Here is a 922,746-nt window from a genome sequence, read left to right as displayed (position 1 = left end):
TCGAGGAAGCCATGGTCGTCCATAAAGCGGCGCACAAAGCTGGTGATTTTCGCGCGGGTTTTCAGACGCTGCGCCATTTCCGGACGACGCAGGTCGAGGTAGCGGTATTTCAGACGAGCTTCTTCGGTGTTGACGTGATTGGAGTCCAGCGGCAGCGATTCTGAACGGTTAATAATCGTCAGATCGGAGGCCAGCACTTCGATGGCGCCGGTGGCCATGTCCGCGTTGATGTTTTTCTCTTCACGCGCGCGGACGGTGCCAGTGACCTGAATGCAGAACTCATTACGCAGTTCAGAGGCTAATTTCAACGCATCCGCACGATCCGGGTCGAAAAACACCTGAACGATGCCTTCGCGGTCGCGCATATCGATAAAAATGAGGCTACCGAGATCGCGACGGCGGTTGACCCAACCACACAGAGTCACCTGCTGCCCAACGTGGGACTGTCGAAGCTGTCCGCAATATTCTGTACGCATGAGATATCCCTTAACTTAGCCGTCGGCGGATTGTCGTCTGCCCTGCAGGCGACGAGGTCGCAGCTTTAGCTGATGTCACAACTGAATGAAAAAAGGCGGCTATTATACTGGAAATTCTGTCGTTCGATAAGTCCGACGCACGATGTACGCTGCTTTGCTGCGCGCTTAACGTCTACACTCACATAAATTAACAATATTTGTTACCCTTTTGCTGAAGCCGCGCAGGTATTGTAGCCGCCTGACAACAGAAGAAGATACGGGGATACCATGTTAGAACTCAATGCAAAAAAAACGGCGCTGGTGGTGATCGATCTGCAGGAAGGCATTCTGCCTTTCGCCGGCGGACCACATCGGGCTGACGAGGTGGTGGCGCGCGCCGCTCGCCTGGCAGACAAGTGTCGACAACAGGGTTCACCGGTCATCATGGTCCGCGTCGGCTGGTCGGCCGATTTCGCCGAAGCGCTGAAACAGCCTGTCGACGCTCAGGCCGGGGCGCATACGCTGCCTGAAAACTGGTGGACCTACCCGGCCACGCTGGGTAAGCAGGAGAGCGATATCGAAGTGACCAAACGCCAGTGGGGCGCGTTCTATGGCACCGACCTTGAGCTTCAGCTGCGCCGCCGCGGTATCGACACCATTATTCTCTGCGGTATCTCCACCAACATCGGCGTCGAATCCACCGCCCGCAACGCCTGGGAGCTGGGTTTTAACCTGGTCATCGCCGAAGATGCCTGCAGCGCCGCCTCCGCCGAGCAGCATCAGGGCAGCATGACGCATATTTTCCCGCGCATCGGTCGGGTGCGCAGCACCGAGGAGATCCTCGCCGCGCTATGATTTATATTGGGCTTCCCCAGTGGTCGCACCCGAAATGGGTGCGCCTTGGCATCACCAGCCTTGAAGAGTACGCCCGCCACTTTAACTGCGTGGAGGGCAACACTACCCTGTATGCGCTGCCGAAGCCGGAGATAGTCACCCGCTGGTATGAACAAACCCATGATGACTTCCGCTTCTGCTTTAAATTCCCGGCCACCATCTCGCACCAGGCCGCCCTGCGTCATTGCGACGATTTAAGCAGTGAATTTTTTGCCCGCCTGGCGCCGCTGGCCTCGCGCATCGGCCAGTACTGGCTGCAGCTGCCGGCGACCTTCGGTCCTCGCGATCTCCCCGCGCTATGGCATTTTCTCGACGGGCTGCCGAAGGATTTCACCTACGGCGTCGAGGTTCGTCACCCCGAATTCTTCGCCAAAGGCGAAGCGGAACAGCAGCTCAACCGCGGGCTGCACGAGCGCAACGTTAACCGCGTGATCCTCGATAGCCGCCCGGTCCACAGCGCTGCGGCCACCAGTCCGGCGATGATCGACGCGCAGAAAAAGAAACCCAAAGTGCCGGTACATGCGGTGATGACCGCCCGGCAGCCGATGGTACGCTTTATCGGCGGTGACGACATGGCCCACAACCGGGAACTGTTTCGCGTCTGGCTGCAGACCCTGCCGAAGTGGCATCAGTCTGGCACCCCGTGGCTGTTCCTGCATACCCCAGACATTGCTTACGCGCCGACGCTGGTCGATACGCTGTGGAGCGATCTGCGCACCGCCCTGCCGGCGGCAGGAAATGCGCCGTCGATTCCGCAGCAATCCTCCCTTTTCTGATATCCTGCTATCATAATCGGAGCCATCTGCCAGAGTTAAAGGGAGTTTTCGTATGGTCAGCGCGCTGTATGCCGTTTTAGGTGCGTTATTGTTAGTGAAGTTCTCGTTCGACGTGGTGCGGTTACGCACCCAATACCATGTAGGCTACGGTGACGGCGGCTTTAGCGAGCTACAGGTCGCCATCCGCGTTCACGGTAATGCCGTCGAATATGTGCCGATTGGCCTCATTTTGCTGTTATTTATGGAGATGAACGGCGCCCAGACCTGGATGGTGCACGTTTGCGGCATTTTATTGATTGTCGGGCGACTGATGCACTCCTGGGGTTTTCATCACCGCGTCTACCACTGGCGCCGCTCCGGCATGAGCGCCACCTGGTGCGCCTTGTTGCTGATGGTGCTGGCCAACCTCTGGTATATGCCCTGGGAGTTGGTTTTCTCCCTCCGTTAGCGCACAATACGCCGTTTTCGTTTTTTCGGGTTTAACGTTATGTCTCACCGCGATACGCTTTTTTCCGCGCCGATTGCCAGCCTCGGCGACTGGACCTTTGATGAACGGGTTGCTGAAGTCTTCCCGGATATGATCCAGCGCTCTGTGCCCGGCTATTCCAATATCATCTCGATGATCGGCATGCTGGCCGAGCGCTTCGTTCAGCCCAACACCCAGGTTTACGATCTTGGCTGTTCGCTGGGCGCCGCCACCCTCTCTGTGCGCCGCAATATTAGTCATCCGGGCTGTCGCATTATCGCCATCGACAACTCTCCCGCGATGGTAGAGCGCTGCCGTCGCCATATTGACGCCTATAAAGCGCCGACGCCGGTCGAGGTCATTGAAGGGGATATCCGCGATGTGGCCATTGAAAACGCCTCGCTGGTGATCCTGAACTTTACCATTCAGTTCCTTGAGCCGGGCGATCGCCAGGCGATCCTCAATAAAGTCTATCAGGGGCTTAATCCGGGCGGCGCGCTGGTGCTCTCGGAGAAATTCAGCTTCGAAGACGCCCACGTCGGCGAGCTGCTGTTCAATATGCATCATGATTTTAAACGCGCGAACGGCTACAGCGAGCTGGAGATCAGCCAGAAACGCAGCATGCTGGAAAATGTGATGCTGACGGACTCCGTGGAAACCCATAAAGCCCGCCTGCGTCAGGCTGGGTTTGAACATGCCGAACTGTGGTTCCAGTGCTTTAACTTTGGCTCGCTGGTGGCAGTAAAATCCGGGGAGCAGGCATGATCGACTTCAGTAATTTCTATCAGCTGATCGCCAAAAGCCCGCTATCTCACTGGCTGGAAACCTTGCCAGCTCAGGTAGCCGCCTGGCAGCGCGAGGCCCTGCACGGCAAGTTTCGCGAATGGGAGCGCGCCGTTGAGTTTCTTCCGGAATTAACGCCGTGGCGTCTGGATCTCCTGCACAGCGTCACCGCCGAGAGCGAAACGCCGCTCAGCGAAGGTCATCAGCTGCGGGTAGAAAACCTGCTTAAAAACCTGATGCCGTGGCGCAAAGGGCCTTATTCGCTGTACGGCATTAATATCGATACCGAATGGCGTTCCGACTGGAAATGGGAGCGCGTCCTGCCGCACCTGTCCGATCTTACCGGGCGGACTATCCTCGACGTGGGCTGCGGCAGCGGCTATCACATGTGGCGAATGATCGGCGCCGGCGCGCATCTGGCGGTCGGCATCGATCCCACCCAGCTGTTCCTGTGCCAGTTTGAAGCGGTGCGTAAGCTGCTCGGCAACGACCAGCGGGCGCATCTCCTGCCGCTGGGCATCGAGCAGCTGCCGGCGCTGGAGGCCTTCGACACCGTGTTCTCGATGGGCGTGCTCTACCATCGCCGCTCGCCGCTGGACCATCTGTGGCAGCTGAAAGATCAGCTGGCGCCGGGAGGCGAGCTGGTGCTGGAGACGCTGGTGGTCGAAGGGGATGAAAATACGGTGCTGGTTCCGGGCGACCGCTATGCGCAGATGCGCAACGTCTATTTTATTCCCTCGGCGGCGGCCCTGAAAATGTGGCTGGAGAAGTGCGGGTTTATCGATGTGCGCATCGTCGATGCCTGCGTCACCTCGACCGATGAGCAGCGGCGCACCGAATGGATGACCAGTGAATCGCTGGCCGATTTCCTCGACCCGCAGGATCAGCGCAAAACCGTGGAGGGGTATCCGGCTCCGCTGCGCGCGGTGATTATCGCCACCAAACCGGAAACGCAGCAGTCGCTGGCAAAAAAAGCGAGATAAAAAAAGGCCCCTGTTTAATGGGCAGGGGCCTGGTACGGGCAATCATCATATTGGGCGACATGATGTGCAGCAAAAAACCGTTTAACTTCTCCAGGCGGAGATAATCCCTTTCATCTCCGCCACCGCTTCGCCATTGACGGCGTAGCGCCTGTATTCGTCCGCATCGGGATCGGCTGACATCGAAACGCCTGGATGACGAAAGCGCATCTCCGATGGCAACCACTGGCCTGCAGAGCTATGAACCTCTTTCACCCCCGCCTGCAGCAACAGCGGCAGGTTCGCGGCGCGCACTCCCGCACCGGCCATAATGATTGGAGTATCCCCTGCGGCAATAAGTTCCGTAATTAATGAAATACCTTTCTCCGCCGAGGATTGCTGACCGGAAGTCAGGATACGTTTAACCCCCAGCTCACCCAGCGTCTTCCAGGCCTGACGCGGGTCGGCACACAGATCGAACGCGCGATGAAAGGTCACCGCCAGCGGCCCGGCCGCGGCCATTATTTTTTTCATCCGCGGGATATCGACCTGGCCATCGGCATTCAGTACGCCGGTCACCACCCCGGGAAAGCCGAGCTCCCGCACCATGCGGATATCGCTAAGCATCGCGGCGAACTCCTCTTCGGTGTAGCAGAAATCGCCGCCGCGCGGGCGAACGATCGGATGCACCGGGAGGGTAATCGCCTCGCGGACCGAGACCAGCACCCCATAAGAGGGTGTTAATCCCCCTTCCTGCGGCGCGGCGCAGAGTTCAATACGATCGGCGCCGCAGCGCTCAGCCTCCCGAGCGCACGCCATGCTGTAGCAACACACTTCCAGTACCGCCATTCCTCTCTCCCTGATCCAGACAACCTTTGCAGCATGTCATGATTTCACGCGGCAGACGCCGCGCGGCTTCACACTGTTACGTATCAGCTTGCTCGCTGGCGACGATTTGTTCAATCGACCACGGATGAAATTTCACCGTCACGCTGCCGTCGGTCACCGCCAGGGTGGGATTCGGCAGACGCTCATGCTGCCCTTTCGGCGAGCTGGTTTTGACGACGATCCCCGGCTGGCTGAGTCCATCATCGGCCAGCAGCGCCAGCGCGCGGGCATTTAAGGTTGCCGGATCGCCAGGCAGGACAATTTCAATATGCTCCCAGCCTTCATGGGGATAACGCTTTTCACCCGGCCACGGCAGCTCAATGATATGGAAGCGCCAGTGCGCCACGCAGACCGGCTCCGCCAGCTTGAACAGGCAAATGGGCCGGCCGTTAATCATATTCTCCGACAGCAGGGTTCCGCACTGTTCCAGACCGCGGCGCCAGCGTTCCGCAGTGGTATTCTGATGACAGCGCAGGGAGATATGGTCGGCGTCGAGCCCGGCGATCTCCAGTCCCAGTCGCGCAGTGAAGCGCTGAAGCGCATCGGAAAATCGCGGGAGATCCGCCGTAATATCGGCCAGTTGTTCAATTTGCTGCCAGTTTGCCATGGGTTTGCTCGTCAATGATGCTCGTCAGTAATGAAAAGGTAATTTACCGTGTTTCGGTCTGCGGACCAACCGCCGCCCTGCTGATGGGCAACTGAACGGCGATGGATTGCGCACGCCGCCGCGCCGCGCGCAATGCTGACGGACGGGGACAAATGCAGTATACTCCCGCCCTAATTTGTCCACATTATGGCGCTGCCTCCCTCGGGGGCAGGCGCATTACACGTAAGGTATTCCGGTGAATATTCAGGCTCTTCTCTCAGAAAAAGTCAGCCAGGCCCTGATCGCGGCAGGCGCGCCTGCCGATTGCGAACCTCAGGTCCGCCAGTCAGCAAAAGTTCAGTTCGGTGACTATCAGGCCAACGGCGTGATGGCTGTCGCCAAAAAACTGGGCATGGCGCCGCGACAACTTGCAGAGCAGGTACTGTCTCATCTTGACCTCAACGGCATTGCCAACAAGGTTGAAATCGCCGGGCCGGGCTTTATCAATATTTTCCTCGATCCTGCTTTTCTGGCGGACAACGTCAACCGCGCGCTGCAGTCTGAGCGCCTGGGCGTCACGAAACCGCAGGCGCAGACTATCGTCGTCGACTACTCGGCACCCAACGTAGCGAAAGAGATGCACGTTGGCCATCTGCGTTCGACCATCATTGGCGATGCTTCAGTCCGTACCCTGGAGTTCCTGGGTCATAAGGTGATCCGCGCCAACCACGTCGGCGACTGGGGCACCCAGTTCGGTATGCTGATCGCGTATCTGGAAAAACAGCAGCAGGAAAACGCCGGTGAGATGGCCCTGGCCGACCTCGAAGGTTTCTATCGCGAAGCGAAAAAGCACTACGATGAAGACGAAGCCTTTGCCGAGCGCGCACGTAGCTACGTGGTTAAACTGCAGGGCGGCGATCAGTACTTCCTGCAGATGTGGCGTAAGCTGGTCGACATCACCATGTCGCAAAACCAGATCACCTACGATCGCCTGAATGTGACGCTGACCCGCGATGACGTAATGGGTGAGAGCCTGTACAACCCGATGCTGCCGGGGATCGTCGCCGATCTGAAAGCCAAAGGGCTGGCCGTCGAGAGCGAAGGCGCCACCGTGGTGTTCCTTGATGAGTACAAAAACAAGGAAGGCGAACCGATGGGCGTCATCATCCAGAAAAAAGATGGCGGCTACCTTTACACCACCACCGATATCGCCTGCGCGAAGTATCGCTATGAAACGCTGCACGCCGACCGCGTGCTCTATTACATCGATTCTCGTCAGCACCAGCACCTGATGCAGGCGTGGACCATCGTGCGTAAAGCAGGCTACGTGCCGGACTCTGTGCCGCTGGAGCACCATATGTTCGGTATGATGCTGGGGAAAGACGGCAAGCCGTTTAAAACCCGCGCCGGCGGTACCGTGAAGCTGGCCGATCTGCTGGACGAAGCGCTGGAGCGCGCCCGTCGCCTGGTAGCGGAGAAGAACCCGGACATGTCGGCTGACGAGCTGGAAAATCTGGCGAAAGTGGTCGGTATCGGCGCGGTGAAATATGCCGATCTGTCGAAAAACCGCACCACCGATTACGTTTTTGACTGGGATAATATGCTGGCGTTCGAAGGCAACACCGCGCCGTATATGCAGTATGCCTATACCCGCGTGCTCTCCGTGTTCCGCAAAGCCGGCATCGACGAAAACGCGATGATCGATGCGCCGGTGGTCATCGCCGAAGATCGCGAAGCCCAGCTGGCCGCGCGCCTGCTGCAGTTTGAAGAGACCCTCTCCGTGGTCGCTCGCGAAGGGACGCCGCACGTGATGTGCGCCTACCTGTACGATCTGGCGGGGCTATTCTCCGGCTTCTACGAGCATTGCCCGATCCTCAGCGCGGAAAGCGAAGAGACCCGCAACAGCCGCCTGAAGCTGGCGCTGTTGACGGCGAAAACCCTCAAGCTGGGTCTCGATACCCTGGGTATCGAAACCGTAGAGCGTATGTAACAAACAACCCGGCGAAAGCCGGGTTAGTTTTATTCAGCGCCCCGTCAGCGGGGCCCCCTGCTCAGAAATACTTGCGCAGATACTCCGTCAGACAAAGGATCGCCATCGCCTGGCCATAGGGCATCGAGGTAAGCGGGATCTGGCGATAAAAATCAAGGTCTGCCCCCATTCCGGTGCCAAACGAGGTCTGCAGCAGCTCCCCCTGCGGCGAAATATTCTGCACAATCCCGCGAATCGCTTTTTCAGCCACCCCGGCATAGTGCTGCCCGACGTAACGCTTGCGCACCGCTTTGAGAATGCCGTAGGCAAAGCCGGCGGTCGCGGAGGCCTCAAGATAAGAGTGCGGATCGTCCAGCAGGGTATGCCACAGGCCGCTGTCGTCCTGGCATTTTGCTAAGGCGGCAATCTGTGCGTCGAGTACCGTCATCAGATAACGCCGTACCGCGTTCCCCTCGGGGAGATCCACCAGCTCCAGAAAATCCGGGATCACCATGGTGAGCCAGCTGTTGCCCCGCGCCCAGCGCGCCCGGGCAAAGTTGTGCCGTCCCTCATAGTTCCAGCCGTGAAACCACAGCCCGGTCTCCCGGTCCATCAGGTTCTGCACATGGAGCAGGAACTGGTAGGTCGCCTCCTCCACATACTGTGGGCGGTGAAGCAGCTTGCCAATTTTGGCTAACGGCAACACGGTCATCATCAGCGTGTCATCCCACATTTGCTGATGGTTCTCCTCCGCCAGGGTCATGTGCTGCATGCCGCCCTGTTCGGTGCGCGGCATCTCGTACATCGCCCACTCCGCCCAGCTCTCCAGCCACGGCAGATACGCCATCCGGCCAGTCTCTTCAAAGCGGTATGCCAGGGTCAGGAACGGGGCCATCGTATTGACGTTTTTGGTCGTTGCCCCCTCGGCGAAGCGGTCGGCAAACCAGCGGTCGATGATATCGCGCATCTCGATATCGCCGGTTTGCTGATAATACTGATAGATGCCGTACAGCCCAACGCCGTGGGTCCACTCCCAGCCGGCCCAGCCTTTGGTATCGATCACGCGCCCGTCATCGAGGCGCAGTAAAAATTGCCCGCTCTCATCCTTAATGTTCACCAGGTTTTGCGTCACGTTGCGGATCAGTGCCTGCAGTTCGCTGCGGGCGATAAAACGCTCAGGCTGACACAGTAATGGGCTATGTTTGACTGGCCAAACTTTCATGTTGTTAACCTCGGGTGTATGTCGAATTCAAAGCGCCGCCCTGGGTGAGCCCCGGGGCAGCAGGTTTATGACGATTCAGATAGCCAATATTGTTATTGCCCCACAGGCAGTCGTAAGGCATCCCCGCCAGCATCTCGACCACCGCGCGGTGTTCTGCAATGGTCTGTTCCGGCTGGGCACAGCCGAGATCGCGCATTCTGAGGGTTTCACTGCGCAGGATGCTGTGGGTGTGCAGGTTGAGCTTGAAGCGTAGCGAGACGAGGAAGCCGCAGGCTAACACCACCAGGGTGCCGACGCTGAGGATCAGTAAAATGGTATGGCTCACGCCTGGCGGTTGTATTTTTTGCCCGGAGACAAACCCTGACAGCTGCATGATGATACCCACCAGCATGACCGCCCCCGCCTGCGAGGCTTTGCGGGTCAGCGTCATGATGCCGGCAAAAATTCCTTCGCGGCGCTGGCCGGTGATCGCCTCGTCGACGTCGGCAATATAGGTGTAGGTATTCCACGGTACGTAGTTAATCCCGCCGCGTCCCAGACCGGCGACAGCAGAGATGAGCAGCAGTAAGGAATAGACGTCGCTCAGTCCGGCGTAATAGAGCAGCGCATACGAGAGCGAGCTCAGGCCAAACAGGACCACCACCATGCGGTAGGACGGCGCGGGGCCAAAGCGAATGCACAACGGGATCATGGCGATCACCGCAATAAACTGGAAGATGGCCATCGTCCCGAGCAGATTCGAGGCGACAGAGGCTTCCTGCATCAGGACAAAAACCACGTAATAGGTAAACACGGCATTGAAGACGTCCTGGGCGATATAGCCCCCCAGATACATGCCGAGGTGCTGGCGGAAAATTTTTATCCGCAGCGTGGAGCTTAGCTCAATCACCAGGCGATTGAGGCTCTGAGCGAGGGTTAAGTTTTGTTTTTCCGCTTCCGCCCGCAGCGCCGCCTCTGACCACGCCTCACGCGGCCGTTCCCACGTGAAGCACCAGACGAAGGTCAGCATCACCGCGCACAGGACCGAGAACACCAGACTGGCATAAAAGAATGAGCTGGCATTGTCTTTCCCGAGCCAGGTGAGGAGGATCCCCGGCAGAAAGGAGGCTAAAATCGCCGACATTTGCGCCATCGAGATGCGCGCGCCAGAAAATTTGGTTTTCTGTTTAAAGTCATCAGTCATCTCTGGCACCAACGTTTCGTAGGGCACCAGAATCATGGTGTAAACCATATCAAACAGCAGATAGGTGACGAGGTAGTACCAGAAGCCCATCTCGCCGACCCACATCGCTGAATAGCTGAATACGCACGGAATACCGAGCAGAATAAAGAATTTTCTGCGGCCGAAGCGCTTTCCGAGCCAGGTGGTGCCGAAGTTATCGGTGAGAAAGCCCATCAGCGGGCTCACCACCGCATCCAGCACGCGGGCAGCAGCAAAAATAAGCGTGGCCTCAATCGGGGTCAGTCCGCAGAAGGTCGTGTAAAAGTAGAGTAGCCATGCGGCAGTTAGCGCTGTCGTGCCGGCGCCGAGAAAATCGCCCGCGCCGTAGGCCAGGTAGTTAGCCAGTCCAATTTTTCGTGTTTTCATCGCCGTGATCCTGTGTCTTTTATTAAAAGAACGCCGACAATCGTTCCGGATTTGCCACCGGAAGGGAGTGGGTACCTGGCTACACTAAAAGCAGTGAAACGACGTTACCTTTGTGTTTTTGCCACGGAACAACTGCCGGTGGCAAAATGACAAAGAGACGATGTCTCTACTTCACTCATTTATAAAACAGCATTTCTTTTAAATAAAAAGGCAGGTTCATTTATGTGATCTTGTGAGGAAAACACGGACTGGCGAAGAGCGTCGCAAATCACGGGAGCAACCCTTGCGCCGCTGGGGAAACAGGAGTAAAGAAAGAAGGGTTATTCCGCGTATCTCAAGGAGGCCAGATGCCTTATTCACATCTGCTGGTTGCCGTCGCGCCAACGCCGGAAAGTCAGATATTAATTAAAAAAGCGGTGTCAATTGCCCGCCCCGTTAACGCGAAAGTGAGCTTTATTACCTTCGCCACGGATCCGGAAATGTATAACCAGTTCGCCGCACCGATGATGGAAAATCTGCGTGAGCTGATGCAGGAAGAAACGCGGGAGTTTCTCAATGAGCTGGCACGTCAGGCGGACTACCCGATAGAAAAAATGACCATCGCCTGCGGCGAACTGGGTCACCATGTCAAAGACTTTTGCCTGTCGCACAAGGTTGATCTGGTGATCTGCGGCAATCACAACCACTCGCTTTTCTCGCGCGCCACCTGCTCGGCGAAAAATATCGTCGGCAGTAGCGGCGTCGATGTTCTGCTGGTTTCCCTTGAAAAGGGCTAACGCCGGTTAGCCCTTTTCCTGAACTAGGCCAGTTTAGGGAAGGTGGCTATCTTCCCCCGCAGACGGCTCTCCTCGCTGCGCGGCGAAATATGCTGCAGATCGTCGACAAAACGCGCCTGCCAGTTATGAATATCATTCTCTCTGATCACGTCCAGCATCGCGGAATGACGGGCGATACGTTCCGCCAGCGGCATGCTGAGAGCACGATCCAGCGCGGTGGCAACCTCATCGCGATCGTAAGGGTTGACGATCAGCGCGCTGGTCAGCTCCTGCGCCGCCCCGGCAAACTGCGACAGCACCAGCACCCCGGGGTTATCCGGATCCTGCGCCGCGACGTATTCTTTCGCCACCAGGTTCATGCCATCACGCAGCGGCGTCACCAGCCCGACGTCAGAGTAGCGGAAGACCTTCATCAGCAGCTTACGGTCAAAATGCTGGTTCAGGTAGTAGAGCGGGGTCCAGCCAAGCTGGCCAAACTGGCCATTGATGCGTCCGGCTGCAGTTTCCAGCTGGTGACGAATATCCTGATAGGCCTGTACATCGCCACGGGAAGTGGGCGCGATCTGGGTATAACGGATCTTGCCATGATGTTGAGGGTACTTCTCAAGCAGCGTCTCATAGGCGAGGAATCGCTCCGGCAACCCTTTCGAGTAGTCAAGCCGCTCCACGGAGAAGATATTCTTCACATTTTTCAGCTCATTCTTCAGCTGAGCCAGCTTCGGCGGCAGCGGGCCTTTGGCGTTGCGCGTAATTTCGTCCGGATCGATCCCAATCGGATAAACCTCGGTACTGAACGCCTTACCCCATGCCTGATAGCGTTTGTCCCCGAGATCGGAGAGCCGGGTCTGCATGGCAATGCTGTCAAGAAAGGCGGTTCTGTCGCTTTCGGTCTGGAAGCCCAGCAGATCGTAATCGCACAGTTGCTCCAGCAGCTCGGCATGCGGCGGTAGCGCGTTAAAAATCTCCGGCGTCGGGAATGGAATATGCAAAAAGAAGCCGATCCGGTTGTTCACTCCGCGCTTACGCAGTTCACTGGCGAACGGCAGCAGATGGTAATCATGGATCCACAGCGTATCGTCTGGCTCGATCAGCGGCTGAAGCTTGTCCGCCAGCATCGCGTTGACCCGCAGATATCCCTCCCAGGCTTCGCGCTGGAAGCTGACCAGGTCAAGACGATAGTGGAAGGCCGGCCACAGCACGGCGTTGGAAAACTGGTTGTAATATTCATCATGGTCCCGTTCATTCAGGTTGAACGACGCCCAGGAGATATTTCCGCGGGAGACCTGCTTCAGCGGCTGCTGGTCATCGCCAATTTCGCCGCTCCAGCCAAACCACAGACCCCCCGCCGCTTTCAGTGCCCCCAGGATGCCGACGGCCAGACCGCCAGCGCTCGATTTTTTATCGTCCGGTAAGGCGATACGGTTAGAGACTACGACTAAACGACTCATGGTCATCCCTCCTTTCGGTTTGCGCGTCATACGCCAAATGTTGCAACCACGTCCTTACAGCGGCGGCATCCGCCAACCGCCAGTGCGCCTGAGTTTCCCCGGCGCCGACTTTTACCGACATTCCCTGCAGTTGATTAACCACGCTAAATCCCGCCTCATCGGTCAAATCATCGCCGACAAAAACCGGTTCGCGGCCGGCAAACGGCGCCTCCTGCATGAAGGCGCTGATCGCCTCCCCTTTGTTCACTCCGCGGGGTTTAATCTCCACCACGCATTTACCCAGCTGCAATGCCAGCAGCGGGTAGCGCTGAACGATGCGCTGAGCCAGCTCCAGTACTGCGCTCTGCTGCTGCGGAGCCTGGCGGTAGTGCAGCGCGAAGGCCATCTCTTTATTCTCCAGCTCGCAGCCGGGGAGCCCCTGCAGCGCCGAGGTCAGCTCAGTCGCGATTTCATCGCGCAGCGCCGACGGCAGAGAAACGATATAGGTTTTACCATTGATATCACGGCGTTCTGCCCCGTGAACGCCGGCCAGCGGTAGCCGCCAGGGATGGGTTAGCGCGTCAAGTTCAGCCATTGAGCGCCCTGAAATCAATGCCACCGCCCCACCCTGCTGCTGGGCCAGCGCGTTGAGCGCCTGCAGCGTGTTGTCGGGTATCACCACCTGATCGGGGTGCGGTTGGATATCGGCAAGAGTACCGTCGAGGTCAAAGAAAAAAGCGTAGTTTCCGGTTAGCGCAGGCGGTACAGATATCTGGTTATCCACCCTGTTTCCTCCTTATCATGGCCAGCCGAAGCTGGTTGTTAATTATATGTTAGCCATGTAAGTATAGACAGTGTGACCAACCTCGCCATTTTTGATAGTTACCGCCAGCGAAACGGGCGCTGGCGGTAATTACTCTGTAGACTTAAAAGTTATGCCTGAAATCAGGCCGCGCGTTTGGCTTTTTGTTTGTAGCGGTCAAAAATCACCGCCGCCAGCAGGATCACACCGCGCACGACGTATTGTGAGAAAGGCGAGATGTTCAGCAGGTTCATCGCGTTCTCCACGGTCCCGAGGATCAGGATCCCGGCGACCACGTAGGAGATCTTGCCGATCCCGCCCTTCAGCGATACCCCGCCCAGCACGCAGGCTGAAATAACAATCAGCTCATAGCCAATCGAGGTCATCGGCTGGCCGCTGGTCATCCGCGACGCCAGAATGATCCCCGCGGCGGCCGATACCAGACCGGAGAGCACAAAGATAATAATCTTGGTGCGCACCACCGGGACCCCGGCCAGACGCGCCGCCTCTTCATTGCCGCCAATAGCCAGCGTATTACGGCCAAAGGTGGTTTTGTTTAGTAATAATCCGAAAACCACCAGGCAGGCGACCGTCAGCCAGATTGGCGCCGGCAGACCAAACCAGTTGGCGTAGCCGAGAGTGAAGAAGCGCTCATCTTCGATCCCCACCGCTTTCCCGTCGGAGATAATGTAGGCCAGGCCCCGGACGATTTGCATCGTCGCGAGGGTGGTGATCAGGGCGTTAATCTTCAGGCGCGCAATGACAAAGCCGTTGACCAGACCACTGACCGCGCCCAGCAGCAGGCCGGCGGCAATCCCCAGCCACAGGCTTTCGCTCAGGTTAATCACCACTGCGGTAGTGACCCCGGCACAGGCGATAACCGACGCCACCGACAGGTCAAAATCGCCGGAGGCCAGGCAGAAGAGCATGCCGCAGGCCACCATTCCGGACATCGAGATCGCCAGCCCCAGCCCCTTCATATTGACGAATGAGGCAAAGTTGGGCACAAAAATTACGCAGCCGATAAACAGCACAGCAAACACCACCAGCATGCCAAACTGATCCCAAATTCGGGCAAAGCTAAAGGCAGAGCGGGTAGCGCCAGACGTAGTCACAGATGACATCATTTACTCCTTACTCAGGCGACAGCCTGACTCACTTTTGGCATCGCAAGGCTTAACGCCTGCTGTTCATTGGCTTCTTCATGCAGCAGTTCGCCGGCGATTTGCCCTTCGCGCATCACCACGATGCGGTCGGCGACGCCCAGCACTTCCGGCAGGTCGCTGGAGGCAAACACCACGGCAACACCTGAGGCGGCGAGGCCATATATCACGTTGTAAATTTCATGTTTGGCGCCGACGTCGATGCCGCGGGTGGGCTCATCGAGCAGGATCACCTTCATCTCTTCCGACAGCCAGCGGCCAAGGATTGCTTTCTGCTGGTTGCCGCCCGACAGGTTCATGATCAGCTGTTCCGGGCCCGGTGTTTTAATGTTCAGCGACTGGATATGCTGATCGGCATTGTCTGCCTCCCAGGCGTTGTTGATCAGGCAGCCAGCGTGAATATGCTTGCGCCGGGCGCTGATATTGATATTGTCGCGTACGGAGTGAACCGGAATAATCCCCTCCGCTTTGCGATCTTCCGGGCACAGCATCATCCCGGCCTGAATGGCCTGGGCCGGTTTACGAATGTCGACGGGCTGGCCATCGATATACACCTGACCGCCGGTGATCCGGGTGCCGCCAAATAAGCCTTTCATCAGTTCGCTGCGCCCGGCGCCCACCAGCCCGAACAGGCCGACGATTTCGCCACTGCGTACCGAGAGGCTGACCGGCGTACGCACGCCCGGTGCTTTGACCTCCTCCAGACGCAGCCGCTCTTCGCCATAGGGGCGAGGTTTCCAGCCGTATATATCGCCCAGATTGCGCCCCACCATCGCCTGAACCAGCGCGTCATGACTGACGCTCGGCATATCGTCAAAAGTGCAGACATAGCGGCCATCCTTAAAGACGGTGATGGCATCGCTGAGGGCAAAAATTTCTTCCATCCGGTGCGAAACATAGATGATGACTCGCCCCTCCTCCCGCAGTTCGCGGATAACGCGAAACAGATTGTCTATCTCGCGGGCGGAGAGCGAACTGGTCGGTTCATCGAAAGCGATGATCTTGGCATTGCGCGCCAGCGCTTTGGCAATCTCCACCATCTGCCACTGGCCTATAGAGAGATACTTCAGCGGCGTCTCCGGATCGATATCCAGCCCCAGATGTTCCAGCTGCAGGCGGGCCTCATAGTTGAGCAACGATCGGTTGACGATACCGCCTCTGTGCGGTAGCTGGCCAAGATAGATATTTTCGGCGACGGTCATCTCCGGGATCAGATGCAGCTCCTGGTAGATAATCGCCACGCCGGCGTTCAGCGCCTCCATGGTATTGCTGAACGCCATCTGCTGGCCGCCGATCTGCAGGTGGCCAGCGGTCGGAATATAGTTGCCGCTGAGAATTTTCAGCAGCGTCGATTTGCCTGCGCCATTTTCACCCATCAGCGCGTGGATCTGTCCGGGGTAGCAGTCAAAACTGATATCGGACAAAGCCTTTACGCCAGGGAACGTCATGGTGATGCCGCGAAATGAGAGATAAGGGGTAGACTGTTGCATAACGACTCCGCTCTTCAGCACTCAGCCCCCGCCGCGGCGGGGGCCAGTTCAACCAGGCTGTTACAGCCCTTTTTTCGCCAGCTCTTCTTTGAAGTTATCGCGGGTAATCAGCACCACATCGGTCACCGCCGTGAACTTCGGCGGCTCAACGCCCTTAGTGACCCAGTTGTAGAGCATTTCGCTGGTTTTATAGCCATGAATATCCGGGCTTGGCAGCAGGGAACCATAGAAGCCGGTCGGTTGCGCCTTCGACAGTTCGTTGACCGCATCCACACCGTTGATGCCGATGCCAATCACATCCGGTGCTTTAAAGCCCTGGCCTTCAGTGGCACGCACGCCGCCGAGCACGGTGTTGTCGTTCATCCCCACGATCAGCCAGTGTTTCACCTGCGGGTGCTGGACCAGCATGGAGTTACCGGCGTCAAACGCCCCCGGGATATCGTTAGATTTTGTCGGCACGCGGTAGATTTGCGCGTCCGGGAAGCCGGCTGCCTTCAGGGCATCGATGGAGCCGGTGGTGCGACGACGGGCGGTGTCCAGCTCATCGGCGGTGATAGCCATCACCGCGGTGTCTTTAACATCCCAGCCGCGTTTTTGCATCTCTTTATAGAGTTCCTGCCCCTGGCGGGCGCCGATTTCGCTGGCCGCCATCATCACCAGCGGTACGCTCTCCATCGGTTTGCCTTTCGCATTGACGAACTGGTCATCGACGGTAATGACCTTCATGTCATAGCCGCGCGCTTTGGCGACAATCGCCGACCCGAGCTTGGGATCGGGGGTACAGATGACAAAGCCCTTCGCGCCGCTGGCTGCCAGGCTGTCGATTGCGTTGAGGGTTTTCTCACCATCCGGAACCGCAATTTTAATGACGTCAAACCCTAAATCTTTTCCTGCTTTATCAGCAAATTTCCACTCAGTCTGGAACCATGGCTCTTCCGGCTGCTTCACCAGAAAACCCAGTTTCAAATTTTCCGCCATAGCTGATTGTGACATAACCGCAGCAAGACCAATGGCCGCCAGCGCTTTAGTAAATTTGTGCATGGTAAACTCCAGCTTTAATTCGCTTTCATGTAGGGAAAAATCGGAATTAACAATTTTATCGGCATCAAAACAAGGCATTAGAAAAATCGCATACCCCACTGCCGTTGTTAGAGTAGTAATACCCGGAAATTATTTCTCCATACGAGAGCATTATCACATCGCGGAATTACAGTAATTGCGTGCATACATTTAGCAAAAAATGACATAAAAAATGACACAATTGTCATACAATTTTACCGGGCTATAGCAGGATCATCTATACCACCAGCAGACTTATCCTTGTGATGTCAGAGGATGTTTAACAGAGGGTTACAGCGCTGTTATCCCCGGCGATTGCCGGCCTCGTAAAGGGCGTTCGCCTCTGTGCCTCCTCAGTGACAACAGCCCCGTATCGCCGGGCGACCGGGACCGCTTAATATCGCGAAAAAACGGATCTTTTCCGTAATTAATACCGAATTGAAAAAATATTCCGCTTCAAATAAAAGCCTGCAACAAAAAATAAAAATAATGATCATTAGCCAGAAACATTACGCTTGAAATAACTTATTCCGCTCTGTTCTACGACAAATTTCGTAGTCAAATACCTATAACTTATCACTAACGCGATGCCAGCAAGCCCCGGCCAACGGCGCATGATTTCAGTCCAGATACCCTCTAAAAATAATGGTGTAACAAAACGTAAATTACCGCGATTGAGAGTTTTCTTAATTCCGTTGAGCGAGTATTCTTAAATCGTCGGCAAATGGAAAAAATACCCGACTCATACGGAATGTGTAGAGTTTTATTATTCTGCAACAGTGCCGCGTGTCACTATTTTATCTTGTGGTTATCCGCAGGATCTGTCGACACGCATCAGTAACCCCTTCCCGGTTAATAAGGATATTTTTTTATGGCAGTTCCAGGAATGGCACAAAAGCTAAACACCCAGATGAATCTTGAGTTTCACGCCTCTAACGTTTACCTGAACTTAAGCGAGTGGTGTGCCCGGCATCGCTTCGACGGCGCCGCGACATTTTTGCGCACCCGCGCGCAAAGCAGCATTACCCTCACCATGCGCGTATTTGACTATCTGAAAAAAGCCGGCAGCTGGCCGATAGTGAATCCCGACCGCGCCTGTAATCCCGAATGCACCTCGCTGGAAGATCTGTTTACCCAAACCCTGAACGATTACCAACAGCGAAGCAGTATGCTGAGCGGTCTTGCCGAAGAAGCCAGGGCACAAAGCGACGACAACACCTGGCGATTTCTGACGCTGCTGGCGGAAGAGCAGCAACAGGATGGTCTGCTGTTGCAAAGCGTGCTTGAGGAAATCCGCAATGCCGATAAAGCTGGTCTCGGAATGGAGCAGACCGATCGGCGTCTGATGGCATTGGTCGGAGAACCACGGAAGCCGCATTAGTCAGCCATTTTTGCTCTGTCAGGGGGAGCGTGCCCACGCTGCCCCGTCTCTCGCTTTAAATCAGTTATGTCAATTTTTCCACCTCATTTATTCCCCAATAGAATAAAAAAGTTTTAACGCGATCGCATTCCCTCGTCACCGTTACCCCTTCTCAGGGATTAGTGAGCGCGGTCACTTTTTATCAAGCCACAAAGAAATATAAAAACAGTGTTTCAAAAATATAAAACACGAGGTTTATTTTTTATGGCTAGATACACGGCTTCAGCCCCTGAAGGGCTGCAGGGAAGACCGATCTTGTTACGCCATCAGTTAGCTTACGGCGGTGGTAATCTGTTGGGGAGTGGCGCGCTGGCGATAAGCGGCGCCTGGCTGCTCTATTTTTATACGACTTTTTGCGGCCTGACGCTGATCGAGGCCTCATTTATCTTCTCCGTCGCCAGCATCATCGATGCTATCAGCAACCCGCTGATGGGCTATCTCACCGATAACTTTGGCAAAACGCGCTTAGGCAAGCGCTTTGGCCGCCGGCGTTTCTTTCTGCTGATCGGCATCCCCTTGATGATGTTCTACCCGCTGCTGTGGGTGGAAGGCCTGAGTTTCTGGTACTACCTCTGCACCTATGTGGTGTTTGAGATCATCTACACCTCTATCATGGTGCCTTATGAAACGCTGGCGACAGAGATGACCGATGATTTCTCGCTGCGCTCAAAACTGACCGGCTATAAAGCCATTTTCGGCAAGCTAGCCAACTTCCTTGCGGCGTTTATTCCCGGACAGTTCATTCTGCTGTATGGCAAAGATTCTGCCACCCCTTTCTTCCTCACCGGTCTGACCTACGGCGTTATCCTCATCGTCGCGATTTCCTGCCTGTGGCTTTGCAGCTGGGAACGAAAGCGCGAGGAAGAGATAGAAACCAGCGCCAGGAAAGGGCTGCTGAGCACCCTGCTGTCGCTGGCAAAAGACATGCGTTCCACCTTTTATCTGCGCGTATTCCGCAAACATCTTGGTATGTACCTGTGCGGGTTTGGCGCTGAATGGCTGTTTGCCTCCATCTTTACCTATTTCGTGATATTCGTTCTTCAGCACGACCCGGCGATGGTCGCCGGACTGAATAGCCTGAACTCGATTCTGCAGCTGATCTCTACGGCGCTGTTTATCGGCCTGTGCGTGAAAAAAGGCTTCAGTAAACCCTATATTCTGGCGCTGGGGATCGTGATTTTCGCGGTCCTGCTGTATACCTCGCTGTGGTTCTTCCATCTGCCGTCAGGCCTGGCGACGGTGCTGATGTTCGGCATTACCGTGCTGTTCGGCCTGGGTACCGGCGGGGTTTACTACATTCCCTGGACCGTTTACACCTTCCTGGCCGATGTCGATGAGATCTACACCGGACGCCGTCGGGAAGGGATCTATGCCGGCGCCATGACCTTCTCAGGGAAAATTCTGCGCTCGATTGTGGTGTTCTCGATGGGGGCGATCCTGAGCTTCTACGGTTTCCAGTCAAAAGCGCACAGCCAACCGGAAAGCGCGGTGACCGCTATCGCGGTGGTATTCTGCGTCGGGGTGATCGCGTTAGCGTTGGCCGCCATCGTCTTCAGCAAGCAGATGAAGCTGGATCGTAAAGCTCATCTGGTGGTGCTGCAGGAAGTCGCGCGGATCAAAGCGGGCGGAAAAATCAGCGATATCGCGCCGGATGTACGAGTTATCGTGGAGGATCTGGTCGGTCATCGCTACGAAGAGTGTTGGGGCAACAGCAAGTTGTTCAAAGATGCTGCCCCTGCGCCTGCGCAGACCGTCGTTTCCCATTAAAGAAGAAGGCCCCGCCGGTAAACGGCGAGGCCTGTTATTAATGCGTCTCTTCCTGCGGGGTAAACTTCAGCTCAATCAATGCGATCGCTTTTTGCACCGCGCGAAGGGTCACCGGATCGGCAGAGGCCGGATGGCTGGCGAAGTCGATAGCTTTCAACTGAGTAGTCATTTTTTCACGCACTTCCACGGGCGCAATGACGTCAATGACATCGAGGATCTGTTTGATAACCAGCTGGCAAGCAACCACATCGGAAACCAGCTCATCGTGTTCGGTAAGATGTTGAGACATTAATTACTCCTTTTTTCAGGAGCGTAATAGTACCCTAAATTTTCACAGATAAAAAAACCTGCCGTCGCAGGTTTTTTTATCTACCCTACTGGCTGGCGGAACTTCTCCTGCCGCTTTGCTCAGGCTCACATTCTTGATGGCAGTGACAACATGAATACCGCGATCTCTTCCAGAGACGAACGTGCTTTTTCAGCGCCTGCGCTGCTGGTGGCCGGTGCTTTTTTTATGGAGTTTCTCGACGGGACGGTGATCGCCACCGCGCTGCCCGATATGGCGAAAGATTTTGGCGTCACCGCGGTCGAGCTGAATATCGGCATCAGCGCCTATCTGATCACCCTAGCGGTACTGATCCCGGCCAGCGGTTGGATCGCCGATCGCTTCGGCGCCCGCGCTATTTTTACCCTCGCCCTGGCGATCTTTACCCTTGCCTCGGTCTTCTGCGGCCTCTCCACCGAGGTGCATACTTTTGTCGCCATGCGTATCCTGCAGGGGATCGGAGGCGCGCTGATGGTCCCTGTCGGTCGCCTGGCGGTACTGCGAACCACGCCGAAACATCTGCTGATCAAAGCCATCGCTACCCTCACCTGGCCGGCGCTGGTGGCCCCCATTATCGGCCCGCCTTTGGGCGGCTTTATCACCCGCTACGCCAGCTGGCACTGGATCTTCTTTATCAATGTCCCGCTGGGCCTCGCAGCCATCATCCTTGCGCTGCGCATTATCCCTGATATTCGCGAAACGGAACGGCGCTCCTTCGATCTCACCGGCTTTATCACCACCGCAGTCGCGATGGTCAGTCTGGTCACCGCGATGGAACGGCTCGGCGATCACCAGCCGCAGATCTGGCCGACGCTGGCTCTCGCCGTGCTTGGCTTCGGCTGTCTGACATATGCTATACGCCACTTCCGCCGGGCGACGGCGCCCATGGTTCGTCTCGACGCCCTGCAGGTGCCAACGTTCCGGGTGACGATGTATGGCGGCTCGCTGTTCCGCTCCTCCATCAGCGCGGTCCCCTTTCTGCTGCCGCTGCTGTTTCAGGTAGGGTTCGGCATGGATCCCTTCCACTCCGGCCTGCTGGTGCTGGCGGTGTTTGTCGGCAATTTGACCATCAAACCCGCCACCACGCCGCTGATCCGCTGGCTGGGCTTTCGCCGACTGCTGTTGATCAACGGTGCACTGAACGTCTGTTCACTGCTGGCCTGTGCGCTGCTCACGCCGCAGACGCCGGTCTGGGCCATCATGTTAATCCTTTATCTCGGCGGGGTATTTCGCTCGATCCAGTTTACGGGCGTAAGCACGCTGGCCTTTGCCGATGTCCCCGCCGCGCAGATGAGTGATGCCAATACGCTGTTCAGTACCGCGTCGCAGCTGGCGGTGGGGCTGGGGATCACGCTCGGGGCGATTGGCATTCGCCTGGGCGAGCAGGTCGGCGACTGGCTGCACCTTTCCACGCTACCGGGGATCAGCTTTCGTCTGTCGTTTGTCTTTATCGCGGTGATCTGTCTGGTAGGGATGATCGACAGCCTGCATCTGGCCAAAACGGCCGGCAGCAGCGTGTCGGAGAAGAAGAAATAATGATGGAAGGGCCAGCGGCGCTGGCCCTGATGACGGTTAACCGACGATCTGGCGAACGAAGGCTTCGATGGCTTTATCCTGACAGTTTTCGAAGAAGCACTGCTGGAAGCGTGGGCCGGATACCGCGGTTTTCACCAGCTCCGGATCGATGGCGCGCAGGGTGTCGAGATAGTTTTCTTTTACCACTGCCGCTTTAACCTGGTTGAGGATCCCGGCATTTCGTACCTGCGGCTCTTTGCGCTCCGGCGGATAGCCTTCGCCGTTGCGGCCGGTAAACGCTTTTTCAAAGATAAAGCGTACATTCAGCTCCGCGCCCCAGCCGAAACCTTTGGCAAACGGCAGCGACAGCGCATTACCATTGTTGATCTGAGCAAATAGGAACGCGTCCGCCGGATCGATACAGTAGCCGCAGACCACGCCCGGGTGAATATTCAGCGACATCAGCGCCCCCTGACCGGTACCGCAGCCGGTGACCACGAAGTCGACCGCTTTCGAATTCAGCAGGATGCTGGCCATGATCCCGAGGTGAATGTAGGTCAGATGATGATCGTGCTCATCGCTCATGCCGACGTTGAACACCGGGAATCCTTTTTCGTCAGCAACGGCGCTAAGCTCCTTAAGGATGATGGCGTTTTTGTTCGCCTGGCTGTTCTCCATCATCAGTGCAATCTTCATGGTTTACTCTCCTGAATGCTGTGCGGGCCTGCCCGCAGAATGTCATTGGCGTTGACTGCACTCTACTACCTGGAAAACAAACTTTCAAATTTTATGAAAAGTTGTTTTAAAAATTACGCAGCGCTTCACACTTTCGCCCTCTCCGCCAGTCCAGTCGCCAGGTCCCCGCCCCCAGGCATGCCCCCCTCACCTCGCGCGCTCTACCTCGCAGCCCGTTGGCCGGTCATACCATTTTCCACCACAATTAATAATAAATTAAAACCATTCTCATTTATTATTAAATTGCCAATGCGTGTTATTCCCATTAGCATTTTAAATAAAACATTTTTAAATTTACTTTTTGCAAATAATTAAATAACAAATTATAGTGGCAGCCGATAACATCTATTTTTTAATTCCAGGAGCGCGACAATGCTGAAAACGGAAATGATCGACAAACTGAATGAACAGATGAATCTTGAACTTTATTCTTCTCTTCTTTATCAGCAGATGAGCGCCTGGTGCAGTTACCACAGTTTTGAAGGGGCTGCGGCCTTCCTGCGTCGCCATGCCCAGGAAGAGATGACCCATATGCAGCGCCTGTTCGACTACCTGACCGACACCGGTAGCCTGCCGCGCATCAACGCGATCGCCTCCCCGTTTGCCGAATATGCCTCACTGGACGAGCTGTTCCGCCAGACCTATGAGCACGAGCAGCTGATCACGCAAAAAATTAATGAACTGGCGCACGCCGCCATGACCAGTCAGGATTACCCGACCTTTAATTTCCTGCAGTGGTATGTCGCTGAACAGCACGAAGAAGAGAAATTATTTAAATCGGTGATTGATAAACTGACCCTCGTTGGAAAAAGTGGCGAAGGCCTGTACTTTATCGATAAAGAACTGGCGACCCTCGACACACAGAATTAATCTTCCGCGCCGCGACACCCCCGTGTCGCGGCCATTTTAATGCCGGCAAATCTTATTTTCTGCGGTAGTAAAACCTTCCTCTCTGGCAATAAATTTGCCTTTTTTCTCTAAAAACGCCACCAGCTCTGCGGCGCTTAGATTCTCTGCTGAACAGGTGTGAAACCGCGCCTCTTCGCCAAAGCGGCGGCGAATGGCGGCCTCCAGCGAGGCGACCGTCCAGGACTCACCCGAGGCGAGCATCATCTGTAAAACTTCATGACCATGAATAGAAGACATAACCCCTCCTGAAAACCACCAGCTTAGGCCAGCCATGCCATCGGCGCCTTGCGCCAGCGCAGGCTTTCGCCCCCTTAAATGCGTAAAGATAAAATTACAGAACTTGTAACCCTCATTTGACGAACGCTGTAATATCCCCTACTCTGCGCGGCATAATTTATTGTTATTAGCTGTAGGGATAGCGAAAAGCGTGAAAAACCGCACTCTGGGCAGTATTTTAATCGTAGCTGGCACCACTATCGGTGCAGGAATGTTGGCGATGCCCTTGGCCGCCGCCGGCGTCGGGTTTGCCGTCACGCTGGGTTTACTTTTCACCTTGTGGGCGTTGATGTGCTATACCGCCCTGTTGCTGCTGGAAGTCTACCAGCACGTGCCTGCCGACATGGGGCTTGGTTCCCTGGCCGCACGCTATCTGGGCCGTTACGGGCAGTGGGTAACCGGGTTCTGCATGCTGTTTCTGCTGTATGCCCTTACGGCGGCCTATATCAGTGGCGCCGGTGAATTGCTCGCCTCCAGCCTCAACCAGTGGCTGGACTGGCAGCTGCCGCCGGCGGCCGGCGTACTGTTATTTACGGCGCTGGGCGGGGCGGTGGTGTGCATCGGTACCTCGCTGGTCGACTTATTCAATCGCTTCCTGTTCAGCGCCAAAATCATCTTTCTGGTGATTATGCTGGCGCTACTGATGCCGCATATTCATCAGGTCAATCTGTTGACGCTGCCGGTTGAGCAAGGCCTGGCCCTGTCCGCCATTCCGGTGATCTTTACCTCCTTTGGTTTTCACGGCAGTGTGCCGAGCATCGTCAGCTATCTTGGCGGCGATATCCGTAAACTGCGCCGGGTATTTATTATCGGCAGCTTTATTCCGCTGGTGGCTTATATTTTCTGGCAGCTGGCGACGCTGGGGAGTATCAACCCTCCCGCTTTTACCGCGCTGCTGGCCAAAAACGCCGGTCTGAACGGTCTGCTGGAGGCGATCCGCGAAGTGGTGGCGTCGCCGCACGTGGAGCTGGCCGTGCACCTGTTTGCCGACCTCGCGCTGGCGACCTCATTCCTCGGCGTCTCGCTCGGCTTGTTTGATTACCTGGCCGATGTGTTTCAACGCAAAAACAGCGTCAGCGGACGTCTGCAGAGCGGCGCGATCACCTTCCTGCCGCCGGTGGCGTTCGCCCTGTTCTATCCCCGCGGTTTTGTTATGGCCCTGGGCTACGCCGGGGTGGCACTCGCCGTGCTGGCCCTGATGTTGCCTGCCCTGCTGGCAATGAAGAGCCGCCGACAACATCCGCAGGCTGCCTGGCGGGTGGTCGGCGGCGCGCCGGCGCTGTGGCTGGTTCTGCTGTGCGGGATCGGTATTGTGGCGATTCAGTTCAGTATCGTCGCCGGACTGCTGCCTGCGGTGGGATAAAAAAGGGGCCGGCTGGCCCCTGGTTTTATTTTGCTAAGCAGCACTGCTTATACTTTTTTCCGCTCCCGCACGGGCAGGGATCGTTGCGTCCGACCTTCGCCTCATTTCTGACCGGCTGCGGAACCACCACCGCCTGCGGATTCGCCATCCAGTACTGGTAAAGCGCCAGCGCCGCCGGCGTGATACGCTCGATGCTGTCGATAAACTCATCCGCCGTCAGATTATCCAGCGCGGTAAACTGCACTTCGCTGCCGTGGAGCGCGATAGCGTCCAGCGCCGGCTGAAGTTCAGCGGGCAGCGTCGACCAGTCGCTCAGCGCTACGCCGCGCAGGTAGCCAAAGCACCACTCTTCGACGATCGTCAGCTCCTGACCTTCCGCTTCGCGGGTGCCAAACAGCGGTTCGAACTGATCGGGATAGGACTCCAGGCGTTCAGCGATGTCGCTCATATGCTGCAGCGTCAGATCGACAAAGCGATCGCGCTCGCGGTCGTTGGCCCAGCGCGGCACATTATCCGCCCCGCCCCAGATCGCCACCAGCCACTGAGCTGGTTCGATATCGGTCGGCGCAGAGAGAATAGCCGTCAGCAGGCCATCCAGTTCAGACACATCCAGAATAGCGCCTTCGGTGGCGTATTTCGCCAGCGTCTCGTCCAGCCATTCCAGTTCGTTTTCGTTTAAAGGTCCGGTATTCATTCACAGGCTCGCATGGTAAAAATCGGGCCTACAGTAGCCGAATTGCCGACAGAAAGCCACCAGGCGCTGCACGGCCCATGCCCATCAGGCCAGGCCGTGCAGCGCCGCCGCCACATCGCGAATGGCCTCCTCCCCTAACGGCAGCAAGGGGCGGGGAAGGCAGTCAGGGTCGCACAGCCCCAGAATGGCCGCCGCGCTGGCGATTACCCGCAGGCTGCCGCCATAGCGGTCAAAGCATCGCCAGAGCGGGGCCAGTTGCGCATTCAGCGCCGCAACTCGTGCCGCGTCGCCAGAACGAATCGCCCTTACCAGCGCCCCTGAAAGCTGGGGAAAGAGCCCGCCGCAAACCGAGTACCAGACTTGGCAACCGGCCTGCAATCCCGCCGTCGCCAGGGCATCGCCGCTGGCGCCAAGCGTAACGCGGGCAGGAAGATGACGGCGTAGCGTTGCCACCCGCTCACGCGCCTGCGGCTCAGGCAAGCCGGGAATTTTAATCGAGGCGATGGCCGGCAAGGCGGCGATGCGCCCCTGCAGCTCATCCGCCAGCGTGACGTGAGTGGTGCGGGGATTGTCATACAGGCAAACCGGAACCGAGACGTGCCGACAGACCTCTTCGTAGAAGGCAAAGATCTCCTCCGCAGAAAGCGGCTGATAGGACATCATTGGCAGTAATAACGCATCCGCCCCGGCCTGCTGGGCATCCTCCACCAGGCGCAGCACCTCGCTGGTAGCGATCGCGCCGACGCCAACCATCATCGGGATCGACCCAACATGCGCTTTCGCCACCTGCACCACCCGCTTGCGCTGCTCACGACTCAGATACGCGTAGCTGCCGGTCGAGCCTAAGATGCCCAGAGAGTCGACTCCGGTATCGGTAAGACGAGAGAGAATACGGATAAACGCCTTTTCATCAAGATGCTGCTGATGCAGCGGCGTCAACGGAAATGCGCAAAGCCCTGTGAACATGATGCCTCCGGCAGGCTGGGATAAAAGTCCGGTTGATAGTAGCAAGGAGAGATCGTTTTGTCCTGGGACAAATGAACGATCGCCGCTGAGCGTGATGTATTCATCCGCCTGCGTGCGATGCTCTCCTCCGGGATATTTTCCCTGTCAGTTCAGGTATCAGGATCCGTAGATTCTTGCGAGCGTCTTCAATAACCGCTTCCTCTGTAGCCGCCCGTATTTCCTCGATTGCCAATATCCTGTCTATTTGACATAATCCCACACGATTTGTATGCCTACCTGTTTTAGCAGCAATAAAATAAAGAAAGACTACAGCTTCAATTGGATAAAAAATGAGATATGACATTAAAGAAAAATACCTAAAAATACATCTAATAAAAACAACCTATAAAACGCTACTCGGTCGACCGGCAGATAGCGATGGTCTGAAAAACTACCTCAACGCCATTGCTAATAAGTCACTTGCAGAATCAGCAGAACTTCTTAACTCATCGCTGATGCATAGTGACGAGTTTATTGCTTTCACGAAATCCAGAATGTCATCTGATAAATTCAGTTACACACCACAAGCGTTAACAGAGAGAGCTCCTGATGATTCAATGCACGTCAAACATATTGTCTCCCTGGGCAGCCATTGTTTAACTTCATGGACATTGAAAAAATTCAACCTGAAAAAGATATCACTGCCTTTTGACTGGCTATTTTCCTGTCCAGCGATGATTATCGACTGCCTGAGGGATGATTTTACCTCATTTTTAGATAAAAATGAGTACAGCTCATTACGTCGCCAGTCGCGAGAACCCGGAGCACACCACAATAAATACAAAGAAAAATATCGTCTGAATGATATATTCACGCATCGCGACCCAAACACCCCTGCTGATTATGAGTATTACGTCCGAGCGGTTAAAAGATTCAGAAACATATTAAAAAGCAAAGAAGGGAAGCTTTTTGTGATTTGCTGTAGAGAGGAAATAGATATAGCAAAGCAACTCCCTGAATTAGTCACTGAACTTTCTCACCACACGACTAATTTCTATCTGTTGGCTTTTGCCTTGCAGAAACCCGCCTATCTTCAACTGGAGCGTATATCTTCGGGTGAAAATTATTCACTATATAGTTTGACACCTGAGTCTGAAGAAAGATTTACCGGAAAATTCTCCTCGCTTACAGATGAGATGGTAATTATATCTAAAGTCCTTTCGTTCAACCTCGAACTCTAGAGACGGTTTCACCTCCGGCCTCTGGCACGCAGAGTATCGATTTGCCTCCCCCTGCCGGTTTGGGGGAGCGAAATAATCCCAACGACATTATTCCACGAGGCGCGACGGTTTAGCCGGGTGCGGTTATCCTGGGGGAAGAGCAAGGTGGACAAGAAAACTAGTATGAAGTGATATTATGAAATGGGTGGTTTTGAAACAAAAAAACCACCCGTAGGTGGTTTCACGACACTGCTTATTGCTTTGATTATTCTGCTTTTATCCCAATGGTACCCGGAGTGGGACTTGAACCCACACAGCGCGAACGCCGAGGGATTTTAAATCCCTTGTGTCTACCGATTCCACCATCCGGGCTCGGGATAGAAAGTGGAGGCGCGTTCCGGAGTCGAACCGGACTAGACGGATTTGCAATCCGCTACATAACCGCTTTGCTAACGCGCCTTTAATACTGAAGCACCCGCTACTGCCGATGCTGTTAATCTGGAGCGGGAAACGAGACTCGAACTCGCGACCCCGACCTTGGCAAGGTCGTGCTCTACCAACTGAGCTATTCCCGCATTATCAAGTTATTTGCTAATCACTTGATTTTGTTATCGTCTGGAAGACTGTGCCGCCGTTCGATGCGTTGCATTCTACTTATCTCTCGCGGTGAGTCAACGGTATTTTTCGCAACTTTGCATCGTTTGCTGAAAATAACGGCGAAACGATCACTGATCAAGCAAATCGCCGCGCGCCGCGTTCAGATACTGCAGCATCGACCACAGCGTCAGCACCGCCGCCACGAGGAAAAGCGCGATCCCGGCCCACTCTACCCACGGATAAGGACGCCACAGCATCCATACCAGGGCGGCCATCTGTGCGGTCGTTTTAACTTTGCCAATCCACGAGACCGCCACGCTGCTGCGTTTCCCCAGCTCAGCCATCCATTCGCGCAGTGCCGAAATAATTATTTCACGCGCGATCATGGTCGCCGCCGGCAGCGTGACCCACCAGGTGTGATAGTGCTCGGCAACCAGCACCATGGCGATAGCCACCATGACTTTATCCGCCACCGGGTCCAGGAAGGCGCCAAACCGGGTGCTCTGATTCCAGCGACGAGCCAGAAAACCATCAAACCAGTCGGTCACGGCGGCGACAAAGAAAATTAACGCGCAGGCAAACGGCGCCCAGCTAAAGGGGAGATAAAACGCCAGCACAAAGAACGGGATCAGGATGACGCGAAACAGAGTAAGCAACGTAGGGATATTAAATTGCATAGTGACGGGTAACTATCTGTTGTAAGTAAAAATTAGCCCTATGTTGCTACAGAGCCCCTAATGTTTCAACGAGTAGAAGATCTTTTCTGCCAGACCGTGAGAGATGCCCGGTACGTTAGCAATTTCCTCGACGCTGGCCTGCTGCAGTCCCTGCAGCCCACCCATATACTTCAGCAGCATCTGGCGACGCTTCGGCCCCACTCCCTCGATAGTCTCAAGCGAGCTGGTGCTCTTCACTTTCGCCCGTTTTTTACGATGTCCGGAAATTGCATGATCGTGCGATTCATCGCGGATGTGCTGGATTACGTGCAGAGCGGGCGAATCCGGCGGCAGGCTAAACCCCTCGCCTTCCGGTTCAAAGAATAACGTTTCCAGGCCGGCTTTACGATCGCTGCCTTTCGCCACGCCCAGCAGCAGCGGATGATGTTTATCCCAGGGAACATCCAGTTCGGCAAACACCGCTTTCGCCTGCGCCAGCTGCCCCTTTCCGCCATCTATCAGGATCACATCCGGAATTTTATTTTCATCAATCGCTTTACCATAGCGACGGCGCAGGACCTGATTCATCGCCGCGTAGTCATCGCCCGGGGTGATGCCGGTGATATTATAGCGCCGGTACTCCGCACGCAGCGGACCATTGCTGTCAAACACCACGCAGGACGCCACGGTCTGCTCGCCCATGGTGTGGCTGATATCAAAGCACTCCATCCGCTTCACGGCCGGCAGTTCCAGCACGGTGGCCAGCGCCTGCAGGCGCTGATGAATGGTCGACTGCTGAGCCAATTTCGTGGTTAACGCCGTCGCGGCGTTGGTGCGCGCCAGCTTAAGGTAACGCGCTCTGTCGCCGCGCGGTTTAGTCTGCACATTGATTCGACGTCCCGCCAGCTCCGACAGCGACTCGGCCAGCAGCGTCTTATCTCCAAGGCTGAAGTCGAGCAAAATCTCCCCCGGCAGGGTACGCATCTGGCTACCCTGCAGGTAGAACTGACCGACAAAGGTCTCCACGACCTCTCCCAGCTCAGTGCCGCCCGGCACTTTCGGGAAGTAGCTCCGGCTGCCCAGCACTTTGCCCTGGCGGATAAACAGCACATGGACGCAGGCCATTCCGGCCTCAAAGGCGACGCCGATAACGTCAAGATCGTCGCCGGTATTAGAAACAAACTGTTTCTCCGTCACCCGGCGGACCGCCTGAATCTGGTCGCGAATGCGCGCGGCCTCTTCAAACTCCAGACTTTGGCTCGCTTTCTCCATTCTGGCGATGAGCTGGGTCAGGACCTGATCGTCCTTGCCGGCAAGGAACAGCCGTACATACTCAACCTGCTGAGCATACTCTTCTTCGCTGACCAGCCCCGCCACGCACGGCCCCAGACAGCGGCCAATCTGATACTGCAGGCAGGGACGCGAGCGGTTGCGATAGACGCTATTTTCGCACTGGCGAACAGGAAAAATTTTCTGCAGCAGCGCCAGGGTCTCCCGCACGGCATAGCCGTTGGGGAAAGGACCAAAGTACTCGCCTTTCGCATGTTTGGCGCCGCGATGCATCGCCAGACGTGGATGAGTATCACCGCTGAGGAAAATAAAAGGATAAGACTTATCATCGCGCAACAGCACGTTGTAACGCGGCTGGTACAGCTTGATATAGTTGTGCTCCAGCAGCAGCGCTTCCGTCTCGGTGTGAGTGACTGTCACGTCAATCTGCGCAATCAGCGCCACCAGCGCTTCGGTTTTACGCGACGCGAGATTGCTGCGGAAATAGCTGCTGAGCCGCTTTTTCAGATCTTTGGCTTTGCCAACATAGATGACGGTCCCGCCAGCATCATACATCCGATACACACCGGGCTGGCTGGTCACAGTTTTCAGGAAAGCTTTTGCGTCAAAAACATCACTCACTGGCTTGCTAACGACTCCGCATTACACAGGCCATGGCGAATTGCCAGGTGGGTCAGCTCCACATCGCCATGAATGTTTAATTTGCTGAACATTCGGTAGCGATAGCTGTTAACCGTTTTGGGACTCAGATTGAGCTGCTCTGAGATCTCATTCACCTTCTGACCTTTGGTGATCATCAGCATAATCTGCAATTCGCGTTCAGACAAACTGGCAAACGGCGATTCCGTTTTTTCCGGTTCAATCTGACTTAGCGCCATTTGCTGAGCAATATCGGAGGCAATGTAACGTTGTCCGGACGCCACGCAGCGGATCGCATTCACCACTTCCTGCGGTGCAGCACCCTTGCTAAGATAGCCCGCCGCCCCCGCCTGCATGACCTTGGCAGGTAGAGGATTCTCGGTATGCACGGTGAGCATGATCACTTTCGTGCCCGCCACGGAGCGCGCGATTTTGCGCGTGGCTTCAAGACCACCGATCCCGGGCATGTTCATGTCCATCAGGACGACATCTGCGGAATTAGCCCGGCACCACTTCACGGCGTCCTCGCCGCAACAGGCTTCGCCAGCGACTTTAATCCCTTTTATATCTTCCAGAATGCGTCGTATCCCTGCGCGCACCAGTTCGTGGTCATCAACAAGAAGAACGTTGATCAAAGGAATAATCTCCAGAATGAGGGATAACGCTACTGATACTTTATCTCCCACATATTACCGGGTTTTATTGCTAATTTAAAAGGCAAAAAAATGCCCTCACCTCGATTTGCCGCTCATTTATGGCAATGTCTGTGCACACATAGTGGAAAGTCATTGAGAACAGTCAGTTGCCGTCGTCTTATTTTTTAACAATCCTCATACAGAAAGCACAAAAAACACAACAGATTACGTAGCGCATAAATACGCAGCAAAATATGTAACAAATATTAACGTGCTAAATAGATGGAATAAATTAATGGCGGCCTGGCGGCTATTACGTATTATCCGAAGCACTGAATCATTCACAGCTCAGATGAGAGAACAGAAATTAAGCACTCCTTTTTTTCCCGTCGCTTGTGGTATACTGCGCGGCCTTCACATTGGGTAAGGCGCATTAGCGCAGCGAGTAAACGAGGATATCGATGAGCACACCAGATTTTTCCACTGCAGAAAATAATCAAGAACTGGCGCAGGAAGTCTCCTGCCTGAAAGCGATGATAACGCTGATGCTGCAGGCGATGGGCCAGGCGGATGCGGGTCGCGTGATTATTAAAATGGAAAAGCAGATCGCGCAGATGGAAGATGAGGCTCAGGCTGCCGTATTCTCCAGCACCGTTAAGCAAATTAAACAAGCTTACCGTCAGTAATCCTGTACCGGCTGAAAGTATCCCTGACAGCCGGTGTCACGTCTGGCACGCAGAACGACAGGCGCTCTCAGATTAACCCTGTCGCCACCGCGTAACAGGCTATCTGCGTTTTGTTCGGCGCATTGAATTTCCGTTGCATATTCTTCTGGTGGAAATTCACCGTATTTTCCGAAATAGAAAGAATCATCGCCACCTCCGCCGAGGTCTTCCCTTCCGCGGTCCATTTCAGAATTTCCAGTTCACGGCGGCTGAACTTCATCTCCGGCGGCATGACCATCTCATCTTCCAGACGCAGGAGCGCCAACAAGCTTAGCTCCGTCAGCATGCGCAGGCGCATCTCCAGTTCATCATCAGGATAAGAGCCCGGTAAACGGTTATTCGCGGAGACAGAGAGAAAACCCTGCGCATGGTTGGGCAACGTCAGGCACTGGGTCACCCCTTTTTTCAGACCATGATCGCGGGCGCCGTCCCATAATGCCGCCGCATCGCGAAACAGCCCATCCTCCCATGGCAGATGACCACGCATAAAATTCTCCGGGCGTAATACCGGATCTATCGCGAAATAATTCTCGGCCTGGTAGTGCGACATCCATGCGCGCGGATAGGTCGACTGGAAGGTGACGCGGGGGCGAGTGAAAGGCACCGGGTGGCGTACACAAAGCGTGTAGTAATCATATTCCAGCGCTTCGGTTTCTCGTTGCAGGAGATTATAAACCTCCTCACCAGCGGCCACGGACTGAAATTGATGCAGCATATCCCGCCGCCAGCTGAAAAAATCATTGTCCCTCATAGCTGTGCAAATAACTCCTGATTGATAATCATTATTATAAATACAGAAAACTAACACATAAATCTTATTTATATGTATAAAATATTGTCGGTGTCGCATTTATTAGTCTGAAGGCTTGCCTTTTTCCCGTTCTCAGCGCAGAACCTCGTGCTCACTTTCCCGTCATTTTCTACACCCTACAAGGGGGGATGGGAAGCGGTGTATACGGCCACAGGGAGAAATAGCACAAAGAGGTGACGAGGAGCGTGGCGCGCCGCAGGGAAGACAGGCTGTACGCGGCGGCCCTCCCCCGGGAAAGCCGCCACGTCAGCGCATGGTTTACTGCATCAGAAATTTTTCGAGGAACTGGCGAGTACGCGGCTGCTGCGGGGAGGCGAACAATGCTTTCGCTTCTCCCTGCTCGACAATGCGCCCTTGATCCATAAAGATGGCCCGATCGGCAACGTCGCGGGCGAAACTCATTTCATGGGTCACGATAACCATCGTGCGTTTCTCCTGCGCCAGCTGGCGGATGGTGTTGAGCACCTCCCCCACCAGCTCAGGATCGAGGGCCGAGGTTGGCTCATCAAACAGGATCACGTCCGGACGCATGGCCAGCGCGCGAGCAATAGCCACCCGCTGCTGCTGACCGCCGGAGAGGCGACGCGGATAGCTATTCTCTTTACCGCTGAGACCCACTTTCGCCAGCAGATCGCGCGCCCGCACAATCGACTCCTGCTTATCTTCACCTTTTACGATGACCGGCCCCTCAATAATGTTCTCCAGCACCGTACGGTGGGGAAACAGATTAAAGTTCTGGAAGACAAAGCCGACGTGCTGGCGCAGCTGGCGAATGAGTCCTTTCTGCGGCCCCAGGCTGCGACCGGCGTCGATGGTCACATCGCCAACGCGGATGGTGCCGCTCTCCGGTTGCTCCAGCAAGTTGATGCTGCGCAGCAGAGTGGTTTTACCCGAGCCGCTGGGGCCGATGATCGCCACAACTTCCCCTTTCTGTACCTCCAGGTCGATACCGTGGAGCACCGTCTGGCCATGGAATTTCTTCACCAGGCTTTTCACTTCTATCGCACTCATTTCGGATCACGCTCCTGGCGGTTCAGCTGGTTTTCAAAATAGTTCTGCAGCGAGGAGAGGACGGTCGCCATCACCCAGTAGATCAACGAGGCCGCGAGATACATGGTGAAGACCTCAAGGGTTCGCGAGGTGATAAGCTGCGCCTGACGGAACAGCTCTGGCACCTGGATCGTCGCCGCCAGCGAGGTATCTTTGACCAGGCTGATAAAACTGTTGGACAGCGGCGGCAAAGCGACCCGTGCCGCCTGGGGTAAGATGGCCCGGCGCATCGTCTGCCACGGCGTCATGCCGATACTGGCCGCCGCTTCCCATTGCCCTTTGTCGATCGAGGCGATGGCCGCGCGCAGGGTTTCCGCCGCGTAGGCCGCCGTATTGAGCGACAGGCCGATCATCGCCGCCGGAATCGGGTCAAGCTCGATGCCAAACTGCGGCAAGCCGTAGTAGATCATAAACAGCTGGGCGATAAGCGGCGTGCCGCGAAAAATGGAAATATACATGCGCGCCAGCCATTTTACCGGCCAGAGGGGCGACATGCGCATCAGCGCCAGGATAAAGCCCAGCACCAGGCCGAAAAACATCCCGCCAATGCTCAGCTGCAGCGTAAAGACGGCCCCTTTGAGCAGAAAAGGAGCGGAATCGATGACCAGTTGGATACTTTCTTGCATGCTGTCGTTTCTGTATTAAAGGTGAGGATGATAGGCAAACAGCGCCGGCGCCCCGCCGGTATGGACGAACAAAATCGGTCCTTCATCCTTAAAACGCTTCTGCGTAATGCCGTCGATAAGCCCGGCCATCGCTTTGCCGGTATAGACCGGATCGAGCAAAATACCTTCCAGTTGCGCCAGTAGCTTCACGGCGGCCATGCCTTCCTCGTTCGGCGTACCGTAGCCCGGGGCAAAGTAATCATCCCACAGCATGATATCGGCTTTCGCCTGCAGCTCGAGGCTGTTGGCCACGGCCTGCTGCAGCGCCACCACTTTTGGCAGCTGGTCAGCGACGGAGCGCGATACCGTCACGCCAATCAGTTCCGCCTGCGGCATCAGCTGTTCGAGTCCCACAGCCAGCCCGGCATGCGTACCGGCGCTACCGGAAGCCACCACCACCGATGAGATCTCCACCGCGCCTTCACACTGCTGGGCGATTTCCAGCGCGCTTTCCACATAGCCTAACGCCCCGAGCGCATTGGATCCGCCGACCGGGATGACGTAGGGGCGATAGCCCTGCGCCTCGATGCGGGTCGCCAGCTCGTCGAGCTGTTCTGCAGGATTGGTCAGGGCATCGCACATCTCAACCTGGGTATTAAACAGATCCAGCAGCAGGCGGTTGCCATTGCTCAGATAGTTCTCCGCCCCGGTGCCAATGGGGTTTTCCAGTAGCGCCACGCAGTGCAGCCCCAGCTTCGCGGCGACCGCCGCCGTCTGACGCACATGGTTGGACTGGATCGCGCCGGCGGTGATTAAGGTATCTGCCCCTTCCCGCAGCGCATCGGCGGCGAGAAACTCCAGCTTGCGCAGTTTATTGCCTCCCATCGCCAGCGGCGTTGTATCATCGCGTTTGATAAAAATCTCGCGCCCAAGGTGATCGGACAAACGCGGCAGATACTCCAGCGGCGTCGGCGCGCCAATCAATTCCAGACGCGGAAAGCGGGTTAAATTTTGCAGTGACATGGCCCCTCCTGACTCAGTTATGCTTCATTATGCACACAGTTACGCGCTAAATAAAAAAAGGCGCTTCCAGGAGCGCCTTTTTTCACCACTGACCGTTATTTCGTCACGTCAGCGCCAAACCATTTCTCTGACAGCGCCTTCAGGGTGCCATCTTTCTGCATATCCGCGATCGCGGCGTCAATCGCTTTCAGCAGATCGTCGTTGCCTTTGCGCAGCGCCACGCCGGCCTCCTGACGGGAGAATGCTTCACCGGTTACCGCCAGCGTATTGTTAGTTTTCTTCACCAGATCCAGCGCGGCCAGACGGTCAACCAGAATGGCGTCAATACGGCCTACACGCAGATCCTGGTATTTAGTCGGGTCATCATCATAGGTGCGAACATCAACGCCCTGGACGTTCTGACGCAGCCACTCTTCATAGTTAGTGCCCAGCCCGACGCCGACTTTCTTGCCTTTCAGATCCGCCGCGGTTTTAATCGCGCCTTCGTTACCTTTCTTCACCAGCGCCTGCACACCGGAGATAGTGTACGGGGTTGAGAAATCGTATTTCTTCTTACGCTCATCGGAGATAGTGACCTGGTTAATCACCACGTCAATGCGTTTGGAGTCCAGCGAGGCCAGCATACCGTCCCATTTGGTCGGTTTGAGATCGGCTTTCACGCCAAGATGTTTCGCCAGCTCGTTGGCAAACTCCACTTCAAATCCGGTCAGCTTGCCGTCATCGCCCTGGAAGCTGAAAGGAGGATAGGTGCCTTCGAGGCCCACGCGCAGGGTACCGCGCTCTTTAACCTGATTGAGCAGGTTTTCCGCTGCAAAAGTTTTCACGCTAACGCCAGCCATCAAAACAACGGCCATCGCGCCCATCAGCGCCTGACGACCCAGAAGTGCTAATTTCATAGATACCCCGAAGGTTAGGATTTTCCTGTAGTGTAAGGCGCTTAACGGCCCGGCACCAACATCGTTACGCTACATCTTATGCCAATTTATTATATATGATCCCGATTAGGGTATAGCGAAAATCAGGGCTTTCCTCTCCCGTTTTGCGGGATATCTCCCATACTGCAAAGGTCAGCCTGTTGACGTCTGGAGCATGGAAGATGAAAAACCCCACTTTGTTGCAATGTTTTCACTGGTACTACCCCGCCGGCGGCGAGCTATGGCGTGAAGTCGAAGCGCTGGCCCCCAGCCTGAATGAAATCGGCATCAATATGGTCTGGTTGCCGCCCGCCTATAAAGGCGCCTCGGGCGGTTATTCCGTCGGCTATGACACCTATGATCTCTTCGACCTTGGTGAGTTTGATCAAAAGGGTTCAGTCGCCACCAAATATGGCGATAAAGCGCAGCTGCTGGCGGCGATGAAGGCTCTGAAAGAGCATGATATCGCCGTGCTGCTGGATGTGGTGGTGAACCACAAAATGGGCGCCGATGAAAAAGAAACCCTGCAGGTGCAGCGCGTCGATGAGCACGATCGCACCCAGATTGCCGAGGAGATCATTGAGTGTGAGGCATGGACTCGCTATACCTTTCCGGTGCGGGCCGGGCAGTATTCGCAATTTGTCTGGGACTACAAATGCTTTAGCGGCATCGACCACATTGAGAATCCGACGGAAGACGGTGTGTTTAAAATCGTCAACGATTACACCGGTGAAGGCTGGAACGAGCAGGTCGACGATGAGCTTGGTAACTTCGACTACCTGATGGGCGCCAACATTGATTTTCGTAATCACGCCGTTACCGAGGAGATCAAATATTGGGCGCGCTGGGTCATGGAGCAGACCGGCTGCGATGGTTTTCGTCTTGACGCCGTGAAGCATATCCCCGCCTGGTTTTACAAAGCGTGGATCGAGCACGTCCAGGAGGTGGCGCCGCAGCCGCTGTTTATTGTCGCGGAGTATTGGTCCCATGAGGTGGAAAAGCTCCAGCAGTATATCGACCTGGTCGAGGGCAAGACGATGCTGTTCGATGCCCCGCTGCAGATGAAATTTCATGAAGCCTCACGCCAGGGGCGCGATTATGACATGAGCCAGATATTCAGCGGCACGCTGGTGGAAGCAGACCCTTTTCACGCCGTGACGCTGGTGACAAACCACGATACGCAGCCGCTGCAGGCCCTCGAGGCGCCGGTTGAACCCTGGTTCAAGCCGCTGGCCTATGCGCTGATCCTGCTGCGTGAAAATGGTGTGCCGTCGGTCTTTTATGCCGATCTTTTCGGCGCATCCTATGAAGATACCGGCGGCGATGGACAAACCTACGCCATTGAGATGCCCGTTATCGAACAACTGCATGAACTGATCGACGCCCGTCAGCGCTTTGCCCATGGCGTGCAAACGCTGTGGTTCGATCACCCCAACTGTATTGCCTTCAGCCGTAGCGGCACCGACGAGGATCCCGGCTGCGTGGTGGTGATGTCCAATGGCGATGAGGGAGAAAAAACCCTGACGCTGGGCGAGAACTATGGCAATAAACGCTGGCGGGATTTTCTCGGCAACCGGGAAGAGATTGTCGAAACCGACGCTGAGGGTAGCGCGATCTTTACCTGCAACGGGGGTAGCGTGAGCGTGTGGGTGATGGAAGCCGTGCTGTAGTCAGCTGGCGATGTACCTGGCGGGCCGGAACGGGCCCGCCGGAACCTCAGCGCACGGAAGCCGGCGCGCTGACGGCCCCTGTCGTACGCGCTTTGGCCCACGCCTTTTCACACTCAGGGGTGAGGCGTTCAACGCGAGTCAACGTCATACGATCGTAGGAGAGGGTATTGCCCTCACGCTCGATTGGATAGATATCCAGGGAAGCGGTAACGTTGTAGATCTGGTTATCGCGGTTCATCAGTTTACCCGGCTGCGCGATCACGCGCTGCCACTGGCGGCAGTCGAAGGTATCCCCTTCTTTAGTGACGATCAGGCTGGCGATCGCGTCAGGGCTCATCATTTCACTCTGCGGCCCTTTCGATTGCCAGTAGCCCTCAAGGCCAGCCGGCGCCGGTGCTTTAACGACGTCATCGTAATGATCAACCTGCACACATCCGGCCAGCGCCACCACCATGCCCGCAAAAACTAACTGTTTCATCATTCATCCCACAAGCCGATAAAAAAGTATTGTGGCATTAAAGCGTTAAGCCTTCCACCCCCGCTCCCGGCGGAAAAACCGGGCAAAACAGGAACGGGCAGCACCGCCTTCATTTGAAATAAGGAAATTCCGAAAATAAAATAATGTTTGGGGCGTAACCATAGCATCTATGGGCACTTTTTGTTTTTAATCCGCTCACACTACCGGTTCTCGACTTTACTTTAAGAGTTTTCCTGGCAAATTATATGCATAGATGCGGAATAGTTTAACGGAACTAATAGGTTCTTTCGTAAACCTACTATTACTGCTCGCAAGGACTGCTTCGCACAATGCGTGTGAAGAGAATATCGTTACGTGTTGATTGAGGATGGGTCATGTCAACGATGATTATGGATTTGTGCAGTTATACCCGGTTAGGCTTAACGGGTTATCTGACCAGTCGGGGAATAAAAAAACAGGAAATCGTTGAGGTCCATTGCGCGACAGATTTGCAAAAACATTGCGCGTCGTGTTGTCCGGCAGTGGTGTTTCTTAATGAAGACTGCTTCGTGCATGATGATGAAAGTAATGGCATTATTCGCCAGATCATTACGCAAAACCCGGCGACGCTGTTTGTTATCTTTATGTCGCTGGCAAACATTCATTTTGACCGCTATTTGCGGGTACGGAAAAACCTGCTGATCAGTTCGAAATCGATAACGCCAAAAGACCTTGATGTTATTCTGGTTAATTATCTAAAATACAAAAACAGTAGCCTGGGGCAATTAAATTTACCGACGTTGTCGCTGAGTAAAACAGAATCAAATATGCTGCAAATGTGGATGGCCGGGCACGGCACGTCACAAATTTCAACGCAAATGAACATCAAAGCGAAGACGGTATCATCGCATAAAGGCAATATTAAAAAGAAAATACAAACGCACAATAAGCAGGTGATTTACCATATCGTTCGACTGACCGAAAACGTAACGTCAGGTATTCAGGTGAATCTGCGTTGAAACAGACTGGCGGTAGTACCGCCAGTCCCGTTTTATGAGGCTTCTTTTTCGACGAAGATCCCATCCGGATGCCCTATTTCGTTGAAAAACCAGATCCCTAAAGGATAGTCTTCCAGCGAAACCAGATACATCGTCCCTTCACTAAACGACTCAATTGCCAGCACTACCCCCGATCGACGTGGGCCACCGTCGGTCTTCACCGTGACACGATCGTTCACCTGCATATTCACTCTCCTCTATTTTTCAGCCAGTGTAGAACAAAACCACGCAACTCGCAGCGTCGCGGCCCATGACTGGTGTTTTTTTAGACCGACTATACTTAAAGAGGCTTGAGCGACGCTCAGCGAGGGGGTAATGATGAAGAATCGATTGACTGGCCAGGCCGGAAATGACGTTGATGTCAACGTGGATGCGCTACTGGCAGCGATTAATGAGATTAGCGAAAGTGAAATCCATCGCACTCTGGACGACCCACAGCGCGCCAGCATTGATGGCCGCGGGTCACATACCTGGCGCGAACTGGCGGAGGCATTTGAGCTCGACATTCACGATTTCAGCGCCAGTGAAGTTAACCGCTAACGGCAGGCGAAAAAAATCCCGACTCGCAGGAGTCGGGATCAAACTTGCTAATGCAAGAAGCACTTGAAAATTCGTTACACCGGGAAATCCGATGCGTTAAAACATTATCCTCAATTATTTTGCATGACAAGCGATATTCATGACGCAAATTATTGAGAATGTTAGCGCTTTGCTTTGAGCAGGGCTGCAGGGCTGATGCGAGAAGGCTTCGCCGCAAACCGGTTTCATTCGATAGCGCGATCCCCGTCGAACACTTTAAGAAAAATCTCATTTCGCCTGATTCGGGCGAAACGTTTTGCTCACGCTTCGCTGCGAAAACAGACCTGATTGCGGCCGTTCTGCTTTGCCAGATAGAGACGACGATCGGCCACTGACTGTAAGGCTTCAAACTGATACTCCCCCTGCTCTTCGCTGGTACTGACCCCCAGCGAGGCACTGACCCGCAGCGTCACATTGTTATGTAAAAAGACCTCCCGGCCCTGAATTCGCAGGCGTAGCCGCTCTGCCACCGCCACCGCGTCCTGTAGTGTGGTATTCGGCAGCACGACACAAAACTCCTCCCCGCCCACGCGGCCCAGCAAGTCATCCTCACGAACGGTGCTGGCAAGGGTACTGGCCACCGTCGACAGCACTCTGTCACCCGCCTGATGGCCATAGCGATCGTTGATGCGCTTGAAGTGATCCAGATCGAGCTGGATCACCGACAGCGGCCGTCCACTGCGCTGGCAGGCGCTGGCTACCGCCATCGCCTGTTCAAACAGCGCCCCGCGATTGAGCAGACGGGTTAAGGCATCATGCCATGCCTGCCATTCAAGGGAGGTTTGCAGGACGCTCATATTGCGGACCATGCGGCGGATCACCAGCCAGGAGAGCAACAGCATCAAGGTGAAGAGGACCCACATCAGGGTCAGGGCGATGGTGATGGTGCCAAAATTGCCCCGCACGCCTTCCCGCAGGGTGTGGATCCGCAGCAACACGCCGTCAAAATTGCGCAGTTTGGCCCAGCTGATATAGCGCGTCAGCAAGCGCAGCCCCCCCTGGTTATCATGGACAAACGCGCGGCTGAGCAGTTCCTGTTCCCTGGGGGACAATAGCGTCAGGACATTCCCCGGCGCGGAAGAGGCCAGCAGGTTCAAATGGCTATCATAAAGCTGGTACTCCCCCTCCTGTCCGCCCTGCATGGCGCTGACCAAAAACGCTTTTATTTCACTGACCGAGAAATCCATCGCCAGCACCCCGCGCCAGTAACCGGCGAAATCCAGCGGTATCGAAGCGGTGACCACCTGCTCTTCCAGCTGCGGGTCATCGTCAGGAAAGGTTTGCCAGATAACGCCCCGCCCCGGATTATTCCGCTGGCTCTGTCGGGTAAACCAGAGGGCGCTGATGGCTTGCGAATAGTGGGTCATCACCTGCGACTCGTCCCGCAGCGGCAGGGTCGAGGTGAAAAAGCCGCTGCGAGAGATATACTGCATCCGCTCGGCGAAATCGCGGTCATGTTGCGTCAGATTCAACAGATACCCCAGCTCCAGCGTCGCCATCAACTCATCAGCCGCGAGCGGATCGTCCTTCAGCAGCATAGGGTTGTTACCGACGACGCTCCCCGAGACGCCAAACACCGGCAGCGTACGACGATTCGGCAGCGCCACTCGCCAGGCCTCCTGGTGACGCTGGCTCAGATAGCGCTGACTGGCACTACGCAATACGTCGATATCGAGCGGCTGCTCAAGAGCAGACTGCATGCCGTGGCGAAAAAACATCATCCGGTCAATATTGAACTGCAGCAACCCATCCATTTCATGGGCGACATTAGCCAGATTATTGCGCTGGTTGGCCACATAAGCCTCTTCCAGAACGTTGATTTCACGCCAGATCAGTAACGTGGAGAAAAAAAGCACCACAATAAAACAAACGTTAACCACATGCGCCGGGCGAGTCAGGTGGCGGAGCTTGTTTATCTTCAACCGAAGTGGCTTATCCATCATTATCTCGCAGTACGTTGCGCAAACCTGACGACATCAGCGCCCCGGCTGGTGTCGACGCCGGACGCGCTTTTAGCGTAGACGACGCAGCGCCGTCACGCTGCGTGCAGCCACTCTACTTCACCGACCGGCGCAAACTGCTCACCACTTTCACGCCCGCCAGCACCACTGCGCCAATGATAAAACCCAGCACCAGGTTGGCAATGACCGGCAGCAGGGAAGCCAATATCCCGCCCAGCCCCGCGCTCCAGTGCTCAATGGCATGATGCAGTGGCGCAATGCCGTGAACCACAATCCCGCCGCCGACAAGGAACATCGCCAGCGTCCCAACGATGGAGAGCACTTTCATCAGCCAGGGGGCTACCACTAACAATCCTTTGCCCAGCCATTGCGCCAGCGCAGCGCGTTTCTCTGCCAGCCAGTAGCCCATGTCGTCCAGCTTAACGATCACCCCCACCAGGCCATAGACCCCGATGGTGACCAGAATCGCGATCCCCGAGAGGATCAGGATCTGATTGAGCAGCGGCGCTTCCGCCACAATGCCGAGGGTGATGGCGACAATTTCCGCGGACAAAATAAAATCGGTGCGAATCGCCCCTTTCACTTTGTCACGCTCAAAGGCCAGCGGGTCACGTTCCGCCAGCGCCTGAAGACGCTGCTGCCGTTGCGCAGGGTCTTCCTTGTGCTTACGCGCCTCCAGGCTGTGAAGGACCTTCTCCACCCCTTCAAAACAGAGGAATGCGCCTCCCAGCATCAGCAACGGCGTAATCGCCCAGGGGATAAAAGCACTGATCAATAGCGCCAGCGGCACGAGGATCACTTTATTAATGAACGAACCTTTCGCCACGCCCCAGACGACCGGCAGTTCACGATTCGCTCGCACGCCGGTCACCTGCTGAGCATTGAGCGACAGATCGTCGCCCAATACCCCGGCTGTTTTTTTCGCCGCCAGCTTGCCCATCACGGAAATATCGTCCAGCAGCGTGGCGATATCATCGAGTAACGTTAAAAGACTACTTCCTGCCAAAATAATTTCCTTCTCTTTTCATCAATGTCTCCTTCGAGTATGCGTTAAAAAACGGCCGGTGCCCAAGGTACAATTAGTCAATATAAATTTAACAAACTCGCGCAAATTAAGCGCTCGCCAGCGCGATAGTTTTCACGTTTACTATATGTCCCCTTTCTATCTCTGCACCGTCGTGAGGAAGTATGTCTACCCGTCAGCTGTTACCGCTTATCGGGGCGCTGTTTGCGCTGTATATCATTTGGGGCTCTACCTATTTTGCCATCGCCGTCGGCGTCGCCAGCTGGCCGCCGCTGATGATGGCCGGTATTCGCTTTCTCTCTGCCGGCGTGCTACTGCTGGGCTGGCTGCTGGCCACCGGCCATAAGCTGCCAGCCCGCCGGCCGCTGCTTAACGCCGCGCTGATCGGGGTCTTGCTGCTTGCCGTCGGCAACGGCTTCGTCACTCTCGCCGAACATCAGCACGTTCCGTCAGGGATCGCGGCGGTGATGGTCGCCACCGTGCCGCTGTTCACGCTATGTTTCAGCCGCTTTTTCGGCATCGCCACCCGTAAACTGGAGTGGCTGGGCATTGCCATTGGCCTGGCAGGTATCGTCATGCTCAACAGCGGTGGCAACCTGAACGGCAACCCCTGGGGCGCGCTGCTGATCCTGATTGGTTCGCTAAGCTGGGCGTTCGGCTCGGTTTACGGGTCGCGGATTGAGCTGCCGACCGGCATGATGGCGGGAGCTATCGAGATGCTCGCCGCCGGGATCGTCCTGCTGGTCTCGTCATGGCTGACCGGTGAGACGTTAACCCATGTCCCCTCGTGGTCCGGGATCGCCGCCCTGGCCTACCTGGCTATCTTTGGCTCGCTAATCGCCATCAACGCCTACATGTTTTTGATCCGCAACGTCACCCCGGCGGTAGCCACCAGCTATGCCTATGTTAACCCGGTGGTGGCCGTCTTGCTCGGTACCGGGTTTGGCGGTGAAAGCCTGTCGCTCATTGAATGGCTGGCGCTGGCAGTGATTATTTTCGCCGTAGTGCTGGTGACGCTGGGAAAATATCTCTTCCCCGCCCGCAGCGAAGCTACTCCTTGCAAGGCGGCGAAGTAAACGCCAGCTCGCGGATCCCCTGCGTATCGATCTGCGCGTCGTGCCCGGCGCCGCAGATCCACTCTTCCAGACGCTCGGTGAGCGCCTCATCATTTAGTTTCAACCGGCCGCGCAGGGCGCATTCCCAGATGATAAGCACCCGCCAGCCCTGCTCAGCCAGCTGTTGCCGGTCGCGGGCGTCACGCGCCACGTTGCCAGCGATTTTATCCAGCCAGAAAGCCGTCCGGGTGGCCGGCACCTTAAACAGATAACAGTCATGGTGATGCCAGAAACAGCCGTGAGTAAAGATAACGCAGCGGTAGTCGGGTAAGGCGAAATCGGGGCGTCCTGGCAGCGCGCGATCCTGGGCGACAAAGGTGAATCCCGCCCCGGTCAGCAGCGCCGCTATCCGCTTTTCAATCGCCGTATCGCGCGTGGCGATAGCCCGCATATTTTTACTGCGCGTGGCTTTATCGTGAACATCCGCCATCGTTATCATCCGCTTCGCGACGCGCCACCGCCTGGGCGATACGTGGCGCCAGGAGCTTCGCCACCGCGGCGAAGACCGGAACCACCACCGAGTTGCCGAACTGACGATAGGCCTGGGTATCCGACACTGGAATGCGGAACCGTGAACCCTGGGGCGATTCAAAGCCCATCAGCCGGGCGCATTCGCGCGGCGTCAACCGGCGAGGCCGCCGCTGTTGGTTCTGTGGATCGTCAAAATGCTGCTCGCCCAACGGCCGGTCCCAGCCGCGGTCGACGAGAATTTCGGCACCGTCTTTATAGTAGCGGGCAGAGAGTGTTCGAGCCACGCTGTGGGGATTACCGGGGTCTACCAGGCCATAACCAAAGCCATTACCCCGCGCCTGATGCTTGCGGGCATAACGATAGAGATATTTCCACAACACCGGCGTAAGGATAAATTTGGCATCCACCGTCGGCTCCAGCAGCTCGCCAAACGTCGGCCGCACCGCCGGATAGAGCGCAGCGATATCGCGCAGCGTAAATCCTTCATGCAGCTGCAGGTCGCGGCGGAAACCCACCAGCACGATGCGCTCCCGGTGCTGTGGTAAGAAATGGCGCCCGTCGATGACCTTAGGGTCATCCGGCCCGGTATACCCGGCATCGGCCACCTCATACCCCAGCTCATCCAGCGTCTGCATGATGATGCGGAAGGTGCGCCCCTGATCGTGGCTTTTGAGGTTTTTGACATTCTCCAGCACAAAAATCGCCGGCTGACGCGCGGCGATAATTCTCACGACATCAAAAAATAGCGTCCCCTGGGTTTCGCAGGCAAAGCCGTGCGCGCGCCCCATGGCATTTTTTTTGGAGACGCCAGCGAGTGAGAAAGGCTGGCAGGGAAAGCCGGCCAGCAAGACATCATGCTGAGGAATCGTCTCGCGGATATGCTGCGCCGCTTCTTCATCGCTGACATCGGGGCGGTGGCTGAGCGTGACATCGCGGATATCTTCATTAAAACGATGCTGTTGCGGATCACAGTACCAGTTGGCCTTGTAGGTACGCACCGCGTGCTTGTTCCACTCGCTGGTAAAGACGCACTGCCCGCCGATGGCTTCAAAACCGTTGCGGATCCCGCCGATACCGGCAAACAAATCGACAAAGCGGAACGCATAATGCGGGTGATGAGCTGGCGGCGCCGGCAGCAGCGTCGCCAGATGGGCGATCTCCTGCGGACGCAAACGCCCCGCCGCGCGGGAGAGCGCCGCCACGCGCTTGAGGATCGCCGCGCTCCAGTGCTGTTCGCCGACGCTTACCAGTTCGGCGACCAGCGTTTTCACATCATAGATCGTCATCAGCTGACGCAGCAGCGCCTGAGCCTCTTCCCCGGCCTGCTCAGCCAGCGGCAACGACCTGTTTTCCTTAATTAACTTTTGCGGCATATCCTCAACCAGCGCGGACGATTTTTGCAGAGAGTACCATAAATCACCGGTCGGTTGACGCCTGCGGTGCAAAGCGGCGTAAAACCGCTTCATCCAGCGCCAGCGGCTCCCCCTGCAGCTCCGCGCTAAGCTTGGCCATAAATTCGACGAGGAAGCGGGCATTGTGCTGCGCCATCTCTTTTCCTCTGGCCGTCTGCATGGTCTCCGGCAGGCGCAGGAGTTTGCACTGGAAATGATCGAGGGCATATTGGCGGTCATCCAGCGCCCGCCGGTCAGCAAATGGATCTTCAGCATCAAACAAGATGGTATTCAGGGCGCCGGCGACGGCGAAGACCCGCGCCAGGCCAATCGCCCCCAGCGACTCAAGACGGTCGGCATCCTGGACGATTTTCGCCTCCAGCGTGCGCGGCGGGATCGCCGCGCTGAAGCTGTGTGCCTCGATGGCATGACTGACCGCCGCGTAACGCTCCGCGGGAAAATCGGCAAATGACGACTGTAGAATAGCGAGGGTTTTCTCAGCGGCCATCATCGAGGAACGGCTTCGCTCCGGATGATTCTTCGGCAAGCTGACGATGTCATGAAAATAGCAGGCCGTGAGGAGTACCAGTCGGTCGACCTCCTCCCCGGCGGCCAGCTGGGTAGCCGTGGCCCAGACGCGACGAAAATGGGACAGATCGTGTGCGGCATCATCCTGCGCGTGGTGCGTCAGTATCCAGTGCTCATATCGTTGCTGCCAGTCAACCAGGTTCATAGGCTTTCCTTTATGTGAAGGTCAGCCTCGAGCATAGCAACTTTACCGCTGATGATCCCGCTCGCCGCGAGACGGCCGGGTATACCAGACAACCGCCCCGAGGATCGCGCCAATGCCCGCAAGGACTAACATCCCCAACAGCGCGCCAAGCCATTTTCCCGCCGTGGTTCCCAAATCGCCCTCCACGCTGGCGCCGGGAACGCTGTGAATTTTTCCGACCACCCACCAGTAACGCACGATGACCCAGACACAATATCCGCAAAAAGCATACAACGCCCATAACGCGAGCTTCCCTCCGGGGCTGCGTTTTGCCTGCTCTTCCATCTCATTCCTCTCCGTGACACAACACACTACCGCCACTCAAAACGTGACAAGCATCACATTATACCGCCAACCTGCGCAGCAGGCAGCAGTTTCATCCCCATCTTCTGCGTCAACCTGCGACTTATGCTGCCGGTGAGCGGGCGCTGGAGTGTTTTATTTATTCTTCTCCCCATGCGAAAAGTTTATTCCGGCGCGGGAGATCGCGTGTTGTATTGATAATCTATTGACTATTTTTGCCGGCCAAAAAGCAATTTTCGTGATGAATGATGTCTTGATGTTAATTCATACAACTCATTTCATTAAGTTAACAAAATCAATCAAACCAAGTCATATCCCATTGCTATATAACAAAATAATACTCCACCAAAAATTATTCATAAACAATATAAAGAACCAAATTGAAATAAATTGAAATGTTTTATATTATTTATTTACATCTTTTATTTTAAATAAAAATGAACTTAGTCGTTAGTATCTGATAGTCATTCCGGAGGGATTGTCATAATTCATAGAAATTATTATTAAAAGGGAATATATAATGAAAAGAAAAGTACTGGCACTCATGGTACCGGCATTATTAATGGCCAATGCCGTTAATGCCGCGGAAATCTATAACAACAACGGCAACAAACTGGACCTTTACGGAAAAGTCGACGGCCTGCACTACTTCTCTGACGACACTTCAGAGGATGGCGATCAGACCTATGCTCGCTTTGGTATAAAAGGCGAAACGCAGATCGCTTCCGAGTTAACCGGCTACGGTCAGTGGGAATACAACATTCAGGCAAATACCACTGAAAAAGAAGGCGCAAACTCCTGGACCCGTCTGGCCTTCGCTGGTCTGAAGTTTGCCGACTACGGCTCACTGGACTACGGTCGTAACTACGGCGTGGTGTACGACATTGAATCCTGGACCGATATGCTGCCGGAATTCGGCGGCGATACCTACACCCAGACCGACGTTTACATGACCGGCCGTACCAACGGCGTGGCAACCTACCGTAACAGCGACTTCTTCGGCCTCGTCGACGGTCTGCATTTCGCTCTGCAGTATCAGGGTAATAATGAAAACGCCGGTTCTGGCGAAGGCACTAATAACGGCGGCAAACGTAAACTGGCGCGGGAAAATGGCGACGGTTTCGGTATCTCCAGCTACTACGATCTTGATATGGGGATCAGCGTAGGGGCAGCGTATTCGTCTTCTGACCGTACCCATAACCAGCTGGCAGAGGCTCGTAGCAGCCAGCGCTACGCCAATGGCGATAAAGCTGACGCCTGGACCGTCGGCGCGAAATATGACGCCAACAACATCTATCTGGCCGCCATGTATGCTGAAACCCGCAACATGACCTTCTACGGCAACGATAGTTTTGGTGGGATTGCCAACAAAACGCAGAACTTCGAAGTGGTCGCGCAGTATCAGTTTGACGACTTTAATTTACCGCTGCGTCCGTCTGTCGCCTATCTGCAGTCGAAGGGTAAAGATCTCTACACCTATTCTCGCTACGGCGACAAGGATCTGGTCAAGTATGTCGACGTGGGCATGACCTACTACTTCAACAAAAATATGTCCACCTATGTGGATTACAAAATCAACCTGCTGGATGAAGACGACCGCTTCTACAAAAACAGCGGTATCGCGACCGATGACATCGTCGCCCTCGGCCTGGTCTATCAGTTCTGATCCCCGTCAAAGCCCGCGTTCAGCGGGCTTTTTGATGTTCCCGCTCCGTTGAGATCACTCTTTTCGACATTGCCGCTTTCCAGGCGTACCTTCCCTCTTTATGATGCGTTTAAGCTCGTTCGGGCAAAAAGCGGCGATAAGGTCCTAAAAGGATAAAGCGCGCTACCGCGTCTCTACGCTGAAACCAGGACGATGATGATGGCGATACCCCAGCGCAGGCGTTATACCTGAAGCTAACGGTGTGATTGAAGGGGAATGGTCATTAAGAGAAAAGTGGCGGAGAGAGGGGGATTTGAACCCCCGGTAGAGTTGCCCCTACTCCGGTTTTCGAGACCGGTCCGTTCAGCCGCTCCGGCATCTCTCCGCTGTTGTGGTTGCTATAATGCCAGGATCTTTGGCATTTTAATAGCTCCCGTTTCGGTAATCGTGTTCAAGTGACGACTTTGCGAGCAATATGATGTTTAAATGGCCCTGGAAAGCAGATGATGAGTCCGGCAACGCAGAGATGCCCTGGGAGCAAGCGCTTGCCATTCCGGTTTTAGCTCATCTTTCTCCCACTGAGCAGCGCAAGCTTACTCAGTTGGCTGCCCGTTTCTTACAGCAAAAACGTCTAGTGGCGCTGCAGGGGCTGGAGCTCACCCCGCTGCATCAGGCACGCATTGCCCTGCTCTTTTGTCTGCCAGTGCTTGAGCTGGGAATAGAGTGGCTGGACGGTTTCCATGAAGTGCTGATCTACCCAGTCCCGTTCGTCGTGGATGATGAATGGGAAGATGATATTGGTCTGGTCCATAACCAGCGAGTGGTGCAATCGGGACAAAGCTGGCAGCAGGGGCCTGTAGTGCTGAACTGGCTGGATATTCAGGACTCCTTTGATGCGTCAGGCTTTAACCTCGTGGTGCACGAGGTGGCGCATAAGCTGGATGCGAGGAATGGCGATCGGGCCAGCGGCGTGCCGCTTATCCCATTACGCGAGGTTGCCGGCTGGGAGCACGATCTCCACGCGGCAATGAACAATATTCAGGATGAGATAGACCTGGTGGGGGAAAGCGCCGCCAGCATTGACGCCTATGCCGCCACCGACCCCGCGGAGTGCTTTGCCGTCCTCTCGGAATATTTTTTCAGCGCGCCCGAGTTGTTCGCGCCCCGCTTCCCCGCCCTGTGGCAGCGTTTTTGCCACTTCTACCAGCAGGATCCGCTGCAGCGGATACGTGAGAATGGCCTGCAGGATGAAGACAATCGGCGCATTGTTCACTAAAACAACGCCTTGAGCTAAATTTAGCCAGTTGAATCAGCAAGTTAATTTTAGTGTTGACACAAAAATGCGAGGCCAGTAGTATGCGCCTCGTTCACACGATTCCTCTGTAGTTCAGTCGGTAGAACGGCGGACTGTTAATCCGTATGTCACTGGTTCGAGTCCAGTCAGAGGAGCCAAATTTAAAAAAGCCTGCTTTCGAGCAGGCTTTTTGCTTTTTAGCTTCCGTCAGGTCTGCCTCAGTTCTGTCCGGCCCAGCCGCATAAGAGCTAGCGGCGCATCAGCGCCTCCTGCCAGCGTCGCGTCAGATAGTTATGTTCATCCATCACCGAATTCCATACCGCAATATGTCCCATCCGCTGCTCGTAGCTTCCACCATCCCGACGCTCACCCGCAGGAATAAGCGGCGCGCCAGAGGCATCGAGGAGTAATTCAGCTGCCGGTTTTCCTGCATACCAATAGTCCCATTCGGCCTGAGACAGAAAAGCGCGGCTTCGCTGAGGGTTGGAAATATAATACCCCTGCCGGGCCATTACTGCGCCGGGCCAACCAGACTGCCACCAGTTAAGGTAATCATAGGCCGCTTCTTTTACCTTCCCAGTCACGCAGCGAGACAGCGACATGCCGCCATACCACGCCCGATAGCCTTCACGTGGGCGCGCCATTTTATAGCCTCGCTGATGGAAATGGTGCCGGAAATAGATGGGAGCCCATAAGCTCTGGACCTCAACGCATCGATTATCGATTAAATCGCATGCCTGCTCCTGGGACGACCAGAATGCGGCAAAGTGTCCCTGGCGATTAAGATGGGCTAATCCTTGTGTCAAAACATCGATCTCTTCCAACGTCAAATTGCCAATATCGGCAAACTGCGCCATCCCCGCGCCCTGCATGGCCAGAGCGGCATCGATCCCTCCCATAGCTGCATCCTCTTGCAGGGCGACCGCGCCAGTAAGCGCGCTATGCAGCAACCATCCCCAACTCTCTTCTTCCTGCTGAAGCGCCTCGGGAAGACGGTCGACATGATAAGCAAAGCTATCGGCATTATGCGTCAATGGCAGCATGCTGATGAGATCGCTCGGCTGGCTGCTTAAATGGCGATCCCGTTGAACGTACAAGCGCTGGGACGGTACGCTGCCATCGGCCACAACGCCGTTCAGGGTGCCCTGCTTCGCCAGTTCGTTCACCTCGTCCCAATATTTCAGCCGCTTCACCTCCAGCGGCTGAATAGCACGGGCCGGCCAGACAAAATCGATATTATGAAACCACTGGTCATAGAGATCGTAACTGTCAGGCTGCATAACCGCGATGCGCTGGGCATCTTCCACGCTATGCAGCAGGTATTCGATCTTAATCCCCAGCTCCTGCTCAGCGCGAACACGCAATATCTCCAGTAATGTCACCGACGTGCCCAACACCCGAAGCGTTAATGGAGGAGAAATAATCGCCGCAGAACTCATCCCTTCAGGACTCCTGTAATACTTGCATAAAGCGGCTAAAGGCCTGCTGCAAGCGATGCGCCTCCAGTCCACGTAAGATAAATACCAACGTTGAATGGCTTAAGGCTCCTGGCCAGTCATCCAAATGCACCGGAGGATGCAACGTGTGCTGTACACCATGAATAACCACCGGAGTCTCACTGTCGCTTACACGCAAAATGCCTTTCATTCTCAGCACCGCGTTACCATGGCAATGTAATAGCATGGATAACCAGATAGCAAAAGCGGGCCAGTTTAACGACTGCTCAAGCGAAATCACGCATGTTTCTGTCGTGGGATGCGCCCCGCCATCGCGCTTTGGCACCAACGAAAACGTGTTGTCAGCACATGACCCTAACCAGCGGAACCGCTGTTCATAAGAGCCGCGAAATACTTCACTTCGGAACAGCCAGTCCGGGGTATCCTGCGCCAGCCGCGTAGTGCTCACTTCCGCCAGCGGATTAAGCTGACGCAGCCACTGCTCGAGCGTCACCGTCTCCTCGGGGGCAACGCGATCGCTTTTACTCACCAGCAGTTTGTCCGCCGCCGTCACCTGCGCAAGCCACTCGGGCTGAAGATCGGCTTGACGGTGGGCATGTTCCGCATCGACGAGTGTGACCAGCGTCCCTGGCGTGAAATGGCTCTGCAACTGACGATCGTGGAGAAGTGTCGATAAGATGGGAGCCGGATCGGCCAGCCCGCTGGTTTCCAGAACAACGTAGCGAAACGCCGGGATCAGGCCGCGCGCCCGCCGTTCATAAAGCGCCAGCAGAGCGGCCTGCAATTCCCCACGAATCTGACAGCATACGCAACCGCTCGGCAATAACACAGTATCCGGCGCGACTGCGTGAAGCAGATGATGGTCGATCCCCACCTCGCCAAACTCATTCACCAGCAGAGCAATATCGTTCACGTTCTGCCGGGCGAGCCAGTTTTTCAGCAGCGTTGTTTTACCGCTACCCAGGAACCCGCTCAGCACATGGAGGGGTAATTTCTCTTCAGCAGGCATCGTTTTCCCCTTTGGCCTCAAGCGAGGCTAACCAGGCATCATCGAGCGGATCGATCGCCTGATGCAGCATGTTCTCGGCTTCTTTCCACAACCGATCCAGGGAGTGGACCAGCACCTGTTGTCCCGTCGGGCTGGCCAGTAGCCATTGACCATGAAACTCCGTCAGCGAGAGGCGCCAGGGCTTCAGCGTACGGTTTAGTAATGCCAGCTGCCGCAGACGCAGCTGGCGTAGGGGAATATCCTGCCGCAGCGGATCGCTCCACTGCGGCCCGTTATCAAGCAGGCCGCACACTCCGCACATCATCCACTCCTCAAGGCATCACATCACCCGAATTTGGCCCCAGCGTCTGGCCAACGAACAGGTTACCCCCAGGCTCGCTGGCCAGCAGCAGCGCCACCGGCGCCACTTCTTCTGCTCGCCCAAAGCGCCCCAGCGGCAGCTCCGCCGTTTTGGCCGTTTTCCACGCCTGGTGAATACCCTCAATAAGCGGGGTTTCAATCGGTCCTGGGGCGATAGCGTTAACCAGCACATTTCGGCTGGAGACTTCCAGCGCCAGAGATTTCGTCAGGCCGATCACGCCAGCCTTAGCGGCCGCATAGTGACACAGCTCTGCCCCACCTTTGATGCCCAGTTGGGAAGCGATATTGATAATGCGTCCCCAGCGTTGGCTTAACATCACTGGCAGAGCTCGCTGGCAGGCCAGAAACACGCTGCGCAGATCGACGGCCATCATGGTTTCCCACATATCCAGAGTGATATCGGTGCAGGGAGCCTGGGTAAGCATGCCTGCGTTGTTGACCAGCACGTCAATCCCTTCATAGTGCCCCAGGCAGGCATCCACGCCAGCCGTTGCCCCGTCGACCTCGCCGACATCAGCCACCACGCCATAGCAATGCGCCCCAATTAACCGACAACGCTGTACCACCCCTTCCAGTTTATTACGGTCCCGGTCGGTGAGTATCAGTCGAGCCCCTTCGCCGGCAAAAAGCAGTGCGATAGCCTCGCCGATACCACTTGCCGCGCCCGTCACAACACAACGTCTGTTTTGCAACTGCATAGTGGCTCCTTAATCCGGCCAGCGGACGGTCAAACCACCGTCGACAATAAGGCTTTGCCCGGTCAGATAGCGGCTTTCGTCGCTGGTGAGAAAAGCCACTACGCGAGCGATATCATCCGGACAGCCAACCCGTCCCAGTGGAATCGATCTGGCTGCTTTTGCCAGCCCCTCCGGCCCCAGAGAGTTCTGCTTATCCAGCGACTGTGGGGTTTCAATCAATCCGGGGATCACGGCGTTGCAGCGAATACCTCGCGGTGCAAGCTCAACGGCCAGTGAGCGACAAATCCCTGGGACTGCGGCTTTCGCCGCCGCGTAGTGGGCGTGCTCCTGCCAGCCATAGACGCCCCCGGCAATCGATGAGATTGCGACCAAACTCCCACCGCTGATCAGTCGTGGCGTAGCCGCCCGGAAACACCGCATCACGCCGGTGAGGTCCACATTAAGCATTTCGTTCCAGCGGTCGTCGTTCATCTCTTCAATAGACGCGCAGCGTAAGATCCCCGCATTGGCGATGACATAATCAAGACGGCCATAATGAGCGACGCCTTGCGCTATAAACGTATCAACCGACGCCGTATCGGCGACATTCAGCGGCAGCCAGAGTGCATCGCCACCAGCCTCCTCAACCTGTGCAGCAGCGACAGTAGGGTCATGCGGATCGTCCGGGTAGTAACCGGCGATCACCCGTATTCCGCGGCGGGCATACAGGGTGGCCAGCGCCAGACCAATGCCGCTTGCCGCACCACTGATTGCCGCTACTCGCTGACTGATGTTTGTGGTTTCCATCATCGCTCCTTACGCCTGAGGTTGTGTGTTAACGGTCTTGTTCATCCCTGACGCGCGCTGGACATCGCCACGCGCCAGCCACATCACCACACCTGAGATAAAGCAGGGTATGGCGCCAAACCACAGCGCAGCATCCTGCCAGTGCCCTCCATGGCTTAACACTGCGGTGGTACCAACGCTGGCGATGATCGCCCCGACCGGTCCCATCGCGCCAATCAACGCCCCTGCCGTAGCACGGATGGCGGTAGGAAAGCTTTCACTAATGAAAAACAGCGCTGCAGCGTAGGGACCAATCAGGAAGAACAAACCAATACTGTAGAGCGTGACGATAGTGGCAAAGTTGTCCGGGCAGTAGAGCATGCCAGCAAACGCCCCCCCCCCCAGCATCCAGCCGACCGCGATAGTATTACGACGCCCAATCCGGTCACCCAGCCAGCCATGGGCCAGGTAACCGCAATAGCCCACCAGATTGGACAGGATTAAGATAAGCAACGAGTTGTTAAAAGAAACATCATGGGTTTTGGTGATGACCGTCGTACCGAGCACGCTAAAAATCTGAATGGCAAACCAGTTGATCAGTACCGCCGCCCCCAGTACCAGGGTGGCGCGCAGCGATGTGCCTCGAAACGCTGCGGCAATCCCACCGCGGTGATGTTCCTCCCATGAAATCTGATAATCCTGGGCTACCTGACGGGCTTCGGCGACCTGCCCTTGTTCACGCAAATGTTGGATTTTCTTTTGTACCTGGAATTGAGGTGTTTCTTTAAGTTTTAGCGCCAGCACAGCGATAACCAGTGAGGGTAATGCTGCAAAAATGAAGCTGCCCTGCCAGCCGATGATGGGCATTAAAATGGCGGTCAGCGCTGAAGCGACTAGTGCACCGACCGGCCAACCACCTTGCACAAGACTGTAGACAAACCCTTTACGTTTATTGAGTTTTGGATCGTCGAGCGCGGTATACAGTTCTGATAAATAGGTAGCGTTCACCGTTTGTTCCGCGTAGCCCAACCCCGCGACAGAGCGAATGGCCGTCAGCGCCCCTTTCCCCCATGCACCGCCCACAGCGGTCAATAATGAGCACAACGCGGCACCGCCAACGGTAATGACAATCCCCATCCGGCGTCCCAGACGATCGACCAGCGGACCAATCGCCAGCGCAATCACTGCGCCGCCAACCGCCACCCAGGTGGCGATTTCCGCTTGCTCTACCTCATCCCAGCCAAAATGGAGACCGATTTCCGGCAATAATGTGCCAAAAAGGATGAAATCGTAGACAGCGAAAACCCAGGCAAAAAAGGCAATCCAGGTGGCAAATTTCACATCCTTGATGGTTAACTGCTGCGGCTGCCAGCCGTTTACGGAAGTCTTGTTAAAAATGCTCATAGCGTAATCCCTCTGTCAGGGGGTAAATGACATTATGCCGAGCGCGGTTTGCGCGCTTTAAAATCATCTGCAATTTCGTCAAAGGTCACGAAGCGAACGCCATCGTGGCTACGGATGTACTGAATCAGGCGTTCAAGCATTAACAACACCTGAGGACGGCCGGAAACATCGGGATGGATAGTCATGGTGAAGACGGCGTACTCATTTTCGCGATAGACCCAGTCGAACTGGTCGCGCCACATCTCCTCCAGATGACGAGGGTTAACGAAGCCATGGCTATTAGGGGATTTTTTGATAAACATCATCGGTGGTAGATCGTCGAGGTACCAGTTGGCTGGAATTTCAACCAGATCCGTCTCCTGTCCGCGCTGCAATGGTTTCATCCACGCATCGGGATGCTTGCTGTAGTCGATTTTTGTCCAGCTGTCGCCAACCCTGACATAGTACGGATGGAAGTCGTTGTGCATCAGACTGTGGTCGTATTTAATGCCCTTTTTTAACAGCAGCTCGTTAGTCACATTGCTAAACTCCCACCACGGCGCCACATACCCGGTTGGGCGTTTACCGGCTAACTGCGTCACCAGTTCGATGCTACGATCCAGCACCGCTTCCTCCTGGGCAGGTGTCATGGCAATCGGGTTCTCATGGCTATAACCATGGATCCCCACCTCATGTCCTGCCTCCACAACCGCTTTCATCTGCTCCGGAAAGGTTTCTATCGAATGCCCGGGAATAAACCACGTCGTACGTAATTGCTGCTCCGCGAACAGTTTCAGCAGCCGCGGCGCGCCCACTTCCCCGGCAAACAAGCCGCGTGAAATATCATCCGGAGAATCTTCGCCACCGTATGACCCCAGCCAGCCGGCAACGGCATCAACGTCCACACCAAATGCGCAAAGGATTTCTTTGGCCATGTTTATTTTCCTTTTGAGTTGAGGGATAACGAATTAGCGCCATCACCTTTGGAAGGCGCCAGCAGATGCGCTACCGCACAGGCAGCGCTTAAAAGCGAGCGATCTTCACCGTTCGGTGAAGAGAAAAGCAGACTGGTATACAGGCCGTTCGCGGTCGTACCGCTTGGCACAGCGAGACCGGGCATATCCAGTAAACTGCCTGGCATGGTTAAGCGCAGCGTGGCGCTATTGGCGAAGGCAAATGCCTCGGCATCCGCCTGCAAGGGCGCCAGCCGCGGCGCGGTATGCGCGACCGTTGGTGTCACCAAAATCGCGCCATTGAGTTCTTCAGCCAGTGCCTGCTGCCAGATCGGACGTAGACGCAAAAAGGTGGTGAGCACCGCCGGATCAATCGTGCCGGAGGCCAGCAGTCGGCGGCGAATGAGGGGATCCATCGCTGTTGCTGCCGGTGACGCCAGCAGAGAGGCATGTAACTGAAAGGCTTCAATCGCCCCTGGCCAGCCATGGTGAGCAATCCAGTTAAGTGCTTCATGTAAGGCTGGCAGGCGCCGATATTCAACAACGACGCCTGACGCCGCTAATCGGGACAGCAACGAAGCACTGTTGTCACGGACGCTAATATCAGCGGCATTGAGAATTTCCGGATCGACAATTAACCGTGACACCGTCGACGACGACGTCTCCTCGCCACAGAGAATGACATCAAGGGCGTAAGCATCACGGACGCTGCGACAAAGAGGCCCGAGCGTATCGAGAGACGCCGCCAGGGGAAACACTCCGCTCGCGTCATAGCGATGACGGCTGGCGCGAAAACCGATCACGCCGCTAAACGCAGCAGGGATGCGCACGGAACCCGCGGTGTCCGTTCCTATTGCAATGCAGGCCACCCCTTGAGCAACCGCTCGCGCCGCGCCGCTGGAAGAGCCGCCAGGAACATGTTCCTCACCATCGGTTGCCAGTAATGCCGGCGTGGTAAACGTTGGGTTAATACCCAGACCGGAAAAGGCAAACTCACTCAGATTGGTTTTGCCGATAGTCACCATTCCCGCCTGCGTCAGGCGCACCACCATTCCGGCATCGTGTGTCGCGAGAGGCGCATCCAGGCGGGTTGCGGATCCTGCAGTGGTTCGGGTCCCGGCGATATCGAATAAATCTTTCCAGCAGACCGGAATACCATCCAATGGGCTCAGCGGCGCGCCCTCGCGCCAGCGCTGCGTCGAGGCGGCAGCCTCCTGACGGGCGCGTTCGGGAGTCAGCGTAATAAAAATCCCCTGGGTCTCTTTGGCCGCCGTCAGGCAGGCTTCCGTAAACGCAAGTGGCGAAAGCTGACCTCTGGCAAACAACGCCGCAATGGCACAGGCATCAATCTGGCCCCGCTGAAATTGCAGGCGAATCGTATTCGCGTTCATATCACCCTTAAATGTATATTTAAATAAAAATCCATTTAAACATAGCAAAACAAGTGCCAGAAGAATGACAATAAAGTGTCTAAAATGTGATCATATCGTATTAATTTTGTTTTATTACCGTAATTTCAAGAAGATATAAGTGGGTGAGGTAATGAGATAACAGGTGTAGAAGAGCATCATGAACAGGAGTTATAAATGTATATTTTATGTGATGATCCATTAGTGGGCAGCCTGCACTACCGCGGTGCTAATGATGGGGGTTGGTATGACACCGCTCAGGATGTGATAAGGTAAGTTTGATGAGGTAAGGATCGAAAATATGGTCATGCAGACAAACCCTTCGCATGCGGCAACGGAAGATACCGCCGCTGCGCGCTATGAAGTTATTCGTCAGTTTTTACGTCATATTCTGGTTGCCCAGCGAGTGCCAAAGGGGCTGGTACTTCTGGAGGGTCCGTTAGCACAACTATTCGGTACCAGCCGGGTGCCGGTGCGTCGGGCGCTCAGTCTGTTACATGAAGAAGGGTTAATTACCCGCTTCGAGGGGCGTGGTTTTATCGTGGCACAGCCTGACGAAGAGGTCGAGCCATTGCGCCTCGCCTTGACCAGGGAGCTCTTCGGCCTTGATGAACAGCAGCCATTGGTGGATACCCGCACCAGTGGTGAAAAGGTGCTGGAGAACCTGCAGGTTGTACTCTCAACAGCCATGGTATTTGGCTGTTATTCGGTTAATGAGCAAAAAGCGGCACAATATTATAATGTTAGCCGCTCGGTAATCCGTGAAAGTCTGATGCGTTTGCGCGACAAGGGACTGGTAGAAAAAGAGCCTTACTCACAGTGGTTGACCGGCCCGCTTACCGCGCGCGAAATCGCCGATCACTTCGAGATCCGCGCCAGCCTCGAACCCGCAGCGTTGTGCAAGGCTGGACCTCACCTTTCGTCGGCGTGGCTGGCGTCCATGCTGCAAAAGACGCAAGGTTATAAAGGTCGACAATTGACTGCCGCGGAACTGGAGTTACTGGAAGAAGATCTTCACATCCGCTGCCTCGAGCCCGCAGGTAATAAGCTGATGATGCAGATCCTGCGCCAGCATCAGTCTCCTTTCATCATCACGCGTATCTTCTATGATTTACTGGCCATTCCGGTAGAAACCGCCACCCTGGAAGAACACGCTCTGGTGTATGACATGTTGCTGAAAGGAAACTGGGCGCTGGCGGCCGCCTGCCTGAAAGATCACCTTGAACGCGCGCAATCCCGGACCCTTCAGCGCTTAAAAGTGCTTTCCGTGCTGCCTGTCCCCGACTTACCCAACTTTATGGAAGCGAACTAAGCAGAGGGCGGTCAGCCCGCCAGAGACAGCCAGTCGTTCGACACTTACAAACTCCCCTGCACCGCTGCAGCGCTGATATTCACCGGCATGCCGGAGCGGCGCTGCAGGGTTTGCTCGGCCTGCGAAGGACTCACTCCCGGCCCCTGGGTAAACTCGCGCAGCGCCGAGGTCATCGGTAGCGGGACTTTTCTGTCGGATTCAAATTCCGCCCGATTGCGCGACAGCGGCTCGTGCACCTCCAGCCAATGGCTGCCGTCCGGCTCCACGGTGTACTTCACCGGCTGATCGATCAGCTGGACGCGCGTCCCCACCGGTACATTATCAAACAGGAATTTAATATCGTCATTGCGCAGGCGAATGCACCCCTGGCTGACGCGCAGCCCGATGCCAAAGTTGGCGTTGGTGCCGTGGATGGCGTACAGCCTGCCTATATAGATGGCATACAGCCCCATCGGATTATCAGGCCCGGGCGGCACCAGCGCCGGCAGGGTTTTGCCCTCTTTCGCATACTCGCGCCGGGTATTGGCGGTCGGAACCCAGGTCGGTCCCTCCTGCTTGCGCTCTACCGCCGTCACCCAGTTACGCGGGGTTTCGCGTCCGGCCTGGCCAATGCCGATTGGCAGCACTTCCACACTATTGCCCAGCGGCGGGTAATAATAGAGACGCATTTCGGCGACGTTGATGACGATCCCTTCGCGCACGGTGTCAGGCAGGATCAACTGTTGCGGAATAATCAGCGTCGAACCGGAGTGCGGCAAATAGACATCGACGCCGGGGTTAGCCTCCAGCATATTGCTCAACCCCTGGCCGTACTGGGCAGCAAAACTTTCCAGCGGTTGGGTGTTGTTCTCCGGCACGGCGATGGTAAATGCGCTGCCTACCAGACGACTTCCCTCCGGCGGCAGCGGATAACTGACGGCCAGCGCGCCGTGGCTGGCGAGCAGCATCAGCGCAGAACAAAGTAATTTCACACGCCGCATCGTCATTTTCCCTTCCTCAGTCGCGACTCTCGTGTGTGAATTATAGCGTTATTTCCTCGCCTCGATCCGCTGACCACGATGGCTTAAATCTGATAGTCGATAGCGGCCTCTTCCGGCTCCATCGCCTGACGCTTAATTTCATCCAGCGACAGTCCGGCATTGCACAGTTCGATAAAGCGCCAGACGTAGTTACGCTGGAGCTGGCCCCGCTTCAACCCCAGCCACACGGTATTGGCATCGAACAGATGGCGGGTATCGAGACGCGTAAAGGTGTCCGCTTCCCGGGCATCTCCGGACTGCTCGGCAACCAGCCCGACGCCCAGCCCCAGCTCGACATAGGTCTTGATGACATCGGAATCCTGCGCGCTCAGCACGATATCCGGCATCAACCCCTTGCGGTTGAAGGCCTCATCGATTCGCGAACGGCCAGTGATCCCCTGGCGATAGGTGATTAACGGCCAGCGGGCGATCGCCTCCAGCGTCAGGGGAGACACCTGGGTCAGCGGATGATCCTTCGGCACCAGCAGGCTGTGATGCCAGCGGAACCAGGGGAAAGCCGCCAGCGTCGGGTCGTTGCTCAGGCGCTCGCTGGCGATACCGATATCCGCCCCGCCGTTATGCAGCAGCGCTTCGATTTCCTGCGGGGTGCCCTGCACCAGCTCGACGCGAACATCTGAGAACAGCTCGCGGAAGGCTTTAATCACCGGCGGCAGGCTGTAGCGCGCCTGGGTGTGGGTGGTGGCGATGGTTAAGACGCCGGAGGCATCATTGGTAAAGAGATCCGCCAGCCGCCGGACGTTGCTGGCTTCATTGAGGATGCGCTCGGCAATGGATAACAGCGCTTTACCCGGCTCGGTCATGCCTAACAGGCGCTTACCGCGACGGATAAAGATCTCAATCCCCAGCTCCTCTTCCAGTTCCCGGATATGGCGGCTGACGCCTGACTGCGAGGTATAGAGCATATTCGCGACTTCCGTCAGGTTGTAATCCTGACGGGCCGCCTCACGGATAATTTTCAGTTGCTGGAAGTTCACCCTTTCCTCCGGGCCAATGGACTTAACGTATCTGCTATTGTTAAAGTCTGTTGTCCCAGGTAACAAATAATAAAAACCAGCAACTTATTCCTTAAGAGAATATAGCCTAACTAACCAGCTGCAGTTCACGGTTCTCCAGCGACGGGCGGCTCACCAGAGACAGCAGGATCTCTTTCACCGCTTGCGCCTGCGGCGACAGACTGCCGCGTGCCGACATATTCAGCGACAGCGACAGGCTCATCGACGGCGTGCTAATCCGCGCCATCCAGCCGTTTGCCGCGCCGCACAGGGAGCGGGCAGCGGATTCCGGCAGGACCGTCGCCCCCATGCCGCTGGCGATAGCCGCAGTCAGGGTGGTAATGGATTCGATCTCGCCGATAATTTTCGCCGACAGACGACGCAGGGTGAACGCCTCGGTGACCCGCGCCCGTACCGCGCTGTAATCCCGCGGCAGGAACAGGTTCATCTCCGCCACCGCCGTGAGATCCACGCTCTGTCCCGGGCAGTCGCGGGTACCCACCAGGTAGAGATCCTCTTTCAGCAGCGGCTGGCTGACGATACCGGCCACTGGCGAACGCTCATACAGCACCGCCATATCCAGCTGACCCGCCAGCAGCTTGTCATTCAGCGCAGTGCCGCTGCTCTCCTGCAGATAGACCATCACCTCGGGCAACTCATTACGCACCGTCTGCAGCAACGGCATAGTAATGGCAGAAGCCGCCGTGCCTGGCGCCAGGCCAATCGAGACCTGACCACGCAGCGTCTGGCCGACGTTATTGACCGCCAGCTGCGCCTGCTCACACTGGCGCAGGATGGTCCGCGCATGGGTGTAGAGTATTTTACCGGCTTCCGTTGGCGTGACCCCTCGCTTGGTGCGTATCAGCAACTGCTGGTCCATTTCACCTTCCAGGGTCGCGACCTGCTGGCTCAGGGCCGGTTGTGCGATGTGCAAGACTTCAGCGGCCTGGGTCAGACTGCCGATATCGACGATTTTCACAAAATATTTCAGTCGTCTTAAGTTCATTTTGCCTCCTGTAAGGAACGCCAGCGTCAACGCTGGAAGTATGATGCAACTGGTTCTGCAATTTGCTTGCCAGCTTTTCAATTGCGCTGCCGCTGCCCGCCAGAGGCCGTGTTATAAGGGATAGTGATAACAATCCAGCTTTTATTTGCCCGGTAAGCAGATTGTGGTATGCCCCATTAGGGGTATTTTTGCACCGCAACGGTGCGTGATGGTGAAAAAAGCGCCACCCAGCCAGGGGTTGTTGAAATTGTCAGCAGTTGAACGCAATTCTTTGAATCAGGCTTTGACAAGGCCGGATGGCATCGTTAATATGCGCCCCGTTCACACGATTCCTCTGTAGTTCAGTCGGTAGAACGGCGGACTGTTAATCCGTATGTCACTGGTTCGAGTCCAGTCAGAGGAGCCAAATTTAAAAAAGCCTGCTTTCGAGCAGGCTTTTTGCTTTTCGCTTTTCATGCGGTCTTACACGGGTTGCGGCGTCATTGCCGCGCGGCAAATCGGGCAACCTGTTCGGCGAGAAAATCAATTTCCTGCGGCGTGTTATAAAAAGCCAGCGAAGGCCGGACGGTACTCTCATAGCCCAAACGACGCAGGATCGGTTGCGCACAGTGATGCCCGGACCGCACAGCGATGCCAACCTGACTGAGATAGCGCCCCACGGCTTCATTTTCATGCCCCGCCAGCACAAAAGACAAGACGCTGGTTTTGTTCGCCGCGGTGCCGACCAACGTCAGGCCCGGAATAGCCGACAGCTTCGCAATCCCATACTCCAGTAAGGCATGCTCATACTGCGCAATATTTTCGATCCCCAGTGAGGTCACATAGTCGATGGCCGCCCCCAGCCCGACGGCATCGGCAATATTGCCCGTTCCCGCCTCAAACTTATTCGGCGAAGGCTGATAGCGCGTCAGCTCAAAGGTCACGTCGGCAATCATGTTCCCGCCGCCCTGATACGGGCGCGCCGCTTCCAGTACCTCCTGCTTGCCATAGACGACGCCGATCCCGGTAGGTCCAAAAATTTTATGCCCGGAGAAGACAAAGAAATCGGCATCCAGCGCCGTGACGTTGGTCGGGATATGTGAGATAGACTGCGCGCCGTCGATGGCGATACGCACGCCAAAACGATGGGCGATCTGCACCAGTTCCTGAACCGGCGTCACGGTCCCCAGGGCGTTGGAAACGTGAGTGGCGGACACAAAACGGGTTTTATCGTTGAATAACCGAATATACTCCTCGACAATCAGCTGTCCGTGCTCATCAACCGGCGCAACGCGGATCGTCGCGCCCGTCTCCTGCGCAATAAGTTGCCACGGCACAATATTGGCGTGATGCTCAAGCTGTGTGAGGATAATTTCATCCCCAGGGCGTAGCAGCGGCTTCACGTAACTGTGCGCGATAAGATTGAGTCCCTCCGTGGTACCGCGCACGAAGATAATATTCTCCGGGCCGCGGGCGCCAATAAAACGCGATACTTTCTCCCGCGCGGCTTCATAAGCATCGGTGGAACGAGCGGCAAGCGTATGCGCCGCCCGATGAACGTTCGAGTTTTCGTGCAAATAATAATGGCTGATACGATCGATAACCTGCTTCGGGCGCTGGGTCGTCGCGGCATTATCCAGCCACACCAGCGGATGCCCCTCCACCTGTTCGGCAAGGATCGGAAAATCTGCACGGATCCGCTCAACGGGGATCTGCCCAACCCGCGCCGCTGGCGCAGGCCGGGAGCCGAAAGCAGGCAATGTTGCAAACCCGCGAGGGGCGATATCCGCCCTGCTCTCCTGGCCCAGTGGCACCACCCGCGGCGCGTAGGCCGCCTCCACTCCGCGCGGACGGGCGGGCGTATCGCTCAGCAACCCTTGCAGATCCCGCGCGTCGGGCAGACCATAATCGCGTGCAGAGGGGGCGTCACCCGCCTCGCCGGGCCATCCGCCCGGCGCATAGGGAAGCGTGAATAAATTACTCGTAGTCATAATATTCACCCACTTCAACATCTTCCAGCACAGCAATGGCATCATCGGCCAGGATCGCGGCGGAGCAATAAAGTGAGAGTAAATAAGAGGCCACGCCGTTATCATCGATCCCGCGGAAGCGCACCGACAGCCCGCGAGACTGCTCGTTTGGCAGCCCTTCCTGATAAAGTCCCAGCACCCCGCGTTTACTTTCCCCGGAGCGAATCAGCAGAATATTGGTTTTCCCGCCCTGGCTTATTGGGTTCTTCAGTCCGTCGACAAACAGTTTATCGGAAGGGATCAGCGGAATACCGCGCCACAGAATAAAAGTCCCGCCATGCAGGTTCACCGTGACCGGCGGCACACCGCGTCGCGTGGCTTCACGCTGAAAGGCGGCAATGGCCCGCGGATGGGCGAGGAAGAAGGAAGGCTCTTTCCACACTTTTGACAACAACTCATCCAGATCATCCGGCGTCGGGCGGCCGTTGCGGGTCTGAATGCGCTGCGAGTCATCAATATTTTTCAGCAGTCCATATTCATCATTATTAATAAGCTGGCTTTCCTGGCGTTCACGCAGGCTTTCGATCGCCAGCGCAATTTGCTCTGACGCCTGGTCATAGGGCGAACTGTAGAGATCGGCAATTTTGGTATCAACGTTAATAATGGTCGAGATCGAATCCAGCTGATATTCACGCGGTGTGGTCTGATACTCAATATAGCCCTGTGGTATCTCTACGCGTGAAGGGTCCTGGCTGCATAATACGTCCAGCGGCGTCTCCCCCTCCACGACCTTGTTGACGCGATAAATGCCCGACTCCAGCCCTTTATAATCGAGAAAACGACTGACCCAGCGCGGAGTAATTGCCGCAAATTGCGGCGCCGTTTTGGTCACATTCGCTAACTGATACGCGGCTTCACGCCCCAGTGCATTAATGCTTTTTTGTTCTGCCATGATAAGTCCTTAGTGTTTGAAAGAGTGGAGCTGAAAGTTAGTACTGCGGTAAACGGGTATCGACATCCCGCGCCCAGGCGTTTAGGCCATCTTTTAAATTCATCACGCGCCCCTGATAACCTGCGCGCTGGAGTGCCCGAATGGCGAAAATACTGCGCTGCCCTATCTTGCACAGAAACACCGCATCGACCGTCGGATCGAATTCATCGATACGTCTGACTATCTGGCCCAGCGGCATCACTTTGGCCTGCGGAAATTTTGCGATCGCTCTTTCGTGGGGCTCACGAATGTCGATCAGTTGCAGGGGTTTTCCCTCCTCTATCCACGCATGAAGCTCAAGCGCCGTGACGCTTTCAATGGGTGCTTCTGACTCATCGGGTTTCAGTCCGCAAAACTCCTCATAGTCGATGAGCGCATGGATCGACGGATGCTCACCGCAGACCGGGCAGCCGGGGTCCCTCTCCAGCCGCAGTTCACGTTGCTTCGTCTGCCACACATCAAAGAGCAGCAGACGGCCGATCAGGCTCTCGCTGCCGCCGACGATAAGCTTGATGGCTTCCGCGGCCTGAATAGTGCCAATAATGCCCGGCAACACACCGACCACGCCGCCTTCCGCGCAGGAGGGCACCAGCCCCGGCGGCGGTGGCTCGGGATAAAGGCAGCGGTAGCAGGGCCCTTGCCCGGCATAAAAAACGCTGGCCTGCCCTTCAAACTGGAAGATGGAGCCGTAGACCAGCGGCTTACCCAGTAACACGCAGGCATCGTTGATCAGATACCGGGTGGGATAATTGTCCGTGCCGTCGACCACCAGGTCGTATTCGCGGATGATCTCGAGCGCGTTTTTACTACTCAGGGTGGTGTTATAGGTTTCCACCTGAATCTCGGGGTTAATTGCTTTAATCTTGTCTTTCGCCGAAGCGACTTTGGGGCGGTTAATATCTTTGGTGCTGTGAATAATCTGCCTTTGCAGGTTGGAGATATCGACAAAATCAAAGTCGACAATCCCCAGCTTACCAACCCCCGCCGCGGCCAGATAAAGCGCCACTGGCGCCCCCAACCCGCCGGTGCCAATAAGTAACACGCGGGCGGCCTTCAGACGCTTTTGCCCCTCAAGCCCGACTTCCGGCAGCAGCAAGTGGCGGCTGTAGCGGGCAATCTCAGCATGCGTCAGCTCCGACAGACGGTCGTCCGGGATAATGCTCGGTCTGCTCATATCGCCTTCCCGACGCCACCGGCAATGGCGGGAACCAGCAGCACTTCCGCCCCATCGCTAACCGGCGTCTCCAGCCCACCGGTAGTTTTAATATTGTGTTCGCCCACATACAGATTGATAAAGCTGCGCAACGCGCCTGCGTCGTCATACAGGTGCGGCTGAATGTCCGGATATCGCGCCGCCAGCGCCGCGACCAGTTGCCCAACGGTGTGACCTTCGAGGGTCACCTTCCCCTGACCGTCGGTGAACGCGCGTAGCGCAGTGGGGATCAGTAATGTCGATGCCATAGTGATAATCTCTCCGTGTTTTGCTCTGGTTTCCGGCAACGTTGTGCCTGTTATTCACGTCATGAAACGATGTGCACTTCCTCCTGCAAAAAGCGCAGGCGGTCCTGCGTGAGCCGCCAGCTGGTCAGCGCCCCCGCCTGCCGCTGCGCGACCGCCACGATGATGTAGGCGTAAAACGGCAGGGCATGTTCACGGTCAAATTCCGATGGAATGGCCGGATGATCGGGGTGCGAATGGTAATAGCCGATGACATCCACACCTTCCGCCAGCGCAGCACGCTCCGCCCGCAAGGCGTCGTCGGCGGTGATAACAAAGCGGTGGTACTGCTCTTCCGATTCCCGCGCGTTGACGATGGGGAAAATCGCCGTCACGCGGCCATCGCCCTGCGCAGATAAATGACCAAAAAGCGCACCACAGCATTCATTGGGATAGGTCTTTTCCCCTTCAGCGCCAATCTGTCTGGCGATTTCACGAGTCAATTCAATCATGGGTTTCATTCCAGAAAGGGTCGGTCAAATAGCGGGAGCCCACATCGCACAGCAGCGTGACCACCACCGAACCAGCCGGCAGCGTGCGGGCCAGCCGTGCGGCGGCGGCAACATTGGCGCCAGATGAAATACCGACAAAAATGCCGTCCCGCCGGGCGAGGCGTCGCGCACTCGCATAGGCCTCCTCGGTGGTGACGGAAATCACATCATCAAACAGGGTTTCGTCGAGAATGCCGGGTTTAATACTGCTGCCCATATGCTTAGTCCCTTCAATGCCATGGAATGGCGAAGCGGGCTGAACGGCGAGGGTTTTCACCCGCGGATCCTCAAACTTCAGCCGCCGGGCGGTGCCGACAAAACTGCCTGACGTGCCCATCCCGGCGACAAAATGGGTGACTTGCTTTCCGCTTTGCTCCCAGATCTCTTTCCCGGTGGTCGCGAAATGCGTTTGCGGATTAACGGGGTTGTTATACTGGTCGGGATAAAAATAGCGCTCCGGGTGTGCGGCGACCTGGGCCTGGACTTCAAGATAAGCGCCATCGGAACCTTCAAGCGGATCAGTCTCCACAATCGTGGCGCCATACTGACGAATTATTTTTTTACGCTCCGGGCTGGTATTCTGCGGGAGATACAGCCGAACGTGATACCCCAGCGCGGCGCCGATCATCGCGTAAGCAATTCCGGTATTACCGCTGGTCGCATCAATAATAGTTTTATCCGGCGTCAATAACCCCCGCGCAATTCCGTCCAGTACCATCGCTTTTGCCGCGCGGTCTTTCACCGAGCCGCTGGGATTCATAAATTCAGCTTTCGCCAGCAGCGTGACACCCGATAATTCTGCAGAAAAAGAGGGCAAGGCTATTAAAGGCGTCTCGCCAATCGTTTCAAGTAAATTCATAATAATGATCACGCTGCTATTTTAATGGTACGGGAACGATAGGTTTATTTATTCTTGTAATGATTAAATGCCGTCGCCGTCGCTGAAATGTCTCTGCTGTATTCGCGCCTGTTGAACATTACTGTCCGGTGGCACATCACGGGTTAGCCAGATATTTCCTCCGATGCTGGAGCGCGCCCCAATGGTAATTCTCCCGAGGATTGTCGCGCCGGCATAAATCACAACGTCATCTTCAATAATAGGGTGGCGAGGATAATTTTTTTGCAATTGTCCGTCCTCACCGACGAGGAAACGTTTGGCCCCCAGGGTGACGGCTTGATAAATACGTACTCGTTTACCGACGATGGCGGTTTCACCAATGACCACGCCGGTTCCGTGATCGATAAAGAATCCGTCATCAATCTGCGCACCGGGATGAATATCGATTCCGGTCTGGCTATGCGCCTTTTCCGTGATGATGCGCGCCAGCAGCGGAAGGTCGAGCTGATGCAGCTCATGGGCCAGCCGATAGTGCATCACCGCATGAATTCCCGGGTAGCAGAGCAGCACATCATCCATGCTGCGCGCGGAAGGATCGCCCTGATAAGCGGCGAGGATATCACCGTCAAGACGCTGACGGATGACCGGTAAACGGTTGGCAAACTGCTGAACGCGTCTGACCGCCTCCTGCAACAGGACCTCATTTTCCGCCTGCTCATCCGACTGATAATAGAGTTCCAGAAGTGCTTCTTCGGTGAGCCTGTCCAGCGCTGTGCCGAGCAAATGGCCGACGTAATAATCTTCCCCCTCTTTGCGTAAGTCCACGTCGCCTAAGCGCATCGGATAAAGCACTTTTATCAATGTATCCGCGACGGAATTAACGCTTTCCCGGGAAGGTAAACTCCGTTTATTACGATAATTATTCTTCGCGTGCTCATCGCGCCACGCCTGGCGAACGCGACGCAATTCATTGACGACATTATTTAAATGCCAGTTATTTTCTCTTTTCGGCAAGAGATACAATTCACCCGCTTCCGGCATAATAATATCCTTCATAAAAGCACATCGATAAAATTCTTTTTGGCGTTACCTCACTTTTATGCATTACCCACATTAAAAACAAATAACCTTATTGACTTTAAATAGCTGAAAAGAATAAATAGTTAAAAATCAAGGTATTCTTCCCCCCTCACCTCGCTCAGTCGCGACATTGCATCCCGCCTGGTCAAGCATTGCAGGCGTCAAACCCCAGTGAGATGGGGAAAAGCAGGTTCCTTGCAATAAGTAGAGCCAGAGGTTTGCTTTCAGAGCAACTCGCCCCATCTGCCACTGTTCGCCAATCCAGGCCGCCAACATAAAAAAAGCCTGCTTTTCCAGCAGGCTTTGTTTTATACAGCGGCAGAACACCTCTTCCGGAAGGCGAACCAGCCCCTTTCAGCGCTTACGCCCCGGCCCACCGGCCATGTTTGTTAGCGCAAGCTTTCTTCCTTGAGGTCTATCTCCCGCAGCACTTCATAAAAGGTCGTATCACTGATGTTATGGGCGCGCCGCAGCCGGAACAGCTCCTGGCGCTGAGCGATAATGACCTCCCTTTGCATATACTTCTCCAGCCTGGCGCGCTTCGCCAGCTCCAGCCCGACGTCCTGCCCCTCGTCACTGTCGTTATAGTGCAGCCGCCGCTGGTACGTTTCCAGCAGCATATTGCCCGCATCGACCCGCAAAGCCTGCTCATTCGGATCGTCCACCGGCTCGTCCAGCAGCGCATTCAGGCGGTTAATCGCCACTTCGGTCATCACCGCACCGATATTGTCCTTCCCGGTGTCATGGGGTAAATCATCGGCCAGAAACTGGGTCATGTACGGCAGGCCGACAGCCGCCACGATGAGCGACATCAGGATCACCGCCATTGAGAGAAAGATCAGCAGTTCCCGCCCCGGAAACGGCGAGCCATCCGCCAGCAATACCGGTAGTGTCAGGATACCGGCAAGGGTGACGGAACCTTTTACCCCCGCCAGCGCCATGACGGCCATGATGCTGAATCGCGGACGAATAGTGATAGCCTTGCCCCGGCGCTTGCGGCGGAAAATCGTCAGGGTCATCGACAGCCATACCCAGGCAAAGCGCATCAGGCCAAGCGCCAGGGTGATGGCCACCGCGTACAGCAGCAGATACCAGGGAGACGAGACGCCGGCCTGACTGGCCACCGCAGGAAGCGTCTTCAGCATGCGCGGCAGCTGCTCGCCCAGCATGAGAAAAATCATGCCGTTGAGGGTGGTCTGCAACATGGTCCACACCGCGCTGCTTTTCATGCGCGTCGCCGGTAGTCGGGGACCCGACAGCTGCTCATAGTGCATCGCAATGCCGGCGGCCACCGCAGCAAGAATGCCTGAGACATGGAACGCCTCGGCCAGCAGATAGGCAGCGAAGGGGATAAGCAGGCTTATCAGGATCTGAATTGCCGGCTCCTCGCGGGTGCGCCGCACGAGAAAGTTATTGCATTTGCCGGTGACCCACACCACCACGAGGCCACTGAGGATGCCCCCAAACGCCATCAGGAAAAACTTCACCACTGCGTCTCCCGGGGAGAAGCTGCCGGTCAGCACCGCGGCGATGGCGAAGTTAAAGGCGACAAGGCCTGAAGCATCGTTTAACAGCGACTCCCCTTCGAGAATATGCGCCATCCTTGAGGGAAGCGGTGAGCTGGCGGTCATTGCCGATACCGCCACCGGATCGGTGGGTGACAGAATAGCCGCGAGGGCGAACCCCGCGGCCACGGTGATAGCCGGGATCAGCCAGTGTATAAACAGACCAATGCCGAGGATCGTCACCATCACCAGGCCTATCGCCAGCGACAGAATCGGCTTCATATCCCTGAAAAAGGCGTCTTTGGGGATCCGCCAGCCATCGAGGAAAAGCAGCGGCGGAATAAACAGCAGCAAAAAGATATGCGGATCGAAATCGACCTGAAATCCGCCGGCGGCCAGCGCAGCGCCTGCGGCGATCTGGATCAGCGGCAGCGGCACCTTAACGGGCAGAAGATGAGACACGAACACGGTCACGACGATGGCCATCATAAAGACCAACACAATAGTAATTAGCGACATTCGCCCCCTCCTCTGACGGCAATACTCATTCTGTACATCACGCTTTTATTCCTTTCCTTGCAGGTGTTGTTTCATCGCCGGTTTATTGCTTCAGACGCCGATAATAGAGGTCAGCAATCTCGGTATGATGGCGATGTTATTTAAACTACGGTGCGCCTCATGCCGAACCAGGGGTGACAATGTGTTTTATCGTACCGCCTTTGTCAATCCGCCATCGTCTGCAAATAATTGACAATCCGCGTCTGCGACAGCGCAATGCAGGTATCTCTGGCGCTCGTCTATCCCACCTGATGGTAATCACGGATCAATATATTTTTATATTATTAGTTCTTCTTATCGTATTTCGAATACGGATATTACCAGGCAACATAATAGAATTCGCAGAGTAATATTTCACTGCCGAAAACAACGGTTATCGGCGTACAGTGCCAGAACATGCTCATGCCAGGCCGCCTTCCTGACCCTGGTTTTCGACATCCCTCTCCTCCGCCACGCTGCGCTTGCCCCATCCCGGGTTTGGGCGTACCCTGACCGACAATTAAACCACACGGTCTAAATGATGAATCCCGATACCTCCGCCGTCCTGAAGCCCCGCCGCGGCCGTCCACCCAAGGTCGATCGCCAGTTTGACGATACGCGCCAGGCGCTGATTCGCTCAGGCCTTGAAGTGCTGACCGAAACGGGCTATCTCGCGGCAGGTATCGAGGCCGTTATCAGAAATATCGATGTGCCCAAGGGATCGTTTTATCACTGCTTTAAAAGTAAAGAGGCCTTTGGCCTGGCCGTGCTTAGCGCCTATGGCGACTTTTTTGCGCATAAATTAGATAAATTCCTGCTGGACGACGCCGTGCCGCCGCTGGAACGGATGGCGGCTTTTGTGCGTCATGCCGGCCAGGGGATGGAGAAATACCAGTTTCGCCGCGGCTGCCTGGTGGGCAACCTGCTGCAGGAAGCCCCGCTGTTACCCGACACCTTTCCCGGGCGATTAAAAGCGATTCTGGCGGCATGGGAGTCGCGCGTGGCCCGCTGCCTGCACGAGGCGCAGGCTGTCGGAGCGATCGCCCGCGACGCCTCACCGGACGCGCTGGCCCAGGTCTTCTGGATCGGCTGGGAAGGCGCGGTGATGCGCGCCAGGCTGTGCCAGTCTACCGCACCGCTTGACCAGTACTGGGAATTTTTTGCGCACAGTATGACAACAAAAACACCTGCACAGGACGGCGTTAGCGCCGATAACCCCCTTCCGACGAGGAATACTCTGTCATGAAAGCATTAGTTCTGGACCAGATCGACAACCGCACCGTCGCCGCCGTCAAAGCGATCGACCTGCCCGCCCTTGCCGAAGGCGACGTTCGGGTCGCTATCGACTGGTCGAGTCTCAACTATAAAGATGCCCTGGCGATCACCGGCAAAGGCAAAATCATCCGTCAGTTCCCAATGGTGCCTGGCATCGATTTTGCGGGACGGGTGAGTGAAAGCCGCGATCCGCGCTTTGTTCCCGGTCAGGACGTGATCCTGACCGGTTGGGGCGTAGGCGAAAACCACTGGGGTGGCCTGGCCACCGAAGCCTGCGTCAAAGGCGACTGGCTGGTTGCCCAGCCGGCGGCGCTCAGCGCGCGCCAGGCGATGATCATCGGCACCGCCGGCTTTACCGCAATGCTGTGCGTTGATGCCCTCGTCAATGCGGGCGTCACTCCGGAAAGCGGGGATATCCTGGTTACCGGCGCCAGCGGCGGGGTCGGCAGCACCGCCGTGGTGTTGCTGAAAGCGCTGGGCTACCGGGTGACGGCGGTATCGGGCCGGGAATCGACGCACGATTACCTGCGTCAGCTGGGCGCCGCTGCGATCCTGCCGCGCAGCGACTTCGCGGAGACCCGTCCGCTGGAGAAACAGCTGTGGGCGGGCGCGGTGGATACCGTAGGCGGCACGATGCTGGCCAAAGTGCTGGCGCAGACGCAATACCGCGGCTGCGTCGCCGCCTGCGGTCTGGCCGGGGGCTTCGATCTGCCGACCACCGTGATGCCGTTTATTCTGCGCAACGTGCGCCTGCAGGGGGTGGACTCGGTGATGGTGCCGACCGCTGAACGCGACGTCGTCTGGCAGCGTCTGGCCCAGCTTCTGCCGGAGAGCTACTACCAGCAGGCGGCCACCGAAATCACGCTGGAGCAGGCGCCAGCGTATGCCGCAGATTTCCTCAGCAACACGATTCACGGCCGGACGCTGGTCAATATCGGCCAGTAATCCTCTTCTCCCGGCGCCCGTGGGGCGCCGGACTTCGAAAGGATCAAGGCATATCATTTCCTTCCCCGCGGGATTATGATGACGCGAACCGATGCCTTTGCGAGTGGTAAAAAAGTAAATGGATCTCATAAGCATCATTATGGCGGCGGGTAAATCATCCGTTGACGTTGCGCTGTATACGCTGTTGCCGATTATGGTGATCATGCTGATCATCATGAAATATCTGGAGGTCCGCGGCATCCTCGATGTGATTGTTCGCTGGGTTGCCCCGCTGCTGAAGCCCTTCGGCTTAACCGGGATGAGCGCCTTCGCCCTGATCCAGATTAACTTTGTCAGCTTCGCCGCCCCGCTTGCGACGCTGTCGATTATGGACAAACGCGGCGTCTCGGACCGGCAAATGACCGCCACGCTGGCCATGGTGTTCGCCATGGGGCAAGGCAACGTCTTTTATCCCCTCACCCCTTTTGGTCTGCACTGGCTGGCCTCGATCATTATCTCGGTGATCGGCGGGCTGTGCGCGGCCGCCGTCGCCTGGCACGTCACCGGACGGCGCTTATCGGTCGCCGAAAATCCCCGCGCGGAAGCGTTACCTAACGCCGAGCAAAACAGCCAGGGCATACTGGCGGTGATCAACAGCGCCGGCTCCGACGCCATCCGCCTGGCGCTCGGCGCAGTCCCGATGCTGATCCTGTCGTTAACCATCGTCGGACTGCTGCAGGGCGCCGGGGCCATTGACCTGCTACAGCAGGCGCTGAAGCCGGTACTTGGCTGGCTGCATATCCCGCAGAACTTTGTTCTACCGGCGCTGGTGAAGTGCGTCGCCGGGGGCACCGCCTACTTTGGCGTCATTTCTGAGCTGATCCAGCAGGGCAAAGTCACCGTCAGCCAGGTCAACGCCTCGGCCGGCCTGCTGATCCAGACCTTTGACCTCCCCGGTATCGGTATTTTTCTCGGCATCAGCTCACGGTTTGTGCGCCTGTTCCGCTTTGTCGTTCCCGCGGCGATCGTCGGCATCCTGCTGCGTACCGTTCTGCACCTGATCCTGTTTTAACGCCTCTGCTCTGACCTGCGCTTTCAGGCAGGCCGCCACCGCCGCCTGTTCGCCGCAGGTGATGTGCTCATCGACGCGCGCCAGCATCCACGGAAAGAAAGGATTGGAGGTGACGCGCATTAACGTCTCCAGCCCCACGCTCAGCGTTCCGGTTTCCCCTCGCAGTGAAATAGTGCCCAGGCTGATGCCGTAGCGGTTCTTCTCGTCCGGCTCGCGACCATACAGCGAGTCGCTCAGGGGAAACGGCACCGCCACATGCGACAGAGAGTACATATCCGCCGGCCAGGCGAGATGCAACGGATAACGATGCTCATCCCGCTCCTGCGCCAGCGTGGTACGGGCGATGGTCTGCAGCGTGTGCGCCGTCGCGTTGGTCACCACCGTGGTGGTATAGGCCCGCGGCGCCGGGGGCAGCAGCGTATTGACTGCCGCATAGAGCGCGGGACGGAACAGGACCCGGAGATCCGCCGCCTGGTTAATGTCGAACACCACCAGCTCGCTGCCGTTATCCGGCAGGTAGCGATACAGGGACTCCACCACCGCGCGGGTGCTGACCGTGGAATCCATCACCGACTGAAAGGTCAGGACCGGCGGCAGCGCTTTCAGCTCGCCCTGACGGGACGCGCCGATAATCTGCTGCTGCAGCGCCTGGCTCAATAACCAGGACTGTCTTGCCGCCTTGACCGGAAAGGAGTTGTACTTGAAGGGATTAAACTCAGGCGCCACGTTCAGCCAGGCCGCGCGGGCGAACGCCGGGAAGATGGACGGCAGCCCGGCGAGGCCAGCGAAACGGGCAAACGCGGTCACACCGATCATCGGCGACAGCAGGATAATCTGCTGCGGCTGGCGCAAGTGATTGTCTTCCAGGCTATCAAGAGCATACTTGAGCGCCAGCGCGCCGCCGTTAGAGTAACCGACCAGATGCAGCGGCACGTCCGCCCCGGCCAGGCGCGTCGCTTCGCGCACTGCCAGACGCGTCGCCGCCAGCCAGGTCTCCCAGTCCACCGCCGTTAACGCCCCCGGCGCGGTGCCGTGTCCCGGCAAACGCGGCACCACCGCCACATAACCCCGCTGCTGCCAGAGTTGCGCCAGATAGCGCACGCTGTAGGGCGAATCGGTCAGGCCATGGAGCAGCACCACGCTGCCGCGCGGCTTGCCCAGCGGCAACAGCACAAAAGAACGATTCCAGTCCTGCTTAAACTGCCCCGGCCAGACCCGGCTGTGACGATAAAAGCGGTTGACCGGGGTTTTATCTTCCTCCGGCAAAGCCTCTGTCACCTCGCGCTGGAGATCGGCGAAAATCGTCTTCTCCCGCGCCAGATACTGGGCAAAGGTCGCCTGGTCGATCTCTTCGGCCGACATCTCGTTGGCGCTCCAGGTATGCCAGCGATGCAGGGCCGGGCCTCGCTGGGACTCATAGATCCGCCCGGCGAGAAAGACCACCAGCAGCACCAGTACCGCAATGATCCCTTTTTTTAGCAGTGAGCCAATCACGGCGCCCGACGTTCGCCAGTGGCGTAAAACATGCTTCATGACGCTCCCTCTTATATTTTTCGCGTAGCCGAACTCATCTGCCCTATTCCTGACAGGCTATTTTCACTGTCTGCTTCTCAGCATAGTCATCGGTTCCGGCAAATTAAACCCGGCAGATCATTCATGTTCGGTGAAAAAAAGCCTACCGATGAGATCAACGTTCGGTCGCGTATTTTTAAACACTGTATAAACCAAGGGGATAATCTTATTGTCAGACCTTGAGGAAACATGAATTATCGGCAGGGACGCAATCAGGACAGGAAGATATAGATGGAGTGGTGGGTAAAAAAAGTACGAAAAAATTCAATGACCAGCTCCTGCTGCGTCGTGCTGCAGAGCGGTGCGCTGGAGATGATTGCGGAAATTGAAGCTTGTCGCCTCCACCTGCAGGAAGGCGATAAACTCACTCCGCTGGCCAATGCTCGTTATTGTCTGAATAATAACCCGGCGCAGACGTTGAAGATCCTCAAAGCCACTCATTATAGCAGTGAGCGCTGGGCCAAACTCGGCGGATAAAGAGCACGTCCGGCCCTTAGCCAGTTATAGTCTCAGTATCTTCGCATCCAATATATAAATTCCCCTTCGTCCTTTTCACGCTGTGACATACTATCGGGAATGTCAGCAGACCTGAAACAAGGAGCGAATAATGAATCACAAGGCCGCCAGTCTGACCCCGGAACAAGCGCTTGCCGAGCTGGAAGCGCGCTATGAAGCCTCGGTCACGGCGTTACGCAATGCCATCGGCGACTATATCGACCATAATACGCTCCCTGATACCGAAGCCCGTGCGGAAGGCCTTTTTGTCTACCCGCAGCTGTCGGTCTCCTGGGACGGCGCCGATCATAAAGCCCTCAAAACGCGCGCCTGGGGACGTTTCACCCATGCCGGTTGCTATACCACCACCATTACGAATCCGAAACTGTTCCGCCACTATTTGCTGGAACAGCTGACCCTGCTGTATCAGGACTATGGCGCGCATATCAGCGTCGAGCTGTCGCAGCATGAGATCCCCTATCCTTATGTGATAGATGGCTCCACCCTGACCCTCGACCGCTCGATGAGCGCTGGTCTGACGCGCTATTTTCCCACCACCGAGCTGTCACAGATTGGCGATGAGACCGCGGATGGCCTGTTCCACCCTACCGAGTTCTATCCGCTGTCGCACTTTGACGCCCGCCGCGTCGATTTTTCGCTGGCGCGTCTGCGTCACTACACCGGCACGCCGGCGGAACACTTCCAGCCCTACGTGCTGTTCACCAACTATACCCGCTATGTGGATGAGTTCGTCAGCTGGGGCTGCAGCCAGATCCTCGATCCCGACAGCCCCTATATCGCCCTCTCCTGCGCCGGCGGGATCTGGATCACCGCGGAAACGGAAGCGCCGGAACAGGCCATTTCCGATCTGGCGTGGAAGAAGCACCAGATGCCGGCCTGGCATTTGATCACCCACGACGGCAAAGGGATCACGCTGATTAACATTGGCGTCGGCCCGGCTAACGCCAAAACCATTTGTGACCATCTGGCGGTACTGCGCCCCGATGTCTGGCTGATGATTGGCCACTGCGGCGGCCTGCGTGAAAGCCAGACTATCGGCGACTATGTGCTGGCCCACGCCTATCTGCGCGACGACCATGTGCTGGATGCGGTACTGCCGCCAGATATTCCGATCCCCAGCATTGCCGAAGTGCAGCGTGCGCTGTACGACGCCACCAAGCAGGTGAGCGGGATGCCCGGCGAGGAGGTGAAGCAGCGGCTGCGTACCGGAACGGTGGTCACCACCGACGACCGTAACTGGGAGCTGCGCTATTCTGCTTCGGCGCTGCGCTTTAATCTCAGCCGCGCGGTGGCTATCGATATGGAGAGCGCGACCATCGCCGCCCAGGGCTATCGCTTCCGCGTGCCTTACGGCACGCTACTCTGCGTCTCGGACAAGCCGCTGCACGGTGAAATCAAGCTACCGGGCCAGGCCAACCGCTTCTACGAGGGGGCTATCTCCGAGCATCTGCAGATAGGCATCCGGGCGATCGACCTGCTGCGCGCCGAGGGAGATCACATGCACTCGCGTAAGCTGCGTACCTTCAACGAACCGCCGTTCCGCTAACCGGTGACGCAGAGCTAGAAAGGAAACACGCTGGCGTTCCCCGCAGGGGATCGTCAGTGCCGGGATGAGCGAAACGAACGGCCCGGCGAGAACTTTGGATGTGCGTCCACAGGGAAGCGTGGCGCGCAGAAAAGCAAAAAGCCTGCTCGAAAGCAGGCTTCTTAAATTTGGCTCCTCTGACTGGACTCGAACCAGTGACATACGGATTAACAGTCCGCCGTTCTACCGACTGAACTACAGAGGAATCGTGTGAACGGGGCGCATATTATCGATGACGCCCGGCGCTGTCAAAGCCTGTTTTCAATAAAATGAATCGTTTGCCGAATTATTCTTCACTTTGCGCAAAAAATGGCGTTCATCCCCGCAAACGGCTCAGGTTTCCTCCGACGTGGCCTTCACGCGCGGGTACTTCCACAGCCAGCGACCGCTCACCATGCGGAAGTAAAACAGCACGCCGCGCACCGCCCAGTCGAGCACCATCCCCAACCACACGCCTATCACGCCCATCCCCAGCACGATACCCAGCGTATAGCCCGCCACCACCCGGCAGCCCCACATGCCCAGCATCGACACCCACATGGTATAGCGAACGTCGCGGGCCCCCTTAAACGCGCAGGGTAAGGTCCACGACAGCGACCAGATTGGCATAAACAGGGCGTTGAGCCACAGGAGCTGCTTCACCACCTCTTTCACGTCGTCTTCATGGGTATAGAACGAGGCAATGAAGCCGGCGAACGGGGCGCTGCCCCAGGCGATCAGCGTCAGAATGATCGTCGACAGCCAAAATACGTGCCAGGCCTGGAATTCAGCCTGACCAATCTGCCCTTTTCCCAGTCGCTTACCGGTGATGATCGTCGAGGCGGAGCCGAGGGCGTTGCCCGGCAGGTTAATCAGCGAGGCCACTGAAAAAGCGATAAAGTTGCCGGCGATAACGTTGGTACCCATCCCGGCGACAAACATTTGGGTCAGCAGCTTGCCGCCATTGAACAGGACCGATTCGATACTGGCCGGGATGCCGATCCCCATCACCTCCCAGATAATGGCGAAGTTAAAGGGTTTGAAGTAGCCCTTCAGCGACAGCCTCAGCGCCGGATTGAGACCCACCATCAGCACCCAGATCGTGGCTATCGCGCCAATATAGCGAGCAATGGTCAGCCCAAGACCGGCGCCGACAAACCCCAGCCCCGGCCAGGAGAAGATGCCGTAGATGAGCACGCTGCTGATTAAAATGTTGAGGATGTTCATCCCGCCGTTGATCAGCAGCGGGATTTTGGTGGTTCCGGCGCCGCGCAGTGCACCGCTACCGATCAGCGCAATCGCCGCCGCTGGATAGCTCAGCGCCGTCAGCTCCAGGTAGGTCAGGGCCAGGGCCTTAACCTGCGCAGTGGCGTCACCGGCGACAAAATCAATAATCTGCTGACCAAAGGCATGGATCACCCCCGCCAGCAAAATGGAAAACAGCGTCATAATAGCTAGCGACTGACGCGCGGCCGCTCTCGCCCGCCGCCGATCGCGCTTGCCAAGGCTAAAAGCCACCACCACCGTGGTGCCAAGATCGATGGCGGCAAAGAACGACATGATCACCATGTTAAAGCTATCGGCCAGCCCCACCCCGGCCATGGCCTCTTTTCCCAGCCAGCTGACAAGGAAGGTGCTCAACACCCCCATCAACAGCACACAGGCATTTTCCAGCAGAATGGGGACAGCGAGAGGGCTGATTTCGCGCCAGTACAGCACACGATAACGCTGACGTTTTTTAAACCAGGATGTCCGTTCGACGGCCTGGCGTACGGCGGAGGTGACGTTCAAGAGAGACCTTAGTGAGAGATGTTGAAACAACATTTCAAATGATGATTGAGAAATGGATATCCTGCAAAGTATTTTTCCTGAATAATTGTCGGAAATGACAACAAATTGTTGATGGAAGCGGCAGTTGCACCTGAACAGGCGAATTGATGTTTGACAAAAGATTTTTCGCCGCTAAGATACGACTCCACACGATTCCTCTGTAGTTCAGTCGGTAGAACGGCGGACTGTTAATCCGTATGTCACTGGTTCGAGTCCAGTCAGAGGAGCCACATTTAAAAAGCCTGCTTTCGAGCAGGCTTTTTGCTTTTTTGCGTCGCTGACGTTAACTGAGAATCGCATCCAGCCTGGCAAGCACTTCATTGACAACGGCGTCAGGTATGCGTTCCAGACGCTTGCCGTTCCGGGCCGCCATATCGATAGTTCTGGGCTGGTCGCAGCGAATAACGCCTGTTGTTTTGGTCCCCGCCTCTTCCAGTGAAACCGTGAAGCCTGCTGTACGTGCAAAGTTTCCGCCGCTGGTGACGGGAACCACGACCGGTAGCCGGGTCAGCTTGTTAAACGATGCCTTCGATACAATGAGGACCGGACGTTTTCCACTTTGCTCGTGGCCAGCAATCGGATCCAGTGAAACAAGCCAGATTTCCCCTCTGTCCATTTACAGAATCTCCTTGCCCACCGCAGGCGCATCAATCCATTCCCGATCCTCTTCGCTCATTTCGGCGTGCGGATCGCACTGCGCCAACAGTTCCTCAAGCGAATAATGGGGCCGTTTCTGCGGTTCAATAATCAGGCAGCCATTATCTATAGTCATACCCACTTCGCTGTCTGTCGACAGCTCCAGCGCTTTCAGCACGGCGGGAGGAACCGCCAGCATGATGGATCCGCCAACCTTTTTCAGGCGAGTTTTGTACATAAAGGACCTCCGAATATTATATTTTAATATAACATCCAGGGTGGATTGTGCACTATTACTCATCAGATTCATGGTGATTTCCTTAGCGTAATAAACCGCAATCCATCGAAGGACAGATCCCAGTTTTCAGCGGTGTGATGACCTGTAAAACGGCGACCATCCTGATACATCGGGCACTTCTTGCAGGTCAGGAAGCATTGTGTGCAGGCGAGAACTGATTTCGTTGTAAGAAGGCGATAATAGAAAACTGATTCTGGGGTTCAAAGGATTATGGCGAATCAGATAAATAAAATGCGGCGCTGCTTCCGTATCCGGGTTGCGCTGGAGGAACATCAGCGATAGCGCGAAGGCCAGATTTGCTCAGGTGCTTGCCTTTCCCTGCCGCCTCCCTACGCCCCGTGTATCCTCCGTGAACGCCCCCCAGGTCAGCCTGAAAAAGCCCCCGCCAGTAGGATGAATTCACTACCGCTTGCGGGTGAGATAGCGTGGATTATCCACGCTGTATAACGTTATACCCGGAGGCACCATGAACCTCAGACAACAGCAACAGCAGGCGTTCGATCGCAGCGGAGAACCCCTTATCGTCGGCGACGTCAGCCATTGCCCGCTGCCACCCGAAACCCTCGCCGCACTGGGCCCCGATTCACCCTATGTGGTGCAGGTATACGGCTCAGGCCTGACCGGCGAGGTTTACCGGCTGCGCATCGCCGGCAAGGAGTACAATTTAAAAAAACGACGCGCCGTCGCCGGCGTCGCCAACCTCAACGGCCAGCTGTCGTTTTTAAATGAAGTGCAGCGCCGGCAAGCGTTGCAGCGGCTGAAGGATAACCCGGTCACCGCCCCGCGCTTCACCCACATCGTCCCAACGCTGTATGCCGATTATCGCCTCGGCATCCTGCTCTCGCCGTGGATCGATGGCGAGCTGATTCACCAGCTGACCCCGCCGCTGATCGCCCAGCTATTTACTACCCTGGAAGCCTGCGAAGAACAGGGGCTGATGGAGTGGGATCTCTGTCGTGGAAATCTGCTGGTGGACCGTCAGGAGCAGTTGTGGCTGTTCGATTTTGGCTACATGTATCCCTTCGATCCGCTCAGGGAATTCAACAGCAACGGTCTGGCCGATCCGCTGTTCCACTTTGTCGAGCGCTTTGAGACCCGCTTCTTTTTTAGCTGGCTGATGACCCAGGTTCCCGGCGCGGAGCAGCAGCTGGCGCACTATCGCGATCTGAAGCGGCTGGCGCTCGAAAGCTACCGGCGCAAGCTCGCCTGGCTCCGCGCCCGACAGGCCGCCCCGCAGGTGCAGGCCCATTTTCAGCAGATAACGGCGCGCTGGGCGTCGGCGCTGGCGGACCCAGCCGCGCTGCGCCGGTTATTTGCCGTGGAGGCTTTCCGCTCCCACGTGCTGGATATCGAAGACGATCTGCATGGCCAGTCGTGTACCTTACTCACTCTGCAACGTATCGACTGGGTGATAGGCCAGCTGGAACAGCATTATCGCTTTATCGCCGACGAAGGCGGTCTGTTTTACGATAACGAAGGCAAATCACAGCAGGCGCTGCTCAGCAGCTATGCGCAGAAGCGGCAGCAGGCGCAGCGGTACCTGCAGAACGCCTCCACGCCAGGTTAGCGACGCTCGCGACCCTGCTTCTGCTTCGCCTGGTACATCAGCCGGTCAGCGGTGGCCACCAGCGCGTTGAGACTGGGATGGCTGGCGGGATCGTACTCGACGCAGCCCCAGGAGAACGCCAGCTGCCAGGGGTGAGCCGCCTGCTGGTTGAAACGGGCCACGTTGTGACTGAGCGTCTCCATCGCTGTCGCGGCATCGTGGCGGCTGGTATTGGCGAACAGAATGATAAATTCGTCCCCACCCTGCCTGGCGAGGATATCGGACTCACGGAAGGCCGCTTTCATCAAATCGGCGATGGCGATCAGCGCGCGGTCGCCCTCTTCATGCCCCCAGGTATCATTGATGTGCTTGAAGCGGTCGAGGTCGACAAAGGCGAGGCTTACCGGCTCATGGCGGCGCTGGGCCGTCAGCAGGGCATACTCGGCCAGGGTGAGGAATCCCCGGCGATTAAACAGTCCCGTCAGCTCATCAGAGGTTGCCGCATCCAGCACCTTGAACTCATCCTCCACGATCGCCGCCAGATCGCTTAAGATCTGCATTTCATGGGCGGAAAACGAACGCGGCTGATGGTCCATCAGACAAAAAGACCCGACGGTCGCGCCATCCGGCAGTTGCACCGGATACCCGGCGTAAAAGCGGATATACGGCGCCGCAATGACCAGCGGGTTATCGTGAAAGCGCTCGTCCTGCTGCATGTCGTTGACGATAAGCGGGTCGGTTTGCAGGATGGTATGGGCGCAAAATGAAATATCTCTCGGCACCGTGTCCACATCGAGGCCGGCACAGGACTTGATATGCAGGAGATCTTCCCCCACCAGACTGATGGACGCCACCGGCAGGTTATACAGCGAACGGGCAAGCCTGGTCAGGCGATCGAAGCGTTCTTCTTTTCCGCTATTCAACAGCCCGGAAGAGCGTAGCGATTGCAGGCGACGCTGCTCGTCGGGATGAAGTCCGGCTAATTTCATTGTCTCTCTCTTGTCTCTTGCGCAGAATTCTGCCGGGTTTCCACAGAGAAACCCGGCGTTTTATCCTGCCAGGGGGAAAATAGTCGTCAGGTATCCCATGAGTTAAGCAGATTTCCCCTGCTCGTCAACCAGCGCGCCCCGGCGACTGGCGACCAGGGCGCTGGCGGAATGCCATTAACGGCACTCTGCCCGGCAAAGGGGGAAGATCAGGCGCGGATAAACGCCAGCAGATCGGCGTTGATGGTATCGGCGTGGGAGGTGTGCATCCCGTGCGGGAAGCCAGGATAAATGATTAGCTGGCTGTTCGGCAGCAGTTTGTCCTGCAGAATGGCCGCATTTTTATAGGGAACCACCTGGTCGTCATCCCCCTGCATCACCAGCACCGGCAAGGTGATCGACTTAAGGTCTTCCGTCTGGTCAGTCTCTGAAAACGCCTTGATACCTTCATAATGGGCCTTGGCGCTGCCGATCATTCCCTGTCGCCACCAGTTCTGGATCGTCCCCTGCGACACTTCTGCCCCGTCACGATTGAAGCCATAGAACGGGCCAGAGGCGACGTCGAGATAGAACTGGGCGCGGTTCGCCGCCAGCGCTTTGCGGAAACCATCAAACACCTCGATCGGCGTACCGCCCGGATTCTGCTCGGTTTTCACCATCAGCGGCGGGACGGCGCTGATCAATACCGCTTTCGCCACCCGCCCCTGCGGCTGGCCGTAGCGGGCGACGTAGCGGGCGACCTGGCCGCCGCCAGTGGAGTGCCCGACGTGGACCGCATTGTGCAGATCCAGATGTTCCACTACCGCCGAAACGTCCGCCGCGTAATGGTCCATATCGTGCCCCTCGCTAACCTGATCGGAGCGGCCATGACCCCGACGGTCGATAGCGATGACCCGGAAACCTTCGGCAAGGAAAAACAACATCTGGTTATCCCAGTCGTCGGCGCTCAGGGGCCAGCCGTGATGAAAGACAATCGGCTGAGCTTCCTTTGGACCCCAGTCTTTGAAGTAAATGTTGACGCCGTCTTGGGTGGTGACAAATGCCATGTTACAGACTCCTCTTTCAGGATAACCAGCCTGCAGGCCCGTGCCTGGGCTGAACGCCGACGGCGGCCGGCAGGAGTGCCGACCGCACAGGAATGTGATGCCTGTAACAGTGTAGAAGAAATTTGTCACCACGCAGGGTGACTTACCCCGCTCGCTTCATTTGCCGCCGGACTCCGTTACGCCGCACTCTCCTGCTGCCTGATACGCACGATCAGCGCGCCGAGCAGCGACAGGTCCAGCAGCACGGCGAAGGCGAAGCATACGCCGCTGCGCCCGGCTCCGGCGGTATGTTGGGCCAACAGCGTCGCCGCGATGACCAAGACCACGCTCAGCAGCGTTGCGCCACCGACTCTGGGCCCGCACTGCGCCGACCGTCCCGCCGCAATCCGCCAGGCGACAGCCGCCCCCGCCCCGCCGCACGCCACGCCCGGCAGCATGGCGGGCCAGTCCTGCCCGCCATACCAGGCCACCAGTGCCAGCAGCCAGCCGGCCGCCGACAGCAGAAAGGCCCAGCGCGTCGCCGCCAGGGGCGAGCGATAAAGCCAGGAATGCCCGCGTGTGGATCCCCACCCGGCGCCGCAGGCGGCGCTCAGTGCCGTCAGCAGACTCAGCGTGCCGGTCACGCCGATAACGGGAACCATGTTTAACAGCAAGACTCCGGCGGCAAAAGCCACGCTCAGGGCGATGGCGCGGCCACGCGGCTCGATAATCCCCGCCGCGTCCGCGGCGGTGTAGCGGCTTACAACGTGCATAATTGACTCCTGACAGGCGAAGCAGCATGAATTTAATTCATGCCACTGTCTTTACATGCCCGTAGCCTAGCGCCACTATATTGCCTTACACAAACGCATAGTTTTCAGCCATAGATGAGAAAAACTCAGCCATGAGAACACCCCGTCTACCGCCGCTGGGGGCGCTGCGCGCCTTTCATGCCGTCGCCCGCCACCGCAGTTTTAAACAGGCCGCCGGGGCGCTCGGCGTCAGCGCGACGGCGGTCAGCCATCAGATTAAACTGCTGGAGTCGGTGCTGGAGTGCCGGGTGTGCGAACGCAGCGCACAGGGCGTTAGTCTGACTGCGGATGGCGAGATCCTCTACGCCGCCACGCAGCGCGCTTTTAGCGCCCTGGAACAGGCCGTCGTCCAGATCGCTCATGCCCGTCAGCCACCATCCTTAACTGTCACCACCACCTCCAATTTTCTCACCCACTGGCTGGTGCCACGGCTGGCGGACTTTACCGCCCGCTTTCCGGCTATCGACCTGCGTCTGCACACCAGCGTCGAACGGGTGGATCTGCAACTGGGTACCGTGGACGCCGCGATTCGCTATCGTGAAACGCCGGAACCAGACCTGTGCTGTACGCTGCTGTATGAGGATCGTTTTATCGTGGTCGCCAGCCCGTCCCTGGGCCTCGCCCGGCCTGAAGATCTGCTGCGGGTGACGCTGTTTCACGTCGCCAACCGCCGCGTGCCGGCCGACTCGCCAAACTGGGAGAACTGGCGCCGCCGCTATGGGCCGTCGACGCTGAATATTGATACGGGGTTAACCTTTAGCGATGAGACCCATGCCCTGCAGGCGGCGGTGGCCGGCCAGGGAGTGGTGATCGCCAGCGAACTGCTGGCGCGGGATCTGCTGCAGCGCGGGGTGTTGTCCGCGCCGTTTAGCTGTGCATTACCGGGCGCCTGCTACTACCTGGTCACCACCGAGGCTGCGGCGCAGCGCGCGGATATTATCGCTCTGCGGGAGTGGCTGGTCGGCCAGATGGTATTAGGTGACGGTCGCCATCCGGCGGAAGAGTAGCGGGCTTACCAGCCGCAAACGTTGGTCTCTTCATCGGACTCGTAGCCGCGAACGATATTGATCAGATCCTTCACCGTATCAGCGGCGGTGAGCGGGTCGCGCAGCGCCGCCAGCGAGGAAAAGGTTTTATCAACCGAGACGCCGTTATTATTATTGGTGACGGTTAACACCCACTCCTCTTCTTCATTGCCAGCTGGCAGGTCATCCAGCAGACTATTTACCGCCTCCACCGCGTGCTGCGGAATATAAAGCGCCATCGGTTTGAGATATATTTTTTCGCGTTTTTCCTGACGCTGGCCATTCTCAACTGCCAAGGCATAGCCTTTATTTTCGCTGTTCATCTCTTGTTATCCCTCGATGAGAATTTTCGGATCGACGTAAAAGTCGACATTAAAAACCGTGTCCTCGCTGAGCGCCTCAATACAGTGCCATTTCTCCGGCGGAAAAACGCCAAACTGCCCGGCTTCAATGGTCAGCGTTTCAACAGGCTCAGGGCTGGTTTCATCGGCATAGCCGAGATAGCGGATCGCCCCCTGCATCACCGAGAGACGAGGATAGACGCCCTGCCGGGTGCCGGCATCCAGATGGCGACGCCAGATAGAGGCCGGGGCGGTCTCCCTGGTCCACAGCGGCGTGCTGCGGGTGTGAACGTAATGGGTGGGAATAATGATTCGCTGCATGATGGTGCCTCACTTTACCGTCTCAAATGCGACGTTCAGAAATAGCCTATATGATGCATATCATATACCCCTTTTAAACGCTAAGGATATTATTTTGTTGCTGCTTTTACCGTCTACTCCTTTTTATACCTCTCAGGGATTAGTGACGCGGTAAAATAAAAAAGGCGATTTCAGGATCCTGAAATCGCCCGGGAGAATAAAAGTAAACGCGTTAAAAATTTGTTAGCGCAGCGGACTCGGCTTGCCGATTAAATACCCCTGGACCAGGTCGCACCCCAGCGCCTGCAGCGAGGTCAACTGCTCTTCGGTTTCCACGCCTTCCGCCACAATACGCATATGCAGACTCTTTCCCATACTGATAATCAGGCGAACGATATCCAAATCGTCTTTTTGCTCCGGAATATTGATAACAAACGAGCGGTCAATTTTGATTTTATCGAACGGGAAGTAGCTTAAACGGGACAGGGAAGAATAGCCGGTACCAAAGTCATCAATGGAAATCTGAATGCCCTGCTCGCGCAGCTGGCTGAGAATTTCCAGCGAACGGGTATTCTCATTGAACACGTCCGACTCGGTGATCTCCAGATCCAGGCGTCGCGGATCGAGGCCGGTCTGCTGCAGCACGCCGATAATGGTATCGGTCAACGACGTGTTCATCAGTTGAATCGGCGAAACGTTGACCGAGACTTTTAGCGGCGTCGCCCAACTGGCCGCTTCGGCGCAGGCGGTTTTCAGCACCCACTCGCCGAGGGTATTGATCAGGCCGATTTTCTCCGCGACGGGAATAAACACCGTTGGCGGCACAGCGCCGCGCACGGGATGGAACCAGCGAACCAGCGCTTCATAACCGTAGATTTCGCGCGTGACGGTATCGGCGATCGGCTGGTAGTAGACTTTAAATTCGTCATGAGCCAGCGCCTGCAGCAGGTCATCTTCAAATGATTTATTCTCCTGCAGGCGCTGCAGCATGCCCGGCCGGAAAATTTGCACATGACCGCTGCCCTCTTTTTTCGCCTCGTACAGCGCAAGGTCGGCACACTTGTACAGATAATCGGTCCGGCTTTCGCCGTCAGAGATAACGATCCCGATGCAGGCGTCGATATTAATCTGCGCATCGTAGATCTGATAGGGCTGGCTGATCTTCTCCCGGATAACATTGGCGCGCTCGAGGGCCATCTCTTCAGTCAGATCGTAAGAGAGCATCGCGAACTCATCGCCGCCGAGGCGATACAGCGTCTCGGAGGTTTTGCGGAAAAAAGAGAGACGACTGGCCAGATCCTGCAGCAGCTTATCGCCAGCATCATGGCCGAGGGTATCGTTCACATCCTTAAAGCTGTCGAGGTCGAACAGCATCACCACCGCGCACCCCTGATAGGGGCGCACCTGGTTGACAATCTCCTGCAACCGCTGCCAGAAAGAGAGACGATTCGGCATACCGGTCAGCGAATCATGGTAGGCATCGTACTGCAGTCGGCGGTTCTGTACCTGCAACTTCTCTTTCGAGGCCTGCAGATCGTTGGCCAGCGTCTTCATGCGCACATGGGCGCGACGCAGGTTATTATTCTGCCGGAGCATCAACAGGCCGAGGGTAATACACATGGCGATCAGCAGAATGGAGATCACCGAGTAGATATAATAAAGATGCTGGATTTTATCATGCGTGATATTAACGATATTAATATCTTGCGTCAGGGTGGCGGCGGCCATTGAGGTCAGGGGGCCATCCAGTTCACTCAACACCGGCAGGATCTGTTTGACCTGCTCCGGCGTCATGGTATCAACTTGTTTATCAAGCAGATGAAGATTACGAATCAGCGTCGCGACCACCGTCTTCCGCTGTTCGCTTTTATTAATAAATTTACCCAGATCGCCCTGCTGCAGGAGTTCGATCTGGCTCATCATGATCTCCAGGCGCAGGCGCACCTCATCGTGGTCCGCCCCTTCGGCCCCGATCGCCATTCCCGCCAGACGAGACTCCAGTCGCATATATTCCGACACCATCTGCGACATTGACCACGAGTCTGTATAGCGGGTAAATTTTTGCAACTCACTTTGTCGCTCATGCACCAGATAGGTAATATATCCGGTAACAATAAATAACGACAAAATAATAGCCGTGAGTATTCGATTCAAGATCCAACCCTTACTCTATAATAATCTTAGAAACTTGCCAGGCCGATCGGGAATAATAGATCTGGTTTTGTAATTCAGTGCTGCTGTCGTAAGGGTAGACGATAAATAATGGACCTTTATCACGAACGCGCATATATTCGCCGTTCATTTTTAAGGCCATAATGACCGGGAATTTATAAAAATCATCAATCGGGATAATGGTGGTGTAGTCGTTAAGCGCCAGCACGCGCGCGGATTTGCCCTTAGCGTCGACTAAATCCATGAGTTTATTAAGGGGAATGCCATCGAAACGAACCTTACCGGTGTACCAGGGGGTGGTGGTTTCCACCGTTTTCATCCCCAGTTTTTCCAGCGCCGCGAGGTCAAAAACGGCTTTGTCACCGACGTTCGTATTCCCGATTTTTCCGGAAATGGTCAGTACAGGTTTTCCTGTCGGCGCAGGCAGTTTTTCAGCGTAAGCGGAAGGCAACATGACAGAACAAAATAACACTGCAAGAAGTAGACGCATTTAACTCACCATTCCAGAGAAGGAGACATGTTAAGTGTAAACCATTTACGTCAATTCTTAAAAGGTGTCCCTCTTTGTTATCCGTTGATTTAATTAAAAGTATAAGCTGGCTGGCAAATTGCCAGATTGTTTAGTACAGGGTGTGATTTAGCCCGCCTTTCCCGTCGCTTCTTTTTTGCGCCATCTCCCCGCTTAGCAGGCAAACTACTTTCCTCCACGGCCGCTGCGCGGTAGTCTCAACGCTGACGCAACAGTAAAAGCGTCTCATTCCAATAACGACAAATTATGTGACAGACAGGACAGGGTATGGATTCAACAATAAGCGTGCAGCCCGCCGAGGCGCCAGATTCACTGCTTCGCGCCCGGCGGACGGCATGGGGCAGTTTTGCCGGCGCGGTGGTCGACTGGTACGATTTTCTTCTCTATGGCATTACCGCCGCGCTGGTGTTTAACCGCGAGTTTTTCCCGCAGATCGGCCCGGCGATGGGGACGCTTGCCGCCTTTGCCACCTTCGGCGTCGGGTTTCTCTTTCGCCCGCTCGGCGGGATTATCTTTGGCCACTTCGGCGACCGCCTCGGGCGTAAACGGATGCTGATGATGACCGTCTGGATGATGGGTATCGCCACCGCCTGCATCGGCCTGCTCCCCTCGTTCAGCCAGATCGGCTGGTGGGCGCCGGCGCTGCTGGTGTTCCTGCGGGCCGTTCAGGGGTTTGCCGTCGGCGGGGAATGGGGCGGCGCGGCGCTGCTCTCGGTGGAGAACGCCCCGCAGGGGAAAAAAGCCTTTTACAGCAGCGGGGTGCAGGTAGGCTACGGCGTCGGCCTGCTGCTCTCCACCGGGCTGGTATCGCTGATCAGCAGCCTGACCACCGACGAGCAGTTCCTCAGCTGGGGCTGGCGCTTACCGTTCCTGTTCAGCGTGGTGCTGGTCCTTATTGCGCTGTGGATCCGTAACGGCATGGCGGAATCGCAGGAATTTGAAGCGCAGCAGAGCCAGGCCAGCCTTCAGCCGGAGAAAAAGCGACTACCGGTGGTGGAAGCCCTGCTTCGCCATCCGGGAGCGTTTTTACTGATTATCGCCCTGCGGCTGTGCGAACTGCTGACGATGTATATCGTCACCGCCTTCGCCCTCAACTATTCCACGCAAAACCTCGGCCTGCCGCGCGAGCTGTTTCTCAACATCGGCCTGCTGGTGGGCGGACTCAGTTGCCTGACTATCCCCTGCTTCGCCTGGCTGGCAGACCGCTTTGGTCGCCGACGGATCTATATCACCGGCGCGCTGATCGGCACGCTGAGCGGTTTTCCGTTCTTTATGGCGCTGGAGAGTCAGTCTGTTTTCTGGATCCTGTTCTTCGCCCTGATGCTGGCCAATATCGCCCATGATATGGTGGTCTGCGTCCAGCAGCCGATGTTTACCGAGCTGTTCGGCGCCAGCTATCGCTACAGCGGCGCCGGCGTCGGCTACCAGGTGGCGAGCGTGGTCGGCGGCGGTTTTACGCCGTTTATCGCCGCGGCGCTGGTCACCTTCTCCGGCGGTTCATGGCACAGCGTGGCCCTCTATCTGACCGCGGGATGCCTGCTGTCGGCGCTCACCGCCCTGCTGATGAAAAAACAGACCGTCCACTGACCCACCAGCGGAGGGCGTGACCCGCGCCCTCCGGTAAGGAGAATGCATGTCTCTGTTATCGCTGGCCGACTGCTGGCCTCGCCGTTTTACCCCCTCCTCGCTGGCGCTGCAGTTTTGCGAGGACCCCACCCAGGCGGAACAGCCGCTGTTTGCCAAAGCCTGCGCCGGGGAAGCCGTCGCCCAGCTCTGGCAGGCGCCGCAGGGATTTGTGGTGCCGGGGAGCTATCGTCAGTTTGCGGATCTGCCGGCGGTCAGCGCGCATTTTGCCGCGCGCGGCTGGCCGGTATGGCTCCGCCGCTCCGGGGGCGGTCTGGTGCCTCAGGGGCCGGGAATTATCAACCTTAGCCTCGCCTGGCCGGTGCAGCAGTCGCTCGGCGAGGCCGCCGAACCCATCTATCACTCGCTGTGCGCGGTGCTGCAGCGTACCCTCGCGCGCTTCGGCGTTGCCAGCCACGCCCGGGCGGTAAACGGTTCCTTTTGCGATGGCCGGTATAACCTCGCCTGCGGGGAGGGCGAGGCGGCGCGCAAGATTGTCGGTACCGCCCAGTACTGGCGGCCGCTGACGGCAGGCCGCGGCCACGTGGTGCTGGCCCATGCGGTGATCCTTATTGACGCCGATCTTACCGCGGCGCATCAGGCGGCGAACGCCTTTGAAGCGCAGCTCGGCAGCGAGCGGGTCTATTGCGCCGACAAAACCGTCACCCTCGCGCAGCGGCTTCCCGGCGAACGCCATCTGCTTCCCCGCTTTAGCGAGGCGCTGGCGCAGGAACTTGACGCGGCTCGCTGAAGGTCGCTTTCAGGTAGCGGCTGAAGGTTTCCACCGCGCGCGACACGCGCGGGGTATAGGGCCGGATGACGTACAGCTTATCGGCAAACACCTCCACCGGCTGCCACGCCGGGAGCAGCTCCTGCACCAGCCCGCGACCGATGGCCTCCCGGGCGCTGAAATCCGGCAGCAGCGCCACCCCAAGCCCCGCCAGCACGGCATCGCGTAGCGACTCGCTGTTATTCGTGGCGAAGGGCCCCTGCACATTGATGGTCACCCGTTCATCGGGCGCCTGGCGGGAGGCGAACGTCCACTGCGGGCGCTGTGGCCCACGGGGATAGGTCAGGCACTGGTGGTGGCGCAGATCGTCGGGGGTCTCCGGGCGGCCATGGCGGCGAATATAGTCGGCGGACGCGACGATCAGCGTCGCGGTGTGACACAGCGGCCAGGCGACGTGGGTGTCCGGGAGCGCCTCGCGCCGACAGTGGCGGATGGCAAGATCGAACCCTTCGCTGGCCAGAGAGACCAGCCGGTCGGTCACCTCCAGCTGCAAATGCAGCTGGGGATGCTGATGCAAAAACGGCGCGATCGCCGGGACCAGCTGCTGGCGGGAAAAGGCCACCGGCGCGGTCAGGCGCAGCGTTCCCCGCAGCGGCCCGCCCTCATCGCAGGCGCCGGTGAAAATATCCCGCAACTGACCAAACGGCTCGTTGAGCTCCGCCACCAGCCGCAGTCCGTCTTCGCTGAGGCTCACGCTGCGGGTAGTGCGATGGACCAGGGTTTTGCCAGTCACCCGCTCCAGCTCGCTGATTTTCTGGCTGATAGCCGACTTGCTGATCCCCAGCTTTTCCGCGGCCCGGGTATAGCTTTTTTGCTCTTCCAGCACCGTCAGCCAGTACAGATGGGCCCAGTAACTCTCCGGACGACTCTCGCTCATGTGATTGTTCACCAGTAAAAACAATGTATTCAACTATAGCGGTTTTTGCCCGCGACGGCATCGGCTAGCATCCTGTTCAGCCCGTCATTATTCCCTAACGATAAGGAACACCTGCATGCCATTACTGACATTTGACCTGATTGAAGGCCGTACGGAACAGGAGATCAGAACCCTGCTGGATGCCGCCCATCGCGCCGTGCTGCGTGCCTTCGAGGTACCGGAACGCGACCGCTACCAGATTGTTCACGAAAACAAAGCCCACCATATGGTGATTGACGATACCGGCCTCGGACTGACCCGCTCGCGGGATCTGGTGGTGGTGCGGGTCTATACCAGCCCGCGCAGCGAGGCGCAGAAGCAACGCTTCTTCGCCCTGTTGCAGGGGGAGCTGGCGGAGCACTGCGGCCTGAGCGGCGATGATGTGATGGTGTCGATTATCAGTAATCAGAAAGGTGACTGGAGCTTTGGCCGCGGGGTCGCGCAGTATCTTACCGGCGATCTGTAACCCGCAGCCCGAAGCGCGCCCTTAGCGGCGGGCAGCCATCGCGATACGCTGGCGCGCCTGCTGCTCGATATTCTCCAGCAGTTCCTGGACATCGTCTTCATCAATGTCGAGGAACTGGCCTTCCAGCAGCGCGGCGTGAATATCCTCCCGGGTGACCGAGATGCCCAGTGGCACCGCCCGGGGCTTGACCTCCTCCGCCGCCAGCGGATGCGGATAGCGGCGGCCAACCAGGTTATTAAACACGATGGCCAGCAGCGCCAGCATCAGCGAGTTGAGCAGCACCGGCGTCAGTACAAAGTGATAGCCTTCGCTGTGCACCCCGGCGCCGCCGAGGATCGCCGTCAGGGCCACCGCGCCGCCGGGGGGATGCAGACAGCGCAGAAAATACATCCCGGCGATCGCCAGCGCGGCCGCCAGCCCGCAGGCCAGCGCCGGGTCGGGAACCAGCATGCCCACCGTGACGCCGATCAGCGCCGACAGCACATTACCGCCGACAATCGACCACGGCTGCGCCAGCGGGCTGCTCGGCACGCCAAATAACAGCACCGCCGACGCGCCCATGGGGGCAATAAACCACAAATTGACTTCGCCGAGCAGCCAGTGGCTGAACATGCTGGTCACCGCCAGCCCGGTGCCGGCGCCAATGGATCCCAGCACGATATGCCGGCGGGCCACCGGTAGCGCGTGCGGCTTCAGGCGCCCAAGGAAAATCCGCAGCCGTGAAAACAGCCCCGCAGAAATGACACTCAACATCGCTTTATCGCTTAGGTCATAGGAATTACTTATATTTTATTTTCTTTTTTTAACCTTACATTAACAACCATGTATTTCACAGGGGGATAGCGTGGGCAATATCGTCCAGAGGGCACAGGGCTGTGAATTCTCGCGTGGGCTGATAGAATCCCTTTTCTGTCAGGGGGATACCCCTTTTGCGAACTGAAGGTCATAACCCAGTGAATAATAAAATCTCTTTAGTGAAAGAAGTGGCATGGGCCAGTCAGAATATGCCGCGTACCCTGCGTCAGGTCGCCGCCCTGCCCGACCTCAGCGGCGTGCGCCTGGCCTGCTGTATGCACCTCGACATGAAAATGATCCCGCTGGTGCAGGGGATCCTCGACAAGGGCGCTCAGGTCTTTTTAACCACCTGTAACCCCACCACCGTGCAGGACGACGTGGTGGCCTGGCTGGTGGAGCGCGGCGCCGATGCCTGCGCGTGGCGCAATATGAGCGACGCCGACTGGCAACAGTCATGGGAAAAAGCGATTGCCTGGCAGCCCACTCACCTGTGCGAGATGGGCGCCGATATCACCACCCTGCTCCACCAGCGCGGCGAGTTTGGTAACATCGTGGCGGGTCTGGAAGCCACTGGCTCGGGCGTCAATCGGCTGGGCGATATTCAGCCAGGCTATCCGATCTTTAACTGGGACGATCTGCCGGTCAAAGAGGGGCTGCACAACCGCCATATGGTCGGTCTCACCGCCTGGCACACCTTCTTCCAGACCACTCATCTCACCCTGCATGAGAAAAAAGTGCTGGTGATCGGCTACGGCCCGGTCGGCCAGGGCGTCGCGGCGGCGGCAAAAGCCTTTGGCGGTCAGGTGATGGTGGCGGAGATCGATCCTGCCCGTCGTCTGCAGGCGGCCTACGACGGCTGGCACGTGGTGGATCTGCAGGAGGCTATCGCCTCGGCGGACGTGGTGGCCACGGCGACAGGCGGGAAAAACGTGGTTAATCGCCAGGCGCTGGAGCGCGCGAAAGCGGGAGTCTTTATCCTTAACGTCGGCCACGTGGCGGAAGAGATCGACGGCGAGTACCTGCGCCAGTACCCTCAGGAAGAGGTGATGCCGTATATCAACGCCTACCGCATGGCCGACAAAACCATCTATCTGCTGGCCAATGGTTCGATGCTCAACCTGACCGCGGGCTTCGGCGACAGCCTGAACGCTTTTGACGTCACCCTGGCGGTGATGGCCAGCGGCATCCGCCATATTGTCACCGACGGCATGCGCGCCCCGGCGCAGGTTTACCTCCTGCCCCAGGCGATCTGGCAGCAGGCGCTGTAAACGCAGCGCATCGTCCCCCCATCGTGGAGACGATGCGCTCTACCATCAGGACGACGGCGCGGTATTGGGCAGCACAATGTTGCTCTGCGCCAGCGTTCCCATCTGGTTGTACATCACGCTGGCGGCCTCCAGCAGGTGCATGGCCAGCGCGGCGCCGCTGCCCTCTCCCAGGCGCATGTCCATATCGAGATAGGGCCGCAGACCCAGCGCGTCCAGGGCGATCTGCGCCCCTTTCTCCGCCGACAAGTGCGAAGGGACAAGATAAGGATGCGCCGTCGGGGCCATGCGACACGCCGCCAGGGCAGAGGCATAGGAGAGGAAGCCATCCAGCACCACCGGCAGGCCACAGGAGGCCGCCCCGAGGATCACCCCGGTCATGCCCACCAGATCGTAACCGCCCACCTTCGCCAGGACATCCAGCCCCTCTTCCGGGTTCGGCTGGTTAAGGGCTATCGCCTGGCGCACCACCGCCACCTTATGGCCCCGCTGCGCCAGCGGCAGATTGGCCCCACAGCCCACCACGGCGTCAGGATCGCTGCCCGTCAGGACACTGATCACGGCTGCGGCCGGGGTGGTATTGGCCATTCCCAGTTCGCCGACGCCAAAAACTTTCACCCCGTCGGCGGCGAGCTGGCGGGTGAGATGCATGCTGGCCAGCAGCACCGTCTCCGCCTGCTGGCGACTCATCGCCGCCGTCCGGGCGATATTCCCGCTACCGCGGGCCACCTTGAGGTTAATCAGGCCCGGCAGCGGGTCGGCATCGATGCCGACATCCACCACCTGCACCCTGGCCCCGGCCTGCGCCGCCAGCACGCAGACGCCGGTGTTGCCCCGCACCATATTGCCGGCATGAATGGCCGTCACCACCTGCGGCGAAGGCGTCACGCCTTCATGCCAGACGCCATGGTCGGCGCACATGACCACTATCGCCTTCTCCGCCAGCGCCAGCTGCCCCTGCAGCCCCGGCAGACCAGCCAGTTGCACGGCCAGGGTCTCCAGACGGCCAAGGCTACCGGGCGGCTTTAACAGGCCATCAATATGCTGCTGAGCGCGCGCCATGCCCGCCACATCGGGCTGCGGAATGGCAGCCAGTAACGCAGAAAGTGTTTCCATTCTGTTCCTCATCGTTGGCGCCAGGCCTTACAGCAGCGCCAGTAAAAAGAGTAATTCACCCAGCTCAATCGCCGCCCCGAGAGTATCCCCGGTCTGCCCGCCGAGGGTTCGCTTCAGCGCCCATCCCAGACCCCAGATCAGCACCAGGGTGATCAGCGCGGCGCGCAGGCCCTGCAGCCCCAGCAGGACGGTGGCCAGCGCTACCCCCATCGCCATCGTCACCAGCGTCTGCTGCAGGCTAACTTTGCCAATAAACAGATTGCCCAGCCCCTTTTCCCGCGCGTAGCGATGACGATACATCAGCAGCACCGCCATTCCGCGACCGACGGCGCAGGCCGCCGCCAGCGCGGCGATGGGGTGGGTATCGCGCAGCAGCAGCTCGCCGACCACCAGCACTTTCGCCACCAGCACGAAGATCAGCGCCAGCCCGCCGTGGGTGCCCAGCCGGCTGTCGCGCATGATCTCCAGCATCCGATCGCGGGTGCGGGCGGAGAAGATGCCGTCGCAGGTATCAGCCAGCCCGTCAAGGTGAAATCCGCCGGTGAGCAGCGCCAGCGCCAGCACGCCGAACAGCGCCGCCAGCGGGACGCCGCACCACGGCTGCAGGAGGAGCGCCACTGCGCCGGCGATGGCGCCGAGCAGTAAACCGACCAGCGGAAAGGTGACGATACTGCGCTGGTACTGTTCGATCTCCAGGCCCTGAGATAACCGCGCCGGGACCGGCAGGCGGCTGATAAACGAGAGTGCAGCAAAGAATGACTTAATCACGTGAGGTTGACTCCTGTCGGCGAAAGCAGCGGAAGAGTTCGGTCACGCCCGGTCAGCACCTGAGTTTGTCTTCTGGCGAATCGATCGTCGGAGAGGTGAGAGGTGTTGAGATATCGCTCTGACGCCGCTGCGTCAGATGCCCGGCCAGGATGAGAGAAACCTTTCCGATATCAATACGTTTTCGCGGGGCAGTATAGCAAAGAGTCGGTGAGGAGAGTCAGTTGCCGGGACAAAGTTTTGCAGAAAAAGAGACGAATGGGGAGGTAAAGCAGAACAGCCCGGCGACGTCGATCGCCGCCGGACCGGCAGGGATTAGCCTTCGACTTTGGCTTCGCCCATCACTTTCAGTTTTTTGGAGATGTCGCGGCGCTCTTTGGACAGCTCGGCATTTTTGATGATGTAATCATCAACGCGATCTTCGTAATCGCTCTTCATGCTGGCGATGATGCCCTGGATAGCTTCCACGCTCATGCCCGGTTTGATGTAGTCGCTGAGGTTGTCCAGCAGCAGAACACGCTTCTGGTTATCACGGATCTTTTTCTCAACGTCCTGAATTTCACGCTGCAGTTTGTTCTTACGACGGTACAGACGAACAAACTCCAGTACGTCCTGGAAAGAAGGCTTAGTTGTTTCCATTTTTACACCCCTAATAATTGAGATTCGGATTCGTAAAGCGACTGCGTTATAGGGCTAACATAACTGCTAGCAGTCGCTGATGACAATGTTTTTTCCTTTGCGTTTATCATAACCCTAAACGCTGCTGAATCGAAACAACCCATGCAGTTACCCGGTGCATCTGGTGCTTATTTGCGCAACGCGCGGCAGATCAGATGCGACAGCAGCTCCAGCTGGCGCGCCAGTTCAATCGAGAGCCAAACATAGCCATGAATTGGGGTTTCCGCCAGGCTGTCGTCACCCTGCTCTTTCATCAGCTGGCGCAGTTCGAGAACGATCTCATTCAGCTTTTCATTGTTGGCGCGCACAGGCTGAGGGTTCCCTTCATACAAGGCGTGGGCGATGGCCAACAGCGTCTGCTGGGTCATCTGCTGCGTCTCCCGCAGGGTGTGCGCATTGAGCATCACAAAATGACCCGGACGGGTGGCCCACCAGGCGTTGATCTGCAGCTCCAGCATGCAGACGAGGTTGCGGCTGACGGTCTGGATAGCCTCGAAGATCGCCTTCTGGATGTGCGTCTCTTTGCTGGCGGGGGTGATCAGCCCGCGCATTTTGACGACGTCGTTCAGCGCCTGCTGGAGATGCTTTTCCAGCCGCGGCCGATCCACCAGATTTGGCGAGAAGCCGGCCTGGTAGAGGCGGTTAAAGTTGGCGACATAGCTGGCCATCTGGATGCGCCAGTGGATGAACGCCCGCTGCGGCCAGATACCGGTAAACAGCATCGCCAGCAGCGAGCCGAAGATCACGTCGCCGCTTCGCCACAGCGCGGTATGCATATCGCCGGGCGGCGCCCCGACCACCACCGACAGGGTAATGCCGATCAGCAGTGCCTGATAGGGTTTCTTGCCCAGCGCCAGCCAGCCGCAGAGGAACATTGCCGCCGCGCACCAGAGGACCATCAGCGGCAGGGAGATGAGCTCAAGCTTCAGCGCCACCAGCCCCAGCGCCGAGCCGAGGATCGTGCCGCCGATGCGCTGAAACGCCCGCGGCACGACGTTGCCCCAGAAGGAGATCGGCCCCATCACCACCACCAGGGTGATGAGAGGCCAGGTCCCCTCAGGCACGTTCAGCAGCCGCACCAGCAAAAAAGTGAGCACAAAGGCCAGCGCAATCCGCACGCCATGCACCACCCGATAATGGCGATACAAGCGGATCTCAAATGGCTTGAGTGATTTATCAGCGCGCACAACCCTCTCCGGCAAAACGAAAAGGCCAATTGTAACTGCTTTTTCGCCCGGAGCGTGCCGGGAATGTAAAAATCCTTGTCCGGAACAGGGGTAAACCGCTACGACGCGACGCGCTCAACGGGGACATACATGTCGATATCCCAGTAGCCGTCGTGGTTGCCGTCGTTGAGATAGATCTCAAAACAGGGCCTGGGGGCCACGCGATACGTTGTGCTCTGCAGCAGGCTGTCGAAAAACTGCATCCACGGGGTGGCAAAATCGTAATCCACCACCCGCGCGCGGGCGCAGGCGTAATCCCCGCCGGCAATCGCCGCCAGTATCACCCCTTCGCTGTTGGCGGGAATGACGTAATCCTCGTCAACGGCGACCACGGTGGCGCAGCGCAGTTTTTCCGCCGGCACTTCCTCCGGGTTATCGTAGTAGACGGCAAGCCATTCACGGGCGGGCACCTGATGGTTCTCAACCCACATCATCAGTTGCTCAAACCCCTGCTTGACCGTTTGATCCCAGGGCCCGACCAGATGGAAACCGGCAATGGTTTTCTTGCCGAGGGTGGTGATGCTGTAGTTCATCTTGCCTCCTTTGGAGATAAATGACTGTATGAATATACAGTTAATTTAACAGGAGATCCCCCCTCAGTATGTGCGCGAATTCACAGAGTCGCCATCACACTGCTGAAAAAACAGGCGCCCCGCCAGCAGGAGCGACAGACGAAAAAAACCGCCTGCAAAGAGGCGGTTATCATGGTTACAGCTCGTGGTGCAGGTAATCGCTCATTCGCGAGAACACCCCGCCTTTATTGATGCTTTCGAGGGTGACCAGCGGATAGTGCCCCACCACCTTGTCGCCGTCATACAGCGAAATCTCGCCGACCCGCTGGTTGGCGGCGATCGGCGCCTCCAGATCCTTCTTATCCAGCACATATTTCGCTTTAATCCGCGACACTTCCGCCTTCGGCAGCGCTAACCAGAAATCCTGATCGGTGCCGAGCTTAATCTGCTCTTTATCGCCGTACCAGATGCGTTCGGTGCCGACCTTCTGGCCTTTCTGCAGCACCTGCACGGTGTCAAAGTTCTGCTGCCCCCAGTGCAGCAGTTTAGCGGCCTGCTGCTCGCGGCCTTTCGGACTGTCCGCCCCCATCACCACGGCGATCAGCCGGCGCTGGCCATCCACCGCCGAGGCGATCAGGTTGAACCCGGCGCCCGAGGTGTGGCCCGTTTTCAGGCCATCGACGTTCATGGTTTTATCCCACAGCAGACCGTTACGGTTTTGCTGGGTGATCCCGTTCCACGTCAGGCTTTTCTGGCTGTACATGTGGTAGACGTCAGGTTCGCCATGAATAATCGCCCGCGACAGCACCGCGAGGTCATAGGCAGAACTGTGCTGGCCCGGGGCGTCGAGGCCGTGGACGGTTTCGAAATGGGTATCCCGCAGGTGCAATTTTTCGACATACTGATTCATCAGGGCGACAAACTGCGGCTGGCCGCCGGCGACATAGTCGGCCAGCGCGACGCAGGCGTCGTTACCGGAGTCGACAATCAGCCCACGGCTGAGGTCGCGGACGCTGACCCGATCCCCTGGTTTTAAGAACATCAGGGATGACCCGTCGAACACCGGGTTGCCCTTCGCCCAGGCGTCTTTACCCACGGTGACGATGTCGTCAAAGGTGATACGATGGCTGTCGATGGCGCGGTCGACCACGTAGCCGGTCATCAGTTTGGTCAGACTGGCAGGATTGCGCTGCTGATGTTCGTTACCCGCGGTCAGGACCTGACCGGTGGTGTAATCCATCAGCACCCAGGAGCCAGCCTGAATAGCCGGTGGCGCGACCGTAGCAGGGAAGTCGACGGCAAATGCGCAGGAAACGCTCGAAGCGAGCAAAGATACAGCAATAAACAAACGGCCTTTCAACGGCATATCCTCTAGATTTACAGATCCGCCGTCCTTTTTACGGAACTTCGCGTTTCATATCAGGGTTTAATTGCAAGAAAATATGACACAGCAGAGGAAGTTGCTTGCCGTTACCCTTCTGATGACCGGGCAAATCGTTTACCATACCGGTCGCACGCCACCACGGATAATGAACAGACTATGCAAGATAGCGTCAACCAGCCCGGATTTTTATTCCACGATTATGAAACCTTCGGCACCAGCCCTTCCCTCGACCGGCCGGCGCAGTTCGCCGCCATCCGCACCGACGCGGAGCTGAACGTGATCGGCGAGCCCGAGGTGTTTTACTGCAAGCCCGCTGACGATTATCTGCCGCAGCCGCAGGCGGTGATGATCACCGGGATCACCCCGCAGGAAGCGCTGGCCAAAGGGGATAATGAGGCCGCGTTTGCCCGCCGCATCCACGATCTGTTCACGGTGCCGCAAACCTGCATCGTCGGCTATAACAACGTGCGCTTTGATGACGAAGTGACGCGGAATATCTTCTATCGCAACTTCTATGACCCTTATGCCTGGAGCTGGCAGCACGATAACTCGCGCTGGGATCTGCTCGACGTGATGCGCGCCTGCTATGCCCTGCGTCCGGAAGGGATCACCTGGCCGGAGAATGACGAGGGTTTGCCCAGCTTCCGGCTTGAACATCTGACCGTCGCCAACGGTATTGAGCACCAGAACGCCCATGACGCGATGGCCGATGTGTACGCCACCATCGCCATGGCGAAACTGGTGAAAACCCGGCAGCCGCGGCTGTTTGATTATCTCTACAGCCACCGCAATAAGCGCAAGCTGGCGACGCTCATCGACGTGCCGCAGATGAAACCGCTGGTGCATGTCTCCGGCATGTTTGGCGCCGCGCGCGGCAACACCAGCCTGGTGGCGCCCCTGGCCTGGCATCCGGAAAACCGCAATGCGGTGATTATGGTCGATCTGGCGGGCGATATGGCGCCGCTGCTGGAGCTCGATGCCGATGCCTTGCGCGAGCGGCTTTACACCCCGCGCGCCGAGCTTGGCGATCTGCCGGCGGCGCCGATCAAGCTGGTGCATCTCAATAAATGTCCGGTGCTGGCTCAGGCCAATACCCTGCGCCCGCAGGATGCCGACCGGCTGGGGATCTCCATTCAGCGCTGTCTGGAGAATGCCCAGCTGCTGCGGGCGAATCCGCAGGTGCGGGAGAAAGTGGTGGCGGTCTATGCCGAAGCCGAGCCGTTCGTGCCGTCCGAAAACGTCGACGCCCAGCTTTACAATGGGTTCTTTAGCGATGCCGACCGCGCGGCGATGAAAATCGTGCTGGAAACCGAACCGCGCAATCTGCCGGCGCTGGATATTACCTTCGCCGATAAGCGTATCGAACGCCTGCTGTTTAACTATCGGGCGCGCAACTTCCCCGGCACGCTCGATGAACATGAGCAGCAGCGCTGGTTAGAGCACCGTCGTCAGGTGTTTACGCCAGAGTTTTTGCAGGCCTATGCCGATGAGCTGCAGATGCTGTATCAACAGTATGCGGATGATAAAGAGAAGCTGGCGCAGCTGAAGGCGCTGTGGCAGTACGCACAGGATATTGTCTGATTGGCTGACATTCCCGGGTTGCGGCTAACGCCTTACCCGGGCTACAAACTGTATCAGCAGTATGCGGATGATAAAGAGAAGCTGGCGCAGCTGAAGGCGCTGTGGCAATACGCACAGGATATTGTCTGATTGGCTGACATTCCCGGGTTGCGGCTAACGCCTTACCCGGGCTACAAACGATGGCTGGACTCGTAGCCCGGGTAAGACGCCTCGTGTCGCACCCGGGAACGTTGCTTAGCTTTTCGCGCGGCTGGCGATGATTTCATCCGCCACATTACGCGGCGCTTCCGCGTAATGGTGGAACTCCATGCTGTAGGTTGCCCGTCCCTGAGACATCGAGCGCAGCGTGGTGGAATAACCAAACATCTCCGCCAGCGGCACGTCGGCGCGGATGATCTGGCTGCCGAAGCGCTCTTCCATCCCCTGCACCATCCCGCGACGGGAAGAGAGATCGCCCATAATATTCCCGGCGTACTCTTCCGGCGTCTCCACCTCGACGTGCATCACCGGCTCAAGGATCACCGGATCCGCTTTGCGCGCGCCTTCCCGGAAGCCAAAGATCGCCGCCATGCGGAACGCCATCTCCGAGGAGTCCACGTCGTGGTACGACCCGAAGGTCAGGGTCGCTTTCACGTCAACCACCGGATAACCCGCCAGCACGCCGGTGCCCATCGCTTCGCGCAGCCCTTTCTCCACGGAAGGGATGTACTCGCGTGGCACCACGCCGCCTTTGGTGGCGTCCTCGAAGACGAAACCGCTGCCCGGCTCCAGCGGCTCCAGGGTCAGCACGACGTGCCCGTACTGCCCTTTGCCGCCGGACTGGCGCACAAATTTGCCTTCCACGTCCGTCACTTTCTTGCGCAGGGTTTCGCGGTAGGTGACCTGCGGACGACCAATGTTGGCCTCGACGCCAAACTCGCGCTTCATCCGGTCGACAATGATCTCCAGATGCAGCTCGCCCATGCCGGAGATAATCGTCTGGCCGGACTCTTCATCGGTATGTAGACGGAACGACGGATCTTCCGCCGCCAGCCGCTGCAGCGCGATGCCCATTTTCTCCTGATCCGCTTTGGTCTTCGGCTCGATGGCCAGCGAAATCACTGGCTCCGGAAACTCCATCCGTTCGAGGGTAATGATCGCATCCGGATCGCACAGCGTATCACCGGTGGTCACATCCTTCAGACCGACGCAGGCCGCGATATCCCCGGCGTGCAGTTCGTCAACTTCGTGGCGGTCGTTGGCCTGCATCAGCACGATACGCCCGATGCGCTCTTTCTTGCCCTTCACCGGGTTCCACACCGCATCGCCTTTCTTCAGCGTCCCGGAGTAGACGCGGATAAAGGTCAGCTGGCCGACGTAGGGGTCGGTCATCAGTTTAAACGCCAGCGCCGACAGCGGCTCATCGTCGCTCGGATGGCGTTCCGCCGGCTGGCCTTTCTCATCAACGCCTTGTATCGCCGGAATATCCAGCGGCGACGGCATCAGCTCCACCACCGCATCGAGCATGCGCTGCACGCCTTTGTTTTTAAAGGCGCTCCCGCAGAGCACCGCCTGGATTTCCCCCTTCACCGTGCGCTGGCGCAGACCAGCAACGATCTCCGCCTCGTCCAGCTCACCGGTTTCCAGGTATTTATCCATCAGCTCATCGCTGGCTTCCGCCGCCGCCGAGACCATTTTCTCCCGCCACTGCTGTGCCGTCGCCAGCAGATCGTCAGGGACAGGCCCATAGCTGAAGGTCATGCCCTGGGTGGCGTCATCCCACAGGATGGCGCGCATTTTCACCAGATCGACAACGCCGGTGAAATGCTCTTCGGCGCCAATGGGGATCACAATCGGCACCGGGTTAGCCTTCAGACGGTCGATCATCATCTGCACCACGCGGAAGAAGTCCGCGCCGGGGCGGTCCATCTTGTTGACGAAGGCCAGCCGCGGAACGTGGTATTTATTCGCCTGGCGCCAGACGGTCTCCGACTGGGGCTGCACCCCACCGACGGAGTCATACACCATCACCGCGCCGTCGAGCACGCGCATGGAACGTTCCACCTCAATGGTGAAATCCACGTGCCCCGGGGTGTCGATGATATTGATCCGGTGCGGCTCGAAGCTGCGGTCCATACCCGGCCAGAAGCAGCTTACCGCCGCCGAGGTAATGGTGATCCCGCGCTCTTGCTCCTGGGCCATCCAGTCGGTGGTTGCCGCGCCATCGTGTACTTCACCCAGCTTATGGCTCATCCCGGTGTAAAACAGGATGCGCTCGGTAGTGGTGGTTTTACCGGCATCGATATGCGCGGAGATACCGATGTTGCGATAACGTTCGAGGGGGATGGGTCGGGGCATGATGCGTCCTTAGTCGTTTTGACTGTCAGTCTGCGGTCGGAATGATCCGCAGTTCATTTAACTGCCGCCTATCATAGTACAACTGTACGAGTATATTCGAACTATTTTTGCTATTATTACGATTGGTCAGGTTGCGGCGGCGCGCGTGGCATCAGAACCGGAGTTTGGGTATAGTAGCCGCCAGCCGCCGATATGGGCTGCGGCTGCCATGCGCCGCGCCACTGCCGACACAGGATTATTATGATCGCCAATCACCCCGAACGAGAACAAATTCGCCTGGAAAATGTCCTTTCCGCGCTCGGTAACCCACTGCGACTGGAGATCATCCGCACGCTGGCCGACGGCAGCGAGCTGAGCTGCAACGCTCTGCGCCAGGAAGAGGTGGCCAAGTCCACCATGACCCACCACTGGCGCGTCCTGCGCGACAGCGGTGTGATCTGGCAACGGCCTCAGGGACGGGAGAACATGATTTCGCTGCGCCGGGAAGATCTGGACGCCCGTTTTCCCGGCCTGCTGGATACGCTGCTGAACGTGATGCAGCAGCCGTGAATCGCTAACCCACAGCCTACTCCTCTCCCGCCAGCCGCTGATACTGCCTGAAACGGGCCCGGGCATCGTCCTCCGTTTGCCGGAACAGCGCGTCCGCCAGATCCGGCGTGGTTTTATGCAGCGCGGCATAGCGCACCTCGCCGAGCAAAAAGTCGCGGAAACTCTCTTCCGGCTCTTCGGAGTCCAGTATAAACGGCGTTTTGCCCTCGGCTTCCCGCTGCGGATGATAGCGCCACAGGTGCCAGTATCCCGCCTCCACCGCCCGCTTCGCCTCGCGCTGACTGCAGCGCATCCCGGCTTTCAGGCCGTGGTTGATACAGGCGGCATAGGCGATCACCAGCGACGGTCCCGGCCAGGCCTCGGCCTCGGCGATGGCCCGCAGGGTCTGATCTTTATCGGCGCCCATGGCGATCTGGGCAACGTAAACATTGCCGTAGCTCATCGCCATCATGCCGAGATCTTTTTTACGCGTGCGTTTCCCCTGAGCGGCAAATTTGGCGATCGCCGCCACCGGGGTCGATTTGGACGACTGGCCGCCGGTGTTGGAGTAGACCTCGGTATCAAACACCAGAATATTGACGTCTTCCCCACTGGCCAGCACATGATCGAGGCCGCCAAAGCCGATATCGTAGGCCCAGCCGTCGCCGCCGAAGATCCACTGCGAACGCCGGACGAAATAGTCGCGGTTCTGCCAGAGCTGCTCCAGCAGCGGGACGCCCTCTTTTTCCGCCGCCAGCAACGCACTGAGGCGGTCCGCGCGCTCGCGGGTCCCCTCCCCCTCATCCTGCTGCGCCAGCCACTGCCGCATCGCGGCGTGAAGCGCGTCGCTGACCGGCAGCGCCAGCGCGGCGGTCAGCTCCTCGGCGATCTGTTGGCGGATCGCCTGGCCGCCAAGCATCATGCCGAGACCGAACTCGGCGTTATCCTCAAACAGCGAGTTTGCCCACGCCGGTCCGTGGCCGCGATGGTTGGTGGTATAGGGCATCGAAGGCGCGCTGGCGCCCCAGATCGAAGAGCAGCCGGTGGCGTTGGCGATCAGCATCCGGTCGCCAAACAGCTGGGTGATAAGCCGGGCATAGGGCGTTTCTCCGCAACCCGCGCAGGCGCCGGAAAACTCCAGCAGCGGCGTTTCGAACTGGCTGCCTTTGACCGTCGTTTTGCGAAACGGGTTATCTTTTGGCGCCAGTCCCAGGGCGTAATCCCAGACCGGAGCCATCGCACGCTGGCTGTCGAGGGAGACCATCTGCAGCGCCTTGCCGCGCGACGGGCAGCTCTCCACGCAGTTGCCGCAGCCGGAGCAGTCCAGCGGCGAGATAGCCAGATGATAGTGATAGTCTTTGGCCCCCTGGGCGGGTTTACTCAGCAGCCCGGCGGGAGCCGTGTCCTGCTCTTCAGGGCTCAGTAACGCCGGGCGGATCGCCGCATGCGGGCAGACAAAGGCGCACTGGTTACACTGGGTACAGCCGTCAGGCTGCCAGACCGGCACCTCCAGCGCGATGCCGCGCTTCTCCCAGGCGGCGGTGCCGGAGGGAAAGGTGCCGTCTTCCATTCCGGCGAAGGCGCTCACCGGCAACAGGTCGCCACGCTGGCGGTTCATGGGCTGCAGGATATCGCGGATGAAGTCCGGCATCAGGGTGCTCGCCTGCGGTGCCGGCGCCTCGAGGGTCGCCCAGTGGGCGGGTACCGTCACCCGGTGCAGCGCCGCCATCCCCAGCTCGATAGCCCGCTGGTTCATCTCAATGACGCTCGCCCCTTTGCTGCCATAGCTTTTCTCCACCGCCTGCTTGAGATAGTCTGCCGCCGTTTGCGGATCGATAATCGCCGTCAGCTTAAAGAACGCCGCCTGCATCAGCATGTTAAAGCGCCCACCGAGGCCCAGCTCGCGGGCAATGTCCACCGCATTAAGGGTATAAAAGTCGATCTTTTCCTGCGCCAGATAGCGCCGGACGCTGACCGGCAGGTGCTGCTCCAGCTCTGCCTCGGACCAGCTGCAGTTGAGCAGAAAGGTGCCTCCCGGCTTCAGCCCCTCCAGCAGGTCGTAGCGGTCGACATAGGATTGCTGAGAGCAGGCGATAAAATCGGCCCGGTGGATCAGGTAGGGCGAGGTGATCGGCCGGTCGCCAAAGCGCAGGTGCGAAACGGTGATCCCCCCGGACTTTTTCGAGTCGTAGGAAAAGTAGGCCTGGGCGTAGAGTGGCGTGTTATCGCCGATGATCTTGATGGCGCTTTTGTTCGCCCCGACGGTGCCGTCCGAGCCCATCCCCCAGAATTTACAGGCGGTGATCCCGGCATGGGAGACCGCCAGCGGTTCCTGCCGGGCGGGCAGCGAGGTAAAAGTGACATCATCGACAATACCCAGGGTAAATCCGTCCTTCGGCAGCGGCTGCCTGAGGTTGTCAAACACCGCGGCGATATCGTTGGGCAGCACGTCCTTACCGCCGAGCGCGTAGCGGCCGCCGACGATCAGCGGCGCATCGTCGCGTTGATAGAAGGCGCTCTTGACGTCGAGGCACAGCGGTTCCGCCTGCGCCCCCGGCTCTTTGGTGCGGTCAAGGACGGCAATACGCTGCACGCTGGCGGGCAGTTGCGCGAAAAAGTGCGCCAGCGAGAACGGCCGATAGAGATGGACGCTGAGCAGCCCCACCTTCTCCCCCTCCGCATTCAGCGTCTCCACCACCTCCTGGACGGTGTCGCACACTGAGCCCATGGCGATAATCACCCGCTCGGCATCCGGCGCGCCGTGGTAATTAAACAGGTGATATTCCCGCCCGGTCAGCGCGGTGATCTTCGCCATATAGCTTTCCACCAGATCGGGCAGCGCGAGGTAGAAGCGGTTACCGGCCTCCCGCTCCTGGAAGTAGATATCCGGATTTTGCGCGGTGCCGCGGATCACCGGATGATCCGGGTGCAGCGCCTGCCGACGAAAGCGCTCCAGCGCCGGCCGGTCCAGCAGCGTCGCCAGTTGCTCATACGCCAGCACCTCAATCTTCTGTATTTCGTGCGAGGTGCGAAAGCCGTCGAAGAAGTTGATAAACGGGATCCGCCCGGCGATCGCCGCCAGGTGCGCCACCGCCGACAGGTCCATCACCTGCTGAACGTTATTCTCTACCAGCATGGCGCAGCCGGTCTGCCGTACCGCCATCACGTCCTGGTGGTCGCCAAAAATATTCAGCGAATTGGTCGCCAGCGCCCGCGCGCTGACGTGAAAAACACCCGGCAGCAGTTCACCGGCAATTTTGTACAAATTGGGGATCATCAGCAGCAGCCCCTGCGACGCGGTGTAGGTGGTGGTGAGCGCTCCCGCCTGCAGCGCGCCGTGCACCGCCCCGGCGGCACCGGCTTCGGATTGCATCTCCATCAGGCGCACCGGCTGGCCAAACAGATTCTTTTTCCCCTTAGCGGCCCATTCATCGACATTTTCCGCCATCGGCGTGGAGGGGGTGATGGGGTAGATGGCCGCCACGTCGGTAAAGGCGTAGGAGATCCAGGCCGCCGCCGTGTTGCCATCCATTGTTTTCATGTTTCCGGACATCGTTCAATCCTCAAAGGTGAGCGTTCTCTTTACCGCGGCAGCCCGCGGCAAACCCTGTCACCTCTCCAAGCACAGCCTGTGCCAGCTCGCAAATTGCCGCCTGTCACTCATCAATTCAACAGGTTAAGGGAAGAAACGCGCAGGCCCGTCCGGCGGGATTGCGGGGAATAAGACACTGTGCGCGACAAGCTGTTGAACAGGTGACAAAGCGCCGCGCCGGGCCCGTGGCGGGAAATTGTTCTGTTTCGCACATTTGGTAGCGTTATTGTGCCGTTTGCTCAGCCTCCCTGCGCGACTGCTTTACAAAAAATACTTATTTATCAAATAACTGAGAAAAAATTCGCAGCTGGTACGTTCCCTGCACTTCTCTGCTGGCAAACACTCAACAACAGGAGAAGTCACCATGACCATGCGTCAATGCGCTATCTACGGTAAAGGCGGTATCGGTAAATCCACCACAACCCAGAATCTCGTCGCGGCCCTCGCCGAGATGGGTAAGAAAGTGATGATCGTCGGCTGTGATCCGAAAGCGGACTCCACCCGTCTGATCCTTCACGCTAAAGCCCAGAACACCATCATGGAGATGGCGGCGGAAGTGGGCTCGGTCGAGGATCTGGAGCTCGAAGACGTGCTGCAAATCGGCTATGGCGATGTCCGTTGCGCCGAATCCGGCGGCCCGGAGCCAGGCGTCGGCTGTGCCGGACGCGGGGTGATCACCGCCATCAACTTCCTCGAGGAAGAAGGCGCCTATGAAGAAGATTTGGATTTCGTCTTCTATGACGTCCTCGGCGACGTAGTCTGCGGCGGCTTCGCCATGCCGATCCGCGAAAACAAAGCCCAGGAGATCTACATCGTCTGCTCCGGCGAGATGATGGCGATGTATGCCGCCAACAATATCTCCAAGGGGATCGTGAAGTACGCCAAATCTGGCAAGGTGCGCCTCGGCGGCCTGATCTGTAACTCGCGCAAAACCGACCGGGAAGACGAACTGATCATCGCCCTGGCGGAGAAGCTTGGCACGCAGATGATCCACTTCGTTCCCCGCGACAACATTGTGCAGCGCGCGGAGATCCGCCGGATGACGGTGATCGAGTACGACCCGACCTGTCAGCAGGCGAATGAATATCGTCAACTGGCGCAGAAGATCGTCAATAACACCAAAAAAGTGGTGCCAACGCCGTGCACCATGGACGAGCTGGAATCGCTGCTGATGGAGTTCGGCATCATGGAAGAAGAAGACACCAGCATCATTGGTAAAACCGCCGCTGAAGAAAACGCGGCCTGAGCACAGGATCCTCACCATGACCAACGCAACAGGCGAACGTAACCTTGCGCTCATCCAGGAAGTCCTGGAGGTGTTTCCCGAAACCGCGCGCAAAGAGCGCAGAAAGCACATGATGATCAGCGATCCGCAGATGGAGAGCGTCGGCAAGTGCATTATCTCGAACCGTAAATCGCAGCCCGGGGTGATGACCGTGCGCGGCTGCGCCTATGCGGGCTCGAAAGGGGTGGTGTTTGGGCCAATCAAAGACATGGCCCATATCTCGCACGGCCCCATCGGCTGCGGCCAGTATTCGCGCGCCGGACGGCGCAACTACTATACCGGCGTCAGCGGTGTCGACAGCTTCGGCACCCTGAACTTCACCTCTGATTTTCAGGAGCGCGATATTGTTTTCGGCGGCGATAAAAAGCTGACCAAACTGATCGAAGAGATGGAGCTGCTGTTCCCGCTGACCAAAGGGATCACCATCCAGTCGGAGTGCCCGGTGGGCCTGATCGGCGATGACATCAGCGCCGTAGCCAACGCCAGCAGCAAGGCGCTGGATAAACCGGTGATCCCGGTGCGCTGCGAAGGCTTTCGCGGCGTATCGCAATCGCTGGGCCACCATATCGCCAACGACGTGGTGCGCGACTGGGTGCTGAACAATCGCGAAGGGCAGCCGTTTGCCAGCACCCCGTACGATGTTGCCATCATTGGCGATTACAACATCGGCGGCGACGCCTGGGCCTCGCGCATTCTGCTGGAAGAGATGGGGCTGCGCGTAGTGGCGCAGTGGTCCGGCGACGGCACCCTGGTGGAGATGGAGAACACCCCATTCGTTAAGCTTAACCTCGTCCACTGCTACCGTTCGATGAACTATATCGCCCGCCATATGGAGGAGAAACATCAGATCCCATGGATGGAATATAACTTCTTCGGCCCGACCAAAATCGCCGAATCGCTGCGCAAGATCGCCGATCAATTTGATGACACCATTCGCGCCAATGCGGAAGCGGTGATCGCCAAATATGAGGGGCAGATGGCGGCCATCATCGCCAAATATCGCCCGCGGCTGGAGGGGCGCAAAGTGCTGCTGTACATGGGGGGGCTGCGGCCGCGCCACGTCATCGGCGCCTATGAGGATCTCGGGATGGAGATCATCGCCGCCGGCTACGAGTTTGCCCATAACGATGATTACGACCGCACCCTGCCGGACCTGAAAGAGGGCACCCTGCTGTTTGACGATGCCAGCAGCTATGAGCTGGAGGCCTTCGTCAAAGCGCTGAAACCTGACCTCATCGGCTCCGGGATCAAAGAGAAATATATCTTCCAGAAAATGGGGGTGCCGTTCCGCCAGATGCACTCCTGGGACTATTCCGGCCCCTATCACGGCTATGACGGCTTCGCCATCTTTGCCCGCGATATGGATATGACCCTGAACAATCCGGCGTGGAACGAACTGACTGCCCCGTGGCTGAAGTCTGCGTGATTGCCCCTTCACTGTCCCGTCAGTCCACCGATTTGTGGCGCGGGAGGAGAACACCATGAGCCAAACGATCGATAAAATTCACAGCTGTTATCCGCTGTTTGAACAGGATGAATACCAGACCCTGTTCCAGAATAAAAAGACCCTTGAAGAGGCGCACGACGCGCAGCGTGTGCAGGAGGTTTTTGCCTGGACCACCACCGCCGAGTATGAAGCGCTGAACTTCCAGCGCGAGGCGCTGACCGTCGACCCGGCAAAAGCCTGCCAGCCGCTCGGCGCCGTACTCTGCGCGCTGGGGTTCGCCGGCACCCTGCCCTACGTGCACGGCTCCCAGGGCTGCGTCGCCTATTTTCGCACCTACTTTAACCGCCATTTTAAAGAGCCTGTCGCCTGCGTCTCCGACTCCATGACCGAGGACGCGGCGGTGTTCGGCGGCAACAACAACATGAATCTGGGCCTGCAGAATGCCAGCGCGCTGTATAAACCCGAGATTATCGCCGTCTCCACCACCTGCATGGCCGAGGTGATCGGCGACGATCTGCAGGCGTTTATCGCCAACGCCAAAAAAGAGGGATTTGTTGACGATAGCATCGCCATTCCTTACGCCCATACCCCCAGCTTTATCGGCAGCCATGTCACCGGCTGGGACAATATGTTTGAAGGGTTCGCGAAGACCTTTACCGCTGACTACGCCGGGCAGCCGGGCAAACAGCAAAAGCTCAATCTGGTGACCGGATTTGAGACCTATCTCGGCAACTTCCGCGTGCTGAAGCGGATGATGGCGCAGATGGATGTCCCGTGCAGCCTGCTCTCCGACCCATCAGAGGTGCTCGACACCCCCGCCGACGGCCATTACCGGATGTACGCCGGCGGCACCAGCCAGCAGGAGATCAAAACCGCGCCGGACGCCATTGACACCCTGCTGCTGCAGCCGTGGCAGCTGGTGAAAAGCAAAAAGGTGGTTCAGGAGATGTGGAACCAGCCCGCCACCGAGGTGGCCGTTCCGCTGGGCCTGGCCGCCACCGACGCGCTGCTGATGACCGTCAGTCAGCTGACCGGCAAACCGATCGCCGACGCTCTGACTCTGGAGCGCGGCCGGCTGGTCGACATGATGCTGGATTCCCACACCTGGCTGCATGGCAAAAAATTCGGCCTCTACGGCGATCCGGATTTCGTGATGGGGCTGACGCGCTTCCTGCTGGAGCTGGGCTGCGAGCCGACGGTGATCCTCAGTCATAACGCCAATAAACGCTGGCAAAAAGCGATGAAGAAAATGCTCGATGCCTCGCCGTACGGTCAGGAAAGCGAAGTGTTCATCAACTGCGACCTGTGGCACTTCCGGTCGCTGATGTTCACCCGTCAGCCGGACTTTATGATCGGTAACTCCTACGGCAAGTTTATCCAGCGCGATACCCTGGCAAAGGGCAAAGCCTTCGAAGTGCCGCTGATCCGTCTGGGCTTTCCGCTGTTCGACCGCCATCATCTGCACCGCCAGACCACCTGGGGCTATGAAGGCGCAATGAACATCGTCACGACGCTGGTGAACGCCGTGCTGGAAAAACTGGACCACGACACCAGCCAGTTGGGCAAAACCGATTACAGCTTCGACCTCGTTCGTTAACCATCAGGCGCCCCGCCGCAGGCGGGGCCAGGAGGGAGTATGCCCATCGTGATTTTCCGTGAGCGCGGCGAGGCGCTGTATGCCTATATCGCCAAACAGGATCTGGAGGCCCGGGTGCTCCAGGTCGAACATGACGAGACGGACCGCTGGGGCGGCGCGATTGCCCTCGAAGGGGGACGTCGCTACTACGTCAATCCGCAGCCGGGGCGACCCGTCTTCCCGATAAGCCTGCGCGCCACTCGCAGCACGCTGCTATAAGGAGCTGGAAATGTCCGACAACGATACCCTTTTCTGGCGTCTGCTGGCGCTGTTCCAGACGCTGCCGGAGCTGCAGCCGGTGCAAGTCGTCGACTGGTTGGCGCAGGAGTGCGGCGAAACGTTGACCCCGGCACGGTTAACCACCCTGACGCAGCCTCAGCTGGCCGCCAGCTTTCCTTCGGCGACGGCGGTGATGTCCCCGGCCCGCTGGGCGCGGGTCATCGCCTGCCTGCAGGGGGTGCTGCCCGGCCATTTGCGCATCGCCCGCCCCCCTCAGCGAACGCCGCAGCTGCGGGTCGCTTTTTGCTCGCAGGATGGCCTGGCCATCAATGGTCATTTTGGCCAGAACCGGCTGTTTTTTATCTATGCCTTCGATGACCAGGGCGGCTGGCTGGCGGATCTGCGCCGCTATGCGTCTTCTTCTGCGGCGTCGGACGCCAGCGAGATGCGCGCCAGGCTGCTGGAGGATTGCCATCTGCTGTTTTGTCAGGAGATTGGCGGGCCTGCCGCCGCGAGGTTGATCCGCCATCAGATCCATCCGATGAAAGCGCCGCCAGGCACGACGATTCAGGCTCAGTGCGACGCGGTAAGCACGATGCTGGCCGGTCGGCTGCCGCCGTGGCTGGCGAAGCGCCTCAACCGGGATAACCCTCTGGAGGAACGTGTTTTTTAATCGTTGTGTTGTGCTTGTTGCCCGCCGACCCCGCGGGCCTTTTTTTTCTGGCCAGATTATCGCAAACCACTGCCGCACAAAGGCAAAAAAATTCTGTTTAACAGAAGGTTCCGTTCACATTCACTCCTTAGTCATAAATAAACTTCTCAACAGGTGAACGGCATGGGGGGCGTTTCGCTCGCCCCCCATGACCCCCGGCATTGCGCTGAAAATTGCCGCTGCGCGGTACGCTCCACTCCGGCTTCATCTGGCGGGACGGGCGGACTCGACATCCCTGTCTCGACCGCCCTCTGGCCGCCGTCCTGGCGGCCAGCCCTTGATGTGCGCCTGCGTTCTCGCCAATTTTCTTTACGCGACCCAACCCCCTCGCGGCGAGTCATTCGCCAGTATGCGGCAATACTGTCGCGGTAAATCCAGTTATCAGCGCGATAAATCATGCCTTCCCCCTGTTTGATTGTTGCCTTTGTCGCAAAACCCACAACCCTTTTCCCTTAAAAATCAATCTCCCTCTCCCTGGAGCGCGAATTGCATCACCTCTCCGGTCTCCCACCGTCAACGAGGTCACTATGAAGGGAAAGGAAATTCTGGCGCTGCTGGACGAACCCGCCTGCGAGCACAACCAGAAGCAAAAATCCGGCTGCAGCGCCCCTAAGCCCGGCGCTACCGCCGGCGGCTGCGCCTTCGACGGCGCGCAGATAACGCTCCTGCCCATCGCCGACGTCGCGCACCTGGTGCACGGCCCCATCGGCTGCGCGGGCAGCTCGTGGGATAACCGCGGCAGCGTCAGCGCCGGCCCGGCCCTCAACCGGCTCGGCTTTACCACCGATCTTAACGAACAGGATGTGATTATGGGCCGCGGCGAACGCCGCCTGTTCCACGCCGTGCGTCACATCGTCGACCGCTATCATCCGGCGGCGGTCTTTATCTACAACACCTGCGTACCGGCGATGGAGGGCGATGACATCGAGGCGGTCTGCCAGGCCGCACAGACCGCCACCGGCGTCCCGGTCATCGCTATTGACGCCGCCGGTTTCTACGGCAGTAAAAATCTTGGCAACCGAATGGCGGGCGACGTGATGCTCAGGCAGGTGATTGGCCAGCGCGAACCCGCCCCGTGGCCGGACAACACGCCCTTTGCCCCGGCCCAGCGCCACGATATCGGCCTGATTGGCGAATTCAATATCGCCGGCGAGTTCTGGCAGGTCCAGCCGCTGCTGGATGAGCTGGGGATCCGCGTCCTCGGCAGCCTCTCCGGCGACGGCCGCTTTGCCGAGATCCAAACCCTGCACCGGGCGCAGGCCAATATGCTGGTGTGCTCGCGCGCGCTGATCAACGTCGCCCGGGGGCTGGAGCTGCGCTACGGCACGCCGTGGTTTGAAGGCAGCTTCTACGGGATCCGCGCCACCTCCGACGCCTTGCGCCAGCTGGCGACGCTGCTGGGGGATGACGACCTGTGCCGCCGCACCGAGGCGCTGATCGCCCGCGAAGAGCAGGCGGCGGAGCAGGCCCTGGCGCCGTGGCGTGAGCAGCTCCGCGGGCGCAAAGTGTTGCTCTACACCGGCGGCGTGAAATCCTGGTCGGTGGTATCGGCCCTGCAGGATCTCGGCATGACCGTGGTGGCCACCGGCACGCGGAAATCCACCGAGGAGGACAAACAGCGGATCCGTGAGCTGATGGGCGACGAGGCGGTGATGCTTGAGGAGGGCAATGCCCGCACCCTGCTCGACGTGGTGTACCGCTATCAGGCCGACCTGATGATCGCCGGCGGACGCAATATGTACACCGCCTGGAAAGCCCGGCTGCCGTTTCTCGATATCAATCAGGAGCGCGAGCACGCCTACGCCGGCTATCAGGGCATCATCACCCTCGCCCGCCAGCTCTGTCTGACCCTCGCCAGCCCCGTCTGGCCGCAAACGCATACCCGCGCCCCGTGGCGCTAGGAGAACACCATGGCAGATATTATCCGCAGTGAAAAACCGCTGGCGGTGAGCCCGATTAAAACCGGGCAACCGCTCGGGGCGATCCTCGCCAGCCTCGGGCTGGCCCAGGCCATCCCGCTGGTCCACGGCGCCCAGGGCTGCAGCGCCTTCGCCAAAGTTTTCTTTATTCAGCATTTCCATGACCCGGTGCCGCTGCAGTCGACGGCCATGGATCCGACCGCCACGATCATGGGGGCCGACGGCAATATCTTCACCGCGCTCGACACCCTCTGCCAGCGCCACAGCCCGCAGGCCATCGTGCTGCTCAGCACCGGTCTGGCGGAAGCGCAGGGCAGCGATATCGCCCGGGTGGTGCGCCAGTTTCGCGAGGCGCATCCGCGCCATAACGGCGTGGCGATCCTCACCGTCAATACCCCGGATTTTTTTGGCTCTATGGAAAACGGCTACAGCGCGGTGATCGAGAGCGTGATCGAGCAGTGGGTCGCGCCGACGCCGCGTCCGGGGCAGCGGCCCCGGCGGGTCAACCTGCTGGTCAGCCACCTCTGTTCGCCAGGGGATATCGAATGGCTGGGCCGCTGCGTGGAGGCCTTTGGCCTGCAGCCGGTGATCCTGCCGGACCTCTCGCAGTCAATGGATGGCCACCTCGGTGAAGGGGATTTTACGCCCCTGACCCAGGGCGGCGCCTCGCTGCGCCAGATTGCCCAGATGGGCCAGAGTCTGGGCAGCTTCGCCATTGGCGTGTCGCTCCAGCGGGCGGCATCGCTCCTGACCCAACGCAGCCGCGGCGACGTGATCGCCCTGCCGCATCTGATGACCCTCGACCTTTGCGATACCTTTATCCATCAGCTGGCGAAGATGTCCGGACGCCGCGTACCGGCCTGGATTGAGCGCCAGCGCGGCCAGCTGCAGGATGCGATGATCGACTGCCATATGTGGCTTCAGGGCCAGCGCATGGCGATGGCGGCGGAGGGCGACCTGCTGGCGGCGTGGTGTGATTTCGCCCGCAGCCAGGGGATGCTGCCCGGCCCGCTGGTCGCCCCCACCAGCCACCCCAGCCTGCGCCAGCTGCCGGTCGAGCAAGTCGTGCCGGGGGATCTTGAGGATCTGCAGCAGCTGCTGAGCCACCAACCCGCCGATCTGCTGGTGGCTAACTCTCACGCCCGCGATCTGGCGGAGCAGTTTGCCCTGCCGCTGATCCGCGTCGGTTTTCCCCTCTTCGACCGGCTCGGTGAGTTTCGTCGGGTCCGCCAGGGGTACGCAGGCATGCGAGATACGCTGTTTGAGCTGGCCAATCTGCTGCGCGACCGCCATCACCACACCGCCCTCTACCGCTCGCCGCTTCGCCAGGGCGCCGACCCCCTGCCGGCTTCAGGAGACGCTTATGCCGCCCATTAATCGTCAGTTTGATATGGTCCACGCCGACGAGTGGTCGATGAAAGTCGCCTTCGCCAGCTCCGATTACCGCCACGTCGATCAGCATTTCGGCGCCACGCCGCGGCTGGTGGTCTACGGCGTCAAAGCCGACCGGGTCACCCTGCTGCGGGTGGTGGAGTTCCCGGTCGCCAGCGGTCACCAGACCGAGAAGATAGCCGAGCGCATCCACGCCCTTGAGGATTGCGTCACCCTGTTCTGTGTGGCGATTGGCGAGGCGGTTTTTCGCCAGCTGCTGCAGGTGGGCGTCCGCGCCGAACGCGTCCCAGACCAGACCACCATCCTCGGCTTGCTGCAGGAGATCCAACTCTCCTGGTATGAAAAAGCGCAGCGCCGCAGCGCGCGGCAACGCGATCCGCAGCGCTTTAACCGCCTGCTGGAGGAGCCGGCGTGGCGGGAGGAGCCCGACCCGCTCCCCTGATCCTGTCGTTTATGTGACAAAGCCCACAAAACGCCACAACAGTGTCGGCCCTGTCGGGGGCGCTTAACCCGCCAGGTCATTAACAAATAAGGTTTTTATGCGTTGGTATCGCAATTGCTTGGGGGTCAGTACCACCGCCAGTCTGCGGTGTACCGCGCCCCGGCGTTTTCGTCATCATCCCTGGAGCTGACAGCATGTGGAACTACTCCGAGAAAGTGAAAGACCATTTTTTTCATCCCCGCAACGCGCGCGTGGTCGACAACGCCAACGCGGTGGGCGATGTGGGTTCATTAAGCTGCGGCGATGCGCTGCGCCTGATGCTGCGGGTTGATCCGCAGACCGAGATCATCGAGGAGGCGGGCTTCCAGACCTTCGGCTGCGGCAGCGCCATCGCCTCCTCTTCCGCGCTGACGGAGCTGATTATCGGCCACACCCTGACCGAAGCCGGGCAGATCACCAACCAGCAGATCGCCGACTACCTCGACGGTCTGCCGCCGGAAAAAATGCACTGCTCGGTGATGGGCCAGGAAGCGCTGCGTGCGGCCATCGCCCATTTTCGCGGCGAAAGCCTTGAGGAGGAGCATGAGGAGGGCAAGCTGATCTGTAAATGCTTCGGCGTCGACGAAGGGCATATTCGCCGGGCCGTGGTGAACAATGGCCTGACCACCCTCGAAGAAGTGATTAACTACACCAAAGCCGGCGGCGGCTGCACCGCCTGCCATGAAAAAATTGAGCTGGCGCTGGCGGCGATCCTCGCCCAACAGCCGCCAGCGCCCCTGCCAGCGGAGACGGCCCACGATGCGCACTGGCAAAGCGTGGTCGATACCATCAACGAACTGCGCCCGCACATTCAGGCCGACGGCGGCGACATGACGTTGCTCAACGTCACCCCGCGTCAGGTGACCGTCAGCCTCTCCGGCAGCTGCAGCGGCTGCATGATGACCGACATGACCCTCGCCTGGCTGCAGCAAAAGCTGATGGAGCGTACCGGAACTTACATGGACGTGGTGGCGGCCCCGGCCGCGGTTAACTAACCCAAGGGGGATACGATGAAACCTGTTTATCTCGATAACAACGCCACCACCCGTCTCGACCCGATGGTTCTCGACGCGATGATGCCCTTTTTAACCGACTTTTACGGCAACCCTTCGTCGATACACGATTTTGGTCTGCCGGCGCAGGCGGCCCTTGAACGGGCGCACCAGCAGGTGGCCGCCCTGCTCGGGGCCGACTACCCCAGCGAGATCATCTTTACCTCCTGCGCCACCGAAGCCACCACCACCGCTATCGCCTCGGCGGTGGCCCTGATGCCGGAGCGGCGCGAAATCATCACCAGCGTGGTCGAACATCCCGCCACTCTGGCGGTGTGCGAGCAGCTGGAGCGCCAGGGATACCTGATCCACCGTATCGCCGTGGATCAGCAGGGCGCCCTGGATATGGCGCAATTTCGGGCGGCGCTTAGCCCGCGCGTGGCGCTGGTCAGCATCATGTGGGCCAATAACGAAACCGGCGTCATGTTCCCGGTGCCTGAACTGGCGGAGCTGGCTCATGAGCAGGGCGCGCTGTTTCACTGCGACGCGGTGCAGGTGGTGGGCAAAATCCCGATGGCGCTCAGCCAGACGCGGATCGATATGCTCTCCTGCTCGGCGCATAAATTCCACGGTCCCAAAGGGGTGGGCTGCCTCTGGCTGCGGCGGGGAACGCGTTTTCGCCCGCTGCTGCGCGGCGGCCACCAGGCGCATGGCCGGCGGGCCGGTACGGAAAATATCAGCGGCATTGTCGGGATGGGCGCCGCCAGCGAGCTGGCACAGATTCATCTGCCGGGCATGGCGCAGATTAGCCAGCTGCGCGATCGTCTTGAACAGCATCTCCAGGCCACTATCCCGGCGGTGACGGTGATGGGCGGCAGCCAGCCGCGGGTGCCCGGCACCCTCAATCTGGCCTTCGAGTGTATCGAGGGCGAGGCAATCCTGCTGCTGATGAATCAGGCCGGGATCGCCGCCTCCAGCGGCAGCGCCTGCACCTCCGGCTCGCTGGAGCCGTCGCACGTCATGCGGGCAATGAATATCCCCTACACTGCGGCCCACGGCACCATCCGCTTCTCCCTCTCACGCTATACCCGGGAAAAAGAGATCGACTACGTCATCGCCACCCTGCCGTCGGTTATCGACCGGCTGCGCGCCCTGTCGCCCTACTGGCGACAGGGTCAGCCGCACCTGCAGGATGGCGCCTTCACGCCGGTCTACGGCTAAGGCGGGGAGACAATGATGGGACGCGTACTGATTAACGACACTACCCTGCGCGATGGTGAACAGAGTCCCGGCGTGGCCTTTCAGGCCAGCGAAAAGATCGCCATCGCCGAGGCGCTGTACGCGGCGGGAGTCGAGGCCATGGAGGTCGGCACCCCGGCGATGGGCGAGGAGGAGTGCGCCCGCATCCGGCAGGTGCGCCGTCAGCTCCCGGGCGCCACGCTGATGACCTGGTGCCGGATGCAGGCGGGAGAAATTCGCCAGAGCGCCGACCTGGGCATGGACTGGGTGGATATCTCCATCCCCGCCTCCGACAAGCTGCGGCAGTACAAACTGCGCGAAGGCTTACCGCTGCTGCTGGAGCGGCTGGCGGCCCTGATCCACCTCGCCCACACCCTTGGCCTGAAGGTCTGCATTGGCTGTGAGGACGCCTCGCGAGCCAGCGACGCGACGCTGCAGGACATTGCCCGCCTGGCCCGGGAGGCGGGAGCCACCCGTCTGCGCTATGCCGATACCGTCGGTATCCTCGACCCGTTCACCACCGCGGCGCAGATCGCCGCCCTGCGCCGCGTCTGGCCCGGCGAACTCGAGATGCACGCCCATAACGATCTGGGCCTGGCTACCGCCAACACCCTGGCGGCGGTGCGCGCCGGGGCCACCAGCGTGAACACCACCGTGCTGGGCCTGGGCGAACGCGCGGGCAACGCGGCGCTGGAGACCGTGGCGCTCGGACTGGAGCGCTGCCTGGAGGTCAAGACCGGCGTGCGTTTCACCGCCCTGCCGGCGCTGTGCGAACAGGTGGCCCTCGCCACCCGCCGCCCGGTGGACCCCCAGCAGCCGCTGGTGGGCGAGCTGGTCTTTACCCACGAATCCGGCGTGCACGTTGCGGCGCTGCTGCGCGACAGCGAGAGCTATCAGGCGATCGACCCCGCCCTGCTGGGCCGTGGCTATCGGCTGGTGCTGGGCAAACACTCCGGTCGCCAGGCGGTTAACGGCGTCTTCGATCGGATGGGTTATCACCTGACATCAGCGCAAATTGACCAGCTGCTGCCAGCGCTCCGTCGCTTTGCCGAAAACGGCAAACGCAGCCCGCGGGATGATGAGCTGGCGGCAATCTACCACGCGCTCTGCAGCGCCGAAACGCTGCAGGCCAGGGGGTGAGTATGGAGTGGTTTTATCAGATCCCCGGCGTGGGCGACCTGCGCTCCGCCGATGCATTCTTTCAGTTTTTCGCCGTTCCCTACCAGCCCGAGCGCCTGGCGCACTGCAGCCTGCCGGTGCTGGCCACCTTTCACCGCAAGCTGAAGGCGGAAGTGCCTCTGCTCAACCAGCTGGAGGATAACCCGCGCGCGCACTGGCTGCTGGCGCGCCGACTGCTGGCGGAGAGTTATCAGCAACAGTTCGAGGAGAACACGCCATGAGACCCCGATTTACCTTTAGCGAAGCGGTCCGCGTCGTGCGCGCCATCCGTAACGATGGCACCTATGCGGGCCTGCCGTCCGGCGCCCTGCTGGTGCGCCGGGGCAGCATCGGCTATGTCCGCGACTGGGGAGTATTCTTGCAGGACCAGATCATCTACCAGATCCACTTCCCGGACTGCGACCGGGTGGTCGGCTGTCGCGAACAGGAGCTGATTGCCGGCGATCGGCCCTGGCTGGCCGGCAATCTGCAGTATGGCGATAGCGTAATCTGTCAGACGGCGCTGGCGATGCAGGGCGAGATGGTGGTCAGCGTCGGGCAGTTGGGGCGCATCGAAGCCACCGGCCGGGGCGAGCATGGCGACGGCTATATCGTCGACTTCGGCGGCCGCTGGTTCCAGGTCCCGGTAAGCGCGCTGGCGCTGGCAGAGGAGGAAGAATAATGGAGCCATGGCAACGATTTGGCCGGCAGCGGCTGGCGCAGAGCCGCTGGAACTGCGAGCCGGCGGCCATCGACGCGGTCGACCGGCAGGCCTTCGAGGCGGCCTGGCAGCGCCAGGCCCAGATGGAGCAGCTCATCGTCGCCCAAATTGCGCCGGAGGCGATCCCCGCCGCGCTGCTGGAGGGCCTCGCCACTTCGCTGGGCGCCTGGCTGGATGAGGGAGGATTTACGCCAGCGGAGCGGGCGGCGATCGTCCTGCACCACGCCCGGCTGGAAACCGCCTTCGCCGGGATTGCCAGCCAGGCGCCGCGGCCGGATCCCGCCACGGTGCAGGCCTGGTATCTGCGGCATCAGGCGCAGTTTATGCGCCCGGAACAGCGTCTGACCCGCCATCTGCTGCTCACCGTCGATGGCGACGACCAGGCGGTTTACTCGCGCATACGGGAGCTTCATGGGCAAATCGAAGCCTCCCGCGAGGCGTTTGCGCCGCTGGCCCAGCGACACTCCCACTGCCCGAGCGCGCTGGACGGCGGACTGCTGGGCTGGATCGGCCGGGGGCTGCTCTATCCGCAGCTGGAGGAGGCGCTGTTTGCGCTGGCGGAAAATGCGCTGAGCGCGCCGGTGGCCAGTGAGCTCGGCTGGCATCTGATCTGGTGTGAGGCCATTCGCCCTGCCGCGCCGATGACGCCTGAGCAGGCGCAGGAAAGCGCCCGCGATTACCTCAGTCAACAGAGCCAGCGCCGCCACCAGCGCCAGTGGCTGGCCGAGATGCTAGCGCGCCAGCCGGGGCTGTGCGGGTAGCCGACAGGCTACCCGCCATCGCCTACAGCAGATGCGGTTTAATCTCCTCAAGCCAGGTCGCCAGCCGCGCGTCGGTCTCGTCGAACTGGTTATCCTGATCCAGCACCAGTCCGACAAAGCGATCCCCCTCCAGCGCCGATGAGGCGCTGAACTCATACCCCTCGTTCGGCCAGCTGCCGATCATCGTCGCCCCGCGGGCACGCAGGGCGTCGTACAGCGGCCGCAGCCCGCTGGCGAAGTTATCCGGATAGCCACGCTGATCGCCGAGGCCAAACAGCGCCACCGTTTTCCCCTGCAGGCTAACGTCGCCGAGGTTGCGGATAAACTCGGCCCACGACTCGCTCTCGCCCCCGGCCTCGAGGCCCGGCAGCTGGCCGTCGCCCAGCGTCGGCGTCCCCAACAGCAGGGCCGGGTAGGCCAGCAGGTCCGCCAGCGTGGCGCGGTTAATATTGACCGGGGCGGCGGCGGCCTCCCCCAGCTGCTTGTGGATCATTTTCGCGATCTTGCGGGTTTTACCGGTATCGGTACCAAAGAAAATGCCAATGTTCGCCATAGTACGCTCCTGTCGGAATGGTGTTGAAAAAAGGAATGACGACAGAGGTATTGCGAAGGCTATGCCAGGTTGCCCTGCACCGTAACGGCCCATCCCTGCCCCATCAGGATCGCTTCGCCTCACGATGCCGCGCGCCAAAGGCGCACCCGGCGGGGCGAAAGGTAAAAATCCGTGAATTTTCCCCCTGTCGGATCAATGTTTCGCGTGGTCGTTCCGATAAGGCGCACACTTTGCATGGTTATCCAGGTTCGGCTTACCCCGCCGCGTTTCGCGCACGGTGTCGGACAATTTGTCATAACTGCGACACAGGAGTTTGCGATGACCCTGAATATGATGCTCGATAACGCCGCACCGGAGGCCATCGCCGGCGCGCTGACTCAACAACATCCGGGGCTGTTTTTTACCATGGTGGAACAGGCCTCGGTGGCCATATCCCTCACCGATGCCAGCGCCAGGATCATTTACGCCAACCCAGCGTTTTGCCGCCAGACCGGCTATTCGCTGGCGCAATTGTTAAACCAGAACCCGCGCCTGCTGGCCAGCAGCCAGACGCCGCGCGCGATCTATCAGGAGATGTGGCATACCCTGCTCCAGCGTCAGCCCTGGCGCGGTCAGCTGATTAATCAGCGTCGGGACGGCGGCCTGTACCTGGTGGAGATTGACATCACCCCGGTGCTTAGCCCGCAAGGGGAACTGGAGCATTATCTGGCGATGCAGCGGGATATCAGCGTCAGCTACACCCTCGAACAACGGCTGCGCAACCATATGACCCTGATGGAGGCGGTGCTGAATAATATCCCCGCCGCCGTGGTGGTGGTGGACGAGCAGGATCGGGTGGTGATGGACAACCTCGCCTACAAAACCTTCTGCGCTGACTGCGGCGGCCGGGAGCTGCTCACCGAGCTGCAGGTCTCCCCTGGCCGGATGACGCCCGGCGTGGAGGCGATCCTGCCGGTAGCGCTGCGCGGGGCCGCGCGCTGGCTGTCGGTAACCTGCTGGCCGTTGCCCGGCGTCAGTGAAGAGGCCAGCCGCTACTTTATCGACAGCGCGCTGGCGCGGACCCTGGTGGTGATCGCCGACTGTACCCAGCAGCGTCAGCAGCAGGAGCAAGGACGCCTTGACCGGCTGAAGCAGCAAATGACCGCCGGCAAGCTGCTGGCGGCGATCCGCGAGTCGCTGGACGCCGCGCTGATCCAGCTGAACTGCCCGATTAATATGCTGGCGGCAGCCCGTCGGCTGAACGGCGAGGGAAGCGGGAATGTGGCGCTGGAGGCCGCCTGGCGTGAAGGGGAAGAGGCGATGGCGCGGCTCCAGCGCTGTCGCCCATCGCTGGAACTCGAAAACCCCGCCGTCTGGCCGCTGCAGCCCTTTTTCGACGATCTGTGCGCCCTCTACCGTACCCGCTTCGATCCCGACGGGCTGCAGGTCGACATGGCCTCACCGCATCTGATCGGCTTTGGCCAGCGCACCCCGCTGCTGGCGTGCTTAAGCCTGTGGCTCGACCGCACCCTGGCCCTCGCCGCCGAATTGCCCTCCGTGCCGCTGGCGATGCAGCTCTATGCCGAGGAGAACGACGGCTGGCTGTCGCTGTACCTGACTGACAACGTACCGCTGCTGCAGGTGCGCTACGCCCACTCCCCCGACGCGCTGAACTCGCCGGGTAAAGGCATGGAGCTGCGGCTGATCCAGACCCTGGTGGCGCACCATCGCGGGGCCATTGAGCTGGCTTCCCGACCGCAGGGCGGCACCTGCCTGACCCTGCGTTTCCCGCTGTTTAACACCCTGACCGGAGGTGAAGCATGATCCCTGAATCCGACCCGGACACCACCGTCAGACGCTTCGACCTCTCTCAGCAGTTCACCGCCATGCAGCGGATAAGCGTGGTGCTGAGCCGGGCCACCGAGGCCAGCAAAACGTTGCAGGAGGTGCTCAGCGTATTGCACAACGATGCCTTTATGCAGCACGGGATGATCTGCCTGTACGACAGCGAGCAGGAGATCCTCAGTATCGAAGCGCTGCAGCAAACCGGCCAGCAGCCCCTCCCCGGCAGCACGCAGATCCGCTATCGCCCCGGCGAGGGACTGGTGGGGACCGTGCTGGCCCAGGGGCAGTCGCTGGTGCTGCCCCGGGTCGCCGACGATCAGCGTTTTCTCGACCGCCTGAGCCTCTACGATTACGATCTGCCGTTTATCGCCGTACCGTTGATGGGCCCCAACGCCCGGCCAATAGGGGTGCTGGCGGCCCAGCCGATGGCGCGCCAGGAAGAGCGGCTGCCGGCCTGCACCCGTTTTCTCGAAACCGTCGCCAACCTCGTCGCCCAGACCATCCGGCTGATGATCCTTCCGGCCTCACCCGCCCTGTCGAGCCGCCAGCCGCCGAAGGTGGAACGGCCGCCGGCCTGCTCGTCGTCCCGCGGCGTGGGCCTTGACAATATGGTCGGCAAGAGCCCGGCGATGCGCCAGATCGTAGAGGTGATCCGTCAGGTTTCGCGCTGGGACACCACCGTGCTGGTGCGCGGCGAAAGCGGCACCGGGAAAGAGCTGATCGCCAACGCCATCCATCACCATTCGCCACGGGCTGGCGCCGCCTTCGTCAAATTTAACTGCGCGGCGCTGCCGGACACCCTGCTGGAAAGCGAACTGTTCGGCCATGAGAAAGGCGCCTTTACCGGGGCGGTGCGTCAGCGTAAAGGACGTTTTGAGCTGGCGGATGGCGGCACCCTGTTCCTCGATGAGATTGGTGAAAGCAGCGCCTCGTTCCAGGCCAAGCTGCTGCGTATCCTCCAGGAGGGGGAGATGGAGCGGGTCGGCGGCGATGAGACCCTGCGGGTGAATGTCCGCATCATCGCCGCCACCAACCGTCACCTGGAGGAGGAGGTCCGGCTGGGCCATTTCCGCGAGGATCTCTACTATCGTCTGAACGTGATGCCCATCGCCCTGCCCCCGCTGCGCGAGCGTCAGGAGGACATCGCCGAGCTGGCGCACTTCCTGGTGCGCAAAATCGGCCAGCATCAGGGGCGCACGCTGCGGATCAGCGAGGGCGCGATCCGCCTGCTGATGGAGTACAGCTGGCCGGGTAACGTTCGCGAACTGGAGAACTGCCTCGAACGATCGGCGGTGATGTCGGAGAGTGGCCTGATCGATCGCGACGTGATCCTCTTCACTCACCAGGATCGTCCCGCCAAAGCCCTGCCTGCCAGCGGGCCAGCGGAAGACAGCTGGCTGGACAACAGCCTGGACGAACGTCAGCGACTGATCGCCGCGCTGGAAAAAGCCGGCTGGGTGCAGGCCAAGGCGGCACGGCTGCTGGGGATGACGCCGCGCCAGGTCGCTTACCGGATCCAGATCATGGATATCACCCTGCCGCGTCTGTAGGCCGCGGTGTCAGGTTCAGGACATTGTCGTCAGTACGGCAGGAACGCGACAATGTTGTGCCGCAGGGATGCGGGATAACGCTTTATTTTTCAGCCAGATAAAAAATTCGTCACTGGTACGTCGTTTGCAGCAGGAAGGTATCGCCCAACCATGAAGGTACGACCATGACTTCCTGCTCTTCTTTTTCCGGCGGTAACGCCTGTCAGTCGGCGGACGCCAGCGCGTTAGCGCCGCGGGTGGCCGACAAGGTCGCCGCGCACCCCTGCTACTCCCGCAGCGGGCACCACCGTTTCGCCCGGATGCATCTTCCGGTCGCCCCGGCCTGCAATCTGCAGTGCAACTACTGCAACCGTAAATTCGACTGCAGCAATGAGTCCCGTCCCGGGGTGTCATCGACGCTGCTGACTCCCGAGCAGGCGGTGTTGAAAGTGCGCCAGGTGGCCCAGGCCATCCCGCAGCTGTCGGTGGTCGGCATAGCCGGGCCCGGCGATCCGCTGGCCAATATGACCCGCACCTTCCGCACCCTGGAGCTGGTCCGCGACCAGCTTCCGGATCTCAAATTATGCCTGTCGACCAACGGGCTGATGCTGCCCGACGCGGTCGATCGCCTGCTGGAGGTCGGCGTGGATCACGTCACGGTGACCATCAATACCCTGGATGCCGATATCGCCGGGCAAATCTATGCCTGGCTGTGGCTCGACGGCGAACGCTACCGCGGCCGGGAAGCCGGGGAGATCCTGATTGCCCGCCAGCTTGAAGGGGTCCGCAGGCTGACCGCCGCGGGAGTGCTGGTCAAGATAAACTCGGTGCTGATCCCGGGGATCAACGACGGCGGCATGGCCGAGGTCGGCCGTCGTTTGCGGGAAAGCGGCGCGTTTATTCACAATATTATGCCGCTGATTGCCAGACCGGAGCACGGCACGGTTTTTGGTCTCAACGGCCAGCCGGAGCCGGACGCCGGGATGCTCGCCGCGATCCGCAGCCAGTGCGGGGAGGTGATGCCGCAGATGACCCACTGCCACCAGTGCCGTGCCGACGCCATCGGCATGCTGGGCGAAGATCGCAGCCAGCAGTTCACCCGGCTGCCGGACCCGGACAGCCTCCCCGACTGGCTGCCCATCCTCCACCAGCGCGCCGAACTTCATGCCAGCCTCGCTACGCAGGGGGAGTCGGACGCGGATGACGCCTGTCTGGTGGCCGTGGCCTCCCGCCACGGCGAGGTCATTGACTGTCATTTTGGCCATGCCGACCGCTTCTCGATCTACAGCCTGTCGGCCGCCGGTATGGTGCTGGTGGGCGAGCGCTTTACACCGAAATATTGCCGCGGCGAAGAGGAGTGTGAGCCACAGGAGAACGAGGCCAGACTGGCGGCGCTGCTGGCGCTGCTCGCCGACGTAAAAGCGGTGTTCTGCGTGCGTATCGGCCATACGCCATGGCAGCAGCTGGAATTGCAGGGCATTGAGCCGCAGGTGGACGGCGCGTGGCGTTCGGTCGCCGAGGTGCTGCCTGCCTGGTGGCAGCGGCGGCGCCAGAGCCTGGCGGCATCACGTCTGCGTCAGGGGGTCGCCTGATGGCGCCCGTCGACTGGTTGACCCGCCTGTGGCGATTGTATCACGCCGGAAAAGGCTGCTTTCCGCTGCGGATGGGGCTGACTCCCGGAGCGTGGCGGGCGCTGCAACAGCGGCTGGGCGAGGTGGCGACGCCGCTGGACAGCGCGACGCTGAGCCGCCGTCGGCTGATGACCGAGCTGAATGCCACCCGCGACGAAGAGCGTCGGCAGCTGGGGCAGTGGCTGACGGAGTGGATGGCGCCGGGGGCCGAACCGATGGCGCAGATCGTCGCCGAGGTAGCGCTGGCGTTTAACCATCTGTGGGAGGATCTGGGACTCGATTCGCGGGCGGAACTGGGCCGGCTGATGCGCGACTGCTTTCCACTGCTGGTGGTGCAGAACGTTCACCATATGCGCTGGAAAAAGTTCTTTTACCGCCAGCGCTGCCTGCAGTCGCAGGGGGAGATTGTCTGCCGATCGCCAAGCTGCGACGAGTGCCTGGAGCGCAGCCTCTGCTTCGAACCGCCGCCGCTATAAACAAGCCGCAGCTCCCTGCGGCTGACCCAACCACACTCGCGTTTTAGCGCTTTACGCGGGTTTCTGCCGGGTGGCGCTTCGCTTACCCGGCCTACATAACCATTAAGTTTCAGAAGGTTAACCATAACCGTAGGCCCGGCAAGCGCCGCGCCGCCGGGCAATATATCAGGCTCCGTGTCCAACATGTTGCCGGGTGGCGCTTCGCTTACCCAGCCTACAACCCCAAATCACCACTGGATCAGGGGCCACTGAAACTGCCGGTGCTGGCGGCCTCAAAATCGCTGAGACGTTCCCGGCAGGCCGGGGCAGCCCGCATGGATGCGGGCTGAGGGCCGTGTTTTGCAGGGACGCTGCCTCGGCCCGACCCGAAGCCTGCAGGGATAAGTCGAAGGTACCACGCAGTGGCGATTTTGCTGGCCGGAGCCCGGGGGTACAGGGGGCGGCGGCGACTGGCCGCCCCCTGTGCGCTCCCAGCACCATAAGAGACATAACGCAGAAGACTAACCGGGAGCGCAAACTACGCTGAAGCCACAGATAACATAAACAACCACACTGCAGTGCTTCCCCTCACCCTAACCCTCTCCCGGAGGGAGAGGGAACCGTCCGGTCGTCGTTTCCGTGGCCAACATATTGCCGGGTGGCGGCTGCGCCTGACCCGGCCTACAACCCCAAATCACCACTGGATCAGGGGCCGCTGAAACTGCCGGTGCTGGCGGCCTCAAAATCGCTGAGACGTTCCCGGCAGGCCGGGGCAGCCCGCATGGATGCGGGCTGAGGGCCGTGTTTTGCAGGGACGCTGCCTCGGCCCGACCCGAAGCCTGCAGGGATAAGTCGAAGGTACCACGCAGTGGCGATTTTGCTGGCCGGAGCCCGGGGGTACAGGGGGCGGCGGCGACTGGCCGCCCCCTGTGCGCTCCCAGCACCATAAGAGACATAACGCAGAAGACTAACCGGGAGCGCAAACTACGCTGAAGCCACTGATAACATAAACAACCACACTGCAATGCTTCCCCTCACCCTAACCCTCTCCCGGAGGGAGAGGGAACCGTCCGGCCGTCGTTTACGTGGCCAACATATTGCCGGGTGGCGGCTGCGCCTGACCCGGCCTACGGAGTCTGAGAACGTGGCAAACCGATAACCGTCTCCACCGCCGCCGGGCAATACATCAGGCTCCGTGTCCAACATGTTGCCGGGTGGCGCTTCGCTTACCCGGCCTACAAAGCCATTTACATATCAGAAGGTTACTCAACACCGTAGGCCCGGCAAGCGCCGCGCCGCCGGGCAAGGACAGCGGGCGCGGAGCCGCTTTTGTGCCGGGTGGCGCTTCGCTTACCCAGCCTACAACCCCAAATCACCACTGGATCAAGGGCCGCTGAAACTGCCGGTGCTGGCGGCCTCAAAATCGCTGAGACGTTCCCGGCAGGCCGGGGCAGCCCGCATGGATGCGGGCTGAGGGCCGTGTTTTGCACGGACGCTGCCTCGGCCCGACCCGAAGCCTGCAGGGATAAGTCGAAGGTACCACGAAGTGGCGATTTTGCTGGCCGGAGCCCGGGGGTACAGGGGGCGGCGGCGACTGGCCGCCCCCTGTGCGCTCCCAGCACCATAAGAGACATAACGCAGAAGACTAACCGGGAGCGCAAACTACGCTGAAGCCACAGATAACATAAACAACCACACTGCAGTGCTTCCCCTCACCCTAACCCTCTCCCGGAGGGAGAGGGAACCGTCCGGTCGTCGTTTCCGTGGCCAACATATTGCCGGGTGGCGCTTCGCTTACCCGGCCTACATAACCATTAAATTTCAGAAGGTTAACCATCACCGTAGGCCCGCGCAAGCGCAGCGCCGCCGGGCAAAAGGTATCGCACCGGGCCAAACGAAAAAAAAGCCGGAGGTTTCCCTCCGGCTTTTCTCATTTACATCACGCTATGCCTTAGGCCACATCTTCATACTGCGGCACCGGGTTGCGGAAGCTTTTGGTCACGCAGGCCAGATAGACCAGACCGATACCGGCCCAGATCAGGCCCAGAATCATCGAGCTCTCTTCCAGGTTGACCCACAGCGCGCCAACGGTCAGGGCGCCGCACATCGGCAGGAACAGATACTGGAAGTGGTCTTTCAGCGTCTTGTTGCGTTTCTCACGGATCCAGAACTGCGAAATCACCGACAGGTTAACGAAGGTAAACGCCACCAGCGCACCAAAGTTAATCAGCGCCGTCGCCATCACCAGGTCGAAGTTAATCGCCAGCAGCGCAATAGCGCCGACCAGGATGATGTTCATCGCCGGGGTGCGCCAGGTCGGGTGAACATAGCCGAAGAAGCTTTTCGGGAACACGCCGTCACGGCCCATCACGTACATCAGACGCGCCACGCCAGCGTGCGCCGCCATACCGGAAGCCAGCACGGTGATGGTGGAGAAGATCAACGCGCCAACCTGGAAGGCTTTACCTGCTACGTAGAGCATAATTTCCGGCTGTGACGCATCCGGATCTTTAAAGCGCGAGATGTCCGGGAAATACAGCTGCAGGAAGTAGGTGGCAAAGATGAAGATCAGGCCGCCAATCAGCGCGGTCAGGAAAATCGCCCGCGGGATGACGCGCTCTGCATCTTTGGTCTCTTCAGACAGGTTGCTGATGCCGTCGAAGCCGGTAAACGAGAAGCACAGGATCGTCGCCCCAGTAATCATCGGGATCACGTGCGCGTCACCGGACCAGAACGGACGGCTGCTGGCCAGCGTACCGGCGCCTTCGCCTTCAAACACGCCATAAATCACCATGCCGAGAATAACGGCAATCAGCACCACCTGCAGCACCACGATCACGGTGTTGAAGTTGGCGACGGATTTAATACTGCGCAGGTTAAAGGCGGTCATAAAGGCGACCAGCGCGATAACAAACACCCACGACGGAATCGAAGGCACCAGCGCTTCAAAATAGATTTTCGCCAGCAGAATGTTGATCATCGGCGCGAACAGGTAGTCGAGCAGCGAGGACCAACCCACCATAAAGCCGACGGTCGGGCTGATGGATTTCTGCGCATAGGTATACGCCGAGCCGGCAGAAGGGTAACGACGTACCAGCTTGCCATAGCTCAGGGCAGTAAACAGAATGGCGATTAACGCAAAGGCGTAGGCCGTCGGCACGTGACCGTCGGTCATACCAGAGACGATACCAAACGTATCGAACAGCGTCATCGGCTGCATATAGGCCAGGCCCATCATTACAACCGGAACTAACGTAAGCGTTTTACGTAATTCCACGCGAGAGGTATTTGGAGTAGCGTTATGCGACATAGTTATCCCCTTTTACGGTGAACGCCAGCGCGTAAGCAAAAAATTGCCCCATTTCTTTCTATTCCTCAGCGACAACGACTGTCGGTTTTTAGTAAATATCTATCCGGTACGAAGCCCGGCCTCTTGGTATTGAATGATGTGTCTTTCGACCAAAAAAATAACCGACACTTTTAAAAAAAGCGTCGGCTAGTCTCTGGTTTTCAGGCCGCATATTTTGCAACAAATTCAACGGCGTTGACAAGATGTTATGAAGTTCATTGCGTAAGCGTATTTTTTAACGTGCTAATATCTATACGATTTCCGTATGATAAATTGTAAAAATAGCACTATTTGCTAATAGCGTTTCCCGCCACCACTTGCTGGCCAAACCGCAGGTGGCGTCATTCCAGGCGATCCAGGCATGCTGGCGGGGCGACAGCCCGCGAACCGCCATGCTGATGAGCTCGCCGCTCTCCAGCAGCCCCTGCACCTGGTAACGCGGCAGACAGCCCCAGCCCAGCCCCATGCGCAGCAGCGCCAGCTGCCCCGCGGCGTCACACACCGTCAGGGTCTCCTGATCGCTGAGCAGCGCCCCGCCCTCGCCGGTGGCCACCGCCCGGTAACGGCGCAGGGTCCGCCAGCTCAGCGGAGCGCGGTGTCGCGCCAGCGGATGCTGCGGGGAAACCACCAGCAGCAGCTCCAGCTCGCCGAGGGGGAGATAGTCATAGCCGCTCAGCGGCGGCGGCTCGCCGAGGGCGCCCAGCAGCAGATCGGCCTGCCCGTCAGTCAGCGGCCGCCAGTCCAGCAGCGAGGGGTTTTGCGTGAAGTGCAGCCGGGTCAGCGGCTGTTGTTGATAAAATGCGGCAATCAGCGGCGAAAGCTGCATCACGGGAAAAGTGCAGTCCACCGCCAGGCGGAGGGTGTGCTCCCACCCCTGCTGCAGCTTGACCGCCCGGATCTCCAGTTCGCGGGCGATATGCAGCACCTCCCGCCCTTTCTCCAGCAGCATTTGTCCGGTGGGGGTAAAGCGCGCGCGGTGTCCGCTGCGGTCGAGCAGCTGAATATTGAGATCGCTTTCCAGCCGGTGAATGGTGTAGCTCAGCGCCGAGGGCGTTTTAAAGAGCTTTGCCGACGCGGCGGCAAAGCTCCCCTCTTTTTCCAGCGCGTCGAGGATCAAGAGGACATCCAGCAGTGGTTTCATCGCTACCCCCTTACGGTATGCGAATCACCGCTGGTAGATCACTCCATCGGCATCACCAGCGGATCGGGGTACTGGTACTCAAACCCCAGCTCATTGCAGATACGATTGCCATCCACAATCTTGCCCTGACCACCGTCCGGGCTGTCGCTGAACACCGGGGGCGGCAGCCCCAGTTCACGGGCCATCTGCGGATAAAAGAGGCCGCGCGCCGGATGGCGGGGCGCACATAGATTATAGATGTGCCCGCCCTTCGGGGCCTGCAACAGCAGTTCGATAGCGGCCACCACATCCTGCAAATGCACCAGATTGACCACGTGCTGGCCATCCGGCGCCGACTTGCCGGCAAAAAAACGTCCCGGATGACGGGAAGGCCCCACCAGCCCGGCCAGACGCAGAATATCCACCGAGGTTCCCGGCAGGTTGTGCAGCCAGTCCTCCAGCTCCTTGAGCACCTGCCCGCTGGCGGTTTGCGGCAGACGCGGGGAGTTCTCTTTCACCGTGCCATTGACGTTGCCATACACCGAGGTGGAACTGGTGAAGACGATCCGCGGAATATGGTGCGCCAGCGCAGTATCGACAATCTCCTGCACCGCCTGCAGATAAAACCCTTCTCCCGCCCCGGTACGCCGGGCCGGCAGCGTGATCACCAGCGCATCGACGTTCATCAGCGCGTCGAGGTCCTCGGTATCACAGACCAGCTGCGGCTCCAGGCGCAGCGGATAGCTGTCAATCCCGCACATCCGCGCCGCCTCCACGCCATCCTGCGTGGTTTTACTGCCGGTGACCTGCCAGCCTCGCGCCATCAATGACAGCGCCAGCGGCATCCCCAGCCATCCCAAACCGACTATCGCGACCTTTTTCATCCCAGGCTCCTGACTCTTTCGCTGTGCTGATTACAGGCTACGCCAGCCTGCGGCAACTGACAATTTCTTCGCTCAATGTGAAATGAATTAATGATAGAAAAAAGCCCTTGCTTTCTGCGGCGGAAGTGGTTTAGGTTAAAGGACATCAAATGCATAGTCATTCACAGAGAATTTTTATGAACCGCGTTCAATTTAAACACCACCATCATCACCATCATCCTGACTAGTCTTTCAGGCGATGTGTGCTGGAAGACATTTGGATCTTCCAGTGGTGCATGAACGCGCAGAGAGCCCCCGGAAGATTCACTTCCGGGGGCTTTTTTTTGGACCAAATTCGGACAGATTCAGACAGGTATTCAGAGGAAAAGAACAATGTTAGACAACACCCGTTTACGCATAGCTATTCAGAAATCAGGCCGTTTAAGCGAAGATTCACGCGAATTACTCAGCCGCTGCGGCATTAAAGTCAATTTGCACACCCAGCGTCTGATTGCGCTGGCGGAAAATATGCCAATCGACATTCTGCGCGTGCGTGATGACGATATCCCGGGCCTGGTGATGGACGGTGTTGTCGACCTCGGCATTATCGGCGAAAACGTGCTGGAAGAAGAGCTGCTCAGCCGCCGCGCTCAGGGCGAAGACCCGCGCTACTTCACCCTGCGTCGTCTCGACTTCGGCGGCTGCCGCCTGTCGCTGGCGACCCCGGTGGATGAAGCCTGGAACGGCCCGGCGGCGCTGGACGGCAAACGCATCGCCACCTCTTACCCGCACCTGCTGAAGCGCTACCTCGATCAAAAAGGTATCTCTTTTAAATCCTGTCTGCTGAACGGCTCCGTGGAAGTGGCGCCGCGCGCCGGCCTCGCCGACGCCATCTGCGACCTCGTCTCCACCGGCGCCACCCTGGAAGCCAACGGTCTGCGCGAAGTGGAAGTGATCTACCGCTCCAAAGCCTGCCTGATCCAGCGCGACGGCGAGATGGCCGACGCCAAACAGCAGCTGATTGACCGCCTGCTGACCCGTATTCAGGGCGTGATCCAGGCCCGCGAGTCGAAATACATCATGATGCACGCTCCGACCGAACGCCTGGAAGAAGTGGTTGCCCTGCTGCCGGGCGCCGAGCGTCCGACTATTCTGCCGCTGGCAGGCGACAAGCAGCGCGTGGCGATGCACATGGTCAGCAGCGAAACCCTGTTCTGGGAGACCATGGAAAAACTGAAAGCGCTGGGCGCCAGCTCCATTCTGGTGCTGCCGATTGAGAAGATGATGGAGTAATCGGCCAGCCGGTCACGGGACACACAGGGGAAAACAATCATGAGCTTCAACACAATCATCGACTGGAACGGCTGTAGCGCAGACCAACAGCAACAACTCTTAACGCGCCCGGCGATTTCCGCCTCCGACAGCATCAGTAAAACGGTGGCGGAGATCCTCGATAACGTCAAAGCCAACGGCGACGCGGCGCTGCGCGAATACAGCGCAAAGTTTGATAAAACCACCGTCGCCGCGCTGCAGGTGAGCGAGGCGGAGATCGCCGCCGCCGGCGAACGCCTCAGCGACGAGCTGAAGCAGGCGATGGCGGTGGCGGTGAAAAACATCGAGACCTTCCACAACGCGCAACAGCTGCAGGCGGTGGATGTCGAAACGCTGCCGGGGGTGCGCTGCCAGCAGGTCACCCGCCCTATCGCCTCCGTCGGGCTGTATATTCCGGGCGGCTCGGCGCCGCTGTTCTCCACGGTGCTGATGCTGGCGACGCCGGCGCGCATCGCCGGCTGTCAGCAGGTGGTGCTCTGCTCGCCGCCGCCGATCGCCGATGAGATCCTCTATGCCGCGCAGCTGTGCGGCGTGAAAACCATCTTTAACGTTGGCGGCGCCCAGGCCATCGCCGCCCTCGCCCTCGGGACCGAGTCGGTGCCGAAGGTGGATAAAATCTTTGGCCCGGGTAACGCTTACGTCACGGAAGCCAAACGTCAGGTCAGCCAGCGTCTGGACGGCGCAGCCATCGACATGCCGGCCGGCCCGTCGGAAGTGCTGGTGATCGCCGACAGCGGCGCCACCCCGGACTTTGTCGCCTCCGACCTGCTGTCGCAGGCGGAACACGGCCCGGACTCGCAGGTGATCCTCCTGACCCCGGACGCCGACCTCGGCAACCGCGTCGCTGAGGCCGTCGAACGCCAGCTGGCCGCCCTGCCGCGCGCGGAAACCGCCCGCGTGGCCCTCTCCGCCAGCCGGATCATCGTGGCCCGCGACCTGGAGCAGTGCGTGGCTATCTCCAACCAGTATGGCCCGGAGCACCTGATCATTCAGACCCGTCAAGCCCGCGAGCTGGTGGACAGCATCACCAGCGCCGGTTCGGTTTTCCTCGGCGACTGGTCACCGGAATCCGCGGGCGATTACGCCTCGGGCACCAACCACGTCCTGCCGACCTATGGGTATACCGCCACCTGTTCGAGCCTCGGCCTGGCCGACTTCCAGAAGCGGATGACCGTGCAGGAGCTGTCGCGCGACGGCTTTGCCGCCCTCGCCTCAACGATTGAGATCCTGGCCGCCGCCGAGCGCCTTGATGCCCACAAAAACGCCGTAACGCTGCGCGTTGCCGCCCTGAAGGAGCAAGCATGAGCATTGAAGATTTAGCCCGCGCCAACGTCCGTGCGCTGACCCCGTATCAATCCGCTCGCCGTCTGGGCGGCAAAGGCGACGTCTGGCTGAACGCCAACGAATTCCCGACCGCCGTGGCTTTCCAGCTTACCGCGCAAACGATGAACCGCTATCCGGAGCCGCAGCCGAAGGCAGTCATCGAGAGCTACGCCCGCTACGCCGGCGTCAAACCAGAGCAGGTGCTGGTCAGCCGCGGCGCCGACGAAGGGATTGAGCTGCTGATCCGCGCTTTCTGTGAGCCCGGCAAAGACGCGCTACTCTACTGCCCGCCCACCTACGGCATGTACAGCGTCAGCGCCGAGACCATCGGCGTCGAATGCCGCACCGTGCCGACCCTCGCCGACTGGCAGCTCGACCTGCCGGGTATCGAGGCGCAGCTGGACGGCGTGAAGGTGGTCTTTGTCTGCAGCCCGAACAACCCGACCGGTCAGATCATCGATCCGCAGTCGATACGCGACCTGCTGGAGATGACCCGCGATAAAGCCATCGTGGTCGCCGACGAAGCCTATATTGAATTCTGCCCGCAGGCGACGCTCGCCGGCTGGCTCAGCGACTATCCGCACCTGGTGGTGCTGCGCACGCTGTCCAAAGCCTTCGCCCTCGCCGGCCTGCGCTGCGGCTTCACCCTCGCCAACGCCGAGGTGATTAACGTGCTGCTGAAAGTGATCGCTCCGTATCCGCTCTCCACGCCGGTGGCCGATATCGCCGCCCAGGCGCTGAGCGCGGAAGGCATCACGGCGATGCGCCAGCGCGTGGCGCAGATCCTCGACGAGCGCCGCTACCTGGTGGAACAGCTGCGCGGCATCGCCTGCGTGGAGCAGGTCTTCGATTCCGAGGCGAACTACGTTCTGGCGCGGATAACCGCCTCCAGCGCAGTGTTTAAATCTTTGTGGGATCAGGGCATTATCTTACGTGACCAGAATAAACAACCTTCATTGAGCGGCTGTTTGCGTATCACTATCGGTACCCGTGCTGAGAGCCAGCGCGTGATTGACGCCTTGACTGCGGAGAATGTATGACCCAGAAGTATCTCTTTATTGACCGTGACGGCACCCTGATTTCCGAACCGCCGGTGGATTTCCAGGTGGACCGTTTCGACAAGCTGGCGTTTGAGCCGCAGGTGATCCCGGCGCTGCTGAAGCTGCAGCAGGAAGGCTATAAGCTGGTGATGATCACCAACCAGGATGGCCTGGGAACCGACAGTCTGCCGCAGGAAGCATTTGATGGCCCGCACAACCTGATGATGCAGATCTTCGCCTCGCAGGGCGTCAATTTCGAAGAGGTGCTGATTTGTCCGCACTTCCCGGGCGACAACTGCGCCTGCCGCAAACCGAAAACGCAGCTGGTGTTGCCGTGGCTGGAAGACGGCGTACTGGATAAAAGCCACAGCTATGTGATTGGCGACCGGGCCACCGACCTTGAGCTGGCGGATAACATGGGGATTACCGGCCTGCGCTATGACCGTGAGACCCTGGACTGGCCGACCATCAGCGAGCAGCTGACCCGCCGCGACCGCTATGCCCACGTCGAGCGCATCACCAAAGAGACCCAGGTGGACGTGAAGGTGTGGCTGGACCGTGAAGGCGGCAGCAAGATCCACACCGGCGTCGGCTTTTTTGACCATATGCTCGACCAAATCGCCACCCACGGCGGCTTCCGCATGGAGATCAACGTCGGCGGCGATCTGTACATCGACGATCATCACACCGTGGAAGATACCGGCCTGGCCCTCGGCGAAGCCCTGAAGCTGGCGCTTGGCGACAAACGCGGCATCAACCGCTTCGGCTTCGTGCTGCCGATGGACGAGTGTCTCGCCCGCTGCGCGCTGGATATCTCCGGCCGTCCGCACCTGGAGTATAAGGCGGACTTCACCTATCAGCGCGTCGGCGATCTGAGCACCGAGATGGTGGAACACTTCTTCCGCTCGCTCTCTTACACCATGGCGGTGACCCTGCACCTGAAAACCAAGGGCAAGAACGATCACCACCGCGTGGAGAGCCTGTTCAAAGCCTTTGGCCGTACGCTGCGCCAGGCGATCCGCGTCCAGGGCGATGCCCTGCCGTCTTCCAAAGGGGTGCTGTGATGAATGTGGTGATCCTTGATACCGGGTGCGCCAACCTCAATTCGGTGAAATCGGCGATTGGCCGCCACGGCTATGAGCCGGTGGTCAGCCGCGATCCGGAGGTGGTATTGCGTGCCGATAAACTGTTTCTTCCCGGCGTCGGCACCGCCCAGGCGGCGATGGACCAGCTGCGCGACCGCGATCTGATCGACCTGATCAAAGCCTGTACCCAGCCGGTGCTGGGGATTTGCCTGGGCATGCAGCTGCTCGGCAAGCGCAGCGAGGAGAACAACGGCGTCGATCTGCTGGGCATTATCGAAGAAGAGGTGCCGAAGATGACCGACCACGGTCTGCCATTGCCGCACATGGGCTGGAACCGGGTGTATGCCAAAGCAGGCGATCGTCTGTTCCGCGGCATTGAAGAAGGCGCGTATTTCTACTTCGTGCACAGCTACGCCATGCCGGTCAACCCGTACACCATCGCCCAGTGCAATTACGGTGAGGCGTTCACCGCCGCGGTGCAGAAAGATAACTTCTTTGGCGTGCAGTTCCACCCGGAGCGCTCCGGGAGCGCCGGGGCGCAGCTGCTGAAAAACTTCCTGGAGATGTGATGATTATTCCTGCTTTAGATTTAATCGACGGCACCGTCGTTCGTCTCCACCAGGGCGATTACGGCCAGCAGCGCGACTATGGCAGCGATCCGCTGCCGCGCCTGCAGTCCTATGCCGCTCAGGGGGCGGAAGTCCTGCACCTGGTCGACCTGACCGGGGCGAAGGATCCGGCGAAACGCCAGATCCCCTTGCTGAAATCGCTGGTCGCCGGCGTTGACGTCCCGGTACAGGTTGGCGGCGGCGTGCGGACCGAAGCGGATGTCGCGGCCCTGCTTGAGGCCGGCGTCGCCCGCGTGGTGGTCGGCTCCACCGCGGTAAAGTCCCCGGAGGAAGTGAAAGGCTGGTTTAAACGCTTTGGCCCTGAACGGCTGGTGCTTGCGCTCGACGTGCGCATTGACGCCGACGGCAACAAGCAGGTGGCGGTCAGCGGCTGGCAGGAAAACTCCGGCGTGACGCTGGAGGAGCTGGTGGAAAGTTATCTGCCGGTCGGCCTGCAGCACGTGCTGTGCACCGATATCTCCCGCGACGGCACGCTGGCAGGCTCTAACGTCTCGCTGTACGAGGAAGTCTGCGCCCGCTACCCGCAGGTGGCGTTTCAGTCATCCGGCGGCATCGGCGATCTTAAAGATATTGCCGCGCTGCGCGGCACTGGAGTGCGCGGCGTGATTGTTGGTCGCGCGCTGCTGGAAGGTAAATTCAACGTAACGGAGGCCATTCAATGCTGGCAAAACGGATAATCCCCTGCCTCGACGTCCGCGACGGCCAGGTAGTGAAAGGCGTGCAGTTCCGTAATCACGAGATCATTGGCGACATCGTCCCGCTGGCCAAGCGCTATGCCGACGAAGGGGCTGACGAACTGGTGTTCTATGATATCACCGCCTCCAGCGACGGCCGGGTGGTCGACAAGAGCTGGGTGTCGCGCGTGGCGGAAGTGATCGACATTCCTTTCTGCGTAGCCGGCGGGATCAAGTCGCTGGAAGACGCGGCGCAGATCCTCTCCTTCGGCGCCGATAAGATTTCGATTAACTCCCCTGCTCTCGCCGACCCGACGCTGATCACCCGCCTTGCCGACCGCTTTGGCGTGCAGTGCATTGTGGTGGGGATTGATACCTGGTTTGATGCAGAGACCGGCAAATATCACGTCAACCAGTATACCGGCGACGAGACCCGCACCCGGGTGACACAGTGGGAAACCCTCGACTGGGTGGAGGAAGTGCAGAAGCGCGGCGCGGGCGAGATCGTCCTCAATATGATGAACCAGGACGGGGTGCGCAACGGTTACGACCTGCAGCAGCTGGCGAAGGTTCGCGCAGTGTGCCATGTCCCGCTGATCGCCTCCGGCGGCGCGGGCACCATGGAACACTTCCTCGAAGCCTTCCGCGACGCCAACGTTGACGGCGCACTGGCGGCCTCGGTATTCCACAAACAGATTATTAATATTGGCGAACTGAAAGCGTACCTGGCGGCACAGGGCGTGGAGATAAGGGTATGTTGACTGAACAGCTGGACTGGGAAAAAACGGACGGCATGATGCCGGCCATCGTGCAGCACGCCGTATCCGGCGAAGTGCTGATGCTGGGCTACATGAACAAGGAGGCGCTGGAGAAAACCGAAGCCACCGGCAAGGTCACCTTTTACTCACGCACCAAACAACGGCTGTGGACCAAGGGTGAAACCTCAGGTAATGTCCTCAACGTGGTGAGCATCACGCCGGACTGTGACAACGATACGCTGCTGGTGCTGGTAAACCCGATCGGGCCGACCTGCCACAAAGGCACCACCAGCTGCTTCGGCGAAACCGGCCACCAGTGGCTGTTCCTCTATCAGCTGGAGCAGCTGCTGGCCGAGCGTAAGCACGCCGACCCGGAGAGCTCCTACACGGCGAAGCTGTACGCCAGCGGCACCAAGCGTATTGCGCAGAAAGTGGGGGAAGAAGGCGTGGAGACCGCGCTGGCCGCCACGGTGAACGACCGCTTCGAGCTGAAGAATGAGGCGTCGGATTTGATGTACCACCTGCTGGTGCTGCTGCAGGACCAGGGGCTGGATCTCGGGGAAGTGATTGATAATCTGAAGAGTCGTCACTAACGCGTTAACCCCCGCCGCAATGGCGGGGGTAGCTGACCTCAGGATTTGCTTTCCAGCAGCGTAGTGTAGAGATTGACGTAAGCGTCAATCATATGGTCGGCAGTAAACATCTCTTCAAAACGACGACGCGAGTTTTCGCCATAGCGGCTGGCGGTTTCATCGTTATGCCAGAGCTCATTCATCGCCTCCACCAGCGCCTGACTGTCATTCGGCGGGATCACACAGCCATTCACTTTGTCCTGGTTAATGAACGAGGTCCCGGTGCCGATCTCGCAGGAGATCAGCGGCCTGGCGAAGCGCGCGCCTTCCAGTAATGTAATGCCAAACGCTTCGGAACGTAGATGCGAGGGGAAGACCACGCCCCGGCAGAGCTGGAAGAGAATGTATTTATCTTCGTCGTTGAGCATGCCGGTAAACACCACATTGCTCAGCCCGCGTTGCTGCGCCTCACGACGCACTTCCGCCTCCAGCGGCCCGCCCCCGACGATCACCACCGGCAGCCTGCTACGTTCGGCGGCATCCAGCAGAATGTGCAGCCCTTTGTAGTAGCGGAAAGCGCCGACGAAGAGGAAGAAGTTATCGCCGACGGTTTCCCGCCAGTGCGCCACCCGCTGTGGATCGTGTTGCACGTCATGCTGCTCCAGACCAAACGGGATCACCACGGTTTTATCCTGATATTTTTTCAGGGTCTGGCTGGAGGCCACGTAGTTGGGCGACGAGGCGACGATGCAGTCTACGCTGGCGAGGAATCGCTCCTGCAGCGGCTGGTACAACTTCATTAACCGTTTTTGTTTCACAATATCCGAGTGATAGGTCACCACCGTTCTGGCGTCAGGCCGCGCCGAAAGATGCAACATATCCATGAATGGAAACGGAAAATGGTAGTTGATGATGTCGTAATCATCTTTAATCTGCTTAAAACGCTTTAACGCTTTCAACGAAAACGGCGTGGAGGCAATTTCAAAAAGCTGCTTATTATAAATGACCCGATGGTCTTCGTAGGCGACAGGACCTGTCTCTTTGTCCGGGCTAAAAGTAAAAACATCGGCTGCGATTCCCCGGCGGGCGCAGCCCTGACTTAGCTGATAAATGACCTGCTCAATACCGCCGTAGGTATCGGGATAGTAGGTCTTATAGACGTGTAGAACTCTCAACTGACACCCTTAGAGTAATTTATAGGCGTTAATGGTCTGGGTCGTACAGTTCTCCCACGAAAACTGTTTCGCCTGGGCAAGACCGCGCGCGGTGGCGATTTCCCGCCAGCTATCATCCTGCAGGCTCTGCAAAATATGCACGCTAATCGCGTCTACATCATTAGGATCGGCAACGAGGCCGGCATCGCCAACCACCTCAGGCAAAGAAGTGACATTGGAACATACTACCGGCACACCGCAAGACATCGCTTCAAGAATAGGTAAACCGAATCCCTCATAGAAGGAGGGATAAACAAAGGTTCTGGCCGCCGCGTACAGATAAGGCAGGTCTTCATCCGGGACATAGCCCAGGTAACGGATCCACCCTTCACGCGTACCGCGCTCGACTAACTGCCACAGCACATCGTCTTCCCATCCGCGATAACCGCTGAGGATCAGCGGGTAGCGCATGCGGGTCTCCATCGGCAGCAGCTGATAGGCCTGCAGCAGACCGCGGATATTTTTACGCGGCTCCATGGTGCCGATATATAACGCATACCCCTGCCACGCCAGCTGATATTTCTGCAGGACCGGCAGGCACTCCGCCGGGCTGCGCGGAATATAGTCGCTGCTGCAGGCCAGCTTGGTGGTGACGATCCGATCCGCCGGATAGTTGAACAGGCGGATGATTTCACTGCGCGAGAAGTCGGAGACGGTCAGGATCAGCTTCGCCGAATCCAGGCTCTCGTGCAGGGACTTCTCCATATAGCGAACCCGATCTTTTGGATGATATTCCGGGCAGGTAAAAATGGAGATGTCATGAAACGTGGTCACGGCGCGTTCCAGGCGATGCGGCAGATAGAAATTGGGACCATGGTAAATGTAGTCTTTGTAATCGCGCAATGCCCACGCCTGGCGCCGCGGATGCAGCAGGCGATACGCCTCAATCAGCAGCGGCTGGCGGCGCAGAAACGCCGACAGACGACCATGATTGCTGGCTTTGCTATCGCTTTTATTCTCCACCTGGGGGATCTGGTCGATAAACGACGCGCCGTGAAACAGCTTCAGCTCTTCGATTTCACGGGCAACCGCCAGCCGCTTAACCAGCTCCAGGGAATACCGACCGATGCCCGTTAATGGGTATTTAATTGGCTCAGTAGCAAAAATAATTTTCATAACGAACTCATCACAAGGGCCACCGGAGTAGCCCTGTTGATAGCGATTATTGCTTCGCGGCTGGCGCGATAATCGGCAGGTTTTTCAGGAGAAATTCCGCGCTCTGTTTCCAGGTTAACCAGTTGATATTTTCGGAACGAGGATGCGCGTTTTGCTCGTACAGGGCTAACCACTCTTCTACCGCCTTCGCGATATCGGACGGCGCTTCACCGGAGAAATACCAGGCATGTTCCTGAGCAATCTCTTTAAACACCGGAATGTCGCGAATAATCACTGGCAGCTTTTTCTGCGCCGCTTCAATCAACGGCAGGCCAAAGCCTTCTCCCTGCGAGGCAAAGATCAGCGCGCGTGAACGAGCGTATAGCTCGGCCAAAAACTCGTCGCTGATATTCTGCAGCCAGAAGAGCTTTTTGTTCAGCTGCGGATGATGGCGTAATTTTTCGCACAAGCTGTCAACGTTCCAGCCCTGTTTGCCGACGATAAACAAGTTGTAGTCTTTGCCCTCGCGCCACAGTTCCTCGAAGGCGGCCAGCGTCTGGGCATGGCCTTTGCGCGGCTCCATGGTACCCACCATGATAAATGACGGGGCTGCAGCCATCGTTGCTAACAGCGCCTGTGCATTATCCGGCATGCCAGTGGACGGTACGCTGGCATCGAGGTCGGCTCCCAGATGGAAGTTGCTGACGGTCAGCAGCGGGTTCGGTTTCACCCAATGGCGATTTTCCGCAATCCACGCTTTCACATCCTCGGCGACGCTGGCAGAGACGCAGATCAGCCGATCGGCGTGCTCTGCGAGGCAGGACAGCCAGATCGGGAATTCACGCTGAATGCCTTCGATACTCCACTCCGGGCGGCGTAATGGCAGAATATCATGCACCACGAAGCAGGCGAACGCCCCGGCGGCGCGCATGCTGTCAATTTGCGTCACCACCTCCGGGAAGAGATGCGCGGTCAGATCGGTGGCGATAAGCACATCGTCTTTGCTGAACAGCACCGGTTCATCAGCGCCAAATTCGCCCGGGAAATGACTGGACAGATATTGGTTGGCGTAGCGATAACACTCGCCAGGGGTGTAGTAGACAGCGGAAACCTCGTAACCCGGCACGCCAGATTTCAGTAATTCGCTGAGGATACTGCGCGAGACGCGCTGGATCCCGGTCTTCGCGTCATGTTTCGCCAGAACCGAAATGTCCACCAGCAACTTGCGGGAATGGCGCTTAAAGCTATTGCGCGCAACCGCCCATGCCAGACCAAGACGGTCGACTTCGCTCAGCGCATCGATTTTCTGCATCGTCTGGATACGGGAGGCGGTCACGCTTTCCGCCTGCCCGGCATTCGCCTCTTGGGACGACTGCAGCAGACGAGTGAAACCCTCGATCGCCAGATGGGCGGTATTGGCCCACGAGAATTTGGCCGACTGCGCGAGAGCATGCGCTTTCAGCTCACGATAAAACGCCTCATCGGTCAGCGCCTTTTCCATGACCCGGCGAATGTCCTGCACATCATGCGGATTGAACATGGCATCTTCCCAGCCAATGACTTCCGGCAGGCTGGTAATGTTTGAACCCAGGGTCGCGGCCCCACAGCGCATCGCTTCCAGCGGCGGCAGGCCGAATCCCTCATGCAGCGACGGGAACACAAACAGTTTGCACAGGTTGTACAAGGCAATCAGATCGTCGTCGGTCAGGAAGCCGGTAAAGATAAGCTGGCTGCGTGACAGGCCATAGCTTTCCGCCAGACGCAGAATACGCTCCAGATCTTCAGGATGCACCTTATACGCGAGCACCATCGGATAGCGCTGCTGCAGTTCGGCAGGCAGCATGCTGTAAGCATGAATAAGCGCTTCAATGTTTTTCCGCGGCTCGATCATCGCCAGCGTTAGGATAAACTCATCCGGCAGGCTGTATTTGTCTTTTAAAGACTGAATACGCTCAGCAGAATAATCGATCACCGCAAACTCTTCGCCCACCGCCGAGGAGATGTTCAGTACCCGATCGCTGGCGATGTCGGTATATTCGATCACTTCCTGAGCTGCCGACTGCGAAATAGCGAAGATCGCGTCTGCCCGCTCAAATTCCGCCAGCTTGTTCATATAAAACTCACGGAAATTCGGATCGCCGAGGTAACGCTCTTTATTTAACAGCGGGATCAGATCGTGGCATACACACACCGTCTTCCAGGGCACATTATCCGCCGGAATAGACACGGTATAACTATCCCCATGGCCTTCGAAGAAGCTAATAACATAGACGATATCAGGCGCGATATTGGCGATAGCGATATCGCGGGCCGCCTGGGCTGCCTTGCTGCGACCGTGGTTTTCGATGTTGCAATAGGCCGTTGGCGCAACGGCGGAGAAGATGAACATATCTTCATCCGTCAGCAGGTCCCGATAGGCCATTTTGACATCATTGATATTATCAATGGGGTACATACCATTGATCAAAATACTGACGCGATGCTCACCGGCATTTTCAATAATGGCGCGGCTCATGGCCAGGGTACTGCGACCGATACCGCGGAATTTACTTTCCGACTGGTAACCCTGGACATCAATCAAAATATGCAAGTTAATCTCCTTATTTATTTTTCGTTAGTTTGAGATAAATTTCATAAACCTCCGGAGGTAAAAGCTCCGGATGCATCACTTGCAGTTCAGTCTGCGATAAAATCTGCGCATCAGCCTGATACTGACTGTGCGGCAGTGGATTCATACGACGATACAAACGATAGGCCGGCTGATAAAGGCCCAGCTTATGTAAACCATTTACCGCGGTATGTTTTACCTGCGGATGTTTTCTCATAAACGAGAAAACAAACCGCAGGACGCGCTTAATAAAATGTTTACACCGCTGCACGAAACCATACTGCCTCAGCAAATGGATCTGCAGGCCCAGATAACGATAACCCTTGGTCATTCTCCAGGAACGGCTGCGATGGATTTTTTCAATTTCCTGGCGAAGCTGTTGGTTTTCGTTGCTTAAATGGTGGATCTCCCGGTTAGCGGCTTCCAGTCGCTGCAGTAGCTCAGCGGTTTCAGGTGGCAACTCGGGCTGAACGTCAGCCTGGGCGTGCGCTTGCGCCGTCTGCAACAGCGCCGCCAGCTGCTCCATATTCTCACCAAGCCAGGTGAGTTCATGGCTGACTTCCACTGGCTGTTGAGCTTTCTCGACGAACGCATCCTGAGCGGCCTGCAGCTGAGCCATCTGCTGCTCCAGGGTATGGATTTGGCCGCGCAACGCTTCTGAGCCGGCGCTTTCATGACGCACCCGGGACTGGAGCTCCAGCAGCACCGTCTCCTGAGCGATGATCCACTGTTCCGTCGCCCCGCGCTGCTGTTCAGCTGAAGGCAGCTTCGCTTTCTTCTCGAACAGCGCCAACAGCAGGGCAAAGTTCCAGCGTTCAACCGGCTCCTGCCAGACCGCATACAGCCAGTTAGACCACGGCTGGGGCAGATTAAACGGATGAACAGGCGCCGAGCGCCAGAAACCAGTCCAGCTTTTGTTTTCGGCAAACAGCTCATTCACAAACACGAAGAACGACTGGACAAGGTTCGTCGGCCAGCTGCAGTCCTGCGGCGTGGTAACGATAGAGCCGAAGTCGATTAAGCGCGCATGCTGTCGGGCATCGACCATCACGTTCCACGGGCGTACATCGTCATGCCAGAACCCTTGTTTCTCCAGCGCCGCTAAGGAACGAAGCAAGCTACCGAGGATTTTTTCACGATCGATCTCCTCCCCGGCTGCCAGCATATCGCTCAGCAAACGACCCGGGAGTTTTTCCATCACCAGCCAGCCTGACTGAGCATTTTCGCCGTGGGCCAGTAATGCGGGCGCGTCAAAGCCCGCTGGCGGTTGCGCCAGGAACTTTATTTCATTATGCAGTTCATGTTTATTACGCTGGCTCTCTTCCGCCGTCAGGATGCCGTGGGGCATGTCGTAATAGAAAAACTTGCATACATAATCTTCGCCAAAGAAGTAGCGACGGCTGCGCTTATGCGCGAGGCCGGCCCCGGCATAGGGCTGATTCTGCCAGTGCTGGAACGGCTGATTAAAATCGTTGATCAGCACCCGGTGGTTGCTGACCAGGTACATCGGGCGCGGTACGGGGGATAAATGGGTGTCAAACTCACCGATCAGGCGATAAAACGCGCACTGCTCAATCAGTTCGCGCGGGTCGTCCGGCTGAGAAACGCCCCAGTAAAGCGGTTCTTCTTTCACCGCCAGCTCAAGGATCACCGCCTGGGTGACATCGGCCAGGCGCGAGAGCAGACGTTTAACTTCATCGATACCATGAAGGTGAACAATATGGTGAAACACGCTTAAGCCAATGGCCAGATCAAACTCGCCCTCTTCCAGCGCGGCGATCACCTCTTCAATTCTGCCTACCCGGAACTCGGCGGCAAAATCGGGGTTCTCTTCGGCCAGCGCGCGGCACACGTTAATATTTTCCTGCTGGAAATCGATACCAACGATAGTCGCGCCTTTGCTTGCCAGACTCAGGCTAAAAAAGCCCTGCGCGCAGCCCAGATCGAGAACGTTAAGCGGGCGCCCCAGCGCACGGGATAAGTTATCGTACTGTTCGGTAATCAAATCGAGGCGTTGATTACAATCACGAGCGGCGTCGCCATCCCATTCGGGATGGCCAAAAATAGTTTGATAAATCTCAGGTAATTCGCTAACCAGCGTGTTTAAGTCTTTAGTCATGGAATCGTTTTTCTCAACGTCATTGGTAGCTAGTAAAGGACGACTTAAGATCGATGACACCCCAGAAATCCATGCTCTTGGTCACATGTAAAATAATGGAGTCGTAACGTCTGTCCAGCGGCGTCATATCCGTCTGCGGGTTGCCGGCAGAGATACCAAATGACAGCAGGTAATCGCCACTGTTTAAATCAACCGGAAGGCTAAATTTAAAGACCCGAACATCGCCGCGGGAAACCGAAATATTTTCCCGCCCTTCAGAGGCGAGGAAAGAGTTGGTTCCGTAGAGGAATAAGCCATCGAGGGTCTTAATCAGGATGCCTGGCACCACGCAATCAAAATCGTATTCAAACACGACCTTCATCAGAAAATCGGTCTGCTGATTGCCCGTCAGTGAGGGAGGAAAATCAACCCCGGCGCTCTGGATATGATAATCGATGATTTTCGCGCCACCCTGCCCCCAGCGATATTCTTCCGGACGGTAGCCTGGGCGCGTGTGGTACACATCTTCAATCTCATCGAGAGACATCTGGCTTTCGCCACTGGCTGACGAGATAGCCGTTGCGCTTTTTGTCGCGCTGTCTTTATCCGGTTTGCCAAACAGCTCATCCAGGTAACGGTTGGTCACGTCGCGGGCGGTGCCGTCCATGCAGATGTCACCATTTTTGAGGAAAATGGCGCGGTCGCAGTGCTTGACGATATCCCCGGCGCTGTGGGAAACCAGCAGCAGTGTGGTCCCCTGCTTTTTGAAGTCCGCGATGCGAGCATAGCATTTCGCCTGAAAACGGGAGTCACCCACGGAGAGCGCTTCATCGACGATCAGAATATCCGGCCGGGAGGCCGTGGCGACAGCGAACGCCAGGCGCATTTGCATCCCGCTGGAATAGATGCGCACGGGCTCTTCAATGTAGTCGCCAATATCGGCGAAGGCTTCGATCTCCGGCATTAAGCGCTCGATCTCTTCCCGGCCCAGGCCCATCATCAGCCCGGACATATACACGTTCTGCCGGCCGGTAAAGTCAGGATGGAAGCCCATGCCCAGCTCCAGCAGCGCGGCGACGCGCCCCTGGATTTCAATGCTGCCTTTGGTAGGCTGAGTGGTGCCGGTCAGCAGCTTCAGCAACGTACTTTTACCTGCGCCGTTCACCCCAACAATGCCGACCGCTTCACCGGGTTCAATGCTGAAATTGATATCTTTCAATACCCATTTCTTGCTGTGCCGCGGCTTATCGCCCGGCAGTAGTTTCTCAATGACCCGGTTCCATTTGGATGGATAATATTTATACGCCTTGCCGACGTGCTGAACTTTGATACTCATGATTAAATCTCGTCCACAATATCAGCGGCATGTTTTTTAAATAAACGCCAGGCAAATAAAAACAGAATGACCGACACCACTGTGACCGGAAGCAGCGCCATCCAGTTAGGGCTCTGGTGATAGAGCATCACGTTCTGGTAGGAACCGATAATTGTCGCCATCGGGTTATACGCCAGCAGACCTGATACCCATTCCGGCAGCGTTTTGGATACGTAAACTATCGGCGTAAACCAGAACCAAAACTGCAGCAGGATATTGACGAACTGCCCGACGTCGCGGACAAAAACGTTCAGCACCCCGAGGATAATCCCCAGGCCAAGAGTAAACAGCATCTGGACGATCAGCACCGGAATGATTTCAAAGAAAATCATGCCCGGGAAATTGCCCGTGACGATCAGAAACAGTACAAACAGACCAAAAATGATCAGGAAGTTAATGAACGCCGAGGCGGTGACAATGATCGGTAAACAGATCCGCGGAAAGCTCAGTTTCTTGAGGATATTGGCATTGGTCAGAAAAACGTTGACCAGATTGCCGAGCGTTTCCGTAAACAGCCCCCAGGTTAATACCCCGGAACAGAGGTAGATACTGTAGGCAAAAGGACCATCCATGCCCGCCAGGCGGGCACGCATTAACTCTGAAAAAATTAATGTATAGACGGAAATCATGGCGATCGGCTGTAAGATCAGCCATGCCGCGCCTAAAAAACTGGTCTGGTAACGGGACTGAAAGTCCCGTTTAACGCTGTCAATAATAAAGCCACGGTAGCGATAGATCGCTGAAAACATAGGACTCAAAGCGATTCCTCTTTTAACAGGTTGAGCAGCTCGGCGGTTTTCTCATTCATTAACGCCGTATCCGCTCTGGACTCCACGTTCAGACGCACCACCGGCTCCGTGTTGGACGTGCGCAGGTTAAAGCGCCACTCAGGGTATTCAATACTGATACCGTCCGTTGTGTCGATGTGTGCGGCCGCCGGCTCATACTGTGCCCGGATGCGCGCTATCGCCTCCGCCGCATTCCCCAGCTTGCGGTTGATCTCCCCCGACGCCGGGAACGCCGCCTGGCGGTCCGCCACCAGCGATTTCAGCGAACTGTTCTTCAGGCACAGCAGCTCCGCCACCAGCAGCCACGGGATCATCCCGCTGTCGCAGTAGGCGAAGTCGCGGAAGTAATGGTGCGCGCTCATCTCCCCGCCGTAGATGGCGTCTTCCTGGCGCATCCGCTCCTTGATGAACGCATGCCCCGTCTTCGACATCACCGGCTGGCCGCCGCTGCGGGTCACGATGTCCACCGTGTTCCACGTCAGACGCGGGTCGTGAATGATTTTCGCCCCCGGCTGCTTCTGCAGGAACGCTTCCGCCAGCAGGCCGACAATGTAGTACCCCTCGATAAACGACGCCTCGCCATCGAACAGGAAGCAGCGGTCGAAGTCGCCGTCAAAGGCGATACCCATGTCCGCCTGATGCGCACGCACCGCGTCGGCGGTGTCCTGACGGCACTCCGGCAGCAGCGGGTTCGGGATACCGTTCGGGAAATGGCCGTCCGGCTGGTGATGCACCTTGATAAAGGTCACCGGCGCCCCGGCCGCCGCGAAGCGTTTCTCCACCTCATCAATCACGTGCCCCGCCGCCCCGTTGCCGGAGTTCACCACCAGCTTCAGCGGACGGGTGAAGTTCGCCAGATCCACGTAGCCCATCAGGTGGTCAACGTACTCTTTCAGCACCGAAATCTGACGCAGGGTCCCGCGACGCGCCGGGTCCACCGGCGGGAACTGGTTCTCCTCCGCCAGGCGCTGGATATCCCGCAGGCCGGTGTCGCCGCTGATGGGCTTCGCGTTCTCGCGCACCAGCTTCATACCGTTGTAGTTCATCGGGTTATGGCTCGCCGTCACCTCGATGCCGCCGTCCACCCCGAGGTGGAAGGTGGCGAAGTAAATCTCTTCCGTGCCGCTCAGGCCGATATCCAGCACGTCGGTGCCGGCGTCCATCAGCCCGCGGGCCAGCGCCAGCTTCAGCGACTCGCTGGTGAGGCGCACATCGCCCCCCACCACTATCTTCCCGGGTTTCAGAAATTCGCCGTAGGCGCGGCCGATACGGTAGGCGATGTCCTCGTTCAGCTCCTCGCCCAGTTCACCACGGATGTCATAAGCCTTAAAGCATGTTAACTGTGTCATTCTGCGTTTTGTCCCGAAAAAAATTAGCAACGACCATACTGGTCTTTAATACGAATAATGTCGTCCTCGCCGAGGTACGACCCCGACTGGATCTCCAGCACTTCCAGCGGAATACGGCCCGGGTTTTCCAGGCTGTGCTCGGCGCCAATCGGAATAAAGGTGGACTGGTTCTCGGTCAGCAGGAACTGCTTGCCGTTGACCGTCACCTGGCCGGTGCCGGCGAGAATGACCCAGTGCTCGGCGCGGTGGTGGTGCATCTGCATCGAGAAGGCGCCGCCCGGTTTCACGGTGATACGGTTGACGTTGAAGCGCGGGGTCTGGACCACCACGTCGCAGCGGCCCCAGGGACGGTAAATCTCGCGGTGGCGTTTGTACTCGCTGCGCTGGTTCTGCTTGAGGAACTCGACCGCCTTCTTCACGTCCTGGGAACGCTCGCGGTTCATCACCAGCACCGCGTCCTTGGTGCTGACAATCACCAGGTTCTCCACGCCGATGGCCGCCACCAGCTTCTCGTCGCTGTTGATGTAGCAGTTTTCGCTGTTGTGCACCCAGGCGTCACCGCTGAGGACGTTACCCTGCTCGTCTTTCGGGCTGACCTCCCACAGGGCGGACCAGGAGCCAACGTCGCTCCAGTCGGCATCGAGACCGACCACCACCGCGTCGGCGGTTTTCTCCATCACCGCGTAGTCCACGGACTCGTCCGGGCACTCGCAGAAAATGTCATGCGGAATGCTGATGAAGTCGCTGCCGTTGTCGGCGGCATTGACCGCGGCCTGGCAGGCTTCGAGGATATCCGGGCGGAATTTGGCCAGCTCGGAGAGGTATTTTTTGGCGCGGAACATAAACATGCCGCTGTTCCAGTAGTACTCCCCGGAGGCGAGGTAGGCCTCAGCGCGCTCGCGGTCCGGCTTCTCCACGAAGCGGGCCACCTGGTACGGGGTGTGGGCGCTGTCGGTGAGGGCCACGCCGCGCTGGATGTAACCGTAGCCGGTTTCCGGGGCGTTCGGCACGATACCGAAGGTGACCAGATGGCCTTCATCGGCATACTGCTCGGCGACGCGGATGGCGTCGTGGAAGACCGGCTGGTTATTGATGATATGGTCGGCGGCGAGGACCAGCATCAGCGGGTCGTCGCCGTGACGGGTGGCCTGAAGAGCCGCCAGGGCGATGGCCGGGGCGGTGTTGCGCCCGACCGGTTCAAGAATAATGTTGTTCGACAGCTTGTTGAGCTGACGCAGCTGTTCGGCCACCAGGAAGCGGTGCTCTTCGTTACAGATGACCATCGGTTCATGGATTTCAAGGCCCGAGAGTCGGGTGATGGTTTCCTGCAGCATGGAGTTCTGCCCGAACAGCCGGAGGAACTGTTTCGGGTAAAGCTCGCGAGACATCGGCCAGAGACGACTGCCGGTACCACCAGCCATAATTACAGGAAGTAACATAATGAAATCCTTAAATAAATAATTGCTTTATTTTACTATCAATCAATCGACCGTCAGGTGGCGTGGCCTTTTTGAGGCACGCTACCGCCATTGGCTGTCGCAACCAAAATGCGTACTGCTCCCGTGCTCCAGGCTAAGCGCCACCCTCTTTCGCTTCAGGCTGTCGGCAGATCGTTCAGTCAGCGGCTACAATGACAGCCTGGCGGAACGCGTGTCCCGAAAACCTAAAAGCAGAGATATACCTTCAGGCATATCTCTGCTTTTAACATGCATCTTCCCTCACCTGGCCGCCAAACGCACCACACTTTCCGCATTTGCCGCCGGGTTAACCATCAGGACTTTCTCATTTACGCAGGGCAAAACACATGCCCTTACCGCCACCGAAAAAAGCGCAACGGGCGCCCAGCCGATGCTGGCAACCGTCAGAAAGGAGCGTTTACGACGTGGGGAAAGATAAGAAGAGACATCGTCTTCGCCGCCATGGAGACCACGCGCATTCAGGCTTGATGGCCCTGCGCACACAACAACGGCGCTATGTTCCGATAGGTGGGATAAACGACTCATGCCTCTACACTGCACATTCCACAAAGAAAATCGTGCGCAGATTATAGCGCTGGTCGGCGGGAATAAAAATAAAAAAGCCTACTGATTAATGGATTACTCAAATGACACACATCATAAACATTCATTAAACAAGCAAAAAAAGAGCAATTTGTTGATATCCATGAAGAAAAGAAAGCCATCATTGCGCACTTTTAGCCCGTTTGATAAATAAACCGGGCACAAAAAATATAACTTTAAACAAACTTATGCCGGGCTCAATGGGTATTTGTTGCCATTGTGTTTAGCCACAAATCGCTAAACCGCTGACAAGTCACAAGGTTATTATTCGGATGCTAACAGTCAAATGAGAAACATTGTTATTTATCACCTTTTGCCACGGTTATTTGCCAGAAAAAACGTCCTTCACCTCACGTCTGGCGGAGATGACGCGGCAAAGCAAGTGATCCCAACCGCAAGCCAGTGTAAAATCGGCACTTATGTAGAACGGGATATCCACACCCCGGAGGAAAAATATGAAGTTTTTGGTCACTGGTGCCGCAGGTTTTATCGGCTTTCATATCGCGCAGCGCCTGCTGAATGAAGGGCATGATGTTGTCGGGATCGACAACATGAACGACTATTATGACGTCAGCCTGAAGCAGGCCCGTCTGGATCGCCTGGCATCTCCGGCATTCCATTTCCAGCAGCTGGATCTGGCTGACCGGGAAGGTATGGCAAAGCTGTTCGCCGCAGAGCAATTTGATCGCGTGATCCACCTGGCCGCCCAGGCCGGTGTGCGTTACTCGCTGGAAAATCCGTATGCCTATGCGGACGCTAACCTGATGGGTTATCTGAACATTCTGGAAGGCTGCCGTCATACCAAAGTGAAACACCTGGTGTACGCCTCCTCCAGCTCGGTTTATGGCCTTAACCGTAAAATGCCGTTCTCCACCGAAGATTCCGTCGATCATCCGGTCTCCCTGTATGCCGCCACCAAGAAAGCCAATGAGCTGATGGCGCATACCTATTCCCATCTGTACAGCATCCCGACCACCGGGCTGCGCTTCTTTACGGTCTATGGCCCCTGGGGCCGCCCGGATATGGCGCTGTTCAAGTTCACGAAAGCGATGCTGGAAGGGAAAAGTATTGACGTCTACAACTACGGCAAAATGAAGCGCGACTTTACCTATATCGACGACATCGTCGAGGCGGTGGTGCGTATTCAGGATGTGATCCCGCAGGCTAATGCCGACTGGACCGTTGAGAGCGGTTCCCCGGCCACCAGTTCCGCGCCATATCGGGTCTATAACATTGGCAACAGCTCGCCGGTGGAACTGATGGACTACATCACCGCCCTGGAAGAGGCGCTGGGGATGGAAGCGAAGAAGAATATGATGCCGATCCAGCCGGGCGATGTGCTGGACACCAGCGCAGACACCCAACCGCTATATGACCTGGTGGGTTTCAAGCCGCAGACGTCAGTGAAGGAAGGCGTGAAGAACTTTGTCGAGTGGTATAAGGATTACTATCAGATCTAATCCCCTGCCCAGCCGCAATCGTCAGGTTGCGGCAACCTCTTCTATGGAACCTCCGTTATCCTGACTATATGTCGACGGAATGCACATTCATTGTTTTATATATAATATTTTGTGCTATAGACAGATTTTTTGCCTTTTTTCTCGCACGCCTGAAACCAGTTTCATCCAGCCTTTTTCAAAAAAGCAAATATCCGCGCGCCAGGCACTCACACTTTTCTGTCATCCATCCCAATTTGGTGAGTGGAAACAGCATTATATGCTGATTGAGAAAAAACATTACTCTCTGTAGGAATTTTCCTAAATCCAGGATATGTTAGAGCAAGCCATGCAACAGAGCAAAACTGGTGTATTGCTTATCAAACTAATAATTCAATCAACATAAGCCCTGTGGTAGATATTATGGAAAACCTATTTTTCTTAGTGGTGGCTGCCATACTACTTGCTGTTTCCGTTTATTTCTTGATTTCTTATTTAAAAGACAGAAAGAAAACGAAACTGACGTTTAATAAACGCAAGTGGTAAGGACCGCTCTGTATTGCAATTAGATTAAGATAACATTAAGAGATAAAAAAATGATATTACAGAATGACCGTTCATTCTGCGTTTTGGCATGGCATTAAGGCAAGAAAAATAGTGTTAATCGCACCCTGTTCATCAAATTTCTTATAGGGCATAAATAACAAAAGCCTGCGTTGCAGGCTTTGTTTTACCTCCCGGCGCTTATCTCCGGCATCTACATCACAGTGACGGTAGCTCTTCACAAGGTAAGTTTAACTTATCGGACCTGTTTTCAACCCGCAACGGCTTTTGAACAGGATCGTAATGTCCATCACAATTTATTGAGGTTAATCTGAATGTGCGAGAAATACGCGTAGTGAGGGATATAGCGGGGGAGAGAAAGAAGAACACTGGCGGCAGGGAACCGCCAGGGTCAGACAGGCACAACTAATCGTTACCAAACAGATCGCGGGTGTATACCTTGTCCGCAACATCCACCCGCTTTTCCGCCATACGGTAATGATACATCCGCTACTTGCTGCCGGTATGAGGGAGGCGCGAAAACGTTTCTATCCCCCCCTTCCAATAAACTAGTTATATTGATAGTACTCTTTATACCAATCTACAAAGTTTTTAACACCTTGCTGTACTGGCGTTTCCGGTTTAAAACCAATAGTTTTATAGAGAGCTTGTGTCTCGGCACTGGTATTCAACACATCACCAGGCTGGATAGGCATCATATTCTTCTTCGCTTCCAATCCCAATGCCTGCTCCAATGCATTGATATAATCCATCAGTTCCACCGGTGAGCTGTTACCAATGTTGTAGACCCGATATGGCGCGGAGCTGGTAGCCGGAGAGCCTTCCTCGACTGTCCATTCAGGATCAGGCTGAGGGATTACATCCTGGATACGAACAATAGCTTCGACAATATCATCTATATAGGTAAAATCACGCTTCATTTTACCATAGTTATAAACATCAATGCTTTTCCCTTCCAGCATCGCTTTCGTGAATTTGAATAACGCCATGTCCGGACGGCCCCAGGGACCATAGACCGTAAAGAAGCGCAGTCCTGTCGTCGGGATGCTGTACAGATGGGAATAAGTATGTGCCATCAGCTCATTAGCTTTTTTTGTGGCAGCATACAACGAAACGGGGTGGTCGACTGAATCATCTGTTGAGAATGGCATTTTACGGTTTAGACCGTAGACAGAACTGGATGAAGCATATAATAGATGTTGCACTTTATTATGACGGCAACCTTCCAAAATATTCAGGTAGCCCGTTAAATTGGAATCTGCGTAAGCATATGGATTTTCGAGAGAATAACGTACACCCGCTTGAGCCGCAAGATGGATAACACGTTCAAACTGCTCCGTTTCGAAAAGTTTAGCCATACCATCACGGTCAGCGAGATCTAACTTGTAAAAAGTAAAAGAGGGAGATTCTAATTGTTCAAGACGAGATTCTTTTAACTTTACATCATAATAATCATTAATGTTATCAATCCCAACAACTTGATGCCCATCATTCAAAAGGCGTTTGCTGACATGAAACCCAATAAAACCAGCCGCACCAGTGACTAAAAATTTCATATTTAAACTCCTGAGAAATACTCGATTGGCAGCATTGATGTTTTACAAACTTAGTTTATATCACCAGAAAAAATCACTAACCGTAAATAACTAACTGGATAACCATTTCCACAAGTTAATTAACATCAATGAAATCCAATTTCATATAAAATTTGGCTGGATATACTCTCATCCAGCCAAAGGTTATAAATCCTAATCATTACCAAACAGATCGCGGGTGTAAACCTTGTCCGCCACATCCGCCAGCTCTTCCGCCATACGGTTAGAGATGATCACATCCGCCTCTTGTTTGAAGGCATCCAGGTCGCGCACGACGCGTGAGTTGAAGAACTCATCTTCCTGCATCACAGGTTCATAGATAATGACCGGAATACCTTTCGCCTTGATGCGCTTCATGATGCCCTGAATAGAAGAGGCACGGAAGTTGTCCGAACCACTCTTCATGATCAGGCGATACACACCCACCACTTTCGGCTTACGGGCGAGAATAGAATCCGCGATAAAGTCTTTACGGGTACGGTTAGCATCCACGATAGCCGCGATGATATTGTTCGGGACCGATTCGTAGTTCGCCAGCAGCTGCTTGGTATCTTTCGGCAAGCAGTAGCCGCCATAGCCAAAGGACGGGTTGTTATAGTGGTTGCCGATACGCGGATCCAGGCATACCCCTTCGATAATCTGCTTGCTGTTCAGCCCCTGGCTTTCAGCATAGCTGTCGAGCTCGTTGAAATAGGCAACGCGCAGCGCCAGATAGGTGTTCGCGAACAGTTTGATCGCTTCCGCTTCAGTGGAGTCGGTAAACAGGGTCGGGATATCCTGCTTAATCGCGCCTTCTTTCAACAGGTCTGCGAAACGTTCAGCACGCGCAGAGCGCTCACCAATAACAATGCGCGACGGGTGCAGGTTGTCGTACAGCGCACGGCCTTCACGCAGGAACTCAGGAGAGAAAATAACATTATCTATCCCTAAACGTTCTTTGATGTCGCGGGTGAACCCCACAGGGATGGTCGATTTAATGATCATCACCGCGTTCGGGTTGATCTCTGTGACATCGCGAATAACCGCTTCCACTGTAGAGGTGTTGAAGTAGTTGGTTTTGGGATCATAATCGGTCGGCGTCGCAATAATCACGTAGTCGGCATTACGATAGGCGTCGTGCTTGTCCGTGGTGGCACGGAAATTTAACGGTTTTTCTGCCAGATATTCCTGAATCTCTTTATCCACAATCGGAGAGATCTTCTGGTTAAGCATATCCACTTTGGCCTGTACGATATCCAGAGCAACCACTTCGTGGTTTTGCGCAATCAGGACACCGTTCGATAAACCAACATAACCTGTACCGGAAATAGTAATTTTCATGAGATTACACTTTAATCAGTTAACTGGATAATGGCGGATAGCCACGAAATTAAATAATACTGTGCGCGGTTTTACGCTTTGACCAGTGGGATGTCAAGAATAAGCCATAAGGTCAATAATACGATTAAAATCTGACCCTATGGCTTCCATTATGGATAATGCATTACTTGAGAAGAGCTAAAATCTCTTCGGTTTTTGCATTCATTAACGCAGTATCCGCTCTGGACTCCACGTTCAGACGCACCACCGGCTCCGTGTTGGACGTGCGCAGGTTAAAGCGCCACTCAGGGTATTCAATACTGATACCGTCCGTTGTGTCGATGTGTGCGGCCGCCGGCTCATACTGTGCCCGGATGCGCGCTATCGCCTCCGCCGCATTCCCCAGCTTGCGGTTGATCTCCCCCGACGCCGGGAACGCCGCCTGGCGGTCCGCCACCAGCGATTTCAGCGAACTGTTCTTCAGACACAGCAGCTCCGCCACCAGCAGCCACGGGATCATCCCGCTGTCGCAGTAGGCGAAGTCGCGGAAGTAATGGTGCGCGCTCATCTCCCCGCCGTAGATGGCGTCTTCCTGGCGCATCCGCTCCTTGATGAACGCATGCCCCGTCTTCGACATCACCGGCTGGCCGCCGCTGCGGGTCACGATGTCCACCGTGTTCCACGTCAGACGCGGGTCGTGAATGATTTTCGCCCCCGGCTGCTTCTGCAGGAACGCTTCCGCCAGCAGGCCGACAATGTAGTACCCCTCGATAAACGACGCCTCGTCATCGAACAGGAAGCAGCGGTCGAAATCGCCGTCAAAGGCGATACCCATGTCCGCCTGATGCGCACGCACCGCATCGGCGGTGTCCTGGCGGCACTCCGGCAGCAGCGGGTTCGGGATACCGTTCGGGAAATGGCCGTCCGGCTGGTGATGCACCTTGATAAAGGTCACCGGCGCCCCGGCCGCCGCGAAGCGTTTCTCCACCTCATCAATCACGTGCCCCGCCGCCCCGTTGCCGGAGTTCACCACCAGCTTCAGCGGACGGGTGAAGTTCGCCAGGTCCACGTAGCCCATCAGGTGGTCAACGTACTCCTTCAGCACCGATATCTGGCGCAGGGTTCCGCGACGCGCCGGGTCCACCGGCGGGAACTGGTTCTCCTCCGCCAGGCGCTGGATATCCCGCAGGCCGGTGTCGCCGCTGATGGGCTTCGCGTTCTCGCGCACCAGCTTCATACCGTTGTAGTTCATCGGGTTATGGCTCGCCGTCACCTCGATGCCGCCGTCCACCCCGAGGTGGAAGGTGGCGAAGTAAATCTCTTCCGTGCCGCTCAGGCCGATATCCAGCACGTCGGTGCCGGCGTCCATCAGCCCGCGGGCCAGCGCCAGCTTCAGCGACTCGCTGGTGAGGCGCACATCGCCCCCCACCACTATCTTCCCGGGTTTCAGAAATTCGCCGTAGGCGCGGCCGATACGGTAGGCGATGTCCTCGTTCAGCTCCTCGCCCAGTTCACCACGGATGTCATAAGCCTTAAAGCATGTTAACTGTGTCATTCTGCGTTTTGTCCCGAAAAAAATTAGCAACGACCATACTGGTCTTTAATACGAATAATGTCGTCCTCGCCGAGGTACGACCCCGACTGGATCTCCAGCACTTCCAGCGGAATACGGCCCGGGTTTTCCAGGCTGTGCTCGGCGCCAATCGGAATAAAGGTGGACTGGTTCTCGGTCAGCAGGAACTGCTTGCCGTTGACCGTCACCTGGCCGGTGCCGGCGAGAATGACCCAGTGCTCGGCGCGGTGGTGGTGCATCTGCATCGAGAAGGCGCCGCCCGGTTTCACGGTGATACGGTTGACGTTGAAGCGCGGGGTCTGGACCACCACGTCGCAGCGGCCCCAGGGACGGTAAATCTCGCGGTGGCGCTTGTACTCGCTGCGCTGGTTCTGCTTGAGGAACTCGACCGCCTTCTTCACGTCCTGGGAACGCTCGCGGTTCATCACCAGCACGGCGTCCTTGGTGCTGACAATCACCAGGTTCTCCACGCCGATGGCCGCCACCAGCTTCTCGTCGCTGTTGATGTAGCAGTTTTCGCTGTTGTGCACCCACGCGTCACCGCTGAGGACGTTACCCTGCTCGTCTTTCGGGCTGACCTCCCACAGGGCGGACCAGGAGCCAACGTCGCTCCAGTCGGCATCGAGACCGACCACCACCGCGTCGGCGGTTTTCTCCATCACCGCGTAGTCCACGGACTCGTCCGGGCACTCGCAGAAAATGTCATGCGGAATGCTGATGAAGTCGCTGCCGTTGTCGGCGGCATTGACCGCGGCCTGGCAGGCTTCGAGGATATCCGGGCGGAATTTGGCCAGCTCGGAGAGGTATTTTTTGGCGCGGAACATAAACATGCCGCTGTTCCAGTAGTACTCCCCGGAGGCGAGGTAGGCCTCAGCGCGCTCGCGGTCCGGCTTCTCCACGAAGCGGGCCACCTGGTACGGGGTGTGGGCGCTGTCGGTGAGGGCCACGCCGCGCTGGATGTAACCGTAGCCGGTTTCCGGGGCGTTCGGCACGATACCGAAGGTGACCAGATGGCCTTCATCGGCATACTGCTCGGCGACGCGGATGGCGTCGTGGAAGACCGGCTGGTTATTGATGATATGGTCGGCGGCGAGGACCAGCATCAGCGGGTCGTCGCCGTGACGGGTGGCCTGAAGAGCCGCCAGGGCGATGGCCGGGGCGGTGTTGCGCCCGACCGGTTCAAGAATAATGTTGTTCGACAGCTTGTTGAGCTGACGCAGCTGTTCGGCCACCAGGAAGCGGTGCTCTTCGTTACAGATGACCATCGGTTCATGGATTTCAAGGCCCGAGAGTCGGGTGATGGTTTCCTGCAGCATGGAGTTCTGCCCGTACAGCCGGAGGAACTGTTTCGGGTAAAGCTCGCGAGACATCGGCCAGAGACGACTGCCGGTACCGCCAGCCATTATCACAGGAAGCAACATATTAATATCCTTTAATTAAAACCCTGTTATTAAACACCCAGATATATTCTGAGGCCAGAAGCAGATTATTATAGATATACAGAAGTATAAATATGGCAAATTCTTAAAAGATAAGCACTTGGTTTATTAGAGCTGAAAATAATGAAGACGTACAAATAAGATGACTTTGATCAGTTTATTGTAGGAAAAAACAATAGATAACAGTCAGGCCAATTGGCCTGACTGTGGTATATAAAGATTATTCCAACCACTCGGTATGGAATACACCTTCTTTATCAGTACGTTTATAGGTGTGCGCACCAAAGTAATCACGCTGAGCCTGGATCAGGTTAGCTGGCAGAACTGCGGAACGGTAGCTGTCGTAGTAAGCAATCGCGGCTGAGAACGTCGGTACCGGAATACCATTCTGCACGGCATACGCCACGACATCACGCAGCGCTTGCTGATAGTCATCAGCGATCTGTTTGAAGTATGGCGCCAGCAGGAGGTTAGCAATACCAGCGTTTTGCGCATAAGCATCGGTGATCTTTTGCAGGAACTGCGCACGAATAATGCAGCCAGCGCGGAAAATCTTAGCGATCTCGCCGTAGTTCAGATCCCAGTTGTATTCATCAGAAGCAGCACGCAGCTGGGAGAAGCCCTGAGCATAGGAAACGATTTTACCGAGGTACAACGCGCGACGCACTTTTTCGATAAATTCAGCTTTATCACCCGCCGGCTGAGCCTGCGGACCACTCAGCACTTTCGAAGCAGCTACACGCTGGTCTTTTAGCGAAGAGATATAACGAGCAAATACGGACTCGGTGATCAGAGACAGAGGTTCGCCGAGATCCAGTGAGCTCTGGCTGGTCCACTTACCGGTACCTTTGTTTGCTGCTTCATCAAGGATGACATCGACGAGGTATTTACCCTCTTCATCCTTTTTAGTGAAGATATCTTTGGTAATATCAATCAGGTAGCTGCTCAGCTCGCCTTCGTTCCATTCAGTGAAGGTTTGTGCCAGCTCTTCATTGGAGAGCGCCAGACCGCCTTTCAACAGCGCATAAGCTTCAGCAATCAGTTGCATATCGCCATACTCGATGCCGTTATGAACCATCTTCACATAATGACCAGCGCCATCAGCACCGATATAGGTGACACAAGGCTCTCCGTCTTCAGCAACCGCCGCGATCTGTTTCAGAATCGGAGCAACCAGCTCATAGGCTTCTTTTTGGCCACCAGGCATAATGGAAGGCCCTTTCAGAGCCCCCTCTTCACCACCGGAAACACCGGTACCGATAAAGTTAAAACCTTCGGCAGACAGTTCACGGTTACGACGGATGGTGTCCTGGAAGAAGGTGTTGCCGCCATCAATGATGATGTCGCCTTTATCAAGGTAAGGCTTCAGGGAATCTATGGCGCTATCGGTGCCAGCCCCGGCCTTCACCATCAACAGGATACGACGTGGTGTTTCGAGGGATTCAACAAACTCTTGTACTGTGTAATAAGGAACGAGTTTCTTGCCTGGATTTTCGGCAATCACTTCTTCGGTCTTTTCACGGGAGCGGTTGAAAACGGAGACGGTATAACCACGGCTTTCGATGTTCAGCGCAAGGTTACGCCCCATCACAGCCATACCGACAACCCCGATCTGTTGCTTGGACATTACATACTCCTGTCAGGTGTAGTCACTGCGACACATTCACAGCTTAATGAGACATCTATCCTAACGCAAATAAAGTGAGGCGCCTAGTTTGTAAAACCAAAAAAGTTGCGCAAAATTGAATAGTATAAAGAAACATAGGTAACTAGAGGGAAAAGAATGCCAAATAGAATCCTTTAATTTACCTTAGAATATGTAACATTATTTGTAGAAAAATCCTCTGTAGTTGATTCATATGCAACACTAGCTAAGTGAATATAATTTCCTTTAGCATGTGCAATTTTTGCATCACCGCCATATTTGGAGTAAATGATAGCGTCAACTCCTGAGATGGTATTCAAAGGGGTTCCGCGAAGTCGTAATAAAGCGACCTTAGGTTTCATGCCAAAGTATCTAACATTATGGAAAGATACCTTTTCGATAGCAGCAGTGTCATTAGCTTTAAAAACATCACAAAAAACATTAATGCTTTCTTTAGCATAAACATCAATGTTTGAATAAGTAATATTCACACATTCGGGCTGACCATTCCCATAATTTTCAACGCTAAGTATATTATTCGAATTTGAGAAAATAAAAATCTGCCCATTTCTAATGATGGCATTTGAATGCCCGGAAATTCTAATAATCGTATTTGGTGTTTCATTGTTATTAATTCTAAGCAAAAATCTAGAAAGCGTACAATTTCTTCCAGCCTCCGTCCAGCTGATCATTTCTTTTTTAGAAACACCATCATTAGATGAAATCGCATAAATACCTTCAAGAGTTGTAAAGTGCGAGCCAAATGCCAACTCAGAGACCGAGCCTGTAAATTTAATTCTGATATTTTTAAAAGTGGTGTAACAATAGCTGTTGCCATACACAACAGATTTAGCTGAACCATATATGTTTTCAAAAAGCATATTATATGTACAGCTATCTGCAATCCAATAATCCCAAGTATTAACTTCAGTGTTACGGACAATTGTATCTGAGCAACAAAATAATGGACGCCCGAATCTTGCTTTTACCGAGTCCGTAGATGCGAGACATAACTCAAGCTCACCATGAAAAGAAACAGGATGCTCAATTATCAAGGTTTTATTTAAAGAATCAACTTTGATTATTCTTGAAAGCTGAATATAGTTTTCAACCGAAAAGCCGAAACTCAATGTCGACTCATGAGAAGATATTCTTACTATATCACCTTTTCTAAAACCGCTAACATCATCAAGTTTAATTGAATTGTCTTTACAATCAAGAATTTGTTTTTTTATAATCTTCTGTAAAAAATCCGGATGGTAGTTCCCTGGCGCAAATATAGAACCTTGCATAAACGCAGAATTTTTAGGTGCTAATGAAGAAAGTGAACCGAAGTCGCCATCAAAAATAATATTTGACCGAAGGTATAGCGGATGTGATATATTGAAATGGCCCCCTCCCAAGCTTATATGATTACAATTATCTATCGCTCCCTGAATAGCATTTGTGCTATCAAAACCATCTATGTCATCTCGTGCACCAAAATCGTAAACCAAACAAAGATCGTTATGTAAACTTCGAAGCCAGTAGCCTCCTCCAACTGCGCTTATAACTGTACCACCATTATCATTACGAACACCTTCGTGGAATGTAAAATAGCCTCCTCCTCTGCCAACTCCAACGTAGTAGGACTCGAGATAAACCTCCTGCCCGATATACTCCGGTTTAAAATTACGTAATTCAGACATAGAGTTTATATGATATAAATCACTTCCCCAACTCAATCGAGAAGAAGAATACAATGCCGAAAAAGACAAAAAAGAAATAAATTTTCTTCGATTCATATGATTCCTCAAAAGATGATTCATATCATAATATAAAATTAGTTAACCTTACTAGATATTACCTCAAGGTATTCATTTAGGATCACTTCTTTATCAAGCATTTTATTAGCATAAGATTCAGCTATACTATTGAATTTAGGAAGTGATAATGCATGAATTAATCCTTCCGTAAGTGAAACATCACTCTCTGGTTCAACTCGTACTGCAATACCAGGATAGTTAGTTGTTAACTGACCTAGTTCTGTATGAATTTCAGCTGTAATAATAGCGTTACCACCAACAGCAAGGATGTTTGTAAGTTTTGAAGGTAACACCGCATCAGCTGCGCCTCTTTTCTGAATAACTAAGTGGCAATCAGCCATACTTAGCAATAGCGGTAATTTATTATAAGGCTGTAAGGGACGAAATAATACATTTGTTAATTGACTGCTGAGTACTTTTTCTTCGAGACGTTTTTTACCAGCACCTTCACCCACGATCAAAAAAACACTATCTGAAAATGCAGGATTTGAAGCAATATCAGGTATTATTTCTAATCCTTGTTTATCACCTACATTTCCCGAGTAAAGAATAATTTTTCGATTTGAAGGCAAGTTCAAACCTTTCCTAAATTCCTCAACATCGTTAACCAAAATATTTTTGAATTTATCTAACTCAGACCAATTAGGGAAAAAAATAGTATTTTCTCGTTTAACACCTTTTGATATAGCCTTGTCAATCATTGTATTAGAAATTGTTGACACAAAATCTGCTTTTGATAAACACCACTTTTCAAATCTACGAGCTAGTTTAGACAGCCCCCCCATATTAGCAAGATTCAAGCCAAACATTGCATCGACTTCATAATCTTGTATATGAATAATTAATTTTGCCTTTGTCACCTTCGAAAATAACTTTGCGAAAGGAACACAAAACAAAGTTGGTGCTACACAAATTACAAGATCTGGTTTCCAAAAAAAGTTTCTAAAAAGTTGAGGGAAAGATGAAAGTGTAAAGGATGTTAAATGGATTAATCGCTTTAACGTAGAAACTTTCTTAGGAACATAAAGAGGACAACGAAAGACAGTTACGTTTGATATGACCTCTTTCTTATATTTCCAAGAAGAATAAGGTGACTTTACTTTCCATTCAGGGTAATAAGGCGGTGCAGTAACTGCTCTAACATCTTGTTTTTCTCTAGCCATCCATTCAGCCATTTCGCCTGAATACTTCCCAGTAGCGGTCAACTCTGGACTAAAATTTATCCCATAAATTAAAATTTTCATATAACCTCATGCCGGAAAATAATTTTTTGTGTAATTATGAATTCTTTCGTCTTTACCAACTAATGATTCGAGGACCCATTTATATTCAGAGTGCTGGTTGGTAGGGAAGTTTATTTTATCTGTTAATTTTGTTTCATACGCAAGTACAATGTAATGGGTGCTAAATAAATTGTTATATTTATTATCTTCATAAAAATGTTCATAAACGCCATGAAAATTCCATAAATCTTTTGGTATGCTTATACCTAACTCCGTTTGACTTAATCGAAGAAATGCATCATCTATAGTTTCATCTTTCAAAATACGTCCTCCGGGCACGAAATAATAGCCCCTTGCGGGGCTATTTACTCGTTTACCTAGAAGAATTTCATTACGCTTGTTCTTTACAATAAAATCTATAGAAATAAGAGGCGTAAGTTTGATGACATTAATAAATTCTTCATCAGTTAACATTTATCACCTTCTAAAGGTATCTTGATTATCTAAATACCATTGATAGGTTTCAACCAACCCATCGTGTAAAGATAATTTTGAAGTCCATCCCAGTGCGGCCAAACGGCTCACATCTAGCAATTTCCTAGGTGTGCCATCCGGTTTGGTACTATCGAAAGTAATCTTGCCTTTATAACCGACCACACTAGCAATTGTAGATGCTAATTCTTTTATCGAGCAATCGCGGCCGGTGCCAACATTGATATGAGAGAGCATTGGTTCCGTAAACTGATCGTATACATTTTTATTCAACTCCATGACATATACGCTAGCAGCAGCCATTTCGTCGACATATAAAAATTCACGCTTAGGATTTCCGCTTCCCCAGACTATAACCTCAGCCTGATCATTTTCCTTTGCTTCATGGAAACGTCTGATTAGCGCAGGTACCACATGAGAATTAGTTGGATGGAAGTTATCAAAAGGCCCATATAGATTAGTAGGCATAACTGACCGGTAATCGCGATTATATTGTCTGTTATATGATTCGCATAATTTTATACCTGCAATTTTCGCTATTGCATAAGGTTCGTTCGTCGGTTCAAGCGTTCCTTGTAAAAGTTCAGCTTCACTTATCGGCTGATTAGCAAGTTTAGGATATATACAGGAAGAACCTAAAAACAATAGTTTATTAACATCATTGACATGAGCAGCATGAATAATATTAGAAGCTATCATTAAATTTTCATATATAAAATCAGCAGGATAAGTATTATTTGCCATAATACCACCAACTTTAGCAGCAGAGAGATAAACCTCATCGATGTCTTCAGTTTTGAAGAAATTGTTTACTGCTTGCTGATCGAGTAAATTAAGTTCCTGTCTAGTTTTTAAAATAAGTTCAACATCATTTCTCGTTTCAAGATTACGAACAAGAGCCGAACCTACCATGCCATTATGGCCTGCTATATATATACGCTTTTGGGACATAATTTACTCCATTGAGATATTTACATTGAAGCCATGCTTCTTAAGGAGTGAATGTTTTTTGGCTGCCTCAAGGTCAGAAGCAACCATTTCGGTTACCATTTCTTGTAATGTTGTTTCTGGTACCCAACCAAGTTTGTCTTTAGCTTTAGTTGGATCGCCCAGTAATGTTTCGACTTCAGCAGGACGAAAATATCGAGGATCAACAGCAACAATGACATCACCTACATTGACAGCCGGAGAGATTTCATTATTTACAGAAGCAACAATTCCCTTCTCGTCAACACCCTCTCCTTCAAACTTAAGAGTAATACCCAATTCTAGAGCGGCCATTGATATAAAATCGCGAACTGAATACTGGATACCAGTTGCAATGACAAAATCTTCTGCCGTTTCTTGTTGAAGCATAAGCCATTGCATTTTCACGTAATCTTTAGCGTGTCCCCAATCACGTAATGAATCTAAGTTACCCATATATAGGCATTTTTCCAAACCTTGAGAAATATAGGATAAACCACGCGTAATTTTTCTGGTCACAAAAGTTTCACCACGACGTGGTGATTCATGGTTAAATAAAATCCCATTACAAGCATACATGCCATAAGATTCACGGTAATTTACAGTAATCCAATATGCATAGAGTTTTGCTACAGCATATGGAGATCGTGGATAAAATGGTGTTGTTTCTTTCTGAGGTATTTCTTGTACTAACCCATAAAGTTCTGAAGTAGAGGCTTGATAGAATTTAGTTGTCTTTTCTAATCCTAAAAAGCGAATAGCCTCTAAAAGACGAAGAGTTCCTATTGCATCACAATCGGCGGTATATTCAGGTGATTCAAACGAAACAGCCACATGACTCATTGCCCCTAAATTATAAACTTCATCAGGACGTACTTCAGATAAAATACGGGTTAAGTTTGATGTGTCAGTTAAATCACCATAGTGAAGATGGAATTTTGGATTACTTTCATGAGGATCCTGGTAGATATGATCGATACGTTCGGTGTTGAATGAGGACGCCCTGCGTTTGATGCCATGAACTTCATACCCTTTACTCAAAAGCAATTCAGCCAAATAAGATCCATCTTGACCAGTTACACCAGTAATTAACGCCTTTTTCATCATCTACTCCAATTATTGGTTAATTTAAAATGTTTTCAAACATTGTGTTTTCTTTTAGTTCTGCATCATTCAATTGATGCCTAACTTTCAAAATTAGTTCTGCCCTATTTTTTTCATAAGAATAAGGAGTGATATTATCAATAATAGCTTTTGTAGCAAATTCTGGAAAATTTTCCTTTTCCCTCATTACATAAGGATAATCCGGGAAATCACCAATAATGCATCCTCTTTCAATTGTAATAAATGGTACTCCAGCGGCAACTGATTCAAATAAAACATTCGGTTGAGCTTCGTTAACATATCTTGTTGGGAATAAAAACCAATCAAGTTCTTTAAAAAAATCGAGTTTACTATTCTTGTCAACAAACCCAACAAATTCAAAATAACTAGGATTTGATTTTATTGTGTCATTCAAATAATTTTCGATTTCAATATTATCACAGACTCCACCTATCTTTAACTTTGCATTAATCCCTTTTTCTCTTAGCATTAAGGTAGTATTTACTGCATCTTTTATTCCTTTCTCTATAGAAATATTACTCATGAACCCTAATACTATTTCATCTTGAGTATACTTTTTAGGTTCTAAATTCAATTCAAACCAATTTTTGACGTGTATTAGATTAGAAACAATATAATATTTATCTACTCGATATTTCTTTGAAAAATCATTAGCCATTTTTTCAGACAAGAAGATATGAGTAGCTTTCTTACCAGCAGCAGCATTTAACACAGCCATTAATACTGAATATTTATTAATATATGCATAGCTACGATGATGCAAATAGATCTTATCACATTTAAAACTAGCTATTGTTGTCAACAAAATACTATAAACAAGCCCAAAGCCGCCATCAGGAGGTAGATAAAATTTTATTTTTTCATTTCTATCCGCTTTTTTTATAGAAATTATTTTACTTAAAGCTATTAAAACTTTTTTTATTTTAGTCAGATGATACTTCTTTCCTCTTACTAAAGTACCAGGTGATATATCTATAGGTACAACCTTACCTTCTAAGAATTCAATTTTTTCCTTAAAAAGTAGTAGATTTTTAGACATCCCATGAACTGGTGGAGGAAATGGACCGCAAATAATAATCATGCTAGCTCCTATCGTATTTTTATTTTATTAAGAATGTAAATTATTAAATTGAAAATTACAAACGCCCATAACCAACGCATCATATTAAAAATATCAGCTCGCAAGAATGTATACATTAACCACATTAGCACTGGTATAATATAGATGTTATTCTGGGCTCCTTTATTTACATTCTTAACAATTAAATAAGTCCAAAAGACACCAACAAAAAAAAGCAGAATACCACTAAAGAGAAAACCAAGATTTAAATATAAATCACCATACCCAGTAACAACTATCTCGCTCTTAGTATAAAACCATTTGTCAGGTGACATAATACTAGTAAAAGCGCTAGAACCCCCTACTGGTTTAGACTCATATATTGATCTCGGTATGGGAAAAACAACCCCTGCCCAAATACTTTCCAAAGGAAATCTGCTGATATAGGTTGAAAACTTTATTGCTGTAGATATCACTTCTGCCATTGATATCTCTACAGAGTTAAAAAATAGCTGAAAATACCCCCCTTTATCATCGACAAAATCACTCATTGATGAGTATCGCCAAGATTCGCGAAATACATATCGTAAAACTGTCAGTAAATATCCTACAAGCGGTAGTGCAATGAAATATGAAATAAGATTTATTTTTTTGTTTTTTTCATTATAGGCATAGAATAACAATAAAAACATGTATATAACACCGCCCCTAGAATCCGTAAAAATCATAAGTGCGGAACTTACAAGAATTATTAATATTCTATTCCTGAGTTTTTCTGTAGCACTTATCGCAAGCGCTGCTGAATAAGGCAGGAATGTAAATAAAAACAACAGCCCAAGTTCATCTCTGAATAAGTTTTGTTTAGTAATATCTCCGGCTATCATTGAAATTACCGCCCCAAAATTTGAGGCTAAAATGATTAATGAAATTATAGAAATGCCAACGAATTGGTTCCTATACAATCTTTTAGTCGAAGCATTAAATTCATCAACATATATGATCACTTCCTGCCTTTTATTTTTATTCCTACCTAATAGGTATACAATCATGCCTAAAGTCAACATAACATAACTATAAATAAAAAAATAAAATCCCAAAAAGAAATCATCATCGGAAATGTAAAAACTTTGCTCAAGAAACGATGTATCCCGCTGATAATAAAAAAAATAAAAATCAAGGAAGATTATAACATTTAAGAAAATATAAAAATTAAAAGGACTCAAGGCACTCCAACGATGCCTTACATAAACAATATTGCAATTTAATAAAAAAACAAACAATATTGTTAAAGTTATAAACAAGAGTGTCTCAAAGAACATATTTTTTATCTCTACGTTGATAACGTATCTTAAATATAAATATTAAGATTTGAATTATATACATTATCAGTTCTGCGATAATAATGGACCATAAGCCAAATGAAGAAAACAAAAATATATTTATCGCAATATTCACAAGTAAGCTTATAAAAAGTATTAATGCATACTCAGTTGTTTTCCCTGATATAATTAGCGATTGACCTAAAATGCTTGAATAATTCCAAATTACTAACGACGATAGACTTATAGAAATAAACCACCAAATTAAAACTATTTTTTGTGAAACAACAGGCATCAACAATTCAATACAGTACAAAGCGCCGATGCTCACAAATGATGTCGCCAGAATAAACTTCGATGTTCGCCAAGACATTTTAAGTAATAAAAAATCGATATTTTGAGGTTTTATATCCGAACAACTTGAATTACTAGACTCTGTGACTTTGATTATTTTCTCGTTTTCTACGCGCCTTAGAAACATTAATAACTGTGAAAAAATATTCAAAAATGTCTTCGCAATCGCAAATAAACCAGCTGTAGCTTTGCCTAAATACATATCCACAAGAATTGGCAATAGCCTTGCGTATGATTGCGATAAAAAATAAGAGAAAAAAAATCCTCCAACCTCATTGAATATTAGCTTTTTATATGAAAATAACTTTATCTTCGTTTTTTCAAAAAAATGCCAACAAATGCTATATTGAACTAATAATGAAATTACAAAACCCGATGTATAGCTGATTACAATTGAAACTGAAGAATATTGGTTATTAGAAATATTCCCAATATAATATTCCCATATGATATAGATACTTACAAACAACCATGGCAGAGAAGCGAAAGGTCCAATTATCTTGTTTTTACCTAAAAAGTCAGCTAAGCCAGAAATATTCGCAGCTCCAAAAACACACAGAATGAACGAGTATTTAATACATTCGTGTAAAAAATCATTATGATAAAACAACGGAAGAATATAAAACAAAACAACAAAAACAACTAGCGAATAAAATATCCTGACTATATATAGCGTACCAATCACTTCAGACAATATATTTTTAGCACAGTACCGACCTAGTAAAAATACCCCCCCCCCATCCGCACACCACTGAATTAATGACAGCACTCCTATTGCAATGCTAATATTTGCAACTTCTGGCGTTAAGCCTTTATATGCCAAAAATAGGGTTAATAGAAAAAAAACACCTTGTCCCATAATGGGGCCTGAAGCAATGTGTATAAATTTTTTAAACAAATTTATTCACCTCTAACTTTTATAACACGGCCAGGATTTCCGACTACTACCTCGTATTGGTTTACATTTTTTGTTATAACCGCATTAGCGCCAATGACGGCGCCATCTCCTATTTTAACCCCTTTACTAATCACTACATTTCTTCCAATCCAAACATCACTTCCAATCTCAACAGCATTTGTAATGAATCCTTGCTGTAAAATCGGCGTATTTTTATCTCTCCATTCATGATCATTATCACGGATTGAAACATATTCTCCAACCCGCGTATTATTCCCAATAACTATAGATTCCCTAGATATAATAAAGCTTCCTTGATTAACGCTGACATTATCACCAATAATTATTTTTGCCCCTTCTGTAGCACCAATTCTAACAAACGGACCGAATCTAACATTATCGCCTACTTTTACATTTCCTTTGACTGCTGGTACATATATAGCACCTTCAAAAGCACAAGACTTACCAAGATCCCAGATTAACCCTAAGAAGATTCGATTAATAGTTGTATAATATAATTCTCGAAAAGACATTACTGCCTTAACAAGGGCTTTGCCTATAATCCCTTTAGTCATATTTGATACCGCTCATCAAAAGGTTAATTGTTATTAATATGCACCATCTCGTTTTAAGACAACGGTAATCGTTTTAAATAATATCGCTATATCATTCCACATAGACCAGTTCTTAACATACCAAGCATCCAGATATACTCTTGTCTCATAATCAACATCGCTTCGCCCACTAACCTGCCATAAACCTGTCATTCCGGGTTTGCTCAAGAGATAATATTCCACTTCCTCATTATATCTTTCAAGTTCTGCAGTAATTATTGGCCTAGGACCAACTAAACTCATTTCACCCTTTAGAACATTAAACAATTGAGGCAGTTCATCAAGACTGGTTCTTCTCAGAAAATTCCCAATTTTAGTTATACGCGGGTCTTCTTTTAATTTAAATGTGGCATCCCATTCAGCCTTTGCTTCGGGGCTGGAGGCTAATAATTCACTCAATACTTCTTGAGAATTAATAACCATTGAGCGAAATTTCAGGCATTTAAATTTACGACCTCCTTTCCCAATCCTTTCATGCCCATATATTGCTGGCCCACCATCCGCTTTAACTTTCCTACTAATATATATTAGCAATGGGGATATCATTGCTATAATTAGCGTGGAACCAATAATATCAAATGACCGTTTTAAAATACGAGAGGATAATTTGGCAAGATTTTGTTGCACACGGAAAATCATTACCTCATGACTAAAAATAAATGACATATCTGTACTATCTAATGGCATCCCTCTCAGAGTAGGTATAACCGATACATAACGATAGCCTTTAATCATGAAACTTCTCAGCCAACGATTCCGTATTTCACTTTCATGTGCTTCCACAGCAACAATAAATTGTGTTTTGTTATCAATCGTATCAAGCCATGATACATTTTTTTCCAGGACTGGGACATTATTAATTTTGTCAATTGCAGGATTCTTATCATTATTGGAGGAAATAAAACCAACAACTACCAACCCTAAATTATTCTCACTACTAATTGCTTTATATGCTTCAATGGCATTAACCCCATTGCCTATAATCCATGTATCTCTTTTCCATAAGTCTAAAGTATCCAGTATTTTTTTTGTTAACATGCGCAAAAGAGGCACAAATAATAGAATGCTACTCCATGTTATTATCCACAGAACTCTAGAAAACGACCATGTTGCAAAGGTCATAACAGCTATCTCTATCACAGAAAAGATGACTAAAGTTCTTAAGATTTCTTTGAGTTCAAACCAAAATGTTTTCCGATAAAAATAATGTCTTAGCCTAATTGAAAACCATGCAATACAAATAACTGATAAGATAGTATGTAATAAAACCCATTCATCTATATTTTGCAATGGAGCCTTATTTGAAGTTACAAATAGTAATAATGCAGAAGCGATATAGATCGAGCAAGAAAGACTTACAAAGTCAGAAATTGCCAGAGATACACTGACGATAAAATTTCTAGAAAAAAGTGTCATTTTTTCCTCACGTGTTGACGCGATTATTCTTCTCAAAAATAGTATATAACAAGGCAGTCTGTCTGCCTTGTCGTTTTTAAGTCCTATTTATCGTCAGAATATGAATAGCCATAATGTTGATAGCCATAACCGTAATAACTGCTTACTTTTTTTACCACGCCATTTAGGATACAGCCTTTTACAATAACGCCACTTTGTTCAAATCTCTTAATACTCACTTCAATTTCTTTAACAGTATTCTGTTCAAAACGAACTATAAGTAAAGTAGTCCCTACATAATTGCCAATAATCGCTGCATCTGTTACTGCTAAAACTGGCGGGGTGTCCATAATTACGATATCGTAATGCTCATTGGCCCAGTTTGTTAATTCACCAAATCGCCTATGCATTAACAACTCTGCAGGATTAGGTGGAACAATGCCTCTTGGTATGAAATCAAAGTCTCCTACAGGGATTTTCTGAATAATATTTTGCAGTTCGACTTTCCCAGATAAATAATCTGATAATCCATTTTCATTACTCGCTTTAAATAGCTTATGCGTGTATCCCTTTCGCATATCCGCATCAATAAACAGGACTTTTTTGCCAGTCTGAGATATAACTGCTGCTAAATTTGAACTAACAAAAGTTTTACCAGCATTCGGACTAGCCCCAGAGATCATTAATATATTATTTCTAGCTTCCATCATTGCAAAATGAAGGCTGGTGCGTAATCCTCTTATTGATTCAATTGCCAAATCTGCAGGATTTTCTACAGCCAGGAAATGAGCATATTCAACATTCTTCTTAGTTCCTGCTTTATTTTTCTTCAGTATATTATGAGCAAATTCCTCGGACACAGGTATACTTGCATAAACATTGATACCCTGCTCCTCCAATTGTTCTGGAGATTCGATACCACGTCTTAAAAACACACGCAACAATACAATTATGACTGAAAATATAATACCTATTAATATTCCCGATAAAACTATAACGACCTTTTTCGGTTTTATTGGTTTTGTCTGAGTAATCGCTTTATCTATAATTCGTACGTTACCGATTGCGCTAGATTTAGCAATGCTCAACTCCTGTTGCCGATTGAGCAGTTGCATATATACCGCTCGACCTGACTCTACATCTCTACTCAACCGAAGAATTTCTTGTTGTGTAGAAGGCATTGCAGAAACCCGTTTATTTAATTTATTCTTCTCATCTTGTAACGTTTTTCTTTTTTCTAATAATGCTTTATATGTAGGATGTTCTTTAGTATATAGCTGAGAAATCTCAGATTCTCTGAACGTTAATTCATTTAACTGATTATCAGCATTAACAATTTGATCTAATACAGCCTTCGCCTCAAGTGTAAGGTCTACAGAATCACTTTTTTTCCTATATTCATTTAACTTACTTTCAGCTAAGTCGAGATCACTTCTTACTTTTGGCAATTGTTCATTCAGAAAATCTAAACTTTTCGCATCTTGCGCTGCTTGCCTTGCTATATTTTGAGCTAAATAATTGGATGCAATGTTATCAACTATTTTTTGAATCAATACTGGATCGTAACCACTCAGTGAGAGAGTTAGCATTCCAGTATCTTTACCTTTATCAATTACCGAAAGGTTTTCTTGTAAATTAGCTATCGCTTTATAGCGACTATAGTATGTAAGTTTAAATTCATTACCCGCTTCTGAATTTATTCTATCTACTTTTATAATTACATCATTGTTTTGTAATAACTCCCCTACTGTTCCTTTATATACATTGTCATTAACTGTAATCTCGAAGTGATTTTTATCAATTACTCTAACTTCTGCATCAGGTGCATCTTCATCATTTGCGCCCGATAGATAAAACTTGACTACATCCAAACTACCAGCATTTTTGTTCGTCAAGCGAGCCCATCCCTTTCCAAATAATGGGAAATAAAGTGGCTCAACTCGTGTTTGTAAATTTAAATCATCAACTGTTTTGCCCAAAATCATTCTTGATTGTAATAAAGCTATTTCAGGTGCCGATTGCGGTTGACTATCAGGTAACAATTGACTTAGATTACTAAGAATAGCATTCGCTTGTTTCTGCTCAACTTGCACTAGCGCATCAGCTTGATATACAGGAGTTGCAAACAAAGCATAAATTAGTGCTAATAAAGTAAAAAGCGAGGTCACAGATATAATAAGCTTTCTGTGATCAATTAATTCACCTAAAAGGCGACCTAAATCCAGTTCACCCGAGTCCTTTATTTCATTCTTATTAGTAATAGATGCCATATAATTATTCCTAATAACTGCCGCTTAATTTATCAACCCAGCGCATGCCGGCTTGCTCAATTAACTGATAAACTGAAGCAAACGCTTCCTCACTTTTTTTGTACGGGTCAGGAATTTCCCTTTGATTTAACCAATGACCGAACAGCATTGTTTTGCCTCTAGCTTCAGGAGCTATGCGACCTATTTTTTCTATATGATATTTTTCCATTACTAAAATCAAATCGTAATGTCTAGACATTGTTGAAGTAAATTGTTTGGCTATATGTCCTTCGAGCGATATATCATGCTCTAAAGCAATTTTAATTGCTGTTGGATCTGCCTGATAACCAACTAATGCCCCTGTTCCAGCAGAATCTATTTTTTTTTCAGGCAAGGCTGCTCTTAAATATCTTTCGCCTAATGGTGAGCGACAAATATTACCGGTACAAACAACAAGGATTGAATTAAACATAGTTATTACCAAGTCCTTATGAATTTCCCAGTTTCTGTCATATCATGCACGCCAGTTATAGTCGGTACAAGCTGCGAGATGACACGATTCCAACGTACCAAAGGAGCAGTTGTGACATATACTATATCGTATGGCTGTAACTGGAATTCTGTACCAAGTACCATAGCAGAAGCGTCTTGGGCGTTGAGCTGATAAATGTTAGCAATTTTACCCTGCTTATCATCTTTTAACTGACGAATGACAAATATTCCTGTTGCGTCACTGAATGCTTGAGACATTCCTTCGGCATTACCTAAAGCTTCAGCTACCGTCATACCACTACGGTCCATTTTTAAAGTACTTTGTTTGCCCACCTCACCCATGACAAATACTTTTAGATCATCATTACGTGGTACAAAAAGGATATCGCCGGGATAAAGTAAGTGATTTTGAGTCAAGTCACCTTTCTGCATTAATGCATATAAAGAGACTTTTGTGTCTTTACCATTATGTGTTAACACAACATTCCGCCAGTCGGCATCAGGAGCCAGTCCACCAGCATTATTAATGGCATCCATAACCGTAAGGGGGATATTAGTAATTGGCTGCTGTCCTGATTTTGCTACCTCGCCAGTTACATAGGCTTTTTGCGAACGGAATGCTGCAACACTAACGTCAACCTGTGGACTTTCGATGTATGTTGTCAAACGGCTGGCAATATCCTGGCGTACCTGGCTAAGCGTTTTCCCTGCCACCTGTACTTTACCGATATAAGGATAGAAGATGGTACCGTCAGAGTTAACCCAGTTACCGGTGTCGCTGGCGCTACGGTATTGACCTGCAGGAGTCGTCAGTTCCGGGTGGTCCCATACCGTAACCATCAACACATCGCCAACTCCAATGCGATATTCATAACTGCGCAGTAAATTATCTAACTGGGGATTTGGACGAGCAAGAACGGTTTCCGGACGGAGCTGATCGATCAGTCCTGGAGTCATCGGATACACGTTCACCAGTTTGTCCAGATCGTAGTCGCTATCAGGAAGCTCAACCACGTTCTTCCGCAGACTATTTAACCCTTGGCCTGGGATAACCGTACAACCCGATAAAAAACCAATCGCCAATGCTAATGCCGAAAATCTAACAATTTTTTTCTTCATAATGTCACATCATCAGTAAATCAAAATTTGCCAATTCCTGAGCAGCTGTCATCGCCGTTGCTTCCCTGCCGGCTTATGAAGAGAGAAAAGCTGACTGCGTCCTGCAGCGCTACCACCCACTCTCCCCTGTTTTCAGCATTCAGCCTTATAAACTAAATGGTATCTCTATCCCTGCGCTGGCCCCAACGTCATCGCTGTCGCTGTTGTTAGCGTTGGTGTACCACAGTGAAGTATTCAAGCGGACCGACTGATAAACATCGCCGCTCCAGCCCAGCTGTACACCTTTTAGAGTATCCGCATGAGGGAACGCTTTGTTGATCGACTGATTCTCCGGGTTAACCTTCGCGTATACTAAACGCGTGCTCCAGCGCTGGTTATCCTCCGTAATAAGCTCAACTTTACCGGCAACGAGTTGACCATCCCCGCCCATTGCGTCACCCAGCGGATAACCCTGCTGATAGTAGCCATCCTTATAGATATGATGCGTATAACTGTAATTGGTTCGGCTCATATTGGTGCGCGTGTCATGTGCTTCCAGGTACCAGTTAACAGCATCCTTACCCCAGCTGTGGTGGCCTTCCACACCGCCCAGATACATATTGGCCGAAGGCAGATAACCTGACTCATCTTCGCCGATCATCTGTCCGTAGAAGCTCACCGGCCAGCCGAGAGTTGGCTCGAGTTTAAACTTAAAGTCAAATCCGGCCAGCTGGTTACCAGGTTCGTTATCCGTTCCGGTATTGTCATGGCCAGTGAAGCCATCCCAGAAACTGCTGAAGGATTCCGGTCGGCCTTCCCCCCCCCACTGCATAATGCGCGACGCGCCTAATTCTAATGACTGGAACGGCGTGAATGTAAAACGACCGCCGATAATTTTGGCATGAGGTACCGCGGTATATTGATTCATCTGGCTGGCGGAGATCTGGTACTGCCACGGGCCTACCCAGCGCAGCCACCAGGTTTCCGGCGCCGCCTGCTCGGCTCGCTGCATCAGAAAACCGGTCATCGGTCGCATCGCATCCCCGCGGATCAGGCTTCCTTCATAACCCGGTCCCCACCACTGCGGTACCTGGCCAAAGGAGAGCCACTGGTTCCAGAATTTCACCGCACCGTAGGCGCCGTTGGCGTTGAAGCGCGAGCCGTTACTGATCCGCTCCCCCCCTTCGACGTTACCCTGTAGGTGGACATCCCACCATTCGCCGCTGTTGTTAAACGCCAGGCCTAACGAGTTATCTGCTGGCTGCGTCTGGCCAAACCCCTGCGGAGTGCCCGGCTGGTCGGTTGAGGTGTAGCCGGTGACCCGGAAATCGGCTTTTAAAGCAGACAGTCGCTGGTTAATTCGAGCCAGCACCACTTGCTCGGAAGAATAGGAAGGTTTGGCCTTTTTTAGTGCCCGGGCGATCTCTTCCTGGCTCAGTGGCCAGGTCGACAGGCTCAGATGGATGACCCCGCGATCGGAAAGCCAGGCGAGGTCGTTACGGAGATCATTATCATTTACTACTAACCCGGCCGCGTAAGCCTGGGCTCCCAGTGAGGAAAGCAAGCCCAATGTCACGGCAATGCGCGCAATTTTTATCATTGTACAAGATCCATTTTCAGCCCCGCTGTCGTATCTCAATGAGAATGAGGGGAATACTAAGATAGAAAGCGCTCGCGGCACCAGCTGACTTCACTGTGCAACACCGGCGAGGCAAGTACAGTTACCCTAAGCTGCTCGTAATCCTTATCACATCCACCCAGCTCACAATGTAGGCGAATTTTACCGTACAGGCTATCGATGAGACGGGAAAGTTGGTGTACAGGCGATATCAGCAGCCGCGCCTGACCCCTTTATGAGGATATCTGATGAGCTTGATAGATATCTTATGGCGTCAATCACCCAAAGTGCATCGATTGTTATAGCCGTTCAGAGAAGATATGTGCACAGCAGCAGGTAGTTTCAGCGACGCTACCGCCCCTGGCTTAACAGCTACCAGCGCACTGACTACCTGAACGGCGTATTTAATCGGCCTGTGGGTGATAAATTGGTCAGGCCTTTATTTTTTGCGGCGTTAAGTCTACGGGATTTCGGTCACAATTGGGAGTCTTGATGCCGAATATCTGCCAATTAATCCCATCCGCTGTTTTATTGGCGAAAAATAAGCGGTTCGCCAATAAAGATTATTTATTGCTCGTATCTACCAAACATCTGCCTGGCGCAGCCATACCGCTACAGACACAGATAACTCTCTGTAAAAAAAGACCTTTTTCATCACGCTTACGTCATTTCAAAATCAGATGATGACGCGACAGTCAACTACAATTTCTAATAGTTTCTCGATGCAGGATTATTCATCCAACGTGGAACAGGTGCTTTCTGAACGCATTTAAGAAACGTCTGACCACGGCTATATCCACGCAAATTGACAATAACAATGTAGTAGCACTGCATTATTTCATAAATATGAATTATCAATTGACTGGCATATAGTAGATTATTTTCTTATTTGTCTAATTAACCGGCGAAAACTTAATTTCCCCTATAAAACAAATGGCGATTACCAGGCCTGCTTATGCAGATCGGTACGCGTAAAGGGTTTATCCAGCGGTCCTACTGCGGTGGCAATTTGCCCCAGCAGGGACTGAGTCGGCGCTTTATTGCCGCTATGCAACAGGATAAGCGGGACCATCACCAGACACGCGACGCCCCCCTTCGAAATACTCACGCTTTTCGAATGGGTGGTACTTTTTTGCAACAACAGGAACAAAGCGCTGCCAGCAGCGCCGAGCAGCAGGCCAGCGATCACTTCCGAGACGGAATGCGCATGGATGACCAACCGTGAATAACCCACCACAGCGGCCAGAATATAGCCGGTGGCGACGGCTGCTTTTTGCAAACCCGTGGAAAAACGAGCGCTAAGCAGCCACAGGAAGATAGGCCAGAAGGCTGCGGAGAGCGCTGAGTGGCCGCTGAAGCCGGTGTAATCCAGCTCGCGAATTCCCAGACCCCAGCCCATAAAGGCCAGTTTGGAGGCGCAGACGATGGCGCCGGTGATGCCGAACAGCAAACTCCACTGCCACGCCAGCAACCGTGACGTTTTACGCAGCATCAGGACAATAAACAGCGCCGCTGCGCTGGGCAGCAAAACGGTGCTATCGCCAAAAAATGAGATGAGTTGCCAGTTCATATACCTGTGATCCTTCGATGATGTCCACTGCCGTGCTCAGGGATTATCCGTAATGTCTGTACCAGCTCGCATGCCAATTCATTTCACATTTTTATGCATGCAAGTGAGATGTTTAAAGCGGAAACATGATCGCAGTCAAGTTTTATTTTTGGCTGACGTTGACCGCTTTCCCTGCGCTTTAAGAATTGTCGCACTAAGTGACTATTCACAAAGCATTATTGCCGCTACTCCGACCATTGCACCACAGAGGCCAGAGACAAACTACCAGAAGTCTCCGAAGCCATACGTTTCTTTACAATCGTTATAACATTCACGTTATGAATAATTTCTGCATAACGTTATGAGCGGCGTGGCGAAAGCCTTTGCCCTGCCGCTCATCTTCACACCAGCTGTCAGGCCAGCAGTTTTTTAATGCTTTCGCGGAATTTGGCGCCTTCTTTCAGGTTACGCATTCCGTAGGTGACGAAGGCCTGCATGTAGCCCATTTTTTTACCGCAGTCATAGCTTTCACCGGTCATCAGCATCGCGTCAACGGACTGCTTCTTCGCCAGTTCGGCAATGGCGTCGGTTAGCTGGATACGGCCCCAGGCGCCCGGCTGGGTTCGTTCAAGTTCAGCCCAGATATCTGCCGACAGCACGTAGCGGCCCACTGCCATCAGGTCGGAGTCCAGGGTCTGAGGTTCGTCCGGTTTTTCAATGAACTCAACGATACGCGCCACCTGCCCTTCCGCCACCATGGGCTCTTTGGTCTGGATAACGGAGTATTCGGAGAGATCCCCCGGCATGCGTTTCGCCAGCACCTGGCTGCGGCCGGTCTCGTTAAAGCGGGCGACCATGGCGGCGAGGTTATAGCGCAGCGGGTCCGCGGTGCCGCCGTCGAGAATGATATCCGGCAGCACCACCACAAACGGGTTGTCCCCGACTACCGGGCGGGCGCAGAGGATGGAGTGGCCCAGACCCAGCGGCTGCGCCTGGCGCACGTTCATGATGGTTACGCCCGGAGGGCAAATGGCCTGGACTTCCGCCAGCAGCTGGCGCTTCACGCGCTGTTCAAGCAGGGCTTCCAGCTCGTAGGAGGTATCAAAGTGGTTTTCCACTGCATTCTTCGAGGAGTGCGTCACCAGGACAATCTCTTTGATCCCGGCGGCGACGATTTCGTCAACAATGTACTGAATCATTGGCTTATCAACGATCGGCAGCATCTCCTTAGGAATTGCCTTTGTGGCCGGCAGCATATGCATGCCTAGTCCTGCGACCGGAATAACCGCTTTCAAATTCGCCATATTCATCTTCACCTGTTTGGTTGCAAAACACGCAGTTTTGCAAAATTGTACATGTCACAAATCCATTGGAACTGATAATACACGGATACTGCCCGGGCATCTGCCCGCCAAATTCTTAAATTCACTGTCACCTAAAAGAATACACACAACTTCCTTTTACCAACAGTTTGAAGTGAGAATAATCTTATTCTCCATCAGGATATTCAGCGGCCCGCTTCCCTGCACAGCGCGATGTCGCCGCAAGGCCCCTACACCGCGGCCTTTGGTACGCAGACCCTGCCAGCTGCAGGCTGCGGCGCCCATGTGTCCGGAAAGAATAGATATAGATAATTAATTTCACCAGGCAATATATTTCAGCACAAACAGCCAGATATGGCAGGATAATAACCGGAAACCACGGCAGAGAACTGCGATCGGCGCTATTCTGCGCTCACTTCATGATGTGAATTATGCCGATTTTGTGAGCGGGCTTCGCACTTCACCCGGGGATGAGGAAGGGTGCCTACCGTGGAGAACGACGGGACTGCCCGCGCTTTTGCGCCGGGCAGAACGCAGCGGGTTATGGTTCTGATATCAGCAAGCTTATTCCAGCGCGTTCCGCCATATTGTTATTTTTCCGCTGATCTTTTCTGGAACATAATTCTTTTCTGTTCTCTTAATTTGCTGGAAATATATCCACCCCTGGCGGAGTGATATCCGCGTCGTTATTGCATTTTAGACTCATCTTATCCATGATCGTGGTAACACATACCGCAGTCGTACAGGTTTTAATACATATGGAATGGATTGCCGATCCGTCAATCTGGGCAGGTCTCGTCACGCTGGTGGTTATCGAACTGGTGTTGGGTATCGATAACCTGGTTTTCATCGCTATCCTCGCCGAAAAGCTGCCGCCCGCCCAGCGCGACCGCGCTCGTATCACCGGTCTGCTGCTGGCAATGGTCATGCGTCTGCTGCTGCTGGCCTCTATCTCCTGGCTGGTGACCCTGACCAAACCGCTGATTGTTTTTCACGACTTCAGCTTCAGCGCCCGCGATTTAATTATGCTGTTCGGCGGCTTATTCCTGCTGTTTAAAGCCACCGTCGAACTCAACGAACGGCTGGAGGGGAAGGACAGCGATAATCCCACCCAGCGCAGAGGGGCGAAATTCTGGGCCGTGGTGGCGCAGATCGTGGTGCTCGACGCCATCTTTTCGCTCGACTCGGTGATCACTGCCGTCGGCATGGTCGACCACCTGGCGGTGATGATGGCCGCGGTGATCATCGCCATCAGCCTGATGCTGATGGCCAGCAAGGCCCTGACGCGCTTCGTTAACAGCCACCCGACCATTGTCATCCTCTGTCTGAGCTTCCTGCTGATGATCGGCTTCAGCCTGATTGCTGAAGGCTTCAGCTTTATTATTCCAAAAGGCTATCTGTACGCGGCGATTGGCTTCTCGGTCATGATTGAAGCCCTTAATCAGCTGGCGCTGTTTAACCGCCGTCGCTTCCTGTCGGCCAATATGACGCTGCGTCAGCGCACCACCGAGGCGGTGATGAACCTGCTGAGCGGCCAGAAGGAAAAAGCTGAACTGGATGCTGACACGGCGTCGCTGGTAGCTGATCAGGACCATCATCCTTTGTTTAATCCGCAGGAACGGTTGATGATTGAGCGGGTGCTGAACCTTAATCAGCGCAGCGTCAGCAGTATTATGACGTCGCGCCATGATATCGAGCGCATCAACCTCAGCGCGCCGGAGGAAGAGATCCGCAGCCTGGTGGAGAAAAATCAGCACACCCGGCTGGTGGTGACCGGCGGGAAAGATAATGAAGACCTGCTGGGGGTGGTTCATGTTATTGACCTGCTCCAGCAGTCCCTGCGCCAGGAGCCGCTGGACCTGCAGGTGCTGGTGCGGCAGCCGTTAGTCTTTCCGGAGGGGTTACCGCTCCTCTCCGCGCTTGAGCAGTTCCGTCAGGCCCGCACCCACTTCGCCTTTGTGGTCGATGAGTTTGGTTCCGTCGAGGGGATTGTGACCCTGAGCGACGTGATGGAGACCATCGCCGGTAATCTGCCTAACGAGGTGGAGGAGATCGATGCCCGGCACGATATTCAGCATCATCAGGACGGTTCGTGGACGGTTAACGGCCATATGCCGCTGGAGGATCTGGTGCAGTACGTTCCGCTGCCGCTGGATGATAAACGGGAGTACCACACCGTCGCCGGTCTGCTGATGGAATATCTGCAGCATGTGCCGCAGGTGGGGGAGACCATTGAGATTGACGGCTATACGCTGCGCACGCTGCAGGTCGACAGCCATCGGGTGCAAAAGGTGCAGATCGTCCCGCCGGTAAAGCAGGATAAGCTGGATTATGAGGTGTAATCGTCAGGCATAAAACGGCCCGGGGTATCCCGGGCGGTGGGATGGATAATCAAACCCATGCCTGATGGCGCTGCGCTTATCAGGCCTACGGGATGGCGACATAAACCGGGGGATTACCCCCAGCGCACAACCCAGGCCGGGTCAGGCGTAGCCGCCACCCGGCATCAACATGACATCACCCTCTGACGACAATCTCACAGCCCGGAAGGCCCGGGCCGCGGTGGTGGAGATTACAGCTTATCAAGCAGTTTTTTGGCGTCTTTGCTCTCTTTGCTGCCTTTATTACGCTCAACCCAGTCGTTGAGGCGCTGCTTCGCTTCATCCTGTAGCTGTTTGCGCAGGATTTGATCGACCTGCAGGCTGTAGCTCAGCGACTGCCAGTCGCCGTAGATGCGCAGCGGGATGGCGGTCTGTTTCAGGCGGTCGATAAGTTTGCCCTCCCCTTTCCAGCCGCCGAGCACGCGCACGTTAAAGCGCATATCGCAGTTCTCTTTCTGCAGATCAAGCTGACCTTCGCCGGTCATCGCCATCACGTCGGACTGCCCCTGCAGGCGGTTCAGCGTCACCACCCCGTTATCCAGCATCAGTTGGCTGCTCACGGAATCCAGGCGGGTGGCATTGTCGTAATTCTCCTGCGCCCGCACGTTGGTGCTGCGCTCCACGGCCTGCTGCACCAGCTGCTGGAAATTCAACCCCTCGGTACGGGTATCGGCCATCTGCAGCTGGGCCTGCCCCTGCCAGTGACGGCGGAAATCATCCGCGTCAATGCGCGTTCCGGAAAACTCGCCGGTCAGCGACAGCTTGCCGGTCAGGTTTAATGAATAGTTAAAGGCTTTGATCAGCGAACCGATCTCCACATTCTGCAGCGCCGGCTGGAACGTCGCGTGCGGCGTGTCGCCTCGGGCATCCAGAGTGCCGGGGAGAGAGAGCTGCCCGCCGTCGAGGTTGCCCTGCATTTTGCTGACCGTCAGCAGCCCCTGCTGGTTGCTGATTTCGCTCTGCACCTGGGTGAAGTTCAGGCCACGCCACTGCAACTGGTCGGCGCTCAGGGCCATCCGGCCGTTAAAGCCGCGCAGGCTCTGGTAATCTTCGCGCTCATCGCTGTCGGCGATTACCGGACGCAGCGGTCGCGTCTGGCTCTGGCCCTGCTGGCTGGCGCTGCTGTCGGTCGCTGGCGAGGAGGGCGCCAGCAGGCTGTCGAGATTCAGGGTGGTCGCGTGGAGATCCAGCGACCAGTCCGGGCGATCCCCCAGCACCACGCTGCCGTTGCCGGTAAGGGTGCTGCCGCTGGCCATCAGATTCAGGTTGTCAAAGCGCAGAGTTTTGCCATCTTCCTGCCAGCTGGCCTGCAGGCTGCCCTGGCCATTAATGCCATCAGGAGGCAGCTCGGCGCCGCGCAGCTGCCAGCTTAGCTGGCTAAAGTCGGCTTTTAAGGAGTGGGGATAGTCGCCGCCCTGCACGGTAGCGGAGAAGCTCAACGCCAGGTCGCGCTGGTCGCGGTTGATCCGGCCGGAGAAGTCGACGGTGGCCCGGTGATTCTCATCCTGCTCCATTTGCAGGCGGATATCACGCACAGTGACCTGCTCGCCGTTCTCATGCTGGAAGAAGAGCACGCTGTCGGCCACCTGCAGCTGGCGCACGTCGTAGGACCACCCGCGGTCCTCCGGGGCCTGCGGCAGGGTGTTGTCATGCGGCACCACCGGCGCAGCGCTATCGCGAACCGCTTCGGTTTTCGGAGTCAGCTGGATCACCGCCCCCTTGAGCATCACCTGCTTCACCTGCAGCTGGTGCGACAGCAACGGCAGCAGCGCCACGTCGAGGCGCATGTTGTCGGCGCGGATCACCGGCTCTTCAGCGCCCCGGGCGGTCAGCGTCATGCGTCCGCTGAGAATGCTGAGCTGCGGCCAGACATGCCAGCGCAGCGGGCCATCGAGTTCAAGCTGATAACCGCTGCGCTCTGCCACCTCATGCACCATATAGGCGCGAAAATCGTTGGGATTGACCAGCAATACCAACGAGGTAAGCCCGGCGACAATGACCGCCAGCAGGATCATCAGCGTTGTCAGTATTCGTCTCATGGCACCCTCAGCAACACCCCGTTGACGTTATCAATCCTTGTCGATTCGGCTCGCCACCGCGCCCTGCTGGTCGCGATATTTGGCGTCTTCACGGCGGTTATACGGCCGGGCCGCCGGGCCCGATAATGGCTCAAAGCTTAGCGCGCCGATAGGCATTCCCGGGCGCAGCGCCAGCGGCAGTTTGCCGGAGTTGTAGAACTCAAGCACGATGCAGCCGGACCAGCCCGGGTCGATGCGGTGCGCGGTAACGTGCACCATCAGCCCCAGCCGCGCCAGTGAGGAGCGTCCGTCCAGCCAGCCCACCAGATCGGCAGGCAGGGTGACTGACTCATAGGTCACCGCCAGCGCCAGTTCGCCCGGATGCAGGAAAAAGGCCTCCCCTTCCGGCAGGACAATCTCTTCGCTCATCACGCGGTCCAGCGCGGCGCTGACCTCGGCCTTCGGACCGCTTAAATCGATAAACGGCGCCGTGTGGCCGCGGAAGGTGCGGAATTTATTACCCAGCCGTACATCAACCGTCGCGCCATTAATACGCTCAACGGGTGGGCGCGGATTGATGGCGAGTCGCCCTTCATCCAACCAGGCTTCGATATCTCGGTCACACAGACGCATGGGCTTTCTCCTTATAAGGCTGCTTCCCGCACGCTTCGCGGCGGAGAGGGCAACAGGGCTACTCTTTGCACGTTACACAATTCGGCCAGGTTATTCAAAGAACTGACTGATTTTGGCCTTCAGAATATCAATCGCGATGCGGTTTTTGCCGCCGCGCGGCACGATGATGTCGGCATACTGCTTCGACGGTTCAATAAACTGCAGGAACATCGGGCGCACAGTCTTCTGGTACTGGGCCATCACCGAGTCCATGGAGCGGCCGCGCTCGTTAACGTCGCGCTTAATACGGCGCATCAGGCAAATATCGAGCGGGGTGTCGACGAAAATAGAGAAGTTAAGCTCGTTACGCAGGCGCGCGTCGGTCAGCAGCAGGATCCCTTCAAGAATGATCACCTTCTTCGGCTCGACGTGAATGGTGTTCGGGGTGCGGGTATGCTCGACGTAGCTATAGACCGGCAGTTCAATCGGCTGGCCGCTTTTCAGCATCTGCAGGTGCTGGAACAACAGACTGTGGTCCATTGAGCTCGGGTGGTCATAGTTGGTTTTGACGCGCTCTTCCATCGACAGATGACTTTGATCTTTGTAATAGCTGTCTTCCGGAATGACGCCAATATGTTCGTCGCCAACTTGTTCACGCAATTCGCGATAGAGAGTACTGGCAATAAGACTTTTGCCAGAAGCCGATGCGCCGGCGATACCTACAATGACGCACTGATGGGACATATCAGTCATAAATTTTTGCGACCTGATTAACCTGGATAGAGATGGAGGGTGGCGGCGGACCGCCAAACGCGGCAATTATAGGGATTTCAGCGTCCCGATACCAGTGGTATGCGCCCCGGACGGCTATTCCGCCGCCGGGATCCAGTCGTCGGTATACCAGATATGCAACAGCGCATACGATCGCATCGGCTGCCAGCGACGGGCATAGCGAGCGATGGCGGCCGGGGTCATTCCCGGAAAGCGCTGTTTAATCAGGTAATCATCCGGCAAAAAGATATCTTTCGCCTGCCAGCCGCGCAGAGCAAAGTAGTTTGCCGTCCAGCGGCCAATCCCGGGCAGGCTCTGCAGTTGACGCAGCCCGGCGTCGATGTCCGCTGGCGCCGTCAGGGGCAGCTCGCCGCTGAGCGCCGCCCGGGCGAGGTGGATCAGCGCCTCCGCGCGCCGAAGCGGCATTCCCAGCGCCTTCAGTGCCTGCGGGTCGGCCCGGGACAGCGCCTCTGGCGTCGGGAATAACACATAGCCGCGCGCGTCCGTCAGCGGTTCGCCCCAGCCAGCCGCCACTTTGGCAGTGAGCCGGGCGGCCATCGCCACGCTCACCAGCTGGCCCAGCACCGCCCGCACCGCCTGTTCGAAGGCATCCAGCGCCCCCGGCAGGCGCAGCCCCGGCCGCGCCTGGGCCAGAAAGCCCAACGCCCCGGCGACCTGCCGCGGGTCGCAGGCTAAATCAAACAGCTGGCCAATTCGCGCATAGCAGATCTCCGCCACCGGTTGCAGCCCCGGGGAGAGGGTCACCCGCAGGCCCTGCGCCTCTTCGTCCGGCGCCAGATGAATCAGCCCGCGATGCCCTTCAACGCCAAAGCTGCGACTATAGCCTCCTTCATCAAAGCGCTCGACGCCGGCGACGGCACGCGCCTTCAGAAAACCAACCATCCACGCCCAGTCGTAAGGCGGGGTCCAGGGTAACAGCACCATAAGCTCTCCTTTATATAGCGTTTCAATGATAGTCGCCCTTGACCGTCAGCGCCTTGCTTTTAAATTCCAGTTGTCGGCTTGGCGACGATCCGCTAAAGTCGCCCCCCTTCTTCACCGGCATGGGGATTTTGCAGACGATGTTTATTGGTTTTGACTACGGCACCGCCAACTGTTCGGTGGCCGTGATGCGGGAAAACACCCCTCAGCTGTTGACACTGGAAAACGGCAGCGCGCTGCTGCCCTCGATGCTCTGCGCGCCAACGCGCGAAGCGGTCAGCGAGTGGCTCTATCGCCATCATGACGTCCCCACCCACAGCGATGAAAACCAGGCGCTGCTGCGCCGGGCCATTGCCGCCAACCGCGACGAAGACATCGAGGTGCTGCGCAACAGCGTGCAGTTCGGTCTCGCCTCGCTGCATCAGTATGTTGAAGATCCGGAAGAGGTCTACTTCGTTAAATCGCCAAAATCCTTCCTCGGCGCCAGCGGGCTGAAGCCGCAGCAGGTGGCCCTGTTTGAAGACCTGGTCTGCGCCATGATGCTGCACATCAAACTGCAGGCTGAGAGCCAGCTGCCCGAGCAGATCGACCAGGCGGTGATTGGCCGACCGATTAACTTCCAGGGCCTCGGCGGCGACGACGCGAACGCCCAGGCGCAGGGGATCCTTGAGCGGGCGGCTCTCCGCGCCGGTTTCCGCGATGTGGTCTTCCAGTTTGAACCGGTTGCCGCCGGGCTCGATTTCGAAGCGACCCTCAATGAAGAAAAGCGGGTGCTGGTCGTCGATATCGGCGGTGGGACCACCGACTGTTCCTTGCTATTGATGGGCCCGCAGTGGCGGGAGCGCGCCGACCGCCAGCAGAGCCTGCTCGGCCACAGCGGCTGCCGCATCGGCGGCAACGACCTCGACATTGCCCTGGCCTTCAAATGCCTGATGCCCCTCCTCGGCATGGGCGGCGAAACGGAGAAAGGCACCGCGCTGCCGATCCTCCCGTGGTGGAACGCGGTGGCCATCAACGACGTGCCAGCACAGAGCGATTTCTACAGCACCGCCAACGGCCGTCTGCTTAACGATCTGCTGCGCAGCGCCCGGGATGCCGACAAGGTGGCTCTGCTGCTGAAGGTCTGGCGCCAGCGTCTCAGCTATCGTCTGGTGCGCAGCGCCGAAGAGAGCAAAATCGCCCTCTCCAGCGCCGCCAGCGTCGAAACCGCGCTGCCGTTTATTCAGGACGAGCTGGCCACCGCCATCGCCCAGCAGGGTCTGGAAGCCGCGCTGGATCAACCGTTGACCCGCATTATGGAACAGGTGCAGCTCGCGCTCGACAGCAGCCAGACCACCCCGGACGTGATCTATCTTACCGGCGGCAGCGCCCGCTCGCCGCTGATCAAAAAGGCGCTGACCGCCCAGCTGCCGGGTATTCCGCTGGCCGGTGGCGATGATTTTGGCTCGGTAACCGCCGGGCTGGCCCGCTGGGCGCAGGTGGTTTTCCGCTAACCCCAGCCCACCGCCGCCGCGCAGCAGGTCTGTCCTGATCGTGGCGCTGCAGATTACGCTGGAATATTCCTGGTCTCCCACGCAAAATGGCCTGTTCGTCCGGACAGGCCTGTCCACTCTACCCCACTTCCGGGGGCGTATTATCCATACCGTAGCCAGATGTCTGCGGTCTGTATCGTTGGCATGCCGCAAGGGGGCGTGATTGAAAAGGGTGTCTGCGATCTTCGCAGCGGTCCGGCGTTGCCGGCCGCGGTTCCTGGCAGGCTGGCTGCTCAGCTATGGATTACTCTTGCTGCTGGTCGCCCCACAGGCGCAGGCGGCGACGCGCCAGATGGGCATTGATATTCCGGTCCAGTGGTACGCGGACGCCAGCGGCCAGATGACCATCGATCGCTTCGCCGCCCTGCCCACAGACCAGCTCGCCACCACCCGGCAGATCCCCTCCTTTGGTTATTCGCGAAAAACCTGGTGGCTGCGCAGCGAGCTGCCGGGAACGTGGTTTGCCGGGGAGCCGCGCTGGCTGCAGCTGGGCCCCTCTTTTGTCGACCATCTGACCATTTACTACCGACCTCTGGGCAGCGATGCCCCCTGGGAACAGCGCACCTTTGGCGACCGCGACGTCGCCCGCGAGAGCGACCTGCACTACCGGGAAAGCGTGCTGATTATCCCCCCGCCGCCAACCGCCGCTGGCTATGAGGTGGTCTTTCGCCTGCACAGCACCAGCACCCTGATCCTGCTGGCCTCGCTCTCTTCGCCGCAGGAATTTGTGCAGCGGGCGACCGCCGACACCGCTTTCTGGAGCTTCTACTTCGGCCTGGCCGCCGTCGCCAGCGGCGTGGCGCTGTGGCTGGCGCTAGCCCTGCGCCGGCGTCTGCTGTGGGGCATCTGTCTTTTCTCGCTCAATTATCCGCTGGTGGCCGCCCTGCACGGCTTCCCGGAGTGGTTTTTCGGCCACGCGGCGCTGCCGTTCCAGGACTTTATGATCAGCAGCCTCTCCCTGTTCAGCTATGCCACCGCCCTCTGGCTGCACAGCGAGATTTTTGATTTGAAGAAGAATATGCCGCGGCTTCATCAGCTACTGATCGCCGCGGTGGTGCTCAACCTGGTGCTGCAGTGCAGCATTCCACTGGGGTTTTACGGCTTCGCGATGCAGATTGAAGGGGTGATCTTCATCATTATCACCCCGGTGCTGCTGTTCACCTCCTGGTGGCTGTGGCGCAAAAAAGCTATCGACCGTAACACCCTGCTGCTGGGTCTGCTGCCGCCGTTCTACGTCGCCGCCGCGGTGCTGGTGCAGTTGTCGATCCACGGGATAATCCCGTTCCATATGGCGATCTATTCCCTCTGGCAGTATGCGCTGATCGTCCACATCATTACGGTGCTGATCATTGCCATCCTGCGGGTGCGCGCTGAAAACCGCCAGCTGGAGCAGAAGCAGCGCCTGGCGCGTGAGCTGCAGATTGAGCGTGAAGCCAGCTTCCATCAGCGACAGTTTATGGGCATGGTAGCGCACGAATTCCGCACGCCGCTGGCGGTGATCCAGGCAGCGCTGGAAAATCTCCGCCTCTCGGCCGCCTCGGCCAGCCAGGAGGCGCGCTTCGATCGCATCGGGCGCGCCGCCACCCGTCTGGTGCAGCTCACCGATAACTGCCTCGCCGACGCCCGGCTCGCCTCACACGACCTGCACGTCGATCGCCAGCAGATCGCCCTGCTGTCGGTGATCAACATGGCCGCCTCGGTGGTGGCCATCTCCCACGACCATTACCTGAACATCCGCCATTACGGCGCGGTGGAAAGCCCGCAGCTGCAGGCCGATGCCGGCCTGCTGTGCATCGCCATCGCCAATCTGCTGGATAACGCGGTGAAGTATTCGCCCCCCGGTGAAATCGCCATCGATATCCGCTCCGAAGCCGGGCATACCGAGCTGCGCATTCGCGACCACGGCCCGGGCCTGCCCGACGGGCAAGCGGAACTGATCTTTGAGCGCTACCGCCGCGGCGAGCACACGTCGCCGGTGCCGGGCGGCACCGGTCTCGGACTGTATGTTGCGCGTCAGATCGTGCAGGCTCATGATGGCAAACTGTGGCTGGCCGAGCATGGCCCGGACGGCTGCACCTTTATTCTCACCCTCCCGACAGTTGCTTAAGAGGAGAACGACGTATGGCTTTACGGCTGGCGATAATTGAAGATAACGCCGATCTGCTGGATGAACTGCTGGCCTGGCTGGGCTATCGCGGCTTCGAGGTGTGGGGCTCGCGCAGCGCCGAAGCCTTCTGGCGACAACTGCACAGCCATCCGGTGGACATCGTGCTGATTGATATCGGCCTGCCCGGGGAAGATGGCTTCAGCGTGCTGAGCTACCTGCATGAGCTGGGGCACTACGGTCTGGTGGTGGTCAGCGCCCGCGGCCAGCAGCAGGATAAACTGCAGGCGCTCAGCCTTGGGGCCGATGCTTACCTGATTAAGCCGGTTAACTTCGCCCACCTTGCGGAGACCCTCACCGCCCTTGGCGCCCGCCTGCAGCAGGATCGACCCGCCGCCCTTCCGTCAGAGGCGCCCGGCACCGCGTCATCCGCCGCCACCGGACTGTGGCGTCTGCATGAGGATAAACTGATTTCTCCCGATGCCCGGACGCTGGAGTTAACCCAGCAGGAGTACCGTCTGGTGGAGCTGTTAATGCGCAATCGCAACGAGGTGTGCAGTAAGCTGGATCTCCATGCCTGCCTGTTTTCCCACGACAGCGAGCCTGACCTGCACCGCATCGACGTGGTGATTAGCCGCCTGCGCCATAAGGCGCGCCAGCAAGGGATCCACCTGCCCGTACGAGCGATCTTTGGCAAAGGACTGGCGTTTATTTCCTGATCGAAAGCGCGATCTGGCCGCTGCGCGGGGTGTGAATAACTCGCAAGTGTTAATTTTTCTCATTTTCTGAGAGAAATGAGAGGAATGAGACTGACGACGCGCTTAAGAACTTTCTTATAGTGCTAGCACATCAGGATGATGTCGTATGATTTTCAGTGGACAGGAAAACATATAACAAAACGTAATAGCCGTTCGCGGTAAATTCTGACACCATGCAGCACAAACAAGGTAAAAACGATGGCCATGCAAACGTGGTTAATATTATTGCTATGCATATTTTTCTTCAGCATCTCTGTATACAGTTTTATTTCCTATCTAAAAGACAGGAGACGGCAGAAGTTTACGTTTAACGATAAGCGTTCGACGCGTCGTAAATAATTCACTTTATAATAATTAAAAACGATTACAGGTACGTTTATAAAATCAACACACCGCATACGCCCGGAGGATTTGTCACAGCATGGCGTTATGTTTTGCATAAGGAAATAACGCCATGAGAAACATTAATGTCACCATCAATACCCGCAACACCTTTGTACGTGAATCGCTGGTCGCCATGGTTAATGATCTCTCCCGGGACGAGATGCGGGCCCGTTTCTCCTGGCGCAATAACGACCTGTCAGACGAAGATATTATTATATGCGAAGTGATCCCTGGTGAAATCTATCTGTGCAATACCCTGATTAAAAACAGAAAAAAAGGCAGCTCCCTGATTATCCTCCACAGCTACGACCAGCTGCCGGAAGACGATTTCATGATTAATTGCCTGAAAGGAGTCATTTTTGTCTCGCTGAAAACGGCCAGTATTCCACAACTGCTGGCGATCATTAAAAGCGAACTACAGCATTGTATGGACCCGTCGGCCACTGACGCCACGAGCCGGGAACTGAGCTGCGCAAGCTGCCCGCATCGTGTCCTGTCGCGGTCGCAGACCGCTGTGGTGCACGGTATTCTTGAAGGGCTGGACATGAGTAAAATCGCCGCCCTGCAGCGCGTCAGTCCCCGCACCGCCGCTTACCATAAGAATAAGATTATGGAAAAATACAGCCTGAATAATAATCATGACTTTTTCCAGTTTATGAATCTGTTACGTGAGCGCTGGTAGGCAAATAGCGAACAGAAGAGAATAAGATATTCCCGTAGTGATATTGTCTGGAATCCGAAAATAGCTGCAGGATGCTAAAAAAGCGCCAGCGCTGCCGAACATAACGTTAAACTCTGACGCTTCCTCGGTATAAAGACGTTACCGCGCGTTTTTATATAAGAAAAAAGACTAGTTACGAGGAAAACTGATACTTCGTCACATTACCCCTGACGTGCCTGTCAGGGGTCTTTTTTTCCGTGCGGAATGGCGCCCTCTGTGAAAGGGCGCGGCAGGATCAGGCTTCCGCTTTCTCGGCTTCCCAGTCCGGCTGTGCTTCCTCGTCGGTCAGCAGACCTTCGTTTTTCGACAGCATGGCGGTGGCAATGCCGTTACCCAACACGTTGATGGCGGAGCGCCCCATGTCGAGGAAATGGTCGATACCCATCAGCAGCAGGATCCCGGCAACCGGAATATTGAAGCTGGGGATCGTGGCCGCCAGCACCACCAGCGCCGAGCGCGGCACCCCGGCGATGCCTTTCGAGGCCAGCATCAGGGTCAGCATCATGACCGTAATCTCGCTAAAGCTCAGTGGTACGTTATAGGCCTGAGCGATAAACATCGCGGCGAAGGAGCAGTAGACCATCGAGCCCACGAGGTTGAATGAGTAGCCAATCGGCAGGACGAACGAGACGATATTACGCGAGCAGCCAAACTTCACCAGCCGCTCAAGGGTCTTCGGATAGGCCGCTTCGGAGCTGCTGGTGGTAAACGCCACCAGCACCGGGTCCTTCAGCATGTTCAGCAGACGGAAGACCTCTTTCTTCAGCACCATATAACCAACGGCAATCAGCACCGCGCTGGTCAACAGCACCGCCAGGTAGTAACCGCCGATGAACGAAGCGTAGTTGAGCAAGATCCCCAGCCCCTGGGAGGCAATCACCGACGAAATGGCGGCGAAGATAGCCAGCGGCGCAACGTACATCACATAGCCCGTCACCTTCAGCATAATGTGCGACACCACATTGAGGGCCGCCACCAGCGGGGCATTAAACTTCTCGCCCAGCGACGCGCCGGCGATGCCAAAGAACATCGAGAACACCACAATCTGCAGGATCTCGTTGTTGGCCATCGCCTCGGTGATGCTGGTGGGGATAGTGTGCGACAGGAATCCTTTCAGGCTCATGCCGCTGACCGCCAGGCCGGTATCCACCGCCTCTTTCGGCACCGCCAGGTTTAACCCGGCGCCCGGGTGCTGGAAGGTGACGATCACCAGCCCGACGAGAATGGATAATACCGAGGAGGTGATGAACCACACCATCGCCTTCCCGCCTACCCGGCCAATGGTCGCCGTCTCGCCGAGACGCATAATGCCGACCGTCAGGGTGCTGAACACCAACGGCGCGATGACCATTTTGATCAACCGCAGAAACAGATCGGTCAGCAGCGTAATGTTGTCCGCCCAGGCGGAGATGGTGGTCGGCGTCGCGTAGGCATGGATAGCCGCGCCGGAGAGGATCCCCATCAGCATAAAAATGACGATGAAGAGCGTGAGTTTGTTTGCGTTTGCCACAACAATGACCCCTGATTATTTAACACGTTGATTTTTAAGTGCATATGTTATTATTATGAAAATGCACAGATTTATTCACCGCATAAATCTAATTAAAGCCCTCCCGGATACAACTATTTTTTACTTTTTTAAACTAAAAGTTGATATCACCCCGGAAATCTCCAACGAGACCGCCCGGCGTCGCGGCGGTTATCCAGACATTTCTCAACCTTCTTTTCATAATTCCTCCATTTTTACGGCCCCTTCCCTCACTAAACTAGTATCATTCAGCGAAACGCTTCAGGATGAGACCGTAAACTAATGAAAGGCAGTAACATACGTCGTTGGGGCGCCGCGCTGGCGGTAGTGATTATCGCCGGAGCCGCCTACTGGTTCTGGCACGATCGTGGCACGAGCGGCAGCAGCGCTCCCGCAGCAGGACAAGGCCCGCAGGGGCCGGGCGGCGCGCGTCATGGCCGTTTCGGCGGCGCGCTGGCGCCGGTGCAGGCGGCGACCGCGACCGAACAAGCGGTGCCACGCTATCTCACCGGGCTGGGTACCGTGACGGCGGCCAATACCGTGACCGTGCGCAGCCGGGTCGACGGCCAGCTGCTGAGCCTTCACTTCCAGGAGGGACAGCAGGTCAAAGCCGGCGATCTGCTGGCGCAGATCGACCCCAGCCAGTTTAAAGTCGCCCTCGCCCAGGCGCAGGGTCAGCTGGCGAAAGATAACGCCACCCTGGCGAACGCCCGCCGCGATCTCGCCCGTTACCAGCAGCTGGTGAAAACCAACCTCGTCTCCCGCCAGGAGCTCGACACCCAGCAGTCGCTGGTGGTGGAATCCGCTGGCACCGTAAAGGCCGATGAAGCCGCCGTCGCCAGCGCCCAGCTGCAGCTCGACTGGACCCGCATCACCGCGCCGATTGACGGCCGCGTCGGCTTAAAGCAGGTGGATATTGGCAACCAGATCTCCAGCGGAGATACCACCGGGATTGTGGTTCTCACCCAGACGCACCCGATTGATGTGGTCTTCACCCTGCCGGAAAACAGCATCGCCACGGTGGTGCAGGCGCAGAAAGCGGGCAAAGCGCTCAGCGTCGAAGCCTGGGATCGCACCAATAAGCAGAAAATCAGCGTCGGCGAGCTGCTGAGTCTCGACAACCAGATCGATGCCACCACCGGGACCATTAAGCTGAAGGCGCGCTTCAGCAATCTGGACGACGCGCTGTTCCCCAACCAGTTCGTTAACGCCCGCCTGCTGGTGGATACCGAAGAGAACGCGGTGGTGATCCCCGCCGCCGCCCTGCAGATGGGCAACGAAGGGCATTTTGTGTGGGTGCTGAACGATGAGAATAAGGTCAGCAAACACAGCGTGACGCCCGGCATCCAGGACAGCCAGAAAGTGGTCATCAGCGCCGGGCTTTCCGCCGGGGATCGCGTGGTCACCGACGGGATTGACCGCCTGACCGAGGGGGCGAAGGTGGAAGTTGTCACCGCCAGCGGCAGCGAGCAGGCGCAGCCCGCTCCACGCCAGAGCGGTAAACACGGAGCGCGTTCCTGATGCAGGTGTTACCCCCAGGCCGCACCGGCGGCCCGTCCCGGCTGTTTATTATGCGTCCGGTCGCCACCACTTTGCTGATGGTGGCGATCCTGTTAGCCGGGATCATCGGCTACCGCTTCCTGCCGGTCTCCGCTCTGCCGGAAGTCGATTACCCGACCATTCAGGTGGTTACCCTCTATCCGGGCGCCAGCCCGGATGTGGTGACCTCCGCTATCACCGCCCCGCTGGAGCGCCAGTTCGGCCAGATGTCCGGCCTTAAGCAGATGTCGTCGCAAAGCTCTGGCGGCGCCTCGGTAGTCACGCTGCAGTTCCAGCTGACCCTGCCGCTGGACGTCGCCGAGCAGGAAGTGCAGGCGGCCATTAACGCCGCCACCAACCTGCTGCCGAGCGATCTGCCCAACCCGCCGGTGTACAGCAAGGTGAACCCGGCGGATCCGCCGATCATGACCCTCGCCGTCACCTCCTCCGCGATCCCGATGACCCAGGTAGAGGACATGGTGGAGACCCGGGTGGCGCAGAAGATCTCCCAGGTTTCCGGCGTCGGTCTGGTGACCCTCGCCGGCGGTCAGCGCCCGGCGGTGCGGGTGAAGCTTAACGCCCAGGCCATCGCCGCCCTCGGCCTGACCAGCGAAACCGTGCGCACCGCTATCACCAGCGCCAACGTTAACTCGGCGAAAGGCAGCCTCGACGGCCCGGCCCGCGCGGTGACGCTTTCCGCTAACGATCAGATGCAGTCCGCTGAGGATTATCGCCGGCTGATTATCGCTTATCAGAACGGGGCGCCGATCCGTCTCGGCGATGTCGCCAGCGTCGAACAAGGGGCCGAAAACAGCTGGCTCGGGGCGTGGGCCAACCAGCAGCGGGCCATCGTGATGAACGTTCAGCGTCAGCCGGGGGCCAACATCATCGACACCGCCGACAGCATTCGCCAGATGCTGCCGCAGCTCACCGAGAGCCTGCCGAAATCGGTGAAGGTGCAGGTCCTCTCCGACCGGACCACCAACATTCGCGCCTCGGTGCGCGACACCCAGTTTGAGCTGATGCTGGCCATCGCCCTGGTGGTGATGATCATCTATCTGTTCCTGCGCAACGTCCCGGCGACCATTATTCCCGGCGTCGCGGTGCCGCTGTCGCTGGTGGGCACTTTCGCGGTGATGGTGTTCCTCGACTTCTCGATCAACAACCTGACGCTGATGGCCCTGACCATCGCCACCGGCTTTGTGGTGGATGATGCCATCGTGGTGATCGAGAACATCTCGCGCTATATCGAAAAAGGCGAGAAGCCGCTGGCCGCCGCGCTGAAAGGCGCCGGGGAAATCGGCTTCACCATTATCTCCCTCACCTTCTCGCTGATCGCGGTGCTGATCCCGCTGCTGTTTATGGGCGATATCGTCGGCCGTCTGTTCCGCGAATTCGCCGTCACCCTTGCCGTCGCTATTCTTATCTCAGCGGTGGTCTCCCTGACTCTGACGCCGATGATGTGCGCCCGCATGTTAAGCCACGAATCGCTGCGCAAGCAGAACCGTTTCTCCCGGGCCAGCGAGCGTTTCTTCGAACGGGTGATCGCCGTCTATGGCCGCTGGCTGGGCCGGGTGCTGAACCATCCGTGGCTGACGCTCGGCGTCGCGCTGAGCACCCTGGCGCTGTCGATAATCCTGTGGGTCTTTATCCCGAAAGGCTTCTTCCCGATCCAGGATAACGGCATTATTCAGGGCACCCTCCAGGCGCCGCAGTCGGTCTCTTTCGCCAGCATGGCCGAGCGCCAGCGGCAGGTGGCCAGCATTATCCTTAAGGATCCGGCCGTGGAGAGCCTGACCTCGTTCGTCGGCGTCGACGGCACCAACCCGGCGCTGAACAGCGCCCGTCTGCAGATCAACCTCAAGCCGCTGGATGAACGCGATGACCGCGTCCAGACGGTGATTAGCCGCCTGCAGCAGGCGGTGGACGGCGTCCCGGGCGTGGCGCTCTACCTGCAGCCGACCCAGGATCTGACCATCGACACCACGGTGAGCCGCACCCAGTACCAGTTCACCCTGCAGGCAAACTCCCTCGAGGCGCTGAGCACCTGGGTGCCGCCGCTGCTCAGCCGCCTGCAGGCCCAGCCGCAGCTGGCCGACGTCAGCAGCGACTGGCAGGACAAAGGCCTGGCCGCCTATATCAAGGTGGATCGCGACAGCGCCAGCCGCCTCGGCATCTCAATGGCCGATGTCGATAACGCGCTGTACAACGCCTTCGGCCAGCGGCTGATCTCCACCATTTACACTCAGGCGAATCAGTATCGCGTGGTGCTCGAGCAGGATACCGAGGCGACGCCGGGCCTGGCGGCGCTGGATAATATCCGCCTGACCAGCAGCGACGGCGGCATCGTGCCGCTGACCGCCATCGCCACGGTGGAGCAGCGCTTTACCCCGCTGTCGGTGAACCACCTCGATCAGTTCCCGGTGACTACCATCTCGTTTAACGTCCCGGACAACTATTCGCTGGGCGAAGCGGTGGACGCGATCCTCGCCGCCGAACAGTCGCTGGATTTCCCGACCGATATCCGCACCCAGTTCCAGGGTAGCTCGCTGGCCTTCCAGTCGGCGCTCGGCAGCACCGTCTGGCTGGTGGTCGCCGCGGTGGTGGCGATGTATATCGTGCTGGGGGTGCTGTATGAAAGCTTTATCCATCCGATCACGATCCTCTCCACCCTGCCCACCGCCGGGGTCGGGGCGCTACTGGCGCTGTGGCTGGCGGGCAGCGAGCTGGATGTGATCGCCATCATCGGCATCATTCTGCTGATCGGCATCGTGAAGAAGAACGCCATCATGATGATCGACTTCGCGCTGGCCGCCGAACGCGAGCAGGGCATGCCGCCGCGGGAAGCGATCTACCAGGCCTGCCTGCTGCGTTTTCGGCCGATCCTGATGACGACCCTCGCCGCCCTGCTCGGCGCCCTGCCGCTGATGCTGAGCACCGGCGTCGGCGCGGAGCTGCGGCGTCCGCTGGGGATCGGCATGGTCGGCGGTCTGATGCTCAGCCAGGTGCTGACCCTGTTCACCACCCCGGTGATCTATCTGCTGTTCGACCGCCTGTCGCTGCACCTGAAGCGCCGCTTCCCGCGTCAGGAAGAGGAGGCGTAAGTGAAGTTTTTCGCCCTCTTCATTTACCGCCCGGTGGCGACGATCCTCATCTCGCTGGCCATCACCCTGTGCGGCATTCTCGGCTTCCGGCTGCTGCCGGTAGCCCCGCTGCCGCAGGTGGACTTCCCGGTGATCATGGTTAGCGCCTCGCTGCCGGGGGCCTCCCCGGAGACCATGGCCTCATCGGTGGCCACCCCGCTGGAACGCTCCCTGGGACGGATTGCCGGGGTCAATGAGATGACCTCCTCCAGTTCGCTGGGCAGTACGCGCATCATTCTTGAGTTTAACTTCGACCGCGATATCAACGGCGCGGCGCGCGACGTTCAGGCGGCGATCAACGCCGCGCAAAGCCTGCTGCCGAGCGGGATGCCCAGCCGGCCGACCTACCGCAAAGCCAACCCGTCGGATGCGCCGATCATGATCCTGACGCTGACCTCGGACACCTACTCCCAGGGTGAGCTGTATGATTTCGCCTCCACCCAGCTGGCGCAGACCATCGCGCAGATCGACGGCGTGGGTGATGTCGACGTCGGCGGCAGCTCCCTGCCGGCGGTGCGCGTCGACCTCAACCCGCAGGCGCTGTTCAACCAGGGCGTGTCGCTGGACGCGGTGCGCACCGCCATCAGCGACGCTAACGTGCGCAAACCGCAGGGGGCGCTGGAGGACAGCGCGCACCGCTGGCAGGTGCAGACCAACGATGAGCTGAAGACCGCCGCCGACTATCAGCCGCTGATCGTCCACTACCAGAATGGCGCCGCAGTGCGACTGGGGGATGTCGCCACCGTCTCAGATTCGGTGCAGGACGTGCGCAACGCCGGGATGACCAACGCCAAACCGGCGATCCTGCTGATGATCCGCAAACTGCCGGAAGCCAATATTATCCAGACAGTGGACAGCATCCGCGCCCGCCTGCCGGAGCTGCAGCAGACCATTCCGGCGGCTATCGACCTGCAGATCGCCCAGGACCGCTCGCCGACCATCCGTGCTTCGCTGGAGGAGGTGGAGCAGACGCTGGTGATATCGGTGGCGCTGGTGATCCTCGTGGTATTCCTGTTCCTGCGCTCGGGGCGCGCCACGCTGATCCCGGCCGTCGCCGTCCCGGTTTCCTTAATCGGCACCTTCGCCGCGATGTATTTGTGCGGCTTCAGCCTCAATAACCTGTCGCTGATGGCTCTGACCATCGCCACCGGCTTCGTGGTGGATGACGCTATCGTGGTGCTGGAGAATATCTCCCGCCATCTGGAAGCGGGGATGAAACCTCTGCAGGCGGCGCTGCAGGGGAGCCGCGAAGTCGGCTTTACCGTGCTGTCGATGAGCCTGTCGCTGGTGGCGGTGTTTCTGCCGCTGCTGCTGATGGGCGGCCTGCCCGGCCGCCTGCTGCGCGAGTTCGCCGTCACCCTGTCGGTGGCGATCGGCATCTCGCTGGCGGTGTCCCTCACCCTGACGCCGATGATGTGCGGCTGGCTGCTGAAAAGCGGTAAGCCCCACCAGCCGACGCGCAACCGCGGCTTTGGCCGCCTGCTGGTGGCCGTGCAGGGCGGCTATGGGAAATCGTTAAAATGGGTGCTCAGGCACAGCCGGCTGACCGGCCTGGTGGTGCTCGGCACCATCGCCCTCAGCGTCTGGCTCTACATTTCGATCCCGAAAACCTTCTTTCCGGAGCAGGACACCGGGGTGCTGATGGGCGGCATTCAGGCCGACCAGAGCATCTCCTTCCAGGCGATGCGCGGCAAGCTGCAGGACTTTATGAAGATCATTCGTGAAGATCCGGCGGTGGATAACGTCACCGGCTTTACCGGCGGCTCGCGGGTCAACAGCGGGATGATGTTTATCACCCTCAAGTCACGCGACCAGCGCCACGAGACGGCGCAGCAGGTGATCGACCGGCTGCGCAAAAAGCTGGCCAACGAGCCCGGGGCCAACCTGTTCCTGATGGCGGTGCAGGATATTCGCGTCGGCGGCCGGCAGTCGAACGCCAGCTATCAGTACACCCTGCTGTCCGACGACCTGTCGGCGCTGCGCGAGTGGGAGCCGAAGATCCGCAAAGCACTGGCGGCGCTGCCTGAGCTGGCGGACGTCAACTCGGATCAGCAGGACAATGGCGCCGAAATGGACCTGGTCTATGACCGGGACACGATGTCGCGCCTCGGCATCAGCGTCCAGGACGCCAACAACCTGCTGAACAACGCCTTCGGCCAGCGGCAAATCTCCACCATCTACCAGCCGCTCAACCAGTACAAGGTGGTGATGGAGGTGGATCCGGCCTACACCCAGGACGTCAGCGCCCTCGACAAGATGTTTGTTATCAATAGCGAGGGCAAGCCGATCCCGCTGGCCTATTTCGCCAAATGGCAGCCGGCCAACGCCCCGCTGTCGGTGAACCACCAGGGGCTGTCGGCGGCGTCCACTATCTCCTTTAACCTGCCCACCGGCCGCTCGCTGTCGGAAGCCAGCGACGCCATTAACCGCACGATGACCCAGCTCGGGGTGCCGTCGAGCGTGCGCGGCTCCTTTGCCGGTACCGCTCAGGTCTTTCAGCAGACCATGAACGCGCAGGTGATCCTGATCCTCGCGGCCATCGCCACGGTCTATATCGTGCTGGGGATGCTGTATGAGAGCTATGTGCATCCGTTGACCATCCTCTCGACGCTGCCCTCCGCCGGAGTGGGCGCCCTGCTGGCGCTGGAGATATTCGATGCCCCGTTCAGCCTAATCGCCCTTATCGGGATCATGTTATTAATTGGCATCGTGAAGAAAAACGCCATCATGATGGTCGATTTTGCCCTTGAGGCGCAGCGCACCGGCAATCTGGCGCCGGAAGAGGCGATTTTCCAGGCCTGCCTGCTGCGTTTCCGGCCGATTATGATGACCACCCTGGCGGCGCTGTTCGGCGCCCTGCCGCTGGTGCTCTCCGGGGGCGATGGCTCTGAGCTGCGCCAGCCGCTGGGGATCACCATCGTCGGCGGTCTGGTGATGAGCCAGCTGTTAACGCTCTACACCACGCCGGTGGTCTATCTTTTCTTTGACCGTCTGCGGTTGCGTTTTTCGCGTCACTCCTCTCAACCGGTAAGCGAATAACATGACAGACCTCCCGGCCAGCGTGCGCTGGCAGCTATGGATAGTGGCGTTCGGCTTCTTTATGCAGTCGCTGGACACCACCATCGTTAACACCGCCCTCCCCTCGATGGCCAAAAGCCTCGGGGAGAGCCCGCTGCATATGCATATGATCATCGTCTCCTATGTCCTGACGGTGGCGGTCATGCTCCCGGCCAGCGGCTGGCTGGCCGACCGGGTCGGGGTGCGCAATATCTTCTTCACCGCCATCGTGCTGTTTACCGCCGGGTCGCTGTTTTGCGCCCAGGCCAGCACCCTTGACCAGCTGGTGATGGCGCGGGTGCTGCAGGGGATCGGCGGCGCGATGATGGTGCCGGTTGGTCGCCTGACGGTGATGAAGATCGTCCCACGCGATCAGTACATGGCGGCGATGACTTTCGTCACCCTGCCGGGCCAGGTTGGCCCGCTGCTCGGCCCGGCGCTGGGCGGGGTGCTGGTGGAGTACGCCTCCTGGCACTGGATCTTCCTCATCAATATCCCGGTGGGGATCGTCGGCGCCATCGCCACCCTCTGCCTGATGCCCAACTACACCCTGCAGACCCGGCGCTTCGATCTCTCCGGCTTTCTGCTGCTGGCCGCCGGGATGGCGACCCTGACCCTGGCGCTGGACGGCCAGAAAGGGCTCGGTATATCGTCACACTGGCTGGCGGGGCTGGTGGCCGTCGGCCTCGCCGCCCTGCTGCTGTACCTGTGGCACGCCCGCGGTAACGCCCGGGCGCTGTTCAGCCTCAACCTGTTTCGTAACCGCACCTTCTCCCTCGGCCTCGGCGGCAGCTTCGCCGGACGCATCGGCAGCGGCATGCTGCCGTTTATGACTCCGGTGTTTCTGCAGATTGGCCTCGGCTTCTCCCCCTTTCACGCCGGGCTGATGATGATCCCGATGGTGCTCGGCAGCATGGGCATGAAGCGGATCGTGGTCCAGGTGGTCAACCGCTTTGGCTACCGTCGGGTGCTGGTCGCCAGCACCCTGGGCCTGGCGGCGGTCAGTCTGCTGTTTATGTTTAGCGCCCTGGCCGGCTGGTATTACGCGCTGCCGCTGGTCCTGTTTCTGCAGGGGATGATCAACTCCAGCCGCTTCTCCTCAATGAATACCCTGACGCTGAAAGATCTCCCGGACGATCTGGCCAGCAGCGGCAACAGCCTGCTGTCGATGGTGATGCAGCTGTCGATGAGTATCGGCGTGACCATCGCCGGGCTGCTGCTGGGGCTGTATGGCCAGCAGCATATGAGCCTCGACGCCGCCAGCACCCATCAGGTCTTTCTCTATACCTATCTGAGCATGGCGGCGATCATCGCCCTCCCGGCGCTCATCTTTTCCCGGGTACCGGATGACGTCGGCAGTAATACCGTCATCCGTCGACGCAACAGGAGTGGATCGTGAAATTTTGGCGCCCGGGCATTACCGGTAAGCTGTTCCTCGCTATTTTCGCCACCTGCATCGTGCTGCTGATCAGCATGCACTGGGCGGTGCGTATCAGTTTCGAACGTGGGTTTATCGACTACATCAAGCGCGGTAATGAGCAGCGGTTAACCATGCTCAGCGACGCGCTGAGTGAGCAGTATGCCCAGCACGGCAGCTGGGCGTTTCTGCGCAACAACGACCGCTTTATCTTCCAGCTGCTGCGCACCTTCGAACGGGATAACGACGACCGTTCGCCGCCGGGACACGGCATGAAGCCGGGTCCGATGGAGGGTCAGGGGCCGGATGGGCCGCCGCCGGATGGGCCGCCCGACGGCTCCAGCGACACCCCGCCGCCGAGGCCGGAAATGCCGCCCCACGGCTGGCGCACCATGTTCTGGGTGGTCGATCAGTCGGGCCGCGTGCTGGTGGGGCCCCGTGAGCGCGTACCGGAGGACGGCACCCAGCGCAGCATTGTGGTCAACGGCGTGGAGGTAGGCAAGGTGATCGCCTCGCCGGTAGAGCGGCTGACGCGTAATACCGATATTAACTTCGACCGGCAGCAAAAGCGCACCAGCTGGCTGATTGTCGCCCTTGCCACCCTGCTTGCCGCGCTGGCTACTTTCCCGCTGGCCCGCGGCCTGCTGGCGCCGGTGAAGCGGCTGGTGGAAGGCACCCATAAGCTGGCGGCGGGCGACTTTTCCACCCGCGTGACGGTGACCGGCGGCGACGAGCTCGGCCGCCTGGCGCAGGATTTCAACCAGCTCGCCAGCACCCTGGAGCGCAACCAGCAGATGCGTCGCGATCTGATGGCCGATATCTCCCATGAGCTGCGTACTCCGCTGGCGGTGCTGCGCGGCGAGCTGGAGGCGATTCAGGACGGAGTCCGGCGCTTCACCCCCGAGTCCATCCCCTCCCTGCAGGCCGAGGTGGCTACCCTCACCAAGCTGGTGGACGACCTCCATCAGCTGTCGATGTCCGATGAGGGAGCGCTGGCCTACCAGAAAACGTCGCTGGATATCATCACCCTGCTGGAGGTGGCCGCGGGCGCTTTTCGCGAGCGCTTCGCCAGCCGGCAGCTGAGCATTCAGGTGTCGCTCCCCGAGCAGGCGATGATCTTCGGCGACCGCGACCGCCTGATGCAGCTCTTCAACAATCTGCTGGAGAACAGCCTGCGCTATACCGACAGCGGCGGCAGCCTGCACATCACCGCCCGCCGCAGCGGCCGGATGCTGGTGATTGACTTCGCCGACAGCGCCCCCGGCGTCAGCGATGAGCAGCTGGCCCGCCTGTGCGAACGCTTTTACCGGGCGGAAGGATCGCGCAATCGCGCCAGCGGCGGCTCCGGCCTCGGACTGGCGATTTGCCTCAATATTGTCGCGGCCCACGGCGGCACCCTGCGTGCCGACCATTCGCCTTTTGGCGGGGTTAGCATTAAAGTTGAGTTACCTCTGGAACATGATTTACCGAGAGACGTATGACTGAATTGCCTGTAGATGAAAACACCCCACGCATTCTTATCGTGGAAGATGAACCGAAGCTCGGCCAGCTGCTGATTGATTATCTGCAAGCCGCCGGCTATGCGCCTACGCTGATTAACCACGGTGACAAGGTCCTGCCCTACGTTCGGCAGACGCCGCCGCACCTGATCCTGCTGGATCTGATGCTGCCCGGCACCGACGGTCTGACGTTGTGCCGGGAAATTCGCCGCTTCTCCGATGTTCCGGTGGTAATGGTGACGGCGAAAATCGAAGAGATCGACCGACTGCTGGGGCTGGAGATTGGCGCCGACGACTATATCTGCAAGCCCTACAGCCCGCGGGAAGTGGTCGCCCGGGTGAAAACCATTCTTCGCCGCTGCAAGCCGCAGCGCGATCTGCAGGCGCTGGACGCCCAGAGCCCGCTGATTGTCGACGAAGGTCGTTTTCAGGCCTCCTGGCGCGACAAGCTGCTGGACCTCACTCCCGCCGAGTTCCGGTTGCTGAAAACCCTCTCCCAGGAGCCGGGCAAGGTCTTCTCCCGCGAACAGTTGCTCAACCATCTGTATGACGATTATCGGGTAGTCACCGACCGCACCATCGACAGCCACATCAAAAACCTGCGGCGCAAGCTGGAGGCGCTGGACGCCGAGCAGTCGTTTATTCGCGCGGTGTATGGCGTTGGCTACCGCTGGGAAGCGGACGCCTGTCGACTGGCATAGTTAGCCTTTTCCCGGCTCGCGCTGCGCTTAGCCGGGCTACACGTTCACCGCCCTCTGCACACCGTAGCCCGGGTAAGGCGTTTACGCCGCAACCCGGGGAACGCCATAGAGCCTATCCCACCAGGCGTTATGAGTGCTGTCAGTGTGAGCACTGCCCAGGTTCAAAATGGCAAACAAATTAGCCATACTGAAAGATACCCATCTGATATTTACTCCCCTTCGCCGCGGCGCTACAATGCCCGCCCTTAATGTGGGGACACTCCCCAACTCGCCGCACCAGGTGCGGCGAATCTGACCTGTCATCAGAACGAGAACACCATGTTTAAACCAGAACTCCTCTCCCCGGCGGGAACGCTGAAGAATATGCGTTACGCTTTCGCCTATGGCGCCGATGCCGTTTATGCCGGCCAGCCGCGCTACTCGCTGCGCGTGCGTAACAACGAATTCAATCACGAAAATCTGCAGCTCGGCATCAATGAAGCCCACGCGCTGGGTAAAAAATTCTATGTGGTGGTCAACATCGCCCCGCATAACGCCAAGCTGAAAACGTTTATTCGCGATCTGAAGCCGGTGGTGGAGATGGGGCCGGACGCGCTGATCATGTCCGATCCGGGTTTAATCATGCTGGTGCGGGAACACTTCCCGGAGATGCCGATCCATCTTTCAGTGCAGGCCAACGCCGTCAACTGGGCGACGGTTAAATTCTGGCAGCAGATGGGGCTGACCCGCGTGATCCTGTCGCGTGAACTGTCGCTGGACGAAATCGAAGAGATTCGCCGCCAGGTGCCGGAGATGGAGATTGAGATTTTCGTCCACGGCGCGCTGTGCATGGCCTACTCCGGCCGCTGCCTGCTCTCCGGGTATATCAACAAGCGCGACCCGAACCAGGGGACCTGCACCAACGCCTGCCGCTGGGAATACAACGTGGCGGAAGGCAAAGAGGACGACGTCGGTAACATCGTCCACAAATATGAGCCGATCCCGGTGCAGACCGTGGAGCCCACTCTCGGCATCGGCGCGCCGACCGATAAAGTCTTTATGATTGAGGAAGCCAAACGTCCAGGCGAGTACATGACCGCCTTTGAGGACGAGCACGGCACCTACATCATGAACTCGAAAGATCTGCGGGCTATCGCCCACGTTGAGCGTCTGACCCAGATGGGCGTTCACTCGCTGAAGATCGAAGGCCGTACCAAATCCTTCTACTACTGCGCCCGTACCGCCCAGGTTTACCGCAAGGCTATCGACGATGCCGCCGCCGGCAAACCGTTCGATACCAGCCTGCTGGAGACCCTGGAAGGACTGGCCCACCGCGGGTACACCGAAGGCTTCCTGCGCCGCCATACCCATGACGATTACCAGAACTATGAGTACGGCTACTCCCTCTCCGAGCGCCAGCAGTTTGTCGGCGAATTCACCGGGGAGCGTAACGGCCCGCTGGCGGCCGTGGCGGTCAAAAATAAGTTCAGCGTCGGCGACAGCCTCGAGCTGATGACTCCGCAGGGTAACGTCAACTTCACCCTCGAGCATATGGAAAATGGCAAAGGCGAAGCCATGCCGGTGGCCCCGGGCGATGGTTATACCGTATGGTTGCCTGTGCCGGACGACCTGCCTCTGCAGTATGCGCTGCTGATGCGCAACTTCACTGGTCAGACAACCAGAAATCCGCACGGTAACTAGTTAATTTGCGTTATTTTTTCATGATGTAAGGATATTAGAATCGGATCACATACCGTTTCGATCGAAACAGGTATCATCCATTTCGCTGAAAAACATAACCCATAAATGCTAGTTGTACCAGGAACCACCTCCTTAGCCTGCGTAATCTCCCTTACGCGGGCTTATTTTTTTGCCTCTCCTCCGGTCTTCGCTTGCGTCATGCGGTACACTTTATGCAACATTAAGCAATAAAGGTTCCCTTGATGATGTCTACGTTTCCTGCCAGCTTACTGATCCTTAACGGCAAAGGTGCCAATGAACCGCAGTTACGCGAGGCGGTTAACCTGTTACGCGACGAAGGGATCGATATTCACGTCCGCGTCACCTGGGAAAAGGGCGATGCCGCGCGGTTTATCGATGAAGCCCTGCAGCTGAACGTTGAAACGGTGATCGCCGGCGGCGGCGACGGCACCATTAATGAAGTGGCGACCGCGCTGGTGGAGCGCGGTAGCAAGATGGCGCTGGGGATTTTACCGCTGGGCACGGCCAACGACTTTGCCACCAGCGTCGGCATTCCGCAGGATCTGGCCAGCGCCCTCAAGCTGGCGATCGTCGGCCGCGATGTGCCGATAGATATCGCCCGGGTGAATGATAAAACCGGCTTTATTAATATGGCGACCGGCGGGTTCGGCACCCGGATCACCACCGAAACGCCGGAAAAACTCAAAGCCGCGCTCGGCGGTGTCTCTTATTTAATCCATGGCCTGATGCGTATGGATACCCTGAAGCCGGACCGCTGCGAGATCCGCGGGGAGAACTTTCACTGGCAGGGCGATGCGCTGGTCATTGGCATCGGCAACGGCCGCCAGGCCGGCGGCGGCCAGCAGTTGTGCCCGGAGGCGTTGATTAACGATGGTTTGCTGCATCTGCGCATTTTCACCGGCGAAGAGCTGATCCCTGCCCTGTTCAGCACCCTGGCGAATCCGGAAAACTCGCCGAATATTGTTGACGGTGTCTCCTCATGGTTTGAGATCACCGCCCCCCATGAGATGACGTTTAACCTCGACGGCGAGCCGCTCAGCGGCAAAACCTTCCGCATGGAGCTGTTACCGGCGGCCCTGCGCTGCCGGCTGCCGCCCGACTGCCCGCTGCTACGTTGATCAGGCTTCGCAAAGCAAAGACGGCGCCCGGCTGGTATACAGCAGCCGGGTTCGTTGATTGAGCCTCTGAATGTTAAGGTAAAACGGCACCTGCGGCTGCAGGAAAAACCTGGGCAGGATATCGATCCAAACACCGCACTTACATTAACAGACGATACCCACCACTACAAAAACCTATAATATCAAATAGTTACCAATTAAAATGGGCGCATCTGCCGTGAGACAATGCGCCATCAAGCTTAGTACTCCGCCACCTCGCGCGCCATTTCGCGCGTATATTGCCGACTGGCGTTAACCAGCATCTGCGTATAGGCCGTCCGCGCCTCGCCGCTGACCAACGCATCGACCGTCAGGGTTTCGAGGATCTTCCCGTACTGCATCACCGCCACTTTCTGGCATAAGTGGGCAATAACCCCGAGATCGTGGGTGACCATCAGGTAAGTGAGCTTAGCCTCCCGCTGCAATTCCGCCAGCAGGTTAAGGATCTCAGCCTGCACCGACACATCCAGCGCCGACGTCGGCTCATCCAGCAGCAGCACCTGTGGCTCAAGAATCAGCGCTCTGGCTATCGCCACGCGCTGCCGCTGCCCGCCGGAGAGCTGATGCGGATAGCGCTCACGAAAAGCGCGGTTGAGGCCAACTTTATCCAGCAGCGCATTGATCCGCCGGTCGCGGTCGTTGATACGATGGATCTGCAGCGGCTCTTCGAGGATATCGCCAATGGTGTGACGGGGATGCAGCGATCCGTAGGGGTCCTGAAATACCATCTGCACCTGACGGCAGCGCTCGCGGCTAATTTCATGCCCTAAGGGCTGAGCATCGATGGTCAGTTCACCCTGCCAGTGGGTAAACAGCCCCGCCAGGCACTTGAGCACCGTCGTTTTACCGGATCCGGACTCTCCTACCAGACCGTAGATCTCGCCGGGCTTAACGTGGAAACTGACGTCATACAGCACCTGGTTACGCTTCTCCCCCTCGCCAAACGCGAGGTTGAGATGTTGAACTTCAATCATTATCCGCTCCTTAATCCGTTAACCAGCTGGCCTGACGCTGCAGCACCGGTAGTATCGGGCGACGATGCTGCATATCCGGCAGCGAGTTAATCAATCCCTGAGTGTAGGGGTGACGGGCGTTATCGAGATCTTTAGCGGCGATGGACTCCACGACCCGTCCGGCGTACATCACCAGTACGCGGTCGCAGAAGCTGCGCACCAGGTTGATATCGTGGCTGATAAAAATCAGCCCCAGCCCGCGCGACTGAACCAGGTCATCCAGCAGGCCCAGCACCTGCAGGCGCACCGACACGTCCAGCGCGGAGGTGGGCTCATCGGCAATGATCAGTTCCGGGTCGGTAATCAGCATCATGGCGATCATGATGCGCTGCCCCTGTCCGCCGGATATTTCATGCGGATAAAGCTGATAAACGCGCTCCGGCTGGCGAATACGCACCACCTCCAGCATCTCCAGCGCCCTGGCTTTCGCCTCATCTTTGCGCCCGGGATGATGAGTAAGCCAGGCCTCGGCGATTTGCTTACCCACGCAGACCACCGGATTAAGCGAATATTTCGGGTCCTGCATAATCATAGAGATACGTTTGCCGCGTACGCCGCGCATCTGCGCTTCGCTAAGATGCTGCAGATCGAGGTCGGCAAACTGCATCCGGCTGGCGCTGACGCGGGCCTTTTTCGGATGCAGCTGCAGCAGCGCGCGCCCAACGGTGGACTTACCCGAACCGGACTCGCCGACAATGGCCAGCTTCTCATGCCCCAGCTGGAAGGAGACGCCGCGCACGGCGTGGGTCACCGCGCTACCGTTAACAAAGTCGACGCACAAATCGCGCACGTCGAGCAGCGGTGCATTATTCACTACGGGGATCGAGGATGTCACGTAGGCCATCTCCTAAGAAGTTGAACGCTAAGCTATTGATCAGAATCGCCAGCCCCGGAATGGTTACGACCCACCAGCACTCCATCATATAAGTGCGCCCGCTGGAGATCATCGCTCCCCACTCCGGCTCTGGCGGCTGCGCGCCGAGGCCGAGAAAGCCGAGGCCGGCCGCGGTCAGAATGATCCCGGCCATATTCATGGTGATACGGATAATGACCGAGGGCAGACACAGCGGCACGATATGGCGCCAGAGGACGCGGGCCGATGAAGCGCCCTGCAGACGCACGGCGGAGATAAAATCGGCCTGGCGCAGAGAGAGCGTTTCGGCGCGCGCCAGACGGGCTATCGGCGGCCAGGCGGTCAGCGTGATGGCGATAACCACGTGCTCCAGCCCCGGTCCTAAAGCGGCGACAAACGCCAGCGCCAGGACCAGACTCGGGAAGGAGATGAAAATATCGGTGACGCGCATCAGCACCATATCGACTTTACCGCCGAAATAGCCGGCGCTGACGCCCAGCAGCAGCCCGAGCGGACCGACAGTCACCGAGACCAGCAGCACGATATAGAGCGTGATGCGGGAGCCGTACACCAGACGACTAAAGATATCCCGGCCAAACTCATCGGTGCCGAACCAGTGCTGTGCATTCGGCGCGACCAGCGCACTATTCAGGTCCTGTACCAGCGGGTTATAAGGCGCAATCAGCGGCGCGAAAATCGCCACCACCAGCAGCAGAAAGATAATGCCTCCGCCGATGGCCGTGAGCGGATTGCGCGCCATTTTGCCGATAAACCCGACGGCCCGCGCCGCCGCGCGTTGCAGCCGCTGACGGCCTTCGCCCGCACCGCCCGAAAGCGGCGAATCCAGAGAAACGGTCATGATTTTGTCCTCGGGTCAAAGAATTGATACAGCATGTCGGAGAGCAGGTTGAGCATCACGAAGATCACGCCCACCAGCAGCACGCAGCCCATCACCGCATTCATATCGCCCAGCAGCAGGCTACCGGTAAGGTAGGAGCCGAAACCCGGCCATGAGAAGACGGTTTCAATCAGCACCGCGCCTTCCAGCAGCGCGCCGTAGGCCAGCGCCACCACCGTCAGCAGCTGCACGAGGATGTTACGAAACGCATGGTTCCAGATAACCTGACGCTCGGTCAGCCCTTTCACCCGCGCGGTAATAATGAACTCCTGCGACAGCTGGGCCAGCATAAAGCTGCGGGTCATACGGCTGATATAAGCCAGCGAGTGAAAACCCAGCAGCGAGGCGGGAAGAATCAGATGATTAATGGCGTTCCAGAACACCTGGCCGTTGCCTGCCAGCAGCGCATCAACGGTCATCAGGCCGGTGCGGCGCGGCACCACACCATCCAGCCCGAGATCTACCCTCCCGGCGCCGCCTACCCAGCCAAGCCAGGCATAGAACACCAGCAGTCCCATCATTCCGACCCAGAAGATCGGCGTCGAGTAGCCCGCCAGGCTGATAATGCGTACCACATAATCGGAGACGCTATTGCGCCGCGCCGCCGCCAACACGCCCAGCGGAATACCAAGACCCGCGCCGACAATAATCGCCATCGTCGCCAGCTCCATGGTGGCCGGGAAGACGCGGATAATATCGTCCACCACCGGTTTCCCGGTCAGCAGCGCGTTGCCCAGATCGCCGTGCAACAGGTTGACGAAATAGATACCAAACTGGGTGGTCAGCGATTTATCAAACCCCAGCTGCTGGTAAACCTGCTGATAGGTGCTCTGGTCAGCATCCGGGCCGACAATCGCCAGCACTGGGTCGATGGGCATGACGCGGCCAATGGTAAAGGTCAGCAGCAGCAGGCCGAACAGCGTAATCACCACCTGCAGTAGCCGTTTTGATAAGCGCCGGCCGCGTGAGCCGGGCGCAAGGATTGCGGTACTCATCCTTTCTCTCCTTCGCGGACTTTATAGACGTCACGCAGAAAAGTGGTGGCGGAGGGGTGCGGCTGATACTCCCGTACCTCGTTGCGCACGACGACCGAATCAACCATCTGCGAAAGCGGAATTAAAGCCGGAACCAGCTGGTCGTAGCGTGTCTGGATGGCCTGGTAGTCAGCCACCTGTTTTTGCGGATCGCGTTCCAGCAGGGCCTGGTCAATCATCGTATTAAGCTGCGGGTCGTAAAAACCGGTACGCCAGCCCTGGAAGTTGGTCAGGCGCGCCTTATCGCTGTTATCCGGGTTATAGACCAGCGCGCGCAGGCTGGAGTGCGGATGCGGCTCCATCCCGCTGCCGCCGCGACCTACCAGCAGGTCAAATTTACGCTCACGCATCGCGCCGTAGATCTGGTTACCAGTGCCGGTGATGATTTTGGCGTTAATCCCCGCCTGCATCAGCGTCGACTGCACGGCGATAGCGATGTTAAGAAATGGCTGATCGGAGAGTACCCGCAGCGTGGTATCAAAGCCGTTGGGATATCCCGCTTCCGCCAGCAGCTTTTTCGCCCGCGCCACGTCCAGCTTATAGCCAGGGTCGGGCAGCGTGGATGGCATGCCCGCCTTAATCGGCCGCTGGTGCAGCACGCCGTAGCCCGGCATCAGCGCTTTATTGATACCCTGATAATCAATCAGATAGCGCACCGCCTCGCGCACTTTCGGATTGGCGAAGTGCGCCTCTTTCATGCTCATCGCCACGTAGTACATGGTGCCGCGCTGCACCGCATCGACGGTCAGCTGCGGGTCGCTGCGCAGGGCGTTGATATCGGAAACCGCCATGTTGTTGGCAATATCGAGGTCGCCTTTTTCGATCATCAGGCGCAGAGTTTGCGACTCCTGGAAATGGCGCAGCACCACGCGGCTCATTTTCGCCTCGCCGCGCCAGTAGTCAGGATTGCGCTTCATGCGCAGCACCTCTTTTGCCTGCCAGGTTTCCAGCGTAAACGGCCCGGAACCGGCTTCATGGGTGGTTAGCCAGCGGTTGCCCCAATCGTTATCCTGCTGGTGGCTTTGCACCGTTTTACTGTCCAGCACCCCGAGGTTGCCCAGCGCCGCCAGCGAGTAAATCACCAGTTGCGGATCGTTATCTTTGGGTAATACGATTTGCACCGTGAAGCGGTCCGGCGCGCTGACCTGGCTGTCGATATTTTTCTTACTGAAGCCATAGGATTTCCATACCGAGGCCTGGGCCAGGTTGAGGTGCAGGATGCGCCGCATCGACCACACCACATCGGCGGCGGTCAGCGGGTTGCCGGAGTGAAACTTAACGTCATCGCGCAGATGAAAGGTCAGGGTTTTGCCGTCGGGGCTGATATCCCAGGATTTCGCCAGCGCGGGCTTAACGGTGGTGAGCTGCTCAGGGTCAAGCTCCACCAGCGAGTCGTAGAGGTTGACCACGATCCCCACCACTTCGTTACCGGTCATCGCCGCCGGGTCAAGGGTGAGCAGGTTATTCATATTCATGCCGATGATGAGCTGATCGGGCGGCGTTTTCGCCACCGCCGCCCCGCTTCCCATCGACACGGCGAGCGTGAATAAACACGCTGCCAGTAGGGAGGTTTTTTTCATATCTCTGTTTGCCTGTACTGTAGGGTACATGTTGCCGGATGGCGGCATTTTCGCCTTATCCGGCCTACCGGGCCGCAGACCCGATAAGCGCAGCGCCATCGGGCATTTATTTTTTTAAATCAGTCGTGGCTAACGGTATTGGCTTCGATATACGCAAAATTAATGTCTTCGCCGAGGCCCGGACGTTGTGATAAATGCACAAATCCCTGATCATCCATCGGGTCGACAATGCTGTTGAGATAGGCCGCCGGTTCATCGTAGTCGAGGAACGGATGCAGCAGGCCGCGCTCATACCAACGGCAGTTACGGATCGCGCCGACCACCGCCAGGCTTGCCGCGCCGTTGCCGTGGACTTCGCAATCCATGCCGAAAGATTCCGCCAGCGCCGCCACCTTCATGGTCGGGGTAATGCCCCCCACGCCGTTAGCGCCGGCGCGCAGAATGTCGCAGGCTCCGGCTTTCACCCATTCGGCGCGCATGTGGTGCTTGCCGCCGAAGCTCTCCGGCCCGACGATGGGAATCGACAAGTTTTCCGCCAGCCACGCGTAGGAGGACATCGAATCCTCCTCCATCGGCTCTTCAAACCAGGCGAAATTGAGTTTTTCCAGCGCTTTGCCGATCCACAGCGCCTCGGCGCGGCTGTACCAGTGATAGCCATCAATCATCAGGTCAATATCCGGCCCTACCGCTTCGCGCACCGCCGCGCAGGCTTTAATATCCATTTTGGGATTGGGCGCAAAAGAGATTGGCGGCATCCAGGTGTGCAGTTTGATGGCCTTGTAGCCGCGGGCGACCAGCTTTTCGGCAAAGGCGGCATACTCTTCCGGGGTCGACAGGCCGCCCGGTAGATCGTCGCCGCACATGGTGCTACCGTAAGCCGGGACGGTGTCGCGATAGCCGCCAAGCAGCTTGTAGACCGGCATCCTGAGGCTGCGGCCAATCAGGTCCCACAGCGCCTGTTCAACAAACGACAGCGCGCGCTCCGTTAGCTGATGTGCGCTGCCGCGCTGCCAGTGGTTAAGATCCTGCCAGATACGCTCGCGGTTAAACGGGTCCTGCCCCACCAGCACTTTGCGAAAAAAAGTATTCACCACGAACGGGCGCACGACTTCCGGAGGCGCAAACGAAAAACCCTGCGCCCCATCATCAGCGGTGATGGTCAGCATCGCCATTTTGGCCATGCTTTCAGCCCCCGGATGGGAGTGCCCGGCGCTGTCGGAAACCCGACGAGTGGGATACTGGAAAACGGTGACATTCACAGATTCAATTTTCATGCTCAATCCTTATCACGGCCAAATCCGATAGACAGAGGTAAATCGGCAAAGCGGTTTCACATTATTGAAAATACGTTTCAATATATAATCTAAGCACAATTACGTAGCAGTGCCTCGGACAAACACCGCTAAGCAAGGCCATAAATTTGGGCATTGGCACAACAAGACGTGACTGTTTTCACAAAAGATGAGCGAAATGTGAGGCGGATCGGCATGGAGAAAAAAGGGCGTGAGCGCAGAAAAGAGAGTGACCGACCGTGTACATCCCGGGATTTTCTGCGCTCACGAAAGCGTAAGTTATGCGACCGTCGCTGGCTCGGCGTTAAGCGCTTCCAGCAGTTCAGGTAAGGTTTGATAGCGGCCGACAGCGGCCTGATAGCGCCCCTGTCGGCTATCTTCGGCAACCACCGCCGTGGGAATACCGGCGGCCTGAGCCGCGCAAAAACCGTTGTAACTATCCTCAATCACCAGACACTGGCTGGCGTTGAGATTGAGCTTGCGCAGCGTCGTCAGGTACACCGCCGGGTGCGGTTTGCCGCGTGGTTCATCATCTGCGCTGCAAACCACGTCGAAAAAGTGCCAGAGCGAGAGCTTGTTCAGCACAGCGGCAATAACCTGGCGGGATGATGACGTGGCGAGCGCAATTTGATAGCCCGCCTCGCGAAAATAGCGTAACGCCTCATGCACGCCGTGCATCGGCTCGCCTTCGGTGGCGATCAGGCCGGTAATACGCTGCAATATCGCGGCTTCAAGCCGCTGCGGGTCAAGATCAAGCTGAAAATAGCGGCACCAGGTGCCGGCGATTTCGTCGAGGCGTTTGCCTTTGGTGAGGGTTTCACACTCATCCACGCTCGCCGTTGCGCCCCACTGCGCGAGGGCGTCAATCTGCGCCTGGCGCCACAGCGCCTCGGAATCAATAATCACGCCATCCATGTCAAAAATAACCGCCTGCATACTCATTCGTTCACCTCATTAAGGCTGGCATGAAGCCATGCCAGCCGCATCACCTAAGAGAATTCAAACTGCTCGCGGGCGGTTGCTTCCTTGTGGGAGAACCCCGGCTGCTCCACGCGGATAAAGGCGCAGAGGAAAAAGGCCACCACGTACAATGCGGTGTAGGCGATCACCACCCCGATGGTGCTGAAGAACGGCAGCAACACCACGGCAATCGCCGGCGCGAGAAAGTTTGACATCCCCGCCGACAGGTTATAGACCGAAATCGCCGCGCCTTTGTGCTTCGGCTCCAGCGCCGGGAACACGGCGGCCAGCGGCACGAAGGCGGCGACAAAGATCCCGAGGGCGATAGCGGGGATCAGCGCCATCGCAAAGCTATGGCCAAAGTGCTGAGGGATGTAGTAAAACGCCAGGCTGGAGAGCGCCATCCCGATGCAGCCGAACCAGCGCACCACCTTCATCCAGCCCAGTTTTTCCCCCAGGATCCCCCACAGCACGTTAGAGAAAATGGTGGTGAAGAAGAAGACTGCCCATACCTGGAGCCATTCTGAAGTGGTGAAGCCCAGCTCATCGACAAACATCATCGGCATAATGACCGCAAAACCGAACAGCGAGAGGGTATTGATAATCCTGACCATGCTCGACAGCAGAATATTGCGGTTGGTATAGAGCAGCGTCGCGGCGCGTCCCAGCTCGGAAAATTTCTGGCGAGTGGTGAGATTCTGCATATGCTGCGGCGTTTGAATATGGCGCAGGGAAGCCAGGGCAATCACGCCTCCGGTGACGCAGAAGGCCAGCGCCAGCCATAAAGTCCCCAGTTCGCCAATGTGCGGAATGGTGAAGCTCGGAATATAGCTGCCGAACACGCCGATGCCGATGGAATAGACCGCCCAGAACCAACCGATGGCCGAGCTGGCATTGTCGCTTTTGACGTTATGGACAATCGCCACGATAAACGAGTAGAGGAACAGCGGATAGGCGAAGCCGCGGATGCCGTAGAAAATCAGGATCAGCGCATAGTTGGCGTGACCGAGGCCGAAAACGAGGAACAGCACGTGGAACACGCACCACAGCACGAAGCCAATCATCATCGTTTTCAGCGGGGTGATAATTTCCGCCACCACGCCGGAAATCCACGCCGACAGCGCGGCGGCCAGGCCGTAGAGGGTAAAGGCAAAGGAGGCCTCCGCCGGAGAGAAGCCGAGCGCTTTGATATAGTGCGACAGAAAGGCTAATTCAAAACCGTCGCCGGTCATAAATACGGCAATGGCGATGTATCCCCAGAGCAGGTTCAGGGGTAAACCGAGCCACTGTTTATTATTGATAGACATAATGACCTCGTTTTCAGGGTACAGGGTGGCCGCTCCGCGATGTGCAACGAAGCGGCTGTTATGATGAAAATCAGTGCTGCCGGTAATTCAGGTCGTTTAAATACAGGTCTTTAAACTGCGCGTAGCGTTGCATCAGGGTGTGGTGGCGAACGGGATCCGCACGCCAGGTCTGCCAGACTTCCGGTTTTTCACACACCGCGGCAATCGGTTTGCCCGCCGCCAGGCAGGCCAGCCGCGCCGCGCCCAGCGCGCCGCCGGTCTCTCCCCCTTTATGGGTCACCACCGGCATAGCGAGAATGTCGGCCAGCAGCTGGGCCCAGAAAGGACTGCGGGCGCCGCCGCCCACCAGCGAGCACTGCGCGATGGGCGTACCGCTCTCTTTCAACGCCTGCAGGCCGTCGTTGATACCGAAGCTCACCCCTTCCAGCACCGCGTAGCCAAGCTGAGCACGCAGGCTGGCGTGGGTCATGCCCCAGAACATGCCGCGCGCGTCAGGATCGTTATGCGGGGTACGTTCGCCGGAGAGATAGGGCAGGAAGAACGGGGCGTGGGCTTTCTCCTCCTCGCTGAGCTCGGCAATTTCCGCCAGCAGCGCCACCTCCGTGGTGCCGGTCAGGCGGCAGAACCACTGCAAACAGCTGGCGGCGCTCAGCATGACGCTCATCTGGTGCCACAGGTTCGGCAGCACGTGACAAAACGCATGTACCGCCGACTGCGGCGCCGGACGATAGGCGTCGGTCACCACAAACAGCACCCCGGAGGTGCCGAGCGAAATAAACGCATCCCCCGGCGAGACCGCGCCGACGCCAATGGCGCTAACCGCGTTATCCCCCCCGCCCCCGGCCACCACCACCGAGGCGTTCAGCCCCCAGCGCGCCGCCACCTGCGGATCAAGGGTGGCGGAAACCTCGCAGCCTTCGACCAGTGCCGGCATGTGGCTGCGCGACAGGCCGCACTTGTCCAGCAGAGCGTCGGACCAGTCGCGCTTCGCCACGTCCAGCCACAGCGTCCCGGCGGCGTCCGACATGTCGGAGACTTTCTTCCCGGTCATCCGATAGCGCAGATAATCCTTCGGCAGCAGCACCGTGGCGGTGCGCTGAAAGTGTTGCGGCTCATGACGGCGCACCCACAGCAGCTTCGGCGCGGTAAAGCCCGGCATCGCCAGGTTGCCCGCCACCTGATGCAGCTCCGGCGCCATCGCCTCCAGCTCGGCGCACTCTGCGGCGCAGCGGGTGTCGTTCCACAGAATGGCCGGACGGATCGTCTCCCCCTCTTCATCCAGCAACACCGCGCCGTGCATCTGTCCGGAGAGGCCAATCGCCTTGATGGCCGGCCAGTGCTGCGCGCATTTTTCCCGTAGCGTGCTCATCAGGTACTCCGTCGCCTCCCACCATAGCTCCGGTGATTGTTCTGACCAGTGCGGATGGGGCCGCTGAATGCTCATCGGCGCGCTATGGCTGGCGATAACCTCATAGTTCTCATCAATGACCAGCGCTTTGACTTCCGATGTGCCGAGATCGATACCCAGATACATAGCCACCTCTTTATTTAATCAGCGTGTAAACGGCGGCGACTTTCTCGCGCATCAGCGCCAGGAAATCCGCGTTATTGGCGAGGTCACCAAACAGGGCTTTATCGCGGGCATAGACAGCCACCGGATCCTGAGCCTCATACATCTCATGCACCGCCTGCGCATCCAGGATGCCGTCCTGGTACTGATAGGGCAGCGTTCCCTTATGCCACTGCTCCATAAAGACGAAGAACAGCGCCGGCAGCATGGCGGTCGCCTCAGGGCGGACGCCGCGCTGATAGCACTCCTGCAGCGTGGGGGCGATCATCGCCGGAATTTTCGAGAAGCCGTCGGCGGCGACGCGCTGGTTGGTGTCCTGGATATAGGGATTGGTAAAGCGCTTAAGCACCACATCCCGGTAGGTCGGCAGATCAATGCCGTTATCGCCGAGGCAGGGAATGACATCCTCCGTGACGTAGCGGTCGGCAATGGCGTAGATAACATCGGTCAGCGTGCTTTCATGAATATACTGCTGGCCAATTAAGGTTCCCGCCCAGGCAATGCAGCTGTGCGATGCGTTCAGAATGCGGATTTTCGCCTCTTCATACGGGATGACCGACTCGACCATCTCCACGCCGACCGCTTCCAGGTTCGGGCGGGCATCACGGAAGTGGTTCTCCACCACCCACTGGATAAAGGTCTCCCCCATCACCGGCGCTTTGTCATCAATCCCGGTTTGCGCTTTGATCCGGGCCGGCAGATCGGCCGCTGGACGCGGGGTGATGCGGTCCACCATGGTGTTCGGACAGGTGGTATTGGCCGCCATCCAGTCAATCACCGCCTGTTTGCCGGTGAGCTGCAGGAACTCGACCATGCCGTCGTGGAAACGCTCGCCGTTGTGGCGCACGTTGTCGCAGTTGAGCAGGGTCAGCGGCCCGGCGTCGTCGGCCATGCGCTTCTCCAGGATCCGCGCGAGGGTTCCATAAATGGTTTTGCACTCGCCTTGCAGGTCGGCCTGCAGATCGGGGTTACTGGTTTCCAGCTGATGGCGGGTGTTCAGGTAGTACCCCCCTTCCGTCACAGTAAAGGCGATAACTTTGGTCTGCGGGTTGGCCCCTTCGTTAATCAGCGGCTGCAGCCCGGCCTGCCACGGCAGCAATTTCTGGATAGAAGTGATTTCTTCATATTCGCGCTCCCCTTCCGGGCTGACGGTCTCCAGGACGTAACGTCCTCCCTGCGCCGCCAGCGCCTGCACCACCTGCTCGGCGTCGTTACGAATATTTCCTGCCGCGATGTGCCAGCGCTTATCCCCGGACGCTATCAGACGATGCAGATACCACGCCTGATGCGCGCGATGAAAAGAACCCAGACCGATATGAAGCCATGTGAATTGATTGTTCATGTTCTGTTCTCCTTGAGTTGATGGCGCCACTGTAATTGATCATTTGACCAAAATAAGAGCCACGGATCACAAAAGAACAATTACCCAATCAAATTACAAATGACCAATAAAGAGCAAAAGCTTGCCAGTTATGCCAACCACGGCGAGAATGCGGGTATTCGCCGGGCCAATTGCGAGCCCTGGTCAGCAACTTAGGGCGGGAAACCATGAGTAAAGAAGACGATATCCGGTTGGATCAGAAGGTGCGTGCCGCATGGATGTACTACATCGCCGGTCAGAATCAGAGCGAGATTGCCAGCCAGCTGGGTACCTCCAGACCGGTGGTGCAACGGCTGATCGCCGGCGCGAAAGAAGAAGGGATAGTGTCGATTAATTTGCACCATCCGGTAGCAAACTGCCTCGATTATGCGCAGTTGCTGCAGGAAAAGTATCGATTGATCGAGTGCAATGTGGTCCCCGCCTTTAGCGAAGAAAGCACCCTCGTCAGCGTGTCGTTTGGCTGCTATCAGCTGATGGCTCGCTATCTGCAGGATGATAAGGAGAAAATCATCGGCCTGGGCTCGGGCCTGACCCTGAAAAAAGCGCTGCAGCGCATCGATTTTGACAGCCTGAATACCCGCTGCGTGGCGCTGATCAGCGCCATGAACGCCGACGGGCAGTGCAACTATTACGATGACGTGCCCCTGCTGCTGACCCGCAAAATTAAGGCCAAGTACTATCAGTGGCCTGCGCCGCGCTACGCCCAGAGCGCGGAGGAGCATGAGATGTGGTGCACCAACCGCTTATTCCGCAGCGTCTCCGGCGTCGCCCAAGAGGCGGACGTGATTTTTGTCGGCATTGGTCCCCTGGGCACGCAAAGTCCGATCTTTAAAGACGGGTTTATCAATCAGGCGCAAATGGATGAGCTGACCGCGCGCGGCGGCATCGGAGAGATCCTCGGACGGTTTATCGATGCGGAAGGCCACGTGGTAGACAGCGAGATCAACCGCATGATCACCAGCTATGATATCCGTCAGAATCACTGCCCGCGTATTGCCGCGGCCTGTGGAGAATACAAACGACCGGCGATCCTGGCCGCCCTTAAAGGCGGCTGGATCAATGGTCTGGTGACCGATGAACATACCGCCCGCTGGCTGCTGACGCGGTAACGGCGCGGCCTGAAGGCGCATACACAACGGTAACCCCGGTGCGCGTCGCGCCACCGGGGATCCCAACGATACTCGTGCTTATCAGGCGATAGTCACTTTCCCGTCAAGGTAGACGTCCTGCACGGCATTGATCAGCTTCACGCCGTCAGCCATCGATTTCTTAAACGCCTTCCGGCCGAGGATCAGCCCCATACCGCCGGCGCGTTTATTGATCACCGCCGTGCGCACCGCGTCGGCAAGGTCGGTCTCCCCGCCCGCCGCGCCGCCGGAGTTAATCAGCCCGGCGCGGCCCATATAGCAGTTGGCCAGCTGGTAGCGCACCAGATCGATGGGGTTATCGCTGGTCAGTTTGCTGTACACCCGATCGTCGGTATAGCCGAAGTTAACCGCTTTGTAGCCGCCGTTATTCTCCGCCATTTTTTGCTTAACGATATCGGCGCCGATGGTGGCCGCCAGGTGGTTGGCCTGACCGGTCAGGTCCGCGGAGACATGATAGTCGACGCCATCTTTCTTGAACGCCGAATTGCGCAGATAGGCCCACAGCACGGTGACCAGGCCCAGCTCATGGGCCCGCTCAAAGGCGGCGGAAATCTCTTCTATCTGACGACGCGATTGTTCCGAGCCGAAATAGATCGTCGCTCCCACGGCCACCGCCCCCATATTGAACGCCTGCTCAACGCTGGCGTAGAGGGTCTGGTCGTATTCGGTGGGGTAGCTCAGCGTTTCGTTATGGTTGAGCTTCACCAGGAAAGGGATGCGATGCGCGTAGCGGCGCGACACCGAGGCCAGCACGCCGTAGGTCGACGCCACGCAGTTACAGCCGGCTTCGATCGCCAGCTCGACGATATTTTTCGGATCAAAGTACAGCGGGTTGGCGGCGAAGGAGGCGCCCGCCGAGTGCTCCACGCCCTGGTCAACCGGCAGAATGGAAAGGTAGCCGGTTCCCCCCAAGCGTCCGGTATTGTACAGGGTCTGCATATTGCGTAGCACCGCCGGTGGTCGGTTATTATCCACCATCACCCGATCAACATAATCTGCCCCAGGCAGATACAGCTGGTCGGCCGGAATGGTTATACAACGGTGCTGCAACAGGCTCTCGGCATCTTTGCCCAGCAACTGCGTAATATCAGTCATAGCAATCTCCCGTAAGGCCGGCCGAAGCCGGCATGCATTATCCCAACCCAATTTTTTTGGGCAGGTTAAGCCTGGTACCGACTTAGCCTATTTTCCAGCCGGGGGGCCATTTTTTCAGGAGATTCTGCTGTCCCGTTGCGCTGCCATTTACCACCAGGCGTGGAAATGGTGCACCGGCCCGATGCCGTGGCCCACTTCCAGAGAGTCGGCCTGCGCCAGGGCCGCCGACAGCCAGGCCTTCGCCTCGGCGACGGTGGCCGCCCAGTCCGCATGACGGGGGCGCAGCGCCGCCAGCGCGGCGGAGAGCGTGCAGCCGGTGCCGTGGGTATTTTTGGTCTGCACGCGAGGCGTGGTAAACCGCTGTTCCCCTTCGCGGGTGAAGAGCCAGTCCGGGCTTTCGGCGTCGTCGAGATGGCCGCCCTTCATTAATACCGCGCCGCAGCCCAGCGCCAGCAACGCCCGCCCCTGCTCCAGCATCTCGCGCTCGGTGCGCGCATGGGGGGCATCGAGTAGCGCGGCCGCTTCTGGCAGGTTCGGGGTGATCAATGACACCTGCGGCAACAATCGTTGACGCAGGGTCTCCACCGCGGAGGCCGACAGCAGCGGATCGCCGCTTTTCGCCAGCATGACGGTATCCAGCACCACGTTGGCCACCCGGTAGCGCGCCAGCCGCTCGGCCACGGCTTCCACAATATCGGTCTCCGCCAGCATGCCGATTTTGGTGGTATCGATACGCACATCGCCGAACACCGAGTCGAGCTGCGCGGCCACAAAATCCGGTTCGATGCGATAGACCGACTGCACACCGCGGGTATTCTGCGCCACCAGGGCGGTGATCACCGAGCAGCCATAGGCCCCCAGCGCGGAGAAGGTTTTCAGATCGGCCTGGATACCGGCCCCACCGCTGGGATCGGTGCCGGCGATGGTCAGGGCGTTGATGCGTTTCATCCCTGCACCTCCTGATACAGCACGTCGAGAAACGCCGGAATAAAGCTGCCAGGGCCTCCCTGACGGGCGGCGATCTCCCCGGCCTGCTTCATCAGCCCACAGGCGGCGGCCACGTTTTCCAGCCGGTCCCCCGGCAGCGCAGCGCTCGCCGCCACCACCGCCGACAGCGCGCAGCCGGTGCCCACCACCCGGGTCATCAGCGGATTACCCCCCACCACGCTGAGCACCCGCTCGCCGTCGGTGACGTAATCCACCTCGCCGGTAACCGCCACAATGGTGGTTAACTGACTAGCCAGCGCCTGGGCCGCCGGCAGCGCCGCGGCGGCCGTATCGGTGGTATCCACCCCGCGCCCGCCGGCGCTCATCCCGGCCAGCGCCAGAATTTCAGAGGCATTGCCGCGAATGGCCGCCGGCTGGAGGGCCAGCAGCTCATGACAAAAGGCCGTGCGCACGGTCAGGGCGCCGACCGCCACCGGATCCAGCGTCCAGGGCCTGCCGGCCTGACGGGCGTGCTCCACCGCGGCGCGCATCGCCACGGCGCGATCTTCGGTCAGGGTACCGACGTTAATTAACAGCGCATCGGCGATAGCGGCAAACTGCGCCGCTTCGCGGGGATCGATCACCATCGCCGGCGAGGCGCCGACGGCCAGCAGAACATTGGCGGTAAAGGTCTGCACCACGTCATTGGTCATGCAGTGCACAAGGGGGGAATGGGCGCGCAGCAGATGGCGCAGGTGCGCGACAGGCGCGGGATTCAGCAGCTCAGGCATGGTTTGCTCCCGCCAGACGAGGTAGAAGCAATGACCCTGCGGTCTCTGACTTCCCTACGCTGGCATTATCCAGATCAGGTGGTACGGGTATTTCTCAGCCTTCAACGAAGAAGGGCACCCCGAGTCATCGTGTTATTTTTCCTACACTTTTTCGTAGATTACTCCATTAAAAATCATTGAGCAAGTGAGGTTTTGATTAGTTCAAATTTTAGCCTTGTACCGCACTTTGTACCTCAGTTGATAGGTTGTGTTTTAACCATCCTCCAATCCTTCAGACACTGTAGTAAGGGGCCATATCATCAATTGATCTCCTCCCTGATTTTGGGCCAGGGTCAAAACCCGGAAATCTCAAAAAGTGCGTGGAACTAAAACGGGTGTGCTTACAATGGATGAAAGGGATAGCTAAGAAAATAGAAGTTGATTACATAGTTCTTTCTAGATTTAAGAATGGTGGGTATGAGACTGAATCTAAATTGATTAAAGTTAAATAGATGGAACCAAATCCAAGGGCCTTGTAATATTTTAGATATATGTCTAATTAATTATGAGGTTAACTATGGAACACACTTTATCTCTCTTACTGTTTACTGTTCTTGGGATGATAGCAGCCAATAAAAATGCAAGAGCTATCATCAAAGATATGATTCTTACTCAGTGGAATTTTATCAAGCCTGATAAGTGAACTTATTAACTTGTTATAGTTATCACTGATGTAGTAGTAATTGGTCAATCTGTTTTATCGATACGATCTAACTTTGTTATTGAAGGAAATGCATATTTACATTATTTTACACCGAACCCATGTCATAATTTTGGTGAATGTTAATAATATGAAAATTAAATTGATGATGATTGCTACAGTTAGTTTGATAACTCTAAGTGGTTGTTCCAGCGATCCTACAAGTATGTGGAATAGTCGTTATAATTTTAAATCTGTTGGTCAAGTAATGGAAATGTGCAACAGTGGCGACAAAGATGCATGTATTGCTGCTGGTCAAATGGGAACATTTGTTAATGGCATGAATGGGCTTAATAATGTTACTCAGCAGGGACTACAGCAACAGCAGCCACAACACACAATGACTACCACTACTTGTAACCATTTAGGTACTGGTGTTATTTGTAATTCTAATTAATATCTAAAACCCTTCTCAAATACGCCCCTAGAACGCTCTGTAATCAACCACAGGGCGTTTTCTTTATTAACCCCCTACCCTACCAGAAATATTTAAACATCTCAAAATCGCGTATAAGCAGCCTATGAATTTTCGCACATAATATATAAGAATTTTATTAACTATTATTTGTTGTCGCTATAGGTCGCCAACTACACTGTAAAACCATCTGTTGTTACACAACCTCATAAAGATTAAGACCAGAAGAAAAGGGCCGCTAAAAGCAGCCCTTATGAATTTATTATTTATTACAGTGTCTGTAGAAGCAATGGACAATTCATTTCATGATAGTATTTTCTTGAAATATAATTAATTTTATCATTGTTCATACCTTGTTTTTCCCACAATTGAGCCTCTTGTGATGCTACATATTCAGCATAGTTAATAATTTCCTCATCAACATTATAAGAAACATTATTAGCTTTGTTATTGAGTCTCCATTCTATAAGAGCTGCTTTTCTGAATATATCAACTTCACTTGATGGAATATCATATGTATCTGGTTTCTTACCTAATACTGACATATCACCGTAGAAAGCACAGGAAACATATGCTTGTGCTTTAGTTTCATGATCCATGCTATCAGCCATAGCAGGAACAGCAACCATCATACTTGCTATCAAAATTAAATATTTCATACCCCCCCTATCAACTATTTTTATCTTGTCATTAATGAAATTAATGACAGTGTTAGTAATACAAAACCCATCCACATTGTGAAGAACACTGTGCTTATCTCCATTCTATACCATCAATTACATAACAGATAGTTTGTAATGGGAATGTATGAAGATATCTTTTAGTTATACCCGCGCTTTTCTCGTGTCCTACTGTTTGTTGTAGAAGAGCAAGGTTAGATACCCATCCTGCTAAAGCTGTAGTACAGATACTGTGACGAATAGAATGCAATATCCTACTGTAAGCGCACCCCTTCTCTTATTTCCATCTCTATAATTTATATACAGCTATATGTAGTGTTATATACGCTTTGCATCGTACCGATGCTCAGCACATTGTATTAACAATGGCATGTATAATAGATTTATAGCTACGCTATTACTTACTGCTGCCGCATTAAAAATGCGAGGTATAATAGCACCCCGCAATATTATTTAATCAGCCATTTTAGACACAAGATAATTACTAAAGGCGCTACATATCACCAGCATATAACGAGCTTCTTCTAATGTGGGCTCCTCACTATCATCTGTTAACGCGTGACGTATTCCACCCTGGTCACTTGTATACCCATATAGCTGTTGGAATGCTCGTTTCATTGCTGGATGAATATGTCCTTTATCCTCAATAGTTTTAAGGCAATCCCCAAGAGTCCCTTTCTCATTACCAGAGATCTTCTTGCACAATGATTCTATGGCAGAGATAGATTCTTTGATAGAGTTCCTAAAATCAGGTTGTTCTCTGTTAGATAGTAACTCTAATGCACATTCGAAATGTTTTCTTGAAGAATCACTGCCAGTATTAATCCCCTCCTGTATGCTCTCAACCTCAAGAGGGGTGGACACAGGAACAACCATACCATCAATAATGGAGTATGCTAGCCCTTCCGATTTGAAAACAGAATTCAAATATATTGATAAATCTTCGAAGTTTGTTCCACGAGTTTCATCAATAATAAACTCAACCAAATCATAAACATAGTACCAATGAGCACTTATTATCACTCTCTTAATTTCCCCTACTAAATCTGGGGCGCCTACTGAAGATGAATATATAGGGACTTTAGACGAATCATTTTTTAAAAAATTAATCCATACTCTTCGAGCAATAGTTTCAATTGTATCATCGGTTTGACGTTTATACTTTAATAACTCCTCATGGATGCAGTTCCAGATTGCCATTCTAGAGTCTTTATTAAGACTCTCCACCTGAATTACTTCTTCAACTTTAACGTGTCCATATCTTTGAGAGAACGGTCTAGCCATCGCTTATGTGCCTTTTTGCTGTGTTAATTATGTAGCGTTTACCGCCAGTTAAGTCCATCAATGATATGACATACGACGGACAGGGGGAAGGTGTGGATATACCTGCGCGTTATGCCTGTCCCCGTCTTCTCATGCCCTACTACTTGCTGCAAGTGAGTGATGTCATTCATCCATCCAGTGGCCGCTGTAACAACGCTATGTCTAAAGCTATGCAATATCCTCCGCTGGTTGTGGATGTCTCTGTATGGGATGTTAAGCTCTTCCCTGATATCTGACATCACCTTACCAATCTTAGCCATATTGGTTCCCGCTACTTCACTGAAAAGCTCCGTCTTCTTGCTTGCAGCAAAATCCAGAAAACCTAAATCAATAAGATGGTTATGGAGAGGAACCTCCCTCGCTGCGTTCTCAGTTTTTCCGTCCGTAATGAGTAGATAGTGACGATTACTATCATCGTCATATCTCACTTGTGATTTAGTGAGGGTGGCAATCTCTCCCCTTCTTGCTCCTGTATACGCAAGAAGTAGGATAATCCATTTGAGCCATTCAGGCTTGGCCTCTTCGATTGCATAACTGACAAAGCTCTTCATCTCACTATTTGTATAAGCCCCATAGCGAGCGCTAGACGGCGGAGCTATGACACCATCTGTAGGGGAAACTGTAAGTACGTCCTTTTCTTCCTGCAAAAATGTTTTAAACAAAGATTTATAAATTTTTAAATGCTTGTGAATCGCCTCCGTCCCTATCAGGTGTTCCTCCGGCACATCACACGCAATGAGCTGTTTTATATCCATAGGCCTGTAAGACTGTATGACTCGCTTAGGGAGGCCTTCTACCACCTCCATCACCTGCTTTATTTCCCTCTTTGTGATGGTAGCTACATCCCTATCATCTCCAAGTATGGTTAATAACACTTCCATATAGCGCTCATTTGCAGAGTGGATAGCAGCAGTCCATCCCTTCCCCAGCTCATGTTTGTATTGCGCCCAAGCTTCTCCTAAATGCAGCCCCTTCTTTTGCTCTATCTGCTTCTCTGGAGGAAGGGAGAGCGGCATAGAGAGCGGGAAAGCTCTAGCTGCCCTTTCAAGCATTCGATTAGTGTTAAGCGCGTTAAGCTGGAGACAGAGAGCTTCTGGAGTTAACTGGCGATTCTTAACCTGAAGGATAAAAGGCATTAAAGCTATCATCAAAACACTGGCCTCACGATGGCTATCAGTGTTCAGAGAGCGCCTAAACATTTTCCCATCTGGAAGGCAAAACTGAATGTAGTAGATAGAGTCCCGAAGGAAGGTATAGCGGATACGTTTGGTAAGCAAAATCAACACTGCCTCTGTTACAGTTCATACAGGAAAATGAACAGAAGCTTATGTAACGCAATGAATTATATAATAAAATTAACCCCCTACGCTGGCATTATCCAGATCAGGTGGTACGGGTATTTCTCAGCCTTCAACGAAGAAGGGCACCCCGAGTCAAAATAGTGAAATTGTTAAGCGTTGTGGAATTTACCGCAACTCACCGGTTCATACAACAAGCCTTTAGCCCTGCAACGACACCCGCGCGGCCATCATGCTTATCAAGCGACCGGGCGAGATTGCATTCCGCTGCTGGCGGGCGGAAAATGATGACATCATGCGCTATTTAGCCTACCGAGGATATACGCCATGGCCGTTTATCACCATGCGCTGGTACTGATTAACAGCAGTCAGGACGGCGTCCCGCTGCTCGAGCATGCCGCCAGAATGGCAGAAGAGAACGGCATGCGCATCACCATCGCCCACATCAGCACCGACTATCGGGCGCTGAACTATGTTTCCGACAGCCTGCGCGACGATCAGGTCTCGCAGGAGGTGATCCAGGCTAAGGCCCTGCTCAACGAGCTGGCCTGCACTGTCTCCCTGCCGGTTGAAACCCTCTCGCTGGTGACCACCCGCCGGTTTGAAGACGTGGAAACCTGCGTTCGGCAGCGGCAGATCGATTTAATTATTGCCGGGCACCATAATCGACTGCTGGGCGTCCTCTCCTCACACTCGCTGGAGTACATCAATCACTTAACCGCAGACGTGCTGATCAAGCACCTGCCCTAGCGCAATTCTCCCTGCAGCAGGGAAAAACAGGCTTCGATAAGCGGCGGCAGCGCCTGCGGGCCGCGCATCAGGGCCACCGTACGGGTCAGCGCCGGCTGCTGCAACTGGGCGACCTGGAGCGCCGGGTCCTGCAGATGGGTGGTGTACAGCGCCGGCAGAATGGCCACCGCTAAGCGCGAGCGCACCAGGCCATACAGGGTTTCGATATAGTCCACCTGGTAGCGGGTGGTCAGCGTCAGGCGATGGCTCTCCACTAATGCCGCCACCAGCCGTTGAATATTACCCTTCGAGAAGACGGCAATATCCCGCCCCACCAGCTGTTTCCACGGCAAGTGCGCCTGCGCGGCCAGCGGATCGTCACGGTGCAGCACCGCCACAAAGGGATCTTCGCGCAGCGGATAGACCAGCAGTTCAGCAGGCACTGAGCTGTCGATCGCCCCGATGCCGAAATCAATCTCGCCGCGCAGCAGCGCCTGGATAAGCGCATCGTTGGTCTGATCGTGAAATTCAATGCGCAGACGCGGAAAGGCCTTAGCCAGGGTCTGCGGCAGCAGCGGAAACAGCAGCGAACTGACCGACGGCACCAGACCGATACGCACTGTCCCGTCGCCGCCCGCCTCGACGATCTGCTGCATATCGAAAAAGGCCGCCTGCGCTACGCTGAGGATCCGCTGGGCGTGGGGTAAAATCGCCGCCCCCAGTTCAGTCAGGGTGACCGCCGAAGCGGTACGGTTGACCAGCTTGCCGCCGAGCACCGTTTCAATTTGCCGCAGCGCGCTGCTCAGCGCCGGCTGGCTAATCGCCAGCCGACTGGCGGTATCGGTAAAATGGCGCAGCTGGGCCAGGGTGACGAAATACTGAAGCTGTTTAAGAGAGAGCGCGGGCAGACGCTGCCAGGGTTCGTTCATTATCGGGTTCGCTACGGTGGTCCTGCACAATAACCCGAGCTTATCGGGTGATAAATTTATTCATCTGGGCAAACGTTTGCTGTGCCCATAGAGTATCCGCATTATCCTTGTGCCGGAGTGGTTATGTCCAGCAATGCTCAAGTCCGTCGTCGCGCCGTGCAGGCCGCGCGCGGCGAATCCCCGTTTGATCTGCTGCTGGTCGAGGCGCAGATCGTCGATATGGCCACGGGCGAAATTCGCCCCGCTGACGTCGGTATCGTCGGCGAAATGATCGCCAGCGTCCACCCGCGCGGCAGCCGCACCGACGCCCATGAAGTACGTTCCCTGGCCGGTGGCTACCTGTCCCCCGGCCTGATGGACACCCACGTACACCTCGAAAGCTCGCACCTGCCGCCGGAGCGCTACGCGGAAATCGTCCTCACCCAGGGCACCACCGCGGTGTTCTGGGATCCGCATGAGCTGGCCAACGTCCTCGGCGTCGAGGGCGTGCGCTACGCGGTTGACGCCAGCCGCCATCTGCCGCTGCAGGTGATGGTCGCCGCGCCGTCCAGCGTCCCCTCCACGCCAGGTCTCGAAATGTCCGGCGCCGATTTCGCCGGCGCGGAGATGGAGACCATGCTCGGCTGGCCGGAAGTGCGCGGTGTGGCGGAAGTGATGGATATGCACGGCGTGCTGCACGGTAGCGAGCGGATGCAGGAGATTGTCCAGGCCGGTCTCAACAGCGGCAAACTGATTGAAGGCCACGCCCGCGGCCTGAGCGGCGCTGATCTGCAGGCCTACCTCGCCGCCGGCGTCACCTCCGATCATGAACTGACCTCGGCGGACGACGCGCTGGAAAAACTGCGCGCCGGTCTGACGATCGAGATCCGCGGCTCGCACCCCTATCTGCTGCCGGATATCGTCGCGGCGTTAAAAACGCTGCCGCACCTCTCCTCGCAAATCACCGTCTGCACCGATGACGTGCCGCCGGATATGCTGCTGGAGAAAGGCGGGATCATCGCCCTGCTTAATCTGCTGATCGAGCACGGTTTACCGGCGGTCGATGCGCTGCGATTCGCCACCCTCAACGCCGCTCTTCGCCTGCAGCGCCACGATCTCGGGCTGATTGCCGCCGGGCGGCGCGCGGATCTGGTGGTGTTTGATTCCCTGGAGAAACTGGTGGCCCGTGAAGTCTACGTTGGGGGGGAACGGCTGGCCCATGCTGGCCGCCTGCTGAAGCCGATCGCCCCCGCGCCGGGCGTGACGCCGCCGCGCGATACTTTGCCGATCGCCCCCCTCCGCGCCGATGACTTTGTTCTGCGCGTCCAGGGCATTCGTCACGGCATCGCCCGCCTGCGTCATATCCGCGGCGCGCGCTTCACCCAGTGGGGCGAAGTGGAAGTGCAGGTTCGTGACGGGAAAGTCCAGCTGCCCGCCGGCTTCAGTCTGATCTGGGTTAAACACCGCCACGGCCGCCACCAGGCGACACCGCAAATCGCCCTGCTCGAAGGCTGGGGTGAGCTGCGCGGCGCCATCGCCACCAGCTACTCCCACGACTCGCACAATCTGGTGGTGCTCGGGCGCGACGCTGATGATATGGCGCTGGCGGCCAACCAGCTTATCGCCTCCGGCGGCGGGATGGCGCTGGCGCAACAGGGCGAGATCCTTGCCCATGTGGCAATGCCGATTGCCGGCATGCTGTCGGATCTCCCGGCCGCCGAGCTGGCGCGTCAGTTCCGCGAGCTGCGCGATCTGAGTAGCCAAGTCGCCGACTGGGAGCCACCGTACCGGGTGTTCAAGGCCATTGAAGGAACCTGCCTTGCCTGTAACGCCGGGCCGCATTTAACCGATTTGGGTCTGACCGACGGCGGCAGCCGTCAGATAGTCGACCCGTTGATAGCCTGCCGGGAGACCCCGGAGCCAACCGATCAGAACAATAATCCTCAGGGAGCCTGAGCATGGCCGATAACACACTTCACTCATCCGACCGCGCTAACTGGCTGGAGCGCCGCTTTGCGCTGCGCTCGCGCGGCGGTACGCTACGCACTGAATGCCTGGCCGGGATCACCGGCTTTCTCGCCGCCGCCTATTTACTGGTGGTCATCCCGGGGCTGCTGGCGATCGGCGGGATGGACAAAGGCGCCGCCACCACCGGCACCATTCTGGTCTTCGTCGTCGGCTCTCTGCTGATGGCGTTTTATGCCAACCTGCCGTTTATCGTTGGCCCGGGGATTGGCGGCTCGGTGCTGGTGGGAGTGACGCTGGCCGGTAGCGAAGGGATTGGCTGGCAGACTGGCCTCGGGATTGCCTGCTGGTCGGGGATCCTCTTCTTCCTGCTGACCCGCTTTGGCCTGCGCGAAGTGGTCACCCGCTCGGTACCGCAGTCGATCAAGCTGGGGCTAACGGCCTCCATCGGCCTGTTTGTCGCCGTCCTCGGCTTTCGCAATGCCGGGCTGGTGCTGGCCAATGCGAAAACCAACGCGCTGATGCTCGGCGACTTTCTCGCCCCCGGCGCGCTGGTGGCGCTGTGCGGCCTGTTCCTGGCGATAGCCCTGCAGGCGCGTAAGGTTCCGGGCGCGATTTTGTGGGCCATTCTGTGCGCCACGCTGGTGGGCATCCCCTTCGGCGTCACCCATCTGCCGACAAGTTTTATCGACGTTCCCCATTCGCTAACCCCGGTGCTGGGGCAGGTTGACCTGCTGGGGGCGTTAAACATCGCCTTCCTGCCGTTCCTGTTCGTCTTTTTCGCTTCTGAGTTTTTCTCCACCATGGGGACGACGCTGGCGGTGGGCGGCGAGGCGGGGCTGCTGGATGAAGAAGGCAACATGCCGCAGATTAATCGCCCGTTTATGGTCGATTCGATTGCCGCCGCGCTCGGCCCATGGGTGGGCATCCCGGCGGCGACGGCACTGATTGAGTCTTCGGCGGCAGCGGAAGCCGGCGGCAAAACCGGCCTCACCGCCCTGTCGGCGGCGGTAATGTTCCTGCTGATGCTGCTGTTCACGCCGGTGGCGTTGATGATCCCGAAAGAAGCCACCGCCCCAGCGCTGATCCTGATTGGCCTCAACATGTTCAGCGGCCTGCGCAAAGTGGATCTTGGCAACTTCACCGACGGGCTGCCGGTGCTGATGATGGTGATGATCACCCTTATCGCCAACAGCTTCGGCACCGGGATTGCCGGCGGGCTGCTGTTTTACATTGTGATCAAGGCTATCGCCGGCAAGTGGCGGGAAATCCCGATTGGCCTGTGGGTGCTGGCTGTCCCGCTGGGGTATTACTTCGCGACCTTAGTCAGGCATTAAGCCCTTCACAATGTGATTTCACCTCTTCATATAACAAACGCACCGCGGCAGAGAGCTGTTTGCGGTGCGGGCAAATCAGATTCAACGGCACCACATCCCCCTGATAACGCGGCAGCAGGCGCCGCAGGCGCCCCGCCCGCAGATCGTCGCTGACGTCGAGCATCGATTTATAGGCAATGCCCTCCCCGGCCACCGCCAGCCGACGGATCACCTCGGCGTCGTCGCTCATCACCGTGCCGGAGACCTTCTGCTGCTGAACCACTCCGTCGAGGCTCAGCGACCAGCGGTCGAACGGACGGCCGCGCAAAATGTAGATCAACGCATTGTGCTGGCTGAGCTCCTCGAGGGTCTGCGGTTCGCCGTGGCGGGCGATCCACTCAGGCGAGGCCACCAGCACCCGACGATTTTCCGGCGCCACCGGCAGCGAGATAAACGAGGCATCGTCGTTATTACCATAGCGAAACGCGACGTCCACCGGATCTTTAAACACGTCGGTTAGCTGGTCGGAAAAGAGCAACCGCAAACGCAGCGCCGGGTGGCGTTGGCGGAAATCACGGAACAGGGTCAGGAGCAGGTTACGCCCGAGGTCCGACGGCACGGCAATCTGCAACATGCCGCGAACTTCATCGTCCGGGGTCTGGATCTTCTGCAGACCGGCCTCGAGGGTATCGAGCATCTGGGTGGCGTAGGGCAGCCAGGTCTCCCCCTCCGGCGTCAGGCGCAGGCTGCGGGTCGAACGGGCAAACAGGCGAATATTGAGGATCGTCTCCAGACGCTTAATCGCCGCGCTGACCTGCGCCGGCTGCTGCCCGGATTCACGCGCCGCATCGCTAAAACTGCCCAGTGCCGCGGCGCGGACAAATAAGGTCAGATCTTCCAGCCTGAACATGCCGATTCTCCCCTGCTTCAGATTGCTCCCAAAATACGCATCACCGTCGCTGCAACGCAAGCGGCGCAAGACTTGTGCCGTGTTTTGCTTACACTTTTTAAAAATCCAGTGCTTGCCATTTCAGCAACGCATCAGGAATGATACGAGGCTGCTAATTTGAGTCCAGGTAATAATGAGGAAATTATGCGTAAAACAAAAATGATGCTTCTGGGCGTACTTATTGCCACCGCTGGCGCCAGCTGGACGGCTACTGCCGCGGGGATCGATCAGTATGCGCTGAAAGAGTTCACTGCCGATTTCACCCAGTTTCACATCGGCGACACCGTTCCGGCGATGTACCTCACCCCGGAATACAACATCAAACAGTGGCAGCAGCGTAACCTGCCTGCACCGGACGCCGGCAGCCACTGGACCTACATGGGCGGTAACTACGTGCTGATCACCGATACCGAAGGCAAAATTCTCAAAGTGTACGATGGCGAGATCTTCTATCATCGCTGATCCGCGCAACCTCCACGTCCGCCCCGGCGAGCCAGCGGACTCTCCGGCGCTGCGCCAGATCTTCCTGCGAGCGCGCAGTTTATCGTGGACCTGGCTTCCCGCCGCGGCGTGGCGGCTGGAGGATTTCGATGCCGCCACCGCGGATGAACAACTGTGGGTCGCGGAATGCGACGGCCAGCCGGTGGGCTTTGCCGCCGTATGGACCGCCGATAATTTCCTTCACCATCTGTTTGTCGACCCCGACTGGCAGGGCAAACATATCGGCAGCGCGCTGCTGGCGCAGGTCGAACAGAGCTTTACCGCCAGCGGAACGCTGAAATGCCTGATGGAAAATAAAAACGCCCTGCGCTTCTACCAGCGTCATGGCTGGACCATCGAAGCACAGGGCGCGTCGCCCGAGGGCAGATACTGGCTGATGCGCTCGCCGCGGCCTTAAACGGCGCGGAAGGCAATCTCACCCGGGATCACTTCTCCCTGCCAGTACATCTGGGCCGCCACCCGGCCCGCCAGCTGGCGGTAGATGTCGGTAAATTCGCTGTCCGGACGCGCCACCACCGTCGGCGTGCCGTTATCCAGATCTTCCCGCAGCGTAATATGCAGCGGCAGCTGACCCAGCAGCTGGGTGTGGTATTTCTCGGCCAGTTTTTGCGCGCCGCCGGTGCCGAAGATAGGCTCGTGGTGCCCGCAGTTGCTGCAGATATGCATGCTCATGTTTTCCACGATCCCCAGCACCGGCACTTCCACTTTCTCGAACATCACGATGCCTTTTTTGGCGTCGATCAGCGCGATGTCCTGCGGCGTGGTGACCACCACCGCGCCGGTCACCGGAATGTTCTGCGCCAGGGTCAGCTGGATGTCGCCGGTGCCCGGCGGCATATCCAGCACCAGGTAATCAAGATCCGGCCACAGGGTCTCCTGCAGCATCTGCATCAGCGCCTTGCTGGCCATCGGACCACGCCAGACCATGGCGTTGTCGTCGGTCACCAGGTAGCCGATAGAGTTGGTGGCCAGGCCATACTTGATGATCGGCGCCATATGGGTGCCGTCCGGTGAGGTCGGGCGACTGTCTTCGGCGCCCAGCATGGTCGGAATCGACGGACCGTAGATATCGGCATCAAGAATGCCCACCTTCGCCCCTTCCGCCGCCAGGGCCAGCGCCAGGTTTACGGCAGTAGAAGATTTACCGACGCCGCCTTTGCCGGAGCTGATGGCGATAATGTTCTTCACGCCGTTGACCCCGGGCTGGTTTTTCACGCGCTTGAGGGTCGCGATGCTGTGGGTCAGCTTCCAGTCGATGGCCTTCGCGCCAGTGATGCGCAGCAGCTCGGCGCTGCACTGCTCTTTCAGCACTTCGAAGGCGCTGCTCCAGACGAACGGCATCTGCAGCTCAATATGAACGGTATCGTCCAGCCAGGCGACATGGTGCAGCGCCTTGAGGGCGGTGAGATTATGCTTCAGGGTTGGGTGCTGGAAATTGGCCAGCGTCCCGGCGACCATCGCACGTAGGCGCTCAGGGGATTTGGCCTGGGATTGCGAATTCATCCCGACTCCTTTGTTGTTTTGAGATGCTTTCAGTAATCACAGAGTTTATCACAGCTAACGATTATCCATATATGGGCAGCCATTTATGGCGCACCCACAGCCCTTTTGGTAATATCGGAAGCCCTTTTTACAACAGAAGATGTAATGCTCACTATGACTCAAGTCGCGAAGAAAATTCTGGTAACGTGCGCCCTGCCGTACGCCAACGGCTCCATCCACCTCGGCCACATGCTGGAGCACATCCAGGCTGATGTCTGGGTCCGTTACCAGCGAATGCGCGGCCACGAGGTCAACTTCATCTGCGCCGACGACGCCCACGGCACGCCGATCATGCTCAAAGCGCAGCAGCTCGGTATCACACCGGAGCAGATGATTGGCGAGATGAGTCAGGAGCATCAGACCGATTTTGCCGGCTTCGACATCAGCTATGATAACTATCACTCGACGCACAGCGACGAGAACCGCGAGCTGTCGGAGCTTATCTACACCCGTCTGAAAGAGAACGGTTTTATTAAAAACCGCACCATCTCTCAGCTCTACGATCCGGAAAAAGGCATGTTCCTGCCGGACCGTTTTGTGAAAGGCACCTGTCCGAAGTGCAAATCTCCGGACCAGTATGGCGATAACTGCGAAGTGTGCGGCGCGACCTACAGCCCCACCGAACTTATCGACCCGAAATCGGTGATCTCCGGCGCTACGCCGGTAATGCGTGACTCCGAGCACTTCTTCTTCGACCTGCCGTCGTTCAGCGAAATGCTGCAGGCGTGGACCCGCAGCGGCGCGCTGCAGGAGCAGGTAGCGAACAAAATGCAGGAGTGGTTCGAATCCGGCCTGCAGCAGTGGGACATCTCCCGCGATGCGCCGTACTTCGGCTTCGAAATTCCCAACGCGCCGGGCAAATATTTCTACGTCTGGCTGGACGCGCCGATCGGCTACATGGGCTCCTTCAAGAACCTGTGCGACAAGCGCGGCGACACCACCAGCTTCGACGAATACTGGAAGAAAGACTCCACGGCCGAACTGTATCACTTTATCGGCAAGGACATTGTCTACTTCCACAGCCTGTTCTGGCCGGCGATGCTGGAAGGCAGCAACTTCCGTAAGCCGACCAACCTGTTCGTGCACGGCTACGTAACGGTTAACGGCGCGAAGATGTCCAAGTCGCGCGGGACCTTTATCAAGGCCAGCACCTGGTTAAATCATTTCGACGCTGACAGCCTGCGCTACTACTACACCGCCAAGCTCTCCTCGCGCATCGATGACATCGACCTGAACCTGGAAGATTTCGTGCAGCGCGTGAACGCGGATATCGTCAACAAGGTGGTTAACCTCGCCTCACGCAACGCCGGCTTTATCAGCAAGCGTTTCGACGGCGTGCTGGCCGCTGAGCTGGCCGACCCGGCGCTGTATAAAACCTTCACCGACGCGGCAGAAAGCATCGGTGAAGCATGGGACAGCCGCGAGTTCGGTAAGGCAATCCGCGAAATCATGGCCCTCGCCGACGTGGCTAACCGCTACGTCGATGAGCAGGCGCCGTGGGTGGTAGCGAAACAGGAAGGCCGCGACGCCGACCTGCAGGCCATCTGCACCATGGGCCTGAACATGTTCCGCGTGCTGATGACCTGGCTGAAGCCGGTGCTGCCGCAGCTGGCGGCGCGTGCGGAGGCATTCCTCAACAGCGAACTGAGCTGGGATGCCATTCAGCAGCCGCTGCTGGCGCATAAGGTGAATCCGTTCAAGGCGCTGTACAACCGCATCGAGATGAAACAGGTGGAAGCGCTGGTGGAAGCCTCTAAAGAAGAGGTGAAAGCCACCGCGGCGCCGGTCACCGGTCCGCTGGCGGACGATCCGATTCAGGAGACCATCACCTTTGACGATTTCGCCAAAGTCGATCTGCGCGTGGCGCTGATTGAAAACGCGGAATTCGTCGAGGGCTCCGACAAGCTGCTGCGCCTGACGCTGGATCTCGGCGGCGAAAAACGTAACGTCTTCTCCGGCATCCGCTCCGCTTACCCGGATCCGCAGCCGCTGATTGGCCGCCTGACGGTGATGGTCGCCAACCTGGCGCCGCGGAAAATGCGCTTCGGCATCTCCGAGGGCATGGTGATGGCCGCCGGCCCTGGCGGGAAGGATATCTTCCTGTTAAGCCCTGACGACGGCGCGAAGCCGGGTCAGCAGGTGAAATAACAAAAAAGCCGGAGAGTATCTCCGGCTTTTTTTTGCCCGGCGGCGCTACGTTTACACGGGCCTACGGGTTTTGTCGGCCGGGTAAGGCGAAGCCGCCACCCGGCTAAACATCACGCCTTCGGGTGATGCACCCGGTGGGTCAACCCGCGCAGGAAGTTGCGCATAAACTGATCCCCGCACTCGCGGTAGTTTTTATGCTCCGGGGCGCGCATCATGGCGGTGATTTCCGGCACCGACACCCGGTATTTCTGCTCGCTCATGATCGCCTGGATATCGTCCGTTTTCAGCGAGAAGGCGATCCGCAGCTTTTTCAGCACCGTGTTGTTATTCACCCGACGCTCCAGCGCCAGCTCCGGCGCCGAATCATCTTTGCCGCGCTTGTCATAGATAAGGCCGTTGAGGAAACCCGACAGGATAATATCCGGGCAGCGGACAAAACCCTCTTCATCCTCTTTCGTCATCCAGGTATCGAAGCTGGCGGCGGTGGATTCCATATCGGCAAGCGCAAGAATGCGCACCATATCGTTATTATTGGCTTTCAGGGTGTAGCGCAGGCTACGAAGAATATCATTACTGAGCATGAGTGCCTTTTACTGTCGATGTTGCAATGGGGCGCAGTGTAGCAGTTTTACAGGCCAATCGCTTCTTTCAGGCTTTTTAAATAGCGCCGGCTCACCGGCACCGTTTGCCCGGCGCGCATCAGCAGCTCCGCCTGGCCGTTCTCTTCCAGGCGAATTTCCTTCAGGTGCGCCATATTCACCAGATACTGGCGATGGCAGCGCAGCAGCGGCGTGCGGCTCTCGAGGGTGCGCAGGGTCAGCTCGGTAAAGCCCTCTTTTCCCTCGCGATCGGTCACGTAGATGCCGCTCATCCGGCTGCTGACGAAGGCCACATCCTCCATCTGCAGCAGCCAGATACGGCTGTGGCCGGTACAGGGAATGTATTTCAGCGTCTGCCGGGCATCATCCAGCAGCGACACGTCCTGCAGGCTGCGCTCCTGACGCAGGCGGGCCAGGGTTTTCTCCAGCCGCACGGCCTCAATCGGCTTGAGCAGATAGTCAAAAGCGTGCTCCTCAAAGGCTTTCACCGCGTACTCATCAAAAGCGGTGAGAAACACGATATAGGGGCGATGCTCCGGGTCGAGCATCCCGACCATCTCCAGACCGCTGATGCGCGGCATCTGGATGTCGAGAAACAGCACGTCAGGGCGCAGCTTATGTACTGCGCCAATCGCCTCCACCGCGTTGCCGCACTCGCCGACGATCTCGATATCGCGCTGAGTCTCCAGCAAAATACGCAGGTTTTCCCGCGCCAGCGGCTCATCATCGACGATCAATACTCTCAGCATGCATTCTCCTCCAGGGGCAGACGTAGGGTGACACGGGTAAAGCGCTCCGGCTCGCAGGTGACGCTGATGCCGCAGTCGGCGCCAAAACGCGCCCGCAGACGCCTGTCCACCAGATTCATCCCCAGTCCGCTGGCCTGGGGGTTGGCCCGGTACAGCCCGGCGTTATCTTCGATATCCAGCTGCAGCCAGCGATCGTCCTGGCTGGCGCGGATGGTAATTTCGCCGACGCCAAGATGTTGCGATGTACCATGCTTAATGGCGTTCTCCACGATCGGCTGCAGGGTGAAAGCGGGCAGCTGGTGATGCGCCAGCCCCTCGGGCACCGCCATCTGGATCTGCAGGTTAGCCTGGAAGCGAGCCTTCTCAATCTGCAGATAGGCGTTAACATGCTCGATCTCATCGGCAAGCGTGACAATTTCCGTCGGCCGTTTCAGGTTCTTACGAAAGAAGGTCGACAGATACTGCACCAGCTGGCCGGCCTGATCGCTGTCGCGGCGGATCACCGCCTTCAGCGTGTTAAGCGCGTTAAACAGGAAGTGCGGGTTGACCTGGGCGTGCAGGAGCTTGATTTCAGATTGCGTCAGCAGCGCCTTCTGCCGCTCGTACTGTCCGGCGAGGATCTGCGCCGACAGCAGCTGGGCAATCCCCTCCCCGAGGGTGCGGTTGATCGAACTGAACAGGCGATTTTTCGCCTCATACAGTTTAATGGTGCCTATCACCCGCTGGTTCTCACCGCGCAGGGGGATCACCAGCGTCGACCCCAGCTTACAGTGCGGATGAATCGAGCAGCGGTAAGGCACCTCGTTGCCATCGGCGTAGACCACCTCCCCGGTCTCAATCGCCCGTTGCGTATACGAGGAGGAGATAGGCTTGCCCGGCAGATGGTGATCGTCGCCGATGCCGGTAAACGCCAGCAGCTTGTCGCGATCGGTGATCGCCACCGCGCCGATATCCAGCTCCTGGATCAGCACCTGGGCCACCTTCATGCTGTTCTCTTCGTTGAATCCCTGACGCAGGATCCCCTCGGTCGACGCCGCCACCTTCAGCGCCGTGGCGGAAAAGGCGGAGGTGTATTTCTCGAACATCGCCCGTTTATCCAGCAGAATCCGCATAAACAGCGCCGCACCGACGGTATTGGTGACCATCATCGGCGCAGCAATGCTCTGCACCAGATGCAGGGCGTCCTGGAACGGGCGGGCAATCAGCAGAATGATCATCATCTGCACCAGCTCGGCCACGAAGGTGATCGCCCCGGCGGTCAGCGGGCTAAAGACCTTGTCCGGCCGGCCGCGTTTGACCAGCACGCTGTGCACCAGCCCGCCCAGCAGCCCCTCAACGATGGTGGAGACCATGCAGCTTAAGGCGGTCATTCCGCCCAGCGAGTAGCGGTGCAGGCCGCCGGTCAGCCCCACCAGCCCGCCGACCACCGGGCCGCCGAGCAGGCCGCCCATCACGGCGCCGATGGCGCGGGTGTTGGCGATGGAGTCTTCGATATGCAGACCGAAATAGGTCCCCATAATGCAAAAAATGGAGAAGGTGACGTAGCACAGCAGCTTGTGCGGCAGGCGAACGGTGACTTGCATCAGGGGGATAAACAGCCGGGTTTTGCTCATCAACCACGCGATGACCAAAAATACGCACATCTGCTGAAGCAGCAGCAACACCAGATCAAACTCGTACATACCCGCAAACCACACATGCCTGAAAGCGCGTACCATACCCTGCCTGGCGAAAACTTTCTTTGAAGCCCTGCATAAAAATGAAAAATGACGGACAGGATCACACTTTTTTCCGGCGCGTTGCGCAGCAAACGCGGCAAAAATCCCGGCGCGGCACGCTAAACCGCAATTAATGTTTCATTAACACCTGCGCTTCACCGTATAATCCCCCTGTTAACATCAGGAGCCTATTATGAAGCCAGCGAAAATCGCGGTCGTCACCCTCTTCTTACTTATGGCCATCGGCGGGATCAGCGGCGTAATGCTGGCCGGCTATTCCTTTATTGTGCGTGGCGGTGTCGGCTGATCCAGCGGGTCAGACGCTCAAACGCGCGGTCGACGATAATCGCCGCCAGCGCCACCAGCAGCGCCCCCTGAACAATATAGGCGGTATTAAAGCCGCTCAGGCCGATGATGATCGGCGTCCCGAGCGTACTGGCCCCCACCGTCGAAGCAATGGTCGCGGTACCAATATTGACGATGACCGAGGTGCGGATCCCCGCCAGTATTACCGGGGCCGCCAGCGGTAGCTCCACCTTATACAGACGCTGCCAGCCGGTCATTCCCATCCCTTCGGCCACCCCTGTCACCCCCGACGGTATCGACCCCAGCCCGGCCAGCGTCCCCTGCAACACCGGCAGTATGCCATACAGCGCGAGGGCGATGAGCGCGGGCAGCCAGCCAAATCCCAGCACCGGCACCGCCATCGCCAGCACCGCCACTGGCGGAAAGGTCTGCCCGATAGCGGCGATGGTCTCCACCAGCGGGCGAAACGCGCTGCCGGCGGGCCGGGTAACTGCGATCCCGGCCGCCAGGCCCACAGCGGTTGCCGCGAGACTGGACGCCACCACCAGCCAGCCGTGATCGAGGGTTAGCGCCCAGAAGCTCTCCTGCTGATAGACCGGCCGCGGCAGCTCCGGGAACAGCCGACTGAACAGCGGCGCGCTGTAGGGCAGCCCTACCAGCAGGCCGATAAACAGCGCGATAAGCCACCACAGCGGCTCACGAAGCGCCTTCATGGCTCGCCTCCTGGCGCAGCAGATCGGCAAAATGCAGCGTGCCGCAGGGCCTGCCTTCGGCATCGACCACCGGCAGCGCCTCGCAGCGCCGGGCGACAAACTGCGACAGCGCTTCCCGCAGGGTCATGGTGACGGTCAGCCCCTCGCCCGCCAGCCGTTCGCCGGGACGCAAATAGTCCCCCACCTCGCGCAGCGACAGCAGGCGCACGCCCAGCTCGCTGCGGCCAAAAAAGGTCTGCACAAAGCTATTTTTCGGCCGCAGGAGCATCTCCAGCGGCGCCCCCTGCTGGACCACCTCGCCCCCGTCCATCAGCACCAGGTGGTCCGCCAGACGCAGCGCTTCGTCAATATCATGGGTCACCAGCACAATCGTCCGCCCCAACAGGCGGTGGATGCGGAGCATCTCCTGCTGCAGCGCCTCGCGGGTCACCGGGTCGAGGGCGCCGAAGGGCTCATCCATCAACAGCACCTCCGGATCCGCCGCCAGCGCCCGCGCTACCCCCACCCGCTGCTGCTGGCCGCCGGAAAGCTGATGCGGGTAACGGTCGCGCAGCGTCGCCTCCAGCCCTAACAACGCCATCAGCTCGTCGATCCGGTCGGCGATCCTCGCCCGCGGCCATTTTTGCAGCTGCGGCACAGTGGCGATATTCTGCGCCACCGTCCAGTGCGGAAACAGGCCGATGGACTGGATGGCATAGCCCATCCGCCGTCGCAGGGTCAGGACCGGCTGCTGACGGATGTCCTCGCCGCCAAAACGAATAGTGCCCCGGTCCGGCTCCAGCAGGCGGTTGATCATCTTCAGCGTCGTCGACTTGCCCGAGCCGGAGGTCCCCACCAGCACCGAGAAGGCGCCTTCGCGCAGCTCCAGGGTCAGGTCCTTCACCGCCGGGTGGCCGGCAAACACTTTGCTGACCCCTTCAAACTCAATCATTGGCCTCTCCTTTTAGCCAGGCGCCCCACAGGGCGAACAGGGCATCCACCACCAACGCCAGGGCAATGGTCGGCACCACGCCCAGCAGCACCAGATCCAGCGCACTGCTCAGCAGCCCCTGAAACACCAGCGCGCCAAAACCGCCGGCGCCGATCAGCGCGGCCACTACCGCCATGCCGACGGTTTGCACGCTGACCACCCGCAGGCTGCGCAACAACACCGGCATCGCCAGCGGAAGCTGCACCTGACGAAAGCGCTGCCCGGCGCTCATGCCCATCGCCGTCGCGCTCTCCAGGGCGTCCTGCGGCACCTGCTGCAGGCCGGTCACTACCCCGCGCACCAGCGGCAGCAGCGCATACAAAGTCAGGGCGATCAGGGCCGGCGCCACGCCGGTCCCGGAGACGCCCAGCTCGCCCAGCGCCGGGAAATAGCGCGCCAGACCGGCAAGTGGCGCAATCAGCAGGCCGAACAGCGCCACCGACGGGATAGTCTGGATCACATTGAGCACGGTGAAGGCCGGCGCCTGCCAGCGCGGACGTCGCCACAGCCATACCCCCAGCGGCAGGCCAATGAGCAGGCCCGGCAGCAGGGTGCCGAACAGCAAAAGCAGATGCTGGCGCAGCGCGTCGTCAAATACCTCCTGACGGTTGGCATACTCCTTCAGCAGAGAGAGCTGATCGAGCGCCCCGGTAGCAAGCAGGATGATGGGCAACAGCCAGACTTGCGCATTAAGCAGCCAGCGCCACAGCGGCCGGACGGTAAGATGACGGATGGCCTCGCTGGCCAGCAGCAGACAAAGCGCCAGCGACAGCCACAGGCCGCTGCCGGGCGAGGTGCGCGCCAGCGGCGAGCCGTGCCGGGAGAGCTCAAGCGCCGCCTGTCCGCTGCCCCAGATAAGCAGCGGGAAGAACAGTTCGGCCAGCAGCAGGTGAAGAAGCGGCGCGGCCCTGCCTGGCAACCAGCAAAGCAGCATCCCGGCAAGGACTGCCGCCATCTGAACGCCGGCGAGCCAGGGCATCACCTGCCACAGCCCGCGCCCTTCGCCGGAGAGTAAGCGATTCGGCGCGTAAGTAATAAACGGCAGCGCCAGCGTAACCAGCAGCAGACCTGTCAGCAGCAGGCCGACGCGGTGAGTACAGCGAATGGTCACCGGTGGCTTACTTCAGCAGGCCTTTCTGCTGCAGATAATCTGCCGCCACGCGCTTCGCATCCTGGCCTTCCACCGCAATACGGGCGTTCAGCTGCTGCAAGGTTTTTTCATCGAGGCTGGCAAAGACCGGCTTCAGCCAGTCGGCGATCTGCGGATAGGCTTTGAGCACTGCCTCACGCACCACCGGCGTCGGGGCATAAATCGGCTGCACGCCCTGCGGATCGCTCAGCGTCTGTAACCCCAGCGCCGCGACCGGGCCGTCAGTGCCGTAGGCCATCGCCGCGTTTACGCCCGAGGTCTGCTGCGCCGCCGCTTTGATGGTCACCGCCGTATCGCCCCCGGCCAGCGACAACAGTTGGTTCTGGTTGAGGTTGAAGCCATACGCTTTTTCAAACGCCGGCAGCGCGTCCGGGCGCTCAATAAACTCCGCCGAGGCCGCCAGCTTAAATTCACCGCCCTGCTTCAGGTAGCGACTGAGGTCGGCCAGCGAGGTCAGGTGATTTTTCTCCGCCAGGTCCTGGCGCACCGCGATGGTCCAGGTGTTGTTGGCCGGCGCCGGGGTGAGCCACACCAGCTGATGTTTCTCCTGGTCGAGACGCTTCACCTTCTCATAGCCCTGTTGGGCATGCTTCCACGCCGGGTCGTTTTCATCTTTAAAGAAGAAGGCGCCATTGCCGGTATATTCCGGATAGATATCCAGCTCGCCGGCGACAATCGCCCCGCGCACCACCGGCGTGGTGCCGAGCTGGATTTTATTAATCGTTTTTACGCCGTGGCTTTCCAGCACCTGCTGGATCATATTGCCCAGCAGCGCGCCTTCGGTATCAATTTTCGAGCCGACCTTCACCGGCTCCGCCGCCTGCAGCGGTAAACTTATCAGGGCGGCCAGCGCCAGCGCACCGGACCATTTCATTGCCATCTTCATCCCGCTTCCCTCAGTTCTTTTGCGCTTCGCTTACAGAAGCTTAAGAGAAAAGCGTAGTCCATTTGCCAGCGATGCGAAAAAGAAAAGGCCGATTAATCGGCCTTTAACGTGTCACGTTGAGCTTAAGGGCTATTCCTTACAACAGTTCAAACTCGCTCTGCTTCACGCGGGCGGAGTCCACGCCGATAAAGACATTGAATTTGCCCGGCTCAGCAACGTATTTCATCTGCTGGTTCCAGAACTTCAGCGCGTCGACGTCAATCGGGAAGCTGACGGTTTGCGTTTCGCCCGGCTTGAGGTTGACCTTTTTAAAGCCGCGCAGCATTTTCACCGGCCGGCTCATGGAGGCAGTGACGTCCTGCAGATACAGCTGAATGACCGTTGCCCCTTCGCGTTTGCCGGTGTTGGTCACCTGCACGCTGGCGGTCACGCTGCCGTCGCGCGGCAGGGTGGCTGACGACATGGTGACATCGGAGACGCTAAAGGTGGTGTAGCTGAGGCCGTAACCAAACGGATACAGCGGGCCGTTGGCTTCATCGAAGTAACGCGAGGTGTACTTGTTCGGTTTCTCCGGATTATACGGCCGGCCGGTATTCAGGTGGCTGTAGTAGGTTGGGATCTGCCCCACCGAGCGCGGGAAAGACATCGGCAGTTTGCCCGACGGGTTATAGTCGCCAAACAGCACGTCGGCGATGGCGTGACCGCCTTCAGTGCCGGCAAACCAGGTCTCCAGCAGCGCATCGGCTTGCTGATCCTCTTTCACCAGCGCCAGCGGACGGCCGTTCATCAGCACCAGCACCAGCGGTTTGCCGGTGGCTTTGAGGGCGGCAATCAGATTGCGCTGGCTCTGCGGCAGGGTGATGTCGGTCCGGCTGGAGGCCTCATGCGCCATGCCCTGCGCTTCGCCCACCACGGCAACCACCACGTCGGATTGCTTCGCCGCCGCGACGGCTTCGTCGATCATTTCCTGCGGCGAGCGCGGGTCAACCTGCACCGCGTTCTCATACAGGTTAAGGAAATCGACAATGCCTTTATCGTCAGTGACGTTAGCGCCTTTGGCGTAAATCACTTTGCCGTTATCACCCAGCGCTTCTTTAATGCCGGTCAGGACGGTCACCGACTGGTCGGCCACCCCGGCCGCGGACCAGCTGCCCATCATGTCGCGTTTGCTGTCCGCCAGCGCACCGACCACCGCGATAGTGCCGGATTTTTTCAGCGGCAGCGTATCGAGACGGTTTTTCAGCAGTACCAGACTTTCGCGGGCCACTTCCCGCGCCTCTTTGCGATGCAGGCGGCTTTCCGCGTTGGTGTCCTGCGGGTCAGAATCTTTTGGTCCCAGGTGGCTGTAAGGATCGTTGAACAGCCCCATGTCATATTTGACGTTGAGCACATGACGGGTGGCGTCATCCAGCTCGGCCATGGTCACCTTGCCAGACTTCACCAGCCCCGGCAGGTACTTGCTGTAATACTCGTCACTCATGCTCATGTTGATGCCGGACTTGAGCGCCACGCGCACCGCGTCTTCCGGGTCGGAGGCCACGCCGTGCTTAATCAACTCTTTGATGGCGCCGTGGTCGGAGACCGTGATGCCTTTAAAGCCCCACTGGTCGCGCAGGACGTCTTTCAGCAGCCAGGAATCAGCAGTCGCCGGGGTGCCGTTCAGCGAGTTCAGGGCCACCATCACCGCGCCGCTGCCGGCATCAAGCCCGGCTTTGTACGGCGGCATATAGTCGTTGAACAGGCGCTGCGGGCTCATGTCGACCGTGTTGTACTCTTTCCCGCCCTCCACCGCGCCGTAGGCGGCGAAGTGCTTGACGCTGGTCATCACCGAATAGCGGTCCGCCGGGCTCTTGCCCTGCATCGACTCCACCATCGCCTGGCCCATCATCGTGGTCAGATACGTGTCTTCCCCGAACCCTTCGGAAGCGCGTCCCCAGCGCGGGTCGCGGGAGACGTCGACCATCGGCGCCCAGGTCATGTTCAGGCCGTCATCGGCGGCTTCATAAGCTGACACGCGGCCCACGGTCTTCACGGCGTCAAGGTTAAACGATGAGGCCAGGCCGAGGCTTATCGGGAACACGGTGCGCTGACCGTGCAGCACATCGTAGGCAAAGAACAATGGGATCTTCAGGCGGCTAAGCTGCATCACCTGATCCTGCATCACGCGGATATCCGGCCGGGTGACGGTGTTAAAAATCGCCCCCACCTGACCGTTTTTGATCATTTCGCGGATCGCCTCTTTCGGGTTATCCGGGCCAACGCTTATCAGACGCAGCTGGCCGATTTTCTCGTCTACCGTCATTTTTTTCAGCAGATCGGTGACAAAGGCATCCCGCGCCTGCGGGGTCAGAGGGTGGTTACCAAACAGTTCATCCGCCAGCGCGGGTTGCAGCGCCAGACTCACGGCGACGCCTACAGTGCAGAGCCATTTCATTGTTATCTCGCTTTTTCTCAGACGGGGACTCGGTAAAACATAATAAAAACCGCAGTTTGCCATATATATAAACAACGCGCCCGCAGAATGCTAAGGTTCTTCTCTGATTTTTGCGAAACATTCATGCATCAAATTGTCATACAAAGCGCTATGCTTATCCTCGATATTTCGCGCACCACCACAAGGAGTGGAACATGTCATCTGCACCCACTAATACCCATAAAACGTTTCTGGCGGATCTGGCGCGCCTGGTTGGCCCTTCGCATCTGCTGACCGACCCGGCAAAAACCCAACGCTACCGCAAAGGCTTCCGCTCCGGTCAGGGCGAGGCGCTGGCGGTTGTCTTTCCCGGCACCCTGCTGGAACTCTGGCGCGTGCTTAACGCCTGCGTAGACGCCGATAAAATTATTCTGATGCAGGCGGCCAACACCGGCCTGACCGAAGGTTCGACCCCCAACGGCAATGATTACGATCGCGAGATCGTGATTATCAGCACTCTGCGCCTGGATAAACTGCATCTGCTGGACAAAGGCGAGCAGGTGCTGGCCTGGCCCGGCACTACCCTCTATTCGCTGGAAAAAGCGCTCAAACCGCTGGGTCGCGAGCCGCACTCAGTGATCGGCTCGTCGTGCATCGGCGCATCGGTGATCGGCGGGATCTGCAACAACTCCGGCGGTTCGCTGGTGCAGCGCGGGCCCGCCTATACCGAAATGTCGCTGTTCGCGCAGATTGACGCCGACGGCAAGCTGAAGCTGGTCAACCATCTGGGCATTGATCTCGGCAGCACGCCGGAGCAGATCCTCAGCCGCCTCGACGACGAGCGCATCAGCGATAGCGATGTGCTGCACGACGGCCGCCACGCCCACGATCACGACTATGTCACTCGCGTGCGCGATGTCGATGCCGACACCCCGGCGCGCTACAACGCCGACCCGGACCGCCTGTTCGAATCCTCCGGCTGCGCCGGCAAGCTGGCGGTTTTCGCCGCGCGTCTGGATACCTTCCCGGCGGAAAAACGCCAGCAGGTGTTTTACATTGGCACCAACCAGCCGCAGGTATTGACCGAGATCCGCCGCCATATCCTCGCCGAGTTCCAGCATCTGCCGGTGGCCGGGGAATATATGCACCGCGATATTTACGATATCGCCGAGAAGTATGGCAAAGACACCTTCCTGATGATCGACAAGCTCGGCACCGACAAAATGCCGTTCTTCTTCACCATGAAGGGGCGCACCGACGCGATGCTGGAGAAAGTCTCGCTGTTTAAGCCGCACTTTACCGACCGCTTTATGCAGAAGCTCGGCCACGTCTTCCCGGCGCACTTACCGGAGCGGATGAAAACCTGGCGTGATAAATATGAACATCATCTGCTGCTGAAGATGGCCGGGGATGGCATCGAAGAAGCGCAGCGCTGGCTGACGGAATACTTCCAGCAGGCCGAGGGGGATTTCTTCGCCTGTACGCCGGAGGAAGGCAGCAAGGCGTTTCTGCACCGCTTTGCCGCCGCCGGCGCGGCCATCCGCTATCAGGCGGTGCATGCTGACGAAGTGGAAGATATTCTGGCGCTGGATATCGCCTTGCGCCGCAACGATACCGAGTGGTTCGAACATCTGCCGCCGGAGATCGACAGCCAGCTGGTGCATAAGCTCTACTATGGCCACTTTATGTGCCATGTGTTCCATCAGGATTACATCGTCAAGAAAGGGGTCGACGCCCACGCTCTGAAAGAGCAGATGCTGGCGTTGCTGAAAGCGCGTGGCGCCCAGTACCCGGCGGAGCATAACGTGGGTCATCTGTATGAGGCCCCGGAGAGCCTGCAGCAGTTCTATCGCCAGAACGATCCGACCAACAGCATGAACCCGGGGATTGGTAAAACCAGTAAGCAGAAATACTGGGGTGAAGCGGCACCAACGCCGGTCTCCCCGGCAGATCCGCAATAATCAGCGGCAGGACTATTCAGCCTGGCGCTTCTGTATTACGCTGCACGCCGGAGAATGTCTCTCCGGCAGATTCAGGAGCGCCGCCATGCCCGCAGAGGCCCCGTTACTCGACAGTGATTTAGAAATTCGTGAAGCGCTGCCCGACGATGCGCACGCCATCGCCGCGCTGTATGTCTGGCACGTGCTCAATGGCCGCGCTTCCTTTGAAGAGATCCCCCCTACCGTTGACGAAATGCGTAAACGGATCAAAACCGTCCGCGATAACGGGCTGCCCTGGCTGGTGGCGCTGTGGCGCGGCGCCATCGTCGGCTACTGCTACGCCACCTTCTATCGGCCTCGTCCGGCCTATCGCTACACGCTTGAGGAATCGATCTACGTGGAATCCGGGATGGGCGGGCGCGGCATCGGCAGCGCGTTGCTGTCGCGGCTGATCGCCGAATGCGAGAAAGGCCCGTGGCGGCAGATGCTGGCGATCATTGGCGATGGCCATAACAATGCCGGTTCGCTGGCGATCCATAAAAAGTTTGGTTTTACCGTGGCGGGTCAACTGCGCAGCGTGGGCTACAAGATGGGCGACTGGCGAGATACGTTGATTATGCAGCGCGCGCTGGGTGACGGCGACTGGACGCTGCCGGAGTGATATCCGGCGTCAAATCCCCGGCTCGCGGCGTAAACGCCTTAGCCGGGCTACCGTTCAGCGCGGTTCCGTAGAGGTGTCAGCCGCCATCCGGCACAAACACCGGCACTCGGCCTGATTGCCCGGCGGCGCTGCGCTTGCCGGGCCTACGAAAGGGGCGAACCCGGCGCCAAATCACGTAGGCCGGATAAGGCGCAATGCGCCGCCATCCGGCACAAACGCGGCACGGTGTCGGGTATATTGCCCGGCGGCGCTGCGCTTGCCGGGCCTACGAAGGGGGCGAACCCGGTGCCAAATCACGTAGCCCGGATAAGGCGCAATGCGCCGCCATCCGGGGGACAGGCAGATTAATCGTTCTGCGCGGTCTGCGCGCCGCCTTTCAGCATCGCCTCCGCCATCTGCGCTTCGCGCTGCTTTTTATAGCTCAGCGCCGAGGCGGGTACCGGCATCACCTTCCCGGTTTCAATCCAGGTCCGCAAGCGGCTGGCGTCGGCGAAGTGGGTGTATTTACCGAAGGCATCCATCACCACCAGCGCCACCGGGCGTTGGTTAATCACCGTACGCATAATCAGGCAGTGGCCGGCAGCGTTGGTGAAGCCGGTTTTAGTCAGCTGGATATTCCAGTTATCGCGATACACCAGATGGTTGGTGTTGCGGAACGGCAGGCTGTAGGCCGGATGGGCGAAGGTGGCTGTCTCTTCTTTGGTGGTGCTCAACTGACCGATCAGCGGATACTGCTCGCTGGCGATCAGCAGTTTGGTCAGATCGCGGGCGGTGGAGACGTTATGCACCGACAGGCCCGTCGGCTCCACGTAGCGGGTATGAGTCATGCCCAGCGCCTGGGCTTTGGCGTTCATCGCGCGAATGAAGGCATCGTAGCCGCCTGGATAGTGATGCGCCAGGCTGGCGGCCGCGCGGTTCTCGGAAGACATCAGCGCCAGCAGCAGCATCGTGCGGCGGCTGATTTGGCTGTTGAGGCGCACGCGGGAGTAGATCCCCTTCATTTCCGGCGTATGGCTGATATCCACCGTCAGCATCTCATCCATCGGCAGATGGGCATCGAGCACCACCATGGCGGTCATCACTTTGGTGATTGACGCCATCGGGCGCACCAGATCCGGCTGGCTGGCATAGATGATTTTTTTGGTGGCCAGATCGACGATCATGGCGCTGCCGGAGGCGATATCCGGCTGCGAGGCGGCAACCGCCGCGGAGGTTTTTGCTAACGCCTGGGGCGCAAAAGGCACAGCCAGCAGCAAGGTCAGGCTGAGCAAAGAGACTCGAAATTTCGGCATCATGGGCATTCTGAAAAGTATTTTTGCACGTTATGGAACGTACGCCGCGAGGTTAAGTGGGCAACATCGCTGGCAAACGCCATCATACCGCGCCGTAAGGCCCTGTGCCTAATAAGAATCGTGAAGAAATGCTGCATTGCCGACACAAAATACATATTTGCCGGCAATGCATATTATCCAGTGACGTGCGATCAGAAGAGTCGGTAACCATACCCCCACAGTACCACGGTGATCGCCAGCAGCACTTCCAGTACCAGCACTCCGATGGCCAGCGTCGAACTGGCGAAGCTTAACCCCTCTTCCCGGTTAATGCTCAGGAAGGTCGGGATGCCCAGATAGAGCAGATAGCCGGTGTAAAACAGCGCGATGGTACCGATCAGCGCGCACAGCCAGACCAGCGGATAGAGCGCCACAATCCCGCTCAGGAACAGCGGCGTGGCCACATAGCCGGCAAACACCATGCAGCGTTTCAGGGAAGGCTGCTGCGGATACTGCCTGGCCATCCACCAGATAACCCGCCCCATGATCGCCACCCCGGCCAGCATCACGGCATAAAACAGTACCGCCAGCGCCAGACCGGTCAACATCGACAGTTTAATAACGGTGCCGTCGCCGAAGTTCCAGCCCAGCTGCGTGGTGCCGATAAAGGCGCACACCACCGGAACCGCCGCCATCAGCAGCACATGGTGCGTATAGTGATGAGAAATGGTTTCATTCTCGCTCTTAATCACGCTCATTTCCCGGTTGGGATGAGCGAAGAGCCCCCAGACATGGTTCATAGCGTCCCCCTTGTCACGGCTTCGTACTGCACTGATCCAAGTATAATTCACCCTGTAGATTATTTTGTGTACAGCGCAAAAAATCTGCGTCGCCGCGTTTTGGTCAGCAGGGTGTATGATTAACAGGTGATGAGATAAGGAGATAAGCTGTTTATGGATATCAATCACCTGATTTCCCAGTATGGCTACGCGGCGCTGATCGTCGGCAGCATGGCGGAAGGTGAGACCATTACCCTGCTGGGCGGCGTCGCAGCGCATCAGGGGTTACTGAAGTTTCCCCTGGTGGTGATCGCCGTCGCCCTCGGCGGGATGATTGGCGATCAGCTGCTCTATCTGGTCGGCCGCCGCTTCGGGGGACGCATTCTGCGCCGTTTCGCCAGCCAGAAGGCGCGAATACGTAAAGCGCAGCGCATGATCCAGCACCGGCCGTGGCTGTTTGTCATCGGCACCCGCTTTATGTATGGCTTCCGGGTAATCGGCCCCCTGCTGATCGGCGCCAGCCGCCTGCCGCCGCGCATTTTCCTGCCGTTGAATATTGTCGGAGCGCTGGTGTGGGCCCTGCTGTTTACCACCATTGGCTATCTCGGCGGCGAGGTGGTTGGCCCGTGGCTGCACCATCTGGACGCCCATCTGAAGCACTGGATCTGGCTGATCCTCGCGGTAGGACTGGTGGTCGCCGCCCACTGGTGGCTCAGGCGGCGAGAAAGGAAGAAGAAAGACTAAACGGCGCCCCCGCAGGCGCGCCGTTGCGCCGGTTATTTCACGCTCTGGTGATAGCCGCCGCCGAGAGCAGAAGTCAGCTGAATGCTGGCGTCAATCCACTGGCCGTGCAGGCGCAATGCGGTAATGCGCTCCTGCAGCGCCGGGAGCTTCGCCATACTGACTCTGGAGCCGGGTAAGATCCCCGCCGCCATTCGGGCCTGCGCCAGGTTCACCACCCGCTGGGCGTCTTTTTCAACCTGCTGCTGCTGCTGGCTTTTGGCCATCAGCGTCTCGACCTGGCTGGCGGTTTTCGCCACCTGGTTGACGGCATCCACTACCGCTTTGTTGTACTGCGCTATCGACAGGCTGTTCTGCGCGCTGGCAATATCCAGATTGGCATTGAGGCGGCCGCTGTCAAAGATCGGCAGCGTCAGTCCGGCGGTGACGCCCATCTGCTGCGCCGAGTGACGGAAAAGATCGCTTAAGTGCAGGGCATCCTGCTGCAGGAACGCCATCAGATTGATGTCGGGATAAAACGCCGCTTTCGCCGCGTCCACTTCGCTCAGCGATGCCTCAATGTACCAGTGAGCAACCTGCAGATCCGGGCGGCGCGCCAGCAGCTCATAGCCGAGGGTATCAGGCAGCTGCGCGCTGACCGTCGGCAGGCTGACCGGTTTGAGATTCAGCGACTGGCTCTGGCTGTTGGTCAGGGCCATCAGGCGCGCTTCAATCTCTTTCATCGTGCCCGCCACGTCCGCCAGCTGCTGGTCGGTTTTGCTGACGTTAATATCGTTCTCCGCCCCTTCGGCGGAGTTGGTGATCCCGCGCTGCAACAGGGCCTTGTCGACCGTCACGATATTATTTTGCTCACCCTTCACCTGCTGCAGCACCGCTTTAATCGCCGCTTCCGTCTGCCACTGCCAGTACAGGCGCGCCACGCTGCCAGAAAGCAATTCGCGGGTCTGGGCCTGCTCCGCCACCTGGGCTTTCAGCTCGCCGATGCGCGCTTTCACCAGCGCGCGGTTTTTACCCCACAGGTCCAGATCCCAGCCAGCGGTCAGGCCGAAGGTGCCGTTGGTGTACCACGGGCCGGTATTGCCGTCGGTGTCGGTGGCGAACGGCCCCATCAGGCCTTCGGCCGACATGCGCTGGCGTTCAACATCGGCGGAGAAATCCATCTCCGGGCCAAGATTCGCCTGCGACATTCGCGCCTGCGCTTCGGCAAGCCTGATGCGCTGTTCGGCAATTTGCATATCCGGCGCATTGGCGAGTGCGCGCTGAATCAGATTATCCAGTTGGGCATCGTGATAGTCTTTCCACCAGTCGGTCTGCGGCCAGCCATTTTTCACGGCGGCAGGGAGATCCATGGAAACATGGGAGGCTGGAATTTGCTGCTGCGGCGGATTAGCAACCTCATGAGATGGCGCGCAGCCAGCCAGCGCGATGGCCAGGGGCAATGCCGCCAGCACGCTTTTATTTAATATCAATTTCATTAGACAGGTCAGATAACTTAATCAGGTTGGTTATCATAAGTTAATTGAATTAAACGCGTTTAGTAAAGCGTGTGACTAAATTATTAGTTAGCTAAAAATAAACAACCTTATCAATTCAAGGGATGAATATGAGTCAGAATATTTATGACGACCCGCAGTTTTTTGCCGGCTATGCGACCCTCGATCGCTCGGTGAAGGGGCTGGATGGCGCACCGGAGTGGCCTTCCCTGCAGGCAATGTTGCCGCCGATAACCGGTTTGCGGGTGGTGGATCTCGGCTGCGGCTACGGCTGGTTTTGCCGCTGGGCACAGCAGCAGGGAGCCAGCCAGATAACCGGTTTTGATATCTCCCAGCGCATGCTGGCGCAGGCGCGGGAGATGACCCGCGGGGATGAGATTGTCTACCGCTGCGCCGATCTGCAAACCCTGACGCTGCCCGCCAACAGCTGCGATCTGGTCTACAGCTCGCTGGCGCTGCATTATTTACCGGACATTGCCCCGCTCTTCGCCACCCTGCAGCAGGCGCTGGTTCCCGGCGGCACCCTGGTCTTTTCCGCCGAACATCCCATCTATACCGCCCCCTTGCAGCAGGGCTGGCGGGTGGATGACCAGGGACAGAAAAGCTGGCCGGTCAGTCACTATCAGCAGGAGGGTGAGCGCGTCAGCAACTGGTTTGCCGAGGGCGTCATCAAGCAACATCGCAAGCTCTCAAGCTGGATAAACGCGCTTATCGCCGCGGGTTTTGTGCTGGAGCAGCTGGATGAGTGGGGTCCGAGCGCCGAACAGATTGTCCAACAGCCCGCCCTGGATGAAGAGAAAGAACGTCCGATGATCTTTTTACTGCGCGCGCGTAAACCGGGCTAATCCCCCGCCCGGCGATGGCCGGGCGGGCATCCTTTACGCTTTCAGGCTGGCGCCGCGGCTGGCAATCACCTCTTTATACCAGTCAAAACTCTTCTTCTTACTGCGCGCCAGGGTGCCGGTGCCGTCATCATGACGGTCGACATAGATAAAGCCATAGCGCTTCGACAGCTCCGCCTTCGAGGCGCTCACCAGGTCAATCGGCCCCCAGCTGGTAAAGCCCATCAGCTCAACGCCATCGTCAATGGCTTCCCGCGCCTGCACCAGATGGTCGTTCAGGTAACTGATGCGGTAGTCATCGTTAATGCTGCCATCGGCTTCCACCTTATCCTTGGCGCCCAGACCATTTTCCACGATAAACAGCGGCTTCTGATAGCGATCCCACAGCACGTTCAGCAGCGTACGCAGGCCCAGCGGGTCTATCTGCCAGCCCCACTCCGAGCTCGCCAGGTGCGGGTTCGGCACCATGCTGAGAATATTGCCGCGCGCCTGCTGGTTCAGCGCCTCGTCGGCGGTGACGCAGCCGGTCATGTAGTAGCTAAAGGAGATAAAGTCGACGGTGGTTTTCAGCGCCTCGCGATCGGCATCGGTAATGGTGAGCGTGATGCCGTTGTCGCGGAAAAAGCGCTGCATATAGCCCGGGTACGCGCCGCGCGCCTGCACGTCGCCAAAGAACTGCCAGCTGCGGTTCTCCTGCAGCGTCTCAAACACATCTTCCGGTTTGCAGCTCAGGGGATACATCAGCCCGCCGAGCAGCATATTGCCGATTTTGCCCTCGGGCACCAGCTCGTGACAGGCTTTAACCGCCAGAGCGCTGGCCACCAGCTGGTGGTGAATCGCCTGATACACCTCGCCTTTGCTGCTGCCGGCCGGCAGGCCGACGCCGGTCATCGGAGCATGCAGCGACATATTGATTTCGTTAAAGGTCAGCCACAATTTGACCTTATTTTTATAGCGGCTGAACACCGTGCGGGCGTAGCGCTCAAAGAAACCAATCACCTCCCGGCTGCCCCAGCCGCCGTAGTTTTTTACCAGCGCCCACGGCATTTCATAATGCGACAGCGTCACCAGCGGGGTGATGTTGTGCTTCGCCATCTCGTCGAACAGCTTGTCGTAGAACGCGAGACCGGCTTCGTTGGGCTCGGCGTCATCGCCATTGGGATAGATGCGGGTCCAGGCGATGGACACCCGCAGGCAGTTAAAGCCCATCTCGGCGAACAGAGCGATATCTTCCGGGTAGCGATGGTAAAAATCGATCGCCACATCCTTAATACCGCTGTCGCCGGGTACGCGCTCGACCACCTCGCCGAACACGCCGTACGGCTGCACATCGGAGGTGGATAAGCCTTTGCCCTCTTCCAGATAAGCCCCTTCCACCTGATTCGCCGCGGTCGCGCCGCCCCATAAAAAATCCGCCGGGAATGTTTTCATCTCTCTCTCCTGTGATTAATGGCTGACTGACAACAGCGGCTGGCCGGCTTCGACGGCGCTGGACGCCACCGTATCAATTTCCCGGTAGTCGTCGCTGTTGCTGATAATGATCGGGGTCGCCAGGTCGTAACCGGCATCCAGAATCGCCTGACGATCGAACTCGATCAGCAGATCGCCGGCCTGCACCCTGTCGCCCTCTTTGACATGTGCGGTAAACGGCACGCCGTCGAGTTTGACCGTGTCGATGCCGACGTGGATCAACAGCTCAATGCCGCTGTCGCTCTGCAGGCCGATGGCATGTTTAGTCTGAAACAGGGAAGCCACTTCGCCCGGGAACGGGGCAATCACTTGGCCCACCGCCGGGATAATGGCGACCCCTTTACCGAGCAGGCCGCTGGCGAAGGTGCTATCCGGCACCTGCTCGAGGGCGATAACGCTGCCGCTCATCGGTGCCAGAATATCGTTTGCCGAGGCCGGGGCTACCGTCACGGCGCCCGGTGCAGCGCTGGCGCGCGGCATGCCGGCGAAGAAGGTCAGCACGCAGGCAAGCACGAAAGCCACGCCGGTGCCGATAAGCCCGCCCCAGACGGTGGCGTCAATCCCGCCAGGCGGGATCATCTGCGCCGGGAAAAAGATATTCGGCACACCGAACGAGTAAGCATGGCTATTACTGAAGGCAGTGATCGCCCCGCCGATGGCGCCGGCGATACAGCCGAAGATAAACGGACGACGCAGCGGCAGGGTCAGACCGTAGATAGCCGGCTCGGTGATGCCAAACAGCCCGGCAGAGAAGGCGGAACCGGCCAGCATCCGCTGACGCGCATCGCGGGTGGCCAGCAAAATCCCCAGAACCGCCCCCACCTGGGCAATCACCGCCGGAAGAATAATCGGCAGCATGGAGTCGTGACCAAGTACCGTCATGTTGTTGATCATCAACGGCACCAGCCCCCAGTGCAGGCCAAAAATAACGCACACCTGCCACATGGCGCCCAGTACCGCGCCCGCCAGCCATGGGGCAAACGCATAAATGAACTGGTAGCCGTTGGCCAACAGATGGCTCAGCCAGGTGGCGACCGGGCCAATCACCAGGAAGGTGAGCGGGACCACCACCGCCAGGCAGATCGCCGGGGTGAAGAAGTTTTTCATTGATGACGGCAACAGCGCGTTGCTCTTGCGCTCCAGCCAGCAGCAGACCCACGAGGCGAGAATAATCGGGATCACTGACGAGCTGTAGTTGATAAAGGTCACCGGGATGCCGAGAAAGTGCTCCACCGCCGCGCCCGGCGCCTGGCTGGCCTCAAAGGCCTGAATCATCAGCGGGTGGGTTAACGCCCCGCCAATCACCATCGAGATAAACGGGTTGCCGCCAAACTTCTTCCCGGCGGTATAGCCAAGAAACAGCGGGAAGAAAAAGAACAGCGCGTCGCTGGCGGCAAACCAGATTTTATAAGTCCCCTGCTCCGGCGTAAGCCAGCCGCAGGTCACCGCCAGCGCCAGCAGGCCTTTCAGCAGACCGGTCGCCGCCATCACGCCGATAAACGGTGTAAAAATGCCGGAAATGATGTCGATAAGCTGGCTTAACACCGATCCTTTAGCCGCTTTTTCCCCGGCAACCGGTTCGCTGTCATCGCTTAACCCCGCCTCCTGGCGCACCGCCAGCCAGACGTCGTGAACGTGGTTGCCAATCACCACCTGAAACTGGCCACCGCTCTCCACCACCATAATGACGCCCGGATTGGCCTTCAGCCCTTCGGCATCGGCTTTGCCGTTATCTTTCAGTTTAAAACGCAGACGTGTCGCACAGTGAACCAGACTCACAATGTTCTCTTTGCCGCCGACGCGGTTGAGAATATCCTGCGCGAGTGCTTTATATTCCATGCTCTTTTCCTTACTGCCGCTGCCCGCAGACAACCGGCGACTGAGTAGTAAAAAATAAAAAAACCCGAGAACCACGCCGGTGGGCGTCGCGCTCAGGTTTTGCCTGCATCATGCAGTAACAATCCAGTTTTGTTGGGGGGAATTAACGCCCCTCTTTTCTTACCCGTTCGATATGAATGGCAAGAAACATAATCTCTTCGGTGGTCAGCGACCGCTGATACTGCTTTTGCAGATGCGTCGCCACCGTTTCCGCACACTTCCACGCTTTAGCGTAGTTATCTTTCACCGCGCTGTGCAGCGAAACGTCGTCATCTTCCACCACCGTGCGCGTCAGCATCCGCTGGGCGAAAAATTTCAGGTGGGTAACGAAACGCTGATAGCTCAGCGACTCTTCATCGTAATTCAGCTGCAGCTGATACTTCACCAGCTGCAGGATCTCCTGCATCACCCGGGTCACGTGCATGACCTCCGGCATTTCGCTGTTGAGCTGCGCCGTCACCAGATGCAGGGCGATAAATCCGGCTTCATCCTCCGCTAGCTCCACGCCAAGCCTTTTGGCAATAATGGCCCTTGCCTCCTGACCCAGCGCGAACTCCTTCGGATACAGCCGCTTAATCTCCCACAGCAGCACGTTACGCAGTGCGATGCCCTTTTTCTGCCGCTCGATAGCAAAATGACAGTGATCCGTTAATGTGATGTACAAACTTTCCTGTAGCTTGCCCAGCCGCCCGCGTGCCAGGTCGATAATGCGATCGCAGGTGGTCATCTCTTCTAACGGTATCTGACTGAGTAACTCACCTAAGCGGCCTACCAGTTCATCGCTCTGTAAGGCGAAGACTTTTTCAATTTTACTGTCGTCCAGCACGTCGCCCGGGCGTTTCTGAAAGGCCAGCCCTCGCCCCATCACCACCTGTTCGCGCCGGTGCTCGTCAAGAACCACCACCACATTGTTATTGAGTACTTTGGCGATTTGCATATAGACCCCAGAAACAAAAAAACCTGACCCCCGACGAAACGCCAGGTGATCAGGTTTTGCCTGCCGCAGCAGTTGCAATCCAACACCCGCACTGTAACAACTTCTGCTGCGCGCTCAACCTGACAAGTGAAAAAACGTGATTAAGATCGCGACTATCAGAAAGTCACCACCGTTTTCCACTCCACCACCCATGCGTCCTGGGTCTGCGCGACGCCGCCCGGACGGTGCCAGTACTGCAGGCCCGGCTGCAGCTCCAGCCAGGAGACCGGGCGGAAGCGATAATAGAGCTCGCCGTTCAGCGAATGACCGGCCACCGGCTGGTAAGCCGGATCGTTATAGTCGGTGGCCCCGCTGATCTGGTTCATATAGCGCTGGTTACGTGCGTAGTGGCTGCTCATGTCGATCCACGTCAGACCAAAGCCAATCCAGTCCTCCGGGCGGGCGTCAAACAGCCCGCGGTAGCGCATGGAGGCGGCGACGGCGGAGTGGATATAGTTGCTGCGCTGGTCGCTGAGGCTGCCGCTCAGCGAGACGCTCATCCCCCGCAGCGGGTCGTCGGCGTGGCGAGTGATCTGCTGGTTCAGGCCGGCGTACATAAACCAGGTGCTGTCGTGCTCGGCGTAGCCTTGCGGATCGGTCGCCCCGGCGCCGCCGGATTTGCCGCTGTAGAGGTCGGTTTGCGGCGCGTTAGTCCAGACCACACCCAGGTTATAGGCTCCCGGCAGGCCATTCATCAGCGGACGGGTTTCGATCTCCATCGGCAGTAAAATGCCTTTGCTGCCCTTCGTCGACCCGCTCCAGGCGTGACTGCGCGCGGTAGCCTGCGGGTTTTGCTCCATCACCCCGCCTTTCAGGGTGACCGTCGGCGTCAGCTTGTACTCCAGGGTGGTGCCCCAGGTGTGGATGTTCCAGTTATTCCAGGTCAGCGAGTTGGCCGATTTCCCACCGCACTGGGTCAGTAGCTGAAAATCGCAGGGAATGATCTGGTCGAAAGTTTGCACCTTGTTCATCATGCCGATGCGCCAGGTCAGGCGACGGTCGTCAAAGCTGCGGGCAAAGGTCAGCCAGCCGAGGCGGGTGATCGACCCGCCGCCCCAACTCTCCTGCGACAGATCGTTGAAACTCACCCGCGGATCCTGCAGCCGTTTCGTGGTGAGGTTATCATCGTGGTTACGGTTGACGATGTTGCCTTCGAGACGCGCATCCGGTATGCCGGTCCAGCGCTCCAGATCCTGGGTAAAGGTCAGCGCCACCTGGTCAATATAGGCCAGGTGTTTATCATGGTCGTAACCGCCGCCGGCGTTGTAGGCCATCTCGTTAAGATACCCGAGATTATAATGAAAGCCGTTCTCTTCGAGGATCGGACGAATGCCCAGCATATCGCCCAGCAGCCCCTGCTGCCCGGCTTCGAACCCCAGCACGCTGCCGTTCCACGCCGGAGTTTCCGCGGCGCTCACGGCAGGCACCATTGCCGCCAGCGCCGCGCCGATCAAAAGCTGATTTATTTTTTTGTTATGCATTGTGATATCCACCGTGACTGAATAAAAACAAAGGGGATCCCCAGGTTATTTATTTACCTGTTTTCTTTTTTAAAAAATGAATGGCAAAGGGCGTCCGCCGGTAATAAAACCGCGACGATGCCAGAGAAAACGTTAATTACAAACTATTGTTTTACATAACCATTTTTTCACCATTGAATTTTAGCCAAAAAAAAACCTAAGCACTTTCCGCCACGAATGACGAAAGTGCTTAGGTTTTGCCTGGGTTCAGTAGCAATCCTGAATTGATTGACCGCACATTATCACTTTATTCAACTCATGCCTACCAGCAATAGGCAGGCAAGTAATAATATGTGAAGCAAATAACAGTATGGTGTTTAATAGCGGGCGATGGCCGCCGCTATTTCAGCAGACGTTTGCAGGGCGCGAATTTCATTAAACAGGGTCAGCGCCTCACTATATTCCTTGCGTAAATAGCCTAACCATTGCTTAATTCTCGCCACATGATACAGACCGGTGTCGCCCTGCTTTTCCAGGCGGGTATATTTTTGCAACAGCTGAACCACCTGCGGCCACGGCATGCGCGGTTCGTTGTATTTGATCACCCGGCTGAGGTTCGGCACGTTGAGCGCCCCGCGGCCAATCATCACCGAATCGCAGCCGGTGACGGCCATACAATCCTGGGCGCTTTGCCAGTCCCAGATCTCGCCGTTGGCCACCACCGGAATGGTCAGACGCTGGCGGATCTCACCGATCGCCTGCCAGTTAATGCGTTCGGCTTTGTAGCCATCTTCTTTGGTGCGGCCGTGAACCACCAGCTCGCTGGCCCCGGCCTGCTGCACCGCATCGGCGATTTCGAAGCGCCGTTCGCCGCTGTCCCAGCCGAGTCGCACCTTGACGGTCACCGGCAGATGATCGGGAACCGCTTCGCGCATGGCTTTCGCACCGCGATAGATCAGCTCCGGATCTTTCAGCAGCGTCGCCCCGCCGCCGCTGCCGTTCACCAGCTTAGACGGACAGCCGCAGTTTAAATCCACCCCCCACGACCCCAGCTCCACCGCGCGGGCGGCGTTTTCCGCCAGCCACTCGGGATATTGTCCCAGCAGCTGGACGCGCACGCGGGTGCCGGACGGCGTGCGGCTCTGATGATGCAGTTCCGGGCACAGCCTGTAGAACGATTTTACCGGCAGCAGTTGATCCACCACGCGCAGAAATTCGGTGATGCACAGATCGTAATCGTTAACCTCGGTCAGCAGCTCGCGCACCAGCGAATCGAGCACGCCTTCCATCGGCGCCAGTAGAACACGCATATCGTTATCCGGAAAAAAAAGAGGCGCTATGGTAGCGCCTCCAGGCATTGGTGGAAAGCGCTCAATGCGTCCGGCCTGCCGTACGCCATTCCCCGTTCGGCGAATGCGGCAAAGCGAGGAGATAATCTCTATGCTTTACAGGAGTCTGCGGCGTCTCATGCCGCCTTTATTTGCCGCGCCTCGTTCAAAAAGGTAGCGTGGGACTCCATATACCCTAAGCTGCGAGCTGTCGGGTCCTGCCGGGAGAGGCTATTGTTCCCGTACGCTATCAGCGCTATGCGTAGAATTCATGATGTGATCGGTAGCACATTTTAGGGATTAATTGTATGATGAATGCACTTCATCAAGGGTTATTACCATGAGTAAATCGCTGACTATTATCTGGCAGTACCTGCGGGCCTTCGTCCTGATTTACGCCTGCTTATACGCCGGAATTTTTATCGCCGGACTGCTGCCCATCACTATCCCCGGCAGCATCATCGGCATGCTGATCCTTTTCGTGCTGCTGGCGCTGCAAATTATGCCGCCGCAGTGGGTCAATCCTGGCTGCAATATCCTGATCCGCTATATGGCGCTATTGTTCGTGCCCATCGGCGTCGGCGTGATGCAATACTGGGATCTGCTGCGCGCCCAGCTGGGGCCAGTCGTCATCTCCTGCGCCATCAGCACGCTGGTGGTGTTTGTGGTGGTGAGCTGGAGCTCTCACCTGGTGCATGGCGAACGTAAAGTGATTGGGCAAAAGGAAAAGAAAAATGATGCATGAAATCTGGTGGTCGCTGCCGCTAACCCTGATCGTCTTTTTTCTCGCCCGCAGGCTGGCCGCCCGCTTTAAGTTCCCGCTGCTCAACCCGCTGCTGGTGGCGATGGTAGTTATAATTCCGTTTCTGCTGCTGACCGGGATCTCCTATGAGCGTTATTTTGCCGGCAGCAAAGTCCTGAACGATCTGCTGCAGCCGGCGGTGGTCGCGCTGGCCTTTCCACTGTATGAGCAACTGCACCAGATCCGCGCGCGCTGGAAATCAATCATCACCATCTGCTTTATCGGCAGCTGCGTGGCGATGATCACCGGTACTACCGTCGCCCTGCTGATGGGCGCCACGCCGCAAATCGCCGCCTCTATTCTGCCTAAGTCAGTCACTACGCCAATTGCCATGGCGGTCAGCGGCAGCATCGGCGGTATTCCGGCTATCAGCGCCGTGTGCGTGATTTTTGTCGGCATCCTCGGCGCGGTATTCGGCCATACGCTGCTTAACCTGATGCGCATTCGCACCAAAGCGTCACGCGGCCTGTCAATGGGTACCGCCTCGCACGCCCTCGGCACTGCCCGCTGTGCGGAACTGGACTACCAGGAAGGGGCGTTTAGCTCGCTGGCGCTGGTGCTGTGCGGGATCATCACCTCGTTGATGGCACCGTTCTTATTTCCGCTGATCCTCGCGGTGGTGGGATAAATTGTGATTTAAATCACATTTTTTAATGCAACAAATCAAAGTTGCATAAACAATGAGATATTCATCACATATGAGACTGCTGGACGCCCGTACACTGGCTTCCCATTACATTGTTATGAGGCAACGCTATGCACTCACGTTTTCAAGCTGCTTTGACGACTCTGGCAGCAGACCTGCAGGCGGCCATCGCCCCGATGCTCGCCGACCCGCACTTCCCGGCGCTGCTCGAAGCCGATCAGGTGGCGACGCTGCAGCAGGCGACAGGTCTGGACGAAGACGCGCTGGCCTTTGCGCTACTGCCGCTTGCTGCCGCCTGCGCGCGCGCCGACCTTTCTCATTTTAACGTCGGGGCGATCGCCCGCGGCGTCAGCGGCCGCTGGTACTTTGGCGGCAATATGGAATTTCTCGGCGCGACCATGCAGCAGACCGTTCACGCCGAACAGAGCGCCATCAGCCACGCCTGGCTGCGCGGCGAGACCTCCCTGCGCGCTATTACGGTGAACTACACGCCGTGCGGCCATTGCCGTCAGTTTATGAACGAACTGAACAGCGGACTGGCGCTGCGCATTCATCTGCCGGGCCGCGAAGCGCATGCCCTGGAGCACTATCTGCCGGACGCCTTTGGTCCGAAAGATCTGGAGATCAAAACCCTGTTGATGGATGCACAGGACCATGGCTTCCCGGTGAGCGGCGATGCCCTGACCCAGGCAGCCATTCAGGCCGCCAACCGCTGCCATGCGCCCTACAGCCACTCGCCCTCCGGCGTGGCGCTGGAGTTGAAAGACGGCACCATTTTCAGCGGCAGCTATGCGGAAAACGCAGCGTTCAATCCGACGCTGCCGCCGCTGCAGGGGGCGCTGAATCTCCTGAGCCTCAACGGCTATGATTATCCCGCTATCCAGCGGGCAATCCTCGCGGAGAAAGCCGACGCGGCGCTGATCCAGTGGGATGCTACCGTCGCCACCCTGAAGGCGCTGGGCTGCCAGAATATCGAGCGCGTCCTGTTAGGTTGATCAGCCTGAGCAGATTGCCGGATGACGGTTTCGCCTTATCCGGCCGACCTGTTATACCGTGATGTTGTCGGGTGGCGCTACGCTTACCCGACCTACGGTTCGCGCCATGGCGAGCTGAAGATCTCTATGCCGGGTGTCGGCTCACGCCTTACCCGACCTGCGTTCGGCGATCTGTCTATATTGCTGAAAATCCCCGCAATCAAACGCGGGTTTCTTGCGCTTACCCGGCGGGTAAAGTAGCCTGAAGACTCCGTTGTCTATTATTGAGCCAAGTTCATGTTAAAGCGTGTGTTCTACAGCCTGTTAGTCCTGCTCGGCCTGCTGCTGTTGACCGTGCTGGGCCTTGACCGCTGGATGAGCTGGAAAACCGCGCCCTATATCTATGATGAGCTGCAGGACCTGCCCTACCGTCAGGTCGGCGTGGTGCTGGGCACCGCCAAATATTACCGCACCGGCGTCATCAATCAGTATTACCGCTACCGCATCCAGGGTGCGCTGAACGCCTACAACAGCGGCAAGGTCAACTATCTGCTGCTGAGCGGCGATAATGCTCTGCAAAGCTACAATGAACCGATGACCATGCGTCGGGACCTGATTAAAGGCGGCGTCGATCCCGCCGATATCGTGCTGGACTATGCCGGCTTCCGTACGCTCGACTCAATCGTCCGTACCCGCAAAGTGTTCGACACCAACGACTTCATTATCATCACCCAGCGCTTCCACTGCGAACGGGCGCTGTTTATCGCCCTGCATATGGGGATCCAGGCCCAGTGCTACGCGGTGCCGTCGCCGAAGGATATGTGGAGCGTGCGGCTGCGCGAGTTCGGCGCCCGCTTTGGCGCGCTGGCGGACCTCTATATCTTCAAACGGGAACCGCGCTTTCTCGGCCCTCTCATCCCCATTCCGGCGCAGCAGCATGACGTACCGGATGACGCCCAGTCCTACCCGGCAGTCACTCCGGAGCAGCTGCTGGAACTGCAGAAAAACACAAAACCCGCCAATGAGTGATATAAGATGCATTAATCATGCGATGCCAAAACAATGCGTATTATAAGTAACGTTAATTGCATAAATGCTCTTTAATGCGTAAGATTTCACTCATCATCCTTTTTGGAGGGCGAGATGGAAACATTAACGGTACAAGCCTTTCTCAATGCGGAGTGGCAAGACATTGCGTTGATAAAATTCCCCGGTAGTGAGCAAGGGGACTGGTTTACAACACAAATCGACTATCTTACCGATTACGCCATCGACTTTCTGGAACGCGATGACTATCACGCCGTGTCGCTCAACCATCCCGTTTCGCTTTATTTTGAGGATCACGGAAATCCTGGATGGTTAAGATTTATAGACGATATCATTCCAGGCGGCGCCAGCCGACGTTACTGGGTTAACTTTTTAGATATCAGTGAACTTCCTCAGGGCCAGCAGAATTTCATCTTGCTCAAATTCGGCACGATGTCGCCAGTGGGAAATTTACGCATTAAAGACTCGGTGCCGGACTGGGATAGTCTGGCAAGCAGTAAAACGTTCTCTGTCACTGATGTCATGAATCGTGCCAGTGATTTTCTCGACTATGCCCAGGAACGAGGAGCCGCAGCAGGAGGGGCTACATTATCCCTCTCTCTGGTTGCCGCGATTTGATATCAGAAGAGACGGTGATGGCCGGATAATGAGATTGGGAATGGAGTCAGTCTATTCTCTGTTACAAAAAGCGCCAGCGACGATACTTGATCATGAAACCACGCTGCGGATCCTAATCGAAAAGATCACATTTAGTAATATGGTAAGAGTACAGAATTATCGCTTTGATGTTCAAGGATTTATCATCGATTGGGTACGTCGAGACTTATTAAACATTATTTTTGGCAATAGTGATAACCATGGACGTAATACTGCATTTATGAAAGCAGATAATGAAATTATCCTTGCGCCAATCTACGATTTTGCACCAATGAAAGCCGACCCGGAAGGTATACCGCGCACGATGAAGTGGTCATTAGCCTGCGAATCAGGAGGCGAATATAACTTTGGCGCCATCGCACAAGCTTTGGCTGAATGGATCGCCCCTGACACATTGCTTAATGCTTTAAGTGAAACCGCATCTCAACTCGTTGATTTACCATCCCGTCTTAAAGTACGCGGCGTTCCTGTTCAGATTCTGGAAATGCCATCAATTGGTTTTAAATTTATACCTGACAAACTCGCTCGCTGGGGGCTGTTATGAAGACCCTGAATAAAAAAGAAACAGAAATCCAAAATACCTTAGCCAGGCTGCGGGCGGATAACCCACCATCCCTACCCGCCACCGGGGTAACGGCTACGGAAAAAAAAGCTCGTTCAGAGATAAGCAGACAACGCGTCTCGGCTGGTTTAAAAAAAGTCAAAACGGTCGATCGTCAGGCGGTCATTCACGCCATTATCCATGACATCATGCTAGGCGCCATCAGCCAGGGAGAGGCCCTGAAAAAACTGAGAGTAGAAGTTCTGGGTTTACGCCAGGATGAATATGCCCGGCTAGTGGATGTCTCTCGTAAGACCTTATCTGATGTGGAAAATGATAAAGGCAATTATTCTGCCGAGATCATTAATAAAATCTATAAGCCGTTTGGCCTTGAAACAGGACTCGTCCCTATTTCTAAAACACTTATTTCTTCTCTATTTAAATAGTAAAAACCCGCGCCAGGCGCGGGTTTTTGATGCGTTCAATCTTATTTCTTACGGGCGTATTTCAGGGAGTCCAGCGCCACGGCGAAGATAATAATCGCCCCCTTAATAATGTACTGCCAGTAAGGGTTGACGCCGATATAGGTCAGGCCGTAGTTGATGACGGTGAAGATAATCACCCCGGTCACCACGCCGAATACGGTCCCTACCCCGCCGCTGAACGAAACGCCGCCCACCACGCAGGCGGCGATGGCGTCCAGTTCGTACATAAAGCCGAGGTTATTGGTCGCCGAGCCGATACGCCCGGCTTCCAGCAGGCCGCCGAAGGCGTAAAACACGCCGGAGAGGGCATAGATCATCAGCAGGTTCAACGCCACGTTAACCCCGGAGACTTTCGCCGCTTCCGGGTTACCGCCGATAGCGAAGATGTTTTTACCAAAGCGCGTCTTGTTCCACAGGATCCAGACAAAGAAGACGGCAATCAGCGCGTAGAAGGTAATGTAGGACAGGCGGAACGAGCCCAGCGCCACAAACCCCTGGGCAAAATGGGAGAAGTGGCTGTCAAAACCGGAGATCGGCGACGCGCCCACGAAGTCGTAGTACAGCGAGTTAATGCCGTACACGATGATCATAGTGCCGAGGGTGGTAATAAACGGCGTCACGTTCAGGTAGGCGATGACGATCCCGTTAATCAGGCCGATGACCGCCCCGATGGCGCACACCAGCAGGATCACCAACGGGATCGGCATGGTCGCCATATCCGGGAACACCTTGTTGGCATTATCCACCGCCTGCAGCATGGTGGCGGCAATCACCGCCGCCAGTCCCACCTGACGGCCGGCGGAGAGGTCGGTCCCCTGCGTGACGATAAGTCCGGCCACGCCCAGGGCAATAATAATACGCACCGAAGACTGAGTCAGGATATTACTCAGGTTGAGCAGACTTAAAAATGTCGGATCCTGGAAAATAATAATGGCCAACAGGACCAGAAGGACGACATATATCCCACCCTCTTTCAGGTAAGTGAGAAAACTCTTTTTATTTAACGCACTCATGTGAAGCCCCTGATCTTAAAGGTGCAATGACGCAAGACGCAGTATTTCGTTTTGCGTGGTGGTTTTAGTCTCTACAATGCCCGCGACAAGGCCATTGCTCATCACCAGAATGCGGTCGGTAATCCCCAGCAGTTCCGGCATTTCGGAAGAAATAATAATGATCCCTTTGTCTTTTTTAGCCAGCTCGGCAATCAGCTGGTAGATCTCGAATTTGGCGCCGACGTCGATACCGCGCGTTGGCTCATCCAGCATCAGGATCTCCGGCTGGGTCAGCAGCCAGCGGCCTATAATGACCTTTTGCTGGTTACCACCGGAAAGCGAACCGATCTGCGTATGCTGGCCGGGGGTTTTAACGCGCATCGAGTCAATAACCCACTGGGTGTCGCTCTTCATTCGCGAGTTATCCAGCAAGCCGATGCTGTTTTTATATTTCTTAATATTGGAGATCAGCGAGTTAAAACCGATATCCAGATAGGCATAAATCCCGGTGGAGCGCCGCTCCTCGGTCACCAGTGCAAAACCGTGGTTAATCGCCTCGTTGGCGCTGTGGTTGTTGATCTTCTTACCGTGCAGGGTGATGGTGCCGCTGGCCTTCTCACGGATCCCGAACAGGGTCTCCACGATGTCGGTGCGTTTAGCGCCTACCAGGCCGGCGATACCGAGAATTTCGCCCTTATGCAGATCAAAGGAGACATCGCGAATGGAGGGTTGACGCAGCGAGGTGAGATTGCGCACCTGGAGGATCACTTCTCCCGGGGTATTTTCGCGATCCGGAAAACGCTGGTTGAGCGAGCGCCCGACCATCATGGCGATAATCTTGTCCATATCCAGCCCTTCCAGCGGCTGGGTGGCGATCCACTGGCCGTCGCGCAGGATGGTTATTTCATCGCACAGCTGGAAAATTTCTTCCATTTTATGCGAGATATAGACGATACCGCAGCCGCGATCTTTCAGCTTGCGGATGATCTTAAACAGATGGTTGACCTCTTTTTCCGTCAGCGATGACGTCGGCTCGTCCATGATGACGATTTTGGCGTCATATGAAAACGCCTTAGCGATCTCAATCATCTGCATCTGGGATACCGATAAGGTACCGACGCGGGCGCGCGGGTCGATATCAATATCCAGCTCATCAAAAATGGCCTTGGTATCCCGGTACATTTTGTCCTGATCGACAAACATGCCTTTGGTGGGATAGCGTCCGAGCCACATGTTATCCATGACTGAACGCTGTAAAACCAGGTTTAATTCCTGATGCACCATCGATATACCGTTTTCCAGGGCTTCTTTCGCCGAATGGAAATCGATCTCTTTTCCCTGAAAAAGAATGCTACCGGAATCTTTTTGATAGATCCCAAAAAGGCATTTTAATAATGTCGATTTGCCGGCGCCGTTCTCACCCATTAACGCATGAATGGAGTGCGGACGAACCTTCAGGTTGACATTATCAAGAGCCTTGACGCCAGGAAACGATTTGTTGATGTTGGTCATTTCCAACAAATATTCGCCTGACCGTTCGCTATTATTGCTGACCATAGTTATACCTGGCTGCGTTCATGCACGCCCCGTCCGGCGCAATAACGCCAGCAGGAGTCTGGTTCTGTATCAGGAATAATCGGGCGTGGTTAAACCACGCCCGCAACTCACATCACGATTACTTGCCGGTAAACTGGCTCAGGTTGTCTTTATCGACGCCCACGTACGGTACGCGAACAATCTTGTTGTCAATTTTCCAGTTGGTGCCCGCCGCGGCTTCTTTACCTTCCGCGAGGTTTTTCGCCAGATCGAAGGTCGCTTTTGCCTGGTTGTTGGCATCGTTCAGCACGGTACCGGCCATCGCACCGGATTTCACCAGCGCCAGCGCTTCTGGCAGGGCATCGACGCCAAACACCGGAATGCTGCTCTTGTTGTGCGCTTTCAGCGCTTCAACCGCACCCATCGCCATGGCATCGTTGTTCGCGATCACTACTTCAATCTTGTTCGCATTCGGGCCGGAGAGCCAGGCGTCCATTTTGTCTTTCGCCTGCGCGGTATCCCACATGGCGGTATCCAGCTGCAGCTGCTGGGTCTTCAGACCTTTATCATTCAGCTCTTTGATAACGTAGGTGGTACGCGCTTCCGCATCCGGATGGCCCGGCTCGCCTTTCAGCAGGACGAACTGGATCTGGCCGTCTTTATTCAGATCCCAGTTCGGGTTGGCTTTCCAGTGCTTGGCGATCAGATCGCCCTGAATAATCCCCGACTCTTTCGAATCGGTACCGACGTAATAAGCCTTGTCATAACTATCCAGCGCTTTGCGGGAAGGCTCTTTGTTGAAGAACACCACCGGAATATTCTGCCCGCGCGCTTTTTCAATCACCGTTCCCGCTGCCGCCGGGTCAACCAGGTTAATCGCCAGCGCCTTCACGCCTTTCGCCAACAGCACGTCAATTTGATCGTTTTGTTTCGACTGGTCGTTCTGCGAGTCATTCATCAGCAGCTGGACGTCAGGCGCGGATTTGCCATCTTTTTCAATTGCCTTACGCACCACCGACATAAAGTTGTCGTCATATTTATAAATCGTCACGCCGATACGGGTATCTGCTGCGTGTGCGGCGGCGCCAAATAACAGACCAGCCATTACAGCAGACAGGGTAAACACCTTCTTATTCATGGAATCTCCGGTTTTATTATGCAGGGTCATTATTGTGAAAAAGTGCGGGCGGGGTTTGTTGCATTAGTGTTACCGCACAACGCATTTCACGACGAAAATTCGGTCTTCCGTGTCGGGTAACGCTCCAGAAAGATACGGCTCTAAAACTCGTTTAACGCCTTGTTCCTACTTAAAAAAGTGAGGATAACCCATCACCTCGTGGTTCAGACTGGTAAACGCTGCCATCATAATCAGGCGAATGTTAATATACTGTGAATTTACTCACAAATTGAAAGCGGTTACATCCCATCACCGCTTCAGTTAGTGATCGGCCCCACAGTTTGCCGCTGGGCAACGGAATGACGGCGCACCAGCGTCGGCATAAAGCAGTGCGTTGCCTCGCGATCCAGCTTGCCGGCCGCCCCCAGCAGCGCCAGCTCGGTGGCCAGCTTTGCCATCGACATTACCGGATAGCGCACGGTAGTGAGTTGAGGATCGGTGTAACGGGAAATAGGAATATCATCAAAGCCAATCAGCGACAGATGCTGCGGCACGACAATGCCGTTGTCCTTCAGGGTCGTCAGCGCGCCGGCCGCCATGCTGTCGTTATAGGCAAACACCGCGGTGAGACCGAGATTGCGCCCCAGCAGTTCGACCATCGCCGCCTCGCCGCCCTGCATATCCGGGGAGCCAGAACCGACCCAGCTGTCCGGGGCGATGATGCCCTGCTCCTGCAGCGCTTTGCTCCACCCTTCCCGGCGCATATCGTCATCTTCAATGCCGTGGTTTGAGGAGAGATAGCCGATGCGCTGGTGACCCTGATTGAGCAGCATGCGGGTGGCCATCAGCGCGCCGCTGACGTTGTCGAGCCCGACGCAGCGATGGGCAAAGCCTGGTACAATGCGGTTGATCAGCACCATTCCCGGGATATGTTGCATAAAGTCGCTCAGTTCATCATCGCTGAGCGCTTTCGAATGGACAATCAGCGCCGAGCAGCGCTGGCGGATCAGCACCTCGATGGCGTGGCGCTCTTTTTCTGCCTCGTGATAGCTGTTGCCGATCAGCACATACTTCTGATGCTGCTGGGCGACGGTATCCACCGCTTTCACCAGCGCGCCGAAGAAGGCATCGGAGACGTCCATCACCACCACGCCGATGGTATCGCTCACCTGGGTGGCCAGCGCCTGGGCGTTGGCGTTGGGCCGGTAGCCCAGTTGGGTCACCGCTTTCATCACGGCGTCGCGCGTATCCGGACTCACCAGCGCGCTGTTGTTCAGCACCCGCGACACGGTGGCCACGGATACACCCGCCTGGCGGGCGACATCACGAATGGTGATCATACTCAGCGACCTTAAGAGAATTACAGCACGTCACATTCACCTCCTGTGCTCAGCAAGGAGGCTATTCTGGCAGCGACCCGCGGTCCGCTACGTGAGTGAGGTCACACGGCTGGAAACGTTTACATCCGTTTTGTTAATGATTGTGATCGAGATCGTTATCTGGATGTGTCTTTCAATGATGTGCCTGACGCACGCAGGGTTAACTGACGCCACAGCCATTCCACCGGCCCCTGGCGGAAGCGGCGCAGCCACAGCGATGAGACAAGGAGGTTAACAGCCCAGATGGGGGGAACAAAGGCCAGCAGTTGCAGACGATCGAAGCGCATAAACAGCCCGAGATGATAAAACAGGGTGGTGCAGATCAGGGTCTGCAGCAGGTAGTTGGTCAGCGCCATGCGTCCGACGCAGGCGATAGCGCCCACCAGGCGGAAACGGCACAGCTGCGGCCAGTAGCCCCAGGCCAGCGAGGCATAGCCGATCGCCTGTAAGGGGGCGCTCAGTTCGCGCGGCGCCTGCAGCAAAAACGCGCACCAGCGATAGTCCCAGGCCAGATACCACTGGGCGAATATTGCCGGCAGATTTACCGCCATGCCGGCCACCACCAGCAGGGCACCCGTGCGCCGGTAGTGACGCAGGCTGAACTGCCCTTTGAGCCAGCCGCTGCGCATTAGCGCCGCGCCCATCAGCATCATCCCCGCCAGCTGCCAGCCATACTGGGCACCCAGCGCCAGCAGATTGTCCGATAGCATATCCGCCCGGTTGCTGACCGCCTCCCCGCCGCCGTGCAGCTTCCAGTACTGCTCATACTGCAGGTTCGCCGCATCCGGCACCCAGGAGCGATTCGCCGCCGTCCCGGAGATGACTCCCAGCAGGACCAACACCACAATGCCGATGAGGTAGAGCACCACCCCGGTATTGAACAGCGATTTGACATGGTGCGCCTCACGCACCATGCGCCAGCTCACCAGCCCCACCAGGGCGTAGGCCAGCAGAATGTCGCCATCCCAGAAAAAAAGACCGTGAATGAAACCGAGCAGCGCCAGCAGCGTCAGCCGCGACTGGATCCAGCGCTTCCCTCGCGGGAGCAATAGCTGCAGACCGGCGCCAAACAGCAACGCGAACAGGGTGAGAAACTTCACCTGCGCCAGCAGGTCGAGGAGTGCCCACGTCCAGGCATCGCTGAGGGTCGCGTTTCCTGACCAGGCGGGATTGAGGTAAGCGGCCTTCGGCAAGCCGAAGGCGCTGATATTGAGAAGCAGGATACCGAGGATGGCGACGCCGCGGACAAAGTCCAGCGTGACATTTCTCTCCATGTACCCTGCTCCGTTTTAGTTGTGGTGACGTACTGCGCGCAGGAATTCCTGGCGGGTATTCTGGCTGGATTTAAACAGGCCGCCGAGAGAGGTGGTGGTGGTGGCGCTGGTCGCATCGCGAATGCCGCGCGCCTTCACGCAGTAATGCACCGCGTCAATGGATACCGCCACGTTGCTGGTGCCGAGCAGCGTCTGCAGCGCGATCAGGATCTGCTGGGTCAGACGCTCCTGGACCTGCGGACGCTGGGCGAAAAACTGCACGATGCGGTTGATTTTCGACAGGCCGATCACCGCATCTTTCGGGATATAGGCTACTGTCGCTTTACCATCGATGGTGACGAAATGGTGTTCGCAGGTGCTGGTCAGGGTGATATCGCGCACGGTCACCATTTCATCAACCTTCATTTTGTTTTCAATGACGGTGATTTTCGGGAAGCGGGAGTAATCCAGCCCGGAGAAGATCTCATCGACATACATTTTGGCGATGCGATGCGGGGTCTCCATCAGACTGTCATCACTCAGATCCAGATTCAGCAGTTGCATAATCTCGGTCATATGACCGGTAATCAAACGCTTGCGTGTTTCGTTATCAATTTCTTGTACTGGCGCACGCATCGGCGTCTCCAGCCCACGAGCGACCAGCGCTTCATGAACGAGGACGGCTTCTTTACTCAGTGATGACATTTGGGTTTCTCCTGCAGGTGTGGCGCTCTTTGCTTTTTCTGGGGGCAAAGTTTGTATTCATTGTGCGTGAGGTGGCGCACAGAATCCAGTAGCCGTAACGATAATTATTGAAATTGGCGCTGCCTTTTATTAGGGCCTGAAGCCGCGCCTCAGGCGCGGCGCCAAATCCTTATCGCCGAATCCGGAATGATCTAACCGCTGTACGCATCCATAAGCGCCATCGCTACACCGGCATGTTGGCTATAAGTTGCATTAATGATGCAGTAAGTTCTCAAAAGGAGAAAGTGAAAGTTACTCACCGGCTAATGAAATATCTGTATTATGAACGTTTACGCGCACCCCCCTTTCGAGGAGCCTTGCATGGAACTGCTTGAAGAGCATCGCTGTTTTGACGGTCGGCAACAACGCTGGCGTCATCACTCCCCTGTCCTGAACTGCGCCATGACGTTCAGCATTTTTTTACCGCCTGAGCGCGAAACGCCGCCGCCGGTACTGTACTGGCTGTCCGGGCTAACCTGTAACGACGAAAACTTTACCACCAAGGCGGGCGCCCAGCGCATTGCCGCTGAGCTGGGCATCGCGCTGGTGATGCCGGATACCAGCCCGCGCGGTGATGAGGTCGCCAACGATGATGGATACGATCTGGGGCAAGGCGCCGGCTTCTACCTGAATGCCACCGAGGCGCCGTGGGCGGCGCACTATCGGATGTATGATTATCTGCGCGATGAACTGCCCGCGCTGATCCGTAGCGAGTTTAGCGTCGGCGAACGCTGCGCCATCAGCGGCCATTCGATGGGCGGTCACGGCGCGCTGGTAATGGCGCTCAAAAATCCGGGCCGCTACGCCAGCGTCTCCGCCTTCGCGCCGATCGTCAATCCCGGCCAGGTGCCGTGGGGCAAGAAAGCGTTTACCGCCTATCTGGGCGCGGATGAATCGACATGGCAGTCGTGGGACAGCTGCGCGCTGATGCAGGCCAGCCAGCCGGCTGACGCCGTGCCGACGCTCATCGACCAGGGCGATAACGATCCGTTCCTCGCCGGGCAATTACAGCCGGCCGTACTGGCGGAAACCGCCCGCCAGAAGGCCTGGCCGTTAACGCTGCGTATCCAGCCTGGCTACGACCACAGCTATTACTTCATTGCCTCGTTTATTGAAGACCATCTGCGCTTCCATGCGCAGCATCTCTTTGCCTAAACGCCACTGCGCCGCGAAGCAGCTTCGCGGCGCATGCTCAGGCCCGCAGGCCACGTTTTAGTGCCGACGATCAGAAGCGATAATCCACCGCCATAAAGTAGCGACGGCCCTCTTCGGTGTAGCTGTAGTCGTCCCGGCTCAGATCTTTATCACCCACGTTCTGCACCCCGGAGCGCAGTTTCACGTTTTTGGTCACCTGCCATGCCGCGCCAACGTCAAACAGGGTGTAGCCGCCCGGCGTTTTGCCGGTGGCGCTTACCGCGCGTTGCTGGCCGGTATAGTTGGCCGTCACGTAGAAGGACCAGTCGTCCAGCGGTTTCCAGTCAAGCGTGCCGTTGGCGGTATGGAACGGCAGCGTCTGCAGCGGTTTGTCGCCGCCATTGCTCAGATCGCGGCCATCGTTGTAGGTGTAGTTCATCGTCAACTTCCACTCATCGCCAAACGGGATCTTCACCTCCGTCTCCACCCCTTTGATGCGGGCTTTGTTGACGTTGAAATAGCGGAAGATCGGCACGCGCTTGCCGTTGACGGTTTTCCAGCCGACAAAGTTCGGGTAGCCCGGCGCTTCGCTGGCGCTGGAGGTGCGCAGAACATCGATCATATCGTCGACATTATTCTGGAAGGTGGTGATGCTGCCTTCAACATCCTGCAGCCAGCCCTCTTCCCCACGGTAGTAGAGACCGAGCTCGAAGCTTTCACTGGTTTCCGGTTTCAGGTCCGGGTTACCGATGATGCTGCACGACCCGCGGCAGGAGTTGGTGGTCCAGTCGGGGTTAAGCTGCAGCAGCGACGGGGCTTTAAACGCCGTCGCCCAGCCGCCTTTGACGGTGACGGTATCGGTGGCGTTATACACCAGATAGGCGCGTGGGCTCCAGTGATCGCCATAGGTCTGATGGTCGTCCATACGAATGCCGGTGGTCAGCGCCAGCGGCTCGATGATGCGCCATTCGTCTTCGATAAACAGGGCGTACTGACTGGCGGAGGTCGACTGGCCGCCACTGCTCAGGTTGACCGGATCTTTGAGTTTATCGTGGCGCCATTCGCCGCCGAAGGTCACCAGCTGGTTAATCATGTCCAGCGGCAGGACATACTTGCCATCGATGGCATTGCTTTCCGAGGTGATGGTCCCGTTCTGCCCCGGATTTTTGTTATCCACCTTTTCGCCGTAGAACTTGAGCTCGCTGTTGCCCATATCCCAGCGGCCATTATGGCTCAGGGAGTAGTTCTCACGCTCAAGGCGGTTGCGGTCAAGGGAATCGGAGTCGCGATCCTGACGGTCAAAGCCATAGCCCGCCGTAAAATCATGGTTTTCGCCCGGCGTCCAGGCGAATTCAACATTGCCATCGCGGCTGGTGAAGCCCTCGATGCGCGGCGTCTCGCCGGTGGCGCTGCTGGAAGACTGCGGATCGTCCTTGGCGCGTTTTGCCAGGCTGCCGTAGGCCTTCATCCCGAGCACGCCGTCGATCAGCGGACCGCTGGTGAAGAACTGGCCGTTCCAGGTATCACCGCGGTCGCGGTGTTCCTGAATGGTGGTATCGGCGCTCAGCGTCCCGGTCCATTTCTGGCCGATTTTTTTGGTAATAATGTTGACCACGCCGCCGAGCGCATCGGAACCGTAAAGGGAGGACATCGGGCCGCGCACCACCTCGATACGTTCGATGGCATCCACCGGGATCCAGTTCAGGTCGAAGTCATTGTGGCGGAAGACGGCGTTGCGGGAGTTGACGCGTTTCCCGTCGACGAGGATCAGGGTATAGCTGCTGCTCAGACCGCGAATGCTGACGCCCTTGCGGTTATCTCCTTCGTTAGTGAGCTGGACCCCAGGGACATCGCGCAGTACGTCTTTCAGGTTCTGGACGGGCTTACGTTGTAAATCCTGCTGGGTGATGACGCTGATGCTCGCCGGCGCGTCTTTGACGCTCTGTTCAGTGGCCGAGGCGGTCACCACCAGCGTTTCTTCATTTACATCGGCGAGAGCCGGAAACGCCAATGATACGACGGACGCAGACAATCCCGCCCGGATAAAAGGGTTTAACCTGAACATTCCAAATCTCCATGAGGTGTACAACCAAACAAACAAAAAGGTGCTGCTCACACGCGCTGGCGGCCTGTCGCTCTGTCGGCGACATGCTCGCGCTGTTTTCTCGTCGATGTGGCTGGTCGCCCGATGTCAGTCTGACCCAATGGCAGAGACGGGGAGTGGCTTCATCCGTAATGGGCGAAAATGATAAAGATAATGATTACGATTATCAATATAATTATGAAGAATTGTGTCAAGCTGTAACCGTGCGGACATAAAAAAAGCCCTCTTTTCAGAGGGCTTTTATCGCACAATTGCGAAGATTAACGCTTAAAGCGGTCCGGGAAGGTCATTTCGCTGTAGCGAACAAAGCGGGTGCCTTTCGCCAGCTTGTAACCAAACCAGATGACGAGGAACAGCGGAATACCGATGTAGGTCGCCGCCACGCCGCCCCAGTCAATGGTGTCCTTGAGGAACGCTTCGTAGTTCTGTCCGAGGGTGATGATCAGGCACAGCACGAAAGCGAAGATCGGCCCCAGCGGGAAGAACCCGGAACGATACGGCAGATTATTAATATCGTTACCCTGCATGACGTAGCCACGACGGAAACGATAGTGGCTGATCGCAATCCCCAGCCAGGCGATAAAGCCGGTCATCCCGGAGGTGTTCAGCAGCCACAGGTACACCGTCTGGTTGCCGAACATGGACGTCAGGAAGCACAGCGCCGCGATAACAGTGGTCGCGTACAGCGCGTTGCGCGGCACGCCGCCACGCGACAGCTTCGAGAAAATACGCGGCGCTTTGCCGTCGCAGGCCAGGGTGTACAGCATACGCGTGGAAGCGTACATCCCGGAGTTACCGGCCGACAGAACGGCAGTCAGGATAACCGCGTTCATGATCGCCGCCGCCGACAGCAGACCGGCATGCTGGAAGACCAGCGTGAACGGGCTGACGGAGATATCCTTCACGTCGTTGCGCAGCAGGCTCGGGTCGGTGTACGGAATGATCAGGCTGATAATCAGAATGGCGAAAACGTAGAACAGCAGGATACGCCAGAAGACCTGGCGCACCGCGCGCGGGATGTTCTTCTCCGGATCCTCAGACTCACCGGCCGCGATGCCGATAAGCTCAGTGCCCTGGAAGGAGAAGCCGACAATCATCGCCACGCCGATCATCGCCGAGAAACCACCGGCGAATGGCGCATCCGCGATCCCCCAGTTGCTCCAGCCAGTGGGCTGCGACCCTTTGAAGATGCCGACAATCATCATCACGCCGACAATAATAAAGATAATGACGGTGGCGACTTTGATCAGCGAGAACCAGTATTCCGCCTCGCCAAAGCCGCGCACCGAGATCCAGTTCAGCAGGAACATAATGCCAAGGAACAAGGCGCTCCAGATCCAGCCCGGGGTATCAGGGAACCAGTAGCTCATCACCAGTTGCGAAGCCACGAGGTCAACGGCGATCGTCACCGCCCAGTTGTACCAGTAGTTCCAGCCCAGCGCGAAGCCGAAGCCTTCTTCAACATAATTCTGGCCGTAGGTGGCGAAGGAACCGGACACCGGCATAAACGCCGCCAGCTCGCCCAGGCTGGTCATCAGGAAATAGACCATCAAACCGATCAGAATATAAGACAGCAGCGCCCCGCCGGGACCTGCTTGCGAAATGGTTGCGCCAGAGGCAACAAAAAGACCCGTACCGATGGAACCGCCAATGGCGATCATGGTCAAGTGGCGCGCCTTCAGTTCACGACGTAGCGTGGGCGCTTCTGTGGTTTTAGTTTCCGAAACCATGTGATAATGCTATCCATCCAAAAAATGAGGCGCGATTGTAGCAGACGATCGGGGTTCCATCCGGTACAAATGCAAAGTTATAAGAGAGCTTCATGATCGCCCGCAAATTATTAGTAAAGCACTAACCTGCGGAATTGCCAGCGAATTCCCCCCGTTATGAGGCGTAAAAACCGGGTGCTACACCTGGCAATATTGCAGAAAACGTTGTAATGCTTTGGAAATATGCTTCTGCCGATGATGGATGCGCCACAGCGTGCGCGTCAGCCGGGGCAATGGCACTTTCAGCTCCGCCAGCGTGCCCGAGGCCAGCTGTTCGGCAATCACCCGGCGCGATAAACAGCTGATGCCCAGGCCATGCCGGACGGCGTGCTTGATCGCCTCCGAATTGCCCAGCTCCATGCCCATATGAAACGCCGGCAGATGCGACAGCAGTACATAATCGACAATCTCCCGGGTACCGGACCCATGCTCGCGCAGGATCCACGGCGCCTCAGCCAGTTGCTGCAGGGTCACCTCCCCCGCCAGCAGCGGCGAATCAGGCGCAGCAAACACCACCAGCTCATCTTCCAGCCACGGCTCGGCAATGATGTCGGCGGCATGGCACGGCCCCTCAATCAGACCGAAATCCACCCGCAGGTCGGCGACAGCGTTGATCACATCCAGGCTGTTGCCGACGCTCAATTCCACCGGCAGTTCCGGGAAGTCATGGCGATAACGGGCGATGATCTCCGGCATAATATAGTTGCCGATGGTGCTGCTGGCGTAGACCCGGATCGCCCCGTTATCGCCGCGAAACAGCTGTTCGATCTCCAGCGCCCGCTCCAGCAGCGCCAGCGCACGCGGGTACAGCAGCCGTCCGTGCTCATTCACCACCAGTCGTTTACCGACGCGGTCAAACAGCTGCACGCCGAGCTGCCCTTCCAGATCGGTCAGCGCGGCGCTGACCGCAGATTGCGAAAGCGCCAGCATCTGTGACGCCTGAGTGGTTGACCCACTCTTATGGACTTCGGCGAACACTTCCAACTGCCGCAGCGTAATATGCATAACCCACCCGTTTAGTAATCCAACCTGAATAACCTTCCTTACTATGGTGACACAAATCGAGGCGGCTGAAGGAAGGAAAATCCGCTTATGTCACAAAATCATCGTCTTGCCGGGAAACCACCCCGCTTTCGCCGCATCGCTCCCCTGCCCCCTTGTCAGCGACGATGCGGTCCTTAACCACTTATTACGATTGATTATAAACATATAATCAATTTTATATTTAACCGCGCGCGGCGTAACCTTTAGGCAGACAAAGGAGAAGGTTATGACAGCACTCACTTTACCCACCAAACATCGTTCCCTGTGGCATTTTGTCCCAGGCCTGGCGCTGACCGCCGCGCTGACCGGCGCCGCCCTGTGGGCCGGGAGTTTCCCGGCCATCGCCGGCGCAGGCTTTAGCGCCCTGACCCTCGCTATCCTGTTCGGGATGGTCGTCGGCAACACGGTCTACCCGAAAATCTGGCAGCCCTGCGACGGCGGGGTGATCTTCGCCAAGCAGCACCTGCTGCGCCTGGGGATCATCCTCTACGGCTTCCGCCTGACGTTCGCCCAGATTGCCGACGTCGGCGTGAGCGGTATTTTGATTGACGTTCTGACGCTCTCCAGTACCTTTTTCATCGCCTGCTTCCTTGGCCAGAAAGTGTTTGGTCTCGACAAACACACCAGCTGGCTGATCGGCGCCGGCAGCAGCATCTGCGGCGCGGCGGCTGTGCTCGCCACCGAACCGGTGGTCAAAGCCGAAGCCAGTAAAGTGACGGTCGCCGTCGCCACGGTGGTTATCTTCGGTACCATCGCCATCTTCCTCTACCCGGCGATGTACCCGCTGCTGGCGCACTGGTTTACTCCGGAGACCTACGGGATCTATATGGGTTCCACCATGCATGAAGTGGCGCAGGTGGTTGCCGCCGGCCATGCGGTCAGCCCGGACGCCGAGAACGCGGCGGTTATCGCCAAAATGCTGCGCGTCATGATGCTGGCTCCGTTCCTGCTGTTCCTGGCGGCGCGTGTTAAACAGCTGACCCCGGCAGGCAACGGCGAGAAAAGCAAAATCACCATTCCATGGTTCGCGATTATGTTCATCCTGGTGGCGGTGTTTAACTCCTTCCATCTGCTGCCGAAAGCCGTGGTGGATATGCTGGTGACGCTGGATACCGTTCTGCTGGCGATGGCAATGGCCGCCCTCGGGGTTACCACTCACGTCAGCGCGCTGAAAAAAGCCGGGGCGAAACCGCTGCTGATGGCGCTGATGCTGTTCGTCTGGTTGATTGTCGGCGGCGGGGTCATTAACGTCGCTATCCACAGCCTGATGGCATAAAGCACTACATCTTTCTCCAGTTAAGCCGCTATCATTACCCCCCCCCCAGCGGCTTTAACTGGAGTTTTTTTATGAAATACGTAGGAGCGCACGTGAGCGCCTCAGGTGGACTGGCCAATGCCGCCATTCGCGCCGCCGAAATCGAAGCAACCGCCTTCGCCCTCTTCACCAAAAACCAGCGCCAGTGGCGCGCCGCGCCGCTCAGCGACGAAACCATCGCCGAATTCAAAGCCGCCTGCGAAAAGTATCACTTTGGCCCCGGGCAGATCCTGCCGCACGACAGCTACCTGATTAACCTCGGCCATCCGGTGGAAGAGGCGCTGGAAAAATCCCGTGATGCCTTCATTGATGAGATGACCCGCTGCCAGCAGCTGGGGCTGACGCTGCTCAACTTCCACCCCGGCAGTCATCTGCAGCAGATCCCGGAGGAGGCGTGCCTGGCGCGCATCGCCGAATCGATCAATATCGCGCTGGCGAAGACCGAAGGCGTTACTGCGGTTATCGAAAATACCGCCGGCCAGGGCAGCAACCTCGGCTTTAAGTTCGAGCACCTCGCGGCGATTATCGACGGCGTGGAAGATAAATCCCGCGTCGGCGTCTGCATCGATACCTGCCACGCGTTCGCCGCCGGCTATGACCTGCGCAGCGCCGAAGCCTGCGAGAAGACCTTTGCCGACTTCGAGCGTATCGTCGGCTTCCAGTATCTGCGCGGCATGCACCTGAATGATGCCAAGAGTACGTTTGGCAGCCGCGTTGACCGTCACCATAGCCTTGGCGAAGGCAACATTGGCCACGACTGCTTCCGCTGGATCATGCAGGACAGCCGCTTCGACGGCATTCCACTGATTCTGGAAACCATCAACCCGGATATCTGGGCGGAAGAGATTGCCTGGCTGCGGGCGCAGCAGATCGCCGAAGTGGCGTAAAACAGAGACAAAAAAAGGGCCGAACAATCGGCCCTTTTTTATTACGGTAAGATTATGCCGCTTTTTCGACGTCCACTACCTGCGCTTCCGGGCGTTTCAGCACCGCGTAGGAGAGGCCCGCCACCAGCGTCCCGGCAACAATCGCCAGCAGGTAGCCCAGCACCGGCGTAATCGCTCCCGGGATCAGCAGGACAAACAGACCGCCGTGCGGCGCCATCAGTTTTGCGCCAATCGCCATCGAGATAGCGCCGGTTACCGCGCCGCCGACGATGCAGCAAGGCAGCACGCGCATCGGGTCACGGGCGGCAAAAGGAATCGCCCCTTCAGAGATAAAGCACAGGCCGAGAACCAGCGCGGCTTTCCCCCCTTCACGCTGCCCTTTGTCGAACTTATTGCGGGCAACCAGCGTCGCGATACCCATCGCCAGCGGAGGCACCATACCGGCCGCCATGATCGCCGCCATCGGCGCGTAGGTCTGGGTACTCAGCAGGCCCACGCCAAAGGCATAAGCCGCTTTATTCACTGGCCCGCCCATGTCGGTACACATCATCGCGCCGAGGATTGCGCCCAGCAGAACCGCGTTCGCGGTGCCCATGGTTTGCAGCCAGTGGGTCAGCCAGGCGAGAATACCGGCTACCGGTTTACCGATCAGGTAGATCATCGCCAGACCCACGATCAGGCTGGAGACCAGCGGAATGATCAGGATTGGCTTCAACGCTTCCATACTCTGCGGCAGTTTCAGCTTCGTGCTGATGGCTTTCGCCACGTAACCGGCAAGGAAACCAGCAATGATCCCGCCGATAAAGCCGGAGCCGCCGCTGACCGCCAGCATACCGCCGATAAGACCCGGGGTCAGGCCCGGACGGTCGGCAATGGAGAAGGCGATAAAGCCTGCCAGCACCGGTACCATCAGCGCGAAGGCCGAGCCGCCGCCGATCTGCATCAGCGCCGCCGCCAGGGTGTCTTTCACTTCAAACGCTTTGATCCCGAAGGCAAAGGAGAGCGCAATACACAGGCCCCCGGCCACCACCATCGGCAGCATGTAGGAGACGCCGGTCAGCAGGTGGCGGTAGGCGCCCGCCGACTCTTTTTTCCCTTCGCCAGCAGCCTGAGGTTTACCGGACGGCTGGTACGGTTTGGCTTCGGCCACCGCTTTATCCAGCTCCTGGGCGGTTTTCTTCAGCGCCAGACCGGTGGTGGTGCGATACATTGGCTTACCGGCGAATTTCGCCAGGTCCACCTCGATATCGGCAGCGACGATCACCAGATCCGCCTCGGCCACCTCTTCCGGGGTGATGGCATTGCCAGCCCCGACGGAGCCGCGGGTTTCCACCTTCACCCACCAGCCGCGTTTTTTGGCTTCGGTTTCGATGGCTTCTGCCGCCATAAAGGTATGAGCAACGCCGGTCGGGCAGGCCGTGACCGCGACAATACGTTTCGGTCCGCCGGTAGCCGCCGGGACTGCCGCAGCGGCAGGGGCCGCGTACGGCGTTGCGTGACCTTTGGCTTCGCTGAGGAACAGCTCCGGGTGCGCCACGGCGCGATTAATATCGCCGAGGTAGACCTGTTTGCCGTTCAGCGCGCTGTCGGTGGGCAGCGCCGCGCCCAGCACAATCACCAGTTCGGCGTCGTTCGGGTTATCAATCAGTTCAAGGTGCGCTTTAGGCGCTGCCGCTCCCAGCAGGGTTTTCGCCATATAGGCGCGCGCCTGTCCGAGTCCGGCATCAATAATCAGCAGCGTTTTCATTATGCCTCTCCTGCTGTCAATTAAAGGGTTGTAAGTCGACGCGCGCCATCATCGCGGCCAACTGGGTACGGTCGGTAATACCCACGTTGCTCTGGCTGACGGCCAGGGCAGCGACGGCAGTCGCCAGGCGCAGGGTATGCTCGCTGGATTCACGCATCAGCAGGCCGTAAATCAGGCCGCCAACCATCGAATCGCCGGCGCCGACGGTGCTGACCACTTCCACTGAAGGCGGTTTGGCAATCCACTCACCGGAGGCGTTCACCCACAGCGCGCCCTCTTCACCCAGGGAAATCACCACGTGGGCGATACCCTGCTCGCGCAGCGCATGGGCGGCTTCGATAACATCTTTCATCTCCGGCAGCTTACGCCCGGCCCAGATCTCCAGCTCGCGACGGTTCGGTTTCACCAGCCATGGCGCCGCTTTCAGTCCGGCAACCAGCGCTTCGCGGCTGCTGTCGAAAATAATGCATGGGCACTGGCTGCGCAGACGGGTCATCCAGTCGGTGAAGGCCTCCGGGCTGACGCCGGACGGCAGGCTGCCGCTGACGCAGACCATATCGAACTGCCCGAGCCAGCTCAGGGAGTCGTTGACGAAGCGTTCCCAGTCGCCCGGGGTGACTTCAAAGCCGGAGAAGTTGAAATCCGTCACTTCGCCATCTTTTTCCGTCAGCTTAACGTTGATACGGGTCCGACCCTGCACCACCTGGAAACGGTTGGCGATCCCCAGCTCGCTGAACAGCTGCTGAAAGCCATCCTGGTTGTCTTTGCCCAGGAAGCCGCCGACGGTGACATCAATGCCGAGATCTTTCAGCACTTTCGCCACGTTGATGCCTTTCCCGGCGGCATGCAGGCCGGTGGTGCGCACCAGGTTCACTTCACCGCGTTCAATCTCCGGGGTGAACCCCACCAGATCGTACGCCGGGTTTAACGTAATCGTTGCTACACGTCTGCTCATTTATGCGCCCTCCCCAAGGCCTGCGGCGATCGCTTCGCCAATCGCATCCAGCGCTTGTTGCGCATCCTCACCCTGCGCGGTGAAACGCAGACGGTGACCTTTTTTCACCCCCAGCGCCACGACCTTCATCAGGCTGCGACCGTTGGCCGGCTTGCCGGAACCGTCGAGGTTGGTGACGGTGATGTCGCTGGAGAATTGTTTAATCGTATTGACCAGCATGGTGCCCGGTCGGGCATGCAGGCCGTGCTCATTGCGCACCACGAATTCGGCGCTCAGCACATCTTCCGCAATGGCATCGTCGCTGGTCAGCAGCGCCAGCACGGTGGCGGCGTCGGCTTTCAGCAAACGGTCAGCTTTCTTGTCCAGCAACAGCTTGCTCAGGCGGTTCAGCACCGCAGTCGGCTGCTCATCGGCCATCGCCACCGTGACCAGCAGAGAAACCGGCTGGTCGTCGCGGGTAAAGGCATTAGCCGCGCGGCTGACTGCCACGGCGCTGCGCAGATTGCCTTCCGCACTGTCGTTCAGCCAGACGCCCTGACCGAGGTTCAGCGGCGTATCGTTGATAGCGTGGCTTACGAATGCCGTGTCAGCGGCACCCACTTCTTTCAGTCGCGCCGCGTTCAGCGCCTGCAGGGTCAGCAGATCGCTGGCCGCCACGTCGAGGCTGAGGGTCTCGTTGTCCAGCTTCAGCGCTTCGCTCTGTTTTTCCCCCATCAGCAGCGCACGCAGCTCTTCCGCGGTGGTGGCGGACTGCAGCTGCGCGGCTACCGCGTCATCGCTTAGCACATGGGTCAGCTGACGCAGGAGGCCAAGGTGTTCATCTGAGCTGGCGGCAATCCCGATCGCCACATAGGCGGTCTGCCCTTCGCCCCAGGTGACGCCCTGCGGGAACTGAAATACCTGGACGCCGGTCTTCAGCACCTGGTCACGGGTGTCCGTCGTGCCGTGCGGGATCGCAATCCCGTTGCCGAGGAAGGTCGAGGTCTGCTGCTCGCGAGCCAGCATACCGTTCACGTAGCCATCAGCCACGTTGCCGGCGCTGACCAGCGCGGCGGCGACCTGCCGGATGGCCTCTTCTTTATTACCGGCCTGCTGGCCGGGATGAATATCCTGCACAGATAACTGGAACATGGTTCTCCTCTCCTGCTGAATTGAATCGTTTCAGCTAACTTGAGAAAAAAGGCGCCATCTGACGGGGAACGGATTGTCGAATGACGCTGAAACGTTTCAAGAATTTTGTACCTTTCTTGCTCAACGCGCAAGGTACGTCAGCGACTTGATTGCAGAACTTAGAGGTACTGCACACTTTTGCTGAAGCCTTTGCTATCGACCACCGCAAATGTCAGCTTTTTGCTGAACCTTATATTTTGAAACGCCTTTTTAATTATTCGTGCCATACTACTGTTTATTTTCTGCCAGCAGGCGTAAACTCCGCGCCGTCTCCTGAAACTACAGAAAACCGAACATGCAAAACCGTAGCGCCGCTCTTCCCCGACGCGGGTTCGATGTAACCTCTTCAGCATTCTTGATCGTCGCCTTTCTGACAGGCATTGCCGGGGCGTTGCAAACCCCAACCCTGAGCCTCTTTTTGACCAACGAAGTGCACGTCCGCCCGGCGATGGTCGGCTTCTTTTTTACTGGTAGCGCCGTCATTGGCATTCTGGTCAGCCAGTTCCTCGCTGGCCGCTCCGACCGCCGGGGCGATCGCAAACAGCTGATTGTCGTCTGCTGCCTGCTGGGGGTGCTGGCCTGCCTGCTGTTTGCCTGGAACCGGAACTACTTCATTTTGCTGTTTATCGGCGTCTTCCTCAGTAGCTTTGGCTCGACCGCCAACCCGCAGATGTTCGCCCTCGCGCGCGAGCACGCCGACAAGACCGGTCGCGAAGCGGTGATGTTCAGCTCCATTTTGCGCGCCCAGGTCTCCCTGGCATGGGTGATTGGTCCCCCGCTGGCCTACGCCCTGGCGATGGGGTTTGGTTTTACCGCAATGTATCTCAGCGCTGCGGCGGCGTTTATCGTCTGCGGGATCATGGTCTGGCTGTTCTTACCCAGCATGCATAAAGCGGCGGCGGTGGCGACGGGCCGGCTGGAAGCCCCGCGCACGCACCGCCGCGATGCGCTGCTGCTGTTTAGCATCTGCACGCTGATGTGGGGCACCAACAGCCTGTACATCATTAATATGCCGCTGTTTATCATTAATGAGCTGCATCTGCCGGAGAAGCTGGCCGGGCTGATGATGGGCACCGCGGCCGGACTGGAAATTCCTACCATGCTGATTGCCGGTTATTATGCCCGGCGCTTTGGTAAACGCTTTCTGATGCGCCTTTCGGCAGTGGCCGGTGTGTTGTTTTACGTGGGCATGTTGACGGTGCATACGCCGGCGCTGCTGCTGGCAATGCAGGTGCTGAACGCCGTCTATATCGGGATCCTCGCCGGGATCGGCATGCTCTATTTCCAGGATCTGATGCCGGGGCAAGCGGGCGCGGCCACTACCCTCTACACCAATACCACCCGCGTCGGCTGGATCATCGCCGGTTCACTGGCGGGGGTAGTAGCGGAGATCTGGAGCTATCACGCGGTGTTCTGGATAGCGCTGGTCATGGGTATCACCGCTCAGGTCTGCCTGTGGCGGATCAGGGACGTGTAGGCAAGATGGCCCGGCCTCGACCGGGCCATCCTGATTAATGATCCAGATAGAGGTAATGCAGCCAGCTGGTCATTCGTAGCAGGACTTTGCGCATAATCGACACATGGGCAAAACAATCGGTATAAACCGCCGCCTGCGCACTGACCCCGTCCGGTAAATGTTCCACTTCCGGGTGGGGATCGAGGTCGATCAGCACATAGATGCCCTCTTTTCCTGCCCCAGCGCTCAGCCCCTGCAGCGCACCGCTGGCCTGATAGCTGCCATCCGGGATCGCCGGCAGCACCCGTGATACCTTACCGCTATAGACGCTGCCCGGCAGACCATTAAACACCACCTCCGCGCTATCCCCGGCCGTCAGACGCAGAACCGAGTTCTGGCGGAATACCGCCACCACCTGGCGCTTTTGCTGGGGAATAAACACCAGCACCGGCTTGAAGGGCAGACGTACCGCGGTCATCCCCGGCCGCGCCAATAGCTGGGTAACGTAGCCATCGCTCGGCGCACGAACCACGGTTTGCGCCAGATTATACTCCGCCTCGAGGATCTGCGATTTCAGACTGGCAATGTTGGCATCAAGCCCGTTATAGCGGCCAGACACCTGCTCTCTGGCGTTTTGTAATTGCGCTTTCGCCGCCTGCAATACCGCCGTCTGGATCTGCACCTGCTGCCTGGCGTGAGTCACATCCTGTTCGGAGAAAGGATTGACCGGCATGGCCGCCCCCTGAGCATAACGCTGGTAGTCACGGGTAACGCGATCGTACTCGGCCTGCGCCTGCTGCACTCTGGCGCTGGCATCGTCGATAGTCGCCTGCTTCGCCCGCAGCGTCGCCTCCCCGGCCGCCAGATCGGCTTTCAGCTTGTTCAGCCGCGCGCGGTAGCGGGTGTCATCGATGCGGAACAGCAGTTCGCCCTTCTTCATTAACACATTGGTTTTACTGGTGACCTCAACCACCTCGCCTGAGACCTGAGGCACCATCGGAATAGAAACGACAATTTTTTGCGCCCGCAGCGTATAGGGATGGTTATAGTTCATCGTTAATATTAACGCGCCTACGACCACTATTCCGCCTAATATGGCAGTGGGTATTGTCCATTTATTTACAGGAATGCGAAATATCTTAAAAACGCCCCAGGCGATGGCGACATAGCAAAGGATAATTAACAGATCCATATTATTTATCTTTATTCCCCGCTGACGCCTGCTGGCTGTTTTTTAACGCCGCTTCGAGTAATGCGATACGTTGCTCCAGTTCCTCGCGTTGCAGACTATCCTCGGTCTGCGAAGCCATCCCCCACCCGCGGTCAGGGCGGTACAAGGTGGCCCAGATCCACAGAAAAGGCCAGATAGCATGCAGGGTAAACAGGCTTATCCAGCCCGCCACATGAATCGCGTCCTGATGGGGGTGCTGCCGTTTTTGCGCGATATGATAGGGAATATCGTGGATAATAATCACTCCATAAAATAATATGAGAAAAACCAGTATTAATACAAACAAAGCAAAATAATTAAGCAGCATGGTGCATATACACTCAGTAAGCCAGCGGGAAGATCGTTATTTTTAATGACGTCGAGGACCACAAAAGAAGCGATAAAACGCACAATTTTCCTTAAATAACGGACTGTTCAACGCAAAAGCCATCATACGTTTAGCGGATCAATAAATCACATGGCAATTCCGCCAAACTGATATATCATTTTTGATATACAACAGATATCAGGCAGCGATAAGATGTTGAAAGACTTTAAAATGGATGAGCTGAGGATCATCTGCGCTATCGCCGAAACCGCCAGCGTGAGCCGGGCGGCCCAGCGCCTGAATATGCCCCAGTCTAACGTTTCGCGGACGCTGACCAACGTGGAGCGGAAAGTCGGTTTGGCCATATTCCTGCGCACCGCCAGGGAGCTGGTGCGCACCGAGTTCGGCGAGCAGTTTATCCATGCCAGTCGCGCGGTTCTCGAACAGCATGAGCAGCTTATCAACCTCGCCGACCGTTATAAGAACACGCTGCAGGGCGTGGTCACCCTTGGGGCGCCCATCGGTATCCATCAATTTCTCGGGCGCTATATTCTGCCGGCGCTGAGGAAAACCCTGCCGGAGCTGCAGATCAATCTGGTCACCCGCAACGCCAGCGAGCGGGAACAGAAATACGGCGCCATCTTCAATAGCGACTGCGATCTGCTGATAAGCCCCTTTAAGCCGCAGAATGAAAATCTCATCGCCCGCCCCTTTACCCGCTTTCGCACCGGCGTCTTCGCCTCTCCGGACTATCTGGCGCAACATCCTATCGCCGAGCCGGAGGCGCTGGTGGATCATGAGTGCATTACCCTGCGCATGTTGGGCGGCAGCGACAATGTCTGGACCTTCAAAAGCAAAAACGGCGAACCGCTTAATCTCACGGTAAAGGGGGGATTCGTTTGCGATAACACACTACCGGCGGTGGAGCTGGCGAAGCTGGGGATGGGGATCGTCTATGCGCCCTACTATTCACTCGCCACCGAGCTGGCGGCGGGACAGCTGGTTCCCTGTCTGAAAAAGGAGCGCTGTATCGACCTGCAGGCCTGGCTTATCTTCCAGCGGCGGGACATTCTCCCCCTGCGCGTACAGGCGCTACTCGACGGCCTCAGCGCCCATATCAAAAACCTGTCTCATCTGTTGCTTTAAGCTCAGGGCGCGGTGGCCAGCTCAAGATCCAGCAGCCAGGTGATGGCGTCATCGCGGTGGGTGAAGCACATCTCGGGCGAGGGCTGCAGGCTGGCGCACACCTTCGGGCGCAGAGGGGAGCCGAAAATCAGGCACAAGTTGTGCTCGGAAAGCTGAATACAGCGGGTATTGGCGGGCTTGCCCTGCGGCATGCCGGGTATTGGCGATGATATAGAGGGAGCGATGCAACATGCGCCACAATCGGTACGACATTCCACAACCCAGCTCCCAAACGCTCATTTTGTGCCACAGCCTAAACGTTTTGCCAGAAGATAGCAAAACTCGCGAATTCCGCTTGCCTGAAGGCGCGGGCGCGAGTAGTTTTACGCGATATTTTTGACTCGTTAAGTGACAGGATTACTGCAATGCCAAGAGCGAATGAAATTAAAAAAGGTATGGTGCTGAATTACAACGGCAAGCTGCTGATTGTGAAAAATATTGATATTCAGTCACCCAGCGCCCGTGGTGCTGCGACACTGTATAAAATGCGCTTCTCCGATGTGCGTACCGGCCTGAAAGTGGAAGAGCGCTTCAAAGGTGACGATATCGTCGATACCGTCACCCTGACCCGCCGTTTCGTTGACTTCTCCTATGTCGATGGCAACGAATACGTGTTCATGGATAAAGAAGACTATACCCCTTACACCTTTACCAAAGAGCAGATCGAAGAAGAGCTGCAGTTTATTCCGGAAGGCGGGATGCCGGATATGCAGGTGCTGACCTGGGACGGCCAGCTGCTGGCCCTGGAGCTGCCGCAGACCGTTGACCTGGAAATTATCGAAACCGCGCCGGGTATTAAAGGGGCATCCGCCAGCTCCCGCACCAAGCCAGCCACTATGAGCACCGGCCTGGTAATTCAGGTGCCGGAATACCTGACCACCGGTGAGAAAATCCGCATTCATATCGAAGAGTGCCGCTATATGGGCCGCGCGGATTAATCATCTGTGACGCCCCGACAGTAAAAAAGGACAGCCGCTGGCTGTCCTTTTTATTTGGCGACGGTATGCCCCTGTTGCCGGGTAATATCCATTCAACACGGTTCCCGTATTTGTGCCGGATGGCGGCTGACGCCTTATCCGGCCTACGATCCGGGCACCCTGTCGTTAATTTATTCACCATTCTTGCTGAAACTGCCGGTGCTGGCGGCCTCAACATCGCTGAGACGTTCCCGGCCCGGGGGTACAGGGGGCGACTGGCCGCCCCCTGTGCGCTCCCTGCACCATGAGTGACATAACGCAGAAGAAATATCGGGAGCGCAATCTGCCCGGAAATAACAGAGAACACAGGTTTTTCCAGGGTCGACACTGTTGCAAACCGATCACCGTATCTACCCCATTGCGCCGTTATTTTGTCGGGTAATGACGCTTCACTTACCCGACCCGGCTGACGCCCCGACAGTAAAAAGGGACAGCCGCTGGCTGTCCCTTTTATTTGGCGACGGTATGCCCCGGTGCCGGGTAATATTCATTCAACACGGTTCCCGTATTTGTGCCGGATGGCGGCTGACGCCTTATCCGGCCTACGATCCGGGCACCCTGTCGTTAAGTTATTCACTATTCTTGCTGAAACTGCCGGTGCTGGCGGCCTCAAAATCGCTGAGACGTTCCCGGAAGGCCGGGGCAGCCCGCATGGATGCGGGCTGAGGGCCGTGTTTTGCACGGACGCTGCCTCGGCCCGACCCGAAGCCTGCAGGGATAAGTCGAAGGCACCACGAAGTGGCGATTTTGCTGGCCGGAGCCAGGGGGTACAGGGGGCGGCGGCGACTGGCCGCCCCCTGTGCGCTCCCTGCACCATGAGTGACATAACGCAGAAGAAATATCGGGAACGCAATCTGCCCGGAAATAACAGAGAACACAGGTTTTTCCAGGGTCGACACTGTTGCAAACCGATCATAGTATCTACCCCATTGCGCCGTTATTTTGTCGGGTGGCGCTTCACTTACCCGACCAGGCTGACGCCCCGACAGTAAAAAGGGACAGCCGCTGGCTGTCCCTTTTATTATCCCTGTTACCGCGATTACAACAGTTCAGGGTATTTGGTCATTTTCAGCGCCAGCTCGACGCCACGCACTTCCGCCATCCCCTTGAGACGGCCAATCGCCGAATAGCCTGGGTTGGTTTTCTTGCGCAGATCGTCAAGCATCTGATGACCATGATCCGGACGGAACGGGATCGGGCGCAGATCGCCAGCCTGTTTACGCCGCTGCTCTTCACGCAGAATCGCATCCACCACCGCCACCATATTGACGTCGCCGCTAAGGTGCGCCGCCTCGTGGAAGGTTTTCGGGTTCGCTTCACGACAGGTAGATCGCAGATGGGTGAAATGGATGCGATCGCCAAAGGTCTCCACCATCTTCACCAGATCGTTATCGGCGCGGACGCCATACGATCCCGTACACATGGTGAAGCCATTATTGATGCTGTCCACTGTCTCTTTCAGCCACTGCATATCTTCGATGGTCGACACGATACGCGGCAGGCCAAGGATCGGCCGCGGCGGATCGTCCGGATGCACCGCCAGGCGGATGCCTACCTCTTCGCACACCGGCACGATAGCCCGCAGGAAGTAGGCCATATTCTCGCGCAGCTGCGCTTTATCAATGTGGTCATATTCCGCCAGGCGCGCGCGGAACTGGTCAAGAGTGTAACCCTCTTCCGCCCCCGGCAGGCCGGCGATGATATTGCGGGTCAGTTTCTCGATGTCCGCTTCGCTCATCGCCTTGAAATAAACCTCAGCCTGACGCTGCTCTTCTTCGCTGTAATCTCCTTCCGCGCCCGGGCGTTTGAGGATATGCAGTTCAAAGGCGGCGAAGGCGATCTGATCGAAACGCAGCGCCCGGGAACCGTCCGGCAGCTCATATTCCAGATCGGTGCGCGTCCAGTCGAGGATCGGCATAAAGTTGTAGCATACGGTATCGATGCCGCAGGCCGCGAGGTTGCGGATGCTCTGCTGATAGTTGGCAATCCAGGTCGCATACTCCCCGCTGTGGGTTTTAATATCCTCATGCACCGGAATGCTTTCGACGACCGACCAGGTCAGCCCTTTTGCCGCTAACAGCGCCTGACGCGCTTTAATCTCCTCTACCGGCCAGACCTGACCGTTTGCAATATGGTGCAGCGCAGTCACGACGCCGGTCGCCCCTGCCTGCCGTACATCATCAAGCGATACCGGATCGTTCGGCCCATACCACCGCCAGGTTTGTTCCATCGCTATGCCCTCACAAAAGTTGTTATACCAATAATGGCGACACTCATGACGACTACCATACATGTTTCTCCTCAGGCTGCAAACAGTGCCGGCGCATTGATTGATCCAGCTCACAGTCAGCGGATAATTTCGGCTTACCAATTTAATTTCCTGTCATATAACTTTAGACTGGCATTGTTAATAAGCAGTTAAACAGGTGTGTAAAGAATGACAACAATTGCAACCGCTACGCTACCGGAAAACGTGCAACGTCCTCAGTACGATCGCAGCCAGCTCCGCTCGCGTATTGTCCATTTCGGCTTTGGCGCGTTTCATCGCGCGCACCAGGCGCTGCTGACCGATCGCGTGCTGAATAACGTCGGCGGCGACTGGGGGATCTGCGAAATCAGTCTGTTCAGCGGCGATACGCTGATGAGCCAGCTTCGCGAACAGGACCATCTGTTTACCGTGCTGGAAAAAGGCGCCGACGGTAACCAGCCCATCGTGATCGGCGCGGTGCACGAATGCCTGAACGCCAGGCTCGATTCGCTGGCGGCAATTATCGAAAAATTTTGCGAGCCGCAGGTGGCGATTGTCTCGCTGACCATCACCGAAAAAGGCTATTGCATCGATCCGGCGACCGGCAAGCTGGATCCGACGCATCCGCGTATCGTTCACGATCTGGAAAATCCGACGCTGCCGCAGTCGGCTCCCGGTATTTTAGTGGAAGCGCTGGCCCGCCGCCGGGAACGGGGCCTGCCGCCCTTTACCGTGCTCTCCTGCGATAACATTCCCGACAACGGCCACGTGGTGAAAAATGCCGTCCTCGGTATGGCGGAAAAACGCAGCCCGGCGCTGGCGAACTGGATCGCCGATAATGTCAGCTTCCCGGGCACCATGGTGGATCGCATTGTTCCTGCGGCCACCGCCGAGTCGCTGGCGGAAATCGCCGCCGTGCTGGGGGTCGACGATCCCTGCGCCATCAGCTGCGAACCCTTCATTCAGTGGGTGGTCGAAGACCACTTCGTCGCCGGACGACCGGCCTGGGAGACGGCCGGCGTGCAGATGACCGACGACGTGCTGCCCTGGGAGCAAATGAAGCTGCGGATGCTCAACGGCAGCCACTCTTTTCTCGCCTGGCTTGGCTATCTGGCAGGTCATGCGCACGTCAGCGACTGCATGCAGGATAACGTTTTCCGCCGCGCCGCTCGCCAGCTGATGCTTGACGAACAGGCTCCGACGCTGACCATTACCGGCGTCGATCTCGAGGCCTATGCCGACAGCCTCATCGACCGCTTCAGTAATCCGGCGCTCAAACACCGCACCTGGCAAATCGCCATGGACGGCAGCCAGAAACTGCCCCAGCGCATGCTCGACGGCATCCGCGTACATCTTGAGCGCGGCAGCCGCTGGCCGCTGCTGGCCCTCGGCGTTGCCGGCTGGATGCGCTACGTCAGTGGTACGGACGACGCGGGTCAGACGATCGACGTGCGCGATCCGCTGGTCGACAAGATCCAGCAGCGGGTGGCGCAGAGCGATGAGCAGCAGCGCGTCGATGCGCTACTGGGTCTGGAGGAAATATTTGGCCGCGACCTGCCGCACAACGCGCAGTTTGTCGCCGGGATCCGCGCCGCCTGGCAGCAACTGGCGACGCACGGTGCCCGCGAGGCCGTGGCCCGCGCGCTAAATTCTTAACAATATTTGCGCTTATGCGGACAGAATCTTCTTCTGTCCGCCTCAGGACTTCTCTTTTCCCCCTTTTTTCGTCAGGATAGGCGTAACTGTTACAACATTACATTTATCCTGGAGAAAAGAGTGACCAGAACCAATTTGATCACCGGCTTTCTCGGCAGCGGTAAGACGACCTCAATTCTTCATCTGCTGGCGCAGAAGCCTGCGGATGAAAAATGGGCCGTACTGGTGAATGAGTTTGGCGAAGTCGGGATAGACGGCGCGCTGCTGGCCGACAGCGGCGCCCTGCTCAAAGAGATCCCCGGCGGCTGCATGTGCTGCGTTAACGGCCTGCCGATGCAGGTTGGGCTGAATACCCTGCTGCGCCAGGGTAAACCCGATCGCCTGCTGATCGAACCCACCGGCCTTGGCCATCCGAAGCAGATCCTCGATATCCTCACCGCAGCGGTGTATGAACCCTGGATCGATCTACGCGCTACGGTGTGCATCCTCGATCCCCGTCAGCTGCTGGATGAAAAAGTCGTCAATAACGACAATTTCCGCGATCAGCTGGCCGCGGCGGACATCATTGTGGCCAATAAAAACGATCGGGAAACGCCCGAAAGCGCCCAGGCGTTGGCCGACTGGTGGCAGCGCTGGGGCGGCGATCGTCGCAAGGTGTCGACAACCCAGGGTAATATCGACCTCGCCCTGCTCGATGAGCCGCGCCGCAACACCGCCCCGTTGCCGGCGAGCGCGGAGCATGTTCACCACTCTCGCCCGACCAGCGGTCTCGCCGCACTCAGCCTGCCCGAGCACCAGCGCTGGCGCCGCCACCTCAACAGCGGCCAGGGCTATCAGGCCTGCGGCTGGATTTTCGACGCGGAAACGGTCTTTGAAACCATCGGCCTGCTCGAATGGGCACGGCTGGCGCCCGTGGCGCGCGTCAAAGGCGTGATGCGCATTGCCGAAGGGGCCGTGAGGATCAACCGCCAGGGCGAGGATTGGCATATCGAGACTCTGAGCGTCCCCCCACCCGATAGCCGAATCGAGCTTATCTCGGCGAACGAAGCCGACTGGAACGCGCTCCAGACCTCACTGTTGAGGCTTCGTTTAAGTTGAGGCGGCTAAGGTTGCCGCCGACTGTCACAAAATCGCAATGGCTATGATGAAAAACCGAATTCCTTTAATTCTGCTGCTTAACATCGCGGGTGTGGCGCTATTTTGCTCCTGGTATCTGCCGGTCAACCACGGCGCCTGGTCGCCGGTCGACTCCGCGATCTTCCATTTCTTTAACCATGGCGTCAGCGTCAGCCACGCCTATGCCTGGCTGCTGGCGATCATCAACAATCGCGCCTTCGACGCCTGTTCGCTGCTGGCGATGGGCTGCCTGATGCTCCGCTACTGGCTTAAAGCGCCGCCAGCAGGCCGTCGCCAGATTGCCATCATGGGCCTGGTGATGCTGCTGGCCGCGGTGATCATTAACCAGCTGGCGCAGCACCTGATGCCGGTACAGCGCGCCAGCCCATCGCTGTTTTTCCACGATATCACCCGCGTCAGCGATGTCGTTAACTTCCCCACTAAGGATGCTTCCAAGGACAGCTTCCCCGGCGATCATGGGATGATGCTGCTGATCTTCGCGAGCTTTATGTGGCGCTATTTCGGCCGCAGCGCGCTAACCGTGGCGCTGGTGATATTTGTGGTCTTTGCTTTCCCGCGCGTCATGATTGGCGCTCACTGGTTCAGCGATATTGCCGTCGGCTCCCTGACCGCCGTGCTGATTGGCGCGCCGTGGGTATTGATGACACCGCTGAGCGATAAATTGATCGCCCTTTTCGACCGTTCTCTGCCCGGCGGAATATCGGCCAAATAATGTCGTGGTCGCCGTCTGGCGTCATTATCTATAAGGGGACCTTTTGGGTCCCCTTTTTCAATTGCGCTTTTTTTCAACATGATGTTCATCTTCTTGTCACATTAATCCCGTGACAAATGAAGGAATTGTCTGTTTTTTACCCGATACTGGCGCTATTTTGTCCTTTCCCGATGATTCACTTTTTGTCACCAAAATACTTATAAGAAATCGCGCAAAACCGCTCGCCATGCGGCGTTTGATAGGGTAATCTCGTTCTCGTTTTGCCTTTTCCGCAACATTAATTCAGAGCATGAATAAATTTGTGCGTGACTGCACAAATTTAAGCTTAAGGAATTGTCTCATTGCGGATGGGTATTTAGGCTCTAACACGTTTGGCATTTTTTATAACGACATTGTCGTTAAGGACAACAAGGGAAAATAAACAGCATGGTCAAATCTCAGCCGATTTTGAGATACATCTTGCGGGTAGCCCCCGCGATTGCAGTAGCGGTTCTGCTTTCCGCGTGTAGTTCAACAAGTACCGCCAGGAATATGCATTCTGAGACGCATGCTGTGGGTAGTGGCGATTTATCATCACTGCAAGCCTCTCAGGATGAATTTGAAACGATGGTCCGTAACCTGGACGTGAAGTCCCGTTTAATGGATCAGTATGCCAGCTGGAAAGGCGTGCGTTACCGCCTCGGCGGCAGCACCCGTAAAGGTATCGACTGCTCAGCGTTTGTGCAGCGCACCTTCCGCGAACAATTTGGTCTGGAACTGCCGCGTTCAACCTCTGAACAGCAGGAAACCGGAAAATCGATTTCCCGTACCCAGCTGCGTACTGGCGATCTGGTTCTGTTCCGCGCCGGCTCTACCGGCCGCCACGTCGGGATCTATCTCGGCAACAACCAGTTCGTTCACGCCTCCACCAGCAGCGGGGTGACCATCTCCAGCATGGATGAACCGTACTGGAAAAAGCGCTACAACGAAGCGCGTCGAGTTCTGAGCCGCTCGTAAACTGTCCTCTACCGCCGCCGGTTATCCCTTGGCTGGAGGCGGGATAAAAAAACACTGCCCCGGCAGTGTTTTTTTTTGCCACCTGATTCTGAACGCCGCAAAATAAGCTATGTCTTTTAAGTGGGAATGAGAAAAACGACGACCGACAAACCGTTGATGCGATTCAATAACACGGAAAGACTATAGCTATGCTTACTCGCTACTTTTCACCCCAGCGTAAAATCTGGTTAACCAGCCTGTGCGTGGGGATTATCGTCGCGCTGCTGGCCGGCTGCATTCAGTTTATGGTGATTTACCATAACCGGGCAGAGCGTTTCGACGCCATTATCAACAACGTTGACACTTACCTGAAAAGCTATTTTCACGATCTCCGTGAGACCATTGATGGCCTGCAGCCGCTGGTGGATCAGCCCTGCGAGAATATCGACTCCGGACTCACCTCCCATGCCGCTTTCAGCCCCAACGTTCGCGCGTTTCTGCTGGTTAAAAACGGCGTCGTCTTTTGCTCCTCGGCGACAGGGGCCATGAATACGCCCCTTACTCAGCTTATCCCGGCGATCGATATTCGCAAACCCGTTGATATGGCGATTTTGCCGGGTACGCCGATGATGCCGAAAAGCGCAGCGCTGGCGTTATGGGTCAGCAAACCCGATGATGCAAACAGCGGCATTTTCGTATCGATCAACGCCAATCTCACGCCGTACATCCTCTATTCCGCACGACAAAATGATTTCAGCGGTATTGCGCTGGCCATCGGTCACACCGCCATCTCCACCTTCAGTAATCGGCTGGTGGATCCGCAAACCCTGCATAACGAACCGATCCGCCAGGTACAGATCGACGGTTTACCGCTGAAGGTCTACCTGTATGCCAACAGCTGGCTGGCGGAAAATACACAGTTTGCCCTGTTGCTCGGGGTAGTGTGCGGCCTGCTGGCGGGGTTGCTCTGTTATTACGTGCTGACGATCAAATCCGATCCGCGAAAATCGATACTGCTGGGGATCAAAAATAACCAGTTCTACGTCGTCTATCAGCCGGTCGTGAATGCCCAGACCCTGCGTATCAGCGGCGTGGAGGTGCTCATGCGCTGGCGCCATCCGGTGGTGGGTGAAATCCCGCCTGACGTCTTTATTAATCTGGCGGAAACCCAGCAGATGATCGTGCCGCTGACCCATCACCTGCTGGCGCTGATCGCCAGCGATGGTCTAGTGCTTAAACGGATCCTGCCGCGCGGCGTCAAGCTGGGGCTGAATATTTCCCCTGCCCATCTGCAGGCTGACAACTTCCGCGACGATATGCTGCGCTTTGCCGCCGCGCTGCCCGCCGACCATTTTCACGTGGTGCTGGAGGTGACCGAGCGGGCCATGATTGATAAAGAAAAATCGATCGCTAACTTCGCCTGGCTCCACCAGCAGGGTTTTGAAATCGCAATAGATGATTTTGGTACCGGGCATAGCGCGCTGATTTATCTCGAACGCTATAACTTCGATTATCTGAAGATCGATCGCGGCTTTGTGCAGGCGATTGGCACCGAAACCGTGACCTCGCCGGTGCTGGATGCGGTACTGACCCTCAGCCGCCGGCTGAAATTAATGACCGTCGCTGAAGGAGTGGAGACCCAGGAACAGGCGGAGTGGCTTCGTGCCCAGGGCGTCAATTTCCTGCAAGGGTACTGGATAAGCCGTCCGCTATCGCTGGAGGCGCTGGTCGCCGCGCATGATGAACCTGCGAATTATTTCACAACGCGCTAAGTCTCACATATGATGCGGGAACAGAGGTCGGCTATGGGGGCCGACCGTGACAAGGTATTCTGCCGCCTATGTATGCGCGCCTCTTTTTAATTCTGCTTGCTCTGTTTAGCCTTAGCGCTAAGGCGCAAACAATAAAAGAAAGCGTCGCCTTTGCGATTATCGGTGAACCCAAATACGCAGCCAGCTTCAGCCATTTTGATTATGTCAATCCTGAGGCGCCGAAAGGCGGCACCCTCACCCTGGCGGCGATCGGCACCTTTGATAACTTCAACCGCTACGCACTGCGCGGCAATCCCGCCGTGCGCACTGAGGCGCTCTACGATACCCTGTTCACCACCTCGGATGATGAGCCCGGCAGCTACTACCCGCTGATTGCCGAGCGGGCGCGCTATGCCGAGGACTATTCCTGGATGGAGATCGCTCTCAACCCGCACGCCCGCTTCCATGACGGCACGCCAATCACCGCCCGGGACGTTGCATTTACCTTCAACAAGTTTATGACCGAAGGGGTGCCACAGTTCCGCCTGTTTTATAAAGGCACCACCGTTAAGGCCATCGCCCCGTTGACCGTACGAATCGACCTCGGCCAGCCCGGCAAAGAGAACATGCTGAGTCTGCTGAGCCTGCCGGTGATGCCTGAGTCGTTCTGGCGCCAGCACAAACTCAGCGACCCGCTGTCGAAGCCGCCGCTGGCCAGCGGGCCCTACCGCATCAGCGCCTGGCGAATGGGGCAATACATTACCTATTCACGCGTCGCCGACTACTGGGCGGCCGACCTGCCGGTCAACCGGGGTCGCTGGAATTTCGATACGCTGCGCTATGACTATTATCTCGACGACAATGTCGCTTTCGAAGCCTTTAAAGCGGGAGCCGTCGATCGCCGGGAAGAGACCGTCGCCAAAAACTGGGCTACCCGCTACGTCGGTCGCAACTTCAGCCGCGGCTACATTATTAAAGATGAGCATACAAATACCTCGGCGCAGGATACCCAGTGGCTGGCGTTCAATATTCAGCGCCCGGTTTTTGCCGATCGCCGGGTGCGGGAGGCCATTACCCTGGCGTTCGATTTTGAATGGATGAACAAGGCGCTGTTTTACAGCGCCTATCAGCGCGCCAACAGCTATTTCCAGAACACCGAATATGCCGCCCGCAGCCTGCCCGACGCCGCCGAGCTGGCCCTGCTGACGCCGATGAAAAACGAACTGCCCCCGGAGGTCTTCAGCCAGGTTTACCAGCCGCCGGTCTCCCGCGGCGATGGTTTCGACCGCGACAACTTAGTCAAAGCCGACGCCCTGCTCAATGCGGCGGGTTGGACGGTAAAAAACCAGCGCCGGGTCAACGCCGCCACCGGCAAGCCGCTGCGCTTTGAACTGCTGATGCCAGCCGGTGGCAATGACCGCTGGGTGCTGCCGTTTCAGCACAACCTGCAGCGCCTGGGGATCGTCATGGATATTCGTCAGGTTGATAACTCGCAGTACAGCAACCGTCGCCGCAGCCGTGATTACGACATGATGCCGAGCCTGTGGCGTGCCATGCCCTGGCCCGGCACCGACCTGCAAATCTCCTGGGCCTCAGACTATATTCACTCCAGCTATAACGCACCGGGGGTGCAAAGCCCGGTAGTGGATAAGCTGATTGCGCAGATCCTGCAGTGGCAGGGCAATAAGCAGAAACTGATCCCCCTCGGTCGGGCGCTGGACCGCGTGCTCACCTGGAATAACTACATGCTGCCGATGTGGTATATGGCGCAGGACCGCACCGCGTGGTGGAATAAGTTCTCTTTCCCCGAGACCCGCCCCATTTATTCCTCCGGGCTCGATACCTGGTGGTACGACGTGAACAAAGCGGCCACCCTCCCCGCGGACAGACGTTAAGGACATCCCATGGGCAGCTACCTGATCCGCCGTTTGCTGTTAGTGATCCCCACCCTGTGGGCCATCATCACCATTAACTTTTTTATTGTGCAAATCGCACCCGGCGGCCCGGTCGATCAGGCCATCGCCGCCATCGAATTTGGTCAGCACGGCGGGATGCCGGGTGCCGGCGACGGCGGGATGGGCGCCAGCCATGCCCGCACCGGCGCAGGGAACATCAGCGAGGGGCACTATCGCGGTGGGCGGGGCCTTGATCCGGAAGTCATCGCCGAGATCACCCACCGCTACGGCTTTGACAAGCCGCTGCACGAGCGTTACCTGAAGATGCTGGGCGATTATCTGCGCTTTGATTTTGGCGACAGCCTGTTTCGCAGCGCCTCAGTACTGCAGCTGATTAAAGACAGCCTGCCGGTCTCGGTGAGCCTCGGACTGTGGAGTACGCTGATTATCTACCTGGTTTCCATTCCGCTGGGTATTCGCAAAGCGGTCAGCAACGGCAGCCGCTTTGATATCTGGAGCAGTACGCTGATTATTATTGGCTATGCGATCCCCGCCTTTCTGTTCGCCATCCTGCTGATCGTGATTTTTGCCGGCGGCAGCTATTTCGACCTCTTCCCGCTGCGCGGTCTGGTCTCACCGAACTTCGACACCCTTCCCTGGTATCAGAAAATCCTCGACTACCTGTGGCACATCACCCTGCCGGTGCTGGCGACGGTGATCGGCGGCTTTGCCGCCCTGACCATGCTGACCAAAAACAGCTTCCTCGACGAGATCCGCAAACAGTATGTGGTCACCGCCCGCGCCAAAGGCGTCGGTGAGAAACAGATCCTCTGGGGACATGTGTTCCGCAACGCCATGCTGCTGGTGATCGCCGGCTTCCCGGCCACCTTTATTAGTATGTTCTTTACCGGTTCGCTGCTGATCGAAGTGATGTTCTCGCTGAACGGCCTGGGTCTGCTGGGCTATGAAGCGACGGTCTCCCGCGACTATCCGGTGATGTTCGGCACGCTCTATATTTTCACTCTGATTGGCCTGCTGCTGAATATCGTCAGCGATATCAGCTATACGCTGGTCGACCCGCGCATTGATTTTGAGGGCCGCTAATGTCTTTCTTCAGTCCCGTTAATCAGGCCCGCTGGGCGCGCTTTCGTCACAACCGTCGCGGCTACTGGTCGCTGTGGCTGTTTTTAATTCTCTTCTTCTGCAGCCTCGGCGCCGAGCTGCTGGCCAACGATCGCCCGCTGCTGGTGCAGTACCGGGGCCAGCTGTACGTTCCGGTGTTAAAAAACTACACCGAGCAAACCTTTGGCGGCGCGTTCGCTACCGCCGCCGACTATCAGGATCCCTGGCTGCAGCACCAGCTGTCCACCCACGGCTGGGCGCTATGGCCGCCGGTGCGCTTCGGCGCCACGACGATTAATTTTGCCAGCACCGTCCCCTTTCCGTCACCGCCCTCGGCCAGCAACTGGCTTGGCACCGACGCCAACGGCGGCGATGTGCTGGCGCGGATCCTCTATGGTACGCGCATCTCGGTGCTCTTCGGTCTGCTGCTGACGCTGTTCTCCAGTGTGCTGGGGGTGCTGGCCGGGGCGATACAGGGGTACTATGGCGGCAAAATCGACCTCTGGGGCCAGCGCTTTATTGAAGTCTGGTCAGGGATGCCGACCCTGTTTCTGATCATCCTGCTCTCCAGCGTCGTGCAGCCGGGCTTCTGGTGGTTGCTGGCGATCACCGTCCTTTTTGGCTGGATGACGCTGGTGGGCGTGGTGCGCGCTGAATTTCTTCGCACCCGCAACTACGACTACATCCGGGCGGCGCAGGCGCTCGGGGTCAGTGACCGGCAGATCATCCTGCGGCATATGTTGCCTAACGCAATGGTGGCGACCCTCACCTTCCTGCCTTTTATCCTGTGCAGCTCCATTACCACCCTGACGTCGCTGGATTTTCTCGGCTTCGGTCTGCCGCTCGGCTCCCCCTCTCTCGGGGAGCTGCTGCTGCAGGGAAAAAACAACCTGCAGGCGCCCTGGCTGGGCATTGCCGCGTTTCTCTCCGTCGCCGTACTGCTGACGCTACTGATTTTTATTGGTGAAGCGGTTCGCGACGCCTTTGACCCGAGTAAGGCGGTGTAATATGACCCACCCGCTGTTAGCTATCGACAATCTCTCTATTGCCTTTCGCCAGCAGGGCGAGACGCAGACCGTGGTACACAATCTGTCGCTCGAGGTGGCAGTCGGTGAGACGCTGGCGCTGGTGGGCGAATCCGGCTCAGGAAAAAGCATCTCCGCGCTGTCGGTGCTGCGGCTGCTCCCCACCCCGCCGGCCAGCTACCCCAGCGGCGATATCCGCTTTCATGGCCAGTCGCTGCTGCATGCGGATGAGTCGACCCTGCGCGGCGTGCGCGGCAACCGGATCGCGATGATCTTTCAGGAGCCAATGGTGTCGCTCAACCCCCTGCATACCCTGGAAAAACAGCTCTATGAGGTGCTGTCGTTACACCGGGGAATGCGCAAAGAGGCGGCGCGCGGGGAGATCCTCGACTGCCTTGAGCGCGTCGGGATCCGTCAGGCGCCGCGGCGCCTGGCGGACTATCCGCATCAGCTCTCCGGCGGCGAGCGCCAGCGGGTGATGATCGCCATGGCGCTGCTGACGCGCCCGGAGTTGCTGATCGCCGACGAACCGACCACCGCCCTGGACGTGTCAGTGCAGGCGCAGATCCTGCAGCTGCTGCGCGAGCTAAAGCGGGAGCTGAACATGGGGTTGCTGTTTATCACCCATAACCTGAGCATTGTCCGTCAGCTGGCTGACCGGGTAGCGGTGATGCAGAACGGCCGCTGTGTGGAACAAAATGACTGTCGGGCGCTGTTCAGCGCGCCGGCACATCCCTACACCCAACGCCTGCTGGATAGCGAACCAGACGGTGAGCCGGTGCCGCTGGCCGTCGATGCCCCGGTGCTGCTGCAGGCGGATGATTTAAACGTGGCATTTCCTGTTCGCAAAGGGATCCTGCGCCGGGTGGTCGATCACCATCGGGTGGTCAACAGCCTCAGTTTTCAGCTACGCGCCGGCGAGACGCTGGGCCTGGTGGGCGAATCGGGATCGGGAAAAAGCACCACCGGTCTGGCGCTGCTGCGCCTGATCTCATCCGAGGGAAGGATAACTTTTGCCGGCCAGCCGATTCAGGGGCGTAACCGCCGACAGCTGCTGCCGCTGCGCCGACAAATGCAGGTGGTTTTTCAGGATCCGAACTCGTCGCTCAATCCGCGCCTGACGGCGCAGCAGATCATTGAGGAAGGCTTGCGCGTCCACCAGCCGACGCTGACGGCGGCCGAGCGCGAACAGGCAGTGATCCTCGCCATGCAGGAGGTCGGCCTCGACCCGGCCAGCCGCCAGCGCTACCCGGCGGCGTTCTCCGGTGGCCAGCGGCAGCGTATCGCCATCGCCAGAGCGTTGATCGTCAAGCCGCAGCTGATCGTCCTCGACGAGCCGACCTCATCGCTGGATAAAACCGTTCAGGCGCAGATCCTGAATCTGCTGAAAGCGTTACAGCAAAAGCATCAGCTGGCCTATATTTTTATCAGTCATGATTTACGCGTAGTGCGGGCGCTGTGTCATCAGGTGATGGTGCTGCGTCAGGGAGAGGTTGTTGAACAGGGCGAGTGCCAGTCCGTCTTCAGCGCACCCCGGCACGAATATACCCGCCAGCTGCTGGCGCTGAGCTGACGGTCAGAAGGGGTTGTTGCCGGAGAAGGGCTCGGCGATGGCCACGCCAAAATTTTTCAGACGACAGGTGGCGGCGAATTCATCCTGCAGGTTAACGAACAGGCACGGTTCGCCTTCGCACTCAAGGACGGAACAGTCGACTTCAATGTCGCTTAACGCCTGGCTGAGCTTATGCATTACCGGCCAGGCTTTTTCACCGTCCGGACTCAGCAGTTTCAGGGCAACGAGGCTGTTCTCGTTCTGCGCGCCGTTTTGCGGAATCGGTTCAACTCTGGAACCCGCAAAACCGGCCAGCCAGCGATAGCTCTGCGGCAGACGGTGTACGATAGAGAGTTGTTGTGTATTCACGTGGTTTCCCCGGAAGCAAAAGGCTTCACAATAAATTTACATCAATATTAACACACTGTTGACAAATAGTCCTGCCTTGACGCAGAAAACGTTTACAGCCGCGGCGGGCCAGGGTTAAGCACTTATAATCCAGCGCGTTATTTTTATACCCGGCGAGCCGATTGGCGCTATATGTACCCGTTTCTGTGATCCAAAACAACTTTTTTATCGCAACAATGCGACTTTTTACACTAATTGATTTTACATAAAGGAAACAAATCGCAGAACCCTGAAGCTCATTCTGGTTGACATGTATCAAGAAAGGGGCGATTTCGCCCCTGAAAATGTGACCTAGTGTGCGATTTTTCGCCGACGGGAAGCGTAAAGCGAGAAGAAAATAGAACAGGTTGCGCAGAAGGCAATAGAGATCAGCATTGGCCAGGCGGTGGTAAACGTCGCCATCGACAGCAGCGCGCCAATGATCGCCCCGATACCAAAACGAAACGTTCCGGCCAGTGACGAAGCGGTGCCGGCCATATGCGGAAACTCATCGAGGATCACCGCCATGGCGTTAGACGACACCATCGATACGCAGCCGACAAAGGCCGCCACGCCGATCACCAGCGACCAGAAGCCGACGTCCAGCAGCGCGCAAACCACCATCCATACCGCCATGGCAAACTGGATCCACAGCCCGGCCCGGAACATGCGCAACGCCCCCACCCGCCGCACAAAGCGGCTGTTGAACATGGTCATCAGGAACAGGAAAACAATGTTCAGCGCAAAATAGTAGCCAAAGTGCTGAGGCGCGACGTGGTTAATATTGATATAGACGAAAGGCCCGGCACTGAGGAAAGAGAACATGCCGGCGAAGCTAAAACCGCTCGCCAGCATATAGCTCAGCACCCGCTTGTGACGGAACAGGGTGGCAAAATTACCCAGCGTGGTGCGCAGATGGAACGGCTGACGCCTGTCAGCTGGCAGCGTTTCGCGGATAAACAGGCCGATCATCAGCGAGGCCAGCAGAGCCACCAGCGCGAGGATCCAGAAGATGGCATGCCAGCTAAACCAGACCAGCACCGCCCCGCCGACCATCGGCGCCACCAGCGGCGCAATGGTCGTCACCAGCATGACAAACGACATCATCCGTGAAAACTCATCTTTCGGATAGATATCGCGCATCAGGGCGTTAATCACCACGCTGGCGGCCGCGGCCGCCAGACCGTGGAAGAAACGCATGACAATGAGCATATCGATGGTCTGCGACAGGGCGCAGGCCACCGCCGCCGCGGCGAACACCAGCGTCCCGCCGAGGATCACCGGTTTGCGACCAAGGCTGTCGGCCATCGGCCCGTACAGCAGCTGACCCAGCGCAAAGCCCAGGATATAGGTGCTGAGCGTCATCTGCGCGCTGCCGTCTGGGACGTTGTACTGGGCGGCGATCACCGGCAGCGCCGGAAGATACATATCGATCGACAGCGGCATCAGCATGGCCAGCAGGCCGAGGATAAACACAATTCCCAGGGAAGAATTCTGCTTCACTGTCACGTTTTACTCCGTGCCTGCGGGGCGCCTACGCTGGCGATTTCCGTTTCCGTCAGCGGACGATATTCACCCGGCGCCAGCGCGTCATCCAGCAGGATATCGCCGATGCGCTCCCGGTGCAGGCCAACCACATGGTTGCCCACGGCGGCGAACATGCGTTTCACCTGATGGTAGCGCCCTTCGCTGATGGTCAGGCGCACTTCGGTCGGGGTGATCACTTCCAGCACTGCCGGCTTAGTGAGATCTTTTTCATTGTGCAACTGGACGCCTTTGGCAAACAGCTCTGCGGTCCCTTCCGCCAGCGGGCTTTCCAGCTCCACCAGATAGGTTTTTTCACAATGGTGGCGCGGCGAGGTAATGCGGTGCGACCACTGGCCGTCGTCGGTCATCAGCACCAGCCCGGTGGTGTCGATATCCAGGCGCCCGGCGGCGTGCAGCTTGTGCGCCACCGGCTCATCGAGAAAATAAAGGATAGTAGGATGATCGGGATCGTCGGTGGAACAGACGTAACCCTGCGGCTTGTTCAGCATAAAATAACGGGGGCCGTTCTGCTGGGTCAGCGTATTGCCATCATATTCCACCTCGTGCTCTGGCTGGAGCTTAAAAGAGGCATCTTTCACAATGTCGCCGTCCACGGTAACCCGGCTGCCGCGGATTTCACGCCCGGCAATAGCCCGGCTGACGCCAAGCTGCTGAGCGATAAACTTATCAAGTCGCATGAATTTTTTTAGCCTGTAATAGTGCTGGAGCGGGCAACTCGCCCGAAAAAGAAGAATTTCACTGGCTAGTATAACGGGCTCTTAACACCACTCAAGGGAAAAGATTCATGGCATACTATTCGCGAGTTAATTAGCCCCGTGAATTCATGACTTTTACATTACGCCCCTACCAACAAGAAGCCGTCGATGCCACCCTCGCCTGGTTTCGTCGCCATACCGAGCCGGCGACCATTGTCCTGCCCACCGGCGCGGGCAAAAGCCTGGTGATTGCCGAGCTTGCCCGGCTGGCCCGCGGCCGCGTGCTGGTGCTGGCCCACGTCAAAGAGCTGGTGGCGCAGAACCATGCGAAATACTGCGCCCTTGGCCTCGAGGCGGATATCTTTGCCGCTGGTCTGCAGCGTAAAGAAAGCCACGGCAAAGTGGTGTTCGGCAGCGTGCAGTCGGTGGCGCGCAACCTCGATCAGTTTCACAGTGAATTTTCGCTGCTCATCGTCGATGAATGCCACCGTATCAGCGATGACGACGACAGCCAGTACCAACAGATCATAAGCCACCTGCGGCAGGTGAATCCTCAGCTCCGGCTGCTCGGCCTGACGGCTACCCCGTTCCGCCTCGGCAAGGGTTGGATCTATCAGTTTCACTACCACGGCATGGTACGTGGCGATGAGAAAGCACTGTTTCGCGACTGCATCTATGAGCTGCCGCTGCGCTATATGATTAAGCACGGCTACCTGACGCCGCCGGAACGCCTTGATATGCCGGTGGTGCAGTACGATTTCAGCCGTCTGCAGGCGCAAAGCAACGGCCTGTTCAGCGAAGCCGATCTTAACCACGAACTGAAAAAACAGCAGCGCATAACACCGCATATCGTCAGCCAGATCGTGGAGTTCGCCGAAAGCCGTAAAGGGGTGATGATCTTCGCCGCCACCGTGGAACACGCCCGGGAAGTAACCGGTCTGCTGCCGGCGGCGCAAGCCGCGCTGATCACCGGGGAAACGCCTGGACCAGAGCGGGATCGCATTATCGAGGCGTTTAAAGCGCAGGAGTATCGCTATCTGGTGAACGTCGCGGTGTTGACTACCGGCTTCGACGCCCCGCACGTTGACCTGATCGCCATCCTCCGCCCCACCGAGTCGGTGAGTCTTTACCAACAGATCGTTGGCCGCGGCCTGCGCCTGGCGCCGGGCAAAACCGACTGCCTGATCCTCGACTACGCCGGCAACCCGCATGACCTGTACGCCCCGGAAGTGGGGACGCCGAAGGGGAAAAGCGACAACGTGCCGGTGCAGGTCTTCTGCCCGGCCTGTGGTTTCGCCAACACCTTCTGGGGCAAAACCACCGCCGACGGCACCTTGATTGAGCATTTTGGCCGCCGCTGCCAGGGCTGGTTTGAAGATGATGACGGCCACCGCGAACAGTGCGACTTCCGCTTTCGCTTCAAAAACTGCCCGCAGTGCAACGCGGAAAACGATATCGCCGCCCGCCGCTGCCGCGAGTGCGACACGATTTTGGTCGACCCGGACGATATGCTGAAGGCGGCGCTGAAGCTAAAGGACGCGCTGGTGCTGCGCTGCAGCGGCATGGCTATGCAGCACGGTAGCGACGAGAAAGGCCCGTGGCTGAAAATCACCTACTATGATGAGGACGGCGCCGACGTGAGTGAGCGCTTCCGTCTGCAAACGCCCGCCCAGCGTACCGCCTTTGAGCAGTTGTTTATCCGCCCGCATACCCGTACGCCGGGCGTGCCGTTACGCTGGATAACCCCGGCGGATATCATTGCCCAGCAGGCGCTGCTGCGCCATCCTGACTTTGTCGTCGCCCGAATGAAGGGGCAATACTGGCAGGTGCGGGAAAAAGTATTCGATTATCAGGGCCGTTTCCGTCGCGCCAATGAGCTGCGTTAATCCGCCAAAAACTGAGGTTTTGATTGCCGCTGTGCCGATTGGCGGCTATAATGCCGCCCGCTTTTGCATTCGCAAAGCAGATAATCTGCCTGCAGCTGGGTCGCCTGTTGCAGGCTTTATATATAGAGAGACATCAATGTTTACTATCAACGCAGAAGTACGTAAAGAGCAGGGTAAGGGTGCGAGCCGCCGCCTGCGCGCAGCTAACAAGTTCCCGGCAATCATCTACGGTGGCGAAGCTGCTCCGGTTGCTATCGAACTGGATCACGACAAACTGTGGAACATGCAGGATAAAGCTGAATTTTACGGCGAAGTTGTGACCCTCGTTATCGATGGCAAAGAAGAGAAAGTTAAAGTTCAGGCTGTTCAGCGTCACGCGTTCAAGCCGAAACTGACCCACATCGACTTCGTTCGCGCGTAATCGCCGATAGCAAGTTGTATGGCAAACGCCCTGGTGTCTTCTGACCCGGGGCGTTTTGTTATCGGCGCCGCCAAAGTTCCGGCGCCTCGTCCACGAGGTCGCTCAGCATCCGGTGCTTATTCATGCCGGGCAGCCAGAGCATCACCATGGTCACGTTCAGTCCCTGACTGCCGACCTCGGTAGCTATTTCAGCAACCCCCTGCCACTCGCCTGGCCGTAAATGTTCCGGTAAAAACCCCCAGCCCATCCCCTGCTCCATCGCATGGCGCAGCAGCGCGATTTCATTCATATACAGCGTATGGCCGGATATCTGTAGCCGGCGGGCGATCTGATCGTCACTGCGCCGGTGCATCACCAGCTGTGGCGTTAGCGATAAATTCAGCAATGTCAGCGGCCGTGCGGCGTCAGTAAACAATCCTTGCGCGGCGTAAAAACGTAAATCAACGGTGCCCAGCGCCCGCCACTCCATTTCGCTGCCCAGCGTACGATTATTAGCCTGGCAAATGGCCATATCCGCGATGCCCTCGCTCAGCGCCTGCTCGGCTTCGCGCCGCGAGGCGCTCCAGCAGCTTAAACGGATCTGCCGCCGGGCAAGCGTATCAGCCAGCAAACAGAGAAATTCACGCGGCACGAAGGGATCGTACACCAGACGTAACGCCTGCCAGGCCGTTTGCGGCAGCGTTTGCGCAAAAGACTCGAAAGCCTGCGCCTGACGCAACAGCAGGTGTGCCTGGCGAAAAAGCTGCTCGCCTTCGGCGGTTAGCGTCAGGCTACGCCCTTCACGGCTGAACAGCCGGTAGCCCAGCGCATCTTCCAGATAGTCCAGCAGATCGCGAAGCGTGGTCCGGTCTTTAGCTAAACGAATGGCCGCCTGCGACAGGCTGCCAGTTTCGGCGATGGTGGCGAAGGCCTCAATCTGTGCGAAAGAATACTGCAGGGTTTTCATCCCTCTCTCCCTTGCGGGGGAAAATCCCCCCTATGCTGATTTTAGCCTTCGCGAGCCGATTTATATACTGCGCAGCGAATCTATGGCAAACGAGGAAATAAAAATGATAAAAAAACCACTGGCTCTGGCGTTAATTTTGGCGGCGCTGCCGGCGGCGGCGATGGCGCAAAACTGCGGCGACCTGACGCTGGATGTCTGCCCCACCCCTTACGACCAAACGCTACCCGCGGCCAAAGACATGCTCACCTGGGATCAGGCGTCACGCGTCGTTGGCTTTCGTAACGACTATCGCAATTATGCCGGAGACGTCTTCCGCCACGGCGCAGCGGTCCCGCTGGAGCGTGCTGAAAAGCCACTGACCCACGCCAGCTATACCCTCAACGGCCACACCTGGACGCTACAGGATTACCTGAAGCGCGAGAACGTCAGCGGCATGCTGGTGCTGAAAGATGGCAAAGTCGCCTGGAAATACCTTGGCAACGGCAACACCGATACCACGCTGTGGACCTCTCGCTCGGTGGGGAAATCGGTGGTTTCGACGCTGGTGGGCATCGCCATTCAGCAGGGGAAAATCCACTCCCTCGATGACCTGATTACCGTTTATGAACCCGAACTAAAAGGCACCGCCTGGGACGGTGTAACGCTCAGGCAACTCATTCAACATACCAGCGGCGTGGACTGGAATGAAGATTACACCAATCCGCAGTCGCACTTTGCCCGCCTGACCCAGTGTGAAGCGCAGCCCGGCGCCTATGATTGCGTACGTAAAATTGTGTCGACGCTGTCGCGTAAACACCCGGCAGGCGAGCAGTGGTCCTACTCTTCCGGCGGCGCCTGGTTGCTGGGCGATGTGCTGGAACGCGCGACCGGTATGTCGCTGGCCGCCTGGCTTGAGCAGTCGCTGTGGCAGCCTGCGGGTATGGCCCACGATGGCGTATGGCATGCTTATCAGCAAGGGAAGCATGATGTTGGCGCCCACGGCTTTAACGCCACCCTCGAAGACTGGGGCCGCTTTGGCGAGTTTGTCGCCCGCGATGGTCGGTTAAGCAACGGCAAACAGCTGGTGCCCGCAGGTTGGTTCGACCAGGCCGCAAGCTGGACAAAAGCGCTGAACTCGGTTTCAGCAGCGCATCCGCAAGGTATCTACGGCTATCAGTGGTGGAACAACGCCATTCCGGCCAATGCGCAACACGTACAGCCGACGCCGCAGGAAGGACTGCAGGGCTCGCTGTGGGCGCTGGGGATCTATGGCCAGGTGATCATGGTGAACCGCGCGGAACATCTGGTGATCGTCCAGTGGTCGACCTGGCCGCAGGCGGAACCGTCCTTCAACGCCCAGCCGCTGGAAGCGGCGCTGATGTACAGCGCCATTGCCCGCGAATTGCGCTAATCTCCCCTGCTCCTTGCCGCTTAGCCGGCGAGGAGCGTATCGGCATTCAGCGCCAGATGCTGCAACAGCATTATCGTTTTCGCATCCATGATCTCGCCATCGCGAATAGCCTGCAGCGCCCGCGCCAGCGGCCACTCCAGCACTTCAATATCCTCACCTTCTGCCGCCAACCCGCCGCCGTCGCCCCGACGGTCATCGGCCTGATATTCCGCGATAAAAAAGTAGAGCTTCTCGGTCACGGAGCCTGGACTCATAAAGACAGTGAAGACGGGTTCGACACGCGTCACGCGAAAGCCGGTCTCCTCTTCCGCTTCGGCAACGATCCGCGCCTCCGGAGAGGCGTTATCCAGCAGCCCGGCGGCAGCCTCAATCAGATACCCATCGTGACCGTGGATAAATACCGGAAATCGGAACTGGCGCGTCAGGACCACCGTCCGCTTCTCACGGTTATAGAGTAAAATGACCGCGCCGTTGCCGCGATCATAGGCTTCCCGGCTCTGCTCCTGCCAGCAACCGTCCCGGCGCAGCAGTTCAAAAGTATATTTTTTCAGGGTGTACCAGTTGTCAGAGAGCAGCGTCTCGCGAACGTGGCGGACGTGCGGTGCGTGAGTTTGCATGTTATATCCCCTTTGAGATGACAGCCGGCACCATAACATGCATAATCAGGCACAAACAAGATCATTCGTGAAGGAAAAATCATGCTCGCCAGTCAGAGAAAACAGCAGATCCTCCAGATCCTCACCGAGGAAAAACAGGTGATGTCCGGGGAGCTAAGCCAGCGGTTCAACGTCTCCGAGGACTCCATTCGCCGCGATCTGCGCGAGCTGGCGGCGGAAGGAAAACTGCAGCGGGTCCACGGCGGCGCACTGCCGGTTTCTGCCGCTATTGCGCCTATTGAAACGCGCAAAAGCGTGCAGATCGCCTCCAAGCAGGCAGTCGCCCGCGCCGCCGCCGCGCTGATCCAGCCTGGACAGGTGGTGATTGTCGATGGCGGCACCACCACTGCGGCAATGATCGGCTTTTTACCTGCGGAACTGAACTGTACGGTGGTCACCCACAGCCCTGGCATCGCCGTGGCGCTGGTGGACCACCCGCGAATCGAGGTGATCCTGCTCGGGGGCAAAGTGTTTAAACATTCGGTCGTCGCTGTGGGCGCCGAGACGCTGGCGGGTATGGCGCGGATCAATGCCGATCTGTTCTTTATGGGGGTGACCGGCATCCACCCGCGGGCAGGTTTCACTACCGGTGATTATGAAGAAGCGGGCATCAAACGCGCACTGGCGGCCAGAGCGGCGGAAACCGTGGTGATGGCGTCCCGGGAGAAGCTCAACGCCGCGTCAGCCTTTGCCATCGGCGAACTGAGCCTCGCCAGTACGCTTATCGTCGACGGTGAACCCGACGCCGCGCTGCGCCAGCAGCTGGTGCAGTGCGGCGTGGAGATCATCCCCGTTCAGCGATAGCGCCGACAGGGCATGGGGCTTAATTGCCGCCGGACGTCCGGCGCTGCAGCTGGTCGCGCAGGTTCGGCGGGGTGCCCTTAATGGTCAGGGTATCGGTGGCGGGATCCCAGAATACGCGTTCACCTAACAGCATGGCGTCGAAGTTAATGGTCAATCCGCCGCCGCTGCCGGCAAACTTGGTCAGCTGGCGTAAGGTGCTGCGATCCGCCGGGAAGCTCTCTTCCAGCTCATAGCCCTGCGCGGCAGTGAATTCCTGGAAGCTCTTTTCGCTGACGCCGGCGAGCTCTTTGGACAGTGACTCCAGCTCAATCTCTTCCCCGGCCTGCAGCTGTTCGTTGCAGTACGCGTAGACCTGCTGACGCACATTCTGTCGCTCGGATTTATCAAGCTGAGCATCGGCGGCGAAGTCGTCCACCGCCTGCAGCAGGCCGCGGTTCTGCGCTTTGGCGTTAAGCCCTTCGCTGGCGCCGAGGAAATCCATAAAGAAATCGGCCACTTTGCGCCCTACCCGCCCTTTCAGGAAGGTCAGATAGCGGGTCGACTCCGGGTTGGTTTCCCACTCGGTTAAATCGATGCGCGCGACGATATCAGCATGGTTAATATCCAGATAATGGGTCGAGCGGATATCCAGCTCTTCGTTGACGCGCATACTGCTCAGGTTATTGAGCACCGCCACCAGCAGATACTCGACCGCCAGGTAACGATACTGGCAGAAGAGGACGATCCCCCCTTCGGCGAACGGGTATTTCGCCAGTTCATCGCGCAGACGACCAGTCGCCGCGCGGCTGAACGCCAGAAACTCTTCTTCCCCCTGACGCTGCAGGCGCAGCGCCTGCGCCAGTTCACTCTCTTCATTGAACAGGCCATAGGCTTTGCTTTTGGCGCTATAGACCCGGTGCAGTTCAGCCATCATCTCGACGACCGTCGCATTCGGCTCCAGCAGTGACTCGCGCAGCACCAGCTCCAGATTTTGTTCATCACGTTTGATTAACTGATGCAGGGCAATCTGGTCGATATCCAGACTCATGTTAAACTCTCCTTTTAGACCGGGCGGTATTCAACCACCGCCGGGTTACCGACGCAACTGGCGCCACACATTTCGACGTTGTTACCGACGATCGGTGCGCTTTTGCGTCGCGGCGAAAAAATGCGGAAAAAAAGCTGCTGCTACGGTAATATGTTGCCCTTTCACGAACAAACAGATTTTGAGTTTATGCCGCAAATTTCCCGCTATAGCGATCAACAGGTCGAACAGTTGCTCAGCGAGCTAACGAACGTCCTGGAATCACACAAAGCCCCGGTTGACCTTTCACTAATGGTGTTAGGCAATATGGTGACCAACCTGATCAACAGTAGCGTCGCGCCGGCGCAGCGTCAGGCCATCGCCCGTTCTTTCGCGCAGGCTTTGCAGTCTTCCATTAACGACGATCCGGCGCATTAAGGATAACAGCAACAGTATATGGTGACTCTACGTCAGCCCTACCGAGAAAAAGTCTCCCAGATGGTCAGCTGGGGGCACTGGTTCGCCCTGTTCAACATGTTGTTGGCCATGGTGCTCGGCAGCCGCTATCTTTTTGTCGCCGACTGGCCGACGACGCTTGCCGGACGGCTTTTTTCGTACGTCAGTCTCGTCGGACACTTCAGCTTCCTGGTGTTTACCAGCTATGTGCTGATCCTCTTCCCGTTGACCTTTATCGTGGTCTCGCAGCGCCTGATGCGCTTCCTGTCGGTGATCCTTGCCACCGCCGGGATGACGCTGCTGCTGATAGATAGCGAGGTCTTCACCCGCTTCCATCTTCACTTAAACCCGGTCGTCTGGGAGCTGGTCATCAACCCTGACCAGAATGAGATGGCGCGCGACTGGCAGCTGATGTTTATCAGCGTCCCGGTCATCTTTTTGATTGAAATGCTCTTCGCCACCTGGAGCTGGCAGAAACTGCGCAGCCTGACGCGCCGCCGTCATTACGCCCGCCCGGTCGCCTGGTTCTTCTTTCTGTCGTTTATCAGCAGCCACCTGGTCTATATCTGGGCGGATGCCAACTTCTATCGCCCGATCACGATGCAGCGGGCGAATCTGCCGCTCTCTTATCCGATGACCGCCCGCCGTTTCCTCGAGAAACATGGCCTGCTCGACGCCCAGGATTATCAGCGTCGTCTGGTGGAGCAAGGGGCGCCGGAGGCGGTATCGGTCCAGTATCCGCTCAGCAACCTGCGCTACCGTGATCTCGGCGCGGGCTACAACGTGCTGCTGATCACCGTCGACAACCTGAACTATTCGCGGTTTGAAAAGACCATGCCGGCGCTGGCGGCGTTCGCCAAAGAGAACGTCAATTTTACCCAGCATATGAGTTCGGGTAATACCGCCGACAGCGGCCTGTTTGGCCTGTTCTACGGTATTTCACCAGGCTATATGGACGGTGTCCTCTCGGCGCGTATTCCCGCCGCGTTGATCACCGCCCTCAACCAGCAGGGCTACCAGCTGGGCCTGTTCTCCTCCGATGGGTTTAGCAGCCCGCTCTATCGCCAGGCGCTGCTCTCCGACTTCTCGCTACCGAGCGCGAAGACTCAGAGCGACGAGCAGACGGCCAATCAGTGGATCGGCTGGCTGGACCGTTACGCGCAGGATGAGAATCGCTGGTTCTCGTGGATCTCGCTCAACGGCACCACCCTCGACGACACGCAGCAACAGGGCTTTGTCCGCCGTTACAGCAAGGCGGCAGGTGATGTTGACGCCCAAATTGATCGGGTGCTGACCGCGCTACGCGCAGCCGGCAAGCTCGACAACACGGTGGTGATTATCACTGGCGGCCACGGCAAGCCGCTTAACGTCAAACACGACTCGTTCGACTGGTCGCGCGAGCAGTTGCAGGTGCCGCTGGTTATTCACTGGCCGGGCACGCCGGCGCAGGAAATTGCCACGCTGACCGATAACAAAGATGTAATGACCACGCTGATGCAGCGCCTGCTCCACGTTTCGACGCCAGCCAATGAGTACTCGCAGGGTGAAGATCTGTTCAGCGCCGCACGACGTCGGAACTGGGTCACCGCGGCCAACGGCGATACGCTGGCCATTACCACCCCGACCATCACCGTGGTCCTCAACCATAACGGCACCTATACCACCTGGAGCCGCGACGGCGAGAAAATTAAAGATCAGAAACCGCAGCTCAGCCTGTTGCTGCAGGTCCTGACTGACGAAAAACGCTTTATCGCTAACTGATTGATTAATTATGAATCAATCGCGCGCGACCCGCTTGCATTCGCTCGGGGAACGGGTAATATTGTTCCCCACGCGTCGGCACGTAGCGCAGCCTGGTAGCGCACCGTCATGGGGTGTCGGGGGTCGGAGGTTCAAATCCTCTCGTGCCGACCAAATCATTCACCGGTAAGTTTTGTTAACGACCGGTAACCCTACAGAAACCCGCACTCTCTCCGAGTTTGCGGGTTTTTTGTTGCCTGTTTTCCGTCGAATTTAAACGGGATCTTCAGGCATATTCCCCCTGGCATGTCGAATGACCAATGCCTGAACTTGTCCTGCTCCCCGTGGATTAATAGACGACGTTAGCGATCCGGCTGGGCGACCGTTCTCATGCAGCCTTAAGCCGTGCCTTTAAGCGCATCGCCGGAAAAGCGCCGGGTGCTGCACGGCCAGTGGCGGGAAGAAGGGGTTTAGCGCTGTCCCAGTTCACGGGTACGCCTGACCGCCGCCAGTACGCTGCGCTGAAGGGCTGCGGCAAAGTCACTGTTGTTCAGCTCATACAGAGCGTGGATCCCGACTCCCGCCGGTGAATTATTGATATCCAGAAGCTGACGCGGATGCTTCTGGCTTTGGCGCAGCATCTCGACCGCGCCGAGGAGGTTCTCCAGCACCACCTCCGTCGCCTGAGGCCGCGACAGCCCCGCCAGTACGCCGGCATCGGTAAGCGACTCAATAAAGTAGTAAATATAGTTAGGCCCCGCGACGCCAAAACCGGTAAAGACATCGATCAACCGCTCTGGCAAATACAGCACTTTGCCAAAACCGCGCAGAAAGGGCTCGATCTCAGCCGTGCTGGCGTGGGCGTTTAAGGTTACGCCGCTATAGCCAAATCCGGTATCGGTCAGGGTATTGGGGATCGTCCTGGCAATCGGCGTTGTCTCACCAAACAGGGAGGCCAGCTTTTCCAGGGTCACTCCCGCGATCAGAGAAACCACCGTCGTCGAGCCGTTTAGCTGGGCGCGCACGCGGCTCGCCACCGCCGCCAGATCGTCCTGCGGACGGATCCCCAGCACCAGCAAAGAGGCCTCGCTTAAGCCACCGTCGCCCGACAACCGATAGCGGGAGTGCAAAGCCTCGATTCGCGCGCTGTCGATATCCTCCAGCGAGATCGCGTCCGCCCGCAGCGTACCGTTGCTTAATGACGCGCGAATAATCGCCTCCGTCATCTGTCCGGCACCAATAAAATGGACCTTTGCCATAGTTTTACTCCTTATTCAAAACGCTATTCGTCGTGACCAACACCGAAGCGCCGGCCTTGTCGCGCCGGGTCGGCAACGCGAATCCCCGTTCCGTCAGTGGGATAAATCCGTCCGTCAACGTCGCCGTCAACCGTGGTGAGCTTTTGCCCGCTCAGTGCCTGCATCGCCGCTTCTGTCTGATTAACACCTGGTTGCGTGGCCCCCACTTAAGGTTGCCATTCCGCCTCATGCGACTCTGACTGATAAAAACGCAGCCGACAGGCGGCATCACCGCGAGCCAGCGCGGTCTGCACCTCTAAACGCAGCCCCGGAAACGCGTCGGTTAACGCATGATCGCCTTCCATGCAGATATCGCATAGCGTCTCAATTTCGCTGGCGCCCCGCCCCTGCTGCCGCCAGCAGTTAACGTAAGGACAGTAGTGAAACAGGACGATAAATTCAGCCCGGCTGGCGCTAACGGGCTCCATCTCATAAACCTGAGATTCCAGACCGCAGGTAAACAGCCCGGCAAACTCCTGCAAATCCTGGCGATCGCGCATTTGCGCACGCAGCTTATGCCCGATATCGCGGCCATAGTGGCGTATGGCTTCACGCGCAAAATCATCCGCGATATGCCGTTGTCGGCTTTCGTCCAACAGGTAACCGATGGTAGCCGCGCGTTTTTCAGTAATGGCGCGCAGCGCCAGGGTCACCTCATCGTTTAAGGTGGCGGCGTTATGCGCCGGCTCCGAGCTTATTTGCGTCATGCGTTTATTCCCAGTCGGTATTCACTTTCACGTCGCTGGCGCCCGGCAGGGCATACACATCTTCGGCGTACCATTTCCGTGAGAGCTCAGCGAGGGTGCCGTCCTTTTTCAGGGCAACCAACTGCGCATCAATCGCTTTGATCAACTGCGGGTCGGTATTTTTTTTATACAAATAGACGTTAGGAAACAGGCCGACGGAATCCGAAGCTTTCAGATTGAGATTTAGCGCCTTATTTAACGCCAGTAGCGCACCAATGGGATAAATCGCCGCATCGTATTCCCCGGAAGCGACCGCTTTAAAGATATCGGCGGCGGACTGCTCGCCGTTGGGCTGCAGGTTAATTTGTTGGCCTGGATGTTTTTTGTTGTAGTTTTCAATCACCGTATAACGGGCGTCGGAGGTATGAATCGGCACCAGCTTTTTCTTACCGCTGGCGAGATCGCCAAGGTTATGAATATCGTTCTCATCGTTACGTACAATCAGGCGTAAATCGCTGATCCCGGTCGGCTCGCCGGAGTGGTCATATTTTTCCGCCCGCTCTTTGGTGAGATAAAAGTGATCCGCCGCAAGGGTATACGCGCCGGTCGACAGGCCGACGATCATCGCGTCGCGCGAGACCGCATTAAAATGAAACGTATAGTCGGTTAACCGCTGGTCCAGCACCTTTAACAGATCGCCATCGTAGCCGGTAATATTGTTGTTATCGTCCACAAAGCTAAAGGGAAAACCGTTAGCGTTAACGACAACCTCAATCGTCTTCGCGTGCGGACTTTTTTCAACCGCCTGTGCGGCGTTAATTCCCATTGCCAACGTCAGCGCACTCACCAGTAAAATTTTATTTTTCAAAATACCTTCCCCAAAATGATAACCGTGGAACACTCTTTTGTACGTTTCCTTGCCAGCGGGCGCGCAGAAACCGTTCTACACTGCGCAATGCTCTGGCAATTGCCAGGCACAGCACGATATAAATCACCAGCACGACGCAATAGGCTTCGACAAAATGAAACCCGCGCGCGGCGGCGATATTGGCTTTCGCCATCAGATCAATAACGGTGATGGTGTAAACCAGCGAGGTGTCTTTAATCAGATCGATCAGCACGCTGGTGAAGTTCGGCAGTGCGGATACTGCCGCCTGCGGAAAAATAATGCGTCGGAACTGCGTGAACCCGCTTAGCCCAATTGACCATGCGGCCTCGCGCTGCCCCTTATCAACCGCGTTCCAGCCTGCGCGAAAGGTTTCGGCGAAATACGCGCTGAAAATCAGCGATAGCGCGGTGACCGCCGCCACCAGTGGCGAGAGTTTATAGTGGTACATATTATCCTGCGGGCCGCCAAACAGCCCGGCGGCTATCCACGGCCAGACGTAAAAAAAGAAATACAGCATCACCAGTACCGGGACCGAACGGCTAAAGGAGAGAAATACCTTCGCCCCCCATTGAACCCCGGGAACCTGACGAATAATCACCCACGCCAGCGCCGCGCCCAGCAGAGTGGAAAAGAGTAAGGACAATAACGTTATCACCAGGGTAACCGGCAGCGCGCTTAAAATAAACGTAAAATTGTCCCGAATGAACGCCAGGCTAAACATGTTAATCTATCACTCCAGCAGGAACTGATACTTCTTTTCAATACGAGTGGTAAAATAGAGAATAATACTATTCAGCACCCAGTAAACGATAATAACACTAATAAACGCCGCAACCTGTTTAGCCCCATAGCTATTTTGCGAAATCTTTTGTGCACGGCCAAAAATATCTACAATACCAATAATATTGACCAGTGAGGTCATCTTCACGAGGTTAATTAAAAGATTACCAAAAACGGGAATGGCAATAATGAGCCCCTGGGGAAAAATAATCCGCAGCATTCCCTTATGCCAGGGAATATTGAGGCTGATGATGGCCTCTTTCTGGCCGGTATCCACCGCACGCCACGCGGAGCGCATCATTTCTGCAAAATAGGGACTGATGCTGACCGAAATAGACAACACCGCAAAGGTGGTATCGCTAATCCATAGCGGCGGCAGCGCCAGCGCAATCAAAATTAATTTTCCGCCGAAGAAAAACAGCAGGATCAGCAGCGCCAGGGGGGCGCCACGCAGAATGTCGGTATACCCGTTTGCCACCGCGCTGAGCGGCTTAAAGCGACTAAACTGCAGCAGCACAATCAGCAGCGCGATCGTCAAACCAAGCAGCAGCGATGCCAGCGTTATCCCGAGGGTCACGGGTAAATTTTCCAGCAGTTTCGGCAATATTCCGGCGATATCCTGCCAGTTAAAGAGCGGGTTATTGTTCATCATTAGCCTCAGGCATGATAGTGCAGTTGCGCCAGAAACGCCCGGGTTCGCCCCTGCTGTGCTGCGCCAAATATCTGTTCCGCCGGGCCCTGCTCAACGATTTCGCCGTTTTCCATAAATACCACCCGGGAAGCGACCTGGCGGGCGAACGCCATTTCATGGGTCACGATAATCATCGTCTGACCCGCAGCGGCAATCGTCTGAATAAGCTCCAGCACGTCACCAACTTTTTCCGGATCCAGCGCGGAAGTCGGCTCATCCAGCAGCAGAACGGCGGGGTTAATTGCCAGCGCCCGCGCAATCCCGATACGCTGCTTTTGGCCGCCGGAGAGACTATGCGGATAGCTGTCTTTTTTATGCAATAACCCCACCTGCTTTAAGAGTCGTTCAGCAATATCCTGCGCCTCCTGACGCGGGCGCTTTTGAGCGTAAATCAGGCCTTCGGTAATATTCTGCAGTGCGGTCAGATTATGAAAGAGATTCCACGATTGAAAAACCATGGCGGTTTTCGCCCGTAGCTTTTCAATCTCCTTTTTGCCCGCTTTTGCGCAATCCAGCGCCACATCATCTATTCTTATTTGCCCGCTATCGGCAGGCTCCAGGAAATTAAGCGTACGTAATAGCGTGGTTTTCCCTGAGCCGCTGGGGCCAATAATGCAAATAATCTCGCCGGAATGAATACTGAGCGAGACCTCTTTTAGCACTCTTTCACCGGAGAAGCTTTTACTGATCTTATTAATAGTTATCATAATTAAATATTCGTGGATAATTTTTATTTGCCGCACGCCGGCGCTTATTGCTGCCTAAAAACTATATTGCTGCAGTTCAGATGATAGCAAACAAGAAAATCATCTATCGAAAGTTAAAAAATAACTTTTTATATATTTGTTATGACAATGAGGCTGAATTGTAATTTAGCTTTCTTAACAAAACTGGATGGCGATACTTGACAATAATTATTCAAATTTACTGAACAATGAGAGCAAATTGTTTCGATTTTAATCATCCGACCGTCAGCCTATCATTTATCACATCGGGGCAACAACGCTCCAACACTGACAAAACACTTAAGGAATACGACCATGAAATCCATCAAAACTTTCGTTGCAGTTGCCGCACTCTCTATGATCTCTTTCGGTACTTTTGCTCAGAGCATCAGCGCCAGCGCTTCCACCCTGGACCGCGCAGAAGCCAAAATTGCCGCGCAGGCCGCAGAGCAAGGCGCGTCTTACAAAATCACCAGCGCTCAATTCAATAACCGCGTACATATGACCGCTGAGCTGACGAAATAAAATCGCCACATTGCCGGGCCGCCGGAAGAAACAGGCGACAGCGACAGCACGATGAAATAAGGAACTGAACATGAAAAATATCGGCGTAGTCACCGCACTGCTGTTGGCCGCTACACTTTCGTCCGGCGTGATGGCCGCAGAGAAGAGCCAGACGCATCCGGAGGCGGGTTCCAATATCGATACATCGATGCATCAGAATCATATTGATGTCAGCCATGCCTTTGATAAAGAGAGCCTGACCGCAGGCAATCTTCAGTAAGACACTGCATAAGGCGCGCGTGGAAATATCCGCTGCGCGCTTTTTTTCTGCCCGTTTGACCATGGATTATCCGCCATAACCTCCGCTTTTGCCGTATCGATATACTACGCTTCTACACCTCGTTGCTTCCTGACAGCACATTTTGCAGATAACACTGCTTTCATCATGCGTACCGGACAGGCATTGAAAGCAGAAGTTGTCTGTTTTACTCAATAGCGTCCGCAGGGTTTTCTGCCAGGGTTTTTATCCACTTTTTCCCCTCTGTTATAGAGTACGACTATCCTGATGGTAAATTACGTCGTAGCATCTATCATTCGACTGTATAACTCATAAGCAGGAGCGGATGACATGAGAGTTAATGGACTTACCAAAGGATTTTTCATCCTTATCGTCTTTATTGTAACCCTGGCCTTTTTTGATGTTCTCTCACCCTATTATTCCGCCATCCTCTGGGCCGCGATCCTTGCGGTGATTTTTAATCCGGTCAAAAACAAGATTCGCACTCGCCTCGGCGAGCGTAATGGCCTCGCGGCGCTGCTGACCATCGTCATTATCTGCCTTATCGTTTTTACGCCGCTGGCGATCATCCTCTCGTCGCTGGCCTACGAGCTGAACGTGGTGTATAGCAAACTTCAGCATAACGACACTCAGTTCCCGACGGTGGTCGCCAGTCTGTTTGCTCACCTCCCCGGCTGGGCCAGAGGTTTCCTTGCCGAGCACAACCTCGATAGCGCGCAGCAGATCCAGCAGCAGCTCTCCGATGTTGCGCTGAAAAGCGGCCAGTATCTGGCCGGCAGCGCGTTTCTGATTGGTAAAGGCACCTTTGGCTTTACCGTCAGCTTCGGCATTATGCTGTACCTGCTGTTCTTCCTGCTGAAGGATGGGCCTTACCTGGTGCTGTTGACTCTCGAATCTCTGCCGTTATCGAGCTATGTGAAGCAGCACCTGTTCGCTAAATTCGCCGCGGTCGCCCGCGCCACGGTAAAAGGCACCGTGGCCGTGGCGCTGGCGCAGGGGGCGCTGGGCGGCTTTGCCTTCTGGGTTGCCGGTCTGGACGGCAGCATTCTGTGGGGTGCGCTGATGGCGTTCCTGTCGCTTATCCCGGCGGTAGGCTCGGCCATTATCTGGGTGCCGGCGGCGATTTACCTCTTCGCCACCGGGCAGCTGTGGCAGGGCGCCTTTATCGTCGGCTTCTTTGTGATTGTGATTGGCCTGGTGGATAACATTCTGCGTCCGCTGCTGGTGGGCAAGGATACCAAAATGCCGGACTACCTGATCCTTATCGCCACGCTGGGCGGCATGGAGATCTACGGTATCAACGGATTCGTTATCGGGCCGCTGATTGCCGCCTTGTTTATCGCTTGCTGGAACCTGCTGTCGGGACGAGAGCATGCCGGTAATACCGATGAAATAGATGAAGAATTCATTGAGGAAGCGAAAAATAGCCGCAACGAATAAGCTTCATGGGCCGCCGTGGCGCAAGGTGCGACACGGCATCACACCAGTACATAACACCATTCATTTTGAAAAAATTAGTAAATAAAACTTAACATTCAGCAAAGCAATGATAGGCTGTATCAGTCAGGAACGAAAATAAAGGATGATCAACCGTGAAAAAAATCACTACGCTAGCCGTTTCTCTGCTGACCGCCGCCTGCATGTCCGCTGGCGCTCTGGCCGCAGACCAGCCGCTGGAAAAAGTCGCGCCGTTCCCGAAAGCGGAAAAAGGCATGAAGCGTCAGGTTATTCAGCTGCCGCAGCAGCAGGATGAGTCAGCGCTGAAGGTTGAGCTGATAATCGGCCAGACGCTGGAAGTTGACTGCAACCACCATCGTTTAGGCGGGAAGCTGGAAAGCAAAACCCTGGAAGGCTGGGGCTATGACTACTATGTCTTTGATAAGCTGAGCGGCCCGGTCTCTACCATGATGGCCTGCCCGGATGGCAAGAAAGAGAAGAAATTTGTCACTGCCGGTCTCGGCGATGATGCCATGCTGCGCTACAACAGCAAGCTGCCGATTGTCGTGTACGCGCCGACCAATGTCGATGTGAAATATCGCATCTGGCGCGCCGACGAAACCATCGGTAACGCCGTCGTCCGCTAAGTCGACCCATCAAACCGACAAAAAAATGGCAGCCCGCAGGCTGCCGTTTTTGTCAGAGCGTTTGTCAGAGCGCGATATCCGCCATCGGCTTACCACCGCTCAGCGGCTTCAGCTCCGCCTGCGGGGCTTCATCCGCCACCGCGGCCGGCTCATATTTCAGCTCCAGCACTTCACTGGTCCACGCCAGCGCTTTCTCAATCTCCGCCTGGTTGCCGTCAAGGCGAATACCGTAGGTCGGGATGATGGCCTTCAGCCTGGCCTGCCATTCCGGCGAATTGACTTTGTCTTTAAACACTTTTTCCATTAGCTGCAGCATGATAGGCGCCGCGGTGGAGGCGCCTGGCGATGCGCCGAGCAGCGCCGCGACAGTGCCTTCGTCATCGCTCACCACTTCAGTACCGAGGCGCAGTACCCCGCCCTTCTTCGCATCGCGCTTGATAATCTGCACGCGCTGACCGGCCTGCCACAACCGCCAGTCCTCTTTCCGCGCTTCCGGATAGTACTCGCACAGCGCCGCCAGGCGATCTTTATCTTTCTGCATCACCTGGCTAATCAGGTATTTCACCAGATCGAAGTTGTCCAGACCGACGTTGAGCATCGGCAGAATATTCGAGGTATTCGTCGAGGCCAGCAGATCCCACAATGAACCGTTCTTCAGGAAGCGGGTCGAGAAGGTGGCGAACGGCCCGAACAGCACCACGCGTTTACCGTCGATAATACGGGTATCAATGTGCGGCACCGACATCGGCGGCGCGCCCACTTCGGCCTGGCCGTAAACCTTCGCCAGATGGTGGTTCACCACCTCCGGATTTTCGCAGACCAGGAACTGGCCGCCGACCGGGAAGCCCGCATACTCTTTGGCCTGTGGAATGCCGGTTTCCTGCAGCAGCGTCAACGCCGCGCCGCCGGCGCCGATAAAGATGAATTTCGCTTTAATGACCCGCTTCTGACGACGGTTGTCGGCATCCGCGAGAGTGACCGTCCAGCTCTTGTCGGCGTTGCGCTTGAAGCGACGTACCACGGTACCCAGCTGCAGGGAGAAATTATCATGCTTTTGCAGGCCGGCGATCAGCTGGCGGGTAATTTCGCCATAGTTGACGTCGGTTCCCACTTCAGTACGGGTGGCGGCCACCTTTTGCTGCGGATCGCGGCCTTCCATTACCAGCGGCGCCCAGGCTTTGATCTGCTGATGGTCTTCAGAATAGCGAATACCGCGGAACAGTTCGCTCTGCTGCAGCGCCGCATAGCGCGCGCGCAGGAAGTTGACGTTATCTTCGCCCCACACAAAGCTCATGTGCGGCACACTGTTAATGAAAGATTTTGGTTTGTTCAGGACGCCGCGCGTCACCTGATGCGCCCAGAACTGACGCGAGATATGGAAGGCTTCGTTGATGTCGACCGCTTTGTCGATATTGATGCCGTTGGCGGTCTGCGGCGTGTAGTTCAGCTCCATTAGCGCCGCGTGGCCGGTACCCGCATTGTTCCACCCGTTTGAGCTCTCTTCCGCCACGCTGGACATCTGCTCAACCATGGTAATAGACCAGTCTGGCTCAAGTTCCTGCAGCCAGGTTCCCAGTGTGGCGCTCATAATGCCGCCGCCAATCAACAATACATCCGTCTCTTGCTCATGGCGGGTGTTGGTCCGAGTGCTGTTGGGACCAACCGCCTGTGAGCGTGGTACGGCCATCTTTTTATTCATCGGATTTGAGCCTTACTTTACTCGCTGTTTTTATTTAGCGCAGGTGATACGATTCTCACCACTCACGTTACCACCGAAGCTCAAAAATTTAAATATTGTTTAAATTTTAAGTTCTGTTTTGAGATCCGTTATAAAAATGTTTAATAAATGTATACGCCAAATCACTTTTTGTACTGGTAGCCTTGGGGATTCCGCGCTATCATCCTCGGTTTTGTGACAGACCGCACGGAAGCAGGGCCTGCCACCGCTCCCTCTTTTTTATAAGCTGCGAACTTTTTTTATGCCCCCAGTTTCTGACCCCGCCGCTTCCGGCAATCTGCGCCCCATCCTCCGCTCCCCGTCGTTACTGACGCGCGAAGTGCTGGCCGGCGTGCTTACCGCCCTGGCGTTAATCCCTGAAGTTATTTCGTTTTCGGTCATTGCCGGTGTTGACCCGCAGGTCAGCCTGGTTGCCTCGGTGGTGCTTTGCCTGGCGATGTCGGTCCTCGGCGGGCGCCCGGCAATGGTGACGGCTGCTGCCGGGTCGGTGGCGCTGGTCATTGGCCCAATGGTGCATCAGTACGGCGTGGGCTACATTCTGCCGGCGGTCATTCTGGCGGGTATGATTCAAATTTTGTTTGGTCTGTGCGGCATGGCGCGCCTGATGCGTTTTATTCCCCCGGCAGTGATGACCGGGTTCGTCAATGCCCTCGGGATCCTGATTTTCTTTGCTCAGGTACCGCACTTCTGGAGTCGCCAGCCGCTGATCGTCGGCCTGTTCGTCCTGACGCTGCTTATCGTCCTCTGGGCGCCGCGCTTCATTAAGGCCGTCCCGGCGCCACTGATCGCCATTGTCGCGCTCACTCTCTATACCGTCACCACTGGCCAGCAGTTGCCCACCGTCGGCGATGAAGGCTCGATGAGCGGCGGCCTGCCGGGATTCACTGCCCTGACCGTCCCCCTGAACCTGGCGACACTGCAGATTATCTGGCCGTGCGCCCTCAGTATCGCCTTTGTCGGTCTGATGGAGTCCCTGCTGACGGCTAAGCTGGTGGACGATCTCACCCATACCCCGTCGAACAAATCGCGGGAAAGCGCCGGGCTGGGTATCGCTAATATCCTTGCCGGCTGTTATGGCGGTATCGCCGGCTGCGCGATGATCGGCCAGACCATCGTTAACGTGGAGATGGGCAGAGCCCGCAGCCGACTCTCAACGGTGATCGCCGGTCTGGTGCTGCTCCTGCTGGTGACAGCGCTCAGCCAGGTGATGGCGCAGATCCCGATGGCGGTGCTGGCAGGGGTGATGGTGATTGTGGCGGTGAAAACCTTTAGCTGGCATAGTATTCGCCCGGGCGAACTGGTGCGTAATCCGTGGCCGGAAACGCTGGTGATGCTGGTGACCGTCGCCGCAACGGTGGGAACCAGCAATCTGGCGATCGGCGTGCTGGCGGGGATCGTCGCCATGGCGCTCATCCCCCGCCGCCTGCGCACGAAGGCGCAGGCTACATCAGAAACAGCGTCGCCAGACCAAGGAAAATAAAGAAGCCGCCGGTGTCGGTGATAGCGGTGATCATCACGCTGGAGCCAACCGCCGGGTCGCGCCCCAGCTTCACCATAACCATCGGGATTATCACGCCCATCATCGCCGCCATCAGCAGGTTGAGCATCATGGCCAGCGTCATCACCCCACCGAGCTGCGGATCGTCATACAGCCACCAGGTAATGGCCCCCATAATCCCGCCCCATACCAGGCCGTTAATCAGGGCGACCCCCATTTCACGCAGGATCAGGAAGGTAAAGCTGCCGGGCTGGATCTGCTGTAGCGCCATCGCCCGGACGATCATGGTGATCGTCTGGTTGCCGGTATTGCCGCCGATCCCGGCGACGATCGGCATCAGCGAGGCCAGCGCCACCAGCTGTGAAATGGTGTGTTCGAAGCCGTCGATGACCCTGGAAGCGATAAACGCCGTACACAGGTTGACCGCCAGCCACGCCCAGCGCGTTTTCACCGCCTTGCTGACCGGGGCGAAGACATCCTCTTCATCGCTCAGGCCCCCCATCCGGCGCAGATCGTTATCGGTTTCTTCATAAACCACATCAACGATCTCATCGATGGTCAGTCGCCCGATCAGCTTACCATCGGCATCAATGACGGCGGCGCTGAGTAAGTCATCACGTTCGAAGGTGCGCGCCACCTTCTCCGCCTCTTCGTGCGGCTGAAAGGTGACCGGATCGCCCTCCATCACCTCCCCTACCCGCTTCTGCGCATCGTTGAGCAGAATGGTCTGCAGCTCCAGCTCGCCGAGCAGCAGCTTGTTACGGGTGGTGACGAACAGCTTATCGGTGTTTTCCGGCATTTTACCCAGACGCCGCAGATAGCGCTGCACCGCTGCCAGCGTGGCCTCCGGTCGCACCGTAATGACCTCAAACTCCATGATCGACCCGACGCTGTTGTCGGCGTAGCGCATAATCTGGCGAATACGGGCACGCTTCTCGGCAGGCAGGGTCGCCAGCAGCCGTCCGGTCAGGTTGCGCGGCAGATGCTGCAGCAGGTAAACCTGTTCATCGATATCCAGCGGCTGCATCGCCTGCAGCAGCTCGGGGTCGCTCATCTTGTCGATCAGGTCGCCCCAGACGTTTTCTGAGGCTTCCAGCAGCACTTCGCCACGTTTATCGTCAGGCACCAGGCACCACAGCGCGGTGCGGGCGTCATAGGGGAGCGCTTCCAGCGCATCGGCGAGATCCGGCGGCGGCAGATGCGAGACCAGGATCTCGACTTCCGCCAGGTCATCGGCCAGCGTGCCTTCATCATAGCGTTCGGCCAGCGTCAGTTTGCCCAGCAGCGCGGAGGTCACTGCTTTATCGGTGCTCAAGAGCCAAATCAGACGGGCGCGCTCTTCGTCACGTAAGCGGGCGCTTTTTTTATGCAAAACGGACATCGATCGGGCAATCCTTTTGAGAATAGTGAGCCGGCCTGCGGGCCGGAAGCCTTAAGCATAGCGCGAGGAGGGGGAAATAATAACCGCCAGCAATGTAGTCGCTGAAAATTTCAGCGGCGCGGCGCCCGGCTTTTCCCCCGGGCTCGCGGCGAGCATCAGGCCGTACGGGCCACCGCATCGCGGGAAGCCTGCGCCCGCTCCTCCCCGGTGAGCTCGGACAGCTGGCCGGCACGCATCTCCAGCAGGCGATCGGCGTGCTGGAAATAGTGATCGTCATGGCTGATGGCGAACACGGTTTTCCCCATCTGCTGCATCAGCGGCAGCAGCACCTGATAGAACTCGCGGCGGAAATGCGGATCCTGATCCGCCGCCCATTCATCCAGCAGAATGATGTCCCGGGACTCGGCCAGCGCCAGCAGGAGCGCCACGCGCTTCTTCTGCCCTTTCGACAGCCGGAGGTCGGCGATTTTCCCGTTCTCCAGCTGCAGCTTGTGGGCCATTTGCAGGCGCTCCAGCCACGTTGCCACCAGCGCCGGATCGGCCTCCTCTCCCTGCGGCCCGAGCAGGCGGTCAAACAGCCAGACGTCGGTAAACACCGCGGAGAACAGTTTGCGATACTCCTCCGGTTTATCCGCCGCCAGCGGCTGGCCGTCCACGAGGATCTGACCGGAAACCGGCTGATACAGGCCGGTCAGGAGCATCGCCAGGGTTGACTTGCCGCTGCCGTTGCCGCCGATCAGAAACACCAGCTCGCCGCGTTTCAGCGTCAGGTTAAGCGGCCCTACCGCAAAGCGCTGGTCCGGATAATGGAAAGTGACATCGCGCAACTCCAGCGTCTGCCAGTCAGGATGCGCCTGCGGCCGGGGAAATTCGGCTTGATATGGGGCGAGAGAGAACTGGCGCAGCTTGTTAAACGCCACCTGGGCGCTGAGCAAGGTGGGCAGCGCGCCGACGGCGGAGAGCAGCGGCGTGCGCAGAAACAGCAGCGTCAGGGAATAGGTCGCCGCCACGGCGGTATCGGCCCAGCCGAGGCTGTTGGCCATCCAGAACACCAGCCCGATGGCGCCAAGCATCATAATATTCGACCAGTTAACCGCGCTGAGATGGAAGGTATCGGCGCGAACGATATGGTGCCGATACTCCCGGGCGTCCGGGAGGTAGAGCTGATTAAACACATACTCCGCGCGTTCGCGATTGAGGGTCAGCTCTTTGCGCCCCTCCAGCACCGTCTGGTAGTCGTGATACAGCTTATCTTCCGTTTCGCGCAGGCTGGCCATATGTTTGTACACCCGCGACACCAGCACAAAACCGCCCCAGATGGTGAGCGCCATCCACAGCGCCGTCACCAGCATCATTTTGCCTGACAGCCAGGCCAGATAGGCGGCAGAGCCGAAGGTCAGAATGATCCCCTGCACCAGCTCCGGCAGGCGCACAAAGGCGATGGTGATGTTACGGATATCGCTGGTCAGCCCGGCAAGCAGCGACGCGCTGCCGATCTTCTCCACCTGTTCAATCTGAGTATCGAGGATGCGTTTAACAAATTCGCCGCGCAGGCGATAAACAAAATGGTGGCCGAGGGTGGTCAGCGCCAGCTGGGAGCCCAGCGTCACCGCCATCAGCAGCCCCAGCAGGCCAAGAAACTCCGGCAGGACCCGCAGCGAGGTATCGACAGCGGTAATCAGGCGCAGGTTAATGAAGGCGATTAAGCCGATACCCAGCGCGGCGCTGAGCAGACTGAGGGCAATCACGCCGAGAAACGGCCAGCGATACTGACGCCAGACGAGAGAGAGAAGTTCCATAACAGGCTATCCGGAAAAGCAAAACAGCCAGCAGTTTAAACGGCTCGCCGATGACATCAAGAATAATTCTTATTTTAATACTGGCGACTGCCCGCCTGCCGAAAAGTGAGGTTGTAACGACAGTCGCCCGTTTCGGGGTGATGCCCGGCTTTCAGCGGCTGAATACCATGATAAAACAGACGCGACTCGCCGCCCCAGACCACCACATCGCCATGCTCCAGCAGCAGCCGTTGTAGCGGGTCGCTGCGTTGCAACCCGCCAAACTGAAAGATGGCCGGCAGACCCAGCGAGACCGAGACGATCGGCGCCCGCAGATCCTGTTCATCTTTATCCTGATGCAACGACAGTTTTGCGCCCGGCTGATAGCGGTTAATCAGACAGGCGTCGGGGGAAAAGTTCGGATAGCCGCCGGCGGCGGCTGCCGCCAGGGCCAGTTCGCGGAATACGGCAGGCATCGGCGGCCAGGTTTGATCGGTTAACGGGTCGACCGGGTCGTACAGGTAGCCGTAGCGATCGGTGGTCCAGCCCAGCGCACCGCAGTTGGTCATGGCGACTGACATGGTGTATCCACCCGGCGTGACCATCTGGCGAAATGGCGACTGGCGGGCGACATCGGCAATCGCCTGCAGCAGCGCCGGGGCGCGCTCGCGGGCGAAGCGTCGGAGCACCACCGCGCCGGGCGCCAGCGGCTCCTGCCACGGTGGGGTATCGCTAAACAGATCGAGCATTATTCCTCCTCGTGTTGGGCCTCGCGCGCCAGCAGTTGCGCTTTCCGCGCCGTTCCCCAGCGATAACCGGACAGCGCGCCGCCCTCCCGCACCACCCGATGGCAGGGAACGATCACCGCCAGCGAATTCGCCGCGCAGGCGCCAGCCACCGCCCTTGCCGCCCGCGGCAGACCAATATGCTCTGCTACCTGGCGGTAGCTGCGGGTCTCGCCCGCCGGGATCTGCCGCAGCGCCTGCCAGACCTGCAGCTGAAAGGCGGTGCCCTGCAGATCCAGCGGCAGCGATACCGGCCGCCGGCTGTCGTCGAGGTGGGCGAAAACCTCGGCCATTTGGCGACGGAACTCAGGGGTGCCCTGGCGCAACTCGGCGTTGGGAAAGCGCTGGCGCAGGTCGTCGAGCAATGCCGTATCGTTATCGCCCGGCAGAACGGCGCAAACGCCACGCTCACTCTGCGCCACCAGACAGCGGCCCAGCGCGCAGTCGCCCGTGGTCCAGGTCACCACGGTGGCGGCGCCGCCGCGGCGAAACTGACGGGCCGTCATGCCTAATGCCGCATCGGCCTGACGATAATAGCTGCTGCTGTCGGGAAAACCGGCCGCCAGCGCGGCGCGGGTCACCGTGTTCCCCTGCTCCAGCGCTTCCCGCAGACGTCGGGCGCGCCACGCCTGTTGCCACGCTTTGGGGGTCATACCGGTGACGGATTTAAACAAACGGTGGAAATGAAACGGGCTGACCGCCAGCTCACGAGCCAGCGCCTCAAGGGTCAGGGGCGCGTCCTGCTCCAGCAACCGGCAGGCCTGCGCCACTTTGTCGACCCTTTGCTGCTGCGGATCGTCTTTATCCGGCTGGCAGCGTTTGCAGGGGCGGAACCCCGCCGCCACGGCAGCGGCGACGTCGGCAAAAAAGCGCACGTTTTCCCGCCGCGCACGACGCGAGCGGCAGGAAGGGCGGCAGCAGATGCCGGTGGTCAGTACCGCAAAGACAAACTGACCATCGGCCCGGGTATCACGTTCGCAGACCGCCTGCCAGCGGCGGTCATCGGTATCGGCAACTATCGGTTTCATGACGAGGCTCCTGCTGTAAGTGTATCCTCAGTCTGCGGCGACGCCCGCAGCAAAAAACCCGCAATCTTGCTTTTTAATTTTTCTCGCCGACGAGGAAGGTGCGGAACTGTGGCGACATCCAGGTTTTAAACCCCTCGCCCTCTTTGACGATCATATAGACCGCCAGCCCCTGCTCGCGCACCACCTGCTGCGCTTTTTCCGGCCCGAGGACCATCAGTCCGGTATCCCAGCCATCCGCCTCCAGCGCCGTTGGCGCAATGACGGTGACGGAGACCAGCTTATGGGTTATCGGCTGCCCGGTCTGCGGATCAATGACGTGCGAGATACGTTTGCCGTCGAGTTCATAGTAGTTGCGATAGCTGCCGGAGGTGCTGATGCCGTGACCATTGATGTCGACAATCGCCTGGACGGCGTTTTCCCGGTCGGTCGGTTTCTGGATCGCCACCCGCCAGGGCTTGCCTTCGCCGTTCATCCCGCGGCTCACCAGCGCCCCGCCCACCGACACCAGATAGCGGGAGATCCCCTCCTGCTCCATCAATCGCGCGAGGTGATCGGCAGCATAGCCCTCCCCCACCGTGGAGAGATCGACAAACAGATCGGGGATATCTTTTTGCAGGAACTGCCTGCCGCTCTGATTGATAACCTGCAGATGCTGCAGGCCGGTGCGCGCCTTCGCCGCGGCAATCGCCTGGGCATCCGGGGTGGTGACCGGCTGTTTATCCGGGCCAAAGCCCCACAGATTGACCAGCGGCCCCACGGTAATATCCATCGCGCCGTGCGTTTTGGCGCCAATCCGCAACGACAGCGTCACGATGTCCGCCATCGCTTCGCTCACTGGCCATGGCCGGGTATCCGCCGCGTGGTTGAAACGCATCAGCGCCGAGTCGTTTTTCCAGGTCGAGAGCAGGCGATCGTCGGCGTCCAGCTGGGCCTGAACCTTGGCGCGCAACGCCTCAGCCTTTGCCTCATCCACGCCAATGACGCTGACCCGCCAGAAGGTGCCCATGGTTTTGCCATCCAGCACGGTGGCCGTCGAAGCTGGGGTCGCAGGGGTGGTGGCTGAATCGCAGCCAGAGAGCAGTACGCAGGCGCCCAGCAGTGCGGCGCGAAAGAAAGTCATGTCCATTAGTCGAGGCTCCTCTTACCAGGGCGACAAGAGTATACCAGCGAGGTTAAACCAGACATAAAAAAAGGCGCCAGAGGCGCCTTTTTCTTGTGCAGCTTGCGACTTAGAACTGGTAAACCAGGCCCAGTGCAACCACGTCGTCGGTAGAAACACCGGCGTTGCGGGTGAAGCTGTTGTCGTCCAGCAGGTTGATTTTGTAGTCAACATAGGTGGACATGTTTTTGTTGAAGTAGTAAGTCGCGCCAACATCAACATATTTCAGGAGGTCCTGGTCGCCGTAGCCTTCCAGATCCTTACCTTTAGACTGCAGGTAAGCCACGGACGGACGCAGACCGAAGTCGAACTGGTACTGAGCAACCACTTCGAAGTTCTGTGCTTTGTTAGCAAAGCCCAGGGAACCGGCGCGGGTCGCGTTGTAGGTCTGGGTGTACTGAGTGGCCAGGTAGATATTGTTCGCGTCGTATTTCAGACCACCGGTGTAGGTTTCAGCGTTGTCGCCGTTACCCAGAACCAGGTTGTTCTGATCGTCGGTACGTTTAGAGTGAGAGTACGCGAAACCAGCGCTGATGCCATCAAAGATGTCATAAGTTACAGAAGTACCGTAGCCGTCGCCATTCTGTTTCTGCGCGCCACGACCGTTGTTGGTCGCGCCTTCGCCGCTGACGCTGCCGTTTTTACCCTGGTACTGCAGAGCAAAGTTCAGGCCGTCAACCAGACCGAAGAAGTCAGAGTTACGATAGGTTGCAACGCCGTTAGCACGGGACTGCAGGAAGTTGTCAGAACCGTAGGTGTCGCCGCCGAATTCCGGCAGAACGTCGGTCCAGGACGTTACGTCGTATACCACGCCGTAGTTACGACCGTAGTCGAAAGAACCCGCGTCACCAAATTTCAGACCGGCGAATGCCAGACGAGTCCATGCCTGATCGCTGGAGCTTTCAGTGTTGTTCGCCTGAACGTTGTATTCCCACTGGCCGTAACCGGTCAGCTGGTCGTTGATCTGAGTTTCGCCTTTAACGCCTACACGCATGTAGGTCTGGTCGCCGTCTACGCTCTTGTCGTCAGAGAAGTAGTGCAGACCATCGATTTTACCGTACAGGTCTAATTTGTTGCCATCTTTGTTATAAATTTCAGCCGCATTTGCTGCGCCTGCTACCAGCAGAGCCGGTACCAGGAGGGACAGTACTTTAACTTTCATGTTATTAACCCTCTGTTTGTTATATGCCTTTTATTATGCCACTGCTTACTGATTACCCTTCTAATCAGTCGGCTATTTCATTGTGCTGCAAAATGCAGAATAATCCAACAAGAATATGATACTAAAACTTCTAAGATGTTTCAAAATGCCCACAAGATGTTTCAATTTGTAAAAATGGCGGAACTTTTTGCACCACAAAATGGTCTGGGAAATACGCACTAATAATCAAAAAAAATATTTATTTCCTCACAATCAATTACATACAGACAAATAACTCTATAGCACTGAATGGTAAAACAAAACTATCATTGGTGACTAAAATAACAGTCGCTATCATCATTAACTTTATTTATTACCGTCATTCAGTTCTGAATGTCTGTTTACCCCCTATTTCAACCGGATGCCTCGCATCCGGTTTTTTTTACCCTTCTTTACACAACTTTAATTTATCTGTGCTACGGCAAAAAATTCCCTAACGACTATTAATCAATCAATTAGCCTGTCAATTGCCCTTATTCAGCCAATGTCTTGTTATTTCGTGCGATTCTTCCGCCTGTACTTTGTCAATATCGCGACTGGTCAGCGTTGTTGGCGCGGTTTCATTTGCGCTTCGATTCTAAGATAATTCCTGGAGGGTATCGCGCCGCTGGCACCATTCTGTAGTATGGATTTACGCCATTAGCCTTTATACTGCCTGCAGCATCTGCTTTGTTGCCAGTTACTCTGGCGCTACATCCTGTTTACAAACAATGATGAGTCGTTCAGCCACAAGATGACCCCGAAAAAATTCTCCCTGATCCCCGGCAACATCAGCCGCTTCTTCATTTTGATGGTTATTGTCCTGCTGGCGACGATGGGGGTGATGATTCAAAGTGCCGTCAATGCCTGGCTGAAAGAGAAGAGCTATCAGGTGGTTGATGTCTCCCACGCCTTGCACCAGCGCATTGACACCTGGCGCTATGCCACCTGGCAGATCTACGACAATATCGCCGCGACCTCGGCTAACGCTGCGAGCGGTGGCTTGCAGGAGACGCGTTTAAAACAGGACGTCTACTACCTTGAGAAGCCCCGGCGTAAAACCGAAGCGCTGATTTTTGGCTCCCACGATAGCTCGACCCTCGAGATGACGCAGAAAATGTCCGATTATCTCGATATTTTGTGGGGTGCGGAAACCATCCCATGGTCGATGTACTATCTCAATGGTCTGGATAATAGCCTGATTCTGGTCTCAACCCTGCCGTTGAAGGACCTCTCCTCAAGCTTTAAAGAGTCAACGATCAGTAGCGTCGTGGAATCCCGGCGCGCGGAGATGCTGCTGCAGGCCAATACCCTTGATGAGCGCGAGACCTTCTCGCCGCTGCGCCATCTCGCCTGGCAGAACGCGCACTACTTTACGTTACGCACCACCTTCAACCAGCCTGGACATCTGGCCACGGTGGTCGCTTTCGACCTGCCGATTAACGATCTGATCCCGCCGGGCATGGCGTTGGACAGCTTCCGTATCGAGCCAGACCCGTCGCAAAACCTTGCCACCAATCCTGACAAAGAGACAACCGACCATATCGGGATCACCTTTAACGGCATGCAGATCGACATCGCCACCGATATCAGCACTACCGGTATGCAGTTGCTCTGGACGGTACCGCTGAGCAGCATGCTGCTGGCCGCCCTGCAGAATATTCTTCTGCCGCTGCTGCTCAACATTGGCCTGCTGGCGCTGGCGCTGTTTGGTTTTACCACCTTTCGTCACTTTAAAGGACGCAGCAGTCCGTCTGGCGCCGGGCTCCCTTCCGCCGCCAACAGCGAACTGCGTCTGCTGCGCGCTATAAATGAAGAAATTGTTTCTTTGCTGCCGCTGGGGCTACTGGTTCACGATCAGGAAGCCAACCGAACCCTTATCAGCAACCCTATTGCCGACCATCTGCTTCCGCACCTGAATCTGCAGAACATCACCAATATGGCGGACCAGCATCAGGGGGTGATTCAGGCTACCGTCAATAATGAGCAGTATGAAATCCGCCAGTATCGCAGCCAGGTAGCCCCGCGCACGCAGATCCTGATTATCCGAGACCAGGACCGCGAAGTGCTGGTCAATAAAAAGCTCAAGCAGGCCCAGCGCTTGTATGAGAAAAACCAGCAGGGGCGGGCGGCCTTTATGCAGCATATTGGCAGCGCCCTGAAGCAGCCCGCGCTGAACCTGGCGGCAGAGGCGGCGGCGCTCAGCAGTACAGAGAACCGAACGCTGGCGCAGCATGCCGATGAGCTGGTCAAACTGATCGATGACATTCAGCTCGCCAATCTGCTGGAAAGCGACACCTGGAAAACCAGCCAGGCGCTGTTCTCGGTTCAGGAACTGATCGATGACGTTGTACCGGAAGTTCTGCCGGCGATGAAGCGCAAGGGTCTGCAGCTGCTGATCAATAACGCACTTCCTGCCGGTGAGCAGCGCTACGGTGACCGTGAAGCCCTGCGACGCACACTGGTACTGTTAATCCAGTATTCCATCACCACCACGCCTATCGGCAAGATCACCCTCGACGTTTGCCAGGACGAGTCGGCCAGCGATCGTTTGACCTTCCGTATTCTGGATACTGGCAACGGCGTCTCGGCAAACGAGATCGACAATTTGCACTTCCCGTATCTCAACGAGACCCAGAGCGATCTGTACGGCAAGGCGAACGCCCTCACCTTCTGGCTGTGCGACCGCATGACGCGCAAACTGGGTGGGCAGTTGACCATCAAAGCGCGGGAGTCGCTGGGAACGCGTTATACCCTGCACCTGAAAATGCCGGCCAGCGAAGAGGCGCCAGAGGCGGGCGAACATCTGCTGGATGACGTTATCGTCCTGCTGGATGTGACTTCCAGTGAAGTGCGGCGGATTGTCACCCGCCAGCTGGAGAGCTGGGGGGCGTCCTGCATCACGCCGGACGATCGGGCGACAAGTCAAGCGTTCGATCTGTATTTAACGGATAATCCGTCTAATCTTACTGCTTCGGGCTTGCTTTTAAGCGATGATGAGGTCGGGATACGCAAGATCGGCCCGGGACAACTGCGGGTCAACTTTAATATTAGCACGGCGATGCAGGAGGCTATCCTGCAGCTTATTGAGCAGCAGCTGGCGGAGGAGGCGGTTCAGCCCGCCACCTCAGGAAACGAGAGTAACGCCGAACTCCATGCCAGCGGCTATTACGCACTGTTTGCCGATACGGTACCGGATGATGTTCAGAGATTGTATACTGAAATCGAAGCGGGCGATTTTGCTGCTCTGGCGCAAACCGCCCACCGCCTCAAAGGGGCATTTGCTATGCTTAATCTGATACCCGGCAAGCAGTTATGTGAAACGCTTGAGCATCTGATTCGCGAAAAGGATGCGCAAGGCATAGAAAAATATATCAGCGACATTGACGCTTACGTCAAGAGCTTGCTGTAGAAGGTAGCCTTATACATGAACACTATGAACGTAATTATTGCCGATGACCATCCGATCGTACTGTTCGGTATTCGTAAGTCACTTGAGCAAATTGAGTGGGTGAACGTCGTTGGCGAGTTTGAAGACTCCACGGCCCTTATCAACAATCTTCCGAAGCTGGACGCCCATGTGCTGATCACCGATCTGTCCATGCCCGGTGATAAATACGGCGACGGGATCACGCTGATTAAATACATCAAGCGCCACTTCCCGGATCTGTCGATCATTGTTCTGACCATGAACAACAACCCGGCGATCCTCAGCGCGGTGCTGGATTTGGATATCGAAGGGATCGTTCTCAAGCAAGGAGCGCCGACCGACCTGCCAAAAGCGCTGGCCGCGCTGCAGAAAGGGAAGAAATTCACACCGGAAAGCGTCTCTCGTCTGCTGGAAAAAATCAGCGCCAGCGGCTATGGCGATAAACGCCTGTCGCCGAAAGAGAGCGAAGTGCTGCGTCTGTTCGCTGAAGGCTTCCTGGTGACCGAGATCGCTAAAAAGCTCAACCGCAGCATCAAAACCATCAGTAGCCAGAAGAAGTCGGCAATGATGAAGCTGGGCGTGGAAAACGACATTGCGCTGCTGAACTACCTCTCCTCCGTCTCGCTGAGTTCGACGGATAAAGAGTAATCCCTTTGTTTTCTCCGTCTCGCCCCGGCGAGACGGAGCTCCCCGTTATTCCCGCCCGTTACGTACCCGCGCCGCATACACCGTCAGCGTTTGCTTCAGCACGTCGAGGGTGACCGGCTTGGACAGGCAGCTGTCCATCCCCGATTCAAGACAGCGCTGCTTCTCTTCCGCCAGGGCATTGGCGGTGACGCCGATCACCGGCAGCGTCAGGCCAAGCTGACGAATGCGCTGCGTCAGACGATAACCATCCATATTGGGCATGTTGACGTCGCTGAGCACGATATCGATATGCTGTTTGCTAAGTACGTTGAGCGCGTCGACCCCGTCGTTAGCGGTCACGCACTGGTAGCCGAGCGATCCCAGCTGATCCGCCAGCAGACGGCGGTTAATCGGGTGATCGTCGACCACCAGGATCATCATGTCGTCGTTATTACCGATCTGCGCGTCCGGCGCCATCAGCGCCCGGCTATTCTCCGCGCTGGCGAGGGCGACGTGGAAAATACGCCCCAGCAGCGGCAGCAGTTCATGCGGCGTCGTCACGCTATGCAGCCACTCTCCGGCCGCTCGCTCCTGCGGGATGCCGATATGGCGGCGGCAGAAGATGACCATCGCACTCCCCTGCCAGCCCCTCTGCGCTTCATCGTCAGTCAGTAAGACATCGTCGGCGTCCGGCGTTTCTCCGGCATGGCGGCGTACCGTCAGGCCGTGATAGCTGAGCAGCGACGTGACGAACATCGCCAGCGAGGTATTATGGATTGCCAGCCAGCAGGTCTTGCCTGCGAAACCGTCCGCCGTCACCTGCGGTGTGTTCTGCACGCCATACAGCGGGATACGGATGGTGAAACGGCTGCCCATCCCCGGCTCCGTTTCCACGGCGATATCGCCATCCATCATGCTGATCAGCTTTTCACAGATCGCCAGGCCAAGGCCGGTGCCCTGGAAGTTTCGCTGCACGCCGGTCCCCACCTGGAAGAAGGGGTCGAACAGGCGCAACACCTCTTTCGCCGGGATCCCCTCCCCGGTATCGCGGACGCTGATCTGCAGATAATCCCCCGCACACTGGACGTGCAGGATAATACAGCCGGTGTCGGTGAACTTAATCGCATTGCTCAGCAGGTTAGAGATCACCTGCTGCAGGCGCATCGGGTCGCCGGACATCTGCTCCGGGACATCCGGCTCGATAAAACAGTACAGACCCAGCTGCTTGCGTACCACCAGCGGCAGATAGTTAGCAGAGATATGGTTCATCACTTCGCGCGGGGAAAACTCCCGCGGCTCGATCTTCAACTGCTCAGACTCGATTTTCGAGAAATCGAGAATATCGCTGATGATTTTCAGCAGCAGGCTGGAAGAGTTGTTCATCGCCGTCACCAGGCGATCAACGCCCTTCGGCAGGGCCTTAGTCTGCAGCAGATCGAGGTTACCGATGATGCCGTATAGCGGGGTACGCAGCTCATGGCTGACGGTCGCAAGGAACATCGATTTCGACTGGCTGGCCTGTTCAGCCGCCTGGGCCATCTCCTGCAGCGACTCCTCCATTTTCACGCGGGCGGAAACGTCCACCAGCACGCAAATGGCGACGTTTTCATTGCGATAACGCGAATGGACAAAGCTAATCTGCAGGTTGGTATGGTTGCTGGTCAGCACATCGACAAAGTTGACCTGCTGGCCGCAGATAATCTGCGTCAGCCGCTGGCGATCCTCATGGGTCAGCATATTCAGGTAGTTGTGCGCCAGCTCGTTACTGAGAATATTGGTCCCGTCGACGGTGCGCAGAATACAGATCCCCACCGGGGCTGAGGCCACGATTTTGCGGTTGAACTGTTCATGCTCTTCCAGTCGCTGCGCATCATTTTCCGCCGGGATAAAAATGCGCCGCTCATACATTCGCGCCAGCGCAAACAGCATTGCTCCGGTCAGAATATTGAGAATGATGGCGTTGATGATGAGCATGCGGATCCGCTCCAGCACCTGGTCCACCGAAACGGAATAGACGATACTTAAGGAGGACGGCGCCAGGCTTTTTTTCAGCACCAGCTCGCGAAAGCCTGCGCTGTAGCCAAACCACATCCGCTCCTGCATCCACTTCGCTTCGCTCTGGATTTTGCCTTCCGCGCCGGCCAACGAGATCAGCGGCTGGCCGTTATCGTCAAAAATCGTCACGCTCATCGGCAAACTGCCTGGCGTGAAGAAGCTCTCCATACGGATGGTCTGCTCCACGCCGAGCATCGCCTGCAGACGGTTGGCCATATAGACCGGGGTCAGGGCATAAAAGTAGCCCACGCCGGGGCGCATGCCCTGGCTTATCCAGAACAGGTTGTTGCCGCGCTCGTTTTGCGGCGCGTTGCGATATTGCTCAATGCGCTGATGCAGGACTTTCAGCGCCTGATCGCGCTCAATCGGCACGTCCCGTAGGCCAAAGTTGGCCATGCAGAGGTTATCGCTGCCAATGAGAAAGATGCGGTTAAGGTCGTAGGCAGCGGTAAAATTATCCCGCCAGTAGCGCATAAACCACGCCAGTGATTGCAGCGAATTACGCCAGGTGCTGCTCATCGCGCTGCAGTCGGAATCTGGGTACAGGGGTTCAAAGTTGGGCACCGCTATATCGCCGTTTTGCCCTTGCGCTACCGCGTCCCCTGCCGACAAGCGGTTACCGGCGACGTACTTCAGCTCTTTAATCACGTCCGCCGTACGCTGAATATAGCGCTGGGCCTGATCGGCGTTGAGATTGAGCTCCTGATGGATCTCGGCTTCCCGCTCGTGCAGGGCATTGACGATATAGAACACAGAGACAAACGCAATCAGCAGCCACAGTAATACCGCCAGCGCTCTGAACAGATAACGTGAAACCTTCAGGGTTGTATGAAACGAGGCAAGATATTTCAATGTGGCGATGCTCGGCCGTCAGGGACTCAACAGAATGGGGTTAAAGTAGCGGTAAACCGGCTTTGCCGCAATCTTAATGCAAAAAGGGCCGGGAGAATACCCGGCCCTTTCAGAACATTTACCTGCGACGATTACTCTTCGTCTTCGGCGATGTCGTCATCGGTATCCGCTTCCGGGGCGATATCGTCATCGCCTTCCGCTACGCTACCGTCGATGGCATCCAGTTCTTCGTCGTCCACCGGCTCTGCCACGCGCTGCAGACCCACCACGTTTTCATCTTCCGCGGTGCGGATGAGGATCACGCCCTGGGTGTTACGGCCCACGATGCTCACTTCGGAAACGCGGGTACGAACCAGCGTCCCGGCGTCGGTGATCATCATGATCTGATCGCAGTCATCCACCTGCACGGCGCCCACAACGGAGCCGTTACGCTCGGTGACTTTGATCGAGATAACGCCCTGAGTGGCACGCGATTTGGTCGGATACTCCGCCGCTGCGGTACGTTTACCGTAACCGTTTTGCGTTACCGTCAGGATCGCGCCTTCGCCGCGCGGAATAATCAGCGAGACGACGCTGTCGTTTTCCGCCAGCTTGATGCCGCGTACGCCGGTGGCGGTACGGCCCATGGCGCGAACGGCGTCTTCTTTGAAGCGCACAACCTTACCGGCCGCGGAGAACAGCATCACTTCGTCCTGACCAGAGGTCAGATCGACGCCGATCAGCTCATCGCCTTCGTTCAGATTGACCGCGATGATACCGGCGGAACGCGGACGGCTGAACTCGGTCAGCGCGGTTTTCTTCACGGTACCGCTGGCGGTCGCCATAAAGACGTTGACGCCCTCTTCGTACTCGCGGACCGGCAGGATGGCGGTGATACGCTCATCGGCTTCCAGCGGCAGCAGGTTGACGATCGGACGACCGCGCGCGCCGCGGCTGGCTTCCGGCAGCTGATAGACCTTCATCCAGTACAGACGGCCACGGCTCGAGAAGCAGAGGATGGTGTCATGGGTGTTGGCCACCAGCAGGCGGTCGATAAAGTCTTCTTCTTTAATGCGCGCTGCTGACTTGCCTTTACCGCCACGACGCTGTGCTTCGTAGTCGGTCAGCGGCTGATACTTCACATAGCCCTGATGCGACAGGGTGACCACCACATCTTCCTGGTTGATCAGATCTTCGATGTTAATATCAGCGCTGTTGGCAGTGATTTCGGTACGACGTTCGTCGCCGAACTGATCGCGGATCAGTTCCAGCTCTTCGCGAATCACTTCCATCAGACGGTCGGCGCTGCCGAGAATGTGCAGCAGTTCCGCGATCTGCTCCAGCAGCTCTTTGTATTCGTCGAGCAGTTTTTCATGCTCAAGGCCGGTCAGTTTCTGCAGACGCAGATCCAGAATCGCCTGAGCCTGCTGCTCGGTCAGATAGTATTTACCGTCGCGCACGCCGAACTCTGGCTCCAGCCATTCCGGACGCGCGGCGTCATCACCGGCGCGCTCCAGCATCGCCGCAACGTTACCGAGATCCCACGCCTGGGCAACCAGCGCCGTTTTCGCTTCTGCCGGGGTCGGCGCGCGACGGATCAGTTCGATAATCGGGTCGATGTTGGCCAGCGCAACGGCCAGCGCTTCGAGGATATGCGCCCGGTCACGCGCTTTGCGCAGTTCGAAAATCGTACGACGAGTCACCACTTCACGGCGGTGGCGTACAAACGCGGCGATGATGTCCTTCAGGTTCATGATCTTCGGCTGACCATGGTGCAGAGCAACCATGTTGATGCCGAAGGAGACCTGCAGCTGGGTCTGGGAGTAGAGGTTGTTGAGCACCACTTCCCCTACCGCATCGCGCTTCACTTCAATCACGATGCGCATCCCGTCTTTATCAGACTCGTCACGCAGCGCGCTGATGCCTTCCACGCGTTTTTCTTTGACCAGCTCGGCGATTTTCTCAATCAGGCGCGCTTTGTTCACCTGATACGGAATTTCGTGCACGATGATGGTTTCGCGGCCGGATTTCGCGTCCACTTCCACTTCCGCGCGCGCGCGGATATACACTTTACCGCGACCGGTGCGGTAAGCCTCTTCAATACCACGACGGCCATTAATAATGGCGGCGGTCGGGAAATCAGGGCCTGGAATATGCGCCATCAACCCTTCAATGCTGATGTCTTCATCGTCAACATACGCCAGACAGCCGTTGATCACTTCCGTCAGGTTATGCGGCGGTATATTGGTCGCCATCCCTACCGCGATCCCGGAGGCGCCGTTCACCAGCAGGTTAGGAATTTTGGTCGGCATGACGTCCGGAATACGCTCCGTACCGTCATAGTTGTCGACGAAATCGACCGTCTCTTTTTCAAGATCGGCCATCAGCTCATGAGCGATTTTCGCCAGACGAATTTCGGTATAACGCATCGCCGCGGCGGAGTCGCCGTCGATGGAACCGAAGTTACCCTGGCCGTCCACCAGCATGTAACGCAGCGAGAACGGCTGCGCCATACGAACGATGGTGTCGTATACCGCGGAGTCGCCGTGCGGGTGGTATTTACCGATTACGTCACCAACGACACGGGCTGATTTTTTATAGGCTTTGTTCCAGTCATTGCCCAATACGTTCATGGCGTAAAGTACGCGACGGTGTACCGGCTTCAGGCCATCTCGGACATCCGGCAGCGCACGGCCAACAATGACCGACATCGCATAATCCAGATAAGAGTTCTTAAGCTCTTCCTCAATGTTGACCGGTGTAATTTCTCTCGCAAGGTCGCTCATCTAACCGCTATCCCTCTACTGTATCCCGGATTCAAAGGTCGCAAATTATAACACAGCCGCGCTAATAGAGGTAAAGCAATACGGTTTATTCATGGCGCGCTGCTGATATACTCGCAGGTCTGAACAGAAAAGGAGTAAAAGCGCCCATGAATGCCGAAAAAACGTCGGTAGCCCCTAACGTCGATCATGCCGAAATCGCCAAATTCGAAGCCGTCGCCTCGCGCTGGTGGGATCTGGAGGGCGAGTTCAAACCGCTCCACCGCATCAACCCGCTGCGGCTGGGCTATATCGCCGAACGCTCCGGCGGCCTGTTCGGTAAAAAAGTCCTCGATGTCGGCTGCGGCGGCGGCATTCTCGCCGAGAGCATGGCGCGCGAAGGTGCGACGGTCACCGGACTGGACATGGGCGCCGAACCGCTGCAGGTCGCGAAGCTGCACGCCCTGGAGAGCGGTATTCAGGTGGACTATGTTCAGGAAACGGTTGAGGAACATGCCGCGAAGCATCCGCAGCAGTATGACGTCGTGACCTGCATGGAGATGCTGGAGCACGTGCCCGACCCGCAGTCGGTGGTGCATGCCTGCGCGCGGCTGGTGAAGCCCGGCGGCCAGGTCTTCTTCTCCACCATCAACCGCAACGGCAAGGCCTGGCTGATGGCGGTGGTCGGTGCGGAATATGTCATGAAGATGGTGCCTAAGGGCACTCATGATGTGAAGAAGTTTATCAAACCGGCCGAGCTGCTGAGCTGGGTAGATCAGACTACTCTGAAAGAGCAGCATATCATCGGTCTGCATTACAATCCGCTGACCAACACCTTCAAGTTAGCGCCGGGGGTTGATGTTAACTATATGTTGCATACGACCGCCAAACAGGACTGAGGTCAGCACCTGCGCTTATGATGATTGCGCGGCATCAAGCCGCGTGATTATTTCTTCCGATGAAGAAATCAGCACTCGATCAAATTTTCATTTTTTTTTCTGTTTTATTGACTTCTTCTCCAGGCCTTATGCGACGTGGACTTGCGGATTATTACCCTTCCGCAACCTCAATTTAACGTCAAAATCAACCCTTGTACTCAAAAGATTCCTTACTAAAATACTCACCATATAGCGTTTCTTTTATCGACAACCCCCTACATATAGTATTTATCCACAGAGTTAGTCACAACGGCCTTCTGTGGATAAACGGGGGATATTTTCTTTCACGGACAGGTAAAATCCACATGAATCAGAGTCTGCTGGTGACAAAGCGCGACGGGACCACCGAGCGCATCAATCTCGACAAAATCCATCGCGTACTGGATTGGGCGGCAGAAGGACTGAATAACGTTTCGATTTCCCAGGTAGAGCTGCGCTCCCATATCCAGTTCTATGACGGCATCAAAACCGCGGACATCCACGAAACCATTATTAAAGCCGCCGCGGATTTGATCTCCCGCGACGCGCCGGATTACCAGTACCTCGCCGCGCGTCTGGCGATTTTCCATTTGCGTAAAAAAGCCTTCGGCCAGTTTGAGCCGCCGGCGCTCTACGATCACGTGGTGAAGATGGTCGAGAAGGGTAAATACGATCATCATCTGCTGGAAGACTACACGGAAGAAGAGTTCCAGCAGATGGACGGTTTCCTCGACCACTGGCGCGACATGAACTTCTCCTACGCAGCCGTTAAGCAACTGGAAGGCAAGTATCTGGTACAAAACCGCGTTACCGGCGAAATTTATGAGAGCGCACAGTTCCTCTATATTCTGGTCGCCGCGTGTCTGTTCTCGAACTACCCGCGCGAAACCCGTCTGGACTACATTAAGCGTTTCTACGACGCGGTATCGACCTTTAAAATCTCGCTGCCGACGCCAATCATGTCCGGCGTGCGCACCCCAACCCGTCAGTTCAGCTCCTGCGTGCTGATCGAGTGCGGCGACAGCCTGGATTCCATCAACGCCACCTCCAGCGCGATTGTGAAATACGTTTCCCAGCGCGCCGGGATCGGCATCAACGCCGGGCGCATTCGCGCGCTGGGCAGCCCGATCCGCGGCGGCGAAGCCTTCCACACCGGTTGCATTCCGTTCTACAAACATTTCCAGACCGCGGTGAAATCCTGCTCGCAGGGCGGCGTTCGCGGCGGCGCGGCGACCCTCTTCTACCCAATGTGGCATCTGGAAGTGGAAAGCCTGCTGGTGCTGAAAAACAACCGCGGTACCGACGCCAACCGCGTTCGTCATATGGACTACGGGGTGCAGATCAACAAGCTGATGTACACCCGTCTGCTGAAGGGCGGCGACATTACCCTGTTCAGCCCTTCCGATGTCCCGGGCCTGTATGACGCCTTCTTTGCCGATCAGGACGAGTTTGAGCGCCTGTACACCCAGTACGAGCAGGACGACAGCATTCGCAAGCAGCGTATTAAAGCCGTTGAGCTGTTCTCGCTGATGATGCAGGAACGCGCCTCTACCGGCCGCATCTACATCCAGAACGTCGACCACTGCAACACCCACAGCCCGTTCGATCCGGTAGTCGCCCCGGTGCGTCAGTCTAACCTGTGCCTGGAGATCGCCCTGCCGACCAAACCGCTGGAAGACGTCAACGACGAAAACGGCGAAATCGCGCTGTGCACCCTGTCGGCCTTCAACCTCGGCGCGATTGACAGCCTCGACGAGCTGGAAGAGCTGGCGGTGCTGGCGGTGCGTGCCCTGGATGCGCTGCTGGACTATCAGGATTACCCGATCCCGGCCGCCAAACGCGGCGCGATGGGGCGTCGTACGCTGGGCATCGGCGTGATCAACTTCGCTTACTATCTGGCGAAGCATGGCAAACGCTACTCCGACGGCAGCGCCAACAACCTGACGCACAAAACCTTCGAAGCGATTCAGTACTACCTGCTGAAGGCCTCCAACGAGCTGGCTATCGAGCAGGGCGCCTGCCCGTGGTTCAATGAAACCACCTATGCGCAGGGTATCCTGCCGATCGATACCTATAAGAAAGACCTGGACGGCATCGTCAGCGAATCTCTGCACTTCGACTGGGAAGCATTGCGCGAATCCATTAAAACCCACGGTCTGCGTAACTCCACGCTCTCCGCACTGATGCCGTCCGAGACCTCATCGCAGATCTCCAACGCCACCAACGGCATTGAGCCGCCGCGCGGCCACGTCAGTATCAAAGCGTCCAAGGACGGTATCCTGCGCCAGGTGGTGCCGGATTACGAAAATCTGCAGAACGCCTATGAGCTGCTGTGGGAAATGCCGAACAACGACGGTTATCTGCAGCTGGTGGGTATCATGCAGAAGTTTATCGACCAGTCGATCTCTGCCAACACCAACTACGATCCGACGCGCTTCCCGTCCGGAAAAGTGCCGATGCAGCAGTTGCTCAAAGACCTGCTCAACGCCTATAAATTCGGTGTCAAAACGCTGTACTATCACAACACCCGTGATGGCGCAGAAGACGCTCAGGATGACCTGGCCCCGTCCATCCAGGACGACGGCTGCGAAAGCGGCGCTTGTAAGATCTAAGTTATTTTTGCCGGGTGGCGCGATGCTTACCCGGCCTACGATTGTGTAGGCCCGGCCAATGCAGTACCGCCGGGCAATACATTTCAACAGGACTCACTTCAATGGCATACACCACTTTTTCACAGACGAAAAACGATCAGCTGCTGGAACCGATGTTTTTTGGCCAGCCGGTTAACGTGGCCCGCTACGATCAGCAAAAATATGACATCTTTGAAAAGCTGATTGAAAAGCAGCTCTCCTTCTTCTGGCGTCCGGAAGAGGTTGACGTTTCCCGCGATCGCATCGACTACCAGGCGCTGCCGGAACATGAAAAACATATTTTCATCAGCAACCTGAAGTACCAGACGCTGCTCGATTCCATCCAGGGCCGCAGCCCGAACGTCGCGCTGCTGCCGCTGATCTCCATCCCGGAGCTGGAAACCTGGGTGGAAACCTGGGCCTTCTCCGAGACCATCCACTCACGCTCCTACACCCATATCATCCGCAACATCGTCAACGATCCGGCGACCGTGTTCGACGATATCGTGACCAACGAGCAGATCCAGAAACGTGCGGAAGGCATCTCTCACTATTACGATTCGCTGATCGAAATGACCAGCTACTGGCATCTTCTGGGTGAAGGCACCCACACCGTCAACGGTAAAACCGTGACCGTGAATCTGCGCGAGCTGAAAAAGAAACTCTATTTGTGTCTGATGAGCGTTAACGCCCTGGAAGCGATCCGCTTCTACGTTAGCTTCGCCTGCTCCTTCGCTTTCGCCGAGCGCAAGCTGATGGAAGGTAACGCCAAAATTATCCGCCTGATCGCTCGCGATGAAGCGCTGCACCTGACCGGCACCCAGCATATGCTGAACCTGCTGCGCTCCGGCAGCGACGATCCGGAGATGGCGGAAATCGCCGAAGAGTGCAAGCAGGAGTGCTATGACCTGTTCGTGCTGGCGGCGCAGCAGGAGAAAGAGTGGGCGGACTATCTGTTCCGCGACGGCTCAATGATCGGCCTGAACAAAGATATTCTCTGCCAGTACGTCGAGTACATCACCAATATCCGCATGCAGGCGGTCGGCCTCGATCTGCCATTCCAGACCCGCTCCAACCCAATCCCATGGATCAACACCTGGCTGGTCTCCGATAACGTCCAGGTGGCGCCGCAGGAAGTGGAAGTCAGCTCGTATCTCGTCGGCCAGATCGATTCTGAAGTCGATGCCGACGACCTGAGCAACTTCCAGCTGTAATGAAGCGGATTTTCCTGAAAATCTCTGACACTCGCCTTGAGTGTCAGGATGAACACCCTTCCCTGCTGGCGGCGCTGGAGTCGCATAATATCGATGTGGAATATCAGTGCCGCGAAGGCTATTGCGGTTCCTGCCGCACGCGTCTGGTTTCCGGCCAGGTTGACTGGCTGACCGAGCCGCTGGCCTTTATCCAGCCGGGGGAAATTTTGCCCTGCTGCTGCCGGGCGAAAGGCGATATCGAGATCGAGATGTAGTCTTGTCAGGTGGCGCTACGCTTACCTGACCTACAAAACCGCAGTTCGTAGATACTGTTATCGGTTTGCAACTTTTTCGCTTGAGAAAAACGTTTATCGCGTGTCGCTTCAGAGGATATTGCGCTCCCGGTTAATTTTTATGCAATATGTTTTCCGTGGCGCAGGGAGCGCACAGAGGGCGGCCAGTCGCCGCCGCCCTCTGTACTCCCGGGCTCTGGCCGCCAAAATCGCCACTTCGTGGTGCCTTCGACTTATCCCTGCAGGCTTCGGGTCGGGCCGAGGCAGCGTCCCTGCAAATCACGGCCCTCAGCCCGCATCCATGCGGGCTGCCCCGGCCTGCCGGGAACGTCTCAGCGATTTTGAGGCCACCAACACCGGCAGTTTCAGCCAGCATGGTGAATAAATTAAAGGCAGGCCGCACAGACCGTAGCCCGGGTAAGGCGTAGCCGCCACCCGGCTTTTTAGCGTTTAGCGTTCAGAAACTGCACCGCTTTATCCGGGAAATCGGTAAACAAGCCGTCGACGCCCGCCTGGTGATACAGCAGGTCATAGAGCTGATTAACGTTAGTCGCGTACTCCGGCAGCTGATCCGCACGCACGGTGTACGGATGCACCTGCAGATGGCTGGCATGCGCCTCTTTTACCATCGCCGTCAGCTTCACCGCGCCCGGCTTCGAGCCTTCCGCCACCAGCATATGGTAATCCGGGCCAATACCGTCGGCGTACTGCGCAATCTGCGCCATCGCACCCGGCTGGAACATCCAGTCGTAGCTGTAGTTCACCCATTTGCCATCTGCCTGTTTCTGCTGGGTTTCATTCCAGTCGGTATAGGAGATGAGCTGCACCAGATTGAGATCCATGCCCATCTTCGGTTCCAGCTCATTTTTGATACGTTTGAGCTCATTAGCGTCAAAGCACTGCAGATAAACCTTATCCTGCTTGCTGGTATAGCCATATTCCTTCAGCACTTTCAGCGTGCTGGCGGCAATATCTTTGCCTTCCTGATGGTGGAACCACGGCGCTTTGATTTCCGGGTAGATACCGATATTTTTACCCGTCGAATGGTTCAGCCCCTGGACAAACTCAATCTCTTCTTCAAAGGTATGAATGCGGAAATCGGATTTGCCCATCGGGAAACGCCCGGGATAGGTTTGCACGTTCTTACCATTTTTCGGCTCAAAACCTTCGGTAAACTTCAACGACTTAATCTCGGCCAGGGTAAAGTCAATAGCGTAAAAACGACCGTCTTGACGCGCCCGCTGCGGGAAACGCTGCGCAACGTCAGTCACCCGATCGAGATAGTGGTCGTGCAACACCACCAGCCGGTCGTCTTTGGTCATCACCAGATCTTGCTCAAGGTAATCCGCCCCCTGAGCGTAAGCCATCGCTTTCGCCGGCAGGGTATGTTCCGGCAGATACCCGCTGGCGCCGCGGTGGGCGATGACCATTTTCTCCGCTGCGACAGCGCTGAAGCACAGCGCCGAACTGGCCAAAATCATGCCGCTCATTAGCGCGGTGAGTTTCATGTTCATCGTCGCTCCTTAGGCTTGTTTCAGTTGTTGATGATGACGACGCTCGCCAAGCATCACGATAACCAGCAGGATAACCGCCAGCACGCTGCCGCCGATCATCACCATGAAGCCGCCGTCCCAGCCGAAGAAATCGACGGTGTAGCCGACGATGGCGCTCGCGGCTACGGAACCGCCGAGATAGCCAAACAGACCGGTGAAGCCCGCAGCGGTACCGGCGGCTTTTTTCGGCGCCAGTTCCAGCGCATGCAGACCGATCAGCATCACCGGGCCGTAAATCAGGAAGCCAATGATGATCATACAGGCCATATCCACGCCCGGATTACCCGGCGGGTTCAGCCAGTAAACGACAGTGGCGATGGTCACCAGGGTCATAAAGAACACGCCGGTCGCGCCGCGGTTGCCTTTAAACACTTTGTCCGACATCCAGCCGCACAGCAGCGTGCCAGGGATCCCCGCGTACTCGTACAGGAAGTAGGCCCAGGAGGATTTATCCAGCGCGAAGTGTTTGACCTCTTTCAGGTAGGTCGGCGACCAGTCGAGAATGCCGTAGCGCAGCAGATAAACGAAGACGTTAGCGATAGCGATGTACCACAGCAGCTTGTTCGGCAGAATGTACTGCATAAAGATCTGCTTCGCCGTCAGCTCTTCTTCGTGTTTTTCGCTATAGTCATCCGGATAGTCGTTTTTATACTCTTCGATCGGCGGCAGACCGCAGGACTGCGGGGTATCGCGCATCATCGCGAAGGCAAAAATCGCCAGCAGGATCGCGCCGAAAGCCGGCATATACAGCGCCGCGTGCCAGTCGTTAAACCACGCCATCCCCAGCAGGAACAGCAGCGGCGGAATACCGCCGCCGACGTTATGCGCGCAGTTCCACACCGAGACAATCCCACCGCGCTCTTTCTGCGACCACCAGTGCACCATGGTCCGGCCGCACGGCGGCCAGCCCATCCCCTGGAACCATCCGCAAAGAAACAGCAATACGAACATGATCATGATGCTGGAAGTCGCCCACGGTACAAAGCCCATCACCAACATCACCAGTGCGGCGAGGATCAAGCCGGCCGGCAGGAAAATGCGCGGATTCGAGCGGTCAGAGACCGAGCCCATGATGAATTTCGAAAATCCGTAGGCGATGGAGATGCCGGAAAGGGCGAAACCGAGGTCGCCACGGGAGAAGCCCTGCTCAATCAGATAAGGCATCGCCAGGGCAAAGTTCTTACGAACCAGATAGTAAGCGGCATAACCAAAAAAGATGCCAATGAAAATCTGCCAGCGTAATCGACGATACAGCGGGTCGATCTCCGCTGCTGGCAAACGCGCTTTATGCGCGGCGGGTTTAAAAATACTTAACATATCAGCCTCCGTGGCCCTTGCTGTTTTCTACTGACGTCACGACAAAATCCCAGATTAATCACCAACTTCAAATATGGTCGCGATGGTAGGCAATACGTAGAGTTGATACTGTGAAACATCGCACAATTTGTTACAGAAATATGACAAAACGTTCTAATGTGAGCACGAAATCACATAACACGCTCAAATAACGCGCGAATATGCTCGAAATCAAACAATAACCTTATGAATTGTGGCTAAATGGCGTTAAACGAAAGCAGAGGAGCTGAAGATGACGGGACGTCTTGATAGCGAGGTCATTATCATCGGCGGCGGAGCAACCGGCGCCGGTATCGCCCGCGACTGCGCCCGGCGCGGATTACGAACGCTGCTCATTGAGCGCCATGATATCGCCACCGGGGCCACCGGCCGTAATCATGGACTGCTGCACAGCGGCGCCCGCTATGCGGTGACCGACAACGAATCCGCTCGCGAATGCATCAGTGAGAACCGCATCCTGCGCCGCATCGCCCGCCACTGTATCGAACCGTCCGGCGGTCTGTTTATTACCCTGCCTGAAGATGACCTGGCGTATCAGCAGACTTTTATCACCGCCTGCCAGCAGGCCGGCATTGAAGCTACCCCGCTCTCCCCGCAGGAAGCGCTGCGCCGGGAGCCCGCCGTCAACCCGACGCTGCTGGGCGCAGTGCAGGTCCCGGACGGCACCATCGACCCGTTTCGCCTCACCGCGGCCAATATGCTCGACGCCCGCGAACACGGCGCGCAGATCCTTACCGGCTGCGAAGTAACAAGCCTGCTACGCCAGGGCGATCGCGTCTGTGGCGTCCAGGTATACGACCGCCAACTTCACCAGGCCCGCACGCTGTACGCCGGGGTGGTGGTTAACGCCGCCGGGATCTGGGGGCAGCGCATTGCGGAATATGCCGACCTGCGCATCACCATGTTCCCGGCGAAGGGATCGCTGTTGATCCTTGACCACCGGATTAACAACCTGGTGATCAACCGCTGCCGTAAGCCGGCCGACGCCGATATTCTGGTGCCCGGGGATACCATCTCGCTGATCGGCACCACCTCAATGCATATTCCTTATGACGACATTGACGACAACCGGGTAACGACGGCGGAAGTCGATACCCTGCTGCGCGAAGGCGAAAAGCTGGCGCCGATCATGGGCCGCACCCGGATCCTCCGCGCCTACTCCGGCGTCCGCCCGCTGGTGGCCAGCGATAACGACCCCAGCGGGCGCAGCGTCAGCCGCGGCATCGTCCTGCTCGACCATGCCCAGCGTGACGGTATGGAAGGCTTCATTACTATCACCGGCGGCAAGCTGATGACCTATCGCCTGATGGCCGAGTGGGCCACCGACGCCGTCTGTCGTAAGCTGGGAAACACCACCCCCTGTAGCACGGCCGAGACCCCGCTGCCCGGTTCACAGGAGCCAACGGAAAGTACCCTGCAAAAAATTATCTCCCTCCCCACCCCGCTGCGCGGCTCGGCCGTCTACCGTCACGGCGATCGCACTCCTGCCTGGCTTGGCGACAGCCGCCAGCACCGTAGCCTGGTCTGCGAATGCGAAGCCGTTACCGCTGGCGAAGTGAAATACGCGGTGGAAAATCTGGCGGTCAACACCCTCCTCGACCTGCGCCGCCGCACCCGGATTGGCATGGGCACCTGCCAGGGGGAACTCTGCGCCTGCCGCGCTGCCGGACTGTTGCAGCGCTTTAACGTCACCACCCCCGCGCAGTCGTTGACCCAGCTCTCGGCGTTTCTCAATGAACGCTGGAAGGGCGTTCAGCCCATCGCCTGGGGCGATGCACTGCGCGAAAGCGAATTTACCCGCTGGGTCTACCTCGGCCTGTGCGGACTGCCACAGGAGCACCAGGATGAAGTTTGATTGCGCAATTGTCGGCGGCGGGCTCGCCGGCCTGTTGTGCGGGCTGGCGCTGAATCAGTACGGCCTGCGCAGCGTCATTATCAGCCGCGGGCAGAGCGCGCTGCATTTTTCCTCCGCGTCGTTAGACCTGCTCTCGGCGCTGCCCAACGGCGATAACGTTACTGACGTCGCACAAGGTCTGCAGCAACTCGCTGAACAGCTTCCTGAACACCCTTATTCCCGGCTCGGCGCCGGGGCGGTACTCGAATACGCGACACAGACCGAAGCCCTGCTGGCCGCCTGCGGCGCGGTGATGCAGGGCGACGCGCGCCAGCCTCACCGACGGGTGACGCCGCTGGGGACGTTGCGCCCGGCATGGTTGTCACCACAAGAGGTTCCGCTGGCGCCACTGCCGCAGCAAGGCGTCTGCCTGGTGGGGATCAGCGGTTTTGCTGATTTTCAGCCACATCTCGCCGCCGCCGCGCTCGGTCAACACGGAGTTACCGCCGCGGCGGTGGAAATCGAGTTACCGCTGCTGGATGTGCTGCGTGACAACCCCACCGAGTTTCGCGCCGCCAATATCGCCCGCGTACTGGATGATGAGAATCTATGGCCGGCCCTGCATGCAGCGCTGCTGCCGCTGGCGCAGCAGCATGACCTGCTGATCATGCCCGCCTGTTTTGGCCTCGCCGACGATCGCCTGTACCGCTGGCTGCAGACGCGCCTGCCCTGCCCGCTGCGTTTGCTGCCGACGCTGCCGCCTTCGGTGCCGGGGATGCGCCTGCATAGCCAGCTTCAGCGTCAGTTCATTCGCGAGGGCGGCACCTGGCTTGCTGGCGATGAAGTGGTGAAAATCAGCCATCGACAGGGCGCCGTCGAGGCCGTCTGGACGCGAAATCACGGCGATGTCGCGCTGCGTCCGCGTTTCACCGTGCTGGCCAGCGGCAGCTTTTTCAGCAACGGTCTTGTCGCCACTCGCGATAGCGTGCGCGAGCCGATCCTCGGCCTCGATCTGCAGCAGACCCTGCCACGGGAAAGCTGGTACCAGCGCGATTTCTTCGCCTCACAACCGTGGCAGCGGTTCGGTGTGAAAACCGATGCCCTGCTGCGCCCCCTGCAGGGCGGGCAGCCGTTCCATAATCTGTTTGCCATCGGTTCGCTGCTCGGCGGGTTCGATGCCATTCAGCTCGGCTGTGGCGGCGGCGTCTGCGCCGTTACCGCGCTGCACGCCGCCAGACAGATCCACGCCCTTGCCGGAGGCCGGCCATGAACGATACCCGTTTTGAAAGCTGCATTAAGTGCACGGTCTGTACCACCACCTGCCCGGTAAGTCGGGTCAATCCACGCTATCCCGGCCCGAAACAGGCGGGGCCGGACGGCGAACGTCTGCGTCTGAAGGATGGCGCGCTGTACGACGAGGCGCTGAAGTACTGCATTAACTGCAAGCGCTGCGAGGTTGCCTGCCCGTCGGATGTGAAAATTGGCGATATCATTCAGCGCGCCCGGGCACAGTACGGCCAGCAAAAGCCGACCCTGCGCGACGCCATCCTCAGCCATACCGACCTGATGGGCACCCTTTCCACTCCCTTTGCCCCCCTGGTCAACGCCACGACCGGTTTAAAACCGGTGCGCCGCCTGCTCGACGCGGCGCTTAAAATCGACCACCGGCGCACACTACCGAAATATGGCTTCGGCACCTTCCGCCGCGCTTACCGCCAGCTCGCGGCCAGACAGGCGCAGTACCCTGAGCAGGTGGTCTTCTTTCATGGCTGCTACGTCAACTATAACCATCCGCAGCTGGGTAAGGATCTGATCCGCGTCGTCAACGCGCTGGGTACCGGCGTGCAGTTGTTATCGAAGGAAAAATGCTGCGGCGTGCCGCTGATCGCCAACGGCTTTTTCGACAAGGCGCGTAAACAGGCGCAGAGTAACGTCGCTGCGATGCGGGAAAACACGCTGCCGATCATTGCCACCTCCTCGACCTGCACCTTTACGCTACGTGATGAATACCCTCATCTCCTCGATGTCGACAACAGCGATCTTCGCGATCGGGTCGAGCTGGCCACCCGCTGGATCTGGAAACAGCTGGATGCCGGCAAGACGCTACCGCTGCGCCGGCTGCCGCTGAAGGTGGTCTATCACACCCCGTGTCATATGGAAAAGATGGGCTGGTCGCTGTATACCCTCGAGCTGCTGCGGCTGATCCCCGGCCTGCAGCTGGAGGTGCTGGATTCGCAGTGCTGCGGCATCGCGGGTACCTACGGGTTTAAAACTGAGAATTATGCGGTATCCCAGGCTATCGGCGCCCCGCTGTTCCGCCAGATTGAGGAGAGTGGCGCCGACATCGTCGTGACCGACTGCGAGACCTGCAAATGGCAGATTGAGATGTCCACCAGCAAACGCTGCGAGCATCCGCTGACGGTACTGGCGCAAGCGCTCGCCTGAGCCCAGCGCCAGCCTCCGCCATCAATAGTTAATAGCTCGCTTTCTCCTGCGGCTGGGCGCAGGTGGGTTTGAACATCGCCAGCCGGCGGTCCAGCGCCTGGGTATACAGCATGGTGTCCACCCCGACCGCCACGAAGTTGGCCCCCCAGGCAAGACATTTTTCTGCCATCGCCGGGTCGACCGCCAGAAATCCGGCCGCTTTCCCCGCCGCGCGAATGCGCCGGATGCTCTGCTCGATCACCCGCTGCACGTCAGGATGGCCGGCATCGTCCGGGTGACCCAGCGAGGCGGAGAGATCCGCCGGACCGATAAACACCCCGTCAATGCCGTCCACCTCAAGAATCGCGTCCAGATTCTCCAGCGCGGTTCGGCTCTCGACCTGTATCAGCAGACAGAGTTCGTCATTCGCCTCCGCCATATAATTCTCTATCCTTCCCCAGCGCGCCGCTCTCGCCACGCCAGCGCCAACACCGCGGCTACCGATGGGCGGATAACGGGTCGCCGAGACCACTTCCCGCGCCTGCTCGGCGGTATCGACCATCGGCACCAGCAACGTTCTGGCGCCAATATCCAGCACCTGTTTTATCAGGCTGCGGTTGCCCTCGACCGGACGGATGACCGGCTGGCTGGCGTAGGGGGCAATCGCCTGCAGCTGATGATAAAGGTCCTGAATCGTGTTCGGCGCATGCTCTCCGTCGATCAGCAGCCAGTCGTATCCCGAGGTCGCGGCGATCTCGGCCATGTAGGAGGAGGTGGAGCTCAGCCACAGGCCGATTTGCGTCTCACCGCGTAATAATCCCCGTTTGAAGGGGTTAGATAACAGTGCGTTCATAGCGATTCCTTTATTCAATGCTGTACGCTGCCGCGCTGGGGTACCGCGCGGGTAAAGCTCAATGAAAAGATAATGACCACCCCGACAATGGCGACGCCGGCCAGGGTTAACAGTCCGGCGGCGCTGCTGGCGAACAAATTTTCGGCCTGCACGCGCACGATCGGCGCCAGAAAACCGCCGATGGCGCCAAACAGGTTAACAAAGCCAATCCCGGCGGCCAGCGCCGTGCCGGACAGCAGCTGCGTCGGCATCGTCCAGAAGACCGGCTGCACGGCAATCACCCCAACCGCCGCCACGCACAGCGCGATGATAGCCAGCACCGGCGCCACCAGTCCGGACACCGCAATCCCGACCGCCGCCGCCAGCAGCGTCAGGGCGGCAATATTGCGCCGCTCGCCGGTGCGATCGGAGTAGCGAGGGATAAGCCAGGTGCCAAACAGCGCTGCCACCCACGGGATAGCCGTCACCACCGAGGCAACGAAGCCAACTTTGGTGCCCAGCAGCGCAGCAACCTGGGTGGGCAGGAAGAAAATCAGACCATAGACCGCCACCTGAATGGTCAGATAAATCAGCGCCAGCTGCCAGACCCGCCCGTTACGCAGCGCATCGGACAGGCGCGAGGCAATCTTTTTCTCCTCCTCGCGCGCCAGCTCGCCGATCAGCGCCTGTTTCTCCTCTATGCTCAGGAAGCGGGCATGCTGCGGCGAATCGTCCAGCCAGAAGAAGGTGAACGCTCCCGCGGCGACGGCGAGCAGGCCTTCAATGACAAACATCCAGAACCAGCCGGGATGGCCCATCAACCCATGCATCTCCAGCAGCGCACCGGATAAAGGCGATCCCAGCGTCAGGGCCAGCGGCGCCCCCATATAAAACAGCCCCATAATGCTGGCGCGGTTTTGCTGAGGAAACCACTGTGAAGTGAGGTAGATCATTCCGGGAAAGAATCCCGCCTCCGCCGCGCCCAGCAGGGTACGTACCAGCAGGAATTTCGCTTCCGTATCCGCCCACGCCATCGCCGCCGACAGCACGCCCCACAGCAGCGTGGTGCAGCCGATCCATTTTCTGGCGCCAAATTTGCGCATCAGCAGATTGGCCGGCACCCCGAGGAAGGCATAGACCACAAAGAAGATACCGGCCCCCAGAGCGTAGGCCTCATTGCTGAGCCCGGTATCCAGCTGGTAGGTCTCTTTGGCGAAACCGATATTCGAACGGTCAAGAAACGCCAGCACGTACAGCGCCAGCATAAAGGGGATTAAGCGGGCGCGGTTTTTCTTCACCACGCTCTCCAGCAGAGTGTTGCTCATCATAATATCCTCAGGCGCGGGCCGCCGGGCGGCCCGACGCAATCAGTGTTGATAAGGACGCTTCAGGTTGCAGTCGCGATTGAGCTCGACGCCAAAGCCGGGTTTGTCCAGGACCGATTTATGAATGCGCCCTCTCTCCGGCACCGGCTCGCCGAGCAGGATCGGGTCGAACTGCGGACGCAGCGTGGCGCAGTCCGGACTGGTCATCAGAAACTCGCTGAACGGCGTGTTGGTGAAGGTGATCACCGCATGATGTGAGTAAACCGACGAGCCGTGGGGCACCACCAGCTGCCCGCGCGCTTTGGCGATGGCCGCGATCTCCACCAGGGTGGTTAAGCCGCCGCACCAGCCGACGTCGGGCTGCATAATATCGATGCCGGTTTCCGACAGGGTGCGGAAGGACTGCAGTGTGCCGTGGTGCTCGCCGCTGGTCACCATCATCCCGGCCGGCGCCTGGCGCTTCAGCTCGCGATAGCCTTCATACTGCTGCGGCGGCAGGCACTCTTCGATCCACTTGAGGTTATAAGGGGCGCAGGCATGGGCAAGTTTGGTGGCATAGTTAACGTCCTGACTCATCCAGCAGTCCAGCATTAACCAGAAATCCGGGCCGCATTTTTCACGCATGTCAGCCACCATGGCGACGTCTTTGCGGATCCCGGCGTCGCCATCGTGCGGCCCCCAGTGGGTAGGCATTTTACCGCCGATAAAGCCCATCTCCTGCGCCAGGTCCGGACGCGCGCCGGTGGCATAGAACTGGATTTCGTCGCGCACTGCCCCGCCCAGCAGTTTGTAGACCGGCAGGCCAACCACTTTCCCGAACAGATCCCACAGCGCCAGGTCGACACAGGAGAGGGTATTCATCACCAGGCCGCCGGATCCCGCGTAGTAAAGGGTGGCGTTAAGCATCTGGTCATGGATCAGTTTGATATCGCTGACGCATTTGCCTTCGATAAAGCGGTTGAGATGTTTTTCCACGATAAAGCAGCCCATCTCCCCAGCCGTCGACACCGCAAAGCCGGTCTGTCCGTTGTCGGCTTCCACTTCCACAATCAGCGTCCCCAGCACGTTGATGCCAAACGACTGCCGGGACTGCTCATACTCTTTATATTTGCTCATCGGGGTGGCGATATGATCGTCAATCCAGTGGTTAGCCCCCTGGTCGTGGTAATCGCCGCCGCCGGCGCCCTGCTCTGCCGTGGCGCCGCCGATGAACCAGGCACGGACGTGTTTAATTTTCGGTAGGGTCATGATGTTCTCCTTATGATGAGGCGAGTTGTTCGAAGGGGCTTTTCCACCCCAGCAGACGGGAAATATCTTTCGCGCAGGCAATCGCCTTACCGGCCAGATAATCGCGATTGTCTTCATTGATTTGCAGACGGGTGCCCACCACCGAGATGGCGGCGGTCAGGTCGTTATTGGCGTTAAACACCGGCGCGGCGACACAGCGCACATCCGGATAGTCCTCGCCATTATCAAAGCTCCAGCCTCGGGCGCGGATCCGCCCCAGCTCTTCCCGCAGCTGTTGAGCATCGGTGATGGTCGTTGGCGTGGCCCGCTCCCACTGCAGGTCGTCGATAATCGACGCCTGAACGCTGGCGGGCTGCCAGGCCAGCAAACATTTGCCGATCCCGGAGCGATAAAGCGACAGGCTCTTGCCTTCGTGCGAACGCACGCTAATGGTGGCGGGAGACTCAATTTTAAGAATGTAGTAGGCGTTACCCTGATCGATGATGCCCAGATGACAAAGCAGACCGCACTCATCCATCAGTCGGGTGAGGCGCGGACGCGCCAGCTCGCGCAGATCCATTTTGCTCAGCGCCTGCCCGGCCAGCTCCACCAGCTTGGTCCACAGGCAGTAGTTATCCTGATTATCCATACTGATGAAGCGCTGTTTTTTTAGCTCGCCCAGCAGCAGATAAACCGTGCTTTTCGGGATCCCCAGTTCGGCAATGATGGTGGCTGCGCTGCAGGGGCCAATGCGGCTGATTAAATTGAGGATCTCAATCGCGCGGGTCAGCGCCGGGACTTTTGTTGATTCCAACATACTGGACTCCAATCCTTAATACTGGAATCAGTGTTGCGATTGTGCGGGCGGTAAAGTGTGAGCGGCATCGCGGGGCAATCGTTTTCCCGTATGCTGGACGATGTAGTGCAGAATATTGCGACCTAACGCACAGATTTTTTTCAGGAGAGTACAACAGGCTGGACAACCGGCGCCCGGGAGAAGCCCGCGCGCCGGGGGAAACGACTTACAGCGAGAGGGAATCCACCACGTTAATCCAGCCATGTTCGCTGGCCAGCGGTTGACCATTCAGCCAGCGACGCAGCATGTTTAATGCCATCATGGCGCAGACTTCCTGGCGTACCGCCAGGCTGTGGCGGGTGACGCTGAACTTCACGCGCAGCGCGAAGGTGCCGTCCGGGGTGGCCAGGGCCACGTTAAGATGATCGTTCTCCTGGCCGCTCACCGCCAGGGCCAGGCCGGCAAAATGGTTTATTCGCCGCTCGGCCGCCCAGCGAGCCGCCTGCGCCAGCGTCTCCTCCTGTGCCGGAACCACTTCGCTGGCCAGCAGCGGCGCGCCGGCGCGGGACAGCTGCAGCGCCAGCAGGCCGCCGGTAAACTGCTCGCTGAGCGTCAGGCTCAGCTGCCGCTCCTGCAGGCAGCGCGCAATCTGCGCCGGTAACCCTTCCGTGCCTTCGAAAATCAGACTGTCGCCAGCCACCTTGCGGACTTCCGGCCACAGGGCCAGCATGGCGTCGCGCTGGTCAGCCGGTCCGGTTAGCTTGAGTTCGATAATCGGCATCGACGAACGGTAACCCATCACCACGCCAGGCGGTAACGTCAGCGGATTGAGGCTTTGCGCCAGCTCGCTCTCCGAGCGGCCAAAGGTGGTCAAACGCAGGCATACCGGCGGTTCCGGCAGCGTAAAGCGCTGACGCAGACGCGGTAAAATCTCCTGCTCGACCATCACCTTAAATTCAGAAGGTACACCGGGGGTGAAAAACATCAGGCAGCGGTTGAGCTGAACGGCAAAGCCACAGGCCGTGCCGACCGGGTTATTGATCATCTCGGCGCTGGCGGGGATTTCCGCCTGCTTGCGGTTACTTTCCGCCATCGGCCGGCCGCGCTCGGCAAAGAAACGGGTCATGGTTTCCAGCCACTCCGGATGCAAAATAAGCCCTTCGCCTTTCGCGGTGGCGGCGGCCAGCGCGCTCAGATCGTCGCTGGTCGGCCCAAGGCCGCCGTTAACGATCAGCACATCCGCCTGTTCGCTGCGTTCGCGCAGAATCGCCACCAGCGCATCAAGATCGTCGCCAACGGTATGGCGGCGCGTTAACGGTAACCCCTGATTAAAAAAGAAATCCGCCAGCCATGCCGCATTGGTATCAACGATTTGACCATGCAACACTTCATCGCCAGTGGACAGCATTTCCACATTCAACATTGCTCACTCCTTGCCTGCCAGGTGGCAAATACTATAACGCAAAGCGGGATGCTGACGAGGAGGAAAATCTGGCGCGGCAAGAAGATACCGCGCCGGAGGAGATTAGAAGCTGGCGCTGGCGCCGATGTACGGGCCGTCGGCGATGGTGTTATCGCGGTTGCCATCTTTACCCGCCAGGTTCAGATAGCGATAGCCTGCCTGGATGCTGAGCGGACGCATGATGGTCCAGCTGGCGCCGACATTAGCTTCCTGATAGCTGTCAATGCCGCTGGAGAGGGAATCCGGCGAGTAGTAGTAGTCGCCGTACAGGCGGAAGCTGTCGCCAATTTTCCACTGCAGGCCGCCGCCGACCGCTGCCGCATAACCTTCATCGCCCTGTTTCGGGTTGGTGTATACGCCTTTACCGCCCACGGTCGCGAGGAACGGCCCCAGCGGAATATTGAGCCCCAGGCCTAAACCCGCGGCGTCGCCGTCGTTATCGCTGTGCAACCAGTTACCGGAAACGGCCAGGCCGGTAGACTCCGTGCCAAACCCGACGCCAAGATTGGTGTAATGCTCGCCTGCTTCACCGGTAACGCTGATCGCATGGGCCGCGGAAGAAACCAGCATGACGCCAGCCAGCGCCATAAAAATGCTTTTTTTCATTATTTACTCTATCCAGAAAATTAAAATCAAAGAAGTCCCGAAAAAACCTGAAAATTCTACTGCGCACCCGTCAGGAATCAATGACCTGGCGAAATGAATTTTCACAAGAGTGTAACCAGTTGCGTTTTTTTATGGCATCGGGCGTTGTCGGAATAACGAACCGCCCGTTCAGCGCCATGAATATTCATGTTTATTATGATTAACGCTGACACATTGACGAAAACAGAGAACTGACGCCGCACGATCGGCGCGGCGCGGGTGGATAAGGGAATAATTAATGCTGCAGCCGGGCCAGACATTCCGGGGCGAGGCCGGTCAGTTTCGCCACCAGCGACAGGTCAAGCCCGTTAGCGAGCATCGCCCGGGCAATACGCTCCGCGGTCTGCTGCTCACCTTGCTCCAGACCTTGTTGCAGACCTTGTTGCAGACCTTGCTTTAACCCTTGCTGATGGCCGCGTTGTTCCAGAAACTGGGCAATATTCATGAGCGTCTCCTTGTGCGACCGCCGGGGAACGCTTTGCGCAAGATGGCGCAAAAAAGCGACCGGATCGGCGGCGTTTCCTGCCTGTAACAGATAATGCAGCAGCGTCTTTAGCTGCCTGCGGCTAGTGTATCCCAGAGCTAACAGGCTGACCAGCTGCTCGTGCAGGTCCATCATGTCGCGCTGGCGGATATGCTTCTGCAGCAGCTCCAGCATCGCCACACGCCGGTGGCGCATGATTTCATCATCCGGGGTGGTGGTGATATCGATTAAGGGAAAATCATCACCATAGATCCGCCGCGCAACGTCCGGATCGGCAAAGCCTGCCAGCCAGCACATCGGGTACGGCCAGGGCGAAACGCGGCCATGATAAAACAGCAGGGGGATAACCAGCGGCAGCTGCGTATGCCCCTTATCCAGATGACGTTGCATCGCGGCGATGGCATAGCGCATCAGGCGAAAGGCCATATGGCGGTCCGCCGAGCTTTGGTGCTCAATCAACAGATAGATATAGCCCTCCCCCGCCTGCGTTTGCAGCGAGTAAAGGATATCGGAATGACTCGCTCGTAGCTCATCGTCAATAAAGCTCCCGGATTCCAGTTGCAGCGTATTCAGGTTGCATAACGCGCGCAGCGGTCCGGGGAGATGAATGTCAAGGAAGTCCTTTGCCGTCGCCCGGTGCGACAACAGGTGTTTAAATACGGCGTCATGCGGGGAATGGGGCGCCCTGTCCATGGCGAAACTCCATGCGATTATTTTCACCTAACTTAACACCCAACAGGACCAGGGCCGCATTTCGCTTGCGGTTTACCGAGGCGGCTCGCAAACTGTTTCATCGGCATACCGCCCCATCCCTCTGAAGGAGAAAAACCGTGCGTCAAAGGACGATTGTTTGCCCGCTTATCCAGAATGAAGGCCATTATCTGCTCTGCAAAATGGCCGCCGACCGCGGGGTTTTCCCCGGGCAATGGGCCTTATCCGGCGGCGGCGTGGAGCCAGGGGAGCGTATTGAAGAGGCGCTGCGGCGGGAAATACGCGAAGAGCTTGGCGAAAAACTCATTCTTACCCATATCGCGCCGTGGAGCTTTCGCGATGATACCCGCGTCAAAACTTACCCGGATGGTCGGCAGGAAACGATCTATATGATCTACCTGATCTTCGACTGCGTCAGCGCCAATCGCTACGTGACGATCAACGAGGAGTTTGACGATTACGCCTGGGTCAAAGCAGAAGATCTCAAAAACTACGATCTCAATGCCGCCACCCGCGTTACGCTCAGCCAGAAAGGGGTACTTTAGTCCAGCATACCACGTTCAACCCACCCGGCGTTATGCCGCGGGATATGGCGGGTGGCTACGATACGGTCGCATACGTCTGCTGTCTGGCCCATTCGCGCAGCGCCTGACGGGAAATCTTAATCCCACCGTTCTTTAACGTGTCCGGCAGCCGTAGCCAACGCACTGGCTGCTGGAAGCGCGCTAACCGCTCAGCGCTCCATGTCGCCAGCGCGCTCAACTCGCAGCCGTCATCGCATTCCACCACCGCGACCGGGCGTTGACCATATTCGACATCATCCAGCGGTACAATAAACACCTGTTGTACCGCTGGATATGCGAGTATCACGCGCTCGACCTCTTCCGGTTGAATACCTTCGCCGCCGCTAAAAAAAAGATTATCCAGTCGCCCAACAACCGTCAGCCGACCATTGTGTAATTCCCCGCGATCGCGTGTCGCAAACCAGCCTTCATCATTGGTTAATGGCAATAACTGACCGTCGCGCCAGTAACCCGCCGCCATACTCGACGCCCGCAGCCAGATCTCGCCGGCGACAATTTTCACCTCCCGCCCCGGCAGCGGTTCGCCCACATCCGCCGCGCCGTCGGCCGCTTTGGCACAGACCGTGGAAGCGAACTCGGTGAGGCCGTAGCCGCAGAAACTGCGTATTCCCTGCGCGAGTGCACGCTCAGTCAATTCGACCGGGATCGCTGCGCCGCCGAGCAGCACCGCCTTGAGGGAATGCGCAGCATCATCATTCAGCAGGCGCCACAGCTGAGTCGGCACCAGCGAAGCATGGGTACAGCCCTGCAGCATCTGCGCCAGCGGTTGCTTGTCGCGCACCGTCATTCGCGCGCCGGCCAGCAGCCAGCGCCAGATGATCCCCTGCCCGGAGACATGAAACAACGGCAGCGACAGTAGCCAGTCGTCTTCTGCGGCAAACGGCATCAGCGCCAGCACGCCAGCGGCGCTGGCCAGATGGGCGCTGGCGCTATGTACCGCCGCTTTCGGCAGGCCGGTTGAGCCGGAGGTTAACGTCATCGACACCAGCCGTTCGCCATGCCAGCAAACGGCATGGACGCCTTCGGCCGCCTGCAGAGTTAACGCCGGTAAATCCCCCGGCAGCGCAGCACCATTCAGCACCAGCTGATGCTGGACGTTTAACGCAGGCAGCAGTTCCTGCAGCAACACCTCTGGCAGCTGCGGATTCAGCGGCAACACCCGCGCCCCGCACTGCAGCAATGCCAGCCAGGCGAGTAGCGTCTCCGGCTGGTTGTAGGCCCGGAGCGCCACGCCATGACCTTCCATAACGCCCTGCGCGGCAAAGCCGGCCGCCAGCGCGTCAACCCGCGCGCATAGCTCACGCCAGGTCAGCAGCCGATCGTTCAGGCGTAACGCCTGCGCCTCACCGCGTAACTGGCGCCAGTGGCGCCAGGGCCAGTCGGAAAACATCACAGCAGCGGCTCCAGCGCATCAATGTTGATCATCGGCAGCGTACTTTCCGGCCACGGCCGTACCAGTTGGGCGCTCATCAGCGCCAGCGTATCGAGTCCGGGGATGGTCTGCGGCGTCAGCCAGGCGGCAACCCGCGCCAGCTGGGTTAACCCGAGGCTGGACTCGATTGACGAGCTAATCACCGCGCTAAGCCCCAGGGCGTGTGCCGCGGCGACCTGTTGCTGAACCTTTTGCACACTGCCGGTCAGCGTCGGTTTGATCACCACCGCGCGCACGCCGGGCTCCGCGACAAAGCGGAAATCCGCCTCGCGCAGGCTTTCATCCCAGGCGATAGCGATCCCCGTCTCGCGGCTAAAGGCCCGCGAGTCCTCCCGCGTTTTGCAGGGCTCCTCAAGAAACGCAATGCGCTGGCGATACGCGGGATTGACGTATTTGGCGAACTGCTGCGCTTTAAGCGGCGTCCACGCCCGGTTGGCATCCAGCCGCAGCTGGAGATCGGGGATGGCTTCCAGTAGCAGATTAACCACCATGCCGTCGCGGACCGCCTCCCACAGCCCCACTTTCACCTTAGCGACTTTCTCGCCGGGCATCGCCGCCAGTTTGGCGAACAGCTCATCCGGATCGCCGGAACAGAGCGGCGCCGCGCGATAATCCGCTGCCTGCGGTAGTTCGCCGTAAAGTTCCGCCTGCGCGCAGCTAATACCAAAAGCGACAGAAGGCAGTGTGGGAAGCGGCGGTTCCGCGCCGTCGCGCCAGGCCTGCGCCCACGCCAGCAGCGCCGTTTGCGCGTCTTCCAGCGTCTCGTCACTGAATCCCGGTAGGGGAGAAATTTCCCCCCAGCCTTCGCGTTCATCCTCCTGCAGGCGGATGAACAGCCCGTCGCGGGTTTTTAACCGCCGGTCGCGCAGAACCACGCCCGCGTCCATTGGTATCTGCCAGCGGTAAACCTGCGAAACGCGCATTATGGATTCCGTTTAAATTTGCTGAAGTCCGGCTGACGTTTCTGGTTGAAGGCGTTGCGGCCTTCCTGCCCTTCTTCCGTCATGTAGAACAGCATGGTGGCGTTACCCGCCAGCTCCTGCAGCCCGGCCTGGCCATCGCAGTCGGCGTTCAGCGCCGCTTTCAGGCAGCGCAACGCCATCGGGCTGTTTTGCAGCATTTCACGGCACCAGCGCACGGTCTCTTTTTCCAGATCAGCCAGCGGGACTACAGTGTTCACCAGCCCCATGTCCAGCGCCTGCTGGGCGTCATACTGACGGCACAGGAACCAGATTTCGCGCGCTTTTTTCTGCCCGACGATACGCGCCATATAGGAGGCGCCCCAGCCGCCATCAAAAGAGCCGACTTTTGGCCCGGTCTGGCCGAAGATGGCATTGTCCGCCGCGATGGTCAGATCGCACATCATGTGCAGCACGTGGCCGCCGCCGATAGAGTAGCCGGCTACCATCGCCACCACCGGTTTCGGGCAGGTGCGGATCTGGCGCTGGAAGTCGAGCACGTTAAGGTGGTGAACGCCGGAGTCGTCCTGATAGCCGCCGTAGTCGCCGCGAACTTTCTGGTCGCCGCCGGCGCAGAAGGCTTTCTCACCTTCACCGGTCAGGACAATCACCCCGATATTGTCGTCATAGCGGGCATCCGCCAGCGCCTGAATCATCTCTTTGACGGTCAGCGGGCGGAAGGCGTTGCGTACCTGTGGGCGGTTGATGGTGATTTTGGCAATCCCGTCAGTCGATTTTTGATAACGAATATCGGTATAGCCTTCGGAACAATCGTGCCATTCCACAGGGGCATAGAGCATTGCTTCATCAAGAGAGATCATAGAATGTCCTTCAGTTAACTTGCCAGAATCTGCGCCAGACAAGCAATCACCGCGGCGGGGTTGTCCCGGTGCGCGTTGTGTCCGGCATGGTGAATGATATGGGTATCGGCAGCGAGCGCTTGCGCGATGGCGCGAAACTTCGCGTCGCGTTCGCCACACAGGTAGTGAAAAGGAAAATCGCGAGCCTGCAGAGGCGCGCGCAGATCGGCCTGCCCGGCAAGGGAGGTTGCCTGCAGCATCGCCGCCAGCGTGGCGCCGTTATTGCGGCTACGTAAGGCGACCAATGACTCGCGCTGCGCGGCATCCAGTGAGGCAAAAACCGGCTGCTGATACCAGTCGGCAAAGACCTGCGCCAACGGATCGCGGCGAAAACGTTCTGCCCAGGCGCGGTCATTGCTGCGCCGCGCCTGCCGCGCTTCTGCATCCTGCAGGCCAGGATGGCCGCCTTCAACGATCAGGCCGCGCAGGCCCGCACGCGGCTGACAGGCGAAGTTCATCGCCACCCGGCCGCCCAGTGAGTAGCCAATCAGCCAGTAGCTAAGGATGTTGTAACTATTAAGCGTAGCCAGCAGCAGAGTATTGACCCCGGCAAAGTCCTGCACCGCGATATCCGCGGAGCCGCCGTGGCCCGGCAGATCGAGATACAGCCGCGGCCACGCGGGAAAGGCATCGCCCACCCCCCGCCACTCGTCGCGGTCGCCGGAAAACCCGTGCAGAAACACCAGCCAGGGATAACCTGACTGACCGTTGTCGACCGCCGCGCTGAGTATCACAGGCGGCTTACCTGCGCCAGCAGCTGCTGGAGAGTCTGCGTGCCGTCAGTCTCGTTGACCGCCAGCTCAATCACCGTCGCCCCTGCCCTGCGCCAGGCGCCCGCCAGCGCCTCATCCAGCGACTGCCAGTCATCAGGACGATGATAGGCCAGGCCGAACATCGCCGCCGCGTGGCTGAAATCCACGTCCTGCGGCATTAAATAGAACTGGCGGCGCTCGTCCTGCGGCGTCGGCAGCATAGAGAAAATCTGTCCGCCGTTGTTATTTACCACGATCAGCACCAGCGGCGCCGACGCCTGGCGCAGCAGGGCCAGCGAGTTGAGATCGTATAAGGCCGACAGATCGCCGACGATCGCCAGCGTCGGCCGCGCACTGGCGCGCAGCACGCCGGCGGCGGTGGCGATTAAACCATCAATCCCGCTGGCGCCGCGGTTGCTGTAAACCGGATACCCGGCCGGTAGCTGCGCCAGGGCGTCGATCAGGCGCACCACCAGACTGTTACCGACAAACAGTTGCCCCTGCTCCGGCAGATAGCGCCGAATACGCTGCGCCAGCTGCGCTTCGCCAAAAGGCTCATTGCTGGCAACCGCCGCCTGCCACGCCTGCCCGGCCAGCTGCGGGATCACCGTCGCCCACGGCTGGCGTTTTTCCGCCGGATGCAGCTCAAGCCAGCGCTCAACGCTGGCGAGCAGACGGCGGCCGCGGTGCTGCGCCGGGTCGAGGCGGCCTGGCAGATTATCCACCAGCCAGTATTCATCCGGCTCGCAGGTCGCCTGCCACTGGAGGACGCGTTTACCGGTCAGGCTGCTGCCGAGCTGCACCACGATCTGCGCCTGCGCCAGTTCGCTGACCGCTTTACCGTTGCCCAGCCACAGGTCAGCGCACGGCAGCGGCTGCCCGGTCTGCGACAGGACATCGCCGATCAGCGGCCAGCCGAGAGTTTGCGCCCACTCAGCCACTTTTTTCCCTTCCGCGGCGCTCATTCTCCCCGCCACGACGACGCCGCGTTTTTGCCGCCAGAAGAACCAGTCGCGCTGCTTCTCGCTCTCTAACTGCAGCGCCTGACGCAGCCAGGGTTTATCGCTCTGCCACCAGTTGCCGAGCTGCTGCTGCCACTCCACGCCGGTCTCATCCATATCGCCATACAGCGGTTCGGCGAACGGACAGTTGATATGCACCCCGCCGGCGTGCAGCGCCCCCAGCGCCTGGTCGATGGTTGAGACCAGCCAGCGGGCAGGAATATCCTGCGAGGGACGCGGCAGAGAAATCGTCTGCGACGGATGGGAGGCAAACATTCCGGGCTGGCGGATCGCCTGGTTCGCGCCGCAGTCGATCAGCTCCGGTGGACGGTCGGCGGTCAACAGGATCATCTTTTCGCCGGTGAGGCCCGCCTCAATCAGCGCCGGATAGAGGTTTGCGGTGGCGGTCCCGGAGGTGACTATCACCGCCACCGGCTGCCGGCTGGCCTTCGCCAGGCCGAGCGCCAGGTGGCCGAGGCCGCGTTCGTCGAAATGGGTATGATAGATAAAGGCGCGGTTTTCCGCCGCCGCCAGGGTTAAGGGTGTCGAGCGCGAGCCCGGCGCGATGCAGATATGCTGCACGCCATGGCGCGTTAAAGCTTCCAGGATCACCGCCGCCCAGCGTCGGTTAAATGCGCTTACTGACATGAAATTGTCCGGTATCAAATATTGATGCTAAGTATAGATAAGGCAAAGTGACGACGTTTTGATATGCATCGTCATTCCCGCCTTATGGACACAGCAGCGAGCGCAGCCCGGCCGCTTTGTTGTCAATCTCCTGCCACTCCTGCTGCGCATCGGAGCCGCTGACGATCCCCGCTCCGGCATACAACCGCAGGGTGTCGTGGTCCACTTTCGCCGAACGCAGCGCCACGCAAAACTCGCTTTGCGCCAGCGACAGATAGCCGGCGGACCCGGCATACCATTCGCGGGCAAAGGGTTCATGGCGCTGAATGAATGCCAGCGCCGCCCGACGCGGCAGGCCGGCCACTGCGGCGGTGGGCTGCAGCTGCAGCAGACAGCGGCTGTCGTCAGGCGCCGCCAGCTCGGTCCAGATGCAGCGCCTGAGATGCTGCACCTTACGCAGTCTCACCACCTGCGGCGGCAGGACGTCCAGCGTCGAGGCCTCACTCTGCAGGCGCTGGCAGATATCCTCTACCACCAGCATGTTTTCCCGCTGGTTTTTGTCATCTTTCATCAACCAGTCGGCCAGTTGCTGCGCCTTCGCGTCTTCCTGATGGTTCGCGACGGTCCCTGCCAGCGCTTCGGTGCGCAGCAGCGCGCCGCGCCGGCGCCACAGCCGTTCCGGCGTGGAGCCGAAAAATGCCTGCCGGGCATTAAACGCCATCAGGAAATGAAAACAGTTAAGATTGCTGCGGCGGCTGGCCGCCATGATGCTCACGGCGTCCAGCGGCGCGGCAAACTGCAGGTCGGTTGCCCGCGCCAGTACCACTTTATACATTTCACCGGCGCTAATCGCCTTAGTCGCCCGCGCAATCATTGCCTGCCATTGAGGATAGTCGGATGAGTGGCGCTCGCTCAGTAGCCGCGGGATAGCGCCAGGGGTCGCCTGAGTGGTGGTCAGACTGGCGAGAAACGCGCGGGCCGTCGCGGCATCCTCACGCAGGGAGATATCACTATGCAGCACCAGCCGCAGCACGGCCCTGCCGCCGCACCGGCGCCACTCCAGACGCGGCAGCACCAGGCTGCCCTGCTGCGGTTCAAACGCGTTCAGGCCGCAGATACGCAGATCCTGCCGCCCGGTCTGGCATAAAAAGCGGTTCGCCGCGTCGAGCGAGGAAAAGGTTTTTACCGCCCCCAGCGCCGCCAGTTCCTCATCGCCATTGCGCTGCTGCCAGTAAAACTGCGGCCATTGCGCCTGCTGGCCGCACCATAGTAGCGGATCGAACGTATCATTCAGCGGAAAGGCAATATCGATAATTCGCGTGCCGGGCGAGTCAGGAAAGGGCTCACTCAGGCCGTCACGTAAACGGGCCAGCGCAGTGGAAACAGACAGCACGCAAACCTCCACGGTAGTAAAACCCCACATTATAAGGGGTTCGACGGCGGAATAGCAGTACCCATGACGAGGGAGCGGGTTTTATCTTACCCGCTCGCCGGGCCAAAGCAGCGTGTGGACGAGGGTGCAGAGGGGTCAGATAGCGCGCTTTTCTCGCGCCATGCCAATGTGGGGGATGCCATCCTCATCATAGACCTCGGTCACCGGCGTAAACCCGAAGTGGGCGTAAAAGGATTGCAGGTGCGCCTGCGCCCCGAGGTAAATTGCCTTTTGCGGCCAGTACTGCTGACAACTGGCCAGCGCCTGCTCCATCAGCTGATAGCCGAGCTTCTCACCGCGGGCGGCGGGGCTAACGATGACCCGACCAATCACCACCGGATCGTACGTCTCTTCGCTTTTGAGGATCCGCGCGTAGGCCAGCAGTTCGCCATCGCGCCAGCCGAGCAGATGGCGATTTTCACCGACCAAATCATCGCCGTCGACATCCTGATAGACGCACTGCTGCTCCACGACAAAGACTTCACTGCGCAATTTCAGCAGCGCATATAGCTGGGGAACGGTGAGTTCACTATGGTGGAGATCCTGCCAGGTCATCATCTGTAGCTCCTTATTGATATACTGATACTTTGCGACTCGCCCTGAGGACACTGGACGATGGAATTAACTTTTTTGGGGACATCCGCCGGGGTGCCGACCCGCACGCGTAATATGACGTCGATAATACTCAATTTGCAACAGCCGACCCGCGCCGAAATGTGGTTGTTTGACTGCGGTGAAGGGACCCAGCATCAGTTTCTTCGCACGCCCTATCACCCCGGCAAACTGAATAAAATTTTCATCACTCACCTGCACGGCGACCACCTGTTCGGCCTGCCCGGCCTGCTGTGCAGCCGCTCGATGCAGGGGAACTCTCTGCCCCTCACCCTCTACGGGCCAAAAGGGCTCAAAGAGTTTGTTGAGACCGCGCTGCGTCTGAGCGGTTCGTGGACCGACTATCCGCTCACCATCATCGAAGTCGGCCCTGGTCTGGTGTTCGACGAAGAGGGCTATCGGGTCACCGCGTACCCGCTCAGCCATCCGGTGGAGTGCTACGGGTATCGCATTGAGCAGCATGACAAGCCCGGCACCCTCGACGCCGCCCAGCTGATTGCCGATGGCGTGCCTCCCGGGCCGCTGTTCCATCAACTCAAGCGCGGACAGCGCGTCACGCTGGAAGATGGCCGGGTCATCGACGGCAGCCGCTATCTGGGGCCAGCGACCCCGGGTAAAACGCTGGCCATCTTCGGCGATACCGCCCCCTGCCCGCAGGCGCTGGAGATGGCTCGCGGGGCGGATGTGATGGTCCACGAAACCACCCTTGAGCAGGCGATGGCGGAGAAAGCCAATAGCCGCGGCCACTCCTCGAGCCAGCAGACCGCGGCGCTTGCCAAAGAAGCGGGGGTCGGCACGCTAATCGCTACCCACTTTAGCTCGCGCTACGATGCCGAAGGCTGCCTGAAGATGCTGGCGGAATGCCGGGAGATTTTCGCCAATACGCTACTGGCGGAAGACTTTATGGTCTACAAGATGGCGTAAAATCCGGGCATAAAAAAACCGCCATCCCGGCGGTTTTTTATTGAGTCAATCAACTTACATCAGCGGCGTCGCCAGCTGCACGATGCTAATCAGCGGCTGCGGCCAGATACCGAGCACCAGCACCAGCAGGGCGGAGATCAGCACCACGATACCGCCGGCGCTGTACTGCCAGTTCGACGGCGCATCGCGGTTCAGTTGCTCCGGTGCGCTCAGGTACAGGCTCACTGCCACGCGCAGATAGTAGTAGAGACCAATCGCCGAACCGACAACCACTGCGGCAACCAGCCACCACAGGTGCGCATGCACACCGACGGCCAGCACGTAGAACTTACCGATAAAGCCGAGGGTCATCGGAATACCGGCCAGCGACAGCATCATCACCGTCATGACCGCCGACAGAATCGGACGGTGCCAGAACAGGCCGCGGTAGGAGAACAGCGAGTCCGCATCCGGACCGCGGTACGGGCTGGACATCAGGCTGACCACGCCGAACGCGCCCAGGCTGCTGAACAGGTAACCGGCCAGGTAGACGCCAACGGCTTCCATCGACATTTCGCCGCTCTGCAGGGCGATCAGCGCCACCAGCAGATAACCGAGGTGGGAGATGGAGGAGTAGCCGAGCAGACGCTTAATGTTGGTCTGGCTCAGCGCCATCAGGTTACCGAAGATGATAGAGGCGAAGGCGATCAGGCCCAGCACCACGCGTACCGCTTCGCTGTTGCCCACCGGCATGTACAGGAACAGACGCATCACCACGCCGAAGATGGCGATCTTGCTGGCGGTCGCCAGGAAGGTGGAGACCGGCGCAGGCGCGCCCTGGTAAACGTCCGGCGTCCACAGATGGAACGGCACCAGCGACAGTTTAAAGCCAAGACCGACGATCATCAGACCGAGGCCCGCCAGCAGCAGCGGCTCGTGCAGCGTATTGTCCGCCAGGCTTTTACCCAGCGCGAGGAAGGACAGGTTGCCGGAGTTCGCATACACCAGCGCCATACCGAACAGCAGGAAAGACGAGGCTGCAGCGGAGAGGATAGTGTATTTGATGCTCGCTTCCAGCGAACGCTTCTGGCGGAAGGCGTAGCCGACCAGGCCGAACAGCGGTAGCGAAATCAGTTCGATACCGAGGAACAGCGCCGCCAGATGATTCGCACCGGCCAGCAGAATGCCGCCCAGCGCGGCGATCAGCACCAGCAGGTAGAACTCTTCTTTGTTGTCCTTGTAACCCTCAAGCCACGGGTAGGCGAAAGTACAGGTCGCGAGGCTCGCCAGCAGCACCAGCCCGGTGTAGAGCATGGCGTAGCCGTCAACGCGGATCATTGGCGTAACGTCCATCGCCCCGTTCTGACCAACAAACCAGAGCGAGACCAGCGCAGCGTTAAGCCCGAGAACCGACAGCGTGGCATTGAGAAAATGATTGCGTCGCCACGCAATGGAGAGCATCACAACCACCACCGTCAAGCCGACGATCAGCAGCGGTAGCAGTGCGATCAGTTGTTGTGGAGTTATTGTCATGGCGAATTACGGCCTTGTAGTAGAAACAGAATTAACAAACCACTGCTGAATGTTGCTCATCGCAGCATGCGAGGTGTCGAGGATCGGCTGCGGGAAGAAGCCCAACAGCACCAGCAGCACCACCAGCAGCAGGATGATAGACAGTTCACGCAGGGACATCCCCGGCAGCGCTTTCGCCGCGATTTCGCTTTTCGCTTTACCGAAGTAGGCGCGATGCAGCATCGACAGCGAATAAACGGAAGCGAATACCAGACCAAAGGTCGAGATAACGGTGATCACCGGCACCACTTTATAGCTGCCGAACAGGATCATAAATTCGCCGACAAAGTTACCGGTGCCCGGCATCCCCAGGGTGGCGACGGCGAAGAACATTGACATTGCCGGCAGCCATTTAATTTTGCTCCACAAACCGCCCATCTGACGCATATCGCGGGTGTGCAGACGTTCGTACAGCTGGCCGCACAGAATAAACAGACCGGCCGCGGACAGACCGTGGGCGATCATCTGGATCACCGCCCCCTGATAAGCCAGCTGGCTACCGGTGTAGATAGCAATCAGCACGAAACCCATGTGGGAAACGGAGGTATAAGCGATCAGACGTTTGATATCGGTCTGGGCGAAGGCCATCCACGCGCCGTAGAAGATACCGATCACGCCCAGCCACATGGCGATGGGCGCAAACTCGGCGGAGGCGTTCGGGAACAGCGGCAGCGCAAAGCGCAGCAGACCGTAGGCCGCGGTTTTCAGCAAGATGCCCGCGAGGTCGACGGAACCGGCAGTTGGCGCCTGGGAGTGGGCGTCCGGCAGCCAGCCGTGCAGCGGTACCACCGGCATTTTCACCGCGAAGGCGATGAAGAAGCCCAGCATCAGCAGGTATTCCACGCCGTGGGACATCGGCGTTTTCAGCAGATCTTCATAGTTGAAGGTCCACACGCCGGTCGCGTTGAAGTGGACGAAGGACAGCGCCAGAATGGCGATCAGCATCACCAGACCGCTCGCCTGGGTATAAATGAAGAACTTGGTGGCCGCCGTGATACGCGTTTTACCGTCAGAGGCTTTGTGGCCCCACAGCGCGATCAGGAAGTACATCGGCACCAACATCATTTCCCAGAAGAAGAAGAACAGGAACATGTCGATGGCGAGGAACACGCCGATGACGCCGCCCAGGATCCACATCAGGTTGAGGTGGAAGAAGCCCTGGTATTTTTCGATTTCACGCCACGAACAGAGTACCGCCAGCACGCCGAGGAGACCGGTCAGCACCACCATCAGCAGCGACAGGCCGTCGATCGCCAGATGGATGCTAATGCCGAAGCGTGGGATCCACGGCAGCACGAATTCCGACTGCCATTGCGGAATACCCGCGGATTGCGTCAGAGAATAGCCGCCCTGCATCCACAGCTGCAGGCCAAGCGCCAGCGTCAGTCCCATGGTAATCAGCGCGATCCAGCGCGGCACTTTCACGCCAAAGCGTTCGGTCTGCCAGCACAGGAAGCCGCCGATAAAGGGGATTAATATCAACCAAGGCAATAACATGGTGATTTTTATTCCTTATTTAAGTCCGGTTCAGGCTATCTTACTCGTCATAGCGAACGTCGGCTGTGCTCACAATCCTCACGCATTTTAATACGCTCCGGTTGCTCCGCGCAGGCGGTGTCCGCTCTGACTTCGCCGATAAAGCCTGTCCTTTACGACCTGATTTTCAACGAATTCTCACAGAAAATTCACTTCGGATTGAGGCTTGTTTTGTCGGGTGACGCTAACGCTTACCCGACCTACGGTCCCGTAGGCCCGGCAAGCACCGCGCCGCCGGGCGAAACAATCCCAATCCTCAAACTCAACGCAATACCATCAGCAGCGCCAGCACCACCACCGCGCCGATGCTCATTGATGCCACATACCAGCGCAGATAACCGTTCTCGCTCACCAGCAGACCTTTGCCTGCGAAGCGGGACAGAATCGCCGGGATATTCATCAACGCATTCAGCGGATCGCTCTTCAGCAGCCAGGCAATCCCGAGGAAAGGTTTCACGAACACCTTGTCGTATAACCAGTCGAAGCCCCAGGCATGGAACCACCAGGTACCGAAGAAGCGGCCAGGCGCGCTGTTGGCGATGGAGGTCACCAGGGTACGTTTACCCAGCCACAACCATGCGGCGATCAGGATGCCGGCAATCGCGATAATCCCGGAGGTAATTTCCAGCGTCATCACGCTGCCGTGCGCAAGCTCAGTGGTCTGCGGCAGTACGCCCTCCAGCGGCGGCACAATCAGCGCGCCAACAAAGGTGGACAGCACCAGCAGAACGATCAGCGGCAGATGATGGGTAATCCCCTTCCCTGCGTGCGCGTGAATTTGCTCTTTACCGTGGAACACGATGAAAATCATACGGAAGGTGTACAGCGAGGTCATAAAGGCGCCGACCAGGCCCGCCACCATCAGATTGATATGGCCGTTGGCCATCGCGCCCGCCAGAATCTCATCCTTACTGAAGAAGCCTGCGGTGATAAGCGGCAGAGCGGACAGCGCCGCGCCCCCCACCAGGAAGCAGACATACACCAGCGGAATAGATTTGCGCAGGCCGCCCATCTTGAAGATGTTCTGTTCGTGATGGCAGGCCAGAATGACCGAGCCAGACGACAGGAACAGCAGCGCTTTAAAGAACGCGTGCGTCATCAGGTGGAAAATCGCCGCATCCCATGCCTGTACGCCCAGCGCGAGGAACATGTAGCCAATCTGACTCATGGTCGAGTAAGCCAGCACACGTTTGATGTCGGTCTGCACCAGCGCGGCGAAGCCCGCCAGCACCAGCGTTACCGCACCAACGATACCCACCAGATGCAGCACTTCCGGCGTCATCAGGAACAGGCCGTGGGTACGGGCAATCAGGTACACGCCCGCGGTCACCATGGTGGCCGCGTGGATCAGAGCGGAGACCGGCGTCGGGCCAGCCATCGCATCGGCAAGCCACGTTTGCAGCGGCAGCTGAGCGGATTTACCTACCGCGCCGCCGAGCAGCATCAGCGTCGCCCACTGCAGCGTGGTGCTGCCGTTAGCGAAGTGCTGCGGCGCCAGCTCTACCATTTCACGGAAGTTCAGGGTGCCCAGTTCGTTATAAAGAATGAACAGCGCGAAGGCGAGGAACACGTCGCCGACGCGGGTGACCACGAAGGCTTTCATCGCTGCGGCATTGTTCTTCGGATCGGTGTAGTAGAAACCGATCAGCAGGTAAGAACAGAGGCCCACACCTTCCCAGCCGAGGTACATCAACAGCAGGTTATCGGCCAGTACCAGAACGACCATGCTGGCGATAAACAGGTTGGTGTAAGCGAAGAAGCGAGAGTAGCCCTCTTCGCCGCGCATGTACCAGGAGGCGAACATGTGGATCAGGAAGCCGACGCCGGTCACCACAGAGAGCATGGTCAGCGACAGGCCATCCAGCACCAGGTTGAAGCCGATGTTGAAATCACCGACCGACATCCAGTTCCACAGCGGTACGCTGACCGCTTGTTTGCCGTTAGCGAAAAAGTCGACGCCAACGTACGCGGTGACCAGCGCCGCCAGGCCTACCGACCCCATGCCAACGGTGGCGGAAAGGTTTTCCGACCAGCGCCCGCGGGAGAAGGCCAGCAGCACAAAGCCAATCAATGGCAAAAGAATGGTTAAGGCAAGCATGTTCATCCACGCAACTCACTTACTGAATCGATGTTCAGGTTCTGGCGGCGACGATGGAGCTGCAGCAGCAGCGCCAGGCCGATACTCGCTTCCGCAGCCGCGAGGCTGATGGCGAGGATATACATTATCTGACCATCTGCCTGGCCCCAGTAGCTACCCGCCACCACAAAGGCCAGCGCGGCGGCGTTAATCATGATTTCCAGGCTAATCAACATAAACAGCAGATTGCGGCGGATCACCAGCCCCGTCAGACCAAGCACAAACAGGATGGCCGCGAGGATCAGTCCATGTGTTAAGGGGATCATGCGTGTTCCTCCGTTTTTCTTTTGTCGCTGTCGTTCACGCGGTTGCTCAGCACCTCGCCGGCACGCTCTTCGCGGCCGATGTGGAAGGCGACCACCAGGCCCGCCAGCAGCAGCATGGAGGCCAGCTCCACCGCCAGGACGTACGGCCCAAACAGCGCAATACCCACTTCTTTGGCGTTGATCGCCGCGCCGTCGATACCCTGGTCGTTAATACCCAGGATGGCGTAAACGATAACCACCAGCAGCACTGCGGAAAGGATGGCCGGGCCAATCCAGATCCCCGGCTGCAGCCATTTGCGCTCCTGTTCGATCTCGCTGCCGCCCAGGTTGAGCATCATCACCACAAAGACGAACAGCACCATAATGGCCCCGGCGTAGACGATGATTTCCAGCGCACCAGCAAAGTAAGCGCCCAGCGAAAAGAACACCCCGGCAATCGCCAGCAGCGAAATAATCAGGTACAGCAGCGCATGTACCGGATTGGTGTGGGTGACGACCCGCAAGGTTGCGAGGATGGCTATCAGGCCACAGATATAAAAAGCGAATTCCATTGCCCTCTCCTTACGGTAACAGGCTCTTGACGTCGATTGGCTTAGCTTCGTTTTCCGCTTCACCTTTATCTTTGCCGTCGATTGCCATACCCGCCATCCGGTAGAAGTTATATTCCGGGTATTTGCCCGGACCGGAAATCAGCAGATCCTCTTTTTCGTACACCAGATCCTGACGCTTGTATTCACCCAGTTCGAAGTCCGGGGTCAACTGGATCGCCGTGGTCGGGCACGCTTCTTCGCACAGGCCGCAGAAAATGCAGCGTGAGAAGTTGATGCGGAAGAACTCCGGATACCAGCGGCCATCTTTGGTCTCTGCTTTCTGCAGCGAGATACAGCCCACCGGGCAGGCTACCGCACACAGGTTACAGGCAACGCAGCGCTCTGCACCGTCCGGATCGCGGGTCAGCACGATGCGGCCGCGGTAGCGCGGCGGCAGATAGACCGGCTCTTCCGGATACATCCGGGTTTCACGTTTGGCGAAGGCATGCAGGCCAATCATCCAGATACTACGGACCTGGGTGCCGAACCCCACCAATAATTCTTTTAAGGTCATGTTCAATTCACCCCTTATTGCGCCTGCCAGAGAATGACAGCCGCCGTTACCAACAAGTTGACCAGCGTTAACGGCAGGCATACCTTCCAGCCAAAGGACATTACCTGGTCATAGCGCGGACGCGGTAATGATGCGCGGATCAAAATGAACATCATCATGAAGAACGCGGTTTTCAGCGCGAACCAGATGAAAGGTGGTAACCACGGGCCATTCCAGCCGCCGAAGAACAGCGTGACGATCAGCGCTGAAACGGTGACGATACCGATGTATTCACCGACGAAGAACAGACCGAATTTCATGCCGGAATATTCAATGTGGTAACCATCGGCCAGTTCCTGCTCCGCTTCCGGCTGGTCGAACGGGTGACGGTGACACACCGCCACGCCGGCGATGGCGAAAGTCACGAAGCCGAAGAACTGCGGGATGACGTTCCACAGATGCGCCTGGTTGTTGACGATATCGGTCATATTGAATGACCCCGCCTGCGCCACCACGCCCATCAGGGAGAGACCGAGAAACACTTCGTAGCTCAGGGTCTGCGCGGAAGCACGCATCGCCCCCAGCAGCGAGTATTTGTTGTTGCTCGACCAGCCGGCGAACAGCACCGCATAGACCGCCAGGCCTGCCATCATCAGGAAGAACAGGATGCCGATGTTCAGGTCAGCCACCACCCACGTCGGGCTGACCGGCACGATAGCAAAGGCCAGCAGCAGCGAGGTAAAGGCGATAACCGGCGCCAGAGTAAAGATCACGCGATCGGAGAAGCGCGGGATCCAGTCCTCTTTGAAGAACATCTTGATCATGTCGGCGACCAGCTGCAGCGAACCGCCCCAGCCGACGCGGTTAGGTCCGTAGCGGTTCTGGAACAAGCCGAGCAGACGACGCTCGCCGAAGCTCATGAACGCGCCGCAGGTGACGACCACCAGCAGAATGACCACGGCCTTCAGGATGCTTAACAGAATGTCGATAAGATCCGGCGTTAACCAGCTCATGCTTTCGCCTCCTGCAGTGAATCAATACGCGATCCGGTCAGCACCGGCGCAATGCCCGGCATGCCCATCGGTAAGCCAACCTGTCCTGCGGTCAGGCCTTCAGAGATAACCAGCGGCAGACGCAGGGTCTGGCCTTCCACGCTAAAGGAGAGCATTGCCCCCGCGTTAACGCCCAGCTTCGCGGCATCCGCCGGATTCAGCTTGATGTACGGCTCAGGCATCCGGCTCTCGAACACCGGCGCGCGCTGTGACAGCTCATCGCTACCAAACAGGTGGTAATACGGCGCGATACGCCATTTGCCCTCTTCCGCCTGGAAGCTGGCCGGCACCGCGGTGAAATACTCCAGCCCGTTGGCGGACGCTTCAAACAGTCGAACACCCGGATCGCCGTGGCGCAGTTTCCCGCCCACTTCATCCTGGAACTTGTTCCATGCCTGCGGGGAGTTCCAGCCCGGCGCCCAGGCGAACGGGATCTGCGAACGCGGGGCGGACGGCTGGTTGTTCCCTTCCATGGAGAAGGCGAACATCGTGTCTTTATCCTGCGGCTGACGCGGCTCGTGCACGCTGATGTTGGCGCGCATCGCCGTGCGGCCGCTGTAGCGGTGTGGTTCACGCGCCAGCTTCTGACCGCGGATGCGGAAGGTCGCATCCGGCGCGGCATCTTTAATGCCCGCCAGCTGCGGCAGCGCGGCAATCGCCGCATCGATGACGTGGTCCAGCTGCGTCCAGTCAACCTGACGGTTGTTGACGGTGCTGTGCAGCGAATGCAGCCAGCGCCAGCTCTCCAGCATCACGGTTTTCGCATCGTAGTAAGCCGGATCGTAAACCTGGAAGAAACGCTGGGCGCGGCCTTCGTTGTTCACCACAGTCCCGTCGCTTTCCGCAAAGCTTGCGGCAGAGAGCACCAGGTGCGCTTTGTCCATAATCGCGGTGCGCTGATGGTCAACCACCATCACCAGCGGGGCTTTCGCCAGCGCAGCGTCAACGCGCGCGGCGGAAGCATGACGGTGAAGGTCGTTTTCCAGCACGATAACCGCGTCTGCGGCGCCGCTTTCCAGTTCGTCCAGCGCCTCTTCAAGCGAACCGCCGCCGATCATGCCCAGACCGACGCTGTTCACCGCCCGGGCGACCATGGTCACGCCGACGTCGGCGCCGCGGCCTTTCAACGCTTTTGCGACGTTAGCGGCGGCCTGGATGATCTCCATGCTGCCGGCGTTGGTTCCGGAGATAATCAGTGGTTTTTTCGCCCCGGCCAGCGCCTGGACGATGACATCGACTTTGCCCTGCAGGTCCTGGCTCAGGCCGTCAACCGCTGGCGCGCTGTCGTCCAGCGCATGAGCGATGGCGAAGCCGAGACGCGCCTGATCTTCCACCGGCGCGCGGTAGGTCCACGCGGCAATGTCATCCAGGCGGGTGTCATCGATGTTGGTGACGAATAACGGGTGCTTGGCGCGCTGCCCGATGTTGAGGATCGCGGCGATCTGCCAGTCGGCTACTTTCTGCGCCGCTGCCATTTCGCGTGCTTTCCCTTTCACCGCCTGGCGGACTGCCAGGGCCACGCGCGCGCCGGTCTGGGTAATGTCTTCGCCCAGCACCAGTACCGCATCGTAGGATTCGATATCGCGCAGGCTTGGGGTATGGATCCCGCCTTCACGCAGCACTTTCAGCATCATCTGCAGGCGCGCTTGTTCGCCTTTGGCGATGCCGGTATAGAAGTTGTCGGCGCCCACCAGCTCGCGCAACGCGAAGTTGCTTTCGATGCTGGCGCGCGGGGAGCCGATACCGATCACTTTCTTCGACTGGCGCAGGATATCTGCTGCCCCCTGCATCGCCTGCTCGGCGTTGAGAGTAATCAGATCGTCGCCGCGGCGCTGCACCGGCTGACGCGGACGGTCTTTCAGGTTGACATAGCCATAGCCGAAGCGACCGCGGTCGCAGAGGAAGTAGCGGTTAACGGTCCCGTTATAGCGGTTTTCGATACGACGCAGCTCGCCATAGCGTTCGCCCGGGCTGATGTTGCAGCCGATGGAACACTGCTGGCAGATGCTCGGCGCAAACTGCATGTCCCACTTACGGTTGTAACGCTCGGAGTGCGTTTTGTCGGTGAAGACGCCGGTCGGGCAGACTTCCACCAGGTTGCCGGAGAACTCGCTTTCCAGGGTGCCATCTTCCGGGCGACCGAAGTAGACGTTGTCGTGCGCGCCATAGACGCCCAGGTCGGTGCCGTCGGCATAATCTTTGTAGTAGCGCACGCAGCGGTAACAGGCGATGCAGCGGTTCATTTCGTGCGAAATAAACGGCCCCAGATCCTGATTGCGGTGGGTACGCTTGGTGAAACGATAGCGGCGGAAACTATGGCCGGTCATCACCGTCATATCCTGCAGGTGGCAGTTGCCCCCTTCTTCACAGACCGGGCAGTCGTGCGGGTGGTTAGTCATCAACCACTCCACCACGCTTTCGCGGAACTGCTTCGCTTCGCCGTCGTCAATAGAAATAAAGGTGCCGTCGGATGCCGGAGTCATACAGGACATCACCAGGCGACCACGCGTGTCTTCCGCGTTCTGATATTGCTTCACCGCACACTGGCGGCAAGCACCGACGCTCCCTAGCGCCGGGTGCCAGCAAAAGTAGGGAATATCAAGACCAAGAGAGAGACAAGCCTCTAGCAGGTTGTCCGCCCCGTTGACCTCGTATTCTTTGCCGTCTACATGAATCGTAGCCATTTGCGTGCTTCCAAAAATAAAAAACCTTTGATTACCAGCGCGTCTTAAGCAGGTTCGGCTGAATCCCGTTGATTGCATGGGTATTGCTGAACTGCTGCTTAATGCCAGCCTCGAATTCTTCGCGGAAATATTTAATCGCGCTCTGTAGCGGTTCGACTGCGCCCGGCGCGTGCGCGCAGAAGGTTTTACCCGGGCCCAGGAATCGACACAGTTGCTCAAGCGTTTCGATATCGCCAGGCTGGCCTTCGCCGCGCTCCAGGGCGCGCAGGATCTTCACGCTCCACGGCAGACCATCACGGCACGGCGTACACCAGCCGCAGGACTCGCGGGCAAAGAACTCTTCGAGGTTACGCACCAGCGAGACCATATTGATCTCATGGTCAACGGCCATCGCCAGCGAGGTGCCCAGACGGCTGCCCGCTTTACCAATGCTTTCGAACTCCATCGGCAGGTCAAGATGCGCTTCGGTCAGGAAGTCGGTCCCTGCCCCACCCGGCTGCCAGGCTTTAAACTTCAGGCCATCGCGCATGCCGCCGGCGTAATCTTCGAGGATCTCACGCGCGGTGGTGCCGAACGGCAGCTCCCAGACGCCCGGATTCTTCACCCGGCCGGAGAAGCCCATCAGCTTGGTGCCAGCATCTTTGCTGGTGGAAATGTTCTGGTACCACTCGACGCCGTTGGCGAGGATCGCCGGCACGTTGCACAGGGTTTCCACGTTGTTGACGCAAGTCGGCTTGCCCCACACGCCGGAGCTCGCCGGGAACGGCGGCTTGGAGCGCGGGTTAGCACGCCGGCCTTCCAGGGAGTTGATCAGCGCCGTCTCTTCACCGCAGATATAGCGCCCTGCCCCGGTGTGGACAAACAGTTCGAAGTCAAACCCGGTGCCAAGGATGTTTTTCCCCAACAGGCCCGCTTCAGTGGCTTCGGCAATCGCACGACGCAGATGCTGGGCCGCTTCGATATATTCGCCGCGCAGGAAGATGTAGCCGCGGTACGCTTTCAGCGCAAACGCGGAGATCAGCATGCCTTCCACCAGCAGGTGCGGCAGCTGCTCCATCAGCAGACGGTCTTTATAGGTGCCCGGCTCCATTTCATCGGCGTTACACAGCAGGTAACGGATGTTCATGGATTCGTCTTTCGGCATCAGGCTCCACTTCAGACCCGTGGAGAAGCCCGCGCCGCCGCGCCCTTTCAGGCCAGCGTCTTTTACCGCCGTGACAATCTCATCCGGCGCCATCCCGGTCAGGGCTTTACGTGCCCCTTCGTAACCGTTTTTGCTGCGATATTCGTCCAGCCATACCGGCTGCTTGTCGTCGCGCAGACGCCAGGTGAGCGGATGCGTTTCCGCAGTACGAATTACGGTTTTCATTTGTACTGCTCCAGCAGGTCAGGAATTGCCTCCGGCGTCAGATGACTGTGAGTATCCTCATCAATCATCATGGTCGGTCCCTTGTCGCAGTTGCCCAGGCAACAGGTCGGCAGCAGCGTGAAGCGGCCATCGAAGGTGGTCTGCCCTGGCTTGATATTGAGCTTCTTCTCAATCGCAGCCTGAATACCTTGATAACCGGTGATATGGCACACCACGCTGTCGCAGTAGCGGATCACGTGACGGCCAACCGGCTGACGGAAAATCTGGCTGTAAAATGTTGCCACGCCTTCGACGTCGCTGGCCGGGATCCCCAGCACATCGGCGATCGCATAGATCGCGCCATCCGGCACCCAGCCGCGCTGTTTTTGGACAATTTTCAGCGCTTCGATGGACGCCGCACGCGGGTCTTCGTAGTGGTGCTTCTCGTGCTCAATAGCCTCACGCTCAGCCGCACTCAGCTCAAAAGCCTCGGTTTGTGGTTGTTGATTCTCGTGCATAATTAGCGGTCCACGTCTGACATAACAAAATCGATACTACCCAGATAGACGATCAGGTCGGATACCAGGCTGCCGCGGATCGCCGACGGGATCTGCTGCAGATGCGCAAAGCTCGGCGTACGCACGCGGGTACGGTAGCTCATGGTGCTGCCGTCGCTGGTCAGGTAGTAACTGTTAATCCCTTTGGTCGCCTCAATCATCTGGAAGGATTCGTTGGCCGGCATCACCGGGCCCCACGATACCTGCAGGAAGTGGGTGATCAGGGTTTCGATATGCTGCAGCGTGCGCTCTTTCGGCGGCGGCGTGGTCAGCGGGTGATCCGCTTTGAACGGGCCTTCCGGCATGTTATCGAGGCACTGCTGAAGAATGCGCAGGCTCTGGCGCAGCTCTTCGACTTTCAGCATCACGCGGGTGTAGCAGTCAGAGACGCCGCCCCCGGTCGGGACTTCGAAGTCGAAGTTTTCATAGCCAGAATAAGGACGCCATTTACGCACGTCGAAGCCGATACCGGTGGCGCGCAGGCCTGCGCCGGTGGTGCCCCACTCCAGCGCCTCTTTGGCGGTATAGGCTGCCACGCCGACGGAACGGCCTTTCAGAATAGTGTTGCGCAGCGCGGCTTTCTCGTAAGAATCCAGACGCTTCGGCATCCACTCGAGGAATTCCCGCAGCAGGCGATCCCAGCCACGCGGCAGATCGTGCGCGACACCGCCGATGCGGAACCACGCCGGGTGCATACGGAACCCGGTAATCGCTTCCACCAGATCGTAAATTTTCTGCCGATCGGTAAAGGCGAAGAAGACCGGCGTCATCGCGCCGACGTCCTGAATAAAGGTCGAGATATACAGCAGGTGGCTGTTGATGCGGAACAGTTCGGAGAGCATCACGCGGATCACATTCACGCGATCCGGCACGGTGATCCCGGCCAGTTTTTCCACCGCCAGCACGTACGGCATCTCGTTGACGCAGCCGCCGAGGTATTCAATACGGTCGGTATACGGGATGTAGCTGTGCCAGGACTGACGCTCGCCCATCTTCTCGGCGCCGCGGTGGTGATAACCGATGTCCGGTACGCAGTCGACGATCTCTTCGCCATCCAGCTGCAGAATAATACGGAATGCACCGTGGGCAGACGGGTGGTTCGGACCGAGGTTGAGGAACATGAAGTCCTCGTTGTCGGTGCTGCGCTTCATGCCCCACTCTTCCGGTTTGAAGGTCAACGCTTCCATCTCCAGATCCTGCTTGGCTTTGGTCAGCTCAAACGGATCGAATTCGGTAGCGCGCGCCGGATAGTCTTTACGCAGCGGGTGGCCTTCCCAAGTCGGCGGCATCATGATACGGCGCAGGTTCGGGTGGCCATCGAAGGTCATGCCAAACATTTCCCAGGTTTCACGCTCATACCAGTTGGCGTTGGGGAACAGTTTGGTGAAAGTCGGCAGATGCAGATCGTTTTCAGACAGCGCCACCTTGAGCATGATGTCGCGGTTGCGGTCGATAGAAATCAGATGATAGAAAACGGAAAAATCCGCGGCGGGCAGGCCATCGCGGTGGGTGCGCAGACGTTCGTCCATGCCGTGCAGGTCAAACAACATCACGTAAGGCTTCGGCAATTTCTTCAGGAAATCACCCACCTCAAGCAGTTGCTCACGCTTCACCCACACCACCGGTACGCCGGTGCGGGTTGGCTGAACGGTAAAGGCATCCGGCCCAAAGCGGTTGCGCAGTTCGCCGATCACCGGGTCATCAAGGTGATCGCGGGTTTGCCAGGCTGGTGCGGCGTCATGCGCGGTTAAATCGGTCATATTGTTCACCATTGCAAAAGGTCCGTGGTGACTGCCGGGCGAGACTTCGCGTTGTTGTAGATTGATTTGCGAAGTGGTACTCCCGCCCGCAGGCGCAAATTAAATCTCGTCCGGCGTCCGCAGATTGGTCACTGCAATACGTTCGCCGCGTTTACGCTCGCGTTCCGACTGCATATTGGCGCGATAAACGCCCTGATCGCCAACCACCCATGAGAGCGGACGACGTTCTTTACCAATGGACTCCTGCAGCAGCATCAGCGCCTGCATATAGGCCTCCGGACGCGGCGGGCAGCCCGGGATGTACACATCGACCGGAATGAATTTATCCACGCCCTGGACGACGGAGTAGATGTCGTACATGCCGCCGGAGTTAGCGCAGGCGCCCATGGAGATCACCCACTTCGGCTCCAGCATCTGATCGTACAGACGCTGAATAACCGGCGCCATTTTGGTAAAGCAGGTTCCAGCGACCACCATCAGGTCCGCCTGACGCGGAGAGGCGCGCAGAACTTCTGCCCCAAAACGCGCAACGTCATGCACCGCAGTGAATGACGTCACCATTTCCACATAACAGCAAGAAAGGCCGAAGTTATACGGCCAAATTGAGTTCTTACGGCCCCAGTTCACCATGTCATGCAGCGCGTGCTCGAGTTTCCCCATATACACGCTTTTATTGACTTCCTGCTCCAGGGGGTCGGTGACGATCTCCTGTTTCTGCAGGGGGTAACGGTCGTTCTCACCGTTAGGATCTATGCGGGTGAGCGTATAATCCATCTTATTGCCTCGCTTTTACTGCATATGACGGTTAGTGGGACTGTCTGTTTCCGGGTTAACCAGCGTGCGACGGGAACGCGCAGGCGTCCAGTCCAGTGCGCCGATGCGAACGAGATAAACCAGACCAGCCAGTAGCACTAAAATGAAAATTGCGGCTTCCACAAAGCCGACCCAGCCGCTCTCGCGGATAGAAGTCGACCATGCGTAGAGATACAGGGCTTCCACGTCGAAGATAACGAAGAACATGGCAACCAGATAAAACTTCGCAGAAAGACGTAAGCGGGCCGAACCAACGGAGTCGATCCCCGATTCAAACGGCGTGTTTTTGCTACGCGCGCGCGCGCGACCGCCAAGGTACCAGCCGCCGACGAGCATGAGGCAGCACAGGCCGATAGCGATGATGAGAAATATAGCGAATGCCCAATGATGAGCGATGACTTCAGTGGATGTTGACATACGCATTGCTTAACCAAAAAAGTGTAGCGCCAAAACCCTCTGCTCTTACTGGCAGATGAACGCCACAGCGTTTCACGGGAGGAATAAAAAAAACCGTGCAAAAAAGCGTCCCTGGTTGATGTGAGAAGCCCAGATGCCGTGGCTTTTTACCCCTTTCTTTAACCTTTTGTCAACTTTAACAAAAGTTTTCATAACATTAATTTACATTGGAATCTTTTCATTAACATTAAATGCCCTTTTATGCGAAATAACCTTGCATACTGTTCGGTTTTAGTGTTGTTGAATCGTGTCCGTTTCCGTCGTAAATCAAAAATCCCTTCTATTTTGACAGGATTTAGCCTCGATTCCTCCCCCCAAAGAGGGGTATTTTCTTGATCTGTGACACGGTTTTGTTAATTACCCCAGGAAATCGGCAACAATCCGTCCGGTTTTTTAACATTAGCAGGAAGTGTTGAAAGTGCAGGGAAAAGTCGACAAGGTGAGCGCCCGGTCACGCCAATACGCTGATTTTTCAGGAAAGAAATAAAAAAAACATTCAAAACATCAATAATAGTGCAAAAAAAAGAGCCACCAGGCGGGAAACCCTCCCCTGAGGCTCTTTTTGCTCACTTACATTCTGTTACCAGTTTTTGTGATCTTTGTTAGAAAATTGCCCTCACAAAATGAAGGTGTTATCTCCCTCTTGCGGAGTAAGTGCCGGCCCCGTTCGCCAGGGGTCGCTCTCCTGACTCAGTGACTGAAAAATCACCTGCGGCAGCTCGCTCACCGTCTGCGGATTGCAACTGACCACATACCGGGTGTCCGGCAGGCCAGGCAATCCATCGCTGATGCCAGCCACGCGCAAATCGGGGCTCATCATTTCGACGGGTCGCGCGGTGACGCCCAGCCCGGCTTTGACCGCTGCTTTCACCCCGGAGAGAGACGTCGCGCCATGGGCGAGATGCCATGGGACGCGGGCCGCCTCCAGCGCGGCAATAATATCCTGGCGGAAGGGACCAGGCTCCTCGAGCAAGATCAGAGGGATCGACTCCCCCTTCGCCAGCACATATTCCGCCGCACAGTACCAGAGGGTCGGTGACGTTCTCAGGATGAAAGAGGTAAAGCCGGGAGGCTGATGGGTGGTCAGCGCCAGATCCACCCGCCCCTCGGCCAGCATCGCCATGATGGCGGCATGGGGATGCACTTTGATCTCCAGCGTCATTCTGGGATAGAAGCAGCCGATGCGGTTTAACAAAAACGGCAGGATGGTATCAGCCGTTTCTTCCGAGGCACCGATGGTTAGTCCCCCCTGCAGGTTGCCATACATCAGCGACATGCAGGCTTCATCGTTAAAGCGCAGGATTTTGCGAGCATACCCCAGCAGCTGGATCCCCTGCTCAGTGAGCAGTTTATTGCGGCCGTGACGGGCGAAAAGCTCTTTGCCAACCAGTTGCTCGAGGCGTTGCATTTGCTGGCTGACCGCGGACTGGGTACGACACACTGCGGCGGCGGCAGCGGCGAAGGTGTTCAAATCAGCGACTGCCACAAAGGTGCGCAGCAGATCGAGATCAAGGTTGAGTATCGGACGTGTTGTATTAATCATCTTTCTTCACTTACAGGTGGCTAACGCTGACCTGCCTTGTTGATGCTTTACGCCAGGTTTCCGGCTATTCCCTGAGCCTCGTGCTCACCGTCAGATGGCGGATAAACAACTGGACGAACGTTATTACATGCCAAAGTACTCGTCTGGGCAAATGCGCAGAACCACGGAGTAATATATTGTTCGTATTTCTCATTGTTATTTATTACCACGGCCAGCCAGGTGCCATACGTCGCTCCGGAAAAGCGGCCAGTGGTGGTGAGAAAGTCTCTCTTCCACCGCGCGTTCACACAGGGAAGAATGAACAATAAAATCCTGTAATAACAATATATTAAACATCAATCCAACCGGAGTGCTTACCGGCTATCACTGATATTAACGGCGATATTCTAACCGATTCCCGCCCTTTTTATAAGCCTAAATAAGGATTAACTCAGATAATTTTAAATTTTTTTCAACGTTTTATATAAATTAACAAACCTCAGATTATTACCTGTCAAAAATAATAATAATGCCCCCGCGGACTGTTTTTTATTGATATTATTTAACATCAAAATTACAAATCAGTCCCTGTTGTATTAAGGATAGCGTTGTTTAGTCTGCCAACATTCTTCGTTCGCCCCTTCGTCACACAAACAAACCAGATAAATGATGGCAAAAAAGGCGTATGGTCTACATATACGACCAAAAAAAGCATCATAAGCAGGTATAACCTACAACCTAAAACCATAAGCGGCAGATAAATCAATTACGCTTAAAATCCTGCGTTAGCAAAATCTTCTCCTGCAAAGCCTTCAAAACAGCGGGGATGCGGAGTACATTGTTCCGTGCTGACTTCCACGGCAGGGAGTGGCGATAACAGCTAAAAGGTCAAGATTCATGTCCCCCATCGAAAAATCCAGCAAGTTAGAGAACGTCTGTTACGACATCCGTGGCCCGGTTCTGAAAGAAGCGAAACGTCTTGAGGAAGAAGGCAATAAAGTTCTGAAACTGAACATCGGCAACCCGGCGCCATTCGGCTTCGAGGCCCCTGACGAGATCCTCGTCGACGTCATCCGCAATCTGCCTACTGCCCAGGGTTACTGCGATTCGAAAGGGTTGTATTCGGCGCGCAAAGCCATCATGCAGCATTACCAGGCCCGGGGAATGCGTGATGTCACGGTAGAAGATATTTACATCGGCAACGGCGTGTCCGAACTGATTGTGCAGGCGATGCAGGCGCTGTTAAACAGCGGCGATGAGATGCTGGTTCCCGCGCCGGACTACCCACTGTGGACGGCGGCGGTGTCGCTTTCCAGTGGCAAAGCGGTCCACTATCTGTGTGACGAATCCGCTGACTGGTTCCCGGATCTTGACGATATCCGCGCAAAAATCACGCCGCGCACCCGCGGGATCGTGATCATTAACCCCAACAACCCCACCGGCGCGGTCTATTCCAAAGAACTGCTGCAGGAGATCGTCGAGATCGCCCGGCAGCATAACCTGATTATTTTCGCCGATGAGATCTACGATAAGATCCTCTACGACGAAGCCCAGCATCACTCGATTGCTGCTCTGGCGCCAGATCTGCTGACCGTGACCTTCAACGGACTGTCGAAAACCTACCGTGTTGCCGGTTTCCGTCAGGGGTGGATGGTGCTGAATGGCCCGAAAAAACACGCGAAGGGCTATATCGAAGGCCTGGAGATGCTGGCGTCGATGCGTCTGTGCGCCAACGTGCCGGCACAACATGCTATCCAGACGGCGCTGGGCGGCTACCAGAGTATCAGCGAATTCATCATTCCCGGCGGGCGCCTGTATGAACAACGCAACCGCGCCTGGGAGCTGATCAACGATATTCCGGGTGTCTCCTGCATGAAGCCAAAAGGCGCGTTGTATATGTTCCCGAAAATCGATGCCAAACGCTTCAATATTCACGACGACCAGAAAATGGTGCTCGACTTCCTGTTGCAGGAGAAAGTCCTGCTGGTGCAGGGTACCGCGTTCAACTGGCCGTGGCCGGATCATGTGCGCATTGTGACGCTGCCTCGTGAAGACGACCTGGAGATGGCGATCTCCCGCTTTGGCCGCTTCCTCTCCGGCTACCACCAGCTTTAATCGCTACGCCGCCGGCATTTGCATCCGGCGGCGATCCCTGCGCACAATGGAACCCGATGTTGTCACTGATTAAGGGTTCCTATGAGTCAGAGTCATTTCTTTGCCCACCTCTCCCGCCTGAAACTGATTAACCGCTGGCCGCTGATGCGCAACGTGCGCACCGAAAATGTCTCCGAACACAGTCTGCAGGTGGCGATGGTCGCCCATGCGCTGGCGGCAATTAAAAACCGCAAATTTGGCGGCCAGGTCAACGCCGAACGTATCGCCCTGCTGGCGATGTACCATGACGCCTCCGAAGTATTAACTGGCGACCTCCCTACCCCGGTGAAATATTTCAACTCCCAGATTGCCCAGGAATATAAGGCGATTGAGAAAATTGCTCAGCAAAAGCTGGTGGATATGGTCCCTGACGAGCTGCGCGATATTTTCGAGCCGCTGATTGATGAGCATCACTACAGTGAGGAAGAGCAGTCGATCGTTAAACAGGCTGACGCCCTCTGCGCCTACCTGAAGTGCCTCGAAGAGCTGTCTGCGGGTAACAACGAATTTCTGCTGGCCAAAGGCCGTCTGGAAAAGACACTGGCGTCGCGGCGAAGCGCAGAGATGGATTACTTTATGCAGGTGTTTGTCCCGAGCTTCCAGCTGTCGCTGGATGAAATAAGTCAGGATTCGCCACTGTAATTTTTCAGGCCGGGCAGCGGTTGCGCCCTACCCGGCCTGACACCCTTAAAACGGAAACAGTACCGGGATCAGCAGCACGCAGACCACCATCACCAGTACGGTGAAGGGCACGCCAATCTTCACAAAGTCGCTGAAGGAATACTTACCCGGGCCAAGCACCAGGGTGTTGACCGGCGAGGAAACCGGAGTCATAAACGCCGCCGAAGCCGCCATCGCCACCACCATGGCGAAGGGATAGGGCGACACCCCCATTGACTTCGCTGCTGCCAGGGCTATAGGCGCCATCAGGACCGCGGTCGCGGTATTAGAGATGAACAGGCCTATCGCTGCGCACATTACAAACAGGCAGCCGAGCATCAGATAAGGCCCCTCGCTTCCGGCGACGTCCATCAGTCCCTTGACCACCAGATCTACCCCGCCGGTTTTCTGCAACGCCAGGGCAAACGGCATCATCCCGACAATCAAAATAATGCTTGGCCAGTGGATCGCCTTATAGGCGCTTTCGGCGTTGATGCAGCGGAATTTGCCCATCAGCAGGCAGGCGATGATCGCGGCAATCGGGTTGGGAATTTCATCAGTGAGCATCAGGGCTACCATCAACACCAGACAGAAAATCGCGTGCGGAGCCTGGCTGTGTGCCGGCGAAGCGTCATCCACTTCAACCGGCATATTGAGCACCACGAAATCACGCCCACGCTTCGCCAGCAGGGCAATTTGCCGCCAGTTGCCGACCACCAGCAGGATATCGCCGAGCTGCAGCGGCTCATCGACCACGGAACCATCCATCGCCTCGCCATCGCGCTTCATGCCGACGATATTGAGACCAAACCGGGTGCGGAACGCTATCTCACGCACCGTTTTACCAATCATCTCCGAATCCGGGATCAGCGACACCTCCGCCATGCCCACATCCAGCGCCTGATCGGCAAAATATTCGCCGCGCAGCACCATCGGCTCGAGCATCTGCTCACCACAGAACTGGCGTAAGTCGACATCGGAGGCGGACATATCGATCAGCAGGACGTCGCGGGCGCGGAATTCCGATACCCCGTTGACGTTAACTATCACCCGACGGAACCGCCGCCAGCGTTCGACACCGATGACGTTGGCACAGTACCGCTCGCGCAGCTTTAAATCATCCAGCCGCTGGCCGATCATCGGCGAACCGGGACGGATCGCCAGCCGGCGGGCGCGACCAGTGAGGTGATATTCGCGGATCAGATCGCGGAAGGTGCTTCTTTTTCGCCCATCGCGCGCGGATTCGCCATTCTCTGTCTTCAGCATAAAGCGCACCGCCAGCATATAGACGATGCCCAGGATCAGCACCACCAGGCCAATCGGCGTGACGCTAAAAAAGCTGAAGCCGTGCAGCCCTTCGCGCAGCAGTTCACTGTTGACCACCAGATTGGGGGGCGTTGCGACCAGGGTCATCATCCCGCTGATAAGTCCGGCAAAGCTCAGCGGCATCATCAGCCGCGAGGGAGAGGTATTCATCCGCGCCGACACGCTGAGCACCACCGGAATGAAAATGGCGACCACCCCGGTTGAACTCATAAATGCACCCAGCCCGGCGACGGTGAGCATCAGATAAACCAGCATCTTGGTTTCGCTGTTGCCCGCCACACTCACCAGCCACGCCCCCATCTTGGTGGCCACCCCGGTACGCACCAGGCCATCACCGATAATAAACAGGGCGGCAATCAGGATCACGTTAGGATCGCTGAACCCGGAAAAGGCTTCATTCAGCGTCAGCGTGCCGCTGAGGACGAAGGCGACAATGACCATCAAGGCGATAGCATCCATGCGCACCTTGCCGGTAGCAAACAGTACAACCGCGATAGCCAGAAGGGATAAAACCCAAATCAATTCACCGTTCACAACGTTTCCTTGTCACAAGTGGGAGTCGACATAGTGGCATAAAAAAGCCCCGGCAACGCGGGGCGAAATCATACGTTTACGCTTTAAGACGCACATTAACATAGCCGTCCGTCTGACGTTCGACCACCAGATCGTCCAGGCTGCTCAGCACGAGGTCGGCTTCATCCAGTCGAGGGGCATCGGCAGGCACGTTGACCGCGATGGTGCGACACCCCGCCGCCAGGCCGGACAGCAGCCCCGCCGGCGCATCTTCTACCACCGCGCACTGATCGGCCGGTAGTCCCAGCCGCTCGGCGCCCAGCAGATAGGCGTCCGGCGCCGGTTTTCCGTGTTTTACCTGCTCAGCGGTGATGAAGACCTCCGGCATTGGCAGGCCTGCCGCGCGATGACGCGCGTGGGCAACCGGCACCGACCCGGAAGTGACAATCGCCCATGGGATCCCGGTCTCATTGAGGGTATTCAGCAGGGTTAACGCCCCCGGCAGAGCGACAATGCCCTCGATATCAGTGGCTTCAATCTGCTCGAGGAAGCGGAATTCGGCCTGGATATCCTCCTCGCTGCGACCCGGCATAAAATGACGAATAGAGGTAATGGCCTGCTTGCCGTGAATAAAACTGAGAATGTCATCATGGTCAATGGCGAAACGATCGCCCCACTTACACCATGAACGCTCCACCACCGGCAAGGAATCCACCAGCGTCCCGTCTAAATCGAACAGGAAACCTTTACACTGCACGGGCACCTCCCTCAGGCATTGATAATTTGGTTAATTTCATTACTGCTCAGGTGATACTGGCGCGGACAGGCGTGCCAGACGCTCAGCATCCGCTGATATTTCTCCCACATCGGGGTCTGCGAGTTAAAGCCATGAGTGCCGGCGTCAAAATGGCTGTAGCGGCCTTCAATATTGACCATAAAGCGTACATAGCCGAGAAAACGCGCTTCGGTGGCGGCATCAAATCCGAGGAAGGTAACCCGACGCTCGTCGATACCCGCCGCGTCTTTCAGGTTGGTCCAGGAGACATGTAGCGCGTGGTACATCTCCATGATATCGATAACGGTACGGCAGGTTTCTTCCGTCAGCTGGCCAAACTCGCGGTCCAGTTCGCGCATCTGCAGCCCATACCCACGCTCAATGATGGTTTGCAGACGACGGTAGCGTTCCGCATTGTCCGGGTCGAGCATCGTCATCATTTTGTACTGATTGGATAAAATCAGACGCTGCGCATTGGTCATTTCCATGTTGTGACTCCTGTAGCACGGTAGGGCGTGAAATAAAGAAGGCGCATAAATCATGCGCCTTCTTTTATATGCGTTTTCCGTAGTGAATTACAAATCATCAAGGAAAGTTTTATCCAGTTGTTTGAAGGCGCGCTTAAGCGTGTCAGCCAGCGCCTGATAATCGGGCTTGCCTTCGACCGGCGCCAGCGCCTGCCCCGCCTCCTGCAGTTTGCCGCGCACTTCGTAAAACCAGTTGAGAATGGAGGGCGGCAGCGGCGTCACCGAACGCTTACCCAACCACCATAATCCCTGCATCGGCAGGCTCAGGGCAAACAGCGCGGTAGCGACGGCGGGACCCAGCTGGCCGCCCAGGGCTATCTGCCAGCACAGCGTAAAAATGGCGATCGGCGGCATGATACGGATAGCATAGCGGGTGGCACGAATAATGCGGTTTTCGATAAACACCGGCGCGAGGCGCTTGTCGAGAGGCCAGGTCTTTGCGTAATGCTGCCCGCGGTTGAACAAGCTAAAGAAGCTAACGGGGCGTTTCTCAGGGGTCGACATGGCTTTACCTCAACTTTACATATAAAACTTAAAAAATTCGTGCAAAACACCAACTATGCATGACATCGTTCAAAAGATTTTGGCAAAGGATGCCGCAATCAGGTATCCTGTGCCCGCCTGAAAGGGCGGATAGACTCTTTTGCCAGGCTAGTCAAATTATCGCATATTCTGCCATTGGCTGAAAATTATGCAAAATGGCATAAAATCAAATGTACTTCTCTCATCGTGCCCGAAAACAGAACAAGGCATGATGTTAATCATAAATGTCGAGGTCATCCTGCGCTACGCTAATGACACACTGACGTTTTTTTAGCCACGTATCATAAAAAGGTACTTCCATGTCGAGTAAGTTAGTACTGGTTCTGAACTGCGGTAGCTCCTCTCTGAAATTTGCTATCCTTGATGCCGTTAACGGCGACGAATATCTGTCCGGTTTAGCGGAATGCTTCCACCTGCCGGAAGCCCGTATCAAATGGAAAATTGACGGCGGCAAGCAAGAAGCTGAATTAGGCGCCGGTGCCGCGCACAGTGAAGCACTGAACTTTATCGTTAACACTATTCTGGCACAAAAACCAGAACTGTCTGCTCAGCTGACCGCAATCGGCCACCGTATCGTACACGGCGGTGAAAAATACACCAGCTCCGTGGTGATCGACGAGTCTGTGATTCAGGGTATTAAAGACGCAGCGTCTTTCGCACCGCTGCACAACCCGGCACACCTGATCGGCATCGCTGAAGCGCTGAAATCCTTCCCGCATCTGAAAGACAAAAACGTGGCCGTATTCGATACGGCGTTCCACCAGACCATGCCGGAAGAATCCTATCTCTACGCCCTGCCGTACAGCCTGTACAAAGAGCATGGCGTTCGTCGTTACGGCGCGCACGGCACCAGCCACTTCTATGTGACTCAGGAAGCCGCTAAGATCCTGAACAAGCCGGTGGAAGAGCTGAACATCATCACCTGCCACCTCGGCAACGGTGGTTCTGTTTCCGCTATCCGTAACGGTAAATGCGTTGATACCTCTATGGGGCTGACGCCGCTGGAAGGTCTGGTGATGGGTACCCGCTCCGGCGACATCGACCCGGCAATCATCTTCCATCTGCACGACACCCTGGGCATGAGCGTTGACGCGATCAACAAAATGCTGACCAAAGAGTCCGGCCTGCTGGGTCTGACCGAAGTCACCAGCGACTGCCGCTACGTGGAAGACAACTACCAGGAAAAAGCCGACGCTAAACGCGCGATGGACGTCTACTGCCACCGCCTGGCGAAATACATCGGCTCCTACACCGCGCTGATGGACGGTCGTCTCGACGCCGTTATCTTCACCGGCGGTATCGGTGAAAACGCCGCGATGGTGCGTGAACTGTCGCTGGGCAAACTGGGCGTCCTGGGCTTCGAAGTTGACCACGAACGTAACCTGGCTGCCCGTTTCGGCAAGTCTGGCTTCATCAACAAAGAAGGCACCCGTCCTGCCGTGGTTATCCCGACCAACGAAGAACTGGTCATCGCGCAAGACGCCAGCCGTCTGACCGCTTAATTCCACACCGCCAGCCATAACCTTCAATAATTCGAGCTGCAGGAAGGCGGCGACGCAGCAAATCCCCGGTGGCGTACACCACGTACGCCACCGGGGTGAGCAAGTAGAGCCAACGCGCATGCAACTTGAAGTATGACGGGTAGCTGGTGGTGCTGTTTTGTATCCCGCCTGATACTGGCGGTAACGAAAGAGGATATACCGTGTCCCGTACTATCATGTTAATTCCTACCGGTACCAGCGTAGGCCTGACCAGCGTCAGCCTCGGTGTGATCCGTGCTATGGAACGCAAAGGCGTTCGTCTGAGCGTCTTTAAACCAATCGCCCAACCGCGCTCCGGTGGCGATGCGCCAGACCAGACCACCACCATCGTTCGCGCCAGCTCCTCCACGACCACCGCCGCTGAACCGCTGAAGATGAACCACGTTGAATCTCTGCTCTCCAGCAATCAGAAAGATGTGCTGATGGAAGAGATCATCGCCAACTATCACGCGAACACTCAGGATGCGGAAGTAGTACTGGTGGAAGGCCTGGTGCCGACCCGTAAGCATCAGTTCGCGCAGGCGCTGAACTTTGAAATCGCCAAAACGCTGAACGCGGAAATCGTCTTCGTGATGTCGCAGGGCACCGATACGCCAGAGCAGCTGAACGAGCGTATTGAACTGACCCGCAACAGCTTTGGCGGCGCGAAAAACACCAGCATTACCGGCGTTATCGTCAACAAACTGAACGCACCGGTCGACGAGCAGGGCCGTACCCGTCCTGACCTGTCAGAAATCTTCGACGACTCGTCGAAAGCGAAAGTCGTGAAGATCGACCCGGCTCAGCTGCAGAAAGGCAGCACCCTGCCGGTGCTGGGCGCGGTGCCGTGGAGCTTCGATCTGATCGCCACCCGCGCGATCGACATGGCGCATCACCTGAATGCCACCATCATCAACGAAGGCGATATCAACACCCGCCGCGTGAAATCCGTGACCTTCTGCGCGCGCAGCATCCCACACATGCTGGAGCACTTCCGTGCAGGCTCGCTGCTGGTCACCTCGGCAGATCGTCCTGACGTGCTGGTCGCTGCCTGCCTGGCCGCGATGAACGGCGTGGAAATCGGCGCCATCCTGCTGACCGGCGGCTATGAAATGGACGCGCGCATCAGCAAGCTGTGCGAACGTGCCTTCGCCACCGGCCTGCCGGTGTTTATGGTCAATACCAATACCTGGCAGACCTCCCTGAGCCTGCAGAGCTTCAACCTCGAAGTACCGGTTGACGATCACGAGCGCATCGAGAAAGTTCAGGAATACGTGGCCAACTACATCAACGCCGACTGGATCGAATCGCTGACCGCGACCTCCGAGCGCAGCCGTCGTCTCTCCCCGCCAGCTTTCCGCTACCAGCTGACCGAGCTGGCGCGCAAAGCCGGCAAACGCGTTGTCCTGCCGGAAGGCGACGAACCGCGTACCGTGAAAGCCGCCGCTATCTGTGCGGAACGTGGCATCGCCACCTGTGTGCTGCTGGGTAACCCGGATGAGATCAACCGCGTTGCCGCAGCGCAGGGCGTTGAGCTGGGCGCGGGTATCGAAATCGTCGACCCGGAAGTGGTTCGCGAAAGCTACGTGGCTCGCCTGGTCGAACTGCGTAAGAGCAAGGGCATGACCGAAGCCGTCGCTCGCGAGCAGCTGGAAGACAACGTGGTTCTCGGCACCCTGATGCTGGAACAAGACGAAGTCGACGGCCTGGTGTCCGGCGCGGTTCACACCACCGCCAACACCATTCGTCCGCCGCTGCAGCTGATCAAAACCGCACCGGGCAGCTCGCTGGTCTCTTCCGTATTCTTCATGCTGCTGCCGGAACAGGTTTATGTCTACGGCGACTGCGCGATCAACCCGGATCCGACGGCAGAACAGCTGGCGGAAATCGCTATTCAGTCCGCTGACTCCGCCATTGCTTTCGGTATCGAACCGCGCGTAGCGATGCTCTCCTACTCCACCGGTACCTCCGGCGCGGGTAGCGATGTTGAGAAAGTCCGCGAAGCGACCCGTCTGGCGCAGGAAAAACGTCCTGACCTGATGATCGATGGCCCGCTGCAGTACGACGCCGCCGTCATGGCTGACGTGGCGAAATCCAAAGCGCCGAATTCGCCGGTTGCTGGCCGCGCGACCGTTTTCATCTTCCCGGATCTGAACACCGGTAACACCACGTACAAAGCGGTACAGCGCTCTGCCGACCTGATCTCCATCGGGCCGATGCTGCAGGGTATGCGCAAGCCGGTCAACGACCTGTCTCGTGGCGCCCTGGTTGACGATATCGTCTATACCATCGCTCTGACCGCGATCCAGTCAGCTCAGCAGCAGAAGTAATTCCCCGCTGAGATAAAAGCAAAAGGCAGCCAGATGGCTGCCTTTTTTCGTCAGGAGGCGAGCAGCTGTTGCTGCTGCGCGATTGCGGTATTACTCGCCCTCTTCCGCGTCATCATACTCATTACCCGCGTTACGGGTCATCCACAGCGCCAGCGCTTTCAGCGAGTCCGGCGTGAATTCATCGCAGCGGGCGGTGATCTCTTCCGGCGTTAACCAACACACCTCGCTGACCTCTTCTTCCTGCAGCGCAAATGGCCCATGCGAGACGCAGCTGAACAGGCTTCCCCAGACGCGACAGAACTTATCTTCGTAGTAAAACTGACCGTGATCGGCAAACGGTACTCCCGCGATGCCTAACTCTTCTTCGGCCTCGCGACGGGCAGACTCCAGCAGTTGCTCATCGGCCTGAACGACGCCGCCGGCGGTGGCATCCAGCATGCCCGGATGAAAGTCTTTTGTCTCGGTGCGTCGCTGCACCAGAATTTTTCCCATTCCGTCGTGAACGACGATATAGGTCGCCCGGTGACGCAGGCACTGCGCGCGCATCTGCTCGCGGCTGGATTGTGCTATCACCTCATTGTTTTCATTAACAATATCGACCCATTCTGTGCTTGCCAAATGATTCTGTTCCGCCATCAGGAAACCTTACTTTGAAAGCGCTCTCGCGGCGCGTCTTTATGATTGAGGGCTAAATTACGGGTAAATTGCGACCTCTGCAATAACCTGATTATCATTGAGTGCTAAAACCTGCAGACGCCCCTGATCCAGCAGCCCATAGCTGGCGGAATATCCCCCTTTCGGGATACTCACTGAGCCAGGGTTAAACAGGTAGATCGCACCGCGTTTTTCCGCAACCGGAATATGAGTATGGCCGTAAGCCAGAACATCGCCAGCGTCCAGCGGCGGCAAATTTTCCGGGCTATAAAGATGGCCATGGGTCAGAAACAGGCGGTAGCGTTCGCTGAGCACCTGTTGCCAGGGCGCGGTCATGGGAAAACGAAGTAGCATCTGATCCACTTCGCTGTCGCAATTGCCGCGAACGGCAATAATGCGCTCCGCCACGCTGTTAAGCCGCTCGGCCACCTCCGCCGGCGCATAGCCTTCCGGCAGCGCATTGCGTGGCCCGTGATTGAGCACATCGCCGAGAATAATAAGCCACCTGGCGCCGCTTTGCGCGAATCGTTCAAGCACGCGTTCCGTAGCGGGCAGCGAACCGTGAATATCGGAGGCAAACATCAGTTTCATAGATTCCATCTCCACTGGTTACAATGCCACTATGATAGCGGAAGCGCGGCGGGCGATCAGCCTGCGCGTTTGGCGGAAAGCGCGGCGTAACGCTGGATTGAGGCCCGTTGCCACTGAAAAGTCGCATAATCGGCCAGCGTCTCCGGCACCTCATCGCCATTGAGAACCAGACGATTGAGCATCAGCGCCAGGTCGGCGTCGGCAATGGACCATTCGCCAAATAAATTTTGCCCGCCGTGGGCCAGTAGCATGGCGGCGGTGGTAAACAGTTTTTCCGCAGATTGCTTGCCTGCCTCGCTGAGGGCCGGCATTTTCACCCCGCCAAACACCACGGCGGTGGATCGCTCTTCACGAATCGGCACCAGATCGCTGCGCAGCCAGGCCTGGATCTGCCGGGCGCGGGCGCGTTTTTGCAGATCATGCGGGTATATACGCTCCCACTCCGGCGGGGCGAAACGCTCATCCAGATACTCGGTAATCGCCGAGGACTCGCTCAGCGCGAAATCATCAACCTCCAGCAGCGGTACGCGACGGGTGGCGGTATAGCCCGTCCAGCCGGCCTGCAGATGTTCGCCGCGGTTCAGGTCGACGGTTTTAAGGCTAAAAGGCAGGCTCTTTTCCTGCAGGGCGACATAGACAGACATCACATACGGTGAGAAAAAATCGGCATCGGACCACAGGGTAATCACAGGCTGGCTCATGGCTTCCTCAAGGATGGTAGACAGGACAATAAGCCAACATAGCCTGGCTTGCCGGGGATGTCACTGCTCGTCCGCGCGTCAGCATCACGTGGCTGCCTCCAGACCGATGCGCCGCTCGCGGATTTCCACCCGGGTTGCGCAGCTTCACCTATACTCGAACAGTTTGCGACCCACGACGGCGGGAAATATTATGATCGATCTCTACTATGCACCCACCCCAAACGGCCACAAAATCACCCTGTTTCTCGAAGAGGCGCAGCTGGCCTATCGGCTAATTCGGGTCGATATCGGCAAAGGGGAACAGTTTCATCCACAGTTTCTGGCGATTTCGCCGAATAACAAAATCCCGGCGATTGTCGACCATATGCCTGTCGATGGCGGAGCGCCGTTGAGCGTCTTCGAGTCCGGCGCCATCCTGCTCTATCTGGCGGAGAAAAGCGGCAAGCTGCTGAGCGGTGAGCTGCGGGAGCGCTATATTACTCTGCAATGGCTATTCTGGCAGGTCGGCGGTCTTGGGCCGATGCTGGGACAAAATCAGCATTTTGCCCACTCGGCGCCGCAAACGGTGCCCTATGCCATTGAACGTTTTCAGGTGGAAACCCAGCGACTGTACGGGGTTCTCAACCACCGTCTCGAATCCAGTCCGTGGCTTGGCGGCGACCATTACAGCATCGCCGATATTGCCGCCTGGCCCTGGGTCAACAACCATGTCCGACAGCGTATCGATCTGGCGAACTATCCGGCGGTGCATAACTGGTATGAGCGCATTAAGCAGCGACCGGCGACCATTGAAGCGATGCTAAAAATTCAGCCTTATTAACCCCCTGCTCGCCCGTCGCGCTTTGTTGTATGATTGCAGAACTTACAACACGGAGGAAGCCTGCAATGTCTCAACCAGACGCCATTATTCGTATTAAGAACCTGCGCCTGCGTACTTTTATTGGAATTAAAGAGGAAGAGATCGCCAACCGCCAGGACGTGGTGGTGAATGTGGCGATTCACTATCCCGCCGATAAGGCGCGCGATAGCGAAGACATCAATGATGCGTTGAACTACCGCACCATTACCAAGCGCATCATCAGCCATCTTGAGAATGGCCGTTTCTCGTTGCTGGAAAAATTAACTCAGGATGTGCTGAATATCGCATGCGAACATCACTGGGTCACATATGCTGAAGTGGAGATCGATAAACTTCATGCGCTACGCTATGCCGACTCGGTGTCGATGACCATGAGCTGGCGGCGATAACGATGTCAGGGAGGTGGTATGAAGATCCTGCTTACGGGTGGCACCGGCCTGATTGGCCGACATCTGATACCCCGGTTGCTGGAGCTGGGGCATAGCGTCACGGTTTCCACGCGGCACCCGGATAGCGCCCGCGCCCGCCTCGATCCGCGCGTCACGCTGTGGCGCGATTTCGAAGGCCATCACCACCTCAATGATATTGATGCCGTGATTAATCTGGCAGGTGAGCCCATAGCTGATAAACGCTGGACGGCCGAGCAAAAACAACGCTTGTGCCATAGCCGCTGGGATCTCACTCAGCGGCTGGTGGGCCTGATCCACGCCAGCGACACGCCTCCCTCCGTGCTGATCAGCGGGTCTGCCACCGGCTACTACGGCGATCTCGGCGAGGTGGTGGTGACCGAAGAAGAACCACCGCACAATGAGTTTACCCATAAGCTTTGCGCCCGCTGGGAGCAAATTGCCTGCGAAGCGCAAAGCGAACGTACCCGCGTCTGCCTGCTGCGCACCGGCGTGGTACTGGCCCCGCGGGGCGGTATTCTCGGCAAAATGACGCCCGCCTTTAAGCTCGGCCTCGGTGGGCCTATCGGCAGCGGCAGACAGTATCTGGCCTGGATCCATATCGACGATATGGTTAACGGCATTCTGTGGCTGCTGGATAACAATCTACGCGGTCCGTTCAATATGGTTTCTCCCTACCCGGTGCATAACGAACAGTTCGCCCACGCCTTGGGTCATGCGCTCAATCGACCAGCCATTTTCCGCGTTCCTGCCGCTGCTATTCGCCTGCTGATGGGTGAGTCTGCCGTCCTGGTGCTCGGTGGCCAGCGCGCGCTGCCTAAGCGACTGGAAGCCGCTGGCTTCGCCTTCCGCTGGTACGATCTGGACGAAGCGCTAAAGGATGTGCTGAGTTAATGGCTGACACAGGGGAGCATTGGCCCTCCTGATTCCATTCTGCTGGCTCATGCTCCACGCCTGGATGGCCTCACCCAGGCGCTGCAGCATCGCCATATTCAGGACAACCAGCGCCCTTAATCGCCTGAATTCACCGCCAGCCGGCCGGTTCGCCGATGTTACCTGGAGAAGTAAAGTGCTAAGGTAGGCTTTTCTTTCTGCGTATTGACTGCTTTATGACAACCATCACCACACCACGCCTTTCGCTTACCCGCTTTGTTACCGATGACTGGCCCTTTTTTCTGCGCCTGCGCCAGGATCCGCTGGTGATGCGTTTTATGGGGGAAGTGTTAAGCGAGACGGCGCTGCGCAGCGTGTTTGCCAGCCGCTGTGCCGATCCCGGGGTGTTTGTTTTGCGTGATAAACGCGGCGACGCGCTGGGCGATATTGGGCTACGCATCAGTCCGAAAAATCCGCACGAGGCTGACGTCGGCTACGCCCTGCTACCGCAGGCTCAGGGAAGAGGCTATGCCAGCGAAGCGCTGCGCGCGATCTGCGATTATGGTTTCAGCACGCTGGGGGTGCAGGCCATCAATGCCTGGGTGCTGAGCGAAAATCATGGCTCATCGCGCCTGCTGGAGAAGCAAGGCTTTGTGCGCACTCAAGTGCTGGAGAAAGCCTATCATCTGAACGGCATCGATTACGATGACTGGATCTATCGGCTGGAGCGGGAAGTTCACCCGACGCCTACAGACGCCGGGTGAGCCGGTTATTTCAGCGACCCTTTCAGAAACTGCTGCAGGCGCGGGCTTTTCGGCGCGCCAAACAGCGCGTCCGGATGCCCTTCTTCTTCAATTTTGCCCTGATGCAGGAAAATAACATGCGAAGAGACGTGGCGGGCAAAGCCCATTTCGTGGGTCACCACCACCATGGTTTTTCCCTCTTCCGCCAGCTGCTGCATGATACGCAACACTTCGCCCACCAGTTCCGGATCCAGCGCGGACGTTGGCTCATCAAACAGCAGCACTTCCGGCTCCATCGCCAGCGCGCGGGCAATCGAGACACGCTGCTGCTGGCCACCGGAGAGATGCACCGGGTATTTCGCCTGCTGACGTTCGTCAATCCCGACCTTGGCCAGGTATTTTACCGCGCGATCGCGCGCTTCCTGTTTGCTTAAGCCCAGCACCTGAATCGGCGCCTCCATGACGTTCTCCAGCACCGTCATATGGCTCCACAGATTGAAATGCTGGAACACCATGGTCAGGCGGGTGCGCAGCAGGCGCAGCTGGTTCTTATCAGCCACCTTCAGCTGGCCGTCCTTATCCCTCACCAGGCCAATATTCTGGCCACTGACGACGATCGTGCCTTCGCTCGGTTTTTCAAGGAAGTTAATGCAGCGCAAAAAGGTACTTTTTCCGGAACCCGATGAACCGATGATACTGATAACGTCCCCGGCTTTCGCCTGCAGGGAGACGCCCTTCAGCACCTCGTGTTCCCCATAGCGTTTGTGCAGATCGATAACGTTTAATTTATTGTCGGACATGGCGTTCTCAATGCGTCGAAGAAGGTTTGATATGCTGCAACCAGCGCTTTTCCGCTTTACGGAACAAGCTAATCAGCACATACGAGATAATTAAATAGAGCACCGCGGCGATACCAAAGGCAGTGAACGGCTGATAGGTCGCGGAGTTAATATCGCGAGCGATTTTCAGCAGATCCGGCACCGTAGCGGTAAACGCCAGCGCGGTAGAGTGCAGCATCAGGATCACTTCGTTACTGTAGGCCGGTAGCGCAATGCGCAGCGCGGAAGGCAGAATAATGCAGCGGTACAGTTTGACGGACGAGAAGCCGTAGGCCCGTGCCGCTTCAATTTCTCCGGCAGGTACTGAGCGGATCGCCCCGGCGAAAATTTCAGTGGTATAGGCGCAGGTATTCAGGGTTAACGCCAGCACCGTGCAGTTTAGCCCGCTGCGGAAAAAAGCGTTCAGCAGCTCCGTGCCTTTGACGATTTCCAGGGTATACATGCCGGAGTAAAAAACCAGCAGTTGCACATACAGCGGCGTGCCGCGAAAGATGTAAGTGAACAGCCAGATGGGGAACTGGATAAATTTATTGCTCGAGACGCGGCCAATGGCCAGAAACACCGCCAGAATGCCGCCCATCACCACCGAAGAGATCAGCAACCATAAGGTAATCGCCACGCCGGTAAAGCGATAGCCGTCGGTCCACAGCAGTGATTTCCAGTACTCCTGAATAATTTCAATCACAGGTCAGCCCTCTTCACGCCAACGGTATAGCGGCGTTCGAGCAGCAGCAGTACGCCATTAGAAAGGGTGGTAAACACCAGATAAATCAGGCCGCAGACGATGGCGAAATAGAACGGCTGCCAGGTGCTTTTCCCGGCCAGCTGCGTGGCTTTGACCACATCCTCCAGCCCCAGCAGCGAGACCAGCGCCGTTGCCTTGAGAATAACCTGCCAGTTGTTGCCGATCCCCGGCAGCGCGTAGCGCATCATCGCCGGGAACAGAATACGCCGGAACGTCTGCCCGCCGCTAAAGCCAAAGGCGGTAGCCGCTTCGATATGCCCCTTCGGCACCGCAAGGTAGGCGCCGCGGAAAGTTTCCGTAAAATAGGCGCCATAGATAAAGCCGAGGGTAATAATCCCGGCGATCATCGGATCGATATCAAACTGCGCCATGCCCAGCGCATCGGTGACGCTGTTCAGCGCAATCTGCAGGCCATAGAAAATCAGCAGCATCAGCACCAGATCGGGCACGCCGCGAATCAGTGTGGTATAGCCTTCAAATACCAGCGCCAGAGGACGGTTGCTCGATAACTTTGCGCCAGCGCCCGCCAGCCCTATCAGGACGGCGAGAACGACCGAGCTGAGCGCAAGCTCCAGGGTGACGAGCGCACCCTGCAAAATAACCTGTGAAAACCCATACAGCATGCTGCCTACCCTGTCTGTCATTCACCATTGCGCGCGAAACGCACGCAATGGCGAGGCGTGAGAATTATTCGCCGTATACGTTAAAATCGAAGTATTTTTTCGCCAGTTTGTCGTAGGTGCCGTCCTTACGCATCTCTGCAAACGCCTTATTCAGCGCTTCACGCAGTTCGTTGTCTTCCTTACGCAGCCCCATACCGGTACCGACGCCGAACAGCTTCTCGTCTTTAATCGATGGTCCGCCAAACTGGTAATCTTTACCGATAGGCTGTTTCAGGAACCCTTCACTGGCCGCGACCTCATCCTGGAACGCGGCGTCGATACGGCCGGCGGTCAGGTCGGAATAGATATTGTCCTGCCCCTGATAGGAGACAATTTCGATACCTTTCGGCGCCCAGTGCTCATTGCCATAGGTTTCCTGAGTCGTCCCCTGCAGCACACCCACGCGCTTACCCTTCAGGGTGGCGAGATCCGGCGTTACCGGGCTGCCTTTTTTCACCACCAGACGCGAATCTGCCGCGTACAGCTTGTCAGTGAAGGCAATTTCCTGCTGGCGCTTTTCGGTAATCGACAGCGAAGACATAATCGCGTCGATTTTCTTGGCTTTTAAGGAGGGGATCAGTGCATCCAGCGGGTTTTCAACAAAGGTACATTGGGTATTAATACGCTTACACAGCTCTTTTGCCAGATCGATATCAAAACCCACCAATTCCCCCTGCGCATTCTTCGATTCGAAGGGGGCATAAGTCGGATCGGTGCCAATACGAATTTTTTGCGGAATGGCGGCAAAGACTGTGGAAACGCTGGAAAGGGCCAGCGCTAAAGAGAGAGACAACGCCAGTTTTTTCATAACTATCCTCGACAGACTGTCATTCTAACGGGTTTATTAGAACTATTTACGCCAGTTATCGTGCCATTATTCGCCCCTTGAGGGCAAAGATTTATGCACCAGAAAGGCCGATTTTTTGCATCAGAAACGCTTAACTATGCATTTTTTAGCCAAAAAACTGGCTGCTTTTGCACTGAAATGATCCACAGCGTTTTTTGTTGCACCGTTCTGGGGCAGGATCACGAGTATGGCGTCAGGCCCACACTATCGTGCGGGCCTGCAGCAGTCTTAGTCGCCGTAAACGTTAAAATCGAAGTATTTCTTCGCCATTTTGTCGTAGGTGCCGTCTTTACGTATCTCGCCCAGCGCTTTATCAAACGCGGCTTTCAGTTCGACGTCGTCCTTACGCAGACCGATACCGGTACCATCGCCAAAGTACTTTTTATCTTTCACCGACGGGCCGGCGAAGGCGAAATCTTTCCCGGCAGGCTGTTTCAGGAAGCCTTCGCTGGCGGCGACTTCATCCTGCAGCGCCGCATCCAGACGGCCAGCAGCGAGGTCTGAATAAATCAGATCCTGGTTCTGGTAGGCCACCACGTCAACGCCCTGGCTGCGCCAGCGGTCATTGGCATAGGCTTCCTGAGTCGAACCTTGCAGCACCCCGACGTGCTTACCTTTCAGCGCCTCCAGCGTCGGCTGGATCGGCGACCCTTTGGCGGCGATCAGACGCGAGTCAGCGGCATAAAGCTTGTCAGAGAAAGCGATCTCTTGCTGACGCTTCTCGGTAATGGAGAGCGAAGAGATGATGGCGTCAATTTTCTTCGCCTTGAGGGAGGGGATCAGGGAGTCAAAATCACTGCCGACCCAGGTACATTTCACCTTAATTCGGGAGCACAGCTCATTGCCTAAATCGATATCAAAACCAACAAAGTCCCCTTTTGCGTCTTTCGACGAAAATGGCGCATAGGTCGCGTCAGTGCCAATGCGAATGCTCTGCGGCAGAGCAGCAAACACGCTCGCCGTGCTGCTCATTCCCACGAGTAAAGAGAGAGCCAGAATCGTCTTCTTCATACAGTACCCTTAAGTGTCGTGATGTGGTGCGTTGCTTGTTATGGTGATTGCCGATCAATCCTGCAGTTTTTGTGCCATCTTCCCGGTGCGTGCCGGGAACAGGGTTAAATTTGTTAAAATAAAGTTGCAGGATTGTCTTGGAAGGGAAGATACCAGCATTACTGGCGAAACCGCAGTGCCTCAGCGCAAAAAGACGAAATAAATGTCGAGGATTTGATCGGGACGACAAATTTGCACCACTGCGGCGCAAGCGTACATTGATTGCACTTATTTAGTGCAATCCTGTGTCCCCTGCCAGCGGGTAAACAGGTCTTGAGACAGGCTAATATCGAACTGATCGAGCACCCGGTTGACGGTCTGGTTGATGACATCATCCAGGCTTTGCGGCCGGTGATAAAAAGCCGGCACCGGCGGCATAATGACCGCCCCGAGCTCCGCGGCCTGAACCAGCAGTCGCAGATGGCCGAGATGGAACGGCGTTTCCCGCACGCAGAGCACCAGCGGACGACGCTCCTTCAGCACAACATCGGCCGCCCGCGTCAGCAGGCCATCCGTATAGCTATGGACAATACCCGAGAGTGTTTTCATTGAGCAGGGTAAAATCACCATCCCGGCGGTTTTAAACGAGCCGGACGAGATACTGGCGGCGATATCGCGAGCGTCATGTACCACATCGGCCAGCGCCTGCACGTCGCGCACGCTGAAGTCGGTCTCGAGGGCCAGCGTTTGCCGCGCCGCCTGGCTGAGGATCAGATGGGTCTCAATCTCCGGCACATCCCGCAGCACCTGCAGCATCCGCACGCCATAGATAGCGCCGCTGGCGCCAGAAATGCCAATAATCAGTCGTTTCACGTTCTGTTACCCCTTGCGCGTGTGCCGCAGACTTTGCCGGATTATAGCCTGTGGCGCAACTATTGACGCGCAGTTGATGGGCGAAAAAAAGCCCGCCGTCCCTCAGGAGCGGCGGGCCGCGACGCGCGAACGGGTTAACCCTCGTTGTGCATCTCGAGGTTTTCGACTTCGTTCTGCAGCTGGACCGCTTTGGCATCATCGTTACGCAGGGAGTCAAGATAGTCGAGGTACTGCTGGTCGACATCCCGGGTCACATATACGCCGTTGAAGACAGAACATTCAAACTGTTGAATATCCGGGTTCTCCGCGCGCACTGCGTCGATCAGATCGTTGAGATCCTGGAAAATCAGGCCATCGGCACCGATGATCTGGCGGATCTCATCCACTTCGCGGCCATGGGCGATCAGTTCGTTGGCGGTCGGCATATCGATACCATACACGTTCGGGAAACGAATTTCCGGCGCAGCGGAGGCCAGATACACTTTTTTCGCCCCCGCTTCGCGCGCCATCTCAATGATCTGCTCCGAGGTGGTGCCGCGTACAATGGAATCATCGACCAGCAGCACGTTCTTATCGCGGAATTCCGCACGGTTGGCGTTGAGCTTACGGCGAACAGATTTACGACGCAGCTGCTGACCGGGCATGATAAACGTCCGGCCGACGTAGCGGTTCTTCACAAAGCCCTGACGATAAGGTTTGTCGAGAATGCGGGCGATTTCCAGCGCGATGTCGCAGGAGGTCTCCGGGATCGGGATAACGACGTCAATATCCAGATCTTCCCACTCGCGGGCAATCTTTTCGCCCAGCTTAGTCCCCATGTTGACGCGGGCGCTGTAGACGGAAATTTTGTCAATAAACGAGTCCGGACGGGCAAAATAGACGTACTCGAACAAGCATGGGTTGCTGACCGGATTATCGGCACACTGACGGGTATACAGCTGGCCTTTCTCAGTAATATAGACCGCTTCGCCCGGCGCGACATCGCGCAGGAATTCAAAACCAAGCGTATCAAGCGCCACGCTTTCCGAGGCCACCATATACTCGGTGCGGCCGTCGCCAACGTCACGTTTACCCAGCACCAGCGGACGAATGCCGTTAGGGTCGCGGAAGGCCACCATGCCATGACCGATGATCATCGCGACGCACGCGTACGCGCCGCGGATCAGACGGTTGGTCGCCGCAATCGCAGCGAAGATGTTGTCCGCTTCCAGCGGGTAGTGACGGAAGTTATCCAGCTCACTGGCGAAAATATTGAGGAGGATTTCGGAATCAGAGGTGGTATTGATATGGCGGCGTTTTTCTTCAAACAGCTTTTTACGCAGCTCGTGCGCATTGGTCAGGTTGCCGTTATGCGCCAATGTGATGCCATACGGCGAGTTAACGTAAAACGGCTGCGCCTCGGAGGCGCTGGAGCTGCCCGCCGTAGGATAACGCACGTGGCCAATACCCATATTGCCCTGCATACGCTGCATGTGGCGGGCTTCGAATACGTCGCTTACCAGCCCGTTAGCCTTACGCAACCGGAAGCAGTTGTTGGCATCAATGGTGATGATGCCAGCGGCATCCTGTCCACGGTGCTGGAGCACCGTTAGCGCATCATAAATCGACTGGTTAACCGGCATAACACCGGCGATACCGACAATACCGCACATACGTCTTTTCCTCGTTCAGCAACGACCCAAAGTCTATACTTTAGGCAAGAAACTTGACGAGCTTTGCAGGTATTCAAAAAACCATCTGATGACGGGGGTAAAATAGGGAATAAACTGCGACTGATGCCAGTCATCGCTCTTCGCCACTCCGGTAAAGGTGTCCAGGAAGAACAAGATAGCGGCGATGATCAGCACCCCACGTAGCGCGCCGAAGCAGATCCCCAATACCCTGTCGGTTCCTGACAAACCGGTCTTCTCCACCAGCTGGCCTATCACATAGTTCACGATAGCGCCAACGATGAGCGTCACGATAAACAGCGCCGCAATAGCAATCCCATTTCGAACCCGTTCATCCTCAAAGCCCGTAAACCAGACAGACAGGTCAGCGTAGTAATGGCTGGCGACATAAAACGCGCAACCCCACGTCACTAACGATAAAGCTTCGCGAACAAAGCCGCGGATCAGGCTGACCAGGCAAGAAAGACCCAGCACCGCCATAATGGCGTAATCAATCCAGACCATATACGTCCCACGATTTACGCCCTGTCGTCCAGTTCGGGGCGCATTCTAACAGAAAAAGAAAACGTTTGCGTAGGGATTTCCATGCCCTACAGAAATAAAAATGGCGCTGAAAAAACATTCAACGCCAGACTGCCTTTCGCCTCTTGAGGGCGGCTGAGACAGGGTTTGCGGGGCGTTTCTCCCCGCCACGTTCTCTCCGCATGGTGGAAAAAACAATCAGTTTGGGGTGAAGCCCATCACGACCCCGCTAAGCCCGGAGATCTGCTGTAGATCGCCCAGCTGGCCTTTCAGCTTGTCTTTTGACGCATCCGGGCCGACGAGGATGCGGGTAATTTTACCCTGTACCGGCGTCGAAGGCGACGTATAGACTTTGAAACCCGAGGCCCGCAGTTTACCCACAATCTCATTCACCTTATCGGCGTTCTTCAACGCGCCCAGTTGAACCACATAGGCTTTCCCGGTCGGCGCCGGCAGGGCCGCCTGCTGCTGCGGTGGCTGTTGCTGCTGTGGCTTAGCCGGCGGCGGCGTTGGCGTCGCGGCCTGCTGTTGCGGCTGCGGCTGTGGTTTCGGCTGCGGCTTGGGCTGCGGTTTCGCGGCCACCACCGGCTCCTGAACGTCATCGAAGCTGTTGCTGTTCACCGGAATACGCGATGGATCTAACGATGGCGCGGCGGCATCGCCCGCCCGCACCTCTTCCGCCGCCCCTTCCGGCGGTTGCGAAGGCAACGCCTGGGTCGCCGCTGGCAACATATCCGGTTCATCGCGATCGCCAGGTTTCGGCACCAGCGGGATCGCGGCAAACTCATCCTGGTAATGCTTTTTCTGCCCGTCCAGCAGCCCTGGCAGGATAATCACCCCCAGCGCCACCAGCACGATTGTCCCGACTAAACGGTTCTGAAACTTACTCGCCACCGATTCTCCCCGCGTCTATCTCTTCCATAACCTGCGCTACGGTGTGAAACGAACCACACACCAGCACGGTATCTTCCACTTTAGCGTCAGCCATGGCCGCATGCCACGCCTGCGCCACGCTGGTATAGACTGTGCCGCCACGCAAATGTTCCAACAGCTGCTCCGCCGTCGCGCCGCGCGGGCCTTCCAGCGGCGCGCAGTACCAGGCGTCGACTTCCGGGGCCAGATTGGCCAGCGTACCGGCAATGTCCTTATCATGCAGCATACCAATAACCGCCAGCACGCGTCCCGTTTTCGCTAACGTTTTGAGACGCCCGGCGAGATAGGCCGCCGCGTGCGGGTTATGCGCTACATCGAGGATCACCCGCGGGGCATCGCTGATTATCTGAAAACGGCCCGGCAGCATCGCGTCGCGGATCCCATCGCGGAGGATGGCGTCATCCACGGCAAGCCCGCTGGCGCGCAGCGCCGCCACGGCCGTCGCCGCATTCGGCAACGGCACCTGAGGCAACGGCAGGCGGCTTAACGCCCCGGCCGCGTCGCGGAAGGACCAAGTCTCGTCCTCCACCTCATAGCACCAGTCGACGCCGCGGCGCTGGAGCAGCGCGCCCTTCTCGCTGGCCACGTCGGCAATGGTGTGCGGCATATCCGGCTCACCCACCACCGCCGGTTTACCGGCGCGAAAGATACCCGCTTTTTCCCGGCCGATACTTTCGCGATCCGGCCCCAGCCAGTCGGTATGATCGAGGGCGATGCTGGTGACCACCGCGACGTCGGCATCTACGATATTGGTGGCGTCGAGACGGCCACCCAGCCCGACCTCAAGGATCACCACATCCAGCTGCGCCTGCTTAAACAGCCATAGCGCCGAGAGCGTGCCGTACTCAAAATAGGTCAACGAGATGTCACCGCGCGCGGCTTCGATTTCAGCAAACGAGGCCGTATGCGCGGCCTCCGGCAGTTCCGCTCCCTGAATGCGCACGCGTTCGGTGTAGCGCACCAGATGCGGGGAGCTGTAGACCCCCACTTTATAGCCGGCCGCCATCAGGACGGTTTCCAGCGTGCGGCAGGTGGTGCCTTTGCCATTGGTGCCCGCGACGGTAAAAACAAATGGCGCCGGTTTAACGATATCCATCTGCCCGGCGACCTCGCTGACGCGCGCCAGCCCCAGGTCGATGGTTTTACTGTGCAGATGTTCCAGATAAGAAAGCCACGTAGCCAGGGGCGACGTGGCCTGAGGAATAGGATCTTTTTCCATGATGCCCGTAAGAATTGACGGTTAACGCGTATGAATAAAAAAGGGCAGCGCCGCCAGGCCCTGCCCTCTGCTTTATCAGGCCTCAGGTTCCTGATCCGGTGCCGGCGGCACCACCACGCCTTCATGAGGCGCTTCCGAAACGGCAACCGGCGCCGGCAGGTTCATCAGCTTCGCCAGAATGCTGGCCAGCTTGAGACGCATTTCCGGGCGGCGAACGATCATATCGATCGCCCCTTTTTCAATCAGAAACTCGCTGCGCTGGAATCCCGGCGGCAGCTTCTCGCGTACGGTCTGCTCAATTACGCGAGGACCGGCAAAGCCGATCAGCGCTTTTGGCTCGGCAATGTTCAGATCGCCCAGCATCGCAAAGCTCGCCGATACGCCGCCCATGGTCGGGTCGGTCAGCACGGAGATGTACGGCAGCCCGCGCTCCTGCATTTTCGCCAGTGCGGCGGAGGTTTTCGCCATCTGCATCAGCGACATCAGCGCTTCCTGCATACGGGCGCCGCCGGAGGCGGAGAAGCAGATCAGCGGGCAGTTGTCTTCCAGCGCCTGCTCCACGGCGCGCACAAAGCGTGCGCCGACGACGGAACCCATTGAGCCCCCCATAAAGGAGAACTCAAAGGCGGCGGCAACCACCGGCATCGCGTAGAGCGTACCTTTCATTACCACCAGCGCGTCTTTCTCGCCCGTCTCTTTCTGAGCGGACGCCAGGCGGTCTTTGTATTTTTTTGAATCGCGGAACTTCAGCACATCTTTTGGCTCAAGTTCGCTACCCAGTTCTACCAGAGAACCTTCATCCAACAGGCTATGCAGGCGATTACGCGCCGACATGCGCATATGGTGATCGCACTTAGGACAAACCTCCAGGTTGCGCTCCAGCTCGGCGCGGTAGAGTACCTGACCGCAGCTATCGCACTTGGTCCATACACCCTCAGGAATGCTCGCCTTGCGGGTGGGAGTGATGTTGCTTTTAATTCGTTCAATCCAGCTCATTGATAACCTTTCTGCCTGAACCTGGTCGATGCCAGTTTTGTCGTAAGGGGCGCATAATGCCATTTTTGCCTCTTACAGACCATGAATGTTGCACATTAAATCATATCATCCCGGAACATGGGATAAAAAAGTGGTCAAACCGCTGCGCGCGACGATCATGTTCGGTCACGCGCAGCGCAGGGCGAACTACTTCGCCTGCTTTGACGCCGCCCGCTTATGGCGGATGATCTCAATCACACCCGGCAGGACGGAGAGGACAATGATCGCCACGATCAGCAGCTTCAGGTTCTCCTGCACCACCGGCAGATCGCCAAACAGATAGCCGGCGTAGGTGAACAGCAGCACCCACAGCAGCGCCCCGACCACGTTATAGGCTGCAAAATGACGATAGGACATATGCCCCATTCCCGCCACAAACGGCGCGAAGGTTCGGACTATCGGCACAAAGCGCGCCAGGATAATGGTTTTTCCGCCGTGACGTTCATAGAAGCTATGGGTTTTATCCAGATAGCTACGACGGAAAATCTTCGAGTTCGGATTACTAAACAGCTTCTCGCCGAACAGTCGGCCAATGGTGTAGTTGACCGCATCGCCGACGATGGCCGCGATGACCATCAGCAGTACCATCAGGTGAACATTGAGATCGTTCGTCGGCAGCGCCGAGAGCGCGCCCGCGACGAACAGCAAGGAATCGCCCGGCAGGAATGGCGTCACCACCAGCCCGGTTTCGCAGAACAGAATCAAAAACAGAATGGCATAAACCCAGACGCCGTACTGGGCAACCAGTTCGGCAAGGTGCACATCAATATGCAGGATGAAATCAATTAAAAAGTGAATCAAGTCCATGTTTGTCTTTACCCTTAATGACTCTATTAGTCCGCCAGAAACAGCGGGCCCATTGGCAGCACCGGTAAATCATAGTGGGCCGGGTAATCCACCGACACCAGATACAACCCTTCCGCTTTTGCCGTTGCCGCAGCGAGCGTCCTGTCTTTTGCTGCCAGCAGTTCTGCCATCCAGCTCTCTGGCTGGTTTCCGGCCCCGACTTCCATCAGGCTGCCCACAATATTCCTGACCATATGATGTACAAAGGCATTCGCTTTGATATCCACCACCACATACGCGCCGTAGCGGGTAACGTTAATATGCATCACATTCCGCCACGGGGTACGCGACTGGCACTGTACCGCGCGAAACGAGGTAAAGTCATTCTCGCCCAGCAGACACTGCGCAGCGCGCTGCATGCGCTCGGCGTCGAGCGGCTGGTGAAAATGCGTCACGCCATGACTTAGCACCGCCGGGCGCAGGCGATGATTATAGATGACGTAGCGATAACGGCGCGCCGTGGCGCTGAACCGGGCGTGAAAATCCGCCGGCACATGTTTAACCCAACGCACCGCGATGTCACCAGGTAAATTCGCATTTACCCCCAGCGTCCAGGCGGCATCTTTACGCTGCGCCCGGGTTTCGAAATGCACCACCTGGCCGGTGCCATGGACACCGGCGTCGGTGCGGCCAGCGCAAAAGACGGTAATCGGTTCGTTCGCCACCTGCGAGAGCGCCTTTTCCAGCTTCTCCTGCACACTGCGCACTTCGTTTTGCCGCTGCCAGCCGTAATATTTGCTACCGTCGTACTCGATGCCCAGCGCGATTTTAAAGATCGGCTGTTGCTCCATCTCAGACATCAGTACAGGTACTCCTCAATCAGCTTCTCGGCGATTTTCACCGCCATCAGCGCCCCGCCGAAGCGCACGTTATCCGCGACGGACCAGAACTGAATCTGCTCCGGCATGCCGTAATCGTTATGCACGCAGCCGATGGAGAGACGAGCGTTGCCGGAGGCATCGCCAACCTGGGTCGGGAATTCTCCCTCTTCAGAAAGTTCGATATCCTCACCGCGGGTAAAGGCGTCACGCGCCTCTTCCGCCGCCAGCGGACGCATCGCTTCAAAGTTCACCATCTGCGCATGGCCGTAGAAGACCGGCGACTGGACCACGTTGGCGGAGATCATCAGCCCATCATCCTGAAGAATTTTGCGCGCTTCATCGACGATACGGCGCTCTTCGCGCACGCTACCTTCCCGATCCGGCAGCAGCGGCAGCATGTTGAACGCCAGCTGGCGGCCAAAGAAATCGTCTTCATCGATGGGGATGCCGTTCAGCAGCTTGGCGCTCTGCCCTGCCAGCGCATCCACCGCTTTTTTCCCCTGCCCCGAGGCGGAGAGCAGGTTGGTGACACTGATCCGCGATAGTCCTCCCTGGTCGATAAGCGGCTTGAGCGCCGTCAGCAGCTGGCTGGTCAGGCTATTGGGCACGGCAATCAGATTGCGGTTGCGGTAATCGCCTAACACGAACGGGTTCACGTCCGGCACCACCAGCGGTACGTCTGGCTCCAGCGCAAACAGGCCGCTGAGATCGATAACCAGACACCCGGCGTTGGTGGCGTCTTCAATATACGCCGCGCTGGCTTCGGCGCCGGCGGCGAAGAAAGCCAACTGGGCCTGGGTCCAGTCAAACTCGGCAGCGTCTTTGACGATCACTGACTTGCCACCAAAACGCAGATGTTCGCCCGCGCTTTCATTGCGCGCCAGAGCAAAAATCTCCCCCACCGGGAACTGGCGTTCAGCAAGAGTTTCGAGCAGGGCTTCGCCTACGGCGCCCGTTGCGCCCAGTACGGCAATATTCCAGCCTTCAGACATGGTGGTTTACTCCAGAAATAAAGCGGCCCTGCCGGAGTATCCGGCAGGGGCATTAAGAAGACATTAACGAACAGGATGATGCACAGCGTTAAAACCGAGCTGGCGCAATAGCGTCGCCGCCTGCGCATCGCTGCACTGTACGTACAGCGAAGACCATTCGCGGCGTTCCTGATAGTTTTTACGCAGCTTGTCAAATTCACCGGCGACGCCGGCCACCTTCCGCAGCGGCGCATCATCGCGGCGCACATCATACACCAAGTGGACCAGCCTTTTCAGCGTCGGCTGATCGAGCGGCCCATGCAGGGTGATGCGGCCAAATTCCGGCGCTGGCAACAGGGTATCCAGCGCCACCTGCTGCGGATGGCCGATAAAGGCGCTGTAGGCTTCAAAAACCTGCGTCGTCCCGCGCGCTTTCCCTTCGAGGGTGTAGCCGGCGATATGCGCGGTACCAATATCCACTCGCTTGAGAAGCTCAACGTTAAGATCCGGCTCCGGCTCCCAAACGTCCAGTACCACGCTCAGCGGCTGGCCAGCTTCCAGCCGTTTCAGCAGCGCAGCGTTATCCACCACCGGTCCGCGGCAGGCGTTGATCAAAATCGTTCCAGGCTTCAGACGGCTAATCAGCGACTCATCCGCCAGATGCTGGGTTTTATATGGCCCTTCTTTATACAGCGGGGTATGGAAGGTGAGGACATCGGCTTCCTGGACCAGCGCATCGAGAGAGCGGAAATCGCCTTCGTCTCCGCGTTCGGCGCGCGGCGGATCGCAGAGTAACGTTTTAATTCCCAGCGCTTCCAGACGTTTTTGCAAGCGCCCGCCAACGTTGCCGACGCCGACGATACCAACAGTGCGGTCAGCCAGCGCGAATCCATCGCGCTCGGCGAGCATCAGCAGCGCCGAGAAAACATACTCCACCACCGCGATCGCATTACAGCCCGGCGCCGCGGAGAAACCAATCCCTGCCTGCTGCAGCCACGCCTGATCGACGTGATCGGTGCCAGCGGTAGCGGTGCCGACGAACTTAACGGCCTTACCGGAGAGCAATGCTTCATTGACCCGGGTGACCGAGCGTACCATTAAGGCATCCGCATCGGTCAGGGCCTCAGCCGGGACCGGACGCCCCGGAACCGCTTGCACATCGCCTAAACGGCTAAAAAGCTCACGGGCATAGGGCATATTTTCATCAACGAGGATTTTCACAGTTCAGTACCTGTCTGAGAACGAGAGTTAACCGGGGAAGTGTGCCATAATCTGGCCGCCAGGCATACTCATCACCTGGTTCCAGCACCGCGATATCGAAAGGATGAATCATGACGCACCCCCTTGCAGATATGCCAGACCGCCCTCCGGGGCGAGGTCCATCAGGCACTGCCGCCACCGGCGAACCTTCGCTTTCCATGCAGCAACGCACCGTCCTGGAGCGACTGATCACGCGCCTGGTGGCGCTGACCTCGCAGCAGAATGCGGAAGTGTGGGCCTGCGTCAAGCATGATCTCGGACTGAAAGGCGACACGCCGCTGCTGGCCTGCCATTTCAGCGCCGCGGAGGCCAGTCTCAATCAGCGTTTAGCCGCCGCTCAGGATAATCATCATCATCGCCAGACGCTGGCGCAGCTCAGCGATCTGCTGGGTCAGGGCAATAACCGTCAGGCGGTCAGCGATTATATTCGTCAACATTATGGGCAAACGGCGCTGCATGCGCTAAGCCAGCCGCAGCTGGAGAACATTCTGCACCTGCTGCAGCGCGGCCAGCTATCGATCCCGCAACCGCAGCAGCGCCCGCCGACCCTGCGCCCGCTGTTGCCGGCCGAGCACAACACGCTCAATCAGCTGGTGACTAAGCTGGCGGCTGCCACCGGCGAACCGAGCAAGCTGATTTGGCAATCCATGCTGGAACTTTGCGGCGTCAAATCCGGAGAGCTTATCCCGGCGACGCACTTCACGCCGCTTTCATACTGGCTGCAGGCGCGGCAAACGCTGAGTGCGCAAAGCGCGCCCACGCTCACCTCGCTGCAGGGTGCGCTCAAGCAGCCGCTGGAGGCCGCAGAATGGCAAAAGATTGTCGACTTTGCGCGTCGCAGCTGGCAGGTCACTCCGCAGACGACGCTGAGCCCAGCGCAGATCCTGGCACTGTTGAACAAGGTGTTTGTGCTGCGGGTAGCCCGCGCCCAGGAGACGCTGGCCATCCCGCAGGAAGAGCCCGCGCCGACGCGAGCATGGGCCGCTAAGCCGTGGCAGCTGGCGCTGGGCGGTGTGCTGATCCTGCTCCTCCTGCTTTGGCTCCTGCTGTAGCCCACACCGTAGGAAAGCGCGCCCGCCTCATGCGGGCGCCCGTTAAGTGATTTGCCGGTTACCACCACACCTCGGCCTGAACGCCAACCATAAACTCATCTTTGCTGTCGTCGTTGAACGCAAACTGCGACAACTGGTTATCGAGAATATTGATATACGTACCATAAAAGCGAATTTCAGGACGTGACCCCAGCAGGCTCGGCCCAACCTTCAGCGCATGGTACAGCGTCGTTTTATACGCTGACTCCTGCAGATCGTCGCCCTGACGGGTGTTGTTTTTCTGGGTAAACCACCCCAGCTCGACCCCGGTCTGGTTCCAGGTGTCCCATATCCACGCCGGGCGGATCACCGCGCGCAGGCTGTCGAAATCGCTGTGCGCTCCGCTTTCATAGCTATACACATCATTGCCATGGGCCCACACCAGCGAATTGGCCATGATAATGCGATCGGCGAGATACATTTCCCCCTGCGAGATCAGACGCCAGGCCACGCCGTTGGTATGATCGCCATAGTAATAGCGTCCGCTGGCCATGGAGTTACTGGCGCCGGAGAAGTTGGCGAAACTGCTGGCGTACGAGTTGTTCGCCACCTGCAGCGTAAATTCGTTAAAGCCCTTGCGCTCCAGCTCCTGACGAATAATGGCGGTGGCCATCCAGGTATCTTTGAACCGGAAGTAGCTGTTGTTATCCTCGTTTCTCTCCTGCTCGTCATTTTTATTCGCGAACGCATATTTGCCCATTAGCGACAGAGACCCCGACTGCCACAGGGGAATATTGCGATAGCGCAGGTCGACTGAGTTGGTGTTCATCTGGGTGGTTTGCGTAAAATCACGAGAATATACGTCGACGTCGTTCCGGCTGACGGAAGCATCCAGCTGGCCAACCCCCAGCGCCCAGTTCTGGATCCCGACCCCGGCCGCAACGTCGGTGGTCAGTGACTTCCAGTCCAGCATCTGAATTTCATACTCGGGCAGTTTATGTTTGCCGACCCAGAAATCCGCCTCTGGCGCGAACGGCAGAAAACCTTTGGTGGTCAGGTAAATATCACTAAACTGCAAAATGCTGTCGGTATCCTGGCCAGCAAACCAGGCGTCGTTATACTGCTCGCCGACGTTACCGTCGTACGTCACAACGGCATTCGCCGTTTTGCCATCCTGGTTATAGACCCGCTGATTCAATGTTAAGTCGAACCAGCCACTCATTTCATTACCGAAACGACCCAGCGAGCCGGGGGCGTAGGTCTGCGACGATCCGTGATTTGATGTTCCCCAGCCGGAACGGAAGTACCCCTGGTAGCTAAAGCCAATATCATCTTTAACAAATTTACTGATGTCCTTCAGGGTGACGCTTTCCAGTTTCGGCTTCTGGCCTTCGGTATCAATAACCGCCACCTGCTGAGTGGCTTTCACCTGCACCGGGGCCGCTTTTTTACTCAGTTCATTATTTTCATTGGCTATATTTTCCGCCACCGGCGACGTTGCTGTTGGATAACCCGTCGTGACATGACGTTTTTCATTCTCCTTAATACTTTTTTGTAATTCGGCCACCTTACCTTTATAGGTCGATAATTGTGATTGCGTTTTTTGTAGCTCTTTTTTATTCGCCGAAAGTTCAGACTCCAGTAATTCCAGACGCTGTTCAATGGTTAATTTAGCCGCCATCACATCACTTGTCGAAATAGCCAGCAGTACCGATAAAGACAATAAGCTCACCTTCAATTGACTTGAATACATAGGGTACCTTTACATATTGTTATAATTGGCCTTCAGCCAGAACGGCTGAAGGCGGGTAAATCAGGCAGAGCGCTCCTGGCGCAGGGCAATAATTTCTTTGGCTAAATCCTGGCACAGCATCGCGGTCATTAAGTGATCCTGGGCGTGCACCAGAATAAGGTTAACGGTGATTTTTCCGCAGCCTTCGTCCTGACCTATCAACGCCGTTTGGATCTGATGCGCTGCCCGACAGGCCGCTTCCGAGCTGGCCATCAAATCCGCTGCCCGCCCCCATTCCCGCTGCCGGGAGGCGGCAATCGCCTCCATGGCGTCTGATCGCGCCTGACCGGCATAAATCAGCAACTCCATGACCGTACTTTCATCTGCAAACATCGCCATCCTCCTGGTCGGTCGCCGCCGCGGTATTGACCTTGTTAGCGGCAATCACAAACGGTAAGTAAATGAGTGTTGAAACCGCGAGGCACAGAATGCCGACAAACAGCGCCAGCCAGTTGCCGCCGGTGCCAAAGAAGGCGATAAGCGGCCCGGGCGTGGTCCAGGGTACGGCGTAAGCAATCGGCGGAATAAACTCCATGCTAATAAAGAAATAACCGATCAATGAATTCACAAACGGCACCAGAATAAACGGGATCACCAGAATGGGGTTAAGCACAATCGGCAGGCCAAACATCACCGGTTCATTGATGTTAAACAGGCCCGGCACGAAGGCCATTTTTGCCAGGTCACGGTAGTCTTTGCGCCGGGAGGCAATAAAGATGGCCAGTAACAGGCCCAGCGTCATACCCGACCCGCCGCAGTTGGCAAACGCATCGTTGATGCCAGTCCATGTGATGGGGTACGGTGCCCCCCAGGTGCTGCCATGCGAGGCGGCATAGGAGAGGTTTTCGAGGTTGGCTTCCGAGAAGATGGTCTCGCGGATGGCGGCCACGGTGTTCGGACCATGGATCCCCAGCACCCACAGGAAATTCGCTACCAGCCCCAGCACCAGAACCGTCACGATGTTGGTCCCCATATCCTTCAGCGGCGCCTGAATAAGGGTATAGATCAGATCGTTAAGGCCGTTAGGCGAAATACGCGTCAACAAATAGTTGAGGATCGAAAAGAAGATCATCACGAAGAAGATCGGCAACAACACCTTAAAGGAACGCGCCACCGCCGGCGGCACCGCAGCCGGCATCGTGATGGTCACCCTTGGGTTGCGCGCCAGGCGGCAAAAGAGTTCGCTGGAAATCAGCGCGACGATAATCGCCACAAACAACCCCTGCGGGCCAAGATATTTGGTCGCCAGATAGGCCTGGCCATCAATGATGGTATAAGGCGTGTACACCACAAAAAAGGCGCCGATCGCCGTCAGGCCGCACAGGAGATCGTCCTGCTGATAGCTGATCGCCATATTGCGCGCCACCAGAAAGGTGATCAATATCGCCATAATATTGACCGAACCGTTCATTACCGGGGTGAAAATCTGCTGCGCCTCCGCGAGGCGGGGGAATATCGCCCCTAAATGCAGAATACTGGCGATAAATCCGTCAGGCGACAAAATAGCAAAGTTGATAAGAATAATCAGCGAACTGGCCATGACGATGGGAAACGAAAGAATAAACGCATCGCGAATCGCTGAAACGTGGATCTGAGAATTTAACTTAATCGCGACAGGCACGAGGATTTTTTCCATGCCGCGCTCAAAGGTATCCATGAAACTCATGACGAACCCTTATTCATAATAATTTATTAACGTCATCGTGTTTTTTAGCCGCAGCAGCCCAGGGCAGCAACGAAAGTACCCACACGATAACGGGGATAAATGAGAAAACTATTGGTTTGCCAATAATGCCAGCGCACTTTCCAGAACAGCTTTACCGTCCATTTGCCCATAATATTTCATATCAATCACCGCCACGGGTATTTTTCCCTGAGCCACCTCTTCTATTTCCTTTTTTTGAAAGCGGACCTGTGGTCCCAAAAGGACGACATCTACTTCATTGTTCTTAATTTTTTCTTTAGCTTCAGAAATGGCCAGCGCATTGATATTAACCTGAGCCTTAATATTTTCAGCCTGCTCCAGCATGCGTTTCACCAGCATACTGGTCGACATTCCCGCCGCACACACTAATAATATATTTTGCATTACCCCTTCCTGTTTTATTTATGACCTCAATTGACGAGCACTTTAATAATTGTTAATTTTCTTAACCGCGGTTTTGATCACAGTTAGCCATACCAAAGTGGTGCAGAAGCAAAGCAAAAAATGAACGTCTTGCCCTGTATTTAACAACATACGTTAGCAAGCCCATGTTTCCAAAGGGATTGTGGAGGTTCAAAAGTGGTTTACAAAAATATCGTCAATTTGCTTAAAAACAAAATTAATAGCCCGTTCTACAACATTGGCGATCTTCTGCCGGCCGAAAAAGAGTTGGCAGAACTTTATGATGTTTCGCGCAATACGTTACGTAAGGCGCTGAAAACCCTGGAAGAGGATGGTTTAATCGAACGCCGACATGGCTCAGGGACATGGATTAGAAATAAGCATTTCCAGGCGTCGGTGACACACTTAGACAGTTTTACCGAAATTGCCCGTAATCAGGGGAAAACGCCCTCCAGCCAGATCCTCAAATTCGAGTTACAGCCAGCGTCGGAGGAAATTGCCCGTGGACTGCAATTGCAGCATGGCGAAGCGGTATATTATGCTAAGAGATTACGTTTTATCGATAATATTGCCATGCAATTAGAAGAAACCTGGCTCTCCGCGACCCGTTTTCCCGATCTGACCATCGCGCATATGAAGAAATCGAAGTTTTCATATATAGAAAACGAATGTGGGGTAAGAATAAATGGATGTTACGAATCAATAGTGCCGGTGCTCCCAACGCCTGAGCTGGCAACCCTCCTGCATATCAGCGCTAAAGATCCGATTATCCGCATGCAGACGCAGGCGATTGATGAACACCACCAGCCTATCGATTATTCCATTCTGTATACCAATATGTTTGAATTCCAGGTGAAGTATTATCTGCCGCGACAGACGGCGTCCGGTCTGCCCGCAAGCAAGACCGGACAATAACTTAACCCTGGCGGCGAAAAGAGACGAGGGTGACGAGGATCCCCAGCGCCGCACAGAGGGCGCCGGCAAGGAACACCGACGAGTAGCCCAGCGAGGTCGCCAGCAGGCCGGTCAGCGGCCCGGTCAGGCCATAGGAGATGTCCTGAAAGGCCGCATAGCCGCCGAGCGCGGTGCCGCGCACCTGCGCCGGGACGCGCTTCACCACCTCCACGCCGAGCGACGGGAAAATCAGTGAGCAACCGCATCCGGTTAGCGCCGCACCGGCCAGCGCCAGCCAGGCATTCGGCGCCAGCCCCAGCAGGGTCAGACCAACCGCCTCTATCATCAGCGAAACCATCGCCACCCTGACGCCGCCAAACCGGTCCGGCATCCAGCCAAACAGAATACGCATCACGACGAAGGCGCCGCCAAACGCCGTCAGGGTAAAGCCGGCCATCGGCCAGCTATGGCTGGCGAAATAGAGGGAAACGAAGGTGCCGATCACCGCAAAACCAACGCCCTGCAGGCCCAGGCCAATGCCTGGCTGCCAGATCATGCCGATGACGCTCCATAATGAAGGCCGCTCGCCACCGTGAGCCGCCACTTTGCGCACGGTACCGTTAATAAGCCAGGCAACGAGCGGTAATCCCATGGTGACGCAGGCCAGCACCGCCACGCCGAAATGGCTATAGATCAATAATCCCAGCGGGGCGCCCACCGCCAGCGAACCGTACATCGCCATGCCATTCCATGACATCACTTTGCCGGAGCGGGCCGGCCCCACCAGCCCCATCCCCCAGCTCAGGTTACCGGTCAGCAGCTGGCTTTCGCCAAACCCGAGGATCAGGCGGCCCAGCAGCAGCAGGCCAAGCCTGGCGAGCACCGGCAGCGGCAACAGCGCAGCGGCCAGCCATGCCGCGCCCGCCAGGGCGCAGGCCAGCATCCCTTGCAGGACGGAGCGTTTAGCGCCGTACTGGTCTGCCAGGCGCCCGGCGTAGCCGCGGGTCAGAACGGTGGCGAGGAACTGGATCCCTACCGCCACGCCAACCACGGTGTTGCCAAATCCCAGCTCCTGATGGACAAAGAGCGGGATCACCGGCAGCGGCAAACCAACAGTCATATAGGTCAAAAAGACGGCAAACGTAATACGGAAAAGCGAAAAATTCGCCGAAGAATGGGATGTTGTTTCAGTAACTGCGGACATGCATTACTCCAGATTCGCAGAGTAAGGCGAGCAAAGCGACACGCCCCCTCCACCTGATTATCAGGGTTAAGGCGCGTTGGTTGACGTTAAACGCTTACGCATTAGTGGAGAGACTAATGGATCCGCCAGCAGTGTGCCTGCTGGCCCTTACCCTGTCAAGATAACGAAAAAGGGGAGCCGGTGGCTCCCCTCTGCACTTCGCATGCTGATTAGGCGTTGTATTTACGCATCACCAGCGTGGCGTTGGTGCCGCCGAAGCCGAAGCTGTTGGACATCACGGTGGTCAGCTTAGCGTCAGTCGGTTTGGTGACGATGTTCAGGCCGGCAGCCTGCTCGTCCAGCTCTTCGACGTTAATGCTCGGCGCGATAAAGCCGTGCTCCAGCATCAGCAGGGAGTAGATGGCTTCCTGTACGCCCGCCGCGCCCAGCGAGTGGCCGGTCATCGCTTTGGTTGCCGAGATAGCCGGGCTGTTGTCGCCGAACACTTCGCGGATGGCGCCCAGCTCTTTCACGTCGCCGACCGGAGTAGACGTACCGTGGGAGTTCAGGTAATCGATCGGCGTATCAACACCGTGCATCGCCATCTGCATGCAGCGCACTGCGCCTTCACCAGACGGGGCGACCATGTCCGCGCCATCGGAAGTTGCGCCGTAACCGACGATTTCGGCATAGATGTGCGCGCCACGCGCCAGGGCGTGTTCCAGTTCTTCCACCACGACCATACCGCCGCCGCCGGCGATAACGAAGCCATCACGGTTCGCATCATAAGTACGGGACGCTTTTTCCGGGGTGTCATTGTATTTGGTGGACAGTGCGCCCATGGCGTCGAACTCGCAGGCCATTTCCCAGCACAGCTCTTCGCCGCCGCCGGCAAAGACGATGTCCTGTTTGCCCAGCTGGATCTGCTCTACCGCGTTACCAATACAATGAGCGGAAGTGGCGCAGGCCGAGCTGATGGAGTAGTTAACGCCGTGGATTTTGAACGGCGTAGCGAGGCAGGCGGAAACGCCGGAAGCCATCGCTTTCGTGACTACATACGGGCCCACGGCTTTCAGACCACGCGGGCTACGCATGGCATCAGCGCCGAAGACCTGGAATTTCGGGGAGCCGCCGCCGGAGCCTGCGATCAGGCCAACACGCGGGTTGCTCTGGTATGCTTCCGGCGCCAGACCTGCGTCGGCAACGGCCTGTTCCATGGACAGGTAAGCATAGATAGAAGCGTCGCTCATAAAGCGCACTACTTTGCGGTCAATGAGGCCAGTGGTATCCAGTTTGACGTTGCCCCATACGTGGCTGCGCATCCCTGAATCTTTAAGCTCCTGAGAGAAAGTGATCCCTGAACGTCCTTCACGCAGAGATGCCAGGACTTCCTGCTGGTTATTACCGATGCTGGAAACGATGCCCAAGCCAGTAATCACTGCACGTTTCATTAAATACCTCTGTAAGTCGCACTATTTTAAGTTTCGTGTCGCACGATAGCGTACACTTGTACGCCGAACAAGTCCGATCAGACATTTTGTGTATAAATTTGCGCCCTCAGGCACACATCGTTAAGATCGTGCTACGCCTTGTGATTCGAGTAACTTACGTGAAACAAAACGCCATACAACCCGCCAACCTGGAATTCAACGCTGAGGGTACACCTGTTTCCCGAGATTTCGACGATGTTTACTTTTCCAATGACAACGGTCTGGAAGAGACTCGCTACGTTTTTCTCGGTGGAAATCGCCTGCCGGAGCGTTTCGCCAGCCACCCTCGCCCGCTGATGATCGTCGCGGAGAGCGGCTTCGGTACCGGGCTCAATTTCCTCACCCTGTGGCAGGCGTTTGACGTTTTTGTTCGTGATAACCCGGACGTTACCCTGCAAAGGTTACATTTCATCAGTTTTGAAAAATATCCGTTAAAGGCTGAGGATCTCCGCCTGGCGCACCAGCGCTGGCCAGAGCTGGCTCCGTGGGCGCACCAGCTGCAGGCGAAATGGCCGTCGGCCTTCGGCGGATGCCATCGTCTGCTGCTCGACGGCGGGCGGGTGACGCTCGATTTGTGGTTTGGCGATATCAATGAGCTGACCAGGGAGCTGGATGATTCGCTGAACCAGCAGGTGGACGCCTGGTTTCTTGACGGCTTTGCCCCGGCCAAAAATCCCGACATGTGGACCCAGGATCTGTTCAATGCCATGGCACGTCTGGCGCGGCCCGGCGGGACGCTGGCCACCTTTACCTCCGCAGGGTTTGTCCGCCGCGGCCTGCAGGAGGCCGGCTTTACCATGCGTAAAAGCAAAGGCTTCGGCCGCAAGCGGGAGATGCTGACCGGCGAGATGGCGCAAACGCTGAGCTTTCCTGCGCGCGTCCCCTGGTTCGCTCGCAGTAGCAGCGATGCCCGCGAGGTAGCCATCATCGGCGGCGGGATCGCCAGCGCCCTGCTCTCCCTCGCGCTGCTGCGCCGCGGCTGGCAGGTGACCCTCTACTGCGCCGACGACGCCCCGGCGCAGGGCGCCTCCGGCAATCGCCAGGGTGCGCTGTATCCGCTGTTAAGCCAGCACGATCCGGCGCTGGCGCGCTTTTTTCCGGCAGCCTTTACCTTCGCCCGCCGAATGTATGACGCGCTGCCGGTGATGTTCGATCATCAATGGTGCGGTGTCACCCAGCTCGGCTGGGATGAAAAAAGCGCGCACAAAATCGCCCAGATGCTGGCGCTGAATTTACCCCCGGACATCGCCTGCGCGGTGACGGCGGAACAGGTTGTCGGGTTGACCGGCGTCGATACCGGCTGCGGCGGCATCACTTATCCGGCCGGCGGCTGGCTGTGCCCGCAGCAGCTCACCGCCGAATTGCTGGCGCTGGCGGCAACTCGCGGACTGCACGTGCACTATGGTTATCACGTTGAAACGCTCAGCGCGGAGGGCGATGGTTGGCTGCTCAATCAGCAGCGCAATCATCAGGCGGTGGTACTGGCGAACGGCCACAGCATCGCGGATTTTGCGCAAACCGCGCAGCTGCCGGTCTACACTGTTGGCGGCCAGGTCAGTCATATACCTACCACCCCGCGGCTTTCCGCCCTGCGCCAGGTGCTGTGCTACGATGGCTACCTGACGCCGCATAATCCGCAAAATCAGCAGCACTGTATTGGCGCCAGCTACCATCGCGGGAAGACCGATACCACCTTCAGCGAGGAAGATCAGCAGCACAACCGGCAACGGTTGATCGACTGTTTCCCGAACGCGGAGTGGACGCTGGACGTGGATATCAGCGCCAATGCCGCCCGCTGCGGCGTGCGCTGCGCCACCCGCGATCACCTGCCAATGGTCGGCAACGTGCCAGACTATGAGGCAACATTGACGCAATACGCCAGCCTCCACGAACAGCTGGATCACGCCGGTCGCGCGCCGGTCTGTCGTAACCTGTTTATGCTTGGGGCGCTCGGATCGCGGGGACTCTGCACCGCGCCGTTAAGCGCTGAGCTGCTGGCGGCCCAGATGAGCGGTGAACCGCTGCCGCTGGATAGCGATACTCTGGCGGCGCTGAATCCGAATCGGCTGTGGGTGAGAAAACTGCTGAAGGGAAAAGCGGTGAAATAAAACCATGAGGGCAGGCAATTTCCCGGGTACGGCTGACGCCTGACCCGGGCTACAATATGGCTCAGGCCTGATTTTTCGCCTGTTGATACAGGTTATGCCACATCCCCTGCACCAGAATTTGGTCCGGCGGCGACAGTTCGCCAGCGCTGATGGCCTTCTCCAGGCTCTGGCTGACCTTACTGTTTACCGCTTCAGCAGAATGCTCGCCCTCACCTTCCAGCTCAGCCACCGCCAGCGTCAGGTGGCCGCGCAGATAACCGCCGGCAAACAGTTCATCATCACTGGCGTGGTCTACCATGTTGTCAATCAGCGCCAGAATGCGTGATTCAAACTCCGCGATCATCATCTTACCTCTTGTCATGTAATGTGTGGCCTTAGTGCAGGTCTTCCGGCCACGGAAAGTGTTCCGCCGTCAATGTCGGCGTTTGATAATAATGTTGCAATGCGCGAATAAAACGCGCCGGACGTTCGGGGATCCCTTGTTCAAGCAAAGTCATCACCCGAGCATGGACCCGGCGCTGGAAGGCGATGCGATCGGGCTCAACGTCTCCTTCCAGATTGTCACAGCTGACGTTAAACGGAAATCCCGCCGCCACGCAGAACAGCCACTCATAGGCCTGCGGTTTCACCTCGACGTCCTCAAACTGGCTTTGAGTCATCGCATCGCGGCCATCCGGGCAGTACCAGTAGCCAAAATCGACTCGTTCGCGGCGCGCTTTGCCGGCGACACACCAGTGAGAAATCTCGTGCAGGGCGCTGGCAAAAAACCCGTGCGCAAACACGATACGGTGATAGGGCGTGTCGTCATCGGCCGGAAGGTAGATCGGCTCATCGTCGCCTTTTACCAGGCGAGTATTAAATTCTTCGGCAAAGCAGCTGTCGAAAAGGTCAATCAGCTGCTGATAATGGTGTTGCTGTTGCATTAATGAATTCCCAACCACTGCAAAATCTCAGCCCCGTGGCTGTCATAGAGAAGCTTCGCGCTCATCACCGCCGAGACGATAACGATCATCGGCCGGATCAGCGACTGCCCTTTACTCAGCACCAGCCGGGAGCCGGCGCGAGCGCCAATAAACTGGCCGGCCATCATCACAAAGCCGGTGGCCCAGATGACCTTCCCGCCGATGATAAACAGCAGCAGACCGCCGACGTTTGAGGTCGCGTTCAGCAGCTTGGCATGGGCCGTCGACTTCGCCAGGTTAAATCCGGCCAGGGTGACAAAAGCCAGTGCATAAAACGAACCGGCGCCGGGGCCAAAAAAGCCGTCGTAGAATCCTACGCTGCCGCCAGCAACCAGCGCAAACGGCAGACCGTACAGCCGACGCTGCCGGTCCGCTTCGCCCAGTTTCGGCATCAGCAGAAAATAGAGACCGATGCCGATCACCAGCAACGGCAGGATCTGCTTAAGAATATCGGACTGGACGTGCTGGACCAGCAGCGCACCAGCGGTTGAGCCGATAAAGGTCATCAGAATATTCAGCTTCTGATCGGCGAGGCTGACCACCTTACGGCGGACAAAATAGAGGGTCGCCGATAGCGACCCGCCGCAGGCCTGCAGCTTATTGGTCGCCAGCGCCTGCGCTGGCGGCATGCCGGCCGCCATCAGTGCAGGGACAGTCAATAAGCCCCCGCCTCCGGCCAGTGAGTCAATAAAACCGGCCAGGATGGCGACAAAGAAGAGTACCACCAGCACCAACGGCGATACGGCAAACAACTCGATAAAACTATCCATTACAGCACATGCTCATCCAGTAGCGCCTGACAGGAAGGCGGCAACGGCGGCGGCGTCTTCTTCACAGGTGGGGTAGACCCGGGTTTAGGTGGTTCGAACCAGCTCTGCAGCTCCGCTCCGCAGCCATCGCCGGGCGGCGGTGGCGCCTGATCCTCGCACTCCAGACTTCCCGCCGGGCAACGCAGTCGGACGTGCATATGAGCGCGATGCTGGAACCAGGGACGGACTTTACGCAGCCACTGGCGGTCGCTGCCCGCGTCCAGGCACAGTTGCTGTTTAATCGCCGGGTTGACGAAAATACGGGTGACCTCGCTATCTTCCGCCGCCAGCTTGATCAGCTGGCTGATTTGCGGGCTCCACAGCGACGGCACCACGTGCTTGCCGTCGCTGGCGACCAGATCCAGCGCCTGCGGCTTCAACAGCTGAGACGATGTCCAGCGCGTTTGCGGCAGCTGGAGGAAAATATCGACATCCAGGCCCGTCTGGTGACTGGCGTGACCGCCGTTAAAGCGCCCGCCTGCCGGCATCCCCATGTCGCCAATCAGCACGGTTCCCATTCCTTTATTGTGCACCTGATTACTCAGGCGCTGAATAAACTGAACCAGATCCGGATGACCGAAGTAGCGACGCTGATCGGTACGCATCACCTGATAGCCGGTGGCGCTCAGAGGGAGCGCCTCGGCGCCCACGATACAGCCATTGGAAAATGCGCCGATTGACTGGGCGCTGCCGCCGATCGGCTGGGATATTTTCTGCCACGGCGTCGCGGCCAGGCTACCGGCGCTGGCCAGCAGCGCGAGCAGTGCGATAACGGTGTTTTTCATGGTTACCAGCGTGGAATTGTCGTCGTCACATCGCCATTCTGCGCGCGCTGACGCATAAAGTGATCCATCAGGACGATCGCCAGCATCGCCTCAGCGATCGGTACGGCGCGAATGCCGACGCACGGATCGTGACGCCCTTTGGTGATCATCTCCACTTCTTCGCCAAAGCGGTTAATCGTATGACCGGGAACGGTAATACTGGAGGTAGGCTTCAGCGCGATGTTGGCAACGATCTGCTGGCCGCTGCTGATGCCGCCAAGAATGCCGCCGGCGTGGTTGCTCTGGAATCCGTCTTTGGTGATTTCATCGCGGTTTTCGCTGCCGCGCAGCTTCACCACTTCAAAGCCGTCGCCAATTTCCACCCCTTTCACGGCGTTGATGCTCATCAGCGCGTGGGCGATATCGGCATCCAGGCGATCGAAGACCGGCTCGCCGAGGCCCGGCGGTACGCCGTCAGCCACCACCGTCACTTTCGCGCCAATGGAGTCACCCTCTTTTTTCAGGCCGCGCATCAGTTCATCCAGAGCGTCGATTTTATCCGGGTCCGGGCAGAAGAACGGGTTCTGCTCGACCTGATCCCAGTCTTTGATGGCCAGCGGAATATCGCCCATCTGCGTCAGGCAGCCGCGAATGACGATGCCGAACTTCGCGGCAAGGTATTTTTTGGCAATCGCCCCGGCCGCTACGCGCATCGCGGTTTCGCGCGCAGAAGAACGACCGCCGCCGCGATAGTCGCGCAGACCATACTTTTGCTCGTAGGTGTAATCGGCGTGGCCCGGACGGAACAGATCTTTGATTGCGCCGTAATCCTGCGAACGCTGATCGGTGTTCTCAATCAGCAGACCGATACTGGTCCCGGTAGTAACGCCTTCGAAGACGCCGGAAAGAATTTTGACCTGATCCGGCTCGCGACGCTGCGTGGTGTAACGCGAGGTGCCCGGGCGACGACGATCGAGGTCGTGCTGCAGGTCGGCTTCGGTCAGCGGGATGCCCGGCGGCACGCCGTCGACGATGCAGCCCAGCGCCAGGCCGTGCGATTCGCCGAAGGTAGTGACGCGAAAGAGTTGTCCAATTGTATTTCCTGCCATCACGGCTCCAATCTTTTTCGTTATGTTGGCGTGTTGTTTTTTTTAGTCTTTATAAATACCGAAGTGCGCGCGGGCGTCAATCAGCTGCTGTTTGGTCAGCATGAAGACACCGTCGCCGCCGTTATCAAACTCAAGCCAGGTAAACGGCACGTCCGGATATTGCTCCATCAGATGTACCATGCTGTTACCGACTTCACAAATCAGAATCCCGTCATCGCTGAGATAATCCGGCGCGTTGCCGAGGATGCGGCGCGTCAGCTTCAGGCCGTCGCTACCGGAGGCCAGACCCAGCACCGGCTCATGCTCATACTCTTCCGGCAGATCGGCCATGTCCTCTTCATCGACATACGGCGGATTGGTGACGATCAGATCGTACTGCAGCTTCGGCAGATCGCGGAACAGGTCGGAGCGGATCGGCGTCACGTGATGGATCAGGCCATGGGACTCCACGTTGTGCTCGGCGACGGCCAGCGCGTCCGGGGAGATATCCACGGCGTCGACTTCGGCTTCCGGGAAAGCATAGGCGCAGGCGATGGCGATGCAGCCGCTGCCGGTGCACATATCAAGGATATGCTGCGGCTTATGGTTAATCAGCCCGGCAAACTGATTGTTGATCAGTTCGCCAATCGGGGAGCGCGGGACCAGCACCCGCTCATCGACGTAAAACTCATGCCCGCAGAACCACGCTTTGTTGGTCAGATAGGCGACGGGAATGCGCTCGTTCACGCGGCGGATCACCCGCTCAACGATGCGGTGTTTCTCGCTGGAGGTCAGACGCGCAGTCCGCATATCTTCCGGGATATCCAGCGGTAGGTAGAGCGACGGCAGCACCAGCTGTACTGCCTCGTCCCACGGGTTATCAGTCCCGTGACCGTACCAGATATTAGCAGCACTGAAACGGCTTACCGCCCAGCGCAGCATGTCCTGAATGGTATGCAGCTCATTGACTGCCTCATCAACAAAAATTTTATCCACGACAACCTCCAGGGCACACTCTGCTATAAATTCGGCGGCTAGTGTGCCATGAAGACGGCGATAAATCAGCATTCTTGCGTGGGGTGACCGGGGAAAAAACAGGTTTTCCTTGCCCGAAGGGATATTGAGTCGGGTAAACTAGCGCAAAGTATTAATGAGAGTGGACAATGAAAAAGAAGACATCGCTAAGCGAGGAGGATCAGGCGCTGTTCCGTCAGTTAATGACCGGCACGCGGAAGATCAAGCAGGACACCATCGTTCACCGTCCGCAGCGCAAGAAAGTCACTGAGGTTGCTCCGAAGCGTTTGCTGCAGGAACAGGCCGATAACAGCCACTATTTCTCTGATGAGTTTCAGCCGCTACTGAATACTGAAGGCTCGACGAAATATGTCCGCGCCGACGTCAGCCATTTTGAGCTGAAAAAGCTGCGCCGTGGGGATTATTCGCCGGAACTGTTTCTCGATCTGCATGGGCTCACCCAGCAGCAGGCCAAACAGGAACTGGGCGCGCTGATTGCCGCCTGCCGCCGCGAACATGTGTTTTGCGCCTGTGTGATGCACGGGCACGGCAAACATATTCTCAAACAGCAAACCCCGCTGTGGCTGGCGCAACACCCGCATATTATGGCGTTTCACCAGGCACCAAAAGAGTACGGCGGTGACGCCGCACTGCTGATACTGATTGAGGTAGAGGAGTGGCAACCGCCGGAGCTGCCTTAACGGCGGGCTCCGGGGCCGTCAGATGGCGTTGGCCATCTTGAGATTGCAGGGGCTTTTCTGCCAGAGGTATTCACCCTTGCCGTCGGCGTCCAGCGTCACGCAGGCGATAGCCGAGGTGGTGAACATCGGAGGCGTTTCCCCCGGACACAGCTCTGAGACCAGGTACCCCACCAGCGGCAGGTGGGAGACGACCAGCGCCGTCGCCACGCCTTCATTCGCCAGCGCCTGCAGATAGGCGCTAACCAGGCCTACGTCGCCGCACGGCGTGAGTTCCGGCATCACGTCGACATGTTTCGGCAGGTTCATGCACTCCCCAACAATATCCAGCGTCTGTTCTGCACGCAGATAGGGACTGACAAGAACGCGCTCAATATCCACTTTTTGACCTTTCAGCCAGGTTGCCATCTGACGAGACTCATCACAACCGCATACGGTTAATGGACGAACTGAGTCGCTGGCTGCATCGAGGGCAGCGTCGCCGTGACGCATAATAAAAACTTGCATATTGCACCGCTTTTGTTAACCAGAAGCACCGTAGTTTGGCCTGCGAAGACAATACGCAGGTGACCCGGTGGCCGGGCATTGTGCCTGATCCATTCAACGAATGAAACGCTGTTTTTTACCTCAATGGCGTAAGTATAGTCAATCATTGTTTACAAAACAGCCAATCAACAGCGTCATCCGCAGCCGGATTTATCTTCTTTGACCACAACTTAGGTCAGCCGTTCATCCGCTGGCCAAAAGGTTGTCCCCTGTTCGGCCATGCGTAATAAAGTGTCACAGGGTGTAAAACGTGGGCCGTACTGGGCGGCCAGGCGCTGCAGGATCGCGGCAACTTCACCCGCGCCGATAGTATCCATATACCGGAACGGGCCGCCAAGAAATGGCGGAAACCCTATACCAAAGACGGCGCCGATATCGCCATCGCGCGCGCTACGGATAATCTGCTCATCAAAGCAGCGCGCCGCCTCGTTAAGCATCATCATCACACAGCGTTCCGCCACCTGCTGCGCGGAGAGCCGCGACTGGGGGCGGTCGATGCCGAGCAGCGGATAGACTGCCGGGTCGGGCCGTTTTTTGCTTTTACGCCCTTTTGTCTCATAAAGATAGAAACCACGATTATTTTTTCTACCTTTGCGATCGTCCTTCAAAATCGCGTCAATGATGTTTGCAGGTGAGCTAAAACGTTCTCCAAACGCGCTCTCCAGCACGGGGATAATTTTGGTGCCGGTATCGATGCCAACCTCATCCAGTAGCTGGATTGGCCCTACCGGGAAACCGGATTTAACCAGGGCCTTATCAATCTCTTCAACCGGTTCGCCCTCCACCAGCAGGCGCATCGCTTCATTGATATAGGGCGCGAGGATGCGGTTCACATAGAAGCCCGCTTTATCCGCCACCACAATCGGCGTTTTCCCCTGACGTTTAGCCAGTTGCACCACGGTGGCGATAGCCTGCGGATCGGTTCCCTTATGCGGGATCACTTCAACCAGCGGCATTTTTTCCACTGGACTGAAGAAATGCAGGCCGATCACCCGCCCGGGGCGACGGGCCTGGGCGGCAATATCGCCTATCGGTAACGATGAGGTGTTCGACGCAAAGATGGTCTGCGGCCCGCAATATTGCTCCACTTCGCTGACCATCCGCTGCTTCAGGGCCAGGTCCTCAAATACCGCCTCGATCACCACGTCGCGATGAGCAAAGCCCTGATAGTCGGTGGCGCCGGAGATCATCGCCATCTGGCGATCGCGCTCGCTGGGGCGCAGACGACGCTGGCGGACCTGTTTATTCAGCAGATCCCAGCTGTACTTTAAGGCATGGTTAATCCCACGCGGCTGGATATCTTTAATGCGCACCGGCAGCCCGCCCTTACAGGCGGTCACATAGGCGATCCCCCCGCCCATCAGGCCGCCGCCCAGCACCGCAATGCTCGTCAGCGGTCCGGGCTCTGCTTCGGCGCCACGGTCTTTTTTCAGATCGGTACTGGCAAAGAAGATCGAACGCAGCGCTTGCGACTGCGGGGTCATCGCCAGTTCGCCAAACGCGCGAGCTTCTTCGGCGTAACCGCTGCTGCAACCGTGGGCCAGGCCATTCTCGACAACCTGCAGAATTCGCTTCACCGCCGGATAGTTCCCCTGGGTCTTGCGCTGCGTTTGTTTGCCGACGAAATGGAATAACAGATGGCGGCCCAAAGGCCCCGCCAGCACGCGTTCGCGTACGGGCATATCCCGACTGGCCGGTCGCCCCTTCAGCGCCAGCTCCACCGCCGCCTGCAATAAAATCGCCTGCGGAACCACCTCGTCTACCAGACCGGCCTTCAGCGCCTGGCGCGCACGCAGCTGCCTGCCGGTAAGCATCATATCCAGCGCTGTACTGACGCCAATCAGCCGCGGTAAACGCTGCGTTCCCCCGGAGCCCGGCAGCAGGCCAAGCTGCACTTCCGGCAAACCGAGACGGGTTTTTTCGTCATCGCTACAGATACGGCCATGGCAGGCCAGCGCCAGTTCCAGACCGCCGCCAAGGCAGGCGCCGTGGATGGCGGCAATCACCGGGATCGACAAGCCATGGATCTCAGCCATAATCTGCTGTCCCTGGCGCGCCAGCGCTTCCGCTTCCTGCGCGCTGCGGCAGCGGGCAATCATGTTAATGTCTGCGCCGGCGATAAAGTTATCCGCTTTGGCGGAGATAAACACCACGCCGCGCACCGACTTATCATCACGAACCCGACGTATCAGCCCCCGCACCTGATTGCCGAACTCAGCTTTCAGGGTATTCATTTTCTCACCCGGGGCATCGATGGTGATCACCGCGATCTTGTCCGCACGGACCTCAAGCTTAAAAGCGGAAACAGCATCCATTATTCAGCCTCCACGATCATCGCCGCACCCAGACCACCTGCCGCGCAGGCCGTCACCAGACCGAATCCCCCGCCCCGTCGCCGTAGCTCATGCAGCGTCTGGGTGATCATCCGCGCGCCGGTGGCAGCAAAAGGATGGCCATAAGCAATAGATCCGCCGAGGACGTTAAACTTGCTCTCATCCACCTCACCGGTGGCCTGCGAGCGTCCCAGCACTTCACGGGCAAAGCGCTCGCTTGCCAGACACTGGAGATTGGCCAGCGTCTGCGCAGCAAAAGCTTCGTGCATATCAATAAGCGTCAGATCCGCCAGCGTCAGACCTGCCCGCTCCAGCGCCAGCGGCGTGGACCATGCGGGCCCCAGCAGCATATCCTGCCAGACGTCGATGGCGGTAAAGGCATAGCTGCGCAGATAACCCAGCGGCGTCAGACCCAGCTCTTTGGCCCTGGACTCGGTCATCAGGATCACCGCCGCCGCGCCGTCCGTCAGCGGCGTGCTGTTGGCAGCGGTGACGGTGCCATGCTTGCGGTCAAAGGCAGGGCGTAACTTTTGGTAATCTGCGAGGGTTGAATTTTTACGAATATTGTTGTCCTGCTCCAGCGGCTCGCGGAAAGGGGGCGCGTAGGCCGTCATCACCTCAGCTGACAACTTTCCCTCTTCCCAGGCTTTGGCCGCCAGCTGGTGCGAACGATGCGCCAGCGCATCCTGTTGTTCCCGGGTGATGCCCCAACTTTTCGCCATCTGTTCCGCGGTATCGCCCATCCGCAAACCGGTTGAATATTCCGCCACCGCCGGGGGGACCGGCAGCAGGTCGCGCGGCCGCAGACGGGAAAACAGCTTCAGCTTTTGGCTCAGCGTGCGGGCTTTATTGGCATCCACCAGCGTGCGGGCCAGTGTTTTACTGACCCCAATGGGCAATACAGAAGAGGAGTCGGCGCCGCCGGCAATACCGGCGCGGATGGTGCCGGCCATCAGGCTTTCAGCAACATTCGCCACGGCCTGGAAGCTGGTGGCGCAGGCGCGACTGACGCTATAGGCATCGGTGTGCACGCTCATTCCAGTGCCGAGCACGATTTCCCGGGCGATATTCGGCGCTTCCGGCATCTGCACCACCTGGCCAAAAACCAGTTGCTCAATGACGTCCGCGGGAATGTCACTCCGGGCGAGCATTTCGCCAACCACCATTTTCCCTAAATCAACGGCCGGAACGCCATGAAAAACCGTCGCCTGGCGCGCAAATGGCGTGCGTAAACCCCTGACAATGGCAATGCGATCGCCCTGACGGGTGATAAGCGGTAATGCCTGACTCATAACGCTCCCCTGTTAAGCAAAACAACCAAGTGGTCTGACCTGATAACAGTCTTAACTAATTTTTTACATTAAGCCAATCGGGGAAGCGAAAAATTGCGAGCCAAAACACATTGAACAGAAAGGTAACGCCCCTTCTACGGGGCGTTAAACGGAGGGATTAACGTAATCCTAACTGGAAGATCAGCGATTCGGCTTCGCAGCTAAAAATAAAATCGATATCCAGCTGTACGCCGCCGTCAACATCGGTGAAGGTCGGGTTGATTTTGCACGGTTCAGATTGCACATTACGCGCTTTCTCGCTCAGCGCAGCGAGCGTTTGCTCCGCTTCAGCGCGGTTGGCGAACACGCGGCTGTATGAGGCGGTGCAGTCGGTGTTGTCCACAATGGTGCCAACATCCATACAGCAGCATACCGGGGTTTCATCAGCGCTACATTTACTCATCGTAGATTTCCTCTGTATAGGCACCTTCGGTGCCAGACAAATAATGTGCCTATTTTATGCCCTGCCCCCGGTGAGCCTCCAGCTGAGAATCGCCATCACCGCGTTAAGTGACAGAAATCACACTTAAAAATGATCTAAAACAAAAATCAGCTTTTCTGCCTCTTACTCCCCCCGACAATTTTGCCAGCTGGATCGCGTTTCTGTTATCACAATTGAAAAACTTCATAAACAAACTTGCAACAACTCATCTGGTCAGACCTATACTCAGCGCACTGGTCTGATTTCTCTGTTGTACCACAGACCCTACACTTCCGCGCTTCTGTTACGGCATGTAACATAGTTTAAAAAAAAATAACTCAATGAGGTTATGGGCATGAGCCAGAAAACCCGCTTTACCCAATCTGCCCTTGCAGTGGCTGTAGCACTTGTTTCCACCCAGGCCTGGTCAGCAGGCTTCCAGCTCAACGAATTCTCTTCATCAGGGCTGGGTCGGGCCTATTCCGGTGAAGGGGCTATCGCAGACGATGCAGGCAATGCCAGTCGTAACCCGGCATTAATTATGATGTTTGACCGTCCAACTATGTCGGCGGGCGCCGTTTTTGTTGACCCGGGTGTCAATGTCTCCGGCACCTCTCCCACCGGCAAGAGCCTGAATGCGGACAATATCGCCCCGACGGCGTGGGTTCCCAACTTCCACTTTGTCGCGCCGATTAACGATCAATTCGGTTGGGGGGCATCCATTACCTCTAACTACGGCCTGGCAACGGAATACAACGATGACTATGCGGCTGGCAGCATGGGCGGTAAAACCGACCTGACCACCGCGAACTTCAACCTGAGCGGCGCCTACCGTCTCGACAGCAACTGGAGCTTTGGCTTAGGTTTTGACGCGGTCTACGCCAAGGCGAAGATCGAGCGCTATGCGGGTGACCTGGGTCAGATTGTCGCTGGTTCTGGCGCACTGCCGCCGGCGCTGGCAGGCCAGGTGGCGAAGATCCCTGCCGACACGCAGATCGCCCATCTTAACGGCAACGCCTGGGGCTTTGGCTGGAATGCCGGTATCCTCTATGAGCTGGATAAGAACAACCGCTACGGTTTTACCTACCGTTCCGAGGTGAAGATCGACTTCGACGGTAACTACCGCAGCAGCCTGCCGGCGGCCTATAACCAAATCCTCGGCAACTTCGGTCTGCCAGCGGGCACTAACGGCCAGACCACTGGCGGTTCACTGACCCTTAACCTGCCGGAAATGTGGGAGCTGTCGGGCTATAACCGCGTGGCACCGCAGTGGGCGGTCCACTATAGCCTGACCTACACCAGCTGGAGTCAGTTCCAGGAGCTGAAAGCCACCGGCAGCAACGGCCAGACGCTGTTCTATAAAGAGGAAGGCTTTAAAGACGCTTACCGTCTTGCTCTGGGGACCACGTATTATTACGACGATAACTGGACCTTCCGCACCGGTATCGCTTTCGATGACAGCCCGGTGCCGGCCAACAACCGCTCCATCTCCATTCCTGACCAGGATCGCCTGTGGCTGAGCGCGGGTACCACTTACGCGTTTAACAAGGATGCGTCGGTTGACGTCGGTCTTTCCTATATGCACGGCCAGCACGTAGAAATTAAGGAAGGCCCGTATACCTTCCGTTCCGAAGGGACCGCCTGGCTGTACGGCGCCAACTTCAACTACCGCTTCTGATAAGCCGCGCGCAACAAAAAAGGGTGAACAACATGTTCACCCTTTTTTTATCATTCGCAGATTACTGTGAATCAATATCCTTCAGCTCATCCTGAATAGCCTGGGCATTCGGGTTGTCCGCCGGGGTCAGCTTACCGCCGTTGGCGATAAAGTCATGGCGCTGGAAATAAGCTTCACGCACCAAAATGTAAGGATCGGAAGACTGACGGAGCAGGCCGTCGGAATCCAGTAGCTGGGCACGCGTTTCAATCCCTTCGACAGCCCATTTACCAATCGACATCGGCCAGGTCAACCAGGAGAGTACCGGGTAGAGGCCATCGGCCATATCACCGCCTTCATCGCGCAGCGTAAAGCTACCGTAGAATGGCAGTTGCACATACGGACCATAGCCGACGCCATAATGGCCGAGCGTGCTGCCGAAACGATGCGGTTCAACGCGCTGCAGCTGCGGATTCGCCATGCCCGCGACATCGATCAGACCGCCCATCCCGAGGATGGTGTTCAGGAAGAAACGGGTAAAGTGCACCATACCTTTATAGGGGTCGCCCTGCAGGAAGGAGTTCACCATTACCGCCGGCTCTTCAAGGTTGCTGGTGAAGTTGCTCAAACCATTGCGCGCCGGCTGCGGGACGTAGTCACGCCATGCCACCGCCACCGGGCGAAGCACGTAAGGATCAACCACGTTAAAGTTGAAATTGAACATCGTGCGGTTAAACCCTTCTAACGGGTCTGAACGCCCCTGCGGCTGATCGCCAGAGCTGGAACTGGCACATCCCACCAGCAATGTGGCGCCAAGCGCAAGCGCCGACAGGCGATAATTCATAGGTGTCTCCCTGGTTTTTATGGCTATCGCGAGTTGCCATCCATGACGGAAAGACAACGTTTCCGCCCGTATAGATGTGAGCGATTGTAACAGCACGTTGAACGATGTCTATATCACCCAAGTTGTTGATTTGATCATAGCCTGGGAATAACGAGATCGCGGGACTCCTATTCTACCGGAGCAACAAAAATCTGACGTTACCATTTTTGCGATTTCAGAGTATGCCCAGCCAGACGGCAGGGAAAGCCGCTACGCTATATCTATATAGATTGATAGCGAGGGCCACGAAATGGATGAACTAGACAATAACAAATTAAAACCAGCGGATGACGAGCGAGAAGTCGAAAGTGAAGAAAAACAGCGCGGCGAGGAAATAGAAGTGGATGAAGATCGCCTGCCCTCGCGGGCGATGGCCATCCATGAACATATTCGCCAGGAAGGGGAAAAAGAGATGGAACGCGATGCGCTGGCCCTGTTGTGGTCAGCCATTGCGGCCGGTCTGTCGATGGGCGCCTCCCTGCTGGCAAAAGGGATTTTTCACGTCAAACTGGAGGGGATCCCGGGCGGGTTTTTACTGGAAAATCTCGGCTATACCTTCGGCTTTATTATCGTGATCATGGCCCGCCAGCAGCTGTTCACGGAAAATACGGTTACCGCCGTTCTGCCGGTGATGCACAATCCCACCCCAGGTAACATCGGTTTGCTGATGCGGTTGTGGTCGGTGGTGCTGGCTGGCAACCTCATCGGTACCGCAGTGGCCGCATGGGCCTTCAATTTTATGCCCGTCTTTGATGAACCAACTCGTCAGGCCTTTGTCAGCATCGCCGAAGATGTAATGAAAAACAGCCCGACGGAGATGTTCGCTAATGCGATTATTTCCGGATGGCTGGTCGCCACCATGGTCTGGATGTTTCCTGTCGCCGGTGCGGCCAAGATCGTGGTGATTATTCTCATGACCTGGCTTATCGCCCTGGCGGATACGACTCATATCGTGGTGGGATCGGTCGAGATCCTTTATCTGGTGTTTAACGGAAGCCTGCCCTGGAGCGACTTTATCTGGCCGTTCGCCCTGCCGACGCTGGCGGGAAATATCTGCGGCGGGACCTTCATCTTCGCGCTGCTGAGCCATGCGCAGATCCGTAACGATATGAGCAGCAAGCGAAAAGCGGAAGCCCGCGCCCAGGCCGCGGAGAAAGCCAAAAACGCCGACCGGGCATAAAAAAAGCGCCGTGAGTGGCGAGGGTTTAAGCAGTCAGACGGTATGGCTCTTACTCAGGCGGGCAAAAAACGCTATACTCGCACCGCCTTGTCCCCTTAGTTAAATGGATATAACGAGCCCCTCCTAAGGGCTAGTTGCAGGTTCGATTCCTGCAGGGGACACCATATAAACGTTGACCGCTATTTCCCACCATGACCTAAACGCCAGCCATGGCATATTCTTCTCGCCATCATAATTTGCCGAAATTATCCGCGTGTGGATTAGCCAGGACAGGAAGGGGCGCCCCAGTCAATCGCACAGACAATAAACCGACAAAAACGCGCATTCCGCGTACAATGCCCCTTGGCTTAAACAGTCACAAGCCACTACCCCAGTGCAACCTTCTCTGGACGATACAGGAGCCAGGCGTTGATATGAAACAGATCACCCTCAGCGATATGCAGCAGCAGAGCGAAGCGGCAGCCAGTGCACCGCGCTTGCGTGCCCATCGCAATTTTCATCCCGAACTAAGCGACCCGGTACAGCGCCTCGCCATTGCGATGGAACCCGGCACCTATATCCGTCCGCACCGGCACAGACATACCTTCGAACTTTTGCTGCCCCTGAAAGGCCGCTTTGTGGTACTGAATTTTGATGACAATGGCGTAGTCACCCGCCGGGTGGTGCTGGGTGAAACCTGCACGGCGCTGGAAATGGAAGCCGGTACCTGGCATACGGTGCTCTCGCTCGACCCGGGCGGGATGGTTTTTGAAGTTAAGCAAGGTGCTTATCAGCCGCTTGCCGAAGTTGACACCATGGCCTGGGCGCCTGCCGAAGGCCAACCGGGCACCGCAGAGATGATGGCATGGTATGCCATCGCGCAGCCGGGTGACCGTTTTCTGTCGACGCCACAATAACAACAGCTACACCAAACAGACGCGACTGGCGTCTGTTTGCCCCCCCCTGCCGACCACGAAGGTCGCCAATTGACTGTCCCTTTCTTCGTACTCCGCTCGTGCTCGCCTTCAACATTCCTGCAAAAAGATTCCTGCCAGAAAGAAATGCTTATATTGAGCAAACTATTTTTCTCTACGAATAAGAGATGATAAGATAACGGGATAAAGTAAATACGCGGCAGCAAAACAATAAAAACAGCCAACTTATCGACATATTATTCTCAATGTGAATGGGTTTTGTTAATCAGGTAAAGGAAGTCAGCGGGAAGAATAAATCCTTGTCATCGATGCTTTTTGCTCACCATGGCGATTTATTTTTTCATCGACGTACAATTCTTATGAATATTACAGAACGGAATATCTGGAAGCTAAATAATTTACCGCCAATGGAGTATTGCTCTCTGGCGCGGGCGCAAAAATTATTAAACTGCGAACTTGAAGACATTCTTCATTGGCATGATATTGGTGCGATCAATCTCTGTCTGAAGCTTAATCCGACGCGGGGAACATTAAAAATAGCCGTCCTTTCTCATCAGGAAAAAGACGTGACCACCGCGCTTAATCCGCTTACCTCTGCCGAGGAAGTGGAGACTTTCTGGTCACCCCACTCCCATATCCGCAGCATTCTGCGGCTTGATGACGATATTCCGATGGTGGAAACATTACGCGGAAATACGGTGACGCAGTTTAACGTAAAAGTGTCCGCATCCGGACTCTGGCACCCACACAGTCGGAATTTAATGGCGCTACTGGAGACGCCTGATGATATTCTTTACGAAAACAGACTCAGCATGATGCTGCCCGACAAACCGTTTGTCTATTGTCATTTCATTCCGGATGAAGACGAATACTCTGCTATATCATTGAACCGCATCTATATCACCAGCCAGGCCATTGAGAAAATATACGCTCACAGTATTAGCGCCCGGCCTATGGACGTGACAAAAAATTCGCTGCTGGAACAAACCAGTTACATCCATCAGGAATTAACCGTCCTGCCGCAAAATGAGGTATTGCTGGAATTTATCCATTACCTTATTCAGTCCCATACCGTATTTAATGAGAAATTACAGAATATGGCCGAGCCAGACAAGACTCAACTCTTTCATCACGTACTGGAAAGGCTCAAAGAAGAGGGCATGCTCCGGGAGAATACCCTGCCCGATGAGGCCGATATCCTCAGCGAAGCCGATCGTTAGTCCAGGCTCGTCGGCAAGTGACGCAGGTCCTCATACAGGGCCTGGCCGTTTTCCTGCTCAAGCGTTACCGCGATCTCCCGCGCCAGCGCAATGAATTCGCGCGCCGCAGCGCTCTGCCATGCGCCCTGGCGCTGCAGCAAACAGGCCGTGCGCTGCAGCAGCGCGGGCTTAAGCTCAATGGCCACGAGGTCATCATACTGTCCGGCGATCGCCGCTGGCAGCAGCGTCGCAAGCGGCGTGCCGCGAATAACCGTTAGTACGGCGCCGATGGAGTTGGCCTCCATCCGCACGTCTGGTTCGAGCCGATGGCGGCGACAATAGCGGTTGATTTGTTCCCGGGTGGCAAACTCGCTGCTCAGTAAAATCAGCGGCTGTGCGTCAAGAGCCTGCAGCTGCAGGTGGCTTTCATGAGCCAGCGGATGCGCACGGCTCACCACCAGCGCGAGGGTTTCCGTCAGCAGCGGCTGAACCACAATATCCCGCGAGAGGCTCTCGCCAAAGGCAATTCCCACATCCAGTTCATCCTCCAGGAGCATCGTTTCCATCCGCTCCTGGTTCATCTCCTGGATAAGCAATTTCACTCCGGGGTAGCGTCGATAGTACGCCTCCACCAGCGGCCCCAGCATGTAAGTGGTAAAGGTCGGCGTCATGGCGATGCGGAGTTTACCACGCTGCAGATCTTCTGCGTCGTGCAGGGCGCGCCGCCCCTCCTCAAGATCGCGTAACACGCGGCGGGCATACTCCAGCCAGATCTCTCCGGCATCGGTCAGGCGGGTATAACGACCAGAGCGGTCAAAGAGCTGAACCTCCAGCATCGCTTCCAGCTGGCGGATCTGCTGTGACAGCGCAGGCTGGGAGACATGGAGCGCCGCGGCGGCGCGGGTAAATCCACGATGTTCTGCCACGGCGATAAAGTAGGAAAGATGGCGCAGGAGCATCCGCTTACCTATAAGCAATTCAAATAGGGTTCATCATAAATAAGTCTTTTAACTTATGAAACAAGATACGTACCCTCTGACTATCATCCTCTGCGTTTTTCACCATCAACATCATCTTATGCAGGAGTGACTATGTCCGCTGACGATCGCTATCTCCAGCGCGCATTAGCGCTGGCAAAACAAAATATTGCTGACGGTGGCCGCCCCTTCGGCGCCGTTCTGGTGCGGCATGATGAGATTGTCGCCGAAGCCGTCAATACCTTTCATCTGAACGGTGACCCAACGGCGCATGCCGAACTGAACGCCGTTCGCAATCTTGCCGCCAGACAGGGAAGCGAGGTGCTGCGCGAATGCGTTATCTATGCCAGCGGGCAACCTTGTCCTATGTGCCTGAGCGCACTCTATTTAACCGGCGTGCGGGAAGTATTTTTCGCCAACAGTAATCAGGATGGCGAACCCTTTCAGCTCTCAACCACCGCGATTTATCAGCAGCTGCAGCAGCCGCTGTCCCGGCAGACGCTGCCAATCCACCATTGCCCGCAGCCGGAGGGGCCGGCACTTTATCAGCGCTGGGCGGAACAGCAACCATGACGCCCATGCTGCGACAGAATCTGACGCTGTGTGTCCTGGTACTCATTGGGATAAACATGCGTCCGCTGCTCACCTCGATAGGTCCCTTGCTGCCGGATATCCGCGCCGCCAGCGGGATGAGCTATACCCTGGTCGCGCTCCTCACCGCCCTGCCGGTCATCGCGATGGGCGCGCTGGCGCTGGCCGGCGGCTGGGTCGATCGCACTGTTGGTCAAAACCGCAGCATTGCGCTGAGCCTGCTGATTATCGCGGCGGGTGCCCTGCTGCGGGAAAGCGCCCCACATAGCGGTTTGCTGCTCAGCAGCGCCCTTGCGGGGGGAATTGGCATCGGCATTATCCAGGCCGCCATCCCGGCGGTGATAAAGCGTCTGTTCGCCCGGCGTACGCCGCTGGTGATGGGACTATGGTCGGCGGCGCTGATGGGCGGCGGCGGGTTAGGCGCTGCGTTCACGCCATGGCTGGCGTCACGCAGTACGGTCTGGCACCAGGCGCTGGCCTGGTGGGCGCTCCCTGCCCTGCTGGCCCTGCTCGGCTGGCTGGCGATTTGCCGGCAATTGCCTCGCGCACCGCATCAGACCAGCGCTTCCCCCCGGGTCGCGATTATTGGCCAGCGCCGCGCCTGGACGCTGGGACTCTATTTCGGACTGATCAATGCCGGTTACGCCAGTCTGATCGCCTGGCTGCCGCCCTACTATATCCAGCTTGGCGATAGCGCCCAGTACAGCGGCTCGCTGCTGGCGCTGCTGACCGTTGGGCAAACCGCGGGGGCGCTACTGCTGCCAGCACTGGCTCGTCAGGATGATCGACGCCAGCTTCTGCTGTTCGCTCTGACGCTACAGCTCATTGGCTTCTGCGGCTTCATCTGGCTGCCGCAGCACGTCCCCGCGATGTGGGCCATCGCCTGCGGAGTGGGTCTGGGTGGCGCCTTTCCCCTGTGCCTGGTGCTGGCGCTGGATCACGCGGGACAACCGGCGGTAGCCGGCCGGCTGGTGGCGTTTATGCAGGGTATCGGATTTATCATCGCAGGCCTCTCCCCCTGGCTTTCCGGTCTGTTGCGCAGCCTGAGCGGGAACTACACGCTTGACTGGTCCTGGCATGCGCTCTGCGTCCTGCTACTCATGGCGCTCACACTGCGCTTTATCCCGGCTCACTACCCGGCCGAGTGGCGGCCGCGCGCCTCTGACCAGCATTAAATCGGCGGCGGCGCGTAGCAAAGAAATTGCGCGCGCCCTCGCTGGCCGTCCTCCATTTTGCCCATCGCCAAAATCCGTTTTAACAGCGTCGCTGGCGTGAAATTTATTACCGGGTGAAATTAATGTGTCGCCGAATCACGACACTCCTAAGTAACTAAAAATTAATAAAAAAATGCCCCTTGTTTCCCTCATTTTTTAGGCGTACATTAGCGCCATCTGGAGCACAAAGCGCACAGAATTGCGAGCTGCCGCAACGTGATTTTTCACCTGCGACAGCCCAGGAATAACAGAACAATTAATTCATTTGAACGTCGCACAAGCGCGTGGAGTGATGAATCGTGAAATACTTCTTTATGGGCCTCTCTTTTATGGTCATCGTTTGGGCCGGTACTTTTGCCCTGATGATCTAGACTGCAGCGGTGTCAAAAAAAACGGGAGCCCACTGGCTCCCGTTTTTGTTATGGCGTATTCGCCGAAGCGCTAGCTCGCGGCGGGCAGCAAGCCATCGGCGCGGAACATCGCCTTGATGCCACGGATCGCCTGGCGCGTACGGTCCCGGTTTTCGATCAGCGCGAAGCGGACGTGAGTATCGCCATAGTCGCCAAAGCCTATCCCCGGCGAGACGCAGACCTTCGCTTCATTAAGCAACTTTTTCGCAAACTCCAGCGAGCCCATGGCAGCGTAAGGTTCCGGTATTTTTGCCCAGACGTACATGGACGCTTTCGGACATTCCACCATCCAGCCGGCTTCGTGGAGCCCTTTCACCAGCACATCGCGACGGCGCTTATATTGTTCGGCAATTTCACGCACGCACTGCTGATCGCCCTCAAGGGCAGCGATCGCCGCCACCTGCAGCGGCGTAAACGTGCCATAGTCGTGATAGCTTTTGATGCGAGCGAGGGCATTCACCAGGGTCTTATTGCCGACCATAAAGCCAATGCGCCAGCCGGCCATGTTATAGCTTTTCGACAGGGTAAAGAACTCGACGGCGACATCACGCGCGCCGGGCACCTGCATAATGGAGGGCGCTTTCCAGCCGTCATACACGATATCGGCATAGGCCAGATCGTGGACGACCAGGATGTCATACTGCTTCGCCAGGGCGACGACCTTTTCAAAGAAGTCCAGCTCCACACACTGCGCCGTTGGATTCGAGGGAAAACCAAGGATCATCATCTTCGGCTTCGGGTAACTCTCGCGGATGGCGCGTTCCAGCTCGTTAAAGAAATCCACACCTTCCACCAGCGGCACCGAGCGCACCTGCGCCCCGGCAATCACCGCGCCATAGATATGAATCGGATAGCTGGGGTTTGGTACCAGCACCGTGTCGCCATGATCCAGGGTCGCCAGCATCAGGTGCGCCAGCCCCTCTTTCGAACCAATGGTGACGATCGCTTCCGATTCCGGATCGATGTCAACGTTATAGCGTTCTTCATACCAGCGTGAAATGGCGCGACGCAGGCGCGGGATCCCCCGCGAGGTAGAGTAACCATGGGTGTCAGGCCGTTGGGCAACGGTGCAAAGTTTTTCCACGATATGCGGCGGCGTCGCGCCATCGGGATTGCCCATACTGAAATCAATAATATCCTCGCCGCGCCGGCGCGCAGCCATTTTCAGTTCAGCAGTAATATTAAAAACGTACGGGGGGAGACGATCGATACGCGTAAAACGGCGTTCAGGACTGGATTCAGCCATAGGTTCCTCTGATTAACGTTAGCGCCCGGACCGTCCGAGCGACGCTGCCGCTGTTGCGGCTCGTTTAGAAAATAACCTGAAAAAAAACATGTTGTCGAGAGGGCCGGTAAAAAATATTCCCTGGCATATAAAACGGGTATCGACGGCGCTAAATACGGCAGTTCATCGCCGGAATAGTCCAGAGTTGTATAAAGAGTGGTAACATATTGATATCTTTCTTAACACAGAATTTTATCGTTAAAAGCCAGGGCTGCCGCTCTCGCGGTGGCCTCCCATCAATCCCCTTTAAAAAGTATGCCTTTTCCTCATTATATTTCTGCGGCTGGTCTTCTGCCGTCAGGTTTTTTATCATGTTCTTTTCTGGCCACTGACGCGGCGCACCCATGCACGAAATTTTTACGATGATGCTGGCGGTCTATGATCGTGCGGCCCTGATGCTTATTTGTCTGTTTTTCCTCATTCGCCTGCGCCTGTTCCGCGAACTGTTGCATAAGTCGGCCCATACGCCGAAAGAGCTGCTGGCCGTGACCGCCATTTTCTCGCTGTTCGCCCTGTTCAGCACCTGGTCCGGCGTCCCGGTGGAAGGCTCGCTGGTAAACGTACGCATTATCGCCGTCATGTCCGGCGGGATCCTGTTTGGTCCGTGGGTAGGGGCAATTGTCGGGGTGATTGCCGGCGTACACCGCTACCTGATTGATATCGATGGCGTCACCGCCGTGCCCTGCTTTATCACCAGCATTGTCGCAGGCCTGCTGTCAGGATTGATTAACCGTAAAGTGGCCCGCGATCAACGGTGGAAAATCGGCATTCTGGCCGGCATGGTGTGTGAGACCCTGACCATGATCCTGGTGGTGGTCTGGGCGCCTTCCCTGAGCCTCGGCCTGGATATCGTCTCTAAAATTGGTATCCCGATGATCCTCGGCAGCGTCTGCATCGGTTTTATCGTGCTGCTGGTACAGAGCGTGGAAGGGGAAAAGGAGGCCAGCGCGGCGCGGCAGGCAAAACTGGCGCTCGATATCGCTAACAAAACCCTGCCGCTGTTTCGTCACGTTAACAGCGATTCTCTGCGCCAGGTATGCGAGATTATCCGCCGCGACATTACCGCTGACGCGGTGGCGATCACTAATACCGAACATGTACTGGCCTACGTGGGCGTGGGGGAGGCCAACTATCAACACCACGACGATGTCATCAGCCCTACCACCCGACAAGCGATTCGTTATGGAAAAATCATTATAAAAAACAATGATGAAGCCCACCGCACGCCGGAGATCCACTCCTTGATGGTGATCCCGCTGTGGGAAAAAGGGGTGGTGACCGGCACGCTAAAAATCTATTACTGCCACGCCCATCGCATCACTTCGACGCTGCAGGAGATGGCGATTGGCCTGTCGCAAATAATCTCCACCCAGTTGGAAGTCTCCCGCGCCGAACAGCTGCGCGAGATGGCCAACAAAGCGGAGCTGCGCGCCCTGCAAAGCAAAATTAACCCGCATTTTTTATTCAATGCCCTGAACGCGATCTCCTCCTCGATTCGCCTTAATCCAGACACCGCGCGCCAGCTCATTTTTAATCTGTCACGCTACCTGCGCTATAACATCGAATTAAAAGACGATGAGCAGATTGATATCAAACGAGAGCTGTATCAGATCAAAGATTATATCGCCATTGAACAGGCGCGATTCGGCGACAAGCTGACGGTCATCTATGATATTGACGACGACGTCAGCTGCGTGATCCCGAGCCTGCTTATCCAGCCGCTGGTGGAGAATGCCATCGTTCATGGTATCCAGCCCTGTAAAGGCAAGGGGGTGGTGACGATCGGCATTAACGAGTGCGGCAATCGGGTTCGCATCAGCGTTCGCGACACTGGCAACGGCATCGATCCCGCCGTGGTCGCTCGCGTGGAAGCCGACGAAATGCCGGGAAATAAAATCGGCCTGCTTAACGTTCATCACCGGGTGAAGCTCCTCTACGGCGAGGGGTTGCATATCCGCACCCTGACGCCAGGAACAGAAATCGCCTTTTATGTCCCCAATCAACACACGCCGCAGGCGCTGACGGAGTCTCTGTTGTCATGAGCGGAGAAAAGATGAAAGTTATTATTGTGGAAGATGAGTTTCTGGCTCAGCAGGAGCTCTCCTGGCTTATCAACACCCACAGCCAGATGGAGATCGTCGGCAGCTTTGACGATGGCCTGGACGTACTGAAGTTTCTCCAGCACAACAAGGTCGATGCCATTTTTCTCGATATCAATATTCCGTCGCTGGACGGGGTTTTGCTGGCGCAAAACATCAGCCAGTTTGCCCATAAGCCTTTTATCGTTTTTATCACCGCGTGGAAAGAGCACGCCGTGGAAGCCTTTGAGCTGGAGGCGTTTGACTACATCCTGAAGCCCTACCAGGAGTCACGCATCATCAATATGCTACAAAAGCTAACCGCCGCCTGGCAGCAGCAAAATAACGTCGCTGCGGGAGCGACCAGCGCGGCGCCACGAGAAAACGACACCATCAATCTGATAAAAGATGAACGAATAATCGTCACCAGCATTCATGATATTTATTATGCCGAGGCGCATGAAAAGATGACGTTCGTCTATACCCGCCGGGAGTCATTCGTCATGCCGATGAACATCACCGAATTCTGCAGCAAACTGCCCACCGCACATTTCTTTCGCTGCCACCGCTCGTACTGCGTGAATCTCAGCAAGATCCGCGAAATTGAGCCGTGGTTTAACAATACCTATGTGCTGCGCCTGCGCGACCTTGAATTTCAGGTGCCGGTGAGCCGCAGTAAAGTGAAAGAGTTTCGCCAGCTGATGAATCTGTAGAGGCGGGAAGTCCCGCCATCCGGGCTACGACGGTAGCCCGGGAGGGATGCGCTTATAACACCTGGCCCAGCGTCTGACGCAGATGCGCGCCAGAGCCCAGCAGGCCCGGGTTTTCATGCACGATCAGGTAAACCGGAATATCCTGAACATAAGCTTTGAAACGGCCTTTGTCTTCAAAACCGCCGCGGAAGCCGGAGGCTTTAAAGAACTCCAGGAAGCGCGGCACGATGCCCCCGGCGATATACACGCCGCCAAAGGTCCCGAGAGTCAGCGCCAGGTTTCCGCCGAAGCGGCCCATAATGACGCAGAACAGCGATAGCGCCCGGCGACAGTCGGTACAACTGTCCGCCAGCGCTCGCTCGGTGACCTCGCGTGGCTGCAGGTTTTCCGGCAGGCGGCCATCAGACTTCACAATCGCGCGGTACAAATTGACCAGTCCGGGACCCGAGAGCACGCGTTCTGCGGAAACATGCCCCAGCTCGGCGCGCAGCTCTTCCAGAATAATCCCCTCTTCTTCGCTGTTCGGCGCAAAATCGACATGACCGCCTTCGCCCGGCAGGCTGACCCAGCGCTTGTCAACGTGCACCAGATGCGCCACGCCAAGCCCGGTTCCGGCGCCATAAACGGCGATCGGTTTGCCCGCTACCGGAGCGCTGCCGCCAAACTGAATGAGGTGCTCGGCTTTCAGCATCGGGATGGCCATGGAAACGGCGGTAAAATCGTTAATTATCTCCAGATGGGCAAAGCCAAGGTTGCGCTTCATTTCAGCGATGGAGAAGGCCCAGGTATGGTTGGTCATCGCTACCCAGTCGCCGGTGATCGGGCAGGCAATGGCGATACAGCCTTCGTTGACGGTCACCTGGTGCTCCTCCAGATAGACGCGCACCACCGCCTCCAGACTGGGATAATCGAGCCCGGAATAGGTCTTAGCACGAGAGATCTCTCCGCTCGCCAGATCACATAGCGCCAGGCGGGCGTTGGTCCCCCCGACATCTCCTACTAAAGCAAATTTTGTCATTCCGTTACGGCTCCGCTAAAGTCAAAATAATTCTTTTGGCACACTGTAAATTCATGGCGGCTTAACAACAACGTCCAACGCGCAGACGCCCCTTGTTTAGCGACACAGGTCACATTTAGTTTGTAATCTATGCAAGGTAGTCTGTAAACGACGCCTCGGATATCAGACGCCGCCTTAACTTTATCGTTTCAGCACCATTTGCATCGACGGCCCCTACCGACGAAGGCAAAGTAGTGCTTCAGAACTTTGACAAGGACATTTTCATGCTCCATCCTCGCGCCAGAACAATGCTGATCCTGTCGGTGCCGGCCATCCTGATAGGTATCGCCTGCAGTCTGATCCTGATCGGCGCGATGAAGGTTGCCGCGCTGCTACAGCGCGTGCTGTGGAGCAATCTGCCCACCCAGTTGGGGATCAGCGCTGACAGCCCGCTATGGATTATCGCCATGCTCACGGCGACAGGGATCGCCGTGGGCCTGATAGTCCGCTACAGCCCGGGACACGCCGGGCCGGATCCGGCGACCGAATCGCTCATTGGCGCCCCCATTGCAACCGGCGCGCTGCCCGGACTGCTGGCCGCGCTGATCCTCGGCCTTGCCGGCGGCGTCAGCCTCGGCCCGGAGCATCCGATTATGGTGGTGAATATTGCGCTGGCCGTCGCCGTCGGTTCACGGCTGTTTCCGCGCGTCAGCTCGCTGGACTGGACCATCCTCGCGGCCTCAGGCACTATCGGCGCCCTCTTCGGCACCCCGGTGGCCGCCGCGCTGATTTTTTCGCAAACCCTCAACAGCAGCAACGAGTCGCCGCTGTGGGATCGCCTTTTTGCGCCGCTACTTGCCGCCGCCGCGGGCGCGCTGACGACCGGGCTGTTTTTCCATCCCCATTTCACGCTGCCGATCCCCCATTATGGCCAGATGCACTTCGTCGATATCATCAGCGGTATGATCGTCGCCCTGATTGCTATCGCCGTCGGCATGGTGGCCGTCTGGTGTCTGCCGCGCCTGCACGCCCTGATGCATCGTCTGAGAAATCCCATCCTGACGCTGGGCATCGGTGGGTTGCTGCTGGGGATCCTCGGGACCATTGGCGGCCCCTTAACGCTGTTTAAGGGGCTGGATGAGATGCAGCAGCTGGCTTTCAGTCAGACGCTAACCGCCGCGGATTTTCTGCTCATTGCGCTGGTCAAGCTGGCTGCGCTGGTGCTCGCCTCCGCCAGCGGCTTTCGCGGCGGGCGAATTTTCCCGGCGGTCTTCGTTGGGGTGGCGCTGGGGCTGATGCTGCATACCCACGTGGATGCCGTGCCAGCGGCGATCACCGTCTCCTGCGCCATTCTCGGCATGGTGCTGGTCGTCACCCGCGACGGCTGGCTGAGCCTGTTTATGGCCGCCGTAGTGGTCCCGGATACGACGCTGCTGCCGCTGCTGTGCATTGTGATGCTCCCGGCCTGGCTGCTGCTGGCCGGGAGGCCGTTGATGATTGCTAAACGAACTGGCGACTAAACGCGGCTGTTTCGTTCCTCCAGCGCCTGCGTCACCGCACGCAGGAAATCGGGGATATCCATTTTCGGTAGCATCACTTCGACCAGGGTAAGGGTATCGGAGGTGATGCTTTCCGCCATCGCTTCCCGTAGCTCAGCCGTGTGCGTGACCCGCCAGCAGCGTGAAACAACGTCCGGGGCAAAGGCTTCCGGCAGTCGCTGCCAGTCCCACAGGGCGATGTCATTGTAGCGCTGCTCAGGGCCATGAATCGCCCGCTCCACGGTATACCCTTCGTTATTCAGCAACAGAATAAGCGGTTTTTGCTTATCGCGAAGCATAGAGCCCATCTCCTGAATCGTGAGTTGGGCAGCGCCATCGCCGACGATCAGCACCACCCGCCGCTCTGCCGCCGCGGTTTGCGCGCCATAGGCGGCCGGGAGGGTAAAACCAATCGACCCCCACAGCGGCTGGACGATCAGCGATGCCTCAGAGGGGAGCTTAAGCGCCGCGATGCCAAATGCCGCCGTCCCCTGGTCGGCGAGGATAATATCGCCGGGGCGCAGCGCATCCTGCACCGTCGACCAGAAATTCTTCTGGGTTAACTCGCCTTCGCCCTCCTCTTCCACTTCCGGCGCCATGACCTGAGGCGCCGCCCACTCCGCCGCCAGCGGAGCGGAAAGCGTCATTAATGCAGCCAGGGCTTGATCCATCGGCACGCCGCTGAACCAGTGGTCGCCCACCCTGACGGCGAAGGGCTGGATCTCAATGGTCTTCTCCCGCGACAGATGCTGGGTGAATCCCGCGGTGATAGTGTCGGTGAAGCGCGTACCAATGCAGATGATGGTGTCGGCGTTTTCAATCGCCTCCCGGGTCTGCGGGGCGCTGGCGATCCCGCTATAGGTCCCGACAAACCCGCTCAGCTGCTCATCGAACAACCCCTTGCCCATTAGCATGGTGGCATGGGCGATGGGGGTTTTCGCCACCCACTCCCGAAGCGTGTTCTGCAGGCCATAGCGTTGCGCCAGGAAATCCGCCAGCAGAGAAATGCGTCGGCTGCCCCGCAGCAGGCGGCTGGCATGTTCGCGGAACCCGGCGAGCTGGTTTTCATCCGCCGGAGCAGGCTCCACCAGCAAGCCCTGGGCCGGGGCAATCGCTGCTGCTCTGGCGACATCGGCCGGCAGCATCAGATAGCCGGGCCGATGATGCGTCAGCATATCGCGCAGGACACGGTCGATCTCATGGCAGGCGTTGCCGGCGGTCAGCAGCGCCTGGCTGCAGGTGATCTGCTCGCTCATGCGGGCGAAATGGCGAAAATCGCCATCGCCGAGGGTATGGTGCAGCAGTTCGCCACGCTGCTGAGCGCCGGTAGAGGGCGCGCCGACGATATGCAATACCGGAATATGTTCCGCATAGCTACCCGCAATGCCGTTCAGCGCGCTCAGTTCGCCGACGCCGTAGGTGGTCAGCAGCGCACCGGCCCCTTTGATGCGCGCATATCCGTCAGCGGCATAGGCCGCATTCAGCTCGTTGGCGCAGCCGACCCACCCCAGGGCGCTGTGCGCGATGACGCGATCGAGAAACTGTAAGTTGTAATCTCCTGGTACGCCGAACAAGCGGTCAATACCGCAGTCAACGAGGCGATCCAGCAGATAATCCCCAATAGTGTAGGTCGGTTGCATGTCCATTATCCTCATTTTGGTGCAGGTGTAATTTGAGTATTGAATAAGCGATCCGCCTGTCCAGAAGGGGGACGATAAAGCCGGTGTAAAGCAATAGTTACGCCCAAAAAGCAGTGTACTCCATGCAGAACATTGATTAGTGTAAACGTATACACACCCTATTTTATCTGCGGAGGAAGAATGGTTTACCAGGCAAGCACCACGCGATATCAAACGATGGAGTATCGTCGCTGCGGGCGCAGCGGCCTTCAGCTCCCGGCGATTTCTCTCGGCCTGTGGCACAACTTTGGCGACGAAACGCGCGTGGAGATCAGCCGGCAGATGCTCCTGCACGCGTTTGACCTTGGCATAACTCATTTCGACCTCGCCAACAACTATGGGCCGCCGCCGGGTTCAGCAGAGAGCAATTTTGGCCGCATTCTGAAAGAGGCGCTCCAGCCCTATCGCGATGAGTTGATCATCTCCACCAAAGCGGGCTACACCATGTGGGACGGCCCGTACGGCGACTGGGGTTCACGCAAATATCTGGTGGCCAGTCTTAACCAGAGCCTGCAGCGCATGGGGCTGGAGTATGTCGATATTTTTTATCATCACCGCCCGGACCCGCAGACCCCACTGACGGAAACAATGCGTGCGCTCGATCATCTTGTCCGTCAGGGTAAAGCGCTGTACGTCGGGATCTCCAACTATCCGCTGGCCCAGGCGCAGGAGGCGGTGAAGATCCTTAACGACCTCGGTACGCCCTGCGTCATTCACCAGCCCCGCTATTCGATGTTCGAACGCAGTGCGGAAGAGGGGCTGCTGGATTTTCTGCAGACGGAAGGGGTGGGAAGTATAGCGTTTTCACCGCTGGCGGGCGGACAGCTTACCGATCGCTATCTGAACGGTATCCCGGCCGACTCTCGCGCCGCCAGCAGCAGTCGTTTTCTGCAGCCGGAGCAACTGACCGCCGCGCGATTAGAAAAAATTCGTCAGCTAAATACGATAGCGGAAGAGCGCGGGCAGAAGCTGTCGCAGATGGCGCTGGCCTGGGTTCTGCGCGAGGAGAAAGTGACCTCCGTGCTGATCGGCGCCAGCAAAACCGCGCAGCTGGATGATGCCGTCGGCATGCTGCAGAATCGCCATTTCAGCACCGAAGAGTGCGCGGCCATCGACGCCATCCTTGCGCTGTAAAGCAAATGTTACTTTAGCAAAAAGTGCTCTTTTCTGCGCTTTCGGAGTTCGTCCGATGCGGCGGGTCTTTACCGGCCCGTAATATCAGGTTAACAGGCCGCTTACGGCCCCGATCGTGAAGGAGAAGAGTATGTTCAGGTCACTGATTCTGGCAGCAGTACTGCTGGCCGCAGCGCCACTAGTCGCTAACGCTGGTGAAATCACCCTGCTGCCATCGGTAAAATTACAAATAGGCGATCGTGACAATTACGGTAACTACTGGGACGGTGGCGGCTGGCGCGACCGTGATTACTGGCGTCGTCACTATGAATGGCGTGATAACCGTTGGCATCGACATGACAACGGCTGGCACCGCGGCTGGGACAAGGGTAAAAATAAAGCCTGGGAGCGCGGCTATCGTGCTGGCTGGAGCGACCGCGACGACCACCGCGGCGGCTGGGGACGAGGCCCGGGCGGACGTGGCCATGGCCATGGTCATCACTAACAGACGAAAAGGGGAGCCCATTGGCTCCCCTTTGCTTTAACCAGCGCGGGTCACGAACTACGCCACGCCGAGCAGCGATCCCACAATTAACCAGCCATTCAGACTCACCACAATGGCGACAATCACCCAGCCAGTGACTCTCACCCAGCGGGTATTCACCAGGTCGCCCATCAGTTGCGCATTGCTGGTAAATATCAGCAGCGGCACCAGAGCAAGCGCAATACCAAAGCTCAGCAGCACCTGACTCATCACCAGGATACGCGTAGGATCCAGCCCCAGCAGGATCACCACAAACGACGGCAGCATGGTGACCGCCCGGCGAAACCACAGCGGAATATGAAAGCGGATAAACCCCTGCATGACGACCTGCCCTGCCAGGGTACCCACTACCGTCGATGATAAACCTGCAGCGACCAGGCTCAGACCAAAGATGGTCGCCGCCGCGTGGCTCAGCAGTGGCTCCAGCGTTCTATAAGCCTGATCGAGATCGGCGACGCCGGTATGGCCGTTGAAATGGAATGCCGCCGCGGCGGTCGCCATCATCGCCAGGTTGACGAACCCGGCAATGGTCATGGCAATCGCCACATCCCAGCGGGTCGCGTTATAGCGTTCTTTCCGCGTACCGCCGTGCAGATGCTGGGTAAGCGAGGAATGTAAGTAGATAACGTGCGGCATAATGGTCGCCCCCAGTACCCCGGCGGCTAAGAATACCGCCTCGCCGTTGGGCAGCGTAGGGATCACCAGCCCTTTTGTCAGGGGGGCCAGCGCGGGCTGAGAAAAGATCAACTCCACGACATAGGCCACGGCGACAAACAGCAGCAGCCCGCCGATCACCTTCTCCAGCGGTTTTTGCCCGCGCCGCTGCAGCATCAGGATCAGGAAGGTCGCCATCCCGGTCAGCACCGCCCCCTGCAGAAGCGACACGCCCAGAACCAGCTTAAAGCCAATCGCAGCGCCGATAAATTCAGCCAGGTCGGTGGCCATCGCAATGATTTCCGCCTGCACCCAATAGAACCATACCACCGGTCGCGGGTAATGGTCACGGATCTGCTCGGCCAGATTTTTGCCGGTGGCAATGCCCAGTTTGGCAGAGAGCACCTGGATCAGCATCGCCATCAGGTTGGCCCATACCACCACCCACAGCAGCTGATAGCCAAAGCTGGCGCCAGCCTGAATGTTAGTGGCGAAATTACCGGGGTCGATATAGCCAATGGCAGCGACGAAAGCGGGCCCCATGAGGGCGAGCTTCACCTTGCGCGCGGCGCGACTACTGCTATTCTCAACGCGACTGCTAGTCATCTTCTGCCTCTGGAAATATAGCCTTTGCTATGTTTCATGCTATCAAAATGCGAATGATTATCAAGTTCATTTAAAATGGAGATAATGATTGCTGTGATAGGCGGGAACAATAGCTGGCCGGAAATGAGAAACGGGCGTTAGAACACGAGAGCGTGCCCAGTACTAAGAGTAGTACAAGAATGCAACTTTTAAAACCTTTACGTAACATAACAAAAGTGGATGTTTGATCACTATTTTTGCCATTGGTCACAGTTCCTTGCAATAGTGTGCAATTGATCTCGTTTTCTTTAAAGCCGTTGCATAGAATGTGCACGGAAATTTAACCTGCCTCATATTTGGAGCAACTATGGACCGCGTCTTGCATTTTGTCCTCGCGATCGTTGTGGTGGCTATACTGGCCCTGTTGGTCAGTCACGACCGTAAAAAGATCCGTATTCGTTATGTTGTTCAACTGCTTGTCATCGAAGTCCTGCTGGCCTGGTTCTTCCTGAACTCCGATATTGGTCTGGGTTTTGTGAAAGGCTTCTCTGAGATGTTTGAAAAGCTTCTCGGGTTTGCCAACGAAGGGACAAACTTCGTGTTCGGCAGCATGAACGATAAAGGTCTGGCCTTCTTCTTCCTTAAGGTTCTGTGCCCTATCGTCTTCATTTCCGCGTTGATCGGTATTTTGCAGCATATTCGTATCCTGCCGATTGTCATCCGCGCCATCGGTACCGTTCTGTCGAAAATCAACGGCATGGGCAAGCTGGAATCCTTCAACGCCGTGAGCTCGCTGATCCTCGGTCAGTCGGAAAACTTTATCGCCTATAAAGATATTCTCGGCAAAATGTCGCGCAACCGCATGTACACCATGGCGGCGACGGCGATGTCCACCGTGTCGATGTCGATCGTAGGCGCGTACATGACCATGCTGCAGCCGAAGTATGTCGTCGCGGCGCTGGTGCTCAACATGTTCAGCACCTTTATCGTTCTGTCATTGATTAACCCGTACCGCGTGGAAGAGAGCGAAGAAAATCTGCAGATGTCGAATCTGCACGAAGGCCAGAGCTTCTTCGAAATGCTGGGCGAGTACATCCTGGCGGGCTTTAAAGTCGCGATTATCGTGGCGGCGATGCTGATCGGCTTCATCGCGCTGATCTCGGCCCTGAACGCCCTGTTCGCCACCGTGACCGGCTGGTTCGGCTACAGCATCTCCTTCCAGGGGATCCTCGGCTATATCTTCTACCCGGTTGCCTGGGTGATGGGTGTGCCGGCAAGCGAAGCGCTGCAGGTGGGCAGTATTATGGCCACCAAGCTGGTCTCCAACGAATTCGTCGCCATGATGGATCTGCAGAAAATCGCCTCGACGCTCTCTCCGCGTGCGGAAGGCATTATCTCTATCTTCCTGGTCTCCTTCGCCAACTTCTCATCTATCGGCATCATCGCCGGGGCGATCAAAGGCTTGAACGAAGAACAGGGTAACGTGGTTTCTCGCTTCGGTCTGAAGCTGGTCTACGGCTCCACGCTGGTTAGCGTGCTGTCCGCTTCGATTGCGGCACTGGTTCTGTAACAGGCGCCTGTCATCTGAGCCGGGCAACGCCCGGCTTTTTTTTACCCGTCATTCGCCCAACGGCTGAGGCTTACCGACCAGGTAACCCTGCAGATAATTCACGCCCAGTTCCAGCAGGCGCGCTTTTTGCGGTTCGCTTTCGACATATTCCGCCACCACGCTCATCTGTTTCGCCCGCGCCATTTCGACAATCGATTTCACCATAATGGCGTCCAGCGGGTCCGTCAGAATATCGCGGACGAAGCAGCCGTCAATCTTAATGATATCGGCCTGCAGATGCTTCAGTCGTTCATAGTTCGCATAACCGGTGCCAAAGTCATCAATGGCGATGGCGCAGCCAAACGCGCGCAGCGCGTCGAGATTTTGCTGGCTGGTGTCGGCATTGGAGAAAGCCTGCTCTTCGGTCACCTCAATGGTGATAAGATCTGGCGAAATGCGATAGCGTTGAAACAGCGCGATAATCTGCGCCGCGCTGTCTTTTTGCATCAGGGTTGAAGGCAGCAGATTGACCGAGAACCGCTGGCCGGGATGCTGATGGAGCGAACTGAACAGGGTCTCCAGCACCAGCATGTCAAAACGCTGGCTGAGGTTAAACTGCACAATCAGCGGAATAAACTGATCCGGCATAATGACGCCGTCACCACAGCGCATGCGCGTGAGGATCTCATGATAGCCCTCCCCCTCCGCGTTTTGAATCGGTTGCGCATAGAGCACCAGCGCCCGCTCTTTGAGAACCTGCTTGACGCGCATCAGGAGGCGTACCTGCTCGGTGGTTTGATCCACCACCAGCTCCTGCTCCTCATCCAACGCCAGTACCCGGCGTTCACTGCCCGCCTGTTCGGAAAGCCAGCTGAGCTGGCCCAGCATCTGGTGCAGCGTCTCACCCTGACCGTCATCACGGCTCCATGCCGCGCCAAACTCAAGATCCAGCGGCTGATTATGCCAGCTGAACTTTTTGTGGTTGAGGATGGCGACCATATGGTTTAGCCGCGCCGCAGGGTCCGGCCCGTCAAGCACGAGGATCAATTCGCTGCCGGGAACCTGGAAGACTTTATCCGTTGCCCCCAACAGCGGCTGAAGCGCCCGGATGATTTGCCGTTTACAGTCCACGCCCATCATTAGCCCATAATGTCGGCTAAGAAAATCGAGATTATCGATACGCAAGCTGCAGATAGCCTGCAGAGGACTGCTCTGTAAATGGCTCACCAGCGCGCGCAGATTAGGTAAGCCCGTCAGCGGATCCTCTTCCGCCTGGCTACGCCAGCGGCGTTTATTGCGATCGCTGCGGGCATAGGTGTCTGCCATATAAAACAAACAGATAGTGAAGGAGATCAGGACTGACAGCACAAAGGATAATGAATACTCGCTTTGGACGCCCTGGAGAAAGTTTTTATTATACACCACCAGCAAAAAGGCTGAGACAGACCATGAAATACGCAGCAGCGCATGACCAATCCGGCTAATCCCGATAAAGTAGACAATAAATATCACCGGAACTAAATAACCGGCAATAAATTCAGACTGATACGGCGCACACAGTAAAGTTAATAAAAGCGCCAGCGAGATAAACCAATATAGGGTAAAAGAACGATGTTTGGGTGCCAGCCATGGTAAACATTCCTGACGCCAGAAACGTCGGGCATAGTGCGGACTGATAATCATCCGCATTGGATAATAAAGAAACGTCGTAAAAATTAATGCCGCGCTGATTAAACTTTGGATATCTATTACGGTATAAATCAACGGCATACTACCAAAGTAACTGGTAATAGATAATGGAAACGCAAAATATTGCCCGGCAAGGTACATGGTGATTTTCAACAGCACCGGCGCGAAGAAGCCGCCCCAGAAGATCCGCGCCCCCATATGTTTCGCCGTGGGGCCACACCGCCAGCGCTTGCCCACCATCAGGCGTAAAACAGCGCAGGAGACAAACACAGCAAACAGCTGACAAAAGAGCAGAATAAGCGCCTGTGACAGCGTTAATTCAATGAGAAAGCTATTGGTAATGGCAAACGCGAGAATTAATGGTGCGATCGCATAGCGGCCAAAGATAAAAATAACAGAAAACATCACGCTGATTGGCAGCCAGGCAATATAAATAAGATTGCCATCAATAACCGTTTGCGGTGAAATAAAACGAGCCAGCGGAATAGCGACTAAACTGACGAGAAAGGCCAACAGAGTTTTTTTGATATTAATGTTAATTTTATCAAGCATTATTGTTAATTAAAACTCCGGCAACCTCATTACGTTTAATGGGGGAAATGTTATGTTGCTTATTTAGGGCAGGCAAGGTGAATTATCAGGAAAAAGTCTGAAATTACTTTCGATTTTAATAGCTGGAGATTAACTGACTTAACCAGAAAGTGCTTTACATGAAAACAGCTAAAAACAAAAACCCCCGCCGAGGCGAGGGTTCTGAATTTTGGTGGAGCTAAGCGGGATCGAACCGCTGACCTCTTGCATGCCATGCAAGCGCTCTCCCAGCTGAGCTATAGCCCCACAGGACCTCTTTACGAACCAAATCTGCTGGGTGCAGAATTTGGTGGAGCTAAGCGGGATCGAACCGCTGACCTCTTGCATGCCATGCAAGCGCTCTCCCAGCTGAGCTATAGCCCCGTAACGTAAAGCGTGTCGTGTTGACGGGCGGCATAATATGAATTCCTCGCTCAGGTGTCAACGGAAAAATTATCCTTCGCAATTCAATCGCTGAAAAAGCAGGCAACTTGCTGACATTGCGAGCCTTATCGCAGCCAGAAGTTAAACAGGTCACTTTTTCACGTAAAAGGATGCTATAACATGTGCAGCTAATTCCCATACATTTACTCAGGAAATAGTATGCTCAAGGAACGAATGACACCTGAAGAAATCGCCCACCTGACCGGCTATAGCCGGCAAACCATCAATAAATGGGTGCGGAAAGAAGGCTGGCAAACCTCTCCGCGGCCTGGCGTCCAGGGTGGCAAAGCGCGGCTGGTCCATGTCAATGAGCAAGTCAGGGAGTTTATCCGCAGCGCTCAGCGCGTGGCAGAGACACCAGGCGCCTATTCTACCCACGACAGCGATCTGGAATCGCTGCTGCTGACCCTTAGCAAAGAGCTCACTCCCAGCGAGCAGAAGCAGCTGATGTCGCTGTTGCTGCGCGAAGGGATCACCGGGTTACTGCTTCGGTTAGGGATCCGCGATCGGTAAAGCATGATGAAACTGAAAGATAAAATGACACCCGCAGAGCTCGCCGACTGCCTGGGACTGGCCAGACAAACGATCAATCGCTGGGTTCGCCAGCAAAAATGGCGCACGGAAGCGATACCCGGCGTCAAAGGAGGACGCGCGCGACTGGTGGTCATCGACAAACCGGTGCTCGAATTTCTGACCAATGCGCCTGCCAGGCGCCATCTGTTTACCGACAATCATTTGGCGGAATCGCCCGGCGCTTATCTGGTCAATGAGGCTGACGTGGTCTGGCGGCAAATCACGGAAACCCTGCAACTGATGACTCCGGCCGAACAGCTGCAGCTTCGCGATCTGCTGGCCCGGGAAGGGATTAGCGGCTTTCTTGCCCGCCTCGGCATCGCCAGCCCGGCGTAACAGACAAAAAAAACGGCAGGAGTAACCTGCCGTTGTTTCATCCACGTCCCAATCAGGACGCCTGACCTTCACGTTCAGCGATAAAAGCCAGCGCTTTGTTGATACGCTCAACGCTACGGGATTTACCGATAGCGTGGACGGTGACGTCAAGCGCAGGAGACTGCCCTGCCCCGGTAACCGCCACGCGCAGCGGCATGCCGACTTTACCCATGCCGACTTCCAGCTCATCAGCGGTTGCCTGAATTGCATGGTGGACGTTCTCCGCTGTCCAGTCGCCGATCGCCGCCAGCTTGTCGCGAACCACTTCCAGCGGCTGACGCGCCACCGGACGCAGATGTTTCTTCGCCGCATCGGCGTCGAACTCAGCGAACTCTTCATAGAAGTAGCGGCAGCTCTGAGCAATCTCTTTCAGCGTTTTGCAACGCTCGCCCAGCAGTTTCACCAGCTCGGCCAGCTGTGGGCCATTACGGGTATCGATATTTTCCTGCTCGATGTGCCACTGCAGATGCGTCGCCACGTATTCCGCCGGCAGCGTATTGATGTAGTGATGGTTCAGCCACAGCAGTTTGTCGGTGTTGAACGCACTCGCGGATTTGCTGACCGCCCCCAGCGAAAAGAACTCGATCATCTCTTCGCGGGTGAAGATCTCCTGATCGCCATGGGACCACCCCAGACGTACCAGATAGTTAAGCAGCGCTTCCGGCAGGTAGCCATCGTCACGATACTGCATCACGCTCACCGCACCGTGGCGTTTGGACAGTTTTTTACCGTCATCGCCGTTGATCATCGACACGTGGGCGTAAACCGGCACCGGCGCATTCAGCGCTTTGAGGATGTTGATCTGGCGCGGTGTGTTGTTGATATGATCTTCACCACGGATCACATGGGTGATCGCCATATCCCAGTCATCTACCACCACGCAGAAGTTATAGGTCGGGGAACCATCGGTACGACGAATGATCAGATCGTCCAGCTCCTGGTTGCTGAACTCGATAGGTCCGCGGATCTGATCGTCAAAGATCACCGACCCTTCCTGCGGGTTGGCAAAACGCACCACGCACGGCTCATCGTCGGCATGATGCTCGTGGCTATGGCGGCAGCGGCCATCGTAACGCGGCTTCTCACCGTTCGCCATTTGCTCTTCGCGCAGCGCTTCCAGACGCTCTTTCGAGCAATAACATTTATAAGCGGTGCCAGCTTCCAGCATCTCATCGATCACGTTGTTATAACGGTCGAAACGTTTGGTCTGGTAATAAGGGCCCTCATCCCATTGCAGATTCAGCCAGTTCATGCCATCCATGATGGCTTCAATTGCTTCCGGGGTGGAGCGTTCGAGATCGGTGTCTTCAATACGCAGCACAAACTCACCGCCGTGGTTACGAGCAAAAAGCCAGGAATAGAGAGCAGTACGCGCACCGCCAACGTGCAGATAGCCTGTTGGGCTTGGCGCGAAGCGAGTTTTGATTTTCATGAATTGGCCTTACGTTTAATAAAGATGCCGATAGCCGGCAATGTCCGGTGGAAATTATGGGTTAATATTCTAACACCGTGGGCTGATTCCTCAATGTTGATCCCGTCGGAACGTCACGGTTTGCCATTTTTGTTTATAAATCATGCTACGCCGCCGGTTTTACGATCGCTTTGTTTAATTTTACGACGAACGAACGAATTCTTTAGAAAAGGCGTTGACTCATTTTCAACTCTCCCTATAATGCGACTCCACACAGCGGGGGTGATTAGCTCAGCTGGGAGAGCACCTCCCTTACAAGGAGGGGGTCGGCGGTTCGATCCCGTCATCACCCACCACTACTTAACGTAGTCTCCGCCGTGTAGAACAGAAAATTGAGAAGTGGGTGATTAGCTCAGCTGGGAGAGCACCTCCCTTACAAGGAGGGGGTCGGCGGTTCGATCCCGTCATCACCCACCACTTTCTCGCCAGCTGGATTTTCTGTCAAAATGTGAAGTACCGAAGTGGGTGATTAGCTCAGCTGGGAGAGCACCTCCCTTACAAGGAGGGGGTCGGCGGTTCGATCCCGTCATCACCCACCACTTCGGGTCGTTAGCTCAGTTGGTAGAGCAGTTGACTTTTAATCAATTGGTCGCAGGTTCGAATCCTGCACGACCCACCAATGTAAAAAGGCGCCCTAAAGGCGCCTTTTTGCTATGCGCCGAACTCAACGATTCGAACCTGCAGCAGGTTCGGGTCGAACGCAGTGAGACAACGGAGCCGCTTGCGGCGACGGCCCGAAGGGCGAGGCGAAGCCGAGTCATCCTGCACGACCCACCAATGTAAAAAGGCGCCCTAAAGGCGCCTTTTTGCTATGCGCCGAACTCAACGATTCGACAAAATTGTGGGGAACAATTTTGAACGACGCGGCAGCGTTGGCCCGCAGGGCGAGTCTCAGGATGAGACGAGTTTCTCTGCAGCAGGTTCGGGTCGAACGCAGTGAGACAACGGAGCCGCTTGCGGCGATGGCCCGAAGGGCGAGGCGAAGCCGAGTCATCCTGCACGACCCACCAATGTAAAAAGGCGCCCTAAAGGCGCCTTTTTGCTATGCGCAGTTTGCGGTCTTGCCGCGAGTTCCCCCGCAGCACTCCCCCTGTCAGCGCTGATACAGCGGATCTTCCACCCTCGCAGCGGTTAAATTTGCCCCTTCTTCACGCACAATTTCCCATAACGCCTGAGCGGCGGTCGACAGCGAGCGATTTTTCCGGCATGCCAGCATCAACTGCCGCTCCATCACCGGGGTCAGCCGCTTCACCGTCAGATGGCTCCCCTGCGGTAACGGCAGCGCCAGCGCCGGCAGAACGCTGATGCCAATTCCCGATTCTACCATCGGAAACAGCGTTGCCGGGTGACCAATCTCCTGCACAATGTTCGCCCGGATAGCCAGCCGGCTAAGGGCCGCATCAATCAGCGGACGGCTGCCGGAGGCATAGTCCTGCAGGATCAGTCTCTCATCCTGCAGCGCTTGCCACGGCACCTCCGTCAGGCCGGCAAAAGGATGATCCTCCCGGCAAAGCAGCAAAAAAGGTTCCGCCAGGACCACTTCACACTGCAGATCTGCCGCCGGGCCGGGGTCGATCACAATGCCGAAATCCACTTCCCCATGGCGAATACTCTCCAGCACCCACTGCTGGGGCCGATCGTGCAACACAAAATCGATATCAGGATAACGACGGTTGCTGTGAGCAATACACTGCGGAATCAGGTGGGCGGAAATCGTCTGACTGGCGGCGACCTTGACGGTACCGCTCATCTGCTGGCCGACGCGCCCGGCGTCGCGCAGGGTAATCGTCAACTCATCGAGCAAACGCTCCAGCCGCCCCGCCAGCTGCTGACCCGCTTCGGTGAGCACGACTTCGCGAGTGGTACGGTCGAGTAACCGAACGCCGGTCTGATGCTCCAGCTCTTTGACGCTATGGCTGACGGCCGACTGACTTAAGCCAATCATCTCCCCTGCCCGGCTGAAGCTTCTGGCCCGGGCGACGGTGACGAATACTTTTAACTGACGCAGAGAGTAATTCATCTTTTTTATTCATGAATAGATGCAATAAATCAATTTTATTTCTCAAATGAAAAAAAGCACAATAGCGCATCTCTTTTCAGGAGCGTTTATGAAACTTTTCCGCATTCTCGATCCGTTTACGGCAACCCTGGTCACCGTTGTCCTGCTGGCCTCATTCTTCCCCGCCCGTGGCGCTTTCGTTCCCTTCTTTGAACATCTGACCACCGCCGCCATTGCCCTGCTGTTTTTTATGCACGGCGCTAAACTCTCCCGGGAAGCGATTATCGCCGGCGGCAGCCACTGGCGTTTGCATCTGTGGGTGATGTGCAGCACCTTTATACTCTTCCCGGTACTCGGGGTTCTGTTTGCCTGGTGGGCGCCGGTGAATGTCGATCCGATGCTCTACAGCGGCTTTATCTATCTGTGCATTCTGCCGGCCACCGTGCAATCCGCTATCGCCTTTACTTCGCTGGCCGGAGGCAACGTCGCGGCGGCGGTGTGCTCAGCCTCGGCCTCCAGCCTGCTGGGGATCTTTGTTTCACCCCTGCTGGTGGGCGTCCTGATGAACCTTCATGGCGCAGGCGGCAGCCTCGAGCAGGTCGGTAAAATCATGCTGCAGCTGCTGCTGCCTTTCGTACTCGGTCACTTATCACGGCCGTGGATCGGCAACTGGGTGGCGAAGCATAAGAAGTGGATTGGTAAGACCGACCAGACCTCGATTCTGCTGGTGGTTTACTCCGCCTTTAGCGAGGCAGTGGTGAATGGCATCTGGCATAAAGTTGGTCTGGGATCGCTGCTGTTTATCGTGGTGGTCAGCCTGGTGCTGCTGGCCATTGTCATCGCTGTTAACGTGTTCGTCGCCCGCCGCTGCGGCTTTAACAAAGCCGATGAGATTACCATCGTCTTTTGCGGTTCGAAAAAGAGTCTGGCCAACGGCATCCCGATGGCCAATATTCTCTTCCCAACCTCCATCCTCGGCATCATGGTGCTGCCGCTGATGATCTTCCACCAAATCCAGCTGATGGTCTGCGCGGTGTTGGCGCGGCGCTACAAGCAGCAAACCGATGCGCGTCTCGCTGAGGAAAAGGCCAACGCCGCCAAAGCTTAACGCGCTTTCTTCAGGGGCTGAACCAGATCGCTCAGCCCCTCGGTTTTAATCAGCAGGGTCAACGCCATCAGCTCGCCGAGATGGCCGGCAGGAAACTGATCCTTACGCGCAAACCACAGTAAATACTCTTCCGGGACATCGATTAAACGACGTCCCTTGTATTTACCGAACGGCATCTCAGTATTGGCTATTTCGACCAGCTGCGCTTTATCCACGTTATTCTCCCAGCAGACGCATCATTTCGGCTTCGTCAATCACCTCAATGCCCAGCTCCTGCGCTTTCGCCAGCTTAGAACCCGCCGCTTCGCCGGCAATCACCAGGTCAGTTTTCTTCGACACACTGCCTGCCACCTTCGCCCCCAGCGCGACGAGACGCGCTTTGGCGTCATCCCGCGATAGCTGACTCAGGCTGCCGGTCAGGACCACGGTTTTACCCGCAAACGGGCTATCAATCTCTTCCGCCTTCACCACGACTGGCGCCGGCCAGTGAACGCCTTCGGCCAGCAGCTGCGCGATGACATCGCGGTTACTCTCTTCGGCAAAGAAGTTGAAGGTATGGGTGGCAACCACGATGCCAACATCAGGGACCTTTTGCAGCTCCTCAATGGAAGCCTGCTCCAGGGCTTCAAGAGTGCCGAAATGCGCCGCCAGGGCCGCCGCTGTCGCTTCGCCTACCTCGCGAATACCCAGAGCGTAGAGGAAGCGTGCGAAGGTCGTCTCTTTGGCTTTTTCCAAAGCATTGACCACATTTTGCGCGGACTTCGGCCCCATCCGATCCAGCCCGGTGAGTTTCCCGGCGCTCAGGCGGAACAGATCCGCCGGCGTATGGACATACTCTTTCTCCACCAGTTGGTCGATGATCTTGTCACCCATGCCGTCAACGTCGAGCGCGCGACGGGAGACGAAGTGCTTAAGCGACTCTTTACGCTGCGCGCCGCAGATAAGGCCGCCCGTACAGCGGGCTACCGCCTCGCCCTCCACTCGCTCAACGTCGGACTGACATACCGGGCAGTGGGTCGGGAAGACAACATCCCGGGCATCCGCCGGACGCTCGGAAAGCACCACATTGACCACCTGCGGGATCACATCGCCTGCCCGACGAATCACTACCTTGTCGCCGATTTTCAGACCTAAGCGTTCGATTTCATCGGCGTTATGTAGGGTGGCATTGCTCACCAGCACGCCGGCGACATGGACCGGCTCCAGGCGCGCCACTGGCGTGATCGCCCCGGTGCGCCCTACCTGGAACTCCACATCCCGGACGAAAGTCATCTGCTCCTGTGCCGGGAACTTAAAGGCCACGGCCCAGCGCGGCGCGCGGGCCACAAAACCCAACTGCTCCTGCAGCGCCAGCGAATCGACTTTGATCACCACGCCATCAATGTCAAAGCCCAGATGAGGACGATCTTCCTCGACTTTACGATAGTAAGTGAGCACTTCCTCGGGAGTATGACACAGGGTGACGCGATCGCTCACCGGCAGTCCCCATGCTTTGAACTGCTGCAAACGGGCCGAGTGGCTGGCCGGCAGCTCACCGCCCTCCAGCACGCCAACGCCGTAGCAGAAGAAAGTAAGCGGTCGCTTCGCCGTGATGCGCGGATCGAGCTGGCGCAGCGAACCCGCCGCCGCATTACGCGGGTTAGCAAACACTTTTCCGCCGGTGCGGCGCGCTTCTTCATTGATTTTTTCAAACCCGGCTTGCGGAAGGAAAACCTCACCACGCACCTCAAGACGTGCCGGGATATTCTCGCCATGCAGCTTGAGGGGGATAGTGCGAATGGTTCGCACATTGGAGGTAATATCCTCGCCGGTGGTACCGTCGCCGCGGGTCGCGGCCTGCATCAGTACGCCGTTTTCGTAGAGAATACTCACCGCGAGGCCGTCGAGCTTAAGCTCGCAGCAGTAGGTGAGATCGTCAGTGCTTTTCAGGCGATCCTGTACCCGCTTGTTGAAGGCGAGAAAGCTCTCTTCATCAAACACGTTATCCAGCGACAGCATCGGCACTTCATGGCGGATCTGGCTGAAGGCAGTTAGTGGCGCCGCCCCCACCCGCTGAGTCGGCGAGTCCGGGGTAATCAGCTCCGGATGTTGACTCTCCAGCTCGCGCAGCTCGCGCATCAGGCGGTCATATTCCGCATCGGGCACTTCCGGTGCGTCCATAACGTGGTACAGATATTCATGATGGCGAAGCGTGGTTCGCAGTTCAGTCAGTTGTTGTTCGATCGGTTCCATATCACACCATCAATGATAAAAAACCCCCGACAGGCGGGGGTTGAGAAGGAGTTGAGATAACGCGGGACGTCAGGCGTTCGCGTCTTTCACTTCGCGAATACGATCCTGGTATTCACGCAGTTTTTGCGGCGTCATCATGCGACGCTGATCGTCAAGCACCACACCGCCCACTTCATCGGCGATATACTGCGCAGACTGCAGCATCAGCTTGAAGTTCTGCAGTTCATCACCGTAGGAAGGGACCTGCATAAAAATAGTCACCCCAGGGGTCATCATATCCGCCATGCTGTCCGGATTGAAGGTCCCCGGCTTCACCATGTTGGCCAGACTGAACAGTACCGGGCCGCTGCCATCCGGACTCAGATGGCGGTGGAAAATATTCATTTCACCAAACTTGAAGCCGGCCTGCTGGATGCTGTTGATCAGCACCTCGCCATTAAGCTGTGCGCCGTGATGGGCGGCGACGTTCATCACAATGACCGTCTCTTTACGCTCTTTCGGCTGCGGCGCGGCAGGCTGCTGCGGCTCTACCGGCTGCGGCTCGACCACGGCGGGCTGCGGCGCGGCAACAGGCTGTGGCACAGGCTGCTGCGGGGCGGCTGGCTGCGGCTGGGCAACGGTCGGCGTCACCGGCTGTGGTGCGACGGGCTGCTGCACAACGGGCTGCGGCTGATGTTGGGGTTGCACGGACGGCTGCGCGGGCTGCGGCTGTTGCCAGCCAGGCTGCACAGCCGCATGCGGCACAGGCTGCTGTCCCTGCGGTTGAACCGGGGCCTGGCGCGGCGATTGCTGCGGCTGGCGAACCGGTTCATCAGGACGCACAGGCTGCTGCATCTGGCGCTCGTAAGGCGGCTGGTACTGGTGCTGCGGCGCCTGACGAGGGGCTTCATGCTCCCCATGCGCGCCGTGCGGGGCGTGAGTGACCGGATGAACGCGGACTTCACCTACGCCTTCAACATTATCATCAAAGTCTTCGTTTTCCGACTCATCGTCGCGCGACTTCATACGTTTCAGTGGGCGATCGCGAAACATCGAAGAACGTTCTTTACGGCTGGTCCAAAAACCATGTACCAGTAAAGCGATTATGGCGATCGCGCCAACAATGATTAATATCAGACGCAAATCCTGCATCATTATATTCTCTGTTGTTCTAACACCTTGCCACCACGGCAAACATTTACTCACTAAGAGTATTTGCCGATTACCTCAAGTGCAAGTGCGTCGGTCGCTTTCACCACATAAAGATGAACTAAATCGTGCTTTTTGCTGTTTTTTCGAACATTTCCTAACTGGTTATTGTCTGGCGACCCGATAAAATAAGCGAGCATTCACACTGGATGTTAAAAAAGGAGCATTGCCTGGCTATGGTTTCATCATCCGCACCGACCCCGCGTAGCGGCGTTTATTATTTTTCGCAGGGCTGGAAACTCATCGGGCTGCCTGGCATACGGCGTTATGTCTTTTTGCCTTTGCTGGTTAACGTGCTGCTGATGGGCGGAGCCTTCTGGTGGCTATTTACCCGTCTCGACAGCTGGATCCCCTCGCTGATGAGCCATGTGCCGGACTGGCTGCAGTGGCTGAATTACCTGCTGTGGCCGGTGGTGGTGCTCTCGATTCTGCTGGTGTTTGGTTACTTCTTTTCGACTATCGCCAACTGGATAGCTGCGCCGTTCAGCGGCCTGCTGGCGGAACAACTTGAAGCGCGTCTGACTGGCGCCACCCCGCCGGACGTCGGCGTCTTTGGCATCCTGAAGGATATTCCGCGCATCATGAAACGTGAGTGGCAGAAGCTGGCCTGGTACCTGCCCCGCGCCATCGTGCTGTTGCTGCTCTACTTTATACCCGGCGTTGGCCAGACGGTGGCCCCGGTACTCTGGTTCCTGTTCAGCGCATGGATGCTGGCGATTCAATACTGCGATTACCCCTTTGATAATCACAAGGTCCCCTTCAGGACCATGCGCGAAGCGCTGCGCAGCCGCAAAGTGATGAATATGCAGTTTGGGGCGCTCACCAGTCTGTTTACCATGATCCCGGTGTTAAACCTGGTGATCCTGCCGGTGGCCATCTGCGGCGCCACCGCGATGTGGGTCGATTGTTATCGCGATAAACACGCGGTCTGGAAATAGCCCCAACATGTTCACCCCGGGAGCGGCTGAGGCCGCTCCTTATATCTCGCTTATTCCTTCTTGCTTATCATTATTTCCCTTCCGCATATAGATATGCTAAATCCTTACTTCCGCATATTCTTTAAGCGGGTATGCTGATGCCGTACCCCCAAATTTCATACAGTTAAGGACGGGCCATGAGTAAGATTTTTGAAGACAACTCCCTGACTATCGGTCACACGCCGCTGGTACGACTGAACCGCATTGGTAACGGCCGTATCCTGGCAAAGGTAGAATCTCGTAACCCGAGCTTTAGCGTAAAATGCCGTATCGGCGCCAATATGATCTGGGATGCTGAAAAGCGCGGCGTTCTGAAACCTGGCGTGGAACTGGTCGAACCGACCAGCGGCAACACCGGTATCGCCCTCGCCTACGTAGCGGCGGCCCGCGGCTACAAGCTAACGCTAACCATGCCGGAAACCATGAGCATTGAGCGCCGCAAACTGCTGAAAGCGCTGGGCGCCAACCTGGTACTGACCGAAGGCGCAAAAGGCATGAAAGGCGCTATTCAGAAAGCGGAAGAGATCGTCGCCAGCAACCCGGAAAAATTCCTGCTGCTGCAGCAGTTCAGCAACCCGGCTAACCCGGAAATCCACGAAAAGACCACCGGCCCGGAAATCTGGGAAGACACCGATGGTCAGGTGGACGTCTTTATCTCTGGCGTAGGCACCGGCGGTACGCTGACCGGCGTCAGCCGCTACATTAAAAATACCAAGGGCAAAAAAGATCTGATCACCGTCGCGGTCGAACCGACCGATTCGCCGGTCATCTCCCAGGCGCTGGCGGGTGAAGAGCTCAAGCCGGGCCCGCACAAAATTCAGGGCATCGGCGCCGGCTTCATTCCTGGCAACCTGGATCTGAAGCTGGTGGACAAAGTGATCGGCATTACCAACGAGGAAGCTATCTCCACGGCGCGCCGTCTGATGGAAGAAGAAGGCATCCTGGCGGGTATCTCTTCCGGGGCCGCTGTTGCCGCCGCGCTGAAGCTGCAGGAAGATGAGGCCTTTACCAATAAGAATATTGTGGTTATCCTGCCTTCCTCAGGTGAGCGTTATTTAAGCACCGCGCTGTTCGCCGATCTCTTCACTGAGAAAGAATTGCAACAGTAGTGCCAGCTTGTAAATAATGTGTAAAAAAGCACCTTTTCAGGTGCTTTTTTGTGGCATACGTCAAAGTTTTACCCCTCCTGGCATTGATTCACCTCGTAGGGTCTGGTATTTAACCAGCACATTTATTTTGATGCGCGAAATTATTCAGAAGAGGATTTCCGCCAGCTGAATCGATTTTATGATTTGGTTCAAGTCTTCCTTTCGCGGCATAATGTTTAATGACGTGCTAGACGTCAATGGCCCGCAGGTCTTCGCAGCGCCAGGCGCTGCCGACGCCAAGGCCGGAAACGTAACGCCGGCGCTAACAATACAGGCTAAAGTCGAGTCGTTAGACTAGACTTTAGGTCCACAACACTAAACCTATAAGTTGGGGAAATATAATGTTCCAGCAAGAAGTTACCATTACCGCTCCGAACGGTCTGCACACCCGCCCTGCTGCTCAGTTTGTTAAAGAAGCTAAAGGCTTCACTTCTGAGATCACTGTAACCTCCAACGGCAAAAGCGCCAGCGCCAAAAGCCTGTTCAAACTGCAGACTCTGGGCCTGACCCAGGGCACCGTAGTGACCCTCTCCGCTGAAGGCGAAGATGAGCAGAAAGCTGTTGAGCATCTGGTTAAACTGATGGCTGAACTCGAGTAAGTTCACGGGTTCTTTTTCATATCAGTCACAAGTAAGGTAGGGTTATGATTTCAGGCATTTTAGCATCCCCGGGTATCGCCTTCGGCAAAGCACTGCTGCTGAAGGAAGATGAAATTGTCATCGACCGGAAGAAAATTTCTGCCGATAAGGTTGATCAGGAAGTCGAACGTTTCCTGAGCGGCCGCGCCAAGGCCTCCGCCCAGCTGGAGGTCATCAAAACCAAAGCTGGTGAAACTTTCGGTGAAGAAAAAGAAGCCATCTTCGAAGGGCATATCATGCTGCTGGAAGATGAGGAGCTTGAGCAGGAAATCATAGCCCTGATTAAAGATAAGCACATGACTGCCGACGCGGCAGCCAATGAAGTTATCGAAGGTCAGGCCACTGCCCTGGAAGAGCTGGACGATGAATACCTGAAAGAACGTGCGGCTGACGTACGCGACATCGGTAAGCGCCTGCTGCGCAACATCCTTGGTCTGTCGATTATCGATCTGAGCGCGATTCAGGATGAAGTCATCCTCGTCGCCGCCGATCTGACCCCGTCTGAAACCGCACAGCTGAACCTGAAAAAAGTGCTGGGCTTCATCACCGACGCGGGCGGCCGTACCTCTCACACCTCCATCATGGCGCGTTCCCTGGAACTGCCGGCCATCGTGGGCACCGGCAGCATCACGGCGCAGGTGAAAAACGGCGATTATCTGATTCTCGACGCGGTGAACAACCAGGTTCTGGTCAACCCGTCTAACGAGCAAATTGAAGCGCTGCGTAATCTGCAGGCTCAGGTTGCGGAAGAAAAAGCCGAACTGGCGAAACTGAAAGATCTGCCGGCGATTACCCTCGACGGCCATCAGGTTGAAGTCTGCGCCAACATTGGTACCGTTCGCGATGTCGAAGGTGCTGAGCGCAACGGCGCCGAAGGCGTTGGCCTGTATCGTACCGAATTCCTGTTCATGGACCGTGACGCGCTGCCAACTGAAGAAGAGCAGTTTGCGGCCTATAAAGCGGTGGCTGAAGCCTGTGGCTCTCAGGCCGTTATCGTGCGTACCATGGACATTGGCGGCGACAAAGAGCTGCCGTACATGAACTTCCCGAAAGAAGAGAACCCGTTCCTCGGCTGGCGTGCCGTGCGTATCGCGATGGATCGTAAAGAAATCCTGCGCGATCAGGTGCGCGCCATCCTGCGTGCCTCCGCTTTCGGTAAACTGCGCATTATGTTCCCGATGATCATCTCTGTTGAAGAAGTGCGTGCGCTGAAGAAAGAGATCGAAATCTACAAACAGGAACTGCGTGACGAAGGTAAAGCATTTGACGAATCCATTGAGATCGGCGTGATGGTGGAAACACCGGCTGCGGCGACCATTGCTCGTCATCTGGCCAAAGAAGTTGATTTCTTTAGTATCGGCACCAATGATTTAACGCAATATACTCTGGCAGTTGACCGTGGTAATGATATGATTTCACATCTTTACCAGCCGATGTCACCGTCTGTACTGAATCTGATTAAGCAAGTTATTGATGCTTCTCACGCTGAAGGTAAATGGACTGGCATGTGCGGTGAGCTTGCGGGCGATGAACGTGCTACACTTCTGTTGCTGGGTATGGGGCTGGACGAATTCTCTATGAGCGCCATTTCCATCCCGCGCATCAAGAAGATTATTCGTAATACGAACTTCGAAGATGCGAAAGTATTAGCAGAGCAGGCTCTTGCTCAACCGACAACGGACGAGTTAATGACGCTGGTTAACAAGTTCATTGAAGAAAAAACAACCTGCTAATCCAAGAGATGCGCGGCCCAAATTACTGCTTAGGAGAAGATCATGGGTTTGTTTGATAAATTGAAATCTCTGGTTTCTGATGACAAGAAAGACACCGGAACTATTGAGATTATTGCTCCCCTCTCCGGTGAGATCGTCAACATCGAAGACGTGCCGGATGTGGTTTTTGCGGAAAAAATTGTGGGCGATGGGATTGCCATCAAACCGACCGGCAACAAAATGGTCGCGCCGGTAGACGGTACCATTGGTAAAATTTTCGAAACCAACCATGCGTTCTCTATTGAATCTGATAGCGGCATCGAGCTGTTCGTTCACTTCGGTATTGATACCGTTGAACTGAAAGGCGAAGGCTTCAAGCGTATCGCTGAAGAAGGCCAGCGCGTGAAAGTCGGCGACCCGGTTATCGAATTCGATCTGCCGCTGCTGGAAGAGAAAGCCAAGTCTACCCTGACGCCAGTGGTTATCTCCAACATGGACGAGATCAAAGAGCTGATCAAACTGTCCGGTAGCGTAACTGTGGGTGAAACCCCGGTTATCCGCATCAAGAAGTAATGCTTGCTGCATAAAAATGGCGCCGAAAGGCGCCATTTTTTTATATCGCGCTGGTCACCGGCTGATAGCACTTCTCCCGGGACAAGATGCGCAATCCCTCCGGCGTGCTCTCCAGAATACGACGCTCACTGTCAGAGACCAGCAGATCGCACTGGTACCCTCCGGCCAGGCCGAACAGCGACCGCGCTACGCAGGCATCCTCCAGCGCCGCCTCCCCTGTGGTATCAAAATGACCGACAATACGCCCCTGTTGGCGGATCACTAACCGATAGCTTTTCATCAGTTTTTCTCCCGTGGCGGCAGGATCAGTTCGTCACACCCCTGCGCGGCAGTCCAGTTCATGACCTCCAGCACGCGCCGGGCGGCAGCCTGCGTCGCCGCCCCCAGCGCCAGGCCGGTGAGCAGACCGCTCACCAGCTCTGCACAGAACAGATCGCCCGTTCCCTTCAGGTCCGTTTCCACCCGCGGGTGGGCCACCACCTCCACCGCATCGGCCGTCACCACCAGCACATTTATCGTCGAACGCGCCTCTCCCGGCGCGCTGGTGATCACCACCCATTTGAGGGTATCTGACAGCAGGCTTCGCGCCGCGGCGACCGCCTCCTGCTGATTGCGACAGCGCTGGCCGCTCAGCGTCTCCAGCTCAAACAGATTGGGGGTGATCCCTTGCGCCAGTGGCAGAAGATGCTGACGATAGGCGTCCGGGATCTCAGCCTTAACGTAGATGCCGCTGTCGACATCGCCGATGACCGGATCCACCAGAATGCACAGCCCGGGATGGCGGGCCCGCACCCGCGTCAGCCACTGCGCCAGACGTTCGATTTGCACGGCGTTGCCCATATAGCCGGTGGTCACTGCACGCAGTTCGCGCAACGCGTCGCGTTCCTCCAGCGCCTGCAGATACCCGACAAACCACTCCTCCGGAATAATGCCGCCATAGAACGTCTCATAATGGGGCGTATTGCTGAACAGTACCGTCGGCACCGCCAGCACGCGCAAACCGTGCTGTTTAATGGCCGGAACCGCGATGCTGTTGCCAACGCTGCCATAGACTACCTGGGACTGCACAGCGACGATATCGACTTCCGACGCCCGGCTTGTGTCGTGAAAGAGCACTGATTGTATGTCATCTTGCTGGCCCATCTTTTCTCCCCCCGCTGGACAGCGGGTCACGCACTGATTATGATTCGTCCTATGCTAAATTTCATTTTGTCATAGGTCAATAATGTTTACCGGAAAAACCGCCAGCGATATCTTCGATCATATCCGCCATCTGGTGCAGAGCGGTGGGTTGCGGCCCGGAGAGGTTCTGCCACCGGTACGCGAGCTCGCCAGCCAGCTGGAGGTGAATCGCAATACCGTCGCCGCCGCCTATAAACGGCTGGTCACCTCCGGGCTGGCCGTCAGCCAGGGACGAAACGGCACGGCCATTAAAGCACGGGATCCGCTGCCGGCGCTGGAGGGCGGTGACCCAACGACGCCGCTGAACGATATCTCCAGCGGCAATCCGGACCCCGCCAGACTGCCTGAATTAACCCGTTATCTGGGCCAGCTTGCCCGCACACCACGCCTGTATGGCGATGCTCCCATCGAGCCGCGGCTTGGTCAATGGGCCGAGGCGTGGTTTGCCAAAGAGATAGCGGTTCCCTTTGCGGTGAATCTCGCCAGCGGAGCGATTGACGCCCTGGAGCGTCTGCTGAGCGCTCTGCTGCTGCCCAGCGACGGCGTTGTGGTGGAAGATCCCTGTTTTCTCAGCAGCATCAATATGGTGCGTTACGCCGGCTTTACCCCCTGCCCGGTAGCGGTTGATGCCGAGGGGATGGATCCTGACGGCCTGGAGGAGGCGTTACGCAACGGCGCACGGGCGGTGATCTTAACCCCGCGCGCGCATAATCCTACCGGCTGTAGCCTGACGGAAACCCGGGCGCATGCCCTGCGGGAGGTGCTGGCCCGCTATCCGCAGGTACTGGCGATTGTTGATGACCATTTTGCCCTGCTGTCGGCCACGCCATGGCACTCCCCTCTTCCTGCAAGCACGCAACGCTGGGCGCTTGTGCGCTCAATGTCAAAAACCCTCGGGCCAGACCTGCGGCTGGCCTTTATCGCCAGCGATGCCGATACCTCAGCGGCGCTGCGCCTGCGGCTTAACGCCGGCAGCCAGTGGGTCAGCCATCTGCTGCAGGACCTGACGCTGGCCTGTCTGACCGATGAGGCGTTTATCGCCTCGATGACGGAGACCCGTCGTCATTATCGCCAGCAGAATGAGAAACTGGCGGCGGCGCTGGCCCGGCACGGCCACAGCCATGCTACGCCTGGCGATGGCCTTAATTTCTGGCTGCCGCTGCCAGCGGCGAGCCAGCCCTACGCCTTACGCCTGGCCCGCGCCGGCTGGCTGGTCCGGGAGGGGGAAATATTTGGTGTCCGAACACCTGCGCACGGGCTGCGCCTGTCGCTGGGCCGTCTGAGTGACGCTGAGATTTCCCGCCTGGCGGCTGATATTGCGCTGGTCTTAAACCAACCCTGATGCAGGCCGTATCATTCGGCATGTTGAAGCATCTGCCGCACAGGTGAGTGATGGCAGCTGCCGATAAATTAATGAAAAAGCAAACGAAAGCAGGCACAGTCTTACCTGCATACCCTGCTCGCCCGGACGAATAAAACAGTCCCGGTGGCGGACAAATCGCTCACAAGAAGGAGCACCAGAGATGCATCACACTGACCTGGCACTGAAGGCGGTCATTGAAGCCTGCGACCGCGCTATCTCACAGGAAGATTACGATACCCTGATGGCCTATTACGCAGAAGACGCCGCGCTGGTCGTCAAACCGGGCATGGTGGTCAGAGGGAAAGAGAATATCCGCAAAGCCTTTATCGCCATTGCCGACTATTTCCAGCACCGACTGGTGGTGACTCAGGGGAAAATGGAGGTTATTGAAGGCGGCGGCAATGCGCTGGTGATTATGGAGACCCGGCTGGATATCCCGACGGCGGACGGGATATCCCAGGTCACACGGCGCGCCACCTATGTCTTTCAGAAGCAGGGCGAGCGCTGGCTGTGTACGGTCGATAACTCCTACGGCACCGACCTGCTTGATGATTAAATGCCAGCCCCCTGGCTAAAATGTTCTTCGCCGAACACGCCGGTGGAAAGGTAACGATCGCCGCGATCGCAGACGATCGCCACCACCACCGCGCCAGGATTTTCACGGGCAATGCGTAACGCGCCCGCCACCGCGCCGCCGGAACTGACGCCGCAGAAAATGCCTTCCCGCACCGCCAGCTGGCGCATGGTATTCTCGGCATCCTGCTGATGAATATCCAGCACCGCATCCACCAGCGAAGCGTTAAAGATCCCCGGCATATACTCTGCCGGCCAGCGACGGATCCCGGGAATACTGCTGCCCTCTTCCGGCTGCAGGCCGACAATGGCCACCGGTTTACTCTGTTCGCGCAAAAAGCGCGATACGCCGGTAATGGTGCCGGTGGTCCCCATGCTGGAGACAAAGTGGGTGATACGCCCCGCGGTCTGCTGCCAGATTTCCGGCCCGGTGGTGGTGTAGTGAGCGTAGGGGTTATCCGGGTTGTTAAACTGATCGAGCAGTTTGCCCTCTCCGCGCTGCGCCATCTCAAGAGCCAGGTCGCGGGCCCCCTCCATTCCCTGCTCTTTAGTGACCAGAATCAGCTCGGCGCCGTAGGCACGCATCGCCGCCCGGCGCTCCTGGCTCATGTTGTCAGGCATCAGCAGCTTCATATGATAGCCTTTCAGCGCGGCGATCATCGCCAGCGCAATACCGGTGTTACCGCTGGTCGCTTCGATCAGCACGTCGCCGGGCTGAATTTCGCCGCGCTTTTCCGCTTCGACGATCATCGACAGCGCGGCGCGGTCTTTTACCGAGCCTGCCGGATTATTGCCTTCGAGTTTGACCCAAACTTCGCTGCCGTTGTCCGGACCCAGACGCTGAAGCTTGACCAGAGGGGTATTGCCGATGGTGTGTTCGAGTGTATTCACGATTTTTACTCAATAAAAAAGCCGGGTTGCGCTTCGCTTACCCGGCCTACAAGACGCGTAAAAACTCCAGGCCCGGAAAGCGTAGCCTTACCGGGCGATAGACCTGCTCAATAAGCTATCAGGCCGACTCCGCCAGAGCAAGCTCGCCGCGCGGCTCGATACGCTCGGTACCGTTATACAGGCGCGCGTTTTGCAGGCCAACGAACAGCCGTTCGCCGCGGGACGGGGCCTCATCGCCTGCCAGCACCACGCTCAGCGGTTCGTCATACCACCCCAGAGGCTGAACGACTAATTGGGTGTAGTGCCCTTTCGGGCTGGCTTCCAGCACCTGCACCGGCAGCGGGGAATCCAGGCTGGTCCGGCGGCTGATGTCCACTTCCCACGGACGCAGGAACAGATCCACCGGCCCCTGATATGTCGGGGTATAGCCTAACGGCCAGCGGTGCGCGCCAACGTGGAACTGTCCACCGCGGATGATGCCCTGCAGGCGGTTTACTTCGCCCATAAACTCCAGTACGAAACGGGTCGACGGTTCACGCCACACGCGCTCCGGGGCATCGGCTTGTTCGATGTTGCCCTGACTCATCACCACCACCCGGTCAGCAACTTCCAGCGCCTCTTCCTGATCGTGGGTGACGAACACGCTGGTAAATTTTAACTCTTCATGCAGCTGACGCAGCCAGCGGCGCAGCTCTTTACGCACCTGCGCATCCAGCGCGCCGAAGGGTTCATCCAGCAACAGAATTTGCGGCTCCACCGCCAGCGCGCGCGCCAGCGCCACACGCTGTTTCTGGCCGCCGGACAACTGCGCCGGATAGCGATCAGCCAGATGGGCTAGCTGCACCATCTCCAGCAGTTTGGTCACTTTGGCTTTAATCGCCGCCGCATTGGGTCGTTCACGGCGCGGCAGCACGGTCAGGCCAAAGGCGATGTTATCGAACACCGTCATATGACGGAACAGCGCATAGTGCTGGAAGACGAAACCCACTTTACGGTCGCGGGCGTGCATCCGGCTGACGTCGGTGCCGTGGAAGCGGATATGACCGCTGGTCTGATGCTCCAGCCCGGCGATAATTCGCAGCAAGGTGGTTTTTCCGGAGCCCGAGGGCCCCAGCAGCGCAACCATTTGTCCGGAAGGGATATCCAGCGAGATATCATTCAGCACCTGGGTGCGACCAAACGATTTCTTAATATTGGCAATCTCAATGCTCATGATTTCCCTCCTGTTGCGCGCGTTCTTTCTGATTGGCCAGACGCCATTGCAACATACTCTTTAAAAACAGGGTCAGAATAGCCATTAACGTCAGCAGGGCCGCAGCGGTAAACGAGCCGACGGTATTGTAATCCTGCTCCAGTAGTTCAATTTGCAGCGGCAGCGACAGCGTTTCTCCACGAATCGAACCGGAGACTACCGACACTGCGCCAAATTCGCCGATGGCGCGGGCGTTGGTCAATACCACGCCGTACAGCAGCGCCCAGCGAATATTCGGCAACGTCACCCGGCGGAACATCTGCCAGCCGGAAGCGCCCAGCAGCACCGCGGCTTCATCTTCATGACTGCCCTGGCTCATCATCACCGGCACCAGCTCGCGCACCACAAACGGACAAGTGACAAAGATGGTCGCCAGCACCATGCCCGGCCAGGCGAACATGATCTGCAGGTTATGCGCATCAAGCCAACCGCCCAGCGGGCCGTTAGAGCCATAAAACAGCAGATACACCAGACCGGCCACCACCGGCGAGACGGCGAACGGGATATCCAGTAACGTCAGCAGCAGCTGGCGGCCGGGAAAAGTAAAACGTGTCACCAGCCAGGCCAGCAGCGTACCGAACACCAGGTTCACCGGTACGGTAATCAACGCAATCATCACCGTCAGCCAGATGGCATGCAGCATGTCCGGGTTGGCCAGGTTTTCCAGCACCGGCATCAGCCCTTTGCTGAAGGCCTGGATAAAGATATAGAGCATCGGCACCACGAGGATGAAGGCGGAGACCACCATCCCGACGCCAATCAGAAACCATTTCCCCCAGTTGATGCGGGGCGCGTCGTAGCGTTTCAATTGAGTAACTTCCGCCATTAGTGACCTACCACGCGTCGACCAAAGCGACTCTGCAGGGTATTGATGGAAAAGAGCAGCAGCAGTGAGGCAGCCAGGATCACCGAGGCGATCGCGCTCGCCGCCGGATAGTCAAACTCCTGCAGACGAATAAAGATCATCAGCGAGGTCACCTCTGTCTTCCACGCGATGTTGCCAGCGATAAAAATCACCGCGCCAAACTCGCCGAGGCTACGGGTAAACGACAGGGCAATGCCCGCCAGCAGCGCCGGCGACAGCTCCGGCAGCACCACTTTGCGGAAACTCTGCCAGCGCGTCGCGCCCAGCGTTTCCGCCGCTTCCTCATACTCGGGTCCCAACTCCTCCAGCACCGGCTGCACGGTACGTACCACGAACGGGATGCTGGTGAAGGCCATCGCCACGGCGATGCCGAGCCAGGTATAGGTCACTTTAATATCGAACTTCGCCAGCCATTCACCGTAAATTCCGTTAACCGAAAACAGCGAAGCCAGTGTCAGGCCGGCCACCGCCGTCGGCAGCGCAAACGGCAGATCCATTAAGGCATCCAGCAGCGTGCGGCCAGGAAAACGATAGCGAGTGAGGATCCAGGCCATCAGCAGACCAAAGACGCCGTTAAAAATCGAGGCCACAAACGCCGACAGCAGCGTCACCTTATAGGCCGCCACCACCTGCGGATTGGTGATCACATCCCAGTATTGCGCCCAGCTCATCTGCGCCAGCTGCATCACCAGCGCGCTGAGTGGTAATAACAAAATCAGACAGACAAACAGCAGGCTGGTGCCGAGGCTCAGGGTAAAGCCCGGCAGCACGCGCTTGGACGACACAGCAAACATTACTTACGCCCCGCCGCCAGCAGTTTGTCCAGTTCGCCGCCGCTGGCGAAGTGGGTTTTCATCACCTCAGGCCAGGAGCCAAACTTGTCCTCTACGCGGAACAGCTCGGTCTGCGGGAATTTATCCTTCAGGGCGTCCATCACTTTCGGGTTGTTTACCCGGTAGTAGTAGTCGGTAATGATGGTTTGCGCCTGCGGGCTGTAGAGCCAGTTCAGGTAGGCTTTCGCCGCCTTTTCCGTGCCATTGGCTTTGACGTTTTTATCCACCCATGCCACCGGGAACTCCGCCAGAATGTTGGTTTTCGGGATCACCACTTCAAATCCCTGCGCCTCATACTGCTTACGAATATTGTTCACTTCCGATTCGAAGCTAATCAGCACATCGCCCAGGCCGCGTTCAGCAAAAGTGGTGGTCGCCCCGCGTCCGCCGGTATCAAAGACTTCGACGTTCTTCAGAAACTGGGTCATAAACTGTTCGGTTTTGGCTTTATCGCCGCCGTCGGCTTTATCCGCCGCGCCCCATGCCGCCAGGTAGGTGTATCGGGCGTTACCCGAGGTTTTCGGGTTCGGGAAAATCAGCTTGACGTCAGAGCGAACCAGATCGTTCCAGTCATGAATGTTTTTCGGGTTGCCTTTACGCACCAGGAAACCCATCGTCGAATAGAATGGTGAACTGTTGTTCGGCAGGCGGCTTTGCCAGTCGGCCGGGATCAGGTTGCCTTTGTCATGCAGGATCTGCACGTCCGTCACCTGGTTGTAGGTGACCACGTCCGCCTTCAGGCCCTGCAAAATAGCCAGCGCCTGCTTGGATGAACCGGCATGCGACTGCTTAATCGTCAGCGTGTCCCCGCCATTGTCCTTCGCCCACTGCTGCTCAAAAGGCGGGTTAAGGGCGGCAAACAGCTCGCGGGAGACATCATAGGAGCTGTTCAACAGCTCCGTCGCCTGCGCCTGCGCGGCCAGCAGCATGGAAGCCGCCAGCGCCAGATATCCTTTTTTCAGTGATTTAACGGCCATTGCGCACCCTTATCAACGTTGAACATTTTCTGATGATCATCATATTTATAACGGGTACGAAAGGAGTAACGGTTTTATATACCGTTTGGCGATTTGGAAGTCGAAAAGAGAATAAGCAACTGGCAAAGCTTTGCTGAAAGCGGCTCGCAGATTAGACGTGTCATTGTGACAAACGGCAGCCAGGCGTGCACTGTGTTTATATGAAAAACACACCGATATTTGCTCATCAGCTCAGACGTAGCTTAACGCCCGCAGAACGTCGACCAGGGTACTGACTGCGCAACCGCCATTTTGCTTGCTATAAGTTTCGCCGCCAGCATCCCGTTGGTCCCTATATTCTCGATTTTGCCTGCTGCGCAACACGGCTGGCGATTGAACTGGACGGCGGCCAACACGATGGAGGCGTGCCTACGATGTTCGCCGCACCCGCTGGCTACAGAGCCAGGGATGGCGGGTTTTACGCTTCTGGAATAATGAGTTTGAAGAGTATGAAGATGCGGTGATGCAGAGAATACTTGAAGCGCTTGAGTCGCCGATGCCCTCACCCCGCCCCTCTCCCTGAGGGAGAGGGAGAAAGAGAGTCCGCACGCAGATTCCATAACCGCACCGAACGGTTCCCTCTCCCCCCTGGGGAGAGGGTTAGGGTGAGGGGGGAAATTACAGCGCCTGAATACGCTCCAGGGATGGCGCGAAGTAATAGCCGCCGGTCACCGGTTTAGTGAAGCGCAGCATCGCGTCGCGTTTGCCGTCGGTATCGCCGAACATGCTCAGCAGCTGCTGCTCAATGTTATACAGGCGCGCGCAGTAGGCGCAGAAATAGAGACCATGGGTGCCGCTGGCGGTGCCGTACGGCAGGCTCTGACGGACGATTTTCAGCCCTTTGCCATCTTCTTTTAAGTCCACGCGGCTCAGGTGCGACGTGACCGGACGCTCGTCGCCATCGATCTCTTCGTTGGCTTCTTTGGTACGGCCGATCATCATCTCCTGATCCGCTACGCTCATGCGGTTCAGCTGTTTGAGATTATGCTCCCAGCGCTGGACGAACACGTAGCTGCCGCCCGCGTCCACACCGTCTTTAATGACTGCCACTTCGCGGCGGGTTTCTTCCCCCGCCGGGTTTTCGGTGCCGTCGACGAAGCCGCTGAGATCACGCTCTTCCACCCAACGGAAACCGTGGATCTCTTCTTTCACGTCGATAGCGTCGCCAAAGGCGGCCATCGCGGCCTGCGCCACCGAGAAGTTAACTTCATGACGGGCGGATAAAATATGAATCAGCAGGTCATACTGGGTGGACGGCGCCAGCCCTTTGCCATAGACCGGGAAATCTTTTAACTCTTCCGCCCCTTCGCCGCCGCTCAGCTGACGCCAGACGTTATTGCCGAACGCCACCACCGCCCCGAGTTTGGCGTCGGGGAATTTAGCCTGGAAGGTGGCCACGTTATCGACAAAATTTTTGCTCGCTTCGCGCAGGGCGTTAACGTCCCCTTTGACATTGGCTTCAATCCAAATCGCCGCGCGGCAATGTTCCGGCAAAATGCCGCTCTGAACCTGAGACATCGCTCCTCCTGAAATGATGCAACTACAACGCTATCGCGTTGCTAACGCGCCATTGTAACCGTTTTTCAGGGCCGTCGTGTCTCTTCAGATCAATTTAGCGACGCCAGATAATTTTGCTGACCTTCCAGTTTTTCAGCGTATCGTCGGAGGGCATCAGCTCGTCAGGGCCGCTCCAGTGGCCGGTAAAGGCATAGCTGATATGCTGGCTCCCCTCGGCCTGACACTCGACGACCGCGCCATTGTCATTGCTGCCTTTCTGGCAGTTGCCGAAAGCTTTGCTGTACAGGTCGCTAAACGGTGTGCCGATTTTCACGCCGCTGGCGGTTTTGATTTCGGCATCACGCACGTCAATCCGGCTGATGGTACCGTTGTCGCCATTGATGGTCAGCGCCACGCTGTTGTCTTTCAGCGCTTCAAAATAGTGGACGATATTGCCCTTATCGGTCTTCATCCCGCTGCGTAAACGGTAGTCGCTCCCCAGCGCATCGCTAATAGCCTGTTCGTTGAGCGGCGTGGAAGCCGTCAGTTTACCCACTCCCTGCTCGGTCACCTCGGTGGAAGCGCCAAACCAGTTCCACGGATAGGCCGCCGACCAGTTGACTGCGCTCATCGTGGAGCAGCCGGTCAGCGCCAGCGGAAGCACACAGAGCATTAAACGTAGCGATTTCATATCACAATCCTTTCTGAGTCATTCAACGCATGTTGGAGTTCACGATCGGCAAAAAGTGCCCTTAAAAGGTGGTCTGGTGAAAACAGGCGCCCAGGCGACGGCTGGTTAACAGCCACCACAGGGCATAGCCATCCGCCACCAGCAGCCCGATAGTTAGCGAGGAGGGAGATTCGCCGCTCAGCCATAGCATCGGCTGCCACAGCAACAGCAGCAATTGCGATAGCACCAGCAGCCAGCGCATCGCCCGCCACGCGCGCGGCAGGCGCTGACGGTAGCCGCTAAGCAGAAAGGCCAGCACCGCCGGCACGCCGGGGAGTAAACCGAGCCAGAAGCGGTCGTGATCGGGATAGAACAGATTAAGAATCGCGTCGCCCTGCTGGCGCGATGCGCCGGCCATCAAAAACAGCACCCACGTGCGGGCCTGCAACAACAGCACGCACCAGAAGAGCAAAGGCAGGCGCAGACGGCCATGGGCATCAAAATCGGCGGGGATAAACTCAGTATTCTTCATCTTCGATCAGACGCTTGCCCAGGGTCAGGACATCGGCGTATTCATAGCCCAGCCGCTCATACATTCCCTGCACCACGTCGTTGTCTTCACGAACCATAATGTTGATTTTCGGGCAGCCGCGGGCAATGAGCTTTTTCTCGAGCCGGTTGAGCAGCGCGTTCGCGATACCCCGGCCACGATATTCCGGATGGACGCCGAGATAATAGGCCGATCCGCGATGACCGTCATATCCGCCCATCACCGTGCCGACCACTTCGCCATTCACTTCCGCCACCAGAAACAGGCTGACGTCATGATTCAGCTTGCGCTCAATATCCATCTCCGGATCGTTCCACGGGCGCAGCAGATCGCAGCGCTCCCACAGCGTCACAACCTCTTCGAAATCCTGCTGGCGAAAAACGCGAATCTCCATGGTATTCCCCACCATTGACGGTTAAAAACAGTGATTATGGCGCGAATATAACTGATAGCCAATATCAGGCGAAATCAGCGACAAAAAATGGCATAATATGACTTTGTCATGTATTGAAATGAAAAGTAAAACAATTCTTATTTTGAATGGTCGTAACGGCAAACGCGATACGATATAACATTGGACATCACTTGTTTACAATTCAGGCCGAATGAGCACTTTTAAACCCTTAAAAATACTTGCTTCGCGCCGTCAGGTGCTGAAAGCCGGGCTGGCTGCGATGACGCTGAGTGGCGTCGCCGCACAGGTCAGCGCAAAAGAGCAGCCACTGAAAACATCAAATGGACACAGCAAACCCGCCGCTAAAAAAGCCGGCGCCCGCCGCGTTGTGATGCTCGACCCGGGCCACGGCGGTATCGACACCGGGGCTATCGGCCATAACGGTTCGAAAGAGAAGCATGTGGTGCTGGCGATCGCTAAGAACGTGCGCAGCATTTTGCGCAGCAACGGCATCGACGCCCGCCTGACCCGCACCGGCGATACCTTTATCCCGCTGTACGACCGCGTGGAGATTGCCCATCAGCACGGCGCCGATCTGTTTATGTCGATCCATGCCGACGGCTTCACCAACCCGAGCGCCGCCGGCGCCTCGGTGTTTGCGCTGTCAAACCGCGGCGCCAGTAGCGCCATGGCAAAATACCTCTCCGACCGCGAAAACCGCGCCGATGAAGTTGCCGGTAAGAAAGCAACCGATAAAGATCATCTGCTGCAGCAGGTGCTGTTCGATCTGGTGCAGACCGACACCATTAAAAACAGCCTGACGCTGGGCTCGCATATCCTGAAAAAGATCAAACCGGTGCATAAGCTACACAGCCGCAATACCGAGCAGGCGGCGTTCGTGGTGCTGAAGTCGCCGTCCATTCCGTCCGTGCTGGTGGAAACCTCGTTTATCACCAACCCGAACGAGGAGAAACTGCTCGGCACCACCGCTTTCCGGCAGAAAATCGCCACCGCGATTGCCAACGGCATTATCAGCTATTTCCACTGGTTCGATAACCAGAAAGCCCATTCGAAGAGACGTTAATGAAACCCGATGCCGCGCAGGTTAAAACTTTTCTGCTCCAGCTCCAGGACAACCTTTGCCAGCAGCTGAGCGCTGTCGATGGCGCACCGTTTATTGAAGACGCCTGGCAGCGGGAAGGCGGTGGCGGCGGGCGCAGCCGGGTGTTGCGCGACGGCAACGTGTTCGAACAGGCCGGGGTTAACTTTTCTCACGTCCATGGCGATGCGATGCCCGCCTCGGCAACGGCCCATCGCCCGGAGCTGGCCGGACGCAGCTTTGAAGCCATGGGCGTCTCGCTGGTGGTTCATCCGCTTAACCCCTATGTGCCCACCAGCCATGCCAACGTGCGGTTCTTTATTGCCGAAAAGCCTGGCGCCGACCCGGTGTGGTGGTTCGGCGGCGGCTTCGATTTAACCCCTTACTATGGCTTTGAAGAGGATGCCGTCCACTGGCATCGTACCGCCCGCGATCTGTGTCTGCCGTTCGGCGAGAAAGTCTATCCGCGCTATAAAAAATGGTGCGATGATTACTTCTACCTCAAGCACCGCCAGGAGCAGCGCGGTATCGGCGGTCTGTTCTTTGACGACCTGAATACCCCGGATTTTGACCACTGCTTCGCCTTTATGCAGGCGGTCGGGAACGGCTATGCTGACGCCTATTTACCCATCGTCGAACGCCGAAAAGCCACGCCGTACGGCGAGCGCGAGCGCCACTTTCAGCTCTATCGCCGCGGCCGCTACGTCGAGTTCAATCTGGTCTGGGACCGCGGCACCCTGTTCGGCCTGCAGACCGGCGGGCGTACGGAGTCGATTCTGATGTCGATGCCGCCGCTGGTGCGCTGGGAATATGATTATCAGCCCGAGCCCGGCAGTCCCGAGGCGGCGCTGAGCGAGTTTATTCAGGTGCGCGACTGGCTGTAACGGCCGGATGGCGGCTGGCCACCCGGCAGCGGCGTCGCTTCGCTCACACCCACTGGCGCAGGCGATGGTGCAGCGTCATCGACGGTTTCTCAGCAAACAGCTGCTGATAGTCGGTGGCGAACTGCCCCAGATGCCAGAATCCCCACTGCATGGCCGCCTCCTTGACCGTCTCCCGCTCTGACCAGGGACTTATCAGCTCCCGGCGTACGGCGTTCAGACGGATCCGTTTGAGCCAGGCGTTGGGGCCAATCCCCAGAATCGCATGGAAGGCGTTTTGCAGGGTGCGACGGCTGACGTACAGCTGCTGGCACAGGTCGAGAACGGTTAGCGGCTCCGCGCTGTTTTCCAGCACATATTCACGGGCCTGCGCCAGCAGACGGCGGTAGCCTTGGTGGCTGATGCTCTCCGCGCTCACCATCGGCTGCGCCTCTTCCAGCATCGTCCCCATCGCCAGCAGCAGGTTATCCCGCAGCACCTTGCGCACCGCAGGCTGATGAAGGGTATCCGGATGCTCGCTGAAGGTGGCCAGCGCCTGCTGCACAAACCCCCACAGCGCGGCCTTATGCGGCTCCCGCACTGCCAGCGCTGACTGGTTGCGTAGCATATGCAGCACTCGCTCCGGGTGGTGCAGGAAACTGGCATGGCGAGAAATCACCTCCTGGGAAATGACTACTCCGAGGATGGTGTAATCATCCGGCGTGCTGAGCTCGAACTCCGTACCGCCGGGACGGGTGGCGATTTCTGCCCGGCCCAGGCACTGCGAACCGATAAACCCCTGCTCTCCCCGCGCCGCCGGAATACCAAACCAAAAGGAGTTCGGCCAGACCACGCAGGACTGGCGCAGCGCCAGCCCGGTATATTCGCGAAAGACCTGGATCTCATCGAGCAGAATTTCGGTAAACTCGCCGCGAAACTGCCCCGGATGCAGCTGATCGTAAATCTGTTGCCAGGCGGTAATGGTCAGGGCGTGCTCATACACATCGGTTGTGTGTCGTTGATGAATATTGTCAATTTCAACCTGGGGCGTCAGCCGGGTATTTTCAGGTAACGCCTCGCAACAGAGATGGTGCAAATTTGCAGAACGACGCTTTTTCATAATCGTTAAAGCCGGGGGCAAGCCGCTCCCGGCACCTCCGGCAGGTTATGGATTTTTGAGACGATAGCGGCTACTGCGTTTGCGTAGCGTCCCTGCGGAAAAGAGCTGATCCAGCGCCTGGCGGGCCTTATCCAGCGGCCAGGCAAAATGCGCGGCGACCTCGCCGGCCGTCATGCCCTGACGAACTGATGCCAGCAGCGTCAGTAACGCTTCCGATGATGCCGGGTCAGCAGGCGGCAGGGGCGCTGGCGGCGGTGGCTGAAAGCCGCCGATCAGCCACTGGGTATCCTCTTCCGGACGGCCGATTTCCCGACGGCTGATCACACATCCGGTTCGCTCCGCCGCTACGCTTCCGGCATCCAGCGCGGCACGACAGGCCGCCAGATCCCCCTCCACCACCAGCGTCAATCTGCCGGGGTCGAGCACTTCATGACTGAGCAGGCGCACATTGGCCGCCTTGAGCATGGCATCCGCGGCGTCTACAGCGGCGACCATGCCCTCCACTTCCAGCAATCCCAGCGCATTGATCATCGCTCCCTCCGTTACGCACGCTGAACAGGATGACGGGCAATATCGAGAACGGCATCGGTAAAGGCGTTGCAGGCGGCTTTACAGGCGGCCTGGCTTCCCGTCAAAAAGGCGGCCGAATAGTTGGTTTCCGACGGCGGCGGGACGTAGGTCACCAGCTGAACGTCGGCAGACTTCATCGCCGCATCGATGCCGTACGTCGCCTCCAGCGGCGGCGCCACCAGATAAGCGATCGGATCGCCCAACGCGATGCCAGCGGTCGATGAAAGATAAGAGCCGGTACGCGACACCACGTGCGCCAGAAACGCGGTATCTTGCGCGTCGTTAGCCCACTGGAACGCCGCCCCGCTTTCAATATGCGCCATCATGGCATCCAGCCCGGCGCGAACTTCCGCCGGGTTCGGGCCGCCGAGCATAATCAGCACTTCACCGGCGGTGGGCGACGGGCCGTGAGCTGCTCCGGCATACAGGGAGCGGCCATAGACCACCTCCACCATCGCCTGCTTTGTCGCTTCGTCGGCGGCAATATACGTCACGTCATCAGAATCTGCCGTGATGAGTCCGAGGCTACGTATATGTGGCGGTAATTTAAGCTCCCGGGCAAAACCGTCATTCACCGAGGCAATGACGCGCATGGCAGTGACCGAGGGTCGAATCAAATCTAATGCGGGCATGATGCCTCCTTAACGGCTCATGTTGATGCCGGAAGCTTTCTGCTCCAGCATGCGTTTGGCTAAATCCACGATCACCGCGGCGGCTTCTACCGGCGGGGTGCCGCCCTGGTGGATATTGGAGATACAGGTCCGGTCGGCCTCGACGGTGGTCGCCACTCGCGGGGAGTACACCGCGTAGCAGGAGAGGCTCTCTGACTGGCCAAGTCCCGGGCGCTCGCCAACCAGCAGGATCACTACCTTCGCGCCGAGGATCTCGCCGATCTGATCTTCAATCTTGACGCGGCCATAGCGCACGAAGAACGGCGTCCCGACCTTCAGACCCGCCTGTTTCAGGCCGGCAAGCAGCGGCGGCAGGATCTCTTCGTAGTTGGCGGTGATGGCATCCGTCGACAGGCCATCGGACACCACCACCTGCACATCCGGATCCATCACGCACTGCGCCTTCAGCGCATCGATGGCCTCCGGACTGAGACGGCGTCCCAGATCGGGGCGCGTGAGGTAGCGATTTTTGTCGCTGATTTCCGAACGCACTTCCAGCAGCCCCTGCGCTTTCACCCACGCCTCCGGCACCTCTTTGAGCACCGTATCTTTCGAGCGCGAGTGATCCGCCAGGAAGCGCAGCAACGCGAGGGTGCGCGGACGCGGACCGGCGCGACCGGTGCAAACGCGCGCTGCGGTGCTGCGTTTCAGTTCGGTCAGCACTTCGGCGCGGTGCGGATGTTGTACGCCAATCCAGGCTTTCGCTTCCGCAGAGCCCAGATCCAGCGCGCAGCTTTCCACTGTTGCGTCGGTGGCGCACGCGGCAGCGTGGCAGGCCGGCGTCGTCGCTACGGGGGCCTCTGGCTGTGTCTGTGGCTGTCCCATTGACGCCATTACGCTGCGTACAATGTCTTCAATCTGTTTTTGATCCATGATGTGTCATCCCCGCGTCATCAGAAGAACAGTGACGGATCGCCCGCCCGTTTGGTCAGACGACCATTTGCCATAATGCCCATCCGTTCCAGCCAGCCTTCGAACTCCGGTGACGGACGCAGACCCAGCAGCTGGCGCACGGTCGCGGTATCGTGGAAGGCGGTAGTCTGGTAGTTGAGCATGATGTCGTCGCCGAGCGGCATGCCCATGATGTAGTTGCAGCCAGCGGTCGCCAGCAGGATCATCAGGTTTTCGTTGAGGTTCTGATCGGCATCGGCATGGTTGGTGTAGCAGCAGTCGCAGCCCATCGAGATGCCGCTCAGCTTGCCCATAAAGTGGTCTTCCAGCCCGGCGCGAATAATTTGTCGGTCGTTATAGAGGTACTCCGGCCCGATAAAGCCCACCACGGTGTTGACGAGGAACGGATCGTAGTGCCGCGCCAGGCCATAGTTACGCGCTTCCATCGTCACCTGGTCGGCGCCGAAGTTAGCGCCCGCGGAGAGCGCCGAGCCCTGCCCGGTTTCAAAGTAAAGACAGTTCTCCCCGGCGATGCGGTTAAACTCCGCTCCCACCGCCCGCGCTTCATCGAGCATCGCCAGTTCGACGCCGAACTCTTTTAGCCCTTTTTCGCTGCCGCAGATGCTCTGGAAGATAAGCCCCCCCGGCGCGCCGCGGCGGATAGCTTCGATCTGGGTGGTGACGTGCGCCAGCACGCAGCCCTGGGTCGGGATGGAAAACTTGTCGATCACCCCGTACACCGTATCCAGCACGCGACTCAGGTTCTCCACGTCGTCAGTGACCGGGTTGACGCCAATCACCGCGTCGCCCGCACCGAAGGAGAGCCCTTCGTAGATTTGCGCGGCAATACTCTGCACGTCGTCGCGGGTATCGTTCGGCTGCAGGCGGCAGCTAAAGGTCCCCGGCAGACCGATGGTGGTATTGGCTTTTTTGATCACCGGCATTTTTTTGCCGCCATAGATCAGATCGGCGTTGGAGCAGATCTTGGCCACCGCCGCCACCACCTCGGAGGTCAGCCCTTTGCGGACAAAGGCGATATCGTCGCTGGTGACCTCGTCGTTGAGCACGTATTCGCGCAGGTCGCTGATGGTCCAGTGTTTGATCCGCTGATAGGCGGTTTCGTTCACGTCATCCTGGATCAGGCGCGTCACGCAATCCTCCTCATAGGGGATCACCGGGTTATTGCGGATATCGGCCACCGTCATATCGGAAAGCACCTGCTTGGCAGCCACGCGCTGCTGCGAACTCTCCGCTGCCACGCCCGCCAGCACATCCCCCGAACGCAGTTCGTTGGCTTTCGCCAGCACCTCTTTAACATCCTTAAACTGATAAACATTGCCGAACAATGTGGTCTTTAGTTTCATAAGTCGTTCCCTCAGGAAGGAAATGCGAGTGATTTCACCGTCACCGGCACAACCGATCCGCCAAAAAGAGGCGTACCAATGTCGATATAGTCCCCCGCCCGGACGCTCACCTCATCGATGACCGCCAGCGGAAGGTGTGGAAGCTGCGGCCGCAGCAGCATGCCCAGCGCTTTGCCAAAATCCTGCTCGGCCACCAGCAGCAGCGGACGCGGATTGGGAAAGCGGGCGACAAACGCCAGCAGGGCGTCAATTACGGTCAGTAAGGTGGCGTAGCGCACCGGAAGTGAAGCGGGAAGCGCCAGCACGTAAGCGTCCGCCTCGGGGGCCAGATCGAGCTGCGTCAGCGCCTGCCGCCAGGCGTTCGGCAGATCGGCGGCATCCTGCGGGATAGCCACCGGCAGATTGCGCAGCGGCAGTTGAACCCTCTCCAGCCAGATGGTGCTCCCGGACAGGGACAGCGTATGCGCCCCGGCGCCAATCACCGTAGCGCGCACGGTTTGCGTCGGAAACTGCACGTTCATTTCACGCAGGCGCGGATGCTCGTGCAGGGCCGTGGCCAGCAGCGGCCCGATATCGGAAAAACAGAAAGGATCGGCGGGTTGATGGCGGTAGCACTCCCCCACTCCGCCGGAAAGAGTAATCACTTCCGGCTGAACACCCGCAGGCAGTACTTCGGTTTGCATCAGCCCCTGCGCCAGCGGTGAGAGCCTGCCGTCGATCACCTCAACGATCAGCCCCGCCATCCGGCGCGCCACCTGCGCCAGCTGACCCGCAGTCAACGATAAAGCATCGGTTCCCGGGCCGAATACCGCATCGACAATCCGCTGTCCTGGCGAGTGCGCGTGGACCACGCGCCCCTGAGCGTCGGTTTCCAGCAGGCGGCCGCCGACGTTGAGGCAGGCGGTGGCGCTGAGGTTACCGGCGTCAAACAGGGCATAGTTCGAGGTACCGCCGCCAATATCGATATTAAGCACCCGGCACATCCGCTGCCGGGACAGGGTTTGCGCCCCGGCGCCGTGTCCGGCAATGACCGACTCCAGGTGCGGCCCGGCGCTGGCGACGACAAAATCGCCCAGCGACTGCGAGAGCGCCATCACCGCCGGGCGGGCATTGCGGGTTTTCGCGCTTTCACCGGTGATGATGATTGCCCCAGAGTCCACCGCTTGCGGGGCGATCCCGGCGGCCCGGTACTGAGCCAGAATCAGCGCCTCAAGCTCGGCCTCTTTCAGTTCTCCCTGCTTATCAACCGGCGTAAAAAAGACCGGGCTTTGCCAGCTAATGTCGCGTTTGATGAATTCGTAGCGCGGCACCTGGGAGACCGCCGCGCGGTTCACCAGCTCGAGGCGCGAGAAGATCACCTGCGTGGTGGTGGTGCCGATATCAATACCAACGCTCAACAGCTGGCGCGTGTTCACGAGTGCGCCTCCGCTTCGGTGTTGGCAGGCGCCGGTACGTTTTCATCTTTTGGCACCAGCAGCATCGCCACGCCAATCGCGGTAACGCCGCCGACCAGCTTGCCGACGATCATCGGGAAGATCATGGCGTTCATGTTGGCCGCCGCAAAACCGAGATGGTCGCCCAGAGCGAATGCCGCCGACACCGAGAAGGCGCAGTTGATCACTTTTCCGCGGGTATCCATCTGCTTCATCATGCCAAACATCGGGATATTGTTCGCGAGGGTAGCGACCATGCCGCCGGCAGCCATATTGTTGATTTTGAGGAGATTACCGACACGCATCAGCGGCTTTTCAAACCAGCGGGTCAGCAGGAGCACCATCGGGTAAGCGCCGAGCAGCACGCAGGAGATAGAGCCAATGACTTCGATGGCGCGCATCACCTCGCCGGGCTGGTCACCAGGCGCCATAAAGATCGGGTCGAGTCCTGGGATCAGCTCCCAGCCGAGCAGGAACTTGATCACCGCCGCCGCCAGGCCGATGGTGATCAGCGCCACGAGGAATTTGGCGAAGATCTGGAAGCCGTTGATCATTTTTTCCGGAATGAACTTCAGCCCCAGCGCCACCAGCACGGCGACGATGATCACCGGGATCATATTCATCAGGATCAGCGCGAAGGTAAACGCTACCGGCTGGCCGTTGATCTCCACCCCGGAATACATCGCCACCAGACCGCCGGCGATACAGCCGATAGGAATAGTGACAATGCCCGCCAGCACGCCGAGCGCCAGCCAGCGGCGATCGGCAGGTTCGATAATGCCGAGCGCCACCGGAATGGAGAACACAATGGTCGGCCCCATCATGGAGCCGAGGATCAGGCCCGAGTACATCCAGGCCGCCACGTCGCCGCCCGCCAGCTCTTTGGCGAGGAAGAAACCGCCCATGTCGCACGCCAGCAGCGTGCCGGCAAACATCGACGGGTTGGCGCCGAGCATCTCATACAGCGGGATAATCACCGGACCGAGCAGATGGGCCAGCACCGGCGCCAGGGCGGTCATCCCGACCATCGCCAGGCCCAGCGCGCCCATCGCCATAAACCCTTCTTCAAACTGACCGCCGGATCCCTCAATGCTTTTCCCCAGTTTGCCGAGAAAGCGCGCCGAGCCGCCGAACTGCGACAGGATCCTGTCCACGGCGGCAATCAGCATAAAGAACATCATGATGTACATGATGATTTCGTTAATTCCCATAGCCCTTACTCCCTGTCATTTATGATTGGTAGATACTGTGAATACCGGGACATTAGCCGCACTCGGGGAACTTTCCCGGGTCGAGGCGTGAACGCCTTACCCGGGCTACGGCATAGCAGACGGCTGTGATCCTGTAGCCCGGCTAAGCGCAGCGCGAGCCGGGAAAGCCACAGCCACACGCCTCCGGGAAAATCCGCATTTATTGCGCCACCGCGTACAGCTCGATAATCTGCTCCCGGGTGGCGGTGCGTGGATTGGTGCGCAGACAGATGTCGTCCTGCGCCGCCTGTGCCCAGGTGGCGTAGTGCGCGGGCGTCGCGCCGGCATCCGACAGCCGCATCGTCAGACCGACTTCCGCAATCAGTTCGCGCACGGCGGCGATTGCCTCAAGGTCATCGGTTTTCCTGCCGGTCAGCGCCCGGCCGATCTGGCTGAAGCGCCCCCGGCACACCATACGGTTGAAGCCCATCACCGTTGGCAGCAGCATGGCGTTGGCCAGACCGTGCGGAATATGCAGCGCCGCCCCCGGCTGATGCGCCATGGCATGGCATAGCCCCAGCCCGGCGCTGGAAAACGCCATCCCCGCCATGCAGGAGGCCAGCAGCATGTTCTCCCGCGCCGCCAGATCCTGGCCGCAGCCCACCGCTTTCGGCAGCGCTTCGCCGATCATGGCTATCGCCCCCATCGCCAGACTGTCGGTAAACGGCGTGGCGTGACGGGCGCTGTAGGCCTCGACGGCGTGGGTCAGCGCATCAATCCCGGTCATCGCCGTGACAGGCGGGGGAACGCCCTCAGTTAGGGCGGCGTCGAGGATCGCCACATCCGGCATCAGCGAGGCATGCGCCAGCACCTGTTTGCGTCCACTCACCGCATCGATAATCACCGTCACATTGGTGGTTTCTGACCCGGTGCCGGCGGTGGTCGGCACCGCAATCAGCGGCAGACGTGGCTGTAATTCGCTGTGCTCCGTCATCTCCCCCAGCGTCTGCTCAGGGTTGGCGACCAGCAGCGCCACCGCTTTCGCCGCATCCAGCACCGAGCCGCCGCCGAAGGCCACCACGCCGTCGCAGCGCGCGTCCCGCAGCTGGGCGACCGCAGCGCAGACATCAGTGACGCAGGGTTCGCCGGCGGGACAGGGCCAGAGGGTCATGGCAACCCCTTTCATCGCCAGGCTACGCTCCAGCCCGGCGGTCATTCCCGCCTGATGGAGAAAACGGTCAACCATGACAAACAGATGCTTCAGGCCCCGGGCCTGCGCTTGCGGGCCGCAGGCCGCCAGCGCGCCGACGCCGTGCAGCGTCACCGGCGGAACGTTGAAGCTTTTCACTTGCTGAAGATTCAGCGTATCGAAGGCGTGGAACAGCGCCGTCTGCAGTTCAGCTTGCATAGATCCCCTCCGCTTTTTCCCTCCCGCTGTTGGCGATTGCCAGCGGGGTCATAAACAGGCTGTGCCGGGGTAAATGCACCTTCAGCGTCGGGAAACATTGGCAAAAAAGCGCCCTGACGCCCGGCTGCATGCAGGCGCCGCCTGCCAGCCACAAATCACCAATCCCTTGTCCGGTAATATGTCGGGCGACAATCTCAGCCATCTTCTCGTACACCGGTTTCACTACCGGCCAGATCTCTCCGGCATGGCGGCGCTTGTACTGCTCAGCCTCTTCCAGCCCGATGCCGCGATTCCCGGCCAGAGTCAGGGAGATATGGTGTCCGCCGGTGGCTTCATCCGCCGAATACGTCACCCTGCCCTGTTTAACGATGGCGATCCCGGTGGTGCCGCCGCCGATGTCCACCACCCCGGCATTATCGAGCTGCAGCAGATCCGCCACCGCGGTGGGCTCATCCAGCACATGACTGATCTCCAGCCCGGCGGACTCCAGGACGTTGATTGAAATGCGCGGATCGGTGCCGGGCGGAAACGAGGTCGCCGCATGCGTAAAGCGGCAGCCCAGCTGCTGTTCGAGGGTCGCGAGATGACGGCGCACGAGGGTGACAGCGCCGAAGAAGTCCCAGACGATGCCGTCGCGCACCACATCGGCCCAGTCAAGACATACCGCAACCGGCTGGCCATCGCGGTCGACCACCATCGACACCACGTCGCAGGTGCCCAAATCGATGCCCAGCCACAGCGGCGACTCGCTGGCGGCGGGCGCCTGGTTACACAGGGCAGCGGCTTTTTGCAGTCTCGGCGAAAGCCAGCGTTGTTCGTCGTGCGCCATGTTCATCCCTTATACGATTCGAAACGCATCCACCAGCACGCAGCGGCGCAGACGAACGAAGGTCCGCGCGCTGGTTACCCCTTCCCCGGTTGGGGTGGTGATAGTCATGGTGGTCCAGCCCTCGCCGCCCAGCCCAAGCCCGGCGATGCACGGCCCGTTTTTGACGAAGATGCTGGTGTCGATGGCATTCGCCATCTGGTTCATGTTGTCGATGTTGCGCGAGTGCATCGCCGCCGTATGGTGGCAGCCGCCTTCCAGTTGCACCGCCAGGGCGATGGCCTCCTCGACGTTCGCCACCCGCACCACCGGCAGCACCGGCATCATCATTTCAGTCACCGCAAACGGATGGCTGGCAGGGGTTTCCACGAACAGCAGGCGGGTTTGCGCCGGCACCTGCAGGCCAATCGCCGCGGCGATTTTGCCCGCATCGCGGCCGACCCAGTCGCGGCTGACCGTGCCTTTGCCGCGCTCGTCGATATTTTTCAGCAGCAGCGGCTGGAGCTGTTCGGCCTGCGCCGCCGTGAGTTTCACCGCCTGCTGGCCTTCCATCAGGCGCATCAGTTCGTCGGCGACGCTATCGACCACGATCAGCACCTTCTCGTCGGCGCAGATGATGTTGTTATCAAACGAGGCGCCTTTGACGATCGCTTGCGCGGCGCGCGGCAGATCGGCGGTCTCATCCACCACCACCGGCGGGTTGCCGGCCCCGGCGGCAATCAGGCGTTTGTTGGTATGTTTGCGCGCCGCCTCGACCACTGCTTCGCCGCCGGTCACCACCAGCAGGCCGATACCAGGGTACTTAAACAGCCGCTGGGCGGTGTCGATATCCGGGTTCGCCACGGTCACCAGCAGGTTGGCCGGGCCGCCGGCGGCCACTACCGCCTGGTTAAGCAAGGTGATCGCCCGCTGCGAGACCTTTTTCGCCGCCGGATGGGGGGCGAAGACCACGCTGTTGCCGGCGGCAATCAGACTGATGGCGTTGTTAATCACCGTCGCCGCCGGATTGGTCGAGGGCGTGACCGAGGCCACCACGCCCCAGGGCGCGTTTTCAATCAGCGTCAGGCCGTTATCGCCGGTCAGCACCTGCGGAGTCAGACACTCCACGCCTGGCGTACCCCGTGCCTGCGCCACGTTTTTGGCAAACTTATCTTCAACGCGTCCCATGCCGGTCTCCGTCACCGCAAGCTCCGCCAGTTCACGGGCATGCTTTTCACCCGCCTCACGAATGGCCTGAATCACCTGCTGACGCATCGCCACCCGCTTTAATCCCTGCTGGGCCGCCGTTGCCGCCGCGACAGCGTCATCCAGTGAGGCAAAAACGCCCCTATCATGAACGGCGTCAGCAGGCTGACTGCTGTCTTTCATTTTCAGCAGTACCGCTTTCACTACCTGTTCAATGTCCTGTTGATTCATGATTTTTCACCCTACTTATGGAAAAGCACCTGACCATCGGCCGCAGCCTCATCCACGATGCCAATCACGCACAGATCGACCGGAGAGGCGCCCTGTGCGTGCGCCTGTCGCGCCGAGCTACCGCTGACCAGCAGCACCCACTCCCCGCATCCCGCGCCGATGTTGTCGATGGCGACCGCGCATTGCCCGTCGGGTTCGCCGCGGGCATTGAGCATCTCCACCATCAGCAGTTTGTCGTGGGCCAGCCCTTCATGGCGTACGGTGCAGACCACATATCCGGTAACAACAGCCAGCTTCATGTCCGTCTCCGCGTGTGATGTGCAGGCCGGAAAAGCGCAGCGCCATCCGGCATTCATGCCTTTTCATGGCCGGATAGCGACGCCCTGACGTCTCATCCGGCCCGAACTTTCCGGCACCCCCTCCCCCGTTAGATGTTGCTGTCGCCCTTGAAGCTGATCGGGAAGACCTCTTCCAGATCGCCATGCGGGCGCGGGATGACATGTACAGAGACCAGCTCACCGATACGCTGAGCCGCCGCCGCCCCGGCATCCGTGGCGGCTTTGCACGCCGCGACATCGCCGCGCACCATGGCGGTCACCAGGCCGCCACCGATCTGTTTCACGCCTACCAGCTTGACGCGGGCCGCTTTGACCATGGCGTCGGAGGCCTCAATCAGTGCAACCAGGCCCCGGGTTTCAATCATTCCTAATGCTTCCATTGTGTTTTCCTCTCATAAGGGGTCCTGAAGGGGACCATTCATTCAACCAGCGTGGACGAGTCGGGGATCCGGCTTGCGTCCGTCTGGCGCGGTACCGACGCCACCAGCGCCAGTTCGATAATTTCCTCTACGCTACAGCCTCGCGAGAGGTCGTGAAGCGGGGCGGCGAGGCCCTGGATCAGCGGCCCGATGGCGCGATATCCACCCAACCGCTGGGCGATTTTGTAGCCGATGTTGCCCGCCTCCAGCGATGGGAAGACCAGCACATTGGCCCGCCCCCGCAGCGGGCTGCCGGGCGCTTTGTGCGCAGCGACGTCCGGTACAAAGGCGGCGTCAAACTGCAGTTCGCCATCGACCATCAGCTGCGGCGCCCGCTGACGCACGATCTCCGTGGCCTGCTGGACGTTAGCCACACAGGGATGCCGGGCGCTGCCGTGTGTCGAGAAGGACAGCATTGCCACCCGCGGCGCTTCGCCAGCGATCGCTTGCCAGGTCTCGGCGCTGGCAATCGCGATATCCGCCAGCTGCGCCGCCGTCGGCTGCGGCACCACGCTGCAGTCGGCAAACCCCAGCGGCTGGCCGGCATACTGCGGCAGCATCAGAAACAGCGAAGAGAGCGTTTTACACCCCGGCTGCAGGCCGATAAGGCGCAGACCGGCGCGCAGCACGCTGGCGGTTGACGAGAGATTCCCGGCGATACACACCTCGGCCTCACCGCCGCTGACCATCGCCGCGGCGAACATCAGCGGGTCGGCCAGCTTGTCGACGGCGTCAGCGGGCGCTTTATCGCCGGCGCGCGCCTGCCAGGCGGCGGCAAACGCCTCGCGCATCGCCAGGTTGCTGTGCGGATCAATGATCTGCACTCCGGTCAGCGGCAGACGTTCGCCAAGGGCGAACTGCCGCAGCGCGAAGGGACTGGCGACGAGGATCGGACGCGCCAGGCCCTGCTGCTGCAGATAATGCGCCGCCTTCAGCACACGGACGTCCAGCGCATCCGGGAACACCACTCGGGCGGGGGCGCGCAGCGCCAGTTTGCGGCATTGGTCAATGATCATCTTCACCTCCCAGGTGCTGCTGCAGCTGGCTGAGGGTTGGCGGCGAATCCGTCACGCCCAGGATCATCATCACGTAGACCGCGCTGGAGAGACGGTTGAGCGCTTGCATAATATCGGCGCGCCGGACCGCAAATTGCGGCGTGATAAACACCTGCGCCGCGGTCACCTCCGCCTCGCGGACTTTGCCGCGCAGCAGATTAAGCAGCGCGACCTCGCGCCCATGGCGGGCCTCCGGCACCAGGTGATCGTGGCCCAGGAAGCACAGCGGCTGATGGGACAGACGGTGTAGCTGTCCCTCGCTGAATCCGGCTATCGACTGCGCCGCCAGCGGCTCCTCCAGCGCGTCGGCGCGCATGATGTTGCCCAGCCGCGAACGGATATCCATCAGCCACGGCTGCCAGGACTCCGCCAGTTCAATTTGCAGCCACACCGTCAGAGCGATGGTGCTGTCCAGCACCGCACGGAAGGCCAGCCGCGGATCGTTTTTCGCCACCAGGGTATCGGCCGTCAGGTGGGTCAGGGTGTCCGGCTTTTTATCCACAGGCTGGTGACAGAGCTCGCAGCAGGCCTGGGGCGGATGGTCGCGGCTGGTCAGGACATGCACCGGCTGCGGCGTCTGTTCGTCATCCTCGACAAACAGGCGCCCCTGGCGGTCGAGAAATTTGACCCGCAGATGCCGACTTTCCAGCAGCTCCCTCGCCGAGGGCGTCAGGCGAGCGTCGGCAGGAAGATGGATTTCGCCGCCTTCGCTGAGCGTATGGTTCGCCCTGAGCCACGCTTCGGTAATGAAATCGTTCATAGCGATTGCCAGTTTGCCGGCCAGGCGACGTACAGGAAGCGCACCGTCGACGGGGTGCCGAATTCGATGCTGGAACCTTTCGGGATAAACATCACATCCCCCGCTTTGGCGACCAGGGTTTCCCCCTGATGGCGCACATGCAGCTCGCCCTCAAGCACCATATCGATCTCGTCGTAGTTCAGCGTCCACGGGAAGAAGGCGTTATCCCACTGCATAAATCCGGCGGCCATGCTGCTGCCATCCTGGTCAGTGACCAGATCCGTTAAGCCGACGCAGTGCGGCTGGGCGCCGTCGAAGCGGCCAAACTTCACGCTGCTGCCGTCGCTCACTTTGATGCCGCCTTTGCCGGTCACGGAGTCAAATCCTGGCTGCATCGCCTCCTGCTCCAGGGACTGCTTCTCCTTCATCACCTTTTCCATCAGCTGCGCCACCAGGCTTTCGGTAAACTGGCCTTCCGGCAACTGCGCCAGGATGGTTTCGCGGATCCGCTGGCTTTCCGTTTTGTCGCTGTCCGCCGCTGTCGCCGCCGGCGCGGCGCCATCATCCTCGGTGATAGTGAATCCCAGCAGCTCGGCGACTTCGCGCGCTTCCGGGGTGATAATGCTGGCGCGCAGAACAACTGACATCGCCTGTTCGCCGCGCGCGTGGGCGGCACGAATATCGTTAGCGGTAATGAGTTTCTTCACCTGGCCCTTCCTCCTTTTGGCTGAGCTCACTCAAATAATTTTCCAGCGACGCGACGCTTTGCGGATCGCAACCGTTGAGGGCGAAAACCGGCGCCTGAAACCCCATCCCGTCCAGCAGCTGCCGCACCGCGGCGAGGTTGGCATCCGGCAGATCCGTTTTACTGATCGCCACGATAAGGTGCTTTCGGCTGCCAATGTCCAGTAACCCGGGAGGCAGGCGACTTTCGGTATCATTGGCCGCATGGACATAAATCAGGGTGTCCACATCCTGCAGGGTGGTAATTAAGGCGTGATACCAGCGCGGATGGCTGAAATATTCCCCGGGTGTATCGATGTCGCCACGATCGTTAAATTCCAGCGCCTGCGTTTTTCTGGCGAGGGAATAATTTCCCTGCAGGGCATTAAATAATGTGGTTTTTCCTGCACCGACGGCGCCGACAATGGCAATACGCTTCATGGTCGCTCTCAATTAACTTTTCGTTAATTCGCACAAGGTATAATTTAATAAGCGGCCTAACCCGCCGATGGTCTGCAGGAGCGCCTCCTCCACCGCGCCGACCGAACCGTAGATCACCAGCGCGCCGCTAAACCGGTCGAGAAAACCGATGTGCACATCGGCGGCCTTCATCGCCAGATCGCCGGCGATCATCGCTGTTTCCCCCGGTGTCAGCGTCATAATGCCGATCGCGCCGGATTCGGGTACGCCGATCTTTTTCGCCAGCTCCGCTCCCGGGTGGGCAATCAGATGCGCCAGTGTGACCTGTTTGCCTGGTACGAATTCCTGAATAATGCGTTCTTTATCCATGACTGATTGCCCCCCTGAAATCTGTCCTCATGGTGACGGTATTTCAGCGCGGCAAATAACAAATTTCGGCAAGTGGGGTTAAAAGGTGAAGTGGATCACTCAGGAGAGAAAATAATAATGCGGCGGAATTAAAAAGGCAGGCTCAGCGTTTTTACTCGCCGGCCTGCCTGATATTGTGCGCGGAAAACTCTCCGCGCGTTAATGGGAAAAAAACGAGATTACAGCGGTTCGGTTTGCGCTTCGACAACCGCCAGCGCCACCATATTCACAATGCGGCGTACGGAGGCGATCGGCGTCAGAATATGCACCGGCTTCGCCACCCCCATCAGCACTGGCCCGACGGTCACCCCTTCCGAACTGGAGACACGCAGCAGGTTATAGCTGATCCGGGCGGCTTCCATATTCGGCATCACCAGAATATTGGCCGATCCCTTCAGCGGGCTGTCCGGCATGCGGTCGTTGCGGATGCTTTCCACCAGCGCGGCGTCGCCATGCATTTCGCCATCGATCATCAGCTCCGGGGCGCTCGCCTTCACCAGTTCAAGGGTTTTGCGCATCTTGCTGGCTGACGGGCAGTCGGCGGAACCAAAGTTGGAGTGCGACAGCAATGCCACCCGCGGCTCAATACCGAAGCGACGCACGCTTTCCGCCGCCATCAGGGTGATCTCCGCCAGCTCTTCCGGGGAGGGATCGTGATTGACATAGGTGTCGGCGATAAAGGTGTTGCCGCTCGGCAGCAGCAGCGCATTCATCGCCCCGGCGGTGCTGACGCCGTCGCGATAGCCAAACAGCGGCTGCACCACGCGGTAGTGGTCGTGGTACTCGCCGATAGTCCCGCAGATCATCGCATCCGCTTCACCGCGATGAACCATGATGGCGCCAATCACCGTGGTGTTGCTAATCACCGCCCGCTGCGCCTGCTCCTGGGTAATGCCGCGGCGCTTCATCAGCTGGTAGTACTCGCTCCAGTACTCTTTAAACCGCGGGTCGGATTCATTATTGACGATCTCAAAGTCAACGCCGGCCTTGATCTGCAGACCCAGCTTCTGGATGCGCATTTCAATCACGCTCGGGCGCCCCACCAGAATCGGTTTGGCCAGCCCCAGCGACACCAGCTCCTGAGTGGCGTGCAGTACCCGGGTCTCCTCCCCTTCCGCCAGCACCACGCGCTTCGGCTCTTTGCGCGCCTGAGAGAAGATAGGCTTCATAAACAGGTTGGTTTTATAGACGAACTCGCTCAGCTTCTCGATATAGGCGTCAAAATCAGCGATCGGGCGCGTTGCCACGCCGGAGTCCATCGCCGCCTTCGCCACCGCAGGGGCGATTTTGACGATCAGCCGCGGGTCGAACGGTTTCGGAATGATGTAGTCCGGGCCAAAGCTTAAATCCTGATCGCCATAGGCGGAGGCCACCACTTCGCTCTGCTCGGCATGGGCCAGCTCGGCAATGGCGTGCACCGCCGCCAGCTTCATCTCTTCGTTGATCGCCGTCGCGCCGACGTCCAGCGCGCCGCGGAAGATGAACGGGAAGCAGAGCACATTGTTGACCTGGTTAGGGTAGTCGGAGCGACCGGTACAGATGATGGCGTCATCGCGGACCTGCTTCGCCAGCGGCGGCAGAATTTCCGGCTCCGGGTTGGCCAGGGCAAGGATCAGCGGCGCGCGCGCCATCTTCTTCACCATCTCCGGAGTCAGCACTTTCGGGCCAGAGCAGCCGAGGAAAATGTCGGCGCCGTCGATCACATCATCAAGCGTACGTTTGCCGTCGTCTTCCACTGCGTAGGCGGCTTTGGTTTCCGCCATGTTCGGTTCACGGTCTTTATAGATGACACCTTTCGAATCGCAGACCACGATGTTGTGTTTTTGCATCCCCAGCGCCACCAGCAGGTTCATGCAGGCGATCGCCGCCGCGCCCGCGCCGGAGACCACCATCCGCACGTCGGACAGATTCTTCTCGACGACGCGCAGACCGTTGAGGATCGCCGCGGTGCTGATGATCGCCGTGCCATGCTGATCGTCATGGAAAACCGGAATATTCATCCGCTCGCGCAGCTGCTGCTCGATGTAGAAACACTCCGGCGCTTTAATATCTTCCAGGTTGATACCGCCGAAGGTCGGCTCGAGGGCGGCGACGACGTTAATGAATTTGTCCGGATCCAGCTCATCGACTTCGATATCAAACACATCGATGCCGGCGAATTTCTTAAACAGGACGCCTTTGCCCTCCATCACCGGCTTGCCGGCCAGCGCGCCGATATTCCCCAGCCCCAGCACCGCGGTGCCGTTGGAGACGACCGCCACCAGGTTGCCGCGGGCAGTGTATTTGTAGGCGGCCAGCGGATCTTTTTCGATTTCCAGACAGGGGGCCGCGACGCCCGGCGAGTAGGCCAGCGCCAAATCGCGCTGGGTGGCGAGAGGTTTGGTCGGCGAGACCTGGATTTTTCCGGGAACCGGAAATTCGTGGAAGTCGAGGGCGCTCTGTTTTAACTGCTCATCCATTTTCTATTCCTTTCTTTCACGTATCGTTCGTAGGGGAAAAGCGTGATGACCATCCTGTCGTTCACCTTTCAGTGGCAGACAGTATCCCTCCTGGCGGGGCGATAAACTTTGAACACCGCCAAACTCTGGCCATCGCTATGATCTGGTTGTTATCAATTTATAGCGGTTATGTTACCCGGATTCGCCGCCAATAATAGCCCCGTCTGCTATGCTTTTTGGTTATGTACCTCATCACTATTTATACCGCATACCGGCAAGCACTCATGTAACACCTTGTTCCAGGAGGACTTATCTATGAATCAGCTAGACAGCATCAAGCAGTTCACCACCGTGGTCGCCGACAGCGGCGACATCGAATCCATTCGCCACTATCATCCGGAAGATGCCACCACTAACCCCTCCCTGCTGCTGAAGGCCGCCGGCCTGGCGTCCTATAGCGGACTCATTGACGACGCCATCGCCTGGGCGAAAAAGCAAGGAGGCGGCCGTGAAGCGCAGGTGACTCACGCCTGCGATAAGCTGGCGGTCAATTTTGGCGCGGAGATCCTCAAAAGCATTCCGGGCCGGGTCTCCACCGAGGTGGACGCCCGGCTCTCCTTCAACCGGGAGAAGAGCATCGAGAAGGCGCGCCATCTGGTGGCGCTGTATCAGGAGATGGGCATTGATAAGTCGCGGATCCTGATCAAACTGGCATCCACCTGGGAGGGGATCCGCGCCGCCGAGACGCTGGAAAAAGAAGGCATCCACTGCAACCTGACGCTGCTGTTTTCCTTCGCCCAGGCCCGGGCCTGCGCCGAAGCCGGGGTCTATCTGATCTCCCCTTTCGTCGGGCGTATTTATGACTGGTATCAGGCGCGTAAGCCGCTGGATCCTTACGTGGTGGAGGAAGATCCGGGGGTGAAATCGGTGCGCAATATCTATGACTACTTCAAACAGCATAAATACACCACCATCGTGATGGGCGCCAGCTTCCGCCGCACCGAACAGATCCTCGCCCTGGTCGGCTGCGACCGGCTGACCATCGCCCCGCCCTTGTTAAAAGAGCTGCAGGCCAGCGACGCCCCGGTGGTGCGCAAACTGATCCCTGCCAGCCAGATCCTGCCGCGCCCGGTGCCGCTCAGCGAGGCGGAGTTCCGCTGGGAACATAATCAGGACCCGATGGCGGTCGAAAAGCTGGCGGAGGGGATCCGCCTGTTCGCCGTCGATCAGCGCAAACTGGAAGATCTGCTTGCCGCCAAACTGTCACTTTAGTCTCACGGAGAAAACTATGTCCCGAAGAGAGCTTGCCAACGCCATCCGCGCCCTGAGTATGGACGCGGTGCAGAAAGCCAATTCCGGCCACCCCGGTGCGCCAATGGGGATGGCAGACATTGCCGAAGTGCTGTGGAACGATTTTCTCAAGCACAATCCGCAGAACCCTGGCTGGGTGGACCGCGACCGCTTTATTCTGTCCAACGGCCACGCGTCGATGCTGCTCTACAGCCTGTTGCACCTGACCGGCTACGATCTGCCGCTGTCAGAACTCAAGCAGTTCCGTCAGTTGCACTCAAAAACGCCGGGCCACCCGGAGCATGGCTATACCCCCGGGGTGGAGACCACCACCGGCCCGCTGGGCCAGGGGCTGGCGAATGCCGTCGGCATGGCCATCGCCGAACGCACCCTGGCGGCACAGTTTAACCGCCCCGGTCATGAGATTATCGACCATCACACCTGGGTTTTCATGGGCGATGGCTGTCTGATGGAGGGGATCTCCCATGAGGCCTGTTCGCTGGCCGGTACGCTCGGACTGGGTAAGCTGATCGGTTTTTACGATCACAACGGCATCTCCATCGACGGCAAAACTGAAGGCTGGTTTTCCGATGATACGGCCGAACGCTTCCGCGCCTATCACTGGCATGTGATCGGTGACATTGATGGTCACGATCCGCAGGCCATTAAACAGGCCATTGCGGAAGCGCAGGCGGTGAAAGATAAGCCGTCGCTGATTATCTGTCGGACCATCATCGGCTTCGGTTCGCCCAACAAAGCGGGGTCGGAAGAGTCTCACGGCGCGGCGCTGGGCGAAAAAGAGGTGGCCCTGGCCCGCCAGCAGCTGGGCTGGAAATATCCGCCCTTCGAGATCCCGAAAGAGATCTATCAGGGCTGGGATGCGCGTCCGCGCGGCGAAAAAGCCGAGCACGCCTGGAACGAGAAATTCGCCGCCTACCAGCAGCAGTTTCCGGAGCTGGCCGCTGAGCTGACTCGCCGCATGGATGGCACCCTGCCGGAAGACTTTGCCGCGACCGCCCGCGACTACGTGGCGAAACTGCAGGCCGAGCCGGCGAAAATCGCCAGCCGCAAGGCCTCGCAAAACGCGCTGAACGCCTACGGCCCGCATCTCCCGGAACTGCTGGGCGGTTCGGCGGATCTTGCGCCGAGTAACCTGACCATCTGGTCTGGCTCGACATCGATTAAAGACGATCCTGCGGGCAACTATATCCACTACGGCGTGCGCGAATTTGGCATGACCGCGGTGGCCAACGGCATCGCCCTGCACGGGGGCTTCATTCCGTATACCTCTACCTTCCTGATGTTCGTGGAGTACGCCCGCAACGCCGCGCGCATGGCGGCCCTGATGAAGGCCCGGCAGATCATGGTCTATACCCATGACTCCATCGGTCTCGGGGAAGATGGCCCGACGCACCAGGCGGTGGAACAGCTGGCCAGTCTGCGTCTGACGCCGAACTTCAGCACCTGGCGCCCCTGCGACCAGGTGGAGACCGCCGTCGCCTGGCAGGCGGCCATTGCGCGCCAGAACGGACCAACGGCGCTGATCCTGTCGCGGCAAAACCTGGCGCAGATGCCGCGCACCCCGGAACAGGTGCAGGCTATTGCCCGGGGAGGCTACGTGCTGAAAGATGCCGGCGGGAAGCCCGACCTGATCCTCATCGCCACCGGCTCGGAAGTGGAGATCACTGTGCTGGCCGCAGAAAAACTGTTGGCGAACGGGGTGAATGTGCGGGTCGTCTCGCTCCCTTCCACCGATGTGTTTGATGCCCAGGATGAGGCCTGGCGCGAGTCGGTGCTGCCGTCGGACGTCAGCGCCCGGGTGGCGGTCGAGGCCGGGATAGCGGACTACTGGTATAAATATGTCGGCTTAAAAGGCAAGATCGTCGGCATGACCGGCTATGGCGAATCCGCCCCGGCAGAGCAGCTGTTTCCGTTCTTTGGCTTTACGGTCGACCATATCGTCGCCACCGCGGAGCAGGTGCTTAACGGGTGATCCACAGCGTGGGCCAGGCGTCTGGCCCCTGCCAGTTATCACACGTCGGCTGCTGCGCGTAGCGGGAGAGACTGAACCGCTGGCCGTCAAAACGCCAGCGGGTCTGGATCCCGCAATCGCCGGCCTCGCGGCCTTTATCCAGGGTCACCAGCTCATGGCGGCGATCATCGTAGCTGGCGTTGATAAGCTCGATCTCCCGCGGTGCCTCGCCCGGTGGCTGAAACGGCAGCGTCAGCCGCACCTGACGGGCAACATAGGGCCGCTGGCGGGAGACCAGCCAGGCCAGCCAGACGGTGTTGTACGCGCCGGATTCGCAGCTGGTCATCAGCAGCACTTTGTCATCCGTCAGCGCAGTAACGCGAATTTCACGGCGGAAGGGATCGAGGGAGCAGTTGCTGTTGGTCATCCGCTCATTACCGTAGTCCATCAGATCGTTGAGCTCCTCACGCCCCAGCGGCGACTGCGCTGTTTCCGCGGTCGCCACTGCGCGCAGCGCCGGGGCCGGCGGTACGCTGAGCGGCGGCTCTTCCCCTTTGCCGACCCAGGCCGTTTCACTGCCTACCCGCTTTTGCCGATCGTCGATAAAAAACAGAGCCGCTTTCAACCCCTGCAGGGAGATGCTCTGCAGGCCATTGGCCAGCGAGAGAGCTTTCCCCTCCTGAACCTGCTGGAGAAATGCATCGATCGTCACGCTGTCGGCGGTTTTAATGAGCTTATCTTCAATGTGCCAGCGCTTGTCGGTCAGGGACACCGGTTTGCCATCCAGCAGCAGGCGCGGCGCTATCGGCGCTAGCGTCGCCACCGGATTACCGGTGCCCCCCAGTTCGATACGCAGGCTGGCGTCAGTCACTGCTCCGGCGCTGCGGCTGAGGGTCATCACCAGCCCATAATGCAGCCCCACGTTACGGGTGACGCAGAAATTTTGGTTGTTACAGGTGACCTGCCAGTCGTTGAAGCGCTGCTGCGTCGGTGCCGACCATGCCTGCGAGCAAGGCAGCACCGCCAGAAAGAGGAAAAAAATGATGCGAAAAAGCATGAACCGCCCGACCCCAGATAAACCCGACCACGGCGCCTATCCTGGACAACGGCAGCCGCTTACTCAATCGGATTTGTCAGAGTTCCCCGACATCAGGCCGGAGGTTTGCAGATACTGCAGCAGGATGACCGCCTTACCGTCGCGGATCTCACCGTCAGCGACCATCTGCAGCGCCTGGCTAAAAGGCAGCTCCAGCACCTCGATGGCTTCATCATCCACCCCGCCGCCGCTGGTGGTTCGCTGCGCGTCGCTGTACTCGGCGATAAAGAAATGCACCACTTCGGTGACGCCCCCTGGCGACATAAACAGCTCAAACAGCTTACGCACCTCGCCCACTTCGTAGCCGGTCTCTTCCACCGCCTCTTTACGAATGCAGGCTTCCGGCTCGTCGTTGTCCAGCAGCCCGGCGCAGGTTTCAATCAGCATGCCGTCATGATTGCCATTGACCCAGGTGGCGACCCGGAACTGCCGCACCAGGACCACCGTCTGCTTATGGCGGTTATACAGCAGTACGGTGGCGCCATTGCCGCGATCGTAGACTTCGCGCTTATGGCGCACGACGCTGCCGTCCGCCCGCGTTAGCTCATAAGTCATGTTGCGTAGTACGAACCAGTTCTCAGAGAGGATTTTATCTTTAATGACGTGAATATTGAGTGACATACCGACCCCACAGCGTAAAAGGACGCCCTCATACTACGCTGCGGGGCCGGGTTTGTCGTCAGTGAAGCGGCGTCGTTTTCAGCGCCAGATAGTCCAAAATCCCCTGCGCCGCGTGACGGCCTTCCGCCATCGCCGTCACTACAAGGTCTGCGCCGCGCACGGCATCGCCGCCGGCAAAGATCTTCTCCTGACTGGTCTGGTAACGGTAACGGCTCTCGACGCCGGCTTTGATGCGCCCCTGGCTGTCCAGCGCCACGCCCGCCGCTTCCAGCCAGGGCATGCGGTGCGGGTGGAAGCCAAAGGCCATGATCACCGCATCCGCCGGCATAACAAACTCACTGCCGGGGATCGGCGTCGGGCGGCGTCTTCCTCCCGCGTCCGGGGCGCCCAGCTCGGTGCGCAAAAAGCGTACCCCGTTCACTCGCCCGCTTTCGTCCAGCTCCAGGGTCACCGGCTGGACGTTAAACTCAAAGACCGCCCCCTCTTCGCGGGCGTTTTTGACCTCTTTTTTCGAGCCCGGCATGTTGGCTTCATCCCGCCGATAGGCGCAGGTCACCTGGCGGGCGCCGTGACGCAGCGCGGTGCGCACGCAGTCCATCGCTGTATCGCCGCCGCCCAGCACGACGACGTTCAGCCCGGCAGTGTTGATATAAGGCTCCTGAGCCGATGCCGCCAGCCCCATCACCTGTTTGGTGTTGGCAATGAGGAACGGCAGCGCATCGTAAACGCCGGGGGCCTCTTCGTTCGGCAACCCCGCCTTCATGGAGCGATAGGTTCCGGCGCCGACGAACACCGCGTCATAGTCGGCCAGCAGCGTCGCCATGGGGATATCTTTCCCCACCTCGCAATTGAGCTCAAAGCGGATACCCATCTCGCTGAAAATGGCCCGCCGCCGGGCCAGCAGCGATTTATCCAGCTTGAACGCCGGGATGCCGAAGGTCAGCAGACCGCCAATCTCCGGATGACGGTCAAAAACCACCGGCTGGACGCCGTGACGCACCAGCACATCGGCGCAGGCCAGCCCGGCCGGCCCGGCGCCGATAATCGCCACCCGCTTACCGCTCGGCTTAACCTGCGAGAGGTCCGGACGCCAGCCGCTGGCCAGCGCCTGGTCGGAAATATAGCGCTCAATGTTGCCGATGGTGACTGCGCCGCTTTCATCGCGCAGGGTGCAGGCACCTTCACACAGCCGGTCCTGGGGGCAGACGCGACCGGTGATCTCCGGCAGGCAGTTGGTCTGATGGGAAAGCGCGACCGCGGCGGCGATATCCCCCGCCTTAACCAGCTCGACCCACTGCGGGATATGGTTATGCAGCGGGCAGGTCCATTCGCAAATACTGTGTTCCCCACACGTGAGGCAGCGGGCGGCCTGCTGCTGCGCCTGCGCCGGGGTGAACGGCTGATAGATCTCCTCAAAGTGGCTCTTACGCGCCTCCGCCGCCAGCTTATCCGGCTCCCCGCGCGGCGGCGTCATCGCCATTTGCCTGACCTTCGCGCCAACATTGGGCTGGCTGCAGGTCAGCGTACCGCGCTGCCACGGCTGCACCTCCTGGCATGCCGAGCGCAGTCGCCGCTGCTTCGCCAGCGCGGTCAACGTCTCATCGTCGGCGAGGGTCAGTGCCTGCGCGGGACAGTTTTCCACACAGGCCGGTCCCGCTTCGCGGCCCTGGCACAGATCGCATTTCTGCGCGCTGGCCTTTACCAGGCCCGCAGCCTGCGGCGTCACCACCACCTGCATCACCCCGAACGGGCAGGCCACCATGCAGGATTTACAGCCAATGCATTTCTCCTGACTGACCTGAACGCTGTCGCCGGACTGGGCAATGGCGTCGTTGGGGCAACTGCGGACGCAGGGGGCGTCTTCACAGTGGCGGCAGGTGATAGCGTTACGCTGGCCCGCCGCTTTGATGACGGTGATACGAGGTAAAAAGCGCTGCGGGGTCAGCACGTGTTGCTCCTCGTTATGCGCCATTACGCAGGCCACTTCGCAGGCCTGGCAGCCGATACATTTTCGACTATCGCTCAAAATAAAGTGGTTCATGGCTTCCTTTTGTCTTTTTGGTGAATAACCCCTCAATGCGCATGACTATTTATTACCCGACAAGACGGCGCCGGAACAATGTCCAAATGCCCAGGATAAACTTTTTCTGGAGAGAATCCGTTTTGGATCAATTTTTTTGACTTAAATGAAATGAGGTTTCACACCGGCAAGGGATAATGCGCCTGTCTGAGGCTGCAAAGCAGGCTCACTGCCTGCTGGCAGGAAAGTTCGAGGTTTCTTTACGATACGGCAAAAGCAACATGATAAATTACACTATCTCCTTAATTTCTCCACGATTGCCGGAGGCGCTGGCGCTAAAGTGGCACAGGCTGTGCAATAACAAAAAAATGTGCATATGAGGTCTTTATTCTGATGGCGAATTTCTTTATCGATCGCCCCATTTTTGCGTGGGTGCTGGCAATCCTGTTATGTCTGACGGGCACCCTTGCCATTTTGTCGCTTCCCGTTGAACAGTATCCCGACCTCGCCCCGCCGAACGTGCGGATCACCGCCAACTATCCCGGCGCCTCCGCGCAAACCCTGGAGAATACCGTCACCCAGGTTATCGAACAGAATATGACCGGCCTCGATAACCTGATGTATATGTCATCCCAGAGCAGCGCCACTGGCCAGGCGACGATCACCCTCAGCTTCACCGCCGGTACCGACCCGGACGAAGCCGTGCAGCAGGTTCAGAACCAGCTGCAGTCGGCGATGCGTAAACTGCCGCAGGCAGTGCAAAACCAGGGGGTGACGGTGCGCAAAACCGGCGACACCAATATCCTGACCCTCGCCTTCGTCTCCACCGACGGCAGCATGGATAAACAAGATATTGCCGACTACGTCGCCAGTAACATTCAGGACCCGCTCAGCCGCGTCAACGGCGTGGGGGATATCGACGCCTACGGCTCGCAATACTCAATGCGCATCTGGCTCGACCCGGCGAAGCTCAATAGCTACCAGCTGACCACCAAGGATGTGACCGACGCCATCAGTTCGCAGAACGCCCAGATTGCCGTCGGCCAGCTTGGCGGGACGCCTTCGGTCGATAAGCAGGCGCTGAACGCCACCATCAACTCGCAATCTCTGCTACAAACCCCGGAGCAGTTCCGCAATATCACCCTGCGCGTCAATCAGGATGGTTCAGAGGTGACGCTGGGCGATGTCGCCACCGTCGAGATGGGGGCGGAGAAGTACGACTACCTCAGCCGCTACAACCGGCAGGCCGCTTCGGGCCTGGGAATTAAGCTTGCTTCCGGCGCCAACGAAATGGCCACGGCGGAGCGCGTGATCAATCGCCTCAATGAGCTGTCGCAGTATTTTCCTCACGGTCTGGAATATAAAGTCGCCTACGAGACGACCTCCTTCGTAAAGGCCTCCATCACTGATGTGGTCAAAACGCTGCTGGAGGCGATCCTGCTGGTCTTCCTCGTGATGTATCTGTTCCTGCAGAACTTCCGCGCCACCCTGATCCCGACCATCGCCGTGCCGGTGGTGCTGATGGGCACCTTTGCGGTGCTGTATGCCTGTGGCTACAGCATCAACACCCTGACGATGTTCGCGATGGTGCTGGCGATCGGCCTGCTGGTGGATGACGCCATCGTGGTGGTGGAGAACGTCGAGCGCATCATGAGCGAGGAGGGCCTGTCGCCACGCGAGGCGACCCGCAAATCGATGGGACAAATTCAGGGCGCGCTGGTGGGGATCGCCATGGTGCTGTCGGCGGTGTTTGTGCCAATGGCCTTCTTCGGCGGCACCACCGGGGCCATCTATCGCCAGTTCTCAATCACTATCGTCGCGGCGATGGTCCTCTCGGTGCTGGTGGCCATGATCCTCACCCCGGCCCTTTGCGCCACGCTGCTCAAGCCGGTTAAGCCAGGTGAATCCCATGAAAGAAAAGGCTTCTTCGGCTGGTTCAACCGCACCTTCAACCGCAGCGCCAGCCGCTACGAAACCTTTGTCGGCAAAATTCTTCACCGCTCGCTGCGCTGGATGCTGATCTACGTCGTCCTGCTCGGCGGGATGGTGTTCCTGTTCCTGCATCTGCCCACCTCGTTCCTGCCGCTGGAGGATCGCGGGATGTTCACCACCTCGGTCCAGTTGCCGAGCGGCGCTACTCAGCAGCAGACGCTGAAAGTAGTGCAAAAAGCGGAAGATTACTTCCTCAATAATGAGAAGCAGAACGTCGAATCGGTATTTGCCACCGTCGGTTCCGGCCCCGGCGGCAACGGGCAGAACGTGGCCCGCATGTTTGTGCGTCTCAAAGACTGGGACCAGCGCGACCCGGAAACCGGCTCCTCCTTTGCCATTATTGAACGCGCCACCAAAGCGTTTAATCAGATCAACGAAGCGCGGGTCATCGCCAGCAGCCCGCCGGCCATCAGCGGCCTCGGCAGTTCGGCAGGCTTCGATATGGAGCTTGAGGATCACGCCGGTAAGGGGCACGATGCGCTGATGGCGGCACGCGATACGCTGCTTGAGCTGGCCGGCAAAAACCCACTGTTGACCCGGGTCCGCCATAACGGGCTCGACGACAGTCCGCAGTTGCAGGTCGATATCGATCAGCGTAAAGCGCAGGCGCTGGGCGTCTCCATTGACGACATCAACGATACGCTGCAAACCGCGTGGGGGTCGAGCTACGTCAACGACTTTATGGATCGCGGCCGGGTGAAGAAAGTCTACGTCCAGGCAGCGGCGAAATACCGGATGCTGCCAGACGATATCAATCTCTGGTATGTCCGCAACAGCAGCGGCACGATGGTGCCGTTCTCGGCCTTCGCCACCTCGCGCTGGGAGACCGGCTCGCCGCGGCTGGAACGCTACAATGGCTACTCGGCGGTGGAGATCGTTGGTGAGGCGGCGCCGGGTATCAGTACCGGCACCGCGATGGACATGATGGAGAAGCTGGCCGCGCAGTTGCCAACCGGCTTTGGCCTCGAATGGACCGCCATGTCCTACCAGGAACGCCTCTCTGGCGCTCAGGCGCCGGCACTGTACGCGATTTCGCTGCTGGTGGTGTTCCTGTGCCTGGCGGCGCTGTACGAGAGCTGGTCGGTGCCGTTCTCGGTGATGCTGGTGGTCCCGCTCGGGGTGATTGGCGCCCTGCTGGCGACCTGGGTGCGCGGCCTGGAGAATGATGTTTACTTCCAGGTGGGCCTGTTAACGGTGATCGGCCTGTCGGCGAAAAACGCCATTCTGATCGTTGAGTTCGCCAACGAGCTGAACGAGAAAGGCCAGGATCTGCTCAGCGCCACGCTGTCGGCCTGCCGTCAGCGCCTGCGCCCCATCCTGATGACCTCGTTGGCGTTTATCTTCGGCGTGCTGCCGATGGCGACCAGCACCGGGGCCGGTTCCGGCAGCCAGCATGCGGTCGGTACCGGGGTGATGGGCGGGATGATCTCCGCCACCGTGCTGGCCATCTTTTTCGTGCCGCTGTTCTTTGTGCTGGTACGCCGTCGCTTTCCGCTGAAGGAGCGTCCGCAATAAGCCGTCGGGCGTTGGCGGCGAGCCTTAATAACAGAAAAGGCGACCCTTAAGGTCGCCTTCTTTATGTGTTCAGAACGATGACGCGCTTATTTACTTCGCGTTATTCCCCTGCTCACATTGCGGAAATTTATTTACGAAGCATGCCTTCAATAAAATCTTTCCAGTTCCCCAGTTCATGTTCAATCATAATAGCCTCTCTTATTATTATGGTCGATTCTATATAACTTCATTGCTGATGGGAAGTTGGGCTCCCCTATTGCTCTGATTGTCTTGTGGACGTCTGACAGAGATAAAACCTCTGGTTGCCGCCACTATGCCGTTTCGTATGTAAAAATTATGTGACGCAGAGCACTCTCAGGCAACATTTTCGCAATATTGTTAATAGCCTCACATCACTTCCGCGAATGAGCAAAATTTCACCACGCCGTCAATTGAATGAGATACCCGGTAAAAAGTTATATTTATTCATCTGAATCACGTATTATTTCAGTAAGACTTATATATTCGGAAATATCTGAGTTAACCGCTTAATTGAATGTGAAAGGTTTATCTATGCTCACCATGTACGGAATTAAAAACTGCGATACCATTAAAAAAGCCCGTCGCTGGCTGGAAGCGCATCAGATTGCGTATCAGTTTCATGACTACCGCGCCGATGGCCTTGACCGCGCGCAACTGGATACCTTTATTGCCGAACTGGGCTGGCAGGCGCTGCTGAACACCCGCGGCACCACCTGGCGCAAACTCGACGAGTCGCTGCGCAACAGCATCGATAATGCCGACGCCGCCGCCGCATTGATGCTGGAAATGCCGGCGATTATCAAACGCCCATTGCTCTGTGCGCCCGGTCGTCCTATGCTGCTGGGTTTTAGTGAAGCAAGTTATCAGCAGTTTAACGAGGTATAGTCTATGTCTTGCCCGGTCATTGAGCTGGCTCAGCAGCTTATTCGCCGCCCTTCCCTTAGCCCCGATGATGCGGGATGCCAGGCGTTAATGATTGAACGCCTGCGTGCGATCGGCTTTACCGTTGAACCGATGGATTTCGGCGATACACAGAATTTCTGGGCCTGGCGCGGCCACGGCGAGACGCTGGCCTTCGCCGGCCACACCGACGTGGTCCCGGCAGGCGATGCCGACCGCTGGATCAACCCCCCGTTCGAACCGACCATCCGCGACGGCATGCTGTTCGGCCGCGGCGCAGCTGATATGAAAGGCTCGCTGGCGGCGATGGTGGTGGCGGCGGAACGTTTTGTCGCGCAGTACCCGAATCATCGCGGCAGACTGGCGTTCTTGATCACCTCAGATGAAGAGGCCAGCGCCAAAAACGGCACCGTCAAAGTGGTGGAAACGCTGATGGCGCGTAATGAGCGTCTGGACTACTGTCTGGTCGGCGAACCCTCCAGTACCGAGGTGGTCGGCGATGTGGTGAAAAACGGCCGCCGCGGCTCGCTGACCTGCAACCTGACCATTCACGGCGTGCAGGGCCATGTTGCCTATCCGCACCTTGCCGATAACCCTGTCCATCGCGCGGCGCCGATGCTGGCGGAGCTGGTCAATATCGAGTGGGATAAAGGCAATGAATTTTTCCCGCCAACCAGTATGCAGATCGCCAACGTACAGTCCGGTACCGGCAGCAACAACGTGATCCCCGGCGATATGTTCGTCCAGTTCAACTTCCGCTTCAGTACGGAACTGACGGACGAGATGATCAAAGCCCGCGTGGTCTCCCTGCTGGAAAAATACCAGCTGCGTTACAGCGTGGAATGGTGGCTCTCCGGCCAGCCGTTCCTCACCGGGCGCGGTAAACTGGTGGATGCGGTGGTGAGCGCAATTGAGCACTATAATGAGATCAAACCGCAGCTGTTGACCAACGGCGGCACCTCTGACGGTCGGTTTATCGCCCGCATGGGGGCGCAGGTGGTTGAGCTGGGCCCCGTGAACGCAACCATTCACAAAATTAATGAATGTGTGAACGCCGCCGACCTGCAGCTGCTGGCACGGATGTATCAACGCGTAATGGAACAGCTGGTCGCCTGACGAATTGACGTAAAGAGGAAGCGCGCATGGAATGGCTTATTAAACACTGGTGGATTCTGGTTCTGGTCTTTTTGGTGGGGGTGATTATCAACGTGATCAAAGATCTGAACCGCGTTGACCACAAAAAATTCCTTAACAACAAACCCGATCTGCCGCCGCACCGCGATTTTAACGATAAATGGGACGATGACGACGACTGGCCAAAGCACGACCAGTCGAAGAAACCGTAAGTTTGCCTTTATCGCGGTACTGCCCGCCTGTAACCCCGTCCGCCGGGGTTACAGCATTTCGATGATATCGTCCCCTTTTGGCGTACTGCCGCTCAGCGCCTCATCAAAATAGTGCTTCGGCACGGTATAACGCAGACGCTCGATCGCAAACTGCATGCTGCGATCGTCAATGGCATGCCCCAGATCGTCAACAATATCTAAGGTCACGTCGCCGCCCGCCTGCTGTAATGCCTCCTGAGCCGACACCGCCCACGCCAGGTCGATAACCCGATCTTCCCCCCCGTGGATCAGATGAATGGTGGTGGCCGTCGTTGCCGTCATCGGCAGCGTCGCGTAGCGGCCATTAAAGGCGATCACTCTTGAAGCCAGATCTGGCGCCGCTTTGATACTCTCCAGCGACATAATCGCCCCCTGAGAGAAACCGATCAGCGCGGTGGCCAGTGGACTGACGCCGCTTTTCTCTTGCCAGTAGCGCACAATGTCAATGAAGGTCGGCATAATGGCATCGATGCGCTGCTGACGATTCTCTTCCGTCACTCCCTGCACCGAAAACCACTGCCGACCGTTGGGACCGCAAGGTTCCACCCCGCCGATACTGACGATCAGCGCATCGGGAAACTGCGGCGCGAACCAGCTGCCGATTTGCCCCATAGAGACCGGGTTATCACCCACACCATGAAACAGCAGCAACAGCTGTTGCGCAGGCGTCGCAGGGCTTTGAACAATAAAATGATCGTGTTTCATGGCTGTCTCCTTAGTGTATGCGGGCAGTTTACGCCGCTCGCCAGATATGACCATGTCATTTAACTGAATGAGTTAGTTAAAAAAATTGCAGATGCGCCACCTGCTGACGCAGTGCCTCAGCACGCGCTGCATCGAGGAAGCATAAGGCGTCAGCGGCCTCCTGACGCCATCTCGCCAGCAGGGCTTTACGCCCCGTCAGCCGCAGCGCAGCGCACAGCGCGGCTTCCTCTTCTCCCTGCAGACGCCTGCGCAGGGCCGGTAACGGCATGTCGACCTGCATCAGCAGGCGGTTGAGGCAGCCCAGCGCCGCGGCCAGCGGGCGATGGGCGAAAGCAAAGCTCGCCGCTTCCAGCCAGTCCTCATCACTAAGCATAGCGTCTGCGACGGCTGGCAGCGGCGCGGATTCGTCCCGCCACGGGCGAAGCCAATATTCATCCCGCAGCAGCCGCTGCGCCTCCCGCTGCGCGAGCTGGTGCCCCGCTGCAGTCAGCGGGAACAGAGCCATCGCGGTATAGCAGCCGCTGCTGGCCTCGCGATGGGTTCCCAGCCGCACGAGGATAAACCCGCAGCGTTGCCAGAAGCGCCACAGCTCAGGGGTATAGCCGAAGCTGATGGACAGATAGTCATAGCCTGCGGCATCGGCGGCGATACTGGCGATCATCTTCTGCCCGAGACCATCGCGCTGACGGGCAGGATGGACAGCGATCCGACTGACCCGCAGCCCGGACAGCGTCGCCGCCAGGGGACTGCCGCCATGCGCCGCCAGCGACTGGGCGACCAGATTCCCGCGCGGCCGGCGAAACCCTGCCCACACCGCCCGGCTAAGTTCGGGAGAAAGTCCCCCCTCGGCCACCAGCCACAGCGCGCCCGCCACCGCGCCGCTGGCGCGAGCGCAGCGAAAAGCCTGGCCGGGGGCATCCATCATGCGCCGCAGATCGAGCGGGGAAGTCCGGTAGTGCGCCCCGGACAATAGCTGGTACATCGCCTCCGGTAGCGCTGGCTGCGATTGCCAGCAGGACTGATTAACCGCTTCCAGCACCACCTCCCCCGTCGGCGCGTCGCGAAATGCCTCATCGTTAAAGATCAGCAACTGACGGATGGCTGACTCCAGCGGACAGCCCGCCGCCCAGCGGATCGGGGCGCTCAGGCTGAACGACTGCAGACGGGGCAGGCTGGCGCAAAATTTCAGCAGGAATCCGCGACCGGTGCCTTCATAACCCTGCACCGTCGTGGTGAGTAGCGTGCGGGGAAAACGGCTTACCAGCTGCCGGAGAAGCGGAGCCGGGATCGACGCGGCCTCATCGACAATCAGCCAGGCCGCCGTTTCTTGCGACGCCAACAGCGCATCGGGCGCCATAAAGCGGAACGCCTCGCCGGCAAAGCTCGCCAGCACCTCGACGGCGCTACGCGTTGGGGCGGTGACGATGGCCTCGCCCTCAAGCTGGCGCAGCAGCATGCCCGCGAGAGCGGATTTCCCTCGCCCGCGCTCTGCCGTCACCGCCGCGATACCGGGCGGCAGCCGCAACAGTTGCTCAAGGATTAGCGCCTGCTCGGCCTGGGGGTGGCCATCGGCGGGATGCCAGTCAGGGCGGGGGGCGGCCAGCGGGAAGCGCGGCCGGTCCGACTGCTGCCAGAGCAGCACCTCCGGATCGGCGATAAACTGCCGGCAGCAGCGGTGAACAAAGTTGGGGGTAACGATAGGGTCGGGAGTATCGCTCCAGCGCAGGGAGTCCTCATCCGCCCGGGTCGGCCAGTCGGCGAAGGGGGGCGTCAGCAGCACCAGCCAGCTTCCCGCCCGCAGCGTACCGCTCAGGGCCGCCAGGGCCGCCACGTCACACCCGCGCCGGGCATCGAAAAAGGCGTGCATCACTTCCCGCCCCAGCAGCGTCTTCAGGGCGCCAGGCGCCACGCAGGGCGCAGAAACCGGATCGGAGCCTACCCACAGACCATCGCCGCCGAGCCGCTCCCGTAGCGCCTGCGCCTGCTGCAGCGTCCAGGCCTCATCGCCGCTGAGCACCAGCAGGCGACGGATCCCCTCCCGCGCCATCTGCGCGGTGAGGTCAAGCAGCGCGTCCATCATCGGTGGCGATTACAGCGCGCTGCCGAAGGTATTGCACTGCGCCGGATCGCCGCTGTCGAAACCGCGTTTGAACCAGGTGTAGCGCTGTTTTGACGTGCCGTGGGTAAAGCTGTCCGGTACCACGCGCCCCTGGCTCTGCTGCTGCAGACGGTCGTCGCCGATGGCTTCGGCAGCGTTCAGCGCCTCCTGCAGATCGCCGGTTTCCAGAATATCCTGCTGCTGCATATTATGGCCCCAGACGCCGGCGAAGCAGTCCGCCTGCAGCTCCATCTTCACCGACAGACGGTTGGCTTCGGCCTCGGTGGCATGCTGCTGTTGCTGGCGAACTTTCGGCTCAATGCCCAGCAGTTTTTGCACGTGGTGGCCCACCTCATGAGCAATGACGTACCCCTGAGCAAAGTCGCCGTCGGCGCCCAGTTTATTTTTCATCTCATCGTAGAAGGACAGGTCGATATAGACCGTGCTGTCGGCAGGACAGTAGAACGGCCCCATCACCGACTGACCGGTGCCGCAGCCGGTACGGGTCGCGCCGCGGTAGAGCACCAGTTTTGGCTGGGGGTACTGGCGGCCCATCTTTTCAAAGATCGGTCCCCAGGTATCTTCGGTGGTGGCCAGAATGACGGAAGTAAACTTCGCCGCTTCATCGTCTTTCGGACTGATGGAGCGCTGCGTGGAGGTCTGCTGCTGCGGCATCGGCTCCCCGGTCAGCATGCCGGTCAAATCCACGCCGTAGTAGCCCGCCACCAGCACAATAATCAGCAGTACAATGCCGCCCTTCCCGCTCGGCAGACGGAAACCGCCGCCCCCGCTGCCGCCAAACGGCGAGCCTGATTGACCACGTCGATCTTCAACATTGTCGCTTTCGCGACGCCCTTGCCAGCGCATAAGCACCTCATTCCCTGTTATGTATCAATAGCAGAGATCGTAGGCGGTTCAGCGCAGGATTACCACAGGAAACAGCAAGAGACGCCAGAAGATGAGGCCATCTTCTGGCGGCGAGCGGGTTAGTCGAGTTTAACGCCCAGGCGGTGAGCCACTTCTTCGTAGGCTTCGATCAGGCCGCCAAGGCTCTGGCGGAAGCGGTCTTTGTCCATTTTATCGAGGGTATTTTTATCCCACAGGCGGCTGCCGTCCGGCGAAAACTCGTCGCCCAGCACCACTTCGCCTTTGAACAGACCAAACTCCAGCTTAAAGTCCACCAGAATCAGACCGGCGTCATCGAACAGCTTTTTCAGCACGTCGTTGGCTTTGTAGGTCAGCTCGCGCATCCGCGCCAGATTCTCTTTGCTCACCCAGCCGAAGGTTTCGCAGTAGGAGTCGTTGACCATCGGATCGTGCATAGCATCGTTTTTCAGGAACAGGTCGAACAGCGGCGGGTTCAGCTCGATACCTTCTTCAATGCCTAAACGTTTTACCAGCGAGCCTGCCGCACGGTTACGCACCACGCACTCTACCGGCACCATATCCAGTTTTTTCACCAGACATTCGGTATCGGAAAGCAGCGCTTCCATCTGGGTAGGGATGCCCGCTTCTGCCAGTTTGCTCATAATGAAATGGTTGAACTTGTTATTCACCATGCCTTTACGATCGAACTGCTCGATGCGCGCGCCATCACCTGCTGACGTATCGTTACGGAATTCCAGTACCAGCAGGTCCGGATTATCGGTGCTGTATACTGTCTTCGCCTTACCACGATACAACTCAGCTTGCTTTTTCATCTTTCACTACTCCAGTGATATTGAGCCTAAAAATACGTTTCCACCTATACACAAAATCATTCAAAGTGCATCGAGGCAGCAACTGAGCGAATCCCCAGGAGCTTACAAAAGTAAGTGACTGGGGTGAACGAAGGCGGCCAACAAAGAGGCAATTTGAAGGATGATGTGTATACGCACACGTTTGCGTCACTATATATTAAAAGGGCCGGATTGCTCCAGCCCTTTTGATTACTTGTTAAATGCGGCCTGGAATACGGCTACCAGGGCGTCATTTTGCGACTGCGTCAGAGTGTGACCTTTCGGGTCGATGAACTGCAGGCTACTGCGGTTATCGAGGTCACCGACCTGCAGTTTGTAGTCACCGGAGGCCAGCTGCGGGTCACGTGCGCCCAGCTCCTGCCAGCTGCTGTCAGACAGCGGCTTGTAGGTCAGCGCCATGCTGCCCTGAGAGCGCGTGCTGTCGGTCACTTTCATTCCCACTTTTTCGAGGGCGCCCGGCAGACGTTGCCACACCATGTTAAACGGCGCGCGAACGACAAGCATCGGCAGGCCGGTGTCATCGGCAGCGCTCTGCACGTCGAAGGTGGCGCCAGCACTGCGCTGGGCCGCGTTCTGGGCGCTGGTGGCGCTCGCATCAAGGCCTTCAGAAATGACGTTCAGCATGGCGGTGCTGTAGCGCTGCAGTGACGCCGGATCGGCAACCGGTTTACCCGCCTGCTCCAGATTCACCAGCTTAACGACCACCGCTTGCTGATAGCCCTGCGGTTTGACGGAGATTTGATAACGACCGCGATACTGCTGATCTTCATCAAGGCGGTTCCACTCAACCCAGTCGGTGTTCAGCGTCTGGCTCGCATCATCGCGTTTCGCGATAACGTAGTTCTTCGACTGAAGGATACTGGTGACCTGCGCCCACAGCGAGCCGCTGCGGCCGTTCTCAACCATCAGCGTCGCGGTATCGCCATTAAACTGGGTCCGCGCACCGCTGACCAACGCCAGCGGCTGCGCCGGCGGGCGAATGTCCAGCGCTTTGCCCACCGCGCCGGTGCTGTTGGCCACCGGAATGTTGTAATCGCCCACCTGAATCGGCAGGATCATCCCCGCCGGCGCGTGAAGTTCGCTCAACGGTGACGCCTGTAAATAGGCCTCATCACCGCTCACCTGACGCTTATAGCGCGAGTCGGAACTACAGGCCGCGAGGAGTAGAACCAGCGAAACACCCGCAACCTTCGCCAGGCGCGACTTCTGTACTGAGTAAGCCATCAAATCTCCCTAAACTTTACAGCAAACCGGCATGCTTCAGCGCGGCGGTGACGGCTTCACGACCATGGTCGGTGATGGGCGTCATCGGCAAGCGCAGCGTATCGGTCGCCACAAGACCCAACGCCTTGCATCCCCATTTCACCGGGATAGGATTGGGTTCGACAAATAATTTTGTATGCAGTGGCATCAGACGCTGATTAATCGCACGCGCTTCGGCAAATTGACCCGCCAGCGCCAGACGGCACATGTCGGCCATTTCGCGCGCCGCCACGTTGGCGGTGACGGAAATCACGCCCACGCCGCCGAGCTGCATGAAGTCCATACCGGTCGCATCGTCACCGCTCAGCAGAATAAAGTCGTCTGAAACCAGCTCTTTGATCTGGTGAACGCGACTTAAGTTCCCTGTAGCTTCCTTAATACCGACAATATTTTTAATTTCCGCCAGACGGCCAACGGTTTCCGGCAGCATATCGCAACCGGTACGGGACGGCACATTATACAGAATTTGCGGCAGGTCAGTATGTTCAGCGATAGCTTTAAAGTGCTGGAACAGGCCTTCCTGGGTCGGGCGGTTATAATAAGGAGTGACCGTCAGGCAGCCGACAACACCACTGTCGTTAAAACGTTTGGTCAGGCTAATCGCCTCTGCGGTTGCATTGGCTCCCGTGCCAGCGATAACTGGAATACGCCCGTCGGCCAGTTCCAGCGTCATCATCACGACGTCGCCATGCTCTTCATGGCTCAGCGTTGCGGATTCACCGGTAGTCCCTACCGAAACGATCGCCGAGGTTCCGTTGGCGACATGGTAATCAATCAGTTTTTTCAGGCTTGTCCGGCAGACATTACCGTTTTCATCCATCGGCGTGACAAGCGCTACAATACTTCCCGTGAACATGGGCCATCCTCAGAGCAGAAGTGCGACAAGATTCTCAATGTTACGTTTGGAGCTGCAATAAAAGCAAGAGACCCGACGCCATCAGGGATGTTGTATGGCGGTTTTTTTTATGCTTTCCTAATGTTACCTCACCTTTTTAAAGGAAGAACAGGTTTGACAGCCTCATTACAACACTATCTGGTTATTACCGCCCTGGGGGCTGACCGTCCCGGCATCGTGAATACGATCACTCGCCACGTCAGCAGCTGCGGTTGTAATATCGAAGACAGCCGGCTGGCCATGCTCGGTGATGAGTTTACGTTTATCATGCTGCTTTCCGGGTCGTGGAATGCGATTAACCTGATCGAATCAACCCTGCCGCTGAAAGGTGCGGAGCTGGAATTGTTGATCGTGATGAAACGCACCACTGCGCGCCCGCCGCAGGCCATGCCAAACACCGTTTGGGTCCAGGTTGAGGTGCCGGACTCACCGCATATCATCGAGCGCTTCACTGCCCTGTGCGATACCTGGAATATGAATATTGCGGAACTGGTGTCCCGCACTCAGCCGGGAGACGGCGATTCCGCGCAGCTTTTTATCCAGATAACTGCCCACAGTCCTGCGACGCAAAATGCAGCAAATATCGAACAAGCATTCAAAGCCCTATGTACAGAACTGAACGCACAAGGCAGTATTAACATCGTTAATTATTCACAGCATGATGAACAGGATGGAGTTTAACCCATGACCCCACTGAAAGCCGGTGATATCGCACCGAAATTTAGCTTACCGGACCAGGACGGCGAGGAAGTAAATTTAACCGACTTCCAGGGACAACGTGTCCTGGTTTATTTTTACCCGAAAGCCATGACCCCGGGCTGCACCGTCCAGGCGTGCGGCTTGCGCGATAATATGGACGACCTGAAGAAAGCCGGTGTAGAAGTGCTGGGCATCAGCACCGATAAACCGGAAAAGCTCTCCCGTTTCGCCGAGAAAGAGCTGCTGAACTTCACGCTGCTGTCTGATGAAAACCATCAGGTTTGCGAGCAGTTTGGCGTCTGGGGCGAAAAATCCTTCATGGGGAAAACCTACGACGGTATTCACCGTATTAGTTTCCTCGTCGATGCCGATGGCAAAATCGAACACGTCTTTGATGACTTCAAGACCAGCAATCACCACGACGTGGTGCTGAACTGGCTGAAAGAAAACGCCTGATGCAGAGCAAGACGCCGGGGGAGGAGATCCTCACCCGGCGTCTTTTTTATCCCGAACACGTCAGTCGTCGTCAACCACCAGGCCATCCGGCCAGGCATGCACTACCGCTTTAATCAGCGTGGCCAGCGGAATGGCGAAGAAGACGCCCCAGAACCCCCACAACCCGCCAAAGATCACCACCGACAGGATAATCACCAGCGGGTGTAAATTGACCGCTTCCGAGAACAGCACCGGGACCAGCAGGTTGCCGTCCAGCCCCTGAATAATCAGATAGACCGCGAACAGGCTCCAGAACTCGGTGCCAGCGCCAAACTGAAACAGCGCCACCCCCACCACCGGAATGGTCACCACAAACGCGCCGATATAGGGGATCAGCACCGAGAAGCCCACCAGCACCGCCAGCAGCAGCGAGTAGTTGAGGCCAAAGAGAATAAAGCCGATCCAGGTGGCGACGCTGACGACAATCATCTCCAGCACCTTGCCGCGAATGTAGTTGGTGATCTGCTGATTCATCTCCTTCCAGACCTGCCCGGCAAGGCCACGATTACGCGGCAGTACGCGGCGCACCGCGTTGAGCATCTGCTCTTTATCCTTCAACAGGAAGAAGACCATCAGCGGCACCAGCACCAAATAGACCGCCAGGGTAAGCAGCCCCACCAGCGAGGCCAGAGAGTACTTCACTACCGAGTCGCCCACCGTCAACATCCGATTGCGCATATTTTCCGCCATCGCATCGATGATGCCGGCATCCATTAACGCAGGATAGCGCCGCGGCAGCGTAGCGGCAAAATCAGAGAGTTTGTTGAGCATACCCGGCATATCGCGGATGAGATAGATCCCCTGCTGCCAGGCCACCGGCAGCACCACAAAGGCCAGCAATAGCAGGATGCCCACAAAGAGAATCAGCACCAGCGAGGTCGCCCAGGTGCGCGACAGGCCAATCCGTTCCAGACGAACCGTCGGCCACTCCAGCAGATAGGCCAGTACGATAGCCACCAGTAACGGCGCTAACAGACCGCTGAAAAAGAACATGATGCCGAAACCGGCAAGCAAAATAACCAGCAGCGCTATCGCCTCAGGGTCGCTGAATCGACGGCGGTACCACTGCATTAACATCTCAAGCATAAAACCTTCCCTGAAGGGCCAAGCGGCGACAATCCGGGGAATTGTATCGAAATGTCACAAAAAAGACTTCGCTTTTTGATGCGCCGCAGACAAACCGTTCTCCGCCGTGAAGATCATATTTTCAAGGCGGCCAACGCCAGCTAAACTCGCTGGGATGCGGCCAGGGAACATTGCGTCGCACAATCGGTCAAACTGGCACACCCACATTACAGGACAGAGGTTATGTTCAGGCAGTTGAAGAAAACGCTGGTGGCGACCGTCATCGCCTCGCTGACGCTGGGTTCGATAGGCCCTGCTTTTGCTGACTCCGCAGATACGCTGCCGGACATGGGGACCTCTGCAGGAAGCACGCTGTCGATTGGTCAGGAAATGCAGATGGGGGATTACTATGTGCGCCAGCTGCGCGGCAGTGCGCCGCTGATTAACGATCCGCTGCTGGTACAATATATCAACGGGCTGGGCATGCGTCTGGTGGCACACGCCAACTCAGTGCGCACCCCGTTCCATTTCTATTTGATTAATAACGACCAAATCAACGCCTTCGCCTTCTTTGGCGGCAACGTGGTCCTCCACTCCGCCCTGTTCCGCTACTCTGATAATGAGAGCGAACTGGCCTCTGTCATGGCGCACGAAATCTCCCACGTTACGCAGCGGCATCTCGCCCGCGCGATGGAAGATCAGAAGCGCAATGCGCCGCTCACCTGGGTCGGTGCCCTGGGTTCGATTCTGCTGGCGATGGCCAGCCCGCAGGCCGGGATGGCGGCGCTGACCGGGACGCTGGCCGGTACCCAACAGGGCATGATCAGCTTCACCCGCCAGAACGAAGAAGAGGCCGACCGGATTGGCATTCAGGTTCTGCAACGCTCGGGATTCGACCCACAGGCTATGCCGATGTTTATGGGTAAACTGCTTGACGAGTCGCGCTACTCGACGCGACCGCCGGAAATGTTGCTCACCCACCCCCTACCGGAAAGCCGACTGGCCGATGCCCGTAACCGCGCCAACCAGATGCGCCCGGTGGTGGTACAGTCCTCGGCGGACTTCTATCTGGCGAAGGCGCGTACCCTCGGGATGTACACCAACGGCGACAACAAGCTGGGCACCGATCTGCTGAACGCCTGGGATAAGGGCAATATTCGCCAACAGCATGCCGCCCAGTATGGTCGCGCTCTGCTGGCGATGGAAAGCAACAACTTTGACCAGGCACGCAAAACGCTGCAGCCGCTGCTCAGCGCCGACCCGCAAAATGCCTGGTATCTCGACCTGGCCACGGATATCGACCTCGGGCAGAAGAAAACCAGCGACGCCATCAATCGCCTTAAAAACGCCCGCGAGCTGCGCACCAATCCGGTACTGCAGCTGAACCTGGCCAACGCCTTACTGCAGGGCGGACAGCCCGGGGAAGCGGCGACCATTCTGAACCGGTATACCTTTACCAATAAAGAGGATGGCAACGGCTGGGATCTGCTGGCCCAGGCGGAAGGCGCGCTGGGCAATCGCGACCAGGAGCTGGCGGCGCGGGCAGAAAGCATGGCGCTGGTCGGTCAGCTGGAACAGGCGATTTCCCTGCTCAGCAGCGCCAGCTCGCAGGTGAAACTTGGTAGCCTGCAGCAGGCGCGTTACGATGCCCGTATCGACCAGCTACGCGATCTGCAGGCCCGCTTCCGCCCCTATCAAAAAATGTAAGGAGACCCCATGACCGACGCGGTAACAATTTACCATAACCCACGCTGCTCGAAGAGCCGCGAAACGCTGAGCCTGCTGCAGAGCCGCGGCATCGATCCACAGGTGGTGCTTTATCTCGACACACCGCCGGATGCCGATACGCTGCGTGAGCTGCTGCAGCTGCTGGGTATGGAGAGCCCCCGCGAGCTCATGCGCCAGAAGGAGGATCTGTACAAATCGCTCAATCTTGCCGACCAGGCGCTTAGCGACGCGGCGCTGATTCAGGCGATGGTCGACAATCCTAAGCTCATTGAACGCCCTATCGTCGTCAGCCGCGGCCAGGCGCGTATTGGCCGCCCGCCGGAGCAGGTCCTTGAGATCGTAAGCTAACCCACCTGCGCCGCGCTTTCGCGGCGCTTTTTTTTACGTGGCCGATTCCAGATCTTCCACGCCAATCCCTCCCGCCCGCCGGACGATGCTACTGTTCATCTATCGCTCAATCCACTGGGCGGATGAACATGAAAAAACCGACCTCCACGCCCCATGACGCGGTGTTTAAAACCTACCTCTCCCATCCCGATACCGCCCGCGATTTCCTGCAACTGTATCTGCCCGAAACGCTGCTTAAAGTATGCGATCTGCGTACGCTGCACCTCGAGTCGGGGCATTTTGTCGAAGACGATCTGCGCCCCTTTTATGCCGACATTTTGTATTCCCTGAAAACCACGGCGGGAGACGGTTATATTTATGCGCTTATCGAACACCAGAGCACGCCCGACCGGCATATGGCATTTCGTCTGATGCGCTATGCCATCGCCGCCATGCAGCGTCATCTCGATGCCGGTCACGATCAACTACCGCTGGTGATCCCTGTCCTCTTCTACCACGGTCTGGCCAGCCCCTACCCATACTCTCTACGCTGGCTCGATGAATTCGCCGCCCCGGAACTGGCCAGCCGTCTTTATCACGAAGCGTTTCCGCTGGCGGACATTACCGTCATTCCGGATGACGACATTGCCACCCACCAGCGCATGGCAACGCTGGAGTTACTGCAAAAACATATTCGACAACGCGATCTGGCGCAGCTCCTCGACAAGCTGAGCGAATTATTATTGACTGGACTGGCGACACAATCGCAGGTACAAGCCCTGATGCACTATCTGGTGCAGGCAGGCAATACGCGCGAGCCGATCAAGTTCATACGCGAACTGGCGTTACGTACGCCGCAGCATAAGGAGACGTTGATGACGATTGCGGAATATCTCGAGCAACAGGGACTGGAGCGGGGACTGGCGCAGGGGCGACAGGAAGGCCGGAAAGAAGAGGCACAGCGTATCGCCGCCGCCATGCTACACAGTGGCCTGGCGCGCGATCTGGTCGCTCATCTGACCGGACTGACGGAGCAGGAGCTGGCCCCACTGGCGGACTAGAGCTTAAGGATCTCTTTCACGAAGGGGATCGTCAGCTTGCGCTGGGCGGTAATCGAGGCGTGATCCAGCTGATCGAGGGTCATAAACAGCGAGCGCATCTCGCGATCCAGCCGCTTCAGCAGGAAGCGGCACACGTCTTCCGGCATCTCGAAGCCGCGCAGTCTGGCGCGTAGCTGCAGCGCCTGCAGTTTGTCTTCATCCGACAGCGGCTGCAGCTTATAGATCTGCCCCCAGTCCAGCCGTGAGGCGAGGTCCGGCAGACCAAGATTCAGCTGCCGCGGCGGCCGATCGCCGGTGATCAGCAGTCGGGTTTTGCCTGATTCCAGGATCCGGTTGTAGAGATTAAAGATGGCCATTTCCCAGGGCTCATCCCCGGCGACGCATTCAATATTATCAATGCAGACCAGCGCCAGCTGTTCCATCCCCTCCAGTACCTCGGGCACAAACCACGTCCGTTTATCCAGCGGCACGTAGCCCACCGCATCCCCGCGCTGGGAAAGCTCGGCGCAGGCGGCGTGTAACAGGTGGCTGCGACCTGCCCCTTCACGTGACCAGATATAAATGTACCCGCTGTGTTCCTGGCGCAGTACGTTCTGGAGGGCAGCAAGTAGGGAAGGATTATCACCCGGCCAGAAACTTGCGAAGGTTTCGTCGTCAGGAAGATACAGTGGCAAAGAGAGCTGTGCCGGTGCGTTCAGATGGACCTCAACATAGGCTTACAGAAAAACGCGGAGAGTTTACCACAGATTTAGGTCAGGAGAGAACCGGGCGGGATCGCCGCCCGGTCAGGAGATCGTTATTTAACCTCTTCGCTATCCGCCGCGTCGAGGACCACCTCTTCCGGACGCAGGACGCTGATAAGCTTGAAAATCAGGCTCAGCGCGATGCCCACGATGGTCGCCAGCGCCATCCCTTTCAGCTCGGCGGCGCCAATGTGTACTTTAGCGCCGCTGACGCCGATGATCAGGATCACGGAGGTGAGGATCAGATTCTGCGCTTTACTGTAATCCACCTTCGATTCAATCAGTACGCGGATCCCCGAGGCGCCGATCACCCCGTACAGCAGTAGCGAAACGCCCCCCATCACCGGTACCGGAATGATTTGGATAGCCGCCGCCAGTTTGCCGACGCAGGAGAGCAGAATCGCAATGATCGCCGCGCCGCCAATAACCCAGGTACTGTAAACCCGGGTAATCGCCATCACGCCGATATTTTCACCGTAGGTGGTGTTGGGCGTCGAACCGAAGAAGCCGGAGATGATCGTCGACAGGCCGTTGGCAAACATCGAACGATGCAGACCCGGGTCGCGGATCAGATCGCGCTTAACGATATTGGCGGTCACCACCAGGTGCCCGACGTGCTCAGCAATCACCACCAGCGCGGCGGGCAGAATGGTGAAGATAGCAAACCACTCAAAGCGCGGCGTGTAGAAGGTCGGCAGCGCGAACCAGTGCGCCTCGGCGATCGGGGTGGTATCGACCACGCCCATCACAAACGACAACGCATAGCCCACCAGCACACCAATCAGGATTGGAATAATCGCCAGGAAGCCGCGGAACAGCACAGAACCAAATACCGTCACCGCCAGCGTTACCATCGAAATAATAATGGTTTTGCTGTCGGGGGCTTGACCGTCGGCTGGCAGCAGCCCGGCCATATTAGCCGCCACACCCGCCAGTTCGAGGCCGATAACCGCCACGATGGCGCCCATCGCCGCCGGCGGGAACATCACATCCAGCCAGCCGGTACCGGCTTTTTTGACAATAAAGGAGACGAGGCAGAACAGCACGCCGCACATAATAAAACCACCCAGCGCCACTTCGTAGCCCAGCGGCAACAGCAGCAGTACTGGAGAAATAAAGGCGAAACTCGATCCCAGATACGCCGGGATTTTGCCTTTACAGATAAAGAGGTACAACAGCGTACCAATACCGTTAAACAGCAGGACGGTGGCCGGGTTGATGTGGAACAGGATTGGCACCAGCACCGTTGCGCCAAACATAGCAAACAGGTGCTGCAAACTAAGCGGGATAGTCTGTAAAAGCGGCGGTCTTTCACTCACCCCGATAGCACGGCGCGTCATAGTGTTTTCCTCTGAGATGGTTAGTTATGTGTGTTTTATTCAAAAAAAAGCCGACTTTCAAAGTCGGCTTATTTATCGTTATTCGATTATTTCGTACCAAAGATCTTGTCGCCGGCATCGCCGAGACCGGGAATGATATACCCGTGTTCATTCAGTCCCTTATCGACAGAGGCGGTGTACAGCTCAACGTCCGGGTGCGCTTTCTCCAGCGCGGCAATCCCTTCCGGCGCCGCCACCAGTACCAGCACCTTGATGCTGGTGCAGCCGGCGTTTTTCAGCAGATCGATAGTGGCGATCATCGACCCACCGGTGGCCAGCATCGGGTCAACCACCAGCGCCATACGCTCATCAATGTTGGACACCAGCTTCTGGAAGTAAGGTACCGGCTCGAGAGTCTCTTCATTACGATAGATACCCACCACGCTGATACGCGCGCTGGGGACATGCTCCAGTACCCCTTCCATCATGCCAAGGCCTGCGCGGAGGATAGGCACAACGGTAATTTTCTTGCCCTTGATCTGCTCAACTTCCACCGGGCCATTCCAGCCTTCGATGGTCACTTTCTCGGTCGCCAGATCGGCGGTGGCTTCATAAGTCAGTAAGCTGCCCACTTCTGAGGCGAGTTCACGGAAGCGTTTGGTGCTGATGTCGTGCTCGCGCATCAGGCCCAGCTTGTGTTTGACGAGTGGGTGTTTGACTTCCACAATCTTCATTCTCTTTCTCCTCTGAGGGGCGGCCACAAAAAAAATCGCGGGATTATACCGCTTTTTGCGGATTGTGCCATACCCATCTTGCTTGACGTATATCAAGCAAAGTGATTTAGAGACAAAAAAACCGGAGGCAAGGCTCCGGCTTGGGTGCGGGGTGCAGTCCATACGCTTACGCGGGCCTACGTGTATTGTAGGTCGGTTAAGCGTTAGCGCCACCCGACTACGACAGGTTCTCCCCGTTGCTGGCAATCACCTGTTGATACCAGGCAAAGGACTTTTTCCGGCTGCGAGCCAGCGAGCCATTGCCTTCATTATCTTTATCGACATAAATGAAGCCGTAGCGTTTTTTCATTTCCCCTGTGCCGGCGGAAACCAGATCGATACAGCCCCACGGGGTGTAGCCCATCAGATCAACGCCATCCTCGACCACCGCCTTTTTCATCTCCGCGATATGGGCGGAGAGATAATCGATACGATACTGGTCATTGACGCTGCCGTCCGCTTCACGGACATCGATCGCGCCAAAACCATTTTCGACAATAAACAGCGGCAACTGGTAGTGATCCCAGAACCAGTTCAGCGAATAGCGCAGGCCAACCGGGTCAATCTGCCAGCCCCAGTCCGACTTTTTGACGTACGGGTTGGAGACCAGGCTGGTGGTTTCATCATAGTCGAGCAAGGGGTTGTCTTCGGTGGCTTTGGTAGCGAACGACATATAGTAGCTAAAGCCAATGTAGTCGACACAGCCCTCGGTTAACGCCAGGCGATCGGCTTCGGTGATATCCAGGGTAAAGCCGCGGCGGGCAAAATAGTTGAGCAGATGCTGCGGATAGCGGCCGCGCACGTGAACGTCGGTAAACCAGTAACGGCGGTGCATGGCGTTCATCGCCATCATCATATCGTCCGGGGCGCAGGTCAGCGGATAGATCGGACACATAGCGATCATGCAGCCAATCTGCAGTGCAGGGTTGATCTCGCGCGCCGCTTTCACCGCCAGGGCGCTGGCCACCAGCTCATAGTGCGCGGCCTGGTACATCACCGGTTCCCGGTCTTCATCCGGCAAATATTTCAAACCGGAGTTGGTGAAGGGGGCAAAGTCCTCATGGAAGTTGGCCTGGTTGTTGATCTCGTTAAAGGTCATCCAGTACTTCACTTTATGTTGATAGCGGGTGAAGACGACCCTGGCAAAGCGCACGAAAAAGTCGATCAGCTTCCGGTTGCGCCAGCCGCCATACTCGGTGACCAGGTGATAAGGCATTTCAAAATGCGACAGCGTAATCACGGGCTCAATGCCGTGCTTCAGGCATTCGTCGAACAGATCATCATAAAACTGCAGGCCAGCCTCGTTGGGCTCCAGCTCATCGCCCTGCGGGAAAATACGCGTCCAGGCAATCGAGGTGCGAAAACATTTGAAGCCCATCTCGGCAAACAGCGCCAGGTCCTCCGGATAACGATGATAAAAATCGATCGCCTCATGGTTCGGGTAGTTTTTCCCCGCCACCACGCCGTCGGTAATTTCACGCGGCACGCCGTGGGCGCCGGCAGTCATCACATCCGCCACGCTGATCCCCTTGCCGCCCTCCTGCCAGCCGCCCTCTAACTGATGCGCGGCGACCGCGCCGCCCCACAGAAAATCTGCTTTAAATCCGGACATAGTCTCTCCCTAATGTCGATCGTCGCCAGGCGAACGATAGTGCTGATTGAAATGGTAAACCGCGCCAATCAGGCCGGCATCGTTGCCGTGACTGACGGTATCGAGATAGTCGGCAATGCCAAACCAGGCCAGATGCTGGCGCAGCAGCGCCAGAAATCCGCGACGTTCCACAATGCCGCCGCCGATAAAAATGGTCTGCGGATCGAAGATATTAACGAGGTTATAAAGGCCATGGCCCAGGCCATTGAAGAACTCGGCGACCAGACGCTGGCAAACCGGGTCGCCGGCGTCATAGCGGTCAAAAATCATTTCGCCTGTCACGCTCTCCAGCGGCGCAGCGATATGTTCCGCATAGCGATGGCGCAGCACTCTGAGGGTGCAGTTCTCATTCATCGAATAGCGACGAGGATCGCGTCCGCCGGGACGATCGGTGAGCATGTATCCGAACTCACCGGCGCGAAAACGCGCCCCGTGAACCAACTGATGATGGCAATAAATCGCGCCACCAATGCCGGTGCCAATGGTGAGTACCAGAAAATTGGCCATTTCCGCCGCTTTGCCCTGCCAGCGCTCGGCCAGCAGCACACAGTTGGCATCATTTTCAACTGAGACCGGCAGTCCGGTCCGGGCTTCAAGCCATGCTTTCATGGCGAAGTTATCAAATCGACGAATAGCGCCGCCCATGGTGATAAAGCCGCTGTGCGGATCAACATAGCCTGGCGCGCTGATGGCTACCCCTTCACACGACGGGTGGGCCGCCAGCCATGACAGCATTGCCTGTAAGATATGATCGCCATCGCTGTCATTGATCGACTGCTTCGCGCTTTCCAGTAGCCTGCCATCGCGGGTCATCACGCCCATCTTTAATGCGGTGCCACCGATATCAAATGCCGCAATTTTCATTCATCCCTCTCCTGACCAGCGTCAATCACTGGCAAAATGCGTGGCAAACCAACACAGAAACCGGTTTCAGTATTATGATGAGGATTCCTTAAGGCTGAGGCAAGCACAAGACTGTACCCGGTTTCATTTTCGTGAGCAGTATCAAATTTGACCATCTATCCGCTGTTTCACGCCGACTGTAAAGCAGGCTCGCAAACGTTTGCTTTCCCTGTTAGAATTGCGCCGATTTTTCTTGCTTACCGCAAACGCGTGGAGACTTCGCAGTGACCGACAAAACCTCTCTCAGCTATAAAGATGCCGGCGTGGATATTGATGCAGGCAACGCTCTCGTCGACCGTATTAAGGGCGTGGTGAAGAAAACCCGTCGCCCGGAAGTGATGGGGGGACTGGGCGGATTCGGCGCGCTGTGCGCACTGCCGCAGAAATACCGCGAGCCGGTACTGGTCTCCGGCACCGACGGCGTCGGTACCAAGCTGCGTCTGGCAATGGATCTGAAGCGTCACGACACCATCGGCATCGACCTGGTCGCCATGTGCGTGAACGACCTGGTGGTTCAGGGTGCTGAGCCGCTGTTTTTCCTGGATTATTACGCGACCGGTAAACTGGACGTCGATACCGCGGCCAGCGTCATTAACGGCATCGCCGAAGGCTGCCTGCAGTCCGGTTGCGCGCTGGTGGGCGGTGAAACCGCAGAAATGCCGGGGATGTATCACGGTGAAGATTACGACGTAGCGGGTTTCTGCGTCGGGGTGGTGGAAAAATCAGAAATCATCGACGGCAGCAAAGTGGCCGACGGCGACGTGCTGGTGGCGCTGGCGTCCAGCGGCCCGCACTCTAACGGCTATTCACTGGTGCGTAAGATCATTGAGGTTAGCGGCGTTGACCCGCAGACCACCGACCTTGACGGCAAACCGCTGGCGGACCATCTGCTGGCGCCAACCCGCATCTATGTGAAATCGGTGCTCGATCTGATCGCCAGCGTTGACGTCCACGCTATCGCCCACCTGACCGGCGGCGGTTTCTGGGAAAATATTCCGCGCGTGCTGCCGGATAACACCCTGGCGATCATTGATGAGTCCTCCTGGCAGTGGCCGTCCGTCTTCAACTGGCTGCAAACCGCCGGTAACGTCAGCCAGCATGAAATGTACCGTACCTTTAACTGCGGCGTGGGGATGGTTATCGCCCTACCGGCTGCAGAAGCAGACAAGGCCATTGCCCTGCTGAACGAGAAAGGTGAAAACGCGTGGAAAATCGGGTATATCAAAGCTTCCGATTCCGAACAGCGTGTGGTCATTGCATGAAAAACATCGTGGTGCTGATTTCCGGTAGCGGCAGCAATTTGCAGGCGATCATCGACGCCTGCGGCCGGAAACAGATAAACGGCACCCTGCGGGCGGTATTCAGTAACAAGGCTGATGCGTTTGGCCTTGAACGCGCGCGCGCGGCCGGCATCCCGGCCCACGCGCTGGCGCAAAGTCAGTTTGCTGACCGGGAAGCATTCGATCGTCAGCTGATGCATGAAATCGACGCCTACGCCCCGGATTTGGTAGTGCTGGCGGGCTATATGCGTATCCTGAGCCCGGCGTTCGTCAGCCATTATCAGGGACGTCTGCTGAACATCCATCCTTCGTTACTGCCGAAGTATCCTGGCCTGCATACTCATCGTCAGGTGCTGGAAAACGGTGATGAGGAACATGGGACCTCGGTGCACTTCGTCACTGATGAGCTGGACGGCGGTCCGGTTATCCTGCAAGCCAAGGTGCCGGTCTTCGCTGGCGACAGCGAAGATGAGGTGACGGCGCGGGTTCAGGCCCAGGAACATGCCATTTATCCGCTGGTCATCAGCTGGTTCGTCGATGGGCGTCTGCACATGGCAGGCAACCACGCCTGGCTGGATGAACGACAACTTCCGCCCCAGGGCTATGCCGCTGAAGAATAAGCACGTCTCGCCCCGGTCATTGCCGGGGCTACTTTCTCACTTCTCCCCGGTTATTTATCTGTGTTTTCCAGGCATAGTGCGTTGTGGTTCCACCTCGCAGGCAATGGCGTTGGCCGCTGGTAATCAAACTCACGTAGCGTCAGGTCAGTCACGCCGTTGGCATACAGCACCGGTAACCCTCCCGGGTAAGGCTCAACCCCCCAGGCACGGCCGCTGTGCGGATTCAGACACCAGGCATTATCCATGCCCATACCGGTCGGAGACTGCGGGTTACACGGCGGACGCACATCGTAAAGCCCCTGCTCCGCCTGTGAGTTCAGCATCTGGTGGAGCTGGATGCCGTCAAAAAGAATGCGCTGGATCAGGCCTGCTGGTTCACTATGCAAATTAATCGCCCCTTCACACTCCCCGACCAGACCGCGAAACTGGATCCGAGTGATGGCGCCGGGGGCAATAGCCGGATCGCGATGGCGTACGGAAAGAAAAACTGGATCCGCCTCCCCCCAGTGACAGGCTGGCGCGCTCACGCAAGCAAACGCAATGTTGCTGAAGATCATCCGCCGCAGCTGGCCGCCGTCGCGAGATATCAAGCCGATCCCGCGATTGGAATCAAAGATGGTGCAGTTGCTGACCAGCACATCTTCAATATCCTGCCAGGTTTCCGTACCGATTTTTAAGGCGCAGCTTTTCGACCGCAGCGTACAGTTCACGATCGTAACCTGACGCAGCGGACGCTGAATATGCGCAGGCTTGGCCGTGGTTTTCAGACAGATAGCGTCGTCGGCGGCGCTGAAATAGCTATTGGCGATATGCACCTGCTGGCAGCTGTCGATATCCAGCGCGTCGGTATTGGCCATCGTCAAATCGTTATCCACGGTAATCCCGTTAATCGTGACACCGATACACGAGGCCAGATGTATGGTCCACATCGGCGCATGACGCACGGTAATATTTTCCAGCCGCACGCCGCGGCAGTTCTCCAGCAAAATGATGCGCGGCCGCCGTTCGACGGGCTGGCGGTACCCCATGGCATCGACATCCCGGGAAAACCATCCGTCGGCGCTACCGTAGATTTCACCGCCGCCACAGATACTCACATTTTGCGCATCAAGAGCATAAAGAAAGGCCCGGTGGGAGCACTCAGCCTGGCTCAGCGCGACCGCCTGAGTAAAATCATCGCCGTTTTCGCTGACGATCAGCTCGGCGCCCGGCGACAGCCACAGGCAGGTATTTGACCCTATCCGCAAGCCGCCGAGCGCGTACCTGCCGTGATCGACCACCAGCGTACCGCCTCCGGCTTCCGCCAGTTCGTCCAGCGCCTGTTGAAAGAGTGCGGTATCGGGAGTGACGCCATCCGCGTGGGGATGGCGCTGCGAAAGATGAATATTCATAGCGTATCCTGAAAAATCAAACAGGCAGCTATCACACCATCTCTTGCACGGCCAGCGTAGGGGAGAAACCGCCCGCGGGGCAATATCTGCGCTGCATTTCACATTCACCAGGTCCGTCCGGGATAAATTGTGATGGATAACACAAATCCTGCGCGGCCAACCGCGAAAAGCGTACTCTCCGCACAGTTCCAGCCCGCGGCCATCGCGTCAGCCGTGAGCCATATCACGGGATTTATTTCATTTCATCGTCATTTGGCAGGCTGCTCGCAGAACGGCGCGAAATCCCCGCATCCGGCATTTTCGCCCCCCGCCCCCTCTTTTACTGTGCAACCTCGCTTTCCTTACTAAAGAGATACGCTTATGACGAGGACAGTAACCCCAACGCGAGAAGTCAAAACCCGCAATATCCTCTGCTGGGGGATGGGTGATATTTTCGGTAGCGGCGCGATGACCATTACCGGTCTGTGGCTGCTCTACTTCTATATCGAGGTCGCCGGGCTCTCCCCTGCTGCTGCCGCCTCCATTTTCGCCATCGCCAAAATCTGGGATGGGATCACCGACCCGGTGATGGGCTACATCACCGACAACATTCGTACCCGCTGGGGACGCCGGCGGATTTTCTTTATTCTCGGCGCGCCGCTGTCGCTCTGTTTCGCCCTGATGTGGGTGAGCGGCTTCGGTTACGCCTGGTACCTCGGCACTTATTTACTGTTCAGCACCGTGTTTACGCTACTGATGGTGCCTTACGATACGCTGCCGGCAGAAATGACCTCGCGCTACGATCTGCGCTCGAAAATGTCGGGCGCGAGGATGCTGTTCGCGCAAGCGACGGCTTTTCTCGCCGCGCTGATCCCCGGGCAAATCATGGCTCACGTCGCCGACCAATCTCAGGCATTTCTCTATATCGGCATCGTCTTTGCCCTGCTCTTCGCCCTGCCGTGGATTTTTGTCTGGCGCGGCACCTGGGAGCGCGACGTTCTTCCACCACCACAGGCCCGCCAGGGGTTGCTTAAAACCCTGGGGTCGTTATACCGGGAGATGGCTTCAACGTTTCATCTGCGCACCTTCCGCATTCATATCATGATGTACGTCGGCGGCGCGGTGGCGCTGGATATTTTCGGCTCGCTGTTTATGCATTATATGACCTATGTATTGCGCGTCGGCACCTCCCTGGCATCGCAGGCGATGAGCCTGATGACGCTGTTTCAGTTCTTCGCCATCCCGTTCTTCACCTGGCTGTGCATACGCGTTGGCAACGGTAATGCCTATAAGCTGGCCATCGCACTGATCCTCTGCGCCTTGCTGTGGTTCAGCCAGCTTAGCGCAGGTTTTAGCCATCTCTCCTGGCTGCTGCTCGGCGGTGCGGTGGTAATGGGCATCGCCCGCGGGGGAACCTATCTCATTCCGTGGAACGTCTATAACTTTCTGCCGGATGTCGATGAGGCCTATACCGGCGTGCGCCGCGAGGGAATTTACGCCGGCGTGATGATGCTGACGCGCAAGTTCTCCCAGGCGCTGGCGCTGTTTATCGTCGGACTGGCGCTGGAGGCGTTTGGCTTCACCAAGGGCGCTGAAGCGCAGAACGCCGCCGCCCTTAACGGCATCTGGTGGGTTTTCCTGGTGGGCCCCGGCCTGCTGGCGATCCTGGCCATGTATGGCGCATTTCGTTTCCGCTTAAGCCAGCCACGCCATCAAATTCTGATTAACGAGCTGGAGCGTCTGCGCGCTGGCGGTCATCCGCAGGATGCCAGCCCGCAGACGCGAGAAACTATTGAACTGCTAACCGGTCATCCGCACCGCAATGCCCGCTGGCAACACGCCGTCTTACCGCAAGGGAGTGATTATGTCGCAGAAAAGCAACCGTCCTGAACTCCTTCAGCGTATTGAAACGCTGATCGATAACCTAACCGCTATTCACGATAATAGCGGCCAGTATCTGCAGCGGCTGGCCGATGGCCGGGTCATCGATACGAAAGGCTGGGAGGGCTGGGAATGGACGCACGGCATCGGTCTGTTTGGACTGTTTCGCTATCAGCAGTTGACCGGTTCCCCCCGCGCCCGTCAGCTGATTGACGACTGGTTCAGCGCCCGCTTCGCCGAGGGAACGCCGGAGAAAAACATCAATACGGCTTGTCCGTTCTTAACGCTGGCGCTGCGCTACCAGCAGGAGCCGCGCAGCGACTGGCGCGCCTACCTCGACCGCTGGGGCGAAGCCATCTATCGCCAGATGCCGCGCACCGATGAAGGCTGTCTGCAGCATGTCACCTACGAGAGCGCGCATCAGCAACAAATCTGGGACGATACGCTGATGATGGCGGTATTGCCTCTGGCCATACTGGGCAAAATGTTTGATAAACGGCGCTGGGTAGAAGAGGCCATATACCAGTTTTTACAGCATCTGCACTATCTCAGCGACCGCCAGAGCGGCCTGTGGTATCACGGCTGGCATTTCGCCGGCCGACACCACTTCGCCGGCGCCCTGTGGGCCCGAGGCAACAGCTGGATAACCCTGGCGATCCCGGAGCTGCTGGAGATGCTCGATCTCGACGAGCATGATGCTGTTTACCGGCAATTGCAAAATACCCTGCAGATACAGGTCGCCGCGCTTGCCCGCTGCCAGAGTGAGAACGGTTTGTGGCCAACGCTGCTCAATGACCCCGACAGCTATCTGGAAGCCTCGGCGACCGCCGGGTTTGCCGCCGGCATCTTCAAAGCGATACGCCTCGGCTATCTGAATGCGCATTATCTACCGATGGCCGAGCGCGCCTGCCAGGGAATTATCGACCATATTTCACCACAGGGTGAACTGTTGCAGGTGTCGTTCGGCACCGCGATGGGCCACGACCTTGATCACTATCGCCACATCCCGCTCACCGCCATGCCCTATGGCCAGGCGATGGCGATGCTGTGCCTGGTGGAGGCCCTGCATCGCACGCTATAACAGCGTTACCTGAGCGCCGTCAGTTCGGTGCTCAGGCTATCCGCCAGGCTACGCACCCGTCCGGGATCGAACATGACGTAGAACGCCGGCGAGGCGTCGCTCATCTGCTGGCAGAGCATTTCCATCTCAGACGCGCAACGGTACAGCGCCTGCACATTGATATGGCAGATCTCCCGCATGCTCCAGCTGTTCTCCACCTCGCGGGCGAAATGCAGCGTAAAAAAGGCCTTTTGCGCATGGGTAAACAACTGGCAATAGAGCGCCAGCCCCTGCCACTCTTCACGCCACTGCCGCTCCAGCGCGGCAGGAAATTCCGCCGTGTGGGCAAACGCCAACGCCTCTTCACCCAGGCGCTGCGCGCCGCTGGCCACCTCATCCTTTTCCTGCGCGATTTGCGTCAGATTGCTCATCGACTTCTGCGGGTCGTCGCGGGTGAAATGAATATCCTGCGCCGACCCCGGCAGCCAGTGGCTACGCGCCAGCTGGCCGTACAGGCTCCATACCGCCTGCCCGTAGCTTTCCGGCAGCTGGCTGTGGCGATGGAAGACGTGGTCGCGCACGTAGATCGCCTGGTAGAGCGTTTGCGCCCCCAGTTCGAGAAGCTGCCGGAACTGCTGCGCCACGTCGTCAGGCGGACACCAGCCGTAGCGCTGCGCCAGCCACTGGTCGAGCAACTGCTGCTGGTTTTTCGCCATCCCGTCTCCCAGCAGCTGGCTGCAGGCGAACAGGTTACATTCGCTTAAGGTATCGGGGATCCAGTGGTTATCAATACTTTCCCAGCTGGCTTTACAAATAGCGCCGGTGATACGCGGATTCCGGCTTTGGCACCATAGCAGTCGCCCCTGCAGTTCATCGATACGCAGAAACGGCATGACTCCCCAGCCAACTTCCTCCCCGGCCAAATCGATATCGACCCACACATCCCGCGTCTGCACCGCCAGCAGCGCCGGGTTATTGGGAAAGGCTGGCCAGAAGCGTTCCGGCGTCAGTTTAATCGATACCGATACCGTCGGCGGCAGAGGTTCAATAGCGTCCAGCACGGTACTGAGATCGTCGTTGCTTGCCGGGAAGACGCGTATTACCAGATGCTTGTTTTGCGCCGCGACGGCCTGGCTCAAGGCGCCAAAACAGCGGCGATACAACACGAAGCTCTGCGCCGGCTGGCGGCCTTCGTCCGCCTCGCGACGCTGTCTCTCCCACTGCGGACGGGAGATCGGCAACAAGCCGTCAGTGCTGGAGAGGGCGATAATCAAACCGGTGAGCGCCGGTACACCCTCACAGACGGCGCGGACTTTGTCGGTCAACCAACGGCTCCAGAAATCCACATCAAAACGCACACCGCCCGGGTTATCCAGCAGTTCCGGATGCGCTAACAACAGCTCCGTCGGGAAACTGAGCTCTTTCGCCTGCAGATAAAAGCGCAGTCCCAGCTCCCGACAGCGCAGCGCCAGGCGGTTGAGATAGATACAGCGCGCTCGCTGCTGGCTCGACAAACGGTCGTTATAGTCAAACGGCGTATAGCCCTGCGGCGATACCAGCTTGCCGAACAGCTCCGCCTGGCCGATCACCACGGTATTAAAACCATGTTTTATGGCATATTCCATTAAGCGACAAGCCGACGGCCAGTGCCAGATATCCTGATTATTGAGCTCCAGCGCCCGCGTTTCCCACATCGTTTCGTCCTCCATTTACTCATGATTGAACATAACGTAAGCAAACAAACGCGTCCGCTTTTTCCCGACATCCGATTGAAAGAAAACTGTCATATTGCTTTGACATAGTTGGACATTCAATGGCAATGCTCGCCATAATGAAACAAGCGACATCAATGATCCGGAGTGTGAGTTGTAATGGGCCAGGAAAAGCTATACATCGAAAAAGAACTCAGCTGGTTGTCTTTTAACGAACGCGTGCTGCAGGAAGCGGCGGACAAAAGTAACCCGCTGATTGAGCGCATGCGCTTCTTAGGGATCTACTCCAACAACCTTGATGAGTTTTACAAAGTGCGCTTCGCTGAGCTTAAGCGCCGGATTATTATCAGTGAAGAACAAGGCAGTACCGCCCATTCTCGCCACCTGTTAGGCAAAATCCAGGCCCGCGTTCTGAAGGCCGATCAGGAATTCGATAGTCTGTATAACGAACTGCTGCTGGAGATGGCGCGCAACCAGATCTTCCTCATCAACGAGCGTCAGCTGTCCGTCAATCAGCAGGCCTGGCTGCGCAACTACTTCAAACAGTATTTGCGTCAGCATATCTCGCCGATCCTGATTAACCGCGAAACGGACCTCGTGCAGTTCCTGAAAGATGATTACACCTATCTGGCGGTAGAGATTATCCGCGGGGAAAACATCAACTATGCCCTGCTGGAAATTCCGTCAGACAAAGTGCCGCGCTTCGTAAATCTGCCGCCGGAGGCGCCGCGCCGCCGTAAGCCAATGATCCTGCTGGATAACATCCTGCGTTATTGCCTGGATGATATCTTTAAAGGCTTCTTTGATTACGATGCGCTGAACGCTTACTCGATGAAAATGACCCGTGACGCCGAGTACGATCTGGTGCACGAGATGGAGTCGAGTCTGATGGAGCTGATGTCTTCCAGCCTCAAGCAGCGCCTGACCGCCGAGCCGGTTCGCTTCGTCTACCAGCGCGATATGCCGGACGCGATGGTCGAAATGCTGCGCGATAAGCTCTCCATCTCCAACTACGACTCGATGCTGCCGGGCGGCCGCTACCACAACTTTAAAGACTTTATCGGCTTCCCGAATGTGGGTAAGGCCAATCTGGTCAATAAGCCTATGCCGCGCCTGCGTCATCTGTGGTTTGATAAATTCCGCAACGGCTTCGACGCCATCCGCGAACGCGACGTCCTGCTCTACTATCCCTATCACACTTTTGAGCATGTGCTGGAGCTGCTGCGTCAGGCCTCGTTCGACCCCAGCGTACTGGCGATCAAAATCAACATCTACCGTGTAGCCAAAGATTCGCGCATTATTGACGCGATGATCCACGCCGCCCACAACGGTAAAAAAGTCACCGTGGTAGTGGAGCTGCAGGCACGCTTCGATGAAGAGGCTAACATTCACTGGGCGAAACGCCTGACGGAAGCGGGGGTCCACGTGATCTTCTCCGCGCCGGGTCTGAAGATCCACGCCAAGCTGTTCCTTATCTCGCGTAAAGAAGGCGATGAGGTGGTGCGCTACGCCCATATCGGTACCGGTAACTTTAACGAGAAGACCGCGCGGATCTACACCGACTATTCGCTGTTAACCGCCGATGCGCGCATTACCAATGAAGTCCGCCGCGTGTTTAACTTTATTGAAAACCCCTACCGCCCGGTCAGCTTCGATTACCTGCTGGTGTCGCCGCAGAACTCGCGCCGTCTGCTGTATGAGATGATCGATCGCGAGATCGCCAATGCGCAGAACGGGCAACCCTCCGGGATTACGCTGAAGCTGAACAACCTGGTGGATAAAGGGCTGGTGGACAGACTGTACGCCGCCTCCAGCTCCGGCGTGCCGGTCAATCTGTTGATCCGCGGCATGTGCTCGCTGATCCCTGGACTGGAAGGCATCAGCGAGAATATCCGCGTCATTAGCATCGTTGACCGTTTCCTCGAGCACGACCGGGTCTACTGTTTTGAAAACGGTGGCGATAAACAGGTCTGGCTCTCCTCTGCCGACTGGATGACGCGTAACATCGATTACCGTATTGAAGTTGCCGCCCCGCTGCTCGACCCGCGTCTGAAACAGCGAGTGCTGGATATTTTTGATATCTTGTTCAACGATACGGTAAAAGCGCGCTATCTTGATAAAGAACTGAGTAATCGCTATGTGCCGCGCGGCAATCGCCGTAAAGTGCGTGCACAGATGGCGATTTACGATTATCTCAAATCACTCGAACAACCCGACTAACCTATGCCAATAAACGAAATAACCCCTCGGCCGCAGGAATTTGCTGCGGTCGACCTTGGTTCGAACAGTTTTCATATGGTGATCGCCCGTGTCGTCGATGGCGCCATGCAGATCATTGGACGCCTGAAACAGCGCGTGCATCTGGCCGATGGCCTTGATGAAAACTCGGTGTTGAGCGAAGAAGCGATGACCCGCGGGCTGAACTGCCTGTCGCTGTTTGCTGAACGTTTGCAAGGGTTCTCCCCTTCCAGCGTCTGCATCGTCGGGACGCATACGCTGCGTCAGGCGACCAACGCGGCAGAGTTTCTTAAACGCGCGGAAAAAGTGATCCCCTACCCGATCGAGATCATCTCCGGCAATGAAGAAGCGCGCCTGATTTTTATGGGCGTTGAGCATACGCAGCCGGAGCGCGGTCGTAAGCTGGTGATTGATATCGGCGGCGGTTCGACCGAGCTGGTCATCGGTGAAGATTTTGAGCCCCGCCTGGTGGAAAGCCGTCGCATGGGCTGCGTGAGCTTCTCGCAAGCCTACTTCCCTGGCGGGACAATCAATAAAGAAAATTTCCAGCGTGCTCGTCTTGCGGCGGTACAAAAACTGGAAACCCTGGCCTGGCAGTTCCGTATTCAGGGCTGGACCGTGGCGCTGGGCGCCTCCGGCACCATTAAAGCTGCGCAGGAAGTGCTGGTGGCCATGGGTGAGAAGGACGGGTTTATTACGCCGGAACGCCTCGAAATGCTGGTCAGTGAGCTGCTGAAGCATAAAAACTTCGACGCGCTCAGTCTGCCAGGCCTCTCTGAAGATCGTAAAGCGGTCTTTGCGCCGGGTCTGGCGATTCTGTGCGGCGTGTTTGACGCGCTAGCCATTAAAGAACTTCGTCTGTCCGATGGCGCCCTGCGTGAGGGCGTGCTGTACGAAATGGAAGGCCGCTTCCGCCACCAGGATATTCGTAGCCGCACAGCGCAGAGTCTGGCGAATCAGTACAATATCGATCGCGAACAGGCACGCCGGGTGCTGGAAACCACCACCCATATGCTGGAACAGTGGCAGGAACAGAACCCCAAGCTGGCCAATCCGCACCTTGCGGCGCTGTTGAAGTGGGCGGTGATGCTCCATGAGGTAGGGCTGAATATCAACCATAGCGGTATGCATCGCCACTCCGCCTACATTCTGCAGAACAGCGACCTGCCGGGCTTCAACCAGGAGCAGCAGATGCTGATGGCCACCCTGGTGCGCTATCATCGCAAAGCGATAAAACTCGACGACCTGCCGCGCTTTACGCTGTTCAGGAAAAAGCAGTTTCTGCCGCTGATCCAGCTGCTGCGCCTGGGCGTGCTGCTGAATAACCAGCGTCAGGCCACCACCACGCCGCCGACCCTGCGGCTGCAGACGGAAGCTCACCACTGGACGCTGACCTTCCCGCATAACTGGTTTAGCCAGAATGCGCTGGTGCTGTTGGATCTGGAAAAAGAGCAGCAGTACTGGGAAGGTGTGCCGGAATGGCTGCTGAAGATTGCAGAAGAAGAGCCAGACGCCTGATCGGCGCTCCTGAATATTCTCCATGCCGGGCCATCGCGCCCGGCTTTTTTCTGCTTCAGGCAGTCATCCCTTCCGCCAGCTGCGCCAGTGGTACCGGTACGCCGATATCGTAGCCCTGCAAATAATCGATCCCCAGCGCGATGACCGCCTGGCGTATTTCCGGCGACTCGACATATTCAGCCACCACCTGCATGTTCTTCATACGCGCCAGACGACAAATAGAATCCACCACCTGGTAATCGAGACTGCTGGCAAGCAGATTGCGAATAAAGCTGCCGTCGATTTTAAGAATGTCGACGTTCATCGTTTTTAACCGGGCGTAGCTGGCGTAGCCGGTACCAAAATCATCGATCGCCACCCGACAGCCCAGCGCCCGCAGATGCTCTAAAGTCTGACAGACCAGCTCAGGGTTACTGAGCGCATAGTTCTCGGTCAATTCGAAAATAATCTGCCATGGCTCAATGTTGTACGTCTGCAGCAGCGCTTCAACTTCCTGAGGAAACTGGCTGCGGCTCAACGTGACCGGAGAGAGATTGATCGCCAGCCGCAGACCGGGCAGTGCCCGCCGGTGGGTATCCATAAAGGCTAGCGTGTGCTCGATGACCCACTGATCCACACGAGAGGAGAGGCCAAACTCATGCGCCACCGGCAGGAACGCGTTTGGCCCCGTCAGTTCGCCCGACTCCCCTTCCATCCTCAGCAACACTTCATGGTAGTTATCGCCGCGGATGCCCTGGATAGGCTGCGCCATCAGGACGAAGTGGTCTTGCTCCAGCGCCTTGAGGATGCGATTCATCATCACCACTTTATCTTTCAGATCCTGTTGAACATGGCCGGCGCCGCGGCGCTGCATATTCTCCGGATGGCCGCTGGCCAGCGACATGTCGGCAATCGTGTTTAGTTCGCCAAGCAGCAAATACAGATGTTTGACCGGTGAGCGCACGTTGCAATAGCTCATGCCGATCCGCGGCTGGAGGGGAACCCCGTCCCAGTAGAAACGGAACTGCCGCAGGGAGCGGTCGATCAAATGAATACGCGCCTGATGCCCTTCACTGTTGAGGCGAAAAACCAAGTCATGGCCGGCAAGGTGATACACCGCTTCGTTAGGCTGCAGTAACGCGCTCAGGTGGTTCGCCAGCATTTGCTTATACTGAATGCGTAACAATACGCCGTAGTGGCGGCCCAGCAGTTCCAGCTCAGGAATGCGCAAAAAACAGAGCGTCGACCAGCTCGTGCCATTGAGCGCCCGACTCAGCGCCCGCAGATTAGGCATATGTACGACCGGGTCGAGGAAAGCCATCTGCCGGACGCGAGCGTAGATCAGCCGCTGCTGTGTCGCCAGCATCGCCGTGTAGGCGACAATAAACGAGAAGACCAGATAGCTTGACGAGGTGATCGCCAGTTGGGTGTTATAGCTTGGATAAACCGGTAAGTAACGGTAATGAAAATGGATCACGGCAATCAGTACCGGCGTCCAGATCAGCGAGATAAAACGATAGCCAAAACGCATGGCTCCCCAGAGCATGACCGGCATAAGTAATGATAACGTATAATTCGTACTAAATATGGTGCTGGTATCATTAAGCGGCATCAATAATAGCCCCAGCAGCAGGATTAATATCGCCGCCCAGCAAATGATTTCAATTGTTTTTATTTTTGGATCAATTTGTAAGCGAACCTGAGAAATAAATCCGCGAACATGAAAAGGATTCCGAATTATCCGCAGCAGAAAATAACACAGCGGCACGCCCGTCAGACACCCCACCATCAACGCCTGAAAGGTGATTAACGACCGTAAACTAAACGGCGTAATCCCCGTCATCTCCGTCGTACGTGGATGCAGTCCCAGATACTCAGCGATCTGTGACAGAATAAGAAAAATGACCGAGGGAAGCAGCATCTGCCAGAACAGACGGTGCGGCATCAGTTTGACGTTACCGTGCGAGACCTGCTGGCGCCGGGGTACAAAGATGCGATATCCGCCCCAGCACAGCACGCAGGGGATGAGAAAATGAAACAACACGCCGATAGCCTGCTCGGGCGTCATTCCTCGGGCCAGCGTGAGCAGCAGGCCAATAATAATACCCGGGATCGCCGCCCAACCGAAAAACATCATCAGGCTGAGTACTAATGCCAGAGGAAGATAATAAAGGAATACCATGTGGCCATTGAGCATGGTGTAGGTATTCGCCCATCTGGCGAAGGGTAATAACAGCGAGGGCAGAACAAGCGGTAAAGCCCACCACTTGTCGCGATATTGTTGATAATATTTTAATAAATTCATAGGTGCTCTACAGAGAGCCTCTGCTCCTGCGAGGCATATTCAGGCAGGCATCCAACCACCCCATGCTGACCGCATAAGTAATAACGATACGGTAATGTTCGCTGATTTTAGTGGTCAAGAGAATGGGACTGTTGATATAAATCAACAAATACTGACGCTAACATTAATAAAACTTATTTTTTTACCTTTTTATTGCTAATAAAGTGAGCATGTAAATACGATGATTATCTTATATAACATTAATTAATGTTTTCACTGCGGCACTTTTACATCTGCATCAATTGACCCCACCTCGTTCCTGTGCCTTAATACCCCCATCGCCCATCTTCGGGTATACTTCAAGGAACCTTTTGTGAGTCAGGCACCCAGTATGCGTAAACGACATCGATTTAACCGTCGCATGACCCGTATCGTACTGCTTATCAGCTTTCTCTTCTTCTTTGGACGCTTTGTCTACTCCTCCATCGGCGCCTGGTACCATCACCAGGATAAAAAAGCGTCGCAGGAGTCTTCACTCACCGTCGAGCCCTCCGCTCGCGAGTAATCCTTTGATTATAATACTGGAAGCGCCACACTCCGCAGACAGAGTCGCTCGCTGCTGATGTATTGTCTTTGATGCGGTAATTTTGCCGTCGGCGATTTATCAGCGCACGGCATCCAGCAGGCGCAGCATTTCCGCGATACCTTTTGTCACAATTTTGTCCTGACGCATGACTACCGCCAGCTGTCGATATAGCCGCGGCGCCAGCGAGTGCACGCTTAATCCGTCGCGATCCTTCTCCTGCTCCACCGCCATGCGGGGCACGATGCTGTAGCCCAGCCCTGCCCGCACCATCCGTTTAATCGCCTCGATGCTGCCCAACTGCATCACCGGCGTGACCGCCACTCCCGCCGAGCGGAACCAGCGGTCAATCAGATCCCGGGTGCCGCTGCCGGCTTCGAAGGCAATGAGCGGCAGCGCCAGCAGTTCAGCAGGGGTATAATCCGCCAGCGTCCCCGTCTCGTGACTGGCATGGATAACCACGAACTCCTCGTCAACCACTGAGGTCACCGCCAGACTGCGCCCCTGTACGGGCAAGGTAACCAGCCCGAGATCGAGGCGATTTTCCTCCACCGCCCGGACGATATCCAGCGTGTTGCCGGTGGTCACCCCCACCGTCAACAGCGGATGCTGCTGACGAAGATGCTGCAGCAGCGGCGGGAGAAGATGAATGCAGGCCGTCGCGCCGGTCCCCAGCGTTACCGCCCCATTAACTTCCTGACTGAATGCGCTGACCGACTGCATTGCGCTATTCACCGCCCGATCGATCTGCTCGCTGTGGGCCAGCAGTGCCATTCCCGCCGCCGTCGCCTTGATCCCGCGGCCGGTACGCTCCAGCAAACGGGTCTGTAAAAACTGCTCCAGCTGACGCACCTGCAGGCTAACGGCAGGTTGGGAGATCCCCAGCGCGTCGGCGGCGGCAGAAAAGCTGCCGCGCTGTACGACCAGCCGGAAGGTCGCCAGGTTTCCCAGGTTCAGTGTTGTCATACAAAGTTTCTCTTATACCGCGCATAAGGTGGCCGCTCTGCCAGAACAATAGCCTGCCGGGTATGCTCAGGACAACTGCCTTAACGGAATGAAAACCATGGAAACACGCGCTATTCCCCGACGGCTCGCCTTCACCACGGGCGGTCAGCAACTGATCAATTGGGGGATCTCTTTTTATATGCCCGGCACCTTTGCCGGGGCTATCGCCGCCGACAAAGGATGGTCCTTGCCGCAGATCTATCTCGGCCTGACGCTCGCCATGCTGATGATGGCCGCTGTTTCTCCGTTCGTTGCCAGGCTGCTGGCTCGCTTTGGCGGAAGGCTGGTGGTCACCAGCGGAACCTTACTGATAGCCGCCAGCTGCGCCATGATGGCCTGGCGCCCTTCGCTGGCCGGCTGGTACGGCGCCTGGCTGCTGACCGGCATCGGCATGCGGCTTTCGCTGTATGATGCGCTGTTCGCCGCAGTGGTGAATCTGTACGGTCAGCAGGCGCGGAAAACTATCTCTCATATCACTCTCGCTGGCGGTCTGGCCTCTGCCCTCTTCTGGCCGCTGGGCGAGGCGTTATTAACCATCATGCCCTGGCAGAATGCCCTGCGGATCTATGCGCTGTTTGGCCTGCTGAGCGCATGGCTGAGTTATCAACTGCCTCGCCAGCGGCTCAGTTCACCGGCGAAATCACCAGCCTCGCAAGCGACAGCAAAGGGCGACCGGCGTAACGGGGCGCGTTACGCGATCTTCATTGCGCTGATCACCTTTATCTCTAACGGCACCTCCACCCATCTGCCGGAGTTTATCAGCCACTTTGGTCTGCCGGTTGCCGTCGGTATGCTGTGGGGATTCGGCCAGACCGGCGCCCGGCTGGGGGAAGTGCTGGCCGGTCCCCGGGTCACCCCACTCACGCTGACGCGTTTTACTGCGCTCGCCATGCCGCTCTGTTTTCTCCTTGGATTGAGCAGCACGGCTTATGCCGGGTTCGCAGCCGGGTTTGTGCTGGGGTATGGCGCGATTAATGGGCTGGTGACGATTGTCAAAGCGACGCTACCGCTGGCGCTGTTTAGCGCAGAAAGCTATGCCAGCCGCACGGGTATCCTGCTGATACCCGGGCAACTGATGGCGGCTGCCTCCCCCTTTGCCTACGCATGGCTGAACCACCGGCTGGGCATTATCGGCGGAATGTGGGTGTCCACCGGGTTAACGCTGATCGTTGCCGGACTGGCGCTGGCGATGGTGCGCGGGGCGGGCACGGTACAGCCGGGTAAACTTTCCGCGCTCCGCACGGCGGCGGCAAAAAATGGGCCAGCTGAACATCTGCCGGAACCGCAAACGGGGAATTCACAGGGAAACCTCACCCTGCCAGATAACCTTCTGGGACGACGGGATTGAAGGGATGTCTAAAATAAAAAACCCTCTGTAAATACAGAGGGTTTTGTTTTATTCAGCTAACACCGGGGATGACTCCCACTCAATCATCAACTGAAAATTAAAATATTTACAAATCAATTAGTTAATAAAATAAAAAATCAAAACACCATGAGAAATACCATACCGAGTAAATTCAAGAAGTCGAATTAACCTCTCTCGCGGCAAACGCTACCGATAGTTGCCTATCCAAGGTGAACAACTCATACGTGCTACCATCCTGAATACACTCAAATACACTCAAATACACTCAGCCACATAAGATGGATCGGCTTGGAAAAGCTCGACCATTGCCTCGTCTGACTAAGGTCTTTCATCAATCACCCATAGTTCATGGATGCCCTTAGCCTGGAGTATAACCTGCTCAGGCCACTAAAAATCCTTCCGTTTCTGGCAGTACCGCTTGTCAGGACTGACAGAAAACGGCCAGAAGCAGTCATTGCTACTCGTCCGACTCATCAGTCTCGCCGAACAAGAATTTCCCTATGTGCCAAATCGATCGCCCAACGTTGTGAATGAGTTGCTCTCCCTGCCGCAATGGCGAGTCTTCTTCATCGACGCCCGCGAGCTTGATCGCGTCTGTTATCTTTGAACCTGTAGGGTGTGCATCTCCCACTCGCATATCATAAACACCGGCAATCTCAGCAAATACTCTCTTGGCTTTGTCGTCTCCAATTTTCTCAGCCAAAATACTTTGGAGTAACTTGTTTGAGCCGAGCTTGGCTTTATCTTGGTGTGTAGAAAGCTTGCGTAGCTCGGTTACGTTGAGCCTGTCCGAGAATACGCGAATGATGTCCTTGGCTAATCTGAGTAGGGTCGCTCTGTCTTTGCTTGCAAACCTAGATATTTGCTGCCCTACTTCGGAGTCATCAATATCATGGGTGAACAGCGATATTTCGTATTTATGCCTGAAGCCGTCTTCCAAAAGCCTCATGCTTCCAAAAAACATTTCTTCAACCGCATATGTGGATGCCGGTTTCGCCCTCACCTGCGCGTCCAGCAGCTCACTTGAAACCCTTCCTTCAGGAGCTACATTATGCCCCGCCCAAACATGCTGCTCCCATGGGGCGAGTCGTGCGATGTCATAAGCATATACGGTGATAAGATCCGAACTGTTTATCCCGAAATGCGTTTTATATCCTGATGTGGAATTAATAGCTCCAGTTTCAGCCGTGTACCACGCCAACTTAAATCCTCGACTATTGAGAAGCTCATTTACGACGCTGGCCCGAAACCATAGCCAGCGGCCTATGTCCTCGTTATCAAGCTCTGCTGATCTCATTCGCGTTCCATCGGTTTCCACGATGAATTGCGGGAGGTTCGGATCTGCATCTCCACGAACGCGTAGGCTTTTTGATTGGTGGTCTATCCATTCCTCACGCCAAAACTCCCCTTCTACCCGTACACCTTTATAGCCTCCGCGATGCCCCTTTGAACTTTCATAGTCAGTGTTCGAGTCATTCTCAGGGCCCATCACAGGGGCGTCTTCGCCCTCATCAACGTCTGTTCTCCAGGCTCGAAACATCGCCCAGCTCCCCCCAAAGACGTCATCAAGCTTGCGAATGATTAGGGTGAATTTACCGTTATCTCTTTCCTCACTATGAGGCTGCAAATTTGAATATACGCTGTCCTCAAATACGGGGACGTTTTCTACCCTCTGTCGGTAGTATGAAAGGCGGAGCGACAGATTTCTGGCCGCTAGATAGTCGAGTAAAAATTCTCTTTTTATTTCTATCTGACGATGCTCTCCATCTTCACTCACTGTCTCGCGAGCTACCACAACGAAATTTTCTTCGGGTCTGACCCAGTTGTCCCCCTCTTTGACCAAGTGCAGCGCGACTACCAAATCAGGGCTCAGTATCCATTTTCGACCACCAACAACAGGTTGCGGGTGTTCATAAACTAGATTGACACCTATTGGCTCTTTATCGTTGTATTGATATTGGTCAATGGACGCATAATATCCATCTTCGTATGCATAAGGCGCGACTGTGTGGCCAATGCCTATGTCGCTCCATCCAAGACGTTCCTCAACTAGCTGGCGATGCTCTGACGGGAATGCAACAGAGCCACAGCCGAAATATTCACTGGCATAGCCCACTTCTTTTAGATCCCCTTTCTTGCTCTCAACTAACGCTCTCAAAGGAACCCACGCCGCATTAGAAAATACCCTGCGGGTTTCCTTTGTCTGGAGAATCCACTCTTCACTCATGGTCAAATTTCCTTAATTCATGACAGCATGCTGAGATTAAGCAATGGCCTTCGCTTGATAGTCTCCTGCCTGCCGTGGATCGAGTAGTTATAGCGGAATGAAATCGACCCGCAGGCGCGATGGTTACATAGAGGCCGTTACGGTCGTTCACTTTGTAGAGCTTGTCTTTCGACTTGATGTTACGCAGCTTGGTATCGGTCAGCATAGTCAGGTTTTTTCTAGAAAACACCATGCTCCCCCATCGCAAAAAAACCAATAAAAATATTATAAATCAATATATTAATTTAAATAGATATCATGTCTATCTGGTTAGGAGCGACATGGTATCGAGTGCCGAACGTGGCACTAGGATCAGATCGTACCTTCTACAATGCCATAAAAACGGAGGGCTTGGCGATGCGAAAAATTGCCAGATAGTGCGAGGTCGAAAACGCAAAAAGCCCGCAATTACACTGGCTTCCGGGTGTTTCTTGCCACTCGCTACCGGTCTATCCCAGACGCGGGGTCACTCCCACTCAATTATAAATAGAAGAAAAAAAATAAATAAAATCAATTTATTAAGTAATCAACCATAGTTCAATACCACAACAAACACTACAAAAGCAGTCCAGAAACAAAATCCTCAAGGGGTATAATGACACTGGAATGTCGAGTGGAATAGGAAGATCCATGGCCCTAAAATCGTGTGTTTTGCTGTCAACGAGACGCAACACCACCTGTAACACACTAGCGAACTCTAAAAACTTAGACCATCGTGTAAACCACGGGATGCCAAGCCAGCGCTACGGACCTAACAGATCAGAAAAACGGAACCAACATTTCTTGACGCATAACACCATGCACGCATAAACTTACGCGAAAGAATTGGGTCAAACCTTATGCAAACCTATCCATTCATTGAAGTTCAGCAGAAAGAACATTCCTTCAAGCTCGTCTCATTACCAGCGGGGCTATTGACCCGTATCTCCTATGCATCCGTGCGGAGAAAAGACCAAGAAGAAGGAGCTGTGCAACGCGTGCTAAATAACTCCCGAATAGCAGGTATCAAAGACTTTGCGCTGCGAATGGGTGATTTTCCTGCCTCCATTGTCCTGAACTGGATTGGAGGAAGCATGGCCGTGAATAACGGGCAGGTCGAAATTTTAGATCTACCCAAATTGGCACAAATCATTGACGGCCAGCACCGGGTTGCTGGTCTTAAAGCAGCGATTGAGGATGATCCATCAGTAGCAGACTACCAAATCCCTGTGGCAATTTACGAAAATCTAGATACCGCACACAGCGCTCGAATTTTCATTTCCATAAACACTGAGCAGCGCCCTGCTCCTAAGAGCTTAGTATTCGACCTCTATGGTGTGACTGCGTCAGATCTGATGGATCCTGCGGCAATCCGAGCTAACGATATAGTCTTTCATCTTTGCGCTGAAGGACAGCCATATTACAGATGGATTAAGTTGCCAAACCAAGAACGACAACGTGGGGGTATCGCACTTTCTACCGCTGTAAACGCTATCAAACCTCTGGTCGATTCGAAGGGACAGCTTGAACAAATCGGTGCCACAGAACTGGAAATCCAAAAGATAATATTTTCTAACTACTTCTCAGCAATTATGGATAAATATGATCATAAATGGGACGATAGGGCGAACGCTTTTATCTACGCATCAGGCTTCATTGGCGCAATTGATTTCTTTAGAAGCCACATGTTTGACTATTGCAAAAGTCAATCATCGTTTGAAACATCAACAATAGTGGACGCACTTTCCATGGATGAGACAAGCCTCATTATGCAGGAAGATGTAAAAGGCCTTGGGGGTTCCGAAGCAGCAAATGCAGTAAGGGATCGACTCATTAGTTCGTTTAAGCCAATAAGCTCTTCTCAGGGCTTCAAACTCTAGTCAGAAAAACATGTCAGATGCTGCCAGATTAGCAAGCCAATCCTTCTCTAATAAACCTTCAGGAGTTTCCTACGACCATTTCACTCCTAGCAATGCCGATATTTCTGCTATAAGTTCAACTATTGATGATGCTTTAGTAGGATCAGCATATGCAGCAGCTTTATCTTATGCCGAAGCCATCTCAGGACTACAGAAGGGCTCAATATCTTGGTCAATCGTGAGACTTTATTATTCGTGCTTCTACAGCCTGCGTGCAATGCTCATCTTAAATCGAGTTATCCCCTTCAACTGCAGCGGAGAAATGCTATTAGATATTCAAAGCAGTAAGTTTTTAAAGGGTGGTAAATCAAGCCACCATTGGAACTGGGTTACTCTCAGAAAGATACCTTGTATGAATAAAAGCTGGTTTTTATCCTCAGACTCTCAGGAAGCTTATGAAAGCCTCAGAAAGCACAGGGAAAATGTCAATTATACACATGGCTTTACTGACCCAGATTTCCATCGCTGCTTAATATCTGGAGAATCAGATCTCGGAAAGCGTTTCAGGTCATATCGGGATGACGACAAGTTTATATATACATATCTTGCAGACCACCTTGCAATTGCCTATCCAACAATGCTCATACATGATTTAGACAAGTCAATGCGTAAAGCGTCGGTCACTTTACCTACAGAAAATATTGATCACCTAAAGAGGATATGGTCCATTAAAGACAAGTGCCCGCTTTGCTGAAAAAGCTAAACGAGGATTCAAGTGCCATGACAGACGCTACCTTTCTTGAAATAGGGGAGGATGGCTAACTTTCGTTGCAACTTCATGGTAGTGAGTTTAAAAGAATGGAACCCGGCTCTATAGCTAATTCATGCTCCTACTCAGAGTTTAACAAAGGACCGTTATCTGTTTATGGTGAGAATTGTTGCTTCGAGTAAAGACCCCGATAAGTGTTCTAACTTTTATGACATTTGAGGGGCGGCTGTGTTACTGCAAGTGTGGTGGCAGCAGACAGATTATTTTCGTCGATGTTCCTTACCGTCTTGCAACGTCTCAAGATTGCTCCAGAAGTCATCGTCTGTCCCAAATATCTCAGCAAGAACGCGGGCTTCATTATCGCTAAGACGACGCATGCCGCAGATGATATATTCAACATCCTGCCGAGAAATCCCCATAGCTTCTCCTAAAGCATCATTAGACATGTTCAGCGGTTTCAAAAATTCCTCTGCCAACATTTCTCCCACTGTCACAGGCCCGGCGGTATCTGCTTTTGTGTAGTATGCAAGAATCTCTGAACGCCCCAGCTCATACGTAAGCTCACCTGAAATAATACGTGCCTTAATGGACTCGTACAGTGGCGTACCACTGGGGTCCATTCCTTCAAGTCTCAGGGAAGCCTCTGCTTTGCGGAAGCCCTCAATGCGTAACCGTGTATAGGGAGTCCTGGACATGTTTTTCCTTTGAATTGCAGGAGTAAAGTTCGCACAGTGAAAGCGTCAGCTCACGCTACCTCGTTAACTGACGCACGTGACTTAAGATTTATTATTACCCGATAAGCTATCATCGGCAAAATCATCATGTTCGCGGTTATCCCGATGAGTAGCTGTCTGCTTACGTATCTGAGTCGCCAACTCCCCTCCAATAGTTTGTTGGACACGAGAAGAATTGCTACTTCGCTTCATTTTCTGGTACTCAGCAGCTCCGTTGGCCATGCTGCTTCCCATATGGCTTGCCATGCGGCCAGCTCGTGAGAATGAAGCAAACCCCTGACTTCCTCCACTGGTGCTAACTGAACTGCTCCCTGCTGACGAACCACCGGAACTGCCTGAGGGTTGGCCTCCAGAAGTATCTACAGAACCGGTATCTTCCCCGCCGCCAAATCCTCCACCGGAACGGCCTCCACCACCTGAACCAGATTCTTCGGCCATGGCAGCTTGCGCAGACTCGAACGCTGCCTTTAATGCAGAGGCTCCGCCGCTGAGTTGAGCTGATGCCCCCATTGCCATTGCTCCTGCACCGCTGATGGCAGTAGCGGCAGCGCCGGTAATCATACCCGCCCCAAATCCACCAATCCCTTGTAAAGAAGCCCCTCCTACAACACCTGATAACAACAGTGGTAGCTTATTCGTTAATACTAACAGGATAATTGACGCCAGAAGCAAAACGATAAGACTATTAAGATCAGGAACATCATCTCTAATAAGAGAAAAATATTGATCTATAAATGATTGTCCAATCCCAATAATTAATGTCATCGTGAATAATTGAAGGCCAATCGATAAAACAGTTCGTAAGTAATTAATTGCTATATCAGAGGTCCATTTCGAACCACCAAATCCAAGCAATATAACTCCTGCATAACATAACACCCATGCAGAAACCAACATGATTAGCATATTTACCGCTATAAGGGACATCACTACCAAAACGATTATCGCGACTGTTATCATAATGGTGGATATCATTGGCGACCAAATTGATGCGGCTGAACTGACCTTTGTTAATATTGCAAACGCCATATCAACTATACTTGAGGGCGAAATACCAGTACTTATTCCTAAAGCGTTTGCTGCAAGTTGTCTCATTGAATTAATGATGGATTGCGATATGGATGGGCCGTTGATTAAAAGATAATAAAAAAAACCAATGACGGCAAAAAAGCGAACTATTTCAGCAAGTACGCCTGTCAACCCTTCCCCTTGCATCGCCATCATACCAAATGTCCAAACCATACTTATTAATACCAGCCCCCAGAAGAGCCAATTTGCATAGTCAGCAATTACTGTTGTCCATGTACTGGCTACTTGTTGAAATTTATCTAATAAAGAATCAAGTAGCCCGCTACTATCTAATTGACCAGCATAGGCATTTATAGAAAAGAAAAGTATGATACCTAAAAAGGTGAGCTTACTTACTATTTTCATGATTACCATTCTCGTTTAGGGCTTGGTTTATTATTACTCCGTAGAGCACATTTATCGTATTTATTTTCATCAAATTTATTATCTGGCGTCGATAAACAATCTTTATCATTTTTATCGCAAGAACATATGGCCAATAAACTGATCAGAATAAATACAATCAAAAGATTATCTTTCATTCTGCGTTTCCTCACCAAATTCGCTTCGGGCTTGGTGTATTCTCTCCAGCTAACGCTTTTTCATCAGCGGCTATCTGTTGTGATTCTTTATCTGCCTGAGTCTGTGCCAGCGTTGCTGCAGCGTTTTGCTGGGCTACCAAGAGAGAGCGGATTTGCAGTAACTGGTTTGTCTGTGCACTGGCAAGCTGGTTTGCCGCCTGAATAGCTTCCATTTGCCCTTGTGCGCCGGTTGCCTGAGTTTGCAAATCTGCCAGGTTATCAGCATCGCTTTGCAGTGTTTCTTGCTGTTCATCAAGAGCCTTAAAAACGGCGTCATTGGCCTTTTTACGCGCCTCAGAGCTGTTCTGTTCTGCTTTACGCAGTGCGCTGATTTCATCTGCAGTACATTCAACATTACTGTTAAAGCACGGTGATGAGCGGTAGTAATTCACGTCCTGATAACGTTTCAGATATGAATCAAGACTCCCGGCCTGATTTTTGTAGTAATTAAGAGTGTCCTGCGCCTGCAACAATTTGTTGATGGTTGAATTGGCCTGATCCCAGATATAGGCCGCAGGTGCGACGGTATTTTTGAGCATGTTTTCATACTGCTGCAGCTGCGTCTGGTACTGCTGGATCTGTTTAGTCACAGCCTGAACGTTGTTAACTGCGCTGATTGTGGTCTGAACCACATTAGTGCCATCAATAACGGGAATTCCGGCCTTAACCGGTAATGCCATGACGGACGCCACGAAAGGAACTATTAAAGCTTTTTTAGCGGCTAAAATCCCTCTTTGTAATGAAACCACTCGGAACATTAAATTCATTTGCTTACCTCTTTTTCATCAGTTCAGTAATATTTAACACACTGTCTTTTAACAGACGCAGGTATATAGGAAACCACACATTTATTTATCCAAAATTTTATCCATAATGTTCCTTAGTTCTTGCCGAGTTGATTCTATTTTCGCAAGCAAGGTTCTTATCAGTGTGGGTGAAAAATCAACTGTTCGAGGATCATTTGCGAGCCATAATTTAAGTAATCCGCCAAGTCTTCCAAGATCAGCGTTTACTCGGCTAAGTTCATTAACCTGTTTTATATCTACGATAGAATCAACCTGATAACCCATTGCAACTCTACGAACAAAACAGGCAAGACTTAATCCAGATGCTTCTGCATTTTCTTGGATGAGAATTTTTTCTTCGGGTAAACAATAAACTTTTATTGGCGTACTATTTTTTCTAGTCTGAGTAACTTTCATATAGCTCTCCATACAGGCGGTAGCCTGGCAGCCTCGCAGAGCAGGACGCCCTTGAGCCGCGATGCGGCGAATAGGGAGTGGTAAAGTTGGAACACCGTAGCGGTGGGCCTACTTTACATGTCCTGCCCTACTGTTGCCGTAGTATATCTGTGCACATCAATGTGTATTTCAGTGTACAGGATGTGTTTTCTTAACGTATTAATATAGAATTACTCGGGTAAAGATCTGCAGCAAATGTGTTTCTTGCAAGGAAACTATATTTCTCCCTTTTGAAAATGACCTTTAGTAGTTATAAATGGGCGTCCACCAACTGTATTTATGTTTCGATATATTGTAAGAAATCTTTTATTTTCTCATGCACTTTTTTCTTACATTGTCAAAGCATGTGCATTGCAGATTTTAGCGGCTAAAATCTTCCTCCCTATGCCTAAAGCTAGGGGCGTACCTCATATGTCATAAAACCTACCTCAAGTGTCAATATACCAAACGAGTAAGTAATCTCTTCTTCTGGCGTACAACCATCGGCCTTTGGCCGATTCTAGATTTGAAAGCGCCTGCTCAGACAGGTGATTTCAAAGACTGTAGATCCTGAACGATCCTGTAAATACTGCTGAATAGTAAAAAATCGGGCCGCTGTAGCACGCTACCGGGCCGCTATAACACGCTATCGGGCCGTTGTGACACAATATCGGGCCGTTGTGACACGTTTTATCCTAGAACCATTCAAATCAATTCCAATTTCCAGCAATTGCACGGAATCTTCTTTCAATCTCCGACGATAGTTACGTAAAGTCATATTACTCGTTCCTTCACCGCACACTGCTAATATCAACGTATCCATATACCACCCTCCTAAAGGATTATTCCTATGGGTTAAGACATGACGAGCGACTGCCTGGCTAATACCATGTTGTAGCCGAGCTATGGGGCCAGGATGATAATAAAATGGCAAATCTTTTTTGAGTAACATCGCTAATGCAACACCCAGACGGACACGCCATAAACGGCGTTCTCCCCCAGTCAAAGGATCTGGACGCGTCATAGGTGATGGCACTACATGATCGATCAGTCCCCCTATTATACAGTCGCCGCTTTTCTCCAGCTCTGGCGTTATAATTTCAACTGTTGCGACGCGCAGATCTAAAAGCAATTTCTGTATATGACCATAACTGTATTGTGCATCGGATAGCGTTCGGCGTACTTTCGCTGGATCTACTAATAATTCGATTCCACCATCAGAAATTTCACGACGTTGCTCGGCAACATATAATATTGTCTCTACGATATCGGCATGACGCTGTCCGAGCCGTCCGGTAACACGACAACGACCAAAACTAGTCTCCATCCATTGTCCCTTCACCTCCTTAGGACGCTGGCTTGGCTGGTACAGAATTACTCGGGCTTGCCAAGCTGTACTTGTGGGTGCCACTTTATTACCAGTTGTCATTGTCAGCGCCACTCCAGGTAGATGTTCTTTCTTTAGTAAGCTTTTTATTATTCTTCGAGCTGAGCGCCGTTATTTTTAATACTCCCCCCTCATGTCTCTGTAACCAACGATCTGGCGCACGTTCTCCATAATTTACTTTATTTATTCCAAATCTAACAAATTGACCTCGAACATCATCAGAAATACCATACGTCTTCGCTTCCAAGGCGGTCATGCCCGCCAGATAAGATTGCCACCGTATATTATCAACCAGGACGCTACTACCCCTGCTTGCCTGCTGTATATCACCAACCCCCATCGTGGCAGCGCCTTTGTTTGAATGGTGTAGAAATATAATCGAACATCCAGTATCAGCAGCAATACCTTCTAGCTTTCCAATGACTTTGGACATTGCTGCGCTATTATTCTCATCCTCCTGGTGGAAACGGCGAAGAGTATCCAAAATTATTAAACGTCTACCTTTTGAAACTTTATTGATCAAGTTGCTCCAATCCGGCAAGAAAATATTTGGACACTTCCCTACCAAAGGTTCGACCAGTAGCTTATCAGCTACAATCTGCTGCTGACGTGCTGTTAGATATTTTCCCAAAGCATATAAACGATGGTGAACGATGGTTTCAGAGTCCTCCACAGGTAAATATGCCACCAACCCAGTCGGATATTCACCAAAGTTTAAAAGATCTACACCACAAGTAATCTGCACAGCCAATTGTAATGCCAGCATTGACTTTCCAGCGCCTCCCGGAGAAACAATCGCTCCGATAGTACCAATAGCCAAATTAGGCAAGACGTAATCAATTGGTTGTGGCTTAGCTTCAAATGCTTCCATTATGTTCAATGACATTGCTGTTACCTACCTAAAACAACACCGGGTCTGGCCGCTTTAAACATTGCTGATTTACGATCCGCAATCCACTGTTCTACTTCGGATAACTGCCATGCAACATTTCGGCTAGTAAGTGCTATACGGCGAGGAAACTCGCCTCGCTGTTCAAGGTTATAAATAGTGCGGGCTGACAATGGGATCATTTCCAGAAGTGTTTTTCTGTTAATGAGCGTGCTATGTGCCTTTGTTTGCATCTGCCTTCCTCCTGTTTCCAATCAGGCCTATACAATGCCAAGCATTACCACTTGCTAAAACCTATTCATTGGCTAAAATGGTTGACATGAAAATTACTATCTGGGAAGGCTGTGACCTCACAGTTGCAGCTGCAATTAAATTATTTGTAGAGCGTAGTTATCCGTACTCCATATTTTCACGGAGGTATCCAATACTGCGTCTCATACAGGAAGTTATTGATCCAGCAGTAGCTGCTTATGTAAATTCCCTGCCACCAAGTCATAAAGACTACATTTCTGGAGTAAATCTAGGATTTAGTGATGTACTTAAAAAAGTGGGCTTAAACGTCGTAGTACAGGCACAAAGACTTCTTTTGCGTAATTTCGTTCTGACTTTAGATCAACAAACTTCTCTTGATAAATGCTTTACCGCTACGATTGAGTCTCTTATTGAATTAGTCAGTGAGTGCGCATCCAAGCGGCCGAAGAAATCCTCTCCTGCAAAAGGAGTAACTATAAATTCACAGCGTAAGCTCGGTTATTGCGAGTTCTGCGGTAATCTAACCGAATTTTCCAAGTTAATCAGTGAGATATCAGAATTTGTTGCTAACGATAATGAGTTCCCCGTTCATGAAAAACAGGTCCTTAGTCATCGATATTGTTCTGACCATAGGCCCAAACTCACCAATGGTCTATGGAATCCAAAATACAGACAAGGAAAGCGGTCTCTCGAACAGTTCAATAAAGAATTAATAAGGCTTAGACGGCAATGCGCTAAACCGCATAAAGCTAACGCAAACACAGGGGATATATTGATTGATACCTATTTTCATGAGTGGATGCAGGGTCAAACTTTAACCCCAGCAGATCTAGATAAACTTAGGAATATTGCCAGACGAATGGTTGACTCCAAATTCACTGATACTAAGAAAAAAATAATCATATTAAAACACCAAGGTTTTAACCAGTTTGAAACCGCACAGGTTTTAGAAAAAAATCACTACACAACTATGACAAAGCAGGCTGTGTCCAAGGCCTTAGCGTCTGTGAGGAAAGAATTTTATATTTAAAATAGTATATCCACGAGCTATTATGGTGGCAGTTTAAGTCTTAATATCATCCACTTTATTGAATTATAACCAGCCACTTACGAGTGGTTTTTCGCGATTACCCTGCTTCAAATTGATGATTTTGAAAATACAGTATTATAGTTTATTGTTTGTAGCGCAGCTGTAAGCGTTATGCAAAACGGATCACAGTGATACTACCTCACCAGTAAATCACTGAAGCCGATCTGTAATGACATAGAACGAATTGGTTTTATGGTTATGCAATGGCTCATCCCCTTACTTGTCCCTGACCATAAAAAGCATTCGCTTTCCTGAAAGCAAGTCTAAGCCAAGGGGCGTTTACAGTTGTCTTCTCTTGGCTCATTAGGTACTGGCTTAATTATTAGAATCATGTCGGTGTCATTTTAGTCCAAATATGCCCAAACTTTTAGCAGCTAAAATTCGTCTTCTGATGTAGGGTCAAGAAGCTTATGACTTAACCTATGGATTATGTGAATTACCGTGTGAGTATTACTCGTAGGATGGAATCTTCCAAAACTCTGACAATTCACTCTGAATGCATGGTAACAAAGAACAGTTTAAACCATGGTCTGTTCAGCGTTAAATTTCTCAAGATAGACTTCCATTTCGCGAGTCCACCTAGGGGTAGGTACCGAGGTGATCATTAGCCAAGGAAACCACCATACAAGCATGAAGAGTAACATAAGCGGTGCGATCATTTCGGCCGAAGAATGAGAAACTATATACATAATGAATAATATTAGTAGAACTGTGTTTACAATCTGACCTACCAGAAAAAGACGCCAGCGAAAACAATGCCATTTCCTGTTGAACACAATCCGTCCATCCCGTTCTTCGAGCCAGTTACGCCACGGCTTGAGATAACCAGCCCGCAACCCATATCGATCACACATTATTACAGCCAAATCCTGCAGCCGATAATTATACAAGCCTGTGAGCCGATAAAGGCTGCGCTGACGAAGCTCACGCTTTGCCAGACGGACCGCATTTTTATTCAAATATGGCTGTGTCAGCATTTGCTCTAGCCGGCGCTTCCTAAGATTGAGTAGTCCACGAAATACACTTCCAGATTCAGCATTAATTACTCTGTGACGAACTACACCGAGTGCAATATAGATACACAGCAACAGCCAGCCGGTCTTAGGGTATTGATTCATCCATTGTATAATTACAGACAACTCAGGCACTTTTATTTTTCCTTTTTATGCAATCCAGATAAAACCAGTAAAGATTCAGTAAATTTTAGCGGCTAAAATTGCTCTCCTGGCGTAGATAAAAGAAGTATATCCACTTAAATTACTGATTATTAACTACTTACTAGTCCATTCATCAATCATATTCGCCCAATCTTGTAGCATCTCGGCCCTCTGCTCACGATATTCAGCCTTGTTATAAACAGCTCGTACCCCCTTTTGTTCATGGGCAAGGCACTTCTCAATCCAGTCAGTATTGTACCCGGCCTCATGTAGCAAGGTGCTGGCAGTACGCCGTAAGTCATGGGGACCAAACTTAGGTAACAACTCCCCTTCTTTCTGAGCCAGACGATACGTCAGTGTCAAAACCCGGTTTAAAGTAGCGCTACTCATTGGCGCATCGGAATCGTACCGCGAAGGAAGGATAAAATCAGAGCTACCGGCAAAGGTTTTGAGAGCAACCATAATATCCATTGCCTGTCTGGAAAGAAAAACCAAATGTGGATTACGTCGTTTCATCCTTTCCTTTGGTATCGTCCATAATGCCTCACTAAAATTGATCTCGTTCCAGGTTGCGTTAGTAAGCTCACTTTTACGTACCATCGTTAACAGCAAAAGTTTAACCGCTGCTCTGATTGATGGCGTCGTTCCTACCCGTTCCATGTAACGATACATCAGACCAATTTCAACTGGCGTCAATGCCCTGTCACGAGGCTCAAATTTCGCTATGCTTGCAGGCCGTACCAGATCAGCGGGATTCTCAACCTTCTGACCGCGCTCAATAGCCCAACGATAGACTTGCAATACAATCTCTCTGACGTGCACAGCTGTCGCCGGTGCCCCTCTCTCGACAATGTTATCGGTTAATGCGCGTAAGTCTTCATGTGTAATCTCGGTCAATTTCTGCTGCGCAAATTTTGACTTCAACTCCCTTTGATATACTGAACGCCGCATATCACGCGTCGATTCAGCCATTTGATAGCCGCGTAACCATTTCTCAGCCCATGCACCAAAAGTCTCCGCATCTTTGATACGCGCTTTATCTCTAGCTTTTTCCCTCGCTGGCGATCTTCCACCGGCAACCATTTTTTTGGCTTCATTGAGCCGTTCACGCGCTTCTGCAAGCGTGATCCCTCCAACACCATAGCGGCCAAAAGTAACGGTCTCCTGTCTTCCGTTTATTGAATAGTTATAACGAAATGAAATAGTTCCAGCCGGAGTGACCGCAACATACAGACCATCACGGTCATTAACTTTATAGAGTTTCTCCTTCGGCTTAAGGTGACGCAGCCTGGTGTCAGTCAACATGTTTTATTGTTTTCCTTTATCAAAAATACCATGTTGTAAAAAATCCAGAAAAGTTGTTTAACTCTCTGTTTTTAATTGAGTTATAAAAAACAAATACCATAACTCAACCGAAATTTATTACATGGTACTTTTTCAAACCTGAATTCAAAACCAGAGAGTACCATCAAAAATTCCATTGAAAAAACCGTGCTTCCCGTTGCTAACAACTGCCAGAAAGTGCCAGACATAAAAACAAAAAAGCCCGCAGTTACGCGGGCTTAGAGGTACTTTACTGCTTTTACGTGCAGGCTGTTGCCAGACGCGAAATCATTCCCACTCAATCGTTGCTGGCGGCTTACCGCTGATGTCATACACCACGCGGGAGATACCGTTCACTTCATTGATAATGCGGTTAGAGACGCGGCCGAGGAAATCATACGGCAGGTGCGCCCAGTGCGCGGTCATAAAGTCGATGGTTTCCACCGCACGCAGGGAAACGACCCAGTCGTATTTACGCCCATCGCCCATTACGCCGACGGAGCGCACCGGCAGGAACACGGTAAACGCCTGGCTCACTTTGTTGTACAGGTCAGCTTTGTGCAGCTCTTCGATGAAGATAGCGTCCGCACGACGCAGCAGGTCGCAGTACTCTTTCTTCACTTCGCCCAGCACGCGCACGCCGAGGCCCGGGCCCGGGAACGGGTGACGGTAGAGCATATCGTACGGCAGGCCCAGTTCCAGACCGATCTTACGCACTTCGTCTTTGAACAGCTCACGCAGCGGCTCAACCAGCCCCATCTTCATCTCTTTCGGCAGGCCGCCCACGTTGTGGTGAGATTTGATGACGTGCGCTTTACCGGTAGCGGAAGCGGCAGATTCGATAACGTCAGGGTAGATGGTACCCTGCGCCAGCCATTTGACGTCGTCCAGCTTCAGCGCTTCTTCGTCGAACACTTCCACGAAGACGCGGCCGATGATTTTACGTTTCGCTTCCGGATCGTTCTCGCCTTTCAGCGCATCGAGGAAGCGCTGCTCGCCTTCAACGTGAACAATGTTCAGGCCAAAGTGGTCGCCAAACATGTCCATCACCTGCTGCGCTTCATTCAGACGCAGGAGACCGTTATCCACGAATACGCAGGTCAGGTTTTTGCCGATGGCGCGGTGCAGCAACATCGCGGTCACCGAAGAGTCCACGCCGCCGGAGAGGCCAAGGATCACTTTGTCATCGCCAACCTGCTGGCGGATACGCTCAACGGCGTCGTCGATGATTTTCGCCGGGGTCCACAGGGCTTCACACTGGCAGATGTCGCGCACGAAGCGCTCCAGCATACGCATCCCCTGACGGGTGTGGGTCACTTCCGGGTGGAACTGCACGCCGTAGAAGCGTTTTTCTTCGTTGGCCATAATGGCAAACGGGCAGTTGTCGGTGCTGGCGACGGTGACGAAGTCAGACGGGATGGCGGTGACCTTGTCGCCGTGGCTCATCCACACGTCCAGCAGCGGTTTACCGTCTGCGGTCAGGGAGTCTTCGATACCACGCACCAGCGCGCTGTCGTTAACCACTTCAACCTGCGCGTAGCCAAACTCACGCTCGTTAGAACCTTCCACATGGCCGCCCAGCTGCATCGCCATGGTCTGCATGCCGTAGCAGACGCCAAATACCGGCACGCCGGCTTCAAACACATACTGCGGCGCGCGCGGGCTGTTCTCTTCGGTAGTACTTTCCGGGCCGCCGGAAAGAATGATGCCGCTTGGATTGAATTCGCGGATCTGTGCTTCCGTGACATCCCACGCCCACAGCTCACAGTAGACGCCCAGCTCACGCACGCGACGCGCCACCAGCTGAGTATACTGAGAGCCGAAGTCGAGGATGAGAATGCGATGTTTATGAATGTTTTCCGTCATTGACGCTAATTCCGAGGCAAGTGAAACAGAGTAAATAAATCGCCCGACGCTAGGTCGGGCGAAGAAATCAGGAGCCCAGACGGTAGTTCGGGGACTCTTTGGTGATGGTCACGTCGTGAACGTGGCTTTCCTGAATACCCGCACCGCTGATGCGTACGAATTCAGCTTTGGTACGCAGCAGGTCAATGGTACCACAGCCGGTCAGGCCCATACAGGAACGCAGACCGCCCATCTGCTGGTGAATAATCTCTTTCAGGCGACCTTTATAGGCCACGCGGCCTTCGATACCTTCCGGCACCAGTTTGTCAGCGGCGTTATCGCTCTGGAAGTAGCGGTCAGAGGAGCCTTTAGACATCGCGCCAAGAGAGCCCATGCCGCGGTAAGATTTGTAAGAACGGCCCTGGTAGAGTTCGATTTCACCCGGGGATTCTTCGGTACCCGCCAGCATAGAGCCGACCATCACCGCAGCCGCGCCGGCAGCGATGGCTTTGGCGATATCGCCGGAGAAACGGATACCGCCGTCAGCGATAACCGGAATACCGGTCCCTTCCAGTGCTTCCACCGCGTCGGAAACGGCGGTGATCTGCGGCACGCCTACGCCGGTGACGATACGGGTCGTACAGATGGAGCCCGGGCCGATACCCACTTTCACTGCGCTGCAACCGGCTTCCGCCAGCGCGCGCGCGCCTGCACCGGTGGCCACGTTGCCGCCGATGATTTGCAGGTCTGGGTATTTCGCGCGGGTTTCACGAATGCGCTGCAGGACGCCTTCAGAATGACCGTGCGAGGAGTCGATCAGCAGAACGTCAACGCCCGCGGCTACCAGCGCGTCTACGCGCTCTTCGTTGCCGGCACCAGCGCCGACCGCCGCGCCTACGCGCAGACGTCCCTGCTCATCTTTACAGGCATTCGGTTTACGTTCTGCTTTCTGGAAATCTTTAACGGTGATCATGCCGCGCAGGTGGAAGCTCTCATCCACGACCAGCGCCTTCTCAACGCGTTTTTCATGCATCTTAGCGAAGACCACCTCGCGGCTTTCGCCTTCACGTACGGTAACCAGGCGCTCTTTCGGGGTCATATAGACGCTGACCGGCTGGTTCAAATCGGTGACGAAACGCACGTCGCGGCCAGTGATGATACCGACCAGCTCGTTCTCTTCGGTAACCACCGGGTAGCCGGCGAAGCCGTTACGCTCGGTCAGCTCTTTCACTTCACGCAGGGTGGTGGTTGGCAGAACGGTCTGCGGGTCGGTGACCACGCCGGACTCATGTTTCTTCACGCGACGAACTTCTTCCGCCTGGCGCTCGATGGACATGTTTTTGTGAATAAAGCCGATGCCGCCTTCCTGTGCCAGGGCAATAGCCAGACGCGCTTCCGTTACGGTATCCATGGCTGCGGAGAGCATAGGAATATTCAGACGAATGGTTTTCGTCAGCTGAGTGCTGAGATCGGCAGTATTCGGCAGAACGGTAGAATGAGCGGGAACGAGGAGGACGTCGTCAAACGTCAGGGCTTCTTTAGCGATACGTAGCATGGGCAATATCTCGACCAGGGTGGATAAATATTGCCGTGGCATTATACAGAGCGTAACCGATTGCATCTACCCTTTTTTGCAAATAATACTTGCCATCCCCTCTGAGCGCGTTACTATCGACTGAATAACCTGCTGATTTAAAGTTTGATCTTGCTCACATGTTACCCTCTCAATCCCCCGCAATTTTTACCGTAAGCCGCCTCAATCAGACGGTGCGTCTGCTGCTTGAGCGCGAAATGGGCCAGGTTTGGATCAGCGGCGAGATCTCTAACTTCAGCCAGCCCTCCTCTGGCCACTGGTACTTCACCTTAAAAGACGATAACGCCCAGGTGCGCTGCGCGATGTTCCGCAACAGCAACCGCCGGGTGACGTTTCGCCCACAGCACGGGCAGCAGGTGCTGGTTCGCGCCAACATCACCCTGTATGAGCCGCGCGGCGACTACCAGATTATCGTCGAAAGCATGCAGCCCGCCGGCGAAGGGTTATTACAGCAGAAGTATGAGCAGCTCAAAGCGCAGTTAACGGCGGAAGGACTGTTCGAGCAAAAACATAAGCAGGCGCTCCCCTCACCCGCCCACTGCGTCGGCGTCATCACCTCGAAAACCGGTGCGGCGCTGCACGATATTCTCCATGTTCTCAGGCGCCGCGATCCCGGGCTGCCGGTGATCATCTACCCAACCGCGGTCCAGGGTGACGACGCCCCCGGGCAGATTGTGCGCGCCATCGCGCTGGCCAACGCGCGCCAGGAGTGTGACGTACTGATTGTCGGACGCGGCGGCGGTTCGCTGGAGGATCTGTGGAGTTTTAACGATGAACGGGTGGCACGGGCTATTTTCGCCAGCCAGATCCCTATCGTTAGCGCCGTCGGCCATGAAACCGACGTCACGATCGCCGATTTTGTTGCCGACCTGCGAGCACCGACTCCCTCAGCCGCCGCGGAGATCGTCAGCCGCAATCAGCAGGAGCTGCTGCGCCAGCTGCAGTCCGGACAGCAGCGTCTGGAGATGGCGATGGACTATTTCCTCGCCAGTCGCCAGCGCCGTTTTACCCAGCTGTTCCATCGCCTGCAGCAACAGCATCCGCAGCTGCGCCTGGCCCGCCAGCAGACCGCCCTGGAACGCCTGCGCCAGCGGATGCGTATCGCCGTGGAATCGCAGCTTAAGCGCGCCGAACAGCGGCAAAAGCGCACCGTTCAACGTCTGGATCACTACAACCCGCAGCCACGGATCCACCGGGCGCAATCGCGGATCCAGCAGCTGGAATACCGGCTGGCGGAAAATATGCGTGGCCGCCTCAGCGAGCGGCGTGAACGGTTTGGCAACGCGGTGACCCATCTGGAGGCGGTGAGTCCCTTAGCCACTCTGGCGCGCGGCTACAGCGTCACCTCGGTGAGCGACGGTACGGTGCTGAAACAGACAAAACAGGTCAAAACCGGCGATCTGCTCACCACCCGCCTGAAAGACGGCTGGGTCGAAAGCGAAGTGAAGCAGATCGCGCCGGTAAAAAAAACGCGAGCCAGAAAGCCTTCGCCCACTAAACCAGCGGAATAAATTCCACCCGTTTTTTCGAGATCAGGCCATGCCCATGCTGGCAAAAGTAATCCACCGCGCCGCACGCCTTGAGCACCTCCAGCGGCTGGTGGCATTCCGGGCAGCGGGCCTCGAGGGCAAATACCCTTTCGCACTGGGCGCAATGCGCGCTGCTGCCTTTGACATCTAACGGCGCGTGGCACAGAGGGCAATCAAGTTCCATAACCATTCCTTTCAACGTTTATCTGCACCTATTTTATCATGTTCCGGGTTTAATGAGGGCCGCGTAATTGCTGCTGTAGCCGGAGCAGCCATTCCACTTCCTCAAGCCGACGTCGCGTCAACCCGGCCACGCTGTCGGGCGCCCGGATAAACAGATTATCCGCGCCGAGGATCTGCTCATCGAGGCAGTGCGAATAGATCGTCCCGGGGCGGGTCCAGCGCTGGATCCGCTCGCCGTCGTGCAGCGTCACCATTTCGCCCTCAGGGGAGCGGTCGAGGATGAGGATTCGCCCGTCCCGCAGCCCTATCCGCATTCCCTTTTGCCCGCCTGCGGGGCCCGCGTATTTGTTTAGCCAGATATTGAGCGGGATAGTGCCCAGGGTTCCCTGCAGATGCGCCTCCCCCTCTGCGGTGACCGTATCCCCAGGGGCGATGCCATGGCCGAGGCGGTCTTTCGCCACCCGAAGGGAAAGGCTCAGCGCCGTATCGCTTCCGCTGGCGTGCAGGGTTTCGCGGAGCATCGCCAGGACATGGGTGCCGATATCAAGGATCACCCCATCAGGGTGACGCAGCTGCCGGGTATCCAGCTCCCCGGTGGCAAAATTGAGCGCGACCGGCTCTCCGGCAGCGTTAAAGCCGCTTGGCTCCTGTAAATAGCCTTCGAGCCAGACGATATCCTGCGCTGACAGGTGCGGCGGCGGCTGGCGGCTGGCCTCCCCTTCCGCCCGCCACCGTGGGCCAGGAGCGTTCAGCGCAACGCCTCGCGCCATCCAGTGGTCAAGAGCCAGCACCCGCGCGGCCTGCTCAGGCGGCGCCAGCAGCGCCCGCAGCCGGGCGGCCTGCTCAAGGTTGGCCACGATCGGCTTTTCCACCACGATGCGGGAAATGCCGCTGGCTAACGCTCTCTCCAGCACGGGCAGATGCTGAAGTGATGAGGTGGTAATGAAGAGCGTATCCAGAGGTTCGGCCAGCAGTGCCGACAGCGAACTACAGCGCTGGATCCCCGGCAGCGCTCTGCTGCAGTCCAGGTCATAGCCCTGGCAGCGGTCGATGATGTTTCCCAGGCGACGCAGCGCCGGTAAATAGGCGGTTTCCACCACCGCGCCGAGGCCGATAAAACCAATCTGCATAGTAAGTCCACCTTTGAGCCGCTCTGTTCCCCGCGAAGTATCGCGGGATTATGGCGGAAGGTTTTGACATTTACCGGCATGGCGGCCACAAAAAACCCGCCGAAGCGGGTTTGATGATTATTTGCTTTTCTTGATGTGCTTGATCAGGCGCTTACGTTTACGCATCTGGTTCGGCGTCAGGGTGTTGCGCTTGTTGGCGAACGGGTTTTCCCCTTCCTTGAACTGGATCCGGATTGGCGTACCCATCACGTCCAGGGATTTACGGAAGTAGTTCATCAGGTAGCGCTTGTAGGAATCCGGCAGATCCTTCACCTGGTTACCGTGGATCACCACGATAGGCGGGTTGTAGCCCCCGGCGTGGGCATATTTCAGCTTCACGCGACGGCCACGCACCAGCGGTGGCTGATGATCTTCCGCCGCCATGTTCATGATCCGGGTCAGCATCGCGGTGCTTACGCGGCGGGTGGCGCTGTCATAGGCTTCGCGTACCGATTCAAACAGGTTGCCGACGCCGCTACCGTGCAGGGCGGAGATGAAGTGCACCCGGGCAAAGTCGATAAAGCCCAGACGATAGTCGAGGGTCTCCTTCACCTGCTCCTTCACTTCCTGACTCAGGCCATCCCACTTGTTAACAACGATCACCAGCGAACGACCGCTGTTGAGAATAAAGCCCAGCAGCGAGAGGTCCTGATCGGAGATCCCTTCGCGAGCATCGATCACCAGCAGCACGACGTTGGCGTCTTCAATCGCCTGCAGCGTTTTGATCACCGAGAACTTTTCCACGACGTCGGTGATTTTCCCGCGCTTACGTACCCCGGCGGTATCGATGAGCACATATTCACGCTCGTCACGCTGCATCGGGATGTAAATACTGTCGCGGGTGGTGCCCGGCATATCGTAAACCACCACGCGATCTTCACCGAGGATGCGGTTGGTGAGGGTTGATTTACCGACGTTAGGGCGTCCAACAATCGCCAGCTTGATCGGCAGATCCTGCGGATTGAAGTCGTCCTCCGGCTCTTCTTCCGCTTCACCATTCTGCTCGGCTTCGAATTTTGCCCAGTATTCGGCGTCTTCATCCACCTCTTCCTGCGGGCTGATCTCATCCACCCATGGCAGCAGGGCCTGCTCCAGCAGGCTGGTCACGCCGCGGCCGTGCGAAGCAGCGATAGGATAGATATCACCCAGGCCTAAGGACCAGAAGTCCGCCATCGCCTGGTCGACATCGATGCCGTCGGTTTTATTGGCCACCAGGAAGGTGGGCTTTTCACGAGAGCGCAGATGTTTAGCGATGGCGATGTCCGCCGGCATCAGGCCTGCGCGCGCATCGACCATAAACAGCACCACATCGGCCTCTTCGATAGCCAACAGCGACTGCTCCGCCATCCGGGTTTCCACGCCCTCTTCCGTACCATCAATACCACCGGTATCGATACAGATGAATTCGCGGCCTTCGACTTCGGCCCGACCGTACTTACGGTCACGAGTCAGCCCCGGGAAATCCGCAACCAGCGCATCACGAGTGCGCGTCAGGCGGTTAAAGAGCGTGGATTTTCCAACGTTAGGGCGCCCGACAAGCGCGACCACAGGTATCATGTTAAATGCCTCATACAATCACTAAGCAACATCGTCTTAACGACGTTTTTAAAAAAGTCAAAACGGCCCCTGTCTGCCAGGGGCCGTTTCTTAATCATTCACGACAGCGGTAATTAACGCGTAATCGCGTACAGCGTACCGTCTTTCGCCTGGATCAGCAGTCGACCATCTGCAACCACCGGATCGGTCAGGAAGCCGGAACTATCGACTTTCTGCTGTGCCACAAAATGGCCATCTTCCGGATTCACCCAGTGCATGTAGCCTTCGCTATCACCGACGACCAGATTGCCATTATACAACACCGGCGCGGTCAGCAAACGGTGCAGCAGATCGCTTTGCGTCCACAGGGTCACACCACCATCGGTGGTCAGTGCCAGCAGGCGATCGTTCTGGTCAACCAGGTAGATACGGTTACCATCGACGATGAAATCATTCACCGAACCCAGCTCGCGTTTCCACATAATCTGGCCGCTACGCAGGTCCAGCGCGGTCAGGTTACCGTTATAAGCCAGCGCATAAACCACACCGTTAACGATGATCGGCGTCGTGTCGACGTCGTTCAGGCGGTCAATTTCCGTCGGGCCGGTGGCCGTAGAAATACGCTGCTGCCAAATCATCTGCCCCTGCTGCATCAATACTGCACTGACGCGGCCGTTGTCGCCTCCGACGATCGCCGCGCCATAAGCGGTCGCAGGCGCAGACTCGCCGCGCAGGGAGAGTGCCGGCATATCGAGGTTAACGGTCCACTTCACGGCACCATCGGTCTCATTCAACGCCTGCAGCTGGCCGTTACTGGTATGCACCAGCACCATGCCATCGCTCACCACCGGACGCGACAGCGCCTCGCCAGCAACGCGGGTTTGCCAGGCAACGGTACCATCGCTGGTATTCAGCGCATACAGCTGCGCTTTCTCACTGCCAATATAAACATGGCCGCCAGAGACGGTCACACCGCCGGAAAGCAGCGCTGGCACGCGCGAGAACCAGCCATCTTTCTCCGCCAGGTTCACAGACCACACCTCTTTGCCGTCGTCCGCGTTCAGCGCTTTGACGGTGCCTTTACGGTCAGCAGCATACACTACGCCGTCGGCGAAGGCCGGATGAAGGTTAGAGTAAAATTCGCCGATACCATCGCCAACCGAGGTGCTCCAGGACGTGGACGGCGTAAACTGGTTTTCTACCGTCGGCAGCGGTGACATTTTCACCACATCTTCTTCGCTATTAAACAGCGAACACCCGCTCAGCAAGGTAACGGAAAGCAGCCCTGGCAAAAGTAATTTACGCAATTGCATCGAGTCCCTCTCAGATGGACAAATTATTCATTTTCATACGCATCATTTCGCTGAGCGCAGGAGAAGCATCGCTTTTCACGCCAGCTTCCCACGCCGCACGGGCCCCTTGCTTATCGCCTTTGCTCAACAGAATTTCGCCGCGCAAATCGGCCACAATGGCGGTCCAGCCCTCACCTTTGATGCTGTCGAGGGTTTTCAGCGCCGCATCAGCCTGTTTCATCTGCAGCTGAACGCGGGCAAGACGCATGCTGATAACCGATTTCAGGTTATCATCAGACGCGGCCGCCAGCCCCTGCTGCAGCTGCTTTTCAGCGTTAGGCAGATCGTTCTGTTCAACAAAATGCTGTGCCAGCTCGAGAGAGGCGAAGGCGCCGTAGGTATTTTTATTGTCAGCCGCGAATTTCTCCGCCCCTGACAGTACTTCTGGCGTATTCGATTTCAGCGCGGAAGTCGCCTGTTCGTAAGCCAGAGACGCGTCTCTGGCCGTATCCTGCTGATGGGAGGTCCAGTAGCGCCAGCCAACCAGCGCGCCAATCCCTAAAATCACCCCGACCGCCAGCGCTTTGCCGTTTTCGGCAAAGAAGCGCTTCAGCGCATCGACCTGATCGTTCTCGTTGTTAAAAGTTTCCACGCAGTCCTTCTCCTGACTAATAATTCCCGGGAGATTAACCCAGAAGTGTGCGCAAATGCGCGGCAACGCTCTCCTGCGTTACGGTAGTTTGCTCACCTGAGCGTAAATCCTTCACTACCACGTTTCCGTCAGCGATCTCTGACTCACCGACCACCAGGGCGATACGGGCGCCCCACTTATCGGCGCGGGCAAACTGCTTCTTAAAGTTGCCGCCGCCGTGGTTGGTCATCAGCTTGACGCCGGGCAGCGCATCGCGAACCTGCTCAGCCAGACGCATTGCAGCAGACTGAGTATCGGTCCCGGAGGCTACCAGGTATATATCGACAACAGGATCGGCTTTAAATTCCGGATTCACTGCCTGGACCAGTAAAACAAGACGTTCCAGCCCCATAGCAAAGCCCACGCCCGGGGTGGCACGACCGCCCAACTGCTCAACCAGGCCGTCGTAACGACCGCCGGCGCAGACGGTGCCCTGGGAACCGAGGCTGGTGGTTACCCACTCGAACACGGTACGGTTATAGTAGTCGAGGCCGCGTACCAGACGCTGGTTGACGGTGTAGCGGATCCCGGCATCGTCAAGCAGCGCGCACAGGCCGGCAAAGTGGGCTTTCGACTCTTCGTCGAGGTAGTCGCCGAGCGCCGGCGCGTCGTTCAGCAGCGCCTGCACGTCCGGGTTCTTGGAGTCCAGCACCCGCAGCGGGTTGGTGTACATCCGGCGTTTGCTGTCTTCATCCAGTTTATCGGTAAACTGCTCCAGGTAAGCGACCAGCGCGTCGCGGTAGTTGGCACGCGCTTCCAGCGAACCGATGGAGTTCAGCTCAAGGCTGACGTGATCGGAGATGCCCAGCTCACGCCACCAGCGCGCGGTCAGCATAATCAGCTCGGCATCGATGTCCGGGCCCTGCAGGCCAAACACTTCGGCGCCAATCTGATGGAACTGGCGGTAGCGACCTTTCTGCGGACGCTCGTGGCGGAACATTGGCCCGACGTACCACAGACGCTGTTCTTGATTGTACAGCAGACCATGTTCGATGCCGGCACGTACGCAGCCCGCCGTCCCTTCCGGACGCAGCGTCAGGCTATCGCCGTTGCGGTCCTCAAAGGTGTACATCTCTTTTTCAACCACGTCGGTCACTTCGCCGATCGCGCGTTTGAATAACGGGGTCTGCTCTACAATCGGCAAACGGATTTCGCTGTAACCGTAGCTACCGAGCACCTGCTTCAGTGAGCCTTCAATGCGCTGCCAGAGAGCGGTTTCGCCCGGCAGATAATCGTTCATGCCACGGATGGCTTGAATGTTCTTTGCCACGTTTATTCTCTTTATATATACAAAAATGAACCCCGGCGCCTTGCGCCCGCAGGTTCAATCATACACGGGAAGCGTATCGCTTCCCAACACGTTATTTTGCTTCAAGCTGTTGAACGTCAATACGACGGGCTTCATCGAGCATCGAGGCTTTGGCACGAATACGCGCTTCCAGCTGGTCGATCATGTCGTCGTTGTCCAGTCGATCTTTACGCACGCCGTCTTCATAAAGGCCGCTTTTCTTGTTGCCGCCGGTCACGCCGAGGGTGGAGACCAGCGCTTCGCCCGGACCATTCACCACGCAGCCGATGATCGAAACATCCATCGGGGTGATGATATCTTCCAGACGCTGCTCCAGGGCGTTGACCGTACCGATAACGTCAAACTCCTGACGCGAGCAGGTTGGGCAGGCAATGAAGTTAATGCCGCGAGCACGAATGCGCAGGGACTTGAGGATATCGAAGCCGACCTTGATCTCTTCCACCGGATCCGCCGCCAGCGAGACGCGCAGCGTATCGCCGATCCCCTCGGATAACAGCAGGCCCAGGCCGATCGCGGACTTCACCGCGCCGCTGCGTGCCCCACCCGCTTCGGTGATCCCGAGATGCAGCGGCTGATCGATCTGTTTCGCCAGCAGGCGATAAGACTCTACCGCCAGGAAGACGTCGGAGGCTTTAACGCTGACTTTAAACTGATCGAAGTTGAGGCGATCGAGATGATCGACGTGGCGCATAGCCGATTCGAGCAGCGCCTGCGGCGTCGGCTCGCCATATTTTTCCTGCAGATCTTTTTCCAGCGAGCCGGCGTTGACACCGATGCGGATAGGAATGTTTTTATCGCGTGCGCAGTCCACAACCGTGCGAATGCGCTCTTCGTTGCCGATGTTGCCCGGGTTGATACGCAGGCAGTCAACACCGTATTCGGCGACTTTCAACGCGATACGGTAGTCAAAATGGATATCGGCGACCAGCGGGACGTTGACCTGCTGTTTGATCAGTTTGAACGCTTCGGCGGCATCCATCGTCGGAACAGAGACGCGGACGATGTCCGCGCCGACGCGCTCTAACGCTTTGATTTGGCTTACCGTCGCGGCCACATCGGTGGTACGCGTATTGGTCATTGACTGGACGGCGATGGGGGCCCCATCGCCAATTGGCACATTACCAACGTAAATACGTTTAGATTTTCTACGTTGAATCGGAGCCTGGTTATGCATGAAAAATCTCCCGCGTTACCCGTCTGTTACTGCGCCGGTGATTGTTCGGCATTGAGGGTCAGACGCGCAACCTGGTTAGTTCTGATAAAACGACTCAAATCGACTGGCTTGCCGAGGAACTGGATCTGTACCGCTGCCGGGGCGCCAATTTTCAGTTTATACGGCGCCTGACCGCTCAGGTTCAGGTTGCCGCCTTTACGCTGCAGGCCGCTGAACAGTTTTTTACCGGTGGCATCGCTCACTTCCAGCCAGCAGTCGGCGGAAAAGTTCATCACCAGATCCTGTGCCGACGCCGCTGGGGTCGTGACGTTCGCCTGATCGGTCGGTAACGGCGAGGCCGGCGTTGCCGGGGTCGTCGGGGCCGTTCCGGCGGTATCGACATTAGCCTGAGAAGGTGCCACGACCGCGTTATTGTCCGCTGGCGTCTGAGCCGGGGCGCTGGTGGTCGGTGTGCTGGCGGTATCGGTTGGCGCGCTGTTCGCGGCGCTATCGGTGCCTGAGTCTACCGGCGCGCTGGTATCCAGCGGCACGTTCTGGCTGTTGGCGTCACCGCCGTTCAGCTCAGCGGAAGACTGATCGGCCATGGTCGAGATCTCTTCCTGCTGCGCCTTATGGTCTTGCCACCACCAGGCACCGCTCAGGCCGATAACCACAAACAGCACCAGCCAGGTAAAGCTCATCAGCCAGCCATCGCGCTTTTTGCGACGCTTGCCTAAAGAGAAGCTCTGCATTGGCGCGACCTTTGCCGCACGGATAGGCGCTTGCTTGGCCATCATCGGCAGCAGTTCTTCTTCAGGGATATGTACGAGGCGAGCGTAGGAGCGGATGTAACCGCGCAGGAAGGTGGAGGCGAGGTCGGCAGGTGCCTTATCGTCTTCAATATCACGAACCGTGGACACCTTCAGGCATAAGCGTTCGGCCACCGCTTGCTGGCTAAGTCCGAGTTGTTCGCGGGCGTGACGCAAACGCGCGCCCGTGGTGTTTGCTTCTTGATGATCTTGAGTGGCTTCAGTATTCATTCGCTACAACTACTGGTACGTGAAATTTAAAGTTCAGCGCGGGAAAACGCCGGCGCCGCGAGACATCTGTGGTACGTCAGCCTCACAGTATAGGACTGTCAGGCGCGCGATCACAGAGACGAATCAAAATTGAATGCTAAGCGGTTGTTGTGCCGCTACATACTGCCTCAAAGTCGACAAAAACGCACCGTAATTATTAACTGAATCAGCGTATTTCGCCTGGTTATTGGTCATAAATATGACCCGCGCCGCCTGTGCTGCACGGGTCATCATTTGTCAGACCGCTTTTACGTCAATCGCTTCACCCTGCATCCGCTTACGCAGCGTGCGCTTGGTACGGTCAATAACATCGCCCGCCAGCTGGCCGCAGGCGGCATCAATATCGTCACCGCGGGTTTTACGCACGATGGTCGTAAAGCCGTACTCCATCAGGACCTTGGAGAAACGGTCGATGCGGCTGTTGGAGCTACGGCCGTAAGGCGCACCCGGGAAGGGGTTCCATGGGATCAGGTTGATCTTGCACGGGGTGTCTTTCAGCAGCGCCGCCAACTCGTGGGCATGCTCGGTACCGTCGTTGACGTGATCCAGCATGACGTACTCGATGGTCACCCGGCCCTGGTTGGCGTTGGACTTCGAAATATAACCACGCACCGAGTTGAGGAAGGTCTCGATGTTGTATTTTTTGTTGATCGGGACGATTTCGTCACGAATGGTGTCGTTCGGCGCGTGCAGGGAAATCGCCAGCGCGACGTCGATCATATCGCCGAGCTTATCCAGCGCCGGCACCACGCCAGACGTCGACAGGGTGACGCGACGTTTGGAGAGACCAAAACCGAAGTCATCCAGCATGATTTCCATCGCCGGGACGACGTTGTTGAGGTTCAACAGCGGCTCGCCCATGCCCATCATCACCACGTTGGTGATCGGACGCACGCCGGTGGTCTTCACCGCGCCGACGATTTTCGCCGCGCGCCAGACCTGGCCGATAATTTCGGACACCCGCAGGTTGCGGTTAAAGCCCTGCTGAGCGGTGGAGCAGAATTTACATTCCAGCGCGCAGCCTACCTGTGAAGAGACGCACAGGGTGGCGCGGTCTTCTTCCGGGATATAGACGGTCTCGACGCGCTGATCGCCAACGGCGATCGCCCATTTGATGGTGCCGTCGGTTGAGCGTTGCTCTTCCACCACTTCCGGGGCACGGATCTCAGCGACTTCTTTCAGTTTGCCGCGCAGGACTTTGTTGATGTCGGTCATTTCATCAAAGTCGTCGCAGCAGTAGTGATACATCCATTTCATCACCTGATCGGCGCGGAAAGGCTTCTCGCCCATGTTTTTAAAAAACTCGCGCATCTGCTGACGGTTTAAATCCAGCAGGTTGATTTTGGCATCTTTGTTCGGCACCGTCAGAGCGGCGGTATCAGGCGTGACAATTTGTTCAGACATAATGTTTTCCGGCCTCGTTATTACACGTTATGGCCCCAGGTGGGTTGAAAAAGAAACGCCCCGGAGAGCGACTGCTCGTCCAGGGGCGCTATATTCTACAAATTCTGGCGCATGGAAGCCATGCCTGCACGCAGTCAATGATAAAAAAATCATAACCGCATGCTTAATCCTCTAAGGCTTTTCGATTGTCGCAAGGCGGCAAGCAAGTGAATCCCCGGGAGCATAGATAACTATGTGACCGGGGTGAACGCGCGCAGCCAACGCCGCGACGGTCGAAAAGACGACGAGGATTAGCGAGTGCGCGGGCAAACCTCGCCTTCAGCAAAGAAGAACGCGATTTCGCGAGCAGCGGATTCTACAGAATCGGAACCATGGGTGCCGTTCTCAGTGAAGCTATCAGCGTAGTCAGCGCGCAGGGTACCGGCCAGAGCGTTCGCCGGGTTGGTGGCGCCCAGCAGGTCACGGTGACGCTGAACCGCATTTTCGCCTTCCAGGACGGAAACCACGATCGGGCCGGAGGTCATGAACTCAACCAGACCGTCGAAGAACGGGCGACCTTCGTGCTCAGCATAGAAACCGCGAGCCTGCTCAACGGTCAGATGCAGCATTTTGGTGCCGACGATTTTGAACCCTGCAGCTTCAAAGCGAGAAAAGATGCTGCCAATAACGTTTTTTGCCACCGCGTTTGGTTTGATGATGGAAAAAGTACGTTCAATAGCCATGATTACCTCTAATTAAATGTTCTGTTGTTGCGCATACGATCGTATGGCCTGGCGCGCATTATAATGAGCAACGTCGGCGATGCCTACGGATGAAGGTAACATTTTGTTAAAATAAGATGAGTATTGGAAACACAAACCGCCAACAACAAATTTACCCTGGTTATTGCAGGGTGAAACTGGCGGCCGCCGTTTGCCCAGCCTCATCCATGACCACCAGCTGCCACTCGCCAAGCTTATCCAGCGTTAGCGTGGTTGTCGCACCGGCGGCGTCTAACGGCTGGCCGTTGATAAACCACCAGCGCCGCCCTTCTCCACCGCTGGTTTGCACGGGTAACATCACCCGCGCCTCGCCCGGCAGACGTTTTATTAACGCCCCTTCGCGAATACCTGACAACACCAGCGGCGCGGCATTCTGAGTTTGCAACGGTGGGCACACTTTCGATACCGGCCCCAGACGCGCGCGACGGCGCTCCCTGGCCGGCAGCCACGGTTCCAGCGGCAGCGGCCAGACATCAATAACGACTTCAGTCGCACCCGGACAATCCGCGGCCACCCTTTCCCCTGCTGCGTTGCGCCACACCGGGAAGCGGATCCCGCGCACGCCCTCCTGCCCGGGCAGCAGCAGCGTCGGTGGCTGGCTGGCATCCAGCAGCCAGCTGGCTAAGCGCCGGCGGCAGTTGCTGTCACCGGCCGGTAGATCCTGCCCGCCTGGCCAGCAAATAGCCCCGCGGCTCACCGTTTGCGGGCGCGGGTCGACCGGCAGCCCGCCGCGGCTCATCGCCTGGCGCGCCAGCAACAGATTATTGACCTGGTTTAACAGCGGCACGGCGCTGGCGAAGCCAAACTGGCCCACCACCGGCGTACCGTCTGGCCGTCCGGTCCAGATACCTATCAGATATCGCGCATTGAGGCCGACCGCCCACGCATCGCGATAGCCATAGCTGGTACCGGTTTTCCACGCCAGCGGCACCACTTGCGGCAGTGAGGCATCGGGAACCGGTTGCGCTTCGCCGGCCAAAATGCGCCGGACAATCCACGCCGCGCCGGGTGACATCAGCGATCTTTCCACCAGCGGGTCGTCGGGCTTCAGGCGCAGCCACGCCGCCTTGCCGTGACGGGCAAAGGCGCTGTACGCCGCGACGATATCTTCCAGCCGTGCCCCGGCCCCACCGAGGATCAGCGACAGGTTCGGCTCTGCGCCAGCGGGCAGCGTCAGGGGCAGCCCGGCGTTGCGTAAATTCGCCGCGAAACGTTTGGGCCCGTAGGCTTCAAGCACCTGCACCGCCGGCAGATTCAGGGAGCGCACCAGCGCCTCGCTGGCGCTCACCGGGCCATGAAATCCGCTGTCAAAATTGCCGGGACGATAATCGCTAAAGCGTCGTGGAACATCCTGTAATAACGACGCCGGATGGATCAGCCCGTCATCCATCGCCATCGCGTAGACAAAGGGTTTCAGCACCGATCCCGGCGAACGCACCGCCGAGACCATATCAATATGGCCGAAGCGGCTGTCGTCGGTGATATCCGCCGATCCCACCCAGCCGCGGACTTTCATATCCGTGTGATCGACGACAACAATCGCCAGTGAGCTGCGCGGCGGCAGGCGCGATTTCCAGTTCAGCGCCAGATCCTCAAGCTGCCGCTGGAGCCCGGCATCGAGCGTTGTCGTCACCTTTTCGTCGCGACTGGTCGCCAGCGCCCGGCGTGAAAAAAGCGGCGCCAGCTGCGGCATCTGCCGCGGGAATAGCCATACAGGTTCTTCCATCGCTTCCTGTACCGGCCGTTGCGGCCAGACGCCCTGGCTGACCATGCGCGTGAGGACTTTATCGCGCGCCGCCTGGGCCCGCTGCGGCCAGCGGTCCGGGCGCAAACGACTGGGCGCCTGGGGCAGCACCGCCAGCAGCGCCGCCTCGCCGTAGCTGAGCTGAGCGGGCGGTTTGCCAAGATAAGCCCAGCTGGCCGCGCCGATCCCCTGCAGAGTGCCGCCAAACGGCGCGCGGTTCAGATACAGGGTAAGAATGTCGTTTTTTGACAGATGCCACTCCAGCTGCAGCGCCCGCCATAGCTGGCGTAGCTTGCCGCCGAAGGTGCGCGGATGAGGGTCGAGCAGACGCGCGACCTGCATGGTAAGCGTGCTGCCGCCGGAAATGACCCGCCCGGAGGTTAAATCCTGCCAGGCGGCGCGCAGCACCGCGAAGGGATTGACCCCTGGATGTTTCCAGAACCAGCGGTCTTCATACTGAATGAGCGCCTGCAGATAGCGCGGCGACACGTCGGCGAGAGTCACCGGATAACGCCAGACGCCCTGCGCATCGGCAAAGCGCCAGAGCGGCGTGCCGTCTTCCGCCACCACCACGCGGGCAGGCGTGACGTCCTGCAGCGGCAGCGGCCACAAGCGATCGGCGGCCAGCACCGCCAGCCACAGCAGAAAAATAAACGCCGCCAGCCAGCGCCAGCGGCGTTTTACCCGAGGCAATACGCGCATTTACGGCGTCACGGTAAGCGGGCCGCTGGCCGCCCCGGTCGCCCGCCACTGCGGCACATACATCGATTCCACCTGGGGCTGCGGGACCTGATAAGTGCCCGGCGTCACCGCCCGCGCCAGATAGACCAGCGTCACCGGCTGGCCTTCATTGACAGCGACAGCGGCGACGAAACGGTCGTCACGGAACTCGATATGCTGAATATCCGCCTGCTGCATCTGGTTAAGGAGATTTTGCACCGCGTCGCCATTCTCCTGCAGGCTGGCGCTGCTGTTGGCCAGATTCTGGTTTTCCAGCTCCAGACCGGCCGGCAGCAGATCGACCACCAGCGCGTCAGGCACATTGCGTTTGGCGGTCACCTCCAGCTTCACCAGCACCAGTTCGCCGCTGCGCAACGAGGTCAGCGATTTCTGCTGGCCGTGGGTATCGAAAATAGCGCGTTCAATCCCCAACACGTTGCCGCCCGGCTGTGGCGCGCTTTGCGGATAGCCGCTGCTGTCGAGACGCAGCCACAGCGGCTGACTGCCGGTATTACTCACCTGCAGCGTCGCCAGCCGATCGCCGTCGAGGTTACGGGTTTGCGCTTTGTCGCCGGCCAGCGGCTCAGCCTGCAGCGAGGTTTGCGCCTGCCAGTTGCCCGGCAGGTCGGCAAGCGTACGTCCGGCAAGGAACAGGGCGTTGGTTTCCTGGGTCGACAGCCAGCGCTGGCCGTAGGTCTCTTCCGACAGCGTGCTCAACAGCGTGTTTTGCACCTCCGGCAGCAGCTTGTTCTCTTCCAGCAGCGCCAGCTTCAGGGCGTCATCGCGAAGCGGGCTACCGTAATCGCCCAGCCAACGATTCTCATCCTGGCGCGGGGTGGCAACCGCCAGCTTCATGGCCTCATCGCTGCGCGGCGCATCGCCCATGGTTTTCAGCGCAATGCCGAGCTGCAGCAGCGGCAAGCCGGATCGCGCCTGGTCGTGACGGCTCCAGATTTCACGCAAGGCGCCGAGCGGGGCTTTTTGCTGACGCGCCAGCACCAGCGCGGCGTATGCCTGGGCGGCAAAGCGGCTGGCCTGGGCGTCATCGCTGTAGCGCACGGTCATCAGCCCCGGCTCCTGCAGATAGCGCAGCAGGCGTTCGTTACCTTTATTAATGGCGTTGACCGGTACGCTATAGCCCTGCTCGCCCGCGCGGACGAGGAAGTCCATGGCGTAGGCGGTCAGCCAGTACTCTTCCGGCCCCTCTTTATCCCACAACGCAAAGCCGCCATTTTCCAGTTGCATCTGCAGCAGGCGTGAGATACCAACATCGATTGCCGCGCGGCGTTTTTCATCGCTATCGCCGCTGATGCCCAGCGCTTTTAGCTGCGCCGCGCTGGTGTACAGCGACGGGAACAGGCCGCTGGCGGTCTGCTCAAGGCAGCCGTAAGGATAGGCTTTCAGCTCGCGGATATAGCGCGCGAGGTTCAACGGCGGTTTCCCGCTGAGCAGCAGTTGGCCCTGCAGCGTTTGCGGGGCGAACCCCTGGCTCTGCGCCGCCGGCGCCTGCCAGCTTTCGCCGGGCTGTAGCACCGCGCCGCTGTTGACAGTCTGGGCCGGGAATGCCGGACGGACGCCGATTCTCCACTGTTTCTGCAGCGGGGCGAAGGTTTCTCCCGGCAGACTCAGGCCGCTGATAGTAGCATTGACCTGACCATCGCCGAATCCCGCCAGCGCGCTCACCGGTATAAACAGCGTGCTGCGCGCCCCCGGCGCCAGTTGCACCGGTGGCAGTTGGCCATCGGTCAAGGTCACCAGCCCGCTGGCGGTAAGATGTACCTGCAGGGTTTGCGGTTTATCGGTTAGATTGCTGAGATCCAGCGCCAGCCGTGTGGTATCGCCGCTGGCGAGGAAGCGCGGGGTGTTCAGTTCGGCGATGACCGGGGCGGCCACCACCACTTTATCTTCGCTGCTGCCGAAGTCATCCGCCGTCCACGCCTGGGCCATCACCCGCAGCTCGCCGTTAAAATCGCCAATGGGTAACGTCACCGTGCCTTCGCCCTGATCGTTCAATACCACCGGCTGCGCCTGCTGGGCGACGATCGTCACGTGGTTGACCGGCGGTTTGCCGCCGCGTTTTAACTCGTCGCCATCGCCGCCGAAGCGCAGGCTGGCCACACGTCCCTGCCCTTCGATCACCTGGCCGTAGATGTCATAGATATCTGCGCCGTAACGCTTCTGGCCAAAGAAGGCGTTCCACGGATCCGGGGTAGCGTAATCGGTGATATTCAGTACCCCGCTATCCACCGCCGAGAGCAGGACGTTGACCTGTTTCGGCGCCTCGCCCTCTTTGACGCTGGCTTTCACTTTCACCGTCAGCGGCTGGTTGGGGCGCATTTTGTCCGGAGCCTCCAGCGCCAGCGTCAGGCGGCGGTTTTCATCGCCCAGCGGCAGATGCAGCAGGCCGACCGCGCGTTTCGGCGTCGCCGAGCGGGATTTATCGCCGGGGCGAACCACCAGCGTGCTGAGGTAGAGATCGTGGCGGTTCCAGGCTTTATCCACCGGAATAGACAAATCCATCCCCTCCGCCGGGACGTCAATTTCCTGCCACCACAGCGGCCCTTCGCTGGATTCCACCATCGCGTAGCCTTTACCCGCCGCCGGGGCGGCGATGTGCAGCTTGATGGTGTCGCCCGGTTTATAACTCGGTTTATCCAGCTTCATGGTGACCCGATCAGGACGCGCCGCGCCGGTACCTTCGCTGTTATCCTGCCAGCTATAGCCGGCCCAGAAGCGCACGCTGCTGACCACGTCGTCCGGCCCTTTCACCTCCAGGCGATAGGAGCCCCACTCTACCGGGAAGCTCACTTTGCCGGTTTGTCCGGCCTGCAGATCCAGCGACTCCTCGCCCTCCTGCAGATCTTTTTGATCGAACTGCGACTGCCAGCCTTCGCTGTCGGACCAGTTCCAGTAGTAGTCGCGGCGCTCGCGGATCAGCCGTACCTGCAGGCCCGAGACCGCTTTTTTCTCGCCTTTGGCGTCGGCATAGACGATATCAAACGCAGCGTTACTGTTCTCATCGACCACCGGCTGCTTCACGGTGGTATCGGTGCGGTAATCGTAAACGTCCTTCAGCGTAAATTGCGGGCGGATCCCCGGCAGCGCCCCGGCGGGCCAGATCGGCTGCTGTACGGTACGGGTCACCGGACGCCCCCCGGATTCCAGCAGGCTCGCCTGCAACACCACCTGCAGCGGCGAATGGCTATCCTGCCACTGGCTTGAGGTGGTCACTTCGCCATGGCCTTTTTCGTCCAGCGTCAGCTGGACTTCATCCAGACTACGGGAGAGGTTTTCTTCCGCAATATCGCCGAACTGGAAGCCCGGCAGCGCGGCGACGGCGTCGCGCAGCGGGCGCAGGAACAGCTTGCCCTGCAGCTGGTTGCCGCTGGCCGGCGCGCCGTAGAGATAAGCGCCGCTGACGCCAAAGGTGACGTCGGCATCCGGCGCGACTGGCTCGGCCTGCGGCGTCAGGTTCAGGGCCATGCGTTCCGGCATAAAGTCTTCGACGTGGAAGTCCCACTCGCGCGGCTGGTTATCGCCGGTGCTGGCGCGAATGTGCCACATGCCGGTAGCCGCGCCGCTGTCAAGCGGATAAGTGAACTGGTACAGACCATTCACCGGTTTGCTCATCACCGAACGGATCACCTGGCCGTCCGGCTGAACAACCTCCAGCTTCACCGGCTGCTCCGCCAGCGGCTTGCCGTCGCTATCGCGCAACAGCGCATTGAGGATCACCGTTTCGCCCGGCCGATAGAGATCGCGCGGGCCAAACATAAAGAACTGTTTGCTAAAGCCGGGCGCCCCTGCGATAGAGAATTCCGCCAGATCCAGCGCCGGCAACTTGAGATCGAGCAGCGTCGTCTGCCCCTCTTTACGCGCCAGCAGCAGCGCGGCTTCTTTATCGGTTTGCAGAGTAACGTGGCCCTGGCTGTCGCTTTTCGCCTCCGCCAGGGTCTGCCCTTTGGCGTTGAGCAGCTGGACGTCGATACCAGACTGGGCGGCGCCGTTTTCCAGGCTCTGGGTAAAGACGTCCAGCCGATTGTGGTAGCGATGCGCCGAGACGCCGATATCGCTGAGGGTAAACAGCGTCGCCGCGTTGCTGTAGCTATAATGGCCCGCCGGGTTCATCACCGCCACGTAGACGCCCGGCTGCTGGAGCGGCTTGATATCGTTCAGCGGCAGCAGCAGCTTTTCGCGGGTATTGCGTGCCGGGTTGAGATCGAAGCGGCCGGTATAGACCAGATCCGCCATCTTCAGCAGCTCGTCAGACTCCCAGTTGCTTAACGAGTTACGGTATTCCCACTGGCTGACAAACGCGGAGGGTGATTCCGGCTTAATACGGAAGAAGTTAACGTCGACATTATCAACGTTCAGCGCCATCACCGGCAGCCCGGCGACCACGTTGCCCGGCAGCAGCGAGCCGCGGCTGGCGAAACCAACGCTCGGTGCGATATCGCGGGTGGTCAGGGTCTTCTCGAACGGTTTGTCGAGCGTGGCCTTGTTCAGGGCGGTCAGCGTCGGGTCGACCGAGACAATCAGCTCGCGCTTTGGCTCAAGGTGACGCAGACGCAGCTCTTTCAGATTCGGCGCCAGTTCCCAGGCACCGTCCACCTTACCGCTTTTCTTGTCGACCAGATGTACGCTGCGGGAGAAATTCTGGTCCGGCTGCAGCGGCACGGAAAACGTCAGCACCAGGGTCGCGGCGCCATCCAGTTGGACTTCCGAGGCGTCGAGCAGCGTCAGCGCTTTGCCCTGACTTTTTTCCGCCAGCGCCGCCAGCTGGGCGCGGTCCGGTTTTGCCGTCGCGCCTGGGTTGCTATCCGCAGCTGGCGCCGGGGCCGTGGCCTGCGGCGTACCGCTGTCATCACACCCGGTTAATGAAAATGCGGTAAGGAGCGCCAGTGACAGCGCCGCTAAACGAAATGGTTTCATCCTTCTAACCCCTCGGCCGGTGGGCCTGATGCAAATTATCACTTTTTATTATGCGTTAAGGCGGCACTTCTCAACAGTGATGACGCGGGTTTCTGCCGATTAATCAGAAAAGTGCCGTGACGTCGTCCCCACTCTGACGTCCTTAACTTGTCAGCGTGAGATAAAACGCCGACAATTCAGTCATGAATTGTAAAACGGAGGCACCCATGTCCACCTCGTTTTTTGTCGCCGCCGACTGGCTGGCAGAACATATTGATGACCCGGAGATCCAGATTATCGACGCCCGTATGGCGCCCGCCGGGCAGGAGGCCCTGCGCGATATGGCCGCGGAATACCGCGCCGGCCACGTGCCGAACGCGCTGTTTTTCGATATCGAGGCGCTGTCCGATCACACCAGCCCGCTGCCGCATATGATGCCGCGCGCCGAGGCGTTTGCTGTCGCCATGCGCGAGCTGGGCGTCTGCAGCGATAAGCACCTGGTGGTTTATGACGAAGGCAATCTGTTTTCCGCGCCTCGCGCCTGGTGGATGCTGCGCACCTTTGGCGTGGAGAAGGTGTCCATACTGGCCGGTGGGCTGGAGGGCTGGCGACGTGACGAACTGCCGCTGGAGCAAGGCGTGCCCGAGGTGGCCGAAGGGGAATTCGACGTGCGTTTCGATCCCCAACAAATTAAGCGCCTGACCGACGTCCTGCTGGTCAGCCATGAAGGGTCGGCGCAGATTGTCGATGCGCGTCCGGCGGCCCGGTTTAACGGCCAGGCCGACGAACCGCGCCCGGGCCTGCGTCGCGGGCATATCCCTGGCGCGCTTAACGTGCCGTGGACGGAGCTGGTGATTAACGGCGAACTGAAAACCGTCGACGAGCTGAACGACATCTTTTTACGTCAGGGTGTCGATTTTGAACGGCCAATCATCGCCAGCTGCGGATCGGGGGTGACGGCGGCGGTGGTCGTGCTGGCGCTCACCACGCTTGGCGTGAACGGCGTCTGCCTGTACGACGGCTCCTGGAGCGAATGGGGCGCGCGGAGCGATCTGCCGATTGAACCGGCCTCTGCCGCTCCGTAAACACGGCGTGACCGCGGGCCTCCCGTCCCGCGGTCACTAAATAATTTCTGATTTTCCCTCTCCCCTCCTTCTGCTTCTCGCTAAACCGGTTACTCTGTGCTGCCGCAGGGTTTGTACCTGCCGTATTCGCTTTGCCTGATGAGGAGGCAGAGCACCGGTACGGAATTCCTCAGGACTGATAGCGCATCCAGTCCGTCCCAATCTGATGTCACCACAAGGAGTGAAAATGGCATTAGTCTCCAACCCACATTCTGCTGATTCACCGCGCCGTCCCTGGCTGGGAGGCATAGCTGGCCTGCTGGCGGGCGGCGTCATTCTTTATTTTTGGCCGCAATGGAACCGGATATGGTTAAGCCTGGTGCCTGCGCCGGTTTCTGTTTATACCCGCTTTCTCGGGGTCACTCTGGAAGAGGTCCCGCTGATCACCTATGGCCATCAGGCGCTGCTGGGTTTTCTGATGGTGCTGCTCGCGCCCGGTTACGGTAAGTCGACCCTTGCCGCGTGGATGATGCATAACCCTGCGTCAAGCCGGCGCTGGCCCGGCGAGGTTCTCCGCGCCTGGGGCATAAAATTTGGCCTGCTGATTATCGTCTTTTGCAATCTGTTCTTTTTATCCCGGGTCGGATCCGGGACCCTGGCGTTATATATTTTTATTCTCCAGCACGTCAGCGTTGCCGCGGCGGTGGCGTCAGGGGTGCTGCTCCTGCGTGACGCCCGACGTCTGGCCCGCACGTTCGACGCTCAGCTGGCGGACCTGCGCCTCCTCGTGATACTCACGCTGGGGTTTCAGACGATTTTGCCGGCGCAGATCGCGCTGATGAGCGCCCGGGGCGTGAATACGCCGCTGGGCTGGTACATTGTTATCGCGCAAATGGCAGGGGTGTTACTGGCGTTTATGCTGGTCGGCGGGCTGGTGGCAGCGCTACGTTCTTTGCTGGGCGAGGAGAGATGTCGGGCATGGCGTGGGGATATGGCGCTCTTCAACGGCATTGTCACCCTGTGTGTGACGGGATTTCTTATCTATAACATGGCGTCAGCCTATCCGCGGATCTTTGCTGCGCTGCATTAACCCTGGCAAAGCCGATTTTCGGCCTCACACTGGAAGCATAAAGAAACAGCGGGGGCAGCCGCCCCCGCGGTCAGATAATGCGGTTTTGTTTGAAATCGCGCAGGAAGCTGCCCCAGCGCTTTTCATAGAACGGTGTGATATGGGCAATCATAAAGTGGCTGATGCCCTTCTCGCCTTCCACCACCTGACAAATATCGATCGGCTCATCGCCGGGCAGGGTATCGGTCGCCACGCTGCCGGTGGTCTGAATAATGGACTCGATATCCCCTTCCGCTTCAATACCGATCAGCAGATTAGCGGGCGCGTCGGCGCGCTCTTTGATCGAGCACAGGAACGCCCGCTTGACGGTTTTCAGCGTTTTGAACAGCGTGGTCAGCGAATCGACCATCTGCGCCGGCGGGTCAGCGACTTCAGACAATAACAGCGCTTCGCCGCCTTCCAGCACCGTCTGGGTGCTGAGCGGGCTGCCCTCTTCCCCGAGCAGATGGCTGATTTCACGCGGGGTGAACTCTTTACCGCTCGGCAGCTTCGGGTTGAGGAACAGCGATTCGCCCAGCGTCATCGCCATCAGCGTGCGGGCCGGCATCATCACGAAAGCCTGTTCATCCGCCACCGCCTGCTGCAGCGCCTCCAGCGAGGTAAAGAACGGGATCACCGAGCTGCCGTCATCTTTTTCCCAGTGCTGCAGATCCAGCGCGCTGTCTTCGACAATCTGCTCACCATCGGCTGCACTGCCGGGTACCCAGACGGTCGCCTCCAGCAGCGCGCTGAAAAATGCCGGACGGTGGGCGGGCTCAGTCGCCGCTTTTTCCAGCAGGGTTTCTAATTCATTTTTCGTATCAGACATAGTTTGGCTACTTCACAATGAATTGCCCGGCGGCCATTCGTCCACGCGGGCATACGGTTTTCCTGGCCGGGTAAGCGTAGCGCCCCCGGCAAGGCCGTTACTCAGCCGTCAGCAGGTTAGCAATGGTACGCACGCCAAGACCCGTCGCGCCCGCCGACCACTGCTCAACGGCAGATTTACGGTAGGTTGCCGAACAGTCGATATGCAGCCAGCCCTGATGGTAGTTTTCCACGAAGTGGGACAGGAAACCCGCCGCGGTACTGGCGCCAGCCGGATAGGCGGCACTGCCGGTGTTGTTCAGTTCAGCGAAGTTCGACGGCAGCTGGTTGCGGTGGAACTCGGCCAGCGGCAGACGCCAGAAGGCTTCGTTTTCCGCCTGGGCGCTCGCCAGCAGGCGATTCGCCAGCGCATCGTCAAAGCTGAACAGCGCGTGGTAGTCATTACCCAACGCGGTTTTCGCCGCGCCGGTCAGGGTGGCGGCATCGATGATCAGCGCCGGCTTCTGCGCCGAAGCGTCAATCAGGCCATCCGCCAGCACCAGGCGGCCTTCGGCGTCAGTGTTCATCACTTCAACGGTTTTGCCGTTACGATAATGAATAATATCGCCGAGTTTAAAGGCGTTACCGCTGATCAGGTTGTCGGCGCAGCACAGGTAGAGCTTCACGCGCTTGTTCAGCCCGCGGGTAATGGCAAAAGCCAGCGCGCCGGTGATGGTCGCCGCGCCGCCCATATCGGATTTCATTGAGTCCATAAAGGCGCTCTGTTTGATGCTGTAGCCGCCGGAATCAAAAGTGATGCCTTTGCCCACCAGGCAGGCGTATACCGGGGCTTCTTTATCGCCGGTCGGGTTATAATCCAGCGCCAGCAGGACCGGCGGACGCTCGGAGCCGCGGCCTACGGTGTGCAGACCGAGATAGCCCTGCTCACGCAGATCTTCGCCTTTGGTGATGCGATAGCTCATCTGCTCGCCCGCCACGCTGCACAGCAGGTCCACGGCGCGCTGTGCCAGCTGCTCCGGGCCCAGCTCTTCCGCCGGCGCGTTGATGGTGTCGCGCACCCAGTCAATAATGGTCAGACGGTTGTCCAGCTCGCTACGCTGCGCATCGTCCAGGGTCGGCCATTCAACTTTACGGGTGCCTTTCGGACCTTTATAACCCGCCCAGAACGCCCACGCGCGGTCGGTGTCCCAGCCTTCGCCGCTTAACGCGACATGTTTGATGCCCATACCGTCAATTTTACGCGCCGCGCGCTGAATCAGGCCCAGGTCGTCTTTGCCGTTGAGGTGCAGGGCGATGCCGTCGTTATTAATGCTGTAAGACGCCTTTTCTCCCCAGCGCGCATCGGCTGGCTGAGTAGAAAGCGTAATCTTCATGGCTTCGGTCATTATCATTATCCTTCTTAGCAAACGGGCCACCGTATGGCAGCCCGTAATGTTCTCTCGCTCGATGATTCATCCGACTTAATACCGTCGCATAAATCATAACGCGAAAATTATTCGGCTTCGTCTAACCAGACTAACAGAATCGCCTCGAGAATTTTTTCATTGGATGCGTTTGGGTCGTCATCGAACTCTTCCAGATCGCAAATCCACTGATGCATGTCGGTAAAGCGAACGGTTTTCGGATCGAGATCCGGATAAGCGTCGTACAGCGCTTCGCCGATTTCACGGCTGTCGGTCCATTTCAGTGCCATATTAATGCTCGCGTGCGTGGTTGATGGTGTAACGCGGGATCTCAACGACCAGATCTTCGTCGGTGACGCGCGCCTGACAGCTCAGGCGGCTGTCCGGTTCCAGTCCCCAGGCTTTATCCAGCATATCGTCTTCATCTTCGGTACTTTCCGCCAGCGAGTCAAAGCCTTCACGCACGATGCAGTGGCAGGTGGTGCAGGCACAGGATTTTTCGCAGGCGTGTTCAATCTCGATGCCGCTACGCAGCGCCGCATCCAGAATAGTTTCACCAGTCTCAGCTTCCACAACGATGCCATCCGGACACAGGTCCTGGTGGGGCAGAAATACAATTTTTGGCATTTTAAACCTCGTCCACGGATTGGCCTTTCAGCGCGATACGGACCGACTGATCCATACGGCGGGCGGCGAATTCCTGGGTTTGTGTGTCGATATTTTTAATCGCTTCTTTAATGGAGTCGGCGTCGTCGCCTGCCGCCGCGGCGCGTACCTGCTCCGCAGCAGCATCGATAGCCTGACGCTCCGCGGCGCTTAACAGCGCGGCGTCGGCGGCCAGCGCGCTTGTCAGGCTCTCCAGAACACGGGCGGCTTCTACTTTCTGTTCAGCCAGCATGCGCGCCTGGACATCCTGTTCGGCGTAGCTCATCGAATCTTTAATCATGGTGGCGATTTCGCCATCGGTCAGACCGTAAGACGGTTTCACCTGGATAGAGGCTTCCACGCCGGTCGATTTTTCCATCGCCGTGACGCTCAGCAGACCGTCGGCATCGACCTGGAAGGTGACGCGAATATGCGCCCCGCCCGCTGGCAGAGCCGGGATCCCGCGCAGCGCAAAACGCGCCAGCGAGCGGCAATCCTGCACCAGCTCACGCTCGCCCTGCATCACATGAATGGACATCGCCGTCTGACCATCTTTGAAGGTGGTAAACTCCTGCGCGCGGGCCACCGGAATGGTGGTATTACGCGGGATCACTTTCTCCACCAGGCCGCCCATGGTCTCCAGCCCTAACGACAGCGGGATAACGTCGAGCAGCAGCAGTTCGCTGTCCGGCTTGTTGCCGACCAGAATATCCGCCTGAATCGCCGCGCCGATGGCGACGACTTTGTCCGGGTCGATGGAGGTCAGCGGGGTGCGGCCAAAGAATTCGCCAACGCGTTCGCGCACCAGCGGCACGCGAGTGGAACCGCCGACCATCACCACTTCCAGCACCTCTTGCGCCTCAACGCCGGCGTCTTTCAGCGCGCGACGGCAGGCCAGTAAAGTGCGTTTTACCAGCGGGGCAATCAGATCGTTAAACTGGCTGCGGGTGATATCGCCCTGCCAGCCGCCGACCTCGACGTGCGCTGCCTCAGCATCGCTGAGGGTGATTTTCGCCGCGATGGCGGCATCCAGCAGCTCACGCTGCAGGCGGTTATCGCTGCGGTCGCTGAAGCCCGCCTGCTCGCGCAGATAGTCGGCCAGCAGATGGTCGAAATCATCGCCGCCGAGCGCCGAGTCACCACCGGTCGCCAGCACTTCAAACACCCCGCGGCTTAAGCGCAGAATGGAAATATCAAAGGTGCCGCCGCCGAGATCGTAGACCGCAATTACCCCTTCCTGACCGGAATCGAGGCCGTAGGCGATAGCCGCCGCGGTCGGCTCATTGAGCAGGCGCAGCACGTGCAGCCCCGCCAGACGCGCCGCGTCTTTGGTCCCCTGACGCTGAGCGTCGTCGAAATAAGCGGGAACGGTGATCACCACGCCGTCGAGTTCACCAGCCAGCGCTTCGGTTGCCCGGGCAGCCAGCGCTTTCAGGATGTCGGCGGAGACGCGAATCGGGTTCAGCAGGCCGCCGGCGGTCTGGATCATCGGCAGGCCGTTTTCACTGGCCTGCAGCTGATACGGCAGATGCGGGTAGCGGTTTTGAATATCGGCGAGGGAGCGCCCCATCATTCGCTTCACCGAGCTGATGGTATTGGCAGGATCCTGGGCGGCGTTAAGCCGGGCATCATAGCCGACGGTCAGCCCCGAAGCGTGGTAGTTCACCACCGACGGCAGCAGATAGCGGCCTTGATGGTCGGGCAAGGTTTCGGCCTGGCCGCTACGCACGGTAGCCACCAGAGAATTGGTGGTGCCCAGGTCGATACCGGCCGCCAGACGACGCTGGTGCGGCGCGGCGCTCAGGCCGGGCTCACTAATTTGTAATAAGGCCATAATTGCTTCCGAAAATTAAAAATCGAGCAGTTTTTCTTCGAGTTCTTCAGCACTGCTGCGCAGTTTATCAAGAAAACGGAGCTTACGTACCGTATCCGCCGCCGCCTCCCAGCTCTCATTATGCAATTGGTCAACCATCAGTTGATGGCGGGTATCAAACAGCGCTTTCACTCGTTTGATAAAGGCTTCCAGCCGCGCATCGTCTTTCGCCTTACCGATCTCGTCGAGCTCTTCGCGTAGCTCCAGCTGTTCCATCAGGAATGCGGTATCGCGAACGGTATGCTGCTCGCTGGCCAGATCGAAGCCATGAAGCGAGAGGAGGTATTCCGCCCGGGTCAACGGATGGCGCAGCGTCTGCCAGGCCTGGTTTATGGTCGCGGAATGCTGAACCGCCGCAAGCTGTTCCGCAGCAGGCGCGCTGGCAAATTTATCCGGATGGTACTGGCGCTGCAGATCCTGATACCGGACAGCCAGTTGTTCAAGCGAGAGGGTATAGCTGGCTGGTAACCCGAAGAGGGTGAAATAGTCCATAGTAACCTCAGGGTCATGCATCTAAATGAAAACCCCACGCGCGGCGTAACCGCGGTGGGGTTGGGGATGACCGATTATACGTTAAAGCTTTCGCCGCAGCCGCACTCGTCTTTGACGTTAGGGTTGGTGAACTTGAACCCTTCGTTGAGACCTTCTTTGACGAAGTCCAGCTGAGTGCCGTCGAGGAATTGCAGACTTTTGCCGTCGATCACGACCTTCACGCCTTTGTCTTCAAACACGGTGTCTTCTGCCGCCGGCTCGTCAACAAACTCCAGTACATAGGCCATACCCGAGCAGCCGGAGGTTCTCACGCCCAGGCGCAGGCCAAACCCTTTACCGCGGTTCGCCAGAAAGGCATTGACTCGCGCTGCAGCACTGTCGCTAAGAGTAATCGACATAACAAAACCTCAACTAATTATTTTGCTTCACGTTTGCTTTTGTAATCCGCAATCGCGGCTTTAATCGCGTCTTCCGCCAGAATAGAGCAGTGAATTTTCACCGGCGGCAGTTCCAGTTCATCGGCGATATCAGTGTTCTTGATCGCCTGCGCTTCGTCCAGGGATTTGCCCTTCACCCACTCGGTAACCAGGGAGCTGGAAGCGATGGCGGAACCGCAGCCGTAGGTTTTGAAGCGCGCGTCTTCAATGATACCTTCATTGTTGACTTTAATCTGCAACTTCATCACGTCGCCGCAGGCCGGCGCGCCGACCATACCGCTGCCGACGTTCTCGTCGCTGTTGTCAAAAGAGCCGACGTTGCGCGGATTCTCGTAATGATCGATAACTTTTTCGCTGTATGCCATGTTGAATTCTCCTTATCGGTGCCGAATTAGTGATGTGACCATTCAATACTGTTCAAATCCACGCCCTGCTTAAACATTTCCCACAGCGGAGAAAGATCGCGCAGACGGCCGATGGAGTTACGAACCAGTTTGATGGTGTAGTCAATCTCTTCTTCGGTAGTGAAACGACCTAAAGAGAAACGAATAGAGCTGTGCGCCAGTTCATCAGTCATACCTAACGCGCGCAGCACGTAGGATGGCTCAAGGCTCGCGGAAGTACAGGCTGAACCGGAGGAAACCGCCAGGTCTTTCAGCGCCATAATCAGCGACTCACCTTCAACGTAGTTGAAGCTGACGTTAAGAATGTTCGGCGCGCCCTGCTCGAGGTCGCCGTTGAGATAAACTTCTTCCATATCCTTCACGCCGTTCCACAGACGGTTGCGCAGCGCGCGCAGACGCGCCATTTCGCTTTCCATCTCTTCTTTGGCGATACGGTAAGCTTCACCCATGCCGACGATCTGGTGAACAGGCAAAGTACCAGAACGCATACCGCGCTCGTGGCCACCGCCGTGCATCTGCGCTTCGATACGGATACGCGGTTTACGGCGAACGTACAGCGCGCCAATGCCTTTCGGACCATAGATTTTATGGCCGGAGAAGGACATCAGGTCCACCTTCAGCTGGCTCAGATCGATAGGCAGCTTGCCCACGCTCTGGGTGGCGTCTACGTGGTAAATGATACCGCGGGCGCGACACATCTCGCCGATGGTAGCGATATCCTGCACCACGCCGATTTCGTTATTCACATGCATGATGGAAACCAGGATGGTGTCGTCACGCATCGCCGCTTCCAGCTCTTTGAGATCGATAATCCCGTTGCGCTGCGGCGCCAGGTAGGTCACCTCGAAGCCTTCACGCTCCAGCTGACGGCAGGTATCCAGAACCGCTTTATGCTCGGTTTTGCTGGTGATGATGTGCTTGCCTTTTTTCTGATAAAAGTTGGCTGCACCCTTGATCGCCAGGTTGTCGGATTCAGTCGCACCAGAGGTAAAGACGATTTCGCGCGGGTCGGCACCGACCAGCTCGGCAATCTGATTGCGGGCGATATCAACCGCCTCTTCAGCCTGCCAGCCAAAACGGTGGGAACGGGAGGCCGGGTTACCAAAGGTCCCGTCCATGGTCAGGAACTGCATCATTTTCTCGGCAACACGCGGGTCCACCGGCGTGGTTGCGGAGTAATCGAGATAAATCGGTAATTTCATTGCTCTTAAACTCCGTACATCACTCAATGCAAGGAATCAGGCAACCGGCTTGATGTACGACCGAGTACACGGAATGCTGGCGCATCCCGGCCTGATTCTGAAAGCTCTTTATAATCGTTGTCCCGACCGTTTCGTGCTGCCTCGCCCTGTCAGCCGCAGTCCGAAACGGGACGGGTCACTCAGGCGCGCAGCTTAACGTTGATCGCGTCCTGGGTGCGCGCATTGCGCTGGGTTTCGTGCTGATGCTGACGGCCGGACACATCAAGGATCTCCTGGTTATTCACCAGTTCACCCAGGGTGATATTGTTCAGGAAGCCGGTCAGGCGTTCGCTCAAATCGCGCCACAGCGCGTGAGTCAGGCACTTATCGCCGCCCTGACAGCCGCCTTTGCCCTGGCAACGGGTCGCGTCAACGGATTCGTCTACCGCGCTGATCACTTCGCCGACGGCGATGCTGCTGGCATCTTTACCTAACAGATAACCACCGCCTGGACCACGAACGCTGGAAACCAGGCCATTTTTACGCAGGCGAGAGAACAGCTGTTCCAGATAGGAAAGCGAAATTCCCTGACGCTCTGAAATATCTGCCAACGGCACCGGGCCCGTTTCAGAGTTGAGCGCAACGTCAAGCATCGCGGTCACGGCATAACGCCCTTTAGATGTCAGTCTCATGTCTTACTTAACCTCAAACTCGCCCCTGGCCGGGCTTTTTATTAATATGGGTATTGCATAGCAGGGCCAAGTCTGACATTCCCGAGTAATTTGGTCAACTATTTACTTGACTGTTTTAGTCAGGTATTTGGCTTTCCGTGCCGTTATTAATTTCGAGCCGCTCCCGGGGTCGGCCAAAGGCCTCGCCCGGGCTACAACAGAGATGTAGATTCGTAGGCCGGATAAGCGAAGCGCCATCCGGCGTTAACGCGCTTACTTACCTTTATTCTGCTGCTCAATAGACGCCAGCATGCCGCGCAGAATGTTCAGCTCCTGGCTTTCCGGACGCGCGCGGGTGAACAGACGACGCAACTTGTTCATCACCTGCCCCGGATGATTCGGGCGGATAAAACCGGTCGCCAGCAGCGTCTGCTCAAGGTGGCCGTAGAAACGTTCTAAATCATCGACCAGCGGATACGGCGTTTCTTCATGTTCAACCGCCGGCTGCGCCTGCTCCTGAGTCGCCAGCCAGGCCATTCGCACTTCATAGGCGATAACCTGCACCGCCATTGCCAGGTTCAGCGAGCTGTACTCGGGGTTGGCGGCGATCGCCACGTGATAGTGGCATTTCTGCAGTTCGTCGTTAGTCAGGCCAACGCGCTCGCGGCCAAAGACCAGCGCGACCGGCGCATGCTGACCTTCGGCGACGCTTTTCAGACCGCATTCACGCGGATCCAGCATCGGCCACGGCAGTGTGCGGGAGCGCGCGCTGGTGCCAACCACCAGGCTACAGCCCGCCAGCGCTTCATCAAGGGTATCGACGATCTGCGCGTTGCCAATCACATCGCTGGCACCAGCGGCCAGCGCGATGGCCTGGGAATCAGGTTTCACCAGCGGGTTGACCAGCCACAGGTTAGTTAAGCCCATGGTTTTCATCGCGCGGGCAACGGAGCCCATATTGCCGGTGTGTGAGGTTTCTACCAGTACGATTCGAATATTTTGCAGCATTATGGTTCTTCGGCTAAAGATTATTCGGGCATGCTACCATAAAACGGAGACATAAGCAGATTTCGCTGTTATTATATGCGCCGTTTTTCCCGTTCTTTAACATCCAGTGAGAGAGACCGATGCATCCGATGCTGAACATCGCCGTGCGCGCCGCGCGCAAGGCGGGTAATTTAATTGCCAAGCACTACGAAACGCCAGACACCGTAGAAACCAGCCAGAAAGGCAGCAATGATTTTGTGACCAACGTCGATAAAGCCGCTGAAGCGATTATTATCGAAACCATTCGCAAATCTTACCCGCAGCACACCATTATCACCGAAGAAAGCGGTGAACACGCTGGTGAAGAGCAGGATGTTCAATGGGTTATCGATCCACTGGATGGCACCACCAACTTCGTTAAACGTCTGCCCCACTTCTCTGTTTCCATCGCCGTACGCATCAAAGGTCGTACTGAAGTCGCGGTGGTTTACGATCCGATGCGTAACGAACTGTTTACCGCGACCCGCGGCCAGGGCGCGCAGCTGAACGGCTACCGTCTGCGCGGCAGCAACGCTCGCGACCTCGACGGCACCATCATCGCGACCGGCTTCCCGTTCAAAGCGAAGCAGCACGCCACCACTTACATGAATATTCTCGGCAACATGTTTACCGAATGTGCCGACTTCCGTCGCACCGGCTCTGCCGCGCTGGATCTGGCCTATGTAGCCGCCGGCCGCGTTGACGGTTACTTTGAGATCGCCCTGAAGCCTTGGGATTTCGCCGCAGGCGAGCTGATCGCCCGTGAAGCTGGCGCGATTGTCTGCGACTTCACCGGTGGCCATAACTACCTGCTGACGGGCAACATCGTTGCCGGTAACCCGCGCGTGGTGAAAGCGATGCTGGCGAATATGCGTGAGCAGCTGAGCGATGCGCTGAAGCGTTAATCTCTTACAGATGTCAAAAAGGAAGCCGCGGCTTCCTTTTTTTATGTCATTTTATCATGTTGAGGATCTGGCGAATCACCGCATTGCCGCCGATGCACAGTACCGTCAGGCCGCTAAACAAGGCCAGCGGCCCGCGCCAGCGCAGGCAGCCCTGCGGTCCCAGCCAGCGCCGGAAACACAACGCTATTCCTACTGTCGCCAGGCGGGCTAACAGCACGCCGACCATCGCCGGAACCAGCAGCAGCCATCCCCACAGCGGCAACTCGAACTGCTGCGCACTGAGTAAAATCCATACCAGCTGAAACGGCAGATAAAAGCTCAGGGCAAAGATCAGCGGAATGCGAATATTGCTTGCCGGTGCGGAAACGCCTTGAAAGTCTCGCCAGCTATCGCGCAGCAGTATCCCAGCCAGCACCAGCGTGGCCAGATAGCAGACGTCGTTAAAGATGCCCACGAACTGCATCAGCCGATAGCTGGTCAGCTTCCCCATGAAAGCAAAACGCCAGAAAATGATCACCAGGAAACCGAACTGCAATACCCAGCTGCGCAGGATCCAATCGACCATCTCCCGTGGCGAAGGCTGATTATGCACAGCCCAGGCAACAATGGGCAGTTTACTGTGCCCGGGGTGGCAAAAAGCCATGACGAAACCCGACAGCGTTAAGGTGGCGTAGGCCACCAGCGGGATATCCCCGATACGCGACACCCCGAATCCCATGACATACGACATGGCGTGGTAGACGCGCACCAGATCTGACGGCCACCAGCTGGCCAGCGCCGGAAACCAGTAGACGATCGCCAGGCCCGCCAGCAGCCCGGCGGCACCGGCGCAGCCATAATAAAACCGCCCGCTCGGTGCGGAAGAAACGATATTTGCGGCCATAGCGACTCCTTGTCATCCGCCGAAAAGCGGAAAACTAGAGCATCGCTTCGCCAGCGGCAAGCACAGGCGCCCACTTTCGGATTTGCGCCCGGCGTCTGACTAAAACGGGCGGATCCCACCGCCGGCCGGGACCGCGGTGAACCACATCACTCCTGCCGCCGCCAGCAAAATCACGCCGCCGGCCAGCGCCAGCGTCAGCCAGCCCACCTGACGCCACAGCGGCGGCGCCTGATGCTGACCCAACTTCACCGCCAGCTGGCGAAAACTGTGCACCAGCAGCGCCAGCGCCGTGATGGTCAACGAGGTTCCCGCCGCCATCGCCAGCGCCGCCGCCATTCCCCAACTGAACACCCCGATCACATTGCTGAACAGCAGCACCATGATCGCTCCCGAGCAGGGGCGCATGCCCATCGACAGGACGATCGCGGCGCGTGCCCGCCAGTCGTCGCCGCTCTGAAGCTGATCCGGCGCCGGGAGATGCTGATGCCCGCAGCCGCAATGCTCGTGATGAACATGATGTGGGGTAAAAGCGGTAAACGTTGGCCGGCTCAGCAGCAGACGCAGCTTTTTTAACGCCCGCCAGCACAGCAGCAAGCCTAATGCGCCCACCAGCAGATAGCTGCCCTTCTCCAGCCAGAAACTGCTGAGATGCAGCTGGCGCGCCGGCAGCTGCAGCAGCGCCAGCACCACGACCACCAGCGCGATGGCCACCAGCCCCTGTAATAAAGAGGCGGCCAGCGTCAGGTTAATGCTTGATTTCAGCTTCGAGGGATGGGTGGCGAGCCAGGTAGTAATGACAATTTTGCCATGGCCGGGCCCTAAGGCATGCACCACACCATAAACGAAACTGAACCCGAGCAGCGACAGGCCCGCCGCTGCCGGGTTCTCCGCCACCGCCTGCAGCAGGCGGCTGAGTTCCAGATTCAACGAGCGCTGCCAGATCGCGCTCTGCATCAGCACCTGCGGCCACGCCCGCCATAGCCAAATGCCGCCGATGATGCTCACAGCCAGCAACAGCGCCAGCGGCCACAGCGCTTTCCAGCGCGAGGATCGCGCGCGGGGGGTGAAAATTACTGACATGTCAGGGTCACCTTCTGGGCAAAATAGCTGCCCAGCGCCATATCCTCCGGCGGCGCATCCGCTTTATCCAGCGACTGGGCGTACGAGAGCATTTTGTCGTTCGGTTTTGGCGTCATCACCGTTGCCTTACAGGCGGCCCGCAGCGCGGCGGGCAGGGAAAAATCGCTATCCTTGTCATAAAACATGTCGACGTAGTAGGTCGGGTCGAAGGTGGAAAAGGTAAACGTCTGCCCGGCAACGGGTTGCGGCGTCGCCAGCGGCAGCGTAAAGGTCAGTACCGCCTGCAGTCCGTCACGCTCGAGGCCATAGCCGTCGGGACGATTTTCAAATTTCACCCGCTGGCCGTTGTGCCACAGCTCGCTGAAATAGTGCTGGCCGAGTACGTTGGCCATCACCTCCGCCGCCAGCTTTTTCCATACTTCGCTGCCCGGTTTGGCGTTACCGGCGTCATAGAGCAGATCCGATGAGGTAATTTCATCCATGGTCCAGCGCATTTTAAACCCGCTCAGCAGACCGTCTTTAACCACCGGCTCGCTCTGCAAACTAATGAAGCTATGCGGATGCGCGGCGGCTGAAAATGATAAAACCATGAAAAACGCCGCGCTGGTGCATTGTTTCACTCTGTTCATCTGTTCCTCACGTGAAAAATTCTGTGAACTTCACCAGCAATCCTGAGCTAAAGCGGGCGTTTCGCCCTGCCCCCGCCTCTGCCATTGTCTATTCTTAGCGAAAACCCTAACTGGAACTTACCAGATGATGACCGTCATTGAACCACCATCTGCGCTTTCCAGTCCACAGCGCCGTAGCCAGGTGCTCCTGATGTTTTATCTGCCCGGACAGTCGGTGACGACTGAACGGCTTGGCAGGATCAACCTCGTTGATGAGACCACGGCCCGGCAGGATATTGAGGAGACCGGACGCGAAATTCAGCGTTACCACCGTTTGACCCTCCGGTCAGAGGTGGACGGCAGCTATCGGATTGAAGGCGCCGCGCTCGACCAACGTTTATGTCTGCTGCATGCGCTGCGGCGGGGGCTACGCCTCTGCCCGCAGTTCGTCAATCATCATTTTACCCCGGCCCTGAAAACGCAGCTTAAACAGGAAGGCATTGCCCGTACCTTATACGATGATACCAATCTGCAGGCGCTGGTGAACCGCTGCGCGCGGGCGCTCAATCGCCAGTTTGACTGCCGCGACGTGCAGTTTCTGCGCTTATATCTGCAGTACTGTCTGCTTGAGCATCACCGGGGATACTCTCCGGACTTCAATGATGAACAGCAGCGTTGGGCCCAGACCGCCGCCGAGTTTACCCTGGCGCAGGAGATTGTCCGCCACTGGCAGCGCCGGGTCGGCGCTCCGCCGCATGTTGGAGAGCCCTTCTTCCTCTCGTTACTGTTTATGTTGCTCAAAACCCCCGACCCGGTCCGCGACGGTCACCCGCACGATCGCCGCCTGCGACTGGCTATCTCCGGCCTGATCCATCGCTTCCAGGTCCTCGCCGGCAGGGCTTTCAGTGATGAGCAGGGGCTCAGCGATCAACTCTATATTCATTTATCGCAGGCGTTGATCCGCAGCGTGTTTGCCATCGGCATCGACAGCACGCTCACGGAGGAAGTGAGCCGGCTCTATCCTCGCTTACTGCGTACCACCCAGGCGGCATTGAGCGAATTCGAGGAGGCCTGGCACATCCGCTTTAATGAGGAAGAGACCGGCTTAATCGCGGTGATCTTTGGCGCCTGGCTGATGCAGAAAAGCGACCTGCACGAAAAACAGGTGCTGTTGCTAACCGATGACAACCCGGCTATAGAAGAGGCTCTGGAACAGCAGCTGCGCGAACTCACGCTGCTGCCGCTGAATATCAAATACCAGAGCGTAGAGCGCTTTCAGAAGGAAGGCGCGCCCAAAGGGGTGACGCTTATCGTCACCCCTTATGCGACGGCGCTACCGCTGTTTTCGCCGCCGCTGATCCACGCGGAAAACTGCTTCACTGAACGCCAGCAGCAGCATATCTGCGCGATGCTTGAGGACTAGGCCGCCACCGCTTTTGGCCGGATAATCAGCGCCGGGATCGTCAGCAGGGCCATTACCCAGAACACGCCCTGGTGCAGGTGCTGATAGAGGAAACCGGCGAAGACGGTCATGATGGCAATACTCCCGCCCATCGCCACCGCAGAATAGACGGCCTGCAGGCGGATCACTTCGCTGCCCTGACGGGCGGCGATATAGCGCATCGCCGCCAAGTGACACACTGTGAAGGTGCCACAGTGAAGGATCTGCGCAAGGAGGAGTCCCGGCAGCGCCGTGGTCCAGCCCATCAGTCCCCAGCGAATCAGCCCGCAGACGGCGGAGAGCAGCAGCAGGTCGCGTGCGCTGAAGCGGCGGAACACCTTTTTACTCAACGCGAAGATCACCACTTCCGCCACCACGCCTAACGACCACAGATAACCGACCGCCGAGGCAGAATAGCCGGCCTGCTGCCAGTAGATGGCGCTAAAGCCGTAGTAGGCGGCGTGCGCCCCCTGTAGCAAACAGACGCAGGCGAGAAAGCGCCAGCTCTGGCGTACCAGCGTCAGCCAGGCCGTCAGTCCTGCTCCCTGCTGCTGGCGCGACTCCCCGTGGGGCATCACCGACGGCTTAAGCAGCATACCCAGCAGCATCGAGGCGACACCCAGGCTTAACATCAGCAGGATCGCCCGATAATCAAACAGGCTGACCAGCTTGCCGGTCAGCGCCGAACCGATGACAAAGGCAATGGAGCCCCATAGCCGCACCCGGCCATAGTCCATGGTGATCTGCTTTTGCCAGGTATTGGCCAGGGCATCCGTCAGCGGCACCAGCGGTGAAAAGAACAGGTTGAAGCCGATGATGACCGCCAGCAGCCATGCCACGTGACTGCCGACCCAGAAGGCCAGCGCGAAAAGTAAGGTTAACAGGGCCAGCACGCGCAACGCGGCAATGAGCCGGGAGGGATCGCTGACCCGCGGGGCAATCAGCAGGCTCCCAAGAAAACGAGCCACCAGGCCGGCGCCAAGCAACAGGCCGATGGTTTCCGGAGTCAGCCCGTTTCCGGCCAACCAGACGCTCCAGAAGGGCAGAAAAATACCGTAGCTAAAAAAGTAGGTAAAATAACTGAGCGCCAGCCAGCGCGTGGAGTGCAAGACCATGATTTCCTCCCGAATGGTGTCGACAGTCTGGCGACAAACCCCATCTTGAGTAAACCGGTGTCTCACTCTCTATATGGAAGTTGAGTACATTTGTCTTTAAATCGTGACACACATCACAGAGCGAGCACCATCCCATCGCCGGTTGTATTAAATAAAATCCGATAACCGGGCATCAAAGTGCGAGCAACCCCGCAGCCAAATCCTGATGAAACGAAGCGCAACATTATTATTTTCTCTCCATGGCGGCGGGCAAATTTGTGTATTACGTTTAGATCACACTTCTCTCATAACGAGCTGATTATGAACACACTCCGCTATTTTGATTTTGGCGCTTCCCGCTCCTTGCTGCTGCTCATCGCCCGCATCGCCGTGGTGGTCCTGTTTATCCTTTTTGGTTATCCGAAACTGTTAGGCTTTGGCGGTACGGTGCAGTACATGGCCGCCTCCGGCGCGCCGATGCCGACGCTGGCGGCGATTATCGCTGTGATAATGGAGGTCCCTGCGGCGATCTTAATTGTGTTGGGCTTTTTCACCCGCCCGCTGGCGGTCATCTTTATTTTTTATACGCTGGGTACGGCGGTGATTGGCCATCATTACTGGGATATGACCGGCGATGCGGTATTGCCGAACATGATTAATTTCTGGAAAAACGTCAGTATTGCCGGCGCTTTTCTGCTGCTGGCGATTACCGGCCCCGGCGCGATTTCGCTCGACCGCCGCTAATCGGCAGACACAAAAAAGGCCGCAATCGCGGCCTTTTTTATTGCAACGTTAACGCTTACGCATAAACCGGGAAGCGGGCGCAGATATCCAGCACTTTGCCTTTCACACGTTCAATGACCGCTTCGTCATTGATATTGTCCAGCACGTCACACATCCAGCCAGCCAGCTCTTTAACTTCCGCTTCTTTGAAGCCGCGGCGAGTCACAGCCGGAGAACCGATACGGATACCGGAAGTCACGAACGGGCTCTTCGGATCGTTCGGCACGCTGTTTTTGTTCACGGTGATGTTGGCGCGGCCCAGGGCGGCGTCAGCTTCTTTACCGGTCAGATTTTTATCCACCAGGTCCAGCAGGAACAGGTGGTTCTCAGTACCGCCAGAAACCACTTTGTAGCCGCGGTTCAGGAACACTTCCACCATCGCTTTGGCGTTTTTCGCAACCTGCTGCTGGTAAACTTTAAACTCTGGCTCCATCGCTTCTTTCAGCGCCACCGCTTTCGCCGCGATAACGTGCATCAGCGGGCCGCCCTGCGCGCTTGGGAACACGGCAGAGTTCAGTTTTTTGTACAGCTCTTCGCTACCGCCTTTCGCCAGGATCAGGCCGCCGCGCGGACCCGCCAGGGTTTTGTGGGTGGTGGTGGTCACAACGTGAGCATGCGGAACCGGGTTCGGATACACACCCGCGGCAATCAGGCCAGCCACGTGCGCCATATCGACGAACAGGTAAGCGCCGATGCTGTCGGCGATTTCACGCATTTTCGCCCAGTCAACGATACCGGAGTAAGCGGAGAAACCACCGATGATCATCTTCGGTTTGTGTTCCTGAGCCTGCTTCGCCATGTCGTCATAGTCAATTTTACCGGACTCATCAATACCGTAAGGGATGATGTTGTACAGTTTGCCGGAGAAGTTCACCGGAGAGCCGTGAGTCAGGTGGCCGCCCTGCGCCAGGTTCATACCGAGCACGGTATCGCCCGGCTGCAGCAGCGCGGTGTAGACCGCAAAGTTAGCCTGAGAGCCGGAGTGCGGCTGGACGTTAGCATAGTCAGCGCCGAACAGTTCTTTCGCGCGGTCGATAGCCAGTTGCTCAACCACGTCGACATATTCACAGCCGCCGTAGTAACGCTTGCCCGGATACCCTTCAGCATATTTGTTGGTCAGCTGAGAGCCCTGCGCCTGCATGACGCGCGGACTGGTGTAGTTTTCGGAGGCGATCAGTTCGATGTGCTCTTCCTGACGTACTTTTTCCTGCTCCATAGCCTGCCACAGTTCGGCATCATAATCGGCAATGTTCATTTCACGCTTTAACATCCGCATCTCCTGACTCAGCTAACAATAAAATTTCGGCCTAAAAAGGCGGTCCGATTGGACAACGGCCCACAGTATAACCTAATCATTCTGTGATAACAGGTCTTGACAAAGGATTTTACGCAAACGATTGGCTCCGCATGACACAAGGCTTTGAGCAATAACGTCTCTCTCATTATCAACGGATTTCTTTTCAGGTTTGTGATGCAAATTCTTCATGTTGTAACGGCATCGGGGTTAAGTGTTAAAGAACCATTTACATAGCAGGGTTATTTCTATAAGATGCATTTAAAATGCATCAATAAGATAACACACAAGGAAGCACGCTATGCTCGACGCTCAAACCATCGCCACGGTCAAAGCCACCATCCCCCTGCTGGTAGAGACCGGCCCAAAGCTCACCGCCCATTTCTACGATCGTATGTTCGCGCATAATCCGGAGCTCAAAGAGATTTTCAACATGAGCAACCAGCGCAACGGCGATCAGCGCGAAGCGTTATTCAACGCCATTGCCGCCTACGCCAGCAATATCGATAACCTGCCAGCCCTGCTGCCGGCGGTGGAAAAAATCGCCCAGAAACACACCAGCTTCCAGATCAAACCGGAGCAGTACAACATCGTTGGCAGCCATCTGCTGGCGACCCTCGATGAAATGTTCAGCCCGGGTCAGGAAGTGCTTGATGCCTGGGGAAAAGCTTACGGCGTGCTGGCGAACGTCTTTATCGGCCGTGAAGCCGAGATCTATCAGCAAAACGCCAGTAAAACCGGCGGCTGGGAAGGGACCCGCGCGTTCCGCATCGTGAAGAAAACCCCGCGCAGCCAGCTTATCACCAGCTTTGAGCTCGAACCGGTTGATGGCCAGCCGGTCGCCGATTACCAGCCTGGCCAGTACCTGGCCATCTGGCTGAAACCGGAAGGCTTCGACTATCAGGAAATTCGTCAATACTCATTAACCCGCAAAGCAGACGGCAAAGGCTACCGCATTGCGGTAAAACGTGAGGACGGCGGTCTGGTTTCCAGCTGGCTGCATAACCATGCCAGCGAAGGCGATGTGGTCTATTTAGCCGCCCCGGCGGGTGACTTCTTCCTTAACGTTGAACCACAGACGCCGGTCACCCTGCTCTCCGGGGGCGTCGGGCAAACGCCGATGCTGGCGATGCTGGATGCGCTGGCGAAGAGCGGTCATCAGGGTCAGGTGAACTGGTTCCATGCGGCGGAAAATGGCGACGTTCACGCCTTTGCCGATGAAGTGAGTGCGCTTGGCGCGGCGCTGCCGGCGTTTACCTCTCACGTGTGGTATCGCAACCCGAGCGAAGCCGACCGTCAGACTGGACGTTTTGATAGCGAAGGTTTGATGGATTTAGCGGCAGTGGCGGACAATATTCGCGCCCCGCAGATGCAGTTCTATCTCTGCGGCCCGGTAGCGTTTATGCAGTTTGCAGCGAAGCAGCTGGTAGAATTAGGGGTTAATAAAGACCACATTCATTACGAATGTTTCGGCCCGCATAAGGTCCTGTAAGCCCCGACGACGCGGGGATTTGGAGGCCGGGTAAGCGCAGCCTCACCCGGCAATACTGCAGCGAGCGGCGAGGATTAAATCGCCGCGTCGTCTTCTTCACCGGTACGGATACGAATGACCCGCGCGACGTCGAAGACAAAGATCTTGCCGTCGCCAATCTTGCCGGTCTGCGCCGTACGGATGATGGTATCCACACAGGTATCGACGATATCGTCGGTCACCACGATTTCAATTTTTACTTTTGGCAGAAAATCCACCATGTACTCCGCACCGCGGTACAGCTCGGTATGACCTTTCTGGCGGCCAAAGCCCTTCACTTCCGTCACCGTCATCCCGGTGATGCCGACTTCGGCCAGCGCTTCACGCACGTCATCCAGTTTGAAAGGTTTAATAATCGCATCAATCTTTTTCATGGTGTTCCTGTCTTAGTCGCGTAACCGGTTGCTTACCGTATCATAACTTGCGCTATGTTGCGGAGCTACTCTTTAAAGTCGTTGGCGTCGAGCTCATGGCGCGACAGCAGTTTATAGAATTCGGTGCGGTTGCGCCCTGCCATCCGCGCGGCGTGGGTGACATTGCCTTTAGTAATTTGCAGCAGCTTGCGCAGGTAGTTCAGCTCAAACTGATTGCGCGCCTCCACGAAGGTCGGCAGCGCGGTATTCTCTCCTTCCAGCGCCTGCTCCACCAGCGCGTCGCCAATCACCGGCGACGAGGTCAGGGCCACACACTGCTCAATCACGTTCACCAGCTGGCGCACGTTACCCGGCCACTTGGCGGCCATCAGCCGCTTCATCGCATCGCTGGAAAACGCCCGGACAAACGGCTTATGGCGATCGGCGGACTGGCGCAGCAAATGATTAGCCAGCAGCGGGATATCCTCAGCCCGTTCGGAAAGCGGTGGGATCTTCAGATTCACCACGTTGAGTCGGTAAAACAGATCTTCGCGGAACTCGCCGCGGGCCATCGCCTTCGGCAGGTCGCGATGGGTGGCGGAGATGATCCGCACGTTGATCTCGATATCGCGGTTGCTGCCCAGCGGACGCACCTTACGCTCCTGCAGGACGCGCAGCAGCTTCACCTGCAGCGCAACCGGCATATCACCGATCTCGTCGAGAAACAGCGTACCGCCCTCAGCGGCCTGGAATAATCCTTCACGGTTACTGACCGCGCCGGTAAAGGCGCCCCGCGCATGGCCAAACAGTTCGGATTCGAGCAGCTGTTCCGGCAGCGCGCCGCAGTTGATCGCCACGAACGGTTTATCATGACGCGGGCTGGCGTTATGTATCGCCTGGGCGACGATCTCCTTCCCGGTCCCACTCTGGCCGTTAATCAGCACGCTGACATCCGATTGCGCCACCATCCCGGCCTGCTCAAGCAGGCGCAGCATCAGCGGGCTGCGGGTGACAATCGCCTGGCGCCAGGCTTCGTCGGTGGCTGGCGAGCGCTGCTCCAGCGCCTCATCAATGGCTTTATACAAGGCATCTTTATCGACCGGCTTGGTCAGGAAGCTGAACACCCCCTGCTGGGTCGCGGCCACGGCGTCGGGAATCGAACCATGGGCGGTGAGAATAATCACCGGCATGCCGGGCAGCCCCTTCTGGATCTCGCTGAACAGCTGCAGGCCATCCATTTCATCCATCCGCAGATCGCTAATCACCAGATCCACTTTCTCACGCCCCAGCACGCGCAGCGCTTCCGGCCCGCTCTCGGCGGTGACCACGCTGTAGCCTTCGCTGACCAGGCGCATGCCCAGCAGCTTCAACAGCCCCGGATCGTCATCCACCAGCAGCAAACGCGCCGGTTTACGGATCGTCATGGATCACCTCCGGCACTTTTTCGCTGCCGAAGTTGCCGCCCGGCTTGCGGCTGGAGAGCTGGCGTTCGATATCCGTCAGGTTCTCCAGCTTACGGGTGGTCAGCTCCAGCTGTTCGCGCAGTGCCTGCTCCTGCTGTCGCAGCGTCTCCAGTTCGCTATCGCTGGACTGCTGAAGCTTCGCGTAACGGGCACGCTCTTCCACCAGCTGCAGCTGACGGGTCTGGCCGTCGCGCCAAAGCTGATACAGCGGGCGGACCTGAACGGCGATTTGCGGGCTGAAGGTATCGAGACGCGCCACCAGGTCGCGACGCTCGTCGGGAGTAATTTTGGCATCAGCAAGCAGGATGCCGCGACGGAACGCGTCCTGCCAGCTGTCGTCGGTATGGCGTTTCGCCTCCGCCCGCGCCTGCGCCGGTGCGAGGCGATCGGCACAGTCAATGCCCCGCAGCCAGTAGAGGGGATTTTTGTCGCTGGCATCGCTGCTGTGGGCCCAGATGTCCGCGCAGTCTACCGCGACAAAATCGGCCACCTGATGCTGCGCCTGCCCGGGGGCGGCGGTACCTTCCGCGGTATGCGGTGAAAAGCCGGCGGAACACCCCGCCAGCGTCAGACAAGCAATGCCTGAAAGCAGCCATCCGCGAAGGGAACGGCGCCAGGCCAGGAATTGGGACATAGTTCCCCGATATCGATTCATAAGTTGGATTATTCCGGCGCTGAGGGAAGCGTAATGCGAAAACAGACCTGCCCGGCGGGCGCGTCAACTAAGCTGAGCTCCCCTTGCATCTGCCGGACGCAGTCGCGGGCGATACTCAACCCCAGCCCACTGCCCTTAACGGCCCCTTTACGCTGGTGACTCCCCTGGTAAAAAGGCTCGAAAATCATATTCTTTTCCGCGGCCGGGATCGGTTCGCCGCTGTTGGCGACATCAATACGCACCTGCTCTCCGTGCCGGTAGCTGTGGATACGGATGTTACCGGATTCAGCGCCATAGTGCACCGCATTGGAGTAGAGATTATCCATTACGCTTATCAATAGTGCAGGCTCTGCCAGGCAACGCCGCGCCTGCAGCGTCAGTTCAGTATGCATCAGTTTAGCCCGCGCGGGCAGGCTGTGCGCCGCCACGACGTTTTCCACCAGGTCCACCAGATCCACCGCTTCGCGAGCCACCGGGCTGTCGGCCTGTTTTCGGTTGTAGTCCAGCAACTGTTCAATCAGCTTTTGCAGGTTACGACTACTGCTGTCGAGGATCTCGACGATCTCCTGCTGCTCAGGGGTCAGTGGCCCGGCGACCCGGTCGGCCAACAGCTCGGTACCTTCACGCATACTGGCCAGCGGGGTTTTCAGCTCATGCGACAGATGACGAAGAAATTGATGCCGCTGCGACTCCAGCCACGCCAGGCGCTCGCTGAGCCAGATAATGCGCTTGCCCACCGAGCGCAGCTCGCGCGGGCCGGTAAACAATGCGGCGTCGTCCAGCGACTTCCCTGCCCCCAGCTGATTGATCATTCTTTCTATGCCTTTCACCGGACCGATAATCATACGGGTGAAGAGCAGCACCAGCGCCAGGCTCAGCAGAAACAGCACCAGCGCCTGCCAGCCGAAAAACTGGCCGCGTTCGGCAATCTCCTGCTGCAGCTGCTGGCCGCGGGAATAGACGACTGCCCGGGTCGCCTGCACCATATCGCTGTTATTGCTGGCGAAAACTTCCAGTCTGGCGGCCGCCTGGGCATCGGGGCCGCTATTTTTACACTGCAACTGCGCCAGATCGCTGACGTCCTGACGCAGCGCCTGCCAGAGTTTCTCGTCCGGTAGCACGCCGGCATGGGCATCCAGCATCTGGCTGTAGCGCTGTCGCTGATTCTGATACACCCGCGCCAGCGTCGGATCGTCCAGCACGCAGTACTGGCGATAGCTGCGCTCCATTTCCAGCGCGGCATTGATCATCGCCTCGCTGCGTCGGGCATCGACCAGCGTAGTGCGGTTAATATGCGCCGCCTGGGCGCTAAGGGCATTCAGGCTCTGCCAGGCCTGCCACGCCAGCACCAACAGCGGCAGCAGGATCAGCACAAAGGAGAGCGTCACCAGTTGACGCAGCGAACGGGGAAAAAGAGAGAGTCGCTTCAAGGATGTTGTCTCAATCATTAGCTCTGGTCGATGCTAACTGAGGAGCGCGCCGGAGAAAAGCGCTACCGCTGGTTACTGCGCCGCAGAAACAACAAAGCCAGGCACAAGGCCTGGCTTTGTTCAGGAATGAGGCGGTGCCTTACTCGACGTTTCGCCCGATGTCTGATAAAGCCAGGCTGTTATCAGGAGTTGGACGGCAGGCACCTGTTTGTGCGTCATTCGAAGTTTATGTAGCGCGTCCCGAAGGGGCTGACATAAGAAGGTGAATGAGCCACTGGTTAATATTATGCATGAACTATGCCACCTTTCAAAACATTTTATTAACACGCTGATATATATGATATTAGCTCACGATCATTGCCATACCGGAACCGTACATTTTTTATTCATATTGTCGCTAATTGACGACACTAAACAGGCGCCGCACCACTGCTCAATAAAATCAATATGTTAAGTGTCTCCTATTGACGACACCATAACATAGGGGTTGTCGGCAATTCCCGACACCCTGGCGTGCCGGCCATCACAGATAAAAAAAGCCCCCTGCCTGAGCAGGGGGCTGATACATTCACATGAGGCGCTGCCGGAAGGTTAACCCAGCTGTTTACGCGCGTTACGGAAGATACGCATCCACGGGCTGTCCTCGCCCCAGTTCTCCGGGTGCCAGGAGTTGCTTACGGTGCGGAAGACGCGTTCCGGGTGCGGCATCATGATGGTCGCGCGCCCGCTTTCGCTGGTCACCGCGGTGATACCGTTCGGGGAACCGTTCGGGTTCGCCGGATAGGTTTCGGTCACTTTGCCAAAGTTATCCACGAAGCGCAGCGCCACCAGACCTTTGCTCTCCAGCTGGGCCAGATGCGCGCTGTCGCGCACTTCCACCTGACCTTCGCCGTGGGAGACCGCAATCGGCATCCGTGAGCCAACCATGCCTTCCAGCAGCAGGGATGGGCTTTGCGTCACTTCCACCAGGCTAAAGCGCGCTTCGAAGCGGTCAGACTGGTTACGCACAAAGCGCGGCCACAGGTCGCTGCCCGGGATCAGCTCGCGCAGGTTGGACATCATCTGACAGCCGTTGCACACGCCGAGCGCCAGCGTCTGCGGACGATGGAAGAACGTCGCGAACTCATCGCGCACGCGCTCGTTGAACAGAATCGACTTCGCCCAGCCTTCACCCGCGCCCAGCACGTCACCATAGGAGAAGCCGCCGCAGGCCACCAGGGCATGGAAATCCCCCAGACCGGTGCGGCCCGCCAGCAGGTCGCTCATATGCACGTCGATGGCGTCAAAGCCGGCGCGATGGAAGGCTGCCGCCATTTCAACGTGGGAGTTCACCCCCTGCTCGCGCAGGACGGCCACTTTCGGACGCGCGCCGGTGGCAATGTACGGCGCCGCAATGTCGTCATTAATCTCAAACGAAAGCTTCACATTGAGGCCCGGATCGGCGTCATTGGCTTTCGCCTCGTGCTCCTGATCGGCGCAGGCCGGGTTGTCGCGCAGACGCTGCATCTGCCAGGTGGTTTCCGCCCACCACATGCGCAGCGTAGTGCGGCTCTCGCTAAACACCGTCTGACCGTTGGCGGTCAGCACGAAGCGATCGCCCTCGACCGCTTTACCAAGGTAATGCACGCAGTCTGCCAGGCCGTTAACCGCCAGAATGGCTTCCACCGCCTCACGGTCTGCAGCGCGCACCTGGATCACCGCCCCCAGCTCTTCGTTGAACAGCGCGGCCAGACGGTCATCGCCCAGCGCGGCGATATCTGCTTCCAGGCCACAGTGGCCGGTAAAGGCCATTTCCGCCAGGGTCACCAACAGGCCGCCGTCGGAGCGGTCGTGGTAGGCCAGCAGTTTACGCTGCGCCACCAGGGCCTGCATCGCATCCCAGAAGCCTTTCAGCTGAGCGACATCACGCACGTCTGCCGGCTTGTCGCCGAGCTGGCGATAGACCTGCGCCAGCGCCGTCGCGCCCAGCGCGTTGTGCCCTTTACCGAGGTCGATAAGCAGCAGGGCGTTATCTTCTGTAGAAAGCTGCGGCGTGACGGTATGACGAACATCTTCGACACGGGCGAAAGCGGAGATCACCAGCGACAGCGGGGAGGTCATCTCGCGCTGCTCGCTGCCTTCCTGCCAGCGGGTTTTCATCGACATCGAGTCTTTACCGACCGGAATGGTCAGGCCCAGCGCCGGACACAGCTCTTCGCCGACCGCTTTCACTGCCTCATACAGGCCAGCGTCTTCGCCCGGGTGGCCAGCGGCGGCCATCCAGTTAGCCGACAGCTTCACGCGGTTCAGCTCGCCAATCTGCGTGGCGGCGATGTTGGTCAGCGCTTCACCGACGGCCAGACGGCCAGAGGCCGCGAAGTCCAGCAGGGCAACCGGGGCGCGCTCGCCCATCGCCATCGCTTCGCCGTAGTAGCTGTCGAGGCTGGCGGTGGTCACCGCGCAGTTGGCCACCGGGATCTGCCACGGGCCGACCATCTGGTCGCGGGCGACCATACCGGTCACGGTGCGGTCGCCGATGGTCACGAGGAAGGTTTTCTCGGCCACCGTCGGCAGATGCAGAACGCGATTTACCGCATCGGCAAGGGTAATCGGTTGGCGATCCAGCGCGCTGCCCTGAGCTTTCAGGGTCTGCACATCGCGGGTCATTTTCGGCGTTTTGCCGAGCAGGACGTCCAGCGGCAGGTCGATCGGCTGATCGTTAAAGTGGCTGTCGCTCAGGCTCAGGTGCTGCTCAGCGGTAGCTTCGCCGATAACGGCATAAGGCGCGCGTTCGCGGCGGCACAGTTCGTCGAACAGCGGCAGTTGCTCCGGGGCGACCGCCAGAACATAACGTTCCTGCGATTCGTTACACCAGATCTCCAGCGGGCTCATCCCTGGCTCATCGCTGAGAATATCGCGCAGCTGGAATTTACCGCCGCGGCCGCCGTCGCTCACCAGCTCCGGCATGGCGTTGGAGAGACCGCCCGCGCCAACGTCGTGGATAAAGAGGATCGGGTTGGCGTCGCCCAGCTGCCAGCAGCGGTCGATCACTTCCTGACAGCGGCGTTCCATTTCCGGGTTGTCACGCTGTACGGAGGCGAAATCGAGGTCGGCATCGGACTGGCCGGAGGCCATAGAAGAGGCCGCGCCGCCGCCGAGGCCGATGTTCATCGCCGGGCCGCCCAGCACGATCAGCTTCGCGCCGACGGTAATCTCGCCCTTCTGCACGTGCTCACCGCGGATGTTGCCGATACCGCCGGCCAGCATGATCGGTTTGTGGTAGCCACGCAGCTCTTCGCCATTGTGGCTGGTGACTTTCTCTTCATAGGTGCGGAAGTAGCCGTTCAGCGCCGGACGACCAAATTCGTTGTTAAACGCCGCGCCGCCCAGCGGGCCTTCGGTCATGATGTCCAGGGCCGTGACAATGCGGTCCGGTTTACCGAAATCTTCTTCCCACGGCTGTTCGAAGCCCGGGATACGCAGGTTGGAAACCGAGAAGCCCACCAGGCCCGCTTTCGGCTTCGCGCCGCGGCCGGTGGCGCCTTCATCGCGGATTTCGCCGCCGGAGCCGGTTGCCGCGCCCGGCCATGGAGAGATGGCCGTCGGGTGGTTATGGGTTTCCACCTTCATCAGAATGTGCGCCGGCTCCTGATGGAAGTCGTAGCGCCCGGTCTGATGGTCGGCGAAATAGCGCCCCACTTCAGACCCTTCCATCACCGCGGCATTATCTTTATAGGCCGACAGCACGTAGTCCGGCGTTTTTTCAAAGGTGTTTTTGATCATTTTGAACAGCGACTTCGGCTGCTGTTCGCCGTCGATGATCCAGTCGGCGTTGAAAATCTTGTGGCGACAGTGCTCTGAGTTCGCCTGGGCGAACATATACAGCTCGATATCGTTCGGGTTGCGTCCCAGGCGGGTAAACGCGTCCTGCAGGTAGTCAATTTCGTCGTCGGCCAGCGCCAGACCCAGACGGAGGTTGGCGTCAATCAGCGCCTGACGCCCTTCGCCCAGCAGGTCAACGCTGGTCACCGGCGTCGGCTGATGGTGAGCGAACAGCTTTTCGCCCGCTTCCAGCTCGTCGAAGACGCTCTCCATCATGCGGTCGTGCAGCTCCGCCGCCACCGCGGCCCACTGCGCTTCGGTCAGGGTTGAGGCTTCAACGTAATACGCCACGCCGCGCTCAAGACGCACAACCTGCGCCAGACCGCAGTTGTGAGCGATATCGGTAGCTTTAGAAGACCAGGGAGAGATGGTGCCAGGGCGAGGGGTCACGAGCAGTAATTTACCGGTCGGGGTATGGCTGCTTAAGCTCGGGCCATACTGAAGCAGTCGCGCCAGGCGCTCGCGATCGTCAGCGCTCAGCGGGGCATTCAGATCGGCAAAATGAATATATTCGGCATATATGGCGCTTACCGGAAGGTTGGCCGCCTGAAATCGTGCCAGCAGTTTATTGATACGGAATGCCGACAGTGCAGGTGAACCACGCAAAATTTCCATCATAAGTCTCTCGTCTTCGAAGCTTTCAGGGTGAGCCAGGGGGGGAAACGGGCGTCATTATAGTGAATCCTGCGCCCCGACGAAACCGTTTGCGTAGAAATAAAATCATTGATGCTGTTTATCAATAAATGTGACGACCATCGCGAATAAGTTGCCAACTGGCGCATTCTTAAGCAGAATGCCGCACATTCGACGACAACCTTGCGTTTTTTCCGGACATCGCCTGCTGAGGAACCTGAAGCTGCAGAAGATTAACTCTCTGAAAAAATTAAAGATTAATTATCTGCTGATCGGCATTGTCACCCTTTTGCTGGCGGCGGCCCTGTGGCCGTCGATCCCCTGGTCTGGTAAACCCGAGAACCGGGTGGCGGGCATTATCGCTCGCGGCGAGCTGCGCATCAGCACTATCAACTCGCCAATGACCTTCGCCACCATGAACAATAAAGCGTTCGGTCTGGATTATGAACTGGCGAAGCAGTTTGCCGACTACCTTGGCGTAACGCTTAAGATAACCGTCCGGCAAAACATCAGCCAGCTGTTTGACGACCTCGACGACGGTCAGGCCGATATGCTGGCCGCCGGACTGGTCTATAACCAGGAGCGAGTGAAAAACTATCAGGCCGGCCCCACCTACTATTCTGTTTCACAACAGCTGGTCTACCGCGTCGGCAATACCCGGCCGCGCACCCTCGCGGCGCTGACCGCCGAGCAGCTCACTATCGCTCCGGGCCACGTGGCGATCAACGACCTGCAGACCTTAAAAGCCGAGAAATACCCGGATCTTGCCTGGCGCGTGGACGAAAAACGCGGTACCACGGCGCTGATGCAGGCGGTGATTGACGGTAAACTTGATTACACCATCGCTGACTCGGTGGCCGTCAGCCTGTTTCAGCGCGTCCATCCGGAGCTGGCGGTGGCCCTCGATATCACCGACGAACAGCCGGTCACCTGGTTTAGCGCCCGGGACGACGATAATTCGCTGTCGGCGGCAATGCTTGATTTCTTCAACAACATCAATGAAGACGGGACGCTGGCGCGCCTCGAGGAGAAGTACCTCGGCCACGGCAACGATTTCGATTATGTCGATACCCGCACCTTCCTGCGCGCGGTGGAAAATATTCTTCCGGAGGTGCAGCCGCTGTTTGAAAAATACGCCCGCGAGATTGACTGGCGCCTGCTGGCCGCCATCGCCTGGCAGGAATCCCACTGGGATCCGCAGGCCACCTCCCCGACCGGCGTGCGCGGTATGATGATGCTCACACGCAATACGGCGCAAAGCCTGGGTCTAACCGACCGCACCGATGCGGCGCAGAGTATCGACGGCGGCATGCGCTACCTGCAGGATATGATGGATAAAGTGCCGGATTCGATCCCGAAAGATGAACGCATCTGGTTTGCGCTGGCTGCTTACAATATGGGCTATGCCCATATGCTGGACGCCATGGCGCTCACCCGCAAACAAAAAGGCAATCCCAACAGCTGGGCAGACGTTAAGCTGCGTTTACCCCTGTTGAGCCAGAAGCCCTATTACAGCAAACTTAAATACGGCTACGCGCGCGGCCATGAGGCCTACGCCTATGTGGAAAACATCCGCAAATATCAGATAAGCCTTGTCGGCTATTTGTCAGAGAAGGAGCGCCAGCAACAGCAAACGCTGGCCCTGGCGGAGGATTACCCGGCCGTGCTCCCGAATGAACTCGAACAGCCGCAGGAGACCACCCTGCCCTTTTTCAAGTTTCGCGCCGATAAGCAGATGGATAATGCCCGGTTAAAACTCCCCGGCCACCTGTATTAACCTTCTCCGGTCTGCTCCCGGGCTTTCTTCAGCGCTTTTTTCTCTTCCCGCCGCCAGCGAAAGAAGTCGCTCAGCATGGTAGAGCAGGACTCCGCCAGCACGCCTTCGCTTATTTCAACCCGATGATTCATTCCCGGATGGTGCAGGACATCTATTAGCGAGCCAGCGGCACCGGTCTTGGCATCCCTGGCGCCAAAGACCAGGCGGGCGATACGGCTGTGCACCATGGCGCCAGCACACATGACGCAAGGCTCCAGGGTCACGTACAGCGTGGCGTCGATCAGGCGATAGTTTTGCAGCACCAGTCCGCCCTGGCGTAAAGCCATAATTTCCGCGTGAGCGGTGGGGTCGTGACGGCCGATCGGCCGGTTCCAGCCCTCGCCGATGACCTGGTTGTTATACACCAGCACCGCGCCCACCGGCACCTCGCCCTCTTCCCAGGCGCGCTTTGCCAGCGTCAGGGCATGACGCATCCAGTATTCATCATTGAGTTCGAGGTCAGACACAGCGGCCACTCCAGCAGAAAAAGCGGGGCGCATTATACATGGGCGCTATCAATTACACACTATTACTCCAGCTGCTGGAGCTCTCCCTGAGGCGTTACCCGCCAGCGATGCTGGCAAAAGCCGAGCAACGGGTTGTCCTGCTCGCTGTCGCTATAGCCGCTGTACAGCCGCAGCGGCGCGCCGATCTTTTTCTCCAGCTGCACCACTTTTTCATGCCCAAGGCAGCGCAGGGTCAATACCCAGCCGCCCCAGCGGCGCGCGGTGCGGCTGGCTATCAGATTCACCCGCGGCAGCCAGAGAGTATCGCGATAGACCTGCTCCACCAGCGACTGCGGCGAGCCGGTGATCAACCAGACGTCGGCATCGGTACTGGTCAGGTACGCCGTGAGCCGCGCATGAACCACCGGAAACGCCGTCACATGATGGCGAAACCAGCCGACAAATTCCGCTTCCAGCCGCTTCAGTACCGCCTCGCGACGGCCAAAGGTTGACGCCCACAGCAGGAGGCTCATTGGCCAGCGCGCCGCCCGCCCACACACCGCCAGCCCGGCAAGGATCGCCGGCCCCATCGCCACCACCAGCAGCAGGTTTAGCGGCAGATTACGCAGCAGGTAGCGCAGGAAACTGCCGAACATATCCTGCTGATGCAAGGTTCCGTCCAGATCGAAAAACACCACTTTCCGTTCATTGTGCTGCAAACTGCCTCCTTATGTCAGGACTCGCTTCTCGTTAGGTTAAGCTTAACAGCCTTACGCCGCGAAGAGGGAAAACATCCCCTGCCGTTAAGGAACAATTAAATTAGCAGGCGAAGGAAAAATTGTGGCTCAAGAATTTTTAATTCGTGGTATACCCCTTATAATCGAATAAAAATTCTGTCAGTCACGAGCCGGACGGCTCCAGCGGAGCTCCAATGAACTGTTTAACGCGTATTCGTCAGCGCTATCCCACCCTGGCGGCGAGCGACAAAAAGTTGGCCGATTATATTCTGAGCCAGCCCGATGAGACCCGGCACCTCAGCTCGCAGCAGCTGGCGGCGGAAGCCGGTGTGAGTCAGTCCAGCGTGGTTAAATTTGCCCAGAAACTGGGGTTCAAAGGTTTTCCGGCGCTGAAGCTGGCGCTGAGTGAAGCGCTGGCCAGCAGCCCGGATCCGCACTCGGTTCCGGTACATAACCACATTCGCGGTGACGACCCGCTGCGTCTGGTCGGCGAGAAACTCATTAAAGACAATGTCGCCGCCATGCATGCCTCGCTGGACGTCAATACTGAAGAGACGCTGCGGGAAGCCGTCACGCTGCTGCGCAACGCCCGGCGGGTGATCGTCACCGGCATCGGCGCGTCCGGTCTGGTGGCGCGTAACTTTAGCTGGAAGCTGATGAAGATCGGCATCAACGCGGTTTCTGAGCAGGATATGCACGCCCTGCTGGCGACAGTGCAGGCCATGTCCAGCGACGATCTGCTGCTGGCGATCTCTTACTCCGGTGAGCGCCGGGAGATCAATATGGCGGCAGGTGAAGCGCTGCGCGTGGGCTGCAAGATCCTGGCGATCACCGGCTTTAGCCCTAACGCCCTGCAGCAGCAGGCAACCCACTGCCTGTATACCATTGCCGAAGAGCAGGCGACGCGCAGCGCGGCCATCTCCTCCACCAGCGCGCAAATGATGCTCACCGACCTGCTGTTTATGGGGCTGGTGCAGCAGGATCTGGAGCGGGCGCCGGAGCGCATTCGCCATAGCGAAGCGCTGGTGAAAAAGCTGGTCTGAGCAGAAAATGGGCGTATAATGCCCGCCCTGTTTGTGTTGTTTCTGAGACTTTCCTGATGGCGCTGTTAATTACCAAAAAATGCATCAACTGCGATATGTGCGAACCGGAGTGCCCGAATGAGGCCATTTCGATGGGTGATAGCATTTATGAAATTAACAGCGACCGCTGCACCGAGTGCGTGGGTCATTACGACACGCCAACCTGCCAGAAAGTGTGCCCGATCCCGAATACGATCCTGAAAGATCCGGCACACGTCGAGAGTGAAGAACAGCTTTGGGATAAATTCGTGCTAATGCACCACGCGGATAAAATTTAACCGCCATCCTGGCTAGCTTTCGACAATCACCGTGGCACAGGCGTAGTGGCGTTCATCGGCGAGGGTGACATGAATAGCCCTTACCCCCATTCGTTCCGCCAAAAGCTTTGCTTCGCCCCATAGCCGCAGCTTCGGCTTGCCCAGCTCGTCGTTGTATACCTCGAACTGATTAAACGCCAGTCCGTTACGGATCCCGGTTCCCAGCGCTTTCGCCGCCGCTTCCTTGACCGCAAAGCGTTTCGCCAGGAAACGCACCGGCTGCTGATGCTGCTCCCAGATGCTCCATTCATGGTCGCTCAGCACCCGGCGGGCAAGGCGATCGCCGCTGCGGGCGATCACCGCTTCGATGCGGGCGATCTCGACGATGTCGGTACCCAGCCCGAGAATGGCCATTAGCCGCGCGCTTCCAGCATCAGACGCTTCATTTCCGCGACCGCCTCTTTCAGGCCACTCATCACTGCGCGACCGATAATCGCATGGCCGATATTCAGCTCATGCATTTCCGGCAGCGCAGCAATCGCTTTCACGTTGTGATAGGTCAGACCGTGGCCGGCATTCACCTTCAGGCCAAGGCTGGCGGCATAGGTGGCCGCTTTGGCAATACGTTCCAGCTCCTTCGCCTGCCCGGCGTCGGTTTTGGCATCGGCATAGCAGCCGGTGTGAATTTCGATATAGGGCGCGCCAACGTCTGCCGCCGCTTTGATCTGCTCGTTATCCGCATCGATAAACAGGGACACCAGGATACCGGCATCCGCAAGGCGTTGGCAGGCATCGCGCATCTTGTCGCGCTGCCCGGCCACGTCCAGTCCGCCTTCGGTAGTGACTTCCTGACGTTTCTCCGGCACCAGGCAGCAGAAGTGTGGTTTGGTTTCGCAGGCGATCGTCAGCATCTCTTCGGTGACCGCCATTTCAAGATTCATCCGGGTGTGCAGCGTCTGGCGCAGGATACGCACATCGCGATCGGTAATATGGCGGCGGTCTTCACGCAGATGTACGGTGATGCCGTCGGCGCCGGCCTGCTCGGCAATGAAAGCTGCCTGAACCGGATCCGGATAGGCAGTGCCGCGCGCGTTACGCAAGGTCGCGATATGGTCAATATTGACCCCTAACAGTAATTCAGCCATGACAATCCTCGTTAATCATTATTCGTATTAGCCGCCCGCACCTTTCGCGCGGGCATAAACTGGCGAAACAATTCCCGACTCTTAAGCGGTTTGCCGCCAAGATAGGGTTTCAGGGCGATACGGGTAAAGCGCTTCGCGGCGCGCAGCGTATCTACATCTGGAAATTCGCGACTCGCCAACGCTTTCAAATGGTGCCCGGTAAACGTGTTGTTATCAATCACCAGACTGGCAATAAAGCCCTTTTCTTCGCGATAGCGATAGGTCATGGTGTCATCCACCGGCTCACCGCTGCCCGCGCAGTGAAGAAAATCCACGCCATAGCCCAGGTGCCCGAGCAGCGCCAGCTCAAAACGCCGCAACGCGGGCTCCGGCGAGCCGCTGGTTCCGGCAAGCGCCTGAATGCAGTGCAGATAGTCAAAAAAGAGTTCGGAGAAGCGTGTTTCGTGCTCCAGCACGCGGGAGATAAGCTCGTTAACGTAGAGGCCGCTGTAGAGCGTGATCCCACTGAGCGGCAACGCCAGCGAGACGGCTTCCGCGCTGCGCAGGGTTTTGACTTCGCCGCGGCCGCCGAAGCGAACCAGTAAGGGGGTAAAGGGCTGTAAAGCGCCTTTGAGATTAGAGCGTTTGGAGCGTGCGCCTTTGGCCACCAGGCGCACACGACCCGATTCTTCCGTGAAGACGTCCAGCATCAGGCTGGTTTCGCTCCACGGTCGGCTATGCAGGACAAAGGCGCGCTGCCATCCATCCACGTTGCGTTAACTCAGAGGTCGTCAACGTAACCGAGACTGCGCAGGGCGCGCTCGTCATCGGCCCAGCCGGATTTCACTTTGACCCACAGCTCGAGGTGTACCGGCGCTTCAAACATGTCCTGCATGTCCTTACGCGCTTCGATACCGATGGTTTTAATTTTGGCGCCTTTATTGCCAATTACCATCTTCTTCTGCCCTTCGCGCTCGACGAGGATCAGGCCGTTGATATCGTAGCCGCCGCGCTCATTGGTTACGAAACGTTCGATTTCCACAGTGACGGAGTACGGCAGCTCAGCACCGAGAAAACGCATCAGTTTTTCACGGATGATCTCGGAGGCCATAAAGCGCTGGGAACGATCGGTAATATAATCTTCCGGGAAGTGATGGATCGCTTCCGGCAGATGCTTACGCACGATCGCCGCGATAGTATCGACGTTGGTGCCGGTTTCCGCAGAGATCGGCACAATGTCGAGGAAGTTCATCTGGCTGGCGAGGAACTGCAGGTGCGGCAATAGCTCCGCTTTGTCCTGCACGTTATCCACCTTATTGACCGCGAGGATCACTGGCGCTTTCGCGTCACGCAGCTTGTTGAGCACCATCTCGTCGTCTTGCGTCCAGCGAGTGCCTTCCACCACGAAAATGACCAGTTCAACATCGCCAATTGAGCTGCTGGCCGCTTTGTTCATTAAGCGGTTAATGGCACGCTTCTCTTCCATATGCAGGCCCGGGGTATCGACGTAAATCGCCTGATACGGCCCTTCGGTATGGATACCGACGATGCGGTGACGCGTCGTTTGCGCTTTTCGGGAAGTGATCGAAATCTTCTGCCCAAGCAGCTTATTCAACAGCGTGGATTTGCCAACGTTTGGACGACCAACGATGGCGACAAATCCGCAATAACTTTTTTCTTCGCTCATTCCAGCTCCAGTTTTTTCAGCGCCTGTTCGGCGGCAGCCTGCTCCGCCTTGCGACGGCTGGAACCTGTGCCAACCACCGGTTCACTCAGGCCACTGACCTGGCAGTGGATAGTAAATTCCTGATCGTGCGCTTCGCCACGCACCTGGACCACCAGGTAGGACGGCAGCGGCAGATGACGTCCCTGCAGATACTCCTGCAGACGCGTCTTCGGATCCTTTTGCTTATCGCCCGGACTGATTTCGTCCAGACGGGTCTGGTACCAGGAGAGGATTAAGCGTTCAACGTTCTGAATATCGCTGTCGAGGAAAACCCCGCCAATTAACGCTTCAACGGTGTCCGCGAGAATGGATTCGCGACGGAAACCGCCGCTTTTCAGTTCGCCCGGCCCGAGGCGCAGACACTCACCCAGTTCAAACTCGCGAGCGATCTCCGCCAGCGTGTTGCCACGCACCAGCGTCGCGCGCATGCGGCTCATATCGCCTTCGTCTACGCGAGGAAAACGATGATAGAGCGCATTCGCGATCACAAAACTTAAAATGGAGTCACCTAAAAACTCCAGGCGCTCATTATGTTTGCTGCTGGCACTGCGGTGAGTTAATGCCTGTTGCAACAGCTCCTGATGATGAAAAGTGTAGCCCAGCTTTCGTTGAAGCCGATTAATTACGATGGGGTTCATGCGTTACCAATAAATGAATGCGTCAAAGATGCAGCACACGAAACCGACCTGAGCATACGCTTCATACAGCAAGTTGAAACAGTCCAATACGCTTTCGTGTGCAGTGTCACCCGGCAGAGCGACAACCAAAAACTTCGGGGGGATATTCTATACGCAACGACACGTGATGTCGTTAGTTTGAATGGATTTAAATATTAAATAATTCACGTCGCTGCGGTTATCGCAGCGACGTGAATTCAACAGGGGAAATTAATGAATTCCACCAATGCGCGATAACCGCACGCCGGTCGGCCATTCACCTTCCTGTTTTTCAAAACTCATCCAGATAGCGGTCGCTTTTCCGACCAGGTTCGCTTCCGGCACAAAGCCCCAGTAGCGGCTGTCGGCGCTGTTATCCCGGTTGTCACCCATCATAAAATACTGACCGGGCGGTACAATCCAGGTGGCCAGCGGCAGGCCGGACTGATGGTAGTACATCCCAACCTGATCCTGGGCAATCGGCACCATCAGAATACGGTGCGTGACGTCGCCCAGCGTCTCCTGACGCTCGGTCAGACGAATGCCGTCAGCTTTGGTTTCACCCTTCGGCAACTGCCAGAAACCGCTGGACGCTTCGCCGCCGTTGCTGCGGGAGAAGGTCTGAACGAAATCGCTCGGCTCAACATTGGAATAGGTCACCGGCAGCGCGTTGCCGCAGGCCTGTCCGGAGCTGCAGCCCGGCTGAATAGTGACCTGCTTGGCAACCGGATCGTAGGTGACTTTATCGCCCGGTAATCCCACCGCGCGCTTAATGTAGTCGAGACGCGGATCTTCCGGATATTTAAACACCACGATGTCGCCGCGCTTTGGATGACCCGTTTCGATCAGCGTTTTCTGGTAGATCGGATCTTTAATGCCGTAAGCGAATTTCTCCACCAGGATGAAATCGCCAATCAGCAGGGTCGGCATCATCGAACCTGACGGGATCTGGAAAGGTTCATAGATAAACGAACGCACAATCAGCACAATCGCCAGCACCGGGAAGACCGAGGCGCCAGTTTCCAGCCAGCCCGGTTTCGGGCCCACTTTCTTCAGCGTTTTCTTGTCCAGTTGCTCGCCGGTCGCTGCCTGAGCAGCGGCCTGACGCTCACGACGTTTTGGTGCGAAGATGAACTTATCCAGACACCACAACAGCCCTGTCACAAGGGTCGCAATGACCAAAATCAGGGCAAACATGTTCGCCATGCCAACTCCTTAATTATTTGCCGTCTTTACCAACGTGCAGAATGGCGAGGAACGCTTCCTGCGGCAGTTCAACGTTACCGACCTGCTTCATACGCTTCTTACCTTCTTTCTGCTTCTGCAGCAGCTTTTTCTTACGGCTGACGTCGCCGCCGTAGCATTTCGCCAGGACGTTTTTACGCAGCTGTTTCACAGTAGAGCGCGCGATGATGTGGTTGCCGATAGCCGCCTGAATGGCGATATCGAACTGCTGACGCGGGATCAGCTCTTTCATCTTCTCGACCAGTTCGCGACCACGATAAGGGGCGTTGTCGTTGTGGGTGATCAGCGCCAGCGCATCGACACGCTCGCCGTTGATCAGCACGTCAACGCGCACCATGTTCGAGGCCTGGAAGCGTTTGAAGTTATAATCCAGCGACGCATAGCCACGGGAGGTAGACTTCAGACGGTCGAAGAAGTCGAGAACCACTTCCGCCATCGGGATTTCGTAGGTCAGCGCCACCTGTTTACCGTGGTAAACCATGTTGGTCTGCACGCCACGCTTCTCGATACACAGGGTGATCACGTTGCCGAGGAACTCCTGCGGCAGCAGCATGTGACACTCGGCGATAGGCTCACGCAGCTCCTGAATATTATTCAGCGGCGGCAGCTTGGACGGGCTATCGACGTAGATAACTTCTTTGGAGGTCGTTTCCACTTCATAGACTACCGTCGGCGCCGTGGTAATCAGGTCAAGATCGTACTCACGCTCCAGACGCTCCTGAATGATTTCCATATGCAACAGGCCGAGGAAGCCGCAGCGGAAGCCGAAGCCCAGCGCCGTTGAGCTTTCCGGCTCATAGAACAAGGAAGCATCGTTCAGACTCAGTTTACCCAGCGCATCACGGAAGTTTTCATAGTCATCAGAGCTCACCGGGAACAGACCGGCATAGACCTGCGGCTTCACTTTTTTGAAGCCCGGCAGCGCCTTATCCGCTGGATTACGCGCCGCGGTCAGGGTATCGCCCACCGGCGCCCCGAGGATGTCTTTGATCGCGCAGACCAGCCAGCCTACCTCGCCGCATTTCAGCTCGGTACGGTCGACCTGTTTCGGGGTGAAGATGCCCAGACGGTCGGCGTTATAGACCTGGCCGGTGCTCATCACTTTAATTTTATCGCCCTTGCGCATGGTGCCGTTTTTAATACGCACCAGCGACACGACACCTAAGTAGTTATCGAACCAGGAGTCGATGATCAGCGCCTGCAGCGGCGCGTCCGGATCGCCTTCCGGCGGCGGAATATCGCGCACCAGACGTTCCAGCACGTCCGGCACGCCAACGCCGGTTTTCGCCGAGCAGCGAACCGCGTCGTGAGCATCGATACCGACGATATCTTCAATCTCGTCCGCTACGCGCTCCGGATCGGCCGCAGGCAGGTCGATCTTGTTGAGCACCGGAACGACTTCGAGGTCCATTTCCATGGCGGTATAGCAGTTCGCCAGGGTCTGGGCTTCTACGCCCTGCCCGGCGTCAACCACCAGCAGCGCGCCTTCGCACGCCGCCAGGGAGCGCGATACTTCATAGGAGAAGTCAACGTGGCCCGGGGTGTCGATAAAGTTGAGCTGATAAGTTTCACCATCGCTGGCTTTATAGTCCAGGGTGACGCTCTGCGCCTTGATGGTAATCCCGCGCTCACGTTCAAGGTCCATGGAGTCCAGAACCTGGGCCGCCATTTCGCGATCAGAAAGGCCACCGCAAATCTGGATGATACGGTCAGACAGCGTCGACTTACCGTGGTCGATGTGAGCGATGATCGAAAAGTTACGTATATTCTTCATATTTAGAGTTAATTATGCCTTACGAGTATCATGAGGCCGCTGTACTGTGCCTGACGTTTTTTAATCCGAAAACGCCGCATTCTACACTACATCCTTGAAACCAGGAAATGCTGTTAGATCCAGCATAACGGCAGAAATTGTGGCGTTGTTACAGGAAGAGTAAATAAAGATGAGGGGCAGTGAAATCACTGCCCCATTTCAGAGGAGGGCGTATCAACACGCAGCAGATCCGGCGGCAAACCGACGCTTAAAATCACCGGCTGCCATGACTGGCGAGCAGCCAGCTGCGGCGACAGACCGCGCGCCACCAGGAAGCCGCCGACGCCGCCCAACAGCGCGCCGCAAAGTGACGCGATATCGCTGGCAAACAGCACCTGGAAAATGGACGCCATCACAAACAGCCCCACCAACGGCGCCATATAGACGAGCAGCGCTGAGCCCAGCAGGCTACTTTCAGCGATCCCCAGCTCCACTTTTTGCCCCGCGGCCAATGGCTGCTCGCAGGGCACGCTAATGGTATGGCTGGTCTGCGGCCCCAGCTTGTTTAACACCCGGCTACCGCAGCCGGCACGGGAAGCGCAGCTGCTGCAGGAGGCTTTAACGTCGCAGTGCACCTGCGCCACGCCGTTATGCCAGGAAACCACGGTGGCCCACTCTTTAATCATTGTACTGCCTTGAATTTAATACTGTCAGAGATACGCTTCGCCGTCTGCGGCGGCAGTTCGCCCACCACGGTGATCTCCGCGTTATCGCGTACCGTCGTGCTGACGGTACGTCGGCCGGTGCGCAACAGCTGGTCGCTGCTGGCCGCCGTGGCGCGGTTGATATTGATCGAGAAGCTGAACAAGCCGTCGGAATAGAGACGTGATTCGACTGGACCGTCAAAAGTGGGCAGACGGCGCTGACTGCTGGAAACTTCAGCCATCCCCTGGGGAAGCCACGTTGGCGCCCAGTTGAAGTTGGCTTTGTCGCCCCCTTCAGGGACGGACAGCTGCGGCGGTAGATTCGCTTTTGCCAGCGTCTCCATGCTGGCGCTGACGTTATCGCCAACGTTGAAGGAGACAACCCGGAACTGCTCCAGCGTTTCACCGTCGCGGTCGAGCAAATCGACGCGCAGCGGCAGTTTGGTCTCGGCGTCCAGCCAGGCGATAAAGCTATAGCGCGTACCGTCGCGAGCTACGACGCGGATCACGTCGCAGAGGCGGTCAGCGATACGGGTACGGCCAACGGAGATAAAATCATACGCAGCGGAGAGGCGTTTGAAATCGCTATAAACCAACGATGGCAGCGAATCGACGATGTAGTCGCCGTTGAGGGTGAAAGGATCGAGACCGGGTTCAAAATAGCTGATTTCCGTGCCGCGCAGGACCACTTCCCGGCGCGGGCCGTCCAGCTGCAGCAGCTGCGCCAGCGGTTGATTGTTCAGTCGCGCATGACGATAGCGCAGCGACTCAACGCCTTGTTTATTGATGCTGACGAAAGACAGCTCATAATTTAGGGACTGGCTGGCCAGGTTCATCTGCTGCAACAACGCCCCGGACGATGTATCAGCCGAGGCGTTGACAGAGAACAACAGACTGCCTGCCATGAGCGACATGGCACACCAAAGTTGCTTCATTACTGCGATTGCGTTCCTAAAGTTTGATAACCCGGCACCTGGACTGCTGCCTGCTGAGTCTGGGCCTGGCCAAACTGCAGCTGCTCAGCGTGCAGGCGGCGCTGCAGTTCATAGTCCTGCAACATGGCGTTAATCCGGCGGCGCTGTTCCTGGACTTGCGCCTGCTGGCCGCTACCCGCTGATGCGTCAGCCGGCACGCCAAGGCTTACCGGGCTCGCTTTACCCATCATCGGCAGGGTATTGAACACTGGCGCCTCTGGCTGCTGAGTCGCATCAGATTGCCCATTATAGTGCTGGACGCCGACGATAACCGCAAGCGATACGCAGGCGGCAACGCCCATTTGGGTGAGTGAGCTGGCCCATGGACGCACTTTGTTCCAGAACGGCATCTGCCGCCACTGGTGGGGTGCGGGCTGAGATTCAGGAATAAGCGGCGCCGTCTGACGAACGGGCTCATTTTCAATGGCGGCCATCACCCGGGCGGAGATATCGAATTGCAGCACCTCTGCGGTATCGCCACGCAGCGTATCGCGAATGAGGTGATAGCTCTCCCAGGTTTTTTGCATCTCAGAGGAACGGCTCAGCTCGTTGAGCAGTTCTTTATCCAGCGTTTCACCATCCATTAAAGCCGAAAGTTGTTCTTTCTGCATGCCTGATACCCTTTTCCAGTATTCCGCTATCGTCAACGCCTGATAAGCGGTTGAACTTTATTATCAATAGCTTCTCGCGCCCGGAAGATACGCGAACGCACCGTCCCAACCGGACAATCCATGATAGCGGCTATCTCTTCATAGCTCAGGCCATCCAGCTCCCGTAACGTAATTGCCATGCGTAAATCTTCCGGGAGCGATTCAATGGTACGAAAAACTATTTGTCTCAGTTCTTCTGACAACATTAAGTTCTCAGGGTTCGAAATTTCTTTCAACGCCCCGCCGCTTTCGAAGTTTTCCGCCTCGTTGGCGTCAACATCGCTGGACGGCGGACGGCGTCCCTGAGCAACCAGATAATTCTTCGCCGTGTTGACGGCGATACGGTATAACCAGGTGTAAAAAGCGCTATCTCCCCGGAAAGAGTCCAGCGCACGCCATGCCTTAACGAACGATTCCTGAACAACGTCAGCGATATCGCCCGGCGGTACATAGCGGGAAACCAGACTCGCGACCTTATGCTGATAGCGCACCACCAGCAAATTAAACGCTTTCTGATCTCCTTTCTGGACCCGTTCAACAAGGACCTGATCCGTTAACTGCTCGCTCATCCGAGGTAATGTCTCCCCAAACCCAATTCCCATGCGTCTTCAAAACACCACCCAAAATCTGCATTATGAGCAAGCTGACTGTTGGAGTGCATGAAAACAATAAAGTTCCGTTACGCTTTTGTTTTTTGTCTGGCAACGGCGGCAGATCGTTATCAATCATTATATGCCCAGGTTGCTAAACAACAGGTTAGTCAATAAGAAAAAGCGCAGGCCCGACTGAAGGGTATCGTAACACAGTGTTTATTTCACTATAAAATCCAATGCTAACAACCTGCTCCACTTCTCTTTTTTACCGCACAACGCCCCTTTTCCCGGCCCCTTCTGTTTAGCCGTCACAACACCAGGCAAAAAAATATGTACGATTCCTCACGCGCTGGTGCTATTGTGAGCTAAATGTGTTTAGTAAATTAAACAAAGACGATGAATACCACTCCTGACTTCTCTTGTGATGTGTTGATTATCGGCAGCGGCGCTGCCGGTCTCTCCCTCGCGCTGCGCCTGGCGGAGCACAGTTCGGTGACGGTGCTGAGTAAAGGGCCGATCAGCGAAGGTTCGACGTTCTATGCGCAGGGCGGGATTGCCGCCGTCTTCGATGAGACGGACAGTATCGAATCCCATGTTGAAGATACGCTGATCGCCGGCGCGGGACTCTGCGATCGCCATGCGGTCACCTTCGTCGCCAGCAACGCCAGACCGTGCGTACAATGGCTTATCGATCAGGGCGTGCTGTTTGACACCCAGGTCCAGGCCAATGGCGAAGAGAGCTACCATCTCACTCGCGAAGGGGGGCACAGCCATCGACGCATTCTTCACGCCGCCGACGCTACCGGCAAAGCGGTAGAGACAACGCTGGTCGATAAAGCCCTTGCTCATCCGAATATCCGCATCATTGAGCGCAGCAATGCCGTTGATTTGATCGTCTCGGACAAGATTGGCCTGCCGGGCACGCGCCGGGTGGTCGGGGCCTGGATCTGGAACCGCAATAAAGAGCGGGTAGAAACCTGCAGCGCGAAGGCGGTGGTGCTTGCGACCGGCGGGGCCGCCAAGGTTTATCAATATACCACTAACCCTGACGTCTCTTCCGGAGACGGCATTGCGATGGCCTGGCGGGCGGGCTGCCGGGTAGCGAATCTCGAATTCAACCAGTTCCACCCCACCGCGCTGTATCATCCACAGGCGCGCAATTTCCTGCTTACTGAAGCGCTGCGCGGCGAAGGCGCCCACCTTAAACGCCCGGACGGCACCCGCTTTATGCCGGACTTTGACGAGCGCGGCGAGCTGGCCCCGCGCGATATCGTCGCCCGCGCCATCGACCATGAAATGAAGCGCCTGGGCGTTGATTGTATGTTCCTTGATATCAGCCATAAACCCGAGGCGTTTGTTCGCCAGCACTTCCCGATGATTTACGAAAAGCTGCTCGGTCTGGGAATTGATTTAACCAAAGATCCGGTGCCGGTCGTCCCCGCCGCGCATTACACCTGCGGCGGCGTGATGGTGGATGATAATGGCCGTACTGACGTCGATGGCTTATACGCCATCGGCGAAGTCAGCTATACCGGGCTGCACGGCGCCAATCGCATGGCCTCGAACTCGCTGCTGGAGTGTCTGGTCTACGGTTGGTCCGCCGCGGAGGATATCGCCCGGCGCCTGCCGCTGGCTCAGAAGGTCACCACCCTGCCGGCGTGGGATGAAAGTCAGGTGGAGATCCCGGATGAACTGGTGGTTATCCAGCATAACTGGCACGAGCTGCGCCTGCTGATGTGGGATTATGTCGGCATTGTGCGCACAACGCGCAGACTGGAGCGCGCCCTGCGGCGCATTACCATGCTCCAGCAGGAGCTGGATGAGTATTACGCCCGCTTCCGCGTCTCGAATAATCTGCTGGAGCTGCGCAATCTGGTGCAGGTGGCGGAGCTTATCGTACGCTGCGCGATGTTACGTAAGGAGAGCCGCGGGCTGCACTATACCCTCGACTATCCGCAGCCGCTGCCGAACAGCGGCCCGTCGATACTGTCGCCCCTGGCTCACATAAAGAGATAAAAATCCCCGGTCAGAGCAGTAAACCCTTCAGAGTACTGCTGCTCTGGCCCGCGGATCGCCAGTCTGTCGCTGAAACACTCTCCTGCCGTCGGGGAGAACGCCAGCAGCACCCGGTGCGGCGGCCGCAGTTCGGTCTCCGCCACGTCAGTGCGCAGTCGCAAATGCCACCCCATCGCCGTTGCCCGCTCGATAAACGCATTACCGATATCCACCGGCAGCACCACGCAAAAAAAACCTTCTTCGGTGATATGCTCTGCGGCACAGGTCAGCAGGGAGGCGTGATCGAGCGTCGTGGTATACCGCGCCTGCTCCCGCTGCGAGGTAGCGCATGGCACGCCTTCGGCAAAAAAAGGCGGGTTACTGATTATCAGTTCATAGCGTCGGGTTTGCGACGGCTGCCACTGATGGATATCGGCCTGGCAGACTTCTATGCGCGAAGACCACGGTGACGCGAGGGCATTTTCCCGCGCCTGAGCGGCTGCCTCCTCGTCCAGTTCGACCGCATCGACTTGCACATCGTGACCGGTACGCTGGGCGAGCATTAGCGCCAGCAGGCCGCTGCCCGCGCCAATATCCAGCACATGCTTCACCCCGGCAATCGGCGCCCAGGCGCCAAGCAAAATGCCATCAGTGCCCACCTTCATCGCGCAACGATCGTGGGCGACAAAGAACTGTTTGAAGGTAAAACCATTGCGCGGCAGCGCAAACTTCGACTGAGACATCCTCAATAACCTTGCCGACAAAACTCCTGAACGTAAGGCTATGCACAATACCGGAGAACAGATAGCCTTACAAACAGATGAACATTACGTCAGTAACGTCTATAATCGGCGGCCCACTCAGAGGTAGAACATGACTGTAACGACTTTTTCCGAACTTGAACTCGACGAAAACCTGCTGGAGGCCCTCCAGGATAAAGGTTTCACTCGCCCGACAGCCATTCAGGCCGCCGCTATTCCGCCTGCGCTCGATGGCCGTGACATTCTCGGTTCAGCGCCGACCGGCACCGGTAAAACGGCGGCGTATCTGCTGCCAGCGTTGCAGCACCTGCTCGATTTCCCGCGTAAGAAATCCGGGCCGCCGCGCATTCTTATCCTGACGCCGACCCGTGAGCTGGCGATGCAGGTGGCTGACCACGCCCGCGAGCTGGCGAAGCATACCCATCTGGATATCGCCACCATTACCGGCGGCGTAGCGTACATGAACCACGCGGAAGTGTTCAGCGAAAACCAGGATATCGTGGTCGCTACCACCGGTCGCCTGCTGCAGTATATTAAAGAAGAGAACTTTGACTGCCGCGCCGTCGAGACCCTGATCCTCGATGAAGCCGACCGCATGCTGGACATGGGCTTTGCTCAGGATATCGAAACCATCGCCGGTGAAACCCGCTGGCGCAAGCAGACCATGCTGTTCTCCGCCACGCTGGAAGGCGATGCGATCAAAGATTTTGCCGAACGCCTGCTGGAAGAGCCGGTTGAAGTCTCCGCTACCCCATCGACCCGCGAACGTAAAAAAATTCATCAGTGGTACTATCGCGCCGACGATATCGAGCATAAAACCGCGCTGCTGATTCATTTGCTGAAGCAGCCGGAAGCAACCCGCTCCATCGTCTTCGTGCGTAAGCGCGAGCGCGTTCACGAACTCGCCGCTAAGCTGCACGAAGCAGGGATTAACACCTGCTGGCTGGAGGGCGAGATGGTGCAGATTAAGCGCAACGAAGCGATTAAACGCCTGACCGATGGTCGCGTGAACGTGCTGATCGCCACCGACGTCGCCGCACGCGGTATTGATATCCCGGATGTCAGCCACGTGTTTAACTTCGACATGCCGCGCACCGCCGATATCTATTTGCACCGTATCGGTCGTACCGGCCGCGCCGGTAAAAAAGGCATCGCCATTTCGCTGGTTGAAGCGCATGACCACCTGCTGCTGGGCAAGATCGGCCGCTACGTTGAAGAACCGCTGAAAGCCCGCGTGATTGATGAACTGCGACCGAAAACCCGCGCGCCGAGCGAGAAGTTAACCGGTAAACCGTCGAAGAAAGTATTGGCGAAGCGCGCCGAGAAAAAAGAGAAAGAAAAAGAGAAACCGCGGGTGAAGAAACGCCACCGCGACACCAAAAATATCGGTAAGCGCCGTAAGCCAAGCGCGGCCGGGACGCCATCAACGTCCACTGAAGAGTAAAAAAAACGCCGGGACATCCCGGCGTTTTCACATCTGGCTTCAGCCTTACAGGCTTTCGGTAAAGGTACGGGCGATAACGTCGCGCTGCTGTTCCGGAGTCAGGGAGTTGAAGCGTACCGCATAGCCGGAAACACGAATGGTCAGCTGCGGGTATTTTTCCGGGTGCTCAACCGCGTCCAGCAGAGTTTCGCGACGCAGCACGTTCACGTTCAGGTGCTGACCGCCTTCCACGCGAACTTCTGGTTTCACGTCTACCGGAATTTCACGGTATTCGATTTCACCCAGTTTGCTCACCGCCACCACGTCGTCTTCCGCAAAACCACCTTTGGCACACAGGCAGCGCGCTTCGCCTTTTTCGCTGTCCAGCAGCCAGAAAGAGTTCAGCAGGTCGTCGTTTGCTGCTTTAGTAATTTGGATACCAGTAATCATTTGATGCCTCCCAGGCAGTGTTTATTCGATTTTGGCCTCTTCGCGGCCAATTGGTAAAACCATTGTTGTATGAGTGTATATATATCAGCCGCACCCTCGGCATTCCTTGATATAAATCAATAAAAACCACTCACACAAAGTGGGTATATGGGGATTTTATTGTTTTACATCAAGTTAGGCCATGGGGTCTCATAAATAATTTTGTAAATTTTCAATTTTTTTTGCATAAAAGCCCACATCAAGCCGTGCCGATTTTGTTCTGTAGAAAGAAGCCGTTAAGCTATAGCGATGACCCTTTGCAGGAGAGCAAGATGACCACCTCTTTAACCTGGCATGACGTGCTGGCGGATGAAAAGCAACAACCCTATTTTCTCAATACACTGAAGACCGTCGCCGAAGAGCGCCAGTCCGGGATCACCATCTACCCACCGCAAAAAGACGTCTTCAATGCGTTTCGCTTTACCGAGCTGGGCGACGTCAAAGTCGTCATTCTCGGCCAGGATCCCTATCACGGCCCGGGTCAGGCCCACGGTCTGGCATTCTCGGTTCGCCCGGGCGTCGCGATCCCGCCCTCGCTCTTGAACATGTACAAAGAGCTGGAGGCCACGATCCCCGGCTTTACTCGCCCCACTCACGGTTATCTCGAAAGCTGGGCGCGTCAGGGCGTACTTCTGCTTAATACGGTCCTGACCGTCCGCGCCGGGCAGGCGCACTCGCACGCCAGCCTCGGCTGGGAGACCTTTACCGATAAGGTTATCGCGTTAATCAATGAGCATTGCGAGGGGGTGGTATTCCTGCTGTGGGGTTCTCATGCGCAGAAGAAAGGCGCGATTATCGATCGTCAGCGCCACTGCGTGCTGAAGGCGCCGCACCCATCGCCGCTCTCTGCGCATCGCGGCTTCTTTGGCAGCAACCATTTCGTACAGACCAACCAGTGGCTGGCTGACCGCGGCGAAGCGCCGATCGACTGGATGCCGGTCCTCCCCGCCGAAAGCGAGTGATCGACAGCCATAAAAAAGCCAGCATCAGCTGGCTTTTTCGCATTCAGGCAGGCGAATTACGCCTTGTTCTGACGCCACCATTCTGCCAGCAGGACGCCGGTCGCCACAGAGACGTTCAGGCTTTCGACATTGCCGGTACCGTTGATGGCAACGCTGAGATCGGAGCTGGAAATCGCCGCATCGGACAGACCATCACGCTCCTGGCCTAACACCAGCACCATTTTCTTCGGCAGCTCGGCTTTAAACAGCGGCGTACCATTATGGCTGGACGTTGAGACAATCGCGTAGCCCGCTTTGCGGAACTGATCCAGGGTATCGATAAAGCTGTCGCCGGTGATCGGTTCAACATGCTCCGCCCCGCCCTCCGCCGTACGGATCGCCGCCCCGGACTCCAGCACGCCAGCATCCTGAACCACCACGCCCTTCACGCCGAAGTGCGCGCAGCTGCGCATGATCGCCCCGAGGTTGTGCGGGTTACCCACGTCTTCCAGCGCCAGAACGCAATCTTCTTCTGCCGCCTTCGCGACCCACTGGGCAACAGAGGTGCCGTGGCGTTTTTTGATCAGGAAGCAGACTCCGCCGTGGTGCTCGGTGCCGGAAGCTTTCGCCAGCTCGGCTTCGTCCACCACATGATAGGCTTTACGGTTGGCCGCCATCCAGCGCAGCGCCTCTTTAAAGCGGGGCGTGACGCTCTGAATAAACCAGGCGCGAACGATAGCTTCCGGACGGCTCTGGAACAGCGCCTGGCAGGCGTTTTCGCCATACACGCGGGTCTCTTCCGCACGCTGACGACGCAGCACTTCCGGATCGATAAAGCTCTTCCCGCTGATCCCGCCGTGATCTTCTTTTACCGGCGTCTCATCGCCAGGAGCACGGGAAACGGTACGCCACGGAGACGCATCGTCACGATGAAAATCATCGCGCTTGCGATCGTCACGCTTACGGTCGTCACGTTTGCGATCGTCGCCGCGGCTGTTTCGTTCGTCACGCGCAGGGCGGCTGCGGCCGTCAACACGAGATTTTCCTGGACGACCTCCCCCTTTCCCGGTACGTGGGTTATGGGTGCGTTTGTCAGAATCATCATCACTGCGGACATACATCACTTTGACCTTGCCGCTTTTATTTTTCAGTTCGTCGCTCATCAATTTTCTCCACCTGCGCTGCGCGAAGCGCGCAGATTACCCGATGTGTCATCGCTTCGCCATGATTTCGTTTAAAAGCCGGCCTCTATTGCACTCATCGAACAAAACGCATTGTCCTTAAATAACACTTAATCGATAATATGTAACATCACAGAAACATATCGGCCACGTGCCACGTTGCAACCCATAACCAGAGGTTAGTTATGAATACCGTTTGTGCCAGTTGTCAGGCTCTGAACCGCCTCCCGGACGATCGTAGCGCGGATGGCGCAAAGTGCGGACGCTGCGGTCACGATCTTTTTGACGGCGACGTCATCAACGCGACCGGGGCAACGCTGGATAAACTCTTAAAGGACGATCTGCCGGTCGTTGTCGATTTCTGGGCGCCATGGTGCGGCCCCTGCCGTAGCTTCGCGCCGATCTTTGAAGATGTCGCGGAAGAGCGTAGCGGGAAGATGCGTTTTGTGAAAGTCAACACCGAAGCGGAACGTGAGCTTAGCGCCCGGTTTCGTATCCGCAGCATCCCGACCATTATGATGTTCAAAAATGGCGAAGTGATCGACATGCTCAATGGCGCGGTGCCAAAAGCGCCATTTGATAGCTGGCTGAACGAAGCCGGCCAACAGTAATCCTTCCGGGGCACCGCTTGTGCCCCGTTTTCACCTCTGCGACAATAGCGTTTTTCTCTAGCGACTCCCATGATTGAAAACGCAGTCCTTCGCCTGCGCGCTGAACGCCTCGCGCGTGCTACCCGGCCTTTCCTTGCTCGCGGCAACCGCATCCGCCGCTGTCAGCGCTGCCTGCTGCCGCTCAAGCAGTGCCTGTGCGCAACATTAGTGCCAGCGCAGGCCACCAGCCGCTTCTGCCTGGTGATGTTTGATACAGAACCGATGAAGCCCAGCAACACCGGCCGGCTCATCGCCGATATTCTGCCTGATACCGAGGCTTTTCAATGGTCGAGAACCGAGCCGCCGCAGGCGCTGCTCGATCTGGTCGCGCATCCTGATTATCAACCGATGGTGGTTTTCCCTGCCTCCTATGCCGGGCCGGAGCGCCAGATCCTGAGCGCGCCGCCGTCCGGCAAGCCGCCGCTATTTATTATGCTCGACGGCACCTGGACCGAAGCGCGCAAAATGTTCCGCAAGAGCCCTTATCTTGACGCGCTACCGATAATCTCCGTCGATCTGTCACGCATCTCTGCCTATCATCTGCGCGAGGCGCACGCCGACGGACAATACTGTACCGCGGAAGCAGCCATCGCCCTGCTGGATCTGGCGGGCGATGCCCCGGCCGCCGCTGCGCTTGGCGAGCACTTCACCCGCTTCCGGACCCGCTATCTGGCGGGAAAAACCCAGCATAAGGGCAGTATCACAGCGGACCAGGTGGAAAACGTTTAAAATCATTCGGTCACTGGGATGAAAGGAGACCGGTATGAGCCAACGAGGCCTGGAAGCACTGCTGCGACCAAAGTCCATCGCCGTTATTGGCGCATCAATGAAGCCGCAGCGCGCTGGCTATCTCATGATGCGCAACCTGTTAGCCGGCGGTTTCAATGGCCCGGTACTGCCGGTGACCCCCGCCTGGAAGGCGGTGCTCGGGGTGCTGGCATGGCCCACGATTGAGAGCCTGCCGTTTACGCCGGATCTGGCGGTGCTCTGTACTAACGCCCGGCGTAATATCGAATTGCTCGAAGCCTTAGGGCAGAAAGGGTGTAAAACCTGCATCATTCTCTCTTCGCAGCCGGAACAGTATCCGGCGCTGCTCGAATGCGCCGCGCGCTATCAGATGCGCCTGCTCGGCCCGAACAGCCTGGGACTGCTGGCGCCGTGGCAAGGCCTGAACGCCAGCTTCTCGCCGGTCGCGATCCATCGCGGTAAACTGGCCTTTATCTCGCAGTCGGCCGCCGTCTCTAATACCATCCTTGACTGGGCGCAGCAGCGCGAGATGGGGTTTTCCTACTTCATCGCGCTGGGCGATAGCCTGGACATTGATGTCGATGACCTGCTGGACTTTCTGGCCCGCGACAGCAAGACCAGCGCCATTTTGCTTTACCTCGAGCATCTAAGCGATGCGCGCCGATTTGTCTCCGCTGCGCGCAGCGCTTCGCGAAACAAGCCTATCCTGGTGATTAAAAGCGGCCGTAGCCCCGCGGCGCAAAAGCTGTTGCACGTCAACTCCGGGATGGATCCGGCATGGGATGCAGCCATACAGCGTGCTGGCCTGCTGCGGGTGCAAGACACCCATGAGCTGTTCTCCGCCGTGGAAACGCTCAGCCATATGCGCCCGCTACGCGGTGAAAAGCTGATGATCGTCAGCAATGGCGCGGCTCCGGCGGCGCTGGCGCTGGATGAACTCTGGCTGCGGAATGGCAAACTGGCGGTCCTCAGCGAGGAGACCCGCGACGCCCTGCACCAGGCGTTGCCGGTTGGCGTCGAGATCGCCAACCCATTAGATCTGCGCGATGATGCCAGCAGCGAACATTATCAGCAGGCCGTGAATATTTTGCTCAACAGTCAGGACTATGACGCGCTGCTGGTGATCCACTCGCCCAGCGCGGCCGCGCCGGGCACGGAGAGTGCGCTGGCCCTGATTGACGCTCTGAAGCATCATCCGCGCGGTAAATATGTCACCGTGCTGACCAACTGGTGCGGCGAATTTTCCTCGCAGGAAGCGCGACGTTTATTCAGCGATGCCGGCCTCCCAACCTACCGTACGCCAGAGGGCACGATCACCGCTTTTATGCATATGGTGGAATACCGTCGCAACCAGAAACAACTGCGCGAGACGCCGGTGCTACCGGATTCGTTAACCGCCAATACCAGCGAAGCACATGCTCTGCTGCAGCAAGCGATAGATGACGGCGCCACCACGCTGGATACCCATGAGGTCAGCCCGGTGCTCCGAGCCTATGGCATCCATACTCTGCCGACATGGATTGCCGCTGACAGCGCAGAAGCAGTGCATATCGCTGAGCAGATAGGCTATCCGGTCGCGCTGAAGCTGCGTTCTCCGGATATCCCGCACAAATCGGAAGTACAGGGGGTCATGCTCTATCTGCGTACCGCCGCCGAGGTGCAGCAGGCGGCAGATGCGATGATCGATCGCGTCAGACTGGCCTGGCCCCAGGCGCGCATCCATGGTCTGCTGGTGCAGAGTATGGCTAATCGCGCCGGCGCCCAGGAGCTGAGAGTGGTGGTTGAACACGATCCCGTCTTCGGCCCGTTGATTATGCTGGGCGAAGGCGGCGTGGAGTGGCGGGCCGAGGATCAGGCCGCGGTGGCGCTGCCGCCGTTGAATATGAACCTGGCGCGTTATCTGGTGATCCAGGCGATCAAAAATAAAAAGATCCGCGGTCGCAGCGCATTGCGCCCGCTGGATATCGCGGGCCTGAGCCAGCTGCTGGTTCAGGTATCGAATCTGATCGTCGACTGCCCGGAGATCCAGCGCCTGGACATTCATCCCCTGCTCGCCTCCGGCAACGAGTTTACGGCGCTGGACGTCACGCTAGGCCTGGCCCCCTTTGACGGCGACAGTGAAAGCCGCCTTGCGATTCGTCCCTATCCGCACCAGCAGGAGGAGTGGGTGGTGATGAAAAATGGCGATCGCTGCCTGTTTCGGCCGATCCTTCCGGAAGATGAGCCGCAGCTGCTCGCGTTTATCGCTCAGGTCACCAAAGAAGATCTCTATTATCGCTATTTTAGTGAGATCAACGAATTTACCCATGACGATTTAGCCAATATGACGCAGATCGACTACGATCGTGAAATGGCGTTTGTTGCCGTCAGGACCACTGCAGAGAAGAGCGAAATTCTCGGCGTGACGCGGGCGATCTCCGATCCCGACAATATTGACGCCGAGTTTGCCGTTCTGGTCCGTTCAGATTTAAAAGGATTAGGCCTGGGGCGAAGGCTGCTGGAAAAGCTGATCGCCTATACGCAAAGCCATGGCTTGCAACGCCTTAATGGCATTACGATGCCGAATAACAGAGGCATGATCGGCCTGGCCAGAAAGCTGGGATTCACCGTTGATATTCAGCTGGAAGATGGGATTGTCAGTCTATCGCTGCCCCTGAATCAGGGATAATCGCGTCACGCTGACCGCAATTGTTGACCACATTAGCGGGTAGTAATGGTATTATTGCCCGCTTACGTCGTCTGCATGGTACAGAAGACCCTTCAATAAACAGAGAAGAAACGCACTGTGATGTTGTCAAAATTTAAGCGTAATAAACATCAACAACACCTTGCCCAACTCCCTAAGCTTTCTCAGTCAGTTGATGATGTAGAGTTCTTTTACGCCCCTGCGGATTTCAGGGAAGCGTTACTGACCCGGATTGCCCACGCCACTCAGCGTATATGCATTATTGCGCTCTACCTGGAGCAAGATGATGGCGGAAAAGGAATTTTGCAGGCTCTCTACGACGCCAAACGCCAGCGTCCGGAACTGGATGTCCGCGTTCTGGTAGACTGGCACCGTGCTCAACGTGGTCGTATCGGCGCCGCCGCCTCCAACACCAATGCCGACTGGTATTGCCGGATGGCCGATGAAAACCCAGGTGTGGATATCCCCGTTTACGGCGTGCCGATTAATACCCGGGAGGCGCTCGGCGTTCTCCATTTCAAAGGCTTTATTATCGATGACAGCGTCCTCTACAGCGGCGCCAGCCTGAACGATGTTTATCTGCATCAGCATGACAAGTACCGTTATGACCGCTATCAGTGCATCCGTAACGGCAAAATGGCGGACGTCATGTTCGACTGGGTCGACAATAATCTGGTTCAGGGGCGCGGCGTTAATCGTCTCGACAGACCGGATCGGCCAAAAAGCCCGGAAATCAAAAACGACATTCGCCAGTACCGTCAGGAGCTCCGCGACCGCAGCTACCATTTTGTCGGCACCGCTGGTGACGAAGAACTCTCCGTCACCCCGCTGGTAGGACTGGGGAAATCCAGCCTGCTGAACAAAACTATTTTTCACCTGATGCCTTGTGCCGAGCACAAGCTGACGATCTGTACCCCCTACTTCAACCTCCCTGCCGTACTGGTGAGAAATATCATCCAGCTGCTGCGGGACGGTAAACAGGTGGAGATTATTGTCGGCGATAAAACCGCTAACGATTTCTACATTCCGGAAGATCAACCGTTTAAAATTATCGGTGCGCTTCCCTATCTGTATGAGATCAACCTGCGGCGTTTCCTCAGCCGACTGCAATATTATGTCAATACCGATCAGCTGATCGTTCGCCTGTGGAAGGATGACGATAACAGCTACCATCTGAAAGGCATGTGGGTTGACGATGAGTGGATGCTGCTCACTGGCAACAACCTTAACCCACGCGCCTGGCGGCTCGATCTGGAAAACGCCATTCTGATCCACGATCCAAAGCGGCAGCTGGGGGCCATGCGGGAAAAAGAGCTGAAGCTCATCCGCACCCACACCACGGTAGTGAAACATTATCGGGATCTGCAAAGTATCGCCGACTATCCGGTGAAAGTGCGAAAACTGATCCGCCGCCTGCGACGGATCCGCATTGACCGGTTGATCAGCCGTATTCTCTGACTATCAGCCCCGCGTCGACGGGGCTTTTTTCTGGAAGCGCTATGCGTTCGATAATAGTGATGACATCGCTGCTGTTAACGGGCTGCAGCCACATGGCAAATGATGCATGGTCCGGTCAGGACAAAGCCCAGCATTTTCTGGCCTCGGCGATGCTGTCTGCCGCCGGCAATGAGTATGCGCAACATCAGGGTTACAGCCGGGACCGCAGCGCCGCCATTGGCCTGATGTTTTCCATCAGTCTTGGCGCATCAAAAGAGCTTTGGGACAGCCGCCCGGCAGGGAGCGGCTGGAGCTGGAAAGATTTCGCCTGGGATGTCGCCGGCGCGACCACCGGCTATGCTGTGTGGCAACTGGCGCACCAGTAAGCGTTACAGGCGCAGGCCTTTCCCCTTACGATGCAGCATCAGGGAAACCAGGAAGGCGATGGCCGCCATCACCGTCACATACCAGTAGAACGCGTGCTCTATCCCCGCCGACTTAAGCGACAGCGCGACATACTCCGCAGAGCCGCCGAACAGCGCGTTCGCGACGGCATAGGAAAGCCCTACCCCAAGCGCGCGGACCTGAGCCGGGAACATCTCTGCTTTCAGGATGCCGCTGATAGAGGTATAGAAACTGACGATCAGCAAGGCGCAGATCACCAGTCCGAAGGCGGCATACGGTGAGCTCACCTTCTGCAGAGCACTGAGAATAGGCACGGTAAATAACGTCGCCAGCACGCCAAAGCACAGCATGGAGGTGCGACGGCCAACTTTATCCGAAAAGGCGCCGAACAGCGGCTGAACCAGCATATAAACGAATAGCGCCGCGGTCATGATCACGCTGGCGGTGCTAGCCGTCATGCCCGCCGTGTTGACCAGATACTTTTGCATATAGGTAGTAAAGGTGTAGAAGGTCAGCGATCCGGCGGCGGTAAAGCCCAACACCATCACGAAGGCCCGGCGATTGCGCCACAACCCTTTAAATGATCCAGCCTCTTTCAGCGCCCGGGTCTCCTGCTTTGAGGTTTCGTCCAGCTGGCGACGCAGCCACAGCGCGACGATAGCCAGTACCGCCCCAAGAGCAAAAGGAATACGCCATCCCCAGGCATGGAGATCTTCATCGCTGAGCACCTGCTGGAGCGCGACAACCACTAATACCGCCAGCAGTTGACCGCCAATCAGCGTAACGTACTGGAAGGAGGCATAGAAGCCTTTCTTACCTTCCACCGCGACTTCACTCATATAGGTCGCACTGGTGCCGTATTCTCCGCCAACAGACAGCCCCTGGAACAGACGCGCCAGCAGCAGCAGCGCCGGGGCCCAGGTGCCGATGACCGCATAACCCGGCAGACAGGCAATCACCAGTGAGCCAAAGCACATCATGCACACCGAGATAAGCATAGAGGCTTTACGTCCGCGGCGGTCGGCGATTCGACCAAACAGCCATCCGCCGATGGGACGCATCAGGAATCCGGCGGCAAATACGCCTGCCGTCTGCAGCAATTGGGTGGTGGTATTGCCAGATGGAAAAAAGATATGGGCGAAATAGAGCGAGCAGAATGAATAAACGTAAAAATCAAACCACTCAACCAGATTCCCCGAGGAAGCGCCAACTATTGCCCAAATACGACGACGGGTATCGGCCTGATCCGGCGCGCCCCGTTCGGTAATGCTACTTTCTGTCATTGTTATATTGCTCCAGCAAAGACTGCAATCTGTCTTGTCGGGCGTACCACGTCACGTAGACAAATTAGTTAGTGAACTAAATGTTATATAATTGTTATATCTTTATATGTGACTGTATTCACATTTTTTTTCGTAAGAGTGGTTTTCGCGATTAACGCCAGCGCAGGGGCAAGGAAAAAGTAGATTATGATGAAGGGATTACCATGACGGGGTTTTATGTTGCTTTGAATGAAGATAATGGGGCGGGTATGGCAGGGTTTTCCCCGGAGGCGGTGCTACGCACCTTGTCCGGGCTACAGGTCGTGCAGGGCGGGTGCGAATCCGTAGCCCCGGTAAGCGCAGCGCCACCGGGGAGATATACCCCACACAGCAAAAAACCCCGCACCTTTCGGGACGGGGTTCTTGTTAAAACGCAAAAACAAAAAGCTCAGTCTTTCGGCTGAGCTTTCTGCTTTGTTTGATGCCTGGCAGTTCCCTACTCTCACATGGGGAGACCCCACACTACCATCGGCGCTACGGCGTTTCACTTCTGAGTTCGGCATGGGGTCAGGTGGGACCACCGCGCTATCGCCGCCAGGCAAATTCTGTTTTATCAACACGTCCTGCGGACGCATCGAGTAATCTGTATCAGAGCTGAAAATCTTCTCTCAAATCCGCCAAAACAGCTTCGGCGTTGTAAGGTTAAGCCTCACGGTTCATTAGTACCGGTTAGCTCAACGCATCGCTGCGCTTACACACCCGGCCTATCAACGTCGTCGTCTTCAACGTTCCTTCAGGAGACTTAAAGTCTCAGGGAGAACTCATCTCGGGGCAAGTTTCGTGCTTAGATGCTTTCAGCACTTATCTCTTCCGCATTTAGCTACCGGGCAGTGCCATTGGCATGACAACCCGAACACCAGTGATGCGTCCACTCCGGTCCTCTCGTACTAGGAGCAGCCCCCCTCAATTCTCCAGCGCCCACGGCAGATAGGGACCGAACTGTCTCACGACGTTCTAAACCCAGCTCGCGTACCACTTTAAATGGCGAACAGCCATACCCTTGGGACCTACTTCAGCCCCAGGATGTGATGAGCCGACATCGAGGTGCCAAACACCGCCGTCGATATGAACTCTTGGGCGGTATCAGCCTGTTATCCCCGGAGTACCTTTTATCCGTTGAGCGATGGCCCTTCCATTCAGAACCACCGGATCACTATGACCTGCTTTCGCACCTGCTCGCGCCGTCACGCTCGCAGTCAAGCTAGCTTATGCCATTGCACTAACCTCCTGATGTCCGACCAGGATTAGCTAACCTTCGTGCTCCTCCGTTACTCTTTGGGAGGAGACCGCCCCAGTCAAACTACCCACCAGACACTGTCCGCAACCCCGGTCAGGGGCCTACGTTAGAACATCAAACATTAAAGGGTGGTATTTCAAGGTTGGCTCCACGCAGACTGGCGTCCACGCTTCAAAGCCTCCCACCTATCCTACACATCAAGGCTCAATGTTCAGTGTCAAGCTATAGTAAAGGTTCACGGGGTCTTTCCGTCTTGCCGCGGGTACACTGCATCTTCACAGCGAGTTCAATTTCACTGAGTCTCGGGTGGAGACAGCCTGGCCATCATTACGCCATTCGTGCAGGTCGGAACTTACCCGACAAGGAATTTCGCTACCTTAGGACCGTTATAGTTACGGCCGCCGTTTACCGGGGCTTCGATCAAGAGCTTCTCCTTACGGATAACCCCATCAATTAACCTTCCGGCACCGGGCAGGCGTCACACCGTATACGTCCACTTTCGTGTTTGCACAGTGCTGTGTTTTTAATAAACAGTTGCAGCCAGCTGGTATCTTCGACTGGTCTCAGCTCCATCCGCAGGGACTTCACCTACACACCAGCGTGCCTTCTCCCGAAGTTACGGCACCATTTTGCCTAGTTCCTTCACCCGAGTTCTCTCAAGCGCCTTGGTATTCTCTACCTGACCACCTGTGTCGGTTTGGGGTACGATTTAATGTTACCTGATGCTTAGAGGCTTTTCCTGGAAGCAGGGCATTTGTTACTTCAGCACCGTAGTGCCTCGTCATCACACCTCAGCGTTAAAAGGTACCGGATTTACCTGGAACCTCCGCCTACATGCTTAAACCGGGACAACCGTCGCCCGGCTAACATAGCCTTCTCCGTCCCCCCTTCGCAGTAACACCAAGTACAGGAATATTAACCTGTTTCCCATCGACTACGCCTTTCGGCCTCGCCTTAGGGGTCGACTCACCCTGCCCCGATTAACGTTGGACAGGAACCCTTGGTCTTCCGGCGAGCGGGCTTTTCACCCGCTTTATCGTTACTTATGTCAGCATTCGCACTTCTGATACCTCCAGCAACCCTCACAGGCCACCTTCGCAGGCTTACAGAACGCTCCCCTACCCAACAACACATAGTGTCGCTGCCGCAGCTTCGGTGCATGGTTTAGCCCCGTTACATCTTCCGCGCAGGCCGACTCGACCAGTGAGCTATTACGCTTTCTTTAAATGATGGCTGCTTCTAAGCCAACATCCTGGCTGTCTGTGCCTTCCCACATCGTTTCCCACTTAACCATGACTTTGGGACCTTAGCTGGCGGTCTGGGTTGTTTCCCTCTTCACGACGGACGTTAGCACCCGCCGTGTGTCTCCCGTGATAACATTCTTCGGTATTCGTAGTTTGCATCGGGTTGGTAAGTCGGGATGACCCCCTAGCCGAAACAGTGCTCTACCCCCGAAGATGAATTCACGAGGCGCTACCTAAATAGCTTTCGGGGAGAACCAGCTATCTCCCGGTTTGATTGGCCTTTCACCCCCAGCCACAAGTCATCCGCTAATTTTTCAACATTAGTCGGTTCGGTCCTCCAGTTAGTGTTACCCAACCTTCAACCTGCCCATGGCTAGATCACCGGGTTTCGGGTCTATACCCTGCAACTTAACGCCCAGTTAAGACTCGGTTTCCCTGCGGCTCCCCTATACGGTTAACCTTGCTACAGAATATAAGTCGCTGACCCATTATACAAAAGGTACGCAGTCACACCCGAAGGTGCTCCCACTGCTTGTACGTACACGGTTTCAGGTTCTTTTTCACTCCCCTCGCCGGGGTTCTTTTCGCCTTTCCCTCACGGTACTGGTTCACTATCGGTCAGTCAGGAGTATTTAGCCTTGGAGGATGGTCCCCCCATATTCAGACAGGATACCACGTGTCCCGCCCTACTCTTCGAGTTCACAACCTGTGCATTTTGGTGTACGGGACTATCACCCTGTACCGTCGGACTTTCCAGACCGTTCCACTAACACACAAGCTGATTCAGACTCTGGGCTGCTCCCCGTTCGCTCGCCGCTACTGGGGGAATCTCGGTTGATTTCTTTTCCTCGGGGTACTTAGATGTTTCAGTTCCCCCGGTTCGCCTCGTTAACCTATGTATTCAGTTAACGATAGTGCAACGAATTGCACTGGGTTTCCCCATTCGGACATCGCCGGTTATAACGGTTCATATCACCTTACCGACGCTTTTCGCAGATTAGCACGTCCTTCATCGCCTCTGACTGCCAGGGCATCCACCGTGTACGCTTAGTCGCTTAACCTCACAACCCGAAGATGTTTCGTAAAACACCATCGTGTCGCGAAAATTTGAGAGACTCGAACACACTTAAACAGTGTGTCGTTTCAATTTTCAGCTTGATCCAGATTTTTAAAGAGCAAATATCTCAAACGTCACCCGAAGATGAGTTTTGAGATATATCGGCACGCGTCTTTCACTCACGAACCAGCAAGTGGCGTCCCCTAGGGGATTCGAACCCCTGTTACCGCCGTGAAAGGGCGGTGTCCTGGGCCTCTAGACGAAGGGGACACTGAAGTCTCAATCGCAAGACGCCTTGCTTCTTTACTTTCATCAGACAATCTGTGTGAGCACTACAAAGGCAGGTTCTTTAAGGTAAGGAGGTGATCCAACCGCAGGTTCCCCTACGGTTACCTTGTTACGACTTCACCCCAGTCATGAATCACAAAGTGGTAAGCGCCCTCCCGAAGGTTAAGCTACCTACTTCTTTTGCAACCCACTCCCATGGTGTGACGGGCGGTGTGTACAAGGCCCGGGAACGTATTCACCGTAGCATTCTGATCTACGATTACTAGCGATTCCGACTTCATGGAGTCGAGTTGCAGACTCCAATCCGGACTACGACATACTTTATGAGGTCCGCTTGCTCTCGCGAGGTCGCTTCTCTTTGTATATGCCATTGTAGCACGTGTGTAGCCCTGGTCGTAAGGGCCATGATGACTTGACGTCATCCCCACCTTCCTCCAGTTTATCACTGGCAGTCTCCTTTGAGTTCCCGGCCGGACCGCTGGCAACAAAGGATAAGGGTTGCGCTCGTTGCGGGACTTAACCCAACATTTCACAACACGAGCTGACGACAGCCATGCAGCACCTGTCTCACAGTTCCCGAAGGCACCAATCCATCTCTGGAAAGTTCTGTGGATGTCAAGACCAGGTAAGGTTCTTCGCGTTGCATCGAATTAAACCACATGCTCCACCGCTTGTGCGGGCCCCCGTCAATTCATTTGAGTTTTAACCTTGCGGCCGTACTCCCCAGGCGGTCGATTTAACGCGTTAGCTCCGGAAGCCACGCCTCAAGGGCACAACCTCCAAATCGACATCGTTTACAGCGTGGACTACCAGGGTATCTAATCCTGTTTGCTCCCCACGCTTTCGCACCTGAGCGTCAGTCTTTGTCCAGGGGGCCGCCTTCGCCACCGGTATTCCTCCAGATCTCTACGCATTTCACCGCTACACCTGGAATTCTACCCCCCTCTACAAGACTCTAGCCTGCCAGTTTCGAATGCAGTTCCCAGGTTGAGCCCGGGGATTTCACATCCGACTTGACAGACCGCCTGCGTGCGCTTTACGCCCAGTAATTCCGATTAACGCTTGCACCCTCCGTATTACCGCGGCTGCTGGCACGGAGTTAGCCGGTGCTTCTTCTGCGGGTAACGTCAATCGGTGAGGTTATTAACCTCACCGCCTTCCTCCCCGCTGAAAGTGCTTTACAACCCGAAGGCCTTCTTCACACACGCGGCATGGCTGCATCAGGCTTGCGCCCATTGTGCAATATTCCCCACTGCTGCCTCCCGTAGGAGTCTGGACCGTGTCTCAGTTCCAGTGTGGCTGGTCATCCTCTCAGACCAGCTAGGGATCGTCGCCTAGGTGAGCCGTTACCCCACCTACCAGCTAATCCCATCTGGGCACATCTGATGGCATGAGGCCCGAAGGTCCCCCACTTTGGTCTTGCGACGTTATGCGGTATTAGCTACCGTTTCCAGTAGTTATCCCCCTCCATCAGGCAGTTTCCCAGACATTACTCACCCGTCCGCCGCTCGTCACCCGAGAGCAAGCTCTCTGTGCTACCGCTCGACTTGCATGTGTTAGGCCTGCCGCCAGCGTTCAATCTGAGCCATGATCAAACTCTTCAATTTAAGTTTGATGCTCGTGAATTAAACTTCGTAATGAATTACGCATGTTCACTCAGAGACTTGGTATTCATTTTTTGTCCGAAGACATTAAGAATCCATGTCACTTTGAGTGCCCACACAGATTGTCTGATAAATTGTTAAAGAGCAGTTGCGACGCGCTTTAGCGCTCTGTCGCGAGGTCCCGTATAATACGTCTTCCTCATTCAGAGTCAAGCGCTTATTTTGCTTTTCTCTGTCGGCTTTCAACGTCGATTTCCGTCGTTGAATCCTCCTGACCCGGCGGCTTGTTTGCCGTTGTTCCGTGTCAGTGGAGGCGCATTATAGGGAGTAATTCTGAAGTGACAAGGATAAATTCAAAAAAAGAATTCAACCGCTCACTTTTCAACCAAACCAGGTGTTGAGCTTTAATTCTTGCCTGGTTTTTAAACAAAAACGAGCCCGTTGGGCCCGTTTTTGTCGTTTTGTGATTTACTGCACTGCCACAATACGGTCGTCTTTCACCACCAGCTCGACAGCTTTCCCCGGAACCAGCTCACCGGAAAGGATCTGCTGGGCTAACGGGTTCTCAATCTGCTGCTGAATAGCGCGTTTCAGTGGCCGCGCGCCGTATACCGGATCGTAACCGTTGGCGCTCAGCAACTTCAGCGCCTCATCGGACATCCGCACTTCATACCCACGCTCTTCCAGGCGTTTATACAAACGCTGCAGCTGGATCTGGGCAATAGAAGCAATGTGTTTCTCACCCAGAGGATGGAAGACCACCACTTCGTCGATACGGTTAATAAACTCCGGACGGAAGTTCTGGCTTACCACTCCCAGTACCAGATCCTTCATATGACCGTAGTCCAGTTCGCCAAACCGTTCCTGAATCAGATCGGAACCGAGGTTCGAGGTCATGATGACCACCGTATTACGGAAGTCGACCGTTCTCCCCTGCCCGTCGGTCAGACGCCCGTCGTCGAGTACCTGCAGCAGAATGTTGAACACATCCGGGTGCGCTTTTTCCACTTCATCCAGCAGAATGACGGAATAAGGACGACGACGCACCGCCTCGGTCAGGTAACCACCCTCTTCATAGCCGACGTATCCCGGAGGCGCACCGACCAGACGCGAGACGGAGTGTTTCTCCATAAACTCGGACATATCGATACGCACCATCGCGTCGTCGCTGTCGAACATAAAGTTAGCCAGCGTTTTACACAGCTCGGTTTTACCGACCCCGGTTGGACCGAGGAACAGGAACGAACCAATCGGCCGGTTCGGATCGGATAGCCCAGCGCGGCTACGGCGAATGGCGTTCGATACCGCTTCAACCGCCTCATCCTGGCCAATCACCCGATGATGCAGCTCCTGCTCCATACGCAGCAGTTTGTCGCGCTCGCTTTCCATCATCCGGGAGACCGGGATACCGGTCCAGCGGGCCAGCACTTCGGCGATCTCAGCATCCGTCACTTTATTACGCAGCAGACGCATGGTTTTCCCTTCGGACTGAGTGGCAGCCGCCAGCTGTTTCTCCAGTTCCGGAATTTTGCCGTACTGCAGCTCGGACATCCGCGCCAGATCGCCGACGCGACGCGCCTGTTCGATAGCGATTTTCGCCTGTTCCAGCTCGGCTTTAATAGTCTGGGTGCCGGAGAGAGAGGCTTTTTCCGCTTTCCACTCTTCTTCCAGTACCGAGTACTGACGCTCTTTATCCGCCAGCTCCTCGTTGAGCATATCGAGACGTTTCAGGCTCGCTTCATCAGACTCTTTCTTCAGCGCCTGCTGTTCCAGTTTCAGCTGGATAATACGTCTATCGAGACGGTCCAGCTCTTCCGGCTTGGAGTCGATCTGCATACGAATGCTGGACGCCGCCTCATCGATAAGGTCGATGGCTTTATCCGGCAGCTGACGGTCGGCAATATAGCGATGCGACAAGGTCGCCGCCGCGACAATCGCCGGGTCAGTGATCTGCACGTGGTGGTGCAGCTCGTAACGTTCTTTCAGGCCACGCAGAATAGCGATGGTATCTTCTACCGTCGGCTCGGCGACGAACACTTTCTGGAAGCGACGTTCCAGCGCGGCGTCTTTTTCGATGTACTGACGGTATTCATCAAGCGTTGTCGCCCCGACGCAGTGCAGTTCACCACGCGCCAGCGCCGGCTTCAGCATGTTACCCGCATCCATCGCGCCGTCGGCTTTACCAGCGCCCACCATGGTATGCAGTTCGTCGATAAACAGAATGACGTTGCCTTCCTGTTTTGACAGGTCAGTCAGCACGCCTTTCAGACGCTCTTCAAACTCACCGCGGTATTTCGCCCCGGCCACCAGCGCCCCCATATCCAGCGCCAATACCCGACGGCCTTTCAACCCTTCTGGTACTTCGCCGTTGACGATACGCTGCGCCAGTCCTTCGACGATTGCCGTTTTACCCACCCCGGGTTCACCAATCAGTACCGGGTTGTTTTTGGTACGACGCTGCAGTACCTGGATGGTACGGCGAATCTCTTCATCACGGCCGATCACCGGATCCAGCTTGCCCTGCTCGGCTCGCTCGGTCAGATCGACGGTAAATTTCTTCAATGCCTGACGTTGGTCTTCGGCACCCTGATCGTTCACGCTTTCACCTCCGCGCATTTGTTCAATCGCCTGAGTCACGTTGGCGGTTGTTGCTCCGGCGGATTTTAAAAGGTCGGTCAGCGTACCGCGCGATTCAAGCGCCGCCAGAACGAACAGTTCCGACGAAATAAAGTTGTCCTTTTTCTTTTGCGCCAGCTTGTCGCAAAGGTTCAGGATCCGCACTAAATCCTGAGAAGGTTGTACATCGCCGCCGGTGCCTTCCACCTGCGGTAAACGGCTCAAGGCCTGCTCGATGTCAGTGCGTAGTTTCCCGGCATTGACGCCCGCCGAGGTTAATAAAGGACGTACCGATCCCCCTTCCTGATTCAGTAAGGCGCTCATTAAATGAAGAGGTTCGATGAATTGGTTGTCGTGCCCGAGTGCGAGTGACTGGGCATCGGCAAGAGCAAGCTGGAATTTATTGGTAAGACGATCCAGACGCATAACTCCTCCCATAAACAGGTCAAATTTGCTACTGGAGATTAAATGAGGTCATCCCTCAATTATTCAAGGTTAAAGACCTGAACTATGCGAAAAATAAGTTTGCCTTCTGGATCGTCTTGATTCTCTAGGTTATATCAGCCAAATGAAACTTGCCATACGACCGGTGGTCTTGTCGCGCCGGTAAGAGAAAAAATCATCCTTTTCGCTTAGCGTGCAGCGATCGCCGCCGAAAATCTGCTCAACGCCGACGTTTGCCAGACGCTGCCGAGCCAGTTGATAGATATCAGCAAAATATTTCTCGCCTGCCGGACGAAAAGCCCGGTGCGCGTTCTCGTCTTTCGCCATAAAGGCATCCCGGACTTCCGGCCCCACCTCAAATGCCTGCGGACCAATGGCCGGGCCCAGCCACGCCATCATGTTTTCGGCTTTATCGGCGAAACGGGCAACAGTCTCTTCCAGAACCCCTTCGCATAAGCCGCGCCATCCCGCATGCGCCGCGGCGACTTCGGTGCCGTCGCGGTTACAGAACAGGACCGGCAGGCAGTCGGCGGTCATCACCGCACAGACGGTGCCTGGCGTACGACTATAAGAAGCATCTGCGCGTTTCGATGGATAGGGTCCGCCGTCCAGCGTCAGAACATCGGTGCCATGAACCTGCTCCAGCCAAACCGGGTAAGACGGCAAGCCACCGGCAGCAAACATCCGCCGCCGGTTTTCTTCAACATGCTGCAGATTGTCTCCGCAATGGGCGCCCAGGTTGAGCGAGTCATAGGGCGGCAGACTCACGCCGCCAATGCGGGTCGAACTACAGGCCGCCACGCTGCGGGGCATCGGCCACTGCGGTACAATCAGTTTAGTCATAACCAGTCAATATCGTCCTTATGGGCTTCAAAATCGGCACGCATCGCCTCGATGAGCTCGACCATATCCTGTGGGATGGGCGCGTGCCACTCCATTTCAATGCCGGTGATCGGGTGATACAGACGCAACATGGTGGCGTGCAGCGCCTGACGGTCGAATTTACGCAGCGCGGTGATGAACTCCTCCGACGCGCCCTTCGGCGGACGCGGCCGGCCGCCATATACCTGGTCACCCACCAGCGGATGGGTGATATGCGACATATGCACACGGATCTGGTGCGTACGACCGGTTTCCAGGCGCAGGCGCAGGCGGGTATGGATGCGGAAATGTTCCATAATGCGGTAGTGGGTCACCGCCGGTTTGCCCATCGGATGCACCGCCATATGGGTACGTTTCGTCGGGTGACGACTGATCGGCTCTTCCACTGTGCCACCGGAAGTCATATGACCGATGGCCACCGCTTCATACTCGCGAGTGATCTCGCGCAGCTGCAACGACTCCACCAGCCGGGTTTGTGCCGGAATGGTTTTCGCCACCACCATCAGACCGGTGGTGTCCTTATCCAGACGGTGCACGATCCCCGCGCGCGGCACATCGGCGATCGGCGGATAGTAGTGCAGCAGCGCATTCAGCACAGTACCGTCAGGGTTGCCCGCGCCAGGATGCACAACCAGATCGCGCGGTTTGTTAATCACGAGGATGTCATCATCTTCGTAAACGATATTGAGCGGAATATCCTGCGGCTGGAAGCGCGCCTCTTCTTCGATTTCGACATCGATAGCGATGTGCTCTCCCCCCAGCACTTTTTCTTTCGGCTTATCGCCAATGCTGCCATTGACTAATACGCGTTGGTCCAGGATCCATTCTTTTATCCGCGATCGCGAATAATCAGGGAACAATTCGGCCAAAGCCTGATCTAAGCGTTGACCGAGTTGATTTTCGGTCACCGTTGCGGTGAGTTGTACTCGTTGTGCCATATACAGCTTCTTCGTTTAACGTTGGGTTTTACGGCTTTGCCGTTTAATATAGTGTGCTATTGTAGCTGGTCTTAATCGGGAGCAGGAACAGAGATTCTCCCGCATAAACATTTTGAGGAAGTCAAAACGTCATGACGCGCATGAAATACCTGGTGGCAGCCGCCACACTGAGCCTGGCTTTGGTGGGTTGCTCCGGCTCTAAGGAAGAGGTGCCTGATAATCCGCCGAATGAAATCTACGCGACCGCCCAGCAAAAACTGCAGGACGGTAACTGGAAACAGGCGATAACGCAACTGGAAGCGTTGGATAACCGTTATCCATTCGGCCCTTATTCCCAACAGGTACAGCTGGATCTGATTTATGCGTATTACAAAAACGCCGATCTGCCGCTGGCTCAGGCGGCCATCGATCGCTTCATGCGTTTGAACCCCACCCACCCGAATATCGATTACGTCATCTATATGCGCGGCCTGACCAACATGGCCCTGGATGACAGCGCCCTGCAGGGCTTCTTTGGTGTCGATCGCTCTGACCGCGATCCACAGCACGCGCGCGATGCCTTCAATGACTTCTCCAAACTGGTGCGTGGTTACCCGAACAGCCAGTACGCCACTGACGCCTATAAACGTATGGTGTTCCTGAAAGATCGCCTGGCCAAATATGAGCTGTCGGTCGTGGATTACTACACCGACCGTGGCGCATGGGTTGCCGTCGTGAACCGCGTGGAAGGTATGATGCGTAACTATCCGGATACCCAGGCCACCCGCGATGCCCTGCCGAAGATGGAAAACGCCTATCGTCAGATGCAAATGAACGCCCAGGCGGACAAAGTCGCGAAGATAATCGCCGCGAACAGCAAGAACACCTGAGTCTGATTCATGGATCGCAAACGGCAGCCAGTGGCTGCCGTTTTTTATACTTTATCCCGTCAAGCTGAAGCGGTTTAGCGCCGGGTTAACTCATCAAATATGGCCTGCTTTACCGGGTTCGACAAGTAAAATCTCACTTCTTCCTGCCCTGTCTCACAAAATGAATTCGTTGACAAAAAGTGACAATAAAATGTGATTTAGATCACGCTTTTTGACATTGGGAAAGGTATGCTGGATTCACCAAGACGGGAAAGACAAGAGGTAAAATTTATGACAATGAACATTACCAGTAAACAAATGGAAATTACTCCGGCAATCCGCCAGCATGTCGCAGACCGTCTCGCCAAACTGGATAAGTGGCAAACTCATTTAATCAACCCGCACATCATTCTGTCTAAGGAGCCGCAGGGTTTTATCGCTGATGCAACCATCAATACGCCAAACGGTCATCTGGTTGCCAGTGCGCGTCATGAAGATATGTACGCCGCCATTAACGAATTGATCAACAAGCTGGAACGGCAGCTGAATAAAGTGCAACACAAAGGGGAAGCCCGCCGCGCCGCAACATCGGTGAAAGAGGCAGGCTTTGTGGAAGAAGAAGAGTAATCCTTAACTTAAGTTGTGTCATGCCACGCGCCTTCGGGCGCGTTTTTTATTGACAGAGTGAAAACAGTACAGGTACTGTAATCCCCATTACCTCAAGGAATTTACCATGAAACGTGTCCCGTTCTTCTTCGCATTCTTTTTTACCTTCCCCTGACCGGGAGGCAATTCGTCGTATAAGAAAGAATGCGAAGACGAACAATAAGGCCTCCCACCCGGGAGGCCTTTTTTATTTGATAACAACAAAGGCAACATCTATGACCGAGGAAAACCCATTACTGGCGCTGCGCGATAAGATAAGCGCACTGGACGAGAAACTGCTTGCTCTGCTGGCGGAGCGCCGCGGGCTGGCTGTTGAGGTTGGTAAAGCCAAACTGGCCTCTCACCGTCCAGTGCGTGATATTGACCGCGAACGCGATCTGCTGGAGCGTCTGATGACCATCGGCAAGCGCCATAATCTGGATGCGCACTACATCACCCGCCTGTTCCAGCTGATCATCGAAGACTCCGTCCTGACCCAACAAACCCTGCTGCAGCAGCATCTGAATAAAATTAATCCGCATTCGGCCCGCGTGGCCTTCCTTGGCCCTAAAGGCTCTTATTCGCATCTGGCGGCGCGTCAGTACGCCGCTCGCCATTTTGAGCAGTTTATTGAGAGCGGCTGCGCGAAGTTCGCCGATATTTTTAATCAGGTAGAGACCGGCCAGGCCGATTACGCCGTGGTGCCGATTGAAAACACCAGCTCTGGCGGGATCAACGACGTCTACGATCTGCTGCAGCACACCAGCCTGTCGATCGTTGGCGAGCTGACGATCCCTATCGATCATTGCGTGCTGGTTAGCACCTCGACGGATGCCGATAAAATTCAGACCGTCTACAGCCATCCGCAGCCGTTCCAGCAGTGCAGCCAGTATCTGAGCCGCTACCCGCACTGGAAGATTGAATATACCGAGAGCACCTCGGCGGCAATGGAAAAAGTGGCGCAGGCGAACTCCCCGGCCGTTGCGGCACTGGGCAGCGAAGCGGGTGGCGCCCTGTATAGCCTGCAGGTGCTGGAGCACTGCCAGGCCAACCAGACGCAGAACATCACGCGCTTCCTCGTCCTGGCGCGCAAAGCGGTGAACGTCTCCGATCAGGTTCCGGCCAAGACCACGCTGTTAATGGCGACCGGTCAGCAGGCGGGCGCCCTGGTGGAAGCCCTGCTGGTGCTGCGCAACCACAATCTGATCATGACCAAACTGGAATCTCGCCCGATCCACGGCAATCCCTGGGAAGAGATGTTTTATCTCGATATTCAGGCCAACCTGGACTCGCTGCCCATGCGCAAGGCATTAAAGGAGCTGGCGGAAATCACCCGCTCCATGAAGGTCCTCGGTTGCTACCCCAGCGAAAACGTGGTGCCAGTGGATCCGGTTTAACGTTCGCGGAACGGTAATTTCTTCATCCCTGCCACCGCAACCGGCAGGGTGAAGATGGCGCCTGACAGCGGGTACTTCGCCAGCTCATCGTCCTCCATGTTTTCCCGGGTTGTGGTGATATAGAGCGTTTTCATATCCGCCCCACCGAAGCAGACCATTGTCGGACAACGAACCGGCATCGGGTAAGTCTCCAGCTCCTCGCCCTGCGGCGAGAAACGAGCAATCCGCCAGCCGTCAAACATCGCGCTCCAGTAACAGCCCTCCACATCGATCGCCGCCCCGTCAGGGATGCCTTCGCCCGGCTGGAAACGGCGAAACACCTCGCGTCGTCCAGGCTCACCCTGTTCATCCAGCGGCGTACGGTAGATCACGGCGTTCGGCGTATCAGAGGTATACATCCAGCGCTGGTCGGCGCTAAACGCCAGACCGTTGGCGCCATGAATATCACACTGGATCACTTTCGGCTTCAGGTCATTATCGACTCGCATCAGCAGCGCGCCGTTGTAATCCCCCGGCCCCCAGAAGGTGCCGGCATAAAAACGCCCCTCGCGATCGGTCCCACCATCGTTAAACCGCGCCAGCTCCGGATTGCTCGGATTATCACAGACTTTCCGCCGCAGCAGGCCGTGGGCGTCGGTCAGCCAGATGCCACTGCGTAATGCAACGATAAATCCGCCCTTCTCACGCAGGGAGAAACAGCCGACCTCCTCCGGAAACTGCAGCACCTGGTGTTCGCCGCTGCGGGTATCGTAGCGGTGGATTTCACACTCCATGATATCGGCCCAGTAGAGGGCCTGTTCAGCCTCGCTCCAGGTCGGGCATTCCGGCAGGTATCCAGTGTAGTCAAACAGCGGTTGTGGTTCAGCCATCGTTGTCATCCCTATAAAAAAAGCCAGCGGTCGCTGGCTTTATTGTATACATCTTTTTCGCTTTACTGCCGATTATCGTTCGCCTGACGCAGTAACGTGCGGCTCTCGCTCTGGAAACGCTGAGCGTAATCGCCAAACCAATGTTCGACTTTACGGAAGCTGTCGATAAACGCCTGCTTATCGCCCTGCTCCAGCAAGCCAATCGCTTCGCCGAAACGCTGGTAATAGCGCTTAATCAGCGCCAGGTTATTTTCCGATGACATAATAATGTCGGCGTACAGCTGCGGATCCTGGGCAAACAGGCGCCCCACCATCGCCAGCTCCAGCCGGTAAATAGGTGACGAAAGCGCCAGCAGTTGCTCAAGACGCACATTCTCTTCTGCCAGGTGCAGGCCATAGGCGAAGGTGGCAAAGTGGCGCAGCGCCTGAATAAACGCCATGTTCTGATCGTGCTCAACGGCGCTGATGCGGTGCAGCCGCGCGCCCCAGACCTGAATTTGTTCGAGGAACCACTGATAGGCCTCCGGCTGGCGGCCATCACAATAGACCACCACCTGCTTCGCCAGGCTGCCGCTGTCCGGACCGAACATCGGGTGCAGGCCAAGAACCGGGCCCTGATGCGCTGCCAGCATCGCCTGCAGCGGCTCCGCTTTCACCGAGGCAAGGTCTACCAGAATGCAATCCGCCGGCAGCGGCGGCAGCCTGCCGATCGTCTCCACGGTGGTGTGAATCGGTACGCTGACGATGACCATGCCGGCATCGGCGACGATATCCGCCGCCCGCGCCCAATCCTCTTTTTCCAGAATACGCACCTGGTAGCCGGACAGCGTTAACATCTTCTCAAACAGACGCCCCATCTGCCCGCCGCCGCCGACGATGACCACCGGCCGCAGATTCGGGTGCAGGGTTTTGAAGCCTTTGTCGTTTTCGCTGGAATAGGATTCCCGCATCACGCGACGCAGAACATCCTCGATCAGATCCGGCGGTACGCCGAGCGCAGCCGCCTCTTCACGCCGGGAGGCGAGCATCGCCGCCTCGCGCTCCGGGACGTAAATCGGCAGACCATACTGGCTCTTCACCTCGCCGACTTCGGCCACCAGTTCCAGACGCTTAGCCAGCAGGCTAAGCAACGCTTTATCCACTTCATCAATTTGATCGCGTAACGCGGTCAGTTCAGCAACCATACTTTCCTCTTACACCAAACGGGCCGCCAGATGGCCGCGGAGATCCTTATCCAGTTCACGCAGCAGCGCATCGGTGGTTTCCCAGCTGATGCAGGCATCCGTCACCGAAACGCCGTATTTCATCGTCTCACGCGGCTGTTCAGAGGACTGATTGCCTTCGTGGATATTACTCTCGATCATCAGGCCGATAATGGAGCGGTTGCCATCTTTGATCTGTGCGACAACGGATTCAGCCACGGCTGGCTGGCGGCGGAAATCTTTATTGGAGTTCCCATGACTGCAATCTACCATCAGCGACGGTTTCAGTCCCGCCTGCGCCATCTCTTTTTCGCATTTCGCCACATCTTCCGGACCGTAGTTCGGCGCCTTACCGCCGCGCAGGATCACATGGCCGTTCGGATTACCCTGCGTTTGCAGCAGGCAGACCTGCCCGGCCTGGTTGATGCCGACGAAACGGTGCGGCATTGCCGCGGCGCGCATGGCGTTGATGGCCGTCGCCAGACTACCGTCGGTACCGTTTTTAAAGCCGACCGGCATCGACAGGCCAGAGGCCATTTCGCGGTGCGTTTGTGATTCCGTGGTACGTGCGCCGATAGCAGACCAGCTGAACAGATCGCCAAGGTATTGCGGGCTGTTCGGATCCAGTGCTTCCGTCGCCAGCGGCAGTCCCATATTGACGAGCTCGACCAGCAGACGACGCGCAATCTTCAGGCCGCCTTCAACATCAAACGAACCATCCATGTGCGGATCGTTAATCAGCCCCTTCCAGCCGACAGTGGTACGGGGTTTTTCAAAGTAGACGCGCATCACCAGGTAGAGGCTATCGCTGACCTCTGCGGCAAGAGCTTTAAATCGACGAGCATATTCAATCGCGGCTTCCGGATCGTGGATCGAGCAAGGGCCGCAAACCACCAGCAGGCGCGGATCGCGGCCGGCGATAATATCGGAGATAGTCTCACGGGCATGCGCAATCTGCGCTTCCTGTTCAACGCTTAGCGGGAATTCCGCCTTCAGTTGCTCCGGGGTCATTAACACATGTTCGTCGGTAATATGTACGTTATTCAGCGCGTCTTTTTGCATGATTGCGATCCTGTGTAGCTCGTTTGCGATAAAGGGTGCCTCAGCGGGCATGGCGTAACGATACCACACAAAGTAAAGAATTCAATCCATATTCCGTAAATTTTACTTTACACCAACAAATTAATTGCCACTTAACTCGACAAAATATGTACAAAAATGTTTACAAAGCCAAAATTCACAGCAAACTTGCGCGCTATCGCGATCGCGATTACGAAAAATCCTGGTGAGATTTGTCCCAAAGCAAAGGGCGCATGTAATGACGGGTTTTGTTAACAGTGGTATTCTGCGCCGGGCATCGGCAGCGGCTTTTCCCGCGCTATGGCGAATTTGACGGAAGCGTTAATGACAGTATTACACCGTCTTTTATTGACTGTATTTTTTCTCATCGCGGTATCTCCTGTTTTTGCTGCCGGACCTTCAGAACATGTTCGCGCTATTGTTTCCGGGATCGTGACCTACACCCGTTGGCCGGCATTAACAGGGGCGCCGAAGCTGTGCATTTTTGCCTCATCACGCTTCACCCATAGCCTGGCTCATGAAGATCCGGATGCCTTGCCCTATCAACCGGTGATAGTACGTAATAGTGAAGAAGCGTTAAAAACAACCTGCGATGGTTTTTATTTTGGCAGCGAATCGCCGACCCAACAGTCGGAATTAACTCGCCGCTATGGCCCGAAGCCGCTTTTACTCATCGCAGAACAAAATACGGATTGCTCCATTGGTAGCGCGTTTTGCCTGATCATCAACGACGACAGGGTCCGCTTCTCCGTTAATCTGGACGTTCTGACGCACAGCGGGGTCCGGGTTAACCCGGACGTCCTGATGCTTGCCCGGAAAAAACCACATGAATAAGGACTTTTCACAGACCGCGCGCCCGACATTTAAACGCGCGCTTCGTCGAATTAGCGTGATAAGCGTGGTGATCTCCATGACGCTGGTCTGGCTGCTGCTAAGCACAGCCTCAATCTTCACGCTCAAGCAGTATGCGCAGAAAAATCTAGAGCTCACTGCCGCGACCATGGGTCGCAGCCTCGAAGCCGCCCTGGTGTTTGGCGATAGCGCGGCGGCGGAGGAGACCCTTGCTTCGCTGGGGAAGCAAGGGCAGATTTCCCAGGCGATTGTACTCAACGGCCAGAAGCAGCACTTCGCCGCATGGCGCCATGAACCGCTGGCCAACAAAGAACAAGTGAGCGGCCTTATCAGTCAATGGCTGTTTCCGGAGCCCACGGTGCAGCCCATCTGGCACCAGGGCAAACAAATCGGCGAGCTGCGACTGACCGCGCTTGATGAACTGATCAGCCACTTTCTCGGTATCTCGATTCTGGTACTGACCGGCAGCATTCTGCTCGCCTCGTTCATCGCCCTGCTGCTGACCCACTCCCTGCACCGGGGGATCGTCACCGCCCTGCAGAGCATCACCGAGGTTGTGCACGATATTCGTGAAAACCGTCATTTCTCACGTCGGGTGCCCGAGGAGCGTATTGAGGAATTCCATATTTTCGCCCAGGACTTTAACAGCCTGCTGGGGGAGATGGAGGACTGGCAGCGCCAGCTGCAGGCCAAGAATGCCCAGCTGTTGCGTAGCTCGCTACATGACCCGCTGACCGGCCTGGCTAACCGCGCCGCCTTTCGCAACGCGCTCGCCGAACTGATGAAGAACGAGGTGGATCACCAGACCTCGGCATTACTGTTTCTTGACGGCGATAACTTCAAGCTGATCAATGACAACTGGGGGCACGCGGCAGGCGATAAAGTGCTGACGGAGGTCGCCAGCCGCCTGATGGCCTTCGCCGGAAAACGCCATCTGGCATGGCGTCTCGGCGGCGATGAGTTTGCCGTTCTGCTGCGTGAGGTGCGCTCGGAAGCCGAAGTGCAGGCTCTGTGCCAGGCGCTGTCGGAACAATTTCTTCCGCCATTCAACCTGCACAATGGCCATAGCGCCACGCTCTCGCTGAGCGTCGGTTATGCCCTGGCGTGGGAGCACGCCACCGCGGAATCACTGCAAGAACTTGCCGATCAGAATATGTATCGCATGAAAAACCAACGTATCCAGCAGACGCTGAAATAATAAAGGACTCATTATGCTCAGAAAATATTTCGTCCCCGCCCTGATGGCAGCGGCGCTTTTGACAGGTTGCCAGGCTCCTCAGGGAAAATTTACCCCCGAGCAGGTGGCGGCGATGAAATCTTACGGCTTCACTGAAAGCAATGGCGATTGGTCCCTGGGCTTATCCGATAGCATCCTGTTTGACAAGAATGACTACCGACTACGTCCCGACAGCCGCCAGCAGATCACCACGATGGCCTCGCGGCTGGCGGCGACCGGGATCACCCATAGCCGCCTTGAAGGCCACACCGATAATTACGGTGAGGATAGCTATAACGAAGCCCTGTCGCTTAAGCGCGCCAATAGCGTAGCCGATGCCTGGGCGGAAGGCGCCCATGTCCCGCGCAGTCATTTAGTCACCCGCGGCCTTGGCAAGAAATACCCGATCGCCAGCAACGACACGGCGGCCGGGCGCGCTGAAAACCGCCGGGTCACGGTGGTCATCAGCACGCCGTAAGCCTTCGCTTAATCGCTGGACTTCGCCATCCTCATTGCCGTTGCCGCGCGCCAGCGCAGGTAGTCAACGGCAATGAACAGTACCAGACTTGCCCCCATCAATGGCATGGCCAGCCCCAGGGCTAACGCTATCCCCAGTACCAGCCCACGGGCAGGCCAGGCGAGCGACAGCCATGTCTGCAGCAGCGAATGCGCCGGATCCCAGACCGCCTGAGGCGGACGGCGGATCCACCACAGCCGGTAGCCCACGCCGATGGTGACGCACAGCGCGCAGCCGAACCCTACCAGCAGCAACTGATTCACCAGACCAAAGAGGACCCCCATGTGGAAATCGACGCCCCAGCGGGTGAGCTTCGCCATCAGCGGGAAGTCGGCGAACCGGGTGCGATCCACCACCTGCATCGTGGCGCCATCGATCGCCACTGCGTCCACCTGCGTCGGCCAGCGGCGGTCGATCTCATTTACCGTCCAGGCACGTTCCTTCGAAACCGGCGGACGGATCTCCAGCCGGCTGGCGTTCAGCCCCGCCTGACGGGCCACCGCCAGCACCAGGTCAAACTGCGCTGGCTGCAGCGCTGACTGATGCTGCATGGCCATCCCGGCCATATGATGCCCGGCGTGGGGATCGTGCGCCATCGGCGCCTCACCGTGCAGCAGGGTATTCACCTGCGGCGTCCACCAGCCGAAAGCCGCCCGCATTTTATCCACATTACCGCCAGCCCATTGCGACCAGGTCAGGCCGGTGGCGGAGAAGAGCAGCATGCCCAGCAGTAAGCCCCAACCCAGCGTCACGTGCAACCGACGATGATTCTGCAGGGCGTTATTGATCCGCCGTTTTGGACGTGTCATCGCCCACAGGGCAATGCCACCCAGTGCGGCAACCCACATCCATGAGGCAGCCAGTTCGCTGTATAACCGCCCGCTGTCGCCCAGCAGCAGCGAACGATGCGCATAATCAATCCACTGGCGCAGCGGCAGGATGCCGCTGGTACCGTAGACCGTCATATCGCCCTTCACCCGCAGCGAGATCGGATCGACGAAAATGGCCCGGGATTCTGACTCGCCCAGGCTCGGGTCAACAAACATAATCCGGGTAGTCTCCCCCATCGCGGGGGCCGGCCGCACCGCCAGCAGCCGAAGATTACCCTGGGTCGCTTCTTCCGCCACTGCAATCTGGGCGCTGAGCGGCTGCGGGGTCCCGTCGGCAAGGCCATGCAGCGCGTCGTGATAGAGCCAGTTTTCCAGCTGCGGCGTCGCCACGTACAGCGTGCCGGTCAGGGCAGCGACAAAGATAAACGGTCCGATAAACAGTCCGATGTAGAAATGGAGGCGACGCAGCAGGTTTAACCATGCCGCGCGCGAGGTGCAGGTTGTCATACTCTTCCTTTTTTAAAGCAAAAGAGGTTATTGCGCCGTGCGCAGATTGATTTTTATTAAAGGGAAAAAGCAGACAGCCGCGGCGGGGCGCGGGTTTCAGGGTAGAGCCAGGGGAAGTAGTGCCAGTGTTTTAATACCGGGCGAGAAGCCGGCAGGCGAATACGCCGCAGGAGCATGGCGACGAACAGCGCCAGCGCGAAAAGCAGCCCCGGGACATGGGCTAAAAGCACGCAATAGCCACACGCTTCGGCATGGTCCAGCGGCAGTTCGTGTCCGGTATGCATGGCGCCGTCTGTGCTATGCATTATCGCCATCTCGTGCTCGGGCATTTGCGCCATGCTCGCGGACGAGCTGTCCATCATCATGGCGTGATGCATGCCGGGCATCGCGCTCATGGGGTCTTTTTGCAGGGAGATGGAGATCAGGGGGGCCACGACGATCAACAGGATCGCCAACAGTGCCAGCCAGGCGGCTCGCCGTTTAGGTGTCGTTTGCTGGAAACTGTTGCTGACCACCGCCCCTCCGAATAGAGGGCGTATTGTAAATGATTTACATCACGATGGTTACAACAAAGATAAAAAAAGGGCCAGCCATCTGGCCAGCCCTTCTGTCAGGATGTCGCGAAAGCGAATCTTAGTTAAGACGCTCTTTGATACGAGCAGACTTACCAGTACGCTCACGCAGGTAGTACAGTTTAGCTTTACGTACAGCACCACGACGTTTAACAGCAATGCTGTCAACTACCGGAGAGTGAGTCTGGAAGACACGCTCAACGCCTTCGCCGTTGGAAATTTTGCGAACAGTGAATGCAGAGTGCAGACCGCGGTTACGAATAGCGATAACCACGCCCTCGAATGCCTGCAGACGTTTTTTGGAACCTTCAACAACCCATACTTTCACTTCCACGGTATCACCCGGACGGAAGGAAGGTACGTCCTGCTTCATCTGTTCTTGTTCAAGTTGCTTAATAATGTTGCTCATAATTTAATCTCTTATCCTGGGTAAACTGATATTGGGGGCTCACGCCTGCCCATCATGTTTATGCTGCTGTTGCGCGTGTTCGCTTTTGAACTGCGCCAGCAACTTTGCTTGCTCTTCAGTCAGAGCCAGGTTTTCCAGAAGTTCAGGTCTTCTAAGCCAGGTGCGGCCCAGCGACTGCTTCAGACGCCAGCGACGTATCTCAGCATGGTTTCCCGACAGCAATACTGGCGGTACTTCCATCTCTTCTAACACTTCAGGACGGGTATAGTGCGGGCAATCCAGCAACCCATCAGCAAAGGAATCTTCCGTTGCCGAAGCTTCATGGCCCAGTACTCCCGGAATGAACCGGGAAACGGAGTCAATCAGCGTCATTGCCGGTAACTCACCACCGCTGAGAACGTAATCGCCGATTGACCATTCTTCGTCAATTTCGGTTTGGATTACGCGCTCGTCTATCCCTTCGTAGCGACCGCACACCAGAATCAGTTTCTGATTCGTTGCCAGTTCGCTGACGCCCGCTTGATCAAGCTTGCGTCCCTGAGGTGACAGATAAATCACCTTCGCGCCTTCACCTGCCGCGGCTTTTGCTGCATGAATAGCATCCCGTAAAGGTTGCACCATCATTAGCATCCCCGGTCCGCCGCCGTAAGGACGATCGTCCACGGTACGGTGCCGGTCATGAGCGAAGTCGCGAGGACTCCAGCTTTCGATGCTCAGCAGGCCATTTTTTACTGCCCGGCCAGTTACCCCGTAATCGGTAATTGCGCGGAACATTTCAGGAAACAGGCTAATTATGCCAATCCACATAGCGCCGTCTTTTACCGTTTATCCGGAGAATTTAAAAACCAGGATCCCAATCTACTTCGATAGTACGCGTAGTGAGATCGACTTTCTTGATAACCTGCCCATCGAGGAACGGAACCAACCGCTCCTTGATGCCAAATGCATCTTTCAGGTTTGCCTTGATGACGAGTACGTCATTAGACCCGGTTTCCATCATATCAATGACTTTACCGAGGCTATAGCCTTCCGTTGTCACTACCTGGCAGCCCATCAGGTCTTTCCAGTAGTAGTCACCCTCTTCCAGCTCCGGCAACTGCGATGAATCCACGATAATTTCGCAATTAGTCAGTAGATTCGCGGCATCACGATCGTCAACGCCTTTCAGCTTGATGATGATGTCCTGATTGTGGTGGCGCCAGCCTTCCAGCTCAACAACCTGCCACTGACCCGCCTTCTGGATTAACCAGGGCTGATAGTCAAAAATGCTTTCGGCGTCTTCGGTGGAGGAAAACACTCTGAGCCAACCACGGATACCGTAGGAAGAACCCATTTTCCCCAATACGATCGGATCAACAGGTGCTTGTGCGGTGTGTTGCTTGCTCATCATGACCACCGTGACAGATTAAGCTGCTTTGTTAGCGGCTTTGATCAGCGCGGCAACGCGATCGGAAACAGTAGCGCCCAGGCCAACCCAGTGAGCGATACGATCCAGATCCAGGCGAGTTTCTTCTTCCGCGCCGCTAGCGATCGGGTTGAAGAAACCAACGCGCTCGATGAAGCGACCGTTGCGTGCATTACGGCTGTCGGTGACAACAACCTGGTAGAACGGACGCTTTTTAGCGCCGTGACGTGCTAAACGAATAGTTACCATAACATCCTCTTGTGTGAATAAAACAACCGGGCCCCATCGAGGAACGGAGCCCGGTGTCATATTAAAAGCCCGAAAATTTTACTGATTTCTGGGGAAAATGCAATCAGCAGTTGATAAGTCTGCTGTAAAAGGCCGTCGGCGGTGCAGCCTGTTTAGTACCGGCGTGCGCGCAACCACTGGAACGTACAGGTAGTACGTGAGGATGGCGAGCACACCCCGGCGCTAAAATGGCAAACAAGATAGCCTTATACCCTTGTTTTTAACGGCCCGGGAAGCCTGGCGGCATCATCCCTTTCATCCCGCGCATCATCTTCATCATGCCGCCTTTCGACTTCATCTTCTTCATCATGCGCTGCATGTCGTCGAACTGCTTGAGCAGACGGTTCACATCCTGCACCTGCATCCCGCAGCCGGCGGCGATACGGCGCTTACGTGAACCTTTGATGATTTCCGGTTTGGCGCGCTCTTTCAGGGTCATCGAGTTGATGATGGCTTCCATACGCACCAGCACTTTGTCGTCCATCTGCGCTTTCACGTTGTCCGGGATCTGGCCCATACCCGGCAGCTTGCCCATCAGGCTGGCCATGCCGCCCATGTTTTTCATCTGACGCAGCTGCTCAAGGAAGTCCGTCAGATCGAAACCGTCGCCTTTCTTCAGTTTGGAGGCCAGCTTCTCGGCCTGCGCGCGGTCAACTTTGCTCTCGATATCTTCGATCAGCGACAGCACGTCGCCCATGCCGAGGATGCGGGAAGCGACGCGGTCCGGATGGAACGGCTCCAGCGCTTCGGTTTTCTCGCCGACGCCGAGGAATTTAATCGGTTTGCCGGTAATATGGCGAATCGACAGCGCCGCGCCGCCGCGGGCGTCGCCGTCCACTTTAGTCAGCACCACGCCGGTCAGCGGCAGCGCTTCGTTAAAGGCCTTCGCGGTATTCGCCGCATCCTGACCGGTCATCGCATCGACGACGAACAGGGTTTCAACCGGGTTAATGGCGGCGTGGACGTGCTTGATTTCGTCCATCATCGCTTCGTCAACGTGCAGACGACCGGCGGTATCCACCAGCAGCACGTCGTAGAATTTGAGTTTCGCTTCTTTCAGCGCCGCATTGACGATATCCACCGGCTTCTGGCCGACGTCAGACGGGAAGAAATCGACGCCGACCTGCTCGGCCAGGGTTTCCAGCTGTTTGATCGCCGCCGGGCGGTAAACGTCCGCGGAAACGACCAGCACTTTCTTCTTGTGCTTCTCGCGCAGGAATTTCCCCAGCTTACCGACGCTGGTGGTTTTACCGGCACCCTGCAGACCCGCCATCAGCACCACGGCCGGCGGCTGCGCGGCCAGGTCGAGCGTCTGGTTCTCTTCGCCCATCGCCGCCACCAGCTCGTTGCGGACGATTTTGACGAACTCCTGACCCGGGGTCAGGCTTTTATTGACTTCATGGCCGACCGCGCTCTCTTTCACGCGGCTGATGAAATCACGAACCACCGGAAGCGCAACGTCCGCTTCCAGCAGCGCCATGCGCACTTCGCGCAGGGTGTCTTTAATATTGTCTTCTGTAAGGCGTCCGCGGCCGCTAATGTTGCGCAGCGTACGCGACAAACGATCGGTTAAATTATCAAACATTGTCTCTCGCCTGAGGTGGAAACGGTCGGTCGCCGCAGCGACACACAAAACGAATGTGGCGGAGTATAACACGACATCAATCTGAATGTGCTGCAACGGTTGGAGCAGAGGCCTGCTGACGTTATACTGCTTCTCTTTCTTATTTAGCCAACAGCCGACACCTATGCCTGTTTTTGCTCTACTCGCCCTTGTCGCCTACTCCGTCAGCCTCGCGCTGATTATCCCCGGCTTGCTGCAAAAAAACAGCAGCTGGCGGCGAATGGCGATTTTATCTGCGACTATCGCGTTGATCTGCCATGCTTTTGCGCTGGAAGCACGGATATTCCCCGGCGGCGAGAGCGGGCAAAACCTCAGCTTACTGAACGTCGGGTCGCTGGTCAGCCTGATGATCTGTACGGTGATGACTATCGTGGCCTCGCGCAATCGCGGCTGGCTGCTGCTGCCTATCGTCTATGCCTTCGCGCTGATCAATCTGGCCTTCGCCACTTTCGTGCCTAACGAATATATCACCCACCTTGAAACCACCCCGGGGATGCTGGTGCATATCGGCCTGTCGCTCTTCTCGTACGCCACGCTGATCATCGCCGCGCTGTATGCGCTGCAGCTGGCGTGGATCGACTACCAGTTAAAGAATAAAAAGCTGGCCTTCAGCAGCGAAATGCCGCCGCTGATGAGCATCGAGCGCAAAATGTTCCACATCACCCAGGTCGGCGTGGTGCTGCTGACTCTGACGCTGTGCAGCGGCCTGTTCTATATGCACAATCTGTTCAGCAGCGAAAACATTGATAAAGCGGTGCTGTCGATTATTGCGTGGTTCGTCTATATCGTTCTGCTGTGGGGCCACTATCATGAAGGGTGGCGCGGACGTCGCGTGGTCTGGTTCAGCGTCGCTGGCGCCGGTCTGCTGACGCTGGCCTATTTTGGTAGCCGCGTGCTGCAGCAGTTCGTGAGCTAAGTCTTTTAAGGAATCCTACGTGGAACATATCTCCACCACCACGCTGATCATAACGCTGATCGTCATGGTGATTATCTCTGCCTATTTCTCCGGCTCCGAAACCGGCATGATGACGCTGAACCGCTATCGGCTGCGTCATATGGCGAAACAAGGCAACCGCCCCGCCAAGCGCGTGGAGAAGCTGCTGCGCAAGCCGGACCGCCTGATTAGCCTCGTGCTCATCGGCAATAACCTCGTCAACATTCTCGCCTCGGCGCTGGGCACCATCGTCGGCATGCGCCTGTACGGCGACGCCGGCGTCGCGATCGCCACTGGCGTGCTCACCTTTGTGGTACTGGTATTTGCCGAGGTGCTGCCGAAGACCATCGCCGCGCTCTATCCGGAAAAGGTCGCCTACCCCAGCAGCTTCCTGCTGGCGCCCCTGCAGGTGCTGATGATGCCGCTGGTGTGGCTGCTGAATACCATCACCCGCATGCTGATGCGCATGATGGGCATCCGCACCGATACCGTCATCAGCAGCGCTTTGAGCAAAGATGAACTGCGCACGATTGTGAATGAATCCCGTTCACAAATCTCACGGCGCAACCAGGATATGCTGCTGTCGGTCCTGGATCTGGAAAAAGTCAGCGTTAACGACATTATGGTGCCGCGCAATGAGATTGTCGGCATCGACATCAATGATGACTGGAAATCTATCGTCCGCCAGCTGACCCACTCGCCGCATGGCCGCATCGTGCTCTACCGCGATTCACTGGACGATGCCATCAGCATGCTGCGCGTTCGCGAAGCCTACCGTCTGATGACGGAGAAGAAAGAGTTCACAAAAGAGATCATGCTGCGGGCGGCAGATGAGATCTACTTTGTTCCGGAAGGGACGCCGCTCAGCACCCAGCTGGTGAAATTTCAGCGCAATAAAAAGAAAGTCGGTCTGGTGGTCGATGAATACGGCGATATTCAGGGGCTGGTCACCGTCGAAGATATTCTTGAAGAGATTGTCGGCGACTTCACCACCTCCATGTCACCCACCCTGGCGGAGGAAGTGACCCCGCTTAACGACGGCACGGTGATTATCGACGGCAGCGCCAACGTTCGCGAAATCAACAAAGCGTTTAACTGGCACCTGCCGGAAGATGAAGCGCGCACCGTCAACGGTATCATCCTCGAAGCGCTGGAAGAGATCCCGGTCCCGGGCACCCGCGTGCGCATTGAGCAGTACGATATAGATATCCTCGACGTGCAGGACAACATGATCAAACAGGTGAAAGTGATGCCGGTGAAATCATTACGCGAGAGCGTCGCGGAGTAGCGCGAGCGAAGGAATTAACATCACGGTGGGCTGCGGCCCGCCGTTTTTTTATCTCGCGCCGGGAGCGGTGGCATAAAAAAACGGCCGCCCGCGGGCAGCCGTTGAGCAATGCAGCAGACGTTATTTCGCTTTCGCTACCGTCACCATCGCGGCGCGAATAGTACGGCCGTTCAGGGTATAACCTTTCTGCATCACGGCCAGCACGTTGCCCGCCGCCACGTCTTCAGATTCGACCATCGCAATGGCCTGGTGGACGTTCGGATCCAGCGGAACGTTGGTGTCGGCGATCACTTCCACGCCGAACTTACGCACCACGTCCAGCATGGATTTCAGGGTCAGTTCGATCCCTTCCACCATCGGCGCCAGGTCCGGGTTAGCCTTGTCGGCCACTTCCAGCGCGCGGTCCAGGCTGTCGATCACCGGCAGCAGTTCATTGACGAATTTTTCCAGCGCGAATTTGTGCGCTTTCTCGATATCCTGCTCGGTACGGCGACGCAGGTTATCTTCGTCGGCTTTGGCACGCAGCATCACTTCACGTTCACGTTTCTGCGCTTCAGCCAGCTGGGCTTCCAGATTCGCAATTTTTTCATCGCGCGGATCCACCTGCTCAGCCGAAACTTCAGGCTCTACTGCCTCAACGTCGTCGTGCTGCTCCGTGATAATTTCTTCCGGGGCTTGCCCCTCAGGCGTTTTCTGTTCTTTACTACTCATGAATTTCTCCGCGTTTTTTTCGCATTCATCTCGCTAACTTCGCTTATTATGGGGATCAGTTTCCGGGTTTCAAGGGAAGCGGACAGATTGTCACTATTTCATTTAACGCAAGGACATCCAGATCATGAAGAACCATTTCAAGTGTATCGGCATTGTGGGACATCCTCGTCACCCCACCGCCCTGACCACACATGAAATGCTCTGGCGCTGGCTGTGCAGCAAAGGGTATGAAGTGCTGGTTGAACAGCAGATCGCCCATGAACTTCAGCTCAGCAACGTGAAAACCGGCACGCTGGCGGAGATTGGCCAACAGGCCGACCTCGCGGTGGTGGTGGGCGGCGACGGCAATATGCTCGGCGCGGCGCGGACCCTGGCCCGTTACGACATTAACGTCATCGGCATTAACCGCGGCAACCTCGGCTTTCTCACCGACCTTGACCCGGACAACGCCCTGCAGCAGCTCGCCGACGTGCTGGAAGGCCACTACATCGCCGAGAAACGCTTTCTGCTGGAGGCCCAGGTGTGCCAGCAGGATTGCCAGAAACGCATCAGCACCGCCATCAACGAAGTAGTGCTGCACCCCGGCAAAGTGGCGCATATGATTGAGTTTGAAGTCTATATCGACGAAGTCTTTGCGTTCTCTCAGCGCTCTGATGGCCTGATAATCTCCACCCCGACCGGCTCCACCGCTTATTCATTGTCGGCCGGCGGCCCGATCCTCACGCCGTCGCTGGACGCTATCACCCTGGTGCCGATGTTCCCGCACACCCTTTCAGCGCGACCGCTGGTGATCAACGGCGACAGCACCATCCGCCTGCGCTTCTCTCATCGCTGCAGCGATCTGGAGATCAGCTGCGACAGCCAGATTGCCCTGCCGATTCAGGATGGCGAAGACGTTCTCATTCGCCGCTGTGATTATCACCTCAATCTAATTCACCCTAAAGATTACAGCTATTTCAATACATTAAGCACCAAGCTCGGCTGGTCGAAAAAATTGTTCTGATTTACATCGCTGCCTCTTTACTGGATAAAAAACCAGTCTATACTGTACGAAAACACAGTATTGGTTTTTCATACAGGAAGGCAGCTATGTTGGCGCAACTCACCATCAGTAATTTTGCTATCGTTCGTGAACTGGAAATTGATTTCCACAGCGGTATGACCGCCATCACCGGGGAAACCGGCGCCGGGAAATCCATTGCCATCGATGCGCTGGGGCTGTGCCTCGGCGGCAGAGCGGAAGCCGACATGGTGCGTCGCGGCGCCACCCGCGCCGACCTGTGCGCGCGCTTCGCGCTGAAAGATACCCCGGCCGCCCAGCGCTGGCTGGAAGAGAACCAGCTGGAGAGCGGGCGTGAGTGTTTACTTCGCCGGGTGATCAGCGCCGACGGCCGTTCGCGCGGCTTTATCAACGGCACCGCCGTCCCGCTCTCGCAGCTGCGCGAGCTGGGCCAGCTGCTGATCCAGATCCACGGCCAGCATGCGCACCAGCTGTTGACCAAACCCGAACACCAGAAAACGCTGCTCGACGGCTATACCGGTGAGTATGCGCTCACTCAGCGCATGGCCGAGCATTACCGCCAGTGGCACCAGAGTTGCCGCGAGCTGGCCCTGCACCAGCAGCAGAGCCAGGAGCGCGCCGCCCGCGCCGATCTGCTGCAGTACCAGCTTAAAGAGCTGAACGAATTTAACCCGCTGCCGGGAGAATTCGAGCAGATTGACGAAGAGTACAAGCGTCTGGCCAACAGCGGCCAGCTGCTCAGCACCTGCCAGCACGCCCTGACGGTACTAGCGGACGGCGAAGAGGCCAATCTGCAGAGCCTGCTTTATACCGCGAAGCAGCTGGTCAGCGAGCTGGTGGGTATGGACAGCAAGCTTTCCGGCGTGCTGGATATGCTGGAAGAGGCGGCCATTCAGCTCAGCGAGGCCAGCGACGAGCTGCGCCACTATCACGACCGTCTGGATCTCGATCCGAACCGTCTGTTCGAACTTGAGCAGCGGATTTCCCGGCAAATCGCGCTGGCGCGTAAACACCAGGTAATGCCGGAAGAGCTGCCGGCGGTTTATCAGGCGATGCTGGAAGAGCAGCGTCTGCTGGACGATAGCGCCGGCTCGCTGGAATCCCTCAGCCAGCAGGTGGTCGAACATCATCAGCTGGCGCTGGAGACCGCGCGTCAGCTGCACGCCCTGCGCCAGGCCAGCGCCGACGAGCTGACCCAGCTTATCACCGAGAGTATGCACTCACTTTCGATGCCGCACGGAATCTTCGCGATTGAGGTCGCTTTCGATGAACGCCATCTCACCGCCGACGGCGCCGATCATATTGAGTTCCGCGTCACCACTAACCCCGGTCAGCCGCTGCAGCCGATCGCGAAAGTAGCCTCCGGCGGCGAACTGTCGCGTATTGCGCTGGCGATTCAGGTGATCACCGCGCGTAAAATGGAAACCCCGGCGCTGATCTTCGACGAAGTGGACGTCGGCATCAGCGGCCCGACCGCCGCCGTGGTCGGCAAGCTGCTGCGCCAGCTGGGCGAGTCCACGCAGGTGATGTGCGTGACCCACCTGCCGCAGGTTGCGGGCTGCGGCCACCATCATTTCTTTGTCTGCAAAGAGACCGATGGCGAGATGACCGAAACCCATATGCAGCCGCTGGATAAGCGCGCTCGTCTGCAGGAGCTGGCTCGCCTGCTGGGCGGCAGCGAGGTCACGCGCAACACCCTGGCGAACGCGAAAGAGTTGCTTGCGGCGTAAACTTTTTGATTTTCACAGGGTCATAGTGAACAGCAAATTGCCTGCTGACCTGCAGCCGGAGGTTTCCATCGGCGCGAAGGTCTATTATTATCGGCATATTACAGATGAGCCACGTACTGCTCGGGCCCAAAAAGGAATCAAATCACTATGCGCTGTAAAACGCTGACTGCTGCCGCAGCGGTTCTTCTTATGTTGACCGCAGGCTGTTCCACTCTGGAACGAGTGGTTTACCGTCCTGACATCAACCAGGGTAACTATCTGGCACCTAACGATGTAGCAAAAATTCGTGTCGGTATGACGCAACAGCAGGTTGCTTATGCTCTCGGAACGCCAATGATGTCGGATCCGTTCGGCACCAACACCTGGTTCTATGTATTCCGTCAGGAGCCGGGCCACGAGAAAGTGACTCAGCAGACCCTGACCCTGACCTTCAACAGCGGCGGCGTGTTAACCAACATTGATAACAAGCCCGCGCTGACCAGTCAGTAAGGCCCGGAAAAGCAAAAAGCGCTCAGTGAGCGCTTTTTTTATGGCTGATAGCCGGTCTGCTGCTGTGGGTTACTTCGCAGCGCTTTTCTCTGCCCGCTGGCGACGCAGTTCTTTCGGGTCTGCGATCAGCGGGCGATAGATTTCGACCCGGTCGCCGTCGTGAACTTCGTCATGCAGCTTAACCGGACGACTGTAGATACCCAGCTTGTTCTTCGCCAGATCGATATCATCACGCAAGGCCAATAGCCCGCTGGCGATAATCGCCTGCTCGACCGTCGCTCCCTCATCCAGGGTGACTCGCTGCAAATACTGCTTTTCAGGCAGCGCGTAGGCGACTTCAACACGAATATTAGCTGGCACTGTAGACCTCTTTGGCGCGCGAAGTGAACGCCTGCACCATGTTGGCGGCCAGCTCTTTGAAGACCCGGCCAAAGGCCATCTCAATCAGCTTATTGGTAAACTCAAAATCGAGATGGAACTCGATTTTGCACGCCTCGGGGCTCAGCGGAATAAACTTCCAGCCGCCAATCAGCTTCTTGAACGGGCCATCCACCAGGCTCATCAAAATGCTCTGGTTGCTGGTCAGTGTATTCCGGGTCGTGAAGGTCTTACTGATGCCGGCTTTGGACACATCAACCGCCGCCGTCATTTGCGTCGGCCCGAATTCCAGCACGCGGCTACCGGTGCAGCCTGGCAGAAAATCAGGATAGGACTTCACATCGTTTACCAGTTGATACATCTGTTCCGCGCTGAAAGGCACCAGCGCAGTACGGCTAATCTGAGGCATAGCAGGTTCCACATTTAAACACAGTGCAAATAATATCATTTATCTGCTGCTAAAAAAAACGCTGTGCCGCAACTCGTGCTAAGATGCGCAGTACACCTCGCAGGATGCGATCGAGGTAACTGTGTATAAGACGATGACTTCAGGACATTATGACTAAGAAAAAAGCCCACAAACCTGGATCAGCCACCATTGCGCTGAATAAACGCGCCCGTCACGAATACTTTATCGAAGATGAATACGAGGCTGGTCTCGCCCTGCAGGGCTGGGAAGTCAAATCCCTGCGTGCAGGCAAAGCCAACATCGGCGATAGCTATGTCATCCTGAAGGATGGCGAAGCCTTCCTGTTCGGCGCCAACTTTACGCCCATGGCCGTGGCTTCCACCCACTATGTGTGCGACCCGACGCGCACTCGTAAGCTGCTGCTTAACCAGCGTGAGCTGGACACGCTGTACGGCCGCATTAACCGCGAAGGTTACACTGTCGTCGCCCTGTCACTGTACTGGAAGAACGCCTGGTGCAAAGTGAAAATCGGCGTCGCCAAAGGTAAGAAACAGCACGACAAGCGTACCGACCTGAAGGATCGTGAATGGGCGCTGGATAAGGCGCGTATTATGAAGCACGCCGGACGCTAACCCCCTCCCCTGAGGGCCAGCTCTCGCTGGCCCTTACGCTATATCCTTGTTGATGCTGCTTTTTCGTCCACCCTGCTGAAATAATCCTGCGTGATGGGGCTGGTAACGACATTCACAAATCTGTTATACTTGACCTACACATTGGGGCTGATTCTGGATTCGACGGGATTTGCGAAACCCAAGGTGCATGCCGAGGGGCGGTTGGCCTCGTAAAAAGCCGCAAAAAATAGTCGCAAACGACGAAAACTACGCTTTAGCAGCTTAATAACCTGCTCTGAGCCCTCTCTCCCTAGCTTCCGCTCTTAAGACGGGGATCAAAGAGAGGTCAAACCCAAAAGAGATCGCGTGGATGCCCTGCCTGGGGTTGAAGCGTTAAATCTAATCAGGCTAGTTTGTTAGTGGCGTGTCTGTCCGCAGCTGGCAAGCGAATGTAAAGACTGACTAAGCATGTAGTGCCGAGGATGTAGGAATTTCGGACGCGGGTTCAACTCCCGCCAGCTCCACCAAAATTCTCCATCGGTGATTACCAGAGTCATCCGATGAAGTCCTGAAAGCCCGCACGGCGCAAGCCCTGCGGGCTTTTTTGTGTCTGTTGTTGTCCGAGGGCATCCAGCTAAATCCAGATAAAATTGGTACACGCTATACTGTGGTACATTAAACGTGTACCAATTATGGAAGCGGTCCAGACATGGCGCACATTACCCCCTTACTAACAATGAAATACTCAAAGCGAAACCCCGTGAAAAAGACTTCACCTTACATAATGGTGATGGCCTGTTCTTACTCATCAAAACTACTGGTAAAAAGCTCTGGCGCTTCCGCTATCAACGTCCGAACAGTGGCAACCGAACTAATCTAAGCCTCGGCTCATACCCGGCCCTTACGCTCGCAACAGCTCGTCAGATACGCGACCAGCACTTAACCACACTCGCACAAGGCATGGATCCACAGCAGCAACAAGAGCAAGCGTCAGAACAACGCCAGATTGAGTTAGACAGCATTTTCTCAACAGTGGCTGCTAACTGGTTCCAGATTAAAAGCAGAAGCGTCACAGAAGATTATGCAAAAGACATTTGGCGCTCTTTAGATAAAGACGTGTTCCCCACTATCGGTTCGATACCTGTTCAGGAGATAAAGGCCAGAACGATTGTTGAAGCACTAGAGCCAATTAAAGCTCGTGGTGCACTTGAGACTGTGCGTCGTTTGGTACAACGTGTTAACGAGATAATGATTTATGCGGTTAACACCGGTCTGATAGATGCGAATCCTGCATCAGGTGTTGGCATGGCCTTTGAGAAACCAAAAAAGCAAAACATGCCGACGCTGCGGCCAGAAGAATTGCCAAAATTGATGCGGTCACTGGTTATGTCTAATTTAACTGTTCCGACACGCTGTCTTATCGAGTGGCAGCTTCTAACACTTGTGCGTCCCTCTGAGGCTTCAGGTACTCGATGGTTAGAGATCGATATAGATGCCAAGCTTTGGACAATTCCAGCCGAACGGATGAAGGCCAAGCGTGAGCACATTGTAGCTCTATCTCCTCCTCCTCAGCCATTAGAGATTCTGGAAGTGATGAAGCTTGTTAGTGCTCATCGAGAACATGTTTTCCCGAGCAGGTACAATCCAATACAACCGATGAATAGCCAGACAGCCAATGCCGGATTAAAGAGGATTGGTTTTAGTGGGAAATTAGTTGCTCATGGCCTACGATCAATTGCTAGCACTGCAATGAATGAAGCTGGTTTTAATGCCGATGTGATACAGTCCGCTCTTGCACATGGCGATAAAAACGAAGTAAGAAAAGCTTATAATAGATCTATTTACTTAAAGCAAAGAGTAGAATTGATGGACTGGTGGGGGATACTTACATTTAAAGAATATACTAAAAGCACAATATCCCTTCCTACTAAAAAATTTTAAAACCTAATCACTAACAATTATAAAACCACGTCTAATGACGTGGTTTCTTGTTATGGCTTAGTGAGCTATAATTTCATTAAGATATTTTATAATTGGAACTTTATTTATATCTTGATGAGTGATATTAGGCTTTAGAATATCCTTCCAATATAGGTTTGCATTAAACGGCTTACTTTTATCACCACTATCGACAAATCTCAAGAAATCAGGTATATCTGTGCTTTGATGTGCTGGTTCAAAAGTGATGGAGTGAGTTCTAAGCAAACCAACATTCTTATTATTTTGTTTTTTATCGTAAGAATGCTGGTCTGATATGGTTTTTTGTATCCCAGAATCAAAGCATGGGTTACCACTCTCATCAATACTTAGGATTGAAGCTTTGTCAGTATCACAAATCACATGATATTTAATATTGAAACGTGAGAAAATTTTTTGATAGAAGGGGATGTTAGTTACAGTACCACAATTAAGAACGAATACTGTTTTTTGAGAAGGGAACTCCTGAAAGTATGCTCTAGATATTATCTCCTCCGTTGGGCCTTCAATCAAAAGAACCTCATCTGCATAAAATGATTCACATATATAAGGATTAAATCTCAATACTTCATACATTTCCTGCTTGAGTTCATCGTTGGTCACTATCCCCTTCGCATCCTTCAAAAACTGGTCATTTATTTGGTATGTTTTGGTCCCCTCTCTGTTATTTACCAAGCGTATTATAGAAGATTTAGGTTTTGAAAGGTCTATCATAGAAGATGAATGTGATGCACAAAGCACTTGATAAGGAAGATCTTCAACGCTAACTTGATAAATAAGATCACGAAGTTCCTTAACTATCCTTGGATAAAGAAACAGTTCAGGCTCTTCAAAAAGGACCATGTAATCTTTACGCCCTTGTTTTCTCTCAAACCGCTCAGCAACATCTCGCATTAATAGCAAGGTAAAGATTGCCGTTCTGATTGTTCCATGACCTACACTGCTATAAGTAGACGGTATGTTAGCATCTACTACACCATCACCATTTTTTTTCAGAAACTCAATATCAAAATCCTTTCCAAGTTTATTTTCTGTCCAAACAACCCTATCCTTTTGATCTTTGAAATATATTTCCGTATCGCCGAATATCTTATTAAAATAATCATTAACAGATGCTTGATATGCGTCAATTAATTTTGGATCGTACATCCTATCCTGCAACTCTTTTATCTTATCTTGTGCCGCCTTTAATTCTGCGAGATCATCTTTTTTAAGAGTACTTTCAGCCATCAACTTTAATATGTCATTAAGTATTTTTTTTGCTTCCTCTTCTGTCGGCATCGCTTTAATGAATACAGGTTTTGGCAAGCAAGATTGAAAAACTGTATGCAAACCAACTGTCGCATATCCAACCTCATCATATTTGTCACTATTATAATCGTAGGTAAAATTCTTATCTTCTATCTTCGAACCGTTTTTACTCCAAACTTTCTTTATTCTTATATAATCATTTTTTAAATATTTTTTGTAGCTTTCTTTTTGTTTAGGAGCTTTCTCTTCTATCCTTTGTTTATCTAGATCATCGAGCTCAACCTCTAACTCGAATTCGATAGAATTTTTATCATCACATTTATAAAAATCATTACCTGTAGGTTTTTCATTTGAATAAAAAAATACATACGCCTTTAAAAAAGTCGATTTTCCGGCATTATTAGCCCCATATATAAATAAAGTATTAGTATCCTTAAAAATTATCTTATTGTTTTCGATACCACCAGAGATGGTGCGAAAATTATCAACTCCAAAAAATGATATTTTCATAAGAGAACCTTATCATAATTATAGTGTGTGTAGTAAATCGTTCGGTATGACAAATTATTAATAGCAAATTTATCAAAGTACAAAATAGACTATATTTTTACATATGTGAGGTTGCTTACATTTTATTGGAATAAGGACTTGTTAACACCATATACAATTACATATTCATTACAAATTTGTAACCGAATTTAGCCCCCTCCTTTAGGTTGATAATAATTTACCTGTGAATTAACTTTGAAGCTCTAAGTCAATTAAAAAGTAATAAGTTAAATGATTTTAAATGAGAGCCCAAGACTTTCCCCGCCTCGCCTGCACGCTTCGTGAAGTGACCGGGCTAGGCGGCAGCGGGAAAAGTATTCTCGCCGAAATTGCCACGATGCTGGCCGGAGAGGATAACGCCACGTCAGCCGATATCGACACGCTGGAAGATCCCCGCAAGCGTGCCTCCCTGATTGGCTTCTCGCTCATTCGTCTGCCTGACCAGGAGAAATGGAGCGGTGACGGTGCCGGACTCAAAGCCATCACCGGCGGCGATGCAGTCTCCGTTGACCCGAAATACCAGAATCCGTACTCGACGCATATTCCGGCGGTCATTCTGGCGGTCAACAATAACCCGATGCGCTTCACCGACCGCAGCGGCGGCGTGTCACGTCGCCGGGTAATCATCCACTTCCCGGAGCAGATAGCCCCGGAGGAGCGCGACCCGCAGCTCAGGGATAAAATCGCCCGTGAGCTGGCTGTGATTGTACGCCAGCTGATGCAGCAGTTCAGCGACCCGATGAGTGCCCGCGCCCTGCTCCAGTCGCAGCAGAACTCCGACGAGGCGCTCAGTATTAAACGCGATGCTGACCCAACGTTTGATTTTTGCGGCTATCTGGAGGCACTGCCGGAGCCGGACGGGATGTATATGGGGAACGCCAACATTATTCCGCGCCAGCCGCGCCTGTATCTGTATCACGCCTATCTGGTGTACATGGAGGCCCACGGCTACAGGAATGCGCTCAGCCTGACCATGTTCGGCAAGGGGCTCTCAGCCATGCTGAAAGAATACGGACTGAATTACGAAAAGCGCCGCACAAATCAGGGTATGCAGACCAATCTAGCCCTCAGGGAGGAAAGCAACGCCGACTGGCTGCCGAAGTGCGATGAACCCACCGCGACATGACCTACCCGGACCGGCATTGCCGGTCTTTTTTTACCTGAACACCGGCCAGTGTGAACAGTTTTTCCAGAAAAAACTTTTACCCTCAAAGGTTATCAGACCACTCAGTGCAGGAGCAGACATTCAAGAGTCTAAAATAGCACTTCCACAAATATTCTTTAACAATTTAAATCATTAGTTATTCCTGTAACTACTGAAAAATAGCTCACCCATATAACCTAGATTAGCCTTTATCTTTATAATTAGCCTTTACTTTTTAATGCCTTGAATAATTAATAGTCACACGAAATTATGGCGAATACCTTATAATAACTCACACCTGTACACCTCAATAAAAATGGTGGAATTTATTACATACCACCACTCCAAAAACAACATTCTAACTGATCAGGCTGGATATTTTATAATTATACTCATCATCATTTCCTTTCGAGAGAAAAGTATTAAAGATGGACTCTCTTTTGTTATAAATCAGAATATTTATATTTTCATCATTTATTATATGCAAGTGATTAGCATGGTTTTTTGCCCTAGGAAAAACTCGCCAGGAAACAAATTCGCTCGATATACCTTTAAATTCATGTTCCGAAACCATAAATAGTCGACCATCTTTTGATTCCATAATCGTTCCGCAGCCCGATGTTCTAACCTTAATTAACCCTGAGGAATACTCCCCCAATAAAACATGCCGCTGTTCACCAGTCATGTTATCCTGAGCTAGTATTCTATCATCTTGGTTTAATATGAAATCGCAATCACCACTAGACCATCCATATTTATAATTTTCCTTTAAGCGCAAAGTTTCAGGAGGCTTATCTAAGATTGCTTCAACATATTTATTATAGGCTTTCTTAAATAACTCTCCAGAAATAACATTTTCTTCTTCATATCCCTTTGATATTTCGCTTCTTATCGCTACAAACAAATCATTAGACTCAGCTTTATTTTTATTTTCAATCTTACAAAACCGCTCAACAACAAGAGTATCTGAGTTAATGAAAAGATTATCATTCATCCAATCTATATCGATGCAACTTCTATCGGATACTTTAGATTCAGCTGGTATTTTACTTCCATATTTTAAAGTTGATGTAAAAACACCTTCACGGCCAACTGCTAATGCAAGTCTATTGTTTGTATTAGGGGATATAGAGAAACTTTTCATGCCGAAAACTTTTTGCATTTTTCTCTTATCAAATTCAGCAGTCATATGACTTGTATTTATAAAATAAACACCATCATCACCAGAGAAATATAATTTATTTGAGAATAAATTTATATCTGATGGCCAAGTATTAATATCTATAGAATCTTTTTTAAGCGAAAGAAGCTCACTTTCACTAATGTTTGTATCTATTGTATGTGCTGAATTATTGTTATTTCTATTATCTTTTGAGTATTTTAAGATAAAATTCGCATCGCTAAATTTGAATCCATTTCTTTTTAAGATAAAATCACACAAAGAATTCCAAGAATAGGATGTGAACCTAAATTCAGAATCAAGGAGATATAAAACCCCAGAATAAATAAAAGAATCTATGAAGTCCCCTTCTATTTTAAGATCAAGCGCAAGATTTGACATAGCCCCTCCCTTTTTTAAGATCTGAAACCTCTTTTTTAGAAAAGAACTTAAGTCTCTTCCATTCATCCAAAATAGTTGTATGTGGAACATCATGTGGCGTCCTTTCCGCTGTCACTGGATAGCCATGCCATTCATTATTATGGTCTGATTTAAATTTTGCAATATATGCATAATTCACATCAGTTCTTCCGATTATGTTTTTTTCACTCGTTTCTGTTGCAACACTCACCCACCAATAACAATTTTTATCGCATACATAACTTTTTGCAACTGATGACCAAAAGAAAACTTCTTCTTGAGATTCAGTTACTAACCATATAGTTTTGTCTGACTCTGGTTTAGTATTCCTATGTTTCGGGTTACATTTGTATTTCTTTTCATTAGAGGTTGAAACCTGAATCTTTTTATTATCACTCATTCTCAACACCAAAAGAATGGAAAATAATTTTATAGCAACAACATAAACTTTTAGCAAATAGTTTATTGCCTTAAACTTCAAGCCTTCGTGCAGGTATCAGCAATAAACAGCAGTGGCGGGGCAATAACGATACCCATTCACGCTTCACGATCACAGCATACTATAACGCCTGTACCTATAGCCTGCGGAGGTGAACAGTAAAGTGTTCACTGTTCACCGAGTATTCACGAGCTAACACATTGAAAATAAATTAAAAAGCCCCGAAGTGAACAGTGTGAACAGTTTTCACCAAAAAAACTTTTTACTTCCACCTCATCACCATCGTATTGCAGTGATGGTCGCCGGTAACAGGCCAGAAACGCTCTGAGGTGAAGAGTTGACTGTTCACTCCTCACCAACTGATCACCATCTATCATCATGATATTAAAAAGAAAAATAAGGAGATGGACAGTGTGAACAGTTAAATGCAAAAAAACTTTTTCTCTAGCCTTTGTAGATACAGAAAAATCATCAGGAGGAAGAACAATCGACAACTTTAGATAGGTAAGAATGCTATGACATTCCATAATTGGTACACGTTTAGGTACACAAATGAAAGTTGAATACATTAAAATAATTTAAATTTATATACTTACATAATTAATTCAGACTCCGCCAGCCCAAAATTCTCCATCGGTGATTACCAGAGTCATCCGATGAAGTCCTAAGAGCCCGCACGGCGCAAGCCCTGAGGGCTTTTTTGTTACCTGTGCGGTCATATTCTCTGTATCAATCTCGAGCATCATCTATGCTTGTTTTGCATCACGATGCCGTAACGTAAAAAATCATGGTGCAAAACATGTCTAACCTATTGAAATACCGAACCAATACTGCCATCGCTGCCGCCAGGGCGCAGAATACCGCGTAGCGGCTACGCGATGGCGACGGACCGGCGTTGTTGATTAAGCCATTCGGCAGAAAGATCTAGTACTTCAAATACACTCCCCCGACGCTGAAAAAAGGGCCACAATCAGCATTGACCCCCACCCCGCTTCGTGCCAAATGCCAACGCTGCAACCATAATGTCACCATTGCGTGATGAAACAGATGACGACTGATAGTTATCTTCGTAAGGTACGTGATGGTTCTAAAGACAAAGAAAGGCGAATCATGGGCAGATTTCAAGGTAAACGCATACTTATCACCGGCGGTACCAGCGGTATGGGATTGGCAGGCGCACTGCGCATTGTTAGTGAGGGCGGCGATGTTGCCATTACCGGCCTCAATGATGAAAGGCTGAAGCGCGCCCGTAGTCTACTGCCTGAATCATCTCTCATTCTGAAAAACGATGCAGCCAGCGAAGCCGATATAAGCGTTCTTCAGGCAGCGATAAGCGGCTGGGGTTCACTCGACGGACTATGGCTTAATGCTGGCTTCGCAGAAGTAGGTGCTCCGGAATCGGTGACCGCTGATGTTTTTAATCGCATGATGAATGCTAACGTCCGTGGCCCGATGCTACAGCTTGCCGCTCTTTCTGGTTCCCTCAATTCAGGCGCATCTGTTCTTGTCACCTCATCTTCATCTGTATATGAAGGTGCGGCAATGACCAGCCTCTATGCAGCAACGAAAGGCGCAGTTGTCGCAATGGTTAAAAGCTGGGCCTCCGCGCTGGCTGTGCGGGGTATTCGCGCCAATACGCTGGTACCGGGTCCGATCGAAACGAACTTTAGACATTTCATGCCGGAAGAGTCGCGTCAGCAGTTTGAAGATTTTGTTGTCAGCCAGGTCCCCCTCGGCCGGGCAGGAACCGCGGAAGAAGCATCTGCTGTCGCACTTTTCCTGCTTTCTGATGATGCATCCTATGTCACCGGCAGTCAGTACGCGGTAGATGGCGGGCTGGTGCATTACTAGATATGGCAACACCGGCATCATTTCCTGATACAGATCCTCAAACCCCCACTGTAGAAGTGGGGAAAATAACGGCCCCTGCTTACATCAATAAACAATCCGTTACTCCAGAATCGTCCATTTTTCGCTTAAAACAGCCCGGCAACATCCGAACGCAACGAACAGATTCAATGTGCAATATCTCCCGTTACCCAGACTGCCCATCAAACCGGGAAACACCAAAATGGTTCATTTGAAAGGATAAACGTGGTATTCAGGCATGGCGGGCGCGTGAAGAATCACTGACTGTTGATGCAGCGATGACATATCAGGCCAGCGACAGCAGTGTTATGTCCCTACCGCTATCTCGACTGGGCGGGGCGTTTATTCGGATGAGAAGGACTCACTCGGGGAGGGAGGCAATAATGGCAGATTCAGAACGCGATAAACCAGCTGCGTTGTCATTAAATATCGGCAGTAAAATAAGACGACTACGGCAGTCCCGGGGGATTTCGTTAAACGATCTGTCTAAATTGTCAGGGGTTTCAAAGGGAGCGTTATCCAAGCTGGAATCAGGATCTTCCAGTCCCCGAGTTGATACGCTGGACGCTATCGCCACCGCGTTACGTTTACCGGTCGGCGATTTGCTAAGCGGCAGCAGGATGTATCCCCGCTTTGAAAAATATCGCCCTGTGCCGGGCGAGTATTCGCAAATGATGAAATTCCGCATCGGCCCCGGCAATACCTCCGAGATATGGTTGCTGCAAATGGAACCGCGGGTCACCATCCACAGCCACGGACATTCAGAGGGGGCGCATGAACATATTCTGGTACACAGCGGAACTCTGCGCCTGCGCTTGAGCCAGTATGAAGTCATCACCCTGGAGCCCGGGGATTTTTATGCCTTCTCTGCGGAGATTGCGCACACGTACAGCGCAACGGAAACGGCGGTTAGCGCGACGGTGGTGATGACTCACCTCGAGCCCGGTTAACTCCGCCGCGCCATTATCGGACCTGGAAACCTGAGATATGGCGCCGGCGTTTCGGACATCTGTTCACTTAAAGAAACAAAAACGGTCCGCTGAATGCCTGAGGGAAAATTATTTTAAAAATAAAACTAATTAAATTCAGTCGATTGATTGCGAACTGATAAATATCTTCCCCCGTCATCGGGAAACCCGTTGTTCAGTTTGCGGGTTAACTGTATTGTTATTTCGAACAGCAGAGCCGGCCTGCTTGCGCTGTATTTCCCCACAAAGCAAAGCAGGCGTAATAGCCGGGAATCTGGCCATAATACGGTCACTTTCCTGATGGTCCTGACGTCTTTATATTAGCGCTCAATATCGCCTAACCCGGCTGTGCGCCGTGCGGCCCAATGCCTGCTCTTTTTTATGACGAAATCAACCCACCCGCATTAAATATGTGTGACGGAGAAGATGAATGCGTAAAGTTAATTTAAAAGACAGTTTTGCTCTGTTCAGCGATTACTGGAGCCCGAAAATTGTCGGCGAAATGAATAACGAATATGTCAAACTGGCTAAATTATCCGGAAAATTTGACTGGCATCATCATGAACAGGAGGACGAGCTTTTTCTTGTGGTCAGCGGCCGCTTGCGAATGGGCTTAAGAACAGGCGATATCATTCTTGATGCCGGTGAGTTTATTATTGTGCCGAAAGGAACTGAGCATTGTCCTGAAGCGTTAACCGAAGAGTGCTGCGTCGTTTTACTGGAGCCAAAATCGACCCTGAATACGGGTAATATCGTCAATGAACGTACCGTGCGTGAACTGGATAAACTCTAATCGTCTGGCGGTGCGGAACAAACCGGGCCAGGGGTAGTTTTCTCGCTGGCGATAACCCGCCCTCCTCTCAGAATGAGAATATCCGCGACATCTCGCACAACCCTTTCACCCTCCGGCCGCGTTAGCGGCCGGAGGGATAGATTTACCTCTTGTCAGAATACGCGTCCAGCATGGCAAGGACCGCCCGACGCGCTGCATCGTCTGCGATATTGTCAGGCAGCGCATCAGCCCGCAGAGTGACATAAGCGTCAGCAGCCCTTCGGATGGCAATCCCGACAGAGTGACGATCGTGCGTTGCCAGGGTGGAAGTCAGCAGGCCATCGGGATCAATGCCGAGGGTTTCTATTCGGCGAACGCCGCGTTGCGGTAGATTGGCGCGACGGAACAGCATCGGCCCCAGCACTTGTTCCCGGAAGAAGGACAGCATCCCCAGCGCTTCGAAGAGTTCGCCCCTGCCCAGTTTAACCCCGGCATAATGCAGCCAGATCCAGGCTCGGGACTCAAACCACTCCGGCGTCATATTCGGCCAGTGCGCGCTAAATTTTGCCAGTTGTCGCTCGAGAGCATCGTTATCTCGGGTAAATAACACGGCAGGCTCTTCAACGCGCTGAGTGAGCATGTCCAGAGTGATAAGTTTCAGATCGACATGCAGAAGTTCCGGGCCAAACAGGCAGATCAGCAGGCGAGGCTCACCGACGTGTTCCCCGGTGAAAGCATGTAGCAGATGGCCGAGCGTTCCGGCGAACGCCATACGCTGAGCCATGATTTCGTTATAATAGAGAGGGTCGACCACCACCACAAAATCCAGATCGGAGTATTGATCAAACCCGCCATGGATAAACGAGCCGCCAGCGAGAAGGGAGTGGATCCGCGAATCAGACTGTAATTTAAGCTTCAGTTGCTCTGCAAAACTTCTGTGTAAATCGGGTAGCGTATTCAGCATACTTTTTCCTGTTCACAAAAAAGACAAAGCATTACAGAATATCGAGCGATTCATCAGCAGACCAGATATTTCTGCAGGAACCCTCCCCTCCCTGGCGGGGCTCCCGACGTGCTATATCGTAAGCAATACCTCCCTCAGACCACCTCGCTCATCCACTCAGCAAACGCCCGCACGGCGGGAGAGAGAAAGCGCTGGTGCGGATAGAGCAATGTGACGGGTACCGGGGGCGGCTGCCAGTCCGTCAGCACTTCCACCAGTCTCCCCTCCTGCAGGTGGTCAGCAACGATATTCTCCGCCAGCTGCGCCAGCCCGAAGCCCGCCAGGCACATTTTTATATAGAGCCCCGTTTCATTCACCGCGGCGTTGCCGCTGACGGGTACAGAAAAGGTCTCGCCATGGCGAACGAAGCGGAACTCATCGGCCCGCCTCGCCTGACCGGAGAAATAATGCACCGCCCGGTGCTGAGAGAGCGCCTCCGGTGACGGGGGCACGCCATATTCCCTGAGATAGTCCGGTGACGCGCAGGTCACCCAGCGAAAGCGGCCCAGAGGGCGGGCCACCAGGCTGGAGTTGTTCAGCTCTCCCATGCGTATCACGCAGTCGACGCCTTCCTGAATCAGATCGACCTGCCGATCGCTGACGCCGATCATCAGGTAGATATCGGGATAGCGCCGGTAAAAGTCCGGCAGATGCGGCATGACGATGAAATGCGCGATGCCCGCGGGCATATCAACTCGCAGGCGCCCCTGAGGCCGCGCGACAGACTCGCTCAGGGTGGATTCACTATGTTCGATGAGGGCGAGAATTTCCCGGCACTGCGCCAGATACTGCATCCCTTCCGGGGTAAGGCTCACCCGCCTTGTGGTCCGGTTCAGCAGCCGCACCTTCAGGTATTTCTCAAGGTTTTTAATGGTACTGGTGACAGTGGAGGCAGGCAGGGAAAGGGTTTCCGCGGCACGCACGAAGCTCCCTGCCTCCGCGACGCGCATAAACATCTGCATAGCCTGGATACGATCCACCTTCTTTCTCTCCTGAAGCAAGCAACTTACCGACAGACGGCATGATTATTCGTTAATTATGAATAATGAAAACAATTTACGCACCTTTTTGCGCTTAATCGACTGGCGTATCGTTGCTCGGTGGATGACGAAGGGGGCCCGAAAATGAACATGCCCTCAATAAATATCCAGATAATCATTACGTTAAATAGCATGCACAAAGGAAAAACCATGTCCGTTCAGCCTGTCGAATTAAGTAAGGCCTATCGTTTATTGCAGGTCGGGTCCACCACCATGATTTCCGCAAAATATGATGGCGTCGAAAATGTCATGTCAGCCGCCTGGGTTGGGCTGGCAGGCGAGCGAAAAGTGGTGGCCTATATCGGCCCCCAGGCCTTCACACGTCAGCTGGTGGAAAAGAGCGGCTATTACGTGGTGCAGATCCCCGTAGTCAGCCAGATGGCAACCGTCCTCTACGCTGGCGGGCGCAGCTATGCCGACGCGCCGGATAAAAATGACTCCATCCCCTTCATTTATCAGCCGGGGTTCGACATCCCCCTCGTGGCAGGCTGCGCGGGCTGGCTGGTGTGCAAAGTGATGCCCTACCCGGACATTCAGCAGCAACACAATCTGTTTCTGGGCGATATCGTCGCCGCCTGGAGCGATGATCGGGTATTCCGTAACGGACACTGGATTTTTGATGATGCGCCGGACGAGCTGCGGACCGTTCACTATGTCGCAGGCGGGCAGTTCTATGCCATCGGCAAAGGCAGCAAATTCGATCATGGACCGGGTCAGGACTGATCCTCCCTGGTCATGAAGATCACTGACGAGATGCTTGCCCTGCAGAGCGGCTGATACTCCGGCGCCAGACGCCGGGCGCCTGGCCATACTGGCGCTTGAAGCTGCGGTTGAAGGACTGCTGGGAGTCAAAGCCGAGGGCGATCGCCACGTTCAGGATCGGCTCGTTGCTGTGGGCTAAGCGTTCGACCGACTTTTGCAGCTTTTGCGCCCGAATATATTCTCCGAGGGGCTGCCCGGTATGTTCTTTGAAGATCCGCTGCAGGTGCCACTTCGAATAGCCGGATCGTCGGGCAACGGTGTCAATATCCAGACGGCTATCAAGATGATTGTCGATCCAGTCGATCAGATCCTGAATGATGGCGCCAGTATTCATCGTGTTACCTCCGCGCAGCCGGTTAAAAGCATCTTTGTCAGTTGCATTTAAAGGTGGCCTGTTTTTACACAAAATGCAAGTTTTATTGTTACATTTAAATCCACGCCGGGATCGCGGTTTTTGTCTCCAGCCAGGACCGCACATAAAGTGCAACAATTATTCTTGCACTTAGTTAAGCGCCTTCCTACAATCGCCGCGATAGTGTATTCGAAATTGTTACAGTTTTGTGGCGATGATCGACACAAATGGCCTTAAGCCAGCCCGGACAAAGGAAGTGGCGCGGCCTCTCACGCTGCGTCTTGCCCGGCGGCTACAATTACCGGAATAAAAATAATGAGCCTGCAAAAAACCTGGGGAAACATTCACCTGACCGCGCTCGGCGCGATGATGCTCTCCTTTCTGCTCGTCGGCTGCGACGACAGCGTCGCGCAAAATGCCGCGCCTCCCGCCCCGACGGTCAGCGCCGCTAAGGTGCTGGTGAAGTCGATCAGTCAGTGGGATAGTTTTAACGGTCGTATTGAAGCGGTGGAGAGCGTTCAGCTTCGCCCTCGCGTCTCGGGATATATTGATAAAGTGAATTACACCGACGGTCAGGAGGTGAAAAAGGGCCAGGTGCTGTTCACCATAGATGACAGAACCTATCGCGCCGCGCTGGAGCAGGCGCAGGCGACGCTGGCGAGAGCCAAAACGCAGGCCAGCCTGGCGCAAAGCGAGGCGAACCGCACCGATAAATTAGTCCATACCAATCTTGTCTCCCGTGAAGAGTGGGAGCAGCGCCGGTCAGCCGCGGTTCAGGCGCAGGCTGATATTCGCGCCGCGCAGGCGGCGGTGGATGCCGCGCAGCTTAACCTCGACTTCACCAAAGTGACCGCCCCTATTGACGGCCGCGCCAGCCGGGCGCTGATCACCAGCGGTAACCTGGTCACCGCGGGCGACACCGCCAGCGTGCTCACCACTCTGGTCTCGCAGAAGACGGTATACGTTTACTTTGATGTCGACGAGTCAACCTACCTCCACTATCAAAACCTCGCCCGCCGTGGGCAAGGGGCGTCCAGCGATAATCAGGCGCTCCCGGTGGAGATTGGCCTGGTTGGCGAGGAGGGCTACCCCCATCAGGGCAAAGTGGATTTTCTCGATAATCAGTTAACGCCGAGTACCGGCACCATCCGCATGCGCGCGCTGCTGGATAACTCGCAGCGTCTGTTCACACCGGGGCTGTTTGCCCGCGTGCGTCTGCCGGGCAGCGCGGAGTTCAAAGCCACGCTGATCGACGACAAAGCGGTACTGACCGATCAGGACCGTAAATACGTTTATATCGTTGATAAAGATGGTAAAGCGCAGCGACGTGATATTACTCCGGGGCGTCTGGCAGACGGTTTACGCATCGTTCAGAAGGGGCTGAACCCTGGGGATAGCGTCATCGTCGACGGGTTACAAAAAGTGTTTATGCCGGGTATGCCGGTGAATGCCAAAACCGTTGCCATGACCACCAGCGCCGCCCTCAACTGATCCCTAATCAGAGAATCCAACACATGGACTTTTCCCGCTTTTTTATCGACAGGCCGATTTTCGCCGCGGTGCTGTCGATTTTAATTTTTATCACCGGGTTAATCGCTATCCCGCTGCTGCCGGTGAGCGAATATCCGGACGTCGTCCCGCCGAGCGTCCAGGTGCACGCGGAGTATCCCGGCGCCAACCCGAAAGTGATTGCCGAGACCGTGGCGACGCCGCTGGAGGAAGCGATCAACGGCGTTGAAAACATGATGTACATGAAATCGGTCGCTGGCTCCGACGGCGTGCTGGTCACCACCGTCACCTTCCGCCCGGGTACCGACCCGGATCAGGCGCAGGTTCAGGTGCAGAACCGGGTCGCGCAGGCGGAAGCGCGTCTGCCGGAGGATGTACGCCGTCTGGGCATCACCACCCAGAAACAGTCTCCGACGCTAACCCTGGTGGTGCATCTGTTTTCGCCAAACGGTAAGTACGACTCGCTGTATATGCGCAACTACGCCACGCTGAAAGTGAAGGATGAGCTGGCGCGCCTGCCCGGCGTCGGCCAGATCCAGATTTTTGGCTCCGGTGAATATGCGATGCGCGTCTGGCTGGATCCCAATAAGGTCGCGGCCCGCGGTCTGACAGCCTCGGATGTGGTGACGGCGATGCAGGAGCAAAACGTCCAGGTGTCTGCCGGACAGCTTGGTGCCGAGCCGCTGCCGCAGGAGAGCGATTTCCTGATCTCCATTAACGCCCAGGGCCGTCTGCATACCGAAGAAGAGTTTGGCAATATCATTCTGAAAACGGCGCAGGATGGCTCGCTGGTCCGCCTGCGCGACGTGGCGCGCATCGAGATGGGTTCCGGCAGCTATGCGCTGCGCTCCCAGCTCAACAATAAGGATGCGGTCGGGATCGGTATCTTCCAGTCGCCGGGGGCTAACGCCATCGATCTGTCGAACGCGGTACGCGCCAAAATGGCCGAGCTGGCCACCCGCTTCCCGGAAGATATGAAATGGGCGGCGCCGTACGACCCGACGGTTTTCGTGCGCGACTCCATCCGCGCGGTGGTGCAGACGCTGCTGGAAGCAGTGGTGCTGGTGGTGCTGGTGGTGATCCTGTTCCTGCAGACCTGGCGCGCGTCGATTATCCCATTGATCGCCGTACCGGTATCGGTGGTAGGGACCTTCAGCATTCTCTATCTGCTGGGCTTCTCGCTGAATACCTTGAGCCTGTTCGGGCTGGTACTGGCTATCGGTATCGTGGTGGACGACGCCATCGTGGTGGTGGAGAACGTTGAGCGTAATATCGAAGAGGGGCTTGCGCCGCTTGCCGCGGCGCATCAGGCGATGCGTGAGGTCTCCGGGCCGATTATCGCCATTGCGCTGGTGCTGTGTGCGGTGTTCGTGCCGATGGCGTTTCTCTCCGGGGTCACCGGCCAGTTCTACAAACAGTTTGCGGTGACCATCGCCATCTCGACGGTGATCTCGGCCATCAACTCGCTGACGCTCTCCCCGGCGCTGGCGGCCCTGCTGTTAAAGCCGCACGGCGCGAAGAAAGACCTCCCTACCCGGCTGATCGATCGTCTGTTTGGCTGGATTTTCCGTCCGTTTAACCGCTTTTTCCTGCGCAGCTCGAACGGCTATCAGGGGCTGGTGAGCAAAACCCTCGGACGCCGTGGCGCGGTGTTTGTGGTGTATCTGCTGCTGCTCTGCGCCGCTGGGGTGATGTTTAAGGTCGTCCCCGGCGGGTTTATTCCCACCCAGGATAAGCTGTATCTCATTGGCGGCGTGAAGATGCCGGAAGGTTCGTCGCTGGCGCGCACCGATGCGGTGATCCGCAAAATGAGCGAGATCGGGATGAATACCGAAGGGGTCGATTATGCGGTCGCTTTCCCGGGGCTTAACGCGCTGCAGTTCACCAACACGCCGAATACCGGGACGGTCTTTTTTGGCCTGAAACCGTTCGACCAGCGCAAACACACGGCGGCGGAAATTAACGCGGAGATCAACGCCAAAATCGCGCAAATCCAGCAGGGCTTTGGCTTCTCCATCCTGCCGCCGCCGATTTTAGGACTGGGTCAGGGTTCCGGCTACTCCCTGTACATCCAGGATCGCGGTGGGCTGGGCTATGGCGCGCTGCAAAGCGCGGTGAATGCGATGTCCGGGGCGATTATGCAGACGCCGGGGATGCACTTCCCGATCTCGACTTACCAGGCTAACGTGCCGCAGCTGGACGTGCAGGTCGATCGCGATAAGGCGAAAGCGCAGGGGGTGTCGCTAACCGATCTGTTCGGCACGCTGCAGACCTATCTCGGCTCGTCTTATGTCAATGACTTTAACCAGTTCGGGCGTACCTGGCGCGTGATGGCCCAGGCCGATGGGCCATTCCGCGAGAGCGTGGAAGATATTGCTAATCTGCGCACCCGCAATAATCAGGGCGAAATGGTGCCGATCGGCAGTATGGTGAATATCAGTACCACCTACGGGCCGGATCCGGTGATCCGCTACAACGGTTATCCAGCGGCGGACCTGATTGGCGATGCCGATCCGCGGATCCTCTCGTCTTCGCAGGCGATGACGCATCTGGAGGAGCTGTCGAAGCAGATCCTGCCGAATGGGATGAATATTGAGTGGACGGATCTGAGCTTCCAGCAGGCCACCCAGGGCAACACGGCGCTGATCGTCTTCCCGGTGGCGGTGCTGCTGGCGTTCCTCGTGCTGGCCGCACTGTATGAAAGCTGGACCCTGCCGCTGGCGGTGATCCTTATCGTACCGATGACGATGCTCTCCGCGCTGTTTGGCGTCTGGCTGACCGGGGGCGATAACAACGTCTTCGTGCAGGTGGGTCTGGTGGTCCTGATGGGCCTGGCCTGTAAAAACGCCATTCTGATCGTCGAGTTTGCCCGCGAGCTGGAGATCCAGGGGAAAGGCATCATGGAAGCGGCGCTGGAGGCATGCCGCCTGCGTCTGCGCCCGATCGTGATGACCTCAATCGCCTTTATCGCCGGGACCATTCCGCTGATCCTCGGCCACGGTGCAGGAGCGGAAGTCCGCGGTGTCACCGGGATCACGGTGTTCTCCGGGATGCTGGGCGTGACGCTGTTTGGTCTGTTCCTGACGCCGGTGTTTTACGTGACGCTGCGGAAACTGGTGACCCGCAGGAAGCCGGTCCAGGAGGATCTGCCCGCCTAGCCTGCAGCAGATAACAAAAAACCGCCTTCACATTTGAAGGCGGTTTTTTTTCGTCACCAGAAAATGATTAATGCGCTTTTTTAAAGCGGGCGATCATTTCCGGCACCGGGTCGCAGCCGCTGCTATCGCCATTTTTGACCGCCTCCAGCGCGCTGGCCACGGTGTGACGAGCAAGGACGTTTAGCGAAGCCTGCTCTGCTTCATCGGCAATCGATTTGAAGTACCAACAGGCGTTGGCGCTGACCACGCAGCGAGCCGGAACTTCAGGACGCGACGCCCACAGCTTTTTATCTTCAATAACCGAAAGATAGATATCACGCAGGGTGATCTTGTCCGCCGGGCGGCCAAGATGAATAGAGCCGTTGCGTCCAAGCGTGGAGACGATGATGCCGTCACGAGTAAGCGGAACCATTAGTTTACGGATAAAGCTCGGGTTCGCTTCCAGGCCGTAGGCCAGAATCGCACTCGTCGAACGTTCACCCATCTGCTCCGCCATTGCTACGCTGAGAACCATCTGCAAAGCTGTCGGGAAGCGGTAATCTAACATGGTATTGTCCTGGGTTGCGGTGAATCTTGTTCTTTTTGGCACCGCAGAGGTGAATAATCAATGAACAACAATATAACAAATACGGGAATTTTTTTGAAGCAATCTGCGGTTAGCCTGCGAAGTAAATTTTCTGATTTCACGGGCAAAGGCTGCCGGATGACAAACCCGGCAACCACATACCGTGCCATCTAAAAACCGCGAAGATCATCCACCGGTACGTTCAGCTGGTTATTCTCAACAATGCGTTGCAGGGTCAGGCTGATCACGTCAATGTTGTTATCGAAACTGCCGTGGGAAGCATCGATCATCACGCCTGGGCCGCCACGGACCTTATCGATATCAATGATGTTGGTTCGGCCGCGCTTTTCCAGCCCCGCCTCAGCCGCAGCATGACGCCAGTTACGCAATGCTTCCCCGGTGCTCGACGAACCGTCCCAACCCGAGTAGTTTTTATCGTGTATCTTGTCCATTCCCAGCAGCGGTGTTCGCCGATCCCCTTCTAACGCGTTGGAGACGAAATAGAGGAGCGACTTGCGATAAATAGCTGCCACATTGTCGGCTCGTTCAATGCGATCGGACAAGATATGGAGATACATACGTTTCATCAGCAATTCATGCGGGGCATAGTGTCGGTTGGCAAACTGTACCGTACATGCCGGCGCATAGAGATGCGCAGACTTGAGAGCGTCACCCAGGCCGCGGGATGACAACAGATCGACGAAATGGCCGAGAATAATACTGCCCGCCGAGTGACCAATTATATGAATTTCAAGCGCTTTCCCCCAGGTTTCCACTAACTTTTGCAGGGCCGTCACCAGCAGATCGCCTGCGCGTCCTGAAACGCAACTAAATTCAGCGTTCTCCTTCATTTCGCTCCACAGAGGCTTCGCGGCCGGCCGACCAATAGTTTCCTCAATCAGCAGATCGGAAGCCTCAGTCAATGCCTCACGCACGCCACCCGCGCGCGAGGGTTCACGGCGAAAATGGTCGGAGAAGATATCGCCAATGGACTCCAGGATCCCTGTTTTCCACACCAGAAAGAGTGGATAGCAATCGTTGCCAGTGAAATAACGTCCCATCGCCCCCGCCCGCGCAATCGACCCGGCCTCATTGTTGAGCCCGCCATGCGCATAAATGACTAAGCGTTTAGTCTCTGCGTGTTGTAAGCGAAACCAACGATCGGGCAATACGCATCCCTGATACATCAGCGTACGCGTCATCTCGTCCTGGGTCAGGTAGCGGTCCACCCGACCATCGTTGCCGATAACAATACTGTGCTGATAGGCCGTGGTTTCGTCCCACCACTGCGGGTGATTACCCGCGGCGGCCTGTGTGGCAAGGGCTGGCGAACCCGTTGCAAGCTGCCCTGGCACCACGCCGGGCACGCCCAGCGCCGCCACCCAGGCATCCATCGCGTTGGTCAGCCAGTCGGCATAACTCAGTACCGCGAAGCCACCGCATCCCCACTCTGTACCCCAGGAGTTTTGTACGATAAACCCGTCGCGGTTAAACCCAACCAGAGCAAACGCATGACCGCCCGTTTTAGTAGGCTTGCCATTGAACGCGATGACCGCCAGCGAGTCATGATTGGTGGGCGCCTTTTTCGCTGTCGGGACCGTCTGCCAGCCCTCATGGGTAAAGGCGGAAACGTAGATAGCCCCCACGTCATGGATGGCGGCCTGCATATCGGTAATATTTTTGATATCAATACGATAGTAGACCCCCAGCGTCGTATTCACCGCGCGCTCTGCGTATCCGTATTGCGGCGGGATATTTTCCTGCTCCCGGTAAGGCCAGTCAGACTCCAGACACACGCCGTGATGGAACCACCCTTTAAGCGCACCACGGCAGCTCGAACCGTCATAATCTTCCCCGGCGTATTCGTCGTATCGCCGGGCAAAGTTGTAAAGCATGCGGGGGCTCACTGAATCGAGTTTTTTCGGGAAACCAGCTTTACGCCAGCGCAAATAGTTCACCACGCAGGCTAAGCCAAAACCCGTGCAGGCGCCTTCCCGCCCCTGATCGAGGATCAGCTGCGCCTGGGTGTAGACGGTCAGTAGCGTGGCGATATCCTTATCAACCGGAAAGCGGTCCGGTAGGCTCACCGGCGGCGGCGTATAGGTACGATCGCGCAGATCAAGCGGATCCTTCGACGCATTGAGAACCGGTCCCTCTGCCGGGGCCGCGATCGCGGCGGCGCCCGCCTGCTGTCTGGCCCCTCTGCCAGCTCCCGCGCCCTGAATCTGGCTGGTCTGCTGCATAACCGCTGGCAAGACCGCTGCAAGCGTGAAGACTTTTTTGAAACTATCCAGCCCGTGCGCCCCGCCATTCACCAGCCTGCGCGCTTTCCGATAGTCGGGGGGCGTGGCTGTCAGGGCCGTGGTTAACGCCTCTCGACGATCGCCGAGGAACATCGCCAACAGTACCGCCGCCACCTCGGGTGCATTAGCTAAATCGGGAGAGCCGATAATGTCCACACCTATGCGGGAAGCATATTTCTGGTAGTTCGACCGCCCCGTAAGCTGTACGAAACCACGTCCGCGAAACCTAGCGCCATCCCCAGGTTTGATGTTACCAAGATTCTTGCCTTTGTCGGTCCCTGCGTCGTAGGCGCTGAACGCCGGCAGCCCTGGCAGCGTGTTGAACTGCGAGGGATATTCGGAAATCGGCACAAAGCCTTCGGTCTCCGCGCGGATGGTCCCCAGGGCGGCCAGGATCAACGGGATCGTCGTGAGTCCTTCGCTGGTTAACGCTGCCGCGACGTACGGCAGATAGCGCAGCACATTGGATGGTTTGGTGGCGGGGAATAAATGCTGCACCTCATCTGCCCGCAGCGCAAACGCAGGCAGCTTGATAAGCGCCAACAGGCTCTGGCAATAGGGACCGACGACGCCATCGGCGATGATGCCGATATTCGACTGCCAGTGTCGGACCGCCGAGGCGAGCGTGGCATCGAACGTGTCGCTATTCGAAGGCAATGCAAACATCTTCGCATCCGCCCCCAGCGTTTTCGCCAGACGCTCGCGTAACTGGACAACCTCCGGGCCGGATGAGCCCTGCAACAGCAATTTAACCATGACAATAATCCTCGAAAAGCGATGACCGTGCGGCGATATTGATATAGGCCGCAGTACGCAACATAACGTTGAGCTGTCCTTGTGAAATGAGGCTGACAAGTGGTATTGCTTCAGGCTGCAAAGCGACCCGGCGGCCGCGGATGATATCCCTCGACAAAGATGGCGCGTGTCGCTCTCTCGTTTGAGGCGGGCAAACTTCGTCTGGGCAGGCGTTCCGGCATGCTCGTATGAGTATAGGAGAAGCGTAACGGCACCCGAGGATTTATTACTGGCTGAAATCTGGCACGGGTCAGCCGTTGACGGGCGGTTCAGGAGACATCATTCTCTCCCCGTTCGCCAACTATCCGCTGCCATAACGGCAGCGGATCCTGCGGGATTTGTCTGGCGCTGATCTGCCTGCACAAACTCTCCACCATCGCGATTGCGGAAAAAACCATTAAAGCGAATCGCTAACGACTGCGCTGCCCGGCGACCTGTCCACACCAGCGGCGCCTAACCCTGTGGATAACCTGGAGGCAGTTGCCTGGCAGCCGCAGCCCGGGCGGGCTACCGGCTGCTGTTCGTTTTTTAAACAGGAGAAATGCCACCGCCAGGCTGCGCGCTGAGCGCCAGAGCCACCACCGCGGCGGAGGGAAGCCCCTACCCCACTCAGTAATTCCACTTCGGCCGCGCCACCGTGTTTTTCTTCAACAGGTCGCGGAACGCTTTCAGGTAGGGCTCATTGCTGCGCCCGCGCTTACAGATAGCGGAGAACGGCGACTGAAAGCCAAACTCGTTGGGCAGCAGCACCCGCAGGCGGTTCTCTTTGATCCACGGCCAGGCGTAATGCTCCGGCAGATAGCCAATATATTTCCCCGAGAGGATCAGCAACAGCTGGGCGTCGACGGTCTCGACGGTGGCGCTGCCTTTGCTGAAGCCCCGGCGGCGCAAATCGCTGGTGTTCCAGTAGCTGCGGGTCACCAGCGGGCACTGGCTGATCTGCTCTTTATCCAGCTGACGGCTGAAGAACATCGGGTGCAGATCGCTGCAGTAGAGCCAGTGCTGTTCGCGGTACAGCGGCTCGCTGATGATGTTATGCACCTGCGAGTTGTAGCTGCCGATGGCCAGGTCGATATGGTTGTTCAGCACGCCGTTCAGTTGCTCCGCCGGGGTGCGAATAATCAGTTTGATATGCACATGGGGAAATTTGTCGCTGAAGCTGCGCAGAACCACCGGCAGCGAGAGCGCCGTTTCGGTCTCGATGGAGTCGAGCGTCGAGATGCACAAGGTGCCGCTGTGCTCCCCTTTGAGCAGCGCCGACTGCCGCTCCAGCTCATTGAGTTCACTCAGCACGCGGATCGCCTGCTGTAAAAACTGCTGACCTTTCTCAGTCAGGGAAAAACCGCCGCGCCCGCGCTGGCAGAGGGTGAAGCCAAGCTGTCCCTCCAGCTGCGACATGGCATTGCTGATGGCGGAGACCGAAATGCCCAGCTCCTGCTGGGCCCGGCTATAGCTCTCCAGGCGGGCCACCGCCTCGAAAACCTGCAGCTGTCGAATATTAAGGCTGGCGTCGTGATGCATCGTATTTAGTTCACCAATAAATGAACTGAGTATTTACGTCAGACGATGTAAAGTCCAGCGCGGGTTGCGCACTATCTCTCCTGTTACGTTTCATCCGTCAGATTCAGGAGCAGACATGGATAACCTCTTTCACCAACCGCAGGGTGGCAATGAGATGCCACGCTTCGCCGGTCGCGCCACAATGATGCGCCTGCCGTTTATCGAAGATTTACAGGGACTTGATGCGGCATTTGTCGGCATTCCGCTGGATATCGGCACCTCGCAGCGCTCGGGAACGCGCTACGGACCACGCTATATTCGCGCCGAATCGGTGATGATCCGTCCGTACAATATGGCAACCGGCGCCGCGCCGTTCGACTCGCTGTCGGTGGCCGACATCGGCGATGTGCCGATCAATACCTACAGCCTGCTCAAATCGGTGCAAATTATCGAAGATTACTACACCGGTTTGAATAGTTATCCGCTGATCCCGCTAACCCTCGGCGGGGACCACACCATTACCCTGCCGATCCTGCGGGCGCTGACCAAAAAACATGGTCCGGTGGGGCTCATCCACGTCGACGCCCATACCGATACCAATGATGAGATGTTCGGAGAGAAAATCGCCCACGGCACCACCTTCCGCCGCGCCGTTGAGGAGGGACTGCTCGACCTCAAACGGGTGGTGCAGATTGGCCAGCGCGCCCAGGGCTATGCCGCCGGCGACTTCCAGTGGGGCGTTGACCAGGGCTTTCGCCTGGTGCAGGCGGAGCAGTGCTGGCATACCTCGCTGGCGCCACTGATGGCCGAAGTCCGCCAGCAGATGGGCGACGGGCCGGTGTATCTCAGCTTTGATATCGACAGCCTCGATCCCATCTGGGCCCCGGGAACCGGGACGCCGGAAGTCGGCGGCCTGACCTCCATTCAGGCGCTGGAGATCGTCCGCGGCTGCCGCGGCCTGAACCTGATTGGCGCCGATCTGGTCGAGGTCTCGCCCCCCTACGACGTGAGTGGTAATACCTCCCAGCTGGCGGCCAACCTGCTGTACGAGATGCTCTGCGTCCTGCCCGGCGTGAAGTACGCCTGAGGAAGCCGCCATGGAGCTGAAATGCTTTCGCACCCTCTGGGGAGTCACCACCCCCTGGTCGCAAACGCTGGATGAGCTGCAGCGCGTCGGCTGCTGCGGTATCGAAGCCCGCGTGCCGTTAACGGTGGCCGAACGGCGGGAGCTCGCCGACCGCCTGCAGGCGTCGGGGCTGGAGTATATCGCCATTCTTTTCAGCGGCGGCGGAGTGCTCCCCGCCCAGCATGAAACGCCGGAGCAGCATCTGGCGCGCCTGCAGACCCGCTTCGCCGAGGCCAGCAGCCTCAACCCGCGCTTTGTCAATCTGCTGGCGGGCAACGATCGCTGGCCGCTGGCGCAGCAGGTCGATTTTCTCGGCAAGGCGCACGAGCTGGCCGCCGGGTTTGGTTTGACCTGCAGCTTTGAAACCCATCGCGCCACCTCGCTGTACAGCCCGTGGCTCACGCTGGAGATTATTCAGCAGCTCCCCCAGTTGCGCTTTACCGCCGACATCAGCCACTGGGTGGTGGTCAGCGAGCGCCTGCTGGATGACCCCTGCGATGACTTCAGCGCCTTTATCGACCGCGTGCATCACGTGCAGGCCCGGGTGGGCTACGACCAGGGGCCGCAGGTGCCGCACCCGGCGGCGCCGGAGTATCAGCCGGCGCTGGCTTTTGCCGAGCGCTTCTGGCAGCAGGTCTGGCATTCACAGCGCCAGCGCGGCTACCCGCAGACCACGCTGACCCCGGAGTTTGGCGCCGACGGCTATCTGCACCATCTGCCGTTCACCAACGTTCCGGTGGCCGACCTCTGGTCGCTCAACGCCTGGATGGCCGCGCGCCAGCAGGCCCACTTTCAGCAGTTTTTAACGCTCACTGAACAGGAACCGCAGCCATGACCGCCGTGAAGCACGCTTTTACTGAACTCCCGACCATCGATATCCGCGATCTGGCCGGCGACGATCTCGCCAGGCGCCAGGCGGTGGCCGACGCCATCGGCCGCGCGGCGCGCGAGGTGGGCTTTTTCTACATCACTGGCCACGGCATCGACCCGGCGCTGATCGCCGGCGTCCGCGAGGCGGCGAAGCAGATCTTCGCCCTGCCGATGGAGGAGAAGATGAACTATTACATCGGCCACTCCAAAAGCCATAAGGGCTACGTTCCGGAAGGAGAAGAGATCTACGGCTCCGGCAAGCCGGACCATAAAGAGGCTTTCGATATCGGCTTCCAGGCAGCGGATGACCATCCGCTGGTGCTCGCCGGCACGCCGCTGATCGGCGCCAATGAGTGGCCCGATCTGCCGGATTTCCGCGCGCGGGTGCTGGCCTACTACGACGCAGTCTTCGCCCTCGGCCACCGTCTGTTCGACGCTTTCGCCCTCGCGCTCGGCCTGCCGGAAGGGTATTTCAAACCGATGGTGACCTGCCCGCCGGCCAAGCTGCGGCTGATCCATTACCCGTTCGACGCCAGCGTCGAAGATGTTCCCGGAATTGGTGCACACACCGACTATGAGTGCTTCACCCTGCTGCTCGCCGACCAGCCCGGCCTTGAAGTCCTCAATGAAGAAAGCGTGTGGATCGATGCACCTCCCGTCAAGAACGCCGCCGGAGAAGAGGCGTTCGTGATCAATATCGGCGACATGCTGGAAGTGCTCAGCGCTGGCACATTTGTTGCTACAGCCCACCGGGTGCGCAAAGTGCCGCAGGAGCGGTACTCCTTCCCGCTGTTTTTCGCCTGCGATTACCACACGCTGATCCGCCCGCTGCCGACCTTCCTCGCCGCCGGCGAAGCCGGTGAATATCAGGCGCTCAGCATCGGGGAGCATATGTGGAGCCAGGCGCTGCAAACCTATCGCTACCTGCGCGAAAAGGTCAATCGCGGTGAACTTCAGCTACCGGAGCGCGCGCGCGGCACCAATACGTTTGGCCATTTGAAAAAACAGGCTCAGCAAAAAAACCCCTAACCACCCGTGAGGATCCATGATGACTAGCACCCTGAAAAAAATCTCGCGCCGTGTCGCGCTTACCCTCGCCGTCAGCGCCTGTTTTTCCCCTGTCACCCAGGCGGCGGAACTGCTGACCGAGGGCGTCTTTAAGGTGGGGATGGAGGTCACCTACCCGCCGTTTGAGTCCTATGACAGCAATAACAACATCGTCGGTCTCGACCCGGATTTCGCCGCGCTGATCGCCCAACATCTGCAGGCCAAACCGCAGCTGATCGACACCAAGTTCACCAGCCTGATCCTCGGCATCGGCAAGAAATATGATGCGGTGATCTCCGGGATGTACGTGACGCCGGAACGCCAGAAGCAGGCCGACGCCATCCCTTACGCCCTCTCCGGCGCGTCGATCATCGCCCTGAAGGGCGGCGCGGTGCAGCCGAAAACCGAAGATGAGCTGTGCGGCGTGAAGGTCGGCCTGCAGGCAGGCACCACCTGGGTGACCAGCCTGAAAAAACACTCCGATGAGTGGTGCCTGAAAAACGGCAAACCGGCCATCACCATTCAGGAGTTCCCGACGGCGCCGGAAGCCTCGCAGGCGCTGCTGTCGAAGAACATCGGCGCCCAGCTTGAGATTGCCCCGGCGGCGCAGATCATCGTCGACAAGAGCCGCGGCCGCCTGGGGATAAGCTCTACGCGCCTGGTCTACCCGCTGCCGTTGGGGATCTACGTCGCCAAAGGCAACACCGAGCTGGCGGAGGCGATTAAGGCTACCCTGGCCGCGCTGAAAGCCAACGGCCAATATGCCGCGCTGATCAAAAAATACAACTTAGAAAGCATCGATTAAGACAATAAGCACTGCGCAACAGGAGTCGGTATGGCGTTCGATTGGGGATACTTTTTTTCACTGTTTAGCATTGGAGCATTCTGGCAGGCGTGCGTGACCGTGATCGTGGTCAGCACCTTGTCCTGGGGGATCGGCCTGGTGGTCGGTTTTCTGTTAGCCTGCGCGAAGCTCTCCGCGCCGCGCTGGGTCAAGATCCCCGTCGAACTCTATATCTGGTTTTTTCGCAGCGTGCCGCTGATGGTGCTGCTGGTGTTTGTCTACAACCTGCCGCAGCTGTTTCCGGTGACCCAGCCGCTACTCGGGGTGCCGTTTATCGCCGGGCTGGTGTCGATGACCGTCACCGAAGCGGCCTATATGGCGGAGATCCACCGCGGCGGCCTGCTGTCGGTGGCCAAGGGGCAGAGCGAGGCGGGCCATGCGCTGAGCTTCAGCTTTATCGGCATCCAGCGGCTGATTGTTATTCCTCAGGCGTTTCGCATCTCGCTGCCGACGCTGATCAATGAATACATCACCATCATTAAGCTGAGCTCGATTCTGTCGGTGGTCTCCTTACCCGAGCTGCTGCTCACCGGCCAGCGCTTGTATGCGCAAAATTTCCTCGTGATGGAGACCCTGCTGGCGGTGGCGGTGTACTACGTGATGGTGGTTACCGTCTTCACCTGGCTGTTCCGGGCGCTGGAAAATCGTCTCGATATTCAGCGCAAGCGTCCGCAAACCCTCAGCGAGGCGGAATGCCAGGCGCTGCGCCAGAGCCTGCCGGCGCTGACGGAGGAGATCAAAACGCCGGCCGTCAACGGCGCGCCGCCAGCGCTCGATCTGCGGGGCATCCGCAAATCCTGGGGTCAGCATGAGGTGCTGAAAGGCATCGATCTGCAGGTGGATAACGGGGAGGTGATCAGCATCATCGGCCCGTCCGGCTCCGGCAAAACCACCCTGATCCGCACCATCAACGCCCTCGAAAGCCTTGATGGCGGGGAGATCATTCTCTACGGCGAGGACTATCTGAAGGGCGGAGCCATCGTCGACAAACGCCAGATGCGCGCCGGGGTGCGGCGCATCGGCATGGTCTTCCAGAGCTTCAACCTGTTCCCCCACCGCACGGTGCTCGACAACGTGATGCTGGCCCCGCGCTATCACCAGCTGCTTGACCAGCCGGTCGCCCGCGAGCAGGCCCTGGCGCTGCTCGACCGCGTCGGCCTGCTGGCCCATGCCCACAAATACCCCTGGCAGCTCTCAGGCGGCCAGCAGCAGCGCGTGGCGATCGCCCGGGCGCTGGCGCTGAAGCCGGACATTATGCTGTTTGACGAGCCAACCTCGGCGCTGGATCCGGAGCTGGTAGGCGAAGTGTTGAAGGTCATTCAGTCGCTGGCCCGCGAAGGCATGACCATGCTGATTGTCACTCACGAGATGGACTTCGCCCTGTCGATTTCCGACCGCGTGGTGCTGATGGAGAACGGCGTGGTGCAGGCCGATATCGCCCCGCAGGTGATCCGCAGCCCCCTGGAGGCCCCTTCTCTGCAACGAATCCGTGAATTTATGGGAGTACGCTAAATGGCAACTGAGCAACACCTGCGCCAGCAGTTGGCCGCCGCCTACCGGCTGGCGGCGCTGTTCGGCTGGGAGGATACCCTCTACACCCACTTCTCCGTGCGCCTGCCCGGCGATGGCGAGCCGCGTTTTTTAATTAACCCCTTCGGCATGATGTTTGACGAAGTCACCGCCAGCAACCTGATCGTGGTGGATATGCAGGGCAAGGTCGTAGAGGGCGACGCGCCAGCTAACTCGGCGGGCTTTACCATCCACAGCGCGGTGCATATGGCCCGGGAAGACGCCCACTGCGTGATCCACACCCATACGCTGCCGGGAATGGCGGTGGCCGCCTGCGAGGACGGCCTGCTGCAGCTTAACCAGATCAGCACCGAGTTTTACCAGCGCGTCGGCTACCATCCCTATGAAGGGGTGGCCTTTGACCTCGACGAACGGGCGCGCATCCAGCGCTCGCTGGGGAATAATATCGCCATGATCCTGCAGAGCCACGGCCTGCTGTCGGTGGGCCGCACCGTGGCCGATGCGTTTTACATCATGTACTACCTGAACCGCGCCTGCGAGATCCAAATGGCCACCGCCCAGCTGGCGGCCCTCAGCCCGATCCACACCATCGCTCCGCACCTCAGCCAGCACGCCTGCGAGCAGCTGATGGGTGTGGAGCATGAACGTCAACAGGTCTGGCAGGCGTGGCTGCGCCGTCTTGACCGTCTCGATACCTCTTACAAAGACTAACGCCTATGTCTGATATCACTATCGTTGTGGATTGTAACGACGCGGATTTCGCCCGCGATATTTGCGCCGCCCTGCAGCAGTTTCCCGACGTCACGGCGCTTCTGCCCCATCACCAGGCGGCGCGCGACGCCCAGTACGCCAGCTGCTGGTTCCCGGACCCGCAGCTGCTGAGCCGCTCGCCGGGGCTGAAGCTGATCCAGGCCGCGTCCGCCGGGGTCGATCATCTGCCGCCCGCGCTGTTCGCCAGCGAGATCCCGCTGTGCCGGGTGATCGATGAAGATTTTCGCCACGGCATGTTCGAATATGCTCTGTGGAGCGTCCTGTGGTTTCAGCGCCATTTCGACCGGGCGCTGGCCCACCAGCGAACCCAAACCTGGAAGCTCTATCCCCAGCGCGCCGCCGCCGACTTCCATATCGGCATTATGGGTCTGGGCGAAATTGGCGGCTATATCGCTGACCAGCTGGCCCGCCTCGGCTATCGGGTCTCCGGCTGGTCGCGCAGTGAAAAGCAGCTGGCTGGTGTCACCTGCTATCGCGGCGAGGAGGCGCTCGACCACTTTCTTGGGTCGCTTGACGGGCTGATTAACCTCCTGCCGCTCACCGCGCAGACCCGAGGTATCCTCGCCGCGCCGCTGTTCAACCGGCTACCCGCCGGGGCGGTGTTGATCAACTGCGGCCGCGGGGAGCATATGGTCAATGACGATGTGCTGGCGGCGCTGGAGAGCGGCCAGCTCGCCGGGGCGGTGCTCGACGTCTTCCCGCAGGAGCCATTGCCGGCGGACGATCCGCTGTGGCGCCATCCGCAGGTGGTCATCACCCCGCATATGGCCTCTGCGGCCCCTGCCGAGGTGATCGCCCGCCAGTTGCTGGAGAACATTCAGCGCCAGCGCCGCGGGCTGCCGCTGAAGAACCTGGTCAATAAGCACGCCGGTTACTGATCCCCAGCCATACTGCCGCTGCTACGCTTAATGGGAGATCCACAACCAGAAGGCAGGAACATGAAGATTGATTTAGCGGGGAAAGTCGCGCTGGTCACCGCCTCCACGGCGGGTATTGGCTTCGCCATCGCCAAAGGCCTGGCGGAGAGCGGCGCAGAGATCATCATTAACGGGCGCAGCGAGCAGAGCGTGAACGCCGCCATCGCTCGTCTGCAAAATGAGGTGTCGGGCGCGAAGGCGCGACCCGCCATCGCCGACCTCAGCGACGCCGACGGCGCAGCCCAGCTGCTGCGGGCGGTGACCGGCGTCGATATTCTGGTCAATAACGCCGGGATCTATGGCCCGCAGGATTTCTACGCCACCGACGACGCGACATGGGACAACTACTGGCAGACCAACGTCATGTCCGGCGTACGCCTGTCACGGGGGCTGCTCCCGGCGATGGTCAGTAAAGGCTGGGGGCGGGTGGTGTTTATCTCCTCAGAATCGGCGCGCAATATCCCGGCGGACATGATCCATTATGGCGTGACCAAGACCGCGCAGCTGTCGCTGGCCCGCGGCCTGGCGAAATATGTCGCCGGCAGCGGAGTGACCGTTAACAGCGTACTGCCAGGGCCGACGATTTCCGACGGCTTTGCCGAGATGCTGAAAGACGACGTGGCGAAAACCGGCAAGTCGCTGGAGGAACTGGCGAAAGCGTTTGTCATGACCCATCGTCCGAGCTCGGTGATCCAGCGGGCGGCCTCGGTGGAAGAGGTCGCCAATATGGTGGTCTACGTCTGCTCGCCGCAGGCATCGGCCACCTCCGGCGCCGCACTGCGCGTCGACGGCGGCGTGGTGGATGATATTCTCTGACGCCCACCTCATTCAGGGGAGTCACCCTCCCCTGTCGCCTTCGCCGGCGCTAAACCGCGCAAAATGTTAAAAAAACGCGGCAAAGTCGCACAAAGTGAACAGGAACATGCATTCCCAAAACTTATGATATTTCTTTTAAGTATAAGTTGTGGTGTTAATGTCTCTGTTACGAAGCTTGCTATTCTTTCTCGGCGCGGCGGTCGCAGCCGCCCTCGCGGTACTCTGTCTGTGGGTGGATATTCGGGTGTTTGGTAACGACATCCCGGAGGTGTCGCTCACCGAAGTGGTGCAGGAGAGCGTGCTGGCCGTCATCGTACTGGTTCACTTCCTGCTGGCGCGAAAATATACCCACCTGCGCTATAGCAATATCCTCATCGGCGGCTTCTTCCTCGCCATGCTGATCCGTGAACTGGATGGCCTGTTTGATTTGCTCTCCCACGGCAGCTGGGTGTGGTTTGCCCTGCTGGCCACCGTAGGGTCGCTGCTGGCGCCGCTGCGCCATCTGCCTCAGACCCTGTCGCAGCTGGCGGAGTATACCCGCACGCCCTATTACGGGATGATGATCAGCGGCCTGCTGGCGATTCTGGTCTTCTCGCGGCTGTTCGGCATGCACGGCCTGTGGTACGCCGTGCTGGATGAGAACTACGCCCGGGTGGTGAAAAACACGGTCGAGGAAGGCAGCGAGTCGTTTGGCTATATGCTGTGCCTGACCGCCACCCTCGGCTACGCCTGCTACTTCCGCGGCCTCGCGCGACAGCCCCTGTCGCCGCAGCGCTAACCGTGGACGATAACCACCGCCGGACGCGTCTGCCGGCGGTGGCGCGCCGCCGCGTTAACCGCGAATTTTCCACTTCCGTTTGAGAACCTCTTTGTCCTGGCTATCCAGCCACTGGTTCACTTTCTCCAGCAGCGCCGGGTTATCCTTATTCATCATATACACCTTGTCGCTGGCGGTGCCGGCGAACGGTGTTTCGTTAGCAACGCAGAACACGCCGGGCTCTTTGCTTTGGTAATAGTCGCCTTCGATCAGGTCTGTCACCATCATATCGGCTGTTTTCTGCCGCAGCGCCTCCAGATTGTCGACGTTGTTCTGTACGCGAATGATCTGCGCCTGCTTGATATGCTCATCGACAAAGCTCTGGTTTGTGCCGCCAGGGTTGACGACCACCTTCACCTCCGGGCGGTCAATCTTCGCCAGCGAGCCGAGCCGCGGGGCGGCCTGGCAGTTGGCTAAGGCGATTTTACCGTTCGCCACTACCGGATGGCTGAGGGCGAAGTCCTTCGCCCGCGCCGGAGTCTGCGTCACGCCGCCCATCGCAATATCAAACTTGTCCGCCCGCAGATCGGCGGCAAGCGCTGGCCAGCTGGTGTAGACGAAGCTCACCTTCAGCCCCAGCGTGCGCCCGAGATCGCGGGCCATGTCCACGTCATAGCCCTGCAGCTCGCCGGCGGCATTGCGAAACGCTAGCGGGGCGTAATCGCCCGGCACGCCCACTTTCAGCTCACCGCTGTGCTCGATGGTTTGCATATCGCGCGCCTGGGCGCCGCAGGTCATTATCGCCAGCGTCAGCGCCAGCCCCACCGTCAGTTTCATCTCGCCATCCTTATCGTTATCGATTTTTCGCGCCGGGGTGATCGGCCGCTTATCAGTCCACACCATCCGCAGCATACGCCAGGGCATTCATCCTATTTTTAATCATCGTGACATACAACCCGGCAGCACGGTTGCCGATCGCAAATCTGGCGATAAAAAACAGCCCCCCTCCGGTGAATGATCCCTCATCTGCCGGGCGTAGCCTTACGTGAACGATCGTATTTTCCACCATGAAGTGGGTTCGAACACCTGGCAAAAAAGAGCAATAAGCTATTTCTAATCCATTGAATTAAAATAGCAATTTATTTTATCGAGCGATATTTGGCATTCAACTCGCGTTAATAACCGTCTTATTTACGTCGCAATTCCCCCACGCTACTATCCCGACAAAAGCAGCCCCTAAATAACAAGCCAGTTTATTTCCTGGTATTAATAAATTTGTCAGTCAGATGAATTAATAAAAAACATACCTGGCGTAAATAAGACTCATCAAAATAACGGCCCTGGCGCCAGCTTTACGGGCAATAGAGAAGGAAAGAAAATGAAAATAATCACGCTGTGTCTGGCGACGGTCTTTGCCGGGCTGGCCGCTGTCCCTGCACTCGCGGCAGAGGGCAAGCTGAATTTCATCGGCAAGGTCGTGAACGCCTCCTGCAAGCTCGAAGGGGTGAGCGACAGCGGGGTCATCGACGTCAGTATGGGCGCTATTCCGCTGTCGAGACTGAAAAACAGTCAGTCTGGGACCGGGCCGGCGGTCGGCATCGACATTCGCGTTAAAGATTGTGAGAAAGGCACTTACTACATTGTGGTTGACGGCCCCTCGCCTGCCGACACACCTGAAAACCGCGTGCTGGCGCTCGACGGCAGCGGTAAGCCGGCCAGCAAGGTAGGTATTCTGCTCACTGACCGCACGGGCACCCCGCTCAGCCTCGATGAACGCCTTGATCCGCAACACGATCCCCGCATAGAGATCCCGGTGGACGGCGGCTCCGGAACCTTCAGGCTGAACGCCTTCTATTACACCTGGGACAAAACCCACGCCGATCCCGGCGACGGCAATGCGACGGCCCGATTTACCATTATGCAGGAATAGCTTCCCGGTCAGGGATGAGACGTCAAGGGAGTCCTCATGAAAACACAGCTGGCGATTCTGCTCTGCGCAGTGACCTTTCAGGCCTGCGCCGGGATCACCATTAATGCCACGCGGGTGGTCTATTCCGGGAAAGAAAAGGTCGCCAGCCTGAACATTCACAATCGCAGCAGCACGCCTTATAAAGTGCAGATCTGGCTGGACGCCGGACTCAATACCTCGCGCGTCGGCCTGCCGATAGTGGCGACGCCGCCGCAGGTCTATTTATCGCCGCAACAATCCGCCCAGCTGCGCTTTATCTATCTCGGCGGCGGGCTGCCCGGCGATCGGGAAAGCGTGTACTGGGTCAATATCCAGGAGACGCCTCCCGCAGCCGTCGGCACGCATACGTTGCAATTTGTCGTCCGTACCCGCCTGAAGCTCTTTTATCGTCCGCCCGCCATCACCACCACCCTCGCCAGAGAGGTGCAAAAGCTGCAGTGGCAGCAGAGCGGGAATCACCTGCGCTTTACCAACTCAGGCCCACTGCATATCACCCTGGTCAACGGGACGCTGATCGATAATAAAGGCCACCTCTCGCCGATGAGAAACGTGATGCTCCGGCCATACAGCAGCCATACCGTGATGACCACCGACAGCACTCGCCTGTACCAGCTGAACTATATCGACGACTACGGCGCAGTGGTGCCCATCCCCCTGCAGAATGCCCATGCGCCAGCGTCAGGCTAGTTATACTCCAGGGCGAAGGTCACCATGCTGTTGGCCGTGCCCGCCCCCACCGTGGCGTCAGTTTGCACATACTGGGCGTTAAAATTGATCGCCTCGGCGGCCCCGGCGTTTGTGCCGGTCACCCTTTTCAGGATCGGCAAGTTGCTGGCCTCATTGATCTTAACGCTGGTGCCATCAGAGACCGCCGCGCCGGGGTTATTGCCGTAGGTCAGCTTCACGCCGACGCCGCTGGCGCTGTTGCTGGCCTTGCTCAGGGCCAGGGTATCGCTCTCCACGCTGACGCCGAAAAAGCCGATGCGCACGTCGGTCGGCGACGGGCAGAACACCGGGATCGAAAAGCGCTTCGCCTGGCCGCCGGTACTCCCTTTACCGTGAAACTCCGCCCGGTTTACCGTGCCCAGAGTGACCTGGATCGTCGACGTCGCTACCTGACAGCTGCCGCTGCTGCCGATGTCCACGTTCAGGGCCGCCATATCGATACTGACCGGCGCGCTGGCGACATAGCTGGCGCTCCCGCTGGCCTGCTGCTCAATGGTCATCTCCCCCACCTGCGGCAGCGACGGCGAGTTGGTGTGCGTCCCGTCCGCCAGCTGCACCGTCCCGGTTTTATAGAAGGTCACCGCGATCCTGACCGTGGTTTGCTGCTGCGTCATCAGCGCCGGAAGCATTGCGCTGTCGCACACCACCACCGACTCGCCGCCTGCGGAGTGGCTGCCGTCGATAGCGCGCATCGGGCCGCCCGCGCACTGAAAGCTGAGCGAGTAACCGATGCCGTCGATGGCGCTGGGGTAGACGTGCTGTCCGTTAATCACCACCGGCGAGCCGCCGGTTTTCAGTTGCTTATAGACGATGCGTTTGGCGCTCGCCGTCGGCAGCTGCAGGTCGCAGGAAAAGGGGATCCCGCTGCCGTTATCCGCCATCGCGCTGGTCATCTGGGTATTGACCGGCAGCGTGGGTAAGTATTTGATATTGGGAATATTGACCGTGGTCTGGCCGATATTCGCGCGGCAGGTTTCAGCCCGCACGCCGGGGAGGTAACCACTCAGCGCCAGCAGAAAGAGAACAGGAAGTAGACGAAAAACAGATTTCATAGCCGCCTCAGCGTGTCTGGCACAGTCCGGAGACGGTTTTCACCGTATTCAGACTCTGCTGTGGGTTATCCGGAAGTTGAAAATGCAGCGTGCAGCTCTGCGACTGGTTGTTAACGACCCAGCTCACCGCCAGGGTCCCCTCCTGCGGCACGCCGCTGAGGTACACCTGCCCACCGTCAGCCACCATGCCGCCCGGCGCATTGCCGCTCTCCTCCGCCGTGACCAGCCGCGCGCTGGCGCCAAACGGCAACGGCCCCTGGGCATTGCGCAGGGTAAACAGCACCCGGTTGCCAATGTGGGTCCGGTAGTTGGCCATCACCACCGCGCCGCCGCCGGGGATCACGGTCTGCCCCTCCTGATCGACGTCGGTATCGTCGGCCATCGACTCTGTGTCGAGGGTAATGACATTTTTTCGATAGGCGGTCAGGGATGGCACCACGGCATAGCCGCGCCAGTCGGTGTGCACATTGTTGCCGTTTTGTACCGCCACCCCAGCGGCCCCCGGCGCGCGGACGATGGCGAAGCTCTCGCCCACCGTCTGGCCGAAGGTGACGCCGTGCGGATGCGCGACCACCGAGCCGGCGCCTCCCCAGGTCAGCTGGTTGCTGGCGGCGTCATGACGATAGCCGAGCTGGGCGTTGCCGAAGCCGCCGTGGTAATCCAGCGCGACGCTGCTGTTGCTGCCTCGCCCCTGGTTGCCATAGCCCTGCTGGACCGAATAGAACAGATTTGGCCGCGTCGGCACCGCGCCATACAGCGAGACCTGCTGCGAGGTATAGCCATTGCTGTCCGAGGTGGTGTTATAGCTTACCGCGCTGTCGGACAGCGGGCCGCCCAGCGGGATGTTGATATTAAATGACCAGGAACGGTCATTTTTTTCCTGATTGCTGGCGCGGGTGTAGTAATAGCCCACGCCCCAGGAGATCCCCTTCCAGGCGCTGTAGAACCCGAGGTGTACCGTCTCATCCCGGCTCTGCCGGTGCCAGTAATCCTGCGACCAGGCGGAGATCGCCAGACTGCCGAGGCCACCAAGGCTTTGAGTCACCGACAGCTCTTCCCGGCGACGCCGGTTGTCCACCTGCCCCTGCGCGCTTTCCAGCGCGCTGGCTTCGGCAAAATCGTAATAGCCGCTGGAGGAGTAGCGGTAGCTGGCGAGGCTGAATGAGGTCCCCGAGCTGACAAAATCTTTCTGATACTGGGCGCGCAGCGAATGGCCCGCGTAGCGCTTGCCCGACGGCGTGCGGGTGACGGCCTGGGTCACGTCGCCTCCCAGCGATCCGAACTCGCCGAAGCCGCGACCCAGGCCCAGCGCCCAGGACTGATAGTCCTGGGCCAGTTGCGTACCGCCGTAGAGAGTAAACCCCGCCGACAGACCGTAGAACAGGGTTCCCTGCAGGAATTCCGGCGAGCGGACGGTATCCGCCCCCGAATGGTAGCGCCCGGCGCTAAGGCTGAATTTGCCGCGCCCTTCGCGCAGCATAAAAGGAACTGCGGAATAGGGCTGAGTAAAGGTGCGCACCGAACCATTGCTCTCGGTCACCTTCACCTCCAGATCGCCGCTCTGCGAGGTGGGGTAAAGATCGCTGATGGCAAATGCCCCCGGCGACACGAAGGTTTCGTAGATCACATACCCGTGCTGAGAGACGGTCACTTTGGCATTGCTGTGCGCCACGCCGCGGATGGTGGGGGCAAAGCCGCGCTGGCTGTCCGGAAGCATCTCATCGTCAGACATCAGCTGGACGCCGCGAAAGGGGATGCTGTCAAACACATCGCCGGTGGTGTAGGTATCGCCGATCCGCAGCAAGCTCTTCAGCGAGCGGACGTCGCGCTGCAGCCAGGTGCTCTGGGTATCCCAGTGCCGGCGCTGCTGGTCGTACTGCATTGAGGAGACGTTGCGCAGCCGCCAGGCGCCCAGGTTCACGCCGCTGCGTAAATTGAGGTAGTTTGAGCGGCTGCTCTCCCCGTCATCGGCGTTCTTTATTTGCGCGCCGGAAAAATAGTAATCGACAAACGCGGCCGGCACGCCATCGTCCCAGCGCGAGGAATCGACATAGCCGCGGCTTTGCACGTTCATCGCCGCCTGGGGAATACTCAGCGTCAGGCGCTGGTTAGCAAAGGTGAACCGACTGCTGGCGTCGGGAATAAACTTCTCGATCCGGGTGAAGGTTTCTCCTTCATGCAGCGTTTGAAAGGCGGGAAAGGCGCTGACGTTGACCCCATAATCCGCCAGCTGACCGGGCGTCAGCACCGGCTGCAGCTTCCCGCCATCGTCAACAAACGTAATATCAGCCTGACCCAGCTCCTGATCGTTAACCACCACGGTGACAGAGTAAGTGCCCGGCTGCTGCCCGCCGGGTTTGGCGAAGTAGTGCAGGTCGGAGGTTTGCTGCTGCGGGTCGGCAAACTCCAGCGCCGCCGGGTCAAAATAGTCGTCGGCCAGCGCCCGGTTCAGCGGGCTGAGACAAAACATCATCGTCGGCACTGTCGCCAGCGCCAGCGCCCGTCCTGCGGTCACTGGCATTGCGGCATACTCCCGCACCTTCGCTGTTGTTGTTCTTTTCATGCTGGCGCCGTCCGGTCATGTCATCACAAAAGGGAATTACTGCTGGGCGAAATCGCTGACGCCACCGTAGTCGTTAATCGCCCGCCATTTGACGGCGCCGTGCCCGCTCACCGGCCACGTTTTCTGGCCGAACGGAGCCACCATGCCTGGCTCATCGATGCTCTGCCCGCCCACCGCGACGGAGTAAAAAGAGACAAAATAGGGAGTGGGGTTTGCCACCGTCAGATGACCGCCGGACTGGGTAAACTTCAGTTGCTGCCAGGCTTTTGCCGGGTCGCCTGCCAGACCGTTGGGGCGATAGAAAATTTTGAATTTCGACCTAATATTGACCTGCAGCTTATTCACCTCGCCCTGCGGCGTCGGAGAAATACTTTTGACGTTCAGCCAAAACACCGACTCACGATCGCCGGGCAGCGAGGCGCCAATAAAGTTAATACGCAGAACGTTATTCTGCTCCGGATCGAGACGGAACAGCGGTGGGGTCACAATAAAGGGCACCTTGCTCTTGTCATTTTCCGCGTAATTTTCCACCCACGACTGCACCAGATAGGGTGTGTGAGTATCGGCATTGGTGACTGAAATAGCGGCTTCACGCTTCCCTTCCTGATAAATCACACGGGTTCCACCCATGACAATACCGGCCTGCGCTGCCGTGGAGCACAGCAGAAAAGCCGCAACGGCAATTATTTTCTTCATCATTAATAACCATCAGGTAAAGGTTGAACAGACAATAAAATAAAGCTGTGAATAACAGAGCCAGTAACCATTGAGATAATTAGCAGGAACAACAATACCGTCACGAATATATATCGCGACTGCTTCGCCATTAATATTTCAACAAACTGCTATGGATCCTGACGCAATGGACTGGCTCTGAATAACGCGCAATAAGATTAGTTATAAATCATATTGAAATTAGCCGTACCGTTGGCATCGCCCGCCGCCACGGCCCCGGTAGAGACATAGTCGGCGTAAAACTCGAGGTCAGCAGAGCCGGTGCCGGCAGTGGCGCCCGCGACGACCGGGTGATCTTTGGACACTTTGCCGAGGCTGACCGCCGTGTTCTGGTCGTCTTCATACAGCTTGATCGCCACGCCGGTGGCGCCGCCATTGGTGGCCAGCAGAGTGGTATCAGACTGATCGCGCGCGCCGTCAAACAGCACCGCAACCTTGGCCACGCTGGCCGGGCAATCTTTGACTTTGATATGGAAGGGAGTTTTGGTGGTTTCGGAGCCGGTGCCGGTAAAATAGCTGCTGGCCCATTTGCCCAAATCCACGGTCTGGCCGGTTGAACCGCTGTCGACGTTGCAGGAGCTGTCGGTAATAGAGCCGTTAAAAATTACCTGCCCACCGGTACCCTGAGTGCCTGCGCTGGCGCCTGGGTTAACGGTCATTGTCGATCTTGCCGGTTGCGTATTGCCTGAAATTGCCGCGCCCGAAACCAGCGCGCCCATGAGAATTGCCATAATACGAAGTTGGGTTTTCATTATTTATCTCATCGTTAACGAATATATCACACAGTCATCGGCAATAGCGCTTGGCTATCGCGAAGCTGCTCATCAGTTCCTCCTTGTAAATGTTCATTGCGTTCCTTCCGCAGGATAGTAGGCACACGCCCTCTCGCTTTGCTTTATTCTGTCAAAAGGTGACCATTAATAAAAAACAGAAGCTAAAAAAGTTATTTTGGTGTGCGAAATAAATATATTACCGCACCTACCAAAAGGCAACCCGGCACAATGTTACGAATAAGTTAATGATTATCAGAGGCATAAAATTTATTTTTGAAATGCCTTTTCAATGTTAATTTACATATCTATACAAACGGCAATAAAACACTTTCAAACAACAACAGATCAAAACCATTAACAAATTTAAAGATAATTACTCAAAAAGTTGTCTTGTTTTATTGTGCTTCCGATCGACAGCACAGGAAAATTAGGAATTTTCCTGGTATTAATATTCATCATTTCTACATAAATGAAGCACAAGTGTCCGCCTCACTGCGCATAATTTCTTGTTGTGGAACCCTTTTTATTTTCAAGTGAAAGATATTACATCAGCCGTGTGAATGTGTTGGTCATGCCGCTCAATAAAGCCGGCTAAATAGCAGGGTTATTTTGCAGTTAAAAAAAATCCGCAACCCGGACGGATTGCGGACAGAGGTTGGAACAGAAGCGCGGGGTTGTATTTAGAACAGGCCCAGCGGCGCGGTGCCGTAGCTCACCAGCAGGTTTTTGGTTTGCTGGTAAGCATCCAACGCCATCTTGTGCGTTTCCCGGCCAACGCCAGACTGTTTATAGCCACCGAACGCCGCATGCGCCGGGTAGACATGATAGCAGTTGGTCCATACGCGGCCGGCTTTAATCCCGCGGCCCATGCGATAGGCGAGGTTGGTATCCCGCGTCCAGACCCCGGCGCCAAGGCCAAACTGGGTCTCATTGGCGATGGTCAGCGCTTCCGCTTCGTCCTTAAAGGTGGTCACCCCGATCACGGGCCCAAAGATCTCCTCCTGGAAGCTGCGCATATCGTTGCGGCCTTTAATCAGCGTGGGCTGAATATAAAAACCGTTATCCAGCGCCGGCGCGATAGCCGCCCGCTCGCCGCCGGTCAGAATTTGCCCGCCCTCTTCCCGCGCAATCTGAATGTAGGAGAGGATCTTATCGAACTGCTGGCGGGAAGCCTGCGCGCCGATCATGGTGTCGGTATCTAACGGGTCACCACGGCGGATCTGCGCCACCTTCTCCATGACCCGCGCCATAAAGGGCTCATAGATGGATTCATGGATCAGCGCCCGCGACGGGCAGGTACATACCTCCCCCTGGTTGAAGAAGCCAAGCACCAGTCCCTCCATCGCCTTCTCAATAAACTCCTCTTCTCCCTCCATTACGTCGGCGAAGTAGATGTTGGGCGATTTGCCCCCCAGCTCGACAGTGCAGGGGATAATATTTTCCGCCGCGCAGGCGAGAATATGCCGCCCGACCGGCGTGGAGCCAGTGAACGCCAGCTTGGCGATACGCTTGCTGGTGGCCAGCGCCTCGCCCGCCTCTTTGCCGAATCCCTGTACCACGTTAAGCACCCCGGCCGGGAACAGATCGCCGATCAGCTCCAGCAGCAGGGTAATGCTCAGCGGCGTCTGTTCAGCCGGCTTGAGCACCACGCAGTTACCCGCCGCCAGGGCCGGGGCCAGCTTCCACGCGGCCATCAGCAGCGGAAAGTTCCACGGGATAATCTGCCCGACCACCCCCAGCGGTTCATGGAAATGATAGGCCACCGTCGTTTCGTCAATCTCGGCGGTGCTTCCCTCCTGGGCGCGCAGGCAGCCGGCGAAGTAGCGGAAATGGTCCACCGCCAGCGGCAGGTCGGCATTCAGGGTTTCGCGGATCGGTTTCCCGTTGTCCCAGCTCTCCGCGACGGCCAGATACTCCAGGTGCTGTTCAATACGATCGGCGACCTGTAGCAGCAGCCTGGAGCGCTGCTGCACTGACGTTTTACCCCACGCCGGCGCCGCACGGTGAGCGGCATCCAGGGCGAACTCAATGTCTTTGGCGTCCGAGCGGGGAAACTGCGCAATGTTGCTGCCGTCGACCGGGGAGGTATTCATAAAGAATTCACCGCTCAGCGGCTCGACAAATTTACCGTCAATGAAGTTGCCGTAAGCGGATTTAAATGAAACCAGGGCGCCGGGCTGGCCAGGATGTGCATAACGCATCGCAAATCTCCTTCTGTAGGGTTGAGACGCAGCGGCATATTGATTTTTTAAACTTGCCGCCGAACGCTTCTCACTTTGCAGGGGTTATGCCAGTTTTTTATTGCCAACAATTTATATTATTTATTAATGAGTTAGGATTATTTATTTACCAGGATGGCAGGCGCTGTCGCACAGATGTCCACTTCTGTGTTGCAAATCGCAACACCAAATAAACCAAATGGCTACAATATTGCAACACAGCAACATCGACCCTGAGGTGCCCTGTGCCAGGTAATCCCTATCTTCTCGCACCAGAGGTTAACGCTAACCCCCTGCTCAGCGACTCGTGGTCTCGCTGCCAGCGCTATGGTCTGGATCCCGCTACCGAGGATTTTCCCCGTCTGCGCGCCGGGGAACTGGCAGACCGGCTCGCCAGCCACCGCAGCCTGCAGCAGCTGGCGCAGCCGGTGGTGGATGCCCTGTCGCGCCAGGTGGCGGACCTGCAGTCGGTGGTGGTCCTCTCCGACCCCAGTGGCCTGGTGCTGCACACCGTCGGCGATACTCAGGCGATGCAGAAGGCTCAGCGCGTGGCGCTGGCCCCCGGCAATCTGTGGAGCGAAAGCGGGCGCGGGACCAACGCCATTGGCACCGCGCTGGTCATTGATGACGGCTGCGAAATCGATGGCCGCCAGCATTTTCTTACCCGCAATCAGAATCTGTACTGTGCGGCGATGCCGCTCCAGCGGCCGGACGGAAGTATTGCCGGGGTGCTGGATATCTCCGGCCCGGCGGATTTTCCCCACCAGCATACCTTCGGCTGGGTGAAGGCGGCGGCAAAGCAGATTGAGTATCTGTGGGTGAAACAGAGCCTGCATCCGGAGCAGTGGCTGATGAGCCTGCACCGGCAGGTGGACAAGCTCGACAGCGTCGAGGAGCTGCTGCTGGTCTTTTCTGACAACGTCCTCACCGCCGGCAACCGACTGGCGATGCGCGAGTTCGGCCTGAGCGCGGCGCAGTTTGGCCAGCTCACCTTTGCGTCGCTTTTTCCGACGCTGGCGCAAAGGGCGGTCAGCGTCCCGCTGCCGCTGACCACCCCGCAGGGCCGCTATCACTATCGCCTGCGGGAGCCCACCCGCCGCCGGGTGGCGGTAAGCGCCCCGCCGGTCATGCATCTCCCCTTCACCAGCCCGCGCGAAGGCGAAAAGCTGCTGCGGCTGCTCAACGCCGGCATTGCGCTATGCATTGAGGGAGAAACCGGCAGCGGCAAGGAGTATGTCAGCCGTACGCTGCATCAGCACAGCCGCTGGCGCAGTGGCAAATTTGTCGCCATCAACTGCGCGGCCATCCCGGAATCGCTGATCGAATCCGAGCTCTTCGGCTACCAGCCGGGGGCATTTACCGGCGCCAGCAAAAACGGCTATATCGGTAAAATCCGCGAGGCTGAGGGCGGGGTACTGTTTCTCGATGAGATCGGCGATATGCCGCTGGCGCTGCAGACGCGGCTCCTGCGGGTGTTGCAGGAAAAAGAGGTGGCCCCGCTGGGCGCCAGCCGCAGCGTGCCGGTGAATTTCGCCTTGATCTGCGCCACCCACCGCAATCTGACGCAACGGGTCAGCGCCGGCGAATTCCGTGAAGATCTGCTGTGGCGCCTACGGGAGTATGCCCTGGCGCTGCCCCCGCTGCGCGAGTGGCCGGCGCTGGAAACCTTTATCGCCACGCTGTGGCGCGACCTGGGCGGTGTTTCACGCCGGGTGACGCTGTCAGGCGCGCTGCTGAGCCACCTCAGCCAGCTGCCGTGGCCGGGAAACGTGCGCCAGCTGCAGAGCGTCCTGAAGGTGATGCTGGCTCTGGCCGATGAGGGCGACACGCTGACGCCCGACGCGCTGCCGGAGGCGTATCGCACCGCGCCTGCGCCGCTGCCGCGCGGAGGATTGCAGGCCCATGACGAGCAATTGATTGTCGATACCCTGGCCAGCGTTAACGGCAACGTCAGCCGGGCGGCACAGATACTGGGTATCGCCCGCAGCACGCTATACCGCCGCGCCGCCCGTACCGGACGGCCTCGTCGCTGAGGCTATGGCGTAAAGCGCGCCGGCAGCCAGGAGAACATCCGCCGGCTGACGGCCTCGCACAGCAGCACCAGCCGTGGGCCGACCGCCTGCCAGACCCGCTTCGCCACGATGACCCCGCCAATGGAGACCAGGGCTGCGCCCACCATATCCAGCGGAAAATGCACCCCAAGATAGATCCGCGACCAGGCCACCGGCAGCGCAGCCAGCAGCATCAGCAGACCAGGCGCCCGCAGGCGCAGCGACAGCAGCGCAAACGCGGCGCTGAACATCACCGTAGCGTGATCGCTGGGGAAGCTGTTATCCGCCGGATGACTTATCCAGGTATGGCCGAGGGGGATCATAAACGGCCGCGGATGAAACCAGAGCGTCCCGCACACCATCCCCAGCCCGAGGGAAATCATCACGGCCAGGGTCATAAACAGCGCCTGGCGGTGTCCCTCACGACCACCGAGAAACCACAGGCCGAGCGCGATCGCCGGCATCATAAACACGATGCCGCTGGCGCAAAAACGGGCCAGCGACAGCAGGCCCTCCGCGGCGCCAGGCTGCGCGTTAAGCGCGAAAAAAACAGATTGATTCAGGGTTTCCAGGGCGTTCATGGCGATAGCTCTCAGTCGTCATCTTTCTGTCATTATCGCCCGGTCGCCTTAAGATACCCTTAACCGCTGGGCGGTGTGCTTTTAGCAAGGCGCAGTCCTTCCCGCAGGGCATCGATCGCCACCCGCGTTTTTTGCGGCAGCCACGGCCCCTCCGGCCACACCGCGTGGATAGCGAAACGCACCTGAGCGCTGGGCGCCAGCACCTGCTGCAGCGTCCCGTCGGCGAGCGCCTGCGCCACCAGCCAGTCCGGCAACCAGGCGATGCCCATCCCCTGCTGCACCGCCGCCGCGATGGCGGCAAAATCATCCTGTACCAGCCCCGTCTGCGGACTGAAGCGCACTTCGCCCTGCTGCGGGTCGTACAGTTGCCATTTTTGCAGTTGGCCGTTGTGCAGATAGCCGAGGGTGCGGTGCTCGCTCAGCCCGGCGATGGTCTGCGGCGCCGGCTGGCGGCGCAGGTACTCCGCCGCCGCGCACAGCACCATGCCATGTTCCCCCAGCGCCCGCGCCCGTAGCAACCCGGTATCGGCCAGGTTTCCGATACGCACCGCAAGATCAAACCCCTCCTCCAGCAGATTGACCTGCCGGTCGCTGTAGTGGAGCTCGAGCTTCAGTAACGGATAGCGCTGGCTCAGGCGGAATAGCACCGGCGCCACGCAGCGCTGGCCAAAGAGCACTGGTAGCGAGATCCGCAGCCGCCCCTGCACCTCGCCCTTCCCGCGCTGGAGCGCCTCTTCGGCCTCGCGGATGCGCGCCAGCGCTTCCCGGCACTGGTGGTAAAATTGCTCCCCCTCTTCCGTCAGCAGTTGCCGACGGGTAGTGCGCTGGAATAACGCCACGCCGAGGCGCGCTTCCAGCCGGGCAATGGTTTTACCCACCGCCGAACGCGTCACGTGGAGGATCGCCGCCGCGCTGGCAAAGTTACCGCTCTCGACCACGGTAACAAACACCGGGATCGCGTTCAGATCGTCACGCACAGATTGGTTCCTTATGGGATACAATAGAGGAAAATAATGTCACTCCAGAGAGAAAAAAGACAGTGTTAGTCTCTGCCTCTCCCCTTCACTTGAGGCACTCATCATGGCTAACGTTCTGGTATTAAAATCCAGCATTAATGGCGAAACATCCCTGACCAATCAGCTGATTAACGAATTTCTCGCGGCGCGCCAGGCAGCAGGACACCGCGATCGGCTCACGGAACACGATCTCAGCGCCATGGCGCTGCCAACGCTGGATCGCCCTCTGTTCGCCGCCCTGCGCGGGGCAGTGGATCCGCAGCCAGCCATCCGCGCGGCGGTTGCGCGCTCCGACCAGCTTATCGCCGAGTTAAAAGCCAGCGACCTGCTGGTGATCGGGGCGCCGATGTATAACCTCAACGTCCCGACCGACCTGAAGAAATGGTTCGACCTCGTGGCGCGGGCGCGGGAAACCTTTCGCTACACCGACAGCTGGCCGCAGGGGCTGGTCGAGGGCGTTCGGGCGGTGGTCGTCAGCAGCCGCGGCGGTATTCACCAGGGAGAGACCACCGACGCCATCACCCCCTATCTGCGCGCGGTACTGGGGCTGATGGGGATCCATGAGGTGGAATTTATCTATGCCGAAGGGCTGGACAATCGTCCGCATGGTCGCGACGCAGGGATCGCCAGCGCCCGGGCGCAGATTGCCCAGCTCGCCGTTCCGGCCTGAGTCACAGATAAAAAGTGCTGGCGCAGGGGATGTTTTTATTTTAGAGTTATCTAAATTTAGAAAAAGCTAAAATATATGACCACACCTGAAGACCTGCAGGCCCGCGCCGGAGAAGCCGCCGCGCTGATGAAAGCCATGAGCAATCCTCACCGATTGCTGATCCTGTGCATGCTGTGCGATGCGCCGCGGGCCAGCGCCGGTGAACTGGCCCGCGCTACCGGCCTGAGCCCTTCCGCCACCTCGCAGCACCTTGCGCGGATGCGTGACGAGGGGCTGATCGACAGCGAGCGCGATGCCCAGCGTATCCACTATTTCATCACCCACCCTGCGGTACAGCAGGTGATCAACACGCTGAAAACGCTCTATTGCCCGTGAGGATCCTATGACCATCGCTACCTTAACCCCGGCCGAAGCCCGGGCGCTGATTGCCCAGGGCGCCAGACTGATTGATATCCGTGATGCGGATGAATACGCGCGCGAACATATTCCCGATGCCGAACTGGTGCCGCTCGCCAGCCTGACCAACGGTGCGACCCTCAATGCCCGGGCCGGAGAGACAGTCATCTTTCACTGCCAGGCGGGTTCCCGGACGCAGAATAACGCGATTCGCCTGGCCGCCGCCGCCGCACCGGCGCAGGCAAGCCTGCTGGCCGGGGGGATTCAGGGCTGGAGGGCCGCGGGGTTCCCGGTTGAGGAGGATAAATCCCAGCCGCTGCCGCTGATGCGCCAGGTACAAATTGCCGCTGGCGTCCTGATTTTACTCGGTGTACTGCTGGGCTATACCGTGAGCAGCGGCTTCTTCCTGCTCAGCGGCGCGGTCGGCGCCGGGCTCACCTTCGCCGGGGTGACCGGCTTTTGCGGCATGGCGCGTCTGCTGGCGATCATGCCCTGGAACCGGCGTCATGAAGGTTAAAACGCACTCCAGATAAGCCAGGCAATGCCGCCGAACAGCAGCCATTTAACGATGTAATAGACCGTCTTATTCCATTTTTTCAGCCGCTTGCCGACAATGCGGATCTGGTAGATATAGCGAAACGCCCGGTTAATCCCGCCAATGCGATCGCCGGTATCATTGGGCGCCGAGGCGGCGCTCATCAGATGACGTCCCAGCCAGTGGTTCACCTGCTGCGCCCAGCGGTAGCGCATGGGCCGTTCAATATCACAGAACAGAATCAGCCGATTCTCACCGCTGGTATTTTCCGCATAGTGAATATAGGTCTCATCAAACAGCACCCCTTCCCCATCGCGCCAGCTGTAGCGCTGGCCATCCACCTCGATAAAGCAGCGGTCATCGTTCGGCGTCGCCAGGCCGAGATGAAAGCGCAGCGAACCGGCGTAGGGATCGCGGTGGCGCGGCAGACGGCTGCCGTCTGGCAGGGTGGCGAACATGGCCGCTTTCACCGACGGGATATCGCGCAGTAGCGCGGTGGTGTGTGGGCAGAGCTGGCTGGCGGAGGGATGGGCCTCCTCATACCATTTCAGATAAAAACGTTTCCAGCCGGTTTTAAAAAATGAGTTAAATCCGGCATCGTTATATTTATCGGCCGCTTTAATCTGCTCCAGCTGCTGAAGGTGGAGACCTTCATCGCGAATTACCTGCCAGTTCTGCTGCAATATCGCCAGCTCGGGAAACATCTCCGGGCGCAGATATGGCGTATTCGGCACGCGGGAAAATAAATACATAAATCCATTCAGCGGAGCAGTAAATGTTGAATGATCGGAGAGCTGTCGCCAGAAACGATAGCGCACCCGCCCGCGATAATGGACATACAGAACAGCAATAACAATGATCAATAGAACGATATACTTCATGGTGTCTTTCCTGACCTGATTGATGGTAACCCTACCCTCGCCGTCCCCCCTTCTCAGCAGCGGTATGGCGCCAGCAAAACATTAACAACATTAATACATATACCCCCAAATTGTTTTAACAAAAAACAGCACAGCCAGTGTTCACTGGCCAGTCGTTGAGCTATGGTTGAGGTTCATCCAGGATGTTAACCGTGAGGAGTGAATGATGTTTTCTGTCGGCGATCTGGTACAACCGCGTGCGGGTGGACCAAAACTGAAAGTGGTTGAAGTACAGGGAGAACAGCTGGTGGTGGTTCAGGCCGCGCAAGAGCAGGGCGAGCGCTATACGCTGAACTCAGAAGAGGTGACGCCATACCAGGAAGAGGGCGACTTTGGCGTCTGCTAAAGCCCCTCTCCCGGAGAGTGATAAGGCCGGACGGAACGGCGGGTCTCCCCCACTGTCCTGATACCGGCCGGATCGGCTTTAAATGAGGAAACTGTCCAGCGATTTGCCCTGAGCAACCGCCTGAGCAATCGGCTTCGGCATTCTTCCCTGACCGGTCCAGGTTTTTTCTGCGCCAGTATGATCGGTATAACGATATTTTGCCGGGCGCGGTTGCCGCTTTTTCCCTACCGCCATCGACGGCTGAATATCGGCCACGAGGTCGTCAGGAGAAATACCGTCGGCGCGCATCAGCTCAAGCCAGGTATTCACTTTTTCCTGATATTCCGCCTGCTGCTGCGCCGCCAGCTGCTGTTGCGTACGTTTTTCTTCAGTGACGATCCTGAGCTTTTCCAGCATCTCTTCAAGCACGTCAATGGAGAATTCACGGGACAGGGCACGCAGTGAACGGATATTATTCAGTTTGTGTAACATTAAAGACATAAAATTAAGAAATCCCAGATAACCAATTAAAAGATACAACGCGGCAAGTGTAATGGAAACACTTATTTATTTCCAGCCTTCGGTTGTCCAGATAAATATATTATGCAAAGAGTAAACCTTTTCCGCCTGCCCTATATCGGCAAATCCCCGGTTCTTTTTCGCCAGCGCAGGCCAACAAGACCATGAATAAATAAAAGCGGCGGATGGTAAGATATGAAAATATATTCAGCAGGCGATATTACCTTTATGGTCAGCGGTTTATCCTCTTATCGTCGGCGGATGCGCAGGCCCTCTCCACACGGCCTAATGAATAGTTACCCAGCCAATCAGAATAAAACGCCACACGTCATTTTAGAATTTTTCACCACAAAAACCGGCATAATGGCATAAAAACATCTTAACGAGACCTTCATCACAGGCTCACGCGATTTTGCGCCACAGCGGGCGGTCAGACGCCGCCTCCCTGGTCAGATATCATGCAAAAACGTCAAGTAACCAACTGAAATTAAACACATTTAACAAAACCAGCAATAAAAGTAGCGTAACGGGCAGAAAACCAACTGTCGCAGAGTATTTTATCGACAAAAAGACAATAAATAAAAATTTATAGCTAGTTGCCACTTTTAATGCAGAGATATACTCTACGCACATCAAAACAGGCAGCCCAAAAACGCTATACCAACGCGCATTTTTCGGCGTTATTGACTTCATTTTCGAGGAGCACTCCGATGTTCTCTGCGCACTCCCGCTTGCGGCATGCGGTTGCAGACACCTTTGCGATGGTGGTTTACTGCACCGTCGTCAACATGATGATCGAAATTTTTCTCTCTGGTATGACGTTTGAGCAGTCGTTATCGTCGCGCCTGGTGGCGATCCCGGTCAACATTATTATTGCCGTGCCCTATGGTTTTTATCGCGACTTTGCGATGCGTCAGGCCCGGCGCATTAGCCCGGCAGGCTGGATGAAAAATATGGCCGACGTGCTGGCCTACGTCACTTTCCAGTCGCCAGTGTATGTCGCGATATTGTGGAGCGTAGGTGCAGACTGGCACCAGATTGTCGCTGCAGTGAGCTCAAACCTGGCGGTATCGATGATGATGGGCGCTGCTTACGGCTACTTCCTCGACTATTGCCGCCGCCTGTTCCGCGTGGCCCCCTACCAGCAGGCGAAAGCCTGACCGACGCTATTCCAGCGACTGGCCCTGCCAGTCGCTCTCTCGCCAGCCTGCTCCGCCCCGGTCTTAACCGTCGTATTAATTTGTCGACATCGCCGGCTGGGCTTCGCCAAATAGTCCATTCAGAAAACGCTCAAGCGCCATCCGTGAGCTAAATCCGTGCGGAATACCATAATGCTGCTGCGCATCTCCGGCTAAATACAGCGGAAATTGTTCATAATGGTCGCAGGTTTTGATATCTGAGGCCGGTTCGGCCAACATATTGCTACGCTCTTTTAGCGCTGGATGAATAATTAACGCTGTCCGCCCCATGCGCGCTTCGCGGTTCACATAAACATAATTATCGCCTCGGCGATAGCCGTACGCTTTTTGCGTCACAACATCCATGGTGAAGCCGGCTTTTTCAAGAACACGCGCCACCTCATCGGGTCTTAAATACATACTGATTCCTCGTTATCTTTTACCGCACATTGACCTTACCTTATTCGTTAAGCGCAGTGCTTTCGGAATATTCCAGAAACCACAGCAGTAAGCATAATTCAAAATCTTGTCCTACACTTACTCACTCGATGGAATTAAGGGAGATAACGATGGCTAACCATGTGAACCGCAACAATTTTGACGAGAATGCTGAGGATATCCATAACGATGTCAGTCAATTAGCGGATACGCTGGAAGAGGTGCTGAAATCGTGGGGCAGTGACGCGAAAGAGGAAGCCGAAGCGGCGCGCGTTAAAGCTCAGTCGCTGCTGAAAGAGACCCGTGCCCGCCTCAATGGTCACAACCGGGTGCAGCAGGCGGCGCTGGATGCCCGTCAGGCAGCCTGTGATGCGCTGGGCTGCGCCGATACCTATGTGCGCAATAAACCCTGGCACAGCGTCGGCGCCGCAGCCGCCGTCGGGGTATTTATTGGCGTATTGCTCAATTTACGTCGATAATAGAGACAGCGTCAGCTTCCGCGCGCGCCTGGCGAGCGGAAGCCCGCGAGCTTCACGGAATCTAATGAAGATAACAAATACGCGTCAGCCCCTGCGCGCCTCTGGCCGCAGGGGTTTTTTATGCGCCATCGTTCGCGATCGCCTCTCTGAGCCGCCGGGCCAGCGCATCGGCCATCGCCGCTGAGCGAATATTGGTAAAACTCATCAGTAATCCCCCCTCGCCTGCATGGCGAAGACGCCAGTCGCTCAGCGCCTGCACCGCCAGCCCGGCCTCAACCGCCTGCCGGGCCAGCAGGCGATCGTTGCCGCTGACCGGCATGACCAGCTGAATGCCCCCCTGCTGCGGCGTGACCTGAAAGCCCTGCGCCTGCAGGGCCGACTCCAGCCACTGTCGGCGCTGGCTATAGCTGGCGCGCATTTTTTTCAGATGACGCCAGAAATGTCCCTGCTGGATAAAATCCGCCAGCGTCTGCTGCCACAGAGTAGGAACGGTGCAGGGCTGGCGCTCCGCCGTCTGATGAAAACGCGCCGCCAGCGGGGTCGGCACCACAAGCCAGGCGGTGCGCAGCGCCGGAAACATCGACTTACTGAAAGTGCCGGCGTAGATAACCCGCTGCGGCGCATCGAGGCTTTTCACTGGCGGCAGCGGTTTGCCGTGATAGCGAAACTCACTATCGTAATCGTCCTCAATAATCCACGCGTCGCGCGCTGTCGCCCACGCCAGCAGCTGGCGACGCCGGGGCAGCGACAGCGCGCCCCCCTGCGGGCTCTGGTGTGCCGGGGTGAGCAGGGCAAACCGCGCTTGAGGGTGATGCCGCAAGCCCCAGCCAACATCCATTCCTTCGTCGTCCACCGGGATCGCATCCACCACCAGCTGCCTGGCCTCAACGACCGGGCGGATAAAGGGATACCCCGGATCCTCCATCCACATATGCTGCCCCGGCTGCGCCAGCGTACGCAGGATAAGATCCATGGAGGTAGCATAGTTGCCGGTAATCAGCACCTGCTCCGGCTGGCAGTCAATACTGCGCGACAGGCGCAGATACTCCACGATCGCCTGGCGCAGAAGCGGGTCGCCGCCGGGATCGCCGGGAGCAAGGTCGAACCGCGACTGCGTCCGCAGCCGACGACCCATCACTCGCGCCCACAGCCCGCGCGGAAAGAGATCCAGCGCCGGCAGCCCCATCTGAAAGGGCAACGGGTCCGTCGAGGCGGCTGATTGCGCTGGCGTTACCGGCGCCAGCTGGCGCGGACTGAGCCGCTCGCTGACAAAGGTCCCCGCCTGCCCACGCCGCTCAAGCCACCCCTGGGCGACCAGTTCACCCCAGGCGTTTTCGATAGTCGCCCGGGAGACGCCCTGCTCCTGGGCAAACACCCGGCTGGCGGGCAGACGGCTGCCCGGGGTCAGTTCGCCCCGTTCAATTGCCGATTTCAGCTGGCGGGCAATACGCTGATAAAGAGGGAGGTGGATCGCTTCCATTATGGTCTGCTTTTTTCATCACAATATGGCTATCTTTTGCAGTCCATTATAGTGCTATTTTGGCTGCCGTCTTAGAGAGGAGAACACCATGAGCCAATTACGTCAGCCATTCAGTGAACTGAGCCCGGAAGTCTATAAAGGGCTGGTACAGGCCAGCATCGCGCTGGAGAAAAGCGAGCTGGGCAGCGCCCTGGTAGAGCTGGTTTATTTACGCGTCTCGCAGATCAACGGCTGCGCCTTCTGCCTTGAGAAGCACAGCCAGGCGCTGCGCAAGGGCGGTATGGCGCAAAGCAAACTGGATGCCCTGGCGGGCTGGCGGGTAAGCGCCCACTTCACACCTGGCGAACGCGCAGCGCTGGCGTGGGCCGAGTCGGTCACCGACATTGCCGCCAGCCATGCGGAAGATGACGTTTACCTGCCGCTGCGCGAACATTTTACCCCGCGTCAGATAAGCGATCTGACCTTAGCCATCAGCCTGATGAACGCTTTCAACCGACTCGCCGTCGCCATGCGTCTGTAGTTCCGCACAGCCTTCCCCCTCCTCCGCCGAATTGTCCCGGCGGGGGATTTCCTTGCTAAAAACGCTATATATTGAGTGGTTGAACTTTCAAACAACTACATCTAGTATTTCCTTATCGAATGACCCACAACGTTCGACGCTGCGTTTAGCGCCGTGCTGTTATCTTAAATGGAAATACGAATCATGCGCATTATTATTTACACTCGAAATGACTGCGTGCAGTGCCATGCCACACGGCGAGCCATGGAGAGCCGAGGACTGGCCTTTGAAATGGTGAACGTCGACCAGCAGCCGGATGCAGCTGACACCCTGCGCGAGCAGGGATTTCGCCAGCTGCCGGTGGTGATCGCCGGTGAGCTACGCTGGAGCGGCTTCCGCCCGGATATGATCAATCGCCTGCGCCCCTCCGTCACGGCGGCCAGCGCATGAGCCTCATCGTCTACTTCTCCAGCCGTTCGGAGAATACCCATCGCTTTGTGCAGCGCCTGGGGCTGCCGGCGGTGCGCATTCCGCTGAACGAGCGCGAACATCTCCAGGTAGACGAACCCTATATTCTCATCGTTCCCAGCTATGGCGGCGGCGGTACGGCCGGCGCGGTACCGCGTCAGGCGATCCGCTTTTTAAACGACGTGCATAACCGCCAGCTGATCCGCGGGGTGATTGCCGCTGGCAATCGCAACTTTGGCGACGCCTGGGGGCGTGCCGGGGAGGTCATCGCGCAAAAATGCGCCGTGCCCTATCTCTACCGCTTCGAGCTGATGGGAACCCCCGACGATATCGACAACGTGCGTAAAGGAGTCAGCGAATTTTGGCAACGACAACCGCAGAACGTATAACCGCCGCGGCGGATTTTCACGCCCTCAACGCGATGCTGAATTTGTACGACAGCGAGGGTCGCATACCGTTTGAGAAAGATCGCCAGGCGGTGGAGGTCTTTATGACCGCCCAGATACAGCCCAACACCCTCAGTTTTGTCAGCCAGGAGGATAAACTCACCTGGCTCGTTCGTGAGGGCTATTACGATCCGCAGGTGCTGGCCGGCTATGACCGCGCGTTTGTGCTGGCATTGTTCGCCCATGCCCGGCGCGCCGCGTTTCGCTTTCAGACCTTCCTCGGCGCCTGGAAGTTCTATACCAGCTACGCGCTGAAGACCTTTGACGGCAAGCACTACCTCGAGGATTTTGCCGATCGCTGCGTAATGGTGGCGCTGACGCTGGCCCAGGGGGATGACCAGCAGGCGCGGCAGCTAATGGAAGAGATGCTCAGCGGCCGCTTCCAGCCCGCGACCCCCACCTTCCTCAACGCCGGCAAGCAGCAGCGCGGGGAGCTGATCTCCTGCTTCCTGTTGCGCATTGAAGATAATATGGAGTCCATCGGCCGAGCGGTAAACTCGGCGCTGCAGCTGTCGAAGCGCGGCGGCGGCGTGGCCTTTTTACTCTCCAACCTGCGCGAGGCCGGGGCGCCGATCAAGCGTATCGAAAACCAGTCCTCCGGGGTGGTGCCGGTGATGAAGATGCTGGAGGACGCCTTCTCCTATGCCAACCAGCTTGGCGCCCGCCAGGGGGCGGGAGCGGTCTGGCTGCATGCGCACCATCCCGATATTTTGCGCTTCCTTGATACCCGGCGTGAGAATGCCGATGAGAAAATCCGCATCAAAACCTTGTCGCTGGGAGTGGTGATCCCCGATATCACCTTCCAGCTGGCAAAAGAAGACGCGCAGATGGCCCTGTTCTCGCCGTATGACGTCGAGCGGCTGTACGGTAAACCCTTCGCCGACTGCGCCATCGGCGATCTCTATCCGCAGCTGGTGGCCGACGAACGGGTCCGCAAGCGCTGGATCCGCGCCCGCGACCTTTTCCAGCGCCTGGCGGAGATCCAGTTTGAGTCCGGCTATCCGTACATCATGTTTGAAGATACCGTCAATCGCGCCAATCCGGTGGCCGGACGGATCACCATGAGCAATCTGTGTTCGGAAATTCTGCAGGTCAGTACGCCATCCACCTATGATGAGAACCTCAGTTACGCCCATATCGGCGAGGATATCTCCTGCAACCTCGGCTCGCTGAACATCGCCCATACCATGGACTCGCCGGATTTTGCCCGCACTATCGCCACCGCGGTGCGCGCCCTGACCGCGGTATCCGATATGAGCGACATACAGTCGGTTCCCTCGGTGGCGGCCGGCAATGCGGCCTCCCACGCCATCGGCCTGGGGCAGATGAATCTGCACGGCTACCTGGCGCGAGAAGGGATTGCCTACGGCAGTCCGGAGGGGCTGGACTTCACCAATATCTATTTTTACACCGTGACCTGGCATGCCCTGCACACCTCGATGCTGCTGGCCCGCGAGCGCGGCCAGCGCTTCGCTGGCTTCGAACAGTCACGCTACGCCAGCGGGGCGTACTTCGACAAATATCTGCAGGAGGAGTGGCAGCCGAAAACCGAACGGGTGCGCGCACTGTTCGCCCGCGCCGGTATCCCCCTGCCCGACCGGGAAAGCTGGCGCCAGCTGCGCGACGATGTCATGCGCTATGGCATCTATAACCGTTATCTGCAGGCGGTGCCGCCCACCGGGTCGATCTCGTACATCAACCATGCCACCTCCAGCATTCATCCGATCGTCTCGAAGATTGAGATCCGCAAAGAGGGGAAGACCGGGCGGGTGTACTACCCCGCGCCGTTTATGAATAACGACAATCTGGCCCTTTATCAGGATGCGTACGAGATAGGGCCCCAGAAGATCATTGACACCTACGCCGAGGCGACGCGCCACGTCGATCAGGGGCTGTCGTTGACGCTGTTCTTCCCGGATACCGCCACCACCCGCGATATCAACAAGGCGCAAATCTACGCCTGGAAGAAAGGCATTAAGACCCTCTACTACATCCGTCTGCGCCAGCTGGCGCTGGAAGGCACTGAAATTGAAGGCTGCGTGTCCTGCGCACTGTAAGGAGAACAGGATGACCCATTTAACGCGCATCAGCGCTATCAACTGGAACCGCATTGATGACGACAAAGATCTTGAGGTCTGGAATCGTCTCACCAGCAACTTCTGGCTACCGGAGAAAGTGCCGCTATCGAACGACATTCCCGCCTGGCAAACCCTCAGCGCGGCGGAGCAGCAGTTGACCATTCGCGTCTTCACCGGGCTGACGCTGCTCGACACCATTCAGAACACGGTCGGCGCGCCGGCGCTGATGGCGGACGCGCTGACCCCGCATGAGGAGGCGGTGCTGTCGAACATCAGCTTTATGGAAGCGGTTCATGCCCGCTCTTACAGCTCCATTTTTTCCACGCTGTGCCACAGCAAAGAGGTGGATGCCGCCTTCGCCTGGAGTGAAAGCTGCGAACCCCTGCAGCGCAAGGCGCAACTGATGCTGGGCTACTATCAGGCCGACGAGCCGCTGAAGAAAAAAATCGCCAGCGTGTTCCTCGAATCCTTTCTCTTCTACTCCGGCTTCTGGCTGCCAATGCACTTCTCCAGCCGGGGAAAACTGACCAATACCGCGGATCTGATCCGTCTGATCATTCGCGATGAAGCGGTACATGGCTATTACATTGGCTACAAGTATCAGAAAGGACTGGAGATCGTCAGCCCCGGAAAGCGCGAAGAACTGAAAAATTTCGCCCTCGATCTGCTGATGGATCTTTACGACAACGAGCTGGCCTACAGTCGGGAACTGTACGGCGAGAGCGGCTGGTTTGACGACGTCAGCGCTTTCCTGTGCTACAACGCCAACAAAGCGCTGATGAACCTCGGTTATGAAGCGCTGTTTCCGGCGGAGATGGCAGCGGTTAACCCGGCGATCCTCGCCGCGCTGTCGCCTAACGCCGATGAAAACCACGACTTTTTCTCCGGCTCCGGCTCCTCGTACGTGATAGGCAAAACGGAAGAAACCGCCGACGACGATTGGGACTTTTAACCATACTTTCACCAGGAATATGGCGGGCTGGTTCCTGGTGATCTATTTCGCAGAAAAGTGGGTTCATCTGCCAAATATTCTCTCCATCGCATAACCGTCATCACTCCGTCATATTTAACAGAAAACTGGTCCATTTCAGTCGAATTATCCAGAGATAATCAAAAAATATTACCCACAACAAATTGACGCTCAGCCCTTATATCACGGGGGCTGCGCCACCCTATCCCTCACGCCATTTTGCCGAGAGTTTGCCATTGAGGGTTGTCACAGAATCTGAGTATGTTAGGGTGTAAAAAGATCATAATCACCATCGGGTATCGTATCGCAATAAACAAATAACAGGAACTTCTCTATTGCATGGCAATTAAATTAGAAATCAAAAATCTTTATAAGATATTTGGCGAGCACCCAAACCGGGCTTTCAAATATATTGAGAAAGGACTCAACAAAGCGCAAATACTGGAAAAAACGGGGCTGTCGCTTGGCGTCAAAGACGCCAGTCTGGCCATTGAAGAAGGCGAGATATTCGTCATCATGGGGCTCTCCGGCTCGGGGAAATCCACCATGGTTCGCCTTCTCAATCGCCTGATTGAACCCACCCGCGGCCAGGTGCTGATTGACGGAGTCGATATCGCCAAAATGTCGGACGCCGAGCTGCGCGAGGTGCGTCGCAAGAAAATTGCGATGGTTTTTCAGTCCTTTGCGCTGATGCCACACATGAGCGTGCTCGACAACACGGCGTTTGGTATGGCGCTTGCCGGCGTCCCGACCGCCGAACGAGAGCAAAAAGCGCGGGAGGCGCTGCGTCAGGTGGGGCTGGAGAATTATGCCCATGCCTGGCCGGATGAACTCTCCGGCGGGATGCGTCAGCGCGTCGGTTTAGCCCGCGCCCTGGCGATTAATCCCGATATTCTGTTAATGGATGAAGCCTTCTCCGCGCTCGACCCGCTCATTCGCACCGAAATGCAGGATGAGCTCATCAAATTACAGGCTAAGCATCAACGCACTATCGTCTTTATTTCCCATGACCTTGATGAAGCCATGCGAATTGGCGATCGCATTGCCATTATGCAAAATGCCGAAGTGGTCCAGGTCGGAACCCCGGATGAAATACTGAATAATCCGGCCAATGATTATGTGCGCACCTTCTTCCGCGGCGTGGATATTAGCCAGGTCTTTAGCGCCAAAGATATTGCCCGCCGCAGCCCGGTCGGATTGATTCGTAAAACCCCAGGTTTTGGCCCCCGTTCCGCGCTGAAATTATTACAGGATGAAGACCGGGAATATGGCTATGTCATCGAACGCGGAAATCGCTTTGTCGGGATTGTCTCGATCGATTCTCTGAAAACCGCGCTCAGCGTCGGCCAGGGGATCGAGGCGGCGCTGATTGACGCCCCGCTGGCGGTGGAGGCGCAAACGCCGCTCAGCGATCTGCTCTCCCACGTCGGCCACGCCCCGTGCGCCGTCCCGGTGGTGGATGAAGAACAACAATACATTGGCATCATTTCCAAACGAATGCTGCTCCAGGCTTTAGATCGCGAGGGGGTGAATCATGGCTGATCAAACTAATCCGTGGGACAGCGCCCCGGCAACCGACAGCGCTGCGCAGGCCGCCGATGCCTGGGGTGGCGCCTCTACTGCCGCGCCGGCCAACGGCGGCGGCGCCGACTGGCTGCACAGCGCGCCCGCGCCGCAGCCGGAATCGTTCAACATCATGGACCCGTTCCATAAAACGCTGATCCCGCTCGACAGCTGGGTCACCCACGCTATCGACTGGATCGTGCTGCACTTCCGTCCGCTATTCCAGGGGATCCGCGTGCCGATCGACTACATCCTCAGCGCCTTCCAGCAGCTGTTGTTGGGGATGCCAGCGCCGGTGGCGATTATCGTCTTCGCGCTGATCGCCTGGCAGATCTCCAGCCTCGGCATGGGGGTCGCCACCCTGGTTTCGCTGATTGCCATCGGCGCTATCGGCGCCTGGTCGCAGGCGATGGTCACCCTGGCGCTGGTCCTCACCGCCCTGCTGTTCTGCATGGTTATCGGCCTGCCGCTGGGTATTTGGCTGGCGCGCAGCCCGCGGGCGGCAAAAATTATCCGCCCGCTGCTCGATGCCATGCAGACCACGCCGGCCTTCGTCTACCTGGTGCCGATCGTGATGCTGTTCGGCATCGGCAACGTGCCCGGCGTGGTAGTGACGATTATCTTCGCCTTGCCGCCGATCGTCCGCCTGACCATTCTCGGGATAAACCAGGTGCCCGCGGATCTGATCGAAGCGTCGCGCTCGTTTGGCGCCAGCCCGCGCCAGCTGTTGTTTAAGGTTCAGCTGCCGCTGGCGATGCCCACCATCATGGCCGGGGTAAACCAGACGCTGATGCTGGCCCTGTCGATGGTGGTGATCGCCTCGATGATCGCCGTCGGCGGTCTTGGCCAGATGGTGCTGCGCGGCATCGGCCGCCTGGATATGGGTCTGGCTACCGTCGGCGGCGTAGGGATCGTGATCCTCGCGATTATTCTTGACCGCCTCACCCAGGCCGTCGGTCGCGACGCCCGCAGTCGCGGCAACCGCCGCTGGTACACCACCGGCCCACTGGGGCTTATCACTCGCCCTTTCTGTCGATAAGTCGATAACAGCGCCGCTCCCCGGCACCAGCCGAGGCCGGGGGGTCGCTCTTCCCGTTAAACAATAAGAGGAACCACCATGCGACATCGTACGATGATGGCCACCGCCGCCTTTGCCACCCTGATCGCCACCAGCACCTTCGCCGCCGACCTGCCGGGCAAAGGGATTACCGTGAAGCCTGCCCAGAGCACTATTTCGGAAGAGACCTTCCAGACCCTGCTGGTCAGTCGCGCGCTGGAGAAGCTTGGCTACACCGTCGAGAAACCGAGCGAAGTGGACTATAACGTTGCCTATACCTCGATTGCCGCCGGGGATACCACCTTTATCGCCACCAACTGGCAGCCGCTGCACGATGACATGTACGCCGCGGCGGGCGGTGATAACAAATTCTATCGTAAAGGGGTGTATGTCTCAGGCGCCGCCCAGGGCTATCTGATCGACAAAAAAACCGCCGAGCAGTACCACATCACCTCCATCGATCAGCTTAAAGATCCGCAGATCGCCAAACTGTTTGATACCAATAACGACGGTAAAGCGGATCTCACCGGCTGTACGCCAGGCTGGGGCTGCGAAGCGGTGATTAACCACCAGATTGACGCCTATGGCCTGAGCAAAACCGTCACCCATAACCAGGGCAACTACGCGGCGATGATGGCTGACACCATCGCCCGCTATAAAGAGGGTAAACCGGTGCTCTACTACACCTGGACGCCGTACTGGGTCAGCGACGTGCTGAAACCTGGCAAAGACGTCGTCTGGCTGCAGGTGCCGTTCTCCTCCCTGCCGGGCGAGCAGAAAAACATCGACACCAAACTGGCCAACGGCGCCAACTATGGCTTCCCGGTGAACACGATGCACATCGTCGCCAACAAAGCCTGGGCCGAGAAAAATCCGGCCGCCGCCACCCTGTTTAGCGTCATGAAGCTGCCGATCGCCGACATCAACGCCGAGAATGCGATGATGCACGAAGGCCATGCTTCCGAAGCCGACATTAACGGTCATGTCGATGGCTGGATCAAAGCCCACCAGCCGCTGTTCGACAGCTGGGTGAAAGCGGCGCTCGCCGCGCAGCAGTAACCCTGCCTCCCGGATAAGGCGCTCCGTCTTATCCGGGCTCCCTTTCCCTCGTTGCTCGCAGCACAGAGTATGGAAAAGCGGATTCCAGGAATTTCCATAGTGTTAAGGCGCGTCGCGCTCTGTTAAGGTGGACCCATCGGTCAATTTGTCACCTTCACATGGATCCAGCGATAAGTTATTCATATGGAAAACCCCGCGCCCTTAACCTGTGCCTTATCTGAACGTGTCGCCACCGTCGGCGAAGGCATCAAAGACAGTCTCCCCATCGTTATCAGCTACCTGCCGGTGGCTTTCGCCTTCGGACTGAACGCCACCCGGCTGGGATTCACCCCGCTGGAAAGCCTGTTTTTCTCCTGCATTATTTACGCCGGCGCCAGCCAGTTTGTGATCACCGCCATGCTGGCCGCCGGCAGTTCGCTGTGGGTCGCCGCCCTGACGGTGATGGCGATGGATGTCCGCCACGTGCTGTATGGTCCCTCATTGCGCAGCCGCATTCGCTCAGCGCTGGATAAAAAGAAAACCGCCCTCTGGGCCTTTGGCCTGACCGATGAGGTTTTCGCCGCGGCCACCGCCAGGCTGGTTCGCGATAACCGCCGCTGGAGCGAAAACTGGATGCTCGGTCTCGCTTTTACTTCCTGGGCATCGTGGGTATGCGGCACGCTGGCCGGCGCCTGGTCCGGCAACGGCCTGCTGGTGGATTATCCCGCGGTGGAGGCCGCGCTCGGCTTTATGCTGCCGGCGCTGTTTATGAGCTTCCTGCTGGCCTCATTCCAGCGCCAGCAGTCACTCTGCGTCACGGCAGCCCTGGCAGGCGCGCTGGGTGGCATTTTGTTATTTTCCATTCCGGCGGCCATCCTCGCCGGGATTGTCTGCGGGTGTCTGACGGCGCTGGTCCAGGCCATGCTTAAGGGGATGCCGGATGAACAGTGAAGTCCTTCTGCTCGGGGTGATAGTCGGCAGCGTGAATTATCTGTTTCGCTATCTTCCCCTGCGCCTGCGCGCCGGCCATGCCCGGCCTGCCCGCCGTGGCCCGGTCAGCGTGCTGCTGGATACCATCGGCATCGCCTCGATTTGCGCGCTGCTGGTGGTCTCCAGCGTGCCGGAGATCCTCGCCGATGCCCATCGCCTGGCGCCGACGCTGATCGGCTTCCTGGTGCTGGGGGCCGCCTTCTGGAAAACCCGCAGCATTATTGTCCCGACGCTGCTGTCGGCGTTGGCCTACGGTCTGGCATGGAAAATCACCAGCGGACTCTAAGCTTTACGTATCAATTTTAGTCAATAATTCATTTGATTTATTTGTCACAATAGTTATTATATCGGCTGTAATTAATGAGGTCATACCCAAATGGATAGTTCGTTTACTCCCATTGAGCAAATGCTCAAATTCCGCGCCAGCCGCCATGAAGATTTCCCGTTCCAGGAGATCCTGTTAACTCGTCTTTGCATGCATATGCAAGGTAAGCTGCTGGAAAATCGCAATAAAATGCTCAAAGCGCAGGGAATTAACGAGACATTATTTATGGCGCTGATTACGCTGGAGTCACAGGAAAACCACAGCATCCAGCCGTCCGAGCTGAGTTGCGCGCTGGGCTCGTCGCGTACCAACGCCACCCGTATCGCTGATGAACTGGAAAAACGCGGCTGGATTGAACGTCGCGAGAGCGATAACGATCGCCGCTGTCTGCATCTGCAACTGACCGAAAAGGGTCATCAGTTTTTGCGTGAAGTCCTGCCACCGCAGCATAACTGCCTGCATCAGCTGTGGTCTTCACTCAGCACCAGCGAAAAAGATCAGCTCGAACATATCACCCGCAAACTCCTGAGCCGCCTTGACCAGATGGAAGAAGAAGGCGTGCTGGCGGACTCTCTACGCTAAGGGCGGCGTCGCTCAGCCCATTTTTACGTTGCAAGGAAAACAGCCAGGCCAGCAGATCTCTGCTGGCCTTTCTGATAAACAGGTCGGCTCAGCCGATGTGAAATAATAAGATCGTGGAGAATAACATGAGCGCAAATGCGGAGAGCCAAACCCCGCAGCAACCAGGCAGCAAAAAAGGAAAGCGCAAAGGCGCACTCCTGTTGCTGACATTGCTCTTTATTATTATTGCCGTGGCATATGGGATTTACTGGTTTCTGGTACTGCGTCATTACGAAGAGACCGACGATGCCTACGTGGCAGGGAACCAGGTACAAATTATGGCCCAGGTCTCAGGCAGCGTGACCAAAGTCTGGGCTGACAACACGGACTACGTGCAGAAAGGCGATCCGCTGGTGACGCTCGATCAGACCGATGCCCAGCAGGCGTTTGAGAAAGCCAAAACGCAGCTGGCCGCCAGCGTGCGTCAAACCCGTCAGCAGATGATCAACAGCAAGCAGTTGCAGGCGAATATTGACGTCAAAAAGACCGCCCTCGCCCAGGCGCAGGCTGACCTGAATCGCCGCATCCCGCTGGGCGCCGCGAACCTGATCGGCCGCGAAGAGTTGCAGCACGCCCGCGATACCGTCGCCAGCGCGCAGGCCGAACTCGACGTGGCAATCCAGCAATACAACGCCAACCAGGCGATCGTGCTGGGCACCAAACTGGAACAGCAGCCGGCGGTGCTGCAGGCGGCCACCGAAGTGCGTAACGCCTGGCTGGCCCTGCAGCGTACGCAAATCGTCAGCCCGATTAGCGGCTACGTTTCCCGTCGCTCGGTACAGCCTGGGGCGCAGATCGGCACCACCACGCCGCTGATGGCGGTGGTCCCGGCGACCAACCTGTGGATCGACGCCAACTTTAAAGAGACCCAGCTGGCGCACATGCGCATCGGCCAGCCGGCCACCGTGATCAGCGACATCTATGGCGATGACGTGAAGTACACCGGCAAAGTGGTCGGCCTGGATATGGGCACCGGCAGCGCCTTCTCCCTGCTGCCGGCGCAGAACGCCACCGGTAACTGGATCAAAGTGGTACAGCGCCTGCCGGTCCGTATTGAGCTGGATGAAAAACAGCTGGCGGAACACCCGCTGCGCATCGGCCTCTCCACGCTGGTGGAGGTCAACACCACCGATCGCGATGGCGAAATGCTGGCCAGCCAGGTGCGAAGCTCCCCGGTTTACGAGAGCAATGCCCGCGAAATCGCGCTTGAGCCGGTTAATAAACTGATCGACGAGATCATTCAGGCCAACGCCGGATAATTCGGGGTGAGCGTAATGCAACAGCAAAAACCGCTCGAAGGCGCGCAACTGGTTATTATGACCATTGCGCTGTCGCTGGCGACGTTCATGCAGGTGCTGGACTCCACGATCGCCAACGTGGCGATCCCAACCATTGCCGGTAACCTTGGCTCGTCGCTGAGCCAGGGGACGTGGGTCATCACCTCGTTCGGGGTGGCCAACGCCATCTCCATCCCCATTACCGGCTGGCTGGCGAAGCGCGTCGGCGAGGTGAAGCTCTTCGTCTGGTCGACGGTGGCATTCGCTATCGCCTCCTGGGCCTGTGGGGTGTCGAACAGCCTGACGATGCTGATTTTCTTCCGCGTCATTCAGGGGATCGTCGCCGGTCCGCTGATCCCGCTGTCGCAGAGCCTGTTGCTCAGCAACTACCCACCGGCGAAGCGGTCGATTGCGCTGGCCCTGTGGTCAATGACCGTGATCGTCGCGCCGATCTGTGGCCCGATTCTCGGCGGCTATATCAGCGATAACTACCACTGGGGCTGGATCTTCTTCATCAACGTGCCGATTGGTATCGCAGTGGTGATCATGACGCTGCAAACCCTGCGCGGGCGCGAAACCCGTACCGAACAGCGACGTATCGACGGCGTCGGGCTGGCGTTGCTGATTATCGGTATCGGTAGCCTGCAGGTGATGCTCGACCGCGGTAAAGAGCTCGACTGGTTCGCTTCCAACGAGATTATCATCCTGACCATCGTGGCGGTGGTGGCGATAAGCTTCCTGATTGTCTGGGAGCTGACTGACGATAACCCGATAGTCGACCTGTCGCTGTTTAAGTCGCGCAACTTCACCATCGGCTGTTTGTGTATCAGCCTGGCCTATATGCTCTACTTCGGCGCTATCGTACTGCTGCCGCAGCTGTTGCAGGAGGTCTACGGCTACACCGCTACCTGGGCCGGTTTGGCGTCGGCGCCGGTGGGGGTGATCCCGGTCATTCTGTCGCCGATTATTGGCCGCTTTGCCCATAAGCTCGATATGCGTCGGCTGGTCACCTTCAGCTTTATTATGTATGCCGTCTGCTTCTACTGGCGCGCGTGGACCTTTGAACCGGGTATGGACTTTGGTGCATCGGCGTGGCCGCAGTTTATCCAGGGCTTCGCGGTGGCTTGTTTCTTCATGCCATTGACCACCATCACCCTCTCCGGCCTGCCGCCGGAGCGGCTGGCGGCGGCGTCGAGCTTGTCAAACTTTACCCGAACTCTGGCCGGCTCCATCGGGACCTCGATCACCACCACCATGTGGACCAACCGTGAGGCGCTGCACCATGCGCAGCTCACCGAGTCGGTGACGCCGTTCAACCCCAACGCCCAGCAGATGTACGATCAGCTGCAGGGCATGGGAATGACCCAGCAGCAGGCTTCCGGCTGGATAGCGCAGCAGATAACCAACCAGGGGTTGATTATCTCCGCCAACGAAATCTTCTGGGTTTCGGCGGGGATCTTTATTCTTCTGCTCAGCCTGGTGTGGTTCGCCAGGCCGCCATTCAGTGCCGGCGGCGGCGGCGGGGGCGCACACTAAGCATCAGACTAAGGGACCTGCGGGTCCCTTTTTTATGGCGTCAGATTGTCCAATTCTCGCTAGTTTCTGTCTCGTTTGCGAAAGCTCGCCACCCGGTGCTCGGGCAGGATAAAGGCTGACCATTAAGGAGAACACTATGCTGAGCCATCCTGCTGAAAAGTACCGTCCCTATCCGCCGATTGCCCTGCCCGACCGCCGCTGGCCCGACCGGCAAATCAGCCACGCCCCGCGCTGGCTGTCGACCGACCTGCGCGACGGCAACCAGGCGCTGGCGGAGCCCATGGACAGCGCCCGCAAACTGCAGTTCTGGGATCTGCTGCTGGAGTGCGGTTTTAAAGAGATTGAGGTCGCCTTCCCTTCCGCTTCGCAAACCGATTTCAACTTCGTCCGCCAGCTGATCGACGAGCAGCGCATCCCGGAAGATGTCACCATCCAGGTGCTGACCCAGGCGCGGGATCCGCTGATCCTGCGCACCTTTGAGGCACTGCGCGGCGCCCGCCAGGCCACCGTCCACCTCTACAATGCCACCGCGCCGCTGTTTCGCGAGCTGGTCTTCGGGATGGATAAAGCCGAAGTGATCGCCCTGGCGACCCGCGCCACCCGACTTATCCGCCAGCAGTGCGAACAACAGCCGGAGACCCGCTGGCAATACGAATACTCACCAGAGACCTTCTGCTTTACCGAACCCGAGTTTGCCCTTGAGATTTGCGAGGCGGTGGCGGACGTCTGGCAGCCCTGCGCCGAACGGCCGATGATCGTCAATCTGCCGGCGACGGTGGAAGTGAACACCCCCAACGTCTATGCCGATCAGATCGAGTATTTTTGCCGCCACTTCTCCCGCCGCGGCGAGGTCTGCATCAGCGTGCACCCGCACAACGACCGCGGGACCGGTGTCGCCAGCGCCGAGCTGGCGGTGATGGCCGGCGCCGATCGGGTGGAAGGCTGCCTGTTTGGCAATGGCGAACGCACCGGCAACGTCTGCCTGGTGACGCTGGCCATGAATCTCTACAGCCAGGGCATCGACCCTGAGCTTCGCTTCGAGCAGATGAACCGGGTGGTGGAGGTGGTGGAAAACTGCAACCAGATCCCCGTTCACCCACGCCACCCGTGGGCGGGAAGTCTGGCTTATACCGCCTTCTCCGGCTCCCATCAGGATGCCATCAAAAAAGGGTTTGATGCCCGTCAGCCAGGCGATCCGTGGCAGATGCCCTACCTGCCCATTGATCCACAGGATATTGGCTGTAGCTATGAGGCGGTGATCCGCGTCAACAGCCAGTCGGGAAAAAGCGGCAGCGCCTGGCTTATCGAACAAAACCATGGTCTCAAGCTGCCCCGCGGGCTGCAGCAGGACTTCAGTCAGCATGTACAGCAGGTGACCGATAGCGACGGCAAAGAGATGACCCACCACGCGCTGTGGCAGCTGTTCCGCACGCGCTACGGCCTGCTGGCGCAGCCTGCGCTGACGCTGCTTGATTATCAGAGCGCCAGCCAACAGGATGGCCAGCTTTCGCTGCAGGCGACGCTGCGACACCACGGCGAAACCCGACGCCTGCAGGGCCAGGGCAACGGCCTGCTGTCGGCCGCCGCCAGCGGCCTCAGCGCGCTGCTCAGACAGCCGTTTATGATTAAGGACTACCATGAGCATACCCTTGGCGCACGCAGCGACAGTCGGTCGGTCGCCTATATCCGCTGCGTTTTTCCACAAGGTGAAAGCTACTGGGGAGTGGGTATTGATAATGACGTGGCGCGCGCTTCGCTGCAGGCATTGTGCAATGCGATCAGCGTCGCCGATCAGGTCGAAGGGCGAAAATAGTCGCTGGGAGCAACGCCCATCACCCGACGAAACATGGCGCTGAAGGCGCTATGGCTGCCGTAGCCCAGCTCCAGCGCCACCCGCAGCACGGAGTGACCCTGCGCCAGGCGAATCAGCGCTTCCATTAGCTTCGCCCGGCGCACCCACTCGCTCCACGTCAGGCTAGTCTGCTGCTGAAAATGGCGGTTAAGGGTTCGCTCACTCATGCTGCACACCTTTGCCGCCTGGCCGCTGCTCCAGGCTTCGCCCGGCGCCTCGCGTACCTGCTGGCACAGCCGACGCAGCGTGTCACTTTGCGGTTCCGGCAGGCCAAACGGCAGGATCGCCATCCCGCGGATCTCATCGAGGATCAGCTCATAAATCCGTTCGTCACGGCTGGCGGGGGCATAGCACTCGGCCAGTCCCAGGGATGAGACGATCAGTTCCCGCAGCAGCGGCGTGATCTGTACGATCTGGCAACCCGCCGGGAGATCGGCGCGCGCCAGCGGATCGATAAACAGGGTGCGCGCCGCCACGTTGCCGGTCATACGCAGCGCGTGCGGCGTTCCCGCCGGCAGCCAGACGCCGCGCCCGGGAGGCACCACCCAGTAACCTGCCGGTGTCGCGACCCGCACCACGCCGCTTAAAATATGCAGCAGCTGGGCGCAGTCATGCTGATGCCAGTCTTCCTGGTCACCGTGGGCATAATCATGGGCAAAAGGCACCAGCGGGCGGTGCTGAAAGGAGAAAGTCGTGGTGGTCGTCATGGCGGCGTCAGGAGAGCGGCCCGGCGACAGGCGTCGGGCCGTGGCGGAAGCACTAGATGTGCAGTTCCTGCAGTTTTTCTTTCGGCAGCGCCAGTTCGTCGTTGCTGTTGATGCGTACATCGCGCTCAATGATATGACGAGCGATGTCCTGGGCCTCTTCCAGCGAGTGCATGGTATAGGTTCCGCACTGGTAGACGTTGAGCTCCGGGATCTGGTTCTGATCTTTCACCTTCAGCACATCGGCCATCGCCGCTTTCCAGGCGTCAGCGACGCGCTGCTCGTCCGGTGTACCAATCAGGCTCATATAGAACCCGGTGCGGCAGCCCATTGGCGAAATGTCGATAATTTCCACGCCATTCCCGTTCAGGTGATCGCGCATAAAGCCCGCGAACAGGTGCTCCAGGGTGTGGATACCGCGTTCCGGCATCACTTCCTGGTTCGGCACGCAGAAGCGCAGATCGAAAACGGTGATTTCATCGCCATGCGGCGTGTTCATTTTCTTCGCGACACGCACCGCTGGGGCTTCCATTCGGGTATGGTCGACTGTGAAACTATCTAACAACGGCATTCGTCACCTCCGGGAGTGATTTTTTTTAAAATAAAATGAACTCTTTGTTCAGCCGCGAGTCTCAGTATATGAAAGACGCGCATTTATTATCATCATCATCCCTGAATCAGAGATGAAAGTTTGGCCACATTGATGTGGCCTTTTTCTTTTGTATCGTCAGCGGCTATGCGTGTCGTGCCAGCAGCGCTTCGAACGGCTCACTGTCTTCCGCTTCCACTTTCTTCTGCCGCGCCACCGATGCCTCGCGCTCGGCGATGAAATCGGCTTCGCTCAGGATCTCCAGCGGCTCTTCCCGCAGCTGCGTCCGATAGCGATCCGCCAATGCACGGCCAGTGCCGCCAATCCCTTCTTCAATCATAGAACGCAGAATGCGGGCTGAGAAGGTTAATTCCGGATCGTCAAAGCAGGCCAGCAGCTCGTCGCAGACCTGCTGATATGCCTGGCCACCGTGGATACTGTCAAGGATCTGCGCCACGCGGCGTAAATCGCGGAACAGATCTTTGCCCACCTGAGCCAGCGGGAACTGCGCGCTTTCGCAGCCAATCCCCAGCGTTAAGCCCGGCTTACGCCCTTCCAGAATCACCCGATTCCAGTTGGTGCGAGTGCACAGCAGCTCATCGCTGCTCATCTCCGGCGCGTCGGCCAGCGCGCACCAGACCATAAACAGATCGAGGAAACGCACCTGCTGGGCGTCAACGCCGATCGGCGAGAACGGGTTGATATCCAGCGAACGCACTTCAATGTACTCAATGCCGCCGCGGAGCAGCGCATCGGACGGGGTTTCGCCCCGACGGGTCACGCGTTTCGGACGGATCGGCGCATAGAGTTCGTTTTCAATCTGCAGGATATTGCTGTTGATCTGCAGATACTTGCCGTCTTTCTGCAGCCCGATTTTAGCGTACTCTTCCGACGGCGTTTTAATCGCCCGCTTCAATCCTGCCACATACTCATGCAGATCGTTAAACGTAATTCCGAGATTGCTTTGCGACTTATTGGTATAACCGAGGTCGCTGAGGCGCAGCGAGGTGGCGTACGGCAGGTAGTACATACCATTACCCGCTTCCTCAAAAGGCAGCGTCGTCGGTTTCCCTTGCAGGAACGAGGAGCAAATCGCCGGCGAGGCGCCGAACAGATAAGGGATCACCCAGCCAAAACGATAGTAGTTACGAATCGAGCGGAAATAGCCCGCCGAGATAGCTTCTTTACCGCTTTCGACGTCTTCCACGCCACACTTCGCCTGCCAGAACGCCATCGGCAGCGAGAAGTTATAGTGCACGCCGGAGATAGTCTGCATCAACGCGCCATAGCGGTTCTTCAGCCCCTCGCGATACAGCGTTTTCAGACGCCCCACGTTTGAGGTGCCGTACTGCGCCAGCTCAATATCCTGACCGGGAGCGATATAGCATGGCATACTCAGCGGCCACATCCGCTCGTCGCCCAGCTGACGCGCGGTATAGCGATGGACATCGCGCATAAAGGTCAGCATATGCTCAATATCGCCATCCACCGGCGTAATGAACTCGAGTAAAGCTTCGGCAAAATCGGTGGTAATCCATTTATGCGTCAGCGCTGAGCCTAACGCCAGAGGGTGACCGGTCGTTGCAAGGGTGCCGTCTGCGTTCACGCGCAGCGTTTCCCGCTCCAGACCACGTTGAATACCCTGCAGAGCCTGCGGATGTTTTTCCAGCCAGGCCAGCGCCTGTGATACGTCCGGGATCAATTTGACCTCCCGCCTGTCGAAATCGTTTGAATAAGCATAATTGTAATGGATGAACTATCAGTCCAATTAGTGCCACCACGTCATACCCTGAAGCGTCGCTGCTGCAATAACGATATAGCGCAGCGCCTTACCAAGGCATAAGAAAAAGAGTACCGGTCCCCAGGAAATGCGCATCCATCCCGCCAGCAAACACAGTAAATCGCCGACAACCGGCGCCCAGCTCAGTAAGAGCGTGACCGCGCCGTAGCGCTTAAGCCAGCCAGCCGCCCGCTCCTGCCAGCGCGAGGTTTTGCGCAGCGGAAACAAGCGCCCCAGAATAACGTTAGTTACCCCTCCAAGGCTATTGCCGATTGTTGCTATTAATACTAACCACCATGGATGACTGACCCCTGCAAGTAGCATAGCCACCAGCACAACCTCCGAATTACCGGGAAGCAGCGTGGCACTTAAAAAGCTACTGGCAAACAGCGAGGTGAGTGACAGCGCGTCACTCACAGCAAACGCACGTCAACAGCGTCCATGCCTGCACGCTTCGCCGCCTGCAGACCAAAGTCGGCATCTTCGAAGACCACGCATTTTTCCGGCGCGACGCCCATGCGCTCGGCGCACAGCAGGAAGGTATCGGGCGCGGGTTTATGGTTGACCACATGATCGGCCGCCACCACCGCAGAGAAGTAATGACGCAGGCCCAGGTGCGCCAGCAGCGCCTCGGCGACGGCGCTTTCGCTGCCGGTACCCACCGACATCGGGCGACGACCATGCCACGCCTTGACCACCTCAATTAGCGGCAACGGGCGTACGCTGTCCAGCAGCATCGCCTTAACCGCCTGGGTTTTTTCCTGCGCCAGGCGATGTGGATCGAGATCCGCCTGGTTGAGTTCAATAATCGCCTGGGCAATCCGCCAGGTTGGTGAGCCATTGAGCGCGACCATCGCCTGTTCGTCGAAACGCATACCGTAGCGGCCCAACACCTCGTTCCATGCCTGCCGATGGGTCGGCTCGGTATCGAGAATGGTGCCATCCATATCAAAGATCAGTCCTGCGTAACCTTCGTACATTGTCTTCTCACCAACCGGTTAATGAATAGTTACTCTATCGCAAAAGCCCGTCGTTGTCGCGGCCAGCGGCTCAAACGACAAAGGCGCCCTCAGGCGCCTTCAGGCATAAACCGGGTAGTGGGTCTTATTTAATACGCAGATCGTTCTCGACCATACGCACGCCCTGTACCCGACGGGTGACTTCCACCGCACGTTTAGCGCTTTCCGCAGAGGAGACAAACCCGCTCAACTGCACGCGGCCTTTAAAGGTCTGGACGCTGATTTCTGAGGACTTGATATCTTTATCGTTAAAGAGCGCCGTTTTCACCTTAGTGGTCACCACGGTATCGTCAATGTAACCGCCGGTGCTTTCTTTGGTGGACGAACCGGCACAGCCAGTAAGGGCCGTCGCCACCAGCAGCGTCGCGCAAAAAGCAGGTATTGCTTTGAACCATTTCATGGATTTCTCTCCTTGCATTTAACTCAGCCTGATAACGCTGATATACAAGGATAAATTATAGTGGAAAGCGCGGCTTGCCAATAAAAAAAGTCAGTATGAAACCGGTGATGGAAAACGAGGTTATCGGGATGGTGAGGAGAGAGTAAAGAGTGAAGATGGTGCATCCGGGAGGATGACTCAGCTAAGCCTCGCCCTTCGGGCCGTTGCTTACGCAACGTTATCCTCCCTGGTGCTGGCGCTGATTTCGCAGACCATACAACAACGTCGTCGCTGTTACTAAGGAGAATATGGTGCATCCGGGAGGATTCGAACCTCCGACCGCTCGGTTCGTAGCCGAGTACTCTATCCAGCTGAGCTACGGATGCATCGGGAAAGCTATTTTACTGCGGGGTTACTCTCCTGGCACTTACGATGGTTTCGCAAACCAGATAACAACAATGTTGCTGTTACTAAGGAGAATATGGTGCATCCGGGAGGATTACTCGGCTGCGCCTCGCCCTACGGGCCGTTGCTTACGCAACGTTATCCTCCCTGGTGCTGGCGATAATTTCTCAGACCATAAAACAACATCGTCGCTGTTATCAAGGAGAATATGGTGCATCCGGGAGGATTCGAACCTCCGACCGCTCGGTTCGTAGCCGAGTACTCTATCCAGCTGAGCTACGGATGCATCGGAATAACTAGTTTACTACAGAATTCATCTGAATAATCAGAATCGGGCAAGAATGGTGCATCCGGGAGGATTCGAACCTCCGACCGCTCGGTTCGTAGCCGAGTACTCTATCCAGCTGAGCTACGGATGCATCGGGAAACTTGCTTTACTACGCGTCAGTGTCACAACTAACACCTGCCACACTGAGTATGATGGCCTAATCGGTAGAGTGACTCGATTATACCTCGCACTGCGGGCCGCTGCTTTCACAGCGTTCTTCTCTCTTAATTCAGAAAGAAGATGGTGCATCCGGGAGGATTCGAACCTCCGACCGCTCGGTTCGTAGCCGAGTACTCTATCCAGCTGAGCTACGGATGCAAAATGGCGGTGAGGCGGGGATTCGAACCCCGGATGCAGCTTTTGACCGCATACTCCCTTAGCAGGGGAGCGCCTTCAGCCTCTCGGCCACCTCACCACACACGCCTCTTTCGAGTGCTTCGAAGAACTTGTTTCTGCTCTTCGTCGCTGCGATGGCGCACATATTACTTTCTGGTACTTATAAGTCAAACACTTTTTCGAGACCTTTTTTCGTTTGCACACTTCGCACGCAATTCGCGTGCAAAAACGGCAAAAAGGGCAATTTATCAACAGGAAATCAGACCTGACGCAGGCATAACGCCAAACAGCCAAAGCGGCAAAGGGTGATGAAAACCGGTATTGCGCAGGGGAAAAAGTGAAAAAGGAAAAAATAACGGCGGGAAGGGATGCGCCTCACTGAACAGCGAGGCGCGGAAACCTTAGTAACTGGACTGCTGGGATTTTTCAGCCTGAATACGCTGGTAGATCTCTTCACGGTGAACAGATACTTCTTTAGGGGCGTTTACGCCAATACGAACCTGGTTACCCTTCACCCCTAAAACTGTCACAGTGACCTCATCTCCAATCATGAGGGTCTCACCAACTCGACGAGTCAGAATCAGCATTCTTTGCTCCTTGAAAGATTAAAAGAGTCGGGTCTCTCGTATCCCGGCATTATCCATCATATAACGCCAAAAAGTAAGCGATGACAAATACCTTGCGGTATAAGGCAGTCATGGCATCACATTCTGTTAAACCTAAGTTTAGCCGATATACACAATTTCAACCCGACTTTATCGTTATCAGTACTTATGACGCAAGGTGCCGTTTCCCCGAGGTTACGGCACCTATACCCGCCATACTTCAAGTTGCCTGTGTGTTGGCTTTCCTCACTCACCCCAGTCACTTACTTGAGTAAGTTCCTGGGGATTCGCTGCGTCGCCGCCTTCCTGCCACTCGAATTATTTAGGGTATAGGCGTTTATAGTTATTACAGTTTTGCGCTGACCCAGCCTTTCACACTGGCTAACGCTGCAGGGAGAGCAGACGCATCGGTACCACCGGCCTGCGCCATATCCGGACGACCGCCCCCTTTACCGCCCACCTGCTGAGCGACCATACCAACCAGCTCCCCTGCCTTCACGCGATCTGTCACATCCTTAGACACACCGGCAATCAGGGAAACTTTACCGTCTGCGACCGTAGCCAACACCACAACCGTCGAACCCAGTTGGTTCTTCAGATCGTCAACCATGGTACGCAGCATCTTCGGCTCCACGCCGGCCAGCTCGCTGACCAGCAGCTTAACGCCGTTAATCTCTTCCGCTTTGCTGGAGAGGTTTGCGCTCTCCTGCGCCGCAGCCTGCTCTTTCAGCTGCTGCAGCTCTTTTTCCAGCTGACGGGTACGCTCCAGCGCGGCGCGAACTTTCTCGCCGAGATTGTGGCTGTCGCCCTTCAGCAGCTGTGCGATATCGCTGAGCTGATCGCTCTGCGCGTGCAGCATGGCTATCGCGCCCTCACCGGTCACCGCTTCGATACGGCGCACGCCAGCGGCGGTACCGGACTCAGACGTGATGCGGAACAGGCCGATATCACCGGTACGCGCCGCGTGAGTCCCGCCGCACAGTTCAGTGGAGAAATCGCCCATCTGCAGCACGCGGACACGGTCATCGTATTTCTCGCCGAACAGCGCCATGGCGCCGGATGCGCGCGCGGCATCGATATCCATAATGTTGGTTTCGATAGCCAGGTTACGACGGATCTGCGCGTTGACCAGATCTTCGACTGCACGGATCTCTTCCGGCTTCATCGCTTCGAAATGCGAGAAGTCAAAGCGCAGCGCTTTATCGTTAACCAGCGAGCCTTTCTGCGCCACATGGGTGCCGAGCACCTGGCGCAGCGCCGCATGCATCAGATGCGTCGCGGAGTGGTTCAGACGGATACGCTGACGGCGAGCCTCGTCCACATCGGCCTGCACCGCGTCGCCCACTTTCAGAGAACCGCTGGCGACTTTACCGATATGACCAATGGCCTGACCGTACTTCTGCGTGTCGCTGACGGCGAAGGAGAAGCCTGCGCCTTTCAGTTCGCCTTTATCGCCCACCTGGCCGCCGGACTCCGCATAGAACGGGGTCTGGTCGAGGATCACCACCGCTTCCTGGCCCGCGCTGACGCTATCCACCGCTTTACCGTCGATAAACAGCGCAGTCACTTTGCCGTTCAGCTCCAGATGATCGTAGCCTTTAAATTCAGAGGCGCCGTCAACGCGGATCATCGCGTTATAGTCAGCGCCGAAACCGCTGGACTCGCGCGCACGGCGGCGCTGCTCTTCCATGGCGGCCTCAAAGCCAGCTTCGTCAACTTTAATGTTGCGTTCGCGGCACACGTCCGCCGTCAGGTCGACCGGGAAGCCGTAGGTGTCGTACAGACGGAAGGCCGTTTCGCCATCCAGCGTGTCGCCTTTCAGCTTCGACAGCTCTTCATCCAGCAGCGCCAGTCCGCGCTCCAGAGTACGGGCGAACTGCTCTTCTTCAGTTTTCAGTACCTGCTCAACCTGAGCCTGCTGCTGTTTCAGTTCTTCACCGGCGGAACCCATCACGGCGATCAGCGGGGCAACCAGTTTCCAGAAGAAGGTGTCCTTCGCGCCCAGCATGTTGCCGTGACGGATCGCACGGCGAATGATGCGACGCAGCACGTAGCCGCGGTTTTCATTCGACGGGATCACGCCGTCAGCAATCAGGAATGCACAGGAGCGAATGTGGTCGGCAATCACACGCAGCGACTTGTTCGTCAGGTCGGTCGCGCCGGTGACTTTCGCCACGCTGGCGATCAGATCGCGGAACAGGTCGATATCATAGTTGGAGTTAACGTGCTGCAGCACGGCGGCAATACGCTCCAGCCCCATACCGGTATCAACGGACGGCTTCGGCAGCGGCTCCATGGTACCGTCAGCCTGACGGTTGAACTGCATGAAGACGATGTTCCAGATCTCGATGTAACGGTCGCCGTCTTCTTCCGGGCTTCCCGGAGGGCCGCCCCAGATGTGATCGCCGTGGTCAAAGAAGATTTCGGTGCACGGGCCGCACGGACCCGTGTCGCCCATCTGCCAGAAGTTATCAGAAGCAAACGGCGCGCCTTTGTTGTCGCCGATGCGGATGATACGCTCGCGCGGAACGCCTACTTCGTTAGCCCAGATGTCGAACGCTTCGTCATCGGTCTCGTAGACGGTAACCCACAGCTTCTCTTTCGGCAGGGCGAACCAGTTTTCACCGGTCAGCAGTTCCCATGCGTATTTGATGGCATCCTGTTTGAAGTAATCGCCAAAGCTGAAGTTGCCCAGCATTTCAAAGAAGGTGTGGTGACGCGCGGTGTAACCGACGTTTTCCAGATCGTTGTGTTTACCACCCGCACGCACGCAACGCTGCGCGGTGGTCGCGCGCGAGTAATTACGTTTGTCGAGGCCAAGGAAGACATCCTTGAACTGGTTCATCCCGGCGTTGGTAAACAGCAGGGTTGGATCGTTGTGCGGTACCAGGGAGCTGCTGGCAACTACCTGATGTCCCTTACTATGGAAAAAGTCGAGAAACGCCTGACGGATCTCAGCGGTGCTCTTGCTCATAATTATCCTGAAATCAAGCTACACGTCATCCTTCAAGTCGCCTCTGTCCTGGCTGCGCTTGCTCTCCCGGCACCGAACTGACGTGCGTTCCAGAAGATGTTCTCTCTTGCCGCCCTGATGCAGCTTGAATGATTTTGTGTATAAGGAATAATCGCCCTGGACGCTGTCTGTACTGTCACAACCAGCGGCCCGACGGAATAAAGTGGGAATAAGATAAGTTTTCTTTACGGCGAAGTAAAATCCCCGATGGGTCAATCTGCAAAATTTCGCCAGATTTCCTGGATATCTTCCATCAGGTAGCCGCGGTAAAGCAGGAATCGCTGAACTTTCACTTTTTCAGTAAAGGCGGAAGGTAACGGTTCGCCGTATTTACGCTGCGCCTGCTCCCTGGCAAGGCTCACCCAGTCGATATCACATTCGCGCATCGCCTGTTCAACGTCCTGGCGGGCAATCCCTTTCTGGCTGAGCTCCTGACGAATGCGCGCCGGGCCATAGCCTTTGCGGCTCCGGCTGGCGATGAACTGGCCGACAAAACGGTGATCGTCGAGATAGCGGTTTTCGATACACCAGGCAACCACCTGCTCCAGCTCTTCGGGGGTGACGTCCAGCGCCTCGGGGCCATTTTTGCTCATTACTGGTGCAGCCAGTTTGCGCCGCAGCTCCTGTTCGCTGTGGTCGCGCATGGCCAAAATGCGGATAGCGCGGTCCAGCAGGCGAGCGTAGCCGGAGCGGCGTGATGAAGGTTCAGTCACAGGCACCTCAATAATCTAAGAAATGCAAAAGGGCCGCATAAGCAGCCCTTTATCACTCTGTTAGACGATATCAGAAATCTTGTTCCGTTTCTTCTGCGTCGTTGCCGTCAACGGCGAAGTCCGGCGTAGAGTCCTGGTTGTTGAGCAGCAGTTCGCGAACTTTCTTCTCAATTTCTTTCGCCGCCGCCGGGTTCTCTTTCAGCCAGGTGATCGCGTTCGCTTTACCCTGACCAATTTTGTCGCCGTTGTAGCTGTACCAGGCGCCCGCTTTCTCAATCAGCTTCTCTTTCACGCCCAGGTCAACCAGCTCGCCGAAGAAGTTGATGCCTTCGCCGTAGAGGATCTGGAATTCAGCCTGTTTGAACGGCGCGGCGATCTTGTTCTTCACCACTTTGACGCGGGTTTCGCTGCCGACGACATTGTCGCCCTCTTTCACCGCGCCGATGCGGCGGATGTCCAGACGCACGGAGGCGTAGAACTTCAGCGCGTTGCCGCCGGTGGTGGTTTCCGGGTTACCGAACATTACGCCGATTTTCATACGGATCTGGTTGATGAAGATCAGCAGCGTGTTGGACTGCTTCAGGTTACCCGCCAGCTTACGCATCGCCTGGCTCATCATACGCGCCGCGAGACCCATGTGAGAATCGCCGATTTCGCCTTCGATTTCCGCTTTCGGCGTCAGCGCCGCGACGGAGTCGACGACGATAACGTCAACCGCGCCAGAGCGCGCCAGCGCGTCACAGATTTCCAGCGCCTGTTCACCGGTATCCGGCTGAGAACACAGCAGGTTGTCGATATCCACGCCCAGTTTGCGCGCATAGACCGGGTCCAGCGCGTGTTCGGCATCGATGAACGCACAGGTTTTACCTTCACGCTGCGCTGCGGCGATAACCTGCAGCGTCAGGGTGGTTTTACCGGAAGATTCCGGCCCGTAGATCTCGACGATACGGCCCATTGGCAGACCGCCGGCGCCGAGCGCAATATCCAGAGAAAGCGAGCCGGTGGAGATGGTTTCTACGTCCATAGAACGGTCTTCACCCAGGCGCATGATGGAGCCTTTACCGAATTGCTTTTCGATCTGGCCCAGTGCAGCCGCCAACGCTTTCTGTTTGTTTTCGTCGATCGCCATTGTTACTCCTAATCATGCAGGGTGAAGCGTGTTCGCTTCGCCGTTAATATTTGTTCAGTTGAGGCAATTATACTGTATGGTCATACAGTATCAAGTGTTTTGTAGAAATTGTTGCCAGAGCAGATTGAGCGCATAGGCCGTCGCCTGACGACGCACCGCTTCGCGGTCTCCGGCAAAGCATTCGCGCCGCGTCACGCCTTGCCCGCTCACGCTGGCGACACCAAACCACACCGTGCCGACCGGCTTTTCGTCGCTGCCGCCATCCGGCCCGGCGACGCCGCTAACGGAGATGGCATAGTCCGCGCGCGCCGCGCGCAGTGCGCCGATCGCCATCTCGACCACCACCGGTTCGCTCACTGCACCGTTCTCCCGCAGCGTCGCTTCGCTGACGCCGATCATTTGCGATTTGGCTTCGTTGCTGTAGGTCACAAAACCGCGTTCAAACCACGCTGAGCTGCCGGCAATATCGGTGATCGCTTTCGCTATCCAGCCGCCGGTGCAGGATTCCGCCGTGGTCACCGTCGCACCGCGCGCCTTCAGCGCCCGGCCCACCTTCTCGCTTAGCTGCATTAATTCTGAATCGGTCATTATCGCCCCGCTTTGGTCTGGATAAAGAGGCCATCAAAGATAGCACTTTCCACAGAGATATGGGGACGAGGTGTGGAATTTACGAGGGGACATCCAAAATGAATCATCCCGGCGACGCCGGGATGATAAATCGCACGATTACTTCATGCTGGCAGCGATCAGCGCCACGTTATGACGCATCATTTTCACATAGCTATCCGCGACGCCACCCGGTGCGGAGAGCGCCTCCGGATAGAGTTCGCCCCCCGGCTGGGCGCCTGTCGCGCTGGCGATTTGCTTCACCAGCCGCGGGTCAAGCTGGTTCTCCATAAACCAGGTATGGACGCCATCGGCTTTGATTTGCTTAATCAGCGCCGCCACCTGCGCCGCGCTGGCCTCGCTCTCTGAAGAGAGCCCCTGTGGCGCGAGGAATGTCACATTGTAAGCGCGGCCAAAATAGCCGAAGGCGTCATGGCTGGTCAGGACCTTGCGCTTTGCCAGCGGAATGGCGCTGAACTGCGCTTTCGCCCAGCCGTCGATATTCGTCAACTGCTCGATATAGCGCTTGCCGCTGCTGGTCAACGCCGCTTTATCTTCCGGGTCGGCTTTCACCAGACCATCGAGGATATTCTGCGCATACAACGCGCCGTTCGCCGCGCTGTTCCAGGCGTGGGGATCGGTCACCGTTTTGCCATCCTCATCAAGGGTATGGGTCTTGACGCCTTTCGAGGCCACCACCAGCTCGCCCTTAAAACCAGAGGCCTTAATCAGACGATCCAGCCACCCTTCCAGCCCCAGGCCGTTGACCACCACCACGTCGGCCTTGCTGAGCAGCGCACTATCTTTCGGCGAGGGCTCGAAGGTATGTGGATCGCCGTCCGGGCCGACCAGCGTATCGACATGGACATGCTCGCCGCCGACCTGCTGCACCATATCACCCAGCACCGAAAAACTGCTTACCACGTTCAGCGTTTTTGCCATCGCCCCCTGCGCCATCAACCCCAATGCCAGCGCCACAACCATTGCACTACGTTTCATCATTTCCTTACCCCATCAATTTGCGCCAGCCGATCAGCAGCCGGCTATGCGTGCCAAAAAACAGCGAAATAAAAAACAGCGCGCTGGCGGTCAGCACGATGGCGGGCCCGGCGGGAAGACTGGCCGCCCAGGAGAGACTTAATCCCAGCCAGGCGCAGAGTGCGCCGGAGAGCGCCGCCAGCAGCAGAATGCCCGGCAGCGTTCGCGCCCAGCAGCGCGCGGCAACCGCCGGAAGCATCATCACCCCTACCGCCATCAGCGTGCCGAGTACCTGAAACCCCGCCACCAGATTAAGCACCAGCAGCGCCAGAAACAGTCCATGCAGCAGCGCGGGAAGGCGGGGGTGGTTCACCTGCAGCCAGGCGCTGTCGAACGCCTCGCTGACCAGACCGCGGTAGCACAGCGCAATGCACAGCAGCGTCAGGCTGGCGACGCCGCTGACAAACAGCGCCGCGTCACGATCGACCGCCAGAATAGAGCCAAATAACAGATGCAGGAGGTCGACGCTGGAGCCGCGCAGCGACACCAGGGTGACGCCCAGAGCCAGCGATCCCAGATAAAATCCGGCAAAACTGGCGTCCTCTTTTAACGGTGTCCGCCGGCTCACCCACCCGGCCACCAGCGCCACCACGATGCCGGCGATGAAGCCGCCCAGGGTCATGGCCAGCAGCGACATGCCGCTCAGCAGATACCCCACCGCCACCCCGGGCAGAATGGCGTGCGACAGCGCATCGCCCATCAGGCTCATGCGCCGCAGCAGCAGGAAGACGCCCAGCATGGTGGTGCTCAGCGACAGCGCCAGACACACCACGAGGGCCCGACGCATAAAACCAAATTCAATGAAAGGCTGAAAGAAGGTGTGCCAGATCATGCCGACCTCGCATGACTGAAAGCCGGAAGTACCGCCCGGGTGACGCCCCAGCAGGCGCGTTGGGGAGTCAGCAGCAGCGTCTCGGGGAAAAAGTCGGCCACCCGCTGGTTATCATGCAGCACCGCCAGGATGGTCTGCCCCTGCTGATGCATCTCGAGGATCAATTCCATCAGTTCCCGGCAGGTCGCTTCGTCGATGCCGGTGAAAGGCTCGTCGAGCATCACCAGCGGCGCCTGCTGCACCATCACCCGGGCAAACAACATGCGCTGAAACTGGCCGCCGGAGAGCGCCTCAATCGGCGATTTCGCCAGACCCGCCAGCCCGACCCGCTCCAGCACCGCGCTGATACGTCGCCGGGTATCGCCGCCCAGACCGCGTAGCAGCGACACGCCGGGCCATGCGCCCTGACTCACCACATCCTGCACGTTGAGAGGAAACTGCGACTCGAGGGCATGGCGCTGCGCCAGCCAGCCAATCACCGGCCGTTTCCCCTGCCAGCGCAGGCGGCCACTGACCGGTGGTAGAAACCCGGCGAGCGTTTTCAGCAGCGTTGATTTTCCGCAGCCATTGAGGCCAACGATTGCTGTCAGGCTGCCGGGGCATATCATCCCGCTCAACGGTGGGGTGATCGCCACCCCGTCATAGCCAGCGACCAGTTGCTCCAGCTCAATCATGGCAGCGCCACCGCCCACCAGGTCGCTAACCATAGCGCCACCAGCAGCACGCCTGCGATGGTCGCGCGCGTCGCGCCGGAGGCCATAAAAACTGATGTGAACATATTTCACCTCTTTTAATGTTATAACATAACAATACAGAAGCGAAAAAAGAATGTAAATCAGTGTCAGTGAGCAGAAATGTAACAAAGGTCAACAAGAGGCATGCGGGCGGGTAAAAACGGGAGGTTAAGCGCGGCCTCCCCGGCGTCATCCCCCGGTCGCGCTGCGCTTACCGGGGCTAGCAACCGGATACCGCATCGTAGCCCGGATAAAGCGCTGCGTGCCGCTATCCGGAGAGGCGCGGAATCTGTCAGTAACGTAGCCGCAGTGTTACCGATGGGCGACAAGCTGTCATTGAACTCTCCCCCGGTCGCGCTGCGCTTACCGGGGCTAGCAACCGGATACCGGACCGTAGCCCGGCTAAGGCGCTACGCGCCGCTATCCGGGGAGGTTCGAAATCTGTCAGTATCGTAGCCGCAGTGTTGCCGATGGGCGACAAGCTGTCATTGAACTCTCCCCCGGTCGCGCTGCGCTTACCGGGGCTAGCAACCGGATACCGGACCGTAGCCCGGCTAAGGCGCTACGCGCCGCTATCCGGGGAGGCGCGGAATCTGTCAGTAACGTAGCCGCTGTGTTGCCGATGGGTGACAAGCTGTCATTGAACTCTCCCCCGGTCGCGCTGCGCTTACCGGGGCTAGCAACCGGATACCGGACCGTAGCCCGGATAAGGCGCTGCGCGCCGCTATCCGGGGAGGCGCGGAATCTGTCAGTAACGTAGCCGCTGTGTTGCCGATGGGTGACAAGCTGTCATTGAACTCTCCCCCGGTCGCGCTGCGCTTACCGGGGCTACCAACCGGATACCAGACCGTAGCCCGGATAAGGCGCTGCGCGCCGCTATCCGGGGAGGCGCGGAATCTGTCAGTAACGTAGCCGCTGTGTTGCCGATGGGTGACAAGCTGTCATTGAACTCTCCCCCGGTCGCGCTGCGCTTACCGGGGCTACCAACAGGATACCAGACCGTAGCCCGGATAAGGCGCTACGCGCCGCTATCCGGGGAGCTCGAAAGATGTCGGCCGGTTGAAAGGATCAGTACCCGCCACGGGCCTGCGAAACCGCCAGACCCAGCTGCCAGACGGCCATCGCGTAGTGGGTGCTGTGGTTATAGCGGGTGATGGTGTAGAAGTTCGGCAGCCCGTACCAGTACTCATAGCCGGTGCCGACATCCAGCCGCAGCAGACTGGCCTGCTGATGGTTACCCAGCGGCTGGGTTGGGGTAAGCCCCGCCGCCGCCAGCTGCGACACGCTGTATTTGGTTTTGAAACCATTCTCCAGCCCCGGCGCCTGGCCCAGCGCCTGCACCGCCACCAGATCGCCGCTCACCCAGCCATGCTGTTTGAAGTAGTTGGCCACGCTGCCGATGGCATCCACCGGGTCCCACAGGTTGATATGGCCGTCACCGTTAAAATCGACCGCATACTGCTTATAGGAGGACGGCATAAACTGGCCGTAACCCATCGCCCCGGCGAAAGAGCCTTTCAGATCCAGCGGGTCGTCGCTTTCGCTGCGCGCCATTAACAGGAAGGTTTCCAGCTCCGACGAGAAGTATTCAGCGCGGCGCGGGTAGCTAAATGACAAGGTCGCCAGCGCATCAAGGATGCGGGTTTTGCCCATCACCCGACCCCAGCGAGTCTCCACGCCGATAATGCCGACGATGATTTCCGGCGGCACGCCATAAACCTGATAAGCGCGGTTCAGCGCATCCTGATACTGGTTCCAGAACACCACGCCGTTCTGCACATTATCCGGGGTAATAAACTGTTTCTTGTAGCGCAGCCAGGCGCCGGTCGGCCCGGTCGGCGGCAGGCCGGTCGGCGCCTGACGATCCATCAGCCGCAGGACGTAATCCAGGCGCTTAGCCTGCGACAGGATCTCCTGCAGCTGCTGTCTGTCGAAGCCGTGCTTCGCCACCATCTTATCGATGAACTGCGCCGCCGCCGGGTTGTTGGCGAAGTCGCCGCCCATCTGCATCACGTTATGCTGCGGTTCCAGCAAAAAGCCGCCGGTTCCACTCGCCATCTCCGTTTCCGCGGGGGTCTTGGGTTTGCTGCTGCAGGCAGCGAGGAGCACACAAAGGGGAAGTAAAGCCAGATAGCGACGCTTCAACATGGGAATTCCGTTTAACAAATTCAGCAAGGGATAATTATGGTAAAGCATGCGACGACCAACAAGAAAGCGACAATCCGTTTGTAGACAAAATAGTCCTTCATCGCCCCCTTCCCGGCATGCTGTCATGCGCCTCATCGTTTCATCCTCTTACCTCCAAACTTTCAAAATAAAATATTTATCTTTCATTTTGCGATCTATTTAACACTTTAAAATCTTTCAAAGTGATTAAAATCAGCCTGCAGTTAGCAAGAAAAATAACACGCTGAAGGAGAGAACAATGATTGACGTCGTTACCCACGGCGCGGAGTGGTTCATCGGCCTGTTTCAGAAAGGCGGCGAGGTGTTTACCGGTATGGTGACCGGGATCCTGCCGCTGCTGATAAGCCTGCTGGTGATCATGAATGCGCTGATCAACTTTATCGGCCAACAGCGGATCGAAAAGCTGGCGCAGCGCTGCGCCGGCAACCCGCTTACCCGTTACCTGCTGTTGCCCTGCATCGGTACCTTTGTCTTCTGCAACCCCATGACCTTAAGCCTTGGCCGCTTTATGCCAGAGAAGTACAAACCAAGCTACTACGCGGCGGCCTCCTATAGCTGTCATTCGATGAACGGGCTGTTTCCGCATATCAACCCCGGCGAGCTGTTTGTCTATCTCGGTATCGCCAACGGCCTCACCACGCTGGGCCTGCCGCTTGGCCCGCTGGCGGTGAGCTACCTGCTGGTTGGCCTGGTAACCAACTTCTTCCGCGGTTGGATCACCGACCTGACCACCTCTATTTTCGAGAAAAAAATGGCGATTCAGCTTGCCCGGAAAGTGCATCTGTCAGGAGCGACATCATGACCCGCATTCGTATTGAGAAAGGCACCGGCGGCTGGGGCGGCCCCCTTGAACTCGACGTCGTCGAGGGCAAAAAGATCGTCTATATCACCGCCGGCACCCGACCGGCGATCGTTGACCGCATCGCCAGCCTGACCGGCTGGCAGGCGGTGGACGGTTTTAAAGAGGGCGAACCGGCGGAAAGCGACATCGGCGTGGCGATTATCGACTGTGGGGGTACCCTGCGCTGCGGGCTCTATCCCAAGCGCCGTATCCCTACGGTGAATATCCATGCCACTGGCAAATCGGGGCCGCTGGCGCAGTATATCGTCGAGGATATTTACGTCTCCGGGGTGAAAGAAGAGAACATCAAACTGCTGGAAGATAGCGGCGAGACGGCAGCGCAACCACTCCCTGCCGCGGGCCGCGATTATGACGCCAGCAAAAAGATCACCGAACAGAGCGACGGCCTGCTGGCTAAGGTCGGGATGGGGATGGGATCGGTGGTGGCGGTGCTGTTCCAGGCCGGACGCGACACCATCGACACGGTGCTGAAAACCATTCTGCCGTTTATGGCCTTCGTCTCGGCGCTGATCGGCATCATCATGGCCTCCGGCATCGGCGACTGGATTGCCCACGGCCTGGCGCCGCTTGCCAGCCATCCGCTGGGGCTGGTGACCCTGGCGCTGATCTGCTCCTTCCCGCTGCTGTCGCCGTTTCTCGGCCCCGGCGCCGTTATCGCCCAGGTCATCGGCGTGCTGATCGGCGTCCAGATCGGCCTTGGCAACATTCCACCGCACCTCGCCCTGCCCGCGCTGTTTGCCATTAACGCCCAGGCCGCCTGCGATTTTATCCCGGTAGGCCTGTCGCTGGCCGAGGCCCGTCAGGATACCGTGCGCGTCGGCGTGCCGTCGGTGCTGGTCAGCCGCTTCCTCACCGGCGCGCCAACCGTGCTGATCGCGTGGTTCGTTTCCGGATTTATTTACCAGTAAGAGGTTCCTGAAGATGACCGTCATTTACCACACCACCATTACCCGCATCGGCGCCTGCGCGACGATGGCGCTGGAAGAGCAGATGCTGATCACCTTCCGCGAGGGCGCCCCGGCGGATATCGAAGAGTATTGCTTTATTCACAACCACGGCGAGCTTGCCGGCCCCCTGACGCCGGGCGCAGAGCTGCAGCTCGGCGACAGGCGTTATCCGGTGACCGCCGTCGGCGAGGTCGCCGAACAAAACCTGCGCGAGCTGGGCCACATCACCCTGCGCTTCGACGGCCATCGTGAAGCGGAGTTTCCCGGAACCGTTCACGTCGCCGGCCCGGTGCCGGATGCTATCGCGACCGGCTGCGTACTGAAATTTGTTGCTTAGAAGGAGAGAAAGATGAATCAGGTTGCTGTTGTCATTGGTGGCGGACAAACCTTAGGAGAGTTTCTGTGCCGCGGTCTGGCCGCCGAGGGCTACCGCGTGGCGGTGGTCGATATTCAAAGTGAAAAAGCCAGCCGCGTCGCCCAGGAGATCAACGCTGAATATGGCGAAGGCACGGCATACGGCTTCGGCGCCGACGCCACCAGCGAAGCCAGCGTCACTGCCCTGGCTCACGGGGTGGATGAGATTTTCACGCGCGTCGATCTGCTGGTGTACAGCGCCGGGATTGCCAAAGCGGCGTTTATTAGCGACTTCGCGCTGGGGGATTTCGACCGCTCGCTGCAGGTGAACCTGGTGGGCTATTTCCTCTGCGCCCGCGAGTTCTCGCGGCTGATGATCCGCGATGGCATTAAAGGTCGCATCATTCAGATCAACTCGAAGTCCGGCAAAGTGGGCAGTAAGCACAACTCCGGCTACAGCGCGGCGAAGTTCGGCGGCGTCGGGCTGACCCAGTCGCTGGCGCTGGATCTGGCGGAGTACGGTATTACCGTCCATTCGCTGATGCTCGGCAATCTGTTGAAATCGCCGATGTTCCAGTCGCTGCTGCCGCAGTATGCCACCAAGCTCGGCATTGATGAGAGCGAAGTCGAGCAGTACTACATCGATAAGGTGCCGTTGAAACGCGGCTGCGATTACCAGGATGTGCTGAACGTGTTGATGTTTTACGCCAGCCCGCAGGCGTCGTACTGCACCGGGCAGTCAATTAACGTTACCGGCGGCCAGGTGATGTTTTAAAAGGTTCCCGGATGGCGCGGCGCTTATCCGGGCTACAAAAATGTCGGTCGGGTCAGGCGCTAGCCGCCACCCGACAAAAAACGGTACCCGGGTTTTACCCGGTACCCCACCTTCAGGAGACATTATGGTTACCACATTAATCACCGTCGCCGCTATCGCCTGGCTGACTCAGCTGGCTTTCGGCGGCTGGCAAATTCGCCGCTTCAATCGCGCTTTTGATAGCCTTTGCCAGCAGGGCCGCGTTGGCGTCGGCCGTTCCTCCGGGCGCTTTAAACCACGCGCGATTGTCGCTATCGCCGTCGATGAAAACGATCGTATTTGCGATACGCTGTTGATGAAGGGTCTCACCGTCTTCGCCAGCCCGCAAAAAATCCCCACGCTTAGCGGTAAACATCTCAAGGAATTGCAGCCTGATGTGATCTTTCCCAATGATCCGCTCTGTCAGAATGCACTATCATTAGCGCTTAATCCGAAACATGCATAATTTCGTTGTGAAAGTTAATATCTTGCGAAATTATCACTTCGAAACTTAAACGCAGGATACAACGCCTATGAAACCACGTCAGCGCCAGGCAGCCATTCTCGAGCACCTGCAATCGCAGGGCAAATGCTCGGTCGAAGAGCTGGCGCAACACTTCGACACCACCGGCACCACTATCCGCAAGGATCTGGTGATTCTGGAGAATGCCGGGACCGTCATCCGCACCTACGGCGGCGTAGTGTTGAATAAAGACGAGGCCGACCCGCCTATCGACCACAAGACGCTGATCAACACCCACAAGAAAGCGCAGATTGCCGAGGCCGCCGTGCGCTACATCCACGATGGCGATTCAATCATCCTCGACGCCGGCAGCACCGTGCTGCAGATGGTGCCGCTGCTGAGCCGCTTCAATAACATCACGGTGATGACCAACAGCCTGCATATCGTCAACGCCCTTTCCGAGTTCGATAACGAGCAGACCATCCTGATGCCGGGTGGCACCTTCCGTAAAAAATCGGCTTCATTCCACGGCCAGCTGGCGGAAAACGCATTCGAACAATTCAGCTTCGACAAGCTGTTTATGGGCACCGACGGCATTGATCTGGTGGCGGGCGTCACCACCTTTAACGAGGTCTATACCGTCAGTAAGGCGATGTGTAACGCCGCCCGCGAAGTGATCCTGATGGCCGACTCATCCAAGTTTGGCCGTAAAAGTCCCAACATTGTCTGCGGCCTTGAACGCGTGGATAAATTGATTACCGATGCCGATATTGACCCTGAATTCCAGCGGGCGCTGGAAGCCAAAGGTATTGAAGTCATTATTACTGGAGAACATCATGAGTAACTTTTTGTTAGAGGCCGGACGCCAGACCCTGATGCTTGAGCTGCAGGAGGCGAGCCGCCTGCCGGAACGCCTGGGCGACGACTTCATCCGCGCGGCGGAAACCATCATCCACTGCGAGGGCAAACTGATTGTCTCCGGTATCGGTAAATCCGGCCACATCGGTAAAAAGCTGGCGGCAACCTTCGCCAGCACCGGCACCCCGGCCTTTTTCGTCCATCCGGCGGAAGCCCTGCACGGCGATCTCGGTATGCTCGATAGCCGCGACGTGATGCTGTTTATCTCCTACTCCGGTAGCGCAAAAGAGCTGGATCTCATCGTGCCGCGGCTGGAAGAGAAATCCATTCCGCTGCTGGCGATGACCGGCAAATCCACCTCGCCGCTGGCGCTGGCGGCGAAAGCGGTGCTGGATATCGCCGTGGAGCGCGAAGCCTGTCCGATGCATCTGGCGCCGACCTCCAGCACCGTTAACACCCTGATGCTGGGCGACGCGCTGGCGATGGCGGTGATGCAGGCGCGCGGTTTCAATGAAGAAGATTTCGCCCGTTCCCACCCGGCGGGCGCCCTCGGCGCGCGTCTGCTGAACAAAGTGCATCACCTGATGCGCCGCGACGAAGAAGTGCCGCGGGTCAATACCGAGGCTAACGTCATGGACGCCATGCTTGAACTCAGCCGAACCGGACTCGGCCTGGTGGCGGTCTGCGATGAAGCCAACCGCGTGCAGGGCGTTTTCACCGACGGCGACCTGCGCCGCTGGCTGGTTGCTGGCGGTACGCTCAACGATAGCGTCACTCGGGCGATGACCCGCAACGGCGTAACGCTGCAGGCGGAAAGCCGCGCGGTGGAAGCCAAAGAGCGGCTGATGAAACACAAAATCAGCGCCGCGCCGGTCGTGGATGAAAACGGTCAACTGGTCGGCGCCATCAACCTGCAGAACTTTTACCAGGCGGGGATCCTTTAAGTCCCAGACGTTTCGCCAGCCGATGCAGGTTGGCGACGTCCAGTTCCAGCGCACGGGCGGTCGCCGCCCAGTTGCGCTGGTTCGCCTCCAGCGCGCGGCTAATTGCTTCTCGTTGAAAAGATTCGGTCGCCTCGCGCAGATTGACGTTTCCCGTCGCCGGCACCGCTGCCGCCGTCTCAGTCGGCAACATCGGCGCGGCCACCGCAAACTGGAAATGCTGCGGCTCCAGCACCACTTCATCGCCGGCCTGGGTGGCCCGCGCCAGCACCACCGCCCGGTGAATAGCATGCTCCAGTTCGCGCACGTTGCCCGGCCAGGACCACTGCTGCAGCCTGTTTCGCGCCGCTTCGCTGAGTATCACCCGCGCCAGCCCCATCCGCAGGCGGCACTGCTCACAGAAATAGCCCGCCAGCAGCACCACATCGCTGTCCCGATCGCGTAGCGCCGGAACCGACAGCGGGAAGACGCTCAGCCGATGGTACAGATCGGCGCGAAAGCGCCCTTCCACCACCTCCTGGCGCAGATCGCGGTTCGTCGCCGCCAGCACCCGCACATCGACCCGCAGGCTGCGGTCATCGCCGACGCGCTGAATATCGCCATACTGCAGCACGCGCAGCAGCTTCGCCTGCAACGCCAGCGACAGTTCGCCAATTTCATCAAGGAACAGGGTGCCGTTATCAGCCATCTCAAATTTACCGCTGCGGTTGCTGATAGCCCCGGTAAACGCCCCTTTCACATGGCCAAACAGCTCGCTCTCCGCCACGCTTTCCGGCAGCGCCGCGCAGTTGAGATAGACCAGCGGATTGGCGGCTCGCGGCGATCCCTGGTGCACCGCCTTCGCCACCAGCTCTTTACCGGTGCCGGTTTCGCCGCTTATCAGCACGTTTAAATCCGAGGCGGCGACGATATCGATCTCTTTTTTCAGCTGCAGCATGGGCGCCGACAGGCCGATAATTTCCTGGCGCTCAGGTTGCGCATAATTGACCGGCTGCGCCGGCAACACGTTTTGCGCCTCAAGGCGGGCAATAAGCAGCGCGTTATTCAATGCCCCGGCCACCAGCGCGGCAATCAGCCGCAGCTCTTCATCGCTGAAGCTATCGAAACGGTCGGCATCCATACCATCAAGGGTCAGCGCGCCAATCAGCGTCTGTCCGGCAAACAACGGCAGGCCAACGCAGGCGTGAACCTTCAGGCTCTCATGACCGGGGATCAGCCCGTCATAGGGGTCGGGCAAATCGCTATCCGCCGGGAAGCGCACCACATCCCCGGCGCGCGCAATCGCCTCAAGCCGCGGGTGTCCTTCCAGGGCAAAGCGCCGACCAAGCACATCCTGCGCCAGGCCATCGATCGCCAGCGGCACAAACTGATGCGCCTCATAGCGCAGCAGCGCCGAGGCATCGCAGCCGAGGATCTGCCGCAGGGTAGTAATCAGGCGCGAAAAGCGGTCGGTGTGACCAATATCGCTTTGTAAATCAATGGCGATTCTCGCCAGCTCGTCGACGGAAAAACTCATTGCCGCTCCATTGTCATTTTGACAACACGCATTGTCATATCGACAATTTTAGCTATTGTCATTTTGACAGCAACCAAAATCAGAAAAAAATTAAAAATAGCTAATTATCAATGAATTAAAAAGTTGGCATGCAACTTGATATAAGCCAGTCAACTGAGTTTAAACACACTGTATTGATTGAGGTTGCTATGTCTATTGCGGTTAAAAATAACATTCTTTGGGTTGGCCAACGTGACTGGGAAGTGCGTGATTTCCACGGCACCGAATATAAAACGCTGCGCGGCAGCAGCTACAACAGCTATCTCATCCGCGAAGAGAAGAACGTGCTGATTGATACCGTCGATCATAAATTCAGCCGCGAGTTCGTGCAGAACCTGCGCAGCGAAATCGATCTGGCCGACCTCGACTATATCGTCATTAACCACGCCGAAGAGGACCATGCCGGCGCGCTGACTGAGCTGATGATGCAGATCCCGGATACGCCGATCTACTGCACCGCCAACGCTATCGACTCGATCAACGGCCACCATCATCATCCTGAGTGGAACTTCCACGTGGTGAAAACCGGCGATACTCTCGATATCGGTAATGGTAAACAGCTGATCTTCGTGGAAACGCCGATGCTGCACTGGCCTGACAGCATGATGACCTACCTGACCGGCGACGCGGTGCTGTTCAGCAACGACGCCTTCGGCCAGCACTACTGCGACGAACACCTGTTCAACGATGAAGTGGACCAGATTGAACTGTACGAACAGTGCCAACGCTACTACGCCAACATCCTGACGCCCTTCAGCCGCCTGGTGACGCCGAAAATTACTGAAATCCTCGGCTTCAACCTGCCGGTGGAGATGATTGCCACCTCCCACGGCGTGGTCTGGCGCGATAACCCGACGCAAATCGTCGAGAAATACCTCGAGTGGGCGGCGGATTATCAGGAAGATCGCATCACGATTTTCTACGACACCATGTCCAACAACACTCGTATGATGGCGGACGCCATTGCCCAGGGGATCACCGAAGTTGACCCGCGGGTGGCGGTAAAAATCTTCAACGTCGCCCGCAGCGACAAAAACGAAATTCTCACCAACGTTTTCCGCTCGAAAGGCGTGCTGGTGGGCACCTCCACCATGAACAACGTGATGATGCCGAAAATCGCCGGGCTGGTGGAAGAGATGACCGGGCTGCGTTTTCGCAATAAACGCGCCAGCGCCTTTGGCTCACACGGCTGGAGCGGCGGCGCGGTAGACCGCCTGTCCACCCGCCTGCAGGATGCCGGCTTTGAGATGTCGCTGAGCCTGAAAGCCAAATGGCGCCCGGATATCGACGCGCTGGAATTGTGCCGCCAACACGGACGCGACATCGCCCGCCAGTGGGCCCTCTCGCCGCTGCCGGTTGCTGAAGCAGCGACAACGCCGGAACAACAGGACTGTGCCTGTGCCGCCGCCGCGGCCGCCGATCTCGGTCCCATGATGCAGTGCAGCGTGTGCCAGTGGGTCTATGATCCGGCGAAAGGCGAACCCAACCAGGATGTCCAGCCGGGTACGCCGTGGAGTGAAGTGCCGGACAATTTCCTCTGCCCTGAGTGTTCTCTTGGCAAAGATGTCTTTGACGTACTGGCGACGGAGGCAAAATGAGTGATGGCATCGTCATCATCGGCTCGGGCTTCGCGGCCCGCCAGCTGGTGAAAAATATTCGTAAGCAGGATACGCAAATCCCGCTGACCTTAATCGCCGCCGATAGCATGGATGAATACAACAAACCGGACCTCAGCCATGTCATCAGCCGCGGGCAGAACGCCGACGATCTGACCCTGCAAAGCGCCGGCGAGTTCGCCGAGCAGTACACTCTGCGCCTGTTTCCCCACACCTGGGTGAGCGATATCGACGCCGGAAACCGGTTAGTGAAGAGCCAGGATAACCAGTGGCGCTATGACAAACTGGTGCTGGCCACCGGGGCGACGCCGTTTATCCCCCCGGTACCGGGACGCGAGCTGATGCTGACGCTGAACAGCCAGCGCGAATACGGCGCGGCGCAGAGCCAGCTGCACGACGCCAGGCGGGTGCTGATCGTCGGCGGCGGCCTGATTGGCTGCGAACTGGCGATGGATTTCTGCCGCGCCGGTAAAGCGGTAACGGTAGTCGATAACTCAGCCAGCGTGCTGGCGGCGCTGATGCCGCCGGAGGCCAGCAGCCGCCTGCAGCATCGGCTTACCGAGATGGGCGTACACCTGATGCTGAAAACGCAGCTTGAGGGGCTGGAGCAAACCGCCGACGGCATCCGCGTCAGCCTCGATCGCCAGCGCGCGATAATCGTCGATGCGGTGGTGGCCGCCGCCGGCCTGCGCCCGGAAACGTCGCTGGCGCGCCATGCCGGATTGCAGATTAACCGCGGCGTGGTGGTCAATAACCAACTGCAAACCAGCGACCCGGCGATTTACGCCCTCGGCGACTGCGCGGAAATCAACGGTACGGTATTGCCGTTCCTGCAGCCGATTTTACTCAGCGCCATGTGCCTGAGTAAAAACCTGCTGGCGCAGGCGGGGGAACTCAAGCTGCCGCCAATGCTGGTGAAAGTGAAAACGCCGGATCTGCCGCTGCATCTGGCCGGCGACACCCGCCGCGACGATCTGACGTGGAATATCGTGGCCGCCAAAGAGGGGCTGGTAGCGAAAGGCGTGGATGCCGAAAACCAGCTGCGCGCCTTTGTGGTGAGTGAAGACAAAATGAAGGAAGCCTTTGCGCTGCTCAAGCAACTGGTGAGTTGATTACCGTCCAGGCAGCCCTGTTTTGCCGGGTGGCGCTACGCTTACCCGGCCTACGGAGGCCGCCCGTAAGCTCATATACTGTAGGCCCGCGCAAGCGCAGCGCCGCCGGCGCAGGGGGCGGCGTCTGGCCGCTCCCTGCGCCACGGAAAACAGAGTGCCGAAAAATTAACCGGGAGCGCAGGTTCGGTTAACACTCAAAACGTTGTTTCTGTCTGAGCCGACTCCTGCAGCACCTGCAGAATGTTGGCTGCGGCGGCGGTCCCCATTTTCACGTAAGAGGCATCGCTAACGCCACCCACATGCGGAGACAGAATGACATTATCAATCGCCTGCCAGATATGCGGCGTGGTGAGTGGTTCACTGTGAAAGCTGTCGAGCGCCGCCCAGCGCAAGGTCCCCGCTTTTAATGCTGCGGCCAGCGCCACATCGTCAATCAACCCGCCGCGCGCAGTATTCACCAGGATAGCGCCCGGCTTACACTGCGCCAGCGTGGCGGCATTGATCATTCCTCTGTTATGTTGCGTCAAGGGACAATGAAGGGACAGAACATCGGCCTGCATCAGCAGGTCTTTGAGTTCGTCAACACGTTCACATTCCGGCGGGACCGTTTTCGCGTAGGGATCGTAAGCCAGAACCTTCATACCAAAGGCGACGGCAATTTTCGCCACACGGCTGCCAATAGCGCCGAGGCCGACCAGTCCCAGCGTTCTGCCCTCAAGTTCGAGTGATTTATGCGTTGATTTATCCCAGTGCCCTTCACGCAGGCGGCGGTCAAGCGGAATTACCGACTTGGCACAGGCCAGAATTAACGCCCAGGTGTGTTCGGAAACCGCGGCGGCATTGGCCCCCGTCGCCGCGCGAACCATTATGCCGCGCGCGGTGGCCGCCTCAACGTCAATGACATCAATGCCGCTGCCATGTTTGGCAATCACCTTCAATGCCGGGGCGGCATCCATGACGGCGGCCGTGATTTTGCCATAGCGCACCAGTATCGCGAGCGGATTGTGCTGCTGGCACAAGGCTATCAGCTGGGATTCTGTTGGCTGGCGGCCGGCAAAGACAAGCTCGTAATCTTCCAGCATCTCCAGCGCTGCTGCAGCCAAATCGCTGCCGGTAATCAGGATGACGTTTTTAGCGCTCATGGCAGTGTCTCCCCTTCGCTCAGCATCCCTGCCTGACGCAGAGCGCTCTCCAGCCAGTGCGGACGAAGGTCGCCGTCGCGGATAGCAACCAGACGTTTTGATTCCATCGCCAGTTTGCCTTTCGCCAGTTCGATGATGGTGCGAACTTCATCGCGCGGGATAACGACCACGCCGTCAATATCCCCTACCACTAAGTCACCTGCCTGCACGGCGGCGCCACCGACTGAAATAGCGTGATTGACCCTGCCTGGAATGAACTTGGTGGGGCCGCACGGATTCAGGCCGGCGGCGAAAACCGGAAAGAGTTGGTTACTTAAGGTTTCCGCATCGCGAACGGCACCGTCAATGATAATCCCTGCGATACCGCTGGCCTGGGCCTGCGTGGCCATGATCTCTCCCAGCAGCGCGCAGGAGAGATCGCCCTTCCCGTCGATGACCAGCACATCGCCAGGTTTGGCGACGGCCATTGCGGCGTGAATAGCGAGGTTATCCCCCGGGCGGACCTCTACGGTAATCGCTGGCCCGGCAACCGCCATATGCGGCGCCAGCGGCTTGATGCGGCCATGTAATGTGCCACGGCGTCCGGCCACGTCAGCCAGAATGGCGGCCTGAAATTCGGCGGCCTGGCGGACCTCTTCCGCGTCAACACGCGCAATATCAAAGTTGATGAGTTTCTGTTGCGAAGCAGGCATGGTTACTCTCCATTTGTTTTACTAGATACAACTCACGTGTACTATATAAAACAACTATACGAGCATTGCTTCGCTTTTCGCCAGTGTTGCGAAGTTGTTTGTGATGTAAACACGAAGTTACTCACAAAATTCAGGTACAATTTTGTTCGGCAAAAAGGAGAACATGATGGGGAATGAAGGCGTAATTGCCGTTGAAAAGGCGCTGGCTTTACTTGATTGCTTCCGTCCCGGTAATGACAGTCTGACGTTAACGGAGCTGGCCCAGCTTTCGGGATATCACAAAACAACCGTTTATCGCCTGATGAATTCGCTTGAGCGAATGAACTACATCATCCGGCACGACGATGGCACCTATACGCTCGGCCACCGTCTGCTCTATCTCGGCAAGCTCTATGAGCAATCATTTGAACTTGCCAGAGTCGTACAGCCGGAATTGCAGGCGCTGTCACAGGCCTCCAGCGAAAGCGCGAGCTGGTATGTGATTGAGGGGGGACAGCGCCTGTGTCTGTTCCGCGCCGAAGCCTCCCAGGGATTACGCCACAGCAACCTGCCCGGCAGCCAGTTCCCGCTGGATGGTTCCGCTATCAGCAAGGTTTTACGCCACTGGGGATTGGGTGAATCGTTGCAGGAAGACGAACCGACGCTGCCGTTCTATACCTCCGGCGCGCGCGACCCGCACACCGCGGCCTTCGCAATGCCGGTGTTTGGCGTCCACGATAAACTGATCGCGGCGCTGGCCCTGACCGGGCCGGCATCGCGTCTGACGGAAGATCGTAAAGAAAACGGCATCAGCCAGCTCATGCAGGAGACGGCCAACCGCCTGTCGCTCAAGCTAGGCGCCAGCAAGCCATTCTGCGAAAGGTTTTACGGTCTGAAAGAGTAAGATTGGCTAAGAAGGCGGGAAAAATCCCGCCTTTGCTTATTAATGGGTCATCTGTTTTTCCTGCCTGGCAGTCTGCGAGTAACGCCGTCCCATGGCCAGCACCGCAATGCCGCCTGCCAGACACAAGGCGGCCAGCGGCAGCATCGCCAGCGTATGGCTTCCTGTCCGTTCGCTAATAATGCCATAGGCATTCACCATCACCGCGCCGCCAATCAGGTTGGCGATCGCGCCGATGGCCGCCAGCCCGGCGGCGGCTGACGTGCTGCTCATCCAGCCCGATGCCAGCGCCCAGAAGGGGCCCTTCGCCGCATAAGCGCCAATCAGTATGGTACTGAGGATCATAATGGTGGCCGGAAGCGACAGATTGATAAATGCCGCGAACACGCCAGCCGCAATCATAAAGAGGGTAAGCGCCGTGTGCCAGCGGCGTTCATTTTTCCGGTCCGAACTGCGTCCCCAGACAATCATCAGCACCGACGCCAGTCCATAGGGGATGGCATTCAGCAGCCCGGTGGTCAGGTTATCAAGATGGAACGACTTCAGCAGCTGTGGAGACCAGACGCTAAGCGTGGTGCCGGCAGACGACGCACCGGCGTAAATCAACGCCATCAGCCAGATTTGGCGATGCTTCAACAGTTGCCATGTGGTGGTATGGCCGATCTGTTTCTGCTGTTGGCGCTCCGCCTGAAGCGTGTTTTCCAGCCACGTCTTCTGCCGGTCGTTTAACCAGCCAGCCTGATGCGGGCGGTCGCGCAAAATAAAGAAAGCGGCAATCCCCAGCAGCACCGCCGGCAACCCTTCAATAATGAATAACAGATGCCAGCCGCGCAGCCCTAACCAGCCATCCAGCATCAGGATCAGCCCTGAAAGCGGTGAGCCGATAAAGTTAGCCAGCGGAATGGCCACCATAAAAGAGGCAATAATACGCGCACGGTAGCGTGACGGGATCCACCAGGTAAGATAGAGTACCACGCCCGGAAAAAAGCCCGCTTCGGCAGCGCCCAGTAAAAAACGGACGATGTAAAGGGAGGTGGTGTTCTGCACCAGCGCCATACACATCGATACCACTCCCCAACTGATCATAATGCGCGGGATCCACAAGCGCGCCCCCACCTTCTGCATCGCCAGGTTGCTGGGCACCTCAAAGATAAAATAGGCGACAAAATACAAACTGCTGGCGAAGCCAAAAGCCGCCTTACTCAGGCCCAGATCCTCATTCATCTGCAGCGCAGCCATACCAATATTGCCCCGGTCAATAATCGACACCAGGTAGCTGACAACCAGGAAAGGCAGGATGCGCCAGATAACCCGCCGCATGGTCTCTTTTTCCAGCGCATCGTTATCGATAGCGCGGTTCGGTAATTGATCGGTCATGGTTTCCTCGCAGGGTTTCATTATGTTTATCAGGAAAACGATGTAGTGACGAAATAAGTGACTTCAGCCTGATGCGTCCGTTTTGCCGCGTCCGGAGATGAGGATGGGCTGCCTGGGTTGTCATGTTGCTTCACCAGGTAACGCAAGCCACACGTTTCTGGCCGCAAGGTGCGGCGCGGTAACGATCTCCATGAACATCTCGCTATTGTTGTACTCTGTACAACTTAGTTTTATTTTACAAAACTACTATAACGAGGCTGTCGTGTTTTTATCCAGTTAACGAGTGGTTTAAATTATGTAAATAAGAGGTAAATCACAGATGCTTCGGGTCGTTAAAACGAGGGAAAATGAAGATTTGATAAAAAATAATAATTTTTCAATGAGTTAAGTAATTGAGGTTATTGACGCAGAGGGATGCATCACCAGGACCTGGGTCAGCCTGCGCAGCGCAGCGCCGCCGGGCAGATCGGGTAGCCCGGCTAAGCACAGCGCAAGCCGGGAAAATCTCCAGGTTAACGCGCCAGATTGTCGTAGCCGCGCCAGCGGTAGTTAAGCACCGACAGCGCCCAACAGGCGACGAACAGCCCCACCACCACAAATCCGGCGTCGCCAAGGTTATCGTTTAACATCCCCACCCAGCGCCATATCCCGCCGCTGAGCGCAAACTTATCCATCAGCAGGCCCAGCGCTTCCAGGCCGCCGATAAACAGCGCCACCACCACCGAGGTGCCGGTGATGGTCATATTGTAATAAAGCTTGCGCTGCGGTTTGCTGAACGCCCAGCCGTAGGCGCCGACCATCAGCACGTTATCGAGGGTATCCACCAGCGCCATACCACTGGCGAACAGCGCCGGGAAGACCATAATCGACCAGACGGAAATCCCGCTCGACGCGCCGGCGGCGGAGATACCCAGCACGCCGATTTCGGTAGCGGTATCAAAACCGAGGCCGAACAGGAAGCCGACCAGGTACATCTGCCAGCTGCGGCTAACCAGACGGAAGGTTTTGCCAAACAGCCAGCTCATCACCCCGCCGCCGCTGACGATTTCGTCGCTCACCTTCTCACCGCGCTTCCACGCCCGAAAGCTGCGCCACACGCTGCGTAAAATCACCAGGTTGATAAAGGCCATCGCCAGTAAAAACAGGGCCGACACGGCGGTGCCGATGACGCTACCGGTGTCATGCAGCCAGCTCATCTGCGCGCTGAAGGCCGTGGCGGTCGCGGCAATCGCCGCCGAGGCCAGCACCACAATCGATGAGTGGCCCAGCGAGAACCAGGCCCCGACAGCGAATGGCCGCCGCCCCTGCTGCATCATCTTGCGGGTCACGTTATCAATCGCCGCGATGTGGTCGGCATCAACTGCGTGGCGCAGGCCGTAGCCCCAGGCCAGCAGGCTGGCGGCCATCAGCGCGCCGCTGTCGCCAAAAGCCTGCAGCGCCCAGCACCAGGCCAGTAAATTCGCCGCGATCAACCCCAGCACCAGACCCGCGGCGCGCGGCTGCTGGCGTAAAACTGTCATTATCATTGTTATGTTCCTTGAGCCTGCCCGCGGGCGGCGGCGATCACCGCCTGACCATATGCGATTGCGCCGTCGCCGGCCGGCAACTGCTGCGCAAACAGCAGAGTAAAATCCGCCAGATAAAAGGTCAATCGCGCCGCCAGCAAGCGGTTATGCAGCACCCCGCCGCTGCAGACTATCGTGTCGATGCCGCGAGCGGTGGCGCAGTCGCAGGCCATCGCCGCCAGCCCACAGGCCAGGGCGTCATGGAATGCCCAGGCTTTCTGCGCCGGGGTCGCCTGCCAGTTCAGCCACTGTCGCCAGAAGGTCGCTATGTCCAGCGCGTCGTCGCGCCACGGCAGCGTAACCGGGTGGCTGACGCCGGGGCAGCTGGCGGCCAGCGCTTCCAGCCGACAGGCTGCTTCGCCTTCATAGCTCAGGCTCTCCGGCGCACAATCCAGCGCGCAGGCAACGGCATCAAACAGCCGTCCGCAGGACGAGGCGCGTGGCGCGTTAATGCCGCGATCGATGGCCTGCGCCAGCAGCGGCCAGTTGCGCTGGCGGAGGGGGGCGGTGTGCGGATAATCCTGCCAGTCAGGGACAAAGGCCAGGCACTGAGCCAGCAGATTTCGCCACGGCTGGCGCGCCGCCAGGTCACCGCCCGGCAGCGCCACGGCCGGCAGTCCGCCAAGATGTTCGCACTGGCGATAGTTCACCCGCAGGCACTCCCCGCCCCACAGCGCACCGTTTTCCCCCATCCCGATGCCATCAAGGGTCAGGGCAATCACATCGCCGCCGTCGAGCGGCCATCGATGTTCCGCCAGGCACGCCGCGGCATGAGCATGGTGATGCAGCACCGTCTCCACCGGCAGCGACAGGGACACCGCCCACTGCGTTGAGCGATAGCCGGGGTGGGCATCAACCACCACCCGCTGCGGCACAAACGCGTAAATGCTTTGCATCAGTTGCAGGGTGCTGCGCCACTGCTGTTCAACGCCTTCCTCGCCAAGATCACCAAAGTGCTGGCTCAGCACCGCTTCGCTGCCGCGCGCCAGGCAGAAGGTATTTTTCATATCCGCGCCGAGAGCCAGCAGCGGCGGGATGTCTCGTAGCCCCGGCGGCAGCGGCAGCGCATCCGGAACGTAGCCCCGGGCGCGGCGCAGCATTTCACCGCTTGACCGCACCAGCGAATCATCCATTCGCTGCAGGATGTCGCGATTATGCAAGAGAAAGCCGTCAGCAATGTCGGCTAAATCGTTGAGCGCCTGAGTATTACTTAACGCCGGCGGACGGCCGCTGAGGTTGCCGGAGGTCATGACGATGGGGCGCGCCAGAGCCTGCAGAAGCAAATGCTGCAGCGGATTAGACGGCAGCATCACCCCAACTTCCGCAAGCCCTGGCGCAATCTCGTCGCACAGGCCGGAGACCTGCGCTTTAGCAATCAGTACGATGGGCGCCGCCGGGGAGCCCATCAGCGCCGCGGCGTCGGCGGGTAAGCCCGCCGCTGACGGCAACATTACCGCCAGCGGTTTCGCCGGACGGTGTTTCCTCGCCCGCAGCGTGGCAACGGCAGTAGGATTACCGGCATCGCAGGCCAAATGAAAGCCGCCGATGCCTTTTATCGCCACGATGTCGCCTGCCGCCAGCCGCGTGATGGCCGCCTGCAGCGCCGCCTCGCCGTCCAGCGCTTCCCCCTCTGCCCGCCATTCCAGCCGCGGCCCGCAGTCGGGGCAGGCCATCGGCTGGGCGTGAAAACGGCGATCCGCAGGATCGCGGAACTCCGCCTCACAAGGGGAACAGAGCGGGAACGGCGCCATTGCGGTGAAGGGCCGGTCGTAGGGCATGGCGCGGATAATGGTTAACCGCGGCCCGCAGTGGGTGCAGTTGATAAAGGGGTAGCGGTAGCGGCGCGCCCGGGGATCGTTCATCTCCGCGAGGCACGCCGGGCAGGTCGCGGCATCGGGCACAATCTGAGTGCGCATGCATCCCGCCCCGCTCTCGCGGATGGTGAAATCCTGCGGCGTGGCCGTCCAGCAATAAGGGGTGCAGTCGGTGCTGTCGATACGCGCCAGCGGCGGGCAGTGGTCAGCCAGAGCGGCAGTAAAACCATCGTCGCCCCCGGCCAGCCGCACGAGGACGCCGTCACCGTCATTACAGACATCGCCGCAGCGGGCCTGCGTCCGGGCCAGCTGCCAGACAAAGGGGCGGAACCCCACCCCCTGCACTTTACCGCGAATGCGGATTTGCACCCCGTTCATACCCGGTGTTACCAGGCCAGCGCCGTACGACGACGTTTCTCGATATTCATCTGCTCGAGTTTGTTGCGGTCAACGCACACCAGGGCGTGCGTCGGGCAGACTTCCATGCAGGCCGGGCCGCTCTCGCGGTGGAAGCAGAGATCGCACTTGTTGGCTTCGGCTTTTTCCGCCACGACGTTCAGTCCGGCGCCGCTATGGCGGATCACCGGGCGCACCACTACCTCCATCGCCCCGTACGGGCAGGCAACAACGCAGGTTTTGCAGCCGATGCAGCGCTCCTGCATCACATGGACAAAGCCTTTATCGCGGCTGATAGCGCCGTTCGGGCAGACGTTGGCGCAGGGGGCGTCTTCACACTGACGGCAGGCGGTCGCCGTGGAGACATTGACCCCTTTGATCACGTGAATACGCGGTTGAAAAGTGTGAGGCGTCAGGGAAGCGCAGTCCTGATGTTCCTGATGGGATACCACGCAGGCCACTTCGCAAGTGCGACAGCCGATACATTTGCTCGCATCGGCGATAATGAAACGGTTCATCCATTTCTCCAGCAGTAAGAAGGTTACGCGCCGGAGTATGCATAATACGTTCCAATTATTTAATATATTGATTTTAAATAATATTACAGTCTTGCCTTGCTGTCATCGTCAGTAGTGACGATGACAGCTGACGACGTCAGGCACAGGGACCCGACACCAGTGAATCACGCTCAATTAGCGCCCCGGGGAAGCTCTGCTGAAAGTTGAATTCCCCACCATCCAGCATAAATATCAGCCGATTGATGCTCTCTTTAATCATCTCCGTCACCGGTACCCGGACGCTGGCGAGCGACGGCACCATATACGGCGCCAGCACAATATCGTCAAACCCCACCACCGAGACCTGATCCGGAACCTTAACGCCCAGCTGGTGAAGCTGCTTCATCGCCCCGATCGCCATATCGTCATTGCTCGCCACCAGCGCGCTGTAGGTCACCCCGCGCTGACGCAGGATCTCCACCGCCGCCGCGCCGGTTTCCGGCGTCCAGCGCCCCTCCGCGATGAGCGCCTCGTTCAGGGCGATGCCGTGGCCAGCCAGCGCGTCTTTGTAGCCGGCGAGGCGTTCGACGCCGGTGGGTGAGTCAAGGGAGCCGGTAATAAAGGCGATATCGCGATGGCCAAGCGCAATCAGCCGCTCCACCACCCGCATCGCCGAGGCTTTTTGATCGGACCAGACGCAGTGGCTGGCGTGGCGGCGCAGGCGGCGATTAAGCACCATGATCGGCTGCGAGTGGTTCTCGACGATCTCGTCCATCTCGTCAACAGTGAGAAAGCGCGGGTAGATGATGATCGCATCGCAGCGCAGATCCAGCAGGTACTGGATCGCCTCCCGCTCCTCTTGCGCGCTGTGCTTGCCGTCGGCCAGGATCAGCTGTCGTCCCTTGTCTTCCGTCATCCGCGCCACGTGATACAGCAGCTCGCTGAAATAGACGCCGTGGTACAGGGTGTTGGTCACCACCAGGCCCAGGGTTTGCGTCGTTTTGGTCGCCAGGTTGCGCGCCAGCAGATTAGGCCGGTAGCCGCTCTCCGCCACCGCCTTAAACACCCGGTCTTTGGTCTCCTGACTGACATAGCCGTTGCCCGACAGTACCCGCGAAACGGTTGCCTTCGATACCCCCGCGCGCTTTGCGACCTCCAGCATCGTTGCCATGTGATTCTTCCTGTTGCAAAAGTTGCAGGCAGTGTACTGCACGTTTCCCGCTTTTACAGCATTCCCCTGTTCACCACCGCGATCCGGCTCACGGCGACGCTTCGCGATCAAAATCACAAAATTGAGATCATCTTTTTTATTCCTTGTGCAATCAAATGAAACTCACCATGATTTTGTGGAACCGGTTTCCTATATAAACATGGTATCGCCCGGCGATGCGGCGCGGTAGCAGATCAGTACCCTATTGATAAACAGGATAAAATCCGATGTCGAAAAATTATGCAGCCCTGGCGCAACAGATAGTCGCGGCAATCGGCGGAGTCGATAACGTCGCCGCCGTGACCCACTGCATGACCCGTCTGCGCTTCGTGATCAAAGACGACGAAAAGGTCGATAGCCCCACCCTGAAAGGCCTGACCGGGGTACTCGGCGTTGTGCGCAGCGATAACCAATGCCAGGTGATCATCGGCAATACCGTTTCCCAGGCCTACCGCGAGGTGGTGAATCTGCTGCCTGGCGACCTGCGCCCGGCTGAGCCGCAGGGCAAAGCGCCGCTAACCCTGAAACGCATCGGCGCCGGGATCCTTGACGCGCTGATCGGCACCATGTCGCCGCTGATCCCGGCGATTATCGGCGGATCGATGGTCAAGCTGCTGGCAATGATCCTTGAGATGAGCGGCGCGCTGCCGAAAGGCTCGCCGACGCTGACACTTCTGGCGCTTATCGGCGATGGCGCATTTTTCTTCCTGCCGCTGATGGTGGCCGCCTCCGCGGCGGTGAAATTCAAAACCAATATGTCGCTGGCTATCGCCATCGCCGGGGTGCTGGTGCATCCCGGGTTTATCGAATTGATGGCCAAAGCCGCCCAGGGCGAACACGTTGAATTTGCCTTTATTCCGGTTACCGCGGTGAAATACACCTACACGGTGATCCCGGCGCTGGTGATGACCTGGTGCCTGTCGTATATCGAGCGCTGGGTGGATCGCATTACCCCGGCGGTGACGAAAAACTTCCTTAAGCCGATGCTGATCGTGCTGATCGCCGCCCCGCTGGCGATCCTGCTGATTGGCCCGCTGGGCATCTGGATCGGTAGCGCCATTTCCGCGCTGGTGTATACGATCCACAGCTATCTCGGCTGGCTGTCGGTGGCGATCATGGGCGGGCTGTGGCCACTGCTGGTGATGACCGGGATGCACCGCGTCTTTACGCCAACCATCATTCAGACCATCGCCGAAACCGGCAAAGAGGGCATGGTGATGCCATCGGAGATCGGCGCCAACCTGTCGCTGGGCGGATCGTCGCTGGCGGTGGCGTGGAAAACCAAAAACCCGGAGCTGCGCCAGACGGCGCTGGCCGCCGCGGCATCGGCGATTCTGGCCGGGATTTCCGAACCGGCGCTGTACGGCGTGGCGGTGCGCCTGAAGCGCCCGCTGATCGCCAGCTTAATCAGCGGCTTTATCTGCGGCGCGGTGGCGGGAATCGCCGGTCTGGCCAGCCATTCGATGGCGGCGCCAGGGCTGTTTACCAGCGTGCAGTTTTTCGATCCAGCCAATCCGATGACTATCGTCTGGGTATTTGGCGTGATGGCGCTGTCGGTGGTGCTGTCGTTTGCCCTGACGCTGATCCTCGGCTTTGAAGATATTCCCGTTGAACAGGCCGCTGCCGACGCCAGAGCGCGCCAGGCCCGGGCCCAGGCATCCCACGCCTGAACACACAATTGATAATGAGGTAATGCATGGCGAGTTTCCCACAGGGATTTTTATGGGGCGGCGCACTGGCCGCCAACCAGTCTGAAGGCGCTTATCTTGAAGGCGGTAAGGGGCTGACCACCGTGGATACCCTCCCCCACGGCGCTCACCGCCTGCCGGTAAAATTAGGCCTGGAGAAGCGCTTTACGCTGCGTGAAGACGAATTTTACCCCAGCCATGAGGCGATCGATTTTTACCATCGCTATAAAGAAGATATTGCCCTGATGGCCGAGATGGGGTTCAGCGTCTTTCGCACCTCCATCGCCTGGAGCCGACTGTTCCCGCGCGGCGACGAGCAACAGCCGAATCCGCAGGGCATCGCCTTCTACCGCTCACTGTTTGAGGAGTGCAAAAAGCACGGTATTGAGCCGCTGGTCACGCTGTGTCATTTCGACGTGCCGATGCATCTGGTGATGGAGTACGGCTCCTGGCGCAACCGCAAAATGGTGGATTTTTTCAGCCACTACGCCCGCACCTGCTTTGAAGCTTTTGACGGTCTGGTGAAATACTGGCTCACCTTCAATGAAATCAACATCATGCTGCACAGCCCCTACTCCGGCGCCGGGCTGGTGTTTGAAGAGGGTGAAAATCAGGAGCAGGTGAAGTACCAGGCCGCGCATCACGAGCTGGTGGCCAGCGCGCTGGCGACAAAAATCGCCCATGAGATTAACCCGCAAAATCAGGTCGGCTGCATGCTGGCGGGCGGCAATTTCTATCCTTACTCCTGCAAGCCGGAAGATGTGTGGATGGCGCTGGAGAAGGACCGCGAAAATCTGTTCTTTATCGACGTCCAGGCGCGCGGCGCCTATCCGGTGTGGGCCGCGCGGGTGTTCCGGGAAAAAGGGGTCACGATTGCGAAACAGCCGGGCGATGACGAGATCCTCAAAAACACCGTCGATTTCGTCTCCTTTAGCTACTATGCGTCGCGCTGCGCCTCGGCGGAGATGAACGCCAGCAACACCAATGCCGCCAATATCGTCAAGTCGCTGAAGAACCCGCACATCCCGGCCAGCGAATGGGGGTGGGGCATCGACCCGCTGGGCCTGCGCATCACCATGAACATGATGTACGACCGCTATCAGAAACCGCTGTTCCTGGTGGAAAACGGGCTTGGCGCCCGCGATGAGATCGATGCCAATGGCGACATCAATGACGACTATCGCATCAGCTACCTGCGCGAGCACATCAGGGCAATGCGCGACGCTATCGGCGACGGTATTCCGGTGCTGGGCTACACCAGCTGGGGCTGCATCGATCTGGTCTCGGCGTCAACCGGCGAGATGAGCAAGCGCTACGGCTTTGTCTATGTCGATCGCGACGATGCCGGCAACGGCACCCTGGCGCGTAAGCGTAAAAAGTCATTCTTCTGGTACCAGAAGGTGATAGCCAGCAACGGCGCCGATCTCGACTAAGCGTCCTCGCCCACGCGCGCCCATTCCCCGCGATAAACGGGGGACGGGCGTCTGCTTTCTGTTGCATCTATTACATGCTTTTTTCTCGAGCCTGATTCCAGTTTCTGGTTTGCCTCCTGTTCACAATAACTGGTATTTTATCCAGTACTTTTACAGGGGTATCTTCAGCAAGGAGCACATCATGAGCGCACAGCACACTACCGCAGCCAGAGGGATAGCCAGGGCCATTCGCCAGTTAACCGTGGGATATGTCAGAAAACGCCATGAAGACCGCAAAACGCGGGAGACGCGGCGCTACACCCGCCACGCAGCCCTGAACCTGAACGGCGACTGGCTGGAGCAGGCGGGGTTTCCGGTCGGCACGCAGGTCAGAGTCTCGGTGTCGCCCGGGAAATTAGTGATAGAGAATCTTGAGCTGGCGCCGCCGGGAACGGGGCTCCCGGCAGGTCAGTCGTGCGCCGGCGGAGAGCCCGGTTCGCCGCTGGGTTAATCGTCTGCGGCCTCCAGCCGGGCAAAGCCGCCCTGGCCCTGCCAGTCTGCCAGCTGCTGGTACACCCGGGCAACGGCCTCTTTTACCGGCTGGGTCATCGGATAATAAAAACCGACGATATCCGGCTGAATGCCGAGGAAAATCACCTCGCCGACGTCCTCTTTCAGCTGATCGACCAGATAGTTGAGCGGCATGTTATGGGTGGTCATCATAAACATCTCGGCGATATCGTCGGGGTCGATGACGCGAATGTCACCGGGGTTGAGGCCCATATCGGTGGCATCGACAATCAGCAGGCGTTCGGGGCGTAATTCACGGATCGCCACGATGTCGTTTTCCGGCGCGCTGCCGCCGTCGATGACCACCCACTGGCCGGCCGGGTTCGCCGTGCACATCTCCGCCAGCAGCGGGCCGGCGCCGTCGTCGCCCATCATGCTGTTGCCAACACAGAGTAAAACGTCAGTCACGTAATCTCCTCACCATCAGATAGATGGCGCTCTCCTGGTGAATATCATGCAGCATGCTGAGCATCGTTTTACTCCACGCCTGCTGCTGCGGGGTCTGCGCGGACTGCGCTTTATCAAAGGCGTTGGCCAGCATCGCCACATGGCTGCTGTCGATGACGATTTCGCCATACTTCGGCACGCCCTCCATTTTGCGCTGCGCGGCGCTGCCCGCCTCAAGGGTGGCGATCCATGCCAGATACGCCTCCCACGGGCAGCTCAGCGCCGCCTCAAGACAGTCGATGACGCCGAGGTGGTGGCCAATCGCCAGGCTGTAATAGACCACCTGCTGCGCCTGATCCGGCGTGGCGTCGTTCTCATCAATAAATTTACGGCTCAGCTGACTGAACACCACCGTCTCGCTCATCGGATACGCGCCCCCTCGACCACCTGGTTGAGATGGGTGACGATCTCGGTCAGACGCGGATCTTTCTCCGCCTCCAGCCAGCGCAGCACCTGGCTGTCGCCCTGGCCGAGCAGACGCATATAGTCGTCAGCAATCTGCCGGCCATAGCGATAACCCGCCAGACGCCGCGCTTCGCGATCGATGCGCACCCGCAGGGGCTGCACCATATCGGCATGCAGCAGCTCGGTCGGCTGTTCGTCGAGTTCGCCTGGCAGACGAGCATGGATTTTCTGCTCCAGCAGGCCGAGCGCCATGGCAAAGCCGTACAGGGTGGCGGCGGGCGTCGGCGGGCAGCCCGGAATATAGACATCGACCGGTACGATTTTATCGGTACCGCCCCAGACGCAGTACAGGTCGTGGAAGATGCCGCCGCTGTTGCCGCAGGCACCGTAGGAGATACAGATCTTCGGATCCGGCGCCGACTGCCAGGCGCGCAGCGCCGGGGAGCGCATGGCGCGGGTCACCGCCCCGGTAAACAGCAGGATATCGGCATGGCGCGGCGAAGGCACCACTTTAATCCCGAAGCGTTCAGCGTCGAACAGCGGCGAAAGGGTAGCGAAAATTTCGATTTCGCAACCGTTGCAGCCGCCGCAGTCGACGCGGTAGACGTAGGCCGAACGTTTAATCTTCTTCAGCAGCGAGGCCTTCATGCTGGCGATGGATTCATCCACCGTCATCGGCACGGGTATGCCGTTTTCATCGCGCGGGCCAAGTAAAGTACTCATCAGCTGGCCTCCCTCATATGGCGGGTCAGTTCAATACGATCGGACGGCACCAGGCATTTCTGGCGCTTGCATTCCGGGCAGGTTTCGAAGCTTTCACGGTGCAGCTCGGCGCGGGTATCGCCGTTATGCTTGAGCAGCGCGATGGCGTAGTCGATCTCCTTCTGCACCGCGAACGGACGCTGGCACTCCCGGCAGTGGCAGATAGCGAAGCGCGACTGCTGGAGGAAATCCTCTTTCTTCCACACCGCCAGCTCATACTCCGGCGACAGCTTAATCGCCGCCGTCGGGCACACCTCTTCACAGCGGCCGCAGAAGATGCAGCGCCCGAGGTTAAACTGCCACGCCAGCTGTTTAGTGGCCAGATCGGTCTCGACCGTCAGGGCGTTCGACGGGCAGGCGTTCACGCAGGCCGCGCAGCCGATACACTGCTGCGGCGTATGCTCCGGCTTGCCGCGGAAGTTTTTGTCCACTGGCATCGGCTCCAGCGGGTAGGCGTGCGTCGCGGTGCCGGTCTTAATAACTTTTTTAATAAAGGTAAACATGGCGATTCCTTATTTCAGCGGCGAGTTTTTACGCTCGATGCTGTAGCGCTCCAGCTCTTTGTACGGCACCACTTTGCTCTTCTTCTTGCGTACGTCGACAACGGTCATGCGGTCGGTACAGGAGTAGCACGGGTCGAGGCTGCCGATGATCAGCGGCGCATCGGAAACGGTGTTGCCGCGTAGCATATAGCGCAGGGTCGGCCAGTTGGCGTAGGTCGCCGCCCGGCAGCGCCAGCGGTACAGTTTCTGGTTGTCGCCGGTCATGCTCCAGTGGATATCGTCGCCGCGCGGCGCCTCGGAGAAGCCCAGTGCGAAGCGGTGCGGAATATAGGTGAACCCTTCCACCATCAGCGGGCCGCCCGGCAGGTTATCGAGACCGAAATCAATCATATTCAGCGCGGTATAAACCTCGTTGATCCGCACCTTGAGGCGAGATATCACGTCGCAACCCTGCTCGCTGTGGACTTCCATCGGCAGCAGGCCGTAGCCGACAAACGGGTGGTCGGCGCGGGTGTCGCGGGCGTGGCCGCTGGCGCGCACCATCGGGCCGACGTTACTAAAGTCGCGGGCGATTTCCGGATCCAGACGGCCAATACCGACGGTACGCTGTTCCATATTCGGCGTGCTGAGCAGCATATCCACCAGCTCCTGCACGTCGCGGCGCATCTGCTGCGCCAGCTGACGGGTCTGGATCATGTCCTCTTTCAGCAGGTCGCGGCGGATCCCGCCGATCAGGTTCAGGCCGTAGGTTTTACGCGCGCCGGTAAGAATTTCCGCCATCTTCATTGAGGTTTCGCGCACGCGGAAGAACTGCATAAAGCCGGAGTCAAAGCCGGTAAAGTGGCAGGCCAGACCGAGGTTCAGCAGGTGCGAGTGCAGGCGTTCCACCTCCAGCAGAATGGCGCGGATCATCTGCGCCCGCTCCGGCACCACGATGCCCATCGCGTTCTCCACCGAGGTGGTGTAAGCGGTACTGTGGGCGAAGCCGCAGATGCCGCATACCCGGTCCGACAGGAAGGTCACTTCGTTATAGCCCATGCGGGTTTCCGCCAGCTTTTCCATCCCGCGATGGACGTAGAACAGGCGGTAGTCGGCATCGATAATGTTCTCGCCGTCAACGAACAGGCGGAAGTGGCCAGGTTCATCAGAGGTGACGTGCAGCGGGCCGATCGGCACCACGTTGTTTTTCTTGCTGCCGAGCTCGTTAATGAACTCGTAGGTTTCGGCGTCGGTGGTCGGCGCCGGGCGCTGGCGGTAGTCCATGCTGTCTTTGCGCAGCGGATAGAGTTCGTCCGGCCAGTCGTCCGGTAGCACCAGACGACGTTCGTCCGGCAGGCCGACCGGCACCAGGCCGTACATATCGCGCACTTCGCGCTCGCCCCACACCGCCGCCGGGACGCGCGGCGTCACCGACGGGTATTCCGGTTTGTTGGCGTCCACTTCCACGCGCACGGTGATCCAGCATTTGGTGCCCTGCTCCATCGACAGCACGTAATAGACCGCGTAGTGGCCGTTGAGCTTACGTTCATCGTTGCCGAACAGCACCGACAGCCAGCCACCCTGCTGGTAGTAGAGAAACTCCACCACTTCCGGCAGGTAGTTGACCTTCACGGTGATGGTTAACTGGTCTTTGGTCTGCCAGGCTTCGTCCAGCACCACGCCCGGAAAGGCCTGGTGCAGCGCCGCAAGATAGTGTTGACCGATTTTTTCTTCAGACATGCTCAAACTCTCTTAATCACGCCACCAGCAAGGAGACGAAAGCTAAAAAGGCGAAACCAAACCCGGCCCAGGTGACGCGGGAGGTGGCACAAAAACGCAGACGCGCCATGCTGTTTTCAAACAACGCGATAATCAGCACCCCGACTACCAGCTTGACGACAGCGACCACCAGCGCCAACAGCAGGCCGCCGACGCTGAAGCTGGTCATCTGGCCCCACGGGAAAAAGACCCCGACAAACATCTGCAGCACCACCAGCTGTTTGAGGCTGATGCCCCACTTCAGGATGCCAAAGCCGCTGCCGCTGTATTCCGACAGGGGGCCCTCCTGCAGCTCCTGCTCCGCTTCCGCCAGATCGAACGGCAGTTTGCCCATCTCGATAAAGGTGGCGAAGGCGCAGGCGCACAGCGCCAGAATCAGTGGAATGCTGCGCGCCGCCGGCCAGTGGTAAAGGGTATCGGTGATGGTGCTGATATGGGTCGAGCCGGCGACCTGCGCCGCCACCCACAGGCCCAGCAGCAGGATCGGCTCCACCAGCACGCCGAGCATCGCTTCGCGACTACTGCCCAGCGCGGTAAACGGGCTGCCGGTGTCCAGACCAGAAATGGCAAAGAAGAAACGGGCGATGGCGAACAGGTAGATCAGGGTGATGAGATCCCCGAGCACCGGCAGCGGGGAGTCTACCGTCACCACCGGCAGCGCGGTGGCGATGGTCAGCATCACGCCCACCATGACGTACGGCGTCAGGCGAAACACCCAGCCCGAGGCGTCAGGACCGACGCTCTGACGGCCCAGCAGTTTCAGGATATCGCGATACTCCTGCAGTACCCCCGGTCCGCGGCGGTTATGCAGCCGCGCGCGGGCGACGCGAACGATCCCGGACAACAGCGGCGCGACGGCAAACAGCACCAGCGCCTGTAGCAATGCAATTAACAGACTCATTCTCAGGCTCCTCGCGAAATGACAATCACCACCAGCACCGCCAGCTCAACCAGCGCGATCCCGCGCAGCAGCGCCGGCGCCGAGGCCGATTGCCAGCCCGGCACCAGACGCACCGGGTTCAGCCAGTGACGCAGCTTCAGCAACGGCGCAAAGGCCTCTTTCACCGGCATGGCAAAGCCGTGGGCCGTTACCACCATCGACTGCTCGTGGTCGTAACCGCAGACCCACGCCGCGCCGCGCGAGCGCGCCGCCAGGCGATCGCCTTTAAAGAAGATCATCAGCAGGAACGGCAGCAGCGGGCAGGCGATAAGCAGCAGCGCGATCATCGGCTGCGATACCACGCTCGATACCTGAGCCTGCACCGGGAAGGCGCCGCTCACCAGCGGCAGCAGCCACGGCGCGGCGATGCCGCCAACGAGGCAGAAGACCGCCGCCAGTATTACGCTCAGGGTCATCAGCCAGGGGGCGCAGGTGGCGTTTTCCGCCTCTTTCGTCCGCGGCGCGCCGAGGAAGGTCACGCCATAGACTTTCGCCATACACATCACCGCCAGTGCGCCGGTGATCGCCAGGCCGACGGCCAGCAGCGGCCCCAGCAGACGGCCAATAAACAGGTCGCCGGTGCTCATTTTGAAGAAGGACTGGTAGATAACCCACTCGCCGGCGAAGCCGTTCAGCGGCGGCAGGGCCGCCATTGCCATCAGTCCTACCAGCATGGCGAGGGAGATCAACGGCATTTTTTTACCGATGCCGCCCAGCTTCTCGATATCGCGATGGCCGGTACGGAACCACACCGCCCCGGCGCCGAGGAACAGCGTGGTTTTGAACAGGCTGTGGTTAATCAGGTGATACATGCCGCCGATAAAACCCAGCACCATCAGCGTGCTGTTGCGGGTTGCCACGCCGGTAACAAAGGCGCCCAGCCCCAGCAGGATGATGCCGATGTTCTCGAGGGTGTGATAGGCCAGCAGACGCTGAATGTTATGCTCCATCAGGGCATACAGCCCGCCGATAAAGGCGGTGATCATCCCCAGCGCCAGCAGCATGACGCCCCACCACAGCGGCGGCACGCCGCCGGCCAGCGAGACGGTCAGCATGCCGTACAGACCGACCTTCATCACCACGGTGGAAAACAGCGCGGCGGCCGGCGCGCTGGCCCCGGCGTGAGCCTGCGGCGCCCAGCCGTGCAGCGGGATCGCCCCGGCCAGCAGGGCGAACCCCACCAGTCCCGGCAGCCACAGCAGCGGGTTCTGCATCATATCCACTGCCTGGAGGTTGATCTGCGCCAGCTCGAGGGTGCCGTAGGTCGACCACACCAGCCAGCAGGTCCAGGCCATCAGCAACGTGCCGAGACGCCCCAGGGCAAACCACAGCTTACCGGAAGCGGCGCAGCCGGTGAGAAACGCCGCGCAGAGCGCCATGATCTCCGCCATCACCACCAGCGAACCGATATTGGTCACCACCACCGCGCAGGTGGCGGCGGCCAACAGCAGGTTGACCAGCAGGCCGTTGGCCTTCACCTGCGGATGGCGATGCCAGCTAATATTGAACAATGACACCGGCAGCGCCGACAGGCCGATGGCCAGCAGCCACAGCGCGTTGACACCGCCCACCCGCATCGTCAGATGCAGAAACTGCAGCATTCCGCCGTGGATCCGTTCCGGCATCAAGAGCGCTGCGCCGCCGGCAACCACCAGCATGGCGCTGGCCACCGCGCCGCCGATCCCGGCAATAGCGCCGCTGAGCGGTTTACGCATGGCAAACACAAAGGCCAGCACGGCGCTGGCGGCGTACCACATCACCGCCTGATTGACTAATCCTATTACACTCATTCCCTCTCCCCCTGTTGCGCCTGGAACAGCGACAAGTCGCCAAGGTCGGTATTAAAGGTCAGCTGGCGTTTACGCTTGCTGGCCTGGGCGATATCCCGGCTATCCACCAACAGCAGCGCGTTGGTCGGGCAGGTCCGCACGCAGGCCGGGCCCTGGTCATCGAAGTGGCAGAGGTCGCATTTCACGGCAATGGCGCGCACGCCGGGCACCCAGTCGAGCAGCGAGCTGACACGGGCCGGCGCCGGCGGCGCGGGGGGCGCCAGTCGGGTATTGGCATTGGCCGGAATATCCAGCGGACGGCTGCCGGAAAATTCGATGGCGCCAAACGGGCAGGCGATGCCGCACAGTTTGCAGCTTACGCACAGGCTCTCGTTGAGCTGGACGGCGCCATCGACGCGCTGGATGGCGTTAACCGGGCAGACGGTGGCGCAGGGGGCATCTTCGCAGTGGTGGCACATCTGCGGTGCCGATTCTTTTTCATTACGCATCACCTGCAGCCGCGGCATAGCCTGCAGGCCGTGCTGGCGATGCGTCTCAGAGCAGGCGGCTTCGCAGGTGCGGCAGCCGATACAGACAGTGGAGTCAGCAATTACAAAACGGTTCACCGGGTCATCCTCGGGTGAAAGTCATTTTTGACGAAATCAGGTTGCGCAGGTGTCATTTTCGACACGTGTCGACACCTCGCGATCAGTGGGTCAGGGCCAGATGGCTTAAATCCACCGGTTGGTCTTGCTCCATGGCGTCATATAGACGGTCATAGACAGTGGCGATAATCGCCAGATAGTGCTCCAGCACCTGGTCGCGGGAGCGGTTGCTGATCCGCCCGTCCACCGTGCCATCTGCCGCCAGCGTGGCCTGAGCAATCAGGTACTTATCACCGCCGCCTTTGTTTTCGACGTAGTATTCGATGGTGTGGCTGTTAAAGCCTTCCGCCAGCGCGACAAACACCTGAAAATGGCCGAACAGCACGAAGCACAGCTCTTTATCCGGCGCGCAGCTCATCGCGTGATGCAGGCGGGCCTTCGACAGGGTGATCCCCTGAACCAGCGAGTTACAGTAGATGTGCCACTGCTCCTGCTGCTGCCGGTGACGGTCGGCGATGTAATCCGCCTTTTCACTTATTTCCCAAATAGTCATATCGGTTTCTCCGTTGCATGAGATGCACCCTCTAAGCATTTTTCATGCCATTTTTTATTTAATTGATTTAACTATGTTTTTGTATTCATCCCTGCCGATGCGACATGTCGATGACAGCCCCGGGGCGTCGACATCGACATTGCCGGCCACGACGATTTCATTCTGGCATCGTTATTGCATACAAGGCGCATTGCGATACGGAGGCGACTATGCACGAAATCACCCTCAGCCAGCGGGCGCTGGAAATTATTGAACAACAGGCGCAGCAGGCCGGCGCGCGACGGGTGACCGGCGTGTGGCTCAAGGTCGGCGCATTTTCCTGCGTGGAAGCCAGCGCCCTGACCTTCTGCTTTGAGCTGGTCTGCCGGGGCACGCTGGCGGAGGGGTGCGAACTGCATATCGCCGAACAACAGGCTGAATGCTGGTGCGAACGCTGCCAGCAGTACGTCCATCTTGTCTCGCAGCACGTCCGCCGCTGCCCGCTCTGCAATAACGACCAGCTACAGATCGTGGCGGATGACGGCTTACAGATTCAGCGTTTAGAACTGGAGTAAACTATGTGTACAACATGCGGCTGTGGCGAAGGCAACCTCTATATTGAAGGAGACGAACGAAACCCGCATTCCGCGTTCCGCAGCGCCCCCTTCGCGCCCGCCCCACGCCAGACGATGACCATCACCGGTGTCAAAACCGATCACTTCGCCCCCACCCGCACGCCAGAGGGCGACCTGCATTACGGCCATGGCGAGGCTGGGACTCACGCCCCGGGGCAGAGCCAGCGGCGGATGCTGGAAGTGGAGATCGACGTGCTGGATAAAAACAACCGTCTGGCGGCGCGCAACCGCGCACGCTTTGCGGCGAAACAGCAGCTGGTGCTGAATCTGGTTTCCAGCCCCGGCTCCGGTAAAACCACCCTGCTGACCGAAACCCTCACCCGGCTGAAAGGACGCGCCGACTGCGCGGTGATTGAAGGCGATCAGCAAACGGTCAATGACGCCGCCCGCATTCGCGCCACCGGCACCCCGGCGATTCAGGTCAATACCGGGAAAGGCTGCCATCTCGATGCCCAGATGATCGCCGACGCCGCCCCGCGCCTGCCGCTGGCTGACCACGGCATTCTGTTTATCGAAAACGTCGGCAACCTGGTCTGCCCGGCCAGCTTTGATCTTGGCGAACGCCATAAGGTGGCAGTGCTGTCGGTCACCGAAGGCGAAGACAAGCCGCTGAAATATCCACATATGTTTGCCGCCGCCAGCCTGATGCTGCTCAACAAAGTCGACCTGCTGCCGTATCTCAATTTCGACGTTGAGAAGTGCCTGGCCTGCGCCCGTGAGGTCAATCCGCATATTGAGATTATTCTCCTCTCGGCCACCAGCGGCGAAGGCATGGAGCAGTGGCTCACCTGGCTGGAGACGCAGCGATGTGCATAGGCATTCCGGGACAAATTTGCGCCATCGACGGCGTGCTGGCGAAGGTGGAAGTCTGTGGCATTCAGCGCGACGTCGACCTGACGCTGGTGGGCGCCGTTGACGAGCAGGGTCAGACGCGTCTCGGCCAGTGGGTGCTGGTGCACGTTGGGTTCGCCATGAGCGTGATCAATGAAGCCGAAGCGCGCGACACTCTCGAGGCGCTGCAAAATATGTTCGATGTGGAGCCGGACGTCGGCGCGCTGCTGTATGGCGAGGAGCGATAATGCGTTACGTTGACGAATACCGCGCCCCCGAACAGGTGATGCAGCTGGTGGCGCATCTTCAGCAGCGTGCGCGTCTGCTGCCGCACACCGCCGCGCGACCGCTACGCATCATGGAGGTCTGCGGCGGCCATACTCATGCCATTTTTAAATTCGGGCTCGACCAGCTGTTGCCGGAGAATATCGAATTTATTCATGGGCCAGGCTGCCCGGTGTGCGTCCTGCCGATGGGGCGCATCGATGCCTGCATTGAGATTGCCAGCCGTCCGGGGGTCATCTTCTGCACCTTCGGCGACGCCATGCGCGTGCCAGGTAAAAACGGCTCGCTGCTGCAGGCGAAATCCCGCGGCGCCGATGTCCGCATCGTTTACTCGCCGATGGACGCCCTGCGGCTGGCGCAGCAAAACCCGCAGCGTGAGGTGGTCTTTTTCGGCCTCGGTTTCGAAACCACCATGCCCGCCACCGCCCTCACCCTGCGTCAGGCGCGGGAGCGCAACGTCGATAACTTCTACTTTTTTTGCCAGCACATCACCCTGCTGCCGACCCTGCGCAGCCTGCTGGATCAGCCGGACAACAGTATCGACGCCTTTCTCGCCCCGGGCCACGTCAGTATGGTGATCGGCACCGAAGCCTACGGCTTTATCGCCAGCGACTATCATCGTCCTTTAGTGGTCGCTGGTTTCGAACCGCTTGATCTACTGCAAGGCGCGGTGATGCTGGTTGAGCAGACAATAGCGCAGCGCAGCGATGTGGAAAATCAGTACCGTCGCGTGGTGCCGGATGCCGGCAACCCGCTGGCGCAAGCGGCGATGGCCGACGTCTTTCGCCTGGATGGCGACAGCGAATGGCGCGGCCTGGGGGTCATTAGCGACTCCGGCGTGCAGCTTACGCCAGCCTATCAGCGCTTCGATGCCGAGGCGCATTTCCGCCCGGCGCCGCAGCGCGTGTGCGACGACCCGCGGGCCCGCTGCGGCGAGGTGCTGACCGGCCGCTGTAAACCGCACCAGTGCCCGCTCTTCGCCCGCACCTGCAATCCGCAAAGCGCCTTTGGCGCGCTGATGGTCTCCTCAGAAGGGGCCTGCGCCGCCTGGTATCAATATCGCAGTCAGGAAAATGAAGCATGAAAAGCGTCCAGTTAGCCCACGGTAGCGGCGGTCAGGCAATGCAGCAGCTGATCGGCGACCTGTTTATGCAGGCCTTCGCCAACCCCTGGCTGGCGGAGCAGGAGGATCAGGCGCGCCTCGATCTGGCGGCGCTCGCCGCCCAGGGGGACCGCCTCGCCTTCTCCACCGACAGCTACGTGATTGACCCGCTGTTCTTTCCCGGCGGCAATATCGGCAAGCTGGCCGTCTGCGGTACCGCCAACGATGTGGCGGTCAGCGGCGCCATCCCCCGCTATCTTTCCTGCGGCTTTATTCTCGAAGAGGGGCTGGAGATGGCCACCCTGGAAGCGGTGGTCGCCAGCATGGCCGACACCGCCCGGGCGGCAGGGATCGCCATCGTCACCGGCGACACTAAAGTGGTGCCGCGCGGCGCGGCGGATAAGCTGTTTATTAACACCGCCGGCATCGGCGCCATCCCGGCGGACGTTCGCTGGGGGACGCAGCAGATTAGCGCCGGTGATGTGCTACTGGTCAGCGGCACGCTGGGGGATCATGGCGCCACCATCCTTAACCTGCGCGAGCAGATGGGGCTGGACGGCGCGCTGTCCAGCGATTGCGCGGTGCTGACGCCGCTTATCCAGACCCTGCGGCCACTGAGTGGAGTGAAAGCTCTGCGCGACGCCACCCGCGGCGGGGTCAATGCCGTCGCCCATGAGTTCGCCGCCGCCAGCGGCTGCGGCATCGAACTGCAGGAGGCAACGCTGCCGGTCAACGATACGGTGCGCGGCGTCTGCGAACTGCTTGGGCTGGACGCCCTGAACTTCGCCAATGAAGGCAAACTGGTGCTCGCCGTCGCCCGCGAGGCCGCGGAAAACGTGCTAGCGCATTTGCGGTCTCACCCACTGGGACGCGATGCGGCGATAATCGGCGAAGTGGTCGACCGCCCGGGCGTGCGTTCCGTTGGGCTGTACGGCGTGAAGCGTACGCTCGATCTTCCCCACGCCGAGCCGCTGCCGAGAATTTGTTAACGACGGCGTCGGGTCCCGGATAGCGGCTGGCGCCTTATCCGGGCTACAAAACTGCGCGCACGTAGCCCGGCTAAGCGCAGCGCGAGCCGGGGTTAAAGCGGCAATAACCGCTTTATTAACATACTATTATTTGTACCATCATTTTCTTATGCGCCACGTTGTCGGCGCGTTTTGGACGTAAGCAATGTCGTATACACCGATGAGCGATCTCGGCCAGCAGGGGCTGTTCGATATCACCCGGCTTTTATTACAGCAGCCCGATCTGGCCGCGCTGAGCGAAACTCTCACCCGCCTGGTGCAACAGTCAGCGCTCGCCGACGAGGCGGCCATCATCCTGTGGAACGCGGGTAACCACCGCGCGGCCAGGTATGCCTGCGATGAAGCCGGCCACCCGGTGAGCTACGAGGACGAAACCGTGCTCGCCCACGGTCCGGTGCGCCGCTTACTCTCCCGGCCGGATGCTCTGCATTGCGACCACGAGACCTTTGCCGACACCTGGCCGCAGCTTATCCGCAGCGGGCTCTATCGCCCGTTCGGGTACTACTCGCTGCTGCCGCTGGCGGCTGATGGGCGGATCTTCGGCGGCTGTGAATTTCTGCGCCGTGACAACCGGCCGTGGAGCGAGAAAGAGTTCCAGCGGCTGCATACCTTCACGCAGATCGTCGCCGTCGTCACCGAGCAAATTCAGAACCGGGTCAGCAATAACGTCGATTACGATCTGCTGTGCCACGAGCGCGACAACTTTCGCATCCTGGTGGCGATCACCAACGCGGTGCTCTCACGCCTGGATATCGACGAGCTGGTCAGCGAGGTGGCGAAAGAGATCCATCGCTACTTCCGGATCGACGCCATCAGCGTGGTGCTGCGCAGCGACCGCAAAGGGAAGCTCAACATCTATTCCACGCATTATCTTGACGCCAGCCATCCGGTTCACGACCAGAGCGAGGTGGATGAAGCAGGTACCCTCACCGAGCGCGTGTTCAAAAGCAAAGAGATGCTGCTGCTCAACCTGCACGAACATGACACCCTCGCGCCGTATGAGAAAATGCTCTTCGAGATGTGGGGCAATAAGATCCAGACCCTGTGCCTGCTGCCGCTGATGTCCGGCAATACCCTGCTCGGGGTGCTGAAGCTGGCGCAGTGCGACGAACAGGTCTTCACCACCACCAATCTCAAGCTGCTGCGGCAGATCGCCGAGCGGGTATCGATCGCTATCGATAACGCCCTCGCCTACCGCGAAATTCAGCGCCTGAAAGAGCGGCTGGTGGATGAGAACCTCGCCCTCACCGAGCAGCTCAATAATGTCGAGAGCGAATTCGGCGAGATCATCGGCCGCAGCGAGGCGATGAACAATGTGCTCAAACAGGTCGAGATGGTGGCGCACAGCGACAGCACCGTGCTGATCCTCGGCGAAACCGGCACCGGTAAAGAGCTTATCGCCCGCGCCATCCACAACCTCAGCGGGCGTAACGGTCGACGGATGGTGAAGATGAACTGCGCCGCGATGCCCGCCGGGCTGCTGGAGAGCGATCTGTTCGGCCACGAACGCGGCGCGTTCACCGGGGCCAGCGCCCAGCGTATCGGCCGCTTCGAGCTGGCGGACAAAAGCTCCCTGTTCCTTGATGAAGTGGGCGATATGCCGCTGGAGTTGCAACCTAAACTGCTGCGCGTCCTCCAGGAGCAGGAGTTCGAACGTCTGGGGAGCAACAAGCTGATCCAGACCGACGTCCGGCTGATCGCCGCCACCAACCGCGATCTCAAGCAGATGGTTATCGACAGGGAATTCCGCAGCGATCTCTACTATCGGCTCAACGTGTTCCCCATCCACCTGCCGCCGCTGCGCGAACGTCCCGACGATATTCCGCTGCTGGTGAAGGCCTTTACCTTTAAAATCGCCCGCCGCATGGGGCGCAACATCGACAGCATTCCGGCGGAAACCCTGCGCACCCTGACGCGGATGGAGTGGCCGGGCAACGTGCGCGAGCTGGAAAACGTTATCGAACGGGCGGTGTTACTCACCCGCGGCAACGTACTGCAGCTCTCCCTGCCGGAGCGGGAGATCGTGGAAGTTCCTCGAACGCCGGCGGTCCTGCCTGAGGAAGGTGAGGATGAATATCAGCTGATCGTCCGGGTGCTGAAGGAGAGCAACGGCGTGGTGGCCGGGCCGAAAGGCGCCGCCCAGCGGCTGGGGCTCAAGCGCACCACGCTCCTGTCGCGCATGAAGCGGCTGGGTATTAATAAAGACGAACTGGTGTAACCTCGTGCGCTCCCCCTTTCCGCGCCGGTGAGAGGGAGCGCAGGCGCCGCGCGCTATTTATCGCTGGTAAAACCGTTGCTGGTCGCCAGTTCGGCAAACCACAGCGCATTGCGTTTTATCTGTCGCTCGCCGGTCTCCAGATCCAGTCGCCAGAAGCCGTAGCGTCGTTTGAAGGCATTGATCCACGACCAGTTGTCGATAAACGTCCACTGGTGTACGCCAAAGCAGTTCGCGCCGTCGGCAATGGCGCGGTGCAGCTGCACCAGATGCTCCTCCATCAGCTGGATGCGGAAATTATCGTCTATCACCCCGTCCGCCCCGGGCTCTCCCTCTGATTGTCGATCCATCGCGATGCCGATTTCCGCGAGATACCACTTAATGTTGCCGTAGTTATCGCGAATATTGGCGGCAATGTCATAGATCGCCTGCGGCAGGATCTCGTTGTTATCACGATAGGGATTAAAGCGGCCCTGCGGGTTCACCGCGTTTTCGAAATAGTATTCCGGGGTGAAATAATCGAGATCATATTCGCCCTCACGCGCTTTTACCCGCCGCGGCACGTAATAGTTCACCCCAAGAAAATCGATATCCGCGCTGAGGATCAACGCCACGTCGTCTTTGCTGGTCGTCGGCAGGCAGTCGTGGGCGGCGAGGATCTCGCACAGCGCTTTGGGGAATTCATGTTTTACCAGCGGGTCAAGGAAGCTGCGGTTAAAAAACAGGTCGGCATACCCGGCGGCTTTTTTATCCGCGTCGCTGTCAGTGAGGGTATAGCTCGGGGTCAGGTTGAGCACCACGCCGATCTCGCCCGCCAGCGCCAGTTCACGATAAGCCGTTACCGCTTTGGCGTGCGCCAGCATAATGTTAAACGCCACCTGCGCCGCCAGCCGGCCATCTTTCTTACACGGATAGTGGAAGTCGTACAGGTAGCCCCCCTCAACCGGCACAATCGGCTCGTTGAAGGTTATCCAGTATTTAACCTTATGGCCAAACAGGCTAAAGGCGGTGCGGGCAAAGCGGGCAAACAGCTCGGCCACGTGCGCCGATTCAAAGCCGCCGTACTGTTTCTGCAGCGCTTCCGGCATATCAAAGTGGTAGAGATTGATCATCGGCTCAATGCCGTTGGCGATCATCTCATCGAGATAGGCGTGATAAAAACGCACCGCGTCCGGGTCCGGCGCACCGGTTTCCAAATCAGCGATCAGTCGTGACCACTGTATCGAGGTGCGAAACGAGTTGAAGCCGGTCTGTTTCATTAGCGCCACGTCCTGCGGATACTGATGATAAGTATCACATACGGTTTGCGGCCCTACCTGCTGATAAAATCGCTCCGGTTGTTCGGCAAACCAGCTATCCCAGATGGAACGATGGCGCTTATTGGTGACCCCTTCCGTTTGCGGGCCGGACGCCGCCGCCCCCCATAGAAACCCTTGCGGAAACTGATATTGCTGCATAACCTCTCCTTCGAAAAAAGGCTGCGCCCGTCTGGCGCAGCCTGAACGTACTACTCTGCGACCACTTCGATCGATTTAATGAACATATAGCCCCAGTCGCCGGCGAAGCGGCCGAAGTCAATCTGATTAGTCCCCGCGTTAAGCGTCACCGGTATCCGCAACTGCTGGCCCTGCTCATCCGTCTGCGGGAAGGCCACGGCCTGCGGAGCGCCCCCGTTGACGACAAATGAGTTCTGCTTACCGCCCCATTTGCCGTTGAAGGTTACATTGAGCAGGAACTGACCGCTCCACGGCGCCTGCACCTGCCAGCCGATCTTATCCCCCTCGTTGGCAAATGGGCCGAGGAAGCCGTCCTCGCCAACTGTCAGCGCGTCTTTATCACTCTTCATCACCGTCAGCCGACCCTCAGCCACGCCATAAACTTCGCCGTAATAACGACAAAAATCTGCTGGCGCTTTCCCCGTCGCTTCGCCCACCGTCACGGTCACGGTTTTGCTGCTTTTCAGCAGCCCATCGTCCGCCGTGAACGTCAGCGCATAGGTACCTGGCGTCGTAAACCAGGCCCGGGTTTGAGCCCGATCGGCATGGCAGAAATGCACCTGACCATCGCCGGCGTGCTGCCAGCCCACCTTAACCTCTCGCGACGGCAGGCCATCGTCCTGCCAGCTGGCCGTAAGCTCGACGCCCTGGTCCTGCGTGGTGGTTAGGGCCGGTTCCAGCGTGACAACCGGCGGCTGATTCTCCTCGCTATGCTGCACGCTAATCACATTGGAAGGAGCCGAACGACCGCTCTCGTTTTTCGCTGTCACCCGGTAGTAATACGTATGCCCGAGCTGAAGCTGACGATAATCGTCGCGGAACAGAACCATGGTTTCCGGATTCCATTCGTTAACGCCATCGGAGATATCCCGGCCCACCACCGTCCACGGCCCGGTCGGCGAGTCGGCGCGTTCAACATCGTAGCTGCGTCCTACCGCGGCTCCCATCCAGTTGATCGCGAAGGGCGAGGTGGTCTCGCGCAGCAAAGGCGCGTTCGGCTTCGGCAGCGGCGCCATCGTCTGCTGCCCGGCCATCTGCGCCGCGGCCGTGCGCACCAGATCGACCACCGCCTGCTCCTGGTTCGCTTCGCCTTCTTTGGCAAACCCCGGCAGGTGGTAGCTGTAGTGCCCGGTCGACTCCTTATGCCAGTAGAAGCCGCCGTCGTAACGATGGCCGCGGAAGCCCCAGATAAGCCCGCCGGCGGCTTGCGCCCCGTTGACCTCGCTGTGAACGATCGACTGCATAATGGCGTTCAGTTGATCCGCCGGCAGCAGGCCAAACTCGCCGACGAGATAGACTTTTTGCCCGCCGACGGCGCGCAGATCCTGCGTGACCTGCCCGGGATGGTTATTATCGGCATTGGTGTAATAGTGATTGCTGACGATATCCACATTGGGGTCGGTCAGCGCAAAGGAATTGATTTTCTTATAGGTACCATCTACCACCAGCTGATGAGGGGCCCATTTTTTAATCCACGCCGCGGTCTGATGCAGGAAATCGGCGTTGGTATCCTCCAGCTCGTTACCGGTTTCCCAGGCCATGATCGCCTTTTCATCATAATAGGCGCGGCCGGTGACAGTATTTGTCCGGGTGATAACCTGGCGGATCACATCCAGATAGGCTTTGAAGGTCTTGCTATCGGTCCGATAAAAGTCTTCCGCTTTTTCGTGGTAGAACGCCGCCAGCTGCTCACGCCCGCCCCACCACCACCAGTGGTCAATAAACGGCAGGATCAGTCGCAATCCCTGTTTATCCGCTTCGGCAATCATGTTGTCATACACTCGCATGGCTTTCTCATTCAGCCGCGGCATGCCGTCCGCCGTTTCCGGCGCCAGAATATGGGTCTCGCGCCCGCAGGCTTTATCAAATTCCTGCTGCACCGACAGCACGTAGACGCGCTGGGCTTTCGCCCCGGTTTGCACCATCGCCTGGATCCAGTTTTGCTGCTCCTGCGCCGTTGGCCATTTAAAGTATTGTCCCCAGCCGCGCGGGTCTGCTCTGCAGGGGCCGCGGGCGTCGTCTTCAATGCGGTGCAGCTCCGGCGCGTGGATCCCGGCGAAACGAAACACCTTGTCGCCGTCCTTGAGGGTGGCGCCGTCGCGAGTGATAAAGTGCATAAAGTGCGAGCGCTCGGCGGCCAGCGCCCCGCCGGCCCCCAGCGCGGACAGCAGCCCCATCAGCAGCAGGTTTTTCATCGGCTTCATCGTTGTCTCTCCTTAGAACCAGACCTCGGCCTGTACGCCGAAGTTAACGGTGTCGGTAGAGCCACTGCGGGAATACCCGCCGGCGGTGATGGTATTGGTATCCCAGTTGTAGTTGCCGTCCAGCGCATCGGAGACACCTTTATCCCACTTCGCGTAGGTGACGAAGAAGCGCAGCTGCGGGCGTGCCCAGAAACCGGAGTCAAAGGTCAGGGTTGGCGCAACGGTGACTTTGGTCAGGCCGCCTTTGCCTTTGCCGTTTACCCCTTTGTAGTTTTTGTCATCCAGGTATTCGTAGCCCAGCTCGTACTGCATGGCAAAGTTGCGGGTGATCTGATGATAAGGGCGGATACCGGCGACCCACATCGAGCGTCCCCAGCCATGGTCATCTTCCGTCCACCAGCGGTAGTTTTTATCTTTCTGCCAGAAAGCGAAGGTCGAGATCTCCAGGTCGCCCATCGAGGCCACGCTATCCAGCACCACTCGCCAGGACTGAGTGTTTTCCAGATTGGCCCAGCCCCAGCCGTTTTTACCCAGTGAGTCACCCGCCGCCAGCCCTTTCCCGTACTGCAATGCAAGGCGGGAGTAGCCTCCGGTCAGACCATAGAAACCGTCAAAGTTATAAATACCGGTCACGCCATAGCCCTTCTCGGCGGAAGTCGGGTGGTTTTCGTTACGGTTCATATGGTGGCCGATCAGCTCCAGATCGAAGCCTGTCCCCGCGATCTTTTTCAGCCACAGGTTGAGGGAATAGTCATCCGGGTAGCCCTGATCTCCCTTATCCACCGGGTAGGCTTTGGTTTCTTCGGTGGGTGAAAAGGCGTACACCCCGGCGTCGAAGCGGGCGAAGCCGAGATCCATGTTGTCGAAGCCGCCGCCGGTGCCGTTGTACTGAATGTACTCCCAGTCGAACTGATGGCTGGAGGTGTTGGAGCTGCTGTAGCGCTTACCGGCCCAGAAGGTCATCTCCGGCGCAAAATCCAGATTGCTCAGCTCGGCGAACCCTTCGCGAAACTGTACGTCATGGCCATCGTCATCCTGACAGTTCCAGTCGGAGGTGCATTTCGACTGATGAGTGAGGTTGGCCTGCACTTTCGCCACCACGCCGCTGTCCGCCGTCAGCGTCACGGTGGGGATCAGTTCGATCTTGGTGTCTTCTTCGTTGCCCAGTCGCCACTTACCGTCCGGCATCAGGCCGACGGAGTCCGCGCGGTTGCCATCGGAGTTCGCCAGGATCCCGGAGCGGATATAGCCATGCAGCGCAAAATCATACTTCGGATCGGCGCAGGCCAGGCTGCTGGCCCCTGCCAGCGAGAGGAGAGCCAGAGGTATTGAATGTTTCAGCTTTATCATTATTTTTTTCCCACGTTATGTTTGTTAACACGAACCGATAACGGAGGGGAAATTTACGGATCAAAAATGGAAATGTACATCCGTTAATGGAAAGCGCTTTCCATAATTGCCTATCTGGTTCACAAAATTCGCTCCGCGACGAATATATTCGTGAGACTGATCACATAAAATAACAAGAATGCCGCCGGGAGCCGGCAGCAGAGCGGAAGGAGGAGCAGGTGAATGAGTGCCGCCGGGGGATAAGCCGCCGACGGCGAGGGGGTCAGCGTTCGGTTTCCGCGAGCTGGCGTTCGTACACTTTGAAGAAGGGGCGATAGAGCATCCAGGCGTTAAACATCGCGAACAGGCTCATGCACAAATTTTTCCAGCTACCGTTCGCCGACCATGCTGCCCCCAGCGGGGAAGGCATAGACCATGGCAGCATCGCCACCGCGCGGTCGAGGATACCCAGCTGAGTTAAATACCATGCGATACAGGCATTTATCAGCGGAACAAAGAGAAACGGCAGTAAAAAAACCGGGTTCATGATTACCGGAAAACCAAACAGTATTGGCTCGTTGATATTAAACAGCGACGGCAGCAGGCCAATTTTTGCCACGCTTTTCAGCTGCCGCGAGCGGCTGCGCATCGCCATCAGCACCAGCGGCAAAGTGGAGCCAATACCGCCGATCAGCAGGTAAAAATCCCAGAACCCCTGCAGATAAATATGCGGTAGCGTTGGCGAACCCGCCGCCAGCGCCTGCTGATTTTCAAACAGATAGGTCATCCAGAAGGGGTTCATGATCCCGGTGATGATCAGCGCGCCGTGGATACCGATAAACCAGAGTAAGTTACAGATAAATAAAGAGATCAGTACCGCCATCAGCGTGTCGGACGCCAGCACCAGCGGCCGCACCGCTTCGCTGATCAACTCCGGTACGATGCGTCCGGTGGTCTGCAGCAGTATGGCATTCATCACGCTTATCGACAGCATCACCACCAGCAGCGGGATCAGCAGTTGAAAGCCATTGCGGGTCATCAGCGGCACTTCATCAGGCAAGCGAATACACCAGCCTTTTTTGTAGAAAAAGCGAATTATCTCAATGGAATAGGTGCTGGATATCAGGGCGGTAAATATCCCCATACCGCCGAGATAAACATTGCTCACCGCAGTCTCGCGAAAGCCGATAAACAGCAGAAAAGCCAGACACCCGGTTAAACCGCAGAGCCGTTCCGGCAGACGGTACTGCTTGGCGAGACTGGCGCTGGCGCCGAAGGCGACAATCAGCGCCACCAGGCCAATGGTTAGCTGAAAGGTCGGCAGCAGGATAGGCCGCAGTAGCAAATAGACCTGGCCGAAACGCGAGGCGCCGTCGATGGAAACGGGCGGAAACAAAATGGGCACCAACAGGCTGCCAACAATCACAAAGGGCATCCCCAGCGCAAAGCTATCGCGCATCGCCGTAATGTGGTTGTTGCGCGTCAGAACATTCGCCAGCGGCGCCAGCCGCTGCTCGATGATGTCCACGGCCACATTCATTAACTGAATGTTCATACTCCTACCTTTGCGAATGGTTGTCTCGCCGGGATGATCGCCCACAACACCGGAAAGTGAAAGCCTGCCATAGGTGATCATGGTCACAATTAATAAATCCACAAACGGAAAGCGCTTTCCGTAATGCATCCATTTTGACTATAGTCCGCTCATCCAACCTCATCAGGAGCGGTACTTATGAAAAAAATAATGTTGTGTTGTTCGGCAGGCATGTCCACCAGCCTGCTGATGAAAAAAATGATTGCCGAAGCCGAACAGCGGGGCCTGCCGGTAGAGATCAATGCCTATGGCGTAGCGGAGTTCGCCGAACAGGTTGGCCATTATCAGGTGGTGCTGCTGGGGCCGCAGGTGAAATACATGCAGCAGGATCTGCAAAAACAGGCGGATAAATACGGTATCCGCGTCGAACCCATCAATATGATGGACTACGGCATGCAAAAAGGCGCCGCGGTCCTTGATTTCGCCCTTTCCCTCATTGAAAACAAGAACTAAGGAAAGAACATGAGCTCTCTGTACGCTAAACTGATCGATGTGATCGAACGGCAGATCACGCCGCTGGCCGGCGCGATCGGCCAGCAAAAATACGTGACCTCGATCCGCGACGGATTTATTACCGCCCTGCCCTTTATGATCGTCGGCTCGTTTTTGCTGGTGTTTATCTTTCCGCCGTTTTCTCCGGATACGACGTGGGGCTTTGCCCGCGCCTGGCTGCAATTTTCGCTCGATCATCGCGATGCGCTGATGCTGCCGTTCAACTTCAGCATGGGGGTGATGACCCTGTTCATTGCCGTCGGGATCGCCGCCAGCCTCGCCAAGCACCATCACCTGGACTCGCTGACCGCCGGGATGCTGTCGCTGATGTCGTTTCTGCTGGTGGCCGCGCCGCTGAAAGATGGCCAGATCTCTACGGCCTACTTCTCCGGCCAGGGGATCTTCACCGCCATTCTGGTGGCCATCTATTCCACCGAGCTGTACGCCTTCCTCAAGCGGCATAACATCACCATTCGCCTGCCGCCGGAAGTGCCTGCCGGGGTGGCGCGCTCGTTCGAGATCCTGATCCCGGTGCTGGCGATCATTCTGACGCTGCATCCGCTGAACCTGTTTATCGAGGCTCAGCTGGGGATGATCATTCCGGAAGCGATCATGTCGCTGGTCAAACCCCTGGTCGCGGCTTCCGATACGCTGCCGGCCATTCTGTTGTCAGTGCTGGTCTGTCAGGTACTGTGGTTCGCCGGGATCCACGGCGCGCTGATCGTCACCGGGATCATGAACCCGTTCTGGATGGCCAACCTGTCGGTCAATCAGGCGGCCATGGCCGCTGGCACCGCTATCCCGCACATCTATGTCCAGGGCTTCTGGGATCACTATCTGCTGATCGGCGGCGTCGGCTCCACCCTGCCGCTGGCGCTGATGCTGCTGCGCAGCAAGGCCGTGCATCTGCGGACGATTGGCCGGATGGGGGTCGTGCCGGGGGTATTCAATATTAACGAACCGATCCTGTTCGGCGCGCCGATCATCATGAATCCGCTGTTTTTCCTGCCGTTCGTGCTGGTGCCGATGGTCAACGCGACCCTGGCGTACTTTGCGCTGAAGCTGGATCTCGTCAGCCGCGTAGTATCGATGACGCCGTGGACAACGCCGGCGCCCATCGGCGCCTCGTGGGCGGCGAACTGGAGCTTTAGCCCGGTGATCCTGTGCCTCATTTGTATGGCCACCGCCATGGTGATGTACCTGCCATTTCTCAAAGCTTACGAAAAACAGCTGCTGGCCCAGGAGCGTGAAAACGCCGTCGGCCAGGCTGACAACGCGGCGCAAACCGCTTAACGCTAACGATTCAGAGGATAATCATGGAATTAGAAGAACAGGTGATGGGGATCATCATCAACGCCGGCCAGTCACGTAGTCTGTGCTACGAAGCGCTGCACGCCGCTAAAGCGGGTGATTTCGCCACCGCCGACGCCAAAATGCAGGAAGCGGCGCACTATTCCCGCGAAGCTCACCTTGTACAGACCCAGCTTATCGAAGCTGACGAAGGCGAGGGAAAAACCAAAATGACGCTGGTAATGGTCCATGCTCAGGATCACCTGATGACCTCCATTCTGGCGAAAGAGCTGATTGCCGAACTGATTGCGATTTACCGCGCGCAACCACTTCACGCCTAGCGCGTTCCCCGGCCAGGCGCGCTGGCCGGGTCTGATTCCCCGAGGTCACTATGTTACATCTTGGAATAGATATTGGCGGCACCAAAATGGAAGCCGTACTGCTGGACCCGGCGGGCGAATGCGTCCAGCGCCTGCGCCGGCCGACCCACAAAGAGAGCTATGACGCCTTTATGCGTCAGCTGCTGACCCTGATTGCCGATATTCGCGCGGTCAGCCCGCAGCCGTTCACCCTGGGGATCGGCCTGCCCGGAGCTATCGATCCGCAAAGCGGACGCATTAAAAACTGCAACTGCCTGGTGCTCAACGGTCACGATCTGCGCCGGGATATCATGCAGCAGCTTGGCCAGCCGGTGTGGATGGCAAACGATGCCGACTGCTTCACCCTTTCGGAGGCGGTAGATGGCGCCGGCGCCGGGGCCTCCACCGTCTTCGGGGTGATTATCGGTACCGGCTGCGGCGGGGGGATCGCCGTTCATCAACAACTGCTCAGCGGCCCCAACGCTATCGCCGGGGAGTGGGGGCATAATCCGCTGCCGGGCTATACTCCTGAGCGCGATGGTCCGCCGCAGCCCTGCTACTGCGGCAAAACGAACTGCATCGAAAGCTTTCTCTCCGGCACCGGCTTCGCCCGCCGCTATGGGGAACAAGCCCGTGCGGAAGCCATTGTCGCCGCGGCGCAAAACGGCGATCCGCGCGCGCTGGCCCACTGGCGACACTTTATCGATGCCTTTGCCCGTAGCCTGGCATCGGTGATCAATATTCTCGACCCGCAGGTGATTGTGCTGGGCGGCGGTCTGTCCAACGTCAGCCAGATCTATCGCGATCTGCCTGCCGCCATCGTGCCGTGGATCTTCTCCGACACCTGCCGCACGCAGATCAAACCGGCCCGCTTCGGCGACGCCAGCGGCGTGCGCGGCGCGGCCTGGCTGCCCCGTCTGCCCGGCGCCGCGGACGGGCAGCGGTAGACACTTTTTTCAGCAGGTATGTTAAGCTAGGCGAAAATGTTCAGACAGAAAAAGCCATGCCAACGATTGATGATGTTTCAAGATTAGCGAATGTCTCAAGAGCGACGGTTTCCCGCGTGCTGACCGGCACCCGGGGCGTGCGCGAAGAGAGCCGGGAAGCTGTGCTGCGGGCCGTTGAAGAACTCAACTATCGCCCGAGCTTTGCCGCGCAAAACCTCGCCAGTCAGACATCCAGCCACGTTGGTCTGGTGATTTCCGCGCAGGACGAAAGCCACGGCACGCGTCTACTGCCGCTGCTCTCTCAGGCGCTGAAAGGGCTGAATAAAAGCCTGCTGGTCCAGTATGTCAGCGATCCGGTAGAGCAGGCGGCGGCGATCGACGATCTGCAGCGCCAGTGCGTGGCGGTGGTGGTGCTGGGCGCCGTTGCCGCCGACGCGCCGCGCAACGTTATCGCCTTTGACCGCTTCGGCGTCGCCGGGAGCAACAGCCAGGGCTACGACTTCGCCTTCGCCACCGAAAGCGCCTGCCGCTATGTGATTGGCAAGGGACACCGCAACATCGCCCTGCTGGTGGACAGCGATAGCGACGATGCCAGCCGTCAGATGCTGGAAGGCTACCGCAACGTCCTGCAAAACTACTCCATTCCTTTTAACCGCCAGCTGGTGCTGACGGCCAACGATGACGTCGAGCAGGCGCTGCTGACCTTAATTAACAGCTTCAGTAAATACTCAGTCATTATCGTTAAACGCGACCGCTACGCGGCTGAGGCGATGCGTCTGTTACGCGAATTCACCATCGCCGTCCCGCAGGAGGTCTCCCTGTTGAGCCTTGAGGATTCCCCGCTCGCCTCGCTGCTCTACCCGCCGCTGACCTGCATCTCCTGGCCACTGGAGGCGCTGCTGGATAACTGTATTCAGCGTATTCGCAGCCTGATTGACGACCGGCCAACCTTCACCGCCGAGGGCCGCTCGCTGGCTGGCCGCCTGATCCCGCGCCAGTCTGTCGCCGATATCTCTTGATCTTCGCCCGGTTCGCGCCGGGCCAGCCTTATCTCCCCCTTTCTTGTCGCTTTCGTTTCCCGGCTCATTATTACTCACGCATGCAAATAAGAATTATTTTCATTTGTAAATAGCTTGTGCTATATAACATAGCAATGGCTATAAACGCTGGGAAATTAACCACACCATTGCGAGGGATCCTATGCAACACCTGACACTGCTGAAATCATTGCTGCTGGCCAGCGCGCTGGCTCTGCTGGCCGCGACGCCGGCCACCGCGCAGGAGAAATTCAGGGTTATCACTACCTTCACGGTTATCGCCGATATGGCGCAGAACGTGGCCGGCGACGCCGCCGTCGTCAGTTCCATCACCAAACCGGGCGCGGAGATCCACGATTACCAGCCCACGCCAGGCGATATCAAACGCGCGCAGGGGGCGCAGCTGATCCTCAGCAATGGGCTTAATCTCGAACGGTGGTTTGCCCGTTTTTATCAGCACTTACAGGGCGTTCCGGAGGTGGTGGTCAGCAAGGGGATCCAGCCGATGGGCATCAGCGCGAGCCCCTATAGCGGGAAGCCCAATCCCCATGCCTGGATGTCAGCAGATAACGCCTTGATCTATGTCGATAACATTCGCGATGCGCTGGTGAAGTACGATCCGCCTCACGCCGACACCTATCGCCGTAACGCCGAGGCCTACAAAGAGAAGATCCGTCAAACGATGGCGCCGCTGCAGGCCAGACTGGCGCAGCTGCCGGCGGATAAGCGCTGGCTGGTCACCAGCGAGGGAGCCTTCTCCTATCTGGCCCGCGACTATGGTCTGCGCGAACTGTATCTGTGGCCGATCAATGCCGACCAGCAGGGCACCCCGCAACAGGTGCGCAAGGTTATCGACACCATGAAGAAAGAACGCATCCCGACCATCTTCAGCGAAAGCACCATCTCCGATAAACCGGCGCGTCAGGTGGCGCGCGAAGCCGGGGCCCACTACGGCGGCGTGCTGTATGTCGATTCGCTGAGCGCCGCCGACGGCCCGGTGCCGACCTGGCTCGACCTGCTGCGCGTCACCACCGAAACCATCGTCAACGGTATCCAGGACGGGATGAGGAAGCAGCCATGAATGCAGCGCAAGCGGGACTGTATGTCGACCAGCTCACCGTCACCTGGCGCAACGGCCACACTGCCCTGCGCGACGCCTCGTTCAGCGTACCGCGCGGCTCCATTGCCGCACTGGTGGGCGTTAACGGCTCGGGTAAATCCACACTGTTTAAAGCGCTGATGGGCTTTGTGCGCGTCGGCCACGGCGAGATCGCCATACTCGGCCAGCCGGTCAACCGCGCGCTGCGCCAGAACCTGGTCGCCTATGTCCCGCAGTCGGAAGAGGTGGACTGGTCCTTCCCGGTGCTGGTGGAGGATGTGGTGATGATGGGCCGCTACGGCCATATGGGCTGGCTGCGGCGGGCAAAGCCGCGCGATCGCGACATTGTCGATGCCGCGCTGGCCCGCGTAGGCATGAGCGAGTACCGCCATCGGCAAATTGGCGAGCTCTCCGGCGGGCAGAAAAAGCGCGTTTTCCTTGCCCGCGCTATCGCTCAGCAGGGTCAGGTGATCCTGCTGGATGAGCCTTTTACCGGCGTCGATGTGCAGACCGAAGCGCGGATCATCAGCCTGCTGCGCGAGCTCCGCGATGAGGGCTGTACCATGCTGGTCTCCACCCACAACCTCGGGTCAGTGAGCGAATTTTGTGATTACACGGTGATGGTGAAAGGCACCGTGCTGGCCAGCGGCCCGACAGAAACCACCTTCACCGCCGAGAATCTGGAGCGGGCTTTCAGCGGCGTGCTACGCCACGTCGCGCTGACCGGCGGGGAAGCGCAGGTTATCACCGATGACGAGCGGCCGTTTATCAGCCGGCGCGCGGCAGGAGGCCCACGATGAGCTGGCTGCTGGAGCCGTTTGGCTATCACTATATGCTCAATGCGATGTGGGTGTCGGCGCTGGTGGGCGGCGTCTGCGCGTTTCTCTCCTGCTACCTGATGCTGAAGGGCTGGTCGTTGATTGGCGACGCCCTCTCCCACTCGATTGTGCCCGGCGTCGCCGGGGCCTATATGCTCGGCCTGCCTTTCTCGCTCGGCGCGTTTCTCTCCGGCGGCCTGGCGGCGGGCAGCATGATGTTTTTGCAGCAACGCTCGCGGCTGAAAGAGGATGCCATTATCGGCCTGATCTTCTCCTCCTTCTTCGGGATCGGGCTGTTTATGGTGTCGCTGAATCCGACGTCGGTGAATATCCAGACCATTATTCTCGGCAATATTCTGGCCATCGCCCCGGAGGATATTATCCAGCTGGCGGCGATCGGCTTTATCTCGATGGCGATCCTGCTGCTGAAGTGGAAAGATCTGATGGTGACCTTCTTTGATGAAAACCATGCCCGCTCGATTGGCCTGAACACCCGCGGCCTGAAGCTGCTGTTCTTTACCCTGCTGGCCGCCTGCACCGTGGCGGCGCTGCAGACCGTCGGCGCCTTTCTGGTCATCTGCCTGGTGGTGACTCCCGGGGCCACCGCGTGGCTGTTAACCGACCGCTTTCCGCGCCTGCTGGCCATCGCCGTGGCTATCGGCAGTCTGACCAGTTTCTTCGGTGCCTGGCTCAGCTACTATCTCGACGGCGCCACCGGCGGCATTATCGTGGTCGCGCAAACGCTGTTGTTCCTCATCACCTTTATCTTCGCGCCGAAGCACGGCCTGCTGGCCAGCCGCCGCCGCGCCAGGGAGGCCGCATGCTGAACCTGTTCCTGGCCCCGTTCCAGTTTCCTTTTATGGTCAATGCGATAGCGGTATCGATCATCGTGGCCGTGCCCTGCGCGCTACTGTCGGTGTTTCTGGTGCTCAAAGGCTGGGCGCTGATGGGCGACGCCATGAGCCACGCGGTCTTTCCGGGCGTGGTGCTGGCCTACATTATCGGCATCCCCTTCGCCATCGGCGCGTTTATCGCCGGGCTGCTGTGCGCCGTGACGACCGGTTTTCTCGACGATAACAGCCGACTCAAGCGCGATACCATCATGGGGATTGTCTTCTCCGGCATGTTTGGCGCCGGGCTGGTGCTGTATGTAGCGATCCAGTCCGATGTTCATCTCGACCATATCCTGTTCGGCGACATGCTGGGGATATCCCTTCGCGATATTGGACAAACGGCGGCTATCGCGCTGGTGATTGCGCTGATTATCGGTCTCAAATGGCGGGATTTTTTGCTGCACGCCTTTGACCCGACGCAGGCCAAAGCCAGCGGCCTGCGCGGCGGGCTATTGCACTACGGCCTGCTGTGCATGATCGCCCTGACCATCGTCGCGACGCTGCAGTCGGTGGGGATTATTCTGTCGATTTCGCTGCTGATTGCTCCCGGGGCGATCGCGCTCCTGCTGGTGCGGCGCTTTATCCACGCCCTGCTGCTGGCGGTAGCGGTGGCCATCGGCTGCTCGGCGGGAGGGGTGTGGCTGGCGTTTTATCTCGACAGCGCGCCGGCGCCGACTATCGTGGTGCTGTTTTCCGCGCTGTTTGTGGTCGCCTTTGTGGCAAGCACGATCCGCGATAGTCAGAAACAGAGGGCTTCAGCAACCATCCCCGGTGGCGGCTAATGCCTTACCGGGGCCGACTTGTCGCCCGGCTACGCGCCGCGCTGACCAGGGAAAGGCCGCTATTTTTTCGGTCGGTATTTTTCCGGTAGCGCCGGCACCGGGCGCCTGTCGTCCAGCAGATGGCGAATAGTGAGGATCGGGTGGCGCCAGAGCATTCGCGGCCCGGCCCAGCGCATAATCTGCTTCATCTCTTCGCGCTTCGCCGGCTGGTAGCAATGCACCGGACACTGCTTGCAGGCTGGTTTATTCTCGCCAAACACGCACTTATCAAGGCGCTTGTCGGCGTAGGCGTTCAGCGCCTGATAGTGCGCATTATCGGCCAGCGCCCCGGGACAGCGCCGCTGGTAGAGGGCAATCATCCGCTGAATCGTCATCTTTTCCCGTTCGATACGCTTCCCCATCTCCCCGCCTTTCGCCTGTTATTAAGATGCATATATTATACACCTTAACGTTCGTGCCCGACCAGCCTCACTGCTTGAGATGCTGGATCAACTGCAGGGCTGCCCCGGACAGAACCCCGAAATGGCTGTAGGCATAGAAATCGCGGATAAAAACGCTGCCCTCGAGTTCGAACGGACGCAGCAGGCCCAGCGCTTCCTCGTGCCGGTAAACCGGGGCTGGCATCGACGTTAACAGATCGCTCTCGCACAGAAAGGCCTTAATGGCCGAGGAGGACGCGCACTCAATCACTGGCTGCGGACAGGGTAGCTGATGGGCACGAAAGATATCCTCAAGGATGTTCATCGGGGTACTTAACGGCGGCGGCATGATCCACGGATAGTCCAGCATCGCCTCGAGGGATAAGTTCGCCGCCTGATGTAGCGGGTGGTACTGCCTGGCGACGATGCAGATCCGGTCCTGCCAGTTAATTTTACCGCGCACCACGATTTTCTCATCATGCGGTAAGGGGCCGCAGAGGGCGATATCGATGTCGTGCATCAGCAGGAGTTTAAAGAGCTCGGAGTCAATGCGGTCGACGATCCGCAGATGGATCCGGGGATGTCGCTGATGGAAAGCTGCCAGCTTATCGATGAAATGGCTGGTCAGCAGGCTGGAAACACAGCCAATCCGCAGGATACCTTTCCCGGCGCCGCGGATGAGCGCAATCTCCTCGCGGGCCTTTTGTTCGGTATTCAGCATCGTCAGCGCATAGGGTAAAAAGGCGCTGCCATATTCGCTCAACGCCATACCGTGTTTGTGTCTTTCGAATAAGGTCGCGCTCAGGTCCGCTTCCAGGCTCAATAACAGCCGGCTCAGTCCCGACTGAGTGATCCCCATCTTCTCCGCGGCCAGGGTCATATTGCCTTCGTGAGCGACAGTAATAAAAGCCTGAATCTGCTTAAATTTCATTGGCATGATATTTACTCATTGAACAAACGGTTTTTACATTTCCCTTGCGGCCTGTTTTAGCGAATAAATGTCGCTATCAATACGCTCAAAAATAGCTACCGCGCATCAGGAAAAACGGATTTATTAACCTCATTACGCACGGCAAAAACGAATTGCGGACCCGAAGATAATTTATAATGAGAATATATCACCATGACACAGAACAATATTCTATTAATTTCAGGCGCTATATTACCGGTCATCATTACCGTCATCATCGGCTATATTAGCGGTAAACGAAAAGACTTTAACTGGCAGCAGGCAGGAGACATCAATAAAATTGTGATGCTCTATGCATTACCGCTAAGTATTTTCAGCAATATGGTGATGACGCCGCGGCACATCGTCATGACCATGGGCCCGGTTGCGGTGGCCATTATCCTCGCGCTGATTCTGAGCTTCGTCATTCCCTTACTGGTCGCCCGCTATCTGTTCCGACGCGACCTCGCCCTCAGTACGCTGCAGGCGCTGGCCATCGGCTCGCCGGCGGTTCCTTTCATCGGCACCTCGGTGCTGGCCTTTTTATTTGGCACCGTCAGCGCGTCGCTGATCACGGTGTCCAGCATCACGCAAAATGTCTTCCAGCTGCCGCTGGTGATGATTCTGATGTCGGTCGCCACTGGCGATAAAAGCCAGCATATCTCCTTTGGCACACGGGTGATAAACGCCATTAAACAACCTGTGGTCTGGTCACCGGTGATCGCCCTGATCATCGTGCTGGCGGATATCCATATTCCGCAGACTATCTCGATGTCGCTGGGTCTGCTGGGTAAAGCCTCTGGCGGGCTGGCGCTGTTTGCCGCCGGGATCGTGCTCTATACACGCAGCATTGTTATCACCACCGCTACCATTATCACCGTTATCGCCCGCAATATTTTGGTGCCCGGCGCCTGCTATCTCCTGTTATTAAAAATGGGCTTCAGCATGGAGCAAATAAAGGAAGTCGTATTGACGATGGCTATCCCGGTAGGCTCCATCGCGATAATTATTGCCATGCAGTATAAAACCGGCGAGCAGGAAATGGCCTCGACGATGGCGCTGAGTATTATTGCCTCCATCATTACGATGGGCGGATTTATTTTCTTAACCTTTTAATTACCGCGATTACACCGCGTGAATACGGAGAGAATATGGCCTCTATCACATTATCGGCTGCTGAACTGTTACTGCATCGGCTACAGGCGCTGGACGTGGCATATATTTTTATTAACTCGGGCACCGATTATCCGCCGGTTGTTGAAGCCTGGGCAAAGGCCCGGGCGACCGGGCAAAAGGTACCCGAGCTGGTGATCTGCCCGCATGAAAACGCCGCCATCGGCATGGCGCACGGCTACTACCTCGGCACTGGCAAGGTGCAGGCGGTAATGGTTCACACCAACGTCGGGTTAGCCAACGCCGCCTGCGGTGTCATCAATCTGGCGAACAGCAATATCCCGGTGCTGATTTTTGGCGGTCGCACGCCGATTAGCGAACATTCCCACTTCGGCTGCCGCAATACGCCGATTGGCTACGGCCAGGAGATGCGCGACCAGGCGGCGCTGATCCGTGAATCCGTGAAGTGGGATTTTGAACTGCGGCTGGCCGATCAGATCGGCGAGCATGTTGACCGGGCCTGGGCGATTGCCAGCTCCCTGCCGAAAGGGCCGGTCTACCTGAGCTTACCGCGCGAGCCATTGTGCGAGACCTTTGCCATTGATGAGGCCGCGCTGCAGGCCGGTCCTTCGCAGCAGCCGGTCCGCTATGCGCCAGTCCGGGAAGATATCGCCCGGGCCGCCGAGGCAATCGCCTGCGCCAGGCATCCCGTCATCTTCGCCCAGCGCGGCGCCCGAACGGCGGGTGGCTTTGCGCGACTTAATAGCCTGGTGCGCGAATGGGCGATCCCATTGGTGGAATACTGGGGTACCGAGGTGACCCTGAGCGCCGATAACCCACTGCTCGCCGGGGCTGATCCCAGCGCCTGGCTCGCCGACGCCGATGTGATTCTGGTGGTCGACTCGCAGGCGCCATGGATGCTCGCCGAGGGCGACTGTCGCCAGGACTGCACCGTGATCCAGATGGGCCCCGATCCGCTCTTCTCCCGCTACCCGGTACGTGGCTATCGCGCGGACATCAACCTGGCGGGCGAGACCGATGAAGTCTTCAGCCTGCTGGAAGAGGCGCTGCGCCCGCTGCAGGCCGCCCGCCAGCAACATGTGGCGGAGCGGGCGGCATATACGCAAAACCGCATCCAGCAACAGAAAAACCAGCGCGACGCGCTTCTCCATGCCAGCCAGACGGGGGCCATTACCAAACCCTGGCTCAGCTACTGCCTCGGCCATCTGGCGAATCAACACCGTGGCCGGATCGTTTCTGAACTGACCACGCTGCCGCAGTTTGCCGGACTGATCCATGCCGAGAGCTATTACCAGGAAGCGCTGGCCGGCGGCCTGGGCGAAGCCCTGCCTATCGCGCTGGGGCTGCAGCTTGCGCGCCGGGAAGAGCTGATTATTGCCGCCGTCGGCGACGGGTCGTACCTGTTCGCCAACCCTGCGGTCTGCCACCATATTGCGGAGGTAATGAAGCTCCCTGTCCTCGTCGTGGTCGGAAATAACGGCGGATGGGGCGCCGTCGCGGGCGGCACCAAAGCGCTCTACCCGGACGGCTACGCCGCCCGCGCGGAGACCATTCCGGCCACCGCCTTTACCACCTCGCCGGATTTCGCCGCGATCGCCGCCTCCAGCCGCGCGGCGGCCCTGTCGGTTTCCCGGGCCGAGGATCTCCCCGGCGTGCTGGAAGAAGCGGTCACCCTCATACGCACCCGCCGACAAAGCGTGCTGGTTGACGTGCAGTTAGCCCGCTAACGGCTTCTCCTCCGGGCGCTTGTCGCCCGGAGGGGGTTGTCACCCCTTCTGCTCACCTTTATCCACATGGCCCAGCGGCTTCTCCGGGAAACAGACATCGCGCACCCGGCGTTTCAGCTCGGCCGCATCCGGAAAACCGCCATCCTGCTTGCGCTCCCAGATCTGCTGACCGCCGACATCGATCGTGAAGATCCCGCCGGTCCCCGGCACCAGCGTCACCGAGGCGATGTCGGTGCTGAAGGTATGTAACAGCTCCTGCGCCATCCAGCTGGCGCGCAGCATCCAGTTGCACTGGGAACAGTAGGTGATGGTGATGGCCGCTTTTGAGTTCATCGTCGTCTCGCTAAGTCTGAAAGGGCAAATTGTAAACAAAGTGCAGTTTAAATGAAGAACACATGATTATTTTGTTGCAAACGATAATACCTATCATTACCATTCGCAATCAACAAATGGAGTAAGACCCCATCCGCAACGGAAAAGACGGAGCAACCTGCAACTCTGGAAGTAACGCGTGAGCCGATACTAATAACGATCAAGGCGTGGCGACTATGTACAAATCGACTCCGTCAGCAGCATGGTGTAAAAAACGCCTGCTGGTGACCTCTTTGCTTGCAGCAATTTATCAGACTTCTGCCATCGCAGCAGACACTTCCGCCGTTAGCGGCGAGGCGGTGGATGACACCTCGGAACAAATGACCGTCACCGCCCCCGCACCGGTGCAGAAAGCCGGTAGTGAGCACAGCATCAGCGCCCAGGAGCTGGAGGATAAAGGCGCTAACGATTTTGGCTCTATCATGCGCTATGAGCCGCTCATCAGCGCCACCGGGGCCAGCGGCGGCTCCGGCAACGGCAAAAGCGGCTTCGACCGCGGAGGCTACACCGGCTACAACATCCGCGGCATGGAGAGCAACCGCGTCGGCATCGACGTGGACGGTATCGCCCAACCCAACGCCACCGGCCGCGGCTACGTCGGCCGCGCTGGCCTCAACACCTTCGGCATCGGCCGCGATTATATCGACCCGTATATGTATGGCAGTGTGGATATTCAGTCCGGCGCCACCTCGACGGAAACGGCCAACAGCGCTATCGGGGGAAATGTCTCCTTCCGCCCGAAATCGGCGGATGATTACCTGCGCCCGGGCAAGACCAGCGCCTTCGGCTACCGCAGCGGTTACGACTCTGCGGATCGCAGCTGGCACAACGGGGTGACCGTCGCCGGCGGCGATGAGTTCCTGCGCGGAATTTTGGTCTACAGCCGCCGTGACGGTCAGGAAACCGAAAACAACAGCGGCACCGTCGACGCCTACCCGGCGAACTGGCACTCCGATGCGTTTCTGGCCTCCGGGATCTGGCAACCTAACGATGAACACAAACTGACCAGCACCTTCGACTATTACCATAAAACCAACCACACCCACTACGATACCTGGGACTCCAGCGGCAACAGCACCATCGGCACCGCCAACCAGACCAGCCAGACCCGGCGCTGGGGCCTGAGCCTGAAGGATGACTGGACGCCGATGAACGACTACCTCGACAGCGTCTCCACGAAAATCTACTACCAGCATACCGAAGCCCATGACTGGACCTATATGCCGGACAGCGTCACCCGCAGAATGCAGACGGTGAACTCCAACTACGATACCGACACCTGGGGCCTGCAGACCGCGCTGGCGAAAACCCTGGGCCGCCACGATCTGAGCGCCGGCTTCAACGCCAGCACCAGCAAAACCCAGCGGCCGTTCAGCCAGTCGCCGATCCCCAGCGTTTACAGCGAGATCATGCAGCCGGAGGCAGACAGCCGCAGCTACACCCTCGGCGGCTTTGTCCAGGATAAGATCAACTTCGACCTTGATAGCCACAACTTCGCCATTATTCCCGGCGTGCGCGTGGTGCATCAATCGACTAAGCCGGAAAATCTGTCCGACCTTGCCGCCAACAGCAGCGTACTGACCGAGTCGTCGGTGGCGAATCTGTACGGCAAAAACAGCGATACCCAGGTTCTGCCGTCGTTGACCTTCCAGTACGACCTCACCCCGCGCCTGATGACCTACCTGCAGTACCAGCGCGGCGCGCAGTTCCCCAACGCCAGCCAGCTGTATGGCTCCTGGAACCTTGGCTCCAGCTACGCCGGCAGCCAGCAGTATGCCCTGATCGGCAATACCGATCTGAAGACGGAAACCAGCGATAATCTCGAGTGGGGGCTGAAGGGGGAAGTCACCGAAGGCATCACCGTGCGCACGGCGCTGTTCTACAACAGCTATAAGAACTTTATCGCCTATACGCGCTATACCCGCGCCAATAATCCGGGCCAGTTCACGAATGTGCCGTCGAACATCTACACCATTTATCAGGCGGAAAACCGCGATAAAGCCTATATCTACGGCGGTGAGATCAGTACCAAATTTAACTTTGGCACCTGGTTTGAGCAGGTGAACGGCCTGAGCACCACCCTCGCCCTCGGCTATAGCGAAGGGAAATCGAAATCCAGCTACAGCGGCGATAAATACGTCGACCTCGACAGCGTGGCGCCGATGAAAGCCATCGTCGGCGTGGCGTGGGATGATCCGGCGAAACGCTACGGCACCGCCCTGACGGCGACCTTTGTCAAAGGGAAACAGGCGACCGCCACCAACCGCGAAAGCTACAGCAACAGCGGGTCCGCCATTACCGATGCCAGCAGCGACTATATGCGCGTGCCGGGCTACGGCATGCTGGACTGGACCGCGTACTGGCAGGTGGCGAAAAACGTGCGCCTCAATGGCGGGGTCTACAACCTCACCGATCGTAAATACTGGGATTACCTGAGCAGCCGCAATATCGAGACCGGCACCAACCAGGACGCCAACGATAAAGCGCTGGCGGTGATGCCGGGCCGCACCTGGCAGCTGGGCGTCAACGTCGACTTCTGATTGCCCGAATAATAACGCACCTGCCCCCGGCCCGCCGGCCGGGGATATTCATCGTCGAGAAGGATATGATTATGCCAAATGCACACCCTGACCTGTGGCAGCGCTACCAGGCCACCAAAGCGGCCAGTACCGCGAAATATGCCCGCGATATCGCCGCGGAAATGGGGATCAGCGAAGCCGAGCTGACCGCCGCCCGCCTCGGCCATGATGCCGTGCGCCTGAGCGATGACGCCCGGACGCTGATTGCCGCCCTGGAGCGCGTCGGCGAAACCAAATGCATCTGCCGCAACGAGTATGCCGTGCATGAACAGGTGGGCCAGTTCACGCACCAGCACCTCAGCGGCCACGCCGGGCTGGTACTGAACCCGCGCGCGCTCGACCTGCGTCTGTTCCTCAGCCAGTGGGCCAGCGCCTTCCATCTGAACGATAATGGCCGCCAGAGCATCCAGTTTTTCGACCACCACGGCGACGCCCTGCTGAAAGTCTATGCGACCACGCAGACCGACATGGCGGCCTGGGACACCCTGATCGCGGAACATCGGGTGGCGGCGCCGGCACCGCTGGCCCTGCGCCCGCTGGAGCCGGTGAAATATGCCGATACCGCCGACGGCGCCGCCCTGGAGAACGACTGGCGCGCGATGACCGACGTTCACCAGTTCTTCGGTCTGCTGCGTAAATATCAGCTTTCCCGCCAGCAGGCTTTCCGTCTGGTGAGCGACGACCTCGCCTGCCGCGTGGATCGCCATGCGCTGCCGTCGCTGCTGGAGACGGTGCGCCAGGAAGGTAATGAAATTATGATTTTCGTCGGCAATCGCGGCTGCGTGCAGATCTTCACCGGCGCCCTGGAAAAGCTGGCCCCCATGCGCGGCTGGCTGAATATCTTCAATACCACTTTTACCCTGCATCTGCGCGAAGAGAGCCTCGATGAAGTGTGGGTGACCCGTAAACCGACCTCAGATGGACACGTCACCAGCGTCGAACTGTTCGCCAAAGATGGCACCCAGATTGCCCAGCTCTATGGCCAGCGCAGCGAAGGCCACCCCGAGCAGGCACAATGGCGCCAGCAGGTAGATCGTCTGACCCGTGAAGGACTGCCCGCATGATGCGCTGGTTACTGCTCTTCATCGCTTTCCCGCTGCTGAGCCACGCTGCCGTTGAGCGACTCGTCACCCTCGGCGGAGATGTCACTGAGATCGTCTATGCCCTTGACGCGGAACAGAGTCTGGTGGCGCGGGATAGCACCAGCAGCTGGCCCCCGGCGGCGCAAAAGCTGCCGGACGTCGGCTACCTGCGACAGCTGAACGCCGAGGGGATCCTCGCGTTACGCCCGCAGCTGGTATTAGCGAGCGCCCAGGCGCAGCCCTCGCTGGTCTTACACAAAGTACAGGCGAGCGGGGTGAAGGTGGTTAACGTGCCGGGCGGCGAAAGTCTGTCCGCGATCGATAACAAAGTGGCTGTCATTGCCGAAGCGTTAGGCAAAACGGCGGCAGGCGACGCGCTGCGCCAGCAGCTTCAGCAACAGATCGCCGCCATTCCCACGCAGCCGGTTGCTAAGCGGGTGCTGTTTATTCTCAGCCACGGCGGAATGAATACCCTGGTGGCCGGACAGCACACCGCGGCCGATGGCGCCATTCGCGCCGCCGGGCTGCAGAACGCGATGCAGGGCTTCGACCACTATCGCGCCATGTCGCAGGAAGGGGTCGCCGCCAGCCAGGCGGATCTGGTGGTGATCTCCGCCGATGGTCTCAAAGGGATGGGCGGCGAAGCCGGGCTGTGGAAACTGCCCGGTCTGGCACAGACCCCGGCGGGGCGTCATAAACAGCTGCTGACGATCGACGATATGGCCCTGCTCGGCTTCGGGCCGCGCACACCGCAGGCGATAATCGCGCTGCGAAACAAAGCGGAGCAGTTGCCCTGATGCGCCCTGCCCTCGCCCCCCGTTTGCTGTTGATGACGCTGCTGCTGGTCTCCCTGACGCTGTTTGCCACCACCCTCGGCGCTATGCGCTTGCCGCTGGTCAACCTGCTGCCTTCCGGGGATGAGATGCTGCGCCACATCTGGCTGAGTATCCGTCTGCCGCGGGTGCTGCTGGCCCTGCTGGTGGGCGCGGCGCTGGCCCTCTCCGGTTGCGTGATGCAGGGGCTGTTTCGCAACCCGCTTGCCGACCCGGGCCTGCTGGGCATCAGCAGCGGCGCCGCGCTGGCGGTGGCCAGCTGGCTGGTGCTTCCGTTCTCCGCTACGGGGCTGATCGCCCTGTACATGCCGATGCTGGCGGCGTTTATTGGCAGCCTGGCGGTGATGGTGGTGATTTTCATCCTCAGCCGGGCGGAGGAGGGTTCGCTGTCGCGCCTGCTGCTGGTGGGGATCGCCATCAACGCGCTGTGCGGCGCGCTGGTCGGCGTCCTGTCCTGGCTGAGCAATGACGCCCAGCTGCGCCAGCTATCGCTGTGGGGAATGGGCAGTCTGGGCCAGGCCGAATGGCCGACGCTGCTGGTGGCCGCGACCTTGATTATCCCGGCGGCGCTGGCGGTGTGGTGGATGGCGTCCCGCCTCAATCTGCTGCAGCTTGGCGATGAAGAGGCACACTATCTCGGGGTCAACGTGCAGGCGCTACAGCGCTGGCTGCTGCTGTGCAGCGCGGTGCTGGTGGCCGCCGCGGTGGCCATCAGCGGAGTCATCGGCTTTATCGGCCTGGTGGTGCCGCACCTGATGCGCCTGTGGCTGGGACCGGACCATCGCGGACTGATCCCCGGCTCGCTGCTGGCCGGCGCAATCCTGCTTCTGCTGGCCGACACCCTGGCCCGCACCGTGGCGGCGCCGGCGGAGATGCCGGTCGGTCTGCTCACCAGCCTGCTGGGCGCCCCCTGGTTTCTGTGGCTGGTCTTTCGTCGGGAGAACTCCAGACATGGTTAATGAATATTGCGCCCAGGGGCTGTCACTTCACCTTGGTAAACGACAGGTTATCGACAACGTCTCCGTCGCGCTGCGCGGCGGCGAGATGACGGCGCTTATCGGGCCGAACGGCGCCGGGAAATCCACTCTGCTGCGGCTGTTGACCGGCTATCTGACTCCGGACAGCGGCACCCGCCGCCTTGCAGGCAAGCCGCTGGAGGCCTGGTCCCCCGAGGCGCTGTCGCGCCGTCGGGCGGTCATGCTGCAGCGAACGGCCCTGCAGGCCGACTGGACGGTGGAAACGGTCATTGCCATGGGCCGCGCACCGTGGGGCGCGACGGCAGATCCGGCGGTGCTGGCGGCGGTGATGGCCGTCACCGGCTGCGATGGCCTTGCCGGTCGCCGCTATCCCGGCCTCTCCGGCGGCGAGCAGCAGCGGGTGCAGCTGGCCCGCTGTCTGGCGCAGCTGTGGCGCGACGGCGCGCCGCAGGGCTGGCTGTTTCTCGATGAGCCCACCTCGGCGCTGGATCTTTACTATCAGCAGCACCTGCTGCGTTTGCTCAAACGGCTCACCGCCGGCGGGCAACTGCATGTCTGCGTGGTGCTGCATGACCTTAACCTCGCCGCCCTGTGGGCCGACCGCATTCTGCTGCTCCACCAGGGCCATCTGGTCGCCCAGGGCACGCCGCAGGAGGTGATCCAGCAGCCGGTTATCCATCGCTGGTACGGGGCGGATGTCCGCCTCGTCCAGCACCCGGACAACGCGGCCCCCCAGGTTTATCTGGCGCCATAATCCCCGCGCGGCGCAACTGGAATCCGGATCGCGCCGCGCTTACGCTTTCTGGCAATAATTGCCTGCATTATATTATTGAGGGTCATTTATATTTAAAATCTATACCAATGGCGTAATAACCCAATGAAATATTTACGACAGCTATTTTTAAATATAAACCATCATTACAGAGAAGATATTTCCCGTATTAATCCAAAAACGACACATTGATTATTTACTGCGCTTAATCAACTCGATACACTGTTTTCTCACTAATGATAATAGAGGGAAGAAGAAGCATGGCTATTCCAGGTAATATGTGGATATACGACGACGGTGGGGCACTAATCAAAGGTGGTTGTGATGTGTTATCGCCCGTTATGTTCCGTGGTTAGGTTGGATAGGACTTGTAAACTCAATTTATCAAGCCTCAAGGAAAACTCACGAAAATACAAAACAATAGCTCGCCACAAAGACCGTATACAATGGACATCCTTTTAATGAAAAGCATTCAAGATCAGGTTTTAGACTTGTTTAAAGATGAGATCTCAACCCGTTTAGATAAAAATTGGAAAGAAATCCCATTGGAACTTGATTATGACTTATTTGATGCTCCCGGCGACGATCTGCATGACGCTTTAAATAAATTTGAACAAAAATTTAATGTTGATCTTTCCAGTGTTAAATGGTCGTGTTATTTCCCTTGGGAGAATACTCCAATGCTAACTCGGTGGTTTAAAGTAAAACGAGAAGATGTAGAAAAAACGCGTAAACCTTTAACCATCAAAATGTTTGCCGAATCAGCAAAAGCAGGTAAATGGCTTTACGACTAGCAACCACAAGCCGTTGTCGTAACGAGGTCTGCGGCCAGAAGGCAGAACAACATCGACGGCGAACGTAATGTATGAAGACGATCGCGTGGCGGCGGTTCAATCACTGTGACGGTACCCCGCCCCCTCTGCAACTGGAATCCGGATCGCGCCGCGCGCTTTCGTCGGTTTCCCTCACCTGCCCATCTCCGTTATCATGTCTCATCCATGTGATAACGACGACAACTACAAAATCGCAGCCATTTCAAATCAGGGATCTGGATAACACCCCATGAGCACAATTGACAATCTCGACGCCCACACGCCGATGATGCAGCAGTATCTCAAGCTGAAGGCGCAACATCCTGACATTCTACTGTTTTACCGGATGGGGGATTTTTACGAGCTATTTTATGACGATGCGAAACGCGCGTCGCAGCTGCTCGATATCTCGCTGACCAAGCGCGGCGCCTCCGCGGGCGAACCCATCCCGATGGCCGGCATCCCCCACCACGCGGTGGAGAACTACCTCGCCAAACTGGTCAATCAGGGCGAGTCGGTGGCCATTTGCGAGCAGATTGGCGATCCGGCCACCACCAAGGGACCGGTCGAGCGTAAAGTGGTGCGTATCGTTACGCCGGGCACCATCAGCGATGAAGCGCTGCTGCAGGAGCGCCAGGACAACCTGCTGGCCGCCATCTGGCAGGACAGCAAGGGCTTTGGTTACGCGACGCTGGATATCAGCTCCGGGCGCTTTCGCCTGAGTGAACCGGCCGACCGCGAAACCATGGCGGCAGAGCTGCAGCGTACTAATCCGGCGGAACTGCTGTATGCGGAAGATTTTGCCGAATCGTCGCTGATCGAGGGCCGCCGCGGTCTGCGCCGTCGCCCGCTGTGGGAATTTGAAATCGACACCGCGCGCCAGCAGCTTAACCTGCAGTTCGGCACCCGCGATCTGGTCGGCTTCGGCGTGGAAAACGCCCCACGCGGCCTGTGCGCCGCCGGCTGCCTGCTGCAGTATGTCAAAGACACTCAGCGCACCTCGCTGCCGCACATCCGTTCCATCACCATGGAACGCCAGCAGGACAGCATCATTATGGATGCCGCCACCCGCCGTAACCTCGAGATCACCCAGAATCTGGCCGGCGGCACCGACAACACCCTGGCCTCGGTACTCGACTGTACGGTGACGCCGATGGGCAGCCGGATGCTCAAGCGCTGGCTGCATATGCCGGTCCGCGATACCGCCGTGCTGGTGGAGCGCCAGCAGACCATCGGCGCGCTGCAGGAGCGCTATACCGAGCTGCAGCCGGTGCTGCGCCAGGTCGGCGATCTGGAACGTATTCTGGCGCGTCTGGCGCTGCGTACCGCCCGTCCACGCGATTTAGCCCGCATGCGTCATGCCCTGCAGCAGTTGCCGCTGCTGCGTGAGCTGTTGGCCGACGTTGACCGTCAGCCGGTGCAAAAATTGCGCGAGAAAATGGGCGAGTTCACCGAACTGCGCGAACTGCTGGAGCGCGCGGTGATTGACGCGCCGCCGGTGCTGGTCCGCGACGGCGGAGTCATCGCTCCGGGCTATAGCGAAGAGCTGGACGAGTGGCGGGCGCTGGCCGATGGCGCCACCGATTATCTCGATAAGCTGGAGATCCGCGAGCGCGAGCGGCTGGGCCTCGATACCCTGAAAGTCGGCTACAACGCCGTCCACGGCTACTACATCCAGATTAGCCGCGGCCAGAGCCACCTCGCGCCGATCCACTACGTGCGCCGCCAGACGCTGAAGAACGCCGAACGCTACATTATTCCTGAGCTGAAGGAATACGAAGATAAGGTGCTGACCTCCAAGGGCAAAGCGCTGGCACTGGAAAAACAGCTTTATGACGAACTGTTCGACCTGCTGCTGCCGCATCTCGCCGACCTGCAAACCAGCGCCAGCGCGCTGGCCGAGCTGGACGTGCTGGTCAACCTGGCGGAGCGTGCGGAAACCCTGAACTACTGCTGTCCGACCTTTAGCGATAAGCCGGGCATTCGCATCAGCGAAGGCCGCCATCCGGTGGTCGAGCAGGTGCTGAAAGAGCCGTTTATCGCCAACCCGCTGCAGCTGGCGCCGCAGCGGCGGATGCTGATCATCACCGGGCCGAACATGGGCGGTAAAAGTACCTATATGCGCCAGACCGCGCTGATTGCGCTGCTGGCCTATATCGGCAGCTACGTCCCGGCGCAGAAGGTGGAGATCGGGCCCATCGATCGCATCTTTACCCGCGTCGGCGCGGCGGATGACCTGGCCAGCGGCCGCTCGACCTTTATGGTGGAGATGACTGAAACCGCCAATATTCTGCACAACGCCACCGAGCATAGCCTGGTGCTGATGGATGAGATTGGCCGCGGCACGTCCACCTACGACGGGCTATCGCTGGCGTGGGCCTGTGCGGAAAATCTGGCCAACAAAATCAAGGCGCTGACGCTGTTCGCCACCCACTACTTCGAGCTCACTCAGCTGCCGGAGAAAATGGAAGGCGTCGCCAACGTCCACCTCGACGCGCTGGAGCACGGCGATACCATCGCCTTTATGCACAGCGTGCAGGATGGCGCGGCCAGCAAGAGCTATGGCCTGGCGGTCGCCGCGCTGGCCGGGGTGCCGAAAGAGGTGATCAAGCGCGCGCGGCAGAAACTGCGCGAGCTGGAGAGCATCTCGCCCAACGCGGCGGCGACCCAGGTCGACGGCACGCAGATGTCGCTGCTCGCCGCCCCGGAAGAGACCTCGCCTGCGGTTGAGGCACTGGAGAATCTTGATCCCGACTCCCTGACCCCGCGTCAGGCGCTGGAGTGGATCTACCGTCTGAAAAGCCTGGTTTAGCCACCCATTAAGGTGAAAAACGGCAGCGCCGCTCAGCGCTGCCGTTTTAACAAACTAAAAATGGGTGCTAGAGGATGCGTCCTGACAACCCATACGCGGGGTTGCCCCCGCGCGGATGCTACTTCTTCGATTCGTAAGCGAGAACAGCTTTAAACTCAATATTACGCTCTTTAATACTCAGCTCGCATAGTGAGCTGTGCACCAACAGCGTAAATCCCAGTACCGTAATACAGAGTACGATGATTGCCACAAGGGCATATTTTGTCAGCATATCTTGCCTCCCTGCAAAGAAGAGACTAACATCTGAATTGTCTATGTTCATTCGCTAGCCTCAGTTGATAGAAATATCTCCTGGGGCTTTCGTCTGTCTGGGGTCCTGGTAATGCTCAAGGCCAGACAGCCTCAAGCACCCGCCGCTATTCTATACTCGTCATGGCGTGAAATTTATCTGCAAGGAATTAATCAGACGGATTTTATAATAATCTGGAAGCAGGCTCGCAAAGTCATCCCAGTATATTAACCCCTCACGTAATCTTTTAATTTAATGAAAAAATAGCTTCCATAATTGTACTAAATATAAAAAAGGCCCGACTTAGCGGGCCCCTTTTATTAACGCTTATCTTCCGGCAATAGCGGCGGTACGTGTGGCACCTGCGGTGCCTCATCAATATCTTTCTGCGTCATGCGGAACGCTTCCGGATAGTGTTCGCGACTGGTGCGACGCAGCGGCTCGGTATCTCGCCAGGTGTAAAGACAGTGCTGGCACTGATACACGGTCCAGACCCCTTTCACCGGCGAGGTCGCCATGACTTCAATCTTTTCATCGGCGCAACGTGGACAAATCATCTTCTTCTCCTTATTTACGGTTGGCCAGCATAGCGGTCAGTTTTTCAGCCCAGGCTTTGGTTTCCGGCAGATCCTGCACCGGCTGGCTGTAGTGGCCGCGAAGGTCCGGCGCAACCGGGGTGGTGGCGTCGATAATCAGTTTGTCGGTGATGCCTGCCGGGCTGGAGCCTGGGTCAAGTTCAAGGACCGACATGTTCGGCAACTGCACCAGGTCTCCCGCCGGGTTAACCTTCGAGGAGAGCGCCCACATCACCTGCGGCAGGTTGAACGGGTCGACGTCTTCATCAACCATGATCACCATCTTCACATAGCCGAGGCCGTGCGGAGTGGTCATCGCCCGCAGGCCCACCGCGCGGGCAAAACCGCCGTAGCGTTTTTTGGTGGAGATGATCGCCAGCAGACCATGGGTGTACATGGCGTTGACCGCCTGCACTTCCGGGAACTCTGCCTTCAACTGCTGATACAGCGGCACGCAGGTCGCCGGCCCCATCAGATAGTCAATTTCGGTCCACGGCATACCGAGATAGAGCGATTCAAAAATCGGTTTGCTGCGATACGAGACTTTGTCGATACGCACTACCGTCATGTTACGACCGCCGGAGTAGTGACCGGTAAACTCACCGAACGGCCCCTCGATCTCACGCTTACGCCCTTCAATGACCCCTTCGAGGATCACTTCCGAGCCCCAGGGCACATCAAAGCCGGTCAGCGGCGCGGTGGCGATGGGATACGGGCTCTCGCGCAGCGCGCCAGCCATTTCATATTCTGACTGATCGTATTTCAGCGGCGTGGCGCCCATCAGGGTAATAATCGGGTCGTTACCGAGGGTGATAGCAATCGGCAGATCTTCCCCACGCTCTTCCGCTTTGTGCAGATGCAGCGCGATATCGTGCATCGGCACCGGCTGCAGACCGAGTTTGCGCTTGCCTTTCACTTCCATGCGGTAGATACCGACGTTTTGCTTACCGAAATTGTCAGGATCAAGCGGATCGCGCGAAACGACACAGGCTTTATCGAGGTAGAAACCGCCGTCACCATCGTTGAGGCGGAACAGTGGCAGAATATCGAACAGGTTGATATCGTCGCCATCCACGGTGTTTTCCGCCCACGCCGGGTTGGCGCGGCGCTCTGGCGTCACCGGGAAGTTATCCCAGCGGCGAATGAATTCATCAATCTGCTTTTTCACCGGCGTGTTGGGCGGCAGGCCCAGCGAGATGGCATGGTTCTGCCACGAGCCGATGGTGTTCATCGTCACGCGGGCGTCGGTAAAGCCGCGAATATTATCGAACCACAGCGCCGGGGCGCCGTCGCCGATGCGTCCGGTGGCATTGGCGGCCGCCGCCAGATCGGGCTCAGCGTTCACCTCTTCACTGATTTTCAGCAGTTGTCCCTGGTCATCCAGCGCCTGCAAAAAGCTGCGCAAATCATCAAAAGCCATTATTCGATCTCCTGTGCAAATTGTTCTGCCGTGCGCAAGCCGTTCCAGCGGCGCGCTTTGTGATAGTCGAGGCCAAACTGATCCAGCACCCGGGTGACGATATGATTGGTGATATCGTCAACCGTCTCCGGGTGGTTGTAGTAAGCCGGCATGGGCGGCACCATCGCCACGCCCATGCGCGACAGCGCCAGCATGTTCTCCAGATGGATCGTGCTGAGCGGCATTTCCCGCGGGACCAGCACCAGCTTGCGCCCCTCTTTGAGCACCACGTCCGCCGCGCGGCCCACCAGCCCTTCGGCATAACCCGCGCGAATGCCTGCCAGCGTTTTCATACTGCAGGGAATAACGATCATGCCGTCGGTACGAAATGAACCGGAAGAGATGGTGGCGGCCTGGTCTGCCGGGCTGTGGGAAAAGTCCGCCAGCGCGGCCACTTCGCGCGCTGTCCAGGGCGTTTCCAGCTCGATGGTGGTTTTGGCCCATTTCGACATCACCAGGTGGGTTTCCACCTCCGGCATATCACGTAGCGCCTGCAGCAATGCCACCCCAAGCGGAGCCCCGGTGGCCCCCGTCATCCCAATAATCAGTTTCATTCCAGACCTCATTCACTTTGTTCGTACACGAACTTTATATTTAAATTACCCTCTCCGGACGGGGATGACAAGATCGTTCGTATACGTGCGCATTTTTAATCAAAAACGCAGAAAGGGTATAAAATGGCGTACGAACGGCTATCATAGAGGTGACAGTTTTGTTACGGAGTATTCATGGAGTTACGAAACGAAGCATTTCACCTGCTGCGCCAGCTTTTTCAACAACATACCGCCCGCTGGCAGCAGGCGTTACCGGACCTGACTAAACCTCAGTATGCGGTGATGCGCTCGGTAGCGGAGCAGCCGGGTATTGAGCAGGTCGTGCTGATTGAAGCGGCGGTCAGTACCAAGGCCACGCTGGCGGAGATGCTCAGCCGGATGGAGGCGCGCGGCCTGGTGCGCCGGGAACACGATCCCGCCGATAAACGCCGCCGTTTTGTCTATCTGACCGAACAAGGCGAGGCGTTGCTTAACCGTTCGATTCCGCAGGGCAATGAGATCGATGACGAGTTTCTCGGCCGCCTGAGCGATGGCGAACGTGAACAGTTCACCCGGCTGGTGCGCAAAATGATGGCGCCCTGAACGGGCGCTTAACCGACCTTCTCGCGCAGGAAGTCAATAAACGCCCGCACCCGGATCGGCATATGCTGCGCATCGGGATAAAGGGCATACACGCCCTGCTGTGGGAAATGGTATTCCGACAGAAGCGGCACCAGCTCCCGCTGCGCCACTTTTTCGGCTACCAGCCATGCCGGCAGCAAGGCGATGCCGCACCCGGCCAGGGCAAAGCTCATCAGCGCCGTAGCGCTGTCGGCTGAAAAGCGCGGCGCGCTGGCGATGGCGAAATCCACCTCTGTCTGTTGATCCGTGCGCAGCTGCCAGCGCAGCGGCGCCGACAGACGCTCATGAATAATCCAGTCAGCTTGCGCCAGATCGGACAGCGTCTGCACCGGATGGCTTGCCAGCCAGGCCGGAGAGGCGACGGGCAGGATCGCGAAACTGGCTATCCGCGTCGCCCGATAGCGGGAATCGGCCAGCGTACCGAGGCGTATCGCCACATCAAATCGTTCTGAAATGAGGTCCGCATGATGGGAGGACGAAACGTGGCGCACCCGCAGCGCCGGGTGACGACGGGCAAACGCGGCCAGCGCCGGAATGATAACCTGCGCGCCATACTCAGGCGTGGTGGTGATCCGCAGCTCGCCACTTAAGCCGGTATGGCTGGCCCGCACCTCATCCTGCAGATTTTCCGCCGCTTTCAGCAGCGCAACCCCGCGCTGATAGAACAGCGTCCCGGCGTCGGTGAGGCGCAGACGACGCGTTGAGCGCAGCAGCAGGGTCACCCCCAGCTCATTTTCCAGTTGCCGCACGTTAAAGCTGACCACCGCCTTGGTCTGCCCCAGCGCCGCAGCGGCTAGGGTGAAGCTGCCGGCATCCACCACGGCGATAAACATGGTCACACGCTGAAGATTAAGCATTGTCGTCCGGATGATTGTCAAAAATATTCAGACAGTATATCCCGACTAGCCCCGTTTATCCCCCATGGCACCGGGTTTACAGTAACCGCCTGTCTGAGGGAGTGAACCATGACCTATCGCCACCGCGTTGCCACCGTTTTTCTGTTCGGCTTTTTTCTCGATTTAATCAATATGTTTATCGCCAGCATCGCCTTCCCGGCCATCAGCCGCGCGCTGACGGTTTCCGTCTCTCAGCTGGCGTGGGTCAGCAATGCTTATATTCTCGGTCTGACGGTCGTTGTGCCGTTCAGCGCCTGGCTTAGTCAGCGCTGGGGGGCGAAACGGCTGTTTTTACTTTCGCTGGGGCTGTTCAGCCTCGGCGCGCTGGCGGCAGGGCTTGCCAGCAGTCTCGGCGAGCTGATTTTCTGGCGGACGCTGCAGGGGATGGGCGGCGGGCTGTTAATCCCCCTTGGCCAGGCATTGACGTGGCCGCTGTTTCAGTCGCATGAGCGGGCGAAACTCTCGGCGGCGGTGATGCTGGTCGGCCTGCTGGCGCCAGCCTGCTCGCCGGCGATCGGCGGCTTGTTAGTCGAGGCCTTCAGCTGGCGCTGGGTCTTTTTCGCCAGCCTGCCTGTGGCTCTGCTAACCTTTGTGCTGGCGGTGCGATGGCTGAACGACAGCCCCGGCCCGGTTCGCCCAACTCGCTTTCTTCCGCTGTCGTTGCTGGCCGATCCCCTGCTGCGCTTCGCGATGCTGATCTACCTCTGCGTACCGGGGATGTTTATTGGCGTCAACGTGGTCGGGATGTTCTACCTGCAACGCGTCACCGGGATGGCGCCGGGGGCCATCGGTGCCCTGATGGTGCCCTGGTCACTGGCCTCGTTCGCCGCCATCACTTTTACCGGCAGGTATTTCAACCGCTTCGGGCCCCGGCCGCTGGTCGTCATCGGCTGCCTGCTTCAGGCGGCGGGGATCCTGCTGCTGCTGAAGATCGATACGCACAGCCCGCTGGCGCTGTTGATTCTGGCCTTTACGCTGATGGGCGGCGGAGGCAGCTTATGCAGCAGTACTGCGCAAAGCAGCGCCTTCCTGCATACGCCTGCCGAAGAGATGCCTGACGCCAGCGCGCTGTGGAATCTGAACCGCCAGCTCAGCTTCTTTGCCGGCAGCGCGCTGCTCGCCCTGCTGCTGAGGGTGTTCCCGCCGGTCTACGCCTGGCAGGGGGTGTTTATTAGCGCCGCTGCCATCACCCTGTTGCCGCTGCTGTTTTGCCTGCGGCTGAACAATCGGGCGATTATCCATCGCCTGCACACCACTCTGGAGAAGTCATGAACCCTTATCTGCAGGAAGTCCTCGACGCCCATGTCCTTATTGAACGCTGGTTAAGCCAGGGGGAAGGAAGCGCTGAGGCGCTGATGACACGTTTTGCCGCCGAATTCATCATGATCCCTCCGGGCGGCGAGAAGATGGACTACCCGGCGGTGAGCCGTTTTTTCCACCATGCGGGGGCAACCCGTCCGGGATTACACATCGTGGTGGATCAGGCGAAAATCATTAGCGAGTGGCACGACGGCGCCGCAGTGCGATACCGTGAAAGCCAAACGCTGGCGGATGGCAGTGAGAACGTACGCTGGTCGACGGCGATTTTTCAGCAAGCGGAAGGAAAAATGATCTGGCGTCATCTGCAGGAAACCCGCCTCGGCTAGCGCAAAGAAAAAGGCCCCGACTGTCGAGGGGGCCTTTTTGAGAGAAAAGATCTTATTCGCGGAAGAGCGCTTCGATATTCAGCCCCTGCCCCTGCAGAATTTCCCGCAGGCGACGCAGACCTTCCACCTGGATCTGCCGCACACGCTCGCGGGTGAGGCCAATTTCACGGCCCACATCTTCCAGCGTGGCTGCTTCATAACCCAGCAGACCGAAACGACGCGCCAGAACTTCACGCTGCTTGGCGTTCAGCTCGAACAGCCATTTGACGATGCTTTGCTTCATATCATCGTCCTGCGTGGTGTCTTCCGGGCCGTTCTCTTTCTCATCGGCCAGAATATCCAGCAGCGCTTTTTCTGAATCGCCACCCAGCGGAGTATCCACGGAGGTGATGCGCTCGTTCAGACGCAGCATACGGCTGACGTCATCGACCGGTTTGTCCAGCTGTTCGGCAATCTCTTCCGCACTCGGCTCGTGGTCCAGCTTATGGGACAACTCGCGCGCGGTACGCAGATAGACGTTCAGCTCTTTAACAATGTGGATCGGCAAACGGATCGTACGGGTTTGGTTCATGATCGCCCGTTCAATAGTCTGGCGGATCCACCAGGTCGCATAGGTCGAAAAACGGAACCCACGTTCCGGGTCAAACTTTTCAACGGCGCGGATCAGACCGAGGTTACCTTCTTCAATCAGATCCAGCAGCGCCAGACCACGATTGCTGTAACGACGGGCAATCTTCACCACCAGACGCAGGTTGCTTTCAATCATGCGACGGCGTGAAGCGACATCACCACGCAGTGCGCGACGCGCGAAATAGACTTCCTCTTCCGCGGTCAGCAGTGGGGAATAACCAATCTCTCCAAGATAAAGCTGAGTGGCGTCAAGTACGCGTTGTGTTGCGCCTTGCGACAGCAGCTCTTCCTCAGCCAGATCGCTATCACTGGGTTCCTCTTCTACTAAGGCCTTCTCGTCGAAAACCTCAATTCCGTTCTCATCAAATTCCGCGTCTTCATTTAAATCATGAACTTTCAGCGTATTCTGACTCATAAAGGTGGCTCCTACCCGTGATCCCTGAGCAAAGCACCTTCCACGGCACATCAACAAACGACGCCTGGACGATTTCCCCTGCCCTCTCTGTGAGAGAGGACGTAGACACCGCCCTGGCGCCTGTTAGCTGATGCTTCGCTTATCCGTACTTTGCCAAATTATCGCTGCGGTAAGTACTGCAGCGGGTTGACGGATTTCCCCTTGTAACGAATTTCAAAATGTAATCTTGTTGAGCTGGTTCCGGTGCTACCCATGGTAGCGATTTTCTGCCCCGCTTTGACTTCCTGTTGCTCCCGAACCAGCATGGTATCGTTATGAGCGTAGGCACTCAGGTAATCATCGTTGTGTTTGATGATAATAAGATTACCGTAGCCGCGCAGTGCGTTACCGGCATAGACGACACGCCCATCGGCGGTCGCGACAATAGCCTGTCCCTTACTGCCTGCAATGTCGATACCTTTATTGCCGCCTTCCGCGCCGCTAAAGTTCTCGATAACCTTGCCATCAGTCGGCCAGCGCCATGATGAGATCGGCGAACTGGTTGACGTACTGCTTGCAGTCGGCTGGGTTGTGCTCACCGTTGTTGGTGCCGTCACCGGCGCGACAACCGTTGTGGTCGTGGTCGCTGGTTTATTATTAGGCAACATCTTGGTAGCACTCTGTTCACCTGAAGATTCAGAATACGTAATAGTCGGTTGTGAAGCAACCACCGCGGTCGATTTTTGTGCAGAAGTTGTGGTGGCTGTCGCACCGCCGCTCGCCCTTGCGCTGGCCTGAGAAACGGCGTTTTCACCGGTGATCGGCTGGCCTGAGGCGTTGCCGACCTGCAGCACCTGACCCACGTTCAGCGCGTACGGGGCCGGGACATTGTTGCGTTGCGCCAGGTCGCGGAAATCGTTGCCGGTGACCCACGCGATATAGAACAGCGTGTCGCCGCGTTTGACCGTATAGGTACTGCCGCCGGTGTAGCTACCTTTCGGAATATCGCCATATTTGCGGTTGTAAACGATCTTACCGTTCACCGTCTGCACCGGCTCCTGCGCCATCGGCGTCGGCTGCGGCTGAATGGTCTGGGTCTGTACCGGCTGGATCGGCTGCGCCTGAGGAGCAGACTTGACGCCGGAGGATGGCGGCGTAATCAGCATGCCGGAGCTGGTGCTGGAAGAGGCGGCACCGCCGGCAGAGCTAACCGGCGCTGGCGGATTATTGGTGTTGGTACACCCGGCCAGCCAGAGTGAAACCAGTGAAAGAGCCGCAATACGGCTGACGGTAAATTTGGTGCTTCCCGCGCTCATTTATCCCCCAGGAATATGTTAACTGCCAATATCTTGCTTACCGGGCGGCGCCCGGCCAGGACACTGAAAAATGCGTCCACCCTACGCCTAAAGTCAGGCAAAAAAAACCTGGAATAATCCGGGTCTCAGGCCAGCTCCCCCTTCACCAGGGGAACAAAGCGAACGGCCTCGACGGTATCAATGATAAATTCGTTGCCCCGGCGACGGATCCGTTTGAGAAACTGATGCTCTTCGCCAACCGGCAGCACCAGCACGCCTTCGTCATCCAGCTGCGCCAGCAGCGCGGTTGGAATCTCCGGCGGCGCCGCCGTCACAATAATGGCATCAAACGGCGCCCGTGCCTGCCAACCTTGCCACCCATCGCCATGACGGGTTGAAACATTATGTAAATCAAGTTGTTTCAGGCGACGACGCGCCTGCCACTGTAAACTCTTAATCCGCTCCACCGAGCAAACGTGATGCACCAGGTGCGCCAGGATGGCCGTCTGGTAGCCGGAACCAGTGCCGATCTCCAGCACGCGCGACTCCGGCGTCAGCGTCAGCAACTCGGTCATCCGCGCCACCATGTAAGGCTGGGAGATGGTCTGCCCCTGGCCAATCGGCAGCGCGGTGTTTTCCCACGCTTTATGTTCAAAGGCTTCATCAACAAATTTTTCGCGCGGGACCCGCGCGATCGCCTCGAGGACACGCTCATCGACGATGCCCTGCGTGCGCAGTTGATTCAACAAACTTTCAACACGTTTACTTACCATTGCCCGTCAACCCCGACACGTTCCAGCCAATCGCTGACTACCTCATGCGCCTGATGGGCGGTTAAATCGACGTGCAATGGCGTCACGGAAACATAGCCTTCATCCACTGCCGCAAAATCGGTGCCCGGCCCGGCATCGCGCTTATCGCCCGGCGGGCCAATCCAGTACAGGGTGTTGCCGCGCGGATCTTTTTGCGGGATCACCTGGTCGGCCGGATGGCGGTTGCCGCAGCGGGTCACGCGAATGCCCTGGATTTGATCAAGCGGGAGATCCGGCACGTTGATGTTAAGGATCCGTCCGGTACGCAGCGGCTCGCGGCTTAAGGCGCGCAGAATGGTGCAGGTTACCGCCGCGGCGGTATCGTAATGCTGATAGCCGTTCAGCGACACGGCCAGCGCGGGGAACCCCAGATGGCGACCTTCCATCGCTGCGGCCACGGTGCCGGAATAGATGACGTCATCGCCCAGGTTGGGACCCGCGTTAATGCCGGAAACGACGATGTCCGGACGCGGGCGCATCAGCGCGTTCACGCCGAGATAGACACAGTCGGTCGGGGTGCCCATCTGGACGGCGATGTCGCCATTTTCAAAGGTAAACGTACGCAGGGATGATTCCAGCGTCAGCGAATTCGAGGCTCCGCTGCGGTTACGATCGGGTGCAACAACCTGGACCTCGGCAAACTCCCTTAAGGCCTTTGCCAGGGTCTGTATCCCCGGCGCATGGATCCCGTCATCGTTACTCAGCAATATTCGCATAGTCACCCGTTGTATTGATAAGCTCCCTGACCACGCTGGTGGCGAAGCTGCCCGCCGGCAGCCAGAAACGCAGTTCAACGGTTACGTCATCCCACCAGTTCCAGCTAAGCTGCTGCGGATAGAGGAGCATCGCCCGGCGCGCCGCCTCAACTTTCTCCCGCACCAACAGCGCCTGCAGCGACGTTTCTTCGGCGATGGCGGCCTGCTCGGCGGCCAGAGCGTCGCGCTGGCTTCCCCAGTCGCCGCTGCCCGGCAGCGCAGCCGTGATCATCAGTTCGCGGTTGTGCACCCGCGCCTGCGAAACCTCGAGTTCTTCCGGTGTGACGACAAACCAGCTCCCACGCCCCGCTAATTGTAGCGCATCGCCATCAACAACCTGATTAAATTCCGTTTTTTTTAATCTAATACTGACTTGCTGATTAAACAACGCACTGCGGGCCGCCGACAACCAAAAACTGCGCTTATTGCGATCGCGCACCGGCGCGTCGCTTTCCGCCCAGCGCAACGCGCCCTGCAGATTACTGCCGCCAATGCCAAAGCGCTGCGCGCCGAAATAGTTCGGTACGCCCCGTTCAGCGATGGCCTGCAGACGCGTCTCCACGTCCTGGCGATGGCTAATCTCGCGCAGGATCACGGTAAACTGGTTGCCTTTCAGCGCGCCTAAACGCAGCTTACGCTTATGGCGGGCATATTCCAGTACCTGGCAGCCCTCGAGCTGAAATTTGCTCAGGTCCGGCATCTCTTTGCCGGGCACCCGCGCGCACAGCCACTGCTCGGTGACGGCGTGCTTATCCTTTTGCCCGGCGAAGCTCACTTCTCGGGCGTGGATCTTGAGGAATTTCGCCAGCGCGTCGGCGACAAAGCGCGTATTGCAGCCGTTTTTCAGGATCCGCACCAGCACATGTTCGCCTTCGCCGTCCGGCGCAAAGCCCAGATCCTCCACTACCAGAAAATCTTCCGGATTGGCTTTCAGCAGCCCGCTGCTCTGCGGCTTGCCGTGCAGCCAGGTCAGTTGGTCAAAGGCGATCATTTTTCGGCCTTACGCAGCAGCGCGACCGCTTCGCAGGCGATCCCTTCCCCGCGGCCGGTGAAGCCCAGCTTCTCGGTGGTGGTCGCTTTCACGTTGACGTCGTCCATATGGCAGCCGAGATCTTCCGCGATAAAGACGCGCATCTGCGGAATATGCGGCAGCATCTTCGGCGCCTGGGCGATAATGGTGACGTCGACGTTGCCGAGCGTATAGCCTTTGGCCTGAATACGACGCCACGCTTCACGCAGCAGTTCGCGGCTATCGGCGCCTTTAAACGCCGGATCGGTATCGGGGAACAGTTTGCCGATATCGCCGAGCGCCGCGGCGCCCAGCAGCGCGTCGGTCAGCGCATGCAGCGCGACGTCGCCGTCGGAGTGGGCCAGCAGCCCTTTTTCATAAGGAATGCGTACCCCGCCAATAATGATTGGGCCTTCACCGCCAAAAGCGTGTACGTCAAAACCATGTCCAATTCGCATTAAGCTTTCTCCTGGTGTCGGGAACGGGTGAGGTAAAATTCAGCCAGCGCCAGGTCTTCCGGGCGCGTCACTTTAATATTATCCGCGCGACCGGCGACCAGTTGCGGATGGAAGCCGCAGTACTCCAGCGCCGAGGCTTCATCAGTGATGGTCGCCCCCTCGTTCAGCGCCCGGGTGAGGCAATCCACCAGCAGCTCGCGAGGGAAAAATTGCGGGGTGAGCGCATGCCACAGGTCATTACGATCGACGGTATGGGCGATAGCGGTTTTGCCCGGCTCGGCGCGCTTCATGGTGTCGCGCACCGGCGCCGCGAGGATCCCCCCGACACGGCTGGTTTCGCTGAGCGCCAGCAGACGGCTGAGGTCGTCCTGATGCAGGCAGGGGCGCGCGGCGTCATGCACCAGCACCCACTGCGCCTCCGGCAACGCCTTCAGGCCCGCGAGCACGGAATCGGCGCGCTCGGCGCCGCCATCCACGACGGTAATTTGCGGGTGCTGCGCCAGCGGTAGCTGGCTGAAGCGCCGATCGCCGGGGCTGACGGCAATCACCACGCGCTGGACGCACGCATTCGCCAGCAGTGCGGCGACGGCATGTTCGAGAATCGTTTTGTTACCGATTGAGAGATATTGTTTCGGGCATTCCGTTTGCATGCGGCGGCCAAAACCGGCTGCCGGCACCACGGCGCAAACGCCCGGAAAAGTGGCTGCCATGTCGTAATCCTGGGCCTGGTTATCGATTGTTCTGCTGTTGCCCCGATGCCTGGTTGCGTTTAGACGCATCCGGTACCAGACGATAGAAGGTTTCGCCCGGGCGGGTCATACTGAGTTCATTGCGCGCGCGCTCCTCGATCGCTTCCTGCCCGCCGTTAAGGTCGTCAATTTCGGCAAATAGCTGATCGTTGCGTGCTTTTAATTTGGCGTTAGTCGCCTGCTGGGCGGTGACGTCGTCGTTAACCCGCGTGTAGTCGTGCAGGCCGTTTTTACCGAACCACAGTGAATACTGTAGCCAGACCAGCAAAGCTAATAATAGCAGCGTTAGTTTACCCATCCTGCCCCCTGAAAAACGGCATCATCATCCCAAAACTCGCCCGGGTACGCTACCGGGGCGCGCGGACGATGCCGCGTAACGCGGGGACTGTACCATATTTTTGCTGCCGATACCCATGCTTGATTCATCCCGGAAACGGGTTATCCCAACAGCCAGAGGAAGAGTAGCGCAAACATCAGCCCGACGGTCAGGATAGTCGCGCTGGCGCTATAGAGCAGTTTGCCATTGAGCAGAGAGTGCAGCGCAATACCGACCACTACCGCCACCGGCATCAACGCAAGGAAGAACGGCCAGGTGTAAAGGAGGAAGAAGAGCGTATTACTGCCATAGAGAAGGAAGGGAATACCCAGCGCCAGCAGCCATGAAATAAAGCCCACAGCAGCGCCCGACAGAGACCAGGTGGTCTCGTCGCCGATCGCCGGAGGCGGTTCTGAACGAATAATACTGAGGTTCTGGGTATTGCGCATATCGAATCCTGTAGACCGGGCAACCGGCACCCCTCGATGCCGCTGCCGTTTCAGGATCTGATAATATCGCTCTGTTGCAGCAGGTCTAATAGTTGGTGCACCAAATTTGTTACCAATTGTTCACCATCCAGATGAATTTCCGCCTTTTCCGGTGCCTCATAGACCGAGTCTATGCCGGTGAAATTGCGTAATTCCCCTGCCCGCGCCTTCTTGTATAATCCTTTCGGATCCCGCGCCTCGCAGATGGCCAGCGGGGTATCGACGAACACTTCGATAAAGCGTCCCTCCCCCAGGCGCTCGCGCACCATCTGCCGTTCCGCGCGGTGTGGTGATATAAATGCCGTCAATACCACCAGCCCGGCATCGACCATCAGCCTGGCCACTTCGCCGACGCGGCGAATGTTCTCTTTGCGATCCTCATCACTGAATCCCAGATCGCTGCACAGACCATGGCGCACGTTGTCGCCGTCCAGCAGATAGGTGCTGACGCCACGCTCATGCAGCGCCTCTTCCAGCGCCCCGGCGACAGTGGATTTACCCGACCCCGAAAGGCCGGTAAACCACAGCACCACGCCGCGATGGCCGTGATGCTGTTCCCGCTGCTGCTGAGTCACAGGATGGGCATGCCAGACGACGTTTTCGTCATGCTGGGCCATTATTGGCCTCCCAGCAGGTCGCGGGCGTCCCAGTGTGGGAAGTGTTTACGGATCAGCTGGTTCAGCTCCAGCTCGAAGGCGCTGTACTGCGATGCCGAGGTCGACGCCTGCAGGTGCGGCTCGTTGACCATCCCGGCGCCCACGGTGACGTTGGTCAGGCGATCGATAAAGATAAGCCCGCCGGTCACCGGGTTTTGCTGATACGGATCCAGCACTAAAGGTTCGTCAAAGGTCAGCTCCACCAGCCCAATGCCGTTCAGCGGGAGAGACTCGACTTCACGCTGGGTCAGGTTGTTAATATCGACCTGGTAGCGGATAGCGTCGACGCGAGCGCGGGTCTTCTTCCCGGCGATTTTGATGTCGTAGCTCTGGCCCGGGGTCAGCGGCTGCTCGGCCATCCACACCACGTCGATGCTGGCGCTTTGCACCGCCGGCAGCGAGGCTTGCGCGTCAACCAGCAGGTCGCCGCGGCTGATGTCGATTTCATCTTTCAGCACAAGGGTAATGGCTTCGCCGGCGGCGGCTTCCTGCAGGTCGCCGTCGAAGGTGACGATACGCGCCACGCTCGATTCAACGCCCGACGGCAGCACCTTCAGACGCTGGCCAACGGTAACCGTGCCAGAGGCGACCGTGCCGGAGAAGCCGCGGAAATCGAGGTTCGGACGGTTAACATACTGCACCGGGAAGCGCAGCGGCTGGCTCTCGACCACCCGCTGGATCTCCACGGTTTCGAGGACTTCCAGCAGGGTCGGGCCGCTGTACCACGGTATATTCGCGCTCTGGCTGGCGACGTTATCGCCTTCCAGCGCCGACAGCGGTACAAAGCGGATATCGAGGTTGCCCGGCAGCTGCTCGGCGAAAGTCAGATAATCTTCCCGGATCTCGTTGAAGCGCGCTTCGCTAAACTCGACGAGATCCATTTTGTTGACCGCTACCACCAGGTGCTTAATGCCCAGCAGCGTAGAGATAAAGCTGTGACGGCGGGTCTGGTCGAGCACGCCTTTGCGCGCATCGATCAGCAGGATCGCCAGGTCGCAGGTTGACGCGCCGGTGGCCATATTGCGCGTGTACTGCTCGTGCCCCGGGGTGTCGGCGATGATAAATTTGCGTTTTTCGGTCGAGAAGTAACGGTAAGCGACATCGATGGTGATGCCCTGCTCACGCTCAGCCTGCAGGCCGTCCACCAGCAGCGCCAGGTCCAGTTTTTCGCCCTGGGTACCGTGACGCTTGCTGTCGTTGTGCAGAGACGACAGCTGGTCTTCATAGATCTGGCGCGTATCGTGCAGCAGACGGCCAATTAAGGTGCTTTTGCCATCATCGACGCTGCCGCAGGTCAGAAAACGCAGCAGGCTCTTGTGCTGTTGCGCGTGCAGGTAAGCTTCTACGCCGCCTTCATTAGCAATTTGTTGGGCAATTGTGGTGTTCATGGCGGCTCCTTAGAAATACCCCTGACGTTTCTTCAGCTCCATCGAGCCGGCCTGGTCGCGATCAATCACGCGGCCCTGACGTTCGCTGGTGGTCGATACCAGCATCTCTTCAATAATTTCCGGCAGCGTCTGCGCTTCAGACTCCACTGCGCCGGTCAGCGGCCAGCAGCCAAGGGTACGGAAACGCACCATCCGTTTTTCAATCACCTCGCCCGGCTGCAGATCGATACGGTCGTCATCGATCATCATCAGCATGCCGTCGCGCTCCAGCACCGGGCGCTCAGCGGCCAGATACAGCGGCACGATTTCAATATTTTCCAGATAGATGTACTGCCAGATATCCAGCTCAGTCCAGTTGGAGAGCGGGAAGACGCGGATGCTTTCGCCTTTGTTAATCTGGCCGTTGTAGTTGTGCCACAGCTCCGGACGCTGATTTTTCGGGTCCCAGCGGTGGAAGCGGTCGCGGAAGGAGTAGATGCGCTCTTTCGCGCGGGATTTCTCTTCGTCGCGACGCGCGCCGCCGAACGCGGCGTCAAAGCCGTATTTGTTCAGCGCCTGCTTCAGGCCTTCCGTTTTCATGATATCGGTATGCTTTGCGCTGCCGTGGACAAACGGGTTGATGCCCATCGCCACCCCTTCCGGGTTTTTATGCACCAGCAGCTCACAGCCGTAGGCTTTGGCGGTACGGTCGCGGAACTCATACATCTCACGGAATTTCCAGCCGGTATCGACGTGCAGCAGCGGGAACGGCAGGGTTCCCGGATAAAACGCTTTGCGCGCCAGATGCAGCATTACGCTGGAATCTTTCCCGATGGAGTACATCATCACCGGGTTAGAAAATTCGGCGGCCACCTCACGAATAATATGGATGCTTTCCGCCTCCAGTTGCCGCAGGTGAGTGAGTCGTTTTTGGTCCATAACCGTTCCTTAAGCCAGATTGACCACCGAAGCGTTAAACCCTTCGGCGGATGATGTATGTTGAAACCAGGCGAGCTGCTGATGCAGCTGCACCACTTCGCCGACCACCAGCAGGGCGGGCATCGGGGCGTCTTTCGCCAGGTGTTCGAGTTGTTGCAATGTGCCGGTTATCGTCTGCTGATCGTCGCGGGTACCGCGGGAAATCACCGCGACCGGCGTAGCGCTGTCGCGACCGTGGGCGATCAACTGGGCGCTGATTTCCGCCGCCTTCATGGTGCCCATGTAGATCGCCAGCGTTTGTTGGCTCTTCGCCAGCAGCGACCAGTCGAAGGGGGCGCTGTCCGGCTTGTAGTGGCCGGTGACAAAGACGGCGCTTTGCGCATAGTCGCGATGGGTCAGCGGAATACCGGCGTAGGCCGTCGCCCCGGCAGCAGCGGTGACGCCAGGCACCACCTGGAACGGGATCCCCGCTTCGGCGGCAGCCTGCAGCTCTTCTGCGCCGCGGCCAAAAATAAACGGATCCCCGCCCTTCAGACGCACGACGGTTTTCCCTGCCTTCGCCGCCGCCACCAGCAGCTGATTGGTTTCATGCTGCGGCACCGAGTGCTCGCCGGCGCGTTTGCCGACACAGATCAGCTCGGCATCACGGCGCACCAGCTCGAGAACCGGCGGGGTCACCAGATGGTCGTGGAAAACCACGTCCGCCTGCTGGATCGCCTGCAAGCCGCGAAGGGTCAGCAGCCCGGCATCGCCCGGCCCGGCGCCCACCAGAATAATTTCTCCCGTCTCGCGTTCGGGCTTATCCAGCTCATCCTGCAGCGCCTTTTCCGCCTCCGCATGATTGCCCGCCACCATCAGGCTGGCAAAGCGGCCGGTAAAGACGCGTTCCCAGAAGCGGCGACGCGCTTCGGTGGTCGTCAGACGGGTTTTCAGATGGTTGCGCCAGTAGCTCGCCGATTCCGCCAGCCGCCCGAGGTTCGTCGGCAGCAGCGCTTCAATTTTCTCGCGCAGAATACGCGACAGCACCGGCGCTTTGCCGCTGGAGGAGATCGCCACCAGCAGCGGCGAACGGTCGACGATAGAAGGGAAGACAAACGAGCACAGCGCCTGGTTATCCACCACGTTGACCAACCGGTAGCGCGCGTTAGCCGCCGCAAACACCCGCTGGTTAAGCGCCTCATCCTCCGTGGCCGCAATCACCAGAAAAACATCATCCACAAGCGAGTCGCTAAATTCCGTCGCCCGCCAGCTGAGCGCCTGGCGCGCCGCCAGATCGGCCAGCGCCGGTGACAGCGTTTCAGCGACCACCTGCACCTGCGCCTGAGCGCGCAGCAGGAATTTAATCTTGCGTTCAGCAATCTCATCGCCGCCGATCACCAGCACGGGCCTTTGTTTCAGTTCGGCAAAAAGGGGCAAGTAATCCACGGCGCAACAACTCTCTTACAATCAGCGATACTGCGACTATAGGGTGCGCCTGAGAGCAAATGAAATTACGAAATGGAATGAGTTGTGACGCAAAGGAATAACGCTGTGGAAATACAAATATCAAAAAGTGCTTAACGCGCTATTTTTCCGCTATTTAAGAGCAATTGAAATTGTTTAACCGCGGTCACAGTTTCATACTGTACGCGTCAAATTGTCTTGTTCGTGTAAGGACCCCTTATGTTTTCCGCGTTGTGCCGCCGTCTGCTTCCTCTGGCGCTCGGCACCGGTTTTGTTTTCGCCGCCGCCCCCGCTTTCAGCGCGCTGGGCGACGCCGCCAGTAGCCAGGCCCGTCATATCGCCACCGTCTTCCCGGGACGAATGACCGGAACACCAGCCGAGATGTTGTCAGCCGAGTACCTCCGCCAGCAGTTCGCCCAGATGGGGTATCAGAGCGACGTGCGCAGCTTCAATACCCGCTACATCTATACCGATAACAATCAGCGTAAGAACTGGCATAACGCCACCGGCAGTACGGTGATCGCCGCCCATGAAGGCCAGTCCCGCCAGCAAATCATTATTATGGCGCACCTCGATACCTACGCGCCGCAGAGCGATAAAGACGTGGAGAACAACCTTGGCGGCCTGACGCTGCAGGGCATCGACGACAACGCGATGGGGCTCGGCGTGATGCTGGAGCTGGCGGATCATTTAAAGAATATCCCCACCCGCTATGGCATTCGCTTTATCGCCACCAGCGGTGAAGAGGAAGGTCGTCTCGGGGCGCAAAATCTGCTGCAGCGCATGAGTGAGGCGGAAAAGAAAAATACCCTGCTGGTGATCAACCTCGATAATCTGGTGGTGGGCGATAAGCTTTACTTCAACAGTGGCCGCCGCACGCCGGCCTCGGTGCGTAAGCTAACCCGCGACCGTGCGCTGGCTATCGCCCGCAGCAAGGGGATTGTCGCGGCGACCAATCCAGGACTGAACCCAGCATACCCAAAAGGCACCGCCTGCTGTAACGACGCCAGCGTCTTCGACAGCGCGGGGATCCCGGTGCTGTCGGTCGAGGCAACCAACTGGTCACTCGGCAAAAAGGATGGCTATCAGCAGCGCCAGAAATCCCGCGCCTTCCCGAACGGCACCAGCTGGCATAGCGTGCAGATTGATAATCAGCAGTATCTCGACCACGCGCTGCCGGGACGCATAGAACGCCGCAGCCGCGAGGTAGTGAAAGTGATGCTGCCGCTGGTGAAAGAGCTGGCGAAGGTGGAGAAGAAAAGTTGATACGCACAAAAGAACGCGCGGTATCACCCGCGTGTTCTTCTTGAATTATCACCCAAAGAAAGCGCTAACAGCTTAACCCTCGTGCAATCCGCACTCGCGTTTAAGCCCGAAGAACCGGGTCTCTTCTTCTGCCATGCCCGGCTCCCATTTGCGCGTGGTGTGGGTATCGCCTACCGACAGATAGCCCTGATCCCACAGCGGGTGGTATTTCAGCCCGTGCTTTTGCAGGTACTGATACACCGTCCGGTTATCCCAGTCGATAATCGGCAGCACCTTGAACACCCCGCGCTGGATAGCCAGCACCGGTAAGGTCGCCCGGCTACCGGACTGCTCGCGGCGCAGACCAGCGAACCAGGTCTGAGTATTGAGCTCTTTCAGCGCCCGGTTCATCGGCTCGACTTTGTTGATCTCATTGTATTTCTCAATGCCCTCAACGCCCTGCTCCCACAGCTTACCGTAACGCGCCTCCTGCCAGGCGGCGCTCTCCTGCGCCCGATAGACCTTCAGGTTCAGCTTGAGCTTGTCGGTTAACTCATCGATAAACTGATAGGTTTCCGGAAACAGATAGCCGGTATCCGTGAGGATCACCGGAATATCCGGGCGCAGCTGATTCACCAGGTGCAGACTCACCGCCGCCTGAATACCAAAGCTGGAAGATAAAGCATACTCGCCAGGCAGATTTTCCAGCGCCCATGCTACGCGTTCTTCGGCGCTGAGCTTCTCCAGCTTCGCATTGGTCTCCGCCAGCGCCAGGATACGTTCCACTTTCGGCAATGCATTAAGCGCGTTTAGATCGAGTACGGACATATAAACCTCGTTTGCCTGTTTTACCGGGCGGCAATGCGTTTGCCCGGCCTACGGGTTTTACAGGCCCGGGTCGCTACGCGCCACCGGGCACCAGGATGTTATTCCCAGAAATCGCGGGCTGGGTCGAGCACCGGGCGAATGATGCCCGCACGCACCGTAAAGTCGCCGAAGCCTTCACCCGCTTCGCGCTCTTTCGCCCAGCGCCCTACCAGTTCGTCTAGCGAGTCGAGAATTTCCGACTCGGTAATATTCTCACGGTACATCCGCGGGATGCGGGTGCCGCTGCGGTTACCGCCAAGGTGCAGGTTGTAGCGCCCCGGCGCTTTGCCCACCAGTCCCACTTCCGCCAGCATCGCGCGGCCGCAGCCGTTCGGGCAGCCGGTGACCCGGGTGACGATATGCTCATCGCTCACGCCGTGCTTGTTCATCACCCCTTCCACCTTGTCGATAAACGACGGCAGGAAACGTTCGGCTTCCGCCATTGCCAACGGGCAGGTCGGGAAGGAGACGCAGGCCATCGAGTTTTCGCGCTGCGGAGTAACGGCATTCATCAGACCATGATCCCGCGCCAGCTTCTCGATCCGCGCCTTCTGATCTTCCGGTACGCTGGCAACGATCAGGTTCTGGTTGGCGGTGATGCGGAATTCGCCTTTATGGATCTTAGCAATCTCCAGCAGGCCAGTCTTCAGCGGACGACCCGGATAATCGAGAATGCGGCCGTTTTCAATAAACAGCGTCAGGTGCCATTTGTCATCAATCCCCTTCACCCAGCCGATGCGGTCGCCGCGGCCGGTGAATTCATACGGGCGGATCGGCTCAAACTTAATGCCGGCCCGGCGCTCCACTTCCGCCTTGAAGGTTTCGACGCCAACGCGCTCAAGGGTGTACTTGGTTTTCGCATTCTTACGGTCGGTACGGTTGCCCCAGTCGCGCTGGGTAGTCACGACCGCTTCCGCCACCGCCAGAGTATGCTCCAGCGGCAGATAACCGAATTCGCTCGCCGTGCGGGCGTAGGTTTTCTTGTTGCCGTGTTCGATAGAGAGACCGCCGCCCACCAGCAGGTTAAAGCCCACCAGCTTGCCATTTTCGGCAATCGCCACGAAGTTCATGTCGTTAGCGTGCAGATCGATATCGTTCTGCGGCGGGATCACCACCGTGGTTTTAAACTTACGCGGCAGATAGGTCTGACCGAGGATCGGCTCTTCGTCAGTAGTGGCGACCTTTTTCTGATCCAGCCAGATCTCGGCATAAGCGCGGGTACGCGGCAGCAGATGCTCGGAGATCTTTTTCGCCCACTCATAGGCCTCAGCGTGCAGCTGCGACTCGTACGGGTTGGAGGTGCACAGCACGTTACGGTTCATATCATTGGCGGTGGCCAGCGCATCCAGCCCCACCGAGTGCAGCATCTGATGCACCGGTTTCACGTTCTTTTTCAGAATGCCGTGGAACTGGAACGTCTGCCGGTTGGTCAGACGAATACTGCCGTAAATGGTGTTGTCCGCGGCAAACTTATCGATCGCCTTCCACTGGGTGGTGGTGATCACCCCGCCCGGCAGACGGCAGCGCAGCAGCATCGCATGGCGCGGCTCCAGCTTCTGGGCGGCGCGTTCCGCGCGGATATCGCGATCGTCCTGCTGGTACATGCCGTGGAAACGGATCAGCAGGAAGTTATCGCCTTTAAAACCGCCGGTCAGACTGTCGTTTAAATCTTCCGCAATGGTGCCGCGCAGGTAGTTGCTCTCAAGCTTCATGCGCTCGGCATCGGTCAGTTTACCTTCGACCACTAAAGGCCCCGGATGTTTTTCGCTCATTAGTAGACATCTCGCTGATAACGGCGCTCAACGCGCAGCTCACTTAAAAATTCGTCCGCCGCTTCGGCGTCCATCGCGCCGTATTCGGCAATCACTTCCAGTAACGTATGCTCCACGTCTTTCGCCATACGATTGGCGTCGCCGCAGACATAAATGTGGGCGCCATCATTGATCCAGCGCCACAGCTCGGCCCCCTGCTCGCGCAGTTTGTCCTGTACATAGACTTTTTGTTGTTGATCGCGGGACCAGGCCAGGTCAATACGGGTCAGCAGACCTTCCTTCACATAGCTTTGCCACTCTACCTGATAGAGGAAATCTTCAGTGAAGTGCGGGTTGCCGAAGAACAACCAGTTCTTGCCTTGCGCCCCGTCCGCTGCGCGCTGCTGCATAAAGGCGCGGAACGGCGCAATGCCGGTGCCCGGGCCAATCATGATCACCGGCGTCTCCGGGTTAGCCGGCAGACGGAAGTTGTCATTGTGTTCAATAAAGACGCGGACTTCGCCATCTTCTTCCACACGGTCGGCGAGGAAGCTGGAGGCACCGCCAGCCCGGGCGCGGCCTTCTATTTCATAGCGCACCACGCCCACGGTGACATGCACTTCGCTCTCCACTTCCGCCTGTGAGGAGGCAATGGAGTACAGGCGCGGCGTCAGCGGACGCAGCAGACCGATTAACGCCTCGGCGTCCAGCTGTGCCGGCGAGAAACGGACCATATCGACGATCGGCGTCGCAGCAGCATACTGCTGCAGCTGAGCTTTATCGCCCACCAGCGGCAGCAGCGATTCGCTGCGGGTCAGGGTGGCGTAGTTTTCGACGATAGTCGCGGTGTTAACCGTCAGCTCAAAATGCCACTCCAGCGCTTCCGCCAGCGGCAGAGTTTTGCCATCAACGGTTACCGGCTCGTCACCTTTCAGCCACAGCAGCTCCACCAGCTCTTTGACCAGCTGAGGATCGTTTTGATACCAGACGCCCAGCGCGTCGCCCGGCTGATAGCGCAGACCGGAATCACCGAGGTCAATTTCGATATGGCGCACATCTTTTTCGGAATCGCGGCCAGTGATTTTCTGGTTGACCGACAGGGTCGCCGACAGCGGAGCCTCTTTGGTGTACGGGCTGGTATGGATGTCGTTCACCGCGCCGCTGGTGGCCAGTTGAGCGGGCGCGGCAACTGGCGCCCGGGCTTTCAGCACCTCAACGACGCGCGCGCGCCATTCCGCAGCCGCGGTCTGATATTCGACGTCGGCATCGACGCGATCGAGCAGGCGTTCCGCGCCGAGCTCGGCCAGCTTGCTGTCGAAATCTTTGCCAGACTGGCAGAAGAATTCATAAGAAGTATCGCCGAGGCCAAAGACAGCGAACGCGGTCCCGTCCAGCTTCGGCGCTTTTTTCGAGAACAGGAACTTATGCAATGCGACCGCTTCTTCCGGCGGCTCACCTTCCCCCTGGGTGGACGTCACGACCACCAGCAGTTTTTCCGCAGCAATTTGTTTGAATTTATAATCGCCTGCATTCACCAGCTTCACGTTCAGCTTCGCTGCCAGCAGATCGTCGCGCAGCGCTTCGGCGACGCGGCGGGCATTGCCGGTTTGCGAGGCGGAAATCAGCGTGATCGAGGGCACCTCAGCGGCCTGGGCAGGAACGGCCACAGCCGCGCCGGACTGCTGATTCAGCACGCCCCAGAAATAGCCAGATACCCAGGCAAGCTGAGTGGGCGTGAAGTCAGTGGTGGCCGCCTGAAGGCGCGCCAGTTGCTCCGGGTTGAGCGGCAGCAAGTTGGAAGGTGTGGCCTGTGTCGTCATGCGTCGTTTGTTCCAGTAAGCAAAGCTGTTGTTCGCGCCCTGTCAGCGCGACAAAAACAGAAGAGAATAGAAGGGTAACGGTGCTGATAGTAACAATTAAAGAAGGGATGGAAATAATAAATAACCAAATGGACTAACCTGTTTTAGTTGTAGTTATTAACAACAAAATCGATTAAATAACCACATGAAATATAACCATTTAATTCAGATAACCCAGATAAATGTGTCCATTTTCTGTTCAGGGCCGTTTTAGTTAATGCGAAAAAATGTGCTTTCCGGTACCCTACGGCGGTTTTTTTCGTCCTGTTGAGAGTCAATGATGTCCACCACGCTGTTTAAAGATTTCACCTTCGAAGCCGCCCACCACCTGCCGCACGTCCCGGAAGGACACAAATGCGGTCGCCTGCATGGCCACTCCTTTATGGTGCGTCTGGAGATCACCGGTGAAGTCGATCCCCATACCGGGTGGATCATGGATTTTGCCGAGCTGAAGGCCGCCTTCAAGCCGACATACGATCGCCTGGACCACTATTATCTGAACGATATCCCCGGTCTGGAAAACCCCACCAGCGAAGTGCTGGCGAAATGGATCTGGGATGAGATGAAACCGAGGGTACCGCTGCTGAGCGCCGTGATGGTCAAAGAGACCTGCACCGCTGGCTGCATCTATCGCGGCGAGTAAGCGAAAAAAAAGCCCGGTCAGTACGCTGCCGGGCTTTTTTTTATCAGGCAATATTCAAATATTTGTGCGTCTGCATGGAAAGGCGCCAGTTACGGGCGATGCAGGTGTCGATACACAGGCGCGTCGCGTCTTCTTTCTGACTGATCGGCTGCAGGGCGATGATCCGCGGTTTGTCATCGCTCAGCGTTTCCAGCAGTTCGTCCAGCGCTTCGATGTCGCGGACGCGCCCTACCGGATGCTTGATCTCATCCGCCCGCTGCAGAGCCTGCGACAGCACATCATACCCGCCACGCATATTAACCTTCGGGGATACCGTCACCCAGGTGTTGTGGCTGCAGCGCACTTCATGGGTGCCGCTGGTTTCAATCTGACAGCTAAAGCCGTTTTGTTCCAGAAGCGAGGTTAACGGCGTTAAATCATGAATGCAGGGTTCACCGCCGGTAATGACCACGTGGCGGGCAGTCCACCCCTGGCGCCCAATAATCGCCAGCAGATCCTCGCTGCTTGCCGGCCCCCACTTATCGCTCTCTTTGGTTTTCGCCAGGATGCTGAACAACGACACTTCCCGATCGGCCAGCTTGTCCCAGGTATGCTTAGTGTCGCACCACGCGCATCCTACCGGGCATCCCTGCAGACGAATAAAAATGGCAGGCACGCCGGTGAAGTAACCCTCGCCTTGCAGGGTCTGGAACATCTCGTTAATCGGGTACTGCATAGTCATCTCTGTTTAGGGTCATAAACGTCCATTATCGCAGATTTCAGCGCACAGGTCTTGTCCTGCGCTGCGATCCCTTTTTTACCCCTTCGTCAATATCCGTGTCGGGAATAATATTATTGATTAAAGAAACAATCTTTTCTTTTGGCTTAATTTATTAGCATGATAAGAATTAAAATAATTAATATTCTGACACGTGGACTGAAAATGTGTAACAGAAAATGTTATTCCTGTCATTCAGGATAAAATAAAAGGTCCAGACAGCAAAACAAAAAACCTTAAAATACAGTGATGTACAAACTGATACATGAAAGAGTGAATTATCTGGCCGATCTGCGAGTCCAATTCAATCCGCCGGTGATAATAACCTTAAACTGGTCTTAATAAATCCCTGATCGGGCCCCTTCTTTATTTAATCGTCGTTTACTTTTGCCCGCCTAGAATCCCGCAGACCAACCATAATGAGATAGCGTTTATGACCACATTATTAATTACCGGCGTTACGGGGTTTCTGGGCGGTGCCGCGTTAGAGAAAATACTCCATCAGGAAACCCGGTTAGATCTGCTACTGCTCGTGCGTGCTGATAGCCCCGAGGCAGGCCTCGAACGGGTCAAAGAGAACATGCGTAAGTTCAACATCGCCGAGGAGAAGCTGGCGATGCTTCACCCGCAGCATATCCTGCTGGGCGATCTCGCTTCTCCGGAGCATTTTCTTAACGATCCGCGCCTCGATCAGGTGACGCATGTCCTCAACTGCGCCGCTGTCGCCTCGTTTGGCAGCAACCCGCTCATCTGGAAGGTTAACGTTGAGGGTACGCTGCGCCTGGCGCAACGGATGGCGCAGGTTGAGGGTCTGCAGCGTTTTCTGCACGTCGGCACAGCGATGTCATGTTCGCCTGAGCCGGATTCACTGGTCGCCGAAAGCGCGGAGTTTCGGGAACGCGCTGAGCACCTGGTGGAATACACCCACTCGAAATCAACCATCGAGCAGTTGATGCAGCAGCATTGCCCTACACTGCCGCTGGTCATTGCCCGCCCTTCTATCGTGGTGGGTCATACCCATCACGGCTGCCGGCCTTCCAGCAGTATTTTCTGGGTGTTCAGCATGGGGCTGATGCTGCAGAAATTTTTATGTTCCATGGAGGACCGAATCGATGTCATCCCGGTGGACTACTGCGCTGATGCCCTGCTGATGCTGCTTAACCAGCCGCTGGCTCACGGCGAAGTGGTGCACATCTCTGCCGGGGAGGAGAATAGCGTGAAGTTTGCCGAAATCGACCGGGCGATGGCTCAGGCCCTCGAACAGGCCCCGGTGGGGGATAAGTACGCCCAGGTCAGCTATGACACGCTGGTCAAAATGCGTCGTGAACTGAAAGGGATATTTGGGCCATGCAATGAACGTCTGATGCTGAAAGCCATGCGCTTATATGGCGCGTTCGCTACGTTGAATGTGCGCTTTAGTAACGACAAGCTGTTGAGCATGGGAATGCCAAAACCACCGCGTTTTACGGATTACATCGACCGCTGCGTGGAGACCACTCGCGGGCTGTCGATCCCCCAGCAAATGGCCGTCGATTTTAAATAATCGCCGACGAGGTAAAAAAAATGCCAGCCCTGAGGCTGGCATTATTATTTCACAAAGACAGGATTATGCCTGGCCTTTGATCTCTTTACGACCGTTGAACGGCGCTTGCTCACCCAGCGCTTCTTCGATACGAATCAGCTGGTTGTATTTAGCAACGCGGTCAGAACGGCTCATAGAACCGGTTTTGATCTGGCCTGCAGCGGTACCGACAGCCAGGTCAGCGATGGTCGCGTCTTCAGTTTCGCCAGAACGGTGAGAGATGACAGCGGTGTAGCCAGCGTCTTTCGCCATCTTGATGGCAGCCAGAGTTTCGGTCAGAGAACCGATCTGGTTGAATTTGATCAGGATGGAGTTAGCGATGCCTTTTTCGATGCCTTCTTTCAGGATCTTGGTGTTGGTTACGAACAGGTCGTCACCAACCAGCTGGATTTTGTCGCCCAGTACTTTGGTCTGGTATGCGAAACCGTCCCAGTCAGATTCGTCCAGGCCATCTTCGATGGAGACGATCGGGTACTGTTTGGTCAGGTCTTCCAGGAAGTGAGTGAACTCTTCAGAGGTGAACGCTTTGTTGCCTTCGCCAGCCAGAACGTATTTACCGTCTTTGTAGAATTCAGATGCTGCGCAGTCCATCGCCAGGGTGATGTCTTTGCCCAGCTCGTAGCCAGCAGCTTTAACCGCTTCAGCGATAACAGCCAGTGCTTCGGCGTTAGAACCCAGGTTCGGCGCGTAGCCGCCTTCGTCACCAACGGCAGTGTTCATGCCTTTGGACTTCAGCACTTTCGCCAGGTGATGGAACACTTCAGAACCCATGCGTACGGCTTCTTTCAGGGTCGGCGCGCCAACCGGCTGAATCATGAATTCCTGGATGTCGACGTTGTTGTCAGCGTGCTCACCACCGTTGATGATGTTCATCATCGGAACCGGCATGGAGTATTTGCCCGGAGTGCCGTTCAGTTCCGCGATGTGCGCGTACAGCGGCAGGCCTTTGGACGCTGCAGCTGCTTTGGCGTTTGCCAGAGAAACAGCCAGAATAGCGTTCGCACCGAAGTTAGATTTGTTTTCAGTACCGTCCAGGTCGATCATGATCTTGTCGATGCCAGCCTGATCTTTAGCATCTTTGCCCAGGATTGCCTGAGCGATCGGGCCGTTTACCGCAGCAACAGCTTTGGTTACGCCTTTACCCAGGAAACGGGATTTGTCGCCATCGCGCAGTTCCAGCGCTTCGCGGGAACCAGTAGAAGCACCTGACGGAGCAGCTGCCATACCGACGAAACCACCTTCCAGGTGTACTTCGGCTTCAACAGTCGGGTTACCACGGGAGTCGATGATTTCACGACCGATGACTTTAACGATTTTGGACATTAGGTTTTCCTCAGTACAAGTTAAACTAAAACTCCAGACAAACAATGCACCCAGTTGGGTGCATTGCCGTTCTAACTCTTTTACTTCGCCTGACGCTTCTGGTACTCGCTCGCGGCTTTCACAAAGCCAGCAAACAGCGGGTGCCCATCACGCGGCGTCGAAGTAAACTCCGGGTGGAACTGGCAGGCAACAAACCACGGATGGTTCGGCACTTCGATGATCTCGACCAACTGATCATCCCCGGAACGGCCCGCAACGCGCAGACCAGCAGCTTCAATCGGTTTCAACAACATGTTGTTGACTTCGTAGCGGTGACGATGGCGCTCGGTGATGGTCGGCTCGCCGTACAGCTGGCGCACCAGAGATTCATCATCCAGCTGGCACTGCTGTGCGCCCAGGCGCATGGTGCCGCCCAGATCGCTCTTCTCGGAGCGGACTTCAACGTTGCCATCTTCGTCACGCCATTCGGTAATCAGGGCCACAACCGGGTATTTACAGTCTGGCACAAATTCCGTCGAGTTGGCGTTTTCCATACCCGCTACGTTGCGCGCGAACTCAATCAGCGCAACCTGCATACCCAGGCAGATGCCCAGATAAGGAATATTGTTCTCACGCGCATAGCGCGCGGTGGCGATCTTACCTTCCACACCGCGGTAGCCGAAGCCGCCCGGGATAAGGATAGCATCTAAATCCTTGAGGATTTCGACGCCGCGCGTTTCCACATCCTGCGAATCGATCAGCTTGATGTTGACGGTCACGCGGTTTTTCAGACCACCGTGTTTCAGCGCTTCAATCACCGACTTGTAGGCATCCGGCAGTTCAATGTACTTACCGACCATACCAATGGTGACTTCGCCTGCCGGATTGGCTTCTTCATAGATTACCTGTTCCCATTCGGCCAGGTTTGCTTCCGGACAAGTTAAGCTGAATCGTTTACAAATATAATCGTCCAGCCCCTGAGATTTCAACAGGCCCGGAATTTTATAAATGGAATCGACGTCTTTCAGAGAAATCACAGCCTTTTCCGGAACGTTACAGAACAAAGCAATTTTGGCTCGTTCGTTGGCCGGAACCGCGCGGTCTGAGCGGCAGATCAGGATATCTGGCTGGATACCGATGGAAAGCAGCTCTTTCACGGAGTGCTGGGTCGGCTTGGTTTTGACTTCGCCCGCAGCGGCCATGTACGGCACCAGGGTCAGGTGCATAAACAGGGTATGCTCGCGGCCGATCTCTACCGCCATCTGACGAATGGCTTCGAGGAACGGCAGGGATTCGATATCGCCTACGGTACCGCCGATTTCCACCAGTACGACGTCATGGCCTTCGCCGCCCGCCAGTACGCGCTCTTTGATAGCGTTGGTGATGTGTGGAATAACCTGAACGGTGGCACCCAGATAGTCGCCACGGCGCTCTTTGCGCAGTACGTCGGAGTAGATACGGCCGGTGGTGAAGTTGTTGCGACGCGTCATCTTGGTACGGATGAAACGCTCATAGTGGCCCAGGTCCAGATCGGTTTCTGCGCCGTCTTCAGTAACGAACACTTCCCCATGCTGGATTGGGCTCATGGTGCCCGGATCGACGTTGATATACGGATCCAGTTTCATGATGGTCACGTTGAGACCACGGGCTTCAAGAATGGCTGCCAGGGAGGCTGCGGCAATGCCTTTACCCAGAGAGGATACGACCCCGCCGGTCACAAAAATATAGTTCGTTGTCATGCTGAACCTGAGAAGTTAGGGTAAAACGATGGAATAACCAGGACGGGAAAGTAGTATACCCGAACATGCGTGACGCCACAAACTTTCATTCTTCCCCTCCCCTTCGTTCTTCAAGTTGCACCTGTGTTGCGACTCGAACAACTCGAAGAGGCAGGCTACATGGTGTTTCAACGACATAACGGAAAGAGAAAATAGACGCTTTTGGCGAAATGTTTTTGACGTAAATCAAGCGCTTGTTATTTATAAAATCACACAAATCGCGCTTGATCACGAAAACTCGTTAGAGATCAGTTTCCTGGCGTTTTACTTCCTGCCACACTTCTTCCATGGTATCGAGGTCGATGCCGGTCATTTCCAGGCCGCGGGCGGCGACAATGCGCTCGACCTCGCGGAAGCGACGCTCAAATTTGCGGTTTGCTTTCTGCAGCGCCACCTCGGCTTTGACCCCTAAATGACGGGATAAATTCACCGTGGCGAACAGCAGATCGCCCACTTCCTCTTCCAGTTTTGCTTCATCCACCACCGCCTGCTGCGCTTCATGCATCACTTCATCAATTTCTTCATGCACCTTGTCGAGCACCGGTCCCAGCGAGGTCCAGTCGAAACCGACCGCCGAGCAGCGGCGCTGGATTTTATGCGCGCGCATCAGCGCCGGCAGGCTATGGGGAATGTCGTCCAGCGCCGAATGCTGGGCTTTTTCCGCCCGCTCCGCGCTTTTGATCTGCTCCCAGCGGGCCAGGACTTCGCCGCTGTTTCCTGCAGTAGCATCAGCGAAAATATGGGGATGGCGGCGCTCCAGCTTGTCGCTGATGGCGGCGCAGATATCGTCAAAGTTAAAGCGTTCCTCTTCCTGCGCCATTTGCGCATAGAACACCACCTGGAACAGCAGATCGCCCAGCTCACCGCGCAGGTCGTCAAAATCTTCCCGCTGGATAGCATCGAGGACCTCGTAGGTCTCCTCAAGGGTGTAAGGGGCGATAGTGGCAAAGGTCTGCTCTTTATCCCACGGGCAGCCGTTTTCCGGGTCGCGCAGGCGCTTCATAATGCCGAGCAGGCGGTCGATTTGGGTCATGTGAGGATCCTGGAAATGTAAAAAATGGTAGAAATTGATATCGGTTTGCAACTTTTGAGCCCGGGAAAAGCGTTTTTCACGTGTGACTCCAGCGTACTTTGCGCTCCCGGTAAATGTTCTGCCATATGTCTCCTGTGGTACAGGGAGCGCACAGGAGGCGGCCAGTCGCCGCCGCCCCCTGTACCCCCGTGCTCCGGCCAGCAAAATCGCCGCTGCGCGGTGCCTTCGACTTATCCCTGCAGGCTTCGGGTCGGGCCGAGGCAGCGTCCCTGCAAAACACGGCCCTCAGCCCGCATCCATGCGGGCTGCCCCTGCCTTCCGGGAACGTCTCAGCGATTTTGAGGCCGCCAACGCCGGCAGTTTCAGCAGCCATTGCCTCAGCGGTCATTCATTGACCTGGCCTGGAGAGGGCTTAACCGCCGTGCAGACGGCGCGCGTCAATGACATCGGGCACCTGGTTCAGCTTACCGAGCACCCGGCCCAGCACCTGCAGGTTGTAAATCTCAATGGTCATATCGATGGTTGCCAGCTGCTGACGGGTATCGCTGCGGCTGGCGACACCCAGCACATTCACCTTCTCATTGGCGAGGATGGTGGTGATATCGCGCAGTAAACCGCTGCGATCGTTCGCCTCCACCCTGACCACCAGCGAGTAGCCCGCCGAGTAGCTTTCACCCCATACCGCATCGACGATGCGCTCCGGAGCATGCGACTGCAGTTCAGCCAGCTGATCGCAGTCGGCGCGATGCACGGAAATCCCGCGCCCCTGGGTGATAAAGCCGACGATCTCATCGCCCGGGATCGGCTGGCAGCAGCGGGCAATATGGTGCATCAGGTTGCCTACCCCTTCCACCACCACCCGGCCATTGTCCTTGGTGCGGTTCTGTGGGGCGTAGGTTTTCTGCTGCAGCTGCTTCAGCGCGGCCGCATCCTGCTCAGCGGCGCTCGGTTTATTGAACTGCGCCTGCAGGAAATTGACCATCTGGTTGAGACGGATATCGCCGCCGCCAATGGCAGCCAGCAGTTCATCGAGCTCGTTGAAGTTGTAGCGCGGCAGCAGGTGTTTTTCCGCATCCTTAAGACTGATGCCCAGATGCTCCAGCTCGTCGTCGAGGATCTGCCGACCGGCGAGAATATTCTTGTCGCGGTCCTGTTTACGGAACCAGGCGTGGATCTTCGAGCGTCCGCGACTGGTGGTCACGTAGCCGAGGTTAGGGTTCAGCCAGTCGCGGCTCGGGTTCGGCTGCTTCTGGGTAATAATTTCAATCTGATCGCCCATCTGCAGCTGATAGGTGAACGGCACGATACGGCCGCCAATTTTGGCGCCGATGCAGCGATGGCCGACGTCGCTGTGGATATGGTAGGCAAAGTCGAGCGGCGTCGACCCCGCTGGCAGGTCCACCACGTCGCCTTTCGGTGTAAAGACATACACCCGATCGTCGAAAACCTGACTGCGCACTTCGTCGAGCATTTCGCCAGAGTCGGCCATCTCTTCCTGCCAGGCAATCAGCTTACGCAGCCAGGCGATGCGGTCCTCATAGCCACGGCCACCGCCGGTGCCCGCTCCCGCCCCCTCTTTGTACTTCCAGTGCGCAGCCACGCCAAGCTCAGCATCTTCATGCATCTGCCGGGTGCGAATTTGAATCTCCACCGTCTTGCCGCTCGGGCCCAGCACCACGGTATGAATAGACTGATAGCCGTTGGGTTTCGGGTTGGCCACGTAGTCATCGAATTCATCCGGCAGGTGGCGATAGTGGGTATGGACGATCCCCAGCGCGGCGTAACAATCCTGCAAACGCTCGGCCACGATGCGCACCGCGCGAACGTCAAACAGCTCGTCAAACGCGAGGTGTTTTTTCTGCATTTTGCGCCAGATGCTGTAGATGTGCTTCGGCCGGCCATAGACTTCCGCCTTGACGCCTTCGGCTTTCATCTCCGAGCGCAGGTGACCGACGAACTCGTCGATGTAATGCTCACGGTCGATACGGCGTTCGTGGAGCAGTTTAGCAATGCGCTTGTATTCTGCCGGATGCAGATAACGGAAGCAGTAATCTTCCAGCTCCCACTTCAGCTGGCCGATACCTAAGCGGTTCGCCAGCGGCGCATAGATATTGGTGCACTCTTTCGCCGCCAGCACGCGTTCATCTTCCGGCGCGTCTTTGACCTCGCGCAGATGCGCGATCCGCTCAGCAAGCTTGATGACCACGCAGCGGAAATCGTCAACCATCGCCAGCAGCATGCGGCGAATGTTATCCACCTGCTCGGAAGATACCGAGTCGTTATGGGTGGCTTTTAGCTGGCGGATAGCGGCCATGTCCCGCACCCCGTGAATCAGGGTCACGACCGATTTACCCACGCTCTCCTGCATGACCTCTTCACTAACGACTTCACCGTCCGCCAGTGGGAACAACAGCGCCGCGCGCAGCGTATCGAGATCCATACTCAGGGTGGACAGAATCTCCACCATTTCGACGCCACGCCACAGCAGCAGGTCTGCCTGCGGGTGTCCTTGCGTTTTTTCGCGACAATAATCCCAGGTTTCGGCTAAGCGCTCACACGACTGCTGGCTGGAAATCCCCAGACTCGCGATCCATTTCTTCGGGTCAAATTCACCAGCTTTATTAAGATGTGCACTTCTTACCGCAACCATTGTCCTCTCCTTAAGGGACCGGCCTGCCGAAGTCGGCAAGCCTCAACTTTCTACATGTCATCCTGCAGGTCGCGTCAGCATTGACGGCCAGGGTGGCTCTTCTGCGACGTTGTGAATGACCTTATGTAAGCCTGCGCTCAAACAACACCATTGATTCCAGATGACCGGTATGCGGGAACATATCCAGCATCGCCAGGCGTTGAATCTGATATCCAGCCTGCAACAGGGTTTCGCTGTCTCGCGCCAGCGTCGCCGGGTTGCAGGAAACATACACCACCCGCCGCGGTGCCAGTTTTATAATATGCGGCATCACGCCCGGCGCGCCGGCGCGGGCCGGGTCCAGCAGCACTTTATCAAAGCCGTGCTTCGCCCAGGCCTGACGGGTGACATCCTCTTCCAGATTTTCATGGAAGAAAGTGACATTTGATAAACCATTGAGGGCGGCGTTTTCCCGCCCCTTTTCTACCAGCGCGGGCACCCCTTCCACCCCCACCACGTGGGCGGCTCGCGTCGCCAGCGGCAGGGTAAAGTTACCCATCCCGCAGAACAGATCCAGTACCCGGTCCTCTGGCTGCAGATCCAGCCATTCCAGCGCAGTACGCACCATCTGCTGATTCACGCCGTCGTTGACCTGGATAAAATCCCGCGGACTGAACACTAAGCGTAGTCCGTCTGAGGTATACCATGGCGCTTCGCCATGAATATGTTCCAGTATCTCGCTTTGCGGCGCGAGGTACAGGGAAAGACCGTGAGTTTGCGAAAAGCGTTCCAGTTTTTCCCTGTCGCCCGCTGGCAGGGCAGCGGTATGGCGCAGCACCATCAGCGGGCCGTTGTCCGCCTGCACCAGCTCGACGTGACCGAGGTGGCGTAATGCGCTCAGCGCGCTTAAGCACTCGCGCACGGCAGGCAGCAATGCCTCAAGTTGGGGCACCAAAACAGGGCATTGCACCACATCGACGATCGCTTTGGCGTTGGCCTGGCGAAAACCCATCTGCAATTGTTGGGTCTTTGGCTGATAATTCAAGCTTAAGCGCGCGCGACGGCGGTAGCCCCACGGCACGCCGGCGATGACCTCATCCACCTCACGCTTCATCAGCCGCGCCAGCGCGGCACGTTTACTTTGCTGCTGAAGCGCGACGCTGGCATGCTGCTGTTGGCAGCCGCCGCAGACGCCAAAATGCGGGCAGCGCGGCGCCTGGCGCTGCGGGCTGTCGGTTAGACGGCGTTTCACCTGGGCGCGGGCGTACTGTTTTTTGTCTTCCACCAGCACCACCTCGGCCTGCTCCTGCGGCAGCACACCGCTCACGAACAGCGCCTTTCCCTGGTGGCGGGCAACGCCCTGACCAAAGGGATCGAGGTCATTGACTGTAACGGTTATGATCTGGCGCGTCGTCACACGCCGTTTTGCAGAGTAGAATTGCGCCATCGTAGAGAGTTGTCTCAATCAAATAAAACGAGCTCGTTCAGGGCGGCAGTGCCACGAAGCGCACCGACGCGCACAGAACGATGATGTCTATATTCTCCCATAATGGAACCGCATGACCAACTACAGCCTGCGTGCTCGCATGATGATTCTGATACTGGCGCCAACCGTCCTGATTGGGCTGTTGCTCAGTATTTTCTTTGTCGCTCATCGTTATAACGACCTGCAACGCCAGCTGGAGGACGCCGGCGCCAGCATTATTGAGCCGCTGGCGGTCTCCAGCGAATATGGGATGAATTTGCAAAACCGCGAATCCATCGGCCAGCTGATCAGCGTCCTGCATCGGCGTCATTCGGAGATCGTGCGGGCCATCTCGGTGTATGATTCGCATAACCGGCTGTTTGTCACCTCCAATTACCAGCTCAACCCCAGCGAACTGCAGATCCCGAAAGGCGAGGCATTTCCCCGCCATCTCAGCGTCATCCGCGACGGCGACATCATGATCCTGCGCACGCCGATCGTCTCGGAAAGCTATTCTCCCGATGAGTCCCCCGAATCTGACGCCAAAATGCCGGGCAATATGCTGGGCTACGTCGCGCTGGAGCTGGATCTGAAATCAGTCCGCCTCCAGCAGTACAAAGAGATTTTCATCTCCAGTGTGATGATGCTGTTCTGCATTGGCATCGCGCTAATCTTCGGCTGGCGCCTGATGCGCGACGTCACCGGGCCTATCCGCAATATGGTCAACACCGTCGACCGTATCCGCCGCGGACAGCTGGACAGCCGGGTCGAGGGTTTTATGCTCGGCGAACTGGATATGTTGAAAAACGGCATTAACTCGATGGCCATGTCGCTGGCGGCCTACCATGAGGAGATGCAGCACAACGTCGACCAGGCGACCTCCGATCTGCGGGAAACCCTTGAGCAGATGGAGATCCAGAACGTTGAGCTGGACCTGGCGAAAAAGCGCGCCCAGGAGGCGGCGCGCATTAAGTCTGAGTTCCTGGCCAATATGTCCCACGAACTGCGCACCCCGCTCAATGGGGTGATCGGCTTTACCCGCCTGACGCTGAAAACCGATCTCAACGCCACGCAGCGCGACCACCTGACCACCATCGAACGTTCGGCCAATAATCTGCTGGCGATCATCAATGACGTGCTCGACTTTTCCAAGCTGGAAGCCGGGAAGCTGATTCTGGAGAGTATTCCGTTCCTGCTGCGCACCTCGCTTGATGAAGTGGTCACCCTGCTGGCGCATTCCGCGCACGATAAAGGGCTGGAGCTGACGCTGAACATTAAGAACAATGTGCCGGATAACGTCATTGGCGATCCGCTCCGTCTGCAGCAGATTGTGACCAACCTCGTGGGCAATGCGATTAAATTCACCGAGCACGGCAATATCGACGTGCTGGTGGAGCAGCGGGCCATCAGCAACTCGCGGGTACAGATCGAAATTCAGATCCACGATACCGGCATCGGCATCCCCGAGCGCGACCAGTCCCGACTGTTCCAGGCCTTCCGTCAGGCCGATGCCAGCATTTCACGCCGGCACGGCGGCACCGGGCTTGGGCTGGTGATCACCCAGCGTCTGGTCAAAGAGATGGGCGGCGATATTTCGTTCCACAGTCAGCCGAACCGCGGCTCCACCTTCTGGTTCCATATCAGCCTTGATCTCAACCCGAACGCCATTCCGGATATGCTGAACACCGACGGGCTGACGGGCAAACGTCTGGCCTATGTGGAAGCCAACGCGACGGCGGCGCAATGTACGCTGGAGATGCTGGCCGCCACGCCGCTGGAGGTGATCTACAGCCCTACCTTCTCCTCGCTGGCGGAAGCGCAGTACGACATTCTGCTGGTCGGCATCCCGGTCTCAATGCGCGATTTGTCGCCGCACCGGGAAAAATTAGTCAAAGCTTGCGCGATGTCTGACAACGTGCTGCTTGCTCTGCCATGTCATGCCCAGGTCAGCGCCGAAGCCCTGAAGCGCGACGGCGTCGCTGCCTGCCTGTTGAAACCGCTCACTACCACCCGTCTGCTGCCGGCGCTGGTGGCCACCAATCATGCGCCGGCTTCCGCGCCGTTGACGCAAACCGACAGTCATAAGCTGCCGATGACCGTGATGGCCGTCGACGACAATCCGGCTAACCTGAAGCTGATTGGCGCCCTGCTGGACGACCTTGTGCAGCAGGTGATCCTCTGCGACAGCGGCCAGCAGGCCGTGGACCAGGCCAAGCGGCTGCAGATGGATCTGATCCTGATGGATATTCAGATGCCGGATATGGACGGCATCCGCGCCTGCGAGCTGATTCATCATCTGTCGCATCATCAGCAAACCCCGGTGATTGCGGTCACCGCGCACGCCCTGGAGGGCCAGCGGGAGAAGCTGTTGAGCGCCGGCATGAACGATTATCTGGCGAAGCCAATCGAAGAAGAGAAACTGCACGCTCTGCTGCTGCGCTATCAGCCCGGCCTGCTCAGCGTCGCTCCGGCGGCGCTACCGCCCGCAGAGCCGGTCATCGACCATAACCTGACGCTTGACTGGCAGCTGGCGCTGCGTCAGGCCGCCATGAAGCCGGATCTGGCGCGGGAGATGCTGCAGATGCTGATCGCCTTTATGCCGGAGGTGCGTAATAAAGTGGAAGAGCAGCTGGTGGGCGAGCAGCCGGAAGGGCTGGTGGATCTGATCCACAAGCTGCACGGCAGCTGCAGCTACAGCGGCGTGCCGCGGTTGAAAAAGCTGTGCCACACCCTGGAGAGCCAGCTGCGGTCGGGTACCGCCGCCGAGGACCTGGAGCCGGAGCTGCTCGAGCTGTTAGACGAGATGGATAATGTGGCCCGCGAAGCGTGCCGGATGGGCGTGTAAACCCCGGATAGCGGCGCTACGCGCCTCATCCGGGCTACGCCCTACGGTCCGGTATTCGGTTGGTAGCCCCGGTAAGCGTAAGCGCCACCGGGGACGGTTCCCGGATCGCGGTGCTACGCACCTTATCCGGGTTACCGCTTACCGCCCATCTGCAAAACCGCGGCGACGTTACGCGCCGTCATCCGCAGGTTGGCGGCGGCATTGGCCAGCGCTTCATCCAGGGTACAGATGGTATATAACACGCTGAATACCGCATCCAGTCCGTGCTGATGCACCACCCCGACATCGGCGGTAAGGCTGCCGGCAATCCCAATCACCGGAACGTTAAAACGCTTCGCCACCTTCGCTACTCCCACCGGCACTTTGCCGTGGATCGTCTGGCTATCGATACGCCCTTCGCCGGTGATCACTAAATCGGCATCCGCCACCCGCGTCGCCAGTTGCAGCGCATCGGTGACGATCTCAATGCCCGGGCGCAGCGTTGCGCCACAAAACGCATACAGCGCCGCCCCCATGCCGCCCGCCGCGCCACCGCCTTCCAGGCTCAGCACATCGATATCTAAATCGCGGGCGATAATCCGGGCATAGTGCAGCAGGCCGCTGTCGAGGCGGTCGATCATCTGCGTCGTCGCCCCTTTTTGCGGGCCAAACACCGCGCTGGCCCCCTGCGGGCCGGTTAGCGGGTTGGTGACGTCGCAGGCAACCTCAATCCGGCAATCTGCCAGCCGCGGATCGAGTTCGCTAAGGTCGATACGCGCCAGCGTCTCCAGCGCGCCGCCCCCGGAGGCGATTTGCTGGCCGTCGGCGGTCAACAGTTTCGCCCCCAGCGCCTGCGCCATCCCGGCGCCGCCGTCATTGGTCGCACTGCCGCCAATGCCAATAATGATCTGTCGCACGCCGGCGTCCAGCGCGTGGCGGATCAGCTCCCCGGTCCCCCAGGAGGTGGTCAGCAGCGGATTACGCTGCGCCGGCGGGACGCTCTCCAGCCCGCTGGCTGCCGCCATTTCTATAAAGGCGCACTGGCGATCGCCGGACAGCCCATAAAATGCCTCAACCGGTTCACCCAGCGGCCCGGTGACCGTCAGCGGAACCTGATGCCCGCCGGTCGCCGCCACCATGGCTTCCACCGTCCCTTCACCACCGTCGGCAACCGGCAGCTTGACGTACTCCGCGTCAGGATAAATCTCGCGAAAGCCTTGCTCTATCGCCGTGGCCACTTCCAGCGCGCTCAGACTCTCCTTCCAGGAATCCGGTGCGATCACTATTTTCATGTGCTGTCCTTACTCTGAGCCAACCCCTGGCGCTGTCGCGCAATGCCGGCCCCCGCAGAGGCCGGCGGCCATTTAGCGCACCATGCATGGACGCTTGTTGTCAAAGGTCCAGCCCGGGATCAGATACTGCATCGCCATCGCATCGTCGCGGGCGCCAAGACCATGTTTCTTATATAGCTCATTTGCCTGCATCACGCGGTCCATATCCAGCTCAACCCCCAGGCCCGGGGTACTCGGTACCTGCACCATACCGCCTTTGATTTCAAAAGGTTGTTTGGTCAGACGCTGGTTGCCCTCCTGCCAAATCCAGTGGGTATCAATCGCGGTGATTTTGCCCGGCGCCGCTGCCGCGACATGGGTGAACATCGCCAGCGACACGTCGAAGTGGTTATTGGAGTGCGATCCCCAGGTCAGGCCGAACTCATGGCACATCTGCGCCACACGCACCGACCCCTGCATGGTCCAGAAGTGCGGGTCCGCCAGCGGGATATCCACCGACTGCAGGGACAAGGTATGGCCCATCTGTCGCCAGTCGGTGGCGATCATATTGGTCGCGGTCGGCAGGCCCGTCGCGCGGCGGAACTCGGCCATCACTTCGCGGCCAGAGAAACCTTGTTCGGCGCCGCATGGGTCTTCCGCATAGGCCAGCACGCCCTTCAGCTGTTTACCAATCTGGATGGCTTCCTCCAGCAGCCAGGCGCCGTTCGGGTCGAGAGTGACGCGGGCATTCGGGAAGCGTTTCGCCAGGGCGCTGATCGCCTCAGCTTCTTCAAAACCGGCCAGCACACCGCCCTTCAGCTTAAAGTCGTTGAAGCCATATTTTTCATACGCCGCTTCCGCCAGGCGGACCACCGCATCCGGCGTCATCGCCTCTTCATGGCGCAGGCGATACCACTCGCACTGCTCATCCGGCTGGCTCTGATAGGCCAGCGGCGTGGCGTGGCGGTTGCCGACAAAGAACAGATAGCCCAGCATTTCGACTTCGCTGCGCTGCTGGCCATCGCCAAGCAGGGAAGCGACATTGACGCCAAGGTGCTGGCCCAGCAGGTCCAGCAGCGCCGCTTCAATCCCGGTTACCACGTGAATGGTGGTACGCAGGTCGAAGGTCTGCAGGCCGCGGCCCCCGGCGTCGCGGTCGGCAAACTGGTTGCGCACCGCGCCCAGCACATTCTTGTACTCGCCCAGCGTTTTGCCCACCACCAGCGGCGCGGCATCTTCCAGGGTCTGGCGGATTTTTTCGCCGCCGGGGATTTCGCCGACGCCGGTATGCCCGGCGTTATCTTTGATAATCACAATATTGCGGGTGAAGTACGGGGCGTGCGCGCCGCTCAGGTTCATCAGCATGCTGTCATGGCCGGCAACCGGGATCACCTGCATGGTCGTAACAACGGGCGTTGAAGTGAAAGTCGTCATAGCATCATCCTTTTTAATTAGTGGCGGCCGAAAACGGGACGTTTGCGGTCGAATGTCCAGCCGGGGATCAGGTACTGCATCGGGCCTGCGTCGTTGCGCGCGCCGCCCGGCAGCGCTTTATAGGCCTCATGGGCTTTGCGCACCTGCTCCCAGTCAAGTTCCACGCCGAGTCCCGGCGCGTCTGGCACGGCAATCTTGCCGTGAATAATCTGCAGCGGATATTTGGTCAGGCGCGCGTCGCCCTCCTGCCAGATCCAGTGGGTGTCAATGGCGGTGGGGTTGCCCGGCGCGGCGGCGCCCACGTGGGTAAACATCGCCAGGGAAATATCAAAGTGGTTGTTGGAATGGCAGCCCCAGGTGAGCCCCCAGTCGTCACACAGTTGCGCCACCCGTACCGCGCCGGAGAGCGTCCAGAAATGCGGATCCGCCAGCGGGATGTCGACGGCATTGAGCATCACCGCATGGCCCATTTCACGCCAGTTGGTGGCGATCATATTGGTGGCGACCGGCAGCCCGGTGGCACGACGGAACTCGGCCATCACCTCCCGGCCGGAGAAACCTTGCTCGGCACCGCACGGATCTTCGGCATAAGTCAGGACATCCTGCAGCCCTTTGCACAGCGCGATGGCCTCATCCAGCAGCCAGGCGCCGTTCGGGTCGACGGTGATGCGCGCCTCCGGAAAACGCTTTTTCAGCGCCCGCGCGGTGTCGATCTCCTGCTCGCCGGGCAGCACGCCGCCCTTCAGCTTAAAGTCTTTGAAACCGTAGCGATCCTGGGCGGCTTCCGCCAGACGCACTACCGCCTCGCTGCTCAACGCCTGCTGATGGCGCAGGCGGTACCATTCATGATCGCCCGGCGTATGGTCCAGATAGCCAAGGTCGGTTTTCTGCCGATCGCCAATATAGAACAGGTAGCCCAGCACGGTGACGGCATCACGCTGCTTACCCGGCCCCAGCAGCTCGCAGACCGGCACCTTCAGCACCTGGCCGAGCAGGTCGAGCAGCGCCGCTTCCAGCGCCGCCACCGCGTTAACCTTCAGTTCGAAGGTCCATGCCCCTTTGCCGAAGGTATCGAAATCCGCCGCCTGATTGCCTTTGTGCACCTGCTGCACTACGCGATTGAGTCGGGCGACCTCCTGGCCCACCACCTGCGGGATCGCCGCCAGCAGCGTCTGGTAGATAACCTCCCCGCCGGGCGCTTCGCCAACGCCGGTGTGGCCGGCATTATCGGTCAATACCACGATATTGCGGGTAAACCAGGCGTTGTGCGCCCCGCCGATGTTCAGCAGCATGCTGTCGTGCCCGGCCACCGGAATGACCTTCATCTCTGTGATAATCGGGCTGGATTGGGTAGTCATGATGAGCGCCCCACCACAGGTTTCAGTTCGATGCGTTTGATATCGCCCACCAGCACCAGGTAGCTCAGCACCGCCACCAGGGCATGGATGCCGACGTAGATCAGCGCGCCGTTGAACGAGCCGGTGGTGCCAACGATATAGCCGATGGCGATGGGAGTGACGATACCGGAGATATTGCCGAACATGTTGAACAGGCCGCCGGAGAGACCGCTAATTTCTTTCGGCGCGGTATCCGCCATCACCGCCCAGCCGAGCGCCCCGATCCCTTTGCCGAAGAAGGCCATTGCCATAAAGCCGATCACCATCCACTCCACGTTGACATAGTTACACATCAGCATGGTCATGGAGAGCAGCATCCCCAGCACGATCGGCGTTTTGCGCGCGATGTTCAGCGAGCCGGTGCGGCGCATTAACCAGTCGGAAATCACCCCGCCCAGCACCCCGCCGACAAAGCCGCACACCGCCGGAACGGAGGCGACAAAGCCGGCTTTGAGGATCGACATGCCGCGCGCCTGCACCAGATAAACCGGGAACCAGGTGATAAAGAAGTAGGTTAAGGCGTTGATGCAATACTGACCGATATAGATGCCGATCATCATCCGCGATCCGATCAGCTGTCTGATCTGTCCCATTTTGACGCTAAACGGCACTTTCTGCGCGCTACTCTTCTGATCCATGTTGATCAGCGCCCCGCCTTCGGCGATATAGTCCAGCTCTTTCTGGTTCACGCCCGGATGGTTGTTCGGATCGTGGATCACTTTCAGCCACACAAAGCTGATCACAATCCCCAGGCCGCCCATAAAGAAGAACACGTGCGACCAACCCACCTCATGCGTCAGCCAGCCCATGATCGGCGCGAAGATAACGGTGGCAAAGTACTGGGCGGAGTTAAAAATCGATACCGCCGTCCCCCTCTCCTGCGCCGGGAACCAGGCGGCGACGATACGGCTGTTGCCCGGGAATGACGGCGACTCGGCAAGGCCGACGAGGAAACGCAGAGTGAACAGCGCGATGATAATGCCAAAGCCGCTGAAGATATCGACGAAGCCCTGCAGCAGGGTAAACATCGACCAGATGAAGATCGACCAGAAATAGACGCGCTTCGAACCGAAGCGGTCAAGCAGCCAGCCGCCCGGGATCTGGCCGATGACATACGCCCATGAGAAGGCGGAGAACACATACCCCATGCCAACAGGATCGAGGCCGATATCTTTGGCCATTTCTGAACCGGCGATCGACAGCGTCGCCCGGTCACCATAGTTAAAAGAAGTGACGATAAACAGCATCACCACTATCCAGTAGCGGGCGTTGGTGCGCTTTTCAGCCGCCGTCGCCGCCTGACTTAATGAACTCATTGTTGTACTCCTGAATCATAGCGTTTAGCTACGTTCATTCTGAACAGCACAACCTGTAGGGTAATCAGAATGACGTGGTCGTGTTTTGATAGTTGTCGTTATATCTGGCACTGCATTTATCACTGGCTGGAGCAGTATATGAAGAGGCACACCGCGGCTCACCGTGCATCTACACAGCTTTTACGCCGCTATTGCAGGTGGTTTGTGGCGAATGCCTGAAAGAATGGGGGGAAGTTCACGGAAATGAAAAACCAGCGCCGCTGGAGCCGCAAAGCACAGCAAAAAGGGCCGGAGTGTGAAATACCTCACTTGACCCGGTGAAACTGGCTGGCTTAAGCCATGATATTGCTAAGGATATTGTGGCGTTTGCCTAAAGGCGTGGCGCCAGGAACGCGCTACCATTTTGACGTCCGCGTATCTGGCCGCGACGTATTGAAAGAGCGCCCTCTGCGTAGGGAGAGGGCAGCGCTTTTATTCGAGCAGGGTGGCCCACTGCTCAACCCACGGATTGGAGACGCTCTCCGGCTCCGGGTCTTCGCTGGCGTCAATCTTCAGCATCTCGCCGATGCGCTTCGCGCCCTGCTCCTGCAGTAGCTGGTCGAACTTCAGCCCGCCGCCGCAAAAGTTAGCATAGGTGCTGTCGCCGAGCGCGATAATGCCGTAGCGCAGATGGGGCTGATACATATCTTTCATCCCCTCATACAGCGGAACAATGCTGTCCGGCAGATCGCCCTGCCCGGTGGTGGAGGTGACCACCAGCACATATTTACCCGTATAGGATTCCCAGTCGTTGACCTGCGGATCCTCGTACACGGTTGCCTTGTGTCCCAGTCCGCTGAGGATCGCTTCCGCTTCTTCCGCGACCAGCAGCGAGTTGCCGTACATGGTGCCGACAAAAATTCCGACTTCCGCCATGCTATTATCTCCCTGGATTGACCTTATTCCCTTCATCCTGACCGCAGTCGTCGGCAAACTCAACCCTTTCATTTAGCGGGAGAAGCCCGCGCCAGCCAAACTGCGACAGGGCGCGCATCCAGACCTCGTCAAAACCAGCGCGCAGGGTCAGAGGCTCGCCGGTAAAAGGATGGGTCAACGACAGCTCGCTGGCGTGCAGCATCAGGCGGTGACAGCCGAAATGTTCTGCGGCGCTGCGGTTTTGCCGCAGATCGCCGTGCTTGCTGTCGCCAAGGATCGGATGACGCAGATGAGCAAGATGGCGGCGCAGCTGGTGCTTGCGGCCGGTTTTCGGCTCCAGTTCCACCAGCCCGTAGCGAGTGGTGGGATAACGCCCGGTTGCCACCGGCATCTCCACCGTCGCCAGGCCGCAGTAGTGGGTCACCGCCGGCTGCGGATCTTTGTCCTCACGAGCAAATTTATCGGCGATTTTATCCAGCTCTTCCACCAGCGGGTAATCCAGCAGCGCTTCGTCCATCAGCCAGCCGCGGACGATCGCATGGTAGCGCTTCTGGATCTGATGCTGTTCAAATTGCTGCGCCAGCAGGCGGCCCGCCTCGCTCGACAGCCCCATCAGCAGGACGCCGGAGGTGGGCCGGTCGAGACGATGAGCGGTAAAAACGTGCTGGCCAATCTGGTCGCGCACGGTCTGCATCACCACCACTTTCTCGTCGCGATCGAGCCAGCTGCGATGCACCAGCCAGCCCGAGGGTTTATTGACCGCCACCAGCCAGTCGTCCTGGTAGATAATCTCCAGCATCAGGCCTGCTCACCGGCAAACAGCGCGTCTAACAGCAGAAGTTCCGCCAGCATGGATTCGCGGACCGGGTGGGCCTGATCCAGAGCCATCTCGTAATAAGGCGCAACGGCAAAATTTTGCGGCAGCGGCTGACCGCTCTCCAGCAGCTGGTGCATACGCGGGATCAGGACCCACTGCAGCCACTCCAGCGGCTCCAGGGTATCCAGGCAAAACGGCTTATCGCTGGCGAAGGCGCTGCTGTCCGGCGCCGTCGCCTGCCAGTGCTCTGTTTCGCGCAGCAGGGCTTCAATGGCGCGCAGGCGATCGCGCACGCTATCATGAAGAGTCATGGGGAAACCTCGATGAGTTAAAAACCGGGCGCAGGATAGCAAATCCGCAGAAGAAATAAAAAAAGGGAGCACTGTATAAACAGTGCTCCCGGTTCGTTTTGCAGCATTCCCGCTACATTGGTGCTCCCTGCTCGTCCTTGAAAACTTTTCCTGAGGTCTCCTGACCAATGTTCATCCATAAACTCGCGCATCCTGCTTTCACACCACCCCGATGCGAAATGACTTATCCTTAAGTTTGTCCCGATCTTCCTGATCCACCGTTCATCCTGAGCGGCTCTCGTTCTCCATCCTGGAGGTGTCCATTACGCGTTCCTGCGTTATCCTTGCTTCATCCTGAAGCCTGTCCTTGCAACGCCATCCTGGCGGGTCCTGCAGAAGCGCCATCATCCTGATGTTCGCTTCATTTCGCGACTTCCTGTCGACAGACATAGGATCACTGATTCTGCCTCGTCTTACAACCCTTCTTGAGACAATCTCTTAAGATTAGTCCCCACTCAAAAGGACGAAAAAATTAAGATCTGATTTGATACCAATGACTTATAAAAAAAAGAAGGGATTAAATTTGCCTTAAATGATGACGATCTCTTACAGGTTTTGTAAGAGATCTCTCACAAACGACCAGGTAGACTGGATTACAGAACCGGCTCAAGGTGGCTGAGGAAACTCGCAAGCGAGGGGGAAAGCGTGATGCGTTTGGCGGTGCCGAGGGTCTCTTTGATCACCTCGCCGCTGAGATTACAGACGGAAATCACATCCCGTTCACTCTCGAGGGTGGCGATAAACAGCGTCGGCGCCAGCTTCAAGCGCTTCTGTACCACCAGGTGCCCGATTAAGTTTTCCTGCACCCGCTGGAAATCCTCTTCACTCCAGGTCTGCAGCAGCGTCAGCGTTTCGTCGGCAAACCGGCCGGTCATGTCGCCGGCAAACTGAGTGGTATAATAAGAATGAAGCGGCTGTTGTACCACAATATCCAGGGCGCGTTCAACCGCGCTGATATTTTGCGCCAGCGAAAACGGCTGCGGCTGCCAGAATACGGCTTCGCCCTGGGTATCAACGACGCAAGGCGACGGAACGCCGTAAAGCTCTTCACTGCGCGGCAGGCTGTTGCGCTGTTGCTGCCAGGCGGCGCAGTAACGTTGGGTAAAAGCGCGCAGCGCTTCTGCGGTCTGATGGTCCACCGGTTTCTCTCTTCACGTTAGACAGGATACACTGGAGAGATAGTGTACCCGCTTTACTATGGTGAAACATGTCTTCTTACGATAATCATCAGGCGCTGGCCGGCCTGACGCTCGGTAAATCAACCGATTACCGCGATACTTATGACGCCTCGCTGCTGCAGGGTGTCCCGCGCAGCCTTAACCGCGATCCGCTGGGCCTGCATGCCGATAACCTACCGTTCCACGGCGCCGATATTTGGACGCTGTACGAACTCTCCTGGCTGAACGGCAAAGGCCTGCCGCAGGTGGCCGTCGGCCACGTCGAACTGCCCGACACCAGCGTCAACCTGGTGGAGTCAAAAAGCTTTAAGCTCTATCTCAACAGCTTTAACCAGACGCGTTTCGCCAGCTGGCAGGACGTTGCAGAGACGCTGACCCGCGATCTGAGCGCCTGCGCGCAGGGCGAGGTCAAGGTGGCGCTGTATCGGCTGGATGAACTGGAAGGCCAGCCGATTGCCCACCTGCACGGCGCCTGCATCGACGATCAGGATATCGAGATCGATAACTATCAGTTCAGCGCCGACTATCTGCAGGGCGCCGCCAGCGGCAAAATCGTGGAAGAGACGCTGGTCAGCCATCTGCTGAAATCCAACTGCCTGATCACCCACCAGCCGGACTGGGGCTCGGTACAGATCCAGTATCGGGGGGCGAAAATCGACCGCGAGCAGCTCCTGCGCTATCTGGTCTCATTCCGCCATCATAACGAATTCCATGAGCAGTGCGTCGAGCGCATCTTTAACGATATTCTCCGTTTCTGCCAGCCGGAATCGCTTTCCGTTTACGCCCGCTATACGCGACGCGGCGGTCTGGATATCAACCCCTGGCGCAGCAACGGCGACTTTTCCCCCGCCACTGGCCGCCTCGCCCGACAATAATAAATAATTTCACAATATGCGTGCGTTTAGGCGCGCGCAAGGTTGTGGAAACGCCGCTCGCAGGGCTATTGTAATCACAGGAAGACCATAAGCGTCCTGTAAGGAGTTCACTTGATTACACATGTTAGCCCGCTTGGTTCAATGGATATGCTGTCGCAGCTGGAAGTGGATATGCTTAAGCGCACCGCCAGCAGTGACCTGTATCAACTCTTTCGCAACTGCTCGCTTGCTGTGCTTAACTCGGGGAGCCTGACCGATAACAGCAAGGAGCTGCTCTCCCGTTTTGAAAACTTCGATATTAACGTGCTGCGTCGCGAACGTGGCGTGAAGCTGGAACTGATCAACCCGCCGGAAGAGGCTTTCGTTGACGGGCGTATTATCCGTTCCCTGCAGGCCAACCTGTTCGCCGTGCTGCGCGATATCCTGTTCGTTTACGGCCAGATCCACAATACCGTTCGCTTCCCGAACCTCGATCTGGAAAGTTCGGTCCATATCACCAACCTGGTGTTTTCGATCCTGCGCAACGCCCGCGCGCTGCACGTCGGCGAAGCACCGAACATGATCGTCTGCTGGGGCGGTCACTCCATTAATGAAAACGAATATCTCTACGCCCGCCGCGTCGGTACGCAGTTGGGACTGCGCGAACTGAACATCTGCACCGGCTGCGGGCCTGGCGCAATGGAGGCCCCGATGAAAGGCGCCGCCGTCGGCCACGCGCAGCAGCGCTACAAAGACAGCCGCTTTATCGGCATGACCGAACCGTCCATCATTGCCGCAGAACCGCCGAACCCGCTGGTCAACGAACTGATCATCATGCCGGATATCGAAAAGCGTCTGGAAGCCTTCGTGCGCATCGCCCACGGGATCATTATCTTCCCGGGCGGCGTCGGCACTGCCGAAGAGCTGCTCTATCTGCTGGGTATTCTGATGCATCCGGAGAACAAAGCGCAGGTGCTGCCGCTGATCCTCACCGGACCGAAAGAGAGCGCCGACTACTTCCGCGTGCTGGACGAGTTTATCACCCATACTCTGGGCGAGTCCGCCCGTCGTCACTATCGGATCATCATCGACGATCCGGCGGAAGTGGCGCGGCAGATGAAAAAAGCGATGCCGCTGGTGAAAGAGAGCCGTCGCGAGACCGATGACGCCTACAGCTTCAACTGGTCGATTCGCATCTCGCCGGACCTGCAGATGCCGTTTGATCCGACCCATGAAAACATGGCCAATCTCAAGCTCTCCCCGGACCAACCGGTGGAAGTGCTGGCCGCCGACCTGCGTCGCGCCTTCTCCGGGATTGTCGCGGGTAACGTCAAAGAGGTGGGCATCCAGGCCATTGAGCAGTACGGTCCTTACAAGCTGCATGGCGATCCGGAGATGATGCGCCGGATGGACGATCTGCTGCAGGGCTTCGTCGCCCAGCATCGTATGAAACTGCCGGGCGGCACCGCCTATATTCCTTGCTACGAAATCATCGCCTGATTTCTCACTCTCCCGCCGGGGTATCTTCTACAGCCTGCCCCCGGCGGGCTCTCTTCCTCTGACTTCCAGAACACGCTAAAAACCTTTCTGTTATTATTCAGTCACCTGAATCATTTCTACATAGCCAATCGTTTGCGTTGGTAAAAACTGCGACAATTATCACTGCAAAAAATGGTTTTAAGCGCAAAAACGTCGACTACATCTCTTTTTTACAGTAAATCCCTCGTTATTACGCCGCTCCGCTTTTATCTCATATGCTGCAAATGGTAGCCTGCGCGCCACAAATCGCTGGCTGATCACCAGAAACAGGCTGTTGGACTAAAAATACGCACATTGAAAGTGGATTATTGCATTTGAGATCGCGATCACTGATGCATAAACCATATAAATGTATCTTTCCGGCCCAATTATTACGGAGAAAATTTCTAAAAAAACCGTAATTAAACGAATTTCATGTTACGCAATTGTATTTGTTCATTAGATTTTGTTGATTCCTCCAGGAGATACAGATGGAAACCACTCAAACCAGCACCATCGTTTCGGGCGAAACCCGCAGCGGATGGCGTAAAACCGACACCATGTGGATGCTGGGCCTGTACGGTACAGCGATCGGCGCGGGCGTCTTGTTCCTGCCGATCAACGCCGGCGTCGGCGGCATGATCCCCCTGATTATCATGGCGATTCTGGCCTTCCCGATGACCTTCTTCGCTCACCGCGGTATGACTCGCTTCGTCCTCTCCGGGAAAAACCCGGGCGAAGACATCACCGAAGTGGTGGAAGAACACTTCGGCGTAGGCGCAGGGAAGCTGATTACCCTGCTCTACTTCTTTGCTATCTACCCGATCCTGCTGGTGTACAGCGTGGCGATCACTAACACCGTCGAAACCTTCATGGCGCACCAGCTGCACATGACGCCGCCGCCGCGCGCCATTCTGTCGCTGATCCTGATCGTCGGTATGATGACCATCGTGCGTTTCGGTGAGCAGATGATTGTGAAAGCGATGAGCATCCTGGTGTTCCCGTTCGTTATCGCCCTGATGATTCTGGCGCTGTACCTGATCCCGCAGTGGAACGGCGCGGCGCTGGAGACGCTCTCCCTGAGCAACGCCTCCGCAACCGGCAATGGCCTGCTGATGACCCTGTGGCTGGCGATCCCGGTGATGGTCTTCTCCTTCAACCACTCGCCGATCATCTCCTCCTTCGCGGTGGCCAAGCGTGAAGAGTACGGCGCAGGCGCCGAGAAGAAATGCTCCAGCATCCTGGCCCGCGCTCACATTATGATGGTGCTGACCGTGATGTTCTTCGTATTCAGCTGCGTCCTGAGCCTCTCTCCGGCGGACCTGGCGGCGGCGAAAGAGCAGAACATCTCGATTCTGTCTTACCTGGCAAACCACTTTAACGCGCCGGTTATCGCCTGGATGGCACCGATCATCGCGATGATCGCCATCACCAAATCCTTCCTCGGCCACTATCTGGGCGCCCGCGAAGGCTTTAACGGCATGGTGATTAAATCCCTGCGCAGTAAAGGCAAATCTATCGAAGTCAACAAACTGAACAAGCTGACCGCGCTGTTCATGCTGGTGACCACCTGGATTGTGGCGACGCTGAACCCGAGCATCCTCGGGATGATCGAGACCCTTGGCGGCCCGATTATCGCGATGATCCTGTTCCTGATGCCGATGTACGCGATTCAGAAAGTGCCGGCGATGCGTAAATACAGCGGCCATATCAGCAACGTCTTCGTGGTGATTATGGGTCTGATTGCCATCTCCGCGATCTTCTACTCGCTGTTCAGCTAATTCAGTCAATACCTCCCCCCGCGCCGCTTAACGGCGGCGCGCTTTCCGACAGCACGGGAATACATATGATCAGCGTATTCGATATCTTTAAAATCGGCATTGGCCCTTCCAGCTCCCATACCGTTGGACCGATGAAAGCGGGCAAACAATTCACTGACGATCTGATCGCACGCGGCCTGCTGGCCGACGTCAGCAAAGTCGTCGTCGACGTCTATGGCTCCCTCTCCCTGACCGGTAAAGGCCACCATACCGACATCGCGATTATCATGGGACTCGCCGGCAACCTGCCGGACACCGTCGACATCGACGCCATTCCGGGATTTATTCAGGACGTTAACACCCATGGCCGCCTGATGCTGGCCAACGGTCAGCACGAAGTGGACTTCCCGGTCGATCAGTGCATGAATTTCCATGCCGACAACCTGTCGCTGCATGAGAACGGCATGCGCATTACCGCCCTGGCCGGTGACAAGGTGATCTACAGCCAGACGTATTACTCTATCGGCGGCGGCTTTATCGTCGACGAAGCGCACTTCGGCCAGATCGCCGATGCGCCGGTTGCGGTTCCTTACCCTTATAAAAACGCCGCCGACCTGCAGCGTCACTGCCGTGAAACCGGGCTGTCGCTCTCTGGGCTGATGATGCAGAACGAACTGGCGCTGCACAGCAAAGAAGCGCTGGAGCAACACTTTGCCGCGGTATGGGAAGTGATGAGCGCCGGTATCGAACGCGGCATCACCACCGAAGGCGTTCTGCCGGGCAAACTGCGCGTGCCGCGCCGGGCCGCCGCGCTGCGCCGCATGCTGGTGAGTCAGGACACCACCAACAGCGATCCGATGGCGGTGGTCGACTGGATCAATATGTTCGCCCTGGCGGTGAACGAAGAGAACGCCGCCGGTGGCCGGGTCGTTACCGCGCCAACCAACGGCGCCTGCGGTATCGTGCCGGCGGTGCTGGCCTACTACGACAAGTTTATCCGCAAGGTGAACAGCAACTCTCTGGCCCGCTATATGCTGGTCGCCAGCGCGATTGGTTCGCTGTATAAGATGAACGCGTCAATCTCCGGCGCCGAAGTCGGCTGCCAGGGTGAAGTGGGCGTCGCCTGCTCGATGGCGGCGGCCGGTCTGGCGGAACTGCTGGGCGGTAGTCCGGGTCAGGTGTGCATCGCGGCAGAGATCGCCATGGAGCATAACCTCGGCCTGACCTGCGACCCGGTTGCCGGCCAGGTGCAGGTGCCGTGTATCGAACGCAACGCTATCGCCGCCGTGAAAGCGGTCAACGCCGCGCGAATGGCGCTGCGCCGGACCAGCGAGCCGCGCGTCTGCCTCGATAAAGTGATCGAGACCATGTACGAAACCGGTAAAGACATGAACGCCAAGTACCGGGAAACCTCTCGCGGTGGCCTGGCGATGAAGATCGTCGCCTGCGATTAATCCTCAGACCCGGCACGCGTCGGCGTGTCGGGTCATCGTCCTGAACAACTCTTTTTGTTATATCAATAAAATTTTAGTTATTTAATGGTTATAAGCGCTGTTTGTTACCTTACGCAAAACCGCTAAGGAGAACAGACAATGTCCAACCGATTCCGCCCCGCCTGGCTGCTGGTCCTCGCCGCCCTCTCTACCTCCGCGCTGGCCAAAGCGCCGGAAACCGTCAACATCGGCTATCAAAAGGCGAATATCTTCGCGCTGCTGAAGTATCGCGGCACGCTGGATGAGAGCCTGAAAAAACAGGGTATTGCCGTACGCTGGGTCGAATTCCCCGCCGGACCGCAAATGCTGGAGGGGCTGAACGTCGGTAGTATCGATCTGGCCGCGACCGGCGATGCGCCTCCGGCCTTTGCCCAGGCGGCGCAAGCCGATCTGGTCTACCTTGCCCATTCCCCCGCTAACCCGAAAACGGAAGCGATTGTGGTGCCTGAACAGTCGGCAATCCACAGCGTGGCCGACCTGAAGGGCAAGCGCGTGGGGTTGAACAAGGGGTCTGACGTCAACTACCTGCTGGTTGCCGCACTGGAAAAAGCGGGCCTCAGCTATAAAGACATCACCCCGGTCTATCTGCCGCCGGCGGATGCCCGCGCCGCTTTCCAGCGCGGGGCGATTGATGCGTGGGTGATCTGGGATCCGTTCCTCGCAGAAGTGGAAACCAACGCGAAAGCCCGACAGATCCGCAATGCCGAGGGGCTGGTGCCGCACTACACCTTCTATCTCGCCAGCCGCAAGTTTGCAGATACCTACCCGGAGACAGCAAAGCAGGTGGTGGATGAGCTGGGTAAACTCAGCGCGTGGGCGAACAGCCATCAGGACGAGGCCGCCGGGCTGCTGTCGACCTCAACCGGACTGGATAAAGCCATCTGGCTGAAGACTCTGGCCCGCCTGCCCTACGGTGCCGAACGCATGACCCCGGCGGTGTATAACGAACAGCAGGCGCTGGCGGATACCTTTACGCGCATCGGCCTGCTGCCGGTGAAAGTCGACGTGCGCAGCGCCACCTGGTCGCTGGATAAACCTTGATTTTCCTGACGACGGGAAGCACTGCGCCTCCCGTCGCCGACAGGCTTACCCCGCCGTTTTCTCACCATTGCCTATCTGCCAGATAAAGGTGGGCGCTTCACCGTTCACCAGCCAGTTACCGATATTACGTGCCTTATAAATCACCGGATTATGCGAGGCAACCGTCCGCGCATTGCGCCAGTGGCGATCCAGCGCAAGGCGAGTTCGCGTATCCGACGCCCCGAGGGCATTAAACAGCTCCGTCGCCGCCCGCGGGATCCAGTCGCTGGCGATCACCTGCGCCTGCGCCGCTTCCACTTCCGCCAGCTGGTTACGCCGGGCGATCAGCGCTTCGTCGTCGCTGACGTGCGCCACATAGGCCTGCTGCAGCGATTCCGCAGCCTGCAGGACCGCGGCCCGGGTCGCCCATGCCCAGCTGCTGATCTGCCCAACGACCTGCAGAACCTGAGCGTCATCGCGCGGCACGGCGGCGTTGCCGTGGCTGTACATCCGGGAGCGATGTTTGACGCCCTGCGCGGCATCCCGCTCAACCGCCAGGCCAATGCCCGCGAGGGTCGCCAGCAGCACATGCTGGTAGAAGGCGGTCTGATAGCGAAAGCGCTGGGCAAAATCATAGACATGTTCGGTTTCCACCCGAGCGCCGGTAAAGCGGGTGGTCCCGCTGCCGGTCAGCCGCTGGCCAAAGCCATCCCAGTCATCTTCCCGCGCCACGCCGGTCTGCTGGGTGCTGACCAGGGCTATCACATCGCCGGCGGTATCACTGCGCCGGGCAAACACATCGATCCAGTCGGCGTACAGCGCGCCGGTGCTGTAAAACTTCTCGCCGTCGAGTCGCCAGCCGCCCTCTGTCGGCGTCACTCTGGTGTTCACCTCTCCCAGCTTAACCGCGCCGATCTCGGTCCAGCCGCTGCCCACCAGCTCACCGTCGAGGAAGCGACGAAACCAGCGGTCGCGCCCGGCGGAATCCGGCTGATTCAGCTGATCTTCCACAAAGGCAAAGTGCGCGCGCAGGGCCTGCGGCAGGTTAGAGTCCGCTTGCGCCAGCTCGATCAGCAGCGCGCTGAGCTGCGGCAGCGAAGCGCCCCAGCCGCCCTTCTCGCGCGGGATACGCAGCGTGCCGAAGCCCGCTTCTTTCAGCCAGCGGATCGGCTCATCGGGCAGAATGCGCTGCTGTTCGCGCTCCGCAGCGCCCTGGGCGATACGGGTGAATATCGGGCGGAAGGCGGCCGCCAGCGCGTCATAATCGGTGCCAGTGGAGAGCAGGGTCATTGTCAGTTCCTTATTCATGGAGTGCGTCGATATCTTCTCGCGTCGGTTCATGACGGACCGCCAGCAGGAAGAAAATGGGAATAATGGCGGCAAGCGAGACCACCCAGAACATCTGCGTGCCGAGGGAGGCCTGCAGCAGCGGCAGAATAAACAACGCCAGCGCGCTGCCGATCCCGGAGAGCGCCCGGCTGAAACCGACCCCAGTGGCGCGAATGGCAGTAGGATAGGAGAGCGCCGGGTAGATCATCAGCTGCGCCCCCGGGCCAAACCCTTCGGCGAACAGCCACAGCCCCAGCATCGCGATAGCCAGCACGATACCTGCCGTCGCGTGCGGTTGCCCCACCAGCGCCAGCACAATCAGCGCCACAAACTGCAGGGCGAAGCCGGCTATCGCCACATGACGCGAAGGATATTTCCACGCCAGATGCATACCGAGCAGCCCGCCGGTAAAAGCAAACAGGGCGTTCAGCCCCAGCGATGCCGAAATAGTTTCGAAGACGCCAGCCCCGAGGAACTGGGCAAGAATTGACGGCAGGAAAAAGGCAATCGCCGTGTACTCGAAGGAGATACAGATATTCATCACCCCGGCGACGATAGTCCGCTCGCGGTAGGGTTTTTCGAACAGCACGCGGAAGCTCACTTTCGGCGCGGGCGCGGGCTTCGCCGCCGGGACCTCATGGGCATGGATCCCCCAGGAGTCGCGTAAAATACGCACTGCAGAGGTCAGATCGCCCTGGTTCGCCGCCCACAGCGGGGATTCATTCATAAATCGACTGCGGACGGCAATAATCAGCAGTGCCGGCACGGCGCCGAACAGCAGGGAGGCGCGCCACAGCCAGTCAAGATGCTCCTGCGGCAGCAGGAAATAGAGGCCGAAGATAATGAGAAAGCAGACGGTTGAGGCGGCGTACCACATCGGGCACCACGCCGCGAGGCGAGCCGCTTTGTTGCCTTTGCCGGCAAAGCGGGAAAACTCGGCCAGATAGGACATCGCTACCGGCAGGTCGATGCCAACGCCGATGCCCATCAGGAAGCGGGCGCCAATCAACACCCAGACGTTCGGCGCCAGCCCGGCGGCGATAGCCGAAATCACGAAAAAGAACATATCGGCCATAAAAACCGAATAGCGACCATATTTATCGGTCAGCCAGCCGCCGATAATATTGCCGACGATAGTCCCGACCATAATGGACGAAGTCACCAGGCCGGTCAGCAGCGGTGAGAGCTGAAATTCACGTACAACGTCATCAATACCGTAGGAGAGCGTGGTTAAGTCATATGCGTCGAGAAAAACGCCCCCCAGCGCGAGGAAGACAATCATCCGCGCATATTTCGCTTGTTCCTTGCCGGAATTAATTAGCCGCGCCACATCCCCGACGCTACTGACCGGTACCGAAGCGATACCGGGATTATCCACTGGTAATGTACTCATTTTTTCACCTTATTATTTTGTGCAGGTCATCAGCGGTTATAGACCGCGCGCGACGAGAATCAAAACAACAAATCATTCTATAAAAATCAATATAATCAATAAGTTAATAAATATTACCAGCACAAAAAGGACGCGCTTTCGCGCATCCTCAAGGGAAATAAATAACAACGAAAATAGACGTCGTGCAGGACGCTTATTCCGCGGACACTGGAACTAATACGTCTTTTACCAGCGGGTCATCGGTGGTTTGTAACCACGTCTGGATCCGCGGGTCAGAAAAAGCCTGTTTTAATTTGACGATATTTTCCTGCGATAAATACGGTGTACCAATCACTAATTGCGAAGCAAAGGTGCGCGGCGCCGGCGGGAATAATATGCCTTTCTCACGCGGCACTTTCCCGGCGTCAAATTGCGAGACATAGCCGATGGCGGCATCCACCGAATTTAACGCCCGCGGCATGGTCAGCAGATCCAGCTCTTTAAAGACAAACTGATGCGGGTTACCGACAATATTTTTCAGCTTCGCCGTACGCGGCTCCACCGCCGGGTCGAGCGAGATCAACCCAATGCGCTGGAGCAGCCACAGGGCCTGCCCCTGATTGGCGCCATCGTCAGGCACGACAATGGTCGCGCCGTTGGGCAACGCCTGTACCGACGAGTAGCGGTCGGAATAGATGCCAAACGCCCACTGGAACACCGGCACCGTGGTCGACAGCGCAAAGCCGTTAGCGTCCACCACCTGTTTAAGCCACCACTGATGCTGATAGATCGTCCCGGCATACTGTCCTTCCGCTACCGCGCGGTCAGCCTGGACCGGATCCTGCACCCCCACCGCCTCCAGTTTCAGACCGTAATCGGGCGCAATATGCTGATTAATATACTCAATGATCCGCTGCTCGCCGGCCATCGCCGGCTCGTAGTGAATTTTTAACGTGCTGCCGAAGACCACCTGCTGGCTTTGGGTATGTCCCCGCCACCACCAGAAGGCGATGGCGAGCAGGATAATCACCGCCAGCGCCGCCAGCCAGGGCCAGCGCCGCGCTTTACGTAACTCAAATTGCTCTGTTGTCATACAAGGTTCCCCTGCGTGTGGCGTAAACGGTTGACCAGACGGTCACCCAAAAATTGAATCAACTGGATCGTGGCGATCAGGGCAACGATCGTCGCGATCATGATGTGGTTGTCGAAGCGCTGATAGCCGTACACCACGGCCAGGTAGCCGATGCCGCCGGCGCCGATGGTCCCGGCGATAGCCGAATACTCAATCATCGAGACCAGGTTCAGCGTCACCGCCGCCACCAGCGCGGGCAAGGCTTCACTGAGCTGCGCGCTGGCAATGATTTGCCAGCGCGACCCGCCGCAGACGACCCCCACTGCGGTGACCTCCGCCGGCAACTCGCGCAGCGCGTTCTCCACCAGACGGCCAAAGAACGGGACGCCGGCGGCGATCATCGGCACTACCGCGGCGGGGATGCCAATCGTGGTGCCGGTCAGCCAGTAAGTGAACGGGATAATAGCGGCCATCAGCACCAGAAACGGCAGCGAACGTCCCATATTGACCACCCAGTTCAGCAGCCGGTACAGCAGCGCGTGCGGAAATAAGCCCCGCGGCGAGGCGTTAAACAACACCCCCCCCACCAGCCCCCCCAGCGTGACGACAAACAGCATCACAATGGCCACCATAAGCCAGGTTTCGCCATAGGCGGGGAGCAGCAGCGAAGGGATTTCGCCCCAGGGGGTATCCTGGCTGATGACTGTCGGTTTCATACCGCCTCCCTGAGCAACGGCGCGCTGTCGAGGATCTCCGCCGTTATGCCGAGCTGCGCCAGCAGGCCCTGCAGTCGCGCGGGCGACAGGCGTTCGCCCTGAAAGCGCACTCCGGCCTGCAGGCGACCGGCCAGCCGACCATTAATCACCTCGACGTGACCGCCAAGGAGATCGATCTGCAGCGCCCACTGCTGGCTCAGGCGGCTGATCCAGTCGGTGGCCACCGGCACATCCCAGCGGTAGCTCAGACGCAGCAGCAGATCGCTGTGGGCCGCTGCCGCCGGCGTCAGCGGCAACAGCTGCTGGCCGAGCAGAGAATCGGGACGCGCCAGCAGATCTTCGATCCGCCCGTACTGGACGATCGTCCCGTCGCGGATCTCCGCCACCGCATCCGCCGCCGTGCGCACCGCGTCCATTTCATGGGTGATCAGGACGATCGCCAGCTGGTACTCGTCACGCAGCCGCTTGAGCAGAGCCAGCACCGAGGCCGTGGCCTGAGGATCGAGGCCGGAGGTGGCTTCATCCGCCAGCAGAACGGACGGGCGCAGCGCCAGCGCGCGGGCAATGCCGATCCGCTGGCGCTGGCCGCCTGAGAGCTGGGCCGGCCAGGCATCCGCTTTGTGGCTCAGGCCGACGCTCTCCAGCAGCTCGCCAACCCGCGCCTTGATATCGCGCTCCACCACACCCAGCCACGCCAGCGGTAGGGCGACATTCTCCCAGGCGGTCCTGCGGCTCAACAGCGCCGAAGACTGGAAAACGGTGCCAATCGCCCGCCGTTCCCGGCGCAGCGCCTCGCCGGACAGCGCCGACAGATCCTGGCCATTGATACGAATGCTGCCGCTGTCCGGTTGCTCCAGCAGGCTGATGCAGCGCGCCAGGGTTGATTTACCGGCGCCGCTCGGCCCCACCACCGCGGTGATGGAGCGCTCAGGCACCTGCAGCGACAGCCCTTTCAGCACCGCGCTGAGCCGGCCATCCGCCGTGCGGTAACTTTTATGCAGGTCATCAATAGCGATCATGTCACCTTCTCCTCTACCGATGCCGCCGTGCGCGCATCGCGGCGGTAGCTGGCGCCCGGGTGAGGCGCGGCCAGACGCGGGCCGGCGCCGAACAGTTTTTCGCGCAGGGTCCCCTCGCGGTACTCCTGCTTAAAGACGCCGCGCTTTTGCAGCTCAGGCACCAGCTGCTCGACGACGTCGCGGAAGGTTTCGTGAGTGACGGCATAGGCGAGGTTAAAGCCATCGACGTCCGTCTCTTCGACCCAGGACTGCAGTTCGTCCGCCACGGTTTGCGCGCTGCCAACCACCAGCGGACCGAAGCCGCCGATCCCCGCCCAATCGGCCAGGGCCTGCACCGTCCACTGGCGGTTCGGATCAGCGGTCGAAAAGGCCTCCACCGCCGACTGAATGGCGTTGGTGTGCAGATACTTCAGCACCTGATCCGGCTGATACTGGCCGAAATCGATCCCCGTCCAGCCGGAGAGCAGCGCCAGCGCGCCTTCATAGCTGACGTACTGCTTATATTCCTGCCACTTCGCCTGCGCCTCGCGGTCGGTGTCGCCGATAATCACCGTCTGCAGGTTGAAGATCAGGATGCTGTGCGGATCGCGCCCCGCCTCAACTGCCCGGCGGCGAATATCCGCCACCGTCTTCTTCAGCAGCACCTTCGACGGCGCTGCGACGAAGACGCATTCGGCATGGCCGGCGGCGAACTGTTTGCCGCGGCTGGACGCCCCCGCCTGATACAGCACCGGCGTGCGCTGCGGGGATGGCTCGCAGAGGTGGATCCCCGGCACGGAAAAGAACTGTCCCTGATGGTTAATGGGATGGATTTTCCGCGGATCGCTGAAGATCTTCCGCTCTCTGTCGCGCAGCACCGCCCCGTCCTCCCAGCTTCCCTCCAGCAGTTTGTAGATCACCTGCAAATACTCATCGGCATAGTCATAGCGGGTGTCATGGTCGGTCTGAGTCTGCTGGCCGATATTGCGCGCCCCGCTCTCCAGATAGGAGGTGACGATATTCCAGCCCACCCGCCCTTTGGTCAGATGATCGAGCGTCGACAGACGACGAGCGAAGGGGTAAGGATGCTCAAACGACAGCGAGGCGGTCAGGCCGAAGCCCAGATGCTCCGTCACCAGCGCCATCGGGGTGATCAGTGCCAGCGGATCGTTGACCGGAACCTGCGTCGCCTGGCGGATCGCCGCGTCGCCGCTGCCGTTCAGTACGTCATAGATCCCCAGCACGTCGGCGATAAACAGCCCGTCGAACTTGCCGCGCTCCAGCAGCCGCGCCAGATCCACCCAGTACTCCAGATCTTTATACTGCCAGGAGCGATCCCGGGGATGCGCCCACAGGCCCGGCGACTGATGGCCGACGCAGTTCATATCGAAAGCGTTAAGACGAATTTCACGTTGTGATGACATAGCAATCTCCATAGCGCGGCCCGTCGCCGGGGCGCACGCGGCAAAATGAATCAGGGAAAAGAAAGAGAGGAATTCAGTACGCAGGACATCGGGAGTCCTGCGGGATCCCGAGCGTGAGTAACGCTTGCGCCGCCACGTCGGCGGCATGGTCGGCTACCTGCGGCAGGCCCATCAGTTCGCCAAAACGCCCGCGGGCGGCCGGACCGGCCACCAGCACCGGCGGCGCCTCAACGTGCGGCTCAGCCACTGCCCGGGAACGGCTGTCCACCTCCAGACCCATGCCGAGGGCATCGGCGCGAATCAGGCCGCGGCGGGCGAGGTCCTGTAAAAATGGCTGGCTGTCGGTCAGGGCGCGGTGTGCGGGTCCGGTGGTCAGGATCAGGTGATCGACGCTCAGCGTTTGCACACCGCCGCCGCCGCGCCGCGCCAGCGTCAGTCGCAGCGTTTCGCCTTCACCGCTTATCGACAGTAGCCTGGCCGCCTGCACCTGCAGACTGCCCGTGCGCTGGCGCGCCTCCAGCACCTCGGCGACCTGCGGCGCCACGCGGTAGCGGTGGACATCCCAGTAATGGCGCAGATGGCGCAGAAAACGCTGGCGATCGGCGACGCTGAGCGCCTGCCAGATCCGCTGCCCCTGTTGACGAACCGCATCCAGCACCACCTGCCAGCTCAGGCCCTGCTGCGCCGCATACGCGACGTCGAGGCGGATCTGGCGCAGGCGCTGACGCAGGCTGCCCTGCTGATAGTCGCCGGGCCAGGTTGTCCCTGTGCCGCTAAGGTTGCCGCGCGACAGCAGGCCATGGCGCGAAAAGGCGATGATACTGCCGCGGTGGCCCAGCCGGTCCAGCGTCGCGACCGTATCGGCCATGGTTAATCCGGTGCCCATCACCGCCACCCGGGCGTGCGGGGCGATGGCATCGAGCGCGCCTGGCTGCCACGGGTTGGCAATCAGCGCCGGATGATGACGCCAGGCTTCGGCCTGCGGCGGCAGCGAAGGCGGTGGATGACTGATCGCCAGCACCAGCAGATCGGCCTTAAGCTGCAGGCCGCCGTCGGTGGTCACCGTCCCCTGATGAAAAGCGAGCGCCCGATCGCGCAGGTGGCGAAGCCGTCCGCCGCTGGACGCCGCGGCGTCAGCAAAACGCTGCGCCACATAGCGACCAAACTGGCCGCGCTGAGGGTAGACGGAACCGTCCGGGCGCAGGGCCTGAGCATCGACGGCAAAGGCAGGCTGATGGCGGTACCAATGATCGAAGGCGCCCTCTTCGTCGCCGGCCAGCTGCATGCGAGCGGCCGGAACGTTAATCCGGTGCGTCGGCTCCGCAGTGGAGTAGGCCACCCCGGCCCCGGGGGACTGGCGCGGCTCCAGCAGCGTCACGCGCACCCCGTTCGGCGCCAGGCGCAGCAGCTCAATCGCCACCGCCGCGCCGCTAAAGCCGCCGCCGATAATCACGATATGCGGTTCTGCACTCATCGCTGCCCTCCTCCGGTATGCTGTCTCATGGTCGCGCTCCGGGCCATCAGCTGGCGCTAACCTGGCGCACCGGGCGCTTATCGCCGCCGATGGTTTCGCCAAACGGACCGGTGTTCACGCTGCGCGCCTTCGACGAGGCCGCGTTTTCCAGCGGCAACAGAGGCATCACCAGCTCAGCAAAGCGGTGCGCTTCTTCCAGATGTGGGTAGCCGGAGAAGATAAAGTTGCTGATGCCGAGCGTCTGATATTCGCGGATGCGTTCCGCTACCTGCTGCGGATTACCTACCAGCGCGGTACCCGCGCCGCCGCGCACCAGTCCGACGCCGGCCCACAGATTGGGCGCAATGCGCAGATTATCGCGCGACCCCTGATGCAGGGCGCTCATCCGCGCCTGGCCGGCCGAGTCCATGCGGGCGAAGATCTTTTGCGCCTGGGCAATGGTATCGTCGTCAAGATGGGCGATCAGCCGGTCGGCGGCGGCCCATGCCTCTTCTTCCGTTTCGCGCACAATCACATGCAGACGAATGCCGTACTGCAGGGTGCGTCCGCGGGCCGCGGCGCGCTCGCGCACCACCGCCAGCTTCTCCGCCACCAGTTCCGGGGGTTCGCCCCACGTCAGATAGCTGTCAATCTGCTCGGCCGCCACATCAATGGCCGCCTCAGAAGAGCCGCCGAAATAGAGCGGCGGGCCATTCTCCTGTACCGGCGGGAACAGCACTTCAGCACCTTCCACGTGAATATGCTCGCCGTGATAGTCCACTTTTTCCCCGCGCAGCAGGCGGGTGTAAACATCAAGAAATTCGCGGGTCACCTGATAGCGCTCGCTGTGGCTGAGGAAGATACCGTCGCCTTTGTTTTCCACCGGGTCGCCGCCGGTAACGACGTTGATCAGCAGCCGACCTTCCGATAAACGGTCGAGGGTGGCCGCCATCCGTGCCGCCAGGGTTGGCGGCTGCAGGCCCGGCCTGACCGCCACCAGATAGCGCAGACGGCGGGTCAACGGCGCCAGCGCCGAGGCCACCAGCCACGAATCTTCACAGCTTTTACCGGTGGGGATCAGCACGCCGTAGTAGCCCAGACTGTCGGCCGCCAACGCCACCTGCTGCAGATAAGGTAAATCGACCGGGCGTCCACCCTCGGTGGTACCCAGATAACGGCCATCGCCATGGGTAGGTAAGAACCAGAAGACATTGATCTTGTCGGGAGCTTGCTGCGTCATTATCTATTTCCTATATAACCATATCCGATATTTATCGAAGAGATGTTTTAATTTGGTTATATGAGTGTTAGCGATAATCATGCCAATGGTGAATAAAAAATTAATCTTTTAAAATCAATGCACTGAAAACGGCTTCGCCGCGCCACGCTGTTGCAAATCGCGCAGCCGCCGCGCATCCGCTGGCGCATTTGCAACAGCCGCGGGCCTTCCCCCTCTGGTTTCTGCGGCCGCCGCAGGATAAGTTCAGAGCGTCAACGATCGGAGGCCCGCTATGCTGAACCCAGAATCCCCTTCCACCGCTCCCGCGCTGATCGACCCGGCGTCGAAGGCCTTCCAGAGCCTGCTGGACAAGCTCGCGCCAACGGAGGCGACCGTGCTGATCGTGGGCGAAACCGGCACCGGCAAGGAGGTGGTGGCCCGCTATCTCCATCATCACAGCGCCCGTCGCCAGCAGCCGTTTCTGGCGGTCAACTGCGGCGCGCTGACCGAGAGCCTCGCCGAAGCCGAACTGTTCGGCCATGAGAAAGGCGCCTTCACCGGCGCGCAGCAGGGACAGCCCGGCTGGTTTGAAGCCGCGGAAGGGGGGACGCTGCTGTTGGACGAGATCGGCGAATTAAGCCTGCCGCTGCAGGTCAAGCTGCTGCGAGTCCTGCAGGAGCGTGAAATTACCCGCGTCGGCTCACGCAAAGCGATTAAAGTGAATGTCCGGGTGATTGCCGCCACCCACGTCGACCTGGCCCAGGCGATCCGCGAGCGCCGCTTTCGCGAGGATCTCTACTATCGACTGAATATCGCGGTGGTGCCGCTGCCGCCGCTGCGCCAGCGTCGGCAGGATATCCCGCTGCTGGCGCACCACTTTTTATCACTCTATGCCCGGCGCCTCGGGCGGCCAACCCTGCGTCTGGCGCCGGAATCACTGGCCCGGCTGATGGACTATTCGTGGCCGGGCAATATTCGCGAGCTGGAAAACACCCTGCACAACGCGGTGCTCCTCAGTAAAGAAGAGGAGATCAGTCCTGCCCAGCTGCGCCTGGCGACGCTCAACGACGCCCCGGCGCCGGCGAGCGATCATGAACTGGACGACTTTATTCGCCACCAGCTGGCGCTTCCCGGCGAGCCGCTGTGGCAGCGAGTGACCAGCGCCCTGATTCGCCACGCCATGGCGCATTGCGACGATAACCAGAGCCAGGCGGCCGCGCTGTTGGGGATCAGTCGGCATACCTTGCGCACCCAGCTCGCTAACCTCGGGCTGATCAAAAGCCGCCGCCGCCCGCCTGCGCCGCCGCGGGCGTTCGCCAACGCAGCCGGGGCCGATCGCGAACTGCGCATTGGCTACCAGCGCTTCGGCAGCCTCGGGATCCTGAAAGCCCGTCAGAGTCTGGAAACCGCCTTCGCCAGCCTCGGCGTCAACGTACTGTGGAGTGAGTTTCCTGCCGGACCGCAGCTCCTCCACGCCCTCGCCTGCAACGAGATCGACTTTGGCACCACCGGGGAAGCGCCGCCGGTGTTTGCCCAGGCCAGCAATAGCGAACTGATGTACGTGGCGTGGGAGCCGCCGGCGCCGCGCAGCGTGGCGATGGTCGTCCCGCAGGAGAGCGACATTCGCCAGCTCAGCGATCTGCGCGGTAAACGCATCGCCCTCAATAAAGGGTCGAATGTCCACTGGCTGCTGCTGCAGATCCTCGAGGACGCCGGCCTGGGTCTGAACGACGTGCGGGTGGTCTATACCCCGCCGAAATATCCGCTGACCGCCAGCGACTACCTGGCGGTTGACGCCTGGATGATGTGGGACCCGCTGCTCAGCGACGCCGAACACACCGGCGAGCTGCGGGTGGTCGCCAGCGGCGAAGGACGAGTCAACAACCATCAGTTTTATCTTTCGCGACGGGACTACCTCGCTCAGCATGGCGATATCATGCGCCGTCTGTTGACGGAGCTGACCCACACCGGGCAGTTTATCGACTCGCATCGTGGCGAAGCGGCCCGCTTACTCTCGGCAGAGCTGGGGATTGACGCCCGGTCGCTGAGCATGGCCCTCGCCCGCCGCAGCCATCGCCCGCGGCCGATGGATCTGTCGGTGATCCGCGCCCAGCAGACCATCGCCGATCGCTTTTACGCCCTCGGGCTTATCGCCAAACCGGTCCCGGTGCGCGAAGCGGTGTGGTACGGCGAACCCGCGCCGGGCGTCATCAGCCCGCTGATGGCGGTCAGTTAGCGAAATTTGCGCGTTATCTTCCTGATTGTTCAGGCGCAGATAGCCTCGATCCGATGGCAATGTTACCCTAAAGACGCTGAGAATAAGGGGGTATCTGTGGCTGTTCATCTGTTAATCGTCGACGCGTTAAATCTGATCCGCCGCATCCATGCGGTGCAGGGTTCGCCCTGCGTCGATACCTGCCTGCATGCGCTGGAGCAGCTGATCGTCCACAGTCAGCCCACCCACGCGGTGGCGGTGTTTGATGATGAAGATCGCGCCCACGGCTGGCGCCACCAGCGCCTGCCGGAGTACAAAGCCGGCCGCGCGCCGATGCCGGAAACGCTGGTGGCCGAGATGCCAGCGCTGCGGGCGGCCTTCGAACAGCGGGGGATCCGCTGCTGGGCCTCGCCGGGCAGCGAAGCGGACGACCTCGCCGCCACCCTGGCGGTAAAGGTGGCCCAGGCGGGCCATCAGGCCACCATTGTCTCCACCGACAAAGGCTACTGTCAGCTGCTGTCGCCCACCATCCGCATCCGCGACTACTTTCAGAAGCGCTGGCTGGACGCGCCCTTTATCGCCAGCGAGTTCGGTGTCACTCCGGAGCAACTGGCGGATTACTGGGGGCTGGCGGGGATCAGCAGCTCGAAGGTGCCGGGCGTGGCGGGCATTGGACCCAAAAGCGCCGCCCAGCTGTTGAACGAGTTTCAGGACCTGGAGGAGCTGTACGCCCGTCTGGCCGAGGTGCCGGAGAAGTGGCGCAAAAAGCTGGCCGCGCATCAGGAGATGGCCTTCACCTGCCGGGAAGTGGCCCGCCTGCAGACCGACCTCCAGCTGGATGGCAATCTGCAGCAGCTGCGGCTGACGCGCTAACCATCGTTAAGAGGTGCGCCGGTGCAGGGTAACTGCCTCCGGCACTGCCTGCTTTACCCGGGCCAGGCAATCACCAGGCCGCCTGATATAACCCGACGATATCGGCCAGGCTCGCCTCACGCGGGTTACCGCCGGTACACACATCCTCCAGCGCCGCCTGCGCCAGCGCCGGAATATCCTCTTTCCTGACGCCCACCTCGCGCAGATGGCCGGGAATACCGACATCGCGGTTTAGCTGGCAGACCGCCTCCACTGCCGCCTCGCGTGCGGCGATCAGGCTTAACGCTTCCGCCCTGACGCCCATCGCCCGGGCGATGTCGCGATATTTTTCCCCCGTCGCCTCAGCATTAAAGCGCATCACGTGCGGTAGCAGGATGGCATTCGCCACGCCGTGCGGCGTGTTGTAAAAAGCGCCGAGCGGATGCGCCATGCCGTGCACCAGCCCGAGCCCGACGTTGGAAAATCCCATCCCCGCGACGTACTGGCCCAGCGCCATGGCTTCGCCCGCGCCGGCATCCCCGGCAACCGAGCCGCGCAGCGCCCCGGCAATGATCTCGATAGCCTTGAGGTGCAGCGCATCAGTCAAAGCCCAGGCGCCGCGAGTGAGATACCCTTCGATAGCGTGCGTCAGGGCGTCCACGCCGGTGGCCGCCTTCAGCGCCGGCGGCATGGCGTCCATCATATCGGCATCGATAAAGGCCACCTGCGGGATATCATGCGGATCGACGCAGACGAACTTGCGCCGCTGTTCTTCATCGGTGATGACATAGTTAATCGTCACCTCCGCCGCGGTACCCGCGGTGGTCGGCACCGCGAAGATCGGCACGCTGGGCTGACGGGTGGGCGACAGCCCCTCCAGGCTACGGACATCGGCGAATTCCGAGTTACGCTGAATAATACCGATCGCCTTACAGGTATCCTGCGGCGAACCGCCGCCGATGGCGATCAGGTAATCCGCCCCGCTGCGCTGAAAGGCCTGCAGCCCCTGCTGGACCACGGCAATGGTCGGGTTAGGGATCACGTCGCTGAACATATCCCATGCCAGCCCGGCGGCATCCAGTTTATCAGTGACTTTCGCCGCCACGCCGCACCGGGCGAGGGTGCTGTCGGTGACGATCAATGCTTTGCGATAGCCGCGCCGCGCCACTTCATCGGTTAATGCGTTTATCGCCCCCCAGCCAAACCACGCCGTTTCGTTGAGGATCATTCGGTTTGCCATCGCGTCTCTCCTGTTAGCGTTGCGGCATCACTCTTCAATACGTAATCCGTAGGTTTTGAACTTCTCCAGCACGATGGCGATCGCCTCGTCATTCAGCACCGGTACCGGGTCGATAATCGCCAGCGTGCTGAGATAGAGCTGGGCCAGGACTTCCACTTCATGCGCCAGCCAGAGCGCTTTCTCCAGGCTGGCCTCGCAGGCGATCAGGCCATGATGCTGCAGCAGCGTGGCTTTGCGGTGCTTCAGCGCTACCGCGACATGCTCAGACAGCTCGCGGGTGCCGAAGGTGGCATAGGGCGCGCAGGGGATCGAATTCCCGCCGGCCGCGGCGATCATATAGTGGATGGCCGGGATGGGCCGGTTGAGGATCGACACCGCCGTACAATGGACAGCGTGATTGTGGACCACCGCCTGGGCATCGGGCCGCGTCTGGTAGGCCGCCTGATGAAAACGCCATTCGCTGGAGGGCAATTTTCCCTGCTCATGCTGGCCATCGGCATCAATAAAGACGATCTTGTCTTCCGTCAGCTTTTCATACGGGATACCGGTGGGGGTGATCAGCATTCCTCCCTGATAGCGCACGCTGACATTGCCGGCGGTCCCCTGATTTAACCCCAGGCGGGTCATTTCCAGGCAGGTATCGATAATCTGCCGGGCCAGTCTGTTTCTTTCCATTGCGTTCCTCTTTTGGTGACTCATCATCCGTCAACGGCAGGGCAACAGAAATATCGTCGGCTACCGTGGGATAGGGTGAATAATGGTCTTCATCATCAACCTGAATAATCAAAGGGGAATTTTCATGACTATATTTTGTGAACCGCGTCAATAATTCCGCCATGAATAAAGCAACCATGCCCATTAAGAGAGTGTTTAAAATGCCCGTTCTTAATAATATTTCATCAAGCGGGCATTTTATTTCTTTGTAACATTTGCCCGTTTTCCACGATATACATTCATTCGGTCATTAGCGTTGTGGTTTTGTGAATTTATTTTCTCAAACGGTCAGCGTTTTTGAAAAATTAAAGTGACAATTATCACATAAAATGGCCCGCAGATCGTTAAGTGTGACCATCATCATATTAACAGGCGGTTTTTATTTGAAAATGAAGTCATGAGTTCCGCCGTGACTTTCATTTCACTCACCGGCGCGTCACCTGAGCTCACTTAATTTTGCGGTCTGCTGCAGCACCAGACTGCGCCCTGAATGTTGTTGTAAATGCTTCTGAACTGATGAGGACGCTATGGGAAACACAACGATACCAACGCAAAGTTACCGCGCCATGGAGAGCGGGCAGAGTAAGAGCTACATTATTCCTTTTGCTCTGCTGTGCTCCCTCTTTTTTCTGTGGGCGGTGGCTAATAATCTGAATGATATTTTATTACCGCAATTTCAACAGGCCTTTACCCTGACTAATTTCCAGGCCGGATTAATTCAGTCGGCCTTTTATTTTGGCTATTTTATTATTCCCATCCCCGCTGGGATGCTGATGAAAAAATTCAGCTATAAAGCAGGAATTCTTACGGGTCTGTTTTTATATGCCTGCGGCGCCGCGCTGTTCTGGCCTGCCGCCGAAGTGATGAACTACACTTTATTCCTGATTGGATTATTTATTATCGCCGCCGGGCTTGGCTGTCTGGAAACGGCGGCCAACCCGTTTGTGACCGTTCTCGGTCCGGAAAGCGGCGGTCACTTCCGCCTTAATCTGGCCCAGACCTTTAACTCATTTGGCGCCATTATTGCCGTGGTATTTGGCCAGAGTCTTATTTTGTCTAACGTCCCGCATCAGCCGCAGGAGGTGCTGGATAAAATGACGCCAGAACAGCTCAGCGCCTGGAAGCACAGCCTGGTCCTGTCGGTACAAACCCCCTATATGATTATCGTGGCCATCGTCCTGCTGGTTGCCCTGCTGATCGTCTGTACCCGCTTCCCCTCCCTGCAGAGCGATGACCACAGCGACAGCGCGCAGAGCACCTTCCTCGCCTCGCTGACGCGCCTGATGCGCATCCGTCACTGGCGCTGGGCGGTGCTGGCCCAGTTCTGCTACGTCGGCGCGCAAACTGCCTGCTGGAGCTACCTGATTCGCTACGCTATCGAAGAGATCCCGGGCATGACGGCCGGTTTCGCCGCCAACTACCTGACCGCCACCATGGTCTGCTTCTTTATTGGCCGTTTCACCGGCACCTGGCTTATCCGCCGCTTTGCGCCGCATAACGTGCTCGCTATCTATGCGTTTATCGCCATGCTGCTCTGTTTGCTCTCCGCCTTCAGCGGCGGCCACGTCGGCCTGCTGGCCCTGACCCTGTGCAGCGCCTTTATGTCCATTCAGTACCCGACCATCTTCTCGCTGGGGATTAAGCATCTGGGCCAGGACACCAAATATGGCTCGTCCTTTATCGTCATGACCATTATCGGCGGCGGGATCGTCACCCCGGTGATGGGCTTTGTCAGCGACGCCGCCGGCAATATCCCGACCGCCGAACTGGTCCCGGCGCTGTGCTTCGCCATCATCTTTATTTTTGCCCGTTTCCGTTCACAAGCGGCGACGAACTAAACCTGTTATCCGCATAACCTGAGGGATCTGTAATGAAAAAAATCAGCTTACCGAAGATCGGTATCCGCCCGGTAATCGATGGTCGTCGCATGGGGGTCCGCGAGTCGCTGGAAGCGCAAACCATGAACATGGCGAAAGCCACCGCCGCGCTTATCAGCGAGAAACTGCGCCACGCCTGCGGCGCCCGGGTGGAGTGCGTGATTGCCGATACCTGCATCGCCGGCATGGCCGAGTCGGCCGCCTGTGAAGAGAAATTCAGCAGCCAGAACGTCGGCGTCACCATCACCGTCACCCCCTGCTGGTGCTACGGCAGCGAAACCATCGACATGGATCCGCTGCGCCCGAAGGCCATCTGGGGCTTTAACGGCACCGAACGTCCGGGGGCGGTCTATCTGGCCGCCGCGCTGGCGGCCCATAGCCAGAAAGGGATCCCGGCGTTCTCCATCTACGGACATGACGTGCAGGATGCCGATGACACCTCGATCCCGGCGGACGTCGAAGAAAAGCTGTTGCGCTTCGCGCGCGCCGGCCTGGCCGTCGCCAGTATGAAAGGGAAAAGCTATCTGTCGCTGGGCGGCGTCTCAATGGGCATCGCCGGCTCCATCGTCGACCACAATTTCTTTGAATCCTGGCTCGGCATGAAGGTGCAGGCTGTCGACATGACGGAGCTGCGCCGGCGAATCGATCAGAAAATCTATGATGAAACCGAGCTGGAGATGGCGCTGGCGTGGGCGGATAAACACTTCCGCTACGGCGAAGATCAGAACGCTGAGCAGTATAAGCGCAATGAAACACAGAGCCGCGCGGTGCTGAAAGAGAGCCTGCTGATGGCGATGTGCATCCGCGACATGATGCAGGGCAACCCGAAACTGGCGGAAAAAGGGCTGGTGGAGGAGTCGCTGGGCTACAACGCCATCGCCGCCGGTTTCCAGGGTCAGCGCCACTGGACCGATCAATACCCCAATGGCGATACCGCTGAAGCGCTGCTCAACAGCTCTTTTGACTGGAACGGGGTGCGCGAGCCATTTGTCGTCGCTACCGAAAACGACAGCCTCAACGGCGTGGCCATGCTGATGGGTCATCAGCTCACCGGCACCGCCCAGGTGTTTGCCGACGTGCGCACCTACTGGTCGCCGGACGCCGTTGAGCGGGTCACCGGGCAGCCGCTCACCGGGCGGGCGGAGCACGGCATCATTCACCTGATTAACTCCGGCTCTGCGGCGCTGGACGGCTCCTGCCAGCAGCGCGACGCGCAGGGCAACCCGACGATGAAACCTCACTGGGAGATTGAGCAGAACGAGGCGGATGCCTGCCTCGCGGCGACCGAATGGTGCCCGGCGATCCACGAATACTTCCGCGGCGGCGGCTTCTCTTCCCGCTTCCTGACCGAAGGCGGCGTACCGTTCACCATGACCCGGGTAAACATCATCAAAGGCCTGGGGCCGGTGCTGCAAATTGCCGAAGGCTGGAGCGTGGCGCTGCCCAAAGCGATGCACGACCAGCTCGACGCCCGTACCAACTCCACCTGGCCCACCACCTGGTTTGCCCCACGCCTGACCGGCAAGGGTCCGTTCAGCGATGTGTACTCGGTGATGGCTAACTGGGGCGCCAACCACGGCGTGCTGACCATCGGCCACGTTGGCGCGGATTTCATTACCCTCGCCGCCATGCTGCGCATTCCTGTCTGCATGCACAACGTGGAAGCGGCGAAAATCTACCGCCCCTCCGCCTGGGCTGCGCATGGCATGGATATCGAGGGCCAGGACTACCGCGCCTGCCAGAACTACGGGCCGCTGTATAAGCGTTAACAGGTTGGTTTCGCCCGGTGGCGCAGGCTTACCGGGCCTACAGATGCGCGCGGTCTGTAGGCCGGATAAGCGCCGCGCCATCCGGCGATGTTGTTTCGGGAGTCACTATGAAGCAAGACGTTATCCTGGTCCTCGACTGCGGCGCCACCAACGTGCGGGCGATGGCCGTTGACCGACAGGGAAACATTATCGCCCGCGCCGCAACGGCGAACGCCAGCGACATCGCGGCGGAGAACAGCGACTGGCACCAGTGGTCGCTGGAGGCCATTATGCAGCGCTTTGCCGACTGCTGTCGGCAGATCCATGACCAGCTGGCCTCCTGCACGGTGCGCGGCATCACCGTCACGACCTTTGGCGTCGATGGCGCGCTGGTGGATGAGCAGGGTGCCCTGCTGTATCCGATCATCAGCTGGAAATGCCCGCGCACCGCGGCGGTGATGGAGAATATCAGCCAGTATATGCCAGCACACCAGCTGCAGCAGATTGCCGGCGTCGGCGCGTTTGCGTTCAACACCCTGTATAAGCTGATCTGGCTGAAAGAGTGCCACCCGCAGCTGCTGGCGCAGGCCCATGCCTGGCTGTTTATTTCGTCGCTGATCAACCATCGGCTGACCGGGGAGTTCACCACCGACCTCACCATGGCGGGCACCAGCCAGATGCTCGATCTCCGGCAGCGCGATTTCAGCGCGCCAATCCTGCAGGCGACCGGCCTGCCGCGCCGCCTGTTCCCGCGGCTGGTTGAAGCAGGCCAGCCGATCGGCGCCCTGCTGCCGGAGGCCGCTGCGCTGCTGGGCCTTCCCGTCGGGATCCCGGTTATCTCGGCCGGGCATGACACCCAGTTCGCTCTGTTTGGCGCCGGCGCCGGGCAGGATGAGCCGGTGCTCTCCTCCGGGACCTGGGAGATCCTGATGGTGCGCAGCGCCCAGGTCGACACTTCGCTGCTCTGCGACTACAGCGGCTCCACCTGCGAGCTGGACAGCCAGCCGGGCCGCTATAACCCGGGAATGCAGTGGCTGGCCTCCGGCGTGCTCGAATGGGTGCGCAAGCTGTTGTGGAGCGCTGACACGCCGTGGCAGACGCTGATTGCCGAAGCGCAGGCGATCCCGCCCGGCGCCCAGGGCGTCAGGATGCAGTGCGACCTGCTCGCCAGCCAGCACGCCGGCTGGCAGGGCGTCACGCTCAACACCACCCGCGGCCATTTTTACCGCGCCGCGCTGGAGGGGTTAAGCGACCAGCTGGCGCAGCATCTGCAAACCCTGGAAAACATCGGCCGCTTCCGGGCGCAAGAGCTGCTGCTGGTGGGCGGCGGCAGCCGCAACGCGCTGTGGAACCAGATCAAGGCCGACCGGCTTGGAATACCGATCAAAGTTCTCGATGATGCCGAAACCACGGTGGCCGGCGCGGCGATGTTTGGCTGGTATGGCGTGGGCGAGTTCTCTTCGCCGGAACAGGCCAGAGCGCAGGTCGCGTACCGCTACCGCTATTTTTGGCCGCAAACTGAACCTGAATTAACAGAGGAAGCCTGAGATGCTCAAAACCATTTCCCCGCTGATATCGCCGGAGCTGCTGAAAGTGCTGGCCGAAATGGGCCATGGGGATGAAATCATTTTTTCCGATGCCCATTTCCCGGCGCACAGCATGGGGCCACAGGTGATCCGCGCCGATGGCCTGCGGGTCAGCGATCTGCTGCAGGCGATTATCCCGCTGTTCGAGTTAGACAGCTACGCGCCGCCGCTGGTGATGATGGCCGCCGTCGAAGGCGATGCGCTGGACCCGACGGTGGAACAGCGCTATCGGCAGGCGCTATCGGCGCAGGCCCCCTGCCCGGATATCGTGCGGATTGACCGCTTTGCCTTCTACGACCGGGCGCAAAAAGCCTTTGCGATCGTTATCACAGGAGAGCGTGCTAAGTACGGAAATATCCTTTTAAAAAAGGAGTCACGCCGTAATCTCATGCCGGAGCGTCTGCCTGATGCAGACGCTCAATCAATGATGGGATGAGAATAAATGAAAGCAGCCCGCCAGCAGGCGATCGTCGATCTCCTGATCAACCACAGCAGCCTGACCACCGAAACCTTGTCAAAACAGCTCAACGTCAGCAGGGAAACCATTCGCCGCGATCTGAGCGAGCTGCAGGCGCAGGGCAAAGTGCTGCGCAACCACGGCCGGGCCAAAGTGATCCATCAGCGCAGCCAGGACAGCGGCGACCCTTTTCACATGCGGCTGAAAAGCCATTACGCGCATAAAGCCGATATCGCCCGCGAAGCGCTGGCCTGGATTGACGAAGGGATGGTGATCGCCCTCGATGCCAGCTCCACTTGCTGGTATCTCGCCCGCCAGCTGCCGGACCGCCCGCTGCACGTCTTTACCAACAGCCAGCCCATCTGCCAGGAGCTGGCCAAACGCGACCAAATCACGCTCACCTGCTCCGGCGGCACTCTGCAGCGGAAATATGGCTGCTACGTGAACCCGGCGCTGATTTCCCAGCTGAAATCGCTGGAGATCGATCTGTTTATTTTTTCCTGCGAAGGCATCGACCCGCAGGGCGCGCTATGGGACTCCAATGCGTTCAATGCCGACTTTAAATCGATCCTGCTTAAGCGCGCGGCGCAGTCGCTACTGCTGATCGACAAAAGCAAGTTCAACCGCTCCGGCGAGGCGAGGATTGGTCATCTGGATGACGTGACGCATATTGTGTCGGATGCGCCGCAGCCTTAAGGGGAAGGCCGGAGGACGCGCACGCGTCTCCGGCCTGAGGGGGAAGGATTAACGCTCGTCGCGACGTCCGCCGACGGCGGCCCACAGGCGACGCACATGAACGGTCACCTCTTCACGATCGTGATACAGCTGACGCGCCTGGATCTGGGCGTTGATGCCGTGCTCGTCCAGTTGGGCCTGAATATAGGCCAGATTCTGCGACACCTCTTCATAGCGCTTTTTCATCGGCAGCTTGAGGTTGAAGATGGTCTCCCGGCACCAGCCGTTGACCAGCCACTGCGCCATCAGCGCCGCCACCTTCGCCGGTTTCTCCACCATATCGCAGACCATCCACGAGATGTTGTTGCGGTTCGGACGATAGCGGAAGCCATCTTCGCGCAGCCAGGTCACCTGGCCGGTATCCATCAGGCTCTGGGCCATCGGGCCGTTATCGACCGAAGAGACCCACATGTTGCGCTTCACCAGCTGATAGGTCCAGCCGCCCGGGCAGGCGCCGAGATCGACGGCATACATGCCGTTCGCCAGGCGCTCGTCCCACTCGTCCGCCGGAATAAAGACGTGGAACGCCTCTTCCAGCTTGAGGGTGGAACGGCTCGGGGCATCGGACGGAAACTTCAGCCGCGGAATGCCCATATAGAACGGTGAGTTGTTGTTGCTGTACGAGTAGCCGGTATAGCAGCAGCCGGGTGCGATAAAGAACACATGCACCACCGGTCGCTTTGGCGTTTCATAGTTGGTCAGCACGCCCGCCTCGCGCAGCGCCGCGCGTAACGGCACCGTGAACTTGCGGCAGAACTTCATCAGCTCTTTGCTTTCGTTGGTATCCGCCACTTCCACACGCAGCTCGCCACCCTTCTCCACCACGCCCTGCAGCATGCCGACGATCGGAGTAATGCGATCCTCCGGCGGCAGGTCGCGCAGCAGTTCGCCGACCACGAACATCTGACGGGCGAAAATCAGCGAGCTGAACGGCAGATCGCGTACCAGCTTCTCACCGTCGTCTTGCTGATAACCTTCAAAAATCACATAACCAGAGTCTTCTTTGACCCGGGCAAAACCAAACACCTCAAGGCGGGCGGCCTTATCGGTAATTTCTGCTGCGCACTCTTTCTCAAACCCAGGGCGACAATAGAGGACAACCTTATTCATGAACAACGCCCTTACGTTTCAGACGAATTGCACCAATTAACATTAAAACCCAACCGGCGAGGAAGCTTACGCCGCCCACCGGGGTCACGAACGCCCACAGACGTAAATGAGACAGCGCCAGACAATAGAGGCTGCCGCTGAACAGCACGGTCCCTAACGCCAGAAACACGCTGCTCCAGTAGAACCAGATACTGATCCGACGCTGCATCGCCACCGCCAGACCAAAAATCGCCAGGGTATGGAAGGCCTGATACTCCAGGCCGGTATGGATCCAGGCCATCTCCGCCGCGCCGAGCGATTGACTTAATACATGCGCGCCAAAGGCACCCAGAGCCACAAAGATAAAGCCGCTAATCGCGGCGAATATCAGCATAAAACGGCTGGTCATGTTTTTACCCTACAAGTATTTATTGTTCATAACGAAAGCGGAATTTTTCTTGCTCACTTGCCGCTTTCGCCAGGATCCATTGCCGGAAAGCGGCTATTTTACCCAGTTCTGCCTGACTGTCATGGCAAACAAGGTAAAACGCATTCTTACTGACCAGAACATCATTAAACGGACACACCAGACGACCGGCTTCAATTTCGGACTGCGCCATCACGTTGTTGGCCAGCGCCACACCCTGCCCGTGAATGGCCGCCTGCAGCACCATCGCGCTATGGCTGAAAATCGGCCCCTGTTGCACATTAATATGGCTTAGACCAAGCTGGCGGGTATAAGTTTGCCAGTCGCGACGGGACGCATCGTGAAGCAGCGTATGTTGCGCCAGATCGGCAGGCGTTTTCAATGCTTTGTCGCCGGTGAGCAAGAGCGGGGAACAGACCGGCAGCAGATACTCGGCGTACAATTTTTCCACACGCAGGCCCGGCCAGTTGCCGCGGCCGTAAAAAATCGCCACATCGACATCGTCCGCCAGCTTATCCTCCTGGCGGTCCACCGCCTGGATCCTGACGTCGATTCCCGGATAAGCTGAGTTAAAGCTTGTCAGTCTCGGCACCAGCCACTGAATGGCGAAACTTGGCAATAAACTGACCGTTAATGCCCCTTTGGCGCTGCGCGCCTGCAGTTTACGCGTCGCTTCCGTCAGTTGCGAAAAAATCTCTTTAATATCCTGAAAATAGCTCTGCCCTTCTTCCGTTAACAGCAGCGAACGATTGCGCCGCCGGAACAGCTTAAGGCCCAGAAAATCCTCGAGAGACTTGATTTGATGGCTGACTGCGGCCTGCGTCACAAAAAGCTCATCGGCTGCCCGAGTGAAGCTGAGATGACGTGCGGCTGCATCAAAAACACGTAATGCATTCAGAGGTGGTAATCGCTTCGACATGGTTATTCTGGCTTAGATGTTAACTCAATTTAACAAATAGGAAACAATGATTAACCTATTAGTTTTTTTTATCTGAGCCATTATAAATTGTCCGTTGAGGTTCTACCAGCAAATACCTATAGTGGCGGCACTTCCTGAGCCGGAACGAGAAGCTTTTTTTGGAATGCGTGTTCCATCAAGCTTTTGGCTTACGGTTGTGATGTTGTGTTGTTGTGTTTGCAATTGGTCTGTCTTTGCAGACCCTGGTAGCAAAGCTACCCCTTTTCACTTCCTGTACATTTACCCTGTCTGTCCATAGTGATTTAATGTAGCACCGCAACGCGCGGTGCTTTTTTTTGCCTTTTTACTGCCTTACTCGTCCAGCTCACCCAGCTGTTTCACGTCAGAGCGATTGATCTGCTGTTTGTTGCCCCACGCGTCCTTATACGAGATCATGCCAGTATCATTATCGGTTTGCGGTTTCCCGTCGGTAACGATGGTTCGCCCATCATTGGTATGCATCACATAGTTAGAGGAACAGGCGCTCAGGCCTAAAGTCAGCATACAGGCAGAGATAATCGCAGCGGCCTTAGTCATTTTCATTTTTCTCTCCTTACGGCTATTTATACTATTCGTGACTCGTTAAGTAATAGGTTAAAACACAAACCCAACACTTTTCAGCATAACCCTCTTTGACCCACCTGGAGTCACATTCGGACAATTCCACAGGGCACAGAGGCCTTGTCACGCCCGGCAAATTGCGCGACGATCGCGGGATTGATACGAGGAATTCCATGAACGCATTCAACCCGGCGCACTTTCGCGCGCAGTTTCCGGCTCTGGCCGATGCCGGCGTCTATCTCGACAGCGCGGCGACCGCGCTCAAACCGCAGGCGGTGATCGACGCCAGCGACCAGTTTTATCGCCTGAGCGCCGGCAACGTCCATCGCAGCCAGTTCGCCGCCGCCCAGCGGCTGACCGAGCGCTACGAGGCGGCCCGCGAGCGCGTGGCGGCATGGCTTAACGCCCCGTCCGGCAAAGATATCGTCTGGACGCGGGGAACCACCGAGGCCATCAATATGGTGGCGCAGAGCTACGTCCGGCCGCGCCTGCAGCCTGGCGATGAAATTATCGTTAGCGAAGCCGAGCATCATGCCAACCTCGTGCCCTGGCTGATGGTAGCCGGGCAGACCGGCGCCAGAGTGGTCAAACTACCGCTTGGCGCTGACCGCCTGCCGGATATTGCCAGCCTCAGCGCGCTCATCACCCCGCGCAGCCGGGTGCTGGCCATCGGTCAGATGTCCAACGTCACCGGCGGCTGCCCGGACCTGGCGCAGGCTATCCGCCTTGCTCACGCCGCCGGGATGGTAGTGATGGTCGATGGCGCCCAGGGCGCGGTGCATTTCCCCGCTGACGTGCAGGCGCTGGATATCGATTTTTACGCCTTTTCCGGCCATAAGCTATATGGCCCGACCGGGATCGGCGCCCTGTACGGCAAAAGCGAGCTGCTGGCGGCGATGTCGCCCTGGCTCGGCGGCGGGAAAATGATCGCCGAGGTCAGCTTTGACGGCTTTACGCCGCAGCCGGCCCCTTATGGTCTCGAGGCCGGCACGCCGAATGTCGCCGGGGTAATCGGCCTTAGCGCCGCCCTGGAGTGGCTGGCGCAGAGCGATATCGGCCAGGCGGAAAACTGGAGCCGCAGTCTGGCGAGTCTGGCGGAAGAGGCGCTGGCGAAACGGCCGGGCTTCCGCTCTTTCCGCTGCCAGCAGTCAAGCCTGCTGGCCTTTGAGTTCGACGGTGTTCATCACAGCGATCTGGTGACGCTGCTGGCGGAGTCCGGCATTGCTCTGCGCGCCGGGCAACACTGCGCCCAACCGCTGCTGGCGGCCTTAGGGGTCAGCGGCACGCTGCGGGCCTCTTTCGCCCCCTACAATACCCAAGACGATGTTGCGGCGCTGGTCCACGCGGTGGATCGCGCCCTGGAAATTCTGGTGGATTAATGACAACTCTGCACCCCTTCGGCACAACCATTACCGACGCCACGCTGCGCCAGACCTTCGCCCCGCTGAACCAGTGGGAGGATAAATATCGTCAGCTGATTTTATTGGGCAAAAAGCTGCCGACGCTGACCGATGAGCGCAAAGCGCAGGCCCGGGAGATTGCCGGGTGTGAAAACCGCGTCTGGCTGGGCTATGAGGAGGATGCCGAGGGCAGGCTGCACTTCTTTGGCGACAGCGAAGGACGGATTGTGCGCGGTCTGCTGGCGGTACTTTTGACCGCCGTGGAAGGCAAAAGCGCCGCTGAGCTGCTGGCGCAGGATCCGCTGGCGCTGTTCGACGAGTTGGGGCTACGCGGCCAGCTCAGCGCCTCGCGCAGCCAGGGCCTCAGCGCCCTCAGCGAGGCAGTGCTCGCCGCCGCCCGCGAGGTTGAGGTTTAAGCTCATCCCGGGGGCGGCGCTTGACGCGCCTTGCCCGGGCTACGGGCTCATGCAGTTTTGTCGCCCGGACAGGTGCGCAGCGCCGCCTCCGGGGAATTGTCCTGTAGACCGGGTAAGGCGCCTGCGCCGCGGCCCGGGATTTACGTCGTCTGCCGCTCCGCCTTCGCCAGCATCTTCTTCAGAGCATGCGATACCGCGACGAAGCCAAAGGTCGCGGTCACCATGGTAGCCGCGCCAAAGCCGGAAGCGCAGTCCATCCGTTTCGGCCCTTCCGCCGTGCTCTTCATCGCGCAGACGCTGCCGTCCGCTTGCGGGTAGACCAGCGCTTCCGTAGAGAAGACGCAGTCCACGCCGAGCTTGCCTTTGCTGTTTTTCACCACCCCAAACTGGCTTTTCAGCCGCTCGCGCAGTTTAGCCGCCAGCGGATCCTGGATGGTCTTCGCCAGGTCAGCGACCTGGATCTGCGTTGGGTCAATCTGACCGCCCGCCCCGCCGGTGGTGACCAGCGGCACTTTGTAGCGGCGACACCAGGCGATAAGCGCCGCTTTCGGCCGGACGCTATCGATCGCGTCGATAACATAGCTAAAGCCGACGCCAAGATATTCCGCCACGTTTTCCGGGGTCACGAAATCATCCACCACCGTCACCCGACACTCCGGGTTGATAAGACGAATACGCTCCGCCATCACTTCCGCTTTCGCCAGCCCGACGTTGCCGCTCAGGGCATGGATCTGGCGGTTGGTATTGGTGACGCAGACATCGTCCATATCGATAAGGGTGATCGCCCCGATGCCGGTTCGCGCCAGCGCTTCCGCCGCCCAGGAGCCGACCCCGCCGATCCCGACCACGCAGACGTGGGCATCGGCAAAACATTGCAGCGCTTTTTCACCATATAAACGTGCCGTACCGCCAAAACGCTGGCGCCAGGCATCGCTGATTACAACAGACATAGAACCTCAGAACAAAATGACAGCGCCCGGAGGCCGCCGTAAACGGCGTCATCCGGGCGCCCTGGTCAACAGGCAGGGCCAGGGGAGTTAGCCGCTAAAAACATTCCCCGCGCCCGGGGCGTTTTTCAGCACCCATACGCGGCCATAGTGGTTATACCAGCCGGCACGGTGGCCTGCGTCAGGCCCAATGCCCTGATAGATGTCGAAATGCTGGCCTTTGATGGCCCCGCCGACGTCGAGAGCGACCATCAGGCGCAGTTCGTACTGGCCGTTAAACTTGCCGTTATTATCCAGCAGAGGCACCTCGGCCAGCAAGGTGGTTCCCGGCGGAATAATCGACCGGTCGGAGGCCACCGAGGCGCGGCCGATCAGCGGCACAGCGCTGGCCCCTTTCACCGGCGCGAAAGACTGCGGTTTAAAGAACACGAACGACGGGTTCTGCTCCAGCAGCTCGCGCACTTCCGCTTCGCTGTGCTTTTCACCCCACTCGCGGATCGCCTGCATCGACATATCTTCTTTCTTCACTTCCCCGCGGTCGATCAGCACTTTGCCGATGCTGCGATAGGGCCAGCCGTTTTTCCCGGCATAGCTAAAGAAGTTGAGCGGCGAACCATCGCCAAAGTCGATATAGCCGCTGCCCTGCACGTCCATGATGAAGTTATCCATCAGCGAATTGCTGTACGCCAGCACATAGTTATCGCTCAGCGCGCCGGCATAGATGCTGGCGCGGGACGGCAGCTTACCGCGTTTCGGCGGCATCCGGTAAATGGGGTACTGGAATTCGCCCTGACGAGTGTGGCGCGCCTGCACTACCGGCGTGTAATAGCCGGTAAACTGGACGTTGCCATAGTTGTCGGTGCCCTGCATCTGCCAGGCGTCGATGCCAAACTGGCGCAGCGTGCGGGTGTCGCCGCCGGCGCGCAGCCACTCCTGCAGCGCGTTATAGACGTTGCTCTGGCTATTATAGAGGCGCGGCGAGGCGTTACGAATTTGATTAACCTGTTCGGAGAAGTCGCCGGCGTTGATCGGCGCCCCGACGGCATCCGGCTGGTTTACCAGTGAAAACGGCTGGGTGAACTTGCCATCGCTATATTGCTGACCGCGGTCGGTCGGTTTTGAGGAACAGGCGGCGAGCATAGCCAGCATTGCCACCGTCGCTACATATTTTGCCCAACGTCCTTTCATGGTGTCTCATCTTTTGCTGCGAAGCCTTAGTGCGTGTTGAAGATAACAAAGCGCCGGGGCTATTGAAATGCGCGATCTCATCGATGGCACAGATTTGTGTAAAAAAACACCACAACGTGGCGTTTTATAAGCCAATTCTTACAAAAATGTCGATTTGGTCGAAAAAAGGTTGCATCATCTCGCTAGCGGAGTATAGTGCGCTTCCACGGACGCGGGGTGGAGCAGCCTGGTAGCTCGTCGGGCTCATAACCCGAAGGTCGTCGGTTCAAATCCGGCCCCCGCAACCAGTTAAAATTTGATGAAGTACAAAGCAGTACGGTGACGCGGGGTGGAGCAGCCTGGTAGCTCGTCGGGCTCATAACCCGAAGGTCGTCGGTTCAAATCCGGCCCCCGCAACCAATCAAATTTGACAAAGTAAAGCAGTACGGTGACGCGGGGTGGAGCAGCCTGGTAGCTCGTCGGGCTCATAACCCGAAGGTCGTCGGTTCAAATCCGGCCCCCGCAACCAACATCATAAACACCCTCAAGGGTGTTTTTTTGTTTCTGCCGCCGGCAAACCTCTGCCGAAAACGGGAACGGCCGTTGCCGCCCCCATCTCCTGCTTACCCCTTAGGTAACACAATATTGCTTGCCGCCAGCATGCCCATGCGATGGTACATCGCGCAGGCTGCCTCGACGATCGGCATCGCCAGCGCCGCGCCGCTGCCTTCTCCCAGACGCATGCCCATATTGAGATACGGTTCGAGGCCCAGGTGCGCCAGCGCGATACGCGCCCCCTTCTCCGCCGAATAGTGGGACGGGATCAGATACGGTTTTATCTCCGGCGCTATCTGGCACGCCGCCAGCGCTGCGGCGTAGGAAAGAAAGCCATCCAGCACCACCGGCAGCCCACAGGACGCCGCCCCCAGCATCACCCCCGCCATCCCCAGCAGATCGAAACCACCGACTTTGCTCAGCACATCGAGACCATCATTCGGGTCGGGCTGATTGACGGCGATAGCCCGCCGCACCACCTTCACCTTGTTGCCAACCTTCGCCAACGGCAGATTGGCGCCAATCCCGACCACCTCCTGCGCATCGCTGCCGGTCAGAACGCTGACGATCGCCGCCGCCGGCGTGGTATTGGCCATCCCCAGCTCGCCGACACCAAACAGAGTAACGCCCTCCCGGGCCAGCGCGCGGGTGTAGCGCATAACCTCCAGTAGCAATTCCTGCCCCTGCTCACGGGTCATGGCCGGGCCGCGGGCAATATTGCCGCAGCCCCGCGCCACCCGCATATTCACCACCCCGGGGAGCGGTTCGCTATCGATACCGACATCAATTACATACACTTGCGCCCCGGCCTGGGCGGCGAGCACGCAGACGCCGGTGGTGCCGCGGGTCATATTGGCTGCCTGGATGGCGGTGACCGCTTTCGGCGAAATCGCCACCCCTTCGTCCCACACCCCATGGTCGGCGCACATCACCAGCAGCGCCTTTTTCGCCACCTGCGGCTGGCCGCCCAGGCCGGGCATTCCCGCCAGCTGAACCGCCAGCGCCTCCAGACGGCCGAGGCTGCCGGGGGGCTTAAGCAAGCCGTCGATATGGTGTTGTGCCCGCACCATGGCGTCAGCGTCCGGCGCGGGGATCGCCCGCAGAACCGTGTTTAAATTTTCCATACAGAATCCCTGCCAGGGCTGGCCCGGTCAGCCAGCGATTGAGTTATTTGATTTTGACGCCGATGCCGGAGACCACCAGCCAGACCGCATCCGCCGCGGCCGCCAGGCGCTGATTGACCCGCCCGGCGATATCGCGAAAATGCCGCGCCAGGCGGTTCTCCGGCACAATGCCCATCCCCACCTCGTTGGTCACCAGCACGACGTGCGCCGGGCAGCGCTGACAGGCGGCAATCAGCACGCCAATTTCGTCATCAATAGCCCGCTCCATGGCGGCGTAATCCCAGCCGTCGGGGTCGCTGTCGCCGCCGAGCGCGAACAGCAGGTTGGTGACCATAGTGGTGATACACTCCAGCAGAATCGCCTCTGCTGGGGCGATAGCCGGGGTGATCAGTTCATCAAGCTGCTGCCAGCGCTCGGCGGTGCGCCAGTGGGCGGGCCTGCCGTCGCGATGGTGCTGGATCCTTGCGGCCATCTCGTCGTCAAAGATTTGCGAGGTGGCGATATATAACACCTGCGGCGCATCGGCAATCAGCGCCTCGGCATGGCGGCTTTTGCCGCTGCGCGCGCCGCCGGTAACCAGAGTCAGCATAGGGGCTCCTGATGTTGGCGCATGATGGCGTAAATTTTATCGATGGCGATATGTTCGCGCATGGCGTCCGCCAGCCGATCAAACTGCCGGGTTTTATAGCGGGCATACTCCAGGGCGCTATCCAGCGGCGCCAGCCCTTTGCGCTGGCGCAGGCCGTTGAGCAGCGCCCGGGTAAAGGCATCGCTGTCGAACAGGCCATGGAGATAGGTGCCGAACGCCAGGCCGTCGTCGCTTATCGCCCCGTCCTCTACTGACTGTCCCGCTTTATGCAGCTGCAGCAGCGGCGGGATGCCGGCCTCACGGCGCGTCTCGCCCATATGAATTTCGTAGCCACTGACATGCAGACCTGCCGCGTCGGCTAACCATTCCGGGAGGTTAGTTCCCAGTGTCGCCTGCACCTGGGTGGTGGTTTTGTGCTGGGCGAAGTGGGTCACGGTCTTCAACACCCCCAGTCCGGGCTGGGTGCCAAGGCCAGACTCCACCTCATCGATAATGGTTTCGCCGAGCATCTGATAGCCGCCGCAGATCCCCAGCACCGGCACCTTGCGCTGCCGGGCCTGCTCGACTGCATGCGCCATGCCGCTCTCGCGCAGCCAGCACAGATCGCCGAGGGTATTTTTACTGCCCGGGAGAATGACCAGGTCGGCGTCGGCCAGCGCCTGCGGGTCGCGGACATAGCGCACCCGGACGTCTGGCTGCGCCGCCAGGGCGTTAAAGTCGGTAAAATTGGCGATATGCGGCAGGTGAACCACGGCGATGTCGATGTCGCGCCGGTCGGTGCGATGGTATTTCCCGGCCTGCAGCGCGACGCCGTCCTCATCCTCGAGATCCACGTCAAGCCACGGCATAACGCCCAGCACCGGCACCCCGGTCAACGCCTCGATCTGCTCTATCCCGGAGCGCAGGAGCGCCACATCGCCGCGGAATTTATTGATAATCACCCCTTTCACCCGCGCCCGCTCCTGAGGCTGCAGTAGCGCCAGCGTACCGTAAATCGAGGCAAACACCCCGCCGCGGTCGATATCGGCCACCAGGATCACCGGGCATTGCGCCATCTCGGCCATGCCCATATTGACGATATCGCGGTCGCGCAGGTTAATCTCCGCCGGACTGCCGGCCCCTTCCAGCACCAGCGCCTCATACTCTCCGGCCAGGCTCTGGTAGACCGCGAGGATCTGCTCGCGCAGGCGCGGCTTGTACTGGTGATAGCTCACCGCGTCCATGCTGGTCGCCACCTGCCCCATCAGGACCACCTGCGCCTGACGGTCGCTGGTGGGCTTGAGCAAAACCGGATTCA

827 protein-coding genes, 25 tRNA genes, 3 rRNA genes, 3 other RNA genes, 18 pseudogenes, 2 riboswitches and 2 other annotated features (2 of these 880 only partly in view) are annotated in these 922,746 nt (G+C 57.4%); of the genes and pseudogenes, 347 read left to right on the top strand and 529 right to left on the bottom strand.

The window, feature by feature from the left end; genetic code table 11:
• On the bottom strand, positions 1-476 hold the beginning of the coding sequence (gene aspS / locus AC3EMD_RS09165) for an aspartate--tRNA ligase (RefSeq protein ID WP_008804246.1). 1,312 nt of this gene lie to the left of the window's left edge; 476 of the gene's 1,788 nt are visible here — the first part of the coding sequence; its start codon is at positions 474-476; its stop codon lies off the left edge, out of view.
• 267 nt (positions 477-743) lie between these two features.
• Here aspS and AC3EMD_RS09160 point away from each other — a divergent pair, with 267 nt between their 5' ends.
• From AC3EMD_RS09160 to cmoB, 5 genes are read left to right on the top strand one after another with little or no spacing between them, the layout of a single operon-like run.
• Positions 744-1,310 carry a hydrolase gene (locus AC3EMD_RS09160; RefSeq protein WP_008804245.1) on the top strand — a complete coding sequence of 189 codons (567 nt, stop codon included), beginning with the start codon at positions 744-746 and terminating at the stop codon, positions 1,308-1,310.
• Positions 1,307-2,125: a DUF72 domain-containing protein gene (locus AC3EMD_RS09155; RefSeq protein ID WP_012967677.1), complete on the top strand. Its 819-nt coding sequence runs from the start codon at positions 1,307-1,309 to the stop codon at positions 2,123-2,125. The genes AC3EMD_RS09160 and AC3EMD_RS09155 overlap by 4 nt, the downstream gene beginning before the upstream one ends.
• 52 nt (positions 2,126-2,177) lie before the next feature.
• Complete coding sequence (locus tag AC3EMD_RS09150) at positions 2,178-2,573, top strand: MAPEG family protein (protein WP_008804243.1); 396 nt, start codon at positions 2,178-2,180, stop codon at positions 2,571-2,573.
• Between the two features lie 39 nt (positions 2,574-2,612).
• On the top strand, positions 2,613-3,356 hold the full coding sequence (cmoA, locus tag AC3EMD_RS09145) for a carboxy-S-adenosyl-L-methionine synthase CmoA (RefSeq protein WP_008804242.1): 744 nt from the start codon (positions 2,613-2,615) through the stop codon (positions 3,354-3,356).
• Complete coding sequence (cmoB, locus tag AC3EMD_RS09140) at positions 3,353-4,357, top strand: tRNA 5-methoxyuridine(34)/uridine 5-oxyacetic acid(34) synthase CmoB (protein WP_008804241.1); 1,005 nt, start codon at positions 3,353-3,355, stop codon at positions 4,355-4,357. The genes cmoA and cmoB overlap by 4 nt, the downstream gene beginning before the upstream one ends.
• Before the next feature lie 81 nt (positions 4,358-4,438).
• Here cmoB and cutC read toward each other — a convergent pair whose 3' ends face one another.
• Together cutC and AC3EMD_RS09130 are read right to left on the bottom strand one after the other, a co-directional pair.
• On the bottom strand, positions 4,439-5,182 hold the full coding sequence (gene cutC, locus AC3EMD_RS09135; protein WP_063105811.1) for a copper homeostasis protein CutC: 744 nt from the start codon (positions 5,180-5,182) through the stop codon (positions 4,439-4,441).
• A gap of 76 nt (positions 5,183-5,258) precedes the next feature.
• Positions 5,259-5,828: a VOC family protein gene (locus AC3EMD_RS09130; RefSeq protein WP_008804239.1), complete on the bottom strand. Its 570-nt coding sequence runs from the start codon at positions 5,826-5,828 to the stop codon at positions 5,259-5,261.
• A 235-nt stretch (positions 5,829-6,063) separates the two neighbouring features.
• Here AC3EMD_RS09130 and argS point away from each other — a divergent pair, with 235 nt between their 5' ends.
• On the top strand, positions 6,064-7,797 hold the full coding sequence (argS, locus tag AC3EMD_RS09125) for an arginine--tRNA ligase (protein ID WP_023297883.1): 1,734 nt from the start codon (positions 6,064-6,066) through the stop codon (positions 7,795-7,797).
• 61 nt (positions 7,798-7,858) lie between these two features.
• Here the strand turns inward: argS and bglB (AC3EMD_RS09120) are convergent, their stop codons facing one another.
• Positions 7,859-8,998, bottom strand: a complete 1,140-nt coding sequence (bglB, locus tag AC3EMD_RS09120) for a beta-galactosidase BglB (RefSeq protein WP_012967675.1) — start codon at positions 8,996-8,998, stop codon at positions 7,859-7,861.
• A gap of 4 nt (positions 8,999-9,002) precedes the next feature.
• A complete protein-coding gene (locus tag AC3EMD_RS09115) occupies positions 9,003-10,586 on the bottom strand; it encodes an MFS transporter (RefSeq protein ID WP_012541243.1) in 1,584 nt (527 codons plus the stop codon).
• A 347-nt stretch (positions 10,587-10,933) separates the two neighbouring features.
• On the opposite strand from AC3EMD_RS09115, the gene uspC reads away from it, so the two are divergent.
• Complete coding sequence (gene uspC / locus AC3EMD_RS09110; protein ID WP_012541242.1) at positions 10,934-11,362, top strand: universal stress protein UspC; 429 nt, start codon at positions 10,934-10,936, stop codon at positions 11,360-11,362.
• A gap of 23 nt (positions 11,363-11,385) precedes the next feature.
• Here the strand turns inward: uspC and otsA are convergent, their stop codons facing one another.
• The 5 genes from otsA to AC3EMD_RS09085 all read right to left on the bottom strand — a co-directional run bounded on the left by otsA (position 11,386) and on the right by AC3EMD_RS09085 (position 17,285).
• Positions 11,386-12,810, bottom strand: coding sequence for an alpha,alpha-trehalose-phosphate synthase (gene otsA, locus AC3EMD_RS09105; RefSeq protein ID WP_049156614.1), 1,425 nt, complete (start codon positions 12,808-12,810; stop codon positions 11,386-11,388).
• On the bottom strand, positions 12,785-13,573 hold the full coding sequence (otsB, locus tag AC3EMD_RS09100; RefSeq protein WP_046620986.1) for a trehalose-phosphatase: 789 nt from the start codon (positions 13,571-13,573) through the stop codon (positions 12,785-12,787). The genes otsA and otsB overlap by 26 nt, the downstream gene beginning before the upstream one ends.
• Positions 13,574-13,734: 161 nt before the next feature.
• Positions 13,735-14,715, bottom strand: a complete 981-nt coding sequence (gene araH, locus AC3EMD_RS09095) for an L-arabinose ABC transporter permease AraH (RefSeq protein WP_004203438.1) — start codon at positions 14,713-14,715, stop codon at positions 13,735-13,737.
• 14 nt (positions 14,716-14,729) lie between these two features.
• Positions 14,730-16,244, bottom strand: coding sequence for an L-arabinose ABC transporter ATP-binding protein AraG (araG, locus tag AC3EMD_RS09090; RefSeq protein WP_012967672.1), 1,515 nt, complete (start codon positions 16,242-16,244; stop codon positions 14,730-14,732).
• Positions 16,245-16,304: 60 nt separating this feature from the next.
• Entirely contained in the window at positions 16,305-17,285 is a 981-nt protein-coding gene (locus AC3EMD_RS09085; protein WP_002911518.1) for an arabinose ABC transporter substrate-binding protein, read from the bottom strand.
• Between the two features lie 889 nt (positions 17,286-18,174).
• Here AC3EMD_RS09085 and AC3EMD_RS09080 point away from each other — a divergent pair.
• Positions 18,175-18,684 (top strand): non-heme ferritin-like protein, encoded by a 510-nt coding sequence (locus tag AC3EMD_RS09080; RefSeq protein ID WP_012541238.1) that lies wholly within the window; start codon positions 18,175-18,177, stop codon positions 18,682-18,684.
• A 64-nt stretch (positions 18,685-18,748) separates the two neighbouring features.
• Here the strand turns inward: AC3EMD_RS09080 and AC3EMD_RS09075 are convergent.
• Positions 18,749-18,913 (bottom strand): annotated as a pseudogene (locus tag AC3EMD_RS09075) (succinate dehydrogenase).
• A 14-nt stretch (positions 18,914-18,927) separates the two neighbouring features.
• Here AC3EMD_RS09075 and AC3EMD_RS09070 point away from each other — a divergent pair.
• On the top strand, positions 18,928-20,490 hold the full coding sequence (locus tag AC3EMD_RS09070) for an MFS transporter (protein ID WP_012967671.1): 1,563 nt from the start codon (positions 18,928-18,930) through the stop codon (positions 20,488-20,490).
• A 37-nt stretch (positions 20,491-20,527) separates the two neighbouring features.
• Here AC3EMD_RS09070 and AC3EMD_RS09065 read toward each other — a convergent pair whose 3' ends face one another.
• Positions 20,528-20,779, bottom strand: a complete 252-nt coding sequence (locus tag AC3EMD_RS09065; RefSeq protein WP_002911524.1) for a DUF2766 family protein — start codon at positions 20,777-20,779, stop codon at positions 20,528-20,530.
• A gap of 150 nt (positions 20,780-20,929) precedes the next feature.
• Here AC3EMD_RS09065 and AC3EMD_RS09060 point away from each other — a divergent pair, with 150 nt between their 5' ends.
• Positions 20,930-22,351, top strand: a complete 1,422-nt coding sequence (locus AC3EMD_RS09060; RefSeq protein ID WP_131008075.1) for an MFS transporter — start codon at positions 20,930-20,932, stop codon at positions 22,349-22,351.
• A 36-nt stretch (positions 22,352-22,387) separates the two neighbouring features.
• On the opposite strand, the gene AC3EMD_RS09055 is transcribed toward AC3EMD_RS09060, so the two are convergent.
• Entirely contained in the window at positions 22,388-23,026 is a 639-nt protein-coding gene (locus tag AC3EMD_RS09055) for an RpiB/LacA/LacB family sugar-phosphate isomerase (protein ID WP_012967669.1), read from the bottom strand.
• Positions 23,027-23,269: 243 nt separating this feature from the next.
• Here AC3EMD_RS09055 and AC3EMD_RS09050 point away from each other — a divergent pair.
• Together AC3EMD_RS09050 and ftnA are read left to right on the top strand one after the other, a co-directional pair.
• Positions 23,270-23,380, top strand: a pseudogene (locus AC3EMD_RS09050) (hypothetical protein); the annotation flags it as partial.
• 57 nt (positions 23,381-23,437) lie between these two features.
• Positions 23,438-23,935, top strand: coding sequence for a non-heme ferritin (gene ftnA / locus AC3EMD_RS09045; protein WP_008804225.1), 498 nt, complete (start codon positions 23,438-23,440; stop codon positions 23,933-23,935).
• A 36-nt stretch (positions 23,936-23,971) separates the two neighbouring features.
• Here the strand turns inward: ftnA and AC3EMD_RS09040 are convergent, their stop codons facing one another.
• Positions 23,972-24,211, bottom strand: a complete 240-nt coding sequence (locus AC3EMD_RS09040; protein ID WP_004200338.1) for a YecH family metal-binding protein — start codon at positions 24,209-24,211, stop codon at positions 23,972-23,974.
• A gap of 190 nt (positions 24,212-24,401) precedes the next feature.
• On the opposite strand from AC3EMD_RS09040, the gene tyrP reads away from it, so the two are divergent.
• On the top strand, positions 24,402-25,613 hold the full coding sequence (tyrP, locus tag AC3EMD_RS09035; protein ID WP_012541234.1) for a tyrosine transporter TyrP: 1,212 nt from the start codon (positions 24,402-24,404) through the stop codon (positions 25,611-25,613).
• 25 nt (positions 25,614-25,638) lie between these two features.
• Here the strand turns inward: tyrP and AC3EMD_RS09030 are convergent, their stop codons facing one another.
• Entirely contained in the window at positions 25,639-26,307 is a 669-nt protein-coding gene (locus AC3EMD_RS09030; RefSeq protein WP_211750791.1) for a YecA/YgfB family protein, read from the bottom strand.
• Positions 26,308-26,391: 84 nt separating this feature from the next.
• Entirely contained in the window at positions 26,392-27,273 is an 882-nt protein-coding gene (locus AC3EMD_RS09025; protein WP_117267981.1) for a dihydrodipicolinate synthase family protein, read from the bottom strand.
• A gap of 329 nt (positions 27,274-27,602) precedes the next feature.
• Between AC3EMD_RS09025 and AC3EMD_RS09020 the strand changes: the two genes are divergently transcribed.
• Complete coding sequence (locus AC3EMD_RS09020) at positions 27,603-28,493, top strand: DUF1796 family putative cysteine peptidase (protein ID WP_048268577.1); 891 nt, start codon at positions 27,603-27,605, stop codon at positions 28,491-28,493.
• Between the two features lie 264 nt (positions 28,494-28,757).
• Here AC3EMD_RS09020 and AC3EMD_RS09015 read toward each other — a convergent pair.
• The 6 genes from AC3EMD_RS09015 to uvrY all read right to left on the bottom strand — a co-directional run bounded on the left by AC3EMD_RS09015 (position 28,758) and on the right by uvrY (position 32,289).
• A tRNA-Leu gene (locus AC3EMD_RS09015) sits at positions 28,758-28,844 on the bottom strand.
• A 13-nt stretch (positions 28,845-28,857) separates the two neighbouring features.
• A tRNA-Cys gene (locus AC3EMD_RS09010) sits at positions 28,858-28,931 on the bottom strand.
• A 40-nt stretch (positions 28,932-28,971) separates the two neighbouring features.
• Positions 28,972-29,047 (bottom strand) — tRNA-Gly (locus AC3EMD_RS09005).
• A gap of 150 nt (positions 29,048-29,197) precedes the next feature.
• Complete coding sequence (gene pgsA / locus AC3EMD_RS09000; RefSeq protein ID WP_008804219.1) at positions 29,198-29,746, bottom strand: CDP-diacylglycerol--glycerol-3-phosphate 3-phosphatidyltransferase; 549 nt, start codon at positions 29,744-29,746, stop codon at positions 29,198-29,200.
• Positions 29,747-29,803: 57 nt separating this feature from the next.
• On the bottom strand, positions 29,804-31,636 hold the full coding sequence (gene uvrC / locus AC3EMD_RS08995) for an excinuclease ABC subunit UvrC (RefSeq protein ID WP_302074041.1): 1,833 nt from the start codon (positions 31,634-31,636) through the stop codon (positions 29,804-29,806).
• On the bottom strand, positions 31,633-32,289 hold the full coding sequence (uvrY, locus tag AC3EMD_RS08990) for a UvrY/SirA/GacA family response regulator transcription factor (RefSeq protein ID WP_002911539.1): 657 nt from the start codon (positions 32,287-32,289) through the stop codon (positions 31,633-31,635). Before uvrY ends, uvrC begins: the two co-directional genes overlap by 4 nt.
• A 461-nt stretch (positions 32,290-32,750) precedes the next feature.
• Here uvrY and AC3EMD_RS08985 point away from each other — a divergent pair, with 461 nt between their 5' ends.
• Positions 32,751-32,975, top strand: a complete 225-nt coding sequence (locus AC3EMD_RS08985; RefSeq protein WP_004122104.1) for a DUF2594 family protein — start codon at positions 32,751-32,753, stop codon at positions 32,973-32,975.
• 67 nt (positions 32,976-33,042) lie between these two features.
• Here AC3EMD_RS08985 and sdiA read toward each other — a convergent pair whose 3' ends face one another.
• The 5 genes from sdiA to tcyJ form a co-directional block, all read right to left on the bottom strand.
• Complete coding sequence (gene sdiA / locus AC3EMD_RS08980; protein ID WP_008804217.1) at positions 33,043-33,765, bottom strand: quorum-sensing transcriptional regulator SdiA; 723 nt, start codon at positions 33,763-33,765, stop codon at positions 33,043-33,045.
• Positions 33,766-34,083: 318 nt separating this feature from the next.
• Positions 34,084-34,836, bottom strand: coding sequence for an L-cystine ABC transporter ATP-binding protein TcyN (tcyN, locus tag AC3EMD_RS08975; RefSeq protein WP_008804216.1), 753 nt, complete (start codon positions 34,834-34,836; stop codon positions 34,084-34,086).
• Positions 34,833-35,501 carry a cystine ABC transporter permease gene (gene tcyL, locus AC3EMD_RS08970; protein WP_008804215.1) on the bottom strand — a complete coding sequence of 223 codons (669 nt, stop codon included), beginning with the start codon at positions 35,499-35,501 and terminating at the stop codon, positions 34,833-34,835. The genes tcyN and tcyL overlap by 4 nt, the downstream gene beginning before the upstream one ends.
• A 15-nt stretch (positions 35,502-35,516) precedes the next feature.
• Positions 35,517-36,503 (bottom strand): D-cysteine desulfhydrase, encoded by a 987-nt coding sequence (gene dcyD, locus AC3EMD_RS08965; RefSeq protein WP_008804214.1) that lies wholly within the window; start codon positions 36,501-36,503, stop codon positions 35,517-35,519.
• A gap of 95 nt (positions 36,504-36,598) precedes the next feature.
• Complete coding sequence (gene tcyJ / locus AC3EMD_RS08960; RefSeq protein ID WP_008804213.1) at positions 36,599-37,399, bottom strand: cystine ABC transporter substrate-binding protein; 801 nt, start codon at positions 37,397-37,399, stop codon at positions 36,599-36,601.
• A gap of 200 nt (positions 37,400-37,599) precedes the next feature.
• Between tcyJ and amyA the strand changes: the two genes are divergently transcribed.
• A complete protein-coding gene (gene amyA, locus AC3EMD_RS08955) occupies positions 37,600-39,087 on the top strand; it encodes an alpha-amylase (RefSeq protein ID WP_008804212.1) in 1,488 nt (495 codons plus the stop codon).
• Between the two features lie 46 nt (positions 39,088-39,133).
• Here amyA and yedD read toward each other — a convergent pair whose 3' ends face one another.
• Complete coding sequence (gene yedD / locus AC3EMD_RS08950) at positions 39,134-39,568, bottom strand: lipoprotein YedD (RefSeq protein ID WP_074423851.1); 435 nt, start codon at positions 39,566-39,568, stop codon at positions 39,134-39,136.
• A 371-nt stretch (positions 39,569-39,939) separates the two neighbouring features.
• Here yedD and rcsA point away from each other — a divergent pair, with 371 nt between their 5' ends.
• Complete coding sequence (gene rcsA, locus AC3EMD_RS08945; RefSeq protein WP_008804210.1) at positions 39,940-40,563, top strand: transcriptional regulator RcsA; 624 nt, start codon at positions 39,940-39,942, stop codon at positions 40,561-40,563.
• A gap of 32 nt (positions 40,564-40,595) precedes the next feature.
• Here the strand turns inward: rcsA and dsrB are convergent, their stop codons facing one another.
• Positions 40,596-40,787 (bottom strand): protein DsrB, encoded by a 192-nt coding sequence (gene dsrB / locus AC3EMD_RS08940; protein WP_012541227.1) that lies wholly within the window; start codon positions 40,785-40,787, stop codon positions 40,596-40,598.
• A gap of 133 nt (positions 40,788-40,920) precedes the next feature.
• On the opposite strand from dsrB, the gene AC3EMD_RS08935 reads away from it, so the two are divergent.
• The gene (locus AC3EMD_RS08935) at positions 40,921-41,142 is read left to right on the top strand and encodes a YodD family protein (RefSeq protein ID WP_032691215.1); all 222 of its coding nucleotides are present in this window, start codon (positions 40,921-40,923) and stop codon (positions 41,140-41,142) included.
• Between the two features lie 299 nt (positions 41,143-41,441).
• On the opposite strand, the gene dgcQ is transcribed toward AC3EMD_RS08935, so the two are convergent.
• Positions 41,442-43,121, bottom strand: a complete 1,680-nt coding sequence (gene dgcQ, locus AC3EMD_RS08930; protein WP_038422733.1) for a cellulose biosynthesis regulator diguanylate cyclase DgcQ — start codon at positions 43,119-43,121, stop codon at positions 41,442-41,444.
• A gap of 115 nt (positions 43,122-43,236) precedes the next feature.
• Positions 43,237-44,148, bottom strand: coding sequence for a DUF808 domain-containing protein (locus AC3EMD_RS08925; RefSeq protein WP_008804206.1), 912 nt, complete (start codon positions 44,146-44,148; stop codon positions 43,237-43,239).
• A gap of 182 nt (positions 44,149-44,330) precedes the next feature.
• Between AC3EMD_RS08925 and yedA the strand changes: the two genes are divergently transcribed.
• Positions 44,331-45,242, top strand: coding sequence for a drug/metabolite exporter YedA (gene yedA / locus AC3EMD_RS08920; protein ID WP_008804205.1), 912 nt, complete (start codon positions 44,331-44,333; stop codon positions 45,240-45,242).
• Here the strand turns inward: yedA and AC3EMD_RS08915 are convergent.
• From AC3EMD_RS08915 to drpB, 4 genes are all read right to left on the bottom strand, one after another.
• Positions 45,217-45,711 (bottom strand): very short patch repair endonuclease, encoded by a 495-nt coding sequence (locus AC3EMD_RS08915; RefSeq protein WP_008804204.1) that lies wholly within the window; start codon positions 45,709-45,711, stop codon positions 45,217-45,219. The genes yedA and AC3EMD_RS08915 overlap by 26 nt on opposite strands.
• Positions 45,692-47,092 carry a DNA cytosine methyltransferase gene (locus AC3EMD_RS08910; RefSeq protein WP_302074181.1) on the bottom strand — a complete coding sequence of 467 codons (1,401 nt, stop codon included), beginning with the start codon at positions 47,090-47,092 and terminating at the stop codon, positions 45,692-45,694. The genes AC3EMD_RS08915 and AC3EMD_RS08910 overlap by 20 nt, the downstream gene beginning before the upstream one ends.
• Before the next feature lie 76 nt (positions 47,093-47,168).
• Positions 47,169-47,876 carry a phosphohydrolase gene (locus AC3EMD_RS08905; protein WP_022065155.1) on the bottom strand — a complete coding sequence of 236 codons (708 nt, stop codon included), beginning with the start codon at positions 47,874-47,876 and terminating at the stop codon, positions 47,169-47,171.
• A 42-nt stretch (positions 47,877-47,918) separates the two neighbouring features.
• Complete coding sequence (gene drpB / locus AC3EMD_RS08900; RefSeq protein ID WP_008804201.1) at positions 47,919-48,200, bottom strand: cell division protein DrpB; 282 nt, start codon at positions 48,198-48,200, stop codon at positions 47,919-47,921.
• Positions 48,201-48,738: 538 nt separating this feature from the next.
• Between drpB and ompC the strand changes: the two genes are divergently transcribed.
• The gene (ompC, locus tag AC3EMD_RS08895) at positions 48,739-49,884 is read left to right on the top strand and encodes a porin OmpC (protein ID WP_008804200.1); all 1,146 of its coding nucleotides are present in this window, start codon (positions 48,739-48,741) and stop codon (positions 49,882-49,884) included.
• Positions 49,885-50,158: 274 nt separating this feature from the next.
• Here the strand turns inward: ompC and AC3EMD_RS08890 are convergent.
• Positions 50,159-50,248, bottom strand: a tRNA-Ser gene (locus AC3EMD_RS08890).
• Positions 50,249-50,338: 90 nt separating this feature from the next.
• Between AC3EMD_RS08890 and mtfA the strand changes: the two genes are divergently transcribed.
• Together mtfA and AC3EMD_RS08880 are read left to right on the top strand one after the other, a co-directional pair.
• Positions 50,339-51,139 (top strand): DgsA anti-repressor MtfA, encoded by an 801-nt coding sequence (gene mtfA / locus AC3EMD_RS08885; protein WP_302074040.1) that lies wholly within the window; start codon positions 50,339-50,341, stop codon positions 51,137-51,139.
• Positions 51,140-51,239: 100 nt separating this feature from the next.
• Positions 51,240-51,315, top strand: a tRNA-Asn gene (locus tag AC3EMD_RS08880).
• Between the two features lie 90 nt (positions 51,316-51,405).
• Here the strand turns inward: AC3EMD_RS08880 and AC3EMD_RS08875 are convergent.
• Genes AC3EMD_RS08875 through AC3EMD_RS08840 form a run of 8 tightly spaced genes read right to left on the bottom strand, consistent with a single transcriptional unit; the run spans position 51,406 to position 59,173 of the window.
• Positions 51,406-52,596 carry an ABC transporter substrate-binding protein gene (locus tag AC3EMD_RS08875; RefSeq protein WP_016161412.1) on the bottom strand — a complete coding sequence of 397 codons (1,191 nt, stop codon included), beginning with the start codon at positions 52,594-52,596 and terminating at the stop codon, positions 51,406-51,408.
• A gap of 4 nt (positions 52,597-52,600) precedes the next feature.
• Complete coding sequence (locus AC3EMD_RS08870) at positions 52,601-53,623, bottom strand: CobW family GTP-binding protein (RefSeq protein ID WP_088717414.1); 1,023 nt, start codon at positions 53,621-53,623, stop codon at positions 52,601-52,603.
• Positions 53,613-53,924: a hypothetical protein gene (locus AC3EMD_RS08865; protein WP_016161414.1), complete on the bottom strand. Its 312-nt coding sequence runs from the start codon at positions 53,922-53,924 to the stop codon at positions 53,613-53,615. The genes AC3EMD_RS08870 and AC3EMD_RS08865 overlap by 11 nt, the downstream gene beginning before the upstream one ends.
• Positions 53,925-53,934: 10 nt before the next feature.
• Positions 53,935-54,681, bottom strand: coding sequence for an SDR family NAD(P)-dependent oxidoreductase (locus AC3EMD_RS08860; protein WP_022065159.1), 747 nt, complete (start codon positions 54,679-54,681; stop codon positions 53,935-53,937).
• Positions 54,682-54,690: 9 nt separating this feature from the next.
• The gene (locus tag AC3EMD_RS08855) at positions 54,691-55,467 is read right to left on the bottom strand and encodes an SDR family NAD(P)-dependent oxidoreductase (RefSeq protein WP_016161416.1); all 777 of its coding nucleotides are present in this window, start codon (positions 55,465-55,467) and stop codon (positions 54,691-54,693) included.
• Between the two features lie 9 nt (positions 55,468-55,476).
• Entirely contained in the window at positions 55,477-56,850 is a 1,374-nt protein-coding gene (locus AC3EMD_RS08850) for an MFS transporter (protein ID WP_064160533.1), read from the bottom strand.
• Positions 56,851-56,882: 32 nt separating this feature from the next.
• A complete protein-coding gene (locus AC3EMD_RS08845; protein WP_016161418.1) occupies positions 56,883-57,764 on the bottom strand; it encodes a polysaccharide deacetylase family protein in 882 nt (293 codons plus the stop codon).
• Positions 57,765-57,766: 2 nt separating this feature from the next.
• Entirely contained in the window at positions 57,767-59,173 is a 1,407-nt protein-coding gene (locus AC3EMD_RS08840; protein WP_302074039.1) for an amidase family protein, read from the bottom strand.
• 319 nt (positions 59,174-59,492) lie between these two features.
• On the opposite strand from AC3EMD_RS08840, the gene AC3EMD_RS08835 reads away from it, so the two are divergent.
• The gene (locus tag AC3EMD_RS08835) at positions 59,493-60,503 is read left to right on the top strand and encodes a GntR family transcriptional regulator (protein WP_016161421.1); all 1,011 of its coding nucleotides are present in this window, start codon (positions 59,493-59,495) and stop codon (positions 60,501-60,503) included.
• A 44-nt stretch (positions 60,504-60,547) separates the two neighbouring features.
• On the opposite strand, the gene ldtA is transcribed toward AC3EMD_RS08835, so the two are convergent.
• The 3 genes from ldtA to nac form a co-directional block, all read right to left on the bottom strand.
• Positions 60,548-61,489 (bottom strand): L,D-transpeptidase, encoded by a 942-nt coding sequence (ldtA, locus tag AC3EMD_RS08830; RefSeq protein ID WP_012967646.1) that lies wholly within the window; start codon positions 61,487-61,489, stop codon positions 60,548-60,550.
• 77 nt (positions 61,490-61,566) lie between these two features.
• A complete protein-coding gene (gene cbl / locus AC3EMD_RS08825; RefSeq protein ID WP_004180456.1) occupies positions 61,567-62,517 on the bottom strand; it encodes an HTH-type transcriptional regulator Cbl in 951 nt (316 codons plus the stop codon).
• Between the two features lie 106 nt (positions 62,518-62,623).
• A complete protein-coding gene (gene nac / locus AC3EMD_RS08820) occupies positions 62,624-63,541 on the bottom strand; it encodes a nitrogen assimilation transcriptional regulator NAC (protein WP_002911729.1) in 918 nt (305 codons plus the stop codon).
• Between the two features lie 330 nt (positions 63,542-63,871).
• On the opposite strand from nac, the gene AC3EMD_RS08815 reads away from it, so the two are divergent.
• Positions 63,872-63,947 (top strand) — tRNA-Asn (locus AC3EMD_RS08815).
• A gap of 73 nt (positions 63,948-64,020) precedes the next feature.
• Here AC3EMD_RS08815 and AC3EMD_RS08810 read toward each other — a convergent pair.
• From AC3EMD_RS08810 to AC3EMD_RS08775, 8 genes are all read right to left on the bottom strand, one after another.
• On the bottom strand, positions 64,021-65,511 hold the full coding sequence (locus AC3EMD_RS08810) for a cysteine desulfurase (protein ID WP_064165894.1): 1,491 nt from the start codon (positions 65,509-65,511) through the stop codon (positions 64,021-64,023).
• Entirely contained in the window at positions 65,498-66,442 is a 945-nt protein-coding gene (locus tag AC3EMD_RS08805; RefSeq protein WP_302074038.1) for a family 2A encapsulin nanocompartment shell protein, read from the bottom strand. Before AC3EMD_RS08805 ends, AC3EMD_RS08810 begins: the two co-directional genes overlap by 14 nt.
• Positions 66,443-66,479: 37 nt before the next feature.
• Positions 66,480-67,655: a molybdopterin-synthase adenylyltransferase MoeB gene (gene moeB, locus AC3EMD_RS08800; protein WP_049155779.1), complete on the bottom strand. Its 1,176-nt coding sequence runs from the start codon at positions 67,653-67,655 to the stop codon at positions 66,480-66,482.
• Positions 67,652-67,942: a MoaD/ThiS family protein gene (locus AC3EMD_RS08795; protein ID WP_008804180.1), complete on the bottom strand. Its 291-nt coding sequence runs from the start codon at positions 67,940-67,942 to the stop codon at positions 67,652-67,654. The genes moeB and AC3EMD_RS08795 overlap by 4 nt, the downstream gene beginning before the upstream one ends.
• Before the next feature lie 59 nt (positions 67,943-68,001).
• A complete protein-coding gene (locus AC3EMD_RS08790; protein ID WP_012541140.1) occupies positions 68,002-68,430 on the bottom strand; it encodes a M67 family metallopeptidase in 429 nt (142 codons plus the stop codon).
• The gene (locus AC3EMD_RS08785; RefSeq protein WP_012967642.1) at positions 68,423-69,328 is read right to left on the bottom strand and encodes a PLP-dependent cysteine synthase family protein; all 906 of its coding nucleotides are present in this window, start codon (positions 69,326-69,328) and stop codon (positions 68,423-68,425) included. Before AC3EMD_RS08785 ends, AC3EMD_RS08790 begins: the two co-directional genes overlap by 8 nt.
• 63 nt (positions 69,329-69,391) lie before the next feature.
• Positions 69,392-70,348 carry a serine O-acetyltransferase EpsC gene (gene epsC / locus AC3EMD_RS08780; protein ID WP_012967641.1) on the bottom strand — a complete coding sequence of 319 codons (957 nt, stop codon included), beginning with the start codon at positions 70,346-70,348 and terminating at the stop codon, positions 69,392-69,394.
• Between the two features lie 428 nt (positions 70,349-70,776).
• Positions 70,777-72,411 carry a Na+/H+ antiporter gene (locus AC3EMD_RS08775; RefSeq protein WP_096834280.1) on the bottom strand — a complete coding sequence of 545 codons (1,635 nt, stop codon included), beginning with the start codon at positions 72,409-72,411 and terminating at the stop codon, positions 70,777-70,779.
• Positions 72,412-72,970: 559 nt separating this feature from the next.
• Between AC3EMD_RS08775 and acuR the strand changes: the two are divergent.
• The 3 genes and pseudogenes from acuR (at position 72,971) to AC3EMD_RS08760 (ending at position 75,700) form a co-directional block, all read left to right on the top strand.
• Positions 72,971-73,796, top strand: a pseudogene (gene acuR, locus AC3EMD_RS08770) (acrylate utilization transcriptional regulator AcuR).
• Positions 73,687-74,649: an MDR family oxidoreductase gene (locus AC3EMD_RS08765; RefSeq protein ID WP_302074180.1), complete on the top strand. Its 963-nt coding sequence runs from the start codon at positions 73,687-73,689 to the stop codon at positions 74,647-74,649. The pseudogene acuR and the gene AC3EMD_RS08765 overlap by 110 nt, the downstream one beginning before the upstream one ends.
• Before the next feature lie 118 nt (positions 74,650-74,767).
• Positions 74,768-75,700, top strand: coding sequence for a nucleoside recognition domain-containing protein (locus AC3EMD_RS08760; protein WP_302074037.1), 933 nt, complete (start codon positions 74,768-74,770; stop codon positions 75,698-75,700).
• Here the strand turns inward: AC3EMD_RS08760 and AC3EMD_RS08755 are convergent.
• Positions 75,611-77,233: an alpha/beta hydrolase gene (locus AC3EMD_RS08755; protein ID WP_302074036.1), complete on the bottom strand. Its 1,623-nt coding sequence runs from the start codon at positions 77,231-77,233 to the stop codon at positions 75,611-75,613. The genes AC3EMD_RS08760 and AC3EMD_RS08755 overlap by 90 nt on opposite strands.
• 270 nt (positions 77,234-77,503) lie before the next feature.
• Between AC3EMD_RS08755 and pmrD the strand changes: the two genes are divergently transcribed.
• Both pmrD and AC3EMD_RS08745 read left to right on the top strand, forming a co-directional pair.
• Positions 77,504-77,749 carry a signal transduction protein PmrD gene (pmrD, locus tag AC3EMD_RS08750; RefSeq protein WP_008804171.1) on the top strand — a complete coding sequence of 82 codons (246 nt, stop codon included), beginning with the start codon at positions 77,504-77,506 and terminating at the stop codon, positions 77,747-77,749.
• A gap of 130 nt (positions 77,750-77,879) precedes the next feature.
• Positions 77,880-79,334, top strand: a complete 1,455-nt coding sequence (locus AC3EMD_RS08745; protein WP_302074035.1) for an AMP nucleosidase — start codon at positions 77,880-77,882, stop codon at positions 79,332-79,334.
• Between the two features lie 168 nt (positions 79,335-79,502).
• Here the strand turns inward: AC3EMD_RS08745 and AC3EMD_RS08740 are convergent.
• From AC3EMD_RS08740 to AC3EMD_RS08730, 3 genes are all read right to left on the bottom strand, one after another.
• Positions 79,503-79,578 (bottom strand) — tRNA-Asn (locus tag AC3EMD_RS08740).
• A 128-nt stretch (positions 79,579-79,706) separates the two neighbouring features.
• Positions 79,707-81,143: an EmmdR/YeeO family multidrug/toxin efflux MATE transporter gene (locus tag AC3EMD_RS08735; protein WP_042948427.1), complete on the bottom strand. Its 1,437-nt coding sequence runs from the start codon at positions 81,141-81,143 to the stop codon at positions 79,707-79,709.
• An 8-nt stretch (positions 81,144-81,151) separates the two neighbouring features.
• Positions 81,152-81,331, bottom strand: a complete 180-nt coding sequence (locus AC3EMD_RS08730; RefSeq protein WP_219163281.1) for a DUF5951 family protein — start codon at positions 81,329-81,331, stop codon at positions 81,152-81,154.
• Positions 81,332-81,336: 5 nt separating this feature from the next.
• On the opposite strand from AC3EMD_RS08730, the gene AC3EMD_RS08725 reads away from it, so the two are divergent.
• Positions 81,337-81,412, top strand: a tRNA-Asn gene (locus AC3EMD_RS08725).
• Positions 81,413-81,465: 53 nt separating this feature from the next.
• Here the strand turns inward: AC3EMD_RS08725 and AC3EMD_RS08720 are convergent.
• Entirely contained in the window at positions 81,466-81,798 is a 333-nt protein-coding gene (locus tag AC3EMD_RS08720; protein WP_008804165.1) for a type II toxin-antitoxin system PemK/MazF family toxin, read from the bottom strand.
• Positions 81,799-82,056, bottom strand: a complete 258-nt coding sequence (locus AC3EMD_RS08715) for an AbrB/MazE/SpoVT family DNA-binding domain-containing protein (protein ID WP_012541132.1) — start codon at positions 82,054-82,056, stop codon at positions 81,799-81,801.
• A 526-nt stretch (positions 82,057-82,582) separates the two neighbouring features.
• Here AC3EMD_RS08715 and AC3EMD_RS08710 point away from each other — a divergent pair.
• Positions 82,583-83,683: a protein kinase family protein gene (locus AC3EMD_RS08710; RefSeq protein WP_049139133.1), complete on the top strand. Its 1,101-nt coding sequence runs from the start codon at positions 82,583-82,585 to the stop codon at positions 83,681-83,683.
• Here the strand turns inward: AC3EMD_RS08710 and AC3EMD_RS08705 are convergent.
• The 3 genes from AC3EMD_RS08705 to AC3EMD_RS08695 all read right to left on the bottom strand — a co-directional run bounded on the left by AC3EMD_RS08705 (position 83,680) and on the right by AC3EMD_RS08695 (position 86,446).
• Positions 83,680-84,651 (bottom strand): sensor domain-containing diguanylate cyclase, encoded by a 972-nt coding sequence (locus tag AC3EMD_RS08705; RefSeq protein ID WP_048293502.1) that lies wholly within the window; start codon positions 84,649-84,651, stop codon positions 83,680-83,682. The genes AC3EMD_RS08710 and AC3EMD_RS08705 overlap by 4 nt on opposite strands.
• Before the next feature lie 206 nt (positions 84,652-84,857).
• Positions 84,858-85,694, bottom strand: a complete 837-nt coding sequence (locus AC3EMD_RS08700; RefSeq protein ID WP_008804155.1) for an alpha/beta fold hydrolase — start codon at positions 85,692-85,694, stop codon at positions 84,858-84,860.
• Positions 85,695-85,870: 176 nt separating this feature from the next.
• A complete protein-coding gene (locus AC3EMD_RS08695) occupies positions 85,871-86,446 on the bottom strand; it encodes a hypothetical protein (RefSeq protein ID WP_080930609.1) in 576 nt (191 codons plus the stop codon).
• 131 nt (positions 86,447-86,577) lie between these two features.
• Between AC3EMD_RS08695 and AC3EMD_RS08690 the strand changes: the two genes are divergently transcribed.
• On the top strand, positions 86,578-87,492 hold the full coding sequence (locus AC3EMD_RS08690) for a LysR substrate-binding domain-containing protein (RefSeq protein ID WP_080930610.1): 915 nt from the start codon (positions 86,578-86,580) through the stop codon (positions 87,490-87,492).
• A 5-nt stretch (positions 87,493-87,497) separates the two neighbouring features.
• Here AC3EMD_RS08690 and AC3EMD_RS08685 read toward each other — a convergent pair whose 3' ends face one another.
• Positions 87,498-87,833: a DUF1869 domain-containing protein gene (locus AC3EMD_RS08685; RefSeq protein ID WP_016161436.1), complete on the bottom strand. Its 336-nt coding sequence runs from the start codon at positions 87,831-87,833 to the stop codon at positions 87,498-87,500.
• A 6-nt stretch (positions 87,834-87,839) separates the two neighbouring features.
• The gene (locus AC3EMD_RS08680; protein WP_008804152.1) at positions 87,840-88,172 is read right to left on the bottom strand and encodes a TehB family protein; all 333 of its coding nucleotides are present in this window, start codon (positions 88,170-88,172) and stop codon (positions 87,840-87,842) included.
• Positions 88,173-88,269: 97 nt separating this feature from the next.
• On the opposite strand from AC3EMD_RS08680, the pseudogene AC3EMD_RS08675 reads away from it, so the two are divergent.
• Positions 88,270-88,398: pseudogene (locus AC3EMD_RS08675) on the top strand (hypothetical protein).
• On the opposite strand, the gene AC3EMD_RS08670 reads toward AC3EMD_RS08675, so the two are convergent.
• The gene (locus AC3EMD_RS08670) at positions 88,395-90,305 is read right to left on the bottom strand and encodes a putative bifunctional diguanylate cyclase/phosphodiesterase (protein ID WP_012967625.1); all 1,911 of its coding nucleotides are present in this window, start codon (positions 90,303-90,305) and stop codon (positions 88,395-88,397) included. The pseudogene AC3EMD_RS08675 and the gene AC3EMD_RS08670 overlap by 4 nt on opposite strands.
• Positions 90,306-90,315: 10 nt before the next feature.
• A complete protein-coding gene (locus tag AC3EMD_RS08665) occupies positions 90,316-90,813 on the bottom strand; it encodes a putative pterin-binding protein (protein WP_367187624.1) in 498 nt (165 codons plus the stop codon).
• Between the two features lie 306 nt (positions 90,814-91,119).
• On the opposite strand from AC3EMD_RS08665, the gene shiA reads away from it, so the two are divergent.
• On the top strand, positions 91,120-92,439 hold the full coding sequence (shiA, locus tag AC3EMD_RS08660; RefSeq protein WP_302074034.1) for a shikimate transporter: 1,320 nt from the start codon (positions 91,120-91,122) through the stop codon (positions 92,437-92,439).
• Positions 92,440-92,485: 46 nt separating this feature from the next.
• Positions 92,486-93,226, top strand: a complete 741-nt coding sequence (locus AC3EMD_RS08655; RefSeq protein WP_032754902.1) for a lipoyl protein ligase domain-containing protein — start codon at positions 92,486-92,488, stop codon at positions 93,224-93,226.
• Here AC3EMD_RS08655 and AC3EMD_RS08650 read toward each other — a convergent pair.
• Positions 93,186-94,142, bottom strand: a complete 957-nt coding sequence (locus AC3EMD_RS08650; protein ID WP_302074033.1) for a LysR family transcriptional regulator — start codon at positions 94,140-94,142, stop codon at positions 93,186-93,188. The two genes, AC3EMD_RS08655 and AC3EMD_RS08650, sit on opposite strands and share 41 nt — an antisense overlap.
• A 115-nt stretch (positions 94,143-94,257) precedes the next feature.
• On the opposite strand from AC3EMD_RS08650, the gene AC3EMD_RS08645 reads away from it, so the two are divergent.
• Positions 94,258-94,647 carry a tautomerase family protein gene (locus AC3EMD_RS08645; protein ID WP_032733312.1) on the top strand — a complete coding sequence of 130 codons (390 nt, stop codon included), beginning with the start codon at positions 94,258-94,260 and terminating at the stop codon, positions 94,645-94,647.
• Positions 94,648-94,668: 21 nt separating this feature from the next.
• Here the strand turns inward: AC3EMD_RS08645 and AC3EMD_RS08640 are convergent, their stop codons facing one another.
• Positions 94,669-95,400 carry an HPP family protein gene (locus AC3EMD_RS08640; RefSeq protein WP_008804145.1) on the bottom strand — a complete coding sequence of 244 codons (732 nt, stop codon included), beginning with the start codon at positions 95,398-95,400 and terminating at the stop codon, positions 94,669-94,671.
• Between the two features lie 200 nt (positions 95,401-95,600).
• Between AC3EMD_RS08640 and AC3EMD_RS08635 the strand changes: the two genes are divergently transcribed.
• Positions 95,601-96,710 (top strand): adenosylhomocysteinase, encoded by a 1,110-nt coding sequence (locus AC3EMD_RS08635; RefSeq protein WP_302074032.1) that lies wholly within the window; start codon positions 95,601-95,603, stop codon positions 96,708-96,710.
• A gap of 45 nt (positions 96,711-96,755) precedes the next feature.
• Here the strand turns inward: AC3EMD_RS08635 and cobT (AC3EMD_RS08630) are convergent, their stop codons facing one another.
• From cobT (AC3EMD_RS08630) to dacD, 6 genes are all read right to left on the bottom strand, one after another.
• Positions 96,756-97,823, bottom strand: a complete 1,068-nt coding sequence (cobT, locus tag AC3EMD_RS08630) for a nicotinate-nucleotide--dimethylbenzimidazole phosphoribosyltransferase (protein ID WP_008804143.1) — start codon at positions 97,821-97,823, stop codon at positions 96,756-96,758.
• 27 nt (positions 97,824-97,850) lie between these two features.
• Positions 97,851-98,591, bottom strand: a complete 741-nt coding sequence (cobS, locus tag AC3EMD_RS08625) for an adenosylcobinamide-GDP ribazoletransferase (protein WP_008804142.1) — start codon at positions 98,589-98,591, stop codon at positions 97,851-97,853.
• A gap of 312 nt (positions 98,592-98,903) precedes the next feature.
• Positions 98,904-99,227 (bottom strand): DUF496 family protein, encoded by a 324-nt coding sequence (locus AC3EMD_RS08620; protein ID WP_002911883.1) that lies wholly within the window; start codon positions 99,225-99,227, stop codon positions 98,904-98,906.
• Between the two features lie 167 nt (positions 99,228-99,394).
• Positions 99,395-100,453, bottom strand: a complete 1,059-nt coding sequence (locus AC3EMD_RS08615) for an FUSC family protein (protein ID WP_302074031.1) — start codon at positions 100,451-100,453, stop codon at positions 99,395-99,397.
• Between the two features lie 98 nt (positions 100,454-100,551).
• Positions 100,552-101,025 carry a DNA gyrase inhibitor SbmC gene (gene sbmC / locus AC3EMD_RS08610; RefSeq protein ID WP_016161443.1) on the bottom strand — a complete coding sequence of 158 codons (474 nt, stop codon included), beginning with the start codon at positions 101,023-101,025 and terminating at the stop codon, positions 100,552-100,554.
• A gap of 175 nt (positions 101,026-101,200) precedes the next feature.
• Positions 101,201-102,364, bottom strand: a complete 1,164-nt coding sequence (dacD, locus tag AC3EMD_RS08605; RefSeq protein ID WP_016161444.1) for a serine-type D-Ala-D-Ala carboxypeptidase DacD — start codon at positions 102,362-102,364, stop codon at positions 101,201-101,203.
• A gap of 180 nt (positions 102,365-102,544) precedes the next feature.
• Here dacD and sbcB point away from each other — a divergent pair, with 180 nt between their 5' ends.
• A complete protein-coding gene (sbcB, locus tag AC3EMD_RS08600) occupies positions 102,545-103,969 on the top strand; it encodes an exodeoxyribonuclease I (RefSeq protein ID WP_032733314.1) in 1,425 nt (474 codons plus the stop codon).
• Positions 103,970-104,098, top strand: coding sequence for a hypothetical protein (locus AC3EMD_RS08595; RefSeq protein ID WP_254914408.1), 129 nt, complete (start codon positions 103,970-103,972; stop codon positions 104,096-104,098).
• Between the two features lie 105 nt (positions 104,099-104,203).
• On the opposite strand, the gene fusA is transcribed toward AC3EMD_RS08595, so the two are convergent.
• On the bottom strand, positions 104,204-106,306 hold the full coding sequence (gene fusA / locus AC3EMD_RS08590) for an elongation factor G (protein ID WP_008804137.1): 2,103 nt from the start codon (positions 106,304-106,306) through the stop codon (positions 104,204-104,206).
• 240 nt (positions 106,307-106,546) lie between these two features.
• On the opposite strand from fusA, the gene AC3EMD_RS08585 reads away from it, so the two are divergent.
• Positions 106,547-106,855: an ArsR/SmtB family transcription factor gene (locus AC3EMD_RS08585; RefSeq protein ID WP_008804136.1), complete on the top strand. Its 309-nt coding sequence runs from the start codon at positions 106,547-106,549 to the stop codon at positions 106,853-106,855.
• Positions 106,856-106,871: 16 nt separating this feature from the next.
• On the opposite strand, the gene nifJ is transcribed toward AC3EMD_RS08585, so the two are convergent.
• Complete coding sequence (gene nifJ, locus AC3EMD_RS08580) at positions 106,872-110,387, bottom strand: pyruvate:ferredoxin (flavodoxin) oxidoreductase (RefSeq protein ID WP_302074030.1); 3,516 nt, start codon at positions 110,385-110,387, stop codon at positions 106,872-106,874.
• Positions 110,388-110,790: 403 nt separating this feature from the next.
• Between nifJ and nifH the strand changes: the two genes are divergently transcribed.
• From nifH to nifM, 14 genes are all read left to right on the top strand, one after another.
• The gene (gene nifH / locus AC3EMD_RS08575) at positions 110,791-111,672 is read left to right on the top strand and encodes a nitrogenase iron protein (protein ID WP_004203553.1); all 882 of its coding nucleotides are present in this window, start codon (positions 110,791-110,793) and stop codon (positions 111,670-111,672) included.
• 16 nt (positions 111,673-111,688) lie between these two features.
• Positions 111,689-113,137 carry a nitrogenase molybdenum-iron protein alpha chain gene (nifD, locus tag AC3EMD_RS08570; protein ID WP_012541112.1) on the top strand — a complete coding sequence of 483 codons (1,449 nt, stop codon included), beginning with the start codon at positions 111,689-111,691 and terminating at the stop codon, positions 113,135-113,137.
• Positions 113,138-113,192: 55 nt separating this feature from the next.
• The gene (gene nifK, locus AC3EMD_RS08565) at positions 113,193-114,755 is read left to right on the top strand and encodes a nitrogenase molybdenum-iron protein subunit beta (RefSeq protein WP_008804133.1); all 1,563 of its coding nucleotides are present in this window, start codon (positions 113,193-113,195) and stop codon (positions 114,753-114,755) included.
• Positions 114,756-114,794: 39 nt separating this feature from the next.
• Positions 114,795-115,013: a putative nitrogen fixation protein NifT gene (gene nifT, locus AC3EMD_RS08560; RefSeq protein WP_004203557.1), complete on the top strand. Its 219-nt coding sequence runs from the start codon at positions 114,795-114,797 to the stop codon at positions 115,011-115,013.
• Positions 115,014-115,023: 10 nt separating this feature from the next.
• Positions 115,024-115,686 carry a NifB/NifX family molybdenum-iron cluster-binding protein gene (locus tag AC3EMD_RS08555; protein ID WP_008804132.1) on the top strand — a complete coding sequence of 221 codons (663 nt, stop codon included), beginning with the start codon at positions 115,024-115,026 and terminating at the stop codon, positions 115,684-115,686.
• Positions 115,687-116,252: 566 nt separating this feature from the next.
• Positions 116,253-117,626, top strand: a complete 1,374-nt coding sequence (nifE, locus tag AC3EMD_RS08550; RefSeq protein WP_060876524.1) for a nitrogenase iron-molybdenum cofactor biosynthesis protein NifE — start codon at positions 116,253-116,255, stop codon at positions 117,624-117,626.
• A 9-nt stretch (positions 117,627-117,635) separates the two neighbouring features.
• Positions 117,636-119,021, top strand: coding sequence for a nitrogenase iron-molybdenum cofactor biosynthesis protein NifN (nifN, locus tag AC3EMD_RS08545; RefSeq protein WP_302074029.1), 1,386 nt, complete (start codon positions 117,636-117,638; stop codon positions 119,019-119,021).
• A complete protein-coding gene (locus AC3EMD_RS08540; RefSeq protein ID WP_008804129.1) occupies positions 119,008-119,478 on the top strand; it encodes a NifB/NifX family molybdenum-iron cluster-binding protein in 471 nt (156 codons plus the stop codon). Before nifN ends, AC3EMD_RS08540 begins: the two co-directional genes overlap by 14 nt.
• A 194-nt stretch (positions 119,479-119,672) precedes the next feature.
• Positions 119,673-120,512 carry a Fe-S cluster assembly protein NifU gene (gene nifU, locus AC3EMD_RS08535; RefSeq protein WP_008804128.1) on the top strand — a complete coding sequence of 280 codons (840 nt, stop codon included), beginning with the start codon at positions 119,673-119,675 and terminating at the stop codon, positions 120,510-120,512.
• Positions 120,513-120,527: 15 nt separating this feature from the next.
• Positions 120,528-121,730, top strand: a complete 1,203-nt coding sequence (nifS, locus tag AC3EMD_RS08530) for a cysteine desulfurase NifS (RefSeq protein ID WP_023322950.1) — start codon at positions 120,528-120,530, stop codon at positions 121,728-121,730.
• A 15-nt stretch (positions 121,731-121,745) separates the two neighbouring features.
• Positions 121,746-122,888, top strand: a complete 1,143-nt coding sequence (gene nifV, locus AC3EMD_RS08525) for a homocitrate synthase (protein ID WP_023322951.1) — start codon at positions 121,746-121,748, stop codon at positions 122,886-122,888.
• Positions 122,889-122,890: 2 nt separating this feature from the next.
• On the top strand, positions 122,891-123,148 hold the full coding sequence (locus AC3EMD_RS08520; protein ID WP_008804125.1) for a nitrogenase-stabilizing/protective protein NifW: 258 nt from the start codon (positions 122,891-122,893) through the stop codon (positions 123,146-123,148).
• A complete protein-coding gene (locus tag AC3EMD_RS08515) occupies positions 123,145-123,588 on the top strand; it encodes a nitrogen fixation protein NifZ (protein ID WP_008804124.1) in 444 nt (147 codons plus the stop codon). The genes AC3EMD_RS08520 and AC3EMD_RS08515 overlap by 4 nt, the downstream gene beginning before the upstream one ends.
• A complete protein-coding gene (gene nifM / locus AC3EMD_RS08510) occupies positions 123,588-124,388 on the top strand; it encodes a nitrogen fixation protein NifM (RefSeq protein WP_100781504.1) in 801 nt (266 codons plus the stop codon). Before AC3EMD_RS08515 ends, nifM begins: the two co-directional genes overlap by 1 nt.
• A 22-nt stretch (positions 124,389-124,410) precedes the next feature.
• On the opposite strand, the gene AC3EMD_RS08505 is transcribed toward nifM, so the two are convergent.
• Positions 124,411-124,941, bottom strand: a complete 531-nt coding sequence (locus AC3EMD_RS08505) for a flavodoxin (protein WP_008804122.1) — start codon at positions 124,939-124,941, stop codon at positions 124,411-124,413.
• 318 nt (positions 124,942-125,259) lie between these two features.
• On the opposite strand from AC3EMD_RS08505, the gene nifL reads away from it, so the two are divergent.
• From nifL to AC3EMD_RS08485, 4 genes are all read left to right on the top strand, one after another.
• On the top strand, positions 125,260-126,744 hold the full coding sequence (gene nifL, locus AC3EMD_RS08500; protein ID WP_100781505.1) for a nitrogen fixation negative regulator NifL: 1,485 nt from the start codon (positions 125,260-125,262) through the stop codon (positions 126,742-126,744).
• Positions 126,741-128,315, top strand: coding sequence for a nif-specific transcriptional activator NifA (gene nifA, locus AC3EMD_RS08495; protein WP_008804120.1), 1,575 nt, complete (start codon positions 126,741-126,743; stop codon positions 128,313-128,315). The genes nifL and nifA overlap by 4 nt, the downstream gene beginning before the upstream one ends.
• 164 nt (positions 128,316-128,479) lie before the next feature.
• Positions 128,480-129,886, top strand: a complete 1,407-nt coding sequence (nifB, locus tag AC3EMD_RS08490; RefSeq protein ID WP_008804119.1) for a nitrogenase cofactor biosynthesis protein NifB — start codon at positions 128,480-128,482, stop codon at positions 129,884-129,886.
• Positions 129,886-130,401, top strand: a complete 516-nt coding sequence (locus AC3EMD_RS08485; protein WP_111526610.1) for a nitrogen fixation protein NifQ — start codon at positions 129,886-129,888, stop codon at positions 130,399-130,401. The genes nifB and AC3EMD_RS08485 overlap by 1 nt, the downstream gene beginning before the upstream one ends.
• 1,930 nt (positions 130,402-132,331) lie before the next feature.
• Here the strand turns inward: AC3EMD_RS08485 and plaP are convergent.
• From plaP to AC3EMD_RS08465, 4 genes are all read right to left on the bottom strand, one after another.
• Positions 132,332-133,690, bottom strand: coding sequence for a putrescine/proton symporter PlaP (plaP, locus tag AC3EMD_RS08480; protein WP_004148994.1), 1,359 nt, complete (start codon positions 133,688-133,690; stop codon positions 132,332-132,334).
• The gene (gene yoeI / locus AC3EMD_RS08475; RefSeq protein WP_096335043.1) at positions 133,680-133,742 is read right to left on the bottom strand and encodes a membrane protein YoeI; all 63 of its coding nucleotides are present in this window, start codon (positions 133,740-133,742) and stop codon (positions 133,680-133,682) included. The genes plaP and yoeI overlap by 11 nt, the downstream gene beginning before the upstream one ends.
• 237 nt (positions 133,743-133,979) lie before the next feature.
• Complete coding sequence (locus tag AC3EMD_RS08470) at positions 133,980-134,870, bottom strand: LysR family transcriptional regulator (RefSeq protein WP_218809578.1); 891 nt, start codon at positions 134,868-134,870, stop codon at positions 133,980-133,982.
• A 38-nt stretch (positions 134,871-134,908) separates the two neighbouring features.
• The gene (locus AC3EMD_RS08465; protein ID WP_008804116.1) at positions 134,909-135,733 is read right to left on the bottom strand and encodes an SDR family oxidoreductase; all 825 of its coding nucleotides are present in this window, start codon (positions 135,731-135,733) and stop codon (positions 134,909-134,911) included.
• 176 nt (positions 135,734-135,909) lie between these two features.
• On the opposite strand from AC3EMD_RS08465, the gene hisL reads away from it, so the two are divergent.
• From hisL to hisIE, 9 genes are all read left to right on the top strand, one after another.
• Positions 135,910-135,960 carry a his operon leader peptide gene (hisL, locus tag AC3EMD_RS08460; RefSeq protein WP_004899375.1) on the top strand — a complete coding sequence of 17 codons (51 nt, stop codon included), beginning with the start codon at positions 135,910-135,912 and terminating at the stop codon, positions 135,958-135,960.
• Positions 135,936-136,058: a sequence feature (His leader region), on the top strand. It overlaps the preceding gene by 25 nt.
• Before the next feature lie 47 nt (positions 136,059-136,105).
• Entirely contained in the window at positions 136,106-137,005 is a 900-nt protein-coding gene (gene hisG, locus AC3EMD_RS08455; protein ID WP_002912152.1) for an ATP phosphoribosyltransferase, read from the top strand.
• A 39-nt stretch (positions 137,006-137,044) separates the two neighbouring features.
• Positions 137,045-138,349: a histidinol dehydrogenase gene (gene hisD, locus AC3EMD_RS08450; RefSeq protein WP_110233655.1), complete on the top strand. Its 1,305-nt coding sequence runs from the start codon at positions 137,045-137,047 to the stop codon at positions 138,347-138,349.
• On the top strand, positions 138,346-139,407 hold the full coding sequence (gene hisC, locus AC3EMD_RS08445) for a histidinol-phosphate transaminase (RefSeq protein WP_101856896.1): 1,062 nt from the start codon (positions 138,346-138,348) through the stop codon (positions 139,405-139,407). Before hisD ends, hisC begins: the two co-directional genes overlap by 4 nt.
• Positions 139,404-140,471: a bifunctional histidinol-phosphatase/imidazoleglycerol-phosphate dehydratase HisB gene (gene hisB / locus AC3EMD_RS08440; RefSeq protein WP_008804114.1), complete on the top strand. Its 1,068-nt coding sequence runs from the start codon at positions 139,404-139,406 to the stop codon at positions 140,469-140,471. Before hisC ends, hisB begins: the two co-directional genes overlap by 4 nt.
• Positions 140,471-141,061 (top strand): imidazole glycerol phosphate synthase subunit HisH, encoded by a 591-nt coding sequence (gene hisH, locus AC3EMD_RS08435; protein WP_008804113.1) that lies wholly within the window; start codon positions 140,471-140,473, stop codon positions 141,059-141,061. The genes hisB and hisH overlap by 1 nt, the downstream gene beginning before the upstream one ends.
• Complete coding sequence (gene hisA / locus AC3EMD_RS08430; protein ID WP_004152515.1) at positions 141,061-141,798, top strand: 1-(5-phosphoribosyl)-5-[(5-phosphoribosylamino)methylideneamino]imidazole-4-carboxamide isomerase; 738 nt, start codon at positions 141,061-141,063, stop codon at positions 141,796-141,798. Before hisH ends, hisA begins: the two co-directional genes overlap by 1 nt.
• Positions 141,780-142,556 (top strand): imidazole glycerol phosphate synthase subunit HisF, encoded by a 777-nt coding sequence (gene hisF, locus AC3EMD_RS08425; RefSeq protein ID WP_008804112.1) that lies wholly within the window; start codon positions 141,780-141,782, stop codon positions 142,554-142,556. The genes hisA and hisF overlap by 19 nt, the downstream gene beginning before the upstream one ends.
• On the top strand, positions 142,550-143,146 hold the full coding sequence (gene hisIE, locus AC3EMD_RS08420) for a bifunctional phosphoribosyl-AMP cyclohydrolase/phosphoribosyl-ATP diphosphatase HisIE (RefSeq protein WP_008804111.1): 597 nt from the start codon (positions 142,550-142,552) through the stop codon (positions 143,144-143,146). The genes hisF and hisIE overlap by 7 nt, the downstream gene beginning before the upstream one ends.
• Positions 143,147-143,184: 38 nt before the next feature.
• On the opposite strand, the gene wbdC is transcribed toward hisIE, so the two are convergent.
• The 8 genes from wbdC to AC3EMD_RS08380 are packed head-to-tail and all read right to left on the bottom strand — an operon-like array spanning position 143,185 to position 155,091.
• Positions 143,185-144,300 (bottom strand): N-acetyl-alpha-D-glucosaminyl-diphospho-ditrans,octacis-undecaprenol 3-alpha-mannosyltransferase WbdC, encoded by a 1,116-nt coding sequence (gene wbdC, locus AC3EMD_RS08415; RefSeq protein WP_004184789.1) that lies wholly within the window; start codon positions 144,298-144,300, stop codon positions 143,185-143,187.
• Positions 144,301-144,309: 9 nt separating this feature from the next.
• Entirely contained in the window at positions 144,310-145,455 is a 1,146-nt protein-coding gene (locus AC3EMD_RS08410) for a glycosyltransferase family 4 protein (protein ID WP_080783444.1), read from the bottom strand.
• Positions 145,456-145,501: 46 nt separating this feature from the next.
• The gene (gene wbdA, locus AC3EMD_RS08405) at positions 145,502-148,024 is read right to left on the bottom strand and encodes a polymannosyl GlcNAc-diphospho-ditrans,octacis-undecaprenol 2,3-alpha-mannosylpolymerase WbdA (RefSeq protein ID WP_023297945.1); all 2,523 of its coding nucleotides are present in this window, start codon (positions 148,022-148,024) and stop codon (positions 145,502-145,504) included.
• 10 nt (positions 148,025-148,034) lie between these two features.
• Positions 148,035-150,161: a class I SAM-dependent methyltransferase gene (locus AC3EMD_RS08400; protein ID WP_265003613.1), complete on the bottom strand. Its 2,127-nt coding sequence runs from the start codon at positions 150,159-150,161 to the stop codon at positions 148,035-148,037.
• Positions 150,162-150,180: 19 nt separating this feature from the next.
• The gene (wzt, locus tag AC3EMD_RS08395; RefSeq protein WP_012541096.1) at positions 150,181-151,476 is read right to left on the bottom strand and encodes an O9 family O-antigen export ABC transporter ATP-binding subunit; all 1,296 of its coding nucleotides are present in this window, start codon (positions 151,474-151,476) and stop codon (positions 150,181-150,183) included.
• Between the two features lie 2 nt (positions 151,477-151,478).
• Positions 151,479-152,264, bottom strand: coding sequence for an O9 family O-antigen export ABC transporter permease subunit (wzm, locus tag AC3EMD_RS08390; protein ID WP_012541095.1), 786 nt, complete (start codon positions 152,262-152,264; stop codon positions 151,479-151,481).
• A 5-nt stretch (positions 152,265-152,269) separates the two neighbouring features.
• The gene (gene rfbK, locus AC3EMD_RS08385) at positions 152,270-153,652 is read right to left on the bottom strand and encodes an O9 family phosphomannomutase RfbK (RefSeq protein ID WP_049017795.1); all 1,383 of its coding nucleotides are present in this window, start codon (positions 153,650-153,652) and stop codon (positions 152,270-152,272) included.
• A 23-nt stretch (positions 153,653-153,675) separates the two neighbouring features.
• Positions 153,676-155,091, bottom strand: coding sequence for a mannose-1-phosphate guanylyltransferase/mannose-6-phosphate isomerase (locus AC3EMD_RS08380; protein ID WP_004180506.1), 1,416 nt, complete (start codon positions 155,089-155,091; stop codon positions 153,676-153,678).
• A 1,076-nt stretch (positions 155,092-156,167) separates the two neighbouring features.
• Between AC3EMD_RS08380 and AC3EMD_RS08375 the strand changes: the two genes are divergently transcribed.
• Complete coding sequence (locus AC3EMD_RS08375; RefSeq protein ID WP_114500090.1) at positions 156,168-157,172, top strand: NAD-dependent epimerase; 1,005 nt, start codon at positions 156,168-156,170, stop codon at positions 157,170-157,172.
• A 399-nt stretch (positions 157,173-157,571) separates the two neighbouring features.
• The gene (locus AC3EMD_RS08370) at positions 157,572-157,694 is read left to right on the top strand and encodes a small membrane protein (RefSeq protein ID WP_004144151.1); all 123 of its coding nucleotides are present in this window, start codon (positions 157,572-157,574) and stop codon (positions 157,692-157,694) included.
• 566 nt (positions 157,695-158,260) lie between these two features.
• Here the strand turns inward: AC3EMD_RS08370 and AC3EMD_RS08365 are convergent.
• From AC3EMD_RS08365 to AC3EMD_RS08275, 19 genes are all read right to left on the bottom strand, one after another.
• Positions 158,261-159,268: an NAD-dependent epimerase gene (locus AC3EMD_RS08365; RefSeq protein WP_083565375.1), complete on the bottom strand. Its 1,008-nt coding sequence runs from the start codon at positions 159,266-159,268 to the stop codon at positions 158,261-158,263.
• Positions 159,269-159,460: 192 nt separating this feature from the next.
• Positions 159,461-160,627 carry a UDP-glucose 6-dehydrogenase gene (gene ugd / locus AC3EMD_RS08360; RefSeq protein WP_000704907.1) on the bottom strand — a complete coding sequence of 389 codons (1,167 nt, stop codon included), beginning with the start codon at positions 160,625-160,627 and terminating at the stop codon, positions 159,461-159,463.
• Positions 160,628-160,790: 163 nt separating this feature from the next.
• Positions 160,791-162,161 carry an O9 family phosphomannomutase RfbK gene (gene rfbK / locus AC3EMD_RS08355; protein ID WP_004899416.1) on the bottom strand — a complete coding sequence of 457 codons (1,371 nt, stop codon included), beginning with the start codon at positions 162,159-162,161 and terminating at the stop codon, positions 160,791-160,793.
• 23 nt (positions 162,162-162,184) lie between these two features.
• Positions 162,185-163,600 carry a mannose-1-phosphate guanylyltransferase/mannose-6-phosphate isomerase gene (locus AC3EMD_RS08350; protein ID WP_012967599.1) on the bottom strand — a complete coding sequence of 472 codons (1,416 nt, stop codon included), beginning with the start codon at positions 163,598-163,600 and terminating at the stop codon, positions 162,185-162,187.
• Positions 163,601-163,838: 238 nt separating this feature from the next.
• Positions 163,839-165,245: an NADP-dependent phosphogluconate dehydrogenase gene (gndA, locus tag AC3EMD_RS08345; protein ID WP_000043543.1), complete on the bottom strand. Its 1,407-nt coding sequence runs from the start codon at positions 165,243-165,245 to the stop codon at positions 163,839-163,841.
• A 173-nt stretch (positions 165,246-165,418) separates the two neighbouring features.
• A complete protein-coding gene (locus AC3EMD_RS08340) occupies positions 165,419-167,047 on the bottom strand; it encodes a hypothetical protein (protein WP_302074028.1) in 1,629 nt (542 codons plus the stop codon).
• A gap of 38 nt (positions 167,048-167,085) precedes the next feature.
• A complete protein-coding gene (locus AC3EMD_RS08335; RefSeq protein ID WP_167341203.1) occupies positions 167,086-168,312 on the bottom strand; it encodes a glycosyltransferase WbuB in 1,227 nt (408 codons plus the stop codon).
• 6 nt (positions 168,313-168,318) lie between these two features.
• Complete coding sequence (locus AC3EMD_RS08330) at positions 168,319-168,765, bottom strand: GDP-mannose mannosyl hydrolase (RefSeq protein WP_001775095.1); 447 nt, start codon at positions 168,763-168,765, stop codon at positions 168,319-168,321.
• 3 nt (positions 168,766-168,768) lie between these two features.
• Positions 168,769-169,734 (bottom strand): GDP-L-fucose synthase, encoded by a 966-nt coding sequence (gene fcl / locus AC3EMD_RS08325; protein WP_302074027.1) that lies wholly within the window; start codon positions 169,732-169,734, stop codon positions 168,769-168,771.
• Positions 169,735-169,737: 3 nt separating this feature from the next.
• Positions 169,738-170,856, bottom strand: coding sequence for a GDP-mannose 4,6-dehydratase (gene gmd / locus AC3EMD_RS08320; protein WP_024193811.1), 1,119 nt, complete (start codon positions 170,854-170,856; stop codon positions 169,738-169,740).
• A 16-nt stretch (positions 170,857-170,872) separates the two neighbouring features.
• Entirely contained in the window at positions 170,873-171,955 is a 1,083-nt protein-coding gene (locus AC3EMD_RS08315) for a glycosyltransferase (RefSeq protein WP_167341201.1), read from the bottom strand.
• A gap of 8 nt (positions 171,956-171,963) precedes the next feature.
• Positions 171,964-173,253, bottom strand: a complete 1,290-nt coding sequence (locus AC3EMD_RS08310) for an O-antigen polymerase (protein ID WP_167341200.1) — start codon at positions 173,251-173,253, stop codon at positions 171,964-171,966.
• The gene (locus AC3EMD_RS08305; RefSeq protein ID WP_228281130.1) at positions 173,243-174,505 is read right to left on the bottom strand and encodes a lipopolysaccharide biosynthesis protein; all 1,263 of its coding nucleotides are present in this window, start codon (positions 174,503-174,505) and stop codon (positions 173,243-173,245) included. The genes AC3EMD_RS08310 and AC3EMD_RS08305 overlap by 11 nt, the downstream gene beginning before the upstream one ends.
• A gap of 2 nt (positions 174,506-174,507) precedes the next feature.
• The gene (locus tag AC3EMD_RS08300; protein WP_001775089.1) at positions 174,508-175,080 is read right to left on the bottom strand and encodes an acyltransferase; all 573 of its coding nucleotides are present in this window, start codon (positions 175,078-175,080) and stop codon (positions 174,508-174,510) included.
• Between the two features lie 33 nt (positions 175,081-175,113).
• On the bottom strand, positions 175,114-176,535 hold the full coding sequence (gene wbaP / locus AC3EMD_RS08295) for an undecaprenyl-phosphate galactose phosphotransferase WbaP (RefSeq protein WP_302074026.1): 1,422 nt from the start codon (positions 176,533-176,535) through the stop codon (positions 175,114-175,116).
• A gap of 83 nt (positions 176,536-176,618) precedes the next feature.
• The gene (locus AC3EMD_RS08290) at positions 176,619-178,784 is read right to left on the bottom strand and encodes a polysaccharide biosynthesis tyrosine autokinase (protein WP_182000020.1); all 2,166 of its coding nucleotides are present in this window, start codon (positions 178,782-178,784) and stop codon (positions 176,619-176,621) included.
• Positions 178,785-178,794: 10 nt separating this feature from the next.
• Positions 178,795-179,235 carry an arsenate reductase/protein-tyrosine-phosphatase family protein gene (locus AC3EMD_RS08285; protein WP_167341197.1) on the bottom strand — a complete coding sequence of 147 codons (441 nt, stop codon included), beginning with the start codon at positions 179,233-179,235 and terminating at the stop codon, positions 178,795-178,797.
• 5 nt (positions 179,236-179,240) lie between these two features.
• Complete coding sequence (locus AC3EMD_RS08280; RefSeq protein WP_001775085.1) at positions 179,241-180,374, bottom strand: polysaccharide export protein; 1,134 nt, start codon at positions 180,372-180,374, stop codon at positions 179,241-179,243.
• 145 nt (positions 180,375-180,519) lie between these two features.
• Positions 180,520-181,953, bottom strand: coding sequence for a capsule assembly Wzi family protein (locus AC3EMD_RS08275; protein ID WP_167341196.1), 1,434 nt, complete (start codon positions 181,951-181,953; stop codon positions 180,520-180,522).
• 332 nt (positions 181,954-182,285) lie between these two features.
• Between AC3EMD_RS08275 and AC3EMD_RS08270 the strand changes: the two are divergent.
• Positions 182,286-182,366 (top strand): annotated as a pseudogene (locus AC3EMD_RS08270) (hypothetical protein); the annotation flags it as partial.
• Between the two features lie 545 nt (positions 182,367-182,911).
• On the opposite strand, the gene AC3EMD_RS08265 reads toward AC3EMD_RS08270, so the two are convergent.
• On the bottom strand, positions 182,912-183,541 hold the full coding sequence (locus AC3EMD_RS08265; RefSeq protein ID WP_167341195.1) for a phosphatase PAP2 family protein: 630 nt from the start codon (positions 183,539-183,541) through the stop codon (positions 182,912-182,914).
• 315 nt (positions 183,542-183,856) lie between these two features.
• Positions 183,857-184,830: pseudogene (gene galF / locus AC3EMD_RS08260) on the bottom strand (GalU regulator GalF).
• Between the two features lie 770 nt (positions 184,831-185,600).
• Here galF and AC3EMD_RS08255 point away from each other — a divergent pair.
• A complete protein-coding gene (locus AC3EMD_RS08255; RefSeq protein ID WP_302074025.1) occupies positions 185,601-187,184 on the top strand; it encodes a TerC family protein in 1,584 nt (527 codons plus the stop codon).
• A gap of 230 nt (positions 187,185-187,414) precedes the next feature.
• On the opposite strand, the gene asmA is transcribed toward AC3EMD_RS08255, so the two are convergent.
• The 4 genes from asmA to alkA all read right to left on the bottom strand — a co-directional run bounded on the left by asmA (position 187,415) and on the right by alkA (position 191,569).
• Entirely contained in the window at positions 187,415-189,262 is a 1,848-nt protein-coding gene (gene asmA / locus AC3EMD_RS08250; RefSeq protein ID WP_302074024.1) for an outer membrane assembly protein AsmA, read from the bottom strand.
• Between the two features lie 30 nt (positions 189,263-189,292).
• Complete coding sequence (gene dcd, locus AC3EMD_RS08245; RefSeq protein ID WP_004151145.1) at positions 189,293-189,874, bottom strand: dCTP deaminase; 582 nt, start codon at positions 189,872-189,874, stop codon at positions 189,293-189,295.
• A gap of 90 nt (positions 189,875-189,964) precedes the next feature.
• A complete protein-coding gene (gene udk / locus AC3EMD_RS08240; RefSeq protein ID WP_002912442.1) occupies positions 189,965-190,606 on the bottom strand; it encodes a uridine kinase in 642 nt (213 codons plus the stop codon).
• A 114-nt stretch (positions 190,607-190,720) separates the two neighbouring features.
• A complete protein-coding gene (alkA, locus tag AC3EMD_RS08235) occupies positions 190,721-191,569 on the bottom strand; it encodes a DNA-3-methyladenine glycosylase 2 (protein ID WP_302074023.1) in 849 nt (282 codons plus the stop codon).
• A gap of 137 nt (positions 191,570-191,706) precedes the next feature.
• On the opposite strand from alkA, the gene yegD reads away from it, so the two are divergent.
• The 5 genes from yegD (at position 191,707) to AC3EMD_RS08210 (ending at position 197,026) form a co-directional block, all read left to right on the top strand.
• The gene (gene yegD, locus AC3EMD_RS08230) at positions 191,707-193,059 is read left to right on the top strand and encodes a molecular chaperone (RefSeq protein WP_016531337.1); all 1,353 of its coding nucleotides are present in this window, start codon (positions 191,707-191,709) and stop codon (positions 193,057-193,059) included.
• Positions 193,060-193,348: 289 nt separating this feature from the next.
• Positions 193,349-195,205, top strand: coding sequence for a sensor histidine kinase (locus AC3EMD_RS08225; protein ID WP_302074178.1), 1,857 nt, complete (start codon positions 193,349-193,351; stop codon positions 195,203-195,205).
• 14 nt (positions 195,206-195,219) lie between these two features.
• Positions 195,220-195,921: a response regulator transcription factor gene (locus AC3EMD_RS08220; RefSeq protein WP_012541069.1), complete on the top strand. Its 702-nt coding sequence runs from the start codon at positions 195,220-195,222 to the stop codon at positions 195,919-195,921.
• A 237-nt stretch (positions 195,922-196,158) separates the two neighbouring features.
• A complete protein-coding gene (locus AC3EMD_RS08215) occupies positions 196,159-196,299 on the top strand; it encodes a small membrane protein (RefSeq protein WP_046621842.1) in 141 nt (46 codons plus the stop codon).
• 115 nt (positions 196,300-196,414) lie between these two features.
• Positions 196,415-197,026, top strand: a complete 612-nt coding sequence (locus tag AC3EMD_RS08210) for a helix-turn-helix transcriptional regulator (RefSeq protein ID WP_023297970.1) — start codon at positions 196,415-196,417, stop codon at positions 197,024-197,026.
• Between the two features lie 274 nt (positions 197,027-197,300).
• Here AC3EMD_RS08210 and AC3EMD_RS08205 read toward each other — a convergent pair whose 3' ends face one another.
• Positions 197,301-198,575 (bottom strand): dicarboxylate/amino acid:cation symporter, encoded by a 1,275-nt coding sequence (locus AC3EMD_RS08205; protein WP_008804082.1) that lies wholly within the window; start codon positions 198,573-198,575, stop codon positions 197,301-197,303.
• A gap of 300 nt (positions 198,576-198,875) precedes the next feature.
• Here AC3EMD_RS08205 and AC3EMD_RS08200 point away from each other — a divergent pair, with 300 nt between their 5' ends.
• From AC3EMD_RS08200 to yegS, 8 genes are all read left to right on the top strand, one after another.
• Complete coding sequence (locus AC3EMD_RS08200) at positions 198,876-200,114, top strand: MdtA/MuxA family multidrug efflux RND transporter periplasmic adaptor subunit (protein WP_012541067.1); 1,239 nt, start codon at positions 198,876-198,878, stop codon at positions 200,112-200,114.
• Entirely contained in the window at positions 200,114-203,236 is a 3,123-nt protein-coding gene (locus AC3EMD_RS08195; protein WP_049152700.1) for an MdtB/MuxB family multidrug efflux RND transporter permease subunit, read from the top strand. The genes AC3EMD_RS08200 and AC3EMD_RS08195 overlap by 1 nt, the downstream gene beginning before the upstream one ends.
• Positions 203,237-206,314 carry a multidrug efflux RND transporter permease subunit MdtC gene (gene mdtC, locus AC3EMD_RS08190; RefSeq protein ID WP_008804079.1) on the top strand — a complete coding sequence of 1,026 codons (3,078 nt, stop codon included), beginning with the start codon at positions 203,237-203,239 and terminating at the stop codon, positions 206,312-206,314. It begins immediately after the preceding gene.
• Position 206,315: 1 nt separating this feature from the next.
• Entirely contained in the window at positions 206,316-207,731 is a 1,416-nt protein-coding gene (gene mdtD / locus AC3EMD_RS08185) for an MFS transporter (protein WP_130993667.1), read from the top strand.
• Positions 207,728-209,230 (top strand): envelope stress sensor histidine kinase BaeS, encoded by a 1,503-nt coding sequence (baeS, locus tag AC3EMD_RS08180; RefSeq protein WP_008804077.1) that lies wholly within the window; start codon positions 207,728-207,730, stop codon positions 209,228-209,230. The genes mdtD and baeS overlap by 4 nt, the downstream gene beginning before the upstream one ends.
• On the top strand, positions 209,227-209,949 hold the full coding sequence (baeR, locus tag AC3EMD_RS08175) for an envelope stress response regulator BaeR (protein WP_004201558.1): 723 nt from the start codon (positions 209,227-209,229) through the stop codon (positions 209,947-209,949). The genes baeS and baeR overlap by 4 nt, the downstream gene beginning before the upstream one ends.
• 318 nt (positions 209,950-210,267) lie before the next feature.
• Positions 210,268-211,629 carry a prephenate-dependent tRNA uridine(34) hydroxylase TrhP gene (gene trhP / locus AC3EMD_RS08170; RefSeq protein ID WP_008804076.1) on the top strand — a complete coding sequence of 454 codons (1,362 nt, stop codon included), beginning with the start codon at positions 210,268-210,270 and terminating at the stop codon, positions 211,627-211,629.
• A gap of 242 nt (positions 211,630-211,871) precedes the next feature.
• Positions 211,872-212,768 carry a lipid kinase YegS gene (yegS, locus tag AC3EMD_RS08165; protein WP_074422288.1) on the top strand — a complete coding sequence of 299 codons (897 nt, stop codon included), beginning with the start codon at positions 211,872-211,874 and terminating at the stop codon, positions 212,766-212,768.
• Positions 212,769-213,007: 239 nt separating this feature from the next.
• Here yegS and AC3EMD_RS08160 read toward each other — a convergent pair whose 3' ends face one another.
• The 10 genes from AC3EMD_RS08160 to dalD form a co-directional block, all read right to left on the bottom strand.
• Positions 213,008-213,781: an ABC transporter ATP-binding protein gene (locus AC3EMD_RS08160; protein ID WP_044649923.1), complete on the bottom strand. Its 774-nt coding sequence runs from the start codon at positions 213,779-213,781 to the stop codon at positions 213,008-213,010.
• 10 nt (positions 213,782-213,791) lie between these two features.
• Positions 213,792-214,655: an ABC transporter ATP-binding protein gene (locus tag AC3EMD_RS08155; RefSeq protein ID WP_004180551.1), complete on the bottom strand. Its 864-nt coding sequence runs from the start codon at positions 214,653-214,655 to the stop codon at positions 213,792-213,794.
• Positions 214,627-215,532 carry an ABC transporter permease gene (locus AC3EMD_RS08150; protein ID WP_002912641.1) on the bottom strand — a complete coding sequence of 302 codons (906 nt, stop codon included), beginning with the start codon at positions 215,530-215,532 and terminating at the stop codon, positions 214,627-214,629. Before AC3EMD_RS08150 ends, AC3EMD_RS08155 begins: the two co-directional genes overlap by 29 nt.
• Positions 215,529-216,566 (bottom strand): ABC transporter permease, encoded by a 1,038-nt coding sequence (locus tag AC3EMD_RS08145; RefSeq protein WP_004149062.1) that lies wholly within the window; start codon positions 216,564-216,566, stop codon positions 215,529-215,531. Before AC3EMD_RS08145 ends, AC3EMD_RS08150 begins: the two co-directional genes overlap by 4 nt.
• Positions 216,563-218,185 carry an ABC transporter substrate-binding protein gene (locus AC3EMD_RS08140; protein WP_302074022.1) on the bottom strand — a complete coding sequence of 541 codons (1,623 nt, stop codon included), beginning with the start codon at positions 218,183-218,185 and terminating at the stop codon, positions 216,563-216,565. Before AC3EMD_RS08140 ends, AC3EMD_RS08145 begins: the two co-directional genes overlap by 4 nt.
• Before the next feature lie 119 nt (positions 218,186-218,304).
• Positions 218,305-219,459: a mandelate racemase family protein gene (locus AC3EMD_RS08135; RefSeq protein WP_008804070.1), complete on the bottom strand. Its 1,155-nt coding sequence runs from the start codon at positions 219,457-219,459 to the stop codon at positions 218,305-218,307.
• 297 nt (positions 219,460-219,756) lie between these two features.
• The gene (locus AC3EMD_RS08130) at positions 219,757-220,419 is read right to left on the bottom strand and encodes an HAD family hydrolase (RefSeq protein ID WP_022065383.1); all 663 of its coding nucleotides are present in this window, start codon (positions 220,417-220,419) and stop codon (positions 219,757-219,759) included.
• 47 nt (positions 220,420-220,466) lie between these two features.
• Positions 220,467-221,744 (bottom strand): D-arabinitol transporter, encoded by a 1,278-nt coding sequence (gene dalT / locus AC3EMD_RS08125; protein WP_302074021.1) that lies wholly within the window; start codon positions 221,742-221,744, stop codon positions 220,467-220,469.
• Between the two features lie 70 nt (positions 221,745-221,814).
• Positions 221,815-223,278, bottom strand: a complete 1,464-nt coding sequence (gene xylB / locus AC3EMD_RS08120) for a xylulokinase (RefSeq protein ID WP_302074020.1) — start codon at positions 223,276-223,278, stop codon at positions 221,815-221,817.
• 10 nt (positions 223,279-223,288) lie between these two features.
• A complete protein-coding gene (dalD, locus tag AC3EMD_RS08115) occupies positions 223,289-224,656 on the bottom strand; it encodes a D-arabinitol 4-dehydrogenase (protein ID WP_032736020.1) in 1,368 nt (455 codons plus the stop codon).
• 206 nt (positions 224,657-224,862) lie between these two features.
• On the opposite strand from dalD, the gene AC3EMD_RS08110 reads away from it, so the two are divergent.
• The gene (locus AC3EMD_RS08110) at positions 224,863-225,804 is read left to right on the top strand and encodes a sugar-binding transcriptional regulator (RefSeq protein ID WP_110227612.1); all 942 of its coding nucleotides are present in this window, start codon (positions 224,863-224,865) and stop codon (positions 225,802-225,804) included.
• 81 nt (positions 225,805-225,885) lie between these two features.
• Here AC3EMD_RS08110 and fbaB read toward each other — a convergent pair whose 3' ends face one another.
• The 3 genes from fbaB to thiM all read right to left on the bottom strand — a co-directional run bounded on the left by fbaB (position 225,886) and on the right by thiM (position 228,656).
• On the bottom strand, positions 225,886-226,938 hold the full coding sequence (gene fbaB, locus AC3EMD_RS08105; protein WP_004201578.1) for a class I fructose-bisphosphate aldolase: 1,053 nt from the start codon (positions 226,936-226,938) through the stop codon (positions 225,886-225,888).
• A gap of 147 nt (positions 226,939-227,085) precedes the next feature.
• On the bottom strand, positions 227,086-227,886 hold the full coding sequence (gene thiD, locus AC3EMD_RS08100; protein WP_023323018.1) for a bifunctional hydroxymethylpyrimidine kinase/phosphomethylpyrimidine kinase: 801 nt from the start codon (positions 227,884-227,886) through the stop codon (positions 227,086-227,088).
• Positions 227,883-228,656 carry a hydroxyethylthiazole kinase gene (gene thiM, locus AC3EMD_RS08095; protein ID WP_072124584.1) on the bottom strand — a complete coding sequence of 258 codons (774 nt, stop codon included), beginning with the start codon at positions 228,654-228,656 and terminating at the stop codon, positions 227,883-227,885. Before thiM ends, thiD begins: the two co-directional genes overlap by 4 nt.
• A 34-nt stretch (positions 228,657-228,690) precedes the next feature.
• Positions 228,691-228,788: riboswitch (TPP riboswitch) on the bottom strand.
• Between the two features lie 698 nt (positions 228,789-229,486).
• On the opposite strand from thiM, the gene AC3EMD_RS08090 reads away from it, so the two are divergent.
• Positions 229,487-229,792 carry a hypothetical protein gene (locus AC3EMD_RS08090; protein WP_077270014.1) on the top strand — a complete coding sequence of 102 codons (306 nt, stop codon included), beginning with the start codon at positions 229,487-229,489 and terminating at the stop codon, positions 229,790-229,792.
• 287 nt (positions 229,793-230,079) lie between these two features.
• Here the strand turns inward: AC3EMD_RS08090 and AC3EMD_RS08085 are convergent, their stop codons facing one another.
• The 4 genes and pseudogenes from AC3EMD_RS08085 to AC3EMD_RS08070 form a co-directional block, all read right to left on the bottom strand.
• Entirely contained in the window at positions 230,080-230,469 is a 390-nt protein-coding gene (locus AC3EMD_RS08085; RefSeq protein WP_248179026.1) for a hypothetical protein, read from the bottom strand.
• A gap of 94 nt (positions 230,470-230,563) precedes the next feature.
• A pseudogene (locus AC3EMD_RS08080) lies at positions 230,564-230,746 on the bottom strand (integrase); the annotation flags it as partial.
• Positions 230,747-230,943: 197 nt separating this feature from the next.
• The gene (locus AC3EMD_RS08075; RefSeq protein WP_131024889.1) at positions 230,944-231,774 is read right to left on the bottom strand and encodes an AbiJ-NTD4 domain-containing protein; all 831 of its coding nucleotides are present in this window, start codon (positions 231,772-231,774) and stop codon (positions 230,944-230,946) included.
• A gap of 38 nt (positions 231,775-231,812) precedes the next feature.
• On the bottom strand, positions 231,813-233,090 hold the full coding sequence (locus AC3EMD_RS08070) for a tyrosine-type recombinase/integrase (protein WP_302074019.1): 1,278 nt from the start codon (positions 233,088-233,090) through the stop codon (positions 231,813-231,815).
• Positions 233,091-233,157: 67 nt separating this feature from the next.
• Positions 233,158-233,254, bottom strand: a riboswitch (TPP riboswitch).
• A 184-nt stretch (positions 233,255-233,438) separates the two neighbouring features.
• Here AC3EMD_RS08070 and AC3EMD_RS08065 point away from each other — a divergent pair.
• Entirely contained in the window at positions 233,439-233,861 is a 423-nt protein-coding gene (locus AC3EMD_RS08065) for a universal stress protein (RefSeq protein WP_012541051.1), read from the top strand.
• Here the strand turns inward: AC3EMD_RS08065 and AC3EMD_RS08060 are convergent.
• Entirely contained in the window at positions 233,858-234,772 is a 915-nt protein-coding gene (locus AC3EMD_RS08060) for a LysR family transcriptional regulator (protein ID WP_181404843.1), read from the bottom strand. The genes AC3EMD_RS08065 and AC3EMD_RS08060 overlap by 4 nt on opposite strands.
• Before the next feature lie 120 nt (positions 234,773-234,892).
• Between AC3EMD_RS08060 and AC3EMD_RS08055 the strand changes: the two genes are divergently transcribed.
• Both AC3EMD_RS08055 and AC3EMD_RS08050 read left to right on the top strand, forming a co-directional pair.
• The gene (locus AC3EMD_RS08055) at positions 234,893-236,704 is read left to right on the top strand and encodes an adenine deaminase (RefSeq protein WP_110227615.1); all 1,812 of its coding nucleotides are present in this window, start codon (positions 234,893-234,895) and stop codon (positions 236,702-236,704) included.
• A 2-nt stretch (positions 236,705-236,706) separates the two neighbouring features.
• Complete coding sequence (locus AC3EMD_RS08050) at positions 236,707-238,050, top strand: NCS2 family permease (RefSeq protein WP_050887508.1); 1,344 nt, start codon at positions 236,707-236,709, stop codon at positions 238,048-238,050.
• Here AC3EMD_RS08050 and AC3EMD_RS08045 read toward each other — a convergent pair.
• Positions 238,040-238,939 carry a LysR family transcriptional regulator gene (locus AC3EMD_RS08045; RefSeq protein WP_023323022.1) on the bottom strand — a complete coding sequence of 300 codons (900 nt, stop codon included), beginning with the start codon at positions 238,937-238,939 and terminating at the stop codon, positions 238,040-238,042. The genes AC3EMD_RS08050 and AC3EMD_RS08045 overlap by 11 nt on opposite strands.
• Positions 238,940-239,122: 183 nt before the next feature.
• Here AC3EMD_RS08045 and AC3EMD_RS08040 point away from each other — a divergent pair, with 183 nt between their 5' ends.
• Both AC3EMD_RS08040 and AC3EMD_RS08035 read left to right on the top strand, forming a co-directional pair.
• Positions 239,123-239,440, top strand: coding sequence for an RcnB family protein (locus AC3EMD_RS08040; protein ID WP_110227616.1), 318 nt, complete (start codon positions 239,123-239,125; stop codon positions 239,438-239,440).
• Positions 239,415-239,876, top strand: a complete 462-nt coding sequence (locus tag AC3EMD_RS08035; RefSeq protein WP_022064805.1) for a GNAT family N-acetyltransferase — start codon at positions 239,415-239,417, stop codon at positions 239,874-239,876. Before AC3EMD_RS08040 ends, AC3EMD_RS08035 begins: the two co-directional genes overlap by 26 nt.
• Here AC3EMD_RS08035 and apbC read toward each other — a convergent pair.
• The gene (gene apbC, locus AC3EMD_RS08030) at positions 239,873-240,982 is read right to left on the bottom strand and encodes an iron-sulfur cluster carrier protein ApbC (RefSeq protein WP_008804054.1); all 1,110 of its coding nucleotides are present in this window, start codon (positions 240,980-240,982) and stop codon (positions 239,873-239,875) included. The genes AC3EMD_RS08035 and apbC overlap by 4 nt on opposite strands.
• Positions 240,983-241,135: 153 nt before the next feature.
• On the opposite strand from apbC, the gene metG reads away from it, so the two are divergent.
• Positions 241,136-243,169: a methionine--tRNA ligase gene (gene metG / locus AC3EMD_RS08025; RefSeq protein ID WP_248179050.1), complete on the top strand. Its 2,034-nt coding sequence runs from the start codon at positions 241,136-241,138 to the stop codon at positions 243,167-243,169.
• Positions 243,170-243,279: 110 nt separating this feature from the next.
• Here metG and AC3EMD_RS08020 read toward each other — a convergent pair whose 3' ends face one another.
• From AC3EMD_RS08020 to AC3EMD_RS08010, 3 genes are read right to left on the bottom strand one after another with little or no spacing between them, the layout of a single operon-like run.
• On the bottom strand, positions 243,280-243,750 hold the full coding sequence (locus AC3EMD_RS08020) for a YehS family protein (RefSeq protein WP_008804053.1): 471 nt from the start codon (positions 243,748-243,750) through the stop codon (positions 243,280-243,282).
• A 47-nt stretch (positions 243,751-243,797) separates the two neighbouring features.
• The gene (gene btsR / locus AC3EMD_RS08015; protein ID WP_008804052.1) at positions 243,798-244,517 is read right to left on the bottom strand and encodes a two-component system response regulator BtsR; all 720 of its coding nucleotides are present in this window, start codon (positions 244,515-244,517) and stop codon (positions 243,798-243,800) included.
• Positions 244,511-246,199 (bottom strand): sensor histidine kinase, encoded by a 1,689-nt coding sequence (locus tag AC3EMD_RS08010; RefSeq protein WP_002912760.1) that lies wholly within the window; start codon positions 246,197-246,199, stop codon positions 244,511-244,513. Before AC3EMD_RS08010 ends, btsR begins: the two co-directional genes overlap by 7 nt.
• A gap of 229 nt (positions 246,200-246,428) precedes the next feature.
• On the opposite strand from AC3EMD_RS08010, the gene AC3EMD_RS08005 reads away from it, so the two are divergent.
• Positions 246,429-246,542, top strand: a complete 114-nt coding sequence (locus AC3EMD_RS08005; RefSeq protein WP_002912762.1) for a protein YohO — start codon at positions 246,429-246,431, stop codon at positions 246,540-246,542.
• On the opposite strand, the gene AC3EMD_RS08000 is transcribed toward AC3EMD_RS08005, so the two are convergent.
• From AC3EMD_RS08000 to bglX, 5 genes are all read right to left on the bottom strand, one after another.
• The gene (locus AC3EMD_RS08000) at positions 246,517-247,254 is read right to left on the bottom strand and encodes an ABC transporter permease (RefSeq protein WP_063266729.1); all 738 of its coding nucleotides are present in this window, start codon (positions 247,252-247,254) and stop codon (positions 246,517-246,519) included. The genes AC3EMD_RS08005 and AC3EMD_RS08000 overlap by 26 nt on opposite strands.
• Positions 247,238-248,185, bottom strand: coding sequence for an ABC transporter ATP-binding protein (locus AC3EMD_RS07995; RefSeq protein ID WP_302074018.1), 948 nt, complete (start codon positions 248,183-248,185; stop codon positions 247,238-247,240). Before AC3EMD_RS07995 ends, AC3EMD_RS08000 begins: the two co-directional genes overlap by 17 nt.
• Positions 248,178-249,335 carry an ABC transporter permease gene (locus AC3EMD_RS07990; protein ID WP_302074017.1) on the bottom strand — a complete coding sequence of 386 codons (1,158 nt, stop codon included), beginning with the start codon at positions 249,333-249,335 and terminating at the stop codon, positions 248,178-248,180. The genes AC3EMD_RS07995 and AC3EMD_RS07990 overlap by 8 nt, the downstream gene beginning before the upstream one ends.
• A 7-nt stretch (positions 249,336-249,342) precedes the next feature.
• Entirely contained in the window at positions 249,343-250,260 is a 918-nt protein-coding gene (gene osmF, locus AC3EMD_RS07985) for a glycine betaine ABC transporter substrate-binding protein OsmF (RefSeq protein ID WP_008804048.1), read from the bottom strand.
• Between the two features lie 136 nt (positions 250,261-250,396).
• Positions 250,397-252,694 carry a beta-glucosidase BglX gene (gene bglX, locus AC3EMD_RS07980; protein WP_004201601.1) on the bottom strand — a complete coding sequence of 766 codons (2,298 nt, stop codon included), beginning with the start codon at positions 252,692-252,694 and terminating at the stop codon, positions 250,397-250,399.
• Between the two features lie 194 nt (positions 252,695-252,888).
• Between bglX and dld the strand changes: the two genes are divergently transcribed.
• Together dld and AC3EMD_RS07970 are read left to right on the top strand one after the other, a co-directional pair.
• Positions 252,889-254,634: a D-lactate dehydrogenase gene (gene dld, locus AC3EMD_RS07975; protein ID WP_008804046.1), complete on the top strand. Its 1,746-nt coding sequence runs from the start codon at positions 252,889-252,891 to the stop codon at positions 254,632-254,634.
• Positions 254,635-254,719: 85 nt separating this feature from the next.
• Positions 254,720-255,274, top strand: coding sequence for a GNAT family N-acetyltransferase (locus tag AC3EMD_RS07970; RefSeq protein ID WP_008804045.1), 555 nt, complete (start codon positions 254,720-254,722; stop codon positions 255,272-255,274).
• Positions 255,275-255,618: 344 nt separating this feature from the next.
• On the opposite strand, the gene pbpG is transcribed toward AC3EMD_RS07970, so the two are convergent.
• Both pbpG and AC3EMD_RS07960 read right to left on the bottom strand, forming a co-directional pair.
• Positions 255,619-256,569: a D-alanyl-D-alanine endopeptidase gene (pbpG, locus tag AC3EMD_RS07965; protein WP_008804044.1), complete on the bottom strand. Its 951-nt coding sequence runs from the start codon at positions 256,567-256,569 to the stop codon at positions 255,619-255,621.
• Between the two features lie 188 nt (positions 256,570-256,757).
• Positions 256,758-257,345, bottom strand: a complete 588-nt coding sequence (locus AC3EMD_RS07960; protein ID WP_008804043.1) for a Yip1 family protein — start codon at positions 257,343-257,345, stop codon at positions 256,758-256,760.
• A gap of 153 nt (positions 257,346-257,498) precedes the next feature.
• Between AC3EMD_RS07960 and AC3EMD_RS07955 the strand changes: the two genes are divergently transcribed.
• A complete protein-coding gene (locus AC3EMD_RS07955) occupies positions 257,499-258,068 on the top strand; it encodes a DedA family protein (protein WP_008804042.1) in 570 nt (189 codons plus the stop codon).
• Between the two features lie 32 nt (positions 258,069-258,100).
• Here the strand turns inward: AC3EMD_RS07955 and mdtQ are convergent, their stop codons facing one another.
• A complete protein-coding gene (gene mdtQ / locus AC3EMD_RS07950) occupies positions 258,101-259,540 on the bottom strand; it encodes a multidrug resistance outer membrane protein MdtQ (RefSeq protein WP_008804041.1) in 1,440 nt (479 codons plus the stop codon).
• A 128-nt stretch (positions 259,541-259,668) separates the two neighbouring features.
• Between mdtQ and AC3EMD_RS07945 the strand changes: the two genes are divergently transcribed.
• Complete coding sequence (locus tag AC3EMD_RS07945) at positions 259,669-260,403, top strand: class I SAM-dependent methyltransferase (RefSeq protein ID WP_008804040.1); 735 nt, start codon at positions 259,669-259,671, stop codon at positions 260,401-260,403.
• A gap of 33 nt (positions 260,404-260,436) precedes the next feature.
• On the opposite strand, the gene AC3EMD_RS07940 is transcribed toward AC3EMD_RS07945, so the two are convergent.
• The 5 genes and pseudogenes from AC3EMD_RS07940 to dusC all read right to left on the bottom strand — a co-directional run bounded on the left by AC3EMD_RS07940 (position 260,437) and on the right by dusC (position 267,494).
• Positions 260,437-261,831, bottom strand: a complete 1,395-nt coding sequence (locus AC3EMD_RS07940) for a glycoside hydrolase family 1 protein (RefSeq protein ID WP_046881748.1) — start codon at positions 261,829-261,831, stop codon at positions 260,437-260,439.
• A 15-nt stretch (positions 261,832-261,846) separates the two neighbouring features.
• A pseudogene (bglF, locus tag AC3EMD_RS07935) lies at positions 261,847-263,821 on the bottom strand (PTS beta-glucoside transporter subunit IIABC).
• Positions 263,822-263,851: 30 nt separating this feature from the next.
• The gene (bglG, locus tag AC3EMD_RS07930) at positions 263,852-264,685 is read right to left on the bottom strand and encodes a transcriptional antiterminator BglG (protein WP_043876274.1); all 834 of its coding nucleotides are present in this window, start codon (positions 264,683-264,685) and stop codon (positions 263,852-263,854) included.
• Between the two features lie 155 nt (positions 264,686-264,840).
• The gene (locus tag AC3EMD_RS07925) at positions 264,841-266,205 is read right to left on the bottom strand and encodes a carbohydrate porin (RefSeq protein ID WP_032740122.1); all 1,365 of its coding nucleotides are present in this window, start codon (positions 266,203-266,205) and stop codon (positions 264,841-264,843) included.
• 356 nt (positions 266,206-266,561) lie between these two features.
• Positions 266,562-267,494: a tRNA dihydrouridine(16) synthase DusC gene (gene dusC / locus AC3EMD_RS07920; RefSeq protein ID WP_012541036.1), complete on the bottom strand. Its 933-nt coding sequence runs from the start codon at positions 267,492-267,494 to the stop codon at positions 266,562-266,564.
• A gap of 358 nt (positions 267,495-267,852) precedes the next feature.
• Here dusC and AC3EMD_RS07915 point away from each other — a divergent pair, with 358 nt between their 5' ends.
• From AC3EMD_RS07915 to AC3EMD_RS07885, 7 genes are all read left to right on the top strand, one after another.
• Positions 267,853-268,257, top strand: coding sequence for a CidA/LrgA family protein (locus AC3EMD_RS07915; RefSeq protein ID WP_004201620.1), 405 nt, complete (start codon positions 267,853-267,855; stop codon positions 268,255-268,257).
• Positions 268,247-268,942: a CidB/LrgB family autolysis modulator gene (locus AC3EMD_RS07910; protein ID WP_008804035.1), complete on the top strand. Its 696-nt coding sequence runs from the start codon at positions 268,247-268,249 to the stop codon at positions 268,940-268,942. The genes AC3EMD_RS07915 and AC3EMD_RS07910 overlap by 11 nt, the downstream gene beginning before the upstream one ends.
• Before the next feature lie 128 nt (positions 268,943-269,070).
• Positions 269,071-269,955 carry a cytidine deaminase gene (cdd, locus tag AC3EMD_RS07905; protein WP_012541034.1) on the top strand — a complete coding sequence of 295 codons (885 nt, stop codon included), beginning with the start codon at positions 269,071-269,073 and terminating at the stop codon, positions 269,953-269,955.
• Between the two features lie 276 nt (positions 269,956-270,231).
• Complete coding sequence (sanA, locus tag AC3EMD_RS07900; protein WP_008804033.1) at positions 270,232-270,963, top strand: outer membrane permeability protein SanA; 732 nt, start codon at positions 270,232-270,234, stop codon at positions 270,961-270,963.
• Between the two features lie 114 nt (positions 270,964-271,077).
• Positions 271,078-271,599 (top strand): hypothetical protein, encoded by a 522-nt coding sequence (locus AC3EMD_RS07895; protein WP_025714688.1) that lies wholly within the window; start codon positions 271,078-271,080, stop codon positions 271,597-271,599.
• The gene (locus AC3EMD_RS07890; protein ID WP_367187622.1) at positions 271,532-272,182 is read left to right on the top strand and encodes a HipA domain-containing protein; all 651 of its coding nucleotides are present in this window, start codon (positions 271,532-271,534) and stop codon (positions 272,180-272,182) included. Before AC3EMD_RS07895 ends, AC3EMD_RS07890 begins: the two co-directional genes overlap by 68 nt.
• A complete protein-coding gene (locus AC3EMD_RS07885) occupies positions 272,179-272,625 on the top strand; it encodes a helix-turn-helix transcriptional regulator (protein WP_012541033.1) in 447 nt (148 codons plus the stop codon). The genes AC3EMD_RS07890 and AC3EMD_RS07885 overlap by 4 nt, the downstream gene beginning before the upstream one ends.
• Before the next feature lie 41 nt (positions 272,626-272,666).
• Here AC3EMD_RS07885 and mglC read toward each other — a convergent pair whose 3' ends face one another.
• From mglC to folE, 6 genes are all read right to left on the bottom strand, one after another.
• Positions 272,667-273,677, bottom strand: coding sequence for a galactose/methyl galactoside ABC transporter permease MglC (gene mglC, locus AC3EMD_RS07880; RefSeq protein ID WP_002912871.1), 1,011 nt, complete (start codon positions 273,675-273,677; stop codon positions 272,667-272,669).
• Positions 273,678-273,692: 15 nt separating this feature from the next.
• On the bottom strand, positions 273,693-275,213 hold the full coding sequence (gene mglA, locus AC3EMD_RS07875; RefSeq protein WP_008804029.1) for a galactose/methyl galactoside ABC transporter ATP-binding protein MglA: 1,521 nt from the start codon (positions 275,211-275,213) through the stop codon (positions 273,693-273,695).
• Positions 275,214-275,331: 118 nt separating this feature from the next.
• On the bottom strand, positions 275,332-276,330 hold the full coding sequence (gene mglB, locus AC3EMD_RS07870) for a galactose/glucose ABC transporter substrate-binding protein MglB (RefSeq protein WP_008804028.1): 999 nt from the start codon (positions 276,328-276,330) through the stop codon (positions 275,332-275,334).
• A 296-nt stretch (positions 276,331-276,626) separates the two neighbouring features.
• The gene (gene galS / locus AC3EMD_RS07865; protein ID WP_012541032.1) at positions 276,627-277,649 is read right to left on the bottom strand and encodes an HTH-type transcriptional regulator GalS; all 1,023 of its coding nucleotides are present in this window, start codon (positions 277,647-277,649) and stop codon (positions 276,627-276,629) included.
• Between the two features lie 155 nt (positions 277,650-277,804).
• Entirely contained in the window at positions 277,805-278,962 is a 1,158-nt protein-coding gene (gene yeiB, locus AC3EMD_RS07860) for a DUF418 domain-containing protein YeiB (protein WP_302074015.1), read from the bottom strand.
• Positions 278,963-278,977: 15 nt separating this feature from the next.
• Positions 278,978-279,646, bottom strand: a complete 669-nt coding sequence (gene folE, locus AC3EMD_RS07855) for a GTP cyclohydrolase I FolE (RefSeq protein ID WP_008804025.1) — start codon at positions 279,644-279,646, stop codon at positions 278,978-278,980.
• A gap of 321 nt (positions 279,647-279,967) precedes the next feature.
• Between folE and fghA the strand changes: the two genes are divergently transcribed.
• Positions 279,968-280,840, top strand: a complete 873-nt coding sequence (gene fghA / locus AC3EMD_RS07850; protein ID WP_463823702.1) for an S-formylglutathione hydrolase — start codon at positions 279,968-279,970, stop codon at positions 280,838-280,840.
• Between the two features lie 70 nt (positions 280,841-280,910).
• Here the strand turns inward: fghA and cirA are convergent, their stop codons facing one another.
• From cirA to yieE, 3 genes are all read right to left on the bottom strand, one after another.
• A complete protein-coding gene (cirA, locus tag AC3EMD_RS07845) occupies positions 280,911-282,884 on the bottom strand; it encodes a catecholate siderophore receptor CirA (protein WP_016161549.1) in 1,974 nt (657 codons plus the stop codon).
• Positions 282,885-283,183: 299 nt separating this feature from the next.
• Entirely contained in the window at positions 283,184-284,653 is a 1,470-nt protein-coding gene (locus AC3EMD_RS07840; RefSeq protein WP_008804022.1) for an amino acid permease, read from the bottom strand.
• 177 nt (positions 284,654-284,830) lie between these two features.
• Positions 284,831-285,697: a DNA-binding transcriptional regulator YeiE gene (yieE, locus tag AC3EMD_RS07835; RefSeq protein WP_008804021.1), complete on the bottom strand. Its 867-nt coding sequence runs from the start codon at positions 285,695-285,697 to the stop codon at positions 284,831-284,833.
• A 265-nt stretch (positions 285,698-285,962) separates the two neighbouring features.
• Here yieE and AC3EMD_RS07830 point away from each other — a divergent pair, with 265 nt between their 5' ends.
• Positions 285,963-287,012, top strand: a complete 1,050-nt coding sequence (locus tag AC3EMD_RS07830) for a YeiH family protein (RefSeq protein ID WP_002912935.1) — start codon at positions 285,963-285,965, stop codon at positions 287,010-287,012.
• Positions 287,013-287,083: 71 nt separating this feature from the next.
• Positions 287,084-287,938, top strand: coding sequence for a deoxyribonuclease IV (nfo, locus tag AC3EMD_RS07825; protein WP_012967549.1), 855 nt, complete (start codon positions 287,084-287,086; stop codon positions 287,936-287,938).
• Between the two features lie 52 nt (positions 287,939-287,990).
• Here nfo and fruA read toward each other — a convergent pair whose 3' ends face one another.
• Genes fruA through fruB form a run of 3 tightly spaced genes read right to left on the bottom strand, consistent with a single transcriptional unit; the run spans position 287,991 to position 291,771 of the window.
• On the bottom strand, positions 287,991-289,685 hold the full coding sequence (gene fruA, locus AC3EMD_RS07820) for a PTS fructose transporter subunit IIBC (RefSeq protein WP_012541027.1): 1,695 nt from the start codon (positions 289,683-289,685) through the stop codon (positions 287,991-287,993).
• 16 nt (positions 289,686-289,701) lie between these two features.
• The gene (fruK, locus tag AC3EMD_RS07815) at positions 289,702-290,640 is read right to left on the bottom strand and encodes a 1-phosphofructokinase (protein WP_004103928.1); all 939 of its coding nucleotides are present in this window, start codon (positions 290,638-290,640) and stop codon (positions 289,702-289,704) included.
• Positions 290,641-291,771, bottom strand: a complete 1,131-nt coding sequence (gene fruB, locus AC3EMD_RS07810; RefSeq protein WP_008804018.1) for a fused PTS fructose transporter subunit IIA/HPr protein — start codon at positions 291,769-291,771, stop codon at positions 290,641-290,643.
• 334 nt (positions 291,772-292,105) lie between these two features.
• Here fruB and setB point away from each other — a divergent pair, with 334 nt between their 5' ends.
• Positions 292,106-293,287 (top strand): sugar efflux transporter SetB, encoded by a 1,182-nt coding sequence (setB, locus tag AC3EMD_RS07805; protein ID WP_008804017.1) that lies wholly within the window; start codon positions 292,106-292,108, stop codon positions 293,285-293,287.
• Positions 293,288-293,321: 34 nt separating this feature from the next.
• On the opposite strand, the gene AC3EMD_RS07800 is transcribed toward setB, so the two are convergent.
• Positions 293,322-294,458 carry an HlyD family secretion protein gene (locus AC3EMD_RS07800; protein WP_302074014.1) on the bottom strand — a complete coding sequence of 379 codons (1,137 nt, stop codon included), beginning with the start codon at positions 294,456-294,458 and terminating at the stop codon, positions 293,322-293,324.
• A gap of 1 nt (position 294,459) precedes the next feature.
• Complete coding sequence (locus AC3EMD_RS07795) at positions 294,460-294,804, bottom strand: DUF3302 domain-containing protein (RefSeq protein ID WP_016161554.1); 345 nt, start codon at positions 294,802-294,804, stop codon at positions 294,460-294,462.
• Positions 294,805-295,017: 213 nt separating this feature from the next.
• Here AC3EMD_RS07795 and AC3EMD_RS07790 point away from each other — a divergent pair, with 213 nt between their 5' ends.
• Positions 295,018-295,950 carry a LysR family transcriptional regulator gene (locus tag AC3EMD_RS07790; protein WP_064176429.1) on the top strand — a complete coding sequence of 311 codons (933 nt, stop codon included), beginning with the start codon at positions 295,018-295,020 and terminating at the stop codon, positions 295,948-295,950.
• A 2-nt stretch (positions 295,951-295,952) separates the two neighbouring features.
• On the opposite strand, the gene AC3EMD_RS07785 is transcribed toward AC3EMD_RS07790, so the two are convergent.
• Positions 295,953-296,207, bottom strand: a complete 255-nt coding sequence (locus tag AC3EMD_RS07785) for a YkgJ family cysteine cluster protein (RefSeq protein WP_008804013.1) — start codon at positions 296,205-296,207, stop codon at positions 295,953-295,955.
• Positions 296,208-296,354: 147 nt separating this feature from the next.
• Here AC3EMD_RS07785 and yeiP point away from each other — a divergent pair, with 147 nt between their 5' ends.
• Positions 296,355-296,927, top strand: coding sequence for an elongation factor P-like protein YeiP (yeiP, locus tag AC3EMD_RS07780; protein ID WP_002912951.1), 573 nt, complete (start codon positions 296,355-296,357; stop codon positions 296,925-296,927).
• 1,078 nt (positions 296,928-298,005) lie between these two features.
• On the opposite strand, the gene uxuA is transcribed toward yeiP, so the two are convergent.
• A complete protein-coding gene (uxuA, locus tag AC3EMD_RS07775; RefSeq protein WP_008804012.1) occupies positions 298,006-299,196 on the bottom strand; it encodes a mannonate dehydratase in 1,191 nt (396 codons plus the stop codon).
• Between the two features lie 207 nt (positions 299,197-299,403).
• Here uxuA and AC3EMD_RS07770 point away from each other — a divergent pair, with 207 nt between their 5' ends.
• The 9 genes from AC3EMD_RS07770 (at position 299,404) to yejF (ending at position 311,060) form a co-directional block, all read left to right on the top strand.
• A complete protein-coding gene (locus AC3EMD_RS07770; protein ID WP_016161556.1) occupies positions 299,404-300,870 on the top strand; it encodes a mannitol dehydrogenase family protein in 1,467 nt (488 codons plus the stop codon).
• 120 nt (positions 300,871-300,990) lie between these two features.
• Positions 300,991-301,968, top strand: coding sequence for a CobW family GTP-binding protein (locus tag AC3EMD_RS07765; protein WP_012967545.1), 978 nt, complete (start codon positions 300,991-300,993; stop codon positions 301,966-301,968).
• 37 nt (positions 301,969-302,005) lie between these two features.
• Positions 302,006-302,719, top strand: a complete 714-nt coding sequence (locus AC3EMD_RS07760) for a phosphatase PAP2 family protein (protein ID WP_168225830.1) — start codon at positions 302,006-302,008, stop codon at positions 302,717-302,719.
• A gap of 426 nt (positions 302,720-303,145) precedes the next feature.
• Entirely contained in the window at positions 303,146-303,715 is a 570-nt protein-coding gene (gene mepS, locus AC3EMD_RS07755) for a bifunctional murein DD-endopeptidase/murein LD-carboxypeptidase (RefSeq protein ID WP_004201653.1), read from the top strand.
• Between the two features lie 188 nt (positions 303,716-303,903).
• Positions 303,904-305,466 (top strand): cyclic di-GMP phosphodiesterase, encoded by a 1,563-nt coding sequence (locus AC3EMD_RS07750; RefSeq protein ID WP_023340549.1) that lies wholly within the window; start codon positions 303,904-303,906, stop codon positions 305,464-305,466.
• Between the two features lie 68 nt (positions 305,467-305,534).
• Positions 305,535-307,340 carry an extracellular solute-binding protein gene (locus AC3EMD_RS07745; RefSeq protein ID WP_117116396.1) on the top strand — a complete coding sequence of 602 codons (1,806 nt, stop codon included), beginning with the start codon at positions 305,535-305,537 and terminating at the stop codon, positions 307,338-307,340.
• Positions 307,341-307,349: 9 nt separating this feature from the next.
• A complete protein-coding gene (locus AC3EMD_RS07740; protein ID WP_008804006.1) occupies positions 307,350-308,444 on the top strand; it encodes a microcin C ABC transporter permease YejB in 1,095 nt (364 codons plus the stop codon).
• The gene (locus tag AC3EMD_RS07735; RefSeq protein ID WP_012967542.1) at positions 308,444-309,469 is read left to right on the top strand and encodes a microcin C ABC transporter permease; all 1,026 of its coding nucleotides are present in this window, start codon (positions 308,444-308,446) and stop codon (positions 309,467-309,469) included. The genes AC3EMD_RS07740 and AC3EMD_RS07735 overlap by 1 nt, the downstream gene beginning before the upstream one ends.
• A 1-nt stretch (position 309,470) precedes the next feature.
• On the top strand, positions 309,471-311,060 hold the full coding sequence (gene yejF, locus AC3EMD_RS07730) for a microcin C ABC transporter ATP-binding protein YejF (RefSeq protein WP_023340550.1): 1,590 nt from the start codon (positions 309,471-309,473) through the stop codon (positions 311,058-311,060).
• A gap of 3 nt (positions 311,061-311,063) precedes the next feature.
• Here yejF and AC3EMD_RS07725 read toward each other — a convergent pair whose 3' ends face one another.
• The 3 genes from AC3EMD_RS07725 to rsuA form a co-directional block, all read right to left on the bottom strand.
• Positions 311,064-311,408: a YejG family protein gene (locus AC3EMD_RS07725; protein ID WP_002912974.1), complete on the bottom strand. Its 345-nt coding sequence runs from the start codon at positions 311,406-311,408 to the stop codon at positions 311,064-311,066.
• A gap of 330 nt (positions 311,409-311,738) precedes the next feature.
• On the bottom strand, positions 311,739-312,935 hold the full coding sequence (locus AC3EMD_RS07720; RefSeq protein ID WP_008804003.1) for a Bcr/CflA family multidrug efflux MFS transporter: 1,197 nt from the start codon (positions 312,933-312,935) through the stop codon (positions 311,739-311,741).
• Positions 312,932-313,651, bottom strand: coding sequence for a 16S rRNA pseudouridine(516) synthase RsuA (gene rsuA, locus AC3EMD_RS07715; RefSeq protein WP_008804002.1), 720 nt, complete (start codon positions 313,649-313,651; stop codon positions 312,932-312,934). Before rsuA ends, AC3EMD_RS07720 begins: the two co-directional genes overlap by 4 nt.
• A 146-nt stretch (positions 313,652-313,797) precedes the next feature.
• Here rsuA and radD point away from each other — a divergent pair, with 146 nt between their 5' ends.
• Complete coding sequence (gene radD / locus AC3EMD_RS07710) at positions 313,798-315,555, top strand: DNA repair helicase RadD (protein WP_012541014.1); 1,758 nt, start codon at positions 313,798-313,800, stop codon at positions 315,553-315,555.
• Between the two features lie 136 nt (positions 315,556-315,691).
• Complete coding sequence (rplY, locus tag AC3EMD_RS07705) at positions 315,692-315,976, top strand: 50S ribosomal protein L25 (RefSeq protein WP_008804000.1); 285 nt, start codon at positions 315,692-315,694, stop codon at positions 315,974-315,976.
• A gap of 58 nt (positions 315,977-316,034) precedes the next feature.
• On the opposite strand, the gene AC3EMD_RS07700 is transcribed toward rplY, so the two are convergent.
• Positions 316,035-316,922, bottom strand: coding sequence for a LysR family transcriptional regulator (locus AC3EMD_RS07700; RefSeq protein ID WP_008803999.1), 888 nt, complete (start codon positions 316,920-316,922; stop codon positions 316,035-316,037).
• Positions 316,923-317,025: 103 nt separating this feature from the next.
• On the opposite strand from AC3EMD_RS07700, the gene AC3EMD_RS07695 reads away from it, so the two are divergent.
• Positions 317,026-318,312, top strand: coding sequence for a serine hydrolase domain-containing protein (locus AC3EMD_RS07695; RefSeq protein WP_012541013.1), 1,287 nt, complete (start codon positions 317,026-317,028; stop codon positions 318,310-318,312).
• A 20-nt stretch (positions 318,313-318,332) separates the two neighbouring features.
• Here AC3EMD_RS07695 and AC3EMD_RS07690 read toward each other — a convergent pair whose 3' ends face one another.
• Positions 318,333-318,929: an NUDIX domain-containing protein gene (locus AC3EMD_RS07690; RefSeq protein ID WP_038421545.1), complete on the bottom strand. Its 597-nt coding sequence runs from the start codon at positions 318,927-318,929 to the stop codon at positions 318,333-318,335.
• 81 nt (positions 318,930-319,010) lie between these two features.
• Between AC3EMD_RS07690 and AC3EMD_RS07685 the strand changes: the two genes are divergently transcribed.
• On the top strand, positions 319,011-319,772 hold the full coding sequence (locus AC3EMD_RS07685; RefSeq protein ID WP_008803996.1) for a DeoR/GlpR family DNA-binding transcription regulator: 762 nt from the start codon (positions 319,011-319,013) through the stop codon (positions 319,770-319,772).
• Between the two features lie 19 nt (positions 319,773-319,791).
• Here the strand turns inward: AC3EMD_RS07685 and yejK are convergent, their stop codons facing one another.
• Complete coding sequence (gene yejK, locus AC3EMD_RS07680) at positions 319,792-320,799, bottom strand: nucleoid-associated protein YejK (RefSeq protein ID WP_008803995.1); 1,008 nt, start codon at positions 320,797-320,799, stop codon at positions 319,792-319,794.
• A gap of 186 nt (positions 320,800-320,985) precedes the next feature.
• Between yejK and AC3EMD_RS07675 the strand changes: the two genes are divergently transcribed.
• From AC3EMD_RS07675 to AC3EMD_RS07660, 4 genes and pseudogenes are all read left to right on the top strand, one after another.
• A complete protein-coding gene (locus AC3EMD_RS07675) occupies positions 320,986-321,213 on the top strand; it encodes a YejL family protein (RefSeq protein WP_004195346.1) in 228 nt (75 codons plus the stop codon).
• An 18-nt stretch (positions 321,214-321,231) separates the two neighbouring features.
• Positions 321,232-322,992 carry an LPS biosynthesis-modulating metalloenzyme YejM gene (yejM, locus tag AC3EMD_RS07670; RefSeq protein ID WP_008803994.1) on the top strand — a complete coding sequence of 587 codons (1,761 nt, stop codon included), beginning with the start codon at positions 321,232-321,234 and terminating at the stop codon, positions 322,990-322,992.
• A 76-nt stretch (positions 322,993-323,068) separates the two neighbouring features.
• Positions 323,069-323,145, top strand: a tRNA-Pro gene (locus AC3EMD_RS07665).
• Positions 323,146-323,333: 188 nt separating this feature from the next.
• Positions 323,334-323,429, top strand: a pseudogene (locus tag AC3EMD_RS07660) (AraC family transcriptional regulator); the annotation flags it as partial.
• 12 nt (positions 323,430-323,441) lie between these two features.
• Here AC3EMD_RS07660 and AC3EMD_RS07655 read toward each other — a convergent pair.
• The 6 genes from AC3EMD_RS07655 to AC3EMD_RS07630 all read right to left on the bottom strand — a co-directional run bounded on the left by AC3EMD_RS07655 (position 323,442) and on the right by AC3EMD_RS07630 (position 328,022).
• A complete protein-coding gene (locus AC3EMD_RS07655) occupies positions 323,442-324,230 on the bottom strand; it encodes a pyrroline-5-carboxylate reductase family protein (RefSeq protein WP_302074012.1) in 789 nt (262 codons plus the stop codon).
• 206 nt (positions 324,231-324,436) lie between these two features.
• Positions 324,437-324,976 carry an L-2-amino-thiazoline-4-carboxylic acid hydrolase gene (locus AC3EMD_RS07650; RefSeq protein WP_032730830.1) on the bottom strand — a complete coding sequence of 180 codons (540 nt, stop codon included), beginning with the start codon at positions 324,974-324,976 and terminating at the stop codon, positions 324,437-324,439.
• A gap of 4 nt (positions 324,977-324,980) precedes the next feature.
• Positions 324,981-325,823: a transporter substrate-binding domain-containing protein gene (locus AC3EMD_RS07645; RefSeq protein ID WP_022065447.1), complete on the bottom strand. Its 843-nt coding sequence runs from the start codon at positions 325,821-325,823 to the stop codon at positions 324,981-324,983.
• Positions 325,813-326,565, bottom strand: coding sequence for an amino acid ABC transporter permease (locus AC3EMD_RS07640; protein ID WP_016161566.1), 753 nt, complete (start codon positions 326,563-326,565; stop codon positions 325,813-325,815). Before AC3EMD_RS07640 ends, AC3EMD_RS07645 begins: the two co-directional genes overlap by 11 nt.
• Positions 326,566-326,574: 9 nt before the next feature.
• Entirely contained in the window at positions 326,575-327,273 is a 699-nt protein-coding gene (locus AC3EMD_RS07635) for an amino acid ABC transporter permease (protein ID WP_302074177.1), read from the bottom strand.
• Between the two features lie 8 nt (positions 327,274-327,281).
• Complete coding sequence (locus AC3EMD_RS07630) at positions 327,282-328,022, bottom strand: amino acid ABC transporter ATP-binding protein (RefSeq protein ID WP_302074011.1); 741 nt, start codon at positions 328,020-328,022, stop codon at positions 327,282-327,284.
• A gap of 333 nt (positions 328,023-328,355) precedes the next feature.
• Here AC3EMD_RS07630 and AC3EMD_RS07625 point away from each other — a divergent pair, with 333 nt between their 5' ends.
• The 4 genes from AC3EMD_RS07625 (at position 328,356) to eco (ending at position 330,926) form a co-directional block, all read left to right on the top strand.
• On the top strand, positions 328,356-328,565 hold the full coding sequence (locus AC3EMD_RS07625) for a YdgH/BhsA/McbA-like domain containing protein (RefSeq protein WP_004102265.1): 210 nt from the start codon (positions 328,356-328,358) through the stop codon (positions 328,563-328,565).
• Between the two features lie 70 nt (positions 328,566-328,635).
• Entirely contained in the window at positions 328,636-328,824 is a 189-nt protein-coding gene (locus AC3EMD_RS07620; protein WP_008803987.1) for a hypothetical protein, read from the top strand.
• A gap of 348 nt (positions 328,825-329,172) precedes the next feature.
• Positions 329,173-330,282 (top strand): AI-2E family transporter, encoded by a 1,110-nt coding sequence (locus tag AC3EMD_RS07615; RefSeq protein ID WP_012967534.1) that lies wholly within the window; start codon positions 329,173-329,175, stop codon positions 330,280-330,282.
• A gap of 152 nt (positions 330,283-330,434) precedes the next feature.
• Positions 330,435-330,926: a serine protease inhibitor ecotin gene (gene eco / locus AC3EMD_RS07610; RefSeq protein ID WP_032733375.1), complete on the top strand. Its 492-nt coding sequence runs from the start codon at positions 330,435-330,437 to the stop codon at positions 330,924-330,926.
• Between the two features lie 64 nt (positions 330,927-330,990).
• Here eco and mqo read toward each other — a convergent pair whose 3' ends face one another.
• On the bottom strand, positions 330,991-332,625 hold the full coding sequence (gene mqo / locus AC3EMD_RS07605; RefSeq protein ID WP_302074010.1) for a malate dehydrogenase (quinone): 1,635 nt from the start codon (positions 332,623-332,625) through the stop codon (positions 330,991-330,993).
• 358 nt (positions 332,626-332,983) lie between these two features.
• Here mqo and AC3EMD_RS07600 point away from each other — a divergent pair, with 358 nt between their 5' ends.
• Positions 332,984-334,144 carry a SulP family inorganic anion transporter gene (locus tag AC3EMD_RS07600; protein WP_072125767.1) on the top strand — a complete coding sequence of 387 codons (1,161 nt, stop codon included), beginning with the start codon at positions 332,984-332,986 and terminating at the stop codon, positions 334,142-334,144.
• On the opposite strand, the gene mgtE is transcribed toward AC3EMD_RS07600, so the two are convergent.
• The 6 genes from mgtE to AC3EMD_RS07570 all read right to left on the bottom strand — a co-directional run bounded on the left by mgtE (position 334,107) and on the right by AC3EMD_RS07570 (position 341,455).
• Complete coding sequence (gene mgtE, locus AC3EMD_RS07595; RefSeq protein WP_012541001.1) at positions 334,107-335,543, bottom strand: magnesium transporter; 1,437 nt, start codon at positions 335,541-335,543, stop codon at positions 334,107-334,109. The genes AC3EMD_RS07600 and mgtE overlap by 38 nt on opposite strands.
• Before the next feature lie 155 nt (positions 335,544-335,698).
• Complete coding sequence (locus AC3EMD_RS07590; RefSeq protein WP_016161571.1) at positions 335,699-337,342, bottom strand: multidrug ABC transporter permease/ATP-binding protein; 1,644 nt, start codon at positions 337,340-337,342, stop codon at positions 335,699-335,701.
• A gap of 74 nt (positions 337,343-337,416) precedes the next feature.
• Positions 337,417-338,070, bottom strand: a complete 654-nt coding sequence (gene alkB / locus AC3EMD_RS07585; protein ID WP_016161572.1) for a DNA oxidative demethylase AlkB — start codon at positions 338,068-338,070, stop codon at positions 337,417-337,419.
• The gene (gene ada / locus AC3EMD_RS07580; RefSeq protein WP_023340559.1) at positions 338,070-339,134 is read right to left on the bottom strand and encodes a bifunctional DNA-binding transcriptional regulator/O6-methylguanine-DNA methyltransferase Ada; all 1,065 of its coding nucleotides are present in this window, start codon (positions 339,132-339,134) and stop codon (positions 338,070-338,072) included. The genes alkB and ada overlap by 1 nt, the downstream gene beginning before the upstream one ends.
• A gap of 73 nt (positions 339,135-339,207) precedes the next feature.
• A complete protein-coding gene (gene apbE, locus AC3EMD_RS07575; RefSeq protein ID WP_023340560.1) occupies positions 339,208-340,260 on the bottom strand; it encodes an FAD:protein FMN transferase ApbE in 1,053 nt (350 codons plus the stop codon).
• Between the two features lie 103 nt (positions 340,261-340,363).
• Entirely contained in the window at positions 340,364-341,455 is a 1,092-nt protein-coding gene (locus AC3EMD_RS07570) for a porin OmpC (protein ID WP_008803977.1), read from the bottom strand.
• A gap of 772 nt (positions 341,456-342,227) precedes the next feature.
• Here AC3EMD_RS07570 and rcsD point away from each other — a divergent pair.
• Complete coding sequence (gene rcsD, locus AC3EMD_RS07565) at positions 342,228-344,885, top strand: phosphotransferase RcsD (RefSeq protein ID WP_032755031.1); 2,658 nt, start codon at positions 342,228-342,230, stop codon at positions 344,883-344,885.
• Between the two features lie 15 nt (positions 344,886-344,900).
• On the top strand, positions 344,901-345,551 hold the full coding sequence (rcsB, locus tag AC3EMD_RS07560) for a response regulator transcription factor RcsB (protein ID WP_004201684.1): 651 nt from the start codon (positions 344,901-344,903) through the stop codon (positions 345,549-345,551).
• Positions 345,552-345,596: 45 nt separating this feature from the next.
• On the opposite strand, the gene rcsC is transcribed toward rcsB, so the two are convergent.
• Together rcsC and gyrA are read right to left on the bottom strand one after the other, a co-directional pair.
• The gene (rcsC, locus tag AC3EMD_RS07555; protein ID WP_032755032.1) at positions 345,597-348,437 is read right to left on the bottom strand and encodes a two-component system sensor histidine kinase RcsC; all 2,841 of its coding nucleotides are present in this window, start codon (positions 348,435-348,437) and stop codon (positions 345,597-345,599) included.
• Between the two features lie 131 nt (positions 348,438-348,568).
• The gene (gyrA, locus tag AC3EMD_RS07550) at positions 348,569-351,202 is read right to left on the bottom strand and encodes a DNA topoisomerase (ATP-hydrolyzing) subunit A (RefSeq protein WP_008803974.1); all 2,634 of its coding nucleotides are present in this window, start codon (positions 351,200-351,202) and stop codon (positions 348,569-348,571) included.
• A gap of 146 nt (positions 351,203-351,348) precedes the next feature.
• Here gyrA and ubiG point away from each other — a divergent pair, with 146 nt between their 5' ends.
• The 4 genes from ubiG (at position 351,349) to yfaE (ending at position 356,193) form a co-directional block, all read left to right on the top strand.
• A complete protein-coding gene (ubiG, locus tag AC3EMD_RS07545) occupies positions 351,349-352,077 on the top strand; it encodes a bifunctional 2-polyprenyl-6-hydroxyphenol methylase/3-demethylubiquinol 3-O-methyltransferase UbiG (protein ID WP_008803973.1) in 729 nt (242 codons plus the stop codon).
• A gap of 344 nt (positions 352,078-352,421) precedes the next feature.
• Positions 352,422-354,707, top strand: coding sequence for a class 1a ribonucleoside-diphosphate reductase subunit alpha (nrdA, locus tag AC3EMD_RS07540; RefSeq protein ID WP_008803972.1), 2,286 nt, complete (start codon positions 352,422-352,424; stop codon positions 354,705-354,707).
• Between the two features lie 101 nt (positions 354,708-354,808).
• Positions 354,809-355,939, top strand: a complete 1,131-nt coding sequence (gene nrdB / locus AC3EMD_RS07535) for a class Ia ribonucleoside-diphosphate reductase subunit beta (protein ID WP_004140835.1) — start codon at positions 354,809-354,811, stop codon at positions 355,937-355,939.
• A complete protein-coding gene (yfaE, locus tag AC3EMD_RS07530; RefSeq protein ID WP_002913017.1) occupies positions 355,939-356,193 on the top strand; it encodes a class I ribonucleotide reductase maintenance protein YfaE in 255 nt (84 codons plus the stop codon). Before nrdB ends, yfaE begins: the two co-directional genes overlap by 1 nt.
• 461 nt (positions 356,194-356,654) lie before the next feature.
• On the opposite strand, the gene glpQ is transcribed toward yfaE, so the two are convergent.
• Together glpQ and glpT are read right to left on the bottom strand one after the other, a co-directional pair.
• Positions 356,655-357,725 (bottom strand): glycerophosphodiester phosphodiesterase, encoded by a 1,071-nt coding sequence (gene glpQ / locus AC3EMD_RS07525; protein ID WP_109956643.1) that lies wholly within the window; start codon positions 357,723-357,725, stop codon positions 356,655-356,657.
• 9 nt (positions 357,726-357,734) lie between these two features.
• Positions 357,735-359,081 (bottom strand): glycerol-3-phosphate transporter, encoded by a 1,347-nt coding sequence (gene glpT / locus AC3EMD_RS07520; RefSeq protein WP_002913019.1) that lies wholly within the window; start codon positions 359,079-359,081, stop codon positions 357,735-357,737.
• Positions 359,082-359,352: 271 nt separating this feature from the next.
• On the opposite strand from glpT, the gene glpA reads away from it, so the two are divergent.
• The 3 genes from glpA to glpC are packed head-to-tail and all read left to right on the top strand — an operon-like array spanning position 359,353 to position 363,399.
• A complete protein-coding gene (gene glpA / locus AC3EMD_RS07515) occupies positions 359,353-360,975 on the top strand; it encodes an anaerobic glycerol-3-phosphate dehydrogenase subunit A (RefSeq protein ID WP_094955070.1) in 1,623 nt (540 codons plus the stop codon).
• Positions 360,965-362,224, top strand: a complete 1,260-nt coding sequence (glpB, locus tag AC3EMD_RS07510) for a glycerol-3-phosphate dehydrogenase subunit GlpB (protein ID WP_302074009.1) — start codon at positions 360,965-360,967, stop codon at positions 362,222-362,224. The genes glpA and glpB overlap by 11 nt, the downstream gene beginning before the upstream one ends.
• On the top strand, positions 362,221-363,399 hold the full coding sequence (glpC, locus tag AC3EMD_RS07505) for an anaerobic glycerol-3-phosphate dehydrogenase subunit GlpC (protein WP_110409056.1): 1,179 nt from the start codon (positions 362,221-362,223) through the stop codon (positions 363,397-363,399). The genes glpB and glpC overlap by 4 nt, the downstream gene beginning before the upstream one ends.
• Positions 363,400-363,427: 28 nt before the next feature.
• Here glpC and yfaU read toward each other — a convergent pair whose 3' ends face one another.
• From yfaU to AC3EMD_RS07470, 7 genes are all read right to left on the bottom strand, one after another.
• Positions 363,428-364,231, bottom strand: coding sequence for a 2-keto-3-deoxy-L-rhamnonate aldolase (yfaU, locus tag AC3EMD_RS07500; RefSeq protein WP_012540990.1), 804 nt, complete (start codon positions 364,229-364,231; stop codon positions 363,428-363,430).
• Between the two features lie 14 nt (positions 364,232-364,245).
• Positions 364,246-365,535, bottom strand: coding sequence for an MFS transporter (locus AC3EMD_RS07495; protein ID WP_302074176.1), 1,290 nt, complete (start codon positions 365,533-365,535; stop codon positions 364,246-364,248).
• Positions 365,536-365,577: 42 nt separating this feature from the next.
• Positions 365,578-366,783: an L-rhamnonate dehydratase gene (gene rhmD, locus AC3EMD_RS07490; RefSeq protein WP_016161581.1), complete on the bottom strand. Its 1,206-nt coding sequence runs from the start codon at positions 366,781-366,783 to the stop codon at positions 365,578-365,580.
• A 10-nt stretch (positions 366,784-366,793) separates the two neighbouring features.
• Positions 366,794-367,579 (bottom strand): IclR family transcriptional regulator, encoded by a 786-nt coding sequence (locus tag AC3EMD_RS07485; protein ID WP_008803963.1) that lies wholly within the window; start codon positions 367,577-367,579, stop codon positions 366,794-366,796.
• Between the two features lie 205 nt (positions 367,580-367,784).
• Entirely contained in the window at positions 367,785-368,981 is a 1,197-nt protein-coding gene (locus AC3EMD_RS07480) for a nicotinamide mononucleotide deamidase-related protein YfaY (RefSeq protein WP_008803962.1), read from the bottom strand.
• Positions 368,982-369,083: 102 nt separating this feature from the next.
• Entirely contained in the window at positions 369,084-369,626 is a 543-nt protein-coding gene (locus AC3EMD_RS07475) for a YfaZ family outer membrane protein (RefSeq protein WP_004201712.1), read from the bottom strand.
• 274 nt (positions 369,627-369,900) lie between these two features.
• Positions 369,901-370,842, bottom strand: a complete 942-nt coding sequence (locus AC3EMD_RS07470) for an Rpn family recombination-promoting nuclease/putative transposase (protein WP_049162621.1) — start codon at positions 370,840-370,842, stop codon at positions 369,901-369,903.
• A 137-nt stretch (positions 370,843-370,979) separates the two neighbouring features.
• Between AC3EMD_RS07470 and nudI the strand changes: the two genes are divergently transcribed.
• Positions 370,980-371,405, top strand: a complete 426-nt coding sequence (gene nudI, locus AC3EMD_RS07465; protein WP_060619758.1) for a nucleoside triphosphatase NudI — start codon at positions 370,980-370,982, stop codon at positions 371,403-371,405.
• Between the two features lie 55 nt (positions 371,406-371,460).
• Here nudI and menE read toward each other — a convergent pair whose 3' ends face one another.
• The 7 genes from menE to AC3EMD_RS07430 form a co-directional block, all read right to left on the bottom strand.
• Entirely contained in the window at positions 371,461-372,837 is a 1,377-nt protein-coding gene (gene menE, locus AC3EMD_RS07460; protein WP_032740174.1) for an o-succinylbenzoate--CoA ligase, read from the bottom strand.
• Entirely contained in the window at positions 372,834-373,799 is a 966-nt protein-coding gene (gene menC / locus AC3EMD_RS07455; protein WP_060619760.1) for an o-succinylbenzoate synthase, read from the bottom strand. The genes menE and menC overlap by 4 nt, the downstream gene beginning before the upstream one ends.
• Complete coding sequence (gene menB / locus AC3EMD_RS07450; RefSeq protein WP_022066040.1) at positions 373,799-374,656, bottom strand: 1,4-dihydroxy-2-naphthoyl-CoA synthase; 858 nt, start codon at positions 374,654-374,656, stop codon at positions 373,799-373,801. The genes menC and menB overlap by 1 nt, the downstream gene beginning before the upstream one ends.
• Before the next feature lie 14 nt (positions 374,657-374,670).
• Entirely contained in the window at positions 374,671-375,429 is a 759-nt protein-coding gene (gene menH, locus AC3EMD_RS07445; RefSeq protein ID WP_038421559.1) for a 2-succinyl-6-hydroxy-2,4-cyclohexadiene-1-carboxylate synthase, read from the bottom strand.
• Positions 375,426-377,096: a 2-succinyl-5-enolpyruvyl-6-hydroxy-3-cyclohexene-1-carboxylic-acid synthase gene (gene menD / locus AC3EMD_RS07440; protein ID WP_302074008.1), complete on the bottom strand. Its 1,671-nt coding sequence runs from the start codon at positions 377,094-377,096 to the stop codon at positions 375,426-375,428. Before menD ends, menH begins: the two co-directional genes overlap by 4 nt.
• Positions 377,097-377,178: 82 nt before the next feature.
• Positions 377,179-378,468 (bottom strand): isochorismate synthase MenF, encoded by a 1,290-nt coding sequence (menF, locus tag AC3EMD_RS07435; protein ID WP_232690954.1) that lies wholly within the window; start codon positions 378,466-378,468, stop codon positions 377,179-377,181.
• Positions 378,469-378,603: 135 nt separating this feature from the next.
• Positions 378,604-379,065 carry a GNAT family N-acetyltransferase gene (locus tag AC3EMD_RS07430; protein ID WP_032737129.1) on the bottom strand — a complete coding sequence of 154 codons (462 nt, stop codon included), beginning with the start codon at positions 379,063-379,065 and terminating at the stop codon, positions 378,604-378,606.
• Positions 379,066-379,122: 57 nt separating this feature from the next.
• Between AC3EMD_RS07430 and rnz the strand changes: the two genes are divergently transcribed.
• Positions 379,123-380,043 carry a ribonuclease Z gene (gene rnz / locus AC3EMD_RS07425; protein WP_023298031.1) on the top strand — a complete coding sequence of 307 codons (921 nt, stop codon included), beginning with the start codon at positions 379,123-379,125 and terminating at the stop codon, positions 380,041-380,043.
• Between the two features lie 54 nt (positions 380,044-380,097).
• Here rnz and nuoN read toward each other — a convergent pair whose 3' ends face one another.
• The 14 genes from nuoN to AC3EMD_RS07355 all read right to left on the bottom strand — a co-directional run bounded on the left by nuoN (position 380,098) and on the right by AC3EMD_RS07355 (position 396,829).
• Positions 380,098-381,555 (bottom strand): NADH-quinone oxidoreductase subunit NuoN, encoded by a 1,458-nt coding sequence (gene nuoN, locus AC3EMD_RS07420; RefSeq protein WP_008803951.1) that lies wholly within the window; start codon positions 381,553-381,555, stop codon positions 380,098-380,100.
• 6 nt (positions 381,556-381,561) lie between these two features.
• On the bottom strand, positions 381,562-383,091 hold the full coding sequence (gene nuoM, locus AC3EMD_RS07415; protein WP_302074007.1) for an NADH-quinone oxidoreductase subunit M: 1,530 nt from the start codon (positions 383,089-383,091) through the stop codon (positions 381,562-381,564).
• 301 nt (positions 383,092-383,392) lie between these two features.
• Complete coding sequence (gene nuoL, locus AC3EMD_RS07410) at positions 383,393-385,234, bottom strand: NADH-quinone oxidoreductase subunit L (protein ID WP_012540986.1); 1,842 nt, start codon at positions 385,232-385,234, stop codon at positions 383,393-383,395.
• Positions 385,231-385,533: an NADH-quinone oxidoreductase subunit NuoK gene (gene nuoK, locus AC3EMD_RS07405; RefSeq protein WP_002913148.1), complete on the bottom strand. Its 303-nt coding sequence runs from the start codon at positions 385,531-385,533 to the stop codon at positions 385,231-385,233. The genes nuoL and nuoK overlap by 4 nt, the downstream gene beginning before the upstream one ends.
• Positions 385,530-386,084 carry an NADH-quinone oxidoreductase subunit J gene (gene nuoJ, locus AC3EMD_RS07400; protein ID WP_004201743.1) on the bottom strand — a complete coding sequence of 185 codons (555 nt, stop codon included), beginning with the start codon at positions 386,082-386,084 and terminating at the stop codon, positions 385,530-385,532. Before nuoJ ends, nuoK begins: the two co-directional genes overlap by 4 nt.
• Before the next feature lie 10 nt (positions 386,085-386,094).
• Complete coding sequence (nuoI, locus tag AC3EMD_RS07395) at positions 386,095-386,637, bottom strand: NADH-quinone oxidoreductase subunit NuoI (RefSeq protein WP_008803948.1); 543 nt, start codon at positions 386,635-386,637, stop codon at positions 386,095-386,097.
• A 14-nt stretch (positions 386,638-386,651) separates the two neighbouring features.
• On the bottom strand, positions 386,652-387,629 hold the full coding sequence (gene nuoH, locus AC3EMD_RS07390; RefSeq protein ID WP_002913156.1) for an NADH-quinone oxidoreductase subunit NuoH: 978 nt from the start codon (positions 387,627-387,629) through the stop codon (positions 386,652-386,654).
• Positions 387,626-390,352 (bottom strand): NADH-quinone oxidoreductase subunit NuoG, encoded by a 2,727-nt coding sequence (nuoG, locus tag AC3EMD_RS07385; protein WP_012967511.1) that lies wholly within the window; start codon positions 390,350-390,352, stop codon positions 387,626-387,628. Before nuoG ends, nuoH begins: the two co-directional genes overlap by 4 nt.
• Before the next feature lie 31 nt (positions 390,353-390,383).
• Positions 390,384-391,721, bottom strand: a complete 1,338-nt coding sequence (nuoF, locus tag AC3EMD_RS07380; RefSeq protein WP_002913158.1) for an NADH-quinone oxidoreductase subunit NuoF — start codon at positions 391,719-391,721, stop codon at positions 390,384-390,386.
• Entirely contained in the window at positions 391,718-392,218 is a 501-nt protein-coding gene (gene nuoE / locus AC3EMD_RS07375) for an NADH-quinone oxidoreductase subunit NuoE (RefSeq protein WP_002913160.1), read from the bottom strand. The genes nuoF and nuoE overlap by 4 nt, the downstream gene beginning before the upstream one ends.
• Before the next feature lie 2 nt (positions 392,219-392,220).
• Positions 392,221-394,029: an NADH-quinone oxidoreductase subunit C/D gene (gene nuoC / locus AC3EMD_RS07370; protein ID WP_008803946.1), complete on the bottom strand. Its 1,809-nt coding sequence runs from the start codon at positions 394,027-394,029 to the stop codon at positions 392,221-392,223.
• A gap of 87 nt (positions 394,030-394,116) precedes the next feature.
• Entirely contained in the window at positions 394,117-394,791 is a 675-nt protein-coding gene (gene nuoB, locus AC3EMD_RS07365; RefSeq protein ID WP_002913178.1) for an NADH-quinone oxidoreductase subunit NuoB, read from the bottom strand.
• A 15-nt stretch (positions 394,792-394,806) separates the two neighbouring features.
• Positions 394,807-395,253, bottom strand: coding sequence for an NADH-quinone oxidoreductase subunit NuoA (nuoA, locus tag AC3EMD_RS07360; RefSeq protein ID WP_002913181.1), 447 nt, complete (start codon positions 395,251-395,253; stop codon positions 394,807-394,809).
• A gap of 649 nt (positions 395,254-395,902) precedes the next feature.
• Positions 395,903-396,829: a LysR family transcriptional regulator gene (locus AC3EMD_RS07355; RefSeq protein ID WP_064171269.1), complete on the bottom strand. Its 927-nt coding sequence runs from the start codon at positions 396,827-396,829 to the stop codon at positions 395,903-395,905.
• 876 nt (positions 396,830-397,705) lie between these two features.
• On the opposite strand from AC3EMD_RS07355, the gene alaA reads away from it, so the two are divergent.
• Both alaA and yfbR read left to right on the top strand, forming a co-directional pair.
• On the top strand, positions 397,706-398,923 hold the full coding sequence (alaA, locus tag AC3EMD_RS07350) for an alanine transaminase AlaA (RefSeq protein WP_008803944.1): 1,218 nt from the start codon (positions 397,706-397,708) through the stop codon (positions 398,921-398,923).
• Between the two features lie 81 nt (positions 398,924-399,004).
• The gene (gene yfbR / locus AC3EMD_RS07345) at positions 399,005-399,604 is read left to right on the top strand and encodes a 5'-deoxynucleotidase (RefSeq protein ID WP_002913188.1); all 600 of its coding nucleotides are present in this window, start codon (positions 399,005-399,007) and stop codon (positions 399,602-399,604) included.
• A gap of 45 nt (positions 399,605-399,649) precedes the next feature.
• Here yfbR and AC3EMD_RS07340 read toward each other — a convergent pair whose 3' ends face one another.
• The 4 genes from AC3EMD_RS07340 to yfbV all read right to left on the bottom strand — a co-directional run bounded on the left by AC3EMD_RS07340 (position 399,650) and on the right by yfbV (position 403,267).
• Positions 399,650-401,482, bottom strand: a complete 1,833-nt coding sequence (locus AC3EMD_RS07340) for an SLC13 family permease (protein ID WP_008803943.1) — start codon at positions 401,480-401,482, stop codon at positions 399,650-399,652.
• A gap of 76 nt (positions 401,483-401,558) precedes the next feature.
• A complete protein-coding gene (locus AC3EMD_RS07335) occupies positions 401,559-402,218 on the bottom strand; it encodes a sugar phosphatase (RefSeq protein ID WP_302074006.1) in 660 nt (219 codons plus the stop codon).
• A gap of 11 nt (positions 402,219-402,229) precedes the next feature.
• The gene (locus AC3EMD_RS07330) at positions 402,230-402,724 is read right to left on the bottom strand and encodes a YfbU family protein (protein WP_012540982.1); all 495 of its coding nucleotides are present in this window, start codon (positions 402,722-402,724) and stop codon (positions 402,230-402,232) included.
• Positions 402,725-402,811: 87 nt separating this feature from the next.
• Positions 402,812-403,267, bottom strand: a complete 456-nt coding sequence (yfbV, locus tag AC3EMD_RS07325) for a terminus macrodomain insulation protein YfbV (protein ID WP_002913194.1) — start codon at positions 403,265-403,267, stop codon at positions 402,812-402,814.
• Between the two features lie 338 nt (positions 403,268-403,605).
• On the opposite strand from yfbV, the gene ackA reads away from it, so the two are divergent.
• Both ackA and pta (AC3EMD_RS07315) read left to right on the top strand, forming a co-directional pair.
• Positions 403,606-404,808, top strand: a complete 1,203-nt coding sequence (ackA, locus tag AC3EMD_RS07320; protein WP_008803940.1) for an acetate kinase — start codon at positions 403,606-403,608, stop codon at positions 404,806-404,808.
• Positions 404,809-405,008: 200 nt separating this feature from the next.
• A complete protein-coding gene (gene pta / locus AC3EMD_RS07315) occupies positions 405,009-407,156 on the top strand; it encodes a phosphate acetyltransferase (RefSeq protein ID WP_008803939.1) in 2,148 nt (715 codons plus the stop codon).
• Between the two features lie 90 nt (positions 407,157-407,246).
• Here the strand turns inward: pta (AC3EMD_RS07315) and yfcD are convergent, their stop codons facing one another.
• Genes yfcD through yfcF form a run of 3 tightly spaced genes read right to left on the bottom strand, consistent with a single transcriptional unit; the run spans position 407,247 to position 409,102 of the window.
• A complete protein-coding gene (yfcD, locus tag AC3EMD_RS07310; RefSeq protein ID WP_012540981.1) occupies positions 407,247-407,792 on the bottom strand; it encodes an NUDIX hydrolase YfcD in 546 nt (181 codons plus the stop codon).
• 57 nt (positions 407,793-407,849) lie between these two features.
• Entirely contained in the window at positions 407,850-408,401 is a 552-nt protein-coding gene (gene yfcE / locus AC3EMD_RS07305; RefSeq protein ID WP_012967508.1) for a phosphodiesterase, read from the bottom strand.
• Positions 408,402-408,457: 56 nt separating this feature from the next.
• The gene (yfcF, locus tag AC3EMD_RS07300) at positions 408,458-409,102 is read right to left on the bottom strand and encodes a glutathione transferase (protein ID WP_016161591.1); all 645 of its coding nucleotides are present in this window, start codon (positions 409,100-409,102) and stop codon (positions 408,458-408,460) included.
• 190 nt (positions 409,103-409,292) lie between these two features.
• Between yfcF and yfcG the strand changes: the two genes are divergently transcribed.
• The 3 genes from yfcG (at position 409,293) to AC3EMD_RS07285 (ending at position 411,262) form a co-directional block, all read left to right on the top strand.
• Positions 409,293-409,922: a GSH-dependent disulfide bond oxidoreductase gene (gene yfcG, locus AC3EMD_RS07295; protein WP_032733391.1), complete on the top strand. Its 630-nt coding sequence runs from the start codon at positions 409,293-409,295 to the stop codon at positions 409,920-409,922.
• 65 nt (positions 409,923-409,987) lie between these two features.
• A complete protein-coding gene (gene folX / locus AC3EMD_RS07290) occupies positions 409,988-410,350 on the top strand; it encodes a dihydroneopterin triphosphate 2'-epimerase (RefSeq protein WP_002913200.1) in 363 nt (120 codons plus the stop codon).
• 18 nt (positions 410,351-410,368) lie between these two features.
• On the top strand, positions 410,369-411,262 hold the full coding sequence (locus AC3EMD_RS07285) for a TIGR01777 family oxidoreductase (RefSeq protein ID WP_012967505.1): 894 nt from the start codon (positions 410,369-410,371) through the stop codon (positions 411,260-411,262).
• Here the strand turns inward: AC3EMD_RS07285 and AC3EMD_RS07280 are convergent.
• Positions 411,242-411,358 (bottom strand): hypothetical protein, encoded by a 117-nt coding sequence (locus AC3EMD_RS07280; RefSeq protein WP_046881786.1) that lies wholly within the window; start codon positions 411,356-411,358, stop codon positions 411,242-411,244. The two genes, AC3EMD_RS07285 and AC3EMD_RS07280, sit on opposite strands and share 21 nt — an antisense overlap.
• A gap of 119 nt (positions 411,359-411,477) precedes the next feature.
• On the opposite strand from AC3EMD_RS07280, the gene AC3EMD_RS07275 reads away from it, so the two are divergent.
• On the top strand, positions 411,478-412,005 hold the full coding sequence (locus AC3EMD_RS07275; protein ID WP_022066030.1) for a GNAT family N-acetyltransferase: 528 nt from the start codon (positions 411,478-411,480) through the stop codon (positions 412,003-412,005).
• Positions 412,006-412,010: 5 nt separating this feature from the next.
• Here AC3EMD_RS07275 and hisP read toward each other — a convergent pair whose 3' ends face one another.
• The 5 genes from hisP to argT all read right to left on the bottom strand — a co-directional run bounded on the left by hisP (position 412,011) and on the right by argT (position 416,088).
• Complete coding sequence (gene hisP / locus AC3EMD_RS07270; protein WP_008803931.1) at positions 412,011-412,784, bottom strand: histidine ABC transporter ATP-binding protein HisP; 774 nt, start codon at positions 412,782-412,784, stop codon at positions 412,011-412,013.
• A 7-nt stretch (positions 412,785-412,791) separates the two neighbouring features.
• A complete protein-coding gene (gene hisM, locus AC3EMD_RS07265) occupies positions 412,792-413,508 on the bottom strand; it encodes a histidine ABC transporter permease HisM (protein ID WP_002913207.1) in 717 nt (238 codons plus the stop codon).
• Positions 413,505-414,191 carry a histidine ABC transporter permease HisQ gene (locus AC3EMD_RS07260; protein ID WP_004201769.1) on the bottom strand — a complete coding sequence of 229 codons (687 nt, stop codon included), beginning with the start codon at positions 414,189-414,191 and terminating at the stop codon, positions 413,505-413,507. The genes hisM and AC3EMD_RS07260 overlap by 4 nt, the downstream gene beginning before the upstream one ends.
• A 64-nt stretch (positions 414,192-414,255) precedes the next feature.
• The gene (hisJ, locus tag AC3EMD_RS07255) at positions 414,256-415,038 is read right to left on the bottom strand and encodes a histidine ABC transporter substrate-binding protein HisJ (protein WP_002913209.1); all 783 of its coding nucleotides are present in this window, start codon (positions 415,036-415,038) and stop codon (positions 414,256-414,258) included.
• 267 nt (positions 415,039-415,305) lie between these two features.
• Positions 415,306-416,088, bottom strand: coding sequence for a lysine/arginine/ornithine ABC transporter substrate-binding protein ArgT (gene argT, locus AC3EMD_RS07250; protein WP_008803930.1), 783 nt, complete (start codon positions 416,086-416,088; stop codon positions 415,306-415,308).
• Between the two features lie 40 nt (positions 416,089-416,128).
• Between argT and AC3EMD_RS07245 the strand changes: the two genes are divergently transcribed.
• Entirely contained in the window at positions 416,129-416,290 is a 162-nt protein-coding gene (locus AC3EMD_RS07245; protein ID WP_012540975.1) for a hypothetical protein, read from the top strand.
• A 65-nt stretch (positions 416,291-416,355) separates the two neighbouring features.
• On the opposite strand, the gene AC3EMD_RS07240 is transcribed toward AC3EMD_RS07245, so the two are convergent.
• The 10 genes from AC3EMD_RS07240 to pdxB all read right to left on the bottom strand — a co-directional run bounded on the left by AC3EMD_RS07240 (position 416,356) and on the right by pdxB (position 426,178).
• Positions 416,356-416,940 (bottom strand): UbiX family flavin prenyltransferase, encoded by a 585-nt coding sequence (locus AC3EMD_RS07240; protein WP_044614578.1) that lies wholly within the window; start codon positions 416,938-416,940, stop codon positions 416,356-416,358.
• Between the two features lie 134 nt (positions 416,941-417,074).
• Entirely contained in the window at positions 417,075-418,592 is a 1,518-nt protein-coding gene (purF, locus tag AC3EMD_RS07235) for an amidophosphoribosyltransferase (RefSeq protein WP_002913213.1), read from the bottom strand.
• A gap of 33 nt (positions 418,593-418,625) precedes the next feature.
• Positions 418,626-419,114, bottom strand: coding sequence for a colicin V production protein (gene cvpA / locus AC3EMD_RS07230; RefSeq protein WP_302074005.1), 489 nt, complete (start codon positions 419,112-419,114; stop codon positions 418,626-418,628).
• Positions 419,115-419,330: 216 nt separating this feature from the next.
• Positions 419,331-420,026 (bottom strand): cell division protein DedD, encoded by a 696-nt coding sequence (gene dedD, locus AC3EMD_RS07225; protein ID WP_008803928.1) that lies wholly within the window; start codon positions 420,024-420,026, stop codon positions 419,331-419,333.
• Positions 420,016-421,284: a bifunctional tetrahydrofolate synthase/dihydrofolate synthase gene (gene folC, locus AC3EMD_RS07220; protein WP_022066028.1), complete on the bottom strand. Its 1,269-nt coding sequence runs from the start codon at positions 421,282-421,284 to the stop codon at positions 420,016-420,018. The genes dedD and folC overlap by 11 nt, the downstream gene beginning before the upstream one ends.
• Positions 421,285-421,359: 75 nt before the next feature.
• Entirely contained in the window at positions 421,360-422,280 is a 921-nt protein-coding gene (gene accD / locus AC3EMD_RS07215) for an acetyl-CoA carboxylase, carboxyltransferase subunit beta (RefSeq protein WP_002913220.1), read from the bottom strand.
• A 186-nt stretch (positions 422,281-422,466) separates the two neighbouring features.
• Positions 422,467-423,126, bottom strand: coding sequence for a DedA family protein (locus AC3EMD_RS07210; protein ID WP_008803926.1), 660 nt, complete (start codon positions 423,124-423,126; stop codon positions 422,467-422,469).
• Positions 423,127-423,152: 26 nt separating this feature from the next.
• Positions 423,153-423,965: a tRNA pseudouridine(38-40) synthase TruA gene (gene truA / locus AC3EMD_RS07205; RefSeq protein WP_008803925.1), complete on the bottom strand. Its 813-nt coding sequence runs from the start codon at positions 423,963-423,965 to the stop codon at positions 423,153-423,155.
• Positions 423,965-424,978: an aspartate-semialdehyde dehydrogenase gene (locus tag AC3EMD_RS07200; protein WP_008803924.1), complete on the bottom strand. Its 1,014-nt coding sequence runs from the start codon at positions 424,976-424,978 to the stop codon at positions 423,965-423,967. Before AC3EMD_RS07200 ends, truA begins: the two co-directional genes overlap by 1 nt.
• Positions 424,979-425,041: 63 nt before the next feature.
• The gene (gene pdxB / locus AC3EMD_RS07195) at positions 425,042-426,178 is read right to left on the bottom strand and encodes a 4-phosphoerythronate dehydrogenase PdxB (RefSeq protein ID WP_043876247.1); all 1,137 of its coding nucleotides are present in this window, start codon (positions 426,176-426,178) and stop codon (positions 425,042-425,044) included.
• Positions 426,179-426,288: 110 nt separating this feature from the next.
• Here pdxB and flk point away from each other — a divergent pair, with 110 nt between their 5' ends.
• On the top strand, positions 426,289-427,269 hold the full coding sequence (flk, locus tag AC3EMD_RS07190; RefSeq protein WP_016161596.1) for a flagella biosynthesis regulator Flk: 981 nt from the start codon (positions 426,289-426,291) through the stop codon (positions 427,267-427,269).
• 58 nt (positions 427,270-427,327) lie between these two features.
• On the opposite strand, the gene AC3EMD_RS07185 is transcribed toward flk, so the two are convergent.
• From AC3EMD_RS07185 to AC3EMD_RS07170, 4 genes are all read right to left on the bottom strand, one after another.
• Positions 427,328-429,001, bottom strand: a complete 1,674-nt coding sequence (locus AC3EMD_RS07185; protein WP_023340576.1) for a carbohydrate porin — start codon at positions 428,999-429,001, stop codon at positions 427,328-427,330.
• Between the two features lie 60 nt (positions 429,002-429,061).
• Positions 429,062-429,373: a PTS lactose/cellobiose transporter subunit IIA gene (locus AC3EMD_RS07180; protein ID WP_032730861.1), complete on the bottom strand. Its 312-nt coding sequence runs from the start codon at positions 429,371-429,373 to the stop codon at positions 429,062-429,064.
• Positions 429,360-430,706 (bottom strand): PTS sugar transporter subunit IIC, encoded by a 1,347-nt coding sequence (locus AC3EMD_RS07175; RefSeq protein ID WP_224229307.1) that lies wholly within the window; start codon positions 430,704-430,706, stop codon positions 429,360-429,362. Before AC3EMD_RS07175 ends, AC3EMD_RS07180 begins: the two co-directional genes overlap by 14 nt.
• A 108-nt stretch (positions 430,707-430,814) precedes the next feature.
• Entirely contained in the window at positions 430,815-431,129 is a 315-nt protein-coding gene (locus AC3EMD_RS07170) for a PTS sugar transporter subunit IIB (RefSeq protein ID WP_022066023.1), read from the bottom strand.
• Positions 431,130-431,324: 195 nt separating this feature from the next.
• On the opposite strand from AC3EMD_RS07170, the gene AC3EMD_RS07165 reads away from it, so the two are divergent.
• On the top strand, positions 431,325-432,062 hold the full coding sequence (locus AC3EMD_RS07165; protein WP_012540966.1) for a GntR family transcriptional regulator: 738 nt from the start codon (positions 431,325-431,327) through the stop codon (positions 432,060-432,062).
• 1 nt (position 432,063) lies between these two features.
• On the opposite strand, the gene AC3EMD_RS07160 is transcribed toward AC3EMD_RS07165, so the two are convergent.
• Together AC3EMD_RS07160 and fabB are read right to left on the bottom strand one after the other, a co-directional pair.
• The gene (locus AC3EMD_RS07160; RefSeq protein ID WP_302074004.1) at positions 432,064-433,245 is read right to left on the bottom strand and encodes an MFS transporter; all 1,182 of its coding nucleotides are present in this window, start codon (positions 433,243-433,245) and stop codon (positions 432,064-432,066) included.
• Positions 433,246-433,454: 209 nt separating this feature from the next.
• Positions 433,455-434,675, bottom strand: a complete 1,221-nt coding sequence (gene fabB / locus AC3EMD_RS07155) for a beta-ketoacyl-ACP synthase I (protein WP_008803915.1) — start codon at positions 434,673-434,675, stop codon at positions 433,455-433,457.
• A 158-nt stretch (positions 434,676-434,833) separates the two neighbouring features.
• Between fabB and mnmC the strand changes: the two genes are divergently transcribed.
• Complete coding sequence (mnmC, locus tag AC3EMD_RS07150; RefSeq protein ID WP_302074003.1) at positions 434,834-436,822, top strand: bifunctional tRNA (5-methylaminomethyl-2-thiouridine)(34)-methyltransferase MnmC2/FAD-dependent 5-carboxymethylaminomethyl-2-thiouridine(34) oxidoreductase MnmC1; 1,989 nt, start codon at positions 434,834-434,836, stop codon at positions 436,820-436,822.
• Positions 436,823-436,883: 61 nt separating this feature from the next.
• Here mnmC and AC3EMD_RS07145 read toward each other — a convergent pair whose 3' ends face one another.
• From AC3EMD_RS07145 to prmB, 6 genes are read right to left on the bottom strand one after another with little or no spacing between them, the layout of a single operon-like run.
• Entirely contained in the window at positions 436,884-437,165 is a 282-nt protein-coding gene (locus AC3EMD_RS07145) for a YfcL family protein (protein ID WP_008803913.1), read from the bottom strand.
• 31 nt (positions 437,166-437,196) lie between these two features.
• The gene (locus AC3EMD_RS07140) at positions 437,197-437,745 is read right to left on the bottom strand and encodes an elongation factor P hydroxylase (protein WP_012540963.1); all 549 of its coding nucleotides are present in this window, start codon (positions 437,743-437,745) and stop codon (positions 437,197-437,199) included.
• A complete protein-coding gene (locus AC3EMD_RS07135; protein WP_008803911.1) occupies positions 437,745-438,554 on the bottom strand; it encodes a sulfite exporter TauE/SafE family protein in 810 nt (269 codons plus the stop codon). Before AC3EMD_RS07135 ends, AC3EMD_RS07140 begins: the two co-directional genes overlap by 1 nt.
• Positions 438,554-439,378, bottom strand: a complete 825-nt coding sequence (gene mepA / locus AC3EMD_RS07130) for a penicillin-insensitive murein endopeptidase (RefSeq protein ID WP_008803910.1) — start codon at positions 439,376-439,378, stop codon at positions 438,554-438,556. Before mepA ends, AC3EMD_RS07135 begins: the two co-directional genes overlap by 1 nt.
• A 2-nt stretch (positions 439,379-439,380) precedes the next feature.
• Positions 439,381-440,466 carry a chorismate synthase gene (aroC, locus tag AC3EMD_RS07125; protein WP_008803909.1) on the bottom strand — a complete coding sequence of 362 codons (1,086 nt, stop codon included), beginning with the start codon at positions 440,464-440,466 and terminating at the stop codon, positions 439,381-439,383.
• A gap of 42 nt (positions 440,467-440,508) precedes the next feature.
• Positions 440,509-441,441, bottom strand: coding sequence for a 50S ribosomal protein L3 N(5)-glutamine methyltransferase (prmB, locus tag AC3EMD_RS07120; protein ID WP_002913346.1), 933 nt, complete (start codon positions 441,439-441,441; stop codon positions 440,509-440,511).
• Between the two features lie 167 nt (positions 441,442-441,608).
• Here prmB and smrB point away from each other — a divergent pair, with 167 nt between their 5' ends.
• On the top strand, positions 441,609-442,160 hold the full coding sequence (smrB, locus tag AC3EMD_RS07115) for an endonuclease SmrB (RefSeq protein ID WP_023323062.1): 552 nt from the start codon (positions 441,609-441,611) through the stop codon (positions 442,158-442,160).
• Between the two features lie 18 nt (positions 442,161-442,178).
• Here smrB and sixA read toward each other — a convergent pair whose 3' ends face one another.
• The 4 genes from sixA to AC3EMD_RS07095 form a co-directional block, all read right to left on the bottom strand.
• Positions 442,179-442,664: a phosphohistidine phosphatase SixA gene (gene sixA, locus AC3EMD_RS07110; RefSeq protein ID WP_008803906.1), complete on the bottom strand. Its 486-nt coding sequence runs from the start codon at positions 442,662-442,664 to the stop codon at positions 442,179-442,181.
• Between the two features lie 209 nt (positions 442,665-442,873).
• Complete coding sequence (gene fadJ / locus AC3EMD_RS07105) at positions 442,874-445,018, bottom strand: fatty acid oxidation complex subunit alpha FadJ (RefSeq protein WP_255987124.1); 2,145 nt, start codon at positions 445,016-445,018, stop codon at positions 442,874-442,876.
• Complete coding sequence (gene fadI, locus AC3EMD_RS07100; RefSeq protein ID WP_008803904.1) at positions 445,018-446,328, bottom strand: acetyl-CoA C-acyltransferase FadI; 1,311 nt, start codon at positions 446,326-446,328, stop codon at positions 445,018-445,020. The genes fadJ and fadI overlap by 1 nt, the downstream gene beginning before the upstream one ends.
• A gap of 157 nt (positions 446,329-446,485) precedes the next feature.
• Positions 446,486-446,770, bottom strand: coding sequence for a YfcZ/YiiS family protein (locus AC3EMD_RS07095; protein ID WP_012967491.1), 285 nt, complete (start codon positions 446,768-446,770; stop codon positions 446,486-446,488).
• A gap of 367 nt (positions 446,771-447,137) precedes the next feature.
• Here AC3EMD_RS07095 and fadL point away from each other — a divergent pair, with 367 nt between their 5' ends.
• Positions 447,138-448,466, top strand: coding sequence for a long-chain fatty acid transporter FadL (gene fadL, locus AC3EMD_RS07090; protein ID WP_008803902.1), 1,329 nt, complete (start codon positions 447,138-447,140; stop codon positions 448,464-448,466).
• A 61-nt stretch (positions 448,467-448,527) separates the two neighbouring features.
• Here fadL and mlaA read toward each other — a convergent pair whose 3' ends face one another.
• Positions 448,528-449,289 (bottom strand): phospholipid-binding lipoprotein MlaA, encoded by a 762-nt coding sequence (gene mlaA, locus AC3EMD_RS07085; RefSeq protein WP_008803901.1) that lies wholly within the window; start codon positions 449,287-449,289, stop codon positions 448,528-448,530.
• Positions 449,290-449,578: 289 nt separating this feature from the next.
• Here mlaA and AC3EMD_RS07080 point away from each other — a divergent pair, with 289 nt between their 5' ends.
• The 4 genes from AC3EMD_RS07080 (at position 449,579) to AC3EMD_RS07065 (ending at position 452,642) form a co-directional block, all read left to right on the top strand.
• Positions 449,579-450,508: a formate/nitrite transporter family protein gene (locus tag AC3EMD_RS07080; protein ID WP_008803900.1), complete on the top strand. Its 930-nt coding sequence runs from the start codon at positions 449,579-449,581 to the stop codon at positions 450,506-450,508.
• An 89-nt stretch (positions 450,509-450,597) separates the two neighbouring features.
• Positions 450,598-450,672, top strand: a tRNA-Arg gene (locus tag AC3EMD_RS07075).
• 249 nt (positions 450,673-450,921) lie between these two features.
• Positions 450,922-451,404 carry a WbuC family cupin fold metalloprotein gene (locus AC3EMD_RS07070; RefSeq protein ID WP_008803899.1) on the top strand — a complete coding sequence of 161 codons (483 nt, stop codon included), beginning with the start codon at positions 450,922-450,924 and terminating at the stop codon, positions 451,402-451,404.
• Positions 451,405-451,781: 377 nt separating this feature from the next.
• Entirely contained in the window at positions 451,782-452,642 is an 861-nt protein-coding gene (locus AC3EMD_RS07065) for a hypothetical protein (protein ID WP_023323072.1), read from the top strand.
• Here the strand turns inward: AC3EMD_RS07065 and cynR are convergent.
• Complete coding sequence (gene cynR / locus AC3EMD_RS07060; protein WP_008803897.1) at positions 452,639-453,580, bottom strand: transcriptional regulator CynR; 942 nt, start codon at positions 453,578-453,580, stop codon at positions 452,639-452,641. The two genes, AC3EMD_RS07065 and cynR, sit on opposite strands and share 4 nt — an antisense overlap.
• Positions 453,581-453,712: 132 nt before the next feature.
• Here cynR and AC3EMD_RS07055 point away from each other — a divergent pair, with 132 nt between their 5' ends.
• The 3 genes from AC3EMD_RS07055 (at position 453,713) to ypdK (ending at position 455,774) form a co-directional block, all read left to right on the top strand.
• On the top strand, positions 453,713-454,171 hold the full coding sequence (locus AC3EMD_RS07055) for a nucleoside deaminase (RefSeq protein ID WP_080923828.1): 459 nt from the start codon (positions 453,713-453,715) through the stop codon (positions 454,169-454,171).
• Positions 454,168-455,364, top strand: coding sequence for a cyanate transporter (locus AC3EMD_RS07050; RefSeq protein WP_302074002.1), 1,197 nt, complete (start codon positions 454,168-454,170; stop codon positions 455,362-455,364). Before AC3EMD_RS07055 ends, AC3EMD_RS07050 begins: the two co-directional genes overlap by 4 nt.
• Positions 455,365-455,702: 338 nt before the next feature.
• Positions 455,703-455,774 carry a membrane protein YpdK gene (gene ypdK / locus AC3EMD_RS07045; RefSeq protein WP_099119320.1) on the top strand — a complete coding sequence of 24 codons (72 nt, stop codon included), beginning with the start codon at positions 455,703-455,705 and terminating at the stop codon, positions 455,772-455,774.
• Positions 455,775-455,844: 70 nt separating this feature from the next.
• Here ypdK and alaC read toward each other — a convergent pair whose 3' ends face one another.
• A complete protein-coding gene (gene alaC / locus AC3EMD_RS07040; RefSeq protein ID WP_008803894.1) occupies positions 455,845-457,059 on the bottom strand; it encodes an alanine transaminase in 1,215 nt (404 codons plus the stop codon).
• Between the two features lie 88 nt (positions 457,060-457,147).
• On the opposite strand from alaC, the pseudogene AC3EMD_RS07035 reads away from it, so the two are divergent.
• Positions 457,148-457,322: pseudogene (locus AC3EMD_RS07035) on the top strand (phytanoyl-CoA dioxygenase); the annotation flags it as partial.
• 11 nt (positions 457,323-457,333) lie between these two features.
• Here the strand turns inward: AC3EMD_RS07035 and AC3EMD_RS07030 are convergent.
• Positions 457,334-457,444: pseudogene (locus tag AC3EMD_RS07030) on the bottom strand (hypothetical protein); the annotation flags it as partial.
• Between AC3EMD_RS07030 and AC3EMD_RS07025 the strand changes: the two are divergent.
• Together AC3EMD_RS07025 and AC3EMD_RS07020 are read left to right on the top strand one after the other, a co-directional pair.
• Positions 457,443-459,140 carry a sensor histidine kinase gene (locus AC3EMD_RS07025; protein ID WP_012540955.1) on the top strand — a complete coding sequence of 566 codons (1,698 nt, stop codon included), beginning with the start codon at positions 457,443-457,445 and terminating at the stop codon, positions 459,138-459,140. The pseudogene AC3EMD_RS07030 and the gene AC3EMD_RS07025 sit on opposite strands and share 2 nt — an antisense overlap.
• Positions 459,141-459,151: 11 nt before the next feature.
• Positions 459,152-459,889, top strand: a complete 738-nt coding sequence (locus AC3EMD_RS07020) for a LytR/AlgR family response regulator transcription factor (protein ID WP_012967486.1) — start codon at positions 459,152-459,154, stop codon at positions 459,887-459,889.
• A gap of 52 nt (positions 459,890-459,941) precedes the next feature.
• Here the strand turns inward: AC3EMD_RS07020 and glk are convergent, their stop codons facing one another.
• Positions 459,942-460,907: a glucokinase gene (glk, locus tag AC3EMD_RS07015; protein ID WP_012540954.1), complete on the bottom strand. Its 966-nt coding sequence runs from the start codon at positions 460,905-460,907 to the stop codon at positions 459,942-459,944.
• A 263-nt stretch (positions 460,908-461,170) separates the two neighbouring features.
• Here glk and AC3EMD_RS07010 point away from each other — a divergent pair, with 263 nt between their 5' ends.
• On the top strand, positions 461,171-462,406 hold the full coding sequence (locus AC3EMD_RS07010; RefSeq protein WP_012967485.1) for an ion channel protein: 1,236 nt from the start codon (positions 461,171-461,173) through the stop codon (positions 462,404-462,406).
• Here the strand turns inward: AC3EMD_RS07010 and AC3EMD_RS07005 are convergent.
• Positions 462,403-464,064, bottom strand: a complete 1,662-nt coding sequence (locus AC3EMD_RS07005; RefSeq protein WP_012967484.1) for an alpha-keto acid decarboxylase family protein — start codon at positions 464,062-464,064, stop codon at positions 462,403-462,405. The genes AC3EMD_RS07010 and AC3EMD_RS07005 overlap by 4 nt on opposite strands.
• 180 nt (positions 464,065-464,244) lie before the next feature.
• Between AC3EMD_RS07005 and mgrA the strand changes: the two genes are divergently transcribed.
• Positions 464,245-465,237, top strand: a complete 993-nt coding sequence (gene mgrA, locus AC3EMD_RS07000; RefSeq protein ID WP_012967483.1) for an L-glyceraldehyde 3-phosphate reductase — start codon at positions 464,245-464,247, stop codon at positions 465,235-465,237.
• Between the two features lie 130 nt (positions 465,238-465,367).
• Complete coding sequence (locus AC3EMD_RS06995; RefSeq protein WP_008803887.1) at positions 465,368-465,721, top strand: DUF2502 domain-containing protein; 354 nt, start codon at positions 465,368-465,370, stop codon at positions 465,719-465,721.
• Between the two features lie 57 nt (positions 465,722-465,778).
• On the opposite strand, the gene AC3EMD_RS06990 is transcribed toward AC3EMD_RS06995, so the two are convergent.
• Positions 465,779-467,020 carry an Nramp family divalent metal transporter gene (locus tag AC3EMD_RS06990; RefSeq protein WP_012967482.1) on the bottom strand — a complete coding sequence of 414 codons (1,242 nt, stop codon included), beginning with the start codon at positions 467,018-467,020 and terminating at the stop codon, positions 465,779-465,781.
• 346 nt (positions 467,021-467,366) lie between these two features.
• On the opposite strand from AC3EMD_RS06990, the gene nupC reads away from it, so the two are divergent.
• On the top strand, positions 467,367-468,569 hold the full coding sequence (gene nupC, locus AC3EMD_RS06985; RefSeq protein ID WP_012540950.1) for a nucleoside permease NupC: 1,203 nt from the start codon (positions 467,367-467,369) through the stop codon (positions 468,567-468,569).
• 48 nt (positions 468,570-468,617) lie between these two features.
• On the opposite strand, the gene AC3EMD_RS06980 is transcribed toward nupC, so the two are convergent.
• The 3 genes from AC3EMD_RS06980 to AC3EMD_RS06970 all read right to left on the bottom strand — a co-directional run bounded on the left by AC3EMD_RS06980 (position 468,618) and on the right by AC3EMD_RS06970 (position 471,191).
• Positions 468,618-470,789, bottom strand: coding sequence for an EAL domain-containing protein (locus AC3EMD_RS06980; protein ID WP_012967481.1), 2,172 nt, complete (start codon positions 470,787-470,789; stop codon positions 468,618-468,620).
• Between the two features lie 209 nt (positions 470,790-470,998).
• A tRNA-Ala gene (locus AC3EMD_RS06975) sits at positions 470,999-471,074 on the bottom strand.
• 41 nt (positions 471,075-471,115) lie between these two features.
• Positions 471,116-471,191: transfer RNA gene (locus tag AC3EMD_RS06970), tRNA-Ala, on the bottom strand.
• Between the two features lie 219 nt (positions 471,192-471,410).
• Here AC3EMD_RS06970 and AC3EMD_RS06965 point away from each other — a divergent pair.
• Together AC3EMD_RS06965 and AC3EMD_RS06960 are read left to right on the top strand one after the other, a co-directional pair.
• Complete coding sequence (locus AC3EMD_RS06965; RefSeq protein ID WP_008803883.1) at positions 471,411-471,764, top strand: YfeC-like transcriptional regulator; 354 nt, start codon at positions 471,411-471,413, stop codon at positions 471,762-471,764.
• Between the two features lie 3 nt (positions 471,765-471,767).
• Positions 471,768-472,160: a MerR family transcriptional regulator gene (locus AC3EMD_RS06960; protein WP_008803882.1), complete on the top strand. Its 393-nt coding sequence runs from the start codon at positions 471,768-471,770 to the stop codon at positions 472,158-472,160.
• A 52-nt stretch (positions 472,161-472,212) separates the two neighbouring features.
• On the opposite strand, the gene gltX is transcribed toward AC3EMD_RS06960, so the two are convergent.
• The gene (gltX, locus tag AC3EMD_RS06955; RefSeq protein WP_008803881.1) at positions 472,213-473,631 is read right to left on the bottom strand and encodes a glutamate--tRNA ligase; all 1,419 of its coding nucleotides are present in this window, start codon (positions 473,629-473,631) and stop codon (positions 472,213-472,215) included.
• 259 nt (positions 473,632-473,890) lie between these two features.
• On the opposite strand from gltX, the gene AC3EMD_RS06950 reads away from it, so the two are divergent.
• The 6 genes from AC3EMD_RS06950 (at position 473,891) to AC3EMD_RS06925 (ending at position 474,680) form a co-directional block, all read left to right on the top strand.
• Positions 473,891-473,966 (top strand) — tRNA-Val (locus AC3EMD_RS06950).
• Between the two features lie 45 nt (positions 473,967-474,011).
• A tRNA-Val gene (locus AC3EMD_RS06945) sits at positions 474,012-474,087 on the top strand.
• Positions 474,088-474,133: 46 nt separating this feature from the next.
• A tRNA-Val gene (locus AC3EMD_RS06940) sits at positions 474,134-474,209 on the top strand.
• 4 nt (positions 474,210-474,213) lie between these two features.
• Positions 474,214-474,289, top strand: a tRNA-Lys gene (locus AC3EMD_RS06935).
• 22 nt (positions 474,290-474,311) lie between these two features.
• Positions 474,312-474,447: non-coding RNA, RtT sRNA (locus AC3EMD_RS06930), on the top strand.
• Positions 474,448-474,542: 95 nt separating this feature from the next.
• Positions 474,543-474,680, top strand: a non-coding RNA gene (locus AC3EMD_RS06925) — RtT sRNA.
• A gap of 83 nt (positions 474,681-474,763) precedes the next feature.
• Here AC3EMD_RS06925 and AC3EMD_RS06920 read toward each other — a convergent pair.
• Positions 474,764-475,690: a LysR family transcriptional regulator gene (locus tag AC3EMD_RS06920; protein ID WP_008803880.1), complete on the bottom strand. Its 927-nt coding sequence runs from the start codon at positions 475,688-475,690 to the stop codon at positions 474,764-474,766.
• 88 nt (positions 475,691-475,778) lie between these two features.
• On the opposite strand from AC3EMD_RS06920, the gene AC3EMD_RS06915 reads away from it, so the two are divergent.
• Positions 475,779-476,777 (top strand): bile acid:sodium symporter family protein, encoded by a 999-nt coding sequence (locus AC3EMD_RS06915; RefSeq protein WP_008803879.1) that lies wholly within the window; start codon positions 475,779-475,781, stop codon positions 476,775-476,777.
• Here the strand turns inward: AC3EMD_RS06915 and AC3EMD_RS06910 are convergent.
• The 3 genes from AC3EMD_RS06910 to zipA all read right to left on the bottom strand — a co-directional run bounded on the left by AC3EMD_RS06910 (position 476,774) and on the right by zipA (position 480,143).
• Positions 476,774-476,992, bottom strand: coding sequence for a DUF3820 family protein (locus AC3EMD_RS06910; RefSeq protein WP_002913440.1), 219 nt, complete (start codon positions 476,990-476,992; stop codon positions 476,774-476,776). The genes AC3EMD_RS06915 and AC3EMD_RS06910 overlap by 4 nt on opposite strands.
• Position 476,993: 1 nt before the next feature.
• Positions 476,994-479,009 carry an NAD-dependent DNA ligase LigA gene (gene ligA, locus AC3EMD_RS06905; protein WP_012540946.1) on the bottom strand — a complete coding sequence of 672 codons (2,016 nt, stop codon included), beginning with the start codon at positions 479,007-479,009 and terminating at the stop codon, positions 476,994-476,996.
• A 69-nt stretch (positions 479,010-479,078) separates the two neighbouring features.
• A complete protein-coding gene (zipA, locus tag AC3EMD_RS06900; RefSeq protein WP_302074001.1) occupies positions 479,079-480,143 on the bottom strand; it encodes a cell division protein ZipA in 1,065 nt (354 codons plus the stop codon).
• A gap of 230 nt (positions 480,144-480,373) precedes the next feature.
• Between zipA and cysZ the strand changes: the two genes are divergently transcribed.
• The 5 genes from cysZ to crr all read left to right on the top strand — a co-directional run bounded on the left by cysZ (position 480,374) and on the right by crr (position 485,245).
• Positions 480,374-481,135 (top strand): sulfate transporter CysZ, encoded by a 762-nt coding sequence (cysZ, locus tag AC3EMD_RS06895; RefSeq protein ID WP_032733405.1) that lies wholly within the window; start codon positions 480,374-480,376, stop codon positions 481,133-481,135.
• Positions 481,136-481,311: 176 nt separating this feature from the next.
• Positions 481,312-482,283, top strand: a complete 972-nt coding sequence (gene cysK / locus AC3EMD_RS06890) for a cysteine synthase A (protein ID WP_012540942.1) — start codon at positions 481,312-481,314, stop codon at positions 482,281-482,283.
• A gap of 380 nt (positions 482,284-482,663) precedes the next feature.
• Complete coding sequence (gene ptsH, locus AC3EMD_RS06885) at positions 482,664-482,921, top strand: phosphocarrier protein Hpr (RefSeq protein WP_002913505.1); 258 nt, start codon at positions 482,664-482,666, stop codon at positions 482,919-482,921.
• A gap of 44 nt (positions 482,922-482,965) precedes the next feature.
• Positions 482,966-484,693 (top strand): phosphoenolpyruvate-protein phosphotransferase PtsI, encoded by a 1,728-nt coding sequence (gene ptsI / locus AC3EMD_RS06880; RefSeq protein WP_302074000.1) that lies wholly within the window; start codon positions 482,966-482,968, stop codon positions 484,691-484,693.
• A 42-nt stretch (positions 484,694-484,735) separates the two neighbouring features.
• The gene (gene crr, locus AC3EMD_RS06875) at positions 484,736-485,245 is read left to right on the top strand and encodes a PTS glucose transporter subunit IIA (RefSeq protein WP_008803873.1); all 510 of its coding nucleotides are present in this window, start codon (positions 484,736-484,738) and stop codon (positions 485,243-485,245) included.
• A 40-nt stretch (positions 485,246-485,285) separates the two neighbouring features.
• On the opposite strand, the gene AC3EMD_RS06870 is transcribed toward crr, so the two are convergent.
• Together AC3EMD_RS06870 and pdxK are read right to left on the bottom strand one after the other, a co-directional pair.
• On the bottom strand, positions 485,286-485,525 hold the full coding sequence (locus AC3EMD_RS06870; RefSeq protein ID WP_012540941.1) for a hypothetical protein: 240 nt from the start codon (positions 485,523-485,525) through the stop codon (positions 485,286-485,288).
• Entirely contained in the window at positions 485,525-486,388 is an 864-nt protein-coding gene (gene pdxK / locus AC3EMD_RS06865; RefSeq protein ID WP_012540940.1) for a pyridoxine/pyridoxal/pyridoxamine kinase, read from the bottom strand. Before pdxK ends, AC3EMD_RS06870 begins: the two co-directional genes overlap by 1 nt.
• An 82-nt stretch (positions 486,389-486,470) precedes the next feature.
• On the opposite strand from pdxK, the gene ptsJ reads away from it, so the two are divergent.
• Together ptsJ and AC3EMD_RS06855 are read left to right on the top strand one after the other, a co-directional pair.
• Positions 486,471-487,769, top strand: a complete 1,299-nt coding sequence (gene ptsJ, locus AC3EMD_RS06860; protein ID WP_302073999.1) for a MocR-like B6 salvage transcription factor PtsJ — start codon at positions 486,471-486,473, stop codon at positions 487,767-487,769.
• A gap of 181 nt (positions 487,770-487,950) precedes the next feature.
• A complete protein-coding gene (locus AC3EMD_RS06855) occupies positions 487,951-488,346 on the top strand; it encodes a YybH family protein (protein ID WP_008803870.1) in 396 nt (131 codons plus the stop codon).
• On the opposite strand, the gene cysM is transcribed toward AC3EMD_RS06855, so the two are convergent.
• The 5 genes from cysM to cysP form a co-directional block, all read right to left on the bottom strand.
• A complete protein-coding gene (gene cysM, locus AC3EMD_RS06850) occupies positions 488,343-489,254 on the bottom strand; it encodes a cysteine synthase CysM (protein ID WP_012540938.1) in 912 nt (303 codons plus the stop codon). The genes AC3EMD_RS06855 and cysM overlap by 4 nt on opposite strands.
• 118 nt (positions 489,255-489,372) lie before the next feature.
• On the bottom strand, positions 489,373-490,467 hold the full coding sequence (gene cysA, locus AC3EMD_RS06845) for a sulfate/thiosulfate ABC transporter ATP-binding protein CysA (RefSeq protein ID WP_012540937.1): 1,095 nt from the start codon (positions 490,465-490,467) through the stop codon (positions 489,373-489,375).
• Positions 490,457-491,332 carry a sulfate/thiosulfate ABC transporter permease CysW gene (cysW, locus tag AC3EMD_RS06840; RefSeq protein ID WP_008803867.1) on the bottom strand — a complete coding sequence of 292 codons (876 nt, stop codon included), beginning with the start codon at positions 491,330-491,332 and terminating at the stop codon, positions 490,457-490,459. The genes cysA and cysW overlap by 11 nt, the downstream gene beginning before the upstream one ends.
• Complete coding sequence (gene cysT / locus AC3EMD_RS06835) at positions 491,332-492,165, bottom strand: sulfate/thiosulfate ABC transporter permease CysT (RefSeq protein WP_002913626.1); 834 nt, start codon at positions 492,163-492,165, stop codon at positions 491,332-491,334. The genes cysW and cysT overlap by 1 nt, the downstream gene beginning before the upstream one ends.
• Positions 492,165-493,181: a thiosulfate/sulfate ABC transporter substrate-binding protein CysP gene (gene cysP / locus AC3EMD_RS06830; RefSeq protein WP_008803866.1), complete on the bottom strand. Its 1,017-nt coding sequence runs from the start codon at positions 493,179-493,181 to the stop codon at positions 492,165-492,167. Before cysP ends, cysT begins: the two co-directional genes overlap by 1 nt.
• A gap of 200 nt (positions 493,182-493,381) precedes the next feature.
• On the opposite strand from cysP, the pseudogene AC3EMD_RS06825 reads away from it, so the two are divergent.
• Positions 493,382-493,743: pseudogene (locus AC3EMD_RS06825) on the top strand (endonuclease domain-containing protein).
• Positions 493,744-493,838: 95 nt separating this feature from the next.
• Here AC3EMD_RS06825 and AC3EMD_RS06820 read toward each other — a convergent pair.
• The 4 genes from AC3EMD_RS06820 to AC3EMD_RS06805 all read right to left on the bottom strand — a co-directional run bounded on the left by AC3EMD_RS06820 (position 493,839) and on the right by AC3EMD_RS06805 (position 496,331).
• Positions 493,839-494,738, bottom strand: coding sequence for a Dyp-type peroxidase (locus tag AC3EMD_RS06820; protein WP_012967474.1), 900 nt, complete (start codon positions 494,736-494,738; stop codon positions 493,839-493,841).
• Between the two features lie 94 nt (positions 494,739-494,832).
• Positions 494,833-495,408, bottom strand: coding sequence for an RpoE-regulated lipoprotein (locus AC3EMD_RS06815; protein WP_064180496.1), 576 nt, complete (start codon positions 495,406-495,408; stop codon positions 494,833-494,835).
• A gap of 61 nt (positions 495,409-495,469) precedes the next feature.
• Entirely contained in the window at positions 495,470-495,919 is a 450-nt protein-coding gene (locus AC3EMD_RS06810) for a DUF2919 domain-containing protein (RefSeq protein WP_131024918.1), read from the bottom strand.
• Entirely contained in the window at positions 495,906-496,331 is a 426-nt protein-coding gene (locus AC3EMD_RS06805) for a GNAT family acetyltransferase (RefSeq protein ID WP_002913637.1), read from the bottom strand. The genes AC3EMD_RS06810 and AC3EMD_RS06805 overlap by 14 nt, the downstream gene beginning before the upstream one ends.
• Before the next feature lie 211 nt (positions 496,332-496,542).
• Here AC3EMD_RS06805 and amiA point away from each other — a divergent pair, with 211 nt between their 5' ends.
• Both amiA and hemF read left to right on the top strand, forming a co-directional pair.
• On the top strand, positions 496,543-497,415 hold the full coding sequence (amiA, locus tag AC3EMD_RS06800; protein WP_008803861.1) for an N-acetylmuramoyl-L-alanine amidase AmiA: 873 nt from the start codon (positions 496,543-496,545) through the stop codon (positions 497,413-497,415).
• A complete protein-coding gene (gene hemF / locus AC3EMD_RS06795; protein WP_008803860.1) occupies positions 497,415-498,314 on the top strand; it encodes an oxygen-dependent coproporphyrinogen oxidase in 900 nt (299 codons plus the stop codon). Before amiA ends, hemF begins: the two co-directional genes overlap by 1 nt.
• A 43-nt stretch (positions 498,315-498,357) precedes the next feature.
• On the opposite strand, the gene eutR is transcribed toward hemF, so the two are convergent.
• From eutR to maeB, 18 genes are all read right to left on the bottom strand, one after another.
• Entirely contained in the window at positions 498,358-499,410 is a 1,053-nt protein-coding gene (gene eutR, locus AC3EMD_RS06790; RefSeq protein WP_049139520.1) for an HTH-type transcriptional regulator EutR, read from the bottom strand.
• A 45-nt stretch (positions 499,411-499,455) separates the two neighbouring features.
• On the bottom strand, positions 499,456-499,941 hold the full coding sequence (gene eutK, locus AC3EMD_RS06785; protein WP_008803858.1) for an ethanolamine utilization microcompartment protein EutK: 486 nt from the start codon (positions 499,939-499,941) through the stop codon (positions 499,456-499,458).
• Positions 499,942-499,952: 11 nt separating this feature from the next.
• Positions 499,953-500,612 (bottom strand): ethanolamine utilization microcompartment protein EutL, encoded by a 660-nt coding sequence (gene eutL, locus AC3EMD_RS06780; protein ID WP_008803857.1) that lies wholly within the window; start codon positions 500,610-500,612, stop codon positions 499,953-499,955.
• 9 nt (positions 500,613-500,621) lie between these two features.
• On the bottom strand, positions 500,622-501,524 hold the full coding sequence (eutC, locus tag AC3EMD_RS06775) for an ethanolamine ammonia-lyase subunit EutC (RefSeq protein ID WP_012967471.1): 903 nt from the start codon (positions 501,522-501,524) through the stop codon (positions 500,622-500,624).
• A gap of 20 nt (positions 501,525-501,544) precedes the next feature.
• On the bottom strand, positions 501,545-502,906 hold the full coding sequence (eutB, locus tag AC3EMD_RS06770; RefSeq protein ID WP_012967470.1) for an ethanolamine ammonia-lyase subunit alpha: 1,362 nt from the start codon (positions 502,904-502,906) through the stop codon (positions 501,545-501,547).
• An 11-nt stretch (positions 502,907-502,917) separates the two neighbouring features.
• Positions 502,918-504,321 (bottom strand): ethanolamine ammonia-lyase reactivating factor EutA, encoded by a 1,404-nt coding sequence (gene eutA, locus AC3EMD_RS06765; protein WP_044649550.1) that lies wholly within the window; start codon positions 504,319-504,321, stop codon positions 502,918-502,920.
• Entirely contained in the window at positions 504,318-505,550 is a 1,233-nt protein-coding gene (gene eutH, locus AC3EMD_RS06760) for an ethanolamine utilization protein EutH (protein WP_008803853.1), read from the bottom strand. Before eutH ends, eutA begins: the two co-directional genes overlap by 4 nt.
• A 199-nt stretch (positions 505,551-505,749) precedes the next feature.
• Positions 505,750-506,937: an ethanolamine utilization ethanol dehydrogenase EutG gene (gene eutG / locus AC3EMD_RS06755; RefSeq protein ID WP_110219539.1), complete on the bottom strand. Its 1,188-nt coding sequence runs from the start codon at positions 506,935-506,937 to the stop codon at positions 505,750-505,752.
• Positions 506,927-507,766, bottom strand: coding sequence for an ethanolamine utilization protein EutJ (eutJ, locus tag AC3EMD_RS06750; protein WP_012967467.1), 840 nt, complete (start codon positions 507,764-507,766; stop codon positions 506,927-506,929). Before eutJ ends, eutG begins: the two co-directional genes overlap by 11 nt.
• A 9-nt stretch (positions 507,767-507,775) precedes the next feature.
• Positions 507,776-509,179 (bottom strand): aldehyde dehydrogenase family protein, encoded by a 1,404-nt coding sequence (locus tag AC3EMD_RS06745; RefSeq protein WP_117120140.1) that lies wholly within the window; start codon positions 509,177-509,179, stop codon positions 507,776-507,778.
• A gap of 11 nt (positions 509,180-509,190) precedes the next feature.
• A complete protein-coding gene (gene eutN, locus AC3EMD_RS06740) occupies positions 509,191-509,478 on the bottom strand; it encodes an ethanolamine utilization microcompartment protein EutN (RefSeq protein ID WP_012540924.1) in 288 nt (95 codons plus the stop codon).
• 128 nt (positions 509,479-509,606) lie between these two features.
• Positions 509,607-509,897, bottom strand: a complete 291-nt coding sequence (gene eutM, locus AC3EMD_RS06735) for an ethanolamine utilization microcompartment protein EutM (RefSeq protein ID WP_000387720.1) — start codon at positions 509,895-509,897, stop codon at positions 509,607-509,609.
• Between the two features lie 38 nt (positions 509,898-509,935).
• Positions 509,936-510,952, bottom strand: a complete 1,017-nt coding sequence (gene pta / locus AC3EMD_RS06730; RefSeq protein WP_012540923.1) for a phosphate acetyltransferase — start codon at positions 510,950-510,952, stop codon at positions 509,936-509,938.
• The gene (gene eutT, locus AC3EMD_RS06725; RefSeq protein ID WP_302073997.1) at positions 510,942-511,751 is read right to left on the bottom strand and encodes an ethanolamine utilization cob(I)yrinic acid a,c-diamide adenosyltransferase EutT; all 810 of its coding nucleotides are present in this window, start codon (positions 511,749-511,751) and stop codon (positions 510,942-510,944) included. The genes pta (AC3EMD_RS06730) and eutT overlap by 11 nt, the downstream gene beginning before the upstream one ends.
• A complete protein-coding gene (gene eutQ / locus AC3EMD_RS06720) occupies positions 511,748-512,437 on the bottom strand; it encodes an ethanolamine utilization acetate kinase EutQ (RefSeq protein ID WP_302073995.1) in 690 nt (229 codons plus the stop codon). Before eutQ ends, eutT begins: the two co-directional genes overlap by 4 nt.
• Entirely contained in the window at positions 512,415-512,894 is a 480-nt protein-coding gene (eutP, locus tag AC3EMD_RS06715; RefSeq protein ID WP_012540920.1) for an ethanolamine utilization acetate kinase EutP, read from the bottom strand. Before eutP ends, eutQ begins: the two co-directional genes overlap by 23 nt.
• Before the next feature lie 12 nt (positions 512,895-512,906).
• On the bottom strand, positions 512,907-513,242 hold the full coding sequence (eutS, locus tag AC3EMD_RS06710; protein ID WP_002913729.1) for an ethanolamine utilization microcompartment protein EutS: 336 nt from the start codon (positions 513,240-513,242) through the stop codon (positions 512,907-512,909).
• A gap of 218 nt (positions 513,243-513,460) precedes the next feature.
• Positions 513,461-515,740, bottom strand: a complete 2,280-nt coding sequence (maeB, locus tag AC3EMD_RS06705; protein ID WP_008803844.1) for an NADP-dependent oxaloacetate-decarboxylating malate dehydrogenase — start codon at positions 515,738-515,740, stop codon at positions 513,461-513,463.
• Positions 515,741-516,034: 294 nt separating this feature from the next.
• On the opposite strand from maeB, the gene tal reads away from it, so the two are divergent.
• Together tal and tkt are read left to right on the top strand one after the other, a co-directional pair.
• A complete protein-coding gene (gene tal / locus AC3EMD_RS06700; protein WP_008803843.1) occupies positions 516,035-516,991 on the top strand; it encodes a transaldolase in 957 nt (318 codons plus the stop codon).
• 16 nt (positions 516,992-517,007) lie between these two features.
• Positions 517,008-519,002: a transketolase gene (gene tkt, locus AC3EMD_RS06695; protein WP_008803842.1), complete on the top strand. Its 1,995-nt coding sequence runs from the start codon at positions 517,008-517,010 to the stop codon at positions 519,000-519,002.
• Here tkt and AC3EMD_RS06690 read toward each other — a convergent pair.
• The 3 genes from AC3EMD_RS06690 to aegA form a co-directional block, all read right to left on the bottom strand.
• Entirely contained in the window at positions 518,992-520,038 is a 1,047-nt protein-coding gene (locus AC3EMD_RS06690; RefSeq protein ID WP_008803841.1) for a DUF1176 domain-containing protein, read from the bottom strand. The genes tkt and AC3EMD_RS06690 overlap by 11 nt on opposite strands.
• 63 nt (positions 520,039-520,101) lie before the next feature.
• Entirely contained in the window at positions 520,102-520,698 is a 597-nt protein-coding gene (gene nudK / locus AC3EMD_RS06685; RefSeq protein WP_002913754.1) for a GDP-mannose pyrophosphatase NudK, read from the bottom strand.
• A 58-nt stretch (positions 520,699-520,756) separates the two neighbouring features.
• Positions 520,757-522,739, bottom strand: a complete 1,983-nt coding sequence (aegA, locus tag AC3EMD_RS06680) for a formate-dependent uric acid utilization protein AegA (RefSeq protein WP_064144465.1) — start codon at positions 522,737-522,739, stop codon at positions 520,757-520,759.
• Between the two features lie 372 nt (positions 522,740-523,111).
• Here aegA and acrD point away from each other — a divergent pair, with 372 nt between their 5' ends.
• Positions 523,112-526,225: a multidrug efflux RND transporter permease AcrD gene (gene acrD / locus AC3EMD_RS06675; protein WP_008803839.1), complete on the top strand. Its 3,114-nt coding sequence runs from the start codon at positions 523,112-523,114 to the stop codon at positions 526,223-526,225.
• 127 nt (positions 526,226-526,352) lie between these two features.
• Here acrD and ypfM read toward each other — a convergent pair whose 3' ends face one another.
• Positions 526,353-526,412: a protein YpfM gene (gene ypfM, locus AC3EMD_RS06670; RefSeq protein ID WP_100181659.1), complete on the bottom strand. Its 60-nt coding sequence runs from the start codon at positions 526,410-526,412 to the stop codon at positions 526,353-526,355.
• Between the two features lie 365 nt (positions 526,413-526,777).
• On the opposite strand from ypfM, the gene AC3EMD_RS06665 reads away from it, so the two are divergent.
• Genes AC3EMD_RS06665 through AC3EMD_RS06655 form a run of 3 tightly spaced genes read left to right on the top strand, consistent with a single transcriptional unit; the run spans position 526,778 to position 528,492 of the window.
• Positions 526,778-527,131, top strand: a complete 354-nt coding sequence (locus AC3EMD_RS06665; RefSeq protein WP_008803838.1) for an ArsC family reductase — start codon at positions 526,778-526,780, stop codon at positions 527,129-527,131.
• Between the two features lie 3 nt (positions 527,132-527,134).
• Positions 527,135-528,262 carry a succinyl-diaminopimelate desuccinylase gene (dapE, locus tag AC3EMD_RS06660; RefSeq protein WP_012540914.1) on the top strand — a complete coding sequence of 376 codons (1,128 nt, stop codon included), beginning with the start codon at positions 527,135-527,137 and terminating at the stop codon, positions 528,260-528,262.
• Positions 528,263-528,288: 26 nt separating this feature from the next.
• On the top strand, positions 528,289-528,492 hold the full coding sequence (locus tag AC3EMD_RS06655) for a YpfN family protein (RefSeq protein WP_002913768.1): 204 nt from the start codon (positions 528,289-528,291) through the stop codon (positions 528,490-528,492).
• A 48-nt stretch (positions 528,493-528,540) separates the two neighbouring features.
• Here the strand turns inward: AC3EMD_RS06655 and ypfH are convergent, their stop codons facing one another.
• The 6 genes from ypfH to dapA all read right to left on the bottom strand — a co-directional run bounded on the left by ypfH (position 528,541) and on the right by dapA (position 535,192).
• Positions 528,541-529,236, bottom strand: a complete 696-nt coding sequence (ypfH, locus tag AC3EMD_RS06650; protein ID WP_008803836.1) for an esterase — start codon at positions 529,234-529,236, stop codon at positions 528,541-528,543.
• A 76-nt stretch (positions 529,237-529,312) separates the two neighbouring features.
• Positions 529,313-531,316, bottom strand: coding sequence for a tRNA(Met) cytidine acetyltransferase TmcA (locus tag AC3EMD_RS06645; RefSeq protein WP_302073994.1), 2,004 nt, complete (start codon positions 531,314-531,316; stop codon positions 529,313-529,315).
• A 9-nt stretch (positions 531,317-531,325) separates the two neighbouring features.
• Positions 531,326-532,201, bottom strand: coding sequence for a KPN_02809 family neutral zinc metallopeptidase (gene ypfJ / locus AC3EMD_RS06640; protein ID WP_012540912.1), 876 nt, complete (start codon positions 532,199-532,201; stop codon positions 531,326-531,328).
• Positions 532,202-532,320: 119 nt separating this feature from the next.
• A complete protein-coding gene (gene purC / locus AC3EMD_RS06635) occupies positions 532,321-533,034 on the bottom strand; it encodes a phosphoribosylaminoimidazolesuccinocarboxamide synthase (protein WP_002913801.1) in 714 nt (237 codons plus the stop codon).
• 228 nt (positions 533,035-533,262) lie between these two features.
• Positions 533,263-534,297: an outer membrane protein assembly factor BamC gene (bamC, locus tag AC3EMD_RS06630; protein ID WP_008803834.1), complete on the bottom strand. Its 1,035-nt coding sequence runs from the start codon at positions 534,295-534,297 to the stop codon at positions 533,263-533,265.
• 16 nt (positions 534,298-534,313) lie between these two features.
• Entirely contained in the window at positions 534,314-535,192 is an 879-nt protein-coding gene (dapA, locus tag AC3EMD_RS06625) for a 4-hydroxy-tetrahydrodipicolinate synthase (RefSeq protein WP_002913803.1), read from the bottom strand.
• A 153-nt stretch (positions 535,193-535,345) separates the two neighbouring features.
• Here dapA and AC3EMD_RS06620 point away from each other — a divergent pair, with 153 nt between their 5' ends.
• Together AC3EMD_RS06620 and bcp are read left to right on the top strand one after the other, a co-directional pair.
• Positions 535,346-535,912 carry a glycine cleavage system transcriptional repressor gene (locus AC3EMD_RS06620; RefSeq protein WP_002913804.1) on the top strand — a complete coding sequence of 189 codons (567 nt, stop codon included), beginning with the start codon at positions 535,346-535,348 and terminating at the stop codon, positions 535,910-535,912.
• Positions 535,913-535,915: 3 nt separating this feature from the next.
• Positions 535,916-536,386: a thioredoxin-dependent thiol peroxidase gene (gene bcp / locus AC3EMD_RS06615; protein WP_008803833.1), complete on the top strand. Its 471-nt coding sequence runs from the start codon at positions 535,916-535,918 to the stop codon at positions 536,384-536,386.
• A 60-nt stretch (positions 536,387-536,446) separates the two neighbouring features.
• On the opposite strand, the gene AC3EMD_RS06610 is transcribed toward bcp, so the two are convergent.
• Both AC3EMD_RS06610 and AC3EMD_RS06605 read right to left on the bottom strand, forming a co-directional pair.
• Positions 536,447-537,511: an AI-2E family transporter gene (locus AC3EMD_RS06610; RefSeq protein ID WP_008803832.1), complete on the bottom strand. Its 1,065-nt coding sequence runs from the start codon at positions 537,509-537,511 to the stop codon at positions 536,447-536,449.
• 54 nt (positions 537,512-537,565) lie between these two features.
• Complete coding sequence (locus tag AC3EMD_RS06605) at positions 537,566-537,682, bottom strand: hypothetical protein (RefSeq protein ID WP_012540910.1); 117 nt, start codon at positions 537,680-537,682, stop codon at positions 537,566-537,568.
• A 51-nt stretch (positions 537,683-537,733) separates the two neighbouring features.
• Here AC3EMD_RS06605 and bepA point away from each other — a divergent pair, with 51 nt between their 5' ends.
• From bepA to AC3EMD_RS06590, 3 genes are all read left to right on the top strand, one after another.
• Positions 537,734-539,197, top strand: a complete 1,464-nt coding sequence (bepA, locus tag AC3EMD_RS06600; RefSeq protein ID WP_008803831.1) for a beta-barrel assembly-enhancing protease — start codon at positions 537,734-537,736, stop codon at positions 539,195-539,197.
• Between the two features lie 9 nt (positions 539,198-539,206).
• Complete coding sequence (gene arsC / locus AC3EMD_RS06595; protein ID WP_008803830.1) at positions 539,207-539,566, top strand: arsenate reductase (glutaredoxin); 360 nt, start codon at positions 539,207-539,209, stop codon at positions 539,564-539,566.
• Between the two features lie 128 nt (positions 539,567-539,694).
• The gene (locus tag AC3EMD_RS06590; protein ID WP_012967455.1) at positions 539,695-540,606 is read left to right on the top strand and encodes an Rpn family recombination-promoting nuclease/putative transposase; all 912 of its coding nucleotides are present in this window, start codon (positions 539,695-539,697) and stop codon (positions 540,604-540,606) included.
• On the opposite strand, the gene AC3EMD_RS06585 is transcribed toward AC3EMD_RS06590, so the two are convergent.
• The 5 genes from AC3EMD_RS06585 to bglK all read right to left on the bottom strand — a co-directional run bounded on the left by AC3EMD_RS06585 (position 540,603) and on the right by bglK (position 545,956).
• Complete coding sequence (locus AC3EMD_RS06585; RefSeq protein WP_020947395.1) at positions 540,603-541,304, bottom strand: DnaA inactivator Hda; 702 nt, start codon at positions 541,302-541,304, stop codon at positions 540,603-540,605. The genes AC3EMD_RS06590 and AC3EMD_RS06585 overlap by 4 nt on opposite strands.
• A 98-nt stretch (positions 541,305-541,402) precedes the next feature.
• The gene (uraA, locus tag AC3EMD_RS06580) at positions 541,403-542,689 is read right to left on the bottom strand and encodes a uracil permease (protein WP_012540908.1); all 1,287 of its coding nucleotides are present in this window, start codon (positions 542,687-542,689) and stop codon (positions 541,403-541,405) included.
• An 86-nt stretch (positions 542,690-542,775) separates the two neighbouring features.
• Complete coding sequence (upp, locus tag AC3EMD_RS06575) at positions 542,776-543,402, bottom strand: uracil phosphoribosyltransferase (RefSeq protein ID WP_004201927.1); 627 nt, start codon at positions 543,400-543,402, stop codon at positions 542,776-542,778.
• A gap of 217 nt (positions 543,403-543,619) precedes the next feature.
• Positions 543,620-545,053 carry a 6-phospho-beta-glucosidase gene (locus AC3EMD_RS06570; RefSeq protein WP_032755110.1) on the bottom strand — a complete coding sequence of 478 codons (1,434 nt, stop codon included), beginning with the start codon at positions 545,051-545,053 and terminating at the stop codon, positions 543,620-543,622.
• Between the two features lie 9 nt (positions 545,054-545,062).
• Positions 545,063-545,956 (bottom strand): beta-glucoside kinase BglK, encoded by an 894-nt coding sequence (gene bglK, locus AC3EMD_RS06565; protein ID WP_023323093.1) that lies wholly within the window; start codon positions 545,954-545,956, stop codon positions 545,063-545,065.
• A 263-nt stretch (positions 545,957-546,219) separates the two neighbouring features.
• Between bglK and purM the strand changes: the two genes are divergently transcribed.
• Together purM and purN are read left to right on the top strand one after the other, a co-directional pair.
• Positions 546,220-547,257 (top strand): phosphoribosylformylglycinamidine cyclo-ligase, encoded by a 1,038-nt coding sequence (purM, locus tag AC3EMD_RS06560; RefSeq protein WP_302073993.1) that lies wholly within the window; start codon positions 546,220-546,222, stop codon positions 547,255-547,257.
• Positions 547,254-547,895: a phosphoribosylglycinamide formyltransferase gene (gene purN / locus AC3EMD_RS06555; RefSeq protein ID WP_008803824.1), complete on the top strand. Its 642-nt coding sequence runs from the start codon at positions 547,254-547,256 to the stop codon at positions 547,893-547,895. Before purM ends, purN begins: the two co-directional genes overlap by 4 nt.
• Before the next feature lie 50 nt (positions 547,896-547,945).
• On the opposite strand, the gene AC3EMD_RS06550 is transcribed toward purN, so the two are convergent.
• Entirely contained in the window at positions 547,946-549,286 is a 1,341-nt protein-coding gene (locus AC3EMD_RS06550; RefSeq protein WP_302073992.1) for a glycoside hydrolase family 28 protein, read from the bottom strand.
• Between the two features lie 360 nt (positions 549,287-549,646).
• On the opposite strand from AC3EMD_RS06550, the gene AC3EMD_RS06545 reads away from it, so the two are divergent.
• Positions 549,647-551,155, top strand: coding sequence for an MFS transporter (locus tag AC3EMD_RS06545; RefSeq protein ID WP_488516912.1), 1,509 nt, complete (start codon positions 549,647-549,649; stop codon positions 551,153-551,155).
• Entirely contained in the window at positions 551,130-552,227 is a 1,098-nt protein-coding gene (gene bglB, locus AC3EMD_RS06540) for a beta-galactosidase BglB (protein ID WP_060619793.1), read from the top strand. The genes AC3EMD_RS06545 and bglB (AC3EMD_RS06540) overlap by 26 nt, the downstream gene beginning before the upstream one ends.
• 5 nt (positions 552,228-552,232) lie before the next feature.
• Here bglB (AC3EMD_RS06540) and AC3EMD_RS06535 read toward each other — a convergent pair whose 3' ends face one another.
• Positions 552,233-553,900 carry a hypothetical protein gene (locus AC3EMD_RS06535; RefSeq protein ID WP_012540900.1) on the bottom strand — a complete coding sequence of 556 codons (1,668 nt, stop codon included), beginning with the start codon at positions 553,898-553,900 and terminating at the stop codon, positions 552,233-552,235.
• Between the two features lie 177 nt (positions 553,901-554,077).
• Here AC3EMD_RS06535 and ppk1 point away from each other — a divergent pair, with 177 nt between their 5' ends.
• Positions 554,078-556,138, top strand: coding sequence for a polyphosphate kinase 1 (gene ppk1, locus AC3EMD_RS06530; protein WP_002913838.1), 2,061 nt, complete (start codon positions 554,078-554,080; stop codon positions 556,136-556,138).
• 3 nt (positions 556,139-556,141) lie between these two features.
• On the top strand, positions 556,142-557,674 hold the full coding sequence (gene ppx, locus AC3EMD_RS06525; protein ID WP_008803823.1) for an exopolyphosphatase: 1,533 nt from the start codon (positions 556,142-556,144) through the stop codon (positions 557,672-557,674).
• 55 nt (positions 557,675-557,729) lie between these two features.
• Here ppx and AC3EMD_RS06520 read toward each other — a convergent pair whose 3' ends face one another.
• On the bottom strand, positions 557,730-559,958 hold the full coding sequence (locus AC3EMD_RS06520) for a sensor domain-containing phosphodiesterase (protein WP_008803822.1): 2,229 nt from the start codon (positions 559,956-559,958) through the stop codon (positions 557,730-557,732).
• Positions 559,959-560,328: 370 nt separating this feature from the next.
• Here AC3EMD_RS06520 and AC3EMD_RS06515 point away from each other — a divergent pair, with 370 nt between their 5' ends.
• Complete coding sequence (locus AC3EMD_RS06515) at positions 560,329-560,502, top strand: YfgG family protein (RefSeq protein ID WP_012967451.1); 174 nt, start codon at positions 560,329-560,331, stop codon at positions 560,500-560,502.
• Positions 560,503-560,601: 99 nt separating this feature from the next.
• Here the strand turns inward: AC3EMD_RS06515 and AC3EMD_RS06510 are convergent.
• Positions 560,602-561,511, bottom strand: a pseudogene (locus tag AC3EMD_RS06510) (LysR family transcriptional regulator).
• Between the two features lie 72 nt (positions 561,512-561,583).
• Between AC3EMD_RS06510 and AC3EMD_RS06505 the strand changes: the two are divergent.
• Positions 561,584-562,873, top strand: a complete 1,290-nt coding sequence (locus tag AC3EMD_RS06505; RefSeq protein ID WP_302073991.1) for an MFS transporter — start codon at positions 561,584-561,586, stop codon at positions 562,871-562,873.
• 478 nt (positions 562,874-563,351) lie between these two features.
• Here the strand turns inward: AC3EMD_RS06505 and AC3EMD_RS06500 are convergent, their stop codons facing one another.
• Positions 563,352-565,121 (bottom strand): hypothetical protein, encoded by a 1,770-nt coding sequence (locus tag AC3EMD_RS06500; RefSeq protein WP_155032825.1) that lies wholly within the window; start codon positions 565,119-565,121, stop codon positions 563,352-563,354.
• 56 nt (positions 565,122-565,177) lie between these two features.
• Positions 565,178-565,326, bottom strand: a pseudogene (locus AC3EMD_RS06495) (Arm DNA-binding domain-containing protein); the annotation flags it as partial.
• A gap of 673 nt (positions 565,327-565,999) precedes the next feature.
• Here AC3EMD_RS06495 and AC3EMD_RS06490 point away from each other — a divergent pair.
• Positions 566,000-567,019: a DGQHR domain-containing protein gene (locus AC3EMD_RS06490; RefSeq protein WP_032430915.1), complete on the top strand. Its 1,020-nt coding sequence runs from the start codon at positions 566,000-566,002 to the stop codon at positions 567,017-567,019.
• Between the two features lie 10 nt (positions 567,020-567,029).
• A complete protein-coding gene (locus AC3EMD_RS06485) occupies positions 567,030-567,752 on the top strand; it encodes a hypothetical protein (protein WP_023328437.1) in 723 nt (240 codons plus the stop codon).
• A 275-nt stretch (positions 567,753-568,027) separates the two neighbouring features.
• Here AC3EMD_RS06485 and AC3EMD_RS06480 read toward each other — a convergent pair whose 3' ends face one another.
• From AC3EMD_RS06480 to AC3EMD_RS06445, 8 genes are all read right to left on the bottom strand, one after another.
• Complete coding sequence (locus tag AC3EMD_RS06480; RefSeq protein ID WP_094334333.1) at positions 568,028-568,462, bottom strand: HigA family addiction module antitoxin; 435 nt, start codon at positions 568,460-568,462, stop codon at positions 568,028-568,030.
• A gap of 81 nt (positions 568,463-568,543) precedes the next feature.
• The gene (gene trbL, locus AC3EMD_RS06475; RefSeq protein WP_094334338.1) at positions 568,544-569,935 is read right to left on the bottom strand and encodes a P-type conjugative transfer protein TrbL; all 1,392 of its coding nucleotides are present in this window, start codon (positions 569,933-569,935) and stop codon (positions 568,544-568,546) included.
• Between the two features lie 2 nt (positions 569,936-569,937).
• Positions 569,938-570,111, bottom strand: a complete 174-nt coding sequence (locus AC3EMD_RS06470; protein WP_023308170.1) for a hypothetical protein — start codon at positions 570,109-570,111, stop codon at positions 569,938-569,940.
• Between the two features lie 11 nt (positions 570,112-570,122).
• The gene (trbJ, locus tag AC3EMD_RS06465; RefSeq protein WP_023328434.1) at positions 570,123-570,917 is read right to left on the bottom strand and encodes a P-type conjugative transfer protein TrbJ; all 795 of its coding nucleotides are present in this window, start codon (positions 570,915-570,917) and stop codon (positions 570,123-570,125) included.
• A gap of 81 nt (positions 570,918-570,998) precedes the next feature.
• Entirely contained in the window at positions 570,999-571,352 is a 354-nt protein-coding gene (gene traJ, locus AC3EMD_RS06460; protein ID WP_071785890.1) for a conjugal transfer transcriptional regulator TraJ, read from the bottom strand.
• Between the two features lie 664 nt (positions 571,353-572,016).
• Positions 572,017-572,799, bottom strand: a complete 783-nt coding sequence (locus tag AC3EMD_RS06455) for a hypothetical protein (protein ID WP_023328433.1) — start codon at positions 572,797-572,799, stop codon at positions 572,017-572,019.
• Positions 572,786-573,643, bottom strand: a complete 858-nt coding sequence (locus AC3EMD_RS06450; protein ID WP_023328432.1) for a helicase RepA family protein — start codon at positions 573,641-573,643, stop codon at positions 572,786-572,788. Before AC3EMD_RS06450 ends, AC3EMD_RS06455 begins: the two co-directional genes overlap by 14 nt.
• A gap of 5 nt (positions 573,644-573,648) precedes the next feature.
• The gene (locus tag AC3EMD_RS06445; RefSeq protein WP_023308174.1) at positions 573,649-573,879 is read right to left on the bottom strand and encodes a helix-turn-helix transcriptional regulator; all 231 of its coding nucleotides are present in this window, start codon (positions 573,877-573,879) and stop codon (positions 573,649-573,651) included.
• Positions 573,880-573,956: 77 nt separating this feature from the next.
• Between AC3EMD_RS06445 and AC3EMD_RS06440 the strand changes: the two genes are divergently transcribed.
• A complete protein-coding gene (locus tag AC3EMD_RS06440; protein ID WP_023308175.1) occupies positions 573,957-574,928 on the top strand; it encodes a hypothetical protein in 972 nt (323 codons plus the stop codon).
• A gap of 578 nt (positions 574,929-575,506) precedes the next feature.
• Here the strand turns inward: AC3EMD_RS06440 and AC3EMD_RS06435 are convergent.
• The 4 genes from AC3EMD_RS06435 to guaB form a co-directional block, all read right to left on the bottom strand.
• Entirely contained in the window at positions 575,507-576,136 is a 630-nt protein-coding gene (locus AC3EMD_RS06435) for a hypothetical protein (protein WP_023308176.1), read from the bottom strand.
• Positions 576,137-576,259: 123 nt separating this feature from the next.
• Positions 576,260-577,450 carry a tyrosine-type recombinase/integrase gene (locus tag AC3EMD_RS06430; protein ID WP_023328430.1) on the bottom strand — a complete coding sequence of 397 codons (1,191 nt, stop codon included), beginning with the start codon at positions 577,448-577,450 and terminating at the stop codon, positions 576,260-576,262.
• Positions 577,451-577,756: 306 nt separating this feature from the next.
• Positions 577,757-579,334: a glutamine-hydrolyzing GMP synthase gene (gene guaA / locus AC3EMD_RS06425; RefSeq protein WP_008803811.1), complete on the bottom strand. Its 1,578-nt coding sequence runs from the start codon at positions 579,332-579,334 to the stop codon at positions 577,757-577,759.
• 67 nt (positions 579,335-579,401) lie between these two features.
• Positions 579,402-580,868 carry an IMP dehydrogenase gene (guaB, locus tag AC3EMD_RS06420; RefSeq protein WP_004151980.1) on the bottom strand — a complete coding sequence of 489 codons (1,467 nt, stop codon included), beginning with the start codon at positions 580,866-580,868 and terminating at the stop codon, positions 579,402-579,404.
• A gap of 158 nt (positions 580,869-581,026) precedes the next feature.
• Here guaB and xseA point away from each other — a divergent pair, with 158 nt between their 5' ends.
• Entirely contained in the window at positions 581,027-582,418 is a 1,392-nt protein-coding gene (gene xseA, locus AC3EMD_RS06415; RefSeq protein ID WP_023340611.1) for an exodeoxyribonuclease VII large subunit, read from the top strand.
• Here the strand turns inward: xseA and AC3EMD_RS06410 are convergent.
• The 12 genes from AC3EMD_RS06410 to AC3EMD_RS06355 all read right to left on the bottom strand — a co-directional run bounded on the left by AC3EMD_RS06410 (position 582,402) and on the right by AC3EMD_RS06355 (position 600,409).
• Positions 582,402-582,620, bottom strand: coding sequence for a zinc ribbon domain-containing protein (locus AC3EMD_RS06410; RefSeq protein WP_004201901.1), 219 nt, complete (start codon positions 582,618-582,620; stop codon positions 582,402-582,404). The two genes, xseA and AC3EMD_RS06410, sit on opposite strands and share 17 nt — an antisense overlap.
• Positions 582,621-582,669: 49 nt before the next feature.
• Positions 582,670-583,749 carry a Gfo/Idh/MocA family oxidoreductase gene (locus AC3EMD_RS06405; protein ID WP_047666847.1) on the bottom strand — a complete coding sequence of 360 codons (1,080 nt, stop codon included), beginning with the start codon at positions 583,747-583,749 and terminating at the stop codon, positions 582,670-582,672.
• A 117-nt stretch (positions 583,750-583,866) separates the two neighbouring features.
• Positions 583,867-585,345, bottom strand: a complete 1,479-nt coding sequence (der, locus tag AC3EMD_RS06400) for a ribosome biogenesis GTPase Der (protein WP_008803808.1) — start codon at positions 585,343-585,345, stop codon at positions 583,867-583,869.
• Between the two features lie 113 nt (positions 585,346-585,458).
• On the bottom strand, positions 585,459-586,637 hold the full coding sequence (bamB, locus tag AC3EMD_RS06395) for an outer membrane protein assembly factor BamB (protein WP_008803807.1): 1,179 nt from the start codon (positions 586,635-586,637) through the stop codon (positions 585,459-585,461).
• A gap of 10 nt (positions 586,638-586,647) precedes the next feature.
• Complete coding sequence (locus tag AC3EMD_RS06390; RefSeq protein ID WP_004201892.1) at positions 586,648-587,268, bottom strand: YfgM family protein; 621 nt, start codon at positions 587,266-587,268, stop codon at positions 586,648-586,650.
• A gap of 34 nt (positions 587,269-587,302) precedes the next feature.
• Positions 587,303-588,577, bottom strand: a complete 1,275-nt coding sequence (gene hisS, locus AC3EMD_RS06385) for a histidine--tRNA ligase (protein WP_012540880.1) — start codon at positions 588,575-588,577, stop codon at positions 587,303-587,305.
• A 91-nt stretch (positions 588,578-588,668) separates the two neighbouring features.
• Positions 588,669-589,790, bottom strand: coding sequence for a flavodoxin-dependent (E)-4-hydroxy-3-methylbut-2-enyl-diphosphate synthase (gene ispG / locus AC3EMD_RS06380; RefSeq protein ID WP_008803805.1), 1,122 nt, complete (start codon positions 589,788-589,790; stop codon positions 588,669-588,671).
• 26 nt (positions 589,791-589,816) lie between these two features.
• Positions 589,817-590,809 (bottom strand): cytoskeleton protein RodZ, encoded by a 993-nt coding sequence (rodZ, locus tag AC3EMD_RS06375; protein ID WP_008803804.1) that lies wholly within the window; start codon positions 590,807-590,809, stop codon positions 589,817-589,819.
• 276 nt (positions 590,810-591,085) lie between these two features.
• Positions 591,086-592,252, bottom strand: a complete 1,167-nt coding sequence (gene rlmN, locus AC3EMD_RS06370) for a dual-specificity RNA methyltransferase RlmN (RefSeq protein ID WP_008803802.1) — start codon at positions 592,250-592,252, stop codon at positions 591,086-591,088.
• A 290-nt stretch (positions 592,253-592,542) separates the two neighbouring features.
• Positions 592,543-592,974 (bottom strand): nucleoside-diphosphate kinase, encoded by a 432-nt coding sequence (ndk, locus tag AC3EMD_RS06365; RefSeq protein WP_004144312.1) that lies wholly within the window; start codon positions 592,972-592,974, stop codon positions 592,543-592,545.
• Between the two features lie 160 nt (positions 592,975-593,134).
• Positions 593,135-595,459, bottom strand: a complete 2,325-nt coding sequence (gene pbpC, locus AC3EMD_RS06360; RefSeq protein WP_302073990.1) for a peptidoglycan glycosyltransferase PbpC — start codon at positions 595,457-595,459, stop codon at positions 593,135-593,137.
• Entirely contained in the window at positions 595,460-600,409 is a 4,950-nt protein-coding gene (locus AC3EMD_RS06355; RefSeq protein WP_302073989.1) for an alpha-2-macroglobulin family protein, read from the bottom strand.
• A gap of 206 nt (positions 600,410-600,615) precedes the next feature.
• On the opposite strand from AC3EMD_RS06355, the gene sseA reads away from it, so the two are divergent.
• Both sseA and AC3EMD_RS06345 read left to right on the top strand, forming a co-directional pair.
• The gene (gene sseA, locus AC3EMD_RS06350; RefSeq protein ID WP_012967442.1) at positions 600,616-601,473 is read left to right on the top strand and encodes a 3-mercaptopyruvate sulfurtransferase; all 858 of its coding nucleotides are present in this window, start codon (positions 600,616-600,618) and stop codon (positions 601,471-601,473) included.
• Positions 601,474-601,699: 226 nt separating this feature from the next.
• On the top strand, positions 601,700-602,542 hold the full coding sequence (locus AC3EMD_RS06345) for a hypothetical protein (RefSeq protein WP_060619796.1): 843 nt from the start codon (positions 601,700-601,702) through the stop codon (positions 602,540-602,542).
• 70 nt (positions 602,543-602,612) lie between these two features.
• On the opposite strand, the gene sseB is transcribed toward AC3EMD_RS06345, so the two are convergent.
• The 11 genes from sseB to trmJ form a co-directional block, all read right to left on the bottom strand.
• Positions 602,613-603,389, bottom strand: a complete 777-nt coding sequence (gene sseB, locus AC3EMD_RS06340) for an enhanced serine sensitivity protein SseB (RefSeq protein ID WP_060619797.1) — start codon at positions 603,387-603,389, stop codon at positions 602,613-602,615.
• A gap of 97 nt (positions 603,390-603,486) precedes the next feature.
• Positions 603,487-604,773 carry an aminopeptidase PepB gene (pepB, locus tag AC3EMD_RS06335; RefSeq protein ID WP_012967441.1) on the bottom strand — a complete coding sequence of 429 codons (1,287 nt, stop codon included), beginning with the start codon at positions 604,771-604,773 and terminating at the stop codon, positions 603,487-603,489.
• Between the two features lie 107 nt (positions 604,774-604,880).
• On the bottom strand, positions 604,881-605,081 hold the full coding sequence (gene iscX / locus AC3EMD_RS06330; RefSeq protein ID WP_002913954.1) for a Fe-S cluster assembly protein IscX: 201 nt from the start codon (positions 605,079-605,081) through the stop codon (positions 604,881-604,883).
• Between the two features lies 1 nt (position 605,082).
• Entirely contained in the window at positions 605,083-605,418 is a 336-nt protein-coding gene (gene fdx, locus AC3EMD_RS06325) for an ISC system 2Fe-2S type ferredoxin (RefSeq protein ID WP_004201872.1), read from the bottom strand.
• 1 nt (position 605,419) lies between these two features.
• A complete protein-coding gene (gene hscA / locus AC3EMD_RS06320; protein WP_302073988.1) occupies positions 605,420-607,270 on the bottom strand; it encodes a Fe-S protein assembly chaperone HscA in 1,851 nt (616 codons plus the stop codon).
• Positions 607,271-607,285: 15 nt separating this feature from the next.
• On the bottom strand, positions 607,286-607,801 hold the full coding sequence (gene hscB, locus AC3EMD_RS06315) for a co-chaperone HscB (RefSeq protein ID WP_008803792.1): 516 nt from the start codon (positions 607,799-607,801) through the stop codon (positions 607,286-607,288).
• A gap of 74 nt (positions 607,802-607,875) precedes the next feature.
• On the bottom strand, positions 607,876-608,199 hold the full coding sequence (iscA, locus tag AC3EMD_RS06310; protein ID WP_002913979.1) for an iron-sulfur cluster assembly protein IscA: 324 nt from the start codon (positions 608,197-608,199) through the stop codon (positions 607,876-607,878).
• Between the two features lie 17 nt (positions 608,200-608,216).
• Positions 608,217-608,603: a Fe-S cluster assembly scaffold IscU gene (iscU, locus tag AC3EMD_RS06305; protein ID WP_002913991.1), complete on the bottom strand. Its 387-nt coding sequence runs from the start codon at positions 608,601-608,603 to the stop codon at positions 608,217-608,219.
• Positions 608,604-608,629: 26 nt separating this feature from the next.
• On the bottom strand, positions 608,630-609,844 hold the full coding sequence (gene iscS / locus AC3EMD_RS06300) for a cysteine desulfurase (protein ID WP_023323104.1): 1,215 nt from the start codon (positions 609,842-609,844) through the stop codon (positions 608,630-608,632).
• Between the two features lie 179 nt (positions 609,845-610,023).
• Complete coding sequence (gene iscR / locus AC3EMD_RS06295) at positions 610,024-610,515, bottom strand: Fe-S cluster assembly transcriptional regulator IscR (protein WP_008803790.1); 492 nt, start codon at positions 610,513-610,515, stop codon at positions 610,024-610,026.
• Between the two features lie 252 nt (positions 610,516-610,767).
• Positions 610,768-611,502 (bottom strand): tRNA (cytosine(32)/uridine(32)-2'-O)-methyltransferase TrmJ, encoded by a 735-nt coding sequence (gene trmJ / locus AC3EMD_RS06290; protein ID WP_015370313.1) that lies wholly within the window; start codon positions 611,500-611,502, stop codon positions 610,768-610,770.
• Between the two features lie 119 nt (positions 611,503-611,621).
• Between trmJ and suhB the strand changes: the two genes are divergently transcribed.
• Complete coding sequence (gene suhB / locus AC3EMD_RS06285) at positions 611,622-612,425, top strand: inositol-1-monophosphatase (RefSeq protein WP_008803788.1); 804 nt, start codon at positions 611,622-611,624, stop codon at positions 612,423-612,425.
• 46 nt (positions 612,426-612,471) lie between these two features.
• Here suhB and AC3EMD_RS06280 read toward each other — a convergent pair whose 3' ends face one another.
• The 3 genes from AC3EMD_RS06280 to AC3EMD_RS06270 all read right to left on the bottom strand — a co-directional run bounded on the left by AC3EMD_RS06280 (position 612,472) and on the right by AC3EMD_RS06270 (position 615,017).
• On the bottom strand, positions 612,472-613,308 hold the full coding sequence (locus tag AC3EMD_RS06280) for a hypothetical protein (RefSeq protein WP_022064874.1): 837 nt from the start codon (positions 613,306-613,308) through the stop codon (positions 612,472-612,474).
• Between the two features lie 99 nt (positions 613,309-613,407).
• On the bottom strand, positions 613,408-614,388 hold the full coding sequence (locus AC3EMD_RS06275; protein ID WP_302073987.1) for a nickel/cobalt transporter: 981 nt from the start codon (positions 614,386-614,388) through the stop codon (positions 613,408-613,410).
• Positions 614,379-615,017 carry a DUF1007 family protein gene (locus AC3EMD_RS06270; protein WP_012967437.1) on the bottom strand — a complete coding sequence of 213 codons (639 nt, stop codon included), beginning with the start codon at positions 615,015-615,017 and terminating at the stop codon, positions 614,379-614,381. The genes AC3EMD_RS06275 and AC3EMD_RS06270 overlap by 10 nt, the downstream gene beginning before the upstream one ends.
• 124 nt (positions 615,018-615,141) lie before the next feature.
• Here AC3EMD_RS06270 and csiE point away from each other — a divergent pair, with 124 nt between their 5' ends.
• Positions 615,142-616,419, top strand: a complete 1,278-nt coding sequence (gene csiE / locus AC3EMD_RS06265; protein WP_008803784.1) for a stationary phase inducible protein CsiE — start codon at positions 615,142-615,144, stop codon at positions 616,417-616,419.
• Here csiE and AC3EMD_RS06260 read toward each other — a convergent pair.
• Entirely contained in the window at positions 616,416-617,552 is a 1,137-nt protein-coding gene (locus AC3EMD_RS06260; protein WP_008803783.1) for a 3-phenylpropionate MFS transporter, read from the bottom strand. The two genes, csiE and AC3EMD_RS06260, sit on opposite strands and share 4 nt — an antisense overlap.
• A 300-nt stretch (positions 617,553-617,852) precedes the next feature.
• Between AC3EMD_RS06260 and AC3EMD_RS06255 the strand changes: the two genes are divergently transcribed.
• Positions 617,853-618,275 carry a DoxX family protein gene (locus AC3EMD_RS06255; RefSeq protein ID WP_012540860.1) on the top strand — a complete coding sequence of 141 codons (423 nt, stop codon included), beginning with the start codon at positions 617,853-617,855 and terminating at the stop codon, positions 618,273-618,275.
• A 55-nt stretch (positions 618,276-618,330) separates the two neighbouring features.
• On the opposite strand, the gene glyA is transcribed toward AC3EMD_RS06255, so the two are convergent.
• Entirely contained in the window at positions 618,331-619,584 is a 1,254-nt protein-coding gene (gene glyA / locus AC3EMD_RS06250; RefSeq protein WP_008803781.1) for a serine hydroxymethyltransferase, read from the bottom strand.
• Positions 619,585-619,909: 325 nt separating this feature from the next.
• On the opposite strand from glyA, the gene hmpA reads away from it, so the two are divergent.
• Entirely contained in the window at positions 619,910-621,100 is a 1,191-nt protein-coding gene (hmpA, locus tag AC3EMD_RS06245; protein ID WP_302073986.1) for an NO-inducible flavohemoprotein, read from the top strand.
• Positions 621,101-621,174: 74 nt separating this feature from the next.
• On the opposite strand, the gene glnB is transcribed toward hmpA, so the two are convergent.
• From glnB to purL, 5 genes are all read right to left on the bottom strand, one after another.
• Positions 621,175-621,513: a nitrogen regulatory protein P-II gene (gene glnB / locus AC3EMD_RS06240; protein ID WP_002914032.1), complete on the bottom strand. Its 339-nt coding sequence runs from the start codon at positions 621,511-621,513 to the stop codon at positions 621,175-621,177.
• A gap of 65 nt (positions 621,514-621,578) precedes the next feature.
• On the bottom strand, positions 621,579-622,916 hold the full coding sequence (glrR, locus tag AC3EMD_RS06235; RefSeq protein WP_008803779.1) for a two-component system response regulator GlrR: 1,338 nt from the start codon (positions 622,914-622,916) through the stop codon (positions 621,579-621,581).
• A complete protein-coding gene (gene qseG / locus AC3EMD_RS06230; RefSeq protein ID WP_023298077.1) occupies positions 622,903-623,589 on the bottom strand; it encodes a two-component system QseEF-associated lipoprotein QseG in 687 nt (228 codons plus the stop codon). Before qseG ends, glrR begins: the two co-directional genes overlap by 14 nt.
• Positions 623,590-623,618: 29 nt before the next feature.
• The gene (locus AC3EMD_RS06225; protein ID WP_012967434.1) at positions 623,619-625,040 is read right to left on the bottom strand and encodes a sensor histidine kinase; all 1,422 of its coding nucleotides are present in this window, start codon (positions 625,038-625,040) and stop codon (positions 623,619-623,621) included.
• Positions 625,041-625,631: 591 nt separating this feature from the next.
• The gene (gene purL / locus AC3EMD_RS06220; RefSeq protein WP_302073985.1) at positions 625,632-629,519 is read right to left on the bottom strand and encodes a phosphoribosylformylglycinamidine synthase; all 3,888 of its coding nucleotides are present in this window, start codon (positions 629,517-629,519) and stop codon (positions 625,632-625,634) included.
• 175 nt (positions 629,520-629,694) lie between these two features.
• Here purL and mltF point away from each other — a divergent pair, with 175 nt between their 5' ends.
• The gene (gene mltF / locus AC3EMD_RS06215; protein WP_302073984.1) at positions 629,695-631,311 is read left to right on the top strand and encodes a membrane-bound lytic murein transglycosylase MltF; all 1,617 of its coding nucleotides are present in this window, start codon (positions 629,695-629,697) and stop codon (positions 631,309-631,311) included.
• Here the strand turns inward: mltF and tadA are convergent.
• Complete coding sequence (gene tadA, locus AC3EMD_RS06210) at positions 631,308-631,817, bottom strand: tRNA adenosine(34) deaminase TadA (RefSeq protein WP_032700879.1); 510 nt, start codon at positions 631,815-631,817, stop codon at positions 631,308-631,310. The genes mltF and tadA overlap by 4 nt on opposite strands.
• A gap of 62 nt (positions 631,818-631,879) precedes the next feature.
• Positions 631,880-632,515 carry a phosphatidylglycerophosphatase C gene (gene yfhb / locus AC3EMD_RS06205; RefSeq protein ID WP_008803773.1) on the bottom strand — a complete coding sequence of 212 codons (636 nt, stop codon included), beginning with the start codon at positions 632,513-632,515 and terminating at the stop codon, positions 631,880-631,882.
• Between the two features lie 212 nt (positions 632,516-632,727).
• Here yfhb and AC3EMD_RS06200 point away from each other — a divergent pair, with 212 nt between their 5' ends.
• Positions 632,728-633,576, top strand: a complete 849-nt coding sequence (locus tag AC3EMD_RS06200; RefSeq protein WP_004144349.1) for a MurR/RpiR family transcriptional regulator — start codon at positions 632,728-632,730, stop codon at positions 633,574-633,576.
• A gap of 56 nt (positions 633,577-633,632) precedes the next feature.
• Entirely contained in the window at positions 633,633-633,893 is a 261-nt protein-coding gene (locus AC3EMD_RS06195; protein WP_004144350.1) for a YfhL family 4Fe-4S dicluster ferredoxin, read from the top strand.
• A 12-nt stretch (positions 633,894-633,905) separates the two neighbouring features.
• Here the strand turns inward: AC3EMD_RS06195 and acpS are convergent, their stop codons facing one another.
• The 12 genes from acpS to rseD form a co-directional block, all read right to left on the bottom strand.
• A complete protein-coding gene (gene acpS, locus AC3EMD_RS06190) occupies positions 633,906-634,286 on the bottom strand; it encodes a holo-ACP synthase (RefSeq protein ID WP_008803771.1) in 381 nt (126 codons plus the stop codon).
• The gene (gene pdxJ / locus AC3EMD_RS06185; RefSeq protein ID WP_042948161.1) at positions 634,286-635,017 is read right to left on the bottom strand and encodes a pyridoxine 5'-phosphate synthase; all 732 of its coding nucleotides are present in this window, start codon (positions 635,015-635,017) and stop codon (positions 634,286-634,288) included. The genes acpS and pdxJ overlap by 1 nt, the downstream gene beginning before the upstream one ends.
• A gap of 11 nt (positions 635,018-635,028) precedes the next feature.
• Entirely contained in the window at positions 635,029-635,766 is a 738-nt protein-coding gene (gene recO / locus AC3EMD_RS06180; RefSeq protein ID WP_064144486.1) for a DNA repair protein RecO, read from the bottom strand.
• Positions 635,767-635,777: 11 nt separating this feature from the next.
• Positions 635,778-636,683: a GTPase Era gene (gene era, locus AC3EMD_RS06175; protein ID WP_008803768.1), complete on the bottom strand. Its 906-nt coding sequence runs from the start codon at positions 636,681-636,683 to the stop codon at positions 635,778-635,780.
• Positions 636,680-637,360, bottom strand: a complete 681-nt coding sequence (gene rnc / locus AC3EMD_RS06170) for a ribonuclease III (protein WP_002914065.1) — start codon at positions 637,358-637,360, stop codon at positions 636,680-636,682. The genes era and rnc overlap by 4 nt, the downstream gene beginning before the upstream one ends.
• Positions 637,361-637,609: 249 nt before the next feature.
• A complete protein-coding gene (lepB, locus tag AC3EMD_RS06165; RefSeq protein ID WP_008803766.1) occupies positions 637,610-638,584 on the bottom strand; it encodes a signal peptidase I in 975 nt (324 codons plus the stop codon).
• Between the two features lie 13 nt (positions 638,585-638,597).
• Positions 638,598-640,397 (bottom strand): translation elongation factor 4, encoded by a 1,800-nt coding sequence (gene lepA, locus AC3EMD_RS06160; protein ID WP_008803765.1) that lies wholly within the window; start codon positions 640,395-640,397, stop codon positions 638,598-638,600.
• A gap of 185 nt (positions 640,398-640,582) precedes the next feature.
• Positions 640,583-641,062 carry a SoxR-reducing system protein RseC gene (rseC, locus tag AC3EMD_RS06155; RefSeq protein WP_008803764.1) on the bottom strand — a complete coding sequence of 160 codons (480 nt, stop codon included), beginning with the start codon at positions 641,060-641,062 and terminating at the stop codon, positions 640,583-640,585.
• A complete protein-coding gene (rseB, locus tag AC3EMD_RS06150) occupies positions 641,059-642,015 on the bottom strand; it encodes a sigma-E factor regulatory protein RseB (protein WP_012540854.1) in 957 nt (318 codons plus the stop codon). The genes rseC and rseB overlap by 4 nt, the downstream gene beginning before the upstream one ends.
• A complete protein-coding gene (rseA, locus tag AC3EMD_RS06145) occupies positions 642,015-642,665 on the bottom strand; it encodes an anti-sigma-E factor RseA (protein WP_008803762.1) in 651 nt (216 codons plus the stop codon). Before rseA ends, rseB begins: the two co-directional genes overlap by 1 nt.
• A 32-nt stretch (positions 642,666-642,697) precedes the next feature.
• On the bottom strand, positions 642,698-643,273 hold the full coding sequence (rpoE, locus tag AC3EMD_RS06140) for an RNA polymerase sigma factor RpoE (RefSeq protein WP_002914074.1): 576 nt from the start codon (positions 643,271-643,273) through the stop codon (positions 642,698-642,700).
• The gene (gene rseD / locus AC3EMD_RS06135) at positions 643,270-643,365 is read right to left on the bottom strand and encodes a rpoE leader peptide RseD (protein WP_121980491.1); all 96 of its coding nucleotides are present in this window, start codon (positions 643,363-643,365) and stop codon (positions 643,270-643,272) included. The genes rpoE and rseD overlap by 4 nt, the downstream gene beginning before the upstream one ends.
• Before the next feature lie 328 nt (positions 643,366-643,693).
• On the opposite strand from rseD, the gene nadB reads away from it, so the two are divergent.
• Positions 643,694-645,313: an L-aspartate oxidase gene (nadB, locus tag AC3EMD_RS06130; RefSeq protein ID WP_008803761.1), complete on the top strand. Its 1,620-nt coding sequence runs from the start codon at positions 643,694-643,696 to the stop codon at positions 645,311-645,313.
• On the opposite strand, the gene trmN is transcribed toward nadB, so the two are convergent.
• Positions 645,298-646,035: a tRNA(1)(Val) (adenine(37)-N(6))-methyltransferase TrmN gene (gene trmN, locus AC3EMD_RS06125; protein WP_023323112.1), complete on the bottom strand. Its 738-nt coding sequence runs from the start codon at positions 646,033-646,035 to the stop codon at positions 645,298-645,300. The two genes, nadB and trmN, sit on opposite strands and share 16 nt — an antisense overlap.
• A 130-nt stretch (positions 646,036-646,165) precedes the next feature.
• On the opposite strand from trmN, the gene srmB reads away from it, so the two are divergent.
• Positions 646,166-647,497, top strand: coding sequence for an ATP-dependent RNA helicase SrmB (gene srmB / locus AC3EMD_RS06120; RefSeq protein ID WP_012540851.1), 1,332 nt, complete (start codon positions 646,166-646,168; stop codon positions 647,495-647,497).
• 45 nt (positions 647,498-647,542) lie between these two features.
• Here the strand turns inward: srmB and grcA are convergent, their stop codons facing one another.
• Positions 647,543-647,926, bottom strand: a complete 384-nt coding sequence (grcA, locus tag AC3EMD_RS06115; protein ID WP_002914084.1) for an autonomous glycyl radical cofactor GrcA — start codon at positions 647,924-647,926, stop codon at positions 647,543-647,545.
• A gap of 311 nt (positions 647,927-648,237) precedes the next feature.
• On the opposite strand from grcA, the gene ung reads away from it, so the two are divergent.
• A complete protein-coding gene (gene ung, locus AC3EMD_RS06110; RefSeq protein WP_012540850.1) occupies positions 648,238-648,927 on the top strand; it encodes a uracil-DNA glycosylase in 690 nt (229 codons plus the stop codon).
• 56 nt (positions 648,928-648,983) lie between these two features.
• Here the strand turns inward: ung and AC3EMD_RS06105 are convergent, their stop codons facing one another.
• Positions 648,984-650,069 carry a tRNA/rRNA methyltransferase gene (locus AC3EMD_RS06105; protein ID WP_016161649.1) on the bottom strand — a complete coding sequence of 362 codons (1,086 nt, stop codon included), beginning with the start codon at positions 650,067-650,069 and terminating at the stop codon, positions 648,984-648,986.
• A gap of 203 nt (positions 650,070-650,272) precedes the next feature.
• On the opposite strand from AC3EMD_RS06105, the gene trxC reads away from it, so the two are divergent.
• The 5 genes from trxC (at position 650,273) to AC3EMD_RS06080 (ending at position 655,993) form a co-directional block, all read left to right on the top strand.
• On the top strand, positions 650,273-650,698 hold the full coding sequence (trxC, locus tag AC3EMD_RS06100; RefSeq protein WP_002914091.1) for a thioredoxin TrxC: 426 nt from the start codon (positions 650,273-650,275) through the stop codon (positions 650,696-650,698).
• Between the two features lie 69 nt (positions 650,699-650,767).
• Positions 650,768-651,466: a tRNA-uridine aminocarboxypropyltransferase gene (tapT, locus tag AC3EMD_RS06095; RefSeq protein WP_302073983.1), complete on the top strand. Its 699-nt coding sequence runs from the start codon at positions 650,768-650,770 to the stop codon at positions 651,464-651,466.
• Positions 651,467-651,500: 34 nt separating this feature from the next.
• On the top strand, positions 651,501-654,152 hold the full coding sequence (locus tag AC3EMD_RS06090) for a bifunctional acetate--CoA ligase family protein/GNAT family N-acetyltransferase (protein ID WP_012967428.1): 2,652 nt from the start codon (positions 651,501-651,503) through the stop codon (positions 654,150-654,152).
• A 120-nt stretch (positions 654,153-654,272) separates the two neighbouring features.
• Entirely contained in the window at positions 654,273-655,628 is a 1,356-nt protein-coding gene (gene pssA, locus AC3EMD_RS06085; protein WP_008803754.1) for a CDP-diacylglycerol--serine O-phosphatidyltransferase, read from the top strand.
• Positions 655,629-655,669: 41 nt separating this feature from the next.
• On the top strand, positions 655,670-655,993 hold the full coding sequence (locus tag AC3EMD_RS06080) for a YfiM family lipoprotein (protein WP_008803753.1): 324 nt from the start codon (positions 655,670-655,672) through the stop codon (positions 655,991-655,993).
• Positions 655,994-655,996: 3 nt separating this feature from the next.
• Here the strand turns inward: AC3EMD_RS06080 and AC3EMD_RS06075 are convergent, their stop codons facing one another.
• The 8 genes from AC3EMD_RS06075 to rluD form a co-directional block, all read right to left on the bottom strand.
• Complete coding sequence (locus tag AC3EMD_RS06075) at positions 655,997-657,295, bottom strand: MFS transporter (RefSeq protein WP_012540846.1); 1,299 nt, start codon at positions 657,293-657,295, stop codon at positions 655,997-655,999.
• 462 nt (positions 657,296-657,757) lie between these two features.
• Positions 657,758-657,873, bottom strand: a 5S ribosomal RNA gene (gene rrf, locus AC3EMD_RS06070).
• Positions 657,874-657,972: 99 nt separating this feature from the next.
• A 23S ribosomal RNA gene (locus tag AC3EMD_RS06065) occupies positions 657,973-660,876 on the bottom strand.
• Positions 660,877-661,066: 190 nt separating this feature from the next.
• Positions 661,067-661,142 (bottom strand) — tRNA-Glu (locus tag AC3EMD_RS06060).
• Between the two features lie 85 nt (positions 661,143-661,227).
• Positions 661,228-662,767 (bottom strand): 16S ribosomal RNA (locus AC3EMD_RS06055).
• Together the 16S, 23S and 5S rRNA genes with 1 tRNA gene alongside form the textbook arrangement of a ribosomal RNA operon.
• A gap of 465 nt (positions 662,768-663,232) precedes the next feature.
• A complete protein-coding gene (clpB, locus tag AC3EMD_RS06050; protein ID WP_008806080.1) occupies positions 663,233-665,806 on the bottom strand; it encodes an ATP-dependent chaperone ClpB in 2,574 nt (857 codons plus the stop codon).
• Between the two features lie 129 nt (positions 665,807-665,935).
• The gene (gene yfiH / locus AC3EMD_RS06045; RefSeq protein WP_008806081.1) at positions 665,936-666,667 is read right to left on the bottom strand and encodes a purine nucleoside phosphorylase YfiH; all 732 of its coding nucleotides are present in this window, start codon (positions 666,665-666,667) and stop codon (positions 665,936-665,938) included.
• Entirely contained in the window at positions 666,664-667,644 is a 981-nt protein-coding gene (gene rluD, locus AC3EMD_RS06040) for a 23S rRNA pseudouridine(1911/1915/1917) synthase RluD (RefSeq protein WP_012967426.1), read from the bottom strand. Before rluD ends, yfiH begins: the two co-directional genes overlap by 4 nt.
• Positions 667,645-667,775: 131 nt before the next feature.
• Between rluD and bamD the strand changes: the two genes are divergently transcribed.
• The 4 genes from bamD (at position 667,776) to pheA (ending at position 670,534) form a co-directional block, all read left to right on the top strand.
• Positions 667,776-668,513, top strand: coding sequence for an outer membrane protein assembly factor BamD (bamD, locus tag AC3EMD_RS06035; RefSeq protein ID WP_004145664.1), 738 nt, complete (start codon positions 667,776-667,778; stop codon positions 668,511-668,513).
• A gap of 270 nt (positions 668,514-668,783) precedes the next feature.
• Entirely contained in the window at positions 668,784-669,119 is a 336-nt protein-coding gene (gene raiA / locus AC3EMD_RS06030) for a ribosome-associated translation inhibitor RaiA (RefSeq protein ID WP_002914111.1), read from the top strand.
• Between the two features lie 105 nt (positions 669,120-669,224).
• Positions 669,225-669,349 (top strand) — a sequence feature (Phe leader region).
• On the top strand, positions 669,226-669,273 hold the full coding sequence (gene pheL, locus AC3EMD_RS06025) for a pheA operon leader peptide PheL (RefSeq protein ID WP_100632159.1): 48 nt from the start codon (positions 669,226-669,228) through the stop codon (positions 669,271-669,273). (Overlaps the previous feature by 48 nt.)
• A 24-nt stretch (positions 669,350-669,373) precedes the next feature.
• The gene (gene pheA, locus AC3EMD_RS06020) at positions 669,374-670,534 is read left to right on the top strand and encodes a bifunctional chorismate mutase/prephenate dehydratase (RefSeq protein WP_012540845.1); all 1,161 of its coding nucleotides are present in this window, start codon (positions 669,374-669,376) and stop codon (positions 670,532-670,534) included.
• Here pheA and AC3EMD_RS06015 read toward each other — a convergent pair.
• The 3 genes from AC3EMD_RS06015 to aroF form a co-directional block, all read right to left on the bottom strand.
• Complete coding sequence (locus AC3EMD_RS06015) at positions 670,531-671,403, bottom strand: SMP-30/gluconolactonase/LRE family protein (protein ID WP_012540844.1); 873 nt, start codon at positions 671,401-671,403, stop codon at positions 670,531-670,533. The two genes, pheA and AC3EMD_RS06015, sit on opposite strands and share 4 nt — an antisense overlap.
• 62 nt (positions 671,404-671,465) lie before the next feature.
• A complete protein-coding gene (gene tyrA, locus AC3EMD_RS06010; RefSeq protein ID WP_048267971.1) occupies positions 671,466-672,587 on the bottom strand; it encodes a bifunctional chorismate mutase/prephenate dehydrogenase in 1,122 nt (373 codons plus the stop codon).
• A 9-nt stretch (positions 672,588-672,596) separates the two neighbouring features.
• Positions 672,597-673,667 (bottom strand): 3-deoxy-7-phosphoheptulonate synthase AroF, encoded by a 1,071-nt coding sequence (gene aroF / locus AC3EMD_RS06005; protein WP_008806086.1) that lies wholly within the window; start codon positions 673,665-673,667, stop codon positions 672,597-672,599.
• 342 nt (positions 673,668-674,009) lie between these two features.
• On the opposite strand from aroF, the gene yfiR reads away from it, so the two are divergent.
• From yfiR to AC3EMD_RS05990, 3 genes are read left to right on the top strand one after another with little or no spacing between them, the layout of a single operon-like run.
• Entirely contained in the window at positions 674,010-674,519 is a 510-nt protein-coding gene (gene yfiR, locus AC3EMD_RS06000; protein WP_012540842.1) for a regulatory sequestration protein YfiR, read from the top strand.
• Positions 674,512-675,735: a diguanylate cyclase DgcN/YfiN gene (dgcN, locus tag AC3EMD_RS05995; RefSeq protein ID WP_042947039.1), complete on the top strand. Its 1,224-nt coding sequence runs from the start codon at positions 674,512-674,514 to the stop codon at positions 675,733-675,735. The genes yfiR and dgcN overlap by 8 nt, the downstream gene beginning before the upstream one ends.
• Positions 675,736-675,748: 13 nt before the next feature.
• Positions 675,749-676,231, top strand: coding sequence for an OmpA family protein (locus tag AC3EMD_RS05990; RefSeq protein WP_008806089.1), 483 nt, complete (start codon positions 675,749-675,751; stop codon positions 676,229-676,231).
• A gap of 8 nt (positions 676,232-676,239) precedes the next feature.
• Here the strand turns inward: AC3EMD_RS05990 and AC3EMD_RS05985 are convergent, their stop codons facing one another.
• The 7 genes from AC3EMD_RS05985 to ffh form a co-directional block, all read right to left on the bottom strand.
• A complete protein-coding gene (locus AC3EMD_RS05985; protein WP_302073982.1) occupies positions 676,240-677,607 on the bottom strand; it encodes a PepSY-associated TM helix domain-containing protein in 1,368 nt (455 codons plus the stop codon).
• 56 nt (positions 677,608-677,663) lie between these two features.
• The gene (locus tag AC3EMD_RS05980) at positions 677,664-678,122 is read right to left on the bottom strand and encodes a DUF2946 domain-containing protein (protein ID WP_094918015.1); all 459 of its coding nucleotides are present in this window, start codon (positions 678,120-678,122) and stop codon (positions 677,664-677,666) included.
• A 118-nt stretch (positions 678,123-678,240) separates the two neighbouring features.
• Complete coding sequence (rplS, locus tag AC3EMD_RS05975; protein ID WP_002914145.1) at positions 678,241-678,588, bottom strand: 50S ribosomal protein L19; 348 nt, start codon at positions 678,586-678,588, stop codon at positions 678,241-678,243.
• A gap of 39 nt (positions 678,589-678,627) precedes the next feature.
• Entirely contained in the window at positions 678,628-679,395 is a 768-nt protein-coding gene (trmD, locus tag AC3EMD_RS05970) for a tRNA (guanosine(37)-N1)-methyltransferase TrmD (protein WP_008806092.1), read from the bottom strand.
• Between the two features lie 31 nt (positions 679,396-679,426).
• Positions 679,427-679,975, bottom strand: a complete 549-nt coding sequence (gene rimM, locus AC3EMD_RS05965; RefSeq protein ID WP_008806093.1) for a ribosome maturation factor RimM — start codon at positions 679,973-679,975, stop codon at positions 679,427-679,429.
• 18 nt (positions 679,976-679,993) lie between these two features.
• Positions 679,994-680,242, bottom strand: a complete 249-nt coding sequence (rpsP, locus tag AC3EMD_RS05960; RefSeq protein ID WP_012540839.1) for a 30S ribosomal protein S16 — start codon at positions 680,240-680,242, stop codon at positions 679,994-679,996.
• A 259-nt stretch (positions 680,243-680,501) separates the two neighbouring features.
• Entirely contained in the window at positions 680,502-681,866 is a 1,365-nt protein-coding gene (ffh, locus tag AC3EMD_RS05955) for a signal recognition particle protein (protein WP_002914152.1), read from the bottom strand.
• 163 nt (positions 681,867-682,029) lie between these two features.
• Between ffh and AC3EMD_RS05950 the strand changes: the two genes are divergently transcribed.
• Both AC3EMD_RS05950 and AC3EMD_RS05945 read left to right on the top strand, forming a co-directional pair.
• A complete protein-coding gene (locus AC3EMD_RS05950) occupies positions 682,030-682,821 on the top strand; it encodes a cytochrome C assembly family protein (RefSeq protein WP_002914153.1) in 792 nt (263 codons plus the stop codon).
• 19 nt (positions 682,822-682,840) lie between these two features.
• Positions 682,841-684,127 (top strand): HlyC/CorC family transporter, encoded by a 1,287-nt coding sequence (locus AC3EMD_RS05945; RefSeq protein WP_012540838.1) that lies wholly within the window; start codon positions 682,841-682,843, stop codon positions 684,125-684,127.
• Between the two features lie 120 nt (positions 684,128-684,247).
• Here the strand turns inward: AC3EMD_RS05945 and grpE are convergent, their stop codons facing one another.
• Positions 684,248-684,838 carry a nucleotide exchange factor GrpE gene (grpE, locus tag AC3EMD_RS05940; protein WP_008806096.1) on the bottom strand — a complete coding sequence of 197 codons (591 nt, stop codon included), beginning with the start codon at positions 684,836-684,838 and terminating at the stop codon, positions 684,248-684,250.
• A gap of 124 nt (positions 684,839-684,962) precedes the next feature.
• Here grpE and nadK point away from each other — a divergent pair, with 124 nt between their 5' ends.
• The 3 genes from nadK (at position 684,963) to bamE (ending at position 688,078) form a co-directional block, all read left to right on the top strand.
• Positions 684,963-685,841 carry an NAD(+) kinase gene (gene nadK / locus AC3EMD_RS05935; RefSeq protein WP_002914158.1) on the top strand — a complete coding sequence of 293 codons (879 nt, stop codon included), beginning with the start codon at positions 684,963-684,965 and terminating at the stop codon, positions 685,839-685,841.
• Between the two features lie 86 nt (positions 685,842-685,927).
• Positions 685,928-687,589 (top strand): DNA repair protein RecN, encoded by a 1,662-nt coding sequence (gene recN / locus AC3EMD_RS05930; protein ID WP_012540837.1) that lies wholly within the window; start codon positions 685,928-685,930, stop codon positions 687,587-687,589.
• A gap of 147 nt (positions 687,590-687,736) precedes the next feature.
• Positions 687,737-688,078, top strand: coding sequence for an outer membrane protein assembly factor BamE (gene bamE, locus AC3EMD_RS05925; protein ID WP_008806098.1), 342 nt, complete (start codon positions 687,737-687,739; stop codon positions 688,076-688,078).
• 69 nt (positions 688,079-688,147) lie between these two features.
• On the opposite strand, the gene AC3EMD_RS05920 is transcribed toward bamE, so the two are convergent.
• Positions 688,148-688,438, bottom strand: coding sequence for an RnfH family protein (locus AC3EMD_RS05920; protein WP_004145682.1), 291 nt, complete (start codon positions 688,436-688,438; stop codon positions 688,148-688,150).
• Positions 688,428-688,865 carry a type II toxin-antitoxin system RatA family toxin gene (locus tag AC3EMD_RS05915; protein WP_008806099.1) on the bottom strand — a complete coding sequence of 146 codons (438 nt, stop codon included), beginning with the start codon at positions 688,863-688,865 and terminating at the stop codon, positions 688,428-688,430. The genes AC3EMD_RS05920 and AC3EMD_RS05915 overlap by 11 nt, the downstream gene beginning before the upstream one ends.
• 149 nt (positions 688,866-689,014) lie before the next feature.
• Between AC3EMD_RS05915 and smpB the strand changes: the two genes are divergently transcribed.
• From smpB to AC3EMD_RS05900, 3 genes are all read left to right on the top strand, one after another.
• Complete coding sequence (gene smpB, locus AC3EMD_RS05910) at positions 689,015-689,497, top strand: SsrA-binding protein SmpB (protein WP_002914164.1); 483 nt, start codon at positions 689,015-689,017, stop codon at positions 689,495-689,497.
• 143 nt (positions 689,498-689,640) lie between these two features.
• Positions 689,641-690,003: a transfer-messenger RNA gene (ssrA, locus tag AC3EMD_RS05905) on the top strand.
• A gap of 154 nt (positions 690,004-690,157) precedes the next feature.
• Positions 690,158-691,417: an integrase domain-containing protein gene (locus tag AC3EMD_RS05900; protein WP_110224888.1), complete on the top strand. Its 1,260-nt coding sequence runs from the start codon at positions 690,158-690,160 to the stop codon at positions 691,415-691,417.
• Positions 691,418-691,474: 57 nt separating this feature from the next.
• On the opposite strand, the gene AC3EMD_RS05895 is transcribed toward AC3EMD_RS05900, so the two are convergent.
• On the bottom strand, positions 691,475-693,214 hold the full coding sequence (locus AC3EMD_RS05895; RefSeq protein WP_110224887.1) for an ATP-dependent nuclease: 1,740 nt from the start codon (positions 693,212-693,214) through the stop codon (positions 691,475-691,477).
• 322 nt (positions 693,215-693,536) lie between these two features.
• On the opposite strand from AC3EMD_RS05895, the pseudogene AC3EMD_RS05890 reads away from it, so the two are divergent.
• A pseudogene (locus AC3EMD_RS05890) lies at positions 693,537-694,379 on the top strand (DNA primase family protein); the annotation flags it as partial.
• Positions 694,380-694,755: 376 nt separating this feature from the next.
• Here AC3EMD_RS05890 and AC3EMD_RS05885 read toward each other — a convergent pair.
• Positions 694,756-695,958, bottom strand: a complete 1,203-nt coding sequence (locus tag AC3EMD_RS05885) for a hypothetical protein (RefSeq protein WP_142668263.1) — start codon at positions 695,956-695,958, stop codon at positions 694,756-694,758.
• On the bottom strand, positions 695,939-696,376 hold the full coding sequence (locus tag AC3EMD_RS05880; RefSeq protein ID WP_142668259.1) for a hypothetical protein: 438 nt from the start codon (positions 696,374-696,376) through the stop codon (positions 695,939-695,941). The genes AC3EMD_RS05885 and AC3EMD_RS05880 overlap by 20 nt, the downstream gene beginning before the upstream one ends.
• Before the next feature lie 1,149 nt (positions 696,377-697,525).
• Here AC3EMD_RS05880 and AC3EMD_RS05875 point away from each other — a divergent pair.
• The 3 genes from AC3EMD_RS05875 (at position 697,526) to AC3EMD_RS05865 (ending at position 700,045) form a co-directional block, all read left to right on the top strand.
• Positions 697,526-698,266, top strand: coding sequence for an SDR family oxidoreductase (locus AC3EMD_RS05875; RefSeq protein WP_048268386.1), 741 nt, complete (start codon positions 697,526-697,528; stop codon positions 698,264-698,266).
• Between the two features lie 401 nt (positions 698,267-698,667).
• The gene (locus tag AC3EMD_RS05870; protein WP_048268068.1) at positions 698,668-699,234 is read left to right on the top strand and encodes a helix-turn-helix domain-containing protein; all 567 of its coding nucleotides are present in this window, start codon (positions 698,668-698,670) and stop codon (positions 699,232-699,234) included.
• Between the two features lie 448 nt (positions 699,235-699,682).
• On the top strand, positions 699,683-700,045 hold the full coding sequence (locus tag AC3EMD_RS05865) for a cupin domain-containing protein (protein WP_023290697.1): 363 nt from the start codon (positions 699,683-699,685) through the stop codon (positions 700,043-700,045).
• Positions 700,046-700,187: 142 nt separating this feature from the next.
• Here AC3EMD_RS05865 and AC3EMD_RS05860 read toward each other — a convergent pair whose 3' ends face one another.
• Positions 700,188-700,988, bottom strand: coding sequence for a hypothetical protein (locus tag AC3EMD_RS05860; RefSeq protein WP_048268069.1), 801 nt, complete (start codon positions 700,986-700,988; stop codon positions 700,188-700,190).
• A gap of 134 nt (positions 700,989-701,122) precedes the next feature.
• The gene (locus AC3EMD_RS05855) at positions 701,123-702,007 is read right to left on the bottom strand and encodes a LysR family transcriptional regulator (protein ID WP_048268070.1); all 885 of its coding nucleotides are present in this window, start codon (positions 702,005-702,007) and stop codon (positions 701,123-701,125) included.
• Positions 702,008-702,217: 210 nt separating this feature from the next.
• On the opposite strand from AC3EMD_RS05855, the gene AC3EMD_RS05850 reads away from it, so the two are divergent.
• Complete coding sequence (locus AC3EMD_RS05850) at positions 702,218-702,790, top strand: flavin reductase family protein (RefSeq protein ID WP_012540824.1); 573 nt, start codon at positions 702,218-702,220, stop codon at positions 702,788-702,790.
• Between the two features lie 19 nt (positions 702,791-702,809).
• On the opposite strand, the gene rarA is transcribed toward AC3EMD_RS05850, so the two are convergent.
• On the bottom strand, positions 702,810-703,163 hold the full coding sequence (gene rarA / locus AC3EMD_RS05845) for an efflux pump transcriptional regulator RarA (protein ID WP_048268071.1): 354 nt from the start codon (positions 703,161-703,163) through the stop codon (positions 702,810-702,812).
• A gap of 333 nt (positions 703,164-703,496) precedes the next feature.
• On the opposite strand from rarA, the gene oqxA reads away from it, so the two are divergent.
• On the top strand, positions 703,497-704,672 hold the full coding sequence (gene oqxA / locus AC3EMD_RS05840) for a multidrug efflux RND transporter periplasmic adaptor subunit OqxA (RefSeq protein WP_008806106.1): 1,176 nt from the start codon (positions 703,497-703,499) through the stop codon (positions 704,670-704,672).
• Between the two features lie 23 nt (positions 704,673-704,695).
• Positions 704,696-707,848 (top strand): multidrug efflux RND transporter permease subunit OqxB, encoded by a 3,153-nt coding sequence (oqxB, locus tag AC3EMD_RS05835; protein WP_302073981.1) that lies wholly within the window; start codon positions 704,696-704,698, stop codon positions 707,846-707,848.
• A gap of 67 nt (positions 707,849-707,915) precedes the next feature.
• Here the strand turns inward: oqxB and oqxR are convergent, their stop codons facing one another.
• From oqxR to AC3EMD_RS05820, 3 genes are all read right to left on the bottom strand, one after another.
• On the bottom strand, positions 707,916-708,395 hold the full coding sequence (gene oqxR / locus AC3EMD_RS05830) for an efflux pump transcriptional repressor OqxR (protein WP_008806108.1): 480 nt from the start codon (positions 708,393-708,395) through the stop codon (positions 707,916-707,918).
• 188 nt (positions 708,396-708,583) lie between these two features.
• Positions 708,584-711,472 (bottom strand): C1 family peptidase, encoded by a 2,889-nt coding sequence (locus AC3EMD_RS05825; RefSeq protein ID WP_302073980.1) that lies wholly within the window; start codon positions 711,470-711,472, stop codon positions 708,584-708,586.
• 648 nt (positions 711,473-712,120) lie between these two features.
• The gene (locus AC3EMD_RS05820; protein WP_002914199.1) at positions 712,121-713,032 is read right to left on the bottom strand and encodes a LysR family transcriptional regulator; all 912 of its coding nucleotides are present in this window, start codon (positions 713,030-713,032) and stop codon (positions 712,121-712,123) included.
• Between the two features lie 115 nt (positions 713,033-713,147).
• Here AC3EMD_RS05820 and speB point away from each other — a divergent pair, with 115 nt between their 5' ends.
• The 9 genes from speB to AC3EMD_RS05775 all read left to right on the top strand — a co-directional run bounded on the left by speB (position 713,148) and on the right by AC3EMD_RS05775 (position 721,710).
• Positions 713,148-714,098 (top strand): agmatinase, encoded by a 951-nt coding sequence (speB, locus tag AC3EMD_RS05815; RefSeq protein ID WP_004145693.1) that lies wholly within the window; start codon positions 713,148-713,150, stop codon positions 714,096-714,098.
• Between the two features lie 10 nt (positions 714,099-714,108).
• Entirely contained in the window at positions 714,109-714,972 is an 864-nt protein-coding gene (locus AC3EMD_RS05810) for a sugar phosphate isomerase/epimerase family protein (RefSeq protein ID WP_012540818.1), read from the top strand.
• On the top strand, positions 714,969-716,036 hold the full coding sequence (locus AC3EMD_RS05805) for an isopenicillin N synthase family dioxygenase (RefSeq protein WP_032755320.1): 1,068 nt from the start codon (positions 714,969-714,971) through the stop codon (positions 716,034-716,036). The genes AC3EMD_RS05810 and AC3EMD_RS05805 overlap by 4 nt, the downstream gene beginning before the upstream one ends.
• Positions 716,037-716,055: 19 nt before the next feature.
• Positions 716,056-716,859, top strand: coding sequence for an ABC transporter substrate-binding protein (locus tag AC3EMD_RS05800; protein WP_004899993.1), 804 nt, complete (start codon positions 716,056-716,058; stop codon positions 716,857-716,859).
• 30 nt (positions 716,860-716,889) lie between these two features.
• The gene (locus AC3EMD_RS05795; protein WP_023298099.1) at positions 716,890-718,410 is read left to right on the top strand and encodes an amino acid ABC transporter permease/ATP-binding protein; all 1,521 of its coding nucleotides are present in this window, start codon (positions 716,890-716,892) and stop codon (positions 718,408-718,410) included.
• The gene (locus tag AC3EMD_RS05790; protein ID WP_004899997.1) at positions 718,411-719,139 is read left to right on the top strand and encodes a class II aldolase/adducin family protein; all 729 of its coding nucleotides are present in this window, start codon (positions 718,411-718,413) and stop codon (positions 719,137-719,139) included.
• Between the two features lie 5 nt (positions 719,140-719,144).
• Positions 719,145-720,077, top strand: coding sequence for a 2-hydroxyacid dehydrogenase (locus AC3EMD_RS05785; RefSeq protein WP_008806113.1), 933 nt, complete (start codon positions 719,145-719,147; stop codon positions 720,075-720,077).
• A gap of 60 nt (positions 720,078-720,137) precedes the next feature.
• Complete coding sequence (locus tag AC3EMD_RS05780) at positions 720,138-720,932, top strand: SDR family NAD(P)-dependent oxidoreductase (protein ID WP_032731122.1); 795 nt, start codon at positions 720,138-720,140, stop codon at positions 720,930-720,932.
• A gap of 157 nt (positions 720,933-721,089) precedes the next feature.
• A complete protein-coding gene (locus AC3EMD_RS05775; RefSeq protein WP_032733660.1) occupies positions 721,090-721,710 on the top strand; it encodes a hypothetical protein in 621 nt (206 codons plus the stop codon).
• A gap of 54 nt (positions 721,711-721,764) precedes the next feature.
• Here the strand turns inward: AC3EMD_RS05775 and AC3EMD_RS05770 are convergent, their stop codons facing one another.
• A complete protein-coding gene (locus AC3EMD_RS05770) occupies positions 721,765-722,601 on the bottom strand; it encodes a transporter substrate-binding domain-containing protein (protein ID WP_043876172.1) in 837 nt (278 codons plus the stop codon).
• 466 nt (positions 722,602-723,067) lie between these two features.
• On the opposite strand from AC3EMD_RS05770, the gene AC3EMD_RS05765 reads away from it, so the two are divergent.
• Together AC3EMD_RS05765 and AC3EMD_RS05760 are read left to right on the top strand one after the other, a co-directional pair.
• A complete protein-coding gene (locus AC3EMD_RS05765; RefSeq protein WP_012540815.1) occupies positions 723,068-723,619 on the top strand; it encodes a fimbrial protein in 552 nt (183 codons plus the stop codon).
• Between the two features lie 36 nt (positions 723,620-723,655).
• Positions 723,656-724,345, top strand: coding sequence for a fimbrial biogenesis chaperone (locus AC3EMD_RS05760; protein ID WP_016161666.1), 690 nt, complete (start codon positions 723,656-723,658; stop codon positions 724,343-724,345).
• Here AC3EMD_RS05760 and AC3EMD_RS05755 read toward each other — a convergent pair.
• The 5 genes from AC3EMD_RS05755 to exaC all read right to left on the bottom strand — a co-directional run bounded on the left by AC3EMD_RS05755 (position 724,342) and on the right by exaC (position 731,708).
• Complete coding sequence (locus AC3EMD_RS05755; protein ID WP_032733662.1) at positions 724,342-725,436, bottom strand: fimbrial protein; 1,095 nt, start codon at positions 725,434-725,436, stop codon at positions 724,342-724,344. The genes AC3EMD_RS05760 and AC3EMD_RS05755 overlap by 4 nt on opposite strands.
• Positions 725,437-725,443: 7 nt before the next feature.
• On the bottom strand, positions 725,444-727,957 hold the full coding sequence (locus tag AC3EMD_RS05750) for a fimbria/pilus outer membrane usher protein (protein WP_302074175.1): 2,514 nt from the start codon (positions 727,955-727,957) through the stop codon (positions 725,444-725,446).
• Positions 727,958-728,035: 78 nt separating this feature from the next.
• Positions 728,036-728,698 (bottom strand): fimbrial biogenesis chaperone, encoded by a 663-nt coding sequence (locus AC3EMD_RS05745; protein ID WP_302073979.1) that lies wholly within the window; start codon positions 728,696-728,698, stop codon positions 728,036-728,038.
• A gap of 194 nt (positions 728,699-728,892) precedes the next feature.
• Complete coding sequence (locus AC3EMD_RS05740; RefSeq protein WP_008806122.1) at positions 728,893-729,486, bottom strand: fimbrial protein; 594 nt, start codon at positions 729,484-729,486, stop codon at positions 728,893-728,895.
• 701 nt (positions 729,487-730,187) lie between these two features.
• A complete protein-coding gene (gene exaC, locus AC3EMD_RS05735) occupies positions 730,188-731,708 on the bottom strand; it encodes an acetaldehyde dehydrogenase ExaC (protein ID WP_302073978.1) in 1,521 nt (506 codons plus the stop codon).
• A gap of 263 nt (positions 731,709-731,971) precedes the next feature.
• Between exaC and AC3EMD_RS05730 the strand changes: the two genes are divergently transcribed.
• Positions 731,972-733,759, top strand: coding sequence for a sigma-54-dependent Fis family transcriptional regulator (locus tag AC3EMD_RS05730; RefSeq protein WP_064144123.1), 1,788 nt, complete (start codon positions 731,972-731,974; stop codon positions 733,757-733,759).
• 2 nt (positions 733,760-733,761) lie between these two features.
• On the opposite strand, the gene AC3EMD_RS05725 is transcribed toward AC3EMD_RS05730, so the two are convergent.
• Both AC3EMD_RS05725 and AC3EMD_RS05720 read right to left on the bottom strand, forming a co-directional pair.
• Positions 733,762-734,358, bottom strand: a complete 597-nt coding sequence (locus AC3EMD_RS05725; protein WP_008806125.1) for an undecaprenyl-diphosphatase — start codon at positions 734,356-734,358, stop codon at positions 733,762-733,764.
• 59 nt (positions 734,359-734,417) lie between these two features.
• On the bottom strand, positions 734,418-735,335 hold the full coding sequence (locus tag AC3EMD_RS05720; RefSeq protein WP_302073977.1) for a LysR family transcriptional regulator: 918 nt from the start codon (positions 735,333-735,335) through the stop codon (positions 734,418-734,420).
• A gap of 103 nt (positions 735,336-735,438) precedes the next feature.
• Between AC3EMD_RS05720 and AC3EMD_RS05715 the strand changes: the two genes are divergently transcribed.
• The 3 genes and pseudogenes from AC3EMD_RS05715 (at position 735,439) to AC3EMD_RS05705 (ending at position 736,973) form a co-directional block, all read left to right on the top strand.
• Complete coding sequence (locus AC3EMD_RS05715; RefSeq protein WP_302073976.1) at positions 735,439-736,044, top strand: FMN-dependent NADH-azoreductase; 606 nt, start codon at positions 735,439-735,441, stop codon at positions 736,042-736,044.
• Positions 736,045-736,119: 75 nt separating this feature from the next.
• The gene (locus AC3EMD_RS05710) at positions 736,120-736,419 is read left to right on the top strand and encodes an ArsR/SmtB family transcription factor (protein ID WP_002914277.1); all 300 of its coding nucleotides are present in this window, start codon (positions 736,120-736,122) and stop codon (positions 736,417-736,419) included.
• Between the two features lie 7 nt (positions 736,420-736,426).
• Positions 736,427-736,973: pseudogene (locus tag AC3EMD_RS05705) on the top strand (rhodanese family protein).
• Here the strand turns inward: AC3EMD_RS05705 and lpxO are convergent.
• Positions 736,954-737,856 carry a lipid A hydroxylase LpxO gene (gene lpxO, locus AC3EMD_RS05700; protein ID WP_012540802.1) on the bottom strand — a complete coding sequence of 301 codons (903 nt, stop codon included), beginning with the start codon at positions 737,854-737,856 and terminating at the stop codon, positions 736,954-736,956. The pseudogene AC3EMD_RS05705 and the gene lpxO overlap by 20 nt on opposite strands.
• Before the next feature lie 205 nt (positions 737,857-738,061).
• On the opposite strand from lpxO, the gene AC3EMD_RS05695 reads away from it, so the two are divergent.
• A complete protein-coding gene (locus tag AC3EMD_RS05695; RefSeq protein WP_012540801.1) occupies positions 738,062-738,241 on the top strand; it encodes a YodC family protein in 180 nt (59 codons plus the stop codon).
• Between the two features lie 78 nt (positions 738,242-738,319).
• Here the strand turns inward: AC3EMD_RS05695 and stpA are convergent, their stop codons facing one another.
• Positions 738,320-738,721, bottom strand: a complete 402-nt coding sequence (gene stpA / locus AC3EMD_RS05690) for a DNA-binding protein StpA (RefSeq protein WP_040975977.1) — start codon at positions 738,719-738,721, stop codon at positions 738,320-738,322.
• Positions 738,722-739,449: 728 nt separating this feature from the next.
• Here stpA and alaE point away from each other — a divergent pair.
• Entirely contained in the window at positions 739,450-739,899 is a 450-nt protein-coding gene (alaE, locus tag AC3EMD_RS05685; RefSeq protein WP_008806131.1) for an L-alanine exporter AlaE, read from the top strand.
• A gap of 75 nt (positions 739,900-739,974) precedes the next feature.
• Here alaE and AC3EMD_RS05680 read toward each other — a convergent pair whose 3' ends face one another.
• The gene (locus tag AC3EMD_RS05680; protein WP_008806132.1) at positions 739,975-740,337 is read right to left on the bottom strand and encodes a DUF2002 family protein; all 363 of its coding nucleotides are present in this window, start codon (positions 740,335-740,337) and stop codon (positions 739,975-739,977) included.
• A 149-nt stretch (positions 740,338-740,486) separates the two neighbouring features.
• Between AC3EMD_RS05680 and AC3EMD_RS05675 the strand changes: the two genes are divergently transcribed.
• Positions 740,487-740,834 carry an ElaB/YgaM/YqjD family protein gene (locus AC3EMD_RS05675; RefSeq protein WP_002914293.1) on the top strand — a complete coding sequence of 116 codons (348 nt, stop codon included), beginning with the start codon at positions 740,487-740,489 and terminating at the stop codon, positions 740,832-740,834.
• 118 nt (positions 740,835-740,952) lie between these two features.
• Here AC3EMD_RS05675 and pdxR read toward each other — a convergent pair whose 3' ends face one another.
• Complete coding sequence (pdxR, locus tag AC3EMD_RS05670) at positions 740,953-742,314, bottom strand: MocR-like pyridoxine biosynthesis transcription factor PdxR (RefSeq protein WP_302073975.1); 1,362 nt, start codon at positions 742,312-742,314, stop codon at positions 740,953-740,955.
• An 88-nt stretch (positions 742,315-742,402) separates the two neighbouring features.
• Here pdxR and AC3EMD_RS05665 point away from each other — a divergent pair, with 88 nt between their 5' ends.
• The 14 genes from AC3EMD_RS05665 to leuA all read left to right on the top strand — a co-directional run bounded on the left by AC3EMD_RS05665 (position 742,403) and on the right by leuA (position 756,995).
• A complete protein-coding gene (locus AC3EMD_RS05665; protein ID WP_012540797.1) occupies positions 742,403-742,834 on the top strand; it encodes a carboxymuconolactone decarboxylase family protein in 432 nt (143 codons plus the stop codon).
• A 183-nt stretch (positions 742,835-743,017) separates the two neighbouring features.
• On the top strand, positions 743,018-743,263 hold the full coding sequence (gene nrdH / locus AC3EMD_RS05660; protein ID WP_012540796.1) for a glutaredoxin-like protein NrdH: 246 nt from the start codon (positions 743,018-743,020) through the stop codon (positions 743,261-743,263).
• On the top strand, positions 743,260-743,670 hold the full coding sequence (gene nrdI / locus AC3EMD_RS05655) for a class Ib ribonucleoside-diphosphate reductase assembly flavoprotein NrdI (RefSeq protein WP_008806136.1): 411 nt from the start codon (positions 743,260-743,262) through the stop codon (positions 743,668-743,670). Before nrdH ends, nrdI begins: the two co-directional genes overlap by 4 nt.
• Entirely contained in the window at positions 743,643-745,784 is a 2,142-nt protein-coding gene (gene nrdE / locus AC3EMD_RS05650) for a class 1b ribonucleoside-diphosphate reductase subunit alpha (RefSeq protein WP_008806137.1), read from the top strand. Before nrdI ends, nrdE begins: the two co-directional genes overlap by 28 nt.
• A 10-nt stretch (positions 745,785-745,794) precedes the next feature.
• The gene (gene nrdF, locus AC3EMD_RS05645) at positions 745,795-746,757 is read left to right on the top strand and encodes a class 1b ribonucleoside-diphosphate reductase subunit beta (RefSeq protein WP_008806138.1); all 963 of its coding nucleotides are present in this window, start codon (positions 745,795-745,797) and stop codon (positions 746,755-746,757) included.
• Positions 746,758-747,114: 357 nt separating this feature from the next.
• Positions 747,115-748,317 (top strand): glycine betaine/L-proline ABC transporter ATP-binding protein ProV, encoded by a 1,203-nt coding sequence (gene proV / locus AC3EMD_RS05640; protein WP_302073974.1) that lies wholly within the window; start codon positions 747,115-747,117, stop codon positions 748,315-748,317.
• Positions 748,310-749,377 carry a glycine betaine/L-proline ABC transporter permease ProW gene (gene proW / locus AC3EMD_RS05635; RefSeq protein WP_008806140.1) on the top strand — a complete coding sequence of 356 codons (1,068 nt, stop codon included), beginning with the start codon at positions 748,310-748,312 and terminating at the stop codon, positions 749,375-749,377. Before proV ends, proW begins: the two co-directional genes overlap by 8 nt.
• A gap of 78 nt (positions 749,378-749,455) precedes the next feature.
• The gene (gene proX, locus AC3EMD_RS05630) at positions 749,456-750,454 is read left to right on the top strand and encodes a glycine betaine/L-proline ABC transporter substrate-binding protein ProX (protein ID WP_008806141.1); all 999 of its coding nucleotides are present in this window, start codon (positions 749,456-749,458) and stop codon (positions 750,452-750,454) included.
• A gap of 183 nt (positions 750,455-750,637) precedes the next feature.
• A complete protein-coding gene (locus tag AC3EMD_RS05625) occupies positions 750,638-751,384 on the top strand; it encodes an AzlC family ABC transporter permease (RefSeq protein ID WP_064166199.1) in 747 nt (248 codons plus the stop codon).
• Positions 751,374-751,709, top strand: a complete 336-nt coding sequence (gene ygaH, locus AC3EMD_RS05620) for an L-valine transporter subunit YgaH (RefSeq protein ID WP_008806143.1) — start codon at positions 751,374-751,376, stop codon at positions 751,707-751,709. Before AC3EMD_RS05625 ends, ygaH begins: the two co-directional genes overlap by 11 nt.
• A gap of 90 nt (positions 751,710-751,799) precedes the next feature.
• Positions 751,800-752,330, top strand: coding sequence for a transcriptional repressor MprA (gene mprA / locus AC3EMD_RS05615; RefSeq protein WP_002914337.1), 531 nt, complete (start codon positions 751,800-751,802; stop codon positions 752,328-752,330).
• A gap of 125 nt (positions 752,331-752,455) precedes the next feature.
• Entirely contained in the window at positions 752,456-753,628 is a 1,173-nt protein-coding gene (gene emrA / locus AC3EMD_RS05610) for a multidrug efflux MFS transporter periplasmic adaptor subunit EmrA (protein ID WP_008806144.1), read from the top strand.
• Between the two features lie 15 nt (positions 753,629-753,643).
• Positions 753,644-755,182 (top strand): multidrug efflux MFS transporter permease subunit EmrB, encoded by a 1,539-nt coding sequence (emrB, locus tag AC3EMD_RS05605; RefSeq protein ID WP_008806145.1) that lies wholly within the window; start codon positions 753,644-753,646, stop codon positions 755,180-755,182.
• Between the two features lie 136 nt (positions 755,183-755,318).
• Positions 755,319-756,995: a 2-isopropylmalate synthase gene (leuA, locus tag AC3EMD_RS05600; RefSeq protein WP_008806146.1), complete on the top strand. Its 1,677-nt coding sequence runs from the start codon at positions 755,319-755,321 to the stop codon at positions 756,993-756,995.
• Here the strand turns inward: leuA and AC3EMD_RS05595 are convergent.
• The 20 genes from AC3EMD_RS05595 to mltB all read right to left on the bottom strand — a co-directional run bounded on the left by AC3EMD_RS05595 (position 756,974) and on the right by mltB (position 773,392).
• Entirely contained in the window at positions 756,974-757,741 is a 768-nt protein-coding gene (locus tag AC3EMD_RS05595; RefSeq protein WP_008806147.1) for an AraC family transcriptional regulator, read from the bottom strand. The two genes, leuA and AC3EMD_RS05595, sit on opposite strands and share 22 nt — an antisense overlap.
• 52 nt (positions 757,742-757,793) lie before the next feature.
• Complete coding sequence (luxS, locus tag AC3EMD_RS05590) at positions 757,794-758,309, bottom strand: S-ribosylhomocysteine lyase (protein WP_002914351.1); 516 nt, start codon at positions 758,307-758,309, stop codon at positions 757,794-757,796.
• A 163-nt stretch (positions 758,310-758,472) separates the two neighbouring features.
• Entirely contained in the window at positions 758,473-760,029 is a 1,557-nt protein-coding gene (gene gshA, locus AC3EMD_RS05585; protein ID WP_016161681.1) for a glutamate--cysteine ligase, read from the bottom strand.
• Positions 760,030-760,095: 66 nt separating this feature from the next.
• Positions 760,096-760,524 (bottom strand): YqaA family protein, encoded by a 429-nt coding sequence (locus tag AC3EMD_RS05580; protein WP_008806149.1) that lies wholly within the window; start codon positions 760,522-760,524, stop codon positions 760,096-760,098.
• Positions 760,521-761,087 carry a fructose-1-phosphate/6-phosphogluconate phosphatase gene (yqaB, locus tag AC3EMD_RS05575; protein ID WP_004174701.1) on the bottom strand — a complete coding sequence of 189 codons (567 nt, stop codon included), beginning with the start codon at positions 761,085-761,087 and terminating at the stop codon, positions 760,521-760,523. Before yqaB ends, AC3EMD_RS05580 begins: the two co-directional genes overlap by 4 nt.
• A 124-nt stretch (positions 761,088-761,211) precedes the next feature.
• Positions 761,212-761,526, bottom strand: a complete 315-nt coding sequence (locus AC3EMD_RS05570) for a BON domain-containing protein (protein ID WP_008806150.1) — start codon at positions 761,524-761,526, stop codon at positions 761,212-761,214.
• 288 nt (positions 761,527-761,814) lie between these two features.
• Positions 761,815-761,891: transfer RNA gene (locus AC3EMD_RS05565), tRNA-Arg, on the bottom strand.
• 228 nt (positions 761,892-762,119) lie between these two features.
• A tRNA-Arg gene (locus AC3EMD_RS05560) sits at positions 762,120-762,196 on the bottom strand.
• Positions 762,197-762,252: 56 nt separating this feature from the next.
• A tRNA-Arg gene (locus AC3EMD_RS05555) sits at positions 762,253-762,329 on the bottom strand.
• A gap of 150 nt (positions 762,330-762,479) precedes the next feature.
• Positions 762,480-762,556: transfer RNA gene (locus tag AC3EMD_RS05550), tRNA-Arg, on the bottom strand.
• Positions 762,557-762,560: 4 nt separating this feature from the next.
• Positions 762,561-762,653 (bottom strand) — tRNA-Ser (locus AC3EMD_RS05545).
• 322 nt (positions 762,654-762,975) lie between these two features.
• Positions 762,976-763,161, bottom strand: coding sequence for a carbon storage regulator CsrA (gene csrA / locus AC3EMD_RS05540; RefSeq protein WP_000906486.1), 186 nt, complete (start codon positions 763,159-763,161; stop codon positions 762,976-762,978).
• A gap of 364 nt (positions 763,162-763,525) precedes the next feature.
• Positions 763,526-766,153 carry an alanine--tRNA ligase gene (gene alaS / locus AC3EMD_RS05535; protein WP_012540791.1) on the bottom strand — a complete coding sequence of 876 codons (2,628 nt, stop codon included), beginning with the start codon at positions 766,151-766,153 and terminating at the stop codon, positions 763,526-763,528.
• A gap of 251 nt (positions 766,154-766,404) precedes the next feature.
• The gene (gene recX / locus AC3EMD_RS05530; RefSeq protein ID WP_008806152.1) at positions 766,405-766,905 is read right to left on the bottom strand and encodes a recombination regulator RecX; all 501 of its coding nucleotides are present in this window, start codon (positions 766,903-766,905) and stop codon (positions 766,405-766,407) included.
• Positions 766,906-766,975: 70 nt separating this feature from the next.
• Positions 766,976-768,034, bottom strand: coding sequence for a recombinase RecA (gene recA, locus AC3EMD_RS05525; RefSeq protein ID WP_004205686.1), 1,059 nt, complete (start codon positions 768,032-768,034; stop codon positions 766,976-766,978).
• 90 nt (positions 768,035-768,124) lie between these two features.
• The gene (gene pncC / locus AC3EMD_RS05520) at positions 768,125-768,622 is read right to left on the bottom strand and encodes a nicotinamide-nucleotide amidase (protein ID WP_008806153.1); all 498 of its coding nucleotides are present in this window, start codon (positions 768,620-768,622) and stop codon (positions 768,125-768,127) included.
• Positions 768,623-768,760: 138 nt separating this feature from the next.
• Positions 768,761-769,639, bottom strand: a complete 879-nt coding sequence (locus tag AC3EMD_RS05515) for a metal ABC transporter substrate-binding protein (protein WP_016161684.1) — start codon at positions 769,637-769,639, stop codon at positions 768,761-768,763.
• Between the two features lie 7 nt (positions 769,640-769,646).
• Complete coding sequence (locus AC3EMD_RS05510; RefSeq protein ID WP_008806155.1) at positions 769,647-770,510, bottom strand: metal ABC transporter permease; 864 nt, start codon at positions 770,508-770,510, stop codon at positions 769,647-769,649.
• Positions 770,507-771,217 (bottom strand): metal ABC transporter ATP-binding protein, encoded by a 711-nt coding sequence (locus AC3EMD_RS05505; protein WP_162493235.1) that lies wholly within the window; start codon positions 771,215-771,217, stop codon positions 770,507-770,509. The genes AC3EMD_RS05510 and AC3EMD_RS05505 overlap by 4 nt, the downstream gene beginning before the upstream one ends.
• A gap of 1,095 nt (positions 771,218-772,312) precedes the next feature.
• Positions 772,313-773,392 (bottom strand): lytic murein transglycosylase B, encoded by a 1,080-nt coding sequence (gene mltB, locus AC3EMD_RS05500; protein WP_012540785.1) that lies wholly within the window; start codon positions 773,390-773,392, stop codon positions 772,313-772,315.
• 277 nt (positions 773,393-773,669) lie between these two features.
• Here mltB and srlA point away from each other — a divergent pair, with 277 nt between their 5' ends.
• From srlA to gutQ, 7 genes are all read left to right on the top strand, one after another.
• The gene (gene srlA, locus AC3EMD_RS05495; protein ID WP_016161686.1) at positions 773,670-774,233 is read left to right on the top strand and encodes a PTS glucitol/sorbitol transporter subunit IIC; all 564 of its coding nucleotides are present in this window, start codon (positions 773,670-773,672) and stop codon (positions 774,231-774,233) included.
• Positions 774,230-775,201, top strand: a complete 972-nt coding sequence (gene srlE, locus AC3EMD_RS05490; RefSeq protein ID WP_012540783.1) for a PTS glucitol/sorbitol transporter subunit IIB — start codon at positions 774,230-774,232, stop codon at positions 775,199-775,201. Before srlA ends, srlE begins: the two co-directional genes overlap by 4 nt.
• 13 nt (positions 775,202-775,214) lie before the next feature.
• Entirely contained in the window at positions 775,215-775,577 is a 363-nt protein-coding gene (srlB, locus tag AC3EMD_RS05485) for a PTS glucitol/sorbitol transporter subunit IIA (protein ID WP_008806160.1), read from the top strand.
• A gap of 12 nt (positions 775,578-775,589) precedes the next feature.
• Complete coding sequence (gene srlD / locus AC3EMD_RS05480; RefSeq protein ID WP_008806161.1) at positions 775,590-776,369, top strand: sorbitol-6-phosphate dehydrogenase; 780 nt, start codon at positions 775,590-775,592, stop codon at positions 776,367-776,369.
• A 124-nt stretch (positions 776,370-776,493) separates the two neighbouring features.
• Complete coding sequence (gene gutM, locus AC3EMD_RS05475; protein ID WP_023298118.1) at positions 776,494-776,853, top strand: transcriptional regulator GutM; 360 nt, start codon at positions 776,494-776,496, stop codon at positions 776,851-776,853.
• A 67-nt stretch (positions 776,854-776,920) separates the two neighbouring features.
• A complete protein-coding gene (gene srlR / locus AC3EMD_RS05470) occupies positions 776,921-777,694 on the top strand; it encodes a glucitol operon DNA-binding transcriptional repressor SrlR (protein WP_008806163.1) in 774 nt (257 codons plus the stop codon).
• Positions 777,687-778,652 (top strand): arabinose-5-phosphate isomerase GutQ, encoded by a 966-nt coding sequence (gutQ, locus tag AC3EMD_RS05465; protein ID WP_023298119.1) that lies wholly within the window; start codon positions 777,687-777,689, stop codon positions 778,650-778,652. Before srlR ends, gutQ begins: the two co-directional genes overlap by 8 nt.
• Here gutQ and norR read toward each other — a convergent pair.
• The gene (norR, locus tag AC3EMD_RS05460; RefSeq protein ID WP_302073973.1) at positions 778,615-780,165 is read right to left on the bottom strand and encodes a nitric oxide reductase transcriptional regulator NorR; all 1,551 of its coding nucleotides are present in this window, start codon (positions 780,163-780,165) and stop codon (positions 778,615-778,617) included. The two genes, gutQ and norR, sit on opposite strands and share 38 nt — an antisense overlap.
• A gap of 188 nt (positions 780,166-780,353) precedes the next feature.
• On the opposite strand from norR, the gene norV reads away from it, so the two are divergent.
• On the top strand, positions 780,354-781,802 hold the full coding sequence (gene norV / locus AC3EMD_RS05455) for an anaerobic nitric oxide reductase flavorubredoxin (protein ID WP_072125712.1): 1,449 nt from the start codon (positions 780,354-780,356) through the stop codon (positions 781,800-781,802).
• A complete protein-coding gene (gene norW, locus AC3EMD_RS05450; RefSeq protein ID WP_086070742.1) occupies positions 781,799-782,932 on the top strand; it encodes an NADH:flavorubredoxin reductase NorW in 1,134 nt (377 codons plus the stop codon). The genes norV and norW overlap by 4 nt, the downstream gene beginning before the upstream one ends.
• A 194-nt stretch (positions 782,933-783,126) precedes the next feature.
• Here norW and AC3EMD_RS05445 read toward each other — a convergent pair whose 3' ends face one another.
• Positions 783,127-784,074: a hydroxyacid dehydrogenase gene (locus AC3EMD_RS05445; RefSeq protein ID WP_008806168.1), complete on the bottom strand. Its 948-nt coding sequence runs from the start codon at positions 784,072-784,074 to the stop codon at positions 783,127-783,129.
• The gene (locus tag AC3EMD_RS05440; protein WP_012967367.1) at positions 784,071-784,766 is read right to left on the bottom strand and encodes an RraA family protein; all 696 of its coding nucleotides are present in this window, start codon (positions 784,764-784,766) and stop codon (positions 784,071-784,073) included. The genes AC3EMD_RS05445 and AC3EMD_RS05440 overlap by 4 nt, the downstream gene beginning before the upstream one ends.
• A 166-nt stretch (positions 784,767-784,932) precedes the next feature.
• Between AC3EMD_RS05440 and AC3EMD_RS05435 the strand changes: the two genes are divergently transcribed.
• Positions 784,933-785,649, top strand: coding sequence for an IclR family transcriptional regulator (locus AC3EMD_RS05435; RefSeq protein ID WP_008806170.1), 717 nt, complete (start codon positions 784,933-784,935; stop codon positions 785,647-785,649).
• 39 nt (positions 785,650-785,688) lie between these two features.
• Here the strand turns inward: AC3EMD_RS05435 and AC3EMD_RS05430 are convergent, their stop codons facing one another.
• The 5 genes from AC3EMD_RS05430 to AC3EMD_RS05410 all read right to left on the bottom strand — a co-directional run bounded on the left by AC3EMD_RS05430 (position 785,689) and on the right by AC3EMD_RS05410 (position 792,466).
• Positions 785,689-787,023 (bottom strand): MFS transporter, encoded by a 1,335-nt coding sequence (locus AC3EMD_RS05430; RefSeq protein WP_022065928.1) that lies wholly within the window; start codon positions 787,021-787,023, stop codon positions 785,689-785,691.
• Positions 787,024-787,535: 512 nt separating this feature from the next.
• Entirely contained in the window at positions 787,536-788,549 is a 1,014-nt protein-coding gene (locus AC3EMD_RS05425) for a HoxN/HupN/NixA family nickel/cobalt transporter (protein ID WP_008806172.1), read from the bottom strand.
• A gap of 2 nt (positions 788,550-788,551) precedes the next feature.
• A complete protein-coding gene (hypF, locus tag AC3EMD_RS05420; RefSeq protein WP_302073972.1) occupies positions 788,552-790,780 on the bottom strand; it encodes a carbamoyltransferase HypF in 2,229 nt (742 codons plus the stop codon).
• Between the two features lie 8 nt (positions 790,781-790,788).
• Entirely contained in the window at positions 790,789-791,316 is a 528-nt protein-coding gene (hydN, locus tag AC3EMD_RS05415; RefSeq protein ID WP_002914875.1) for an electron transport protein HydN, read from the bottom strand.
• A 136-nt stretch (positions 791,317-791,452) separates the two neighbouring features.
• The gene (locus AC3EMD_RS05410) at positions 791,453-792,466 is read right to left on the bottom strand and encodes a LacI family DNA-binding transcriptional regulator (protein ID WP_048271989.1); all 1,014 of its coding nucleotides are present in this window, start codon (positions 792,464-792,466) and stop codon (positions 791,453-791,455) included.
• A 266-nt stretch (positions 792,467-792,732) separates the two neighbouring features.
• Between AC3EMD_RS05410 and ascF the strand changes: the two genes are divergently transcribed.
• From ascF to AC3EMD_RS05395, 3 genes are all read left to right on the top strand, one after another.
• Complete coding sequence (ascF, locus tag AC3EMD_RS05405; RefSeq protein WP_247098541.1) at positions 792,733-794,175, top strand: PTS cellobiose/arbutin/salicin transporter subunit IIBC; 1,443 nt, start codon at positions 792,733-792,735, stop codon at positions 794,173-794,175.
• 26 nt (positions 794,176-794,201) lie between these two features.
• Complete coding sequence (locus AC3EMD_RS05400) at positions 794,202-795,626, top strand: 6-phospho-beta-glucosidase (protein WP_022065322.1); 1,425 nt, start codon at positions 794,202-794,204, stop codon at positions 795,624-795,626.
• A 181-nt stretch (positions 795,627-795,807) separates the two neighbouring features.
• Positions 795,808-796,116, top strand: a complete 309-nt coding sequence (locus AC3EMD_RS05395) for a SymE family type I addiction module toxin (protein ID WP_012967361.1) — start codon at positions 795,808-795,810, stop codon at positions 796,114-796,116.
• Here AC3EMD_RS05395 and hycI read toward each other — a convergent pair.
• The 9 genes from hycI to hycA form a co-directional block, all read right to left on the bottom strand.
• Positions 796,113-796,583, bottom strand: a complete 471-nt coding sequence (gene hycI, locus AC3EMD_RS05390; RefSeq protein WP_302073971.1) for a hydrogenase maturation peptidase HycI — start codon at positions 796,581-796,583, stop codon at positions 796,113-796,115. The two genes, AC3EMD_RS05395 and hycI, sit on opposite strands and share 4 nt — an antisense overlap.
• A complete protein-coding gene (locus tag AC3EMD_RS05385; RefSeq protein WP_110196514.1) occupies positions 796,576-796,986 on the bottom strand; it encodes a formate hydrogenlyase maturation HycH family protein in 411 nt (136 codons plus the stop codon). The genes hycI and AC3EMD_RS05385 overlap by 8 nt, the downstream gene beginning before the upstream one ends.
• Entirely contained in the window at positions 796,983-797,750 is a 768-nt protein-coding gene (locus AC3EMD_RS05380; protein ID WP_002914891.1) for an NADH-quinone oxidoreductase subunit B family protein, read from the bottom strand. The genes AC3EMD_RS05385 and AC3EMD_RS05380 overlap by 4 nt, the downstream gene beginning before the upstream one ends.
• Positions 797,750-798,292, bottom strand: coding sequence for a formate hydrogenlyase complex iron-sulfur subunit (locus AC3EMD_RS05375; RefSeq protein ID WP_016161699.1), 543 nt, complete (start codon positions 798,290-798,292; stop codon positions 797,750-797,752). Before AC3EMD_RS05375 ends, AC3EMD_RS05380 begins: the two co-directional genes overlap by 1 nt.
• Before the next feature lie 9 nt (positions 798,293-798,301).
• Positions 798,302-800,011: a formate hydrogenlyase subunit HycE gene (gene hycE / locus AC3EMD_RS05370; protein WP_004151044.1), complete on the bottom strand. Its 1,710-nt coding sequence runs from the start codon at positions 800,009-800,011 to the stop codon at positions 798,302-798,304.
• A gap of 16 nt (positions 800,012-800,027) precedes the next feature.
• On the bottom strand, positions 800,028-800,951 hold the full coding sequence (locus tag AC3EMD_RS05365; RefSeq protein ID WP_046882467.1) for a respiratory chain complex I subunit 1 family protein: 924 nt from the start codon (positions 800,949-800,951) through the stop codon (positions 800,028-800,030).
• A gap of 2 nt (positions 800,952-800,953) precedes the next feature.
• Positions 800,954-802,780, bottom strand: coding sequence for a formate hydrogenlyase subunit 3 (gene hycC, locus AC3EMD_RS05360; RefSeq protein ID WP_032731140.1), 1,827 nt, complete (start codon positions 802,778-802,780; stop codon positions 800,954-800,956).
• The gene (locus tag AC3EMD_RS05355; RefSeq protein WP_012540764.1) at positions 802,777-803,385 is read right to left on the bottom strand and encodes a 4Fe-4S dicluster domain-containing protein; all 609 of its coding nucleotides are present in this window, start codon (positions 803,383-803,385) and stop codon (positions 802,777-802,779) included. The genes hycC and AC3EMD_RS05355 overlap by 4 nt, the downstream gene beginning before the upstream one ends.
• A gap of 82 nt (positions 803,386-803,467) precedes the next feature.
• The gene (gene hycA, locus AC3EMD_RS05350) at positions 803,468-803,917 is read right to left on the bottom strand and encodes a formate hydrogenlyase regulator HycA (protein ID WP_004205645.1); all 450 of its coding nucleotides are present in this window, start codon (positions 803,915-803,917) and stop codon (positions 803,468-803,470) included.
• 209 nt (positions 803,918-804,126) lie between these two features.
• On the opposite strand from hycA, the gene hypA reads away from it, so the two are divergent.
• From hypA to flhA, 6 genes are all read left to right on the top strand, one after another.
• Positions 804,127-804,471 carry a hydrogenase maturation nickel metallochaperone HypA gene (hypA, locus tag AC3EMD_RS05345; protein ID WP_012540763.1) on the top strand — a complete coding sequence of 115 codons (345 nt, stop codon included), beginning with the start codon at positions 804,127-804,129 and terminating at the stop codon, positions 804,469-804,471.
• A 3-nt stretch (positions 804,472-804,474) separates the two neighbouring features.
• Positions 804,475-805,347 carry a hydrogenase nickel incorporation protein HypB gene (gene hypB / locus AC3EMD_RS05340; protein ID WP_008806186.1) on the top strand — a complete coding sequence of 291 codons (873 nt, stop codon included), beginning with the start codon at positions 804,475-804,477 and terminating at the stop codon, positions 805,345-805,347.
• Positions 805,338-805,610, top strand: coding sequence for a HypC/HybG/HupF family hydrogenase formation chaperone (locus AC3EMD_RS05335; protein ID WP_022064696.1), 273 nt, complete (start codon positions 805,338-805,340; stop codon positions 805,608-805,610). The genes hypB and AC3EMD_RS05335 overlap by 10 nt, the downstream gene beginning before the upstream one ends.
• Positions 805,610-806,731, top strand: a complete 1,122-nt coding sequence (gene hypD / locus AC3EMD_RS05330; protein ID WP_012967355.1) for a hydrogenase formation protein HypD — start codon at positions 805,610-805,612, stop codon at positions 806,729-806,731. The genes AC3EMD_RS05335 and hypD overlap by 1 nt, the downstream gene beginning before the upstream one ends.
• Complete coding sequence (gene hypE, locus AC3EMD_RS05325; protein WP_008806188.1) at positions 806,728-807,738, top strand: hydrogenase expression/formation protein HypE; 1,011 nt, start codon at positions 806,728-806,730, stop codon at positions 807,736-807,738. Before hypD ends, hypE begins: the two co-directional genes overlap by 4 nt.
• 184 nt (positions 807,739-807,922) lie before the next feature.
• Complete coding sequence (flhA, locus tag AC3EMD_RS05320) at positions 807,923-809,995, top strand: formate hydrogenlyase transcriptional activator FlhA (protein ID WP_008806189.1); 2,073 nt, start codon at positions 807,923-807,925, stop codon at positions 809,993-809,995.
• 53 nt (positions 809,996-810,048) lie between these two features.
• Here flhA and AC3EMD_RS05315 read toward each other — a convergent pair whose 3' ends face one another.
• From AC3EMD_RS05315 to AC3EMD_RS05300, 4 genes are all read right to left on the bottom strand, one after another.
• On the bottom strand, positions 810,049-811,449 hold the full coding sequence (locus AC3EMD_RS05315; RefSeq protein WP_016161704.1) for a glycoside hydrolase family 1 protein: 1,401 nt from the start codon (positions 811,447-811,449) through the stop codon (positions 810,049-810,051).
• 50 nt (positions 811,450-811,499) lie between these two features.
• Positions 811,500-813,692 carry a CBM35 domain-containing protein gene (locus tag AC3EMD_RS05310; RefSeq protein WP_302073970.1) on the bottom strand — a complete coding sequence of 731 codons (2,193 nt, stop codon included), beginning with the start codon at positions 813,690-813,692 and terminating at the stop codon, positions 811,500-811,502.
• A 12-nt stretch (positions 813,693-813,704) separates the two neighbouring features.
• Positions 813,705-815,042, bottom strand: a complete 1,338-nt coding sequence (locus AC3EMD_RS05305; protein WP_302073969.1) for a maltoporin — start codon at positions 815,040-815,042, stop codon at positions 813,705-813,707.
• Positions 815,043-815,304: 262 nt separating this feature from the next.
• Positions 815,305-816,576 carry a PTS sugar transporter subunit IIC gene (locus tag AC3EMD_RS05300; protein WP_302073968.1) on the bottom strand — a complete coding sequence of 424 codons (1,272 nt, stop codon included), beginning with the start codon at positions 816,574-816,576 and terminating at the stop codon, positions 815,305-815,307.
• 177 nt (positions 816,577-816,753) lie between these two features.
• Between AC3EMD_RS05300 and AC3EMD_RS05295 the strand changes: the two genes are divergently transcribed.
• The 9 genes from AC3EMD_RS05295 to AC3EMD_RS05255 all read left to right on the top strand — a co-directional run bounded on the left by AC3EMD_RS05295 (position 816,754) and on the right by AC3EMD_RS05255 (position 824,332).
• A complete protein-coding gene (locus AC3EMD_RS05295) occupies positions 816,754-817,068 on the top strand; it encodes a PTS sugar transporter subunit IIB (RefSeq protein WP_002914979.1) in 315 nt (104 codons plus the stop codon).
• 9 nt (positions 817,069-817,077) lie between these two features.
• The gene (locus tag AC3EMD_RS05290) at positions 817,078-818,400 is read left to right on the top strand and encodes a PTS cellobiose transporter subunit IIC (protein WP_004145789.1); all 1,323 of its coding nucleotides are present in this window, start codon (positions 817,078-817,080) and stop codon (positions 818,398-818,400) included.
• Positions 818,401-818,423: 23 nt separating this feature from the next.
• Positions 818,424-818,738 carry a PTS lactose/cellobiose transporter subunit IIA gene (locus tag AC3EMD_RS05285; protein WP_002914983.1) on the top strand — a complete coding sequence of 105 codons (315 nt, stop codon included), beginning with the start codon at positions 818,424-818,426 and terminating at the stop codon, positions 818,736-818,738.
• A 50-nt stretch (positions 818,739-818,788) separates the two neighbouring features.
• Positions 818,789-819,703 carry an ROK family protein gene (locus tag AC3EMD_RS05280; protein WP_012540756.1) on the top strand — a complete coding sequence of 305 codons (915 nt, stop codon included), beginning with the start codon at positions 818,789-818,791 and terminating at the stop codon, positions 819,701-819,703.
• A 56-nt stretch (positions 819,704-819,759) separates the two neighbouring features.
• Positions 819,760-820,722 carry a LacI family DNA-binding transcriptional regulator gene (locus AC3EMD_RS05275; RefSeq protein ID WP_087498700.1) on the top strand — a complete coding sequence of 321 codons (963 nt, stop codon included), beginning with the start codon at positions 819,760-819,762 and terminating at the stop codon, positions 820,720-820,722.
• A 181-nt stretch (positions 820,723-820,903) separates the two neighbouring features.
• Positions 820,904-821,821 (top strand): metal ABC transporter substrate-binding protein, encoded by a 918-nt coding sequence (locus AC3EMD_RS05270; RefSeq protein WP_302073967.1) that lies wholly within the window; start codon positions 820,904-820,906, stop codon positions 821,819-821,821.
• A complete protein-coding gene (locus AC3EMD_RS05265) occupies positions 821,818-822,639 on the top strand; it encodes a manganese/iron ABC transporter ATP-binding protein (RefSeq protein ID WP_012540754.1) in 822 nt (273 codons plus the stop codon). Before AC3EMD_RS05270 ends, AC3EMD_RS05265 begins: the two co-directional genes overlap by 4 nt.
• Positions 822,636-823,484 (top strand): iron/manganese ABC transporter permease subunit SitC, encoded by an 849-nt coding sequence (gene sitC / locus AC3EMD_RS05260; protein WP_022065493.1) that lies wholly within the window; start codon positions 822,636-822,638, stop codon positions 823,482-823,484. The genes AC3EMD_RS05265 and sitC overlap by 4 nt, the downstream gene beginning before the upstream one ends.
• The gene (locus tag AC3EMD_RS05255; protein WP_012540752.1) at positions 823,478-824,332 is read left to right on the top strand and encodes a metal ABC transporter permease; all 855 of its coding nucleotides are present in this window, start codon (positions 823,478-823,480) and stop codon (positions 824,330-824,332) included. The genes sitC and AC3EMD_RS05255 overlap by 7 nt, the downstream gene beginning before the upstream one ends.
• Before the next feature lie 59 nt (positions 824,333-824,391).
• Here AC3EMD_RS05255 and AC3EMD_RS05250 read toward each other — a convergent pair whose 3' ends face one another.
• Both AC3EMD_RS05250 and AC3EMD_RS05245 read right to left on the bottom strand, forming a co-directional pair.
• Positions 824,392-824,733, bottom strand: a complete 342-nt coding sequence (locus AC3EMD_RS05250) for a nitrous oxide-stimulated promoter family protein (protein WP_008806199.1) — start codon at positions 824,731-824,733, stop codon at positions 824,392-824,394.
• A 67-nt stretch (positions 824,734-824,800) separates the two neighbouring features.
• Complete coding sequence (locus AC3EMD_RS05245) at positions 824,801-825,688, bottom strand: LysR family transcriptional regulator (protein WP_016161709.1); 888 nt, start codon at positions 825,686-825,688, stop codon at positions 824,801-824,803.
• Between the two features lie 186 nt (positions 825,689-825,874).
• On the opposite strand from AC3EMD_RS05245, the gene AC3EMD_RS05240 reads away from it, so the two are divergent.
• Both AC3EMD_RS05240 and AC3EMD_RS05235 read left to right on the top strand, forming a co-directional pair.
• The gene (locus AC3EMD_RS05240) at positions 825,875-826,816 is read left to right on the top strand and encodes an AEC family transporter (protein ID WP_008806201.1); all 942 of its coding nucleotides are present in this window, start codon (positions 825,875-825,877) and stop codon (positions 826,814-826,816) included.
• Positions 826,817-826,851: 35 nt separating this feature from the next.
• Positions 826,852-828,561 carry a thiamine pyrophosphate-requiring protein gene (locus AC3EMD_RS05235; protein ID WP_023323184.1) on the top strand — a complete coding sequence of 570 codons (1,710 nt, stop codon included), beginning with the start codon at positions 826,852-826,854 and terminating at the stop codon, positions 828,559-828,561.
• Between the two features lie 39 nt (positions 828,562-828,600).
• Here the strand turns inward: AC3EMD_RS05235 and AC3EMD_RS05230 are convergent, their stop codons facing one another.
• Positions 828,601-828,894, bottom strand: a complete 294-nt coding sequence (locus AC3EMD_RS05230) for an Rdx family protein (protein WP_023323185.1) — start codon at positions 828,892-828,894, stop codon at positions 828,601-828,603.
• Positions 828,895-829,109: 215 nt separating this feature from the next.
• Between AC3EMD_RS05230 and AC3EMD_RS05225 the strand changes: the two genes are divergently transcribed.
• The 9 genes and pseudogenes from AC3EMD_RS05225 (at position 829,110) to mutS (ending at position 838,800) form a co-directional block, all read left to right on the top strand.
• Positions 829,110-831,473, top strand: a complete 2,364-nt coding sequence (locus AC3EMD_RS05225) for a TonB-dependent receptor domain-containing protein (protein ID WP_048268098.1) — start codon at positions 829,110-829,112, stop codon at positions 831,471-831,473.
• 71 nt (positions 831,474-831,544) lie between these two features.
• Positions 831,545-832,576 (top strand): hemin-degrading factor, encoded by a 1,032-nt coding sequence (locus tag AC3EMD_RS05220; RefSeq protein ID WP_012540747.1) that lies wholly within the window; start codon positions 831,545-831,547, stop codon positions 832,574-832,576.
• Positions 832,573-833,391 carry a heme/hemin ABC transporter substrate-binding protein gene (locus tag AC3EMD_RS05215; RefSeq protein WP_012540746.1) on the top strand — a complete coding sequence of 273 codons (819 nt, stop codon included), beginning with the start codon at positions 832,573-832,575 and terminating at the stop codon, positions 833,389-833,391. Before AC3EMD_RS05220 ends, AC3EMD_RS05215 begins: the two co-directional genes overlap by 4 nt.
• Positions 833,391-834,386: a FecCD family ABC transporter permease gene (locus AC3EMD_RS05210; RefSeq protein ID WP_012967344.1), complete on the top strand. Its 996-nt coding sequence runs from the start codon at positions 833,391-833,393 to the stop codon at positions 834,384-834,386. The genes AC3EMD_RS05215 and AC3EMD_RS05210 overlap by 1 nt, the downstream gene beginning before the upstream one ends.
• Entirely contained in the window at positions 834,379-835,158 is a 780-nt protein-coding gene (locus AC3EMD_RS05205; RefSeq protein ID WP_023298138.1) for a heme ABC transporter ATP-binding protein, read from the top strand. The genes AC3EMD_RS05210 and AC3EMD_RS05205 overlap by 8 nt, the downstream gene beginning before the upstream one ends.
• A gap of 278 nt (positions 835,159-835,436) precedes the next feature.
• Positions 835,437-835,505, top strand: a pseudogene (locus AC3EMD_RS05200) (type VI secretion system tube protein Hcp); the annotation flags it as partial.
• Positions 835,505-835,638 (top strand): annotated as a pseudogene (locus AC3EMD_RS05195) (STM2901 family protein); the annotation flags it as partial. The pseudogenes AC3EMD_RS05200 and AC3EMD_RS05195, both read left to right, overlap by 1 nt.
• Complete coding sequence (locus tag AC3EMD_RS05190) at positions 835,623-835,970, top strand: DUF1493 family protein (protein ID WP_008806210.1); 348 nt, start codon at positions 835,623-835,625, stop codon at positions 835,968-835,970. The pseudogene AC3EMD_RS05195 and the gene AC3EMD_RS05190, both read left to right, overlap by 16 nt.
• Positions 835,971-836,238: 268 nt before the next feature.
• Positions 836,239-838,800: a DNA mismatch repair protein MutS gene (mutS, locus tag AC3EMD_RS05185; protein ID WP_012967342.1), complete on the top strand. Its 2,562-nt coding sequence runs from the start codon at positions 836,239-836,241 to the stop codon at positions 838,798-838,800.
• 118 nt (positions 838,801-838,918) lie between these two features.
• On the opposite strand, the gene AC3EMD_RS05180 is transcribed toward mutS, so the two are convergent.
• The 4 genes from AC3EMD_RS05180 to AC3EMD_RS05165 all read right to left on the bottom strand — a co-directional run bounded on the left by AC3EMD_RS05180 (position 838,919) and on the right by AC3EMD_RS05165 (position 841,677).
• On the bottom strand, positions 838,919-839,071 hold the full coding sequence (locus tag AC3EMD_RS05180) for a Hok/Gef family protein (RefSeq protein WP_002915097.1): 153 nt from the start codon (positions 839,069-839,071) through the stop codon (positions 838,919-838,921).
• Between the two features lie 338 nt (positions 839,072-839,409).
• Positions 839,410-839,646, bottom strand: coding sequence for a non-oxidative hydroxyarylic acid decarboxylases subunit D (locus tag AC3EMD_RS05175; protein ID WP_002915098.1), 237 nt, complete (start codon positions 839,644-839,646; stop codon positions 839,410-839,412).
• Between the two features lie 10 nt (positions 839,647-839,656).
• Positions 839,657-841,084: a non-oxidative hydroxyarylic acid decarboxylases subunit C gene (locus tag AC3EMD_RS05170; RefSeq protein WP_004205612.1), complete on the bottom strand. Its 1,428-nt coding sequence runs from the start codon at positions 841,082-841,084 to the stop codon at positions 839,657-839,659.
• Positions 841,084-841,677 (bottom strand): non-oxidative hydroxyarylic acid decarboxylases subunit B, encoded by a 594-nt coding sequence (locus AC3EMD_RS05165; protein ID WP_002915099.1) that lies wholly within the window; start codon positions 841,675-841,677, stop codon positions 841,084-841,086. The genes AC3EMD_RS05170 and AC3EMD_RS05165 overlap by 1 nt, the downstream gene beginning before the upstream one ends.
• Positions 841,678-841,851: 174 nt before the next feature.
• On the opposite strand from AC3EMD_RS05165, the gene AC3EMD_RS05160 reads away from it, so the two are divergent.
• On the top strand, positions 841,852-842,259 hold the full coding sequence (locus tag AC3EMD_RS05160) for a MarR family winged helix-turn-helix transcriptional regulator (RefSeq protein WP_008806213.1): 408 nt from the start codon (positions 841,852-841,854) through the stop codon (positions 842,257-842,259).
• Positions 842,260-842,267: 8 nt separating this feature from the next.
• Here the strand turns inward: AC3EMD_RS05160 and AC3EMD_RS05155 are convergent, their stop codons facing one another.
• Complete coding sequence (locus AC3EMD_RS05155) at positions 842,268-843,155, bottom strand: LysR family transcriptional regulator (RefSeq protein WP_248179349.1); 888 nt, start codon at positions 843,153-843,155, stop codon at positions 842,268-842,270.
• A 108-nt stretch (positions 843,156-843,263) separates the two neighbouring features.
• Between AC3EMD_RS05155 and AC3EMD_RS05150 the strand changes: the two genes are divergently transcribed.
• Positions 843,264-844,466, top strand: a complete 1,203-nt coding sequence (locus tag AC3EMD_RS05150; protein WP_022066410.1) for an MFS transporter — start codon at positions 843,264-843,266, stop codon at positions 844,464-844,466.
• Positions 844,463-844,840: a DUF4440 domain-containing protein gene (locus AC3EMD_RS05145; protein ID WP_008806216.1), complete on the top strand. Its 378-nt coding sequence runs from the start codon at positions 844,463-844,465 to the stop codon at positions 844,838-844,840. Before AC3EMD_RS05150 ends, AC3EMD_RS05145 begins: the two co-directional genes overlap by 4 nt.
• A gap of 52 nt (positions 844,841-844,892) precedes the next feature.
• On the opposite strand, the gene rpoS is transcribed toward AC3EMD_RS05145, so the two are convergent.
• The 13 genes from rpoS to cysG form a co-directional block, all read right to left on the bottom strand.
• Entirely contained in the window at positions 844,893-845,885 is a 993-nt protein-coding gene (rpoS, locus tag AC3EMD_RS05140) for an RNA polymerase sigma factor RpoS (RefSeq protein ID WP_002915106.1), read from the bottom strand.
• 158 nt (positions 845,886-846,043) lie between these two features.
• A complete protein-coding gene (gene nlpD / locus AC3EMD_RS05135; protein WP_032733713.1) occupies positions 846,044-847,180 on the bottom strand; it encodes a murein hydrolase activator NlpD in 1,137 nt (378 codons plus the stop codon).
• Between the two features lie 125 nt (positions 847,181-847,305).
• On the bottom strand, positions 847,306-847,932 hold the full coding sequence (locus AC3EMD_RS05130; protein WP_008806219.1) for a protein-L-isoaspartate(D-aspartate) O-methyltransferase: 627 nt from the start codon (positions 847,930-847,932) through the stop codon (positions 847,306-847,308).
• Positions 847,926-848,687, bottom strand: coding sequence for a 5'/3'-nucleotidase SurE (gene surE, locus AC3EMD_RS05125; RefSeq protein WP_016161720.1), 762 nt, complete (start codon positions 848,685-848,687; stop codon positions 847,926-847,928). The genes AC3EMD_RS05130 and surE overlap by 7 nt, the downstream gene beginning before the upstream one ends.
• Positions 848,668-849,717, bottom strand: coding sequence for a tRNA pseudouridine(13) synthase TruD (gene truD / locus AC3EMD_RS05120; protein WP_012540736.1), 1,050 nt, complete (start codon positions 849,715-849,717; stop codon positions 848,668-848,670). Before truD ends, surE begins: the two co-directional genes overlap by 20 nt.
• Positions 849,714-850,193, bottom strand: a complete 480-nt coding sequence (gene ispF, locus AC3EMD_RS05115) for a 2-C-methyl-D-erythritol 2,4-cyclodiphosphate synthase (RefSeq protein WP_008806222.1) — start codon at positions 850,191-850,193, stop codon at positions 849,714-849,716. Before ispF ends, truD begins: the two co-directional genes overlap by 4 nt.
• Positions 850,193-850,903: a 2-C-methyl-D-erythritol 4-phosphate cytidylyltransferase gene (gene ispD, locus AC3EMD_RS05110; protein WP_008806223.1), complete on the bottom strand. Its 711-nt coding sequence runs from the start codon at positions 850,901-850,903 to the stop codon at positions 850,193-850,195. The genes ispF and ispD overlap by 1 nt, the downstream gene beginning before the upstream one ends.
• Before the next feature lie 19 nt (positions 850,904-850,922).
• Complete coding sequence (gene ftsB, locus AC3EMD_RS05105) at positions 850,923-851,240, bottom strand: cell division protein FtsB (RefSeq protein ID WP_002915156.1); 318 nt, start codon at positions 851,238-851,240, stop codon at positions 850,923-850,925.
• Between the two features lie 140 nt (positions 851,241-851,380).
• Positions 851,381-851,707, bottom strand: coding sequence for a DUF3561 family protein (locus AC3EMD_RS05100; protein WP_008806224.1), 327 nt, complete (start codon positions 851,705-851,707; stop codon positions 851,381-851,383).
• 50 nt (positions 851,708-851,757) lie between these two features.
• Positions 851,758-852,363 (bottom strand): adenylyl-sulfate kinase, encoded by a 606-nt coding sequence (gene cysC / locus AC3EMD_RS05095; RefSeq protein ID WP_002915158.1) that lies wholly within the window; start codon positions 852,361-852,363, stop codon positions 851,758-851,760.
• Positions 852,363-853,790: a sulfate adenylyltransferase subunit CysN gene (gene cysN, locus AC3EMD_RS05090; protein WP_012967340.1), complete on the bottom strand. Its 1,428-nt coding sequence runs from the start codon at positions 853,788-853,790 to the stop codon at positions 852,363-852,365. Before cysN ends, cysC begins: the two co-directional genes overlap by 1 nt.
• A gap of 9 nt (positions 853,791-853,799) precedes the next feature.
• Positions 853,800-854,708 (bottom strand): sulfate adenylyltransferase subunit CysD, encoded by a 909-nt coding sequence (gene cysD, locus AC3EMD_RS05085; RefSeq protein ID WP_002915160.1) that lies wholly within the window; start codon positions 854,706-854,708, stop codon positions 853,800-853,802.
• Between the two features lie 9 nt (positions 854,709-854,717).
• Entirely contained in the window at positions 854,718-856,124 is a 1,407-nt protein-coding gene (cysG, locus tag AC3EMD_RS05080) for a siroheme synthase CysG (protein WP_165454663.1), read from the bottom strand.
• Between the two features lie 246 nt (positions 856,125-856,370).
• Between cysG and AC3EMD_RS05075 the strand changes: the two genes are divergently transcribed.
• Positions 856,371-857,417, top strand: a complete 1,047-nt coding sequence (locus tag AC3EMD_RS05075; protein WP_302073966.1) for an aminopeptidase — start codon at positions 856,371-856,373, stop codon at positions 857,415-857,417.
• Between the two features lie 72 nt (positions 857,418-857,489).
• On the opposite strand, the gene cysH is transcribed toward AC3EMD_RS05075, so the two are convergent.
• From cysH to cysJ, 3 genes are all read right to left on the bottom strand, one after another.
• Complete coding sequence (cysH, locus tag AC3EMD_RS05070; RefSeq protein WP_008806238.1) at positions 857,490-858,224, bottom strand: phosphoadenosine phosphosulfate reductase; 735 nt, start codon at positions 858,222-858,224, stop codon at positions 857,490-857,492.
• Between the two features lie 98 nt (positions 858,225-858,322).
• Entirely contained in the window at positions 858,323-860,035 is a 1,713-nt protein-coding gene (gene cysI / locus AC3EMD_RS05065) for an assimilatory sulfite reductase (NADPH) hemoprotein subunit (RefSeq protein WP_016161723.1), read from the bottom strand.
• Entirely contained in the window at positions 860,035-861,834 is a 1,800-nt protein-coding gene (gene cysJ / locus AC3EMD_RS05060) for an NADPH-dependent assimilatory sulfite reductase flavoprotein subunit (protein WP_012540733.1), read from the bottom strand. Before cysJ ends, cysI begins: the two co-directional genes overlap by 1 nt.
• A 316-nt stretch (positions 861,835-862,150) precedes the next feature.
• Here cysJ and queD point away from each other — a divergent pair, with 316 nt between their 5' ends.
• On the top strand, positions 862,151-862,516 hold the full coding sequence (queD, locus tag AC3EMD_RS05055) for a 6-carboxytetrahydropterin synthase QueD (protein WP_012967329.1): 366 nt from the start codon (positions 862,151-862,153) through the stop codon (positions 862,514-862,516).
• Between the two features lie 43 nt (positions 862,517-862,559).
• On the opposite strand, the gene queE is transcribed toward queD, so the two are convergent.
• Positions 862,560-863,231, bottom strand: coding sequence for a 7-carboxy-7-deazaguanine synthase QueE (gene queE, locus AC3EMD_RS05050; protein ID WP_008806241.1), 672 nt, complete (start codon positions 863,229-863,231; stop codon positions 862,560-862,562).
• A gap of 475 nt (positions 863,232-863,706) precedes the next feature.
• Between queE and AC3EMD_RS05045 the strand changes: the two genes are divergently transcribed.
• Entirely contained in the window at positions 863,707-864,816 is a 1,110-nt protein-coding gene (locus AC3EMD_RS05045) for an SDR family oxidoreductase (protein WP_008806242.1), read from the top strand.
• A 63-nt stretch (positions 864,817-864,879) separates the two neighbouring features.
• On the opposite strand, the gene eno is transcribed toward AC3EMD_RS05045, so the two are convergent.
• The 5 genes from eno to rlmD all read right to left on the bottom strand — a co-directional run bounded on the left by eno (position 864,880) and on the right by rlmD (position 873,044).
• Positions 864,880-866,178 (bottom strand): phosphopyruvate hydratase, encoded by a 1,299-nt coding sequence (gene eno, locus AC3EMD_RS05040; protein ID WP_008806243.1) that lies wholly within the window; start codon positions 866,176-866,178, stop codon positions 864,880-864,882.
• Between the two features lie 80 nt (positions 866,179-866,258).
• Complete coding sequence (gene pyrG / locus AC3EMD_RS05035) at positions 866,259-867,896, bottom strand: glutamine hydrolyzing CTP synthase (protein WP_008806244.1); 1,638 nt, start codon at positions 867,894-867,896, stop codon at positions 866,259-866,261.
• Positions 867,897-868,176: 280 nt separating this feature from the next.
• Positions 868,177-868,968, bottom strand: coding sequence for a nucleoside triphosphate pyrophosphohydrolase (gene mazG / locus AC3EMD_RS05030; protein WP_302073965.1), 792 nt, complete (start codon positions 868,966-868,968; stop codon positions 868,177-868,179).
• A gap of 412 nt (positions 868,969-869,380) precedes the next feature.
• Entirely contained in the window at positions 869,381-871,618 is a 2,238-nt protein-coding gene (gene relA / locus AC3EMD_RS05025; protein WP_008806246.1) for a GTP diphosphokinase, read from the bottom strand.
• 121 nt (positions 871,619-871,739) lie between these two features.
• Entirely contained in the window at positions 871,740-873,044 is a 1,305-nt protein-coding gene (gene rlmD, locus AC3EMD_RS05020; RefSeq protein WP_008806247.1) for a 23S rRNA (uracil(1939)-C(5))-methyltransferase RlmD, read from the bottom strand.
• Between the two features lie 112 nt (positions 873,045-873,156).
• Between rlmD and barA the strand changes: the two genes are divergently transcribed.
• Positions 873,157-875,907 (top strand): two-component sensor histidine kinase BarA, encoded by a 2,751-nt coding sequence (barA, locus tag AC3EMD_RS05015; protein ID WP_012540726.1) that lies wholly within the window; start codon positions 873,157-873,159, stop codon positions 875,905-875,907.
• A 131-nt stretch (positions 875,908-876,038) separates the two neighbouring features.
• Here barA and AC3EMD_RS05010 read toward each other — a convergent pair whose 3' ends face one another.
• The 8 genes from AC3EMD_RS05010 to syd all read right to left on the bottom strand — a co-directional run bounded on the left by AC3EMD_RS05010 (position 876,039) and on the right by syd (position 884,525).
• Positions 876,039-877,178, bottom strand: coding sequence for a glycerate kinase (locus AC3EMD_RS05010; protein ID WP_032731169.1), 1,140 nt, complete (start codon positions 877,176-877,178; stop codon positions 876,039-876,041).
• 72 nt (positions 877,179-877,250) lie between these two features.
• Positions 877,251-878,591 (bottom strand): glucarate dehydratase, encoded by a 1,341-nt coding sequence (gene gudD, locus AC3EMD_RS05005; RefSeq protein WP_008806250.1) that lies wholly within the window; start codon positions 878,589-878,591, stop codon positions 877,251-877,253.
• Between the two features lie 17 nt (positions 878,592-878,608).
• A complete protein-coding gene (locus tag AC3EMD_RS05000; RefSeq protein WP_012540724.1) occupies positions 878,609-879,949 on the bottom strand; it encodes an enolase C-terminal domain-like protein in 1,341 nt (446 codons plus the stop codon).
• Entirely contained in the window at positions 879,946-881,304 is a 1,359-nt protein-coding gene (locus tag AC3EMD_RS04995; RefSeq protein WP_008806252.1) for an MFS transporter, read from the bottom strand. Before AC3EMD_RS04995 ends, AC3EMD_RS05000 begins: the two co-directional genes overlap by 4 nt.
• Before the next feature lie 471 nt (positions 881,305-881,775).
• Positions 881,776-882,219, bottom strand: a complete 444-nt coding sequence (locus AC3EMD_RS04990; RefSeq protein WP_008806253.1) for a flavodoxin — start codon at positions 882,217-882,219, stop codon at positions 881,776-881,778.
• A 4-nt stretch (positions 882,220-882,223) separates the two neighbouring features.
• On the bottom strand, positions 882,224-883,018 hold the full coding sequence (gene truC, locus AC3EMD_RS04985) for a tRNA pseudouridine(65) synthase TruC (protein ID WP_218809503.1): 795 nt from the start codon (positions 883,016-883,018) through the stop codon (positions 882,224-882,226).
• Positions 883,018-883,347, bottom strand: coding sequence for a YqcC family protein (locus AC3EMD_RS04980; RefSeq protein WP_008806255.1), 330 nt, complete (start codon positions 883,345-883,347; stop codon positions 883,018-883,020). Before AC3EMD_RS04980 ends, truC begins: the two co-directional genes overlap by 1 nt.
• Positions 883,348-883,979: 632 nt before the next feature.
• Positions 883,980-884,525, bottom strand: coding sequence for a SecY-interacting protein (syd, locus tag AC3EMD_RS04975; protein ID WP_008806256.1), 546 nt, complete (start codon positions 884,523-884,525; stop codon positions 883,980-883,982).
• Between the two features lie 68 nt (positions 884,526-884,593).
• Here syd and queF point away from each other — a divergent pair, with 68 nt between their 5' ends.
• The 5 genes from queF to AC3EMD_RS04950 all read left to right on the top strand — a co-directional run bounded on the left by queF (position 884,594) and on the right by AC3EMD_RS04950 (position 891,230).
• Complete coding sequence (queF, locus tag AC3EMD_RS04970; protein ID WP_044649723.1) at positions 884,594-885,439, top strand: NADPH-dependent 7-cyano-7-deazaguanine reductase QueF; 846 nt, start codon at positions 884,594-884,596, stop codon at positions 885,437-885,439.
• Between the two features lie 111 nt (positions 885,440-885,550).
• Entirely contained in the window at positions 885,551-886,918 is a 1,368-nt protein-coding gene (gene ppnN, locus AC3EMD_RS04965) for a nucleotide 5'-monophosphate nucleosidase PpnN (protein WP_008806258.1), read from the top strand.
• A 509-nt stretch (positions 886,919-887,427) separates the two neighbouring features.
• Entirely contained in the window at positions 887,428-888,717 is a 1,290-nt protein-coding gene (locus AC3EMD_RS04960) for an HAAAP family serine/threonine permease (protein ID WP_302073964.1), read from the top strand.
• A gap of 65 nt (positions 888,718-888,782) precedes the next feature.
• Positions 888,783-890,150 (top strand): L-serine ammonia-lyase, encoded by a 1,368-nt coding sequence (locus AC3EMD_RS04955; RefSeq protein ID WP_012540721.1) that lies wholly within the window; start codon positions 888,783-888,785, stop codon positions 890,148-890,150.
• Positions 890,151-890,288: 138 nt separating this feature from the next.
• Complete coding sequence (locus AC3EMD_RS04950; RefSeq protein WP_002915261.1) at positions 890,289-891,230, top strand: aliphatic sulfonate ABC transporter substrate-binding protein; 942 nt, start codon at positions 890,289-890,291, stop codon at positions 891,228-891,230.
• 45 nt (positions 891,231-891,275) lie between these two features.
• On the opposite strand, the gene AC3EMD_RS04945 is transcribed toward AC3EMD_RS04950, so the two are convergent.
• The 9 genes from AC3EMD_RS04945 to AC3EMD_RS04905 all read right to left on the bottom strand — a co-directional run bounded on the left by AC3EMD_RS04945 (position 891,276) and on the right by AC3EMD_RS04905 (position 901,007).
• Positions 891,276-892,499 (bottom strand): acyl-CoA dehydrogenase family protein, encoded by a 1,224-nt coding sequence (locus AC3EMD_RS04945; protein WP_016161727.1) that lies wholly within the window; start codon positions 892,497-892,499, stop codon positions 891,276-891,278.
• 10 nt (positions 892,500-892,509) lie between these two features.
• Complete coding sequence (locus AC3EMD_RS04940) at positions 892,510-893,931, bottom strand: MFS transporter (protein WP_004151071.1); 1,422 nt, start codon at positions 893,929-893,931, stop codon at positions 892,510-892,512.
• 193 nt (positions 893,932-894,124) lie between these two features.
• Positions 894,125-895,003 (bottom strand): MetQ/NlpA family ABC transporter substrate-binding protein, encoded by an 879-nt coding sequence (locus AC3EMD_RS04935; protein WP_008806262.1) that lies wholly within the window; start codon positions 895,001-895,003, stop codon positions 894,125-894,127.
• Positions 895,000-895,698: a methionine ABC transporter permease gene (locus tag AC3EMD_RS04930; RefSeq protein ID WP_110184889.1), complete on the bottom strand. Its 699-nt coding sequence runs from the start codon at positions 895,696-895,698 to the stop codon at positions 895,000-895,002. The genes AC3EMD_RS04935 and AC3EMD_RS04930 overlap by 4 nt, the downstream gene beginning before the upstream one ends.
• Positions 895,695-896,717, bottom strand: a complete 1,023-nt coding sequence (locus tag AC3EMD_RS04925) for a methionine ABC transporter ATP-binding protein (RefSeq protein ID WP_032733728.1) — start codon at positions 896,715-896,717, stop codon at positions 895,695-895,697. The genes AC3EMD_RS04930 and AC3EMD_RS04925 overlap by 4 nt, the downstream gene beginning before the upstream one ends.
• A complete protein-coding gene (locus AC3EMD_RS04920) occupies positions 896,714-898,120 on the bottom strand; it encodes an LLM class flavin-dependent oxidoreductase (protein WP_302073962.1) in 1,407 nt (468 codons plus the stop codon). Before AC3EMD_RS04920 ends, AC3EMD_RS04925 begins: the two co-directional genes overlap by 4 nt.
• Before the next feature lie 73 nt (positions 898,121-898,193).
• Entirely contained in the window at positions 898,194-899,594 is a 1,401-nt protein-coding gene (locus tag AC3EMD_RS04915; RefSeq protein ID WP_008806266.1) for an FAD/NAD(P)-binding protein, read from the bottom strand.
• A gap of 46 nt (positions 899,595-899,640) precedes the next feature.
• Positions 899,641-900,813 (bottom strand): FMNH2-dependent alkanesulfonate monooxygenase, encoded by a 1,173-nt coding sequence (ssuD, locus tag AC3EMD_RS04910; protein WP_302073961.1) that lies wholly within the window; start codon positions 900,811-900,813, stop codon positions 899,641-899,643.
• 77 nt (positions 900,814-900,890) lie between these two features.
• Complete coding sequence (locus AC3EMD_RS04905; RefSeq protein WP_046882366.1) at positions 900,891-901,007, bottom strand: hypothetical protein; 117 nt, start codon at positions 901,005-901,007, stop codon at positions 900,891-900,893.
• A 77-nt stretch (positions 901,008-901,084) separates the two neighbouring features.
• Here AC3EMD_RS04905 and AC3EMD_RS04900 point away from each other — a divergent pair, with 77 nt between their 5' ends.
• Together AC3EMD_RS04900 and xni are read left to right on the top strand one after the other, a co-directional pair.
• The gene (locus tag AC3EMD_RS04900; protein ID WP_008806268.1) at positions 901,085-903,028 is read left to right on the top strand and encodes a sigma-54-dependent Fis family transcriptional regulator; all 1,944 of its coding nucleotides are present in this window, start codon (positions 901,085-901,087) and stop codon (positions 903,026-903,028) included.
• Positions 903,029-903,124: 96 nt separating this feature from the next.
• Positions 903,125-903,880 (top strand): flap endonuclease Xni, encoded by a 756-nt coding sequence (gene xni, locus AC3EMD_RS04895; protein WP_087653378.1) that lies wholly within the window; start codon positions 903,125-903,127, stop codon positions 903,878-903,880.
• A 70-nt stretch (positions 903,881-903,950) separates the two neighbouring features.
• On the opposite strand, the gene fucO is transcribed toward xni, so the two are convergent.
• Both fucO and fucA read right to left on the bottom strand, forming a co-directional pair.
• A complete protein-coding gene (gene fucO / locus AC3EMD_RS04890; RefSeq protein ID WP_302073960.1) occupies positions 903,951-905,099 on the bottom strand; it encodes a lactaldehyde reductase in 1,149 nt (382 codons plus the stop codon).
• A gap of 27 nt (positions 905,100-905,126) precedes the next feature.
• A complete protein-coding gene (gene fucA, locus AC3EMD_RS04885; RefSeq protein WP_012540715.1) occupies positions 905,127-905,774 on the bottom strand; it encodes an L-fuculose-phosphate aldolase in 648 nt (215 codons plus the stop codon).
• Positions 905,775-906,340: 566 nt separating this feature from the next.
• Here fucA and fucP point away from each other — a divergent pair.
• The 5 genes from fucP to fucR all read left to right on the top strand — a co-directional run bounded on the left by fucP (position 906,341) and on the right by fucR (position 912,177).
• The gene (gene fucP, locus AC3EMD_RS04880; RefSeq protein ID WP_020317279.1) at positions 906,341-907,651 is read left to right on the top strand and encodes an L-fucose:H+ symporter permease; all 1,311 of its coding nucleotides are present in this window, start codon (positions 906,341-906,343) and stop codon (positions 907,649-907,651) included.
• Between the two features lie 32 nt (positions 907,652-907,683).
• Positions 907,684-909,459 carry an L-fucose isomerase gene (gene fucI, locus AC3EMD_RS04875; RefSeq protein WP_012540713.1) on the top strand — a complete coding sequence of 592 codons (1,776 nt, stop codon included), beginning with the start codon at positions 907,684-907,686 and terminating at the stop codon, positions 909,457-909,459.
• 107 nt (positions 909,460-909,566) lie between these two features.
• On the top strand, positions 909,567-910,985 hold the full coding sequence (gene fucK, locus AC3EMD_RS04870; RefSeq protein ID WP_088717932.1) for an L-fuculokinase: 1,419 nt from the start codon (positions 909,567-909,569) through the stop codon (positions 910,983-910,985).
• A 1-nt stretch (position 910,986) separates the two neighbouring features.
• A complete protein-coding gene (gene fucU / locus AC3EMD_RS04865; RefSeq protein WP_302073959.1) occupies positions 910,987-911,460 on the top strand; it encodes an L-fucose mutarotase in 474 nt (157 codons plus the stop codon).
• Between the two features lie 6 nt (positions 911,461-911,466).
• On the top strand, positions 911,467-912,177 hold the full coding sequence (fucR, locus tag AC3EMD_RS04860; protein ID WP_012540709.1) for an L-fucose operon activator: 711 nt from the start codon (positions 911,467-911,469) through the stop codon (positions 912,175-912,177).
• Positions 912,178-912,225: 48 nt separating this feature from the next.
• Here fucR and rlmM read toward each other — a convergent pair whose 3' ends face one another.
• The 4 genes from rlmM to AC3EMD_RS04840 all read right to left on the bottom strand — a co-directional run bounded on the left by rlmM (position 912,226) and on the right by AC3EMD_RS04840 (position 915,227).
• Positions 912,226-913,326 carry a 23S rRNA (cytidine(2498)-2'-O)-methyltransferase RlmM gene (gene rlmM / locus AC3EMD_RS04855; RefSeq protein WP_008806275.1) on the bottom strand — a complete coding sequence of 367 codons (1,101 nt, stop codon included), beginning with the start codon at positions 913,324-913,326 and terminating at the stop codon, positions 912,226-912,228.
• Complete coding sequence (locus tag AC3EMD_RS04850; protein WP_002915543.1) at positions 913,319-913,714, bottom strand: DUF423 domain-containing protein; 396 nt, start codon at positions 913,712-913,714, stop codon at positions 913,319-913,321. The genes rlmM and AC3EMD_RS04850 overlap by 8 nt, the downstream gene beginning before the upstream one ends.
• Before the next feature lie 19 nt (positions 913,715-913,733).
• On the bottom strand, positions 913,734-914,651 hold the full coding sequence (gene gcvA / locus AC3EMD_RS04845; protein ID WP_002915545.1) for a glycine cleavage system transcriptional regulator GcvA: 918 nt from the start codon (positions 914,649-914,651) through the stop codon (positions 913,734-913,736).
• Between the two features lie 351 nt (positions 914,652-915,002).
• Positions 915,003-915,227 (bottom strand): YgdI/YgdR family lipoprotein, encoded by a 225-nt coding sequence (locus AC3EMD_RS04840; protein ID WP_002915549.1) that lies wholly within the window; start codon positions 915,225-915,227, stop codon positions 915,003-915,005.
• A 197-nt stretch (positions 915,228-915,424) separates the two neighbouring features.
• On the opposite strand from AC3EMD_RS04840, the gene csdA reads away from it, so the two are divergent.
• Positions 915,425-916,630, top strand: a complete 1,206-nt coding sequence (gene csdA / locus AC3EMD_RS04835) for a cysteine desulfurase CsdA (RefSeq protein ID WP_008806276.1) — start codon at positions 915,425-915,427, stop codon at positions 916,628-916,630.
• Positions 916,630-917,067 carry a cysteine desulfurase sulfur acceptor subunit CsdE gene (gene csdE / locus AC3EMD_RS04830; protein WP_008806277.1) on the top strand — a complete coding sequence of 146 codons (438 nt, stop codon included), beginning with the start codon at positions 916,630-916,632 and terminating at the stop codon, positions 917,065-917,067. The genes csdA and csdE overlap by 1 nt, the downstream gene beginning before the upstream one ends.
• A gap of 140 nt (positions 917,068-917,207) precedes the next feature.
• On the opposite strand, the gene tcdA is transcribed toward csdE, so the two are convergent.
• Together tcdA and mltA are read right to left on the bottom strand one after the other, a co-directional pair.
• Entirely contained in the window at positions 917,208-918,017 is an 810-nt protein-coding gene (gene tcdA / locus AC3EMD_RS04825) for a tRNA cyclic N6-threonylcarbamoyladenosine(37) synthase TcdA (protein WP_008806278.1), read from the bottom strand.
• An 87-nt stretch (positions 918,018-918,104) separates the two neighbouring features.
• Positions 918,105-919,202 (bottom strand): murein transglycosylase A, encoded by a 1,098-nt coding sequence (gene mltA, locus AC3EMD_RS04820; RefSeq protein ID WP_302073958.1) that lies wholly within the window; start codon positions 919,200-919,202, stop codon positions 918,105-918,107.
• Positions 919,203-919,412: 210 nt separating this feature from the next.
• Between mltA and AC3EMD_RS04815 the strand changes: the two genes are divergently transcribed.
• From AC3EMD_RS04815 to AC3EMD_RS04805, 3 genes are all read left to right on the top strand, one after another.
• Positions 919,413-919,489, top strand: a tRNA-Met gene (locus AC3EMD_RS04815).
• A gap of 35 nt (positions 919,490-919,524) precedes the next feature.
• A tRNA-Met gene (locus tag AC3EMD_RS04810) sits at positions 919,525-919,601 on the top strand.
• 32 nt (positions 919,602-919,633) lie between these two features.
• Positions 919,634-919,710 (top strand) — tRNA-Met (locus AC3EMD_RS04805).
• A 94-nt stretch (positions 919,711-919,804) separates the two neighbouring features.
• On the opposite strand, the gene cobT (AC3EMD_RS04800) is transcribed toward AC3EMD_RS04805, so the two are convergent.
• The 3 genes in view from cobT (AC3EMD_RS04800) to AC3EMD_RS04790 are tightly spaced (at most 43 nt apart) and all read right to left on the bottom strand, a layout consistent with a single transcriptional unit that may run on beyond the window.
• Positions 919,805-920,860, bottom strand: coding sequence for a nicotinate-nucleotide--dimethylbenzimidazole phosphoribosyltransferase (cobT, locus tag AC3EMD_RS04800; protein ID WP_302073957.1), 1,056 nt, complete (start codon positions 920,858-920,860; stop codon positions 919,805-919,807).
• 43 nt (positions 920,861-920,903) lie between these two features.
• Entirely contained in the window at positions 920,904-921,449 is a 546-nt protein-coding gene (gene cobU, locus AC3EMD_RS04795) for a bifunctional adenosylcobinamide kinase/adenosylcobinamide-phosphate guanylyltransferase (protein ID WP_002915611.1), read from the bottom strand.
• On the bottom strand, positions 921,443-922,746 hold the 3' portion of the coding sequence (locus AC3EMD_RS04790) for a cobyric acid synthase (RefSeq protein ID WP_302073956.1). 220 nt of this gene lie beyond the right edge of the window; only the last 1,304 of its 1,524 coding nucleotides appear in the window; its start codon lies off the right edge, out of view — the gene reads right to left on this strand; the stop codon is at positions 921,443-921,445. The genes cobU and AC3EMD_RS04790 overlap by 7 nt, the downstream gene beginning before the upstream one ends.

Source organism: Klebsiella sp. PK18, assembly GCF_057784655.1.
Note: the sequence above shows the minus strand (reverse complement) of the source record. Positions and strands in the feature narration are given on the sequence as shown.

Coding starts and splice junctions, on each gene's coding strand:
- AC3EMD_RS05505 (WP_162493235.1), bottom strand. CDS start 771,217: ATGGTTAGCGACCTGGTGGGCGGTGGCGCTGCCATGATTGAGCTGGAG.
- alaE (WP_008806131.1), top strand. CDS start 739,450: ATGTTCTCTGCGCACTCCCGCTTGCGGCATGCGGTTGCAGACACCTTT.
- rseA (WP_008803762.1), bottom strand. CDS start 642,665: ATGCAGAAAGAACAACTTTCGGCTTTAATGGATGGTGAAACGCTGGAT.
- glpT (WP_002913019.1), bottom strand. CDS start 359,081: ATGTTAAGTATTTTTAAACCCGCCGCGCATAAAGCGCGTTTGCCAGCA.
- yfaU (WP_012540990.1), bottom strand. CDS start 364,231: ATGAACGCACTGTTATCTAACCCCTTCAAACGGGGATTATTACGCGGT.
- otsA (WP_049156614.1), bottom strand. CDS start 12,810: ATGAGTCGTTTAGTCGTAGTCTCTAACCGTATCGCCTTACCGGACGAT.
- AC3EMD_RS08005 (WP_002912762.1), top strand. CDS start 246,429: ATGAAGCCAGCGAAAATCGCGGTCGTCACCCTCTTCTTACTTATGGCC.
- rlmD (WP_008806247.1), bottom strand. CDS start 873,044: ATGGCGCAATTCTACTCTGCAAAACGGCGTGTGACGACGCGCCAGATC.
- AC3EMD_RS07160 (WP_302074004.1), bottom strand. CDS start 433,245: ATGTCCGCAGTTACTGAAACAACATCCCATTCTTCGGCGAATTTTTCG.
- cysP (WP_008803866.1), bottom strand. CDS start 493,181: ATGGCCGTTAAATCACTGAAAAAAGGATATCTGGCGCTGGCGGCTTCC.
- bepA (WP_008803831.1), top strand. CDS start 537,734: ATGTTCAGGCAGTTGAAGAAAACGCTGGTGGCGACCGTCATCGCCTCG.
- AC3EMD_RS08215 (WP_046621842.1), top strand. CDS start 196,159: ATGGCCATGCAAACGTGGTTAATATTATTGCTATGCATATTTTTCTTC.
- AC3EMD_RS08380 (WP_004180506.1), bottom strand. CDS start 155,091: ATGTTACTTCCTGTAATTATGGCTGGTGGTACCGGCAGTCGTCTCTGG.
- AC3EMD_RS08540 (WP_008804129.1), top strand. CDS start 119,008: ATGCCGCCCATTAATCGTCAGTTTGATATGGTCCACGCCGACGAGTGG.
- AC3EMD_RS06260 (WP_008803783.1), bottom strand. CDS start 617,552: ATGGTCTTGCACTCCACGCGCTGGCTGGCGCTCAGTTATTTTACCTAC.
- wzt (WP_012541096.1), bottom strand. CDS start 151,476: ATGAGTATCAAAGTTCAGCACGTCGGCAAGGCGTATAAATATTATCCA.
- hisB (WP_008804114.1), top strand. CDS start 139,404: ATGACCCAGAAGTATCTCTTTATTGACCGTGACGGCACCCTGATTTCC.
- eutS (WP_002913729.1), bottom strand. CDS start 513,242: ATGGATAAAGAACGCATTATTCAGGAATTCGTACCAGGCAAACAGGTC.
- cysC (WP_002915158.1), bottom strand. CDS start 852,363: ATGGCCCAGCATGACGAAAACGTCGTCTGGCATGCCCATCCTGTGACT.
- AC3EMD_RS08690 (WP_080930610.1), top strand. CDS start 86,578: ATGAGAACACCCCGTCTACCGCCGCTGGGGGCGCTGCGCGCCTTTCAT.
- AC3EMD_RS09130 (WP_008804239.1), bottom strand. CDS start 5,828: ATGGCAAACTGGCAGCAAATTGAACAACTGGCCGATATTACGGCGGAT.
- AC3EMD_RS06505 (WP_302073991.1), top strand. CDS start 561,584: ATGGAAACACGCGCTATTCCCCGACGGCTCGCCTTCACCACGGGCGGT.
- alkB (WP_016161572.1), bottom strand. CDS start 338,070: ATGCTCGATCTGTTTAGCGATACCCCACCGTGGCAGGAGCCGCTGGCG.
- ypfH (WP_008803836.1), bottom strand. CDS start 529,236: ATGAAACACGATCATTTTATTGTTCAAAGCCCTGCGACGCCTGCGCAA.
- AC3EMD_RS05755 (WP_032733662.1), bottom strand. CDS start 725,436: ATGAAATCTGTTTTTCGTCTACTTCCTGTTCTCTTTCTGCTGGCGCTG.
- AC3EMD_RS07140 (WP_012540963.1), bottom strand. CDS start 437,745: ATGCAACAGCAACACCATTATCAGCAGCTGATTGACCTTTTCGACAGC.
- ubiG (WP_008803973.1), top strand. CDS start 351,349: ATGAATGCCGAAAAAACGTCGGTAGCCCCTAACGTCGATCATGCCGAA.
- AC3EMD_RS07945 (WP_008804040.1), top strand. CDS start 259,669: ATGAGTCAGAATATTTATGACGACCCGCAGTTTTTTGCCGGCTATGCG.
- cysK (WP_012540942.1), top strand. CDS start 481,312: ATGAGTAAGATTTTTGAAGACAACTCCCTGACTATCGGTCACACGCCG.
- nuoB (WP_002913178.1), bottom strand. CDS start 394,791: ATGGATTATACGCTCACCCGCATAGATCCTAACGGTGAGAACGACCGT.
- fucR (WP_012540709.1), top strand. CDS start 911,467: ATGAAAGCAGCCCGCCAGCAGGCGATCGTCGATCTCCTGATCAACCAC.
- recN (WP_012540837.1), top strand. CDS start 685,928: ATGTTGGCGCAACTCACCATCAGTAATTTTGCTATCGTTCGTGAACTG.
- nfo (WP_012967549.1), top strand. CDS start 287,084: ATGAAATACGTAGGAGCGCACGTGAGCGCCTCAGGTGGACTGGCCAAT.
- der (WP_008803808.1), bottom strand. CDS start 585,345: ATGATACCTGTGGTCGCGCTTGTCGGGCGCCCTAACGTTGGAAAATCC.
- ackA (WP_008803940.1), top strand. CDS start 403,606: ATGTCGAGTAAGTTAGTACTGGTTCTGAACTGCGGTAGCTCCTCTCTG.
- AC3EMD_RS07145 (WP_008803913.1), bottom strand. CDS start 437,165: ATGATCGCGGAGTTTGAATCACGCATTCTGGCGCTGATTGACAACATG.
- wbaP (WP_302074026.1), bottom strand. CDS start 176,535: ATGACACTTTTTTCTAGAAATTTTATCGTCAGTGTATCTCTGGCAATT.
- hscA (WP_302073988.1), bottom strand. CDS start 607,270: ATGGCCTTATTACAAATTAGTGAGCCCGGCCTGAGCGCCGCGCCGCAC.
- flhA (WP_008806189.1), top strand. CDS start 807,923: ATGTCGTATACACCGATGAGCGATCTCGGCCAGCAGGGGCTGTTCGAT.
- AC3EMD_RS06820 (WP_012967474.1), bottom strand. CDS start 494,738: ATGTCTCAGGTTCAGAGCGGCATTTTGCCGGAACATTGCCGCGCGGCG.
- AC3EMD_RS05170 (WP_004205612.1), bottom strand. CDS start 841,084: ATGGCTTTTGATGATTTGCGCAGCTTTTTGCAGGCGCTGGATGACCAG.
- fucO (WP_302073960.1), bottom strand. CDS start 905,099: ATGGCAAACCGAATGATCCTCAACGAAACGGCGTGGTTTGGCTGGGGG.
- AC3EMD_RS07890 (WP_367187622.1), top strand. CDS start 271,532: ATGCCCAGGAACGAGGAGCCGCAGCAGGAGGGGCTACATTATCCCTCT.
- mepS (WP_004201653.1), top strand. CDS start 303,146: ATGGTCAAATCTCAGCCGATTTTGAGATACATCTTGCGGGTAGCCCCC.
- fdx (WP_004201872.1), bottom strand. CDS start 605,418: ATGCCAAAAATTGTATTTCTGCCCCACCAGGACCTGTGTCCGGATGGC.
- rcsA (WP_008804210.1), top strand. CDS start 39,940: ATGTCAACGATGATTATGGATTTGTGCAGTTATACCCGGTTAGGCTTA.
- pbpG (WP_008804044.1), bottom strand. CDS start 256,569: ATGATGCCGAAATTTCGAGTCTCTTTGCTCAGCCTGACCTTGCTGCTG.
- trmN (WP_023323112.1), bottom strand. CDS start 646,035: ATGTCTCAGTCGAAGTTTGCGCTGCCGCGCAATGGTTTTACCTTCAAA.
- ypfJ (WP_012540912.1), bottom strand. CDS start 532,201: ATGCGCTGGCAAGGGCGTCGCGAAAGCGACAATGTTGAAGATCGACGT.
- AC3EMD_RS07885 (WP_012541033.1), top strand. CDS start 272,179: ATGAAGACCCTGAATAAAAAAGAAACAGAAATCCAAAATACCTTAGCC.
- proV (WP_302073974.1), top strand. CDS start 747,115: ATGGCAATTAAATTAGAAATCAAAAATCTTTATAAGATATTTGGCGAG.
- AC3EMD_RS05045 (WP_008806242.1), top strand. CDS start 863,707: ATGACCACATTATTAATTACCGGCGTTACGGGGTTTCTGGGCGGTGCC.
- AC3EMD_RS07095 (WP_012967491.1), bottom strand. CDS start 446,770: ATGAGTAAATGTAGCGCTGATGAAACCCCGGTATGCTGCTGTATGGAT.
- yejK (WP_008803995.1), bottom strand. CDS start 320,799: ATGAGTCTGGATATCGACCAGATTGCCCTGCATCAGTTAATCAAACGT.
- rsuA (WP_008804002.1), bottom strand. CDS start 313,651: ATGCGACTTGATAAGTTTATCGCTCAGCAGCTTGGCGTCAGCCGGGCT.
- AC3EMD_RS07080 (WP_008803900.1), top strand. CDS start 449,579: ATGGATGAACTAGACAATAACAAATTAAAACCAGCGGATGACGAGCGA.
- nifE (WP_060876524.1), top strand. CDS start 116,253: ATGAAGGGAAAGGAAATTCTGGCGCTGCTGGACGAACCCGCCTGCGAG.
- AC3EMD_RS09030 (WP_211750791.1), bottom strand. CDS start 26,307: ATGAATACCGGACCTTTAAACGAAAACGAACTGGAATGGCTGGACGAG.
- oqxA (WP_008806106.1), top strand. CDS start 703,497: ATGAGCCTGCAAAAAACCTGGGGAAACATTCACCTGACCGCGCTCGGC.
- nuoK (WP_002913148.1), bottom strand. CDS start 385,533: ATGATCCCCTTAACACATGGACTGATCCTCGCGGCCATCCTGTTTGTG.
- AC3EMD_RS08520 (WP_008804125.1), top strand. CDS start 122,891: ATGGAGTGGTTTTATCAGATCCCCGGCGTGGGCGACCTGCGCTCCGCC.
- AC3EMD_RS08340 (WP_302074028.1), bottom strand. CDS start 167,047: ATGAATCGAAGAAAATTTATTTCTTTTTTGTCTTTTTCGGCATTGTAT.
- AC3EMD_RS05665 (WP_012540797.1), top strand. CDS start 742,403: ATGAGCCAATTACGTCAGCCATTCAGTGAACTGAGCCCGGAAGTCTAT.
- eutC (WP_012967471.1), bottom strand. CDS start 501,524: ATGGATCAAAAACAGATTGAAGACATTGTACGCAGCGTAATGGCGTCA.
- lepB (WP_008803766.1), bottom strand. CDS start 638,584: ATGGCGAACATGTTTGCCCTGATTTTGGTCATTGCGACCCTTGTGACA.
- hisF (WP_008804112.1), top strand. CDS start 141,780: ATGCTGGCAAAACGGATAATCCCCTGCCTCGACGTCCGCGACGGCCAG.
- AC3EMD_RS07675 (WP_004195346.1), top strand. CDS start 320,986: ATGCCGCAAATTTCCCGCTATAGCGATCAACAGGTCGAACAGTTGCTC.
- AC3EMD_RS07690 (WP_038421545.1), bottom strand. CDS start 318,929: ATGCAAACTCACGCACCGCACGTCCGCCACGTTCGCGAGACGCTGCTC.
- trxC (WP_002914091.1), top strand. CDS start 650,273: ATGAATACCGTTTGTGCCAGTTGTCAGGCTCTGAACCGCCTCCCGGAC.
- csrA (WP_000906486.1), bottom strand. CDS start 763,161: ATGCTGATTCTGACTCGTCGAGTTGGTGAGACCCTCATGATTGGAGAT.
- AC3EMD_RS05760 (WP_016161666.1), top strand. CDS start 723,656: ATGAAAACACAGCTGGCGATTCTGCTCTGCGCAGTGACCTTTCAGGCC.
- mdtQ (WP_008804041.1), bottom strand. CDS start 259,540: ATGAAATTGATATTAAATAAAAGCGTGCTGGCGGCATTGCCCCTGGCC.
- cmoA (WP_008804242.1), top strand. CDS start 2,613: ATGTCTCACCGCGATACGCTTTTTTCCGCGCCGATTGCCAGCCTCGGC.
- guaA (WP_008803811.1), bottom strand. CDS start 579,334: ATGACGGAAAACATTCATAAACATCGCATTCTCATCCTCGACTTCGGC.
- araG (WP_012967672.1), bottom strand. CDS start 16,244: ATGCAACAGTCTACCCCTTATCTCTCATTTCGCGGCATCACCATGACG.
- hypD (WP_012967355.1), top strand. CDS start 805,610: ATGCGTTACGTTGACGAATACCGCGCCCCCGAACAGGTGATGCAGCTG.
- AC3EMD_RS05280 (WP_012540756.1), top strand. CDS start 818,789: ATGTTACATCTTGGAATAGATATTGGCGGCACCAAAATGGAAGCCGTA.
- purC (WP_002913801.1), bottom strand. CDS start 533,034: ATGAAAAAGCAAGCTGAGTTGTATCGTGGTAAGGCGAAGACAGTATAC.
- bcp (WP_008803833.1), top strand. CDS start 535,916: ATGACCCCACTGAAAGCCGGTGATATCGCACCGAAATTTAGCTTACCG.
- ligA (WP_012540946.1), bottom strand. CDS start 479,009: ATGGAACCGATCGAACAACAACTGACTGAACTGCGAACCACGCTTCGC.
- lpxO (WP_012540802.1), bottom strand. CDS start 737,856: ATGAAGTATATCGTTCTATTGATCATTGTTATTGCTGTTCTGTATGTC.
- AC3EMD_RS05820 (WP_002914199.1), bottom strand. CDS start 713,032: ATGCATCACGACGCCAGCCTTAATATTCGACAGCTGCAGGTTTTCGAG.
- mdtD (WP_130993667.1), top strand. CDS start 206,316: ATGACAGACCTCCCGGCCAGCGTGCGCTGGCAGCTATGGATAGTGGCG.
- ptsI (WP_302074000.1), top strand. CDS start 482,966: ATGATTTCAGGCATTTTAGCATCCCCGGGTATCGCCTTCGGCAAAGCA.
- AC3EMD_RS09065 (WP_002911524.1), bottom strand. CDS start 20,779: ATGTCTCAACATCTTACCGAACACGATGAGCTGGTTTCCGATGTGGTT.
- pyrG (WP_008806244.1), bottom strand. CDS start 867,896: ATGACAACGAACTATATTTTTGTGACCGGCGGGGTCGTATCCTCTCTG.
- ispG (WP_008803805.1), bottom strand. CDS start 589,790: ATGCATAACCAGGCTCCGATTCAACGTAGAAAATCTAAACGTATTTAC.
- mgrA (WP_012967483.1), top strand. CDS start 464,245: ATGGTTTACCAGGCAAGCACCACGCGATATCAAACGATGGAGTATCGT.
- dgcQ (WP_038422733.1), bottom strand. CDS start 43,121: ATGGATAAGCCACTTCGGTTGAAGATAAACAAGCTCCGCCACCTGACT.
- ndk (WP_004144312.1), bottom strand. CDS start 592,974: ATGGCTATTGAACGTACTTTTTCCATCATCAAACCAAACGCGGTGGCA.
- AC3EMD_RS05160 (WP_008806213.1), top strand. CDS start 841,852: ATGGAGTTACGAAACGAAGCATTTCACCTGCTGCGCCAGCTTTTTCAA.
- AC3EMD_RS08035 (WP_022064805.1), top strand. CDS start 239,415: ATGGCGAGATCTTCTATCATCGCTGATCCGCGCAACCTCCACGTCCGC.
- truA (WP_008803925.1), bottom strand. CDS start 423,965: ATGTCTGAGATGGAGCAACAGCCGATCTTTAAAATCGCGCTGGGCATC.
- guaB (WP_004151980.1), bottom strand. CDS start 580,868: ATGCTACGTATCGCTAAAGAAGCCCTGACGTTTGACGACGTCCTCCTC.
- AC3EMD_RS08760 (WP_302074037.1), top strand. CDS start 74,768: ATGGATCTCATAAGCATCATTATGGCGGCGGGTAAATCATCCGTTGAC.
- AC3EMD_RS07175 (WP_224229307.1), bottom strand. CDS start 430,706: ATGAGTTTCATGGATACCTTTGAGCGCGGCATGGAAAAAATCCTCGTG.
- iscA (WP_002913979.1), bottom strand. CDS start 608,199: ATGTCGATTACTCTTAGCGACAGTGCTGCAGCGCGAGTCAATGCCTTT.
- AC3EMD_RS06485 (WP_023328437.1), top strand. CDS start 567,030: ATGTCAGATGCTGCCAGATTAGCAAGCCAATCCTTCTCTAATAAACCT.
- fusA (WP_008804137.1), bottom strand. CDS start 106,306: ATGCCCCGACCCATCCCCCTCGAACGTTATCGCAACATCGGTATCTCC.
- srlE (WP_012540783.1), top strand. CDS start 774,230: ATGACCCGCATTCGTATTGAGAAAGGCACCGGCGGCTGGGGCGGCCCC.
- AC3EMD_RS04955 (WP_012540721.1), top strand. CDS start 888,783: ATGATCAGCGTATTCGATATCTTTAAAATCGGCATTGGCCCTTCCAGC.
- AC3EMD_RS05795 (WP_023298099.1), top strand. CDS start 716,890: ATGGCGTTCGATTGGGGATACTTTTTTTCACTGTTTAGCATTGGAGCA.
- AC3EMD_RS05335 (WP_022064696.1), top strand. CDS start 805,338: ATGTGCATAGGCATTCCGGGACAAATTTGCGCCATCGACGGCGTGCTG.
- AC3EMD_RS05870 (WP_048268068.1), top strand. CDS start 698,668: ATGGCAGATTCAGAACGCGATAAACCAGCTGCGTTGTCATTAAATATC.
- AC3EMD_RS05880 (WP_142668259.1), bottom strand. CDS start 696,376: ATGAGTGATAATAAAAAGATTCAGGTTTCAACCTCTAATGAAAAGAAA.
- smrB (WP_023323062.1), top strand. CDS start 441,609: ATGAAAAAGAAGACATCGCTAAGCGAGGAGGATCAGGCGCTGTTCCGT.
- AC3EMD_RS05285 (WP_002914983.1), top strand. CDS start 818,424: ATGGAATTAGAAGAACAGGTGATGGGGATCATCATCAACGCCGGCCAG.
- AC3EMD_RS06855 (WP_008803870.1), top strand. CDS start 487,951: ATGCATCACACTGACCTGGCACTGAAGGCGGTCATTGAAGCCTGCGAC.
- hycE (WP_004151044.1), bottom strand. CDS start 800,011: ATGTCTGAAGAAAAAATCGGTCAACACTATCTTGCGGCGCTGCACCAG.
- AC3EMD_RS07430 (WP_032737129.1), bottom strand. CDS start 379,065: ATGATGACCTGGCAGGATCTCCACCATAGTGAACTCACCGTTCCCCAG.
- AC3EMD_RS07895 (WP_025714688.1), top strand. CDS start 271,078: ATGGAAACATTAACGGTACAAGCCTTTCTCAATGCGGAGTGGCAAGAC.
- hisC (WP_101856896.1), top strand. CDS start 138,346: ATGAGCATTGAAGATTTAGCCCGCGCCAACGTCCGTGCGCTGACCCCG.
- AC3EMD_RS07925 (WP_032740122.1), bottom strand. CDS start 266,205: ATGCATAACAAAAAAATAAATCAGCTTTTGATCGGCGCGGCGCTGGCG.
- AC3EMD_RS08555 (WP_008804132.1), top strand. CDS start 115,024: ATGTCCGACAACGATACCCTTTTCTGGCGTCTGCTGGCGCTGTTCCAG.
- AC3EMD_RS08680 (WP_008804152.1), bottom strand. CDS start 88,172: ATGCAGCGAATCATTATTCCCACCCATTACGTTCACACCCGCAGCACG.
- pdxJ (WP_042948161.1), bottom strand. CDS start 635,017: ATGGCTGAATTACTGTTAGGGGTCAATATTGACCATATCGCGACCTTG.
- mqo (WP_302074010.1), bottom strand. CDS start 332,625: ATGAATAAAAAGATGGCCGTACCACGCTCACAGGCGGTTGGTCCCAAC.
- AC3EMD_RS07910 (WP_008804035.1), top strand. CDS start 268,247: ATGATGCATGAAATCTGGTGGTCGCTGCCGCTAACCCTGATCGTCTTT.
- AC3EMD_RS05230 (WP_023323185.1), bottom strand. CDS start 828,894: ATGAACTCAAAAGCGGCCATCACCATCACCTACTGTTCCCAGTGCAAC.
- pdxR (WP_302073975.1), bottom strand. CDS start 742,314: ATGGAAGCGATCCACCTCCCTCTTTATCAGCGTATTGCCCGCCAGCTG.
- AC3EMD_RS09025 (WP_117267981.1), bottom strand. CDS start 27,273: ATGTTCACAGGGCTTTGCGCATTTCCGTTGACGCCGCTGCATCAGCAG.
- AC3EMD_RS04960 (WP_302073964.1), top strand. CDS start 887,428: ATGGAAACCACTCAAACCAGCACCATCGTTTCGGGCGAAACCCGCAGC.
- AC3EMD_RS08145 (WP_004149062.1), bottom strand. CDS start 216,566: ATGAGTACCGCAATCCTTGCGCCCGGCTCACGCGGCCGGCGCTTATCA.
- aroF (WP_008806086.1), bottom strand. CDS start 673,667: ATGCAAAAAGACGCGCTGAATAACGTACATATTACCGACGAACATGTG.
- pssA (WP_008803754.1), top strand. CDS start 654,273: ATGTTGTCAAAATTTAAGCGTAATAAACATCAACAACACCTTGCCCAA.
- AC3EMD_RS05385 (WP_110196514.1), bottom strand. CDS start 796,986: ATGAGCGAGACGGTGGTGTTCAGTCAGCTGAGCCGTAAATTTATTGAT.
- metG (WP_248179050.1), top strand. CDS start 241,136: ATGACTCAAGTCGCGAAGAAAATTCTGGTAACGTGCGCCCTGCCGTAC.
- AC3EMD_RS07135 (WP_008803911.1), bottom strand. CDS start 438,554: ATGGATAGTTTTATCGAGTTGTTTGCCGTATCGCCGTTGGTGCTGGTG.
- glk (WP_012540954.1), bottom strand. CDS start 460,907: ATGACAAAATTTGCTTTAGTAGGAGATGTCGGGGGGACCAACGCCCGC.
- dgcN (WP_042947039.1), top strand. CDS start 674,512: ATGAATAAGGACTTTTCACAGACCGCGCGCCCGACATTTAAACGCGCG.
- norR (WP_302073973.1), bottom strand. CDS start 780,165: ATGAGTTTTTCCGTCGACGAGCTGGCGAGAATCGCCATTGATTTACAA.
- cirA (WP_016161549.1), bottom strand. CDS start 282,884: ATGTTCAGGTTAAACCCTTTTATCCGGGCGGGATTGTCTGCGTCCGTC.
- AC3EMD_RS04940 (WP_004151071.1), bottom strand. CDS start 893,931: ATGAGTACATTACCAGTGGATAATCCCGGTATCGCTTCGGTACCGGTC.
- AC3EMD_RS08130 (WP_022065383.1), bottom strand. CDS start 220,419: ATGAGTATGCAGGCGGTTATTTTTGACATGGATGGCGTGATTATTGAT.
- AC3EMD_RS09150 (WP_008804243.1), top strand. CDS start 2,178: ATGGTCAGCGCGCTGTATGCCGTTTTAGGTGCGTTATTGTTAGTGAAG.
- AC3EMD_RS05290 (WP_004145789.1), top strand. CDS start 817,078: ATGAGCTCTCTGTACGCTAAACTGATCGATGTGATCGAACGGCAGATC.
- araH (WP_004203438.1), bottom strand. CDS start 14,715: ATGTCATCTGTGACTACGTCTGGCGCTACCCGCTCTGCCTTTAGCTTT.
- traJ (WP_071785890.1), bottom strand. CDS start 571,352: ATGAAAGTTACTCAGACTAGAAAAAATAGTACGCCAATAAAAGTTTAT.
- nifA (WP_008804120.1), top strand. CDS start 126,741: ATGATCCCTGAATCCGACCCGGACACCACCGTCAGACGCTTCGACCTC.
- hisG (WP_002912152.1), top strand. CDS start 136,106: ATGTTAGACAACACCCGTTTACGCATAGCTATTCAGAAATCAGGCCGT.
- rplY (WP_008804000.1), top strand. CDS start 315,692: ATGTTTACTATCAACGCAGAAGTACGTAAAGAGCAGGGTAAGGGTGCG.
- AC3EMD_RS08860 (WP_022065159.1), bottom strand. CDS start 54,681: ATGCAGTTGCAAAACAGACGTTGTGTTGTGACGGGCGCGGCAAGTGGT.
- AC3EMD_RS06965 (WP_008803883.1), top strand. CDS start 471,411: ATGCTCAAGGAACGAATGACACCTGAAGAAATCGCCCACCTGACCGGC.
- AC3EMD_RS07750 (WP_023340549.1), top strand. CDS start 303,904: ATGCTTACTCGCTACTTTTCACCCCAGCGTAAAATCTGGTTAACCAGC.
- AC3EMD_RS08285 (WP_167341197.1), bottom strand. CDS start 179,235: ATGTTTAATTCAATCCTTGTTGTTTGTACCGGTAATATTTGTCGCTCA.
- qseG (WP_023298077.1), bottom strand. CDS start 623,589: ATGTCCCAATTCCTGGCCTGGCGCCGTTCCCTTCGCGGATGGCTGCTT.
- AC3EMD_RS06990 (WP_012967482.1), bottom strand. CDS start 467,020: ATGACTAGCAGTCGCGTTGAGAATAGCAGTAGTCGCGCCGCGCGCAAG.
- AC3EMD_RS08810 (WP_064165894.1), bottom strand. CDS start 65,511: ATGACTACGAGTAATTTATTCACGCTTCCCTATGCGCCGGGCGGATGG.
- AC3EMD_RS06655 (WP_002913768.1), top strand. CDS start 528,289: ATGGAATGGCTTATTAAACACTGGTGGATTCTGGTTCTGGTCTTTTTG.
- pepB (WP_012967441.1), bottom strand. CDS start 604,773: ATGACCGAAGCCATGAAGATTACGCTTTCTACTCAGCCAGCCGATGCG.
- AC3EMD_RS05300 (WP_302073968.1), bottom strand. CDS start 816,576: ATGAACATTCAGTTAATGAATGTGGCCGTGGACATCATCGAGCAGCGG.
- dapE (WP_012540914.1), top strand. CDS start 527,135: ATGTCTTGCCCGGTCATTGAGCTGGCTCAGCAGCTTATTCGCCGCCCT.
- AC3EMD_RS07620 (WP_008803987.1), top strand. CDS start 328,636: ATGAAAAATATCGGCGTAGTCACCGCACTGCTGTTGGCCGCTACACTT.
- AC3EMD_RS08665 (WP_367187624.1), bottom strand. CDS start 90,813: ATGCGTCTACTTCTTGCAGTGTTATTTTGTTCTGTCATGTTGCCTTCC.
- proW (WP_008806140.1), top strand. CDS start 748,310: ATGGCTGATCAAACTAATCCGTGGGACAGCGCCCCGGCAACCGACAGC.
- yejM (WP_008803994.1), top strand. CDS start 321,232: ATGGTGACTCTACGTCAGCCCTACCGAGAAAAAGTCTCCCAGATGGTC.
- AC3EMD_RS08785 (WP_012967642.1), bottom strand. CDS start 69,328: ATGAATTTACTTGAAACGATTGGCGAGACGCCTTTAATAGCCTTGCCC.
- AC3EMD_RS07995 (WP_302074018.1), bottom strand. CDS start 248,185: ATGATTGAGTTTGAAGGGGTCAGCAAAGTGTTTGCCGGCCACCCGGCG.
- mltB (WP_012540785.1), bottom strand. CDS start 773,392: ATGTTGAAGCGTCGCTATCTGGCTTTACTTCCCCTTTGTGTGCTCCTC.
- AC3EMD_RS05130 (WP_008806219.1), bottom strand. CDS start 847,932: ATGGTAAGTAAACGTGTTGAAAGTTTGTTGAATCAACTGCGCACGCAG.
- pdxK (WP_012540940.1), bottom strand. CDS start 486,388: ATGGGCCAGCAAGATGACATACAATCAGTGCTCTTTCACGACACAAGC.
- nifM (WP_100781504.1), top strand. CDS start 123,588: ATGGAGCCATGGCAACGATTTGGCCGGCAGCGGCTGGCGCAGAGCCGC.
- AC3EMD_RS08775 (WP_096834280.1), bottom strand. CDS start 72,411: ATGTCGCTAATTACTATTGTGTTGGTCTTTATGATGGCCATCGTCGTG.
- AC3EMD_RS04930 (WP_110184889.1), bottom strand. CDS start 895,698: ATGAAACCGACAGTCATCAGCCAGGATACCCCCTGGGGCGAAATCCCT.
- wzm (WP_012541095.1), bottom strand. CDS start 152,264: ATGTTTTCAGCGATCTATCGCTACCGTGGCTTTATTATTGACAGCGTT.
- AC3EMD_RS06015 (WP_012540844.1), bottom strand. CDS start 671,403: ATGGCTGAACCACAACCGCTGTTTGACTACACTGGATACCTGCCGGAA.
- AC3EMD_RS08265 (WP_167341195.1), bottom strand. CDS start 183,541: ATGAACTGGCAACTCATCTCATTTTTTGGCGATAGCACCGTTTTGCTG.
- AC3EMD_RS05175 (WP_002915098.1), bottom strand. CDS start 839,646: ATGATTTGTCCACGTTGCGCCGATGAAAAGATTGAAGTCATGGCGACC.
- AC3EMD_RS08045 (WP_023323022.1), bottom strand. CDS start 238,939: ATGTTCAGGCTGGAAGATCTGACCTTATTTGTCCGCGCCGCGGCACTG.
- mltF (WP_302073984.1), top strand. CDS start 629,695: ATGCCGCACATTCGACGACAACCTTGCGTTTTTTCCGGACATCGCCTG.
- AC3EMD_RS08040 (WP_110227616.1), top strand. CDS start 239,123: ATGCGTAAAACAAAAATGATGCTTCTGGGCGTACTTATTGCCACCGCT.
- AC3EMD_RS08255 (WP_302074025.1), top strand. CDS start 185,601: ATGGAATGGATTGCCGATCCGTCAATCTGGGCAGGTCTCGTCACGCTG.
- ugd (WP_000704907.1), bottom strand. CDS start 160,627: ATGAAAATTACTATTTCCGGTACAGGTTATGTTGGTTTATCGAACGGT.
- csdE (WP_008806277.1), top strand. CDS start 916,630: ATGACAACTCTGCACCCCTTCGGCACAACCATTACCGACGCCACGCTG.
- mlaA (WP_008803901.1), bottom strand. CDS start 449,289: ATGAATTATCGCCTGTCGGCGCTTGCGCTTGGCGCCACATTGCTGGTG.
- nuoE (WP_002913160.1), bottom strand. CDS start 392,218: ATGCACGAGAATCAACAACCACAAACCGAGGCTTTTGAGCTGAGTGCG.
- AC3EMD_RS08195 (WP_049152700.1), top strand. CDS start 200,114: ATGCAGGTGTTACCCCCAGGCCGCACCGGCGGCCCGTCCCGGCTGTTT.
- AC3EMD_RS08705 (WP_048293502.1), bottom strand. CDS start 84,651: ATGAAATTAGCCGGACTTCATCCCGACGAGCAGCGTCGCCTGCAATCG.
- nuoG (WP_012967511.1), bottom strand. CDS start 390,352: ATGGCTACGATTCATGTAGACGGCAAAGAATACGAGGTCAACGGGGCG.
- AC3EMD_RS06515 (WP_012967451.1), top strand. CDS start 560,329: ATGCGTAAACGACATCGATTTAACCGTCGCATGACCCGTATCGTACTG.
- norV (WP_072125712.1), top strand. CDS start 780,354: ATGTCTATTGCGGTTAAAAATAACATTCTTTGGGTTGGCCAACGTGAC.
- mazG (WP_302073965.1), bottom strand. CDS start 868,968: ATGACCCAAATCGACCGCCTGCTCGGCATTATGAAGCGCCTGCGCGAC.
- dalT (WP_302074021.1), bottom strand. CDS start 221,744: ATGTCTATCAATAATAAACAGTGGCTCGGTTTACCCCTGAACCTGCTC.
- AC3EMD_RS07245 (WP_012540975.1), top strand. CDS start 416,129: ATGGTGATTGCCGATCAATCCTGCAGTTTTTGTGCCATCTTCCCGGTG.
- AC3EMD_RS06605 (WP_012540910.1), bottom strand. CDS start 537,682: ATGTTCCCTGGCCGCATCCCAGCGAGTTTAGCTGGCGTTGGCCGCCTT.
- cutC (WP_063105811.1), bottom strand. CDS start 5,182: ATGGCGGTACTGGAAGTGTGTTGCTACAGCATGGCGTGCGCTCGGGAG.
- AC3EMD_RS08330 (WP_001775095.1), bottom strand. CDS start 168,765: ATGTTAACTGATGAAGAATTTATTAATGTCATCAAACTTACGCCTCTT.
- fruB (WP_008804018.1), bottom strand. CDS start 291,771: ATGTTCCAGTTATCTGTGCAGGATATTCATCCCGGCCAGCAGGCCGGT.
- AC3EMD_RS05315 (WP_016161704.1), bottom strand. CDS start 811,449: ATGCAGCAATATCAGTTTCCGCAAGGGTTTCTATGGGGGGCGGCGGCG.
- ftsB (WP_002915156.1), bottom strand. CDS start 851,240: ATGGGTAAACTAACGCTGCTATTATTAGCTTTGCTGGTCTGGCTACAG.
- trmD (WP_008806092.1), bottom strand. CDS start 679,395: ATGTGGATTGGCATAATTAGCCTGTTTCCTGAAATGTTCCGCGCAATT.
- eno (WP_008806243.1), bottom strand. CDS start 866,178: ATGTCCAAAATCGTTAAAGTCATCGGTCGTGAAATCATCGACTCCCGT.
- mutS (WP_012967342.1), top strand. CDS start 836,239: ATGAGCACAATTGACAATCTCGACGCCCACACGCCGATGATGCAGCAG.
- ispF (WP_008806222.1), bottom strand. CDS start 850,193: ATGCGAATTGGACATGGTTTTGACGTACACGCTTTTGGCGGTGAAGGC.
- rimM (WP_008806093.1), bottom strand. CDS start 679,975: ATGAGCAAGCAACACACCGCACAAGCACCTGTTGATCCGATCGTATTG.
- uxuA (WP_008804012.1), bottom strand. CDS start 299,196: ATGGAACAAACCTGGCGGTGGTATGGGCCGAACGATCCGGTATCGCTT.
- rodZ (WP_008803804.1), bottom strand. CDS start 590,809: ATGAATACTGAAGCCACTCAAGATCATCAAGAAGCAAACACCACGGGC.
- bglX (WP_004201601.1), bottom strand. CDS start 252,694: ATGAAATGGCTCTGCACTGTAGGCGTCGCCGTGAGTCTGGCGCTGCAA.
- nifS (WP_023322950.1), top strand. CDS start 120,528: ATGAAACCTGTTTATCTCGATAACAACGCCACCACCCGTCTCGACCCG.
- AC3EMD_RS05365 (WP_046882467.1), bottom strand. CDS start 800,951: ATGAGTCTGTTAATTGCATTGCTACAGGCGCTGGTGCTGTTTGCCGTC.
- surE (WP_016161720.1), bottom strand. CDS start 848,687: ATGCGAATATTGCTGAGTAACGATGACGGGATCCATGCGCCGGGGATA.
- hycA (WP_004205645.1), bottom strand. CDS start 803,917: ATGACTATTTGGGAAATAAGTGAAAAGGCGGATTACATCGCCGACCGT.
- gudD (WP_008806250.1), bottom strand. CDS start 878,591: ATGACGACTTTCACTTCAACGCCCGTTGTTACGACCATGCAGGTGATC.
- AC3EMD_RS07470 (WP_049162621.1), bottom strand. CDS start 370,842: ATGGACAGGGCGCCCCATTCCCCGCATGACGCCGTATTTAAACACCTG.
- eutK (WP_008803858.1), bottom strand. CDS start 499,941: ATGATCAATGCGCTGGGATTGCTGGAAGTGGAGGGCATGGTCGCCGCT.
- tal (WP_008803843.1), top strand. CDS start 516,035: ATGAATCAGCTAGACAGCATCAAGCAGTTCACCACCGTGGTCGCCGAC.
- mglB (WP_008804028.1), bottom strand. CDS start 276,330: ATGAATAAGAAGGTGTTTACCCTGTCTGCTGTAATGGCTGGTCTGTTA.
- AC3EMD_RS08085 (WP_248179026.1), bottom strand. CDS start 230,469: ATGAAATATTTAATTTTGATAGCAAGTATGATGGTTGCTGTTCCTGCT.
- nuoA (WP_002913181.1), bottom strand. CDS start 395,253: ATGCGTATGTCAACATCCACTGAAGTCATCGCTCATCATTGGGCATTC.
- oqxR (WP_008806108.1), bottom strand. CDS start 708,395: ATGTTAGATTACCGCTTCCCGACAGCTTTGCAGATGGTTCTCAGCGTA.
- srmB (WP_012540851.1), top strand. CDS start 646,166: ATGACTGTAACGACTTTTTCCGAACTTGAACTCGACGAAAACCTGCTG.
- AC3EMD_RS07735 (WP_012967542.1), top strand. CDS start 308,444: ATGTCTTTCTTCAGTCCCGTTAATCAGGCCCGCTGGGCGCGCTTTCGT.
- pncC (WP_008806153.1), bottom strand. CDS start 768,622: ATGACCGATTCAGAATTAATGCAGCTAAGCGAGAAGGTGGGCCGGGCG.
- mtfA (WP_302074040.1), top strand. CDS start 50,339: ATGATGTTTAAATGGCCCTGGAAAGCAGATGATGAGTCCGGCAACGCA.
- srlR (WP_008806163.1), top strand. CDS start 776,921: ATGAAACCACGTCAGCGCCAGGCAGCCATTCTCGAGCACCTGCAATCG.
- eutN (WP_012540924.1), bottom strand. CDS start 509,478: ATGAAGCTGGCTGTTGTTACCGGATATGTGGTCTGCACCGTACGCCAT.
- eutT (WP_302073997.1), bottom strand. CDS start 511,751: ATGAACGATTTCATTACCGAAGCGTGGCTCAGGGCGAACCATACGCTC.
- udk (WP_002912442.1), bottom strand. CDS start 190,606: ATGACTGATATGTCCCATCAGTGCGTCATTGTAGGTATCGCCGGCGCA.
- nifJ (WP_302074030.1), bottom strand. CDS start 110,387: ATGTCCGGAAACATGAAAACAATGGATGGCAACACGGCGGCGGCCTGG.
- fucP (WP_020317279.1), top strand. CDS start 906,341: ATGGGAAACACAACGATACCAACGCAAAGTTACCGCGCCATGGAGAGC.
- emrA (WP_008806144.1), top strand. CDS start 752,456: ATGAGCGCAAATGCGGAGAGCCAAACCCCGCAGCAACCAGGCAGCAAA.
- hisIE (WP_008804111.1), top strand. CDS start 142,550: ATGTTGACTGAACAGCTGGACTGGGAAAAAACGGACGGCATGATGCCG.
- AC3EMD_RS08065 (WP_012541051.1), top strand. CDS start 233,439: ATGGCCGTTTATCACCATGCGCTGGTACTGATTAACAGCAGTCAGGAC.
- AC3EMD_RS06275 (WP_302073987.1), bottom strand. CDS start 614,388: ATGTCAGTAATTTTCACCCCCCGCGCGCGATCCTCGCGCTGGAAAGCG.
- accD (WP_002913220.1), bottom strand. CDS start 422,280: ATGAGCTGGATTGAACGAATTAAAAGCAACATCACTCCCACCCGCAAG.
- sanA (WP_008804033.1), top strand. CDS start 270,232: ATGTTAAAGCGTGTGTTCTACAGCCTGTTAGTCCTGCTCGGCCTGCTG.
- AC3EMD_RS05725 (WP_008806125.1), bottom strand. CDS start 734,358: ATGAACGCCCTGGAAACCCTGAATCAATCTGTTTTTTTCGCGCTTAAC.
- AC3EMD_RS04840 (WP_002915549.1), bottom strand. CDS start 915,227: ATGACTAAGGCCGCTGCGATTATCTCTGCCTGTATGCTGACTTTAGGC.
- argT (WP_008803930.1), bottom strand. CDS start 416,088: ATGAAGAAGACGATTCTGGCTCTCTCTTTACTCGTGGGAATGAGCAGC.
- purL (WP_302073985.1), bottom strand. CDS start 629,519: ATGATGGAAATTTTGCGTGGTTCACCTGCACTGTCGGCATTCCGTATC.
- AC3EMD_RS05310 (WP_302073970.1), bottom strand. CDS start 813,692: ATGAAGCCGATGAAAAACCTGCTGCTGATGGGGCTGCTGTCCGCGCTG.
- AC3EMD_RS07065 (WP_023323072.1), top strand. CDS start 451,782: ATGAATATTACAGAACGGAATATCTGGAAGCTAAATAATTTACCGCCA.
- AC3EMD_RS07275 (WP_022066030.1), top strand. CDS start 411,478: ATGACAACCATCACCACACCACGCCTTTCGCTTACCCGCTTTGTTACC.
- eutH (WP_008803853.1), bottom strand. CDS start 505,550: ATGGGAATTAACGAAATCATCATGTACATCATGATGTTCTTTATGCTG.
- AC3EMD_RS07640 (WP_016161566.1), bottom strand. CDS start 326,565: ATGTTTAGCCTGGCGTTCATTCGGGACAATTTTACGTTTATTTTAAGC.
- AC3EMD_RS04950 (WP_002915261.1), top strand. CDS start 890,289: ATGTCCAACCGATTCCGCCCCGCCTGGCTGCTGGTCCTCGCCGCCCTC.
- AC3EMD_RS05915 (WP_008806099.1), bottom strand. CDS start 688,865: ATGCCTCAGATTAGCCGTACTGCGCTGGTGCCTTTCAGCGCGGAACAG.
- fadI (WP_008803904.1), bottom strand. CDS start 446,328: ATGAGTCAGGCATTACCGCTTATCACCCGTCAGGGCGATCGCATTGCC.
- dld (WP_008804046.1), top strand. CDS start 252,889: ATGTCATCTGCACCCACTAATACCCATAAAACGTTTCTGGCGGATCTG.
- nuoC (WP_008803946.1), bottom strand. CDS start 394,029: ATGGTGAACAATATGACCGATTTAACCGCGCATGACGCCGCACCAGCC.
- AC3EMD_RS07790 (WP_064176429.1), top strand. CDS start 295,018: ATGTTGAAAGACTTTAAAATGGATGAGCTGAGGATCATCTGCGCTATC.
- nuoN (WP_008803951.1), bottom strand. CDS start 381,555: ATGACAATAACTCCACAACAACTGATCGCACTGCTACCGCTGCTGATC.
- AC3EMD_RS08695 (WP_080930609.1), bottom strand. CDS start 86,446: ATGCACGTTGTAAGCCGCTACACCGCCGCGGACGCGGCGGGGATTATC.
- bamE (WP_008806098.1), top strand. CDS start 687,737: ATGCGCTGTAAAACGCTGACTGCTGCCGCAGCGGTTCTTCTTATGTTG.
- AC3EMD_RS05165 (WP_002915099.1), bottom strand. CDS start 841,677: ATGAAACTGATTATTGGGATGACGGGGGCCACCGGGGCTCCGCTTGGG.
- raiA (WP_002914111.1), top strand. CDS start 668,784: ATGACAATGAACATTACCAGTAAACAAATGGAAATTACTCCGGCAATC.
- eutR (WP_049139520.1), bottom strand. CDS start 499,410: ATGAAAAAGCGTCGTTCTGCAAATTTGCACCATCTCTGTTGCGAGGCG.
- yfiH (WP_008806081.1), bottom strand. CDS start 666,667: ATGACTAAACTGATTGTACCGCAGTGGCCGATGCCCCGCAGCGTGGCG.
- AC3EMD_RS06535 (WP_012540900.1), bottom strand. CDS start 553,900: ATGTGGGAAACGCGGGCGCTGGAGCTCAATAATCAGGATATCTGGCAC.
- srlB (WP_008806160.1), top strand. CDS start 775,215: ATGACCGTCATTTACCACACCACCATTACCCGCATCGGCGCCTGCGCG.
- AC3EMD_RS05395 (WP_012967361.1), top strand. CDS start 795,808: ATGAGCGCACAGCACACTACCGCAGCCAGAGGGATAGCCAGGGCCATT.
- iscR (WP_008803790.1), bottom strand. CDS start 610,515: ATGAGACTGACATCTAAAGGGCGTTATGCCGTGACCGCGATGCTTGAC.
- AC3EMD_RS05155 (WP_248179349.1), bottom strand. CDS start 843,155: ATGCTTAATCTTCAGCGTGTGACCATGTTTATCGCCGTGGTGGATGCC.
- AC3EMD_RS07285 (WP_012967505.1), top strand. CDS start 410,369: ATGAAGATCCTGCTTACGGGTGGCACCGGCCTGATTGGCCGACATCTG.
- rarA (WP_048268071.1), bottom strand. CDS start 703,163: ATGAATACTGGCGCCATCATTCAGGATCTGATCGACTGGATCGACAAT.
- upp (WP_004201927.1), bottom strand. CDS start 543,402: ATGAAGATTGTGGAAGTCAAACACCCACTCGTCAAACACAAGCTGGGC.
- sseA (WP_012967442.1), top strand. CDS start 600,616: ATGTCCACCTCGTTTTTTGTCGCCGCCGACTGGCTGGCAGAACATATT.
- AC3EMD_RS05825 (WP_302073980.1), bottom strand. CDS start 711,472: ATGGTTAAATTGCTGTTGCAGGGCTCATCCGGCCCGGAGGTTGTCCAG.
- AC3EMD_RS08470 (WP_218809578.1), bottom strand. CDS start 134,870: ATGAAACCACTGCTGGATGTCCTCTTGATCCTCGACGCGCTGGAAAAA.
- dcyD (WP_008804214.1), bottom strand. CDS start 36,503: ATGTCACTGCAAAATTTAACCCGCTTTCCGCGTCTGGAATTGATTGGC.
- nuoI (WP_008803948.1), bottom strand. CDS start 386,637: ATGACCTTAAAAGAATTATTGGTGGGGTTCGGCACCCAGGTCCGTAGT.
- AC3EMD_RS05710 (WP_002914277.1), top strand. CDS start 736,120: ATGACCACACCTGAAGACCTGCAGGCCCGCGCCGGAGAAGCCGCCGCG.
- csdA (WP_008806276.1), top strand. CDS start 915,425: ATGAACGCATTCAACCCGGCGCACTTTCGCGCGCAGTTTCCGGCTCTG.
- AC3EMD_RS08290 (WP_182000020.1), bottom strand. CDS start 178,784: ATGGCATCTATTACTAATAAGAATGAAATAAAGGACTCGGGTGAACTG.
- rhmD (WP_016161581.1), bottom strand. CDS start 366,783: ATGACCCTACCGAAAATTAAACACGTCCGTGCCTGGTTCATCGGCGGC.
- AC3EMD_RS06470 (WP_023308170.1), bottom strand. CDS start 570,111: ATGAAAGATAATCTTTTGATTGTATTTATTCTGATCAGTTTATTGGCC.
- AC3EMD_RS06590 (WP_012967455.1), top strand. CDS start 539,695: ATGAAAAAACCGACCTCCACGCCCCATGACGCGGTGTTTAAAACCTAC.
- eutP (WP_012540920.1), bottom strand. CDS start 512,894: ATGAAGCGTATTGCCATTGTCGGCGCCGTCGGTGCAGGAAAAACCACA.
- fadJ (WP_255987124.1), bottom strand. CDS start 445,018: ATGGATGCTGTTTCCGCTTTTAAGCTTGAGGTCCGTGCGGACAAGATC.
- nrdB (WP_004140835.1), top strand. CDS start 354,809: ATGGCATACACCACTTTTTCACAGACGAAAAACGATCAGCTGCTGGAA.
- AC3EMD_RS05680 (WP_008806132.1), bottom strand. CDS start 740,337: ATGTATTTAAGACCCGATGAGGTGGCGCGTGTTCTTGAAAAAGCCGGC.
- nifB (WP_008804119.1), top strand. CDS start 128,480: ATGACTTCCTGCTCTTCTTTTTCCGGCGGTAACGCCTGTCAGTCGGCG.
- yegD (WP_016531337.1), top strand. CDS start 191,707: ATGTTTATTGGTTTTGACTACGGCACCGCCAACTGTTCGGTGGCCGTG.
- shiA (WP_302074034.1), top strand. CDS start 91,120: ATGGATTCAACAATAAGCGTGCAGCCCGCCGAGGCGCCAGATTCACTG.
- gutM (WP_023298118.1), top strand. CDS start 776,494: ATGGTTACCACATTAATCACCGTCGCCGCTATCGCCTGGCTGACTCAG.
- AC3EMD_RS08090 (WP_077270014.1), top strand. CDS start 229,487: ATGAAAATTAAATTGATGATGATTGCTACAGTTAGTTTGATAACTCTA.
- ppk1 (WP_002913838.1), top strand. CDS start 554,078: ATGGGCCAGGAAAAGCTATACATCGAAAAAGAACTCAGCTGGTTGTCT.
- sixA (WP_008803906.1), bottom strand. CDS start 442,664: ATGCAAGTTTTTATTATGCGTCACGGCGACGCTGCCCTCGATGCAGCC.
- AC3EMD_RS08140 (WP_302074022.1), bottom strand. CDS start 218,185: ATGAAAAAAACCTCCCTACTGGCAGCGTGTTTATTCACGCTCGCCGTG.
- AC3EMD_RS05750 (WP_302074175.1), bottom strand. CDS start 727,957: ATGCCAGTGACCGCAGGACGGGCGCTGGCGCTGGCGACAGTGCCGACG.
- hisJ (WP_002913209.1), bottom strand. CDS start 415,038: ATGAAAAAACTGGCGTTGTCTCTCTCTTTAGCGCTGGCCCTTTCCAGC.
- AC3EMD_RS04980 (WP_008806255.1), bottom strand. CDS start 883,347: ATGACTCTTCATGATAGCGTGCGCGATCGCCTGCGCGCCATTGAAGCC.
- xylB (WP_302074020.1), bottom strand. CDS start 223,278: ATGTATCTGGGTATCGATCTCGGCACATCGGAAGTCAAAGCGCTGGTC.
- AC3EMD_RS05150 (WP_022066410.1), top strand. CDS start 843,264: ATGACCTATCGCCACCGCGTTGCCACCGTTTTTCTGTTCGGCTTTTTT.
- rcsD (WP_032755031.1), top strand. CDS start 342,228: ATGACCCCGAAAAAATTCTCCCTGATCCCCGGCAACATCAGCCGCTTC.
- ldtA (WP_012967646.1), bottom strand. CDS start 61,489: ATGACGATGCGGCGTGTGAAATTACTTTGTTCTGCGCTGATGCTGCTC.
- moeB (WP_049155779.1), bottom strand. CDS start 67,655: ATGAGCAGACCGAGCATTATCCCGGACGACCGTCTGTCGGAGCTGACG.
- AC3EMD_RS08150 (WP_002912641.1), bottom strand. CDS start 215,532: ATGACCGTTTCTCTGGATTCGCCGCTTTCGGGCGGTGCGGGCGAAGGC.
- speB (WP_004145693.1), top strand. CDS start 713,148: ATGGATAACCTCTTTCACCAACCGCAGGGTGGCAATGAGATGCCACGC.
- fabB (WP_008803915.1), bottom strand. CDS start 434,675: ATGAAACGTGCAGTGATTACTGGCTTGGGCATCGTTTCCAGCATCGGT.
- AC3EMD_RS08745 (WP_302074035.1), top strand. CDS start 77,880: ATGAATCACAAGGCCGCCAGTCTGACCCCGGAACAAGCGCTTGCCGAG.
- cmoB (WP_008804241.1), top strand. CDS start 3,353: ATGATCGACTTCAGTAATTTCTATCAGCTGATCGCCAAAAGCCCGCTA.
- rlmM (WP_008806275.1), bottom strand. CDS start 913,326: ATGAATAAGGTTGTCCTCTATTGTCGCCCTGGGTTTGAGAAAGAGTGC.
- tkt (WP_008803842.1), top strand. CDS start 517,008: ATGTCCCGAAGAGAGCTTGCCAACGCCATCCGCGCCCTGAGTATGGAC.
- AC3EMD_RS05895 (WP_110224887.1), bottom strand. CDS start 693,214: ATGAAAATATCATTTTTTGGAGTTGATAATTTTCGCACCATCTCTGGT.
- AC3EMD_RS06810 (WP_131024918.1), bottom strand. CDS start 495,919: ATGAAGAATACTGAGTTTATCCCCGCCGATTTTGATGCCCATGGCCGT.
- AC3EMD_RS05180 (WP_002915097.1), bottom strand. CDS start 839,071: ATGCTGACAAAATATGCCCTTGTGGCAATCATCGTACTCTGTATTACG.
- fadL (WP_008803902.1), top strand. CDS start 447,138: ATGGGCATGAGCCAGAAAACCCGCTTTACCCAATCTGCCCTTGCAGTG.
- folX (WP_002913200.1), top strand. CDS start 409,988: ATGTCTCAACCAGACGCCATTATTCGTATTAAGAACCTGCGCCTGCGT.
- AC3EMD_RS06195 (WP_004144350.1), top strand. CDS start 633,633: ATGGCGCTGTTAATTACCAAAAAATGCATCAACTGCGATATGTGCGAA.
- AC3EMD_RS08505 (WP_008804122.1), bottom strand. CDS start 124,941: ATGGCGAACATTGGCATTTTCTTTGGTACCGATACCGGTAAAACCCGC.
- yqaB (WP_004174701.1), bottom strand. CDS start 761,087: ATGTACGAAGGTTACGCAGGACTGATCTTTGATATGGATGGCACCATT.
- AC3EMD_RS08985 (WP_004122104.1), top strand. CDS start 32,751: ATGAGCACACCAGATTTTTCCACTGCAGAAAATAATCAAGAACTGGCG.
- nrdF (WP_008806138.1), top strand. CDS start 745,795: ATGACCCATTTAACGCGCATCAGCGCTATCAACTGGAACCGCATTGAT.
- suhB (WP_008803788.1), top strand. CDS start 611,622: ATGCATCCGATGCTGAACATCGCCGTGCGCGCCGCGCGCAAGGCGGGT.
- bglK (WP_023323093.1), bottom strand. CDS start 545,956: ATGAAAATTGCGGCATTTGATATCGGTGGCACCGCATTAAAGATGGGC.
- yegS (WP_074422288.1), top strand. CDS start 211,872: ATGATGTCTACGTTTCCTGCCAGCTTACTGATCCTTAACGGCAAAGGT.
- tyrA (WP_048267971.1), bottom strand. CDS start 672,587: ATGGTTGCTGAACTGACCGCGTTACGCGATCAAATTGATGAAGTGGAT.
- AC3EMD_RS07650 (WP_032730830.1), bottom strand. CDS start 324,976: ATGACGCAAATAAGCTCGGAGCCGGCGCATAACGCCGCCACCTTAAAC.
- AC3EMD_RS05270 (WP_302073967.1), top strand. CDS start 820,904: ATGCAACACCTGACACTGCTGAAATCATTGCTGCTGGCCAGCGCGCTG.
- xseA (WP_023340611.1), top strand. CDS start 581,027: ATGTTACCCTCTCAATCCCCCGCAATTTTTACCGTAAGCCGCCTCAAT.
- AC3EMD_RS08020 (WP_008804053.1), bottom strand. CDS start 243,750: ATGCTCAGTAATGATATTCTTCGTAGCCTGCGCTACACCCTGAAAGCC.
- baeR (WP_004201558.1), top strand. CDS start 209,227: ATGACTGAATTGCCTGTAGATGAAAACACCCCACGCATTCTTATCGTG.
- AC3EMD_RS05100 (WP_008806224.1), bottom strand. CDS start 851,707: ATGCGCAATACCCAGAACCTCAGTATTATTCGTTCAGAACCGCCTCCG.
- eutG (WP_110219539.1), bottom strand. CDS start 506,937: ATGCAAGCTGAACTGCAGACGGCGCTGTTCCACGCCTTCGATACGCTG.
- glpB (WP_302074009.1), top strand. CDS start 360,965: ATGAAGTTTGATTGCGCAATTGTCGGCGGCGGGCTCGCCGGCCTGTTG.
- AC3EMD_RS06490 (WP_032430915.1), top strand. CDS start 566,000: ATGCAAACCTATCCATTCATTGAAGTTCAGCAGAAAGAACATTCCTTC.
- ssuD (WP_302073961.1), bottom strand. CDS start 900,813: ATGACGCAGCAAGCTCCCGACAAGATCAATGTCTTCTGGTTCTTACCT.
- bamC (WP_008803834.1), bottom strand. CDS start 534,297: ATGGCTTACTCAGTACAGAAGTCGCGCCTGGCGAAGGTTGCGGGTGTT.
- AC3EMD_RS08370 (WP_004144151.1), top strand. CDS start 157,572: ATGGAAAACCTATTTTTCTTAGTGGTGGCTGCCATACTACTTGCTGTT.
- uspC (WP_012541242.1), top strand. CDS start 10,934: ATGCCTTATTCACATCTGCTGGTTGCCGTCGCGCCAACGCCGGAAAGT.
- yfcF (WP_016161591.1), bottom strand. CDS start 409,102: ATGAGCCAGCCTGTGATTACCCTGTGGTCCGATGCCGATTTTTTCTCA.
- gmd (WP_024193811.1), bottom strand. CDS start 170,856: ATGATGAAAAAGGCGTTAATTACTGGTGTAACTGGTCAAGATGGATCT.
- menD (WP_302074008.1), bottom strand. CDS start 377,096: ATGTCAGTAAGCGCATTTAACCGACGCTGGGCGGCGGTGATCCTGGAA.
- queE (WP_008806241.1), bottom strand. CDS start 863,231: ATGCAGTACCCGATTAACGAGATGTTCCAGACCCTGCAAGGCGAGGGT.
- yejF (WP_023340550.1), top strand. CDS start 309,471: ATGACCCACCCGCTGTTAGCTATCGACAATCTCTCTATTGCCTTTCGC.
- AC3EMD_RS06690 (WP_008803841.1), bottom strand. CDS start 520,038: ATGCTTTTTCGCATCATTTTTTTCCTCTTTCTGGCGGTGCTGCCTTGC.
- AC3EMD_RS08645 (WP_032733312.1), top strand. CDS start 94,258: ATGCCATTACTGACATTTGACCTGATTGAAGGCCGTACGGAACAGGAG.
- nrdH (WP_012540796.1), top strand. CDS start 743,018: ATGCGCATTATTATTTACACTCGAAATGACTGCGTGCAGTGCCATGCC.
- hypF (WP_302073972.1), bottom strand. CDS start 790,780: ATGAACGGGGTGCAAATCCGCATTCGCGGTAAAGTGCAGGGGGTGGGG.
- AC3EMD_RS07955 (WP_008804042.1), top strand. CDS start 257,499: ATGGATATCAATCACCTGATTTCCCAGTATGGCTACGCGGCGCTGATC.
- AC3EMD_RS08755 (WP_302074036.1), bottom strand. CDS start 77,233: ATGAAGCATGTTTTACGCCACTGGCGAACGTCGGGCGCCGTGATTGGC.
- menB (WP_022066040.1), bottom strand. CDS start 374,656: ATGATCTCTCTTGATGAAGCAATGCTCTATGCCCCTGTGGAATGGCAC.
- AC3EMD_RS08620 (WP_002911883.1), bottom strand. CDS start 99,227: ATGGAAACAACTAAGCCTTCTTTCCAGGACGTACTGGAGTTTGTTCGT.
- AC3EMD_RS06480 (WP_094334333.1), bottom strand. CDS start 568,462: ATGTCCAGGACTCCCTATACACGGTTACGCATTGAGGGCTTCCGCAAA.
- AC3EMD_RS07210 (WP_008803926.1), bottom strand. CDS start 423,126: ATGGACTTGATTCACTTTTTAATTGATTTCATCCTGCATATTGATGTG.
- AC3EMD_RS06430 (WP_023328430.1), bottom strand. CDS start 577,450: ATGTTGACTGACACCAGGCTGCGTCACCTTAAGCCGAAGGAGAAACTC.
- AC3EMD_RS08280 (WP_001775085.1), bottom strand. CDS start 180,374: ATGAAGAAAAAAATTGTTAGATTTTCGGCATTAGCATTGGCGATTGGT.
- AC3EMD_RS04900 (WP_008806268.1), top strand. CDS start 901,085: ATGCTGAACCCAGAATCCCCTTCCACCGCTCCCGCGCTGATCGACCCG.
- AC3EMD_RS05000 (WP_012540724.1), bottom strand. CDS start 879,949: ATGACTACCCAATCCAGCCCGATTATCACAGAGATGAAGGTCATTCCG.
- AC3EMD_RS05950 (WP_002914153.1), top strand. CDS start 682,030: ATGCCTGTTTTTGCTCTACTCGCCCTTGTCGCCTACTCCGTCAGCCTC.
- AC3EMD_RS05225 (WP_048268098.1), top strand. CDS start 829,110: ATGTACAAATCGACTCCGTCAGCAGCATGGTGTAAAAAACGCCTGCTG.
- AC3EMD_RS06445 (WP_023308174.1), bottom strand. CDS start 573,879: ATGCAAACAAAGGCACATAGCACGCTCATTAACAGAAAAACACTTCTG.
- AC3EMD_RS07355 (WP_064171269.1), bottom strand. CDS start 396,829: ATGATTAATACAACACGTCCGATACTCAACCTTGATCTCGATCTGCTG.
- thiM (WP_072124584.1), bottom strand. CDS start 228,656: ATGCCTGAGCTGCTGAATCCCGCGCCTGTCGCGCACCTGCGCCATCTG.
- nadB (WP_008803761.1), top strand. CDS start 643,694: ATGAATACCACTCCTGACTTCTCTTGTGATGTGTTGATTATCGGCAGC.
- AC3EMD_RS08650 (WP_302074033.1), bottom strand. CDS start 94,142: ATGAGCGAGAGTCGTCCGGAGAGTTACTGGGCCCATCTGTACTGGCTG.
- sbcB (WP_032733314.1), top strand. CDS start 102,545: ATGCAAGATAGCGTCAACCAGCCCGGATTTTTATTCCACGATTATGAA.
- AC3EMD_RS07495 (WP_302074176.1), bottom strand. CDS start 365,535: ATGAGCAACACTCTGCTGGAGAGCGTGGTGAAGAAAAACCGCGCCCGC.
- dapA (WP_002913803.1), bottom strand. CDS start 535,192: ATGTTCACGGGAAGTATTGTAGCGCTTGTCACGCCGATGGATGAAAAC.
- queF (WP_044649723.1), top strand. CDS start 884,594: ATGTCTTCTTACGATAATCATCAGGCGCTGGCCGGCCTGACGCTCGGT.
- AC3EMD_RS08350 (WP_012967599.1), bottom strand. CDS start 163,600: ATGTTGCTTCCTGTGATAATGGCTGGCGGTACCGGCAGTCGTCTCTGG.
- nifV (WP_023322951.1), top strand. CDS start 121,746: ATGGGACGCGTACTGATTAACGACACTACCCTGCGCGATGGTGAACAG.
- AC3EMD_RS05785 (WP_008806113.1), top strand. CDS start 719,145: ATGTCTGATATCACTATCGTTGTGGATTGTAACGACGCGGATTTCGCC.
- AC3EMD_RS07940 (WP_046881748.1), bottom strand. CDS start 261,831: ATGAAAACATTCCCGGCGGATTTTTTATGGGGCGGCGCGACCGCGGCG.
- pgsA (WP_008804219.1), bottom strand. CDS start 29,746: ATGCAATTTAATATCCCTACGTTGCTTACTCTGTTTCGCGTCATCCTG.
- AC3EMD_RS07170 (WP_022066023.1), bottom strand. CDS start 431,129: ATGCAAAATATATTATTAGTGTGTGCGGCGGGAATGTCGACCAGTATG.
- rseC (WP_008803764.1), bottom strand. CDS start 641,062: ATGATTAAAGAGTGGGCCACCGTGGTTTCCTGGCATAACGGCGTGGCG.
- AC3EMD_RS07695 (WP_012541013.1), top strand. CDS start 317,026: ATGATAAAAAAACCACTGGCTCTGGCGTTAATTTTGGCGGCGCTGCCG.
- AC3EMD_RS06960 (WP_008803882.1), top strand. CDS start 471,768: ATGATGAAACTGAAAGATAAAATGACACCCGCAGAGCTCGCCGACTGC.
- AC3EMD_RS07685 (WP_008803996.1), top strand. CDS start 319,011: ATGCTCGCCAGTCAGAGAAAACAGCAGATCCTCCAGATCCTCACCGAG.
- AC3EMD_RS04935 (WP_008806262.1), bottom strand. CDS start 895,003: ATGACAACAGAGCAATTTGAGTTACGTAAAGCGCGGCGCTGGCCCTGG.
- aroC (WP_008803909.1), bottom strand. CDS start 440,466: ATGGCAGGAAATACAATTGGACAACTCTTTCGCGTCACTACCTTCGGC.
- AC3EMD_RS08720 (WP_008804165.1), bottom strand. CDS start 81,798: ATGGACAGAGGGGAAATCTGGCTTGTTTCACTGGATCCGATTGCTGGC.
- AC3EMD_RS09115 (WP_012541243.1), bottom strand. CDS start 10,586: ATGAAAACACGAAAAATTGGACTGGCTAACTACCTGGCCTACGGCGCG.
- AC3EMD_RS07700 (WP_008803999.1), bottom strand. CDS start 316,922: ATGAAAACCCTGCAGTATTCTTTCGCACAGATTGAGGCCTTCGCCACC.
- AC3EMD_RS07615 (WP_012967534.1), top strand. CDS start 329,173: ATGAGAGTTAATGGACTTACCAAAGGATTTTTCATCCTTATCGTCTTT.
- AC3EMD_RS06410 (WP_004201901.1), bottom strand. CDS start 582,620: ATGGAACTTGATTGCCCTCTGTGCCACGCGCCGTTAGATGTCAAAGGC.
- yfcE (WP_012967508.1), bottom strand. CDS start 408,401: ATGAAACTGATGTTTGCCTCCGATATTCACGGTTCGCTGCCCGCTACG.
- AC3EMD_RS04920 (WP_302073962.1), bottom strand. CDS start 898,120: ATGTCATCACAACGTGAAATTCGTCTTAACGCTTTCGATATGAACTGC.
- menC (WP_060619760.1), bottom strand. CDS start 373,799: ATGCGCGTTTCGCAGGTTTACCGCTGGCAGATACCAATGGACGCGGGC.
- nifT (WP_004203557.1), top strand. CDS start 114,795: ATGCCCATCGTGATTTTCCGTGAGCGCGGCGAGGCGCTGTATGCCTAT.
- nuoF (WP_002913158.1), bottom strand. CDS start 391,721: ATGAAAACCGTAATTCGTACTGCGGAAACGCATCCGCTCACCTGGCGT.
- AC3EMD_RS05745 (WP_302073979.1), bottom strand. CDS start 728,698: ATGATGAAGAAAATAATTGCCGTTGCGGCTTTTCTGCTGTGCTCCACG.
- csiE (WP_008803784.1), top strand. CDS start 615,142: ATGATGACCGTCATTGAACCACCATCTGCGCTTTCCAGTCCACAGCGC.
- glpA (WP_094955070.1), top strand. CDS start 359,353: ATGACGGGACGTCTTGATAGCGAGGTCATTATCATCGGCGGCGGAGCA.
- AC3EMD_RS08135 (WP_008804070.1), bottom strand. CDS start 219,459: ATGAAAATTGAATCTGTGAATGTCACCGTTTTCCAGTATCCCACTCGT.
- AC3EMD_RS05780 (WP_032731122.1), top strand. CDS start 720,138: ATGAAGATTGATTTAGCGGGGAAAGTCGCGCTGGTCACCGCCTCCACG.
- AC3EMD_RS08915 (WP_008804204.1), bottom strand. CDS start 45,711: ATGGCGGATGTTCACGATAAAGCCACGCGCAGTAAAAATATGCGGGCT.
- AC3EMD_RS06745 (WP_117120140.1), bottom strand. CDS start 509,179: ATGAATCAACAGGACATTGAACAGGTAGTGAAAGCGGTACTGCTGAAA.
- nrdI (WP_008806136.1), top strand. CDS start 743,260: ATGAGCCTCATCGTCTACTTCTCCAGCCGTTCGGAGAATACCCATCGC.
- mglC (WP_002912871.1), bottom strand. CDS start 273,677: ATGAGTGCGTTAAATAAAAAGAGTTTTCTCACTTACCTGAAAGAGGGT.
- arsC (WP_008803830.1), top strand. CDS start 539,207: ATGACCGACGCGGTAACAATTTACCATAACCCACGCTGCTCGAAGAGC.
- AC3EMD_RS08000 (WP_063266729.1), bottom strand. CDS start 247,254: ATGAAGGCGCTTCGTGAGCCGCTGTGGTGGCTTATCGCGCTGTTTATC.
- AC3EMD_RS06080 (WP_008803753.1), top strand. CDS start 655,670: ATGCGTTCGATAATAGTGATGACATCGCTGCTGTTAACGGGCTGCAGC.
- AC3EMD_RS05875 (WP_048268386.1), top strand. CDS start 697,526: ATGGGCAGATTTCAAGGTAAACGCATACTTATCACCGGCGGTACCAGC.
- AC3EMD_RS08160 (WP_044649923.1), bottom strand. CDS start 213,781: ATGATTGAAGTTCAACATCTCAACCTCGCGTTTGGCGAGGGGGAGAAG.
- apbE (WP_023340560.1), bottom strand. CDS start 340,260: ATGGACATGACTTTCTTTCGCGCCGCACTGCTGGGCGCCTGCGTACTG.
- barA (WP_012540726.1), top strand. CDS start 873,157: ATGACCAACTACAGCCTGCGTGCTCGCATGATGATTCTGATACTGGCG.
- AC3EMD_RS07840 (WP_008804022.1), bottom strand. CDS start 284,653: ATGGTTTCGGAAACTAAAACCACAGAAGCGCCCACGCTACGTCGTGAA.
- fucI (WP_012540713.1), top strand. CDS start 907,684: ATGAAAAAAATCAGCTTACCGAAGATCGGTATCCGCCCGGTAATCGAT.
- ffh (WP_002914152.1), bottom strand. CDS start 681,866: ATGTTTGATAATTTAACCGATCGTTTGTCGCGTACGCTGCGCAACATT.
- glpQ (WP_109956643.1), bottom strand. CDS start 357,725: ATGAACATGAAACTCACCGCGCTAATGAGCGGCATGATTTTGGCCAGT.
- tcyJ (WP_008804213.1), bottom strand. CDS start 37,399: ATGAAATTAGCACTTCTGGGTCGTCAGGCGCTGATGGGCGCGATGGCC.
- norW (WP_086070742.1), top strand. CDS start 781,799: ATGAGTGATGGCATCGTCATCATCGGCTCGGGCTTCGCGGCCCGCCAG.
- crr (WP_008803873.1), top strand. CDS start 484,736: ATGGGTTTGTTTGATAAATTGAAATCTCTGGTTTCTGATGACAAGAAA.
- maeB (WP_008803844.1), bottom strand. CDS start 515,740: ATGGATGAGCAGTTAAAACAGAGCGCCCTCGACTTCCACGAATTTCCG.
- AC3EMD_RS06545 (WP_488516912.1), top strand. CDS start 549,647: ATGACGAGGACAGTAACCCCAACGCGAGAAGTCAAAACCCGCAATATC.
- acpS (WP_008803771.1), bottom strand. CDS start 634,286: ATGGCCATTCTCGGGCTGGGTACCGACATCGTCGAGATCGCCCGCATC.
- relA (WP_008806246.1), bottom strand. CDS start 871,618: ATGGTTGCGGTAAGAAGTGCACATCTTAATAAAGCTGGTGAATTTGAC.
- AC3EMD_RS05205 (WP_023298138.1), top strand. CDS start 834,379: ATGGTTAATGAATATTGCGCCCAGGGGCTGTCACTTCACCTTGGTAAA.
- yieE (WP_008804021.1), bottom strand. CDS start 285,697: ATGCATATTACGCTGCGGCAGTTGGAAGTGTTCGCCGAAGTCCATAAG.
- rnz (WP_023298031.1), top strand. CDS start 379,123: ATGGAATTAACTTTTTTGGGGACATCCGCCGGGGTGCCGACCCGCACG.
- AC3EMD_RS06500 (WP_155032825.1), bottom strand. CDS start 565,121: ATGAGTGAAGAGTGGATTCTCCAGACAAAGGAAACCCGCAGGGTATTT.
- AC3EMD_RS06520 (WP_008803822.1), bottom strand. CDS start 559,958: ATGAATTTATTAAAATATTATCAACAATATCGCGACAAGTGGTGGGCT.
- AC3EMD_RS08010 (WP_002912760.1), bottom strand. CDS start 246,199: ATGTACGAGTTTGATCTGGTGTTGCTGCTGCTTCAGCAGATGTGCGTA.
- AC3EMD_RS05515 (WP_016161684.1), bottom strand. CDS start 769,639: ATGAAACGTAGTGCAATGGTTGTGGCGCTGGCATTGGGGTTGATGGCG.
- AC3EMD_RS07010 (WP_012967485.1), top strand. CDS start 461,171: ATGCTCCATCCTCGCGCCAGAACAATGCTGATCCTGTCGGTGCCGGCC.
- dsrB (WP_012541227.1), bottom strand. CDS start 40,787: ATGCAGGTGAACGATCGTGTCACGGTGAAGACCGACGGTGGCCCACGT.
- sbmC (WP_016161443.1), bottom strand. CDS start 101,025: ATGAACTACAGCATCACCACCCTCGGCAAGAAAACCATTGCCGGTTTC.
- AC3EMD_RS04915 (WP_008806266.1), bottom strand. CDS start 899,594: ATGAGTGCAGAACCGCATATCGTGATTATCGGCGGCGGCTTTAGCGGC.
- AC3EMD_RS07050 (WP_302074002.1), top strand. CDS start 454,168: ATGACGCCCATGCTGCGACAGAATCTGACGCTGTGTGTCCTGGTACTC.
- AC3EMD_RS05215 (WP_012540746.1), top strand. CDS start 832,573: ATGATGCGCTGGTTACTGCTCTTCATCGCTTTCCCGCTGCTGAGCCAC.
- cobU (WP_002915611.1), bottom strand. CDS start 921,449: ATGCTGACTCTGGTTACCGGCGGCGCGCGCAGCGGCAAAAGCCGCCAT.
- hisP (WP_008803931.1), bottom strand. CDS start 412,784: ATGTCCGACAATAAATTAAACGTTATCGATCTGCACAAACGCTATGGG.
- cdd (WP_012541034.1), top strand. CDS start 269,071: ATGCACTCACGTTTTCAAGCTGCTTTGACGACTCTGGCAGCAGACCTG.
- AC3EMD_RS04990 (WP_008806253.1), bottom strand. CDS start 882,219: ATGGCGGAAGTCGGAATTTTTGTCGGCACCATGTACGGCAACTCGCTG.
- AC3EMD_RS06405 (WP_047666847.1), bottom strand. CDS start 583,749: ATGCAGATTGGTTTTATCGGCCTCGGCGCGGTGGTGGAAACCGCCTAT.
- dusC (WP_012541036.1), bottom strand. CDS start 267,494: ATGCGTGTTCTACTGGCGCCGATGGAAGGCGTGCTCGATTCGCTGGTG.
- ung (WP_012540850.1), top strand. CDS start 648,238: ATGACCACCTCTTTAACCTGGCATGACGTGCTGGCGGATGAAAAGCAA.
- AC3EMD_RS05275 (WP_087498700.1), top strand. CDS start 819,760: ATGCCAACGATTGATGATGTTTCAAGATTAGCGAATGTCTCAAGAGCG.
- nifU (WP_008804128.1), top strand. CDS start 119,673: ATGTGGAACTACTCCGAGAAAGTGAAAGACCATTTTTTTCATCCCCGC.
- AC3EMD_RS09020 (WP_048268577.1), top strand. CDS start 27,603: ATGAGATATGACATTAAAGAAAAATACCTAAAAATACATCTAATAAAA.
- AC3EMD_RS09040 (WP_004200338.1), bottom strand. CDS start 24,211: ATGTCTTCTATTCATGGTCATGAAGTTTTACAGATGATGCTCGCCTCG.
- cvpA (WP_302074005.1), bottom strand. CDS start 419,114: ATGGTCTGGATTGATTACGCCATTATGGCGGTGCTGGGTCTTTCTTGC.
- tcyN (WP_008804216.1), bottom strand. CDS start 34,836: ATGAGTGCGATAGAAGTGAAAAGCCTGGTGAAGAAATTCCATGGCCAG.
- AC3EMD_RS08220 (WP_012541069.1), top strand. CDS start 195,220: ATGGCTTTACGGCTGGCGATAATTGAAGATAACGCCGATCTGCTGGAT.
- AC3EMD_RS07055 (WP_080923828.1), top strand. CDS start 453,713: ATGTCCGCTGACGATCGCTATCTCCAGCGCGCATTAGCGCTGGCAAAA.
- pta (WP_012540923.1), bottom strand. CDS start 510,952: ATGATCATTGACCAATGCCGCAAACTGGCGCTGCGCGCCCCCGCCCGA.
- iscX (WP_002913954.1), bottom strand. CDS start 605,081: ATGGCACTGAAATGGACCGACAGCCGTGAAATCGGCGAAGCGCTGTAC.
- glpC (WP_110409056.1), top strand. CDS start 362,221: ATGAACGATACCCGTTTTGAAAGCTGCATTAAGTGCACGGTCTGTACC.
- AC3EMD_RS07630 (WP_302074011.1), bottom strand. CDS start 328,022: ATGATAACTATTAATAAGATCAGTAAAAGCTTCTCCGGTGAAAGAGTG.
- AC3EMD_RS05985 (WP_302073982.1), bottom strand. CDS start 677,607: ATGACAACCTGCACCTCGCGCGCGGCATGGTTAAACCTGCTGCGTCGC.
- oqxB (WP_302073981.1), top strand. CDS start 704,696: ATGGACTTTTCCCGCTTTTTTATCGACAGGCCGATTTTCGCCGCGGTG.
- smpB (WP_002914164.1), top strand. CDS start 689,015: ATGACTAAGAAAAAAGCCCACAAACCTGGATCAGCCACCATTGCGCTG.
- AC3EMD_RS05210 (WP_012967344.1), top strand. CDS start 833,391: ATGCGCCCTGCCCTCGCCCCCCGTTTGCTGTTGATGACGCTGCTGCTG.
- cynR (WP_008803897.1), bottom strand. CDS start 453,580: ATGCTCCTGCGCCATCTTTCCTACTTTATCGCCGTGGCAGAACATCGT.
- truD (WP_012540736.1), bottom strand. CDS start 849,717: ATGATCGCCTTTGACCAACTGACCTGGCTGCACGGCAAGCCGCAGAGC.
- nifH (WP_004203553.1), top strand. CDS start 110,791: ATGACCATGCGTCAATGCGCTATCTACGGTAAAGGCGGTATCGGTAAA.
- AC3EMD_RS04925 (WP_032733728.1), bottom strand. CDS start 896,717: ATGATCGCTATTGATGACCTGCATAAAAGTTACCGCACGGCGGATGGC.
- AC3EMD_RS08835 (WP_016161421.1), top strand. CDS start 59,493: ATGGTCATGCAGACAAACCCTTCGCATGCGGCAACGGAAGATACCGCC.
- AC3EMD_RS08870 (WP_088717414.1), bottom strand. CDS start 53,623: ATGCCTGCTGAAGAGAAATTACCCCTCCATGTGCTGAGCGGGTTCCTG.
- mltA (WP_302073958.1), bottom strand. CDS start 919,202: ATGAAAGGACGTTGGGCAAAATATGTAGCGACGGTGGCAATGCTGGCT.
- AC3EMD_RS06915 (WP_008803879.1), top strand. CDS start 475,779: ATGAAACTTTTCCGCATTCTCGATCCGTTTACGGCAACCCTGGTCACC.
- ptsH (WP_002913505.1), top strand. CDS start 482,664: ATGTTCCAGCAAGAAGTTACCATTACCGCTCCGAACGGTCTGCACACC.
- nuoL (WP_012540986.1), bottom strand. CDS start 385,234: ATGAACATGCTTGCCTTAACCATTCTTTTGCCATTGATTGGCTTTGTG.
- AC3EMD_RS07655 (WP_302074012.1), bottom strand. CDS start 324,230: ATGGCAAAGGTCCATTTTATTGGTGCCGGACAGATGACGGAGGCGATT.
- nadK (WP_002914158.1), top strand. CDS start 684,963: ATGAAGAACCATTTCAAGTGTATCGGCATTGTGGGACATCCTCGTCAC.
- AC3EMD_RS08700 (WP_008804155.1), bottom strand. CDS start 85,694: ATGGCATTTGTCACCACCCAAGACGGCGTCAACATTTACTTCAAAGAC.
- AC3EMD_RS07185 (WP_023340576.1), bottom strand. CDS start 429,001: ATGTATTCAAGTCAATTGAAGGTGAGCTTATTGTCTTTATCGGTACTG.
- AC3EMD_RS06440 (WP_023308175.1), top strand. CDS start 573,957: ATGGTTGACATGAAAATTACTATCTGGGAAGGCTGTGACCTCACAGTT.
- osmF (WP_008804048.1), bottom strand. CDS start 250,260: ATGAAGATGGCAATGAAATGGTCCGGTGCGCTGGCGCTGGCCGCCCTG.
- trbL (WP_094334338.1), bottom strand. CDS start 569,935: ATGAAAATAGTAAGTAAGCTCACCTTTTTAGGTATCATACTTTTCTTT.
- AC3EMD_RS05375 (WP_016161699.1), bottom strand. CDS start 798,292: ATGTTTACCTTTATTAAAAAAGTTATTAAGACCGGCACCGCGACGCAC.
- exaC (WP_302073978.1), bottom strand. CDS start 731,708: ATGCGTTATGCACATCCTGGCCAGCCCGGCGCCCTGGTTTCATTTAAA.
- AC3EMD_RS08315 (WP_167341201.1), bottom strand. CDS start 171,955: ATGATTATTATTTGCGGTCCATTTCCTCCACCAGTTCATGGGATGTCT.
- AC3EMD_RS05860 (WP_048268069.1), bottom strand. CDS start 700,988: ATGCTGAATACGCTACCCGATTTACACAGAAGTTTTGCAGAGCAACTG.
- AC3EMD_RS05435 (WP_008806170.1), top strand. CDS start 784,933: ATGGGGAATGAAGGCGTAATTGCCGTTGAAAAGGCGCTGGCTTTACTT.
- yfaE (WP_002913017.1), top strand. CDS start 355,939: ATGAAGCGGATTTTCCTGAAAATCTCTGACACTCGCCTTGAGTGTCAG.
- AC3EMD_RS06355 (WP_302073989.1), bottom strand. CDS start 600,409: ATGAAACCATTTCGTTTAGCGGCGCTGTCACTGGCGCTCCTTACCGCA.
- AC3EMD_RS07745 (WP_117116396.1), top strand. CDS start 305,535: ATGTATGCGCGCCTCTTTTTAATTCTGCTTGCTCTGTTTAGCCTTAGC.
- zipA (WP_302074001.1), bottom strand. CDS start 480,143: ATGATGCAGGATTTGCGTCTGATATTAATCATTGTTGGCGCGATCGCC.
- AC3EMD_RS05865 (WP_023290697.1), top strand. CDS start 699,683: ATGCGTAAAGTTAATTTAAAAGACAGTTTTGCTCTGTTCAGCGATTAC.
- AC3EMD_RS08840 (WP_302074039.1), bottom strand. CDS start 59,173: ATGAACGCGAATACGATTCGCCTGCAATTTCAGCGGGGCCAGATTGAT.
- AC3EMD_RS05220 (WP_012540747.1), top strand. CDS start 831,545: ATGCCAAATGCACACCCTGACCTGTGGCAGCGCTACCAGGCCACCAAA.
- lepA (WP_008803765.1), bottom strand. CDS start 640,397: ATGAAGAATATACGTAACTTTTCGATCATCGCTCACATCGACCACGGT.
- AC3EMD_RS06815 (WP_064180496.1), bottom strand. CDS start 495,408: ATGAAATCGCTACGTTTAATGCTCTGTGTGCTTCCGCTGGCGCTGACC.
- AC3EMD_RS07960 (WP_008804043.1), bottom strand. CDS start 257,345: ATGAACCATGTCTGGGGGCTCTTCGCTCATCCCAACCGGGAAATGAGC.
- alaS (WP_012540791.1), bottom strand. CDS start 766,153: ATGAGCAAGAGCACCGCTGAGATCCGTCAGGCGTTTCTCGACTTTTTC.
- AC3EMD_RS05570 (WP_008806150.1), bottom strand. CDS start 761,526: ATGAAATGGTTCAAAGCAATACCTGCTTTTTGCGCGACGCTGCTGGTG.
- nuoM (WP_302074007.1), bottom strand. CDS start 383,091: ATGTTATTGCCTTGGTTGATATTAATCCCCTTTATCGGCGGCTTCCTG.
- nlpD (WP_032733713.1), bottom strand. CDS start 847,180: ATGAGCGCGGGAAGCACCAAATTTACCGTCAGCCGTATTGCGGCTCTT.
- AC3EMD_RS08075 (WP_131024889.1), bottom strand. CDS start 231,774: ATGGCTAGACCGTTCTCTCAAAGATATGGACACGTTAAAGTTGAAGAA.
- nac (WP_002911729.1), bottom strand. CDS start 63,541: ATGAACTTAAGACGACTGAAATATTTTGTGAAAATCGTCGATATCGGC.
- gyrA (WP_008803974.1), bottom strand. CDS start 351,202: ATGAGCGACCTTGCGAGAGAAATTACACCGGTCAACATTGAGGAAGAG.
- srlD (WP_008806161.1), top strand. CDS start 775,590: ATGAATCAGGTTGCTGTTGTCATTGGTGGCGGACAAACCTTAGGAGAG.
- fruK (WP_004103928.1), bottom strand. CDS start 290,640: ATGAGCAGACGTGTAGCAACGATTACGTTAAACCCGGCGTACGATCTG.
- asmA (WP_302074024.1), bottom strand. CDS start 189,262: ATGAGACGAATACTGACAACGCTGATGATCCTGCTGGCGGTCATTGTC.
- AC3EMD_RS07260 (WP_004201769.1), bottom strand. CDS start 414,191: ATGCTGTATGGGTTTTCACAGGTTATTTTGCAGGGTGCGCTCGTCACC.
- yfcG (WP_032733391.1), top strand. CDS start 409,293: ATGATCGATCTCTACTATGCACCCACCCCAAACGGCCACAAAATCACC.
- trmJ (WP_015370313.1), bottom strand. CDS start 611,502: ATGCTGCAAAATATTCGAATCGTACTGGTAGAAACCTCACACACCGGC.
- AC3EMD_RS05885 (WP_142668263.1), bottom strand. CDS start 695,958: ATGTCAAATCTTGCGCTTGATCTTAAAATAGAAGGGGACTTCATAGAT.
- purF (WP_002913213.1), bottom strand. CDS start 418,592: ATGTGCGGTATTGTCGGTATCGCCGGTGTTATGCCGGTTAACCAGTCG.
- era (WP_008803768.1), bottom strand. CDS start 636,683: ATGAGCGAAGAAAAAAGTTATTGCGGATTTGTCGCCATCGTTGGTCGT.
- AC3EMD_RS07020 (WP_012967486.1), top strand. CDS start 459,152: ATGAAAGTTATTATTGTGGAAGATGAGTTTCTGGCTCAGCAGGAGCTC.
- cobT (WP_008804143.1), bottom strand. CDS start 97,823: ATGGAAACACTTTCTGCGTTACTGGCTGCCATTCCGCAGCCCGATGTG.
- AC3EMD_RS07480 (WP_008803962.1), bottom strand. CDS start 368,981: ATGTTGAATGTGGAAATGCTGTCCACTGGCGATGAAGTGTTGCATGGT.
- mglA (WP_008804029.1), bottom strand. CDS start 275,213: ATGGTCAGCAATAATAGCGAACGGTCAGGCGAATATTTGTTGGAAATG.
- AC3EMD_RS08275 (WP_167341196.1), bottom strand. CDS start 181,953: ATGATAAAAATTGCGCGCATTGCCGTGACATTGGGCTTGCTTTCCTCA.
- AC3EMD_RS06450 (WP_023328432.1), bottom strand. CDS start 573,643: ATGTCATTGAACATAATGGAAGCATTTGAAGCTAAGCCACAACCAATT.
- ftnA (WP_008804225.1), top strand. CDS start 23,438: ATGCTGAAAACGGAAATGATCGACAAACTGAATGAACAGATGAATCTT.
- AC3EMD_RS07635 (WP_302074177.1), bottom strand. CDS start 327,273: ATGAACAATAACCCGCTCTTTAACTGGCAGGATATCGCCGGAATATTG.
- AC3EMD_RS05790 (WP_004899997.1), top strand. CDS start 718,411: ATGGCAACTGAGCAACACCTGCGCCAGCAGTTGGCCGCCGCCTACCGG.
- AC3EMD_RS08935 (WP_032691215.1), top strand. CDS start 40,921: ATGAAGAATCGATTGACTGGCCAGGCCGGAAATGACGTTGATGTCAAC.
- AC3EMD_RS08465 (WP_008804116.1), bottom strand. CDS start 135,733: ATGAAAAAGGTCGCGATAGTCGGTTTGGGATGGCTGGGGATGCCGCTG.
- dalD (WP_032736020.1), bottom strand. CDS start 224,656: ATGAACAATCAATTCACATGGCTTCATATCGGTCTGGGTTCTTTTCAT.
- bglB (WP_012967675.1), bottom strand. CDS start 8,998: ATGAAAGTTTGGCCAGTCAAACATAGCCCATTACTGTGTCAGCCTGAG.
- alaA (WP_008803944.1), top strand. CDS start 397,706: ATGTCCCCCATCGAAAAATCCAGCAAGTTAGAGAACGTCTGTTACGAC.
- alaC (WP_008803894.1), bottom strand. CDS start 457,059: ATGGCTGAATCCAGTCCTGAACGCCGTTTTACGCGTATCGATCGTCTC.
- AC3EMD_RS07915 (WP_004201620.1), top strand. CDS start 267,853: ATGAGTAAATCGCTGACTATTATCTGGCAGTACCTGCGGGCCTTCGTC.
- setB (WP_008804017.1), top strand. CDS start 292,106: ATGCAAAACCGTAGCGCCGCTCTTCCCCGACGCGGGTTCGATGTAACC.
- AC3EMD_RS08210 (WP_023297970.1), top strand. CDS start 196,415: ATGAGAAACATTAATGTCACCATCAATACCCGCAACACCTTTGTACGT.
- srlA (WP_016161686.1), top strand. CDS start 773,670: ATGATTGACGTCGTTACCCACGGCGCGGAGTGGTTCATCGGCCTGTTT.
- AC3EMD_RS06995 (WP_008803887.1), top strand. CDS start 465,368: ATGTTCAGGTCACTGATTCTGGCAGCAGTACTGCTGGCCGCAGCGCCA.
- AC3EMD_RS05775 (WP_032733660.1), top strand. CDS start 721,090: ATGTCTCTGTTACGAAGCTTGCTATTCTTTCTCGGCGCGGCGGTCGCA.
- AC3EMD_RS08310 (WP_167341200.1), bottom strand. CDS start 173,253: ATGTTCTTTGAGACACTCTTGTTTATAACTTTAACAATATTGTTTGTT.
- AC3EMD_RS08050 (WP_050887508.1), top strand. CDS start 236,707: ATGGCCGATAACACACTTCACTCATCCGACCGCGCTAACTGGCTGGAG.
- AC3EMD_RS06610 (WP_008803832.1), bottom strand. CDS start 537,511: ATGCTTGAGATGTTAATGCAGTGGTACCGCCGTCGATTCAGCGACCCT.
- AC3EMD_RS05145 (WP_008806216.1), top strand. CDS start 844,463: ATGAACCCTTATCTGCAGGAAGTCCTCGACGCCCATGTCCTTATTGAA.
- grpE (WP_008806096.1), bottom strand. CDS start 684,838: ATGAGTAGTAAAGAACAGAAAACGCCTGAGGGGCAAGCCCCGGAAGAA.
- fcl (WP_302074027.1), bottom strand. CDS start 169,734: ATGTCCCAAAAGCGTATATATATAGCAGGCCATAATGGCATGGTAGGT.
- AC3EMD_RS08110 (WP_110227612.1), top strand. CDS start 224,863: ATGAGTAAAGAAGACGATATCCGGTTGGATCAGAAGGTGCGTGCCGCA.
- glyA (WP_008803781.1), bottom strand. CDS start 619,584: ATGTTAAAGCGTGAAATGAACATTGCCGATTATGATGCCGAACTGTGG.
- tcyL (WP_008804215.1), bottom strand. CDS start 35,501: ATGCAAGAAAGTATCCAACTGGTCATCGATTCCGCTCCTTTTCTGCTC.
- pmrD (WP_008804171.1), top strand. CDS start 77,504: ATGGAGTGGTGGGTAAAAAAAGTACGAAAAAATTCAATGACCAGCTCC.
- bglB (WP_060619793.1), top strand. CDS start 551,130: ATGTCGCAGAAAAGCAACCGTCCTGAACTCCTTCAGCGTATTGAAACG.
- AC3EMD_RS07740 (WP_008804006.1), top strand. CDS start 307,350: ATGGGCAGCTACCTGATCCGCCGTTTGCTGTTAGTGATCCCCACCCTG.
- thiD (WP_023323018.1), bottom strand. CDS start 227,886: ATGAAACGCATCAACGCCCTGACCATCGCCGGCACCGATCCCAGCGGT.
- ascF (WP_247098541.1), top strand. CDS start 792,733: ATGTCGAAAAATTATGCAGCCCTGGCGCAACAGATAGTCGCGGCAATC.
- nifL (WP_100781505.1), top strand. CDS start 125,260: ATGACCCTGAATATGATGCTCGATAACGCCGCACCGGAGGCCATCGCC.
- fucA (WP_012540715.1), bottom strand. CDS start 905,774: ATGGAAAGAAACAGACTGGCCCGGCAGATTATCGATACCTGCCTGGAA.
- mgtE (WP_012541001.1), bottom strand. CDS start 335,543: ATGTCCGTTTTGCATAAAAAAAGCGCCCGCTTACGTGACGAAGAGCGC.
- AC3EMD_RS05800 (WP_004899993.1), top strand. CDS start 716,056: ATGACTAGCACCCTGAAAAAAATCTCGCGCCGTGTCGCGCTTACCCTC.
- recA (WP_004205686.1), bottom strand. CDS start 768,034: ATGGCGATCGACGAAAACAAACAGAAAGCGTTGGCGGCTGCACTGGGC.
- AC3EMD_RS05240 (WP_008806201.1), top strand. CDS start 825,875: ATGACACAGAACAATATTCTATTAATTTCAGGCGCTATATTACCGGTC.
- AC3EMD_RS08200 (WP_012541067.1), top strand. CDS start 198,876: ATGAAAGGCAGTAACATACGTCGTTGGGGCGCCGCGCTGGCGGTAGTG.
- rcsB (WP_004201684.1), top strand. CDS start 344,901: ATGAACACTATGAACGTAATTATTGCCGATGACCATCCGATCGTACTG.
- AC3EMD_RS08335 (WP_167341203.1), bottom strand. CDS start 168,312: ATGAAAATTTTAATTTATGGGATAAATTTTAGTCCAGAGTTGACCGCT.
- hisH (WP_008804113.1), top strand. CDS start 140,471: ATGAATGTGGTGATCCTTGATACCGGGTGCGCCAACCTCAATTCGGTG.
- fucK (WP_088717932.1), top strand. CDS start 909,567: ATGAAGCAAGACGTTATCCTGGTCCTCGACTGCGGCGCCACCAACGTG.
- pheA (WP_012540845.1), top strand. CDS start 669,374: ATGACCGAGGAAAACCCATTACTGGCGCTGCGCGATAAGATAAGCGCA.
- hisA (WP_004152515.1), top strand. CDS start 141,061: ATGATTATTCCTGCTTTAGATTTAATCGACGGCACCGTCGTTCGTCTC.
- AC3EMD_RS05850 (WP_012540824.1), top strand. CDS start 702,218: ATGTCCGTTCAGCCTGTCGAATTAAGTAAGGCCTATCGTTTATTGCAG.
- AC3EMD_RS08655 (WP_032754902.1), top strand. CDS start 92,486: ATGTCTCTGTTATCGCTGGCCGACTGCTGGCCTCGCCGTTTTACCCCC.
- mepA (WP_008803910.1), bottom strand. CDS start 439,378: ATGAAAAACACCGTTATCGCACTGCTCGCGCTGCTGGCCAGCGCCGGT.
- AC3EMD_RS07795 (WP_016161554.1), bottom strand. CDS start 294,804: ATGCTGCTTAATTATTTTGCTTTGTTTGTATTAATACTGGTTTTTCTC.
- AC3EMD_RS06550 (WP_302073992.1), bottom strand. CDS start 549,286: ATGAATATTCATCTTTCGCAGCGCCATCCCCACGCGGATGGCGTCACT.
- stpA (WP_040975977.1), bottom strand. CDS start 738,721: ATGTCTTTAATGTTACACAAACTGAATAATATCCGTTCACTGCGTGCC.
- AC3EMD_RS08850 (WP_064160533.1), bottom strand. CDS start 56,850: ATGAGCATTTTTAACAAGACTTCCGTAAACGGCTGGCAGCCGCAGCAG.
- AC3EMD_RS08375 (WP_114500090.1), top strand. CDS start 156,168: ATGAAGTTTTTGGTCACTGGTGCCGCAGGTTTTATCGGCTTTCATATC.
- AC3EMD_RS06980 (WP_012967481.1), bottom strand. CDS start 470,789: ATGCTTGATAAAATTAACATTAATATCAAAAAAACTCTGTTGGCCTTT.
- AC3EMD_RS05245 (WP_016161709.1), bottom strand. CDS start 825,688: ATGCCAATGAAATTTAAGCAGATTCAGGCTTTTATTACTGTCGCTCAC.
- hydN (WP_002914875.1), bottom strand. CDS start 791,316: ATGAACCGTTTCATTATCGCCGATGCGAGCAAATGTATCGGCTGTCGC.
- AC3EMD_RS07590 (WP_016161571.1), bottom strand. CDS start 337,342: ATGGAACTTCTCTCTCTCGTCTGGCGTCAGTATCGCTGGCCGTTTCTC.
- hscB (WP_008803792.1), bottom strand. CDS start 607,801: ATGGACTATTTCACCCTCTTCGGGTTACCAGCCAGCTATACCCTCTCG.
- gndA (WP_000043543.1), bottom strand. CDS start 165,245: ATGTCCAAGCAACAGATCGGGGTTGTCGGTATGGCTGTGATGGGGCGT.
- acrD (WP_008803839.1), top strand. CDS start 523,112: ATGGCGAATTTCTTTATCGATCGCCCCATTTTTGCGTGGGTGCTGGCA.
- iscS (WP_023323104.1), bottom strand. CDS start 609,844: ATGAAATTACCGATTTATCTCGATTACTCCGCAACCACGCCGGTGGAC.
- sdiA (WP_008804217.1), bottom strand. CDS start 33,765: ATGAGGGACAATGATTTTTTCAGCTGGCGGCGGGATATGCTGCATCAA.
- AC3EMD_RS07330 (WP_012540982.1), bottom strand. CDS start 402,724: ATGGAAATGACCAATGCGCAGCGTCTGATTTTATCCAATCAGTACAAA.
- uraA (WP_012540908.1), bottom strand. CDS start 542,689: ATGACGCGCCGTGCTATCGGGGTGAGTGAAAGACCGCCGCTTTTACAG.
- AC3EMD_RS08485 (WP_111526610.1), top strand. CDS start 129,886: ATGGCGCCCGTCGACTGGTTGACCCGCCTGTGGCGATTGTATCACGCC.
- ptsJ (WP_302073999.1), top strand. CDS start 486,471: ATGTTTACCGGAAAAACCGCCAGCGATATCTTCGATCATATCCGCCAT.
- AC3EMD_RS05765 (WP_012540815.1), top strand. CDS start 723,068: ATGAAAATAATCACGCTGTGTCTGGCGACGGTCTTTGCCGGGCTGGCC.
- cysI (WP_016161723.1), bottom strand. CDS start 860,035: ATGAGCGAAAAACATCCGGGGCCTTTAGTGGTCGAAGGTAAACTGACC.
- AC3EMD_RS05595 (WP_008806147.1), bottom strand. CDS start 757,741: ATGACGACCACCACGACTTTCTCCTTTCAGCACCGCCCGCTGGTGCCT.
- AC3EMD_RS08805 (WP_302074038.1), bottom strand. CDS start 66,442: ATGGCAGAACAAAAAAGCATTAATGCACTGGGGCGTGAAGCCGCGTAT.
- AC3EMD_RS07800 (WP_302074014.1), bottom strand. CDS start 294,458: ATGGATCTGTTAATTATCCTTTGCTATGTCGCCATCGCCTGGGGCGTT.
- alkA (WP_302074023.1), bottom strand. CDS start 191,569: ATGGTGCTGTTACCCTGGACCCCGCCTTACGACTGGGCGTGGATGGTT.
- AC3EMD_RS08055 (WP_110227615.1), top strand. CDS start 234,893: ATGTCCAGCAATGCTCAAGTCCGTCGTCGCGCCGTGCAGGCCGCGCGC.
- tcdA (WP_008806278.1), bottom strand. CDS start 918,017: ATGTCTGTTGTAATCAGCGATGCCTGGCGCCAGCGTTTTGGCGGTACG.
- yeiB (WP_302074015.1), bottom strand. CDS start 278,962: ATGGAGAGAAATGTCACGCTGGACTTTGTCCGCGGCGTCGCCATCCTC.
- AC3EMD_RS05990 (WP_008806089.1), top strand. CDS start 675,749: ATGCTCAGAAAATATTTCGTCCCCGCCCTGATGGCAGCGGCGCTTTTG.
- AC3EMD_RS05010 (WP_032731169.1), bottom strand. CDS start 877,178: ATGAAAATAGTGATCGCACCGGATTCCTGGAAGGAGAGTCTGAGCGCG.
- AC3EMD_RS06090 (WP_012967428.1), top strand. CDS start 651,501: ATGAGCCAACGAGGCCTGGAAGCACTGCTGCGACCAAAGTCCATCGCC.
- bglG (WP_043876274.1), bottom strand. CDS start 264,685: ATGCAAATCGCCAAAGTACTCAATAACAATGTGGTGGTGGTTCTTGAC.
- AC3EMD_RS05625 (WP_064166199.1), top strand. CDS start 750,638: ATGGAAAACCCCGCGCCCTTAACCTGTGCCTTATCTGAACGTGTCGCC.
- nupC (WP_012540950.1), top strand. CDS start 467,367: ATGGACCGCGTCTTGCATTTTGTCCTCGCGATCGTTGTGGTGGCTATA.
- hycC (WP_032731140.1), bottom strand. CDS start 802,780: ATGAGTGTAATAGGATTAGTCAATCAGGCGGTGATGTGGTACGCCGCC.
- AC3EMD_RS06665 (WP_008803838.1), top strand. CDS start 526,778: ATGCTCACCATGTACGGAATTAAAAACTGCGATACCATTAAAAAAGCC.
- fbaB (WP_004201578.1), bottom strand. CDS start 226,938: ATGACTGATATTACGCAGTTGCTGGGCAAAGATGCCGAGAGCCTGTTG.
- AC3EMD_RS08365 (WP_083565375.1), bottom strand. CDS start 159,268: ATGAAATTTTTAGTCACTGGTGCGGCTGGTTTTATTGGGTTTCATGTC.
- AC3EMD_RS05440 (WP_012967367.1), bottom strand. CDS start 784,766: ATGCCTGCTTCGCAACAGAAACTCATCAACTTTGATATTGCGCGTGTT.
- sseB (WP_060619797.1), bottom strand. CDS start 603,389: ATGTCTGATACGAAAAATGAATTAGAAACCCTGCTGGAAAAAGCGGCG.
- AC3EMD_RS06870 (WP_012540941.1), bottom strand. CDS start 485,525: ATGAAAAGCTATCGGTTAGTGATCCGCCAACAGGGGCGTATTGTCGGT.
- AC3EMD_RS08845 (WP_016161418.1), bottom strand. CDS start 57,764: ATGGCCAAAGAAATCCTTTGCGCATTTGGTGTGGACGTTGATGCCGTT.
- cobT (WP_302073957.1), bottom strand. CDS start 920,860: ATGGAAAATTTAAACACGGTTCTGCGGGCGATCCCCGCGCCGGACGCT.
- AC3EMD_RS06105 (WP_016161649.1), bottom strand. CDS start 650,069: ATGAGCGACGAACTGAAAAATAAAAGCGGCAAGGTCAAAGTGATGTAT.
- amyA (WP_008804212.1), top strand. CDS start 37,600: ATGAAAAACCCCACTTTGTTGCAATGTTTTCACTGGTACTACCCCGCC.
- AC3EMD_RS08715 (WP_012541132.1), bottom strand. CDS start 82,056: ATGTACAAAACTCGCCTGAAAAAGGTTGGCGGATCCATCATGCTGGCG.
- cysJ (WP_012540733.1), bottom strand. CDS start 861,834: ATGACGACACAGGCCACACCTTCCAACTTGCTGCCGCTCAACCCGGAG.
- AC3EMD_RS07625 (WP_004102265.1), top strand. CDS start 328,356: ATGAAATCCATCAAAACTTTCGTTGCAGTTGCCGCACTCTCTATGATC.
- AC3EMD_RS05295 (WP_002914979.1), top strand. CDS start 816,754: ATGAAAAAAATAATGTTGTGTTGTTCGGCAGGCATGTCCACCAGCCTG.
- AC3EMD_RS06345 (WP_060619796.1), top strand. CDS start 601,700: ATGGCATTAGTCTCCAACCCACATTCTGCTGATTCACCGCGCCGTCCC.
- bamD (WP_004145664.1), top strand. CDS start 667,776: ATGACGCGCATGAAATACCTGGTGGCAGCCGCCACACTGAGCCTGGCT.
- AC3EMD_RS08400 (WP_265003613.1), bottom strand. CDS start 150,161: ATGACTAAAGACTTAAACACGCTGGTTAGCGAATTACCTGAGATTTAT.
- AC3EMD_RS05380 (WP_002914891.1), bottom strand. CDS start 797,750: ATGAGTACTTTACTTGGCCCGCGCGATGAAAACGGCATACCCGTGCCG.
- radD (WP_012541014.1), top strand. CDS start 313,798: ATGACTTTTACATTACGCCCCTACCAACAAGAAGCCGTCGATGCCACC.
- AC3EMD_RS05740 (WP_008806122.1), bottom strand. CDS start 729,486: ATGAAAACCCAACTTCGTATTATGGCAATTCTCATGGGCGCGCTGGTT.
- AC3EMD_RS08685 (WP_016161436.1), bottom strand. CDS start 87,833: ATGAACAGCGAAAATAAAGGCTATGCCTTGGCAGTTGAGAATGGCCAG.
- AC3EMD_RS09080 (WP_012541238.1), top strand. CDS start 18,175: ATGGCAGTTCCAGGAATGGCACAAAAGCTAAACACCCAGATGAATCTT.
- hypE (WP_008806188.1), top strand. CDS start 806,728: ATGAAAAGCGTCCAGTTAGCCCACGGTAGCGGCGGTCAGGCAATGCAG.
- AC3EMD_RS05805 (WP_032755320.1), top strand. CDS start 714,969: ATGACCGCCGTGAAGCACGCTTTTACTGAACTCCCGACCATCGATATC.
- AC3EMD_RS07475 (WP_004201712.1), bottom strand. CDS start 369,626: ATGAAAAAAAGCATTTTTATGGCGCTGGCTGGCGTCATGCTGGTTTCT.
- tapT (WP_302073983.1), top strand. CDS start 650,768: ATGATTGAAAACGCAGTCCTTCGCCTGCGCGCTGAACGCCTCGCGCGT.
- eutJ (WP_012967467.1), bottom strand. CDS start 507,766: ATGGCGCACGACGAACAACGCTGGCTTTCGCCGAGACTGCAAAAAGCC.
- rplS (WP_002914145.1), bottom strand. CDS start 678,588: ATGAGCAACATTATTAAGCAACTTGAACAAGAACAGATGAAGCAGGAC.
- flk (WP_016161596.1), top strand. CDS start 426,289: ATGACGCACCCCCTTGCAGATATGCCAGACCGCCCTCCGGGGCGAGGT.
- cysA (WP_012540937.1), bottom strand. CDS start 490,467: ATGAGCATTGAGATTGCCAATATTAAGAAATCGTTTGGTCGCACCCAG.
- yedA (WP_008804205.1), top strand. CDS start 44,331: ATGTCTACCCGTCAGCTGTTACCGCTTATCGGGGCGCTGTTTGCGCTG.
- purN (WP_008803824.1), top strand. CDS start 547,254: ATGAAAAACATCGTGGTGCTGATTTCCGGTAGCGGCAGCAATTTGCAG.
- nudK (WP_002913754.1), bottom strand. CDS start 520,698: ATGTCACTCAATATTCACGTCATTAAAGATAAAATCCTCTCTGAGAAC.
- AC3EMD_RS05770 (WP_043876172.1), bottom strand. CDS start 722,601: ATGCTGCGGATGGTGTGGACTGATAAGCGGCCGATCACCCCGGCGCGA.
- apbC (WP_008804054.1), bottom strand. CDS start 240,982: ATGAATTCGCAATCCCAGGCCAAATCCCCTGAGCGCCTACGTGCGATG.
- AC3EMD_RS06570 (WP_032755110.1), bottom strand. CDS start 545,053: ATGTCCGGATTTAAAGCAGATTTTCTGTGGGGCGGCGCGGTCGCCGCG.
- mprA (WP_002914337.1), top strand. CDS start 751,800: ATGGATAGTTCGTTTACTCCCATTGAGCAAATGCTCAAATTCCGCGCC.
- rseD (WP_121980491.1), bottom strand. CDS start 643,365: ATGCACTCCAACAGTCAGCTTGCTCATAATGCAGATTTTGGGTGGTGT.
- ppx (WP_008803823.1), top strand. CDS start 556,142: ATGCCAATAAACGAAATAACCCCTCGGCCGCAGGAATTTGCTGCGGTC.
- bamB (WP_008803807.1), bottom strand. CDS start 586,637: ATGCAATTGCGTAAATTACTTTTGCCAGGGCTGCTTTCCGTTACCTTG.
- AC3EMD_RS08905 (WP_022065155.1), bottom strand. CDS start 47,876: ATGAACCTGGTTGACTGGCAGCAACGATATGAGCACTGGATACTGACG.
- AC3EMD_RS05400 (WP_022065322.1), top strand. CDS start 794,202: ATGGCGAGTTTCCCACAGGGATTTTTATGGGGCGGCGCACTGGCCGCC.
- trbJ (WP_023328434.1), bottom strand. CDS start 570,917: ATGAATTTAATGTTCCGAGTGGTTTCATTACAAAGAGGGATTTTAGCC.
- btsR (WP_008804052.1), bottom strand. CDS start 244,517: ATGCTGAGAGTATTGATCGTCGATGATGAGCCGCTGGCGCGGGAAAAC.
- glrR (WP_008803779.1), bottom strand. CDS start 622,916: ATGACGATCCGTAAACCGGCGCGTTTGCTGCTGGTGGATGACGATCCG.
- AC3EMD_RS05265 (WP_012540754.1), top strand. CDS start 821,818: ATGAATGCAGCGCAAGCGGGACTGTATGTCGACCAGCTCACCGTCACC.
- AC3EMD_RS07180 (WP_032730861.1), bottom strand. CDS start 429,373: ATGTTTGCAGATGAAAGTACGGTCATGGAGTTGCTGATTTATGCCGGT.
- AC3EMD_RS05075 (WP_302073966.1), top strand. CDS start 856,371: ATGTTTTCCGCGTTGTGCCGCCGTCTGCTTCCTCTGGCGCTCGGCACC.
- proX (WP_008806141.1), top strand. CDS start 749,456: ATGCGACATCGTACGATGATGGCCACCGCCGCCTTTGCCACCCTGATC.
- AC3EMD_RS06645 (WP_302073994.1), bottom strand. CDS start 531,316: ATGATGGACGCGCTGCTTGACCTCACCGCGCAGATGGCGCGGGAGGGG.
- ompC (WP_008804200.1), top strand. CDS start 48,739: ATGAAAAGAAAAGTACTGGCACTCATGGTACCGGCATTATTAATGGCC.
- rluD (WP_012967426.1), bottom strand. CDS start 667,644: ATGGCACAACGAGTACAACTCACCGCAACGGTGACCGAAAATCAACTC.
- AC3EMD_RS06075 (WP_012540846.1), bottom strand. CDS start 657,295: ATGACAGAAAGTAGCATTACCGAACGGGGCGCGCCGGATCAGGCCGAT.
- emrB (WP_008806145.1), top strand. CDS start 753,644: ATGCAACAGCAAAAACCGCTCGAAGGCGCGCAACTGGTTATTATGACC.
- glnB (WP_002914032.1), bottom strand. CDS start 621,513: ATGAAAAAGATTGATGCGATTATTAAACCTTTCAAACTGGATGACGTG.
- rlmN (WP_008803802.1), bottom strand. CDS start 592,252: ATGTCTGAACAAATTGTCACGCCTGATACCGCCGCTCTGACGGTGCCG.
- AC3EMD_RS07070 (WP_008803899.1), top strand. CDS start 450,922: ATGAAACAGATCACCCTCAGCGATATGCAGCAGCAGAGCGAAGCGGCA.
- clpB (WP_008806080.1), bottom strand. CDS start 665,806: ATGCGTCTGGATCGTCTTACCAATAAATTCCAGCTTGCTCTTGCCGAT.
- hypA (WP_012540763.1), top strand. CDS start 804,127: ATGCACGAAATCACCCTCAGCCAGCGGGCGCTGGAAATTATTGAACAA.
- AC3EMD_RS08585 (WP_008804136.1), top strand. CDS start 106,547: ATGATCGCCAATCACCCCGAACGAGAACAAATTCGCCTGGAAAATGTC.
- plaP (WP_004148994.1), bottom strand. CDS start 133,690: ATGTCGCATAACGCTACTCCAAATACCTCTCGCGTGGAATTACGTAAA.
- AC3EMD_RS06805 (WP_002913637.1), bottom strand. CDS start 496,331: ATGGAGATTCGCGTTTTTCGCCAGCAGGATTTCGAAGAGGTTGTGACG.
- gcvA (WP_002915545.1), bottom strand. CDS start 914,651: ATGTCGAAGCGATTACCACCTCTGAATGCATTACGTGTTTTTGATGCA.
- AC3EMD_RS04995 (WP_008806252.1), bottom strand. CDS start 881,304: ATGAGTTCATTAAGTCAGGCGGCGACGGCGGCTGAAAAGCGCACCAAC.
- cysZ (WP_032733405.1), top strand. CDS start 480,374: ATGGTTTCATCATCCGCACCGACCCCGCGTAGCGGCGTTTATTATTTT.
- rpoE (WP_002914074.1), bottom strand. CDS start 643,273: ATGAGCGAGCAGTTAACGGATCAGGTCCTTGTTGAACGGGTCCAGAAA.
- AC3EMD_RS07570 (WP_008803977.1), bottom strand. CDS start 341,455: ATGAAAGTTAAAGTACTGTCCCTCCTGGTACCGGCTCTGCTGGTAGCA.
- nuoJ (WP_004201743.1), bottom strand. CDS start 386,084: ATGGAATTCGCTTTTTATATCTGTGGCCTGATAGCCATCCTCGCAACC.
- ygaH (WP_008806143.1), top strand. CDS start 751,374: ATGAACAGTGAAGTCCTTCTGCTCGGGGTGATAGTCGGCAGCGTGAAT.
- fruA (WP_012541027.1), bottom strand. CDS start 289,685: ATGAAAACGCTGCTGATTATTGATGCCGGACTCGGACAGGCGCGCGCC.
- AC3EMD_RS07830 (WP_002912935.1), top strand. CDS start 285,963: ATGACAGCACTCACTTTACCCACCAAACATCGTTCCCTGTGGCATTTT.
- AC3EMD_RS06270 (WP_012967437.1), bottom strand. CDS start 615,017: ATGAACAGAGTGAAACAATGCACCAGCGCGGCGTTTTTCATGGTTTTA.
- AC3EMD_RS07970 (WP_008804045.1), top strand. CDS start 254,720: ATGCCCGCAGAGGCCCCGTTACTCGACAGTGATTTAGAAATTCGTGAA.
- AC3EMD_RS05810 (WP_012540818.1), top strand. CDS start 714,109: ATGGAGCTGAAATGCTTTCGCACCCTCTGGGGAGTCACCACCCCCTGG.
- eutM (WP_000387720.1), bottom strand. CDS start 509,897: ATGGAAGCATTAGGAATGATTGAAACCCGGGGCCTGGTTGCACTGATT.
- folC (WP_022066028.1), bottom strand. CDS start 421,284: ATGGAAAAAGATCCTATTCCTCAGGCCACGTCGCCCCTGGCTACGTGG.
- hmpA (WP_302073986.1), top strand. CDS start 619,910: ATGCTCGACGCTCAAACCATCGCCACGGTCAAAGCCACCATCCCCCTG.
- rfbK (WP_004899416.1), bottom strand. CDS start 162,161: ATGACACAGTTAACATGCTTTAAGGCTTATGACATCCGTGGTGAACTG.
- dcd (WP_004151145.1), bottom strand. CDS start 189,874: ATGCGTCTGTGTGACCGAGATATCGAAGCCTGGTTGGATGAAGGGCGA.
- AC3EMD_RS04850 (WP_002915543.1), bottom strand. CDS start 913,714: ATGACCAGCCGTTTTATGCTGATATTCGCCGCGATTAGCGGCTTTATC.
- AC3EMD_RS08710 (WP_049139133.1), top strand. CDS start 82,583: ATGAACCTCAGACAACAGCAACAGCAGGCGTTCGATCGCAGCGGAGAA.
- rnc (WP_002914065.1), bottom strand. CDS start 637,360: ATGAACCCCATCGTAATTAATCGGCTTCAACGAAAGCTGGGCTACACT.
- AC3EMD_RS06920 (WP_008803880.1), bottom strand. CDS start 475,690: ATGAATTACTCTCTGCGTCAGTTAAAAGTATTCGTCACCGTCGCCCGG.
- AC3EMD_RS08410 (WP_080783444.1), bottom strand. CDS start 145,455: ATGAAAATTATTTTTGCTACTGAGCCAATTAAATACCCATTAACGGGC.
- yfbV (WP_002913194.1), bottom strand. CDS start 403,267: ATGTCGACCCCTGAGAAACGCCCCGTTAGCTTCTTTAGCTTGTTCAAC.
- AC3EMD_RS09160 (WP_008804245.1), top strand. CDS start 744: ATGTTAGAACTCAATGCAAAAAAAACGGCGCTGGTGGTGATCGATCTG.
- nrdA (WP_008803972.1), top strand. CDS start 352,422: ATGAATCAGAGTCTGCTGGTGACAAAGCGCGACGGGACCACCGAGCGC.
- AC3EMD_RS09055 (WP_012967669.1), bottom strand. CDS start 23,026: ATGAAGATTGCACTGATGATGGAGAACAGCCAGGCGAACAAAAACGCC.
- fghA (WP_463823702.1), top strand. CDS start 279,968: ATGAACGTTTACGCGCACCCCCCTTTCGAGGAGCCTTGCATGGAACTG.
- AC3EMD_RS07005 (WP_012967484.1), bottom strand. CDS start 464,064: ATGCAACCGACCTACACTATTGGGGATTATCTGCTGGATCGCCTCGTT.
- AC3EMD_RS08790 (WP_012541140.1), bottom strand. CDS start 68,430: ATGATTGAATTGACTCGTGAAATCGCCAGACAGATTGGCGCTGAAGGG.
- cysN (WP_012967340.1), bottom strand. CDS start 853,790: ATGAACACCACAATTGCCCAACAAATTGCTAATGAAGGCGGCGTAGAA.
- AC3EMD_RS05305 (WP_302073969.1), bottom strand. CDS start 815,042: ATGATAAAGCTGAAACATTCAATACCTCTGGCTCTCCTCTCGCTGGCA.
- nuoH (WP_002913156.1), bottom strand. CDS start 387,629: ATGAGCTGGTTAACGCCGGATCTTATCGACATTCTGTTAAGCATCCTG.
- epsC (WP_012967641.1), bottom strand. CDS start 70,348: ATGCCGGAAGCGGGTGAATTGTATCTCTTGCCGAAAAGAGAAAATAAC.
- AC3EMD_RS06255 (WP_012540860.1), top strand. CDS start 617,853: ATGAACACACTCCGCTATTTTGATTTTGGCGCTTCCCGCTCCTTGCTG.
- AC3EMD_RS07760 (WP_168225830.1), top strand. CDS start 302,006: ATGGCTATGATGAAAAACCGAATTCCTTTAATTCTGCTGCTTAACATC.
- AC3EMD_RS05255 (WP_012540752.1), top strand. CDS start 823,478: ATGCTGAACCTGTTCCTGGCCCCGTTCCAGTTTCCTTTTATGGTCAAT.
- AC3EMD_RS05235 (WP_023323184.1), top strand. CDS start 826,852: ATGGCCTCTATCACATTATCGGCTGCTGAACTGTTACTGCATCGGCTA.
- nifK (WP_008804133.1), top strand. CDS start 113,193: ATGAGCCAAACGATCGATAAAATTCACAGCTGTTATCCGCTGTTTGAA.
- cysW (WP_008803867.1), bottom strand. CDS start 491,332: ATGGCGGAAGTTACTCAATTGAAACGCTACGACGCGCCCCGCATCAAC.
- galS (WP_012541032.1), bottom strand. CDS start 277,649: ATGATCACCATTCGTGATGTCGCCCGCCAGGCGGGTGTATCCGTGGCC.
- AC3EMD_RS09155 (WP_012967677.1), top strand. CDS start 1,307: ATGATTTATATTGGGCTTCCCCAGTGGTCGCACCCGAAATGGGTGCGC.
- yfbR (WP_002913188.1), top strand. CDS start 399,005: ATGAGTCAGAGTCATTTCTTTGCCCACCTCTCCCGCCTGAAACTGATT.
- rpoS (WP_002915106.1), bottom strand. CDS start 845,885: ATGAGTCAGAATACGCTGAAAGTTCATGATTTAAATGAAGACGCGGAA.
- AC3EMD_RS08865 (WP_016161414.1), bottom strand. CDS start 53,924: ATGTGCGGAGTGTGCGGCCTGCTTGATAACGGGCCGCAGTGGAGCGAT.
- folE (WP_008804025.1), bottom strand. CDS start 279,646: ATGTCATCACTGAGTAAAGAAGCCGTCCTCGTTCATGAAGCGCTGGTC.
- eutB (WP_012967470.1), bottom strand. CDS start 502,906: ATGAAACTAAAGACCACATTGTTCGGCAATGTTTATCAGTTTAAGGAT.
- gutQ (WP_023298119.1), top strand. CDS start 777,687: ATGAGTAACTTTTTGTTAGAGGCCGGACGCCAGACCCTGATGCTTGAG.
- AC3EMD_RS09060 (WP_131008075.1), top strand. CDS start 20,930: ATGAATACCGCGATCTCTTCCAGAGACGAACGTGCTTTTTCAGCGCCT.
- AC3EMD_RS08640 (WP_008804145.1), bottom strand. CDS start 95,400: ATGTTGAGTGTCATTTCTGCGGGGCTGTTTTCACGGCTGCGGATTTTC.
- rfbK (WP_049017795.1), bottom strand. CDS start 153,652: ATGACACAGTTAACATGCTTTAAGGCTTATGACATCCGTGGTGAACTG.
- grcA (WP_002914084.1), bottom strand. CDS start 647,926: ATGATTACTGGTATCCAAATTACTAAAGCAGCAAACGACGACCTGCTG.
- yeiP (WP_002912951.1), top strand. CDS start 296,355: ATGCCAAGAGCGAATGAAATTAAAAAAGGTATGGTGCTGAATTACAAC.
- drpB (WP_008804201.1), bottom strand. CDS start 48,200: ATGGAAGAGCAGGCAAAACGCAGCCCCGGAGGGAAGCTCGCGTTATGG.
- yfcD (WP_012540981.1), bottom strand. CDS start 407,792: ATGGCGGAACAGAATCATTTGGCAAGCACAGAATGGGTCGATATTGTT.
- ispD (WP_008806223.1), bottom strand. CDS start 850,903: ATGGCAGCCACTTTTCCGGGCGTTTGCGCCGTGGTGCCGGCAGCCGGT.
- sitC (WP_022065493.1), top strand. CDS start 822,636: ATGAGCTGGCTGCTGGAGCCGTTTGGCTATCACTATATGCTCAATGCG.
- luxS (WP_002914351.1), bottom strand. CDS start 758,309: ATGCCGTTGTTAGATAGTTTCACAGTCGACCATACCCGAATGGAAGCC.
- AC3EMD_RS05715 (WP_302073976.1), top strand. CDS start 735,439: ATGGCTAACGTTCTGGTATTAAAATCCAGCATTAATGGCGAAACATCC.
- cysH (WP_008806238.1), bottom strand. CDS start 858,224: ATGTCCGTACTCGATCTAAACGCGCTTAATGCATTGCCGAAAGTGGAA.
- AC3EMD_RS09070 (WP_012967671.1), top strand. CDS start 18,928: ATGGCTAGATACACGGCTTCAGCCCCTGAAGGGCTGCAGGGAAGACCG.
- AC3EMD_RS05430 (WP_022065928.1), bottom strand. CDS start 787,023: ATGACCGATCAATTACCGAACCGCGCTATCGATAACGATGCGCTGGAA.
- nifN (WP_302074029.1), top strand. CDS start 117,636: ATGGCAGATATTATCCGCAGTGAAAAACCGCTGGCGGTGAGCCCGATT.
- AC3EMD_RS05695 (WP_012540801.1), top strand. CDS start 738,062: ATGTTTTCTGTCGGCGATCTGGTACAACCGCGTGCGGGTGGACCAAAA.
- gltX (WP_008803881.1), bottom strand. CDS start 473,631: ATGAAAATCAAAACTCGCTTCGCGCCAAGCCCAACAGGCTATCTGCAC.
- nifD (WP_012541112.1), top strand. CDS start 111,689: ATGACCAACGCAACAGGCGAACGTAACCTTGCGCTCATCCAGGAAGTC.
- AC3EMD_RS08795 (WP_008804180.1), bottom strand. CDS start 67,942: ATGGCATCGACATTACTGATCCCCACTGCGCTACGCGCGTTCACCGAC.
- AC3EMD_RS08300 (WP_001775089.1), bottom strand. CDS start 175,080: ATGACTAAAGGGATTATAGGCAAAGCCCTTGTTAAGGCAGTAATGTCT.
- AC3EMD_RS04945 (WP_016161727.1), bottom strand. CDS start 892,499: ATGACCCTGCTCTCCACTGGCACCGATTATGACGCGCTGGCGGCCGCC.
- truC (WP_218809503.1), bottom strand. CDS start 883,018: ATGCTGGAGATTATCTACCAGGACGACTGGCTGGTGGCGGTCAATAAA.
- rseB (WP_012540854.1), bottom strand. CDS start 642,015: ATGAAGCAACTTTGGTGTGCCATGTCGCTCATGGCAGGCAGTCTGTTG.
- rpsP (WP_012540839.1), bottom strand. CDS start 680,242: ATGGTAACTATTCGTTTAGCACGTCACGGCGCTAAAAAGCGTCCGTTC.
- AC3EMD_RS07770 (WP_016161556.1), top strand. CDS start 299,404: ATGACAACAATTGCAACCGCTACGCTACCGGAAAACGTGCAACGTCCT.
- AC3EMD_RS07200 (WP_008803924.1), bottom strand. CDS start 424,978: ATGTCTGAAGGCTGGAATATTGCCGTACTGGGCGCAACGGGCGCCGTA.
- AC3EMD_RS08875 (WP_016161412.1), bottom strand. CDS start 52,596: ATGAGTTCTGCGGCGATTATTTCTCCTCCATTAACGCTTCGGGTGTTG.
- queD (WP_012967329.1), top strand. CDS start 862,151: ATGATGTCCACCACGCTGTTTAAAGATTTCACCTTCGAAGCCGCCCAC.
- AC3EMD_RS06200 (WP_004144349.1), top strand. CDS start 632,728: ATGAACTGTTTAACGCGTATTCGTCAGCGCTATCCCACCCTGGCGGCG.
- ada (WP_023340559.1), bottom strand. CDS start 339,134: ATGAAACCGATAGTTGCCGATACCGATGACCGCCGCTGGCAGGCGGTC.
- aegA (WP_064144465.1), bottom strand. CDS start 522,739: ATGAACCACTTTATTTTGAGCGATAGTCGAAAATGTATCGGCTGCCAG.
- AC3EMD_RS07025 (WP_012540955.1), top strand. CDS start 457,443: ATGCACGAAATTTTTACGATGATGCTGGCGGTCTATGATCGTGCGGCC.
- amiA (WP_008803861.1), top strand. CDS start 496,543: ATGAGCACTTTTAAACCCTTAAAAATACTTGCTTCGCGCCGTCAGGTG.
- AC3EMD_RS07280 (WP_046881786.1), bottom strand. CDS start 411,358: ATGGCGATGCTGCAGCGCCTGGGTGAGGCCATCCAGGCGTGGAGCATG.
- iscU (WP_002913991.1), bottom strand. CDS start 608,603: ATGGCATACAGCGAAAAAGTTATCGATCATTACGAGAATCCGCGCAAC.
- hemF (WP_008803860.1), top strand. CDS start 497,415: ATGAAACCCGATGCCGCGCAGGTTAAAACTTTTCTGCTCCAGCTCCAG.
- AC3EMD_RS05250 (WP_008806199.1), bottom strand. CDS start 824,733: ATGGGGAAGCGTATCGAACGGGAAAAGATGACGATTCAGCGGATGATT.
- fucU (WP_302073959.1), top strand. CDS start 910,987: ATGCTCAAAACCATTTCCCCGCTGATATCGCCGGAGCTGCTGAAAGTG.
- cysT (WP_002913626.1), bottom strand. CDS start 492,165: ATGTTTGCTGTGTCGTCCAAGCGCGTGCTGCCGGGCTTTACCCTGAGC.
- AC3EMD_RS08515 (WP_008804124.1), top strand. CDS start 123,145: ATGAGACCCCGATTTACCTTTAGCGAAGCGGTCCGCGTCGTGCGCGCC.
- cysD (WP_002915160.1), bottom strand. CDS start 854,708: ATGGACCAAAAACGACTCACTCACCTGCGGCAACTGGAGGCGGAAAGC.
- hisD (WP_110233655.1), top strand. CDS start 137,045: ATGAGCTTCAACACAATCATCGACTGGAACGGCTGTAGCGCAGACCAA.
- trhP (WP_008804076.1), top strand. CDS start 210,268: ATGTTTAAACCAGAACTCCTCTCCCCGGCGGGAACGCTGAAGAATATG.
- AC3EMD_RS05410 (WP_048271989.1), bottom strand. CDS start 792,466: ATGGCAACGATGCTGGAGGTCGCAAAGCGCGCGGGGGTATCGAAGGCA.
- pbpC (WP_302073990.1), bottom strand. CDS start 595,459: ATGCGCGTATTGCCTCGGGTAAAACGCCGCTGGCGCTGGCTGGCGGCG.
- AC3EMD_RS05190 (WP_008806210.1), top strand. CDS start 835,623: ATGGACATCCTTTTAATGAAAAGCATTCAAGATCAGGTTTTAGACTTG.
- AC3EMD_RS07485 (WP_008803963.1), bottom strand. CDS start 367,579: ATGTTGGAATCAACAAAAGTCCCGGCGCTGACCCGCGCGATTGAGATC.
- yedD (WP_074423851.1), bottom strand. CDS start 39,568: ATGATGAAACAGTTAGTTTTTGCGGGCATGGTGGTGGCGCTGGCCGGA.
- yfiR (WP_012540842.1), top strand. CDS start 674,010: ATGACAGTATTACACCGTCTTTTATTGACTGTATTTTTTCTCATCGCG.
- leuA (WP_008806146.1), top strand. CDS start 755,319: ATGCTGAGCCATCCTGCTGAAAAGTACCGTCCCTATCCGCCGATTGCC.
- AC3EMD_RS05425 (WP_008806172.1), bottom strand. CDS start 788,549: ATGATAATGACAGTTTTACGCCAGCAGCCGCGCGCCGCGGGTCTGGTG.
- AC3EMD_RS05675 (WP_002914293.1), top strand. CDS start 740,487: ATGGCTAACCATGTGAACCGCAACAATTTTGACGAGAATGCTGAGGAT.
- AC3EMD_RS05510 (WP_008806155.1), bottom strand. CDS start 770,510: ATGATCTGGCACACCTTCTTTCAGCCTTTCATTGAATTTGGTTTTATG.
- AC3EMD_RS08855 (WP_016161416.1), bottom strand. CDS start 55,467: ATGGAAACCACAAACATCAGTCAGCGAGTAGCGGCAATCAGTGGTGCG.
- AC3EMD_RS09085 (WP_002911518.1), bottom strand. CDS start 17,285: ATGCACAAATTTACTAAAGCGCTGGCGGCCATTGGTCTTGCTGCGGTT.
- AC3EMD_RS05445 (WP_008806168.1), bottom strand. CDS start 784,074: ATGAGCGCTAAAAACGTCATCCTGATTACCGGCAGCGATTTGGCTGCA.
- AC3EMD_RS06280 (WP_022064874.1), bottom strand. CDS start 613,308: ATGGCCGCAAATATCGTTTCTTCCGCACCGAGCGGGCGGTTTTATTAT.
- AC3EMD_RS06455 (WP_023328433.1), bottom strand. CDS start 572,799: ATGACAACTGGTAATAAAGTGGCACCCACAAGTACAGCTTGGCAAGCC.
- eutL (WP_008803857.1), bottom strand. CDS start 500,612: ATGCCCGCATTAGATTTGATTCGACCCTCGGTCACTGCCATGCGCGTC.
- hypB (WP_008806186.1), top strand. CDS start 804,475: ATGTGTACAACATGCGGCTGTGGCGAAGGCAACCTCTATATTGAAGGA.